We start from the raw sequence: 919938 nt of genomic DNA, 5'->3' as shown, positions 1-919938 counted from the left end.
TGGGCGTTCACCGGTCGGCTGCTGCTGTACACCGGGTACTTCATCGTGGTGGGCTACCAGCTCTACCTGCTGCGCGACTACTTCCACGTCGCCGAGCCCGAGACGATCATCCCGGTGCTGAGCCTTCTGGGCATGGTCGGCCTGATCATCACGACGCTCATCGGCGGGCCGCTGTCTGACCGCGTCGGCCGGCGCAAGCCCTTCGTCTTCGCATCGGCGATCGTCATGTCGCTCGCGCTGCTGCTGCCGTGGTTCTGGCAGGACCTGGCCGCGTGGTACATCACCGTGATCATCGTCGGCTTCGGCTTCGGCATGTTCCAAGCCGTCGACCAGGCGCTGATCAGCGAGGTGCTGCCCTCGGCGAAGTCGTTCGCGAAAGACCTCGGCGTCGTCAACATCGCCGCCACCCTCCCGCAGACCATCGCCCCCGGGGTCGCGGGGGCGATAGTGCTCACGTTCGGATTCGCCGGGCTCTTCCCGGTGGGCATCGTGCTCGGTATTCTCGGCGCATGCGCCGTCTGGCCGATCAAGGCGACTCAGTGACGGCTGCGGCATCCCTCCCTCCACCCCCGCGTCCGGCGGCGATGCTGTGGTGGGCGCTCGGGCTCCTCGCGGTCTTCGCCGCCATGGGAGCGGCGATCGCCGTGGATCCGTCGGCGCCGTTCCCGCAGCCGCTCGACGACGCGTGGCGCGGACTGGTCGGCGTCGGGCCTGACAGCGGCGCATACTCCTGGTTCCTGCCGATGTTCTTCCAGCTGTTCGGCGAGCTGCCCGGGGTGTTCGTGACCGTGGTGGTGATTCCGCTGGCCCTTGTCCTCATTGGCCGATGGCGCTCCGCGCTCTTCTTTCTGAGCGTCATCGCGCTCGGACCGGGGTTGCTGTCCCAGGCCATGAAGAACCTCGTCGACCGGCCGCGCCCGGCAGCAGACCCGGTACTGGGCCTTTTCGAGCCGCTGTTCTCGGTCGATCACGGCTCGTTCCCGTCGGGACACTCGATCAGCGCCGCGGCGACGGCGGTGAGCATCGCCGCGCTCATTCCGCCCTCGCGCGCGCTCGCGCGACGCGCGTGGTGGGTGATCGGGGCACTCCTCATGGCGGGCATGGCCTGGCAGCGCACGCTCGTCAACGCACACTGGCTCTCCGACACGCTCGTCGGGCTCGTGACCGGCGCCGGCGCCGCCCTGCTGTTGTGGTGGGCGTTCTGGCCCTGGCTGCACCGCGACTACGGGCGACCGATCCCGCGGGCGCGACGGCGCGATGTCGCGACCCGCTCCACAACTCTGTCCACCAAACGAAAGGCGACACCATGACAGACACGCTCCCCGCCGATGTGAACGGCCTCACCCTCGAGCAGAAGGCGTCGCTCACCTCGGGTGCGGACTTCTGGACCACGAAGGCGGTGCCGGATGCCGGCATCCCGTCGATCATGCTCACCGACGGGCCGCACGGACTGCGCAAGCAGGCCGGGTCCAGCGACCACCTGGGCATCGCCGACAGCGTGCCGGCCACCTGCTTCCCGCCGGCGGTCGGGCTCGGCGCGTCGTTCGATCCGGCGCTTGCCAAGCGCGTCGGCGAGGCGCTCGGCGTCGAGTCGGCCATCGAAGACGTGGCGGTCATCCTCGGGCCGGGCATCAACATCAAGCGCTCGCCGCTGTGCGGGCGCAACTTCGAGTACTTCTCCGAAGACCCGATCGTCGCCGGTGTCATGGGCGCGGGCCTCGTGCGCGGCATCCAGTCGCAGGGGGTCGGCTCGTCGCTGAAGCACTTCGCCGCGAACAACCAGGAGTTCGACCGCATGCGCGCCTCGAGCGACGTCGACCCGCGGCCGCTGCGCGAGATCTACCTGCGCGGCTTCGAGCGTGTGGTCGAAGACGCGCAGCCGTGGACCGTGATGTGCTCGTACAACCGCATCAACGGCGTCTACGCGTCGGAAGATCCGTGGTTGCTCACGCAAGTGCTGCGCGGCGAATGGGGCTATGACGGCCTGGTCGTCAGTGACTGGGGCGCCGTCAACGACCGGGTCGCGGGCCTGCCCGCCGGCCTCGACCTCGAGATGCCCGGAAGCGGCGGCGGCACCGACGCGCAGCTGGTCGCCGCGGTGCGCGACGGCTCGCTCGACGAGGCGGCGCTCGACGTCGCCGCGGGCCGCATGCTCGACCTGGTGCGCAAGGCGGCGGCGCGGCCGTCGGTGGTCGGTCCGCTCGACGTGGACGCCCACCACGCCCTGGCCCGCGAGGTCGCGGGGCGCTCGATGGTGCTGCTGCGCAACGAGGGCGGCGTGTTGCCGCTGCGCCGCGACGCGAAGATCGCGGTCGTCGGCGCGTTCGCACAGACGCCGCGCTATCAGGGTGCCGGGTCGTCGCTGATCAATCCGACGCGGCTCGACAACGCGCTGGATGCTATCCGGGATGCCGCGACCGCCGACGTCGCGTACGCCCCCGGGTTCTCGCTCGAGCAGGATGGCGACGCCGCAGCGCTGCGCGACGAGGCCGTGGCCGCGGCATCCACCGCCGACGTCGTCGTGGCCTTCCTGGGCCTGCCGCCGTCGGCGGAATCGGAGGGATACGACCGCGAGCACATCGATCTGCCGGCCGCGCAGCTCGCGATGCTCGACGCGGTGCTCGACGTCAACCCGAACACGGTCGTGGTCCTGTCGAACGGATCGGTCGTGGCGCTGCCGTTCCGCGACCGGGTGGCGGCCATCCTCGAGGGCTGGCTGCTCGGCCAGGCGGGCGGATCGGCGACCGCCGACGTGCTCTTCGGCGACGTGAACCCGTCGGGCAAGCTCACCGAGACGATCCCGCTGCGGCTGGAAGACAACCCGTCGTACGGCAACTTCCCGGGAGAGTTCGGGCATGTGCGCTACGGCGAAGGCCTGCTCGTCGGGTACCGCTGGTACGACGCGCGCGGCCTCGAAGTCGCGTATCCGTTCGGCCACGGCCTCTCGTACACGACGTTCGCGTACGGGGATGCCGCAGCTGCCGTCGACGCCTCGGGCGACGTCGTCGTCACGGTGCCGGTGACGAACACGGGTGAGGTCGACGGACGCGAGGTCGTTCAGGTCTATGTCTCGCTGGGCGCGTCGGCCGTGGAGCGCGCGCCGCGCGAGCTCAAGGCGTTCGCCTCGGTCGAGATCGCCGCCGGCCAGACCCGCGAGGTGCAGCTGACGGTGCGCCGCGCTGACCTCGCCTACTGGGACGTGCGGGTGGACCGCTGGGTCGTCGAGGGAGGGGCGTACACAGTCGACGTGGCGGCGTCGAGCCGCGACATCCGCTCCACCACCACGGTGACGGTGGAGGGGGATGCCGTGAACCTGCCCCTGACGATGGAGTCGTCGATCGGCGACCTGATGGCCGACCCGGTGGCCGGACCCATCGTGCAGCAGGCGATCGCCGGAATGCTCGGCGGTGCCGGGGGAGACGCCGCCGGCGCCAGCATGATGGCCGACGACGACGGTATGCAGAAGATGATGGCGTCGTTCCCGGTGGGTCGCATCGCCGGATTCGGCATCGGCGGGGTCACGCAGGAGCAGATCGAGGGCCTCATCGCGATGGCCAACGCCGCGCGTCACTGAGTCAGGTCTCGAAGGGCCGGCGCGAGCGTTCGCACCGGCCCTTCGACACGTTTTCGGCGGTGACCAGGGGCGCTCGTCTGACACGGCTCGGTGCCGCAGCACGCGACGCGCCCGGGATGCACGAAAACCCCGCTCGAATTTGGCAGGAGGGGCGATCCGTGCGTAAAGTATTACTTGTTCGCCCCAAAGGGAAGAGCGAAGCGGCCGAAAGGCCTCCGCCCCCTCAAGCAGTGAACCACCTCCCACCTCAGGACCTCTTCAGAGGGCCGCGGGGGAGTTCCCACCTCGGTCAGCGATCGGGAGTGGATGCCACGACCTTCGGGTCCGGCCCACTTCGATTTGCAAAAACGATCAGGCTGGGTATGATTGTGAAGTTGCCCTGCGCGATGGTCTTGGTTGGCCGGGTTGTGGGTGCGTCCGATCCTTGAGAACTCAACAGCGTGCACTTGTCAAATGCCAAATTATCCTCGTCTGCCGGCCTTTTGGTTGGTGGTTGAGAATTCCTTTGGATCAATTTTATGGATGTCAGTGACATTCGTTTTTGGTCATGATTGAACTCGCTGCGATGTCTGCCGTTTTCCCGGTGGTGTTGTGGCTTTCGTTTTTTACGGAGAGTTTGATCCTGGCTCAGGATGAACGCTGGCGGCGTGCTTAACACATGCAAGTCGAACGATGAAGCCCAGCTTGCTGGGTGGATTAGTGGCGAACGGGTGAGTAACACGTGAGCAACCTGCCCTGGACTCTGGGATAAGCGCTGGAAACGGCGTCTAATACTGGATATGAGGCGTGGCCGCATGGTCTGCGTCTGGAAAGATTTTTCGGTTTGGGATGGGCTCGCGGCCTATCAGCTTGTTGGTGAGGTAATGGCTCACCAAGGCGTCGACGGGTAGCCGGCCTGAGAGGGTGACCGGCCACACTGGGACTGAGACACGGCCCAGACTCCTACGGGAGGCAGCAGTGGGGAATATTGCACAATGGGCGCAAGCCTGATGCAGCAACGCCGCGTGGGGGACGACGGCCTTCGGGTTGTAAACCTCTTTTGGCAGGGAAGAAGCCTTCGGGTGACGGTACCTGCAGAAAAAGCACCGGCTAACTACGTGCCAGCAGCCGCGGTAATACGTAGGGTGCAAGCGTTATCCGGAATTATTGGGCGTAAAGAGCTCGTAGGCGGTTTGTCGCGTCTGCTGTGAAATCCCGGGGCTCAACCTCGGGCGTGCAGTGGGTACGGGCAGACTAGAGTGCGGTAGGGGAGATTGGAATTCCTGGTGTAGCGGTGGAATGCGCAGATATCAGGAGGAACACCGATGGCGAAGGCAGATCTCTGGGCCGTAACTGACGCTGAGGAGCGAAAGGGTGGGGAGCAAACAGGCTTAGATACCCTGGTAGTCCACCCCGTAAACGGTGGGAACTAGTTGTGGGGTCCTTTCCACGGATTCCGTGACGCAGCTAACGCATTAAGTTCCCCGCCTGGGGAGTACGGCCGCAAGGCTAAAACTCAAAGGAATTGACGGGGACCCGCACAAGCGGCGGAGCATGCGGATTAATTCGATGCAACGCGAAGAACCTTACCAAGGCTTGACATACACCGGAAACGGCCAGAGATGGTCGCCCCCTTGTGGTCGGTGTACAGGTGGTGCATGGTTGTCGTCAGCTCGTGTCGTGAGATGTTGGGTTAAGTCCCGCAACGAGCGCAACCCTCGTTCTCTGTTGCCAGCACGTAATGGTGGGAACTCAGGGGATACTGCCGGGGTCAACTCGGAGGAAGGTGGGGATGACGTCAAATCATCATGCCCCTTATGTCTTGGGCTTCACGCATGCTACAATGGCCGGTACAAAGGGCTGCGATACCGCGAGGTGGAGCGAATCCCAAAAAGCCGGTCCCAGTTCGGATCGTAGTCTGCAACTCGACTACGTGAAGTCGGAGTCGCTAGTAATCGCAGATCAGCAACGCTGCGGTGAATACGTTCCCGGGTCTTGTACACACCGCCCGTCAAGTCATGAAAGTCGGTAACACCTGAAGCCGGTGGCCCAACCCTTGTGGAGGGAGCCGTCGAAGGTGGGATCGGTAATTAGGACTAAGTCGTAACAAGGTAGCCGTACCGGAAGGTGCGGCTGGATCACCTCCTTTCTAAGGAGCAACTGAGTGTCCCGCTTCGGTGGGGTGCTCCAGTACCCGGTTCCACACCGAATGTGTGTGGTCGGGGCTCATGGGTGGAACATTTGACATGACACCAGCGCGGCTGGTTTCTGTGAGTACGTCACATCTTCGGGTGTGGGAGGAAAGCGGGGATCGGGGAGCGGGGTGTCTGCACGCTGTTGGGTCCTGAGGGACCGGGCCCGCCGCTTTTGGTGGCGTGTTCTTCCTCTGGACTTGTTCTGGTCTTCCCCGGTTGGGGCAGGTCAGGCGGGTACCGCCCGTACGTTGAGAACTACACAGTGGACGCGAGCATCTTAAAGAATAGATGATTTTTTCGGCTCACAGCTTTTTGTTGTGGGTCGTGCTCATGTGATTTCAAGTCTTTAAGAGCAAACGGTGGATGCCTTGGCATCTGGAGCCGAAGAAGGACGTGGCAATCTGCGATAAGCCTCGGGGAACTGGTAAGCGAGTTTTGATCCGAGGATTTCCGAATGGGGAAACCCCGCCAGGCGGCGTGCCGACCTGGTGACTCCCGCCTGAATGTATAGGGCGGGTAGAGGGAACGTGGGGAAGTGAAACATCTCAGTACCCACAGGAAGAGAAAACAACAGTGATTCCGTGAGTAGTGGCGAGCGAAACCGGAAGAGGCTAAACCTAGTGTGTGTGATAGCCGGCGGGCGTTGCATGCTGGGGGTTGTGGGACTTTCTTGACTGTTCTGCCGGACAGTCGGCGTGACAAGAGCGTATAGGCGAATCGTCTGGAAAGGCGGGCCGTAGCAGGTGAGAGCCCTGTAGCTGAAATGCGTGTTCTTGGCGTGGAGAGTATCCCGAGTAGCACGGGGCCCGAGAAATCCCGTGTGAATCTGTCAGGACCACCTGATAAGCCTGAATACTCCCAGATGACCGATAGCGGACAAGTACCGTGAGGGAAAGGTGAAAAGTACCCCGGGAGGGGAGTGAAATAGTACCTGAAACCGTTTGCTTACAAACCGTTGGAGCCTCCTTAGCAGGGGTGACAGCGTGCCTTTTGAAGAATGAGCCTGCGAGTTAGTGATACGTGGCGAGGTTAACCCGGGTGGGGAAGCCGTAGCGAAAGCGAGTCTGAACAGGGCGTTCAGTCGCGTGTCCTAGACCCGAAGCGAAGTGATCTATCCATGGCCAGGCTGAAGCGACGGTAAGACGTCGTGGAGGGCCGAACCCACTTAGGTTGAAAACTGAGGGGATGAGCTGTGGATAGGGGTGAAAGGCCAATCAAACTTCGTGATAGCTGGTTCTCTCCGAAATGCATTTAGGTGCAGCGTTGCGTGTTTCTTGCCGGAGGTAGAGCTACTGGATGGCCGATGGGCCCGACCAGGTTACTGACGTCAGCCAAACTCCGAATGCCGGTAAGTGAGAGCGCAGCAGTGAGACGGTGGGGGATAAGCTTCATCGTCGAGAGGGAAACAACCCAGACCACCATCTAAGGTCCCTAAGCGCGTGCTAAGTGGGAAAGGATGTGGAGTTGCCTTGACAACCAGGAGGTTGGCTTAGAAGCAGCCACCCTTGAAAGAGTGCGTAATAGCTCACTGGTCAAGTGATTCCGCGCCGACAATGTAACGGGGCTCAAGCACGCCACCGAAGATGTGGCATTCGCACTTTCGACAGGCCTTCGTGGTCCAGTCGTGTGGATGGGTAGGAGAGCGTCGTGTGCCGGGTGAAGCGGCGGGGTGACCCAGCCGTGGACGGCACACGAGTGAGAATGCAGGCATGAGTAGCGAAAGACGTGTGAGAAACACGTCCTCCGGAAGACCAAGGGTTCCAGGGTCAAGCTCATCTTCCCTGGGTAAGTCGGGACCTAAGGCGAGGCCGACAGGCGTAGTCGATGGACAACGGGTTGATATTCCCGTACCGGCGAAGAACCGCCCCAGTCAATCCAGTGGTGCTAAGAGTCCTAGCCAGGACGTGCCGGATCCCTTCGGGGTGATGGTGTTCTGGTGAACGCTCGACCCCATGCTGGTGCGGCTAGCGTATTAACAGGTGTGACGCAGGAAGGTAGCCCATGCCAGGCGATGGTTGTCCTGGTGCAAGTGCGTAGCCCGACTCCTAGGCAAATCCGGGAGTCATGAAGGGTGAGACACGATGCGGATGAAAAGTGGGTGATCCTCTGCTGCCAAGAAAAGCATCGACGCGAGGTTCTAGCCGCCCGTACCCCAAACCGACTCAGGTGGTCAGGTAGAGAATACCAAGGAGATCGAGAGAATCGTGGTTAAGGAACTCGGCAAAATACCCCCGTAACTTCGGGAGAAGGGGGGCCATCCACTTATTAGGTTTTACACCGAAAGGGTGTGGTGGCCGCAGAGACCAGTGGGTAGCGACTGTTTACTAAAAACACAGGTCCGTGCCAAGTCGCAAGACGATGTATACGGACTGACGCCTGCCCGGTGCTGGAAGGTTAAGAGGAGCGGTCAGCCTTACGGCGAAGCTGCGAATTTAAGCCCCAGTAAACGGCGGTGGTAACTATAACCATCCTAAGGTAGCGAAATTCCTTGTCGGGTAAGTTCCGACCTGCACGAATGGCGTAACGACTTCCCAACTGTCTCAACCACGAACTCGGCGAAATTGCATTACGAGTAAAGATGCTCGTTACGCGCAGCAGGACGGAAAGACCCCGTGACCTTTACTACAGCTTGGTATTGGTATTCGGTGTGGCTTGTGTAGGATAGGTGGGAGACTGTGAAGCATTCACGCCAGTGAGTGTGGAGTCATTGTTGAAATACCACTCTGGTCACTCTGGATGTCTAACTTCGGACCGTGATCCGGTTCAGGGACAGTGCCTGGTGGGTAGTTTAACTGGGGCGGTTGCCTCCTAAAGAGTAACGGAGGCGCCCAAAGGTTCCCTCAACCTGGTTGGCAATCAGGTGGCGAGTGTAAGTGCACAAGGGAGCTTGACTGTGAGACTGACAGGTCGAGCAGGGACGAAAGTCGGGACTAGTGATCCGGCAGTGGCTTGTGGAAGCGCTGTCGCTCAACGGATAAAAGGTACCTCGGGGATAACAGGCTGATCTTGCCCAAGAGTCCATATCGACGGCATGGTTTGGCACCTCGATGTCGGCTCGTCGCATCCTGGGGCTGGAGTAGGTCCCAAGGGTTGGGCTGTTCGCCCATTAAAGCGGTACGCGAGCTGGGTTTAGAACGTCGTGAGACAGTTCGGTCCCTATCCGCTGCGCGCGTAGGAAGTTTGAGAGGATCTGACCCTAGTACGAGAGGACCGGGTTGGACGAACCTCTGGTGTGTCAGTTGTTCCGCCAGGAGCACCGCTGATTAGCTACGTTCGGGATGGATAACCGCTGAAAGCATCTAAGCGGGAAGCCGGCCTCGAGATGAGACTTCCATGGGCTTCGTGCCCGAGAGGCTCCCAGCTAGACTACTGGGTTGATAGGCCGGATGTGGAAGCACGGTAACGTGTGGAGCTGACCGGTACTAATAAGCCGATGACTTGATAACACTTTTCATCGATCCTGCGATGATGTTTGCGTCCACTTTGTGGTTCTCGATGTGCGGTCGAGAACAGATTGACATATCCATAGAGTTTCGGCGGCCATAGCGAGAAGGAAACGCCCGGTCACATTCCGAACCCGGAAGCTAAGCTTCTCAGCGCCGATGGTACTGCAGGGGGGACCCTGTGGGAGAGTAGGACACCGCCGAACATTTTTCACAAGAAGGCCGACCCATCGCGGGTCGGCCTTCTTGCGTTAACCCGCGATGCCCTTTGCTCCGTCCCGGCATCCCCCCGTCCCGGCATCCCGCTGTCCCGCCTTCGCCCCCGAGGTCGTACCCATCCCCGCGAGGTCGTACCCAGATCCGCGAGGTCGTACCCATCCCGGCGAGGTCGTAGCCAAATCCGCGAGGTCGTACCCGGATCCGCGAGGTCGTACCTATCCCCGCGAGGTCGTACCCAGATCCGCGAGGTCGTACCCAAACCCGCGAGGTCGTACGAGCCCTCGCCTGTGCCTCTCCGCTCACGCAGCTCGTCCGGGGAGAAGCCCCGCGGCCCGCAGGTACTGGGCGAATTCCGGTAGGTCGGTGAGCGCTGCAGAACCCCAGCGGTGGCACGTCCATTTGGTCGCGAGTTCGACAGCTGCTTGACGTCGCTCCTGAAGCTCGAGCACCTCGTGAGGCGTCCGACCCGCGAGCAGGCGCGGATCGGTGTATTTGATCTGCCCGTCCGACTCGCCCCATTTGGCCAGTGTGGGCCAGGCGAAGTCGAGGAGTGCATACCGTCCGTCCGGCAGCTCCACGCGGTACTGCAGCTCGGGCGTGGGCGCTCCCAGCTCCCACATCCAGAGACGACTCACGCTCTCGTGAGGTGACCCCGACCGGCCATCGGCGAACTCGGCGACGAAACGAGCCTGTTTGATCCCTCGGGCCCCGGGGTGCGATCTGACGCGGAGCCGAATCGCTTCGCGGAATCGCTCGGCTGCGTCTTCGTCGTACGTGTTGGTCTCCGTGTCCCACGCAATCTGATGAAGCGCGGCGTCGAAGACGACAACGGCAGCCTCGAGCGAGACCATGCGGATGACATCGTAGACGGTTCGCTCCAGCGTGGTCACTCGGATGCCGTCGACGATCGTGACATCGAGCTCAGGAAGCGGAACATGGTGGCGCTTGGTTCCCGCAGCCCGTCGCCTCCTGGCTCCTGCCGGCAGCCCGATGTCGACTCTGTCGTCCCGCACTCTGTACAGAGGCAGGTCATGGAGCGCAGCGGCGCTGAGGTGTGTGACCGTGGCACGCTCGTTAGAGAACGCCGGCCAGGCCGCCCGAGTGCGCACGCGCAATCTGTCTTCGACGAAGAGGCGGAGCCATGCCGCGTCCAGCACGTAGACTCCGGGGCGCAGACGGGTGACGTTCTCAGCGGCGACGAGTGGATGCGGCATCCATCCCGCACGTACGGAGAGCTGATTCTGATGATTGGCCATGCAGGTAACCTGCCTTGAACGCGGGAGCCTGTGGTGGTCCGCCCACAAATCTGTGGATAGTCCGCGGGCGCGGTCGCGCTGGGGAGGAACCGATGCGGGCGTGTCCCGAGAGACGTGCGACCTCGCGGATCTAGGTACGACCTCGCGGATCTGGCTACGACCTCGGGGACCTGGCTACGACCTCGGCGATCTGGGTACGACCTCGCGAACCTAGGTACGACCTCGGCGATTTGGGTACGACCTCGCGAGATGAGGAGCGCGGCGCGGGAGCGCGGCGGGGGAGCAGCGCGCGGCGGGGGGCGCAGGGCGGGGGAGCAGCGCGTGGCGCGGACTGGGAGTGTGGTGGGAGACACGCCGGAAGGGGAGAGCGGGCCCGCCTGGATTTGCGACACGCCCGGGATGCACGTAGACTGTTGAGGTTCCATATTCCGGAAAGTGCGCCCAGGTGCGCGCCGGATCACTGCCAGGGCAGTGCATAGGCGAGAGTCTAGGCCGCGGGCAGCAGAACGAGCACAGGGCGGATGAAGATCCGCCGGACTGTGCGCCACATCCCACACACCTCTTCCCCGCGGGGCAGCCGCGTGCGTGGGAGCCGGATGCCCGGCATCCGGTCTGACAGCAGAACAGTGGTGCAAGCATCACCGGAACAGCCGGTGTACGTGCCAAGGCGCGCAAGCGTCGTCGTGCGTCCAATGCGCGAAAGCGTAAGACGCGAGAAAGAGAGTGAGCAGACAATGGCGGGACAGAAGATCCGCATTCGCCTGAAGTCGTACGATCACGCGGGGCTCGACAGCTCGGCGCGCAAGATCGTCGACACCGTGACCCGTGCCGGCGCCTCCGTCGTCGGCCCCGTGCCGCTTCCGACCGAGAAGAACGTCGTGTGCGTCATTCGGTCGCCGCACAAGTACAAGGACAGCCGCGAGCACTTCGAGATGCGCACCCACAAGCGTCTGATCGACATCATCGATCCGACGCCCAAGGCCGTCGACTCGCTGATGCGCCTTGACCTGCCGGCCGATGTCAACATCGAGATCAAGCTCTGAGGTCCGACATGGCTGACATCAACAACAAGACTTCCAAGGGACTGCTGGGCACCAAGCTCGGCATGACCCAGGTGTGGAACGAGCAGGGCAAGCTCGTCCCCGTCACCGTGATCGAGATCGCGCCCAACGTGGTCACCCAGGTCCGCACCCCCGAGAAGGACGGCTACAACGCCGTCCAGATCGCCGCCGGCCAGATCGACCCGCGCAAGGTCACCAAGCCCCTCGAGGGCCACTTCGAGGCCGCCGGCGTCACGCCGCGCCGCCACGTGACCGAGGTGCGCACCGCGGACGCCGCTGACTACTCACTCGGCCAGGAGCTCACCGTGGACGGCACCTTCGAGGCCGGCCAGCTGGTCGACGTCGTCGGCACCAGCAAGGGCAAGGGCACCGCGGGTGTCATGAAGCGCCACAACTTCAAGGGCGTCTCGGCCTCGCACGGTTCACACCGCAACCACCGCAAGCCCGGTTCGATCGGCGCATCGTCGACCCCGAGCCGCGTCTTCAAGGGCATGCGCATGGCCGGCCGTATGGGTGGCGAGCGCGTGACCGTCCTCAACCTCACGGTGCACGCCGTCGACGCCGAGAAGGGTCTGCTGCTCGTCAAGGGCGCCGTCCCCGGCGCGCGCGGCCGCATCGTCTACGTCCGCAACGCAGTGAAGGGTGCCTGAGTCCATGGCTGACACGACCCTCGACGTCCTCAAGGCGGATGGCAAGAAGGCTGGCGCCGTCCAGCTCCCCGCCGCCATCTTCGACGTCAACACCAACATCCCGCTGATCCACCAGGTGGTCGTCGCGCAGCTCGCTGCCGCCCGTCAGGGAACCCACTCGACCAAGCGTCGCGGTGAGGTCTCCGGCTCCGGCCGCAAGCCGTTCAAGCAGAAGGGCACCGGCAACGCGCGTCAGGGCTCGATCCGCGCACCTGAGCACACCGGTGGTGGCATCGTCCACGGGCCCAAGCCGCGCGACTACGCGCAGCGGACCCCCAAGAAGATGATCGCCGCGGCTCTGCTGGGTGCGCTCAGCGACCGTGCCCGTGGCGAGCGTCTCCACGTGGTCGAGTCCTTCGGACTGAAGGATGCCCCGTCCACCAAGGCCGCTCTCTCGGTGCTCAGCGACCTGGGCGCCGTCAAGAACGTCCTCGTCGTGGTCTCCCGCGACGACGAGCTGACCGTCAAGAGCGTGCGCAACCTCACCGAGGTGCACGTGCTGACGTTCGACCAGCTGAACGCCTACGACGTGGTCGTCTCCGACGACATCGTCTTCACCAAGGCCGCCTTCGACGCGTTCGTCGCGTCCAAGAGCGGTGCCACCGAGGAGGTCTCGGCATGACCGCCGTGAACAAGGACCCGCGCGACATCATCCTGAAGCCGGTCGTCTCCGAGAAGAGCTACGGCCTGATCGACGAGGGCAAGTACACGTTCTACGTGGACCCCCGCGCGAACAAGACCGAGATCAAGCTCGCCATCGAGAAGATCTTCGGTGTCAAGGTGGCGTCGGTCAACACGCTGAACCGCGTCGGCAAGGCCCGTCGCACCCGCTTCGGCACCGGTAAGCGCAAGGACACCAAGCGCGCCGTCGTGACCCTGAAGTCGGGCACCATCGACATCTTCACGGCAGTCGGCTGACGGTCGGGATAGAGGACTAGAACATGGCTATTCGCAAGTACAAGCCCACGACCCCGGGTCGCCGCGGTTCGTCGGTGGCTGACTTCGCCGAGATCACCCGATCGACGCCGGAGAAGTCGCTGCTGAAGCCGCTCGCCAAGACCGGTGGCCGCAACAACCAGGGCCGCATCACCACCCGCCACATCGGCGGTGGCCACAAGCGCCAGTACCGCGTCATCGACTTCCGTCGCAATGACAAGGACGGGATCGACGCCAAGGTCGCGCACATCGAGTACGACCCGAACCGCACCGCGCGCATCGCGCTGCTGCACTTCGTGGACGGCACCAAGCGCTACATCCTGGCGCCGGAGAAGCTGCGTCAGGGCGACATCGTCGAGTCGGGCGCCTCGGCCGACATCAAGCCCGGCAACAACCTGCCGCTGCGCAACATCCCGACCGGTACCGTGATCCACGCGATCGAGCTGCGTCCCGGCGGCGGCGCGAAGCTGGCCCGCTCGGCCGGCGCGAGCGTCCGTCTGGTCGCCAAGGACGGCCCGTACGCGCAGCTGCGTCTGCCCTCGGGCGAGATCCGCAACGTCGACGCCCGCTGCCGCGCCACGATCGGCGAGGTCGGCAACGCCGAGCAGTCGAACATCAACTGGGGCAAGGCAGGCCGCAACCGCTGGAAGGGCATCCGCCCGACCGTCCGCGGTGTCGTCATGAACCCGGTCGACCACCCGCACGGTGGTGGTGAGGGTCGCACGTCCGGTGGTCGTCACCCCGTGACGCCGTGGGGCAAGCCCGAGGGCCGCACCCGCCACGCGAACAAGGAAAGCGACAAGTACATCGTGCGTCGTCGCACCACCGGCAAGAAGCGCAAGTAGGTAGGAACAGAAGATGCCACGCAGTCTTAAGAAGGGCCCCTTCGTCGACGAGCACCTGCTTCGCAAGGTCGCTACGCAGAACGAGGCGGGCACGAAGAACGTCATCAAGACCTGGTCTCGTCGTTCGATGATCGTCCCGGCCATGCTCGGCCACACGATCGCCGTGCACGACGGCCGCAAGCACATCCCCGTGTTCGTCAGCGAAAGCATGGTCGGACACAAGCTGGGCGAGTTCGCGCCCACCCGCACCTTCCGCGGCCACGAGAAGGACGACAAGAAGGGCCGCCGCCGCTGACGCGGGGGCGCAAGAGGAGAGAGAAATGGTGGAGTCCATCGCACGCGTGCGACACATCCGCGTGACCCCTCAGAAGGCTCGTCGTGTCGTCGCGCTCATCAAGGGCAAGCAGGCCGACGAGGCCCTCGCCATCCTGAAGTTCGCGCAGCAGAGCGCCAGCGAGCCGATCTACAAGCTCGTGGCATCCGCCGCCGCCAACGCACGGGTGAAGGCCGACGCGGCCGGCGAGTTCCTTGACGAGCAGGATCTGTACGTGAAGAACGCCTTCGTGGACGAGGGGACGACGCTCAAGCGTTTCCAGCCCCGCGCCCAGGGCCGTGCGTTCCAGATCAAGAAGCGCACCAGCCACATCACCGTCGTGCTGGCGACCCCTGAGGTCGCCGAGGCCGGCGCAGCAACGAAGAAGGCGAGCAAGTAATGGGACAGAAGGTAAACCCGTACGGCTTCCGCCTCGGCATCACCACCGACCACGTGTCGCGGTGGTTCTCCGACTCGACGAAGCCGGGCCAGCGCTACGCCGACTACCTTGCCGAGGACATCAAGATCCGGCAGCTCCTGCAGAAGCAGCTCGACCGTGCCGGTGTCTCGAACATCGAGATCGAGCGCACGCGTGACCGCGTCCGCGTCGACATCCACACCGCCCGTCCGGGCATTGTGATCGGTCGTCGCGGTGCCGAGGCCGAGCGCATCCGCGGTGAGCTGGAGAAGCTCAGCGGCAAGCAGATCCAGCTGAACATCCTCGAGGTCAAGAACCCCGAGGCCGACGCTCAGCTGGTCGCCCAGGGCATCGCCGAGCAGCTCTCGGCGCGCGTGGCGTTCCGCCGCGCGATGCGCAAGGGCCTGCAGGGCGCGCAGCGCGCCGGCGCCAAGGGTGTCCGCATCCAGGTGTCGGGCCGTCTCGGCGGCGCCGAGATGAGCCGGTCGGAGTTCTACCGTGAGGGCCGTGTGCCGCTGCACACGCTCCGCGCGAACATCGACTACGGCTTCTACGAGGCGCGCACCACCTTCGGCCGCATCGGCGTGAAGGTCTGGATCTACAAGGGCGACCTCACCAACAAGGAGCTGGCCCGCGAGCAGGCGAACCAGAAGCCCGCCCGCGACCGCGGTGACCGTCGTCGTGCCCCGCGCAACGAGGCCCCCGTCGCAGAAGGAGCATCGGCGTAATGCTTATTCCCCGTAAAGTCAAGTTCCGTAAGCAGCACCACCCCGGGCGCAGCGGCCAGGCCACCGGCGGCACGAAGGTCTCCTTCGGCGAGTACGGCATCCAGGCGATCACCCCGGCCTACGTGACCAACCGTCAGATCGAGTCCGCTCGTATCGCCATGACGCGTCACATCAAGCGTGGCGGCAAGGTGTGGATCAACATCTACCCCGACCGTCCGCTGACCAAGAAGCCGGCTGAGACCCGCATGGGTTCCGGTAAGGGCTCGCCCGAGTGGTGGGTTGCCAACGTCAAGCCGGGCCGCGTCCTGTTCGAGGTCGCCGGCGTCGACGAGCAGCTCGCTCGTGAGGCGCTGACCCGTGCCATCCACAAGCTGCCCCTGAAGGCACGCATCATCAAGCGCGAGGAGGGCGACGCGTAATGGCGATCGGCACCAAGGAGCTCGCCACGAGCGAGCTCGACACGTACGAAGACCAGCGTCTTGTCGAAGAGCTGCGCAAGGCGAAGGAAGAGCTGTTCAACCTGCGCTTCCAGTCCGCCACCGGCCAGCTCGAAAGCCACGGCCGCATCCGTGCGGTCAAGCGCGACATCGCGCGGCTCTACACCGTGATCCGCGAGCGCGAGCTGGGCATCCGTGCCACGCCCGCTCCGGTGGAGACGGGCAAGGCGAAGAAGAGCAAGGCGAAGAAGGCGGATGCCGCTGCCTCCGCCGAGGTGAAGGAAGAGGCTGAGTGATGGCCACTGCGAAGAAGGCCGAGGCCGAGGTCGTCGAGACCGTCGGTCACGAGCACGCTGAGCACGACGTCCGCGACGCGGGCGCCCGCGGCTACCGCAAGTCCCGCCGCGGGTACGTCGTCAGCGACAAGATGGACAAGACGATCGTCGTCGAGGTCGAGGACCGCGTGAAGCACCCCCTCTACGGCAAGGTCATCCGCCGCACCGAGAAGGTCAAGGCGCACGACGAGAACAACACCGCCGGCATCGGCGACCTCGTCGTCATCAACGAGACCCGGCCGCTGAGCGCCACCAAGCGCTGGCGTCTGGTCGAGATCCTCGAGAAGGCCAAGTAAATGATTCAGACAGAGTCCCGACTCAAGGTCGCCGACAACACCGGCGCCAAGGAGCTGCTCACCATCCGTGTGCTCGGCGGCTCCAACCGTCGCTACGCAGGTCTGGGCGACGTCATCGTCGCCACGGTGAAGGACGCCATCCCCGGCGGCAACGTCAAGAAGGGCGATGTCGTCAAGGCCGTGGTCGTGCGCACCGTCAAGGAGACCCGTCGCGCCGACGGCTCGTACATCAAGTTCGACGAGAACGCCGCCGTGCTGCTGAAGAACGACGGGGAGCCCCGCGGCACCCGTATCTTCGGCCCGGTCGGTCGTGAGCTTCGCGACAAGAAGTTCATGAAGATCGTCTCGCTGGCACCGGAGGTCATCTGATCATGGCGAACATCAAGAAGGACGACCTCGTCCAGGTGCTCTCGGGCGCCGACCGCGGCAAGCAGGGGAAGGTCCTCGAGGTCATCCCCGAGACCAACCGCGTGATCGTCGAGGGCGTCAACTACGTGACCAAGCACACCCGCGTGGGCCAGACCCAGCGCGGGACCAAGACGGGCGGCATCGAGACGATGGAAGCCCCGATCCACATCTCCAACGTCGCCGTCGTCGACCCCTCGAGCAAGAAGCCGACCCGCGTCGGCCACCGCGTCGAAGAGAAGATCAAGGACGGCGAGAAGCGCACCGTCCGCGTGCGCTACGCCAAGAAGTCAGGTAAGGACCTCTGATGAGCACCACCGCTGCTGCGGAGGCTGGCAAGACCCAGCCGCGCCTCAAGCAGAAGTACAAGAGCGAGATCCAGCAGAAGCTGCAGGACGAGTTCGGGTACGAGAACGTCATGCAGATCCCCGGCCTGGTCAAGGTCGTCGTCAACACCGGCGTCGGCGAGGCAGCTCGCGACAGCAAGGTGATCGAGGGCGCGGTCGCAGACCTCACCAAGATCACCGGCCAGAAGCCGGTCGTGACCAAGGCCCGCAAGTCGATCGCGCAGTTCAAGCTGCGTGAGGGCCAGGCCATCGGCGCGCACGTCACCCTCCGGGGCGACCGCGCGTGGGAGTTCCTGGACCGCCTCGTGAACCTCGCGCTGCCCCGCATCCGCGACTTCCGGGGTCTTTCCGACCAGCAGTTCGACGGTCACGGCAACTACACCTTCGGCCTGCAGGAGCAGTCGGTCTTCCACGAGATCGACCAGGACCGCATCGACCGGGTGCGCGGTTTCGACATCACCGTCGTCACCAGCGCTTCCACCGACGATGAGGGCCGCGCCCTGCTGCGTCACCTCGGATTCCCGTTCCGGGCGAAGGATGCCGCAGCCTGAGTTAGGCTGGATGCTTTGCGTCATTCCGGCCCGGGGCCGTGCGCTTCGGGCCGGAATGACATCCCACAACTGAACAGCCGTCATAGAAGGTCGGCCGTCGTGTAACGGCGTGGCGAAACCTTATGAACAAAGGAAACACGAAATGACAATGACAGACCCGGTCGCAGATATGCTGACCCGTCTGCGCAACGCGAACTCGGCGCATCACGACTCCGTGTCGTTGCCGAGCTCGAAGCTCAAGAAGAACATCGCCGAGATCCTCAAGCAGGAGGGCTACATCGCCGGCTGGGCCGTCGAAAGCGCCCGCGTCGGCGAGACGCTGACCCTCACGCTGAAGTACGGCACGAACCGCGAGCGGTCCATCGCCGGCATCAAGCGGGTTTCGAAGCCCGGTCTGCGCGTGTACGCACGCTCGACCGAGCTCCCCAAGGTCCTCGGCGGCCTGGGCGTTGCCATCCTGTCCACCTCCTCTGGCCTCCTCACGGACCGCCAGGCCGAGCAGAAGGGCGTGGGCGGGGAAGTTCTCGCCTACGTGTGGTGACCCGCCATGTCGCGAATCGGACGTCTTCCCATTGACATCCCTGCCGGTGTGACCGTTGCGGTCAACGGGCAGGAGGTGGAGGTCAAGGGCCCCAAGGGCGAGCTTGCGCTCACCGTGGCACGCCCCATCCAGGTCGCGGTCGAGGAGAACCAGGTTCTGGTCTCCCGCCCCGACGACGAGCGCGAGTCGCGTTCGCTGCACGGCCTGACCCGCACCCTCATCAACAACAACATCATCGGTGTCACCCAGGGCTACACCAAGGGCCTCGAGGTCGTCGGCACCGGCTACCGCGTGCAGCAGAAGGGCGGCTCGGTCGAGTTCGCCCTCGGGTTCTCGCACCCGGTGCTGGTCGACCCGCCCACCGGGATCACCTTCACGGTCGAGGGCAACAACAAGCTCACCGTGAGCGGCATCGACAAGCAGGCCGTCGGCGAGGCGGCTGCGAACATCCGCAAGATCCGCAAGCCCGAGCCGTACAAGGGCAAGGGCGTGCGCTACGCCGGCGAGATTGTTCGGCGCAAGGCCGGAAAGGCTGGTAAGTAAGCATGGCTGTGAAGTCGAAGTCCGACGCCCGCGCGCGTCGCCATGCCCGTCTTCGCAAGAAGGTCGTCGGCACCGCCGAGCGTCCGCGCCTGGTCGTGACCCGCTCGTCGCGTCACGTCTTCGTTCAGGTCGTGGACGACAGCAAGGGCCACACCGTGGCCAGTGCGTCCACCCTCGAGGCCGACCTCCGTGCATTCGACGGTGACAAGACCGCCAAGGCCCGCAAGGTCGGCGAGCTGGTCGCCGAGCGCGCGAAGAGCGCCGGTGTCGCCGAGGTCGTGTTCGACCGTGGCGGCAACCGCTACGCCGGTCGTGTCGCGGCCGTGGCCTCGGGCGCCCGCGAAGGAGGGCTGAACCTGTGAGTGACAACAAGGAGACCGAAGTGACCGCCGATCAGGCAGCGCCCGAGCAGGCCGCAGAGGCCACCACGGCCGAGGCGCCCACCAACGAGCGCGAGCAGCGCCGTGGCGGTCGTGGCGACCGCAACTCGCGTGGTCGCGACCGTGACCGCAACTCGCGTGACCGCGGCGACAACCAGTTCCTGGAGCGCGTCGTCACCATCAACCGCGTCTCGAAGGTCGTCAAGGGCGGCCGCCGCTTCAGCTTCACGGCCCTCGTGGTCGTGGGCGACGGCAACGGCGTGGTCGGTGTCGGCTACGGCAAGGCCCGTGAGGTGCCGCTGGCGATCTCGAAGGGTGTCGAAGAGGCCAAGCGCAACTTCTTCCGCGTTCCGCGCGTCGGCAAGACGATCCCGCACCCGGTGACCGGTGAGGCCGCCGCGGGTGTCGTCCTGCTGCGTCCGGCCGCGGCCGGTACCGGTGTCATCGCCGGTGGCCCGGTCCGCGCGGTCCTGGAGTGCGCCGGCATCCACGACGTCCTGTCGAAGTCGCTCGGCTCGTCGAACACGATCAACATCGTGCACGCGACCGTCGAGGCGCTCCAGAGCCTTGAGGAGCCGCGCTCCGTCGCCGCCCGTCGTGGCCTGGACTTCGACCAGGTCGCGCCGGCCCGTCTCGTTCGTGCCGAGGCCGCTGAGGCGGCTGCCGCACGTGAGCAGAAGGTAGGTGCCTGATGGCGTCCCGTCTGAAGGTCACGCAGATCAAGTCCAAGGTGAGCGAGAAGCAGAACCAGCGTGACACGCTGCGCAGCCTCGGCCTGAAGCGGATCGGCGACTCGGTCGTCCGTCCGGACGACGCGCAGACGCGCGGTTACGTGAAGGCCGTCGCCCACCTCGTCCAGGTTGAGGAGATCGACTGATGGCTGAGAAGGCCGAGAACACCGAGGCCGTCGCGGCGGAGCAGGTCGAGAAGAAGGCCCCCGCGAAGAAGGCCCCCGCGAAGAAGGCGACTGCCGCCAAGGCGCCGGCGAAGAAGGATGCCGCTCCCGTGGCGCGTCCCGACGTCGTCAAGGTGCACCACCTGCGTCCGGTCCCCGGCGCCAACACCGCCAAGACCCGTGTGGGCCGCGGTGAGGGCTCCAAGGGCAAGACCGCCGGTCGCGGCACCAAGGGCACCAAGGCGCGCTACCAGGTGCGTCCCGGGTTCCAGGGCGGCCAGCTTCCGCTGCACATGCGTGCGCCGAAGCTGCGTGGCTTCAAGAACCCGTTCCGCGTCGAGTACCAGGTCGTGAACCTGGGCAAGCTCGCCGAGCTGTACCCGAACGGCGGAGAGGTCACCGTCAGTGACCTCGTCGCCAAGGGCGCGGTTCGCAAGAACGAGCGAGTCAAGGTGCTGGGCACCGGAGACATCGCCGTGAAGCTGAACGTCGCCGTCGACAAGATCTCGAGCTCTGCCGAGCAGAAGATCGTCGCGGCGGGCGGCAGCGTCGCAGCCGCCACCGCGGAGTAGTCAGCCAGACGGGGCCGGGGGATCAACCTCCGGCCCCGTCTTGCATCCCGGCGTCCCGCAGGGCGGGATCGCTGAGATACGCTGGTTGCCTGTGCGCACCGTGTCGTGCGACGGAAACCCTTCTGGAGGAATCCACTTGTTCAGCGCCATCGTGCGGGTCTTCCGCACCCCCGACCTGCGTCGGAAGATCGGCTTCACCCTGGCGATCATCATCCTGTATCGCCTGGGTGCTCACATCCCGACGCCGTTCGTCGACTTCGGCAACGTGCAGCTGTGTCTGAAAGACTCCGGCGGCACGCAGGGCCTGCTGTCGATGGTCAACCTGTTCTCGGGCGGCGCTCTGCTGCAGCTGTCGATCTTCGCGCTGGGCGTGATGCCCTACATCACCGCGACGATCATCGTGCAGCTGCTGCGCGTGGTCATCCCGCACTTCGAGACCCTGTATCAGGAGGGTCAGGCGGGCCAGGCCAAGCTCACGCAGTACACCCGCTACCTGACGATCGCGCTGGCGCTGCTGCAGTCCACCACGCTGGTCACCGTCGCCCGCAGCGGCCAGCTGTTCGGTTCTTCTGCGGCCTCCAGCTGCCAGCAGCTGCTCACCAACGATGTGTGGTGGGCGCAGCTGCTCATGATCCTCACCATGACGGCCGGCACGGGCCTGATCATGTGGTTCGCCGAGCTGATGACCGAGAAGGGCATCGGCAACGGCATGTCGATCCTGATCTTCACCTCGATCGCCGCGACCTTCCCGTCGGCGATGTGGGCCATCAAGCAGGCGAAGGGCTTCGAGGTCTTCCTCATGGTGCTGCTGGTGGGCATCGTGATCATGGTGCTGATCGTGTTCGTCGAACAGTCGCAGCGCCGCATCCCGGTCCAGTATGCGAAGCGCATGGTCGGCCGGCGCACGTACGGCGGCACCAACACCTACATTCCGATCAAGGTGAACATGGCCGGTGTGATCCCGGTGATCTTCGCCTCGTCGCTGTTGTACATCCCCGCGCTCATCGCGCAGTTCAACCAGCCCGCCGCCGGTGAGACCCCGGCCGGGTGGGTCACGTGGATCAACAACTACCTCGTCAAGGGCGATCACCCGCTCTACTGGCTGTTCTACTTCCTGCTGACGATCGGGTTCACGTACTTCTACGTCGCCATCACGTTCAACCCGACCGAGGTCGCCGACAACATGAAGAAGTACGGCGGCTTCATTCCCGGCATCCGTGCCGGCCGGCCCACCGCTGAGTACCTCGACTACGTGCTGACCCGCATCACGCTGCCGGGCTCGCTGTACCTGGGTCTCGTGGCGCTGATCCCGCTGATAGCGCTCGCGACGGTCAGTGCGAACCAGAACTTCCCGTTCGGCGGCACGTCGATCCTCATCATGGTCGGTGTCGGTCTTGAGACGGTGAAGCAGATCGACGCCCAGTTGCAGCAGCGACACTACGAAGGACTCTTGCGATGACCTCATCCGCCCGTCTGTTGATCGTCGGCCCTCAGGGATCGGGAAAGGGAACGCAGGCTGCGCGCATCGCAGAGGCCCTCGGCATTCCCACCGTCTCCACCGGCGATGTGTTCCGTGCGAACATCCAGGCGGGCACGCCCTTGGGCGAGCAGGTCAAGGCCATCACGGCCGCGGGCAACCTCGTCTCCGACGAGCTGACCGGGCAGATCGTGCGTGACCGGCTGAGTGAGGCGGATGCCGCAGGCGGCTTCCTCCTCGACGGCTACCCGCGCAACATCCAGCAGGTGGGCGATCTCGACGCGTTCCTCACCGAGCGCGGCGAGAGCCTCGACGCGGTCATCGAGTTGAACGTGCCGCGTGACGAGAGCATCGCGCGTCTCGCGCTGCGGGCCAAAGAGCAGGGTCGCACCGATGACACCGACGAGGCCATCGCCAAGCGCCTGTCGATCTACGAGAGCGAGACCGCGCCGATCCTCGACGTGTACCGCGAGCGCGGCATCGTCGACACGATCGACGGTGTGGGCTCGCTCGACGAGATCACCGCGCGGATCACCGATGCGCTGTCGGCGCGCGGCATCTCGCGCGCGGCGACGGTCTGAGCCGATGCTCCGTCGCGGCATCTACAAGTCGCCTGCGCAGCTGCGCGCGATGATCGAGCCCGGTCAGATCACCGCCGGCATGCTCGACGCGGTGCGCGCGCTGATCGTGCCGGGAACGACGACACTGCAGCTGGATGCCGCGGCCGCCGCGGTCGTGTCCGCACGCGGTGCGCTCTCCAACTTCCAGATGGTGCGTGGCTACCGTCACACTATCTGCGTGTCGGTCAACGACGAGGTCGTCCATGGGATTCCGGGGGAGCGGGTGCTCCAGCCCGGTGACATCGTGTCGGTGGATGCCGGTGCCGAGTACCGCGGCTGGAACGGCGATTCCGCCATCACCGTGGTCGTCCCCGACCCGGCCCGGCCCGAGCTGGTGGCGGCGCGTGAAGAGCTGTCGCGGGTGACTGAGGGCTCGCTGTGGGCCGGCATCGCGGCGCTGGCGTCGGCGAAGCATCTCGGCGAGGTCGGCGGAGCCGTGCAGGACTACATCGAGGCGTCGGGGCACGGCTACGGCATCCTTCGCGATTATGTCGGCCACGGCATCGGCCGTCGCATGCACGAGAACCCCTCGGTGTTCAATTACCGGGTGCCCGCTCCTGGCCCTGAGGTCAAGCCGGGGCTCGCGGTCGCCATCGAGCCGATGGTCGTCGGCGGCAGCGATGAGACGTTCGTCGGCGACGACGACTGGACCGTCTCGACGGTCGACGGCACCGACGGCTCGCATTGGGAGCACAGCGTCGCCGTGCACGACGGCGGCATCTGGGTGCTCACCGCGCCCGATGGCGGGGCCGAAGGTCTCGCCGCGTTCGGCGTCACTCCTGTTCCGATCGAGTAGAGCGAGGACCTCATGGCCACCGCGGTCCGCAAGACGAACTGGTTCGCGATCTGGTTGAGCATCGCGGCGGTCGTCGTGATCGTCGTCGTCACCGGAATCGTCATCGCCGTGAACAACAAGGCGACGGCGCCCGGTGCGGCGCCGCAGAGCAGCCTGGTCGACCAGAAGACCGGCGCTATAGCGTTCGGCGACGGCGATGACACGATGGACACCTACATCGACTTCATGTGTCCGATCTGCGGTCAGTTCGAGCAGGTCTACGGCTCGGCCATCACCGCGCTGGTCGACGACGGCAGCATCACGCTGAACGTGCACCCGATCGCGATCCTCGACCGCTACTCGCAAGACACCGAGTACTCATCGCGGGCCGCGAGCGCCATGTACTCCGTGGCCGTGGCGGATCCGGCGCACGTGTACGACTTCATGACGGCGATGTTCGCGAATCAGCCCGAAGAGAACTCGACGGGCCTGACCGACGCGCAGATCGTCGAGGTCGCGAAGAAGGCCGGCGTGAACGTGACCTCGAGCCTCGAGAAGTCGATCACCGGGCACGCGTACGTGTCGTTCGTGCAGAGTTTGACGCCGAAGACGCCGCTGGCGCCGGGCGCGACGGGCATCGGCACGCCGACCATCGCCATCAACGGCGAGACGATCGCGCTGTCGAAGCTGCCGAGCGATCCGAACGACATCGGCACCCTCTTCTCCTGAGCGCAGGGCGTTCACACGAGGCCCATAGGGTGACCATGCATGATGACGGTACCCGGGCGCCGTGCGCGCTCGATCCTTCAGCTGCGGGGCCGGCTCCGAGGAGCGCGAGGTCCGTTTCGAGCAACGAGAGCGAGTAATCCATGGCCACCGCTGTGCGAAAGACGAACTGGTTCGCCATCTGGGTGAGTGTGATCGCCGTCGTGGTGCTGGTCGCCGTGACCGGCGTCGTGATCGCCATCAACAATAAGGCGGCCGCGCCCGGTGCGGCGCCGTCGGGCGGGATCGTGGACACGGATGCCGGAGCCGTCGTCTTCGGCGACGCCGACGCGCCGAACACCATCGAGACCTACGTGGACTTCCTGTGCCCGTACTGCAACCAGTTCGAGCAGGCCGAGGGCGCGTCCATCAAGAAGCTCGTCGATGCCGGCACCGCGGTGCTCAAGGTGCACCCGGTGACGATCCTCGACCAGGGCACGGCGCCGGCCGGCTTCTCCAGCCGCGCCTCCAGCGCGTTCTTCGCCATCGCGACCGCCGACCCCGACAACGCCTACGCCTTCATGCAGGCCATGTACGAGAATCAGCCCGACGAGCAGTCGGCAGGTCTGACCGATGAGCAGATCGTCCAGATCGCCAAGAGCGCCGGGGTCAACGTCACGAGCGACCTCGAGAAGACCATCACGAAAAACACGTACCAGTCGTTCGCCCAGTCCAAGGGGCTGCCGGCGGACGCGACCGGCACGCCGCATGTCGTCGTCAACGGCACCGCCGTCTCGGTGACGTATTCGTACGACACCGACATCAAGGCGCATCTGAAGTAGACACCGGCCGCACACCGCGGCCGCGCACGGGGCCGGGCGCAGCACACGCTGTGCCCGGCCCTTCTGTGTACCCGACGGACTAACATGCACACGAGTGTGCAGATTGTGGGTACAATCGGTCGAGTGCGAATGAGTTGGCGGGTCTTCCGGCGTGACGTGGGGCGGTTGTTCCACCAGCGCAAGGCGTGGATCATCGTCCTCGGTGTGCTCCTCACACCCGCTCTGTACGCGTGGTTCAACATCACAGCGTTCTGGGACCCCTACGGCAACACCGCCGACATCCGCGTCGCCGTCGTCAACCTCGACGAGGGCGCGACCTCTGAGCTGACCGGCTCGCTCGACGTCGGCGCACAGGTCGTCGATCAGCTCAAGAACAACCATCGGCTCGGCTGGACGTTCCTCGGGCAAGACGAGGCCCAGCGCGCGGTCAAGAGCGGCGACGCGTACGCCGCGATCGTCATCCCCGCCGACTTCAGCCGTGATCTGGTCAGCATCACCACGGGGCAGTTCACCCAGCCGAAGCTGCGGTACTACGTCAACGAGAAGGCGAGCGCCGTCGCGCCGAAGGTCACCGACGTCGGCGCGTCCGAGATCGACAAGCAGATCACAAGCGCGTTCTCCGAGCAGGTCGCGCAGGCGGCGACCGAGGCGCTGAAGAACGCCGGCGGCGCCGTGCAAGATCAGCTGCTGACCGCGAAGGGCGAGACCCTCAACGCCGTCGATGCAGCCGCTGACAGTGTCGCGAGTGCGCACAAGCGGCTCACCGCGCTGTCGTCGGGCATCACTGCATCGCGGAACGATGTCTCCTCGGTGCGATCCACGCTCGGCGACGTCGATGCGACGCTCGGCGACGTGCAGACGGCGATCGGCCAGACGCAGTCGATCATCGCCGACGCGCAGAAGCAGGTGATCGCATTCACGGATGCGGCCACCACTGCATACGTGGACGGAACGAGCCGGCTCGCCGATGCCGCGGGCGACGCGCACGTCGTCGTCACCGAGCTCACTGAAGCGTTCTCCACGGTCGGTATGCGGATCGACGGGGCGATCGATGACGTGTCGAGCGTCGTCGAGGCCAACGGCGCGGCGATCGACCGGCTGCAGCAGCTCGTCGACGGCGGAGGGCTCGACGCCCAGACGCAGCAGCGCCTGAACGACGTGATCGACACGCTGCAGGCCCGCAACGACAACGACCAGAAGCTGCTGAGCGACCTGAAGGCGCTCAATACGCAGGCCGGCTCCGCGGCCTCGGCCATCGAATCGGCCGCGGACGACCTCGACACCGCCACCGGGAACGCGCAGGACGCAGCCGGCGACCTCCGCACCACGCTGACCGGCTCGGTTCCGGAGCTGAATCGCGCGATGTCGGCGCTGTCGACGAGCGCGGGGGCCTTCTCCGCCGCGCTCGACGCTCAGCGCGGGCAGCTCGCCCAGGCCGAGAAGCTGCTGGCTGGGCTCGACACGCAGCTCTCGTCGACTGCCGATGCGGTCGACGGCCTCGCCGACAACCTCGCCGACATCCAAGACGGATTGACGACGGCCCGCACCGATGTCATCGCGCTGGGAGCGGCCGCCCAGGCGGGGGTGCTGCACACGATCACCGGACTCGACCCCGCTCAGATCGCCCGCTTCATAGCGGCGCCCGTCGAGGTCACCGAGCACGTCCTCTTTCCGATCGACACCTACGGCTCGGCGATGGCGGCACTGTTCACGAACCTGTCCCTGTGGATCGGCTCCTTCGTGCTCATGGTCATCTTCAAGACCGAGGTCGACACCGAGGGCGTGGAGGGCATCACCATCCGCCAGGCGTACCTCGGCCGGTTCTTGCTGTTCGCGGTCCTCGCCGTGGTGCAGGCGCTCGTCGTGTGCATCGGCAACCTCGTCATCGGGGTGCAGACGGTGAGCGCCACGGCCTTCGTCGGCACCGGTGTGCTCATCGCGCTCGCCTACATCAGCATCATCTACGCCCTGTGCGTGGCGTTCGGGCATATCGGTCGGGGTCTGTGCGTCCTGCTCGTGATCATGCAGATCCCGGCAGCGTCGGGCCTGTATCCGATCGAGATGATGCCCGGGTTCTTCCGGGCGCTGTATCCGTTCCTGCCGTTCACGTACGGCATCGACGCCCTGCGCGAGACCATCGCCGGCTTCTACGACGGCCACTACTGGCGGTTCCTCGGCGCGCTGGCCGTGTTCGTGGTGCTCGCGTGGGTGCTCGGGCTCGTGCTGCGTCGCCGGCTGGCGGCCCTCAACCTCATGTTCAACCGGCAGGTGGCGGCCACCGACCTGCTGGTCGCCGACGATGTCCAGGTCGTCGGCAGCCGGTACCGGCTGACCCACGTGATCCGTGCGATGAACGACCGCGACGAGTTCCGCGACGATCTCGCCCGCCGCTCCCGCCCCTTCCTGCAGCACTACCCGACCCTGCTGCGGATGACCGCGCTGACGGCGGTGACCGGGCTCGCCGCGCTGGCGCTGGTGGCGTGGCTGGTGCCCGGCGGGCAGGCGACGGTGCTGGGCATCTGGGTCGCCTGGTGTCTGCTGGCCATCGGCTTCCTCATCGCGCTCGAGTACATTCGGCAGAGCTTCCAGGTGGCGGCCGAGCTCGGCACGCTGGACGACGCGGCGTTGCTCACGGCGGCGCGCCAGCGCTCGGGAGATGCGCCCCTCGCTGCGATGCCGCGGGAGTCGACCGCGCCGCTCGCCGGGCCCACGACGGAGGGGGATGCCGCGCCCGAACCGGTCGCGGCGGATGACCTGCCGGCCGACACCGAGAAAGCGGGAGGGGATGCTGCAGCCGACGATCTCGACCAGGTGATGGGTCTGTTCGATGCCCGCGAAGAACCTGCCGATGGAGCTGACGAGCCGGAATCGCTGGAAGAAGCACAACAGCCGGACGAGCCGGAATCGCTGGAAGAAGCACAACAGCCGGACGAGCCGGGCGAGTCGGACGAGCCAGAAGCAGGACAGGAGCCGGAAGAACGGGAAGAGCAATACGGGGCGGACGCGCGGCAAGACCTGGGGGAGCGCGAAGACCCCGCGCACCCCGAAGAGCCGGACGAACCCGCGCACCCCGAAGGCCCCGCGAACGGAGGTGAACGCCCGTGAGGAACATCATGGCGCTAGTCGCCCGTGACCTGCGACGCGCCTCGTCGAACGTCATGGCCGTGATAGTGCTGTTCGGCCTGGTGGTGATCCCTGCCCTGTTCACCTGGTTCAACGTCATCGCGAGTTGGGACCCGTTCGCCAACACGAAGAACCTGAAGGTCGCCGTAGCGAGTGTCGACGAGGGGTATCAGAGCGATCTCGTGCCGATTCGCATCAACCTCGGCGATCAGGTGCTCTCGGCGCTGCGCGCCAACGACGATCTCGACTGGGTCGTGACATCGAAGCACGACGCCATCGACGGCACGAAGTCGGGCGCGTACTACGCGGCGATCGTGCTGCCGGCTCAGTTCAGCACCGACATGATGACGTTCTTCGCCGACGGCGGCCAGCGCACGCAGCTGGCGTACTACACGAACGAGAAGAAGAACGCCCTGGCTCCGAAGATCACCGGGCAGGGGGCTGAGGCCGTCTCGGCGCAGATAAACGAGGTCTTCACCGAGACCCTCGGCGACATCTCGCTCGGCCTGGTCTCGTCGCTGTCCGACTACCTCACCGACGCCGACACGCAGGCGGCGCTGACCCGGCTCGAGGCGCGGGTCGGAGGGGTCGCGACGCAGCTGCACGCCGGAGCCCATACCGCCGACATGTTCACGTCGCTCATCCGATCCAGCATCCCGCTGGTCGACAGCGCGTCGGCGCTCGTCACCGATGCGGGGGCGGCCTTCGCTGATGCGTCGGATGCTGCGGGCACGGGCGCTGGCGCCGTGGGTGAGCTCAAGACGGTGCTGCACACGGCCACCGGGTCGCTCTCAGACGCGATTACGCAGACGGCGGCCGGCTACGATGCCGTCGGCGACCGCATCGACGATCTGTTCGCCCAGGCCGACAGCCTCAGCGGCGACCAGGGCGATGTGCTCACGACCCTCGCCGCGGGGGTTCAGCAGCAGATCGACGCCTACACCGCGGTGCGTGATCGGCTCGTCGAGGAGATCGGCCCGCTCCTGCCCGACTCCGCACAGCCCGCCCTCGACGCGGTGGTCGCGTCGATCGATGCGGCCATCGACCGTCAGCAGACCGCGCACGATCGGCTCGAGGCCGCGGCGGGCGACCTCGCCGACGGCAACGCGTCGGCACAGGCCCAGCACAAGGAACTGACCGCCGCGATCGCTGCGGCCAAGGCGGCGCTGCACAAGGCCCAGGCGTCGTTCGACGACACGCTGAAGCCCCAGCTCGACCGTCTCTCGGGCGCGCTCGCCGCGACCGACGATGACATCGCCGCCGTCAAGGGCGATCTGTCCGCGGCATCCACTCGTCTGTCCGGCGCATCGGGGAGCGTGACCGGAGCGCTGACCGACGCGCAGGCGACCACCGAGCGCATTTCGGCGTCGCTGGAGAAGGCCGCCGACACCTTCGACCGCCTGACGTCGGCGCTGGCCAAGGCCGCCGACACCGGCGACCTCAGCGAGGTCAGCAGAGTGATCGGCGCTGATCCCGGCGTGCTGGCCGCGTCGCTGGCCGCACCCGTGGGGGTGGATCGCATGGCGGTGTTCCCGGTGGTGAGCTTCGGTGCCGCCATGGCGCCGTTCTACGCGGTCCTCGCGCTCTGGGTCGGGGCGCTGCTGATGACGGTGGCGATCCGGGTCGACGTGCCGGCGCGGACGCTGCCCGGCCGCGACCTGACCCTCAACCAGGCGTACCTGGGCCGATTCGGAATCTTCGGCCTGCTGGGGCTCGCGCAGAGCACGCTCGTGATGCTCGGGCTGATCTTGTTCGTGCAGATCGAGCCGGCGCATCCGTTCCTTCTCATCCTCGCCGGCTGGGTGATATCGCTGGTGTTCACGCTGCTCATCTATACGGCCGTGGTCGCGTTCGGCAATGCCGGCAAGGCGCTGGCGGTGCTGGTGCTGGTGATCCAGATCTCCGGGTCGGGCGGGGCGTACCCGCTCCAGCTGCTGCCGCAGTGGTTCCAGAACGTGTCGCCGTTCCTGCCGGCCACGCACGCCGTCGCGGCCGTGCGCGCGGCGCTCGCCGGCGTCTACGCCGGTGACTACTGGATATCGCTCGGGTGGCTGGCCGTGTTCGCGGTGCCCGCCCTTCTGCTGGGCCTGGTGCTGCGGCGTCCGCTGATCTCGGTCGTGCACGGCATCGTCGAGGCCACCGAGTCGACGAAGCTGATGTGACCGTGTCCGCTGCGAGAGAGAAGGCATCCGTGACCAGTCCGCGTGGCCGTCGCGCCGACGCGACGGCGAACCGTGAGGCGCTGCTGGAGGCGGCCCAGTCGCTGCTGGCGGTCGATCCGCATGCGTCGCTCGACGCCATCGCGCATGCGGCGGGGCTCTCGCGCCGCGCCCTGTACGGTCACTTCGCCGATCGTGAGAGCCTCATGCGCGAGGTCATCTCGCAGGGCGCGGAGCGGTTCAACCAGATCGCCGAGCGCACCGACGACGCCGATCCGCGGGTCGCCCTCGCGCGCATGGCGGCGCGGCTGTGGCGCGAGGCGTCTGCCGTGCGCGCTTCTGCCAACATCGCGCTCGACGACGTGCATGTGAGCCAGACCGTGCAGGCCCTGGCGCCGCTGCGTCGCCGGGTGCGCGCGGTCGTGGTCGCCGGGGTGGAGTCAGGCGCCTTCCGCGGTGACATGTCGTCGCAGCTGCTCTCGTTCCTCGTCGAGCGCACCGGGCGCGCCACTCTGCGCGAGCTGCGCCCGGCGACCACCGACGGAGCCGAGACGGTGGTGCGGGTGGTGCTGAGCATCGTGGGCGTAGCCTGGAGGGAGCAGGCCGCGCTGCTCGAGACGCATCCCGAGATCCTCGCGGCCGACTGACGCACCCCGCATCCCGTCGAGTTGCCGGCTGGACCGCGGGCGCATATACTAATTCTTTGGTGCCTTGCGCCTACTTCGGCGTGTCTCTTTGTGAGGCCGGCATCACCACCCCATCCACGCAGACCGACCGGTCTGCATGAACGATAGCGAGGCTATGGCGAAGAAAGACGGTGTCATCGAGATCGAAGGCACAGTGTCCGAGGCGCTGCCCAACGCGATGTTCCGCGTCGAGCTCACCAACGGTCATAAAGTGCTCGCCACCATCTCCGGCAAGATGCGGCAGAACTACATCCGCATCATCCCCGAAGACCGTGTGGTCGTCGAGCTCAGCCCGTACGACCTGACCCGTGGCCGTATCGTCTACCGCTACCGCTAGACCGGTCGAGAAGTAACGCCCCGGGCACCCTCGTGCCCGCCCGGCGAAGACAGCGAACAGGAACATCATGAAGGTTCAGCCGAGTGTCAAGCCCATCTGCGATCACTGCAAGGTGATCCGCCGTCACGGGCGTGTCATGGTCATCTGCAAGGCCAACCCGCGCCACAAGCAGCGCCAGGGCTGAGACGTGGATGCTGCAGGCCGCGGCATCCACTCTCCACAACTGAATATCTCGAACAGGCAGGATCAGAACCTCTCACGAGGGGACACCCCGGGGCGGAGGCCCGGGCACCGATTCTGCTCCACACCTCCACAAACTCCTAGGAGAAGCGCATGGCACGTCTTGCCGGCGTCGACATCCCGCGCGACAAGCGCGTGGTGATCGCACTCACGTACATCTACGGCATCGGCCGCACCCGTTCCAACGAGATCCTCGCGGCGACGGGCATCGACGAGAACATCCGCGTCAAGGACCTCAGCGACGACCAGCTCGTCCAGCTCCGCGACCACATCGAGGGCACCTACAAGGTGGAGGGTGACCTGCGCCGCGAGGTCGCCGCAGACATCCGCCGCAAGGTCGAGATCGGCTCGTACCAGGGTGTTCGTCACCGTCGTGGCCTCCCGGTCCGCGGTCAGCGCACCAAGACCAACGCGCGTACCCGCAAGGGTCCGAAGCGCACGGTCGCCGGCAAGAAGAAGGCGCGCTGATCTAGCGCCCGCGTCACGGATTCAGGAGAACAGACACAATGGCACAGGCCAAGTCCGCAGCGCGCAAGCCGCGCCGCAAGGAGAAGAAGAACATCGCGCTGGGCCAGGCCCACATCAAGTCGACGTTCAACAACACCATCGTTTCGATCACCGACCCCTCGGGCGCCGTCATCAGCTGGGCATCGTCGGGTGGCGTGGGCTTCAAGGGCTCGCGCAAGTCGACCCCGTACGCGGCCGGCATGGCCGCCGAGTCGGCCGCCCGCCAGGCCGCCGACCACGGTGTCAAGAAGGTCGACGTCTTCGTGAAGGGTCCGGGTTCGGGCCGCGAGACCGCGATCCGCTCGCTCCAGGCCGCCGGCCTCGAGGTGGGTTCGATCCAGGACGTCACGCCGCAGGCGCACAACGGGTGCCGCCCGCCCAAGCGTCGCCGGGTCTGAGACTTCGTCGCCGGGTGCCTCGTGAGGGGCATCCGGCACGATCGTGCTTCCGGATGCCGCGGGTCGCGGCATCCCTCGAGAAAACTCAACACCTCACCAACTGCACGTGTCATATAGCGGGCACGGCGCACGAAAGGAACACATAGTGCTCATTGCACAGCGTCCCACCCTCACCGAGGAGAAGATCGGCGAGTTCCGCAGTCGGTTCGTCATCGAGCCCCTGGAGCCCGGCTTCGGCTACACGATCGGCAACGCGCTGCGTCGCAGCCTGCTCTCGTCGATCCCGGGAGCGGCGGTCACCAGCATCCGCATCGACGGCGTCCTCCACGAGTTCAGCACCATCCCCGGTGTCAAGGAAGACGTCACCGAGATCATCCTGAACATCAAGCAGCTCGTCGTCTCGAGCGAGCGCGATGAGCCCATCACCGCGTACCTGCGCAAGACCGGCGCCGGCGAGGTCACCGCGGCCGACATCTCGGCTCCCGCCGGTGTCGAGGTGCACAACCCCGACCTGGTCATCGCGACCCTCAACGACACCGCGCGCTTCGAGCTCGAGCTGACGATCGAGCGCGGTCGCGGCTACGTGTCGGCGACGCAGAACCGCAACGAGTACGCCGAGGCCGGGCAGGTTCCGGTCGACTCGATCTACTCGCCGGTGCTCAAGGTCAGCTACCGCGTCGACGCCACCCGTGCCGGTGAGCGCACCGACTTCGACAAGCTGGTGCTGGACGTCGAGACGAAGGCGGCCATCTCGCCGCGCGACGCCGTCGCTTCGGCCGGTCGCACGCTGACCGAGCTGTTCGGGCTCGCCCGCGAGCTGAACGTCGACGCCGAGGGCATCGAGATCGGCGCAGCGCCGGTCGAGACCGTCGCGTCGACCGAGCTGTCGATGCCGATCGAAGACCTCGACCTGTCGGTGCGTTCGTACAACTGCCTCAAGCGCGAGGGCATCAACACCGTGTCGGAGCTGGTCGCCCTCTCCGAGACGCAGCTGATGAACATCCGCAACTTCGGACAGAAGTCGGTCGACGAGGTGCGCGACAAGCTCGTCTCGCTCGGCCTGTCGCTGAAGGACTCCGTGCCCGGTTTCGACGGCGCGCACTTCTACGGCGGGTACGACGACGAGCCCGAGAACGACTGATCTTCGATCGACTTTTCACCCTGGAGTAATTGAGAATGCCTAAGCCCACCAAGGGTCCCCGCCTCGGAGGCGGCCCTGCCCACGAGCGCCTGCTGCTTGCCAACCTCGCCGCCGCGCTGTTCACCCACAAGTCGATCAAGACGACCGAGACCAAGGCCAAGCGCCTGCGTCCGCTCGCCGAGCGTCTCATCACGTTCGCCAAGCGCGGCGACCTGCACGCGCGTCGTCGTGTGCTGTCGGTCATCGGTGACAAGGAAGTCGTGCACATCCTCTTCACCGAGATCGCGCCGCTGGTCGCCGACCGTGAGGGTGGCTACACCCGCATCACGAAGGTCGGCAACCGCAAGGGCGACAACGCGCCGATGGCCGTGATCGAGCTCGTTCTCGAGCCCGTGACCAAGAAGGCGACGCCGGCGAAGAAGAGCACCAAGAAGGCCGAGCCCAAGGCTGAGGAGGCCCCCGTCGAGGAGGCTCCCGTCGAGGAGGCTCCCGTCGAGGAGGCCCCCGCCGCCGAGGAGATCGCCGCGGACGAGACCGAGGTCGCGGCGGATGCCGCTGCCGACGCCGACGCCGCTGCTGAGGCTCCGGCTGAGGAGAAGGCCGAGTAGTCGACCCTCGCACTCGCACGAGACCCGCGCACCGTTCGGTGTGCGGGTCTCGTCGTTTGTGAGAGGGGTGGATGCCGCAGCCCGCGGCCCGCGCCGTGTTCAGGACTCAGCTCATCCGCGCGGGTGTCGCGCCCAAAGCCGCGCGTAGCAGGTCACACGGCGCAGATCGGATGAGTTCTGAACAGCGCAAGCGCGCGCGGCACCGGCTCAGTCCGTGGCATCCACCGTGGCGAACTCGCCCACGCGCAGCACCAGGCGGTCGTGGGACCGCGTACGCGCGCGCTGGTCGGCGCTGATAGCGTCGGCGACGGCGTCGGCGTAGTAGCGGCCGCCGGCCTCGCCCGGGTGGATGTGGTCGCCGGCCAGCAGATCTTCGTGCGGGGCGATGGCGCCGGCCCAGTCGGCGACGAGCACGTCGGGGTGGGCGCCCGCGTACGCGCGGAGCTCTTTGTTCACCCCGGGGATCCACGCGCGCGGCGCCGACGCCGTGACGAGCACGAGGTGGCGATCGGGGCCGAGCTCGTTGCGCACGCGGTCGAGCACCGAGCCTTCGACGGCGCCGTTCGTGCCCAGTCCGAGCACGACGTAGTCGCGCAGCCCGTCGCCGAGTCGGCCGATGATGCCGGGCGCCGTCCACATCGAGCGCGAGACTTCGGCGTCGATGCGGATGCCGGGGTAGCGCTCGAGCAGCGCCGGCGCCGCGGCCAGCATGACCGAGTCGCCGATCGCGTCGATCTGCGCGCCGTCGACGGGAGCGGGGGCCGTCGAGCGGGCAGCCCTGCCGTCGCGCACCAGTGGGGGACGCAAACCCGGCGTGCGGTGTGCGAGCGCGCGCTGCCCGGCTTCGACGGCGGCTCGTCCCGACGTCTCGCCGGGGGCGGTGGCGATCGCGGCCGTGGTGCCGCCGATCACGACGACGGCGAGGACCATGGCCACAAGGGCTCGGAAGCGCGGCGCGGGCGCTCCGCGCAGGCGGGCGCGCAGCATCCCGAACACGCCACGGAAGCCATGCCGGCGCACCGGTCCTTCCACCCAGCGGTGCGAGACCGCCGCGCAGCCGATCGTGAGCACGAGCACCGCCGCGCCGAGCCACGCCGGCGTGCCGAACATCGCGGTGAGCAGCACGAGCAGCGGCCAGTGCCAGAGGTAGATGCCGTACGAGCGGTCGCCGATCCAGCGCAGCGGCGCGATGTCGAGCACGGGTCCGAGGCGTGAGCCCGGGGCGGTCGCGGCCACGAGCACCACGGCGGTCAGCAGTGATGCGGCGGCGAGGGTTCCGGGGAAGGATGCCGCATCCTGCGTCTCGGGCAGGGTGGCGACGACGACGATCCCGGCGAGGGCGAGGGCGCCCAGAGTGGCGCCGAGCGCTCGTCCGGCGCGCCCGGACAGCCAGCGTGGGGGAGCGGCCCGCTCGAGGCCGACGGCCAAGGCGACGCCCAGCAGCAGGCCGAAGGCGTGCGTGTCGGTGCCGAAGTAGGCGCGGGTGGTGCCGGCGCCGACGACGTGGGCCATCCAGAGGGCGGATGCCACGGCCGCCGTGAGCGCTATGCACGCGCGCAGCCAGCGCCGACGCACGAGCAGCAGGAGGGGGAGCAGCAGCGGCCAGACCCAGTAGAACTGCTCCTCGACAGCGAGCGACCACAGGTTGCGGAAGAGCTCAGGGGTGTCGGCCGAGAAGTAGTCGGCGCCGCCCGCGATCGACACCCAGTTGTAGCTGAAGGTGGCCGCGCCCAGCACCTGCGGGCCGAGGCGCACGAGAACGTCGCCGCCGATCGCCCACGCCCAGGTCGCGGCGACGGTGACGAGCACGACCAGGGCCGGCAGCAGACGTCGGGCACGGCGGCGCCAGAAGTCGACGAGGTCGGTACGGTCCCGCAGCAGCAGCGAGGTGATCAAGAAGCCGCTGATCACGAAGAACATGTCGACGCCGATGAAGCCGCTGTGCAGCATCCATCCCGGGAAGAGGTGGTAGATGACGACCAGGGCGACGGCGATGGCGCGGAGTCCATCCAGGCCCGCGTAACGGCGGGCAGAAGAGGGCTGTGTCATCGGCGTCCGGTGGGAGGGAAGAAGCTGCGTCAAGTCTACGTCGGGGCCCGTAGGCTGGTGGTCGTGCGCATCCGGCTCGACATCGCCTACGACGGCACGCATTTTCGCGGGTGGGCGCGTCAGCCCGGGCTGCGTACGGTGCAGGGCACCATCGAAGACGCTCTGGCGCGCATTCTCGGCGGTGCGCCGCGGTTGGTCGTGGCCGGTCGTACTGATGCGGGCGTGCATGCGCGCGGCCAGGTGGCGCATCTCGACCTCGATGACGGGCAGCGCGAGCGGCTTTTCACGCAGACGCGGCGGGATGCGGCATCCGACCCCGTCGATCGGCTCGCCTATCGCGTACGCGGCGCGCTGGGTGCCTATCCCGACGTGACGGTGCATCGCACCGCTGTGGCGCCGGATGGCTTCGACGCGCGCTTCTCGGCGGTGTGGCGGCGGTATGAGTACCGGGTGGCCGATCTGGTGAGCGGCTACGATCCGCTCGAGCGCGCGCGCACGACCACGGTGCGTGCGTCACTCGATGTGGAGGCGATGGATGCTGCCGCCCGGTCGCTGATCGGTCTGCACGACTTCGCGGCCTACTGCAAGCCGCGCGAAGAGGCCACGACGATCCGTACGCTGCTCGAGTTCGATTGGCATCGTGCCGGCGACGGGGTGCTCGTGGCGAACGTCCGTGCCGATGCGTTCTGCCATTCGATGGTGCGTGCCCTCGTAGGTGCGTGTGTGGCGGTCGGGGAGGGGCGGTTGTCGATCGCGGATGCTGCGACGCTGCGCGATGCCGGTGAGCGCACGAGTGCGTTCAAGGTGCTGGCGGCGCGGGGGCTCACCCTGGCGGAAGTCGGCTATCCGGCCGACGAGCTGCTGGCGACGCGGGCTGAGCAGACGCGGGCGCGGCGCGATCGCGAGTAGCCGTACCGGGCTCAGCCGGCGGTGACGGCTTCGGTCGTGGTGGTGCCGGCGGCCTTGCGCGTGCGACGGATGCTGGTGGCCATGGTGATGGCACCCGCGGTGAGCATCAGCGCGCCGCCGCCGAGCCAGGCGCTGAGCAGACCTTGGCCCCCGTTCGCGTCCGCAACGCGGACGGTCGTCGGGTTGCCGGCGTCGTAGATGCCGCTGCTTTCGCAGGCGCTCGACGAGACGGTCGTGCATTCGTCGGACGGATGGATGGATGCCGCATGCGCAGCGATTGGCGACAGGGCGGCGCACACGCCGACCACAGCCGCGATGAGCCCAGACCTCATCGACGATCTCCCCTAGTAATCCCCAGAATCGAATACTCGCGTGTCGAGCCCCACGCTCAGACGCACATCTTCGATCTTAGGGGTGTTCACAGACATCGGTCAGCCTCGGTCGCGTTGTGTGACGGAATGGCGCCGCTCGTGCGGTCAGCGCGTGGTGCGGTGTCAGCTCGTTCACCGGTCAGGGGCGTGCCGCGCCGCCGGACGGTGGCCGTCAGCGCCCGCGCGCCGGACCGTTCGTGCTCAGCGCCCGCGCGCCGGACCGTTCGTGCTCAGCGCCCGCGCGCCGGACCGTTCGTGCTCAGCGCCCGTGCGCCGGACCGTTCGTGGTCAGCGCCCGCGCTCCGTCAAACCCGCTCAGCCGGCCCGCGTGCGAACGCACTCAGGCCGTGAGCGCGTAATCAAACCGGGCGCGGCCACCGAGCCGGGGCGTCCGGGCAGGATCGACCGTCGCTGGCGGAATGAACCACACCTTGGCCCGCGTGCCCTTGCCCTCGATGCGGATCTCCCACCCGTTGTCGTGGATGTGATGGTGGCACGGCTCGCAGAAGAGCACGCCCTCTTCGAGGTTGGTTTCGCCGTGATCTCTGCTCCACCAGTTCAGATGATGCGCCTTCGTCATGCCCGGTGGAAGATTGCACATCGCGCATCCACCGTCACGCTCGACGAGCGCCAGCTTCTGAGCTCGTGTGAAGTAGCGCTTCTCTCTACCCCAGTGGAGGATCTCGCCCTTGCCGTCGAGCACGACGGGGATGATCTTCGCCGCCGCAGCGTAATGCCGGGCGGTTTCGGGGGACACCGGCTGGTCGATCCCGTCGATCTCCGCGAGTCCCACGCCTTCTTGGAGGGTTTCAAGGTCCATCCGCACGACGACGCTGGCTCCCCCCAGCGGCAGGTCGTTGTGTTCGCAGCCCAGAGCGTGCTCAGCGAGCTGGATGAGAGCATCGGCCTGGCGCTGCTGCAGCGACCGCTGATCGGGCTCGTCGCCCTCAAACACATCCTTCGCAGCGCGGAACGACGCGGATACAGTCGCCTCGACCGCGGTCTTGATCGGCGCACCCGCCGTGACTTCGAACTTCGCGTCGATGCACAGGAAGCCGTCGCGAACCCACATGCGTGCATACTGCTCGCTGCGCCGATCGCGTTCTTTGGGCTCGACGCCGTCTTGATCGAGCCATGCCTCGGCCTGGGTGACGAGCTTGCGCACCTGATCGGCAGACAGACCCGGGGCCTTCTCTACGAGAATGCGCTCGGCTTCATCGCGGGCATCGAAGGTCGTGCGCACGGCGATGCGGTCGAGCCTGGCGATGATGATGTTGGCGGCGGCCAATCCGAGTCGTGCCGACTTCATCGCCTCGGCGACGTGAGGGTGTCGCGCGGGCAGCTGCTCGCCGATCAGATTCTGTCGCGGCGCGATGGCCTTGCCGACAGACACGAGTCGCTTCGCATCGCCGGTGCCGACGCCGGTGGTTGCGGAGATGAGGGCCGCGGGATTGCGGAACCCCTGCTGCTTGGCCAACGAGTCGGCGCCCAACTCGGGCCGCGATTCATGATCGATCTCGGCGGCCACCTCGGCGCGCACCGCATCGAGCCGGCGACCCACTTCACCGAGTGCGTCGTTCACCGCGACCAGCGCATCGCGCCCGATCTCTGATACCGCGGCGGAGCCTTCGGCGGGCCAGGCGCGTCGCAGCGCCGCGATCGCGTCGTCGAGGCCTCCGAGGGGATGTTTCATAAGAACCATCGTACGCGTGTTCGAACGAGACGCAAGGGAAAAACCGGGTCAGCGGCAAATCTGTGGAGAACTCAAAATCGCTCGCAACTGTGGATAACTTCGTACAAAACGGCACAGAATGAACCCCCTGCCGCGTTGGCACAGCCGCTCCCGGCCGAGCCCGCGCACAGCCGCTCTCGCACCGAGCCGTCCGCACCGAGCCGTCCGCACCGAGCCGTCCGCACCGAGCCGCCCGCACCGAGCCGCGCCCGCGCCGAGCACCCCCAGCCGCCAGATCCTCGAGCCGCCCGAACCTCGAGCCAGCCCGCCCCCAGCGCCCCCCTACTTGCAAACGCTCGACAGCCCCACCGTGTCGCGCGATACGACCGTCGGCGTCGCGTCCACGGCGAGTGTGCTCGGCACCCCGCCGCTCGCCTTCACCGTGATCGTGGCGGTGGCCGACTTGCCGGGTTTCAGATCGACCGTGTAGCTCAGCACGTGCCGCCCGTCGTGAAAGCCGCCGCCGAATCCATCGCCGGTCGACAGCTTCGCGTCGACGAGCTGCACCGGCTCGGGAAGATACAGATACACCACCGTGCGGATCGTTCCGGGAGTGGGGCCGCGGTTGCCGGTACCCGCGATGTAGCTAGGCAACGACGCCGCATCCTTCGGCGCCTCGCTCTTCAGCTTGACCGCCAGCGTCGCGGTGCCCGATGCCTCGCCCGACGAGGAGACCGAGCACGTGCCCCAGTCGACGGAGATGTCGTCGCGCAGGTAGTAGTCCATCTTTGAGGCGGTGCCGGCGTTGAGATACACACCGAAGCGCGCGGTCGTGGCGTCCGTCTCCGGTAGCCCACCTGCGAGCGTCGTGTCGGCCAGCAGCTTCTGGTCGTCGTGATGGGCGCTCCAGATGAGCAGTCGGTGCTCGTCACCTGCGCGGGTAAGCGCTGTCACCAGCGCGCCGGGGTCGGCATTGCCCTGTGCGAGGGCGCTGAACACCGATGCGGCCGCCGCAGCGAAGAACGCGTCTTGCTCGCGCGGATCGGTGTAGCGCTTGTACACGTCGTTTAGCAACAGCGAGACGGCGTTATTGCTGGTGAGCGTATCGCCGGTGGCGAGCTTCACCGGCCCGGTGGCCTTGAGTAGGTAGGACAGCGCGATCGGGTCGATCGACAGCACCCCGTCGACCTTCTGCCCATCGTGCTCGTTCGCCCACATCGTGCGCGCGAGTTGCCCGGTAATCGCGAAATCAGGCACCTGCGTGATGTTCTGCATCCAGCGGCCGGGGCGCTCTCCGAAAATACCAACGATTTCCTTCCCCAGCGGCACCACCGATGTATCGGCAACCGGAAAGTCGGTCGCCGCGGCCTGCGCGGTCATCGTCATGGCGCCGTCGTGGGTGTGGATGAGGGCCATGGCGCCGGGCACGCCGCCCAGCGAGCGCAGCTCGGCGTTGTTCTGGAAGAGCACCAGATAATTGCGGTCACCGTCGGCGCCGAGCATGGCCGGCAGCAACGCCGACACGCGGGTGAGGGATGCCGTGGCCTGCTCGGTCTGGTCGAGCAGATCACCGACCTGGTCGACGGCGTTGCGCAGCGGTGCGACCAGCGGGGCGCGGTCGATGCCGTCGATGGATGCCGCGGCCGAGGTGATGCCGGTGGCCGCCGTCGTCGCCGCCGACTGGATCGACGTGAAGCTCGCCAGGTCGATCTTGCCGTCTTTGGGGCGCAGCGAGTCGATGGAGAACGATGCGGCGACCTGGGTGAGCGGGTGAAGCGCCGTCGACGCGACGTCGTCGATGGTCGAGGCCACGGTCGACACGGCCGACAGCTGCGGACCGACCCAGGGCAGCATCTCGCTCGCGCGCCACACGGGGTCAGAGGTCAGCCGACGGGCGGCGGCCGTGTCGGCCGACAGCGAGGCAATTGAGGACGAGGCGGCCCCGGTATCGGTGAGGTGGTCTTTGACCTGTAGGGCGGTGGACTGTGCCTTCTGCAGGTGGGTGTAGGCGAGAACACCGCGCACCGTGACCCACGCGGTGGCGGCGAGCGCGAGCACGAGGACGGCGCCGAGAACCCAGACGAGGACGGTGCCGGCGATCCGCGCCGGGCGGGGTAGGGCCGAGTCACTCACGACAGGCCGAGCAGGTCTTCGACGCTCGTGCCCGGCTTCGCCGGAAGGGGAGCGGCTGACTCAGATCGCACGGGCCGAGCCGCGGGCGCTGCCTCAGGAGCGACGGCGCGCGTCGCTGAAGCCGAAGCTGCGGGCGCGCTGGCGCGTCGCGGACCGGCGGACTCCGCAGTAGCCTTCGTCGCCTTCGTCGCCTTCGCGGGCTTGCCCGGCGTGCCTGTGGGCGCTGCGCCCTCGTCTTCGCTGTAGTAGTAGCCGTAGCCGTAGTAGTAGCCTGAACCGGCGCCCTTGCGGGGCATCTTGTTGAGTACCACGCCGAGCACCTTGCCGTGGGCGCGGTGCAGGTTCTCGAGGGCCTTCTGCAGCACGTCGTAGGTGGTGCGTCCGGCTGAGACGACGACCAGTGCGCCATCGGCCGAGGTCGAGAGCACGGCCGCGTCGGTGACAGGCACGGTGGGCGGCGAGTCGATGATGATCATCGCCTCTTTGCTCAGCGACGTGAGCAGCTCGCGCATGCGGTGCGAGCCGAGCATCTCACTGGGGTTGGGAGGAATGCGGCCGGCCGGCAGCACAACGAGGTTGCCCGACGGGTCGGGGACGTGCACGACGTCGGCGAGAGCGGCCCGTCCGGCGAGTAGGTCGCTGAGGCCGGCCCCCTCGGGTAGGCCGAACATCGATGCGACAACGGGCCGACGCAGGTCGGCGTCGATGAGCATGACGCGTTGGCCGGTGGCGGCGAGGCTCACGGCGAGGTTTGCCGCAGTGGTCGACTTGCCGTCGCCGGGCAGAGGACTGGTGACGACAACGACGCGCGGAGGATGGTCGACATCCATGAACTGCAGGTTCGTGCGCAACTCGCGCATCGACTCCGCGACGATCGTGGAATTCTGCGCCTGGCGCGAGCCGTTGAAGGTCAATACACCGCGCTCAACAGTCAGCGACTTCTCGAGCGGAATGGTGCCGACCACGGTCGCACCGGTCTGATGCTCGATGTCGCGCGGGTCGTGCAGGCGGCGATCGAGCACGTGGCGCAGCACGGCGTAGCCGACGCCGACTGCGAGGCCGAGGAGCGCTCCCAGGGCGAGTGCGAGCTTGACGTTGGGGGAGGAGGGGAAAGCCGGCAACTGAGCGCTGTCGCCGGGGATGAGGGTGACCGCCGACGAGTCGTCGGCGCCGTTGCCCTCGATCTGGGCGATCTGGTTCTGCATGCCGCGCACCCAGGCTTCGGCGAGGTCGCGTGCCGCTTCGGGCGTCGTGGCATTGGCCGATACCTGGATGATGACCGTGTCGAGCGGGTTCGTGACGTCGACCTGCTTGACGAGGTCTTCGGGGCTGGTCTTGAGGTGCAGTTCGTCGATGGCGTAGTCGGCGACCGACCGCCAGGTGCCCACGTCGACGAACGACTTGACCTTCGCCATGGCCAGCTGATTGCCGGTCAGAGCGGTGCCCGTGTCTTCGGCGGCGACTTGCGGAATCGACACGAACCCGCTTGTCGTCGCGGTGTAAATGCGCGGCTGAACAAGCGTCCAGCCGGCGGCGACCGCGATGCCGAGCAGCGTCAGAAGCACGATCCCGATCCAATGGGCGCGCATGATCCGCAGGTAGTCACGTAGCTCCATGCGTGGGCTCCCCCTCAAGATTCTCTTCGGCAACTTTACCTGGTAGATGAGAATTACCTAAGCAGCCGTGTCGCGGCGTCCTTGTGCGCGCGATCTGTGTGCGGCGTCGCTCAGTAGACTCGGCATCGGCCATCTCGCCGCAGCGCTCGCCGATCTACCGCGGCACCGCGCGTGGGGCGCGGATCGTGAGGAGACCAGCCACGACCGATCCCGCTTCGCCCGGCGACCCGTCGCAGGCGCCCAACGCACTGCCCGTGCCAGCCGAGCCACTGGCCGGCAGCATCCGGGCCGGCGCCTGCGCCGCAGACGCTGTGGCAGGTGCCGGCGGGCTACGCTTCCGCATCGGCCCCGCCGGGGCACGGCCCTGTGCCGACGATGTCCGGCTACGGCCCGGCATCCACCCCGCCCGGGCAGGGCTCGCGATCGTCGCGCAGTGTGGGGCAATCGGCGGCTTCGTGCTCGCGTGCATTCCGTTCGTCGCGTGGTTCGCGTGGATCCCGCTGCTCGGGACGCTGGCCATGGGCATCGTTGTGCTGGCGAATAAGCGCTTGGGTGCCCCCGAATCGGGGTTTCTCGTATTTGCGATCGGGTGGAATCGGAGGCGCCGAGCTCGTCCCTGATAGACGTTTCGAGCTCGCATCCGGCGAAGCCCCTGTCATCGGTGGCAGCGTCCCGCGCTGCCTCCGCGCACGAACTGCTCCATCAAGGAGCGCTTCGCCACTAACCTGCCCCGCGTCGCAGTCATCTACCCTGTCTTCCACCGGCGTCTTAGCAAGACCCTCAGCCTGCATGCTCATCGGTCGCTCCTCCAGAATCGGAGATGCACTGTTGAACGCACAGTCCCAGCGTCTCGGCACCCTCGGTGAACACGCTCCGTCCGAGGTATTTCCCATATGATTCATGCAGCAATGAAAATATCTGTCGTTATACCAACCACCGGTCGCAAGTCGCTGGCCCGCGCTGTTGCCAGCGTGTTCGCTCAAGAAGGCGCCCCGCCGGTGCAAGTCATCGTCGTCCCTGATGGCCCTGATGCACGTCGCGCGGTCGCTCCGGGGCTCGCCGCACGCCCCGACCTCGTCGTTCTCAACGTCGTTGAACGCATCGGGGGAGCGGCCTGCCGAAATCTGGGCGTGCAGGCAGCCGATGGCGAACTTGTCGCGTTCCTTGATGACGATGACGAGTGGTTGCCCACGAAGCTGAGGGATCAGGTCGCAGAGTTTGTGTCGCATGCCGAGGCTGCTTCTGAGCCCATAATTGGTTGCTTCTCCGTGCAGCGTGCAGAATCTAGCGAGATCGACAGCAGACCGGTACCGGCACGTGCACCGCAGCAGGGACAGCCTCTCCAAGACTATCTTTTTCTCAAACGCGGCATTCAGGTCGGACGGGCGAGCCTGTTCACTTCAACGCTCCTATTATCTCGACAACTAGCTGCGCGGGTTCCTTGGGACCCCTCGCTGGAACGCCACCAGGATTGGGACTGGCTGCTTCGCCTACAAGATGCTGGTAGCCATGTTTATCTCGCCAATTGTGTTGGCGCGCGGATCTTTGTCAATAGCAGCGCAAGTATCTCCGCGTCCAGCAACTGGCAACGTTCTCTCCGATGGGTCGACGACCACGGATCGAATTGGAACCCGATTACCAAGGCCGACTTCATTGCCGGCCAGCCGTTGCGCTACGCCTTGCAAGCCCGAGACTTAAAAGGCGTCGGGACTGTTCTCGCCCGCTTGTTGCGTTCTGGGCGGATGCCACACATCCAAACTGTAATGCTTGGTCTAGCAGGGATAGCTGGTCGTCAACACCTTCCTGCCCTTCTGCAGCGTTCCGGGCGTGTGCAGGCGAGGCAATCGAGTCGGTCCTCCCGCTTGGTTAGTGACTCGCAACAATGACGGCTCAGAGGCATGATGGCAGCGCACGCCGAGACCTGGCAGATCCGAGCTCTCGGACGACGCGGTCAGACGTGCAAACTCCCGGCACGTGCATCTGTATCGCCACCTACCGACGTCCCCTCCTATTAGCGCAGCTGCTGCAATCCGTTGCAGTCAGCGTTGAAGAGCGTACGGACGGGACGCCGTTACCGCGAGTCCTCGTGATCGATAACGACGGCTCCGCGTCCGCGAAGGAGATTGTACGGGCAGCGCCCATTATGTGCGACTACATACGTGAACCAAGACCAGGCATTGTGGCGGCGAGAAATGCGGCCCTCCGGAACCTCACCGACGCTGAACGCTGGGTTATCTTCGTTGATGACGACGAAGTGGTGAACCCGGACTGGTACAGCACGCTAATGGCGGCCCGGCGCCTTCGGGCAGCCATTGTCACTGGTCCCGTTGTTCCGCGGTTCTCGCCTGATACCCCCAAGTGGATCACGAGCGGTGGTTTTTTTCAACGCCCGCGCCGCCTAACTGGCGACGTCAACCCGCATCCCGCAACAAATAATGCTCTTGTAGATCGGACGTTCATAAAAAAACTGGCAAACCCCTGGTTTGATGAAGCCTACTCCATCACAGGCGGCAGTGATTCCGACTTCTTCGGAAGAATTGTCGCGAGCGGCGGGACTTCCGTCTGGTGTGACGAGGCTATAGTCAGTGAGGATATTCCTCAACAACGGGCCAATTTTCGGTGGATATTTCGCCGTAATGTCAGACTCGGAAACGTAACCCGCAGAGTGACACTACGCGATACGAACTCTCTGATGATTGTCATACTCGGAACCTCTCGATGCCTCCTGGGATTCTTCGAATGCACATTCGATCTCACTCGCGGAAGGGTCCGGCAACAATCTCTAGCACATTTTGCAAAGGGGATCGGGATGGTGCGATCCATATTCGGACACAACGTTTCCGAGTATCGAAGATGAGTTGCGTGTCCCTGCACCACATAGGCGTTGATATGGCATGAATAATGTTATGAAGATGGCGGCGCTTGTCGCATTCGCAATCCCCGTTCTCATATTAACGACTTCTGCTCGGCGCGGTCTGCAAGTTTCACTTGTAGTCTTACTCGTCGCGCTCGCACTCTATCCACAGCAGCTGACTGCCTCTGGTCCTATTCCTTACGCGGGCCTCAGTCAAGATCGTCCAGTAGTAGCCACTTACACCATCGCAATCGCACTCGCGATCGCTACCCTTGCATTTTACAAGCGGCTCCGACTTAGTCAGTCGTTCACGCCGTTTTTCGTGTATTGTATTTTTGCATTCGCGTTTGTGTGGCCCTGGGACAGTTTCACCCAAGCGGGCATGTTGCAACTAGGTATTGGCGTAGCGGCATGGGTGCTGGGCATCAGCGTCGCTTCCGTCGCGGACGTCCATCAAGCCACGCGACTGGTCCTCGCTACAACTGCGTTAGCAATCGTTGTTTGTCAACTGGTTTTCTCGGCTCTCCAACTTGTCGGCATAGATCCGTTCCCACTTCCGGCGGAGATAGCAACGCTAATGGGCAGCAGGGTTCATGGGACGCTAAATCACCCCAACAACTTGGGGAAGACTCTTGTTCTGCTAGCAGCTCTTGTACTTCCCTTGATCGACGATCCTTCGCGCCAGCTGCGAAAACTCAGTCTCCTCACCATCGCCGGGTGTGGTCTCGGCGTTGCGCTTACGCAGGGCCGAGCCAATATCGCTGCCTTCATAATCATGATCACAATACGGGTGATTGTGATGCGCGGAGTCGGCGCGGTCCAACGGCGTGTCGGCTTCTTCTTCCTACTTGCCGTCACGATCATGCCTTTTATTCCCGAGATCTCAGCACGTTTCCTAGAGGACCCCGGCGGTGGCTCGCGTGACCATTTCATGGAGCTCGCAATTTCTCAGTTTGAACGGACGCCATGGTGGGGGATCGGACCGAACGAGTATGTACATGTTATCGGTCAGTATGACGCGCTCACGGCGGGTGGCTTGCCAGTGCATAACAGTTACATGCTTGCGGTCGTCGAACTTGGCCTTGTTGGTGCGACTTTGATGCTATTTCCGCTTTTGGCAGCCATTGTTCGCTCGCTACGTGAATGCGGGCGCGACGGATATCGCGGACGCGCCGCAGCCTCCTCTGTTGCAATCGGCGTCGGGTTCGTGGCGATCGCGGCTACAGGTTGGGGGGCCCTTTCGGGAAGCATTCTTCCACTTTGGCTCTTCACACTGGCATTCTTGCGGCCCATGAAGGGACAAAAGTTGTCTTCCATTTCCCAACCTCAAACGCTAGCTGTGGGAGAACCTTCTCGCGGATGGGCGTGATGACTCGAAAGGGTAGCTTTCGTAAATGTTTATACGCGCGTCCTCCTGGCTCAGTGTCTACTAGCCAGCCAGCGGATTTATCCACTGGGAGGCAACGTGTTGTCTATTTTCCAGTGCACGATCCCGATTACCCTAGAAACAGATTGATTCGGGAACGCCTTGTCAAGGCGGGCTACGAAGTCCTCGTGGTGGACCGCGGGCACAGTGCTTTTGGACGTTCAACTCCCGGAAAACGCATACGAGCAGTGTTCGACCTCTTCAGGCTTGCTGGCACGGCCGATGTGATCGTGCTTTCGGAGTTGTCCAATCAGTACGCCGTTCTTGGTTGGATTGCAGCGCGCATCGGTCATTCGGTATACGTTGTCGACGGGTTCGTTGGACTTTATGAGACTCGTGTCTTGGATTGGCAGAAATATTCTGTGAATTCTCTGCGCGCACGGGTGCTACGACTTCTAGACAAAATCGCGGTCGTTCTGTCGTCGTATTACCTCGTTGACACAAACGTCCGTGCAGAACAGATCTTCGACTCCGGTGCTTGTAGAACGAGCGTTATAGCTTTGCCTGTTGGCGCGCCGGACTGGGCTGTGCCTGATGATTCTCCTGGCACTCTGAGCGCGAGGCAGGTTCGACTCCTTCAATATGGAAACTATGCGCCGCTTCACGGTGTGGACACTGTTATTGACGCGCTCGCGCAGGTGCGCTCGGCTGGCATAGATGCCCACCTTGTACTCGTGGGGGACGGCCCGCTGCGAGGCGTCATGGAAGAGCGGCTCCGCAGCTGTGGCTTGCTTAGGTATTGCACGCTGATAGACCGGGTCGCCGAAACGTCTCTTCCGAGCTTGATACACGCCTCGGACATCACGTTAGGTATCTTTGGGGTGTCAACCAAGGCAAGTTCAGTGATTGCAAACAAAGTGTGGCAGGGATTAGCCGCTGGCCGTCCGGTTATAACACGTACTAGCCCCGCACTCGCTGAAATCCGAGAGATCGCGGGGGCACAACTCATCGAGGTACCAGCTCAGAACCCACGCGCGCTCGCGGAGGCAATCATTCAGGCATGCCGCTCCGGAATGCCTCGTGCATATCAAGGAACCGCAGCGGCCCTAAGAGACTACGTAGATTTAGCATTCGATTCATTCCTTGAGCGGCTTAAGAGTAGTGTTTCTGCTCGCACACACATCGGGTACGCCGATTATGATGGATAGTCCGCCGCCGAGAGGCGGTTCGAACTCGCTTGGTTCCAAGGCAGCACGCGGCGCCGCCACCATGCTACTCGGACAACTGTCAAGGGTTGTTGTTCAAATGCTGAGCGTCGTCGTGCTCGGTCGACTATTGTCACCTTCGGACTTTGGCGTTCTCGCGATGGTTACTGCTGTGGTCGGTGTTGGCGGTCTTCTTCGAGATTTTGGGCTCGGTCAAGCGGCAATACAAGCAAAGTCAATTTCGACCGCACAGAAAAGCAACCTATTCTGGCTAAACAGCGCCGTCGGCTTATCGGTTGCGTTGATAGCGTTCTGGTGCGCGCCCTTGATCTCCTCGGTATATCGGATGGGCAGTCTCGCCCCTGTCGTGCAGGCATTATCCATCGTATTCCTTCTCGGAGGAATGGCTACCCAGTTTCGAGCTGAGCTAAGTCGGAATATGCAGTTCCGCCGGGTGATCATTAGCGAAGCGTCTGCTCAAGCAGTCGGAGTCTGCTTGGCTGTCGGACTCGCGGTCTTAGGCTTCGGATATTGGGCTTTGGTCGCGCAGCAATTGGCGGACGCAACTATCGTACTTATCCTATCGGCTGTGCTTTCGCGATGGTGGCCCCACAAGCCAAGCCGGCAGCCGATGTCCTTGTTCCTTAGATATGGCTGGGGTCTTCTTGGTACGCAGGTGATACTCTATATCAGCCAGAATATCGATTCCTTCCTGATTGGTCGCAGATATGGGGCGACCACACTTGGCGAATACAATAGGGCATTCCAGCTGTTAATGCTACCGCTTAATCAGATATCAGCGCCAGCGACAAAGGTTGCGCTACCGGTGCTATCGAGACTACGCGATGAACCAATCCGTTTTGATGACTTCTTGCTACGTGCGAACCTGCTCGTGGGTGGCACCGTTATCGTAGGTCTGTCATTCGCTGCGTCTCAATCGCATGCCCTTGTGCTCATTCTGTTGGGGCCTCAGTGGGGTAGTGCTGCTGATCTATTCAGACTTTTGGCTATTGCTGGCTGCTTCCAGGCGCTTAGCTATGCGGTTTTTTGGGTTTTTCTCGCGAGTGGCAAGACAACTTCGAACCTCAAGTTCACTCTGATCACTCGCTCCTGCGTGGCGATACTGGTAATCCTAGGGTCGCAGTATAGTGTTGAAGCGGTCGCCGTGGGCTATTCTCTTGGGCTCGCTCTGTCCTGGCCCAGCGGCCTGCTCTGGATTCGAAAGTGGGGCCCCGCTCGAAGACTCGCTATCCAAGGCTTTCGGTTGCTCGTCTACGGTTCATACGTAGCGGCCGCGTCGTATGCAACGTTACTGATCCCTGGTATTTCGAACCCTGTGGTGGAACTCCTTCTAGGAGGCTGCGGTGCGATAATTGCGCTCGTAATCGCCTTTTTCTTATTCCGCCCAATGAAAGTTGACACGCGAAGCATGGTACACACGTGGAATTTGCTCAAAGGCACGGGAAGGGCCGCTAATTGATGAATGTCGCCGCCTTCTGGTGGAGTCCAGCCCGCGACCTGAAGTTGCTGCGGAGGGAACTTCGGCGGAATCCAGGTACGTGGTTCCGATTAATAGCGAAGTCGAAGCAGCTCCCACGAAACTTCGGTGATGAGCTCACGCCATTTGTTCTTAGGCATTTGACGGGGCACAATGTGCGGTGGGCAGCTGCCGCTGAAGCGAGGTTCGTCGCAACCGGTTCGATCATCGAATATGTGGCTAAGCGCGCCCACAGAGGCCCAGTTGTGTGGGGGTCGGGACTTCGCGAGCCCTTAGCATCTACGCAGGAGCGGGATATGGTTCGATCGCGTTTAGGCAATATCGTGGCGGTCCGGGGACCGAATACACGGGACGCGCTTGGACTCCCGCTTGATACTCCGGTGGGCGACCCAGGCGTTCTCGCACCATCCTGGAAGCCGCGGCAGGGTAGCCGTCGGTCGGGCGTGGTGTATATCCCTCATTTCAGGAGTTGGTCAAGTCGAGCTGGCCGCGAGCATCTGCGGCGGGCACAAGCCTCGCATACGCTATCGGTGGTTCCTCCGACCCTTCCGTTGCGGCACGTCCTGGCGGAGATCTCGAACGCGGACCTGGTCGTTTCATCGAGTCTTCACGGCCTCATTTGCGCGCATTCTTATGGTACGCCGGCCATCTGGGTAGATATTCCGGGAGCTGGCAAAGAGCCACTTTTTAAATTTCGGGATTATTTTGATTCGTTAGCCGTCGGGCTAGATGTTTCTCCCATCGCTGCAGTCGAAGCCTTGCGTCTCCCGAATTCTGTCCGAGATATAGCGGCGGATAGAGCCTCTCGACTTCAGATGGCGACCGAGAGCGCAGCGGATCGACTGGCAGCTGCTTTGAAATCGATAGCAAGCGATCTATAGAGTCTGTAACGGAGATATGCGTTCCAATTATAGGGAAGAGATCACGGTCGACCATTCAGGCGAGGCGAGTATGAGGACGATGGTAGTGGTCGTTGGAATCGATATCCCGCGCTCTCCGTCGCCACACGCGGGAGGGCGCTACCTCGCGTACGTTCAGGACTATTTGCGCAGCGAGAACGCGCAATTTGTGTTCGTGGCGCCCCGCAGGGATGCGCAGCTGGCTACGGGCGCGGCCAATCCATCGGGACCGCACATATTTGTTGGTTCTCATGTGGCATTTGTTCGAAGGCTTGAAGTTAATCTCAAGAGGCTCTTATGGTATTTGTCGCCCACGTCTTCTGACTTTCGCTTAACACTGGCTCTATTGTTCTCGAGAGAGCTGCGGACCGTAATCAGGAGCGCGGACGTTATCGATTTTCAATGGACCGAGACGGGTAATTTGATCAACCGAGTGAAAAGGCTGAATCCCAGAGCTCGTATTGTAGCCACGTTTCACGACGTTCTACCACAGAAATATGAGCGCCGCGCGGAGATAACCGGAGGAAGAAGCAAGCGCTTCAATTTGCGGGCCGCAAAGCGCGCCATCCGCCTCACGCGTAAGATATGTGAGCTGTCGGACGCTGTCGCTGTACTGAGTGCGAAAGATGAAGCGCTGTTGCCCACGACTGGATGCGCAATTGTTGTGCCGCCGATAACACGCGAGGGTAGAGTCGAAAGCGACCGATGTTTGCGTAATAGGAGCGACGCTGTTTTCGTGGGTGCAATGCATCGACCTGAGAACGATACAGCCGCTGTACGGTTGATTGAACAAGTCTGGCCGATGGTCATTCAGAAAGTACCCGATGCACGTTTGCGAATTGTTGGAGCTAACCCCTCGGCGCATTTGATACAAGTAGCCGCGCGTGCTGTACGCGTCGAAGTATTGGGTTACGTGCAAAACATCGAAGCCGAGTACGATCGTTCGCTCGTGGCGTTCGCGACGCTCTGGTCGGGCGCGGGCGTCAAATTTAAGACGATAGATGCTTTGCTATCCGGTTGTGCAGTAATTGGCACCACAATCGGCGTGGAGGGGATCGGAGATGAGTCCTGGTTCTGGAGTGTCTCAAATAGTCCCGAGGCCTTAGCAGAGGCCACGATCGACGCATTTTGTAACCCTGAGGAAGCGAGGAAGCTCGCATCAGCCTCGGCCGAAGTGGCTCGTGGGTTTTATGCGCAGAAGGCGCAATATGCAGCGATGGCGGAACTCTACGACTTGTAAGCAGAGGTCGGCATGCCACTCCTGAGTCGTACCAATTTAGTGCGCATCGATTAGGTGCGGAGCGTGGTGAGGATGTCGACGGCCTCGCATTCGGGCGGGGTGGCCGCGACGTGTTGCTGTCCGCTGATGCTGATGGTCATGTCGCGGAGCGGCCGGAGGGTGCGGATGATGCGATTGACGCTGATACCGGTCCGATTCTGCAGGTACCGGGCGATCGCGAGGGCGCAGAACGCGATCGTCAAGTGCGCTTCGATCGAGTCTCGCTGATGGTGGAACATCGGTCGCGCTTTGAAGGCGCTCTTGGCCATCCGGAACGAGGCTTCCACCTGGAACAGGTCGTGGTACGCGGCGACGACGCCCTTCCCGTCGAGCACGGCGGCGAGGATGTTGGTGATGTAGCCTTTCAGACCCAGCCAGGTGCGGACCTTCTCGATCTGTGCTCAGTTCACCGCGGTGGCGGACCCATCCATGGTCACGAACCGGTCCTTCTTGACCGGTCTGGTCCCGTCAGCGACACGTTCGGCGCGTTCGATCTGCTTGTTCAGCGTGATGTTGTGGCGTTTCTCCCGTTTCCATGAGTACTGCCACACCACTCGCCTCTGGCGTGGTTTATTGGTGGGTTGAGCGCGTCGGTGGCTGGGTAGGGGTCGAGGTCTCCCGGCTGATGGAAGTTCTTCACGCTTGCCATCCCGAGCACTGCAGTGTTCGCGGCGTTCCAGGACACCCTGGGGGCCCGCGGCGACACGGGTCACGGTGAGGTGATCGATGACGATGCCCCGCAGCGCCCACTCCAACCCGAGGCGGGAGATCTTCGCCCGTGGCGCGGCGGCACGGGTCATGTCCTGCCGCCACGTCCGCCGGCAGTGCGCGCACCGGTACCGGCGCACCCGCACCAGCAGCATGGTCGGGCGGTGCCCGAACGGCTCCTGCGCGAGCCGACGCACCACCGTGCCCCTCGGCACGCCCCCGCCGCCGCACTTCCGACACCACGGATCAGTCTCCACCGGCCGGCACTCGATCGTCGCCCGGTCGGGCTCGATCAACTGGCCGATGGCAACGAGACCAAGCTGGTCGAGGCGGCAGAACGTCATCAGGTCCGGGGTCGCAAGAGTAGGGTGGAGCACGTCGAGATCCTTCGGGATGGCAAGCGTGAAGAACTTCCATTATCCGGGAAACCTCGACCCCTACCCAGCCACCGACGCGCTCAACCGACTACACCCTCGTTCGTGAAGAGCCGTATCAGCGTCTCTGAGCACCACCGGCATTGCGGTTGGGTGCCCCTCACTCATCGCAGCGATCGCCCCGGTCGGCGCCACTCATCTTCGGCGTCAGCACCACCCGATTCATCGTCGCCGATGGCGTCACGCAAGCGGGCACCGTGCTGGCATGAGGAGGACCAAGGCTTCGTCTTGCGCTACCGCGGGCAGGCGCTGCCTGCCCTTGCCGTCGGCTTCGTCGGCTGCTGATCGGTCAGGACGAGGTCGTCTGTCAACGGCGGCCAGATGCGGCCCATCGCCAGGTCTCGCGACCTACTCATCGCCACTGGCGCCCAACGGCAATACTGGATGGCGCCGATTCGCAGTATCACTGGTGCTCAAGGGTAATATCCGGTGGCGCTGCAGGGGGCGAATACTCAACAGGACGAAGCCGCAGACGCCGCTGCCGTGAACGAGGCTCCTGCAGGGAAGACGCAACGGAACTTCACGGATCCGCAGTCGCGGATCATGAAAATGAATGACGGGTTCGCGTATGCGTATAACGCGCAGGCGATCGCTGATGACACCAGTCAGGTCGTCGTCGCTGTGGATGTCACCCAGCACGCCACCCACGTGCAGCAGATGGCGCCGATGCACGAGGTCATGACCGGCCAGCTTCGGGCCGCGGGTATCACCAAGACCCGGATGTGTTCCTCGCTGGTGCGGGCTACTGCTCGACCCAGAACCTCACCACTGCCGAGGAGTTCGACGGAACCGCGCTGTTTGCGACCGGACGGGAACGCACGGGAGAGATGTTCCCGGGCCCTGACGGTCCTCTTCCCGAGGATGCCTCACCACGTCAGCGTATGGCGCACGTGCTGCGTCAGGCCGAGCGCATTACGCGCGCCGGGAAGCGATCATCGAGCCCGTGTTCGGACAGATGAAAACACGGCAGAACGCGGGGAAGCTGCGACTGCGGGGCTTGGCCGCAGGCAGGAGCGAGTGGGTGCTCCACGCGCTCTGCCACAACCTCCGCAAGCTCCGTATCGCCACGACCTCGGGCGGTATGACCACGAGCATCCCGGCAGTGTAAAGGCCACCGCACCGTTCCACTGCCGGCCCGCAGTAGCGGCAAGAGACCACCACGACGGACTCGAAGACCCATACCGATCAAGCAGCACGCACACACGGTGGATCTCAGCCCACGACCATCAATACGCAGCGCGGCACGACCACCAATTCAGACCCACGCACCTAGGGGCGACCCATTCCGAAGTACGTCCAACCTGCTGCACGCCACGCGACCGGGTCAAGGCAGTTGCGGCCATCGACGATAACCTTCTCTCGTACGAGAGACGCGGCATGGGAGGGCGACATCTGGTGACGATATTCGTCCCACTCCGTGACGACGAGGATGGCATCTGCGCCCCGGAGGGCCTCGTCACGATCGGACGTGTACGTGAGTTGTGGATGCAGTTGCGCGGCATTCTCGAGCGCCTGTGGGTCCGTTACCACCACGTCGGCGCCGAAGCCCTTCAACCGTGCTGCGACGTCGAGCGCTGGTGAATCGCGAACATCGTCGCTATGTGGTTTGAACGCAGCTCCGAGCACGGCGACTTTTTTCTCGAAGACCCCGTCCTCAAAGGCATCGACAACGAGTTGCACAGCGCGGTCGCGGCGCCGAAGGTTGATGGCGTCCATTTCACGCAGGAACTGCACGGACTCAGTACGCCCGAGTTCCTCAGCCCGTGCGGAGAATGCGCGGATATCCTTCGGCAGACAGCCGCCGCCGAAGCCGATCCCCGCCCCCAAGAAGCGGCGGCCGATGCGCGCGTCATATCCGATGGCATCGGCGAGCTGCGTTACGTCGGCGCCCGTGGCCTCTGCGATCTCTGCCATCGCGTTGATAAAGGAGATCTTCGTTGCCAGGAAGGCGTTTGCGGAGACCTTGACGAGCTCGGCAGTGGCGTAATCGGTGACGATGAACGGCGTATTCTTGGCAATGGCCGTGTGGTAGACCTCTTTCATCGTTTGCACGATATTTGGGGTGGGGCAAACCTCGGAACCTTCGGCGGAAACGATTGCGCCCTCTGTGCTTCCCCCTGGGACACCGACTACGAGCCGGTCGGGATCAACGGTATCTTCAACAGCCCAGCCCTCGCGAAGGAACTCCGGGTTCCAGATCAGCGTTGCTCCTGTCGGCTCAATGAGCGACGCGAGGCGTGAAGCCGTGCCTACAGGGACTGTTGATTTTCCCGCAACGATGTCCCCGCGCCGCAGATGTGGAATAAGCGTGTCCACCGCCGCCTCGACGAACGATAAGTCTGCGGCATACCCGCTTGCCTGCTGGGGTGTACCTACGGCCAAGAAGTGCACCCGCGCTCCAGCAGCGCACACCATATCTGTCGAGAACGTTAATCTGCCAGAATTGACGCCGCGCGTAAGTATTTCTGGCAACCCGGGCTCGAAGAATGGTGCTTCGCCGCGCTTAAGAGTGGAAATCTTGTTCTCATCAACGTCGATCCCTACGACCTCGTGGCCGATCGAGGCCATGGCGGCGGCGTGAACCGCGCCAAGGTAACCGCAGCCGATGACAGAAATGCGCAAAGCAATACCTACTCTCGAGTTGAAATAGAGCTACTGAAGTTCCAGTCGCTTAGATTGCCGTGGACCCTGGACGCAGAGCCGCCCGTATGGTCCGAAGTAGGATCATAATGTCGCCTGTAAGCGTCCAGTTTTCGACGTAATACAGGTCGAGCTTGACGGCATCTTCCCATGCAAGCTCAGATCGCCCGCTCACTTGCCACAGCCCTGTGATCCCGGGGCGAGTCAGCAGCCGCCGTTTCGCCGCGTTTGAATAGAGCGCAACTTCCGCGGCGATCTGGGGTCGTGGACCAACGAGGCTCATAGAGCCGTCGAGAACATTGAAAAACTGTGGCAGCTCATCAAGTGAGTACTTGCGGATGAATCGGCCGATCGGTGTGATTCGCGGATCGTTCTTGACCTTGAAGAGCGGCTGCTGCTCCGTGCCCTGGGCTCTGAGTAGTGACTGCAGTTCATGCTCGGAGCCGATACGCATTGAGCGGAATTTGAGCATCGTGAAGGGGGCACCACGGCGGCCTATGCGTTCATGAGAGAAGAAGACAGGGCCTGGACTCGTGAACCTGACGGCGAGCGCGACGACCAGTAGCACTGGGGAGAGCAAGATTATGAGGAGCGCGGCGACAACAATGTCGAACGTGCGCTTCACCACGCGCTGTCCCCTCGAGAACTGGGGTGTCTCGACGTGCAGGAGGGGTAGTCCTGCAATGGGACGGGAATGGATGCGCGGACCCGCAATGTCGGTGAGGCTTGGTGCCAATACAAGGTGCTGCTTGCCTGCTTCAAGCTCCCACGAGATCTCTTTGAGGCGCTTCGGCGGAAGGTCGCCTGTACTGGTGACTGCGAGGGTGTCAGCCTGCACAGCGGCCATAGCGTCCGTGATCGTCGACATATCTCCGACAATCGGCGTGCCGTCGATATCTTCGTCGGGTTTGGGTCTGACGACGCAAGCGCCGACGACTGCATAACCTGCGCCGAGGTTGCGCCGCAGTTCCCGCGCGATTTGCGCAACCGAATCGCGGGATCCTACGAGGAGGACGCGCGCGGCGTACTCGCCGGAAGCGCGCTTCGCTATCAGCCATTGCCGCCACATCCAGCGGACGAGGACAAGTACTCCGATACCCGTGGGGAGGCTAATAAGGAGGTAACCGCGGGCGATGTCCACGCGCGCGAGAAAAGCAATGATCGCGATGCCTCCGAACAGCAGCATACTCGAATTGACGATGCGTACATATTCACTATTTCCAGCGCCCATGACTCGATCGCTGCGTGAGTCGTTCAGCGCGAGAACCCACATCCACACGACAACAAGGAATGCGGAGAATTTCCAGTAAGAGAGTGAATCAAAGTGTTGTTCAGCTCGAAAAGCCAGTGACGCGGGGCCGAGCCCCAACCAAACAATTTGTGTGCCGAAGACCACCCAGATCAGAGCGAGGAAGTCGGTGATCATCACACGGCGTGCGAGACGTCGGCGCCAGTCGAAGGTCGTGGTTCGCGGAGCCGTCTCGGCCTCCGCTGCCACTGCACCTGCCGCATGCGCTTCGGACACCACGTGACGCTCCTCTGAATTCTTCGGTTCGCGCCGATCAGGCCTGTGTGAGAGAACAGGCCGACTGTCAGTGGTCAGTTCAGCGCTAAACAGTGAATACCGCCAGCCCCCATGGGCGGACGCAAAGTCTATGAGGTGATTCTAATGGAAGGCTCGGACGCTTGTGGCCAGATGCCTCAGTATTTCGGACGGGATGGTGTTAGCGCCTGGCAGCGGCGTTTCGTCTCGGCGCCTGTGGCGCCCCGCTCAACGGCCTGAGGCTCAACGACCTCACGCCCCTACGGCTTCACCAGGATCACTGCGTCGGCCGACCAGACAAATGTACCGAAGCTGGAGGGGCCGATGGCGATGGTGCCCTTGGCGGTGGCGTCGGCGGCGCAGCCGGCCGACTCGCTCTTGGCGGGGTCGGCATCGGCCAGACGCGTGACGGCGATGCCCTCGCAATCCTTCTCGCCCACGCTCGCCACGTAGAGATCTCCGCTGAACACGGCCACGGCGAGAGCGTTCTTCTGGGGCAGCGGCACCCACTCGTCTGCTGACCGCTCGTATGCAGTGCCATCGCAGATCACGGCCTCGATGTCGCCGGCTGCGCGCAGCCCGTGTGCGTCGTCGCAAGGGGCGGCATAGTAGCCATCGGGGGAGATGACCTTCGCCGCATCGGTGAAGGAGAGGTAATGAGCATCGTCGATGACGGCATCGAAGGGCTCCCAGAACCTGCCGTCGGTGAACGTGCGTATGCCGGTCGGGGTGCAGTCGTCACCCAGCTCGGTGACCATCGCGGCGGCGTGCGCGGCGATCTGATCGAGCGACGCGACCTGCGCGATGTCTCGATAGTGCGGTGTCACGTCGGTCCACGTCTGTCCCCGGTCGGTGGAGCGCTCGACGACCGGTTCGGTCTTGCCGCACTGGCCGGCCGTCGCGCGCCATAAAGCGTCGGGGGCCACGGCGAAGAAGCGCTCGGCGGCCCGATCGATCGGCGTATGCGTGGGAGTCGGCGTGGCGGTAGGGGTGGCCGACGGGGAAGCGTCAGTGAACGAGGGGAGCGGCGCTGCCGTGCCCGACGCCGCTGCCGCGTGATTGCGCAGGACCGCCGCGATGACGAGTGCCACGGCGACGACGGCGACGACCACCAGACCGGCGATCGTCCAGCCGCGCGAAATCGGCTCGCGACGGTATTTCGTCATGGCGCGTGCGTGCTCCCCCGCTTGAACCCACCCTGGCCCGCCTCCCATAGACGGGGGTCAGAAACAGCATCATCTTGCCATAGAGCGGGTATCGGCGCTTCGTCTCGGCGCCTTTGGCGCCTCGCTCAACGACCCAGGGCGGGCGAGGGCCCGGCGGCGAGGCGGGCGACGCGGATCACTTCGGCGAGGGCGGGCGCCAGTTGCGCGGCCGACTCCTGGTAAACCTTCCACGGGCGGCCGTAAGGGTCGATGACGTCGTCGTCCGTCGGGTCTGCGGGCGCTGGTGCGATGCCGCGCCGGGTGGAGACCAGCGCGGCTGCCGCGCGCATGCGGGCCGCGGCATCCGCCCCCGCCTCATCGGCCGCCGACCGGAGGTCGTCGTCGGAGACGCCCGCCGCCAACCGGGCGAACTCGCGCACCGTGAACGAGGTGCGCAGCCGCGCGGGCGCGAGCTCGGCGACCATGCGGCGGTGCTCGCGCGTCATGGTGAGGATGAGATCGGGCGTCAGCAGATGCAGCTCGAGTAGGTAGCGCGAGCGGTGCGCCGCCGCGACTTCGGGCGGCACCCCGAGGGCGACTGCGAGGGTCTGTGCCTCAGCCGTCATCGCCGCGTCGTCGAGCCCGCGCGTGCCCGCGCTTGTCACACGAGCGTCGAGATCGGCCAGCCGCGTCTGCAGCACGACCGCGGCCAGCGGCGACCGGCAGATGTTGCCGGTGCAGACGGTGAGGATCTCGATCAGAACGCACCTCCGGGCCGAACGGGAGAGCCCGCGACGAACGAAACAGCGCACGGGCGGGTATCTTTGGCCCGTGCCCGACCACTCTAGCGACGACCTCAACGCGATCTTCGCCGCCGCGCCCCCGCCGCGTTCCGACGCAGCAGTGGCGGTCGATGAGCGTCCGCTGCCCGACGAAGACCCGTCGCCGCGTCGCCGACGCAAGCGCGGCCCCCGCCGTACCGACTGGCGCATGGGTGGGCGCTCCGTACTGCGTTGGCGCGAGGGGCTGATCGCCTGGGCGTGCATCTGCCTGGGCGCCGGCGTGCTCGCCGGTGTCGGCGCGCAGCTGGCCCTGCCAGGCGAGCTCGGCTCTGCCGTCGCTATGGTGCTGCTGTGGATCGGGATGCTGGTGCCCGTCGTCGTCGCTCTGATGCGCTCGCGGCCCATCAGGCTCTTCCGCTTTCGCGGCGTCGACGTTCTCTACGGACTCGTGATCGGCGTGGCGCTGCGTATCGCGCAGGGCTGGCTGACGACCGCGACCGGCGGCAGCGGCGCCCTGCCTTCGTACCCGTCGTTGTCGGGCGGGTGGGCGTTCACCGACCTGTTCGGGCCGGTCGTCGTCTCGCCAGTCGTGGAGGAGTTCTTCTTCCGCGCCGTGGTGCTCGTGGCGGTGTACACCGCGCTGCGCCGGCCGGTCGGCAAGGTCGCTGCCGGCGTCGCCGCGGGGCTGGTGAGCACCGCGCTGTTCGTCTTCGCACACAGCATCAGCCCGATCGGCCCCGGCGACGCGATAGCGCTCGGCCTCGTCGGCGTGGTCACCGCGGCGATTGTTCTGCTGAGCGGACGCATCTGGGGCGCCGTGCTCGTGCATTTCGTCTACAACGTGTCGTTCGTCGTGCTGGCATTGGCGGGGACGTACCTGGGCTAGCGAAGTCTTGACTCACTTCGTTCGCTCAACGTACGGGCTCATTGCACTCAACGGCGGGCGGGAGAAGCGCTCTGAACGGATCGTGAGAAAAGGGTAGCGACGGGCTGTGAGATTGCTGTAGTGTCATACGCGTCGTGTCGGCTGACTGGGGTGAAGACGCGCACTAGGACAACTGAAACCGAGTCGGGGAGTTACACACATGTTCAAGAAGGTCTTCGCAGTCGCTGCTATCAGCGGCTTCCTGGTGCTCGGCGGCTCACTTGCCGCCTCCGCCGCAACCAACGACTACCCCAGTGAGGTCAGTTGCACCATTTCGCCGGCCACTCTTGAGGTCGGTGACGTCGCGACGGTCTCCTGCACGGGCATGGTCGCCGGTGCCACGTTCACCATCACGGTGACCGGCCCCGGCGTGCAGCAGGGTGACCTGGCATCGATCGTCCACGCGGCCACCACGGGTTCGGCCAGCACCGATGTCGTCGCAAACGCATCGGGTGCCGCAGCCGCCTCGTTCACGGCTCGCGCCGCAGGCACGTTCTCGTTTGTGGTGACCGACGAAGACGGCAACGTCGTCGGCACGGCCACCGAGGTCGCAGTCCCTGAGTCGGGCACGACCGGCGGCGGCACCGCCGAACTGCCGGTCACCGGTGGCGGCATCTCGATGGCTGCCGTCTGGATCGGCGTCGGCGCGCTTGCGCTCGGCGGCGGCGCAGTCGGCGTCGCGACTGTTCGCCGTCGTCAGCACAGCTGACCAACCACGTGAGCACGTCAGCCCCAGGGGTCCAGCCCCTGGGGCTGCGTCGTTTGCCGGCAGCTCCCCGTACGCCCCGACCGCGCGCCGCGCTCGTGCTTGGCATCGGCGGCTACCTTGTCGGCGCGCTCGCGCTGCTTCTCTATGCGGGCTACGGCAACAGCCTCGCTCATCTTGCCGACTGGCAGCGCACCCTCGCCGACATGGGGGTGCTTGTGCCGCTCGTGGCAGCGGTAGTCATCGCCTGGGCGACGAAGGTCGTCATCCGTGTACGACCGGCGGTCACGTTCGTCGAGGTGATCGCGGCTCTGGCACTGGGGTTCGGTGCGCGCGCGATCGTCGAGGTGGTGGCGCCGACGACCGGCAGCCTCGGTGGGCCGTTCGGCGAGGGACCGAGCGGTGCGCTGATCGCCGTGTCGCTGCTCGCGCTCGTCGTCGTCTCGCCGGTCGTGGAAGAGCTGTTCTTTCGCGGGCTCGTCCAGCGCGGCCTCGAGGCCGCTTTGGCCCCGCGCGGCGTCGACGGTGCCGCGCGCAGCGTGACCCGCGGCATCCACGCTGGTATTGCCGCGCTCTCCATCACCGTAACCACGGCGGCCTTCATCGGGCTGCACACCTTCACGTACCCGGCCGGAACGGTGACGGTCGGGCAGATCGTCGCGCCACTCGCGGTGGGCGTCGTCTGCGGCATCCTGACCACCGTCACGGGGCGTGTCGGGGGAGCGATCATCGCCCATGTGGCTTTCAATGCGGTCGGCTTCGCGCTGCTGCTCATGGCAGGTTGACAGAGAGAGCCCTGGCCGTCCACCGGCAACCCGGCATACCCTGAGAGCACGATGAAGCTGATCTCGTATAACCTGCGCAAGCATCGGGCGGCCGGCGAGTTGACCGAACTCGTCGACGCCCATGGCGCCGATCTGCTGTGTCTGCAGGAATGCGACACCGACGACATCCCCTCCCAGATCGGCGACCTGCGACTGGCCGACGTCACGCATCGCAACCGGCTGGGGCTGGCCGTCTACTACCGCGTGCACATGTATCAGCCGATCGAGGTCCGCTCGATCGGGCTGAAGAAGTCGCTGCACGACCGGGTGCTCAAGCCTGCGGAAGAGCGGATGCTGGGGGTGCGGCTGCACGACATCGACCAGGGGCGCGACCTGGTCGTGGCGTCGTTCCACGCGGCGCCACTGACGGCGCTGAACTCGCTGCGGCGTCACCAGATCCGCGCCGCGCTCGAAGAGCTCGGCGAGATGGGCGAGAAGAACCTGCCGGCGCTCATGGTGGGCGACTACAACTACCCCGTGTTCAAGGAGCACCTCAGTCAGGCGATCCGCGACCAGGGGTATGAACTGACCCTCAGCGACACCCGCACTTACACGCGGTATCGCTACTTTCGCGGGTACTACGACTTCGCGACCTCGAACGGGTTCGACATCGACCACATCCGCACGCTGCCGCAGGGCCTGAGCGACCATCTGCCGATCCTCGTGAGCGCGCGGATGACGACGCCGCATGTACGCCACAGGCCCGCAGACGCGGTAGCCTGAGTAGGCGCACCGGTTCGTCTGGAAGGAAAAGCATGTTCATCCTCTGCTTCGTGCTGTTCGTGGCGGGCTTCGCCTGCTTCGGCTACGCCCCGTTCGTGGACGGCTGGGAATCGGTCATCTTCGTGCTCGGCCTCCTTCTCGTCTCGACGGCCATCGGCATTCCGATGCACAAGTCGCGCCACGACCACAAGACCAGCGAGCTGCCGTAGCCTCTGGCTTTCTCGACGCCGGGTTCTCTTTGTGAGGGCCCGGCGTTTTCGTGTGCGTACTCGTTGCTCGTTGCTCGCGCGGCGAGGGTCACGCCAGGGAGTGGCCTGCCGATCCCAGCTGCTGGGCGGCCTCAACGACGCGCTCGGCCATAGACGCCTCCGCCGGCTTGCCCCAACTGCGGGGGTCGTAGGCCTTCTTGTCGCCGTACCCGCCGTCGACCTTCAGCACCTTGTTCCAACCGGAGAACATGTGGCCGGCGATCGACCGTGTGAAGGCATACTGCGTGTCGGTGTCGATGTTCATCTTGACGACTCCCATCGACACGGCGGTCGCGATGTCGGTGGCCGATGAGCCGGAGCCGCCGTGGAACACGAGGTCGAACGGCTTGTCGCGACCGACCTCGGCGCCAATCGCCGTCTGGATCTCGCCGAGGAGCTCGGGGCGCAGGTGCACCGACGACGGGTTGTAGACGCCGTGCACGTTGCCGAATGTCAGCGCAGTCAGATAGCGGCCCCGCTCACCGGCACCCAGCGCGGCGACGGTCGCACGGGCGTCGTCGACGGTGGAATAGAGATCGTTGTTGATGTCGTGCGAGATGCCGTCCTCCTCGCCGCCGACGACGCCGATCTCCACCTCGAGGATCGTGCCGGCCCGCGCGCTCTGCTCGAGGAGGCCTTCGGCGATGTCGAGGTTCTCCGCCAGCGGCACGGCCGATCCGTCCCACATGTGCGATTGGTAGAGCGGATTGAGCCCGCGGCTGCGGCGTTCGATGGAGTCGGCGAGGAGGGGACGGACCCAGTCATCCAGGTGCTCCTTCGGACAGTGGTCGGTGTGCAGCGCAACGGTCACGCCATAACGGGCCGCCACTTCGTGCGCATAGTGCGCGAGGGCCTTCGACCCGACGGCCCGGTCCTGGACACGGGCGCCGGAGAGGTAGAGGGCGGTGCCCAGCGACACCTGGATGATGCCGTCGCTCTCCGCTTCGGCGAAACCCTGCAGGGCGGCGTTCAGCGTCTGCGAACTCGTGACGTTGATCGCCGGTAGCGCGAAGCCCTTGCTCTTCGCATTGTCGAGCATGGCGAGGTACGTGTCGGGCGTGGCGATGGGCATGGCAGCTCTCTCTGTCGGTGTGCGGGAGGGATTCAGTCGCCGCTGGGGCAACCACATGAGTCACGGCGGTGGAACGCGGGGGAGATGACGTGGTGCTCGAACTCCGACGAGTCGCCACCGATCCGCCGGAGCAGAAGCGCAACCGCTTCGGTGCCCATGCGCGCGACATCCTGACCCATGGCCGTCAGCCCCGGGCGGAAGAGGTCGCTCCACTCGAAGTCGTCGTAGGCGCACAGGGCGATGTCGTCGGGGATGCCGAGCTTCGCATCGCGCATGGCCCGCATGGCTCCGATGGTCATGGCGTTGTTCAGGGGGAGGAGGGCCGTGGGGCGATCACTCCCGCGCAGAAGGTCGGCGACGGCACTCTGCGCCACCAGGCGGTCGGACTGCCCGTCGAGCATCAGAGCCGGATCGATCGGCAGGTCATGCGCCGCGAGGGCATCGATATATCCCTGGCGTCGCTCCTCGGTGGAGTCGATGCCGCGAAGGCCGGTCACGACGGCGATACGTCGGTGCCCGTGCTCGATCAGATGCTCGGTCAAGGTGCGCACGGCCTCCCGGTTCTCCGGCGTGACCTTGTCGCACTCGACCGGCAGCGCCCGGTCGATCAGCACGAGCGGCGTTCCGGTCTCGGCGATCCGCTGCGCGGACTCACCGGTGAATCCGGCCGAGGGAGCGACGATCAGGCCGTCGACGCGTCGGCTGACGAGTGAATCGATGGTCTGCTGCTCCATGAAGTGCTCGTCATGGCTGTCGCCGAGGACGAGAACGTACCCCGCGTCCGACACCTCTTGCTCGATCGTGTGCAGCAGCGGGCCGAAATACGGATTGGTGAGGCCCGAGATGACGAGCCCGATGGTGCCGGACCGGCCGCCGGCCAGCATGCGGGCTGCGGGGTCCTGTCGGTAGCCGAGTTCGGAGATCGCCTGCTCGACCCGAACGCGCGTGTTCGGGTTCACGTGTCGCGTTCCATTGAGCACGTGCGAGACCGTGCTCATCGACACGCCGGCGCGCTTCGCCACCTCGTTCATCGTCACCATTGCGCGCTGTCTTCTCTCCGTTGATCCCCGCGGGCCGCGTCGTCCGGCTCACGATAACACTTCGCACACCGCGAGACGAAAGCGCTTGCGCAAGCGCTTTCGTCTCGCTACGGTAGTCCCGGACGCAGCTGTCCCGTGTGTGACAGCACACACCGAGTTCAAAGGAGTGCTCACATGAATCGCAGACTCTCACAACGGCTGCTGGTGGCCGCGGCGGCTTTCGCATCGACGGCGGTGCTGTTCGGCGCCACCGGATGCAGCGCGGACAACGCCGGCGGCGGTGGTGGTGGTGGCTCGTCGGACCAGGTCACCATCGGGCTGATCACGAAGACGGACTCGAACCCATACTTCGTCAACATGCGCGAGGCGGCGCAGAAGGCCGCCGATGCGAAGGGGGCCAAGCTGGTCGCGCTCGCCGGCGCGTTCGACGGTGACAACGAAGGACAGGTATCGGCGATCGAGAACCTCGTGAGTCAGGGTGTCGACGGCATCCTGATCACGCCGAACTCGTCGTCCGGCATCCTTTCGGCTATCAAGGACGCGCGAGATCAGGGGGTCCTGGTGATCGCGCTGGACACGGCGACGGACCCCGCTGATGCCGTCGACGCGACGTTCGCCACGGACAACTTCGCCGCCGGTGTGGCACAGGGGACCTGGGTGAAGAGCTCGCTGGACGGTAAGACGCCCAAGGTGCTGCTGCTTGATGGGACGCCGGGCGGCACCGTCGACACGTTGCGCCATCAAGGTTTCATCAAGGGCATGGGGCTCACGGAGGACTCGCCGGAGATTCTGGGCAAGGCTGACACGCACGGCGACCAGACCAAGGCGCAGACGGCGATGGAGAACCTCCTAGAGCGCGCACCCGACGCCAATGCCGTGTACACGATCAACGAGCCCGCGGCGGCGGGCGGCTTCGCCGCGATCAAGGCCGCAGGAAAGGCCGACCAGATCGTGATCGGGTCGATCGACGGGTCGTGCACGGGCGTCGAGAACGTAAAGAAGGGCATCATCGGCGCCACCGTGATGCAGTTCCCCGGCAAGATGGCGACCAGCGGCGTGGACGCGATTGTCGCCTACGCGAAGGACGGCACGAAGCCGAAGAGTGGATTCAATGACACGGGATCCGAGCTCATCACCGATCACCCCGTCGACGGGCTGGAGTCGAAAGACACCGCCTGGGGCGCCGAGAACTGCTGGGGCTGACCAGAGCGGTCCTGACAGAGGTGGGGCGGGCGCGCTCGCGCAGCCTGCCCCACTGGAAGGTCTCTAAACATGACGACTCCCACCATGGCGATCAAGAAGACGCCGAAATCTACGTCGACTGTGCAGCGGGCGCGATCGAGAGTCCTGCGCTCGCCGCTGTTCGGCTCCACCACGGCGCTGATACTCGCGGTGATCATCTTCACGGTCATCTCCCCGCGGTTCATCGCGCCGGGAAACATCTCGCTCATCCTGCAACAATCCGTCGTGATCGGCATTCTGGCCGTCGCGCAGACGCTGATCATCCTGACGGCAGGCATCGACCTGTCGATCGGCGCCATCGCTGTCATGGGCACGATCGTCATGGCGCAGGTCGCCGGAGCGCACGGGCCGATCGTGGCGATGGCCCTCACGCTCGTGGTGTGCGTCGTGCTCGGCACGCTCAACGGCGTCTTGGTCACCTTGCTGCGGCTGCCGCCGTTCATCGTGACACTCGGCACGTTCACCGCGATCGCCGCGGCGACACGCCTGCTGGCCGGCTCCGAGACGTTCCAGGTCGACGGAGCGCTGATGACGTTCCTGGGCAACACCGTCTCGATCGGATCGTTCCGGACGACGTACGGCGTGATCGCCATGTTCGTCGTGTACATCGTCTGCGGTTTTGCTCTCACGCAGACCGCATGGGGACGCCACGTCTATGCGGTCGGCGGCAACCCCGCGGCCGCGACGCTCTCCGGCGTCAAGACGAATCGCACGATTCTGTCGGTCTACGTCATCTCGGGGATCATCGCGATGATCGCCGCCTGGGCCGCGCTCGGACGCATTCCCAACGCTGACCCTAATGCCTATCAGAACGCGAACCTCGAGACCATCACCGCGGTGGTGATCGGTGGAACGAGCCTCTTCGGCGGCCGGGGCGGTGTCCTGGGCACCTTGATCGGCACGTTGATCGTCGGCGTGCTGCGCAACGGACTGACTCTCGCCGGCGTCGACAGCTTGTATCAGAACATCGCCACGGGCGTCTTGGTCATCGTCGCGGTCGCGGTCGACCAGTTCCTCCGCGGCCGGACATCGCGGTAGAGGAGAACAGTGGCATGAACGAAACTGTGGACACGCCTCCGCTCGCTCTGCAAGCGCGAGGACTCGTCAAGCGCTACGGCAGCGTCACGGCGATCAACGGCGCAGACTTCGACCTCCGGAAAGGGGAGGTACTGGCCGTCATCGGCGACAACGGTGCAGGCAAGTCGAGTCTGATCAAGGCGCTCGCCGGCGCCGTCGTCCCCGACGCCGGTGAGATCCGCGTCGACGGAGAGGTCGTGCACTTCCGTCACACCGGCGATGCGCGGGCTCGCGGCATCGAAACCGTCTACCAAGACCTCGCCGTCATCCCCGCGCTCGACATCGCCTCGAACCTCTACCTGGGTCGGGAAATCCGGCGCAAGGGGTTCATGGGCACGGTCTTGCGCCGGCTCGACATGCCGGCCATGCGCAAAGAGGCATCCCGGCACCTGCAGGAGCTGAAGATCGGGATCACGTCGGTGAATCAGGCCGTCGAGACGTTGTCAGGCGGGCAGCGGCAGGGGGTTGCCGTCTCGCGCGCTGCGGCATTCGGCAACGGCGTGATCATCATGGACGAGCCGACGGCTGCGCTGGGAGTCCGGGAGTCCGGTCAGGTGATCGAGCTGATCAAGACGATCCGCGACCGCGGCATACCCGTCGTCCTCATCAGCCATGACATGCCCCATGTGTTCGAAGTCGCCGACCGCATCCACGTGCACCGATTGGGGCGCCGGGCCGCGGTCATCGATCCCACCCAGCGCAGCATGTCGGAGGTCGTCGCGCTGATGACCGGCGCGGAACGACCGACCGACGAGGAAGCAGGCGGGGGTGCCTGAGAAACGCGCGCACGGGCTGTTCGTCGGGCTTGCCACGCTCGACATCGTCAGTCGGGTGGACCGGATCCCGGCGGCCAACGAGAAGCTCACGGCCGAGTCGCAGTTCGTGGCAGCTGGGGGACCAGCCGCCAACGCCGCCGTGACATTCGCGGCGCTGGGCGGCACGGCGACATTGGTCACCGCGCTGGGGTCGTCCACGGTCGCGCAGGCGATCGTCGCCGACCTTCGCGCGTGCGGGGTGCGTGTCGTGGACGTCGCGCCGGACTTGGGCGCGGCATCCGTCTCCTCCGTTTTGGTGACCCGGTCCACGGGCGACCGGGCCGTCGTCGGCGGCGATGCACGCGGGGTGCTCGTCTCGGCGCCGGCATCCGAGGCGGTGAGTGAACTCGTCGAGGAGTCGGACGTGCTCCTTCTCGACGGGCATCACGCGGCCATGGCCGCGGCGTTCGCCGCGGCGGCGCAGGCCGCCGTGGTGCCGGTCGTCGTCGATGCTGGCCGCTGGAAACCGGCATTCGCCGATCTGCTCCCACACGCGACGGAGGTGGTCGCATCGGCCGACTTCCGCATGCCCGGCCACGAATCGGGTGCTGCAGTCGCCGAGCACCTCGTCGCCGAGGGTGTGCCGGTCGTCGTGAGGACCGCCGGGGCAGGGCCCGTGCGATGGCGAACGGCGACGGGCTCGGGTGAGGTGATGACGCCTGCCGTCGCCGCAGTCGATACGCTGGGCGCCGGCGACGTCTTCCACGGAGCGTACGCATACGCGGTCGCGAACGGCGTCGAGGACGTCGCATCGCGCGTCTCTTATGCAAGCGAGGTGGCGTCCGTGCGCTGCACGATGATCGGGCCGCGCAGCTGGCTCGGCGCGATCGCGACAATTTCACTTTCTCAGGGGGATGCGTGAACCCGCTCACTGGTAGCTCGACGACGTTCGCTGAACTGCGTGACCGCGCCGCAGAGTTGGCGTCAGCCGGGACGCGCCGCATCCTCGGCATCACCGGAGCCCCGGGGGCCGGTAAGTCGACCCTCGCGATGCGCCTGGTCGCCGCGCTCGGACCGGAACTGGCCGCCTTCGTGCCGATGGATGGGTACCACCTCTCCAACAGGGTGCTCGAGGAACTGGGTCGCCGACCGCGCAAGGGAGCGTTCGACACGTTCGACAGCTGGGGATACGCCAGCCTGTTGGAGAGACTGCACGCGCAGGCGGCCCCAGATGGAGATCCCGTCGTCTACGCGCCGCAGTTCCGCCGCGACCTCGAGGAGCCCGTCGGGTCGGCCATCCCCGTGCACGCGTCCACGCCGCTGATCGTGACCGAGGGGAACTACCTGCTGCTCGACCGCGACGCGTGGCCGCGGGCACGCGCGGTCATCGACGAAGTGTGGTTCCTCTGCCCGCCGGAGGACACTCGGCTGTCACAACTCATCGCACGGCATATCCGCTTCGGTCGCGCGCCCGACGCCGCGCGTGAGCGCTCGCTGGGCAGCGACCAGCGCAATGCGGAACTGATCACCTCGACCGCCGACCGAGCCGATCTCATCGTCGAGCTGGCCGACCCGCCTGCGGAACTGCCGCCGCACATCGCTTAGGCGCGCAGCATGTCCCGTGACTGTCGCCGGTCCCATCCTCGTCGTCCCTGAACTGTGCCCGATGAAGCCCTAGCGGCAGACGCGGGCATTTGGCCGCGGCATCCCGATGTCGTAGACTATGTCTTTGGTGCGTTCGCTCCTGCTGGCGCACACGAACGTGAGCCCTCCACTGGCGTGTTCTGTTCGCTCCGTCCGCGGTCGTCGTTTCGGCTCGGCGGCTTCGCCGCCTCGCTCAACGACCGGGGAGGAGAGCACGGAACCACCCCGGAGTGGGATTCACGAACCTCTCCGTTCGATCAAGAAAGCAGCACTACTGTGACGCGCACTTTCACTCCCAAGGCTGGCGAAGTCCAGCGCGAATGGCTGGTCATCGACGCCACCGACGTCGTTCTCGGCCGCCTGGCCTCGCACGCCGCCGCACTTCTGCGGGGTAAGCACAAGGCCACCTTCGCGAACCACCTCGACACCGGCGACTTCGTCGTCATCGTCAACGCCGGCAAGGTGGCCCTCACAGGCCAGAAGCTCCAGAAGAAGATCGCCTACCGCCACTCGGGTTACCCGGGCGGCCTGAAGGCTGTCAACTACGCCGAGCTGCTCGAGAAGAACCCGGTCCGCGCTGTGGAGAAGGCCGTCCGCGGCATGCTCCCCAAGAACTCGCTGGGCCGCCAGCAGCTGTCGAAGCTGAAGGTCTACGCAGGCGCCGAGCACCCGCACGCCGCGCAGCAGCCCACGCCCTACATCTTCGACCAGGTCGCCCAGTAAGCGCCGCAGACACAAAGGACCAACTCGTGGCGAACAACGACTCCACCGAACTGACCAACTACACCACCGAGAGCACGGGCGAGACCGCCGTCGAGACGGCGCCCCGCCCCGTGCTGAGCGTTCCGGGCGCGGCGGTCGGCCGTCGCAAGCAGGCCATCGCCCGCGTGCGCCTCATCCCCGGCGAGGGCAAGATCACGATCAACGGTCGTGCATTCGAGGACTACTTCCCGAACAAGCTGCACCAGCAGCTGATCACCGACCCGTTCACGGTTCTCGACCTGACCGGCTCGTACGACGTCATCGCGCGCATCCACGGCGGCGGCCCCTCGGGCCAGGCCGGCGCGCTGCGCCTGGGCATCGCCCGTGCGCTGAACGAGATCGACGCCGAGAACAACCGCCCGCCCCTCAAGAAGGCCGGCTTCCTCTCCCGCGACGCTCGCGTCAAGGAGCGCAAGAAGGCTGGTCTCAAGAAGGCCCGCAAGGCTCCTCAGTACTCGAAGCGCTGATCGGCCCCATGGCTCTCTTCGGCACGGATGGCGTGCGGGGGCTGGCCAACGGCCCCCTCACCGCCGATCTCGCGCTCACCCTGGCCCAGGCGACTGCCGTCGTCCTGGGCCAGGGCCGTACTGCCGAGGCGCGACGCGCGTCAGGCAAGCGCCTCACCGCGGTCGTCGCGCGCGACCCGCGCGTCTCGGGCGAGTTTCTGGCCGCCGCGGTCGCGGCCGGGCTCGCGGCATCGGGCGTCGACGTTCTCGACGCGGGTGTGATCCCGACCCCGGCAGCGGCATACCTCGTGGGCTCCATCGACGCCGACTTCGGCGTGATGGTCTCGGCCTCGCACAACCCTGCCCCCGACAACGGCATCAAGATCTTCGCGAGCGGGGGAGTGAAGCTGCCCGACGTGGTCGAGCAGCGCATCGAGGCCGCCATGTCGCGCCCCAAGCTGCAGCCCACGGGCGCCGACGTCGGGCGCATCCGCCGTTTTGCGGATGCCGAAGACCGGTACGCCCTGCATCTTCTGTCGACGCTGCCGCACCGGCTTGACGGCATCCACGTCGTCCTCGACTGCGCGAACGGCGCCGCCGCCGGCGTCTCGCCCGAGACGTTCCGCGACGCCGGAGCACAGGTGACCGTGATCGGGGCCGACCCCGACGGCATCAACATCAACGACGGCGTGGGCTCGACGCACATCGACAAGCTGGCCGTCGAGGTCCTCCGCCTAGGTGCCGACATCGGCATCGCCCACGACGGCGACGCCGACCGGTGTCTGGCAGTGGATGCTGCGGGCAACATCGTCGACGGCGACCAGATCATGGCGATCCTCGCGGTGGCGATGAAGGAGCGCGGCGAGCTCGTCGACGACACGCTCGTGGCCACCGTGATGAGCAACCTCGGCCTGCACCGGGCCATGAGCGCCCACGGCATCCGTGTCGAGCAGACCGCGGTCGGCGACCGCTATGTGCTCGAGCGCATGAACGAGGGCGGCTTCTCCCTGGGCGGCGAGCAGTCGGGCCACGTCATCATGAGCAAGCACGCCACCACCGGCGACGGCCTGCTGACGGGTCTGCACCTTCTGGCTCGCATGGCCGAGACCGGAAAGTCGCTGGGCGAGCTCGCATCGGTCATGACGGTGTACCCGCAGGTGCTGATCAACGTGAAGGACGTCGATCGCACTCAGGTCGGTCACCCGGTCGTGGCAGCCGCCGTGCTCGAGGCCGAGGGGTCGCTGGGCTCGTCGGGTCGTGTGCTGCTGCGCGCGTCGGGCACCGAGCAGCTCGTGCGCGTGATGGTCGAAGCGGCCGATGCCGATGTGGCCTCGCAGATCGCCGGGCGCCTCGCGGACGTCGTGCGCGAGCACCTCGCGCTGCCGGCGTGACGACCCCCATCAGCGAGCGTGATTCGTCGTATCGGTGCCGTCGTCGTCACAAGCTCCTGACGCGTACGCGCTAATGGAGGGGAGTGCTCCCGCACGCGGCCGACGACGGCCACAGGCACTCATGTCGAAGACGACAGAGAGGCTCTCCGATGGATGGATCAGCACCTGAGGGACACCGTGACGACGTACGGGGCCTGAGCCGCCGCGGGCTGCTTGGCATTGCCGGGGCGACCGCGGCCGCCGCAGCCATGGGCGGTCTGGTGGGCGGCTCGACACCCGCGCAGGCTGCCGAGACGCTGCCTGGCAGGAAGCCGACCTCGACGGCCGGTATGTTGGTGACACTGCTGGGAACGGCGGGCGGCCCGCCCGCACAAGCCGACCGGTACGGCATCTCGTCGGTGCTCACCGTGGACGGGCGCAACTACGTCATCGATTGCGGCCGGGGCGCCGTCAGCCGGTACATGCGCGCGGGGCTGTCGATGCCGGACCTCACCGCCATCTTCCTGACGCACCTGCATTCCGATCACACGGTCGACTACTTCGCCTTCCCGCTCCTTGCCGGCGGCGTCGTCGGCGCACAGGGCTTTCTGTCGCCGATCGGCGTATGGGGTCCCGGCGCATCGGGTCTGCCCTCGCAGATCAGCGGGGCCACAGGCACGACGCCGGGCACGGTGGAGATGACCCGACTCGCGAACGAGAGCTTCGCAGCATCCACCACCTTCTTCCTCGACGAGCACTTCTTCGCCGACCCCGCCTCGATGCTCACGGTGCACGATGTGCTGCCGCCCGCGTCGGCCGGCGCGTCGGCGTCGAACCCCGCGCCCACGATGGAGCCGTTCGCGGTCATGGAAGACGACCGGGTCAAGGTCACCGCGACGCTCGTGCCGCACGGTGCCGTCTGGCCGGCACTGGCGTACCGTTTCGACTCCGACCACGGCAGCGTCGTCTTCTCGGGCGACACAGCGCCCACGCCCAACATCATCCGACTCGCTGCGGGCGCGGACCTGCTGCTGCACGAGACCGCCGACTTCGCGGCGCTGCCGAAGCTGGGGTATCCGGAGGCGGTCATCGAACACATCAAGCTCGTGCACACCGATGTCGGTGACCTCGGCGCGATCGCGAAGGCCGCCGATGTGCGCGCCCTCGTCGCCACGCACTTGAGCCCCGTCGATCCGAGCGTCGTGCCCGACCACGTGTGGCGCAAGAAGCTGCGCGAGAGCGGGCGGGCCGCGGGCTACGACGGCCGGCTGACGCTCGGGAGCGACCTGATGAGAATCGAGGTCGGCACCGCGCGCCGGAGGTGAGGGCGTTCAGCGCCCGAGGTGGTCCCACGCCATCGACTCGATGTAGCGCAGCAGCACGCCCTCGCGCAGCGCCCATGGGCTGACCTCGAGCTCGCCGGCGCCGAGCATCTCCATGGCCGTGTGCAGCACCACCGCGCCCGCCACGATCTGGAACGTGCGGTCAGGCGTGATCCCGGGGAGCTCTTGGCGGGCGGATGCCGGAATGTGGGCGAGTCGCGGAATCCACGAGCCCAGCGCGGCGCGGGGGAGCAGCATCCGCTCGCTTCCGTTCCAGCCTGCGACCGGAAAGCCCGCCAGCCGCGCCAGTGACCGGATGGCCTTCGACGACCCGACGATGTGATCGGGGCGGGGCTGCGCGGCGAACGTGTCGGCGACCGGGGCCAGCACCGCACGCGCGTGCGCGCGCAACGCCTCGACGGCGGCGTCTCCGGGCGGATCGTCGGGCATGAACTGCACCGTCATACGACCGGCGCCGAGGGGGACGGATGCCGCAACGTCGGGCAGCTCGTCGGCACCCGTGGCCAGCTCGAGCGACCCTCCGCCGATGTCGAACAGGAGGATGTTGCCCGACGCCCAGCCGAACCAGCGCCGCACCGCCAGGAACGTCAGCCGCGCCTCGGTCTCGCCATCGAGCACCTGCAGCTCGGTGCCGAGAATGTGCTCGATCATCGCGATGACGGCAGCGCCGTTCGTTGCACCGCGCACGGCGGAGGTCGCGGTGGCGAGGAACTCGTCGATGCGCTCGCCGGCGACGATGTCGCGGGCGCGGGTCGTGGCATCCCGCAGCGCTTCCACACCCTCGTCGCTGATAGCGCCGTCGGGAGTGAGGAAGCGCATGAGGCGCACGACGGCGCGCTCGCTGGTGACCGCGAGCGGGCGCCCGCCGGGGCGGACATCGGCCATCAGCAGGTGGACGGTGTTCGACCCGATGTCGAGAACGGCGAGGCGCACGGTCAAAGCGTAGTGTGCGGAGTGAGGTCAGCCCATGACGCGCTTGGTGGCGGGTGCCATCTCGCCGCGCGGTTCGCTGTGCACACCCGACGGTGTTCACCAGCGAACCGCGCGCCCGGCGTGGCATCCACTCTCGTCGTGTTCAGAACTCAGCGTGACAGTGGCCGGCGCGGGTGCCCCGGCGGCGTGTCGTGGCTATTCGAGGCACGGGCGGATCACGAGGTCAAGAACGAAGGTCAGGCGATGCCGCCACCGTCCACGACGAGGGCGGAGCCGGTCACATACGACGACTCGTCGCTGGCCAGCCACACCACGGCGGCCGCGATCTCGCGGGGTTCGCCCATGCGGCCCAGCGGCCGGTCGGCCGATTCGGCGAGGAACGAGTTCTCCTCTTGAGCGACCTGGCGGGCTTCGTCGCGCAGCATCCCGGTATTCACGTCACCGGGGTTGACCGAGTTCACACGGATGCCCGCGGGCCCGTGATCGATCGCCAGCGCGCGGGTCATGTTGACGACCGCACCCTTCGAGGCGCAGTACGACAAGGCGCGCCCACCGCCCTTCAGGCCCCAGCCCGACCCGGTGTTGATGATCGACCCTTTGCCGGCGGCAGCCATGATCGGTACGACGTGCTTGCACATGAGATAGATCGCGCGCACGTTGACGCCGAAGACGAGGTCCCATTCGTCGACGTCGATCTCGAGCGCCGTGGTGCGGCGAATGATGCCCGCGTTGTTGTGCACGATGTTGATCGTGCCGAACGCATCGACCGCCGTCTGCACGACGCGCGTGATGTCGGCCTCGCTCGACACATCGGCACCGATCGCGATCGCCGAGCCTCCCGCGGCACGGATCTCGTCGGCGACAGCCTGCGCGGCCTGCTGGTTGAGGTCGACGACGGCCACCTCGGCCCCCTCCGCGGCCAGCGCGAGGCAGGTGGCGCGGCCGATGCCGCCGGCGCCGCCGGTGACGATGGCCTTCTTGTTCTCAAGTCGCATGGAGTGCTCCTTCTTCGTGGTTGTCGTGAGGGGTGGATGCCGCCGCCTCGGGCGCGACGACGGGGTAGAGACTGGCGGTGCCGGGGCCTGTGACCACGCGCACATAGCCGGTCAGCGACGCATCGACATCGGCGTCGCCCGTGTCGACCAGCAGCGGGCGGCCGTGTAGATCGACGAGCTTCTGCTCGGGGGCGACGACGATGAGCGGATCGGGCCCGAGTGCGCGGATCACCGCCGCCGACAGCTGCTGGTTGCCACGCCCGAGCACGAACCCTTGCCCGCCGATGACCGTTACCACCGCCTTCGCGGGGCCGCGCGCGATCTCGTCGAGCAGCTCGCTCTCGCTGGCTCGCGCACGCACGAGACGCCCGTCGAGCACCACGTCGACTCCCAGCGCGGTCGTCGCCAGCCCGAGACGGCGGCCGAGCTCGCCCATGGTGCCACCCGGGCCCAGCAGATACCGCACGCCGGGGCGGAACAGGGACGCCGCCGCATGCGCGGCTGCGACCACGGCGGCGTGCTCACCGGCCGGGGTCGGCGCCTTGCGGACCTGAGTTCGCCCGGCGCGCTGCGGTACGGGCAGCATGCCGAACAGGCGCGGTTCGACGTGTGCGCGGCGCAGCTGCGCCTCGTCGATGTCGAGCACCTCCTGCTCCTGCACGGGCAGCGGCCCGTCGAGCCACGCCACGGCCATGCCGCCGGCCGCACTCGGGCTGATCGCGAACACGGGGGAATACATCTTCACGCCAGACGGGATGCCGAGAGCTGCGGCCCCGCCGGCGGGCACGCCGTCGCCGAACGCGGCCGCGACGTCTCGGGCGGTGCCGTCGCCGCCGGCGAACAACACGAGGCTCGCCCCGGCGGCGATCGCCGAACGCACGGCGGCCGTCGTGTCGGAAGGCGTCGTGGCCGCCGACACCGCGGTGTAGACCACATGCGGTTCCAGGCCGGCGCGCCGCGCAGCATCCTCACCCATCGCCCCGGCCGCCGTCAGCACCGGGGTGCCCGGACGAGCCGCGGCGACCAGGCGTAGGGCGTCGGTCGCGCGCGCATCGGCGCGCGAGAGGCCGCCGCGCACGGCCGCGTCGGCCTGCACGTCGACGCCGTCCGAGCCGGCCAGGCCGGCAGGTCCGCCGACCCCGGCGACCGGGTTGACGATGAGAGCGAGCACGGGTCTAGGCGGCCACCACGTCGTCGACGGGTGTCTCGCCGAAGTACTTGCGGCGGTACGCGCGCCAGGTGATCGCCCAGCGCTCGGGGTCGTCGAGATCGTCGTGGTGCGTGTGGTGGACGGTCTGGTTGTGCGGCGCGGAGCGTACGACCTCGGGCTCTTCGCGGCACTCGCGGGCCACCTCGGCCAGGGCCGCGACGTACTCATCGATCTCGGCCTTGGAGTAGCACTCGGTCGGCTCGAGCGTGAACGGCTGCGGCACCACATAGGGGTGGTGGCTCGTCCAGTAGTGGAACCCGAAGTCGGTCATGCGAATCCCGATCTCCTCACTGGTGATGCCGGTCTGCTCGAACAACTCCTGCCACGAATAGCGCACCTGCTCGATGCGCCGCCGCCCGGTCGCATACGGCGCCGACGCGCCGGGGATGCGGGTGACCTCGTGCAGCAGATAGTTGTTGTTGAGTACGGCGATCTCCGATGCGGTGCGCAGCCCCTCAGCACCAAGCGCCATGATCCACGCGTACGCGCGCACGACGTGCAGCACGACCCCGAACCCGGGCGCCACGTGCCCGATCGACAATGGCCCCGGCTGGCGCACGGCGAAGCCGTCGTCTTCTCGCACGATGCGGGGACCGGGCAGGAACGGGGCCAGAGCCTCGCTGACGGCGTTGGCCGCCGCAGCCGGCCCGCCACAGCCATGCGGGGCCGAGAATGTCTTGTGCAGGTTGAACTGGCACACGTCGAAGCCGGCTTCGCGGGCACGGGTGATGCCCAGGATGCCGCTGGCATTGGCCTGGTCGTACGAAGCGAGCGCTCCCACCCCGTGCGCGGCATCCACCCACTGTTGGATCGCCGGGTTGTAGATGCCCGTGTCTTCGGGGTTGGTCACCATGATCGCCGCCGTGCGGTCGCTGAGTGCCGCCTTCATCGCCGTCAGATCGGGGTAGCCGTCGGCGTCGGGGTACACGGTGATGACCTTGTACCCGGCTTCTTTGGCGGCCGCGGCGTTGGACGGGTGGCTGAAGATCGTCGTGATGACCTCGTCGCGCTGCTCCGCCTCGCCGCGGGCGGCGTGATAGGCGCGGATCATGGCGATGTTCGTCCAGATGCCGGCCGAGCCGCCCGGCGACTGGAACGTCACCGCGTGCATGCCGGAGATCTCGGCCATGAGCTGCTCGAGCCGCCACGTGATTTCGAGCGCGCCCTGCACGCTGGCCTCGCTCTGCCGCGGGTGCAACTCGCGCAGCTGTGGCACTTCGATGAGCTGATCGTTGATCTTCGGCGAGTACTTGATCGTGCATGTGCCCTGGCCGATGTCGACGTTGAGGTCAGAGCCCAGGGTCTCTTGCGACAGCCGCAGGTAGTGCTTGAGCACACGCATCTGCCCGATCTCGGGCAGATGCGGCGGGGCGGGGCGGCGCAGGGATGCCGGCAGTGCGGCGACCACGTCACCCACGGCCTCGCGCACGCCGGGCTCGACCGGCGTCACGGCGATACCGCGCTCGCCGGCGCAGTGCAGCTCGAACACGATGGGCTCGTCCCACTGCGCCTGGTGAAAGCGGCGCGGGCTCGGCTTGGGTGCGACGGGAAGGCTCATGCGTGCTGCTCCTTGAGTGCGGAAGCGGATGCGGGGGCGGAAAGGCGGGCGAGGGATGCCGCGAGCCGATCGATGTCGGCCTGCGAGGTCATCTCGGTGACGCAAACCAGCAGCGTGTCGTCGCCCACGGCGACGCCGGGCTCGATGCCGTCGGCGCGCAGCGCCTCGATGACGGCGGCGGCGGTGGTGTCGGCGAAGCGCACCGTGAACTCGCGCAGATGCACGGCGTCGTCGCCGAGCCTGATGCCGTCGACGGCGGCCAGCGCCTGCTGCGCGTAACGGGTGCGGGCCAGCAACAGCTCGCCGAGCTCGGCCATGCCGGCTGGGCCCATGAGGGCGAGGTAGACGCCGGCGGCGATGCCCCATAGGGCCGAGGCGGTGCCCACCCACTCCTTGCCCTCCTCGCGCAGTGCGAACGAGGTGCGCTCGTAGGCGACGTCGCCGAACCCGTACTCGCCGGGCACATCTGTCGTGGCCAGGCCGAACAGACGCGAGGGGAGCTCCATGACGAACCGAGGGTCATCGTGCACGGCGATGAAGCCGGCATGCGCCCCGCCGAACCACTGGTGCAGGCCCAGTGACTGGATGTCGCCGGTGACAATGTCGGCGCCGGCGAGCGCCGGCGGGGCCAGCACGCCGTACCCGATCGGGTCCGTGCCGACCATGACGACCGCGCCGACTGCGTGCGCGGCATCCGCGATCTCACGCAGGCGCGTCTCGAGCGCACCCGTCGCACTCGGCGTCTCGACCCAGACCGCGGCCACATCGTCGCCGAGTTCGGCCGTGAGAGCGTCGAGGTCGGCCAGCCCCCCCTGGCACGGGACGACCTCGACGTGCATGCGGGCACGCACGAAGTCGCGCACCTTCGACTGCTTCTCGGGCAACACGTCAGACACTTGCAGCACGCGAGCGCGCCCGGTCATACGCCCGGCCATCGCGATGCCGGTGGCCGCGGCCTGAAAGCCGTCATAGGTCGGCACGTTCACGACATCCATCGCCAGCAGCTCGCCCATGAGCGACTGGTACTCGAACAGTGCGTGGAAGCGGCCGTGGTCTTCATACGGCTCGCCCGCGTACGCCGTGAGGAACTCGCTGCGGCGGATCACCTCGTCGACCACTGCCGGCACGTAGTGGTTGTACGTGCCCGCGCCGAGAAAGCTCAGAACCTCGTCGGTCGAACGGTTCGCTGCGAGGATGCCGCGCACGTGCCGGGCCAGGTCCTGCTCTGCCGGTAGCGGCTCCGGCAGGTTCAGCGCGCGGTGCAGGCGCAGCCGGTCAGGCACGTCGGCGTAGAACTCGTCGACGGATGACGCCTCCACCGTGGTGAGCATCTGTGCCTTCGTCGCTTCGGCGGTGTTCGGGATGTAGGGGTGCGTGAACGCGGTGCTCATGCGTGCCCTCCTTGCGTGTGCGGAGAATCGGTCAGGGTGAGAAACGGGATGCCGTCGGCACGGGGCGCGGCGATGACAGCGGCGCCGAACGCGGGCAGCTGCATCACCCCCGCCACCGCGGTATCGGTGAGCAGGTCGTGCCCCTCGGGCACGACGACCTGCAGCGGGGTGCGCCCGTGATTGAGGACGAACGTGTAGTCGGTGTGCGCATCGGAGCGGGTCACGGCATCGAGCGATTGGTCGACGCGCTCTCGCGCCGGCAGGCCCGCGTCGGCCAGCACGTCGCGGAACACCGTCTGCAGCGCGTCGTCGTCGAGCATCGCGCTGATGTACCAGGCGCTGCCGGCGCCCTGCGCGCGGCGGGTGATCGCCGGCCGGCCGTCGAGGTCGCCGCCGCCGTAGGTGCCGCGCACCTCGGCGTCACCAGCCTCGAGCCACTCGGCCCATGCGGTGAAGCCCAGGGTGTCAGCACCGCAAGTGATCTGCCCGTGCTGCCCGTCGGCGATCGGCCACTGTTCGTCGACCTCGACGCCCAGCAGCGCTCGCAGCGGCCCGGGCGCACCACCGGGGTGCACCTTCTCTTCGGTGTCGACGACGCCTGAGAACGGCCCGACCACCACGTGACCGCCCTGTTCGACGAACGCCGTCAGAGCCTGGACCTGCGCGGCGTCGGCGATGTAGAGGTTAGGGGCGAGCACAAGGTCGTAGCCGTCGAACGGCCCGGTCGCGCGCACCGCGTCGACGGGGTGGCCCAGCGCGTGCAGCGCGCGGTGGTACGCGCGCACTTGGCGCGCCCAGTTCAATCGTTGCGACGGCAGCGACTCGGCCGCGGTCGAGCCCCACCATGCGTCCCAGTCGACGATGATGGCTGCTCGGCTGCGCACCCGGGTGCCGCGCACCGGGGCCAGGCGCGTCAGCTCGGCGCCCAGTGCCTTTGCCTGCGCGAACGTGCGCGAGCGTGCGCCGCGCTGGCCGAGCATCGCGGAATGGAACTTCTCTTGCCCGTAGCGCGCCTGGCGCCACTGAAAGAACATGGCCCCGTCAGATCCGTGCGCGATCGCCTGCAGGCTGTCGCTGCGCAGCTTGCCGTCGGGCTTGGGCACGTTCACGTCGCGCCAGCTGACGGCGCTCGCCGACTGCTCGAGCAGCAGCCACGGCCGACCGGCCTTCAGCGACCGCATGAGCCCGTAGTTCCAGGCCGCGCCCACGTGCGAGGCGGAGTCGGCGGGATCGGGGTAGGCGTCGTCGGTGACGAGGTCTTCGACCTCGGCGAAGCGCCAGTAGTCCAGTTCGCGGAACATGCTCATGAAGTTCGTCGTGACCGGGATGTCGGGCGTCGCGGCGTGCAGGATGTCGACCTCGAGCCGGAACAGGTCCAGCAGTGCGTCGGATGAGAAGCGCTCGAAGTCGAGCAACTGCGTCGGGTTGATGGGCCCGGGGGCGCGCCGAGGGGCCTCGATGTGCTCCCAGTCGGTGTAGCGCTGGCCCCACACGTTCACGCCCCACGCGTCGTTGAGGCGCTCGAGCGTGCCGTAGCGCTCCTGCAACCAGCGACGGAAGTGGCGAGACGACTCTGGGCACCAGCAGCGGGCGGTGTGGTCGCCGTACTCGTTGGAGACATGCCACAGCACGACGGCGGGGTGCTCACCGTAGCGCTCGGCCATCGCCCGGGTCAGGCGCGCCACGTTCTCGTGCCACACCGGCGAACTCGGGCAGTACGCCTGCCTCGAGCCGAACGCGAGGCGCCGGCCGTCGGCATCCATCGGCAGCATCTCGGGGTGTGCACGCAGTAGCCACGAAGGTGGCGTGGCCGTCGCGGTGGCCAAGTCGACGTGGATGCCCCCGGCCCATAGCAGATCGATGATGCGGTCGAGCCAGGCCCAGTCGTAGACGCCGGGGGAGGTCTCCAGCTGCGGCCAGCTGAACACCGGCAGCGTCACGATGTTCACACCGGCTTCCTGCATGAGCGCGATGTCTTCGGCCCAGAGGTCTTCGCTCCACTGATCGGGGTTGTAGTCGCCGCCGTAGGCGAGCGCCCCCAGATCGAACGGGCGCGGGTTCCGGGTCATGCGGACTCCTTCGTCAGGTGGGTTCGGCGTGGGACCGGTGGATGCTTGCTGCCAAATGTATTCTGTATACAGCGAGGCTATGCTGAATACTGTAGACGGTCAAGTACAAGGAGAATCCATGGCAATCGAGCGGAAGAACCTGCGCATGCAGGTGCGCGATGAACTGCTGGCCTGGATGCGCTCGGGCCGCGTGCGGCCGGGCGAGGGCATCAATGAAGTGCAGCTCGCCAACGAGATCGGCGTGAGCCGCACTCCGCTACGCGAAGCGCTGATCTGGCTCGAGAGCGATGGGCAGATCGAGAGCGAGAACGGCAAGGGGTTCCGCTTCGCGCCGCTGAGCAAGGCCGAGTTCGAAGAGCTCGCGCCCGTCATGGCGACCCTGGAGGGGCTCGCGCTGCGGCTGAGCCCGCTCGATGAGTTGAAGACGCTCGGCGTGCGTCTGGGTGAGATGGCAGCCGCCTTCACACAGGAAGAGGTCGAACATTCGCTGGTCGTCTCCAAGGACGACGAGTGGCACACACTCATGCTCTCGGCGTGCCCGAACGGGCGCCTGCTCACGATCATCGAGACCGTACGCGGCGCGTTCCATCGGTACGAGTCGCTGCTCGTGCCGAGCGACGCGACGATCCACCGCGTCTCGGCCGAACATGCCGAAATCGCCCGGTGCCTGGCCGCGGGAGATGTGCCCGGCGCCGTCGACGCGCTCGAGATCAACTGGATGCACGGGGCCACTCGCATCCTCGCCAACGCCTCGAGCACCTACTTCACCGACTGACCCGCGCTCACGCCGACAGGCGCACGGCCAGATCGACGAACAGCGCCGCCGACCAGCCGAAGGCGGTGGTGGCGGTGGGGGCCTTGCACCCGGTATCGGGTGTGAAGTATTCGTGCGGGCCGCCGGCGTGCATCACCAGCTGCACGGTCTGCTCGCGCAGTCGCCGGGCGCGCTCGGGGTGGCCCGAGCGCTCGAGTCCCTCGGCCACGAGCACGTTGGTGTTCACCCACACCGGGCCGCGCCACATGCGCTCGGGGTCGAAGTCGTCATCGCCGGCTGCGACCGTGGGCACAGCCCAGGACGTGGCGAAACGTGCGGGGTCGTCGAGCGCGGCCACCAGTGCGTCGACCGTGGGCGCATCGAGCATCCCGGTCAGCAGCGGCATGAGACCGGTGATCGCATCGGTCGGACGCCCCTCGGCCAGGAACGCCCGCCGCTCAGGGTGCCACATGCGCGCAAGCAGACCCATCGTGCGCTGCGCGCGGCGGCGGTGGGATGCCGCATCGCCGGTGCCCAGTTGCTCGCACAGGAGCGCCAGGTCGAGGTCTTGCCGCACGAGGTAAGCCCCGAGGTCAGGGGAGGCGACAGGTAGTCGGCCGTCGAAGATCGGGCTGTCGTCGAGACCGGACGAGTAGGGATGCGCGTATTCCGGCATCCCGTCGGCGTCGGCGTCGGAGTAGGTGAACCACCAGTCCTGCGATCGTTCGATGACCGAGAGCATCCGCCGGGCCCACGCATCATCGGGTGAGACCTCGAGCACGGCGCGCAGCGCCCAGGCCGTCAGAGGCGGCTTGGTCAGTGGGATCGGCGCCTCGGGGTCGGCGATGGCCGAGCCGTCGCGGCGCAGGTGCGCGCGATCGGCGATGGGCAGGTCATCGCTCGAGGCGAGCGTGCCCTCTTCATGCACGACGTCGGCCAGTTGCCCGGTGGGAGTGGGAAAGCGCAACGCGAGCTCGAGCTGCTCGCGGGCCAGCGCCGGGTCGCCGTGGCGCAGGCCGGCGGCGATGAAATAGGCGTCCCACTGCCACAGGCCGACGTACCCGATCTTCGATGGCACCACGGCGCGCACGTCGCCCAGGCGAGGCAGGCCGACGATGTTCGCGCCGAGCACCCACCAGCAGAACGCGGTCATCTCCTGTAGATCGTCGCGCACGTGCGGGCAGCGGCCGAACCAGTCCGCCCATACCGCCGCGGTCGCATCGAGGGCGTCGTCGTGGTGTCGTTGGGTCTCGGCGGTCATCGTGCGGTCGGCACTCACGTGGAGGCGCACGGCGCCGGCGTGCGTGTGCCGGGTGCCGTCGGGCAGCGTCCAGGCGATGGTGCCGCCGGGTGGTGCGCACACGCTCAGCGCTCCGGGGCCGGCGAACGTCAGGGTCCCGCCGCCGGCGAACACGATGCGGTCGGGGCGCACCTCGCGCACCGGCACCAGCTCGCTGTCGGCATCGCGCACCTCGAGCCGGTCGATGACGCGGCAGGCGCGCAGCGGCCTCTCGTACTCGGCAGTGTGCACGCGCAGAGCGCGCGCGTCGGCCGCGGCATCCTGCCCCGTCGCGTCGTTCTCACGGAACACGAGCAGGCGCGACGACGGCAGGGTGAACGGCGCCTGCACGAGATCGAGGTGGCGCGCGGCCTGCTCGGCGGGGATCATCGCCCGCCCAGGCCGGACGCGGCCATGCTGTTGAGGATCTGCCGCTGGCCGATGACGAACGCGACGAGCATGGGGATCGTCGCCACGGCCGACGCGGCCATGATCAGCCCGTAGTTGATCGAGCCGAACTGCCCCTGGAAGCTCTGCAGCAGCAACGGCACGGTGAACAGGTTCTGGCTGTTGAGCATGACCAGCGGCAGCAGGAAGTTGTTCCATGTGCCCAGCGCCACGATGATCGCCAGGGCGCCGAGGCCGGGGCGCAGGTTGGGCAGCACGATGCTCCAGAAGACGCGCCAGCGGCCGGCGCCGTCGACGAGGGCGGCCTCTTCGAGCTCCTTCGGCAGCGACAGCACGAACTGCCGCATGAGGAACACGGCGAACGGGTTCGCCAGCGCCGCCGGGACGATCAGCGACAGGTGCGAATCGACCCACCCGAACTTGGCCATGAGCAGATAGAAGGGGATGAGTGTGACCTGCATCGGGATCATCTGCGTGGCCAGGAACATGACGAACATGACGCGTGAGCCGCGAAACTTGATGCGCGCGAACGCGTAGCCGGCCATCGACGCGGTGATGAGCGTGCCGATCACGACGAGGATCGCGATGTAGATGCTGTTCGCGTACGCCTGGCCGAACGGGGCGTCGTTCCACGCGTCGATGAAATTCTGCGGCTGCCACGGGTTCGGCCAGAAGCTCAGCGGTTGGTTGAGTAGCTGCGGTAGCCCCTTGAACGCCGTCACCAGCATCCACACGAACGGATACACCATCGCCAGCCCCGCCAGCAGCAGCACGACGTGCAGGATCGTCGCGGTCACGCGGCGTTTCGTGCGTCCGGGGCGCGCGTGCGGCCGGAAGGACGTGCCGGGGGCGGTCAGCGCCCGCGTGGAGTCGGTCGCCGCCGCGAGCGTGCCGTCGGTCAGCCGGGGCTTGGGGGTGCTCATGCCGCGCCCTCCTCGTAATGCACGAACCGCTTCTGGAACCCGAACTGGATCGCGGTGATCACCAGCGTCAGGATCAGCAACAGAATGGATGCCGCGCTGGCGACGCCGAACTGCGTCTTGCCGAAGCCAAGATCGTAGATGTGGTAGACGATCGTGCGCGTGGCGTTGTCGGGGCCGGCGTTGGCCACGAGTACGAAGACGATGTCGAACGTCTGCAGCGAGCTGATGAACGCGATGATCGACGAGAAGAAGATCACCGGCGATAGCAGCGGCAGGCGGATGCGGAAGAACAGGGCCACGGCGCCGGCACCGTCGATGCGTGCGGCCTCGATGACGCTCGGCGAGATGTTCTGCAGGCCCGCGAGGAAGATGACGACGTTCAGACCCAGCGATGACCAGATCGTCACGATGCACACGGCGATCAGCGCCAGGTGCGGGTCGGCGAGCCAGTCGGGGGCAGGCACGTGGAAGGCCGCCGCGATCGTGCGCGAAATGATGCCGTCGGTGCGGAACAGCTGCTGCCAGATCATGGCGACGGCGATGCTGCTGGTGATCACCGGGGCGAAGAACAGCGCCAGGTAGAGCGTGCGGGTCTTCAGCCGCTCGAGCGCCACGGCGACGATGACAGCCAGCCCCAGCCCGATCGGCACCGTGACCACGGCGATGAGCATGGTGTTGACCAGCGCCCGCCCGAACAGCGGGTCGGTCAGCTCGGTCTTGAAGTTGTCGAAGCCCACCCAGCTCAGGGGCGTCAGGCCGTCCCATTGCGCGAAGGCGAGCACGAGGGCGGCGATGAACGGGACGAGCACGAAAACGCCCATCCCGATCATCTGCGGCGCGACGAAGACATAGCCCCAGCGGCGGTCGCGTCGGCGCCAGGCGGCCTCTGCACGAGGCGCGCCCGGCGCCGGCACTCCGGTCATCGCGGCGTCCGCGATGCCGACGGAGGACCCGGTCACGACCCGGCTCCTACTTGCCCGAGGTCTTGCTCGAGATGAGCTGGGCCGACTGGTCGAGCGCCTGCTGGCCGGTGAGCTTGCCCTGGTACAGCTTGAGCATGATGTCGCTCACGTCGGTCGACAGACCGGGCACCTGCGCTTCGGTTGCGTAGTCCTCGAAGCCGAGGTCGCGCATGTCGAGCAGCGTCTGGGCGTGATCAGGGTAGCCGTCGAGCACGACGCTGTCGGCGCCCTTGATCGAGGGCACGGCGTTGCCGCTGCCCTTCAGGCGGAACGTCTGGCCGTCCTTGCTCAGGAAGTTCGTCCAGAACGTGAACGCGGCATCCTTCACCTTCGTCTTGTCATTGATGGCGAGGTAGCTCACGGCGACGCCGGTGGGCGCGGCCTTGCCGTCGGGCGTCGGCCATGGGGCGACATCGTAGTTCTGCGGGTCGCCGGCCGATTTGACGGTGCCGATCGTGTAGCGGCCCTGGATGAAGAACCCGGCCTTGTGCGTCACGAACACTGAGTCGGCCCCGGCACCGCTGGGCAGCGTGTCGGCGACGACAAACGTCTTGTCTTGGAAGTACTTGCCGAACGTGTCCATCGCCGCCACCGAGGTCGGATCGGTGTTGGCGACGAAGTCGCCGTTGTCGTCGAAGGCCTTGCCGCCCTGCGAGGAGATCCAGCTCCAGTGCGTGGACCAGTAGTTCCAGAACATCGATCCGGTCAGACCCGCGGCGTGAAGCTTGTCGTTCATCTCCAGATACTTCTGCGTCGTCCACTTGCCTTCGGAAGCGAGGGTCGCGGGATCTTCGGTGATGCCGGCCTTCTTCAGCGCGACCTTGTCATACCAGAGCGCGTCCGGGTTCGAGTCGTTCGGCTCGGCGAGGATCTTGTCGTCCTTCTCGGCGGCGCCCAGCAGCCCCTGCGCGAAATCGTCGGGCTTGGTCTTGCTGTCTTTCGAACTCATCAGCTCATTCAGCGGCATGAGCACGTTCGAGTTGACGAACTTGCCGATCTGGTCGTCGCCGATGTAGAAGACGTCGGGTGCAGTACCCGATGCCAATTCGGTGAGCAGCTTCGTGTGGTAGTCGCCGTAGTCGGCCACCGGTTGGAGGACCACCTTGATATTCGGATGGTCCTTCATGAACTGTGCGTCGAACTCCTTGTAGCGGGTGAGTTCTTGCGGGGTGCCCCACGTCGACCACACGACGGTCTGCTGACCGTCCGAGCCGCCGTTGCCGCCACCGCCGCTGCACGCGCCGAGGCCGAGGGAAAGTGCCGTGACCGCCGTGACGGTCGTAGCGATGGTGAGGACTTTGCGTGAGCGGAGCATGAGAGACCCTTCTCGAGGAAGAACGCTGTTATTCGGTATTCTGTATACAAAACACATAGACGTCAAGAGGGCGAGACCGATTCGTGACTGTACAAATGAGGGCGGGATGCTGCGGCTGCAGCATCCCGCCCTCATTCGACGGTGCGTGCGGCTCATCCTTTGACGGCCCCGCCGAGCAGACCCGCGACGAACTGCTTCTGGAAGACCAGGAACAGGAGGAACAGCGGAAGCGTCGCCAGGAGCGAACCGAGCATAAGGCCCGAGTAGTCGACGCGGCTCAGGCCGATCATCGTGTTCAGCGCGACCGGGATCGTGTACTTGTCTTCGCTGTTGAGCATCAGCAGCGGCCAGATGAACGAGTTCCACTGGCTGATGAACGTGTAGATGATGAGCGCCGCGATCTGCGGACGCGCGACCGGCAGCACGATGCGGTAGAACGTGCGCAGCTCGGATGCGCCATCGATGCGCGCCGCCTCGATGAGTGTGGTGGGGAAGTCGAGGAACCCCTGTCGCATCAGGAAGATGCCGAACGCATTGGCCAGGAACGGAATGATCAGCGCTTGGTACGAGTCGATCCACCCGGCGCTGGCCATCATCTGGAAAAGTGGCACGAGCAGCACCTGCATGGGGATCATCATCGTGACGAGGATGACGCCCATGAGCACGCCGCGACCGCGGAACCGGTACGTGGCCAGCCCGTACCCGCACATGACGCTGATGATCGAGCTGAACACGGTGTACAGCACTGCCACCAGCACACTGTTGATCATCACCTGGCCGAAGCCCACCGACTCTTGCAGCCGGCCGAGGTTCTGCCAGAACTCGCCGCCGGGCAACAGTGGCAGGGGGGTGACGAACAGGTCGCTTGTCTTGTGCGTGGAGGCGATCACCATCCACGCGAACGGGATCAGTGAGAGCACGCTCGCGACGACGAGGACGAGGTAGACGGGGCTGCGTAGGGCGATCCGACGCAGGAGTGGCTCGTGCCTGCGGCGCGACGGGATGCCGCGGCGTCGGGCGCGACCGGTGACGATGAGCTCGGTGGTCATCAGGGCTTCTCCCGGAGGACGCGGAACTGGATGACCGCGATGATGGCGGTCAGGACGACCAGCATCCAGGCGATCGCGTCGGCGTAGCCGAAGTCGAACTGCTGGAAGCCGACCTTGTAGAGGTACAGCACCGGTGTGAGGGTGGCGTTGTTGGGTCCGCCGCCGGTGAGGATGAAGTTCTCGTCGAACAGCTGCAGTGCCCCGATCGTCGAGGTGACGATGGTGAAGATGAGCACCGGCCGCAGCTGGGGAACCACGATGTGCCAGAACGTCTGCCAGCGGCCGGCGCCATCGATGCGCGCCGCCTCATACAGCTCGGCGGGGATCGCCTGCAGGCCCGCGAGGATGATCACCATGTTGTAGCCGGTCCAGCGCCACGTGATCGACGCGATCACGGCGACCCGGGCCCACCACTCGTTGTTGAGCCAGTCGATGGGGCCGGCGCCGAACACGCCGAGGATCTGGTTCAGTGCCCCGCCGTCGGTCGTCATCATGACCCGGAAGACCACCGAGTAGGCGACCAGCGTCGTGATCGCCGGCAGGAAGATGATGAGCCGGAAGCCGGAGCGGAAGCGCACCCATGCTTGGTTGAGAATGTACGCGAGTCCGACCGCCAGGGCGATCATGATCGGCACCTGCACCACGAGGATCAGCAGTGCCGTACCCAGACTCTTCAGCACGAGCGGGTCGCGGAACAGTCGCGCGTACTGGTCAAGCCCGACGAAAGTGGACTCGCCGCCCTTCGTGCTGAAGAAGCTCTGCAGCAACGACGTTGCCAGCGGGTACGCGAAGAAGATGAGCAGCAGGGCCGCGGCCGGCAGCGCGAACCAGAGGCCCGGACGCTGCCGTCGCCCCGCGAGCCGGGCTCCGGCGGTGCGGGTACCGCCGGGAGCGCGGCGCGTCCCGCGCTCCCGAACGGTCAGTGACGCCGTCATCAGCCTGCGATCTTCCTGCCTGTGGCCGTCGCGATCTGCTGGGCCGCGTCATCCAGCGCCTTCTTGGGATCGGTGTTGCCGAGCACGGCCGCGCCGACGGCATTGGTGATCGCGTCACTGGCTGCCGATTGGTCGCTGGTGAAGGTGATCGAGGGAATCTTCGGCGTCAGGTCGCCGAAGAACTGGTAGACCTTCTGCCCACCGAAGTACGGGTCGGGCTGCTGGAAGAAGTCGGACTTCAGCGCTGGCAGGAACGCGGGGAACAGGCCCTCGTTCTTCATCATCGACGCCTGGTTGGCCTCGTCGGCGAGCACGAACTTCATGAACGCTGCGGCCAGCTGCGGGTTCTTGGCCTGTGTGGGGATCGCCAGGCCCGAACCGCCGTTGTTCGACGTGGGCGCGCTTGCGTCGTCGAAGAGTGGCAGGTCGCGCGCCGCGTACTTTCCACTGAGTTCGGGCGCCTCGCCCTGGAGCGTGCCGATCCACCACACCGCCTCGGGGGTGACGGCGGAATCGCCGTCCTTCGCGCTCGTGACGCTGGCATCCCACCCCTTCGCGTTCTTGATGAGCCCCTTCTGATTCATGGTCTTCAGCAGCGTCATCACCTTGACAGCCGCGGGGGAGTTGACAGTGATCTCGCCTGCGGCGTTGAAGTAGCCCTGGCCCTGCTGCTGCAGGAGCATGGAGAACGGCCCGCCTGCCGACAAGTCGGCGGTGATCAGTGTCTTGGCGAGCTTGGCCTTGATGGTCTCGCCCGCCGCGACCAGGTCGTCCCAGGTCTTGATCGAGGCCGGGTCGATGCCCGCCTTCGAGAAGTAATCGGTGCGGTAGAACATGCCCACGGTGCCCGAGTCCCACGGGGCCATGCGCAGCTTGCCGTCCTTGTCGCTGCCGGCATCCCATTTGAACGGGTCGAAATCGGACTTCATCGAACCGAATACGGGCGTGAGATCGGCGAAACCTTTCGGGAACTGCGACAGGTATCCCTGATCATGGTCGGTTTCGAGTGTGATCATGTCGGGCAGGCCCGTGCCGGCCTGCAGGCCGACCGAGATCTTGTCGTAGGCGTTGTCGTAGCCGATGTCGACGACGTCGATCGTGGTGTCTTTGTGATCGGCTTCGTACTGCTTGGCCAGGCGCTTGAGTGCCGTCGCGGCGACATCCCATGACCAGATCGTGATCTTGCCCGTGGCGTTCGCCGTTGGCTCGAGTGTCGTCGCCGTGTTGTTGCCCGTCCCGCCGAACGCGCAGCCGGTGAGCGCGAGCGCTCCGGCGACCGTCATTGCGGCGAGTGTGAATCCGCGCCCTGTCATGCTGACCTCCTTGTCGATGGCACCGGCCCGTGCCGAATACTGAATACAGTACACAGAATTGGGGGAGGAAGGTACTCGCTGGTGGTCTGCGCGAGTGTGAACGCGCGACGAGGTGCGCGCCGGCCTCGCACGGCGCGCGGCATCCACCCCGCTACGATTGCCGGGTGGCCACAGATGAGGCATCCGCGCCCGAAAGGTACCGGCAGATCGCCCGCGCTGACTGGGCGCGACTGGCAGCCGGGATGGCACAGCCGCTGACCGAGACCGAGGTCGTGCAGATCCGCGGGCTCGGAGACCGGCTCGATCTCACCGAGGTGCGCGACGTGTACCTGCCGCTGAGCCGGCTGCTCAGTCTCTACGCGACGGCGACGAAGCGGCTCGGTGCGGAGACCTCCGCCTTCTTGCAGGAGGGCGACGACACCACGACCCCGTTCGTGCTCGCGGTGGCGGGGTCGGTCGCGGTCGGCAAATCGACCATCGCGCGCCTGCTGCGCGAGCTGATGAGCCGCTGGTCCGACACCCCGCGGGTCGAGCTCGTGACCACCGACGGTTTTCTGTACCCGAACGCCGAGCTCAAGCGACGCGGCCTGATGGATCGCAAGGGCTTTCCGGAGTCGTACGACCGGCGGGCGCTCGTCGACTTCCTCCTCCAGGTCAAAAGCGGAGCGGCCGAGGCGCGGGCGCCTTTCTACTCGCACGTGCGCTACGACATCGTGCCCGACGCCCACGTGACCGTGCGGCGGCCCGACGTGCTCATCGTCGAGGGGCTCAACGTGCTGCAGCCGCCGCCGGCGCCCAACGATGTCGCGGTCAGCGACCTGTTCGACTTCTCGGTCTACGTCGACGCCGACGCCGCGAACATCGAGCGCTGGTACGTCGACCGCTTCCTCGCGCTGCGGCACGGGGCGTTCAGCAATCCGAACTCGTTCTTCAAGGTCTTCGCCGACATCAGCGACGCCGAAGCGCAAGAGCGGGCGCTCGGCTTCTGGAACGACATCAACCTGCCCAACCTCGAAGAGAACGTGCTGCCCACCCGGCACCGGGCCTCGCTCGTGCTGCGCAAGGGACGCGACCACGCGGTGGAGTACGTGCAGCTGCGCAAGCTGTAACGCGTGATGGATGCTGCGGGCCGCGGCATCCACTTGCGGGGTTCTCTTCCGGGGTCCTCTTCCGGGGTTCCCTCGCGGATGACTTGCCGCAAGTGGTGGGTGTTGCGTCGGATCCACTCGCCACTTGCGGCAAGTCATCGAGCTGGAGCGCGGGGTGCGGGGCGCGGGGTGCGGGGGCGTTTCGACTCGCTTCGCTCGCTCAACGACCGGGGCAGGCCGACCCGCGGCATCCATCCCTTTGTTCAGACCCCTCGCAATCACCGCTGAATACGATTGACCCCATGTGTGGAATCGTCGGATACGTCGGCCCGCGCCCCAGTGAGGGCATTCTCCTGTCAGGGCTCGCGCGTCTGGAATACCGGGGCTACGACTCGGCCGGTGTCGCCGTCATCGACGGCGACGGCACCCTCGGCATGCGCAAGCGCGCCGGCAAGCTCAGCGTGCTGCGCGACGACCTCGCGCGGACCCCGCTGCCCGACGGCACGACCGGCATCGGACACACCCGCTGGGCCACCCACGGCGGCCCGACCGACGCTAACGCGCACCCGCACCTGGCCGATGAGGGCCGGCTGGCGGTCATCCACAACGGCATCATCGAGAACTTCTCCGTGCTCAAGGCCGAGCTCGAGGCAGAGGGCGCAAGCTTTGCGAGCGAGACCGACACCGAGGTCGCGGCCCAGCTGCTGGCCCGCGAGTACCACGCGCACGGCGACGACCTCGAGGCCGCGTTCCGTGCGACGGTGCGCCGACTCGAGGGTGCCTTCACGCTGCTGGCCATGCACCAGGACCACCCCGGGCTCGTCGTCGGCGCGCGCCGCAACTCTCCGCTGGTGATCGGCCTGGGCGAGGGCGAGAACTTCCTCGGATCGGACGTCGCCGCATTCGTCGAGCACACCCGCAACGCCCTGGCGATCGGCCAGGACCAGATCGTGTCGATCACGCCCGAGGGCGTGCGGGTCACCGACTTCGACGGGGGCGAGGTCGAGGTGGAGCCGTTCGAAGTGACGTGGGATGCCGCGGCCGCCGAGAAAGGCGGATGGCCGTCGTTCATGGCGAAGGAGGTCTCGGAAGAGCCCGAGGCCGTCGCCAACACGGTGCGCGGGCGGGTGCACGACGGCATCGTCGAGATCCCCGAGCTCGACGGTCTGGACGACCTCTTCCGCGGCATCCACCGCATTCTCGTCATCGCGTGCGGTACCGCCGCCTACGCCGGACAGGTCGGCAAATACGCGCTCGAGCAGTGGGCGCGCGTGCCCGTCGACGTCGAGCTGGCGCACGAGTTCCGTTACCGCGACCCGGTGCTCGACGCCGGCACCCTCGTCGTCTCGATCAGCCAGTCGGGCGAGACGATGGACACGCTCATGGCAGTGAAGTACGCGCGCGAGCGCGGGGCCAAGACGCTGTCGATCTGCAACACGCAGGGCGCCACCATCCCGCGCGAGTCGGACGCCATCGTCTACACGCACGCCGGCCCCGAGGTCGCCGTCGCTTCGACGAAGGCGTTCGTCGCGCAGATCACGGCGCTGTACCTGCTGGCGCTGCACGTCGGCCGCGTGCGCGGTGTGCTCTCGGCGGATGCGTCGGCCGACGCGGTCGCCGAGCTCGAGGGCGTCGCCGACAAGATCGCATGGGTTCTCGCGCACGAGCAGGAGCGCACCGCGCAGCTGGCCGGCTGGATGGCCGACACCCGCTCGGTGCTGTTCCTGGGTCGCCACGTCGGCTACCCGATCGCGCTCGAGGGGGCTCTCAAGCTCAAGGAGATCTCGTACATCCACGCTGAGGGGTTCGCCGCCGGTGAGCTCAAGCACGGTCCGATCGCGCTGATCGAGCCCGGGCAGCCGGTGTTCGTGATCGTGCCGTCGCCGGTGTACTCGGCGCAGCTGCACGACAAGGTGGTCTCCAACATCCAGGAGATCCGGGCGCGCGGTGCCCGTGTGATCGTGATCGCCGAAGAAGGGGATGCCGCGGTGCTCCCGTTCGCCGACGAGGTGCTGCGCATCCCGCTGGCGGGTGCCCTGTTCGAGCCCCTGCTGGCGGTCGTACCGCTGCACATCTTCGCGATGGGCCTGGCCGAGGCCAAGGGGCTGGACGTGGACCAGCCGCGCAACCTCGCCAAGTCCGTCACCGTCGAGTAGGGCGGGGCGGGGCGGGCTGTGGGCGCTGCTGTTGCCGCGGGCGTGGGTGCTGCCTCGCTGTCACCACGGTCGAATTCATATGAATCTGTCTGATGCACATCGAACCGGCGGCGGTTTGATGTGCACGGGGCGGTGTGATGTGCATTCGATGACAGCACGGGGCCCTGTCTCGGCGCGCTAAAGTCGTACAGGTGCGAGGGGAGGCCGGATGATCGCCGGGATCGGCGTCGACCTGGTCGACATCCCGCGCTTCGAGCGCACCATCGCCCGCACCCCGAGGTTGCTCACGCGCCTGTTCGCGCCGTCCGAGCGTCCGCTCGCATCGCGCTCGCTGGCCGCGCGCTACGCGGCGAAAGAAGCGCTCATCAAGGCCCTGGGCGGATCTGACGGCGTCCACTGGACCGAGATCGAGATCGTTCCGGATGCCGCGGGCAAGCCCTGGTTCGAGCTGCGCGGCACCACGGCCGAGGTGGTCGCCGCGCGCGGCATCCAGACCCTGCATCTGTCGATGTCGCACGACGCGGGCCTCGCCATCGCCTACGTCATCGCCGAGGCCGCAGACGTTCCCGAGAACGAGGCGAGCGCATGAGCCGCCTCGCCCCGGGCGTGCTGCGCGAAGCCGTCATCGATACGAGCGCTATCGCCCAGAACACCCGCCACCTGCGGGCCCTGACCGGCGTCGAGGTCATGGCCGTGGTCAAGGCCGATGGCTACGGGCACGGTGCGGTGCGGTCGGCGGCTGCGGCCCTGGCCGGCGGCGCGACGTGGCTGGGCGTGACCGACGTGGCCGAGGCGCGGCAGTTGCGCCGCGGAGGCATCGACGCCCCAATCCTCGCGTGGCTGCACGCGCCGGGCACCACGTTCGACGAGGCGGCCGCTCTCGGGGTCGAGCTGGGCATCTCGAGCATGGACCAGCTGCAGCAGGCCGCGGCCGCGGCATCCACTGATCGTCCCGTCGGCGTGCACCTGAAGGTCGAGACGGGTCTGGGCCGCAACGGCATCGCGCCCGAAGACATCGGCGCCGTCTTCGCCGAGGCTGCGCGCCTCGAGCGCATCGGCCGGCTGCGGGTGACCGGGCTGTTCAGCCACGTGTCGAACGCGTCACCCGACGACGACCGCGCGGCGCTGGCGCGCTTCCGCGACGCGGAGGCGGCGGCATCGGCCGCGGGACTCGCCCCGCGCCTGCGGCACCTGGCCGCCACCGAGGCGGCGATCGGGCTGCCCGAGACGCGTCTGAACTGCGTGCGGCTGGGGCTGGGGCTCTACGGGCTGTCGCCGTTCGCCGACCGCACGCCCGCCGAGCTCGGGCTGCGCCCGGCGATGACCCTGCACGCGTCGATCGCGGCGGTGCGGCGAGTGCCCGCCGGGCACGGCGTCTCGTACGGATACACATATCGCACCGACCGCGCCACGACACTCGCGCTCGTGCCGGCCGGCTACGCCGACGGCGTGCCGCGGCAGGCGTCGAACGCCGGGCCGGTCGCGATCGGGGGGCAGCGATTCCGCGTCGCGGGGCGCATCGCCATGGACCAGTTCGTGGTCGACGTCGGCGACGCCCCGGTCGCGGTGGGCGACGAAGCCGTGCTGTTCGGCGACGCGACCCTCGGCGCCCCGGGCGCGGAGGAGTGGGCAGATGCGGCATCCACCATCAACTACGAGATCGTGAGCCGGATCGGACCGCGCGTGCCCCGTGTGGAGGCGCGCGCGTGAGCGGCCTGGACGCGCTCGTCGGCCGCCACGAGGTGGCGTCGGCGGCCGACATGAAGGCACTCGGACGCCGGATGGGCGGGATGCTGCATGCCGGCGACCTCGTGGTGCTGACCGGTCCGCTCGGGGCGGGCAAGACGACGCTGACCCGCGGGATCGCCGAGGGGCTCGGCGTGCGCGGGCCCGTGCAGAGCCCGACGTTCGTGATCGCGCGGACGCATCCGTCGCTGGTCGGCGGGGCGCCGCTCGTGCACGCCGACGCGTACCGGCTCGGGTCGGCGCTCGAGCTCGACGACCTCGACATCGACGCCGAGCGCTCGGTCGTCGTGGTGGAGTGGGGCCGCGGCATGGCCGAGGGGCTGCGCGAGACGTGGTGGGAGGTCGAGCTCGAGCGCGCGACGGGCGGGCACGGCTCCGACTCGGCGTGCGCGCTGCCCGATTGGGATCCAGAAGACCAGGACGCCCCCGACCCCCGGGTGGTCACCGTGTGGCGCCGCGGCGCCTGACCCCTCTGCCCCGCGAGGTCGTAGCGGTTTTCGCGAGGTCGTAGCTAATCTCGCGAGGTTGCGTACGACCTCGTGGGAGTGCGTATTCGACCGTTGCGTACGACCTCGGCGTGATCACGTACGACCTCGCGGGATTGCGTACGACCTCGCGGGATTGCGTACGACCTCGCGGGATTGGGTACGACCTCGCGGGATCACGTACGACCTCGAGGGATTGCGTACGACCTCGCGGGGTGGTCGCGGCTTCGCGGGGGCGTCGGTGCCGCTCCTCAGCTTCCGTCGGGCCGGGGCCCATTACCCTGGAAGGCGTGATCCTCGGCATCGACACCTCGCTCGGCACGACGGTCGCCGTCATCGAGGAGGACGGCGTCGCGCGTGCCCAGGCCGACAGCGCCGATCCGCTCGCTCACGCCGAGGTGATCGGCACGCTGCTCGAGCAGGTCGTCGGGCCGTGGCATCCCGGTCCGTCCTCGGTCCAGGCCGCGAGTGCACATAAAACTGTCGAGAGAACATCAAACCGTCGGCGGTTTGATGTGCAATCGCCAAATTCATATGAATTCGACGCTGGAGCGGCCGACGCTGGAGCGTTCGACGCTGGAGCGGCCGACGCTGGTGAGGCCGCGGCGGCCCGCGCCGGGGAGATCACCCACGTCGCCGCCGGCATGGGACCCGGCCCCTTCACCGGCCTGCGGATCGGCATCGCCGCCGCGCGCGCGTTCGCGCTCGGGCGGGGCATCCCGGTCGTGCCGGTGGTCAGCCACGACGCGATCGCCCTCGAGATGCTCCTGCTCGACGCGATGCGGGATGCCGCGACCCCGCGCTTCGCCGTCGTCACCGACGCGCGCCGCCGCGAGGTCGCGTACTCGGTCTACGAGGGGCTCGACGACGACGGACTGCCCGTGCGCTCGACCGGACCGGCCCTGGCCCCGCGTGACGAGATCGACGCCGTGCTCGCCCAAGCCGGCGCCGAGCGCCGCGACGCCACCGCCGTCTCGGGCATGATGCTCGCCCTGGCCGCCGCCCGCGCCCTCGCGGCCGGGCGCGAGATCGGCCCGCACGACGCGCTCTACCTGCGCTCGCCCGACGTCGCCCTGCCTGCCGCGCGCAAGAAGGTGGGCCTGTGATCGCGCTGCGCACCGCCACAGGCTCGGATCTCGAGGCCATCATGGCGCTCGAACGGGCGTCATTCCCGACCGACGCCTGGAGCGCGCGCACCATGCGCGACGAGCTCGCCTCACCGCACGGCCGCTACCTCGTGCTCGAGCACGACGGCGCCCTCGCCGGCTATGCCGGGCTACGGGCCGTGGCTGGGTCGCGCGACGGCGACATCCAGACCATAGCGGTGGCTGCGGCATCCCGCGGTCGTGGATGGGGACGGATGCTGCTGGTCGAGCTCATCGCCGAGGCCCAGCGCCGCGGCGTGCGCGACCTCTTCCTCGAGGTGCGCGCCGACAACCCGGTCGCACAGGCGCTGTATGTGTCAGAGGGCTTTCGCGAAGTCGGCCGGCGGCCCCGCTATTACCAGCCCGACGACGTCGACGCCATCGTCATGCAGGCGGACCTGCGCGGATATGCGGCCACGGATTCTATGGATGCCGTGGGGTCTATGGATGCCGCGGGATCTGTGCGTCCTGCGGATGCTGGCGATTCACAAACTCCGGATGATCGCGCGAAGTTCGCAGGATTCTCGTCGAATCATCCGAAGTCCGCGCAATCCTCCGAACCCTGTGAGGTGCAGCCGACACAGCGGGTGGCGCCAGGCGCCGGCGCGCCGACGGAGGTGACGCACGATGTCTGACCCCCTCGTGCTGGGTATCGAGTCGAGCTGCGACGAGACCGGCATCGGCATCGTGCGCGGCCGCACGCTGCTCTCGAACACCATCGCCAGCAGCATGGAGCAGCACGCGCGCTACGGCGGCGTGATCCCCGAGGTCGCCGCCCGCGCACACCTCGAGGCGCTGCAGCCGTCGATCGAGGCCGCTCTCGCCGAGGCCGGCGCGAACCTCGGCCTGCCGGGCCCGCTGCCGCTGGCGGACCTCGACGCCGTCGCCGTCACGAGCGGTCCGGGGTTGGCCGGCGCCCTCATGGTGGGAGTCGGCGCGGCCAAGGCGCTCGCCGTCTCGCTCGGCAAGCCCCTCTACGCCGTGAACCACCTCGTCGGGCACATCGCCGCCGACATCCTCGATGCCCAGGCCGGCCCCCTGGAGTACCCGACGGTTGCCCTGCTCGTCTCGGGCGGCCACACCTCGCTGCTGCTCGTGCGCGATCTGACCACCGACGTCGAACTGCTGGGTGAGACGATGGATGACGCGGCCGGCGAGGCCTTCGACAAGGTGGCCCGCATCCTGGGTCTGCCCTACCCGGGTGGCCCGGAGATCGATCGGGCCGCGGCATCCGGCGATCCCACGGCGGTCCGGTTCCCCCGCGGGCTCTCGCGCGCGTCTGACATGGCCGAGCACCGCTACGACTTCTCGTTCTCGGGACTGAAGACCGCCGTCGCGCGCTGGATCGAGCAGCACGAGGCCGCGGGCGAGCCGGTGCCCGTCGCCGACGTCGCGGCGAGCTTCCGCGAAGCGGTCGTGGACGTGCTCGTCACCAAGGCGCTCGACGCGTGCGCGCGCCACGACGTGCCGCGGCTGCTGCTGGGCGGCGGGGTGATTGCGAACCGCCGGCTGCGCGATGTCGCGCTGGCCCGTGCCGAGCAGGCGGGCGTCACCGTGCGCATCCCGCGGCTGTCGCTGTGCACCGACAACGGGGCCATGATCGCGGCGCTGGCCGCACAGCTGATCGCCTCGGGGCGCGAGCCGTCGACACTCGCATTCGGCGCCGATTCCACACTGCCGGTCACCCAGATCCAGGTGGCCGAGAGCACCGCGGCGGTACAGTCGTGAGCGACGAGAAGACCCCGCCGGCGCCGCACATCGAGACGGCCCCGCCGTCACCCGAGGTCGAGCTCGGCTTCGGCGACCCGACCCGCTCGGGAGACTCGGCCCTGCCCGGTGAGCACCGTGGCGGCTTCCAGCGACTGCCCACTGCACCGGTCGACGTGCCGGCGACCGACGTGGGCCCCAGCGAAGACGTCGAGCCGCTGCCGGAGTATGAATGGGTCGGCACCGAGCAGGTGCACGGCACGTTGAGCGCCTGGGCGCTCGGGCTGGCCGTCGTCGCGCTCGCCGCGTCGTTCTTCGTGGGCTGGACGTTCCCGCTCGGCATCGCCGGGGTTATCGTCTCCATCGTCGCGCTGCGGCGCCCATGGGACAGCCGCTTCATGGCCGGGTGGGCGCTGGGCCTGAGCATCCTCTCGATCCTCTACAGCGCCGGCTGGCTGGTGTGGCTGGCGTATCAGGAGCAGCTGTTCACCTGAGCCTGCGGCATCCTCACCCGGCCTGATCGGCCTACACCTGATCGGCCCGCACCCGATCGGCGAGGATCGCGAGGTGGCGCGTGCCCACTCGGGTCAGGAACAGCGTCGCCGATGCGTGGCCGCGCAGCGTCAGCTTCTTCCGGAATGCGGCGGGGTCGACATCCATCCCGCGTTTCTTGATCTCGATCGTGCCGATGTCGTGCGCGCGCAGCGCGGCGTTCACAGCCTTCGCGTTGGCGGCCATCGTCTCGCGCACGCGGAACGACTGCACGAATGGGCTCGTGAGTGCGGCATCCCCCGTGATGTACGCGATGTGCGGATCGAGCATGCCGCCCTCGAGCTCTCGCGCGACCTCGCCGACCAGCCGCGCGCGGATGACGGCCCCGTCGGGCTCGTGCAGGTAGGCGCCGAGTTCGCGCACTTCGGCGTCGGGCGCGTCTGCGGCGGCGGTCAGCTCGTGTGCACGCTCGCCGCGCAGCACGAGCGCCGAGCGCCGCACGCCGTCGCGGGCGAGCGCACCCGTCCACACCACGAGCTCGACGACCGTGCCGTCGGCGCTGACCCACTGCGTCTCCGCCTCGGCGGGCAGCTCGTCGCGGTCATGCCCGGGCCCGAGCTTGATGCCGGTGGGCAGCGTCTGCGCGATCTCGAACGCCCAGTCCAGCGGAGGCGAGTAGTCGGCCGCGCCCACGCGCCGGGTCTCGCGGTGCCCGGCGGTGCGGCGGGCCGGATCGAGCCAGAGCGCGTCGACGTCGGAGAGGGGGGATGCCTCGGCCCGGCCCTGCCGCACGGTGACGGTGTCGCCGAACACGGCGAGGTTGTACGCGGCGATGGCGGCGGTGACCTCGTCGGCATCGACGGCGTCCACGCGCAGGCCCGCGGCGGCGAAGGCGAGGGCATCGCCGCCGATGCCGCAGCCGAGGTCGGCGACGCGCGCGATGCCGGCCGTGCGCATCCGTGAGGCGTGGTGCGCGGCCACCGGCAGGCGCGTCGCCTGTTCGAGGCCGGCGCGGGTGAACAGCATGCGCGCGGCGAAGTCGCCGAACTTGGCCGTCGCCTTCGCACGCAGGTGCGCCTGGCCGACGACCGCCGAGACGAGGTCGGGGGAGTGCCCGGCCGCGCGCAGCCGCGAGACGGCGCGCGCCGCGTCGGCGGTCGAGACGACAGGGCCGAGCTCGTCGAGCAGGCTCAGCCCGTCGGGGGTCAGCAGGGCGGTGAGCTCGGCCATCTCAGAGCTGTGCATCCCCCCACGATAGGCGGCGGCATCCCTATCCACCCTCACGGGCACCACCGCCGTCCCCTAACGCGCGCATCCGAGTGCGGGGATGCCCCCCGATGCCGCCGGCGCACCGGCGGTCGAGACTCGACGCAGGCCATCAGGCACCGCGAGAAAGGGAAGACAATGGCTGACTCCAACGGGAACCTCCTGGGCACCCAGCTCAACACCGAGCTGCTGTCCGACAACACGCTCGACTCTCACGACACCGACGATCACTCCGACAACTCGACGACGACGGATGCGTCGGCTGACGGGTCGGACAACTCGACGAACACCGACAACTCGACGACGACGGATGCCTCGGCTGACGGGTCGGACAACTCGATGAACGCCGACGATCACTCCGACAACTCGACCAACACCGACGATCACTCCGACAACTCGACGACGACGGACGCTTCGGCCGATGGTTCGGACAATTCGACCGACAACTCCGTCGACAACTCCGACCACTCGGACAGCTCCGACAACTCGGTCGACACGAGCGTCGACGACAACACGGTCGGCAACGACGGCAACGACGTCGACTCGTACAACGGCAACAGCGATGACGACGGCAACGTCGACGTGGGCGGCATCACGGACGCGTTCAAGGACCAGTCGGACAACTCCCACTACACCGACAACTCCGACGACTCCGATCACTCGAACGAGGTGCGCAACCAGGACTCGTTCAACCTGACGAGCTCTTTCAACACGCAGACGTTGAACGACCACTCGACGACCATCGGCGTGCGTCAGTACAACACCGGGTTCGGCGATGTCGACTTCGGCGGCGCCGCGGGTGGGGCGGGCGCCGCCGCAGCCGGCATGTCGGGGGGCTTCTCCATCGACAACCGGGCCGCGCTCAACGACCAGTCCGTCACCCAGGCCATCGACTCGGGCGGCGACGTGAACCAGACGTTCAGCCAGAACACGGTCTGGAGCAGCGGTGACGGGTCGAACGCCGCCGGCGGCGACATCGACAACTCGCACACGACGATCGATGTCGGCGACATCAACATCGGCAACACCGACATCGGTGTCACGATGGACAACGCGTTCAACGACTACTCCACGAACACGAACTGGGACGTGGACACGACGTTCGACAACGCGTTCAACGACCAGTCCACCGATGTCGATGTGAACACGGCGTTCGACCACTCGTTCACGAGCGAGGTCGACTCGCACGACATGGAGAGCTGGGAGAACAGCGGCAACATGTTCAGCCCGGGCGCCGACGCCGGCGACGGGGACCACGCCGACCTGGACCTCGGATTCTGACGGTCATCGCGCCCGACAGCGTGCCGGAAGCCCCACGGGGCTGCCGGCACGCTGTTGCGCGCGCAGGGCCGGGCGTACGGTGTGTCTCGAAGGGGAGGGCGTCATGACCGAGCCGATCGCTCAGACGCGTGACATCGCGCCGACCGCGCTGTCGGCGACCGAACTCGTGCAACTCATCGACGAGCTGGGACGGATCGTCGATGAGACCGGACGCACCGATCTCGGCGGACGCCTCGCCCAGGCCCGCGAGCGCCTGCGCGACCCCGCCGTGCGGGTGGTCGTGGTCGGTGAGTTCAAGCAGGGCAAGAGCAAGCTCATCAACGCGCTGGTGAACGCCCCGGTGTGTCCGGTCGACGACGACATCGCCACGAGCGTGCCCACTGTGGTCGGCTACGGCAGCGAGCCCCGCGCGTGGATCGTGACCCGCATCGCGGATGCGGCCGGCGACACGCGCACCGACCGCAGCCCGGTGTCGATCGATGAGCTGGCCGGTTACGTCTCCGAGCACGGCAACCCCGGCAACGAGCAGGGCATCGTCGCCGCCGAGGCGTCGTTGCCGCGCGAGATCCTCAAGGGCGGCCTGCGCCTCGTCGACTCCCCAGGGGTGGGCGGCCTCGAATCGCACAGCGCCCTGTCGACGCTCACGGCGCTGGCCTCGGCACACGCGGTGCTTCTCGTGTCGGACGCCTCGCAGGAATACACCGAGCCGGAAGTGCAATTCCTCAAGTACGCGCTGCGCCTGTCGCCGAACGTCGCGGCCGTGCTTGCGAAGACCGACCTGTATCCGCAGTGGCGGCAGATCGAGTCGATCGACCGCCGGCATCTGGGCGACGTCGGTGACGTGCCGATCTTCGCCGTCTCGAGCGATCTGCGCCTGCTGGCCGCAGCCGGGCAGGACCGCGAGCTGAACTCCGAGTCGGGCTTTCCCGCGCTCGTCGCGCACCTGCGCCGCGACGTCGTCGAACGCGCCGAACTGCTGCATGCGGATGCGGCTGCGCACGACCTGCGTTCGGTGCTCGAGCAGACGTCGGTGGCGGCACGTGCCGAGCTCGAGGCCGTGCGCAATCCGAGCCAGACCCCGCGCATCCTCGCCGAGCTGGAGTTCGCCACTGCTCGTGCCGAAGAGTTTCGCGGACGCACGGCGAAATGGCAGATCGCGCTCAACGACGGCATCGGAGACCTCATCTCCGACATGGAGCACGACCTGCGTGAGCGGCTGCGCAAGGTGCAGCGCGAAGCGGAGGACGCCATCGACGAGGGCGACCCCGGACCCATCTGGGAGCAGATCGTCGAGTGGATCGATCAGCGCACGGCCGCGGCGGTCGCCGAGACGTTCGTGTGGACCAACGAACGCTCCCGCTGGCTCACCGAAGAGGTGGCCGAGCTGTTCGCTGAAGAGGAGCGGACGCTGCCCGCGATCGAGGTCGACGACACCTACGGCGTGCTCGACGCCGTCGAGCGGCCGCACGATCTCGACCCGGGACGGATGAAGGCCGCCGAGAAGATCTACATCGGCGTGCGCGGCTCGTACGGCGGCGTGCTCATGGTGGGGCTGGCCACCGGCCTCATCGGGCTCACGCTGATCAACCCGATCTCGCTTCTGGCAGGGGTGCTCGTCGGGCGCCGCGCCTACCGCGAAGACATGAGCGCGCGTCTGGCGCGGCGCCGCTTCGAAGCCAAGACGCTGGTGCGGCGCTATATCGACGACGCCATCTTCCAGTCGGGAAAGCAGCTCAAAGACCGGTTGCGCGTCGTGCAGCGCACCGCGCGCGACCACTTCAGCGGCATCGCCGACGAGCTGCACCGCTCGCTCACCGAGGCGGTGAACCGCGCGCGCAACGCGGCGGGCACGTACAGCGCGGATCGTGACAAGCAGATAGCACGACTCGAAGCGCAGTTGCAGGCGCTCGACCGGCTGCGTCGCCGGATTCCTCCGCTGCGATCGATCACGGAGCCGGATCAGGGATGACAGACAGCGAGATCGCCGACGTCCTCACGCTGGTCGCCGCCGCGCGCGGCGTGTACCGCGACGATCCGGCGGCCCAGAGCGTGCTCGGCGCGCTCGAGGAGCGGCTGCGCGAGCCGCTGCGGGTGGCGGTGGCCGGGATCGTGAAGGCGGGCAAGTCCACGCTGCTCAATGCCCTGCTGGGCGAGCGGATCGCCCCCACGGATGCCGGCGAGTGCACCCGCGTGGTGACCTGGTACCGGTACGCCGACGTGCCCTCCATCACCGTGCACCCGCACGGCGCCCGCGCGCAGCAGATTCCGGTGCGGCGCACGGCCGGCCGCCTCGTCCTCGACCTCGGCAGGTACGCGGCCGAAGACGTCGACCACATCGAGGTGCACTGGCCGTCGCGCATGCTGCGCACGCTGACGCTGATCGATACTCCCGGCATCGCGTCGCTCTCGCAGGATCTCTCGGCGCGGTCCCTCGCCCTGCTGACCCCCGAAGAGTCGCCCTCGTCGGCCGACGCCATCCTCTATCTCATCCGGCACCTGCACGCCTCGGACCTCAAGTTCCTCGAGGCGTTCCGCGACACCGCCGCCGGCACCGCGCAGACGGTGAATGCGCTCGCCGTGCTCTCACGCGCCGACGAGATCGGATCGGGACGCATCGACTCGCTGCTGTCGGCGCGCCGGGTCGCCGAGCGCTACGAACGGGACGGGATGCTGTCATCCCTCGCCCTCGGGGTCATGCCGGTGGCCGGCCTGCTCGCCGAGGGCGCGCGCACGCTGCGAGAGAGCGAATTCGCCAGCTTCCGCACCCTCGCGCAGCTGGAGCGCGTAGAGCGCGAGCCGATGCTCGTCTCGGCCGACCGCTTCGTCAACACCGCGCACGCACTTCCTGAGGCGAGCCGTCGCGAGCTGCTGGACCGATTCGGCATCTTCGGGGTGCGCCTGGCGACCTCGCTGATCCGCGGCGGCGCCGACGACTCGTCCGTCCTGGCCGAGCAGCTGGTCGCCCAGAGCGGATTGAACGAACTCGTCGCGACCGTCCGGATGCACTTCCGCTCCCGTGCACCCGCCTTGAAGGCGCGTGCTGTCTGCGATGCTCTGACCCAGCTCATCGCCGAGAAGCCCCGACCGTCGACCGACGAGATCGAGGCGGGCATCGAGAAGATCCAGGTCGGCGCGCACGGGCTGCGCGAGCTGGCACTGCTCGGGCGCATCCGCACGGGCGACGTCACGCTGCCGCCCGCCCTCGTGCGCGAGGCCGAGCGCATCATCGGAGGGGCAGGCGACGACGCGTCGCTGCGCCTCGGCCTGCCGCCGGACTCCGACGGCGACGCGCTGCGCGCGCGGCTCGACGATCGTCTCGACCACTGGCGGGCCGTGAGCGCCTCGCCTTTGGTGATGCGCGACGGGGTGCAGGCCGCGCGCACCGTGGTGCGGAGTCTGGAGCGGATCGCGTCAGAGATCGGATGCCGCGGTGCCGACGCGACGGACGTCGTGACCGCGGGCGGTCCAGGCGATGGCCCGGCTGAAGGTGCTCAACAGCAGCGCCAGAAGCACGAAGCCGCACTGCAGCATCAGCGCCGGTCGCAGCAGGGCGCCCTGTGGACCGGTGGCCGCGAGCTGGATCACGACCAGGTACAGCAGCAGCTGCACCAGGAACGTCGTCAGCTGCCACCATCGGATACCCGAGCGGCGGCTCATGAATGACACGAAGAGCGTGATCTGCGCGAGCAACAAGGTCACCATCACGCCGAAGCAGACCCAGAAGATGATGTCGGCGGCGCTCTGATAGGTCGCCTTCTCGCGGGAGTCGTCGACGGCGCGCACCGCATCCTGGATCAGCGGCAGCTGGTCCTGCCGGATGATGAAGAAGTACACGACGCAGAACCCGCCGAGCGCGAAGCTCAGCACCCACAGCAGCTGCGCGAAGCGGACCGACACCGGCGGCGGGACCTTGACGATCACCGGCGCCCCGTTCTCGCTGGTCAGCTGGGGACGATCTGGTTGCACGTGGCCCTGGTCCGCGGCGGCGGCAGGCAGGGGAGCGGGGACCCGCTCACGGCTCGTCGTACGCGACATCGATCGGTGGCTCCGTTTCGGGATAGGCGCCGGCGTCGTCCGGCGCGTTGTCGATGCTCAGATCGGCGCTCGCGTCGACAGGGTCGCTGTCCAGCGGTGCACTGTCCAGCGGTGCACTGTCCAGCGGTGCGCTGTCCAGCGGTGCGCTGTCCAGTGGTGCACTGTCCAGTGGTGCACTGTCCAGCGGTGCACTGTCCACGGTGTCTGCAGCGACGGAGTCGGCGGCCGCCGGGGTGCTGTCTGCGGCGTCACTGTCGACGGGGCCAGCCGCGGCATCCACGTCCGCATCGCCGGCGCTGTCGTTGTCTGCGGTGCCGTCGTCGGCGGCGTCGGCAGCGCCGGTGGCCGCGACGGCGAGGGCCGCCCCGTCGCCGTTGAACGAGCCGTCGACGGTCGTGTCGACGTCGGTGTCGTTAGAGCTGTCGTTGAACGAGTCGTCCACGTTCGCATCGACGGTTGTGGTGCTGTCGGTCGACGAGTCGTTGTACGAGTCGTCCACGGTGATGTCGGTGTCGGTGTTGCCGATCGAGACGTCGCCCATCGTGGCGTCGGTGGTTGAGTTGTCGACGTCGTGTCCGGCAGCATTGGCGCCGTCGCCCGAGGCGATCACGGCCTCGTGATCGAACTGCTGCGTCACGTCTCCCTCGGCCCAGATGCTCTGGTTCACCGACTGGTCGATGATGGTGGACCGATTGTCGAAGTGGAACGTCTGCGCCATGTGCGTGATGTCACGGACGGCGATCGGGTCGGCCGCGAACGGCTGAGGTGCCGGCGCCACATGCACCACGATCGGATCGGGGACGGAGCGCACCGACACCTGCGGGTGGTCGATGACGACCGGTCTGACCGCCTGCACGTCGGCCGCGCACACACCGGTCAGCCCGTTGCGTGCGAGTGTGCCGTCGGGGTCGTTCTCGAACTCCGCCGCGGCGGCGGGGTCCCGCAGCAGACTGAGGATGAACTCGATCAGCGCATCCGCGATCGTGGTCAGCAATGTGGTCATCATGCACGCTCCTCACCGGCTCGGTTCCACAGAAGTCGCCATTGTGTGTGCGACGCTACGCGTTCAGGGGTGCGTGGGGATCGGGGTTGTTCCCGATTCCCCGCGCTCGTCAATAGGTGGTTCATGGTCAGCCCTCCGCCGTCGCCGCCTGCGCGGCATCCATCTCCGTCAGAACAACGCGCAGACGGGCCACGAGGTCCGATCGCGTGGTCGCCTGCAGCCGCTGGCGGATGCGGGCTATGTGGTGCTCGACCGTGCGGGGAGAGATGAAGATCGCCGCGCCGATCTCGGCGTACGTCCTGCCCTCCACGACCAGCCGCGCCACTTCGATCTCGCGGTCGCTGAGCCCTGCGGGATGGACCGGGGCCGGCGTCGAGCTCTCGGCGGGAGCGGCGGCGGGCGTCGTCGGCGTGGGCGGGTGCAGATGCCGCGCACAGGCCAGCAGCCGCGCCGAGACCCGGCGATCGTCGGAGCGGGCCGCGCCGTGCCCGGCGAGGCGCGCACCATCCCACGCCAGCCCGCATTCGGCCAGTTCCGTGGCCGAGAGCTCGACGGCGTCGGGGTCGACATGGCCGGCCAGCACCGCGGTCCAGAGCCTGCCGGCGCGGGCCATGGTGGCCGCTATAGCGCTGTGCGCGGCGGCCTCGACGAGAGCGTGCGCGTGCGGGGCGAGCATGTCGGGGTGGTCGAGCAGGATGCCCTGCTGGATGCCCGCCCACCGCAGATGCGCCGACCAGGCGGGCGGTGACCCCAGCCGGGCCAGCAGATCGAGTGCTTCGGCCTGGAGGGGTGCGAGTGTGCGGTCGTCTCCGATCCGCGCCACCGCGCTGATCATGGTCGCCAGCGGCAGCAGCAGGAACAGGTCGACGTCGATCTGCTGCACCTCGTTGCGCACCTGCGCCCACAGCAGCTCGAGTTCGGCGACCTCTTCGTACCTCCGGGTGAGCGCGACGCGCACGGCGGTCTCGATGAAGCGGTCGCGGGGAGTGAAGGCGTGGTCGATCTCCTGTGCGGCGCGCAGGCTCTCCTGCGCCTGCCCGGGCTGCTCGCACTGCACCGCGAGCCACGCCTGCCACAGCAGCAGGCGGCGGCGCGCCCAGGCCCCGCCCTGCCCCTCGGCGACGGCGGCGTCGATGACGGCCGTCGCCGTCGGCAGTTCGCCCAGGCCGACCGCTGCGGCGGCGGCGATCACCGCCGGCAGCTCGGGAACCGGTGTCGCCGCCCGCGCGCAGGTGTACAGGCGCGAGGCGCGGGCCAGTTCGCTCAGGGTGTCGGCGGGCACCTCCGGCTCGAGGGATGAGCGCAACCCGGCGGTCAGCGCCGCGAGGGCGATGCCGAGGGTCGTCGGAGCCGTATCAGCCGCAGCGGCCGGCGGCGCGTCGAGCCTTCCGGCGGCGATCTGCGTCGCCCCCGCCGTCGCGAGCGCGCCGTCGTCGCCCGCACGCTGGGCGATGTCAGCGGCCACCGGCATCATCGCGCGGGCGGCCCAGACCGCCGAGAGCAGCGTCGCGACCGCGGGATCGCCGTCGTCGGCCGTCCCGTCGAGCAGCACGGCGGCGCCGTCGATGTCTCCGGCCTGCCAGGATGCCTCCGCCCGTGCCATCACGTCATCGTCAGGCGGATCCCCCAGCGCGTGCAGAGCCTCGGTGCCTGCCGGCCCGGCACGACCGGGTTCGGCGAACGGGCGCGTGCGCGCCACGGTCTGTGCTGCGATCGTCGACATCGTGATCCTTCGGGTTCATCCGGCGCGTGCGTCGTCGGAGTCGTCGGGAGCAGACGACGGAGTGGATGTGGTGGGGGATGCCGCGGCCGCGGCGCCATCGGGGTCTTCGGTGCCGGCAGCGGCCGGTACTTCGGCGTCGGCCGGGTCCGCCGGGGGAGTCGTGGGTGCAGGCTCCGGCGTCGGGTCGGGTGCGGGCGAGGGCGCCGGGTCCGTGCTCGGCGCGGGGTCAGGAGCCGGCGCGGGGTCAGGAGCCGGCGGATCGGACGGTGTCTCGGTGCTGCCCTCGGGCTCGGATGCGCCGCCCGACGGTGAGTCGCCGGATCCGGAGGACGCGGTCGAGCCCGTGGTTCCCGTCGAGCCGGTGGATCCGGAGGAGGCGGTCGACCCGGTGGACGCGGATGGCGAGTCCGATTCCGACGGCGCGTCCGCGTCGGCCGGGTCGCCCGCGCTGCCGGACGCGTCATTGGCGCCATCCGCGGCGTTCGCTTGATCTGCGTCCGCGGTGTCTCCCGATGCCGGTGGCCGAGGAGTCGTGGCGCCGGCAGAGTCGGTCGTGCCCGTGCCGGCATTGTCGCGCCGCTCCATCACCGGGTCCGCTGACGGCACGGACGGTGCCGAGGGATGCGCGGTGGCCGCCGGATCGTCCGGAACCTCGGTGCGCGACGCATCGCTGATGAAGCGGTCGCCGACGCCTGGCGACGGCGGGCGGTCGGCGCCCGTGCCCCGGTCGCTCACGAGCAGACTGCGCGTGTCGACGCGGCCCGGCAGCACCGGCGCCGGCGTGGGACGTGACGCCTCGTGCTCATCGACACCGGAGTCGTCGTCCGCCGGGTCGGCTGCCGGAAGCGCGACGTCGTCGGGCGTCAGGCGCGTTCCGGCGGCCATCGATCCGCCGAGCACGATGCCGGCGGCCACGATCGCGGCCCCCGCCAGAAGGGCCGCCGAATACCAGCGGCTGCCCGGAACGCTCACGAGCTCGCGCATGTCGGCCAATCGGCTCGCGCCCGTCGGCACGGGGGCGTTCTCGACGGGAATGTCCATCCCGGCCTCATCGGTCTGCTCGGCGGACGCGCCGTCGCTGGCCGGCGCCTCGGCGGCCTCGGCGTCCGCACGCTCCCACGACAGGTGGGCGGCCCCGAACAGGGCGATGAACGCCGGGTCGATGTCGGCGGCGATCGGCCGGCAGAGACGTTCGGAGAGCTTCTGCGCGACCAGCGGCATCCGCGCCCCGCCACCGACCGGGATGACGCACGCGATGCGCTCGGCGGAGAGCCCGGCGCCCGACAGCACCGCCTCGACCGCGTCGAGGGTGCGCTGCACGAGTGGCTCGCTGAGCGTCTCGAGCTCACCGCGCGTGAGGCGGATGCTCGAGCGACCGGCCGGCAACGTGATCGGGATGACAGCCGCGACGTCGTCGGAGAGCGCATGCTTCGCCTTCGCGCATGCGGGGCGCACGGTGGCGAGAGGTCCGGGAGAGGCGGGGTCGGATTCCGCGAGCGTGCGCGCGAGGACGTCCGAGGTCGCGGCGGCATGGCGCACGATCGCGTCGTCGATGTCGGTGCCGCCGGCATCGAGGAGGCTGACCGGATCGGCTCGCACGCACAGGTTGCGCTCATCGTCTGAGGCCACCAGGGTCGCCGCGAACGTCGTCGCGCCCAGGTCGCACACGAGGAAGACCTCGTCGTCGCGCAGCGCGCGGTATCTCGCCTGCTGGCGTGCCGCAGCCAACGGCGTGCTGATCAGGTCGACGTCGCCCAGACCCACAGCGGCCAGTGCGGCAGCGGCCACCGTGCGCCGATACGGTCCCCAGCCGAGCGGGCACACGACGGCGACGCGACGCGGCGCGCACCCCTCGACGGCGGTGGTCGTCGCAACGACGTGGGCGACCGCCCGCGCGAACAGGTCTTCGGCCAGAAACGGTCGGCCGGCCGCGATGAGCGGCACGTCTTCGCCGACAAGGGCGGTGAACCCATCGATCCGAGACGGCGGATGCGTGAGCGCGGCGGCCTCGGCGTCGTCGCCGATGAGCACCGTGCCGTCATCCTGTACGAAGGCGACCGCGGGAAGAGTGTCGTGGTCGCGTCCGAGCGGGGCGGGCTCGGTGACGACGGTGTCGTCGAAGTCGACGTGCGCGGTCGCTGCGGCGATGGTGCTCGTTCCGATTCGCACCGCCATCGCGTACGCGTGCCCCATGTGCTTCGCCCCCCATTGCGAACGCACACCCCGCACCGGAACACCCTCCGCAGCGGACCCAGGCCGCTACTGCCCAGTACGTGGTTTTCGCCGTCCGTGTGAAAGGACAGCCGTGCAGGCCCCCGAGTGTAGTCCGCCGCTTCGGCGCGAACAAGGGTTGTCATTCGCCGGCCGCTCGTGGATCGCACGACATGGGCTGGCACTCGCGTTGCGAGAGTGCCAGCCGAGTGCATAAACTGTGATCAGCACTCTCGATGTCTGAGTGCTAACCAGTCTTCAGTCTCAACGAAGGAAGAGGTAGACCGTGTCGGTTTCCATCAAGCCGCTCGAGGACCGCATCGTCATCCAGCAGGTCGAGGCCGAGCAGACCACCGCGAGTGGTCTGGTCATCCCCGACACTGCCAAGGAGAAGCCCCAGGAGGGCGAGGTCGTGGCCGTGGGCCCCGGCCGCATCGACGACAACGGCAACCGCGTTCCGCTCGACGTCGCCGTCGGCGACCGTGTGCTCTACAGCAAGTACGGCGGGACCGAGGTCAAGTTCGGTGCCGACGAGTACCTCGTGCTCTCGGCTCGCGACGTCCTGGCGGTCGTCGTCCGCTAGTCCGCTCGATCGAGGGCCCGGGTGCTTCGTGCGCCCGGGCCCTCGTCGTGTCTCTAGGCTGGTGCAGTGAAGCAGGCGACGAGCGAGACGACCACGGGCGGGCTCTACGCCTTCGCCGCGTACCTGCTGTGGGGACTGTTCCCCCTGTACTTCCTGACGCTGCTGCCCACCACCCCATGGGAGGTCGTCGCCTGGCGCGTGCTGCTCTCGCTCGTGTTCTGCGTCGTCGCCCTCACCGTCACCCGCGGCTGGCGCGCGTTCGGACGCATTGTGCGACAGCCCCGACTTCTCGGCTGGACCGCGGCCGCCGGCATCCTGATCTTCGTCAACTGGACCGTCTACCTCGTGGCCACCCTCACCGGGCACGTGATCGAGGCGAGCCTGGGCTACTTCATCAACCCGATCGTCACGGTGCTGCTGGGCGTTCTCGTGCTGCACGAGCGGCTGCGGCCGGCGCAGTGGACCGCGATCGGGATCGCCGTGGTGGCCGTGGTCGTCATCGTCGTCGGCTACGGGCAGGTGCCGTGGATCTCGCTGCTGCTGGCGTTCTCGTTCGGCCTGTACGGGCTGACGAAGAACCGGGTCGGCGGATCGGTCGACGCCGTGAGCGGGCTGACGCTGGAGACGGCCTGGCTCTCGCCGGTGGCCGTGGGCCTGCTCATCTGGGTGGGGGCGACCTCGGGCATCACGGCGGGCACCGCCGGCGCCGCGCATGCCGTGCTGCTGCTGCTGGCGGGCATCGTCACGGCAGTGCCGCTGCTGCTGTTCGCGGCGGCCACCCGCCGGGCGCCGCTGAGTCTGATCGGACTGCTGCAGTTCCTCACGCCGATCCTGCAGTTCGCCACCGGGGCGTTCCTGCTGCACGAGGCCATGCCCCTGGAACGCTGGATCGGCTTCGCACTGGTCTGGGTCGCCCTCATCGTGCTGAGCGTCGACTCGGTGCGCAACGCCCGGCGCCCGCGCGGCGTGGACGACGTCGCCGAGATCGCTTGAGCCCTGGTGAGCCCGGCGGAGATCGCCCCGGATCGCCGCTTCGCGATCGTTAGCGCACCGAGATCGAACGCGGCGAAACTGAGTGTTTGCTCCCGTTAGGGTAAGAACCACTCGAGATGTGGGTATGCCCACGTTCGCACAGCAAGGGAGCAAGATGAACGTTTTGAAGAAGTCGCGCACGGCGCGGGTCTTCGCGGGGCTCGCGGTCGTCAGCGCGAGCGCCCTGGTGATGGCCGGCTGCGCCGGCTCGTCCGACACGAAGCCCTCCGGTGACACAGGCGACAAGCCCGCGGCCGCCGACCTCACGCTGAAGCTCGGCTCGCTGCTTCCTGAGACCGGCAGTCTCGCCTTCCTCGGCGCGCCGATGGAAGCGGGCGTCGCGCTCGCCGTCGACCAGGTCAACAAGGCCGACGCCGGCGTCACCATCAAGCTCTCGCAGGCCGATGAAGGCGACACCGACACCAAGGCCTACGAGACCTCGATCGAGAAGCTGAAGAGCGAGGGCATCACCGCGCTCGTCGGGGCCGCGTCATCCAGTGTCACGAAGCTCATCATCGACGGCAACATCGGTGCGGGCATCCTCACCGTCTCGCCGTCGAACACCTCGGCGGACTTCTCGGGCCTGAGCCCGCTGTACTTCCGCACCGCTCCGAGCGACAACCTGCAGGGTGAGGTGCTCGGCAACGAGGCCGCCGAAGACGGCGCCAAGACCCTCGGGATCATCTACCAGAACGACGGCTACGGCACCGGTCTGGCCGAGGCGATCAAGACCACGTTCGAGAGCACCGGCGGCAAGGTCGTCGCCGAGGCGTCGTACAACGTCGGCGACGGCCAGTTCGACGCGCAGGTCTCGACGATCGCGGCGGCCAAGCCCGACGCGGTCGCGGTGGTGTCGTACGACCAGTTCAAGACGATCGCGCCGCTGCTCGGCAACGCCGGGGTCGACACCGGCAAGCTCTACCTGGTCGACGGCAACCTGTCGAACTACTCGAAGGACAAGCTGGGCGTCAACCTCAAGGGCTCGAAGGGCACCCGCGCCGGTGCCGAGCTGCCGGAGGACTTCATCGACCAGCTCAACGCGGTCTGGACGGCGGCGGGCAACGACCCGATCAACGACCTGACCTACTCGGCCGAGGCCTACGACGCCGTGATGCTGATCGCGCTGTCGGCGCTGGAGGCCCGCTCGGTCAAGGGCGCTGACATGGCCGCCAAGATGCAGGAGGTCTCGGGCGGTTCCGGCAAGGGCACCAAGTGCACGACCTTCGCCGAGTGCGCCAAGATCATCAACGACGGCGGAACGCCCGACTACGACGGTCTGTCCGGTGAGGTCACGTTCGACGACAAGAACGACCCGGCCGGCGCCGCGATCGGCGTCTACCAGTACGGCGCAGACAACAACAACACGCGGATCAAGTAAGACCCGCGAGGGCCCGGATGCTTCGGCGTCCGGGCCCTTTGTCATGTGGCGTGGGCGCCGCGCTGCGGCATCCCGCCCTCTCATTCAGTCGTCACGCATGACCGTTTTTCCGAACAGAAGCGGTAATTCGTGACGACTGAAGGCGGACCGCGCCGGAAGACCGCGCGGGAGGGAGGCCGCGGGGCTGGACGTCGCGGGCGACGGATGCCGCGGCTCAGGCCGCGTCGTCCTGACCCAGAGTGCCCAGGTACAGCCCGATCACCTTGGGATCGTTGAGCAGCTCGCGACCCGAGCCCTCGTACGCATCACGGCCCTGATCGAGCACGTAGCCGCGATCGCAGATCTGCAGGCAGCGGCGTGCGTTCTGCTCGACCATGATGGTCGTCACGCCGGCCTTGTTGATGTCGGAGACGCGGATGAAGGCGTCGTCCTGGCGCACCGGCGACAGCCCCGCCGAGGGCTCGTCGAGCAGCAGCACCGACGGGTCCATCATCAGCGCGCGCGACATCGCGACCATCTGGCGCTCGCCGCCGGAGAGCGAACCCGCGCGCTGGCCCAGCCGCTTGCCGAGCTCGGCGAAGATCCCGGTGACGAACTCGAGCCGCTCCTTGTAGATCTTGGGATTCTGATACAGCCCCATCTGCAGGTTCTCGGCGATGCTCAACGACGGGAAGACGTTGTTCGTCTGCGGCACGAAGGCCACGCCCCGCTTGACGAGCTTGTCGGCCTTCAGCCCGATGATGCTCTCGCCGTCGACGGTGATCTCGCCCTCGCGCACGTGCACCATGCCGAAGATCGATTTGAGCAGCGTGGACTTGCCGGCGCCGTTCGGGCCGATGATCCCGACCAGTTCGCCCTTGCGCGCGACGAGGTTGGCGCCGTTCAGGATGTTCACCCCCGGCAGATATCCGGCGTACACGTCGGTCAGCTCCACGACGACCTCGCCGGGTGCGGCATCCGTGCTCATGGCTTGTCCTCCTCTGCGAAGTCGGCTTCGGCCTCCGCCTCGGCTTCGGCTTCGATCCGATCGCGGGCCTTCGCGGCCGCGGCCTCGGCGACGACGTCGATGCGTCCGGTGACCGCGCCCAGGTCGACGTCCTGGTGCGCACCCAGGTAGGCGTCGACGACGGCCGGGTCTTCCATGACCTCTTCGGGCGGCCCCTCGGCGACGACACGGCCCTCGGCCATGACGACGACCCAGTCGGCGATGTGGCGCACCATGTGCATGTCGTGCTCGACGAACAGGACGGTCATGCCCAGGTCTTTGAGCTCGAGGATGTGCCCCAGCAGCGACTGGGTGAGCGCCGGGTTCACGCCGGCCATCGGCTCGTCGAGCATGACCAGGGTCGGGTCGCTCATCAGCGCGCGCGCCATCTCGAGCAGCTTGCGCTGGCCGCCCGACAGTGACGCGGCGAAGTCCTGCTCCTTGGTATCGAGCTTGAAGCGGGCGAGGAGGGAGCGCGCGCGCTCTTCGATCTTGCGCTCCTGCGGTCGCCAGAGAAAGGGGAGCAGGCTCGGCCAGAACCGCTCGCCGACCTGGTCCTTCGCGCCGAGCTTCATGTTCTCGAGCACGGTCAGCAGCGAGAGCGACTTGGTCAGCTGGAACGTGCGCACCTGGCCCATCTTGGCGACCTTGAACGACGGGACGCCCGAGAGGCGCTTGCCGTCGAACGACCAGCTGCCGCCGTTGGGGCGGTCGAAGCCGCACAGCAGGTTGAAGAGCGTCGTCTTGCCGGCGCCGTTGGGCCCGATGAGCGCGGTGATGGCGCCGCGGGGAATCTCGAGATGGTCCACGTCGACGGCCGTGAGTCCGCCGAAATGACGCTTCACATCGTCGGCGATGAGAATCGGGTCGGTCTTGGGCACGCCGGGAGCGGCCGGACCCTTCGCGAGCCCGGTGGATTTCTGAGGATGGATGCCGCGGGGGCCGTTCTCACTTGACAAAGGTCATCTCCCTCTTGTCGCCGAGGATGCCCTGAGGGCGGAAGATCACGACCAGCATCAGCGCGACGCCGGCGAGGATCCAGCGGATCGTCTCGGCCTGCGGACCGCTGATGGGAAGGAAGCCGTGCTGGGCGAGCTGGGGGAGCAGATTGCCGAGGAAGGCGAACAGCATCCAGAACAGCACGGCGCCCAGGGTCGGCCCGAAAACGGTCGCGGCGCCGCCGAGCAGCAGCACCGTCCATAGGAAGAACGTCAGCGACGTGGAGTAGCTTCCGGGAACGGCAGCCGACGGCAGCACGAACACGATGCCGCCCATCGCGCCGATGATGCCGCCGACGACGAGCGCCTGCATCTTGTACGCGAACACGTTCTTGCCGAGGGAGCGGACGGCATCCTCATCCTCGCGGATGCCCTTGAGCACACGGCCCCAGGGGCTGCGCATGAGCGCCCACACGAGCAGGATGGCGATCGCCAGCATGATCAGGCCGAACACGCGGTCCCACAGCTCGACCTCGGTGTAGGTCCACGGGCCGAAGCCATACGTCCCCGGGGGGAACGGGTTGCTGCTGCGGAAGCCCGCGCTGTACCCGTACAGGCCCTCGGCACCGTTCGTCCACTTGTCGAACAGCTGGGTCAAGAACAGCAAGCGCACGATCTCGGCCGCCGCGATCGTCGCGATGGCGAGGTAGTCGGCGCGCAGACGCAGCGTCGGGATGCCGAGGAAGAGCCCGAACACCGCACCGCCGGCGAGGCCGATGAGCATGCCCACCCACCAGGGCACGCCGAAAGTGAGCACCGAGATCGCATAGCCGTAGCCGCCGATGGCCATGAAGCCCGCCATGCCGAAGTTCAGCAGGCCGGCGTAACCGAAGTGCACCGCCAGCCCGGTCGCGGCCAGTGCGTAGGCGATGGTGATCGGGCTGAACAGGTACGCGGCAGTGTTGCCGAAGATCGCTCCGAAGTCCATGGTCAGCCCAGCCTTTCCCTGCGGCCGAACAGGCCCTGCGGCCTGACGAGCAGGATCACGATCAGCGCGACGAGCGCGCTGGCGTACTTGAGATCCGACGGGATCCACAGCGTCGACACCTCGACGGCGATGCCGACGATGATCGAGCCGATCAGCGCGCCGAGGGTGGATCCGAGACCGCCGAGCGTGATCGCGCAGAACATCAGCAGCAGCATCTGCATGCCCATGTCCCACTTCACGCCGGGCCGGAAGTACGTCCACAAGACGCCGGAGATCGCGGCCAGCACGCCGGCGAGGATCCATACGACCCGCACGACCTTGTCGACATCGATGCCGGATGCCGCGGCCAGCTGCGGATTGTCGGAGATGGCCCGCGTCGCCTTGCCGATCCGGGTGCGGGTGAGGAAGATTCCGACGGCGATGATGACCACGAGACTGACGGCCATGCCGATGATGTCGATGTACGACAGCGAGATCGGGCCGAACTTCATCGGATCGGGGCTGGCCCCGGGCAGCTGATGCGTGCCGCCGCCGATGAGGAACTGCAGCCCGAAGCGCAGCGCCAGCGAGAGGCCGATGCTGACGATCATGAGCTGCACGATGCCCAGTCCGCGACGGCGCAGAGGCCGCCAGAGCCCCGCGTCGAGCGCCCAGCCGAGCAGGCCGCCGCCGATGACCGAGGCGATGATGCCCAGCCACAGGGGAAGGTGCCACATCGAGGTCGCCATGAAGGCGAGCACACCTCCCCAGGTGACCATCTCGCCGTGTGCGAAGTTCGACAATCGGGAGGTGCCGTAGATCAGCGCGGCACCCATCGAGGCGAGCGCGAGCAGGAGCCCGAAGTTGATGCCGCCGACGGTCCGGGAGATCAGCTGATCGGTGAACGAGACGGTGATCCGCTCGCCCTGACCGAGGAAGAGATTGATGATCTTGGTGCCGGTGAGCCCGAACTCGGCCTCGAACGAACCGGTCGTGCCCGCCACCGGGGCGACGCCGGTGGGCAGCTGCGAGGCGTCGACGATGACGCCTTCAGGCAGTGTGTCCTCGTCGACGTGAAGGGTGTACGAGGCCTTCTTCGGCACGTACAGGCGCCATTTGCCGTCCGCGTCGGTCTTGGTCTGCGCGATGAAGCCGCCGCCCTCGACCGACACCACGACGCCGGCGATCGGCTTGCCCTGATACGTGATGTTGCCGCCGAAGTAGAACGACGTCTTCGGGGCGTTCTCATCGGCGTGCACCGTGTCGGACGCGCTGACGCCGGCAGCGGCATCCTGCACCGCCGTCACAGCCGAGGTCTCCTGTGCCGACGCGGCCGTCGCCGGTGTGAGCAGAAGCACGGCCGAGGCGGCGATGCCCCACAGTGCGACGTGCCATTTCCGGGGTCGGCGAAGCGCCGCTGTCCTGTGTCTCACACAACCTCCACCTTGAGCCGCGCACGGCGCCGTCGGGTACGGCTTCGCCCCGCGTGTGCACCGAGCGTAACGGGTCGAGCGCTCATCCGACCACTGCACCGCTCGTAATGTGCGCAGTTCGTGATCAGGGGGCGCTTGTGGGGAATGTCGGGCGCGTCGCCGCGCTTAGACTGTATATCGGCGGAGTGCCATCTCTTCCGCGCCATGGTCGTCCGCCGCATATCCGCGTCTGAGCGCGCCGCCGGCGCGAGAGGAGCCTCCATGGAACAGCCCGACCCGTTCGGTTTCGTCGGTCTCACGTACGATGACGTCCTCCTGCTGCCGGGGCACACCGACGTCATCCCCAGCGAGGCGGACACGTCGTCGCGGGTCACGCGGAACATCACGGTCGCCACGCCTCTGATCTCTGCAGCGATGGACACCGTGACTGAAGCGCGCATGGCGATCGCCATCGCGCGCCAGGGCGGTCTGGGCATCCTGCATCGCAACATGTCGATCGAAGACCAGGCGTCAATGGTCGACCAGGTCAAGCGCAGCGAGTCGGGCATGATCACGAACCCGATCACCACGACGCCCGACGCGACGATCGAAGAGGTCGACGCGCTGTGCGCGCAGTACCGCATCTCGGGTCTGCCGGTCGTCGGCGACGGTGGGCGCCTGGTCGGCATCATCACGAACCGTGACATGCGGTTCGTCTCGGGCTTCGAGCGCCAGACGACCAAGGTGCGCGACGTCATGACCAGCGAGGGCCTGATCACGGGGCCGGTCGGCATCAGCGCCGGCGAGGTCATCGCCACGTTCGCCAAGCATCGCGTCGAGAAGCTGCCGCTCATCGACGACGCCGGCAAGCTCGCCGGGCTTATCACCATCAAGGACTTCGACAAGAGCGAGAAGTACCCTCTTGCCACCAAAGACGACCAGGGCCGCCTGCGGGTGGGCGCGGCGATCGGCTTCTTCGGCGAGGCCTGGCAGCGCGCCGAGGCGCTGCGCGACGCGGGTGTCGATGTCATCGTCGTCGACACCGCGAACGGGCAGTCGGCGGGCGTCATCGACATCATCACCCGGCTGAAGGCCGACCCGACGTTTGCGCACATCGACATCATCGGCGGCAACGTAGCCACGCGCGAGGGCGCGCAGGCACTCGTCGATGCGGGGGTGGATGCCGTCAAGGTAGGCGTCGGCCCGGGCTCGATCTGCACCACGCGCATCGTCGCGGGCGTCGGCGTGCCCCAGGTGACCGCGGTGTACGAGGCGTACCTCGCGGCCCGCGAGGCGGGCGTGCCCGTCATCGCCGACGGCGGACTGCAGTACTCCGGCGACCTCGCGAAGGCCCTCGTGGCGGGCGCCGACTCGGTCATGATCGGCTCGCTGTTCGCCGGCACCGACGAGGCTCCGGGCGAGATCGTCTTCCAGGGTGGCAAGCAGTTCAAGCAGTACCGCGGCATGGGGTCGCTGGGCGCGCTGCAGACGCGCGGCAAGAAGACCTCGTACTCGAAGGACCGTTATTTCCAGGCCGACGTGCCCAGCGACGACAAGCTGATCCCCGAGGGGATCGAGGGGCAGGTCGCCTACCGCGGGCCGGTGTCGGCCGTCGCCTACCAGCTCATCGGCGGGCTGCGCCAGTCGATGTTCTACGTCGGCGCGCGCACTATCGACGAGCTCAAGCAGCGCGGCAAATTCGTGCGGATCACCGCCGCCGGGCTCAAGGAATCGCACCCGCACGACGTGCAGATCGTCGTCGAGGCGCCCAACTACAAGAAGTAGGGGCGCGGGGGCGCGCGGGCTGCGGGCTGCCGCATCCCTTCTCGGACCACGTCGCATTCACAGAGTTCGGAGAGTCGCGCGAAGTTCGGAGTGATTCGCCGGGATCGCTCCGAAGTTGATGCGCTTCTCCGAACTCTGTGAGAGATGGATGCCGCCACGCTGGCCGGCGCGCCGGTTCCTCCCCAAGCGGGGCGAGGCCGACATCTCTCCACAATCTTCGGATCGGCCTGCCCCGGAGCTGCCGCAAGCACCCAGACTTCGAGCATCGGGCCTGTCGGACTCCGGTCTCGAGATGCTTCTGATCGAACCGCTGCGTCGCGCGGGCCTGCGCGTACGTCAGCAGATCATGCTCGCCGGGCGCCCCGTCGACCTCGTCATCGGCGATCGGCTCGTCGTGCAGATCGACGGCTATGCGTTCCACTCATCGAGCGCGCAGCGCGGCAGTGACATCGCCCACGACGCCCAGCTGCGTCTGCGCGGGTACACGGTGCTGCGTTTCAGCTACGCGCAGATCGTGCACGACGCGGCGAACGTCGTGCTCACCCTTCGCCGCGCCGTCGCAGCGGGATATGCGGAGACCGCGTGAGCAGGGGCACTCAGTCTTCGGAACATCGCGCGAAACTCGGACGATTGCCGCTGATCGCTCCGAGCTCGGTGCGATGCTCCGAAGTCTGAGCGCGTTCCGTGCAGGACCCGCGGGTAGGGTAGTGGGGTGAGCATGGACATCGAACTCGGCAGCTCCAAGCGCGCTCGTCGGGCGTACACCTTCGATGACATCGCGGTCGTGCCTTCGCGGCGCACGCGCAACCCGGAGGACGTGTCGACGACCTGGTCGATCGACGCCTTCTCGTTCGACGTGCCGGTCATCGGCGCGCCGATGGACTCGGTGGTCAGCCCCACCACGGCGATCATGCTCGGGCAGCTCGGCGGCCTGGGCGTGCTCGACCTCGAGGGCCTGTGGACGCGCTACGACGACCCCGAGCCGCTGCTGGCCGAGATCGCGACGCTCGACGACGATGCCGCCACTGCGCGCATGCAGCAGCTGTACGCCGAGCCGATCAAGCCCGAGCTCGTGCGCGACCGTCTGGCGCAGATCCGCGAGGCCGGCGTCACCGTCGCCGGCGCCCTCACTCCGCAGCGCACGCAAGAGCTGTACGAGACCGTCGTGGCCGCCGGGGTCGACCTGTTCGTGATCCGCGGCACCACGGTCTCGGCCGAGCACGTCTCGAGCGTGTCCGAGCCCCTCAACCTCAAGAAGTTCATCTACGACCTCGACGTGCCCGTCATCGTCGGCGGCGCCGCCACGTACACCGCGGCGCTGCACCTCATGCGCACGGGTGCCGCGGGCGTGCTCGTCGGATTCGGCGGGGGCGCGGCATCCACCACTCGTGCCACGCTGGGCATCCACGCGCCGATGGCCACCGCGGTGGCCGATGTCGCCGGCGCACGCCGCGACTACATGGACGAGTCGGGCGGCCGCTACGTGCACGTGATCGCCGACGGCGGCGTGGGCACGTCGGGCGACATCGTGAAGGCGCTGGCGATGGGGGCGGATGCCGTCATGCTGGGCGTCGCGCTGGCCCGGGCGACCGACGCTCCCGGCCGCGGATACCACTGGGGCCCCGAGGCGCACCACCCGCAGCTGCCCCGCGGCCGCCGCGTGAGCGTCGACCAGGTCGCCTCTCTCGAAGAAGTCCTGTACGGCCCGGCGCCCGTCGCCGACGGCACCGCGAACCTCATCGGTGCTCTGCGCAAGTCGATGGCCACGACCGGGTACTCCGACCTCAAGGAGTTCCAGCGCGTCGAGGTGGTCGTGGCGCCATACGGCATCGAATGACCGAGAGCGACGAACTGCCGGAGGTCTTCCCGCCGACCCTGCGCGAGGTCATGCTGCGCCCGCGCTGGCTGGCGATGCTCGGTCTGTGCCTGGCCGTTGCGGGCGTGTTCGCGTGGCTCGGCCAGTGGCAGCTCGGGCGCGCGCTCGACACGAGCGCGACCACGCCGGCCCAGACGACCGAGCAGGCGCTGCCGATCGCGCAGATCGTCGATCCCGGCGAGTACCTGAACTCCCCGCTGGAGGGGCAGAAGGTCGAGGTGACCGGCCGCTTCGTGCCCGGCGACTTCCTCATCGTGACGCAGCGCATGAACGGCGACGAGCAGGGCTTCTGGGTGACCGGGCAGTTGCGTGTCGCCGATACGTCCACCCCGACGTCTCTCGCGGTGGCCATCGGCTGGGCGCCCACGATCGAGAAGGCGCGGGATGCCGCGGCCGCCCTCAATGCGGCCGATCAGGCCACGACCACGGTGACGGGTCGGATCGTCGCCGATGAAGGCCCCAAGCTGCCGCCGCGCAGCGACCCCGACGAGATGCAGACGATGTCGCCCGCAGCGCTCGTGAGCAGGTGGCACGACAACGTCGATCTCGACGTCTATCGGGCCTACGTGGTCAGCGAGCACCCGCTCGATTCGCTCGTGGCCATCGTGTCGCGTCCGCCGGAGGCGGGCGAGAGCATCAATTGGCTGAACCTCTTCTACGCGGCCGAGTGGGCTGTCTTCGCGGGGTTCGCGTTCTACCTCTGGTACCGCCTGGCGCGAGACGCTCGCGAGAAGGAGATCGAAGAGCTCGAAGAGGGTCGCGCGGCGTCCTGAGCCGCCCTCGCCGGTTCGCCGGACAACGCGCGGATGAGAGCCGGATGAACTCTTCGCGAATCCGTTGAGGATGTCGGCGGTGCTCCCTAGGCTCGATCTCATGCACGTCGCTGTGCATACGCTCTGAAGCGGTGATGGCATCGCTGTGAGATGGAGAGGAAGTCGCATGTCCCTTAACCCTGTCCGCAGACATCCGCGCCTGGCGGCGCTGACCGTCGGTACCGTCGCCGCCGTCGCCCTGGGCGTGATGGGGGCGGTTCCCGCATCCGCCGCCGACGACCCCGTCGAGATCGACGTCGTCACCATCAACGACTTCCACGGTCGCATCGAGGCGGACCACGCCTCGGGCGGCGCCGCGGCGCTGGCCACCGCGGTCAAGGAGGTGCGTACGGACAACCCGAACACCATCTTCGCCGCCGCAGGCGACCTTATCGGGGCATCCACCTTCACGTCGTTCATTCAGCAAGACAACCCGACGATCGACGCGCTCAACGCGGCCGGTCTCGAAGTGAGCTCGACCGGCAACCACGAGTACGACCAGGGTTGGGCAGATCTGCGAGACCGCGTCGTTCCGCGTGCCGACTGGGCGTACATCAACTCCAACGTCTTCCTGAAGTCCACGGGCGAGACGGCGCTGGCGCCTTCGTGGGTGAAGGAGGTCGACGGCATCCGCGTCGGGTTCATCGGCGCCGTGACCGAAGACCTCAGCTCGCTCGTGTCGCCCGCCGGCATCGCCGACCTCGAGGTGCGCAATATCGCCGACTCGGTCAACGCCGCGGCCGCCGATCTGAAGGACGGCGATCCGAACAACGGCGAGGCCGACGTCATCGTGCTGCTCGTGCACGAGGGCGCGACGACCACCGACGTGTCGAGTGTGACGCCCGACTCGCCCCTCGGACAGATCGTCTACAACGTGGACGACGACGTGAACGCCATCGTCTCGGCGCACACGCACCTGGCCTACAACTTCACAATCGACGGGCGGCCGGTGGTCTCGGCGGGCAAGTACGGCGAGAACTACGGGCTGATGAAGATCACCGTGGACCCCACCGACAAGTCGGTGCTCTCGATCACCGACGAGATCAAGCCGCTGACCGCCGACGACAAGCCGCTGTACGCGCCCGACCCGGACGTGCAGAAGATCGTCGACGACGCCGTGCAGGCAGCGGAAGGGCCGGGCAATGCCACGGTCGGCAACGTCACCGCCGACTTCAACCGCGCTCTGCAGAGCGACGGCACCACCGAGAACCGCGGCGGCGAATCGACACTCGGCAACTTCGTCGCCGATGTGCAGCAGTGGTCGACGGGTGCCGATCTGGCGCTGATGAACCCGGGCGGACTGCGCACCGACATCACCTACGCATCGAGCAGCGACAACGACCCCGACGGCAACGTCACGTATCGCGAGGCGGCCACGGTGCAGCCGTTCGCCAACACGATGATGACCACGACCCTCACCGGTGCGCAGCTCGCACAGGTGCTCGAAGAGCAGTGGCAGCCCGCGGCGGCGAGCCGTCCGTTCCTCAAGCTGGGGGTCTCGAAGTCGCTGTCGTACACGTACGACCCCACGGCGGAGGCCGGCTCGCACATCACCTCGATGACCGTGAACGGCAAGGCGGTGTCGCCGACCGACACGTTCACGGTGGCGGTGAACTCTTTCCTGGCTGCCGGCGGTGACAACTTCACGACGCTGGCCGACGGAGCCAACACCGCCGACACCGGCAAGGTCGACCTGCAGTCGATGGTCGACTGGTTCTCGGAGAACGGCACGGCATCGCCCGACTACGCACAGCGTGCTGTCGGCGTCGTGCTGAGCCCGCCCGACGCCGACGGGTACAGCGCCGGTGACACGGTGACGGCGAACCTGTCTTCGCTCGCGTTCAGCACGGGCGAGCCGGCAGCTGACAAGGTCACGATCTCGCTCGGCGACACGCAGCTCGCCTCGAGCGCGGTCGACCCAACCGTGATCGACGCATCCGACGAGGGCGGACGGGCCGAGCTGAGCTTCACGATCCCGAGCGGGGTCGAGGGCGCGCAGCAGCTGACGGTGGCCGTGGCATCCACCGGCACAAGCATCCAGGTACCGGTCGAGATCACCGCGGCGCCGTTCGAGGGCGCCGTCACCGTGAAGCACGCGAAGGTGTCGGCGGGCGGAACGCTGACGGTCAGCGGCACCGGGTTCGACGCCGGTGAGAAGCTGACCGCGACGCTGCAGGGCAAGAAGAAGGCACACGTCTCGCTCGGCACGATCACCGCACGCAAGGACGGCTCGTTCCGCACCACGCTGACCGTGCCCCGGTCGACGAAAGCGGGCGTCTACACGCTGACGGTGGCGCAGGCCGACGGCGATGCCGCGACGGCCACCGTGCACGTGAACAAGGCGATGCACGGCGGTGGCGGTGGTCACGGGGGTGGCCACGGCAGCCCTGGTCATGGTGGACCGGGGCATGGTGGACCGGGGCATGGCGGGCCGGGGCATGGCGGACCGGGGCATGGTGGTCCCGGTCACGGCTGCCACGCGGTGATCCGCTGACCCGGTGACGAGCGGGCACGGTGACGAACGGGCGGGGTGCCGGTGCAGCATCCCGCCCGCTCTCCGCCTGCTGGCAGCCCGGCGAGCTCCCGGAGAGCCCCGGGTAGGATGGGTCCATGCCCCTCGCCCCGAAGCTGGCGTCGTTCCCAGCCATCCGCGGTGCCCTGAAGTTCTACCAGATCTGCTCGGTCATCACCGGTACGTTCCTGCTCCTGCTGGTCGCCGAGATGATCCTGAAGTACACGCCCATCCACCTCGAGCTGTTCCTCGGCGGTTCCGGGGGCTTCCTCTGGTTCGCCGATGTCGTCAACGGTCCCGACGGGCTCGAATCGACCGGCGACGGCGTGAACCTCTCGATGGCGATCCTCATCGTGCACGGCTGGTTCTACGTCGTGTACCTGTTCAGCTGCTTCCGCCTGTGGAGCCTCATGCGCTGGCCGTTCGGGCGCTTCATCCTGCTCGCCGCCGGTGGCGTCGTCCCGTTCCTGTCCTTCATCATGGAGGCCATCGTCGCGCGCGATGTGAAGCGCTACCTCGCCGAGCGCGAGGCGTCGGCCGCGGCATCCGACCCGTCCACCCCCGCCTCTGAAGGAGCCCGGTGACCGACAACACAGAGACCTCGCAGCGCCCGGTTCTCGTCGTCGACTTCGGCGCGCAGTACGCGCAGCTGATCGCACGACGCGTTCGTGAGGCGGGGGTCTACAGCGAGATCGTGCCGCACACCGCCTCGGCCGACGAGATCGCCGCGCGCAACCCCGTCGCGCTGATCCTCTCCGGCGGGCCGTCGTCGGTGTACGAAGAGGACGCTCCGCAGCTCGACGCCGGCGTCTTCGACCTCGGAGTGCCGACGCTGGGCATCTGCTACGGCTTCCAGGTGATGGCCAAGACCCTTGGCGGCGAGGTCGCAAACACGGGCTTGCGCGAGTACGGCGCGACCGACGCGGCGCTCGCCGGCGACGGCGGCGTGCTGTTGGGCGGTCAGCCCGCCGACCAGAACGTGTGGATGAGCCACGGCGACCAGGTCGCCGCGGCCCCCGAGGGCTTCACGGTGCTCGCCTCGACCCATGCGACCCCGGTCGCGGCGTTCGGCAACGACGCGAAGTGCCTGTACGGCGTGCAATGGCACCCCGAGGTCAAGCACTCCGACCACGGTCAGGAGGTCATCGAGAACTTCCTGCACAAGGCCGCGGGCCTCGAGGCCTCGTGGAACAGCGACAGCGTCATCGCCGAGCAGGTCGAGCGCATCCGCGCGCAGGTCGGCGACGCGCGCGTCATCTCGGCGCTGTCGGGCGGGGTCGACTCGGCCGTGTCGACGGCTCTCGTGCACAAGGCCATCGGCGACCAGCTCACCGCCGTGTTCGTCGACCACGGTCTGCTGCGCAAGGGCGAGCGGGAGCAGGTCGAGCAGGACTACGTCGCCTCCACGGGCGTGCGACTGGTGACAGTGGATGCCGCAGACACATTCCTCGGTCATCTGAAGGGCGTCACCGACCCCGAGCAGAAGCGCAAGATCATCGGGCGCGAGTTCATCCGCGCGTTCGAGAAGGTGCAGCGCGAGCTGGTGGCGGAGGCCGAGGCCTCCGGCGGCGCACCGATCAAGTTCCTCGTGCAGGGCACGCTGTACCCCGACGTCGTCGAGTCGGGCGGCGGCACCGGCACCGCGAACATCAAGAGCCACCACAACGTGGGCGGCCTGCCCGAAGACCTCGACTTCGAGCTCATCGAGCCGTTGCGCACCCTGTTCAAAGACGAGGTGCGCGCCATCGGCCGCGAGCTCGGCATTCCCGAGGCCATCGTCTCGCGTCAGCCGTTCCCGGGTCCCGGATTGGGCATCCGGATCATCGGCGAAGTGACCCGCGACCGCCTCGAGATCCTGCGTGACGCAGACGCCATCGCGCGCGAAGAGCTCACCAAGGCGGGCCTGGACGGCGAGATCTGGCAGTGCCCGGTCGTGCTGCTCGCCGACGTGCACTCGGTCGGCGTACAGGGCGACGGCCGCACCTACGGACACCCGATCGTGCTGCGTCCGGTGTCTTCCGAAGACGCGATGACCGCCGACTGGACGCGCCTGCCGTACGAGGTGCTCGCCAAGATCTCCAACCGCATCACCAACGAGGTGCGTGAGATCAACCGGGTCGCCCTCGATGTGACGAGCAAGCCGCCGGCAACCATCGAGTGGGAGTAGTCGCCGCGCCCGGATCCCGGCAGGATGGACGGATGACCTCCCGCTTCATCGAGCCGACCGGTGCCGACGCTCTCTTCAACGGCGTCGTCGGCTTCTTCACGCGCCTCGGTCTGCCGGTCGCCGGCAGCCGTGTGCTCGCCGTGCGTGGCCGGTCCTCCGGCCAGTGGCGTACCACGCCCGTGAACCCGCTCCGGGTCGCCGGTGAACGGTACCTGGTCGCCCCGCGGGGGCAGACGCAGTGGGTGCGCAACCTGCGCGCCGCAGGTGCCGGCGAGCTGCGCAAGGGCAGGCGAGCCGAGGCGTTCACGGCGACCGAGGTCGCCGACGCCGACAAGGTGCCGATCCTGCGCGCGTACCTGAAGGCGTGGGCGTGGGAGGTCGGCCGCTTCTTCGAGGGCGTCGACGCATCGTCGCCCGATGAGCGGCTGGCCGAGATCGCGCCCGGCTTCCCGGTGTTCCGCATCGAGGACGCGGCGTGACGCTGCCCGACGCCGCGTACCTCGTGCTCGCCAGCCGCGTCGCGCCCGCGCTCGACGGCGGCTTCGCGGTCGCCGTGCCGTGGCGCGTGCGCCAGCTCGTCGACGCCGGGGCGCAGCATCCCCTCCTCCTCACCCTGGATGCTGCAGACCCCGCCACGCACACGCAGTGGCGCGACGAGCTCGCCGTGCATCGGATGGACGCCGCCGCCTGGCGCAATCTCTTCGACGATGCGCAGGCCGACCCTGCGTGGCTGTTCGCGGCCGGTGTGCCGGGTGCGGCCGACCCCGCCGTCGAGTACCGGCAGGTGCGGGATGCCGCCGGCCGCCCGCTGGTGGATCTGCCGGTGATCCCGAACAACCCCGCCTGGCACCTGACGACGGCGCCGGTCGTCGTGCATGCGCCCGGCGGTGACCGGGTGCTCCCGGGGTTCGGCGGGCTGTATCGCGCATGGCTCGATCACATCGTGGCGCAGCAACGGGCGGACGACCCCGAACGGATGGTCGTCGTGATCTGCGAGGCGCGCCAGGTTGGCGAGCTGCTGGTGGGCTGGGGCGATGCGCACACGCGTCTCGTGCACACCGTGCACAATTCGCACCTGCCGGCGCCGTACGACGACCCCGACGCGTCGCTTGCGCCGCCCTGGGCGCGCTGGCTCGAGCATGTGCACGACTTCGACGCGGTGCTCTGGCCGACCCGCGCGCAACGCGACGACGTCGCGGCGCGATTCGGCGAGGACGACGGGTTCTCGGTCGTGCCGAACCCGATCGAGCTCGGCGATGAGCCGGCGGCCGCGGCATCCCGTTCTGCAGCGCGCGTCGTGATGGTGGGGAGATTGGCCGCGCAGAAGCGCGTGGATCTGGCGATCGACGCATTCGTGCGCGTGCACGCGGAGATGCCTTCTGCGACGCTGGACGTGTACGGCGATGGGCCGCTGCGCGAGACGCTGCAATCGCTGATCGATGAGCGCGGCCTGGGTGCGGTGGTCACGCTGCGCGGGCGCGTGACCCCCGCCGAGCGCGATGCCGCCTACGAGCAGGCGACGCTGATGCTCTCGACGGCGGCGTTCGAGGGGCAGGGGCTGTCGATCGCCGAGGCGCTCGCGCGGGGGCTGCCGGTGGTCGCGTTCGACGCGAAGTACGGGCCGCGCGAGGTGATCGGCGACGGGGGAGTGCTCATCGAGCCGGGTGACGTTGACGCGCTCGCCGACGCGGTGGTCGCGCTGCTGCGCGACGATTCATGGCGGGCGCGACTGTCGGCTGCGGCACGGGATGCTGCGCGCCGGTTCGATCCGGCGGCGATCCGGCCGGCGCTGGTCGAGGCGATGGAGGCTGCGGTGCGGCATCCTTCGCGCCGCGCGACTGACGGTCCGACGCGCCGCGCGCCTCAGGACTGAAGGGCCGCGGGTCGCACTTCCATCCTGCGAGATGAACGTGGTGGATGCCGCGGCCGGTGCGGCCTCGCGAGAGCCGGTACGACCTCGCGAGAGCCGGTACGACCTCGCGAGAGCCGGTACGACCTCGCGAAATCCGGTACGACCTCGCGAGTTCCGGTACGACCTCGCGAGATCCGGTACGACCTCGCGAAATCTGGTACGACCTCGGCGTTGAGGGGGCGGTGTCCGCGGTGCCGCTCTGCCCCCAGCGGATCCGCCGGCGGCAGGGCGGCGCGCGCACCCGGCCCCGGCGGGCGCAGGCTGGGGGCATGGCTGAAGAGACGAAGGTCCCCGCGTTCGGGGAAGCGGCCCGGCGAGAGCTGTACGCGCAGCGCGTGCTCGTGCTCGACGGAGCGCTCGATGACGACAACGGCACGCTGCTGGCCACCCAGCTGCTGGCGCTCGCCGCCGAAGATGAGACCGCCGATATCGCGCTGTGGATCCACTCGCCGGGCGGTTCGGTGCCGGCGATGCTGGCGATCCGCGACGTCATACGCATGATCCCCAACGATGTGGCCACGCTCGTCTTGGGGATGGCGGCCAGCGCAGGGCAGTTCCTGCTCTCGGCGGGCACGAAGGGCAAGCGGCGGGCGCTGCCGCACGCGCGCATCCTCATGCATCAGGGATCGAGCGGCATCGGCGGCTCGGCCGTCGAGGTCGAGGCCCAGGCCGACGACCTGCGGCATCTGCGCGACACCGTGCTGGGCCTCATCGCCGACGACACCGGGCAGAGCCCGGAGCGGGTGTTCGAAGATTCGCTGCACGACCGCTGGTACACCGCCGCGCAGGCGCGCGACTACGGCTTCATCGACGCCATCGTGCGCGACTTCACCGAGGTCGTGCCGCGTCGGCGCCGACCGGTGGGGATCTCGGCTGAGGAGGTCGCAGCATGAGCGGCGGCTACAGCATCCCGAACGTCATCGCGCAGAACCCGCGCGGCGACCGGATCATGGACGTCTATTCGCACCTGCTCAGCGAACGGATCGTGTACCTGGGCACCGCGATCGACGCCGGAGTCGCGAACGTGCTGATCGCGCAGCTGCTGCACCTCGACTCGGAGAGCACGGACCGCGACATCCAGCTCTACATCAACAGTGAAGGCGGCGCCCCTTCGGCCATGCTCGCGGTCTACGACACCATGCGGCACGTGCGTCCTGACATTGCGACCACGTGCATCGGGCAGGCCGTCGGCGTGGGCGCTGTCATGCTCGCCGCCGGTGCGCCGGGCAAGCGCGCCGTGCTGCCGCATGCCCGCGTAGTACTGCACCAGCCTGCCGGGCAGGGCCAGGGGGCGATCCCCGACCTGATCGTGCAGGCCGATGAGCTGGTCCGTGTGCGCGGCGATGTCGAGCAGATTCTCGCCGCGCACACGGGGCAGGATGCCGCGCGGCTGCGTGCCGACACAGATCGCGACCGGTTCTTCACGGCGTCCGACGCCGTGGCGTACGGGCTCGCCGACCGCGTGCTGCAGAGCGTTCGCGACTAGGCGGCGAGCAGGTACGCGCCGCGGCGCTGCTGGCGCTGCAGGTCGCCGGCGACGGCGGAGGCCAGGTCGACGAGCGTGAGGTCGAGTGCACCTGCGACGGCGGCGAGCATCTCGCTGGAGGGCTCCTTCAGTCCGCGCTCGATCTCGGAGAGGTACTGCGGTGAGACGCCCGAGCGCTGCGCGGTGTCGGCGAGGCGATCCCCGCGCTCGTGCCGCGTGCGGCGCAGCACGGAGCCGGCGGCCTCGCGCCACAGCGGTTCGGGGCGGGGTTCGGGGCGTCGCTTCGGCGCGGGGCGCAGCGGGATGATCTCGGCCATGGGCTCACGATAGGCCGCGCGGCATCGCGGCCGCAGCCTGTTCCGCTCAGAGCGGATCGGGCCGCGCGGAGCTGCGCGAGCGGGTCAGGCCGGGCTGATCGGCGCGAGCGGAGCGCGCCTCACCCGCGCCCGGCCCACGGATCGTAGTCCGCCAGCAGCGGCTCGGGCGCGGGGCGCTCGGCCTCGGGCACGTGCTGCAGGTTGATCCGCACCCGGTACCAGAGCGAGCTCGAGCCGCGCATTCCGTCGACCAGCACGTCGGCGGGATGCAGCATCCCCGCCACGTCCGTGTGCGCCGCCTTCCACTGCTCGAGCGCGGCTTCGGCCTCGGGCTTGGTCTTCGTGCGCGCGATCTCGATGAGCGGCATCGTCGATTGCCGCCGACCGGCGCCGCGCGGCGGCTTCTCGGCCGGTCCGAGCTTCTCAGCCAGCTGCAGCAGCGCGTCGAGGGAACCCGCGGCGTCATCGATGCCCTCGTGCGGATCGCCCTGCTCGGCGAAGCGTTGCGGCACGGTGCGCACCGTGAACGCGTCGGGGCGGCACGTGCGCAGCTCATCCCAGGCGAGCGGGGTCGAGACGCGCGCGTCGGGCAGCGCGCGGACCGAATAGGCGGATGCCACGGTCCGATCCTTCGCGTTCTGGTTGAAATCGACGAACACGGCTTCGCCGCGCTCCTCTTTCCACCACTGCGCGGTCGCAAGCCCGGGGGCGCGATCTGCGACCTCGCGCGCAAGCGACTCGGCCGCGAGCCGCACCTCGCCGAATTCCCATTCCGGCCGGATGCGCACCAGGATGTGGATGCCGCGCGAGCCGCTCGTCTTCGGCCAGCCGACAAGGCCGTGGTCGTCGAGCACATCGCGTGCGACGAAGGCGGCATCCACGATCTGCGACCAGTCGACACCCGGCATCGGGTCGAGGTCGATGCGCAGCTCGTCGGGGTGGTCCAGATCCTCCGCACGCACCGGATGGGGGTTCAGGTCGAGGCATCCGAGATTCACGATCCAGGCCAGGCCCGCGGCATCCCGGATCACCGTCTCTTCGGCTGACGTGCCCGATGCGTAGTGCAGGGTCGCCGTGTCGATGTACGGCGGATGGTTCTCGGGCACGCGCTTCTGGAAGAACGGCTCGGCATCGATGCCCTTCACAAAGCGCTTGAGCACGAGCGGGCGGCCGGCGGCGCCCCGCAGGGCTCCGTCGGCGACGGCGAGGTAGTACCGCACGAGGTCGAGCTTGGTCACGCCCGGCTCGGGGAAGACCACCTTGTCGGGATGCGAGATGCGCACGTCGGTTCCCTCGATATCGAGGTGGGTCTCGTCTTTCGCGGCCATGTTCGCCACCGTAGTGGGGTCGGGATGCCGCGGCCAGGGGCTTGCGCGAACGACGAAGGGGACCGCCCGAGTGGGCGATCCCCTTCGTTGCGACGGGTCGTCAGTTGCTTCGCGCGATGGCGATGATCCGCAGGATCTCGATGTACAGCCAGACGACGGTGACCATGATGCCGAAGCCGCCGAGCCAGCCGTACTTTCGCGGAGCGCGGTTGCGCACGCCCTGCTGGATGAAGTCGAAGTCCTGCACCAGCGAGTAGGCGGCCATGATGACCACGAACACCCCGATGATGAGGCCGAGGGGGATGCCGAAGACCTGGACGTTACTCAGCATGCCGAAAGCGCCGCCAGAGTCCGCCGGGAACGCCCCGAACATCATCATCCCGACGTTGATGAGGGAGAAGACCAGGTAGCCGATCATCGCGATCATCCAGATCTTCGTCGCGCGCTTGGACGCGCGGATCTTGCCGCTCGCGAACAGCGCCAGCGTGACGCCGACGACCGAGAGGGTGCCCAGGGTCGCCTGCAGGACGATGCCGGGCCAGATGATCTCGAAGAACGCCGAGATCGAACCGATGAACAGGCCTTCGAGCGCCGCGTAGGCGAAGATGAGCGGCGGGCGCACGGTCTTCGAGAACGAGATCACCATGGCGAGGATGAAGCCGCCCGCGAGGCCGACGATCCACGGGATCATCGTTGGTGTCGGGCTCGTCGCTGTCACGGTCGACATCGACCAGAACCAGCCGACGACAGCCGTGACGACGAGGATGCCGAACAGGCCGACGGTCTTCCAGACGGTGTCTTCGACCGTCATCCGGTCGGTCTCGACGGCGCCGGCCGACGGTGCGGCGAACTGGCCTTCGAGGTGGGCGTTCACCGATGCGGCCTGCGCCTGCTGGGCGAACGCGGCGTTCTGCGATGAGCCGCCGATGTTCGCGGCCTGCGCGCCGCCGGGGTAGCTCCGGACCGCACTCTGGTCTTGGAAGGCCGGGTTGTTGAAAGCGGGGTTTGCCGAGGGCATGCTCGCACTCTCCGAATCTGTGGGCAGCAATCTGCTGTTCTCCCAACGATAACGGGGAACTCTGCGCACCGCGCGTCCGCGGACTGTGATTCCGCTCAGAGCGATAGATAGCCGTCGTTGCGTAGCCTGGCCGGGTGAGCACCCTCGTCATCGGGCACCGCGGAGCCCCCGGATACCGGCCCGAGCACACCCGTTCGTCCTATGAGCTCGCTCTGGCGCAGGGGGTGGATGCCGTCGAGCCCGACGTGGTGGTCAGCAAAGACGGTGTGCTGGTCGTGCGGCACGAGAACGAGATCTCGACCACGACGGATGTCGCCGATCGCCCCGAGTTTGCCGCGCGCCGCGTGACCAAGCGGTTCGCCGGCTACGAGCTGACCGGCTGGTTCACCGAAGACTTCACCTGGGACGAGCTGTCGAGGTTGCGCTGCCGCGAGCGGCTGCCGAAGCTGCGCCCCGACAACACCGCGTATGACGGGCAGGAGCCGATGCTGCGGCTGCGCGATGTGCTCGAGCTGGCGGCGGCCGCGGACCGCGGCGTCGTGGTCGAACTCAAGCACGCGGTGTACTTCGCGAGCATCGGGTGGGATCTGCCTGGGCTCGTGGCGGCCGAGCTTCACGCAGCCGGCTGGGCCGACGGCATCCACCCCCTCGTCATCGAGTCGTTCGAATCGACCGCCCTCGCGCAGGTGCGTGAGCAGGGGATCGTCGCCCGGTACGTCTACCTTCTCGAGGCGACCGGCACGCCCGTCGACCTCGCGCTCGCGCAGGGACGGGATGCCCCCACGTACGCGTGGACGGCGTCGCCGCCCGGACTCGATTCTCTGGTCGGGCAGGTCGATGGGATCAGCGTCGACAAGGCGTTTCTCACGGGTGCGACGAGGCCGGGCACGCTCGTCGCGGACGCGCATGCGCGCGGTCTGCTGGCGTACACGTGGACGTGCCGCCCTGAGAACACCTTTCTCTCGCGCCCGTACCGGCGCGGGGGCGGCAAACGGGCGTTCGGCGACTACACCGGCGAATGGGGGATGCTGCGCGACCTCGGTGTGGACGGGGTCTTCGCCGACCATCCCGATCTCGCGGTGGCGGTCTTCCGCCGATGACGGCCTCGTCGTTCCGGTGTGCGCAGGCCGTGTCTCCGGTGCGGAGTAGGCTTCGGGTCACCCGTATCCCGATGTCGATGGAGCTCGAGACATGACGTACGCAGGACGTGCCGCCACCCCCGCCACAGACGCCGTTCGTGCGGCGCGTGACCGCCTGTTCGCGCACGCCACGGACTACGACGGGGCGGTCGACGGGTTCTCGTGGCCACGGCCGAAGACGTTCAACTTCGCGCTGGAGTGGTTCGACGTCGTCGCGGGCGAGAATCCGGACCGGCCCGCGGTCACGATCGTCGGAGCCGACCTCGAGGCCCGGTCGTGGACGTACGGCGCGCTCGCGCAGCGATCCGATCAGGTGGCGAACTGGCTCGTCTCGCTCGGCATCGGCCGCGGCGCGCACGTCATCGTCATGCTCGACAACTCGATCGAGCTGTGGGAGGTCATGCTCGGCATCGGAAAGGCAGGCGCCGTGTCGATCCCGACGTCGACGCTGCTGTCGGCGTCGGACCTCGCCTACCGCGTGGAGAAGGGCGAGGTCGACGCCATCGTGTCGCTCACGTCGCTGGCAGATCGGGTCGCCGGTATCAGCGCGGACGTCCTTCGCATCGGTGTGGGCGGCGCCGCGCCCGAGGGATGGCATGACTTCGCGGCATCCATCGACGCTCCCGAGACCTTCGAACCGGACGGGCCGACACCCGCCGATGACACAAGCCTGTTGTACTTCACATCGGGCACGACCAACCGGCCCAAGCTCGTCGAGCACACGCAGATCTCGTACCCGGTCGGCCATCTGTCGACGATGTGGTGGCTGGGACTGCGACCCGGCGACGTGCACCTGAACATCTCGTCGCCTGGCTGGGCCAAGCATGCATGGAGCAGCTTCTATTCGCCGTTCCTGGCCGAGGCGACGGTGTTCGTGTTCAACTACGACCGGTTCGACGCGGGTGTGCTCATGAACGTCATGGACGTGCATCACGTCAGCACCTTCTGCGCGCCGCCGACGGTGTGGCGGATGCTGATCCAGGCCGATCTCGGGCAGCTCACACGTCCGCCGCGCGAGCTCGTGGGTGCGGGGGAGCCGCTGAACCCCGAAGTGATCAGCCGCGTGCGCCGCGCTTGGGGGTCGACGATCCGCGATGGCTATGGGCAGACCGAGATGACGTGCTGCGTCGGCAACTCGCCGGGGCAGACCGTCAAGGACGGCTCGATGGGCCGCCCGACGCCCGGTTACCCGGTCGTGCTCGTCGACCCGGCCACTGGCGAGCTCGCCGAGACCGAGGGGGAGGTGTGCCTCGATCTGGCGCAGAACCCGCTCGGTCTGATGAAGGGGTACTACAAAGACACGCAGGCCACAGAAGCGTCGCGCGTCGGCGGCTACCATCACACCGGCGACATCGCCTCGCGCGACAGCGACGGCTACCTCACCTATGTGGGGCGCGCCGACGACGTGTTCAAGGCTTCCGACTACAAGATCTCGCCGTTCGAGCTCGAATCGGTGCTGCTCGAGCATGACCTCGTCATCGAGGCGGCCGTGGTTCCGAGCCCCGACGCGGTGCGGCTTTCGGTTCCGAAGGCGTATGTGCGCGTGACCGACGCGGCGCTGGCGGCGCCCGACGAGACCGCCCGGTCGATCTTCGCGCACGCGCATGAGCGGCTGTCGGCACACCTGTGGGTGCGGATCATCGAGTTCGTTCCCGACCTGCCCAAGACGATCTCGGGCAAGATACGGCGGGTGGAGCTGCGTGCCCGCGAGGCCGAGCGCGTCGCGTCGGGTGACGACGCGGGGCAGCACCGCGACCGCGATTACCGCTGATGCCGGCGTACTTCGAGCGACTCGGGCCGACGACCTTTCGCGCGACCGTGCACGTGCAGGGCGCGTGGAACGCCGAGGAGCAGCACGTCGCGCCGTCACTCGGGCTCATGGTGCATGCGATGGAACGCGACCACGCGTCGCGGACGGGGATGCCGCTGCAGCTGTCGCGGGTCGCCTTCGACATCCTCGGGGTGATGCCGATCGACGTCGTGGAGCTGACGACGCGCGTCATCCGGCCCGGACGCACTATCGAGCTCGTCGAGGCGGTGCTCAGCCATGACGGACGGGCCGCCGTCGTCGGGCGCGGGTGGTTTCTGAAAACCGCCGACACCGCCGCGCTCGCCGGGTCGCGGCTGGCCGCGCCGCCGCGGCGCGATGATCTGTCGCTGTGGGACACGTCGGAGGTCTGGCCGGGGCGCTTCGTCACGACCGTCGAGACGCTGCGGCATCAGGCCGAGCCGGGGCGGGCGTGGGCGTGGATGCGTCCACTGGTGCCGTTGCTCTCCGGCGAGGACGTCAGCTCGACCGCGCGACTGCTGGGAATGGTCGACATCTTCAACGGGCTCACGGTGCGGGCGGCGCCCGAGGACGTGCACTTTCCGAACGTGGATCTCACCGCACACCTGCTGCGCGCACCCGAGGGGGAATGGTTCGCCGCCGACACGACGGTCAGCTTCGGTCCCACCGGCCTGGGTCTCACGCACACGATCGTGCACGATGACGTCGGTCCGTTGGGCGCGGTCAGTCAGTCGCTGACGGTGCGGCCGCGATGAGAGGTGCGGTGAACACGGCGAGCCGTTCACCATCGAGCACGAACTGCACGGCGACGTCGTCGCCGACGGTGTCACGGAGTTCTTGAGGCAGCGTCTCATCCACGGCGAACTGGACCGTCGGCGGGAACGTGCCGGCACCGCACGCGGACCACGCGGGCCCGTCGATTCCGGTCTGGTCGTCTACATTGCCGGCCACGTAGGCGAGAACACACGGCGCGGCATCCGGGCCGGAGCTGAATAGGTCCCCGCCGCCGCCGATGATCGATATGCCGTGGAACGTGAATCCGCTCGCGCCATCGTGCGATTCGAACATCGGCGCCCACACGAAGTCGGGGTCGGGACGGAGAACGGCGATCTGTTGCGCGTTGCCCTGACGCGAGATCGGCATGATCCACGCGGCGGCGAATGTCATCCCCGCGGCGACGGAGGCCACGGCGACGAGCGAGACGACCCACAGCACCGCGAAGCCGCGGGAAAGATACCAGCGGCGCGGGGCGACGCGGGGGCGGGATGCCGCGGCTGGCGCACCGGCGATGGTCACGGCGGGCTCGGTGAGGCGGGCGCGTGGGGCCGAGGGCACACGGCGGAGGTCGGCGGGCAACGGGGGAGGCGGACCGGGGTGGGGTGGGATGGGCGCGGCGCTCTGGCCGGAGGTGCTCTCGCGCGGGGTGTTCGTGCCGGTGGTGCTCTCGCGCGCGGTGGCCTCGAGGTCATGCAGCCGTTGCAATGCGGACGCATCATCGTGAATGTCGGCCGAGGGTCCGTATGCTCGGGCACGCAGCATCCGCAGTTCTTCGAGGTCGTCGTCGTCCATCACCTGCATGTTCCCACACGCTGCGCCCCTGATACATTCTCGTGATCGTGAATTCTTCTCTTCCCCAACGTGTTCCGCCGGCTGTCGGGCCGACGGGCCGTGCGCTCGTCTTCGGTGGGGGTGGCGCCACCGGCAACGCGTGGCTCGTGGGCATCGTCGCGGGCTTGGCCGAGGCCGGACTCGACGTGCTCGACGCCGACCTCACGATCGGGACCTCTGCCGAGTCGACGGCCGCCGCCCAGTTCACCGTTGCGTCGCCGGCGGAGCTGTATGCGGCGACGGTCGCGCCGGTCGGTTCTGTTTCCGCGCGGGCGGTGGGCCGATCGCAGGGCGCGGCACGACCGCCGATGACGGAACATCTGGCGGCGTTCCAGGCGGTCATTGCCGCATCAACCGACGCGGCAGACATGCGACGCCGCATGGGGGCCGCCGCGCTCGCCGCGGATAGGCGTGACGATGCCGCGTGGCAGGAGCGCTGGCGTACCACGGTTGCCGCGCGGCTGGGCGGTGCGCATTGGCCTGATCGACGGATGCTGATCACCGCGGTCGATGCCCGCACGGGTGAGCCCGTGATCTTCGACGGCGACAGCGGTATCGACCTCGTGGACGCGGTCGCAGCGAGCTGCGCAGGCGGAGCGTTCGCGTATAGCATCGGCGACGGCCGATACATCGACGGCGGATATCGGTCGTTCGCCGAGAACGCCGACCTCGCGACGGGCTACGAGAAGGTTCTCGTGCTGTCGCCGCTGGGCGGGATGTCGCGGTATCCCGAGGAGTGGGGACTGAGCTTGACCGCGCAGGTCGAGGCATTGCGCGCGGCGGGTAGTCGGGTCGAGGTCGTCGCGCCGAGCGCACGCGACGCCCACCTGTTCGCGAACCCGACCGACGTCAGCTTGCGGGTGCCTGCTGCGCGGGCGGGACACGCGCAGGGCGGGGCCTTGGCCGTGCAGCTCGCCAAGCTGTGGGCGAACGAGCCCGATGCCGAACACGGAGCAGCGCGCTGACGCCGGACTGCTCGTCGGGGTGCCGCGCGGCACGTCAGGTCGCGGCATCCCTCCCCGTGAACGCTCAGCCGCGCTGCGCCATCACCGCCCGCAGCGTCGGCACGATGTCGCCCGCCACCGGAAGCACCTGGATGCACACATGGTCGGCACCCGCGTCGAGGTGCGCGTGGACGGCCGCCGAAAGACTCTGCGCAGAGCCGTGCGCGACAATGCCATCGATCAGTCTGTCGCTCCCGCCATCAGCGACGTCGGCGTCGGTGAACCCGCTGCGCTTCATACTCGTCGTGTAGTTGCTCATGCGCAGATAGCGTCCGAGAAAGGCGCGCGCCGTCTCCCGTGCCGTCGCCGGGTCTTCGTCGAGCACCACCGTCTGCTCGGGCGCGATCAGCGGCCCGGTGCCGAGAGCCGCACGCATCGCGCGGGTCTGACCCGGCACGGTGAGATACGGGTGGGTACCGCTGCTGCGGTCGGCGGCCAACGCGAGCATTTTCGGCCCGAGCGCCGAGAGCACACGGTCGTCGAGCGGGACGCCACCCTCATCGAGCACGTCGAGGTACTGCGCCATCGCGGCCAACGGCCGCACGCGCTCCGGTGTCGCCTCGCGATGGCCCGACCCGATGCCGAGCACCAGGCGTCCGGGATGTTTCGCCACGATGCGCCGGTACGACCGCGCGAGTTCGGCGGCGTCAGCCTTCCAGATGTTGACGATGCCGGTCGCGACCACGAGTGTCGACGTGGCGTCGAGGATGTCCTCGGCCGCCCGCAGGTCGGCGCCGGGCGAGCCGCCCTGCCAGAGCGTGCCGTAGCCGAGAGCCTCGATCGTCTGGGCGAGAGCAGCATCCACGTCGCCGACCCCACGCCAGACACCGATCGTTCCCAGGCGTTCCGTCCAGCTCATGCGTGGCTCCTTCGTCGCAGACAATGGTGGATGTCGCCAGCCTAGCCAGCGGCGCATCTTCCGCGGTCGGACTCACGCCGTCACGGCAGGATCGTCGAGTACACCGTGCTCGCGTTGTTGTTCTCATTCGACTCGGTGACCGACTGGCGGTAGTCGACCATTGCGGTCACCGTCGATGCACCGGTGCTGCCGTAGACATTCGTCGGCGCCGGTGGCACCGCCGTGATCACGATCGTGGCGCTCGCCCCGGGTTGCAGCGCCGCAGTGCCGTAGCAGTATGCCATCTGCTGCATGTACTCCGGAGGCACTATGCACGTGAAGCCGATGGCTCCGCTGATGACGGCGTTCGCGTTGACGTCTCCGCCCCAGTTGGTCAGCCAGCGCACGTCGACCGGCGAAGCCGGCGCGTTGCCCGCGTTGGTGACGGTGATCGTCCAGACACCGGCGGCATACAGGCCGCGCACTGATGACGGCCCGGTCATCGTCGTCCGAAGGTCGGGCAGGGGCGGGGCTGTGACGGCCGTTGTCGCGGAGCCGGAGTTGTTCGTCTCCGAGCGCTCGACGATGACCCCGCCGGGGTCGACCGTCGCCGAGAGGGTGATCGACGTCGTGGCCGCCGGCAATCGCACCGCGACGGGAATCGACACGCTGCCCCCATTGGCAAGCGTGCCGCCTGAGCACGTCGCCGTGCTCCCGGCGGTGCTGCAGATCCACCCCGTTGCGGCAGCGGCCGCGATGGTGGCGCCGCCGGCGGTGATCCGCACCGACACGGCTCTCGCTGTCGCGCCGAGCGTCGAGCTGATGTTGCTGACGCGCACCGTGTCGTTCACCGTGCCGCCTCCGGTCGCCGTCTCCGGGCCGGTCGCGGTCGCCGTCAGATCGGGCAGCTTCACGACCGGGTCGAGCACCCCTCCACAGATCGGAGGAGGATCGTCGACGTTGCAATTCGGGCGCGCGGACGCTGGAACGGCTGTCGCCAGGACTCCCGCAGCGACAAGTGCCACGGCTGACAAGGCAGCGCCGATGCGCGTTGCGAGATGGTTCACGATGGACCTCCCCCAGGCCACGAGGCGTGGATGCCTCGAAACGAGAGAGCCGCCGGCGGCACGCGCTGATACGCGGGCGTCGACGCGACGGCGGGAGTCGAACCCGCAACACGACCGGGTATGAACCGGCGCCCGGGGCCACCCGGATCGTCGCGATGTGCCCAGGTTAGGCACACCTCGCGGCGACAGTCACGGGCGATGACCCTGCATGAACCGGCGTGACGCCGCGTGAACCGCGGTGACCGCGTATGACGCTCGGAGTGCGCGTCAGCCGTGCACGCCTTGGTTCGTGCACAGCACGGGTCTGTCGTTCGCCCCGAAGCGGTAGTCATACGACTTTCCGTCGACCGAGACGACGATGCGCATGCCGTCCACGAGCGCCTGGGTGTACATCACGCCGGGTCGCGGACAGCCGAGCGCCCCGTTGTTCCAGGTGACGGCTTCGGACGACACGAGGGCCGGCGTTCCGCTCACGCCGCGGTCGTCGAGGTCTTGCACGATCGCAGCCCACTTCGCGTCCGGAACGGTCGCCGGCGTGCCGCTCGGGGCATTCGTCGGCGATGCGGACGGCGTGATCACACCGTGCGGAGGAAGGGATGCCGCGCCCGACGGCGACTGCGACGGCTCGGACATGGAACCTCCTGAGCATCCGGTCAAAGCCAGCAGGGCCAGACCCAGGGCGAGGGCTGCGGTGCGTGCTCTCATCATCGGCTCCTTCGTCCGTCTCCAGGATAGGTCGCGGGGGCTGCGGCGTGGGCGTTCGGCCCGCGGTCAGGAAGAGCCCGCGCGGATAGCTAAAATCGATCCATGACGACGGCCGGACGACGGGGGATCCTTGCGGTCGTCGTCGCGGTCGCGCTCCTCGCGATCGGGCTCGGCCTCGCGGTCCTGCTCACGGCTGCGGCATCCACATCCCGCACGCTCACATCGTCCCCGGCGCTCGCCGCCGGCGCCCCCGAGAACGACGGCATCGGCATTCGCTACGTCACTGTCGAGCACCGCGACATGGCTGCATGGCTCGGCATCCTTTCTTCTTCAGACATCGCCGGCACGGGTTTCGACCCGGCCGGCGATTCTCATTCCGGGACGACCGTCGTCGACCGCGCCGAGGGTCTGGCCCACGCCGCCCCGGCTCCGATCGCCGAGCGCGACCTCGTCATGGCGTGGTTCGCCCGGATACTGCTCGTGCTCTCGGTCGCCTGGGTCGTCATCGGCATGCTGTCAGCGCGCACGCGTCTCGTGCGACGCCCGGGCGCTGCCGCCGCGCGCGCGACGTGGCTGGCCAGCACGCGCCCCTGGCGGGCACGGGAATCGACGCTCGGGATGCTGGCGCTCGACCGCTGGCTCCTCTTCATCGTTCCGGTGGCGCTGCTGGTGGCGACGCGGGCGGTGCAGACGTCATTCTTCGGCGGTGTTCATCTCGCGGTCGTGATCGGCGCGTGGACCGTGTTCGCGCTGGTGCTGCGACTCGTCGTCGGACGGCGCTCGCCGTGGCCGGTCATCGCGGCGGTCGGCGGTGTCGTGATCCTGCGCTGCCTCGTGACGCTCGTCGGCCTGTCGTTCGCCGGTCCCGGCGGCTCCTGGTCGGCGTTCTGGACGAGCCCGGCGCTGCGCGCCCTCTACATCGCCTTCGGATTCGCGCTGTTCGTCTGGGCGTTCGTCGCCGCCGGCTGGGCGCTCAGCGTGCAGCTCGGATCGCGCCGCGCCACCGGCGGCGTGCTCGCGGCGATCGGCGCCGGCCTTGCCGTGCCCGCGCTGGTCGTCGCGCTCGTGGGCGTGCGTCACACGCTCACCGTCTGGAACGCGCAGCTCGAGCCGCTGCCGTGGTCACTTGCGCGCTTTCTGAACATCCCGGGCCCGATGACCGTGCCCGATGCCGCGGCCTGGTGGCTGGCGGCGGCCGGGCTGCTCGTGGCCGTTGTCGGCGCCGTGCTGGCCCGGCCGGTACGCGAACGGGTCGCATCGCTCTGAGCTGAGCACGGAGCCGAGCACTGGGCGGTGCACTGAGCCGAGCCCTGATCCGAGTACTGAGCCGCGGCATCCCTCACTCCAACCCGGCCGCCCGCATGAGCTCGACGCCCAACGGCTGTGGGTTGTAGGCGACTTCCCACCGGAAGCCGTCGGGATCGGCGAAGTACCCGGAATAGCCGCCCCACTCGCGGTGCCGCGCGGGCGCCACGATCTGCGCGCCGGCGGCCGCGGCATCCCTCATCACCTCATCCACCCCCGCGACATCGGGCATGTTGTGCGAAAGGGTCAGGGGCGGGATGCCGTCACCCGCCGACAGCGGACCCACCTCCTGTTCGAACTCGGCGCGGTTCCACAGCGACAGCATGACCGCGGGGCCGACGCGGAAGAAGATGACCCCGCCCTCGGCCTCGAAGGCGGGCGGCCACCCGAGACCGTCGACGTAGAAGCGGCGCGACGCCGCGATGTCGGCCACCGGAAGGGTGATGAAGGTGATGCGTGCGTCCATTCCCGCACAGTAGTGCGGACCGCCGACACGGACGCTGTCGGCGGCCGCGCCTAGACTCGAGGGGACATGACCGACGCCTCCACGCCCATCGTTTTCGGCGGGGATTCCCCCGCCGCCGGCCGCCCCGACGAAGACCTCCTGCAGGGTCTGAACCCCCAGCAGCGTGAGGCCGTGGTCTACCGCGGGCGCGCCCTGCTCATCGTGGCCGGCGCCGGCTCGGGCAAGACGCGGGTGCTCACCCACCGCATCGCCTCGCTGCTGCGCAACAAAGAGGCCTGGCCGAGCCAGATCCTCGCGATCACGTTCACCAACAAGGCCGCCGGCGAGATGCGCGAACGCGTCGAGCAGCTGGTCGGCCAGCATGCTCAGGGCATGTGGATCTCGACGTTCCACTCGGCGTGCGTGCGCATCCTGCGGCGCGAGGCCGAGCAGTTCGGGTTCACGAAGTCGTTCACGATCTACGACTCGGGCGATTCGCGCGCGCTCATCAAGCGCCTCGTGAAAGAGCACGAGGCCGACGCGTTCGGCCTGACTCCGGCCGCGGTGCAGGGTCGTATCTCGAAATCGAAGAACGAGCTGGTGGATGCCGACGCCTACGCACGCGGCGCGAACATGTCAGACCCTGCCGAGCGAAAGTTCGTCGAGGTGTTCGGCGATTATCAGCGCGCCCTGCAGAAGGCGAACGCCTTCGACTTCGACGACCTCATCGGGCAGACGGTGTACCTGTTCCGGGCGTTCCCGCACATCGCGGACGTGTACCGGCGGCGGTTCCGGCACATCCTGGTGGACGAGTATCAAGACACGAACCACGCCCAGTACGCCCTCATCCACGAACTGACCAGGCCCGTCGTGGGCAAGGCCGCAGAGCCGTATGCCGCGGGCGGCATGATGATCTTCGAGCCCGAGCACGCCCCCGAGGTCGAGCCGGCGTCGCTGACCGTCGTCGGTGACTCCGACCAGTCGATCTATGCGTTCCGCGGCGCCGACATCCGCAACATCACGGAGTTCGAGCGTGACTACCCGGGCGCGAAGGTCGTGCTGCTCGAGCAGAACTACCGCTCGACGCAGAACATCCTCTCGGCCGCGAACGCGGTGATCAGCCACAATTTCGACCGCAAAGACAAGAAGCTGTGGACCGACGTCGGCGAGGGCGAGAAGATCGTCGGCTACACCGGGTACTCGCAGCACGACGAGGCCCAGTTCGTCGCCGATGAGATCGAGGTGCTGCACCGCGGCGGCATGCCCTACGGACAGATCTCGGTGTTCTACCGTACGAACTCGCAGTCGCGTGCGCTCGAGGAGATCTTCATCCGCGCGGCCATCCCGTACAAGATCATGGGCGGCACACGGTTCTACGAGCGCGCCGAGATCAAAGACGCGCTGGCCTATCTGACCGCGGTCGCCAACCCGGCTGACGAGATGGCGCTGCGTCGCATCGTCAACAAGCCCAAACGCGGCATCGGCGACGTCACGGTCGAGACCATCGCGCGGTACGCGGCCGAAGAGGGCATCACGTTCCGCGACGCCCTGGGCAACGCGTCGGCGCTGGGGCTCGGGCCCAAGCTGCAGACCGCGGTGGCGCGACTGGATGCCGTCTTGGCCGAGGCATCCGAGATCATGCTGCCCTCGTCGGGCGAGATCCCCTCGCCCACATCCGTGGCCGAGGGGCTCGGCGTGCTCCTCGACAAGAGCGGGTACCGTGACGCGCTGCGCGCCAGTCGCGACCCGCAAGACGAGGCGCGGCTCGAGAACCTCGACGAGCTCGTCGCCGTCGCGCGCGAGTTCGCCCGCAACAACCCCGAGGGCACGATCCTCGACTTCCTCACCGAGGTCGCGCTGGTCTCCGACGCCGACGGCCTCGAAGACGCCTCGGGCACGGTGTCGCTCATGACGCTGCACACCGCGAAGGGGCTCGAATACGACACGGTGTTCCTCACCGGTGTCGAGGAGGACCTCCTGCCGCACCGCATCTCGGCGAACGAGCCGGGCGGTCCCAGCGAGGAGCGACGGCTCTTCTACGTGGGCGTGACGCGTGCGCGCCAACGCCTCTACCTGACACTCGCGATGACCCGCGCACAGTTCGGTGAGGTCTCGGTCGCGATGCCCAGCCGCTTCTTGCAGGAGATTCCGCTCGAGCTCGTCGACTGGCGGCAATCGCCCGGCGACGTGAATTCGCGCGGTGGCACGCAGTCGCGTGCACTTAACGCACGCCGGCCCGGTTCGAGCTGGGGGCGCCGTGACGAACCTGCGCTCAAGCCCAAGTCGACCGCGATGGAGAAGTTCCCCAATCGCATCCCGGCGAGGGTGCGTGACAACGGCGACATGGAACTGACCAGTGGCGACCGCATCCGTCATGAGGACTTTGGCGAGGGCATCGTCGATGCCATCACGGGCGAGGGTCCCAAGCGCGTCGCGCACGTGCGGTTCGACACCGCCGGCGCCAAGAAACTGCTCGTGAAGATCGCACCCATCGAGAAAATCTGACGCCGCCCCCACTCCGTCCCGTTCTGGGCATTTCCCCAGGTCACGGTTTGAGAAAATTGAACCGGACGCCGGTACGGGATGCCGGTGGAATCGGGGAACGGAAAAGAGATGAGCACCTTCGCACGACGGCGAACACCACGAGGGCGAGCCCTCGGCGCGATGCTGACGGGAGTGCTCATCGCATCGATGTTGACGCTTGCCGCCCCGGCTGCTGCGTCGTTCGCTGATGACAGCGCGCTGACCCGCGGCTCGGCGGCCTCTGAGGGCGGTGCGCTGCCTGCGGTGGAGACTCCGGCGACGGCGCCGACCATCACCGGAACCGTGAAGGTCGGATCGACCCTCACCGCACACGCCGGCGACTGGCAGCCCGAGGTCGTGCTGTCGTACCAGTGGCTCGCCAACGGCGTCGCCGTCGGTGGTGCGACCGCTCGCGCGTTCATCCCGGCCGCAGCCCAGCGAGGCGCGAAGCTCTCGGTCCGTGTCACCGGCAGCCTCGACGGGCACGCGGACACGACGGCGACGTCGGCGTCCACCGCAGCGGTCGCCGCGGGAACGTTGACGAAGGCGACGCCGACGATCACCGGAACGGTCGCGGTCGGCTCCACCCTCACCGCCACACCAGGCACGTGGACCGGTGGCACGAGCTTCACCTACCAGTGGTACGCGAACGGCAAGGCCGTCTCGAAGGCGACCTCGCGCACCCACAAGGTGACCGCCGCGCAACTGGGCAGCACGTTCAAGGTGAAGGTGACAGGCAAGAAGGCCGGTTACACGACTGTGTCGCTCACGTCGAAGGCGACGGCGAAGGCGCCGAAGGTCAGCACGCCGTCGGTGACCGGCTCGGCGCACGTGGGTGTGAAACTGAGCGCGAAGAAGGGCACCTGGACCACGGGTACGTCCTTCTCCTACCAGTGGTACGCGAACGGCAAGGCCATCTCGAAGGCGACGAAGTCCACCTACACGGTGTCATCGGCGCGTGTCGGCAGCGCAATCAGCGTGAAAGTGACCGGCAAGAAGTCGGGCTACGCGACCGTCGCGAAGACCTCCAAGGTGACGCGCACAGTGCCCAAGACCGCGACGCCGAAGATCTCGGGGGCCAGCACGGTGACCCGCACGCTCACCGTCACGCCCGGCGCCTGGACGAAGGGCACGACGTTCACGTACCGGTGGTATGCGAACGGCAAGGCGATCGCCAAGGCGAACAAGAAGAGCATGAAGCTCACTACGAAGATGGTCGGCAAGCAGATCTCCGTCAAGGTGACCGGCAAGAAGGCGGGATACACGACGGTCTCGAAGACGTCGAAGAAGAGCAGCAGGGTCGGCTACCCGTCGCGCACGACCCCGTCCTCGGCGTGGAACTGCCCCGCGTGGGCGCCGATCAAGGGCAATGCGAGCTCGATGATCTACCACATGCCCGGCCAGCGCTTCTACAAGGCCACCAAGCCGGAGGAGTGCTTCCGTACCCAGGCGGCCGCGCGCAGCGCCGGGTATCGCAAGGCGAAGGTCTGATCGCGAACGGTGAGGGTCTCACGCCGGGTTAGGCTGGCGTAATGGCACTCTTCTCCCGCGGCTCGAAGGCGACCGGTTCCGACAACGGTGACAAGCTCGCCGAAGAGACGACCCCCGATTCTCCGGAAGCGGAAGCGACGGATGACGTAGCCGCCGAAACCGGGACGGACGCCGCACCCACCGCTGAGCCCGACGCCGCGAGTGAGACGCTGCCGGCGCCCGACGTTCCGCAGGTCGGCATCTCGACGACGTCGTATGGCGGATTCGGCGCGGGCAGCCCTGCGCAGCCCGCTGCTCCCGCGCCGACCGGTGAACCCCCGGCACCCGAGGAGACGATCCCGGGTCTGCCCGATAACGTCGTACTGCGCGGAACCCTCGCCGCCCTGACGGAGAACCCCGAGCCCCACGACATCCTGGGCGTGGCCCGCCAGCTGCTGCAGGGCAACGTGTACCTGCGGGTCAAGGGCAATGCACAAGAACTCATGAGCACCGGCGAGGCGCTGCCGCTGGCGATAGCGACCCGTGAAGAGGGTCAGTTCGTCATGCTGTACAGCTCGGGCGCGGCGCTGGCCGCGGCCGTCCAGGCCGACGGCGACACCGAGACCTCCGCGCTGGGCCAGCCCGGACCGGCCGTGCTGCAGTACGTGCTGCAGGGGGAGTTCGCGGGCGTGATGGTCGATCACGCCTCGGCCCCCGCCGCCGTCGTGCTGCCCCGTGCGCTCATCGAGCGCATGGTGTCGGAGTGGGACCCGCAGTGCGCCCTCAAGAAGCTCGTCAGCGGACCGCGTAGCGAAGAGACGTCGGCGCAGGTAGCTGAGGCGTTGACGACCGCGCCGCTGTGGATCGCCGTGAACCGTGCCTCGGATGACGACGACTGGGGCGTGGCTGAATCGCGCACCGACGCGGGGGAGCGCATCCTTCCCGTCTTCTCGCATCCGCTGGAGGTGGTGGCCCTGGGCCGCAACGACCGGCCGATGCCGTTCACCCCCGCGCAGCTCGGGCAGGCACTGCGCGGTGACGAGGGGATCGACGGCGTCGTCGTCGACCCTGTCGGCCCGTGGCTGCGCCTCGGGCGCGACGAGCTTTCGGCAGTGATCGCTCTACCCGAGCCCGAGGCCGATCAGCAGATCGACGAAGAGCAGGCAGAGGAGCCCGACGAGCAGGGATCCGACGACTGAGACCGGCGAGGGTGCGGTGACGCGCGCCGACGCCGCGCCGTTCCGGGCGCGCTTCGTCGCCCCGCTGCTGTGGGGCACATCCCTCAACCCGATCAATTCGTCGATCATCGCGACCTCGCTCGTCGCGATCGGCACCAGCTTCGGCGTCGGCGCCGGCCAGACGGCCACGCTCGTCGCGGCCGTTTACGTCGCGAGTGCCGTGGCCCAGCCGGCGATGGGGCGTCTCGCGACGCAGTTCGGCGCGCGGCGCGTGTTCCTGGCGGGCCTGAGCATCGTCACTGTGGCCGGCATCGTCGGAGTCTTCGCGCCGAGCTTCTCCTGGCTGATCGCCTCGCGCGCCCTGATCGGCATCGGCACGGCGGCGGGCTACCCGTCGGCCATGGCGATGATCCGTGCCCGCGCCGAGAGCGCTGGTACCGGCATCCCCGGCGGTGTCCTCGGCGGCATCTCGATCGCCGGGCAGGTGACGGCGGCGCTCGGATTGCCGCTCGGCGGCGTGCTGGTCGGTGTGTGGGGATGGCCGGCTGTCTTCGCCGTCAACATCCCGCTGGGCCTTCTCGGCATCATGATGACGCTGCTGTGGGTGCCGGCCGACGGACCGAGAACGCGCAGCTCTGTGCGCACGCTGGCACGCGCACTCGACCCAGTGGGCATGGCGCTGTTCGCCGCCACCGTGAACGCGCTGATCGCTCTGTTGTCAGATGTACGCCACCCGAATTGGTGGTTCGCAGCCGTGTGCGCCCTCGCGCTCGGAGGTCTCATCGCGTGGGAGCTGCGGGCGCGGCATCCCTTCATCGATGTCCGGATGCTGGCTCGCAACGGACCGCTCGTGCGCACGTATCTGCGCCAGGCGCTGACGCTGATGGCCGCATACACGGTGCTGTACGGCTACGTGCAGTGGCTGGAAGAGGGACGTGGTCTCGGGCCAAGCGTGAGCGGGCTCGTGATGCTGCCGATGAGCGCCGTGGCAGCCGTGGGGGCTGCCGTGATCGCGCCCCGAGCGCTCGTGCGGGGCCCGCTTCTGCTCAGCGCGATCGCTATCGTCGTGGGTGCTGCGGCCGTCACCCTCGTCGATGCGCACACGAGCGTCGTTCTGCTGGTGGCGCTGAGCCTCGTGTTCGGCGTCGTGATGGGCATGAACTCGACCGCTAATCAGGCAGCGCTCTACGGGCAGACGACCGCTGACGACATCGGGGTTGCGTCCGGGCTTCTGCGCACCTCGAGCTACCTCGGCGCGATCTTCGCGTCGGCGCTGATCGCGCTCGCCTTTCCGGGACGCGCGACGGACGCCGGCCTCCACCTGGCCGCCGTCGTGATGATCGGCCTCGGGGTCGCCGTGCTGCTGCTTGTCGTGTTCGACCGGCGCCTTCCATGGCGGGTGCGCTGACCCCCTGTCGGACGTCGGAGGTCACCGTTAGCGTGGGGGCATGGCTTCGCCGCGGATCACGCTGACCGTCCCCGGGCCTCACGGCGACCGTGAGGTCGGTCTGTCGAGTCCGGATCGTGTCGTCTGGCCCGAAGTGGGAATCACCAAGCGCGAACTCGCGGAGTACTTCATCGCCGTCGCCGACCCTTTCCTGCGTGCGAACGGCGACCGCCCCGTGTCGCTGCAGCGCTTTCCGGACGGCATCGACGGCGAGGCCTTCTTCTCGAAGAACCCGCCCAAGGGGGCGCCCGAGTTCGTCGAGTCGGTGACCGTCACGTACAACAGCGGCCGACGGCATCCACAGCTCGTCCTCACCGAGATCGCAGCCGCGGTGTGGGCTGCGCAGATGAACACCGTCGTGTTCCATCCGTGGGCGTCGCTCGCGTCCGACACCGACAACCCGGTCGAGCTGCGTATCGATCTCGATCCGCAACCGGGGACGGACTTCGGGGATGCCGCGGCCGTCGCCCCCGCACTGCGTGACGTGCTTGCCGAGGCCGGGCTTGAAACGTGGATCAAGACGAGCGGCAACCGCGGGCTGCACGTGTTCTGCCCGATCGAGCCTGCGCACGAGTTCCTCGACGTACGGCATGCGGTGATCGCCGCGGGCCGGGAGCTCGCGCGCCGCATGCCCGACAAGGTGACGATGGACTGGTGGAAAGAGGAGCGCGGCAAGCGCATCTTCATCGACTACAACCAGGCCAACCGCGATCGCACGATGGCCGGGGCGTACAGTCCTCGCGCGCTGCCGACGGCAACGGTGTCGACGCCGCTCGCCTGGGATGAGCTCGCGTCGGCAGATCCCGCCGCGTTCACGGTGCGGACGATCCCGCGGCGACTGGCCGAGGTCGGCGACCCGTGGGAGGCGATCGCGGCCAAGCCCGGCCGCATCGACACGCTGCTCGAGTGGTGGCAGCGCGACCTCGACGACGGGCTGGGGGAGTTGCCGTTCCCGCCCGAGTTTCCGAAGATGCCCGGCGAGCCCCCGCGGGTGCAGCCGAGTCGGGCGAAGAAGGAGGACGATGGGTGAGAAGCGCATCGACCGGGTGATCCGCGACCTGCTGCGCACGCAGTGGCTGGTGCGGGCGCCGATCGGGCTCTACCGAGCAGGCCTCGGCTGGATCTTCGGCAGGCGACTGGTCATGATCGAGCATCTCGGACGGGTCTCGAACGAGCCGCGCTACGTCGTGGTGGAGGTCGTCGATCGCGGCCGCAACCGCATTGTCGTGGCATCCGGATTCGGCACGAAAGCCCAGTGGTACCGCAACCTGAAGGCGAACGGCGTGGCCTATCTGAGCACGGGGCGCGCCCGCCGCGTCCGCGCGCACGTGCACCTGCTCTCGCCGGAGGATTCGGCGGCCGCGCTTGGAGGCTATGCGGCGCAGCATCCCGCCGCATGGAAGCGGCTCAAAGGGGCGATGGATGCCGCGGCCGGCGGCGACGCGAAGATACCGCTCGTCGAATTCACGCCACCGCGCGAGGGAGACTGATCCGTGGACCTGCCCGTCATGCCGCCCGTGGCGCCGATGCTCGCGAAGGCGGTCGCGCAGATTCCCGACGTGGGGCATGTGGAGCCCAAATGGGACGGGTTCCGCACCATCGTGTTCCGCGACGGCGACGAGGTCGTGCTCGGCAGCCGCAACGAGCGGCCGCTGACCCGCTACTTTCCCGAGCTCGTCGAGGCGATTCGGGCGAACAGCCCGGCGCGGTGCGTGATCGACGGCGAGATCGTCGTCGTGACCGGCGATCGGCTCGACTTCGAGGCGTTGCAGCAGCGCATCCATCCCGCCGACAGCAGGGTGCGGATGCTGGCGGCGCAGACGCCGTCGGCGCTGGTGGCCTTCGACCTGCTGGCGCTCGGCGACGAAGACCTCACCGGGCTTCCGTTCGCGGAGCGGCGCGCGCGGCTGGTGGAGGCGCTCGCCGCGGCCACCGACCCTGTGTTCGTCACGCCGGCAACCGCCGACCTCGAAGAGGCGCAGCGCTGGTTCTCGACATTCGAGGGCGCCGGGCTCGACGGGGTCGTCGCCAAGCCGCTCGACGGGGTCTATCAGCCGAACAAGCGCGCGATGTTCAAGATCAAGCATGAGCGCACTGCCGACTGCGTCGTCGCCGGGTTCCGCTGGCACAAGAGCGGCGACGTCGTCGGATCACTGCTGCTCGGTCTTTATCGCGAGGACGGGCGCCTTCAGCACGTCGGTGTGACGTCGTCGTTCTCGATGGCGCGGCGACGGGAACTTCTCGACGAGCTCGCGCCATACCGCGATGTCGACGTGGCCGACCACCCGTGGGGAGGAGAGGTCAGCGCGGGCGATCGAGTGCCCGGCGCCGTGAGCCGGTGGAGCTCGGGCAAGGACCTGTCGTTCGTGCCGCTGCGCCCTGAGCTCGTCGTCGAGGTTGCATACGACCACATGGAGGGCGACCGGTTCCGGCACATCCCGAGCTTCCGCCGGTGGCGGCCCGATCGCGATGCGCGGTCGTGCACGTTCGACCAGCTCGAGCAGACGCTCGACTATCCGTTCTCGGAGGTCGTGCGCGCGACGTGACGCCGGCCGGGCGCCGCGCGGGTCGGGCGGTGGGCGGGCCGCTGCGCGCCGGCTACTCGCGCTGTCGACATTCGCGCATGCGATTTCCAGTAACGGACGCGGATCTCTATGGGGTGACGAGGACGCTGCTCGCGAAGGCAACGAAGTGGGGTGGATGCTGCGGGCCGCGGCATCCAGCCTGTGGATAACTACGACGGGCCAGACCTTCGAATCGCTACGGTGGGCTTGTGTCTTCTCGTCTCGGGCTCGCCGCCGTCCTCATCTGCGCCACTGCGCTGGTCGCTGGATGCGCCCCGCAGCCCGACCCGACACCCACGCGGACCGCCGCTTTTGCCAGCGAAGATGAAGCGTTCGCGGCGGCCGAGGAGACCTATCGGGCCTACGTCGACGCGCTCAACAACGTCGACCTCAGCGACCCCGCCACCTTCGAGGACGTCTACAAGTGGGAGACAGGTGACAGGCTCTCCGGTGATAAGAAGGCACTGACGAGCTACTATGCGCAGGGCGCGACGATGAGCGGCGCAAGCAGAGTGGTCGTTCTCGAGCCGGTAGAAGCGGATGGCGCGCTCTCCTCGCTAGCCCTCGCTGCCTGCGTGGACGTCTCTACCGTGGATATCCGCGATGGCAATGGCGCGTCTCTTGTGGCTACCGATCGGCCTGATGTCCAGAGCATTCGCGTCGAGCTCACGAGCGATGAGACTGCCGAATCGGGCTTCCTCGTCAGTTCGGTTGCCGGACGGTCTGGTTCGCCGTCATGCTGACGCTGCAGATCGGCACCGCATTGCTTGCAACGCTGATGTGCGCCGGAATTACCCACACGGCCCCGCAAGCCTCGTCGGCGGCGGAATGCGTCGGACTCGGGGGAATCGCGACCACTCAGTGTGCCGAAAACGACATGGACTCCCTCGATGTTTCGGCGTCCCAGACGACGCCGGGTCATCGGGAGTCGACGCACCGCGCGGGCGCCGGCAACACCAACACCGCGAACGACACCGGGCAGCACGCGCCGGCCCCGGATCCTCCCGATGTCCCCGATGCGACAGCGGTGGACTGTGAGTCACCCGTCATCCCCTGCACCCTCAACCCGACCCCCGCTCCCGAGACCGACGAGCCGGGCACCGTGCGCAGCATCCCGACCGTCACGCTCAGCGACCTGGCCTCCTTCCGCCCCGACACCCCGCAGCTTGTCAGCGAACCCGACCAGGTCGGGATCGTCGGGCTGCCCACCAACCTGGTCGCCGCCACCGGCACCCAGACCCTCCACGGCACCCTCCTGGGCTTCCACGTCGCGGTCCGGTTCACCCCGCACCACTACACGTTCACCCCCGGCGACGGCACCCACACCACCACCCGCACCCCCGGCGAAAGCTGGCAGACCACCGGCGACCCACAGTTCACCCCCACCGCCACCAGCCACGCCTACGAACACCGCGGCCGCTACACCGCATCGGTGACCGTCGCCTACACACCCGCCGTCAACTTCGGCGACGGGACCTGGCGACCCGTCCCCGGCTACATCACCGCGACAAGCCCCACCCAGACCATCCACATCTACCAAGCCCACACCGCCCTGGTCGCCCACACCTGCACCGAAGACCCCCACGGACAAGGATGCTGAACACACACCCCCGCCGCAGCATCCACCCCCTCATGGAAATGAACACCCGGTGACTCCGCAACGAGCCGTTCAGCCGAGTTCGAAGGGATGCGTCAGCCGCCACCAGGCGTCGGGCGGCGTGATGTCCCCGTCGACCGCGATCTTGGCCTTGGCCGTGCGCGGCCCCGCGGTCCATGTGAGTTGGCCGACGACTTCGCCGTCCGTGTAGTCCTTCGGCGTGGCGGTCTTCATCGACACCGTGATGGGCGTGTCAGACCAGGTGAAAACGGAGGCGGATTCGCTCACGACCAACCGGGCCGATGATCCCCACGCTGTCGTGTAGGTGCCGAGCCGCTGGTCGGTCTCGGCGACGGGCACCATATGGAAGCCGCTATAAATCCCGTCGAGGGTCGCCTTCACGTCGCCATCGATCGACTCGCGCGACCCGCCCCCGAGAACGGCGCCGATGACGTGCACGCTTCCTGCCGACTGCACGTTGACGTCCGCCGTGTACAGCAGGCAGAAGCTGCCGTAGCCGAGATTTCCCGTTTTCAGGCCGGTGATCCCGTCCGTACCGAGCAGGTCGTTCGTGTTGCGGATCATGCCGGCTCCGGGGACGACGAGAGAGGCGGTGCCCGCGATCTTGGCGACCACCGGGTTCGCGGCCGCAAGCTTGCCGATCTTGATCAGGTCGGCCGGCGTACTGCGGTTCTCATGGCTGAGCCCCGTCGGCTCGACGATCGTCGTGTGCTTCAGGCCGTGGTCCGCCAGCCACGCGCGGGTGGCAGCAACGAACGACCACTGCGATCCGTACGCCCAGGTCGCCAGAGCATCGGCGTAGTTGCAGGCTGAGGGCAGCAGCATCGTGGCCAGCGCGTCGTACTCCGACATCGAGCTGCCGATCGGCATCGTCGCGATCGTGGCCCCCATCACGTAGTACCTGTCGTACAGGTCGTGGTCGGCCTTGCTCCAGGTGATCATGGGGCCGTGATCATCGGCGTCGGAGAGCGGTCGAGCGTCGAGTACGACGAGCGCGGTGACCACCTTCGTGATGCTGGCGATCGTCAACGGCTTGGTCGTGCCGCTGGTCAGATCGAGCTTCGTCTTGGCAGCCGCGAAGTACTTGTCCGCGCCCGAGAGACGGATCGCAGAAGCCCCGTCGGAGGGGAGCGGCACCTCGGCCGCCGACGTGACGGGAACAGCCGGTTTGTGCACCGACGCCACGGGCACCGGCAAGGATGCGTTGAGCGCCCAGCCGGCGTAGCCGCCCACGGCGCCGAGCACGACGACCACCACCAGGAGCGCGATGAGCCCGCCGCGCCGCCTCCCGCCGCGCTGTTTCCGCCGGCTACGGCGCCGCGGGCCACCGTGCTCAGGGGGTGCGGTGTCGGCCGTGGCCAGCAGCTCGGCGAAGTCGGTGAGGTCGTCGGGTGACAGGTTCTCAGTGGGCATCGTCTCTCCGCCGGCGGTTCAGCCGCCGAACTTGTCGGCGACAATCATCGGTGTGTGATTCTCCGTGCACGGCGTGTCGACCTGCGAGATCGGACATCGGACTCATCGTTCTCGTTCGCAACGCCTCTCAGATGTATATCAGCCTCTTCCGACGCCGCGGGCCGCACCGTTGGCCGCCCGCGGACGGACGACAAGCGTTCTGAAGCACGCCGGCTCAGGATGCCCCGGGCAGCTCGGTGCGCAGACGTCGCGCCACCTCTGCCGTGGGCATCCGCCGCGGGAAGACGGCGACCACCACGTCGTCGTCGGCGGGCACCTCCGTGTCGCCGAGGACGCCGAAGCGGCGCAGCGCCTCGTCGAGGGCGGCGGCGAGCACCGACGCCGGCACGCGCTTCGTGCCGCGGATGAGGCGCCGCAGCACGTGGTTGTGGATCGCTGTGACCACTGCGGCGAAGCTCACGGCGTCGATCGGGTCGAGGCCCGGCAGCGCATCCCGCAGGTATTCGTCGAAGAGTCGCTCGTAACGGAACACCGCGACGATCTCGCGCTCGCGCAGCGCGGGCACCTGCCGCACCACGGCGTAGCGCCGTCGCGCCAGCTCGGGATCGGCCGCGAAATGCCGGAACACCTTGAGACAGGCATCCCGCACCGCCTGCCAGGGGTCGTCGTGCGGGCGGGCGAAGTAATCGCGCAGCATCTCGAGCAGCACTTCGTGGTCGGCGAAGACGACGTCGTCCTTGCCCCCGAACTGCCGGAAGAACGTCGAGCGCGAGACGCCGGCGGCCTGCGCGATCTGCTCCACCGACGTCGCCTCGAAGCCCTGCCGGTCGAAGAGGTCGAGCGCCGCGGTCATCACGGCGGTGCGCGAAGAGGTGGCCATGTTCTGAGAGTAGTCGCGTGACGCGCGCACACGCGGCGCAGATGACGCAGGTGCGCGGCGCGATGCGACGCGGCGAGGCTCGATGCCGGCGCGGTACCGGCGCGGGGCTGTCAAGGCCGTTGCCAGCGAGCGTCGGAGGCGGTTGGCTGAGCGCATGATTCCCCTGTGGAAGATGGACGCCACTGCCCCTGCCGGAGTGCCGTTGCGGCCCGGATCGCACCACGACGTGATCGTCGTCGGCGCCGGGATCACGGGCCTTGCGACGGCCGTCATGCTCGTGCGGCGGGGGATGGATGTCGCGGTCATCGAAGCGGGCGAGGTCGCCCAGCTCGCAAGTGGCGGGAACACGGGCAAGCTCTCGCTCTTGCAGGGATCGGTGCTCTCGACCTTGCGGCGACATCACCCGGCGGCACTCGTGCGGGCGTACGTGGACGCGAATCGTGATGGGATGCGGTGGCTCACGGAGTTCATCGACGAAGCCGGCGTCTCGTACACCCGGCGCACGGCGTACTCCTATGCGCAGACGTCGGATGGCGAGCCGATGGTGGCGGCGGAGCAGGCCGCGGCACGCGAGGCGGGTCTGACGGTGCGGCGAGCGGTCCCCGACGAAACCGGCTTTCCGGTGGCGGCGTCGGTGGCGCTCGACGACCAGGTGGCGGTCGACCCGGTCGCGGTGACGGCGGCGCTGGCGCACGCGTTCCTCGAGGCCGGCGGAACGCTGCACACGGGCAGCCGCGTCGACGGCGTGCGGACGCAGCCGCGCCCGTCCGTGCGCACGGCCGCAGGCCCCGTCTTCGCCGACCACATCGTGCTCGCCACGGGAACCCCGATCGTCGACCGTGGCCTGTACTTCGCCAAGACGCACGGCTTGCGCTCGTACTGCGTCGCTTTCGCGACCGACTCCGACGCCGTGCCCGACGGGATGTTCCTCTCGGTGGACGGCCCGACCCGGTCGATCCGCCCGGTCACGCCCGGCGATGGTCCTGCCGGCGCGCAACTCATCGTCGGCGGCAATGGCCACCCCGTGGGCCGCTGCGCTTCGCCACGCGGGCAGGTCGACGACCTCATCGCATGGACGCAGCGTCATTTCCCGTCAGCCGACCCGATCGCCGAATGGTCGGCGCAGGACTACCAGTCGCACGACCTCATCCCTTTCGTCGGAGCAATGCCGCGCGGCCTCGGCCGCATCCGCTTCGCGACCGGCTACGCGAAATGGGGGCTGTCGAACGGGCCCGCCGCCGCCCTGCGGATCTCTACTGAGATCCTCGGTGTGCCGCGCCGGGACCGTGCCGAGTGGATGCGGGTGGTCTCCACGCGGATGACCGTTCCCGCCGACCTCGGGCGCGGCATCGCCGAGAACGTGCGCATCGGCGGTGAAGCCGCTCGAGGATGGGCCGACGCGCTGCGCGATCCGGCGCCGGTGCCGCAGCCGGACGAAGGCCGCGGCATCCTCACCAGTCGTGCCGGGCATCCGATCGGTGTCTCCACGGTCGACGGTGACACGCGTGCGGTCAGTGCCGTGTGCCCGCACCTCGGCGGTGTTCTGCGGTGGAACGATGCTGAGTGCACCTGGGACTGTCCCCTGCATGCCTCGAGGTTCGGCGCCGACGGCCGGCGGATCGAGGGACCCGCCACCGACGACCTGCGCGTGCTGCCGCGACGGGGGCGGATCGGGGCTCCCAGCCTCGGGTAGTAGGCTGGACGGCGGTCGATTTATCTCGACGTCGAGACGTTTTTCGCCTCATCACCCCACATTCGTCCCAACGAAGGATTGCACGTGGATCTCTACGAGTACCAGGCACGAGACCTGTTCGAACAGTACGGAGTGCCGGTGCTTCCCGGCATCGTGGCCGACACGCCCGACGAGGTGAAGGCGGCCGCTGAGAAGCTCGGCGGCGTCGTCGTCGTCAAGGCGCAGGTCAAGACCGGCGGTCGCGGCAAGGCCGGCGGCGTCAAGGTCGCCAAGAACCCCGACGAGGCGTACGAGGCCGCTCAGGCCATCCTCGGCCTCGACATCAAGGGCCACGTCGTCAAGCGCGTCATGGTCGCCGGTGGCGCCCGCATCGCCAAGGAGTTCTACTTCTCGGTGCTGCTGGACCGCGCGAACCGCTCGTACCTGAGCCTGTGCTCGGTCGAGGGCGGCATGGAGATCGAGCAGCTCGCCGTCGAGAAGCCTGAGGCACTCGCCCGCGTCGAGGTCGACCCGCTGACCGGTATCGACCCGGCCAAGGCGCTCGAGATCGCGAAGGTCGCGCGCTTCGACGACGAGCTGGCCCCCAAGGTGGCCGAGGTCTTCGTCAAGCTCTTCGAGGTGTACAAGGGCGAGGACGCGACTCTCGTCGAGGTCAACCCGCTGGTGCAGACCGAAGAGGGCGACATCATCGCGCTCGACGGCAAGGTGTCGCTCGACGACAATGCCGGGTTCCGCCACCCGAACCACGAGGCGCTCGAAGACAAGTCGGCCGCCGACCCGCTCGAGGCGAAGGCCAAGGAGCACGACCTGAACTACGTCAAGCTCGACGGCCAGGTGGGCATCATCGGCAACGGCGCGGGCCTGGTCATGTCGACGCTCGACGTGGTCGCCTACGCGGGTGAGAAGCACGGCGGCGTGAAGCCGGCGAACTTCCTCGACATCGGCGGCGGCGCCTCGGCCACCGTCATGGCGGCGGGCCTGGACGTCATCCTCGGTGACGAGCAGGTCAAGTCGGTCTTCGTGAACGTGTTCGGTGGCATCACCTCGTGCGTCGCGGTCGCAGAAGGCATCGTGAAGGCGCTCGAGATCCTCGGTGACGCCGCCACCAAGCCGCTGGTCGTGCGCCTCGACGGCAACCAGGTCGAAGAGGGCCGTGCGATCCTCGCGGGCGCCAACCACCCGCTCGTGACCCTGGCCGCAGGCATGGACGAGGGCGCCGACAAGGCCGCCGAGCTGGCGAACGCCTGAGCCTGAAGACGAGATAAGGACAAGAGAATGTCGATCTACCTCAACAAGGATTCCAAGGTCATCGTCCAGGGCATCACCGGCGGCGAGGGCACCAAGCACACCGCGCTCATGCTGAAGGCCGGCACCAACGTGGTCGGCGGCGTGAACGCGCGCAAGGCCGGCACCACGGTCTCGCACACCGACAAGGACGGCAACCCCGTCGAGCTGCCCGTCTTCGGCTCGGTCGCCGAGGCCATCGAGAAGACCGGCGCCGACGTATCGATCGCGTTCGTGCCCCCGGCGTTCACGAAGGACGCCATGGTCGAGGCCATCGACACCGAGATCCCGCTGCTCGTGGTCATCACCGAGGGCGTGCCGGTCGGCGACACCGCCGAGGCGTGGGCGTACGCGCAGAGCAAGGGCAACAAGACCCGCATCATCGGGCCGAACTGCCCGGGCGTCATCACCCCCGGCGAGTCGCTCGTGGGCATCACGCCGGCCAACATCACCGGCAAGGGCCCGATCGGCCTCGTCTCGAAGTCGGGAACGCTCACCTACCAGATGATGTTCGAGCTGCGCGACCTGGGCTTCTCGACCGCCATCGGCATCGGCGGCGACCCGGTCATCGGCACCACGCACATCGACGCGCTGGCCGCGTTCGAGGCAGACCCCGAGACCAAGGCGATCGTCATGATCGGCGAGATCGGCGGCGACGCCGAAGAGCGCGCGGCCGACTTCATCAAGGCCAACGTCACCAAGCCGGTCGTCGGCTACGTCGCGGGCTTCACCGCGCCCGAGGGCAAGACCATGGGCCACGCCGGCGCCATCGTCTCGGGTTCGGCCGGCACCGCGCAGGCCAAGAAGGAAGCCCTCGAGGCCGCCGGGGTCAAGGTTGGCAAGACGCCGAGCGAGACCGCCGAGCTCATGCGCGAGATCATCACCGCGCTCTGACGCACTGCGCTTAGCGCAGACTCGTCGAACCGCCGTTCCGGCCGCACCCCACGGGGTGGTCCGGGGCGGCGGTTCGTTTCTGGGTCGGGGGAGGGGATGCTGCGGCCCGCGGCATCCCGTCGTCTCATTCCGTGTGCGGTGCGTGGTCGTCTTCCGCGCGAGATCACGCTCGTGCACGCTCTGGGAGCGGCGGTTTCAGGTGGTCAGTGCAACGCCCTTGGATTGGGAGGTTGGCGTTGGGATCGCATTCGTCGATGGGGGTTCGGGCTGCTGCGCTCGGGTTGTTGTTGGATGGTGTGAGCGCTCGCGAGGTCGCGGGCCGGCTCGGGTTGCGGGCGTGGACTGTGGGTCATTGGGCCAAGCTTGCGGGTATGCAGTTGAGACGCGGACGTTATCCGCACGTCGATAGTGCCCGTCCACCGTTGCCGCCGGCGTCCGGGCATGGGCATCGGCTCTCGGGCGCGGATCGGGTGATCATCGAGGCCCGGTATCGGATGGGCGTGTCGATGCGGGCGATCGCCCGTGAGGTGGGGGTGTCCGGTTCGACGATCAGCCGGGAGCTGGAGCGGGCGAGCATGTCCTCGCGGGGGCATGTTTGGTATGACGCGCGGGTCGCTGATCACCGGGCTCAGGCGTTGCGTGCCCGCCCGAAACCCTGCCGGCTGGATAGCGAACCGGAGCTGCGTGATGTGGTGGTCGAGAAGTTGAAGGCACGGCTCTCGCCCGAGCAGGTCGCGGGACGGTTGAGACTGGAGTTCCCTGACCGGCCGGAGATGCACGTGTCGCACGAGACGATCTATCAAGCCCTGTATGTGCAGGGCGCGGGCGCGCTACGACACGAGCTGAAGGTCGAGAAGGCGTTGCGGTCGGGCAGGACCAGCCGGGTGCCGCAGTCCAAGCTTCCCCGTCGCTCTTCTCGTCCGTGGTTGGAAGGGGCCATGATCGATGCCCGGCCGGCGGAGGCCGCGGACCGGGCCGTGCCCGGGCACTGGGAAGGGGACCTGGTCGTCGGGCCGGAATGCTCCGGGATCGTCACGCTCGTGGAGCGCGCCGCCCGGTTCACGCTGATCGGCAGGCTTCCCGGTGTCCGGGACAGTGAAACGGTCACCGGGGTGCTCCAGTCCATGATCGAGAGCCTGCCCGACGAGCTGGTCCGTACGATCACCTGGGACCAGGGAACCGAGATGGCCCAGCACGCCTCGTTCAGCGTGAGAACGCAATGCCCGGTGTTCTTCTGTGATCCGCACTCGCCCTGGCAGCGGCCCACGAACGAGAACACGAACGGGCTGATTCGTGACTTCTTCCCCAAGGGCACGAACTTCAACACCATCACCGACGAGCAACTCGCCGAAGTCCAACGGCTGCTGAACGACCGTCCCCGCAAGGTCCTCGAGTTCTACACACCACGTGAGAAACTGACCGAAAGAATCACCGGTGTTGCACTGACCCCCTGAACTCGCCAGCCAAACGGCGTGCAGAGGCGTGTTCTCGCGGGGGTGACCGGCGCCGCGCTGTGACGGTGCTGCCCGCGCGGCGCCGGGCCTCCTGCGTTCGCGGTACCGTGAAGACATGCCATTGACCGGGGACTACAAGCCCAGCACCGCCGACTGGGCGCGCACGCAGGCGGAGACGTTCGAGGCCACCGCCGGCGAAGAGGCGAACACGCTGCGCGGGAAGCCCATCATCGTGCTGACCACCGTCGGTGCCAAGAGCGGGGCGCTGCGCAAGACGGCGCTGATGCGGGTCGAGCACGAAGGCCGCTATGCCGTCGTCGCCTCGAAAGGCGGTGCGCCCGACGAGCCGGCGTGGGCCGGCAACATGCGCAAGACCCCGCAGGTCGAACTGCAGGACGGCGCGGTCAAGCGCGACTACCGCGCGCGCGAGCTCGAGGGCGCCGAGCGCGACGAATGGTGGGATCGCGCGGTCGACGCGTGGCCGGACTATGCGTCGTACCAGCGGAAGACCGACCGGCTCATCGCGGTGTTCGTGCTCGAGCCGACCGGCGCGTGACGCTCAGCCCTGGTAGCCGATCAACCAGGTGAGGCCGTACCGGTCGGTGACCTGGCCGTCGTGGTCGCCCCACGGCCGCTTCTGCAGCGGATCGACGACAGTGCCACCGTCGGCCAGGGCGGCGAACCATCCCTCCATGACGTCGGGTTCGGCCGTGCCGAGCAGCGCGAACATCAGGCCCGCGGTGCGCAGGGGCTCCTGCCCGGGTGCCGCGTCGGCGGCGAACAGCGTCACCGGGCCCGTCAGCATGCCGTGGGCGACGGCATCGCCCGGGCCGTCGTCGCGCCCGAACTCGGCATAGGTGTTGATGCCCACCTCGCCGCCGAACACCGACCGGTAGAAGGTGAGCGCCTCGCGGGCGGTCCCGGGTACGTGCAGATACGGCGTCAGCGCAGTCATTCCGCGAAGTTAGCACGGGGCATCGACACACAAGGCGGCCGCAGGGCATCGAATGCCTGCGACCGCCTCGGATGGTGGATGCCGCGGGCACGGCGGCCCGCAGCATCCCGGTCCTTGCGGCTCAGCCGCCGATCAGGGTCTCGATGGGACCGCGGGCGAAGAAGATCGCGAAGCCGGCGGCGACGATCCACAGCAGCGGGCTGATCTGTCGCGCCTTGCCCGCCAGCGACCGGATGACGACCCAGGCGATGAACCCCGCGCCGATGCCGTTGGCGATCGAGTAGGTGAACGGCATGACCGCCACGGTGATGAACACCGGGACCAGCACTGACATGTCGCTGAAATCGATCCGGCGGATCTGCGACATCATCAGCGCACCGACCACGACCAGTGCAGAGGCGGCGACCTCGGTGGGCACGATCGAGGTCAGCGGCGTGATGAACATCGCCAGCAGGAACAGCACACCGGTGACGAGGTTCGCCACACCCGTGCGGGCGCCTTCGCCGATGCCTGATGCCGACTCGACGAACACGGTGTTCGACGAGCCCGACGTGCCACCACCGACGACGGCGCCGACGCCCTCGACGATCAGCGCGGACTTCAGCCGGGGGAAGTCGCCCTTCTTGTCCGCGAGACCCGCCTCTTCGGCCAGGCCCGTCATGGTGCCCATGGCGTCGAAGAAGTTCGTGAACACCAGCGTGAACACCAGCATGACGCAGGCGATGACGCCGATGCGGCCCCAGCTGGTGACGAGGTCGACATGGCCGACCAGGCTCAGGTCGGGCAGGCTGAACCACTGCGTGGGCAGGGTCGGCACCGACATGCCCCAGCCGCCCGGGTTGTCTTGGCTGCGCGCACCGATGTGCCAGATGGCTTCGATGATCATCGAGACGACCGTGCCCGAGACCAGGGCGATCAGCAGTGCGGCCTTGACCTTACGCGCCATCAGGATGCCGGCCAGCAGCAGCGTCAACACGAACAGCAGCACCGGGATCGTGGCGACCGAGCCGTTGATGCCGAGTCCGACCGGGGGAGAGGCCAGGCCGGTCGAGGTGACGAAGCCCGCGTCGACCAGGCCGATGAACGCGATGAACATGCCGATGCCGACCGTGATCGCGATCTTCAGCTCCATCGGGACGGCGTTCATGATCATGCGCCGCAGTCCGGTGGCCGACAGCAGCACGATGATCAGACCGTTGATGACCACCAGGCCCATCGCCTCGGGCCAGGTGAGCTGCCCGACCACGCTGACAGCGAGGAACGAGTTGATGCCCAGGCCCGCGGCGAACGCGAACGGCAGGCGCGAGATGAGGCCGAACAGGATCGTCATGACGCCCGCGGTCAGAGCGGTGACGGCGGCCAGCTGCTGGTTGTCGAGCATGGTACCGGCGACGTCTTTCGTGCCGCCGAGGATGATCGGGTTCAGGATCACGATGTACGCCATCGTCACGAATGTGACGATGCCGCCGCGGATCTCGGTGCCGAGGGTCGAACCGCGCTGGGTGATCTCGAAGAACTTGTCGAAGCCGTTCTTGGGCGGACGGGTGTTTTCCGCGGTGGTTTCGGGCGCAGGGGTAGTGCTCATGTGATGGGGGACCTCCGAAAGAAACATACAGTCACGGGGTCGTTTTCACAGTATCCATCCAGCTTCGTCCGGCGTATCCCGCGCGCGGGCGCAGCGGTTTCTCTCCGGTGGGCGTGGCCGAGGGGGTGGATGCCGCGGCTGAAGATAGTCTCGAATCCGCCCATGCACCGCCTGCTCATCGCCCTGCTCTCCGCGTTCGACGCGCTCATCGCCGCAGCCACCGGGCTGGCGGTGGTGCTGGCCACGCTCACACTGCTCTGGGTGCTGGGCATCGGCGCTCCGGACTGGTCGGCGCTGTGGCCTGCCACCGCCGCCGTCTGGCAGCTCGGCCATCTCGTGCCCTTCACGGTGCATCTGTCGGCGGAATACGTCGCCGCCCTCGGCATCCCCGATGCCGCGGCATCCTTCACCGTCTCGCTGGCCCCGCTCGCGTTCGCCTGCTTCACCGCGTACCGGGGTGTGCGCTCGGGCATCCGCGCCGGGCGCAGCGGCTCGTGGGGCGCCGGACTCGGCGGCGGCGCCGTGGCATTCGCCATCGTGAGCGCGGTCGTGTGCCTGACCGCCCGCGGTCCTGTCGCCGACGCCCCGATGTGGCAGGCGATCCTGCTGCCTGCGCTCGTGTTCGCGGTCCCGGCCGCGGCGGGAGTGCTCGGCTCCGTGTGGCGCACCGACGCGGGTGTCATCGGTCGGCTGCGGGAGTCGATCGCCGACCTGCCGGACCTCTGGCCCGACGTCCCCGCCCTCGCACTGCGCGGAGCAGGGGTCGCGCTGACCGCGCTCGTGGGCATCGGCGCCCTCGGTGTGGTGGTCGCCCTGCTCACAGGCGGCGATCGCGTCGTCGCGCTCTACCAGTCCTCCAATGCCGACGTCATGGGCGTCATCGTGGTCTCGCTCGCGCAGCTGGCCTACCTGCCCACCTTCATCGTGTGGGCCCTGTCGTTCGTCGCGGGGCCCGGCTTCACCGTCGGCACGGGCACGGCGTTTTCGCCCGCCGGCACGCAGTCAGGCATCATCCCGGGAATCCCGGTGCTGGGCGCCCTGCCCGCCGCGTCGTCGCCGTGGCTGCTGGTCCTCGTGCTGCTGCCGATCGGCGCCGGCGTGCTTGCAGGCTGGGTGCTGCGGGGAAGGATGCTGGACCTCGACGCCTCCGCGGGAGTCCGCGCCGGAACCGCGGGCGGCGTCGCCGTGCTGACCGGCGGCGGCGCCGCGCTGGCGGCCTGGGTGGCGTCGGGCGCATTCGGTCCCGGCCGATTGGCGCAGATCGGCCCTCAGCCGGGGTGGGTCGCACTGGCCGTGGGGGTCGAGGTGCTGGTCGGCGCCGGCATCCTGCTGCTGACTCCGGTGTGGGAGCCGGAACCCGATCTGCCGCGCGGCGATTTGGGACGACCTCGCGAAAACACGTACGACCTCGCGGAAACGCGTACGACCTCGGCGGAGGAGGGGGCGGCGCCGGCGGACGGGGCGGGCACCGGGGCCACGAGTGCCGAGGCTGCGGGCGGCGGGGCTGCGGGCGGCGGGGCTGCGGGCGGCGGGGCTGCGGGCGGCGGCAGCGAGCGCGGCGGGAGCGAGGATGACGTCGAGACCGCGCCCATCGACCCGGGATTTCTGGGCGGCCCGGACGAGATCAAGCCCTGATCGGGGCGATCCCTTCACGCGGGTAGACTGAGCGGGTGCTGACGGTCGCCGTACTCATTTCGGGAACCGGTTCGAACCTGCGGGCCCTGCTCGACGCCGCCGATGACCCCGACTATCCCGCCCGCGTCGTCGTCGTGGGCGCCGACCGCCAGGCCGACGGCCTTGAGCATGCCGAGGCCTATGGCATACCGGCCTTCACGGTGCCGTACTCCGCCTACGCGAGCCGCGAAGACTGGGGCGCCGAGCTCGACGCCCAGCTGCGCGTGTGGAACCCCGACCTCATCGTGCTGTCGGGCCTCATGCGTCTGCTGCCCGCGGCGGTGGTGGATGCCTGGGCTCCGCGTGTGATCAACACGCACCCCGCGTTCCTCCCCGAGTTCCCCGGCGCACACGGTGTGCGCGACGCGCTGGCGGCGGGCGCCCCCCAGACCGGCGCAAGCGTCATCGTCGTCGACAACGGGGTCGACTCGGGCCCGATCCTCGCGCAGGAGCGTGTGCCGGTGCTTCCCGACGACGACGAGCACACGCTGCACGAGCGCATCAAACCGGTCGAACGACGCCTGCTCATCGATGTGGTGCGCCGCGTCGCAACCGGCGAGCTCGACCTGGCCGCGGCATCCACCCCCGCTTCCCACACCCCCTGACCGAACCCGAGAAGGAGCACCTATGGCCGGCCCCCGTCACGACCCGTCCCTGTACCGCGAACGCGATGTCGTGCCTGTCCGCCGGGCGCTCGTATCGGTCAGCGACAAGACCGATCTGATTCCGCTGGCCGAGGCGCTGGTCGCCGCGGGCGTCGAGATCGTGTCGACGGGTTCGACGGCCGGAGCTATCCGCGACGCGGGCCACGCGGTCACCGACGTGTCGGCCGTCACCGGGGTACCCGAGATGCTCGACGGGCGCGTGAAGACGCTGCACCCGAAGATCCACGGCGGTCTGCTGGCCGATCTGCGCCTTCAGCCGCACGAGGACCAGCTCGCAGAGCTGGACATCCAGCCTTTCGAGCTCGTCATCGTGAACCTGTACCCGTTCGTCGAGACCGTGCGGTCGGGGGCCGCGGCCGACGACATCGTCGAGCAGATCGACATCGGAGGACCGGCGATGGTCCGGGCGTCGGCGAAGAACTTCGCCAACGTGGCCGTGGTCGTCTCGCCCGAGTCGTACCCGGCGATCATCGAGGCGATCGGCAACGGCGGCACCACGCTCGCCGAGCGCAGAGAGCTCGCCGCGCGCGCGTTCGCCCACACGGCCACCTACGACCGCGCCGTGGCGACCTGGTTCTCGGAAGAGACGCTCGCCGAAGGCGTCGACCTTCCGCAGTACCTGACGATCAAGGCAGAGCGGCTCGTTCCGCTGCGCTACGGCGAGAACGCCCATCAGCGCGCCGCGATCTACACACGCGTCGGCGGGCACGGCATCGCCCAGGCCGATCTCGTGCAGGGCAAGCCGATGTCGTACAACAACTACGTCGACGCCGACGCCGCCCTGCGCGCCGCGTTCGACATGGTGTTGCCGGCCGTCGCGATCATCAAGCACGCCAACCCCTGCGGCATCGCGGTGGCGGCGCCCAACGCGCTCGACCCGATCGCCAGCGCCCACCTGCGCGCGCACGAGTGCGATCCGCTGTCGGCGTTCGGCGGCGTGATCGCCGCGAACCGCACGGTGACGCTGAAGATGGCCGAGAACCTGCGCGACATCTTCACGGAGGTCATCGTCGCGCCCGACTTCGCGCCCGAGGCGCTCGAACTGTTCAAGCTCAAGAAGAACATGCGCGTCCTGCGGCTGCCCGCCGACTGGAAGCAGGAGCCGATGGACGTGCGCCTGGTCTCCGGCGGCCTGCTGCTGCAGGACGCCGACCGGTTCCCCGACGACGACTTCGCATCGGTCGCCGCCGGATGGGACCTCGTCTCGGGCGAGCGACCCAGCGACGACGAGATGCAGAACCTCATCTTCGCGTGGAAGTCGTGCCGTGCCGTCAAGTCGAACGCGATAGTGCTGGCGAAGGACTCGGCGACCGTCGGCATCGGCATGGGCCAGGTCAACCGGGTCGACTCCTGCAAGCTCGCCGTCGAGCGCGCCGGCGATCGTGCGGCCGGTTCGGTCGCGGCATCCGACGCCTACTTCCCGTTCTCCGACGGTGCCGAGACCCTGATCAACGCCGGTGTGTCGGCGATCGTGCAGCCCGGCGGTTCGGTGCGCGATCAGGAGACGATCGACCTCGCCCGGGAGCGCGGCGTCACGATGTTCTTCACCGGCGAGCGGCACTTCTTCCACTGACGCTCACGCCGTCTGCCGGCCGGCCTGCTCGAGCCAGCGCAACCACACCTCGCTGATCGTCGGGTACGCCGGCACTGCATGCCACAACCGCGACAGCGGCACCTCGCCGACGATGGCGATCGTCGCCGCGTGCAGCAGCTCGCCGACGTCGGGCCCGACGAACGTCGCGCCGAGCAGCACCTCCCGCTCGGTGTCGACGATCGCCCGCGCCTGCCCACGGTAATGATCGGCCTGCGTGGCGGCGCCGGCGACCGACGCGAGGTCGTAATCGAGAACGTGGATGCTGCGGCCCGCGGCGCGAGCGTCGGCCTCGGTCATTCCCACCGCCGCGACCTCGGGGTCGGTGAACACGACCTGCGGCACCGCGTTGTGGTCGGCGGTGGCGACGTGGCGGCCCCAGGGTGCGGCATCCACCCTCTCGTCCTTCGCCCGCGCCGCGATGACGTCACCCGCCGCGCGCGCCTGGTATTTGCCCTGGTGCGTGAGCAGGGCGCGGTGGTTCACGTCGCCGACGGCGTACAGCCAGTCGACGCCGGGCACGCGCATGGTGTCGTCGACCTCGAGCCAGTCGCCGTCGGTCAGGCCTGCGGCATCCAGCCCGAGATCGTCGGTGCGCGGTGCGCGGCCGGTCGCCACGAGGACCTCGCTCGCGCGCACCGTGCTGCCGTCGTCGAGGGTGAGCGTCACGGTGCCGTCGGGATCGCGGCGTGCGCTCACGGTGTTGCCGGTGCGGATGTCGACGCCGGCGCGGATGAGGCCATCGCGCACGGCCTCGGCCGCGAACGGCTCGACGCGGGCGAGCAGCCCGGAGCGCACGATCATCGTGATGCGGCTGCCCAGCGCGGCGTACGCGGTCGCCATCTCGCACGCGACGACCCCGCCGCCGATGATCGCGAGCGTTTCGGGCACGTCGTGGGCCGAGGTCGCCTCGCGGCTCGTCCACGGCTTCGCATCGCGCAGGCCCGGGATGTCGGGGATCGTCGCGCGGGTGCCCGTGCACACGGCCACGGCGTGCCGCGCGTGCAGTACGCGCGCAGGCCCGTCGGCCGGGGCGACCGTGACTTCGCGCTCGCCGGAGATCCGGCCCTGGCCGCGCATCAGATCGATGCCGGTGCTGCGCAGCCAGTCGACCTGCCCGTCGTCCGACCAGTCGTGCGTCAGCGCGTCGCGTCTGCGGAAGACCCCGGCCGCATCGAGCGGGCCGGTCACCGCCTGGCGTGCTCCGTCGACGTCGCGGGCGGCGCGCAGAGCGGCGCCCGGCCGCAGCAGCGCCTTCGACGGCATGCACGCCCAGTACGAGCACTCGCCCCCGACGAGCTCGCTCTCCACGATGACGGCCGACAGGCCGCTCTGCACGGCACGGTCGGCGACGTTCTCGCCGACGGGGCCGGCGCCGATCACTATGAGGTCGTAGGTGTCCATGGGTTCACGCTAGGCGTCGGGTTGCGTCGGCGGTACCCCGTGCGTGCACGCGCGGCCGGGTGGGGGTGCGGTGCGGGGTGGGGCGGGGCAGAGCGGAGCCGGGGCCACCCTGGCGGATTCATATGACTCTGTCGAGTGCACATCAAACCTCCGGCGGTTTGATGTGCTTTGGACAATTCCATATGAATTTGGCGAGGGGAGGGGGCGGCCACGGCGATGACCGATTTCCGCGAGCGGGGCGAGCCGAAGCGTGTCAGGCTGGAGCCATGAGCCTGACCGCGATGACCTTCGACGAGCGCTACCGCGCCATCGACGCACGCGACACGCGCTTCGACGGGCAGTTCATCACCGCGGTCCGCTCCACCGGCATCTACTGCCGCCCGAGCTGCCCGGCGCGCACCCCGAAGCCGTCCAACGTCACGTTCTACCCGACCGCCGCCGCCGCGCACGAGGCGGGCTACCGCGCGTGCAAGCGCTGCCTGCCCGACGCGGCGCCGGGCTCGCCCGAATGGAATCTCCGGACGGATGCCGCGGGCCGCGCGATGCGCCTCATCCAGGACGGCGTCATCGAGCGCGAGGGCGTGCCCGGGCTCGCTCGGCGGCTCGGCTACTCGGCGCGGCAGCTCGGCCGCATCCTCACCACCGAACTCGGCGCCGGCCCTCTGGCCCTCGCCCGCGCGCACCGCGCGCACACCGCGCGCATGCTGCTGGTGGGCACCGACCTGCCGGCCGCCGACGTCGCGTTCTCGGCGGGATTCGCCAGCATCCGTCAGTTCAACGACACGATCCGGGAGGTGTTCGGGATGCCGCCGCTCGCGCTGCGTGCGCGGCGGCACGCGATGCCCGGCTCAGGCGAGCCCGGCGAGATCCACCTCGTGCTCGCGCACCGCGCGCCCATCGACCTCGACGGCCTGTTCGCCTGGATGACGGCACGAGCCGTCGCCGGCGTCGAAGAGGCATCGGGCACGGCGTACGCACGCACGCTCGCCCTGCCGCACGGCCCCGGATGGCTGCGCATCCGCACCGACGGCGCTCTGCTGCGCCTCGACGCCCGGCTCGCGCACCTCGGCGACCTGCCGACGCTCATGGCCCGCGCCCGGCGGCTGTTCGACCTCGACGCCGACCCGATCGGCATCGACACGGCCCTGGCGCGGCACCCCGAACTCGCACCGGCCGTGGCGGCGACGCCGGGCATCCGCGTACCCGGCGCGGTCGACGCGGGCGAGATGCTCGTGCGCGCAATGATCGGCCAGCAGATCTCGGTGGCGGCCGCACGCACCGGGCTGACCCGCCTGACCGACGCGCTGGGGGAGCGGCTGCCCGGCGGCGCACTGCTGTTCCCCACGATGACCGCGATCGCCGAGCACGGCGCCGAGGTGCTGCGTGGCCCCGGCGCCCGCATCCGCGCGATCACCGGCGCGGCCGCGGCCCTTGCCGACGGAACCCTCGAGCTCGGCGCCGGCGACGACCCCGAAACCCAGCGCGCGGCGCTGCTCGCGCTCCCGGGCATCGGCCCGTGGACGGCCGACTACGTGCGCATGCGCATCACCGGCGACCCCGATGTCTTCCTGCCCGGCGACGTCGCCGCCCGCGCAGGGGCCGCCCGCCTCGGCCTGCCGGGCGACGCGAAGCCGCTCACCGCGTGGGCCGAGCGCGCAGCGCCCTGGCGCAGCTACCTGACCGCGCACTTCTGGCGCGCGGCATCCACCCCCATCGTTCCCCAGGAGGCATCATGACCGCCCGCACGCAGACCATCGACACCCCCGACGGAGAGTTCACGATCATCGCCGACGACGACGGCAGCGTGCTCGCCTCCGGCTGGACCGGTGATGTGCCGGCACTCGCCGCACGCATCCATCCCGAGCTGCGGCCCGCCGGCATCGAGGCGGGAGAGGTGGATGCCGCCTCCGCCGTCCGCGCGTACTACGCCGGCGACCTCGCCGCCATCACCCGCGTGCCGGTGCGACAGCACGGCACGGTGCTGCAGGACCAGGGCTGGGCGGCGCTGCGGGCGATCGAGCCGGGGCGCCCGCTGAGCTACACGGAGTTCGCCGCCGCGCTGGCGCGGCCGCAGGCGGTGCGCGCCGTGGCATCCATCTGCGCCCGCAACGCTCCCGCGCTGTTCGTGCCGTGCCATCGAGTGCTGCGCGGCGACGGCTCACTGGGAGGCTTCGCCTGGGGCGTCGACGTGAAGCGTCGGCTGCTCGCGCGGGAGGCGTCCGCCTGATCCGCACTCGGCGATATCACGTGTTGTGCACAGCGAATCTTCAGGTATAGGCTGGAGGGCTGTCGCGCCCCGGCGGGGCACCCGCGATCCGAGGAGGAAGTCATGTACCAGGCCGTCATCGACGTCAAGCCGGTCGTCTTCCGTCCGCTCGCGGCCGGGGGCCCGTCCGAGGGATAGAAACCGGACAACCGCCGTCCGGCACACTCACTCCCTCCGGCGCAGCTCTGCGCCCGCTCCGTCACCACATCCCCGGGTGACATCTGTCTGCTCTCCCACCCCTCATAAGGATCATGACCTCTCCGTCTACGCCACGACTGTCCACGCCGCGCGCTCTGGCACGGCTCCTCCCGTTCGTCAAACCCTTCTTCCCGCGCCTGATCGCCGGGCTGGTGATCGCGCTCGCCGCCGCCGTGATGACACTGGTCATCCCGCTCGTGCTGCAGGTCGTCGTCGACGGCCCGATCGCCGACAAGAACATGCCGCTCATCGGCTGGGCGTGCCTGGCTGTGCTCGTGCTGGGCGCCGCCGAGGCCGTCTTCGTGTTCTTGCGCCGTGCGTTCGTGCTCGGTCCTGCGACGAAGATCGAATATCGCATCCGCCAGGACTTCTACGAGCGTCTGCAGCGCCTGCCGGTGGCCTTCCACGACCGCTGGCAGTCGGGCCAGCTGCTCTCGCGCATGATGCAGGACATCAACCTCGTCCGCCGCTGGATCACGTTCGGGCTGATCATGCTCGTCGTCAACCTGCTGACGATCGTCATCGGCACCGTGCTGCTGTTCCGCTGGCACTGGGCGCTGGGCGCGGCGTTCATCGTCATCTCGATCCCGCTCTGGTTCTTCGGCTACCGGTTCGAGCAGCGGTACGGTGCGTTGACCCGGCAGAGCCAGGACCAGGCCGGCGACCTGGCCACCGCCGTCGAAGAGAGCGTGCACGGCATCCGTGTGCTCAAGGCGTTCGGCCGCGGCAAGCATGCGCTGCAGAAGTTCACGCGTCAGGCCGATACGCTGCGCGGCACCGAACTGCGCAAGGCGCACGAGGTCGGGCTGCTCTGGTTCTGGCTCGACTCGGTGCCCATGCTCGCGTTCGGCGTGTGCCTGCTGCTGGGCATCTGGCTCAGCTCCCTCGGGCAGCTCACGGTCGGCGAGCTGTTCGCGTTCTTCTCGATGGCCACCGCGCTGCGCTGGCCGCTCGAGTCGCTCGGGTTCCTGTTCTCGTTCCTGATGGACGCGCGCACGGCGACCGACCGCATCTTCGAGGTCTTCGCCGAGAAGAACACGATCACCGACCCCGAGCGGCCGGAGACCGTCGCCGAGCCGCGGGGTGAGCTCGCCTTCCGCGACGTGCACTTCCGCTATCCCGACGCGGGTCCGGATGAGCGCGACCTCCTCGACGGCGTCGACCTCGTGCTGCGCCCGGGCGAGACCATGGCCCTGGTGGGCCTCACCGGTTCGGGCAAGACGACCCTGACCACTCTGCCGGGGCGCCTCTACGACGTCACGGGGGGCGCCGTCGAGCTCGACGGCGTCGACGTGCGCGCGCTGCGTCTTGACGAGCTGCGCCGCCACATCGCGATGGCGTTCGAAGACGCGACGCTGTTCTCCGCCTCGGTGCGCGAGAACGTGCTGCTCGGACGCGACGACCTCGACATCCACAGCCCCGAGGCGCAGGCCGTTCTCGACGAGGCGCTGAGCACCGCGCAGGCGCAGTTCGCGTACGAGCTGCCCGACGGCGTCGACACGACCGTCGGCGAGGAGGGCCTGAGCCTGTCGGGCGGGCAGCGGCAGCGGCTCGCCCTGGCGCGTGCCGTCGCGGCGGCGCCGACGGTGATGGTGCTCGACGATCCGCTGTCGGCGCTCGATGTCGACACCGAAGCGCTCGTCGAGGCCGCCCTGCGCCGGGTGCTGGCGACCACGACGGCACTCATCGTCGCGCATCGCTCGTCGACGGTGGCGCTGGCCGACCGGGTCGCGCTGCTCGAAGACGGGCGGATCACCGCGGTGGGCACGCATGCCGAACTGCTGCATTCCAGTGAGCACTACAGATACGTGATCTCGAGCCTCGAAGTCGAGGATCAGCGCGTGCGCACCTCGGAGGTGAACCTGTGAGTACCGTCGTCGGAACCCGCGGCGAAGACCGCAACGACTACACGAAGGCCGAGAGCCGCGCCATCCGGCAGCGTTCGCTGCGTCTGCTGGGCTCGCTGCTGTCGCCGATGCGGTGGCTGGTGATCCTCTGCGGCGTCGTGGTCGTCGTCTCCACCGCGATGCAGGTGATCGGCCCGACGCTCATCGCATACGGCATCAACACGGCACTGCCGAGGGCGCTGGAAGCGGAGTGGATGCCGGCATTCGGCATCACCATCGCGTACATCGTCGTCGGCGTCCTGGGCGCGCTGCTCATGGGCTGGTTCGTCGTGCTGTCGGCGAGGCTGACCCAGACGATCCTGCTCGACCTGCGCACGCGCATCTTCCGGCACACGCAGCGGCTGAGCCTGGAGTTCCACGAGACCTACACGTCGGGGCGCATCATCTCGCGTCAGACGAGCGATCTCGAGGCGATCCGCGAACTGCTCGACGGCGGGCTGACCCAGCTCGTCTCCGGTGTGCTGTTCGGCATCTTCACGTTCATCTCGCTGTGCCTGCTCGACTGGCGCAGCGGTGCCGTGCTGGTGGTCATGGGCATTCCGCTGGCGTTTCTCATGCGCTGGTTCTACGGCCAGTCGCAGAAGGGATTCCGCGCCTCGCGCGTCGTCTCCGCGCGCCTGATCGTGCAGTTCGTCGAGACGATGACGGGCGTGCGCGCCGTCAAGGCGTTCCGCAAGGAACGGCGCAACGATGCGGAGTTCGGGGAGATCTCCGCCGAGTACCGCCGCGTCAACCTGCGCCTGGTGAACCTGTTCGGCATCTTCGAGCCCGGGCTCATCCTGCTGGCGAACATCACGATGGCGGTCGTCCTGCTGTGGGGCGCGTTCCGCGTGGTCGACGGCACACTGCTGATCGGCTCGTTGCTCGCTGCGGTGATGTACATCCGCAACTTCTTCAGCCCGCTGCAGGATGTCGCGATGTTCCTGAACTCGTACCAGTCGGCCACCGCCGCGCTCGAGAAGGTCTCGGGCGTCATGGAAGAGGAGCCCTCGGTTCCCGATCCCGCACACCCGGTCGACCTGTGGGAGGCCAAGGGTCACCTCGAGTTCGACGACGTGGAGTTCGCGTACGGTGCGGGCAAGGTCATCCTGCCCGACTTCTCGCTCGACATCCCCGCCGGGCAGACGATCGCGCTGGTGGGCACAACCGGCGCGGGCAAGTCGACGCTCGCCAAGCTCGTGTCGCGGTTCTACGACCCGACCCGGGGCGCGGTGCGACTCGACGGCGTCGACCTGCGCGAGCTGCACCCGAAAGACCTGCGCCGCGCCATCGTGATGGTCACGCAGGAGGCCTATCTGTTCAGCGGCACGGTGGCCGACAACGTAGCACTGGGCAAGCCCGACGCGACGCTCGACGAGATCCGGGCCGCGGCGGGCGCCGTGGGCGCGGACGCGTTCATCGAGGCGCTGCCCGACGGGTACGACACCGACGTGAACAAGCGCGGTGGGCGCGTGTCGGCGGGGCAGCGCCAGCTGATCTCGTTCGCGCGCGCGTTCCTCGCGAACCCGGCGGTGCTGATCCTCGACGAGGCGACGGCCTCGCTCGACATGCCCAGCGAGCGCCAGGTGCAGGACGCCCTCCAGACCTTGCTGGCCGACCGCACGGCGATCATCATCGCGCATCGTCTGTCGACGGTCGCGATCGCCGACCGGGTGCTCGTCATGGAGCACGGCCGCATCATCGAGGACGGCGCGCCCGACGAGCTGATCGGCGGCACCGGAAAGTTCGCGCAACTGCACGCCGCCTGGCGCGGGTCGTTGGTCTGAGCGTCGCCCCGACTCGCGGCGGCGCGGCGCGGCACGGGGTCGCGGAGCGGGGCGGAGGCTCCCGCGGGACCTGCGTTAGGTTGAGGGTGTGGATCCGATCTGGGCCGCGGCGACCGAGCTGTGGTGGGTCGTGCCCGCCGCCGCCGGCGCGGGAGCGGCCGGCTTCTTCGCGTTGCGCACACGGCAGACGGCGAAGGGAAAGCGGCTCGGGTACGACGCGGCCAGACTCGAGCTGCGCGAAGCACGCGGCCAGGCCCGAAGCGCCGCTGTGACGGCGCGGATGGCCCGGGCCGAGACCGCCAGGGTCCTGGCCGATCGCGCCGCGTCACGGGCCGACGCCGTCGCAGTGGCATCCGCCCGTCGCGCCCTCCGCGATGCGCAACTGGCGTCGAAGGCGGCCCTGGCGCGGGTGAAGACGGCACGGGTGCGCGTGTCGGCCGAGCACGCAGCGCTGAAGGCCGAAGGACTGCCTCTGGAACGCCTGAGCGCCCGCCATGACGCGGTGCTGACCCGGTGGATGCGCTACGAGACCGACCCGGGATTGGCTCTGGCGTTCCCGGCGATGAGCGACGCGCGCGACCCGCACACCGCCGCGTTCTTCGTCGCCCTCCAGCAGGCGCGGGATCGGCGTCCGGGGTCGAGTGCGCGGGTCACGGCATCCGACTTCTCCGTCTACCGGCGCGCGGTGGACGAACTCGAGCGAGCGTTCGAGAACGCCGAGCGCTCAGCGCGCGGCGAGAAGGTTCAGACGGAACTGCCCGATGCGTTGCGGGATGCTGCTCGCACGATCGTGGAGAGATCCACCGAGGCGTTCAGCCGTGCCGTCGATCTGCTCGGCGATTGGAACGCGCGCCGCCACGATCGCTGACGTGCGGGCCGAAGCGATGCGGGTGCGGCGCTCGCCGCCCGCGCGGCCGGCGTCAGAGGCGGATCTCGGCGATGACCTCGCCGTACTCGGTCTCGTCGACCGGTGTGAAGCCCACGCGCTGGAAGAACATCTCGGGGCCGCCGCTGCCGGCCTCGTAGATCACGTTCACGTGGTCCATGTTGCGCTTGCGGGCCTCATCGAGCAGGCCGTCGACGGCGAAGCGCCCGACACCGCGTCCCTGCTCATCGGCATCGACGTTGATCCGCCACAGCACAGAGCGGAAGTGCTCCTGCGGGAAGTCGGGGTCGAAGTTCGCACTCACGAAGCCGACGACCTCGTCGTCGTCGACCACGACGCGCTGCCACGAGGTCTGCGGATTGACGACTGTCGCGGCGATGCCGTACGAGACCGGGGAGAGGAACTCCTCCTGTCCCGGCTTCAGCGAGAAGTTGTTGACCGCCACGATGGTCGACGCGGACAGTTCCACCAGTCTCAGGTCACCCATAGACGTCAGCGTATCCATAATTGACGACCTCGGGCACGCCGGACGCCGTGAGTATGGCCTGAGACGGGCGAAGTTATCTCGATATCAAGATATTTTCGTGCGCACGGTAGGCTGGAGTGACCCCGATCGAAGCAAGCGAACGAAGAGGCGAGCGGTGACCGATTCCACCATCATCTACACCTATACGGACGAGGCGCCCGCACTGGCGACCGCGTCCTTCCTGCCCATCATCCGGGCCGTCGCCGGGCAGGCAGGGATCGACGTCGAGACGCGCGACATCTCGCTGGCCGGCCGCATCCTCGCCGCGTTCCCGCAGAACCTCACGCCCGAGCAGCAGGTCGGCGACGCGCTGGCCGAGCTCGGCGGTCTGACGACGCTGCCCGAGGCCAACATCATCAAGCTGCCGAACATCTCGGCGTCCATCCCGCAGCTGAAGGCGGCCATCGCCGAGCTGCAGGGTCAGGGCTTCGACATCCCTGACTACCCCGACGAGCCGTCGACCGTCGAAGAGAAGGACGTTCGCGCGCGCTACGACCGGGTCAAGGGCTCGGCCGTCAACCCCGTTCTGCGTCAGGGCAACAGCGACCGGCGTGCGCCGCTGGCCGTCAAGAACTACGCGCGCAAGCACCCGCACACCAACAAGCCCTTCCCGGCCGGGTCGAAGACGCGCGTGGCGACCATGGGCCACGACGATTTCAAGAACAACGAGAAGTCGTGGGTCGCGGCCCATGACGATGTGCTCACGATCCGCCACATCGCCGCCGACGGCACCGAGACGATCCTCAAAGACAACCTCAAGGTGTTGCCCCGTGAGATCGTCGACGGCACCTTCCTGTCGGCATCCGCCCTCGATGAGTTCCTCGCCGACACCATCAAGACCGCCGCCGACGAGGACGTGCTGTACTCGGTGCATCTGAAGGCGACGATGATGAAGGTCTCTGACCCGATCATCTTCGGCCACGTCGTCAAGGCATACTTCGCCGACGTGTTCGAGCGCTACGGCGACAAGCTCGCCGCGGCGGGATTGAGCGCCAGCAACGGGCTCGGGTCGATCCTCAGCGGGCTCGGCGAGGTCGACGGCGGCGACGAGATCGCCGCGGCGATCACCGCCGACCTGAAGCGCGGACCCGAACTCTCCTATGTCAACAGCGACAAGGGCATCACGAACCTGCACGTCCCTTCGGACGTCATCGTCGACGCTTCGATGCCGGCACTTATCCGCAACGGCGGCAAGCTCTGGGGTGCGGAGGGTGAAGAGGCCGACACCCTGGCGGTCATCCCCGACTCGTCGTACGCCGGTGTCTACCAGGCCGTCATCGACGACGTCATCGCCAATGGGCCGCTGGACCCCGCCACTATCGGCTCGGTGTCGAACATCGGCCTGATGGCGCAGGCCGCCGAAGAGTACGGCAGCCACGACAAGACCTTCGAGATCGAAGCCTCCGGTCGCGTCGAGATCGTCGACGGGGACGGCAACGTGGTCATCGAGCACGAAGTCGGCGCGGGCGACATCTGGCGCGCGACGCAGACCAAGTACGTGCCGGTGGTCGACTGGGTGCACCTCGCCGTCACCCGGGCTCGCGCGACCGGAACGCCCGCGGTGTTCTGGCTCGATGTCAACCGCGCCCACGACGCGCAGATCATCGCCAAGGTCTACCAGGCGCTGGCCACGATCGAAACGCAGGGCGTGCAGATCTCGATCCTGCCCCCGGCCGAGGCGTGCCGCTATTCGCTCGCGCGCATGCGCCAGGGGCTGGACACCATCTCGGTCAGCGGCAACGTGCTGCGAGACTACCTCACCGACCTCTTCCCGATCATCGAGGTCGGCACGAGCGCCAAGATGCTCTCGATCGTCCCGCTGCTGGCCGGCGGTGGCCTGTTCGAGACCGGCGCCGGCGGCTCAGCCCCCAAGCACGTTCAGCAGCTGCTCAGCGAGGACTACCTGCGCTGGGACTCGCTGGGCGAGTTCTTCGCGCTGGCCGCGTCGCTCGAGCACTACGCGACCGTCACCGGCAACGCGAAGGCCCAGGTGCTGGCCGACACGCTCGACCGCGCCACCGGGACGTTCCTCGAGAACGACAAGTCGCCGGGGCGCAAGCTGGGCACTATCGACAACCGCGGCAGCCACTACTACCTCGCGCTGTACTGGGCGCAGGAGCTGGCGGCGCAGTCCGACGACGCCGAGCTGGCGGCGGCCTTCGCTCCGGTCGCCGAGGCGCTGGCGGCCGACGAGCAGAAGATCGTCGACGAGCTGCTGGCCGTGCAGGGTGAGGCCGTCGATCTGGGCGGCTACTACCGTCCCGACGGCGAGCTGGTCGTGAAGGCGATGCGCCCGTCTCCGACGCTGAACGCCATCATCGACGGCCTGGCCTGACGCCGGACAGACGAGAGGGGTGGATGCTGCGGCATCCACCCCTCTCGTCGTCCTCCGGCGAGTTCGCCTCAGACTACGGCTGGACCGTGACCTCCATGCCGTCGGGGGCCCAGTCGTAGACGGTCTTGGCGATGCTGATCGGCATGTTCACGCAGCCGTGGCTCATCACGTGCCCGAAGTTGTTGTGCCAGTACGTGCCGTGGAACGCGATGTCGGGCGCGAAGTACGTCACCCACGGCACGTTCTTCGTGCAGTAGTCGTATCCGTCGACACAGCCCATGTCTTGCATGCCGACGTGAGCGAAGACGGCGAAGTGACCCGTCGGCGTCGCGTGACCGGCACGCCCCGTGGAGACGAGGTAGCTGTTCCACAGCTTGCCGTTCTGGTAGAAGTAGGCGCGCTGCTCGCTCAGGTCGACGACCGCGTAGCGCGAGATCTTCGTGGTGGATGCCTTGTCGACCGAGACCTTCAGCTCGTACGTGCCATCGCCCGAGGCGAGCTGCGTCGCGAACGCCGCCGCGATGCCGCTGGTGTCGCCGAGCGTGCGCCCGTCGAGCGTCTCCTTCTCGGTGGCCAGCACCGTGCCCGAGCTGTTCGTGATCACGGTGCCGTTCTGCGGGGCGCGGTCGACCTTCTTCGCGAGCGTGGAGACGACCTTGTCGATGGCCGACGCATCGGCGGTGACGTCGAACGATCCGTCACGCGGCGTGACGGTGAGCCAGGATGCCGCGACCTTGCGGTCCACGGGCACCGTGCGCTCCTTGCCGACGTAGAACCCGGCCGTGTCGAGCACCTTGTTCAGGGTGCGCGCCGTGGTCTTGGCCGTCTCGGTGGAGATCGCCGGGTCGGTGGCGATGGTCGTGGCCTCGACCGAGGCGCGGGTCTGACCGGCGTCGAAGGCGGTCTGCAGCGCGGAGGCGACGGCGTCGAGGTCGATGCCGGTGCCCTTCTCTGCATCGGTGACGACGTACTTCTCGCTGTCGGCGTCGTAGGCGACGGCGGCATCGACCGGGTCTTCGAACAGCGCCGGCGCCGCCTTGCGCAGCGCGGCCTCGGCGGTGTCGTGGTCAAGCGTGACGCGGGCCTGCTTCGTCTCGGAGTACCACGACCCGATCTTCCACATCGGGTGCTCGCTGTACGCGGCCGAGGCGAGCGAGCTCGCATCGACGGTCGCACCGAGCTGCGCGCCGGTCAGCGTCGCGTCGATGCCGTCGCCGGACAGCTCGACGGTCGTGTTCTCGAGCTCCTTCTGGATGGCCGCCGCGGCGCTGCCGGGCGTCATCCCGCCGATCTGGACGCCGGCCACCGCTGTGCCGGGGGCGATGAGGATGAGGGATGCTGCGACCACGCCCGCAAGCGCGACGCCGATCGGCGTGCCGATCCACAGGCCCAGATGGCGCTTGCGCTTGTGCGGCGGCGCCGGCGCCCATGCGACGGACTGCGATGACGTGCCGTCGGCACCCGATTTCTGTGACTGATCTGCCACGGACTCCACCCCCGGTGATGTTCCCCCGGTCACCATGCTAATCGACGCGGGCGATCGACAAGGGGGCCGCGGCCTGAGGAACAGGTGTGGGGCCGATCAAGAATCGGTAACGTTTTTGTAAAGTTGCTATGCAATATTGCGCGGCGGGGTTGCGGATCCCGTGTTCGTAAGGTGTACTAACAAACATGTCCACCACGGGAGTGCAGCGCGGCCCCTCCGCCTCTTCAGGCGCGGGAGCGGAACCGTCATCGAAGACCGCCGTGCGACACTCGCGTCACGGCGCCAAGGTGCTTCCCGAGCACGCCCGCGCCCACAACCGTTCGCTTGTTCTGCAGACCCTGTTCCACGACGGCGCTATGAGCCGCGCTGATCTCTCGCGTGAGACCGGACTGACCCGCGTGACGATATCCGACCTGGTCGCAGAGCTCATCGCCGACGGCTTCGTCGCCGAGAGGGGCGTGCGCGAGATCTCACGGCCGGGCAAGCCGGCGATCCTCGTCGATCTCGATCATGAGGGGCACCGCATCGTCGGCCTCGACCTGTCGGGCACCTCGTCGTTCGTCGGGGGAGTGCTCACCCTCGACGGCACGATCGTGGTCCGTCGTGAGATCCCGCATCCCGGCGCCGACGGCGATGTGGTCGGAACGATCCTGGCCTTCGCCCACGAGCTCGTCGACGACTGCCATGCTCCTGTCCTGGGCGTCGGAGTGGGCACCCCCGGTGTCGTCGACGACGCCGGTGTGGTCGTGACCGCACCCAACCTCGGGCTGGACGGCTTCGACCTCGAGGGAGCGCTGCGCGACGTGCTGCACGTGCCCGTCGTGGTCGCCAACGACGCCAACGCGGCTGTCCTCGCCGAATACACGTTCGGCGGCGCGCGCGACGACGTCATGCTCGTCAAGGTGGGCCGCGGCGTCGGCTCGGGTCTGCTCTCGGGCGGACGCCCGATGATCGGCAGCCGCTTCGCCGCCGGTGAGATCGGGCACGTCACGGTCGCGACCGACGGCGGGCCGAAATGCTCCTGCGGCAAGGTCGGCTGTCTCGAGGCCTGGATCTCGGTGCCCTCGCTCACCACGCGACTGGCCGAAGCCGCGGCGCCGCACGACGACGTCCTGCGCGACGCCGGAGAGCGGCTCGGCATCGCCCTGGCGCCCGTTGTGGGCGCGCTCGACCTGTCGGAGGTCATCCTCTCCGGCCCCGCAGATCTCCTCGACGGGCCGTTCGCCGCGGCCACCGCCGAGACGTTACGGACCCGGACCCTCGCGAAGATCCACGAGGGCATCCGGGTGCGCATGACCGCACAGGGCGAAGACATCGTCCTGCGCGGCGCCGCGGTCATGGTCTTGTCCGCACAACTCGGGGTGTCGTAGCAACAGCGCCACCGGCATCCCATCATTCCCCCGGGTAGGTCACCCGACCTTCCCACCCTCACCAAGAGAAGCAGAGAAACAAGGAGACAGAATGCGCACATCACGCATCGTCGCGGTCGGAGCCGCCGGCATCGCTGCCGCGCTCGCGCTCAGCGCGTGCTCGAGCGGCGGCAACGGAAACAACAACGCCGGTGGCGACGACACCTCGAAGGCCGGCACGATCGCGGCGCCCGACGGCGCGGGCAAGACCCTCACCGTCTGGTCGATGACCGGCGACCTGTCGGACGACACGCTCGCGGCCATCAACAAGAAGTTCGAGGCCGACACCGGCGCGAAGGTCAAGGTCGAGACGCAGCAGTGGAAGGACATCGCGACCAAGATCACGACGGCCCTCGCCACCGACACGCCGCCCGACGTCATCGACATCGGCAACACGCAGGTCTCGACGTTCGCGGCCAGCGGCGGCTTGGCAGACCTGACCGCGTACAAGGACGCCTTCGCGCAGGGCCAGACCTGGCTCGGCGGCCTCGTCGACCCGGCCATGGTCGACGGCAAGCTGTACGCCGTCCCGTCGTTCGGCGCGACCCGCACGGTCATCTACAACAAGAAGACCTGGTCCGATGCGGGCGTGACCGCGGCGCCGACCTCGTACGACGAGCTCAAGGCCGACCTCGACAAGGTCAAGGCCAAGAACCCGGCGAGCGACTTCTCGTCGTTCTACCTGCCGGGGCAGTACTGGTACGCCGGCATGCAGTGGATCTGGGATGCCGGTGGAGACATCGCCACGCAGAAGGACGGCAAATGGGTCTCGGGCTTCTCCAGCTCTGAGGCGCAGTCGGGCCTGAGCGAGTGGAAGACCTTCCAGAACACCTACTCGTCGAAGGCCAGCCAGACGCTGAACACCGACAAGCCCGACCAGGACCAGGTGTTCGCCGACGGCAAGACCAGCGCGATCATCGGCAACAACTGGGAGATCGGCGCGATCTCCAAGGCGAACCCGAAGATCACGACCGATGATCTGGGTACCTTCGCGATGCCGGGCGCGTCGGGCAAGACGCAGCCGGTCATGCTGGCGGGCTCCGACTGGGGCATCGCCGTCAAGAGCCAGCAGCAGGAGCTCGCACGCTACTGGGTGAAGATCGCGGCCAGCCCCGAGATCCAGAAGACCAACGTCGTCAAGGACGGCTGGATCCCGAACAGCGACGAGGCGCGCAAGGCTGCGCTCGACGGGGGCACCCTGACCGAGCAGCAGACCGCGTTCTTCCAGGCTGCCGAGAACTCGAAGGCGACCCCTGCCTCGGGCAACTGGGCCACTCTGGAGGACCCCGGCATGAAGCAGTTCTTCCAGTCGGTCGCCTCGGGCGCCAAGTCGCCTGCCGACGCGGCGACGTCGTGGGATGACACCGTCAACTCCACGCTGAACCAGTAGTAACCCGTCCGCCTTCGACGAAAAGAAGCAATGAGCACCTCTCCCGCGACCATCGTCGCAGGTGAGGGAGTGGCCGCCGCCCCGCGCGGGCGGCGGCCACGGCCCCCTCGCCAATACACCAAGCAGTCGCGATTCGCCCCGCTGTGGCTGCTCTCGCCCGCCGGGATCGTGATCCTCGCGCTCATCGTGGCGCCGATCGTGTTCCTCGTCTACACCTCGTTCACCGACTACGATCGGCGCACGCTGTTCACGGGCGAGTACAACGGCGTCGGGTTCCAGCAGTACATCGACATCTTCACCGACAGCCAGTTCTGGCACTCGACGATTCTCACGCTGCTGTTCACGGCGGCCATGGTCCTCGGCAGCCTCGTGATCGGCATCGGCGTCTCGCACCTCATGACCAAGCTGGGCACGGTGATGCGGTACGTCGTGACGATCGTCCTCATCTTCGCGTGGGGCATGCCGAACGTGGCATCCGCCCAAGTGTGGGGCTGGCTCTTCCAGCCCGGCTACGGCGTGATCAACTGGATGATCACGCAGCTGCGCATCTTCGGCGACCAGACCGACCTCTCGTGGTGGAACAGCACTCCGCTGGCACTGATCAACATCTGGATGCTGGTGGTCTGGCAGGCCGTGCCGTTCATCGCGCTCACCACCTACGCCGCCCAGACCCAGGTCGACGGCTCGCTCATCGAAGCGGCCCGCATCGACGGTGCCGGTGAGTGGCGCATCTACTTCTCCGTCATCCTGAACGCACTGAAGCCGACGATCCTGCTGATCGCGGTCCTGTCGATCATCTGGGACTTCAACGTGTTCAACCAGATCTGGCTGACGACGCAGGGCGGTCCCGACAACGGCACCGCGACCCTCGGCATCTGGTCGTACCTGGTCGCGTTCAACCAGTTCAAGGTCGGCAGCGGCGCGGCGATCGCGGTCGTGACGACCGTCATGCTCATGATCATCAGCGGCTTCTACATCCGGAGCCTGCTTCGTTCGGGAGAAGACCTGTGAGCGCCACCGTCAGCGAGACGCAAGCCGTCGTCACCCCCTCAGGGACCGCCCCGGTCGGGCGCCGCTCCCGCCCCCGACGCCGCACCGGTGCCACGATCGTGGCGCTCGTGTTCTCCGTCATCTGGATCTTCCCGGTCTACTGGATGGTGATCACGTCGTTCAAGCCGCGGGCGGACGTCATGACCCCCGATCCGCAGTTCATCCCGCTGCACCCCACCATGGTGAACTTCGTCAACGCGGTGTCGAAGACGGACTTCCTGCTGAACCTGCGCAACAGCGTCGTGGTCGTGTTCACCGCCATCGTCTTCGCCCTGCTGATCGCCCTGTTCGCGTCCGCGGCCCTCAGCCGGTTCCGGTTCAAGGGGCGCCGCACGATCATGGTGATGATCCTCGCGGTGCAGATGCTCCCGGGTGCGGCGCTGCTGATTCCGCAGTTCCTTATCTTCAACGACCTGGGTCTGCTCAACAAATACATCGGCCTGATCCTGGCGTATGTCGCCGCGGTGCTGCCGTTCTCCATCTGGTCATTGCGCGGCTTCTTCGTCTCGATCCCGGTCGAGGTCGAGGAGGCGGCGATGGTGGACGGGGCCGGCACCTGGAGCATTCTGTGGCGGATCCTGTTCCCGCTCGTGGTGCCGGGCCTCATCTCCACGAGCATCTTCGGGTTCATCACGGCGTGGAACGAGTACATCCTCGCGTTCACGTTCATGAAGGACACCACGATGTACACGCTGCCGGTGTGGCTCGCGGGTTTCGCGATCCCCAACCAGCCCGTCGACTACGGCGGTCAGATGGCGGCGTCGGTGCTGTTCTCGCTGCCGGTGGTCGTGCTGTTCCTGATCATCCAGCGGCATCTGGTGACGGGCATGTCGGCAGGGGCGGTCAAGGGCTGATGTGCGGCAGGACGACAGCCGCCTCCCATGGGGAGGACGGCCGATGAGACTCGGGTTGGACATCGGCGGCACCAAGACCGACGCGGTCGCGGTCGACGCGCACGGCACGCTGGCCGGGCGGGTCCGCCTGGCCACCGGGTGGGGACCCGACGGCGTCGCGCGCACCGTGCTGGATGCGGTCGACGCACTGGTGGCGACGGGCGTGGACCGCGGTGCGATCACCTCGGTCGGGGTCGGGATGCCGGGGCAGGTGCATCCGGGATCGACCCACGTTCTGCACGCGGTGAACCTGGGCATCGCCGACTTCGACCTGGCGGCCGCGGTCGGCCCTCGACTGGGCGTGCCCGTGGGCGTGGAGAACGACGTGAAGGCGGCTGCCCTGGGGGCCGATGCCCTGCGCGGCGCGGCCGGCGGCACGATGGCCTACCTGAACCTGGGCACCGGCATCGCCGCGGGGATCGTCAGCGACGGCGTTCTGTGGCGCGGCGCGCACGGCACCGCCGGCGAGGTGGGGCACATCGCCGTCGACCCGCGAGGGCCGGCGTGCACATGCGGACAGCGCGGCTGCGTTGAGGCGCTGTCGGGCGGCGCGGCGATCGCGCGTCGATGGGGCAGGCCTTCACCCCTTCCCGTGGTGGACATGCTGGATGCCGCGGACGCGGGCGACGCCCGTGCGGTCGAGCTGCGCAGCGGGCTGATGGCCGGCGTGGCCGCCGCCGTGCGGATCCTCGTGCTCACCGCCGATGTCGACGTCGTCGTCATCGGCGGCGGCCTCAGCGGCCTGGGCGACCGGCTGCTGGGCGGCGTCGCCGCCGAACTGGAAGCAAGTGCCGCGGCATCCGATTTCATGCGCTCGCTGGGGTTGGTGCGTCGGATCCAGCTTCTGCCGTCGGGGTCGCCGGCCGCCGCGCTCGGCGCGGCGCTGGTGGGGTCGACGAGCGCACCGGAAACAAGGGAGACTGTCAAGCATGGCTGAAGTGATCATCGTTCCCGACGCCGCGGCGGCCGGCGCACTCGTCGCCGATGAGATCGCGTCGCTCATCGCGGCCGACCCCGAGGTGGTGCTGGGCCTGGCGACCGGTTCCACACCGCTGCCGGTGTACGAGGCGCTGCGCCCCCGGCTGGAGGGCGTCGACGTGTCGCGGGTGCGGGGGTTCGCGCTCGACGAGTACGTGGGCATCGACCCGCAGCATCCCGAAAGCTATCGCAACGTGATCCGGCGCGAGGTCGTCGAGCCCCTCGGCCTCACCCCCGAGCGCATCCACACGCCGAACGGGGCGCTGGAGACGATCGAGCACGCGGGCGACGACTACGAGCGGGCCATCGCCGCTGCCGGCGGTGTCGAGCTGCAGATCCTGGGCATCGGCACCGATGGGCACATCGGGTTCAACGAGCCGGGGTCATCGTTCGCGTCGTCCACGCGCGTGAAGACGCTCACCGAGCAGACCAAGCGCGACAACGCGCGCTTCTTCGACTCGATCGACCAGGTGCCGACGCACTGCATCACGCAGGGGCTCGGCACGATCCTGCACGCCCGCCACCTCGTGCTGCTGGCCTTCGGCGAGGGAAAGGCGCAGGCCGTGGCCGGCGCTGTGGAGGGCCCGGTCACCGCGTCGGTGCCGGGGTCGGCCATTCAGCTGCACCCGCGTGTGAGCGTCGTGGTGGACGAGGCGGCGGCGTCACGTCTGCGCTTCGCCGACTACTACCGCTACACCTGGGAGAACAAGCCCGCCTGGCAGGGGCTGTAAGAGGCAGGGCGGCAGAGACCCTTTTCTCTTCGCCTTCGCCTCGGGCGAGGAGATCTGCGGAGGCGAGGGCCAGAAGTCGCATTCCGGTCCTCGCCTCGTCCCTTCCCCTCGCCTCGGGCGAGGAGCGGGATGCCGCGGCTCAGAGCGCGGGCACGACGATCGGTCCGCTGCTCGTGTGCCGTGCCCGCCAGACGAGGGGGAGAAGGATGTCGCGGCTCAGCGGTGCGACCTGAAGCGTCTCGAGCTGATCGGCGGTGACCCAGCGGGCCTCGTCGATCTCGGCGGCCGGACGCACGGCCGCGGGGGCCAGGTGCAGGCTGAACGCATCGGCGATCACGTCGTGGCCTGCCTCGTTGGCCGCCGCGGCGTGGAACCGGCCCAGTTTGCGCAGCGCGCCGGCGCGCACCCGCACGCCGAGCTCCTCCTTCAGTTCGCGAATGAGCGTCTGCACCGGGTTCTCGCCCGGCTCGGGCTTGCCGCCCGGCTGCATGAAGTAGGCGGTGTCACGTTTTCGGACCAGGAGCGCACGGCCCCCGGCATCCATCACGACAGCGGCGCTGACATGGATCTTGGCGGTCATGGTGCGAACACCTTTCCGGGGTTGAGGATCCCCTGGGGGTCGAAGACGTCTTTGATGCGCCGCTGGAGCTCCCACTGGTCGTCGCCGAGCTCGGCGGCCAGCCACCTGCTCTTGAGCACGCCGATGCCGTGCTCGCCGGTGAGGGTGCCGCCCAGGCGCAGCGCGGCGCGGAAGAGATCGTCGGCTGCGGCCCAGATGCGCTGTGGCACCTCGGGCCCGTCGAAGATGAAGTTGGGGTGCAGGTTGCCGTCGCCCGCGTGCGCGACGGTCGGAATGGCCACACCGTGCTCGCGTTCGACGCGCGCTATCTCGTCGAACATCTCGGCAAGTCGGCTGCGCGGCACCGACACGTCTTCGATGAGCGTGGTGCCGAGTGTCTCCATCGCCGGATGCATCGACCGGCGGATCTGCAGGAGCCTCTCGCCCTCGGCTTCGTCGCGCGACATCTCGACGGTGCCGCCGGCGTCACACAGGACCTGCGCGATGGCGGTGGCCTCGTCGGCGGAGGTCGCGCCATCGGTCTGCACCGTGAGCTGGGCACCGCCGGCGGGCGGATCCAACTGCAGCAGCCGGTGCGCGGCGGCCAGGCATGTGGCATCCATCAGTTCCATCACCGACGGCTGCAGACCGGCCGCAGTGACCGCCGCGGAGGCGGCGGCGGCGGCGCGCACGTCGGGGAAGACCGCGGCGAGCGTGCGGACCTGACCGGGGACGAGGCGGCGCAGCTTGAGGGTCGCGCCGACGACGACCCCCAGCACGCCCTCCGAGCCGATGAAAAGGCTGGTCAGGTCGAGTCCGGTCACGCCCTTGACGCTGCGGTGTCCGGTGTGGATGAGGCGGCCGTCGGCCAGCACGACGTCGAGTGCCAGCACCGCGTCGCGGACGACACCGTACTTCGCGCACAGCAGGCCGCCGGCGCCGGTGGCGATGTTGCCGCCGACCGTCGAGATCGCGCGGCTGGCCGGGTCGGGCGCCCACCACACCCCGTACGGATGGAGCGCGTCGTTGAGGTCGGCGTTGAGGATGCCGGGCTCGACGACGGCCAGCAGGTCGTCGGGGCGCACCTCGAGGATGCTGTTCATCCCGCGCAGCGAGAGCGCGATCTCGCCGGTGCCGGTGTTGGCGCCGCCCGCCAGTCCCGTGCCGGCGCCGCGGGGCACGACGGGCGCGCCGGTGGCGGTCGCGATGCGCAGGACGGCCTGGACGTCGGCGATGGATGCCGCGTGCACGACCGCCAGCGGAGTGCCGGGCGCGGCGTGGCCCGACTTGTCGGCGCGTGCCGCGCTCAGCGCGTCGGGGGAGGTGTCGACCCGGTCGCCCAGGGCGTCACGCAGGCGGGTCAGGGTCTCGGTGCTGTCTGCACCGTCGGCCCCGCCCGGAGAGGTCATGCGAAGCGGCGGCGCCCTGCGATGACTCCGGCGGTGACGGCCACCACGGCGAACACCAGCCCGATCCAGGCCTGGCCCATATCCCACCAGGCGACCGTGGCGCTCAGATAGACGAGCAGCTCGACGATCGCGCGGACGAACGGATGCACGCGGATCACCGCGCGGGGCGACACGAACAGCGCCCACAGCAGGATCGCGATGACCGGGAGGCCGAGTCCGAAGACGACGTTCAGGGGGAACGCCCAGCCCGCGAAGCCCCAGAACGCGAGCGTGAAGAAGGCGAACAGCTCGCAGACGAGAGCGAGGATGTCGACCGCCGTCAGCGGGCTGCGCACGCCCGGCGTGGGCGCGGCCTGGTCGGGGGAGGACATGCCCCCATTCTACCCGGGCTCAGATCGGGGTTTCGCCGGGCGGTCTCGGGGCCGCGCGAGACGCCTCGGACCGCGACACGGCCCTACGCTGTGCCGCGATCGGTTTCTGCGTGCACAGGGTCGGGGATTCTCCCCGACACGCCGGTGTCCGCGTCCTGGTGGCGGCGGGTCGCCCGAGATCCCCGACGCTGTGTCCGCACGCGGGGCGCGTCGAGCGAAGAACGCAGCGGGCCGGCGGATCAGCCGCGGGACAGCCCGTGTCCGGCGAGAAGCGACAGCAGCGACGACGCGGTCGTCTGGCCGACCACATCGCCGTCGACGTACTGCGCGGCGATCGTGGTGTGCCACAGGCTTCTCCACGGCACCGTGACGTCGAGAGTCAGTACTCCGTCTTCTCCCACGCGCGCTTCGGCCGCGACCGAGCCGTCGACGAGGACGCGGACGGTCGCGCCCGGGGTGCCCGACAGCGTCAGCGCGATGACCGGCTTTCGGTGTGCGACGCCGTCGAGCTTCGCGCTCTCCAGCGTGGGGGCACCCTCGATCGCGGTGTCGTCAGGGTCGACATCCGGCGGCGTCTCGTCGGGATCGGTGATTCCGGTGCCGTCGCCCGGCGTCGGGTCGGGCGTGGGGTCGGGTTCTGCCGGCCTCGTCGGCGTCGGCGTCGGGTCGGTGGACGGCGACGGGTCGGTGGACGGCGACGGGCCGGGCTGCGGCTCCGCCGACTCACTCGGCGCTGGATCGGCGGGCTCGGCCGTCGCCGCGTCGGCATCGTCTTCGACCGGCGCGGCGGGCGTGACGACGACGGGATGCTGCGCTACCGGTGTCGGCGGGGCCTCGGGGCCGTCAGCGACCGGGGGCTGCGGCGTGGGCGTCGGCGACACAGGCGACACCGGCGGTGCGGGCGGTGCCGGCGGTGCAGGCTGCTCGGGTCTTTTCTCTTCGGGTGCGGACGGCAGATTTTCGGGGTCGGGCTCCTCACCGACGACGTTCGCGTTCGACGTGTCGGGCAGCGTCAGTGCCGTCGACGCCCCGGCCGCCGGATCGGAGGTCGATGCGGACAGAGCCCGCGGCACGACGACGGCCCCGACGGCGAGGGTTCCGACCACCAGCACCCCGGCGGTCACGAGCCCGGCCATGGTGCCCGCGCCTGCGAACAGCCCGCCCGATGTCGCTCCGGCCCCGCCGGCACTAGACGTCGATCCGCTCGCACCACCCGTGCCCGCCCCGACGACGACCGCTCCCTGCACGACGGCCGACGGCATCCCGGCCACCGCGGCGACCGGCGCGCCCAGCTGCAACCATGCGGCATACCCTGTCGCGCCGGCCCCGAGCACGAGCGGCAGCAGAACGAGCGCGAGCCGGTCGGAGACGTCCTTCGCCTCGGCGGCTACGATCGCGCAGCGCGCGCAATCATGGAGGTGGGTGTCGATCTTTCCGCGATCGCGCCTGCCGAGCGTGCCGCGCGCGTAGGCACCGAGGCGCTCGATCGTCCACTGGCAGTCGGAGCCGTCGGCCACGGACTGCAGGTGGGCCTGGATCCAGGCGGCGCGCAGCCCCTCGCGGGCCCGCACGGCCAACTGCGCCACCGCGTTCGCCTTCATTCCCAGCAGCGGGGCGATCGCCGCCGGCTTCATCTGCTCGATCTCGCTGTACCAGAGCACTTCTTGCCAGCGCGTCGGCAGGCTGCGGAATGCGCGATGGGTCAGACCGCGGTCAAGGGCGTCATCGACGGCCTGCTCTCCCGAATCGGGGTCGGGCACGGCATCCCACTCATCCGTCGCCGTCTCGCGACGCGCGCGTCCCCAGGCGGCGGCGGTGTTGCGGATGCTGGTGAAGAGGTAGGGGCGGAAGGCCCCGGTCGGTCCGCTTCCGCCGCGGATCGAGCGGTAGATGCGGGTATAGGCCTCTTGTACGAGGTCGTCGGCGTCGATCGACGACGTGACCGAGCGCGCCACCGCGATCCCCGAGGGATAGTGCCGTCGCCACAGTTCGCCGTAGGCATCGACGTCGCCCGCACGCGTGCGTTCGACGAGCTGGGCGTCGGCCGTCTCATCGAGCGCAGGGCGATGCGCGCCGCTGCGACGAGATCTCATCGTCTCTCCTGGGCGGGGTGGGGCGCCGGCTCGGGTAGCAGACGCAACCTCCATTGTGACCCAGAGACGCGTGAGACGCCATCCCCGGGGCCGTGGAATCCGGTGTCTTCGGGCGCAGCGGAATCTTTTTCGGAGAGTCGCGTCATGATCCGCCGTGCCCTGCGTCTCTCCAGGTGACAAACCTGTTCTCTTCCGGGGGGCGGAGTCCAGGTGGCTGTCACCCGAAGACAGTCACGAGGGGGCGGAAGCGCACCAGGGGGTCGGCTTCCGCCTCCTCGGTCGCGCATTCGCTGGGGAGGGATGCCGGGGACTGCGTGTCGGGGGTCCGGTGGGGCGGGTCCCCGACACCGCGCGGCGCGATTAGGGTGCCAATGTGCCATCCATTTCGCCGCGCTCATCCGGCCGGGTCACGATCTCGGACATCGCCGAGCGCGTCGGCGTCTCGATCAGCGCGGTCTCGTTCGCGCTCAACGGCCGAAAGGGCGTTTCGGAGCAGACCCGTGCCCGGGTGCGGCAGGTGGCCGACGAACTCGGGTGGGCGCCGGCCAGCGCGGCCCGGTCGCTGGCCGAGGCGCGGACCGAGACCTTCGGCCTGGTGCTGGCACGCGATCCCGACACCCTCGGCGTCGAGTCGTTCTACATGCAGTTCCTAGCCGGCATCGAGTCCGAGCTCGCCTCCCGCTCGTACAGCCTGCTGCTGCAGGTGGTCCCGACCCCCGAGCACGAACTCGCCACGCACCGCAAGTGGCGCAACTCGCGTCGCGTCGACGGGGTGATGCTCGTGGATGTCACGCTCGACGACCCGCGCATCCCGCTGTTCCGCGAAGACGGTGCGCTGCCGTGCGTCGTGGTCGGCGACCCTTCGGTGTCGGGCGGGTTGCCCACCGTGTGGACCGACGACGCGTCGTCGATGCGCGAGGCCGTCCGGTCGCTGGCCGCGCTCGGCCATCGGCGCATCGCGCGGGTGTCGGGCCTGGCACCTCTGGCGCACACCCGCATCCGCGACGACGCCTTCACCGACGAGACGCGGGCGCTGGGTCTCGAGCCGGTGCTGCTGCGCACCGACTACACACCCGAGAGCGGGGCCGTCGCGACCCGCGAGGCGCTGCGCGCCGCCGAGCGACCGACCGCCTTCGTCTACGACAACGACATCATGGCGGTCGCCGGAATGTCAGCGGTCTGGGAGTGCGGCCTGCGCGTGCCCGACGAGGTGTCGATCATCGCGTGGGACGACTCGGTGCTCTGCGAACACACCTACCCGCCGCTGACCGCGCTCAGCCACGACGTCGTCGGGTTCGGCGCCCATGTCGCCCGCCGGCTGTTCGACGTCATCGACGGCGCTGAGCCGGCGGCCTTCTTGGATTCGACGCCCGCCCTGCGCGAGCGCGGCTCGACGGCGGCCCCGGTGCGCTGACCGGGCGGGCGGATCAGCGCTCGGGTGGACGCTCGCCGCTGCCCCGACGGATGAGCCAGGTCGGCAGTTCGACCCGCGTCGTGAATCCGGCCGGGTCAGCCATGCGCTCCAGGGCCAGCCGCGCCGCGGCCCTGCCCATCTCGACCGGATCGTGTGCGATCACCGACACGCCGAGCACGTCGGCGGTGTCGAAGTCGTCGAACCCGATGAGGGCGGGTGGATGCCGCAGCCCGCGCATCGCGCGGAGGGCAGCCACGCATGCCCGGTTGTTGCCGGCGACGATCGCGGTCGGCGCCTCCCGGGCGCACAGCAGTTCGCGAACGGTGTCTTCGAGCGGGATCGACATGTCATCGAGGAGCACCTCGTGCCTGCCGTCGACGGGGAGTCCGGCATCCCGGAGTGCGTCACGATAGCCCTGCACGCGTTCGAGCTGTGTGTAGACCGACGCGGGATTGCAGACATAGGCGATGTCGCGATGCCCGTGGACGATGAGCGACGCGGTCGCGGTGTGCGTGCCGGTGCGATTCTCGAGCACTATAGCGTCAGCGACGAGGTTGCGGGCCGGGCGGTCGATGGCGATGACCGGCGTGCCCAACTGGCGCTCGCCTTCGAGATACGACTGGTCATCGCCGACGGGGATCATCAGCAGCGCGCCCACGCGCTGCGCGAGGAGGGCGTCGGCGACATGCTCCTCGCCGTCAGGGGAGTCGTCGGTGGTGGCGACGATGAGCGGGGAGCCGTGCGCGGCGAGCTCGCGTTCGATCCCGGCGGCGATGCCGTAGTAGAAGGGGTTGAGCAACTCACCCATGATGAACCCGATCGTCTTCGACGGGCCGCCGCGGCGCAGGCTGCGCGCGAGCGAGTTCGGCCGGAAGCGCAGCCGCTTGGCCGCCGACAGCACCCGCTCGACGGTCTCGGCCGAGACCCGGTCACGCTGCGCGTACACGCGCGAGACCGTCTTCGCACTCACTCCGGCGAGCTTCGCGACGTCGGCCAGGGTCGCGCGCGACTGCACGGTCACCCGCAGCCACCGGTGCGCGCGGCATCCCGCCCCGATGACGGCGTGGGACATTCGACGGACATTTGCGACCTCGATTCTTCATTACGCCTCGTAAAAGCACTGGTCACGGCAAAATCCATGCGCCCGATGGTGTCGTGGACACAATCGGACAGCGATGACATAAAGCGCTTTACTTTCGGGACATTACGCCCTAGCGTGGTCGCCGACAACCCCGCCGGAACGATCCGAGGGCGGGGCCGCATACAAGGGAGTATTCACATGGCAAGACGCAAGGCAGTGCTCGGCCTTGTCGGTATCGCCGCGGTCGCGGGGTTCGCTCTCACCGCGTGCGCGGGAGGCTCTGCGGCCTCCAATGCCGATAACACGATCGACGGAAAGCCCTCGGGTGACATCAAGGTCGTGACGTGGCGCACCGATCTGCTTCAGGACGGCACGTACGACAAGTGGATCAAGGAGTTCAACAAGACGTACCCCGACGTCACCGTCAAGGTCGAGGGCATCACCGACTACGCCAACGAGATGCTCACGCGCATGAGCACGAAGAACTTCGGCGACGTCATCGGCATTCCGACGATCCAGCCCAGTCAGTTCAGCCAGTTCCTTGAGCCGCTGGGTAAGACCAGCGACTTCGAAAGCAAATACCGCTTCCTCTCGGGCGCCAGCTACGACGGCACGCAGTACGGCATCGCCTGGGGCGGCAACGCCAACGGCATCGTCTACAACAAGAAGGTCTGGAACGAGGCGGGGATCACCTCCCTGCCCAAGACCGAGGAGGAATGGCTCGCCGACCTCACGAAGATCAAGGACAACACCGACGCCATCCCGCTCTACACGAACTACAAGGACGGCTGGCCGCTGTCGCAGAGCTTCGGCAACCTCGGCGCCATCACCGACAACCCTGACGCGCAGACCGACATGGCACACGACAAGGCGCCCTGGACGCAGGGGAGCGACGTGTACGCGATCGACTCGCTGCTGTATGACTCGGTGGCCGCGGGCCTGACCGAGAAGGACCCGCTCACCACGAACTGGGAGCAGTCGAAGGTCGACCTCGGCACCGGCAAGATCGGTGCGATGACGCTCGGATCGTGGGCGATCTCGCAGATGCAGGCTGCGGCCACCGACAACGGCGCCTCGGCGGACGACATCGGCTACATGGCGTTCCCGGCGAACGTCGACGGTCAGCAGTACGCGGTGATCGGCGGCGACTACAACCTCGCCGTCAGCAAGTACTCGAAATCGAAGGCCGCCGCGTGGGCGTTCATCCAGTTCCTCGTGAACGACTCGGGCTACACCGACGACCAGGGCATGATCTCCACCCTCAAGGACGCGGACCTGCCCAAGAACCTGCAGGACTTCGAGACCGCGGGCGTCAAGCTCGTGGAGCTCAACCCGGCTCCGCAGGGGCAGGAGAGTCTGCTCAGCGACATCGCCAACGACTCGAAGGTCGACATCAACGGGCAGATCTACCGGCAGAAGCTCATCGACATCGCGCGCGGAGCTGCCGACGGCGACAAGGCGAGCTACTTCGCCGAGCTGAACAAGGCCTGGGGCGCTTCCGTCGAGAAGCTCGCCAAGTGAGATGAGGGCGGCGGAGACATGGTGATGCAGACCTCCAGAACGGACCATCCGACGGCCACTGCCGCCCTCATCGCGCCCGGCCGGGCGCGCCGGTTCCGCGGCCGATCCCGCAGAACCGGCCGCTCCGGCCGGCACGCGGGCAGCCTTCTCCGACGGCTCACCCCGTGGTACTTCCTCGCGATCGGGGTCGGGCTGCTGCTGCTGTTCACGTACTGGCCCGCGGTGAACCTCGTCTACTACTCCTTCACCGACTGGGACGGCATCGACCAGACGAAGAACTTCGTCGGGCTCCAGAACTACATCGACGTGTTCACCGACCCGAGCATCTTCCGGGTCTTCTTCGTGAGCCTCTACTATTTCGCCGCCTCGTTCGCGCAGATGGCCATCGCGCTGTATTTCGCGACGATCCTCAGCTTCCGCACCCGGTTCTCGAACCTGTTCCGCGGCATCCTCTTCTTCCCCTACCTCATCAACGGCGTCGCTATCGGTTTCGTGTTCCTCTACCTGTTCCAGCCCGGCGGCACGCTCGACACCGTGCTGTCGTGGTTCGGGGTGGGCGATCCGCCCCAGTGGCTGGGCGACCCGAACCTGGTGAACTGGTCGCTGGCGGGCACGAGCGTGTGGCGCTACACCGGCATGAACTTCGTGCTGTTCCTCGGCGCGATCCAGTCCCTGCCGCACGAGCTGTACGAGGCGGCCGAGCTCGACGGCGCCAGCCGGTGGCAGCAGTTCTGGGCCATCATCCTCCCCGGAATCCGGCGAGTGGTCGGCCTCAGCTTCATCCTCGCGATCTCGGGCAGCCTGTCGGTCTTCGAGATCCCGTTCATCATGACCGGCGGCGCGAACGGGTCGTCGACGTTCGTGATCGAGACGATCCAGACTGCCTTCACCTTCCGCGGGGTGGGCCTGGCCTCGGCGATGGCGGTGGTCCTGCTGATGATCGTGCTGATCGTGACATGGATCCAGCGAAAAGTGTTCCCCGACGAGAAAGTGGACCTGACATGACCATCGCCACCCGGCCTCGCAGCGGGCTGACCCCGGCCATGCGGCTGCGGTCGATGTCTGCCCAGACCGCGAAGTACACGAGCCTGATCGTGGCCAGCGTCGTGACGCTGCTGCCGCTGACGGTCGTGTTGTTCGCCAGCCTGAAGAGCGCCAAGGAGTACGCGGCGACCGGCCCGTTCACTCCGCCGCAGAACTGGTTCGACCTCGACAACTTCGTGACCGCCTTCACCAACGGTGCGATGCTCGAGGGCTTCATCAACACGGCCATCGTGCTCGCGGTGTCGCTGGTGGGAACCGTTTTCATCGGCACGATGGCCGCGTACGCCCTGGACCGCTTCGCGTTCCGTGGCAAGAAGCTCGTCATGGGCCTGTTCCTGGTCGCGACGCTGATTCCCAGCGTCACCAGCCAGGTCGCCACCTTCCAGCTGATCAACGGGATGGGCCTCTACGACACCAAGGCGGCGCTGATCCTGCTGTTCATGGGCACGGACGTCATAGCCCTGTACCTGTTCATCCAGTTCATGCAGTCGATCCCGATCTCGCTCGACGAGGCCGCGATGATCGACGGCGCCAACCGCTGGACGATCTACTGGCGGGTCGTGCTGCCGCTGCTCAAGCCCGCGATCGCCACCGTGATCATCATCAAGGGCATCGCCGTCTACAACGAGTTCTACGCGGCCTTCCTCTACCTGCCGTCGCAGGGGTTCATCTCGACGTCGCTGTTCCGATTCAAGGGCCCCTTCGGCGCGCACTGGGAGATCATCGCCGCCGGAACCATCATCGTCATCATCCCGACCCTGGTCGCCTTCCTGTTCCTGCAGAAGTGGATCTACAAGGGTCTGACCTCCGGAGCCGTCAAGTGACTTCAGCATCCACCGTCCAGCGTCGCCTCCTGCACGAGGGGTGGTCGCTGCGTGCCGTGGCCGGCCCCGTTCCCGCGGAGGTGGGGGATGCCGCAGTCCCGGCCGTCGTGCCGGGAGTGGTGCACCTCGACCTCATGCGCGAAGGGCTCATCCCCGACCCGTATCTCGATGACAATGAGGCGCTGCTGGCCTGGATCGGGCTGACGGACTGGACCTACGAGACGGAATTCGAGGTGTCGGCCGACGCGGTGGGCGGACGCCGGCACGAGCTCGTGTTCGACGGGCTCGACACCGTTGCGACCGTCACGCTGAACGGCTCCGAGATCGCCCGGGTGCAGAACCAGCACCGCACGCATCGCATCGACGTCACCGGGGTTCTGCGGGCCGGCACGAACCACCTGGTCGTCGCGTTCCGCAGCCCGGTGAAGTACGCCGACGCGCAGAGCCTTGTCTACGGGCCGCGCCCGCGGCCATACCCGACCCCGTACGAGGCCATCCGCAAATCGGCGTGCAGCTTCGGCTGGGACTGGGGGATCGTCACCGCAACGAGCGGCATCTGGCGGCCGGTGCGCCTCGAGTCATGGGCGAGCGCGCGGCTGGGCGATGTGCGCGTGGTAGCAACGCCGGCAGGCGACGACGGCCGCGTCGAGGTCACCGCCTGCGTCAGCCGGGCCGACGAGACGCCGCTGCGTCTCGTGGTCGATGTGGCCGGGGCATCCACCGCCGTCGGCATTCCGGCGGGCGACACCGACGCGACCGCTGTCGTCGAGCTCGACCACGTCGAGCGCTGGTGGCCCGCCGGCCACGGCGCGCAGCCGCTCTACGACGTGCACGTCGCGCTGCAGGCGGGCGCCGACACGATCGATAAGACCACGCGCCGGGTCGGGTTCCGCACGCTGTGCTGGGAGATGACGCCGGATGCCGCAGGCACCCCGTTCCAGCTGATCGTCAACGGTCGACCGATCTTCGTGAAGGGAGTGAACTGGATTCCCGACGACGCCTTCCCGAGCCGCGTCGACCGCGAGCGTTACGCGCGCCGGCTCGGCCAGGCGCGTGCGGCCCACGTCAACCTCGTGCGGGTATGGGGTGGCGGTGTCTACGAGTCCGACGACTTCTACGATGTGTGCGACGAACTGGGGCTGCTGACCTGGCAGGACTTCCTCTTCGCGTGCGCCGCGTACCCCGAGGAGGAGCCGCTGCGCAGCGAGATCGCGGCCGAGGCCCGGCAGAACGTCGACCGCATCGCGCACCATGCATCGCTGGCGCTGCTGTGCGGCAACAACGAGAACATCTGGGGCCACGAGGAGTGGGGCTGGGACGAGCTGCTCGACGGGCGCACGTGGGGCGAGCACTACTACCGTGAGCTGCTGCCGGCGATCGTCGCCGAGCGTGCGCCGCACGTGCCGTACATACCTGGCAGCCCCTTCAGCCCCGACGAGGCACGGCACCCGAACGATGAGGCCCACGGGTCGGTGCATCTGTGGGAGCAGTGGAACCAGCGCGACTGGCCGACCTACCGTGAGCACACACCGCGCTTCGTCGCCGAGTTCGGGTGGCAGGGGCCCCCGGCCTGGTCGACGCTGACGCGGGCGGTGAGCGACGACCCGCTGACCCCCGAGTCGCCGGGCATGATCGTGCATCAGAAGGCGCTCGACGGCAACACCAAAATGAGCCGCGGGCTGGTCGCGCATTACCGGGTGCCCGTTGAGATGGGGCGCTGGCACTGGGCGATGCAGCTGAACCAGGCGAATGCGGTGACGGCGGCGCTGGACTGGTTCCGCGCCCACGCCCCGCACACCTCGGGGGCGATCGTCTGGCAGCTCAACGACTGCTGGCCGGTCACCTCATGGGCGGCGATCGACGGTGACGGGCACGAGAAACCGCTGTTCTTCGCGCTGCAGAACGCTTTCGCGCCGCGGGTCGTGGTCATCGAGCCCGACGGCGACGGCCTGGCCGCCGTGCTGGGCAATGACACCGACGAGCCGTGGGAGGGTGAAGTGATCGTCACCCGGCGCGACTTCGACGGTGGTTTGCTCGCCCAGGTGCGGGCCGCGGCATCCCTCCCTCCGCGCACCTCGCAGACGCTGCCGATCGCAGCCACGGTGGCGACGGCGGGGGATGCTGCAGCAGAACTCCTCGTCGTCGAAGCCCTCGACACGCGGGGCGTGTGGTTCTTCGCCGAGCCGCGTGACAGTTCGCTCGCAGCCCCTCGAGCGCGGGTGGCGGTGCAGCCCGCCGGTGACGGGTTCGACGTGACCGTGACCGCCGAAGGGCTGCTGCGCGACGCCACGCTGCTTGTCGACCCGCTCGCGCCGACGGCCAGGGTCGATCGCGGACTTGTGACGCTGCTGCCGGGTGAAGCGGCCGTCTTCCGCGTGAGCGGTGTCGACACCCTCGACGCGGATGCCGCAGCGAGCGTGCTGCGCAGCGGAAACGAGCTGATGTGAGCGAGCTGCTGAGCGAACCCGTCTGCGGGATGACCTGGGGCTGGGTCGGCACCCGTGGCACCTGGGACACCCCCGAAGCCGCCGCGTCGATGCGTGCGATGAGCGAGCGCTGCGTGACCTGGACCGCTCTCGCGTACGCGGCGGAGCAGGAGACGCCGTTCTCGACCGCGATCCCTTTCGAGCGCGGGCCCGCCGTCACCGATGCCGAGATCGTTCACGCTGTCCGCGCCGCGCACGGGCTCGGGCTGAAGGTGTGCCTGAAGCCGGTGGTCAACGTCGCCGACGGCACCTGGCGTGCGCACATCGGGTTCTTCGACCAGGACGTGCCCGGCGAGCCGACATGGTCCGACTGGTTCGAGGAGTACCGGCGCTTCATCGTGCACGCCGCCGGCATCGCCGAGGCCGAGGGCTGCGAGATGCTCTGCATCGGCTGCGAGATGGTGCGTGCTGACGGGCAGGAGGCGCACTGGCGGCGGCTGATCGCCGAGGTGCGCGAGGTGTACCGCGGGCCGATCACCTACAACTGCGACAAGTATCAGGAGGATCGCGTCACCTGGTGGGACGCCGTCGACGTCATCTCGTCGAGCGGGTACTACCCGATCGACCAGTGGGAAGCACAGCTCGACCGGATCGAGCGGGCCGTGGCATCCACCGGCAAGCCGTTCTTCTTCATGGAGGCGGGCTGTCCCTCGCGGGAGGGATCGCCCGCCCGGCCCAACGACTGGAGCCTGGCCGGCGCACCATCGGGCGACGAACAGCTGCGGTACTACCGCGCGATGTTCGAGGCGGTGCGCGCCCGCGAGTGGGTGCGCGGACTCATGCTGTGGGACTGGCCGGCGACCCTCTATCCGCTCGATGAGGCGGCCGAGAACGACGACTACTGCCCGTACGGCAAACCCGCCGACGCCTACATGGCTGAGCAGTATGCGGCGTGGGCGAAGGAGAGCGCATGAGCGCGGGAACGGTCATCGCCCTCGACGCGGGGCAGACCGGCGTAAAGGCGCACGTCACTGCTCACGGCGTGGTGCGCGATCAGACGCTGCCCGGTGTACGCACCGACCGGCCGCTGGTGCCGCAGATCGCCGAGATCGCGCGGGCGCTGACGCCTGACGACGAGCCGCTCGTCGCGCTCGCCGCGGGGGTGTCGGGGCTGACGCAGCTCGAGGCCGACGCGTCTCCGCTGCAACGGGCGCTGGGCGGGCACGCGCGTGTGGTGCTTGCGCACGACTCCGTCACCGCATACCTGGGCGCGCTCGGCGAACGCCGCGGCGCCGTGGTCGCGTCGGGCACCGGCGTGGTCACGCTCGCCGTCGGCCGCACGAAGGTCTCGCGCGTGGACGGGTGGGGCAACATCATGGGCGATGCCGGCAGCGCGTACTGGATCGGCCGGGAGGGGCTGGATGCCGCGATGCGGGCATTCGATGGACGCAGCACCCCCACGGTGCTCACGGATCTCCTGCGCGAGCAGTGGCCGGACCCGTCGCAGGCGTACACGCAGTTGCAAGCCGATCCCGACCGGGTGCGGCTCGTCGCAGGGTTCGCCGAGGCGGTGACCGATGCCGCGGCCGACGACACGGTGGCCGCCCGCATCTGTCTGGCCGCGGCGCGCGAGCTCGCGCACTCGGCCACGGCGGCGCTGGGCAACGTGGCCGAGCCCGGTGACGACGCGGTGCGGGCGGTGAGCGCCATCGGAGGCGTGTTCCGGTCCGCGCTGATCCTGAGGCGGTTCACCGAGCTGGTCGGCGAGGCGCGCCCCGCAATCGAGCTGTGTGCCCCAGCCGGTGACGGGCGCGACGGGGCCGTGGCGCTGCTGGGGCTCGGCAGGGGGCATCCCCTGTACGCTCACGTGAGTGTCGCCGAGACGCCGGTGGCTGAGAGGACAGCATGACGGACGTGTTCGAGCTGGCGCGCGACGGTGTCTCCGTGGTGGTGGATGCCGCACACCCGGGCCTCCCCCGGATGCTGCACTGGGGCGCGGCCCTGGGTATCGAGGACGACGCGCTCGAGACGCTCGGCACCGCGCTGGATCGACAGACCGCACCCGGCACGCTCGATGCGGCCTGGGACGCGACGCTCCTGCCCGACGAGGGCGACGGGTTCAGCGGGCGGCCGGGACTGCAGCTGCGGCGGAGCGGAGTTCTGCTGCGCACGCGCTGGCAGCTCGATGCGCTCACGCACGACGAGACGCAGTGCACTGTCGAGGCCGTCGATGACGTTGCGAGGCTGCGGCTGCGCGTAGAGATCGAGGTCGTCGCCGGCGGCGTCGTGTGGGTGCGCGCCGTGTTGCGCAACCACGGCGACGAGCCGGTCGACGTCGACTGGCTCGAGCCGAGCCTGCCGGTGCCGACGACGACCTCGCACACGCTCACGTTCGACGGTCGGTGGTCGCGAGAGAAGCGGCCGACGGTTTCTGCCATGCCGCCCGGCGCGACCGTGCGCCAGACCCGGCGCGGACGCCCCGGTCACGACGCGACCACGATGCTCGTCGCGAGCGTCGGTGAGCCGCAGTGGGCGTCGGGCTCGGTCTGGGGCGTGCACGCTGCGTGGCCGGCCGACACCTCGTACCGTCTGGACCGCGTCACCGACCAGCTCACGCGCATCGGCGCCGGCGAGCTCCTGCGGCCGGGCGAGATCACGCTCGCGGCCGGCGACGAGTATGCGGCACCGGCTGTCGCGTTCGTGTTCTCCGCCGACGGCATGGACGGGCTGGCCGCCCGCACCCACACGATGCTGCGGGCCCGGCCGCGGCATCCCGTCTCTCCGCGTCCTCTCACGCTCAACACCTGGGAGGCCGTCTACTTCGACCACGATCCCGCGCGGCTGCGGGCGCTCGCCGAACGCGCGGCGGCTCTCGGCTTCGAGCGGTTCGTGCTCGACGACGGCTGGTTCGCCGGGCGCCGCGACGACACCACGAGCCTCGGTGACTGGGTCGTCGACCGCACCGTGTGGCCCGAGGGGCTGGCGCCCCTGGCCGACCGGGTGCACGAGCTGGGCATGCAGTTCGGGCTGTGGTTCGAGCCCGAGATGGTCAGCCTCCGCTCGGACGTCGCCCGCGCGCATCCTGATTGGCTGCAGCACGATCCGCGACACCTCGACCACGCCGCCGAGCTCTCGTGGCGGACGCAGTACGTGATGGACCTGGCGAACCCCGACGCCTACGCCCACGTGTTCGGGCAGATCGACGCGCTCGTGGGCAAGCTCGGCATTGACGCGATCAAGTGGGACCACAACCGCGACCTCGTCGAGAGCGTGCACGAGGGGCGACCCGGTGTGCACGCGCAGACGCTTGCGTTCCTCCGGATGGTCACCGAGCTGAAGAGCCGGCACCCCGGCCTGGAGATCGAGTCGTGCTCATCGGGCGGTGCACGCACCGACCTGGGCGCGCTCTCGGTCTGCGACCGGGTGTGGGCGAGCGACTCCAACGACCCGGTCGAACGACAAGACATCCAGCGCTGGACGGGTCTGCTGCTGCCGCCCGAACTCGTCGGCGCGCACGTCGGGCCGGCGGTCTCGCACAGCTCGGGGCGCGCGACCGACCTTTCGTACCGGTTGGCGACGAGCTTGATGGGCTCGGCCGGCTTCGAATCGGACCTGTTCGCGCTCGACGAGGCCGAGAGCGACCGGGTGGCGGCGTTCGCCGGGCTGTACAAGCGACTGCGTGCCGTCGTGCACTCGGGACGCACCTCGCACCCGGAGCTGCGCGATCCGGCGTGGCGGGTGACGGCGTTCACAGCGCCGGAGGCCGCAGCCGCCGTGGTCGTGGCGGCCACCGTCTCCTCCCTCGAAGACGCCCGCGCCGAGCGACTGCGGCTGCGCGACCTTGCGGAGGATAGGGTCTACCGCGTGCGCGTGTGCGACGAGATCGGCACGGCGCAGCACGGCTGGATCGCGCCGCCGTGGTTCTCGGCCGGCGAGATCCAGCTGCCCGGCGCGGTGCTGCGTGAGGTCGGGTTGCAGCTGCCCACGCTGTGGCCGGTGCAGGCGTTCGTGCTCGAGGTGGCCGCGGTCGCGTAGTCGCGGCGCCGGCCGGCGGGCCGGCGCGGCTTGGGCCCGCTGTGGCTCGGGCAGACGGTGCGGCTCGGGTCGGCCGGCACGGCTCCGGCCGGTGCGGCGCCGGCCTCCCCTCTCCGCGAGAACACGCCCGTGCACGCTTTGAGCGCACGAGAGCGTGCACGGGCGTGTTCTCGCGCATGTCGTGGCCGGCGCTCGCGGATGACGCGGCCGGCGGCTGCGGATGACGCGGCCCGCGCTCGCGGACGGCGTGGCCGGCGCTCGCGCATGACGTCGCCGGCCGCGAAGGTGCGCGACGGCGACGGCGCGGGTCAGGCCGGTGTGCCGTCCACCCAGACCCGCTGCGCGGTCAGGTGTTCGTCCAGCAGCACGGCGTCGGCCGCATGGCCGGGGGTGAGGGCTCCGAAACGGTCGGCGACGCCGACGGCCCGGGCGGGCACGATCGTGGCGGCGGCGATGGCGGCAGGCAGCGGCATCCCGACCTCGTGCACCATCAGGCGGATGGCGGCATCCTGCGTGAGGGTCGAGCCCGCGATCGCGCCGCCCTCGGTGAGCCGTGCGACACCGTCGACGACGGTCACGGCGAGTCCGCCGAGCGAGTATGCGCCGTCGGGGGCGCCGGCGGCGGCCATCGCATCGGTGATGAGGGCGACACGGCCGGGGGCGCCGGTCGTCAGGAGCCGGATCACATCGGGATGCACGTGCACCCCGTCGGCGATGACCTCGAGCGTGACACGCTCGTCTCCCAGCGCGGCCAGTACCGGGCCGGGGTCGCGGTGGTGGATGTCGTGCATCGCGTTGAACGCGTGGGTGAGGATCGTCGCGCCGGCGTCGAACGCCGCCTGAGCCGCGGTCTCATCGGCGTCGGTGTGTCCGACGGCGACCGCGACGCCTGCGGTGGTGAAGCGTCGCACCGCCTCCAGGCCGCCGGGCAGTTCGGGGGCCAGGGTGATCTGCCGGATGGTGCCCGCACCGGCATCGAGCAGACGGGCGATGGATGTCGCATCCGGCGTGCGCAGCAGCGACGGCGTGTGCGCGCCCTTGTGCCCGATGTCGAGAAACGGTCCCTCGAGGTGTGTGCCGAGGATCGTCGTGTCGTGCGCCATCAGCTGCGCGATGTCCGTGACGCGCGCGACGAGATCGTCGATCGAGGAGGTCACCAGCGAGAGCACCGCGCGGGTCGTGCCGTGCGCGCGATGCACCGCGCGGGCCGTCGCGATCGCCTCGGCGCCGTCGTCGAACGCTGCGCCGCCGCCGCCGTGGCCGTGGATGTCGACGAATCCGGGCGTCAGCCACGCACCGCCGGCATCGTCGGTGTCGCGCGGCGCCAGTTTGCGCCAGTCGTCGCCTGTGCCCATACCCGCGACCGTGCCGTCCTCGAACGCGACCCAGGCGTCGTCGGTCGTCTGGCCCTCGTCGACGAGGCGGGCGGAGTGGATGACGCGGTCGACGCTCATGTCATGCCCAGTCGATCTCGTCGGCCGGGGCGAAGGCGATGCCCTGAGCACGCCACAGGGGTCCGAGGGCGCCGACGCGGGCGCGGAACGAGTCCCATGTGCGCTCGGGTACGGCCGCGGCCGCGGCCGGCGACCATGCCGCCTCGGCGGCCGCTGCGATCCGCGGGAACGCCTGCGCGTCGATGTCGCCGGGTGTGCGCACGGTCTCGGTCCACAGGGGCGCCTCGACGCCGAGGATGTCGGCCTCGCCGATGCCGTCGATGATCGCCGTCGGCTCCCACGCGTAGGCGTCGTGCACGCTGGTGGGTCCGTTCGCCCAGGTCAGGCCGGTCGGGCTGTCGGCGGTCAGCTTCATGTCGAGGTAGATGGCGTCGGCAGGGGAGAGGATGACGCGGGCGCCTGCGCGCACGAACGTGCGGGTCTTCTCGTCCATGCCGTCGGTGGGCGTGACGAAGCCCCAGTACTGCCCGATGGTGTCGGGCGAGAGCCCGGATGACGAACCGGCCTCGTGCCACGCGATCGGCGTCTTGCCGAGGTCTGAGACCAGCGCCGTCGCGCGGTCCATGAACACTGCGAAGTCGTCGTCGCTCATGCCCAGTGCCTCGTCGCCGCCCACGTGCAGATACGGGCCCGGGGTCATCTCGGCCAGTTCGCGGTACACGTCGCCGAGGAACGCGTAGGTCGCGTCGTCGTGCGCCTTCAGCGCCGAGAAGCCGACGGCGAAACCGGTGTAGGGGCGCCCGGCCTCCGGTATCCCCCCGCCGTAGACGTCGACGACCTCGCGGATGTGGTCGGAGAGCACGATGGGCTCCATGAGCTCAGGGTAGGCGAGGCTGATCGCGTGCGTGTGGCTGGGAGCGTCGACCTCGGGCACGACGATCATGTGGCGGGATGCCGCGTGCCGTACGATGCGCGCGTAGTCGTCCTTCGAGTAGAACCCGCCGGGATCGCCGAGAGCGGAGGTGCCCGACGCGTTGTCGGTCAGCTCGGGGCGGCTGTCGATGCGGATGCGCCAGCCCTGGTCGTCGGTCAGATGCAGGTGCAGGGCGTTGAACTTGAGCGCCGCGGCCCGGTCGATGTAGCCCTCGACGACCTCGACGGGGAAGAAGTGGCGCGCGACGTCGAGCATCACGCCGCGGTAGGCGAAGCGGGGAGCGTCGTCGATGGTCTGGGCGGGGATGGTGGGGGATGCCGCGAGCAACTGCACGAGGGTCTGCACGCCGTAGAACAGGCCGGCCTCGTCACCGCCCAGAACGCGGATGCGGGTGGGTTCGACGGTGAGCGTGTACGTCTCCGGTGTGTCCTCGGCGAGGTACTCGAGTACGAGGTCGCCGTCGGCGGGGCGGAGGTCGTCGGCGACCTCGAGCGTGCGCCCGACGACCGGCGCCAGAGCGGCCGCGGCGAGCTCCGCGGTCGCGCGCCCCGCGGGCACGGTCACGAGGCGCGATGCCTCGGAGAGAGCGAACGGGGCGGCGGTGGCATCCACTGTCTGGATCCGGGGGCACGGCACGGGTGCGAAGGCAGGCATGTAAGGAACGCTAACAAACTCTGACACCGTGTGCCAGGGCGGGAATCGGGTATGCTCGGGGGGTCGCGACTGGCGTTGAGGTGGACCACCACCGGGGAGCGACCGACCGGCATTCGACCGCACGCCTGGGCCGATGTGATTCCGATCCGCTGTGCACTGCCGAGTCGAGGAGACGCCATGACCGACCGCTATTTCAACGCCCCCCTGTCGGAGGTCGATCCCGAGATCGCCCAGGTGCTCGAGCGTGAGCTCGAACGCCAGCGCGGCTACCTCGAGATGATCGCCTCTGAGAACTTCGTGCCCGTCTCGGTGCTGCAGTCGCAGGGCTCGGTGCTCACCAACAAGTACGCCGAGGGCTACCCGGGCCGCCGCTACTACGGCGGCTGCGAAGAGGTCGACGTGGCCGAGGAACTGGCCATCGCCCGCGCCAAGGAGCTGTTCGGCGCCGAGTTCGCCAATGTGCAGCCGCACTCGGGCGCGACGGCGAACGCCGCCGTGCTGCACGCCATCGCCCGCCCCGGCGACACGCTGCTGGGTCTGTCGCTCGACCAGGGCGGTCACCTCACGCACGGCATGAAGATCAACTTCTCGGGCCGGCTGTACGACATCGTCGCCTACGGCGTGGACCCCGAGACCAGCCTCATCGACATGGAAGAGGTGCACCGCCTCGCGCTTGAGCACAAGCCCAAGGTGATCATCGCGGGCTGGTCGGCCTACCCTCGTCACCTCGACTTCGCGCGCTTCCGCGAGATCGCCGACGAGGTCGGCGCCTACCTGTGGGTCGACATGGCGCACTTCGCCGGCCTCGTGGCCGCCGGTGTGCACCCGTCGCCCGTGCCGCACGCGCACGTCGTCTCGTCGACCGTGCACAAGACGATCGGCGGCCCCCGCTCGGGCTTCATCCTCACCAACGACGCCGATATCGCGAAGAAGATCAACAGCGCCGTCTTCCCGGGCCAGCAGGGCGGCCCGCTCATGCACGTGATCGCCGCGAAGGCCACCGCGTTCAAGATCGCCGGCACGCCGGAATTCAAAGAGCGCCAGGAGCGCGTCATCTCGGGCGCCGCGATCATCGCCGACCGCCTGTCGCAGCAGGATGTGAAGGATGCCGGGGTCGCCGTCCGCTCGGGCGGCACCGACGTGCACCTTGTGCTCGTGGATCTGCGCGAGGCGCCCATCGACGGCAAGCAGGCCGAAGACCTGCTGCACGATATCCACATCACGGTGAACCGCAACGCGGTGCCCAACGACCCGCGCCCGCCGATGGTGACCAGCGGCCTGCGCATCGGCACCCCGGCGCTGGCGACCCGCGGCTTCGGCGACGCCGAGTTCACCGAGGTGGCCGACGTCATCGCGCAGGCGCTCAAGCCGAACCCCGACGTCGCCGCTCTGCGCACCCGCGTGGCGGCGCTGACGGCGGCCTTCCCGCTGTACCCCGACCTGCAGCAGTAGTCCGGGGGATGCTGCTGGGCCGCACTCGCCGACCGCGCCGCGGCCCGCGGCATCCACCCTCCCTCCTCTTTCGGTGAGAGTGCAGCTGGTGGACGAAGGAGAGGTTGTTTCCCTATCTCTCGTCCACCAGGTGCACTCTCACGGTGGAGGAGGGCGGCGAACATGAACCCCTACTCGAGGAGACCACGATGACCGCAGTGAAGCTGGACGGAAAGGCCGCATCCGCGGCGATCAAGCAGGAGCTGGCCGAGCGGGTCGCAGCTCTCAAGGAACGCGGTGTCACGCCGGGCATCGCGACGGTGCTCGTGGGCGGCGATCCCGCATCGCAGCTGTACGTGGGCATGAAGCACCGGCAGTCCGAGGCGATCGGGATGAACTCGATCCAGGTCGAGCTGCCCGCCGAGTCGACGCAGCAAGAGGTCGAGGCGGCGATCGACCGGCTCAACGCCGACCCCACCTGCCACGGGTACATCGTGCAGCTGCCGCTGCCGAAGCATCTCGACACCGATGCGATCCTCGAGCGGATCGATCCGGCCAAGGATGCCGACGGCCTGCACCCCACCAACCTGGGGCGCCTGGTGCTCAACGTCAACGCGCCGATCACCACGCCCCTGCCGTGCACGCCGCGCGGGGTCATCGAGCTGCTGCTGCGCAACGACTACGACCTGAAGGGCAAGCACGTGGTCGTCGTCGGACGCGGCGTGACGATCGGCCGATCGATCGGGCTGCTGCTGACGCGCCGCGACATCAACGCGACGGTGACGCTGACCCACACCGGCACGGTGGATCTGCCGTCGTATCTGCGGCAGGCCGACGTTATCGTCGCAGCGGCCGGCGTCAAGCACATCGTGCGCCCGGAGGACGTCAAGCCGGGAGCCGCCGTGCTCGATGTGGGCGTGACGCGTGAGACCGACCCCGAGACCGGCAAGAACAAGGTCTACGGCGACGTCGACCCGGCCGTGGCCGAGGTCGCCGGCTACCTGTCGCCGAACCCGGGCGGCGTGGGACCCATGACCGTTGCGCTGCTGATGACCAACGTCATCGAGGCCGCGGAGCGCGCCGCGGGCTGATCGGCCGGGGCGGGGCGGGGCGCCGGGCTGCGGCGGCCGGGGTGGGGCGTGTCGCGGCATCCACCCGTCCCGTCCTCGCTCACACTCTGATCGGAATCAGGTGTTCTCGCGAGTTCAGGAAGATCGACGTCCGGATTGGCCTGATTTCGCGAGAACACCTGATTTCGTGCGGCATGCGAGGGTGGATGCCGCTGGCACAGGTGCGTGGACGCGACCCGAAATGACGAGAGCCGGGGATGCCGCGGCGTCCCCGGCTCTGCCCCATGGAGGTCAGCCGAGGTCGTCGAACAGCTTGCGCTGCTCGTCGGTCAGGCCGTCGTCGAGCTCGCGGCGCCCGAGCTTCTGCGCTTCGGAGGGCGCCGCGGGCGCGGCATCCACCGCCGGTCCACCGGTGGCGCGGTCGTACAGGGCTCCGGCGTGGGCCTCGACGCGGCCGTCGATGGCGTCGTAGACCGCCCAACCGATCAGCAGGATGACCGGTGGGATGATCCAGCCCCAGACCCATCCCGCCACCGAGACTCCCGAGAAGAGCACCGTTCCCATCCAGACGACGAAGGCGACCGCGACCGCCAGTAGGGCCTGCACGAGCTTCTCGCCGAGTCTGGTCCGCTCGCTCGCCGACTTCGCGGCCATCGAGCGGAACCACTTCGACACGAGCGGTTTCACCCAGATCACCAGCACCGTCATGATGATGCCCGCCCACAGCGCCGACCAGCCCACGCGCGCGGGCGTGAGCAGGCCGATGATCAGCAGCACCACGATGTTGAACACCAGCAGCGTGACGAACCGCACGATCCATTTCTTCATGTGATCAGGATGGCACGCCCGTCTCGTCGGCGCGCCCGGTCAGTACGAGGCGCGCTCGGTGCGATCGGCAGCGGGGATGAACCGGGCAGCGAGCCCCTCGGCCGCGCGGGCGAGCATCGCCACGTCGGCGCCGACCGCGATGAAGTCGGCGCCCGCCTGAAGGTACGCCTCGGCCGCAGCCGGGTCGAACGCGTTCACGCCGACCTTCTTGCCGGCGCCATGGACGGCGGCGAAGGTGCGGTGCACGGCATCCACCACCTCCGGATGCGTCTGCTGCCCGAGCAGCCCCATCGACGCGGCAAGGTCGGAGGGGCCGACGAAGACCTGGTCGACCCCGTCGACCGCGGCGATGGCGGCCGCGGCATCCACCCCTGCGGCGTTCTCGATCTGCACGGTCAGCGACACGTGCGACGACCCGTCGCCCAGGTAGCCGTCGACGCGGTTCCAGCGGGCGCTGCGCGCCAAGGCGCTGCCGACCCCACGGAAGCCGGCGGGCGGATATCGCGTCGCCGCGACGGCGGCCGCGGCCTCGTCTGCCGACGAGATCATCGGCACGATGAGGTTCTGCGCGCCGATGTCGAGCACCTGCTTGATGAACACGGGCTCGTTCCACGGCACCCGCACGAGCGGCGAGATCGGGTAGGCGGCCACGACCTGCAGCTGTACGAGGATCGACTCGAGGGTGTTGGGTCCGTGCTCGCCGTCGATGAGCAGCCAGTCCAGGCCCGATCCAGCGTCGACCTCGGCGAGCACGGGGCTGCCGGTGCACGCCCACATGCCCACGAGAGGGCGGGATGCCGCAGCCAGCGCGTCGCGGAAGGTACCCGTCAGACGAAGCGACATGTGATGGTCCCCATCTCTCGGTAGTCGCACAGCACGCTGTCGCCGCGCTGCACCCACATCGGCCGGGTGAACGACCCGGCCAGGATGATCTCGCCCGCCTCGAGCCGCGCGCCGTGCTGGTGGAACTTGTTCGCGAGCCAGGCGACTCCGGTCGCGGGGTGGTTCAGCACGCCCGCAGCCACCCCGGTCTCTTCGATCTGCTCGTTGCGGTACAGCATCGCCGAGACCCAGCGCAGATCGATCTGGTCGGGTCGCATCGGGATGCCGCCGAGCACCATCCCGCCGTAGGCGGCGTTGTCGCTGATGGTGTCGACGATCGTGCGCCCCTCCAACTCGATGTGCGAGTTGAGCACTTCGAGCGCAGGGGTGACGTACTCGGTCGCGCGCAGCACGTCGAACAGCGTGCAGTGCGGGCCTTCGAGCGGCTCTCTCAGCACGAACGCCAGCTCGACCTCGATGCGCACGTTCGAGAACCGGTCGAACTCGATCTGCGCGCCGGTGTCGTACACGGTGTCGTCGAACATGACGCCGTAGTCGGGCTCGGTGATGCCGGTGGCCTGCTGCATGGCCTTCGACGTCAGCCCGATCTTGCGGCCGACCAGACGTCGCCCGGAGGCGAGCATGGTGTCGCGCCAGACGCCCTGGATCGCGTACGAGTCGTCGATGGTGGCATCGGGGTGGCGCGCGGTGATGCGGGGGATGACCGTCTTGTCGCGGTCCGCCGCCGCCAGCTCGTCGGCGAGCTGCGCGATGGTCTCGGGGTCCAGCATCCTGTTCTCCCTCGTCCTCTACAGCTGGTGGCCCAATTTGTACTCGCCCTGCTTCCACTCGGGCATCTCGCCCTCGTCGCCGCGGCGCGTGTACGAGAACCCGTCGGCGCCGATCGTGGCCTCGAGCTCGCTGGCCTCTTCGCGCTTGCGCACCGGCTGCGGGGTGCCGTCGAGATCGAGCACGAGCGACGCGTCGGTGTACCAGCTGGGCACGACGGGGTTGCCCCAGAAGTCGCGGCGCTGGTTGTCGTGCACGTCCCAGGTGACGACCGGGTTGTCGGGGTCGCCGGTGTAGTAGTCCTGCGTGTAGATCTCGACGCGGTGCCCGTCGGGGTCGCGCAGATAGAGGTAGAAAGCGTTCGAGACGCCGTGGCGACCCGGTCCGCGCTCGATGCAGTCCGACTGACGCAGCGCGCCGAGCTTGTCGCAGATCGCGAGGATGTTGTGCTTCTCATGCGTCGAGAACGCGATGTGGTGCATGCGCGGTCCGTCGCCGCCGGTCATCGCGGTGTCGTGCACCGTGGCCTTGCGGCGCATCCACGCGGCGTAGACGGTGCCGTCCTCGTCCTGGATGTCTTCCGTCACGCGGAAGCCGAGGTCCTGCATGAACTTCGTCGCGCGAGGCACGTCGGGCGTGACCTGGTTGAAGTGGTCCAGGCGCACCAGGGCGCCGGGCGTGTACAGGTCGTAGCGCCACGCGAGCCGCTCGACGTGCTCGACGTCGTGGAAGAACTCGTAGGGGAAGCCGAGCGGGTCGGTCACGCGGACCGAGTCGCCGATGCCCTTCGTGTAGCCCTCGGCGCGGCGCTCGACGCGGCATCCCAATTCCTCGTAGAACGCCACGGCGCGGTCGAGGTCCTTGGGCGTGCGCACCCGATAGCTGAATGCGGCCACCGCGGCGACGGGGCCCTGACGCAGCACCAGGTTGTGATGGATGAACTCCTCGAGCGAGCGGAGGTAGACGGTGTTCTCGTCCTCCTCGGTCACCGTCAGGCCCAGGACGTCGACGTAGAAGTCGCGCGAGCGCTTCAGGTCGGTGACCACGAGGTCCATGTACGCGCAGCGCAGGATGTCGGGGGCCGGGGAGGTCGGGGTGGGAGTGGGGTTCTCGCAGCTGATCGGAGCCTCTTGGGATACGAAGAAGCCCGAAGAGGTCAGGGTCATGTCTTTGCGGTCGGTCATGTCAGCGTCCTTGCGTGTTGTCGGTCGTTGAGCGAGCGAAGCGAGTCGAAACGGTCGCGGGTGTCGTTTCGACTCGGGCCTGCGGCCCTCGCTCAACGACCGGTGGATGGGTGGGTGGTTGGTTCAGCGGGGGTCGGGGTCGTCGAGGTCGACCTCGGTGTGGTGTTCCTGCTTGCCGAACGTCGGGTTGTGCACCTTGCCGAGGGTGATGTGCACGGCCTGCTGTTCGGTGTAGAAGTCGATCGAGCGGTAACCGCCCTCGTGCCCGAGGCCCGAGGCCTTCACGCCGCCGAACGGGGTGCGCAGGTCGCGCACATTGTTCGAGTTGAGCCACACCATGCCGGCATCGATCGCCTGAGCGAAGTTGTGTGCGCGCTTGAGGTCGTTGGTCCAGACGTAGGCGGCCAGGCCGTACTTGACGCCGTTGGCCAGTTCGAGGGCCTCTTCGTCGCTGTCGAACGGGGTGACCGCCACGACCGGTCCGAAGATCTCCTCCTGGAAGATGCGGGCATCCGGCTTGACGTCGGCGAACACTGTGGGGGCCACGAAGTTGCCCTCGGGAAAGCCCTTGGGGCGGCCACCACCGGCGACCAGGCGCGCCTCCTGCTTGCCGATCTCGACGTAGCTCATCACCTTGTCGTAGTGCTCGGGGTGCACGAGCGCGCCCACCTCGGTGTCGGCCTCGTGCGGGTAACCGACCTTGACGCGCTTCGCCTGCGCGGCGTACCGCTCGACGAACTCGTCGTAGATCGAGCGCTCGACGAGGATGCGCGACCCGGCCGTGCAGCGCTCGCCGTTGAGCGAGAAGACGCCGAAGATCGTCGCATCGATCGCGGCGTCGAGGTCGGCGTCGGCGAAGACGATGGCCGGCGACTTGCCGCCCAGCTCCATGGACAGCCCCTTCAGGAACGGTGCGGCGTTGCCGAAGATGATCTGGCCCGTCCGGCTCTCGCCCGTGAAAGAGATGAGCGGCACGTCGGGGTGCTTGACGAGCGAATCGCCCGCGAAGCCCTCTTCACCGAAGCCGTTGACGAGGTTGAAGACGCCCTTCGGCAGCCCTGCCTCTTCGAAGATGCCGGCCCACAGCGACGCCGACAGCGGGGTGAACTCGGCCGGCTTGAGCACGACGGTGTTGCCGGTGGCCAGGGCCGGGCCCAGCTTCCACGACTCGAGCATGAACGGCGTGTTCCACGGGGTGATGAGCCCGGCGACCCCGATCGGCTTGCGGTTGACGTAGTTGATCTGACGGCCCGGCACCTTGAAGGTGTCGTCGGCCTGCGCCACGATCAGGTCGGCGAAGAAGCGGAAGTTCTCGGCCGCCCGGCGTGCCTGGCCGAGGGCCTGGGCGATCGGCAGGCCCGAGTCGAACGACTCGAGCTCGGCGAGACGCTCATCGCGCGACTCGACGATGTCGGCGATCCTGTGCAGCACGCGCGAGCGCTCGCGGGGGAGCATCCGCGGCCACGGACCCTCGTCGAAGGCCTTCTTCGCCGCGGCGACGGCGCGGTCGATGTCGGCCTTCTTGCCCGACGCGGCCTGCAGATACACCTCGTTGGACACGGGTTCGAGCACGTCGAACGTGTCGCCGTCGAGCGAGTCGACGAACTCACCGTCGATGTAGTGCTGGATGCGGGTGGGCAGGTCGGCGGGGACGTGCCGGGTGGAGACAGCGGTGTCGGTCATGGGTTCTCCTACTGATGGGTGTCGGGGTGGCGGGCCTCGAGGAACTGGTCGAGGGTCCGCAGTCGGTGGTTGCGCGTGGCCAGCTCGATCTCGAGCGGGTCGGCGCCGTCTTCGATGAGCGTCACGATCTCGTCGTGCTCGTCGACCGAGTGGCCGGCGCGCTCGGGGATGAACGTGAACGTCGAGTCGCGCACGCTGGGCAGGCGACGCCAGCCGCGGTGCACGAGTTCGAGCAGGTGCGGGTTGGGGCACTGTTCGAACAGAATCGTGTGGAAGCGCTGGTTCAGCCGCGTGAACTCGTGCGGATCGAAGTGGTCGATGAGCTGGCGCATCTGATGGTTCACGCGGCGAGCCTCGGCGAGGTCGTCGGCGCCCAGCAGCGGCGCCGCGGTCGAGATCGCCGACCCCTCGACGAGGCTGAGCACCTGCATGGTGTGGACGTATTCGGACTCGTCGGGAACGGCGACCCGGGCGCCCACGTTGCGCTCGAACGTGACGAACCCCTCGGCCTCGAGCCGGCGGATGGCCTCGCGCACGGGCACGACGCTCATCTCGAGCTCTTCGGCGATGGTGCCCAGCACGAGACGGTAGCCCGGCGTGTACTGGTGCCGCGTGATGCGCTCGCGGATGTGGTCGTACGCGCGCTCGGATTTGCTCGCCGTGACGGTGTCACTCATGGGCGGCCTCCTGTGCGTAACGCTGCGCCCACTCGGCGTTCATCGGGAACAGGCCCTCGATGCGGTTGCCCTCGGCCACCCGGTCGGCGATCCACGCGTCCTTCTCCTCCTGGGCGAGGGTCGCATCGACGACGTCTTCGACGAGCGCCGGCGGGATGACGATGACGCCGTCGCTGTCTCCGACGATCACATCGCCCGGCTGCACGGTCGCACCGCCGCAGCCGATGGTCAGGTCGTGATCCCAAGCGACGTGGCGTCGGCCGAGCACCGCCGGATGCGAGCCCTTCGAGAAGACCGGAAGGCCGACGGCCGCGACCGCGTCGTAGTCGCGTACGGCCCCGTCGGTGACGATGCCCGCCGCGCCCGCGGCGTTCGCGCGGATAGCGAGGATGTCGCCGAGCGTTCCCGCGGTGGCGTCGCCGCGTGCTTCGATGACGATCACCTCGCCGTTCTTCACGGCGTCGAAGGCCTGCTTCTGCGGGTTGTAGCCGCCGCCGTGGCTCGTGAACAGGTCTTCGCGACCAGGCACGAAACGCAGTGTCTTCGCCGTGCCGATGAGCTTGGCCTCGGGGTGCATCGGCTGCAGGCCGTCGATGAGCACGGTATTGAGTCCGCGCTTGCGCAACTGGGCGGACAGGCCCGCGACCGGTGCCTTCTCGAGCTTCGCTCGCAGCTGGGGTGTGAGCGCGAACGCGGGCTCGAGCCCTGCGGCCTCGCGCGAACCCCACGCGTCTTCGCGTTGCGTGTCGTCGGCCGAAGGCAGCGATCCCAGCGCCCCGTCGAAGCCGTGCTCGCCCTGCACCACGGTGGTCGAAAGACGCCCCGAGCTCGGCGCTCCGGGGGCAGCAGGGGCATCCACCTCCACCTCGACGACATCGCCGGGCACGACCACGGACGACCCGGCGGGCGTGCCGGTGAGGATCACATCGCCGGGCTCGAGGGTGAAGTGCTGCGAGAGGTCGGCGACGAACTGCGCGAGCGAGAAGATGAGGCCCGCGGAGGAGTCGTCCTGCGCGATCTCGCCGTTGACCCAGGTGCGCAGTCGCAGCGCGGTGGGATCGACGGTGCGGGCGTCGATGAGATGCGCGCCGATCGGCGTGTAGCCGTCGCCGCCCTTGGAGCGCACGTTCGAGCCCTTGTCGTTCGCACGCAGGTCGTACACGCCGAAGTCGTTGGCCGCCGTCACCCAGGCGACGTGGTCCCACGCCTGCGCGAGCGGTACGCGGCGGGCCGCCGTGCCGATGACGAGGGCGATCTCGCCCTCGAACGCGAGCAGCTCCGTGCCGGCGGGGCGCTCGATCTGCGCGCCGGTGGCCGAGACCGAGCTCGACGGCTTGAAGAAGTAGGAGGGGGATGCCGGGCGCCGCCCTCGCTGGTCGGCACGCGACGCATAGCTCAGGTGGACGGCGATGATCTTGCCGGGCCGGCCCGGAAGGCCGGCGAAACGCGGGTCTGCGGCATCCGTCGTCGGTGTACTGTCAGTGCTCATGAGCTCCCTCGCCTGGTGAGATATCTGAAATCGTATACAATCCCGGGCGGCTTGGCAAGAGGTATCGCGCCCTTGCGTTGTATCTCAAATCGTATATTATCGGGAGCCTGCGGATGTTTTCCGCCCCGACAGAGTCGTCCCAATAGACACAGGAGTCTCCCATGAGTGCACCCGCACCCGGTCAGCCCGAGGGGTTGACCCCGACCGGCACCATCGCGTCGCCGGCAGACCGGCGCAGAGTCGTCTTCGCCACCGTCATCGGCACCACCGTCGAGTGGTACGACTTCTTCATCTACGCGTTCGCGGCCGCCACCGTGTTCGCCGCGCTCTTCTTCGAGCCGATGGGGGAGGAATTCGCGCAGATAGTGTCGTTCTTCAGTGTCGGCGTGAGCTTCCTGTTCCGTCCGCTCGGTGCGTTCCTGGCCGGCCACTTCGGCGACAAGATCGGCCGCCGCCCCATGCTCGTGATCACCCTGCTGCTCATGGGCGCAGCCACGACCCTCGTCGGTCTGCTTCCCACGCACGCGGTGATCGGGGTGTGGGCTCCGATTCTGCTGATCTTCCTCCGCGTCGTCCAGGGCATCTCGGCCGGCGGTGAGTGGGGCGGCGCTGTCCTCATGGCCGTCGAGCACGCCCCCAAGAAGAAGCGCGGTCTGTTCGGCGCCTCACCGCAGATCGGCGTGCCGATCGGCCTGCTGCTGGCGTCGATGGTGCTTGCCGTGGTCGAGGCGATCTTCCCGGGGGTGCCGGCCGGATCCGACATCCCGCTCGCCGACACCGCGTTCGGGCAGTGGGGCTGGCGCATTCCGTTCCTGCTGTCGATCGTGCTGATCGGCGTCGGCTACTGGGTGCGGCGTCGCGTCGAAGAGAGCCCGGTGTTCGAAGAGATCGCCGAGCGCAAGGCCGAGACGCGCATGCCGATCGTGAAGCTCGTGCGTCACCACCTGCTGCTCGTCGTCGTCGCGGCGCTCGTGTTCGCCGGCAACAACGCCGTCGGCTACATGACCACCGGCGGCTATGTGCAGCACTACGCCACCGACCCGAAGGGTCCGCTGCAGCTCGACCCGGGCTCCGTCTTCTGGATCGTCGCCATCTCGGGCGTGACCTGGCTCGTGTTCACCTGGTTCGGCGGATGGCTCTCCGACAAGATCGGTAGGCGAAACACCTACATCGTCGGGTGGATCTCGCTGTTCATTGGGGTGTTCCTGCTGTTCCCGCTGACCAACATCGGCACGCTGTGGTCGCTGCTGGCGGCGCTGGTGATCCTCACGGTCGGGCTCGGCCTCACCTACGGCCCGCAAGCCGCGCTGTACGCGGAGCTGTTCCCCGCCTCGATCCGGTTCTCGGGAGTTTCGATCTCCTACGCGCTGGGCGCCGTGCTCGGCGGGGCGTTCTCGCCGTTGATCGCGCAGGCGATCTTCCAGGCGACCGGTTCGACGATGGGCATCACCTGGTATCTGGCCGGCGTCGTCGTGCTGGCCTTCATCGCCACGCTGCTGCTGCGTGACCGCACGGGAATCCCGTTGGATCCCGAGCATGAGGATGAGCAGGCCCGCGGCCAGATCCACGGCATGACCCGCGTCTGACGCGAGGAGCGAAGGGGGTGGCTGCCCCGGGCCGGGGGCTGCGGCATCCACCCCTTCGCCACCCCATGATCGGTGAAAGTGCAGCGGGTGGACGAGGAGTAGGGAAGCAACCGCTCTCTCGTCCATCCGCTGCACTCTCACGGGGAGGGAGCTCTCACGGGCGGAGCGGGGCGAGCGCGCCCCCGCACCTCACCCGCCGATCGAGTCGCGGATCGCGTCGGCGGCCTGCTGCAGGCGCGCGGCGAGCGCGGCGGCGCGGCGCTGATCGCCCAGCGACACCACCGCTATCGCCGCGGGTGCGTGCCCGCGCAGAGGGAGCGGCACCGCGACCGCGTGCAGGTGCGGGATCACCTCGTCGTTGCTGACCATGTAGCCGGCCGCCTCGGCCTCGTGCAGTTGACGCTCCATCTGCGGCGTGATCGTGTCGGGCCATTGCGCGCGGGGGAGCAGGCTCAGCACCGCACGCCCGGGTGCGCCGATGCCGAGGGGATGCCGCGACCCCGGCCGCTGGGCGACGGACGCGCCCGCGTGCCGGGGCTCGATGCTGGTCAGGGTCACGCACTCGTCACGGTCGAGCACCACGAGGAAGCAGGTGAGCCCCACGTCGTTGGCGACGGCCGTGAGCTCGGGCAGAGCCTCGGACTGCAGGTCGCGGGCTACCCCGGCGGCCAAGGCGGCCAGCCGCGCACCCAGTTCGATGCGCCCGGCATCGGTGCGCGAGGTGAGTCCATGGTGCTCGAGGGTGCGCACGAGGCGGTAAGCGACCGAGCGATGCACGTCCAGCCGGCGGGAGACCTCGTCGATCGCGAGGGGCTCGCCCGCGTCGCTGAGGATCTCGAGGATCCGGATGCCGCGGCTCAGCGTCTGGCTGGCAGGGGTGTCCGTCGGCGTGCCGGGCATGGTCCTCCGATCGCGGGCCTTGAACGATGCCCGCCATTCGTATACGATCGTGTTCAATAGTAGAGTGTCGCGTTCCAATATAGAACACCGATGTCAGAAGTGACACCCTCAACGCCGAGGAGAATCCATGCAGTTCCACCACAACGGTTACGTCTCGGGCGAGCCCCGCGTGCTCCCCGCCGCCGGCACTGGGATCGACCGTCCGACCGACCTGCCCGACGAGGTCGATGTGCTCATCGTCGGCTCGGGCCCGGCGGGCATGCTGCTGGCCGCGCAGATGTCGCAGTTCCCGACGGTCGTCACGCGCATGATCGAGCGGCGCGACGGGCGCCTCGCACTCGGCCAGGCCGACGGCATCCAGCCCCGCAGCGTCGAGACGTTCCAGGCGTTCGGGTTCGGTCCGCACATCATCGCGGAGGCCTACAACATCGCCTGGATGAACTACTGGACGCCCGACCCGCAGCATCCCGAGAACATCATCCGCACCACCCGCCAGGCCGACTATGCCAAAGACATCAGCGAGTTCCCGCACCTGATCGTCAACCAGGCACGCGTGCTCGACTACTTCGCCGAAGCCGCGCTGCGCGGGCCCGGCCGCATCACGCCCGACTACGGCATCGAGTTCACAGGTCTGACCGTGCACGAGACGGGGGAGTACCCCGTCGAGGTGACCGTGCGCTACGTCGCCGGAGAGCGCGCGGGCGAGGAGCGGACGATCCGCGCCAAGTACGTCGGCGGCGCCGACGGCGCGCGCAGCCGCGTGCGCGAGTCGATCGGTCGCAAGCACATCGGCAAGCTCGCGGAGCACGCGTGGGGCGTCATGGACGTGACAGTGGAGACCGACTTTCCCGACTGGCGCACCAAGTGCGCTATCAACTCCGAGGCCGGCAACATCCTGCACATCCCGCGCGAGGGGGGTTACCTCAGCCGCGTCTACGTCGACCTCGGCGAGGTTCCCGAAGACGACCATCACGAGGTGCGCAAGACGCCTCTGGAGACGATCGTGGCGAGGGCGAACGAGATCCTGCACCCGTACACGATCGAGGTGAAGCAGGCCGCCTGGTACAGCGTGTACGAGGTCGGCCACCGGGTCACCGACAAGTTCGACGACGTGGACGTCGACGCCGACCACGCGCCGCACGTCTTCCTCATGGGCGACGCGTGTCACACGCACTCCGCCAAGGCCGGGCAGGGCATGAACGTCTCGATGCAGGACGGCTTCAACCTCGGCTGGAAGCTCGGGTCGGTGCTCACCGGCCGCAGCCCCGAGGAGCTCTTGTCGACCTATTCGGCCGAGCGTCAGCCGGTCGCCCAGCAGCTCATCGACTTCGACCGGCAGTGGTCGTCACTCATGGCGCGCAAGCCCGAAGAGATCGACGACCCGCAGGAGCTCGCCAACTTCTACATGGCCACCAGCGAGTTCCCGTCGGGATTCATGACCCAGTACACCCCGTCGATGATCACGGGCGATGCCGCGCATCAGGAGCTTGCGGTCGGCTACCCGATCGGCAAGCGCTTCACATCGGCCGAAGTCGTGCGGGTCTCGGACGGCAACGTCGAACACGTCGGCCACCATCACCTCGCCGACGGACGCTGGCGCGTCTACGTGTTCGCCGACGCGGCCGGTCAGGGCGAGGACTCTGCGGTGAACGACTGGGGGGAGTGGATGCTGCGCTCGGCCGACTCGCCGATCGTGCGGTACACCCCGGCCGGGGCTGACGCGGACGCCGTCTTCGACGTCAAGGTCGTCTACCAGCAGCCGTTCGACGAGATCGACGTGCTCGCTGCGCCCGAGGTCTTCCGTCCCCGCTGCGGAACGCTCGGCCTCATGAACTGGGAGAAGGTCTACGCCGGGGGTTCGGGCACCGACATCTTCGCCAGGCGCGGGCTGTCGCGGGACGGTGTCGTGGTCGTCGTGCGGCCCGACCAGTACGTCGCCGCGGTGCTGCCGCTTGCGGCGACCGACGAGCTGGCGGCCTTCTTCGCGCAGAACATGGTGCCCGCGGCATCCTGACCCGACGCAGCCTGTTCGCCCACGGTTCGCGCCGCGCGTTCACCGAGACCGCGCGAGGCCTCGGAGCCCCGCGCGAGCGCATCGACGCGAGGGCCAGCCCTCTCGAATGACTTGCCGCAAATGGCGGGTGTGGATGCCGCAGCACCCGCCATTTGCGGCAAGTCATCGAGTCCGGGGGCAGGGGCGCGGCCGGGCCGCACGCCGCACGCCGGGAGCGAAGCGCGCGATCAGGAGTTCACGCGGATGATCTCCTGCTGGTACGGCGCAATCACGTGCGGCGAGACACGGCAGTCCAGCAGCAGGAACGGGCGCTCGGCGGCCGGCTGCTCCGCCCACGAGGCCAGCCGGTCGAGGTCGGCGAGGGAGCGCACGACGACGCCCTCGGCGCCCAGTACCGTCGCGACCCCCGCGAAGTCGACGTCGGGGATCAGCATGGGGGCTGTTGCCAGCCCCTTCAGTCCGTACAGATTGACCTCGGCACCGTAGGCGCCGTCGTTCCAGACGACGGCGAGGCCGCGTCCGCCGGCGGTGCGCACGGCGGTCTCGAGGTCGGCGATCGCCATGAGCCCGCCGCCGTCGCCGGTGGTCAGCACGACGGTCGCCTCGGGCTTGGCGGCGACCGCGCCGGCGACCGAGGGGAAGCCGAGCCCGATCGACTGGAACGCCGTGCCCACCATCATCATGCGGTCGGGCGACGCGACCGGCCAGTACATGTTCGCCCAGCCGATGAAGTGCCCGCCGTCAGAGACGACCACGCGATCTTCGGGGAGCAGCGCGCCGATGCGGCGCGCCACCGCGCGTGGGTCGAGGCGTCCGTCGGGCGCGAGCTCGTCGCCGGTGTCGCGCGCCGTGAGCGCGGAGAGGTCGATCTGCTCACGCCATCCGCTGGGGGCGGCGTCGAGCGCGTCGAGCTCGTGGACGAGGGTGGATGCCACGACCGCCGCGTCGCCGCGGATGAACGAGCCCACGTGCGGATGCGTGGCGGTGGGAGCGGTGTCGACCTGAACGACACGCGTACCGGGGGCGAACAGCTCGCCGAAGCGCATCGTGAACTGGTTGAGCGAGGCGCCGAACACGACGGCGACGTCGGCCTCGCGCACGAGCGCCATCGCACCGTCGGCACCGAACCCGCCGGTGACCCCGAGGTCGTAGCGCGCGTCGGGGAAGATGCCTCGGCCGAGGGCGGTGGATGCCGTCACCGCGCCGGTCCGCGCGGCCAGCCGGCCCAGCGCCTCGCTGGCGCCGGCGAGCCAGGCGCCGCGGCCGGCCAGCAGGAAGGGCTTGGTCGCCCCGGCGAGCGCGTGGGCGAGCGCCCTGATCTCAACAGCCCCGAACGGAGAGGGCTGCAGGGGAGCGGGCAGCACCGGCTCGGGCGCTTCCGGCACGGGGCCGGCCTCGAGGGCCGCGACGTCGTAGGGGATCGCGAGCACCGTCGGCACACGGTAGGCGAGGGCGTGCTCGATGGCGATGACGGTCGTGGCTGCGGCATCCGCCCGTCCGACCGTGTAGGTACGGGCGCCGACCGCCGAGGCCATCGCTATCTGGTCGACGTCCCAGGGCCGCGGGCCACTCGTAGGCTCGTCGCCGACGACGAGCACGAGCGGAACATGCGCCTGCACCGCTTCGGCCAACGCGGTCAGGGTGTTGGTGAAGCCGGCGCCGTAGGTCGCGGTGGCGGCGGCGATGCGCCCGGAGGCGCGGAAGTGCGCGTCGGCGGCGACGACGCCACCGGCCTCGTGGCGCACGGCCGTGTAGGTCGCCGCCGCCCTCTGGCGCTCGAGCGCATCGAGGAAGTAGGCGTTGCCGTTGCCCATCACCCCGAAGACGTGGTCGATGTGGCGCGCGAGGGTCGAGGCGACGTGGGCGGAGACGGTGGGCATGGCGAAGGCCTTTCGAGACACGGAGGGTTCCGTATGTGTCTCGCCCGCTGCGTCGCGCGCTTCGTGCCCCTTTTTCGAGCACCGGCCAGGAGAGATCGCGGGGCGGCGCCGCCCGGCCGGACAGTGCGAGTATATCCGCGGCGCGGGCGCCGTCGCCGCGCCGCTCAGCGCCGGGACGGAGCCAGTGCCCGTACCTGTTCCGGAGACAGCGGCCGCGTGCGGCGGCCGGTGAGCAGGAAGAAGAGCCGGGCGTTCTCTTCGATCTCCTCCGCGGCGTCCATGGCCGCGCCGACGTCGGAGGCCGCCACGATCGGACCGTGGTTGGCCAGCAAGAGCGCGCGGTGGCCGACGGCGAGGTGCTCGGCGGCGTCGCCGAGACCCCGGTCGCCGGGCGGGAAGTAGGGGATCAGCGGCATGGCGCCCACGCGCATCGCGTAATAGGCGGTGTACGGCGGCAGCACATCGGCGCGGTCCAGGTCTGCCAGGCACGAGACCGCCGCGGCATGCGTGGAGTGCGTGTGCACGATCGCGCCGGCGTCGGGCCGCGCGCGCAGCACGGCGAGATGCAGGAATGACTCCTTCGTCGGCGGCGGGCCGTCCAGATGCCGACCCGACAGCTCGAGCACCGAGAGCGAGTCGGCGGTGACCGAGCCCAGGCTCGACCCGGTCGGGGTCATCAGCACCCGATCACCATCGACGCGGGCGCTGATGTTGCCGGTCGATCCGTGCGTGAGTCCGCGGGCGAACGCCGAGTGCGCTGCGGCGACCAGTTCGCGGCGGATGGCATCTTCCGCGCTCATGGGTTCACCTGCGCGGCGCGCACGAGAAGATCGGCGTCGCCGTAGTTGCCCGACTTCAGCAGCACGGCAAGCGGAGCGGGCGACTCGGTGAAGATCCACGGCACACCCGGAGCGGCTTGTGCACCGACCCGTCCGTGGCCGATGCCCAGCGCGCGCACGACCTCGCCCGAGGTCTCGCCACCGGCCACGATCAGCCGGTCCACGCCCCGGCGCACCAGCCCGACCGCGACCAGCCCGAGCGCGGTCTCGACGATCTCGGCGGCGTGCGCGGCGCCGAGCGCGGCCTGCGCGCGGCGCAGTGTGTCGGGATCGGTCGTGGAGTAGATCAGGGGAACGCCGTCGTCGCGCACGGTGTCGAACCACGAGAGGGCTGCCTCGGCGAGCGCTGCGCTGTCGGGCGTGGCCACCGGATCGAGCCAGAACGCAGGTCGTGACTGCCGCCACCGGGCGACCTGCTCGCGAGTGCGTGCCGAGCAGCTGCCGGCCAGTGCTGCGACGGTGCGGGCGTCGTCGAGGCGCTCGTCGGTGTCGAGGTCGTCGGCATCCGCCGTCGACGCCGACGCATGTGCCCGCGCCAGCGCCGCCGCGAGACCGGCGGCGCCGGTGACGAGCGGACTCGTGCGGACGGCCGCGGCGACCGTGTCGAGGTCGAGGTCGTCGACGGCATCCACGATCACGTCTTCGATGCCCTCCGTCTGCGCCGCGCGGAGAGCGGCAGCGACCGCGTCGCCGCCGGTGCGCACGACCTGCAGCGGGATCGATCCCACCCGGCGCGTGGCCTGTGCCTGCAGCACGTGTCGCAGGTCGGCGTCGGTCATCGGCGTGAGCGGATGGTCGCGCATCGGGGAGTCGGACAGCAGCACGTCGCCGACGAACAGGTGGCTCTGGTAGACCGTGCGGCCCTGTACCGGGGTGGTCGGGGCGAACACGACAGGGCCGCTCCTCAGTTCGGCGGCGAGAGCGTCGGAGACGGGTCCGATATTGCCGGCCGGCGACGAGTCGAACGTCGAGCAGTACTTGAAGAAGATCTGGTCGCAGCCGTGCGCGACGAGCGTGCGCGCCGCCTGCGCCGAGCGTTCGACGGCGTCGGCGGCCGGCACGGTGCGGGTCTTCAGGCCCACGACGACAGCGTCCAGACCGTCGGTGCTGTCGGCAGCGTCGATGCCGCCGAAGAACAGCCCCACGCGCAGGCCCGCCGATCGGAACGCGGCGGCGACGTCGGTCGCTCCGGTGAGGTCGTCGGCGACCGCCCCGATCACGGTGCCGCTCCCAGCAGGGTCTCGCGCAGGCGTGCAGCGGCGCGGACGGGGCCGGCGAGCACGGGGATCCCCAGTCGTTCGGCCAGCACGTCGGCGGCAGGCGATACGGAATACTGAGCGAGCAGCACGGCGTCGAGGTTCGGGATGCCGCGAACGGCGGCCTCGACCGCGTCGGCCAGGGCCGCGGCATCCCCCGTCACATCCGCGGCCTGCTCGGCCAGCACGTCGACGATGTCGAGCCGCACTCCGCGCTCGGCAAGGAACGCATCGAGGCGTTCACGGGCGTCCGCCAGGGGCAGCGGCAGCGACGCGACCAGTGCGATGCGCGAGAAGTCGCCGTCGGCCGCGTCGGCGAACGCCGCGTCGTCGGCGGCCAGCACCGGCACCCCCGCTGCCGCGGCGTGCGCCACCGGCCCGTACATCGAACACGTCAGCAGGACCCCGTCCGCGCCGCGCGAGATCGCGTACTCGATGAGCGCCGCCATGCGGCCGGCCAGTTCGTCGGTCACGCCGCCGGCGTCGAGCGCGTCGGCGATGAGCCGGTCGTCGAGGATGTTCCAGGTGCGCGCTTCGGGGAACGCCGCGGCGAAGGCGGCCGTGGCCGGCGGCGCGGCGGCGGCCACGGCGCCGACCAGGGCGATCTGCGGTGCGGGGACGGCCATATCAGACCTCGACGACGACGCCGTCTTCGTCGGCGTGCACCATCGCTCCGGGGCGGATGAGTGCGCCGCCGATCTGCACCCCGACGTCGAGGTCGCCCACGCCGCCCTTGCCGCTCTTGCGCGGGTTCGTGCCGAGCGCCTTAATGCCGATCGGCAGAGCGGCAAGGGCAACGCTGTCGCGGACCGCGCCGTTGATGATCACACCACCCCAGCCGTTGGCGACGGCGAGCCCCGCGATGCGGTCGCCCATCAGCGCGCAGGCGAGCGAGCCCGCGCCGTCGACCACGAGCACGGCGCCGTCGCCGGGCGTTTCGAGCAGATTCGCCAGGACCACGTTGTCTTCGAGGCAGCGCACGGTGCGCGCGGGCCCCGAGAACCGGGTCTGCGCCCCGAAATCGCGGAACTGGGTGGTCAGCGAGGCGAGGCTGTCGCCGCGCTCGTCCCACAGATCGGCGGTGGATGTCGTCATGTCGTGCCTTTCGTTCGGATCAGGTCTCGTCGGAGTCGTCGCTGAGAAGCTGGGCGGCGGTCACCGCCAGGCTGGACTCGATGTGCCGGCGCGTCACCTCCGTGGCAGCGGCCGTGTCGCCCGCGATGACGCACATCATCATTCGGTGATGCTCGGCGTCTTTCCGGCGGAGCTCTTCGTCGTCGCGGTCGCGGCGGAGTCCTGCCAGCCGATAGCGGTCGGACTTGTCCCACAGGGCGTCGAGCATCGAGATCAGCACGTCGTTGTGCGACGCGCGGTAGATCGCCTGGTGGAAGCGGCGGTGCCGGACGAGCTGGTCGATGGACGGATGACCGGGGAGGGCGTGGATGTCGGAGGCCGCGCGGATCGCGGCGATGTCGTCGCGGGTGCGGCGCTCAGCCGCCAGGCCTGCTGCCAGCGGATCGAGCGCCAGGCGCATCTCGAGCAGATCGCGCGCCTCTTCGACGGTGAGGCGCGTCACGACAGCATCCCGATGCGCGCCCAATTCGACCAGTCCCTCGGATTGCAGCTTGCGCAGCGCTTCGCGCAGCGGCGTCGTGCTGATGCCGAGCTCGAGGGCGAGGCTCGCCTGATTGAAGGTGCCGCCGGGCGGGTACTCGTGCGTCAGTATCCGGTCGCGCACGACCGCATACGCGAAGTCGCTCTTGACCGAGTAGTCGGAGGTGAGTGCGCTCATCGAGGGCCCATCGTCGGGTGGATTCGTTCCTCCGTTATAACATACGAGCAGCACTCGTTATAACCTCGAATGGGGCTGGAACGTTGATTTCTCGCGGCTCCTGAGCAAAACGCACAAAACCAGCGGAAAGTACACGAAACTCAGATCACTGTTGACGAGGCTTAGTTATAACCGTAGTCTGTTCGCGTTCGGGGGCGGTGACCATCGTCCCGACTGCATCACAAGGGAGTGAAACCATGAACCGTCTGTCGCGTTCGTCACAGCCGAACCGCGTCCGCCGCTGGTCGACGCTCGCCGTCGCCTCGGTGGCGGTCTTCGGAATGGCCGCCACGCTGAGCGCGTGCTCTTCGGACTCGGGCACCAAAGCGCCGGTGAACAAGATCGAGCAGGGCACCTGGCCGAGCTACTATCCGTCGGACTACGGCAAGATCGTCGACGCCGCCAAGAAGGAGGGTGGCGAGCTGACGATCTACTCGAACACCGATCAGGAGAACTGGGCGCCCATCTTCCGCGACTTCAAGAAGAAGTACCCGTTCGTCACCAAGATCTCGGCGAACAACCTCGACAGCGATGAGGTGTTCCAGAAGCAGCTCAGCGAGATGTCGACCGGCAACGCTCCGGCCGACATCCTCGTCACCAACGCCGTGCAGGCCTGGGCGAAATACGCCAGCGAGCCCGACCGCGTGCTGGACTACACCTCGCCCGAGATGGCGAAACTGCCCGACTACGCACAGCTGTTGCCGGGTGTGGCCGCGATGTCGATGGACCCGGTGGGCCTCGCATACAACGCTTCACTGCTGGGCAGCGACCCGACCAGCATCGCCGACCTCGCCAAGCTCGTGCAGGCCGACCCGGCGAAGTTCAAGAACAAGATCACCACGCGTGACGTCAGCGGCTCGTTCGGCTTCACCGTCTCGAAGGGGTTCGTCGACGGCAACCCGGACGCGTGGGCGTCGCTTGAGAAGATCCTGCCCTCCGCGCGCCCCGAGACCTCGTCGGGCACGCAGATCGACAAGATCACCTCGGGTGAGTACCTCGCCGGATTCTTCATCTCCAGTGCCGTGGCCTTCCCGCAGGAAGAGAAGGCGTCCGGCATCTTCAAGTTCGTCTACCCGAAGGATGGAACCGTCGTCCTCGGGCGCGGCATCGGCATCGCCCCGAAGGCGCCGCATGCGAACACCGCGAAGCTGTTCCTGGACTTCGTGCTCTCGGAGGAGGGCCAGAACGCCGTCGCCGAGGGTGGCCTGACCGCGTACCGCGACAGCGTCAAGCAGGTCGAAGGGCGGCACACCTACCAGGAGATCGTCGACAAGGCCGGTGAGAAGGCGATCATCCGCGTGCCGTACGAGATCACCTCGGACGCCGACGTGAAGGCCTTCACCGACAAGTGGAACGGCCTCCTCGGCAAGTGACCCCGGTCACCGACATCCCGAAACGGAACTGACGTCATGACAACTCTGACAAGCGCCCGCGACACGGCGGCGTCAGACGGGACGCAGGGCTACCCGGCGCCGAAGTACCCTCGGGTCTTCGGCGTCGGGCGGGACCGCCTCGTGCAGTACGCGGTGCTCGTCATCGTCGCGCTGTTCGTGGTGGCCCCGATCGCCCCCATCCTGTACCAGTCCGTGCGCAGCAAGCCGCTGTACGACTCCACGGGAGCGTTCACGGTCGACGCGTACGTGAAGCTGTTCACCGAAGCCGGCTTCGGGCAGGTGATCCTCAACACGGCGATCTTCGCGGTGCTGACGACCTTCCTCACGCTGCTGTTCGCCATCCCCATGGCGGTGCTCGTCGTACGCACCAAGCTGCCGTTCGGACGTCTGCTGGCCGGGTCCATGCAGTGGCCGTTCTTCGTCTCGTCGCTGCTGCTCGGCTTCGGCTGGATCGCACTGTACGGTCCTGCCGGCTTCGTCAGCGTCGAGGTGCAACGCTGGATCGGCTTCGTACCGTGGAACCTGTACTCGATCCCGGGGATGGCGCTCACCGAAGCCGTCGGACTCGCGCCGATCGCCTACGTGTTCTGCGCCAACGCGCTTCGCCAGTCCGACGCGTCGCTGGAGAGCGCCGCGCAGGTGTGCGGGTCGGGACCGCTGCGCATCCTGTTCCGCATCATCGTGCCACTGCTGCGTCCGCCGATCGTCTACGCGTCGGTGCTGATCTTCAGCATGTCGATCGAGACGCTGAGCGTTCCGCTGCTGTACGGAACCCCGGTGCGCATCGAGGTCTTCTCGACGTTCCTGTACACGCACGGACTGCAGTCCATCCACCCGGACTACGGGGTCCTGGCATCCGCGTCGACCATCATCCTGTGCGTCACGATCGCGACCGTCGCCGTACAGGCGAAGGTACTGAAGAACTCGCAACGGTTCGTCTCGGTGCGCGGCAAGGCGACGCGCCCGCGCAAGCTCGACCTGGGGTGGCTGAAGTGGCTGGCGACGGCACTGATCGTCATCTACGTCGTCTTCGGGGCGGCTCTGCCGATCCTCGGCCTGGTGCTGCGCTCGTTCACCCTGATCTTCACGCCGCTGCAGAGCCCGTTCAAGACGCTGACCCTGCAGAACTACGAGACGGTGTTCACGTACCAGTCGTACATCCAGTCGATCTGGAACAGCGTGATCGTCGCGGTCGTGGGCGCCGTGGTGGTCAGCGCGCTGGCGATGATCGCGGTCGTGGTGGCCAAGAGATCGACGTTCCGCTTCGCACGGGCCGTGGAGTATCTGGCCCTCGCCCCGCAGGCGATTCCCGGCATCATCGTCGGCATCGGCTTCTTCTGGGCGTTCGCGATCCTGCCGGGCGGCAACGTCATCCAGGGCACGCTCGTGGCCATCATGATCGCCTTCGGGCTGCGCGCGCTGCCCACCGCGTTCGGATCGATCTCGCCCGCGCTCATGCAGATCGCCACCGAGCTCGACAATGCCGGCCGGGTGGTCGGCGCCGATTGGGTCGGCGTGTTCGTGCGCATCCTGCGCAAGCTGCTCGTGCCGGCGTTCGCCGGAGCGATGCTGCTCGTCTTCGTCACGATGCTCAAGGAGTACTCGGCCGCACTGTTCCTGTCGTCCGCCGACTCGAACGTGATCGGCACCACGATGCTCGAGCTCTGGGTGCAGGGCAACACCGGCTCGGTCGCCGCCCTCGCCACCATTCAGATCGCGATCACCGCCGTCGTCGTCGGTCTCGCCAACCTCCTCATGAAAGAGAAGAAGGATGCCTGAAATCCGCGTCTCCCATATGGCCAAGACGTTCGGAGACGTCTCGGTCCTGCACGACATCGACTTCGACGTGAAGGACGGCGAGTTCTTCACGCTCCTCGGCCCCAGCGGCTGCGGCAAGTCGACCACCCTCAACTGCATCGCAGGTCTCGAGGACCCCACCGAGGGCGCCATCGCGATCGGCGACCGCGCGCTCGTGGACCGCTCGAAGCGCATCTATGTGCCCACCGAGGAGCGCAACCTCGGCATGGTGTTCCAGTCGTACGCGCTGTGGCCGCACATGACCATCAAGAAGAACCTCGCGTTCCCCTTGAACATCCGGCATGCCGATCGCGCCGATCGCGACCGGCGCATCCACGAGGCACTCGACAAGGTCGGACTCGCCCACCTGGAGAACAGGTATCCGCACCAGCTGTCGGGCGGGCAGCAGCAGCGTGTGGCGCTGGCACGTGCCCTCGTGTACTCGCCGACGGTGCTGCTGCTGGACGAGCCGCTCTCCAACCTCGACGCCAAGCTGCGCGAGCAGGCACGGGCCTGGCTCAAGCGTCTGCAGTCCGACCTCGGGATCACGACCCTGTACGTCACGCACGACCAAGACGAGGCGCTGACCCTGAGCGACCGGATCGCGGTCATGTTCGACGGCGTGATGACGCAGATCGGCTCGCCGAAGGAGATCTACGAGCGCCCGGCGACGGCGGCGGTGGCGGCCTTCGTCGGCAGCTGCAACTTCATGCTCGGCACCGTCGAGCAGATGCTGACCGATCACGTGCAGGTGCGCCTGCAGGCCACGGGCACCATCGTCACGGTCGCGACCGACACCGACTGGCTGCCAGGCTCCCCGGTCACCGTGGCCGTGCGGCCCGAGCGTCTGTCGATCGTGGCCGATGAGCCCGGCAGTCGCGACCTCAACGTGCTCGAGACCGAGGTCGTCACCACGGCCTATGTCGGCTCACGCTACGAATACATCCTGCGCCTCGGCGACGTCGCGGTGCAGGTCGTCTCGCCCGACGGCTCGCTCACCGGCGCGGTGCGCCTGGTGTTCGGTCCCGACGACGCGCACGTCTTCCCGGGCGAGTCCGGGCCCGGAACCGAAGCCCTCGATCTGATGAAGGTGACAGCATGACAACGCAAGACACGTACCGTATCGGCCTCCTCGCCGGAGACGGCATCGGGCCCGAGATCGTCCCCGCCGCCGTGCAGTGCGTGGATGCCGCAGCCCGCGCCGTCGGACTCGCGCCGATCGACTGGGTCGAGCTTCCCCTCGGTCGCAGCGCCATCGACACGCACGGGGCGGCGGTGCCCGACGAGACCCTGGCCGCCCTCGACGGGCTGGAGGCATGGATGCTCGGGCCGCACGACAGCGTCTCGTACCCCGAGCCGCACAAGTCGAAGCTGAACCCCAGCGGCACCATCCGCAAGCACGCCGGACTGTTCGCGAACATCCGGCCGGTCAAGTCGTTCGCCGGCTCCCCGTCGCTGGTGCCGGGCACCGATCTGGTGATCGTCCGCGAGAACACCGAGGGCTTCTACGCCGACCGCAACACCTACATGGGCACCGGCGAATTCATGCCGACGCCCGACGTGGCCATCGCGCACGGCATCATCACCCGCGCGGCCACCGAGAAGATAGCGAAGGCGGCGTTCGAGCTGGCCATGCAGCGGCGCAAGCACGTGACGATCGTGCACAAGGCGAACGTGCTGTCGGTGACCACCGGGCTGTTCCGCGACGTGTGCCGTGAGATCGGCGCGCAGTACCCCGAGGTGCAGCTCGACGACTTCCACATCGACGCGATGACCGTGCACCTCGTGCGCCGGGCTCCCGACTTCGACGTCATCGTCACGGAGAACATGTTCGGCGACATCCTCTCCGACCTGTCCGGCGAGCTCGCCGGGTCGCTGGGCATCGCGCCGTCGGTGAACAGCTCGCTCACCCAGGCGATGGCGCAGGCCGCGCACGGTTCGGCCCCCGACATCGCGGGACGCGACATCGCCAACCCGATCGCGATGATCCTGTCGGCCGCGATGATGCTCGAGTGGCTGGGCGCCCGCCATGACGATGAGCGCCTGGTCCGCGCCGCCCGGATCATCGACCAGGCCGTGAACGACACGGTCGAAGGTGGAGTGGCCACGGGCGACCTGGGCGGCACGGCGTCGACGAGCGGCTTCGCGGCGGCCGTGGCATCCACCATCGAGACGGCCTCGCTCGCCCCCGACACCGCGCGGTGAGCGGAGTGTTCGCGGTGCTGGTGACGATCGACGTCCGCCCCGAGGCGCTCGCCGAGTTCGAGGTCGGGCTGCGCGCGAACGCGGCCGCGACCAGGGCCGAGCCCGGCTGCCTGCGGTTCGACGTGCTGCGCGAGCGTGACGAGCCGAACCGGTTCGTGCTGTACGAGCTGTACACGAACGAGGACGCCTTCTTCACCGGCCACCGCGGCGCCGCGCAGTACCCCGCGTGGACGACACTGTGCGAGCGCTGTGTCGTGCCCGACGGGCGGCGCAACACCTATGCCGTGCCGGCGTTCGATGAGGAGATGCACGATGGCTGACGCGCGCGAGGAGAGCCTGGCCACCCCGTTCGGTGAATATTGGATCACGCCGCTGGACGGCGTCGCCCCCGAGCATCTGCCGTACTCGATCCGCATCCTGCTGGAGAACGTCCTGCGCAATCAGGACGGGCATCGGGTCACCGCGCGGCAGGTCGAGGCCCTGGTCGGGTGGGGGTCGGCAGCCTCGTATCGCACGGCGATGGAGCTGACCCCGTCGCGGGCGTTCCTGCACGACACGAACGGCGTGCCTGCGCTCGTCGACCTCGCCGCGATGCGCGACGCGATGGAGGCGCTGGGCGGCGACCCCACCACGGTCAATCCGTCGATCCCGGCCGAGCTCGTCGTCGACCACTCGGTGATCGCCGACTTCTTCGGCACGGCCGACGCGCGCGAGCGCAACGTCGCACGGGAGTACGAGCGCAACGCCGAGCGCTACCGCTTCTTGAAATGGGGGCAGCGCGCGCTCGACGGCTTCGAGGTGGTGCCGCCGGGCTCGGGCATCATGCACCAGGTCAACCTGGAGCGCCTCGCGCGGGTCGTCGAGGTCCGCGACGGCTGGGCGTTCCCCGATGTGTGTCTGGGAACCGACTCGCACACGACGATGGTCAACGGGCTCGGGGTGCTCGGCTGGGGCATCGGCGGCATCGACGCCGAGGCGGTCATGCTGGGGGAGACGTTCGGGATGCTGGTGCCCCGGGTCGTCGGCTTCCGCCTGACAGGTGCGCTGCCGCCCGCCACGACCGCCACCGACCTCGTGCTGACGGTCACCCAGATGCTGCGGGCGCACGGGGTGGTCGGCTCGTTCGTGGAGTTCTTCGGGGAGGGCGTGTCGCATCTCTCGCTGGCCGATCGTGCCACGATCGCGAACATGAGCCCCGAGTCGGGCGCGACGTGCATCTACTTTCCGATCGACGACGAGACGATCCGCTATCTGCGGTTCACCGGGCGCCCGCCCGAGCGCGTCGCGCTCGTCGAGGCATACGCCAAGAGGCAGGGCCTCTGGCACCGTCCCGAGCACGAGGCCGCCTATACGGAGGTCATCGAGCTCGACCTGGGCACCGTCGTGGCCTCGCTCGCGGGGCCGCGCCGCCCGCAGGACCGGGTGCCGCTCACCGATGCGCGCGCCTCGCACCGCCGCACGCTGCCCGACCTGCTGCCGGCCATTCCCGACGGCCCGACCGATCCGGCGCAGCGCTTCACCGTCGCGCTGCCCGAGGGCCCCGTCGACCTGGGCCACGGCGCCGTGGCGATAGCAGCGATCACCTCGTGCACGAACACCTCGAATCCCGCGGTGATGATCGCCGCCGGGCTGTTCGCGCGCAACGCCGTGGCGGCAGGCTTGCGCAGCAAGCCGTGGGTGAAGACGACGCTCTCGCCGGGGTCGCTCGTGGTCACCGACTACCTCGACCGGGCGGGGCTGTCGGCGCCGCTGGACGCACTGGGATTCACCACCGCCGGGTACGGCTGCATGACGTGCATCGGAGCATCCGGCCCGCTCATCCCCGCTGTGCAGGACGCCGTGCGCACCGAGGGCATCGCGGTGGCTGCGGTGCTGTCGGGCAACCGCAACTTCGACGGCCGGATCAACCCCGACGTGCGGATGAACTATCTCGCCTCGCCGCCTCTGGTCATCGCGTACGCGCTCGCCGGCACGATGGACATCGACCTCGCCACCGAGCCGCTGGGGGTGGATGCCGCGGGCCGGCCGGTGCGCATGGCCGATCTGTGGCCGGGCCAGGAAGAGATCGCCGCGATCGTCGAGCAGACGCTGAGCCCGGAGATGTTCGCCGCGGCGTACCGCGACGTGTTCGCCGGCGACGACCGCTGGCAGAATCTGGACGCGCCCACCGGGGCGGTGTTCGACTGGGATCCCGAGAGCACCTACATCCGGCATCCCCCCTTCTTCGAGGGAATGAGCGCGGAAGCCGGGGCGCCCGGCGACATCCAGGGGGCGCGCGTGCTGGCGCTGCTGGGCGACTCGATCACCACCGACCACATCTCGCCGGCCGGGGCCATCCCCGCAGCGTCCGTGGCCGGACGGTACCTCGCCGAGCGCGGCGTCGCACCCGCGGCTCTGAACACCTACGCGTCGCGTCGAGGCAACCACGAGGTGATGATGCGCGGCTGCTTCGCGAACGTGCGACTGCGCAATCGGCTGTTGCCGGGAGTCGAAGGCGGATACACGCGCAACTTCCTGGCCGGGGGCGTGCAGCAGACGATCTTCGACGCCGCGCAGGAGTACCGGGCGGCCGGAGTGCCGCTCGTCGTCATCGGCGGCAAGGAGTACGGCACCGGATCGTCGCGCGACTGGGCCGCGAAAGCCCCCGCGCTGCTGGGGGTGCGCGTCGTGCTCGCCGAGTCGTTCGAGCGCATCCACCGGGCGAACCTCATCGGGATGGGGGTGTTGCCGCTGCAGTTCGCGCCCGGAGACAGCGCCGAGTCGCTCGGCCTGTCGGGCACCGAGACGATCGATGTGCTCGGACTGGCCGATCCCGGCGCCGAGCGGGTCACGATCCGTGCGGACGATCGCGTCTTCGACGTCGACGTGCGGCTGGACACACCGCGGGAACGCGAGCTGTTCCAGCACGGCGGCGTCATGAGCTTCGTGCTGCGGCACCAGCGCGCGCGTGCGGGCATCGCTGCGGAGCCTCGCTGATGGCTCCCGGGCGGCGTGGGCTGGTACTGCTGCTCATCCACGCCGCTCTCATGCAGATCATCATCTTCGGCATGCGGCCGTCGCTCTCGTATGCGGCGCTGGGCCTGGGAGCGTCGCCGGCCGCGCTCGGTGTGCTGTCGGCGTTCTACGCGCTGCCGGCGCTGTTTCTCGCCCTGCCTGCCGGGCGCGTGGTCGACCTCATCGGCGAGCGACGCGGCATGGTGATCGGGGCGGTCACCGTGGCGGCCGCCGCGGGGGTGGCCGTCGCCGGCCACGGCTCTCTCGCTCTGCTCATCGCCGCCTCGGTGCTGCTCGGTTGCGGCCAGATGTTCACGGTGCTCGGCGAGCAGTCGTACGTCGGCGCGATCTCCACGGCCGGGCGGTCCGACACGACGTTCGGCATCTATGGGTTCGCGGTCGCCTTCGGCCAGACCGTAGGCCCCGCGCTGCTCGTGCTCCCGGGCGGAACGCCCCAGATGCCGCCGGTCGGGCTGATCTTCGCGGTGAGTCTGGGCTGCGCGGCGCTGATGCTCATCGTCTCGGTGCTGATCCGCAGCCCTGCGCGCGCCGTGTCGCCGGACCGGCAGGGGATGCTGCGCGCGGCCCGCGGGGTGCTGTCGACCGCGGGACTGCCGAACGCTCTGATCGCGGGAAGCCTCGTACTGGCGTCGGTCGACATCTTCATCGCCTACGCGCCGCTCGTCGGCCAAGACCGGGGTCTGCCCGCGGCGGTGATCAGCCTGATGCTGATCGCCCGGTCCGGCTTCTCGATGTTCTCCCGGCTGTTCCTCGGGCCGCTCTCCCGCACGTTCGGCCGGCGGTGGCTGCTGGTCGGCAGCATCCTCGGATCAGCTCTCATGCTCGGTGCGTTCGTCTTCGACCTGCCCGCCGGCGTGCTGATCGCCTTCGCCTGCGGCTACGGTTTCGTGATCGGCATCTGCCAGCCCATCACGATGTCGTGGATCTCACTCATCGCCCCCACCGGCACCCGGGCCCTCGCGATGTCGATGCGGCTGGCCGCCAACCGCCTCGGCCAGACCGTGCTGCCGGCCTCCCTCGGCCTGCTCGCCGCGGCAGCCGGCGCCGCCGGGGTGCTCGGGGCCAGCAGCGTCATGCTGCTGATCGCCGCCGCCGCAGGGCTCGGGGTGCCCTCCGACCCGGCCGCCGGCACCGTCACCGACAAGGAGCCCTCATGAGCGTCTGGACGCCGCGCATTCTCACGCCCGACACGCTGCCCGCCATCGACCGCGGCGGGGGAGCCCGCACGATTCCGCTGGTCACGCGCGAGACCGGGGCGACGTCGTTCCTCAACGGCGTCACCGAGTTCGCGCCCGGTGCCTCGATCGCCCACCACAGTCACAACTGCGTGGAGAGCGTCATGATCATCGAGGGCAGCGCGATCGTCGACATCGACGGCGTGCGCACGCGACTCGGCCGACATGACACCACCTTCGTCCCGGCGAACATCGCCCACCACTTCGAGAACGCCTCGCCGAGCGAACCCATGGCCATCTTCTGGACCTATGCGTCGGTCGACGCCACCCGCCGCGTCGATGCGACCGGCGAGGTGCGCCGCGTCGACGGCGAAGCCGGCGCGGCCGACGAAGAACGGGCCTGCCGCGAGACGGCGCGTGTGCGGGTGCGGCCGGGAGCCGAAGCCGCCTTCGAGTCCGCGGCCACCGAGGCGGCGGGCCTGTTTCAGCAGGCCGCCGGCTGCCGTTCGTTCGAGCTGCGTCGCCTCCTCGAAGAACCGTCGGTATACCTGTTGTGCATCGAATGGGACAGTGTCGCCGACCACCTCGACCGATTCCGGGGCAGCGCCGCATATTCGCGGTGGCGAGAGCTGGTTCGCGATCTCATTGTGGACGACCCCGAGGTCGCACACGATCGTCTGGTCATCAAGGGCTTCTGAGGAGAATCGCCATGCACACCGACACCGTCGTCCCGCCCGCCGAGCTGCGTTCCTTCGCAGCCCGGGTCCTGGTCACCCTGGGCGTGCCTGACGCCGACGCAGACCTCGTCGCCGACTCGCTCGTCGTCGCCGAGGAGTGGGGGCATCCCTCGCACGGGCTGTTGCGGCTTCCCTGGTACGCGGCACGGCTGCGCACCGGCCGCATCCAGCCTGTCACGCATCTCACCGTGCTCAGCGACCGGGGCGCACTGGTCAGCGTCGACGGCAACGCGGGTGTCGGCCAGGTGGTGACCGCGCGGGCGATGGACCTCGCGGTGGCCCGGGCGAAGGAGCACGGCATCGGCGCGGTGGGCGTGCGCAACTCGAACCACTTCGGCACGGCGGCGTACTTCACCCGCCGGGCCGTCGCGGCGGGGTGCGCGGCGATCCTGACGACCAACGGTTCGCCGGCGATGGCACCGTGGGGCGGCCTCGACAAGGCGGTCGGCGCGAACCCGTGGTCGTTTGCGGCGCCGGACGGGCGGGGGGATGCCGCGGTGCTCGACATCGCGAACACCGGGGTCGCCCGGGGCAAGATCTATGCCGCCGCCGAGAAGGGTGAGGAGCTTCCCGACGGCTGGGCGCTGGACGCCCAGGGGCGGCCGACCACGGATCCGGCGGCGGCGCTGGACGGTGGGGTGGTCCTGCCGATGGGCGGTCACAAGGGATATGCCATCTCCTTCATGATGGACGTGTTCTCGGGAGTGCTCACCGGGTCGTCGTTCGGACTCGATGTGGGTGGACCCTGGCAGCCCGACGCGCACAGCGGAGCGGGCCATGTGGCGATCGCCATCGACATCGCGGCGTTCCAGCCGGCCGCCGAGTTCGACCGGAAGATGGATGCGCTCATGGCCCAGGTCAAGGGCGTGCGCCGGGCGCCCGACGCGGGGGAGATCCTCTACCCGGGCGAGCTGGAGAACCGACATCGCGCCGAGGGCCGCGGCATCCATCTTCCGGAGAAGACGGTCGCGGACCTGCGCGACCTGGCCGCCGAATGCGGGGTCGACGCGGCCTGGTGAGCGTACGCGCGGCGCTCAGGCCGTCGCGATGCGGTAGCGGTGCTCGGGGCGCCCGGTGGTGCCGTACCGCAGCCGCATCTCGATGGCGCCCTGCTGGGCGAGCGCGGACAGGTACCGTTGCGCGGTCGGGCGGCTCATGCCGAGCGCCTGCGCGACGTCGGACGCCGAGACGTCGGTGGCCGTCGTACGCAGCAGGTCGCGCACCGCGCGCATCGTCTCGGCGGAGAGCCCTTTCGGCGGGGTGGCGATGGTGCCGGTGCGCATGAGCTGGAAGAGGCCGTCGACCTCGTGCTGGTCGGCCTCTGCCCGACGCGAGTCGAGGTCGTCGAGACGCTGATGCAGATCACGGAAGGCGATGAGGCGCTCGGAGAACGCGGCGAAGCGGAAGGGCTTGACCAGGTAGTGCACCACCCCTTGTGCGATGGCCGCGCGGACGTGGGCGAGATCGCGGGCCGCCGAGATGACGATCACCCCGGGTGGGGAGGGCGCTTCGGCCAGCCGGCGCATGAGCTCGAGTCCCGAGGCGTCGGGCAGGTACAGGTCGAGGAGGACCAGATCCGGCTGATCGGTGCCCACATGATCGAGCGCGTCGGCGGCCGAGTGGGCGATGCCGACGACCTCGAACCCGGGGACCTTCCAGACGAAACCCGCGTGGATCTCGGCCACGCGGAAGTCGTCGTCGACGATCAGCGTGCGGATGGGCGTGACGGTCATGCCGTCATCTCCGTCGCCACCGGCGTGCCGGCGGCGTGCCGCGGCAGCGTGACGGTGAACACCGCGCCCGGACCGGGCGAGACCTCGATGCGTCCGGCGTGCTGGGCGACGACCCGGTGCACGAGGGCGAGTCCGAGCCCACGGCGACGGACGCCGTCGTCGGGCTTCGTCGTGAAGCCGTCCTCGAAGACGGCCTCGGCGATCTCCGGGTCGACGCCCGGTCCGCTGTCGCGCACGCGCACCCGCACGCTGTCGCCGACGCAGCGCACGTCGACCTCCACGCGATGCGGCCCGGGGCCCACCACTGCGGCGTCGATGGCGTTATCGACCAGGTTGCCCAGCACGGTCAACAGCGCCCGGGCGTCGGCCTCGCCTTCGGCCAGGTCCGACTCGTCGGTCAGCACGAGCGCGACGCCGCGCTCGGCGGCGACGACGGACTTGGCCACCAGGAGGCCCACGAGCTGAGGGCTTGCTATCTGCCGCTGCAGCCGGGTCGCCAGATCGGTCGCCGTGGCCGACAGCTCCGCGACGTAGTCCACGGCCTCGTCGAAGCGCCCGAGCTCGAGCATGCCGGAGAGGGCATGCACGCGGTTCGCGAACTCGTGCTGCTGGGCGCGGAGCGCGTCGGTGAGTCCGCGCACGCTGTCGAGCTCGCGCAGCAGCCCCTCCTGCTCGGTGCGATCCGAGATCGTCACGATGTGGCCGAGGTCGCGCCCCTGCATCGACACCGGCATGCGGTTCATCACGAGGCAGTGCTCGTCGGTGAGCACCACGAGGTCGCTGCCGGCCACCGTTCCGGTGAGAACATCGCGGATGCGCCCGGGCGGGGTCGTGCGGTCCACCTGCACGCCCACAGCGGCGTCGTCGAGCCCGAGCAACCGGCGCGCCTCGTCATTGATGAGGGCGATCCGGCCGGACGGACCGATGCCGATGACGCCCTCCGCGACGCCGTGCAGCATGGCCTCGCGCTCCTGCAGCAGAGTCGCGATCTCGTTCAGCTCGAGACCGAAGGTCTGCCGCTTCAGGCGTCGGGCCAGAAACAGCGAACCGACGACCCCCACCGTCAGCGCGATGCCCGAGTACAGGGCTATCGACGGCAGCAGCCGCCCCAGGCTCGCGGCGATCTCCTCCGCATCGATGCCGACCGAGACCTCGCCCACGATCCGGCCGCCGTCGGTGCGCAGCGGCACCTTGGCGCGGGCCGACAGACCCAGCGTCCCGTGCTCCATGTTGACGACGGTCTTGCCGGCGAGCGCTTCGCTCGGGTCGGTCGACACGTGCTCGCCGATGCGCTCGGGCACCGGATGCGAGAGCCTGATGCCGTGGTCGTCGGTGACGACGACGAACAACGCCCCCGTCGAGTGGCGGATGGCCTCGGCCCGCTCCTGGACGAAACCGCTGGGATCGCCGGCCACGACCGCGTCGGCGATACCCGGGGCCACGGTCACCGTGTTCGCTATGGCCAGTGCCCGCTCCTCGAACTGGTGCACAAGAAGCTCGTGCGACTGCCACAGCGACAGGCCGAACGCGACCAGCAGCGCGCCGAGCAGCACCGCGATCTGGGTGCGGAGGATGTTCGTCGACAGGCGAATACTGCTGCGTGCCATCCGTCTCTCCTGCTTCGTCGCGGGCGCGTCGACGCAGACCGATCAGCGGCGATCGGGTGCGCCGATGGCAATTGTCGCACCCGAGGCTGGATGCGACGGGGCCGGCGCTGCGCACAGAATGCACGAAACCGCGCCGCGCGGCCGCGTGCCGCGCTCAGCCCACGGAGACCTCGATGCCGCCGTCGACGGCGCGGGCGCTCACCCCGGAGAGGTCGCCGACGACTGCGGCTGCGCCATGGCCTGCTGCGCGCTCGCCGACGCCGATGACGGTGGTGCCGGCCGCGAGGGCCGCGGCGATGCCCGCCTGCGAATCCTCGAACGCGAGGCAGTCGCGCGGCGCCACGCCCAGAAGCTGTGCTCCGCGCAGGAAGCCCTCGGGGTCGGGCTTGCTGCGCGTCACGTGCTCTGCGGTCACGCGCACGTCGGGAACGCGCAGCGCTGCGGCATCCATTCGCGCCGTCGCCAGCCTCTCGTCCGCTGACGTCACCAGCGCGTGCGGCGTGCCGCGCAGTGCCTCGAGGAGAGCGGATGCCCCGGGCACAGCGACGACGCCGTCGGTGTCGACGCCCTCGGCGGAGAGCATCTGCGCATTCTCGGCGCGGTTGATGGCCGGGTCGCGGTCGGGCAGCAGGATCGCCATGCTCTCGTGACCCTGACGTCCGTGGATGACGCTGAGGACGCGATCGTCGTCGAGCCCGTGGTCGGCCGCCCACTCGAGCCAGAGCCGCTCGACCACGGCAGTCGAGTCGACGAGCGTGCCGTCCATGTCAAGGAGCACGGCGCGGGCGGTGAAGGTGTGCGGCATGCCTCCATCCTCTCCTGCCGTGCTGAGTGGCGCAGTCAGGCGGCGCCCTCGCGGATGTCTGACCCCACGGCCAAGATGAAGCCATGGATCTGCAGCGGCTGCGTTCCCATCGACTCCGTTCGCATCGCCTGACTGCGCCGGCGGCGTCGGTGGCGGATGCCGCGGCCCACATGCTGGCTGTGCAGGCACAGGACTTCTGGGGCGGGCGCTGGGCCCTGGCATCCCGCACCCGGCGCGACCCCACGGTGCGTGACGTCGACGCCGTTTTCGACGACGGCTCGCTCGTGCGCTCGTGGACCATGCGGGGCACGCTGCACCTGATCCCCGCCGCTGATCTGCGCTGGGTGCTCGCGGCGACGGGCGAGCGGCAATGGCGTCAGGCCGCCTCGGTGCGTCGCGCGATCGGCCTCGACGATGCCGAGATCGACCGCGCCGAAACTCTGCTGCGAGCCGCGCTCGCCGGTGGCGGGCGCCTCACCCGCGCGGAGGCGTTCGATGTCCTCGCCGCCGGCGGCATCGACCCTGGCGGCGGACGCGGACTGCAGGTGCTCTTCGCGCTGTCGGTGCGTGGAGCGATCGTGCAGGGGCCGGTCGTGCACCGCACCGCGGGCGTCACGCGCGAGCAGTACCTCGTGCTGATGGAGGAGTGGGTGGGGGATGCCGCAGCCCCCGCCGACCCCGTCGCCGAGCTGTTCGCCCGCTACATCATCGGACACGGTCCCGCCCGCGCCGCCGACTTCGCATGGTGGTCGGGCCTGCCGGTGACCGTTGCGCGCCAGGCCGCCTCGCACGCGGACCCGCGCGTGCGCGAGATCGAGGAAGGGCTGTACACGGCCACCGAACAGCCGCGACCGTCACCGGGCACCTCGTCCGTGTTCGCACTGCCCACATATGAGGAGTACGTGATCTCGTACGCCGACCGGTCAGCCGCGGGCCAGGATGACGTGCTGCGCGTGGTCATGGCGGGCGGCAACGGCATGGTGCGCCCGGTGATCCTGGCCGACGGCGAGGTCGTGGGCACGTGGAAGCACTCACGCGCCGTCGGTCGCCACCGCGACGCGCCCGTCGCCGAGCTGTTCGATGGGCGCGGGCCCGCGGCATCCACCCTCGCCGAAGCCCTCGGCCGTTACTCGCGGTTCATCGCGGGGTGAGCGGCCCGCTACTCACCGGCGTGCCGGTCGAGGAAGGTGTACACCTCGCCGTCGTCCACGCCGGGGAACGCGCCGCGGGGCAGCGGCGAGAACATCTGCATGTGCACGCGGGCGCTCGGCCAGGCCTTGCCCTCCCACCGCTCCGTGAGCGCGAGGTCGGGCCGGTGGCAGCAGGATTCGTCGGGGCACGTCGAGGTCGCGCGCTGCGGGGTCTCGCGTCCGCGGAACCATTTCGCGTCATCGAACGGCACGCCCACCGTGATCGAGAACTCGCCGTCGGCGGTCGCCCCGGTCTGCGTCGCGCACCAGAACGTGCCGGCGGGGGTGTCGGTGTACTGGTAGTGCTCGGTGGTGCGGTTCTGCTCGGCGAATGCCGACCGCGCCGAGAACTTGCGGCACACGACCTGACCTTCCACAGCCCCGGTGACGTCCGACGGCAGCGGCAGATCGTCGTTCTCGTACACCCGTGAGATGGCCCCCGCGCTGTCCACGCGCAGGAAGTGCAGGGGAATGCCGAGGTGCTGTGTGACCAGGTTCGTCATGCGCATGCCGGCGGCTTCATGCGTGACCCCGAACGCATCCCGAAAATCCTCGACCGCGAGATTGCGGTCCTTCTTCGCCTGCTGCAGGAAGGCGACTGCGGCGGTCTCGGGCATGAGCGCGCAGGCGGCGTAGTAGTTGATCTCCAGCCGCTGTCGCAGGAAGTCGGCGTAGTCGGTGGGCGGCTGATGCCCGAGCAGCCGGTGCGCCATCGCCTGCAGCGCCATCGAGCGCAGCCCGTGGCCGCCGGGGATGGATGCCGGGGGCAGATAGATCCGCCCGTTCTCAAGGTCGGTCACCGAGCGCGCCGAGTGCGGCAGGTCATTGACGTAGATGAGCTCGAAGCCCAGCTGCTCGGCCATGATGCTCACGGTGCGGTGGGTGAGGGCGCCCGTGCTGTGGCCGGCGGCCTTCAGCTGCTTCTCGGCGAGCTTCTCGATATCGGGCAGGTAATTGTTGCGCGCGCGCATTCGCAGCCGCAGCTCGGTGTTGGCGCGTCGGGCCTCTTCGGGGGTCGCGATGGCCTCGTTCTCGCGCCGCTGCAGCTCGCGGTGCAGCCCGAGGATCGACTCGAGCGTCTCGTCGCTGACGCCCTTGCTCGGCTTGACCGGGGGGATCCCGAGTCGCCGGAACACCGTCGTCGACTGCGCGCGGTCGAGCTCGATCTCCAGCGCCGCGCGACGATTCGGCGGCTCGGTGGAGAGCAGGTCGGTGACGTCGGTGCCCGTCACCTTCGCGATCTGCTGCAGCAGCGACAGCTTCGGCTCGCGCTTGCCGTTCTCGATGAGGCTGAGGTGGCTGCCGGCCACCCCCACCCGAGCGCCCAGCTCATCGAGCGTGAGCCCGGTGCTGAGGCGATGGTGACGGATGCGGTGACCCAGGGTCGCGAGTTCGACGGTCGAAGCCATTCCTTGATGATACCGAAAGAAACATGATTCTTTGCAGCTGCTTTCACGGAAAGAGTGCCCGGAGTCTTGTGAGAGTGGATGACAGAGACGATCTGATCGCGGCGGCGACACCGCCGGCCCGCGACAAGACCGAATGGGAGCAGCCATGGCACTTGCCGAATCCTTCACCCGTACGACGCCGGTCGGCGTCCGTCCGCTGCGCGGACTGCGCGAGTTCGGCGCACGCCCCGACGTCGAGGGCCCCGGCATGCAGGCGCTGGCGGAATGGGTCGACGAGATCGCCGCCCTGACGCAGCCCGACCGCATCCACTGGATCGACGGCTCGCGCGCTGAGAATGACGCGATCCTGCGCGAGATGGTCGACGAGGGCAAACTCATCAAGCTCAATCCCGAGTGGCGCCCCGGTTCGTACCTGGCCCGCTCCGACCCGAAGGACGTCGCACGCACCGAAGCGCGCACGTTCATCTGCTCGGCGAAGGAGATCGACGCGGGCCCCACGAACAACTGGGCCGACCCCGACGAGATGCACGCCACGCTCAACGGTGTGTTCGAGGGTTCGATGCGCGGTCGCACGATGTACGTCATCCCGTTCTCGATGGGAGCCGTCGGCGGGCCCCTTTCGCACATCGGCGTGCAGGTGACCGACGGCGCCTACGCCGTGGCATCCATCGGCATCATGACCCGGGTGGGGGAGAGCGTCACCCGGCTGATCGCCGAGGGTGCGCCGTGGGTCAAGACCGTGCACTCGGTCGGCGCGCCGCTGGCGCCGGGCGAGCAGGACGTCACCTGGCCGTGCAGCGACGAGAAGTACATCGTGCACTTTCCCGACACGCTCGAGGTGTACTCGTACGGCTCGGGCTACGGCGGCAACGCGATCCTCGCGAAGAAGTGCTTCGCCCTGCGAATCGCGTCGGTCATCGGCCGTGACGAGGGCTGGCTGGCCGAGCACATGCTGCTCATCCGCGTGATCTCGCCCGAGGGCAAGAAATACCACCTGGCAGCGGCGTTCCCGTCGGCCTGCGGTAAGACGAACCTGGCGATGCTGCGCCCGACGATCCCCGGCTGGCGGGTCGAGACCCTCGGTGACGACATCGCCTGGCTCCGTCCCGGCGACGACGGGCGCCTGTGGGCCATCAACCCCGAGGCGGGCTTCTTCGGCGTCGCACCCGGCACCGGCGAGTCGACCAACGTCACCGCCGTCGAGACGCTGTGGGGCAACACGATCTTCACGAACGTCGCACTGCGCCCGGACGGCGACGTGTGGTGGGAGGGACTGACCGACGAGATCCCCGAGGGCCTCACCGACTGGGAGGGCAACCCGTGGACGCCGCGGTCGGGACGCCCGGCGGCGCACCCGAACTCGCGCTTCACGGTCAGCGCCGCGCAGTGCCCGCAGATAGCGGACGACTGGGAAGAGGCGGTGCCACTGGACGCCATTCTCTTCGGCGGGCGCCGCGCGACCAACGTGCCGCTCGTGGTCGAGGCCACCGACTGGACGCACGGCGTCTTCCTCGGCTCGAACATCTCGAGCGAGCGTACCGCCGCGGCCGAAGGCACCGTCGGAGAGCTGCGCCGCGATCCGTTCGCGATGCTGCCGTTCTGCGGATACAACATGGCCGACTACTTCGGCCACTGGCTGAAGGTCGGGCAGAAGATGCGCTTCGACAAGGCACCGCGCATCTTCCAGGTCAACTGGTTCCGCAAGGGGGCGGACGGCCGCTTCCTCTGGCCGGGCTTCGGCGACAACTCGCGCGTGATCGAGTGGATCGCCCGCCGCGTCGACGGGGCCGTCCCCGCCGTCGAGAGCCCGATCGGCCGGCTGCCGCGTATCGAAGACCTCGACCTCGATGGCCTGGACGTGACCGAGGACGATCTCGCCGAGCTGTTCGCGGTCGACCCCGCCACCTGGGCGCAGGAGGCCGACCTCACGGAAGAGTTCTACGCCACTTTCGGCAGCCGCGTTCCCGCGCCGCTGCAGGCCGAGCTGTCGGCGCTGCGCTACCGCCTCAAGCAGGCCGCGCAGGACTGATCGACAGATCTGGGATGCCGCAGCGGGGGGCTGTGGCATCCCGTTTCTTCGCGCCATCGTTCGCGGAGGCCGAGGTCTTCCCAGACCAGGGGCACCCCCTCCGGCACGCGAGAACACGCTTGTGCACGCCTTTTGTGCGCAGGCGCGTGCACGAGCGTGTTCTCGGCGAAGCGACGGCGTCTTTGCGTCGTCGTTTGCGGAGGCCGAGGTCTTCCGAGACCAGGGGCGCCCCTCCGGCACGCGAGAACACGCTTGTGCACGCTTTTTGTGCGCAGGCGCGTGCACGAGCGTGTTCTCGGCGAAGCAGGCGTGCGGGATGCCACAGGTCGATGCTGGGTCGACGCCCGGAACGACGCCCGGCTCGAGGCCTGGTCGGCCTGAACGACGCCTGGTCGGCGCCCGAGCCCCGGTCGCGCCGGGCGACGGCCGCTTCGGTGAAGGCCGGGAGTGGATGCTGCGGCATCCCGACCCCCGTCAGATCGACTGGCGGTAGCCGAAGAACTCGTGGTCCTCGTTGTAACCGCCGTGTCCACCTCCGATGTCGGCGAAGTCGGCGACGAACTCGATGCCGCGGATCCACTTGACGAGCTTGAATCCCAGCTGCACCTCATTGCGCAGACGCAGAGGCGCCCCGTGCCCGTACGAGAGCGGCTCGTCGTTCATGTCGTACGCGAGCATCGTCAGCGGGTAGCTCATCTGCTCGATGGGGTGCGCGTCGTAGTACGACCCTCCGTCGGGACCGTCGCCGAGTGAGTAGAACACCACCCACTTGGCCTCGGGGCGCGGCTTGACGACATCCAGGATCGTCGACATCGACACCCCACCCCACTTCGCGACGCCCGACCAGCCCTGAATGCAGAAGTGCTGGGTGATCTGCTCGTGGTGGGGGAGAGCCCGCACCTCGTCCAGGCTCAGCTCGACGGGGTGGTCGACGAGGCCGCCGACGTGCAGCCGGTAGTCGCGGAAGTTGTTCTCGAACAGTTCTCGGTACTCGTCGGTCTCGGGGTACTTGCCGTTGTGCCACATGTACGGCGAGATGTCCTTCTCGGTGTACTGGCCCGGCCGCGCATCGACGTGCTCGAACAAGCGCTGCGCGGGCCCGATCAGCGCGAAGCCCACGCGCTGGATCAGCCGCGGCTTGCGCAATGTCAGCGGCGAGGCGCCGACCCACGCGACGATCATGACGACGAGGGATGCCGCGAACACCGAGAATCCGACCCAGCTGTCGTCGTTGCGGCCCGCATACATGTGGTTGAGGTTGCGCAGCGCTCCGGTCGTGAACACGAGTGTGACATGCAAGAAGATGAACACGAGGAACCAGCACAGCACGAGGAAGTGCAGGGAGCGGGCGGCCTGGATGCTGAACCGGGAGCTGATCCACCGCAGGCGCGTCGACAGCGCGGGCGACATGCCCAGGCCCGTGATCAGCGCGAGCGGAGCGGCGATGAACACCGTGATGAAGTACGCGATCAGCTGCAGGCTGTTGTAGACGACCCAGCCCTGCTCGAGCGGCCAGTCCAGTGAGGCGTACTGGATGGCGACCGAGATCGCGTTGGGAATCACGTCCCAGCTGGTCGGGACGATGCGCACCCACTGCCCCGACACGAACAGCAGCACGACGAAAACGATGCCGTTGAGCAGCCAGAGAGTGTCGACGCCGAGGTGCCACCAGCGCGCGAGCCCGATCGAATGACGCAGGCCCGGCAGGCCTATCCAGCTCGGTACGTTCACGGAGTCCTGTTTGGCCGTCCAGAGCGGGTCGTCGGGCACCGGCTTCTGAAACCGGAACCACTCCTTGCCCGGGGTGGAGTGCCGCGTCCAGTACAGGCGGGGATGATCGGTGAGGATCTGCACGCCCGAGCGGATGATGAAGATCATCAGGAATGCGTTCAAGAAGTGCTGCCAGCCCAGCCACGCCGGAAAGCCGGCGTGTTCCTGTGCATCGGGGAGCATGACGGCTCCGGGGTACCGGTGCAGGAAGTCCTGTACGGACGGCAGCTCGCGCAGGCCCTGCGCGACGGCGACGGCCGCCACCAGGACGACGAACCCGAGGGGGAGGAGCCACATCAGGTTGAACCACTTGTCGCGCCCGACGCGCACATGCGGGGCGGTGCCGCGCGCATCGGGGATCGAACCCGCCCAGGTGTGCGGGTCGATGGTCTCTTCGGGCTGCTTCAGGCGCTGCCGGAAGTTCTGCAGCGCGTCGGGGGTGATGGCGGTCTCGCGGGGCGTGGATTCGCGCGTCCCGGTGGCCGGTTCGGGTTCCGGTCGGGTGGGGGTCACGCCTTCAGATTAGGAGCGTCCCGAAGTTTTCACAAGGTTTTTCCATAACGCGGTGGCCGCGGCATCCCTCCCTCCCGCACGCGCCTCACACCAGCAGCTGATGCTTGGCCAGATCGCGGTACAGCGGCGTCGATTCCACGAGTTCGGAGTGCGTGCCCTGGCCGACGACGCGGCCGTGGTCCATGACCACGATGTGATCGGAATCGACGACGGTCGACAGCCGGTGCGCGATCACGACGAGGGTGCGCCCGGTCGCGACGGCATCGATGGCCTCGCGCATGCGCTGCTCGTTCAGACCGTCGAGCGACGAGGTGGACTCGTCGAGCAGCAGGATCGGGGGAGCGGCCAGCAGCGCCCGCGCTATCGCGAGCCGCTGGCGCTCGCCGCCCGAGAGCATGACGCCGGCCTCGCCGACCGGCGCGTCGACGCCCAGCGCGCTGCGGTCGAGGACCTCGCCGAGGTTGACCGCCTCGAGCACGCGGCGGCAGTCGTCGTCGGATGCCTCGGGCGAGGCCAGTCGCAGGTTGTCGGCGATCGAGCCGGCCAGGGTGGGGGCATCCTGCTCGACGTACCCGAGCTGCGCGCGCAGCGCGGTGCGCTCGAGCGTGCGCACGTCCTGTCCGCCCAGCAGGATCGCCCCGCCGGTCGGGTCGTAGAAGCGCTCGATGAGAGCGAGCGTCGTGGACTTGCCGGCACCCGAGGGCCCGACCAGTGCCACGCGCGACCCGCGCGGCACCGCGAACGACACGCCGTGCAGCACCTCGCCGTCGGGCGTCTCGTCGGCTTCGTCGAGCCCCGAGGTGTCGACGCGGGCGGACTCGAGCAGCGCGAGCGCTTCCGACTCCTTCTTGCGTCGCGACTCGACGACGGCCGCGGGGTAGGCGAAGTGCACGTCGCGGAACTCGATCGCGGGGGTGGATGCCGCGGGATCTGCCGAGGCGAGGGGCGAACCCGCGGCATCCATCCTCTCCTCGGCATTTCTCCCCGGCTCGGCCGAGGAGGCGACCCGGGCTGCGATCTCGGCGTCGTCGGCGGTCTCGACGGGGAGGTCGAGCACCTCCTGGATGCGTCCGAGGGCACCCAGCGCCTGGTTGACCGACATGATCGCACCGAAGAACGTGCCCAGCGGCTGGATGAGGATGAACAGGAACATCACGAACGTCACGAGCGAGGCGATCGTGATGTCGCCGTGGGCGACGCGGAATCCGCCCACGCCCAGCACCACGAGCAGCGAGACCTGCAGGGCGATGCCGGCGATCGGCACGACGAGGGCCGATGCCTTGGCGACCCGCACGCCCACGTCGTAGGTCTGAGAGGCCACCGCGGTGATCGCCTCTTCTTCACGGTCCGCGGCGCCCGACGCGCGGATCGTGCGGATCGAACCGACCGCCCGTTCGACGCCCGACGAGAGCTCGCCCACCTTCTCCTGCTGCACGCGGGTGTGCTTGCGGATCTGGCCCGACAAGCCGCCGACGACGGCGACCGAGGCGCCGATCACCACGAGGATCAGCACGAGCAGCAGCGGGTCGATGATCGCCATGGCGATCATGGCGCCGACGAAGATGAGGGCGTTGCCCACGGCATCCGCCAGTCCCTGGGTCAGCACGGCGTACAGCAGGGTCGTGTCGGTGCCCACGCGCGAGACGAGGTCGCCGGTGCGGCGGGCGTCGAACTCGCTGATCGGCAGGTGGAGGATGCGGGCGATGAGGCGCCGCCGGCTCGAGTACACCACAGCGGTGCCGGTGCGCTGCAGCAGATAGTGCTGGTAGCCCGACAGAATCGACGAGACGACCACCAGGGCCACCAGCATCCACACGAGGGATCCGAGCGGATCATTCGCCTGCACGCGTGTGATCACCTGGCCCACCAGCAGCGGCTGGCCGAGGCTGGCAGCAGCGCCCAGGATGCTCAGGATGATCACGACGGCGATGACCCCGCGGTGCTCGAAGATATAGGGCAGCAGTTGGCGCAGGCTGGCGCGCGGGCCGTCGTTCTTTCCGCGACGGAACGGCGAACGGCGTGCGGGGGCGGATGTCGACATGCGGGGTGTCTCCTCGGGGTGAGGGCGCGACGGAAGCGGGCGAGTGCCGCTTATCATCTTCGTCCGTATTTCTTATGGACGGCCTGACGGGTCACGCCCAGGGCGTCGGCGATGGCGACCCACGAGTAGCCCAGTGCGCGGGCGCGCCGCACCTGCTCGGCTTCGAAGCGCGCTATCTCGGCGCGCGCGGCCTGCAGCTTGCGCAGCGCCGCGAGCGGCTCGCCGTCGTCGGCGATGCCCAGCGCGGTAGGGGTCTGGTCGCTCATGTCGTCAACCGTAGTTGACGCGGGCGGTGTCTGTCAACCTAGGTTGACGCCTGCGCTGTTTCTCGGTGAGAGAACCACTGGTGGACGAGAGATAGGGAAATAGCCGCTCTCTCGTCCACCCGTTGCACTCTCACCGTTCTGCTCGGGGCGCGGGATTCGCGAAGCGACAGCGCGCACCAGCGGCGGGAGAGGGGATGCCGTGGCTCAGTGTCCCATGGCGGCGAGGGCGTCGGCGTCGAGGAAGGCGATCGAGCGCGTGTCTTGGAAGTCGCGCACGCCCTCGATGCCCTGTTCGCGGCCGAAGCCCGATCCCTTCATGCCGCCGAACGGTGCGCGCAGGTCCAGCCGGGTGGCGCCGTGGTCGTTGACCCAGACGTACCCGCAGACGAGCTGCGACCCGACGCGGTGGGCGGCCTCGGTCGACGCCGTCCACACCGAGCCGCACAGGCCCGCCCAGGTGTCGTTGGCCAGGCGCACCGCCTCGTCTTCGTCATCGAACGGGATGATCGGGATGACAGGGCCGAACTGCTCCTGCGTCACCACCCGCAGCGACAGGTCGGGGTCGACGACAAGCGCGGGGCGCACGAAGTTTCCGTCGGCCAGCTCTCCCCCAGGGAGGGTGCCGAACTCGCGCACGTCGGCACCGGCATCCTTCGCCTCCTGGATGATCTCGTCGACGAACGCCTTCTGCGCGGCGGAGTTCAGCGGCCCCATTGTGGTGCCTTCATCGAGCCCGTAGCCCAGCACGGCCTTCTCCAGGCGAGCGGCGAGACCGGCGACGACCTCGTCGAGCCGCGAGCGGTGCACGAACACCCGCTTGGCGTTCATGCAGATCTGTCCGGTCGTGTCGAAGACGGCCGCGTAGAGGCGGTCGAGGTGCTCGTCGTCGACGATGGCGTCCTCGAGGAAGACGGCGGGGTCGTTGCCGCCCAGTTCGAGGGTGACGCGGGTGAGGGTCGTCGCCCCCATCTGCATCATGCGCTTGCCGCCGTTGACGCTGCCGGTGAATGAGACCTTGGCGACGTCCTGGTTCTGGATGAGGCCCGACATGTTCTCGTCCTTGCCGCTGACGACGTTCAGCACGCCGGCGGGCAGCTTCTCGGCCACCCGCTGCACGACGCGGCTGATCGCCAGCGGCGTCGTGGGCGGCGCCTTGACGATCACCGTGTTGCCGGCCAGCAGCGCGTAGGGGAGTGAGGCGCCCAGGATAGCGATCGGCCAGTTGAACGGCACGATGATCGACACCACGCCCAGCGGCTGGTACGCCACCTCGGTGTTCACCGGGATCGCGCCCGGGATCGCCGGCAGCGTGGTGGTGGCCTCGACCTCGTCGGCGACCTGCAGTGCGAGGTTCCAGCGCAACTCGAAGACGAGGGCGTCGACCCAGGCCTCCAGCCGGATCTTGCCGTTCTCCTGCGACAGGATCGCGGCATCCTCATCGCGGTCGTCGGCCACGCCCGCCATCGCCTCGGCCATCGCCGCGGCGCGTCCGGCCGCGCCGAGCGCCGCCCATGCCGGGTACGCGGCATGGGCCGCGGCCACGGCGTCGGCGATGTCGCCGGGCGAGGCCGAGGCGGCTTCGCCGACGACGACGCCCGGCTTACCGGGATCGGCGACGTGCAGCACCTCGTCGGTGAACCGCTCCTGCCCGCCGATGTAGAGTCCTGTCCGCACCGTGGCGGACGTCGTGGTCTGAGACATCCTTCGCCTCCGCACTCAAGGGCGTCCCGCGCTCGGGTCGGCGGGGTGCGCCGCGGTGCATCATGGCACCGATGCCTTCAGGGTGCCTCACCGCGCGGTTGGATGCAAGACTGCCGACAAAATCATCGTGAATCTCGTCGCCAACAGGCCCCGAGCGCTATCCTTCGAGCAGGGCCGGTGAGGCCGGAAACGGGATGCCGCGACCGCGGCGCCCACCAGGGAGGCGGAGTGTCCACGACGATCGCAACGGAGCACGTGGCCGGTCCCGACCTCACGCAGCGGTTGCGTGATGCCATCCAGAGCGCCGAGTTCGCCCCCCACCAACGTCTCATCGAGGCCGATCTCAGTGAGCGGTATGGTGCCTCGCGCGCGTCGGTGCGCACGGCGTTGCTGAACCTCACCAACGAGGGGCTCGTCGAGCGGCTGCCCAACCGCGGCGCGCGCGTGCGGGCGATCACGGTGGACGAGGCCGTCGAGATCGTCGAGGTGCGCATGGAGCTGGAGTCGCTCGTCGCCCGCAAGGCCGCCGAGAACGCGACCGCGAACGACGAGAAGGCACTGCGTACGCTGCGCGACCGGATCGAGACGGCGGCCACGTCGGGTGATCTGGTGGAGTATTCGCGGGTCAACCAGGAGCTCGACCACCGGCTGCGCGAGATCAGCGCACACGCCACCGCCACGCAGCTGCTCGAGCGGCTGCGGGCACAATCCGCGCGGCACCAGTTCCGCCTGGCGTTCGTGCCGGGCCGGGCCGCGACATCCGCCCCCGAGCACATCGCGATCATCGACGCCATCCTCGCGCATGATGCCACGGCCGCAGAGAAGGCGACGCGCGCGCACCTGTCGGGCATCGCCGAGCTGCTGCGCTCGATGGACTGACCGCCCGCCCCCTTCCCCCTGCCCTCTACCGGCGAATTCATATGAATCCGTCGAACGCACACCAAACCGCCGCCCAGTTTGATGTGCATGGGACAGTTCCATATGAATTCGCCAGAAGAAGAGCGGGGCGGGGCGGGAACGCGCGTGGCTGCCGCTGACACGCAGAGGACCCGGCCCGGCGCAACGCCGGGCCGGGCCCTCGAACCGCGAGATCAGCCGAACTTCTCGACCGTGTCGTAGCCCTTGCCGTTGTACTTCTGCACGACCACCGTCGAGACGGCCGGCTGGCCGTCTTCGGTGGTGTTCACCGACGTGCCCTCGAGCATGAACGGGGCGACGTAATCGGAGATCGAGCGCAGCTCCTTCATGAAGTCGTCACGCGTGGGCGACGTCATCTTCTGGAACACCTGGTCGAGCACCGCGCCGACCTGGTAGCTCCAGATGCAGTGCGGGAACGCCGGGGTGTCCTTGTAGTCCGCGTATTCCTTGAGCTCGGAGAGGAACTTCGCGCCCTCGTCGCTGTCCGCGAAGCCGGGAGCCGACGCCGACTGCGAGAACGCCACGGAGTACACACCCGGGAACGCGCTCGCCTTGCCCGGGCCGAGGATGGCCCCCGGGCTCGACGTGTTCGAGGGCAGGAACCAGCTCGGCTTCCAGTTCAGCTGCTGCGCCTTCTGCAGCGCTGCGATCGCCAGCGGCGTGATCGACATGGCGTTGAAGATGACGTCGGCCTTCGTCGAGGCGAGCTCCGTGATCTGCGCGTCCACCGAGGTGTCGGTGGCCTCGTAGGTCAGCTCCTTGACGACCTGGATGTTCGAGGCGCCCTTGATGCCGTCCTTGAAGCCCGAGACGTAGCCCTCGCCGTAGTCGTCGTTCTGCGACAGGATGACGACCTTGTGGTCTTCACCGGAGTCGGCCAGCAGCTTGCCGAACGCCTCGCCTTCGTTCATGTACGTCGGAACGAAGCCGAGCTGCCAGGGACTGTCGTCCTTGTTGCTGAAGATCGGGTCGCCGGTCATGACCAGCACCTGCGGGACCTTGTCGGAGATCGCGGCCTCACGCCACGCCCGGTTGGTGGGCGTGCCCAGCCCCGCCGTCATCGCGAAGACGCTGTCTTTCAGCTGGTCGTAGTTCGCCTTGGCCTTCTGCGGGTCGTATCCGTCGTCGAGCGCCTTGATCTCGACCTTGCGCGTCTTGCCGTCGCCGAACTTCACGCCGCCGTCGGCGTTCTTCGCACCGAAGTAGGCCTTGATACCGGCGACGGTGCAGGTGCCGGGGCCGGCCGTCGCGCCGCTCAGCGGAGTCGTGATGCCCAGGGTGAGCGTCGTGTCGGTGATGCCGGGGCTGGATGCCGCGGCCGTGCCGTCTCCGTCGTCGCCGCCGCCTCCGCGGGAGCATCCCGCGAGGGCGAGCGCGAGAACGGATGCCATGGCGACGATGCCCGCGGCCTTCCGCGTTGTTCTGCGCATGTTCATGCGTGACCTTGCCTCTCTGTTGGGGTTCCCTCCGTCACGGCGGCCGGGTCCGGTTCCGCGATCGGAGTGGTCTGCGGGGTGCGCCCGGTGCCGCCGCCCTTGCGGCGGTGCGCCAGGCGCGTGAGCACACGGGGCAGCGAGACGAGCCCGCCCGGCAGGACGAACAGCACGATGAGCAGGATCGCGCCCTGCAGCAGCGCCGTCGAGTTCGGGTCCACGATGTTCGTCAGCTGCGGCACCAGCACGTAGTACGCCCCGCCCAGGAGTGAGCCGACGATGCTCGCGGCGCCGCCGATCACCATTGCCGCCAGCAGAGAGATCGAATGGGCGAAGCTCATCGTCTCGGGGGAGGTGTACTGGATGACCACCATGTAGAGGAAGCCGGCCACGCCGCCGATGAGGGATGCCAGGGTGAAGGCGATGACCTTGTACCAGTAGGGCGAGATCCCCATGGAGGATGCCACGGCCTCGTTGCCCTTCACGATGGCGAAGGCGCGCCCGTACCGGCCGTGCACGAGGTTGCGCGTGAGAAGGAACACTATCGCGGTCACGAGGATGACGAGGTACAGCTGCCACTGGTCGTCGTACATCGTCACGGGCATCCAGTCCGGAACGTCGGAGAACTGCGTCGACAGGCCCTGCGACCCGCCGGTGACGTCGCCGAGGCGCTTGGCCAGCGGCACGCCGACGATCGGCAGCGCGATAGTGACCATCGCGATCGCGAGGCCCCCGAGCCGGGCGGCGGCCAGAGCGATCAGCAGTCCGACGACGGCGGGGCCGACGAACGCGAGGACGAACACGAGGACGATGTTCCAGTCGTGCGTCACGCCGTACGCGGTGATGTAGGCGCCGAGGCCGACGAAGAAGATCTGGCCGAGGGAGACCTGGCCGGTGTAGCCCATCACGACGTTCAGCCCCAGCACGGCCACGGCGAACACCCCGATGCGGGCGATCGTCTGGTTGGCGAACTCGGGAAGGACCAGCGGCACGACGATGAGCACGACGACGATCACGACGATCGACGCCCAGCGCACCCAGGGTTTGCGGAAGAACGAGGTCTCGGACATCAGACGCGCACCACCGACTTCCGGCCGAACAGGCCCTGGGGTCGCACGATCAGCACGACGAAGATGAGGATGAACGGCACCGCGACCTTCAGGTCGTAGCCGATGAACGACACGTACACGGCGGCGAGGTTCTCCAGCACGCCGATGAGCCAGGCGGCGATGACCACGCCGATCGGGCTGGAGATGCCGCCGAGGATGACGGCGGCCAGCGCGTAGACCAGGGCGGTGTCCATCATGCCCGGCGTCAGGCTCAACTGCGGGGCGACGAGCGACCCGGCGACAGCACCGAGCACCGCGGACAGGCCCCAGCCGACCATCAGCAGCCGCCCCACGGGCAGGCCCGAGAACGCGGCCGACTGCGGATTGACGGCCACCGCGCGCAGCGCCAGACCGAGCTTGGTGCCCAGGAACATCGCCTGCAGCAGGACCATCATCACGACGATGACGACGATCGTGCCCACAGAGCGGACGCTGATCGAGGCGCCGGCGATCTGGATCGTGTTCAGCGAGAACAGCGACGCGAACTGCTGGTTGTTGTAGGTCCACAGCCAGCCGCAGAGCCCGGTGATGAGGGTGAGCAGACCGATCGTGACCACCACCGCGGTGTCGGGGTCGCCGCGCTCGAAGCGCCGCATGAGGTAGCGCTCGATCAGCGCCCCGAGGAAGAACGAGACGACCACCGTGATGAGGATCGCCAGGATCAGCGGCACACCCAGTCCGGCCAGCCACCAGGCGATGTATGCCGAGAGCACGGCCATGCCGCCCTGAGCGAAGTTCACAAGGCCCGTGGCCTGGTTCACCAGCACGATGGCCAGCGCCAGCGCGGCGTAGATCGAACCGGTCGACAGGCCGTCGATGACGAGTTGGATGAACGTCCCCACGGGTCAGCCTCCCAGATATGCGCGTCGGATCTCGTCCATGCCCTTGAGCTCGGCGGTGCTGCCCGACAGGGCGTTGTGCCCCGTCTCGAGCACGGTCGCCGAGTCGACGAGGGTGAAGGCGAGGTTGGCGTTCTGTTCGACGACGACCATCGCGATGCCCGACTCGCGGCGCAGGCGCCCGATCGCCTCGTAGACGGTCTTGGCGGTGCCGGGTGCGAGGCCCAGGGAAGCCTCGTCGAGCAGCATCAGCCGCGGGGCGGCCATGATGGCGCGGCCCACGGCGAGCATCTGCTGCTCGCCGCCGGAGAGCGCCGACGCGTTCGAGCGGATGCGGTCGCGCAGCTGGGGGAAGAGGTCGAGGCAGTAGTCGATGTCTCGGCCTATGGCCTTATGGTCCTTGCGCAGATACGCGCCCACGCGAAGGTTCTCGCGCACCGTGAGGTCGCCGAGCGTGCCGCGGCCCTCGGGGACGTGCGCGATGCCGAGGGCGGCCACCTTGTCGGGCCGCAGGCCGCGGATGCTCGTACCCTCGAACGTGATCTTGCCGGTCGCGCGCACGGTGCCGCTGATCGAGCGCAGCGTCGTCGTCTTGCCCGCGCCGTTGGCGCCCAGGATGCCCACGGCACCGCCCTCGGGCACCGTCAGCGACACCCCGTCGAGGACCTGGACCGGTCCGTAGAAGGCGCGCACGTCTTCCAGCTCAAGCAGCATCCGCAGCATCCTTCCCGATGTAGGCCTCGATGACCCGCGGATCGGACTGCGCCTCGGCCGCCGTGCCCTCCATGAGCTTTCGCCCGTGGTCGAGCACGACGACGCGGTCGGTGAGGGCGGCGATAAGTCCCATGTGGTGCTCGACGATGATCACGGTGATGTCGTCGTCGTCGCGGATGCGGCGTACGGTGGCGATGAGCTGCTCGACCTCGGTGTGCGGCAGTCCCGCGGCCGGCTCGTCGAGCAGCAGCAGCACCGGGCGCATGAGGAGTGCGCGGCACAGCTCGATGCCCTTGTGCAGGCCGTGCGAGAGCTCGTCGGCGCGCACGTCGGTCGCCCAGCCCAGCCCGTTGCGCTCGAGCAGCTCGCGGGCCTCCTCGCGCAGTGCGCGCTCGGCGCGGACGGTGTGCGGCAGGCGCAGCGCCCACTCCAGTGGACCGCCCGGCAACCGGCTGTGCGCACCGAGCATGACATTCTGCAGCACGGTCTGGTTCAACTGCAGGGCGGGATGCTGGAACGTCCGGGCCAGCCCGCGTCGAGCCAGGGTCGCGGGTCGGGAGCCGCGCACCTCTTCGCCGTCGATCGTGATCGACCCGCCGCTGGGGCGGTAGTGCCCGCTGATGCAGTTGAACAGCGAGGTCTTGCCGGCGCCGTTGGGACCCACCAGTCCGAAGATCTGCCCGGGCTCCACATCGAAACCGACCTTGTCGAGCACGGAGACGCCGCCGAAGTGCAAAGACACGTCACCCAGGGTCAGTCGAGCTCCCATCGCCCGCCTTTCCGATTCGTCGCTTCGTCGCAGACGCACACGCGTCCCTGGGTACGGACGCTACGGATTCACGCTCAGATTGTCAACGATTTTGGATTCATCCTGGCGTGTCTTTATCCAACCGTTGCGTGAGATGCCCTCGGCGAAGCGATCGGGATGCCGGATCCTCGCTTCCGTTGAACGGAAGTGCGCGATCCGCGGCATCCACCACCGCCTAGTCTGCCTGGCAACCCGACGATGGAGGTCGAAGATGACAACCGAATCACTCGCCCAGGCGATGGCGCGCGCCGGCGGCGCGGTGCCGCTGCTGCGCGATCAGGATTGGCCCGCGTTCACGTTCCCGGTCGCGCCCGAGTTCACGAACTGGCGCGACGAGCAGCGTGCATGGAACACGACGGTGGCGCTGATGGACCAGTCGCACCACATGACGCAGCTGTTCCTGCACGGGCACGACCTCATCCCGATGCTCTCGACGATCTCGCCCAACACCTTCGGCACATTTCGTGCGGGCGTGGCCAAGCAGCTCATCTCCGTCAATCAAGACGGGTATCTCGTCGGCGACGGCATTCTGTTCTACAACCACGAAGGCCCCGAAGGGCTCGTGCTCATCGGTCACCACCTGCTCATCGACTGGGTGCGGTTCAACGCCGAGAAGGCCGAGGCCGCGGGCAAGGACGTGCACCATCGCCTGGAAGCCAACTCGCACATGCGGCAGGGCCCGCCCACCTTCTACCGGTACGAGCTGCAGGGGCCGCGCGCCGACGAGGTCATGGCCCGGGTGTTCGGCGGCCCTGCGCCCGAGATCGCCTTCTTCCACATCGGCGACGTCGAGATCGCGGGCCGCCCGGTCAAAGCCCTGCGGCACGGCATGGCCGGTCAGCCGGGATTCGAGTTCTACGGGCCGTGGGACGACAACGAGACGGTCCTCGACGCCCTGATGGAGGCTGGAGCGGAGTTCGACATCCGCCGCGTGGGCGCCAAGGCGTACTCCGCATCGCCGCTGGAATCGGGATGGGTGCCCACCCCGTTCCCCGCGATCTTCGACGACGACTTCGCCGAGTACCGCCAGTGGCTGCCGGCCGCGCGCGCCGGCTCGATCGGCGGCTCGCTGTACTCCGACGACGTGCACGACTACTACCTGACCCCGTACGACATCGGCCTGGGCAAGTCCGTGCGCTTCGACCACGACTTCCACGGCCGTGCCGCGCTCGAGAAGCACGCCGAAGACCAGCGGCGGCACAAGGTCACCCTGCTCTGGAACTCCGCCGACGTCGCCGACGTGGTGCGCTCGCAGCTCGAGCCGGGGACGCCGGCGAAGTTCCTCGAGTTCCCGAAGGCGCGGTACGGACTGTTCCAGATGGACGAGGTGCTCGCCGACGGCGCGCGGGTGGGGATCTCGACGGATGCCGGATACGTCGCCTTCGATCAGCTGTACATGTCGCTGGCGACCCTGGACGTCGGCATCCCCGACGGTGCCGAGGTCGAGGTGGTGTGGGGCGAGGATCCGATCTCGCACAAGCCGCAGGTCGACCAGCACCACCGGCAGGTGCGCATCCGCGCGACCGTGGCGCCGGCGCCGTACCACGAGTACGCCCGCACGGTGTATCGCGCGAACCGGTGAGGTCGGAGAGAACCCGGGCCCGCTCGCCGAGAGCGGGTTAGCCTTGCCAGCAGGAGGGTGGCATGGCTCGGGCATCCGGCGGCGAATCGGCACTGCGCAAGCACCTGCGCGTGCTCGACGCGTTCGACGCCTTCCACCCCTATCTGACGCTGGCCCGCATCGCCGAGATCGCGGGACTGGCGCCCTCGAGCGCGCACCGGCTCGTGGCGCAGCTGGAGGCGGAGGGGCTGCTTGAGCGCATGCCCGACCGCTCGTACCGGCTCGGCGTGCGGCTGTGGGAGTTCGCTGCGCGCACGCCGAGCGCCCTCGGGTTGCGCGAGCTCGCCCGCCCGTGGATGAGCGGCGTGCACGCGCGGATCCGCCAGCACACGCAGCTGGCGGTGCGCAGCGGGCGGGACGTGCTGTTCATCGAGCGGATGTCGACCCCTGACGCCGTCGTCAACGCCACCCTCATCGGCGGCCGCACGCCGCTGCCGGTCTCATCGAGCGGCCTCGTGCTGCTCGCACACGCCGACGAAAGTGTCGTCGACGAGGTGGTCGACGCCGGGTGGCCGAGGTTCACCGCGCACACGCTTCGTGACGGTGTCGCGCTGCATGAGCAGCTGCGTCACGTGCGCGTGCAGGGGTTCGCCGATCTACCGGGACACATCCACGAAGGCTCCCGCGGCATCGCGGTGCCGGTCCGTGGGCCGCAGGAGGTCGTGCACGCGGCCCTCGGCGTCGTCGTCGGCAACGACGGCGCTCCGGCGCAGGCGATCGTGGAGCTGCTGACGGTCGCCGCCGCCGGGATCACGCGTGCGCTGCAGGACGCGTACCTCGCCGTCGACGGATCGGGCCGCCGGCGTCCCGGACCCGTCGTGAGCGGATCGCGCGCCTCGCTGGATTACTTCACCGGCCGCGACGAACACGACCCCGTCGTGGTCTAGGGTGATCACGCCATGTCGACCATCGCTGTTCTCGGCCTCGGAGAGGCCGGCCGCATCTACGCCCGCGAGCTGCACGAGGCCGGCGTGCGCGTGCGCGGCTACGACCAGTCCGCAGAGCTCACCCTGCCGGGCATCGTCCGCGCGCGCACCGCGGCCGAGGCCGCCGACGGCGCCGAAGTGGTGCTGAGCCTCGTCGGCGCGCATGCCGCCTCCGAGATCGCGGTGGCGGCCCTTCCTGCGGTCGGCGACGCGGCGGTCTACGCCGATTTGAATACGGCCTCGCCGCTTGTGAAGCAGAAGATCGGCGCTCTGGCCGTGACCCGCGGGGTGGCGATGGCGGATGTCGCGGTGCTGGCGCCCGTGCCCCGCGCGGGCATCCGCACCCCGCTGCTGGCCAGCGGGCCCGGTGCCGAGACCCTCGCCGACCGGCTGCGCCCGCTCGAGGTGCCGATCGTTCCTCTGCGCGCGGCGGTGGGCGAAGCGGCCCGGCTGAAGCTGCTGCGCAGTGTGTTCATGAAGGGGCTGGCCGCACTGGTGATCGAAGGCACCACGGCGGCGCGTGCCGTGGGCGCCGAAGACTGGCTGCGCGCACAGATGGCCGGCGAGCTCGGGCCCGACGGCGCCGCACTCATCGATCGGCTCATCGACGGCACGTACCGCCATGCGCGCCGTCGGCGTGACGAAGTGGGGGATGCGCTCTCGATGCTGGAGGGCGACGGCGACCCCGCTGACATGACGCGGGCGACGCTGTCGTGGTTCGAGCGCATCATCGATGGGGAGGGGGATGCCGCGGCATCCACCCCCTGATCCGGCCGCCGATTCAGCGATCCCGCGAGATCTCATCGCGCAGCCCGGCCATGTCGACCTTGCCGGTGGGGGTGCGGTCGAGCGAGGCGCGGAACAGGATGTGGCGCGGCCGCTTGTACCCGGCGAGCCGCTCGTCGACGAACGCGCTCAGCTCGTCGGCGGTGACCTCGCCCTGTCGGGCCACCACGGCGGTCACGATCTCGCCGAAACGTGCGTCGGGCACCCCGAGCACCACGGCGTCGGCCACCGCCGGGTGCTCGAGCAGCACTTCTTCGACCTCGAGCGGATAGACCTTCTCGCCGCCCGTGTTGATCACGGCGCTGCCGCGGCCGAGAAACTCGATGTGCCGGTCGTCTTCGACCCGCACCCAGTCACCCGGCATCACATGGCGCACCCCGTCGATGACCGGGAACGTCGCCGCGGTCTTCTCCGGGTCGCCGTGGTAGCCCAGCGGCAGCGCCCCGCGCTGGGCGAGGATGCCGAGGGCGCCAGGGCGTTCCTGCACCTCGTGCAGCTCCTGGTCGAGCACGACGGCGGAGGGGAACAGGCGCGGCCGGCCCGGCAGATCGTGCGCGCCGGTGGTCGTGGTCGCCGCGTATACCCCGCCCTCGGTCGAGGCGAGCATGTCGATGATCGTGATCTCACCCAGCGCGTGCAGGCGCTCCTTGGTGTCGGGGCTGAACCGCATGCCCGAGCTGATCACCGTCTGCACCGCCGGCAACCGCACTCCGTGGCGCTCGGCGGCCTCGACGAGTGGCACGGCCACGCCGTCGCCCGCCACGATGAGCCGGGTGGCGGATGCCGCGGCCGCGAAGTCCACCGCGGCGTCGGCGTCCAGCCGCGGCGACGAGGTGACCAGCACCGTGCCGCCCAGGGTGAGGGTGTTCATCGCGGTCGTCAGGGCCGTGCCGTGCAGAAACGGCGAGAGGGGCAGTGTCACCACCCGCGGAGTCGCCGGGTCGGCCGCGATGCGAACCGCGTCGTCCACGGTGCGCGGCCAGTCGGCCCCGATGACCGAGTAGGTGGGCGCCATCTGGGCCTCGAACATCTCCTGCTCGTCCCAGCGCACGGCCTTGGGGCGGCCGGTCGTCCCGCCCGTGTAGAGCCAGAGCTCGCCGTCGTCGGGCGGGGCGGGCAGAGGCGCGGGCACGGCGGTGAGCTGCGCCCACGACGGCTCGGCGAGCCCCGCGTCGAGGATCCAGACGACCGCCGCAGAGGCCGCGGCCGCGGCATCCCGTGCCGTCTTTTCGAGCGAGGTGGGCGCCAGCAGTATCCGTGCGCCGGCGTCGTCGATCAGATCGGCGACCTCGTGCGCCCGCAGCCGGTAGTTCAGCGGAACGGGCACGATGCCAGCGGCAAGGCACGCGAACACCGTGACGAGGAACTCGGGGCGGTTGTGCAGCAGGAGGGCGACGCGGTCGCCGGGCTGCACACCGAGGCGGGCGAGACCGGCGGCCAGCGCCCCCGCGTCGCGGGCGAAGCGCTCGTAGGTCCAGACTTCGCCGTCGATCGACCGGATGGCCTCGCGGTCGGGCACGGCGGCCGCGACCGCCTGCCAGACGTCGGCGTAGTGCGCGCGCATGGGCGGGCGGCCTAGAGGGTGCCGCTCGTGCGCCACCCGCCGTGATACTCCGTGCGGGCGGTCTCGGCATACGGGGTCGGGCTGACCACGGCGCGTACGGCGATCTGCTCGTGCGGCTCGACGGTCGTCTTGCGGGTACCGCCGTCGGGCTCACCCCAGACCACGCGCACCTCGGCGCCGATCGGCACGTCACGGTCGACGGTCGCCAGTGACAGACCGCGCTTCTCATTCGCGGTCACGCCGGTGAACAGGGAGAGGCCCACCGTGTCGCCGCCGGCGTCGATCACCGCGTCGTAGTTGCTGGAGCCGTAGTTAGCATTCGGGATGTCGAAGAACTGGTAGCCGGGGCCGGTGCGGTCGATGACCGACGCGAGGATCTTCGTGAGGTCCTCGTCGTTCCACGCGAGCGTGACCTTCTTGCGCTGCTGCTCGGGGTCGAGCTTCTCGAGCGCGTCGCGGCCGATGAAGTCGTGATCGAACTTCACGAACGACCCGTAGCCGAGGTCCCACGGGTTCAGGTAATAGTCCTCGATGTCATCGGAGACGAACGAGCCGGCGAGAGCGTTGATCGCCTCGTACCCGTTCGCCGGCAGCCACTCGCGGAACCGGCGCTCGATGTCGCCGCCGGTGTAGATCGCCGGCAACGGCGAGGGGATCCAGCCCGACTCGAGGGTGTTCGAGGAGTACGCCCGCGATCCGCAGGGCTCGATGCCGAACTCCCGCCCGGCTTCGAGGATCGCGTCGCGGATCTTTCCGTGCTCTTCGTACGGGCCCCACAGCTCGAGCCCGGGCGCACCGGCCATGCCGTGGCGCAGCGTGCGGACCGGGCTGCCGGCGATGGTCATGTGGCCCATTCGGAAGAACTTGACCTGTTCGACGGTGCCGCCGGCGAGCTTCTCGATGATCTGCCAGGCGGCCGGCCCCTGGATCTGGAAGCGGTAGTAGTCGCGCTGCACGGCCTGCCCGTACGGGCGCGAGGGGGAGCGGTCGTCGTAGCGGAACTCCACGTCGTACCCGCCGGTGGAGGCGTGGAACTGCAGCCAGTTCGCGACGGGGTTGCGACCGACGTAGACGTACTCGTCGTCGGATTCGTGGAAGAGGATGCCGTCGCCGATGACGCCCCCGGTCGACGAGACCGGCACGAACTGCTTCGCGGTGTCGACGGGGAAGTTCGCGAAGGAGTTGATGCCGGTGTCGCTCAGCAGCCGCAGCGCGTCGGGGCCGGAGACGAAGAAGTTCACCATGTGGTGCGTCTGGTCATAGAGCACCGCGGTATCGCGCCAGGCCTTCTGCTCGCGTCGCCAGTTCGTGAACTCGGCGGGCACCACCGGATAGATGTAGGTGCCCAGCTGGGAGTTGCGGAGCATCTCGACGATGTTCCCCTTCTCATCGAGCAGTTGCTGCAGGTTGTCTGCCATCGTGTCTCCTTCGACCTCGGGCTTCGCTCGGCGCACCACCGCCGATCAGTGCCGATCCTACGGAGCGGTGATGCCTATGTCCATAGTGAAGTGCGGCTCCGCCAAAATTGTAGACAATTTCTTGACCAATGACACCGGGTGTGCTTGTCTGGAGGGGACGGGTCCCACGGCCCGTGCGCCGCGCATTTCGAGGAGTCCCATGGCTGAGAGCGCCCCTTCCCTTCTGGTCGTCAGCGCCCACGCGGGTGATTTCGTGTGGCGGGCGGGCGGCGCGATCGCCGCGGCAGCGCTGCGCGGTGAGCGGGCGACGGTGGCGTGCTTGTCATACGGCGAGCGGGGCGAGTCGGCGAGTCAGTGGCTGGCAGGCAAGTCGCTGGAGGAGATCAAGGCCGTGCGCCGCGCCGAGGCCGAGGCCGCGGCATCCGCCCTCGGTGCCGACATCGTGTTCCTGGATCGCGGTGATTACCCGTTGCGGGAGACCGACGAAGCCGTTGCGCAGTTGGTGGACGTGTACCGGCGTGTGCAGCCGACGGTCGTGCTCACGCATACGCTGGCCGATCCCTACAACGGCGATCACCCGGCGGCGGCGCGGATGGCGTTGCAGGCGCGGGTGCTGGCGCAGGCGATCGGGGTGGCGAACTCCGACGGGTCGTATCCGTCGAAGGACGACATCATCGGGGCGCCGCCGGTGTTCTTCTTCGAGCCGCACCAGAGTGAGCAGTGCGACTTCCGTCCGAACGTGCTGCTGGATATCACGCCGGCCTTCGAGCGCAAGCGCGCGGCGATGGAGTGCCTGCCCGCGCAGAAGCACATGTGGGCGTACTACACCGATCTCGCGGTGCGACGCGGGGTGCAGGTCAAGCGCAATGCGGGCCCGAACCTGGGGCTGCCGCACCAGACGATGGGCGAGGCGTACGTACGCTACTACCCGCAGGTGACCGGAGTGTTGGCATGAGCACAGGTCCGGTGGTCGTGACCGACATCGCACGGACGGATGCCGCGACCGTCGACGCACTCGCCGTGCACGGTGTCGCCACGGTGCACGAGGCGATCGGCCGCACCGGCCTGGTGGGGCCGTCGCTGCGCCCGATACAGCACGACGTGCGCGTGGCCGGCTCGGCGGTGACGGTGCTGAGTCACCCCGGAGACAACCTGATGATCCACGTCGCGGTCGAACAGTGCCGAGCCGGGGACCTCCTCGTGGTGGCGACGACATCGCCGTCGACCGACGGCGCATTCGGTGAACTCTTCGCCACGGCGCTGCACTCCCGTGGCGTGCGAGGCCTGGTGACCACGACCGGAGTACGCGACACGGCCGAACTGCGGGCGCTGGGCTTTCCGGTCTGGGCGTCGGCGGTCAATGCGCAGGGCACGGTGAAGAACACTCCCGGCTCGGTGAACGTCCCCGTCGTGGTGGGCGGTGTCGTGATCACTCCCGGCGACGTCGTGGTCGCCGATGACGACGGGGTGCTCTGCGTGCCCCGGGACGACGCCGAGACCGCGCTGGCCGCCGCCGACGCGCGCTTCGCCAAGGAGGAAGCCGACCGTGCCGCATACGCGGGCGGGCAGCTGAGCCTGGACCGCAAAGGGCTGCGCCCGAGCGTCGCGGAACTCGGCATCGTCTATATGACGCAGCAGGAATACGATGCCCGCTGACCCGATCCACGACGGCCTGCCGTGCATGCTGATGCGGGGTGGCACCTCGAAGGGCGCCTTCTTCCTCGCCGAGGACGTGCCGGCCGACCCTGAGGTGCGCGACGAGCTGATGCTGCGGATCATGGGCAGTCCCGACCCGACCCAGATCGACGGGATCGGCGGGGCGCACCCGCTGACCAGCAAGGTCGCCGTCGTGTCGGCGTCGACCGAGCCTGATGTCGACCTGGACTATCTGTTTCTGCAGGTCGCCGTCGACGCGCCGCAGGTCAGCGACCGGCAGACGTGCGGCAACCTGCTGGCCGCCGTCGGTCCGTTCGCGCTCGAACGGGGGCTGATCAGCGCATCGGGCGACCGCGCCACGGTGCGGATCCGGCTCGTGAACACGGGTGATGTAGCCACGGCATCCTTCGCCGTCTGTGACGGCCGCCCCGATTACGACGGCGATGCGCAGATCGACGGGGTGCCCGGCACGGCGTGCCCCATCGACCTGCGAGTGGCGGGTTCCGGGCCGCTGCTGCCCACTGGGAACGCCGCCGACACCGTGGCCGGGCACCGGGTGACGCTGGTCGACAACGGCATGCCGGTGGTGTTGATGGATGCCGTGGACTTCGGTGTCGCCGGCACCGAGTCGCCCGCCGAGCTCGAAGAGAACGCCGCGCTGCGCGCCGAGGTCGAGAAGGTGCGGCGGGCCACGGGCCCGCTGTTCGGGCTGGGGGATGTGACCGGCCAGTCGGTACCGAAGATGTTCCTGCTGTCGCCGCCGCGGGGTGAGGGTGCGATCACGACGCGCGCGTTCATCCCGCACCGCGTGCACACCGCGATCGGTGTGCTCATGGCCGCATCGGTGGCCGCCGGCATCCGCATTCCCGGTGCGGTGGGCGCCGACCTCGCACGTCTGGGCGAGGGCCGCGACACCGTTCTCGAGCACCCGGCCGGCGCGTTCACCGCCCGGGTCGAGGTGGGGCAGGACGCCGAGGGCGTCTGGCGCGCAGCATCCACTTCTCTGCGCACCGCCCGCCAACTCTTCGACGGGCGCGTGTTCGCGCGCCCGCATCTGTGACCGCCCACGTCAAGGAGGACCCGCCATGGCACATCAGGAGAATTTCGATCTCGCGCACCTCGGCGCGATCGAGCTGTTCACCCCCAAGTTCGAGGAGAGCCTGCACTTCTTCCGCGACATCTGCGCGATGCGCGAAGTGGAGCGCGTCGGTGATTCGGCGTATCTGCGGTGCTGGGACGAGTACCAGCTCTACACGCTCAAGCTCACGGCATCCGACACCAACGGCGTCGGGCGCACGCTCGTGCGGGCCACCAGCGACGAGGCGCTCGCGCGTCGCGTCGCGGCCATCGAGAAGGCCGGTCTCGGCCACGGCTGGCGCGACCCCGAGGTCGGTGTCGGGCGCTCGTACGAGTTCGAAGACCCCGACGGGCACACGCTGGCTATCTACTACGACACCGAGCACTACGTGCCCGACGACGAGGATCGTCCGGCGCTGAAGAACCAGGCGTCGGCGTTCCCCGGCCGCGGCATCAACGCACGCCGGATGGACCACATCAACTACCTCGCCGCCGACGCCCACGCGGCCGGAGACTTCTGGGCCGACGTCATGATGGCGCGCGAGTCGGAGCGCGTGCGGATGGACGACGGCCACTTCTCAGCGCGCTGGTTCCGTTTTCACCAGAAGTCGTACGACGTCGTGTACTCCGAAGACTGGACGGGCGAGCGCGGGCGCTTCCACCACTTCGCGTTCGCGCCCGACAACCGCGAAGACATCCTCAAGGCCGCCGACATCTGCCTCGAGAACGGCATCTACATCGAGTACGGACCGTACAAGCACGCCATCAACCAGACGTTCTTCCTGTATGTGTGGGAGCCGGGCGGCAACCGCATCGAGTTCGCGAACGCGCAGGCGCGTCTGCTCGTTGACCCGGACTGGCCCGTCGTCGAGTGGACGCAGGCGGAGCGTGCCAAGGGCCAGGCGTGGGGCATGAAGACGGTGGCGACGTTCCACACGCACGGCACCCCCTTCGTCGAGAACCAGGAGGAGATCGACCGCCAGGCCCTCGAGGGCCACTGAGCGGGCCACCCGCCCGCCCGCTCTCCGCCGAGGTCGTACCCGTTTTCGCGAGGTCGTACCCGTTTTCGCGAGGTCGCACCGCACGAAATCAGGTGTTTTCGCGAGATCAGGGCGATTCGCCGTGATTTTCACCTGATCTCGCGAAAACACCTGAACTCAGGTGGGGTGAGCTGCGACGGTTCTCCTCTGGGCGGGGATGCCGCGGCCCGGTGCCTACGGCGCGACGAAGCGTCCGGCGCCGGCGTCGTCGGCCGCCTGCGCCCGGAGCTTGAAGTGCTGCTTCTTGCCGGTCGCCGTATAGGGCAGCTCGGTCACGAATGCATAGCGCCGGGGCCGCTTGTAGTCGGCGAGCCGTACGCTGGCACGCAGAAACGCGTCGAGCTCCGCGGCGGCGGCAGCGGCATCCACCAACTGTCCCTCCCGCGGCTGCACGTAGGCCACCACAACCTCGCCCCACTGCGCGTCGGGCAGGCCGACGACGATCGAGTCGGCGACGCCCTCGTGCCCGGCCAGCACTTCTTCGACCTGCACCGGGTGCACGTTCTCGCCGCCGGAGATGATCATGTCGTCCTTGCGGCCGACGATGGTGACGATCTCGTCCTCGTCCCAGGTGGCCAGGTCGCCCGGGTACACCCAGCCGTCCCGGAACTTCGCCGCCTGCTCCTCGGGATTGCCGAGGTAGGCGTACCCCGACTTCGTCGAGCGCATGATGACCTCGCCGACCTCGGTGCCGTCCTGGGCGGCGTGCTCATGCGGTTCCGACACCCGGTCGTCCTGCACGCGCACGACCGCGACGTCGTCGTCGAGGCACGCGCGCCCGGCGGCGCCGGCCGCGGCAGGCAGGTCGTCGGGGCGCAGGTAGGTGTTCCAGAACGCCTCGGTCGTCCCGTACCCGTTCGCGATGCGCGGGGTGAGCACGCGCTGATAGCGCAGCGCCGCGTCGTGGCTGAGCGGGGCGCCCATCGTGACGATGCCACGCAGGCTCGACAGATCGCGGGGGCGGGCCTCCTGCGCGTCGGCAAGCCGCTCGAGGTTCGTCGGCGCACCGATCACATAGGTCAACCGGTACTCCTCGACGGCGTCGAGCACGACCTCCGGGTCGAACTGGGGGAGCGTCACGACCTCGGCGCCGACGAAGAGCGCGGTGTTGGGCCCCGCGCAGTAGTTGCCGCCGCGGTGGAACCACGGCGACATGTTCATGGTCTTGTCCGTCGGCCCGAGCGGGAAGTGCATCGTCACGTCGTGCGCCGTGAGCATCTCGTTGAGGCTCGTCAGCGGCACAGCTTTGGGCATGCCCGTGGTGCCGCTCGTGTACAGCCGGCTGGTCTCATCCCAGGTGCTGGCACCCTCGGGGGCGTGGAAGGATGCCGCATCCGCCGCGAACAGATCGTCGAACGAGACCGCGCCCTCGATGAGCTCGCCGCCGACGGCGGCGATGATGCGCGGGCGGTGCGTGGCGATCTCGAGCGCCGTCGCGGCGGCCGCGGCATCCATTCCGTCGTACACGAACACCGTGGGCTTCACGGTGTCGAGGATGTGCGCGGTCTCGGCCGGCGCGAGGCGGAAGTTCATCGGCGAGCTGACGGCGCGCAGCCCCTGGGCGGCGATGTACAGGAACGCGAACTCCGGACTGTTCTTGAGCTCGTAGCACACGATGTCGCCCACGCCCACGTCGTGCGCGCGCAGACCCTCGACCAGCCGGCCCGTGACCTCGCCGAGCTCGGCGTAGGTCCACGAACGGCCGCTGGGCGGATCGGTGAGCGCCGGGCGATGGGCGTACCGATGCGTGTTGCGCGCGAAGGCGGCAGCCCAGGTGAAAGTGCTCTCGAAGACCCGCTGCAGCTCGCTCGGGTCGTACTCGGTGTTACCGGTCATCTGGCCACTCCCTGACATCTCCGTGAGGACGAGGTCAGCTTATCGCCGGGGGAGTGGCCGGGTGGATGCCGCGGGCCGACGCCGCGCATGCGTGTCGGCCCGCGGGCGTCGAGGGCTGATCAGCCCCAGACGTCGGCGGCGATGTCGACGACCGAGCGGATCTTCGCCCACTGCTGGTCTTCGGACAGCTCGTTGCCCTCTTCGGTGGAGGCGAAGCCGCACTGCGGGCTCAGGGCGAGCTGCTCGAGCGGAGCGAACGCGGTGGCCTCGTCGATGCGGCGCTTGATGTCGTCGGGGTTCTCGAGCTCGCCCGACTTGGTGGTCACCAGTCCCAGGACGACGGTCTTGTCGCCCTTCGGCAGGAAGCGGAGGGGCTCGAAGCCGCCGGCGCGATCGCTGTCGTACTCGAGGAAGTAGCCGTCGTACGGCACGGCGCCCAGCAGCTGCTCGGCGATCGGTTCGTAGCCGCCCGAAGAGATCCATGTGGAGCGGAAGTTGCCGCGGCACACGTGCGTGGTCACGACCAGGTCGTCGGGCTTGCCGGCCAGCACGCGGCCCAGAATGTCGGCGTAGCGCTCGGCGATGCCCGACGTCTCGATGCCGCGCGCGGCGGCCTTGTCGAGCTCGACCTGGCTGCACAGGTAGGCCCAGGCGGTGTCGTCGAGCTGCAGGTACCGGGCGCCCGCGTCGTAGAAGGCGGCGATCGCGTCACGGTATGCCTGCACGAGGTCGTCGACGATCGCGTCACGGCCGTCGTAGCCGCCGCCGATGTGATCGGGCTCGAGGCGGAAGTCGAGGACCGTCGGCGATGGGATCGTGAACTTCGGCGTCGCGCCGGTGCGCGCGGCGAGGTCCTTGATCGACCGGAAGTGGTCGAGGAAGGGATGCTGCGGGTTGAACCGGATCGGTCCGTCGACAGCCACACCGCGGGTCTTGGTCTGCACGCCCTGGAACTGGATGCCGTGGTCGAGCGCGACGATGTCGACGCCGTCGAGGCCGCCGAAGAAGTCGAAGTGCCACCACGAACGGCGGAACTCGCCGTCGGTGGCGACCTTCAGGCCGTTGCCGTGCTCCTTCTGCACGAGGTCGGCGATCAGCTCGTCCTCGACCTGGCGGAGCCCCGCGGCGTCGAGGGAGCCCTCGGCATGGCGGGCGCGGGCGTCTTTGAGGGCGGCGGGGCGGAGGAAGCTGCCGACGATGTCGGCGCGGTACGGGGGAATGCTCACCGGCCGATGCTAACCCGGGGCGTCGGCCCGCGGCATCCCTCCCGTCATAGTGAGTCATCGGGCGGCGTCTGTCCCGTTACGCGCGCGGAGCGCGAACCGCAACCCCCGTGCGCGCATCGTCGATCTGAGTAGCGTGGCCATGGCGGCGACGCGGGCGACGCTCGCGCTGCCGTACATGCAAAGCGCGACGAGAGGAGTTCGCATGCCGACGGTGAGTGATTTCGTGATCGGGCGAGTGCGAGAGTGGGGTGTCAGCCGGGTCTTCGGCTTTCCCGGCGACGGCATCGGCGAGTTCGACGGCGCGCTGGAGAAAGCACAGCGCGAGGGCGACGGCCTGGACTACGTGCGTCCCACACACGAAGAGATCTGCGCCTTCATGGCGACGGCACACGCGAAGTTCACGGGAGAGGTGGGCGTGTGCATAGCGACGTCGAGCCCCGGCGCCTTCCACATGGTCAACGGCCTGTACGACGCGAAGATGGACAACCAGCCGGTGGTCGCGATCGTGGGGCAGCAGGGGCTGAATGCGTTCGGCACGTCGAATCAGCAGGCGAGCCACCTCGAGCGCACGATGGCCGATGTCGCCGTGTACGTGCAGACGGTCGTGTCTCCCGCGCAGGCGCAGGCCGTCGTCGACACCGCGTTCCGCACGGCCCGCACCCAGCTCGGGCCCGCGGTGATCATCCTCCCGCACGATGTGCAGGGGATGGAGTTCACGACGCCGGAGCCGGAGAACTGGGTGTCGCGCTCGAGTGCCGTCGCACCCTCCACACGGATTCGGCCGCCCGAGGACGACATCCTCCGCGCCGCCGAGATCATCAACGCCGGAGAGAAGGTCACGTTCTTCGTCGGCCACGGCGCCAACGGCGCGACCGATGAAGTGCTCGAAGCGGCCCGGCGCGCCGGCGCGGGCATCATCACCGCACTGCGCGGCAAGCAGGTCGTCCCGGCCGACGTGCCCTACCACACGCAGCAGCTGGGCCTTCTGGGCTCCCTGCCCAGCTACCACCAGGTGAAGGACTGCGACACCCTCGTCTTCCTCGGCACGAACTACCCGTACGGCCAGTTCCTGCCGCCGAGCGGTCAGGCTCGGGCCATCCAGATCGATCTCAAACCAGAGCAGATGGGGCTGCGCTACCCGACCGAGCTGAATCTGTGGGGCGACGTGAAATCGACGCTCGATGCGCTCATTCCTCACCTCGACGTCACGACCGACCTCGAGTGGCAGGATCGGGTCGCCGCCGAGATGGTCGATTGGGAGAAGGAGATGACGGCGCAGGCGATGCAGACCTACGACGACGGGGTGAACCCTCGCCGCGTCTACCACGAGCTGAACCGGCGGCTGCCGGCGACGGCGATCGTGACGGCTGATGCCGGCACCACTGCCGATTGGTATGGCCATCACATCCGCCTGCAGCGCGGCATGATGGGAGACCTGTCGGGGCGCCTGGCGTCGATGCTCGCCGCGATGCCGTATGCGATGGCGGCGAAGTTCGCGTACTCCCAGCGGCCGGTGATCTGCACGATCGGTGACGGTGCGTTCCAGATGCTCGGCATGAACGAGCTCATCACGATCAAGAAGTACATGGCGCAGTGGTCGAACCCGCAGCTGATCATCCTCGTGCTCCACAACAACGACCTCGCCCAGGTGTCGTGGGAGATGCGCACGGAGGACGCGAATCCGGTGTGGAGCGCTTCACAGGATGTGGAATCCGTCGACTACGCAGGATGGGCCGAGCTCCTCGGCTTCACCGGCATCCGCGTGCACAGCGACGACGAGGTCGAAGCGGCCTGGGACCGGGCGTTCGCGACGCAGGGCGTAACGCTCATCGACGCCTACACGAGCCCGAACGTGCCGCCGCTTCCGCCGCACGTCACGTTCGAGTTCGCCAAGAACACCGGCGAGGCGCTGTTGAAGAACGACCCGCGCGCTCGCGACGTCATCCGCGACACCGCCAAGGCGGTGCTCACCGAGGGCGTCGAACGGGTGAAAGACACGCTGCACATCGGCAATGCGGACGATGAGGGGGATGCCGGTCGCTGAGCGGCGCGAGTCCCGGTCGTCGAGCGGGCGGAGCGAGCCGAACCTGCCCGGCGGGGACTAGCCCACCCGGTACGGTTCGGCGTCCTTCTCCCGCAGCGTGAGACCGGTGCCGGGAACATCCCCGGCGAGGTGGACGACACCACCTTTCGGGTCGGCGACGCCCTCGAAGAACATCTCCTCGATGCGCACGTGGTCGTGGAACCACTCCGCGTGCCGCACATTCGGCACCGCGGCGGCCACGTGCGCGTGGGCGTTCGGGGCGCAGTGCGCGGAGACGTCGAGACCGAGGGATGCCGCGACCGCGGCTCCCCGCATCCATTCGGTGATTCCGCCCACCCGGGTCACGTCCAGCTGCATGCAGTCGACGGCGCCCGCGGCGCACATCCGCTGCACGTACGGGATGTCGAACGCGTACTCGCCGGCCGCGACATCCGCCGTCACCGCATCGCGGACCTCACGCAGCCCGGCCAGGTCGTCGGAGGAGACCGGCTCTTCGAACCAGCGCACATCCTGGTCTGCGCACGCCGCGAACACCCGGATGGCCTGTTTGCGGGTGTAGCCGCCGTTGGCGTCGACGAACAGTTCGGTAGCAGCGCCGATGATGCGCCGCGCATCGGCGATGCGCTCGAGGTCGCGTGCCGCATCGTGCCCCCACGACTGGCCGATCTTGATCTTCACGCGCGGGATGTGCTGCTCGTGCACCCAGTGCCCGAGCTGGCCGGCCAGCTGCTCGTGGGAGTAGGTCGTGAACCCGCCGCTGCCGTAGACCGCGACAGCGTCGTCGGCGCCGCCGAGGAGGCGGAAGAGCGGCACGCCGAGCACGCGGGCCTTCAGATCCCACAGTGCCAGGTCGACGGCAGACAGCGCACAACCGGCGATTCCGGGACGCCCGATGTTGCGGATCGCGTGCGTCATCGCGTCGAAGTGGGCGGTCGTGTCGAGCGCGGATCCGCCCACCACGAGGTCTCGCAGGGTGTCGGCGATCACGGCGCCGCACGCCGGCGCAGCGTAGGTCCAGCCCAGACCGGTTGTCGCACCGGAGCGCGCGGTCACCAGGATCATCGTCGTCTGTGACCACGAGATCGTTCCGTCCGCCTCCGGCGCGTCCGTGGGAACCGTGTAGACGCGCACCTCGAGCGCATCGACCCGCGGACCGCCCCCGGTCATGCGAGGGCCCTTCTGCTGTGGGCCGACGAGGTGCGGCGCACCAGGCGGTCGGCCGCGCGTGCCGCGACCGCCATGATCGTGAGCGCGGGGTTCGCACTGCCTTGCGTGGGCAACACGCTGCCGTCGGTGATGAGCAGGTTCGGAACGGCGAAGCTCACACCGTCCGAATCGACCACGCCCTGTGTCTCGTCGGCCGCCATCCGGGCCCCGCCGACGAGATGTGCCGCCCGGTTGATCGTGATCACGCCCTTTCCGCCGGCGGCAGTGAGGATGTCCTCCATGACATGGCGCGCAGCATCCAACAGCATCCGGTCGTTCTCGCACTGGGAGTAGTCGAACCGGGCGACCGGCAGCCCGTACCGGTCGGTCTCGTCGGCGAGCGTCACGCGGTTGTTCGCCTGCGGGAGGAACTCGCAGAGCGCGCCCAGGCATGCCCAATGGACGTAGTCGCTCATGTGATGGCGGAGCGAGGCGCCCCAGTGGCCTTGTGCCGTGACGTGCTCGGCCCACGTGATCGGCAGGGGCGAGACGGTCTGGATCGAGAAGCCACGCTTGTACGGCTTCGCCGGGTCGGTTTCGTAGAACTCCTCGCTGCTGACCTCGGGCGGCGGGCCCTTGAACATCCGCACCTCTTCGTCGAACCGCGCCGCAGTCTGCGGGGCGCCCTGCACCATGAGATACCGGCCGACCTGGTCGAAGTCGTTGCACAGACCGTCGGGGAATCGCGTCGACGCGGAATTGAGGAGAAGCCGCGGGGTCTCGATCGAATACCCCGCGATGGCGACCATCCGCGCCCGCTGAAACCGCTCCTTGCCGCGGTACAGGTAGTGCACGCCGGTCGCCAGTCCGCTGCGTTCGTCGACGGCGACCCGGCTGACCATCGCGTCGGCGCGGATCTCGGCGCCGTGGTCGAGAGCGTCGGGAACGTGCGTGACCAGCGGCGACGCCTTCGCGTTGACCTTGCATCCCTGCAGGCAGAAGCCGCGGTAGATGCAATGCGGCCGGTGGCCGAAACGGCCGTTGGCGATCGCGACGGGACCTACCTTCGCGGTGATGCCCAGCGCGAGTGCGCCGCGCTGGAACAGCTCGCCGTTGCCGGAGACCGGGTGGGGCCGATGCGGATACGAGTGGGGATCGCCCCATGGCCAGTCCTCGCCTGCGACCGGCAGTTCGCCCTCGATATCGGAGTAGTAGGGCTTCAGGTCGTCGTAGGCCAGCGGCCAGTCCGCACCCACGCCGTCGTCGGTGAAGGTGGAGAAGTCGCTGGGGTGGAACCGCGGCGTGTACCCGGCGTAGTGCACCATCGAGCCGCCCACGCCGCGGCCCGAGTTGTTCGATCCCAGCGGTACCGGGTCGGTGCCGCCGATCACACGGCTCTCACCCCAATAGAGGTGGTGCGAGCCCGCCTCGTCGCTGACCCAGTCGCTCTCGGGGCGCCAGAACGGCCCGGCATCCATCGCCACGACACTCCAGCCCGCACGGGCGAGCCGTTGCATGAGGGTCGACCCGCCGGCCCCGCAGCCGACGATGACGATGTCGACCTCATCCGTGTCGGCGAAGGTGCGCATCTGCTCACGCAGTCGCGGCTCCTCCCGCGAGCCGTCGGGAGTGAGCAGCCAGGCGGACTCGTTGCGGTCGCGCACGTCGCTCATCGCTGTTCTCCCTTGTCTGGCGCGTGTCCTGATCGGGAGTGTTCAGATGGGGCGTGTTCTGATTGGGCATGTTCAGATGGGGCGGCCGGGCCGAGCTCGGGGTGCGCGTCGTGCACTTCGAACCCTTCGAGCCGGTCGACGCCGATGTTCTTGTATCCGCGCGGATACGCCGGTCCGTCGAAGCCGATCTCATCCCACGCCGAGGGATGGGAGTAGAACGCTGTGCACGCGTACCGCGTCCACAACGACCACACGCGGGAGGCCGCGTACCCGTGCCAGTCCTGGTCCTCACGTGCGTTGATGTCGTTCAGGATGGCGGACTGGTCGTCCCACGCGCACTCCGCGAACCGTTGCCCGCAACGGGTCCGGGCATCGTCATCGAGGAACGCGAGGGAGTTGCGCCATGCCACGTCATCGGGTGGAAGATCGGCGTAGTGCCACCCGTCGGTCTGCTCCTCGGCGAGTCGGGTGTCGACCAGCTGGAACACGGGGACGCGGGGGTCCTCCCGCTGATCGAGCAGTTGATCGAACAGCGCCCGCGCCGTCGCCTCTTCATCGGGAGTGAAGAACCGCGGATCCGGCAGTCGGCCGGCCCGCGCCGCGACGACGGCCTGCGTGGCCTGGTCCCATTGTGCAGCGTGGGCGAGCACATCGAAGCCGGGAAAACGGCCGCCTCCGCTCTCGGGGTCCAGCGGCAGCGTCATCATTCCTCCCGCCTCAAGATCGCAGCGAGCACCCCCATGCCGCCGACCAGGGTGACCAGCAGCGGCGCCAGCAGCGGCGGGCCCATCTCGAGGTTGTACCGCAGGTTCCGCCACCCGCCCGGCTTCTGCCCCACGCCGCGGGCGTGCAGCCAGACACCCTGCAGCCCGTTCGCGACGATGGTGAGGGATGCCAGGGGCAGGGCGGTCTTCGCGAGGCGCTTGCTCGCGACGCCGGCGATGCCGGCTGCGGCGCCCACGGGGCCGAGGACGACGGGCACCCACATCCATTTGTTTCCGAAACTCGCCTTGTCGTGCTCGAAGAAGATCTCCCCGGCCGTGACCAGCGCGCCCGCCGCGGTCAAACCGGAGAGACTTCGCTCAAAACGTCCTGTTTCGACGTTGCGGACCATCCGGTCGATGGCGTGGATGGGGTCGGACGTCCTGGGTCCGGGTCGCGGCCGCAGTCGTGGCATGAGGCCTCCTCGCTCCGATGGGGTATGTCGTCAGAGTCCCTCTGTGAAGAGGGTTTGGCCAGGGGATTGCGATGTGATCCGAAAAGTGTCAGCCTGACGCTGTCGGCTGCCCGGGGCGTCGCCACTGGTTAGAGTGGTCCGGTGCCCGCCGATGTGATCCGAGCTGCGAACCTTGTCAAGACATACAAGGTCAAGGGAAAGCCCGACTTCCGCGCCGTCGACGACCTCAGCTTCGAAGTCGCTCCGGGAGAGTCGTTCGGCCTGCTCGGGCCCAACGGCGCGGGCAAATCGACGACCATGAAGATGGTCGGCGCAGTGTCGACACGCACGTCGGGCGAGCTCGAGATCCTCGGGCTCGACCCGAATCGCTACGGACCCGAGATCCGCTCGCGCCTGGGCGTGGTGCCGCAGGACGACAACCTCGACGGCGAGCTCAACGCCCGCGAGAACCTCTACGTGTACGGGCGCTACTTCGGCATGCCGGGGCGTGAGTGCGCGCGCAAGGCGGAGGAGCTGCTGGCGTTCGCCCAGCTCGAAGAGAAGGCCAAGAACAAGGTCGACCAGCTTTCCGGCGGTATGAAGCGGCGCCTCACTATTGCGCGTGGGCTGATAAACGACCCCCGCATCCTGCTGCTCGACGAGCCGACCACCGGACTCGACCCGCAGGCGCGGCACATCCTGTGGGACCGCCTGTTCCGCCTCAAGGAGCGCGGCACGACCCTCGTGCTCACGACGCACTACATGGACGAGGCCGAGCAGCTGTGCGATCGGCTCATCGTGGTCGACAAGGGGCGCATCATGGCGCAGGGCACCCCGTCGTCGCTCATCCGTGAGCACTCGAGCCGCGAGGTGCTCGAACTGCGGTTCGGCTCGAGCCGCAACGAGCACGTCGCGCCGCAGCTGGCCGGCATCGGCGACCGCGTCGAGGTGCTGCCCGACCGCATCCTCATCTATGCGTCCGACGGCGAGGCGGCGCTCGACCGGGTGACGGCGGCGGGGCTCCAGCCGATCACGAGCCTGGTGCGCCGCTCGAGCCTTGAGGACGTCTTCCTGCGGCTGACCGGAAGGTCGCTGATCGAATGACAGACCTTCGTCAGGCTCACGAACCGGAGAAGGCCCACCCCTCGCTTCAGGAGTTGCGGGCCGAGGCGCTCGCGCACGGGCGCAAGCCGCGCCGGTACGGCTCCTGGTACGCGACCGAGCACATGCTGCGGGCCATGCGCGCCTACGGCTGGACGATCGTGGTCGGCGCGCTCGGGCAACCGCTGGTCTACCTGTTCGGGCTGGCGATCGGCCTGGCCGCGCTCATCCAACAAGACATCCCGACCGCCGGCGGCGGCCACGTCTCCTACCTCGTCTTCGTCGCCCCTTCGCTGCTGATGACCGCGACGATCGCGGTCGCCAGCGAAGAGTTCACGTATCCGGTGATGGCCGGATTCAAATGGCGCCGCTACTTCTACGGCTTCAACGCCTCGCCCCTGGGGTCGCCGCAGATCGCGAACGGCGTCATCGTCGCAGCATCCGCCCGCATGTTCTTCGCCGCGGCCGCGTACTACCTGTTCATCTGGGGATTCGGCGCCGTGCTGCCGGTCGTCACGGTCCCGGCCCCGGCGACGGCGTGGCTGTCGGTGTTCATCGGGCTTCTGGCCGGGTGGGCATTCGGGATGCCGCTGCTCGCCTACGCCGCGTCGCTCGAAGAAGACACGGGCCAGTTCGCGCTGGTGCAGAGGTTCGTGTTCATGCCCATGTTCCTGTTCTCGGGCACGTTCTTCCCACTGACGAACCTGCCGATCTGGCTGCAGTGGATCGGCTGGATCTCGCCGCTGTGGCATGCGACCGAGCTCGGCCGGATGGCCAGCTTCGGGGCGCCGGTCGACCTGCTCATGCTCGCCGTGCACCTCGCGTACCTGCTCGTGCTCACCGGGGGCGGCTATCTTCTGGCCCGTCGCGTCTTCACGCGGAGGCTCGCGAAATGACCGCCGTGATCGAAGACGTCGACACCACCCGGCGCCGTGGTGGCGTGCGGGCGCTGTGGTCGGGCAACCCGTGGGCCGTCGTGCAGCGCGGACTCATCGCCGCGCGCTCCTCGAGCTGGGTCGTGATCCTCTCGGGATTCTTCGAGCCCGTGTTCTACCTGGCGTCGATGGGCATCGGACTGGGCGGTCTCGTCGGCGACGTGCAGGTGGGCGCCGCGGTCTCGGTGCCGTACGCGGCCTTCATCGCGCCGGCCTTGCTGGCGGTGTCGGCGATGAACGGCGCGATCTACGACTCGACGTGGAACGTCTTCTTCAAGCTCAACTACGGCAAGCTCTACGAGGGGATGCTGGCGACCTCGCTGGGCCCGCTCGACGTGGCGCTGGGCGAGATCCTCTACGCGCTGCTGCGGGGGCTCGTGTATGCGTGCGGGTTCATGATCATCATGCAGGCGTTCGGGCTCAACCTCGCGCCGACGGCGATCCTGGCCCTGCCGGCCGTACTGCTGGTGGCGTTCGGCTTCGCGAGCCTGGGGATGGCCGTCACCAGCTACATGAAGACGTTCCAGCACATGGACTGGATCAACATCGTGCTGCTGCCGATGTTCCTCTTCTCGGCGACGCTGTACCCGATCTCGATCTACCCGCAGTGGATCCAGTCGGTCATCATGGCGTTCCCGCTGTGGCACGGCGTGGAACTCATCCGGGGACTCACGACCGGGGTGATCGGGCCGGTGATGCTCTGGCACATCTTGTACTACGTGGTCATGATCGCCGTCGGGCTCGTCTTCACGACCAAGCGCCTGCGCGCCCTGTTCTTGGACTGAGGGGATGCCGCGGCCGCGGCATCCCCCGTCCTCCTCTCTCCCGCGAGCTCGCGGCTCGCGACATCCCTCCCGCCCCTCCCGCCCTTCTCGCCCTCTCGCCCTTCTCGCCCTTCCCGCCCTTCTCGCCCCTCTCGCCCTTCGGGAACGATGACTTGCCGCAAATGGTGGGTCGATGGCGCGTCTGACTCGCCATTTGCGGCAAGTCATCGACAGCCCAAGGCGCGTGGGCCTCAGGTGAGCCACGACGGGATCAGCCGCGACGCGCGATCCCGCCGCGCAGGTCCGAGAACAGCTGTGTCGTGTCGTCGAGGTCCGCCTGGGTCACGGGCAGGTAGGTCCACCCGAGTGCTTCGAGGCGGCGTCGGCGCTGCAGATCCTTGCGCCATTGCTCCTTGTCGGAACGATGGTGATCGCCCTCGTATTCGATCGCGATCTTCAGTTCCGGGTAGGCGAGATCGACGCGGGCCACGAACTCTCCGTCGGCATCATCGACGACGTGGTTGACCTGCGGTGCTGCGAACCCGGCCTCGATGAGCAGCACCCGCAGTTCGGATTCCTTCGGCGACTCGGCACGTGGGTCGAGCAATGCGTATGCCCGTTGCAGCACGCGCCGGTATCGTCGCGCCGGGTGAGCGTCGATGACCTTCTTCACACCTTTGCGCGCGGATTCGCCACCACGTCTCACGATGACGTCGCCCACCGCGACCAGCTGGGGGAGTGTGAGCATCGAAGCGAGGTCACGAAAGGTGCGCTCTGGCGTCGTCGCCCGTACGCCGGCGCGGGTATCGACGTCACTCTCTTTGAGTTCAGCCTGGTGCCCGCGCACGTGTTTGCCGCGTGGTGCACGCGTGCCGGTCGGTACGGTCACGTCGAACACCGTCGCTTGCTCGAGTGCGAGGGGCAGTGGCAGGTCACGCAGGCGTGCAGCCGTCACGTGGCTGCACGCGGCCAATCCCGGAAGACGGCCGAGCAGCGCGGCGCACTCGTGCCCGAACGGAAGCACGACCCCCGCTGGAGAACGGACGCCGTGGTGCGGCCGGATGAGATCTTGCGCGCGGGTACGGCTGCGCGGGATGCCGTGGGCAACGGCCGTCGCGACGGAGAAAGACTTTCCGACGAAGTGCGCGGGGAGAGGAGCACGTTCGGCCACCCGACCAGCATGGCGCGTGCGCCGGATCCGCCGCCGAAGTTATCCACAGGGCGACGGCGTGCGAGTCCTGTCCATTGCGCGGTCTCGCCGCACCCTCGCCGGATGTGTACGGCACCCGCACTTCTTTGGCCACCCCGTTGTCGCGCGCCGCCGCGTCATCCCGCCCCGTCCGCGCCTGGTGAGGGCTCGATGACTTGCCGCAAATGGTGAGTCGATCGCACTCATGACTCGCCATTTGCGGCAAGTCATGAAAAGGGGATCCCGAAGAATGTGGACGGGGCGGGGGAACGAGAGAGGAAGGGTGGATGCCGCGGGCCGCGGCATCCACCCCCGAGAAAAGCCCTCAGAGCGAAGCGGTCTCGCCGAGGCCGAGGCTCGCGTCGTCGTAGTCGACATCCTTGGTCTCGCGCGACAGCAGCAGCGCGATGAGCGTGAGCACCCCGGCGCCGCTGAGGTAGACGCCGACGAGCCACGGCGATCCACCGGCGGCGGCCCACAGCGCGACCGCGATGATCGGTGCGAGCGCCGCACCGAGGATCGACGACACGTTGTACGCGACGGCAGATCCCGTGTAGCGCACATTGGTCGGGAACAGCTCGGGCAGCAGCGCTCCCATCGGTCCGAACGTGGCGCCCATCAGCGCGAAGCCGAAGATCAGGAACGCCTGCACGAGGGCCCCCGTGAACTTCGGGTCGGCCTGCGGCAGCAGGAATACAGTGAACACCAGGCCGAACACGATGATGCCCCCGGTGACCCAGAGCAGCAGCTTGCGGCGGCCGACCGCATCGGCGACGGGGCCGGCCAGCAGCGTGAAGACGCCGAAGAAGATCACACCGATGATCTGCATGAGCACGAAGTCGATGTACCCGAACCCGAGCCCGGCGACATAGGTGGACGGGTCAAACGCGGTACCGGCGGTCTCGGCGGCGGCCTTGGCGCCCTCAAGCGTCGCCTTGGTGCCGTACGAAAGCGTGAAGTTCGTCATCAGGTAGAACAGCACGTAGGTGGCCAGCATGATGAACGTGCCGAGGATGAGCTGTTTCCAGTGGCGGCGCAGAGTCTCACCCAGCGGGAACTTCTGGATCGCACCGGTCCTCTCGGCTTTGGTGAACGACTCCGACTCGACGAGTTTGAGGCGCACCCACAGGCCGATGATGACCATGACCGCCGAGAACCAGAACGGCACGCGCCAGCCCCACGACAAGAACGCCTCCGACCGCTGCAGCGCGCCGTCGGGGTGGGGGAGCGCGACGTTGATGACCAGGAAGATCGTGTTCGCGATGATGAAGCCGAGCGGCGCGCCCATCTGCGGGAACGTACCGTACCAGGCGCGTTTGCCCCGGGGCGCGTTCTCGGTGGCCACCAGCGCCGCGCCCGACCACTCGCCGCCGAGCGCGAAGCCCTGCGCGAGGCGCAGCAGGAGCAGCAGGAGGGCGGCCCACCAGCTGATCGACTGGTAGGTGGGTAGGCACCCGATGAGGAAGGTGGCGATTCCCATCGTGAGAAGGGATGCCACCAGCGTGGCCTTGCGTCCGAATCGGTCGCCGAAGTGGCCGAAGACCATGGCGCCGATGGGGCGGGCGATCATCGCCGCGCCGAAGACGCCGAACGAGGCGAGTAGGGCGGTGGTGTCGTCACCGGTGGGGAAGAAGAGGATGGGGAAGACGAGGACCGCGGCGGTGGCGTACGCGTAAAAGTCGTAGAACTCGATGGTGGTGCCGACGAGGCTGGCCAGGACCACGCGCGAGCGCGGGTTGGCCGGTGCCGTCGTCGTCGCGACAGAAGCAGACATGCAGAAGGGACCTATACAGATAACGAGCGAGGTCCTTGTGGGACGTGCCGGTGGGCGACGTCCGGCGCAGGGGTGACGCGTCGGGCGGGCCGACACTGGATCACCGGAAACGCCGGCGGATTCGCCGGCGTCACATCCATCCTAACCGCGTCGCGGGCGTGGTCCCGGCGACCTTCAGTATGACGTAAGCTCGAGGTATGGACACCGTCATGACCATCCTGCACGTCGGCACCGCCGTCTTCATCGTCGGCCCGATGGCGATCCTTCCGATGACCGGCCTGCGCGCGCTGCGCTCGGGCAACGCAGGCCAGGTGCGTACCCTGGCCCGCTCCACCGCGATCTTCTCGTGGCTCTCGCTGCTGACCTTCGTGTTCGGCTTCGGCGCCATGTCGCTGGCGCCCGAGCAGTACGGGCTCAGCATGACGACCCCATGGATTCTCTGGTCGATCATCCTGTACGCGATCGCGTTCCTGCTGAACGTGTTCCTCGTCGTGCCGCAGATGAACAAGGCGGCCGAGGCCGCCGGCGAGGCGGGCGCGAAGCCCGCCGGCTACGGCGCGATCGCCGCGGGCAACGGCATCTCGGCGCTGCTGCTCGTGGTCGTCGTGATCCTCATGATCTGGAAGCCGTAACCCGCTCCACCACGCGGCGTACGACCTCGCGAGATCCGGTGCGACCTCGCGAGGTCGTACGCGTTTTCGCGAGGTCGTACGCGTTTTCGCGAGGTCGTACGCGTTTTCGCGAGGTCGTACGCCTTTCCGCGAGGTCGCACGCGTTTTCGCGAGGTCGTACCTGGTTTGCCGAGGTCGTACGCCTTGTCCCGAGGTCGTACGCCTTGTCCCGAGGTCGTACGGAACCTCGCGAGATCGCCTACGACCTCGGCGGCGGCTCAGCGACCGGCGCGCAGCTGAGTCAGCACCGTGACCATGCGCAGAGCCGCCTCGGCGGCCTCAGCGCCCTTGTCTTCCTGTGAGCCCTCGAGACCCGCGCGGTCGAGGCCTTGCTGCTCGTCGTCGAGAGTCAGCACTCCGAAACCCACCGGCTTGCCGGCATCCAGCGCCACTCGGTTCAGGCCGTCGGTGGTGGCCTGTGACACGTACTCGAAGTGCGGGGTGCCGCCGCGGATGATGACGCCGAGCGCCACGACCGCGTCTGCACCGCCGGCGAAGGCGGCCTGTGCGGCGAGCCCCAGCTCGAATGAACCGGGCACGCGCACCAGCGTGTGCGCGGCACCCGCCGCATCCAACGTCCGCTGCGCGCCGGCGACGAGGCCCTCGGTGATGGTCTCGTGCCAGGTGCCGGCGACCACGACGACGTTCACGCCGTGCCCGTCGACCTTGTGCGGTGCGCGGGGCGCTCCGGTTCCGCTCACGCTTTCGCTCCCTCGTGTCGTGCCGTGCCATGCTGCTCGCCGCCGTCGGCGTCCTGCATCTCGTGCAGGGCCTCTTCGAGCTCGTCGGCGTCGATGATGTGGCCCATCTTGTCGCGCTTGGTCTGCAGGTACTGGTGGTTGTTGGGCCCCACGCCGACAAGCAGCGGCACCTGCTCGACGATCTCGAGTCCCAGCGCGCGCAGCTGGTCGACCTTGTCGGTGTTGTTCGTCAACAGGCGCACCCTCTGCACCCCCAGCTCGGCGAGGATGCCGGCGGCGGCGGCGTAGTCGCGGGCGTCGGCGGGCAACCCCAGCGCGAGGTTCGCGTCGACGGTGTCGAGGCCACCTTCCTGCAGGCTGTAGGCGCGCAGCTTGTTGATGAGGCCGATGCCGCGGCCCTCGTGCCCGCGCATGTAGACCACGACGCCGCCCTCGGCATCGATCTCGTCGAGCGCGGCCTGCAGCTGCGGTCCGCACTCGCATTTCAGCGAGCCGAACGCCTCGCCGGTCAGGCATTCGGAGTGCACGCGCACGAGCGGTGCGTCCATCGACCCCAGGTCGCCCGAGACCACCGCGAGGTGATCGGTGCCGGTGGTGCGGTCCTTGTACGCGAGAAAACGGAAGGTGCCGTGCGAGGTCGGCACGGTCGCCTCGGCCCGCAGACTCACGCGCCGGCGATGGGCTGCGGTCTCGGAGCGCGGCTGGTGCTCGTCGAGGTAGGCGATGAGCTGCTCGATCGTGATGACCGGCACGCCCTCGCGCTCGCCCATCTCGATGAGCCCCGGCAGGCGCATCATGCTGCCGTCGTCGGCGACGACCTCGCCGATGGCTCCGACCGGCGCCAGCCCCGCCAGCTTCATCAGGTCGACGGCGGCCTCGGTGTGGCCGCTGCGTTCGCGCACGCCGCCGTCGACGGCGCGCAGCGGCAGCACGTGTCCGGGGCGGATCACCGACCTCGGCGTCGACGCGGTGTCGGCCAGCACGTTGAGGGTGTGCGAGCGGTCGGCGGCACTGATTCCGGTCGAGATCCGGTCGGCGGCATCCACGCTCACGGTGTATGCCGTGCCGCGGGAGTCCTCGTTGTTCGCCACCATCGGCGGCAGGTCCAGGCGCTCGGCCCACTCGACGGGCATCGGCGCGCACAGATAGCCGCTCGAGTAACGGATCGTCCAGGCGAGCCACTCGGGCGTGGCCAACTGCGCCGACAGGATGATGTCGCCCTCGTTCTCGCGGTTCTCATCGTCGGCGACGAGCACGGGACGGCCGGCGCGCAGACTCTCCAGCGCCTCCGGGATGGTGGACAGGCTCATGCGAGCCTCCCTTCTTCAGAAGTGGATGCCGCACCGGCCGCGCCGGTGAATGCGAGAAGGCGGCGCACATGGCGCGCCAGAATGTCGGTCTCGAGGTTCGTCCGGTCGCCGGGCGCACGCTCGCCGAGCGTGGTGGCGGCGAGCGTCTCGGGGATCAGCGACACTTCGAACCAGGGCTCCGGAGCGCCGGCGGGCGAGGCGCTGCTCACCGTGAGCGAGACACCGTCGACGGCGATGGAACCCTTGTCGACGACGAGGTCGGCGAGCTCGGCGGGCAGGCCGATGCGCAGCACGCGCCACTGGTCGCCCGGGCGCACTTCCAGCACCTCGCCGGTACCGTCGATGTGCCCCTGCACGATGTGCCCGCCCAGCCGCGCGTGGGCGGCCAGCGCCCGTTCGATGTTCACGCCGCGGCCGGCCGCGGCGTCGCCGAGCGTCGACATGTCGAGGGTCTGCTTCATGACGTCGGCGGCGAACCAATCGTCCCCGCTATCGACCACGGTCAGGCACACACCCGACACGGCGATGGAGTCGCCATGGCCGGCGTCGGAGACGGCCGTGGGGGCGTGGACGGTGAGGCGGACGCCGTCCCCTGACGGCTCGACGGCGGTGATGCGACCCACCTCTTCGATGATTCCGGTGAACATCACGATCCCTTCGTGTCGGTCGTTGCGTGAGGCACTGTGTCTTCGTGCCCGGTCGTTGCGTGAGGCGCTGCGGGCGCCGAGCCGAAACGCCCGTGCGCCGGCGTCGGCTGGGCGATGACCAGCAGGTCGTCGCCGAGCTTCTCGACCGACACGATCCGCAGCCGCGGTGCGTCGGCGAGCGTCGACACGCCGATGTCGGTGAGAGCGAGGCGGTCGCCGCCGATGAGCACGGGAGCGACGTACGCCAGCACTTCGTCGGCCAGGCCTGCGCGCACGATGGCGGAGGCAACGGTCGGCCCGCCCTCGACGAAGAGGCGCTGGATGCCGCGGTCGCGCAACTCGGAGATGGTCGCCTCGAGCGTGTCGGAGAAGAGCGGGGAGTGGGGATGCCGCCGGATCGCGGCGTCCGCAGGCACCCGCCGGGTGCCGAGCACCACGGGAACCGGCTGGTGCTCGTACAGCGTGCCGTCGGGCCGGCGCGCGGTCAATGCGGGATCGTCGGCCAGCACGGTGCCGGTGCCGACGAGGATGGCGTCGGCGGCCGCCCGTCGAGCGTGCACATCCGCGCGCGCGCGCGGTCCGGTGATCCACTGGCTCGTGCCATCGGAGGCCGCCGCCCGGCCGTCGAGACTCTGGGCCCACTTCACCGTGATGAACGGGCGCCCCAGACGCACGGAGACCAGCCAATCGTCGATGAGGACGACGCCCTCTTCCGCGAGCACGCCGGCTTCGACATCCACCCCCGCCGCCTGCAGCCGCGCGGCGCCGCCGCCGGACTGCACGCCGGGGTCTTCGGCGCTGAACACGACGCGCCCGACGCCCGCTTCGATGAGGGCGAGCGCGCACGGGCCGGTGCGACCGGTGTGGTTGCACGGTTCGAGGGTCACGATGACGGTGGTCCCGCGGACCTCGTCGGTCGACAGATGCGAGAGCGCGTCGACCTCGGCGTGCGGGGTGCCCGCGCCGCGGTGCCATCCCTCGGAGATCACATCGCCGTCGGGGGAGAGGATGACAGCCCCCACTTGCGGGTTCACGCCGCGCGGGCCGCGTCGGGCGAGGGCGAAGGCACGCCGCATGGCGTCGCGTTCGGGCCGAGTCGCCGGCATCCGCTCTCCTCGCTGTCTGGCTCCGGAGGCGTGCCGTGGGCATCGCGCGAAGAGCGCGATGCTCGTGCTGCCTCCCATCCGGACTAGCGATGGCCTGCCATCGCATCACCGTCGGTTCCGGAATTCCACCGGATCAGACACGCGACCTGTTCGGGCCGTGCGTCTCGCGGACTGTCACCGCCGGTTCGGATTCTCACCGACCCCGGAGCACGTAGTGGCTCCCAGTCTACTCAACGCGCATCGTGCGGTCGCATTCCCGCTCCGCCGCCTCCTTCCCGCGGCACCCTTCTCGCGGCACCCTTCCCGGGCCCCCTCCCGGTGAAAGTGCAGCGGGCGGACGAGGGAGCGGTTGCTTCCCTATCCCTCGGCGACCAGCTGCACTCTCACCGTTGACGGGCGCCGTGAGGGCGGCGCGGCGGCGCCGGGGGTCGGAGGCGTCGCATAGCCTGGAGGTGGGGAAAGGGGAGTGGCACATGCAGGCGACACTCGCACGTGACGGCTTCGCTGCGCTCGCCGCCCGCCCGTACGCCGACGTGCTCGTGATCGGCGGCGGCATCAACGGCATCGCGACCTTCCGCGACCTCGCGCTGCAGGGCGTCGACGTTGCGCTCGTCGAGCGCGGCGACTTCGCGAGCGGGGCATCGGCGGCGTCCAGTCACATGATCCACGGCGGCATCCGCTACCTCGAGAACGGCGAGTTCCGCCTGGTGCACGAGGCCGTCACCGAACGCAACATGCTGCTGCGCACCGCGCCGCACTACGTCGTGCCGCTGCAGACCACGATCCCGATCTTCTCGACGTTCTCCGGCGTCCTGTCGGCGCCGTTGCGCTTTCTGAGGCACGGCACCGGACGCCCGCGCGAGCGGGGCGCCGCGCTCATCAAGATCGGCCTGGAGATCTACGACTCCTTCTCCCGGGGCGGCGGCCGCGTCCCGCGCCACACCTTCCACGGTCGGCGCGCATCGCTGCGCGCGCTCGCGCACCTGAACCCCGAGGTGAAGTACACCGCGACCTACTGGGACGCCTCGCTGCGCGACCCCGAACGACTCGCGCTGGATGTTCTCCGTGACGGTGTTGCAGGGGGAGTGGATGCCGCGGGCCCGCGTGCGCGGGCGGCGAACTACACCGCGGCGGTCGGGGTCGACGACGGCCGGGTCGTGCTGCGCGAGAGCGACGGCGACCGTGAGGTGCGGTTCGCGGCATCCGTCATCGTCAACGCGACCGGCCCGTGGACCGATCTCACCAATGCGGCGCTGCACGAGCCGACGCGCTACATGGGCGGCACGAAGGGCTCGCACATCGTGCTCGACCACCCCGAACTGCTGGCGGCCACCGGCGGGCGCGAATTGTTCTTCGAACACAGCGACGGGCGCATCGTGCTGATCTACCCGCTGCGCGGTCGGGTGCTCGTCGGAACGACCGACCTCGAGCACGACATGACCGAGCCGATCGTGTGCACCGAGGCGGAGGTCGATTACTTCCTCGAGCTGATCGGCGATGTGCTGCCGAGCATCGCCGTGTCTCGCGAGCAGATCGTGTACCGATACGCCGGAGTGCGTCCGCTGCCCGGGCACGGCGACCTCGCGCCGGGCTTCGTGTCGCGCGACTACCGCATCGAACACGTGCGGTTGCCCGGCGACGTCGTGATGCTCAGCCTCGTAGGCGGCAAATGGACGACATTCCGCGCCTCGGCCGAGCACCTCGCCGACCAGGTGCTGGGCGCCCTGGCGTGGCCGCGTCGACGCACCACGCGAGGCGTCGCGATCGGTGGAGGCCGCGGCTACCCAGAGACCGAACGCGCGCGACAGCAGTGGATCGCCGACCATGACCCGGGCCTCGGCCCCGCGCGTCTGGGCACGCTGCTCACGCGCTACGGCACGGTGGCCGCGGATGTCGCGGCCGCCGTCGCCGACGATGCCGATGATGCGCCGCTGCTGTCGGCGCCCGAATTCAGCACGGGCGAGCTGCGCCATCTCGCGCAGACCGAGGCCGTGCGTCACCTCGACGACCTGCTGTTGCGCCGCACGGCGCTCGGCTTCACCGGACGTGCGACGCCCGCCGCCGCGGCGGAGGTCGCCGCAGCCGTCGCCGGCACGCTGGGCTGGAGCCCAGCCGAGGCCGCCGCCGAAGTCGAGCGGGCGGTCGCCGCCGTGCACGCCGCGGTCCCCGCCTGAGCCCTGCCTCCCGCCTCGCCCCGCTCACCCCCGCGCGACGCGCCCCGCGAGGTCGCACCGCGTCTCGCGAGGTCGTAGCGCATCTCGCGAGGTCGTACCTGCTTCCGCGCGCTGGTGGGACGGTGCCGGCGCGGTAGCGTGGCACGACGGCATCCACTCACTGCAAGGAGGCACCCGTGGCCCGACATGTCCTCGCGATCGACCAGGGCACCACCTCGACCCGGGCGATCGTCTTCGACGACGATGGGCAGATCGTCGCGTCGGCGCAGCGCGAACACGAGCAGATCTTTCCGCGCGCGGGCTGGGTCGAGCACGACCCCGTCGAGATCTGGACCAACACCGAGTGGGTCGTCGCGCACGCACTGCAGCGCGCGAGGCTGTCGGCGAGGGATGTCGCGGGCATCGGCATCACGAACCAGCGTGAGACGGCCATTCTGTGGGACCGCCGCACAGGGCGCCCGGTCGGCAACGCGATCGTCTGGCAGGACACCCGCACCCAGGAGCACATCGACGAGATGGCCGCGGCGCATGCAGACGGGACGCAGCGGTTCGCCGACGCGACCGGGCTGCCGCTGGCGACCTACTTCTCGGCGTCGAAGATCGCGTGGATGCTGCGCCACATCCCCGGGGCACGGGAGGCGGCCGAGGCGGGCGAGGTGCTGTTCGGCACCCCCGACACGTGGGTGATCTGGAACCTCACCGGAGGCAGCAGCGGCGGCATCCACGTCACGGATGTCACCAACGCGTCGCGCACCCTGTTGATGGATCTGCAGACGCTGGACTGGTCGGACGAGCTGCTGGCCGCATGGGACATCCCCCGTGCGATCCTGCCGGAGATCCGCTCGTCGTCGGAGATCGTCGGCGACGCGCAGCTGCCGACCGTGGCCCGCGGCATCCCGATCGCCGGAATACTCGGTGACCAGCAGGCGGCCACCTTCGGACAGGCGGCATTCGAGGCGGGCGAGTCGAAGAACACCTACGGGACCGGCAACTTCCTCATCGTGAACACGGGGGAGAAGATCGTGCGCAGCGAGCACGGACTGATCACCACGGTCGCGTACCGGTGCGCAGGCGACCGCGCGCGGTTCGCCGTCGAGGGGTCGATCGCGGTGACCGGCTCGCTCGTGCAGTGGCTGCGTGACAACCTCGGCATCATCGCGCGGTCGGAAGACGTCGAGACCCTCGCAGCGACGGTCGCCGACAACGGCGGCGCGTACTTCGTGCCCGCGTTCTCGGGCTTGTTCGCCCCGTACTGGCGGCCGGACGCGCGCGGCGCGCTGGTGGGGCTGACGCGGTACGTCAACAAGGGGCACATCGCGCGCGCCGCGCTCGAGTCGACGGCGTTCCAAACCCGCGACGTGATCGACGCCGTGAGCGCTGATACCGGGCGCACGCCGCCCGAGTTGCGGGTGGACGGCGGGATGACGCGCGACGATCTGCTGATGCAGTTTCAGGCCGACATCCTGGGCATTCCGGTGGTTCGGCCGAAGGTCGTGGAGACGACGGCACTGGGCGCCGCGTACGCCGCGGGCCTTGCCACGGGCGTGTGGAGCGGGTTCGACGAGTTGCGTGCGCTGTGGCAGGAGGACCGCCGCTTCGAGCCGGCGATGGACGAGGACGAGCGTGAGCGCCGCTACCGGATGTGGTGCAAGGCCGTCGCCAAGTCGCTGGATTGGGTCGACGACGACGCGCGCATCCTCATGGGTACGCACGACGCCTGAGGCAGCCCGCCGCGTCGAGGGTGGATGCCGCGGTGCGGTGCGACCTCGCGAAGACGCGTACGACCTCGCGGAAGCGCGTACGACCTCGCGAGAACGAGTACGACCTCGCGGAAACGCGTACGACCTCGCGGAAACGCGTACGACCTCGCGGAAACGCGTACGACCTCGCGGCGAGGGGACGCGCGCGGCTACTTGAGCAGGCGGGACAGGCGGCGGTCGGCGAGCAGCTTTCCGCCGGTCTGGCAGGTGGGGCAGTACTCCAGGCTGTTGTCGGCGAAGAACACGCTGCGCACGGTATCGCCGCAGACGGGGCATGCCTCGCCCCGGCGCCCGTGCACGCGCATGCCCCGGCGCTTCGCGTCTTTGAGATCGGCGGGCGGCTTGCCGGAGGCGGTGGCCACGGCATCCTGCAGCGTCTCGATCATGGCCGCGTACAGTCGGTCGATCGCCTCGTCGTCGAGGTTCGCGGCCAGCGCGTAGGGCGACATCTTGGCCGCGTGCAGGATCTCGTCGGAGTAGGCGTTGCCGATACCGGCGATCACGGCCTGATCGCGCAGGAGCCCCTTGATCTGGGTGCGCTTGCCGGTCAGCAGCGCCGCGAACGCGTCGCGCGTGAACGACGGGTCGAGCGGGTCGGGACCGAGCCGCGCTATGCCGGGCACATCCATCGGGTCGCGCACGACGTACACCGCGAGTGACTTCTTGGTGCCTGCCTCCGTGAGGTCGAACCCCGAGTCGTCCGACAGGGCGATCCGCAGCGCGATCGGGGTGCGCCCCGGCTTGATGATCGTCGACGGCAGCGTGTCGTACCAGCGCAGCCAGCCGGCCTTGGCGAGGTGGAAGACGAGGTGCGCGGCATCCGTCGCGATGTCGACGAACTTTCCGTGACGTGTGACGCCGGTGATGGATGCCCCGCGCAGCGCTTCGATCGGAGGGTCGTACGTCTTCAACGCGGCGATCGCCGCGACCGAGGCGCGCGTGATCTGAAGTCCCGTCACGCGCTCGTCGAGGAAAGCGACGAGCCCTTGTACCTCCGGCATCTCGGGCATGCGCCCATCCTGCCACGGGGTGCCGACGTGCGGTCAGAGGATCGGCCAGTCCACCGGCGTGCGGTCGTCGCCGGGCAGCAAGCCCGCGATCCAGCCGTCGTGCCGGCCGCGCGGGTCGGAGAGCGCCTGGCGCAGCATCCCCTCGTATCGGAATCCGAGCGCGCGCGCCGTGCGTGCCGAGGGGATGTTGCCGACCACCGCCCGCCATTCGATGCGCGCGAGTTTCAGCTCGGCGAAGGCGTAGTCGATCACCGCGCGCGCCGCCTCGGCGAGAAAGCCCCGGCCGCGGGCCGGCGCGGCCATCCAGTACCCGATCTCGGCGGCGCCGCCCTGCTCGAGGTGCGCGAGGCCGATCATCCCGACCCAGGCGCCCTCGTGACGGATCGCCCAGTTCAGCTGCGAGCCCTCGTCGGTCCAGGCGGCGGCGCGGGCGATGAAGTCTCGGGCGTCGTCGAGCGAGTAGGGCGAGGGAAGCGTCGTCCAGCGCGGTACTTCGGGGTCGGCCGCAGCCGCGGTGATCGACTCGGCATCGTCGAGGGTCGGCAGGGCGAGCTCAAGCCGCGCCGTGCGGAGGGTGACCGGTTGCATCCCGACAGGGTATCGCCCCGCGCGCGGCCGCCGTGCGGGGTGCACGCTATCTCGCGGCCGCCTCTGTTCCGGCGTGAGATCGCGCGTCCACTCCGCCGCGTCCCCGTGCTCGTCTCCTGCCGCGGTCGTCCGCCGCCGAGGTCAGAGCACGACGCGACGGAGCAGCCCGACCTTGTCGTACACGTCGGCGAGGGTGCGGTTCGCTACCTCGGCGGCGCGCTCGGCGTTGGCGGCCAGCACGCGGTCGAGCTCGGCCGGATCGTCGAGCAGCGCCAGCGCGCGCTCGCGCACGGGACCGAACTCGTCGACCACCACCTCGGCGAGACCCTTCTTGAAGTCGCCATATCCGCGGCCGGCGTACTCGTCCTCGATCGTGGGGATCTGCTTACCGGTGAGCGCTGCGTAGATGACCAGCATGTTCGAGACACCGGGCTTGTTCTCACGGTCATAGCGCACCGACCCCTCGGAGTCGGTGACGGCCCGCATGATCTTCTTGGCGGTCTTGCTGGGCTCGTCGAGCAGCCACAGCACACCGGCATCGGTCGCGGCCGACTTCGACATCTTCGACGTGGGGTTCTGCAGGTCGTAGATGCGCGCCGTGTCCTTCTGGATGACCGGCACCGGCACCTCGAAGGCCGCGCCGTACCGCGAATTGAAGCGCTCGGCGAGGTCACGGGTGAGCTCCACGTGCTGCTTCTGGTCTTCGCCGACCGGCACGATGTCGGTCTGGTACAGCAGGATGTCGGCGGCCATCAGCACCGGGTAGGTGAACAGGCCGACCGTGGTGCCGTCCTGTCCGTAGCGCTGCGACTTGTCTTTGAACTGCGTCATGCGGCCGGCCTCGCCGAAACCGGTGAGCGTCGAAAGGATCCAAGCCAGCTCGGAGTGCGCCGGCACGTGCGACTGAACGTAGAGGGTCGACTTCGAGGGCTCGATACCCGCCGCGATGTACTGCGCTGCGGTGCGCCGTGTCTTCTCGCGGAGCTCAGCGGGGTTGTTCGGCTGGGTCAGCGCGTGCAGATCGACGACAGAGAAGAACGCGTCGTAGGTCTGCTGCAGGTCCCGCCACTGCAGAAGCGCCCCGATGTAGTTGCCGGCCTGGAGGGAGTCGGCGGAGGGCTGCATTCCTGAATAGAGACGGGGCTTGTTCACCGGACAAGTCTACGGGTGGGATGCCGCAGCCCCCGCGTCGGCGTCAGTGGTCGCCCGGCAGCACGGCGTCGCGGATCTGTACCACGACGTCGGTCAGCGTGTCGAGCCGCTGGTCGATCGCGTCGAATCGTTTGTCGTGCGCGTCCAGCCGCTGGTCGATGGCGTCGAACCGCTTGTCGTGTGCGTCCAGGCGGTTGGCGTTCGCCGTCGCCATCGTGGTGAGCAGTGCAACGTGCTCCTCGACGGTGGCGATGTCACGACGGGCGGCGGCGATGTCGGCCGACACCAGCAGATGCTGCGAGCGGATGGTGTCGCGCAGGCCGTCGAACTGCTTGTCCATGCCGACGAAGTACAGGCTCGATGCCTGGATGTGTGCATCGAGGCGGTCGCGGGTCGCCTGCAACTGGTCGGTGTTCTGATCGAGGCCCCGCGCTATGGCCTCCAGGGTGGGCGCAACGGGTTCGGCCATGATGGTCACGGCACTCCTCTCGCGACCGTTCATCGCGGTCGACGGCTGAATGCGGCGAGGGCTCGCCGGTGCCACCGACGCTAGCGTTTCACAGGCCTGTGGAGGGGGCCGAAAACCAGATCCGTGGACAGGAGTACTACCCCCGCCCCGGGAGGAACCGCGTGCGCGCGGCGGCGCCGTAGATGCTCAGACTGCGTAGTCGACGACCACCGGCGCGTGGTCGCTCCACCGCGTGTCCCACGACGGCGCGCGGCCGATCCAGTACCCGCGCACGCGCTCGGCGAGGGCCGGCGTTGCGACGTGGTAGTCGATGCGCCACCCGGTGTCGTTGTCGAATGCCTTGCCGCGGCTCGACCACCAGGTGTACGGCCCGTCGATCTCGCCGTGGAACCGACGCCCGACATCGACCCATCCCAGGCCGGTGCCGGTCGACCCGTCGACCCCCGTGATGGTCTGGCCGACAGGCCCGAAGAAGCGGTCGAAGTACGCGCGCTCTCGCGGCAGGAACCCGGCGCGCTTCACGTTGCCCTTCCAGTTGCGGATGTCGAGCTCGCGGTGGCCGACGTTCAGGTCGCCCATGATGACCGCGTGCGACCCGGGAGCGTTCAGCTGCGGCATCCGCTTCTCCATCGCATCGAGGAACGCCCACTTCGCCTCCTGCTTGGGCGTGCCCACCTCGCCGCTGTGCACGTAGGCGCTGACGATCGTCAGGCCCGTGCCGCCCAGGTCGGTCTCGACCTCGAGCCAACGGCCCGCCGCGTCGACGCCGTCGCCGTCGAACCCGCGGCGCACCTCTGTGACCGGGGTGCGCGATGCGATCGCGACGCCGGCGCGGCCCTTGGCCAGAGCCTCGTCGTTGATGAGCTCCCACCCGGGCAGCGCCGCACGCAGCTGCTCGGCGGTGGCGCGCACCTCCTGCAGCGCCATGATGTCGACATCGGCCTCATCGAGCCAGCGCAGCATGCCATTGCGCACGGCGGCGCGGATGCCGTTCACGTTGATCGAGGCGATGCGGACGGTGTCGGGGATGCGGGAGGGAGCTGGCACGCTTTCCACCCTAACCGGCGCATCCGACACCGCTCAGCGTGACCTCATCGAGCCTCCGGGGGCGCGGACGCCTCGACCTCCGCGAGCTGTTCTTCGGCGTCGTGCACCTCGCGGGTGGCACGCCATCGCCGCCACCAGGGCGCGGCGGCGCGCGTCACGCGCGTATCGCGAAGGCGCACGTGCGCGGCCAGCAGCAGCGCTTCGTGTTCGGCGAGGGCGCGCTCGGCTTCGCTCGGCTGGGCGAGGGGGATCTCCCGGTCGGTCGCCGACACGGCGATCCACGAGGCCGCCACAAGGATCACGATGCCGATCAGCCGGAACCACAGCAGCAGCGCGATCATCACCGAGAACGTCGTCAGCAGCGGGTTGGACGGCGTATACGTGAACAGCAGCCCGACGCCCAGCTGCAGCACCGCGATGGCGGCCCCGCCCAGAAGCGCGCCGGGCCAGATCCGCCGCCACGGCAGCGATGTGCCGGTGAGGAACCGGAACAGGCCGGCCAGCGCCGCCGACGTGAGCACGAACCCGACGATGCCCGACAGCAGTTTGACCGCCACCTGCGACCAGGTCGAGCCGTCCAACCCGATCAGGCTGAGCAGCGTGTCCAGCGCGCCGCTGGCGATCCAGCCGACGATCGCGCCGATGATGAGCGCGATGCCGAACATCGCTCCCGCGAGGAAGTCGCGCGCCTTCAGATAGATGTAATTACGGGTGTCGAAGGGGAGCCCGAAGATGTCCCGCACCGCGCGCCGCGTGAACGTGACGAACCCGATCGCCGTCCAGATCGCCACGCCCAGCGCGATGGCACCGGTGATCGCCAGAACGCCGCTGGCCTGGCTCGTCACCTGCTGCACCGACTCCGGCGCGATCAGCGCGCCGTCCTCGTCGCTGATGAGGTTCGGGATGTAGCTGTTGATCACCTGGATCATGCGATTCACTGCCGGCGTGCTGTTGCCCAACCAGATGCCGATGCCGGCGAAAGAGGCGTACACGACGGCGAAGATCGCGAACAGCGACTGATAGCTGATGCTCGCCGCCAGCAGAAAGCCGTTGCTGCGCAGAAAATGCCGCCACACCCGGATGGGGAACCACGCGAGCGTGCGCCGGGTCAGAGCGGTCGCCCGGTTGATCGGCTCGTCGAATCGCTCCCGCAGGGACGTGGCTGCAGCATCCCACCGCTCGTGAAGCGTCTCGTCGTCGGGCGTGTCGGGATCTCGCGACGCCCGCGCCCGGGCGTCGGCCGCCGTCGCCCGTGCACGCGTCTGACCCACAGCTCACAGACTAGCGAGCGCCCGCCGGTTGCCCGACGAGCGCTCGCACAGAAGGGGTGAGATTCAGCGCCCGCCGCGCAGGATCGCCTGCTTGACCTCGGCAATGGCACGGGTGACCTGGATGCCGCGGGGGCACGCCTCGGTGCAGTTGAAGGTCGTGCGGCATCGCCACACGCCCTCCTTGTCGTTGAGGATGTCCAGGCGCACGTCGGCCGCGTCGTCGCGCGAGTCGAAGATGAACCGGTGCGCATTCACGATCGCCGCGGGGCCGAAGTACTGGCCGTCGGTCCAGAAGACCGGGCACGACGAGGTGCACGCCGCACACAGGATGCACTTCGTGGTGTCGTCGAAGCGCTCGCGGTCCTCGGCGGACTGCAGGCGCTCCTTGCCCTTCTCGGGGTGCGAGTGTGCGATGAGGAAGGGTTGCACGGCCTTGTACGCGTCCAGGAACGGGTCCATGTCGACGACGAGGTCCTTCTCCAGGGGCAGACCCTTGAGAGCCTCGACGTAGATCGGCTTCGAGATGTCGAGGTCCTTGATCAGCGTCTTGCACGCCAGGCGGTTGCGGCCGTTGATGCGCATGGCATCGGAACCGCAGACGCCGTGCGCGCACGAGCGGCGGAAGGTCAGCGACCCGTCCTGGTCCCACTTGATCTTGTGCAGGGCGTCGAGGACGCGCTCGGTCGGGTACATCTCGACGTCATAGTCGACCCAGCGGGGCTCGGCGTCGACCTCGGGATCGAACCGGCGGATGATGAACGTGACCAGGAACGACTGGATCGGCGCCTCGTCCGCCGGGGCAGGCTGGTCAGACTCGACGACAGTGGACATCAGTACTTCCTCTCCAACGGCGGGTACCGCAGCTCGCCTTGTTCGTTCTTGGTGAACACGACGGGTTTCCAATCGAGTTCGATGTGATCGGTGGCATCCGAAGAGTGCGGGTCACCGGTCAGATACGCCATCGTGTGCTGCATGTAGTTCTCGTCGTCGCGCTTCGGGTAGTCGTCGCGCATGTGGCCGCCGCGGCTCTCCTTGCGGTTGCGGGCGGCGTAGACGACGACCTCGGCGATGTCGAGCAGGAAGCCCAGCTCGACGGCCTCGAGCAGATCGGTGTTGTACCGGCGGCCCTTGTCGTCGACGTGCACGTTCTTGTAGCGCTCCCGCAGCTCTTCGATCGTGCCGAGAACCTCGCCCAGCGAGTCGTCGGTGCGGAACACCTGGGCCTTCAGGTCCATGTCGTTCTGCAGCGTCTTGCGCAGGGTGGCGACGCGCTCGGTTCCCTCGCCCGAACGCAGGCCGTCGATGAGCTCGCGCACCTCCTTGGCGGGATCGTCGGGAAGATCGACGAACTCGGCGGTCTTCACATACTCGACCGCGTTGTTGCCGGCGCGTTTGCCGAACACGTTGATGTCGAGCAGCGAGTTGGTGCCCAGACGGTTCGAACCGTGCACCGATACGCACGCGCATTCGCCGGCCGCATACAGTCCGGGCACGATGTCGGTGTTGGTGCGCAGCACCTCGGCGTTGTTGTTGGTCGGGATGCCGCCCATCGCGTAGTGCGCCGTGGGCATGACCGGCACCGGCTCGACGACCGGGTCGACGCCCAGGTAGGTGCGTGCGAACTCGGTGATGTCGGGCAGCTTGGTCTCCAGGACCTCGGCACCCAGGTGCGTGCAGTCGAGGTAGACGTAGTCCTTGTGCGGGCCGGCGCCGCGCCCGTCGAGCACCTCCTGCACCATCGACCGCGCGACGATGTCGCGAGGTGCAAGATCCTTGATCGTGGGCGCGTAGCGCTCCATGAAGCGCTCACCCGACGCGTTGCGCAGGATCGCGCCCTCGCCGCGGGCGCCTTCGGTGAGCAGGATGCCGAGACCGTACAGTCCCGTCGGGTGGAACTGGAAGAACTCCATGTCTTCGAGCGGCAGCTTCTTGCGCCAGATGATGCCCACACCGTCCCCCGTGAGCGTGTGGGCGTTAGAGGTGGTCTTGAAGATCTTGCCGAACCCGCCGGTGGCGAAGATGACGGCCTTCGACTGGAAGACGTGCAGCTCTCCGGTGGCCAGCTCATAGGCGACGACGCCGGCGATCTGGTCGGTGCCGTCGGCATCGGGCACCATGACGAGGTCCAAGACGTAGAACTCGTTGAAGAAGTTGATGCCCAGCTTCACGCAGTTCTGGTAGAGCGTTTGCAGGATCATGTGGCCGGTGCGGTCGGCGGCGTAGCACGCGCGACGGACCGCGGCCTTGCCATGGTCACGAGTGTGACCGCCGAAACGGCGCTGGTCGATCTTGCCCTCGGGGGTGCGGTTGAACGGCAGCCCCATGTTCTCGAGGTCGATGACCGCGTCGATGGCCTCCTTGGCCAGGATCTCCGCCGCATCCTGGTCGACGAGGTAGTCACCACCCTTGACGGTGTCGTAGGTGTGCCACTCCCAGTTGTCCTCCTCGACGTTGGACAGCGCCGCGGCCATGCCGCCCTGCGCCGCACCGGTGTGCGAGCGGGTGGGGTAGAGCTTCGAGATGACGGCCGTGTTCGCGCCGGGGCCGGCCTCGATCGCCGCGCGCATACCGGCGCCGCCGGCGCCGACGATCACGATGTCGAACTGGTGGTAGTGCACGCCGTCCTTGACGACGTCGCCCGATGTCTGGGTGCTCACGTGTGGGATGCCTCCGTGTCTGGGTGTCTTCGTAGCGTCTCTATCGGGCCTGGCACATCTGCCACAGCGAGCTGTCGGGAGTCACTCCGAGGCAGGGGTCGAAGGTGAAGACGACGAGGGTGCCGAGCAGGATCAGCAGCGCGGCGACGATTCCGAGCGCCCAGACCAGCACGCGGCGGGTGCCGTTGTGGGTCACGTAGTCGTTGACGATCGTGCGCATGCCGTTGCTGCCGTGGATGAGCGCCAACCACAGCATGATGACGTCCCACCACTGCCAGAACGGCGTGGCGTACTTGCCGACCACGAAGGCGAAGTCGATCTGACGGACGCCCTCGCCGAGCACGAGGTTGACGATGAGGTGGCCGAAGATGAGCACGACCAGGAGCACGCCCGAGGCGCGCATGAAGACCCAGCCCCACTTCTCGAGGTTGAGGCCCTTGCGGCGCGGCGGTGCGGCAGGAGTGCGCGGTGCGGCGATGGAATCGGCGGTCATGTCAGTTGCCCCCGGTGATCTCGGCCATGATGACCATGAACTGGCGCGGGATGAAGCCGAGCATCAGGATGACCCACAGGCCGATGACGCCCCACCACAGCTGGCGCTGGTACTTCGCGCCCCACTTGGAGAAGTCGACGACGATCACGCGCAGGCCGTTGAAGGCGTGGTAGGCGATCGCGGCGACCAAGATGATCTCGCCGACCCCCATGATGGGGTTCTTGTACGTGCCGATCACGGCGTCGTACGCCTCCGGCGCCACACGGATCAGTGCCGTGTCGAGGATGTGGACAAGCAGGAAGAAGAAGATCCCGATGCCCGTGATGCGGTGCAGCACCCAAGACCACATGCCCTCATGACCGCGGTACAGCGTGCCGCGCGGCGTCCGGGAAGTGGTTTGGGAAACCGACGGTGTCAGGCGTGCAGGTGCAGACACGGCCGTCCTCCAGAGTCGTACTCGAGTAGGGGCTGACGATGCCCCCCGAGGCCGGAAGACCTCGGCGTCACACAACGGGCGCTTGCCCATCCTATTCCCCTCCTGTGGTCGCGGCGGGTTAGGCGGGCCTTACCGTGAGGGCGGTGGCATCTCGTTCAGTGAGAGGTGAAGAGGGATGCCGCGGCCGATACCCTGGACGCATGTCAGCGCCCCTCTCCGACTTCCACGCCATCATCCCCGCGGGGGGCATCGGCAGCAGGCTGTGGCCGCTCTCGCGTGCCGACGCGCCGAAGTTCTTGCACGATCTGACCGGCTCCGGGCACACTCTGCTGCAAGACACGTGGAACCGCCTGGAGCCGCTGACCGGTGCCGACCGCATAGCGGTGGTCACGGGGCGTGCCCACCGCGCGGCCGTGGAGAAGGAGCTGCCCGGCATCCCCGACAAGAACGTGATCCTCGAATCAGAGCCGCGCGATTCGACGGCGGCGATCGGGCTGGCCGCGGCGATCCTGGTGCGCCGTGAGCCCGACGTGGTGATCGGTTCGTTCGCCGCCGACCACGTGATCCGCGTGCCGCACCTGTTCGACTGGGCCGTCCGTCAGGCGATCGCCGTCGCGCGTGAGGGGTACATCTGCACGATCGGCATCCCGCCCACCGAGCCCTCGATCGGCTTCGGCTACATCAAGAAGGCCGAGGAGCTCATCGTCGAGGGCGCGCCCGAGGCGGCGATGGTCGAGCGCTTCGTCGAGAAGCCCGACCTGGAGACGGCCAAGGAGTACTACGCCGACCGCTCGTACCTCTGGAACGCGGGCATGTTCATCTCGCGTGCCGACGTGCTGCTGGGCGAGATCGCCGAGAACCGCCCGCAGCTGTACGCCGGCCTCATGGATCTCGCCGAGGCCTGGGATGATCGCGACGCCCGCGGACCTGTGGTCGACCGGGTGTGGCCGACGCTGGAGAAGATCGCGATCGACTACACGGTGGCCGAGCCCGCGGCGGCCCGCGGGCGTCTGGCCGTCGTACCCGGGCACTTCGACTGGGACGACGTCGGCGACTTCGCCAGCCTCGCCAAGCTCAACTCCCACGGACGGCCGAACGATCTGGCGATCCTCGGCGAGAACGCCCGCATCCTCTCCGATGCCGCCAGCGGCATCGTCGTGAGCCAGACGAAGCGCATCATCTCGCTCATCGGTGTCAAAGACATCGTCGTCGTCGACACGCCCGATGCGCTGCTGGTGACCACGAGCGAGAACGCGCAGCGGGTGAAGGGCGTCGTGGACGCGCTCAAGCTCTCGGGCCGTGGCGAGGTGCTCTGACCGGGCGAAATGCTCGGGATGCCGCATCCCTTCGTTTCGGCTTTGTAACCATTCCGGCCCACGGGCCGCGCAGAACTGCAAATCTCACGTCATACTGGGTAACTTCGTAGGTGCCGCGAAGTCCGCGGTCCATTCCTGTGGAGGCCGAGTTGACCATCTCATCTACTCGCAAGCTCGCCGGCGTCACCGTCGCCGCCAGCCTTGCCCTCGTGCTCGCCGGCTGCGGCGCCGCGCCGGAGGCGACGACACCGACCGAGGGCGGTAAGACCGCGGTCGCCGGTTTCAAACCCTGCATCGTGTCGGACGACGGCGGCTGGAACGACAAGTCGTTCAACGAATCCGCCAAGAACGGCATCGACAAGGCGGCCCAAGAGCTGGGTGTGAAGGCCGTCGAGGCCGAGTCGAGCTCGGAGAGCGACTACGGCCCCAACATGCAGAGCATGGTCGGCCAGAACTGCACGCTGATCATCGCGGTGGGCTACAAGCTCTCGGCCGAGACGATCAAGGCGGCCAAGGCGAACCCCAGCATCAACTTCGCGATCATCGACGACAGCGCCGACGCCGACGGCGACGGCAAGCCCGACGCCGACAACATCAAGCCGATCCTCTTCAACACCGTCGAGGCCGCCTACCTCGGCGGCTACGCCGCGGCAGCCTGGTCGCACCAGGACGGCGTCGACAAGGTCGGCACGTTCGGCGGCCTGCAGATCCCGTCGGTCGCGATCTTCATGGACGGCTTCATCGATGGCGTGAAGAAGTTCAACGAGGACAACAGCACGAACGTCGCAACGCTCGGCTGGAACGTCGACACGCAGAAGGGCTCGTTCACCGGCGGCTTCACCGCGAACGACACCGCCAAGCAGACCGCGCAGGGCATCCTCGACCAGGGTGTCGACGTGATCCTGCCGGTCGGCGGCCCGATCTACAAGAGCGCGGCGGCGGCCATCAAGGACTCCGGCAAAGACACCGTGATGATGGGCGTGGACTCCGACCTCGCCGTCGCCGACCCGTCGGTGGCCGACGTGACGCTGGTCTCGATCATGAAGCGCATCGACTCCGCCGTCTACGACACGGTGATGTCGGCGGCCACCGGTGACTTCGACGTGACCCCGTACATCGGCACGCTGAAGAACGAGGGTGTGGGCCTGAGCCCGTTCCACGACTTCGAGAGCAAGCTGCCCTCGGGCCTGACCGATAAGCTGGCCGACCTGCAGAAGCAGATCATCGACGGCTCGCTGACGGTCACCTCGACCAACTCGCCGAAGTAAACACGTCACTACGGTCGTTGAGCGGGGCCCCCGCGCGGGGGCCTCGCTCAACGACCGTTCGCTGGATAAGGTGCAGACTATGAAGCTCGAGCTGCGGGGCGTGACGAAGCGCTTCGGAAGCCTGGTGGCCAACGACCACATCGACCTCGAACTGCGCAGCGGTGAGATCCATGCGCTGCTGGGTGAGAACGGCGCCGGCAAATCGACGCTCATGAACGTGCTCTACGGCCTCTACCAGGCCGACGAGGGCGAGATCCTGCTCGACGGTGTCGCGCAGCACTTCCGCGGCCCCGGCGACGCGATCGCCGCCGGCATCGGGATGGTGCATCAGCACTTCATGCTGATCCCCGTGTTCACCGTGGCCGAGAACCTCATGCTCGGCCACGAAGACACCAAGGGCTTCGGCATCCTCGACATCGGCGCCGCGCGCCGCCGGGTGCGCGAGGTGTCCGATCGCTTCGGGTTCCACCTCAACCCGGATGCGCGGGTCGAGGACCTGCCGGTGGGCGTGCAGCAGCGCGTCGAGATCGTGAAGGCGCTCGCGCACGACGCGAAGATCCTCATCTTCGACGAGCCCACCGCTGTGCTCACCCCGCAGGAGACCGACGAGTTCATGCAGATCATGCGGCAGCTGCGCGACGAGGGCACGGCCATCGTGTTCATCACGCACAAGCTGCGCGAGGTGCGCGAGGTCGCCGACCGCATCACGGTCGTGCGCCTGGGCAAGGTCGTCGGCGAGGCGAGTCCCACCGCCACCAACACCGAGCTGGCGTCGATGATGGTCGGCCGCGCGGTCGAGCTGACGGTGCAGAAGGACCCGCCCCACATCGGCACCGGAGGGCTCGAGGTCCGCGACCTGCGCGTACTCTCGGACGACGGCGCGGTCGTGGTCGACGGGATCGACTTCGACGTGCGGCCCGGCGAGGTGCTCGCCGTCGCGGGCGTGCAGGGCAATGGGCAGACCGAGCTGGCCGAGGCGATCATCGGCCTGCAGGAGAAGGTCTCGGGCTCGATCACCCTGAACGGCGAAGAGCTCGTCGGCAAGGGCGTGCGCGCGATCCTCGACGAGGGCGTCGGGTTCGTGCCCGAAGACCGGCAGGAAGACGGCCTGGTCGGCTCGTTCACCGTTGCGGAGAACCTCATCCTCGACCGCAGCTCAGACCGCCGGTTCCAGTCGGGCGGCACCATCAAACGTCGCGTGCTCGACACGTTCGCACGTGACCGTATCGCCGAGTTCGACATCCGCACGCAGGGGCCGTCGAGCCCCGCCGGCTCGTTGTCGGGCGGCAACCAGCAGAAGGTCGTCATCGCCCGCGAGCTGACCCGCGAGCTCACACTGCTCCTGGCCTCGCAGCCCACCCGTGGCGTCGATGTGGGATCGATCGAGTTCATCCACAACCGGATCATCCAGACCCGCGACGCCGGCGTGCCGGTGATCGTCGTGTCGACCGAGCTCGACGAGGTCGTCGCCCTCGCCGACCGGATCGCCGTGATGTACCGCGGCGGCATCGTGGGGATCGTCCCCGCAGACACCCCGCGTGACGTGCTCGGCCTGATGATGGCCGGCGAGAACCCGACGGAGGACGCCGCATGAGCGACCGTGTTCCCGGCGCAGGACCCGAACCGGTCGGATTGCCGCCCGAGCAGCTGCCTGCGGCATCCGGCCCCCTCACCGGTCAGGGGGCGAAGGAGACGCCCGAAGCCCCGCGATCGAATCAGTTGATCCGGGAGATCTTGCGCGGGTCGGTGGTGACCACCGTTCTGGCGATCGTCGCGTCGATGATCGTCGGCGGCATCCTCATCGCGGTGACCGACGAGACCGTGCAGAAGACGGCCGGCTACTTCTTCGCGCGCCCACAGGACATGCTCGTCGCTGTCTGGCAGGCCGTCGCCGGCGGCTACTCCGCGCTGTTCGAGGGGGCGATCGTCAACCCCGGCGCCACGTCCTTCGTCGCGTTCATCCGACCGCTGACGAACACCCTCGGATTCGCCGCACCGCTCATCGCGGCGGGTCTCGGCGTCGCGCTCGCCTTCCGCTCCGGCCTTTTCAACATCGGTGCCCGTGGTCAGATGCTGATCGCGTGCGCCACGGCCGCCCTCGTGACGTTCAACCTCGACCTGCCGATGTGGATCCATATGCCGCTGACGCTCGTCGCGGGCATCGTCGGCGGCGCGATCTGGGGTGGCATCGCGGGGCTGCTGAAGGCGCGCACCGGTGCGCACGAGGTGATCCTGACGATCATGCTCAACTTCGTCGCGCTGTACCTCGTGCGGTGGATGATCCGCACGCCGGGTCTGCTGCAGAAGCCCGGCACCAACCAGCCGATCTCGGCCCCCACGCCCGCGACAGCGCAGTTCCCTTCCCTGTTCGGTGAGCAGTTCCCGTTGCTGAACTGGGGCTTCCCGATCGTGATCCTCGCCACGGTGATCACGTGGTGGCTCGTCGAACACTCCAGCCTGGGCTTCCGGCTGCGGGCGGTGGGCGAGAACCCGCACGCTGCGCGCACGGCCGGCATCAGCGTGCAGCGTATGTACGTCTATGCGATGCTGTTCGCCGGAGGTCTGGCGGGACTGGCGGGTATGAACCAGATCCTGGGCTCCGTCACCACGGGCTTCGGTGACGCGATCGACGCCGGTATCGGCTTCGACGCCATCACGGTGGCCCTTCTCGGGCGTTCGCGTGCCTGGGGCACGTTCTGGGCGGGACTGCTGTTCGGCGCGCTGAAGGCGGGGTCGTTCACGATGCAGGTCGCGCAGGGCATCCCCGTCGACATCGTGCTCGTGGTCGAGTCGATGATCGTGCTGTTCATCGCGGCGCCCCCGCTCGTGCGTACGATCTTCTTCCTCCCCAAGGACGACTCCGATCTGTCGGCGAAGGGCAAGGCCAAGGCCGCCCGCAAACGCGCCGCGGCGAATGACAAGGCGGTGGCCTCATGACGATCACGGCCTCCACGTTCACGCCCGAGATCGTGCGCACCCGGCACATCAAGCTGCCGGTGACGCTCACCGTCGTGACGGTGCTGCTGGCCCTGCTGTTCGTGTTCTCGCCGGTCACCGGTGAGAGCATCTTCCGGATCAGCGACCGCATCTCGTTCACCATCGCCGACATCCACGTGGCCTCCGCACCCACGATGTGGATCTCGTGGGTCATCCTCGCCGTGCTCGCCGCGTGGACCTGGTGGGATGCTGTGGCCTACCGCCGCACGGGGTTGTGGGTTTCGATCGTCTTCGCCGTGATCGCGATGTTCGCGTTCCTCACCTGGGCCGCGCAAGACGGCGGCGTGGTGCCGGTGGCGGGCACGCTCGCCGGAGCCCTGTCGCTGTCGGTGCCGCTCGTGTACGGCGCCCTGGCCGGGGTCATCGGCGAACGCGGCGGCGTGGTCAACATCGCCATCGAGGGCCAGTTGCTGCTGGGTGCGTTCACCGCGGTGCTGCTGTCGAGCATCACGCGCAACCCGTTCGTGGGACTCGTCGGTGCCATCATCGGCGGTGTCATGGTCGCGTTCGTGCTCGCGGCGTTCGCGATCCGCTATCTGGTCGACCAGATCATCGTCGGTGTCGTGCTGAACGTGCTGGTCTCGGGCCTGACCGGTTTTCTCTACGGCGCCCTGCTGGCCCCCAACGAAGCGGCGCTGAACAACGCTGTGACCTTCCCGCGGTGGAAGATCCCGCTGCTGGGCGACATCCCCGTCATCGGTCCGGTGTTCTTCAACCAGACGTTCATCGTCTACCTGATGTACGTGGTCGTGGCGATCGTGGCCTGGGGCCTGTACCGCACCCGGTGGGGACTGCGTCTGCGCTCGGTCGGCGAGCACCCGCAGGCGGCCGACACCGTCGGCATCAAAGTCAACCCGACCCGGTTCTGGAACGTGCTGCTGGCGGGGGCGATCGCCGGCATCGGCGGCGCCTATTTCACGCTGGTGTCGGTGCCGCAGTTCACCAAGGACATGACCGCCGGCCTCGGCTTCATCGCCTTGGCGGCGGTGATCTTCGGCGGGTGGGATCCGATCAAGGCGACGCTGGCCGCCCTGCTGTTCGGCTTCGCGACGAGCCTGCAGAACCTGCTGTCGGTGCTGTCGACGCCGATCCCCAGCGAGTTCATGCTCATGCTGCCGTACGTGGTCACGATCCTGGCGGTGGCCGGATTCGCCGGGAAGATCACGGCACCCGCGGCCGATGGCAGTCCATACATCAAGGGATGACCCGTGGCATCCCGCACATCGTGGAGGAGATAGTGACCGACATCGACTGGGACGCGCTGCACGCCGCTGCGCGCGAGGCCTCGGAGCGCGCCTATGTGCCGTACTCGCGCTATCGCGTGGGAGCGGCCGCGCTGGTGACCGATGGCCGCGTCATCGCGGGCTGCAACGTCGAGAACGCCTCGTACGGGGTCACGCTGTGTGCGGAATGCGGGTTGGTGAGCGACCTGCACATGTCGGGCGGCGGCCAGCTCGTCGCGTTCGTGTGCGTGAACGGCGAGGGCGACACGATCATGCCGTGCGGGCGCTGCCGGCAGCTGCTGTTCGAGCACGCGATCCCCGGGATGCTGCTCGACACCGTCTCCGGCATCCGTACGATCGACGAGGTGCTGCCCGACGCCTTCGGCCCGCGTGACCTGGAAGCAGTGCGATGACCGAACCCTTCGACGCCGTCGACGTGATCCGCGCGCAGCGCGACAAGACCGGGCTCGACCCCGACGCGCTGCGGTGGATGATCGACGCCTACACCCGCGAGTTCGTGACCGACGCGCAGATGTCGGCGTTCGCGATGGCGGTGCTGCTGAACGGCATGGGGCGCGACGAGATCCGCGTGATGACCGATGCCATGATCGCCTCGGGCGAGCGGATGAGCTTCGCGGGTCTGGGCAAGCCGACGAGCGACAAGCACTCCACGGGCGGTGTCGGCGACAAGATCACGTTGCCGCTGGCGCCCCTGGTCGCGACGTTCGGGGTCGCCGTGCCGCAGCTGTCGGGCCGCGGCCTCGGGCACACGGGCGGCACGCTCGACAAGCTCGAGTCGATCGCCGGGTGGCGCGCCGCGCTCTCGAACGACGAGATGCGTGCCCAGCTGCGCGACGTGGGCGCCGTGATCTGTGCGGCGGGCTCGGGGCTGGCCCCGGCCGACAAGCGGTTGTACGCGCTGCGCGACGTGACCGGCACCGTCGAGGCGGTGCCGCTGATCGCCTCGAGCATCATGTCGAAGAAGATCGCCGAGGGCACCGACGCGCTCGTGCTCGACGTCAAGGTCGGCTCGGGCGCCTTCATGCACGACCTCGAGAAGGCCCGCGAGCTGGCCCGGACCATGGTCGCGCTCGGAACGGACTCGGGCGTGGCGACCACCGCCCTTATCACCGACATGGACACGCCCCTGGGCCTGGCCGTCGGCAACGCGAACGAGGTGCGCGAGTCCGTCGAGGTGCTTGCCGGCGGCGGCCCGGCCGATGTCATCGAGCTGACCGTAGCGCTCGCACGTGAGATGCTCGCGCTGGCCGGCCGGCCCGATGCCGACGTCGAGGCGGCCCTTGCCGACGGACGCGCGATGGACGTCTGGCGGCGCATGATCCGGGCGCAGGACGGCGATCCCGACGCACCGCTGCCCATGCCGCGCGAGACGCACACGGTCACCGCTCCCGAGTCGGGTGTGCTCACCCGACTCGACGCCTGGGACGTCGGCATCGCCGCGTGGCGACTGGGCGCCGGGCGCGCCCGCCCGCAAGACGCCGTCGTGCACGCGGCCGGCATCGAACTGCACGCCAAGCCGGGTGATAGCGTTGTCGCCGGTCAGCCGCTGCTCACGCTCGGTGCCGACGACGCCGCGCGCATCCCGCGCGCGCTCGAGGCCCTCGAGAACGCGTACAGCATCGGCGAGAAGGCCGAACCGCGCTCGATCGTCATCGAGCGCATCACCGCGTGACGCGGCATCCCGAATCTCCAAGGAGCACCCATGGCCATCGACCAGAACGGTGACGCGCGTATCGGCGGCGTCTCGTTGCGCAGCCTTCCGAAGGTCTCGTTGCACGACCACCTCGACGGGGGCGTGCGACCCGCCACGATCATCGAGCTGGCGGATGCCGCCGGCATCGAGGTCCCCGAGCACGAACCGGCCGCGCTCGCCGACTGGTTCGCCCGGCAGAGCGACTCGGGCTCGCTCGTCGAGTACCTGAAGACCTTCGACCTCACGATCGCCGTCATGCAGACACGTGAGGGGCTGACCCGGATCGCTCGTGAGTTCGTCGAAGACCTCGTCGCCGACGGCGTCGTCTACGCCGAGGTGCGCTGGGCGCCCGAACAGCACCTGACAGCCGGCCTGAGCCTCGACGATGCGGTCGCCGCCGTCCAGGAGGGCATCGAGCAGGGGCAGGATGCCGCACTCGCCGCCGGCCGTGATATCCGTGTCGGGCAGCTCATCAGCGCGATGCGGCACACCGACCGGTCGCTGGAGATCGCGAAGCTCGCGGTGTCATGGCGCGACCGCGGCGCGGTCGGATTCGACATCGCCGGACCCGAAGACGGCTTCCCGCCGTCGCGGCTGCGCGACGCGTTCGACTACCTGGCGGCGGACTTCTTCCCGGCCACGGTGCACGCGGGGGAGGCGGCCGGGCTCGCCTCGATCCGTTCGGCGCTCATCGACGGGCGCGCGCTGCGCCTGGGCCACGGCGTGCGGATCGCCGAAGACATCGAGACGGTCGGCGTCGACGGAGAGGATGTGCAGGTCCGCCTGGGAGAGATCGCGCAGTGGGTGCGCGACCGCGAGATCCCGCTCGAGCTCTCGCCGAGCTCGAACCTGCAGACCGGCGCCATCGCGGCGTGGGGCAATGTGCTCGCCGACCACCCGTTCGACCTGCTCTACCAGGTCGGGTTCGCTGTGACGGTCAACGTCGACAACCGCACGATGAGCCGCACCTCGCTCACGCGCGAGCTGGCGCTGCTCGCCGAGACCTTCGACTACGACCTCGGTGACATCGAGGCCTTCCAGCTCAACGCGGCCGCGGCAGCATTCCTGCCCATCGAGGAGCGCGAAGAACTCATCGAGCTCATCGCCGCCGGCTTCGGCGCGTAGCGCGCCCCGCCGCATCCACCCAATCCCGGCATGGCGTCCCGGCCAGCGGCATCCACCCCTCCCAGACTTCGGAGGATCGCGCGAACTTCGGATCGTTCTGCCCCGATCGCTCCGAGGTCGGCGTGACTCTCCGAAGTCTGTGAGGCGACGGGCAGGATGCTCGAGGCCGGGGCGGGTGAACACGGCAGGGGATGGCGCGGCCTGCGTGACGCCACATTTCAGTGTGCGGCGGGAATACCTTCGCGATGAGGGAAGCTGGAATATATCGGTTCGCCAACCCAGCCGGCGAGCCTGGAGAGACCTGCGCACCATCACAGCGCGCGACAGAAAGAGGACCCATGAGACGACACCTGACGGGCGCCATCGCGCTCGCGGCGGCCGCGACCCTGGCACTCACCGCCTGCTCGGGCGGTGGCAGCAGTGCCGAGAAGACCGGCACCGCCGGCGGGACGCTCACCATCCTCACCTCGGCGACCCAGATCGATCTCGACCCCGCGAAGAGTCAGAACCTCGCGATCACGACGCTCGGTCTCATCGAGCGGCGCCTGACGACCTGGGACATCGAGAAGGGCAAGGACCCGAAGGTCGTCCCCGACCTCGCCACCGACACCGGCACGGTCAGCGACGACGGCAAGACCTGGACCTACACGCTCAAGGACGGCCTGAAGTTCGCCGACGGCACGCCCATCACCAGCGAAGACGTCAAGTACGGCATCGAGCGGTCGTTCGCGCCCGAGCTGTCGGGAGGCCTCGGCTACCACAAGTCCTTGCTCGTCGGCGGCGAGGACTACCAGGGGCCCTACACCGACGGCGATCTCGACTCCATCGAGACCCCCGATGACAAGACCATCGTCTTCCACTTGAACGCGTCGTACGGCGACTGGCCGTGGATCGTGTCGATGCCGGCGTTCGCCCCGGTGCCCAAAGACAAGGATGACCCCAAGACCTACGGCCAGGATCCGGTGGCCACCGGCCCCTACAAGGTCTCGTCGAACAAGCAGGGCACGGCCCTCGAGCTGGTCCGCAACACGAACTGGGACAAGAGCACCGACCCGGTGCGCACCGCCGGCCCCGACAAGATCATCTTCAAGGAGAGCCAGGACGTCTCCACGAGCACGCAGTCGCTGATCAGCGACGCGGGCAGCGCCAAGACCTCGTTCCTGGCGACCTACCTGGGCGCCGCTGAGCTGGCCCTGGTCAACAAGAACCCCAGCGCTAAGGAGAGGCTGGCCACCAGCGACGCCGGCCCCATCAGCTACCTCGCCATGAACACGCAGCGCGGTGCGCTGAAGGACCTCAAGGTGCGTCAGGCGATCGAGTACGCCGTCGACCCGAAGGCCTTCATCATCGCGCAGGGCGGCAGCCAAGCGGCGATCCGCGCGACCACGTTGATCACGCCTGGCATCCCGGGGCGTCAGGAGTACGACCTGTATCCGTCGGGCGACGACGGCGACGTCGCCAAGGCCAAGCAGCTGCTGAAGGAGGCCGGCCATGCCGACGACCTGAAGCTCACGCTGTGGGCGGCCAACGATCCGTCGAACCAGGCGCAGGCGCAGGCGCTCGAACAGGGCATCGAGCGCGCCGGCATCGACGTGACGATCAAGCCGCTCGACGTCAACACGATGTACACCGATGCCACCGGAGACGACCCCGACTACGACCTGATCCTCGGTGGCTGGCAGCCCGACTTCCCGAGCGCGAACGGCAACATCCAGCCGCTGTTCGACTCGAGCCAGGTCGGCGGCGGCGGATACAACCTCGCCCGGTACTCGAGCCCCGAGGTCGACAAGCTCATCGACCAGGCGACGGCGGCGACCGACCCGGCGCAGGCGCAGTCGCTGTGGGCGCAGGCCGACAAGCGCATCATGCAGGACGCCCCGGTCGTCCCGCTGACCTACGCGAAGCAGTCGTTCCTGGCCGGCAGCGATGTCGAGAACTTCTTCATCGCGTCGTTCCCCGCGTATCCGAACTATCTGACTGTCACACTGAAGCAGTGAGTTCATCCGGCGATCAGCCGGTGCTGTCGGCGGACGCGATCCGCATCGCGTTCGCCGACAGCCCGCGCAGCCAAGCCCGCACCGTCGTCGACGGGGTGGGCTTCGAGCTGTACCCGGGGCGCGTGGTGGCGCTGGTGGGAGAATCGGGCTCGGGCAAGTCGGTCACGGCGATGTCGGTCCTGGGGCTGCTGCCGCCCAACGCGCGCGTGGCCGGCAGCATCCGCCTCGGCGGCCAGGAGCTCGTCGGCGCCCCCGCGAACGTGTTGCGCGCGGTGCGCGGCGGGCGCATCGGCACGATCTTCCAAGAACCGATGAACGCGTTCGACCCGGTTTACACGATCGAGTGGCAGATCGTCGAGGCGCTGCGTGCACATACGAGCGCCGACCGGTCCTCCGCGGGCGCTCGGGTGTGCGAGCTGCTGCGTTCGGTGGGCATCCGCGACGTGGACCGTGTGGCGCGCTCGCATCCGCACGAACTCAGCGGCGGCCAATTGCAGCGCGCCATGATCGCGATGGCGCTGTCGTGCGACCCTGAGATCCTCATCGCCGACGAGCCGACCACCGCCCTGGACGTCACCGTGCAGGCCGGCATTCTCGAGCTCATCCGCGTCATGGCCGCCGAGCGGCGGGTGGCCGTCCTTCTGATCACCCACGACATGGGCGTCGTCGCCGATCTCGCTGACGACGTGATCGTCATGCGTGCGGGCGAGGTCGTGGAGAGGGCGGATGCCGCGACCCTGTTCGCCGCTCCGAAGGCCACCTACACGCGGGAACTGCTGCAGGCCGTGCCGCGGCTCGATCAGACCGCCGCGGTGGCGGCTGAGGCGGCATCCACCCCCCGCGTCGTCGAGGTCGACGACCTGTCGATCGACTACGCCACCACGGGCTGGGGGCGCCCACCGCTGCGTGCCGTGCAGGGCGTGGGCTTCACGATCGACGCCGGTCGCACCTTCGGCCTGGTCGGTGAGTCGGGGTCGGGCAAGTCCACGATCGGGCGGGCGCTGGCAGGGTTGATCGCCCCGGCGTCCGGAATCGTGCGGGTCGAGGGGACGGACCTGGCCACGGCATCCCGCCGGCGCCTGCGCGCGGTGCGCCGGGGGATCGGCTACGTCTTTCAAGACCCGGCATCGTCGCTGAACCCCCGGCAGACGGTCGGCCGGGCCATCGCCGAGCCCCTGCGGCTGCACACCCGGCAGGGGCAGACCGAGCGTCGCGCCCGCGTTGCGGAGCTGCTGGATGCCGTGAACCTGCCGTCCGCGTTCGCCGAGCGGTACCCGCACGAGCTGTCGGGCGGCCAGCGTCAGCGCGTGGCGATCGCCCGCGCCGTCGCGCTGCACCCGGCGCTGCTCATCGCCGACGAGCCCACCAGCGCGCTCGACGTGTCGGTGCAGGCCACCGTGCTGCAGCTGTTCGTGCAGCTGCAGCGCGACTTCGGGTTCGCCTGCCTGTTCATCAGCCATGACCTCGCCGTCGTCCAGGAGGTGGCGCACGAGGTCGCGGTGCTGCAGGACGGCCGCATCGTCGAGTCCGGCCCGGCCCGGCGTCTGCTCGCCGACCCGCAGCAGCCCTACACGCAACGGCTCATCGCCGCCGCGCCCGTGGCGGACCCCGCAGCGCAGCGTCGTCGGCGAGAGGCTTGGCACGCGCTCGCGTCCGACGATGCGGAGGTGACGGCATGACCACCGCGAACACGATCGAGGGCGCCGGCATCCCGTCGCAGCGCACAGGTTTTCGGCACATCCTCCGTTCGGTGCTGCGCGACCGATGGGCCGCTGCCGGCGCGATCGTCATCATCGGCTTCGTGCTCGTGGCGCTGCTCGCGCCGCTGCTGACCGCGGTCACCGGGCAGAACCCGTACACCTATCACGTCGACCTGCTCGACGACTCGGGCGCGCCCGTGGGCTGGGGCGGCGGCATCAGCGCGACGCACTGGTTCGGCGTCGAGCCGCTCACCGGCCGCGACCTGTTCTCGATCGTGGTGTACGGCGCCCGTATCTCGCTGCTCGTAGGCATCAGCGCCACCGTGCTCTCGGTGCTCATCGGCGTGCTCGTCGGCGTGACGACCGGGTTCTTCGGCGGCTGGTACGACAAGATCTTCAGCCGGGTCGTCGACGTGATGTTCGGCTTCCCGGTGCTGGTGTTCATGATCGCGCTGACTGCCATCGTGCCCACGGCGTTCCCCAAGCCCCTATTCATGATCATCGTCATCGGATTCTTCGGCTGGCCGTCGATCTCGCGCGTCGTGCGCGGCCAGGTGCTCTCGCTGCGCGAACGCGCCTTCGTGACGGCATCCACCGCCATGGGCGCGGCCGGCTGGCGCGTGGCCTTCGGTCAGGTGCTGCCCAATGTGTCGGCGACGATCATCGTCTACACGACGATCATGGTGCCCTCGATGATCGGCTTCGAGGCGGCGCTGTCGTTCCTGGGGGTCGGCGTGCCGCCGCCCACACCGAGCTGGGGTCGCACGATCGGTGAGGCCGTCGCCTGGGTGCAGATCAGCCCGATGTACCTCGTGTTCCCGGGTGCCGCGCTGTTCCTCATCACGCTCGCTTTCAACACTCTGGGCGACGGGCTGCGCGACGCCCTCGACCCGAAGGGAGGCGGCCGATGACCCGGTTCATCCTGCAGCGGTTGGGCGGCATGATCATCGTGCTGCTGGTCGTGGCGGTCGTCTCCTTCGCGATCTTCTACCTTCTGCCCACGAACCCTGCGCAACTGAGCTGTGGCAAGCCGTGCACGCCCGAGAACCTTGAACGTGCGAAGGAGTTCATGGGCACGAACCTGCCCTGGTGGCAGCAGCTCGGTGCCTTCTTGTGGGGCATCGTCGCGGGGCGCAGCTTCGGGACGGGGGATGCCGCGATCTCGTGCACTGCGCCGTGCTTCGGGTACTCCTTCCAGCTGAACGCATCGGTGAGCGAGCTCATCGCCTCGCGCTTTCCCGTGTCGGCATCGATCGCGATCGGCGCGGCCGCGCTGTGGGTGCTGATGGGCGTGGCCGGGGGAGTGGTCGCGGCCCTGCGCCGCAACACCTGGGTCGACCGCACCGTGATGACCTTCGCGATCGCGGGCGTCTCGGCGCCCAGCTACCTCGTCGGGCTGTTGGCGATCCTGCTGTTCGGGTTCACGCTGCAATGGTTCCCCACCGGCGGATACGTCCCGCTGACCGAAGATCCCCTGCAGTGGTTCCTGCATCTGATCCTGCCGTGGTGCACGCTCGCGTTCATCTCCGCGGCCATCTACGCGCGGCTGACCCGCGGCGAGATGATCGAGACGATGGGGCAGGACTACATCCGCACCGTCCGCGCCAAGGGCGTCGGCGAGGGGCGGGTGGTTGTGCGCCACGGGTTGCGCAACGCCATCATCCCGGTCGTCACGATCTTCGGGCTCGACCTCGGGGGACTGCTGGGGGGCACTGTGATCGCCGAGAAGGTGTTCTCGATGCAGGGACTGGGCGCCATGCTCATCGACGGTGTCAACACTCTCGATCTGCAGCTCGTCATCGGTTTCACCCTGTTCTCGGCGTTTCTGATCGTGCTGGCGAACTTCATCGTCGACCTGCTCTACGGATTCGTCGACCCGCGGGTGAAGGCGCGCGCCTGACCCGCGCCGACGGCGGGCTCGGCAGAGTGGACGCCATTCCACTCCCGAGCCCGCGGGCGGAGACGGGATGCTGCGGCTGCCCCACGTCGCCTGAGACGCCGCCGGGCGTCTTCGGGTGTGCGCTCAGGCGGTGTCGTCGATGTTATCGGTTACTAACTGAGACGACGAATCCCGGTCGATTTCTGTGACGTTGCGCTGGGGCCGAACCGCGTCTGCGGGGGCGGTGCGGAAACGCCGTCGGACCAGCTGTTCATGCGCGGCGTCATCACCGTGTCTGCAGGGCCGGAACGTACCCGGGACGAGCTGGGGCGCGTTTGACAGGCCTTGGAGGCCTCTGTACGTTGGCTAAGGTTTTCAGCCAATCCCCAGGATCCGCATGACGGATTCAAGAAAGGCAGACCGTGAACAGAACACGACGGCTCTCGACGGCGGCGGCGATTCTCGCAGCCTTGACTCTCACGGTGGGCTTGTCCGCCTGCTCCGGCGGTGACGACGGTGCAGACGGTGAGCTGAAAGACAGCTACACGGTGGCGACCGACACCTCGTTCGTCCCGTTCGAGTTCAAGGACGGCGGCGAGTACGTCGGCTTCGACATCGATCTGATCAACGCCATCGCCGACGAGGCGGGCTTCACCATCGACCTGAAGACGACCAACTTCGACGGAATCATCCCGGGCATGCAGACCGGTACCTTCGACATGGCGATCGCGGGCATCAGCATCACCGACGAGCGGGCGAAGAAGATCGACTATTCAGACCCGTACTACCAGTCCGGTCTGCGCATCGGCGTGCCCGTCGACAACACCGACATCAACTCGGTCGATGACCTTGCGGGCAAGAACATCGCGACGCGACTGGGATCGACCAGCGCCGACTACATCAAGAAGAACATCGACGGCGCCACGCCCAAGGAGTACAAGCAGCTCGACCAGGCGTACCTCTCGGTGGCCAACGGCAGTACCGACGCCGTCCTCTACGACGCCCCGAACGTGGCGTACTACATCAAGACCAAGGGCGAAGACAGCCTGAAGATGGTCGGCGACCTGCTGCAGGCCGAAGACTACGGAATCGCCATCGCGAAGGGGCAGCCCGAGCTCGTCGAGGCGGTCGACGCCGCGCTGAAGTCGCTGAAGGACGACGGCACGTACGACAAGCTCTTCGAGAAGTGGTTCGGCGAGAAGCCGCAGAACTGATCGACATCCGCCGCAGTGCAGAGGGTGGCTCCCCGAGCGGAGCCGCCCTCTCCCGTTTCGCCATGCACCCGCAGAGAGGGCACAACGCATGAACTTCGACTGGGCCGGTGTCGTCCAATTCCTGCCACAGCTGCTCGTCGGCCTCTACTACACCCTGCTGGTGTCGGTCTTCGGCCTGCTGATCGGCTTCGTGCTCGGAGCCATCGTCGGCCTCGGGCGCCTGTCACGCAGCAAGATCGTCTACGGCCTCGCAACCGTCTACGTAGAGGTCCTGCGCGGCACCCCGATCCTCGTGCAGGCGATGTGGATCTTCTTCGCGCTGCCGCTGCTGGTCCACTTCAACATCCCTTCGCTGCTGGCGGGCATCATCGTCATCGCGCTGAACTCCGGGGCCTACATCGCCGAGATCGTGCGCGGCGCCGTGCAATCGATCGACAAGGGACAGATGGAGGCCGGTCGCTCGCTGGGGCTGGGGCACCACCAGACGATGATCGACATCATCTGGCCGCAGGCGTTCAAGCGCATGATCCCGCCGCTGGGCAATCAGTTCATCATCAGCATCAAAGACACCTCGCTGCTGTCGGTGATCCTGGTGCCCGAACTGCTCTACCAGGGCACGCTCATCGCCGCGAACCACTTCAACGCCGTCGAGATCTACACCACGGTCGCGGTGTTCTACCTGATCATCACGGTGACGCTCTCGAAGGTCCTGAACATCACCGAGAAGAGGATGGCCACCGCATGATCACCGTCAAGGACCTGCACAAGAGCTTCGGCGATCTCGAGGTGCTGCGCGGCATCGACTACGAGGTCGCAGAGTCCGAAGTCGTGTGCGTCATCGGGCCCAGCGGTTCGGGCAAGAGCACGCTCCTGCGCTGCCTGAACCAGCTCGAAGAGGTCACTGCCGGCACCATCATCGTGGACGGCAACGACCTCACCGACCCGAAGCTCGACATCAACGCGGTGCGTACCGAGATCGGCATGGTCTTCCAGCAGTTCAATCTGTTCCCGCACAAGTCGGTGCTCGACAACGTCGCGCTGGCACCGCGCCGGGTGCGCAGGATCTCCCGTGCACAGGCCGAGGAGCGCGCCCGAGCACTGCTGGCGAAGGTCGGCCTGGCCGACAAGGCCGACGCGTACCCCGAACAGCTCTCCGGCGGACAGAAACAGCGCGTGGCGATCGCCCGGGCGCTGGCGATGGAGCCGAAGATCATGCTCTTCGACGAGCCGACCTCCGCGCTCGACCCCGAGTTGGTGGGGGAGGTCCTCGAGGTGATGAAGGACCTCGCCATCGAGGGGATGACGATGGTCGTCGTCACGCATGAGATGGGGTTCGCGCGCGAGGTGGGCGATCGCGTGGTGTTCATGGACGGCGGAGTGATCGTCGAAGAGGGCACCCCCGACGAGATCTTCGGCAACCCGCAGTCACCGCGAACCAAGGACTTCCTCGACAAGGTGCTCTGACGCGCGGCTGCCCGCCGCTCCGTGGTTAGCAGCCCCGCTACAGCGCAGCCTGGCGCGCGTCGACCACCTCGCGCACACGCGGGTACAGCGGATGCGGCGCAGCCAGCCCGGTCACCTCGGCGGTGAAAGCGTCGGCATCCAGCTCGCGCAGCATGCGCTGCAGGTCGACGGACTGCGGATCTTCGGCGTCGTCGAATGCCAGGGCGGCGCCGATCGCCGCCACCAGTCCGTCGACCGTCAGCCCGCGCTCGGCGGCTTCGGCCGCCGGCCCCACGAACCGTTCGTGCCGCGACAGCTTGCGCAGCGGCTGCCGCCCGACCCGCCACACTGTGTCGGGGAGGGCAGGGTTGCGGAACCGGTTGAGGATCGTCGCCCGGTACTGCGCGAGCTCGTCCGGGTCGAGGCCGTGCTTGGCTGCCAGCAGCGCCGAGGTCTCCTCCAGCGCGGCGGCCACGCGCGCGGCGATGGCGTCGTCGGCCAGCGCCTCCGAGATCTTCTCGATCCCCGCTTGCGCGCCGAAGTAGGCGGTGGTCGCATGCCCGGTGTTGACCGTGAAGAGCTTCCGCTCGATGTACGGTGCGAGCTCGGGCACGAAGTGCGCGCCCGGCAGGTGCGGCGGGTTGTCGCCGAACGGCGGCCGCTCGATCGCCCACTCGTAGAACGGCTCGACCGTGACATCCACCCCCGCGCCCTCCGGCTGGGCGGGCACGATCCTGTCCACGGCGGTGTTCGCGAACACGACCCGATCGGCCAGCGCGTCCCAGTCGTCGGCGGCGACCGCGATGATCTCATCGCGCAGCACGTCGGTCGCATTGATGGCGTTCTCGCAGGCCATCACCTGAAGAGGGGTGGATGCCGCATCTCGCCGCCGCAGTCCTGCCAGCACGAGCGGCGCCACGAACTTCAGAATCGTCGGCCCGACCGCCGTGGTGACCACGTCGGCCGAGGCGACCTCGTCGGCGACCTCGTCGGGGTGCTCGGCCGAGTTGATCGCGCGGAACCCGGTGACGACGGTGTCGCCCCCGCCCTCGCCGACCGCGTGCACGGTGTAGGAGTCGACGGCGTTGATGGCGTCGACGAGAGCACCCGCCACGTCTGAGAAGACGAGCTCGTAGCCGCCCTCGTGCAGCAGCAGCCCGACGAAGCCGCGCCCGATGTTGCCGGCGCCGAAATGGACGGCCTTCATGATTCGTTCACGGTGGCCAGCAGTGCGTACAGCTCTTCGGGCGTCGAGGCGGCCTTGAGCTTCGCGACGTCGTCTTCTTCGGAGAAGAGGATGGCGATCTGCGACAGGATCTCCAAGTGCTCACCGCCCTTGCCGGCGATCCCGATGACGAACGTGACCGGCTCGCCGCCCCAGTCCACGCCGCCGTCGTAGCGGACGACCGAGAGGCCGGATTCGAGGATCGTGTCCTTGGTCTCGTTCGTGCCGTGCGGGATGGCGAGCTCGTTGCCCATGTACGTCGACACGGTCTGCTCACGCTGCTGCATGGCGTCGTAGTAGTCGCTGGTGACGGCGCCGGCCGCCTCGAGGATGTCGGCGGCCTCCTTCATCGCCTGCTCCTGCGTTGCGCCATCGGTGTGGATGCGCACCTGACCGACGGTGAGGACCTCGTGTGCCATGACTCTCGCCTTCCCTTCGTGCTGCTGATCGTTCCGAGGGCTGCGGGGCCGGGGGCTTCACGCCCGCCCGACCCCGCAGCGGTCCGCGGTGTCTTACTGCCCATCCTGGTGCTGCTCGCGCACCAGGTCCACGACCTCGTCGTACTTCGGCGAGTTCATGAAGTTGTCCACCGACACGTGGATCGCCTCGGGCGTGCGCTCGCGAGCGCGGTCGGTGAGCTGGTTCTGCGTGATCACCAGGTCGGCCGAGCCGTCGAGGCTCGCGATGGCCTTGTTGACCACGGTGACCCCTTCGATGCCGGCCTTCTTGATCTTGTTGCGCAGCACGCTGGCCCCCATCGCCGACGACCCCATGCCCGCGTCGCACGCGAACACGATGTTGTTGACGGGACGGGATGCCTGAGCCACCGGGTTCGCGACGTGGACGCCGGCCGCTTCTTCGGCCTCTTGCGCCCCGCTGCGCAGCCCCGACAGCGCGTCCGACGACTTGCCCTTGTTCGACTCGGTCTGGCTGATCGCCGTGCTGAACGTGTCGGTGCCGGCCGCCTCGGCGGCGAGGTCCTTCTTGCGCGACGCGCGCAGGATGATGGCCGCGACGATGAACGTGACCGCTGCCGACAGGATGACCGAGAGGATCACCCCGAGATAGTCGGTCTGGAACGTCTGGGCTATCACCGCGATGATGCTGCCTGGTGCCGCCGGCGCACGCAGACCCGTGTTGAACACGACGTTCGTCGTCACACCGGTCATGCCGCCGAGGATCAGCGCGATGATCAGGGTCGGCTTCATCAGCGCGAAGGGGAAGTACACCTCGTGGATGCCGCCGATGAACTGGATGACCGCGGCACCGGGAGCAGATGCCTTGGCCGCCCCGATTCCGAAGATCGTGAACGCCAGCAGCAGACCGACGCCGGGGCCGGGGTTCGCCTCGAGGAGGAACAGGACCGACTTGTGCGCGGGTCCTGCGGCCTGCTCGAGCCCCAGCGGGGTGAGGACGCCGTGGTTGATCGCGTTGTTCAGGAAGAACACCTTCGCGGGTTCGATGAGGATGCTCGTCAACGGCAGCAGGTGCGCGCTGACCAGCCAGTTCACCGCCGCACTGAGGATGTTCATGATGCCGTTGACGATCCAGGCGATCGGGTAGAAGCCGAGGATGGCCAGCGCGAAGCCCCAGATGCCCGCCGAGAACATGTTGACGAGCATCTCGAAGCCCGCCTTGACCTTGCCCTCCCAGAGCTTGTCGAGCCACTTCATCGAGTAGCCGGCGATCGGAGCCATGATCATCGCGCCGATGAACATGTGGATCTGGCCGAGCTGGTTGTCGGCAGGCTGCGTCAGGTTGTACTGCGCGATCAGATAGTCCGACCCGCTGATCACGCCGAACGTGGCGATCGCGGCGACCACGGCGCCGCGCATGCCGTAGACCATGTGACCACCGGTGTAGGCGATCAGCAGCGGCAGCAGGTAGTGGATCATCGGGCCGACGAGGGTCGACAGCGCCGGCACAGGGGTCCAGCCGACATCGATGAAGAACGCGGTGAAGATACCCCAGGCGATCAGCGCCGGGATGTTCGGCATGATCATGCCGGAGAGGAACGTGCCGAAGCGTTGAACGCCGACGCGGACCCCTCCCTTGCCCGACTTCGCGGGAACGGACGCCGTTGTCATGTCAGTGTCACTTTCTCTCGGGTGGACGGCGGCTATGCCGCCGTGGTTCGGGATGCCGCGGCCTGGGCGGCCGCGCGGGCAGATGCCGCGTCGTTCGCGGCGAGGGCCGCCTCGGCGATGGCACGTGCATCGTCGAGGCTGTGGCCGGACAGCGACATGCGCACGTCGGCCAGGGCCGACGGCGACATCGACAGGCTCGTGGCGCCCAGGCCCACGAGCACGACGGCCAGAAGCGGGTCGGCGGCCGCTTCGCCGCAGATCCCGACGGGTTTGCCGGCGTCACGTCCGGCGGCGCCGACCTCTTTCACGAGGCGCAGCACCGCGGGGTGCCACGGGTCTTGGAACGATGCGACCGAGCCGAGCAGGCGGTCGGCGGCCAGCGTGTACTGCGTGAGGTCGTTCGTGCCGATCGACGCGAAGTCGGCCACCTGCAGGACGCGGTCGGCCAGCAGTGCGCAAGAGGGCACCTCGACCATGACGCCGGGGGTTTTGATGCCGAGCTCGCGGGCCAGTGACGTGAAGTACTCGGTCTCTTCGACGGTGGCGACCATGGGTGCCATGACCCACAGTTCGGCGCCTTCGCCCCGCTCGGTGGTGGCGGCGTCGGCTTGCGCGAGCGCCGTGAGCTGGTCGCGCAGGATCTGCTCGCGCGCCCGCAGCACGCGGATGCCGCGGAGCCCCAGTGCCGGATTCTCCTCGGTGTCGTCGTTGAGGAATGCGAGCGGCTTGTCGGCGCCGGCATCCAGCACCCGCACGACGACCTTGCACCCGGCGAAGCCTGACAGCAGCGTCTCGTAGGCGGCCTGCTGGTCGGCGACCGTCGGCGCTTCGGCGGAGTTCAGGAACAGGAACTCGGTGCGGAACAGGCCCACGCCCTCCGCGCCCAGCTCGCGCGCCGCCGTCGCGTCCTCAGGCTTGCCGAGGTTCGCGAGCAGCGGTACCGCGGTGCCGTCGGCCAGCGCGCCCGCGGTGGGCGGGGCGCAAGTCGCGGCGCGGCGGGCCTCGGCGCGTGTGGTCGCCTCCGCTATCTGCTCGGGGCTCGGGTCGGTCACCACGGCGCCGGCTGCGGCATCCACGATCACCGTCTCGCCCTCACTCAGCGACGCGGCCTCCGCGACGCCCACCACCGCGACGATCGACTTCTCACGCGCGAGGATCGCGGTGTGCGAGGTCGGTCCACCCTCGGTCGTGACCACGGCGAGCACCTGGTCGAGATCGAGCAGTGCCGTGTCGGCGGGGGAGAGGTCGCGGGCCACGAGCACGAAGGGATGCCCGGGGTCGGGCACGCCGGGAGCGGCGATCCCCGCCAGCCGAGCGAGCACGCGCTGCGCCACATCACCCAGATCAGCAGCGCGCTCGCCGAGGTAGCCCCCCATCTCGGCGAGCGTCTGCTGGAATGATCCGAAGGCGTCGTGCACGGCCCGCTCGGCCGTCTTCCCCCCGGCGATGCGGTCGTCGATGTCATCCGCCAGAGACGGGTCCTCGGCCATCATCGCCTGCGCTTCGAGCACTTCCTGCGCGGTCCCCCCGGCATGCTCTCCGCGTTCCTCGAGCTCACGGGCCACGGCCGAAAGGGCCTCGTGAGCACGTCCCTTCTCCTCATCCGCAGCGCGGGTGCTCGGCTCGTCGGCCGGCGCCGGCAGGGGTTCTGCCATCCGCGCCACGGGGCCGGACGCGACGCCCAGCCCGACTCCCACTCCGGCAAGCGTGGCCACGGTCACTCCGCGTCGTGGTCGGTCGCGAGCAGCTCGCTGAGGGAGTCGATGACACCCTCGGCGCCGTCGCCGTCGGCCGTCAGGGTGACCTCGTCGCCCTGGTCGATGCCCAGCGAGATCACGCCGAGGATGCTCGCCGCGTTCACCGGCTTGGCGTCGCCCTTGGCGATGGTCACCGGGATTGCGGCGTCCTTCGCCGCCTGTGCGAACATCTTCGCGGGGCGCGCGTGCAGTCCGTGGGCGGAGCCGATCCGCACTGTCCTGGTCACCTGGCTCATGAGGGGTTCCTCTCGTCGTTGGCGGTCATGGGCGTCACAGCGGCCTCGGCCAGCGCGAAAGCGCGCTCGCCGTCCCGGTCGCCGAAGATGTCGTCGGGCAGCATCGCGACGTGCACGCCGCGGGATGCGGCATCCCGTCGCACGTCGTCCATGCGGTCGGCCAGGTGCGGGCCGACCAGCAGCACGTCGGTGCCGTCCAGGCAGTCGGGGTAGGAGGACAGCCCGGCCGCATGCGCAGTGTGGTCGAGGCCTCGCGTCGCGATGGCGCCGCGCAGGCGCTGGGCGACGAACGTGCTGGACGCGCCGGCCCCGCACATGACGGTGATCCTCATCGGTCATCCTCCTGCCAGCCATTGTGGTGGGGTCCTGCGTGTGGGACAACCACTTCTGTTTCCGCAGGGGCGGAAAGCGCGTCGGGCATGGTTGACTGGATCCGCGGCATGCGCCCCTCCGTGCCGCGAGGAGCGGCCACGATGACCAGAGCGCGACAGGATCGCCTGCTGGCGCTTCTTGTGCGCCACGGCGACTGGGTGACCGCCGGCCGGCTCGCCGACGCGTTGGGAGTGACCCCCCGCAGTGTGCGCTCGTACGTGACCGCGCTGAACGGACGGGTCACGGGGGGAACGGCGGTCGAGTCGGGCCCGCAGGGGTACCGCGCGGGTGCCGATGCCGGGTCAGCGTTGAGTGTGCCGATGGTGGATGCCGCGGCCCCGCGCGACCGGCTGCACGCGCTGATCCGCGCACTGCTCGACGCGGCGGACGGCATCGATGTGCACGAGACGGCCGGGCGCCTGCACGTGTCGGAGGCCACTGTCGAAGCCGATCTCGGCCGCGTGCGGTCGCTGCTGACCGGTACGACCTTGGTGCTCTCGCGGTCGGGCCCGCGCGTGCGGATGCACGGGGCCGAGAGTGCGCAGCGCCGGCTGCTCAGCCGCCTGGTGCACGAGGAGATGGATGCCGCGGCCTTCGACGCGCACGGTATGAGACGCGTACTCGGCGAGGACTCGCTGGGCGCCGACGTGCACGGGTCGTTCGAGACCGCGCTGCGGTCGGCGCTGGGCTCGCGTGGCTACTTCATCAACGAGTTCGGCATCGCCGACGTGCTCATGCACATTGCGATCGCGGCGGACCGGGTCGCACACGGGCGCGCGCTCGACACTGTGGCCGAGCCCAGCGGCGAGGACGCCGACGAGATCGCCGACCTCGTGGGCGCGCTCGTCGAGGAGCACCTGGGTGTGAGCCTCGGGCGCGGCGACCGCCAGCACCTGGCCATGCTGATCCTGACCCGGGTCGTCACGCCGGGGCCGGCCGTGGCATCCGCTCCGCTTCTGGATCCCGAGGTCGAAGACGCCGTCCGCGATCTGGTGACGGCGGCGGCCGAGGAATTCCTCGTCGACCTCGCGCACGAGGACTTCATCCGGCGCCTGGCGATGCACGTGCAGAACCTGCGCCGTCGCGCCCAGGCCGACGCCTGGTCGCGTAACCCGCTGGCGCGGTCGCTCAAGTCGACGTATCCGATGATCTTCGACATCGCCGTGTCGATAGCGGGTGGGCTGGGCGAGCGGCTCGGCATGACGCTGCCCGACGACGAGATCGCGTACATCGCGATGCACGTGGGCGGGCGCCTCGAGCGCAGCCGCCGCGCCGAGCAGCTGCTGACCGCGACCATCGTGTGCCCCGGGTACTACGAGCTGCACGAGCTGCTGCGCTCGTCGGTCGACCGTTCGCTCGGACAGGCCATCGAGATCGTCGACCTGCAGACGCGGATGGACCCCGACTGGGCCGCGATCGACACCGATCTCGTGCTCACGACCGTCGACGCGCCGCCGGCGGTGGAGCGGGCGGTGCGCATCCAGCCGTTCCTCACCGACGCCGACGTCGAGCGCGTGCAGGCGGCGGCCTCGCGCATCCGCCGTGGCCGCAGACTCGCGCGGCTGCGCCGCGAGCTTGAGCGCTACTTCGACCCAGCCGCGTTCACGCCGTCCCTGGCGGCGGCCGCCGAAGAAGACGTCATCAGGAGCCTGGGGGCCAAGCTTGTGGGGCTCGGGGTGGTCGACGACGACTACGTGGAGCGCTCGATCGAGCGCGAGCGCCTCTCGTCGACCGCGTTCACCGACGCGCTGGCCGTGCCGCACGCGATCGGCATGACCGCGTCGCGCACCGTGATCGCGGTGGGTATCGCCGACCCGTCGATGCGGTGGGGCGACTCACGGGTGCAGGTCGTGGCGATGGTCGCGTTTTCAGAGGCCGACCGCGAGGCGTTCCAGACCGTGTTCGAGCAGCTCGTCGAGGTCTTCAGCGAGCACGAGTCGGTCGCGCGCATCGTGCGCCGGGCGAAGGGCTTCTCGTCGTTCCTCGATGAGCTCGTCGCTGTCATCGACGGGTAGCGCCGCGCGCGGCGGCGTCCCGACCCTGGGCGGGCCGGCGACGAGGTGGGCTTTGGGACTCACCGTCGGGCGCGAGTCATCAAGACGAGTGGATGCCGCGGGCCGCGGCATCCCGCCCCGGCGGACGGTGCGTCAGTACCGTTCGAGCCTGGCGAGCAGCCCGCGTCGCACGGCCGACCACTCGTGGGGAAGGATCGAGTACATCACGGTGTCGCGCAGCGTGCCGTCGGCCATGATGCGGGCGTTGCGGCGCACGCCGTCGAGCTTGGCGCCGAGGCGCTCGATCGCGGCCCGCGACTGGCGGTTGTGCCAGTGCGTGCAGAACTCGACGGCGATCGCGTCGCACTGCTCGAACGCGTGCGTGAGCAGCGCGAGCTTGGCGGCCGTGTTGACCTCGGTGCGCTGAGTCTCGATGCCGAGCCAGGTGTAGCCGATCTCGACGTGGCGGTTCGGCTGATCGATGTTGCAGAAGCTCGTCATACCGACGATGCGGCCGGTGGCCAGGCGTCGCACGGCGAACGGGTTCATGCTCCCTTCGTCGCGCCGGCGAAGGCGCTGCGCGATCTCGACGGGAACGTCCGACGGCGCGGGCACGCTCGTATACCAGGCGGTCTCGAGCCCGACCGCGGCCTCGGCGAGGTCGCCGGCGTGCGCCTCGCTGAGCGGCTCGAGCCGGACGAACGGGTTCTCCAGGGTGACGCTCTGCGCGAATTCCACGCACCGATCCTATTGCGCGAGGTCGTACGTGTTTGCGCGAGGTCGTACGTGTTTACGCGAGGTCGTACCTGTTCTCGCGAGGTCGTACGGTGGCGTGGCTACGACCTCGCGGGTTTGGCTACGACCTCGCGGGTTTGGCTACGACCTCGCGGGTTTGGCTACGACCTCGCGGGTTTGGCTACGACCTCGGGGGTTTGGGTACGACCTCGCGGGTTTGGCTACGACCTCGCGGGTTTGACTACGACCTCGCGGGTTTGGCTACGACCTCGCGGGAAGCGCGGGTCAGCGTAGCGCGGGTCAGCGCGCGTGCGCGTCGAGCAGCGCCGAGACCGCATCGCGGAGCGCCGCGAGACGGGATGCCGCATCCGCGGCGTCGTCGCCCTGCACATCCAGGTACGCCTTGAGCTTCGGCTCGGTGCCCGACGGCCGCACGAGCACGCGCCCGGCACCGGTGAGCCGCAGCCGCAGCATGTCGGTCGGCGGCAGCCCTTCGAGGCCGGCGGCGAAGTCGTCCACTCCTTCGACCTCGACCGTGCCCAGGCGGAACGGCGGGTCGGCCCGCAGGCCTGCCATGATCTTGCCGATCACCGACAGGTCGTCGACCCGCAGCGACACCTGGTCGCTCACGAACGCGCCGAACGTCTCGTCGAACTCCTCGAGCAGTTCGGCGAGCGTACTGCCCTCGGCGCGCGCTTCGGCGGCCAGGTGCAGCACCGCGACGGCGGCCGAGATCCCGTCCTTGTCGCGAACGACGTCGGGGTCGACGAGATATCCGAGCGCCTCCTCGAAGCCGTACAGCAGCCCCGGGGAGCGCGAGATCCACTTGAAGCCGGTCAGCGTTGCGTGGAACGCGAGCCCGTAGTGCTCGGCCACCGCCCGCAGCCCCGGCGACGAGACGATCGAGCACGCGAGCGAGGCGCCGGCCGCGGCATCCACCGCCGCTGCGGCGCGTGCAGCACGCCAGCCCAGCAGCAGGCCGACCTCGTTGCCGCCCAGGCGGCGCCATCCACCCTCCGCGTCCGAAGACGGGATGCCGACGGCCAGACGGTCCGCGTCGGGGTCGTTTGCGATCACGAGGTCGGCATCCGCCTCGCGTGCGGTCTCGAACGCGAGGTCCATCGCCCCGGGCTCTTCGGGGTTCGGGAACGCCACTGTCGGGAACGCGCCGTCGGGCTCGATCTGCGCCGGCACGGTGACGGGCTGCGGGTAGCCGGCAGCCTCGACCACGCGCGAGGCGGTCTCCCACCCCACGCCGTGCATGGCGGTGTATACCCAGCGCAGCCCCTCGGCCCCGTCGGGTGCCGGACCGACGGCGGCGGTGGCCCCCACATAGTCGTCGAAGAGCGCTTCGGCCGCGACCTCATAGCCCGTGGAGCGGGGCAGCTCGCTGACGGGCTGTTCGTCGGCCACGCGCTGGATGTGCGCGGCGATCTCGGCGTCTGCGGGAGCGACGATCTGCGACCCCTGATCTTCGCCGCCGAGATACACCTTGTACCCGTTGTCGTCGGGAGGGTTGTGGGATGCCGTGACCATGACCCCGGCGTCGGCCCCGAGGTGACGCACCGCGAACGCGAGCACCGGTGTGGGCAGCAGCCGCGGGAGCAGGATCGTGCGCAGCCCCGCACCGGCGAACAGCTCGGCAGAGTCGGTGGCGAACACCTGCGAGTTTCGGCGGCCGTCATATCCGATGACGACGGTGGGCGGGGCGTCCGGCCCGCCCTCCTCGTTCAGATAACTGGCGAGCCCTGCGGCCGCCTGCGCCACGAGCACCCGGTTCATGCGCGTGGAACCCGCGCCCAGCCTGCCGCGCAGACCGGCCGTGCCGAACACGAGCCGGCCGTCGAACCGGTCGGCGAGATCGGCCTGCGCGTCGGCGTCGCCAGAGCTCGCCTGATCGATGAGCGTGCGCAGCTCGGCGCGGGTCTGTCCGTCCGGATCCTGAGCCAGCCACGCCTGTGCACGTTCGAGAACGTCGTCGTCCATCAGATCGCCTCCACGACCCGAGCCAGCAGCCCTGAGATCACCGGCTCGGCCTCGCGGCCCGCCTGCAGCACCTCTTCATGGCTCAACGGCGTGGTCTGGATGCCGGCGGCCAGGTTCGTGATGAGCGAGAACCCCAGCACCTCCATGCCGGCCTCGCGCGCGGCGATCGCCTCGAGAGCCGTCGACATGCCGACGATGTCACCGCCGATGATGCCGGCCATGCGCACCTCGGCCGGTGTCTCGTAGTGCGGCCCGCGGAACTGGCAGTACACGCCCTCGTCGAGCGTCGGGTCGATCGTGCGCGCGACGTCGCGCAGGCGCTTCGCATAAAGGTCGGTGAGGTCGACGAACGTGGCGCCTTCGAGGGGGGATGCCGCGGTCAGGTTGATGTGGTCGCTGATGAGCACCGGCTTGCCGGGGGTGTAACCACGGTTCACCCCGCCGGCCCCGTTGGTCAGCACCATGACCGAAGCGCCCGTGGCGGCCGCGGTACGCACCGAGTGCACCACCCGGCGCACGCCGTGCTCCTCATAGAAGTGCGTGCGCGCACCGATGACGAGCACACGCTTACCGGACGGGGTCAGGATGCTGCGCAGAGTGCCCGGGTGTCCTTCGAGCGCCGGCTTGCTGAAGCCGGTGACCTCGGTCGCCGGGATCGTCGTGGTCGTCTCGCCGACGAGTTCGGCGGCCTTGCCCCAGCCGCTGCCGAGGGTCAGGGCGATGTCGTGCCGTTCCACGCCGGTCAGGCGCGCGATGTCGGCGGCGGCGGTGCGGGCGACCTCGAACGGATCGGCGCTCGGGTCATCCAGCGGATTGTCGATCATCCCCCCACGGTAGCGCCGGCCACCCCCATCCGCGAGACGCGCAGGCGCCCCCGGTCGCGCCGAGGCCGAGGTCGTACCTTAATCCGCGAGGTCGTACCCGTCTTCGCGAGGTCGTACCTTATTCCGCGAGGTCGTATGTGTCGCGCCGAGGTCGCACCCGCGGCGCGGGCTTACCCGCGCGTCAGCGCGCCCAGATTTTCGCCTCGCGCTGATCGTGCTCGCGGAAACGCGTGTTGCCCTCGCGCGTGATGCGACCCAGCTCATGGGCGATCTTGGTCAGCTCGCGCATCGAGGCGTCCCACTTGCGGTGTGCGTCGGCATAGGCGGCCTGCGTTTCGCCGGTCCACCGTTGGGCCAGCACACTGGCGGTACATGAGGGCCTTTACGAGCGCGAAGAGTCGAGCGTCCATCCTTTCACGAGGTCGCCGTCGGTCGCGAAACGGAGCGGGTGGAACCCCTCGTGGCGGCCGGTTTCCGCGAGCGGGGGATGCCTGAGAGAATGGAGTTCATGTCGTTGAGTTTCGAGCGCACCCAGTCCGTCGCGGTCCTCGGCGGAGGCCCCGGCGGCTACGAGGCAGCCCTTGCGGCGGCCCAGCTCGGCGCCGAAGTGACGCTCGTCGAGCGCGCCGGCGTGGGCGGATCGGCCGTGATCACCGACGTCGTGCCGTCGAAGAGCCTGATCGCCACCGCCGACGCGGCCGTGTCGATCGCGCAGGCGTCCGACCTGGGCGTGCAGCTGTTCGCGAAGGGCAAGGAGGGCAAGCCTCTCAAACCCGAGATCGCCATCAACCTCGCCGCGGTCAACCACCGGCTTCTGTCACTGGCGCGCCAGCAGTCCGACGACATGCGCGCGGCCCTGATCGAGGCGGGCGTGCGCATCGTCTCGGGCCACGGCCGGCTCGAGGGGCGCAACGCCATCGTCGTGTCGACGGCCTCCGACGGCACCGACTTCGACCGGGTCGAGGCCGACACCCTGGTCGTGTCGGTCGGCGCCGCACCGCGCGAACTGCCCAGCGCGCTGCCCGACGGCGAGCGCATCCTCACCTGGACGCAGCTGTACGACATGAAGCGGCTGCCCGAGCATCTCATCGTCGTGGGATCGGGTGTGACCGGCGCGGAGTTCGCCGGTGCCTATATGAACCTGGGTGCCGAGGTCTCGCTCGTCTCCAGTCGCGAGCAGGTTCTGCCGGGCGAAGACAAGGATGCCGCGGCCGTCCTCGAGAAGGTGTTCAAACGTGGCGGCATGCACGTGCTGTCGAAGTCACGTGCCGAGAAGGTCGTCAACACGGGCGACGGTGTCGAGGTGACCTTGACCGACGGTCGGGTCGTCGCGGGCAGCCACTGCCTCATGGCCGTCGGCTCTGTGCCCAACACGGCCGGCATCGGCCTGGAGGACGCGGGCGTGCAGATGACCGACTCGGGGCACATCCAGGTCAACCGGGTGGCCCGCACCTCCGTCCCCAACATCTACGCGGCAGGGGACTGCACGACGTTTGTGCCCCTGGCGTCCGTCGCCTCCATGCAGGGGCGCACGGCAGTCTTCCACGCGCTCGGGGACGTCGTCATTCCACTCGAGCGTCGCCGGATCGCGTCCAACATCTTCACCGCGCCCGAGATCGCCACGGTCGGCTGGCAGGAGGCCGACATCGAGGCGGGGCTGATACACGGCACCGTGCACAAGCTGCCCCTGTCGGCGAACCCGCGCGCGAAGATGATGGGTATCAAGGACGGCTTCGTCAAGATCATCGCCCGCACCGGCAGCGGCACGGTCGTCGGCGGGGTCATCGTCGGCCCGCGCGCCTCGGAGATGATCTATCCCATCGCGATCGCCGTCGAACGACGGCTGTCGGTCGATCAGCTCTCTCGCGTGTTCGCCGTGTACCCGTCGCTGTCGGGCGTGATCACCGATGTCGCCAACGCGATGCACGTGACCAACCTGCCCGGCGCAGAAGCCTGAGCGTGTCGGCCGATTCGGCGCAGACCGAGCACGCGCTGCCCGTGGCTTGGCCGCAGGCCTGGGGTGCGCGTCACCCGCGGCGCCCGGGGGCAATGCTGGGCATCGGCGTGGCGCTGCTGCTGATCGCGATGGTGATGGCTGTGACCGCGCCGGGCCACGCGACCCGGGGATGGTCGGCCCTCGTCTTCGCTCTGTTCGCGTTCACGGCGCTCGCCGTCTATGCCCGCGCGCCGTTCGCGCACGGGAAGCCGCAGATGATCAATGCGGTCACGCTCACCCGCGCGCGCGTGGCGCCGCCCGACTCGTGGGTGCACTTCACGCGCGAACGGCGCACCGGGATGATGCTGCTGATCGTCTTCGCCGTGTGGGGACTCGTGTTCGCCGCTGCCACCGTCGCGGCTGTCGTCATCGGTGTGACCGGGCGTCCGCAGGCACTGGGGGGAGCGGTCATCACCGCGCTGGTCGCAATCGCCTTCCTGTACGGCGCGGTGCGGGGCGTCATCGCCGAGTACCGGCTCGACTCGTTCGGCCGGCGCCCGGTGGGGATCAGCTTCGGTCCCTCCGGCGTCGCGGTGCTGCGCGTGAGCGACCCCGTCTACATCCCGTGGGACGCCATCCGATCTGTGCAGCCTGATGTCACCACTCCGCGCCGCGGTGATCCGATGCCGCTCATCCGCATCCACGCCGACCCGCGGCGCGTGCTCACCGCGGACGGTGACGAGGTGCCGGGAGCGATCACGCTCTCGCCGGGCGCCGTGCGCCTGCACCCGCACGTGCTCTGGACGGCCCTGCGGGTGTGCCGCGACTCACCCGAAGAGCGCGCGAAGCTCGGCACGACGTTCGGGCAGCAGATGCTCGAGGAGTGGTGCGCGGCCGTCTGACCCGCGACATCCGCTCTCGGTCAGGGGCCCTGGGTGACGTCGTCGGGGTCGATGCGCACGTCGAAGGCGCCCGGCTGACCGTGGCTGTCGAGGTGCACCGACAGGCCCGGAGAATCGGTGGTGATGTCGAGAAGGGCCGTCACTGGGCAGTCGATATCGTGCGCAGTGGCAGGCCCGGTCTCGAATGCCTTGCCGTCGGCCGACATCACCGACGTGACTGATGACATCGTCACCGTCAGGGTGATCGCTCCCGCACACGACACGACGACGAAGTGGTGCCCGGCCTTCGCCGACTCGTCGGTGTCGCCCACCGTGACGACACCGCCGGGCGGGCCGAACGACCCCCAGTACGAGCTCGTGGCATCGCCATCGCCCGTGCCGTCGAAATACCCCTGCCACGGATCAGCCGGAGCCGCGGGTGCTGTCGCGGCGGGCTCTGTCGGCTCAATCGCCGCCGGGCCCGCAGGCGTCGATGACCGCCGTGCCACGGCCCGTGCACTCGCGACATCGTCTTCGAAGCTCGGGGTGGGTGCGCATGCGCTGATCGCCACGCACGCAATCAACGCCGCGGCGATGCTCAGAAGCGCGCGGGGCATGCGATGAGCCTAGCGAAGCCGCGGCCTGACCTGCGGCATCCGTCCCCCGTAATGCGTCGCTACGCGATCGTCAGCAACTGGTGGCCGGCCGAGACCGTCGTGCCCGGCGTGGCATTGATCGCGGTGACCACGCCGTCTTTGTGGGCCTGAATGGGCTGCTCCATCTTCATCGCCTCGAGCACGAGCACCAGATCGCCCTTGACGACCTGCTGGCCCTCTTCGACGGCGACCTTGACGACCGTCGCCTGCATGGGCGACTTCACGGCGTCACCGGACGCCCCGGCGCTGGCGACCGTCGCGTGCGAGCGGCGCGAGGGTGGCGCGACGGCCGGGCGGCCGGCGGCGATGGGAGCGGCGGCGATGCGGTCCGGCAGGCTGACCTCGAGGCGCTTGCCGCCGACCTCGACGACGACCGTGTGCCGCGTCTCGGTCGGCTCGGGGTCGCCGATCTCGCCGTCCCACGGCGGAATGTCGTTGTCGAACTCGGTCTCGATCCAGCGCGTGTGCACGCCGAAGACGCCGTCCTCGGCCGTGAAGGCCGGGTCGCGCACGACCTTGCGGTCGAACGGCAGCACCGTGGGCAGACCGCCCACCTCGAACTCGTCAAGGGCGCGACGGGCGCGCTCCAGTGCCTCGGCACGGTCGCGGCCGGTGATGATGATCTTGGCCAGCAGCGAGTCGAAGGCCCCGCCGACGACGTCGCCGGCGGTCACGCCGGAGTCCAGGCGCGTGCCGGGACCGCCGAACGTCTTGAAGACCTTGACCGGTCCGGGCTGGGGGAGGAACCCGCGGCCCGGGTCCTCGCCGTTGATGCGGAACTCGAAGGAGTGGCCGATAGGCGCCGGGTCACCGTAGTCGAGCGTGCCGCCCTCGGCGATGCGGAACTGCTCGCGCACCAGGTCGAGCCCGGTGACCTCTTCGGAGACGGGATGCTCCACCTGCAGGCGCGTGTTCACCTCGAGGAACGACACCGTGCCGTCGGCGCCGATGAGGAACTCGCACGTGCCCGCGCCGACGTAGCCGACCTCGCGCAGAATCGCCTTCGATGACGAGTAGAGCACGTCGCGCTGCTCGTCGGTCAGGAACGGGGCCGGGGCCTCTTCGACGAGCTTCTGGTTGCGGCGCTGCAGCGAGCAATCGCGCGTGGAGACGACGACGACGTTGCCCGCGGCATCCGCCAGGCACTGCGTCTCGACGTGACGCGGCTTGTCGAGGAACTTCTCGACGAAGCACTCGCCGCGGCCGAACGCCGTGACCGCCTCGCGGGTGGCCGACTCGAACAGCTCGGCGACCTCGTCGAGCTCGCGGGCGACCTTCAGACCGCGCCCGCCGCCGCCGTAGGCGGCCTTGATGGCGATCGGCAGGCCGAATTCGCGGGCGAAGGCGACGACCTCATCGGCACCCGAGACGGTGCCCTGGGTGCCGGGGGCGAGCGGCGCGCCGACCTTCTCGGCGACGTGACGCGCGGTGACCTTGTCGCCGAGTGCCTCGATAGCGTCGGGCGTAGGGCCGATCCAGACGAGCCCGGCGCCGATGACGGCGCGGGCGAACTCGGCGTTCTCGGCGAGGAAGCCGTAACCCGGGTGCACGGCGTCGGCGCCGGAACGGCGCGCGACAGAGAGGATCTTGTCGATCGACAGATACGTCTCGGCGCTCGTGGCGCCTTCGAGGGCGTATGCCTCGTCGGCGAGCTTGGCATGCAGGGCGTCGCGATCCTGATCTGCGTACACGGCGACGGATGACTTTCCGCTGTCGCGTGCGGCACGGATGATGCGTACGGCGATCTCGCCGCGGTTCGCGATGAGCACCTTGGCGATTTCAGGCATGGACTTCAGCCTACCGAGCGTGTTCGGCGCTCTTTTGACTGCACCGCACAAGATAGCGATGGATTTGTGTAGGACGATCTACGAGGACGTCCACGTATCCGTCCACCGCACACCCAGCTCTCGCACGAGCCGGCGCAGCGTCGACAGCGACATGCCGACCACCGTGGACGGGTCGCCGTCGACCCGATCGATGAACGGGCCGCCCAGGCTGTCGATCGTGAAAGCGCCCGCGACCAAGAGCGGTTCGCCGGTGGCCACGTACGCGGCGATCTCGTCATCGGTCACGTCGGCGGCGAAAGTCACGGATGCCTCGGCCGACGCATGTGCTTCGACCGGCGACGCACCCGGCTGCAGCCGATAGATGCTGTGCCCCGAGTGCAGGATGCCGGTGCGTCCGCGCATCTGCTGCCAGCGGGCAGTGGCGACCTCCGGCGTGTACGGCTTGCCGAGGATCTGCCCGTCCAGCACGAACATCGAGTCACCGCCGATCACGAGCCCGTCGAACGATGGGTCGTCCGCTGCGACGCGCGCCGCGACATCCGCCGCCTTCCGGCGGGCGAGCAGCAGCACGTATTCCGCGGGCTCGAGCGGGCGGTTCTCCGCAGCCTCCACCGCGGCGATCACGGCCTCTTCGTCGACGTCGGGCGCGACGGTTTCGGGATCGATCCCGGCCTGCCGCAACAGCATCAGACGGGCGGGGGACGTCGAGGCCAGGCACACGCGCATGGGTCAACGGTAGCCGTGTGTTGTCGACATGCTGAAGCGCCACTTCGGCCCCCGTGCGGTGCTCGATGCGCTGATTCAGCATGTTGAACGCACACGTTCGGCCCGCAAGGCGCCCAGCCGGAGCGCATCCGGGTGTGAAACGATCGGAAGATGCAACCCGGCGATCACATCGAGCTCGACATCACCTCCGTCGCCCATGGCGGGGTGTTCGTCGGGCGGCACGAAGGGCGCGTCGTGTTCGTGCCCGACGCGATCCCGGGAGAGCGGGTGCGGGTGCAGCTCACGCAGACCGGCGAGAAGTCGTTCTGGCGCGGCGAGACCGTCGAGGTGATGGATGCCTCGGCTCACCGCCGTCCGCATGTGTGGCGTCAGGCGGACGTCGAGGTTCCGCCCGAGCGCCGACCCGGCGGCGCCGACTTCGGGCACATAGCGCTCGACCACCAGCGCGCGCTCAAGCTCGAGGTGCTGCAGGACGCCCTGCAGCGCATGGGCGGAGTCGACCTGCCCGTGCGGATGGTGACGATCGACGGCGACGACGGCAGCCGCTGGCGTACGCGGGTCAGCCTGCACGTCGACGACGAGGGGCGCGTGGGTCCGTATGCGGCGCGCAGCCACCGTGTCATCGAGGTCGACGACCTTCCGCTGGCGACCGAGGCGATTGCGCGCACCGCCGCGGATGTGGCACCCGAGGCTCCCGGGCGCATCGATCTCGTCGAGCCCGCCGACGGCCGGGTGCGGGTGCTCGCGCGTCCGCGCCACGACAAGCGCGTCGGCAAACACGACAAGGGCGACGAGAAGCGTCACCGCGGCCCGGGCGCCACGCGCCGCGCGGCCCCCGCGAAGCGCCGCAATCCGGCGCGCGAGGTCGTTGTCGAGCGCGTCGGCAGCCGCGAGTTCCTCGTCGACGCCGGCGGCTTCTGGCAGGTGCACCGCGGTGCCGCCGCCGCTCTCACCGATCTTGTGCGGCAGACACTGCCCGCGCTCGATCCCGACGCCTTGCACCTCGACCTGTACGGCGGCGTGGGGCTGTTCGCCGCAACGCTGGGCGAGGCGGGTGCGAGCCGCATCGTCAGCGTCGAGTCCGACGCGCGCGCCACCGAGCACGCGGGCGAGAACCTTGCCGAGTGGGTGGGCGCCCGCGCCGAGACCGGGCGCGTCGACCGCTGGCTGCCGCAGTTCCGCGAACAGGCAGGCGAGCGCGACCTCGCGCGCCTGCGCAGTGGCGTGGTGGTGCTCGATCCGCCGCGCTCGGGCGCCGGCGGCGATGTCGTGCGCGAACTCGTGACCCTGGGTCCGGCATCCATCGTCTACGTCGCCTGCGACCCGGTGGCGCTCGCCCGTGACCTGACGACCTTCGGCGAGGGCGGGTACGCGCCGGCCTCGGTGACCGCGGTCGACCTCTTCCCGAATTCGCATCACGTGGAGGCCGTCACGCTGCTGACCCGCGTCTGAGCCTGCCGGCGCGGCGCGTCGCGCTACCCTGATGGCATGACGCGAGTGGCCCTGATCGACGACCACGAGTCCGTCCGCTTGGGCCTGGAGGCCGCATGCGCGCGGGCCGGTGACATGGACGTCGTCTTCTCGGGCAGTTCGGTGACGGCCTGCCTCGAGTGGCGAGCCCGCACGGGCGCCGCCCCCGCCGATGTCGTGGTGCTCGACTTGACGCTCGGCGACGGCACCACCGTCACCGAAAACGTGCACGCGCTGGTCAGCGACGGCTCGAGCATCATCATCCACAGCGTCGCCGACCGGCCCGCAGCGGTGCGCGAGGCACTCGCCGCGGGCGCTGCGGGCATCGTCAGCAAGTCATCGCCGATCGACGAGGTCATCTCGGCCGTGCAGGCCGTGGCCAGCGGCGAGCCGCTGAACAACGTGGAATGGGCCAGCGCCGTCGACGGCGACCGCGCCTTCGCTGACGCGCAGCTGTCGGCACGCGAGCGCGAGGTCCTGCGGCTGTACGCCACGGGCCTGCCGCTGAAGATCGTCGCCGACCGGCTGGGCATCGCCTACTCCACGGCCAAAGAGAACATCACGCGTGTCCGCGTCAAGTACGTCGACGTCGGACGACCGGCCCCCACGAAGGTCGACCTGCTACGCCGAGCCGTCGAAGACGGCATCCTGACCCCCATCGAAGACGCCGGTGACAGCTGACAGCGACAGGGCCGCGATCGATGCGGCGTGGCGACGCGTTCCGCGTTCGCCGGAGAGCGTCGCGCGCGTCGGAGCGTTCACCCGCACCCGGGTGGAGCGCATCCTCTCCCTCGTCATCGCCGTCGGCTGCGCCGTCCTCGGCGTGCAGGGGCTGATCACGTCCCTGAACACCACCGCGGAGCGGTCGGAGTGGCATCCGGCGATGGAGCTCATCGTCTTCCTCCCGCTCGGGCTGATGCTCATGGCGTGCGTGGTCGGACGGTTCCAACGCGCGCTGGCCGCCATCTTCGTCGTCATCTATACGGCGGCGCTGGTGATCTGGCCGGTGGCGGCCGCCGGGGTGCCCAGCGAGCCCGAGGTCGAGCCGTGGATCTTCTTCCTGCTGAACGTCGCCACCGTCGCCGCGGTCCTCGCGTTCCCGCTGGTGTGGCAGATCGTCTGCGCGGTGGTGATCCCGGTGCTGTGGGGGGTGGTCCGCCTGATCCAGGCAGGCTTCGACCCCCGCTACGCGATCCCGGTCGTGCTCGACGTGTCGTTCGCACTGATCCTCGGCGGCATCCTGGTGGCACTGGGGTGGATGCTGCGCTCGGTCGCCACGAATGTCGACACCGCCCGCGCGAAGGCGGTGTCTTCGTATGCGGCCGCCGCAGCGGCGGAGGCCACCGAGCAGGAGCGGGTGGCCGTGGGAGCGCTCATGCACGACAGCGTGCTGGCTGCGCTCATCGCCGTGGAGCGTGCCCATACCGACCGCGAGCGCACGCTGGCGGTCGGCATGGCCCGCGAAGCACTGACCCGCCTGGCCAATGCCGAGTCGGACGCGGGCATGGGCTCGGAGGCACCTGTCGACGCGGAGACCATCGCGCACGAGATCGAGGTGTCGGCGGCCGAGACCGGATCGGGCCTGCGCGTCGAGCGGTCGCAGCTCGACGGCGTCCGGCTACCCGGTGTCGTCGCACGCGCACTCGCCCTGGCGGCGACCCAGGCGATCACGAACGCTGTGCAGCATGCCGACGGCGCAGGGCTGCGCGTGGCCGTGCACTGTGAGCGCGAGCCGGTGCGGGTGACCGTGCGTGTCTCGGATTCCGGCGCCGGCTTCGACCCCGACGCCGTGCCCGCCGACCGACTGGGGATCCGCGCGTCGATCCACGCGCGTGTGGCGGCCGTGGGCGGCCGCGCCCGGATCTCGTCGGGCTCCGGCGGCACCCGGGTCACGATGGAATGGGCGGACACGGCATGAAGATGACAGTCCGCGGCATCCTCACCGCGCTCGCCACGGCGTTCGCGGTGTATCTCGCGACGCGCAGCCTGGTGTGGGCCGGCGGCCGCGTCGAGCATCCGGCGCTGGCGCTGGCGATGACCGGTCTCTACTTCGTGGTCATCGTGTTCTCGCTGTTCGTCGAGGGGCGGCCGGTGGCCGCGCGCGGTCTGCTCAGCGACGGCGTGCTCACCGCCGGGCGCCGCGGCCCGACACGGATGCCCGTGTGGGTGTGCGGCGTCGTGCTGCTCGCTGCAGCGGTCATCCCGAACGCCGCCGCCGCGGCGCTGGCGCCGGGGTCACGCACGACGTCGTTCGGCACCTGGTACGTGGGAGGCATCGGCCTGCTCATGATGGTGACGATGGTGCGGCGGCGACCGTGGGTCGCGTGGGCGGGCATCGTCTTGCTCGCGGCCTCGACCATCGTCTGGCTGGGGCTGCTGCCGGCGTTGACGCTCGGCCTCATCGGCTCGGCGATGTGGGTCCTGGCTTCGCAGCTGCTGCTCATGTCGATGGACCGTGCGGCGCTCGATGCCGCACGGCTCTCCGAGCTGCAGCGCGCCGCCTCGGCGTGGCGGGCCGCGCAGCAGAGCCGGCAGCGGGAACGCCGCATCCAGGTGCAGCGGGCGCTCGCGGTGGCCGGGCCCATCCTCTCGCGCGCGATCGAGCAGGCGGGTCTGCTCGACGAGCGCGAACGCACCGAGGCGCGCATCGCCGAGGGACAGCTGCGCGACGAACTGCGTGGCGCACGGCTGCTCGACGACGGCGTGCGGGCGGAGTTGGATGCCGCGCGCCGGCGTGGTGCGACCGTGTCGGTGCTCGACGAGGGCGGGCTGGAGGGCCTGAGCGACGACGAGCTGCTGCGGATCCGCACCGAGCTCGCCGCGGCCGTGCACGACGCGGTGTCGCAGCGCCTGTACATCCGATCGTCGACGCACCCCGAGATCGCGGTCACGGTTGTGGGACGCTCGGCTGCCGGCTCGCTGCCCGACGAAGACAGCGTGGACCTCTGGCGCGAGATCGTCCGCCCCGCGCGCGGCTGAGCCGCGGCATCCCGCCCTCTCAGCCGCCCGCGCGCGCTCTCCGCCCGCCCGCCCCGGGCCGCCCAAGACAGTGAGAGAACAACTGATGGACGAGGATGCGGTTGTTTCCCTATCTCTCGGCCGCCAGCTGTTCCCTCACCGATCGGTAGGTGCTGCGCGGATGCCGGAGCGAGGAGAGTGGATGCCGTGGCCAGGCGCGCGGGCCAAGAGAAAGGAGAGGGGCGGCGAAGCCGCCCGCCCCTCTCCTGTGTGGACAGTTACCCGAAAACCGTCCACGGTGGCCGAACCTGTGCTCATCTACCCTGGATGAGCAGGTCAGCCGAACGCAGAAGCGTTCCAGCACATCCAGTATGCGTGAGCCGCAAGAGCCCGTCTGTAGGTATTTTGGGGGACACGATCCCCGCATCTGCGGCCGGTCAGGCGGTGAAGTTGCGCCAGCCGAGCTCGCGGCGCAGCGGCCGGCGAAGGCTGCGCGAAGAGATCTCCCAGGGGCTGCGCCGACCGCACTCCGTTGCGGTGGCCGACTCTTCCTCGCGCGCGTACGCCTCGCTCACGACGGCGATGAGCGCCGCGAGTTCGACGTCGGTCGGATTCCCACGCACCACGTCGATCTGCGGCGGTGCGCCCGTGACGTCCCCCGAGGTCATAGCGGGATGTTACCGTGCTTCTTCGCGGCCGGCGTCACGCGCTTGCCGCGGAGCGCGCGCAGCGACTTCGCGATGAACACGCGGGTCTGTGCAGGCTCGATGATGCTGTCGAGCTCGCCGCGCTCGGCGGCCAGGAACGGCGAGGTCACCGAGTAGGTGTACTCGTTGGCCAGACGCGCACGTACGGCCGCGACATCCTCACCCGCCTCTTCGGCGCGCTTGAGCTCGCCGCGGTACAGGATGTTGACGGCGCCCTGCCCGCCCATCACCGCGATCTCGGCGGTCGGCCACGCGACGTTGACATCGGCACCGAGCTGCTTCGATCCCATGACGATGTAAGCCCCGCCGTATGCCTTGCGCAGGATGACGGTGACCAGCGGCACCGTCGCCTCGGCGTACGCATACAGCAGCTTCGCGCCGCGGCGGATCACGCCGGTCCACTCCTGGTCGGTGCCGGGCAGGTATCCGGGCACGTCGACGAGCGTGACGATCGGGATCGAGAACGCGTCGCAGAACCGCACGAAGCGGCTCGCCTTCTCACCCGCGTCGATGTTGAGGGTGCCGGCCATCTGGTTGGGCTGGTTCGCGATGATGCCGACCGAACGGCCCTCGACGCGGCCGAAGCCGATCGTGATGTTCGGGGCGAACAGCGGCTGCACTTCGAGGAACTCGCCGTCGTCGACGACATGCGCGATCACCTGGTGCATGTCGTACGGCTGGTTAGGCGAGTCGGGGATGATCGTGTTGAGGAACCGGTCGGCGTCGGTGGTCTCCCACTCGAAGCCGCTCTCGTACACCGGCACCTCGGCGAGGTTGTTGTCGGGCAGGAACCCGAGCATCGTGCGCGCGTAGTCGATCGCGTCGTCCTCGTCGTCGGCGAGGTAATGCGCGACGCCCGAGCGGGTGTTGTGCGTGAACGCGCCGCCGAGCTCCTCCATGCCGACGTCTTCGCCGGTGACGGTCTTGATGACGTCGGGGCCGGTCACGAACATCTGGCTGGTCTTGTCGACCATGATGACGAAGTCGGTGAGGGCCGGCCCGTACACGGCGCCACCGGCGGCAGGCCCCATGATGATCGAGATCTGCGGGATGACGCCCGACGCGGCGGTGTTCAGCCGGAAGATCTCACCGTACTTGCCGAGGGCCACGACGCCCTCCTGGATGCGCGCGCCGCCCGAGTCGAGAATGCCGATGATCGGCACGCCGTTGCGCAGCGCCAGCTCCATGACCTTGATGATCTTCTCGCCCGACACCTCGCCCAACGACCCGCCGAAGGTGGAGAAGTCCTGCGCGTACACAGCGACCGTGCGGCCGTGGATCGTGCCGACCCCCGTGACGACCGAGTCGCCGTAGGGACGTGCCTTCTCCATGCCGAACGTGGTCGTGCGGTGGCGCACGTACTCGTCGATCTCGGTGAACGAGCCGGTGTCGAGCAGCATCTCGATGCGCTCGCGGGCTGTGTTCTTGCCCTTGGCGTGCTGCTTGCTCTGCGCCTTCGCCTCGGCATCGGTGACCGCTTCCTGGAAGCGGGCGCGCATGTCGGCGATCTTTCCGGCGGTCGTGGTCAGGTCCGGTTCGGTCACGCATTCCACCCTAACGACGGCCGCCCGGGATCTGTGAGAGACACTGCACAACGGGTTGCGGCATCCCCTGTCGATTCACACCAGTGCGCGCGGGGTGGTGGATGCCGCGGGCCTATCGTGGGGGCATGACTGACGCCTACCCGCGCATCGCCAGTGTGACCCCGCGGCTGCGGGTCGTGGCATCCACCGGCTCGACGAATGCGGATGCCGTGGCCGGGGCCGCGGCGGATCCCGTGGGCTGGCCGCACCTGGCGGTGCTGCTGACGGCCGACCAGCGGTCGGGGCGCGGGCGGCTCGACCGCACCTGGACCACCCCCGCAGGCGCGGCGCTGGCGGTGTCGGTGCTGGTGCGCATTCCGCGGATCCCGGTCGAGCGGCGCGGGTGGGTGCCGCTGGCCGCCGGCGCCGCGATGACGCGAGCGGTGGGTGCGCAGCTGCGAGGATCCGGCCACACCGTCGGCCTGAAGTGGCCCAACGACGTGCTCGTGGACGGCGGAAAGATCTGCGGCATCCTCGCATCGGTCGTCCCCGGCGAACCGGACGCCGTCGTCATCGGCTCGGGTGTCAACACCCGGATGCGCGCCGAAGACCTGCCCGTGCCCACGGCGACCTCGTTCGCGGCCCTGGAGCGTGAGGTGGACGAAGACCAGCTCATCGCCGATTACCTCGTGGCGCTCGACGAGCAGCTGTCTGCGCTCGCCCGCGGGGGAGCGGGCGCGTCCGGTGTGCGCGGCGAGGTCGAGGCGCTCTGCCTGACCCTGGGGTCGGACGTGCGCGTGTCGATGCCGAACGGCGAGGTGCTGCTCGGGCGCGCGCAGCGCCTGGACGACGAGGGCCGCCTGGTCGTCGCCGCCGGCGCCGACGAGACCGCCGTGTCGGCCGGCGATGTCGTGCACGTGCGGCCGGATGCGGCATCCCGCCCCTGACCGCGAGAGAACACCTGCCGACCGAGGGTGCGGGTAATACCCGTTCCCTCGGCGCGCAGGTGTTCTCTCGGCGATCAGGCGGCGCCTGCCATGCGGTGAGAGTGCAGTGGGTTGCCGAGAGATAGGGAAGCAACCGCTTCTTCGTCCACCAGTTGCACTCTCACCGCCGGGGCGACGCGGGGCGTCATGCGGCGCGGCGCGGATACCCGCGATGTCGGCGGTGTCCGTCAGAATGGGAGCATGACGCAGCCGACGAGCATCGGGGGCCGGCCTCTCACGCCGGCGCCGGGAATGCCGACGCCCGAGCTGCGCATCGCGCGCATCCGGCCGCACGCCCGGCGTCTCATCTGGTCGGCCCTCGTGCTCATCGCGGTGGCCGGCGCGACCGGGTACTTCTACGACAACCTGCCCTCGCCGTTCGAGAACTGGATGCTCATCGCCGCCGCGGCGGTCATCGTGTTGCTGCTGGTCGTGCTGCCGTTCGCGGCGTGGCGCGGTCACATCTACCTGCTGACCACCGAGCGGGTCATCGAACGCCGCGGCGTGATGGTCACGCACCGGCGTGAGCTCGCTCACGCCCGCGGGTACACGATCACCCTGCGCCGCGGCATCCTGCAGCGTCTGTGGGGAACGGGCACACTCGTCCTCTCCAACGGCATCGAGGCGCCGCTGCTGCTGCACAACATCCCGCGGCCGGCGCTCGTGCACGAGGTGCTGGTCGACCAGGTCGAGGTGAACCAGATCCTCGCGCACCGCGACAGCCAGCTGCCCGGCTGACCCGCGCGCCGCGTGCGGCAGAATGGAGCACGACGGAAGGACGCGGATGACCCTGCGAGTCGGAGTGGTGGGCGGCGGCCAGCTGGCCCGGATGATGATCGCCCCGGCGGTCGAGATCGGCATCGAGCTGAGCGTGCTCGCCGAGCAAGAGGGCATGGCGGCGAAACTCGCGGCGTCTGCCGTCGGCGATTATCACGATGAGCAGACCGTGCTCGACTTCGCTCGTGGCGTCGACGTCGTCACCTTCGACCATGAGCACGTGCCGCAGCCGGTGCTGCGTGCGCTCGTCGATGCGGGGGTGGCCGTGCACCCGGGTCCCGACGCGCTGCAGTACGCGCAAGACAAGCTCGCCATGCGCGCCCGGCTCGACGAGCTCGGGATGCCGCAGCCCGACTGGGCAGCCGTGTCCGATGTCGCGCAGCTGCAGGCGTTCCTCGACGACCACGGCGGTCGCGCGGTCGTAAAGACCCCGCGCGGCGGTTACGACGGCAAGGGCGTGCGCGTCGTGTCGGTCGCGACCGAGGCCGAGGACTGGTTCGCCGCCCTCGCCGAAGACGCGCACGGCGGGGCGCTGCTGGCTGAAGAGCTCGTCGACTTCCGCCGTGAGCTGTCGCAGCAGGTGGCCCGCCGCCCCTCCGGCCCGGTCATGGCGTACCCGGTCGTCGAGACCGTGCAGCGTGACGGCGTGTGCGCCGAGGTCATCGCGCCCGCACCGCACATCAGCACGCGCCTGGCCGAGGTCGCCGGGCAGGTCGGCGTCGCTATCGCCGCGGGCCTGGAGGTGACCGGGATGCTGGCGGTCGAGATGTTCGAGACGACCGATGACCGCGTGCTGGTCAACGAGCTGGCGATGCGCCCGCACAACTCCGGCCACTGGTCGCAGGACGGCGCCGTGACCAGCCAGTTCGAGCAGCACCTGCGCGCGGTGCTCGACCTGCCGCTGGGCGACCCCGCGCCGCGCCAGCCGTGGGCGGTCATGGTGAACATCCTGGGCGGACCCGCCGAGGGCTCGATCGACGCGCGGTTCGCCGAGGTCATGGCCGAACACCCCGACGTCAAGATCCACACGTATGGCAAAGACCCGCGCCCCGGCCGCAAGGTCGGGCACGTGAACGCCGTGGGCGACGACCTCGACGATGTCGTCTACGACGCCCGCGCCGCGGCCGCCTTCTTCGCCGACTGACGGTAAAGCGCGGTTCATCCCGTGCCGTTGCGGGGATCTTCCAGACACTCGCCCTAGCCTTGACGAGTGACTCAGCCTCTGCACTCGTCATCATCGCCCCTGGTCGGAGTCGTCATGGGCTCGGACTCGGACTGGCGCGTGATGAGCGACGCCTCCCGGGCCCTCACCGACTTCGGCATCCCGCACGAGGTCGAGGTCGTCTCCGCGCACCGCACGCCCGACAAGCTCGTGACGTACGGACGCGAGGCGCGGGGGCGCGGCGTGAAGGTGATCATCGCGGGCGCGGGTGGCGCCGCCCACCTGCCCGGCATGCTCGCGTCGGTCACCGCGCTGCCGGTGATCGGCGTCCCGGTGCCGCTGGCGACGCTCGACGGGCTCGACTCGCTGCTGAGCATCGTGCAGATGCCGGCCGGCATCCCCGTCGCGACCGTCTCGATCGGCGGCGCGAAGAACGCGGGCCTGCTCGCCGCGCGCATCCTCGGGGCGGCCGACCCGGTCGTCGCCGACCGCGTCGAGGCGTATGCGCGTGACCTGGAGGGCCAGGTCGAGCAGAAGAACCGGCGGTTGAAGGAGTCGTTGTGACGGCTGTCGCGCAGGGAGCCCACCTCGTCGAGGAGCGGCCGCTGCGGCATCCCGACACCCGTTCCGAGGCGATGATGACGCGCCGCGGATGGTGGCTCGTGGCGCTGAACTTCCTCATCCCGGGTTCGGCGCAGGCGCTCGCCGGCAATCGGCGCCTCGGCAAGATCGGCCTGGGTGCCACGATCACGATGTGGGTCCTGCTCATCGTCACGGTCGTCGTGGCGCTGATGTCGTACACGACGCTGCTCAAGGTGTTCCTGTGGGATCTGAGCGTCTTCGGCCTGTTCACGGTGAAAGCACCGCTGCTGCTGCTCGTCGAGGTGCTGCTGATCGCCTACCTCGTGCTGTGGGTCATCCTCACGATCGACACCCTGCGCCTGGTGCGCCTGGTCAAGACCGGACCCAAGGCGCGGTTCGGCATCGCGCTGCTGTCGGTCGCACTGCTGGTCGTCTCCGGCGTCACCACGGCGGCCGGCGCGAGCAAGGTGAACAGCCTGCACGGGGGACTGGCGAGCATCTTCGAGGCGTCCGCCCCCATGGCAGAGCCCTCCGACGGCTACTACAACATCCTGCTGCTGGGCGCCGACAGCTCGAAGAACCGCGATTCCATGCGGTTCGACTCGATCTCGGTCGTGTCGGTGAACGCCGACACCGGCCGGGTCACCATCACCGGCATCCCGCGCGACCTCGAGGGCTTCCCGTTCTCGAAAGACAGCCCGATGCGAAAGTTCTACCCCGATCTGCACCAGGGTCACGGTGACCCCACCTGTGGCTGGACCGGCGCGATCAACCAGCTCAACACCGAGCTCGAGGTCTGCCGCGACGGCAGCGCGATCTACCCCGACGCGGAGAAGAACGGGTCCACCCCCGGTGTGGAGGCGACGAAGGATGCCGCGGAGGGCCTGCTCGGCATCGACATCCCGTACTACGCGTTCATCGACATGAACGGCTTCGCAGCACTCGTCGACGCCCTGGGAGGCGTCGAGATCACCGTGACCGAGCGCCTGCCCAAGGGCGGCGGACCGACGTACGAAGGCGAGCCGGTCGATGACTGGGCCACCGGCTGGATCGAAAAGGGCACGTATCGCATGGACGGCAAGACCGCCGAGTGGTACGCGCGGTCGCGCAAGACGACCAGCGACTGGGACCGTATGAAGCGCCAGCGCCAGCTGCAGCAGGCGATCCTCAAGCAGTTCACCCCGACCACTGTGCTCAGCCGCTTCGAAGAGATCATGAAGGCCGGCGAGCACCTGGTCAAGACCGACATCCCCTCACAGATGCTGCCGGCGTTCGCCGATCTCGCGGTCAAGTCGAAGAAGCAGAAGGTCACCACGATCGAGCTGACGCCCGATAACGGCGTCGATCAGTACACGCCCGATATCGCCGCCGTGCACAAGATGGTGCACAAGGCACTGCACCCGGCATCCCCGAGTCCGTCTCCGAAGGGCTGACATGAGCGTGCTGCTGCGGGTCGTGCTCGACCAGTTGATCACCGAGACCGACCCCGACCTCGCGATGGCGTCGGGCGAGCTGGCCCGGGCGCTCGTGCAGACAGCGCCGTCGGGCTGCGCGGTGGGCGCCATCGTGCCCACCGGCCGGGATCTCGCGATCGACGGTCTGGCCGAGGTGCGGCGCCTGGGCATGGGGCGTCGTGAGCTGGCGGCCGCGTGGCAGCTGGGTGTCACCGCCGGTGTCGGCGGCGGCCTCATCCACTCTCCGACCCTGCTGGCGCCGCTGACGCGTCACGACCGGATCAACGAGCACGATCAGACCGTTGTCACGCTGTGGGACCTGCTGCCGTGGGAGAGCCCCGACGAGCTCTCGCGCTCGACCGTGGCGTGGCACAAGGGCATGCTCAAGCGCGCGCGCAAGCACGCCGACGCGGTCGTCGTGCCCACGCACGCGATGGCACAGCGCCTCGAGCAGGTGACCGGATTCGCGGGCCGCACTCGGGTGATCGCGGGCGCCCCCGCGTCTGACTTCGCCGTACCGGTCGACGCTATCGGGCGGCGGCGCACTCTCGGCATTCCCGAGACGGTCATCGCCGTGGTCGGCGACACCAGAGCGTCGTCGGCGTTGCCGGTCGCGTTCGCGGCGATCGCGGCATCCGGAGTCGACCTTCCCCTCGTCGTGCTCGAGGCGGCGGAGGGGCAGGAGCCCGCGATCATCGACATGGCCGAGGCATCCGGAATCTCCGGAACCCGGGTGCACGTGCGGGCCGAGATCGACGCCGCCGACCGTGCGGCGATCCTCGATGCGAGCCTGCTGCTGGTCGCACCCAGCCGGCGGGTGGCGTTCCCGTGGCGCGTTGTCGAGGCGATGAAGCTCAGTGTGCCGGTCGTGGCCGTCGCCTCACCCGACCACCGCGAGGTCATCGTCGACGGGGGAGCGGTCGTCGGCGATCCGGAGGACGCGGAATCGGATGCCGCGGCCCTGGGCGACGCGATCGGTCAGGCGCTGGCGACGAGCCGGGCGCTCGATCGCCTGGGGGTGCTTTCCGGCGACCGTGGACGCGCGTTCTCGTGGCAGGTCTCGGCCGATCGCGTCTGGCAGCTGCACGCCGATCTCTGACCTGCCGCCTCGCGCTGACCGGCTGCCTCGAGGCTCAGACCTCCGTCCCGCCGCTGGGGAACTCGAATCTCCGAACGCTAGAGAGCCGCGCGCCGAAAACCCCGGCTGAACAGCCGCTCAACGCTGGCTGAGCACCGCTTGGGAGGTTGCTCGCATCGGCGTGTCGCGCATGCGGAATTCAGGTCGGGGTGGTAATCACTCGTCACATCCGCCACAATGTTCACATGTTTGCACGGCGAGGAATCTCTCTGTCCGCGCGTACCCGGGGGTTCGCACTTGTCTTGTCCGCCGTCGTCGCGGCGGCGTTGCTGTCGGTGACGGGGCCGGCGCTGAAGGCCGAAGCGGCGGCGCTGCCGGGGTCGATCATCGACGGCGGGTACATCATCTCCGACGGGGAGTTCTACAACGAGGGCGCCATGTCGCAGGCGCAGATCCAGAAGTTCCTCGACGGCAAGGTGACCAGCTGCAAGAAGGGCTACACCTGTCTGAAGGACTATACCGGCGACATCGAGAAGCGTGCGAAGGACCAGTACTGCGCCGCGGTGAAGGCCGAGAAGTCCGTGCCGGCCGCACGCATCATCTACGTCGCGGCAAAGGCCTGCGGCATTAACCCCAAGGTGCTCATCGTCATGCTTCAGAAGGAGCAGGGCCTGGTCACGATGAACAACCCCGGCTCGACGCGGTATGCGCGCGCCCTGGGATTCGACTGCCCGGACACACCCCAGGGATGCGACCCGAAGTACGCCGGCTTCTCGACGCAGGTGTACCTGGGAGCTCGGCAGATGCAGATCTACACGAAGTGGCCGAGCTCGTTCTCGTACCGCGCCGGTCAGTACAACACGATCAAGTGGGCACCGTCGTCGTCGTGCGGCACCTCGAAGGTCTACATCAAGAACCAGGCGACGGCGAACCTCTACAACTACACGCCGTACCGCCCGAACATCGCGGCTCTGGCCGCCGGCTGGGGAACAGGCGACAGCTGCTCGACCTACGGCAACCGCAACTTCTACAACTACTACGTCGCCTGGTTCGATGCCGGGGCTTCGACGTCGTCGGGTGCGCCCGCGCAGGTGAAGGCGTGCACGAATCCCGATGAGAAGGACGTCTCGACCCGCAGCGGCAGCGCGACCGTCAAGGTCGCCGAGCTCAACGCGCGCACGGCACCGACGACACTGTGTGGCAGTGGATTGAAGACCCTGAAGAAGGGCACGAAGGTCACCATCACCGGCCAGTACGGCGCGTGGGACCACATCACGGTCGACGGCAACAAGCTGTGGGTCGTCAGCTCGTATCTGAAGAGCACCTCGTCGTCGTCCGGCGGCGGGTCTGCGGCATCCACCGGCTGTGCCACGCCGGCGAAGGTGACCTCGGCTTCCGGCACCGCGGTCGTGACGGTGCGCCAGCTCAACGCACGGCAGGCGCCGACCACAAGCTGCTCGGTGGGCGTCAGGACGCTTACGCAGGGGCAGAAGTACACGCGCACCGGCACATACGGTGTCTGGTGGCGATTGAAGGTCGGCAGTGCCACTATGTGGGCGCACAGCGACTATCTCGCGCTCGAGAAGCCGAGCTCGTCCGGGTCGTCAGGATCGTCGGACTCGTCGTCGAAGCCGCAGACCGCGAAGACGACGGCGGCGTTGAACCTGCGCTCGAGCGCCAGCTTGTCGGCGAAGGTCGTCACGGTGATCCCGAAGGGCAAGACTGTCACGGTCACGAAGACCAGCGGCAAGTGGAGCAGTGTGAAGTATGGCTCGAAGACGGGATGGGTGGCCAACGCCTACCTCACCGGCTTCAAGACCTCGGCGCCGACCAGCTCGGGCTCCTCGAGCTCGGGCACGACGTCGAGCGCTAAGTCGTCGAAGGCCACCGTCAAGACCGCTCTCAACCTGCGCTCCAGCGGCAGCTTGAAGGCGAAGATTCTGACCGTGCTGCCGCGCGGTGCCACGGTCACCGTCACGCAGACGAAGGGCGACTGGAGCAAGGTCACGTACAAGTCGCGCACCGGCTGGGTCGACAACGACTACCTGTCGACGGCGAAGTCATCGTCGTCGAGCACGGTCAAGAAGAAGACGACCGCGGCCCTGAACCTGCGCTCCAGCGGCAGTCTGAAGGCGAAGGTGCTCACGGTCATTCCCCGGGGCAAGACGGTGACGGTGAAGAAGACGAGCGGTTCGTGGAGTCACGTGACGTACGGCTCGCGGACTGGCTGGGTGGCCAACAGGTACCTGCGCTGATCGTCGCGGGTCGGGATGCCGCAGGTGCCGCCACGGACCGTTGCAGACGGTTCTCAGCCGGCGTTCCAGTAGGATGACGGGTGGCCCGAATCCGGATGAACGCGGGCGCGAGGACGACATACCCGTGACAATGACACTCGATAAGACCGCCTATGACACGCCCGGCGCAGGCCGTGGCCTGTTCGATGTCTTCCGCTATCGCTATCTGCTACGTCTGCTGATCGGCAAGAGCACGTCGCTGCGGTACAAGAACTCCGCCCTCGGGTGGCTGTGGTCGTATGTGCGCCCGACCGTGCAGTTCCTGGTCTATTTCCTCGTCGTCGGCGGCATTCTTGGGCTGACTCGCCGGGTCGAGATGTTCCCCATCTACCTGTTCGCCGGACTGTGCGTCGTACACCTGTTCAACGAGAGCATGTCGGCCACCACGCGGTCGATCCTTGAGAACAAGGCGCTCGTGCGCAAGATCTACCTGCCGCGCGAGCTGTTTCCCATCGCGTCGCTCGTCGGCTCGTTCATCCACTTCCTGCCGCAGTACATCGTGCTGCTGATCGCTTCGGTGCTGTTCGGCTGGCGCCCTACGCCGGCGGCGATCGGCCTGACGCTGGGCGGACTTGCGATGGTCCTCACTTTCGTGTTCGGCGTGGGCCTCTTCCTCTCCGCGATCAACGTCCGCTATCGCGATGCGCAGAACTTCCTCGAGATCATCCGCACGGTCGCGACGTGGTCATCACCGATCATGTACACATGGCCGATGCTGTATGAACGGGTTCCTCACCACATGTGGGTCTTCGACATCTACATGAGCAACCCCGTCACCGTCGCGGTGCAGATGTTCCATGAGGCGTACTGGTCGCAGGTCGTGCCGAACGACACCATCGGCTGGCCGCCCGGGTTCGGTTGGCATGTGTTGGCCGCGGTCGGCATCAGCCTTGTGATGGTGGTCATCGGCCAGCTCGTCTTCAGTCGCTTCTCGCGCACGTTCGCTCAGGATCTGTGATGACCGATACTCCCACTCGCGCCACAACCAGGGCGGTGCGGACCCGCACCGCCGACCCGGCGATCATCGTTGACCACGTCTCCAAGTGGTTCCGCAAGCGCTCGACGCGCTCCCTGAAGGGCGCGTTCATCGATCTCGTCAAGCGGCGCGAGGCGAGCAATCAGCGCTTTCAGGCGCTGAACGATGTCTCGTTTTCAATCGGCCAAGGCGAGTGCGTCGCGGTCATGGGGCTGAACGGGTCGGGAAAGTCCACGACGCTCAAATTGGTCTCGGGCGTCCTACGCCCTGATCGGGGTGAGGTGCTCACTCGGGGCCGGGTGGCGGGCCTCATCGAAGTGGGCGCCGGGTTCCATCCCGAGCTCACCGGTCGTGAGAACGTCTTCCTCAACGCGGCCATCCTGGGTATGACCGAGAAGGAGACGAAGGAGCGCTTCGACGAGATCGTCGCGTTCAGCGAGATCGGCGACTTCATCGACCAAGAGGTGAAGAACTACTCGTCGGGTATGTTCATGCGCCTGGCCTTCAGCGTCGCCATCCACGTCGAGCTCGACGTGCTGCTGGTCGACGAGGTGCTCGCGGTCGGTGATGCCCCGTTCCGAGCGAAGTGCAACGCGAAGCTCAAAGAACTGGCGGCCACCGGCATCACGATGATGATCGTCAGCCACAGCGCCGGTCAGGTGAAGGAGCTGTGTACGCGCGGCATTGTCATCCGCAAGGGTGAGGTCGCCTTCGACGGTCCGATCCTCGATGCACTGAAGGTTCTGGACGAGACCAAACCCGACGACCGTAAGCGGCCGCCCGTGGAGAAGAAGCCGAAGAAGAAGTGACGGTGACATCGCAGGGCACCCCGGCTTCTGCAGCCAGGGTGCCCGCTCTGTCGATTGGGACTCACCGGCCGTGGTGGCCCTGCCGCCGGTCAGCCTCCTTCAGTACCTTCGCGATCCAGGCCATCGCCTCGGGCACGTCATAGTTGCCCGCGTGCGGCTGGTTCCAGGCGAGTTGATAATTCAGGTCGTCGACGCTGTGGTCAGCGGCCAGCGCACGGTCGAGATTCAGGCCGACTGTGAACGCGGTGTCGCGATCGCGCGTGCCGACGCGGATGTACCAGTTCGCCGATGTGGTGGCCTTCGTACCGATGTAGTCCATTGGATCGAGTAGGTGCACCTGCTCGGCGGCCAGGCCGTCACGCTTGGCATACTGCGACCAGGTCAGACCCGTGTCATCCGCCCCACTGTCGTCGCCGGCGACGTCGTTGTTGTCCCAGCTGTAGGCCGTGTAGTTGGAGTATTCCTGCTCAGCTGTGCCGAACAGCGTCGACTCGGTACGACCGGCCTCGGCGTTGCTGAGGCCCCACGCGTCGAAGGCCGGCACCGTCTTGAGTGTCGCCTGCGTCACGACGAACTGGAAGTACTTGGCCATGTCGAGGGACACGACCTTGTTCTTCGCGTTGTCGACGTCGATCCAGTCGTTCGTGTAGGTATGCTCTGTCGGCGGCTGGCCGAACCCACCGGTCGTATACGTGATCTGCTCGCCGAGATCGGGGATCGTGTTCGCCGAACCGGCCTTCATGTAGGTCTCGGCCGAGCGGATGACCTCCTTCTTGATCGCGGCGATCATCGTGTCGGCGGTGAGATTGCGGCCGTCTGAAGTGCGAAGATGCAGACTCTTCAGATAGCTCGCGTAGCGGGACGCCAGCTCAGCCGAGACCGCGGGCGCCGGATCGTTGCCGAGGTCGGCCGTGGCCGCCCGCGTGCCGAGGGTGGTGAACTGCCACTCGTAGGCGATGTCGGCATTGCCGAGGTCGGTGATCGGGCAGTAGATGTTCACCGCGAACACGTCGTCGCGCAGGGTGGACTTTCCGGACTTCGTGACACCGGCGGCGCCCACCTCTTTCAGGTAAGGCAGGTAGTCGGTGCTGTTGCCCGAGGCACCGACGATCGCGCCGAGCCCGCCGCCACCGCTCGTGCCATTGAGCACGATGCGCTCGGCGCTGCCGGGCATGCGGGCGTCGTTCAGTCTCAGGTACCGGATCGCGGCCTTCGCGTCGACGACGACGTGCGGCGCCTTGCCCGCGTAGCTGCCGTCGGCGGCCACAAGACCACGACTGCGCGTGCCGACGTCCACGTATACGTAACCGGCCTTCAGCGCGGCGCCGACATTGCTCGTCGCGCTATCGAAGCTTGCCCCGTCGGTCACCGAAGCGCCGACGTAGCTACTCATCCATCCGGCGTTGTTCACGCCGAAGTAGATCGCGGTCGATCGATCGTGGAAGGCGCTCTCGGGCACGAAGATGTTCATGCTCTGGTAGCCGCACTCCGGGTTCGCGATGGTCGAGGTGCCGAAGATGCCTGATTGGGTGTCGGCCATCTTCTGCGGGTTCGCGACGTAGCAGATCTCCTTGTACCACCGCACTTTCGTGGGCGCGCCGTCGACGGTGACAGTGAGCGTCGTGTAGTCGCTGTTGTCGAAACGCAGGTGGGAATCGAACGTGCCCTTCGCGTTTCGGGGGTGCGGGCCAGAACTTCCGTGGCCACCGGTTGAGGCCATTGCGGGAAGCGAACCCAGACTGAGCAGAGCGGCCGTGCCGACCGCTGCAGCGACGACACTCCGATGCGGGCGGGAACGAGACGAACCAACGAGGCGCGAGGCCTTCCGCGCGATATTGCGTGATGACATCGATGTCCTCTCCAACGAGAAAGCGCGGCGGACCGCCGCGACGTGCCCACCGTAGACCCACTGCAGCCAGAATCACAATCAAAATTGGCGACAATAATGGTGAAAGGGTTCTCACAAAGCCACTTCGTTTGCGAGGACCGAGTCGATGGCTTCGGAGTTTTCTCCAGGCGACGACGTGCGGGACAATTGGACGACCCCGATTCCTGGAACGATTACGAGGATGTCTTTGACCCGCTATCTGCTGCGTGCTGCAAAAGACCCCCGCACGGCCATCAGTGCCGAAGCGGCACTCGCCTATGGCCACAGTGGCGTGTTCGGCAGCAACGTCGGGAATCTCCTGTTCGCGGACTCCGTGCATCGCTTGCTGTCCACACCCGACAATGACGTCGTGGCTGACTCGTACGTCACGGAGAAGTACAGCACTCGCCGTCACATCGCCCGGATCGATCGGGAGTTCGACCACTTCGTGATCCCGCTTGCGAACGCATTCCGCCGCCGGTTCCTTGACCCGCTGCGCCGGCTGACCGAGGTCATCGAGGGTCTCACGATCCCCGTGACTGTGGTCGGCGTGGGCGCCCAATTCGGTATTGAGCGAGACACGATACTCAGCGATGACATCGAAGTCGTCGTCACGAGGTTCGCGCGGGCCGTACTGGACCACTCTGCGAAGATCGGTGTGCGCGGCGACCAGACGCGGCTGTTCCTGCGGAGACTGGGATTCGGGGATGAGCACGTCGAAGTCATCGGTTGCCCGGCGGTGTATCTGCGCGGCCCAGAGAACACCGTCGTGGTGGGCGACGCGCCCACCCCGGACAGTGGTATCGCAATGAGTATCTCTCCGTATGCGAAACAGGTCGTTCCGTTCGTGCGACGCACGCTCGATACCTATCGCAATGCGGTCTACTTTCCACAGAATCACACCGATCTCGCGCTCATGTTGTGGGGCGAGGATCTTCCCGGAAAGTATGATCCCGTCCTGCCAACGCACACCAGGCACGTGCTGTATCGAGAAGGAAGGATGCGATTCCCGCTCGATTCCCGTACGTGGGTCGACAGTCTTTCCGAGTTCGACTACGCGGTTGGGACACGCATCCATGGAACGATCGCCGCACTCCTGTCGCGGACGCCGGCGACGATTCTGCCATTTGACTCCCGGACGCTTGAGCTCGCCGAGTACCACGAGATCCCTCGGCACAAGTTGGCTACGGCAGGTCGGAAGGCCACCGTCGAGTCTTTGTTCGCGGAGTCCGATTGGTCCGCCTACAACCGCGGACTCAAACCGCGGTTCGAGACCCTCATGAGATTCTTCGACGTCAACGGTCTCACACACATCGGGCAGGACGGCAGCGCCAACCCCGCCTATGAAGAGCAGGTTGCGGCGGCGCCGTTCCGTGAGCCCGTTCGCCCGCTTGTGCCGGCCAGTCCCCGATACGAAACCGATATCGCTGATCGTGTCCGTTGGCTGCGGCACCGGACGACAGCGGCGGGGATCGCCGCTGAGCGCACGGTCCGGCCATCGTTCTCACCCCTCGGGTATCGGCCCGGGCGGCAGCAAGAACCCGAGGTGCGCCGTCAGCTCCGGGCTGTGGTCGCAGGCAAACGGGGCGAGGAAGCGCAGATCGCTGCGCTGACGGCTGAGCTCGACCGCCGTGTTGCGGGCGGGGGAGTCGTCGCTGCGCCGACGCAAACACCTGTGGGCCGTCTCGCGACGGCTCGTACACACGTGCGACGGCTCGGCCGTCGAATTCTGCAGGGTTGAGCCGCCCCCGCCACGTAGCGAGCAGCTCAGCCCCGGCCGATCATGCAGTGTGCGGGAGGCTCCCGATCATGCCGGCAGCCACGGTCTTGTTCGTGCTCTCGTCGACCAGGATGAACGAGCCGGTCTCGCGGTTCTGCTGGTACGGGTCGACGAACAGCGGCTGCGTCACGCGCAGACGCACGCGCCCGATCTCGTTGAGACCGAGCTCGGTGGCGGCCTCGTCCCGGTGCAGGGTATTGACGTCGATGCGGTAGTTGAGGTTCTTCACCATGGCACGCGCCCAGCGGGTCGTGTGCTTGATCGCGTACTTCTTGCCCGGCATCAGGGTCGCGGTCTCGTCCATCCAGCACACCTGAGCGTCGATGTCCTGCAGCGACGCCGGGGTGTTGTTCGGACGAGCGAGCATATCGCCGCGCGAGATGTCGATGTCGTCTGTGAGTCGCACCGTGACCGACATGGGCGGGTAGGCCTCGGCGACCGGCCCGTCGGCGGTGTCGATTCCGGCGATCGTAGTCTCCAGCCCCGATGGCAGCGCGACCACCGGGTCACCGGGACGCATGACGCCGCTCGCGACCGTCCCGGCATACCCGCGATAGTCACGGTGCTCATGCTGCTGCGGCCGGATCACGTACTGCACGGGGAAGCGTACGTCCGTGAGGTTGCGGTCGCTGGCCACGTGCAGCCGCTCCAGGTGGCTGAGCAGCGGCGAGCCATCGAACCACGGCATGTTCTCGCTGCGATCGACGACATTGTCGCCGTTCAGCGCGGAGATCGGGATGAACGACAGGTCGCGCACGCGCAGCCGCGAGGCGAAGTCGGTGAACTCGCTACGGATCTTTTCGAAGACGTCCTCGTGATAGCCGACGAGATCCATCTTGTTCACGCACACCACGATGTGCGGCACTCCCAGCAGTGTGGCCAAGAACATGTGTCGCCGGCTCTGCTCGACCACACCCTTACGCGCGTCGACGAGGATGAGCGCGACATCGGCGGTCGAGGCGCCGGTGACCATGTTCCGGGTGTATTGGATGTGTCCCGGGGTGTCGGCGATGATGAACTTGCGCCGCGGCGTCGCGAAATAGCGGTATGCCACGTCGATCGTGATGCCCTGCTCGCGCTCGGCACGCAGGCCATCGGTGAGCAGTGCGAGGTCGGTGTAGTCGTTGCCCCGGCTCTGTGACACCCGCTCGACCGATTCGAGCTGGTCGCTGAAGATCGTCTTCGAGTCGAACAGCAGCCGCCCGATGAGCGTGCTTTTGCCGTCGTCGACGGAGCCTGCGGTCGCGAACCGCAACAGGTCGGTTGCCATCAGAAGTAGCCCTCTCGCTTGCGGTCTTCCATCGCTGCCTCGCTGACCTTGTCGTCCCCGCGCGTCGCACCACGCTCGGTGATGCGGACCGAGGCGATCTCTTCGACGATGGCCGGGAAGGTGGATGCCGTCGACTCGACGGCGGCGGTCAGATTGGCGTCGCCGAGCGTGCGGTAGCGCACCGACCGCCGCTGCAGCTGCTCGCCGTCCTTGAGAGAGATGAAGTCGTTCACGGCGAACAGCATCCCGTCGCGCTCGACGACGTCGCGCTCGGCGGCCAAGTACAGCTCGGGGATGTCGATGTCTTCCTCGGCGATGTACGACCAGATGTCGAGCTCGGTCCAGTTCGAGAGGGGGAAGACCCGGATGCTCTCGCCGGGATGCACGCGGCCGTTGTACAGGCTCCAGATCTCGGGACGCTGGTTCTTCGGGTCCCACTGACCGAACTCGTCACGGAACGAGAAGACGCGCTCCTTGGCGCGCGCCTTCTCCTCATCGCGGCGGCCACCGCCGAACAGCGCGTCGAAGCCGTTCTTCTCGGCCGCCTCGAGCAGCACGGGGGTCTGGATGCGGTTGCGCGACCCGTTCGGCGGCTCGGTGACCAGGCCGCGGTCGATGGCATCCTGCACGGAGGCCACGACGAGCTGCACGCCCGTGCGCTCGACCCAGCGGTCACGGCAAGCGATCACCTCGGGAAAGTTCAACCCCGTGTCGACGTGCATGATCGGGAAGGGGATGCGCGCGGGCGTGAAGGCCTTCTCGGCCAGGTGCAACATGGTGATCGAGTCTTTGCCGCCCGAGAAAAGGAGGCAGGGATGCTGCATCTCCGCGACGACCTCGCGGAAGACGTGGATGCTCTCAGCCTCCAGACTGCGGAGCTGACTCAAGACGTGGGTGTTCACGACTGGGTACCTTCCTGATCGGGAGTGACGACGGTGGCGAGCAGGCTGCGCACGTGGGCCTGCAAGGCGGGGTGGCTGACGAAAAGGTCGGGCAGCCAGGGGTTCGCGCGGTTGTAGACGAGCGGCGAGCCGTCGAGGCGGGTGCAGACGAAGCCGGCGGCCGCGGCGACGGTCACAGGCGCCGCCGAATCCCATTCGTACTGCCCGCCGGCGTGCAGGTAGGCGTCAACTGTGCCGTCGACCACCGACATCACCTTGACGCCCGCCGAGCCCATCGGCACAAGCTCTACGTCGTCGCGTTCGGCCAGAGCCGTGACGAACGCGGGCGGCCGGCTGCGACTAGCGGCGATTCTCAGCGCGCGGTCGCCGGTCAGCACGGCGGCGACAGCCACTTCATCGGGTGCCGCCGCGGTCGGGGGCGTTCGATATACCTGTGCACGAGCGGGCAGTGCGACGGCGCCGGCGGTGAGGCCGAGACCGCGCTCCCAGAGGGCGACATGCACGGCGAAGTCGGTCCGCCAGGTGCCGCCGGTGCGCTCCGCGAACTCACGGGTGCCGTCGAGCGGGTCGATGATCCATACGCGTTCGGCATCGAGGCGTGCGTGGTCGTCAGCGGCCTCCTCCGAGAGGACGGCGTCGTCCGGACGGCCGGCGGCGAGGGCGCCGGCGAGCCAGTCCTGCGCCCGTGCATCGCCGAGGTCTCTGAGAGCGGCCGTGTCGACGGCATCCCCCGTCTCGTCGACGTCCGCACGCAGCGCGAGCAGCACCGCACCCGCACCGAGCGCCAACTCGGCGGCGAACGCGTGGTCGTCCGTCGTGGCGGAGGGAGTCGTCACTGTATTCCTATCGACTTGCTGGAGATTGTTTCGCGTAGATGACAGACGCCCGTCCGCGAAACCAGCCCGAGGCTACCATTGCGGCATGTTCCCAGCCTGTGGCACGACCTCGTTCGTCACACACGAGGAGCAGCCCGTACAGCGATGAGCATCGACCTCAGTCTCGTTCTCGGCGGCCTGCTCGTCGGGTTCGTCGTGGGCCTCACCGGAATGGGCGGGGGAGCTCTGATGACCCCCATGCTCATCTTCTTCTTCCGCGTGGATCCGCTGATGGCGGTCTCTTCTGACGTCGTCGCAAGCCTGTTCATGAAGCCGGCCGGAGCCTACGTACACCTCCGGCGCAGGACCGTGAACCTCAAGCTCGTCCTGTGGCTGTGCGTCGGGTCGGTGCCCGCTGCCTTCTCGGGCGTCATCCTGTTACGGGTGCTGCCATTCGGCGAATCCCTTAACGAGATTCTCAAGATCATCTTGGGTGTTGCATTGCTTCTGGCCTCGGCAGGTCTCGTGGTGCGTGCCGTGCTGGGCATGCTCCAGCGCAACACTGCACTGGGCGAGGGCGCGGCGAAACCGACGCGCCCCGATGTCGTCGTCAAGCCGGTGCCCACCGTGCTCCTCGGTGCAGTGGCGGGACTGCTCGTGGGCATGACCTCGGTCGGCGCAGGATCCATCATCATCGTCGTCCTGCTGCTCATGTACCCGGGGCTCAAGGCATCGCAGCTCGTGGGCACCGATCTGGTCCAGGCGGTGCCGCTGGTGGCCGCGGCATCCCTCGGTCACCTCCTCTACGGAGACTTCTCGCTGGGGCTGACGGTCTCGTTACTGATCGGCGCGATTCCCGGGGCCTTCTTCGGTGCCCGTGTCTCCAGCCGGGCGCCCGGGGGCATCATCCGCCGCGTTCTCGCGATCCTGCTGCTGGCGTCGGGTCTCAAGCTCACCGGCGTGCCGACCGAATGGGTGTTCGGAGTGACGATCGCTGCTCTCATCCTGGGGCCGCTGCTGTGGGTCCTCATCCGCAACCGTTACACCGCGATCAAGCACGAACAGCGCCGTGCCCGCGCCAAACCGTCGGGGAACGTCCCGCCTCCTTGCCCCGACGCACAGCATCACTCGCCTCCGGAAGGAACCCGATGACTCTGCAGCGCCCCGTGCGTGTCCTCACCGATTCCGAACTCGACATCCTCGAGCTGGCGCTGGGCGGGGGCATTCCGAATCCGGCCCGTGGCGAGGTGCCGAATGGCACGGTGCTCACGGATGCCGAGAACGCACCGCTGGCACGCGTCGACGGCGGCCTCGTCACGGCGCTCAAACCGTTCGCACACACTCCCGGGCCGCAGTGGGACCCGATGGTGCGCATCGCTCCCGCGCAGTTGCGTACGGAGCTGACGGATGCCGCGGCCCTGACCCTCGCCGAGCCGCCCACCCGCGGCGACATCGATCGCGCGCTCGCGGCGTTCGCCGGCCATCGTGGGCAGATCGTCGTGGTTGCACCGGCGGCACGGGGTACGGTCGCTGCCGGGCAGGTGGGCGCCGCGGGACTGGCCCGTGCCGCTCAAGAGCTCGCGGCGACGCTGCGCGACGCCGGGCACTTTGCTCGTGCCGTTGTGCTGCCATGGCCGAAGGAGAAATCAGGCGAAACGCTCTCCGTGGGAGCCCTTGCGTTTGCTGAGGTCGTACGCGGGTGCGGAGCGGCGACGGTACGCGCTGTGTCCGACGACCGGCCGACTGACGAGCAGCGACGCATCGATGCTCTGGCGACGGTGCGACGCGACGCCGTCAATCAGCTGTACATGCCGGCGCAGGCGCCGGACATTGAGCGCGCCCTGGCGGGCGTCGGGCGCCGCGGAGTCGTCGTGCTGTTCACCGGACTCTCGGGCTCGGGAAAATCAACCGTGGCCTCGGCGTTGAGAGCCGAGCTCGAAGACGATGGGATGCGCACGACGCAGCTCGACGGCGACGAGGTGCGCCAGTTTCTCTCGCGGGGGCTCGGGTTCGACCGCGCCTCGCGCGAGGCGAACGTCGAGCGCATCGGATACGTGGCCTCTCTGGTCGCTCACCACGGGGGCATCGCCATCGCCGCGCCCATCGCACCGTTCGCCGCCGCGCGGCAGCGGGTGCGCGAACTGGCGGCCGAAGCCGGCGCGGCGTTCCTTCTCGTCTACGTCAGCACGCCTCTCGATGTCTGCGAGGCGCGTGACCGAAAGGGGCTGTATGCGAAGGCGCGTGCGGGTGAGATCCCCGATTTCACGGGTATCTCGTCGCCGTACGAGGCGCCCGATGACGCCGACGTGGTCATCGACACGTCCGTCATCGATCTCGACGACGCGGTGGGCCAGGTGCGGGCCGCGCTCGTCGAGAGAATCGAATGAGCGCCGGGCTCACTTCGAGGGCCTGCGCCGCAGCGCGGTGCCGACCTTCGTGGTGACGCGGTCGACGAGCGCCTCGGCGAGCTCGCGCGCGGGGATCGCCTCCAGCAGTGCATCGCGGCTCGTGGGTACCTTGCCGTCGGTCGATGCCGCGTCGGCCAGGAGAGACTCGAGCACGCCCATCACGGCTTTCCCCGCGATCTCAGGGGTGACCTGCACGGGTGGCCGGTCGCCCTCCTCCCACCCCGTCGGCACCGTCGTCAGCAGGTCGAGATCGCCGATGACGCGCACCCCTGAGGAGCGGATGTTCGCCACCATCTCTCGCGCGATCGTGCCCGCGCGGTCCATCGCCCATTGCGGTGCCGCGACCCGCTCCTCCTCAGGGCTCGGAGTTCGTTGTTTCATGTTGAGCGCAGCGCCGAACCTCATCGCTTTGGCATGGACGGCGCGGCCGAGTTGCGTCTTCGCATACTGCTGGTTGAAAGCACGAACGACCTCGATCTCGGGCAGCGTCATTGACCGGTTGCTCAGATCGCGGTCAGCGACCAACAGTCCGTCGCTGAGGCCGAGCAGCCGCTCGAATATCCGCAGCACGCCGTCGTGATCTCGGTCGTCGACGACGATCGCGGTGAGGTTCTCGGCGCCCGCGACAGCCGCCCAGCGTTCGATGAGATGGTCGTGGCGGTGTCGGTACCAGAAGGACGGCGTGGTCTTTTCGGGATGCTCACCGAAGATGCCCTCGAGCCAGCGCACCATGTCGGTGCGTAGGCCGGCCTGCACGTACTGCTGCCATTGCGACGGGATGACCTTCGCAAGCGGTCGGAGCGTGACCGCGATCTGTACGCGCGACGGGTCGAGCTCGTCGACGACATGGCGGATGGCTTCGGGCCGGGCATCGGCGAAGAACTCGCTGCTGAGCACGACACGCGGCTCGCGCGCGCTGCGGATATCGCGCAGCAGTGCCGCCCATTTCGCACGCGACGGTGCCTCTTTGGCCTTCGAGTTCGGTGCGGGGCGGCCCACCCCGGCGAGCACCGCAGCCATCGGATGCCGGTTGCGACCGGCCATGTGCACGCCTTGTCGCGACATCTCCGCGCGGGCGCTGTGGAGGGCCGCTTGAATGCTCGTCGTACCTGTCTTGTGCGGGCCGATGTGCAGGAGACGTGTGTCGCTGGAGTACGGGACGATCGGGGACAAGACGTTCGGGTTCGCCATGTGCGGCACCATAACCGGCGACTCAATGAGGTACTTGAGAGTTCCGCCAGCAGACATCCTTCCGACGCTCCTCATCGCCGCTACCATGAAGCCACATAGATGACGGGTCTATCGTCGAGCAGGTGCACGGGCGGACCGCTTCGCGGGCATCTTCCGTTGCCGCAACTGTCTGCTTGCGCCAGTCTCGCGACCCGCGTCGACGTATCTCAGGAGAACCATGCCGGTATTCCGTAAGAACGGTAAGAACATCCTCTTCATCCACGTCCCCAAGTGCGGGGGGACGAGCATCGAGAATGCATTCCGAGACAGCGGCTATGTCACCGAATACCTCGATCGCAAACTCGGTCAGAAGAGCATGAACCACCTCCGCACGTGCTCCCCGCAGCACATGCATGCGGCGCAGCTCGAAGAGATCTTTCGCCTCGACCGGTTCGACCTGGTCTTCATGGTCGTGCGCGATCCGGTAGCTCGTTTCCGCTCGGAATATGTGTACAAGCACCGCAAAGAGAAGACGGTGTCGCGCCGGGGCGACGTCGTGTCCGCGTGGGCGCGGAAGCAGTTCCGGGCGTACGAATCGAATCCCTACGTGCTTGACAACCACCTGCGCCCGCAACACGAGTTCTGGATGCCCGCGGCTCGGGTATATCGCCTGGAAGACGGGATCGACGAGATGCTGTCGGATCTGAACCGTCGCTTCGAGATCGGTGTGACCGCGGGCGGCCGCGCGCTCAATTCCAAGAAGGAAGCAGGCTTCTCTAGCTCCGAGGTTGAGATGCCAGACGAGCTTACGGAGTTCGTGTGCGACTTTTATCGCGACGACTTCACGCGCTTCGGCTACACGCCCCGGCAGGCACCGGTGCAGGCGACCGTGCCGTTCGCGGATGGCAACGTGGGCGGCCCAAGCACGCTGAAGCGCCTGAAGCGCAAGGCCCGCTCGGTGGCGTCGAAAATCAAACGCTGAGGCGTGGTCGTCCCAGGTACGCGCCCAGAGCGTCGTCCGCGTCGGTGGGAGCGAACCCCGTGGCGGTGATCTTCCGCAGATCGAGCATGCTGTTCGCTGGGCGAGGCGCGACAGGGGCGGTCCCCGACGCGAAGTAGTCCGCGGTCGACACCCCGGTGACCCGAGCCGGGTCGTTGCCCGTCAACGCGAACACGCGCTGCGCGACATCCGCCCACGTCGTCGGGGCACCGGCGCCCGTCAGGTTGTACACGCCATACGGCGCGGATGTGCTCACGAGATGATGGATGCCGCGGGCCAGCTCACCGGTGAAGGTCAGGCGCCCGGTCTGGTCATCGACCACGTTCGGGTCGATGCCGCGCTCGGCAAGAGAAGCCATCGTGCGCACGAAGTTCTTGCCCTCGCCGATCACCCACGAGGTGCGCACCACGTAGTGGCGCGGAACCGTCGCGACGATCGCATCGCCCGCGGCCTTCGTCTGCCCATACGCGCCGAGCGGGCAGATCGGGTCGTCTTCGGTATACGGGCGATCATTCGTGCCGTCGAAGACGTAATCGCTCGAGACGTGCACGAGAGTCAGACCGTTCGCGGTCGCGATGCGCGCGAGCGCGGCCACGGCGGTGACGTTCGCCGCCCACGCATCGCGGCGGCCTTCCGCGGTCTCGGCGGCGTCGACGGCCGTATAGGCGGCGGCGTTGACGATCGTGTCGTAGTCGCGCCAGTGTCGGGCCGCTTCCAGATCGGGCGACGTGAGATCGAGGTCGTCACGCGCCGCGAATTCGACGTGTGCAGCATCCTGCCACTGCTCCCGCAGCGCGCGGCCCAGCTGACCATTCGCGCCGACGACGAGTGTCTTGCGCGGCGGCACGGGGGTCACGTCGGCGAGGCGTGGGTGCGCGGCATCCTTCGCCGACAGCTCTGCCTGCTCCAGCGGAATCGGCCACGCGATCGCCGTGGTCTCATCAGCGAGATTGAGGAACGTGTACTGCACGTCGGGCGACCAGTGGTCGTTCACGAGGTAGCTGTATGCGGTGTCGGGTTCGAGTGTCTGATAGGCATTACCGACGCCGCGCGGCACGAAGATCGCCCGCGACGGGTCGATCTCGCACATGAACACCGCGCCGAACGTCGGTCCCTCGCGCAGGTCGACCCAGGCACCGAAGATGCGCCCGGTGGCCACCGACACCCATTTGTCCCACGGCTCGGCGTGGATGCCCCGCGTCGTGCCCACCGCGTCGTTGAACGAGATGTTGTTCTGTACGGGTCCGAAGTCGGGCAGCCCCGCCGCCGTCATCTTCTCGCGCTGCCAGTTCTCCTTGAACCAGCCGCGGTTGTCACCGTGGACGGGCAGCTCCCACACCACGAGCCCCGGAATGGCGGTGGATGCCGCGGCCAGCGCCTTGCCATACTCCGTCGTCATGCGCGCACCCCCGCTGTTTCGACGCGCTTCGCTCGCGGGCCGATCGGAGGCACCATCACTGCCCCTTCTTCGCGTAGAAGGCCTCGGTGGCGTCCTTCGCGGGCGCCCACCAGTCTTCGTTTGCCTGATACCAGTCGATGGTCGCAGCCAGGCCCGCCTCGAAGTCTTGGAACCGCGGCATCCACCCCAGTTCGTCGCGCAGCTTGCTCGAATCGATCGCGTACCGCAGATCGTGGCCCGCGCGGTCGTTGACGTGGTCGTACGCGTCGGGCTCCTGACCCATGAGGCGCAGGATCAGCTCAACCACGGTCTTGTTGTCCTTCTCGCCGTCGGCGCCGATGAGGTAGGTCTCGCCGATGCGTCCCCGCTCGAGAATCGTGAGCACGGCTGACGAGTGGTCGTCGGCGTGGATCCAGTCGCGCACGTTGAGACCCGCACCGTAGAGCTTGGGACGGATGCCACGGATGACGTTCGTGATCTGGCGCGGGATGAACTTCTCGACGTGCTGGTACGGGCCGTAGTTGTTCGAGCAGTTCGAGATCGTCGCCTGCACGCCGAACGAGCGCACCCACGCCCGCACGAGCAGGTCAGAGCCGGCCTTCGTCGACGAGTACGGCGACGACGGGTTGTAGGGCGTGTGCTCGGTGAATCGTTGCGGGTCGTCGAGTTCGAGGTCGCCGTACACCTCATCGGTCGAGATGTGGTGATACCGGGTGCCATGGTGGCGCGCGGCCTCAAGGAGCGTGTATGTGCCGACGATGTTGGTGTCGAGGAAGGGCCGCGGGTTGTCGAGCGAGTTGTCGTTGTGCGACTCGGCCGCGTAGTGCACGACGGCGTCGACGGTGCTGAACAGCCCATCGACGAGCTCGGCGTTGCAGATGTCGCCCTGCACGAACGTGAAGCGGTCGTCGGGCAGCCGGTCGAGTGAGGCGCGGTTGCCCGCGTATGTGAGCTTGTCGAGCACCGTGACGTGATGATCGGTGTTCTCGATCACGTGGTGCACGAAGTTCGAGCCGATGAACCCGGCACCTCCGGTCACGAGCAGCCGGGTCATGCGCGTCCTCTCTGTAGAAGGTCGAGAAGGTAAGAGCCGTAGCCCGACTTCACCAACGGCTCCGCGCGCTCGCGCAGCTCGCCGTCGGTGAGGAAGCCCTGACTCCAGGCGATCTCTTCGGGGCAGCCGATCTTCATGCCGGTGCGGCGCTCCATCGTGCGTACATAGTCTCCGGCATCCATCATCTGGTCGAACGTGCCCGTGTCGAGCCACGCGGTGCCGCGGGGGAGCACCTCGACCTGCAGCTTGTCTCGTTCGAGGTAGGCGCGGTTGACGTCGGTGATCTCGTACTCGCCGCGGGGGCTCGGCTGCAGGTTGCGCGCGATGTCGATGACGTCGTTGTCGTAGAAGTACAGTCCGGGCACCGCATAGTTGCTCTTGGGCTCTGCGGGTTTCTCTTCGAGGGAGATGGCGCGGCCGGCATCGTCGAACTCGACCACGCCGTACGCGCGTGGCTCCGACACCCAGTACGCGAAGACGGCACCGCCGTCGATCTCGCCGAAGCGGGTGAGCTGGCGGCCGAGGCCCGGTCCGTAGAGCAGGTTGTCGCCGAGCACGAGCGCGACCTTTTCGTCGCCGATGAAGTCGGCACCGATCGTGAACGCTTGCGCAAGCCCGTCGGGTGAGGGCTGCTGCGCATACGTCAGTGAGACGCCGAACTGCGAGCCGTCACCGAGCAGCCGCTCGAACGCCGCTGCATCATGGGGTGTGGTGATGATGAGGATGTCGCGGATTCCGGCGAGCATGAGCGTCGACAGCGGGTAGTAGACCATCGGCTTGTCGAACACCGGGACGAGCTGCTTCGACACCCCGAGGGTGATCGGATGCAGCCGCGTGCCGGAGCCGCCGGCGAGGATGATGCCCTTCACAGACCTATCGTGGCATACCGCGGATGTCAGTCGCTTCCGAGCGCCACCCGGTAGAAGAGAGTTACGCCGTCCAAGACCACGACGAGACGGTCCCGCCAAGGCTGTCGGCACATCACTAGGTGTGGCCAGTGGGCCCCACCAGTGAACACCAGCGGGATGCAGCCATGGAAGGGGGCTACAGGAGGTCGACCGAGAAGCTCGCGGCGTCACGTGTTCCGCGGCGCCAACTGAGAAATTCCTCGGTGGTTTCCGCCGCGAGGCGGGCGGCATGTGAGCGGTTTGGGCCTACGGTCGTTGTCCCGTCCGCCACTTCTTCGTGAGCGAGGTCTATCAGGCGACGAATCTCGTCTCGTTTCCGTTCCGCCCAATGCACCACATGATGGTCCTCGGTGGGGAGAAGCGTGTAGGCCCGAACGAACTCTTCGTTGGTCGCGAAGCGAGAGAGCGAGCGCTGCATCCAATTATCGAGGTCTCGCCCACACTCCACCTCACGGTAGATCATCCGTGTTAGCGCAATGATCGCGTCCGCTTGGCGGTCCCGGGACTGCTGCGCAGCAGCTTCCGCCAGTCTCGTCTCGACCGTCGTAGCTTGTCGCGCAGCTGTCCTTGCGGCATGGACCGCGGAGCCCGTGTGAGCTTCAGCAGATGTTGCGCGGTCCCTGGCCGTACGCGAAACCCGCGAAGCCCTCTTGGCTCCTCTCGCTGCATCCCGTGCTGCGCCTGCGCGCGAGACAGCTATTGCTGCTGCGATTAGCGACACAATGAGCAGGCAGACATTTATAGTGAGTATCAACTGGTCCGTCACTAACGCATTCTATCGGAACCTCTTGGGTGAGAGAATCACGGCTGGTTGCGGCAAGCAATGGTGTCGTCACGTTGGGCAGCCGGATCCTCCGCTCGCGAAGGCGCTACATCGCACAACGGCTCGGCGTCAGCCTCTGATGAATTCGGACTTGGCAAGAGACGTTCAGACCGAGAACGACCCCTTAGTCTCGCCCAGTGCCGTCATCATCCGATCCGCCCCGCGCTGAAGGTCGAAAGCGGGAATCCATTCGAGGGCCTCAAGCTTGTCGGACGCGAGTGAAGAATTGTCCATCAGGTTGTGGACGACGGAACCTGCGCGGGGTGGAATATCGTACTGCACGCTCACGTCTCCGGCTGTCGCCACAGCTTCGGCCATCTCACGGATCGTGCAAATCGAGTGCGGATTGGAGATGTTGTACGCGTTCGCCGATTCGCCGCGCAGAAGCACCGTGAGGATTGCGGATGCACAATCGAGCGAGTAGCAATACGAACGTAGCTGCTCGCCCCGGCTCTTGAGGATCACGTCTTCACCCGCAAGCGCCCGACGAGTCGCCTCCGCCGAAACGCGATTGTCTGATTTGCGGATCGCAGGTCCGTAGATGTGCCCAGGCCGCACGATGACGGCGTCGATGCCGTACTCCATGCCGTACGCCACACAGAGGGATTCGCCGGCTCGTTTGGAGGAGGGGTAGCCCGCGCGGTGATTCAAGATATCGAGATACCCGAAATCGTTCTCCCCGTATGGGTGGGCGTCCTCCTTTTGGCCATAGACCTCGCTCGAGGAGATGTAGAGAAGTCTGCGCGCGGATGCCGAACGAGCCAGCTCGAACATCGTAGAGAGCCCGATGAGATTCGCGAGCATCGTCTCCACGGGGTACTGCATGTACATCGCCGGGTTGGCGTTGCTGGCGCCGTGGAGGATGTAGTCGACGTCGCTCGAGAGCGTGACTTGGTCAGTAGAGGTCGCGTCGTACGGAACGAAGATGAGGCGATCGCCCTCATCCCAAAAGCTGCGGAATCGATCGATGACATCCTGCTGATTGCGCCCCGCAACAAGCACAGTGATGTCCGCGCCGAATTCACGGTTCATGAACAGAAGGATGTCGACGATCGACGAACAGATTAGCCCCGTGGCTCCCGTCACGAGAACACGGGTGCCATGAAGCGCACTCGCGTCGGGGATGCTGCCGTATGCCGTGTGGACATCGTCCCAATAGGAACTGCTCGTCATCGTCGGATCACTCCGCAGCTTTTCGTGCGTCGAGGATGGACTCGAAGATGTACAGATCATCCATTGTGGTGATTTTCAAGTTTTGTTCCGAGCCTGCTGAGAAGTAGACAGTTTCTCCGAGCTCGTGCATCAGCACGCAGGATGCCGCGGTGTCGCCGATGCCCTGAACCTTCGCCTGATCGTGCGCCCACATGAGCTTGCCCAAGGTGTACGAATGCGGCGTCTGCGTCCGGAACAATTGCTCACGCGGGATGGACACCCTTGATGAGACTCCGTTGTCGTTGCTCCGGAAGACCGCCTCCACGCAGGGGATCGCCGCCACGGCACTGCCACTGGTCTGAAACTCAGCGATGTTGTCGGAGATGATCTCTGACGAGACGAGGCACCTGTTGCCATCGTGGATCATGACGATGTCCTCGTCGGCGGCGCCTTCTTCTCGGATCTTCTCCAAGCCGTTGTGGATGGACTCCTGACCGGTTGCGCCGCCCGGCACGATCGCCCGCAGCTTAGTGATGCCGTATTGCTTCGCGTACGTGGTCACGACGTCGATCCACGACGGAAGCGTCACCACGACGATCGCGTCGATCGACGGGTGATCCTGGAAGGCCTCCATGGTGTAGACGATGAGCGGCTTGTTCTTGACGTGCATGAACTGTTTCGGGATGTCTTGCTTCATCCGCGAGCCCGTGCCCGCTGCCGTCAGCAGTGCTGTGATCATGTTGGAGCTCCTGGGAAATGAGGACAGTGTCAGGGTCGTGCAGCGAGGATCAGAGGCAGGTAGTCGCTGACGCTCTCGCGCGCCTTGTCCTTCATCGCGGATAGTAACGCGTCGTCGATGCCCTGTTCCTTTGCCTTCTCCATGCTGTCAACGATGAACTCGGGTCGGAAGTCGTGCCGCTTGATGGCTCGATCAGGGTAGCCGATGATATCCATGAGCTTCTCGACCTTGTCGTTCCACGACAGGATGACGGAGGGGACTCCCATGGTGAATGCCGCGATCGACGAGTGCATCCGGCACGTGATGAGCGCCTCGTACCCGTTGATAGTGTTCACGAGCACGGTGTCGTCGACCGGACGTTCCACGAGATAGGAGTCGGGGAGCTGCAGCTTCTTCAACACGCGCTTGCCCAGCGCGATGTCACCAGGCAGACCGTTGGTGAAGAACTCGAAGTCATATCCGCGATCGCGCAGGACGGTGGCGATGCCGGCGAAGAGCGCCGTCCATTCCTTCGAGCCGAAGGCGACACCGTAGCCCTGAAGCGAGTTACCGCGGATGAGTCCGATACCGATCTTCTTCCGTTCGACGGTCGTGTCGATCTCGTAGGCTTCCTTCATCCAGAAGGCAGAATCGGCGAGGAGCTTGACCTTGCGTTCAGGGCCGGCGCATGCCTGGACCTCAGCCACGTTGTCCCGGGCCGAGACATACTGGACGGCCGAGGAGCGGATGGCCCGCTTCAGGACCTTGCTCCCGAAGTCGCGCTCGTCGAACGCGCCCGCCCGACCGATCGCGTTGTAGACCACTTCGAGGCCATGCCGTTCGGCGTACTGGCTGATGAGAAGCAACGACCAGTGGTATTCGTTGTAGCTGTACTCGAGAAGACCCGCGCCGTCGATCACGATGTAGTCGACGCCATCGAGTTTCAGATCGAAGTAGCCGGCGAGCCGCCCGCGGTAGTTGCGACCGTACTTCCAGATCAGATGGCGTGCCCGGGCGATCGCGTTCTGCGCCCACTTGCTCTTGGTGGTGCGCCCCTTGCGCTGCAGGCTGAGGAACAGCTTCTCAGTGAGCCGGCCCTTCTCGCTGTACTGGTAGTAGTTGCGCAGTCGCCTGTCGCGCGCATCTGTGATCTCGAAGATGGTGTCGTTTCGGCCGAGTAGATCGACCTCGACGTACTCGATGTCGAGGTCAGGCTGCGCCTGCTCCAGGCCGTCGGCGATCAAGTACTCGAGGCTTCGGGCAATGAACATCTCCCCGAGATTCTCGCTCTTGACGAGGCCACAGATGGCGATCTTCACAGAAGTGCTCCTCCTATCGCTGGACGACGTCACGCTAGCTCGTCCTGCATGTCGTCGTCGTCGGCGAGGGGGAATTCGTCGGCGGTGTCGGAAGGCACGTCGACAATACGCGGTCCTTCTCCCGGTGCAAACGGGAAGAATGTCACGAAGCCGTGGCGCGAGACGCGCTTGTGAACGGGCAGCCATTCCATGTAATTCGCGCCGTAGAGCTGGCTCAGGTAAGTGTCGTAACCGGCCGGACACGGCAACGGATGTCCCTCGAAGTCGAGCTTAATCACGGGCGCATACTCGGACTTCTCGACGCGCTCTTCGGTTGTGTGGACGTTGGTCATCATCACGCCGACATAGTCGGAGTCCTCGTATGGGATCGACCTCGCATGTTCGATGACCTTATCGAAGAGTGCGCTCACACCGATCGATCGATAGATCCGCGTTGCGACACGATTACGGAGAATCCGGTACGGATTGCGCCCGCGGTATTTGCGCACATTGCGCGCGTGCCTGACGTGGTCCTTGCGGCGCTTGATCTCGTCGTAGTGCTGGCGATTCAATTCGGGAGTGCTTGGAAGGCCCTCGATCGGGAAGATATCGAGAAAGATGGGGTAGACCTTCCCGCCGATCCCACCCTTTGTGCGCTTGGCGATGAGAATCTTGTCAGAGTACAGCTTCCAGTGGTACGCGAAGTACAGCGGCGAGGTGTTCGGAGGCATGAGCTCGAAGTCTCCGATCTGGCCGCCGCAGAGCTCCATGAGTTTCTCACAGTCGGTTCTGGGCATATTGACGTCTACGTCGTCATCCCACGGGATAAATCCCTGGTGTCTGACAGCACCCAGCAGTGTTCCGCCGGAGAGATAGTAGGTGAGACCATGCTCTTCGCAGAACTTGTCAAACGCCAGCAAGAGCTCGAGCATCGCAGCCTTGTGGTCAGCGTCGGACGCTAGATCCCTGAGGTCGCTGTAGCTGTAGGGTCGCATTCGTGTGATTTTCTCCTCAGAAGGCTTTCGAGACGTCCCGGCTCGACGATGGTGCTTGGTAACCGTATACGGACAGCCGCGCGCGACGATTCATCTGAAGTTCCACTGCTCGCCCAGGGATTCTGGGCGGTCGGGCTTTGGAAAGCGACCAAGATGCCGCCGTGGTCGGCCATCCGATATCGTACCCCAGGAGTTCCTGTAACTTCTCCGCTGTCAGCGGAGCGTCGTTGACCGCAGGGCCACAGGCTCAGGGCCGCTGGGCGATGCTGTCGTTGCGCTTAGCCCCAGTCGACGGACTTGGCGACGACTGAGTAGCCGCTCTCTCCCGGACCACTCTCGAACGTGATCGTCACGACGCCTCGAGAGTTGTAGGCGACCGGCCAAAGATACGTCTTCCGGTGCAAGCTCCCACCCGAGCCCTGTACATGTTCTTCCCGCGCGATCTTGCCCCCGGAATGGATGATCGAGCGGACCTCAGCGAGTGACTGCCCGATCTTGATCTGCACGTACTCGGTCTTTTTGACCGGGTTCTGCGCACGGACGGGACCGGTCCGCCAGACAGCGCTCCATTCTTCGGCGCGGTAGACGCCGTTGACATTTTTCCAGAAGCGCACGTCGACCGAGTAGGGGTGGGCTCCGTACGCGGTCCGATATTGCTTCCAGACGTACTGCGAGTTCTCAGTGACCGTCTTGCCATGAGTTCCGAAGAGTTCGGCGACGCGGGTGCGTGTCTGGTGAGTGCCCATTTGGCCGAACTCGGTCTTCGTGACATACGGTGAGTTCGTGGCTGCGTCTGCTGTGAGCACGGGGTAGACCGCCAGAATGAGGGAGGCAGCAGTCGCAATGATAGCGTGGGCGACCCGGGGCCTGACGGACATGGACGCTCTCCTTCGTTGAGACGCGGAGCCGCGTGTCGACGAGTGAACGCGACGCGACCCGCGGTTGTTCCGTGGGCTGGTTCCGCAACTTCGATGTCTTGGCCGGAACCCTGCTGTTTGTCGGCAGTGTGGCATGACTGTGTGCGGCGTGCAACTGTGACGCGCGATTTGCACACCGCGCGCAAATGGGCATGGCCACGCGCTCTTCCGCGTGCAGATGGCCCGAAGAGACGTGTCCTCGACGGCACTGATGGCTTTCACCACAGAGCGCTGCGCGCGACTTCAGACTTCCGCAATTCTGCCTCTAGAGGCTTGGCCAGAGTCTGTCCGAAGGTCCTCGTCAGGTGGTGGGCGTCGCGATAGACAGCGACGTTTCCAACGACAGCAGAGCACGCTTCGGTGTCGGGGCAGATCCAGTTGTTCATATCAATGATGTCCGCCTCCGGCAGTCCTTCGACGGCGCGTTTCACGTACGTGGCGCCCTTTCCTATCGCGTCCGTTCGTGGCGTAGCGCAGGCTGTCAGGTGGTCGGGGTTCGCCGATAGGCATTCGGGGACATCGCTATTCATCTCCGGGGTGGAGTCCATGACGATCGTCGGTATACCCGCCTTGTTGAGCCGCTGGAGATCGTTGTGGAGGCCGTCGGCGTACAGCATCCTCGCTTCCCCACGCGAGAGTCCCGGCTTGTATGCGGCTCGCGTATACCGATTCGTGGTGACGACCAGATCTGGGTGTTCCGCCAGGATGTCGTCGAACATCATCGCGCTCCACGTGTTGCATTTGGTGTATTCCTGGTCGCCGTCGGCTTGGCTTACGCTGGAGAGTCCGCAGGACGCCTTGGTGCTGACCCAGAGCTTCCAACCATGCTCCTTGGCGAGAGCAATGTAAGCGCTTGCCCAGCTGGCTGCGTGCGAGTCGCCGACGAGAATGACGCTTGTGTCACCGTGTGGGTCACCCCATATGCAGCCCTTGATCTTCGGGGTGGCGGCGCTGCTCGGACGATTGCAGCCGATTCCGTAGACTTCGGTGTTATCGTCCCGTGCATCCAAGGCTGAGGGCGTGAATCCGCCTTCGATCTGGTCGGCCGGTTTCCCAGCGTCGGTGAAGCTTGAAAGGTCGTCATTGGTGAAGTCGCCGGTCAGTGCCTCGGCGCCGATCTTCGTGTCGGCGCTGGCCTCGTACTGCGGGTTCATGATCCGTGGTGCAATGTAGACGCAGGAGGCGAGGACAATACTCGACACCATCAGCGCTGCGCCGGCGAGTAGCGAACGTTTCACCGAGTGTTTCACCCACCCCCAATTGCGGAGAGGGTTCTCGATGAACCGGTAGCTCAGCCACGACGGAAGAATGGAGAAGATGACGATCAGCAGTCCGTAGCGCACGCGCAGCTCGCCACCGAGCAGATAAGTGCCGACGACGATCAGCGGCCAGTGCCATAGGTACAGCGAGTACGAGATGTCCCCGATCCACCGCATCGGCCTCAGCGTCAGTAATCGACCGACTCCGTTCTCTGCCCTGCCGTTCATGCCCCCTGCAATGATCGCAGCGGAGCCCAGCGTCGGTACCAGCGCCGCGTAGCCGGGGAACGGTGTCGAACCTGAGAACAGCAGGGTAGCGACCACGATGGAAGCAAGCCCTGCCCAGCCCAGGACATATCCGAGCCAATGGGGGATTCGGGCGATCTCGGACGCGAAGACGGCGACCGCAGCGCCGACGGCGAGCTCCCATAATCTGGTCGTCGTCAGGAAATATGCTGGCGCGGGGTCGACGCTTGTCTGGTAGATGGAGAACAGCAACGACAACACGAGCACGAGTAGCACGCCGGGGCGCGCGGCGCGCATTGCGCTAACGCGATGGTCAGCTACCGTGCCCTCCCTGGTTTTGGTTCTGCGTCGGAACAGCAACAACAGGGTCACGAGGAGCAGTGGCCAGACGATGTAGAACTGCTCTTCGACCGCCAGCGTCCAGAAGTGCTGCAGCGGGCTCGCGGCTATTTCCGCGTTAAGGTAGTCGGTGCCGGCTGCGAACACCCAGTTCACCACATATAGAGCGGATGCGATGGTGTCAACGCCGACGGTCTCCCACCTGATCTGCGGGAGGAGCATCACAGTGAGAATCAGTGTCGCGATTAGCACGACGGTGGCGGCCGGCAGGATGCGCCGAGCACGTTTCGCATAGAACCCGCCGAGCCGGATACGTCCTGAGCCCTGAGCCTCCCGCAGGAGAATCCCTGTGATCAGGAAACCCGAGATCACAAAGAAGACGTCGACACCGACGAAACCGCCACTGAAGAACTTCCAGTTCGCGTGGAACAGCAAAACCGCGCCAACGGCGACCGCCCGCAGACCCTGGACATCGGGCCGGAAACCCCCACTCGCCTTCGCCACTTGCGTCGCGGACGGTGGCTTGTGCTCTGCTTGCGATGGTCGCAGAACAAGGGTGGTCGACAGCTTGGGCACACCGTATTCTGTCACGTATCCCGGCCGGGGATTGAGAACGGGCGCGCCGCTCCGACCGGAGCGGCGCGCTGGGCGTGCGCCGTAGCGCACTACCCGCCGATTTGATTGCGCTCAATGAGATCGAAGAATGCCCGGCAGATGTAGTAGTCTTCCGCGGTCGTGATCTTGATGTTGGAACGTGGCCCTTCCACTCGGAACAGCCGGTGGCCGTACCGACGCAGCAACGTGGCAGTGTCTATGGAGTCGTCATCTCCGTCGGCCACCGCACGGTCGTAAATCTCCAGGGCCGTGCTGAGCCGGAGGCTCTGTGGAGCCTGAGCAACGTAAAGGTGGTCGCGCGGTAGCACCTCGTCGATCTCTGTAGTCGATGCCGAGACTATTGTCTCGTTGCCTTTGGTGCATGTGATCGCGGGTCCCTTTTCGCGCACGGTGCGGATATTGTCGGCGATCACCTGTGCGTCAATGAGCGGCCGTACGCCATCATGCACGAGAACCACGGTTTCCTCCGGACATTCATTGGAAACTGCCCGTATGGCACGGTGCCGAGACTCCTGGCCCGTCGCCCCGCCGTCGACGATCCAGTTCACTTTGGTGAGTTCATAGCGTGACACCAGTTGCGCGAACCTGTCGCGCCAGGAGGGGAGGATGGAGACTGCGACACCATCAATGTCCGGATGATCCTGGAAGTGCTGGATCGTGTGCACGATCAACGGTGTGCCGTGGATCGTGAGGAATTGCTTCGGCAAGTTTTCGGTGGACATTCGAGAGCCGATGCCGCCCGCGAAGATGAGTCCGATGTTCATAGTGCTTCAGCCTCCGTCGCTCGTCGCGAACCCGCGTTCCTTGTCGAGAATGAGCCAATCGATCACGCGGTCCGCGGCGCCCGTGTCGATTCTGTCAAAGTTCTGATCGCGGAAGCGATTGAGTTTCTCCTGATCGAAATCTCCCTGCTCGATAGCGCTGACGACCTCATCGAAACTCTCGCAGACACGGCCAGGAGCCGTTCGCTCGTAGTCGCGGTGGAAGCCGCGAGTCGCCCCATAGACCGTCTTGTCGGGCGCGAAGAACAGCATCGGGCGGTTGAGCAACGCGAACTCATAGATGATCGAGGAGTAGTCAGTGATCAAGAGGTCCGTGACATGGAGCAAGCCCAGCCCGTCCGCGAACCCCGTGAAGTCGAAAAATCGGTCTCGGTACTTCTCGGGGATGTCGATGGGATCCTTCACGAAGTGGTGCATCCGGAAGAGTACGACGGTGTCGGCTGGGCACGCTTCGTAGAGGGCGACGAAGTCGATGAGTCCGTAGTCGTATGACGCCTCGTGGTAGGAGGCCCCGCGGAATGTCGGAGCGAAGAGAATGATTCGTTTTCCACGGAGATGCGGATGCTGATCAAAGAACGTCTCTGTGAACGAGGCGGTTCGCTTCTCGTCGAGGAACCAATCGATACGCGGCAGCCCCGTCGGGATGACCGCGCTCTCCTCGATCCCGAACGCTTCCGCATAGACAGGACGAAGGTGTTCCGACCCGCAGATCGCATAGGAATATTGCCGGTGCGGCTGACTGAGCTTAGGCGAGTCGCTACGACCGAAACGGCTGTAACCAACCGATTTGAAGCCGATGCCGGCATGCCACAACTGGATGACGCGCGAGCGGGAATCGATGGTTACTGTGTTGAGGAGGCCGAAGTAGTCATCGAGGAGGACGATTTCGCTCGTGGCCAGGAGACAAAGGATGCGTGTGGTTGTCACCCAGCCAGTGGTCGCCGGCAAACGGAAGGAGGTACGCATATCGAACCTCGCGTCGAGCCCCCGTTCGGTCATGCGCTCGTGGACCCGGCGGAGGTTGCCCTCCATCGAAGGCTGCTGGTCGGAGGCGAAGAGGATCCTTCCCGGTCTGGGCCCGACGAGGCGGACAACGAAGTTATAGATCATGCGTGCATAAGCCTGCTTCGCCCGATTGCCGAGAAGCTTCGCCTTTACCCGCGCAAGGATCGTCGTTCTCCCCGCTGGTGGTGGAGAACGGTGAAATTGATACGTCTGAACGAGAAAGTCGAGACGCGTCGGGTCATCCGCATTTTCGTTGATGCCGTACGAGACGGTCATGGCAGCACGGTTCTTGTCGTATAGAAACACTCGGGACGCTTCATCGAGCGGATCCAGGGTTGTGCCGTCGTATGACGCGATCGGGCCCGGGCGGTGATCGATGACTGCTTGGATCCGCCAAGTGCCATCGGGGACAGCATGGCGTTGGTGGAAATTTGTGACGTTGACGTGGATGGCGTAAGTACCTTCGCCTTCGCCGGTGAAAGCCAGATCGAAAACCTGTGCGCCGTCTGTTAAGACAAACGACACCGGTGTTGGTGAGATCGCTCTGGCACCGCCGACGGTGGGCTTCAGCCGCAGCCGTATCATCAGGTGGATACGCTCCCAGGCGATCGTGATGACATCGAGCGCGTACACTGCCGAGGTAGCGGATAGCGGTGCAGGGCGTGGCGCCTCTTCGGCTTCGGGCGTCATGGTCGGTGCTCCCGTTGGAATACAGACGGGCTCATGAGCGATTCGATCTTGTCGACGGTTCGAGATGCGGCATCGCCGTCGTCGGTGTTGCCGTCCATCTCCCGCATCTGCGTGATCGTGCGATCGTGAGTTCCCTGGTCGAACTGATCGATCGCGTGCAGCAGATCTTGGTTCGACGTGTCAATACCAGTGGAGTACGCGAACGTTGGCTTGCGAGTGAGTAGATAGTCGCGCATCCAACGGGAGTCGTCGCCGATGTATGCATCGGCGACGACCAAGAGCTCCTGCATATCGGGATAGAGGGTCACGTTGTGGCAGTACACGGGAAGCCCGGCCAGTGGGCCGGCCCCAGGTTCGCTGCGGTCGTACGTGCGGATCAGGATGTCCCAGATCCCACCGAACTTGTCGGACAGTGCCTCACGTACCGCGACCAGGTCGACACCGCTGACACTGCTGGTTCCGGGGACGCCCACGTGCGACGGTGTATAGAGCACGAACCGCTGCCCCATGTCGACGATGTTGAGTCTGTCGAGTACCTTCTTTCGCAGCTCTTGCGTGAGCTGCGGAGGCGTGTTAATGAGAATGTCGTTCCGAGCATGGCCGACCATCAGCGTCGGAACATGAGGCCAAGATGAAGCCGCGACGATTTCGTCCTCATACGGGCTGCTGGTGAGAACGAGATCCATCTGTGGGCCGCCGAGCCGGCGCAATCGCCGGTCGGTAGTGCGGATGCCAGCCTCCCCATGTGGCTTCATCGCGAAGCCTGCGTCCCCCGCCTGTACCCAGGTCTGAGAAGAGCCTTTTGCGGCGCCGCTGTCTTGCAGCCCGTAGCCGTCTTGGATCACGACCTTCGCGCGGGCGATCGCTCGGAAGCTGTGGGCTGTGCCCGCATGCACGAATCGGAAGTCTTGCGGGAAGGGGCCCACCGAATCCTCGCTGAGCACCCAAGTGATCTTGTACGGAGCACCGCGGCGCAGAATCTCTTCCGCGATGTATTTCGGATCGCCGGTGTACTCACCATGCTGCGCAATGAAGATGACCGACGACGCATCGATTTCCGTCCTGTTTGCTAGCCACCGCTTGCCGAAGGCGGATATCCGGGCGTCGATCGGGGACGTGAGGAGTTCCTGGATGAGCAGCCGCACTGCCCGCACACCGATGTGAATGGTGCGAACGAAGATCTCGACGAGACGGAAGACGCTTCCGACAAGCAGCGTAAGAAGCCGCCCTTCGATCAGCTTGTTGAACATGCTTGCCTCCGGGGCACGCTCTCGACGAAACGGGTGAGCTGGTGGCGAGTGCGATCTCGAAGCTGCGCGCGCCGTTCGACGTCTGGGCTGGGCAGGTTGTTGCGCACGAGCAGATGCGCGATCTTCGTCGCGTCGAGCTCGTCCTCGGCGAAGTATCTGTCACGCAGGCCAGTGATCTCAGTGAGAAACTGCAGCTTCTCTCCCCAGATGAGCCCGACCACCGGAACATCGATCGCGTACGCCGTAATCCCGGCGTGCATGCGTGCACTGAGGATGATGTCGAAGCCGGCGATCATGTTCACGAACTCGGCTGAGCTCGTCGGCCTGTGCAGGAGCTGATCGTTGCGCAGGTTCATGCTCACGACCAGCGACTGACCGAACTGCTGGTCGACCTTCATGCCGTTGGAGAAGAGAACGAATTCTGCGTCGAGCCGTTGGAGTTCTGCGATCAGGCTCCGATAGAAGTTGACGACGCCGTCCGGCGAGAGGTCGCCCCCGTACACCGAAAAATTCTGAGGATTGAGAAGGTTAATGCCGATCAGCTGATGCGAGCGTTCGCCCTTGCGGCCACTCTGATCGATCATCTCCATCTCATTCAGCCAGAACACCGGATCGCCCACGCGCTCCGTAACGATGTCGGCGTTAATGATGTAGTCGTTGTCGAGCGTGTCGATGTCGTCACGGGTGGTAATCATCTTGACGTTCGGGGAGTTCAGAGCCTTCTTTAGCCGCTGGCACCGAATGTCCGTCGGGCTGTAACCCTCCACACCGACGCCGTTCATCATCACCGGAATATCGCGCTTGCGTGCTGCGCCCAGAATGAGTTCGTCTATATAGTTCAAACCTTGCGTCTTGAACTTAATGAATCCGCCGCCCGTGAAGACGATGGCGTCGAGATCCCTGATTCGCTCGTTGAAGTACCAGCCGAGTTTGATCTTCCAGTACGCGTAATTGTAGTAGTAGGCGATGCGTGGATCGCGGAGAATGGACCGGATAGGGCGCTCGAAAACCTTCATGATGGCCGCTACCCGGAAGTTAATGCGTCGCCGCCCGGAACGTACGCCCTTTGTCTGCGGGTCCACGTCGATGTCGACCAGTAGTGTGTCGGGGTCGTGCGATCGCAGCAGGTACTTCGAAGCCTCGACCAAAAGGTAGTCGCCGACGTTCTCATTAGTCAGCAGTCCGACGACGCCTAGAGTTCTTCTCATTCCTTGATAAGTGTAGTCGATGCGGTCGCGTGCCAGCGGCAGCCACGGGTCAGCCGCGACCCCGCATCTGCGCCACCTGCACGGTGACGACCTGGCCGGTGAGGTCGGACGCAGCGACGCTGAGCGAGACCCTTGCGACATCGTCAGGGTCAAGTAATGAGTCTTCAGGCTCATCGCCGAATGCCTGTGTGCGCATCGGTGTCTTGGTGCGCTGGGGGCTGATGCAGTTGATTCGCACGCCCGTGTGGGACCACTCCTCGGCGAGTGCCTGTGTGAGGTTGACCACGCCTGCTTTCGTCGCGGAGTAGGCGCTGTAGTTCGCTCGGCCGCGTGTGTAGGAACTTGAGGTGAAGAGGATCACCTGACCGCCGGATGCCTCGAGATACGGGTACGCCTCGCGCGCGACGATCGCCGGCGCGAGTAGATTCGTCTCGATCGTGTTCTTCAGATCGCTCTTGCGTGTGTCAATGAGCGGGGCAATGTGGAGGACGCCCGCAGTGACTACGACGATGTCGACACGGCCGTGTGCGCCTTCGACCGCTGCAAGGGCCTTGCGCACCGCTTTGGCCGAGCGCACGTCGGTTCCTGTCGTCGAGCGGCTAAACTCGCAGACTGTTGCTCCTGCCGTGGTGGCCTGATCCACGATACTGCTCCCGATACCGTAACTGCCGCCGAAAACCACGACGACCTTGCCCGACAGATCAGGCGGCGTCTTCGTGTTCTCCAGCGACAGGCTCGCCGACTGTAGCTGAAAAAGTTTGTCGGCGATGTGGACGTCGATAGGCTCGGTTACTTTCATGTTCTCTGCAGTGCCTTCGATGACGTGGATCGGCACATCGGGCAAGTAGGTGAAGACCACGCCGCAGTCATCAGTGGCAGTGAAGCCCGGGTCGGTGCGCGCGACCTCGTATGCACGGCGAATGGTGCCGAGCCGGAAAGCCTGAGGCGTCTGCCCGCGGCGGAGCGTCGCGCGGTTCGGTATGTCAGTAATGCGACCCGAGTCATCGATGCGCACGATCGTGTCGGCCGAAGGGATCGCCGTGTCGACCGCGTCATACTCGTCCAATGCATCCACGCAGTCCCTGATGATGCGGTCATCGATGAAAGGTCGGACAGCGTCATGGAAGAGGACTTTCGTGTCGTCACCCTCCAGCGCGGCGATCGCGAGCTGTGTGGTGTCGTTACGAGTCTGCCCACCCGGTAAAATTCGCGTGAGCTTCGGAAATCTGTCGTGGTCGAGAAGGTGGTCGAGCTCGTGAATGGACGATGCGTTCATCATGATGATGATCTCGTCGATCAACGCGCTGTTTTCTAGGGATTCGAGCGTGTGCTCGACGATGGCCTTACCGGCGATCTTGATCAGCTGTTTGGGGATACCCAAGCCGACGCGGACACCGATACCGCCCGCGAGGACGACGGCAACGGTACGCGGGTCAGCTGTCATGAAATCTCCTATGAGAAGAGGGAGTCGCGGATCTCAGTCGGTGCCGCGCACCGCACCATCCTATTCGCGGCGCTCAGCGCCCGATGTGACGAAGAACGAGCGTTGCGATGGTGTCTGCGCAAGGTGTGTGTGCGCTCGACGACTCCTCCGGAATTTGCACCCAGTGCTGTGCGAACGCACGGGTTGCCTCCTTGGTCGCCTGGCCGGCGGCAATCGCGGCGGCGAGTGACAGAACATCTTCGACAATGGGGCCAGGCAGATCATTCCGGTAGTCGAGGTAGAAATCGCGCGAAGCCATGTACTCTTCGAGATCAGGCGCTAGGAAATACCCGGGCACACCGAGGAGAGATGCCTCGTACAGAGCCGACGAGTAATCGGTGATGAACATGTCCGCCACCTGGAGCATCTCCTGCGTGGAGAACCCGGGAGCCATGTCAATCCCCGTCCCGAAGTCGATCGGCATAAGCGGATGGAGCTTCACCACGAGGTGAACACCGATCTCGTCTAGGGCACGGGCGAGATCCGCCACGTCGACGGTGACCTGTCCGTCGAGGCGGAAGGTCGGAGCGAACACCGCCACGGTCTTGCCGCGCAGGTGCGGGTGCGAGGCGTAGATATGCTCACGAATGGTTCGCGCTCGAACTGGATCGAGCATGCGGTCGACCCGGGGGAGAGGTGCGACGACGACTTTGCCACGCGGCACCCCCAACGCCTCGGCGAACGGAGTGCGCGCATCTTCGGCACTCGCGAGCACGAAGTCATAGCCCTCGTGCATGCGCATCGCTTTAGCGAGACGCGCGTCTCTTCCTTCGGCGTGATCGAGGATGCTCAGCCCGAATTTCTTGAAGGCGCCCAGGGCGTGCCAGATCTGGACGATGGTCAGCCCGCTGCCGTGCCGGAGAAGGCTGGCGACCATGGCATATGTATCCACCACGAGCACCCTGGATGTGGCCACGTGGTAGAGCTGTGCGAGCATGTGAAAGGCATAGCCGGCTTTTGCAAGGATGCCGGGCGGCACCATTCGCACGAGTATGACAACCCGCACCGTCGCGTCTGCACGTCGAATCGCTGCTTCGAGATCGACGAAGTCCTCAGGGACACTGCTGTGCTCGCGGCTGATCATGAGGACCTTGCGGCTTCGCGGCAGCATCCGCAACGGCAAATATGCAACGTTAAGAAGGACACGCGCGAGGTGCGCGACGAGCAGGCGGTATCGCATGTGGCCTGATGCGCGGGTCGGCGCAGGCGAATTGCCCCCGGGCGCCGCGTCAGCGGGGGTTCCGGAGTGTCGTGGGTTCAGGATGATCTCGCGGGTGACGCGTTCCGACGCGTGGCCGTCGCACGCGCTCATGAAGTATTCGTGGAAGGATTCTTCACTCGCCTCGAACTTCGCTGCGCTGATCGCCGGGGCCAGTTGCGCGGCATCCCGCACGAGCAAACCGGCCGAGAGGTAGCGTTCGAACGGATAATAGAAGTCTCGCTCGGCAGTGTAAGACTCCAAATCCGGGCAGAAGAAGACGATCGGTCGCCGGAGCAGCGCGTACTCGAAGATCGTCGATGAGTAGTCCGTGACGAGGACATCGGCAGCCATCAGCAGCTGAGTGATTTCGCGGTCAGTGGTCACGTCGATCACATTGCGAACGTCGGGTCTAGCGACAGCAAGCGACTTCACGAAGGGATGCATCTTGACCATGACGACCCAGTCATCGCCGAGGTCGCGCGTAAGGGCACCCCAGTCGATGCTGTCGTAGTCGAAGGTCGCGGTGATCTGACCGTTGCCGCGAAAGGTAGGGGCGTACAGGGCTATCCGCTTCGCGTCGGGGATACCGTATCGGTCGCGGACTTCCCGAGCGGTGCGCGTGACGAGGCCTTCATCGAAGAAGGCGTCTGTGCGTGGCACCCCGAGCGCCTTGACGCGAGAGAGGGTGATACCGAACGCTTCGGCGTAATCGTGCCGGATGGCCTCGCTGCTGACGGTGGCATCGGTGTAATTGCGGTGAATTATCGAGCCCGGAGGCGGCCCACCTGGAAGCTTCTCGCGACTGTAACCGACTCGCTTGAAGGCGCCGGCCGCGTGCCACACCTGAAGGAGCCTGGATTCGGGCCGAATCCGGCATCCGTAGATCACCGGGTAGAAGTCATCGAGGACGATCGTTTGCGCGGTCGCCAGGAGCCATGGCAGGCGTAGAAGATCCTTCAGTGGGCGTCGCGCACGCATGCGAGGTTTGAACGCCCCGATCACCTCCGCGCGCGGAGCCTGCCTGAGAACCTCGTCACGCAGAAAAGCGAAGTTGCCGGAAAATCCTTCGCGTGAGTCGGAGAGAAACAAAGTCCTGTTTGTACGTACGCGAGTGAAGCGCGTGAGAACGGCATAAATGGCGGCGAGCGGCCAGAACCGCGCCCTCTGCAGGAAGATGCTGCGACGCAGGATGCTGCGCAGTCTCTGCATCTGGGATCGAACTCCTCGGCGTAGCGCACGGGCGGGTATGCACCGTCGATCATACGGGAGGTGTTTATGCGCAGCGGATTGGTCACTTTGCTTCACGGCAGTATCCCAGCGCTGCCTGGCTAGCCTCGGACCGTGCCTGACTCATCGAACGCAGCCGGACGACACAGTTCCGACACCGACGCTTCCCACGCTAAGCGCAAGCGTCGTCGCTGGCCGTGGGTCACCGGCATCCTCGCCGTCATCGTGATCATCGCTGCCGCGGCGGTGGTGTTCGCCGTGCAAGCGCTGTCTGTCAAAGACGACCTGACGTCGGCGAAGTCTGAGGTGAACACCGTCATGAAGGCTGTGAAGAAGGGGGATGCCGCGGCGGTTCAGGCGGCCGCCGACAAGGTCTCCGACCTCACCACGCACGCGAACGAGACTGTGCAGGGGCCGTTGTGGACGATCTCGGCGGCCATCCCGTTTATCGGACGCAACGTCGACGCCGTGCGTACGGCGGCCGAGGCGACGCACACGCTGGTCGAAGGAGCGATGCCCGCCGGTGTGAAGATGCTCGACACGATGAAGGCCGACAGCCTCACCGTGAAGGGTGGCGGCATCAACCTCGAGCCATTGAAGCAGGCCGAGAAGACGTTGCCCACGATCAACAAGGCGTTCGGCGCAGCGCAGACGCAACTCGACTCGGTCGATCGCACCAAGATCCTGCCCGTGGTCGACAACGCGATCTCCCCGTTGTTCGACGTCATGGATGAGACGGCGCCGCTGCTGAAGAGCGTCGAGCAGTACCTCCCGGCACTCCTCGATATCGCGGGCGCCGACGGGCCCCGTTCGTACCTGCTCATCTTCCAGAACAACGCTGAGACCCGCAGCACGGGCGGCCTCCCTGCGGCCACCGCTCAGGTGAACATGGACGACGGCAAGATCGCGCTCGGCAAGCAGACCAGCACCTACAGCTTCCGCCGCGACCAGCAGGTGATCGACCTGCCGACGTCGACGCTCGGCCTGTACGACACCGACACCTTCTCCGGATTCGGCAACTTCACGCGCACCCCGAACTTTCCAACCACGGCCAAGGCCTTCGACGCCCTCTGGTACAACACCTACGGCGAAAAGCTCGACGGCGTGTTCAGCATCGATCCCGTCGTGCTCTCGCACGTCCTCAAAGTCACGGGGCCCGTGACCGTCGACGACGGCACGAAGCTGACCTCAGCCAACGTCGTCGACGAGCTCCTCTACAAGGCGTACGTGCGCTACCCGTCAGGCACGGCGCAGGACCTCTTCTTCGCCGACGTGGCTGCCCGCGTGTTCATGAAGGTCGCCGGCGGCGGCTGGGATGTCATGAAGATGTACAACGCTCTGCACACCTCGGCCGACGAGCAGCGGCTGTACCTGTGGTTCGCGAACGACGACGAACAGGCGATGTCGGTGGACTTGGGGCTCGACGGTCAGCTGAAGACCACCAACAAGGAGACGACGCAGGTCGGCATCTTCCTCAACGACTACGCGGCCAGCAAGCTCGAGTACTTCCTCACGTCGAAGGTGGCCGTCACGTGCAACCCTGATGCCCGCACAATCACCACAAGCGTCACGGTGACGAACAATCTGTCTGCAAATGATGAGATGACGTCGTACCAGCTCGGCATCCGGAACAATCGTTACGGCATTCCACGCACGTCGTTCATCCTCGACGTCATGTACTTCGCTCCGCCCGGCACGAAGATCGACAACTCCGACCCCGCTGACGGCGATGACCCGTCGGCGACGAAGACCGGCACCGAAGACAAGCGTGACGTCGAGAGCATGCGCATCTTCGTGGCGGAGGGCGAAACCCGCACGGTGTCGTTCACGAGCACTCTGTCGGATGCCGGCTCCGGCCCTGTCTCCGTGCGCTACACGCCCACCGCGGCCTCCACCCCCGTCACGGTGGCGAAGAGCTGTGCCGCGCTGTCCACACCTGCCTCGTAGGAACGAGCGCAGCGTGACCGGGCAGTCTTTCGGCTTCGTCACAAGGTGACCCCGGTATCCTTCTCAGGTGCCCAAGACCCCTCCCACTGGACGCCACCGCGTCGACCGCACCGGTCACCACGCGGTGATGAGACGTCGTCGCTGGCCGTGGATCACCGCATCGGTCGTCGTCGGCGTACTCGGTGTGTTCGCCGCGATCACCGCGGTGTTCGCTGTTCAGGCGATCACCGTCAAGAACGATCTGATGAGCGCGAAGTCGCAGATCACGTCGATCATGAGCTACGTGAAGAAGGGTGAATCGGCAAAGATCACCGCGGCGGGCGACAAGATCATGGCCCTGACGCGCGACGCGAACGCGACCGTCCAGGGGCCGCTGTGGGAGATCGCCTCGGGCATCCCGCTGGTGGGGCAGAACGTCGACGCGGTGCGCAAGGCGACTGAAGCCACGAACATCGTGGTCGAGGGCGCTCTGCCGGCCGGTGTGAAGATGCTCAGTGCGCTGAAGATCGACAGCATGTCGGTGTCGGGCGGGGGCGTCGACCTCGGCCCTGTCGAAGAAGCGGCGAAGTCGCTGCCTGAGATCAACGCGACGTTCGCGGAGGCGAAGAAGAAGCTCGACGGCGTCGACCGCACGAAGATCCTTCCGGTCGTCGACAACGCGATCGGATCGCTGTTCGACATCATGGATGACGCGGGCCCGGCGCTTGAGCAGGTGCAGCATTACCTGCCGACGATCCTGTCGGTGGCGGGTGCGGATGAGAAGCGCACCTACATGCTCGTCTTCCAGAACAACGCCGAGATCCGCGCGGCCGGTGGTCTGCCGGCGGCAACCGCGATCGTGGACGTCGACAACGGGCACATCAAGCTACGCGAGCAGACGAGCACGTACAGCTTCCGGCGTGACCTGAAGGTGATCGATCCTCCGTGGGAGACACAGGCGCTGTATGAGGACGATACCTTCACGGGGTTCGGCAACTTCACGCGGACTCCGAACTTCCCCACGACTGCTGCCGCCTTCGACTCACTGTGGAACATCACCACGGGGGAACACCTCGACGGCCTCATCATGCTCGACCCGGTGGTGCTCTCCCACGTTCTCAAAGTGACCGGCCCCATCAAGACGGCCGACAAGCGCACACTGACGTCCGACAACGTCGTCGAGGCGCTGCTTTACGACGCCTACTCGCGTTATAAGGGCAACTCGGCGCAGGACGCCTTCTTCTCTGACGTGGCAGCTCGAGTCTTCAAGAAGCTGTCGTCGGGTGACTGGGACGTCATGGACATGCTCGACCAGCTTCAGGTCTCGATCAAGGAAGATCGGCTCAAGGCCTGGTTCGCCGATGACGCCGAGGAGGCGATGTCGACCGAACTCGGCATGGACGGCACGCTCACCGCTGACAACAAGAAGACGACCCAAGTGGGCATCTACTTGAACGACTCTGCGTACAGCAAGTTGGAGTACTTCCTCAAGACCAAGGTCAGCGTCACGTGTGACGTGGACGCCGGGACGATGACGACCTCGATCACGATGGCCAACAGCGTGCCGAGCGAGGGAATGACGAAGTATCAGCTCGGCATCCGCAACAAGCGTTACTTGATCCCGCGGCAGGACTTCGTGCTCGACGTGATGTACTTCGCCCCGCCCGGGTCGGAGATCACCGCGTCAGACCCCGCGTACGGCGATGCGTGGGACGGCGCCCGTAGCGGCAGCGAAGACAGTCATCAGGGCAAGGTGATGCGCATCTTCGTGGGCCAGAACGAGACGCGTACGGTGTCGTACACGAGCACGATCCCGAAGGGCGAGCGCGGGCCGGTCTCGGTCGACACCTCGCCGACCGTGACGACGACGCAGGTCTCGATCTCGAAGACGTGCGGTGGGATCGTCAACGCGAAGTGACACCGTGCCCGTCGGACCCGGCTCACTCCACGGGCAACCCCGGATCGTCGCGCGCCACGTTCTCCATGCGCTCGCGCCACGAGCGTGACTGACCGGCGCGCACGAGGCAGACGACGAGCAGCAGCAGCCCGGCGCCGAAGAGCGTGAAGCTCTCGAACAGCGAGTTGATCACGAGTGTGACGAGGATCAGCGGCGTCCACGCGTAGACGATCGAGCGGCGCTCACCCGCGACCAGCCACGAGCGGATGATGGCGATGCCGACCATAGCGACGAAGAGGAAGGCGCCCACCCAGCCGACCTGAAGCACGAGGTCGGCATAGGCGTTGAGACCGGTCGTGTAGTCCTTGTCGAGCGCGTAGTTGATCGTGATGAACGGATACTGCTCGTCGGGCCACGGTCCGAACCAGCCGAAGCCCTGGATGGGGTAGAAGCGCACGAAGATCGACATCATGCGCCACAGGTTCGCGCGAATGGAGAAGTCTTCGCCCGCGGCCGCGATGATCTGATGGCGGAACAGGTAGGCGACGGCGAGGCCGACGACGACGACCGCCCCCAGGCTCCACTGGAACGTGTTGCGGTTGTGCGGCTGCATGCGCCGCATGATCGCCAGAATGGCCGTGGCGATGCCCACGCACGCTGCCAGCACCAGAACCGTCGGGGAGCGCGAGAGAGCCGCCAACAAGCCGCTCACGGCCACGGAGTAGACCGCGAGTCCCGGCTGCACCGAAGCGGTTCGCCACTCCACGACGAAAGTGATGAGCGCCAGCACAGCGACGAAGCCCAGCATGTTGCGTGACCCGAAAATGCCCTCGACCGGCCCCAGATCGATGATGTTGCCGTCGATGCCGAGCAGGTGCAGAGGCTCAGGGAGGAGGATGCCGATGACGATCTCCAGCGCGAGTGAGATCGACAGCAGCCAGCGCATCACGTCGCCGAGGGCGCGTGCTGTCTGCAGCGTGTCGCGCACATGCCCCACCACGAGGGCCAGGAAGGCGATGCCGACGAACGAGATCCACCCGAACACGGTGTCGGAGGGGGAGTAGCTCCAGAAGACGCTGATGCCCAGCCAGATCACGAACACGAGCAGGGTGATCGGCACCAGTCGCAGGAACGACAGCTCATGGCGCCGTGCCACCAGCATCCCGAGCCCGATCACGCACAGACCACCGATGACCGTGACGTACGTGACCTGCCCAGCCAGCCACTGCACAGCGTGCGACGAGAACACCGCGCCGAACACGACAAGGGTGAAGGCGCGCGCCATGCCGGCCGACCGCAGCAGCTCGGGCAGCCAGCGCAGCGGCGGCGGGACTCTCACCAGTGCGCCCTATTGTCGAGCTGGGCCTCGTCGGCCGCGTCGGGTACGAGCTCGCCGCGTTCGATCGCGACCCGCTGCTCGATGCGGCCCATACCCACGTGCGGCGACTGCTTGATCTTGAAGGCGAGCATGACGACGAACATCCAACCCCACAGGAGAAGGGGCTCGGATTCGGCCAGCCCCTGCACAAGCAGCAGGGCACCGACAAGCGTCGGCAGCAATGTGACCGCCGAGTAGGGGCGATCGTCGCGCAGGTCCCAGCGAGGCCGGTCAACCGCGAAGAACCACGCCCGCCAGACATATGCCAGATAGAGCATGCCCAGAAGGACGACCCCGACGATGCCCAGCTGCATGGAGACGTCGATCCACATGTTGTGCGCCTGCATGACCGTCTGGCCGTGGTCGATGATCCAGCCGTCGAAGTGCGGATCGGTGGGGATCCAGGGGGTCGCGAAGCCGTTGCCGACGACGGGATGCTGCGCGGTGCGCGCGAGCACGGACTGCCAGATCGTCTCGCGGCCGGTGAGGTCGGATGAGCGGCCGAGGGCGCTGAAGATGCGGTCGCGCAGGAGCCAGATCGACAGGGCGCCTCCGATACCCACGACGGCGAAGACGACGTACCACTTCGTGCGGGCGCCGGGGCGCTTCGCGCTCCGCATGAGCAGGACGGTGGCCAGCACGACGGCGACGCCGAGGGTGGCGAGGTAGATCGTCGCTGACGACGCCCGGTACATGAGGAACGCCGCGATGACGATCCAGACGATGAGGAACGCCCGCCGGGGTGCTCGGGAGGCGAGTCGGATGGCGAAGACGATGATCGCCAGCAGGCACACGGCCGCCAACGGGTTCGCGCTGCCGTAGATGCCCTGGATGCGCCCGTCGTTGAACAGGTTGCCGCGGCACCAGTACACGATCGGGTCGGCAGCGGGAGTGTCGGGGATGACGAAACCGGGCAGCAGCGGCTGCCGGATGAAGGCCGCGACGATGAACTCGAAGAGGAGTGAGAGGCCCAGACACCACTTGAGCGCCGACGCGATGGCGCGCACCAACTCACGCCACGTGAGCACGGCCGCGACGAAGAAGCCCTGCATGGCGGTGATCAACAGCAGCGCCCAGGTGAGAGCCGAAGTGCCGGGCCACTGCGACCACGCGATCGAAAGGCCCGCCCACAGGGCGTAGGCGACAGGGAACCAGGGGAGTCGTCGCCACTGCACCGGCGGACGCATGACCAGCCACAGGATGAGCGACACGACGCCGGTGGCGACGATGAGTGCGCCGGTGGCGATCGATCCGATGGCGTTGATCCAGGCGACGCCCGACAGAGAGAGGAACAGGATGACGATGCACCAGGCACGCAGCAGCAGATGCGCTGTCTTCTCGCGGACGGGCGCCGTCGGGGCGGCGGCGACAGGGTGCTTCGAGCGGACGGCCATGGTGGGATTCAGGGTACCGTGCGGACCTCTGCGTGACGGGCTGAAGCGAGCGGCCGATATTCCGCCGGGGCGATTCGTTATCGTTCGGCGACACGCCGTCGGCGCGTCGCGAAGCTTCAACCCGAACATGAGCCTTTAGTATCTGCGACTTGACCATCTCGAATCACACGGGTGTAATTATCTGCAAGCGCGTATCGCGTGGGGGGAAAGCAGGTAGGAGAACGAGATGACGGGCGCACAGTACCGCTCAGGCGTTCCCGCAGATTGGTTCGTCGATCCGGTAGACCTCGGTGTGCCGGGTGTTCGGCAGCCGGTCGAAGAGGACAATCCGCTCGCGTGGCAGGCTGATGCCCTGTGTGCGCAGACCGATCCGGAGGCGTTCTTTCCGGAGAAGGGCGGCTCGACGCGAGATGCCAAGCGCATCTGCACGTCGTGCGAGGTCCGGGCCCAGTGCCTTGAGTACGCGCTGCAGAATGACGAGCGCTTCGGCATCTGGGGCGGTCTCAGCGAGCGTGAGCGTCGCCGGCTGAAGCGGCAGGCGAGCTGAGGCGGACGGATTCCGGCCCCTCGTCTCGCTTTGCTCGCTCAGGGACCTGAGTCAGCGGCGAGTCGGGGCCGGAAACGGCCGCGGCCCGGCCTAGGCTTGCCAGGTCATGCCCGCCCGAGTCCACGCCCTTCTCGTCGTGCGCCCCGACGCGCACGTGCCCGCCGCACACCGGTTGGAGCGGACGCTGGCCGCGCTCGCTGCCCAGACCCACCCGATCTCGGCGCTGACCATCGTGCTGTGCGGCGATGATGCCGACGCGGCCGCGTTCGCCGCGGCATCCCCCGCCCAATCGATCCTCACCGTGTCACGCAAGGCCACTTTCGCCGAAGCGCTGGCGCTCGCCGGTCGCGAGCTGGAGGGCGACGCGGTCTGGCTGCTCGCGCAAGACACGGTGCCTGAACCCGACACGCTCGCGCATCTGACCGACGCGCTCGAGATCGCCCCCTCGGTCGGCGTGGTCGCCCCCAAGCTCGTGCGCTGGGATGAGCGAGAGCGCATCGTTTCGCTCGGCGTGACCATGACACGATTCGGGCGGACGATCGGCCTGGCCGATGACGAATTCGACCAGGGGCAGCACGACGCCACCGAGGACGTGCTCGGCGTCGACATCCGTGCGGCACTCGTGCGCACCGAGGCGTGGGCGACCGTCCGCGGCGTCGACCCGGCCCTCGCCGGCGTCGATGAGGGCCTCGACCTGGGCGTGCGCATCCGCCTTGCCGGTGGTCGCGCGGTCGTCGTGCCGTCGGCGCGTGTCGCGGTCCACGGAGACGGGGTCGCCGGCCCCGTCGGACTTCCGCCCGAGCGCAGCATCCACAACACCTACGCGCACCGCCGCGCGCAGCTGCATCGGCGTCTCGTCTATGCGAAGGCGTGGGCAACGCCGCTGCTGTGGCTCTCTCTCCTTCCGGTGGCGCTGTGGCGGGCAGCCGTGCAACTGGTCGCGAAGACCCCCGGGCGCATCCTGCCCGAGTGGGGCGCGACCGGCGTGAGCATCGTGCGACTAGGAGCGCTCATCCGTGCGCGCGGCCGCATCCGCCGTGCACACGCCGTGCCCTGGAGTCAGCTGGCACCCCTGCGGATGACCCGTGAGAAGCTCCGGCAGTCGCTGCACCCCGATCAGGACGTGCGCGAGGCCCTGTCGCAGCGAGGCGAGCTGCGCTTCTTCACCGGCGGCGGCGCCTGGGCAGTACTGGGCGCGCTCGTGGTGTCGATCGTCATGTTCCCGTCGCTGCTGGTGTGGCCGGCGCTCGGCGGCGGTGCGCTGGCACCGCTGCGCTCGACCGTGGCGCGATTGTGGGCGGATGCCGCGTTCGGCCTGTTCCCGTCGGGACTGGGCGAGGTGGGACCCGCCGATCCGTTCTCGGCGATGATCGCCGTGCTCGGCAGTCTCTGGCCGGGTGATCCCTCTCGCGCCCTCGTGCTGCTCTGGGTCTTCGCACTGCCGCTGGCGGTGTTGGGCGGATGGTTCGCCGCCACCCGCGTCACCGATCGCCCCGTGCTACGCATCACCGGTGCGATCGCGTGGGCGCTAGCGCCGACGTTCCTCACGGCGCTCCTGCAGGGCCGGCCGGCCGCCGTGCTCGTGCACCTGCTTCTGCCGTGGCTGCTCTACGCCGGCGCGGTCGCACATCGCTCCTGGGGGTCGGCGGGCGCGGCATCCCTGCTGTTCGCCGGTGTCATCGCCTGTGCGCCCTCGCTGGCGCCGGCGCTCGTGCTGATCTGGCTTGTGCTGCTGATAGTGCTCTCGGCCGTGCACCGCGGCCAGGGCGCCGCCCGCGTGGCCTGGATCGTCGTGCCGGCCATCGTGATGGCCGCTCCGGTCGTCTTCCGCCAACTGGCGGAAGGCAATCTCTGGGCGCTGCTGGCCGACCCCGGAATCGCGTGGGCGGGCCCGCAGGTGGCGGCGGATGCCGCGGGCCGCGCTGTGCTCGCGGCCGGGTCGCCGACGACCGACCCGGGAGGATGGGCGGCGCTGCTGCAGTCGGGCGCGTTCGGGCCCTGGGCAGCCACGGTGCCCGCGGTCTGGATGCTCGTCTTGCTCGCGCCTCTCGGCGTCCTCGCGGTGGTGGCGTTGTTCACCCGACGCTGGATCGCCGCGACCGTTCTTGTGCTCATCGCGGTCGTCGGGCTCGCCACGGCGTTCGCGGCGGTGGGCGTTGCCGTCTCGGCCGACGGTGCCGTCGCCGTGCCGATCTGGCCGGGCAGCGCGCTCAGCCTGGTGTGGGCCGCCGTCGTCGGGGGAGCCCTCGTCACCCTCGATACCGGATTCGCGCCGCAGCCGTCCCCCGACGCCGACCGGGCTCTGCACGCCGGGCGCACCCGTGCGCTCGGGGCCACCGTGGTGATGCTGGCGCTGGTCGTGTTCGCACTGCCTTCTCTGTCGGCGCAGCTGCGCGGCACGGCGACGATCGCCGAGGGGCCCACGTCGACGCTGCCCGCCTACGTCGCAGCCGTAGGCCGCGGCGATGTCAACACGGGCACGGTCGTGCTGGAGCCCCTCGAAGGCGGTGCGGTGTCGGCGACGGTGGTCTGGGGTGAGAGCGAGACGATCGGCGGCGCCTCGACGGTGCTCTCGACCCGCACAGCGCCGTCGCCGGCCGACAAGAAGGTCGCGGAGCTTGCCGCCGACCTGGTCACCCCGACCTCGACCGATGTCGTCGACCGGCTGCGCGCCGACGGCATTCGCTTCGTGCTTCTGCGCACTGCGCCCGACGACACCGCACGCGAGCTCGCGCTCACCGCGGGCACCGCCCTCGACCAGCGGGACGGGCTGGATGCCGTCGGCACCACCTCGAAGGGCTCGCTGTGGCGGGTGACGGGGGATGTCGCGGCCCGCGCCGCCGCCGCGGCATCGGTCGCCCCGCTGCGTAACGGGATCGCGCTCGCGCAGCTCATCGCCGTCGCCGTGGCGCTGCTGCTGGCGGTGCCGACGGCCGCGTCGCGTCGTCGGGCACGCAGCACACCCCGTGTCGTCGGGCGCCGCGCGCCGCGACGAGTCGCCCGCATCGCGGTCGGCGACGCCGCGGCAGAAGGAGAGCTGCCATGACCCGGGTCGGAGTGACCGCACGCCTCATCGCGGGGGCGGTGATCGCGGTGGGCGCGGGTGCGGTCGTGGCGGGCGGGATCGTGTTCGACTGGATGCCGCAGGAGGCGACTCCGGTCTCGCAGAAGGTCGCTCCCATCGCCGCTGACTCGGTGCTGACCTGCGCCGGTCCGCTGCTGGCGATCGGCCGCGATGCCACTCAGGCCTCGTCGATCAGCGTCGCTGCCACGCAATCGATCGTGGCCACCGGTGACGGCACGAAGAAGAGCACCCTGAAGGCGCCCGACGTGGACGGTGACGGCGGACCGCTGCGTCTCATCACCTCGGCCAGCGGCCGCAACACACCGCAGGCGGCGGCCGCGGCATCCACCACCGTCGACGCCGACGACCTCGGCGGTTTCGTCGCGAGCCCCTGCGGCCCGGCGCTCATGGACTCGTGGCTCGTCGCAGGGTCGACGACCACCGGTGCGGCCGACCTCATCACCCTCGCCAACCCCGGCAAGGTCGCCGCGACCGTCGACCTCACGCTGTACGGCAAAGACGGTCAGTCGCAACCTGCCGGTGGCAATGACGTGATCGTGGCAGCCGGCACCGAGCGGGTCATTCCGCTCGCGGGTCTGGGGGTGGGCGATGACGCCCCCGTCGTGCGGGTGACCGCGACCGGCGCGCCCGTGCGCGCGATGCTTCAGGCGAGTAACAGCGTCGCCCTCGACGTCACCGGTGTCGACCAGACGACGGCGCTGGGCGCGGCCGCCAAGCGCCAGGTGATCACCGGCGTGCACGTCACCTCAGAGCAGCAAGACAACCCGCTCACCGTCGTGCGCCTGCTGTCGCCCGACGACGACACCACCGCCCAGGTCACCGTCGTCGGCGAACACGGCAGCACCGGTCCCGGGCAGGAGGTCACGCTCACCGGCGGTACTCCTGCGGAGCTGCAGCTGCCGCTGGCCGTCGGGTCGTACGCCATCGTCGTATCGGCCGACACGCCGGTGGTCGCCGGCGTGTGGCAGGCGACGGGTATCAGCGGGGGAGACGACTTCACCTGGGCGGAGCCCGCCGAGACCCTCGACGCGGGCGGCGACGGCGCACTCGTCAGCGTGCCGAAGGGGCCGGCGCCGCGCCTGGACATGCTCGCTGACAGCGGCAAGGCCGCGAAAGTCACGGCGACCGCGGTCGGCGGCGGCGAAGCACTGTCGGCCACCGCCACATCCGGGCAGGTTGCGTCGCTGACGTTGGTGGCCGGCACCTCGTACCGCATCACCACCGATCGCCCCGTGCACGCCTCAGTCGCATTCGTCGGCGACAAGCAGCTGGCCACCTATCCGATGTCGCCCCCCGCCGCGGCATCCGCCCCGGTCACCGTCTACCGGTGAGGGGTGGGCCGTTGCGCGAGCGCAGTGAGTCGATCGTTGAGCGAGCGGAGCGAGTCGAAACGCGCCGAAACGCCGTCAGAACCGAAAGCGCTCCGGCCCGAGATCCCAGGGATCGCGGTTGAGATACTCGGCGGCTGCGCGGAACACGCATGCCTCGACCTCCATGCGCCGATGCAGATCATCGTGCGCCGGCATGTGGCTCAACCGTTCGATCGGGATGCGGAACATCACGATGCGGCGGCCCTTGCGGTCCACGAGCCAGCGAGGGATGCCGTCGGTATCGGACGCCGCGGGCATGTCTGCGATCTCGAACCGCACATCGCGCAGCTCTTCCCACGCGTCGCGTAAGAACTCGGCCGCAGTGCTGACGGTGAGGTCGAACTTCTCGTAGCGGTTCTCGAGTGGCGGAAGTGGCGGGCGGACGACCGCGCTGCGCCCCACCCGACCATGGCGGCCGTGACGGGTCGGGCGTGCGACCTGTGGGGGACGGCGCCGCATCATGCGTCCATCCTATGCGGCGCGCCGGTGGTACCGCGGGTGCGGTGTCAGCGCTAGCGTGGAAGGGACATGCGCCAGAGACTGTGTTCCAAGGTGGGCTGCTCCCGTGAAGCGGTATCGACCTTGACGTACGACTACACCGATCAGATGGCCGCGATCGGCCCACTGGGCCCCGAGGGTGACCCGCATGCACACGATCTGTGCGCGATCCACACCGAGCGGCTGTCGGTGCCCCGCGGCTGGATGGTCGTGCGGCACGAGACGCTGCAGGCGTAGCGGCTCGCATCCATCCGGCGCCTCGTTCGCTGCGCTCGGCGAGAGGACCCTTCTCTGGTCTCGGCGCGGAGAGCGCACGCACAGGCCGCCCACACGCGGCGTGGGAGAATGGCGGGATGCCAGCATCCACCACCTCCGCACCCGCGCGCGCCCTCGACTACAAGGTCGCCGACCTCTCGCTCGCTGAGGCAGGGCGCCACCAGCTGCGGCTCGCCGAGAACGAGATGCCGGGCCTGATGGCGCTGCGGGAGGAGTTCGCCGACGCGCAGCCGCTCGCGGGCGCGCGCATCGCCGGCTCGCTGCACATGACCGTGCAGACCGCGGTGCTCATCGAGACGCTCGTGGCCCTCGGCGCACAGGTGCGCTGGGCCAGCTGCAACATCTTCTCCACGCAAGACGAAGCCGCTGCTGCGGTCGTGGTCGGGCCGGGCGGCACGGTCAGCGAGCCGCGCGGCGTGCCGGTGTTCGCGTGGAAGGGCGAGACGATCCCCGAGTACTGGGACGCCGCCGACCGCATCTTCGACTGGTCGGCCGAGGGCTTCGACGGCCCGAACCTCATCCTCGACGACGGGGGAGACGCCACCCTCCTCGTGCACAAGGGCGCCGAGTTCGAGAAGGCCGGGTCTGTTCCGGATGCCGCAGACACCGATTCGGCGGAGTACCGGGTCATCCTCGACCTGCTGCGTCGCAGCCTTGCGCGCGACCCGCAGCGCTTCACGCGCATCGCCGAGGGTCTGCTGGGAACCACCGAGGAGACCACCACCGGGGTGCACCGGCTGTACGAGCTCGCGGCATCCCACACCCTGCTGTTCCCGGCGATCAACGTCAACGATTCGGTCACCAAGTCGAAGTTCGACAACACGTATGGCATCCGCCACTCGCTGCCCGACGGCATCAACCGGGCGACCGACGTGCTCATCGGCGGCAAGGTCGCCTTCGTCGTCGGCTACGGCGACGTCGGCAAGGGAGCGGCCGAGGCGCTGCGCGGGCAGGGCGCGCGCGTGATCGTCAGCGAGGTGGACCCGATCTGCGCACTGCAGGCGGCGATGGACGGCTTCCAGGTCGCACGGCTCGAAGACGTCGCCGACCAGATCGACATCCTCATCACCTGCACGGGCAACACGCGTGTCGTGAACCTCGACCACCTGCTGTCGCTCAAGCACCTCGCCATCGTCGGCAACGTCGGCCACTTCGACGACGAGATCGACATGGCCGCACTCGAGGCGCTGCCCGGGGCCGTCAAAGTCGAGATCAAGCCGCAGGTGCACGAGTGGCGCCTGCCGAACGGGCGCAGCATCCTGGTTCTCTCCGAAGGCCGGCTGCTAAACCTCGGCAACGCGACCGGGCACCCATCGTTCGTGATGAGCGCATCGTTCACGAACCAGGTGCTCGGCCAGATCGAGTTGTACACGCGGCACGACCAGTACCCGACCGGCGTGTACACGCTGCCGAAGATCCTTGACGAGAAGGTCGCGCGGCTGCACCTGGACGCGCTCGGCGTGAAGCTGACCACGCTGACCGACGAACAGGCCGCTTACCTGGGAGTGCCGGTCGAGGGGCCCTACAAGCTCGACCACTACCGGTACTGAGCCGGGCGCGGGGCCGGGGGCCGGGCTGGCGAGCCGGGCTGGCGAGCCGCGAGCTCTTGTTCAGAACTCAGCCGATCCGCGCGCTCAGGGGTGGGCGGACGGTGGAGGCGCCTCACGGAGTACCTCGACGATCTCGCCGACCCGCGCGATCGGGCGCTCGTGTTCGCCGCGTCTGCAACCCGCACCCAGTTCTACTTCGACGGCAACAAGCGCACCGCGCGACTGATGATGGGCGGGGAGCTGATGGCCCACGGCTTTGACGTGGTCAGCATTCCGAACGCGCGTCGGCTCGAGTACAACGTCGCGCTGGACGAGCTGTTCACCACCGACGACGCCACCGCACTGATGCGATTCACCGCGTCGTGCGCGCTGCCCGGCAGGTGAGTCGAGCGAGGTTCGGGGCGCTTCGCCACGCACCGGCCTGCCTCGTTCAGAACTCATCAAATCCGGACCGTGACGACGGCATTCAGCCGCGGCCGGCGTCTGAAGCGCGCGGATGTGCGGAGTTCTGAACGGCTGCTCGGCGGCTCACCGCTCGGGAAAGCCCCGCGGCACTGTCGAGGTGCGTGCCAGCAGGGCGCCCACCCGCTCGTCCTCGAGCAGGATCGCCCGGTACTCGCGGTCGCGGCGCACCGCCACCGCTGCCCGCACGAGCGTCTCGGCGTCGACCTGCGGCAGAGGCGAGACGAACGCCCGCACCTCGGCGCCCAGCAGCGCCGCCTGGCGGGCGCGCGAGGCCGCTTCCATGCGGTCGGCCTGGTGCACGAACTGTGCACAGCGGCGCGCCAGCCGGTCGGGCAGGCGCGTGACATCGGCCACGTGCGACCACTCGCCGAGCACCGGCGGCAGCAGGGGAGCGTTCGGCGGCAGCGCGGGCGTGCGCGTGCGCTGGCTGTAGGTGCCGGCCAGCAGATCGCCGAGGCGTTGCGACCGCGGCGTGAACGCGCCGACCAGCAGCGCCACGGCGCCGAGCGTGGCCCAGATCTCGAGCACGCCCACGAGCGCGCGGATCAGCGCATGACGAAACCCTTCGGCGCCGCCGTCGGCTCGCACGACGCGCCCGCCCACGGCGAGCTTGCCGAGACTGCGGCCGTGCGTCAGCGTCTCGATCGTGGTGGGCAGCACGACCGTGACGATCACGATCATCAGGATCGACAGGATGCCGGAGGCCGAGGGATCCACGACGTTCTGGCCCAGCATCCACCCCAGCACCCACGCCAGCAGCAGGGTGAACGCGATCGCGACGATGACATCGATGATCGCGCCCAGTGCGCGCAGGAAGAACCCGAGGGGCTGCACATCGAGCGCGACCGCTTCACCGGTGAGAACCTCATCGGGCACGATCGTGATCGGTTCGGCCATGACTACAGTGAAACACATGGACCTCGACGCGCTCGCCGCCGCCCGAAGCCCGGAATGGGAGCGCCTCGACGCGCTCAGCCGCTCCCGCCGGCTCGACGGAGCCGAGGTCGACGAACTGGTCACCCGCTACCGGTCGGCGTCGGCCGATCTCGCCGACATCAAGACATCGGCCGGCCGCACGGCGCTGGGCGATCACGTCTCGACGATTCTCGCGCGAGCGCGGCTGCGGCTGACCGGCAGCGGATCGGACGCCCGCAGCGCCCTGCCTCGCTTCTTCGGCTCGCACCTGCCTGCGGCGCTGTACCGGCTGCGGTGGACGACCCTCGCCGTCGCCTGCGCGTTCTTCGTGATCGGGTCGCTCATGGCGCTCTGGCTGATCGCCGACCCGCAGGCACTCGCCGCCCTCGGCAGCAAGGCCGACCTCGACTACTACGCCGAACACTCGTTCGTCGACTACTACCGCGAGAACCCGGCCGCCGTCTTCGCGGGAACTGTCTGGACGAACAACGCCTGGATCGCCCTGCAGTGCGTCATGTTCGGCATCACCGGTGTCTGGCCGCTGTACGCGATCATGCAGAACGCCGTGGGCGTGGGCTCGTCGGCCGCTGTGATGATTGCGACGGGCCACGGCGACATCCTCTGGCAGTTCATCGTTCCGCACGGGATGCTGGAGCTCACAAGTGTCTTCGTCGCCGCTGCTGCGGGGCTGCACGTGTTCTGGGCGTGGGTCGCGCCGGGGCGCCGATCGCGCGGTGAGTCGCTCGCGGCGGCCGGGCGAACGCTGGTCACCGTCGCGGTGGGGCTCGTGTTCAGCCTCGCGCTGTCGGGCGCGGTCGAAGGGTTCGTCACGCCCCAGCACTGGCACTGGTCGATCAAGATCGCGATCGGGGCGGCGGCCCTGGGGGTCTTCCTCTTCTACATGCTCGTCATTGGGCGTCGTGCAACGCGGGCGGGCGAGACAGGCGACCTTGCCGAAGTCGAGGCCGGCACGCCGCGGCTCGTCGCCGGGTGAGGGCGGCGGGCGCTCGCTCACTCAACCGGGGCTCCCGCTCACTCAACGGGCGGCGAAGCATGCGATAACCGCATTGAACTTCCGGTTCACACGCACAGCCACGCTCAGCCGCCCCGAGGAGCCGTGTGAACGGGAAGTTCAATACGTTCAGGAAGCGTCGTCGCGCGCGATCCAGGCACAGCGAGCTGCGGCATCCACTTTTGTTTTGATCAAATCAAGGGTAGAATAAAGGCATGCACACGCACGAGATCGACGAGTGGGATGCCGCGACCGCCATTCGTGCCGCGGGCCTGCGCGTGACCGACTCTCGGTCGGCCGTGTTCGACGCCCTGAGGAACCTGCCGCATGCCAGTGCCGACGCCGTGTACGCGCAGGTCGCGCCGCTGCTCGAGCACCCCAGTCTGCAGTCCGTCTACAACGCGCTGAACGACTTCGCCGACGCGGGCCTCGCGCGCCGCATCGAGCCCGCCGGGCGTCCGCAGCTGTTCGAGCTGCGTGTCGGCGACAACCACCACCACCTCGTGTGCACCGCCTGCGGTGCCGTCGTCGACGTCGATTGCGTCGTCGGCGAGGCGCCATGCCTGACGCCGTCCGCCACCGCGGGCTTCGTCGTGCACGAGGCCGAGGTGACCTTCTGGGGGATGTGCGCCGACTGTGCCGCATCCGCTGCCTGACTCCACAACCGCAACCGACATCGAAGAAGGGACATCAGATGACCGACAACATCACCGACGAATCTGAGGGCGTCATCCCCACGCCCACCGACGAGGAACAGCACGTCGCCGCCGAGGAGGCCGTCTGCCCGGTCATCCACGGCGCCAGCCCCGCCGGCGGGTCGAGCGCGCGCAACTGGTGGCCGAACCGGCTCAACCTGAAGGTGCTCGCGAAGAACCCGGCCGAGACGAATCCCCTCGACGAAGACTTCGACTACCGCGCCAACTTCGAGAACGTCGACCTCGAGGAGCTCCGCCGCGACATCGAAGAGGTCCTGACCACGCGGCAGGACTGGTGGCCCGCCGACTTCGAGAACTACGGCCCGGCGGTCATCCGCATGGCATGGCACAGCGCCGGCACCTACCGGGTGACCGACGGCCGCGGCGGCGGCAGCACCGGCCAGCAGCGGTTCGCGCCGCTGAACAGCTGGCCCGACAACGTGGGCCTCGACAAGCCCCGCCGTATTCTGTGGCCGGTCAAGAAGAAGTGGGGCAAGCAGGTCTCGTGGGCCGACCTCATGATCTTCGCGGGCAACGTCGCGCTCGAGCAGATGGGCTTCAAGACCTTCGGCTTCGCCGGCGGCCGCGTCGACGCGTGGGAGCCCGACGACGACGTGTACTGGGGCTCGGAGAACACCTGGCTCGGAGACGAGGAACGCTACGAGCCGGGCAAGAAGCGCGATCTCGAGAACCCGCTCGCGGCGACCCAGATGGGTCTCATCTACGTCAACCCCGAGGGCGTGGGCGGCAACCCCGACCCGCTCGAGCTCGCCGGTGACATCCGTGAGACGTTCGCGCGCATGGCAATGAACGACGAAGAGACCGTCGCCCTCATCGCCGGTGGTCACACCTTCGGCAAGACGCACGGCGCCGGCCCTGCCGACCTCGTGGGAGCGGCCCCCGAGGAAGCCCCGATGGAGCAGATGGGCATCGGCTGGAAGAACGCCCACGGCACGGGCAAGGGCGACGACCAGACCGCCAGTGGCCTGGAAGTCACCTGGACCTACCACCCGACCCGCTGGGACAACGAGTTCTTCCACATTCTGTATGCGTACGAGTGGGAGCTCATGGAAAGCCCGGCCGGCGCCAAGCAGTGGCGGCCGAAGAACGGCGCGGGCGCCGACATGGTGCCGATGGCGCACGACGCCACCACGCGTCGCGAGCCGCGTATGCTCACCAGCGACCTGTCGCTGCGCTTCGACCCGATCTACGGGCCGATCTCGCAGAAGTTCCGGGACGACCCCGACGCCTTCGCCGACGCGTTCGCCCGGGCCTGGTTCAAGCTGACCCACCGTGACCTGGGGCCGAAGACCCGGTACCTCGGCGAACTCGCGCCCGCCGAGGAGCTCATCTGGCAGGACCCGGTGCCCGCACCGCCCGCCGAGCTCATCACCGAGGTCGACGCCGCCACGCTCAAGCAGCAGATCCTCGCGTCGGGCCTGACCGTGCCCGAGCTCGTGGCCACCACGTGGGCGGCAGCGGCTTCGTTCCGCGGCAGCGACCGTCGTGGCGGCGCCAACGGCGCGCGCCTGGCGCTGGCCCCGCAGAAGGACTGGGAGTCGAACAACCCCGAGCGCACCGCCAAGGTGCTCGACGTGCTGCGCGGCATCAAGGAGGGCTTCGGCAAGGAGGTCTCGCTGGCCGACCTGATCGTGCTCGCCGGCAACGCGGGCGTCGAGAAGGCCGCGAAGGATGCCGGATTCGACGTCGTCGTGCCGTTCCACCCCGGGCGCACCGACGCCACGCAGGAGCAGACCGACGTCGACTCGTTCAGCTATCTCGAGCCGGTCGCCGACGGCTTCCGCAACTACGTCGGCCCGCTGGCGGCGGCCGCGGACCTGCCGGCGGAGTTCCTGCTGGTCGACAAGGCGAGCCTGCTGAAGCTCACCGCTCCCGAGATGACGGTGCTGGTCGGCGGCCTGCGTGTGCTCGACGCCAACTGGGACGGCTCGAAGTACGGCGTGTTCACCGAGCGCCCGGGCGTGCTCACGAACGACTTCTTCGTCAACGTGCTCGACATGGGCACCGAGTGGAAGCCGGTCGACCCGGGTTCGCACGCCTTCGCCGGCAGCGACTTCGGCACCGGTGAGCGCAAGTGGATCGGCACCCGTGCCGACCTGGTGTTCGGCTCGAACTCCGAGCTGCGAGCGCTGGCGGAGGTGTACGCCGCCGACGACGCGGGCGAGAAGTTCGTGAACGACTTCGCCGCGGCCTGGGGCAAGGTCACCGAGCTGGACCGCTTCGACCTGGAGTGATCCGCTGACGGCGCCCTGAGCGGGCGCAGCGAGGGCCGGTACTTCCGCACGGGGGTGCCGGCCCTTCGGCGTGCGCGCTCTTCGGCGTGCGCGCTCTTCGGTGTGCGGGCTGGTGCGGGCGGGCCCTTCGGCGTGCGGGCGGGCGCGGGCGGGTCCCCTCGGCGCATGACTTGCCGTAAATGGTGGGTGCGTGGCGATTCTGACCCACCACTTGCGGCAAGTCATCTGGGATCGTGGGCGGGGCGCCGGCACGCGGCATCCACTTGTCTACGGATCTGCCGCCCTGGTGGTCGCCGGCGCGCGGTGGCGACAGATACCCGGCCCGTGCGCGGGCGCGACGCGCCCCGCGTAGGCTCGGGGGACACGAAGGGAGCACCAATGGCACGCATTCTCATCATCGGCGCCCACGGCAAGGTCGCCCTGCGACTGGCCCCGCAGCTGGTGGCCCGCGGCGACACCGTGACCGGCGTCATCCGCAATCCCGCGCACGAGGGCGAGGTCGCCGCCACCGGAGCGGCGCCCCTGGTCGCCGACATCGAGCAGCTCGACGAGGACCAGCTCACCAACATCATCGCCGGCAACGACGCGGTCGTATGGTCGGCGGGAGCGGGCGGCGGCAACCCCGAGCGCACGTACGCGGTCGACCGCGACGCGGCGATCCGGTCGATGGATGCCGCGGCCGCCGCCGATGTGCGACGCTACGTGATGGTCTCGTACTTCGGCGCGCGCCTGGACCACGGCGTGCCCGAGGGTGACCCGTTCCACGCGTACGCCGAGGCGAAGGCCGACGCCGACGCGCACCTGCGCGCGAGCGGCCTGGACTGGACGATCGTCGCCCCGAGTTCGCTCACCCTCGACGAACCGACCGGTCGGATTGATGTGGCGGCCGAAACCTCGGGTTCCGTGCCGCGCGGGGACGTGGCATCCACCATCGCCGCCGTCCTTGCCGACGCGTCGAGCGGGCACAAGACGATCTGCTTCAACACCGGCCCGACGCCGATCGCCGAGGCCGTGGCCTCAGCGCCCGAGCGCTGAGCGCGGTCGCGCCGGGCTCGCACCCCCGCACAAAACGCTGAGAGTGCATCTGGTGGACGAGGAAGCGGGTATTTCCCTACCTCTCGTCCACCAGTTGCACTCTCACCGGTGAGGGTGAAGGCGCCGGGCCCGCGGCCGAGCCCGGGCCGCCCGGGCGGTCAGGCTGCCTGCGGCTCGGGGAACAGCGCGCGGTGGATCAGGCCGGCGAGCACGCCGCCCACGAGCGGGAAGACGATGAACACCCAGAGCTGGGCGAGCGGTCCGACGCCGCCGTAGATCGCCGCGGCGATCGAACGTGCCGGGTTCACCGAGGTGTTGTCGATCGGGATCGAAATGAGGTGGATGAGCGTCAGCGTCAGGCCGATCGCGATGCCCGCGAAGCCGACCGGAGCGCGCTTGCTCGTCGAGCCGGCGACCACGAGCACGAAGACACAGGTGAGGATGATCTCGATGACGATGGCCGCGCCGACGCCCCATCCGCTGGGGGAGTGCTCGCCGAATCCGTTGCTGGCGAAACCGCCCGATTGCGCGTTGCTCAGCCACTTGTCGGGGCCGAACAGCCCGATGAGCACCAGAAGCGTCGAGCCGACGGCACCGCCGACGATCTGCGCCACGATGTAGCCGGTGACGTCCTTCCAGGCGAAGCGTCCGGCGGTGGCCATGCCGAGGGTGATCGCGGGGTTGAAATGGCCGCCCGAGATCGGACCCCACGCGTACACGCCGACCAGCACGGTCAGACCAAAGGCCAACGCGACGCCGAGATGCCCGACGCCCAGCGGCGTGCCTTCACCGCCGACGGCGAAGTCTGCTGCGTACAGGGCGGTGCCCACACCGCCGAAGACCAGGACGAGTGTTCCGATGGCTTCGGCGACCATGCGGGTGACGAGCGGTGACGCTGCAGGTGTTGCATCCGACATGGGTGTCTCCTTTGCTCGGCGGCGCCGCTGGTAGACACGCCGATGTCGCGAGATTATCGGCACCTGCGGGCTGGCCGGGCGGTGCGACACGCGGTTGCGGGGTTTCGTCGTCCGGGCGAGCGCAATCGATCAGGCGAAGACGCTCAGCACGTACACCGCGAACAGCGCGAGATGCGCCGCGCCGTGCAGCGCCCCGACGCGTCAACTCGAGAAGGTTGCGATCGACAGCGCGAGCGTGGCGACGAGCAGCAGCATCCCGATCCCGTCCACTCCGAAGACGGGACTCTGTCGGCTGACCAGCCCGACGATCAGCACGGCCGGCACCGTCAGCCCCACGGTCGACACCAGCGCGCCGTGGCAGAGGTTGCTCACGCGCTGCATCTCGCCGCCCGGCCCGCGGCATCCACCCGGCTCGTTCGGTCGTCACAGATGACGGTTCTCCGGCCCGGAAACGGTCATCCGTGACGACTGAACAACACCCCTACAGCCGGCCGGCGGCCTTCAGCTGCAGGTACCGGTCCGCGATACGCGGGGGAAGCTCTTCGGGGCCGTCGGTGAGCGCGTCGGCGCCCGCGGCGACCACGGCCTGGATGACCCGGTCGGCGTCGGAGAGCGTCTGCTCTGCGGCCGCGGCGCGGAAGATCTCTCCGGCCGTGGCACGCGCGCGGGCCTGGGCGGCCAGGCCGGTGTCGGTGACGGTTCCGATCAGCACATGCGCACGGGCGATGAACCCGGGCAGCGTGCCGAGGAACCCGCGGGCGGCGGTGGCCTCGTCCTGCGCGGTCAGCAGCACGATCAGCGACGGCCGCACCGTGAGCGAACGGACGTGGGCGGCCACGGCATCCCAGTCGGTGTCGATGAGCGTGGGTTCGATGGGGGCCATTGCGTCCACCAGCGCGGGGAGCAGCTTCTCTCCGTCGACGCCGCTGACGCGTGCGCGCACGGCGCGGTCTGCCATCACGAGGTGCACGTGGTCGCCGGCCTGTACGGCCAGTGCCGCGAGCAGCAGCGTGGCTTCCATTTCGGCGTCCAGGCGTACGCCGTCACCGACGCGGGCCGCGGAGGTGCGCCCGGTGTCGATGACGATCACGATGTGCCGGTCGCGCTCGGGTCGCCAGGTGCGCAGCATCGTGGTGCCCGCGCGCGCGGTGGCGCGCCAGTCGATCGAGCGCACGTCGTCACCGCGCACATACGGGCGCAGGCTGTCGAACTCGCTGCCCTGCCCGCGCACCAGCACGCTCGTGGCCCCGTCGAGCTCGCGCAGCCGGGCGAGTCGCGACGGCAGATGCCGACGCGCAGTGAACGGCGGCAGCACACGGACCGCGCCGCGCACGTTCAGCCGCGACTGGCGCCCGGCCAGCCCCAGCGGCCCGACGCTGCGCAGCACCACGAACTCCGACACGAGCTCGCCGCGCCGGCGCGGCTGCAGCGGAACGTCGATGCGCAGCGGCACATCGGCCTCGAGGTGCACCACGGCGCGGGCATGGGGGGCGCCGGCGGTGGGCTGCCACGCGTCCCGCAGCTGGCCGTGCAGCTGCTGCGGGCCGCGCAGGGTGAGCGTCGTGTGCACGCGGCTGTCGCGCAGGGCGCGTCGGGGAACGGTGCGATCGACGTGCACCCGGCGCGGATCGGCCGCGACAGCGGCATCCACTCCCGCCGCCGCCAGGCAGAGCACGAGCCAGCCCCCCAGCGTCAGCCACGGGTCGACGCCCGCGATCGACAGTGCGACGACGGGCACCACGCCTGCGGCGAGGAGGAGAGGGAAGCGGCCGGTGAGGTGCACGATCAGATGGGAACCCGGGTCTGCTGCAGCACGGCGGTGAGCACCGCATCCACCGAGACGCCCTCGAGCGCCGCGTCGGGCCGCAGACGGATGCGATGCCGCCACGTGGGCACGAGCATCGTCTGGATGTGGTCGGGCGTGACGGCCGGGTATCCGCTCAGCCACGCCCACGCCTTCGCCGCGGCCAGCAGCGCGGTCGCCGCGCGTGGACTGACCCCGAGCTGCACCGACGGGCTCTGGCGGGTCGCGCGCGCGAGATCGACGAGGTACGCGAGCACGTCGTCGGTGACGGCGGTGGATGCCGCGGCTCGGCGCGCTGCGCGCAGCCGCTCGGCATCGACCACCGGTTCGATGCCCGCCAGGGTGTGCGGGTCGAAGCCGTCGGCGTGCTGGCGCAGCACCCGCAGCTCGGCGTCGCGCTCGGGGACCGACACAACGAGCTTGAGCAGAAAGCGGTCGAGCTGCGCCTCGGGGAGCGGGTAGGTGCCCTCGTGCTCGATCGGGTTCTGGGTCGCCGCGACCAGGAACGGGTCGGGCAGCTCGCGGGTCACGCCGTCGGCGGTGACCTGGTGCTCTTCCATGGCCTCCAGGAGCGCGGCCTGCGTCTTGGGTGGCGTGCGGTTGATCTCGTCGGCGAGGACGATGTTCGTGAAGATCGGCCCCTCACGGAACTCGAACTCGGCCGTGCGCGCATCGTAGACGAGCGAGCCGGACACATCGCCGGGCATCAGGTCGGGCGTGAACTGGATGCGCTTGGTGTCCAGGCCCAGCGCCTTGCTGAACGCGCGCACGAGCAGGGTCTTCGCGACGCCCGGCACGCCCTCTAGCAGCACGTGTCCGCCCGACAGCAGAGCGATCAAGAGGCCGGTCACAGCGCCGTCCTGTCCGATGACGGCACGGCCGACCTGCGTCCGGACGGCATGCAGGTCGTCGCGCAGGGCGGCGTCGGTGGGGTCGGAGCGGGTCGACTCGCTGTGCTCGCGGGGCGGCCGGGAGTCGGGAGGGGTCTGCGTCGGGTCTGTCATGGGGTCCTCCCCGTGTCGGTGGGCGGGTTCGTGTCGGGGCGCACCGCCTGGTGCACGCGGCGCTCGAGGTCGCGCAGACGGTCGCTGATCGTGAGCAGTTCGCGATCGGTGGCGGGCTGATCGTCGATGAGGATGCCGCGCACCTGGGCCCGGGGCATCCCGAGTCTGTCGGCGACGGCGTCGGAGATCTCGTTCGCCGGCGTCGCACGGCCCAGGCCCAGCACGCGGGCGAGTCGGGTGAGAGTGCCGATGCGCAGCCGGTCGGCGACGTGCACGCGGTCGCCGGAACGTGCGTACAGGCGTGCGCGGCCGTCGGTCGTCTCGGCGGCGCGCACGGTGACCGGCAGGTTCTCGGCGACCAGCGGGCCGAAACGGCGCCCCCGCCACACGGCGGCGGCGACGCCGACGAGCAGCAGGAGCACGATGACGGGCGACACCCATCCCGGCGTGAGCGACCCGAGATCGGCCGCGACCTCGCCGGCGTCGGCGTCGCCCGCCGAGGGCACGTACCAGATGAGGTCGGAGTGCACGCCGAGCAGGTTGACGCCCAGGGCGGCGTTGCCGTCGTCGGCGAGCGTCGCGTTCGTGAACAGTTCGGCCGCATCGAGAAGGGTGACGGTGCGGCCGCCGAGGGTGCGCTGCAGCAGAGCTGCGTCGCCGTCGACGGTGTAGCAGGCGGTGATGTCGGGGTCGTTCGGGGGTGCGAACAGCGTGCCGGGGGAGATCGATCCTGACCGCTGAGCGGCCGGCAGCGCGCAGCCGGGGCCGATCGGCTGGTCGGTGCCGTAGCCCGACAGCTCGGCGTCGAACAGCACACGTGCGGCGCGCGCCTGCGGCTGGGCGATCACGACGTCGTCGGCGCCGTCGGCCATCTTCTGGAACGTCGCATCCGACAACAGCGGGCTGTCGGGCAGCACGAGCGTGGCCATGGCCGGGAGGCGGTCGGTGCGGCCGGCGGCATCCAACGCCTCGTCGAGAGCGTGCCGGTCGCGCACGACATGCACGGCGACGCCGTGCTGATCGAGCACCCGGGCCAGGGCGCGGGCCCCGTCGGCGCCGGTCGACTCGGGGTCGAGCACGTCGCGGCGATTCCACTGGCCGAGGCCGGACAGGATCGTCGCGATGACGCCCACGACGACCACGACCACGCCGATCGAGACCCAGATGCCGACGCGCCGGCGACGCGTCGGCGGCGTGGCGGTCGTGACCGCCGTCACCGGACGGGCTCCGGTGACGGCACGCTGCGCCCGCGCACGGCATCGTCGACAGCCGCGATGAGCGCATAGCCGTCGGCGGTGCCGCCACGTCGCAGGTACCGCACATCGTCGAAGACGGCGGCTGCGGCATCCATCCGTTCTCCCTGGTCGGGGAACAGATCGCCCGCGCGCCGCGCGAAGGCGTGCACGGTCGCGCCGGGCACGAGCTCGACCAGCTCGCGCTCGACGAGTCCGAGGGCGAGGGCGCGGAAGCGCAGGATCACCGCCTCATCGAAGTCACCGGAGGAGGCGGCGGATGCCGCGGCACGGCGCAACTGCGCGGCGGTGCGGGTCTCGCTGTCGCCGAACAGATCGTGCGCGGTGGGAGCGGCGCGCCGCGACAGACGCGAACGTCCGGAGAAGATGACCGCCGCGACGATGAGTGCCAGCAGGACGACGGCGATGGCGACGGCCAGCCAGAGACCGAGCGTCGTATCGACGTGGGAGTTGAACAGGCGCTCGAAGAACTCCTGCACGGCCCGGGCGATGCGGTCGATCGGGGTCGGGTGCGCAGCCGCATACGCCGGGTCGCTGAGCTCGCGCTCTGCCCACCGGCGTGCCTGATCGCCATCGGGCGTCAGCGGCGGCTGCTCGGGATCGAAGGGGAAGAGGATCATTCGGGGGGAGTGGGCCCTCCGGGGGCGGTCCACTGCGTCGGGTCGGGCGCCGGCGGGACCGGCCCTTCGTCTCGCTCCCCGCGCTCGGGGACCTGCGGTGGCTGCGGCGGGGGATAGGCCGCGGCGGGCGGCTGTTGGCCGTACGGCGGTTGCCCGTACGGCGGCTGCCCATACGGGGGCTGCCCGTACGGCGGTTGTCCATACGACGGCTGCCCGTACGGCTGCTGCCCGTATGGCGGCTGCCCAGACGGGGGTTGCCCGTATGCGGGCGGGTAGGCGGCGGGCATGTAGCCGAGCGGCGCGCGAAGCAGTTCGCGCCCGATGTTGGCGCGGAACGGGTCGGGCAGCCCTGCGCCGCCCGCGTCGCGCCGCTCGACGTACGAGAGCAGGTCGAGGTCGAGCCCCTCCTTGCGCATGCGCGCGTCGATGTACAGCAGCGACGCCGCGGTCGCCTGCACGACGGCCGACACCGAACCGACGACCAGCGAGACCATCTCCGGCAGTGCCAGGGCGACCACCATGGTGATGATGGTCTGCGTGTTGGCGTCTCCGGTGGGGGCGATCACGCTGCCGGCAAGACTGCCGAGCAGGCTGAACGGCATCGAGATCGCATATGCGACGGCGCTGAAGATCACCTGCACGATCACGAGCACACCCAGCATCGGCCAGAACCGTCCGCGGCTCAGCCGCCACGAGCGGGCTATACCGCCGCGGATCGTGGCGTGCTCGAGCACGATGGCGGGCGCGGTGAGCAGCAGCTTGGTCGACAGCCACAGCAGCAGCGGGATGGCTCCGAGCACGGCGAGCACGGTGAGCAGGATTCCCGCGAGGGGCGAGAGCGTGCTGACCCCGATGACGATGCCCACGACGATCCCGATGCCCAGGACGAGGGCGGCCGTGAGCAGCAGCGTGTATCCGATCAGGCGCCACAGCACCGGCTTCACGTTTTGCCACAGCTCGCGCAGGGGCGCACGCTCGGCGACAGCGCCGCGCGCGACATCCATCACCACGACCGCCTGTACGAGCGTCTGCAGCGCCGCAGCGACAAGACCGGCCAGCCCCGACACCACCAGGACGATGCCGACCGAGCCGGCGGTGATCGTGTCGTAATCGGGCGAGGTCGTCGGGATGTTCTGCAGCCGGCTGAAGGCCCAGAACGAGGTCCCCGCCACGACGGCGACCACCAGGAGCGTCGCCAGCACCTGCACGACGAGCGCGAATCCCAGCAGGACCCGCGGGTTGTGCCGCAGGGCGCTGAACGAGCGCCCCAACACGGTGCCGAAGCTCAGAGGCTGCAGCGGGATGATGCCGGGACGGGATGCCGGGGTCCAGGTGGGATAGGCGGTCACAGAGTCTCCTCGTGCTCGGGCGGGCCCGAGAACCCATCGTGTCACACCCGCGCGCGGGCGCGGACAATCCCGGGCCGTGCTCGGCTACGCTGTGTTCAGGCGGTCGGGGACTGCGCCGCCGGTACGTGCCGCGGTATGGCCGCGCCGGATGAAGGACGAAACGCGTTCACATGACTTCTCGAATCCTGGTGGTCGACGACGACACCGCGCTCGCGGAGATGATCGGCATCGTGTTGCGCACGGAGGGGTTCGAGACCTTCTTCTGCGCCGACGGCGCCACCGCCGTCCAGGAGTGGCGTGCGCACCGGCCCGATCTCATCCTGCTCGACTTGATGCTGCCCGGCATGGACGGCATCGAGATCTGCACGCGCATCCGCGCGGAATCGGGCGTTCCGATCATCATGCTCACCGCCCGCGCCGACACGGCCGATGTGGTGCGCGGGCTCGAGTCGGGCGCCGATGACTACATCGTCAAGCCGTTCAATCCCAAAGAGCTCGTCGCGCGCATCCGCACCCGGCTGCGACCCGGTGCCCAGCCCGAGTCCGAGATGCTGCGCATCGGTGATCTGCAGGTGGATGTCGCGGCCCACGAGGTGCGCCGGGGCCAGTCCTCGATAGCCCTGACACCGCTGGAGTTCGAGCTGCTCGTGGCGCTCGCATCGAAGCCGCAGCAGGTCTTCTCGCGCGAGATGCTGCTCGAGCAGGTGTGGGGGTACCACTACAAGGCCGACACCCGGCTGGTCAACGTGCACGTGCAGCGGCTCCGTGCGAAGGTCGAGCTCGACCCCGACAATCCGAAGATCGTCACCACCGTGCGCGGCGTCGGCTATCGCGCCGGCGCCATCGTGTGAGGCGCGGGGTGCCCACGTGCCCACGGCAGCGGTGACCGTCGCCGGCCGTTCCGTCACCTGGCGGGACGGCGCATGGTGGCGGGCGCGCGCGGAGCGCATCGGCACGCTCTGGCGCCGCTCTCTGCGCTTCCGCACCGTCGTCATCACCCTCGTGCTGACCGCGCTGACGATCATCATCGCCTGCGTGTGGATGGCCCTGGCGATTCAGAACGACCTGTTCGAGTCGCGCAAGACGCAGGCGCTCACCGACGCGCGCCGCGCGGTCGACAGCGCGCAGTCGACGCTCGACAACGCCGTGGTGCAAGACGACCCCGTCCAGGTGCAGAATCTGCTCACCAGCATCCAGGGTCCTCTCTCGCAGCAGTCGGCGACCGACATGACTCTCGCGATCCGGGTGGACGCGACGCCCTCGCAGCTGGCGCCCCCCGGGTTCCGCTCGGGGGGACTGACCGAGAGCATGATCTCGGCTGAGCTGCGCAAGCACGTGCGTGACTCCGGCTCGGTCGACAAGCAGTGGGCGCAGTCGATCGCCCTGCCCGGGCCCGACGACAGCGTGCGCCCCGGCATCGTCGTCGGCCAGCAGATCGTGGTGCCCGACATCGGTCCGTACGAGCTGTACCTCGCCTATGACCTCGACGACGCGTCGTCGACGCTGAGTTTCGTGCAGGCGACGCTGTGGATCGTCGGGTCGGCGCTGGTCGTGCTCATCGGCGCCATCGCCTGGTTCACGCTCCGTGCGGTGACCACCCCGATCCGCGAAGCCGCCGACACGAGTGCGCAGTTGGCCGCGGGCGATCTCGGGGTGCGCCTGCGCGTGCGCGGCGAAGACGAGCTGGCGACCCTCGGCCGCTCGTTCAACGCCATGGCCGACAGCATCCAATCCCAGATCAACCAGCTGGCCGAGCTCTCGCTCGTGCAGCAGCGCTTCGTGTCGGACGTCTCGCATGAGCTGCGCACACCGCTGACGACGATCCGGCTGGCGACCGACATGCTCAACGACCACCGCGACGAGTTCGACCCGACCACAGCGCGCGCGACCGAGCTGCTGCACGCCCAGGTGCAGCGGTTCGAGGTGCTGCTGACCGACCTGCTGGAGATCAGCCGGTACGACGCCGGATCGGTGCAGCTCGAGCTCGAGCCGACGAGTCTGGCCCGGCTCGCCGAAGACGTGATCGCCTCGATGCAGCAACTGGCCGAGCAGCACGGGAGCGATGTGCGGCTCGTGGCGCCGGGCGGGTATTCGCCGGTCGACATGGACCCGCGCCGGATCCGGCGAATAGTGCGCAACCTGCTCGGCAACGCGATCGAGCACGGTGAGGGCAAACCCATCGTGGTGACCGTCGACAGCAATCAGCAGGCGGTGGCGCTGGCGGTGCGCGACTACGGGATGGGCATGACCGAGGCCGATGCCGAGCGCGTGTTCGACCGATTCTGGCGCGCCGACCCGTCGCGCAAGCGCACGATCGGCGGCACCGGCTTGGGGCTGTCGATCTCGCTGGGCGACGCGACGCTGCACCGCGGCACGCTGGCGGTCTGGTCGCGTCCCGGATACGGGTCGAACTTCGTGCTCACGTTGCCGCGCGGGTCGCATCCGGTGGAGGCGGGCTCGCCGCTGCCCACCGACCCGGGTGACGAGGCGACGGATGACCTCGGCCTCACCCAGCCCATCATCGTGAGCCGGCCGATGGACGGAGGGGACGCATGAGACGGGGGATGCTGCACCGGGCCGCGGCGGTCGCGATGGCGGCCGCGTTGGCCGTCATGCTCTCGGCGTGCGCCGGGCTGCCGACGTCGGGCCCGGTGTTCGCAGGTCTCCAGCCGGGCGCGGTCGCGCCGCCCGACTTCTCGTATGTGCCGGTCAAGCCGCAGGACGGGGCCTCGCCCGAGCAGATAGTGCAGGGCTTCATCGACGCGGGCATCGGCCCGGAGAGCAACTGGGCCATCGCCCAGCTGTACCTGGCGCCGTCGTTCCAGGGCAAGTGGAACCCGAGCGCGACGACCACCATCGACGACCGTTCGGCGCGTTCGTACGTCGCCACCGACGACGGCCACGTCGTGCTGACGGTGACGCAGCAGGCCACCGTCGACGCCGACGGCGTGTACAAGACCTCCGACGGCGGGCAGACTCCGCTGTCGTTCGAGCTGGCCAAGGTCGAGGGACAGTGGCGCATCAGCAAGGCCCCCGACGGAATAGTGCTGGGCGTCGACCAGTTCGCGAGCGTCTTCCACCAGTACCCGCTGATGTACTTCGACCCCGCATGGCGCTACCTCGTGCCCGACATGCGGTGGTTCCCGTCGATCAATGCGCCCACGCGCATCGCCACGGCGCTCATCGACGGCAAACCCAGCAGCTGGCTGGCGGGCAGCGTGGTCTCGGCGTTCACAGACGACGTGTCGCTCGACCCGGTGTCGGTGTCGGTCACCGGCAGCACCGGGCGGGTGGGCCTGACCCGCGCGGCGCTGTCGCTGGACCGTCAGACCCTCGACCGTATGCAGACGCAGCTCGTGTACAGCATGACGGCGGCGGGCATCTCCGACGTGGCGATGGAGTACAACTCCAGTCCGCTGACCGCCCAGCCCGTCTCGACCCGCTCCACCCGCATCGACCCGCGTGCGCTCGTGCAGACCGACAAGGCCTTCGGCTTCCTCGCGTCGGGCGGTGACGTCGAAGCGGTGAAGGGCGTCAGCGATGCGGTGGCCAAGCTGCATCCGGTATCCGCACAACTATCGGCGGACTACACGACCGCCGCGGTGCGCACCGGCGATGGGGCCGTCGCGCGGGCGTCGTCGACGGGCGGGGGAGCCGTTCTCGACCGCCGATCGGGCCTGGTCGATCCCGTGGTCGACCCGCAGAACTACATCTGGAGCGTGCCGTCGGCCGATCCGCACGCACTGATCGCGTACGCGCCGGACGGCAACGGCGTCAAGATCGCCGGCGCGTGGTCGAACGCGTCGCGGGTGACGGCGATGGCGCTCTCGCGTGACGGTACGCGGTTGGCGGCGATCGTCACGGTCGGCGGCCAGTCGACGATCGAGATCGCGGGCATCGTCCGTGATCAGAACGGCGTGCCGACCTCGCTCGGAGACTCGACGACGCTGGGCACCCTCCCGCACGCCGGAGTGTCGCTGACGTGGCTCAGCGACACCACATTGGGTGCCGTGGCGGGGACGGGCGGTGACACCATCGTGGTGCAGCAGACCGTGTCGGGCCCGGCCACCTCGACGAGCGCGCCCGACGACGCCGTGACCATCGCGGGCACGACCGGCACGACGGTGCGCCTGCTCGGTGACGACGGCACGCTGTACTCTCAGCGGGGCTCGAACTGGGAGAAGGCCGGCGCCGGGGTCCGCGTGCTCGGCGAGGCGCAGGGCATTCCACCGTCGCAGGGATGAGTCGGTTCCTCCCCAGGCACGGCGTTCTCCACAGATTGCGGGACCGAGCCCCGCGCGCGGGTGCGCGGCGGGCACCATCGAGACGTGGACGAGGTGTGGATGCCGGTGCGCGCCGCCTGCGCGCAGGCGCTCGCTCTCGCGTTTCCGGTGGAGTGCGCGGGGTGCGGGCAGCCCGACATCGCGCTATGCGATACCTGTCGCGGGATGCTGCACCCGCAGGTGGTGAAGCAGGTGCTGGCCGACGGGCTCACCGTGCGCAGCGCACTGCCGTTCGCCGGGGTGCCGGCGCGCGTGCTGCGCGCACTGAAGGAGGAGGGGCGCACTTCGCTCGCACGGGCATTCGCCCCGGCGCTCGCGGCGGCGCTGGGCGAAGTGCCCGGCGTGGTGGTGCCGGTGCCGACCTCGCGCGCCGCGATGCGCCGCCGCGGTTACCGCGTCGCCGAGCTGCTGGCACGGAGGGCCGGGGTCCGTCCGGTGCGCGCACTGCGCATCGTGCGCGCGACGGCAGACCAGCGCGGGCTGTCGCGCACGGCCCGCGCTGACAATGTCACCGGCAGCCTGCAGGCGACGCGGCGGCTCGACGGACTGGAGGTGATCGTCGTCGACGACGTCGTCACGACGGGCGCGACCCTGGTCGAGGCGGCTCGGGCCCTGCGCACGGCGGGGGCGCACGTGCGGGCGGCAGTGACGGTGGCGGCGACGCCGCGACACTTTCCCGATACGGCGGGCTGAGGCATCCATTCCGCATTTCCGGCTCTGGGCGAACGCCGACATTTCTCACGTCGATCGGAGGGGTGACACCCGGAGGCCTGCGGACTAGGTTGGGAGACACAAGGCGACTCAGGTCCGCCCTTGACCGGGGGGACCGGAACAAGGAGGTCAGGGATGGAAACCAGCATCGTCGGCGTGGGTGTGAGCGTCTCCGATCGGTTCCGCGGCGTGGTGGACGAGAAGGCCACCCGCATCGAGAACCTGGCACCGCGTGCCCAGCAGATGGACGTGAAGGTCACCCACAGGGCGTACCACAACGGCCACAAGGAGGACTCGACCGTCGAGCTCACCCTGAGTGGGAAGGGCCTTCCCGTGGTGAGGGCCGAGGCCGTGGACGGCGACAAGTTCACCGCCCTCGACCTGGCGGTCGACAAGCTCACCGAGCAGGTGCGGCGCGCGAAGGAGAAGCGCGTGGATGCGCGTCGTCGACCGCGCGGCGCTGTGCTCGACAAGGGAACCGGTTCGCTTGAGGGAGTCGACCTCCAGCCGGCATCCGTCGACGTGCTGCGCGCGGTCGCGACCGGTGAGATCCCGCTCGTGAGAGGGGAAGAACCGGAGGAGGACTACACGCCCGTCGTGATCCGCACCAAGCGGTTCGAGCCGGAGTGGATGACGGTCGAAGACGCCGTCGACCGCATGGAGCTGGTCGGGCACGACTTCTTCCTGTTCATCGATGCGCGCACCGACCACCCGAGCGTGGTCTATCGCCGCAAGGGCTGGGATTACGGCGTGATCTCGCTGACCGCCGCGGCACCACCGTCGGCAGAGCTGGCTTCGTAGCAGCACGTGGGGCGTCCCTCCGGGGGCGCCCCTTCTCCATGTCGGCGCTTCTGCGAGGCGTCAGTCCTCCTTGCGGACGGCTGAGTGTGGGGTGGCCATGCGGCAGGCTGGGTATCAGGCGGCCGATCGTGCGCCTCGAAGCGGGGCGCCGAAACGCTCGAAAAGTGCATTGAACTTCCTGTTCACATACGCCGCCCGCCATGACGCGCCCCGACGCGCCCATGCAGGGGCGCACCTGGTGTGTGAACGGGAAGTTCAATACCGAAAGAGGCCGTCGTCGTGGGCCCCGATACGTCGCGCATGACACAGATTACGAGACAGTACCCGACGCCGTGCACGAGCAGAAGGGCCCGCCCGGTGGACAGGTCACCGGGCGGGTCGTCAGACGCGCGGGCGGCTCGGAAGGGTTCGCCGCCCGCGCGAGTTCTCACGCCGCGCGCGTTCTCACGCTGCGCGCGTTCTCACGCCGCGCGAGTTCTCACGCCGCGTTGCGGATGAGGATGCGCCAGCGGTCGGGGCCCTGGTCGAGGTAGCTGGTGCTGAAGCGGTCCTCGTAGCGCGCCTCGAGCTGAGCCAGTAGCGGCAGCGGGTTGTGATTCGCCGAGATGATCAGGCCCGCGCCCGGCTTCAGCGCCTCGACCGCGCCGAAGATCGCCTGGTGGCGGATCGCGTGCGGAATGGTCTGCACGTCGAACTCGGGAAGGTCTTCGTTGACCTCGCCGCACGTGCACTCCGTGGCGTGGTCGTGCGCGGCTGCGCTGGCGGCATCCTCGCGGGACTGATGGATCTCGATGTTCGACATGACGTCTCCCGTCTGCTCGGCTTTCGCGATGACGTTCGCGAAGTTCGCGGCAAGTTTATTACACTGTATTCCGTGGAAAATCGTCGTGAGGGTAATCGGTCGACGCGGGATGCCACGAACGGCGGACCTTCGGTGATCGACGGACCCGCGAGGCGGCGTCTGTCGGCGTCGGGCAGGCGTCACTCCGAGACACGGGAGATGGTGCTGCGCATGGTCGAGGCGCAGAGCTCTCCGGTCTCGACGGCCGCGCTGTCGACCGCGACCGGACTGCACGAGAACACCGTGCGCGGACACCTCGACCAGCTGTATGCCGACGGATACATCGGGCGCGAGCGCGAGCCCGCCGCCGGGCGCGGGCGGCCGGCGTGGCTGTGGACCGCAGCGCGGCCCGACCCGGAGAACCCCTATGCAGCGCTGGCCGGTGTCTTGGCCGACTCGCTCGCGCAGGCCGGCGGTGACCCCATTGGCCGGGCGCGCGAGGCCGGGCGACGCTGGGGCCAGGAGATCGCGGCGCGGCGCGCGTCCATCGCCGCGGCCGAGGTCGCGGCATCCACTCCGCCGTCCGAAGCCGCGCAGCTCCCTTCCCCGCGACAGACCGTGATCGACGTCATGCGCGAGCAGGGCTTCGCGCCCGAGGACCGCGGGGACGACGTGATGCTGTCTCGCTGCCCGCTCATCGAGGCGGCGACGAGGCATCCCACCATCATCTGCGCCGTCCACCAAGGCATGATCGACGGCGTGCTCGCCTCGACGGGCGACGAGGCCGACACCCGGCTCATCCCGTTCAGCGCGCCCGGCCGTTGCACTCTGCAGCTGCGGATCGCCCGATGAGCGCCCGCCGTCGCCGCGGACCCTCGTGGCGCCTGCTGTGGATTCTGCCCGCCGGCCTCTCGTTGCTGGCCGGACTCGACGCCGCCCTGCTGCTGCTGGGCGTGCCCGCACCGGTGAGCGCGGCGCGGCTGCCCGATGTGCACGGCATGCTGATGGTGCTCGGCTTCGTCGGCACCCTCATCGCCCTCGAGCGCGCCACCGCGTTGGCGAAATGGTACGGGTTCATCGCACCCGGGCTGCTGGGTCTGGGCGGCATCGCGCTGCTGGCTGATCCGGTGCCACTGGTGGCCGCGAAGGTGCTGCTGGTGGCGGGCACTGCCGCGTTCACCCTGATCTACATCCCGCTGTGGCGGCGCCAGTACGACGCGCCGCTGCTCGTGCAGCTGCTGGGCGCCGGGCTCGGCTGCGCGGGCTCGGTCATCTGGCTCACCCAGGCCACGATGGATCACGTGCTGCCCTGGCTCATCGGCTTCGTGGTGCTCACGATCGCGGCCGAACGCGTCGAGCTGGCGCGCATCACGATGGGCCCGAACGCGGGCAACCGCCTGCTCGTGCACGCATGGACCATCACGATCGCCCTGGTGATCGGCGTGATCTTCCCCGACGCGGGGGCGATCCTGCTGGGCCTCGCACTGCTGGCGATGGTGGCCTGGCTGATCGTGCACGACATCGCCCGGCGCACGATCCGGGCGAAGGGCGCCGCGCGCTACATGGCGGCCTGCATCCTCTCCGGCTACGTCTGGCTGGCCGTCGCCGGCGTCGCGCTGCTGTTCGGCTACCCCGACGCGCAGCCGGCGTACGACGCAATAGTGCACGCCGTCTTCCTCGGCTACACGATCTCGATGATCATGGCGCACGCCACAACGATCCTGCCCGCGGTGCTGCACATCGATCTGCCGTACCGCGCCGCGTTCTGGGTGCCGGCGGCCGTGTTGCAACTGAGCCTCATCGTCCGCCTCTGGATCGGCGACGGCCTCGCCCAGCCCATCGGCTGGCAGGTCGGCGGCGTGCTCGGAGTGATAGCGCTGCTCCTGTTCGTTGTCACGGCCGTCACGAGTGCGATCCTCGGCCCGCCGAAGAAGAATGAGAAGAGACGGGATGCCGCTCCCGCCCGGGTCGCGGCATCCCACCCGGTTTCCTCCCGCGTGCCGACGACGTCGCGCCCCGCCGCCGACACTCCCGAAGGACAGGAATGAGCTCCCCGAAGCCTCCCGTCGCACCCAAGAACCCCGACGACAAGGCGCCGGGCCGCGGATTCTGGGCGCTGCGCGACATCCCGACCCTGCTCTGGCTGGTGCTCGTGGCGGTGGCCGTCGTCACGCACCGGTGGCTGCCCGAGCCCCGCTGGCTGATGATCCACCTGCTGCTCCTGGGCGGGGTCACCCACGCGATCATGGTGTGGAGCCAGTACTTCTCTTACGCGCTGCTGCGCTCGTCGCCGACCGTGCGCGGGCGACAGCTGCAGAGCTGGCGGCTGGCCCTGACCAACGGCGGCGCGGTGCTCGTGGTGGCAGGGGTTCTCTCGACGGTGTGGCCGCTGACCTTGGTGGGCGCGGCCGCGTTGATCGCCGGCGTGATCTGGCACGGCGCGAGTCTGTACGCACGTTCGCGCAAGAGCCTGCCGGGCCGGTTCGGCAAGACGATCCGTTACTACATCGCCGCAGCGGCGATACTGCCGATCGGCGCGGCACTGGGCGCCTGGCTCGCGCACGACAACTCGGCCGCGAACCTCGTGCTCGCGCACGCGCTGCTGAACGTGCTCGGCTGGATCGGCCTCACCATCGCCGGCACGCTCGTGACGCTGTGGCCGACGATTCTGCGCACGCGCGCCGACGAGCATGCCGCGACCGGAGCCGCTCGCGCGCTGCCGGTACTGGCCGCCTCCGTGCTGGTGGCTGCAGCAGGGGCTGCCGCAGCCCTGCTGCCGGTTCTGGTCACCGGCCTGATCGGCTATGTCGTGGGCCTGTCGATCATCGGGGTGTCGCTGTGGCGCGCCGCCCGTCAAGCGCCGCCGCGGAGCTTCTCGGCGCTGTCGATCGGCATGGGCGTGCTGTGGTGGATCGGGAGCGTGATCTGGCTCATCGTCGCCACGATCGTCTCGTTCCTCGGCGGCACCGGGTTCGACGGGGTGCCGGATGCCGTGGACCAGATCGTCCCGTTCCTGGCCGCCGGTTTCGCCGCCCAGGTGCTGCTGGGCGCGCTCAGCTACCTCATCCCCGTGGTGCTCGGTGGCGGACCCACACCGGTGCGCATCGGCACCACCGTGTTCGACCGTGGCGGGGCGCTGCGCATCGCCGTCGCCAACGCCGCGCTCGTCGTGTGCGCTCTGCCCGTGTCGAGCCTGATGCGGGTCGTGGCATCCCTTCTCTTCTTCATCGCGATGGCGTCGTTCCTCGTGCTCATGCTGTTGGGCATGCGCGCGCAGGGGCGGGCGAAGAAGTCGGGCGAAGGGCTGGCCGCGACCAAGGCCGGGATGGCCTCGGGCGACCGCCCGCACGGGCCGATCAGACCCGAGGGCGACAAACCTCACCGTGCCGGGCAGGCGGTCGCGGGGCTGCTGGCCGTCGTGCTCGCCGTCGCGGTGACCGCTGCCGTCGACCCGGTCTCGCTCGGGTGGAGCGCGTCGGCCGGAGCCGCCGATGCCAACGCGCCGGTCAAGGTCGTGCAGGTGCAGGCGACGAGTTACAAGTACACGCCCAACACGATCGAGGTGCCCGCGGGCACCCGGCTGAAGATCGAGCTGACCAACGTCGACACGTCGATGGTGCACGACCTCGTCTTCTCGAACGGAGTCGCAGGCCATCGCCTCTCGCCGGGTGAGAGCGAGACGATCGACGTGGGTGTGATCACCGCCGACCTCGACGGCTGGTGCTCGATCATCGGTCACAAGCAGCTCGGTATGACCATGACAGTGAAGGTCACGGGGGCTGCGGCATCCACCGCCTCTCCGTCACCCTCGGCGACCGACGACATGGGCGACATGGACATGGGCGATATGGACATGGGGTCGACCTCGGGGATCGACCTGTCGGCGGATCCGGGGCCGGGCTTCGAGCCGTACAACGCGAAGCTGCCGGCGCTGGCCGCGTCGTCGAAGCCGGTGACAAGGCGGGTGACCATGACCGTCACCGACAAGAAGATCGAGGTGGCGCCCGGCGTGACGCAGACGTTGTGGGTGTACAACGGCACGGCGCCCGGACCGGTGCTGCACGGCAGGGTCGGCGACACATTCGTGGTGACGTTGATCAACGACGGCGACATGGGGCACTCGATCGACTTCCATGCCGGATCTCTCGCACCCGACGAGCCGATGCGCACGATAGCACCGGGCGAGAGTTTGACCTACACGTTCACCGCGACCCGCTCAGGCATCTGGATGTACCACTGCTCGACGATGCCCATGACCGCGCATATCGCCAACGGCATGTACGGCGCCGTGGTCATCGAGCCGAAGGAGCTGCCCGCGGTGGACGAGTCGTACGTGCTCGTGCAGGGGGAGTACTACCTCGGCTCGCACGACGGCGGATCCGTCGACACCGACAAGATCGCGGAGGACCGCCCCGACCTCGTGGTCTTCAACGGCTACGCGAACCAGTACGACCACGCACCGCTGACGGCCGCCGTGGGTGACCGGGTGCGCGTGTGGGTGTTGGATGCCGGGCCCGACCGGTCCACGAGCTTCCACATCGTGGGCGGGCAGTTCGACACCGTGTGGAGCGAGGGGCGGTACCTGATCAAGGATGCGACCGACACCGGCTCGCAGGCGCTGGGCCTGATGCCTGCGCAGGGTGGCTTCGCCGAGCTGTCGTTCCCCGAGGCCGGGCACTACCCCTTCGTGTCGCACTTCATGATCGACGCCGAGCGCGGCGCCCACGGCATCTTCGAGGTGACGAAGTAGGAGCCGGATGCCGCGGCCAAGCCTCGAGCCGCGGCATCCACTCTTCGTCGGTGGCGCGGCCGCGGCATCCACTCGTCGTTCGCCGTTCGGTCGTCACGGATTACCGTTTTGTCGCGCTGAAACCGTCATCTGTGACGACTCAACCGCGTGCCGGGCCGCCTTCGATGACAAACTTTGCCATCGAAGCTATCCTGAACGCATGACCACCATGAACATCTCGCTGCCCGACGAGCTGAAGGAGTTCGTCGAGGCGCAGGTGAGCGAGCGCGGGTACGGCACGAACAGCGAGTTCGTGCGCGACCTGATTCGTCGCGAGCAGAGCCGCGCGCGCGTGCGCGCACTCGTGGTCGAGGGCATGGCGTCGCCAGAGGGATCGGAGATGGATGCCGCCTACTTCGACCGTCTGCGCGAACGGGCACACGGCGTGCAGAAGTGACAACGCATCGCGTCGTCACTTCTCGCCGTGCGGATGACGACATCGACGAGGCCGTGTCGTACTACGTAGCCGAGGGCGCGCCAGACGCCGCGTTCGGGTTCATCGACGCGCTCGAGGCCGCGCGCAACGTGCTGGCCGAGCATCCTTGGATCGGTTCGACACGCCTGGCCGTGGAAATCGGCGTCGACGAGGTGCGCAGTCTCGCGCTGCGACGGTTCCCGTATGTCGTCGTTTACACGGTCGATGACGATGCTGTGCGTGTTCATCGCGTGCTGCACACGCATCGCGACATCCTGTCAGAGTTCTTCGGATCGTGGGGCGAGCGCGACCGAACCCGCGTTCCGGGTCAAGGATCCGGCGTGCCCTCGCGCGGCGCTCACCCGATGGGGCTGCCGTCGTTCGGTCGTCGCGGATTACCGTTTTGTCGCGGGAAAATCGTCATCTGTGACGACCGAATCGACGGCGCGAATTTCGGTCGTCATGGATTACCGTTCTGTCGCGGGAAACCTGTCATCTGTGACGACTGAATCCGCGCGTGCGCGGCTGCCCAACGGCGACCGGCTCGACGTGCCTCGCGGTGCATTCAGCAGGCAGTATCTGCGGGCTCGATCGTGGAACACCGGTCAGAAGTGACTGCTGAACAGGAGCCCTTTGCCACCGCGGCCCGGAGCGGCCTCATGCGATAGCCGTGCGGCGGATGAGATCGGGCGCGCGGGGCGGGATGAGCCAGGATGCCGCGGCCATGACCAGCGGCAGACCGAACGCCGTGATCGCGAGCCAGAGCCAGGGGACTTCGGTGAAGCGCAGGTAATCCGCGGTCGTCTGCGCGACGCCCCACGTCGGCAGTAGCGACGCGGTGACGCCCACGGCCGTGCCCAGCCCGACCACGATCGCCGCCTGCCAGGCGCTCACCACGCGCCGCGTGGTCGGGCGCGCACCTACGGCCGTGAGCGTGGCATCGTCTGGGCGTCGTTCGAATCGGCTGAGGCCCAGGCAGATGGAGCCCGCGCCGATCACCAGCACCGCCGTCGCGGCGCTGATGAGCCACAGCACCGGGCTGACCGCGGCCGGACCCTTCTCGGCGTACACGCCGATCCGGCCCTCGCGCCCGATGCGGATGTTTGCGGCATCAGCGGTCATCGCGTCGATGACAGAGTCCGCCGGTGGGGCCGCATAGGTCGCGACGATTCTCTCCGGCTCGAGCGACATCCCGAGTTTCCCCGCAGTGGCAGTGGCGATGTACACGACATCCTCCTCCTGCGGGTACGGCACCGCGACCGATCGCATGGGAACGGTGTGCAGCGCCGCGGGTCCGGAGGAGCCTCCCTCGGTCGTGACATATTCCGATTGTCCCGCCGCGGTCCATTCGGCGATCGTCGCAGTGTCGTCTCCGAAGCCATAGCGGTCGACGGCGAGTGCGCTGCCGTTGCGAAAGGCGTCGAGGTCGGCGACGCCCAGAGAGACGCCCAGCAGGGTCGTGAGGTCGTCGGGCGCGATGACGCGCAGCGTGGCGCCGAACAGATACCGGTAGTCGTCCCGGCAGTGTGCACACGAGGGGTCTTCGCTGTGTGCTTTGGCGACCGACCACGCCCTGGCGGTCGGATCCTGTGCCTCAAGAGTGTTCGGGTCGAGGGTCGGCTCGGCGGGGGTCGAGACGAGGGCCGTCGTTCGCGGCGTCGAGGCAGCGAGGACACTGCGAGCGGGATCGAGGAAGGTCTTGGTATCCGACATGTGGTCGCCCCACATCCAGACGGTCACCGTTCCCGGATGGCCCGCCCACCGGTACGTCCGCGTGGTGCCTGCCGATAACATCGCCGTCATCGACAGGGCGAACGATGCCACGAACACGCACGCGGCGATCGCTGCGAACGCCGGCACGACGCGCGAGGGATTGGCTGCGGCATCCCGACTCGCCAGACGGGCGCCCACTCCCATCCGCGACAGCACGCGCGAGAGCACCGAGAGCGTCCAGTGCCCTCCGACGATCATGCCGACCTGGAAGACCAGTGGGCCGGCGATGATCGCCCCCAGCGCCACCGCGCGCCATGGGCTCTGGTAGTCGATCGGCTTGGCTGCGTTCAGCGCGGCCATAAGCAGCGCTCCGGCGATCGTCGCTGCCATCCCGAGCACCATCAGGCCCACGCCCCATGCGGGGCGATGCGGGCGAAGCCTCGCCGGCCGGCGAGAGCCCCGCAGCGCCGCCAGCACATCGCCGCGAGTCGCCGAGCGTGCGGGTGCTGCCGCCGACAGCAGTCCGACGGCGACCGCGAACACGACGATCGCGATGACCATGGGCCAGGGGACGTTCCAGCCCCAACCCGAAGTCAACGAGCCGACGACGTGGTCGTCGAGCAGGGTGCGCGCGGCGGCGGTCAGCCCTAGTCCGAGCAGCGCGCCGACCGCGCCTCCGATGAGCCCGAGTACGGCGCCCTGCAGCAGGACGACGCGGAACACGTCCGCTCTGCGCGCGCCCACGCTGACCGCGACGGCGAGCGAGCGCGCCTGGCGTCGTGCGGAGACCGCGAACGCGGCGCCGGCCAACAGCACGACGAGGTAGCCCTCGAAGGCTGCGCCGACGCCGGTATACGCGGCCGCCGTCCACATCGCGCCCGCATCGTCGCTGGCCAGTCGTGAGCCGGCAGGCGGATCGAGGACGAGATCGCGGGCGAAGGCGACGAGCCCAGCGTGGTTCAGCGCCGGCAGCGTCTGGACATCAGGCTGCCAGTCGGGCGTATACCAGCGAGCGGCGCCGGAGTCGGTGACCAGATCACCCGGCTCAGTCAGAAACAGCTGGTTGACGCCCGGGGGCTCGTCGAGCTCGCGCATCGTGCCCGTGATCGTCAGCGTCGTGTGCTCGTCGGGGAAGGTGACAGTGCCTCCGATGTCCATGCCGAGCCGGGCGAGCAGGCCCGGGGTCACCATGGCTTCGGAAGTGGACGCCGGAGCCGTGCCCTCAAGAACCGTGTAACGTCCGGCGAACACGGGATCCCACACCGGGCCGGTGGTCGTCGCAACATGCGCGGTGCCCGCTGCCGTCTCGACGTACGCGGTGCCGCCCTGGTGGACCTCGATGGTTCGGGTCCCCGGCGGCAAGAACGCCTGAGGGCTCGTGGGGGCCGCGTTTCCCCGGTCGTCTTCCTCCTGCGCACCGTCCATGGCGAACGACAAGGGGTCGTCGATGGCCTGTTCTCTGAGCGGGTTCGCACCACCGACGATCTGGACCCATGCCTGGTTCTGACCGAGCTCGAGCGTAACGTGCTGCTGCGGAGTGGCCTGGTGGCTCGCCCAGAACACGACCCCCGCTGTCAGAGCCATCACCGGCAGCGCCACGAGCGCGACGACGAGTGCGCTCGAGCCTTTGGTGCGCCGCACCTGCCGCCAGGCGAGCCGCAGGTCGACTCGCCAACGCGCCCACGCGCTCGGCCGGCCGGTCATGCGATAGCCGTCCGGCGGGTGAGGTCGGGCGCGCGGGGCGGGATGAGCCAGGATGCTGCGGCCATGACCAGCGGCAGGCCGAACGCCGTGATCGCGAGCCAGAGCCACGGCGTGGCGGCGAACGAGTAGAGGCCGTTGGAGGCCTTGGTCAGCGCCCACGCCGAGATTGTGCCCGAGACCGTGCCGACGACCGTGCCGATGCCGACAATGGTCACAGCCTGCCAGGCGCCGATGCCCCGGCGGATGCGGCCGCCCGCGCCGACCGCAGCCAGCGTCGCGTCGTCGGGGCGTCGCTCGAAGCGGGCGAGGCCCAGACACACCGAGCCGGCGCCGAACACGAGCACCATGGCCGCCGCAACGATCAGCCACAGCACCGGGTCGAACGACGCGGGGCCCTTTTCAACCTGCACGTTGAGGACTCCGTTCGAGCCGATACGCGTGTTCGCGACGGCGGCGGTGATCCCGTCGACCACTGACGTCGACGGCGCCTTCGGGTAGAGCGCGTAGAGCGTCTGCGGTTGCAGCGCCATCCCCAGGCGCTTCGCCGTGGCCGTGGAGATCACCAGCTGCATGCTGCCCTGCGGATACTGCAGCGACGCGCGCATCATCGGGATCGAGGTGGTGCTGATGGGCGAGGGAAGGGATGCCGCTGGCGGTGGTGACTGTGAATACGCTTGCTGGCGGAAGTCGGTCAGGGAAGCGGACTTCCACATGGAGACCGTCACCTCCGAGTCGTCATCGAGGTTCGGGAATTTGGCGATTGACAGCGCCGTTCCGTCGCGGAAGGCGTCGCGGGCGGCTGCGGGCACGGGGCCGAGCACCGTCTCGAGGTCGTCGGGAGAGAGTACGGCGACCTGCCCACCAGCGTCATAGACGAACGACGGATCGTTGGCGTGACCTGTTGGTGTGGTCAACGTCCACTCCGGCGCGTCCGGGTCGATCGGATTGCCGTCATCGTCCGTCACCGGCTGCGCCGTCGTCCAGACAGTGGCGGTCTTGGTTGCACCGGTGCCGGCAACGACGTGTCGAGCAGCCTCGACGAAATCGTCGGGATGCGTGGCGGCATCGTCGCCCCACATGCCTACCGCGACCGTGCCCGGATGGCCTTCCCAGCTGTAGTTGTCATTGGTCTCCCTCGCGGTCATGCCCACGACCGAGATCGAGAACGCGGCGACGAACACGCACGCGGCGATGACCGCGAACGCCGGGACCACCCGTGAGGGGTTGGCCGCGGCATCTCGCCCCGCGATTCGGGCAGCGAGCCCCCATCGCGACAGGACCTTCGCCACCTGCGCGAGGGTGAAGTGGCCGGCCACGATCAGCCCGATCTGGAAGACGAGTGGTCCCAAGATCGCGGCGATGATGAGGGTCGCGTGCAACTGTCCGGTCGGGTCGGCGTTCGTGGCGCGGTCGAGGGCCGCGGTCCCGAGAGCGCCGCCGATGGACGCGATCAGTCCCACCGCCATGACCAGCAACGCCCACAGCGGTCGGCGGACGTTGAGCGTGACCGGTCGGCGCGACCCGCGCAGTGCGGCGAGCGGGTCGCCGTGGGTCGCGGCACGCGCGGGTGCGATGGCAGAGATCGTGCCGACCAGTATCGCGAACACCACGACTCCGACGATGACCAGCCATGGGACGTCGTAGCTCCAGTGCCCCCAGAACGAGCCGGCCACTCCGTGGTCGGTGACTGCGAGCAGAGCGAAGCCGAGCCCGACACCGACCGCCGAGCCGAGCACGCCCCCGACCGCCCCCAAGACGGTGCCCTGCAGCACGACGATGCGGAACACGTCAGAGCGCGAAGCCCCCACGCTCACCGCCATCGCGAGCGAGCGCTCCTGGCGCCGGGCGGCCACGGCAAAGGCGGCACCGGCCAGCAGCACGACCAGGTACCCGCCGAACGCCGCAGCGATGGTCGCGATGGTCACACCCACCCAGAACCACGAGCTGTCGGTGCCGTTCGCAACCGTGGCGCCCGCGGGTGGATTCACGGCGAGGTCGCGGGCGAGGGCGACGTATCCGTCATGGTTCAGTTGCTGGAGCTGCGCGTAGTCAGGTTGCCAGTCGGGCACGAACCAGCCCGGGACACCGCCCTGCACCAGGCCGGAGGCCGCCGCGGGCAGGAAGATGACGTCGTCGCTCGGCTCACGATCACGCTCGCGCAGGGTCCCCGTGATCGTGAATGTTCGGTCGGAGTCGGTGAGGGTCACCGTGCCGCCGATCGACGCCCCCAGTCGCTTCAGCAGGCCCGGGCTCACCATCGCCTGCGCGCCGGTCTCCGGTGCCGATCCATCGAGCGTGACATACCGACCGGTCAGCACCGGATCCCACGCAGGGCCGGTCACAGCCTCGACCTGGCCGATGCCTCCCGCCGTGTTCACCGACACGCTGCCGTACTGCGTGACCTCGATCGTGCGGGTGCCGGCCGGCACGGCGCCGGCCACATCGGTCGGAGCCGGTCCTTGCTCGTGGATCGGATCACCGTTGTCGTCGACATCGACGTCGGCCCAGTTCGGATCATCGACCGCCTGCATGCGGCTCGGGTCGGCGCCGCCGGCGATGCCGACCCACGACTGTCCCTGGCCGAGCGCCATGTCGGCCCGCTGGGCCGGCGTGCTCATGTGGCTGTCTGCGAACACGACTCCGCCCGACAGGGCGAGAACCGGCAGCGCGACGAGCGCGACCACGAGCGCGCTCGATCCCTTCGTGCGGCGCACCTGCCGTCCGGCGAGCCGCAGGTCGGCGCGCCAGCGCGCCCACGCGCTCGGGCGGGCTGTGCCGGTACGCGCGCCGCGGCGGGCCGCGGCACCCCGCCCCCTCATCGCGCGGCCTCGGTCGAGGTCAGGTCCCTGAGCGAGCGCAGCGAAACCGGGGGCCGCGGGCCGCGGCATCCACTCTGCTCCTCGCCTGAGGCGAGGGGATCTGCCGACGCGAGGGCCGAATGCGGCGAAAGCGCCCTCGCCTCGGCCATTCCCCTCGCCCGAGGCGAGGGCCGGGTCGCCCGGCGCTCCGGCCGGACGAATCGGCGCTGCGCGCCGCGCGCGGGGCGATGCGCGCTCACGCCGGCACCTCGGCCAACACCTCGACGCCGTCGCGCCGGGTCTCGTCGACGATCCGCCCGTCGCGCAGGAAGACGATGCGATCGGCCCACGCCGCGTGGCGCGGCTCGTGGGTGACGAGGATGGCGCCGGCTCCGGCATCCACTCGCGTGCGCAGCACCTTCAAGACGAGTTCGCCGGTGACCGAGTCGAGCGCGCCGGTCGGTTCGTCGGCCAGGATCAGACGCCGCCCGCCGACCACGGCGCGGGCGATGGCGACGCGCTGCTGCTGCCCGCCCGACAGGTCGTCGGGGTAGGCGGCGAACTTGTCGGCCAGATCCACCGAGGTGAGCGCATCCCGACCCGCACGACGCGCCGGCCGGGCTCGGAAGCCGTCGAGCTCCAGCGGCAGCGTGACGTTCTCGAGCGCCGTGAGGGTCGGAATGAGATTGAAGTCCTGGAACACGAAGCCCAGGGACCGACGCCGCAGCAGGGCCAGCTCGCGCGGCGACGCGGTGGAGAGGTGACGCCCCTCGACGATGACCTCGCCGGTGGTGGGATGCGCCAGCCCGCCCGCGATCGAGAGCAGCGTCGACTTGCCCGAACCCGACGCGCCCATGATCGCGACCAGCTCGCCGCGCGCGACCTCGAGGTCGACGCCCGACAGGGCCGAGACGCTCGTCTCGCCGACCCCGTACTGCTGGCTCACTCCCACCATGCGCAGGATCGCTTCGCTCATCGGACCGCCTCCGTCTTCTCGCTCTTGACTGCTCTGTCTGCTGCGGCGCTCGCCGCCGGCCGCCCGCGCTTCGGTCGCTCGGTCGACAGCTCGAGCTCCATCGCGTGGTGCGGACGCATCGCGAGCCGCTGCTCGGTGTGGTCGAGCCACCGCACCTCGGCCTCGGCCTGGAAGATCATCGAGTCGACGACGAGCGACCAGGCAAGCTCTTCGGGCCCCTCGGGGTCGGCGCCGGCGTACTTGGCGCGGTTGAGCTCCTGCAGCTGCGCGAGCGACGCCTTGCGCTGCGTCTGGATGACCTCGGCCACATCCACGCCCGGCAGGGTCGCCGCCAGCGACAGCTTGATCGCCAGCTCATCGCGCGTGCCCTGCCCGCGCTCGACGGGGGAGTCCAACCACGAGCGCACTTCGGCGCGGCCGGCATCCGTGATCTCGAAGAACACGTGGCCCTGCTCGTCGACCTCGCCCTTGGCGACGAGGCCGTCGCGCTCGAGGCGCTCGAGCGTGTTGTAGATCTGGCCGACGTTCAGCGGCCAGGTCGACCCGGTGCGCCGGTCGAACTCGTGGCGCAGCTGATATCCGTAACAGGCGCCCTGATCCAGGATCGCCAGCAGACTCTGCTTGACCGACATCGGCCCGCCTCTCATAGGTGTTTTCCGAGTATGTAGTTGCCGAGTATATACATACTGAGAAACCAGAGGGAAGAAGATTCTGGGTGGCGTGTCGCGGGCCGTGGATAACTCGCCGGCGGTGTCGGCCGGCGACGCGCAATGTGAAAGATCTCGCGCCACTGGGTGTGCGCGTGTGCGACCCGTGGAGCGGCTGAGGTAGACCGCGATGCCCCGATAACGTGTGGTGCATGGATGCCACTGACGCAGCGCCGGGTTCCGCACGAATGGTTCGTCCGACCTGGGTGTGGGGCGGCATCTGCCTGGCGGCCAGTGCCGTACCCGGCTTGCTGTGGCAGGCCATCGCACCGCTGGACGTCACCACCGCCGTCGCGTTCGTCGCCGATGCGCTGTGGTGCGCGTCCCTCGTGCTGTTCGCGATCGGCCGGGACAGCGTCGTCGCGCGGCGGATCGGCGGCACCATCGTGCTGTGCGCGCTGGCCGTATGGCCGCTGCTCGTGCGCGTCGTGGCGCCGATGATCCCGCTGCTGAATACCCCCGTCGACCGCGACAACGAAGACGCGAAGGCCGTCGTGGGGATCAGCCTGCAGCTGGTCCCGGTGGTACTCGCCGTCATCGCGGTCGTACTGGTGTGGCGGGCGGCGGTCATCCCGCGCGCCTACCGCTTCACGCCGCTGATTGCGCTGGTGCTGTGCGTGGTGCCTCCGCTCGGCCAATACGCCGCCGGCGGGATCCTGCTGTCGATGGACACGAGCGCCCTCTTGGCCTACAGCGCCCTCATGATCGTGAGCCGCACGGTCGCCCTCATCGGACTGGGCGTCGTCGCTATCGTCGCGGGCCTTCAGCCGCACGCCGTCGCGCCGGTTCGCGTGTACTCGTCGTCGGGGGAGTGAGCCGCACAGCCCGACGCTCTCGCACGGCGTTCGCGCATCGGCGCCGCTCGGGCGGGGCGGCCCGACGCGCCGCGCCCCGGCATCCCGCACCGTTCCAACGCCCCGTCCCGCGGCATCCACCCATCCGTCTGCCAGCACCTTCAAAGGCCGCCGGTGGATAACATGGGTGGGTGTGCCCGGTTCGATCCCGCGCACCGCTCACACCCGATAGATGGAGATCCTCCGTGGCCAATGCTTTCGAGAAACTTCTTCGCGCCGGTGAGGGCCGCATTCTGCGGCGGCTTCAGCAGGTCGTGAAGGCCGTGAACGCGCTCGAAGACGAGTACTCGGCGCTCACGGACGACGAACTGCGCGACGAAACCGCCCAATTCCGCGAGCGGTACAAGAAGGGCGAGTCGCTCGACAAGCTCATGCCCGAGGCCTTCGCCGCGGTCCGCGAGGCCGCGCGACGCACGCTCGGTCAGCGTCCGTACGACGTGCAGCTGATGGGCGGCGCGGCCCTGCACCTCGGCAACATCGCCGAGATGAAGACCGGTGAGGGCAAGACGCTGGTGGCCACCCTGCCCGCCTACCTCAACGCGATCGCCGGCGAGGGCGTGCACATCATCACGGTGAACGACTTCCTGGCGTCGTACCAGTCAGAGCTGATGGGGCGCGTGTTCCGTGCCCTGGGCATGACGACCGGCACCATCATCTCGGGGCAGACCCCCGACGTGCGCCGCGAGCAGTACAACGCCGACATCACGTACGGCACGAACAACGAGTTCGGCTTCGACTACCTGCGCGACAACATGGCGTGGCAGAAGTCCGATCTCGTGCAGCGCGGCCACTTCTACGCCATCGTCGACGAGGTCGACTCGATCCTCATCGACGAGGCCCGCACGCCGCTCATCATCTCGGGCCCGTCGTCGGGCGAGGCGAACCGCTGGTTCAACGAGTTCGCGAAGGTCGCCAAGACCCTCGAGGCCGGCGTCGACTACGAGGTCGACGAGAAGAAGCGCACCGTCGGCGTGCTCGAACCCGGCATCGAGAAGGTCGAGGACTATCTCGGCATCGAGAACCTGTACGAGTCGGCGAACACCCCGCTCATCTCGTTCCTGAACAACTCGATCAAGGCCGTTGCCCTGTTCAAGCGCGACACCGACTACGTCGTCATGAACGACGAGGTCATGATCGTCGACGAGCACACCGGCCGCATTCTCGTCGGGCGCCGGTACAACGAGGGCATCCACCAGGCCATCGAGGCCAAGGAAGGTGTGCCGGTCAAGGCCGAGAACCAGACCCTCGCAACCGTCACGCTGCAGAACTACTTCCGCCTGTACGACAAGCTGTCGGGCATGACCGGTACGGCCGAGACCGAAGCGGCCGAGTTCATGTCGACGTACAAGCTGGGCGTCGTGCCGATCCCGACGAACAAGCCGATGATCCGCAAAGACAAGTCCGACCTCGTCTACAAGAACGAGCCGGCGAAGTTCGTGCAGGTCGTCGAGGACATCGCCGAGCGTCACGAGAAGGGCCAGCCGGTCCTGGTCGGCACGATCAGCGTGGAGAAGAGCGAGTACCTCTCGCGCATGCTCGCCAAGAAGGGCGTCAAGCACGAGGTCCTCAATGCGAAGAACCACGCGCGCGAGGCCGAGATCGTCGCCCGCGCCGGGCGCCTGGGCGCCGTGACCGTCGCCACCAACATGGCAGGTCGCGGTACCGACATCATGCTCGGCGGCAACGCGGAGTTCCTCGCCGTGCAGGAGATGCGCAATCGCGGCCTCGACCCGGAAGAGACGCCGGAGGAGTACGAAGCTGCGTGGGACGAGGTCTACGAATCCGTGAAGGCGAAGGTGGATGCCGAAGCCGAAGACGTCGTGAAAGCCGGGGGCCTCTACGTCCTGGGCACGGAGCGCCACGAGTCGCGTCGCATCGACAACCAGCTGCGCGGTCGTTCGGGCCGTCAGGGAGACCCGGGCGAGAGCCGGTTCTACCTGTCGCTGACCGACGACCTGATGCGGCTTTTCCAGTCGGGCGCCGCCGAGGCGATCCTCGCGCGCACGAACTTCCCCGACGACGTGGCCATCGAGTCGAAGATGGTCACCCGTGCGATCCGCAGCGCGCAGTCGCAGGTCGAGGCACGCAACGCCGAGATCCGCAAGAACGTGCTGAAGTACGACGACGTCCTCAACCGCCAGCGCGAGGCTATCTATGCCGACCGGCGCCAGATGCTCGAGGGCGACGACATCGAAGACCGCGTGCAGCACTTCATCGAAGACACGATCAACGAGATCATCGACGACCACACTTCGGTGGGCCACACCGAGAGCTGGGACTTCGACTCGCTGTGGACCGAACTGAAGACGCTCTACCCGGTCAGCGTGACCATCGACGAGGTCGTCGCCGAGGCCGGCAACAGGGGCCGGATCACCCCCGAGGTGCTCAAGCGTGAGATCCTCTCGGATGCGAAGATCGCGTACTCCAAGCGTGAGGAGATGCTCGGTGAGCCGGCGATGCGCGAGCTCGAGCGCCGCGTCGTGCTGCAGGTGCTCGACCGCCGCTGGCGCGACCACCTGTACGAGATGGACTACCTCAAGGACGGCATCGGCCTGCGCGCCATGGCCCAGCGCGACCCGCTCGTCGAGTACCAGCGCGAGGGCTTCCAGATGTTCCAGACGATGATGGGCCAGATCAAGGAAGAGTCGATCGGCTACCTGTACAACCTCGAGGTCGAGGTGCGTCGTGAAGGCGAAGGCGAGCTCGACGTCGAGGCGAAGGGCTTGGTCGCTCCCACGCAGGACGCCCAGCGGCTCGAGTACTCGGCCTCGAACGAGGGCGGCGAGGTCGAGGTGCGCAACGACCGCGGCCAGGTGCAGCAGGCGGCGACCAGCCGTGTGCGCCAGGCGGCGGCCGCTGCGCAGGCGGCACAGGCGCCGGCGCCCGAGCAGCCCGCCGCTCGCGGGGCGTTCGGCCAGCCGACGTCGGCGCCGCAGCAGGGCGACAACGACGCGGCGCCGCAGAACCGCGCCGACCGTCGCGCTGCGCAGAAGCGCAAGTAGGCCGCGGGCCGCCGCGCGCGGCATCTGCAGGGTCGGCCCCTCGCGTGATCGCAAGGCCGGCCCCGCGCGGGCGGACCGGCCCTTCGTCCCCTTGCGGCGCTCGTCGCGGTGCTCATCGCGGAGATGCCGACCTGAGGCATCCACCCGCACTTCCCGTCCTCGCTTGCCTTTCGTTCGGTCGTCGCAGATTACCGTTTGGCGGCAGAGAAGTGGTCATCTGTGACGACTGAACCGTCGTATGCGAAGGCGGGAGAGACGCGATCGAGGAGCACGAGCGGGTGGATGCCGCAACCTGGGGTGGCGGGGGTGCCGCGTGGGCAGCGCTATCCTGAACGGATGAATCTCCGCCCTCTCGACCAGTCGAACAAGCTCAAGGACGTCCTCTACGAGATCCGCGGAGCTGCCCTGGCCGAGGCAGGACGACTCGAGGCCGACGGGCACAAGATTCTGAAGCTCAACACCGGCAACCCGGCGATCTTCGGCTTTGACGCGCCCTACCAGATCGTGCGCGACATGATCGAGGCCGTGCCGTATGCGCATGGCTACAGCGACAGCCGCGGCATCATGTCGGCGCGCCGTGCCGTGGTCTCACGGTACGAGCAGATCCCCGACTTCCCGAAGTTCGACCCCGACGACGTGTTCCTGGGCAACGGCGTGTCCGAGCTCATCACGATGACCATGCAGGCGCTGCTCGACGCGGGCGACGAAGTGCTCATCCCGTCACCCGACTACCCCCTCTGGACGGCCATGACCAGCCTGGCCGGCGGCACCCCGGTGCACTACCTGTGCGACCCGGAGGGCGACTGGCAGCCCGATCTGAAAGACATCCGCAGCAAGATCACCGAACACACCAAGGCGATCGTCGTCATCAACCCGAACAACCCGACCGGGTCGGTCTACACCCGCGAGACGCTGCAGGGGATCGTCGACATCGCCCGCGAGCACTCGCTGCTGCTGCTGGCCGATGAGATCTACGACCGCATCCTGTACGACGGCGCGCAGCACATCAACCTCGCGACGCTCGCACCTGATCTGCTGTGCCTCACCTTCAACGGCCTGTCGAAGACCTATCGGGTGGCGGGCTACCGCAGTGGCTGGGTCGTCATCACCGGCCCCACGCAGCACGCCACCGGGTTTCTCGAGGGCATCAACCTCTTGGCATCCACGCGTCTGTGCCCGAACGTGCCGGCGCAGCACGCTGTGCAGGCGGCGCTGTCGGGGGTGCAGTCCATCGACGCGCTGATCGGGCCCACCGGGCGCCTGCACGAGCAGCGCGACGTCGCCTGGGAGGGGCTCGAGGCCATCCCCGGGGTCACCTGCTACAAGCCGCACGGGGCGCTGTATGCGTTCCCGCGCCTCGATCCGAACGTCTACGAGATCCGCGACGACGAGAAGCTCATCTACGACCTGCTCGTCGCCGAACACGTGCTGGTTGTGCAGGGCACCGGCTTCAACTGGCCGACGCCCGACCATTTCCGCATCGTGACGTTGCCCGAGTCGCGGGTCCTCGCCGACGCCGTGGAGCGGATCGGCAACTTCCTCGTCTCGTACAGGCAGTAGCGCTCGTACAGGCAGTAGCGCACGGTGCTGTGCGGGCCGGCCCGCACAGCATCACAGCAGCGCGACGGACGATGCGCGCCAGCGGTGGTCCAGCCCTTCGAGGCGGATCGCCAGGGCACGCGTGCGGGCGGGGCCGCCGATGACGACGACGGCCTCGACCGCGTCGTCGGCGGGCGCCGTCATGTGCACCGAGCGGACGGCGTGCACCGGGCGCGCGGCCGACACGCCGCGTGCGCTGCGCGCCCGGGTGGCCAGCGCCGCGCGTGTGGCAAGCGATCGGAAAGCGTCTTCGGTCATCCAGCGTGCGAGCTGATTGACATCGCGGATGCCGGCGAGCACCTCGAGTACGCCCTGGGTGAGGTTGCGGAGGAGGGGCTCGGGGTCGGGCAGCTGGTCGGCGCTCGTGCGTTCGGCGGCTCCCGGATCCGGGTCGCGCACATACCGCGAGACGGATGGAACCGCTGAATACATCGCCATCGAACACAGCCTCTCGTCATCGCCGGGCGCCCGACGCGTCAGGTCAGGTCTTCCGGGCACCAGTAGAGCACACAGCGAACTCCCAGCATGATGAGAACCCTCTCACCTGTGGATAACTTTCCGGCCTGATCGCCCCGATCGCATACTCTCTCACCGTGCGGTGGGACAGGTTCTTCGAAGACCTCGAGGGTCAGCTCGACTCCGAATGGGAGGCTGAGCGGGCGGCCCTCGACTCCGAGGCCGAGCGGCTGCGCATCTCGCGGTTGGGCCTGCGCGAGCGGCTGCAGACGCTGGCCGCGGACTCCGGATCAACCGTGACGGTCGATCTCGCCGACGGTGCGGTGCTCACCGGTACGGTCACCGCCGTCGGCGCCGACTGGGCGGCGTTGCAGAGTTCTGACGGGCGGACGACCGTCGTCGCTCTCGATGCCGCGGTCGGGATCGGGATGCCGGAGGCCGAGCTGCTGCGCAGCGCCCGCGCCGACGCGCCCGGCCCTCGGCGCCTCGCGGAGCGCATGACGCTGGGCTTCGTGCTGCGCAATCTCGCGCGTCGCCGCGTGCCGGTCACGCTGCATCTGCGCGTGGGCCGGAGCCTCGTCGGCACGATCGACCGCGCTCTGGCCGATCACCTCGACGTCGCGCTGCACGACGTGGATGCGCCGCGTCGGAGCGGAAGCATCCAGGGCGTGCGCATGGTGCCGCTGTCGGCGTTGGCGTGGGTGCGCATCGAGGCACGCGACGTCGGCGTCTGAGCGATACCGGCCGACGTGCCGGCTCAGTCGGGGCGGCGCACTTCGCCCGTGCCCCACAGCTCGGGAAAGCTCGCCGCGTTCGACTGGCGCCACAGCGCCATCCGCCGCGTCTGCTCGGTCTGTTCGTCGAGGTAGGCGGCGACACTGTCTTCGGCGATCCGCCAGCGCGCGGGGGTGCCCACACGCACGCCGCGCAGCTGCCCTTCGATGGCGAGGGCGACGACCTCGTCGACGGACAGGCCGAGGACCTCCGCGACCTCGGCAGGAGTCACGAAGCGCTCCGGGGCAGGGGGCGTGTCGGGCATGCACTCATTATCGCGGGGAACGGAGCGCGTGCACCTTCCGGATTCCGCCTGTGGATAACTTTCGACGCTCTTCTCCCGACTGCGGCACGATGAAGACATGACAGCTGTGGAAGACCGTGTCGCCGCGCCGCCGATCCCCACCCCGGTGCGGCCCCGCCGGCGCGGATTCTGGACCGACATCCGGTTCTTCCTCGGTGTGGGACTCATCGTCGCCTCCATCGCCGGTGTGTGGGCCGTGGTGGCCCTGTCGCGGCAGACGGCTCCCGTCTATGCCGCCGCGCACACGATCGTGCCGGGAGATGCGATGACCACCGCCGACTTCACCGTCGTCGACGTGTCGCTGGGGCGATCCGGCGACGCCTATCTGGCACCCGGAGCAACCCTCGACGGCCTGGTGGCCACGCGCACGATCGGCGCCGGCGAGCTGGTCCCCATCGCCGCGGCCGCGCCGGCTGCGCAGTCGGAGACGACGACCGTCGTCGTGCACAGCAGCGTGACGGTGCCCAGCGGTGTGGTCGCCGGCACGGCGGTCGACCTGTGGGCGGCGATGCCCACCGAGGACGGCGGGTACGCGACCCCGAGCGTGCTCGTCGCCGCAGCCACGGTCGTGTCGGTGACGCACGACGACTCGATGATCGGCGGCGGTGCCGACGCGGTCGAGCTCGTGATCCCGCGTGCAGACGTCGCGGCCGCGCTCGCCGCGATCGCCGCCGATGCCGAGCTGTCGGTCGTGCCGGCGGGAGGGCGCTGATGCCGACCGTCGTCGTCGCAGCATCCCACGCCGCGCAGCTGGCCGACGACCTCATCCGCGCCGGGGTGACCGTGCGCGCGACCGTTGCGCCCGAACAGCTCGCCGCCGGTGCCGCCGCCGGTTTGCTGACCGGAGTCGATGCGCTCGTGCTCGAGGCCACCGCGCGCGCGCTCACCCCCGAGCTCGTGCAGGCGTGCGATCGTGCAGGCGCCCGGATCGTGCCGCTGTGCGCGGGTGATGATGCCCGCCGCGCCGCGGCGTTCGGGCTGGGTCCGGTGCTGCCCGCCGACGCTGACGCGTGGACCATCGCCGAGATCTTGGCAGCCCCGGCCGCGGCTCCGGCGCCGGTCGCACCTGCCACGGCGGGACAGATCATCACGGTCTGGGGCCCGCACGGCGCGCCCGGTCGCTCGACCTTGGCGATCGAGATCGCCTCCGAGCTCAGCCGCGGCGGGCGTCGGGTCGGACTCCTCGACGCCGACAGCCACGCGCCGTCGCTGGCGCTCCTGCTGGGGCTCGCCGATGAGGGCCCCGGGTTCGCGGCCGCCTGCCGGCAGGCCGAGCGCGGCGTGCTCGACGCCGCCGAGCTCGATCGCATAAGTACCCCCGTCCCTGTCCGCGACGGCACGGTGGCGGTGCTGCCGGGCATCAACCGGCCGGGGCGCTGGCCCGAGCTCGGCGAGCGACGGGTGAGCGCCGCGCTGGGGGCGTGTCGAGACTGGGCCGAGTACACGGTGGTGGATGCCGCGGCCGCCCTGGAGAGCGACGAAGAGATCGTCAGCGACCTGACCGACGGACCGCGTCGCAACGCCGCCGCCCTCGCGGCGCTGCGTGCCGCCGATCGGATCGTCGCCGTGCTCTCGGCCGACCCGGTGGGCGTCGCACGGTTCCTCCGCGGCTACGGCGAGCTGCGTGCGGTCGTCGGCGCCACACCCATCGCGGTGATCGCGAACAAGGTGCGACCTGGGGCGCTCGGCATCGATGCGCGCGGGCAGATCCGGCGCACGCTCGAGCGATTCGCCGGCATCCGCGATGTCTGGTTCGTGCCGCTCGACGTGCGTGGGGTGGATGCCGCGCTGCTGGCCGCACGGCCGATGGCCGACATCGCACCCAAGAGCGCATTGCCGCTGGCCGTGCGCCGATTCGCGGCCGACGCCATTGCACCGCCGCTGGTGTTCACCCGCGCCGAGCAGCGGAAGATGCGGACACGGCCGCGGGTGCGCGTCGCGCAGGGGGTTACGGCACCGTAGGCTGATTCCGTGTCGACGCTCACTGATCTCGTCTACGCCCAGGGCCTGTCCAATGAGGCCGACGTGGAATGGCTGCACCGCCTCGCCGGTGACGGACAGCTGCTGGCCGACCTTGCCTCTGCTGACATCGTCATGTGGGTGCCGACGGCCGACACGCAGTTCACCGCCGTCGCGCACACCCGGCCCGGGGGAGCGGCGACGCTCTTCTACCGCGACATCGTCGGCGAGCGGGTGCGCCCGCAGTGGCGCGCCCAGGTGAAGTCGGCATTCACAAGCGGGCAGATCGTCGACTCGGCCTCGCCCGACTGGTTCGAAGAGACGCCGACGCGCGTGCGCGCGGTGCCGATCGTGCGCGAGCCGCCGCGCCCGGGGGAGCAGCCCAAGGTCATCGGTGTTCTCACCCGCCACACGAACCTGAGCGAGGCGCGCACGCCGTCGCGGCAGCAGATCACCTTCAACGAGTGCGCCGACGACCTGTTCGGCATGATCGCGTGCGGCGATTTCCCCGATCTGTCCGCGCCGACCGGTCCCCGCCGCGGCGCTCCGCGCGCTGCGGACGGCCTGATCCGGCTCGATGTCGACGGCATGGCCACCTTCGCGAGCCCCAACGCCCTCTCGGCGTTCAACCGGCTCGGATTCGACGACGAGCTCGAGGGCGAGTCGCTCGTGAAGGTCGTCACCGACATCCTGCCCGAGAAGAGACAGTTCGACGAGTCGCTGCCGCTCGTGCTCACCGGCCGGGCTCCGTGGCGCGCCGACGTCGACGCCCGGGGTGTGACGATCTCCCTGCGCACCATCCCGCTGCGCGATCACGGCACCCGTATCGGCGCCGTCGTCTTGTGTCGCGACGTCACCGAGATGCGTCATCAGGAGCAAGAGCTCATCACCAAGGACGCCACGATCCGCGAGATCCACCACCGGGTGAAGAACAACCTGCAGACGGTGGCGTCGCTGCTGCGCATCCAGGCGCGTCGCACGCACTCAGACGAGGCGCGCGATGCCCTGACACAGGCCATGCGCCGCGTATCGGCGATTGCGGTCGTCCATGACACGCTCGCCCAAGGGCTGGCGCAGGCCGTCGATTTCGACGACGTCTTCCAGCGCGTGCTCAAGCTCGTCGCCGAGGTGGCGGCCGGTGCGGGCACGCAGGCCAAGACGCACACGACGGGGCGCTTCGGGACCTTGCCCAGCGAGTACGCGACGCCGCTGGCGCTCGCGTTGACCGAACTGGTCACCAACGCCGTCGAGCATGGGCTGGCCGGCAAGGAGGGTGACGTCGAGATCAGCGCCGAGCGCACCGACGAGAAGCTCGAGGTGCGGGTGCGCGACACAGGCGTGGGACTGCCCGAGGGGCAGGTCGGTCAGGGCCTGGGCACCCAGATCGTGCGCACGCTCATCCAGGGTGAGCTCAGCGGATCGATCGACTGGCACACGCTGAATGGCGAGGGTACCGAGGTCACGATCGACATTCCGCTGCGCTATCTCGAGCGCGACGTCGTCTGACGCGCCTCGACGGCAGGGACCGACCCGCGCGCGGCGCGCGTGTCAGGAGGCGCGGCGGGCGCGGGCGGCGCGGCGCTTCAGGGCGCGACGCTCGTCCTCAGACAGACCGCCCCAGACGCCGGAGTCCTGACCGGTCTCCAGCGCGTACTGCAGGCAGATCTCGGTGACCGTGCACCGGGCGCACACCGCCTTGGCCTTTTCGATCTGCTCGACGGCAGGACCGGTGTTGCCGACCGGAAAGAAGAGTTCCGGGTCGACTGTGAGGCAAGCGGCTTTGTCGCGCCAATCCATGGGGGTGCTCCTTGAGTGAGACGTCACGTGGTGTCGTGTCGGGTTCGGTCCCAGGTCGGATTCGGGTTCCGGTAACCTGGACGTTGCGCGAGCGGAATGCTCGCCCCACCGCGCTGTGGGAGCACACAACATGTTCCATGGTTCCACAGCGGTGCGGTCTAATCAAGGGTTTTCTCTGGTGAAAACCGTGCCGTGTGCTGTCAGTCGCCCGAGAGGCATGGAGGGTGCTGACAAACGCTACACACTGTCTCGAAAGGGCGATGAACGATGCAGACAAACCCCGCGGCGCGCGTGGCTGCGATCGTCCTCGGGCTGCAGGCTCTCGGCATCCTGGCCCTCGCTGTCTGGCAGATCATCGCGCTCGGTGAGGGTGACTCGGTCTCGATCGCCAGCGGCATCGCCCTGCTTGTGCTGACACTCGTCGGGGCGGTCGCGGTGGGCGCCTTCGCGGTCGGCGTCGCGCGCGGCATCTCGTGGGGCCGCTCCGGCGGGATTGTCACGCAGCTGCTCATCCTCGCCGTCGCGCTCGGAGCGGCGACCGGAGGATATGCCCATCCGCTGATCGGACTGGCCATCGCCGTGGTCGGCGTCGTGGGCCTCGTACCGTTGATCCTCGACGTGCGCCGCGCGGGCGCCGAGCGGCGTGCCGACGATGCGTCGAACGACGGTGGGCGCCGCTAGCCGAGCTGTACGACCTGGGTGATGCCGGAGGAGGAAGCGGCCATGAGGCCCAGACCGATCGCCAGGGCGAGTGCTCCTCCGATGATCGCGAAGGTAGCGAACAGCTTCCGATTGATGCCGTGCGACACGAACGCGAGGATGGCGTTCACCAGCACGGCGACCACGCCGACGGGCAGGAACGCCATTGTCAGTCCCACGGTGAGGGCGCCTTGAACGACGATCACTACTCTGGTCGCGAGTGTAGCCGGAGTAACCCTGACCTCGGACCGGCCGCCACCCGCGGCTGTCGTGTTCGTCATGCGCCCAACGTACAGCGACCGCCGGGGGCCGCGCTAGTCGATCCCCAGCGTCTTGCGCAGGCGCGCCACGTGCCCGGTGGCCTTGACGTTGTACTGCGCGTGCGTGACGACGCCCTGCTCGTCGATCACGAACGTCGAGCGCAGCACGCCTTCGATCTTCTTGCCGTAGTTCATCTTCTCGCCCCAGGCGCCGTAGGCGTCGTGCACGGCGTGGTCGGGGTCGCTCAGCAGCGTGAACGTCAGCCCGTCGCGCTCGCGGAACTCGCGCAGCTTCGCCGGGGTGTCGCGCGAGACGCCGAGCACGGTGTAGCCGGCGCCGGCGAGTGAGGCGATGCTGTCGCGGAAATCACAGGCCTCAGTGGTGCACCCGGGTGTCATCGCGGCGGGGTAGAAGTACAAGACGACCTTCTGCCCGCGCTTCTCGTGCAGGCTGAGGCTGTTTCCGTCCTGATCGGTGAGCGTGAAATCGGGCGCGGTGTCTCCAGCATGCAGAACGGTCATGACTCCAGCCTACGATGCGGGATGCCGCGACTCACCGCCCGTGCGCGGCATCGGTGAACGTCGTCAGCAGTCGCTGCAACGAGTCCAGGCGGCCCGCGGCCCCGGCGCCCAGTCGGCCGTCTGCGACGGCCTCGGGGATTGCGCAGTCGGGTGCGTCGGGCAGGTGCGTGCAGCCGCGCGGACAGTCCTTCGCCACCTCGGCGAGGTCGGTGAACGCGTCGAGGATGTGCGCGGGGTCCACGTGCCCGAGACCGAACGAGCGCACCCCGGGTGTGTCGATGACCCAGCCGGCGCCGTCGGGCCCGCGATAACGCAACGAGACCGTCGAGCTCGACGTGTGCCGGCCCCGTCCCGTGACCTCGTTCACGTGCCCGGTCGCGCGCTGCGCGTCGGGCACCAGGGCGTTCACCAGGGTCGACTTGCCGACGCCCGAGTGCCCGACGAACACGGTGGAGTGTCCGACGAGCGCGGCGCCGATCTCGTCGACGGGCATGTCGCCGCGCGCGCTCGTGAACACCCGCAGGTCGATGCCGTCGAAGTGCTGCAGGAACGCCGTCGGGTCCGCCAGGTCGGTCTTCGTCACGACGAGGAGGGGTTGGATGCCGGCATCCAGCGCCGCGACGAGGTAGCGGTCGACGAGCCTCTCCCTCGGCTCGGGGTCGGCCGCGGCCACGACGATGAGCATCTGGTCGGCGTTGGCCACGACCACTCGCTCGACCTGATCGGTGTCGTCGGCGCTGCGGCGCAGGAGGGTCGTGCGTTCGGTGATGCCGACGATCCGGGCGAGCGAGCCCTCGATGCCGGACGTGTCGCCCACGATGCGCGCGATGTCGCCGGTGACGATCGGCTGCCGGCGCAGTTCGCGGGCACGCGTGGCCGTCACTTCGTGCTCGTCGGGGCCGTCCTCTTCCGCAAGCACGGTGTAGCGTCCGCGGTCGACTCCCAGAACCCGGGCGAGCACGGCGTCCTCGTGGGCGGGTCGCCGCTTGGTGCGGGGACGATTGGCCTTGGGGTTCGGGCGGACGCGCACATCCGACTCGTCGAACTCCGGTTCGTCGTCGTCGGTGTCGTCGAGCCAGCTCATGGCGCGGACGCGGCTAGGCCGCGGCATCCCCCGACTCGACGCCCAGCATGCGGGCCCACAGCTGCGGGAATTCGGGCATGGTCTTCGCTGTGGTGCCGATGTCGTCGACGTCGACACCGTCCACGACCAGGCCGATGAGGGCCCCGGTGGTGGCGATGCGGTGGTCGTGGAACGCGCGCCACACCCCGCCGTGGAGGCGGCGGGGGAGGATGCGTATGCCGTCGTCGAGCTCTTCGGCCTCGCCGCCCAGGGCACGCAGGTTCTCGATGAGCGCGGAGATGCGGTTCGTCTCGTGGCCGCGGATGTGGCCGATCCCGTGGATCGTGGACGGCGTCTCGGCCAGGGCGGCCAGACCCACGATCGTGGGGGTGAGCTCACCGGCGGCCGACAGGTCGAGATCGACGCCGGCGATGGTGTCGCCGCCGGTCACGTGCAGCGCGCCGCCCCGGCGCTGCGTCCGCGCGCCCATGACGGTGAGGATGTCAGGCAGGAGCGCGCCCGGCTGTGTGGAGTGGACGGGCCAGCCGGTGACCGACACCCGGCCGCCGGCGACCATCGCGGCGGCCAGGAACGGCGCGGCGTTGGACAGGTCGGGCTCGACGTGCACGTCCTTGCCGCGGATGGGGCCGGCCGGGACCACCCACTCGGTACCGCTGGGGCGCTCGACGTTCACGCCGCGATGGGCGAGGGCCTCGATGGTCATGTCGATGTGCGGCATGCTCGGCAGCCGCTCGCCCTCGTGGATGAGGCGCAGGCCGATGTCGAACCGGGGCGCGGCCAGCAGCAGCCCGGTGACGAACTGGCTGGTGGCGCTCGCGTCGATCGTCACCTCACCGCCGCGGATGTGCCCATGGCCGCGCACCGTGAACGGCAGGGCCCAGCGGCCCTCGTCGTCGACATCGACGCCCAGGTCACGGAGGGCCTTGATCATCGCGCCCATCGGTCGATGCAGCGCGCTCTCGTGGGCGGTGAGCGTGATGTCGCCCTCGACCAGGCCTGCGACCGGCGCGAGGAAGCGCATGACGGTGCCCGCCTGCCCGCAGTCGATCTCGCCGGACGCGCCGGAAGCCACCAGGGGGGTGATGTGCAGATCGTCGCCGAACTCGCCGTCGCCGGGGACCGGCTCGACCCCGACGCCCAGGACCCGGAGCGCCTCGATCATGCGATCGGAGTCGTCGGAGTGCAGCGGCTCGCGCAGGGTGCTGGGGCCGTCGGCCAGCGCCGCGAGCACGAGCTCGCGGTTGGTCAGCGACTTGGAGCCGGGCACGGTCACCACGGCCTCGAGGGGGCCGCCGGCCGCCGGAGCGTGCCAGAAGCCGGTCGAAGAGGTCGTGCCGGACGTGCGTGGTCCGGTGGAAGGGGAATACCGGTGATCGCTCATCGCGTTCTACCCTAACGAACCCAGGAATGGAGCCGGATGATCGCCACTCTGGAACGTCATGCCGCGTCGCAGACGCCGCACGTAGACTTGCGGACGATGGATGAGTCGCAGACCGCGGTCGACGCGCGCACGCAGTTCGAAGAGCAGGCCCTGCCGTACATGGATCAGCTGTACGCGGCTGCGATGCGCATGACGCGCAATCCCGCGGATGCGGCCGATCTCGTGCAGGAGACGTTCGTGAAGGCGTTCGGCTCGTGGAAGACGTTCACGCAGGGCACCAACCTGAAGGCGTGGCTCTACCGCATCCTCACGAACACCTACATCAACACGTATCGCAAGAAGCAGCGCGAGCCCTACCAGAGCCCCATCGACGATCTGCAGGACTGGCAGCTGGGCGGCGCGCAGTCGACGACGTCGACCACAGCCCGGTCGGCCGAGGCCGAAGCGATCGACCGGATGCCGGCATCCGTCGTCAAAGAGGCGCTGCAGTCGATCCCCGAAGACTTCCGCATGGCGGTCTACCTCGCGGACGTCGAGGGCTTCGCCTATCAGGAGATCGCCGACATCATGAAGACCCCGATCGGCACGGTCATGAGCCGCCTGCACCGTGGCAGGCGCTTGCTGCGTGACTTGTTGTCCGATTACGCCGCCGAGCGCGGCATCACCGCATCAGGGAGTGAGAAATGAGTGACTGCGGCTGCGAGAAGGCCCGCAAAGACCTCGAGGAGTACCTTCGCCACGAAGTGTGCAAGACCGAGGAGGCCGACATCCGCGCGCATCTGGAAGAGTGCCCGGGATGCCGCGACGAGGCGCTCGTCTCACGCACGCTGACCGAGGTGCTGGCCCGCTCGTGCAAGGAGGCAGCGCCCGAGCAGCTGCGCGAGATCGTGCTGGCACGACTGCGCGCGGAGCACACCGTCGCGCAGTGACCACGGTCACGGTGTGAACACGCGCAGCGCCGCGGGAACGGCATCCACGCGCACCGGCAAGACGCCCACGGGGTCGCCGTCGGCATAGCCGGTGGCCTCGGGCGCGTCGATCCGCACACTGCGCGCGCGGTACGTCGAGACGATCGGCAGCGCGGTGTGCGTCGCCGTGTAGATCGTCGGCAGCACCCGCAGCAGAGGCAGCCGACCCGTGGCATCCACCGTCGTCACATCCAGCAGCCCGTCGGCCAGATCCGCGTCCGGGCACATGCGCAAGCCGCCTCCGTAGCTCGGTCCGTTGCCGATGGCCGCGAGCACGAGGTCCTTCTCCAGACGGGTCGTCGTGCCGTCTTCACGCTCGATGTCGAGCGTGAACGGCAGGGAGTGCAGCTCGAGGAACTCGATCAACAGCGCGATCGTGTAGCGCGACCCGCCGCGCGGCCACCGCATGCGGTTCGCGCGGTCGTTGACCCGCGCGTCGAAGCCGCTGGCCAGCACCGTGCCGAAGAGCATGGTGGACCCGTCGGCGCGGGTCAGACGCGCCAGGTCGACTTCGCGGGTGCGCCCCGCCGCGACGGCGTCGGCCGCGGCATCCACTCCCATCTCGTGCAGTCCGAGGGCGAAGGCGAAATCGTTGCCGGTGCCCACCGGCACGATCCCGAAGGGGATGCCGGTGCCGGCCAGCTCCTGCAGGGCGACGTTCACCGTGCCGTCGCCGCCGGCCACGAGCACGCCGTCGGCGCCCGCGTCGATCGACATGCGCAGCAGCTGCGCCGACTCGGCCGCGGAGCCGCCGGAGATGAGCGTTGTCGACACGCCCTTGCCGCGCAGGCGCTCGGCCGCACGCCCGGCGGCGGCCAGCGACGCCCCGCTGCGGGCGGCCGGGTTGACGAGCAGCGCGATGCTCACGGCGCTCCTCTCGTGGTCGCTGCCGCCCTCGAAAACGCTGAGAGTGCACCTGGCGGACGAGAGAGCGGTTGCTTCCCTATCTCTCGTCCGTCAGATGCACTCTCACGGTCGGGCGGTGGCGCGGCGGTGGTCGCGGATGCGACTACAGGGTCGTCGCCTGCGAGATGATCGCGGCCGCCTCGGCGGCGTGCACCTTCGGTGACCCGGTCGCCGGGCTCGCCGACGCGGCACGTGAGATGCGGCGCACCGGGCGACCGCCCAGGTGCCCGACGACCTCGAGCGCGATGAACGGCCAGGCGCCCTGGTTCTCGGGCTCGTCCTGCACCCACACCAGCTCGGCGTCCGGGTACTGCTTCAGCACCTCGTTGAGCTCGTCGACCGGGGCGGGGTAGAACTGCTCGAGGCGCACGAGGGCGATCTCGGGGTTCGGGTTCTTCGTCAGCTCGGCCTTCAGATCCCAATGGATCTTGCCCGAGTGCAGAAGTACGCGCTTGACGCCGGCGGGCTCGACGCCGCGGTCGTCGCCGAGCACGGGCTCGAACTTGCCGGTGAGGAAGTCCTCCACCTGGCTGGTCGCACCGCGCAGACGCAGCATCGCCTTCGGGGTGAAGACCACCAGCGGACGGCGCGGACGCGCGTACGCCTGGCGGCGCAGCAGGTGGAAGTAGGAAGCCGGCGTCGACGGCCGCGCGACGGTCATGTTGTTCTGCGCGCACATCTGCAGGTACCGCTCGATGCGGGCCGACGAGTGGTCGGGTCCCTGGCCCTCGTAGCCGTGCGGCAGGAGGAGCACGACGCTGGACTGCTGGCCCCACTTCTGCTCGGCGGACGAGATGAACTCGTCGACCACCGACTGGGCGCCGTTGGCGAAGTCGCCGAACTGGGCCTCCCAGAGCGTGAGCGCCTCGGGGCGCTCGACCGACCAGCCGTACTCGAAGGCCATCGCCGCGTACTCGCTCAGCAGCGAGTTGTAGACCCAGAAGCGCCCCTGGTTCGCCGACAGGTTCGTCAGCGGGATCCACTCCTGGCCGTTCTCGCGGTCGTGCAGCACCGAGTGGCGCTGCACGAAGGTGCCGCGCTGCGAGTCCTGCCCGGCCAGACGCACCGGGGTGCCCTCCAGCAGCAGCGAGCCGAACGCGAGCAACTCGCCGAAGCCCCAGTCGATGTCGCCGTTGCGGCTCATGTCCAGGCGCTTGTTCAGCAGCTTGTCGAGCTTGGGGTGCACGGTGAAGCCGTCGGGCTTGTTGACGAACGCGTCGCCGATCGACTCGATGACGGCCCGGTCGACACCGGTGGTGTCGGGCTCGCCCGAGAAGGTATCGGCGGCTGCGGCATCCGTCGCCACCACCGGCGAGGTGCCGGTCTCCGCCGCGTGGGTCTCGGCGAAGGCGACCTCCAGACGATCCTGGAAGTCCTTCTTCGCGGTCTCGTACTCGTCTTCGGTGATGTCACCGCGGCCGACGAGCGACTCGGTGTACAGGCGGCGGACCGAGCGCTTGGCCTCGATGAGGTTCGTCATCAGCGGCTGCGTCATCGACGGGTCGTCGCCCTCGTTGTGACCACGGCGGCGGTACGACACGATGTCGATCACGATGTCGCGGTGGAACTCCTGGCGGTACCGGAACGCCACGTCGGCCACGTGCACGACGGCCTCGGGGTCATCGCCGTTGACGTGCAGGATCGGCGCCTGGATCGTCTTGGCCACATCGGTCGCGTAGACCGCGGTGTGACCGTCGTTGGGCAGCGTCGTGAAGCCGACCTGGTTGTTCACGACGACGTGGATAGTGCCACCGGTGCGGTACCCGCGCAACTGCGACATCTGCAGGGTCTCGACGACCACGCCTTGCCCTGCGAACGCGGCATCGCCGTGCACGAGGATCGGCAGGTAGGTGAACGAGCCCATCGGCTTGCGGTCCTGCTTGGCGCGCACGATGCCCTCGAGCACGCCGTCGACGGTCTCGAGGTGCGACGGGTTCGCGGCCAGGTGGATCGGCAACTGCGAGCCGTCGTCGGCGACGAACGTGCCGTCGGTGCCCAGGTGGTACTTGACGTCGCCCGAACCGCTCTTGTTGCCGACGGCGACCGAGCCCTCGAACTCGCGGAAGATGTGGCTGTACGTCTTGCCGGCGATGTTCGTGAGCACATTCAGCCGGCCGCGGTGGGCCATGCCGATCGCGGCGCCGTCGAGGCCGGCCGCGGCCGCGCCCTGCAACGTCTCGTCGAGGAAGGGGATGAGCGACTCGCTGCCCTCGAGGGAGAAGCGCTTCTGGCCCACGTACTTCGTCTGCAGGAAGGTCTCGAACGCCTCGGCCTGATTGAGCTTGCTGAGGATGCGCAGCTGCTCGTCATGGCTGGGCTTCTGGTACGGGACCTCCATGTTGTCCTGGAACCAGCGGCGCTGGGCCGGGTCCTGGATGTGCATGTACTCCACGCCGATCGTGCGGCAGTACGAGTCGCGCAGGACGCCGAGGATGTCGCGCAGCTTCATCTGGCGCTTGCCGCCGAAGCCGTTGGTGACGAATTCGCGGTCGAGGTCCCAGAAGGTCAGGCCGTGCGTCTCGATCTCGAGGTCGGGGTGCGTGCGCTGCACGTACTCGAGCGGGTCGACATCGGCCATCAGGTGGCCGCGGACGCGGAACGAGTTGATCAGCTCCTGCACACGGGCGGTCTTGTCGACGCGCTCGGCGATGTCGACCTTGATGTCTTGCGCCCAGCGGATGGGTGCGTACGGAATGCGCAGCGCGGCGAAGATGTCGTCGTAGAAGCCGCGCTCGCCGATGAGCAGCTCGTGCACCTTCTTCAGGTACTCGCCCGAGCCCGCGCCCTGGATGACGCGGTGGTCATAGGTGCTGGTCAAGGTGATGGTCTTGCCGATGCCCAGCTCGTTGAGCGTGCGGGCGCTCGACCCCTGGAACTCCGCCGGGTACTCGAGGGCACCGGCGCCGATGATGCAGCCTTGGCCCTTCATCAGGCGGGGGACCGAGTGCACGGTGCCGATGCCGCCCGGGTTGGTCAGCGAGATCGTGGTGCCGGCGAAGTCGGTGGCGGTGAGCTTGTTCGCCCGAGCGCGCTTGACGAGGTCTTCGTACGCGGCGAGGTACTCGCTGAACGTGAGCGTGTCGGCGCGCTTGATGCTCGGCACGAGCAGGGCGCGGGTGCCGTCGGGCTTGGGCAGGTCGATGGCGATGCCCAGGTTGATGTGCGCGGGGGCGATGACCGACGGCTTGCCGTTGACCTCGCCGTAGTACACGTTCTGGGTCGGGAACTCCTTGAGCCCCTGGATCATCGCCCACCCGATCAGGTGGGTGAAGCTGACCTTGCCGCCGCGGGAGCGGGCCATGTGGTTGTTGATGACGATGCGGTTGTCGATCATCAGCTTCGCCGGGATCGTGCGCACACTCGTCGCGGTGGGGACCGTCAGCGACTGGTCCATGTTCGCCGCGAGGGTCTTGGTCATACCGCGCAGCGGCGTGACGACATCGTCGTCATCGGCGGTGGATGCCTCGGCCTCGCCGTTCGCGGCGGGCTTCACCTTCGGCGCCTGGGCGGGGATCGGCTGCGGAGCGGCCGGCTTCGCGGTGGTGCGCGCCACGGGCTGGCTGCCGATCACCGGCACCGGCGCGGTCACCGGGTGCGCGTCGGACGATGGCGTGGTCACCGGCGGAGCCGTGGTGGCCGTGTCATGCGACCCCCCGACGCCGCTCGTGTCCACGGGATGATAGTCCTCGAGGATGGGCCACCACGACTTGTCGACAGAGTTCTTGTCCTTCTTGAACTGCTCGTAGAGTTCGTCGACGAGCCATTCATTGGCCCCGAACTCTCCTTCGCTCGAAGTCCCGACGCCTGTCACCTGGCTCGACACGTTCGCTCGCCTGCTTTCCTCGCTGAGATCTGGGTCTGCGCCCTGCTCGGTTGAGCCACTGCGCACGACCACCAAGCCTAGTCCCCTCGCCTGTGCGCTCGCTTCGCGCCACGGCATGCGGGTGGGTGCGAATGCGCCGCTCTTTCCCTGACGGAAGGAATCGCTAGCCTTGACAGCATGGAGTTCTACGGGGAGCAGCCCGCGGTCGATCTGACGTACTCCGACGTCTTCCTCGTCCCGCGCCGCTCAGACGTCACCAGCCGGCTCGACGTGGACCTGTCGCCGGGCGACGGGACGGGCGCGACGATCCCCCTGGTGTCGGCCAACATGAACTCCGTCACCGGCGCGCGACTGGCCGCGACCCTGGCCCGCCGCGGTGGCCTCGGCGTCCTCCCGCAAGACATGCCGCTGCAGGAATTGGATGCCGCGATTCGTTGGGTGAAGGCCCAGCCGGCGCCGTGGGACACGCCGATCGTGCTGCCCTCGCACGCGACGGTCGCCGATGCCGCCCGCATCCTGCCCGCACTCGAGGGTTACGGAATCGTGGTCGCCGACGACCCGGTGGAGGGGATGACCCTCGATGGCGTCCGCGGCGTCGTGCCGGCCAGCCGCCTGGGTACCGCGCTGCCCGACGCGCAGCTGGGCGACCTGGTGCACGCCCGCCCCACGGCGATCGACGCGGAGGACGTCACCGACGCTCGGCACGCGTTCGACCTCATCGTCGACGCCGAGGCTGAGACCGTGTGCGTGCTGCGCCACGGCGCGCTCGTCGGCACCCTCTCGCGTCGCAGCGCTCTGCGCGCGACGCTGTACCGCCCCGCCGTCGACGCCGACGGACGGCTCATCGTGGCCGCGGCGATCGGCATCAACGGCGACGTGCAGGCCAAGGCCCAGGCGCTGGTCGCGGCGGGCGTCGACGTGCTCGTGCTCGACACTGCACACGGTCACCAGGAGGGGATGCTGCGGGCGCTGCAGAAGGTGTCGGAACTGAACCTCGGGCTGCCCCTGGTGGCGGGCAACATCGTGACCGCCGAGGGAGTGCACGACCTCGTCTCGGCCGGTGCGTCGATCCTCAAGGTCGGCGTCGGCCCCGGCGCCATGTGCACGACCCGCATGATGACGGCGGTCGGGCGCCCGCAGTTCTCCGCCGTGCTCGAGACCGCCCAGGCGGCGCGCCTGATGGGCGCCCACGTGTGGGCCGACGGGGGAGTGCGCTACCCGCGCGACGTCGCCCTCGCATTGGCGGCCGGTGCGGCATCCGTCATGATCGGATCCTGGTTCGCCGGAACCGTCGAGGCCCCCGGCGAACTGCTGGCCGACGCCGACGGCCGCGCCTACAAGGAATCGTGGGGCATGGCCTCGACGAAGGCCGTGCGTGAGCGCTTCGGTCGTCTGGACGCCTACGGGCTCGCCCGCAAAGAACTGTTCGCCGAGGGCATCTCGTCGTCGAAGATCTACCTCGACCCGCTCCGGCCGGGCCTGGAGGACCTCCTCGACATGATCACCTCGGGTGTGCGCTCGTCGTTCACGTACGCAGGCGCCCGCTCGGTGCCCGAGTTCCACGAGAACGCGCGCGTGGGCCTGCAGTCGGCCGCCGGCTACGAAGAGGGCAAGGCGCTGCCGGTCAGCTGGTAGCTGTTCGCTGCTGTCCTCCGGGGCTCGGGCTGTTCGCGCTGTCGTTCTTGGCGCGGCATCCACCCTTCCGGCTGACATAGAATATTCCGCACGATGGACGACCCGCCGAGTTGCAGACGCCCGCCCCACGAACCCGGCCCCGTGAATCGGGGTGACGCGTGATGGACTACATCCTGCTGGGCGTGGGGCTCCTGCTCACGATCGGCACCGGGCTGTTCGTGGCGAGCGAGTTCGCGCTCGTCAACCTCGACCGGGCCGACCTCGAGGCCCGCCAGGCGCGCGGTGAGACCCGCATGGCGCTCACGATCGCCGCGCTGCGCAAGACGGCGACGCACCTCTCGAGTGCGCAGCTGGGCATCACGCTGACCACGCTGCTGACCGGTTACACCATGGAACCGGCCATCTCGAATCTGCTGCGTCCGCTCATGGACGGGTGGGGGATCCCGGATGCCGCGTCGCGGCCGATCTCGGCCGTCATCGGTGTGGCGATCGCGACGATCCTGTCGATGATCCTCGGCGAGCTCGTGCCCAAGAACTTCGCGCTCGCGCTGCCGCGGCAGACGGCCAAGCTCGTGCTGCCGTTCCAGGTCGCCTTCACAACGGTGTTCAAACCGGCGGTTGCGCTGCTGAACGGCTCGGCGAACGCGGTGCTGCGCGCCATGGGCATCGAGCCGAAGGAGGAACTGTCGGGAGCCCGTACCGCCTCGGAACTTTCGAGCCTTGTGCGTCGCTCGGCCAGTGCGGGCGTGCTTGAGATGGACACGGCATCGCTCCTGGACCGGAGCCTGCGCTTCTCGGAGCTGACCGCCGCCGACGTGATGACCGCGCGCCCGGGCGTCGAGGCGCTCGCCGCCGACGACAGCGCCGAGGACGTCATCCAGCTCGCCCGACGCACCGGGTACAGTCGCTTCCCGGTCTACGACGACTCGATGGACGACATCATCGGCATCGTGCACCTGAAGGCGGCGGTCAGCGTGCCGCGCGACCGCCGCGCCGATGTGCCGGCTGCGGCGCTGGCGCAGGAAGCGCTGCGGGTGCCCGAGTCGGTGCATCTGGACTCGCTGCTGGCCGAGCTGCGCTCGCGCGGGTACCAGGTCGCAGTCGTCGTCGACGAGTACGGCGGGACCGCGGGCGTCGTGACGCTGGAGGACCTCGTCGAAGAGATCGTCGGAGAAGTGCTCGACGAGCACGACCGCCGCCGCGCCGACTTGGTGCGCGGGGGAGAGACCCTGACCTTCCCGGCCGACTGGCGCCCTGACGAGCTGCGCGACCGCGCGGCGGTGCGGGTCCCCGAGAATGACGTGTACGACACCGTGGGCGGCTACATCATGAGCGTTCTCGAGCGCATCCCCGCGGTGGGCGACGCCGTCGAGATCGAGGGCGGCACGCTGACCGTCGCCCGCATGGACGGGCGGCGCATCGACCGGGTGACGTTCACGCCCGTGCCCAGTCCACTCGAGGGCGAAGGCGGTGAGCTGGCATGAACGACTGGGCCGGAATCGTCTGGCTGGTCATCCTGCTGGCCGGCAACGCCTTCTTCGTCGGTGCGGAGTTCGCCGTCGTCTCGGCGCGGCGCTCGCAGATCGAGCCGCTCGCCGAGAACGGATCGCGCGCGGCCAAGACGGCGCTGTTCGCGATGGAGCACGCGACCCTGATGCTGGCGACCACGCAGCTGGGCATCACTATCTGCTCGCTGCTGATCCTGAACGTGTCGGAGCCGGCGATCCACCATCTGCTCGCGGGACCGCTGGGCCTGACCGGTGCGACCGAGGCCGTGGTCGACGTCCTCGCGTTCGTCATCACGCTGCTGCTCGTCTCGTACCTGCACGTGGTGTTCGGAGAAATGGTGCCGAAGAACCTCGCCTTCTCGGTCCCCGACCGTGCCGTGCTGATGCTCGCGACACCGCTCGTGTGGCTGTCGAAGGTGTTCCATCCGATCATCGTCGTGCTCAACTGGCTGGCAAACGCCGTCGTCAAGATCTTCGGCGTCGAGCCCAAGGCCGAGGCATCCTCCACCTTCACGCTCGACGAGGTAGCGACGATCGTCGACCAGTCACGTCGTGAGGGAGTGCTGCAGGATGCCTCCGGCACCGTCGCCGCGGTGGTCGAGTTCACCGACAAGAAGGCCGCCGACATCGCCGTGCCGCTGGCCGACCTCGTGACGCTGCCGCGGACGACAACGCCGGCCGAGATCGAGCACGCAGTGTCGCAGTACGGCTTCTCGCGCTACGTGATCACGGGCGACGACGGCGAGCCGATCGGCTACGTGCACCTGAAGGACGTGCTGCGTGCGGCAGAGGATCCGGTCGCGCCGGTGGACGTGGAGCAGCCGATCCCGGCCAAGCGCATCCACCACATGGTGCCGGTGCTGCAGACGACCGACCTCGAAGACGCGCTCGCTCTCATGCGCCGTGCCGGGCGTCACCTCGCGCAGGTGCGCGACCGGGACGGCAGCGTCACCGGGGTGCTCTTCCTCGAGGATGTGCTGGAAGAGCTCATCGGCGAGGTGCAGGATGCCACGCGGCGGGGCCGCCGCACCCGCTGACCCCCACCCGCCCCGCCCCGCCTCTCGCGAGGTCGTACGTGATTTCGCGAGGTCGTACGTGATTTCGCGAGGTCGTACGTGATTTCGCGAGGTCGTACGTGATTTCGCGAGGTCGTACGTGATCCCGCGAGGTCGTACCCGTTCTCGCGAGGTCGTCAGCGCCGCGGCCGCGCCCGCTCGTACTGCGGCGGCCAGTAGTCGATGTCGTCGCCCAGTTCGAACGCTGCACGCAGGGCGAAGTGCGGGTCGCGCAGCCACTCGCGCGCGGCCATGACGGCGTCGGCCTCGCCGTCGCCGACGATCTGCTCGGCGTGCGCGGCGTCCTCGATGAGTCCGACGGCGCTGACCGGCAGTCCGGCCTCGCGACGCACGTGTGCGGCGAACGGCACCTGGTAGCCCGGCCCGAGCGTGATCTTCTGGTGCGCGACGAGCCCGCCGCTGGAGACGTCGATGAGGTCGGCGCCGTGCTCGCCCGCCCAGCGGGCGACCGCCGTGGTCTGGTCGAGGTCCCAGCCGCCGACTGCCCAGTCGGTGGCCGACAGCCGGACGAACAACGGCGCATCCGGGACCTCGGCCCGCACCGCATCGACGACGCGCAGCAGCAGCCGGGCACGGTTCTCGAGCGACCCGCCGTACTCGTCGTCGCGCACGTTCGACAGCGGCGAGAGGAACTGGTGCAGCAGGTATCCGTGCGCTCCGTGGATCTCGAGCACCTCGAAGCCTGCCTCATGCGCGCGGCGTGCGGCTGCCGCGAAGTCGGCGACCACCCCGTCGATGCCGTCGATGTCGAGCGCCGCCGGTGCCGCGAAGTCGTCGAACGCGAGTGCCGAGGGTGCGACCGTCTGCCAGCCGCCCTCGGCTGCGGGCACCGATCCGCGCTGCGGCGCGAACGGCGGCCAGGTCGAGGCCTTGCGCCCGGCGTGCGCGAGCTGGATGCCGGCGATCGCGTCGCGCGCGCGGATCGCGGCTGCGATCGGCGCCCACGCGTCGCGCTGCGCGTCGGTCCAGATGCCGGTGTCGTCGGGCGAGATGCGTCCCTCGGGGTTCACCGCGGTGGCCTCGGCCATCACGAGGCCTGCCCCGCCGGATGCGAACTGCGCGAGATGAACGTGGTGCCACTCCTGCGGCATCCCGTCCCGCGCGCTGTACTGGCACATCGGCGAGACCCACAGGCGGTTGCGCAGGGTGAGACCGCGGATGCTCAGCGGGTGGAAGAGGACGCTCATCGGGATGCTCCGGGTAGTGTGTGGCCATGGGAGAGCCGGTGACCTGGACGGCAACCGACGCGGCAGCGCATCTGCACGCGCCGACGGCCGGTGACGACAAGTATTCCCGCGGCGTGGTCGGGGTTCAAACCGGCTCCGCGCAGTACCCGGGCGCGGCGGTGCTCGGCGTGGAGGCCGCGTGGCGCACAGGCATCGGCATGGTGCGCTACCTCGGTGCCGCCCGCGAGCCTGTGATGGCGCGGCGCCCCGAGACCGTGACCGCGGACGGCCGGGTGCAGGCATGGCTGATGGGATCGGGAATGGATGCCGCGGCTCTGCCGCCCGCGGTGGCCGACGATCTGCGCGCGGCGCTTGCAGGCACCCTGCCGGCGGTCGTCGACGCCGGGGCGCTGGAGCTCGCGGTGGGTGCCGCGGCGCCCGTCGTGGTCACGCCGCATGCCCGCGAGCACGACGTGCTGCGCAAGGCGCTCGGCCTGGAGCCTGCGGGCGCTGGGCGCGTGGCCGCCGCGCACGAGACGGCTGCAGCCCTGGGTGGGGCGGTGCTGCTCAAGGGTGCGGAGACGATCGTGACGACGCCGTCCGGCTGGACGGCGCGGGTCGATGCCGGCACGCCCTGGCTGGCGACCGCCGGCACCGGGGACGTGCTGGGCGGTGTGCTCGGGGCGGTGGTGGCGGGCGCGCAGGCGCGCGCCGAGGCCGAGGGGGAGACGCTCGGTGCCGACGACCTGGGGCCCTTGGCCGCGACCGCGGCCTGGGTGCACGGGCGCGCGGGGGTCATCGCGGCGCTGCGCGCCGGCGCAGGGATGCCGGGCCCGATCACGGCACTCGACGTGGCACTCGCGCTGCCCGAGGCGGTGGCCGCGGCATCCCGCCACTAGGGCGGTCTCGGTGCCGGGAGGGCGCTCTCGGCGGGTCTATGGGTGGGCCCGCATAGGATGTCGAGGTGGCGAGACGGGGTTGGCTCTGGGCGGCGTTCGTCGTGGTGCACCTGGGCGTCGCGACACTCGGCTGGGTGATGCCCAACCAGCCGATGGGTGACGTCTACCTCGTCTATGAGCCGTGGTCGCGCGCGGCGCTGAACGGCAGCGGGATCGTCGGCATCACCGAGGCCTGGGTGTATCCGCAGCTCGCGCTCGTGCCCATGGTGCTCGCGCACGGCTTCGGGTGGATCCACGGGTACATCGTCGGCTGGGCGATCCTCGTCACGGTCTGCAACGCGCTCGCCTTCTGGCTGCTCATCGGCCATGCGACCTCGCGCGGCCGGCGCGCCGGCGCATGGTTCTGGCTGGCCGCTATCGCATGCCTGGGGCCTGTGGGTCTCTACCGCATCGACGCCATCACGATTCCGCTCGCGATCGCCGGGTGTCTGTGGCTGGTCGGACGCCCCTGGCTGGGGTCGATCCTGCTGGCGGTGGCGACCTGGATCAAGGTGTGGCCGGCGGCGATCCTCGCGGCGGCCGTTATCGCCGTGCGGCGACGCCTGGCCGTCATCGGGGGCGCCGCCGTCATCTCGGCGCTGACGCTGCTCGCGATCGTCGCGGCCGGCGGCGTGGCCTACGCGTTCGGCTTCGTCGGCGACCAGACCGGCCGCGACCTGCAGATCGAGGCGCCGGTCAGCGCGCTCTACATGTGGCGCGCCGTCGCGCGCATCGACGGGTCGTTCATCTTCTACGACCAGGACATGCTCACCTTCCAGGTGACAGGCCCCAACGTCGACGTCGTCATTGCGCTGATGACCCCGCTGCTCATCGTCGCGATGGCGGCGGTCGCCGTCCTCGGGGCGGTGAAGGCGTGGCGCGGGGCATCCTTCGCGCGTCTCTTCCCCGCGCTGTCGCTGGCTCTGGTCACCGGCTTCATCGTGTTCAACAAGGTCGGGTCGCCGCAGTACTTCACCTGGATCGTCGTGCCCGTGCTCCTCGGACTCGTCATCGAGAGGCGCCGCTGGTGGGGCCTCGCGGCGTTGGTGCTCGTGATCTCGGCGCTCACGCAGGTGGTCTACCCGATGACTTACAGCGGCCTGCTTGCCGCTCACGCGGGGCCGGTCGCGGTGCTCACCGCCCGCAACGCGCTCACGGTCGCGCTGTTCGCCTGGAGCGTCGTGCGGGTCGCTCGGATTCCGGCGCGGATGCCGCGGCCGGCGCGTGCGCTCGCCGCGGTATCGCTCGCCCGGCACGACGCGGCCCGCTAGCGGCGGGTCCGCGGTAGCGTCGAGTCATGCTCATCGCCTTCTCCGTCGCCCCGTCCGGTACCGGTCGCGAAGACGGCTCGGTGCACGACGCCGTGGCTGCCGCGGTCCGCGTCGTCCGCGAGTCGGGTCTGCCGCACCGCACCACCTCCATGTTCACCGAGATCGAGGGCCCCGACTGGGACACCGTGATGGACGTCGTCAAGCGGGCCACCGAGGCCGTCCTGCCGTTCGGCTCGCGGGTCTCGCTCGTGCTCAAGGCTGACATCCGGCCGGGGTACTCCGGCGAGATCGACGCGAAGGTCGAGCGGCTCGAGCACGCGCTGGACGAGGACGCGTGAGCGACGACCACCTGCCGCTGGCCGGCACCGCGGTCCTGCTGCGTGACGGCGTCGCCGGCCTCGAGGTGCTCATGATCGAGCGCCCCGACCGTGGCTCGTTCGCCGGAGCCTGGGTGTTCCCCGGCGGCGGCCTGGAAGAGAGCGATCGGATGCCGGGAGCCGAGCTCGTCGACGACGCGCGCCGTGCCGCGGCCCGCGAGACGGCCGAGGAGGTCGGACTGGCCATCGACCCCGACGAGCTCGTGACGCTCAGCCGCTGGACACCGCCGACGGCGCCACCGGCCGGCGCACCCAAGCGCGTCCGCACCTGGTTCTACGTCGGTGCGGCCTCCGACGCCGAGCTCACCCCGTCGGCGGCCGAGGTCGTCACCGCGGCGTGGGTGCAGCCGGGCGCGGTGCTCGCCCGCCACGGTCGAGGCGAGATCCGCCTGTATCCGCCCACGTGGGTCACGCTGCACGGCCTGACGGCGCACGGCGATGTCGCGTCCGCTCTGCAGGCGGCGCGGGATGCCGCGCCCGGCATGTTCGCGACGGTGATCCGTGAGCGGGTCTTCGTCTGGGAGCCCGACGTCGCCTGTGACAAGAGCGTCGAGCTCGCGGCATCCGGCCCCCGCCACAGGCTGCACGCCGAGGCGCTGCCGTGGCGATACGAGGTGTCGAGCTAGGCGTCGAGCAGCCGCTGCAGGTGGTGGCCGACGAGGTCGGTCTCGATCAGAAAGCCGTCGTGCCCGAAGTCGCTCGTGAGCACGACCGCCTCGTTGCCGTCGAGGGTGTTCGGGATGCCGCGGGCGATGCGATGCTGCCCGTCCACCGGGAAGAGCCGGTCGGTGTCGATGCCCAGCACCAGTGTGGTCGCCGTCACCCGAGCGAGGGCGTCTTCGATGCCGCCGCGGTCGCGCCCGACATCGTGCGAGTCCATGGCCTCGACGAGTCGGATGTAGCTGTTCGCATCGAACCGGCGTGTGAACTTGTTGCCGTGGAAGTCGAGGTAGGACTCGACCGCGAACCGGCCGTCGTGCCCCAGCGGTGAGACGCCCGACTGCCAGGAGCGGCTGAAGCGCATGTTCAGCTCGGCGGGGCTGCGGTAGTTCAGCAGCGCCATACGGCGGGCAAGCGCAAGGCCCCGGTGCGGCCCATTGCCGGAGCCTTCGTCGTAGTAGTCGCCGCCGGCGAAGTGCGGGTCGATCTCGATGGCCTCCAGCTGCACCGAGTTCAGCGCGATCTGGTCCGCGGTGTTGAACGGCGGCGACGAGAGCACAGCCAGGCGCGCCACGCGTTCGGGGGAGGAGATCGCCCACTCCAAGGCGTGCATGCCGCCCATCGAGCCGCCGATCACGCCGGCCCAGCGCTCTATGCCGAGCGCATCGGCGAGCCGCTGCTGGGCGGCGACCTGGTCGCGGACCGTGACGTACGGAAAACGCGAGCCCCACTCCCTGCCGGTGGGGCCGATGCTGGCGGGTCCGGTGGAGCCCTGGCATCCCCCCAGCATGTTCGGGGCGATGACGAACCAGCGGTCGGTGTCGACCGCGCAGCCGGGGCCCACCACGTCCTCCCACCAGCCGACGGTGGGATGCCCCGGACCCGCCGGCCCGCGGACGTGGCTGTCTCCGGTCAGCGCGTGCAGGATGAGTACGGCGTTGTCGCGTGCGTCGTTCAACTCGCCCCACGACTCGTACGCCATGCGCACGAAGGGCAGCTCGGCGCCGTTCTCGGTGCGGAACGCGCCGATGCCGACGAAGCGGCGGTCGCCCGGTGGATCGCCGTCGCGCCACGCGCCGGTGGCCGGCGGGCGGCCCAGGAGCGACCGGGCATCGGCCTCGGTCACCGGTGCGCTGGGCACGGTGTCCTCCGAGGTCTGCTGCCAATCCATGGACCCATTCTCCCGTATCGGTGTGGCGCGTCCCCGGCTGTTACGCCCCGGCGTGTGCTCCGGGTCTGTGCGTTCCCAGGGTCTGCGCGCTCCCAGGGTCTGTGCGTTCCCAGAGTTCGGAGGATCGCGCGAAGTTCGGAGCTTTCGGGCGAATGAGTCCGAGCTTGGTCGCGTGCTCCGAAGTCTGTGAGGCGAGGCCCGGCGGGAGGCGGGGCCCGGCGGAGCGGCGCGCCCGGCGGGCGGCGAGGCGCGGCGGGCGGCGAGCCCGGTGGGCTGCACGCGGAGCAGGCGTCGCCGGTTCGGCCACGGTGTCGGAAGTGCGGCGTACTCTCGCCCGCATGGACACGACGACGGAGTACTTGATTTCCGGCGACCCGGCGATCCGGTGGCAGGTCATGCGCGACCTGCTCGACGCGCCGGCCGACGAGGTCGCGACCGAGCGTGCGCGGGTCGCGCGCGAAGGATGGGGCGCGCGCCTGCTCGACGAGCAGGGGGCTGACGGCCTGTGGGACGGTGGCGTGTACCGGCCCGGGTGGGCCGACGAGTCGCGGCCGATGTACGACGCCTGGACGGCGACGCACTTCAGCTTGCAGCAGCTTGTCGACTTCGGCGTGGACCCGGCCGATGCCCGCGTGCGCACGGCGATCGCGCGGGTGCGCGAGAACGTGCGCTGGGACCACGCGGGCGAGCCGTACTTCGCAGGCGAGACCGAGCCGTGCATCAACGGTGTGGTGCTCACTGTCGGCGCGTATTTCGGCGAGATGGACGACAGCGCGGTCGCGGCGCTGCTGTCCGTACAGCTGCCCGACGGCGGGTGGAACTGCTGGGCCGAATACGGCGCCCGGGTGGCGTCGCTGCACTCGACGATCTGCGCGCTGGAGGGGCTGTTGGACTGGGAGCGCGCCACCGGTGGCACCGAGACCGCGCGTGAAGCTCGACGCCGGGGTGAGGAGTACCTGCTCGCACGCGGTCTGTTCCGCCGCCGCAGCACCGGTGAGGTCATCGACCCGCGGTTCACGATGGCCTCGTATCCGGTGCGCTGGTTCTATGACGTGCTGCGCGGTTTCGAGTACCTGCGCCGGGCACGCCCCGAGCGTGATGAGCGCTGCGCCGAGGCGGTCGAGCTGGTGCGCGGCAAACGCGACGGCGACGGGCTGTGGCATCTCGAGAACGTGCACGAGGGGCCGACGCTGTTCGACCTGGAGGAGGTGCCGGAGGGCTTTCCGAGTCGCTGGGTCACCCTGCGCGCGCTGCGCGTGCTGCGGTGGTGGGATGCCGCTGATCCGGCACCTGCGCAGTAATGACAAATGCCCCGCCCGGCCCGTGCGAACGGGCGAGGCGGGGCACCGTGAGGAGATCAGACGCGGGCGGCCTCGCGCACTTCGTGCGCGGCGGCGAGCGCCTGCTCAAGGTCTTCCTTGAGGTCCTCGACGTTCTCGAGGCCGACCGACAGGCGCACCAGGCCCGGCGTGACACCGCTGGACAGCTGCTCTTCCGGGCTCAGCTGCGAGTGGGTGGTGGATGCCGGGTGGATGACCAGCGAGCGGACGTCGCCGATGTTCGCGAGGTGGCTGAAGAGCTTCAGGTTGTCGACGAATGCACGGCCGGCGTCGACGCCGCCGGTCAGCTCGAACGACAGCACGGCGCCGGCGCCCTTGGGCGCGTAGGTGTTGGCGTTCGCGTACCACGGCGAGCTCGGCAGCCCGGCGTAGCTGACGGACGCGACGTCGTCACGGGCCTCCAGCCATTCGGCGATCTCCTGCGTATTCTGCACGTGGCGCTCGATGCGCAGCGACAGGGTCTCGATGCCCTGGATGAGCTGCCAGGCGCTGTTCGGCGAGATGGCGGGGCCGAGGTCGCGCAGCAACTGCACGCGCGCCTTGATGATGTACGCGATCCCGTCGCCGAGCACACCGGTGTAGCTGACGCCGTGGTACGACGGGTCGGGCTCGGTGAGACCGGGGAAGCGGTCGGCGTGCTGCGACCACGCGAACGTGCCGCCGTCGATGATGGCCCCCGCGATGACCGTTCCGTGCCCGCCGAGGAACTTCGTCGCGGCGTGCACGACGATGTCGGCGCCGTGCTCGAACGGACGGATGAGGTACGGGGTGGCGATCGTGTTGTCGACGATGAGCGGCACGCCGGCGGCATGTGCGATGTCGGCGACCGTGCGGATGTCGAGCACGTTGATCTTCGGGTTGCCGATGGTCTCGGCCAAAAACGCCTTGGTGTTCGGCTGCACGGCCGCGCGCCAGGCTTCGGGGTCGTCCTGGTCCTCGACGAACGTGGTGTGGATGCCGAGCTTGTCGAGCGTGTAGCGCAGGAGGTTGTAGGTGCCCCCATACAGTGCCGACGAGGCCACGACGTGGTCGCCGGCGCCCGCGATGTTCAGGAGCGCGAGGGTGACCGCAGACATGCCCGACGCGGTCAGAAGGGCACCGGTGCCCCCCTCGAGGGCGGCGAGGCGCTGCTCGACGACGTCCTGCGTCGGGTTCTGGATGCGGGTGTAGATGTTGCCCGTCTCAGCGAGCGAGAACAGGTTCTGCGCATGCTCGGTGTCGCGGAACACATACGACGTGGTCTGGTAGATGGGCGTGGCGCGCGCGCCGGTCACCGGGTCGGGCTGGGCACCGGCGTGGATCTGCGCGGTCTCGAAGCGCCAGTTCTCGGAAGCGGACATGGGATCTCCTCGGGTCGTCTGCGGCCGCGCGTCGCCGTGCGGCTTCTTCGAGAGTACGGAGCGGGCCTCTTGTCAACAACGCGCGGGAAATGTGACGTAACCTCCCGCGCGGCCGCGCAGGTAGCGTTGTCGTATGAGCAGACGAGCAGTTGTCACCGGCGCCAGCTCCGGAATCGGGCGCGCCACTGTCGAGGCCCTCCGGGCCACCGGGTGGGATGTCGTGGCGGTCGCCCGCCGCGCCGAGCGCCTGGCCGAGGTCGAGGAGCAGACCGGCGCCGCCGCCTTCGCCGCCGACCTCACGAAGCAGCAGGACGTCGACGCCCTCGCGGGGTGGCTGGGCGAGACGGGTCCGGTGGACGCGCTCATCCACGTCGCCGGGGGAGCGCGCGGCGCCGACAAGGTGGAGGACGGCAAGCCCGACGACTGGCAGTGGATGTTCGACGCGAACGTCATGTCGGCTCAGCGCGTCACGGCAGCGCTCCTTCCGCAGCTGCGGCGCGCCGCGGCATCCTCCGGTCACGCCGACACGGTGTTCGTGACCTCGACGGCCGCGCAGGGCGCCTACCCCGGCGGCGCGGGCTACAACGCCGCGAAGGCCGGCGAGTCGATGCTCGCGCACGCGCTGCGCCTCGAGTTGAACGGCGAGCCCATCCGCGTGATCGAGATCGCGCCCGGCATGGTGCACACCGACGAGTTCACCCTCAACCGCCTTGGCGGCGACGAGACGGCCGCCGAGAAGGTGTACGCGGGGGTGGATGCTCCGCTCGTCGCGAGCGACGTCGCCGACGTGATCGCGTACGCCGTGAACGCGCCCGGTCACGTCAATCTCGACCTCATCACGATGCGCCCCGTCGCACAGTCGGCGCAGCACCTGCTCGCGCGCGGACCGCTGCGGGTTCGCGAGTGAGCATCCACCTCGTCGGCGGCGGGTGGCAGGACGAACCGGACGGGCTCGCCTATCGCGCGTTCGTCGCCGAGGCGACCGAACGCGCCGGCGCCGCCGGAAGGGACGTGCCCCGCGTCGCGATCATCGCGGTGCGGGACGGCGACGGTGACCAGCACGCTGCGAAGCTGATCGATGCCGTCAGCGCGGGCGGCGCGATCGACGCGGCGGTGACCGCCGGCGGACTGGGCGACGCGATCCCGGCTTCGGCGTTCGAGGATGTCGACGGCATCGTCGTGGGCGGCGGCTTGACTCCCGTCTACCGTGACCGGCTCGAGCCGCACTTCGACCTCATCCGCGCGCTCGTGGGCTCCGACATCCCCTATCTCGGATTCTCCGCCGGGTCTGCGATCACCGCCAGCCGTGCGATCGTCGGTGGCTGGCGCATCGGGGGAGTCGAGATCGCGCCCGAGGCGGTGTCGGAAGACCTCGATGAGCTCACTGTGCAACCGGGCATCGGCCTGGTCGATGTGTCGGTCGACGTGCACTCCGCTCAGTGGGGTGCGCTCTCTCGCATGGTCGCCGCGGTCGAGGCGAAGGCGGTGGACGCCGTGGTCGGCATCGACGAGAACACCGTGCTGATCGCCGGGCGCGGGCCCCTGCGGGTTGCGGGCACCGGCAGCGTCTGGACCGTGACACGCACCGACGAGGCAGCGGGCGAACCGGGCGTGATCGTGCGCACGCTCGGTGCCTGAAACACCAGGGGGTTGCATCTGGCGCCGGGATGGGTAGCGTGGCCGGTCTGGACGGCGCTTCGCGCCGGAAGGAGGTTCCAGATGTCTCGACAGCCTCGAGACCCCACACAGGTCACGGCGCAACCCGCTCTGACCGGATCGACCGGACGGCGCTGGCTCATCTGGGGCGCACTGCTCGGCGCGGTGGCGCTCGTCGTGCTGGGTCTGCTGGTGCAGGTCGAACCGGTCACAGCCCTCATCGGCTGCGGCCTGGTCGTGCTGCTCTACATCGCGATGGTCGTGGTGCGCGTCGCGGTGCGTCCGCACCGTGCACGCCTGCTCACGCTGGCCTGGCTCCTCGGCGCCATGGCCGCGTGCGCACTGGTGTGCGTGCTGCTGGTCGGTGCCGTCGCGCGACTGACGACCGGCTGACGCCCGATAGCCTGGAGGTGTGATGCCGACACGCCGGAGGGGCCGCCGATGAGCGATGAGCGGGAAGTTCTGACGTGGGACGGCTTCGGTGCGGCAACACGGTCCCTCTCGCGCGAGATCGTGGCGTCTGGCTTCGCGCCCGAGGTCGTCGTCGCGATCGCACGCGGAGGGCTGCTGCCCGCCGGAGCTATCGCCTACGGACTCGGAGCCAAGAACTGCGGTGCCATCAACGTGGAGTTCTACACCGGCATCGGCACCGTGCTGGACGATCCCGAGCTGCTGCCGCCGGAACTCGACATGACCTACCTCGACGGGCGGCGGGTGCTGCTGGTCGACGACGTCGCCGACAGCGGGCGCACGCTCGACCTCGCCGTGCGACTGCTCACCGAGCAGGGTGCGCAGGTGCGCTCGGCCGTCATCTACACGAAACCCACGACAATCCTCGAACCCGACTATTCGTTCGCCCGGACCGACCGGTGGATCGACTTCCCGTGGTCGGCGCGCGGGTCGGTCATCGAGGAAGACAGCGGTCAGGAGGCGCGGCCCTGACATGGCGATGACACTGCCCGAACTCGCCGAAAGGGGCCTGATCGACGGCGGCTGGGCCCGTGAACTGCAGCCGGTGGCCGGCGACATCGCCGCCATGGGCGAGCGCCTGCGCGCCGAGGTCGCAGCCGGCCGCCACTATCTGCCCACGGGTGACCGCGTGCTGCGGGCTTTCGCAAGACCCCTGTCGGACGTCAAGGTGCTCATCGTCGGGCAGGACCCGTATCCGACGCCCGGTCATCCGATCGGACTGTCGTTCGCGGTCGACCGGCAGGTGCGCCCGCTGCCGCGGAGCCTGGGGAACATCTACCAGGAGCTCGAGGCCGACCTCGGCGTCCCGCGGGCATCGCACGGCGACCTGTCCGCATGGAGCGATCAGGGTGTCATGCTGCTGAACAGGGTGCTCACGGTCGCGCCGGGAGCCCCGGCATCCCACCGCGGCTGGGGCTGGGAGAACGTCACCGAGCACGCCATCCGGTCACTGGTGGCGCGGGGCGGTCCGCTCGTCGCCGTGCTGTGGGGGCGGGATGCCGCGAACCTGCGCCCGCTGCTGGGCGAGACGCCCATCATCGCCTCGGCCCATCCGTCTCCGCTGTCGGCGAGCCGAGGCTTCTTCGGCTCGCGACCGTTCTCACGAGCGAACGAGCTGCTCGCCGAGCAGGGAGCGACTCCGGTCGACTGGCGCCTGCCCGGCTGACCGGCGTCGCCTGTCGTGCTCTCTCAACGATCGGGGTGAGAGCCGGTGCCGGACTCGGGGTCGTGCCCGGTGCGCTCCTGCTCGAACGACTGCACCTCGGCGACGAGGTCGCGCCACGGGCCGTGCAGCTGCGTCTCGGGAACGTCCGCACTGCGGTCGTCGGCACCCAGCTGCGCTTGAATGTGCCAGGTGAACCGGTCGGGTGCTGGGGCAGGTGCCGCGGCATCCGGTTCGTCCCACGGACACTGCCGGATGAGCATGACCCAGCGCTCCCGCTGGGGCTCGGGCGGCTGCGCGTTCCACTCGCGGCGGAGTCCGGCGAAGCCGCCGGTGCGCACGACCGTCACCGAGACGGCGGGTTGATCAGTCGGTTCCATCCGAAAGCACACCGACGCCGGTCCAGGCGGTGCGGACGGCGTCGACCTCCTTCGACTGTTCACCGTACTCCGTCTGGGCGACCTTCAGGGTGGCATCGGCGAAGGTCGCGAACGACGCGTCCTGCGGCAGCGTGCCGGCGGTCACGGTCTTGTACCAGATGAGCCCCGCCGTCTCCCATGCCTTGCCGCCGATGGCGGTCGCCGCGAGGTAGAAGGCATGGTTCGGGATGCCGGAATTGATGTGCACGCCGCCGTTGTCTTCAGTCGTCTGGACGTAGCCGGCCATCGTCGCCGGCTGCGGGTCTTTGCCGAGCACGTCGTCGTCGTACGCGGTGCCGGGAGCCTTCAGCGATCGCAGGGCCACGCCGGTCACCTGGTCGGAGAAGATGCCGGCGCCCACGAGCCACGATGCCTGGTCGGCGGTCTGCCCGAGGTGGTACTGCTCGGTGAGCACGCCGAAGACGTCGGAGATCGATTCGTTCAGCGCGCCGGACTGCCCTTGGTAGTCGAGGCCACCGCTGGCCTCGGTGACCCCGTGCGTGAGCTCGTGCGCGATGACCGTGAGCGACCCGGTGAAACCCGTGAACACGTCGCCGTCGCCGTCGCCGAAGACCATGCGCTGCCCATTCCAGAAGGCGTTGTCGTAGTCCTGGCTGTAGTGCACTGTGGCGTCCAGCGGCAGTCCGTGGCCGTCGATCGAGTCGCGCTGGTAGGCGCTCCAGTAGAAGTCGAAGGTCTCGCCCAGGCCGTCGAACGCCTGGTTGACGGTCTCGTCGGCGACCGGCTCCTGATTCTCGGTGCGCACGGTGTCGCCGGGCAGTGTCTCGGTGTTGTGCGCGTCGGCGATCGTTCGGTCGGGACTCGGCGCCGTCTCGGCCACGAGTGTGTCGCCCTCGACGGAGAGCTTCAACGTCGCGTGCCGCGGACTGTAGTCGCGCGGGGCCATGAGCGTGCGCTGCGCGGCCTGAGCCGCCCGCGCGAGGTGCGGCTTGTCGGTGGCGGCGATGCGGTTCAGCAGGAATGGAGGGACGATCCCGTAGCTCATGCCCTGAGCGTAACGTCAGCCGGCGACATCCGGCCCGATCGCCGGGATCGATGCGAGCAGATGCCGCGTGTAGGCGACCTGCGGATCGAGCAGCACCTTCTCGGTGGGGCCCTCCTCGACGATGCGGCCGTCCTTCATGACGACCACCTCGTCGCAGAGGTTCTGCACCACGCCGATGTCATGCGAGACGAGCACGAGGCTCATCCCGTCGCGCTCGCGCAGGCGCGAGAGCACCTCGAGGATCTGCGCGCGCACGGTGACGTCGAGCGCCGACATCGGCTCGTCGCCGACGAGCAACCGCGGGCGGTGCACGATGGCGCGGGCCAGGGCTATGCGCTGACGCTGTCCGCCCGAGAACTCATGGGGGAAGCGCGCGGCCATCTCGGGCTCGAGCCCGACGTCTTCGAGCACCTCGCGGACGCGCTCGCGTCGTCCGCTGCTGCCGGCCGAGCCGGAGCCCGCGATGCCCATGGCCCAGAGCGGCTCGCCGACGATCCGCCCCACGCTCATGCGCGGGTCCAGTGATGCGTACGGGTCCTGGAAGACGATCCCCGTCTGGCGGCGCAGCCAGTGCAGCGAGCGGGCGCCGGCTGCGGCATCCACCGTCTTCCCGTCGAAGACCACGGAGCCCGACGTAGGCGTGTCCAGCGCCATCAGGAGGCGCACCAGCGTCGACTTGCCCGAGCCGGACTCGCCGATGACACCGACCGCAGAGCCTTCTCGCACGTCGATGTCGGCGTCGTCGAGCGCGGTCGAGACGCTGCGCGGGCGCCAGGGAGCGGTGCGCGGCCCGGGGTAGCGGCGGGTCAGGCCGCGTGCGCTCAGCAGGAAGCTCATGCCCGTCCTTCCGGTCGCCACAGAGTTGCCGTCGCGTCGCGCAGCAGCCCCTGTGTGACGGGCGACGACGGGGCCGTGAGCAGGCTGCGCACGGGTGCGGTCTCGACCACGTGTCCGTGCTCGAGCACCACGCCCTCGGTCGCGATGTGCGAGAGCACCGCGAGGTCGTGCGTGATGAAGACGAGCGACATGCCGTCATCGTGCACGAGCCCGGCCAGAAGTTCGAGGATGTCGGCTTGGATCGTGACATCGAGCGCTGTGGTCGGCTCGTCGGCGATGAGCAGTCTCGGCCGGCACGCGAGCGCCATCGCGATGGCCACGCGCTGGCGCTGGCCGCCGGAGAGCTGATGCGGGTACCGGTCGACGATGTGCTCGGGGTCGGGCAGCTTCACGCGCGCGGCCTCGGCGATCGCCCGCACACGCGCCTCGCGGCGCGTCACCCGCTCGTGGATGCGCACGGCCTCGGCGATCTGGCGGCCGACGGTGCGGATCGGGTTCAGTGCCGTGCGCGGTTCTTGGAAGACGATGCCGATCTCATCGCCGCGGATGCCGGCCAGCTCGCCGTCGCGCATGCCGATGAGCTCGCGGTCTTTCCACAGGATCGATCCCGTCGCCTCGGCGCCGTCGGGCAGCAGCCCGAGAATCGCCAGCGCCGTCAGCGACTTTCCCGAGCCCGATTCGCCGATGAGGCCCACGCGCTGCCCGTCGGCGACGTCGAAGGAGATGCCGTCGACGACCGGGCGTCCGCCGATCGTGATCACCAGATCGCGCACCGACAGGCTCATGCGACCACCACCGGCTCGTGCTTCTCACGCCGGCTGAGGGTCGGGTCGGTGGCTTCGCGCAGCGCGTCGCCGAGCAGATTCAACCCGAGCACCGTGAACGTGATCGCCAGCCCCGGCCACAGCACCGACAGCGGGTGCACCGTGAGGAACTGCTGCAGCTCGGCCAGCAGCAGCCCCCAGCTCGGCTCGGTCACCGACGCGCCCACGCCCAGGTACGACAGGCCCGCCTCGGCGAGCACGGCCACGGCCATTCCCCACGACAGCTGAACGATGAACACGGGCGCGATGTTGGGCAGCAGGTGCCGGTACAGGTTCTGTGCCGGGGTGAGCCCCGACGCGCGCGCGGCCAGCACGAAGTCGCTGTGCAGCACGCGGCGCAGTTCGGGCCGGGCGACGCGGGCGATGTTGACGCTGAAGCCGATGCCGACCGCCCAGATCACGACCCAGAGCGACCGCCCGAAGATTGCCGAGATCATGAGCGCGATCAGCAGCACCGGAAATGCGATGAGGATGTCGACGAGCACCGCCACCGACTCGCGCACCCAGCGGGCGGTGAGAGCCCCCAGCGAGGCGAGGGCGATGCCGAAGATCCCCGCGATCACGGCCGATCCGACCGCGACGAACACCGTAGTGCGGGCACCGCTCATGACGAGACTCAGGATGTCGCGGCCCGAGCCGTCCGTGCCCAGCACGTGCGGCCAGCCGGGGCCCTGCCAGCGGGCGGCGATGTCGACGTGCTGCGGATCGAACGGGGTCCACACCAGCGAGACGGCCGCTGTCAGGGCGATGACGATCACGACCACGATGCCGAAGCGGCCCGTCGACAGGCGCCACAGGCGACGCAGCCATGCCCCGCGGCTCATGCGGCCTCCCGCTGCCGGGGGTCGATGACCCGGTGGAAGAGGTCGACGATGAAGCCGACGATGAGCACGAAGCCGGTGAGCACGAGAAGCTCGCCCTGCACCTTCACCAGGTCGCGGTTGCCGACGTCGGTGACGAGCATGCGTCCGATTCCCGGCAGCGAGAAGAGCTGCTCGATGACGACCGCGCCCACGATGATGCCCGCCACTTGCAGCCCCAGCACCGTGATCACCGACAGCGCCATGTTCGGCAGCCCGTGGCGGATCAGCGCCTGCGTGCGAGTCAGGCCCTTGGCTGCCGCGGTGCGGACGTAGTCCTGGCCCACAGCCTGAAGCGTGGCGCTGCGCACGAAGCGCAGCAGCATCGCCCCCTCGACGACGCCGATGGTGATCGCCGGCAGCAGCAGGGCGCGCAACGCGTATGCGGGCTGGTGCCACCCTGCGCGGGGAAAGCCCTGGGCGGGAAGCCAGCCGAGCCACACCGCGAACACGACGACCAGCATCATCCCGGCCCACACGACCGGGACGGCGGCCACCGCCTGCGACGAAACGTTGATGGCGGTGCCGCCGGCGCGCTCCCGCAGCATCGCCGAGAGCACCCCGAGCGGGACGGCGATGACGAACGCGACCACCATGGCCATCAGCCCCAGGGGGATCGTCACCTGCGCCTTCTGTGCCAGCTCGCCCAGCACAGGGCTGCCGGTGATCAGCGAGGTGCCGAAGTCGCCGCGCAGCACTCCGCCGATCCAGTCCGCATACTGCGCCGGCAGCGGGGCGCCCAGGTTCAGGTCGTCGCGGATCGCGGCGATCTGCTCCGGCGTGCTGTTCGTGCCGGCGATCAGCTGCGCCACGTCGCCGGGCAGCACCCGGAGGGTCAGAAAGATCAGCACGCTGGCGACGAACAGACCCACCACCAGGAGGGCCAGTCGCGTCAGCGCGTAGCGCGTCACTGCGAGCTCTTGGCGATCTCGAACAGGTTCAGGCGCTCGTTGACGCTGTCTTTCGGCATACCGGTGATGTTAGTGCCGACGGCCACGACGGATGCGCCGTTGTACACCCAGTCGGCGGCCATGTCTTCGGAGACGATGCGGGCGGCCTTCTTCAGGTCGGCTGCGGCTTCGTCGTCGCTGGTGGCGCTGCGGGAGTCCTGGTACAGCTGCTGCACTGTCGGGTTGTCGTAGGTGAAGTAGTAGTCGGGGTTCGCCCAGTTCTCGAAGTCGCGCGCCTCGGTGTGCAGCACGAAGCTCAGCTCGTAGTCCTTGTTGACGTACACGTCGTTGAGCCAGGTGGGGAACTCGACGGCGTCGACCTTCAGCGTGATACCCACGGCGTTCAGATCGGAGACGAGGATCTGCGGGATCGTCGTGCCGTAGCCGTTGTAGATGGTGAGGTTCAGGGTGATGCCCTCGGCGCCCGCCTCCTTCAGGAGCTTCTTCGCGGCGGCCGGGTCGTACGGCGCGACCGATGAGAGGTCTTCGTAACCCGGGTCGAGTTCGGGAATCGGCCCGAACAGCGTCTGGCCGGCGCCGAGCGCCTCGATGACGGCCTTGTGGTCGATGGCCTGGCGGATCGCCTGGCGCACGCGCTTGTCCTTCAGCCACTTGTTGGTGCTGTTCATCGCGAGCGTGCCCTTGTCGGTCGACTTGCCGAGCACGACCTTGTAGTCGCCGTTCGCCTGGATCTGGTCGGTCAGGTTCGCGTCGAACCCGGTGACCACGTCGACCTCGCCGGCCTGTGCGGCATTGAGGGCGGCCTGGTTGTCGGGGATGTAGTCGAAGACGACCTCTTTGACCTTGGCCGCATCGCCCCAGTACTTGTCGTTGCGCTCGAACGTGATCGAGTCGCCCTGCTTCCAGCTGCCGAGGACGAACGGTCCGGTGCCGTTGGCCTCGGTCTTGTAATCGACCTTGTCGCCCTTCTTGAGGATCACCCCGGCGCGGCCGGAGAGGTTCCACAGCAACTGCGAGTCGGGCTCGCTCATCGTGATCGTGATGGTCTGGCCGTCCGCTTCGATCGACTTCACGCGCGAGAGCGTGTCGGCGTCCGCCCAGCCGGACTGCTTCTTGTGCTGCTCGAGCGACCACACCACGTCGGCGGGGGTGAGCTTCTGACCGTCGGCGAACGTGACCCCCTCGCGGAGGGTGAACGTGTAAGTGAGCCCGTCGTCGGACTTCTCGAACGCGCTGGCCAGCTCCGGCTCGATCTTCTGCGCGGGTGTGCGGCGCACCAGGCCCTGGTACACGTTGTCCATGAGGATCTGGTCGAGTGCGGCACCCGCCGTCTGCCGGATGTCGAGGTTGCTCGGCTCGAGCACCAATCGGATCGCGACCGATGCGTCGGGGTTCGGCGTGCCGGCGCCCGTGGTGGGCTCTGCCCCGCCACCGGTGCAACCGGTCAGTGCGAGGGCAGCGACGGTGACGAGGGCCGTCGCGGCGGCGAGGGTACGACGATGCATGGGGTTCCTTTCAGGCTCCGGATAAGCCTAGAGCGCCGGTGTCGCTGTGATCGACACGGTGCCTGCGTAGTGAAACAGAGCACAGACCCGCCGTCATTCCCCGTGCTGCGCGAGCAATCGCCCGAGGGCGACCGGCGCGTCCTCCTGCAGGTTGTGGCCCCCCGTCAGCACGGCCTGGCGCGCTGCCGGCAGGCGCGCGGCGAAGTCGGCGGCCTCGGCATCCGTCACGAATCCGTGCTCGCCGCGGACGAGCGTGATGGGCGCGGTCACGGCGGCGAGGTCGTCCCATCCCGTCTCGTCCAGCACCGCGGTGGCGGGCGTCGCCTCGGGGTGCGCGGCCATCATCGCGGCGAGGTGCGCGAAGTGGTGCTTCCACTCGACGCGGCCGTCGGGGCGCATGCGCGAGTTGAGGAACACGCCGCGTTCGGCGGCCGCGGGCGAGCCGCCCAGGCCGAAGCTCAGCGCCCGCTGCACGAGCTCGTCGCGGCTGGCCCAGTTGGTGGGACCCGCGAAGAACTGCGCGATCTGCTGCGCGTTGCCGGCCGGGTCGATGCCCGGCGTGATGTCGATGACGACCAGCTCGCGGACGAGTTCGGGGGTGGATGCCGCGACCGCCGCCGCCACGAGACCGCCGAGCGATTGCCCGACCAGCAGCTGGGGGCCATCGGTCCACGCGCGCAGCGCCGTGGCGACGTCAGGTGCCAGCACAGGGGCGACGTAGGCGGCGTCGTCGCGCCACGACGAATCGCCGTGACCGGGCAGGTCGATCGCCAGAGCCGGCAGGCCGAGCGCGAGGATCGTCGTGTCCCAGGTGTGCGCGTTCAATCCCGCTCCGTGCAGGAACGTCACCTGAGGAGCGGCATCGGGCGTGGATGCCGGAGCCCAGCGCAGCGCGGAGAGGGTGCGCCCGTCTTCGAGCGTGAGGTTCAGCCGCTCGCCGCGCGGCAACGCGCCGTCGATGCCGTTCTCGGCGGCCTGTGCGGGAAGGAAGGCGAACTCGTCGAAATCATCATCGATCACCCCGACATCATCCCGCAGATAGGCTGGCGCCATGTCTGACGAGCCTCGCGTGCACCTGTCCCGCGCCGCCATGCCCGCCTACAAGGCGCTGGAGGCGTTCTCCAAGACCGTCAAGGAGATCGCCGACGAGGCCGGCATCGATGCGCGCCTTGCCGAGATCGTGCAGCTGCACGCCTCACAGTTGAACGGCTGCGCATACTGTGTGCGCGTGCACGTCGACCGCGCGACGGAAGCGGGTCTGGACGCGGATCTGGTGATGCAGCTGGCCACGTGGCGCGAGTCGGGTGTGTTCACCGATCGTGAGCGGGCCGCGCTCGAACTGACCGAGGTGTTCACCTTCATCCACGACGGCGGCGTGCCCGACGAGGTGTACGACCGAGTCGGGGGAGTGCTCTCCGAGAAGGAGTACGTCGCGCTGTGCTGGATCCTCGTTTCGATCAACTCCTTCAACCGGATCGCGATCGCCGGCCGTTACCCGGTCCCGCCGCGCGGCTGATCTGCGCCTCTTCGACCGCTCTCGCCGAGAACTCGATGCGAGAAGGTTAGGCATGCCTATCCTTGGGTTACACTGAAGGGGATATGGCCACCACAACCACCTCCCCGATGAGCGCCGTCGCCCGCCGCGTGGCGCGCCGTGGCATCGTGCAGCATCTGATCGCTGCCGATGAAGCCTCGCTCGGCGAGCTGCAGGCGCTGCTGGCGACACTGCCGATCTGCGCGACCGGCCGCGTGTTCGTCGAGGTGCCCGACGCCTCGTGGATCGGCGCGCTCGACGTGCCCGGGCGCATGACGGTGTCATGGCTCGACCGCTCGCGCCGCACCGGCCGTGTCGGATCCGGACGCAGCTGTCACCGCGGCGAGGCGTTGGCACGTGCGGTGAACGCCTGGGCCGACGAGATGATGTGCGCCGACGACGACCGGACGCGCGTGTTCCTGCTCGGCGGCTATCTCGGCACGGCCGACATCGTCGACCACCTGGGTGAGCACCTCGGCCGCGACGCCGCCACGCTGCACGTGCCCGCCGAGTACGGCCTGGCCTGAGTCCCGCTCCGTGCCCGGCGACGCAGTCGGCCCGCGCCGCCCCGCGCCCCGCGCCGGCTCGCGCCCCGCGCTGACCTCCGCCCCGCGCCGAGCTGCAGCATCCTGCCGTCACTTCAGTCGTCACAGATGACCGCTTTTTCCCCGCAGACTGGTCATCCGTGGCGACTGAAATCGCGGCGAAGAATTCAGTCGTCACAGATGACCGCTTTTCGTGCGGAAGATGGTCATCTGTGACGACCGAACACCGCACGCCTCGGACCGATGTCTGCACGCGCCAGGTCGGCCGCGACGCCGCCACGCTGCACGTGGCCGCCGAGTACGGCCTGGCCTGAATCAGGCGCGCGGCACGTAGTTGCCGTCTTCGAGCCCCGCTTCGATCTCGAAGCGGTTGCGCAGGGGATCGGTTCCGGCGAACAGGTAGAGGAACGGCATGAGGATGCCGTAGCGCTGCCATTGCCGCGCGTGCACGGCCTCGTGGCGCAGCACCGACGCGCTGGGCGTGTCATCGCCGGTGAGGAAGCACCGGCCCACGCAGACGCCACCCCGGCGGAAGGTGCGCGGCGGCATCCCCTGGAACACCCACAGCTCACCGTGCCGCTCGATGCGGCCCGTGCTCCAGATCGACCCCCAGATCCAGCCGACCGCCGTGCCGTACCAGGCGCCGGCGCGGCTGATCGGTGAGTCGAGCAGAAATGCGGGGATGAGCCGGTCCCACCTCCGGCCGCGGGCGACGGCGCGGTCGGCGCGCTCGCGCCAGCCGGTGGGCGGCGTAGGGATCGGGCTCATGCGAGCGCTCCGACCAGGCGCAGGATCGTGCCCAGATCGTCGACGGCGGCATCGGGGGTCACCGGGGCGAAGCCGGTCAACGACGCGCCGACGAGCGGCGCGTGCGCGCGCAGGCGCCCGATCGCCGTCACCAGCTCGGCCGCGTGCGCGCCGAACGGCACGGCCATGTTCACACCGGTCATCTCGGTGGGGTCGAGCACGTCGAGGTCGATGTGCACGTACACGGCCGCGGCATCTCCGACAGCCTGCACGAGCGCGTCGGGGTCGGCGAGGCTCTCGGCGAAGAGATGTCGCATGCCGGTGGCGGCGAGGTAGTCGTCTTCGGCTGTCTCGAGGTCGCGGGTGCCGACGAGCACCGTGCGTTCGGGGGTCAGCCCCGGTCCGGTCAGTGACGGCTCGCCCTCGCCGAGAGCGGCGCGCAGCGCCATGCCGCCGAAGGCCCCGGTGGGCGACGACTCGGGTGTGTGCAGATCGCCGTGGGCGTCGCACCAGACGACCACGATGTCGGGATGCCGCGCGGCAGCGTGCGCGATCGCGGCGACGGCGACGCCGCAGTCTCCGCCGACGACCAGAGCGTGCTCATCGGAGGCGCCGAGCTCTTCGTCGAGCAGGCGCCGGGTGTGCTGGAGGGCGCTGAGGCGACGCACGGCGGTACCGAGCGACTCACCGGCCTCGAGGGGCACCTCCACATGCGTGCAGGCGGAACGAGGGAGATCCCCGGCGATGGCGGTCGCGCCGTCGACGAGGAGCATGGCGCGCGACGACACCGACCCCTGCCACTGTGGCGCGATGATGAATCGGGTCATCGACACTCCTCACTCCACGCCGCGCACTCGGAGACGGCGGGATGCCGCGGCCCGCGCGCGTCACGCGGCCGCGGCACCCTCATCCTGTCACTGACCGGGCGTGTACGGCGCCGACGAGATCTCCGCGGCGGCGGCGGGTGCGGCCACGGCCGGCTTGTTTCCGGACTTCAGCGCGGCCAGCCGGGCATCGACCTCGGTGAGCTCGCCGATGTCGTCGAGCGAGTTGAACTGTGCGTCCAGGCTCGACGCGGCCAGCTCCTGCTTGCCCTGGGCAAGCGCCTCTTCGCGACGGATCTTGTCTTCGAAGCGTCCGAGGTCGCTCGTCGGGTCCATGACGTCGATGGACTTCACGGCGTCGGCGACCTTGTTCTGGGCCTCGGCGGTCTTCTGCCGTGCTATCAGCTCGGACGACTTGGCCTTGAGCTGGTTCAGCTTCTCCTTCATGCCGTTGAGGCCGTCCTTGAGCTTGGCGACCGCGTCGTTCTGCGCAGCGAGCTGCGGCTCGGCGGCCTTCGCCTCGTTCTCGGACTGGATCTGCCGCTGCAGGGCGACCTTGGCGAGGTTGTCGAACTTGTCGGCGTCGGCGGTGTCTCCCGACGCGCGCAGCTCGTCGGCCTTCTTGCTGGCGGCGAGGGCCTTGTTGCCCCACTCTGTCGCGGCCTGGACGTCCTCTTCGTGGTCGCGCTCGAGCAGCCGCAGGTTGCCGATGGTCTCGGCGATCGCCGACTCCGCGTCGGCGATGTTGTTCGTGTAGTCGCGCACGAGCTGGTCGAGCATCTTCTTGGGGTCTTCGGCAGAATCCAGCATCGCGTTGATGTTCGCGCGCACGAGCGTGGAGATCCGGCCGAAGATGGACTGCTTGGCCATCAGGGTTCCTTCCTGTCGAGGGTCATTGTCGAATCGAGACTGTGGGTGCCGGTCAGAAGCGACCACCTCCCCGGCGGCCACGGGTGCCCCCGCCGCCGAAGCTGCCGGCGCTGAAACCGCCTCCGCCTCCGCGACTCCGACCGCCTCCACCGCCGAAGCCGCCGCCGAATCCGCCGAAGCCGCCGCCCCGTCGGGCTCCGCCTCCGCCGAGCAGCGAGTTGATGACGATGCCGCCGAGGACGGCGCCCATGACGTTGCCGCCCCCGCCGCCCGAGCCGCCGCCGAAGAGGCCGCCGGCGCCCGCCCCGCCGAAGCCGCCGACGTCGTTCTGCGCGAGTTGCAGGGCCTGGCCGGCGAGTTGATCGGCGCGCTGCGCGTGCTGCAGTGCCTGGTCGGGTGCGGTGGTCTGCAGCTGCTGCGCCTGCGCGAGCTCGGCGCCGGCCTGTGCAAGACGCGTGCGGGCATCGGTGCCCACGGCCCCGCGGCGGGCGGTGACGTAGTCCTCGGCGGCCGACACCTGAGCCTGAGCCTGCATCATCATCTGGCCGAGCATCTGCTGGGCGCGCTGCGCGCGGGTCGCGGCATCCCGCGCACCCTGCAGCACCTGGTCGATCTGGGCGTTGACGGCCTCGAGCGCCTTGAGCGTGGCCAGCGGATGCTTGCTCGCGGCCGCCATGTCGGCCTTGGCCGCGTCGACCTGCGTGCGGGTCGCGGCCACCGCGGCGGCCACCTGGCCGTTCGGGTCGGGCACCGCGCCGGCCAAGGCGATGTCGCCTTCGAGGTCGACGATCATGGCGGCGATGCTCTTCTCGCCGGTGGCCAGGTCAGACCCCAGCTTGCCGATCGCGTCTTCGAGGAGCTTCGCCTGGTCGACGGCCTGCTCGGCCGCACGGATGGCGACAGCGGCCTGCCCGCCGTCGCCGGAGGCCAGATGCTGCTGCGCCTGCGTGAGCTGCTCGTCGGCGAAGGCGAGCCGCTGCTGCGCCTGCGCCGGGTTGTCGGCCACGGTGGCCAGCGCCTCGGGCGCGTATGACGCCTGCAACTGCGTGAGCGTCGCGGTCGCAGCATCCATCGCCGCTGCCGCCTTCTCGCGCTCGGTCTGCACCTGCGCCAGGGCCTGCGGCGCGTTCTGCTCGAGTTTGCGCAGCTCGTCGAAGGCGGCGGCCTTCTCGTCGAGGAGCTTGTTCGCGTGCGTGCACAGGTCCACTATCTGCGTGTTCCAGGCCCGCTGCTGCTCGTCGGTGTCCTCTTCGGCATCATCGAGCTTCTGCTTGAGCGCGAAGGCCTGGTCGAGGTCCTTCTTGGCCTGCTGCACCGCGGTGGTGAAGTCAGCGGTGGCCGCATCGCCGAACTGGGCGGCGGCGAATCCGAGCTCCTGCTCGCTGGTGCGCACGGCATCATCGGTCTGCACGAGGGCGGAACCCGCGCGGCGCGCGAGCTCGGCGGTGCTCAGCTTCTGCAGCGCGGGGCCCGACGCGGTGGCGGTCTTCTTGCGGCGGGAGCGAACGATGAGCCAGACGATCACGATGATCGCGACGATGACCAGGATGATGACGACGATCCAGACGATGCCGTTCGAGCCGCTCGCCGCGCTCGAGGCCCCGCCGGAGCCGCCGCCGGCGGCGTCCTTCAGACCGTCGGCCGCGGCGCTGACCGCGCCGGCCCAGTTTCCGGCCGACAGCGTCGGCTGGATTCGCTCGTTCTCGATGTTTCCCAACGCCTCTTCGGAGACGGGGCCCGCCGAGTCGCCCGACAGGTAGAACTGCCGCGAGTCGACCGCGATCGCCAGCAGATACTGGTTCGGCCCGAGGCCGTTATCTTCGGCGGTCTGGTTGGCCCAGTCCTCCGACGAATCCGCGCCGGTGAAGGTGGAGACGAAGACCGTCCACAGGTTCATATCGGTGCTGTCGGCGAAGTCTTGCGCCGCCCGCTCGGCGTCGGCGAGCTCCGACGAGCTGAGCACACCGGCGTCGTCGAGGACGTAGTCCTGGCCGAGCGTGACCGGGTCGGTGGCGCTCGCGGCGACGGCCGGGGCCAGAACGAGGGCGGCGCACGCCGCGACGACGGTGATGAGGCGGCGTAGACGCATCCGTGTCCCTCCCCCAGGACGCTTGCTTGAAGGCGAGTCTATTCAGTCTCGGGCATATGACGGTAGGGGGTGCGTCGCTGCCGGCGATGCGGTTCGCGGGCGGCTACGCTTACCGGTTCGGAAGGGTCTGGGGCAGGGGAGGTTCGCCGATATGGACGACCGCTATGGGGCCGATGTGCTCGCGTCGGGATGGCGCACCCAGTTCCAGCGCGAGCTGGAGCGCGTGCCGGCAGACCGCGACGTGGTCGTCGAGGTCGCCGAGGACGGGTACTGCGGCGCAGTCGTCTCGGTCGAAGGCGGTCTCGTCGAGCTCGAAGACCGCCTGGGCAAGCGGCGCGTGTTCCCGCTCGGGCCGGGCTTTCTCGTCGACGGCGAGCCGGTGATCCTCGCCCCGCCGACGCCGAAGGCCGCGCAGAGCGGGCACACGCGCACGGCGTCGGGATCGTTCGCCGCCGCCGACCAGCGCGCCCGCGTGGCACGCGCGAGCCGCATCTTCGTCGAGGGCCGGCACGACGCCGAGCTCGTGGAGAAGGTCTGGGGCGCCGACCTGCGCGCCGAGGGCGTGGTGGTCGAGTATCTGCAGGGCGTCGACCTGCTGGATGCCGCGCTGCGCGACGACCCGCCGTCGGACAGTCGGCGCTACGGGGTGCTCGTCGACCACCTGGTGCCGGGTTCCAAAGAGGCGCGCATCGCCGAGGCCGTGGAGCGGGGACCGCATGGTGCGCACGTGCGCATCGTGGGGCATCCCTTCATCGATGTCTGGCAGTGTGTGCGGCCGTCATCGCTCGGCATCTCGGCGTGGCCGGTGATTCCGCGCGGCATCGAGTGGAAGGTCGGCATCTGCCGCGCGTTCGGATGGCCCGCCGACGACCAGGCCGACATCGCGCGGGCGTGGCAGCACATCCTCTCGCGCGTGCACACCTACCGCGACCTCGAGCCGGCGTTGCTGGGCCGGGTCGAGGAGCTCATCGACTTCGTGACCGTCTGAGCGCCGCATACGCTTGTCACGTGCCCACCCCCGACCCCGACTACCGCAAGAAGACCGTCTCGTTCGTGCGCCGCAGCGGGCGCATGAGCGAGGGGCAGGAGCGCGCGTGGGCCGAGCTGTCGCCCCACTACCTGATCGACGTGCCCCGCGACGTGTCGACGACGAGTGTCGCGCGCGATGCGCACATCGATCCGGCGACGGTATGGGGGAGGTCGGCGCCGCTTGTGGTGGAGATCGGCTCGGGTCAGGGGCATGCGATCGTGCATGCGGCATCCACTCGTCCCGACGTCGACTTCCTCGCGGTGGAGGTGTTCAAGGCGGGCCTTGCCCGCACGATGAAAGACGCGGATGCTGCCGGCGCCCACAATCTGCGGCTGGTCGAGGCGAACGCGCCCGAGGTGCTCGAGCACCTGCTGCCGGCGGCGAGCGTCGATGAGCTCTGGGTGTTCTTCCCCGACCCGTGGCACAAGAAGCGGCACGTGAAGCGGCGGCTCATCGCCCCCGAGTTCACGGCGCTCGCGGCGCGCGCGCTGAAGCCCGGGGGCGTGCTGCGTCTGGCGACCGACTGGGAGGACTACGCCCTCCAGATGGTGGAGGTGATGGATGTCGCGCCCGGCTTCGATCGCGCGTTCGAGGGGGAGTGGGCGCCGAGGTTCGACGGCCGCGTCATGACCGCGTTCGAGCGCAAGGGGCTGGCTGCGGGCCGCGAGATCCGCGACGTGGCGTACGCGAGGGTCTGAGGGGGCGCTTTCGTCGCCTCGGTGCGCGCGTCAGCGAGGGATGTCGCGGCTGCGCCTCGTGCGGGATGCGAAGAGGGCCCGTCCTTGTGGACGGACCCTCTCCACGTCTCGTGCCCCCGACAGGAATCGAACCTGCGACCTTTGGTACCGGAAACCAACGCTCTATCCCCTGAGCTACGGAGGCGTACCGATCAAGACTATCAGTGCGAAGGCGCCGCCTCAGACCGCGGTGCGGACCCGCTCCGTGAACCAGAACACGCCGCTCGGGAGGCGGCGATCGCCCGGGCCCGCGCCTTGGCCCCGGAGAGGTGGCATGGGGCATGCGGCGGGGCGGAGCCGCAGTAACGGGCACCCGACCGCGACGCCGCGCCGCGGCATCCCGAACCTGCGCCAGGATGGTTCGGTGACCATTCCCGCCCCCGCGCCCAAGTTCGCGGTGCTGCGCAGTTGGAAGACCGCGCCGTACCTCGTGGGCGCCGGCCTGGCGATGATGGGCGACAACATCGAGCACGTCATCACGTACCTGGTGCTGTGGAACACGTTCCACTCGCCGATCCTGGTGGGCTTCCAGCTCGTGAGCCACTGGCTGCCGTACCTGCTGCTGTCGGTGTACGCGGGCGCGCTCGCGCAGCGGTTCGACTGCCGGCGGATCATCCAGGGTGCACAGATCCTGTTCATGTTCGTGTCGTTGTGCTGGGGCATCCTGTTCCTCACCGGAACGCTGCAGCTGTGGCAGGCCTGCGTGCTCCTGGTGCTGCACGGGCTGGCGGGCTGCCTGTGGGGACCGGCCGAGCAGATGATGCTCTACGACTTCGCGGGGCGCGAGCAGCTGCCCAGCGCCGTGCGGATCAACGCGACGTTCCGCAGCCTGGGCGTGCTGTTCGGGCCGGTCGTCGGCTCGGTGCTGCTGCTGACTCTCGGCACGACGTGGGGCATCTTCGCGAACATCGTCTTCTACCTGCCGCTGACTCTGTTCCTGGCGCGCACGAAATTCACCGGGCACTCGCGTGAGGGTGTGTACCAGACCGGCCGTGTCTCGCTGTGGCAGTCGTTCCGGGTGCTGGGTACGGTGCGCAAAGACCACGTGATCATGGGGATGCTGATACTCGCAGCCCTTGCGTCGGTGTCGATCGGTGCGGTGCTGCAGACGGCGATGCCGGTGTTCGGCAACGAGCTGACGCCGGCGGGCGCCGACGGCGAACTGGTCTACGGAGCGTTGCTGTTCGCGCTGGGGATCGGCGGTGTGGTCGGCGGCTTCTTCCTCGAGGCGAGCGGCTGGATCCCGCCGACGGTGCGCACAGCGGTGATCAGTTCGATCACGTTCGGCGCGTTCGCGATGCTGTTCGCTTTCACCGGGTCGCTCGTGGTGGCCCTCATCGCGCTGGTGCTGACCGGCTTCTCGCAGATCACGGCGACCTCGACGGGGCAGGCGATCGTGCAGCTGGAGGCCCCGGCCGCCGAGCGAGGCCGGGTGCTGGGCGCTTACAGCATGTTCGGCCCCGGCATGCAGACGTTCAGCGGGGTCACGATCGGGGCGCTGGGCACGCTTGTGGGCATCCCGATCACGGTCGTCATCGGGGGAGCCGTGCTGGTGGCGGGTGCTCTCTTGACGGCGCTCTACATACGCGGGAGCGCGCGCCGCGCCGAGGTGTGACGGCGCGGCATCCGGCGATGGGGCTGGATGCCGCGAGACCGGGCACTCCTGCCCAGACCGGGGACGACGCCCGGGGTCTGGACGGAAGGCTCCCTGTCTCGGCGATGGCGGCGAAGCCGGCGATGGATGCCGCGGCCTCGCACCCGCGACCTCAACCGCGCCGGCCTCAACCGCGCCGGCCTCAGCTGCGCCGGCCTCAGCTGCGCAGGGCCTCAGCTGCGCAGCGGACGCAGAGCGTCGGTCAGTGCAACGAGCTCGTCGAACTGGGCGTGCAGCATCCGCTCATTGCTCTCGCGCGGCTGGAAGGCGCCGTCGTCGTCGAGCTGCTGGGCGGCCCAGGCAAGCTCCACGTTCGAGCTCGTGGGAACCAGACCCAGCGCCTGCTGCACCGGGCGAAGGGCGACCACGCCGCGCGTGCCGCCCGAGATGCCGCCGTAGCTGACGGTGCCCACGGGCTTTCGGCGCCATTCCTGGTGCAGATAGTCGAGCGCGTTCTTCAGGCTCGGTGTGAAACTGTAGTTGTACTCGGGCTGCACGAAGATGTACGCCTCCGCGGCATCCACTCGCGCGCTCCAGGCCTTCGTGTAGTCCTTCGTGTACTGGCGCAGGCGCGGGTGGTTCGGCTCGTCCATCAGCGGCAACGCGATCTCTTTGAGATCGGCGAAGTCGATGTCGAACCGGCCGTCGGCTTCGGCCTCCTTCAGCACCCACTGGGCGATCGGCAGGCCGATGCGTCCCTCACGCACGCTGCCGACGATGATCATCAGTCTGGTCATTCACCGTTCCTCTCCGAGATGTATTCAACGGCATCCATTCAACCCCTCCGGAAGGGTGCCTTCGACCACGGAGAGCGAAAGGGAGTGGATGCCACGGCTGAGAGCTCTGGGACGGGTGGGCTTCGGCGGCAGGCCAGAGCTGGGGAGGATCTCGGTGGCCGGTGGCCGGTGGCCGGTGGCCGGTGGCCGGTGGCCGGTGGCGGGTGGCCGGTGGCGGGTGGTCGGTGGTCGCGGTCGATGGTCGCGTGGTCGCGTGGTTGGTGCTCAGTGGTCGCGCCGCTGCGAGTCGCGGGCGAGGTGGCGGGTCGTTGGCTGGTGAGTCGCGGGTGGGCTCGCGAGTCGCGGGCAGGGCGGTGAGTTGCGGGTAGGACGGTGAGTTGCGGGTAGGACGGCGAGTCGCAGGCAGGACGGCGAGTCGTAGGTGGGTGGCGAAGGGATACCTGGCGCGGTCGACGCCGGTGCGGCCCGCGGTCGCTGAGTCTGGTGCGGCCGGGGACCGCAGAGTCTGGTGCGACTGTGTTCTGGTGGCCCTTCAGGCTGGGGAGGATGTGTGTGGTCGGTGGCAGCTGACGGTCAGGGTGGCATCAGGCGGGAATCTCGGGGCGAGGTCTTCTGGCGCCAGGATCATCGCCGAGGATCGATGAGATGTACTAAAGTAAGGACCGGTATCGGCCGAACGTGAATGTGCCGTGAAACGGACGTAAGACCGGCCACAGCGGATAAGAACTCCTCACAAAAATCCCTTGCAAGTCGTAGCGATGTTCGATACTATGGTGGTATCGGTTCATTCGGGAAGGGGGCTCGCGGTGTCAGCGTTGATGGGTGTGTCTCCGGTGTTGGCGGAGGTGGATGAGCTGTTGGATTCGCTGGTGTCGTCGCGGGAGGCGGCGGGGCGGGCGTTTGCGGCGGAGATGTTCTTCTTCGCGCGGGTTGCTGATCTGGTGCAGCGGCGTGAGGCTGAGCGGGGGGCCCGTACGGATCGGGCGGTGGTGGATGCGTCGCAGTTGGCGATGCGGGAGTTGTTCGCGGAGATCGCGGCCGGGTTGCGGTTGAGTGAGTGGCAGGTGGCGCGGAAGGTGTCGCAGGCGTCGACGCTGGTCGGGTTGTTCTATGAGACGTTGTGTGATGCCAGTGGTGGGGAGTTCTCCGGGGAGCACGCGGTCCTGATCGCGGAGGCCGGTGTGGTCATCGATGATGCGGTGGTGCGGGCCCAGTTTGAGGCGGTCGCGCGGGATATGGCGCGGGAGATGACGCCGGCGCAGTTGAAGGCGGCACTGTCGGGCCTGGTGGTCCGGTTGGATCCGGAAGGGACCCAGCAGCGGGTGCGGGAGGCGGTGGCGCGGCGGAAGGTGTCGGTGCGGGAGGTGGAGCCTGGTCTTGCCCGGATCACCGCGGATGTTCCTGTCGCGGAAGGGGTGGGCGCGGTCGGGCGGTTGCGGGAGGCGGCGGCGGTGCTGTTCGGGCAGAACCAGGCCGAGAAGACCGCGCACGAGGCCACCACCACGGCCGCGGCCGATAGTGCTGGTGCCGAACCCGCCGATATCGCCACCGACGCTGATGCGAAGACCGGTGATGCGGCCAGCGGTGCCGAAGCCGGCGCCCAGGCCGACGACTTCGACGCGGGCGGGGGTGCCGGCTCTGACGCGGACGCGGGGGACTCGGCCGGGCCGGTGTTTGATGACCGGTCGGTGGCGCAGATCATGGCGGACATGTTCTGTGACCTGCTGCTGACCGCCCCGTTCGCCGGGCATGGTGCCACGGATGATGCGCGGGATGCGCTCTCCGCGATCCGCCCCCAGGTGCAGGTCACGATCCCTGCCGAGACTCTCACCGGTGCCCGGGTGGGTGGGGCCATGGTCGACGGGATCGGCCCGGTCGGCGACGACACCGCACGGCGGCTCGCGGGCGGGGCGGGCATGTGGTCGCGGGTGTTCACCGACCCGGCAACCGGGGTTCCGGTCTGTGTGGACCGGTACCGGCCCTCGAAGAGACAGAAACGGTTCCTGCAAGCACGAGACCAGCAGTGCCGGTTCCCCGGATGCCGCCGACGCGCGGTCAAATGCGATATCGACCACACGGTTCCGCACGCCGCGGGCGGTCCGACGTGCCTGTGCAACCTCGAACACTTCTGCAAGAGGCATCACACCGTCAAACACGACACCGCGTGGGACGTCGAACAGCGCGCCGGCGGGGTACTGATTTTCACCGCACCCACGAAACGCACGTATGCGACAAGACCACCAGGCACGGTCAGATTCGAACCCGTCGCCCTGATCGACCCCGACCCCCACGACCAACACATGATCGCCACGCAATACGCGAACGACCCCGCACCCTTCTGAGCTGGGCCGGGGGGATGCGTGCGGTCCGCGTGTCAGCCGCGCAGAAGCGCCAACGCCCCGTCGCGGAGCGGCGCCAGCGCTCCTTCGAACAGTACGACCTCGTCGAGCATCGTGCGCAGCAGGCGCTCGTTGTTCTCGGTCGGTTCTTACTCGCCCTCGTCGCTGATGCGCTGGGTCGCCCATGCGAGCTCGACGTTGACGGTCGTCGGCACGAGCCCGAGGAGGGCCTCGACTGGCCGGATCGCCGCCGTCCCACGAGTACCGCGCGAGGTCCCGCCGCGGCATCGACGCGGGCGCTCCAGGCCTGCGTATGCGTCCGTCCATGCCCCATTCCGAGTGTGTCGACAGGTTACGGCTTCACCCTCAGGGGATCGTCGGGCACAAGCATCTAGAATCGGTCCTCTATGGATCCTGAAGCCCTCTCCGCAGCCTTGCTCGACGTCGTCCGCCCGCTCGCGGAGGCGCGACGAGCCGGATCCACCGAGGGCCTGACGCCCGCTGATCTGCCCCTGGAGCGGCCGAAGAACCGCGAGCACGGCGACTGGGCGTCCAACGCGGCGCTCAAGCTCGCCAAGAAGGTCGGTGCCAGCCCGCGTGAGTTTGCGGCCGAGGTCGCAGACGCGCTCGGTGACGTCGCCGGCATCGCGTCGGTGGAGGTCGCCGGTCCCGGATTCATCAACGTGCGGTTGGATGCCGCGGCCGCCGGTTCCCTCGCGAAGACCATCGTCGACGCGGGTGCCGCATTCGGCACCAACGAGTCGCAGCGCGGCAACACCATCAACCTCGAGTTCGTCTCAGCGAACCCGACCGGACCGCTGCACATCGGCCACACTCGCTGGGCGGCGCTCGGTGACTCGATGGCGCGCCTGCTGCTGGCCAGCGGGGCGACGCTGGTGCGAGAGTTCTACATCAACGACGCGGGTGCCCAGATGGAGCGGTTCGCGCGCTCGGTGCTGGCGGCCGCCAAGGGCGAACCGGCCCCCGAAGACGGCTATGCGGGTGCGTACATCGGAGACCTGGCCCGCCGCGTGCTCGAAGTCGAGCCCGACCTTCTCGACAAGCCCGCCGATGAGCAGCTGGCGACGGCACGTGAGCGCGCCTACGCCTTCCAGCTCGCCGAGCTGCAGGCCTCGCTCGAGGCGTTCAACGTGCACTTCGACGTCTGGTTCAGCGAGCGCACCCTGAAGGACGGCGACCCGAGCCTGGTCGACGAGGCCGTCGACCGGCTGCGCCAGCAGGGCCACGTGTTCGAGGCCGACGACGCCGTCTGGGTACGCACCACCGAGTTCGGCGACGACAAAGACCGGGTGATCAGGCGCTCCAACGGCGAGTACACGTACTTCGCCTCTGACGCGGCGTACTACCTGAACAAGGGCGACCGCGGCTTCGCGCACAAGATCTACCTGCTCGGCGCCGACCACCACGGGTACGTGCACCGCCTGAAGGCGATCGCGGGCGCGGCCGGTGAAGACCCGGAGAAGGACGTCGAGGTGCTCATCGGGCAGCTCGTATCGGTCAACGGCGCACGGCTGTCGAAGCGCGCGGGCAACATCATCGAGATGGACGACCTGCGCGCGTGGCTCGGCACCGACGCGCTGCGCTACTCCCTCGGTCGCTACCCGGCCGACTCGCCGCTCACGCTCGACCCCGAGCTGCTGCGCAAGCGCACGAATGACAACCCTGTCTTCTACGTGCAGTACGCGCACGCCCGCACGCACAACGTCGCCCGCAACGCCGACGACGCGGGCGTCATTCGCAGCGTGTTCGCGCCTGAGACCCTCACGCACGAGACCGAGGCGGCCCTTCTGGGTGCGCTGCAGGAGTTCCCGCGCACGGTGGCGTTCGCCGCCGAGATGCGCGAGCCGCACCGGGTGGCGCGCTACCTCGAAGAGCTCGCCGGGCTCTTCCACCGCTGGTACGACAACTGCCGCGTCATCCCGCTGGGAGACGCCCCGATCGAACCCGTGCACCACACTCGCCGGTGGCTGAACGACGCCACCGGACAGGTTCTGCGCAACGGCCTGGACCTTCTCGGAGTGAGCGCGCCCGAGCGGATGTGACCGGAGGAGAGATGGCCGAACGCCCCACCCAGCCGGAAGACCCGACGGAGCCCATCGTGGTTCCGCCGAGACCGCCGCTGCCGGGGGACGAGCAGGTCATTCCGCCCAAGCCGCCGTTGCCCGGGCCGGGGCCCGGCCCCGAGCCGCACGAGCCCGCTGCAGAGCCCGAAGCGACCACACTTCCACTCCCGGTCGTGGGGGCGCCGCAGCCGGGCTATCCGCAGACCGCCGCGTATGCCCACCAGGGTTACCCGGAGACCGCCGCCTACCCGCAGGCCGCGGCATCCACCCCGCCGCCCGCGAAGCAGCAGAAGCCGAAGAAGAAGCATCGCGCCGTGACCGCGCTCGTCACGACACTCGTCATCGTGGCGGTGCTGGCCGGCGCCGGCGTCGTCGGCTGGTTCGCCGGTAATTCCTGGCTCAAGAACAAGGTCGTCGCCGAGGTCACCGAGCAGACGCGCACGGCGCTCGACCTCGACCCCCGCGCGGAGGTCGATGTCGACGTCGACGAGCCGATGATCCCGCAGGTGGTTTCCGGGCGACTCTCGGCGCTGACCGTCACGGTGCCCGAAGCGCCGCTGGGTGGTGCGACCGGCAAGCTGACCGTGCACGCGACCGATGTGCCCACGAGCGGCGACGGCGCCGTGGGCAGTGCCGATGCGACGGTGAGCCTGACGCCCGACGCGCTCACCAAGCTCATCGGCAACTTCGATGACACCGTCGCAGGTTCGCTCAAGGTCGACGACGGCAACGTGGTCGTCGACCTGAACCCCGCCCAGTTCCTCTCCGGCATCTCGTTCGCCCTGACGTTCACGCCGAGCGCGAAGGATGGCGAACTTGTGCTCACGCCTGAGAAGTTCACGGTCGGCGGGCTGAACATGAGCGCCGACACGATCCGGGCCCGCTTCGGCAGCCTGGCCGACGGCATCCTCGCCGATCGCACCGTCTGCGTCGCCGATCAGTTCCCGAAGGGACTCAAGCTCTCGAAGATCGACGTGGGTTCCGACAGCGTCGATGCATCGTTCACGGTCGATCCGAACATGCTCTCGGACGCCTCGTTACAGAAGCCGGGCACGTGCGGCTGACCCCGCTAGACTTGCCACAACCACCCGGTGCTTGCGTCGACGCCCGGCGAGCGACGCGACCGGACACTTCCGTTCCGGAAACGCCGCACCGCAGCATCCCTCGATTGGTCCCCCTTGTCCGCCTCACCCACCCGTGACCCGCTGCCCGTCCCTGCCGACGCCGACGCCCTGCACGAGCGGGTCTGGCCGGGGTCCGCGCATCGCGACGACGACGGCACGCTCGTGCTCGGCGGTGTGACGGCCACCGAGCTCGCACAGACCTACGGCACGCCGTTGTACGTCGTCGACGAGGCCGAGGTGCGCACGCACGCGCAGCGCACCGTCGCGGCCTTTCGTGCGGCGGCCGCACCGCACGGCGTCGCCGTGCGCGTCTATTACGCGGGCAAGGCGTTTCTGTGCACCGAGATCGTGCGGTGGACCGCCGAGGCCGACATGAGCCTCGACGTGTGCAGCGGGGGAGAGCTGGAGGTCGCCCTCGTCGGCGGCGCCGATCCCGCGCGCATCGGGTTCCACGGCAACAACAAGTCGGTGGCCGAGCTCACCCGCGCGGTCGAGGTCGGGGTCGGCACGGTGATCGTCGACAGTCCGATCGAGATCGAGCGGCTTGCCGCGATCGCCGATCGGGCGGGGGCCGTGCAGAACGTGCTGCTGCGCGTCAACAGCGGCGTGCACGCCGAGACCCATGAGTTCCTCGCGACGGCGCACGAAGACCAGAAGTTCGGTTTCGCGATGGATGCCGCGCCCGCTGCGGTCGCGCGCATCCGAGAACTCCGCTCGCTGAGCTTCCAGGGCCTGCACTGCCACATCGGTTCGCAGATCTTCGGCGTCGCCGGCTTCGCAGAGTCCGCGTCGCGTCTGGTCGATCTGCACGCGCAACTGCTCGAAGGCGGCCCCATCCCGCTCCTGAACCTCGGCGGCGGGTTCGGCATCGCCTACACCCCGGCCGACGACCCGACGCCGATCGAAGACCTCGCCGCCGGCATCGTCGACGCCGTGGCGCGCGAGTGCGAGGTGCGCGGCATCCCGATGCCCGATCTGGCCTTCGAACCCGGCCGCGCCATCGTCGGCCAGGCCGGCGTCACGCTGTACGAGGCGGGCACGGTCAAGCCCGTCGAACTCGACGAGGGCCGCCGGCGTCTCTACGTGAGCGTAGACGGCGGCATGAGCGACAACGCCCGCCCCGCGCTGTACGGCGCCGACTATTGCGCGCGCATCGCCTCGCGGGTCTCGGGGGCACCCCCGGCACTGGCGCGGGTGGTCGGCAAGCACTGCGAGTCGGGCGACATCGTCGTCGACCAGGAGTACCTGCCCGCCGACGTCGCGCCCGGCGACCTGCTGGCAGTGCCCGCCACCGGCGCGTACTGCTTCTCGCTGGCGAGCGCCTACAACTACCTGACACGTCCGGCCGTCGTCGCCGTGCGTGACGGAGCCGCCCGCGTCATAGTGCGCGGTCAGACCATCGCCGACCTGCTGCACGCAGACGTCGGCGCAGAAGGGAACGCATGATCGACCACCGTCGCCTGCGCATCGCACTCCTGGGAGCCGGATCCGTCGGATCCCAGGTGGCGCGCCTGCTCCTCGAGAACACCGACGAGCTCGCCGACCGCTCCGGTGCCGCGCTCGAACTGGCCGGAATCGCCGTGCGCGACGTGACCGCACCGCGTGATGTGGACCTGCCCGCCGAGCTGCTCACCACCGACGCCGAGACGCTCATCGTCGGCAGCGACATCGTCATCGAGCTCATCGGCGGCATCGAGCCCGCGCGCGAGTATCTGCTGCAGGCGTTGAACTCGGGGGCCGACGTGGTCACCGGAAACAAGGCGCTGCTGGCCACGCACGGGTCGGAGATCTTCGACGCGGCCGATCAGGTGGGCGCATCGGTGTACTACGAGGCCGCGGTGGCCGGCGCCATCCCGATCATCCGTCCGCTTCGCGATTCCCTCGCCGGAGACCGAGTCGACCGCATCGTCGGAATCGTCAACGGCACCTCGAACTACATCCTCGACCGGATGGACCTCGAAGGTGCCGACATGGCCGAGATCGTCGCCGACGCGCAGCGCCTCGGCTATGCCGAGGCCGACCCGACCGCCGATGTCGAGGGATTCGACGCCGCGCAGAAGGCGGCGATCCTCGCGAGTCTGGCATTTCACACGACCGTCCCGCTCGATGCCGTGCACCGTGAGGGCATCAGTGGCATCACGAAGCAGATGATGGATGCCGCGCGGCACGCCGGCTACGTCATCAAGATGGTCGCGGTATGCGAGCGGCTGACCGGCCGCGGCACGGCATCCGACGGCGAGGCCATCTCGGTACGGGTCTATCCCGCACTCATCCGGCGCGAGCATCCGCTGGCCAGCGTGCACGGTGTCAACAACGCCGTGTTCGTGCAGGCCGAGGCCGCCGGCAATCTCATGTTCTACGGCGCCGGCGCCGGTGGGGTGCAGACCGCATCCGCCGTGCTCGGCGACGTCGTCTCGGCCGCGCGGCGTCACATCGCCGGCGGTGCGGGCGTGGGCGAATCGACCCGGGCCAACCTGCCCACGGTCGACATCGGTCAGGTCGTCACCCGGTACCAGATCACCCTCGAGGTCGACGACCGCCCCGGCGTGCTCGCCCGGGTGGCCGGCCTCCTCTCCGACGGACGTGTCTCGATCGCGACCGTCGAGCAGACACTGGAACACACCGACGAGGGCGCGGCATCGGCCCGCCTGGTCATCGGCACGCACAAAGCTTTGGAGCAGGATCTCAGCGAGACCGTCACGCGGCTCGCCGAGGACGACGTGGTCGAGCGCGTCGTCTCCGTCCTGCGTGTAGAAGGAGACTGAAATGGCACACGTCTGGCGCGGAGTGCTCCGCGAATACGCCGACCGGCTCGGCGTCACCGACACGTCGACCGTCGTGACCCTCGGCGAAGGCGGAACCCCGCTGATCCCCGCTCCCGCGCTGTCGCAGCGCACCGGTGCGGAGGTCTGGGTCAAGTTCGAGGGGATGAACCCGACCGGTTCGTTCAAGGACCGGGGCATGACGGTGGCGCTCTCGCGCGCGGTGGAGAAGGGCGCGAAGGCGGTCATCTGCGCATCGACCGGCAACACCTCGGCGTCGGCCGCCGCCTACGCCGCGCACGCCGGCATCACCGCCGCGGTGCTCGTGCCCGAGGGCAAGATCGCCATGGGCAAGCTCAGCCAGGCCGTTGCGCACGGCGGCACGCTCATCCAGATCCGCGGCAACTTCGACGACTGTCTCGAGATCGCCCGCGAGCTGTCTGACAACTACCCGGTGCACCTGGTCAACTCGGTGAACCCCGACCGCATCGAGGGACAGAAGACCGCCGCCTACGAGATCGTCGAGCAGCTGGGCGATGCGCCCGACTTCCACTTCATCCCGGTCGGCAACGCGGGCAACTACACCGCCTACACGCGCGGCTACCGCGAGGAGGCCGCACGCAGCGCCTCGACCCGCGTGCCCCGCATGTTCGGCTTCCAGGCGGCAGGCTCCGCGCCCATCGTCCGCGGAGAGGTCGTGACCGCGCCCGAGACGGTGGCCACCGCCATCCGCATCGGGAACCCCGCCTCGTGGCACCTTGCGCTGGAGGCTCGGGATGCCACGAACGGCTGGTTCGGTGCCATCGAAGACCCCGCGATCCTGGCGGCGCAGAAGCTGCTGGCCTCCGAGGTCGGCGTGTTCGTCGAGCCGGCGTCGGCCATCAGCGTCGCGGGTCTGCTCGACCGCGCCGAGGCGGGCGTGATCCCGGCCGGCGCCCGCGTCGTGCTCACGGTCACGGGCCACGGTCTGAAGGACCCGCAGTGGGCCCTGCGCAACACCGACGGCACCGAGGTCGCCCCGATCGTCGTGGACGCCGATACCCGTGAGGTCGCCGACGTGCTCGCGCTGACCGGCGCGGAGGCGACCGCGTGAGAACCGCCCCGCCCTCGCCGGCGGCGGTGCCCGGTCGGGCCGTCGCCGTGCGGGTGCCCGCGACCAGCGCCAACCTGGGGCCCGGATTCGACACGCTCGGGCTCGCCCTGAGCCTGTACGACGAGCTCGTCGTCACGGCGCTGGAAGAGGGCGAGGTGCAGGTCGACGTCGAGGGGCCGGGGGCCGATCTCGTGCCCCGCGACGCGTCGAACCTGGTGATCCGGGCCATCGCGTACGCCTTCGAGTCGGTGGGGCGGCGGATGCCCGGGATTGCGCTCACGCAGCGCATCGTCATTCCGCACGGGCGGGGGCTGGGCTCATCCGGCGCCGCCGTGGTCGCGGGCCTCCTGGCCGCCCGCGGCCTGCTGGCCGGTGACGTCGAATTCGGTCCGTCGCTGCTGCTGCGCCTGGCCACCGAACTCGAGGGCCACCCCGACAACGTCGCCCCGGCACTGTTCGGCGGGCTCACGATCGCCTGGATGGATGAGAACGGGCCGCAGTACAAGAAGCTGCTCGTGCATCGCGGCGTCTCGCCGGTGGTGTTCGTCCCCGAGTCGACGATGCCCACGCGCATCTCGCGGGAGCTCACGCCGCTCCAGGTCACCCGCGAGGACGCCGTCTTCAACGTGTCCCGGTCCGCGCTGCTGATCGCGGCGCTGACGCAGAGCCCTGAGCTGCTGCTGGCCGCCACCGACGACAAGCTGCACCAGAACTACCGTGCGCAGGCGATGCCCGACACCGACACCCTGGTGCGCGGCCTGCGTCAGGCAGGGTTCGCCGCCGTCTTGTCGGGGGCTGGGCCCAGCGTTCTCGTCATGGCCGACGGACCCGGCCGTCGCCTCGAGGCGGCCCGTCTCGCGGCATCCCTCACCAACACGCCCTGGGAGTCTCTGATGCTCGCCGTGGACTTCAAGGGTGGTACAGTGAGGGAGTATACGGAGGGTGCTTCGCAGCCTGTGTCGTCCGCGACATAAGGCCGCGAGAATCAAAACCTCCATCGCACTTCTGCGAACCCCCGCATTGCCCCCGACAGCCGGCGTCATCGATCCGGTCAGGTCCTGAGGGCCTGTCCAGGTCGGAGCCCCGGTTTCCGGGTTCATCGGCGCGCGTCGACGACGGCGCCGTGCGGGTCAGCTCCATCCATTCGTTTCACAAGGGAGAACTCGTGGAGTCCATCTCCGAGATCCACACCGACGCCCCCGCCGCGGATCGCACCGTTGCGTCCGACGCGGGCAGCGCCGCAGCTCAGGCACCCACCGCTCCGGCGGCAGACACCGCGTCCGCTGCCGCGGAGGCGGCCCCGGCCACCGCGCCGCGCAAGCGCGCGCCGCGCCGCGCCAAGACCGAGGTCGTGACGCCCGAGTCGTCCGCACCCGAAGCACCGGCCGAAGCACCGGCACCGGCCGCAGCCGACGCTGCGAACAAGAGCGCAGACGCGGCCGAAGAGCCGGCCGCGAAGAAGCCGGCGACCAAGCGCCGTACGCCGGCGAAGAAGAAGGCCGCCGCTGAGGCGCCCGTGTCCGACGCCGCTCCGGCCGAGGCACCTGCCGCCGAGGCGCCCGTGGCAGACGCGACGCTCGCCGCCGACAAGCCCGCGAATGCCGACAAGCCCGCCAAGGGCGGTCGGGGCGCCAAGAAGACGGCCGCGAAGGCCGACGCGCCCGCTGCGGGCGACAAGAACGACGCGACCGATACGCGCGACGGTGACCAGAAGCCCGTCGGCGAGAAGGCCGGCAAGGCCGACAGCACCGACAAGGGTGACGAAGGCGACAAGAAGCAGGCCTCGGGCGAGAGCACCGACGGCGGCCAGAACGACAACGGCCAGAACGAGGGCGGCGAGCAGTCCGGCCGGCGCGGCCGCAACCGCAACCGCAACCGCAACCGCAACGCGAACGGCAGCAGCAACGGAAACGGCACCCAGAACGCCGCGTCCGATGATGACGAGCAGGCCGGCGGCAACAACCGCAACCGCCAGCGCAACAAGCGTCGCGGCGGCCAGCAGAACGACGAGTTCGACACCGAGATCAGCGAGGACGACGTCCTCATCCCGGTCGCCGGCATCCTCGACGTGCTCGACAACTACGCGTTCGTCCGCACGAGTGGCTACCTGCCCGGCGCGACCGACGTCTACGTGTCGCTGGGTCAGGTCAAGAAGTACAACCTGCGCAAGGGCGACGCGATCGTCGGCGCCATCAAGCAGCCGCGCGAGGGTGAGCAGTCGGGCCGCCAGAAGTACCACGCCCTGGTCAAGGTCGACTCGATCAACGGCCTGAGCACGGAGGATGCCGCGACCCGCGTCGAGTTCTCGAACCTGACGCCGCTCTACCCGCAGGAGCGCCTGCGCCTGGAGACCGCGCCCGAGAAGCTCACGCAGCGCATCATCGATCTGGTCGCCCCGATCGGCAAGGGTCAGCGCGGTCTCATCGTCGCACCGCCCAAGGCGGGCAAGACCATCGTGCTGCAGCAGATCGCCAACGCCATTGCGATCAACAACCCCGAGGTGCACCTCATGGTCGTGCTCGTGGACGAGCGGCCCGAAGAGGTCACCGACATGCAGCGCACCGTCAAGGGCGAGGTCATCGCCTCGACCTTCGACCGTCCGGCAGAGGACCACACGACCGTCGCCGAGCTCGCCATCGAGCGCGCGAAGCGCCTCGTCGAGCTGGGCCGTGACGTCGTCGTGCTGCTCGATTCGATCACCCGCCTGGGCCGCGCGTACAACATCTCCGCACCCACGAGCGGCCGTGTGCTGACCGGTGGCGTCGACGCTTCGGCGCTCTACCCGCCCAAGCGGTTCTTCGGCGCGGCGCGCAACATCGAGAACGGCGGATCGCTCACGATCCTGGCGACCGCGCTCGTGGAGACCGGCTCGAAGATGGACGAGGTCATCTTCGAGGAGTTCAAGGGCACCGGCAACAGCGAACTGCGCCTGAGCCGCCAGCTGGCGGACAAGCGCATCTTCCCGGCGGTCGACGTCAACGCGTCCAGCACCCGTCGCGAAGAGATGCTGCTCTCGCCCGACGAGGTGAAGATCACGTGGAAGCTGCGTCGTGCCCTCGCGGGCCTCGACCCGCAGCAGGCGCTCGAGGTCGTGCTCGGCAAGCTCAAGGAGACCGGCTCGAACGTCGAGTTCCTCGTGCAGATGCAGAAGTCGATCCCCGCACCGACCACGAACCACGCCGGCGGCCACAGCCACGGCCACGAGAACAGCATCCGCTGAGCCTGACGTGTCCGAGCCCGCGATGTTCGACTCCGTCAAAGCACTGGTCGAAGAGCACAAGGCCGTCCAGGTCGAGCTCTCCGATCCGGCGGTGCATGCCGATGCGGCGCGCGCCAAGCGTGTGAACCGCCGGTACGCCGAGCTGTCGAAGATCGTGGCCGCGCACGACGCGTGGATCGCGGCATCCGACGATCTCGATGCGGCACGCGAACTCGCGAAGGAAGACGAGGCCTTCGCCGAGGAGGTCCCGGCGCTCGAGGAGCAGCTCGCCGCAGCAGAAGAGAAGCTGCGGCGGCTGCTCATCCCGCGCGATCCCGACGACGCCCGCGACGTCATCATGGAGATCAAGGCGGGGGAGGGCGGTGCCGAGTCGGCGCTGTTCGCCGCCGACCTGCTGCGTATGTACCTTCAGTACGCGGCCTCGCAGGGATGGAAGACCGAACTGCTCGAGCGCAATGAGTCCGATCTGGGCGGCTACAAGGACGTCCAGGTGGCCATCAAGGGGTCGTCGACCGACCCGGCGCAGGGCGTGTGGGCCCACCTGAAGTACGAGGGCGGTGTGCACCGCGTGCAGCGCGTGCCCGCCACCGAGTCGCAGGGACGCATCCACACCTCGACGACCGGCGTGCTGGTCTTTCCCGAAGTGGATGAGCCCGACGAGATCGAGATCAACCCCAACGACCTGAAGATCGACGTCTACCGGTCCTCCGGGCCCGGCGGGCAGTCGGTGAACACGACCGACTCGGCCGTGCGCATCACGCACGTGCCGACCGGCATCGTCGTCTCGATGCAGAACGAGAAGAGCCAGCTGCAGAACCGGGAGGCGGGAATGCGCGTCCTGCGCGCCCGGCTGCTCGCGCGTCAGCAGGAGGAGCTGGCTGCTGCGGCATCCGACGCCCGTCATTCGCAGATTCGCGGGATGGACCGGTCCGAACGGATCCGCACCTACAACTTCCCCGAGAACCGCATCGCCGATCACCGCACCGGATACAAGTCGTACAACCTCGACCAGGTCATGGACGGCGCCCTGGGCCCCGTGATCGAGTCGTGCATCACGGCCGACGAAGAGGCCCGACTGGCCGCCCTCGCCGGCGACGCCTGATCGCCGCCGCGCCGCCGCGCCGCTAGGGTCGGAGCATGATCATGTTCCTGCTGCGCGCGCTCATCTTTCTGCTGTCCGCGGCGCTCGGGCTCGTGGTGGCCGATCTCATCCTGCCCGACTTCACGATCGGGTGGCACGACTGGTGGGGCTTCGTGCTCTGCGTGGTGATCTTCGCGATTCTGCAGAGCGTCCTGGCGCCGTGGATAGCACGCATGGCGAAGCGTTACGCGCCGGCGCTGCTGGGCGGTATCGGCATCGTCTCCACGCTCATCGCGTTGCTCATCGTCGTGCTGCTGCCGATCGGCGGCCTGCGCATCACGGGCGCGCTGGCCTGGGTGCTCGCACCCGTGATCGTCTGGGCCGTGACGGCACTGGCGACACTCCTGCTGCCGATGCTCCTCGTCAAGAAGAAGGTGCGGGCGAGCCGCGCCTAGATGTAGTACTCCGGCGCCGCCAGCAGCGAGCGGGTGTCTTCGCCGGGTACCCGCGGGCGTGGCTTGGCCGGGATGCCGACGAGGATGCTGTCGGCCGGGGCGTCCTTGGTGACGACGGCGTTCGCGCCGATGACCGAGCCCGCGCCGATCGTGATCGCACCCAGCACCTTGGCACCGGCGCCGACGGCGACGCCGTCACCGAGGGTGGGATGCCGCTTGCCGCCCTCCCGCTGACGGCCGCCGAGCGTGACGCCGTGGTAGAGCATGACGTCGTCGCCGACCTCGGCGGTCTCGCCGATCACCACGCCCATCCCGTGGTCGATGAAGAACCGACGCCCGATCGTCGCACCCGGATGGATCTCGATGCCGGTGAGCCACCGGGTCAGCTGTGAGCCGGCGCGTGCGAGCAGCCGCAGCCGGCGGCGCCACAGCGCGTGCCAGACGCGATGAGCCCAGATGGCGTGCAGGCCGGGGTACAGGAGAGCGATCTCGAACGAACCGCGCGCAGCCGGGTCGCGCAGCCGCGCGGCTGCGACATCCTCTCGAATCCGTCCCCAGGTGCCCATCTCAGCCTTCGCGCACGTCCGCGAACAGCGCCGTGGTCAGGTAGCGCTCCCCGGTGTCGGGGATGATGACGACGATCTTCTTGCCGGCGTTCTCGGGACGTGCGGCGACCTGCAGCGCCGCCCACGTGGCGGCTCCCGCCGACATTCCGCAGAGGATGCCTTCCTGGGCAGCGAGCGCGCGCGAGGTGGCCAGGGCGTCGTCGAAACCGACGCCGATGACCTCGTCGTAGATCGAGGTGTCGAGCACAGGCGGCACGAAGTTGGGGCCGATGCCCTGGATCTTGGCGGGGCCCGCGTGGCCCTCGGCCAGCAGCGGCGAGTCGGAGGGCTCGACGGCGATGACCTTCACGTCGGGCTTGCGCTCCTTGAGCACCTGGCCGACGCCGGTGATGGTGCCGCCCGTGCCGACGCCCGCGACGAAGATGTCGACGTCGCCCTCGGTGTCGCGCCAGATCTCCTCGGCGGTCGTGGTGCGGTGGATCTCGGCGTTCGCCGGATTCTCGAACTGCTTCGCGAGGATCGCGCCGGGCGTCTTGGCGACGATCTCTTCAGCGACGGCGATCGCGCCCGTCATGCCCTTGTACGGGTCGGTGAGGACGAGCTCAGCACCCAGGGCGCGCAGCAGATAACGGCGCTCCTTCGACAACGACGCCGGCATCGTGATGATCACCTTGTAGCCGCGCGCGGCACCGACCATCGCGAGCGCGATGCCCGTGTTGCCGCTCGTGGACTCCACGATCGTGCCGCCCGGCTTCAGTTCGCCCGAGGCCTCCGCCGCGTTGACCAGAGCGATGCCCAGGCGGTCCTTCACGCTGGAGCCGGGGTTGAAGAACTCGAGCTTGGCGAGGACCTCGGCGTCCACCCCCTCCGTCACACGGTTCAGCCGCACGAGCGGCGTCTCACCGAACGTCGTGGTGATGTCAGCGTGGATTCCGGGCATGGAGGTGCCTTTCGGGTCGTCGGCGGTTGTGCATTCTGCGGTCGTGCTCAGCCTACGGCCCGCGGGTCGGTGGGCGTCACAAAGCGTCACCGGATGTCACACGTGGTCACCCGTGCCCCGAGGCGCTCTCCTGCGCTCTACCGTCGGAGGACGTCGAAGAGGAGTCCGCACATGCCCCGATCAGTCCGCCCGCGACTCGGTTTCTTCACCCGTGTTCTCGAAGAGGCCACTGCCGCAGACCGCTTCCGCTTCGCCGTCGAGCAGATCGTGGCCGCAGAGCGCGCCGGCTTCGACACCGCGTGGGTCGCCCAGCACCATTTCGACCGGGAGGAGGGCGGACTGCCCTCGCCGTTCGTGCTCCTCGCGTACGCGAGCGCGTACACGGAGCGCATCGTGCTGGGCACCGGGGTCGTCGCGCTTCCGCTGGAAGATCCCGTGCGGGTGGCCGAGGACGCCGCGGTGCTCGCCCGGTTGTCAGGCGGCCGGCTCGAGCTGGGCCTGGGGAGCGGGCAGCCGGATGCCTCCTTCGCCGCGTTCGGGAGGGATGCCGCGACCCGGCGGACGGTCTACGCAGAGCATCTACGCCGCCTGAGCGATGCCCTGGCCGGTCGTCCGCTGACCGCAGAGGGCGCGGCGCTCTACCCGGCCGCGCCCGAGCTCGGCGCCGCGCTGTGGGAGGCCACGTTCTCCCGGGAGGGCGCCGCGCGGATCGGGGCGGTCGGGCACGGGCTGATGCTCTCGCGTACGCAGCCTCGCGAGGCCGGAACGCTCGCCGACGCGCAGTCGCCGATAGTGCGGGCCTACCTGGATGCGCTCCCGCCGCATGTCACGCCGCGGGTGTTCGCATCACGTACGGTCTTCGCGACCGACGACCGCATCACGGCCCGTGCGCTCGCCGAGCGCGCGCTGGAACGCGCGGTGCCGCTGGCCGCGCGCGCCGGCATCGCCGTGCCGGAGGGCGTGTCCACGGCCGAGGCTCTGGCGTTGCTGGACGTGCACGTGGGCACGCCCGCCGACCTCGTGCACGCACTGACCGCCGACTCCGTGCTGGCCGAAGCCACCGACATCGTGTTCCAGGCGCACCCCGTGGATCCACCGCACGAGCTGGTGCTGCGGTCCATCCACCTCATCGCGAACGAGATCGCGCCCGCGCTGGGCTGGCAGCGCAGCAGGTTCGCCGCGGCGTGATCAGTGCGCGGCGTCGTACGCGTCGAGCACGGTGGCCGGTATCCGGCCGCGGTCGGAGACCTGATGTCCGTTGTCGCGCGCCCACGCGCGGACGGCCGCGAGGTCGCGACGTCCCGCGGAGGACTTGCCCGACGAGCGGCGGCGGCCCGAGACCGTGCGGGCGGCCGACACGTAGGGTGCGAACAGCTCGCGCAGTGCGTCGGCGTTGTCGTCGGTCAGATCGATCTCATAGCCGACGCCTCCGAGCGAGAAGAGAACGGTCTGACCCTCGCCGGGTCCGAGGACGGTTCCGTCGATGTCGTCGACGAGCTGATGAACGATTTTTCGAGCCATGAATTCAGCCTATTCGTGCTTTGAGCTTTTCGCTAAGGCAGAATTCCGGCGCGTCGTGCTTTGGCGACCGCAGAATGGCGGGTTGAGGCATCCAATTTCGACATCGCCGAAGCGAGATACGACTTGACGGTCGTCTCTTTCAAGCCCAGTGCCACCCCGATCTGTGCATTCGTCGATCCCAATGCCGCACACGCGAGCACATCTGTTTCCCGTGGAGAGAGCGAGGCATTCATACCGATCTCGAAATCGGCCGGAGAAGCCGGTGCCAGCTTCTCGTGCAATCGCGTGAGCCTTTCCCGTATTCCGGCGTCGCGCACATCGGCCGCGATACGCCGCAATTCGGCATACGTCTCACGAAGCTGTTCGCGCGCCACGGCCGGCATCGCTTCGGCGGCCGGCTCGAGGCGCGCACGGGACAGGCGGCGCTCGACCTCGTCGCGGATGCGCAGCTCGTCGGCCACCGCATCGGCCACGGCCACCGCGGGGCGCGCTGCCACTTCGGCGCCCGGAGCCTGGCCCCAGGAACCGCAGTACAGCACGCCGCGCGGGGTGCCTGCCACCACGATCGGCACAGCGAACAGGGTGGCGATGCCCTCGCCGAGCACCATCCGGTCGTAATCGTGCGTGATGCTCTTGGCCGTGCGGTAGTCCAGAGCCAGCCGTGGTCGCGTCTCGAGCACGGCACGCCCGCCGAGCCCGCGGCCCGACTCGACGATGAGTGTTTCGAGGTGCCGTGTGCGCGCCCCCGACACCGCGCTCACGTGCACGGCGCCATCGCGCAGCATTCCGCCGAACGCGACCGGAAACCGTGTGCGCCGCGTGAGATCCGAGACGGCTCGCGCGATGAGATCAGTATCGGAGTCGGCGGCGGACGCTCTCACGCACGACCTACTTCCGGGGGAGACGAGGGTGGGCGGATTTTTCGTAGCGTCAACCTTACTACGCGCCTGTCACGCGATGATGGGCGTTCGCCGGCCACACCGGAGATACCGATGATGTCGCTGTTCAGAATTCGGAGTGTTCCGAGAATGGAAGAAGAGGCAGCGCAGTTTCTTCTTGCGTCGTCGGTGGCATTCCTGCTCGGGTATTTCGTCTCTGTTCTCCTGTCGTCCTTTCATCGATGTCGCGTCGACACGGGCCGCGGGCGGCCTACTCGCCCGCGGCCCGTTCGTGTTCGAGGAGGTAGCGCTTCACCTCCGCGCGCCCCCCGTAGCCGCCGATCGATCCGTCGGCGCGGACGACCCTGTGCACCGGAACGACGATCGAGAACGGTGTGCGTGCGCAGGCGTTGCCGACGGCGCGGGCCGCCCGCGGGATGCCGGCCGTCACCGCCACCTCGCCGTACCCCGCCGTCTGTGCATAGGGGATGCGGCAGACGGCTTCGAGCGCGTCGCGGGAGAACCCGCGGACCAGGCGCCAGTCGAGCGTGAGGTCGAATGCCGTGCGGCGATGCTCGAAGTACTCGTCGAGTTGGCGGCGTACGTCATCGGCGTCGCTGTCGTCACGGCCCGGCACTGTGTGCAACAGGACGGTGAGGGCCGCGAGCTGTTCGTCGACGTCGCGCTCGCTGCCGTGCAGGACATGCATCGAGACCAGGCCCGCGGCAGTCGTCACCAGGAGGACGTCGCCCACGGGGGAGGGGTGAACGGTGAAGGTGGCTTCGGTCATGTCTCCATCCTGGTCAGGCGCGAGGCCGCGCGGGAGTCGTGGCGGCCGATCGGTGGAGAACTCGTCACGGACCCCCGCCTGTGGAGGAACCGCCGATCACCGCGCGTGTCTCAGGCGCAATAGCGCGAAACTCGGGGCTGGATGCCGCTTGCGCCGGGCCGAGCCGCTTAGGGTGTTCCTGTGTGGCGAGGTGAGGGACGTGCGGTGGTCGGCACGGAAGACGACGTGGCCCCGACACCGGTGACCCCGGGGTCCCTCAGACTCGCGGAACCGGGGGTGACCGTCATGCACGTGGCAGAGCCGGAGCGGGAGCGCATTCGCGCGCAGGCCGCGCGCCTGGGCGGTCGCTCGACATTGGTGCAGTTCAGCGACGGACGCGACCCCCTGATCGAGATCACCAAAGCGCACCCGGGCAGCCTCCCGCAGTTCATCACGGGGCGATCGACGCTGTTGTCCAATCTCTTCCGCGACGAGGTCGCGCTGCGCACCGCGCGGCTGGCCGCCGCCCAGATCGCCTCCAAGAGCGTCGAGCTGCTCACCTCGCGCGGACTGGACGCCGTCCGACTCGCGGTGGGGCTGGCCGCCTGGGAGCTCGGGGACGAGAGCTTCGTCGCGCCGGTCCTGCTGCGCCCGACCGCCATTCGCCGGCACCACACCGACTTCGAGCTCAAGCTGCACGGCACCTTCACGATCAACCCCGAGCTCGTGCGACAGCTGCGCGACCGATTCGGCGTCGAGATCGACGGCACGCAGCTGGCGGCTCTGGCAACCTCGGGCGGCGTGTTCAAGCCGCAGCCGGTCATCGATCACCTGCGGCAGCTCACCGCGCACATCCCGTCGTTCAGCGTGCGCCCCCGACTGGTGATCTCCACGTTCGCCGATGTCGGGGCGCGGCAGGCGCGTGACCTGCGCCGACTCGACCATCCGCTGCTGAACGCCCTCGCCGGGCATGAGGACGACCGCGAGCTGCTGTCGCTGCGCCGGGACGCGCCGCCGGTCACCGACCCCGATGAACGACCCCCGGCATCCGACACCTTCCTGCTGGACGCGGACGCCGAACAGGAGCACGTCCTGGCGCGGATCGTCGACGGGCAGTCCCTCGTCGTGCACACGCTGCCCGGAACGGGCGGCACCCAGACCGTCATCAACGCGCTCGGCGCGCTCATCGACGATGGCAAGAAGGTGCTCGTGGTCAGCGCGCGCCGCTCGACCCTCGAGGGCGTGCGTCATCGTCTGTCGGGCATCGGTCTCGACGGGCTCGCCGCATCGCCGGCGCACCTGCGGCGCGACCTCATCCGCGCGATCGGCCGCAATGAGAAGGCGTCCGCCCCGAAGAACGCCGAGGTCGACGACGCGCTGGTGCGTCTGCGCACCGTGTTGCGCGATTACCGTGGCGCGCTGACCTCGATCCGCCCCGAGCTGGGCGTCTCCGCGCTCGACATCGCGCGGGAGCTGACCGCGCTCGCCGCGGTGAACGAACCGCCGACGACCCGGGCGCGCTTCGATGCGGCGACGCTGCAACGGCTGAAGGACGCACGTCGCACGGCGGCCGACAAGCTCGTCGCGGCGGCACAGCTGGGCGAGTTCCGCTTCGGTCCCGACGATTCGCCGTGGTACGGCGTGACGTTCCCCACGACGGCTGCCGCGCGCGACGCCCACGCGCTGGCACGCACCCTGCATCGTGAAGACGTGCCCGCCCTGCTCGAGCGCGGGTACGAGCTGGTCGCCAAGACCCGAATGCGGCCCTTCCGCACGATCACGGAGCTGGGCACGTACCTGCGACTGCTGCAGGGCGTCCGCGACTCTCTCGACAAGTTCAGTGCGACGGTGTTCGAACGTCCGCTGACCGAGCTCATTCAGGCGCACGCGCCGCGGCGTGATGCGCCGAACCTCAAGGGCGCCGACCGGCGCCGCCTCCGTCGGCTTGCGCGGGAGTACGTGCGTCCCGGCGTGCACGTCACCGACATGCACGACGCGCTCGTGCGCATTCAGCGCCAGCGCAGCGAGTGGGAGTCGTTCGCCGACCAGGCCGTCGCGGGCCCCGAGGTGCCGGTCGGCATCGGAGAGGTCGCGGCACTCTGGGAGCGCACGCAGGTCGGTCTCGAGCGGCTCGACGAGATCCTCGGCCGTAGCGAACCGCTGGCGGCGCAGCCGGTGCAGGCTCTCATCCGGTCGCTCGGCGGACTCGCGGCCGACTCCGCGTACTTCGAGAACCTCGTCGAGCGCGCCACGCTGCGCACAGAGCTGGCTCAGATGGGCCTCGAACCGCTCCTGCTCGAGCTGAGCGTGCGCCACGTGGCCGAGGAACAGGTGCGTGCCGAGCTCGAGTTCGCCTGGTGGCAGTCGGCGCTCGAGCACCTGCTGCGCACCGACCGGGCGCTGCTGGGCGCGAACACGAGCGTGGTCGATCGATTGGAGCGCGACTTCCGGCTCGTCGACGAGGCGCACGTCGCGGCATCCGGTCCGCTTCTGGCCGCACGCCTCGCAGCGCAGTGGCGCATCGGCCTGGTGGACCACGCCGACGAGGCCGAACGCCTCAAGCGTGCGTTGAAGGCCGGTGAGATCACCGCGGCGGGCCTGCTGACCATCGCACCGACGCTGTCAGAGACCCTTGCGCCGGCCTGGATCGCGTCGCCCTACGACGTGTCGCAGATCCCCGACGACCTCGCCTTCGACACCGTGCTGATCGCGGACGCGGGGGCTGCCAACCTCGCCGAGGCGGCGCCGGCCCTGCGGCGGGCGCGCCAGGTGGTGGCCTTCGGCGACCCCGTGACACAGCAGCCGACGCCGTTCCGCGTCGCTGCGGGCCGCGCCCCCGTGGAGCGGGAGGGTGACGACGAGGACGAACCGTTCGACACCGTGAGCGTCTTCGAGCGTCTTGCCGAGCTCGTGCCGGTCGAGACGCTGACGCGCAGCTACCGTGCGGGCGGCGAAGACCTGGCCGAGCTCGTCAACGACGCTTTCTACGGCGGTGAGCTGGTCTCGTTGCCCTGGGCCGGCTCGTACCTCGGACGGGGGAGTCTGACGGTCGACTACGTCGAGGGTGGCATGGGCGTCCCCGACCCGCAGACCGGCGCGGTCGAGAGCCCGGACGCCGAGGTCGCCCGGGTCGTCACGCTCGTGGTCGAGCATGCCGTCAATCGCGGTGGCGAATCGCTCATGGTCGTCACCGCGAGTGCCAAGCACGCCGAGCGGGTTCGTGCGGCGGTGGATGCCGCGTTCGCCGGCCGTGCGGACGTCGCCGATTTCCTCTCCCGAGACACCGCAGAGCCCTTCGCCGTCCTGACCCTGGAGGAGTCTGTCGCCGAGAGCCGCGACCGCGTCGTCTTCTCGCTGGGCTTCGGCTTGACCCGACATGGACGCGTGCTCACCGACTTCGGCGACCTGTCCACCCCGGACGGTGAGCGGCTGCTCACGGTCGGCATGACCCGGGCGCGCCGGTCGATGGTCATCGTGTCGTGCATCCGCCCGTCGGCGTTCGACGAGGGAAGGCTCGAGCACGGGGCATCCACCCTCATGACGGTATTGGGCGGCATCGCCGCGCGTGCCCGCGAGGCACGTCTCGAAGACCTCGCCGACCCGCTCACCCTGGCCCTTGCCCGCGAGCTGCGGCGCCTGGGCGTCTCGGTCGACGTGCACTACCGGGGGCTGCTGCCCCTGGTCGCGCAGTACAACGGCAAGGCCGTGGTCGCCGAGTCCGACCCCGAGGCCGCGTCGGGCTCTCTGCGCGAGGCGCTGCGGCTGCGTCCGCAGGTGCTGCGCCGGCTCGGGTGGCATTATGTGCGCGTGCACTCGTTCGACCTCTACAGCGACCCGGCGGCGGTCGCCATTCGCATCGCCGGAATCCTCGGTGTCGACCCGGAGACACCGCGCGCCGACGCCGAGACCCAGCCCATCGATGTCGACTGACGATCCGCGCGAGCGGCAGCACGTGGTGCACGTGCCGGGTTCACGTCGCGCCCGGCTGACGCCGGCTCCGGGCACACGTGAAGAACCGGTCCCGGCCGACGAGGGAGACCTCGAGGCCGAGACCGGTCCGAATGATGAGAGGATGCGGCGCGAGAAGCCGCCGCACTACTAGCTCTTCTGCTTCTCCAGCAGATCGCGGATCTGCACGAGCAGCTCCTGCTCGCTGGGCAGTGCCTCGGGCTCTTCGGTGACGCCCTCGGCGAGCTTGGCCGCGCGGTGCTCCTTGTAGCGGTTCATCGGGTAGACGAAAACGAAATAGACGACGACGGCGATGGCGAGGAAGCTGATCAGCGCCGTGATCAGGTTGCCGACGGGGAAGACGACATCCCCGTGCAGCCCATGGAGGGTGAAACCGATGTTGCCGTTGTCATCGGCCTTCCAGAACAGCGAGATCAGCGGATTGATGATGCTCTCCACGATCGCCGTGACGACCGCGCTGAAGGCGGCGCCGATGACGACCGCGACGGCAAGGTCGATGACGTTGCCGTGGGCGATGAACTCTCTGAAGCCTTTGATCATGTCGGTCCCCCCGGATGTTCGCCGACGTGCGTCGGTCACGAGCCCGCGGCTGCGGGGGAGGCTTTTGTCTCCGAAGACGATGATGTCGAAGACGGCGCCGAAGCGCCACCCGAATCGCCGGAGGCGGTCGCCTTCCGCGAGTCGGTGCGGTAGAAGCCCGAGCCGTTGAAGGTGACGCCGATCGACCCGTACTGTTTGCGCAGCGCACCGCCGCACTCGGGGCATTCGGTCAGCGCGGCGTCGGCGAACGACTGGACGGCGTCGAAGCGGTGACCGCAGTTCTTGCAGGCATAGGCGTAGGTGGGCATTGTTCTCCGGATTCAGCGTCCCTCGGGCGCGAGGGTGATGGTGCGCGTGGGGGTGACCACGCCGGTGACGGGCTGATCGTGCAGATCGCGCGGGACCTCGTCGAGCAGCTCGGTGTCATAGATGACGGCGTACACCGGCGGGCAGTTCTGGATGGACCCGATGGTCTTGTCGAAGTAGCCGCGACCCCAGCCCAGGCGCATCCCGGTGCGGTCGACGGCCGCCGCCGGGATGATCATGAGGTCGACGTCGTTGACGGCGATGGGGCCGAGCAGTTCGCCGACCGGCTCCGGGATTCCCAGGACGCCCTCGGTGACGTCCGCGTCGGGGTCGGCGACGACCCAGTCGAGCAGGCCGTCGACGCGGGTGATCGGGAGCAGGACCCGGATGCCGCGGGAGGTGGCCGCGTTCAGGAACGGCCGGGTCTCGGGTTCGGCGCGCGCCGACAGGTAGCACGACACAGACCTCGCCCCGAAGTGGTCGACGAGAGCCTCGAGCTGGGCGGCGAGACCGGCTGCGGCATCCCGCCTCGCCGCCTCGGTGAGCAGCTGGCGTCGTTCGCGCAGCTCGGCGCGCAGGGCGCGCTTCGCGTCATCGATCGGGTCGGCCATGCACCGATTCTACGGTCGCTAACATGAGAGCCATGTCACATAAGCCCTTCAAGGCCGTCATCCCTGCAGCGGGTCTGGGTACCCGCTTCCTCCCTGCGACCAAGGCGATGCCGAAGGAGATGCTGCCGGTCGTCGACAAACCCGCTATCCAGTACGTCGTCGAAGAGGCGGTGTCCAGCGGGATCGAGGACGTCCTGATCATCGTCGGACGCAACAAGAACAACATCGCGAACCATTTTGACTCGGTGCCCGAGCTCGAAGACACTCTCAAGCGCAAGGGCGACGACGCCAAGCTTGCGAAGGTGCAGGAGTCCAACGAGCTCGCCGACATCCACATCCTGCGTCAGGGCGAGCCGCGCGGGCTCGGCCACGCGGTCGCGCGTGCGAAGGCGCACGTGGGCGACCACCCCTTCGCGGTGCTGCTGGGCGACGACCTCATCGACGAGCGCGACCCGCTGCTGCCCAAGATGCTCGAGGAGTACGACCGCCGCGGTGCCACGGTCATCGCGCTGATGGAGGTCGACCCGTCGCAGATCCACCTGTACGGCGCGGCCGCGGTCGAGCCGACCGACGAGACCGATGTGGTGCGCGTGACCGGCCTGGTCGAGAAGCCCTCGGCTGAGGACGCCCCCTCGAACCTCGCCGTGATCGGCCGGTACGTGCTCTCACCGGACGTCTTCGAGATCCTCGAGCGCACCGAGCCCGGCAAGGGCGGCGAGATCCAGCTCACCGACGCGCTCCAGGAGCTCGCGGGCGACCCCGATGCCGGCGTGTACGGTGTCGTGTTCCGCGGGCGTCGTTACGACACCGGCGATAAGGTGGACTACATCAAGGCCATCCTTCAGCTGGCCGTCGACCGAGAGGACCTCGGGCCGGAGCTCCGGCCGTGGGTCAAGGGGTTCGCACAGTCGCTGTAAGCGGTCGGGAGGAGCGACATGGACCTCACTGATCCGCAGCGTCATGGGCCGGTGTCGATCCGGCTGATCCGCCAGAAGGACGCGCGCGTGCTGCAGCAGGAGCTGCTCTCGAACCGTGCGTGGCTGCGGCCCTGGGAGGCCACGAGTCCCGACGGCCCGGTCTCGCTCGACATGCGCTTGGGCATCCGCCGGCTGCTGCAGCAGTACCGCGACGGCAGCGGTGTGCCCTTCGTCATGGAGTGGGAGGGCGAGGTGGCCGGGCAGCTCAACGTGTGGGGGATCTCTCGCGGCTCGCTCGCGTCGGCGACGATCGGGTACTGGGTGAGCGAGAGGTTCGCGGGCCGCGACATCACGCCGACCGCCGTGGCGCTCGCGACCGATATCTGCTTTCGCGACCTGCGGCTGCACCGGATGGAGATCTGCATCCGTCCCGAGAACAAGGCGAGCCTGCGGGTCGTCGAGAAGCTCGGATTCCGGTACGAGGGATTGCGCCGTCGCTTCATCCACATCGACGGCGACTGGCGTGATCACTATGCGTTCGCAGTGACCCGCGAGGACGCGCCCGAAGGCGTGCTGGGCCGATGGGTGTCGGGGCACGCGCCGCGCGACGCGGCATCCATCCCTCCCGCCGACCGGTTGCCCGCCTGAGGCCGGCACTATCGCTCATCCGACACGCGCCCGGGTGTCGGGGTACCGGGCGCGGCGTCGCTTACCGTGGTCAACATGGGTGGGCAGGTGTTGGGTGGGGGGATCATCGTCTTGGTGGCGGTGGTGCTGTGGCTGGTGTATCTGTTGCCGAGCTGGTACAGCCGGCATCAGTTCGACGCTGCGCAGCGCAACGCTGTGCGGCTGAATCAGGCGCTTCGGGTGCTGGCCGAGACGAGTGAGACGCCCGACGAAGTGCGGGTGGAGCTGAATGCGCGCACGGCGCTCGCGCAGCAGAAGCTGGCGCGAAAGGCGCAGGCCGAGCGCGAGGTGCTCGCGCGCAGGGCGCAGTCCGAGCGCGATGAGATCGAGCGTCGCACCCTCGCCGAGCGCGAGCAGGCGGAGCTGGCGCGCCGGAAGGTGCAGCTCGAGCAGGCTCGCATCGACCGCGAGCGTGCCGATGCCGAGCGCGTCGCCGCCGAGCAGCGTGCCCGCGCCGAAACCGGTGCTGCCCGGCGTCTTCCCGCGGTGCGCCGCGCGCGTGCGCGCCGTCGTGCCCGGCTGAGTGTGACGGTGACGGGATGCCTCGGCCTCGGCGCCACCGGATGGGGCGTCTTTCTGCTGCTGACGGGCGGCACCGCCGCCCCCGTGTGGATCGGTGGTGCCGTCGTCGTGGTGTGCGCCCTGCTGCTCGCGCAGATGGCCCGGGTCACAGCCCGGTCGGCCCCCCGGCAGCAGCCCGTGGCGGTGCCGACGGCACCGCGCCGCGTCGTGCAGGAACCGCAGGACATCTCCCTGGCCGACGAGCGCGCCTGGCAGCCGCGTGAGCTGCCGCGACCGCTCACCGCCTCGCAGGGATCGCGTGCGGCCGCTGTGCTGGCCGCTGCTGCCGAGCGCGAGCAGCTGCGCCAGGCGGCTCTCGACGAGGCGCTCGTCGAACGCGCGGAGCAGCAGCGCCCGCCCGAGCTCGACAGCGCACGGCTCGCGCGTATGGGCCGTGTCGACGACGCCGAGATAGAGGCCCACGTGCGCGCCCTGCTGGCCAGCCGCGCCAGCTGAGCGACTCAACCGTCGGCGAGCACCTGCTCGCGGGCGAAGCGGCCGAGGGCGGCGAGCTCGGGATGATCGTCGCTGCCGGTGAGCAGCGCTGAGGTGATGCGGGCCGCCCAGGCGCGTGCCCGGGCCCACAGTGCCTCGTCCACCGCGACGTCCGTGCCCGCGGCCGCGGTGTAGCGCGCTATGAAGGCTGCGCGGCCGACCGGCGTGAAGGTCAGCCAGGCGGTCGCCAGATCGGTCGCCGGGTCGCCCGCGGTCACGTCGCCGAAATCGATGAGCGCGCGCAGGCCGGTCGCGTCGGACAGCATGTTGAGCGGATGCGGGTCGCCGTGGACCCACAGCGCGCGGCCGGGATGCCGCGGCGCGGCCGCATCCGCGTCGTACCGTGCGCGCAGCCGGCCGGTCGGATCGGCGCTGTCGATGCGCGCACGGGTGATGTCAGCGCGCTCGGCCAGCGGCTCGCCGCGCACCGGGTTGCGCGGCGCATCCCCATCGGCGGGTGTGTGGAGAGCCGCGAGCGTATCGGCGAGGTCGGCGGCCCAGCGGTCGCGGTCTGCCGACTGCTGACGAAACGCCGGCTCGCCGGGCAGCCAGGGCACGACCGACCACGACCACGGGTAGAACTCCGTGGGTCGCCCCACACGCACGGGCACCGGGACCGCCACCGGCAGCCGCGGGGCGAGTCGCGGCAGCACGAGCTGCTCGTGCTCGACGAGTACGGCGGCCATTTCGCGACGGGGTACTCGCACGGCCAGGTCGTCGCCGAGCCGGGCCATGACGTTGTCCCACCCGTGCGCCGCGATCGAGATCGGATGCCCCGCGAGGTCGGGGTGCTGCGCCACCAGCAGGCGGGCGACGAGCTCGAGCGTCACGTCGACCTCGGCGGCGGGCATGCGGGCCATCAGGCCAGCGGAGCCATGGCGGTGCGCGCGGCGATGACGAAGGCGCGCGCAAGGTCGGCCAGCGGCAGCTCGGGCTCGCCGTGCGATGCCTGCCCGGCGCCCCACGGCACATGGATGAAGCCGGCGCGCCGGGCGGCGTCCACGGCGTTCGCGAAGACGTGGTTGCACACGTAGGTGCCCGCCGACATCGAGAGGGAGGACGGGATGCCGGCCGCGGTGACCGCGCTCGCGATCGCCTTCACCGGCACGGTCGCGAACCATGCAGGCGGACCGCCGGGCACGCTCGGCACGTCGACGGGCTGCATGCCGGCGTTGTCGGGGATGCGGGCGTCGATGAGGTTCACTGCGACCCGCTCGATGCTCACGGTGGCGCGGCCGCCCGCCACCCCCGTCGCGAGCACGACCTCGGGGTCGTGCTCCGCGATCAACGCGCGCAGGCGGACGGCGGCATCGGCGAACGTCACCGGCAGCACGGCGGTCACGAGCTGTTCCGGCCCCTGCCACAGCTCGGCGGCGAGGCGTACGGCATCGCCGGAAGGGTTGACCGGATCGTCGGCGAACGGTTCGAACCCGGTCAGCAGCACCCCGCTCACGCCGGCACCAGATCGATCTGGCCGTTCGCGATGTCGGAGCGCGTGAGGCGCAGCTGCACGGTGGCGCCGGCTGCGGCATCCAGCCCCGGCACGTTCACCGAGACCAGCGGACCGGTCAGCTGCACGCGTGCGCCGTCGCCGCGGTGGCCGAGCACCACGCCGGTGAACACCTTGTTCTCGTACCCGGTGAGCACGGCCGCCTCGACCCGATCGACGGTCGCGTTGTCGAGACGCGCGGCGCGCTGACCGGCCCGGCCCATGAGCTTGGGCAGCTCGTGCAGGCTCTCGCGTGCCCAGGTCGGAACCTCGCGGCCGTTCGCCAGCGCGTCGCACACGACGAGCGACCACCGGTCGACGAGCCGGCGCAGGGGAGCGGTGGTGTGCGCGTACGGGGCGGCGATGGCCGACTGCAGGGTGTCGTCGGGCAGCTGCCCGTCGAACGCGGTGTATCCGGCGCCACGGAACAGGCTCGCCGCGGCGTCCTGCACCGCCAGCGTCGCCGCGTCGTCGCCGTGCAGGCCGCGCAGGTACTCGCCGTAGGTGACGTCTTCGGGCCACGGCAGTCCCAGTGCGACGGTCTGCGCCCGGAAGGCCGCGACGTCGTCGGGGTCGGCGGACGGCATCGTGCGCAGGATGCCGACACCGCCGTCGAGCATGATGCGCGCGGCCGCCATGCCGGTCAGCAGCGAGACGTGCGCGTTCGAATCCTCGACCGGCAGGGTGCGGCGCCGCTCCAGCCGGTATGTGCCGTCGACGGGCGTGACCTCGATCTCGGGTGCGTTAAGGCTCGCGCCTCCGCGTTCGCTCTCGCGCTGCGAACGCTGCTGCCCGAACCACGGCAGGTTCTTCAGAGACTCGGGACCTGATCCGTCATCGATAGCGCGCTGCGCCTGGGTGTACGTCCACTGCCGCCGGGAACGGATCACGGCTCGCCGCAGCGAGGTCGCGACCGGTTCGGCGCGCTCGTCGAGCTCGAACCGCCACACGAAGGCGAGACGGTCCTGCCCCTCCAGCAGCGATGCCGCGCCCTCGCTGAGCACCGGCGGGTGCAGCGGGATGCGCCCGTCCACCGCGTACAGCGTCTCGCCGCGCTCGCGCGCCTCGGCGTCGATCGCGCCGGTCGGGCGCACGAACGCGGGCACATCGGCGATGGCGTAGTGCAGGATGCCGCCGGTCGCCGTCCGCTGCAGGTGCAGCGCCTGGTCGAGATCGCGGGACCCCTCGGGGTCGATCGTGAGGAACTCGATCTCGCGCAGGTCGGGCAGCTCCGGCCCCGGTTCGGCGCGCACGTCGCGGGCGGCCGCATCGGCTTCGGTCAGGACCTCCGGCGCGAAGCCGTCGGGCAGTTCGAGTTCGGCGCGCAGCGCCTTCAGCGAAGCGGCCAGGGCGTCCCCGGCCGCGGCGGACACCAGATGGGGGTGACGACCGGGCACGTGGTCAGTGTACGGGGCGCGCCCGGAACCGCGGCATCCACCCCTCTAGACTGGATGATCGTGGTCACCCGTCTCTCGAAGTTCTTCGTCCGCACACTGAGGGAAGACCCCGCCGAGGCGGAGGTCGCCAGTCACAAGCTGCTCGTGCGCGCCGGTTACATCCGGCGGCAGGCGGCCGGCGTGTTCGCGTGGCTGCCGCTCGGCCTGCGCGTGAAGGCGAAGATCGAACGGATCGTCCGCGAGGAGATGGAAGCCGCCGGTGCCCAAGAGGTGCACTTTCCGGCGCTCATGCCCCGCGACCCGTACGAGGCCACCGGCCGGTGGAACGAGTACGGCGACCTGCTGTTCCGCCTGCACGACCGCAAGGGCGGCGACTATCTGCTCGCGCCCACGCACGAAGAGGCTTTCACGCTGCTGGTGAAGGACCTGTACTCGTCGTACAAGGACCTGCCGCTGACGATCTACCAGATCCAGGACAAGTACCGTGACGAGGCCCGTCCGCGTGCGGGCCTGCTGCGCGGCCGCGAGTTCACGATGAAAGACGCGTACTCGTTCGACTACACCGACGAGGGGCTCGACTCCTCGTACTTCGCGCAGCGCGATGCGTACGAGCGCATCTTCCAGCGCCTCGGCCTGGAGTACGTGATCGTGAAGGCGGATGCCGGGGCCATGGGCGGCTCGCGCAGCGAGGAGTTCCTGCACCCCACGGCGGTCGGCGAAGACACCTTCGTGCGCTCGGACGGCGGCTACGCCGCCAACGTCGAGGCGTTCACGACCGTCGTGCCCGACGCCGTGCCGTTCGACGACGCACCGGCGGCCGAGATCTTCGACTCGCCGAACACGCCCACCATCGACACGCTCGTCGCGCACAGCAACGCGGTGCTCGACGGCGACTACACCGCCGCCGACACGCTGAAGAACGTCGTGCTCGCGCTCACCCACCTGGACGGGACCCGCGAGCTCGTGGTCGTGGGCATCCCCGGCGACCGCGACGTCGACGACAAGCGCGCCGAGGTGGCGTTCGCGCCGGCGGAGGTCGAGGCGGCCACGCCCGAGGACTTCGCGAAGCACCCCGGCCTGGTCAAGGGCTACATCGGACCCTGGTCCCCGACCGGGCCCGTCCTCGGCGAGGAGTCGGCCACCGGCATCCGGTACCTGCTCGATCCTCGCGTCGTCGACGGCACGCGCTGGATCACGGGTGCCAACATCGACCAGAAGCACGTGCACTCGCTCGTGGCGGGCCGCGATTTCGTCGGCGACGGATTCGTCGAGGTCGCCAGCGTGCGCGGCGGCGACCCGGCCCCCGACGGCTCCGGTCCCGTGCATCTGGCGCGCGGCATGGAGATCGGCCACGTCTTCCAGCTCGGGCGCAAGTACGCCGAGGCGCTGGGACTGAAGGTGCTCGATGAGAACGGCAAGCAGGTCACCGTCACGATGGGCTCGTACGGCATCGGCGTGACCCGCATCCTCGCGATCATCGCCGAGCTGAACAACGACGACCGCGGGCTCATCTGGCCCGCGTCGGTCGCGCCGTTCGACGTGCATGTGGTGGCCACCGGCAAAGACAGCGCGGCGTTCGATCTGGCCGAGAAGCTCTCGGCCGAGCTCGAGGGTGCCGGGTTCGACGTGCTGTACGACGATCGTCCGAAGACCTCGCCCGGGGTGAAGTTCGGTGACGCCGAGCTCATCGGCGTGCCGCGCGTGCTCGTGGCAGGTCGCGGCGCGGCGGCAGGCGAAGTCGAGCTGTGGAACCGGCGCACCGGCGAACGTGAGACGCTGCCGGCCGCCGACGCAGTCGCGCGGCTCGTCGAGGAGCGCTGACGCCTTCGGCGCATGCGAAGGTGGAGGCATGGCTGATTCTTCCCCGAACATGCTGCCGAGCGAGGTCACCGAAGCACTGAGGCGGGCGCTGGATGCCGCGGGCATCGATGAGCACGAAGACCTGGTCGCCCGGATCCTGGCCACCGGTGTCGGTCTCGGCATGGACGACACCGATCGGCTCGATCTGAAGATCACCTCGGCGGCACTCACCGAGATGCGCTCGGCGTTCTCGCTGTTCGCGCCCTACCGGGCAGTCTCCAAGGTGACGGTGTTCGGCTCGGCCCGCACCAAGCCCGACGATCCGCTGTACCGGCAGGCGCGCCGGGCCGCGCACATCCTCTCCGAGCACGGATGGATGGTCGTCACCGGAGCCGGTCCGGGCATCATGCAGGCGGGGGCCGAGGGCGCCGGAACCGACCGATCGATCGGCGTGTCGATCCGGCTGCCGTTCGAGGAGAAGCCCAACGCGCTGCTGGCCGACAGCGAGAACGTCGTCTCGATGAAGTACTTCTTCACGCGCAAGCTCATGCTCATGAAGGAGTCGCACGGTTTCATCTGCCTGCCCGGCGGCTTCGGCACGATGGACGAGATGTTCGAGCTGCTCACGCTCCAGCAGACCGGCAAGGCCGAGCCGATGCCGATGGTGCTGCTCGACGAGCCGGGCGGCACGTTCTGGGGCGGGCTGCGCCGGTTCGTCGACCAGCACCTCGTGCCGGCCGGCGTCATCAACGCCGACGACTTCGACCGCGTGCTGGTGACCGACTCCGTGCCTGCGGCCATCGCCCATATCCTCGGCTTCTGGCGCAACTACGACTCGTTGCGGTGGGTGCGCGAGCGCCTCGTGCTGCGCATCCGCACGGCGCCGACCGACGCGCAGCTGGCCGAGCTCAACGAGCGCTTCGCACCCCTGCTCACGCAGGGTGAGATCGAGCGCACCGGGCCCCTGCGCGACGAGCAGCACGACGGCGATCGGCTCGAGTTGCCGCGTCTCGTGATGCACTACAACGCGTTCGAGGTCGGCGATCTTTACCGGCTCATCGGGGCGGTGAACGACTGGGTCGAGGACGGCGACGACGTCGACGACTGAGGACGGCCCCGTCGGCGGTGCCTCGGCCGGGCCGACCTATCATGGCACGATGACGGATCGCGGTACTCGGCGGTGGAGCGCCCTGCCCGGCCTCGTCTCACAGGCGCCGCCGCGCGCCTTGATCGTCGTCGGCGCGGTGGTGACGATCCTCGGCGTGCTGATCATCACCCGGCCGCTCACCTCGCTCGTCCTGCTCGGCGTGTACGTCGGCGCCAGCGCGGTCATCTCCGGGGTGGTCGAGCTCGTCTCCCGGCACCGGTCACCGGCGTGGTGGACGCGCATCTTCGCGATCGTGTGGATCGTCGCGGGGATCCTCGTGCTCGTCTGGCTCGGTTCGAGCCTGAACGTGCTGCCGACGGTGCTGGCGATCCTGCTGCTGGTCAGCGGCGTCGCCGCAGTGGGCGACGCCCTGATCCCGACCACTTCGGGGGAGCCGCTGCGGGCCAGCCAGCGCGTGCTCTCGGCGGTGTGGGGCGGCGCGCAGGTGGTGTTCGGCATCCTGTCGTTGACCTGGCCGGATGTCACGGTCCTGGTGGTCGCGGTGGTGTTCGGCGTGCGCACCCTGGTGTTCGGGGCGACCCTGCTCGTGCGCGGCATCGTGCTGCTGCGCAGCCGGCCCGACCGCGGCGGACGGCCGCTGCCGGCCCGGCGTCCGCATCCGCGCGCGGTCGATGCCGGTCGCTACGCGCTGTCACTGCTGCTCGTGCTGACAACGGCGGGTGGCTGGTTCCTCAACGGCTGGCTCGAGGACGGCGCACCCGTGGTCGACGCGTTCTACGACCCGCCTGCCACGCTGCCGTCGGGACATGGCGAGCTGATCCGCACGTCGGCGTACGGAGGCACTATCCCGCCCGGGGCGACGGTGACGCGCATCCTCTACTCGACCACCGACGCACATGGGCAGCCGCTCGCCGCCAGCGCACTGGTCATCGTCCCCGAGGAGGAGATCCAGCTCACGCCGCACCCGGTCGTCCTCTGGAATCACGGCACCACCGGCGTCGCGCGCGGCTGCGCGCCGAGCCTCACCGACAGTGCCGCCACCAAATGGGCGATCCCGGGGCTGGACACCGCTATCGCGCACGGCTGGATGGTCGTCGCGCCCGACTACGCCGGGCAGGGCACGCCGGGTGTCTTCCCCTACCTCATCGGCCAGGGTGAGGCGCGATCGGCGCTCGATGCGGTCGTGGCCGCCGAGAAGCTGCCGCATGTCTGGGCCTCCGATGACGTCGTCGTCTGGGGCCATTCCCAGGGCGGTCACGCCGCACTGTGGGCGAGCCGCGTCGCGAAGAAGTACACCCCTGACCTCAACGTGCTCGGGACGGCGGCACTCGCGCCGGCGGGCGACCCGCTCGCTCTGGCCCGCGACCTGACCGCCGGGTTCGCGAGCCCCGAGCTGACCGTGCTCACCGCCTGGGTGCTGGTTCCGTACTCCGAGACGTACCCCGATGTGCGCTTGGCCGACTACGTCTCACCGGGCACGCGCGCCATCGTCCGCGAGCTCGCGCAGCGGTGTCCCAGCGAACCGGCGCTGATGGTGTCGGTGCTGGCGGCCCTGGGCATCTCCGAGCATCAGACGTTGTACATCGGAGATCTGACCGCCGGCAACCTCGGCCGGCGCCTGGGGCAGAACACCGCCATGGGCACCTGGACGACGCCGCTGCTGATCCAGTGGGGGGCCGACGACGAGGTCATCCCGACCAGTCAGCAGGTGGCGTATGTGAAGCGCCTGTGCGAGGCGGGCAACGACGTCGATTGGGTGGAGTATCCGGTCACTCACCACCAGGACATCCTCCAGCCCTCCTCGCAGGCGCTGTCGAAGCTGCTGGACTGGACCGGCGGACTGTTCGCGCACCGGGGCGCTCCCGCGTCGCGCTGCGGCTGACGGGCATCCTCACAGATTGGGCGGACGCGGCATCCGGTAACGTTGTAGGGATGCCGGCGCGTGTGCGCGCCTGCGAAAGCTGAAGAGGGAGGCCGCGATGGATATCGACCTGGGACTGCTGCGAACGGTCGAGCGGGAGAAGGAGATCCCCTTCGATGAGCTCGTGCACATCATCGAACAGGCGATCCTGACCGCCTATGCCAAGCACACGTCCGCCACCGGCACGCTGCCGGACGGCGCGCGGGCGCAGCTTGACCGCAAGACCGGTCACGTGGCGGTGTTCATGCCTTTGCTCAATGACGAGGGCGCCGTCATCGGCGAGGAAGAGAGCACCCCCGAAGACTTCGGACGCATCGCGGCGTTCGCCGCCAAGCAGGTGATCAGCCAGCGGCTGCGCGACATCGCCGACGACGCGGTGCTCGGTGAGTTCCGTGGCAAGGAGGGCGACATCGTCGCGGGCGTCGTCCAGCAGGGGCCGAACCCCCGTATGGTGCACGTCGACCTCGGTACCGTCGAGGCGATCCTGCCGCCCGAAGAGCAGGTGCCGGGCGAGGACTACGCGCACGGTGCGCGCCTGCGCGTGTACGTGACGAGCGTGTCGAAGGGCACCAAGGGTCCGTCGATCACGGTCTCGCGCACGCACCCGGGCCTTGTCCGCAAGCTGTTCGCGCTCGAGGTCCCCGAGATCGCCAGTGGTGTCGTCGAGATCATCTCGCTCGCCCGTGAGGCCGGGCACCGCACGAAGATCGCGGTGAAGGCCAATGAACCGGCGGTGAATGCGAAGGGCGCCTGCATCGGCGAACTGGGACGCCGGGTGCGCGCGGTCACCGACGAACTGGGCGGGGAGAAGATCGACATCGTCGACTACGACCCCGAGCTGGCGAAGTTCGTCGCGAACGCGCTGTCGCCGGCGAAGGTGACGTCGAGTTTCATCCTGGATGCCACGACCAAGGCCGTCCGCGCCCTCGTGCCCGACTACCAGCTGTCGCTGGCGATCGGCAAGGAGGGGCAGAATGCCCGGCTGGCAGCGAAACTGACCGGTGCGAAGATCGACATCCAGCCGGACTCGATTCTCGAAGGCGCGTGACAGGGTAAGATGGACCCCGTACGAACGTGCGTCGGGTGCCGACGGCGTTCCTCCCGGTCCGCCCTCCTTCGAGTGGTGGCCATCGATTCCCGCCTCGTCCTCGACGAACGCGCGTCGATGCCCGGGCGGGGCGCCTGGGTTCACGACACGGGTGAATGCCTACGGGCCGCACTGCGGCGACGGGCGTTCGTACGCGCATTGCGTGTGTCAGGTGCGCTTGACACGCAGACCATTGAAGAGCATCTGCAGCGAAAAGGCTGAACGGCTATGGAAACAAAGTGAACGGCTCGAAATGAGACCCGTCCGCGACTAACGGTCTGCCCTGTCCGGGGGAGACCTCAGACAGGAGAATTGTGGCAAAACCACGCGTGCACGAGATAGCTTCCGAGCTCGGCGTCGACAGCAAGGTCGCCCTCGCGAAGCTCAAGGAGCTCGGCGAGTTCGTCAAGAGCCCGTCGTCGACCATCGAGCCCCCGGTGGCCCGTAAGCTCCGCAACGCCCTCGCGGCCGAGGGCGTGAAGACGTCCGGTGACGGCGCCGCCGACGGCGGCAAGCCGCGGGCGGCCGGCGGTCCCGGCCCGGCAGCGCCCGCGGCGCCCAAGCCGCAGGCCGCCAAGCCCGCAGCGAAGACCCCGGCGCCGGCAGCGCCCGCGGCGCAGCCCGCTGCGGCCGAGGCCCCGAAGCCCGCAGAGGCCGCGCCTTCGGCGCAGGCAGCCCCCGCGGCCCCGGCTCCGGCCGACGAGAAGTCCTCCGCGCCCAAGCCCGGCGCGCCCACCCCGGGCCCGCGTCAGGGCGGCCCCCGCCCCGGCAACAACCCGTTCTCGTCCTCCCAGGGCATGGGCCAGCGTCCGGCGGGTCCGCGTCCGGGCAACAACCCGTTCGCCCCTTCGCAAGGCATGGGGCAGCGCCCCAACCCCGGCAACATCCCGCGCCCGCAGGCGCCGCGGCCACAGCCGCCGCGTCCGGGTTCGCCCCGTCCGGGTGCTCCGCGTCCCGGTCGTCCGGGCGGTGGCGGCGGTCGTCCGGGTCGTCCCGGTGGCGGCGGCGCGCCGTTCCAGCAGCGTCCGGGTCGTCCCGGCGCGGGCGCAGGAACCGGCGGCGGCTTCCCGAGTCGTCCGGGCGGCGGGTTCGCCGGCCGTCCCGGTGGTGGCGGCCGCGGCCGTGGCGGCGGTACAGCCGGTGCGTTCGGCAAGGGCGGCGGCAAGTCGAAGCAGCGCAAGTCGAGGCGCGCGAAGCGGCAAGAGTTCGAGATGCGGTCGGCGCCGGTCGTCGGCGGCGTCAACGTCCAGAAGGGCAATGGCGAGATCATCCGGCTGCGTCGCGGCGCGTCGATCTCGGACTTCGCCGACAAGCTCGAGGCACTGCGCGGGTACACCGTGCAGCCGGGCACGCTGGTGACGATCCTCTTCAACCTCGGTGAGATGGCGACCGCGACCGAGTCGCTTGACGAAGCGACGTTCGAGGTGCTCGGCGAAGAGCTCGGCTACAAGATCCAGATGGTCTCGCCCGAGGACGAAGACAAAGAGCTCCTCGAGGGCTTCGGTCTCGACCTCGAGCAGGAACTGGCCGACGAAGACGACTCCGATCTGGAGATCCGTCCGCCGGTGGTCACCGTCATGGGCCACGTCGACCACGGCAAGACCCGTCTGCTGGATGCCATCCGACAGACGAACGTCGTGGCCGGCGAGGCCGGTGGGATCACCCAGCACATCGGTGCGTACCAGATCTGGACCGAGCACGACCAGATCGAGCGCGCGATCACCTTCATCGACACCCCGGGTCACGAGGCGTTCACCGCCATGCGCGCCCGCGGTGCGCAGGTGACCGACATCGCGATCCTCGTGGTCGCGGCCGACGACGGCATCATGCCGCAGACGGTCGAGGCGCTCAACCACGCCCAGGCGGCGAACGTGCCGATCGTGGTCGCGGTCAACAAGATCGACAAGCCCGACGCGAACCCGGCCAAGGTGCGCCAGCAGCTCACCGAGTACGGTCTGGTTGCAGAGGAGTACGGCGGGGACGTCATGTTCGTCGACGTCTCGGCGCGCGAGAACATCGGCATCCAGGAACTGCTCGACGCCGTGCTGCTGACGGCCGACGCGGGCCTGGACCTGCGGGCCAACCCGAACAAGGCGGCTCGTGGTGTCGCGATCGAAGCGAAGCTCGACAAGGGCCGCGGTTCGGTGGCCACCGTGCTGATCCAGTCCGGCACACTGCGCGTCGGTGACGCCATCGTCGCCGGCACCGCCTTCGGGCGCGTGCGGGCGATGCTCGATGAGAACGGCGACGCTGTCGAAGAGGCCGCTCCCTCCCGTCCCGTGCAGGTACAGGGTCTGAACTCGGTGCCGCGCGCCGGCGACACGTTCATCGTGACCGAGGAAGACCGCACGGCGCGTCAGATCGCTGAGAAGCGCGAAGCCGCCGAGCGCAACGCCCAGCTGGCCAAGGCCCGCAAGCGCATCTCGCTCGAGGACTTCACGAAGGCGCTCGAGGAGGGCAAGGTCGAGTCGCTCAACCTCATCATCAAGGGCGACGTGTCCGGTGCCGTCGAGGCGCTGGAGGAGTCGCTCATGAAGATCGAGGTCGACGACTCGGTCCAGCTGCGCATCCTGCACCGCGGTGTGGGCGCCGTCACCGAGTCGGACGTCGACCTGGCCACGATTGACAACGCGATCATCGTCGGGTTCAACGTGCGGCCGGACCAGAAGGCACGCGAGCGCGCACAGCGCGAAGGTGTCGACATCCGGTTCTACTCGGTGATCTACTCCGCGCTGGAAGACATCGAGAACTCGCTGAAGGGCATGCTCAAGCCCGAGTACGAAGAGGTCCAGTCCGGTGTCGCCGAGATCCGCGAGGTGTTCCGCTCCTCGAAGTTCGGCAACATCGCCGGTGTGATCGTCCGTTCGGGCACGATCACCCGCAACGCGAAGGCCCGCGTCATCCGCGACGGCGTCGTCGTCGCGGACGGTCTGGCCATCGAGTCGCTGCGTCGCTTCAAGGACGACGTCACCGAGGTGCGCACGGACTACGAGGCCGGTATCGGCCTCGGCAAGTTCAACGACATCCAGGTCGGCGACGAGATCGAGACCACCGAGATGGTGGAGAAGCCCCGCGCCTAGCGCGACGTGGGGGACGCCTGCGGGCGTCCCCCACGCACAGGAGGAATCATGACTTCGGAACGACAGGCACGCCTGGCCGACCGCATCCGCGTTCTCATCGCCCAGCGTCTGGAGAAGGGGCTGCGGGACCCGCGCCTCGGCTTCGTGACGATCACCGACGTCAAGGTGACCGGCGATCTGCAGCACGCCTCGGTGTTCTACACCGTGCTCGGCGACGAGAAGGAGCGCACGGACACGGCGGACGCCTTGAAGGCGGCGACCGGGATGCTGCGCAGCGAGGTCGGGCGGCAGCTGCAGATCCGTCTCACGCCGACTCTCGAGTTCATTCCCGACGCGATCCCCGAGAACGCCGGCCACATCGAAGATCTGCTGCGCGAGGCGCATGAGCGCGACCAGCACGTGGCCGGGCTCGCCGCCGGCGCCGCGTACGCCGGCGAAGCCGATCCGTACGTGAAGCCGCGCGAGCTCGACGAAACCGACTGACCCCGGCACCCGGGGCCGGAATCCCGAAGATTACAACTCGCTCATCTTCGGGCGTGTCCGGACGCCACGGCGATTCGGTATGGCGGCGCGCCGTCGTCGACCGATAGCGTGATGCGCGTCCGTGTCCGGAAGTCCCCCGTTCGGGTGGGCGTCGCCGGCGGTGAACCACACCGTCGCGCGACCGGGCTGTTGGCACGAAGGAGTGTCGTTACATGACCAGTACGTTCCGATCCAGAGGGCGGTCGCTGGCCGCCCTCTCTGCTGCCGCCGTCGCGTGCGCGATGATGTGGCCCGCGGGCGCCAGTGCGGCCACCGCGTCGGATGACCAGAACCCAGACGCCGTCCCCACGGCATCCCACGGGGTCCTCTCCGCGTCGAAGCTCGCCGGGGGCCTGGACCGCATGACCGGACGCCAGTCGGTGTTCGTGCAGCTGAGCGGTCAGGGCGCGGCCGCGGCCGCCGATGACGCCAAGAGCGCCGGCAAGAGCGCGAGCGCGCAGAAGGCCGACGCGAAGGCTGCCAAGGCGGAGGCCCGGAAGAAGTCCGACGCCGTCGTCAAGGACGCCCGGGCGAAAGACCGCAAAGCGAAGGAGCTCTGGCAGGTCGGCAACGCGCTTCCCGGCGTGGCGATCACCGCAGACGTCAGCGCGATCAAGGAGATCGCCGACCGCGCCGATGTGGTCAAAGTCACCCCGCTCGTGCCCAAGCACGCCCTCAACGCGAACGCCACCGATCTGACGAACACGATCGCGACGTGGCAGAAGACCGGGAACACCGGCGAGGGCGTCACGGTGGCGATCATCGACACCGGTCTGGACTACACGCACGCCGACTTCGGTGGCGAGGGCACCACGGCGGCGTGGGATGCCGCACACGCCGACAATGCGAACGCCGACTGGTATGACACCCTGACGGCGGCCGCGAAGGTCAAGGTCGGCGGCGGATACGACTTCTCGGGCGACGACTACAACGCCGACCCCGACGCCGAGGACTACCAGCCGGTCGCCCACCCCGACCCCGACCCGATCGGCTGCGCCGCCCACGGCACGCACGTCGCGGGCATCACGGCCGGGTACGGCGAGAACGCCGACGGGTCCACGTACACCGGCGACTACGACTCTCTGAGCGCCGACGACGTCGCGAAGATGAAGGTCCTGCCGGGCACGGCGCCGGAGGCGACCGTCTACCCGCTCAAGGTGTTCGGCTGCACCGGCTCGACGGATGTCGTCATCCCCGCGCTCGACCGCGCACTGGATCTGAAGGGTGACGGGTCGATGGTCAAGGCCGACATCGTCAACCTCTCGCTCGGTGCCGACTACGCCACGGTCGACGATCCCGAGAACGACGTCGTCGACGCCCTCGCCGCGCAGGGTGTGCTGCCCGTCATCGCGATGGGCAACAACGGCGACCTCACCGACACCGGTGGTGCGCCCGGCAACGCGGTCGGCGCTCTCGCGGTGGCGAGCACCGTCGACGCCTACCAGCAGATGGACGGGCTGCGCGTGGATGCCCCGGCCGATGTGGCCGGCATCGTCACCGGTCAGAACTCGATCGCCTACGACTGGAGCAGCGCGCCGGTCAGCGGCGACGTCGTCGCGCTTTCGAGCGCCGACGCCGACGGGTGCGAACCGCTGTCGGACGCGGACGCAGCGACCGTCAACGGCAAGGTCGCGTGGCTGACGTGGGACTCGAACGACGCCGCCCGTCGATGCGGCTCGGCCGCACGCGCGGTGAACGTGAAGAACGCGGGTGCCATCGGTGCGGTGTTCACGGGTGATGTGAACCCGTTCACCGCCGGCATCACCGGCGACGCCGGCATCCCGGTCTTCCAGCTCACCAAGGGCTCGACCGAGAAACTGGCGGCGGCGCTGGAAAGCGGGCAGCTGCGGGTCACCTTCGACGGCAGCCTCGCGCTGACTCAGGCCGATGTCGACCCATCGATCAACGATCTGATCAGCTCGTTCTCGTCGCGCGGCACGCACGGCAGCCTGGGCGTCGTCAAGCCCGATGTCGCCGCCCCCGGCGACACGATCATGTCTGCGGGCATCGGCACCGGTGACGGCGCCATCAACATGTCGGGCACGTCGATGGCAACGCCTCACACGGCCGGCATCGCGGCGCTGGTGAAGAAGGCGCACCCGCGGTGGACGGTCGAGCAGCTCAAGGCCGACATCATGAACACCGCCGGGCACGATGTCTACACCGAGCCCGGTCAGACCGGTGACGTGTACGGGCCTGCGCGGGTCGGTGCCGGTCGCATCGACGCCCGGGCGGCCGTCGACAACACGCTGCTCGTGTACTCGAAGGACACGAAGGGCGGCGTCTCGGCCTCGTTCGGTGTCGTCGAGGCACCCGCGACGCGGTCGACGGTGCGCAAGACGATCACGGTCACGGTGCAGAACACCGGACGTCGCAGTGTCAGCGCCGACCTCTCGTACGCGGCCGCCGTGTCGCAGCCGGGCGTCAGCTACACCGTGTCGCCCCACCGCGTGACGGTGCGGGCCGGTCACAGCGAGCGGGTACGCGTCACCATGACGGTCCGTACCGCCCAGCTGCGCAACACGATCGATCCCACGATGGCCGTCGACCAGTCCGGTGTGGCCCGGCAGTTCGTCGCCGACGCGTCCGGTCGCCTCATGGTCGACGTGCGCGGCTCGTCGGCGAACGCGTTGCGCCTGCCGGTCTACGGCGCCGCCAAGCCGGTGTCTCAGACGAAGGCCGTCGACAACAACCGAGGCGACACGCGAGCGCTGCAGATCCGCGGCGAGGGCGTGAGCCAGGGTGACGGTGCGACAGCCTACGACTCGCTCGTCTCGGTGGCCACGCTCGGCGCCACGAGCTCCCGCCTGCCGGTGTGCCGCGGCACACAGACCGAGAACTGCACGGTGAACGAGACCGCGCGGGCCGGTGACCTGCAGTACGTGGGCGCCGGATCGTCGGCCTCGGGTGACGGCTACGCCGACGGATGGCTGTGGTTCACGATCTCCACCTACGCGGACTGGGCGACCGTCGGCAACTCGACGATCCCGTACGTCGACATCGACACCACGGGCGACGGCAAGCCGGACTACGAGGTGTACGTGCAGAACCTCGACGCCACGGACGTTCTTCTGGCCAACCTCGTGGACCTGAACACAGGAAAGGTCATCGACCTCGAGCCGGTGAACTTCCAGTTCGGCGACGTCAACACCAACGTGTTCGACACGAACGTGCTGTCGATCCCGGTCTGGCCGGCCAAGATCGGTGTGACCGACGATGCGACCGCGTTCCCGATCACGTACACGGTGGGAACGAACAGCTACTACACGGGCAACGCGAACGGCGACATCGACGATGTCGGTCCGATCTCGTACGACGTCGTGAACCCGGCCATCGCCGTGGACGCGCCGTTGTACCTCGATGAGGGCGGCACCACGATCCCGTACACGCTGGCCGGCGCCTCGTCCGGGTCGACGGCGAAGAACAGCAAGGGCAAGGGACACGGGCACGGGAATGGACACGGGCACGGTGACAAGACCACGGCGCAGGCCCTGGTGACCCACCTGCACGGCGCCTCTGGGCACCGCGCCGAGGTGGTCAAGCTCAAGGGCTGATCCCCAGGAAGACGAGGAGGGCGGTCCGGCGCGTGCGCCGGGCCGCCCTCACCGTGGCAGGCGCAGAACGCCGTGGGATGCCTCGATGAGTCCGTCCGCGATGAGCGAGTCGATGGCGCGATCTCGTTGCAGCGGATCGGGCCAGCCGGTGAGCACGTCGTGGATCGGCACCGCGGTGCCCGCGGCATCCCGCAGCGCCTTCAGCACGGCGCCGCGTGCCTGCCGGTCGCTGCCCTCGTAGCGCGCCTGTTTGCGGCGCGCGTCGCCGGTGTCGGGGTATCCGGCTGCGCGCCACGCGCACACATGCGCGATGGGGCACACCTCGCATCGCGGCGTGCGCGCGGTGCACACGACGGCGCCGAGCTCCATCGTCGCCGCGTTCATGATCGCGGCCTCATCGTCATCGGCCGGCAGCACTCCGGCGAACCGGTCGAGGTCGCGCCGCGAGGGTGCGCCCGGCTGTGACCGGGCCTCGATCGCCCGCGCGAGCACCCGCCGCGTGTTCGTGTCGACGACGGGGTGCCGCTGTCCATAGGCGAACACCGCGACCGCCCGTGCGGTGTAGTCGCCGATGCCCGCGAGGGCGAGCAGGGCGTCGACATCGGCCGGCACTATGCCGTCGTGACGGTCCCGGATCTGCACGGCCGCACGGTGCAGCCACAGCGCCCGTCGCGGATAGCCGAGGTTGGCCCACCGGTGCACCGCCTCGGCAGGAGGCTCGGCAGCGAGGGCGGACGGGGTGGGCCACCGGGCGAGCCAGGCGTCCAGGTGCGGGATGACGCGGGTCGTCGGCGTCTGCTGCAGCATGAACTCGCTCACCAGCACGCCCCACCCGCCGTACTGCTCGTGGAACGCGTCGCGGCGCCAGGGGAGATCGCGGGCGTTCGCGCGGTACCAGGCGACCAGCGGCGTGGCGAGGTCGGGGGAGCGGTGGGGCACTCCGCGAGGATACCCGCCGAGCGAATAGGCTGAGGGCATGCGGTTGCCGATCACCCCTGCGAACACGCTGCTGCGCGGTCTGCGCGACCAGTTGCGTCAGCATCACGCGGGCGGGCGGCTGATCGTGGCCGTGGACGCCCTGCCGTCCACACCGACGGTGGGGTTCGCCGATGCCTTCGCCGCGGTGATCGCCGAGGACGGCTCGGACGTCTTCCGCGCCTCGGCCGACGGCTTCCTCATTCCGCGCGGGCGGCGTCGCACCATCGAGCGCGAACCCGCCTGGGTCGACGAAGAGACGTTCCGTCGAGTGCTCGTCGACCCGTTCCGCAATGGCGCGCACACCTCGGCGGCGACGGGCTTCCAGCTGCAGGCATGGGACGAGCAGCGTGATCAGTCCACCGAGGCGCGGTGGGTGACCGCCGGCGACGATGCCGTCCTGCTCGTCGACGGGCCGTTCCTGAACACGCCGTCGCTGCGCGGCATCTGGCACTTCTCCGTCTGGCTCGAGATCGCCGACCGGGTGCTGGCGATGCGTCCGGGGCGCTCGATGGACGCGCCCCACACGCGTGTCGAGCTCTCCTACCTGCGTGAAGAGCCGGTGCAGCGGGCCTCGGCGCTCGTGGACATCACGGACCCCCAGCATCCCGTGCAGGTCTTCCGGGATTCGTGCTGATGGGCGGTCCGAACGGCATCCTGCTCGTCGACAAGCCGGGCGGGATCACGAGCCACGACGTCGTCGCCCGCGCCCGGCGGGCTCTGGACACGCGCAAGATCGGCCACGCCGGCACGCTCGACCCGATGGCCACCGGGCTGCTGATCCTCGGCGTCGGGCCCGCTACGCGCTTGCTCACCTATATCGTGGGCCTCGACAAGGACTACAGCGCCACGATCCGGCTCGGCGTCTCGACCGACTCCGACGATGCCGACGGCGAGGTGACCGGCCGCGCGGAGGCATCCGCCGTCGCCGCCCTCTCGCGCGAGCAGCTCGATGCGGCGATGGCGCAGCTGACCGGACGCATCTCGCAGGTGCCCAGTCGCGTCTCGGCGATCAAGGTGAACGGCCGTCGCGCCTACGATCTCGTCCGCGAGGGAGTCGAGGTCGACCTCGCCGCCCGCGAGGTCACCGTTTCGTCCTTCCTGCTGCGTGCCGCCCGCCCGGCTGACGAGGGATGCCTCGACCTCGACGTCGCCGTCGCGTGCTCGAGCGGCACCTATGTCCGCGCTATCGCCCGCGACCTCGGCGCGGCGCTCGGGGTGGGCGCGCATCTCACGTCGCTGCGGCGTACGCGTATCGGCGAGTTCGCCGTGGAGGATGCCGTCGCCGTCGACGCGATCGGCGCCGAAGGGCTGATGGCGCCCGCACAGGCCGCGCTCCGGGTGCTTCCTGAAGCGCTCGCCGATCCCGATCAGGCCCGCGCGCTGCGCCAGGGCAAGCGGGTGGCAGACCTCGGCGGTGCCTTCAGCGGCCCCCGTGCCGCCGCCATCGCGCCCGACGGCGCTCTCATCGGCGTCATCGAGCGTCGTGGTGCCGAGGTCAAGAGCATCATGAACATGCCCGAGGAGCCGCATCCATGATCCTGTGGTTCACCATCGTCACCCTCGTCGTCGCGGTCGGCGCCGGCGTGGTCGGTGTCGTGCTGGGACTGTCCGGACGCCGCCCGGGTGACGTCACGGTCGGTGCGCTGGCACTGCTCGAGCTGCTGCTGGTCGCCCAGATCGTCATGGCGATCGCAGCGCCCTTGGCGGGCAATCCGCCGACCGGCAGCCTGCTCGAGTTCTGGGTGTACCTCGTCTCGGCGGCGCTGCTGCCGCCGGCCGGTGTGCTCTGGGCGCTGCTCGAGCGCAGCCGCTGGAGCACGGTGATCATGGGCATCGCGGGCCTGGCCGTCGCCGTGATGGTCTGGCGCATGCACGTGATCTGGACCGTGCAGGGAGCGTGAGGCTCAGCGCTTGGCGAGGTAGGCCGAGTGCACCCAGCCCGTCTTGCCCTTGTAGGCGACCTTGCGCCAGACGCCCTGTGTCGCCTTCACCGCACCCACGTTCGCTCCGCGGGGGATGACGAGGACGCGCGTGCCGCTCATCGATGCGGCCTTACGCAGGTTGAGGGCGGCAGTCGTCTTGTAGGTCGTCGCCTTCTTCACGGGCGTCGCCGGGGTGGTCGCCGGCTTTGCCGCCGGCTTCGCCGTGCTCGACGCCGTGGTCAGATAGGCCGACGAGACCCAGCCGGTCTTCTTCTTGTAGGTGATCTTGCGCCAGGTGCCCTTGTTCGCCTTCACCGCGCCGACGCTCGCGCCACGGGGGATGACGAGGACGACCTTGCCGCTGAGCGAGGCCGACGCGCGCAGATTGAGCGCGGCGGTGGTCTTGTAGCTCGTCGCGGGTTTCGCCGTGCCGCCGGCCGACCCCGCGGGCTCGGGGGTGGGCTTCGGGACGACCGGCTTGTTCGGCGACAGGTACGACGATGAGATCCAGCCGCTGGTCGAGCCGGCCTTGACCGGCAGGAATCCTGCGGTCGACTGGCCCGGAACGTGGACGACGGATGTGCCGATGGGCAGGGTGCGGATCGACGAGTACGCCGTGGAGGGGCCGGTGCGGAAGTTCACGGCCGTCGTCGTGTAGTAGGTGCACGTCGCCGGCGGCTTCGAGGCGTAGATGGCCGTCGCGCCGCCGTAGAGGTCGACGCCGTGCGCCTTCATGAACGGCACCGGATCGAGTGAGACCGCCGAGCCCGGCTCGCCCTTCCAGATCTCCAGATGCAGGTGGCTGCCGGTCACTCCGCCGCTGGCACCGACCTCGCTGATGCGCTGGCCCGCCGAGACGAGCTGGCCTACCTTCACGCGTGTCGTCGACTTCCAGATGTGGTAGTAGATCGAGGTGTACGTGACGGTGCCGATGCGGTGGCGCAGCTTCACATACCCGGCCCGCGACGAGGTGCCGTCGACGGTGGCGACGACCACGCCGGCGGCCACCGCGTAGATCGGACGCCCCTCCGGCGCCGCGAGATCGACGCCCAGGTGAAAGGTCGAGGCTCCTGGCAGAGGCATGCAACGCCCCCCGTAGAACGACGACACGGTGTAGGACTCCGCTTTCAACGGGGTCCGGAAGACGGTGGCCTGCGGCGGCGCCGCCTCCGCCGCGGAGACGGCGTGCGGCGCCGCGGACGCGGCAGTGACGGGACCGGCGAGCGAGATGACGAGGGCGACGGCCGTGGTCACGGCAGCGAGGACGGAACGAGAGGGGAGCATGGGCGACACTTCGATGAGACGGATACGGAGCGACGACGTGTCGCATTGGAATATTGTCATCTTCCGGGGTGTCTGTCTATTGGCGAGATGAATGAGGTGTATGTGGCTCATGTTGTCGAGGCGCACCGAAACGGTCCTGTCGCTTGGTGGACGTAGGATCGAATGGTCATGTCTTCGCCCTCCCGCCCCCGCCGCATGACCGGTATCGGTCGCGTTCTCGTCGTCGTCTATGCGATCCTCGCGCTCGGCGCCACCGGCCGCTCGGTCGTGCAGATCATCGAGCGCTTCCACCACGCGCCGCTCGCCTTCACCCTCTCGGGTCTGTCGGCCCTCGTGTACATCCTCGCGACGCTCGCGCTCATCTTCTCGGCGTCACGCGTGTGGTATCGCATCGCGTGGGTCGCGATCGGCTTCGAACTGGTCGGCGTGCTCTCCATCGGCACCCTGAGCGTGGTGCGCCCCGATCTCTTCCCCGAGGCGACCGTCTGGTCGTTCTACGGGATGGGTTACGTCTTCATCCCGCTCGTGCTGCCGTTCCTGGGACTGTGGTGGCTCTTCGCGCACCGGCCGGTCGCGGCATCCACCGCAGAACCGGCGGTGGCGAGCTGATGCGCATCTTCCGCGATCCGGCCGAGGTGCCGGCGGGCTTCGGCCCGTCGGTGGTGGCGATCGGCAAGTTCGACGGTGTGCACGCCGGGCACCGCGCGATCCTGGAGCGGGCGAAGGTGGATGCCGCGGCCGGCGACGCACAGGTGGTCGCCGTCACCTTCGACCGCAATCCGCTGGCGACGCTGCGCCCGGAGATCTGCCCCGACGACGTCACGGGCCTGCATCAGAAGCTGCAGCTGCTGAATGAGACCGGCATCGATGCCGTGCTGGTGCTGAGGTTCGACGCCGAGATGGCGTCGCAGCCGGCCGAAGAGTTCATCGAGAGCGTGCTCGTGCGGGCGCTGGGCGTGCAGACGGTGATGGTCGGGCGCGACTTCCGCTTCGGCCGCGGCGGCGCCGGCAGTCCGGAGCTGCTCGAGCAACGGGCGGCGCAGCACGGCTATCGCGTCCACATCATCGACGACGTGCGGGCCATCACCTCGGAACGGCGGGTGTCGTCCACCTGGATCCGTGAGGCGCTGAGCGCCGGCGACGTCGAGACGGCCACCCGCCTGCTGGGGCGGTCGCACGCGGTGTGGGGCGAGGTCGTGCACGGACTCAAGCGCGGCCGCGAGCTCGGCTTTCCGACGGCGAATCTGTCTGCGCAGATGGAGGGGTACGTGCCCGCCGACGGCGTGTACGCCGGCTGGCTCGTCGACGAGGCTCCCCGTGACGGTCTGCGCCGCGGCATCCGGTACCCCGCCGCCATCAGCGTCGGCACCAACCCGACCTTCGACGACGTGCCGGTGCGCGTCGTGGAGGCGTATGTGCTCGACGAGACCGACCTCGATCTGTACGGTCACCACGTCGAGATCGAGTTCACCCACCGGGTGCGGGGCATGATCGCCTTCGACGGCATCGAGGCGCTCACGGCGCAGATGGCCGAGGATGTGCGGCGCGTGCGGGAACTGCTCCGCTGAAACCGCGCACAACCACGCGCGATCTGTGTACGGTGATCGTGACCGACGCGCTGCGCTCACCGGGAGGACCCATGACCACGATCACACCCGCCCCGGTGTCGCGCTTGCGCCGCATCGTCGTGGTGGTCGTCATCGTCGCCTTCACGCTGGCGGCCATCGGCGGCATCATCGTGCTGCTCGGCGGCGAGCTCGGCGAGACCGGCTCGCGCATCCTGACCACGACCTCGGTCGTCGGCGCGTTCAGTCTGGCCGTGCTGTGCTGCGCCACCCTGCTCGGGCGGCCGTTGCAGGCATTCGGGGTTCTGGGCGTCGCGGTCTCGGTGATCGCCGGCATCTTCGTCGTGTGGACCGTGTGGTTCCAGGATTCTCTGCCCGATGCCTGGGATACCGTCAGCCGGATCGTCGGGACCGCTTCTGTGCTGGCGGCAGCGTTCGCGCTGGCGAGTCTGCTTCTGCTGCTGGCCGATCGACATCGCGCGGCGGTGCGGATCGGACTCATCCTGACCCTGGTGCTGCTCGCGGTCGCCACGGTGATGTTCGTGTTCGCCTTCTGGAACGGCGACATCTGGAGCTCGGACGTCTTCTCCCGGGCCCTCGGCATCATCTCGATCCTGGTGGCGCTCGGCGCGATCGTCGTTCCGGTGCTGTCGTTGCTGCTGCCCGACGCCCGCCCGGGTTCCCTTTCTCACGCCGCCGCATCCCGGCTCGAGTCCGAAGCGCATCGTCGGGGGATCACCCCCGATGCGCTCGTGGCCGAGCTGCTGGCGGCATCCACCACTCCCTCATCACCGGAGGACCGATGACCACACGCGAACTGAGCCGCCGGACGGCGGTCGACATCCTCGGCGACGCCCCCGACGACGTCACCCTGCGGCGTTTTCTGCACGGCCTGCCGGGCGTGGACGCCGTCGGCCTCGAGCAGCGCGCCGCCGCTCTGAGCACCCGCTCGATCAAGACCACGTCGAAGAAGTGGGCGCTGGACCGCATCGTCGGGCTCATCGACCTGACCACGCTGGAAGGCGCCGACACGCCGGGCAAGGTGCGCTCGCTCGTCGCGAAGGCGCAGCATCCCGACGCCGGCGATCCCTCCTGCCCGTCGGTGGCGGCGGTGTGCGTGTACGGCGACATGGTGCCGCACGCGGTCGCCGCCCTCGGCGACCGGCACGGCGACCCCGACGAGGGCGGTATCAGCGTGGCAGCGGTGGCGACGGCGTTCCCCAGCGGCCGGGCGTCACTGGCGGTCAAGCTCGCCGACACCCGCGACGCCGTCGAAGCCGGGGCCGACGAGATCGACATGGTGATCGACCGGGGTGCATTCCTCGCCGGCGACTACGCCACGGTGTTCGACCAGATAGTGCAGGTCAAGCAGGCATGCCGTCGCGACGACGGCACCTCGGCGGCGTTGAAGGTGATTCTCGAGACCGGTGAGCTCAACACCTACGACAACGTCAAACGGGCGTCGTGGCTGGCCATCCTCGCCGGAGGCGACTTCATCAAGACGTCCACCGGCAAGGTGCAACCCGCGGCGACTCTGCCGGTGACGCTGCTGATGCTCGAGGTGGTGCGCGACTGGCACCGGCTCACCGGTGAGCGCATCGGCGTGAAGCCCGCCGGCGGCATCCGCACGTCGAAGGATGCGGTGAGATACCTCGTCACCGTCGCCGAGACGGTCGGCGAGGAGTGGCTGGCGCCGCACCTGTTCCGGTTCGGCGCATCCAGTCTGCTCAACGACGTGCTGCTGCAGCGCCAGAAGATGACGACCGGCCGGTATTCCGGCCCCGACTACGTGACCGTCGACTGACGGGGGAGTGAGAGATGGGATTCCTCGACTACGCACCCGCGCCTGAATCGCGCGGCATCCTGCACCTGAAAGACGCGTACGGGCTGTTCATCGACGGCGAGTTCGTCGACGGCACCGGCGACTCGTTCACGACGATCTCACCTGCTGACGAGTCGCGCATCGCCGAGATAGCGAGCGCGTCGGACGCCGACGTCGACGCGGCCGTGGCCGCTGCGCGTCGTGCGCACACCAAGGTCTGGGCCAAGATGAGCGGCCGTGACCGCGGCAAGTACCTGTTCCGCATCGCCCGGCTCGTGCAGGAGCGGGCCCGCGAGCTCGCGGTCGCCGAGAGTCTCGACAACGGCAAGCCGATCAAGGAGAGCCGCGACGTGGACGTGCCGCTGGTGGCGGCCTGGTTCTTCTATTACGGGGGGTGGGCCGACAAGCTCGACTATGCCGGCCTCGGGGCCGACCCGCACTCCCTGGGGGTCGCCGGTCAGATCATCCCGTGGAACTTCCCGCTGCTCATGCTCGCGTGGAAGATCGCGCCGGCGCTGGCCAGCGGCAACACCGTGGTCCTCAAGCCCGCCGAGACCACCCCGCTGTCGGCGCTGATCTTCGCCGAGATCCTGCAGCAGGCAGAACTGCCGCCGGGCGTGGTCAACATCGTCACCGGCGCCGGTTCCACCGGGGCGGCCCTGGTACGGCATCCCGACGTCGACAAGATCGCCTTCACCGGCTCGACCGGGGTCGGGCGCGAGATCGCACGCACCCTCGCCGGCACCGGCACATCGCTGACGCTCGAGCTCGGCGGCAAGGCCGCGAACATCGTCTTCGACGACGCGCCGATCGACCAGGCGATCGAGGGGATCGTGAACGGCATCTTCTTCAACCAGGGGCATGTCTGCTGTGCGGGCAGCCGGCTGCTCGTGCAGGAGTCGATCCACGACGAGGTCATCGACCGGCTGAAGAACCGCCTGTCGACGCTGCGGCTGGGCGACCCGCTCGACAAGAACACCGACATCGGGGCGATAAACTCCGCCGAGCAGCTGCAACGCATCCGCACGCTCAGCGACGTCGGCGAGGCCGAAGGCGCCGAGCGCTGGACGGCCGACTGCGTCATCCCCGACAAGGGGTTCTGGTTCGCCCCCACGGTGTTCACGGGTGTCGAGGCATCCCATCGCATCGCCCGCGAAGAGGTCTTCGGGCCGGTGCTCTCGGTGCTCACCTTCCGCACGCCCGCCGAGGCGATCGCGAAGGCGAACAACACCCCGTACGGACTGTCGGCGGGCATCTGGAGCGACAAGGGCTCGCGCATCCTCGCCGTGGCCGACAAGCTGCGTGCAGGCGTGGTGTGGGCCAACACCTTCAACCGGTTCGACCCGGCCTCGCCGTTCGGCGGCTACAAGGAATCGGGCTACGGCCGCGAGGGCGGCCGGCACGGGCTGTCTGCGTATCTGAAGCCCGCCGGCACGGCGCCGAGAGCCGTCGCCGCGACGCCGACCCGCAAGGAGGTGGCCCGATGAGCGCCCGACTCACCGTCCCCAAGACCTACAAGCTCGCGATCGGCGGAAAGTTCCCGCGCAGCGAATCGGGCCGCACCTACGAGGTGCGCTCCGCGAAGGGCGACTTCCTCGCGAATGCGGCTCTGGCCTCGCGCAAAGACGCCCGCGACGCCGTGCGGGCGAGCCGCTCGGCCGTGTCGGGCTGGGCAGGGGCCACCGCGTACAACCGCGGGCAGGTGCTCTATCGGGTCGCTGAGCTGCTCGAGGGGCGCCGCGCGCAGTTCGTCGACGAGATCGTGGCGCAAGAAGGCGTGACGGCGGCGGTGGCCGGAGCACAGGTGGATGCCGCGACCGACCTCTGGGTCTGGTACGCCGGCTGGTGCGACAAGTACGCGCAGGTCGCCGGGGGGCTGAACCCCGTCGCAGGCGCGTACTTCAACATCTCCGCACCCGAGCCGACCGGTGTCGTCGCGATCATCGCGCCGCAGAACAGCGCGCTGCTCGGACTCACGGCCACCGTTGCGCCCGCTCTGGTGGCCGGTAACACCGTTGTGGTCGTCGCCAGTGAGCGGTATCCGCTGTCGGCCATCAGCCTCGCCGAGGTTCTCGCCACCAGCGATGTGCCCGGCGGTGTCGTCAACGTGCTGACCGGATCGGCTGCTGAGCTTGCGCCGCATCTGGCCGACCACGCCGACGTCAACGCCCTCGATCTGGCCGGCGCGGGAGATATCGACTGGGTCGACCTGCAGATGCGGGCGGCCGAGACGCTCAAGCGCGTGCTTGTGCCGGCCGAACCGGTGCCCTCGCCGCAGCGCATCGCCGCCTTCACCGAGGTGAAGACGGTCTGGCATCCCAAGAGCGTTCTCTGACCGCGCGCGCCGCGTGATGCTCCGGGAGCGTCAGTCGTCATGCGGCGGCAGATTGCGGATGCCGGCGAAGGAGATCGCACCCCCGACGGCCAGCAGCGCGGCGGTGAAGACGACGGTGCGGTGAAAGCCCGCGAGGTCGAGCGCGCCGCCCGCTATGACGCCCAGAAGCGCCACCATGATCAAGCCCGCGACACGCGCGACGGCGTTGTTGACCGCCGAGGCGATGCCCGAACGCGCCGGGTCGATGGCCCCGAGGACGGCCGCGGTCAGCGGCGCCACCGTCAGCGTCAGCCCGATTCCGAACAGGATGACCGAGGGCAGCACCTGGGTCCAGTAGTCGAAGTCGTCGCGCACGGTCAGCAGCAGCGCGACACCGACCGCCATCACCAGCGGCCCGATCGTCATGAACAACCGGGGGCCGCTCTTGCCGGCCCAGGTGCCCACCTTCGCGCTGAACAGGATCATGATGACCGTCGAGGGCAGGCTCGCAAGCCCTGCCAGGGTCGCGGGCAACCCGGCGCCCTGCTGCAGGTACACGCCCAGCGCGAGCCCGTTCAAGCCCAGCGCGCCGTAGACGAACCACGTGGCCAGGTTGCCCGCCCAGAAGTTTCGCACCCGGAACAGGCTGAGCGGCATCATCGGCGCGCGGGCGAATCGCTGCCGCACGATGAAGCCGGCAAGGCACACGAGGCCGCAGGTCAGCGGGATCCAGATCGCGGGCGACGACCAGCCCAGCCGCTCCTGCTCGATGAGGGCGAACACGGTGCCCGCCAGCCCCGCGGTGCACAGCGCGGCACCCGTCCAGTCCACGGTCGCACCGGGCTCGCGTGCGTCGCGCTGATGCAGGGTCGCCAGCAGCCACAGCGTGACGGCGATCGGCAGCACGTTGATGAGGAACACCAGTCGCCACGACACGAGATCGACGAAGACGCCGCCGAGCACCGGCCCCACGAGCATGGCGGCCGTGGTCGCGCCGGTCCAGGTGCCGATCGCGCGTGACTGCGCGGGCCCGCGGAACGTCGAGGTGATCAGGGCCAGCGAGCTGGGGACCAGCAGTGCGCCGGCGATGCCCTGCACGCCTCGCGCGATCACCAGGAAGAGAGGATCGGGTGCGGCAGCGATGGCGAGCGAGGCGACGCCGAAACCGATGAGCCCCGCCCGCAGCACGACGATCCGACCGAAGACGTCGCTCAGCGATCCCGCGACGAGGATGAGCGAGCCCAGCGTGATGAGATACGCATCGACCACCCACTGCTGGGTGACCAGGCCCCCGCCGAGCTCGCGCTGAATGGCCGGCAGCGCGACGTTGACGACCGTGCCGTCGAGAAAGGAGACGAACGACGCCAGGATCGCGATCAGCAGCACCCGTCGCTGCCGGCGATCCGTGGCATCCACCTTCTCGTCTTCCACGATCCACACCCTAGACCCGAAATACCCCCAGGGGGTATATGGTTGAGGGTATCGACACCCGCTGAATCGGAGGAACCATGAGCACCACCACGTATCGCGTCGAAGGCATGACCTGCAACCACTGCGTGCAGGCGGTGACCCGCGAGGTCTCGGCTCTGCCGGGCGTGGACGAAGCGGTCGTCGATCTGCAGGCACGGACGCTCGCTGTCAGCGGCGACGCGGCTGAGGCGGCTGTCGCCGCGGCGGTCGAAGAGGCGGGCTATGCGCTCGCCGCGCAGGCGTCATGACCCGCGAAGCGACCCTCGACATCGAAGGAATGACGTGCGCGAGCTGTGTCGCCCGCGTCGAGAAGCGGCTGCGGTCGGTCGAGGGCGTAAGCGCAGCGGTGAACCTCGCCACCGAGTCGGCGAAGGTCAGCTTCCCCGAGGGTGTCGATGAGCAGCGGCTCGTCGAGGCCGTCCGGCAGGCGGGCTACGACGCGCGCCTCCGTGTGCCCGACAACCACTCCGGACACCACCACGACGTCGAAGATGCACCCGGCGCGACGACGCTGCGCACGCGCCTGATCGGCAGCGCGATCCTGGCGCTGCCGGTGGTCGTGCTCGGGATGGTGCCGGCCTGGCAGTTCCCCGGCTGGCAGTGGGTATCGCTCGTGCTGGCCACGCCGATCGTGCTGTGGGGCGGTTGGCCGTTCCACCGCGCGACGTTCGCGAACCTGCGGCACGGCGCCATGACGATGGACACCCTGATCACCCTGGGCACCGGTGCCGCCTACCTGTGGAGCGTGTGGGCGCTCGTGTTCGGCACGGCCGGCATGATCGGCATGCGCCACGGCTTCTCACTGCTGCCCGACGGCACGCCCGCGAGCTCCATGGTCTACTTCGAGGTAGCGTCGGCGGTCACGGTCTTCCTGTTGCTGGGGCGCTTCATCGAGCAGCGCTCGAAGCGGCGCGCGGGCAGTGCTCTGCACGCGCTGCTCGCCCTCGGCGCCAAGGACGTCGAGCTCGCCGACGGCGCCCGTGTGCCGATCGAGCGACTGCGCACCGGCGACGTGTTCGTCACGCGCCCGGGCGAGACGGTCGCGACAGACGGTGTGGTGCGAAAGGGCGCGGCATCCATCGATCAGAGCATGCTCACCGGTGAATCCGTCCCGGTGGATGTGACGGAGGGGGATGCCGCCACCGGCGGCACCATCGTCGCCGACGGGCGCCTGCTGATCGAGGCGACCTCGGTCGGCGACGACACGCGTCTGGCGAAGATGGCGCGTCTGGTCGAAGACGCCCAGACCGGCAAGAGCCGGGTGCAGCGGCTTGCCGACCGCATCTCGGCGGTGTTCGTTCCCGTCGTGATCGCGCTGGCCGTTCTGACCCTGCTGGCGTGGCTCGTCGCCGGGCAGCCGGTGGCCGCCGGCTTCACGGCGGCGGTCGCCGTGCTGATCATCGCGTGCCCGTGCGCCCTGGGCCTGGCGACCCCGATCGCGGTCCTCGTCGGTACCGGGCGCGGCGCGCAGCTGGGCATCCTCATCACCGGCCCGGAATCGCTCGAGCAGACCGAGAAGATCGACACGGTCGTGCTCGACAAGACCGGCACGGTCACCAGCGGCCGGATGACGCTCGTCGACGTGGCCGTGGCATCCCACAGCCGCCGTGACGCGGCGCTGGCGCTCATCGCCGCGGTCGAGGCCGGGTCCGAGCACCCGGTGGCGCGTGCGATCGTGGACGCGGCCGATGCCGTCCCCGCGGTGGATGCCTTCCGCAGCCACGCCGGACACGGCGTGACCGGGGACGTCGACGGCAGGCAGGTGTTCGCCGGGCGCCCGTCGTTCGCGGCTGCGCAGGGCGCGACGGTGCCGGACGAGCTCGCCGACGCGGTGACCCGCGCCGAGCAGCGCGGTACCGCCGTGGTGGCGGGGTGGGCCGAGCCGGGAGAGCGGCCGCGGGTGCGAGCCGTGCTCACCGTGGCTGACACCGTGCGGCCCACGAGCGCCGACGCGATAGCGCGCCTGCGCACGCTCGGGCTGCGCGCCGTGCTGCTCACCGGCGACAACGCCACCGTGGCCGCGGCCGTGGGCGCCGAGGTCGGCATCGACGACGTCATAGCCGGCGTCGTGCCCGAGCAGAAGGTCGCCGAGATCGCCCGGCTGCAGCAGGAAGGGCACCGCGTCGCGATGGTGGGCGACGGGGTGAACGATGCCGCAGCGCTGGCCACAGCCGATCTGGGCATCGCGATGGGCGGCGGCACCGACGCGGCCATGCATGCGAGTGACATCACGCTCGTGCGCAGCGACCTGGGCGCTGCGGTCGACGCCGTTCGGCTCAGCCGACGCACGATGGGCGTCATCCGCGGCAACCTCTTCTGGGCGTTCGCGTACAACGTGGCAGCGATCCCGCTGGCCGCGTTCGGGCTCCTCAATCCGATGATCTCGGGTGCCGCGATGGCGTTCTCCAGCGTGTTCGTGGTGCTCAACAGCCTGCGGCTGCGCCGCGCGCCGTGACGTCGGTGCGCGAAATCTCCGCGCGGATGCCGTAGAATACCCAGCGGGGGAGCGGCACGCGCAGAAGCGTGATGTTCGCCGCCGCCCCAGCTCCGCAGGCTTCGCCTTCCCGTCGCGGAGCCCGCACGAACCACCGGTCTCCGGCGACACCGCAGCAGCCGGTCACTCACGCTCAGGAGGAGCATGCCGACCACGGCACCCGCGCAGACGCGCCGCCGCTCGTCGTCCGCACGTCGCGACGACGAGGCACCCATCATCCCCATCCTCGCCCGCAAGGTCCGCGAGGTCGAAGCCAAAGCCCAACGCGGCAAGCTCGGCCCCACGAACCGGGTGAAGTTCCAGGTCATCGCCTTCCTGGTGCGCGAAGAGCGTGCCCGGGTCAAGAGCGACACCGAGCTCGCCGACGCATCGCGCGCCGAGCTGCTCAAGCGCCTTGACGGCGTCGCGACGATCCTCGCCAAGACGGCGGCGCGCGACACCTCGCTCATCCAATTGCTCGAGGTCGACCAGGCGACGTCGCCGGTCGCCAAGCGCATGCGCCGCGACTGGCTGCTCGAGTCGGGCGCGGAGCTCGCGCCCGACGAGCTCATCATCACCGATGTCGCTCCGGTCGTCGCCGCGGCGCCCGTCGTGCCCGCCGCACTCGCCGAGCGCCAGGTGGTGCCGCCGCAGATCGAGGCGCGCCGTGAGTCGCACCCGTTCCTGGCCCCCGACCTGCTCCTGCACGCGCCGAACGCGACGCCGCGCCGGCGCCTCGACAGCTGGGAGCTCATGGGGCCCCTGTACAAGGCGTTCGAGTCGGGCGCCGGCGGGGGAGCGGCCACAATGGAGCTGCCCGAGGTTCCCGAGTTCGACCGGCTCTCGCCGCGCGGACGCGAGATCATGCCGCACCAGTCGCGGTTCCTCGAGGCCGTGCGCGACGGTCATCGCACCTTCCTGCTGGCCGACGAGCCGGGCCTGGGCAAGACCGCCGAATCGGTGCTCGCGGCATCCGTCGCCGATGCCTACCCGCTGCTGGCCGTCGTTCCCAACGTCGTCAAGATGAACTGGGCGCGTGAGGTCGAACGGTGGACGCCCCAGCGGCGCGCCACGGTCATCTCCGGTGACGGCGAAGACGTCGACGCCTTCGCCGACGTCTTCATCATCAACTATGAGATCCTCGACCGGCACCTCTCCTGGCTGAGCACGCTCGGATTGAAGGGCCTGGTCGTCGACGAGGCGCACTTCATCAAGAACCTGACCTCGCAGCGATCGCAGAACGTGCTGGCGCTGGCCGCGAGCATCCGCGAGCAGATCAGCGACCCGCTGCTGCTCGCGCTGACCGGAACGCCGCTGATCAACGACGTCGAGGACTTCGACGCCATCTGGCGCTTCCTGGGATGGACGAACGGTGCCAAGCCGGGCACCGAGCTCATGGAGAAGCTCGACGCCACCGGGCTCACGCCCGCCGACAAGGCGTTCTACCCCGAGGCCCGCGACGCGGTGATCTCGATGGGCATCGTGCGGCGCAAGAAGAAGGATGTCGCCGCCGACCTGCCCGACAAGCTCATCGCCGACCTGCCGGTCGAGCTGGATGACGAGTTCGGGCGTTCCATCCGTCAGGCCGAGCAGGAGCTCGGCGAACGCCTGGCCGCCCGCTACCGCCGGATCATCGAGGCGCGCGGCGACCGGGGACTGGCCCCCGGCGAGATCGACGACGACATCGTGCGTCTGGTCGCACAGAACGAGCTCGACGAGTCGAAGGCCGCAGGCACGGGCAGCGAGAACGTGTTCACGATGGTGCGGCGCATCGGCCAGGCCAAGGCCCAGCTCGCGGCCGACTACGCCGTGCAGCTGCACCGCTCGGTGGGCAAGGTGGTCTTCTTCGCCAAGCACATCGACGTGATGGATGCCGCAGAGGCCCACTTCGCGGCATCCGGCGTCAGATACGTCTCGGTGCGCGGCGAGCAGTCCACGCCCGCGCGCCAGGAGGCCATCGACGCGTTCAACAACGACCCCGATGTCGGCTTCGCCGTCTGCTCGTTGACCGCCGCCGGAGTCGGGCTGAACATGCAGGCAGCATCCAACGTCGTGCTCGCCGAGCTCAGCTGGACCGCCGCCGAGCAGACGCAGGCCATCGACCGCGTCCACCGCATCGGCCAGGACGAGCCGGTCACCGCGTGGCGGATCATCGCCGCGCACACGATCGACACCAAGATCGCCGAACTGATCGACTCCAAGCAGGGCCTGGCGGCCCGCGCGCTGGACGGCGAGGTCGTCGAGCCGGGCTCGAGCGACTCGGTGCAGCTGTCGGCGCTCATGCACCTGACCCGGCAGGCTCTGGGCGGCCACTGAGGCGCCCTGCCCGCCGTGTGGCAGGGCGCGGCCGGCGGCAGTAGTGTCGTGGATGGCGACGTTGCCGGCATCCCTCCCCCTCAAAGCAAGGACCTGCGCATGAAGATCGGCATCCTGACCAGTGGCGGCGACTGCCCCGGACTGAACGCGGTCATCCGCGGTGTGGTGCTCAAGGGCACGACCGCGTACGACATGGAGTTCGTGGGCATCCGCGATGGATGGCGCGGCGTCGTCGACGCAGACTTCTTCCCACTGACGCGACACGATGTGAAGGGCCTGTCGAAGGTCGGGGGCACGATCCTGGGCACCAGTCGGACCAACCCCTACGACGGTCCGCGGGGCGGCGCCGAGAACATCGCCAAGACGCTGTACGGCCATCGCATCGACGGCATCATCGCCATCGGCGGCGAGGGGACGCTGGCGGCGGCCAACCGTCTGGCGAACGACGGCATCAACGTGCTGGGCGTGCCCAAGACGATCGACAACGACCTGCGTGCGACCGATTACTCGTTCGGCTTCGACACGGCCGTGAACATCGCGACCGAGGCCATGGACCGGCTGCGCACGACCGGCGACTCGCACCAGCGCTGCATGGTGGCCGAGGTCATGGGGCGCCACGTCGGCTGGATCGCCCTGCACGCGGGCATGGCCGCCGGCGCACACGCGATCTGCATCCCTGAGGTGCCGATGTCGATCGACGAGATCTGCGACCTGGTGTCCAAGGCCCACGACCGCGGCCGCGCGCCGCTGGTCGTCGTCTCCGAGGGCTTCACTCTCACCGGTATGACCGAGGCGTACAGCGACAAGGGACTCGACGCCTTCAACCGCCCGCGGCTGGGCGGCATCGGCGACGTGATAGCGCCCGAGATCGAGCGCATCACCGGCATCGAGACGCGCGCGACGGTGCTGGGCCACATCCAGCGCGGCGGCTCGCCGTCGGCGTTCGACCGGGTGCTGGCCACCCGACTGGGTCTGCACGCTGCCGATGCGATCGTCGAAGGCGCATGGGGGCAGATGGTCGCTATGCGCGGCACCGACATCGTGCGCGTCTCGTTCGACGAAGCCCTCGGCGAGCTCAACACCGTGCCGCAGTACCGCTACGACGAGGCCGCCGCGCTCTTCGGCTGACGCGGCGCGATCGCCGCAGTCGCCGGAACGGCCCGGCAGAACGTCGGTCAGCGCCGGCGACACGCCGAAACCGGCTGTCACAGCTTGTCAGGCGCCCGCCACCCCGAGCACGTCGAACAGCCAGGCGAGCTCGTAAGCGCGCTCGCGCCAGGCGTTGTAGCGCCCGCTCACGCCGCCGTGGCCGGCGACCATCTCGCACTTGAGGAGGGCGTCGGCTCCGGTCTCGCGGAGAGCCGCGACCCACTTCGCGGGCTCGACGTACAGCACGCGCGTGTCGTTGAGCGAGGTGACCGCGAGGATGCGCGGGTATGCGGCATCCTCCCGCACGTTCTCATACGGCGAGTACGACTGCATGTACGCGTACACGGCGGGGGAGTGCAGCGGGTCGCCCCACTCGTCCCACTCGATCACGGTGAGCGGCAGCGACGGGTCGAGGATCGACGTCAGCGCATCGACGAACGGCACATCGGCGAGAATGCCGGCGAACAGCTCGGGCCGCATGTTGGCGATGGCGCCCATCAGCAGGCCGCCGGCCGAGCCGCCCTCGGCCACGAGACGGTCGGGAGTCGTATAACCTGCGCCGATGAGATGCTCCGCACAGTCGAGGAAGTCGGTGAACGTGTTGCGCTTGCGCATCGTCTTGCCGTCCTCGTACCACTGCCGGCCCATCTCGCCGCCGCCGCGCACGTGCGCCACGGCGAACACCACGCCGCGGTCGAGCTCGCTCAGCCGCGCGACCGAGAAGCCGGGCTCGATGGAGTGCTCATACGAGCCGTAGCCGTACAGATGCAGCGGACGCGGTGCGTCGTCGGGGGCGCCGAACGAGCGCTTCCACACGAGCGAGATGGGTACCTGCACGCCGTCGTGCGCCGTCGCCCACACCCGAGCCTGGTCGTAATCGGCGGGGTCGTAACCGCCCAGCACGGGCTGGCGCTTGCGCAGCAGTTTCTCGCCGGTGGCCACGACGTAGTCGTACACCGTGCTGGGCGTGACGAACGACGTGTAGCCCAGGCGCAGCACCGGCGGTGCCCACTCCGGGTTGCCGGCCAGGCCGGCCGCATACAGCGGCTCGTCGAAGGCGAGCTCACCGATGGCACTGGTCGCATAGTCGAACATGCCCAGCCGCGCCAGGCCCTCGCGCCGGTACGCGATCACCGCGAAATCGCGGAACGTCGACAGGCCCAGCAGCCGGCGCCCCTGCTCGTGCGGCACGACGACGGTCGGCGACGCGTCGGGGGTGGATGCCGCGACCCGCACGAGCTCGAAATCCAGCGCGTTGCGGTTGTGCAGGATGTAGAGCACGTCCTCGCCGTCGACGACGGCATGGTCGCTGTCGTATTCGACCCCCTCCTCGCGCGGCCACACCACACGCGGCGCCGAGCGCAGGTCTGCGGCATCCACCAGCCATTCCTCGCTCGTGATCGACGAGCCGGCCGCGATCATCAGGTAGCGGTCGCTGCGGGTGAAGCCCGCGCCGAGCCAGTAGCGCTCGTCGGGCTCATGGAACAGCTGCACATCGTCGCCCACGGGGGTGCCGAGCTCGTGCAGCCACACCGTGTCGGGGCGCCAGGCGTCGTCGACGGTGAGATAGACGATGAAGCGGCCGTCGGGGGAGAAGGATGCCCCGGCCGACGTGTTCGGGATCTCATCGGGCAGGTTCTCACCGGTGCGCAGATCGCGCACCTTGAGCGTGTAGCGCTCGTCGCCTTCGACGTCGACGCCGTACAGCAGCAGTGTGCTGTCCTTCGAGACCTCGAAGCTGCCCAGGGAGAAGAACTCCTGGCCGTCGGCCTCGACGTTGCCGTCGAGGATGACCTGCTCGCCGTCGACTTCGGTGTCGGGCGACAGCTCGGGGGGCGTCCAGTCGTCGGGCGACGAGAGCGGCGCGCGGCAGTGGATGCCGTACTGCTTGCCCTCGAGCGTGCGGCCGTAGTACCACCAGTCGCCCTGCCGGATGGGGACCGACAGATCGGTCTCCTTCGTACGTCCTTTGATTTCGTTGAAGACGTTCTCGCGCAGGCCCGCGAGGTGCGCAGTGCGCTCCTCGGTATAGGCGTTCTCCGCGTTCAAATGGTCGATGACCTGAGGGTCTTCTTTGTCTCGCAACCACTCGTACGGGTCGATGAAAGTGTCGCCGTGATGCGTGCGCTCGATCGGGCGACGCGGGGTGACGGGAGCGAGTGGGGCTGCAGCGCGGCGAACATCGGTCACGCGACCACGTTAGTCGCCGGATCTGAGAGCCGGTGGTTCACACCGGCAGGGCGGGCATGAGAGGATTTCACCCGGGACCGGGCAGCCGGGCATCCCCAAGTCGTGAACACTTCGTTCGCATCGTCGGCTTCGCCGGCATCCCTCGATCCCTGACTCCGGAAAGCGAACGGTGGAAACCGCAGCCCTGATCGTCGTGCTGGTCATCGCGCTGGCTCTGTTCTTCGACTTCACCAACGGATTCCATGACACCGCGAACGCGATGGCGACGCCCATCGCGACAGGCGCGCTCAAGCCGAAAGTCGCGGTGGGCCTGGCCGCCGGCCTCAACCTCGTCGGCGCGTTCCTTTCGACGGAGGTGTCGAAGACCGTCTCCCACGGCCTCATTCGCGAAGACCAGATCAGCGCCAGCCATGTGGACTTCCTCCCGTTGATCTTCGCCGGCCTGGTGGGTGCCGTCGTCTGGAACATGCTCACCTGGCTGCTCGGCCTGCCCTCGAGCTCCTCGCACGCACTGTTCGGGGGGCTGGTCGGAGCGACCCTGGTCGGGTTCGGCCTCTCGGGTGTGGACTTCGGGGTGCTGCTGAGCAAGATCATCCTGCCGGCGCTGCTGTCTCCGCTCACCGCCGGGGTCATCGCGTTCCTCGTGACGCGCATGGCGTACGGGATGACCCGTCGCTACGACGGCAAGCCCGACGGCCGCAGCGGCTTCCGCTGGGGGCAGATCTTCACCTCGTCGATGGTCGCCCTCGCCCACGGCACGAACGATGCGCAGAAGACGATGGGCATCATCACTCTCGCGCTGATCATGGCCGGGTGGCAGGACAAAGACAACGCCGACCCCCACATCTGGGTGATCTTCGCCTGTGCGTTCACTATCGCACTGGGCACCTACCTCGGCGGCTGGCGCATCATCCGCACCCTCGGCAAGGGACTCACCGACGTCAAGCCGGCGCAGGGCTTCTCCGCCGAGACGTCGACGGCAGCCACGATCCTCGCCTCCAGCGCCCTCGGCTTCGCGCTGTCGACCACGCAGGTCGCATCCGGATCGGTGATCGGATCGGGCCTGGGCCGACGCGGCTCGAAGGTGCGTTGGGGCACGGCCGGCAAGATCGCCATCGGCTGGCTGCTGACGCTCCCGGCGGCAGGTCTCGTGGGGGCATTCGCCGCCCTCATCGTTCGCTGGCTGCCCACCTGGGGTCTGCTGGTGGATGCCGTCATCGCCCTCGTGGTGATCATCGCGCTGTTCCTGCGATCGCGTCGTGACGCCGTCACCGCGGCAAACGCGATGAGCGACGTCGCCGAGTCGGGGCGCGCGATCAAGGTCAAGAAGAACCCGCCGCCCACGCGCCGGCAGCGCGCGATCATTCGTGAGCAGGAGCGACTGAAGGCCGAGGAGAAGGCCCGCCGCAAGGCCGAGGAGCGCGAGCGCGAGCGCCGCCGTGCCGATGAGGAGGCACGCCGCAAAGCCGAGAAGAAGGCCAAGGCCAAGGCCGACGCGAAGAAGAGCTCCGACGAGAAGAAGAAGTCGGACGCCAAGAAGAAGGCCGACGCCAAGAAGAAATCTGCGAACGGCGACGGCAAGAAGAAGGATGCTCCGGGCGCGAAGAAGCCCGAGGGCAAGAAGGCCGAAGCCGGGAAGGGCGGCAAATGAGTCTCGACATCGATTGGTTGGCGTTCATCCGCGTGTTCGTCGTGGCACTCATCGGCGCCGTGCTCGTGGTCGGCTTCTATGCGGCCGGGCTGCGCATGCTCGTGCGCGCGGGGCGGGTGCCGGTGGTGGCACCGGCGGAGTTCACCGATGCGATCACGGTGATCAGCCCGAAGCAGGCGGCCAAGGCCGAGAAGGCCGCGGCGAAGGCGGCGAAGAAGAGTCCGCTCACCCAGGGACAGAAGACCCTTGCACTGTTCGCCGCCTATGGATCCTTCGGCCTGTGTGCGCTGGCCGTGCTCGGCGGCATCCTGCTGATCGTCCTGCACTGACTGCACAGCGGTGGGGGACCCCCTCGTTAGGGTGGGGACATGGATGCCGCTCCCGTCCAGTTCGGATCGCATGAGCCCGCCCGGCGGGTGATCGTGCATGTCAGCGACACGCACTTCCTCGCGGGCAACAGGCCGCTCGGCGGCGCCTACGACACCGCCGGCAATCTCGAGCGCACGCTCGTCGCGATAGAGGCGCTCGCCGTCCATCCCGACGCCATCGTCTTCACCGGCGACCTCACCGACCTCGGCGAGCCCGCGGCATATGCCGCGCTGAAGGCGGCGGTCGAGCCGGTGGCGCACCGGCTGGGCGCCCAATTGGTGTGGGTGGCGGGCAATCACGACGAGCGGCCCGAACTGCATCGTGACCTGCTCGGCGAGCAGCCGAGCCAAGAGCCGGTGACGGCCGTCTACGACCTGCGCGGTCTGCGCCTGGTCGCGCTCGACACCTCGGTGCCCGGCTGGCACCACGGCGACCTCGACGAGGCCCAGCTCGCATGGCTGCGCGAGGTGCTGGCCGAGCCAGCGCCACTGGGGACGGTCCTCGCTCTGCACCACCCGCCGCTGCCCAGCCATCTGCCGCTGTTCGACATCCTCGAGCTGCGGCATCAAGACGCGCTGGCGGAGGTGGTCCGCGGCAGCGATGTCCGCAGCATCCTGGCCGGCCATCTGCACTATTCCACCCACGGCATGTTCGCCGGTGTCGACGTGAGCGTGGCGGCCGCCACGTGCTACACCATGAACCTCGCGCGTCCCGCCGCACGGGTGAACGGAATGGATGCCGCGCAGTCGTTCCACCTCGTGCACGTGTACGACGACACGATCACGCACGCGGTGGTGCCGGTGGTCGAGGCGCCGACCGCCGACTTCTTCGATGAGGCGTGGCTTGCGCGCATGGCCGCGCTCACTCCCCGGGAGCGACACGAGGCGTTCTCTCGCAAACCTCTCCGGTGAGCATACGTCGCGTCCAATCGAGCGAATCGCCTCGCCACCACGTACAGAATGGGCGGGGGAGTGGGCGAGTAGGCTCGAGAACACCACCGATCCGTCGTGACCCACAAGGACGCACAATGGCCGCAACGTCGCGCACCCGCACCGAGACCGACTCGCTCGGCTCCCTCGAAATCCCCGCCGATGCCTACTGGGGCATCCATACCGAACGGGCTCTGGAGAACTTCCCGATCGCGAAACGGCCGATCTCGGTCTACAGCGATTTCGTGCGAGCGCTGGCCATGGTCAAGCAGGCCTCGGCCCGGGCGAATGCCGAGATCGGCGTGCTCTCGCACGACAAGGCCGACCTCATCGACCGCGCGTCGCAGCTCGTGATCGACGGCAAGTACCACGACCAGTTCGTCGTGGGCGTCATTCAGGGCGGCGCCGGCACCTCCACCAACATGAACGCGAATGAGGTCATCACCAACGTCGCGCTCGAGCTGGCCGGGCGGGAGAAGGGCGACTACGCGTTCCTGGCCCCGATCGACGACACCAACCGCAGCCAGTCGACGAACGACGTGTATCCGACGGCCATCAAGATCGGCCTGTCACTCGTGCTGCGCACCCTGCTCGACGAGCTCGATCTGCTGCGCAAGAGCTTCCTGAACAAGGCCGTCGAGTTCCACGACGTGCTCAAGGTCGGCCGCACGCAGCTGCAGGACGCCGTGCCGATGACGCTGGGGCAGGAGTTCCACGGCTTCGCCACGACACTGGGCGAAGACCTGCAGCGCCTCACGGAGAACGCGAGTCTGCTCACCGAGATAAACATGGGCGCCACCGCCATCGGCACCGGCATCACGACGCACCCCGGCTACGCTCGCTCGGTGCTGCGTCACCTGCGCGAGATCTCCGGCGTCGACCTGTCGACGGCGTCCGACCTCGTCGAGGCGACGAGTGACACCGGCTCGTTCATGTCGTTCTCCTCGTCGCTGAAGCGCAACGCGATCAAGCTCTCGAAGATCTGCAACGATCTGCGTCTGCTCTCCAGCGGCCCGCAGGCGGGCCTCGGCGAGATCAATCTGCCGGCCCGCGCGGCCGGCTCGTCGATCATGCCGGGCAAGGTCAACCCGATCATCCCCGAGGTCGTGAACCAGGTGGCCTTCTCGGTCGTCGGCGCCGACATGACCGTCACCATGGCGGTCGAGGGCGGCCAGCTGCAGCTCAACGCGTTCGAGCCGGTGATCGCCCACTCGATCTTCCAGTCGATCACGTGGATGCGGCAGGCCATGTGGACGCTGCGCGTCAACTGCGTCGACGGCATCACCGCGAACCGTGAGCGGCTGGGCGCGATGGTCGGCTCGTCGGTGGGCGTCGTGACCGCGCTGACGCCGTTCCTCGGGTACGCCGCGTCAGCGGCACTCGCCAAGACCGCCCTGCTCACGCACCGCAACATCGCCGACCTGGTCGTCGAGGCGGGCCTCATGACACGCGAAGAGGTGTCCAAGCAGCTTTCGCCGGCGCGCTTGTCGGGGCTGGAGACGATGACGGCGGCGATCCCGGTGGTCCAGGCCGCCGAGAATGTCGTGGTCGACGAGAACGTCTGATCGGCGACACGACGTCTCGGGGGCTGTCGGTGCGAAGCCGCGGCCGATAGCGTGGGGGACGAATCTGTCCCGTACCGGAGGTACTCCATGTCCGACCCGCAGAACCCCGAGCAGCCGCAGCAGCCCGGCCAGTCCGGCCAGCCGCAGCAGCCCGAGCAGCCGCCGACAGCGCCTCCCGCTCCTGAGCCGCCCGCGTACGCGCAGGCGCCGACAGCCGGTGAGGCTCCGTACGGTCAGGCGCCGGCATACGGCGCCGGCTACCCTCAGGCGCCCGCCTACGGCCAGCCCGCGCCGTCGACGACCTACCCCGGCAAGACGATGGGAATCGTCGCCTTCATCCTCTCGCTGGTCGGACTTGTCACCAGCGGGCTGGGAGCGCTGATCGGCTTGATCCTCGGCATCGTCGCGCTGTCGCAGAGCAAGAAGGCCGGCCAGAAGAACGGTCTGGCGCTCGCCGCGATCATCATCGGCGCGATTGTGCTCGTGCTGACGATCATCGGCCTGATCGTCCTCTTCTCCTTCCTCGCGGCGGTGGCCGGGGCGGCACAGCAGTGCGTCACCGATCCGAACACGGTCGTGCAGGTGTGGGGCTTCTCGTTCCCCTGCGCGTCGAGCTCGTACTGACACGGTGAACGTGAAGGGGCGGCGGAGTGATCCGCCGCCCCTTCACGTTCACTTCTTCAGTCCAGGATGCGGCAGTGCGTGGTCAGCTCGCCGATTCCGTCGATGCCGACCGTGACGGTCGACCGGTCGCGCAGGAAGATCTGCGGCTCGCGCGAGTAACCCGCGCCGCCGGGGGATCCGGTCGAGATGAGCGTGCCGGGCAAGAGGGTGATCGACTGCGAGAGGTGCGCGACCAGCGTGCTCACCGGCCGGATCATCTGCTCGGTCGAGGCGTCCTGCACCGTGTGCCCGTCCACGATCGTCCAGATGTGCAGGTCCTGCGGATCGGGCACCTCGTCGGCGGTGACGACGAACGGGCCGGTCGGGGTGAACCCGTCGAACGACTTGCAGCGGCACCACTGCGCTTCGGAGAACTGGATGTCGCGGGCCGTGATGTCGTTGACGACGGTGTATCCCCAGACATGGTCGAGGGCGTCATCGGCCGCGACGTTCCGTGCCGGCGTGCCGATGATGACGCCGAGCTCGGCCTCGTAGTCGACCGACTCGCTGAGTGCGCGCGGCCACGATGTCGTCGCGTCGTGTCCCGACAGCGAGTTCGGCCACAGCGTGAACACGGTGGGCGCGGTGTCGGCCTTCAACGCGAGCTCGCTCGCGTGCGCCGCGTAGTTCAGACCGATCGCCAGCACGACCGGGGGTGCGAGGACCGCCGAGGCGAAGCCGAGGCCGTCGAGAGGATGCCCCGTCCCGGCGGCGTCTGCGGCATCCCGCACCCGGTCCAACAGATCGTCTCCGCCGGCGATGAGCTGCTCGAGCGTCGCCGGGCCGTCGTCGACCAGATCGGGTACCAGGTGCGCTCCGCCGCCCGTGACCGCCGCCAGTGTCGGTTCGGGGCGACCAGGGGCGAGAACGTGGGCAAAGCGCATCCTTCGAGGCTACCGCCCGCTGCTGAGAGCACGTCAGGCCACGGCCCGATGGCACGCATCAGCGTCCCCGTATGCTGATCGTCATGTCGTATCCCTCCCCGCTCGCGCGCGGTTATGACGGCGCGCCGACACCGACCGCACCGGCTCCTGCGCCGGCGCCTGCCGCGCTGCCGACGCTGCCGACGTTGCCGTCGAAGGGGCGGCGTGCGTTGCCTTGGCTGTTCGGCGTGCTGGTGGTCGTGCTGCTGGGCGTGGCGGCGTACTTTCTGGAGGCTCTCGGGCCCGCGGCATCCATCATCGGTCTGATCATCGCGCTGCTCCCGCTGACGGCCGTCCTGCTGGCGGTGCGCCTCATCGACCGGTGGGAGCCCGAACCGCGCAGCCTCGTGATCTTCGCCGTCGCGTGGGGGGCGATCGCCGCCGTCGCCATCGCCCTCGGCGTCGATCTGCTTCTGACGCTCCTGTTCGGCAGTGCCGACACCCCCGCGCGGGAGGCGGTGCAGGCTGTCGTGCAGGCGCCGATCGTGGAGGAGTTCGCAAAGGGACTGGGTGTCTTCCTCGTCTTCGCCACCGCGCGGCGGGCATTCGACGGCCCGGTCGACGGCGTCGTCTACGGGGCACTGGTGGCAGCGGGGTTCGCCTTCACCGAGAACATCCAGTACTTCGCGGTCAGCATGATCGAGGGTGGCGCGGGCCAGCTGACGATGACGTTCTTCCTCCGGGGCATCCTCTCGCCGTTCGCGCACGTCATGTTCACGAGCGTGACCGGCTTCGCGCTGGGGCTGGCGGCTCGCCGTGGCCACAGCACCGGCGCGGCGATCGGACCGTGGTTCGTCGGGATGGCAGGGGCGGCGATGCTGCACGGGCTGTGGAACGGCTCGGCGCAGTTCTTCGACTTCTTCGCGCTGTATGCCACCTTGCAGGTGCCGCTGTTCGTGCTGTTCATCGTCGGCATCGTCCTGCTGCTCCGCGAGGAACGGAGGCTGACGGCCGAGCGGCTGGGCGAGTACGCGGCGGCGGGCTGGTTCACGCCGCAGGAAGTCACGATGCTGGCCACCCGACGCGGTCGCCGTTCGGCACTGGAATGGTCGCGTACCCTGCGCGGGGATCGCACCGGCGTCATGAAGGGGTTCATCCGGGATGCCACGACGCTCGCCACGGTGCGGCAGCGCATCGTGAGCGGGCGCGACAAGAACGCGGCCTCGGACGAGAGCACGCTGCTGGCCCGCACGATCGCCGCACGGCGCGCGCTGTTCCCGCCCTGATGCTTGACGGGTCCGGGAGGGAGTGTCATCCTGGTGACAGATCAACTCAGCGCTCGGTAGACACGCAGGCATCGCCGCGGCACCGGGCGCTGAGTCTTTGCCCTGGGCTCGTTCTCTGCTCGGCTTCTGCGTTGACCGCTCGGGTCGCGTCGGGTTGGATGGAAGACATGACTGACAACCGCACGAAGCCCGAGATCGACGCCCCTGAGGGGCCCGCGCCGTCCGACCTCGTCATCCGCGACCTGATCGTCGGGGACGGCGCCGAGGCGCAGCCCGGCGACACCGTCACCGTGCACTACCTGGGCGTCGAGTACGAGACCGGTGAGGAGTTCGACTCGTCGTGGAACCGCGGTGAATCCATCCAGTTCCCGTTGCGCGGCCTCATCCAGGGCTGGCAAGACGGCATCCCGGGCATGAAGGTCGGTGGCCGCCGCGAGCTGGTCATCCCGCCGCATCTGGCCTACGGCCCGGCGGGCGGTCATTTCTTGGGCGGTAAGACGCTCATCTTCGTCATCGACCTCATCGACGTCGCGTAGCAGCACGCAGGAGTGTCGGGGGATGCCGCGGGCTGCGGCATCCCCTCCTTTTTTAATTCATGGGAATAGACCTCGCCCGCGGACCGTTTCATCACTCGTACGCGTCCGAAAGGACGCCCCGCACACCCCCATCAGAAGGATCGACAAATGACAGACACCACGACCGCCACCCCCGAGATCGCCGGTTACAAGGCGGGCACCTGGGTGCTCGACGCCGCCCACAGCGACGTGCAGTTCACCGTCCGCCACATGATGATCTCCAAGGTGCGCGGCACCTTCGGTGTGAAGAGCGCCACGATCATCGCGCCGGAGAACCCGTTCGACGCGAAGATCGAGGCGACCGTCGACGTGACGTCGGTCAACACGCGTGACGAGGGCCGCGACACGCACCTGCGCTCCGCGGACTTCTTCGACGCCGAGACCTACCCGACGATGGAGTTCCACTCCACCGGCGTGCGCCTCGAGGGTGGCAAGTTCCTCGTCGACGGCGAGCTGACCCTGCACGGTGTCACCAAGCCCGTCACCTTCGATGTCGACTTCGGCGGCTTCGGCCAGGACCCCTTCGGCAACTACAAGGCCGGCGCGACCGCCACGACGGTCATCAACCGTGAGGACTTCGGCCTGACCTGGAACGCCGCGCTCGAGACCGGCGGCGTGCTCGTCGGCAAGGACGTCACCATCGAGCTCGATCTGCAGGGTTCGCTCCAGCAGGACTGAGTCTGTTTCTTCGGAGGAGTGGATGCTGTGGCATCCACCCCTCCGTCGTTTCCGTCGTTGTGCGGGTCAGGGCTCCGGGTGCAGGGCGTCGTACGCGCGGAACCTCGGGTGCATCCGCACCAGCAGAGCGACGAGGCCCATGATGATGACGCCGCCCAGCAGCGGAGGGAACCACAGGGCCGTGACGGTCGCGAGGGCTCCGGCGTAGAGGGCGCCCACGCGCGGTCCGCCCGCGACCACGACGATGAAGATGCCCTGCAACCGCCCGCGGATCGCGTCGGGCACGGCGGACTGCATCATCGTCGAGCGGTAGATGGCGCTGACGTTGTCGGCTGCGCCCGAGATCGCGAGCATGAGCGCGCCGACGGCGATCAGGGCGACGTTGGCGGAGTGCTCGCCGAGATCGGCCGGCGCGAACCAGCCGAGGGCCGCCGCTCCCAGCACGAGTCCGAACGCGAGGATCGCCGCCCCGTACACGATGACGGCGCGCTCGATGCCCAGGCCGTGGCGGCGCACGCGCCCGACCGGGCCGGAGAACAGGCTCGAGCCGAATGCGCCCACGGCGACCGCCGCGGTGAGCACGCCGGTGGTGATGGCGCCGCCGCCGAGCAGCACCGCGCCGATCGCGGGGAAGAGCGTGAGCGGCTGACCGAATGTCATCGCCGTGATGTCGACGAGGTACTGCACGCGGATGTTCGACGCGCGCTTGAGGAACCGCCAGCCGTCCTTGAGCGATTCGAGTCCGGGGCGCACGATAGTGCCCTCCGGGCGGATCGAGGGCAGGGTCCACAGGCCGAGGAACAGCGACGTCATCATGATGACGTCGATCGTGTACGTCCAGCCGTAGCCCGACACCGCGACCAGCACGCCGGCCAACGCAGGGCCGGCCATGATCATGAGACCGCTGGAAATGCCGCCCAGCGCTGAGGCAGCCGGCAGCAGCTCGATCGGGATCAGCCGCGGCACGATGGCCGAGCGTGCGGCCTGCACGATCGAGTTGGCCGCGGAATTCACGATCGACAGCGCGTACAGCCACCACTGGTTCTCCCAGCCGCCCCAGGTGAGGACGGCCAGCAGCAGGGTGGAGGCGAAGGTGACGGATGCCGCAAGCAGCGCGACGACGCGGCGGTCGAAGGCGTCGGCGAGCATCCCGCCGTACAGGCCCGCGATGATCATGGGCACAAGGCCGGCGACGGCGATCATCGACACCGCGAAGGTGTCGTGCGTGATGGCGTACATCTGCAGCATCACCGCGACGATCGTGAGCTGGCCGCCCAAGCCCGAGAGGGTCGAGCCGATCCACAGGCGGGCGAACGCGGGGGACGTGGTCAGCGGACGCAGGTCGATGAAATGCTCACGCGAGAGCCTCGCCATCACCGGAGTGTCCACATCGCGCGTCGCACGAGAAGAGATTACTCGTCGATCTCGATCCGCTTGATCCGCGCCGTGTGGCCGCGCACGATGCGCACGGCGCGGGGTGCGACGCCGAAATGCGCGGCCAGCGTGCGCTCGACGCCTGCGTTGGCCGCGCCGTCGACGGCGCGCTCGCGGACGTACGCCACGAGACCGTCGGCGCGGGGCGGATGCCGGGCGGTGGCATTGTGAGGGGGATGGTGGTTCGTGCACCGTGGGTGAACGACACCCGAACCCATACGAAAATACGAATGATCATTGTTCACGATGCCGATGGTGTTTTGTCTCGGGGGGAACGCCGTGAGCACCGAAAACAGGTGAGAGTCATCAAACCCGCCCTTGTAATACGTACGCATGTTCGATACTATGGGGGTATCGGTTCATCCAGGGAAGGAGGCTCATCGTGTCACTGTCGACGGGTGTGGCTCCGGTTCTGTCTGAGGTGGATGAACTGCTGGATTCTCTGGTGTCCTCGCGGGCGGCTGCGGGGCGGGCGTTTGCGGCGGAGATGTTCTTCTTCGCCCGAGTCGCGGATCTGGTGCGGCGGCGTGAGGCCGAGCGTGCGGCCCGGGGTGGGCGTGAGGGTGCGGTGGTGGATGCGTCGCAGTTGGCGATGCGGGAGTTGTTCGCGGAGTTGGCGGCGGGGCTGCGTCTGAGCGAGTGGCAGGTGGCGCGGAAGGTGTCGCAGGCGTCCACGCTGACGGGGTCGTTCTATGAGACGTTGTGTGATGCCAGTGGCGGTGAGTTCTCCGGGGAGCACGCGATCCTGATCGCGGAGGCCGGTGTGCAGATCGCCGATGAGGGTGTGCGGTGCCAGTTCGAGGCGGTTGCGCGGGATATGGCCCGGGAGATGACGCCGGCGCAGTTGAAGGCCGCCCTTTCGGGCCTGGTGGTCCGGTTGGATCCGGAAGGGACCCAGCAGCGGGTGCGGGAGGCTGTGGCGCGGCGGAAGGTGTCGGTGCGGGAGGTGGAGCCTGGTCTTGCCCGGATCACCGCGGACGTCCCGACCGCCGAGGGTGTGGGTGTGGTGGCCCGGCTGCGGGAAGCGGCGACCGTGCTGTTCGCGCAGAACCAGGCCGAGAAGACGGAGCACGACGCGGGCACCGCGGCGACGCAGTCCGGCGCTGACGCCGAGTCCGGTGCTGCCGGACCTGCGGCAGCCAGACCCGCCGGAACCGGCGACGCTGATATCGTCGCCGCCGATGCGGAGACCGAGCGCGCGGCCGCCGGTACCGGCACCGGTGCCGGCTCCGAGCGCGCGGCCGGTTCCGAGGCCGCGGGCGGCAACGCCGGCAACGTCGGCAACGCCGAGGCCGGTGCTGATTCTGGCGGGGCGGAGGCCCCGGTGTTCGATGGGCGGTCGGTGGCGCAGATCATGGCGGACATGTTCTGCGATCTGCTGCTGGCCGCCCCGTTCACCGGGCACGGGGCCGATGATCAGGCGCGGGATGCGCTCTCCGCGATCCGCCCGGAGGTGCAGGTCACCATCCCGGCCGAGGTGATCACCGGTGCCCGGGTGGGCGGCGCGGTCGTCGACGGGTTCGGGCCGATCGACGACGACACGGCCAGGCGGCTGGCGGGTGGGTGTGCGATGTGGAGCCGGGTGTTCACCGACCCGGTCACCGGGGTCCCGGTCTGTGTGGACCGGTACCGGCCCTCCAAGAAGCAGAAACGATTCCTGCAGGCCCGAGACCGGCAATGCCGGTTCCCCGGATGCCGCAGACGTGCGCAAAAATGTGACATCGACCACACGATCCCGCACGCCGCGGGCGGCCCGACATGCCTGTGCAACCTGGAGCATTTCTGCAAACGCCATCACACCGTCAAACACGACACCGCCTGGGAGGTCGAACAACTCTCCGGCGGGGTGCTGATCTTCACCTCGCCCACGAAACGCACGTACGTGACAAGACCGCCAGGCACCGTCAGATTCGAGATCGCCGCCCTGATCGACCCCGACCCCCACGACCGGCACACGATCGCGGCGCAATACGCGAACGACCCCGCACCCTTCTGACCGAAGGCGGTGCGGGTGGCGCCCCTGCGTATTCGTCAAGTGGGCAAAGCGTAGAGGACGTCGGAGCGGTGCTGGCCATCGTCGGCGGCGGGTACAGCGAGTATGTGAGCTCCGGGAGCAGCTCGCGTGTGGCGCGGGCGCTCCCCGGGCGGTGGGCGGCGTGGCCGCGCAATGCTGTAGACTGATTCGGTTGCCGTGAGAATCGGCCGCGGATAAAGAGAGCTCGCGCACTGGGCGACGGGCACCGCGCAACGGATGGAAAGGGGACCGCTTTATGGCACTCGAGGCAGAAGTCAAGAAGGCGATCATCGAAGAGTACGCGACGCACCCCGGTGACACCGGTTCCCCCGAGGTGCAGGTTGCGATGCTGACGCAGCGCATCAAGGACCTCACCGAGCACCTGAAGGAGCACAAGCACGACCACCACTCGCGTCGTGGCCTCTTCTTGCTCGTCGGTCAGCGCCGCCGTCTGCTCGGCTACCTCCAGGACGTCGACATCAACCGTTATCGGTCGTTGATCGAGCGTCTCGGACTCCGCCGCTAGCGCGACCAGCGTTCAATCGCTCCAAACATTCTTGTGAGGGCCGCCCCTGGTGTGGGGCGGCCCTCAGCTTTGTGTCTGGACTGTCGTTTCGGCGCGCTTCGTTCGCTCAACGACCAGCGCCGAGCAGATCCGAATGCCAACGCTCCGCGACATCCGGGTGTGCGCGCAGGCGCGACTTCAGCGCGTTCTCGCCGTACAGCGCGTGGATGGGGTTCATCGGGTCCTGCGTGACGCCGCGTGCCTGCGCGGCCAACTCCGCGGGCAGCTCGATGAGCGGCAGCGTGCGGTCCAGCTGCGGGTTGAAGAAGAACGGCACCGAGATGCGATCGTCGGGGAATCGCGGCGAGATCACCCGGTGATTCGTCGCCTTCAGATAGCCCTGCGTCGCATACTCGAGCTGTTCGCCGATGTTCACGACGAACGCGCCCGGAACCGGCGGGGCATCCACCCACGCGCCGTCGCGCTCGACCTGCAGGCCGCCCTTCCCAGGCTCGACCCACAGCAGCGTGAGCACCCCTGAATCCTTGTGCGCACCCACACCCTGACTCGGATCCTCCTTGCCGGGATAGCGCACGATCTTCGTCAGTGTCGACGGCTCACCGAAGTGTGCGTCGAAGTACGACTCTTCCGCACCCAGTGACAGCGCCCACGCCCGCAGCAGCTTCCGTGACACCCCTCGCAGTCGGTCTTCCCACTCGGTGACGACCTCGCGCAGTTCGGGAAGTGCGGCCGGCCACAGGTTCGGCCCGATGAGCCGCGCGAACGCCGGCGCGCCGTCCCACTCGACGGCGGCGCGCTCCGGTCCGATGTCGATCTGCTCACGCCAGTCGACCGTGCCCTGTGTCCGCTCGCCGCCGATGCGCGTGTAGCCGCGGAAGTGCGGGCTGTTCACGTTCTCGATGGCGAGCTTGTCGGCTTCGGACAACGCAAAGAACGCACGCGCGGTGCGCAGCAAGCGCGCTTCATGCTCGGGCGAAACGCCCGTGCCGGTGAGGTAGAAGAAGCCCACATCGTGGGTGGCGGTCCGCAGATCGTCGCGGAACTGCGCGGCGGCGTCGGCTCCGGCATCCAACCGTGACAGATCGAGGATCGGCAGGTTCGTCTGGCTCATGGGATGACGGTAGACGGATGCCGCAGTCCTGTGCCCGTGTGTTGCCGCAGATGACCACGCCGTGACGCCGTGTTACCCATGTGGCATCCATCATCCGGGAATAACCTGGCTTCGCGTGCGTTTCACCAAGTGCATTCACTTGAATAGAAACGGATGTCACGAGCATCCGGAAAGCGAGCAGACGACGTGAGTGAGACAGACGCGGCCGGCCAGATGCAGTTCGGCCTCTTCTCCGTGAGCGACATCACGCAGGACCCCACCACCGGCGTGACGCCGAGCGAGGCGGAGCGCATCCAGGCGACCCTGACCATCGCCAAGCACGCCGAAGAGGTAGGCCTCGACGTGTTCGCGATCGGCGAGCACCACAACCCGCCGTTCTGGTCGTCGTCGCCGACGACCACCCTCGCCTACATCGCCGCGCAGACCGAGCGCCTCATTGTCTCGACGGCGACGACCCTCATCACGACGAACGACCCGGTGAAGATCGCCGAAGACTTCGCGGTGCTCCAGCACGTCTCCGGCGGCCGCGCCGACCTCATGCTGGGCCGCGGCAACACCGGCCCGGTGTACCCGTGGTTCGGCAAAGACATCCGGCAGGGTCTGCCCCTGGCCATCGAGAACTACGCCCTGCTGCACAAGCTGTGGCGTGAAGACATCGTGGACTGGGACGGCAAGTTCCGCACCCCGGTGCAGGGCTTCACCTCCACGCCCCGCCCGCTCGACGGCGTGCCGCCGTTCGTCTGGCACGGGTCGATCCGCACGCCCGAGATCGCCGAGCAGGCAGCGTACTACGGTGACGGCTTCTTCGCGAACAACATCTTCTGGCCTGCCGAGCATTACCAGCGCCTCATCGAGCTGTACCGCCAACGCTGGGCGCACTACGGTCACGGCGATCCGGAGACGGCCATCGTGGGCTTGGGCGGTCAGGCGTTCATGCGCAAGAACTCGCAGGACGCGATCAATGAGTTCCGCCCCTACTTCGACAACGCGCCCGTGTACGGCCACGGCCCGTCCATGGAGGACTTCACGAAGATGACGCCGCTGACGGTCGGCTCGCCGCAGCAGGTCATCGACCGGTACGCGGGTATGCGCGACCTCTTCGGCGACTACCAGCGCCAGCTGTTCCTCATGGATCACTCCGGCCTGCCTCTGAAGACCGTGCTCGAGCAGATCGACATCCTCGGCGGCGAGGTCGTCCCGGTGCTGCGCAAGGAGCTCGCGAAGAACCGGCCCGCGACCGTTCCCGACGCCCCGACCCACGCCGGGCTCGTGAAGACCGCGTACGGCGACGGGCCGGTGCGCCAGCCCCGCCCGAACGCCAACCGCGGCGACAACGTGACCGGCGGTTCGCCCTATCAGGACACTCCGACGCCGCAGGGAGCCGCGTTCGGCTTGGGCGGTGCGCGATGAGCGCCGCCCGGCGCGTCGCCGTCGTCGCCGCGGGGCTGTCAACCCCGTCGTCGACACGGATGCTGGCCGATCGCCTCTCGGCGGCGGTCGTGAAGCACCTGGATGAGCGCGGGATCACCGCGACCGTCGACACCTTCGAGCTGCGTGACGCCGCGCACGACATCACGAACAACATGCTCACCGGGTTCGCCGGCGCCGAACTCGAGTCGATGATCAACACCGTCGTGTCGGCCGATGCCCTGATCGTGGTGACGCCGATCTTCTCGACGAGCTATTCCGGGCTGTTCAAGTCGTTCATCGACGTGCTCGACAAGGACGCATTGATCGGCAAGCCGGTGCTCATCGGTGCGACGGCCGGCACGCCCCGGCACTCGTTGGCGATCGACTACGCCATCCGACCGCTGTTCGCGTACCTGCACGCGGACGCCGTCTCGACGGGCGTGTTCGCCGCGAGCGACGACTGGGGGAGTGCCGGCGACCAGGTCGCGACGTTGGGCGAGCGCATCGAGAAGGGCGCGGCCGAACTCGCCGACGCCGTCGCACGGCGGGAACCCGCCTCGAACTCCGACCCGTTCGACCCGGAGAACTACCTGCGCGGGGGCAGCTCGTTCGACCACCTGCTCGGCGGCTTCGCGGGGAACTGATCCGTGAACCCGGTCGTCAAGACGCGCCCTGGCGCCCCGGCTCGCTTCTTCGAGGCCGAGGCGGCGGGGCTGCGCTGGCTGGCTGCCGCAAGAGGCGCTCGTATCGCCCGGGTCATCGAGGTCTCGCCAGGCCGCATCGTCCTCGAGCGCATTGAGACCGGGAGAGTGGATGCTGCGGCCGCGGCATCCTTCGGCGAAGCCCTCGCCATCATGCACGACGCCGGCGCCGCCGCCTTCGGTGCGAAGCCCGACGGCTGGGATGGGCCTGTCTTCATCGGACGCCTGCAGCAGTCGTGCCGCCCCGAGAAGAACTGGGGTGCTTTCTACGCCGAGCAGCGAGTCCGGGCGTTTGTGGCGCCGGCGGTCGAGGCCGGCAACCTGACTCCTGCCGACGCGACTGTCGTCGAGCAGGCGTGCGACGTCATCGCCGCGGGCGCCTTCGACGACGACGAGCCGCCCGCGCGCATCCACGGCGATTTGTGGAACGGCAACGTGCTGTGGTCACCCGAGGGCGTGGTGCTCATCGATCCGGCAGCCCATGGCGGGCATCGTGAGACGGATCTCGCCATGCTCGACCTGTTCGGCTGTCCGCACCTCGACATCATCGTCGGTGCATATGAGCGGGCTCACCCGCTGAGGGCAGGGTGGCGTGACCGAGTGCCCGTGCACCAGCTGCATCCGCTGGCTGTGCACGCGGTCGGTCACGGACCGGCCTACGGTGCGGAACTGGTGGATGCCGCGCGTCGGACGCTCGCACTCGCGCGGTGACGGCGGGTCAGAGTCAGCTCACCCGCTCTTGCGGCGGAACTCCCGCTTGTGCCCGGCCCGGCCGTGCGGCTCGTTCACGGCGCCCTGTCCATCGAGATGTGACTGCCCGTCGCGCTGGTGCGCGCTCTTCTTGTCGAGCGCCTCGCGGAACTTGCGCTTCATCTCGTCGGATGCCGCACCCGGGTTCTCGTCGTTGCTCATGTCTTCAGCGTACCCATCACGAGGCGGGTTCGACACGGCGGGTGTGTCGTCAGTACCAGTGCGGGTCGTGACTCATCTCATGACGCCATGCTCCGCACGGCGTGCCGTAGCGGTCGGAGATGTAGGCGAGGCCCCACTGGATCTGGGTCGCGGCGTTCGTGCGCCAGTCGGCGCCGGCCGCGGCCAGCTTGCGCGCCGGCAGTGCCTGCGGAATCCCATACGCGCCGCTGTATGGATTCAGCGCGTTCCAGCGCCACCCCGACTCCATGTTCCACAGTTTCACGAGGCAGACGTACTGCGCGTCGCCCCAGCCGTATGTGCGGATCGCGCGCTGCGCATACGCCCGTGCCTCGGAGGGGGAGAGGGCGCCGCCGAGCGGCGTGGCGGTTCCGACGGAGGCGGGGGCCGCGGCCGACTCCTCGTTCGAGGCCGCCTTCTCGCGCCGGTTCTGCTGATCGGGCGCTTGCGCGGCGACGCGCACGCCGATGTCGTATCGGCGCTCGGTTGCCGCGGTGGAATCCTGGAGAACCGCGAGTTGGGCGTACAGCGTGTCGATGTTCTGCTGCAGCTGCGCCGCGAGGGCGTTGGCCTCGTCGGCGGCCGTCGCCGCCGCCCTGGCGGCTCGATCCGCCTCGTCGGCGAGACGCTTTCGCTGGGCCTGGGCGGCGAGGGCGCGGTCGCGAAGCGAGGCCGCCGTCTCTTCGTCGGCGCGGGCCGTGGCGGCGGCGTCGTGCCACCAGCCGGTCAGGTTCGACAGTGCGTTCAGCCGCGCGAGCAGCTCGTCCGGGTCGTCGGAGGCGAGGAGTTGCACGGTGAACCCCTGCTGACCTTCGGCCGCCGCGAGCGTGCGCGCGAGTTCGGCGATGGTGGCGGTGCTGCGCCGCGATCTGGCGGCCGCCGCGTCGGCGCGGGCGGTGAGTGAATCCGCTCGGTGGCCGGCGGCCTCGCTGGCGGCTTGGGCCTTCTGTGCAGCGGCCTGGGCGGTGACCGCCTTCTGTGACGCCGTGGCAGCGGCATCCAGAGCGGCGGTCAGCGCGTCGTCGACCTGAGCGATCTCCGTCGCCGTCGCCTCGGTACTGTCGCGTGCCGCCTGCACTTCAGCCCAGGTGGGGTATCCCGGTGCTGTCGGCGGCGGCGTCTCCTCGCCCGCGCGCGCCGCGCCCGCCACCGACGGTGCCAGCAGCATCACCGCCGCGGCGACGGTCGCGCTCGTCACCAGACGGGAGAGGGCGCGCCATCCAGCGATGGGCATGCAGAACAGGCTACGCGCGATCCGCGATATCGGGCAATGCCCTGATAAGCTCGTGAAGGCTGCCTTGTGGCATCCGCTCAATTGAATACTGAGCTCATGGAGCAGGCGGGCAGGAAGCTGGTCCCCTGTGGTGGGTTCCTCTCGACTCGAGGGTGATCTTCTACTGGTGACCAGCGCAAGCGGCCTACGCGATGTCGTCGTGCATGCACGACGTCGGCGCGCGCTCATATCTGCCTGCTTCTGCTCCTTCGCAACCACTCGCCCGCGAGACGCGCGGACGAGTCTAAACAAAGAAGGAGAGACCTCTTGGAAGGTCCTGAAATCACCGCCGCCGAGGCCGTTTTGGACAACGGTCGCTTCGGCACCCGTACCGTCCGGTTTGAAACCGGACGACTTGCCCAGCAGGCGCAGGGCGCCGTCGCCGCCTACCTGGACAACGACACCATGCTGCTGTCGGCGACCAGCGCCGGCAAGCACCCTCGTGAAGGGTTCGACTTCTTCCCGCTGACCGTCGACGTCGAGGAGCGCTCGTACGCCGCCGGCAAGATTCCCGGCTCGTTCTTCCGCCGCGAGGGTCGTCCGTCCACCGACGCGATCCTCGTGTGCCGACTGATCGACCGCCCGCTGCGCCCGTCGTTCGTCGACGGCCTGCGCAACGAGGTCCAGATCGTCATCACCGTCCTCTCGATCGCACCGGGCGAGTTCTACGACGCCCTCGCTATCAACGCCGCATCCGCCTCGACGCAGATCTCGGGTCTGCCGTTCTCCGGCCCGATCGCCGGTGTCCGCCTGGCCCTCATCCCGGGTCACGGCGAGCATGAGGACCAGTGGGTCGCGTTCCCGAACGCGCAGCTTCTCGAAGACGCCGTGTTCGACCTCGTGGTCGCCGGCCGCGTGCTCGACGACGGCGACGTCGCGATCATGATGGTCGAGGCCGAAGCCACCGAGCACAGCTGGAACCTTATCAAGGGCGGCGCCACCAAGCCGAGCGAAGAGGTCGTGGCCGGGGGCCTGGAGGCCGCCAAGCCCTTCATCAAGCAGCTCGTGCAGGCGCAGGCCGAGATGGCGGCGAAGACCGCGAAGGAGCCGGGCGTGTACCCGGTCTTCCTGCCCTACTCGCAGGAGACCTACGACTTCGTCGCGAAGCGCGCCTACGACGAGCTCGCCGGCGTCTACCAGATCGCCGACAAGATCGAGCGTCAGAACGCCGACGACGCCATCAAGGAGCGCGTCAAGGGTGAGCTCGTTGCCGCCGTCGAAGCCGGTGAACTGGCCGAGATCGCCGCGACCGAGTTCTCGGGCGCTTACAAGGCCGTCACCAAGAAGATCGTGCGCGGTCGGATTCTCTCCGAGGGCGTGCGCATCGACGGACGTGGCCTTGCCGACATCCGTCCGCTCGACGCCGAGGTGCAGGTCGTGCCCCGCGTGCACGGCTCGGCCATCTTCCAGCGCGGCGAGACCCAGATCATGGGTGTCACGACGCTGAACATGCTGAAGATGGAGCAGCAGATCGACTCGCTGTCGCCGGTCACGCACAAGCGCTACATCCACCACTACAACTTCCCGCCCTACTCGACCGGTGAGACCGGCCGGGTCGGAAGCCCCAAGCGTCGCGAGATCGGCCACGGGTTCCTGGCCGAGCGCGCGCTCGTTCCGGTGCTGCCGAGCCGCGAGGAGTTCCCGTACGCGATCCGTCAGGTCTCGGAGGCGCTGGGCTCGAACGGCTCGACGTCGATGGGCTCGGTGTGCGCCTCGACCCTGTCGCTGCTGAACGCCGGTGTGCCGCTGCGCGCTCCGGTCGCCGGCATCGCGATGGGCCTGGTCTCCGACACCGTCGACGGCCAGACCCGCTACGCGGCCCTGACCGACATCCTGGGGGCCGAGGACGCCCTCGGTGACATGGACTTCAAGGTCGCCGGCACCAGCGAGTTCGTCACCGCTATCCAGCTCGACACGAAGCTCGACGGCATCCCGTCGCAGGTTCTGTCGGCGGCGCTCAAGCAGGCGCACGACGCGCGCATCACGATCCTGAACGTCCTGAACGCCGCCATCGACGGCCCGGACGAGATGGCTCCGACCGCGCCGCGTGTGATCAGCGTCCAGATCCCGGTCGACAAGATCGGCGAGCTGATCGGCCCCAAGGGCAAGACGATCAACGGCATCCAGGACGAGACCGGCGCCGACATCTCCATCGAGGAGGACGGCACCGTCTACATCGGCGCCGTCGACGGACCGTCGGCCGAGGCCGCGCGGGCCCAGGTCAACGCGATCGCCAACCCCACCAACCCGGAGGTCGGCGAGCAGTTCCTCGGCACCGTCGTGAAGATCGCGACGTTCGGCGCGTTCATCTCGCTGCTGCCCGGCAAGGACGGCCTGCTGCACATCAGCGAGATCCGCAAGATCAACGGCGGGAAGCGCGTCGAGAACGTCGACGACGTGCTGTCGGTCGGCAAGAAGATGCTGGTGCGCATCACGAAGATCGACGACCGCGGCAAGCTGTCGCTGGAGCCCGTCCTCGAAGAGGCCGCCGACCAGGAGGGGCGCGACGCCGCCAACCAGGGTCCGGTGGGGCCTGCCGAAGGCTGACTCGATCTGATCTGAGATCGGATGCCCGTCCCCACTCCGGGGGCGGGCATCCTTTTTGTCCGGGTCACGGCGCGTTTGTCCGCCGAACGGGGGACAGCGGGCGCGGATGTCGACAAAGCGTTACGGAATGTTTACTCTGATGGCCTTCAGTGGTGCTGATCGTCACACCGCGTGACTTACCCTCGTAGTACGCGCCGGGGGGCGCGCACAGTGATCACGCGGATCGCATCGATTCGTGAGGGGGTGAGGGATGAGTCGCGCCGACACCGATGCGCAGCAGACGAACGCCGTCACCAGGCGGGTGCCTCCGCTCCCGGTGCACCCGTCGGCTCCCATCCCCGTGCAGGGCGACCCGGTCGGCGCCGCCGTGCGCACGCGCTTGGGCGATACCGGCATCGATGTCTTCCCGCTGATGCTCGGAGGCGCAGAGTTCGGCTGGAACGTCGACCTCGAAGCAAGCCATGAGATCCTCGACCGGTATTGCGAGCTCGGCGGCAACGCGCTGCACACCGCCGATGGTTTCACCGGCGGCCGTAGCGAGCACATCATCGGCGAGTGGCTGCGCACGCGTGGCACCCGCGACGACACCGTTCTCGCCGTTCGCGTGGGCGGTCACCCCGACAACCCCGGAACCGACCCGGTCAACCTGGTACGCGCGGTCGAGGCATCCCTCACTCGCCTGAACACCGATCGCATCGACGTTCTGTACGTGGATGCCACAGCCGGCGTCGCCGTGATGGAAGACACGCTCGCCACCGCGGAGTGGCTCGTCGAGTCGGGCAAGGCGCGCAGCATCGGCGCGTACGGCTTCACCGCGGAGCAACTGGTCGAGGCGCGCATCCTCTCGTCCGCAGGATATCCGCGGCTCACCGTCATCGACGTGCCCTTCAACGTGCTGCGCCGCCGCGACTTCGACGATGACCTGCGACTCGTCGTCGGTGCACAGGGGATCGCCGTCACGCCCTCGCACGCGCTTGAGCACGGGTACCTGTCGGGGCGGCACCGCACGCGCGGTGACGTCGGCCGCTCGGTGCGCGGCTCGCAGATCGCCGGCAACATGAATCGTCGTGGCGCGCGCACGCTGCGGGCGCTCGACGCGGTCGGCATCGAGCTGGCCGTGCCGACCGCAGCCGTCGCCGTGGGCTGGCTGCTCGCACAACGTGCCATCACGGCGCCCATCGTCAACGCGTACGCGCCCGACCATGTCGAAGAGCTCGTGCAGGGCGTGGGAGTGCGGCTCAGCCGCATGCAGCTGGCGGAGATCGCACGCGCCGCCGCGTGAACCCTCTCGCGCATTGACCCGGCCCACGCGGCGCCGTGCCACGGCGCGGTCGCTTAGGGTGGAAGAGGGGCTTCGGCCCGCCTACCTCCCCCGATGAAGAGAGAGAGCCCGTGACGCATTACATCTACCTCGTGCGGCACGGCGAGCATCAGGATGCGGACCAGGGGGTGGCCGACGGACCGTTGTCGCCGCGTGGCCGCCGTCAGGCTGAGGCGCTCGCCGATCGACTGTCGGGACTGCCGCTGAGCGCGGTCTGGCACTCACCGCTCGAGCGCGCCGCCGAGACGGCCCGCGCCGTCGCCGACCGGCTGCCGGCGGTCGACCCGCAGCCTTCTGCGCTGCTGTTCGACTGCGTGCCGACCGGGATGACCGAAGAGACCCCGGCGGTGTACGAGCCGTTCTTCGGCTCGGTCACGGAAGAGGAGATCGACGCGGGCCGGGCACAGATGAACGATGCGATCAACGCGTTCCTTGTGCGGAAGCAGGGCGATGTGCATGAAGTGCTCATCACCCACAACTTCGTGATCGCCTGGTTCGTGCGCGAGGTTCTGCAGATGCCGGAGTGGCGGTGGATGACGCTCAATCAGGCGCACTGCGGACTGACCGTGATCTCCCAGAAGCCGGGACGCCCGTGGACCCTGCTGACCCACAATGACCTCGCCCATCTGCCGTTCGAGTTGCAGACAGGCCTGCCTGAGTCGCTGCCGGTGTGATCGGGCTAGGACCCGAGCGCCTTGCCGTACCAGCGCGTGGCGTTGGGGTTGTCATTGTAGGGCTCGATCTCGACGAACCCGGATGACGCGTAGAGTCCGCCCGCGGCGGTCAGCGTGTGATGAGTGTCGAGGACGAGCTCGGTGGCGCCCCACTCACGGGCATGCCGCTCGAGCTCGTTCAGTAGCATCCGGCCCCACCCCCGTCCGCGGGTGGACGGCTTCAAGAAGAGGTGTTTGACCTCGTAGCGCACGCCCGTGCCGCTGTCGGGCAGGCGCCGGATGCCGCCGCATCCCACCGCCTGTTCCTCGTCGTCGCGGACGACCAGGAAGATGCCCGCCGGCGGCTCGAACATCGCGCGCGGCGGGCTCGCCGGCGTGTATTGACCGGGAAAGCTCGCGGCCCGCATCGCGACGTAGTCCGCGAGCAGTCCGCGCGAGATCGGGTCGTCGACGGGAAGGGGCTGTACAGACGCCATGGAACGAGCGTATCCGTGCGTCCGCGCCACGCCGCGCACCGTAGGCTGGAGTCATGACGACACGTGTGGCGATCGTGGGCGGCACGGGTAAGCTCGGCGGCATCATCCGTTCGGTCGTTGAGGCCGAAGACGGATTCGACGTGCACGCGACCCTGTCGTCGCGCGATGACATAGCGCTCATCGGCGGCGCTGATCTGGTGGTGGATGCCTCGACCCCGGCCGTCTCCGTCGACGTCGTTCGCGCGGCTGTGGAACGCGGCATCAACATCCTCATCGGCACGTCCGGATGGTCGTCCGAGCGGATCGCGCTTGTGCGTCCGCTCGTCGAGGCCGCCGGCACCGGCGCGGTGTTCATCCCGAATTTCTCGCTCGGCTCGGTGCTGGGCTCGGCGCTCGCGGCCGCGGCCGCCCCGTTCTTCCCGTCGGCCGAGATCGTGGAGGCGCATCGCGACACGAAGGTCGACTCGCCCAGCGGCACCGCCGTGCGCACCGCCGAGCTCATCGCGGCTTCGCGTACCGAGCAGGGTCCGGTGCTCGCCCCGCACGTCGACCAACGTGCTCGCGGACAGCAAGTGGCCTCCGTGCCGGTGCACTCGCTCCGCCGCCCCGGTGTCATCGCTCGGCAGGAGGTCATCCTGTCGGGCGCCGGCGAGTCGCTGTCGATCGTGCACGACACCGTCGACTCGGCCGCGGCCTATGCCCCCGGCATCCGTCTCGCCCTGCAGCATGCCGTGGAGGCGCGCGGAGTGGTCGTCGGACTTGACAGCTTCATCGACATCGGCCTCGGCCGGCGATGAAGGCGTTCAAGACCCGCATCGTCATCGGCGTCATCGTGGTGGCGCTCGTGATCTACCTCGTCGTGATCGCGCGATCGGCGTGGATCATGCTGGCGACCGGACGGCCGGTGGCGATCATCATAGGCGTGTGCCTGGTGATCCTGCCGGTGATCGCCGCGTGGGCCATCGCCCGCGAACTGTGGTTCGGTGTTCGTGCGGAGCGCGCGGGACGCCGCCTCGAGACCGAAGGCGGGCTGCCCGACGACGACGTCGCCGTGTACAGCAGCGGCCGGGTCGTGCGTGATGATGCCGACGGCGTGTTCCCGCGCTACCGCGAAGCCGTCCAGCAGAGGCCCGACGACTGGCGGGCCTGGTACCGTCTCGGGCTCGCATACGACGCCGCCGGCGACCGCAAGCGGGCGCGCAGCGCGATCCGTCAGTCGCTCAAGCTGGAATCCGACAGAACCTGAGCGACGGCGTCGTCGAGGTCGGTGTGCCGGAACGAGAAACCGGTGGCGCCCAGAACGCCGGGCACGACATGCGCATCGGCCAGGAGCAGACCGTCGGCCGCTGCGCGACTGAGCGCGAGGCGCAAGGCCCACGCGGGTGCCCGCAACAGGTACGGCTTGTTCATCCGCACCGCGAGCGCGAACCCGATGTCGTTCGCGGTTGCGCGCGTGGGGGCGGCAAGGTTCACCGGCCCGTCGACCTCGGCATCTATGACGTGCCGGATGGCGCGCACCTCGTCGTCGAGCGAGATCCACGGCCACACCTGGGTGCCGCGGGCGAGGGGCCCGCTGAGGCCCATCCGGGTGAGGGCGATCAGCGGCGCCAGCACACCGTCGCGGTGGATGACGGGAGCTGTCCGCAGCAGGGCCACCCGGGTCTGCGTGCCGGCGCGGAGCGCCGCATCCTCCCACTCCACGCACAGCCGGGCGAGGAACGTGTTGCCCGGCCCGGCGTCTTCTCGCAGCGGCGCACCCGGTGCGCTGCCGTAGTAGCCGACCGCCGAGGCGTTGACCAGTGCCGGGGCGTCGGAGCCCAGTGCTCGCACAGCGGCGGCGAGCGTGCGCGTGGGAGTCAGGCGCGACCACAGCAGCGTGCTGCGATAGCGGGCGGTCCACGGCAGGCGGCCGATGCTCGCGCCGTTCAAGCCGACGACGGCGTCGGCGCCTGCCAGCACGTCGGGATCGAGAGGCTCGGCGGCGGTGAGCCACTCAACCTCATCGGGGGTGCGCGGCGCGCGCCGCACCAGGCGCGTCACCGCGATGCCGTCCGCGCGCAACGACGCGACGAGCGCCCGGCCGATGAGGCCGGAGGCGCCCGCCACGACGATGCGGCGGGCAGCGGGGGAGACCTCAGCCAAGCGATGCCTCGAGGGTGATCTCGACCCCCGCCAAGGCCTGCGAGACCGGGCACCCGGCCTTGGCCTCTTCGGCGATGCGATCGAAGTCGGCCTCGTCGATCCCCGGCACGACCGCCGAGACGTTCAGGTGGCTACCGGTGATCCCGGTGCCGGGGGTGAAGGTGACGGATGCCGACGCCTCGAGACTCTGCGGCGGCACGCCGTGCTGTGTGAGAGCGTTCGAGAGCGCCATGCAGTAGCAGGAGGCATGGGCGGCGGCGATCAGCTCTTCAGGAGTGGTCACCGATTCGGAGCCCTCGCTGCGGGCCTTCCAGTTGACGGGATAGGGCCCCTGGCCCGAACTGGTCAGGCTCACCTGGCCGGATCCTTCGAACAGTGTGCCCTTCCACTGGGCGGTGGCTTCGCTGGTCACGCTCATGGGGTCCTCCGTCGGTCGGCGTGACGCCCAGCCTACGCGGCCGAGCGACGCCCGACGAGGCCCGCCCGTTGCAGCAGCAGGTACAGCTGGCAGCCGAGGCAGAACCCGAAGGCCGCGTTCAGGAACGCCGCGATGAAGGCGGCCGCCGCGGCGATAGGCAGCCCCCACGGCACGCCGCAGAGCTGCAGGGCCAGGCCGATGACGCTCACGAGCAGTCCGACGCCCTGTGCGAAGCGCGGGGGGCGCGGGTCCTCGAGCTCGGCCGGCGGCGCCAGCCGCGGCTGCACGAGCTTCCGGTACAGGGCGCCCCAGGGGGCCGTGCGCGGCGAGAGGACTCCCCACAGGAAGAGGAGCGCCACCACGAGCAGGAGGAGGAACGCCGGGTCGAGGATGCGCGCCCCGATCGGCGCGGTGACGAGGATGAACGACAGGGGGAAGAAGGTCTGGCTCGACAGCGGCTGGTACGCGAACCAGCCGAAGCTGGCGGCGCCCTGCGCCGTGGAGATCCCGGTCAGCCCGAGCACGATGACGAACAGCAGCAGGAGCGAGGTGATGGCGGCGCCGAAGCGCGGGCCGCGCGGGTCGATTCCGACGGGGCCGTCAGACATGGGCGGGGTCTCCGATCACGCGGTCGAGCTCGGCGGCGACGGCATCCTTGCGCGGCACGCCGGCGAACCGCGAGCGGACGGCACCCGTGGCATCCAGCACGAACACGGTCGGCGTCTGCAGGATGTGCAGGCGCGTCGCCAGGTCGGCGCGATGGGTGAGATCGACTTCGGCGAGGGCGACGCCGTCGGCCTCGCCCGCGATGGTGTGCAGCATCCGTCGCACCTGAGGGCAGCGGGTGCACAGTTCGGTGCTGAACTGCACGAGGGTGGCCTGTGCTCCGCGGGCGCCGGCGTCGAGCCATTCCGATCCGGTCGCGACGGCTCGTCGCGGGCGGCTCTCGCGTCGCCGCAGCGCCCAGCCGACAAGAGTGGTGACCGAGACGAGTGCGACGACGACGAGCACGGCGATCCACGGGGGCATGCTCCGACGGTAACCGTCGCCGCGCCGGTGCCGGGCCAGGATGACGGACTATGTCGGCGGTATCGTGGCAGGCGTGAGCATCTCCACGCCGTACGAGGACCTGCTGCGCGACGTGCTCGCGCACGGCACCCACAAGAGCGACCGCACAGGCACCGGTACGACCAGCGTGTTCGGGCGTCAGATCCGTTTCGACCTGTCGCGGTCGTTCCCGCTCATCACGACCAAGCGCGTGCATTTCAAGTCGGTCGCGTACGAGCTGCTGTGGTTCCTTCGGGGCGAGTCGAACGTGGCATGGCTGCGCGAGCACGGCGTCACGATCTGGGACGAGTGGGCGGATGCCGCGGGTGAGCTCGGTCCGGTCTACGGCGTGCAGTGGCGGTCATGGCCGACGCCCGACGGCTCCCACATCGACCAGATCTCGCAGGTGATCGAGCAGATCCGCGAGACGCCAGACTCGCGGCGCCTCATAGTGTCGGCGTGGAACGTGGGTGAGATCCCGCAGATGGCGCTGGCGCCCTGCCACGCCTTGTTCCAGTTCTACGTCGCCGACGAAAGATTGTCGTGCCAGCTGTACCAGCGCAGCGCCGACCTGTTCCTCGGCGTGCCGTTCAACATAGCTTCGTACGCGCTGCTGACGCTCATGGTGGCGCAGCAGACGGGCCTGGAGCCGGGCGAGTTCGTGTGGACCGGCGGCGACTGCCACATCTACGACAACCACCGCGAGCAGGTCGCCGAACAGCTGAGCCGCGACCCGTACCCGTACCCGACGCTGCGGTTCGCCCGCAAGCCCGCGTCGATCTCCGACTACGAGTACGACGACATCGTCGTGGAGAATTATCAGCACCACCCGACGATCCGCGCTGCGGTGGCCGTCTGACATGCTGGTCGGCATGATCTGGGCGCAGGCCCGCGGCGGGGTCATCGGTGCCGACGGCGGCATGCCCTGGCACGTGCCGGAAGACATGGCGCATTTCAAAGAGATCACGATGGGTGCGCCTGTGGTGATGGGTCGACGGACCTGGGAGTCGTTTCCCGAGCGCTTCCGGCCGCTGCCGGGCCGGCGCAACATCGTCGTCACGCGCAACGACGGGTGGACTGCGGCGGGGGCCGAGCCTGCTGCGTCGGTGGATGCCGCGCTCGCGCTGGCCGCGGAGGGCGACCCGGGGACGGGCACGGGCCGGACGTGGATCATCGGCGGCGGCCAGGTCTACCGCGAGGCGCTCGCCCGTGCCGACCGGCTCGAAGTCACCGAGCTCGACCTCGACGTCGCCGGCGACACGACGGCGCCGAGCACCGAGGGATGGCGGGTCGTGGCGTCCGACCCGGCGGACGGGTGGCACACGTCGCGCAGCGGCATCCGCTACCGCTTCGTGCGCTACGAGCGCTGACGCGCGGCTGCCGCGCGGCAGGCGTTAGCCTGTCGGCCATGGTGACGGCACTGGTGACAGGGGCGAGTTCGGGGCTGGGCGCGGAGTACGCGCGGCAACTGGCGGATCGAGGTGCCGACCTGGTGCTCGTCGGCCGCGACGCCGCGGCGCTCGACGCCGTTGCCACGCAGGTGCGCGAACGCGGGCGCGAAGCAGAGGTGCTCGTGGCCGATCTGCTCGACGCCGAGGCGCTCGCCGCGGTGATCGCGCGGGTCGTCGACGCGCAGCATCCCGTCGAGATCCTCGTCGACAACGCGGGGTTCGGCATGTCCCTCGCGTTCGAGCGCAATGATGTCGAGGCCGAGGTGCGGCACCTGCGACTGCACGACGAGATCCCGCTGCGGCTCATGCATGCGGCGCTGGGGCCGATGCTCGAGCGGGGCCACGGGCGCATCCTCAACGTCGCCTCGATCGCCGCCTTCATGCCGCGTTCGACCTACGGCGCCGTCAAGCAGTGGCTCGTCTCGTTCACCCGCTGGGCGAACGTCACCTACGGCCCGCGCGGCGTAACGGTCACGGCCGTGTGCCCCGGATTCGTGCACACGAACTTCCACGAGCGGCTCGGCCTGCAGCCCGGACAGGAGGGCATCGCCGGGTGGATGTGGCTGGATGCTGCGACCGTCGTGCGCGAGTCACTGCGCGACCTCGCCCGGGGCCGGGCCGTGTCGGTGCCGTCGCTGCGCTACAAGCTCATCCGTCGGTTGCTGCCGCTGCTGCCCGACCGCCTTGTCGCGGGCCTGGGGCAGCGCGGGCGCTGATCGCTTCACCGTCGACGAGGGCGAGGTCGTGCGCTATGCGGGGGCGGTCCGCGCGCACCGCGCGGCAGCGAACCGATAGCCTGAGAGCATGACTCACGCGGGCAATCCCTTCGGGCAGGTACTCGTCGCCCTCGTCACGCCGATGACGGCGGACGGCGAGGTGGACTGGCCTGCTGTGGAGAAGCACATGGACGACGTGGTCTCCGCCGGAGCGGACGGCCTCGTCGTCACCGGGACCACCGGCGAGACGAGCACGCTGACCGACGCCGAGAAGATCCGCCTCGTCGAGATGGGCAAGGACGTCGCCGCAGGTCGCGCCAAGATCATCACGGGCGGCGGGTCGAATGAGACCGCGCACGCGATCCAGCTGTACCGCGACAGCGCCAAGGCCGGCGCCGACGGCATCCTCGTCGTCACGCCGTACTACAACAAGCCCACGCAGGCCGGCATCCTCACGCACTTCCGGCTCGTCGCCGACGCGACCGATCTGCCGATGATGCTCTACGACATCCCCGGGCGCACCGGTGTGCCGATCGCTTATGAGACGCTGCTGCGCCTCGCGAAGCATCCCAACATCCTCGCCGTGAAGGATGCGAAGGGGAACTTCAGCGAGGTTTCGCGCGTGCTCAATCAGACGGACCTGATGTACTTCTCCGGCGACGACACCAACGTGCTGCCGCACCTGGCGATCGGCGCGACCGGCCTGGTCGGCGTGACGGCGAACATCGCCGCGCAGCCGTACCGGACGATCGTGGATGCCGTGAACCGCGGCGACCTCGCTGCGGCGACCGCCGAGCACAAGAGGCTCGAGCCGCTCGTGCGCGCGGTCATGACGCATGTGCCCGGCACCGTGTCGGCGAAGTACATCCTGCATGGTCTGGGGCGCATCTCCAGTCCGCGGGTCAGACTGCCCCTGGTGGGGCCTGAAGAATGGGAGGCCGCCATCATCGAAGACGAGCTCGCACTGGTCGCCGACGTCGAAGGCGTCGACTTCTCCAACTTCCGCCCCGACCGCAATGCGGCCGCCGGCGGCGCACTGCCGAAGATCTCGGGGACGACCCGATGAGCTTCGCAGAGGTCCTCGCGCCGCCCGCGCTCGAGCCCGACACCCTGCGCATCACCCCGCTCGGGGGCCTCGGCGAGGTCGGCCGCAACATGACCGTGTTCGAGCTGAACGGGCGCCTGCTCATCGTCGACTGCGGTGTGCTCTTCCCCGAAGAGAACCAGCCGGGCGTCGATCTGATCCTCCCCGACTTCGAGCCGATCAAGAATCGGCTCGGCGACGTCGACGGAATCGTGCTCACGCACGGCCACGAAGACCACATCGGCGCCGTGCCGTACCTGCTCAAGCACCGGCCCGACATTCCGCTGATCGGCTCGGGGCTGACCCTCGCCCTCGTGGAGGCCAAGCTCAAGGAGCATCGGCTGAAGGCGTACACCCTGACCGTGAAAGAGGGGCAGCGCGAGCAGGTCGGGCCGTTCGACCTCGAGTTCGTCTCGGTGAACCACTCGATCCCCGACGCGCTCGCGGTGGCCATCCGCACCGTGGCCGGCACGGTGCTGGCCACCGGCGACTTCAAGATGGACCAGCTGCCGCTTGACGGCCGGCTCACCGACCTGCGCGCCTTCGCGCGGCTCGGCGAAGAGGGAGTCGACCTGTTCATGGTCGACTCCACCAACGCCGATGTGCCCGGGTTCACCGCGCTCGAGCGGTCGATCGGCCCGGTGCTCGACCAGGTGATCGGCAAGGCGCCGCGTCGCGTGATCGTCGCGAGCTTCTCGAGCCACGTGCATCGCGTGCAGCAGGTGATCGACGCGGCGGCAGCCCACGGGCGCCGGGTTGCGTTCCTCGGCCGCAGCATGGTGCGCAACATGACGATCGCCGAGCAGCTCGGGTACTTGAACGTGCCCGAGGGTGTGCTCATCGACTACAAGAAGGCCAAGGACCTGCCCGACGACAAGATCGTCTACATGTCCACGGGCTCGCAGGGCGAGCCGATGGCCGTCCTCAGTCGGATGGCCAACCTCGACCACGCGATCGAACCGGGCCCCGGCGACACGGTGATCCTGGCATCCAGCCTCATCCCCGGCAACGAGAACGCCGTCTACCGCGTGATCGACGGGCTCACGAAGCTCGGCGCCACCGTGGTGCACAAGGGCAATGCGAAGGTGCACGTATCGGGTCATGCCGCCGCCGGCGAGCTGCTCTATTGCTACAACATCGTCGGCCCGCGCAACGTCATGCCGATCCACGGCGAGCACCGGCACTTGAGCGCCAACGCCGCTTTGGCACAAGACACCGGGGTGCCTGCCGAGCGGACGATCCTCGGCGAGAACGGCACGGTCGTCGACCTGCGCGACGGCGTTGCGAAGGTGGTCGGGCAGCTTGACATCGGCTTCGTGTACGTCGACGGCTCGACCGTCGGAGAGATCACGGACGCTGACCTGAAGGACCGCCGGATCCTCGGCGAAGAGGGGTTCATCTCCGTGATCGTGGTCGTCGACTCCGCCACCGGGAGGGTCGTCTCCGGGCCCGAGGTGCACGCGCGCGGTTTCGCCGAAGACGACGCGGTGTTCGAAGACGTCAAGCCCAAGATCGCCGCGGCGCTGGCTGAGGCCGTCCACGCGGGTGTGCGCGACAACCATGCGCTCTCGCAGGTCGTGCGTCGCACAATAGGCCGCTGGGTGAACCAGCGTCTGCGTCGACGCCCGATGATCGTTCCCTTGGTGATCGAGGCGTAGCGACAGGGCCGCAGAGCCGGAACGACGGGAAAACCGCGTCGTTCCGCGGAAATGTCGGCGCCACGCGATACCGTGGAGCAATGCCGAAGAGCACCACGAGCAGTCGTACGCCCGCCAAGGGCTCCTCGTCGCGTGCCAAGAAGCCGGCACCGGCCCCCAAGCGCTACGTCGGCGAGCCGGAGAAGCCACCGGTCGTCGTTCGCGCCTGGCTGGGGCTCGCCCATGTCGTCGGTGGGCTGTTCCGGGCGTTCGGCCCCGAGACTCTCGAGAAGGATCAGCGCCGCGACGGCTTCCCGTTCCTGATCGTGCTGCTCGCAGTCGCCGGCGCCGTCGTGGAGTGGTTCCTGATCGGTTCGCCGGCCTCGGCGAACATCAGCGCCTACTCCGTGGGCGGGCTCGTCGGGCGCACCGCCTTCATCATGCCGGTGCTGCTCATGCTGCTGGCCGGCTGGCTCTTCCGACACCCGGCATCGGTGCACGACAACGGACGCATCGGCATCGGCTTCGTGCTGTTCGTCTGGTCGATCGCGGGTTTCTGTCATCTGTACGGCGGCCTGCCGAATCCCCGCGACGGTCTGCCGGCGCTCAGCGTCGCGGGCGGGCTGTTCGGCTGGATGATCGGCGCTCCGCTGAGCTACCTCACCGTGCCCGGCGGCACGGCTGTCCTGGCACTGTTGGCGGCCCTGAGCGTGCTGATCATCACCCGCACCCCGCCGAACCGTATCGGTCAGCGGCTGGGTGACCTTTACGCGTGGATGTTCGGGGCCGAGCGCGTCGAGAAGGCCGAAGCCGATCCGTCCACGGCGAAGACCGTCGCGTTCGCCGAGCCCGACGACGATGCGGGCGCCGACGACAAGCTGCCCTGGTGGCGCCGCAACAAGACCGGCCGCGAAAAGGATGTCGACGGAGACCTCGGCTCGGACGATCTCACGACGCTGCTCACCCCCGCCGACGACCACGGCGGCTTCGAGCAGGCGATCGCCCCCGACCCGGCACCGGCTGTGTCTCCCGAGGCCGCGACCGAGATCATCGACCCGAAGGTGCTCGCGGGCGCGCAGCGCGCGGTGGCCGGGGCATCGGCCACCGGCCTCTCCGACGACAGTGACACCGGTCCCGTCGACGGCGAGCTGCCCGGATTCACCGGCATCGGCGGCACCGGCAACGGCGCTCCGCCATCGGCGCCCTACACGCTTCCCTCCGCACAGAACCTCGTCGCCGGTGAGCCGGGCAAGACACGCTCAGAGGCCAACGACATGGTCGTCGCGGCGGTCACCAATGTTCTGCGCGAGTTCAAGGTCGATGCGCGAGTCACCGGCTTCTCCCGCGGGCCGACGGTGACCCAGTACGAGATCGAGCTCGGGCCCGGGGTCAAGGTGGAGCGCATCACGGCTCTCACCAACAACATCGCCTATGCCGTCGCATCCAACGAGGTCCGCATCCTCGCCCCGATCCCCGGTAAGAAGGCGATCGGCGTCGAGATCCCCAACACCGACCGCGAGATCGTCACGCTCGGCGATGTGCTGCGCTCGCCGGCGTCCCAGAACTCGCACCACCCGATGACGATCGGCGTCGGCAAAGACGTCGGCGGCGGTTTCGTGGTCGCCAACCTCGCGAAGATGCCGCACCTGCTCGTGGCCGGGGCCACCGGCTCGGGTAAGTCGAGCTTCGTCAACTCGATGATCACGAGCCTACTCATGCGTGCCAAGCCCAGTGAGGTGCGCATGGTTCTCATCGACCCGAAGCGCGTCGAACTGACCAGCTACACCGGGGTGCCGCACCTGATCACCCCCATCATCACGAACCCCAAGAAGGCGGCCGAAGCGCTGCAGTGGGTCGTCAAAGAGATGGACATGCGATACGACGACCTCGCGTCGTTCGGCTTCCGCCACATCGACGACTTCAACAAGGCCGTGATCGCCGACGAGATCCAGCTGCCGCCGGGCAGTGAGCGGGTGCTCAAGCCCTATCCCTACCTGCTGGTCGTGGTCGACGAGCTCGCCGACCTCATGATGGTCGCCCCGCGCGACGTCGAGGACTCGATCGTGCGCATCACCCAGCTCGCTCGGGCGAGCGGCATCCACCTCGTGCTGGCCACCCAGCGGCCCTCGGTCGACGTGGTCACCGGCCTCATCAAGGCGAACGTGCCGTCACGTCTGGCGTTCGCAGTGACCAGCGTCACCGACTCGCGCGTCATCCTCGATCAGCCCGGCGCCGACCGACTGATCGGTCAGGGCGACGGATTGTTCCTCCCGATGGGGGCGTCCAAGTCCATCCGTGTGCAGGGCGCCTGGGTCAGCGAGCCTGAAATCGAGCGCGTCGTCAAGCACGTCACGAACCAGGCCAAGCCCGAATATCGCGCCGACGTGCAGGCGGTCGTGCAGCGTAAGGAGGTCGACGCCGACATCGGCGACGACCTCGAGCTCCTCCTGGCGGCGGCCGAGCAGATCATTTCGACGCAGTTCGGCTCGACGTCGATGCTGCAGCGAAAACTCCGCGTGGGATTCGCGAAGGCGGGGCGCCTCATGGACCTGCTGGAGTCGCGTGAGATCGTCGGCCCCTCCGAGGGGTCGAAGGCGCGCGATGTGCTGGTGGCGCCCGAGCAGCTGCCCGAGGTGCTGGCACGCCTGCGCGGAGACGAGCCGCCGGCGCCGGCCGCGGCATCCACCACCCCTCCCGAGCCGTACAGCGGGGACCCGGTCGAGGCGCAGTTCGACGGGCTGCCGGAGGTCGAGGCCGACGGCGACGAAGACGCCTGGGGCCTGACCGGCCGCGAGTGAGCGGAGCTGGGATACTGAGACGGTGAGCGTTCCCCGCCAACTGCCCAACACGATCACGATCGTGCGCATTCTGTGCGCGCCGGTCTTCCTGTGGATGCTGCTGGCCGACGCCGGCGCCGATGGGCCGCTGCGGTGGTGGGCGGCGGTGCTGTTCATCGTCGCGATCGCCACCGACGGCATCGACGGGCACATAGCGCGCAAGAACGACATCGTCACCGACCTGGGCAAGATCCTCGACCCGATCGCCGACAAGGTGCTCACCGGTTGTGCGTTCGTGGGCCTGTCGATCCTCGGCGAGCTCTGGTGGTGGGTCACGATCATCGTGCTGGTGCGCGAGTTCGGCATCACGGTCTACCGCTTCATCGTCGTGGGCGACCACGTGCTCGCGGCGGCATGGATGGGCAAGCTGAAGACCGTGGCGCAGGCGGTGGCGCTGAGTCTGGCGCTGCTGCCGTTCTTCACGCTCATAGGCGACTGGGTTGTGTGGGTGAATTGGGTGCTGATGGCGATCGCCGTCGTACTCACCGTGGCCAGCGGCATCGACTATGTCGTCGCCGAGGTGCGGGCGGCGCGCGCGAAGAGGGCGACCCGATGACGGCTCTGCCAGAGGCCGAAGAGGTTCTGCGGCGACTGGGGGAGCGCGGATGGTCGATCGGCGTCGCCGAGTCGCTCACCGGGGGACTGCTGGTCGCGTCGCTCGTCGACGTGCCCGGGGCCTCAGCGCACGTGCGCGGCGGCGTCGTCGCATACGCCACAGATCTGAAGCACACGATCTTGGGGGTGGATGCCGCGCTCCTGGCCGCACACGGCGCGGTGCATCCGGAGGTCGCACGGCAGATGGCCGCTGGGGTGCGCACCGTCACCGGGCGCGAGGGCGTCGGTGCCGACGTCGGTGTGGCCACCACCGGGGTCGCCGGGCCGGACGCCCAGGACGGACAACCGGTCGGCACGGTGCACATCGGCGTGTCGACGCCGGAGGGCACGCGGGCCGTGACTCTCACGCTCGACGGCGGTCGGGACGAGATCCGCCGCGCGACCGTCCGGCACGCGCTGCGGGCACTCGTCGACGCACTCTGACACGTCGGGAACACCCGGCGTCACAGTTGCGTTTCATTCGGCGATTCCCATGTTTTCCACAGAGCGTGGGATTAGTCTGACCGGCACAGGTGTTGTACTGTTATGCACCCGGACAGCGAGGGAATCACGGTGAGGAGGGGGCCGAAATGATCCTGGTTCGACAAGAGGTCGGCGAAGTGCTGCGCGACTTCCGCCAGCAGAAGGGGCATACCCTCCGACAGGTCGCCGGCCGCGCGAGCGTCGCGCTCGGTTACCTCAGTGAGGTCGAGCGTGGTCAGAAGGAGGCCTCGAGCGAGATCCTCGCTTCGGTCGCCGAGGCGCTCGACGTGCCGATTTCGACCATCATGCGCGAGGTCGGCGATCGTATCTCCGTGCTCGAGGGGTTGCAGACCTTCCCCGACGTCGTCCCCGACGACCTCGTGGCCGAGGTCGGCCCCGAGCTGTCGTTGCGCTGACGCGTGCGGCGCAGCGAGTTCCAGCGCGCGGTCGCCGGCGAGTTCGGCTCGCGAGGCGCGGCATTGATCGCGGATCTGTCCCTGCCGTCGTTGGGCGGACGTACGGCGACTGAGGCGATGGATGCCGGCATTCCGCCGCGCGACGTCTGGTTTGCGCTCTGCGAAGAGATGGATGTGCCCGACTCGCACCGTCATGGTGTGGGACGCCTCGAACCGCGTCGCTGACCGTTCGCCGCGCGGCGTGTCGTCGAAGATAGCTTCGAGGTGCGCGTAGGCTCCTGCACAGGGGAGTCGCGAAGGCTCTTGTCCACAGATTGGGGCGATCCGGCGTTGGATGTCGGAACCCGTCCCTACCGTAGACAGCGTCGAACGACACCCACGCCTTGTCGCAGCATCCACCCCTCCGGGGCGGTCGCGACAGCCTACAGGCGACGGAACACGAGTGCAGAAGGAGCACGTCATGCCCACACCTCAAGACCGCGAGAAGGCCCTCGAATCGGCTCTTGCGCAGATCGACCGGCAGTTCGGAAAGGGCTCGGTCATGCGGCTGGGCAGCGACGAGCGCGCTCCCGTCGAAGTGATCCCCACCGGGTCGATCGCTCTCGACGTGGCCCTCGGCGTAGGAGGACTGCCCCGCGGGCGCATCGTCGAGATCTACGGCCCGGAGTCGTCGGGTAAGACCACGCTCACGCTGCACGCGATCGCCAACGTGCAGAAGGCCGGAGGGATCGCGGCGTTCGTCGACGCCGAGCACGCCCTCGACCCCGACTATGCGAAGAAGCTCGGCGTCGACATCGACGAGCTGCTCGTGTCGCAGCCCGACACCGGTGAGCAGGCGCTCGAGATCGCCGACATGCTGATCCGCTCGGGCGCCATCGACCTCGTCGTCATCGACTCGGTGGCGGCCCTCGTGCCCCGCGCTGAGATCGAGGGCGAGATGGGCGACTCGCACGTCGGCCTGCAGGCGCGCCTGATGTCACAGGCGCTGCGCAAGCTCACCGGCGGACTGAACCAGACGAAGACGACCGCGATCTTCATCAACCAGCTTCGCGAGAAGATCGGCGTGTTCTTCGGCTCACCCGAGACCACCGCGGGCGGCAAGGCGCTGAAGTTCTACGCGTCCGTGCGCCTCGACATCCGTCGCATCGAGACGCTGAAAGACGGGACGGACGCTGTCGGAAACCGCACGCGCGTGAAGGTCGTCAAGAACAAGATGGCCCCGCCGTTCAAGCAGGCGGAGTTCGACATCTTGTATGGCATCGGCATCTCGCGAGAAGGCAGTCTCATCGACTTCGGCGTCGAGCAGGGCATCGTCAAGAAGTCTGGCTCGTGGTACACGTACGAAGGCGACCAGCTCGGGCAGGGTAAGGAGAACGCCCGCAACTTCCTCATCAAGAACGAGGATGTCGCAGCCGAGATCGAAGGCAAGATCAAGACGAAGCTCGGTATCGGCGTGCCCAAGGCCGTTGAGACGCCTGTCGAAGACGAGCTGGCCGAGCGGCGCCCGGCCTGATCGTGGCTGCGGACAACGGGGGCGACGACACGCTCGCCCCCGTCATCCCGCTCTTCGGGGCGACCGATGCCGACTCGTCGGCCGACCCACGAGCGAAGCGAGTCGAAACGACACCACAGTGGCGAACGACGTGGGACGACGACGACCTCCACGACGATCTCTCGAGCATGGCCGACGAGGTCGATGAATGCACGCAGATCGAGCGTGAGATCGCCGAACGCAACCTCACCCGCAAGCTGCGCACGCGTCAGCTGTCGGTGTCGGAGGCTAGAAGCGTCGTCGCCGAGCGCGACCTCGACGAGACGATGATCGAGGCAGTGCTGCACGACTTCGTGCGTCGGGGCTACCTCGACGACCGCGCGCTGGCCGAACAGCTGGTGCGGGCGGGGGTGGAACGCAAGGGCCAGGGACGCACGGTGATAGCGCAGTCGTTGGCCAAGCGGAAGATCCCGCGTGAGATCGTCGACGCGGCACTGGCCGCCCTGCCCGATGACGACGCCGAGCGGGCTCTCGAGTTCGCACGGCAGAAGGCGCGTTCCATGCGCGGACTCGAACACGACGTGGCACTGCGTCGTCTCATCGGGCAGCTCGCGCGCCGGGGCTACGGCGCTGCGGCGATGGATGCCGCGCGTCAGGCGCTGGACGAACTCGCACAGTGATGCGGCCTCGCCGTCACGCGGCGGCGAGCACCTCCTCAAGGCGTGCGACGGTGGCTGCGTCGCCGAGCGCGGTGCCCGGCAACGCAGCGGTGGCCGCGCCGCACGCCATCGCGGTGCGAAAGGCTTCCGCTCCGCCGCGTCCCTGCGCCAGCCGCAGGACCATCCCCGCGAGAAAGGCATCGCCGGCGCCCACGGTGCTGCGCACGGTGACCGGCGCCGCCGGTAGCTGGAGTACCTCGTCTTGCGAGACCAGCACGGCACCGGCCCCGCCCAGGGTGAGGGCGACGTAGGCGCTGCGCCCGTCGGCGATGAGTTGCTGCGCCGCGTGGATCTGCGTGTCGAGGTCGGAAATGTCGGCGTCGACGAGCTCGGCGAGCTCTCGCCTGCTGGGGGCGACCACATGCACGTGCTCGTCGAGCGCGGCGCGCAGCGAGGGTCCCGACGCGTCGATGATCGCGTGGGCGCCGCGCCGGGAGGCGAGCCGTGCGACACGGGCGTAGAAGTCATCGGGCACCCCCGGCGGCAGACTGCCGCTGGCAACGATGTAGCCGCCCTCTGGCAGGTCCTGGTCCACGGCGTTCAAGACCGCCTGCCATTCGCGCTCGGCGAGTTCAGGACCCTGCAGCACGAAGCGGAACTGCTGCCCGGTTGAGTCCTCATCCACGGTGAAGCTCTCGCGGGTGCTTCCGGCGATCGGGATCACCCGAGCGGGGAGCCCTTCGGCTTCGAGCAGCTGCCGGTAGGCCTGGCCGGTGGGCCCGCCGGCCGTGTACAGCGTCGTCGTGATGCCGCCGAGGTTCCGGATGGCACGAGAGACGTTGACACCCCCGCCGCCGGGATCCAACCGTGTGCCACCGCACCGCAGCTTGTGCTCGGGAACGACGCGCTCTGTTGACGTCGTGACGTCGAGCGCAGGATTCACGGTGACCGTGAGGATGGGGGCGTGGGGGCGTGCATCGTCGGACATGTCGCCAGAGTAGCGAGGTCCAGATTATGAGAGCGGATTAATATATTCTCGCTATGAGAACGAATGTCCCGATGGACCGCGCGCATTCGTCATCGACACAGCTCAGACCGAAGGGAACCGTATGACCGCCACCCCTCCTGCACCGGAGTTCACCGCGCCGGGACCGGCACCGAAGAAGAAGCCGCACGTGCTCAGCATCATCGCGCTGATAGTCGCCGTCATCGGATTCATCTTTGCGTGCGTTCCTGGCGCTCTCATCGTCGGCTGGATCCTGCTGCCTATCGCCTTTGTGCTCTCGCTCGTTGCGCTTTTCCTCAAGGGAAGCAAGTGGCCGGCGATTACTGGCCTCTTGCTTGCGATTGTTGGGACGATCGTCGGGTTTGTCGTATTCTTCGCGCTCGTCGCCAACGCGGCTACAGAAGCGTTCGGGACCGAGACCACCAGTTCCCAGTCATCCACAGGCTCCGGCACCGAAGAAGCCGCCACGGCGGCGAAGGAAGACACGGAGAGCGACTACACAGTGACCATAGATGACGCCACTCAGGCGAAGGACTACGAGGGCAAGCCGGTCCTCGTGGTCGATTTCACCTTCACGAATAACAGTGATGAGGCTGCGAACTTCATGTTCGCCGTGTCGACGAAGGCGTTCCAGGACGGTGTGGAGCTGGACGACGCGATCCTCACGGACGATGCATATGACTCTTCGAGCGCGACGAGGGACATCAAGCCAGGCAAATCGATCCCCGTGCAGTGGGCATACAACCTTGATGGAAAGAACGACGTCACGATTGAGGTGTCGGATCTTCTGAGCTTCGACGACGCTCCGACGGTCACGAAGACCTTCACCGTCAAGTAGCCGACGCGGCGGAGAGGGAACGAGCTTGGCGTCGGGCATGGACAGGCGCCAAGCTCGTTCGTCGTCTCGGTGTCGAGTTGCTAGCCGGAAGGAGGGCTGCCTTGGCCACCCGAGAATCCGCCACCCGAGAATCCGCTGCCCGAGAACCCACCGCCGGAGAATCCGCCGCGACCGCTGTTCGAACCGCTCAGCCCCGAGAGGCCGCTGCTCGACCCGCTGTCGTCGTCGCTGTCGGACGTGATCGCCTGGTCGAAGTCGGCGAGGATCACCTGCTGGCCTGCTTCGAGGCCCTTCGTGATCTGGATCCGCTCGCTGCCCTGAGCGCCGACCTCCACTGAGACCGTCGAGGGGGCGCCGTCCTTCAGCACCCGCACCGTCGACGTCGAGCCGGCCGTGGTGACCGCCGATGTGGGCACGGTGAGCACGTCTTGCGAAGTCGACACCGTCACGGTCGCCCGTGCCGTCGCGCCGATGCGCAGCGCGTCGTCGCCGGCATCGATCGCGACGGTCACCGAGTACGACGGCGTCGATGTCTCGGAGACGTTCTGCACTCCGATCGTCGCGACCCTTCCCGTGTAGGTCTTGCCGAACGCGGGAAGGGTGATCGAAGTCGTCTGCCCGCTGGCGACCTTGGCGATCTTCGCGAGCGGCACGGTGGAGGTCACGATGTACCCGCCGTCGCTCTGCACCGTGATGACGGCGCTCGTCGAGGCGGCGGAGACCTCATCACCCTTCGCCAGGGACACGGAGACGACTTTGCCGGCGATCGGGCTCGTGAGGGTTGCGAACGTGAGGTTCTGCTTCGCGATGGCGACGTCGGAGGCGGCGACCTCGATCTGGGCGCGATCGGCGAGGATGTCTTCCGCGGTGATGGTCTTCGTGCTCGCTCCCGAGCTGGAGCCCGAGACGGAGCCCGAGGGGCTGCTGCCCGTTCCCGCGGAAGTGGAGGTGGTGGATGCCCTCGCGGCGGCAGACGTGCTCGCCGAGGTGGACGGCGTCGGGGCGGCCGACGCGCGGGGAGATGCGCTGGGCGCAGGGGTGCTTGCGGAATCACCGGTCACCCTGCTGGACGATCCGCTCGTGTTGCCCTTGAGCGCGGTCGTCAACGCCGCCACGGCATCGTCGAGGGCATCCGCGGCCTTCTGGAGCGCGTCCTGCGCATCTGCCGTCGCCTGCTGCGCGTCGAGAGTGTCGGAGATCGACGTCTGGCAGTCCTTCAGCAGCGACTGGCTCGCGGCGAGCTGATCGGCGGCGGTCGAGCCGTCTGTCGCGTCCGTCGTGCCGGCGTCGGATGGGGCGGCGTCGGTGTCACCGGACGTCGCATCGGCGGAGTCGTCGGATGCCGCATCGGCGTCGGTGTTCTCGCTTGCGCCGTCGGAGGTGGTGCCGTCGCTCGCACCGTCGGCCGCGGCATCCGCGTTTGTCGACGGAGTGAGGGTGCCGTCGGCGTCGATCGTCGCGTCGAGGAACGGCGCGCAGACCGTCTGCGCGTCCGCCGTGGCCTGTGCCGACGTGCTCTCCGCGTCCGTCGCGATCGCATACTGGCCGAGCAGCGCCTGCTGGGCGTCGGTCACCTTCTTCTTCGCGGCCGTCACGGCGGCGCTGGAGTCGGCGGGAGTCGTGGATGTCCCCTCTGCCGAACCTGGCTGGGTCGAACCGTCGTGTGTCGAACCGGAGGGCGAGGAGCCTCCCGAGCCGGTGGGGACGGTTCCGGCGGAGGGCGAGCTAGCAGATGTTGAACCGCCGGACGATGAGCCGCCGCCGGACGATGAGGATCCCGTCGGCTCGGTGGTACGGGAAGTGCCCGTGCTCTGGGCGTCCAAGTCGTCCTCGAGCTGCTGCTTGGCCGAGGCCAGTGTGTCTTGGGCGGTGGTGACGGCGCTCTTCAGCGAAGTCTTGTCGAGGGTCGCGAGCTTCTGCCCGGCGGTCACCTCGTCACCGAGGGCGACGAGCACCGAGCCGACCGTCCCGGAGACCTGGAACGCCGCAGCCACACTGTCGGCGGATGAGACCTGGCCGGTCAGGGCGAGCGTCTCGGTGACGTCCGCCGTTTCCGCGGTCGCGAGCCGATACCCTGCGTCGTCACTGCGGGTGGTCGCGAACGCGACACCGGTTCCAGCGCCGACGACGAGCACGGCGACCGCGCCGGTGGCGATGAGCTTGTTGCGTCGCGTCGCCAGCAGCCCGCCCAGCCCGTGACGCGCGGGAGCGGTCTCAGCCATTCGTGGTCCCTTCGTCGTCCTGGCCGGGACGCTGTCCACCGTGGCCGCCGAAGCCCATACCGGTCGAGCAAGTGCCGTCGTCGGACGGGTCGGACAGGGTCAGCGCCGTCGCATCGAAGCCGCCCTTGTCGTCGGCGGTGCCGGTGGCCCGCACGCACAGCCCCTCGGCGATGGCGCCGGCCGTGGCATCCTTCGTCGCCGTCACAGTCGTGTCGCTCGACAGGGTGACCGTCTTCGTGGAGGTCGAACCGTCCTGCGACGTGGTCTGCACGGCCAGCGACGTGGTGCTCGCCTTCGTCACCGAGCCGGTCGTGAATCCGCCGAACCCGCCGCGCTGCCCGCTCGACGGCATCCCGGACGGAGCGCCTGAGGGAGCCGTGCCGTCCTGCGGCATCCCCGTCGGCATCCCGCCGGCCTGGCCCTGCGGCATGTCGGTGGGCGCGCCACTCGGTCGCGCGCCGCCGCCGAATCCGCCGCCCCCGCCGAATCCGGTCGAGCACGTGCCGTCGTCGGCCGGCTGTGTGACGGTGACCGTGGTGGCCGTGTCGTCGTCCTGTCCGGTGATGGCAGTCACGCAATCGCCGACGGCGATGCTCGACGCCTTCACCGTGCTGGTCTGCCTGACCGTCGTGTCGTCGGTGTAGCGCACCGTGGTCTGCTCAGAATCGCCCTGCACCTGCACGGTGCCGTCGTCGACCGCGGCGATGAGACCGAAGACTCCGCCGCCTCCGGCCTGGTCGCCGCCGTTGGGCTGTCCCTGTGCCGGGGAAGATGCGCTGGGCGCCGGGTCGGCGCTCGCCGAGGCGCCGGAGCAACCGGCGAGGGCGATCATGAGCGCCGCGCCCCCGGCGAGCGAGACGGCGAGAGCCGTACGGCGGCGGGTGAAGGTGATGTTTCGCATGGATGTCTCTTCTTTCGTCATTCGCTGCGAAGCGCGTCGATGGGGGTGAGGCGTGCGGCGCGGGTCGCCGGGTACACGCCGAAGACGAGGCCGATCGCGACGGCGACGCCCAAGGCCAGGAACATCGTCGGCACGGAGGCGATCACGGAGCTGCCGATGAGCGGGGGAAGCACCCAGGTGGCGACCAGACCGATGAGCACACCGAGCACGCCGCCACCGAGGCCGAGGATGGCCGCTTCCACGAGGAATTGACGGCGGATGGCCCCCGGCGGTGCGCCCAAAGCTTTGCGCAGCCCGATCTCGCGGGTGCGCTCGGTCACCGACACCAGCATGATGTTCATCACGCCGATGCCGCCCACGAGCAGAGAGAGCGCGGCGATGCCGGTCAGCAGCACGGTCAGCGTCTGGTAGATCGAGGTCGCGGTGTCGACGAGGGCGTCTTGGCTCGACACGGTGAAGTCGGCGCTGTCGGCGTCGGTGATGCCATGCACGTTCATCAGGATCGCGTTCACCTCCTGGTACGCCGCCGACAGCACCTGATCGGAAGCCGCCTTGACATAGATCGTCGACACGCTGTCGGCGCCGGTCCCGCCCATGACGGTGTCCGCTGCGGTGGACAGCGGGACCACAGCGAGGTCGTCGAGGTTGGTGGATGAGCTGGAGCCGGCGGCGGCCAGCACGCCGATCACCTCGAAGTCGGTACCGTCGATGGTCATCGTCTGACCGATGACGGATGTGGTGCCGAACAACTCGTCGGCGGTCTCCGAGCCGATCACCGCGACGTGCGCCTCGGCGTCGTACTGCTCCTGCGTGAAGAATGAGCCGACCGCGAGCGTGCGCGAGCGTACCGTCGGCCATGACACCGACGTTCCCGTGACGCTCGTGGTCCAGTTCGTCGTACCCGCTTCGAGCGACAGCGACGAGGTCTTCTCCGGTGCCACGCCGCCGACGTCGGGCGCCGCCACCGATGAGTGCAGTGCCTCGGCGTCGGTCGCCTTCAACGTCGCCGCCGAGCCGAAGCCGCCGCGCACGCCGCTCGAGTCGGTGCTCGAGCCGGGGGAGACGATCAGCAGATTGCTGCCCAGCGAACTTATCTGCTCGCTCACATCCTTCTGGGTGCCCAGTCCGAGCCCGACCGTGACGACGACCGCGGCGATGCCCACGAGGATGCCGAGGATCGTCAGCAACGACCGCAGCGCGTGCGTGCGGATAGCGTGCCACGAGGTGGCGAGAGTCTCCGACCAGTTCACGCGGCGGCCTCCTCGGCGTGCGTGTTCGAGACGATTAGGCCGTCGCGCACCGTGACCATCCGTCGCGCCCGGCGCGCGACGTCGTGCTCGTGGGTGATGAGCACGATGGTGCGGCCGGCGGCGTGCAACTCGTCGAATAGGCCCAGGACGTCATCCGTCGAAGCGGAGTCGAGGTTTCCGGTGGGCTCGTCGGCGAGGATCATCGTCGGGTCCCCGGCCAGTGCCCGGGCCACCGCCACCCGCTGCTGCTGGCCACCCGACAGCTCGCCAGGACGGTTGTTCAGACGGTCGGCCAGGCCCACGCGCTCGAGGGCCGCCGCGGCGCGCTCGCGCCGCTCGTTCTTCTCGACCTGGCCGTAGACCATCGGCAGCTCGACGTTGCGCAGCGCGGTCAGGCTCGGCAGCAGGTGGAACTGCTGGAACACGAACCCGATCTGTCGATTGCGCACGCGTGCCAGGGCGACCTCGCTGAGCTTCTCGACGTCTTCGCCGCCGAGGCGGTACGAACCGCTGGTCAGCACGTCGAGGCATCCCAGGACATTCATCAGCGTCGACTTGCCCGACCCCGACGGTCCCACGATCGCGACGTATTCGCCCTCGTCGACGGTCAGATCAATACCGCGCAGGGCCTCGAACGAGATCTCCCCGCTGCGGTACGTCTTGCGGGCGCCGGAGAGTTCGATGACGGCGCTCACTGGTTGCCGCCCTGACCGCCGGGGAAGCCGCCGCCCTGGCCACCCGTGCTGCCGCCGGGGAAGCCGCCGCTGGGCATCTCCCCGCCGCCGGGGAAGCGGCCCGTGCCATTCTGGCTGTTCTGCGTGCCGCTGTCGCCAGAAGCGCCTCGCGGAGTGAACGAGGCCACGAGCACCGAGTCGCCCTCGCTGAGGCCGGAGGTGATCTCGGTGTAGTCCTCGGCGGTGTCGCCCGTCTTCACCGTCGTCTTCTTCTGCGTGCCGTCGGACGCCACGACCGTGACGGTGCTCGTGCCGTCGGCGGTCGTGACCGCCATCGATGGGACGGCGAGTACGTCGGTGCGGCGCTCGTACACGATCGAGATGTCGACCGAGACGCCGTCGAACAGGCCCTTGCCCTTGCCGGTGATCGCGATGGTGACCGGATATTCGGCCGACCCCGACGTCGTGGACGGCAGCAGCCCGACCTCGCTGACGGTGCCGTAATACGCGGTGCCGTCGTCGGTGCTCAGCTCGACCTGGTCGCCCTTCGTCACGTTCGCGATGTCGGTCTCACCGACCGAGACATCGACGGCCCAGGAGTCGGTGCTCACGATCGTGAAGGCGGCGCTCGACGAGCTCGACGAGCTCAATGAAGCGGACGTGGATGCTGTGCCCTGTCCGCCGGCAGACGAACCGCCCGTGCCTCCTGAGGTGCCGCCCGTGCCGCTCGAGGATCCGCCCGATGATCCCGACGAGATCTTGTCGCCCACGGCGATGTCGACGGCGCTCACCAGCCCCGCGTCGGGGGCGACCAGAGTCGCGTCGTCCATGGCGTCTTCGGCATCCGACACCGAGGCTTTCGCGACGTTCACGGCCGCTTCAGCCGCCGAGACCTGAGCCGTGGCGGCGCTCGTGCCGTCCGCGGCATCCTCCGCCGACGCCAGCGTCGCCTTCGCTTCGGCCAGATCCGCCTTGGCCTGGAGCAGGTCGGCCTTCAGCTGGAGGGTGTCGACGGTGGCCAAGGTCTGCCCCTTCTTGACCGTGTCGCCCGCCGCGACCTTCACGGCGGTCACCGTTCCCGACACTGCGAAGCTCACGCTGTCTTCGATGGCGGGGGTCACGGTGCCGGTGGTCGACACCGTCTTCTCCATCGTGCGCAACGCGGCGGTTGCGGTACGGGTGATGGTCTGGGTGGCGTCGGCCTGGCTGGGGATCGCGAAGCCGAAAGCCCAGACCGATAGGCCGACGGCGGCCACGGCGGCGATGCCGGTGGTGAACCAGGCGCCTCGGGGGACGCTGCGGAAGAATGTGCGCGCTGTCATGCGGATCGGCTCTCCTCGGGTGAGCTCGCGATGCGGGTCGGCGACGACGGTACGCGGCGTGGCGATGGAAGACGTTTCGGCCGGTGATGAAAGTCCTATGGCGGCCCAGCCCGCTCCCGCGTCGGTGCGGGCCCGAACCCGCTCGTCGCCTCGTAGAATGGCCTGATCATGTCTCTTGTCTCTTCTGCCGTCTCCTCGGCGCCGACGCTCATCGCGCCATCGGCCGCCGCCGTCGACGCCGACGGTCGCATCCGCACGTACGAGGTGCGCACCTTCGGCTGCCAGATGAACGTGCACGACTCCGAGCGGCTGGCCGGTTCTCTCGAGAGCGCCGGCTACGTTCCCGCCGCCGACGATCAGGACCCCGACGTCGTCGTGATCAACACCTGCGCGGTGCGCGACAACGCGGCCGGCAAGCTGTATGGCACGCTCGGGCATCTCAAGAGCAAGAAGGACGCCCACGCCGGCATGCAGATCGCCGTCGGGGGATGCCTCGCCCAGATGGACAAGCAGGCCGTTCTCGACAAGGCGCCCTGGGTCGACGTCGTCTTCGGCACGCACAACATGGGATCTCTCCCCGGCTTGCTCGAACGCGCTCGGCACAATGGAGAAGCCGAGCTCGAGATCCTCGAATCTCTCGAGGTGTTCCCCTCCACGCTGCCCACCAAGCGTGACAGCGCGTACAGCGGCTGGGTGTCGATCTCCGTCGGCTGCAACAACACCTGCACGTTCTGCATCGTCCCGAGCCTGCGCGGCAAGGAGAAGGACCGCCGGCCCGGCGACATCCTGAACGAGATCCGCCTGCTCGTCGACGACGGGGCCGTCGAGGTGACGCTGCTCGGCCAGAACGTGAACTCCTACGGCGTCGAATTCGGCGACCGGCAGGCGTTCGCGAAGCTGCTGCGCGCGACCGGCGACATCGAGGGGCTCGAGCGCGTGCGCTTCACGAGCCCGCATCCGGCGATGTTCACCGACGACGTCATCGACGCGATGGCAGAGACGCCGAACGTCATGCCGCAACTGCACATGCCGTTGCAATCGGGCAGCGACCGCGTCCTCAAGGCGATGCGCCGCTCCTACCGCAGCGCGAAGTTCCTGGGCATCCTCGATCGCGTCCGCGCGAAGATGCCCGACGCCGCCATCACGACCGACATCATCGTGGGCTTCCCCGGCGAGACCGACGAAGACTTCGAAGACACCATGCGCGTGGTCGAGCAGGCCCGGTTCTCCAGCGCCTTCACCTTCCAGTACTCGATCCGCGAGGGCACGCCCGCCGCGACCATGGAAGACCAGGTGCCCAAAGAGGTCGTGCAGGAGCGTTACGAGCGACTGATCGCCCTGCAAGAGCGCATCTCGCTCGAAGAGAACGAGATGCAACTGGGCCGTGAGGTCGAGGTACTCGTCTCTTCCGGTGAAGGAAAGAAGGATGCCTCCACCCACCGTCTGACCGGACGCGCCCGCGACAACCGGCTCGTCCACTTCGAGGTGCCGGCCGGCTCCGACCTGCCCCGCCCGGGTGACATGGTGACGGTGACCATCACCCATGCCGCCCCCTTCCACCTCCTGGCCGACGCGCCCGACGGTGCGCCGCTGCGCATTCGTCGCACCCGCGCCGGCGACGCGTACGAGCGCGGGCAGTCCGACTCGTGCGCGGTGCCCTCGCACGGCGGTGCATCCGGCGGCGCGGTATCGCTGGGCATGCCCACGATCGGTCTGCGGCCGTAGTTCGTTGAGCTCACTGTGGGCGATCGTCGGCGCCACGGGCACCGGCAAGACGGCGCTTTCGCTCGATCTGGCCGATGCGCTCGCCGACTCGGGCACGCCGGCCGAGGTCGTCAACGCCGACGCTATGCAGCTGTATCGCGGCATGGACATCGGCACGGCCAAGCTGCCAGAAGCGCAGCGCCGTGGCATCCCACACCATCTTTTCGATGTGCTCGGTGTCACCGAAGACGCGGCCGTGGCCCGTTATCAGGTCGAGGCGCGCGCCGCGATCGAGCAGATCTTCGCGCGCGGAGCCGACGCGATCCTGGTGGGGGGCTCGGGGCTGTACGTGTCGAGCGTGCTGTACGACTTCCGTTTTCCGCCGCGTGACGACGCCCTGCGTGCCGAGCTCGAAGAAGAAATCGCCGAACAGGGACCCGCGGTGCTGTATGCGCGACTGCACGCCCAGGATCCGGCGGCGGCCGCGAAGATGGACTCGCGCAACGGACGCCGGATCGTCCGGGCGCTCGAGGTGCTCGCGCAGGGCGAGGCCACGCACGGTGCCGCGTTGCCGGATGAGCCCGTGCTGTGGCATCCCGACACCCGCATCATCGGCACCCATGTCGAGCGTGCCGAGCTCGTGCCCCGGCTCGACGAACGCGTCGCGCAGATGTGGCGCGACGGTCTGCTCGACGAGGTCGCCCGGCTGCGCGACACGGGTCTGGAGCGCGGCACGACCGCCCCGCGCGCCATCGGTTACGCGCAGGCTCTTGCGCAGCTGAAGGGCGAGATGAGCGAGGCCGATGCCATCGCGCAGACGCAGGCGCTCACGCGCCGTTACGCGCGTCGGCAGGTGTCGTGGTTCAAGCGCTACGCGGGTCTGCGGTGGGTGGATCCGGGGGTGGATGCCGCAAGCCTGCGCTAGCGGCGGATCGCCGACGCGTGACGGTGTCGGTGGCCCCCGCCATGCTGAGGTGATGGCCACCCACTTATACACGGCGTCGAGCCTCGACGGGTTTCTCGCCACGACCGACCACTCGCTCGATTGGCTGCTCAGGCAGAGCATCGATGAGAACGGCCCGATGCACTACTCGGCGTTCATCAAGGGCATCGGCGCGCTGGCGATGGGCGCGTCCACCTATGAGTGGATCCTCGCGCACGACGACGGACCGTGGCCCTACACACAGCCGACATGGGTGTTCACCCATCGCGAGCTGCCCGTCGCTGCCGGCGCCGACATCCGCTTTGTACGAGGCGATGTGCGCCCCGTGCACGCCGCCATGACCGCGGCCGCCGGCGACGACGATCTCTGGGTGGTGGGTGGGGGAGAACTGGCGGGCCAGTTCGCGGACGTCGGGCTTCTCGACGAGGTGTGGGTCCAGTACGCCCCGGTCACGCTCGGTGCGGGTGCTCCGCTGCTACCGCGCACGCTCGATCTCGAACTGGTCGAGGCGGCGCGCAACCGCGACTTCCTCTGCGGGCGGTACCGGGTTCTGCGATCCTGACCCGCCCGTAGGATGGTCCCGATGACCACCACGATCTCCTTCACCAAGGGCCACGGCACCGGCAACGACTTCGTCATCGTGCCCGACCTCGACGGCGCGCTCGACCTGTCGACCGATCAGGTGGCAGCCCTGTGCGATCGCCACGTCGGCATCGGCGGCGACGGGATGCTGCGGGTCGTGCGGTCCGCGGCGATTGCGGCGGGGGTGGATGCCGCGGCCGCCGGCGCGGAGTGGTTCATGGACTACCGCAATGCGGACGGCTCGATCGCGGAGATGTGCGGCAACGGCATCCGGGTCTTCCTGCACTATCTGCTGAAGACCGGCCTCGCGCAGCTGCCTGAGCACGGCGAGATCCTTATCGGCACCCGCAACGGCCCGTTGCGCATGACCCGGAGCGAGCTCGGCTATGAGGTAGATCTCGGTGCTTTCCGTGTCGAGTCCGGCGACGTGCTCGTCCGCGCCCGGGGTCTCGAGGTGGCACGGCCCGGGCTCGGGGTCGACGTCGGCAATCCGCACGTGGTGGTCGCGCTGTCCAGTGACGCCGAGCTTGACGGGCTCGACCTCACGGCGATCCCGATCCTCGAACCGGCGCCGCCGGCCGGCACCAACGTCGAGTTCGTCGTGCCCGCAGACCCGCTGGTCGTCGACGGCACCGGTCGGGTGCGCATGCGGGTGTTCGAGCGGGGCGCCGGCGAGACGCTCAGCTGCGGCACGGGCGTGAGCGCCGCCGCGCTCGCGGTGCGCGAGTGGGCCGGAGCATCGGCCCCCGACAGCTGGCGGGTGGAGGTGCCCGGCGGCACGCTCGGTGTGCGCATGGTCGGCGATCATGTGCTGCTCTCCGGGCCCGCGCAGCTCGTCTTCTCGGGGCAGATAGCGCTGGCTTGACGGGTCATGCGTACGCGGCGGAGCATATGGTGACGCGCTCGGACGTCTTCTACGCGGAGCTGCCCTCCGACGTGATCCACCGTGCCGTGCACGCCGCCCTCGGCGACCATGTGCACGTGCGGTCGTGGCGCGAACTGCACGGCGGTCTGTACAACCTCACCTACCTGGTGACCCTCGACAGCCACGACTGCACGCGGGTCGTCCTGCGTGCGGGGCCGCCGTCCGCCCACGAGTTGCGCAGCGAGTTGCGGCTCCTCAAGAGCGAAGTGTCGGTGCTGCCGCTGTTGGCGAATCTGTCCGTCGAGGTTCCGCGGACGATCGCGTTCGATGGGAGTCGGTCTGTGCTGGACCGCGATGTCGTACTCCAGACGGTTGTGGAGGGCGTCCCCGCCATTCCGGTGGTTCGGGAGCTGTCGGGCCCTGCCCGCGCCGCGTACTACATGCAGCTCGGTCGGATCACTCGCGAGGTGCACGCGATCGAGGGCACCGCGTTCGGAGCCGTGCTCGGGCCGCCGCGCACCCGCCTTGCCGAGGCGCTCGTCGACGCGTTCGAAGCGATCACGGCGGACTGTCGCGCGCTCGCTCTCGATGAGGGTGACCTGCCGCGCGTGTCGGCCTGGGTCGCTTCGCACACGGACGTGTTCGAGGGCGTTGTGACCCCACGCCTGCTGGCGGGCGACCTGTGGACGCCGAACGTGCTCCTCGCTCACGCAGAGGCCGCGCAGCCGGTGATCACCGGCGTGGTGGACTTCGACCGGGCGTGGTGGGGCGACCCGGCCGCGGACTGGACGATCTGGATGGCGCGGCGATTGAACGCACCGGACCGCGATGCCTTCTGGGACGGCTACGGCGCCCTTCCGTACACCGACGAGGGGGCGGCCGCCCGCTCGCTCGTCTACGAGGCGCGGCATCTGGGCGCGGTGCTGCTCGAACGGTCGAGGCTGGGCGCGTCGCCCGAGCGCATCGCGGAGACGCGGGATGCTCTCGGCACGATCTCCGCGGCGCTGGCCTCGCTGTCGTTCCGCGGCTCATGGTCCGTTCAGGGTGGTTCCATAGGCTGGATTCCGAGCGACGCGATCGGAGGCACATGATGCTGACAGACAAGAGAAGGCTGCTGTGGGCGGGGCTCGTGGTCGCCGGAGTCGCCGTGATGAGCGGGTGCAGCGCGAGCACTGCTCCCGACGATGCCTCCACCACGGAGGGCGGGGCTCCCGCGGCATCCACCGCCCCTGTTCCCGGCGCCACGGAGACCACCCCCTCCGCCGATGCATCGGCACGGACGGCAACCGCCCTCACCGCGATCGACACGGCCGAGAAGGCCGTGAGCGACGGTCAGGTGTTCGACCTCGAGCTCGACACCGATGACGGCGTGACGCTGTGGGAGGTCAAGGTCGCAGGCAGGGGCGGCACGCAGTTCGACCTCGAGCTGTCTGAAGACGGCACGACCGTGCAAAGCAAGCACGAGGACACGACTCCCGACGACGACATCGCGAAGCTGGCGACGTCGACGCTCACCGTGCGCGATGCCCTCGCGGCGGCAGCCGAGCATGCCGACGGCGACGCCAAGGTCACGGCCGCCGAGATCGACCGCGAGCGTGACGGCACCATCACCTGGGAGGTCACCCTCGGTGGCGACGACGGCATCACCGTGGTGATGGATGCCGCGGATGGCCGCGTGATCCGCTCCGGTCCCGACGCGGGCTGAGTGCTGACGAGCGAGGGCTCACACTACGGCAGCTCGATGGGCTCCGTCATCGGGGTCCCGTGGCGCCGCACCTTCAGCACACGATAGCCGCGGCCGGTCGCCGCGCGATGAACGCTGAACGTGTCGTCGAGAGTGGCGGCGAGCCAGCGCTGCAGCGAGTCCGAACCGAGATTGCGCTGCACCACCAGCCACGCGTCGCTGCGCTCGTCCAACCGTGGCAGCCAGCGCAGCAGCATGTCGTGCAGCACGTTCTTGCCGACCCGGATGGGCGGGTTCGAGCGGATGCCGCGGAACACGATGTCGGCGGGAACATCGTCGGGCAGCACGGCGTTGATGTTGTCGAGGCCGAGGGAGGCGGCATTGCGACGGACCAGATCGAGAGAGCGCTCATTCACGTCGACGGCCCAGACCGTGGCGTGCGGAGAATCCAGCGCGATGCTCAGTGAGATCGGGCCCCAGCCGCAGCCGAGGTCGAGGATGTCGCCGCCCGGCGGCGGCGGAGGCGTGTTCGCCAGCAGCACCTGGGTTCCGGCATCCACGCGGTCGGGACTGAACACCCCGCCGGCGGTCGTGACCTCGATGTCGCGACCGGCCAGACGGACCGTGATCGTGCGGAGATTCTCGGCACTGGCGGGCGACGCGCTGAAGTAGTGGTCACCGCTCATGATGCATCAGCGTAGTGGAAGGAAGCGCCGTGCCGGAGACTAGAGTTGATCGAATGGATGAGACCACGCCGGACCCGGTCGATCGCGTCCTCGCGCGCGCCGACGCGCACTCCGGAGTGCGCGTGTTCGGCGCCGCGCAAGCGCTGCAGGACGAGACGAGCGCCGTGGGCGGCGACACCGACGGCGAGCAATGGGATCGCGAGGAGCGCGCGGCTCTGCGCCGGGTGCCCGGGCTGTCCACCGAACTCGAGGATGTCACCGAGGTCGAGTACCGCCAGCTGCGGTTGGAGAACGTCGTGCTCGTCGGCGTGCACCCGCAGGGCGAGACCGAAGACGCCGAGAATTCGTTGCGCGAGCTGGCGGCCCTCGCCGAGACCGCCGGTGCTGTCGTGCTCGACGGCATGCTGCAGCGGCGCCCGCATCCTGACCCCGCGACGTATGTCGGCCGCGGCAAGGCGCTGCAACTGCGTGACGTTGTGGCGGCGCTGGGCGCCGACACCGTGATCGCCGACACCGAGCTCGCCCCCAGCCAGCGACGCGCCCTCGAAGACGTCGTGAAGGTCAAGGTCATCGATCGCACCACCGTCATCCTCGACATCTTCAGCCAGCACGCCAAGAGCCGGGAGGGCAAGGCGCAGGTCGAGCTCGCGCAGCTCGAGTACCTGCTGCCGCGCCTGCGCGGCTGGGGCGACTCGATGAGCCGTCAGGCGGGCGGCCAGGTCGGTGCCGGGGGAGCGGGCATGGGCTCGCGCGGTCCCGGTGAGACCAAGATCGAACTGGACCGGCGCCGCATCCGCACCCGGATGGCACTGTTGCGCCGACAGATCAAGGAATTCGGCCCCGCCCGCGAAGCCAAACGCGCCGAGCGCAGGCGGCACACGGTACCGTCGGTGGCGATCGCCGGCTACACGAACGCGGGCAAGTCATCGCTGCTGAACCGGCTGACCAGCGCTGGTGTGCTCGTCGAGAACGCGCTGTTCGCGACGCTGGATGCCACGGTCCGGCGATCCGAGACGGCGGACGGGCGCGTATACACGCTCACCGACACGGTCGGCTTCGTGCGCAACCTGCCGCATCAGCTCGTCGAGGCGTTCCGCTCGACCCTTGAAGAGGTCGCCGACGCCGACGTCATCCTGCACGTCGTCGACGCGTCGCACCCCGACCCGGCCGCACAGCTGGCGACGGTACGCGATGTCATCGGCGACGTGGGCGGCCGCGACATCCCCGAGATCGTGGTCTTCAACAAGGCCGACCTCATCGACGACGACACCATGCTGCTGCTGCGCGGACTGGAACCGGCGGCGCTGTTCGTCTCGAGCCGTACCGGGGCGGGCATCGACGAACTGCGCGAGCACGTCGAGCAGACGCTGCCGTTGCCGGCCGCCGAGGTCACCGCCCTCGTGCCGTATGACCGGGGCGATCTCGTCTCCGCAGTGCACGAGACCGGGATCATCCTCGATCAAGCGCACGAAGAGGGCGGCACCTTCCTGCACGCCCGCGTGGGAGCGCACCTTGCGGCGCAGCTCGCACCGTTCCTCGTGGCGCGCTGAGTCCGCGCGTCAGCTCAGGGCCAGCGGGTCCACCCCGTCGGGCGCGAAGCCGAAGACCGCGCCGAGGAACGCGAGCTCCTTGCGCAGCACGTCGATGGTCGTCTCCGGGCGCCGGAAGCCGTGCGCCTCGCCCTCGTACAGCACGAAGGCGTGCGGGATGCCACGCTCGGCGAGTGCGGCACGGATGGCCTCCGCCTGGCTCGGCGGCACGACCGGGTCGTCGGCGCCCTGCAGCAGCAGCACCGGCACCCTGAACCGCTCGGAGTGCGACAGGGGCGAACGCTCCAGGTACACGGCCTCGGCTTCGGGAAGCGGACCGATGAGCCCGTCGAGGTAGCGCGACTCGAAGTCATGCGTATCGGAGGCCAGTGCCCGGGCGTCTCCCACGCCGTAGCGCGAAATCCCGGCGCCGAACACGTCCGTGTTCGCCAGGGCGGCGAGCACCGTCCAACCGCCGGCCGAGCCTCCTTCGATCGCCAGGCGTGCGGCATCCGCCCGCCCTTCGGCGGCCAGGCCCGCCGCTGCCGCGGCCACGTCGTCGACGTCGACCACGCCCCACTGACCGCGCAGGCGCTCGCGATACGCACGGCCGTAGCCGGTCGATCCGCCGTAGTTGACGTCGAGCACGCCGATGCCGCGGCTCGTGAAGTAGGTGACCTTCGCCGATGCGGCGGGGCCGGTGTGCGAGGTCGGCCCGCCGTGCACGAACACGAGGTACGGGGGCAGCTCGCCAGCCGGGGCCGTGGCCGCAGGACTGGTCGGCGGATAGTCGAAAGCGTGGACCTCGCCGTGGGGCCCCTCGAACGTGACGGCGCGCGGCGTCGGGTTCCATTCCCTCGCCCAGGCGGCCTCGCCGCCGGCGATGCGCTCGGTTCCAGACGGGTCGTCGACGTCGATGAGCCAGACCGCGGGCGGCCCCGCCGCGCCGGCGCCGGTCGCCAGCACGTGACGTCCCCGCGCGTCTTCGATCGACACGTTGGCCGACACATCGACGGGGAGGGGGGATGCCGTGCCCGTGGCCTCGTCGATGACGACGAGCTCGTCGCCCCCGTTCGTGCGGACGGCCACGACACGTCCGCCCTCGACCGGCTGGAACCAGCGGGTCCCCAGCACCCAGACCGGCCCGCCGGTGTCGGCGTCGACGGGTGAGACCGGGCGCCGCTCCAGGTCGGCCGAGATCTGCACCCGCCAGAGGTTCCAGCGTCCGGTGGTGTCGTCGGCATACAGCAGTGCATCAGGGTCGACCCAGACCGGCTGCACCGGCGAGCTGTCACCGCCGGCGACCGTCACCGGGTCGGTGACGCCGTCGGGGCCGATCCGGCCTACGCGCAGCTGGGCGCGGTCCCAGGGCATGTCCGGGTGGTGCCACGCGATCCACGCGAGCCGTTCTCCGTCGGGGGAGAGGGCGGGATGGGCGACGAAGTCGCTCCCGGCAGCCAACGACCGCACCGTTGCGTCAGCGACGATCTCGACGATGTCGTGGGCAACCCGATCGTCGCGGTGCGTCTCGCGCACGGCCAGCAGGTGCCCGTGCTGCCATGACAGGCCGCCGAAGCGCACGCCGACGTCGGGAGCAGTCAGCCGGCGCGGCGCGCCGCCGGGGGTGTGCTCCCACACGGTCTGATCGCTCTTCTCGACGAAGAAGAGGCGGCCGTCGTCGGAGGCCGTCCACGCGCCGCCGCCGTACTCGTGCACGCGCGAGCCGACGTTCCACGGGGCCGGCAGCAGGACGCCGTGACGGCGTGAGCGCACGGTCATGCGGCCGCCTTCGGCCGGCACCGACTCACCCCACCACACATCGTCCGCGACGAAACGCGCGCCGTCGAGGCGCGGGGAGGACGAGGCAGCGGCCTCGGCGGTGATCGGGGACGGCCAGGTGCCGTAGGGCAGGGTGACAGGCATCTCCCCACGCTAACCCGTGACGTCACGCGGTGGGCATATACCTCTGGAGATATGGACCTCGCAACAGTGCGTCACACCGTGTGACGAGCGATGACGAAGCGTCTACCGTGGACCCATCGTCGCCCGGGTCTTCCCGGGCAGGAGCGACAGCCGAGCCCGGCACCCGCCCGCACACACCGCGCCATCGCGCGCGTCCGCGGCCGCCCGGCCCTTCGCACTTGCCCACCGAACAGGAAGCACCATGACCCTCGCCGACGACCTGCAGCGTCCCTGGGCTGTCGCGCCGTTCTCCTTCGAGGTCTACCCGCCCCGCACCCCGGCCTCGGCCGCCGCCTTGCACGACACGCTGCAGCGGCTCGCCGCGGCGGGCCCGCGGTTCATCTCGGTGACCTACGGCGCGGGCGGCTCCACCGGCGGACCCTCGCTGGAGGTGCTGAAGTACCTGCGCACCCACACCGATGTCGAGCCTCTCGCGCACCTGACCTGCGTGGGCAACACCTATGCGGGGGCGGCACGTCTCATCCGGGAGTTCCTGGATGCCGGCATCCGCAGCTTCCTCGCTCTGCGCGGCGACCCGCCCGCAGGATCCGTCGAGGGCGACCCGTTCCTCGGCGACCTGGAGTCGGCTGCCCAGCTCGCGCAGCTCATCGACCGCGTGCAGGCGGAGCGGGCCCCGTATGCCGAAGCGGGCATACGGGGGCTGCCGCGCGCGGCCCGGGTGGTTCCCGGAGAACACGTCGAGATCGCCGTCGCGGCGTTCCCCAACGGCCACCCTCGCTCCCGGCACCCCCGGGAGCACATCGATGCGCTGCTGGCCAAGCAGGCGGCCGGGGCGACGTTCGCCATCACCCAGCTCTTCTTCCACGCCGACGACTACCTGGGCTTCGTCGACCGGTCTCGCGCGGCCGGGGTGACGATCCCGATCCTGCCCGGCATCATGCCGGTCACTTCGCCCCAGCGCCTCTACCGCGTGCTCGAGCTCTCGGAACAGGATGCGCCCGCCGAGCTCTCGATCGCGCTGCAGATCGAACCCGATCCGGTCCGGCAGCGGGCGATCGGCATCAGCTCTGCCGCACGCCTGGCGGCCGAGGTCGTCGCGGGCGGCGCCCCCGGCGTCCACCTGTACGCGTTCAACAGCCACGAGACCGTCCTGGCCGTCCTCGACGAGGCCGGGATCCCCACCCCCATCCAGAAGGAGATCGCACGATGACCGCATTCCCCGCCGGGACGATCCTCGGCTACCCCCGCATCGGCCGCCGCCGTGAGCTCAAGCGCGCCGTCGAGGCGCACTGGGCCGGCACCCTCGATGAGGCGGCGCTCGAGCACACCGCCGCCGAGTTGCGGCGCGCCACGCGCGAGCGCCTGGCCGCGCTCGGACTGGGCCGTGACGACTCGTCCATCCCCGAGTCGTTCTCGTACTACGACCAGGTTCTCGATGCGGCCGCTGCCGTCGGCGCGCTGCCGGCGCGGTTCGCCGACCTGCGCGAGGCCGACGGCTCGATCGGCCTGCGCGCGTACTTCGCGGCAGCCCGCGGCGATGCCGAGCGCACCCCGCTGGAGATGACGAAGTGGTTCGACACGAACTACCACTACCTCGTGCCCGAGATAGCACCCGAGACGGTCTTCGCACTGTCGAGCCACCGCTTCGCCCAGCAGGTCGCCGAAGCCCGGGCCGACGGCGTCGTGACGCGGCCGGTGGTCGTGGGGCCGGTGACGCTTCTGGCGCTGTCGAAGCCCGCCGACGGCGCGCCGGAGGGCTTCGTGCCGCTGAGCCGGATCGATGACCTGCTGCCCGTCTACGTCGAGCTGCTCGCGGCACTGCGCGCAGCCGGCGCCGAGTGGGTGCAGCTGGACGAGCCCGCTCTGGTCAGCGAGTCGCTGGAGGTCGCCCCGGCCGATCTGGCCGCGGCCGCCGAGCGCGCCTACGCGGTGCTCGGCGGGGCCCACCACCGGCCGCAGATCGAGGTGGCCGCCGGCTATGCACAGCTCTCCGAGGAGAGCTGGCGAGCGCTCGCCGCCGCTCCGATCGACGCCATCGCCGTCGACCTGACGCGCGGTGAGGTTCCCATCCCCGTTTCGGGGCTCGCATCGAAGACGCTGATCGGCGGCGTGGTCGAGGGGCGCAACGTCTGGCGCGGCGACCTGGCGGCGGCGTGGGAGAAGCTCGAGCGACTGAAGGCGCTGGGTGCGGCATCCACTGCCGTCGGCACCTCGACATCGCTGCAGCACGTCCCGCACGATGTCGACGACGAGCCCGACCTCGATGTCCGGTTGAAGAGCTGGCTCGCCTTCGCCGATCAGAAGGTCGGCCAGGTCGCGGTGCTCGCCCGTGGACTCGTCGACGGTCGTGCGTCCATCGAAGCCGAGCTCGCGGCTGCCACCGCGGCGTTGGCGGATCGCGCGGCCGCCGACGGCGTGCACGACGGTGCGGTGCGTCCGCGTGCGGCGTCGCTCGACGCGGCGGCGTTCGACCGCGGCCCACAGGACGAGCGGGATGCCGCGCAGGAGGCGCTCGGACTGCCGCTGCTGCCCACCACCACCATCGGGTCGTTCCCGCAGACCGCTGACATCCGCCGGGCACGGGCCGCGCACGACCGCGGCGAACTGTCGACGTCTGACTATGAGGATGTGCTGCGACTGGAGATCACCTCGGTCATCGGTCTGCAGGAGGAGTTGGGTGTGGACGTGCTCGTGCACGGCGAGCCCGAGCGCAACGACATGGTGCAGTACTTCGCCGAGAACCTCGACGGTTTCGCCGTCACGCGCAACGGCTGGGTGCAGTCGTACGGGTCGCGCGCCACGCGCCCGTCGATCCTGTGGGGCGATGTGTCGCGCCCCGCACCGATCACCGTGCGCTGGGCGCAGTTCGCACAGGCGCTGACCGAGAAGCCGGTCAAGGGCATGCTCACCGGGCCGGTCACGATCCTCGCATGGTCGTTCGTGCGCGACGACCAGCCGCTGGCCACGACCGCCAACCAGGTCGCACTGGCTCTGCGTGACGAGATCGGCGACCTCGAGGAGGCCGGGATCCGCATCATCCAGGTCGACGAGCCCGCCCTGCGCGAGCTGCTGCCGTTGAAGAAGGGTGACCAGCCGGCCTACCTCGATTGGTCGGTGGCGTCGTTCCGACTCGCGACGGCGGGCGCGGATGCTGCAACCCAGGTGCACACGCACCTGTGCTACTCGGAGTTCGGGGTCGTCATCGACGCCATCGCAGCGCTCGACGCCGATGTGACGTCGATCGAGGCCGCGCGCAGCCGTGGAGAGGTCATCGCCGACATCGCCGAGTCGGGCTTCTCCCGGGGCATCGGCCCCGGGGTGTACGACATCCACTCGCCGCGCGTGCCGCAGGTCGACGAGATCGTCGACCTGCTGGAGCAGGCGGTGAACTCCATCCCCGTGCGCCGTGTGTGGGTGAACCCCGACTGCGGTCTGAAGACGCGTGCGTACCCGGAGACGGTGGCGGCCCTCGGCAACCTCGTCGCGGCCGCCGAGCGTGTCCGTGAGGGGCGCCTGGCGCGCGTCTGACCCTCGACGGCGAACGGCCCCGGGAGCGCATCCCGGGGCCGTTCATCGTCGGTGCGGTCTCAGACCGCGCGCAACACCGCCACCACCTTGCCGAGCACGACTGCTTCATCGCCGAGGATCGGTTCGAACGACGAGTTGCGGGGGAGCAGCCAGGTGTGGCCGTCGCGCTGGCGGAACATCTTCACTGTCGCCTCGCCGTCGAGCATCGCAGCGACGATCTCGCCGTTGTCGGCGGTGTTCTGCGCACGCACGACGACCCAGTCGCCGTCGCAGATGGCGGCGTCGATCATCGACTCGCCCTGCACCTTGAGCATGAACAGCTCGCCCTTGCCCACGAGCTGACGCGGCAGCGGGAAGATCTCCTCCACCTGCTGCTCGGCGGTGATCGGCACTCCGGCGGCGATCTGGCCGACCAGCGGAACGAGCGCGGCGTCCCCGACGGCGGGCGCGGAGTCAGCGGGGTTCTCCGCAGACGTGCCGGGCAGATCGATGAGGATCTCCATCGCCCGCGTCTTGCCGGCGTCGCGGCGCAGGTACCCGCTCAGCTCGAGCTGGTTGAGCTGGTGGGTCACGCTCGAGAGCGACTTGAGTCCGACGGCATCGCCGATCTCGCGCATGCTCGGCGGGTAGCCATGGCGGGTGATCGACTGCTGGATCACCTCGAGGATGGCCATCTGCTTGTCGCTCAGGCTCTTTCGTCGCCGTGTCTGCCGGCGCATTCTCGGCACCTGCGGCGCCGGTGTCGTGGCGTCCTGCGATGCGTCGCCCATGTCAGCTCCCGTTCTCGCCGCTGCTGCAGCTTCTTCGAATGTCGGAGGTCCGTGGTGAGGTGTCCTCATCGAAACGGTATCCGCTTCCGAGTCGGATCGGCGTCAGCCCGCGGGCGTGTCGTCTTCGATTCGGATTCGGATCCCGATCCCACTTGACAGAGTACAGCATCGAAACTAGATTCGGAAGATAGATTCGGTACGGGACGCCCCCGGCCGGGCTCCCGCACCGAATCTCTTCACAGCATCCAGGAGGAGCCATGGTCACGATCGCCCCGACAGCGCAGCGTGTCACTCATCTGCGTCTGACCGCCCGCGGACGCCGCGTCCTCGCGGCGCTGGTCGCGCTTCCGATCGCCGCCGCCATCGCGGCGGCCGCCGTCGGCGGGGGCGCAGCCCTCGCTTCCCGTGACGCGGGCGCTCCGGCGGGTTCGTTCGCCACGGTCACGGTCTCGGCCGGCGACTCGTTGTGGGGGATCGCCCAGCGCGTCGCACCGCACGCCGATCCGCGCGACGTCGTCGACGCCATCGTGCGTCTGAACGCGCTCGAGGGTGTGACGGTCACACCCGGCGAAGTCCTCTCCCTTCCCGCGGATTACGCTCCGGCCGGCTGACGGACGGGTGCGGCTCTACGATGGAGCGGTGAGCCCTCGATTAGACGACTTGCCCGTTCGTGATGATCTGCGCGGCATGAGCCCGTACGGTGCACCGCAGGCGCGCGTGCCCGTCGCCCTCAATGTGAATGAGAACACCCACCCCGTTCCCAAGGAGGTGGCCGACGACATCCTCGATGCCATAGCCCTCGCCCTCCACGACGTGAATCGCTACCCCGACCGGGAGTTCACGCAGCTGCGCGAGGCCTTCGCCGAGTATCTCGGCCACGGGCTGACCCGTGATCAGCTCTGGGCGGCGAACGGGTCGAACGAGGTGTTGCAGCAGGTGCTGCAGGCGTTCGCGGGCCCGGGGCGCACGGTGTTCGGCTTCGCACCCACCTATTCGATGTATCCGCTCCTCGCGCGGGGCACGGGAAGCGCGTGGGTGGCCGGCGAGCGGGGCGTCGATTACACGATCGAGCCGGATGCGGCCGCAGCCCAGGTCGCCGAGGCGAAGCCCGATGTCGTGCTGCTGTGCTCGCCGAACAATCCGACCGGTACCCCGATGCCCATCGATGTCATCGAGCGGGTGTACGACGCGACCGACGGCATCGTGGTGGTCGATGAGGCGTATTGGGAGTTCGCCCCGCGCGACGAGCGCTCCGCTCTGACGCTGCTGCCCGGGCGGGAGCGCCTCGTCGTCTCGCGGACGATGAGCAAGGCGTTCGCGTTCGCCGGGGCGCGTGTGGGCTATCTGGCGGCCGACCCGGCCGTGACCGACGCACTGCGCCTCGTGCGGCTGCCCTACCACCTGAGCACACTCACGCAGGCGGCGGCGCTGGCGGCCCTGCGGCATGCGCCGACGATGCTCGCGACCGTCGATGACATCGTGGTCCAGCGCGATCGGATCTCGGCGACGCTCGAGGCGCTGGGCTACAAGCCGTACGAGTCGTGGACGAACTTCGTGCTGTTCGGCGGTGTCGACGAGCCGACCGCGACCTGGCAGGCGCTCCTCGATCGGGGCGTGCTCGTGCGCGACGTCGGGCTGCCCCGCAGTCTGCGGGTGAGTGCGGGTACTGAGGAGGAGACCAGCGCGTTCCTGGACGCCCTGGCCTCGATAGACTCGGCGTCATGACGACCGCCGCGTCCCGCACCGCCTCCCGTTCGCGTTCGACGAGCGAGTCCTCGGTCGAACTCGAGCTCGACCTCGACGGCACCGGCGTCGCCCACATCGACACGAGCGTTCCGTTCTTCGATCACCTGCTGACCGCCTTCGCGAAGCACTCGCTGACCGATCTGACGGTCCGCGCGTCCGGCGACACGCACATCGATGCGCACCACACTGTGGAAGACGTGTCGATCGTCCTCGGCGACGCGATCCGCGAGGCACTGGGCGACAAGGCCGGGATCTCGCGGTTCGGCGACGCGCTGGTGCCGCTCGATGAAGCACTCGCGCAGGCCGTCGTCGACATCAGCGGGCGCCCCTTCCTGGTACACGAGGGCGAGCCGGCCGGCTTCGAGCTGCATCTGATCGGCGGCCACTTCACGGGCTCGCTCGTGCGGCACTCCTTCGAGGCGATCACGTTCCACGCAGCCCTCACCACGCACGTGCGTGTGCTGTCGGGCCGTGATCCCCACCACATCGCTGAAGCCGAATTCAAGGCCTTCGCGCGCGCGTTCCGCGGGGCCAAGGCGCTCGATCCCTCGGTGCGCGGCATCCCCAGCACGAAGGGTGCGCTGTGACCTCGAAGCCGCTCGTCGCGGTCCTCGACTACGGCTCGGGAAACGTCCACTCGGCGGTCAAGGCGCTTCAGGCCGCAGGCGCCGATGCACGACTCACAGCCGATCGACGGCTCGTGCACGACGCCGACGGACTCGTCGTGCCCGGCGTCGGGGCCTTCGCAGCCGTGATGAAGGCGCTGCGTGACATCCGCGGGGACGAGCTCATCGACCGCCGTCTCGCCGGTGGTCGGCCGGTGCTCGGCATCTGCGTGGGAATGCAGGTGCTGTTCGGACGCGGCGTCGAACGGGGCGTCGACACCGAGGGGCTGGGGGAGTGGCCGGGCGTGGTCACCGAGCTCGACGCGCCGCTGTTGCCCCACATGGGCTGGAACACCGTGCGCCCCGACAACGGAAGCCGCCTTTTCGCCGGCATCGAGGATGAGCGCTTCTACTTCGTGCACTCGTATGGGGCCACACAGTGGAACCTGCAGGTTCAGCCGCCGTTCCCCGAGCCGATCCTCACCTGGTGCGACTACGGGGCTGTGCCGTTCCTGGCCGCGGTCGAGAACGGGCCGCTGGCGGCCACGCAGTTCCACCCCGAGAAGTCGGGCGAGGCAGGCGTCCGTCTGCTCTCGAATTGGATCGACAGCCTGCCGCGGGCTACTGTGTGACCTCGTGCCCAGTGATTTCGCCGCCACGCCCGAACTGATCCTCCTGCCCGCCGTCGATGTGGCCGACGGCAAGGCGGTCCGCCTCACCCAGGGCGAAGCCGGCAGTGAGACCGACTACGGCGACCCGATCGAGGCGGCGCTGGACTGGGCTCACCAGGGCGCGCAGTGGGTACACCTCGTCGACCTTGACGCGGCGTTCGGGCGTGGAAGCAACGCCGCCATCCTGCGCAAGGTCATCCGCCAGCTCAAGGGCGTGCAGGTCGAGCTGTCCGGCGGCATCCGCGACGACGCTTCGCTGGAGGCCGCGCTCGAATCGGGGGCTGCCCGCATCAACCTCGGCACCGCGGCGTTGGAGAACCCGGAGTGGGCCGCGGACGTCATCCGCCGATACGGCGACGCCATCGCGGTCGGTCTCGACGTGCGCGGCACGACGCTCGCCGCCCGCGGCTGGACCCGTGAGGGCGGCGACCTGTGGACGGTGCTCGCGCGTCTCGAAGACGCCGGGTGCAGCCGGTACGTCGTCACCGATGTCACGAAGGACGGCACCCTGCGCGGCCCGAATCTCGATCTTCTGCGTCAGCTGACCGAGCGCACCCCCAAGCCGATCGTCGCGAGCGGCGGCGTGTCGAGCCTCGACGACATCGCGGCGCTGCGAGAGCTCGTGCCGTTGGGCGTCGAGGGCGCGATCATCGGCAAGGCTCTCTATGCGGGCGAGTTCACCCTCGCCGAGGCGCTGGATGTCGCACGGAACTGACGAGAGCTGCGGGCACGACCCGCACATCACCGACTCGGCAGGCGTTCCGTGGGCCGGCCGGTCGTTCCGCGCCAATCCGCACTCCGGCGACGACGGGTCGGCGGACCCGGCGCTGCTGGCCGCGCTGACGGCTTTCACCGGCGGCGCTGGTGACCGGGTCGCCATCGTCGACGCTTACCGGGACGCGCGGCTGCTGATCCCGCTGGTCGCCGAGAAGGGCGACGAGGGCGTGGGGCCCACGGGGCTGCCCGTCGACAAGACGCAGGAGCTCTCGATCGTGACGGTGGCAGCGCCCGACGGGCGGCGTGTGCTGCCCGTGTTCTCGTCGGTGCAGGCGATGGGACGGTGGGATGCCACGGCCCGCCCGGTTCCGGTCGAGGGCGTGCGCACGGCCCTGGCGGCCGTCGACGACGAGACCGACCTCATCGTGATCGATCCCGCGTCCGACACCGAGCACGTCCTGCGACGGCCCGCCGTCTGGGCCATCGCACAGCAGATCGGGTGGGAACCGAGCTACCGCAGCACGGACGTGTTCACAGGTCTCCAGGAGAGCGTCGCCCGCGAACTCGCCGTCATCGACGTCGCGGTCGCCGACGGCGACCCGTCGGGGCGCCTGCGTGGGCCCGAACTGCTCGTGCACCTGAAGCTCGTCGACGGACTCGGCCAGGAGCAGCTCGACGCCGTGCTCGCACGGCTGGCCAAGCGCTGGGCCGCCGACGACCGCATCGCGACGCTCGTCGACTCGTTGAGCGTGAAGCTCAGCCGCTGACGGTCAGGAGACCGGGCCCGTCCACTTCTCGCCCGGACCCTTGCCGATCGGGTCGGGTACGGGCGATGCCTCGCGGAATGCCAGCTGCAGCGAGCGCAGCCCGTCGCGCAGGGGCGCGGCATGCGCGCTGCTGATCTCTGGTGAGCCCGCGGTGATAAGGCCCGCCAGAGCGTTGATGAGCTTGCGAGCCTCGTCGAGGTCGAGCTGCTCGCCCGGCTCATCGGCCAGGCCCAGCTTCACGGCGGCGGCGCTCATCAGGTGCACCGCAGTGGTCGTGATGACCTCGACGGCCGGCACATCCGCGATGTCGCGGGTCGCGGCGGCGGCGCGCTTCTCCTGCTCTTCCCAGCGCGCCTGGCGCGCGACATCCTCGTTCGAAGGGCCAGCTGTCGTGTTCACGTCGTTCTCTCTGATAAACTAGGCGGGTTCCGGGCTCTGCGCCCGGTTCGAAAGAGGATCACATCCCACCCGCGCTTGCCGTTCCAGGCTACCGGGTCATTGCACTCCGCCGGTTCACCGGCAGTCAGGGTGCGGAGCCAGTGCGTCACGCATTGTGCGGGTGGAGTGTGCCTTTGCCCGTGACGCACCCCGCGTCGCGGTCATCCACCGCACGAAGAGGAGTTCCGCATCAGCGATCCCCGCACCAACGAGCGCATCCGCGTCCCCGAGGTCCGACTCGTCGGACCCAACGGTGAGCAGGTCGGCGTCGTCGCCATCCAGGTTGCGCAGCGTCTGGCTCAGGAGGCAGATCTCGATCTCGTCGAGGTCGCGCCCAACTCGAAGCCGCCCGTGGTCAAGATCATGGATTACGGCAAGTACAAGTACGAAGCCGCCCAGAAGGCGAAGGAAGCCCGCCGCAACCAGGCCAACACGGTCCTGAAAGAGGTCCGCTTCCGCCTCAAGATCGAGGCCCACGACTACATCACCAAGCTCAAGCGCGCCGAGGGCTTCCTGGAGGCGGGTGACAAGGTCAAGGCCATGATCCTGTTCCGCGGCCGCGAGCAGCAGCGCCCCGAGCAGGGCGTTCGTCTGCTCAAGAAGTTCGCCGAGGATGTCGCCGAGCTGGGTACGGTCGAGTCGAACCCGCGCATCGACGGTCGCAACATGGTCATGGTGATCGCACCGCACAAGAACAAGTCCGAAGTCAAGACCGAGCAGAACGCCCAGCGCGCCGCCAACAAGCAGGCCGCCCGCCAGGCGAAGGCTGCGGCCTCCGGCCCCTCGGACACTCCTGCGGACCCGGCCGAATAGGCCCCCACACGCTCCCGCACCGCGCGGGACACGCCTTCCCGCGACAGCGGGATGCACAACGAAGGAAGAGACATGCCGAAGCAGAAGACGAACTCCGGCGCCAAGAAGCGCTTCAAGGTCACCGGCAGCGGAAAGATCATGAAGCAGCAGTCGGGCATGCGCCACAACCTCGAGGTCAAGTCCAGCCGCCGCACCCGCCGGCTGAACAAGGACGAGGCGATCTCGCCGGCGAACGCGAAGAACGTCAAGAAGCTCCTCGGGCGCTGAGCGCACCGACTGCACGTTAGGAACGAAACGAAATGGCTAGAGTCAAGCGGGCCGTCAACGCCCACAAGAAGCGTCGCGTCATCCTCGAGCGCGCCTCCGGTTACCGGGGTCAGCGTTCGCGGCTGTACCGCAAGGCGAAGGAGCAGGTCACCCACTCGCTCGTCTACGCGTACCGCGACCGTCGCAAGCGCAAGGGCGACTTCCGCCGCCTGTGGATCCAGCGCATCAACGCCGCGAGCCGCCAGAACGGCCTGACCTACAACCGTCTCATGCAGGGGCTGCGCCTTGCCGACGTGCAGGTCGACCGTCGCATGCTCGCTGACCTCGCTGTCAACGACCAGGCCGCGTTCAAGACTCTCGTCGAGACCGCGAAGAAGGCACTGCCGGAGAACGTGAACGCCCCCAAGGCGTGAGCTGATCCTCCCGAACGGGCGTCCCTGCGTGCAGGGGCGCCCGTTCTCGTTCGCCTCGCCCCCATAGACTGAGGGCGTGCTGGAGAACCCGCGATCTGCCCGCGTGCGCACCGTCGCAAAGCTCGTCAAGCGTCGCCATCGCGACGAGACAGGGCTGTTCCTGCTCGAGGGCCCGCAGGCCGTGCGTGAGGCGCTGACCTACCGGCCGGACGGGATCGTCGAGCTGTTCGTCACACCGACGGCCGCCCAGAAGCACACCGATCTGGCCGAGCGCGCCGCCGACGCCGGTGTCGAGGTCGTCTACGCGACCGAGCAGGTCGTCGAGGCGATGGCCGACACGGTCACTCCGCAGGGAGTGATCGCGGTCGCCCAGCAGTTCCCGGTGCGCATGCGCGATGTGCTCGCGGCATCCCCCCGGCTCATCGCTATCTGCGAGCAGGTGCGCGATCCCGGCAATCTCGGCACCATCATCCGCGCTGCCGACGCCGCCGGCGCGGACGCGGTGATCCTCACCGGGCGCACGGTCGACCCGTTCCACCCGAAAGTCGTGCGCGCCACAACGGGTTCGCTGTTCCATGTGCCGCTCGCACTCGGCGGGGAAGCGGTGGATGCCGTCACGGCGGCGCGTGCGGCCGGGCTGCGTGTTCTCGCGGCCGATGTGAAGGGCGCCGACCTTCTCGCGGCGCGCGAGTCGGGGGTGCTCGCCGGCTCTGTCGCGTGGCTGTTCGGCAACGAGGCGCGCGGGCTCGACGACGAGGTGCTGAGCCTCGCCGACCAGGCGCTCCGGCTGCCGATCTACGGCCGCGCCGAATCGCTGAACCTCGCCACGGCGGCGAGCGTGTGCCTGTACGAGACGGCCTTCGCGCAACGCGCCTCGATCACGGATCGGTAAACGTCCCGCGCCGAAGTCGCGGATTACCTGAGCGGTTGCTTAGTGTTGTCTGCATGACGATCCCCGAAGACGCGGCTCCGAAGACGTCGAACATCTCTGTTCGACGCGGTGACCCGCTCGTTGTGATCACGGACGTGCAGAAGCACTACGGCGATTTCCAAGCCCTCACAGACATCAACCTCACGGTCAACCGCGGTGAGGTGGTGGTCGTGATCGGCCCGTCCGGCTCCGGCAAGTCGACCCTGTGCCGCACGATCAACCGACTCGAGACCATCACCAGCGGCACGATCACCATCGACGGCGCCGAGCTGCCCAAGGAGGGCAAGGGCCTCGCCCAGCTGCGCAGCGACGTCGGCATGGTGTTCCAGTCGTTCAACCTCTTCTCGCACCTGACGATCCTCGACAACGTCACGCTCGGGCCGATCAAGGTCCGCAAGATGAAGAAGGCGGACGCCGAAGCGCAGGCACGCATTCTGCTCGAGCGCGTCGGCGTCGGTGCACAGGCCTCGAAGCTGCCCGGCCAGCTCTCCGGCGGGCAGCAGCAGCGCGTGGCCATCGCCCGTGCACTCGCGATGAACCCCAAGGTGATGCTCTTCGACGAGCCGACCAGCGCGCTCGACCCGGAGATGATCAACGAGGTGCTCGACGTCATGGTCGAGCTGGCCCAGGACGGCATGACGATGATCGTCGTCACCCACGAGATGGGCTTCGCCCGCAAGGCGGCCGACCGCGTCGTGTTCATGGCCGACGGCCAGATCGTCGAGGAGGCCACGCCCGAGGAGTTCTTCACGAACCCGTCGTCGGCGCGCGCCAAGGACTTCCTCTCGAAGCTCCTCACCCACTGACCTGCACCCCTGACAAAGGAGAAACACATGCGCAAGACACGCATCCTCGCGAGCCTGAGCATCGCCGCCGTCGCGGCCATCGCGCTCACGGCGTGCAACAGCGGCACGCCGGGCGACACCGGGAACGGTGACAACGGCGACGGCGGAAGCAACACGCCGTGGACGGTGGCCACCGACGTGAGCCTCACCGACAGTCCCACCTTCGACCGCATCCAGAAGGCCGACAAGGTGACGATCGGCGTCAAGGAGGACCAGCCCGGCCTCGGTTACCTCGACACCACCACCAACAAGCGCAGCGGCTTCGACATCGACATCGCCCGCTGGATGGCGGCATCCCTCGGCTACGGCGAAGACAAGATCACCTTCAAGCCGATCGCGTCCGCGAACCGTGAGCAGTCGATCGTGAACGGCGACATCGACTTCTACGTCGGCACCTATTCGATCACCGACAAGCGTAAGGAGCTCATCTCCTTCGCCGGTCCCTACTTCATCACCGGGCAGGGCCTGCTCGTCGCCAAGGACAACGACACGATCACCGGCAAGGACTCGCTGACCGCCAGCGACGTGGTGTGCTCGGCGACCGGGTCGACCTCGATCCAGCGGATCAAGGACGAGACCCCGGCCAAGACGAAGGAGTACGACACGTACTCGACCTGCGTGCAGGACCTTCTGCAGGGCCAGGTCGACGCGGTGACCACCGACGAGGCGATCCTGCTCGGCTACGCCGCGCAGGACCCCGACCACCTCAAGACCGTCGGCGACGTGTTCAGCGAGGAGCGGTACGGCATCGGCCTGGCCAAGGACGACACCGCGCTGCAGACGTTCTTCAACGACACGCTGACCGACGGCCATGACATCTGGCAGAAGATCTTCGACAACAACCTCGGCAAGTCCGGCGTGACCGCCGAGCAGCCGAAGGTCGACCCGGTCGGCTGATCTGTGACGCCGGGCGGCGGTGCGCCGCCGCCCGGCTCCCATATCGGAGACAGACCGCGCACGATCGGACAGGAAGAGAGGCGACATGGACGAGGTCGGGCACCTGTGGTGGCAGGCCATCGAAGGGACGCTGGTCCTGTTCTTCGCCGGCGGGGTGATAGCGCTCGTACTGGGCTTCATCGTCGGGGCGATGCGCGTCTCGCCGGTGCCCATCGCCCGCGCGGTCGGTACCGTGTACGTGAACTGGATCCGGAACACCCCGCTCACGCTGGTCATGTTCTTCTTCGCGTTCTGCATCCCGATCCTGCTCGGCCAGCGCATCAACGCCATCATGCTGGCCACGATCGCGCTCGGGGTCTACACCGCCACCTACATCGCCGAGACGATCCGCTCGGGCGTGAACACCGTCCCGGTCGGGCAGGCTGAGGCCGCCCGGGCTCTGGGGCTGGGCTTCGGTCAGGTGATGAGCCTCGTCATCCTGCCGCAGGCGTTCCGCTCGGTGGTGCCGCCGATGATGAGTGTGCTCATCGCGCTCCTGAAGAACACCACGGTCGCCGCCGGATTCTCGGTGCTGAACCTCGGATCGGTGACCGCGTATCTGAGCGAGCACCGCACCGCGAGCGCAGACAACATCTTCCAGGCGATGGTCACCGGTGAGAACCAGCTTCTGACGCTGCTGCTGATCGCCGTGATCTTCGTCGTCCTCGTTCTGCTTCTGGCCTGGTTGCAACGGGTCCTCGAGCGCAAGTGGAAGGTCGAACGATGAGCTCCGTCCTCTACGATGTGCCCGGGCCGCGCGCCCGTCTGCGAAACCGCGTGCTCGGCGTCGTCACGATCCTCGTGGTGCTCGCGCTCATCGGTCTCACCGTCTGGCGGCTGTATGCGACCGGGCAGTTCACTGCGCAGAAGTGGTCGATCTTCGGATACACGGCCATCTGGATGCGCATCCTCGACGGCCTCTGGCACACCCTCTCGGCGTTCATCGTCGCGGGCGTCGGTGCGCTGATCCTCGGCTTCATCCTCGCCGTCGGGCGGCTCTCCGACCACGCATGGATCCGTGTGCCCGTCGGTTGGATCGTCGAGATTCTCCGCGCCATCCCCGTCCTGATCTTCATGATGCTGATGTACTACGGTCTGCCGACCGTGGGAATCAAGGTCACGCCGTATGTGGCCGTCGTCGTGGCACTTATCGCCTACAACGGTTCGGTTCTGGCCGAGGCGATCCGCGCCGGCGTCGAGTCCCTGCCCCGCGGTCAGAAGGAGGCCGGGTACGCGATCGGCCTGCGCAAGAACGGCGTGATGCGTCTCATCCTGCTGCCGCAGGCCGTGCGGGCCATGATGCCGGTCATCATCTCGCAGCTCGTCGTCGCGCTGAAAGACACCGCACTCGGCTTCATCATCACGTACCCCGAGTTGCTGTACGTCATCAAGCTGCTCGGCACGCAGATCCAGTACGGTTCGCCGCTCGTGCCCGCCGCGATCGTCGGCGGTTCGATCTACGTGGCCCTGTGTCTGCTGCTGTCGTATGTCGCCTACCGCGTCGAGAAGAGGATGCGCCGCTCGCCGAAGGCGCCGCACCTCGATCCCGGCGACGGCGGCGACCCCACGACCGCGACCGAGCGGATCGCGGTTCGTCGGGGACTCGGCAAGTTCGACGGCCGCCAGGCCTGAGCCGTCCGGGGCGCGGCCTGCGCCCCGGTAGACTCGATTCTCGTGTCCGACGAGGTTTCTGAGATCACCCCTGAGGCGGTGGATGCCGCGGTCGAGGCCGCGCTGGCAGCCATCGCCGCCGCGACCGACACGGCCGCGCTGAAGGCCGCGCGCACCGCGCACTCCGCCGAGGCCTCGCCGCTGGCGAAGCTCAACGCACGCATGCGCGAGGTGCCCCCGGAACGCAAGGCCGAGTTCGGCAAGCTCGTCGGTCAAGCCCGAGGCCGGGTCAACCAGGCGTTCGTCGCCCGCGAGGGCGAGCTGGAGGCCGCCGAGACCGCGGCGCGCTTGGAGGCGGAGCGGGTGGATGTCACGGCGCTGCCGTCACGCGCGCGCGTCGGGGCGCGGCATCCCCTCACCCTCCTGCAGGAGCAGATCGGCGACATCTTCGTCGGCATGGGCTGGGAGGTCGCCGAGGGCCCCGAGCTCGAGCACGAGTGGTACAACTTCGACGCCCTCAACCTCGACCCCGACCACCCGGCCCGCCAGATGCAGGACACGTTCTACGTCGACCCGCCCGAGCGGCACCTGGTCATGCGCACGCAGACCAGCCCCGTGCAGATGCGCTCGATGCTCACCCGCGAACTGCCGATCTACATCGTCTCGCCGGGGCGCGTGTTCCGCACCGACGAGTACGACGCCACCCACCTGCCGGTCTTCACCCAGGTGGAGGGGCTCGTGGTCGACAAGGGCATCACGATGGCGCATCTGAAGGGCACACTCGATCACCTCGCGCGCCAGCTGTTCGGCGCAGAGGCCAAGACGCGCCTGCGGACCAACTACTTCCCGTTCACCGAGCCGTCCGCCGAGTTCGACCTGTGGCACCCCACCTTCAAGGGTGGCGCCCGCTGGATCGAGTGGGGCGGCTGCGGCATGGTCAACCCCAACGTGCTGCGCGCCGCCGGCATCGACCCCGAGGTCTACAGCGGCTTCGCGTTCGGCATCGGCGTCGAGCGTGCGCTCATGTTCCGCAGCGATGTGCAGGACATGCGCGAGATGGCCGAAGGCGATATCCGTTTCAGCGAGCAGTTCGGGATGGTGGTGTGATGCGCGTCCCGCTCTCGTGGCTGCGTGAATACGTCGATGTGGCGCCGGAGGCGACTGCGGAGGACGTCCTGGCGTCGCTGGTGTCGGTCGGCTTCGAAGAGGAGGACGTGCACCGCTTCGAGGTGTCGGGCCCGGTGGTGGTCGGGCAGGTGCTCGAGATGACCGGTGAGCCGCAGACCAACGGCAAGACCGTCAACTGGTGCCAGGTCGACGTCGGCGAGGCGAACGGCGGCGTACGCGGAATAGTGTGCGGTGCGCACAATTTCGGCGTCGGCGACAAGGTCGTGGTGACGCTGCCAGGCGCCGTGCTGCCCGGCCCGTTCCCGATCGCGGCGCGCAAGACCTACGGCCACGTCTCCGACGGCATGATCGCGTCGGCTCGCGAGCTCGGGCTCGGCGACGAGCACAGCGGCATCCTGCGGCTGGCCGACCTGGGCATCGACGCGCCGGTGGGCAGCGACGCCGTCAGCCTGCTCGGCCTCGACGACGTCGCCGCCGAGATCAATGTCACGCCCGACCGCGGCTACGCGCTGAGTCTGCGTGGCGTGGCGCGCGAGTATGCGCACGCCACCGGCAGCGCGTTCCGCGACCCGGGCGTGCGAGAGTGGGCGCAACTCGAACAGCCCGAGGGCGGCTTCTCGGTCGCCGTCGTCGACGACGCCCCGATCCGCGGCAACGTCGGCGCGACGGAGTTCGTCGCGCGCATCGTGCGGGGGGTGGATGCCTCATCCCCGACGCCCCCGTGGATGATCGCCCGTCTCGTGCTGGCCGGCATCCGCTCGATCTCGATCCTCGTCGACATCACGAACTACGTGATGCTCGAGCTCGGCAATCCCATCCACGGCTACGACCTCGACAAGCTGACCGAGGGCATCACCGTGCGTCGCGCGCGGCCGGGTGAGAAGCTCACCACCCTCGACGACCAGGTGCGCGCGCTGGACCCCGAAGACCTGCTCATCACCGACGGCTCGGGCCCCATCGGCCTGGCCGGCGTCATGGGCGGCGCCACCACCGAGATGGGATCCGAGACGACCAACGTCCTCATCGAGGCGGCCGTGTTCGACCCGGTGACCATCGCCCGCACCGCCCGGCGCCACAAGCTGCCCAGCGAGGCGTCACGGCGCTTCGAGCGCGGCGTCGATCCGCTCGTCCCGTTCATCGCTGCACGCCGCGTGGCCGACCTGATGGTGGAGCTGGCCGGCGGCACGCTCGACACCGAGACCGGCGGCGCGCTGTTCGCCTCCTACGAGCGTGAGGCGATCGCCCTGCCCAAGCCCTTCGCCCCGGCGCTGGTGGGGGTCGACTACGCGGATGACGAGACCGCCGAGGCCCTGACCACGATCGGCTGCGACGTCTTCGACGCGGGCGACCACTGGCTGGTCACCCCGCCGTCGTGGCGTCCGGACTTGACCGACAAGTGGACGCTGACCGAGGAGGTGGCCCGCATCGTCGGGCTGGACCGCGTGCCCTCGGTGCTGCCCACGCCTCCGTCGGGCCGCGGCTGGACGCCGAGCCAGAAGGGTCGGCGTCGCGTCGCGAATGCCCTGGCCGCGGCCGGTCTGGTCGAGACGCCGTCGTTCCCCTTCACGACCGCCGAGCAGAACGATCTGCACGGCTCGGCCACCGGCGAGCACCTGCCGAGCATCACGCTGGCCAACCCGCTCGACGGGCATGCGCCGTCCCTGCGCCGTTCGCTGGTGCCGGGGCTTCTGCAGGTTGCGCACCGCAATCTGTCCCGCGGGCTCACCGACCTCGCCCTGTTCGAACTCGGGTCGGTGTTCCTGCCCGAGCCGGGCGTGGAGTACGGCACCGACGAGGTGCCGCCGCCCGCGCAGCGCCCCGACGAGGCCACTCTCGCGGCGCTGGATGCAGCCCTGCCGTCCCAGCCCCGCCATGGTGCGGTCCTTCTGGCCGGCAATCGCATCGCTAAGCAGCCGGAGCAGCCGGCCGTGCCCATCGACCTCGCCGACGCGCTCGACGTCGTCAGGGTGATCGCTGCCGCGGCGGGAGTGGACCTCGAGGTCGCCCAGGGGGAGCGCGCGGCGCTGCACCCGGGCCGCACTGCGGTGCTGAGCGTCGCCGGCCGCGAGATCGGCTATGCGGGTGAGCTGCTGCCTCAGGTCGCCGCCGACGCCGACCTGAATGGGCGAGTGTATGTCGCCGAGCTCGACCTGGATGCGCTGCTGGGCGCGGCCGGCGAGCCGGTGGCCGCGGCATCCCTGTCCACGCAGACGGCGGCCACGCAGGACGTGTCGCTCGTCGTGCCGGTGGAGGTGCCGGCCGGCGCCGTGCGCCGTGCGCTCGAAGACGGCAGCGGCGCGCTGCTCGAATCGCTGCGCCTCGTCGACGACTACCGTGGGCAGGGCGTTCCCGAGGGAACGAAGAGCCTGACGTTCGCGCTGCTGTTCCGCGCCGTCGACCGGACGCTGACGGCGGCCGAGGCGACCGCGGCGAAACTGCAGGGCGTGGAGCGTGCGGCCGAGCGCTTCGGCGCGAAGATCCGCGACTGACCGCCGACGCCGCGCTAGCGTGAGAGTATGCCTGAGACGCTGATGCTCACCGTCCCCGACGGAACGACGTTCGACGCCCACGTGGCCCGCCCCGCGGGCGAGGCGCGCGGGGGGCTCGTCGTGATCCACGAGATCTGGGGGCTCACCGACCACATCCGCGCCGTCGCCGATCGGTTCGCCGGCGAGGGCTATGTGGTCATAGCGCCCGACATCCTGAGCCATGCCGGTGTTGCGCCGGCGATGGGGCAGGAACTGTTCGCGCTCATGAACTCCACCGACGAGGCCGCGCGCACCGCGGCGCAGCCGCGCATGCGCGAGGCGCTCGCCGGCGGTCGTGCCCCCGAGTACGCCGGGTGGGCGGTCGGCGCCCTCACGGCGGCGATCGATTGGCTCGACGAGCAGCCGGGCGTCGACGGACGCGTCGGGACGGTGGGCTTCTGCTTCGGCGGCACCTACGCGTTCCTTCTGGCGGCAGCCGACGACCGTGTTCGTGCCGCGGTGCCGTTCTACGGCACGGCACCCGACGAGAGCCGCATGCCGAGCATCCAGGGCGCGGTGCTGGCGCTGTACGGCGGCAAGGACGCGGCGCTGATGGACGCTCTGCCGACGGTGCGACGTGACATGACGGCCGCGGGCGTCGATTTCACCGCGGTCGTGTACGACCGCGCCGAACACGCGTTCTTCAACGACGCCGGCCTGCGGTACGACGCCGATGCGGCCGCCGACGCATGGGACCGCACGAACGCGTTCCTCGCGCTTCATCTGTGACACACGATTTGCGGATGCCGCGCCCCGGCGGCTATCGTCGGGCCATGCCTTCGGCCGCGAACCTCGAGCAGCTCCGTGTGAGCCTCGGTTGCGCGCGTCGACGTCTGGGCGACCGCCGACTCTAGGCGATGCTGCATTCCGTCCCTCGGGGCGGGAAGGGCGTCGCCGTCATCGGTCCGTGCCGGCTCAGCCCCGGCGATCCCAGAAACTAAGGTAGAAGAATGACCTATTCGGTCGCCGTCTCCGGCGCCTCCGGCTATGCGGGAGGAGAGATCCTCCGCATTCTCGCCGCACACCCCGACATCGACATCCGCACGGTCACCGCGCACTCGAATGCCGGGCAGCCGCTTGTAGCGCACCAGCCGCATCTGCGTTCGCTGTCGCATCTGACCCTGCAAGACACGACACCCGAGATCCTCGCCGGCCACGACATCGTCTTCCTCGCGCTGCCGCACGGACAGTCCGGCCAGTACACCGACGCGCTCACCGACGTCGGGCTGGTCATCGACGCCGGCGCCGACCACCGGCTCGTCTCGCACGCGGCGTGGGACGCGTTCTACGGCGGTGACTTCCACGAGCCGTGGGCGTACGGGGTTCCCGAACTGCCGACGGCGACCGGCAAACAGCGTGCGAACCTCGTGGGCGCGACCCGGATCGCGGCCCCCGGCTGCAACGCCTCGACCGTCGCGCTCTCGCTGGCGCCCGGCGTCGCCGCCGGCGTGATCGACGCGACCGACCTCGTCGCGGTGCTCGCGGTCGGGCCATCCGGCGCCGGCAAGAGTCTCAAACCGCATCTGCTGGGCAGTGAGATCCTCGGATCTGCGAGCCCGTACTCCGTCGGGAGCGTCCATCGGCACATCCCCGAAGTCGCCCAGGCTCTCCGGGCGGCGGGCGCCGCCGACGTGCACCTCTCCTTCACCCCGGTGATCGTGCCCATGGCCCGCGGCATCCTGGCCACCTGCTCGGCACGCATCGCCCCCGGCGTCACCGATGCCGACATCCGTGGCGCGTGGGAGCACGCGTATGCCGGCGAGACGTTCGTGCAGCTGCTGCCTGAGGGCGTGTATCCGCGCACGGCCGACGTCATCGGCGCGAACACGGCGCTGATGGGGCTGCACATCGACCGCGACGTGAACCGCGTCACCGTCGTCACCGCGGTCGACAATCTCGTCAAGGGCACGGCCGGTGCGGCCGTGCAGTCCATGAACATCGCGCTGGATCTCGACGAAGGCCGCGCCCTCACCGTGAACGGAGTCGCACCGTGACCGTCACCGCAGCGAAGGGGTTCGAGGCGGCCGGCGTCGCCGTGGGTCTCAAATCCACCGGCAGACCCGACGTGGCAGTCGTGGTCAACCGCGGCCCCGCCAAGGTCGGGGCGGCCGTCTTCACCAGCAACCGCGCCAAGGCGAATCCGATCCTCTGGTCGGAGCAGGCCGTCGGCGACGGCGTCGTCGAGGCGGTCGTGCTCAACTCGGGCGGAGCGAACTGCTTCACCGGCAGCTTCGGCTTCCAGACCACGCACCAGACCGCCGAGAAGGCGGCGGAGCTGCTCGGGGTGAGCGCGGGCGACATCCTCGTCTGCTCGACCGGGCTCATCGGCTTCGGTGACGAGGCCTTCCGCGCCAAGGTCCTCGACGGCGTCACGAAGGGCGTCGCGGCGCTCTCCGCCGACGGGGGCGAAGCCGCGGCATCCGCCATCATGACCACCGACACCGTGAGCAAGACCGCCGTGCGCACCCGCTCCGGGTGGACGATCGGCGGCATGGCGAAGGGAGCCGGGATGCTGGCGCCGGGCCTTGCCACGATGCTCGTCGTCATCACGACCGACGCGGCGATCGACGCCGCGCAGGCCGACGCCGCGCTGCGGGCAGCCACCGGGGTGAGCTTCGACCGGCTCGACTCCGACGGCTGCATGTCGACCAACGACCAGGTGACCCTGCTGGCATCGGGCGCCTCCGAGGTGACGCCCGATCTCGAGGCGTTCACCGCCGAGCTCACCGACCTCTGTCAAGAGCTCGCCCGCAAGCTGCAGGGCGATGCCGAGGGCGCCAGCCACGACATCACGATCGAGGTGCGGCACGCGGCATCCGAGTCCGACGCCGTCGAGGTGGGCCGCTCGGTGGCCCGCAACAACCTGTTCAAGGCGGCGATCTTCGGCAACGACCCGAACTGGGGTCGCGTGCTGGCGGCCATCGGTACCACTCGGGCCGATTTCGACCCCTACGACACCGACGTGTGGATGAACGGGGTCCGGGTGTGCACCGAGGGCGGGCCGGACGCGCCCCGTGACGACGTCGACCTGACACCGCGTGCCACCCACGTGGTCATCGATCTGAAGACCGGCGAGGCCACCGCGACGATCCTCACGAACGACCTCACGCACGACTACGTCCACGAGAACAGCGCGTACTCCTCATGAGCGAGATCGACCTGCAGCGCACCGACCCCGCGAAGGCCTCGGCCAAGGCGCTGACCCTCGTCGAGTCGCTTCCGTGGCTTCGGCGCTTCCGCGATCAGATCATCGTGATCAAGTACGGCGGAAACGCTATGGTCTCCGACGAGCTGCAAGAGGCGTTCGCCGCCGACATAGCGTACCTGCGCTACGTCGGCGTGCAGCCGGTGGTGGTGCACGGCGGCGGCCCACAGATCTCGTCGATGCTCGACCGACTTGCGATCCCCAGTGAGTTCAAGGGCGGCTACCGGGTCACCTCGACCGAGGCCATCTCGGTCGTGCGCATGGTGCTGACCGGTCAGATCAACCCGCAGCTGGTCGCGAAGATCAACGCCCACGGACCGATCGCCACCGGGCTGTCGGGCGAAGACGCGGGGCTTTTCGGCGGCCGCCGCCGCGGCGTCGTCATCGACGGTGTCGAGCATGACCTCGGCCGGGTGGGCGACGTCGTGCAGGTCGATCCGCAGCCCATCCTCGACCACCTCGCCGCCGGCCGCATCCCCGTCGTCTCATCGATCGCGCCCGATCTCGACAATCCGGGGCACTCGTTGAACGTGAACGCGGATGCCGCGGCCGCCGCACTCGCTACAGCGCTGAACGCCACGAAGCTCGTGGTCCTCACCGACGTGCCGGGCCTGTACGCCGACTGGCCGAACCGCGACTCGCTCGTCTCGCACCTGACCGCGACCGAGCTGCGCGAGATGATGCCGCGACTGGAATCAGGCATGATCCCCAAGATGCGCGCATGCCTCGACGCGGTCGAGTCCGGCGTCGACACGGCGGCCATCATCGACGGACGCGTGCCGCACTCGGTGCTCGTCGAACTCTTCACCCAGCACGGCATCGGAACGGAGGTGGTCGCGCAATGACCACATGGCAGGATGAAGCCTCCCGCGATCTGCTCAACCTCGGCGGACGGCTCGCGCTGCTCGTCCGCGGCGAGGGCTCGCACGTATGGGACGCCGACGGCACCCGCTACCTCGACTTCCTCGGCGGCATCGCGGTGAACGCACTCGGTCACGCGCACCCGGTGTTCGTCGACGCCGTCTCACGACAGGCCGCGACGCTGGCGCACGTGTCGAACTACTTCGCCACGCCGCAGCAGCTCGAGCTGGCCGCACGCCTCAAGCGCCTGGCGGGCACCGGCGAGCGTGGGCACGTGTTCTTCGCGAACTCCGGATCCGAAGCCAACGAGACTGCGATCAAGCTCGCGCGGCTGCACGCGCACAAGACCGGCAAGCGCACGATCGTGAGCCTGAACGGCGCCTTCCACGGGCGGACAATGGGGTCTCTGTCGCTCACGCCCAAGCCCCTCTACCAGGACCCGTTCCAGCCGCTGCTGCCCGACGTGGCGCACATCGATCCGACGATCGAGGCGCTCGAGGCCGGCATCGACGACACCGTCGCCGCCCTCGTCGTCGAGCCCGTCCAAGGCGAGGCGGGCGTCGTGCCGTTGCCGGACGGCTTCCTCAAACGCGCACGGGAGCTCACGACCGCGCACGGCGCACTGCTCATCGTCGATGAGGTGCAGACCGGCGTCGGGCGCACGGGGGAGTGGTTCGCGTTCCAGCGGGAGGGCATCGTGCCCGATGCTATGAGCCTGGCCAAGGGCATCGCCGCCGGCTTCCCGCTCGGGGCACTGGTGACCTTCGGCGACCATGATCTCTTCTTCCCGGGCACGCACAACTCGACGTTCGGTGGCAATCCGCTGGCCACCGCTGTGGGCAGCGCCGTGCTCGCCGAGATCGAAGACACCGGCCTGCTGCAGAACGTCACCGACCGCGGCGCCCAGCTGCGTGCCGCTGTCGAGGGTCTGCCGCTGGTCACCGGCACTCGCGGTGCGGGTCTGCTGATCGGGATGACCCTGTCGGCGCCCGTCGCCGGCGAGGTGCGGGATGCCGCCCAGCGCCGCGGCCTGATCGTCAATGCGCCGACGGCCGATGTGATCCGCATCGCGCCCGCGTACACGATCGGCGATGCCGAGGTCGATGAATTCACCACCCTGTTCTCCGCCGCTCTCTCCGAGGTCGCGGCATCCGACATGAAGGACAACGCATGACCCGCCACCTGCTCCGTGACGACGACCTGACCTCGGCCGAACAGGCCGAGATCCTCGATCTCGCGATCGAGCTGAAGAAGGACCGCTGGGCGAACAAGGCGCTGTCGGGTCCGCAGACCGTCGCGGTGATCTTCGACAAGTCGTCGACCCGCACCCGCGTCTCGTTCGCGGTGGGCATCGCTGACCTGGGCGGCTCGCCGCTGATCATCTCCACGGCCAACAGCCAGCTGGGCGGCAAGGAGACGCCGTCTGACACGGCACGGGTGCTCGAGCGCCAGGTGGCCGCGATCGTGTGGCGCACGTACGCGCAGGCCGGGCTCGAAGAGATGGCGCGTGACACCCGCGTTCCCGTCGTCAACGCACTGAGCGACGACTTCCACCCGTGCCAGCTGCTGGCCGATCTGCTCACCATCCGCGAGCACAAGGGGAGTCTTGAGGGCCTCACCCTCGCCTTCTTCGGCGACGGTACATCGAACATGGGGCACTCCTACGTGCTGGCCTGCGTGACCGCCGGCATGCACGTGCGCGTCGCATCCCCCGAGGCCTACGCGCCCCGCGAAGACGTCGTGGCCGACGCCGACCGCCGCGCCGCCGAGACGGGCGGCTCGGTGACGCTGTACACCGACCCCAACGAGGCCGCCGCCGGTGCCGACATCATCGTCACCGACACCTGGGTCTCGATGGGCAAGGAGGAGGAGAAGCTCGAGCGCATCCGCGACCTGGGCGGCTACAAAGTCACCACGGAGCTGATGGGGCTCGCGAAGGACGACGCGATCTTCATCCACTGTCTGCCGGCCGACCGCGGCTACGAGGTCGACGCCGAGGTCATCGACGGCCCGCAGTCGGTCGTGTGGGACGAAGCCGAGAACCGCCTGCACGCGCAGAAGGCCATGCTCGTGTGGCTGCTGCGCCAGAACGGCACCTCGCGGGAGGACGCGGCATGAGCGAGCACGGCACGAACGAGGGTGCTCTGTGGGGCGCCCGGTTCGCCTCCGGTCCCTCCCCAGAGCTCGCGGCGCTGAGCAAGTCCACGCACTTCGACTGGGCGCTCGCGCCCTATGACATCGCCGGGTCGCGCGCCCACGCGGTGGCGCTGCACGCCGCAGGCTACCTCGACGACACGCAGCTGAGCGGTATGCGTGACGCCCTCGACCGGCTCGAGGCCGACGTCGCCTCCGGCGCGTTCGTCGCCGCTGACAGCGATGAGGACGTGCACGGCGCACTCGAGCGCGGACTCATCGAACGCGCCGGTGCCGACCTGGGCGGGCGTCTGCGCGCCGGTCGCAGCCGCAACGACCAGATCGCCACCCTCGTGCGGCTGTATCTTCTGGACCATGCGAAGAGCGTGGCCCACGGCATCCTGCGCCTGATCGACGCGATAGTGTCGCAGGCCGAGGCGAATCCCGAGACGATCATGCCGGGACGCACGCATCTGCAGCACGCGCAGCCGATCCTGCTCGCGCATCACCTGCAGGCCCACGGCTGGCCCCTCGTGCGTGACCTGGAGCGCCTGCGCGACTGGGCGGCGCGTGCGCGCGTGAGCCCATACGGTGGGGGAGCGCTCGCCGGCTCCAGCCTGGGGCTCGACCCTGCTCTCGTCGCCCGTGAGCTGGGCCTGGACCGCCCGTCCGAGAACTCGCTCGACGGCACGGCCGCCCGCGACGTGGTCGCGGAGTTCGCGTTCATCGCCGCGCAGATCGGCATCGACCTCTCCCGCTTCGCCGAGGACGTCATCCTCTGGAACACGCGCGAGTTCGGCTTCGTGACCCTCGATGACGGCTACTCGACGGGCTCGAGCATCATGCCGCAGAAGAAGAACCCCGACATCGCGGAGCTCGCGCGTGGCAAAGCCGGCCGCCTCGTCGGCAATCTCACGGGCCTCCTCACCACACTCAAGGGGCTGCCCATCGCGTACAACCGCGACCTGCAGGAAGACAAAGAGCCCGTCTTCGACTCGGTCGACACCCTGGAGCTGCTGCTCCCGGCATTCGCGGGCATGGTCGCCACGATGCGATTCGACACGGAGCGAATGGCGCAGCTGGCGCCCGAGGGATTCTCGCTTGCGACCGACGTCGCCGATTGGCTCGTTCGCCAGGGCGTGCCCTTCCGCGATGCACACGAGATCTCCGGCGCCTTGGTGCGCGCCTGCGAGCAGCGGGGACTCGAGCTGCAGGGCGCCTCGAACGAGCTTCTCGCCGAGGTCTCGTCTCATCTGACCCCGGCCGTGCGCGACGTCCTCACGATCGAAGGCTCCGTCGGCAGTCGCGACGGCGTCGGCGGCACGGCCCCCGCGCGCGTGGCCGAACAGCGTGCCGAGCTGGTGGCACGGGCGCAGGGTGCGGCGCACACGCTGGGTCTGTGATCCGCCTGCTGATGTGAGTGAAGGGTCGCACGACGGCGGCGTGACCGGCTTATGGTTCGCGTTTGATAAGCCGAAAGCTCATTATCGCCCAATATAAGTGATACGCTCATTGCATGGCTGTCGCAGTGATCGTGGACATCGTCGGCTCCCGACGCATCGCCGACCGTACTTCGGCGCAGCGAACGATTGACGGTGTTCTGCAGAGGCTCACCGAGGACGGGCCGCCGGTCGACGTGCCGCTGCACCCCATCGTCGGCGATGAGATGCAGGGCGTCTATCCACACCGGGATGCCGCATTGCTGGCGACCCTGCTGTTCCAGCTCGCACTGCCCGACGGTATCGAGTGCCGGTTCGGCGTCGGTCTGGGCGAGGCGGGAGAGATTCCATCCGCGTCCGGAGGTATCTCCGAGGGGACCGCCTGGTGGGCCGCCCGGGCCGCGATCGAAGACGTCGAGGCTCTCGCAGCGAGCGCCGTTGCATCGGCACGCACGCAGGTGGCGCGCTGGTCATCTGACGCGGTCTCGTCCGGTGCCGCGTCAGAAGACGGTGACGATCTGCGAGTGGTCAACGCCTATCTTCTCGCCCGCGATCACCTGGTCGCCCAGATGAGCGAGCGCTCGCGGCGGCTCACCTATGGCCGCTGCGTCGGCGCCACCCAGCGTGCACTCGCCGCAGCCGAAGGGATCACGCAGTCCGCGGTGTCGCAGGCGCTGGCGTCGTCAGGGGCGAATGCCGTGGTGGAGGGCTTTCGGCTGCTGCGGGGCTGAGCTCACCACACGGCAAGGCGCAGCAGCGCGCCGACCGCGCATGCCCAGACGAGACTGGCGAGGGTGCCGATGATGAAGCGCTCCCGCGTCTCGGGCTCACCCAGCTCGGAGAACCGGCCGATGCCCTTGATCGCCACGACGACGGCGATGGCTTCGGGATATCCGACGACGATGGAGATCACTGCGGCGAGTCGCTCGAGATATCCGATCACCGTGCCCCCGCGCATCAGAGTGCGCGGGGCTTCGGGCGCGGCATCCTTCTCCTGCGCCACCACCACGATCCCGCCGTCTTCCGTCTCACGCACGCGCGCGCCCGCGGCGATCTCCAACAGGCGCCGAGCCACCGGGTTGCCGCCGATGACGGCGACGGCGATGCCCAGGGCGGTGAGGATGACGCCCATGATCGCGGGGACGTTCACCGGGGCGAGGGCGACGATGACCAGCGCGATGACGACGAGGATGCCCGCGACCAGAAGGGCGGTGGTGGATGGATGCCGCAGGGAGACCACGATCAGCACGAGCGCCGCACAGAGCGCGAGGAACAGGAAGATCGACAGCGCCGCGGTCAGCAGCACATCCGCACCGGGGAAGAACTCCATGCCCGCCAGTCTGGCATGACGTGTCTGTCGGGCAGGGGTGACGCCGCCGACCCGGGGGATGGCCGGCGGCGCAAAGGGCGTACCCGGGGTCGCCCGATACGGCGACGCACCGCGGGTAGGATGCCCCGACTGCCGACGGGGCCCGAGATGGGGGAGGAGCTCCGTCGGTGACCTCAGTCTAACACATGTGGTCAGACCACACTGGCCGACGCCGCCTGATCGGTGTTCGCTCGCGGCGAAGTCAGAGAGAACGTCGCTGATACTCTGAACGGCGTGTCAACACCCGCTCTGAGCGCCCTCGCTCCCGCCAACGACCAGACGTTCGAGAACGTCTGGGACGAACTGGTGTGGCGCGGGCTGGTGCATGTCTCCACCGACCAAGAGGCGCTGCGCGCCGTGCTGGGCGGAGACCCGATCACCTATTACTGCGGGTTCGATCCGACCGCGCCCAGCCTGCACCTCGGCAACCTCGTGCAGCTGCTTCTCCTGCGCCGCCTGCAGTTGGCAGGGCACAAGCCGCTCGGGCTCGTCGGCGGCTCGACCGGACTGATCGGCGACCCGCGTCCGACGGCTGAGCGCACCCTGAACACACGCGAGACCGTCCAGGAATGGGTGGAGAAGCTGCGCGTCCAGGTGGAGCGATACCTCAACTTCGAGGGCGAGAACGCCGCGCGCCTGGTGAACAACCTCGACTGGACGGCGCCCTTGTCGGCGATCGATTTCCTGCGCGAGATCGGCAAGCACTACCGCGTCGGCACGATGCTCAAGAAGGACGCGGTCAGCGCCCGGCTGAACTCCGAGGCGGGCATCAGCTACACCGAGTTCAGCTACCAGATCCTTCAGGGGCTCGACTACCTCGAGCTGTTCCGGCAGTACGACTGTGTGCTGCAGACCGGGGGTTCCGATCAATGGGGCAATCTCACCAGCGGCGTGGACCTCATCCATCGGGTGGAGGGGGCGTCGGTGCATGCCATCGGCACGCCGCTGATCACCAACAGCGACGGCACGAAGTTCGGCAAGAGCGAGGGCAATGCGATCTGGCTCGATGCCGAGATGTGCAGCCCGTACCGGATGTACCAGTTCTGGCTGAACACCGATGACGCCGACGTGGTCGACCGGCTGAAAGTCTTCACGTTCCTCACCCGGGGCGAGATCGAGGAGTACGCGCGCCTCGTCGAGGCCGAGCCGTTCCGGCGCGCGGCGCAGAAGCGGCTGGCAGCGGAGGTCGTCACGACCGTGCACGGGCTGGATGCCGCGACCGCCGTGGCGGCGGCCTCCGAGGCACTGTTCGGCAAGGGCGATCTGACCACGCTCGACCCGCGCGTGCTGCGCAGCGCCCTGGAGGAGCTGCCGCACACCGAGGCCTCGATCGAGACCACCGTCGTCCAGGCGCTCGTCGACACCGAGCTCGTCGCGAGCCTGAGCGAAGCGCGGCGCGCCATCGCACAGGGCGGTGTCTCGATGGACGGCGCACGTGTCGAAGACGAGGGGGCACTGATCACCGGAGCCCTTCCCGGGCGGGTGTCGGTGCTGCGACGCGGAAAGAAGACGCTGGCCGGGGTGTTCGTCACGGCCTGAGCTATGCCGTTCACGCCCAGCCACGCGATCGTCGCGCTCCCGTTCACGCGGACGCCGCTGGCGCCCGCTGCGGTCGCGGTGGGCGCCATGACGCCGGACCTGCCGCTGTTCCTGCGTGGCACGGCGGTCGACTACGGGTGGACGCATGATCCCGCCTGGTTGCCGGTGACGGTCCTGCTGGCGGCGGTGCTCCTGCTGGTGTGGCGGTGCATCTTGCGCCCTGCGGCCCGTGAGCTCGTGCCGGCGTTCGTCGCGTGCCGGCTTCCGGCCCAGTGGGATGCCGGCGCTGCCGATGCCGCGCGCGAGACGTTCTCACGTCGTGGCGTGCGGAGGGCATCGGCCACCAGCATCCTGCTCCTGGTCGCGGCTCTCGCGATCGGCGTCGCCTCGCACCTGGCCTGGGATGCTTTCAGCCATGAAGGCAGGCTCGGCGTGGAGCTGGTGCCCGCGCTCAACGCGAGCTGGGGGTCGCTACCGGGGTACAAGTGGATCCAGCATGGCTCGAGCATCATCGGCCTCGTTGTGCTGGCGGTGTGGGCTGCGCTCTGGTGGCGACGGACGCCGCCGCGGCCGCTGCGTCGAATGACGGCGGAGTGGATGCCGTGGGCCTGGCTCGCCGCGTTGCCGCTCGCACTCGTCGCGGCGTGGTTCATCGGGCTGGCCGTGTACGGGCCGCTCACGCCGACATTCACAACGGCGCACCTCGCGTACCGTGTGCTGCCTCCGGCCTGCGCGATCTGGGGAGTTCTCACGCTCCTGGCGTGCGGGGCGGTTCAGTTGCGACGTCGAGCGTTCTAGACTCGCCGCATGGATGACCCGGACCGCCCGGGGGCGGGGGCATGGCTGCCGGCGACGGACGACATCGAAGGGCTTTGCGAGGCGGCCCAGAGCTGTCGGGGCTGTGAGCTCTGGCGCGAAGCGACGCAGACGGTGTTCGGTGACGGATCCGCGCCGGCGGAGCTCATGCTCGTGGGCGAACAGCCCGGCGACCGTGAAGATCTCGCGGGCGAGCCGTTCGTCGGGCCGGCCGGTCATGTGCTCCATGACGCGTTGGAGGCCGCGGGGATTCGGCCGGACAGCGTCTACACGACCAATGCGGTCAAGCATTTCCGCTTCGAGCAGCGGGGAAAGCGCCGCATCCATCAGAGCCCCCAGGTCGCGCATATCCGAGCCTGTCACCCGTGGCTGGAGGCGGAGGTGGGCGCTGTGGACCCGCGAACCATCGTCTGTCTCGGTGCGACCGCTGCGCGTGCCGTGCTGGGGCGGACAGTGCGCATCGGACAGGAGCGGGGCCGCATGCAAGAGGCCGAGGGCCGGCGGGTCATGGTCACGGCGCATCCCTCGGCGATCCTGCGCGTCCGCGACGAGCGCGAGCGCGCGAGTGCCTTCGACGCGCTCGTCGCAGACCTCCGGGCCGCGGTCGCCTGAACTCCGCAGGTCGCCTCAACTCAGGCGGACCACTCCGCACGGTCGCCGCCCCAGGGGCGCGGCGCGCGAAACCGACTCGGTCCGCCCGGGTATGCGATGGCGGGTGCCGCGGTCGTGATGCGTCGTCCGTCGACCTCGAACGTCTGCGAGTGTCGTTCCCACGAGGGCGCTTGGGCGGCGCGAACCGTGGGGGAGTGCGGCAGGCCGAGGAGTTCCGCCGCGATACGGCGCAGTGATGTCGAGACGAGCCATGACCCGCCTTCCGCGCTGCGCCGTGCCAGGGCCGTCATCACGCCCGCGGCGAGAAGGTAGCCCGTCGTGTGGTCGAGCGCCTGGACCGGCAGGGTGCCCGGCGCCTCGGGCGTGCCCTCGACGAGTGCGATGCCGCTCGCAGGCTGGACAAGACTGTCGAACCCGCGCCGATCGGGATCGCTCCAGGCCGAGTGCTGCGCGACGATGAGCCCGGGTCGCTGCCGGGCGAGGGCGTGCGGAGTGATTCCGAGCCGCGTGAGACCCGAGGGACGGTAGCCCAGTGCGACGACGTCGGCGTCGGCGAGGAGTTCGTCGAACCGGCGCAGCCCCTCGGGAGAAGCGAGGTCGAGGAGCGCCGACCGCTTGCCGTGGCCGGTGTCGAAGTGCTGCGGCTCGAGCTCGGGCAGGTGCGGTGGGTCGATCCGCAGGACGTCGGCGCCGAGAAACGCGAGGGTGCGTGTGCCGACGGGGCCGGCGATCACCCGCGTGAGATCGAGGACGCGCACCCCGCGCAGGGGAGCGTGGGCAGACCGGCCCGGCAGCGGCCTCGGCTCGGCATCGGCGAGATGACGCAGCTCGATGACGGGGGCGGAGCGCAGCCGCTCGTCCTCTCGAGGATTCTCGGTCCGCACGGGTACGCACAGAGCGCCCGCGCGACGCGCGAGCTCGACGGCCTGGTCGGTGGGAAGAGCGATGAGGCGCTCGGCGAACTGCTCGCGCGTCGCCGTCTCGCTCAGGCCGAACCCGAGCCGGAGCGCCGCGCTGTGGTGCGGATAGTTCGCATGTGTGCGCACCCAGCCGTCAACGGTGCGGAAGAAGCCCGACATCGGCGAGAACATGGCGGGCTCGACCCCGTCGATCTCGACGCGGCTGCGATAGGCGACCGCGACACGATCGGGGTCCACCGTGTGGACCGCCCTGCCGGTGAGGCTCGCAGCGGCGCAAGACGCGGCGGCGACGGCGCTCCAGGCGAGGGCCGGAACGTCGGTGTGCGCGGGAAGGGGGACGGGATGCCGCGGGCCGACCGCGCCGGAGAGCTCGGATTCAGGCCGTTCCAGTGCGTTCCAGATACCGCGCAGAAGCCTGCCCGGTGCGGTCTCCGATGGCGGCATGAACCGATGCTACTCCGTGGCCGCGGAACGGATTTGCCGCGTGATCAGCCCGACACGCCCGGGGTGCAGCCGCGATTGGCTGGAACCGCCGATCGGTGCGTAAAGTATTACTTGTTCGCCCCAAAGGGAAGAGCGAAGCGGCCGAAAGGCCTCCGCCCCTCAAGCAGCGAACCACCTCCCATCCATTGATCCACGGTTTCAGAGCCGTCGGGTTGGTGATACGATGGGAACTCCCGATCGAGAGATCGGCGTGTCGAAGAGACAAGCCGCTCGGATCGGGTATGATTGTGAAGTTGCCCTGTGCGATGGTCTTGGTTGGCCGGGTTGTGGGTGCGTCCGATCCTTGAGAACTCAACAGCGTGCACTTGTCAAATGCCAAATTATCCTCGTCTGCCGGCCTTTTGGTTGGTGGTTGAGAATTCCTTTGGATCAATTTTATGGATGTCAGTGACATTCGTTTTTGGTCATGATTGAACTCGCTGCGATGTCTGCCGTTTTCCCGGTGGTGTTGTGGCTTTCGTTTTTTACGGAGAGTTTGATCCTGGCTCAGGATGAACGCTGGCGGCGTGCTTAACACATGCAAGTCGAACGATGAAGCCCAGCTTGCTGGGTGGATTAGTGGCGAACGGGTGAGTAACACGTGAGCAACCTGCCCTGGACTCTGGGATAAGCGCTGGAAACGGCGTCTAATACTGGATATGAGGCGTGGCCGCATGGTCTGCGTCTGGAAAGATTTTTCGGTTTGGGATGGGCTCGCGGCCTATCAGCTTGTTGGTGAGGTAATGGCTCACCAAGGCGTCGACGGGTAGCCGGCCTGAGAGGGTGACCGGCCACACTGGGACTGAGACACGGCCCAGACTCCTACGGGAGGCAGCAGTGGGGAATATTGCACAATGGGCGCAAGCCTGATGCAGCAACGCCGCGTGGGGGACGACGGCCTTCGGGTTGTAAACCTCTTTTGGCAGGGAAGAAGCCTTCGGGTGACGGTACCTGCAGAAAAAGCACCGGCTAACTACGTGCCAGCAGCCGCGGTAATACGTAGGGTGCAAGCGTTATCCGGAATTATTGGGCGTAAAGAGCTCGTAGGCGGTTTGTCGCGTCTGCTGTGAAATCCCGGGGCTCAACCTCGGGCGTGCAGTGGGTACGGGCAGACTAGAGTGCGGTAGGGGAGATTGGAATTCCTGGTGTAGCGGTGGAATGCGCAGATATCAGGAGGAACACCGATGGCGAAGGCAGATCTCTGGGCCGTAACTGACGCTGAGGAGCGAAAGGGTGGGGAGCAAACAGGCTTAGATACCCTGGTAGTCCACCCCGTAAACGGTGGGAACTAGTTGTGGGGTCCTTTCCACGGATTCCGTGACGCAGCTAACGCATTAAGTTCCCCGCCTGGGGAGTACGGCCGCAAGGCTAAAACTCAAAGGAATTGACGGGGACCCGCACAAGCGGCGGAGCATGCGGATTAATTCGATGCAACGCGAAGAACCTTACCAAGGCTTGACATACACCGGAAACGGCCAGAGATGGTCGCCCCCTTGTGGTCGGTGTACAGGTGGTGCATGGTTGTCGTCAGCTCGTGTCGTGAGATGTTGGGTTAAGTCCCGCAACGAGCGCAACCCTCGTTCTCTGTTGCCAGCACGTAATGGTGGGAACTCAGGGGATACTGCCGGGGTCAACTCGGAGGAAGGTGGGGATGACGTCAAATCATCATGCCCCTTATGTCTTGGGCTTCACGCATGCTACAATGGCCGGTACAAAGGGCTGCGATACCGCGAGGTGGAGCGAATCCCAAAAAGCCGGTCCCAGTTCGGATCGTAGTCTGCAACTCGACTACGTGAAGTCGGAGTCGCTAGTAATCGCAGATCAGCAACGCTGCGGTGAATACGTTCCCGGGTCTTGTACACACCGCCCGTCAAGTCATGAAAGTCGGTAACACCTGAAGCCGGTGGCCCAACCCTTGTGGAGGGAGCCGTCGAAGGTGGGATCGGTAATTAGGACTAAGTCGTAACAAGGTAGCCGTACCGGAAGGTGCGGCTGGATCACCTCCTTTCTAAGGAGCAACTGAGTGTCCCGCTTCGGTGGGGTGCTCCAGTACCCGGTTCCACACCGAATGTGTGTGGTCGGGGCTCATGGGTGGAACATTTGACATGACACCAGCGCGGCTGGTTTCTGTGAGTACGTCACATCTTCGGGTGTGGGAGGAAAGCGGGGATCGGGGAGCGGGGTGTCTGCACGCTGTTGGGTCCTGAGGGACCGGGCCCGCCGCTTTTGGTGGCGTGTTCTTCCTCTGGACTTGTTCTGGTCTTCCCCGGTTGGGGCAGGTCAGGCGGGTACCGCCCGTACGTTGAGAACTACACAGTGGACGCGAGCATCTTAAAGAATAGATGATTTTTTCGGCTCACAGCTTTTTGTTGTGGGTCGTGCTCATGTGATTTCAAGTCTTTAAGAGCAAACGGTGGATGCCTTGGCATCTGGAGCCGAAGAAGGACGTGGCAATCTGCGATAAGCCTCGGGGAACTGGTAAGCGAGTTTTGATCCGAGGATTTCCGAATGGGGAAACCCCGCCAGGCGGCGTGCCGACCTGGTGACTCCCGCCTGAATGTATAGGGCGGGTAGAGGGAACGTGGGGAAGTGAAACATCTCAGTACCCACAGGAAGAGAAAACAACAGTGATTCCGTGAGTAGTGGCGAGCGAAACCGGAAGAGGCTAAACCTAGTGTGTGTGATAGCCGGCGGGCGTTGCATGCTGGGGGTTGTGGGACTTTCTTGACTGTTCTGCCGGACAGTCGGCGTGACAAGAGCGTATAGGCGAATCGTCTGGAAAGGCGGGCCGTAGCAGGTGAGAGCCCTGTAGCTGAAATGCGTGTTCTTGGCGTGGAGAGTATCCCGAGTAGCACGGGGCCCGAGAAATCCCGTGTGAATCTGTCAGGACCACCTGATAAGCCTGAATACTCCCAGATGACCGATAGCGGACAAGTACCGTGAGGGAAAGGTGAAAAGTACCCCGGGAGGGGAGTGAAATAGTACCTGAAACCGTTTGCTTACAAACCGTTGGAGCCTCCTTAGCAGGGGTGACAGCGTGCCTTTTGAAGAATGAGCCTGCGAGTTAGTGATACGTGGCGAGGTTAACCCGGGTGGGGAAGCCGTAGCGAAAGCGAGTCTGAACAGGGCGTTCAGTCGCGTGTCCTAGACCCGAAGCGAAGTGATCTATCCATGGCCAGGCTGAAGCGACGGTAAGACGTCGTGGAGGGCCGAACCCACTTAGGTTGAAAACTGAGGGGATGAGCTGTGGATAGGGGTGAAAGGCCAATCAAACTTCGTGATAGCTGGTTCTCTCCGAAATGCATTTAGGTGCAGCGTTGCGTGTTTCTTGCCGGAGGTAGAGCTACTGGATGGCCGATGGGCCCGACCAGGTTACTGACGTCAGCCAAACTCCGAATGCCGGTAAGTGAGAGCGCAGCAGTGAGACGGTGGGGGATAAGCTTCATCGTCGAGAGGGAAACAACCCAGACCACCATCTAAGGTCCCTAAGCGCGTGCTAAGTGGGAAAGGATGTGGAGTTGCCTTGACAACCAGGAGGTTGGCTTAGAAGCAGCCACCCTTGAAAGAGTGCGTAATAGCTCACTGGTCAAGTGATTCCGCGCCGACAATGTAACGGGGCTCAAGCACGCCACCGAAGATGTGGCATTCGCACTTTCGACAGGCCTTCGTGGTCCAGTCGTGTGGATGGGTAGGAGAGCGTCGTGTGCCGGGTGAAGCGGCGGGGTGACCCAGCCGTGGACGGCACACGAGTGAGAATGCAGGCATGAGTAGCGAAAGACGTGTGAGAAACACGTCCTCCGGAAGACCAAGGGTTCCAGGGTCAAGCTCATCTTCCCTGGGTAAGTCGGGACCTAAGGCGAGGCCGACAGGCGTAGTCGATGGACAACGGGTTGATATTCCCGTACCGGCGAAGAACCGCCCCAGTCAATCCAGTGGTGCTAAGAGTCCTAGCCAGGACGTGCCGGATCCCTTCGGGGTGATGGTGTTCTGGTGAACGCTCGACCCCATGCTGGTGCGGCTAGCGTATTAACAGGTGTGACGCAGGAAGGTAGCCCATGCCAGGCGATGGTTGTCCTGGTGCAAGTGCGTAGCCCGACTCCTAGGCAAATCCGGGAGTCATGAAGGGTGAGACACGATGCGGATGAAAAGTGGGTGATCCTCTGCTGCCAAGAAAAGCATCGACGCGAGGTTCTAGCCGCCCGTACCCCAAACCGACTCAGGTGGTCAGGTAGAGAATACCAAGGAGATCGAGAGAATCGTGGTTAAGGAACTCGGCAAAATACCCCCGTAACTTCGGGAGAAGGGGGGCCATCCACTTATTAGGTTTTACACCGAAAGGGTGTGGTGGCCGCAGAGACCAGTGGGTAGCGACTGTTTACTAAAAACACAGGTCCGTGCCAAGTCGCAAGACGATGTATACGGACTGACGCCTGCCCGGTGCTGGAAGGTTAAGAGGAGCGGTCAGCCTTACGGCGAAGCTGCGAATTTAAGCCCCAGTAAACGGCGGTGGTAACTATAACCATCCTAAGGTAGCGAAATTCCTTGTCGGGTAAGTTCCGACCTGCACGAATGGCGTAACGACTTCCCAACTGTCTCAACCACGAACTCGGCGAAATTGCATTACGAGTAAAGATGCTCGTTACGCGCAGCAGGACGGAAAGACCCCGTGACCTTTACTACAGCTTGGTATTGGTATTCGGTGTGGCTTGTGTAGGATAGGTGGGAGACTGTGAAGCATTCACGCCAGTGAGTGTGGAGTCATTGTTGAAATACCACTCTGGTCACTCTGGATGTCTAACTTCGGACCGTGATCCGGTTCAGGGACAGTGCCTGGTGGGTAGTTTAACTGGGGCGGTTGCCTCCTAAAGAGTAACGGAGGCGCCCAAAGGTTCCCTCAACCTGGTTGGCAATCAGGTGGCGAGTGTAAGTGCACAAGGGAGCTTGACTGTGAGACTGACAGGTCGAGCAGGGACGAAAGTCGGGACTAGTGATCCGGCAGTGGCTTGTGGAAGCGCTGTCGCTCAACGGATAAAAGGTACCTCGGGGATAACAGGCTGATCTTGCCCAAGAGTCCATATCGACGGCATGGTTTGGCACCTCGATGTCGGCTCGTCGCATCCTGGGGCTGGAGTAGGTCCCAAGGGTTGGGCTGTTCGCCCATTAAAGCGGTACGCGAGCTGGGTTTAGAACGTCGTGAGACAGTTCGGTCCCTATCCGCTGCGCGCGTAGGAAGTTTGAGAGGATCTGACCCTAGTACGAGAGGACCGGGTTGGACGAACCTCTGGTGTGTCAGTTGTTCCGCCAGGAGCACCGCTGATTAGCTACGTTCGGGATGGATAACCGCTGAAAGCATCTAAGCGGGAAGCCGGCCTCGAGATGAGACTTCCATGGGCTTCGTGCCCGAGAGGCTCCCAGCTAGACTACTGGGTTGATAGGCCGGATGTGGAAGCACGGTAACGTGTGGAGCTGACCGGTACTAATAAGCCGATGACTTGATAACACTTTCATCGATCCTGCGATGATGTTTGCGTCCACTTTGTGGTTCTCGATGTGCGGTCGAGAACAGATTGACATATCCATAGAGTTTCGGCGGCCATAGCGAGAAGGAAACGCCCGGTCACATTCCGAACCCGGAAGCTAAGCTTCTCAGCGCCGATGGTACTGCAGGGGGGACCCTGTGGGAGAGTAGGACACCGCCGAACATTTTTCCAGAAATGGCCACCCTTGAGGTGGCCATTTCTGTTTTACGGCAGAATCAGCAGATGAGGTATCGACGTGGCTGAAGACGAAGAGCGCGCGAAGAGCGCCGGCGATGGCGAACAGCGTCGCCCCGCGCAGCGATCGGAACATAAGAAGTACAGCGCGCGCGGAGAGCAGCACGGGCGTTCCTCGGACCGCAGCCGCGACGCGGGCCGCGGAGACCAAAGGCCTTCTGGCGATCGCGGGGACCGTAAGCCCTATGGTGACCGTTCTGATCGGAAGCCGTATGGTGATCGCTCTGATCGGAAGCCGTATGGTGATCGCTCTGATCGGAAGCCGTATGGTGACCGTTCTGATCGGAAGCCGTATGGTGACCGTTCTGATCGGAAGCCGTATGGTGACCGTTCTGATCGGAAGCCGTATGGTGACCGTTCTGATCGGAAGCCGTATGGTGACCGGGGAGATCGTAAGCCGTATGTGGATCGTGGTGACCGGAAGCCGTACGGTGATCGCACTGATCGGAAGTCGTACGGTGACCGTTCGGACCGTAGGCCGTATGGCGACCGTGGTGAGCGGAAGCCCGATGCGGATCGTGGTGACCGGAAGCCGTATGGTGATCGCTCTGATCGGAAGCCGTATGGTGATCGCTCTGATCGGAAGCCGTACGGTGACCGTTCTGATCGGAAGCCGTATGGCGACCGGGGCGGCCATGGTCGGGTCGAGGGCCGCGATGACCGTCGCACCACGCGTCCGCCGCAGAGCGAGCGCGCGGACCGGCCGCTCGATCCTCGGCTGCCGGAGGACATCACTCCCCGCGATCTGCACCCCGCCGCGCGCAACGAGCTGAAGACATTGACCAAGGAGAATGCCGAGCGGGTTGCCCGCCACCTGGCGATGGCCGCTCGGCTGATCGATGAAGACACGGCGCTCGCACACGAGCACGCTCTCGCCGCGTCTCGTCATGCGGGTCGCATTCCGGTCGCGCGTGAGACGGTCGCCATCACGGCGTATGCGATCGGCGATTTCGCGCTCGCGCTGCGCGAGCTGCGCACATATCGGCGTCTGACGGGGCGCGATGACCAGATCGCGCTGATGGTCGACAGCGAACGGGGAATGGGCCGACCAGAGCGCGCTCTCGAAGAGGGGCGCGGGGTGAACCGGGCCGCACTGCCGACGGATGTGCGGGTGAACCTCGCGATCGCGATGTCGGGCGCGTGGCTCGACCTCGGTGACGCACAGCGCGCGCTTCAAGAACTGGAGATCCCCGAGGCGGATCCGGAGCGCGCCTTCGAATGGAGTCCCGCTCTCTTCTCGGCTCGCGCCGCCGTTCTCGGAGAGCTCGGTCGTGAGTCCGAGGCCGAGCGCTGGCAGGAGTTCGCTGATGTGGCAGCGGAGGCGCTCGACGAGGCCGCCGGCGTCGACGAGAGCGAGACGGTCTTCATCGAGGAGCTCGACGAGCCCGTGACCGAGGAAGAATCCGCGGAGTCCGAGGAGCAGGCTGCGCCCGTAGAACCGGACGTTCCCCGCGAGGGGGACGAGGCCTGATGGGGCTGTTCTCGCGACACCGGCAGACCCCCACCCCGCTCGACGGCGTCGATACCGTCCTGGCCGACCTCGACGGCGTCGTGTATGCCGGGTCGGGTGCGCTTCCGCACGCCGTCGAGAGCCTGACCCGCGTGGCCGCGGGCGGCGCCCGCCTCGGCTACATCACGAACAACGCGTCGCGCACCGACGCCCACGTCGCCGCACACCTGCGGGAACTGGGCCTTGATCGCACGACGCCCGAAGACGTCGTCACCAGCCCCCAGGCAGCGGTGCGGCTGTTGCGCACGCAGATACCGGCACCCGCGATGATCCTCGTCGTCGGGGGCGAAGGCCTGGTGAGCGAGGTGGAACGGGCGGGGTACACGGTCACGCGCAGTGCCGACGACGCCCCGGCAGCGGTGCTGCAGGGGTTCTCACCCGACATCGCGTGGACCGACCTTGCCGAGGCCGCTTTCGCCCTGAAGCTGCCGGAGGACGAGGGCGGCATCCCCTGGATCGCCACGAACACCGACTGGACCATCCCGCAGGCCCGCGGCATGGCGCCGGGCAACGGCACGCTCGTCTCGGCTGTGCACACGGCCGTGGGACGACTGGCGACCGTGGCCGGCAAGCCCGAGCCGCCGATCTACCATGAGGCCGTCGCTCGGTTCGGGGCACAGCATCCCCTCTTCATCGGCGACCGACTCGACACCGACATCGCGGGTGCCCATGCCGCCGACATCCCATCGGTTCTCGTGCTCACCGGCGTGGACCGGCCGCGCCACGTACTCGCGGCGCCGGCGTCGAGTCGGCCGACGTTCATCGTCGGAGACCTGCGCGAGCTCTTCGAGCCGTACCCCGCCACGCAGACGGACGGCGGCACGACCCGGGTCGGCGATGCGATCGTGCGCATCGACGGCGCCGATCTGCGTCTGGTGGCTGCCGGAACCCGTCCGATCGATCTCGTGCGGGCGGCAGCGGCAGCGGTATGGAACTCGGGGCGTGCGATCTTCGGCTTCCGCGTCGAAGAGGCGCTGTACGCCGACCCGTTCTTCCGTCCCTGATCGGAAGGCGGTTCGGTCTACCATGGGCACCATGGAACCGGGCGAACGGGACGAGCTGATCAGCAGGCTGCGAGTGATCGAGGAACAGCCGCTGTCGGAGCGCGCCGATGCCTATGCCCAGTTGCACGACGCCCTGGCCCGCGAGCTCGACGCGGGACCGGCAGGCCCGCGCTCGGCATGACGCAGCGTCTCGATCGGGCCCTTGCCGCGCGCGGCCTCGCGCGCTCGCGCACGCACGCACAGACCCTCATCGCGCAGGGCGCCGTGAAGGTCGACGGCTGTGCCGCGCACAAGCCGTCGACGCCGGTCGGCGATGAGGTGGAACTCACCGTTGCCGCACCCGACCATTACGTGAGCCGCGCAGCCCACAAGCTGATCGCCGGACTCGACGCGTTCGCGGTGAAGACTTCCGGACGCGTCGCCCTCGACATGGGCGCCTCGACGGGCGGCTTCACGCAGGTGCTGCGCGAGCGCGGCGCAAGCCCCGTGATCGCCGTCGATGTCGGCCACGATCAGCTCGTGGCCGAGATCGCCGCCGATCGCGAGGTCATCGCCGTCGAGGGATTCAACGTGCGGTACATGACGCGCGCGACGCTGAGCGAGGCCGCGGGCATCGCGGCACAGCCCGGGCTGGTGACCGGCGATCTCTCGTTCATCTCGTTGCGGCATGTCCTGCCGGCGGTGCGCGACGTCGCCACCGACGACGCCGACGTCGTGCTGCTCATCAAGCCACAGTTCGAAGTCGGGCGCACGGCTGTCAAAGGCGGCCTCGTGAGCAATCCGATCGCGCGCGCTGATGCCATCGCCCAGGTGCTGTGGTCGGCATGGGATGCGGGCCTGGTCACGCACGGTCTCATTGCGTCGCCGATCCTGGGGACGCACGGGAACCGCGAATACGTGGTGCATCTCCGTCCGGGATCGGGTGCCGATCCGTCAGAATGGAGGAACACCGTGGACGAACTGACAGGGGGCTCATGAGCGACGAGCAGCGCAGCATCCTCGTCGTCGCGCACGCCCTGCGCGACGACACCGTCGAGGCGGCAGCCCGGGTCATCCGGGCACTGCACGACGCGGGCGCGCGACCGGTGCTCGCCGCCGAAGACCGGGAGGAGCTCGCCTCACGGCGCAGTGCGTTCGGCGCGACGGCGGCACTCGGCACCGACGTGACCGTCCACGACATCGAATTGGCCGTCGTTCTCGGCGGCGACGGGACGATCCTGCGGGCTGCGGAGCTCGTGCGCGGCGGGTCCGCCCCGATCCTCGGCATCAACATGGGGCACGTCGGCTTCCTCGCGGAGATCGAGCGCGATGACATGGATGACGCGATGCGCCGTGTCATCGCGCGCGACTATCGCGTCGAGGAGCGCATGACCCTGTCGGTTCGGGTGAAGGATGCCGCGGGCCAGGTGATCTACTCGACCTGGGCGCTGAACGAGGCGACGGTCGAGAAGGCGAGCCGGGAACGGATGCTGGAGGTCGTCGTCGAAATCGACGGCCGACCGCTTTCGACGTTCGGGTGCGACGGCATGGTCGTCTCGACGCCCACGGGCTCGACCGCCTACAACTTCTCGGCCGGCGGGCCGGTGATCTGGCCGACGGTGGAGGCCATCTCGGTGGTGCCGCTGTCGGCGCACGCGCTGTTCGCGAAGCCGCTCGTGGTCGGCCCGGAGGCCTCTGTGGCGATCGAGGTGCTCGAGCGCACGAACGGCGTCGGCGTGCTCTGGTGCGACGGACGCCGTTCGCACGACCTGCCGCCGGGCGCGCGCGTCGTGGTCCGTCGGGCAGACGAGCCGGTGCGCCTGGCGCGCCTGCACCCGGCGGCGTTCACCGACCGGCTCGTGCGGAAGTTCCGCCTGCCGGTGGAGGGATGGCGCGGCAACGGAGACGGTCGAGGCGCCGGGCCGGCCACGTCATCGGGCGGGGGAGCCGCGGCGTGATCGAGGAGATGCGACTGCGTGATCTCGGCGTCATCGCGCAAGCGACGCTGCCGCTCGGCCCCGGCTTCACCGCGATCACGGGGGAGACCGGCGCGGGCAAGACGATGGTCGTCAGCGGCTTGAGCCTGCTGCTCGGCCGACGGGCCGACTCCGGCGCGGTGCGCGCGGGTGCCCCGCAGGCGTCGGTGGAGGGCGTCTGGCTCGTCGACGACGACGGACCGGTGGCCGAGCGCGCGCGGGACGCCGGCGGTGACGTCGAGCCGGCGGGTGCCGGCCGCGCCGAGCTCTATGTGGGGCGCACCATCACCGCCGAAGGGCGCAGCCGTGCCACCGTCGGCGGCCGCAGCGCTCCCGCCGGTGTGCTCGCCGACATCGCCGACCAGCTCGTCGTCATGCACGGTCAGTCCGACCAGTTGCGGCTGCGCTCAGCCGTCGCCCAGCGCGACGCGCTCGACCGCTTCGGCGGCGAGGCCGTCGCCGCGGCTCTGGCCGGATATCAGGAGGCCTTCAGCGCCTGGCAGGAGATCGACCACGAGCTGACGGCGCTGGTGACCGAGCGCGACACGCGCGCCCGTGAGGCAGAGGAGCTCCGCGCCCTCATCGCGGAGATCGAAGAGGTGGATCCGCAGCCCGGAGAGGACGACGATCTCACGGTGCGCGCCGAGCGCCTGGCGAACATCGAAGACCTGCGGGTGGCCGCGGCCACCGCACACGCCATGCTCTCGAGCGAAGACGATCAGCCGGACGTCGCTGCCCTGACCGGCGAGGCGCGCCGCGTCCTCGAGCGCGCGGGGGAGAGCGACCCCGAGCTGGCCGAATTCGCCACGCAGGCCGCCGACATCGCCTACCGCGCTGCCGACCTGGCCGCAGGGCTCTCCGGCTATCTCGCCGATCTCGATGAATCTGGCCCGCAGGAGCTGGCGGCGGTCGAACAGCGCCGGGCCCAGCTGGGCGCTCTGATCCGTCGTCACGGCGACCTCGCCGCGGCGATGGACCTGCTGCAGACCGGATCGGCGCGGCTCGTCGAGCTCGACGACGACACCGACCGTATCGAGCGGCTCTCGGCGGAGCGGGAGGCGGCAGCATCCACCCTCGACGCCGCCGCGGACGTCCTCACCGCCGCCCGCGTCGAGGCGGCCGCCCGGCTGGGCGCGGCCGTCACCGAAGAGCTGCATGCGCTGGCCATGCCCGACGCCCGCCTCGAGGTCACCGTCGTGCCCACCTCGGCGTCGTTGCACGGGCGGGATGAGGTGGCGATCCTGCTGGCGCCGCACCCGGGCGCCCAGCTGCGCCCCGTGGCGCGCGGCGCATCGGGCGGCGAGCTGAGTCGGGTCATGCTCGCGATCGAGGTTGTGATCGCGGCGACCGATCCGGTTCCGACGTTCGTGTTCGATGAAGTGGATGCCGGCATCGGCGGCGCTGCCGCGATCGAGGTGGGGCGTAGGCTCGCGCGGCTCGCCGAGTCCGCGCAGGTCATCGCCGTGACGCACCTCGCCCAGGTCGCGGCGTTCGCCGGCAACCACCTGACGGTCGTGAAGGCCGGCGACGGCACCGTGACCGCCTCGAGCGTGCGGCGCCTGGACGGCGCCGACCGGGAGGCCGAAATGGCCCGTCTGCTGTCAGGGCTGGCCGATTCGGACGCGGCGCTCACCCATGCGCGCGAGCTTCTCCAGTCCGCGCGCTCGTGAATGTGAGCGACCCGCGTCGGCACGAGCCGATGCCCGCCGATGCTATCGCCGTCGCACAGCGCCGCCCGACGCCGCTTTACCGCTGGCTGTCTGCGCGGCTCATGCGACTGGAACGCTGGGTGCGCTCGCATGGGTCGGTCAACCTCCGGTGGGGCATCGGGTTCGGCTGGGCGCTGATCATCGGCATCGGGCTGCTGCTGATCTTCGGGCCGGTGATCAACAAGCCCATCGGCTTCGACGACATCACCGCATCTGCCGAGGACGTCACCGGTACGTGGATCGCCCGGTCGTTCCAGGCCGACTACGTGCTGCACCGTGGCGACGACGGTCGCCTGCAGGTCGACGTGACGGAGCACATCACCGCGTTCTTCGCCGACGACGTGCGCGACGAGACCATTGAGCGCGTGATCCCGACGCAGTACGAGTCGCACGACCTGCACCCCACGCTCACCGAAGCGACGCTCGACGGGTCTCCCGTCCACGTGCACACCCGCACGACCGCTGACGGGGTGGCCTACGGTATTCCCCACAGAACGGGCCTTCGTGGAGATCACGACGTCGTGCTGCGCTACACGCTGCACGACATGGCCTACGCCGCCCAGGACAACTCGACGGGGCGCGACGAGCAGCTGTGGGAGTGGAACGCGTACGGACCGTCGTTCGGGCACGGCGTCGCAGAAACCGAGATGCACATCACGGTCCCGCGGACGCTCGCCGACGCGTACTCGCGGGAGCCGCGGGGCGGACTGTCGTGGTTGCTGGCGGCCGACTCGGCGCAGCTGGACCCGGAGAGCACCACCGGCGACACGGTGACGTACACCCTGACGAACGACCAGAGCCTTCCGCCGTATGCCACCTTCTGGTTCCGCTTCGCCTTCGAACCCGGCACGTTCGCCCTGCCGGCGCCGTCGTTCTTCTTCTGGGTGCAGGCGATCGGCCCCTTCGTGCCGCTGCTTCTGCTCGCGGCGACGCTGCTGTTCGCGCTCGCGGCCCGCGCCGTCGCGTGGTCGGACGCCCGCGGACGAGCCTGGTATGTCTACCGCGAGGAGCCGCCCGATGCCGTGAAGCCGGCTGTCGCGGCGCGGATCTGGCGGTCGGTGCTGAGCACGCCGCTGGTCGACGCCTTGGACGAGTATCGTCGCGGCGGTGACGCGGCGGCGAAACGCGCGTTGGTGCGCGCCGCCCGGCAGGCCGGCAGGCCGGGCAACCTGATGATCGCATGGACCCGGTATCTGCGCGGATCGGCGTGGAAGGACGTGTTCCGGCGGGGGCTGCGGCGTGTGCCGCGCGGCTTTGTGCGCGAGTCGTTCCTCGGCGCGGCGCTCGCATGGGCTGTTCTGCAGGCAGGCCTGGTACGACAGCTGTCGTATCAGGTGCCGCTCACACGGTATTGGTGGCCGGTGGCTGTCATGGCCGTCTCCGTGCTCGTGGCCGGTACCATCATCGTCATCGCCCTCACCGCGCGTCCGCTCACGCGAAAAGGGACGCTCGTCAAAGAGCAGCTCCTGGGGCTGCGACTGTATGCCGACCGGACACTCGCCCACGAGCGCATCAGCCTGAAGGACCCGCTCCTGCCGTACGTGGTGATGTTCGCGTCGCCGCGTCGCGCCGGCCGCCTGGTCCGCGCGCTCATCGCCCAGGAGGGCCTGAACGCCGATGTCGCCGCGGACCCGGCTTTCCTCTCCGCCAAGCGGCTGGCGGTGCGGTTCGCCGCCGTCCTCGCGGTTCCGGCTGCCATCGCCGTCGTCTCCTGGGTGCCCGCGAGCACCCAGTACCACTCGGACGACGCGGCGTATGACAGCGACGTGGTGCCCGGTGCGTACGGATTCTTCGTGAGCACGTTCTCTGCCCACGCCACACTGACCGGTGCACCCGGCGGCACTCCGCGACTGCAGGTCACCGAGCACCTGAGCGGAGCGGTCGAGGAGGGGTTCCGCAACGTGCCGCAGGTCGTGCGCATCTGGCACGACACCGTCAACGGACACCACGCGGGGCTGACGGTGACCTCGGTCGCCGTCGACGGATCTGCGGTCCCGTTCACTCAGAGCCGTCTCGACGGGCAAGCGCTGCTGCGCACCCGGTTGCCGGATGAGTGGCCGGGCGACCACGATGTGACGATCCGCTACACGCTCGACGACCCCGTCGCAGAGGTCTGGGCGGATGGCGGATGGCGGCAGCGGCTGCGCTGGACGGCGCTGAGCCCGGGGTGGCGCTTCGGCTGGGCGGGCGTCGACCACGACGTCGAGTCGGTATCGGTCTCGCTGACGCTCTCCGACGAGGTGCTGGATGCCGCGGCGCACGGTCGCGGCTGGCTCGGCGGCGGGGCGTGGCCCGACCTGGGTGTGCGTGATTTCGGGGCGCCGGCGCGGTCGGCGGCGGGAGTCCAGTACGCGGAGTGGTTCGCGCCCGACGCAGACGGTCACTGGCCTGAGCTGACCGCGGACGACGTCGTCTTCTGGTCGGACGACGACTATCTCGGCGCGCAACTGGAGTTCCCCGAGGGGACGTACGCGGCGGGCTCACGCGCAGCCTTCATCGCGGATGCCGCCATGCGCGCCCTGCCGATCGTTCTGCCGGTGCTGTGCGCGGTCATCGCCATCGGCGCGGCCCTGATCGGCATCGTCCGCGGACGGCGACCGATAGTCGGTGGCATGCGCGATGTGACGCGATGGGTGACGCCGTGGTTCGCCGCAGCGGCATGGATCCTGACCTTTTGGGCGACGCGCGATCTGGTGGGCGATGAGCCGGAATTCGTGCCGATCATGGGCAGCGCGGCGCTTGCGGTGGTGGCGACCGTGTGGATGTTCGTCGCGACACGGCATCGCCGGACGCCGACGCGCACCTCCCGCTCAGGCTCGCACTGATAGGATCGAAGCCCGTGATGCACAGTTCAGACTCAGACGATTCCGGACCTCTCGTCGACACCACGGCGACAGACGACGACACCACCAAACACATCTTCGTGACCGGCGGTGTCGTCTCCTCTTTGGGGAAGGGTCTGACGGCGGCGAGTCTGGGCAATCTGCTCACCGCGCGCGGGCTACACGTGGTCATGCAGAAGCTCGACCCGTATCTGAACGTCGACCCCGGCACGATGAATCCGTTCCAGCACGGCGAGGTCTTCGTTACGGACGACGGAGCCGAGACCGACCTCGACATCGGCCACTACGAGCGCTTCCTCGACGTCGACCTGAGCCAAGCCGCCAACGTGACCACCGGCCAGATCTACTCCACTGTGATCGCACGCGAGCGCGCCGGCGAGTACCTCGGCGACACGGTGCAGGTCATTCCGCACATCACCGACGAGATCAAGCGGCGCATGCGCCTGCAGGCGGACGCCGATCCCAAGCCCGACGTCATCATCACCGAGGTGGGCGGCACGATCGGCGACATCGAGTCCACGCCGTTCATCGAGGCCGCGCGCCAGCTGCGCCACGAGCTCGGCCGCGACAGCGTCTTCTTCGTGCACGTGTCGCTGCTGCCCTACATGGGGGCCTCGGGCGAGCAGAAGACCAAGCCCACCCAGCACTCGGTCGCAGCCCTGCGTCAGCTGGGGGTGCAGCCGGACGCCCTGGTGCTGCGCAGCGACCGGCCGGTCAGCGACGGCAACCGCAAGAAGATCGCGCTGATGTGCGACGTCGACATCGAAGGCGTCGTCAACACCGTCGACCTGCCGAGCATCTACGACATCCCGTCGACTCTGAACGACCAGGGGCTCGATGTCTACATCGCGCACCGGTTGGGCCTGGCGAGCAAGGCCGGAGAGGTCGACTGGACGCGCTGGCAGAAGGTCCTCGACGCCGTGCACAACCCGCGGCACGAGGTGACGATCGGTCTGGTCGGCAAGTACATCGACCTGCCCGACGCCTACCTCTCGGTCACCGAAGCGGTCAAGGCCGGCGGCTTCGCACAGGAGACGAAGGTCCGCATCGAGTGGATCCCGTCCGATGAGTGCGAGACCCCGGAGGGCGCGCAGAAGTCGCTCGCGCACCTGGACGGCATCGTCGTGCCCGGCGGATTCGGCATCCGCGGCATCGAGGGCAAGCTCGGCGCGCTGCGCTTCGCCCGCGAGCAGGGCATTCCGACGCTGGGCCTGTGCCTCGGCCTGCAGTGCATGGTGATCGAGTACGCACGCAACGTCGCCGGCATCGCGGGCGCCTCGTCGAGCGAGTTCGACCCCGACACGGCCGACGCGGTGATCGCGACGATGGCCGAGCAGGTCGACATCCTCGCCGCCGGCGAGCTGGGCGGCACGATGCGCCTCGGCCTGTACCCGGCAGACCTCGCCGAGGGGTCGCTGGCCGCCGAGGTGTACGGGGCCAACCGGGTCGAGGAGCGCCACCGGCACCGCTACGAGGTCAACAACGCGTACCGCGACCGCCTCAGCGATGCGGGGCTGGTGTTCTCGGGCCTGTCGCCCGACCGCAACCTCGTCGAATACGTGGAGCTGCCGCGCGACGTGCACCCGTACTACATCGCGACCCAGGCCCATCCCGAGCTGCGCTCGCGCCCGACGAGCGCGCACCCACTGTTCCGAGGACTCGTCGAGGCGGCGCTGGGCCGGCATCGCGCAAGCGAGCTGTTCGACGACGAGGGCGACGATGACTGAGCCGCTGCACGACGAACCCGCCCACGCAGAGGTCACCCGCAGCGACACCGTCTACGAAGGCCGGGTATGGAACATTCGCCGTGACGAGGTCTCGTACAACGGCGAGACCATCGTGCGCGAGTACATGGACCACACTGGCGCCGTTGCCGTGCTCGCCCTGGACGAGGATGACCGGATGCTGCTGATCAAGCAGTACCGGCACCCCGTGCGCACTCGCGAGTGGGAGATTCCCGCCGGCCTGCTCGACGTCGCGCAGGAGGACGCCCTGACCGCCGCGCAGCGCGAGCTCGCGGAGGAGACCGACCTGACCGCTGCGCGCTGGGACGTGCTGGCCGAGTTCTTCACGAGTCCGGGCGGCAGCGATGAGGCGATCCGCATCTATCTGGCACGCGATCTCGCACCGGCCGACGAGTCGTTCGACCGCGAGGCCGAAGAGGCCGACATCGAGCTGCGCTGGGAGCCGCTCGACGATGTGCTGGCCGCCGTGCTCGCGCGCCGCGTGCAGAACCCGTCGCTCGTGATCGGAGCGCTGGCCGCGCACGCCTCTCGTGCGGCGGACTGGAGCACCCTGGTCTCCGGCGACACGCCGTGGCCGCGCCGCACACGGCCCGTCGGCGCGGGTACCGGCGAAGGCTGAGCCCATGGAGCTCGACCGGGCGGTGGACGCCTTCCTGCGCCACGTCACGGTCGAGCGCGGCCTGAGCGAGCACACCGTGGCCGCCTATCGACGCGACCTGGGCGGCTACGTCGAGTGGATGTCGCAGCGCGACGTGACCGACAGCGCGCAGGTGACGGCGGCGCTGGTCGCCGAGTTCGTCGCGCAGCGCTCAGGGGTCGAGCCCCGGCCCGCGGCATCCAGCCTCGCCCGTCTGCAGTCCTCGGTGCGCGGTCTGCACCGCTTCCTGCAACGGGAGGAGATCGAGCCGGACGACCCGACGGGACGGCTGCGGCCGCCGAAGCTTCCGCAACGGCTGCCGAAGGCGCTGACGATCGACCAGGTCGAGCGACTGCTGGAAGCGCCCGACCCGGCCGAGCCCCTCGGCATCCGCGACCGGGCGCTGCTCGAGCTGCTGTACGCCACCGGAGCCCGTGTGTCGGAGATCGTGCAGCTCGATGTGGACGACCTCGCGCACGGCGATGTGCTGCGCGTGCGCGGCAAGGGCTCGAAGGAGCGCATCGTGCCGATCGGGCAGTATGCGCGTGAAGCCGTCGACGCGTATCTGACACGCGTGCGCCCCGAGCTCTCGCGGCGGGGCCGTGCGACGCCACGGCTGTTCCTCGGGGCACGCGGGGCTCCGCTGTCACGGCAGAGCGTGTGGCTGGTGATCCAGTCGGCAGCCGAGCGCGCACAGCTGAGCGCACACGTCTCGCCGCACACACTGCGCCATTCTTTCGCGACCCACCTGCTGCAGGGCGGCGCCGACGTGCGCGTCGTGCAGGAGCTGCTCGGACACGCTTCGGTCGCGACGACCCAGATCTACACTCATGTGAGTGCCGACGCGCTCCGCGACGTCTACGCGACATCGCATCCGCGCGCACGGTGACGCGCGAAAATCGCTCTGATCCGGCGACATCCCGCGCCGTCCGGCCGCGCGCGAGGCGATGTCATCGCTAGAATCGACCGGAAGGCACGACAAGGTCAGGAGTACGGTGGCGGGCAGCACGGCGAGCAAGACGCAGAAGTCGAAGGCCGCAGGCGACACGCCGATCGGTCCGACGGGGCGCCCCTACCACGGCTTCCCGACCCCCGCGCCCCTCGCGGGACACGGCCCGGCGCGCATCATCGCGCTGTGCAACCAGAAGGGCGGCGTCGGAAAGACGACGACCACGATCAACCTGGCGGCGGCGCTGGCCGGTTACGGGCGCAAGGTGCTCGCCGTCGACTTCGACCCGCAGGGTGCGCTGTCGGCGGGGCTGGGCATCGCGACCCACGAGATCCCGACGATCTACGACCTGCTGCTGGACGCCAAGCGCGATCCGCACGAGGTCGTCGTGCACACCGCCATCGAGAACCTCGACGTCGTCCCGGCCAACATCGATCTGTCGGCCGCCGAAGTGCACCTCGTCAACGAGGTCGCCCGCGAGATGACGCTGGCCCGTGCGCTGCGAGGGGTCTCGAACGAGTACGACGTCATCCTGATCGACTGCCAGCCTTCCCTCGGCCTGCTGACGGTCAACGCGCTGACGGCGAGCCACGGCGTCGTGATCCCGCTGGAGTGCGAGTTCTTCGCGCTGCGCGGCGTCGCGCTGCTCATCGAGACGATCGACAAGGTGCGCGACCGGTTGAATCCCGCGATCACGCTCGACGGCGTGCTGGCGACCATGTACGACCCGCGCACCCTGCACTCGCGCGAGGTGCTCGAGCGCGTGGTCGAGGCATTCGGCGACGACGTGCTGGAGACGGTCATCGGGCGCACGGTCAAGTTCCCCGACGCATCGGTGTCGGGGGTGCCGATCACCGAGTTCGCCCCTGAGCATGCGGCCGCACAGGCCTACCTGCGGCTTGCGCGGGAGCTGGTCGCGCGTGGCGCCGTCGCCTGAGAACGGCGCGCTGTCGCCTGAGAGCTTTCGCGTCTCGGTCGGGGGCTTCGACGGGCCGTTCGACCTGCTTCTGCACCTGCTGGGAACCCGCGAGCTCGACATCACCGAGATCTCGCTCTCGAAGGTGACGGGAGAGTTCATCGCCTACCTGCGCGAGCTGCAGGCCGAAGACGAGCTGGACGAGGCATCCGAGTTCCTCGTGGTGGCGGCGACCCTGCTCGACATGAAGGTCGCCGGACTCCTGCCGCAGGGCGAGTTCGTCGACGCTGAGTCGGTCGCTTTGCTGGAGGCGCGGGATCTCCTGTTCGCGCGGCTGCTGCAGTACCGCGCGTTCAAGGAGGTCTCGGCGTGGTTCTCGCGCTGCCTGGTACGTGAGGACCGTCGCCATGCGCGTGCCGTCCGCCTGGACGAGAAGTACCGCAATGCCGCACCCGAACTGGTCTGGACGCTCTCGCCCGACGACTTCGCAGCGCTCGCGCTGCTCGCGTTCGCGCCGAAGGAGATCCCCACGGTCGGACTCGACCACCTGCACGCGCCGCTGGTGAGCATCCGCGAGCAGGCGGCCGTCGTGGTGACGATGCTGCGCTCGGCGGGGAGCCTGACATTCCGCGACCTCGTGACCGGGGTCACGCAGCGCGGCGTCGTGATCGCCCGCTTCCTGTCGGTGCTCGAGCTCTACCGGCACGCCGCCCTCTCCTTCGAGCAGCTTGAGCCGCTCGGAGACCTCACCCTGACCTGGACCGCCGAGCGCTGGTCCGAGGAGAACCTCGCCGCACTGGGAGCCGACTATGACCGATGACGTCCACGCCGTCGCGCGCAAGCTCGAGGCGATCCTGCTGATCGTGGAGGAGCCGCAGAGTCTTGTCGCCCTCGCCACCGCGGTGGGCGAGCCCGTACCCGCCGTACGTCAGGCCATCGAGGGCCTGGTTGCCGACTTCGACGGCGAGACCGGCGGCCCGCGCCGCGGCTTCGAGCTGCGCGAGGTGGGCGGCGGCTGGCGGCTCTACGTGCGCGAGGACTACGACGATCTCGTCGGCGAGTTCGTGAACACGCAGGCGCCCTCCCGGCTCTCTCAGGCCGCGCTCGAGACCCTTGCGGTCATCGCGTACAAGCAGCCGGTCTCGCGGGGGCAGGTGGCGGCCGTCCGCGCCGTGAACGTCGACTCCGTCGTCCGGACGCTGCTGGGCCGGGGCCTCGTGACCGAGGTCGGCCACGACGCCGAGACCGGCGCGATCCTGTACGGCACCACCGACGCGCTGCTCGTGAACCTCGGCATCAATTCGATCGACGAACTGCCGCCGATCTCGCCGCTGCTCGACGACGTCGACGCGGTCGGCGCGGACGGACTCGACGAAGGGGGTGTGCGATGAGTGACGGTGGCCAGAGCGCAGAGGGCGTGCGCCTGCAGAAGGCTCTCGCGAACGCCGGCGTGGCTTCGCGCCGCGTCAGCGAGCAGCTCATCGTCGACGGGCGGGTGCGGGTCAACGGCACCGTGGTCACCGAACTCGGCAGTCGCATCGATCCCGAGCACGACCTCGTCGACGTCGACGGCACGGCGGTGCAGTTCGACCAGACCAAGCGCTACGTCATGCTCAACAAGCCCACCGGAGTCGTCAGCTCGATGCACGACGACCGGGGGCGACCTGACCTGCGCCGGTTCACGAGGGAGTGGGCCGAGCGGCTGTACAACGTGGGGCGGTTGGATGCCGAGACCAGCGGCCTTCTCGTGCTGACGAACGACGGCGAGCTGGCGCACGTGCTGGCCCACCCGTCCTTCGGCGTCACCAAGCTGTACATCGCCAAAGTGCGCGGTACGGTCACACCGCAGACGATCGCCACGCTCACGCGCGGCATCGAGCTCGACGACGGGCCGATCGCCGCCGATCGCGCGCGGCTCCTCGACCGCTCCGGCGGCACGAGCTTGGTCGAGCTCACGCTGCACTCCGGGCGCAACCGCATCGTCCGGCGCATGATGGCTGCCGTGGGGCATCCCGTCGACGAACTCGTGCGCCGCCGGTTCGGCCCGCTCCACCTGGGAACTCTCCCGGTCGGGGCGACCCGGGAGTTGACTAAAGTGGAACGCGGCGCGCTGCTGACCCTCGCGCGCCGTGAGCCGGGGGAGCCGACACCGCCGGAGGATGACCGGGAGACTCCATGAGCCAGAACACGACCGTGCCCGCACGGGGTGCTGCGCGCACCTCGGGGACGGTGCGGATCGTGGGGGCGGGGCTCCTGGGTGCGAGCATCGGCCATGCGCTCAGCGCCCTCGGCGTGGACGTGGCGCTCGCCGACACGTCACCGGCTCAGCTGCGCCTGGCCGTCGACTACGGCGCGGGGCGCGCGGCGCGTGACGGCGACCGCCCGCGACTGGTCGTGGTGGCCGTGCCGCCCGACGTCACTGCAGACGTCATCGCGCGTGAGCTCGCCGACTTTCCCGACGCGGTGGTCACCGACGTGGCAAGCGTCAAGTTCGAGCCGCTGCGCGTCCTGCGCGAACGCGGTGTCGATCTCGCCCACTACATCGGCTCGCACCCGCTGGCCGGCCGCGAACGCGGCGGCGCCATCTCGGCACGCGCCGACCTGTTCATCGGCCGCCCGTGGGTCGTGTGCCGGGATGGGGAGACCTCTCCGGCCGACCTTGCGGTGGTGGAGGGGCTCGCACTCGACCTCGGCGCGATGCCCTTGGAGATGGACCCGGCCGAGCACGATCGCTCGGTCGCGCTCGTCTCGCACGTGCCGCAGCTGGTCGCGAGCCTGCTGGCCGGGCGCTTCGCCGCCGCCCCCGACGGGTCGCTGCGGCTGGCCGGCCAGGGCGTGCGCGACACCACGCGCATCGCGGCGTCGGCCCCCGAACTGTGGGTGCAGATCCTCGGCGCGAATGCCGAGCCCGTCGTCGACGTGCTCGACGCGCTCGCCGACGACCTGCGCGACGTCGCCGATGCCCTGCGGCATCCCGACGCCCCCGGTTCGCGGCGGGCGGTCGCCGACACGATCCGGCGGGGCAACGAAGGCGTCGATCTGCTGCCCGGCAAGCACGGACAGAACCGCCGCTTCGCCCAGGTGGTCGTCATGGTCGACGACACCCCGGGCCAGCTGGGGCGCCTGTTCGGCGAGCTCGGCGAGCTCGATGTCAACGTCGAGGACCTGCGTCTGGAACACTCACCGGGCGCCCAGTTCGGCCTCGCCGAGATCAGTGTCGATCCGGGCGCTGCGCGGCGCGCGGAAGAGGGGCTGGCCGCACGCGGCTGGCGGATTGCGAGCACCACGAATGACTGACGTCGCCATCATCGCCATCGATGGACCGGCCGGATCCGGCAAGTCCAGCGTCTCGAAGCAGGCGGCCCGCGCGCTCGGGTACGGCTACCTCGACACCGGCGCTGCCTACCGCGCCCTGGCCTGGCATGTGCTCGAGCAGGGTGCCGACACCGCGGACTCCGCGGCCGTGCAGACCGCGGCATCCGACTTCCCGTACGCCATCTCGCTCGACCCCGACGACTACTGGGTGCGGGTGGGCGACGCCGATGTGACAGACGCTATCCGCGATCCGCGGGTGTCTGGGGCCGTCAGCGGGGTCGCACGCGTCCCCGAGGTGCGGGTGCAGGTCAACAAGCTGTTCCGGGCGCTGGCCGCGGCATCCGACCGCCCCGGCGTCATCATCGAGGGACGCGACATCACCACCGTCGTCGCCCCCGACGCCCCCGTGCGCATCCTGCTGACGGCCGCTCCTGAAGTGCGCGCCGCGCGCCGGGCCGCCGAGGTGACGGAGCAGGATGCCGCAGCCGTCGCCGCAGCACTGCACAAGCGCGACGCCTCGGACTCGAGCGTCGTCGACTTTCTGAACGCCGCGCCGGGAGTCGAGGTGGTCGACTCGACCGACCTCGACTTCGCGCAGACCGTCGACGCCGTCCTCGGCGTCGTCCACGAGAAGCTGGAGAACGCCGATGGGCGCTGACAACGAGTACGAGCCCGGCCAGGATCACCTGGCCGAACGGCTCGCCGACATCGACGAGACGCTCGCCGATCAGCGTGCCGAGGCGCTGCGCGCGTCGCTGGCCGACTATGAGCTGGAGGACGAGGATGCCGCGCTGCTGGCCGGCGTCACGCTCGGCGAGGACGGCATCGAGTATCTGCCGGCGCTGCCGGTGGTCGCGATCGTCGGCCGGCCGAACGTCGGCAAATCGGCGCTGGTCAACCGCATCCTCGGACGCCGCGAGGCCGTCGTCGAAGACACCCCGGGTGTCACGCGCGACCGCGTGATGTACAAGGCCGAGTGGCTGGACCGCCGTTTCACGATCGTCGACACCGGCGGGTGGGAGCCCGATGCGAAGGGCATCGACCGCTCGGTCGCAGCCCAGGCCGAGGTCGCCATCGACCTGTCGGATGTCGTGCTGTTCGTCGTCGATGCCAAGGTGGGGGCGACCTCCACCGACGAGCACGTCGTGCGCCTGCTGCGCAAGGCGGGCAGGCCGGTGTTCCTCGTCGCGAACAAGATCGACGACGCGCGGCAGGAGCCGGAGGCGGCTGCGCTGTGGAACCTCGGGCTGGGGGAGCCGTACCCCGTCTCCGCCATCCACGGACGCGGTGTCGCGGACCTCCTCGACATCGTCGTGAAGGCGCTGCCCGACGTGTCGGCGGTGGCCAAGGGCGAGATCGGCGGACCGCGTCGCGTCGCGATCCTCGGCCGGCCGAACGTCGGCAAGTCGTCGCTGCTGAACAAGGCAGCCGGCGAGGAGCGCGTGGTCGTCAACGAGCTCGCCGGCACCACGCGTGACCCCGTCGATGAGATCGTCGAGCTCGGCGGCAAGATGTGGCGCTTCGTCGACACCGCCGGCATCCGTCGTCGCGTGCACCTGCAGCAGGGCGCGGACTTCTATGCGTCGCTGCGCACGTCGGCGGCGCTCGAGAAGGCCGAGGTCGCCGTGGTCGTGCTCGACGTATCGCAGCCGATCAGCGAGCAGGACATCCGCATCATCGACATGGTGCTCGAGTCGGGCCGCGCGCTCGTGCTGGCCTACAACAAGTGGGACCGGCTCTTCGACACCGACATGGAGAACCAGGACCGCCGCCGGTACTTGGAGCGCGAGATCGAGCAGGACCTCGCACATGTGGCGTGGGCGCCGCGGGTGAACATCTCCGCGCGCACCGGCCGCCACCTCGACAAGCTCGTGCCCGCCCTGGAGACCGCTCTGGACTCGTGGGACACCCGCATTCCCACGGGCAAGTTCAACGCCTTCCTGGCAGAGCTCGTGGCCGAGCACCCGCACCCGCTGCGGGGAGGCAAGCAGCCGCGCATCCTGTTCGGCACCCAGGCCGGCACCCGCCCACCGACATTCGTGCTGTTCACGACCGGGTTCCTCGACCCGGGATACCGGCGCTTCATCCAGCGCCGGCTGCGCGAGCTGTACGGCTTCGAGGGCTCGCCCATCGTCGTCAACATGCGCGTGCGCGAGCGCCGCCAGCGCTGAGCGGTCGCGTGACGGGGGCGACCTCTCAGCCGTGACGCTGTGACAGGCTGGAGAGGTGAGGATCGAGTACCCGCGCCCCGGTGAGCCGCGACGTCCGTCGGGCCCACGCGATCCGGGCGACGCGTGGGTGATCACCGAATCCGGGGAGCGGTACTGGGGACGTTTCGGTGCCGCGGGACTGCTCGCGTACGACGCCGCGCGTGGAGTGCTGCTGCAGCATCGTGTGTCGTGGAGCCACCACGGCGACACCTGGGGTCTTCCCGGCGGCGCACGCCACGAGGGCGAGAGCGCCCGCGCCGGCGCGCTGCGCGAGGCGCAGGAAGAAGCGGGCGTTCCCGACGGCGCGGTGCGCGCACGGCTGATGAGCGTGCTCGACCTCGACGTGTGGACCTACGCGACGGTCGTGGCCGATGTCGTCCGGCCCTTCGAGCCGGTGATCAGTGATCCGGAGAGCGTCGCGCTGGAGTGGGTGCCGGTCATTGAGGTCGGCGACCGTCCCCTGCACCCCGGCTTCGCCGACGCGTGGCCGCGCCTGCGCGCGCTGCTCGAGGTGCGTCCCGCGCTCGTCGTGGACGCTGCCAACGTCGTGGGCTCGGTGCCCGACGGGTGGTGGCGCGACCGTGCCGGCGCCGCGGATCGGCTGATCGACGATGTCGGCCGGCTCGTCGCGGAGGGGGTGGATGCCGCGGCCCTCGGCCTTGGCGAGGGTACCTGGTTTCCCGAGACGAGCGTCGTGGTCGTAGGACAGGCGAAGTCCGTGGCCGACCGCGACGGCTCACGCGTGCGGACAGTGCGGGCCGCAGCATCCGGCGATGACACGATGGTCGACGAGGCCACACGCCTGGTCGATGCGGGACGCAGGGTGAGCGTGGTCACGAGCGACCGCGAGCTCGCCGATCGCTGCACGGCCGTCGGCGCCTCGGTGCATGGCGCGCGGTGGCTGCGCGACCTGCTCTGAGCGGCGTCTCCTGGGCTACGTCGCGGACTTCGCCTTGCGCACGAACAGGGTCTCGGTCTGCTCGAGTTCCATGCCCTTGGTCTCGGGGATGCGCCAGAGGACGAACCCGAACGACAGCAGGGCGAACAGCGCGTACATGCCGTAGGTGAACGGCAGCGACCACGACGACATCGCCGGGAACGTCACGGTCACGACGAAGTTCGCGAGCCACTGCGCGCCGGCCGCCACGCCCAGCGCCTTGCCACGGATGCGGCTGGGGAAGATCTCGCCCAGCAGCACCCACACCAGCGGGCCCCACGACGCGCCGAAGCCGACGACGAACACGTTCGCGGCGATGAGTGCGACCGGTCCCCAGGGCGCCCCGAGCGACACGTCACCGTGCGCGTTCGTCGTCGCGAACGTGAACGAGAGCGCCATCGCCGCGAGGGCGACGGTCATGAGCGCCGATCCGGTCAACAGGATCGGTTTGCGTCCGACGCGGTCGACGAGCACGATGGCGATGATCGTGACGAGTACGTTCGTGACCGAGGTGATGACGCTGATCAGGGGTGCATTCGTGAACCCGACCGAGTGCCACAGCGTCGTCGAATAGTAGAAGATCACGTTGATGCCGACGAACTGCTGGAACACCGAGAGGATGATGCCGATCCACACGATCGGCTGCAGTCCGAGCGCGGGGCCGCGCAGCGAGACGCCGGCGTTCTTGCGGTCGGCCTCGATCGCGTGGGTGAGTTCGTTCATGGTCTTGTCGAGGTCCGCCTTCGGCACGAGCCGGGAGAAGATCTCGCGCGCCTCGTCGGAACGGCCCTTCGCGATGAGGAACCGGGGGGACTCGGGGACGGTGAAGGAGAGGATGCCGTACACGGCGGCGGGGATGGCGCCGACGATGAACATCCACCGCCATGCCGGCATCCCGAGCCACAGCACGCTGTCTGCGCCCCCGGCCGACGTGGCCAGCACGGCGTCCGACAACAGGGCGACGAAGATGCCGAGAGTAATGGCCAGCTGCTGCAGGGAAGCGAGACCGCCGCGGATCTGCCGCGGCGCTATCTCGGAGATGTAGGCGGGCGCGACCACAGAGGCGATGCCGATGCCGAGGCCGCCGATGACGCGCCAGAAGCCGAGATCCCAGACGGTCACGCACAAGCCTGCGCCGATCGAACTGGCGAAGAACATGATGCCGCCCAGCAGCATGACTCTCAGGCGCCCCCAGCGGTCGGCGAGGTTGCCCGCGACCACTGCTCCGACCGCGCAGCCGAGCAGCGCGATGGCGACGACGAACCCGGTGATCACCGGGTTCAGCGTGAAGTCGTGCTGGATCGAGTCGACGGCGCCGTTGATGACCGACGAGTCGAAGCCGAACAGGAAGCCGCCCACCGCAGCGGCGATCGACAGGCCGATCGCCCGGCGCCCGTAAGGGCCGCGCAGGGAGAACGAGCCGGTGGGGATGGAATCGGAGTCGCTCATAATCGCCACCCTAGCCACGCGGCGACCGATCCGTCAGGGGGCGCCCCGGTACAGTGAGGGGATGCCCGTGACACTGCTGGGCGCGGCCGAGATCCGTGCCCTGGCCGCCGATCTCGACGTGACGCCCACCAAGAAGCTCGGCCAGAACTTCGTCGTCGATGCCAATACGGTGCGTCGCATCGTGCACGTGGCGCGCGTCGAGGCAGGCGAGCGTGTCGTCGAAGTGGGGCCCGGGCTCGGCTCGCTGACGCTTGCGATCCTCGAGACGGGGGCGACGGTCACCGCCGTCGAGATCGACCACCGGCTCGCCGCGCGGTTGCCCGAGACGGCCGCGGCGCACGACGTGCCCGACGGCGCCCTGACGGTGGTCGATGCCGACGCGCTGCGTGTCACGGACCTGCCCGGTGAGCCGACCGTGCTCGTGGCGAACCTGCCCTACAACGTCTCGGTACCGGTGCTGTTGCACTTCCTCGAGACGTTCCCCGCCCTGCAGCGGGGTGTGGTCATGGTGCAGGCCGAGGTGGGCGAGCGTCTCGCTGCCGCGCCGGGCTCGAAGGTCTACGGCTCGCCCAGCGCGAAGGCGGCGTGGTACGGACGGTGGCGGCTTGCCGGCACGGTATCCCGCCAGGTGTTCTGGCCCGTCCCGAACGTGGACAGCGTGCTGGTGGCGTTCGAGCGCGACGAGGTGCCGCGAGGGACGGATGCCGCACGCCGACGCACGTTCGAGATCATCGACGCCGCCTTCGGGCAGCGCCGCAAGATGCTGCGCCAGTCGCTCGCGGGAGTGCTCGGAGGCTCGGCTGCTGCCGCGTCGGCGGTGCTCGAGGCCGCGGACGTCGCGCCCACGGACCGGGCCGAGCAGCTCGGAATCGACCAGTTCGTGCGCATCGCCGACGTCGCTTGATCGATCGCGCTAGCCTCGGAGGATGACCGAAGAACCTCGCTTCCGCGACGACGTCCGCGACATCCATCGTCCGTACACGGCCGCCGATGACCGGTACTCCGGCATGGAGTACCGGCAAGTGGGAACGTCGGGGCTGTTCCTCCCGCCGGTCTCGCTCGGCCTGTGGTGGAACTTCGGCGACAACATCCCGTTCGACCGTCAGCGTGATCTCCTGCGCCACGCGTTCGACAATGGGATCACGCACTTCGACCTGGCGAACAACTACGGCCCGCCGTATGGAACGGCGGAGACGAACTTCGGGCGGATGCTGCGCGAGGACTTCCGCCCGTACCGCGACGAGTTGATCATCTCGTCGAAGGCCGGATGGGACATGTGGCCGGGCCCCTACGGCGACCTCGGCAGCCGCAAGTACATCCTGGCCAGCGCCGACCAGTCGCTGACGCGGATGGGGCTGGAATACGTCGACATCTTCTACTCGCACCGCGCTGACCCGCTCACGCCTCTGGAGGAGACGATCGGGGCGCTCGATACGCTGGTGCGCTCCGGCAAGGCCCTGTACGTGGGTATTTCGTCGTACAGCGCCGAGCGCACGATCGAGGCGAAGGCCATAGCGCGCAGCCTCGGGACGCCGCTGGTCATCCATCAGCCGTCATACTCGATTCTCAACCGGTGGGTGGAAGACGGCTTGACCGGCGCGCTGACGCAGGAGGGGATGGGCGCGATCGCCTTCACTCCGCTGGCACAGGGGCTGCTGACCTCGAAGTACCTGGGCGACGGCACCGCCGAGCGGGCTCAGCAGCGCTCGTCCCTGCCGGGCGGTCGGCTGTCGGACACGGCGCTCGCCGCCCTGCGGGGGCTCGACGTCATCGCGAAGGAGCGCGGGCAGACACTCGCGCAGATGGCGCTGCAGTGGGTGCTGCGCGACGGTGTCGTCGCATCGGCGCTGATCGGGGCATCCCGGCCGGCGCAGCTGGACGAGAACCTGGAGGCGGTGTCGGGGCCCGCGTTCGACACCGAAGAGCTCGAGCGGATCGACGCGCTCTCGGATTCCGTCGACGTCGATCTGTGGGCGGAGTCGACCCAGCTGTGAGCGAAGCTCTGGTGACCGAACGCGTGCATGCGCGCGCCCCCGGAAAGATCAACGTGTTCTTTCAGGTGGGTGCGCCGGGCGCCGACGGCTACCATGAGGTCGCTTCGGCCTATCAGGCGGTTTCGCTGTACGAGGACGTGTGGGCGACGCCCGATGACGACGTGACGATCGAGGTCAGTGGGCCGGTCGAGCTGTCGGGCGTTCCGCTGGATGATCGCAATCTCGCCGTGCGCGCGGCGCGCCTGCTCGCCGCCGAGATCGGGTACGACGGCGGCGTGCACCTGCAAGTGCACAAGACGGTCCCCGTGGCCGGCGGAATGGGCGGAGGATCGGCGGATGCCGCGGCCGCCCTCGTCGCCTGCGACGCCCTGTGGGGCGCCGGCCTGCCGACCGGGGAGCTGCTGAGGCTCGGCGCGGAACTCGGTGCGGACGTTCCGTTCGCGCTCATGGGCGGCACCGCGGTGGGTACCGGTCGGGGTGATCAGCTGAGCCCTGCGCTGGCCCGGGGCCGATTCGACTGGGTGCTCGTGGTCAGCGAAGAGGGGATGTCGACGCCCGAGGTGTACGCGGAGCTCGACGAGTACCGGGCGGGGGCGGCACCGCACATCCCGCCGACGCCCGCGCGACCCGCGGTGCAGCCGGCCGTGCTGCAGGCGATCCGTCAGGGCGACGCGCGCATGCTGGCCGCGGCATCCGACAACGATCTCACCCCCGCCGTGCTGCGGCTTCGTCCGACGCTCGACGACCTGATCGATCTGGGCCTGAGAGAAGACGCGATGACCGCGCTCGTGTCGGGGTCGGGGCCGACGGTCGCGTTCCTCGTCGAGGGGGAGCAGGCCGCGCTCGAGCTTCAAGTGGCGCTGAGTGCCGCCGGTCACGAGGCCCTGCATGTGCATGGGCCCGTTCCGGGTGCGCGCGTACTGCCGGAGTGAGCGAAGATCATCGATGACGTCAGGAGGATGGACATGGACGCTTCTCTTGCGACCCGCCACCGCGAGGCCGGTGTCGACGAGGCGGCGGCCGCACGATTGACCGAACGGGGTCTCTCCCTGCGGGTCGTACCGCACGAGCGCCCGGCGTACGACCACTGGTTGCAGGCGTCGGCGCGCGGGTTCCTCGACAGCGAGCGGACGGACGAGCAGATCGCGGCAGCGCTCGCGCGCTCGTCGTCCCGCCGGCTTCTGGGCGTGTATGACCCCTCGGCGCCGCAGGACGAGCTGCCGGTCGGCACGTTCGCGACCTGGCTCGACGATCTCGCCCTGCCCGGCGGCGTTGTGGTGCCCGCCGTGGCGGTGAGCGCCGTCACCGTGTCGCCGACGCATGCCGGCCGCGGCATCGCTCGGACGATGATGGAGGGCGAGCTGCGCCACGCGACCCGTGTGGGCGTGCCGATCGCGGCACTGACCGTCAGCGAGTCGACGCTGTACGGCCGATACGGGTTCGGCCCCGCCGTGACTGCCGCCACGTGGACGATCGAGACCCGTCGTGCGGGATGGATCGGCCCTGAGGCGACCGGGCGCGTGGACTACATCTCGCGGGAGCTGGCGCGCTCTCTCGCGCCCGGCCTGCACGAGCGCGTGCTGCGGTCGCGCCCGGGCGAGCTCGCGATGCCGGAATCGCACTGGGGGCGGTTCACAGGAACGGATGCCGATGCGGAGAAGCCGGGTGCGGTGCGTGCCGTGCAGTATGCGGATGCTGCCGGCCAGGTGCAGGGTGTCGCGATGTACACGGTCACGGAGAACGAGGACGACTTCACGAAGGCGACCGCGCGGGTGCAGTACCTCCTGGCTGCGGACGATGAGGCGTACGCCGGCCTGTGGCGTTTTCTGCTGTCGCTGCCGCTGGTGGCGACGGTCACGGCCAGCGAGCTGTCGACGGACGAGCCGCTGCTGTGGATGATCGCGGACCAGCGTGCCGCCCGCGTCAGTCTGACCGACCACCACTATGTGCGCATCCTCGATGTGCCGGGGGTTCTGGGTGCCCGCCGGTACGCGTCGCCCGGGCAGATTGTGCTCGAGGTGTCGGACCCGCTCGGGATCAGTGAGGGCCGTTGGCTGCTGGAGGCGGCTGAGAACGGCGAAGGTGGGATCGTCTCTGCCGAGGGCGTCGACACCGGGGACGTCCCGGTGCTGCGCACGGGCACGACCGAATTGTCGGCGATGTGCCTCGGGGGAGTGTCGGCGGCGGCGCTCGCCGCGGCAGGGCGCATCGAGACGACGGATGTCGCGGCCGTCGCCCGCATGCTCGGCTGGCACGTGCCGCCGCGGCTGAGCTTCTGGTACTGATGTCGGGCCCCTGGGCTACGGTGGAGAACACGCGAGAGGCGACATGGGAGGAACGACCATGAGAGCACGACTCGGTGAGACCACCATCGCGGAAGCCGACGAGTCCGACCTCGTCCGTATCGAAGGGAACTGGTACTTTCCTCCGCAGAGCGTCGACAGCGCGCTCCTGCAAGACAGCGACACCCCGTACACGTGCCCGTGGAAAGGTGAATGTCAGTACTACTCGGTGAAGATCGGCAATCAGATCCACAAAGACAGGGCCTGGGCCTACCCGACGCCGTACCCGAGCGCCATCGAGAAGGTCGGCACCGACTTCTCGGGGTACATAGCGTTCGCGCCCGACGTGGAGGTGGGCGACTGAGCGCGCCGGCCCGCCGGCGGGGCATCGCATGATCGAGTTCCGGGGCGTGACCAAGCAGTTCCCGGACGGCACCCGTGCCGTCCGGGACTTCGACCTGACCATCCCCGCGCACAAGACCACGGTCTTCGTCGGGTCCAGTGGCTGCGGCAAGACGACGCTGCTGCGCATGATCAACCGCATGGTCGACCCGACCGCGGGAGTCATCGAGATCGACGGCGTCGACATCGCCAGCAAGCCCGCCGTCGGGCTTCGCCGCAGCATCGGCTACGTCATGCAGAACGCAGGGCTGCTGCCGCACGAGACCGTCGAAGACAACATCGCGACGGTGCCGGTCCTGCAGGGAGTGAAGAGGCGGGATGCCAGAGCCCGGGCGCGCGAGCTGATGCACACCGTGGGCCTCGACGAGGGGCTCGCGCGGCGCTACCCCAGCCAGCTCTCCGGTGGACAGCAGCAGCGCGTCGGCGTCGCTCGCGGCCTCGCCGCCGACCCCAACATCCTGCTCATGGACGAGCCGTTCGGAGCCGTCGACCCCATCGTGCGCGCTGAGCTGCAGCAGGAGCTGATCCGTCTGCAGAATGAGATCGGCAAGACCATCGTCTTCGTCACGCACGACATCGACGAGGCCTTCCTGCTGGGCGACCAGGTGGTCATCCTCGAGGTGGGAGCGCAGATCGCGCAGGTCGGCACGCCGAGCGAGATCATCGAAGACCCGGCGTCCGACTTCGTCTCGAGCTTCATCGGCGCCGATCGGGGAGCCCGTGCGCTGCGCGTCAAACACACGCCGCGTGGCGCGGTCGTCGTCGATGCGCAGGGGCGCACGCAGGGCACGCTCATCGAAGAGGGAGCACCCGGGTGAGCTGGATCGCCGACAACATCGGGCTGATCCTCCAGCTGTCGCTCGTGCACATCCAGCAGAGCGTCATCCCGATCCTGCTCGCGTTCATCGTGTCCGTGCCGCTCGGTTGGATCGCCTGGCGCTATCGCCTGTTGCACGGGCCGATCCTCGTGATCACGGGCCTGCTCTACACGATCCCGTCGCTCGCGCTGCTCGCGCTGCTCCCGGTGTTCCTGGGGACGAGCTACATCAGCGACGTCAACCTGATCGTCGCCCTGACGATCTACGGCGTCGCACTCATGGTCCGCTCGGTCGCCGACGGGCTCGGCTCGGTCGACGACGACGCGCGACTCGCATCCGTGGCCATGGGCTACGGGCCGTTCCGGCGGTTCTGGGCCGTCGACTTTCCGCTGGCCGGTCCGGTCATCCTCGCGGGCCTGCGGGTCATGGCCGCCAGCACGATCGGGCTGGCCACCGTCGGCATCCTCGTGGGGGTCACGAACCTCGGCTACCTGTTCACCAACGGCCTGCAGCGGCGGATCCTCATCGAGGTCTTCTCGGGCATCGTCGCTGTGGTGGTCATCGCGGTGATCGTCGATCTGATCCTCGTCCTGGCGGGGCGGCTGCTCATGCCCTGGGCGCGGCGACGGCGCCGCCGCCGCGCGGCCGCCGTCGTCGCGCGGGAGGCGGTGGCATGAGCTTCCTCATCGACGCCATTCGATGGATCTTCGGCGGCGATCTCTCCGGAACCGACCCGATTCCGCTGGCTCTGGGCATCCATCTCCTCTACACCGTCGTCTCGGTCGCGGTCGCGATCGTGATCGCCGTTCCGGTCGGCTGGCTCATCGGCCACACCGGCCGCGGACGTGACGCCGCCGTCTCGATCTCGGGCGCCGCGCGCGCGATCCCGTCGTTCGGCCTGTTCATCCTGCTCGTGCTGCTGATGGGCGTGATCCACAAACCCGAAGCGGCCGTCGTGACATTCGTGATCCTGGGCATCCCGTCGATCCTCGCCGGCGCATACTCGGGCTTCGAGGCGATAGACCGCGCCGTCATCGACGCGGGACGCGCCATGGGCATGACCGAGTGGCAGGTGCTGTGGCGCATCGAGGTTCCGCTCGGGATGCCGCTGCTGGTCGCCGGCATCCGGTCGGCCGTGCTGCAGGTCGTGGCGACCGTGACGATCGCCGCCTACGTCGGCATCGGCGGCCTCGGCCAGTACATCATCGCCGGCATTCCGCTGCGGCAGCTGGAGATGGTGCTCGGCGGCGCGATCCTCGTCGCCGTGCTCGCACTCGTGCTCGACGGCCTGTTCGCGCTTCTGCAGAGCGCCAGCGTGCCCCGCGGGTTCCGCGGCCCGCGGCATCCCACCCGCGCGCGGCCGGCGGTCGCGACGACCTGAACACCACGAACCCCCTGAAGAAGGAGAAGCACATGCTCCGTGCACGCAAGACCCTGGCCCTCGCAGCCGTGTTCGCGGGTGCAGCCCTGGCCCTGGCCGGCTGCTCATCGAACAACCCCCTCGACGAGCCCTCGGGCGACAAGAGCGCCGACGCCTCGACGATCGTCGTCGGGTCGCAGTCGTACGCGTCGAACGAGATCATCGCCGAGACGTACGCGCAGGCGCTCGAGGGTGCCGGCCTGACGGTCGAGCGCAAGTTCAACGTCGGTCAGCGCGACGCCTACATGCCCGCTCTCGAGAACGGCGAGATCCAGGTGTTCCCGGAGTACACCGGCAACCTCCTGCAGTATCTCGACAAGACCGCGACCGCCACGACGCCCGACGATGTCTATGCGGCCCTGAAGGACGCCATGCCTGATGGCCTGACGGTGCTCGACCAAGCCACCGCGACCGATCAGGACTCGTACACCGTCACCAAGGCATTCGCCGACAAATACCATCTGAGTTCGATCGCCGATCTGAAGAACGTGACCGAGAAGCTCACCCTGGGCGGCAACCCCGAGCTGGCCGACCGCCCCTACGGTCCGAAGGGGCTGAAGAGCACCTACGGCATCGACATCGGATTCAAGGCGACCGGTGACACCACGGTCGAAGACCTCGTCGCCGGCACCGTGAACGTCGCCGACGTGTACACCTCGGACCCGCGGATCTCCACCGACGACCTCGTCGTGCTGAAGGATCCGAAGGGCATGATCCTCGCATCCAACGTCGTACCCGTGGTGACGACCGCGGCAGAAGGCACCGTGTCGGACATCCTCAACGCCGTCCAGGCCAAGCTCACGCCCGAGGCGCTCGTCGACATGAACGTCCAGAACACGGTCGACAAGAAGTCGGCGGCCGACATCGCGAAGGCATTCCTGGCCGACAACGGGCTGAAGTAGAGCGCGGGACCTCCCGCCGCCGCCGTCTCGAGGGGAGCGCGGCTCGGCGGCGACGGAGGTCCCGACTTCTCTCAGACGGCCAACGACCAGCCCAGGGAGAAGTTGAACGCGACGGCGACCATCAGGTACATCAGCCACAGCCCTGTGACGATGTGCCAGAAGCCGAGGGCCCGTTCGCCCCACTTCTGCCCGATCGCGGCGAAGAAGTCCGACAGATAGATGAGCGCCAGGCCGAGGAACAGCAGCCCCACCGGCCAGTCACCGGCCGCGAAGAAGACCACGAGACCGGTGACGGAGATGATGAAGAACGCGACGCACATGCCGGCGTTCGGGCGCGGGTCATTGCCGCGGTAGCGGTTGTACCCGATCGCGAACCAGTGGATGCCATACGCGGAGAACGCGAGAGCGGCCATGTACAGCGGTGCGTCTTTGAACACTTGGAACCAGGTCAGGCCGATGAACAGGATCACTCCGGTCACCAACTGACAGAATCCCGGCAACCAGATGCCCCACACCCCGGTGGCGCGGTCGACCCTCTCGTCTCTGGGCGGCCACCCGAACAGCTCCTGCGGGCCGTAGATCAGGTAGCCGGTCCCGAGCCCGAAGAAGCCGAGGGCCAGTGGTGGGAACATCGATACGGCGAATTGCATGATGAACCTTCTTAGATGAGGCTCCCCTCATCCACATGGTCCACCCGTGCGCTGCGGCGGTCAAGCACCCTTGGCAGCGCGGCGATTCACGCCTCGAGCTCCTCTGACAGCTCCAGCCAGCGCTCTTCGAGCTGAGCGCTCTCAGCGGTCAACGCATTGCGCTCCTTCTGCAGGCCCATCAGAGCGTCGTAGTCGTCGTGCGCTCCGGCGAGCCTTCCGTCGACCGCGGCGATCTCGTTCTGCAGCTTCTGCAGACGTCGATCGATCGAGGTGACCTCCTTTTCGGCGGCACGCCGGTCGGCGCCCGTCAGGCCGGGAGCGGATGCCGCCGCCCTGGCATCCCGCACCGCCGACGTCGGCCGGGCCCGCTGATCCGCGCGCAGGCGCAGGTACTCGTCGACGCCGCCGGGCAGATGCCGCAGCCGGTGATCGAGGAGGGCGTACTGCTGGTCGGTCACCCGCTCGAGGAAGTACCGGTCGTGCGAGACGACCAGGAGCGTGCCGGGCCAGGAGTCCAAGAGCTCTTCCATCGCCGCGAGCATGTCGGTGTCGAGATCGTTGGTCGGCTCGTCGAGGATGAGCACGTTGGGCTGGCTGAGCAGAACGAGCAGCAGCTGCAGGCGGCGCTTCTGTCCGCCGGAGAGGTCTTTCACCGGGGTCGAGAGCTGCACGCTGGAGAAGCCCATGCGCTCGAGAAGCTGGCCGGGCGTCAGCTCGGCGGCTTTCGACCCGGTGCCGAACGTGTAGGTCGTGCGCAGTCCCTCGAGCACAAGCCGCACCGGCTTGTGCAGGTGCTCGTCGAGCTCGTCCATGCGCTGCGAGAGGGCGGCCACCTGCACGGTCTTGCCGTGTTTGACCCGGCCTCCGGTGGGGGAGACGCTGCCGTCGACGAGCCCGAGCAGGGTCGACTTGCCGGCGCCGTTGACACCCAGGATGCCGGTACGCTCGCCCGGCGCGATTCGCCATTCGACCTCGTGCAGCACCTCGCGCGCGTCGCCGGTGTCGGGATCGGGATAGGAGACGGATGCTGCGAGCAGGTCGACCACGTCTTTGCCCAGGCGCGCGGTGGCCAGGGACTGCAGGGCCACGGCGTCGCGCAGCGGCGGCACGTCGGCGATCAGTTCATTGGCCGCGTCGATGCGGAACTTGGGCTTCGAGGTGCGGGCCGGCGCGCCGCGGCGCAGCCATGCCAGCTCGCGTCGGGCGAGGTTCTGCCGGCGCGCCTCGATCGCCGCCGCCTGGCGGTCGCGTTCCACGCGCTGCAGGATGTACGCGGCGTAGCCGCCCTCGAAGGGCTCGACGATGCGGTCGTGCACCTCCCAGGTGTCGGTGCAGACCTCGTCGAGGAACCACCGGTCGTGCGTGACGACCAGGAGTGCCCCCGCGTTCGCCGACCAGCGGTTCTTCATATGCCGGGCCAGCCATGCGATGCCCTCGACGTCGAGGTGGTTGGTCGGCTCGTCGAGCGCTATCACGTCGAGATCCTGTGACAGGAGCGCGGCGAGCGCCACGCGGCGCCGCTGGCCGCCCGACAGCGTGCCGATCCGTCCGTCCCACGGCAGATCCGACACGAGTCCGGAGATGATGTCGCGCACCCGGGCGTCGCCGGCCCACTCGTGCTCGGGGGCGTCGCCCACGATCGCGTGGCCGACGGTCTCGTCGTCGTCGAGGGTGTCCTGCTGCTCGAGCACGCCGATGCGCACGCCGCCGCGCACCGTGACCCGTCCGCTGTCGGGCTCAACCCGGCCGGTGAGCATGCCCAGCAGTGACGATTTGCCGTCGCCGTTGCGCCCGACGATGCCGACGCGGTCGCCCTCGTCGACGCCGAGACTGACGGAGTCGAAGACGACCCGGGTCGGATACTCCAGGTGCAGGGCCTCGGCCCCGAGAAGATGTGCCATAACCTTCCCAGGCTAGGGCACCGGCCTGAACCGCCCTCTCAGCCGGGTGCTCGCCGCGGATGCTCAGACGACGGGTTCGATCGCGAGCCGGATAGTGTCGCCCAGCTCGACGTCCTCACTGCGGCGGATCGCCTGCTTGATCGCGAAGACGTAGGTGCCGTCGGATTCGGGGAACAGGGAGGTGCTCCACCGCGACGAACCGAGCGTGGCGACGATCTTCACCGAGTCGAACCCGCCGCGTGGCAACGGCATGTCATGGATCTCTTCGGAGATCTCGGCCGGCACGCGTGCGAACACCCACAACTCGCGTCGCGCCTCCCAGCGGAAGAGCGTGGTCTCGAACTCGTATCGGATGCCCGCCATCCGCCCACTGTAACCAGGGTCAGTCGCCCTCGCGCCGGGTGCCGCCGCAACGCCAGCAGACCGCGCCGGGCGGGCCCTCGATCATCGCGCCGCAGTCTGCGCACAGGGCCGGAAGCCAGCACGCGGCATCCCCGCCCGTCGGCACCTCCACGCTCTGAAGCGCAGGCTTGCGGTCGTCTTCGCCCATGACTCCATCATGCGACGTCACGCGAGGTCGTGGCTCTCTCGGGCCTGTTCTGCATACGCGAGATCACGTCTCTGCACGCTTGCAGCGCGAAAAAGCGTGCACAGACGTGATCTCGCGGGTCGAGGCGCGTGACGGGGTCGCGCGCCGTCATACCCGGCCGGGTGCGCCGATCGCGCTGATACCTTCGCAGCATGACCGTCGACGCGCCTGCAGTCACCGCCGCACCTTCCGGAGGAGGGGTGGATGCCGCGGCCGCTGCGTCCACGCACGTGATCGCGCACCCGCACGTGCTGTATGTCGGAACCCCGGCCTACCTCATCTGCTCCACCAACGCCGACGGCTCACCGAACCTGGCCGCGGCGTCGTCACACTGGGCGCTGGGCGACATGCTGTGCCTGGGGCTGGAGGCCGAGGGGCAGACGGCGGTCAACATCGCCGAGCGGCCCGGCATCACCATCAGCTTTCCGTCGGCGCGGTTGTGGCCCGCGCTCGTGCGGCTTTCGCACCTGACCGGGCGTGATCCGGTGCCGATCGACAAGGCTGCGCGCTACACGTACGAGCATGACAAGTTCACCGCGGCGCGTCTGACGCCGCAGCCCTCCGACCTCGTCGACGCCCCGCGTGTCAAGGAATGCGCCCTGCAGTTCGAGGCCGAGGTGCGCCGGCTGACTCCGGGGCTGGACGGCAGCTACTTCATGGTCGAGGCCGAGGTGCTGCGCGTACACGCCGATCCGGCGCTCGTGCCCGAAGGCACCGGCGAGATCGACCCACGACGGTGGCATCCGCTCGTCTATGCCTTCCGGCATTTCTTCGACCGCGGCGATGAGGTCGGCTGGCTGCCGTCGAGCCGGCTCGCGCCGCCGCCGGTCATCGATTGACGACGGGCTCGTTCACAGGTCGAAGCCGAGACTGAGCTTGCGCAACAGCGTCGCCAATCGCTCGCGGTCGGTGCGGGTGAGCCCTGCCAGCAGAACCGCCTCGGCATCGACGAGGCGCGTGATCGCGGCATCCACCCGGGTCTTGCCGTCGCCGGTGAGCACGACGAGCACACTGCGTCCGTCGGCCGGGTCTGCCTCGCGGCGCACGAGCCGGCGACCGACGAGCCGATCGATGCGGTTGGTCATCGTCCCCGATGAGACCAGCGTCTGCTGCAGCAGCTGTTTGGGCGTGAGCTGAAAGGGCTCGCCGGCGCGGCGCAGCGCCGAGAGCACATCCCATTCCCAGGGCTCGAGCTCGCTGCGGCGGAACGCGTCGCGCCGGGCGTGATCAAGATGACGCGAGAGCCGATCGACGCGGGAGAGCACCTCGAGGGGCGAGAAGTCCAGATCGGGACGCTGCGTGTTCCACGCCTCGACGATCCGGTCGACCTCGTCATGCTCGGTTGCCATCCGTCCATTATTGCGAGGGATGCCGCGACCCGGCGCGTCGCCTGATCGCGTCGCCGGTCGCACCGCTTGATCGCGTCGCCGATCGCACGGTGCGCACGCCGGGTCATGGCAGACTTGATGTGGCCGCGGAAGCGGCGGTCCGCCGTGGTGTAATGGCAGCACGACAGCCTTTGGAGCTGTGAGGTCTAGGTTCGAGTCCTGGCGGCGGAGCATGACCGACACACAACTCGCCATCGTCATCCTCGCCGCGGGCCAGGGAACGCGCATGCGGTCGTCGCTGCCCAAGGTGCTGCATCGCATCTCGGGGCTGCCGCTTGTCGGACACGTGCTCGGCACGGCGCAGGCGCTCGACGCCGCGGAGGTGCTCGTGGTCGTCCGGCACGAGCGTGAGCAGGTCGCCGCCGCAGTGAGCGAGATCGCCCCCGATGCCCGCATCGTCGATCAGGACGAGGTGCCCGGCACGGGGCGCGCCGTCGAGGTCGCGCTCGCCCAGCTGGACGGGTTCGACGGCGACGTGCTGGTTCTCTCCGGCGACGTGCCGCTGCTCGATGCCGCGACCCTGGGCTCGTTCGTGGCGGGTCACCGCTCCGCGCAGGCAGCCGTCACGCTGATGACCGCCGTCGTCGACGATCCGAACGGCTACGGGCGGGTGATCCGCAACGACGCCGGCGACGTCGAACGGATCGTCGAGCAGAAGGACGCCACCGCCGCCGAGCGCGCGGTCGCCGAGATAAATGCGGGCGTGTACGTGTTCCGCGCGGCGACTCTCCGCGAGCACCTGCCCGCCGTGGGCACCGACAACGCGCAGGGCGAGAAGTACCTCACCGACGTGCCCGCTCTCGTGCGTCGCGCCGGCGGCCGGGTCGCGGCATCCGTCGTCGGCGACGCCACCGTCACGCTCGGCGTGAACGACCGCGCCCAGCTGTCGGACGTGGGCCGCCTGCTCAACGCGCGGACCGTGCGCAGATGGCAGCTGGAAGGCGCCACGATCCTCGACCCCGCCACGACGTGGATCGACGTCACCGCGACGCTGGCACAAGACGTCACCGTCCTGCCGAACACGCACATCCTGCGGGCGACGACCATCGGCGAGGGCGCGATCGTGGGCCCCGACACGAGCCTGGTCGACTGCGAAGTCGGTGAGCGCGCCGTCGTACGGCGTGCCGATGCCACGCTCGCGGTCATCGGTGCCGATGCGAACGTCGGGCCGTTCGCCTACCTGCGGCCTGGCACGTATCTGGGCGACGGTGGCAAGATCGGCACGTTCGTGGAGACCAAGAATTCGACGATCGGCACCGGCAGCAAGGTGCCGCATCTTTCGTACATCGGCGACACGACGATCGGGCGGGGCGTGAACCTCGGCGCCGGCGCCATCACCGCGAACTACGACGACCTCACCAAGCACCGCACCGAGATCGGGGACGAGGTGCACAGCGGGTCGCACAACGTCTTCGTCGCGCCCGTTAGGATCGGAGATGGCGCGAAGACCGGGGCGGGCGCCGTGATCCGCAAGGATGTGCCCGCCGGTGCCCTGGCCCTCAGCGTGGCACCCCAGCGCAACATCGAGGGGTGGGTCGAGAAGAACCGACCGGGTACGGCGGCGGCCGATGTCGCCTCCCGGTCCGCACAGAAGGCGGGCGATGGGCCACAAGGACAAGAAGGTTGATCTCGATCGCGAGCGTGGCATAGCGCCGGGCCTGGTCGCCAAGACGAAGAAGCGCCTGGTCGTCGCCTCCGGGCGCTCGCACAGGGCGCTGGCCACCGAGGTCGCCACGGCATTGGGCACGGAGATCGTGCCCACCGAATACCGGACGTTCGCCTCCGGCGAGATCCTGACCCGCTTCGAGGTCTCGGTGCGCGGCTGCGACGTGTTCCTCGTGCAGTCGTTCGGCCCGCCGGTCAACGAGTGGCTCATGGAGCTGCTGATCATGCTCGACGCGGCCAAGCGCGCTTCGGCGAAGCGCATCACAGTCGTCGCGCCCTATTACCCCTACTCCCGTCAGGACAAGAAGGGCCGTGGGCGCGAGCCGATCAGCGCGCGGCTGGTCGCCGATCTGCTGAAGACCGCCGGCGCCGACCGGGTCATGAGCGTCGACCTGCACGCGGCGCAGATCCAGGGCTTCTTCGACGGACCCGTCGACCACCTCTTCGCCAAGCCGGTGCTGCTCGACTACTTCAAGCGCACGCTGAGTGACGACGACCGGGAGAAGCTCACGGTCGTCTCGCCCGACACCGGGCGCGTGCGGGTGGCCGATCAGTGGTCGGACTCGCTCGGGGCGCCGCTGGCCATCATCCACAAGCGCCGCGACCCGAACGTGGCCAACCAGGTGACCGTCAACGAGATCGTCGGCCGCGTGCGCGGCCGGGTGTGCCTGCTCGTCGACGACATGATCGACACCGGGGGCACGATCCTGAAGGCGGCCGAGGCACTGAAGGCGAACGGCGCCGAGCGCGTCATCGTCGCGGCCACCCATCCCGTCTTCAGCGACCCCGCGGTCGAACGCCTGCAGAACGAGGTCATCGACCAGGTCGTGGTCACCGACACGATCCCCCTGCCCGACGACAGAATCTTCCCGAGCCTGACCATCCTTCCGATCGCGCCGCTTCTGGCGCGCGCGATCCACGAGGTGTTCGTCGACGGATCCGTGACGAGCATGTTCAACGGCGAGGCGTGACGCCCACCACATACTGAGCGAAGGGCGGTCGGCATGGTCGAGCCAGCAGTGCAAGACAGGCCGTACGCACAGACGGCCGACGAGGTCGCCGCAGCACTCGAGGCCGACATGGGCGGGTTGACCGCGGCGCAGGCGAGGGAGCGACTGGACGCCGTGGGCCCGAACCTGCTGCCCGAGCCCAAGCGCAAGCCGGCGATCCTGCGGTTCCTTCTGCACTTCAACGACACGCTCATCTATATCCTGCTGGCCGCGGCCGTGATCAAGGCGATCATGGCCGACTGGCTCGACTTCTGGGTGATCGTCGCGGTCGCCGTGATCAACGCCGTGATCGGCTACGTGCAGGAGGGGCGGGCAGAGAAGGCGCTGGCCGGCATCCGCGGGATGCTGTCGGCGGATGCCTCGGCGCGGCGCGACGGCGGTTGGCAGACGGTTCCGGCGGCCGAGTTGGTTCCCGGTGACGTCGTCCGGCTCGCACCGGGCGACCGGGTACCCGCCGATGTGCGTCTGTTCCAGACCTCTCAGCTGCGTATCGACGAGTCCGCGCTGACCGGAGAGTCGGTACCGGCGTCGAAGGACGTCGAGCCGGTGCCCGCCGACGCGGGGATCGGCGACCGTCACTCGATGGCGTTCTCCGGCACCATCGTGTCGGCCGGCCAGGGGCGCGGGATCGTCACCGGCACCGGCACGCGCACCGAGATCGGCACGATCCAGACGCTCGTGGGCGAGGCAGGCTCGCTCGACACGCCGCTGACCAAGCAGCTCAACGACTTCGGACGCAAGCTGACCCTCATCATCCTCGGCATGGCTGCGCTCATGCTGGCGATCGGCCGGTTCGTGCATCAGATGCCATTCGGCGACCTCATCTCGGCGACGATCGGCTTCGCGGTGGCGGCGATCCCCGAGGGCCTGCCCGCGCTGGTCACGATCACCCTCGCGATCGGGGTGCAGCAGATGGCCCGTCGCAAGGCCATCACCCGCAAGCTGCCGGCCGTGGAGGCGCTCGGCTCGGTGACGACGGTGTGCTCTGACAAGACCGGCACGCTCACCCGCAACGAGATGACCGTGCGCTCCATCGTCACTCCGGTCGCCTCGTACGACGTCAGCGGGCTCGGCTACGCGCCGGAGGGCGAGATCACCCGGGCGGGGGATGACGCGGCCCGGGGCGATGGGGGAGATCTGGCTGCCCTGCTGGCCGTCGCAAACCTCTGCAACGATGCGCACATCGTCGCCGCGGACGACGCGCCGGGCCAATGGAAGCTGGTGGGGGAGCCCACCGAAGGGGCGCTGAAGACCGTCGCCATGAAGGGCGGCGCGGTCTCTGCGGGCACCAAGCGGGTCGCGGTGGTGCCGTTCGACTCCGCGCACAAGCTCATGGCGACCCTCAACGAGTCGGCCGACGGGTCTCGCGCGATCCTCGTCAAGGGCGCGCCCGACCGGCTCCTGCGCCGTGCGCACGCCCAGCGGGGCGCGCACGGGCGTGAGCCCTTGAACGTCCTGCATTGGGAGGAGGTCATCGCCGATCTCAGCGGTCAGGGACTGCGCGTCCTCGCGGCGGCGCGGCTGCCCGCGGCATCCGATCTGCTCGATGTCACGCTCGACGACCTGCACGATCTCGAGTTCCTCGGTGTGTGGGGCATTCTCGATCCGCCGCGTCCAGAGGCCGTCGAGGCCATCGCCGACTGCCACCATGCCGGCATCCGCGTGAAGATGATCACCGGCGACCACGCCGGCACGGCGCTGGCGATCGCCCTCGAGATGAAGCTGGTGGACACCCCCGACGCACCGGTGCTGACCGGCACCGAACTCGAGGCGATGTCGCAGGAACAGCTCAAGGAGGTCGTGCGCGACGTCGACGTGTATGCACGCACGAGCCCGGAGCACAAGATCCGCATCGTGCGGGCGCTGCAGTCTCACGGCGAGGTCGTGGCGATGACGGGTGATGGCGTGAATGACGCTCCCGCGCTCACTCGGGCGGACGTGGGCGTGGCGATGGGGATCAAGGGCACCGAGGCGACCAAGGAGGCCGCCGAGATCGTCCTCGCCGACGACAACTTCGCCACGATCCGCAGTGCGATCCGCGAGGGGCGGCGCATCTACGACAATCTGCGCAAGTCGGTCGTGTTCCTGCTGCCGACCAACGGTGCGCAGTCGCTGGTGATCCTCGTGGCTATAGTCTTCGGGCTCGTGCTGCCGCTGACTCCGGTGCAGGTGCTGTGGGTGAACATGGTGACGGCGCTGACCCTGTCGCTCGCGCTCGCGTACGAACCGGCCGAGCGCGGGATCATGTCACGGCCACCGCGAAAGCCGGGCGGGTCGATCGTCTCGCTGCGCGAGCTCGGCTTCGTGCTGATCGTCTCGGTGCTCATCGGCGGTGCCACGCTCGCGGTGTTCTACACGGTCGCGGCCACCGGCGTCGACGTCGATTACGCGCGCACCGAAGCCGTGGCGATGCTCGCACTCGGGCAGCTCGCCTACCTGTTCAACTGCCGGTTCCTCTCACGGTCGAGTCTGTCGGTCGACGCGGTGCGCGGCAATCGGGTCGTGTGGTGGTCGGCGCTCGCTCTCGTCGTCCTGCAGCTGGTGTACACATACGTGCCGTTCATGAACGACCTGTTCGGGTCACGGCCGCTGGCGATCTGGTCGTGGGTGCTTCCGATCGTGCTGTCGATCGTCGTGTTCCTCGCCGTCGAGGTGCTCAAGGCTGTGCGCCGGCGCGGCGCGGCGTCTGTCGCATGATCGCGGCGCTGAACGCGTGGTGGAACCGCGTCTTCGCGGTGCTGGGACGCGTGTCGATGTACCGCCTCGCGCTGCTGAGCGTCGGCGCCCTGGCGGCGATCGCGTTCCTGCTGTCGCTGGCGGGGCTGGCGGGGCCCTCCTGGGACGAGATCCTCGCGACGCTGGCGGTGCTGCTGGTCGTCTGCACGGTGGTGGATGCCGCGTCCCAGCGCCTGCTGAAGCTGCCGTGGCGTATCGAATCATCGCTGATCACGGCCGGCATCCTCCTGTTCGTGCTGCGGCCGAGCGTCACGGTGCTGGGTCTTACCGGAATCGCGATCGCGGGGGCCGCAGCATCCGTCTCCAAGTACGTCCTCGCCTGGCGCGGACGGCACGTGTTCAACCCAGCGGCAGTGGGCGCGACCGTGCTCACGCTCATCTCCGCGACGAGCGGCGTCGCCGAGCTGGGCTACTCGTCGTGGTGGGTGGGCTCGCCGCTGTTCGGCCCGGTCGTGCTCCTCCTCGGTGTCGTCCTGGTCTGGCGCACGGAGAAGCTGCGGGTGATCGTGCTGTTCTGGGTGGTCGCGATCGCGGTCGGCGTCGTGGCGGTGGCCCAGCAGTACGCGCAACAGGGCGTGCCGGTCGATGTGTGGACGCTGGTGGTCCAGCAGCTCTGGGCCTCACCCGTGCTGTTCTTGGGCGCGTTCATGCTGTCGGAGCCACTGACCCTCCCGCCTCGGCGCTGGCAGCAGATGATCGTTGCGGTGGTCGTCGGCGTGCTCGTCGGGTGGGCGCCGCTGTTCGGCACGTTCCCGGTGGGGCTGGGCCAGGAGCGCGCGGTCCTCGTGGGCAATCTCATCGCCTTCGCGTTCGCGGTCCGTGCCGCGGTGCGCCTCGTATTCGAGGGGCGTGCGCAGTTGACGCCGACCGTGCGCGCACTGACCTTCCGGGCCAGCCGCGGTTTCACGTTCGCCGCGGGGCAGTTCCTCGAGCTCGACGTGCCGCACAAGCATCCCGACGCGCGCGGCACGCGGCGCGAGTTCAGCATCGTCTCGGCGCCCGAAGATCTGCCCACCGTGCGCATAGCCTTCCGTGACGGCGGCGGGCCTCAGTCGAGCTTCAAGAAGGCGCTGGCGGCTGTCGAACCGGGCCGAGCGCTGGCGGTGACCGGCGTGTGGGGCGACTTCGTGCTGCCCCGGCACTCGCGCGCCCCCCTGCTCATGGTCGCTGCGGGCATCGGCGTGACCCCGTTCATCTCGCACCTGCGGCATCTGACGCAGATCGGCGAGCACCGCGACGTCGTCGTGGTGTACGTGGCGAGGGATGCCGCGGAGCTGGCCTTCCGCGACGACCTCGAGCAGGCGGGGGTGAGCGTCATCGTGTTCACCCGCGACGAGCCGACCGGCATGCCTGGGAACTGGTTCTGGGCTCAGGGCGCGCGACTGGATGCGCACACCTTGCGACGGGCGGTGCCCGACATCGGCGAGCGTCACGCCTACGCGTCGGGCCCGGCCGCTCTGCTGGCCGACCTCGCGCCGACGCTGCAGCAGGCGCGATCGATCACGACCGACGCATTCAGCGGCTACTGACCCCGCGCGCCCGGGTCGGCGGGCCGCGCGGGCAGGCGCACCTCGAACGTCGTGTCGCCGGGGACGCTCTCGACCGTGATGGTGCCGTGGTGGGCATCGACGATGGCCTTGGCGATCGACAGCCCCAGGCCCGTCCCGCCGGTCTTGCGTGCGCGCGAGCGGTCGGCACGGGCGAATCGCTCGAACAGTTCGCCGGCGACGGCGGGGTCGATGCCCGGGCCGTCGTCGTGCACACTGAGCACGGCATCCTGCCCCTCCCGCTGCACGCGCGTGGTGACGGTCGTCCCCGCGGGGGTGTGCGTGCGGGCGTTGGCCAGGAGGTTCGCGATGACCTGGTGCAGGCGCGACATGTCGCCGGCGACCACGACGGGCTCTTCGGGCACGTCGACGATCCAGCCGTGGTCTCGACCGGCAACCTGGGCGTCGCCGGTGGCCTCGACGGCGAGGCGCGTGAGGTCGACGGTGCCGAAGACGAGCTCCTGCCCCTCGTCGAGGCGGGCCAGCAGCAGCAGGTCCTCGACCAGTGCCGTCATCCGAAGCGATTGCGCCTGGATGCGCTCGAGCGACTGCTGGGTCGTCTCGCCCAGGGCCGGGTCGCGCAGCGACAGCTCGGAATATCCGCGAATGGATGCGAGAGGAGTGCGCAACTCGTGGCTGGCGTCGGCGACGAAGCTGCGCATGCGCTCCTCATTGCGCTGGCGCGCCTGCAACGACGAGCCGACGTGGTCGAGGAGGGTGTTCAGTGCCGTGCCGACACGGCCGATCTCGGTGCCGGCGTCCGCCTCGTCGACGGGCACGCGCTCGGCGATCGAGACCTCGCCTTCGGACATCGGCAGAGCGGCGACCCGCGCCGCGGTGTCGGCGACGGTGCGCAGGGGATGCAGCCCGCGACGGATGACCACGGCGATCGCCACTGCCAGCAGCAGCAGACCCCCGAGCGTCACAAGTCCCACCGTCGTGAGGATCTGCGCGATCGTCTGGCTGACCTCGGTCAGCGGAAGACCCCCGGCCACCGCGTAGGCGTTGCCGGCGACGCCGGTGAGCATCCGGAAGGTGCCGATCGCGTCGACGGACACCGTCGCCATCCGGGAGTGCTGCAGCGCGGTGACCACCTGCTCGACCTGCCGGGCGGTGAGCTGTTGCACCTCGCCGTCGTCGGTCACATAGGCACCGGTCGGCACATCGCCGGCCGCACTGACCACGAGGAGGAAGCCCGGGCGACGAGGTGAGTTCTCGAGGGTGGAGTAGGCGACGTCCGAACCGTCGGCGAGACTGGGCCGGGGGATGCGCAGGCTGCTGACGGCCTCCTGCACCTTGTTGTCGAGGTTCTGCTGCAGGATCCCGCCGAGGATCGCGCTGGTGGCCAGCGCCACAGCGGCGAGGATGAGGGCCACGATGCCGATCACCGTGGCCATCAGCCGCGTCTGCAAGTTCAGATGCCGACGGGGCCGCCGCGGCGCGACCGCCGTCTGCGTCACTGCGGGGCTTTGATCATGTAACCCACGCCGCGCACGGTGTGGATCAGCGGCTCGTATCCCTGGTCGATCTTCTTCCGAAGGTACGAGATGTAGAGTTCGACGACGCTGGAGCGGCCGCCGAAGTCGTAGTTCCAGACCCTGTCGAGGATCTGTGCCTTCGAGACCACGCGGCGCTGGTTGCGCATGAGGTAACGCAACAGCTCGAATTCGGTGGCGGTCAGCTCGATCTCGCGCCCGGAACGCTCGACCTCGTGGCTGTCTTCGTTCAGCGACAGATCACCCACGCGCAGGATGGGCTCGGCCTCGGCCGACTGCGCGGTGCCGGCACGGCGCATGAGTCCCCGCAGCCGCGCGACGACTTCTTCGAGGCTGAACGGCTTGGTGACGTAGTCGTCGCCGCCCGCCGTCAAGCCGGCCACGCGGTCGCCGACGGCGTCCTTCGCGGTGAGGAACAGCACCGGCACGTTGTTGCCGCTGTGCCGCAGACGCTGCAGGACGCTCATGCCATCGAGATCGGGCATCATGATGTCGAGCACCATGGCGTCGGGCGCGAAGTCGCGCGCCGCCTGCAGCGCTTCGAACCCCGAGGCCGCCGTCTGCACGTCCCAGCCCTCCATGCGCAGCGCCATCGACAGCAGGTCGGTGAGCATCTGCTCATCATCGACGACGAGGATGCGCGGGGCAGAGCCGTCGGCGCGCTGGAGCGAGGTTCCCGAAGCTGTCATGGTCATGACTCGATTCTCCTGGGCGGACTGTGAGGGACCTATGGCAAACACTATGCCGTTCCTGTGAATCGCGGTACCCGGATAGGGAGGATCGTTGCGTCAGGATCTGCGCGGAGCGAGCAGGAACGCCAACAGCAGCATCAGCAGCATCCCGATCACAGCTCCCAGCGTGTTGGCGACGATGTCGCGCACGTCCGCGACCCGGGAACTCAGCAGGATCGCCTGCGAGCCTTCGATGGCCGTGCTGACCACAGCGCCGATCACGGGGGCGGTCCACCAGCCGCGCACACCGAACCACAGCACGGCGAGAATGCCCAGCGGGACGAACATCGCCACGTTCGCGCCGAACTCGACGCGATCGAAGGTGATCCACGCCGTCGACGAGTGCTCGGCGAACCATTGGAGCAGTCGGTCGAGGCCGGTGGCGATGGCCGAGCCGTAGGGCTGTGCGCGCAGCGTCATCCACCCGACCGCCCAGAGATATCCGAGCGTGAGGGCGGTGAGCACGAGCCGGGCGGCGGTGCGCTGGACGCGCATCGCCGCCGTCGCCCGTGTGGCGCTCAGTGCGTGTCCTCCGCAGCGACCTCGGAGCGGTCGCCCGACCACAGCGTGTGGAAAGTGCCCTCGCGGTCGATGCGACGGTACGTGTGCGCGCCGAAGAAGTCGCGCTGACCCTGGATGAGGGCCGCGGGCAGGCGGTCCGCGCGCAGGCCGTCGTAGTAGGCCAGCGACGAGGAGAACGCCGGGGAGGGGATGCCGGCGGCCGCGGCCGTTGCGACGATGCGGCGCCAGGCATCCTGCGCGCGTTCGAGAGCGGACACGAAGTACGGTGCGGTCAGAAGCACCTGCAGATCGGGCTGCTCGGCGTAGGCATCGGAGATGCGGTTGAGGAACTGCGCGCGGATGATGCAGCCGCCGCGCCAGATCTTGGCCACTGCGCCGAGGTCGATGCTCCACCCGTACTGGGCCGCGCCCGCACGGATCTCGTCGAAGCCCTGTGAGTACGCGACGATCTTCGAGGCGAACAGCGCCAGGCGCACGTCCTCGATGAACGCGTCGACGCCGTCGACCTGCAGCTCGTCAGCGGGGCCGGGCAGATCGGAGGCCACGGCGCGCTGCTCCGGGTGGCTCGACAACGACCGCGCGAAGACGGCTTCGGCGATGCCGGACACCGGCACGCCCAGGTCGATGGCGGTCTGCACCGTCCAGCCGCCGGTGCCCTTGGCGCCGGCCTGGTCGACGATGACGTCGACGAGCGGCGTGCCGGTCGCGGCATCCTGCTGCCGCAGCACCTCCGCCGTGATCTCGATGAGGTACGAATCCAGCTCGCCGTCGTTCCACTGCGCGAACACATCGGCGATCTCGGCGGGCGTCTTGCCGGTACCGCGGCGGATGAGGTCGTACGCCTCGGCGATCAGCTGCATGTCGGCGTACTCGATGCCGTTGTGCACCATCTTGACGAAGTGGCCAGCCCCGTCGTGGCCGACGTGCGTGACGCACGGCTCGCCTTCGGCGACCGCGGCGATCGATGTGAGGATGGGGCCGAGGGTGACCCACGCCTCGTCGGAGCCGCCGGGCATCAGTGACGGGCCGAGAAGCGCGCCCTCCTCGCCACCAGAGACGCCCATGCCCACGAAGTTGATGCCGGTGGAGCGGACGGCCTTCTCGCGGCGGATCGTGTCGGTGAACAGCGCGTTGCCCCCGTCGACGATGATGTCGCCCGGCTCGAACACGGTCAGCAGTTCGTCGATGACCGCATCGGTGCCGGCGCCGGCCTTGACCATGATGACGGCGGTGCGGGGCACGCTCAGCGACGCGGCGAACTCCTCGTAGGTGAACGAGGGGACGAAGCCGGCCTCGGGGTGTGCGGCCAGCAGCTCGTCGGTCTTGGCGCGGCTGCGGTTGTAGACGGCCACAGTGTTGCCCTCGCGTGAGGCGAGGTTGCGGGCCAGGTTGGACCCCATGACGGCGAGTCCGATGACTCCGATGTTGGCAGTGGCTGCGGGCACAGTGCTCTCCTTGATGGTGAGGGGCGGGGTCCCTCCCAGAGTACTGGGCGCGTCAGCGGCGCGCGGCCGTGTGTGTCTCTGTTGCGTGACAGCGCACGATGACCGTCGCGGGCCTCCGCGGATCAGTGCTTGCGATAGTTCTGGCGGCCGAGGTACCAGAACGACGCGACGATGCCGACGATGCCGATGACCACGACGAGGCCGACGTAGCCGAGCACAAGATCCGAAGCGAGCTGGGCATCCATGGTTTCCTCCGTGGTCGTTGCGGTGGGCGTCGTCTTCATCGTACCGGTCCGCCTGATAGACTCGGGATGCAACTTCGGCGAGGGACGCCGCGTCCGCCCGTTCGGCGGAATGGCGGTATCCGTGATCGACGCAGTGAAGCAGGCCCTGGTGGCTTTCCTCACGCGCATGCGTTCGAGTTGAACACGACCCCCAAATACATCCGGACCTGCGTCGCAGGTCCCGCAAGGAGATTCACATGTCTGAGGACACCACGGTCCACGCAGAACTGCGTGATAACTTCGGCAAGGGCTTCGCCCGCCGCCTGCGCGCAGCCGGCAAGATCCCTGCCGTCATCTACGGCCACGGCACCGACCCGGTGCACGTCGCGCTGCCCGGTCACCAGCTGTCGCTGCTCGTGCGTCGCGCCAACGCCCTCCTCGAGCTCGACGTCAACGGCAAGAACCAGCTGGCGCTGGTCAAGGATGTGCAGCGTGACCCGGTGCGCCAGATCATCGAGCACATCGACCTGCTCGTCGTGAAGAAGGGCGAGAAGATCGAGGTCGAGGTGCCCGTCGTCGTCGAGGGCGAGTCGGCCCCCGGCACGATGGTCAACCTCGACACCCAGACGCTTCGACTCGAGGTCGAGGCCACCCACATTCCCGAGCACGTCCTCGTGGATGTCACGGGCCGTGAGGAGGGCGACCACCTCACCGCCGGAGCCATCGAGCTGCCCAAGGGTGCCGCGCTCATCGACGACCCCGAGCTGCTGATCGTCGCGATCTCGGTTCCCTCCGCCGCTGCCGAGACGGAGTCGACGGAGCAGAACGAAGAGGCCGCTGAGGCTCCGACCGAGGAGTCCGCTGCGGAGTGACCCGCGTTTTCGTCGAGGGGGTGCGCGTTGCGTGCCCCCTCGACGCGTATCCGGAGGGATGAGGATGCCTCAGACATGGCTGGTGGTCGGCTTGGGCAATCCCGGGCCGCAGTATGAGTCGACCCGGCACAACGTCGGTCAGATGGTCGTCGACGAGTTGGCCTCGCGTCGTGGCGAGCGCTTCAAGACGCATAAGGCGGGCGCCCGCGTCGCCGAGACATGGGTGCGGCCTGGCGGAGACAAGGTCGTCCTGGCCAAGCTCAACTGCTTCATGAACGTGTCGGGCGGGCCGGTCGCTTCTCTCGCGCGCTTCTACGGCATCGACCCTGCCCACGTGGTGGTCGTCCACGACGAGCTCGACATCCCCTTCGACTCGCTCAAGCTGAAGATCGGCGGAGGGCACGGCGGCCACAACGGGGTTCGCGATATCGCCAAGGCGCTCGGGACCGCGGAGTTCTCTCGCGTGCGCGTGGGGATCGGCCGCCCGCCCGGTCGCCAGGACCCGGCCGACTGGGTGCTGGCTCCGTTCGCGGGGACCGATCGCGCAGGCCTGGCGATGGTGCTGTCTGACGCCGCGGACGCCGTCGAGCAGCTGATCGACGAGGGCCTCGTGGCCGCGCAGCAGAAGCACCACGCGCCGCGCGCGTGACGAGATCCGGTCGGGTCAGCCCACCGGCATGGCTGCGGCCGTCGCGTACCCGGCGAGCATCGTCATCGTGCCGGCCGCGGTGAACACGATGGGGCCGGCGACCGCGATGACCGCGGCCGCGATGCCCAGGGCACGCCCCCGGCCCGTGGCGATGGCGATGAGGCCCTGGATGAGCGCCCACATGCCGCCCAGCGTTCCGAGCCAGAAGGCGACCTCCAGCACGGCGACCCAGCCCTGCAGCGTCGACATCCAGCTCGGGTCGACGCTCTGGCCCACCGGCGTCGACGCGAACGCGTGCCCGGCGGCTTCGCCCAGGGGGTAACCGGCGATGGCGGCGCCGATCGACGCGGCGAGCACGACCACGGCGGCCACGATGAGGGCGACGAGGCCGAGCGTGCGCGAGGAGGGCGCGGCGCCGAAGGGGTCGTCGGTCGGTTCGGGCAGCGGGGCGAACAGATCGGAGCTCACGGCCCTCATCCTAGGGGCCGGAGCCGGAGTGTCCGTGGAGCGCCGTAGAATCCTCTGGTGACAGTTCCCGGGATCGCGCGCGCCCTCGCGCAGGCTGAGACCGTTCGCGACGCCTTGGCAGCGGCATCCGTCGACACCGACCTCTCGCTCGTCGAGGGCTTGAATGCGCCGGTGCTCGCCGCGCTCACCGAACGCCGCCGCGAGAGCGGACGCCCCGCTGCCCTGCTGGTGATCACGCCGACGAGCAGGCGGGCGGAGTCTGTCGGCCCGGCGCTGACCGAGCTTCTTCCCGGCGCGACGGTGCTCCACTTCCCGGCGTGGGAGACGCTGCCGCACGAGCGGCTGAGCCCGAGCGCCGAGACCGTCGGCCGGCGACTGGACGTGCTCCGTCGCGCACGCGAGTGGCAGGATGCCGCGGCATCCGGTCCGCTCGTCGTCACCGCGTCGGTGCGCGCGGCCTTGCAGCCGCTTGCGCCTGGGCTCGACGACGCGGCCCCCATCGTGCTGGCGACCGGTGCGCGCGGCTACGACCTGTCGGCGGTGAGCGCGCAGCTCGTCGAGCGCGCGTACCTGCGGGTCGACATGGTGTCGCGCCGTGGCGAGTTCGCGGTGCGCGGCGGCATCCTCGATGTGTTCCCGCCCACGGCAGACCATCCCTTCCGGGTCGAGTTCTTCGGCGACGAGGTCGATCAGATCCGTGCCTTCTCAGTCGCCGACCAGCGCAGTCTGCCCGGCGACGTGGCCCAGGTCGAGTTGCTTCCCAGCCGAGAACTGCTGCTGACGGCCGAGGTGCGCGAGCGCGCGCGGGGGCTCGCGGCGACCGCGCCGGGGCTGCAGGGCATGCTCGAGAAGATGGCCGAGGGCATCCCGGCCGAGGGAATGGAGTCGCTCACCCCGGCGCTCGTCGACGAGCTCGTCAGCCTCGTTGACTATCTGCCCGCCGGCACCGCTGTCGCGCTGCTCGACCCGGAGCGCGCCGTGACGCGCGCGATGACCCTCTCCGAGACCAACCGCGAGTTCCTCGAGGCGGCGTGGAGTGCGGCGACGGCGGGTGGGCAGACGCCCGTCGACCTGGGGTCCGGGGACTTCCTCGCACTGCCGGAGTTGCACGAACGCACGCGCGAGCGCGGCGGCGTGTGGTGGACCCTCAGCGCGTTCGACTCGGGAGCGGTGGATGCCGCCGCCGAGGGCCTCGTCGAGGCCGACGCCGTCGCCACCGATGCCGTGCGCGTCGACGGACAGGCCGTGCCCTCGTTCCAGGGCAACATCGACGGAGCCACCGGGCGCATCGCTCAGCTGATCGGTGACGGCTATCGGGTCGTCGTCGCCGCATCCGGTGCGGGGCTGGCAGACCGGGCGCGCGATGTGCTGGCCGAACGCGGCATCGCGGCACGCCGGGTCGACGAGGTGCTCGAGATTCCTGAGCCCGGTGTCGTGCACGTGGTCGTCGCCACGCTCGAGCGCGGGTTCGAGGCATCCACCGCCCGTCTGGCGGTCTTCACCGAGAACGAGTTCTACGGACGCACGATCGGTGCCGACTCGCGGGTCGTGCGCAAACTGGCCTCGCGTCGCCGCAATGTCGTCGACCCGCTGCAGCTGAAGCCGGGCGATCACGTCGTGCATTCCACCCACGGCATCGGCAAGTTCGTCGAGCTCACGCAGCGCGAGGTGTCCAGCGGCGGGCGCAACCCCGTCAAGAGCACCCGCGAGTACCTCGTGCTCGAATACGCGCCGAGCAAGCGGGGGCACCCCGGCGACAAACTGTACGTGCCCACCGATCAGCTCGACCTGCTCTCGCGGTACGTCGGGGGTGACGCTCCGAGCCTGTCGAAGATGGGCGGAAGCGACTGGGCCCAGGCCAAGGGCAAGGCCCGTAAGGCGGTGCGCGACATCGCCGTGGAGCTCGTGAAGCTCTACTCGGCGCGCATGGCGTCGAAGGGGCATGCCTTCGGTCCTGACACGCCGTGGCAGCGTGAGCTGGAAGAGGCGTTCCCGTTCGCAGAGACGCCCGACCAGCTGCAGACGATCGATGAGATCAAAGCCGACATGGAGAAGCCGATCCCGATGGACCGGCTGCTGTCAGGCGATGTGGGCTTCGGCAAGACCGAGGTCGCCGTCCGCGCCGCGTTCAAGGCGATTCAGGACGGCAAGCAGGTCGCGATGCTCGTGCCCACGACGCTGCTGGTCAAGCAGCATCTGGAGACGTTCGCCGAGCGCTTCGCCGGCTTCCCGGTCAAGGTGCGGCCGCTGTCGCGCTTCCAGACCGACAAGGAGGCGCGCCAGACGCTCGCCGGGCTCACCGACGGCACTATCGACATGGTCATCGGCACACACCGCATCCTGACCGAGAAGGTCATCTTCAAAGACCTGGGACTGCTCATCGTCGACGAGGAGCAGCGATTCGGTGTGGAGCACAAGGACGCGCTGAAGAAGCTCAAGGTGGGCGTCGACATCCTCGCCATGAGCGCGACGCCGATCCCGCGCACGCTTGAGATGGCGGTCACCGGCATCCGTGAGATGTCCACGCTGCAGACCCCGCCGGAGGACCGGCACCCCATCCTGACCTACGTCGGGCCGCGTAGCGACAAGCAGGTCGCAGCCGCGATCCGACGCGAGATCCTCCGCGAGGGGCAGGTCTTCTATGTTCACAACCGTGTGAAGTCGATCCAGAAGGTCGCTGCCGAGCTGGCCGAACTCGTCCCCGAGGCACGCATCGCTGTCGCGCACGGCCAGATGGGTGAGAACCAGCTGGAGCAGGTGGTCGACGACTTCTGGGAGCGCCGCGCGGACGTGCTGGTGTCGACCACGATCATCGAGACCGGCCTGGACATCTCGAACGCCAACACGATCATCATCGACCGCGCCGACAAGTACGGGCTGTCGCAGCTGCATCAGCTCCGCGGCCGTGTGGGCCGCGGGCGCGAGCGCGCGTATGCGTACTTCCTCTACGACGAGATGAAGCCTCTGTCAGAGACCGCGGCCGACCGGCTCGAGACGATAGCGGTGAACAACGACCTCGGATCGGGCATGCAGGTCGCGCTGAAGGACCTCGAGCTGCGCGGCGCGGGCAACCTGTTGGGCGCCGAGCAGGCCGGGCACATCGCGGGGGTGGGTTTCGACCTGTACCTGCGCATGGTGGGCGAGGCTGTCGCGGCCTTCCGCGGCGATGAGACCGAGGGGCCCACCGAGCTGCGGCTCGAATTGCCGGTGCAGGCGCGCATCCCCGAGACCTACATCGACAGCGAGCGGCTGCGCCTGGAGGCGTACCAGAAGCTGTCGGCGGCCGCGGCTGTGGCGGCCGCCGACGACGCGATCGACCTCGTGATCGACGAACTGCGCGACCGGTACGGCGAGCTGCCGGCCGAGACGGAGGGCCTGATCGCCGTCGCGCGTCTGCGCCGCCGCGCTGCGCGCTCGGGCCTGGCCGACGTGGTGGCGATGGGACCGAACCTGCGCGTCGCGCCCGCGAACCTGCCCGACTCGATGCGGGTCCGGCTGCAGCGCCTCTACCCGAAGGCCAAGCTCGTCGCCGGGGGAGAGGCGGTCGTCGTGCCGCTGCCCACGGCCGACGGCGAGCGTCTCGCCGACGGTGAGCTCATCGCGTGGGTGGGGCAGCTGCTGGACCAGCTGTGGCCGTTGCCGGTGACAGAGAAGGCCGAGTCGACGGCATCCTGACCCGCGTGTTGCCGGGCCGCGGCACGTCAGGCGGGCACCCGGCCTACGGCGAGCAGATGCGCACTGAAATCCCGGATGCGGCGGGCCGCGGCATCCACACCCGCACAGCAGAGTGGCCGCGATTCCACGGCGCCGATCTCATCGGCGGGGGAACGCGGCCACTCTGTGACGAGGAGGGGTCAGATGACGCCCTGCGCGTGCATCGCTGACGCGACGCGCTCGAATCCCGCGCAGTTGGCACCGACGACGTAGTCGCCCTCGTGGCCGTAGCGGCGCGCGGCGGTGAACGACGCGGCATGCACATCGCGCATGATCGCGCGCAGCTTGTGCTCGCTGTCGGCGAAGCTCCAGTGCTCGCGGCCGGCGTTCTGGCTCATCTCCAGTGCCGACGTCGCGACACCGCCGGCGTTCACGGCCTTGCCGGGCCCGAACAGGACGCCCGCCGACTGGAAGACCTCGACGGCCTCGGGCGTCGAAGGCATGTTGGCGCCCTCGGCGACAGCGCGCACGCCGCCTGCGACCAACGCCCGCGCGTCGTCGGCATCGATCTCGTTCTGCGTGGCCGACGGGATCGCGACATCCACCGGCACCTCCCACGGCCGACCGCCGTCGACATAGCGCGCACCCGGACGGCGGGCGGCGTACTCGGAGATGCGGGCGCGCTCGACCTCCTTGATCTGGCGCAGCAGGTCGACGTCGATGCCGGCCTCGTCGATGACGTATCCCGACGAGTCTGAGGCGGTGACGGGCAGGCCGCCGAGCTGGCGCGCCTTGTCGATCGCGTAGATCGCGACGTTGCCCGAGCCCGAGACGCCGACGCGCTTGTCTTCGAGGGTCTCGCCATGGACGGCGAGCATCTCCTGCACGAAGAAGACGGCACCGTACCCGGTCGCCTCGGTGCGTACCTCGGCACCGCCCCAGCCCAGGCCCTTGCCCGTGAGCACACCGGACTCGTGGCGGTTGGTGATCTTGCGGTACTGGCCGAACAGGTAGCCGATCTCACGGCCGCCTACGCCGATGTCACCGGCCGGCACGTCGGTGTGTTCGCCGATGTGACGGTACAGCTCGCTCATGAACGACTGGCAGAAGCGCATCACCTCGGCGTCGGAGCGGCCGTGCGGGTCGAAGTCGCTTCCGCCCTTGCCGCCGCCGATGCCCTGACCGGTCAGAGCATTCTTGAAGATCTGCTCGAAGCCGAGGAACTTCACGATCGAGAGGTTCACGGACGGGTGGAAGCGCAGTCCGCCCTTGTAGGGACCGAGAGCGGAATTGAACTGGATGCGGAAGCCGCGGTTCACGTGCTGGATGCCGTCGTCGTCGACCCACGGCACACGGAAGATGATCTGCCGCTCGGGCTCGACGAGGCGGTCCAGGATGCCGCTGTCGACGTACTCGGGATGCTCATCCAGCACCGGACCGATCGAGTCGAGGACTTCGTGGACGGCTTGCAGGAACTCGGGTTCATGCGGATTGCGGGCGACAACGCTGTCGTAGACGGAACGGACGGAGGCGGGAAGAGCAGTCAGAGTCGTTGTCACAATTGGGGGCTTTCTGCCGGGAGGCGGCGTGTCCACGGGGTGCGGGCCGTTTCACTTTACCCGGCGGTACTCTGTGACTCACGCGGATCGTCGTAACACAAGGGGCGAGGGATGCTGTTCGAACACGTGGGTGCGGGTCCGAAGATCGACGCGAGCGCCGTCGTGGCGCCGACGGCGGTGATCAGCGGTGACGTCACGATCGGCCCGGAATGTCAGGTGCTGCACGGAGCCGTCATCACCGCCGAGGGCGGACCGATCACCCTCGGCGCGAGCGTGATCGTCATGGAGAACGCGCTGATCCGGGCGTCCGCGGCGAATCCCGTGCACATCGGAGACCACACGCTCGTGGGGCCGATGGCCAGCGTCTCGGGGGCGACGATCGGCCAGGAGGTGTTCTTGGCGACCGGGACGCGGATCTTCAACGGCGCGCACATCGACGACGGCTGCGAAGTGCGCATCAACGCCGTCGTGCACCTGCGCACGCACCTCGCGGCGTCGACCGTCGTGCCGATCGGGTGGGTGGCGGTGGGCGAACCCGTGCAGATCCTGCCGCCGGACCGCCACGAAGACATCTGGAACGCCCAGCAGGAGCTCGACTTTCCCGGTTACGTGTTCGGCCTCGACCGCTCCACGCCCGACCTCATGGTGCAGCTCACCGAGCGCTACGGGCGCAGCCTCGCCCGCCACGCCGACGACCGGCGCCTGGACTGACCCGCCGGGGCGGGTCCGCCGGGATCACCCGGTGTTCTGGAGTCCTGCGGCGACGCCGTTGACGGTCAGCAGGAGGAGCCGCTCGAGTTCGGGATCCGTCTCGGCGCCTCCCGTACGCAGGGCGCGCAGAGCCCGCAGCTGCAGCAGCGACAGCGCGTCGACGTAGGGGTCGCGCAGCGAGACCGCGCGCTGCAGCACCGGCTTGTCGGCCAGGAGCGCGTCCACGTCCTTCACGATCGTGATCCAGCGCCGCGTGAGCGCCATCTCGGCCAGCACCTGCTCGGTGAGGTCGTCGCGCCCGCCGAGCGCGAGATAGCCGCGTGCAATCCGCTCGTCGGTCTTGGCCATGCTCATCGCCACGTTGTCGATCATCGTGCGCAGCAGCGGCCACTCCCGATAGGCGGCGCGCAGGAGCGGCACGTCTCCGACCGCCTCCAGCGCGGTGCCGAGCCCGAACCATCCGGCGAGGTTGATGCGCGCCTGCGACCACGAGAACACCCAGGGGATCGCCCGCAGGTCGTCGAGCGAGTCGACCGACAGGCCGCGGCGTGCGGGCCGCGAGCCGAGGGCGAGGCGACCGATCTCGGGCATCGGCGTCACGGTGGCGAACCACGAGGCGAAGCCGTCGGCGTGCACGAGCGTGAAGAAGCGGTCGCGGGATGCCGCATCCATCGTCTGCGCCACGTCGGCGAAGCGGCGGGCCGCGGCGCTGTTGCGCGTCTGCACCGACGGCGACGAAGCGAGCAGCGTCGCCGCGGCGACCTGCTCGATGTGCCGCATGGCGATGGCCGGCTCGCCGTACCGCGCGAAGATCACTTCGCCCTGCTCGGTGAGCTTGAACCGGTCGTCGACCGAATGCGGCGGCTGCGCGAGGATCGCGCTGTTGGCCGGGCCGCCGCCGCGACCCAGTGCGCCGCCGCGCCCGTGGAAGAGAGTGACCTCCAGCCCGGCGTTGCGCGCCCAGGTGGTGATGCGCTCCTGCGCCTCGTAGAGGGCCAGCGTCGCTGCGACCGGGCCGACGTCCTTCGACGAGTCGGAGTAGCCGAGCATGACCTCGAGCCGCCCGCCGTTGCGCTCCAGCGCCGCGGCGAACTCGGGGGAGCGGACGACCTCGTCGAGAATGGCCGGAGCCGCCTGCAGGTCGGCGAACGTCTCGAACAGCGGGATCACATCGAGGACGGGCGCGTCCTGTCCGTCGCCGACCGCGTAAGCCGCGAGGCGGTGCACGGCGATCAGGTCAGAGGCCGAGCGGGTGAACGACACTATGTAGCGGCCGGCCGCCGTCGGTCCGAAGCGCCGCTGCACGTGCGCGACGGCTCGGAAGGTCGCCAGCACCTCTTCGGTCTGCGAGCCGAGCTCGCCGCCGGCATCCAACTCGGCGAGCGCCTTCGCGTGCACGGCCGAGTGCTGGCGCACTTCGAGTTCGGCCAGGTGGAACCCGAAGGTCTCCACCTGCCAGATGAGGTGCTGCAGATGACCGTACGCGGCGCGCGCGGCACCGCCCTCGACCAGAGACCGCTGCACGATGCGCAGATCGTCGAGCAACTGGTCGGGGCTCGCGTACGCCAGATCTGCGTGTCGGGTCGCCGTGGCGGCGATGCGCTGTGAGATGAGCAGGACGACGCGGCGGTGGGTCTCGTCCGGTGCGTGCCGGGCGATGCGGGCCGCGGCATCCTCATCCTGATCGCGGTAGCGATCCCACAGCGCCATGACCTCGACGCTCGGCGGGGTCTGAGTGTCATCGAGGGTGAGGCTTCGGCCGGTACGCGCGGCGGAGCGCTCCAAGGCCTCCAGGGCGTGCTCGGAGGCGACCTCGGCAGCGCGCCGAGTGACGGCCGCAGTGACGAACGGGTTGCCGTCGCGGTCGCCGCCCACCCACGTGCCCAGTCGCACGAAGGGCGGCACCACGGGAGCGGTGCAGCCGGACGACTCGCCCTGCAGCGCGTCGTCGGCACGACGGTACACGTGCGGTGCGCCGGTGAACAGCGTCTCGTCGAAGACCGCGGTGACGGCGGTGACCTCGTCGACCGGCGACGGCTTCTCGGGGCGAAGGGGAGCGGTGCGCCAGAGCGTGTCGATCTCCTCCAGGATGCGTCGCCGTGCGCGTCGGCTGTCGGCTCCGTCGGGGACAGCGGCATCGTGTGAGTCGAGAAGCCCGGCGAGACGCCGGATGCTCGTCGACACCGCCCGCCGCCGCGCCTCGGTGGGGTGCGCCGTGAACACCGGGTGGAAGCGCAGCCGCCCGAGATGCCGGCGGGCCTCGTCGTCGCCGACCTCGGCGGCGAGCTGCACGAAGGCCGCAGCCAGCGAGTCGCCGGCGTCTTCGCGGTCGGGGCGTCCCTCGCGTTCGCGGAGCACCCGCACGCGCTGGTGCTCTTCGGCCAGGTTGACGAGGTGGAAGTACGAGGTGAAAGCGCGGGCGACCTCGTCGGCCCGGGTGACGCTGAACCCTTCGACGATGCCGGCCGCGTCGTCGAAGGCCTCTTGCGTGCCGTCGGTCCGCGCGCGGAGGGCGGCGATACGCAGCCGTTCGACGTCGTCGTACAGGCCCTCCGAGCCGCTCTCGCGCAAGACCTGGCCGAGGAGCCCCGCCAGCAGGCGCACATCGGCGCGCATCCGTTCGGGGACGTCGTCCGTGCGTTCTGACCGCCCGACGAGGGTGATCGCTTCGGTGGGAGTGGGTTCACGCATACTCTCCACGCTAGCCGGGCCCGGTGAGGTGGTTACGCCCGCTACGATTGACCCCGGTGTGCCGGGAAGTCTGGTCGGCGGGCGTCGCGCGTGCGGCGTCGACGATGACGGAGGCTATATGTCCCACCCCTTGCGTTCTCCCCGCCTGGCCGCGGTCCTGCTGCTGCTCGCGGCGGCCTGCGGCATCCTGCTGGCGAACTCGCCGGCGGCCGACGCGGTCTTCCGGGTGCAGCACTTCGCGCTCGGCATCCCGCACACGCCCTTCGATCTCGATGTCGGGGAGTGGATCGCCGATGGGCTGCTCGCGGTGTTCTTCTTCACGGTCGCCGTCGAACTGCAGTTCGAGCTCACGAGCGGCCAGCTGCGGTCGGCGCGCAACGCGCTGCTGCCGGCCATCGCAGCGGCCGGCGGCGTGGCGGCGCCGATCGTCGTCTACCTGCTGATCGCCGCGCCCGCCGGGTGGGGGCAGGGCTGGCCGGTGCCGACCGCGACCGACATCGCCTTCGCGCTGGGCGTGCTGGCCGTGGTCGGGCGCGGCCTGCCCGCGCGGGTACGTGTGTTCCTTCTGGCTCTCGCGATCCTCGACGACATCATCGGTATCGTGTTCATCGCCGTGCTCTTCGCCCACGATGTGAGCTTCGGGATGCTGCTGCTCGCGCTCGTGCTCATCGTGGTGTTCGGCGTGCTCAGCCGCACGCTGGGCGGCCGCTTCGGCCGGTCGATCGTCGCCGTGATGATCGTCGTGGCGGTCGCGGCGTGGGCGGTGATGCTCGCCTCTGGCGTGCACGCGACGATCGCGGGCGTGCTGCTGGGTCTTGCCGTCTCGCAGCGGCCCGGCATGCGGGCGGCCCACGTACTCGAGCCGTGGGTGAACGGAGTCGTGCTGCCGCTGTTCGCGCTGTCGGCGGCCCTCGTGGCGATTCCGAGTGCCGGCACGCTCTCACCGGTGTTCTGGGGTATCGCGCTGGCATTGCCCGTCGGCAAGCTCATCGGCATCGCCGGCACCGCCGCGATCGCGCAGAAGCTGCTGCGTCTGGCTCCGGCCGACCGCATCCACTTTGCCGATCTGATCGCCGCGGGCACGCTGGGCGGCATCGGGTTCACGGTCTCGCTGCTGCTGGCGAACCTTGCGTTCCTCGCCGATCCGGACATCCGCGACCAGGCCGTGCTCGGTGTGTTGTGCGGGTCGCTCGCCGCTCTCGCCGTGGCGGCGGTGGTCGTATCGTGGCGTGCACGAGCGCACAGGAGGCAGCAGGCATGACAACGCAGATGGCAGCGACGGTCGAGGGCGAAGGGCCGCTCGTCGTCTTCGGTCACGGGCTCACCAACGACGGCCGCACGATGGAGGACGCGGGCATCTTCGACTTCGCGCCGATCGTGGCGGCCGGTTTCCGGCTCCTGCGGCTGGACTGGCCGGCGCACGGCGCGTCCGAGGGACCGCTCGAGGCCGCCGCCTACACGTGGACGAGCCTCGCCGACGACTTCCTCGCGCTCACCGATGAGCTGCAGCCCGATGCGCCGGTGGCCGCGATCGGGTGCTCGATGGGCACCGGGTCGATCCTGACGGCCGCCGTCCGCCGGCCCGATCGCTTCTCGCGTCTTGTGCTCACGGCGCCCCCGACGGCGTGGGAGACGCGCGCGGCCCAGGGCGACATGTATCGGCAGATGGCCGATCTCGTCGAGACGCAGGGCCTGGCCACCCTCGAACGCGCACAGGCCGCCGTGCCCGCGCAGGGGATCTTCGCCGAGCTTGATACGCCGCTGCCGGTCCGCGTCTCCGAGCGGCTGCTGCCCACGGTGCTGCGGGGGGCCGCCGAGGCGGACCTGCCTCCGCGGGACGCTATCCGGGGGCTGGGTGTGCCCACGCTGATCCTCAGCTGGAGCGACGACCCGGGGCATCCCGTCTCCACCGGCGAGCAGCTGCACGAGCTGATCCCCGATTCGCGCTTCGCCGTGGCCGGGACGCTCGCCGAGACCCGGGCATGGGGAGCGGCCATCGCCGATTTCCTGTCGGAAGGGGAATGAGGATGCCGCAGCCGGGGCCCGTGGCATCCGACCCTCTCCGGCGGGTCGCCGAGGTCATGCACGCGGTGCGCGACCGCTGCGTGTGGACGCAGCAGATCACCCATCGCGACCTCGTTCCATACCTCGTCGAGGAGAGCGCCGAGCTCATCGACGCCGTCGAAGCGGGCACGCGAGACGACATGCGCGAAGAGCTCGGCGATCTGCTCTGGCAGGTGCTGTTCCACGCCGAGATCGCCGCGCGTGACACCGAGGAGCCCTTCGACATCGACGACGTCGCGGCGGGTCTCGAGCAGAAGATGGTGCGTCGGCATCCGCATGTGTTCGGCGACGCCGTCGCACGCACGCCCGACGAGGTGCTCGTGCTGTGGAACGCCGCGAAGGCCGTCGAGAAGCGCGAGCGCCGGTCGGTGCTCGACGGCGTGAGCCAGCGGATGCCGTCGCTCGCCCTCGCGCAGAAGCTGCTCGGTCGATCGGCCGAGGTCGCCGAGGCGCCGCGGGTCGTGGCGTCTGCGGAACCTGAGACCGAGGCGGAGCTCGGTGATGCGCTGCTCGCGCTCGTGGCTCACGCCCGTGTGAACGGGTGGGATGCCGAGAGGGCGCTGCGCGAACGGCTGCGAGCGCTTGAGGCCGATGTACGGCGTGCCGAGGCCGACCTGGAAGAATAGCCGTCGTGCCCACCGTGAATCCGCCGCGCGGCATGCGCGACTTCCTCCCCGCCGACAAGGCCCGCCGCGAGCGCGTGCTCGCCGTCATCCGCGAGCGCTATCGCGCGCACGGGTTCGACGAGATCGAGACGCCCGTGATGGAGGAATACGCCCGGTTGCACGCCGGTGTGGGCGGTGACAACGAGAAGCTCGCCTACAACATCCTGCGCCGCGGGCTCGACGCCGAAGCCATCCGCGCCGCGGCCGACGACCCGGCACAGCTCACCGATCTCGGGCTGCGCTATGACCTCACGGTTCCGCTCGCGCGTTTCTTCGCCAGCCATCGTGGCGAACTGCCGAGTGTCTTCCACGCGATCCAGATCGCGCCGGTGTGGCGCGCAGAGCGACCGCAGAAGGGCCGCTACCGCCAGTTCATGCAGTGTGACATCGACATCATCGGCGACGCGTCAGCGCGGGCCGAGGCCGAGCTGGCCGTCGCGACGCTCGACACACTCGACGCGCTGGGCCTCGAGGGCGGCGGCATCCGCATCAACGACCGCCGGTTGCTCGACTGGATGCTGGAGCACTTCGGCTTCGCACCAGACACCCGCCCGGGTGTGCTCATCACGATCGACAAGCTCGACAAGATCGGGCCCGACGGCGTCGCCGCCGAGCTGCGCGAGCGCGGAGCCGACGTTGCGGCCGTCGACGCGTTCCAGGCGTTCCTTCGACGTCCACAGACTCTCGAGTTCCGCCCGTTCGGCGAAGGACAGGTGCGCAAAGCGCTGCCCGAAGGCGCGCCCGACGACGTGGTCGCGCACCTCGTCGGCATCGGTGAGGCAGTGGCGGCGGCGCGCCCCGGGGGCGACGGACCGGGCGGGGTGCCGCTCGTGTTCGACCCGTTCCTCGTGCGCGGCATGGGGTACTACACGGGCACGATCTTCGAGCTGTCGCACCCGAGCGTGAGCTATTCGCTCGGCGGTGGCGGGCGCTACGACGGCATGATCGGCCGCTTCCTCGGGCAGGACGTGCCTGCGGTCGGGTTCTCGATCGGATTCGAGCGGATCGTCGATCTCGTCGAGCAGGGGGTGGATACCGCGGCCGAGTCGGTCGTGCTCGTGCACGACAAGGACGTGCCGATCGCTGAGCTGGCAGCCCACAAGGCCCGCCTGATCGCCGGCGGTGCGCGCGTGCGGCTGGAGACGCGCACGAAGAACCTCAGGGGGCTCCTTGAGCGCGCGACCGCCGACGGCTACACCGCGTTCGCGACGGTCAGTGCCGGTCAGAACGAGCTGGAGACGAAGCCGCTGGTCTGAGATGTGTCAACAAAGTCTTGACACATCTGTCTGTCAACTGTACGTTGACACCTATGGAACACAGTAACAATGGCGCGGCGCGGCGCGTCGGCATCCGACCGCTCGTCGTGATCGCGACCACCGGCATCGCCGTGGGATTCGCCCTGGTGATCGTGTCGATCGGTCTGGACTGGCACGGGTTCGGCGGCGGCTTCGCCGTCGGAGCAGGCGTCGGGATGATGCTCGTCGGCGCCTATTGCTGGGGGTACTCCGGGGGCATGCACAGGCGGGCCTCCACACGGTGGTGGCGGCCGAGCGCGGGCGGATCCCGGTGAGCGATCTCGACGACACCGTCGGTCGCGCCGTGCTCGCCGCAGCCGGTGTCGCGGTCGAGGGGGACGCACTGGACGTCGACGGCCACCTCGCCATCGTGGGGGCGAGCGCCCGGGCCCAGCGGGCTTCCGACGACCTCTTGCATCGGTCGGTGACCGCCGCGCGCGCGGCGGGCGCGAGCTGGGCCCGCATCGGCACGGAACTGGGGATGTCGCGCCAGGCCGCGCAGCAGCGATTCGGCGCCGCAGCCGATGCCGAGCCCGTGCAGGAGTCGGAGCGATGGCTCGGGCCGGTCACGGCGTTCGATGAGATGCGCGAACTCTCGCTTGCCGGCCGCGCCGGCTGGCACACGGTCGAGGCCGGCCTGTTCGTGCACCGCATGGTCCGCACGCCGACGCAGTGGGAGCATCGGCGCACCCTGTGGCGCATGACGGCGGCCGACCGTACCGCGGGATGGACGATCGGTTGTCGTTCGTTCCCGTGGGTCTACCTCATTCGTGACACCGGAGAACCGGCGCTCGCCGACGTCGGCGAAGAGTGATGGTCGCCCTCCGCGGCCCGAGCGCGCTCAGGCCTGCTGTGCGGCGGCCCATTCGGCCACGCGCGCGGCGCTCTCCTCTTCGCTGAGGTCCTCGACACGGGTCATCAACGACCAGCGCACCCCGAACGGGTCGCGGATGCTCGCGTATCGGTCCCCGGAGACGAACGTCGAGGGCGCCTCGCGCACGGTCGCTCCGGTGGCGACGGCGCGCTCGGTCGCGGCATCCACGTCCGGCAGGTACAGTCCCATCGAATAGCAGTCCTCGTCGCCGTCCGGTGCGGGAACGAGCCCGTACGCGGGTGAGGGGTCTCCGATCTGCAGGCAGCCGAGGCCGAAGTCGACGGTGGCGTGCACGACGACGCCGTCGAACTCGGTCGCGTCGACGATGCGCGCGCCGAACACATCGCGGTAGAAGTCGAGGGCGGCCCGCGCGTTCGCTATCGCGAGGAACGGGGTGAGGCTCGTGGCGCCGTTCGGGCGGCCATCGGTGGTGTGGGCGCCGGAGACGCCGGTGGTGTTCTCTGTCGTGTCCATGGCATCGACGCTAGAAGCTCGCGTGAAGCCGTCGCTTGGACATTCGCGACACATTCGCTCTACTCTGACGCGATGGGACCGGAGGTGCCGCTCGACCGCACGCGCGGCGTTCTGCGGCCCGACGAGCTGCCGCGTTTCACCCGCGCGGAGCCGGTGGGTGCGGCATCCGAGCTCGTCGAGTGGTACTGGGTTCCCGAGTGGGATCTGCCGCCGGGCGTTCCATCGTGCCAGAGCGTGCTCTCCTATCCCGCGGCGAACCTCGTCATCGACGTCGAGGAGGTGACGCTGCACGGCGCGACCACGCGCCTTTCGCATCGCACGCTGATCGATTCGGGATGGGCTGTGGGCGCGCTGCTGCGGCCGGCAGGGTTCGCCGGTCTCGCCGCGGATACAGCCGAACTCGTCGACAGCGAGCGCCGCATCGGCGCCATCGACCTGCGCACGCGCGTGGCACGGGCGATGCGCGGCGGACTGATCGCGGAGGCCACCGGGATCGTGGGGCACTGGCTCGTCGATCGCATCGGTGCCCCGACGCCCGAGATGCGGCTCGCGAACGAGATGGCGCGCCTGCTCATGACCGACGCGACGGTTCTGCGGGTCGAAGATGCGGCGGCGCGGCTGAACGTCTCGGTGCGCACCCTGCAGCGGCTCGCACATCGTACGGTCGGGCTGCCGCCCGCGGCGATGACCCGGCGCCGGCGGCTGCAAGAAGCCGCACAGCGCGTCCGTGAGCACCCCGATGAGCCCCTGTCGGCGATCGCCGCGCAGCTCGGGTACACCGATCAGGCCCACCTGGCGAACGACTTCCGGAACGTGCTGGGGTTCACGGCGTCTTCGTACCGAGGATGAGGATCAGGATGCCGCGGCCTGCGTCACGCGCTTCTTCTCGCGGATGTACACCTCGCGGCGTACGTGCGCGACGACGTCGCCGTCGCGGTCGGTGATGTCGGTCTCAAACCACTCGAGGACCTTCACACCGCCCCGCGCGTGCTCACGGATCCGGGCGACACGCTCGGGAGAGACCACGAAGCGGGCGGTGAGCACGCCGCGCCCGGGCTTGACGAACTCGATCTCACCCTTGGTATCCCAGATCACGTAGTCGCGGCCCAGCTGATGCATGACGAGCATGAAGAAGTACGGGTCGGTCATCGCCGACATCGAGCCGCCGAACGCCGTCTTCACATAGTTGCGGGTGAACACATTCACGTGCAGTTCGACGGTGGCGCTGGTCCAGTCGTCGGAGAACTGCTTCACGCGGATGCCGCTGAACAGGTTGGGGATCCACAGGCTCATGCCGAGAGCGAGGCGGCGGGGAGTGACACGCATGGAGAACAGGATGCCGAATCCGCCGTCGCTGCGCGGCATCCGCTGTGCTGAAGGGACAAATTCTTGACCGTATTGTTCTACTTGAACTAGAATAAAGGCGTGTTGGTTCGCATCGACCCCGCCAGCGACGCGGCCCTGTACGACCAGGTCGCGGCGTCGTTGCGTGCCGAGATCGCAGCGGGACGCCTGGCCGCCGGCGACCGCCTGCCGGTGGCGCGGGAGGTCGCGGCATCCCTCGGAATCAACGTGCACACCGTGCTGAAGGCGTATCAGAACCTGCGCGAGGAGGGGCTGGTCGATATGCGCCGCGGGCGTGGGGTCGTCGTGACCGCCGCTGCCGCGTCACTGGCCCTGCTCGCCGATGACATCCGCGCGCTCGTCGCTCGGGCCGCCGCCCTCGGGCTGTCGCCTGCGACTCTCGCCGCTCTTGTGAAGGAGACCACTGTATGAGCCCCGATGTCCGTCGTGCACGCCGCGCCTTCCTCTGGGTGGGGGTCGTCGTGCCGGTCGTGATCACCCTGCTCTCGTCCCTTGTGATCGCGTTGTGGCTGCCCGATCTGCCCGATCCCGCGGCGACGCACTGGTCGGGTGGCGGTGGGCCCGACGGGTTCGGGCCGGCGTGGACGTACCTGGCGATCGGCCTGGGTGTGCCTCTCGGACTTATCGCGTTGTTCGCCGTGTTCGCGCTGTTCGCCCATCGGGTGCCCCCGCGCGACCCGAACGGGCCGCAGTGGTCGTCGACCGCGCGGCTGCTGGGGGCGATGAGTCTCGGTGTCAGCGCGATGTTGGCCTGGATGATGCTCATCAGCGTCGGTGTTCAGCGTGGCCTTGACGACGCGGCGGAGACACCGGACATCACCGGCTGGGTCTTCGTCGGGTGCGCTGGGGCCGTGTTGGTCGTGGTCGCGGGGTGGTTTCTGCAGCCGCGAGTGACGTCCACCGGCACCCCAGCCGAGGAGGTGTCGCCGATGGTTCTCGCGCCGGGGGAGCGCGCTGTGTGGACCGCAACTGCCACGACGGGTCGTGCGGGTGTGGCCACGCTGACTGCGCTGTTTCTCGTGCTTGCCGCAACCGCGGTGGTCATGTGGGCGCTGGAGGAGCCGTCGTGGTGGGTTCTGGGACTCGTCTGTCTGCTGCTCGGAGCGCTCATGCTGACGATGCTGACCTTCCGGGTACGGGTGGACACGGCCGGACTTCTCGTGCGGTCATCGGCCGGCTGGCCGCGGTTCCGCGTGCGGCCCGATGACGTCGCAGCGGTCCGGGTGGTCCCGGTGCATCCCTTCGCCGAGTTCGGCGGGTGGGGCGTGCGGCTGTCGACCGACGGGCGCTTCGGTGTCGTGCTGCGCACCGGCGACGCGCTGGAGGTCACACGCCGAAGCGGCCGGACCTTCGTCGTGACGGTGGATGATGCGGCGACCGGGGCGGCGCTGCTTTCTGCCACTGCGTCGGCCGCGGCATCCCGCGTCGATCGAGAGGAGTCGAGATGACCGACATCGTGCAGAAGGAGCCGGCGCGGGTGCCCTGGCCGGCGGTGATCGTGTACATCATCGTCGCGCTCGGCCTCGGCTGGCTGGTCGCGCTGCCGCTGTGGGTGTCCGGTGACGGACTGGCTTCGCCATGGGCTCCGTGGATCCTGCGCGGGATGATGTTCGCGCCCACGATCGCGATGCTGGTCGCGGTGTTCGCGATGCGCACCCCGCGAACAGGTCGGTTGCGGTTCCTGGGGATGTGGCCGTTGCGCCCGACCGGGCGGTTCATCGGGATGCTGGTAGTCGCGTTGTTCGCGCCGATCGTCGTGGTGGTGGTCACGACGTGCGTGGCGGCGGTGCTCGGACTCGTGCGGGTGGATCTCGTGAACTTCTCCGGGTACGCACAGCAGTTGCAGGCGCTCGCGCCAGGCCAGCCGCTGCCGCCGATGGTGGTCCTTGTGATCGTGCAGCTCGTCATGATCCCGGGCGGCGCGCTGGTCAACAGCATCTTCACGGCGGGGGAGGAGTTGGGCTGGCGGGGATGGCTGCTGCCCGCCTTGCGGCCCCTGGGGACGTGGCCCGCGATCGTGTTGACGGGCATCGTGTGGGGCGTCTGGCATGCGCCGGTGATCCTGCTCGGCTATGACTTCGGGCGCACCGACGTGGTCGGCGTGCTGCTGATGATCGGCGCGTGCGTTGCGTGGGGTGCGCTGCTGGGGTGGCTGCGACTGCGCAGTGCATCGGTGTGGCCCGCGGTACTCGCCCACGGATCGCTGAACGCTGTCGGCGGACTCATCCTGCTGCTGGTCGCCGCGGGTGAACAGCCCGATCTGGCGATCGTCGGCCCGCTCGGGGTCATCTCGTGGTGTGTCCTCGCGGTGTTCGTGGTGCTGCTTGCGCTGTGCGGACAGTTCCGCAATCAGCCGTCGCCCGGCGAGCAGGGGATGACACGCACGGCCAGAGGCGGAAGGATCGGAGCATGAGTCTGCAGATCCACGCCGTGCTCGAGCCGCAAGGCCCCGCGACGGCAATAGAACTCAGCGATGCGCAGGTGGACGAGCTCGGAGGAGGCCGTCGCACCGCCGTGCGGGTGACGATCGGCGACCGGTCCGCGCGGCTGCGCCTGGGCGTCATGGGTGGGAAGAACCTCATCGGGATGTCGAAGGCGGCGCGGGCGGAGCTCGGCGTCGAGATCGGCGACACGGTCGATGCCCTCGTGGAGCTCGACGAGGGGGAACGGACGGTGGAGGTGCCCGCGGACCTCGCGGAGGCGTTGGATGCCGCGCCGGGTGCGCGAGCTGCGTTCGACGCCCTCGCCTTCACCTACCGCAAGGAGCACGTGCGCGCCGTGACCGAGACGAAGCAGCCGGCCACGCGCAAGCGTCGGATCACGAAGATCGTGGAGGGGCTCTCCACCGACGCGCCTGACGTCACGACCGCGGGCATGACGCGCGGCTCTGAGTAGACTCGTGGCCGGACCGATGACGCTCCGCGATCTTCAGACCACTACTCAAGGAGTCACCGTGGCACTTATCGAGGCAGTCAACGCGCGCGAGATCCTGGACTCGCGCGGCAACCCGACCGTCGAGGTGGAGGTGCTCCTCGACGACGGCATCGTGCAGCGTGCGGCCGTCCCGTCGGGCGCGTCCACCGGCGCCTTCGAGGCGTACGAGCTGCGTGACGGCGACAAGAGCCGGTACAGCGGCAAGGGCGTGCTCAAGGCCGTTGCCGCGGTCGTCGACGAGCTGGGACCTGCCGTGGAAGGGGTGGATGCCGCAGACCAGCGCGTCATCGACGAGATCCTCATCGACACCGACGGCACCGAGAATAAGTCGCGCACGGGCGCCAACGCGATCCTGGGTGTGAGCCTCGCGGTCGCCAAGGCCGCCGCCGACAGCGCCGATCTGCCCTTGTTCCGCTACCTGGGCGGCCCGAACGCGCACGTGCTGCCCGTTCCGCTGTTCAACGTCATCAACGGCGGCGAGCACGCCGACAACGGCATCGACTTCCAGGAGTTCTTCCTCGCCCCGATCGGTGCGGACTCGTTCTCCGAGTCGCTGCGCTGGGGAGCAGAGACCTACCACGTCCTCAAGGGCGAGCTGAAGGCCGCGGGCTTTTCCACCGGCCTCGGCGACGAGGGCGGCTTCGCCCCCGACCTGCCCAGCAACCGCGAGGGTCTCGACTTCCTCGTCAAGGCGATCGAGAAGGCGGGCTTCACGCCGGGCCGCGACATCGCCGTGGGGCTGGACGTCGCCGCCACCGAGTTCTTCGCCGACGGGGTCTACACCGTCGAGGGCAAGCCGTGGTCGGCTGAGAAGCTCACCGACTACTTCGCGGGCCTGGTGAACGACTACCCGATCGTCACGATCGAGGACGCGCTGGCCGAGGATGACTGGGACAACTGGAAGGCCCTCACCGACAAGATCGGCACCCAGGTGCAGCTGGTCGGCGACGACCTGTTCGTCACCAACCCCGAGCGCCTCGCCAAGGGCATCCAGCTCGGCGTCGCCAACTCGCTGCTGGTCAAGGTCAACCAGATCGGCACCCTCTCCGAGACGCTCGACGCCGTCGAGCTCGCGCACCGCTCGGGCTACACCACGATGTTCTCGCACCGCTCGGGCGAGACCGAAGACACCACGATCGCCGACCTGGTGGTCGCCGTGAACTCGGGTCAGATCAAGTCCGGCGCGCCCGCCCGCAGCGAGCGCGTCGCGAAATACAATCAGCTTCTGCGCATCGAAGAGGAGCTGGGCGACGCGGCGGAGTTCATCGGCCGCGCGGCCTTCCCGCGCTACAAGGGCTGACGCCGCCACAGGCGTACGGAAGGGGGAGTCATGGTCCGCAGGCCGACTCCCCCTTCTCCTGTCTCCGAAACGGCCGATCGGTCACCACAGAAGGCGAAGAAGACGCGGGATGCCGCATCCACCCCACGCCGCACCGTTGATGTGCGCGCATGGCTGGCCGGATCGCGGCTGTCGGGCTTCACGGCCATCATGCTCGGGCTGGTGGTGATAGCGGTCTTCGTGCTCGTGCCGACGGTCGGTACCTACATCGGACAGCGCCAGCAGATCGCCGAGCTCGAGCACTCGGTGCAGGTCACGAAGGAACAGATCGCCGAGCTGAACCGACAGCGCACCCGCTGGGACGACCCCGCATACATCACGACGCAGGCGCGCGAGCGGCTCTACTTCACGAAGCCGAGCGAGATCGTGTACCTCGTCGAGGACGATCTGCCCGACACCGACATCCCGCGCGACAAGGCACCGGTCAGCGACACCGTGCAGACGACCAAGACCGATTGGATGTCGCAGTTCGTGCGGTCGCTGGCCGCATCCGGGCTCGCCAAGACCGCGGTCGCGTCGACCGACGACCCAGGCTCGTCGCGGCATCCGGCCCCGTCCCCGTCCGGTTCCCGGTGATCGCTCGGGCGCTCCCGCTAGCCTTGTCGACGTGACCACTGAGCCGTTCGCCCCTGTCGACGACGCCGACCTCGCCGTGCTGCGTGCGCAGCTCGGTCGCCCCGCCCGCGGTGTCATCGGCATCGCCGCGCGCTGCGTGTGCGGAAACCCCACTGTCGCCGCGACCGCGCCGCGACTGCCTGACGGCACGCCGTTCCCGACCATGTACTACCTCACACACCCGGCCGCGACCGCGGAGATGTCGCGGCTCGAGGCGGATCACGTCATGCGCGAGCTGCAGGACGCGCTGGCCACCGACGCCGAGCTGCAGGGGGCGTATCGCCGCGCGCACGAGGCCTACCTCGCCGACCGCGCGCAGTTCGGGGACGTTCCCGAGATCCACGGCATCTCCGCCGGGGGCATGCCCACGCGCGTCAAGTGCCTGCACGCCCTGGCCGCACACGCGCTGGCCGCCGGCCCCGGTGTCAACCCGATCGGTGACATCGCGCTCGAGCGCTCGAACTGGTCACCGCAGCGCTGTGCATGCGCCGAGCCCGGTCCGCTGCTGCGCGCTGACGCCGACACGCCCGGCCCTGCGGGGGGACGCGCATGATCCGACGGCTCGCCGCTGCACTGCTGGCCGGGGCCGTCGCGGTGCTCGCCTGCACCGCGGCGTCTGCTGCACCCGCAGACGAGAAGGGCGACGACGACTCGATCCGCTCTCAGGAGTATTGGCTCGACGAATACGGCATCACCAAGGCCTGGGAGACCACGCAGGGCAAGGGCGTGAAGATCGCCGTCATCGACACCGGCGTCGGTCATGCTCCTGAACTGGACCCCGCGGTCGTCGGCGGCACCGACGTGTCCGGAGCGGGCACCTCCGACGGACGCACGCCGGTCGGCACCCTCGACGCCAATCACGGCAGCTGGGTGGCGTCGCTGGCGGCTGCGCGCAACCACGGAGACAAAGAGGCGATGATCGGTGTCGCGCCGAAGGCCGACATCCTCTCCATCTCGATCGGCTTCCCCGATGCGAGCCCGCCCGTGCCGTTCACCGAGCAGGTCGTCAAAGCCATGCACTGGGCCGTCGACCACGGCGCGAAGGTGATCAACCTGTCGTTCACGACGAACACGCTCGACTGGGACGAGAGCTGGGACGACGCGTTCCTCTACGCGTACCAGCACGACGTGGTGGTCGTCGTGGCCGCCGGCAACCGGGGGAGCGGCACGGGTGTCGTGGGCGCCCCCGCGACGATCCCGGGCGTGCTGACGGTCGCCGGCGTCACCCCTGACGAGAAGGCCAGTCGCGACGCATCCACGCAGGGCATCACGATCGGGGTGTCGGCGCCCAGCGAGCGGCTGCTCGGCGTGTCCGCCGACGGTGAGGTCGTGTTCTGGGAGGGCACGAGCGGCGCCGCACCCATCGTCTCGGGGATCGTCGCGCTCGTGCGTGCCGCGCACCCGAATCTCGACGCCGAGAACGTGATCGAGCGCGTCACCAAGACCGCCCGGCGCGCGCCGGGGATGACACAGGTGCCCAGTTCGCTGTACGGGTACGGATTGGTGGATGCCGCGGCTGCGGTCGCCGACACCGTGCCGCTGGTCTCGGGCAACAGTCCGACGCATCAGCTCGAGGAGTGGATAAGGCTGTACCGGCGCGCGCCCGTGCAGGCCTCGCAGTCGCCCGCCCCGACCGAGAAGGCGGTCGAGGTGCCGCCCCTGCCGCGTGCGGACCGCGTCTCGACGCCCGTGTCACCACTCCTGCCTGACCGCGACAGAGTGCTGTATGGCAGCATCCCACTGATGGCGGTGACGGTGCCCGCTATACTGGTGCTCTTGGGTGTCACCGTTGCTGCCCGTCGTCTTCGTTCGGCGCGCCCGCCCGGCGCGTCACGCCGCAAGAATCTCTAGGAGTTCTCCACACCGTGAACACCGCCGCGACCACCACGCCCCGGATCCTCATCGTCGGCGGTGGGTACGCCGGCTTCTACACCGCCTGGAAGCTGGAGAAGCATCTCCGCAAGGGCGAGGCAGAGGTCACCATGGTCGACCCGCTGCCCTACATGACCTACCAGCCGTTCCTGCCGGAGGTCGCTGCGGGGTCCATCGAGCCGCGCCACGCCGTCGTCGCCCACCGTCGTCATCTCAAGCGCACGACGGTCATCAACGCAAAGGTGACCGGCATCGACCACGCGCACAAGACCGCCACGCTCACGGGCGCCGACGGGCAGACGTGGCAGCACGAGTACGACCAGATCGTCGTCACCGCCGGTGCGGTCTCGCGCACCTTCCCGATCCCCGGCATCGCCGACAACGCGATCGGCCTGAAGACGATCGAAGAGGCCGTCGCCGTCCGCGATCGCCTGATGAGCAACTTCGACCGTGCCGCCGCGTTGCCGGCGGGCCCCGACCGCGATCGCCTGCTGACCGTCATCGTCGTGGGTGGCGGCTTCGCGGGCATCGAGGCGTTCGCAGAGCTTCGGTCTCTGGCATCCGCCCTTCTGAAGAACTACCCGCAGCTCACCTTCGAAGACACGCACTTCCACCTCATCGAGGCGATGGGGCGCATCATGCCCGAGGTCTCGCAGAAGACGAGTGAGTGGGTGCTGAAGTCGCTCGCGAAGCACGGCGCGTACGTGCACCTCGACACGCAGGTGACCAACGCCACCGACGGCAACGTCGAGGTCTCCACCGGCGAGGTCTTCCCGTCCGACCTGATCGTCTGGACCGCCGGAGTGATGGCCAACCCGACCGTGGTGCGTGGCGGCGACCTGCCCGTCGAAGAGCGTGGTCGCATCCGCACGCGCGCCGACCTGCGCGTGGGCACGCCCGAGGAGTTCGTCGAGGGCGCCTGGGCCGCCGGTGACGTCTCGGCCGTTCCCGACCTCTCGGGCGGCGGCGTGGGCGGCTTCTGTGTGCCGAACGCGCAGCATGCCGTGCGTCAGGCCAAGCGCCTCGCGAAGAACCTCGTGGCGGTTCTCCGCGGCGAGAAGACGACGGACTACTTCCACAAGAATGCCGGTGCGGTTGCGGGCCTGGGCCTGTACAACGGCGTCTTCCAGTCAGGCAACCTTGCACTCAAGGGCTTCCTCGCGTGGTGCGCCCACCGCGCCTACCATGGCCTGGCGATGCCGACGTGGGAGCGCAAGTGGCGTGTGCTGTGGGGCTGGTGGAACAACTTTTGGCTCGGCCGCGACATCGTGAGCCTCGAGGCCGTGCAGACGCCGCGTGCGGTCTTCGAGCAGTTCGCGGCCCGCCCCCGTCCGCCGCAGCCGGCCGAGGCCGCGCCGAAGAAGGACGAGAAGAAGGCCGACGGTGCCGGTGCCGGAAAGAAGCCGGTCGAGTCGCAGGCCAGCGCCTGATCGATGCTCTTCGGAACGCCCGCGACCCGCACTGGGTGGCGGGCGTTCCGCGTCCCCGCGCCGCTAGGCTGACGGCGACGGCCCCCATAGCCCAATGGCAGAGGCAGGCGACTTAAAATCGCTTCAGTCTGGGTTCGAATCCCAGTGGGGGCACGGATCGCGGTGTCGCGCAGTGCGGCGGCGCTATGCGTCCGCATGCCGGGTGAGACACGGGCTCGGGCCCACGCCGGTGGAGGCTCGATGTCAGAGCGCTCCGATCTCCCCGCCGTCCGCAAGGTGGAGGAGAACTTCACGGGCCCGTTCGACAGCGGCGGATGTCTCATCGCCGTAGGCGGCTGCCGCGGCCAGTCCTTCGGCTGCGCGCCGGACGATCATGATGCGGTCGGAGCCAAGGCCGTCGGCGGCCAAGTTCTCGTTCCACCAGTGTGCGTCGGCGGCAGCGATCTCGGCGACCGTGGGTATCTGATAGATGCCTGCCCAGGTCGGCGCGGCGGTGAAGTACTGCACGGTGGAGCGTGAACCTGAGGTCATGGCGCGGACGTAGGCGCGGAGGAGCTTGCCCGGAGTGTTCTCCGAAAGATCGAGATGGCTCATCACGTTCTCCCGAAGCTGCTGTTGAGCGTCGTCGACGAGCGCGACGATCAAGGCTTCCCGGTTGGGGAAATGGTGTTGCAACCCGCTCTTCGAGACGCCGGCGCGCTTCGCGATGTGGTCGAGCGAGACGCCGGTGCCTCGTTCGACCATCGCTTCGGCCGCAGCCGTGAGGACGGCCGCCCTCGTTCGCTCGGCGTTGCGCGTCGTGCGCCCCTTGTGACCGTCCGCGATGTCCATCGTCGGGCTCCTTCCGTAACCGTCATCCTTCACCCTCGATCGTGCCGCAAAGCCCCGCACGGTGAGGTCAACCTGGAGAGATCCTCCCAAAAGGCTATCGGACCGGACGTACCGGCCGTACGGCCGGTAATCTCTCCTGTGTGACTTCGACGACTTCCCTGCCGGTGACGGCACGCCGGTGGGCGGCACTCGGCATCCTGACCCTCGCCGTGCTTCTCCTGGCCATCGACGGCACGGTTCTCGCGCTAGCTGTGCCCGCCCTGACCGCCGACCTGAACCCCACCGCGACCCAGCTGCTGTGGATCGGTGACATCTACTCGTTTGCCCTGGCCGGCCTGCTCGTGACGATGGGGAATCTGGCCGACCGGATCGGCCGGAAACGGCTGCTGCTGATCGGCTCGGTGGGCTTCGGGCTCTCGTCGATTCTGGCGGCGTTCTCGCCCACGCCGGAGGTCCTTATCCTCGCTCGCGCGATCATCGGGATCAGCGGCGCGACGATCATGCCGTCGACGCTGGCTCTCGTCCGGAACATCTTCTCTGACCCGACGATGCGCACTCGTGCCATCGCCGTGTGGGCAGCCGGCGCGACCGCCGGCGCTGCGGTCGGCCCCATTGTGGGCGGCGCGCTGCTGGAACACTTCCACTGGGGCAGCGTGTTCCTCATCAATGTTCCGATCATGGTTCTCGTGCTCGTCGGCGGACTCTTCCTCCTGCCGGAGTCGAGGGACCCTCATGGTGCGCGCATAGACCTATGGTCTGCGGTGCTGTCGTTCCTGGCGATCGTCTCGATCGTCTTCGCCATCAAGCAGGTGTTCGCGAACGGGTTCGACTGGACGACCCCGGTTGCGGTCATGCTGGGCCTGATCGCCGGAGGGCTGTTCCTGCGACGACAACGCACTCTCGACCGGCCCCTCATCGACGTCTCCCTGTTCCGCTCGCCAGCGTTCAGCGGGGCTGTGGTGGCCAACACCGTGTCGATCTTCGCGTTCGTGGGCCTGTTGTTCTTCTTCTCTCAGTATCTGCAGCTCGTCCGCGGTCTCGGTCCGTTGGAGGCTGGTCTGACCGAGTTGTCGGCGACTGTGGCCTCGATCGTCGTCATCGCGTTCGCAGGGCACATGCTCGGCAAGCTCGGCCGCGGCCGCGCGATCAGCGTCGGACTCGCTTTCGGAGCGATAGGACTCGCCGTGCTGGCTTTCGCGGAAGGGATGTCGGGTTTGGTGGGCATCCTCATCGGGTTTGCGATCGTCGGGTTCGGCGCGGGGCTGGCGATGACGTTGACCACCGATGCGGTCGTCAGCGCCGCACCCCGCGAGCGCGCCGGTGCCGCCTCCTCCATCGCGGAAACCGCCTACGAATTGGGCGCCGCGCTGGGCATCGCCGTGCTGGGTTCGCTGCAACTCGCTCTGTACCGGTGGAACCTGCCCCCGATCGCGGATGAGGTGATCGACACCAGCGTGCGCGAATCGCTCGCGACAGCGATGTCCCAGCTCGACTCCGCTGATGCTGCGGTCCGGGCTGCGATCGAACAGGCACAGCATGCGTTCACTCTCGGCATGCAGTGGACCTCGGTCATCGCCGCGATCCTGCTGGCGATTGCCGCCGTCATCGCCTGGATCGCCATCCCGTCTCACAAGATCCCAGACCCCGTGAGCCACTGACCTGTCAGGAGAGCCCGCCGCAGACGAACGGAGAAGTAATGACAATCACCCGCACTACGAATGTCGACGTGGTCATCGTCGGCGCAGGTCTGGCCGGACTGTCCGCCGCAGATCGGCTCGCCCAGGAGGGCCACGACGTCATCGTCCTTGAAGGACGCGATCGGGTGGGTGGCCGCATCCGGAGCACGGAAGTCGCCGGGGTTCCCGTCGACGCCGGCGCCACCTGGATCGCACCCGACCACGATGCCCTCCACGCTCTCATCCGGCGACTGGACCGGACGACCGTCCCGCAGTTCCACCAGGGCAAGGGCGTCCTCTCCTTCGGAGGTCGCCGCAAGGCGGAGGGCCTCACTGCGCTCATGCCCTGGGTGACCCTCGACATCGCCCGCGTCTTGCGTTCTCTTCAGAAGATGGCCGACGCGATGCCGATGACATCGCCGTGGGAACACCCGCGCGCCGCCGGCTACGATGCTGCAACCCTCGGCGAGTGGCTGACCAAGAAACGAGCGCTGGAGGGAACACGCAAATTCGTCGGCATGATCGCCATGGTCCACTTCGGCGCCCCCGTCAGCGACATCTCGCTCTTCAACGTCCTTCGGTACGTCAAGACCCTCGGCGGTTTGGAACACATGCTCGCCGTCGAAGGGGGCGACCAGCAGGATCGTCTCGTGGGTACCACGCAGGGACTCGTCGACCGCTTCGCGGAGACCCTGAGCCCCAGGGTGATCGTCGATGCGCCCGTGCAGAGGATCGTGACCGACGGCGACCGCGTCACCGTCCACACGGCCACGGACGTGATCGAGGCCCGCTTCGTCATCGTCACGGCCGCGCCCTCACACCGCGCGGGCATCGTGTTCGAGCCCGCGCTGCCCGAGCGTCATTACGGACTCTCCCGCACGTGGCGGCTCGGCGCCCTCAGCAAGGCGTTCGTCGCTTACGACCGCCCCTTCTGGCGTGATGCCGGTCTCTCCGGCGAGGGCGTCTCCGACGACGACACCGTCTTTCTCACCTTCGACGTCAGCCCCAGACCCACTGGGCCCGGCATCCTCATGGTGTTCTGCGACGCTCGTGGTTTCGACGGATACGACCGTGACGAACGCTCCCGCCGCGTCATCCGACATCTCATGCACCTGTACGGGAAAGACGCCCGGCGCATCGTCGACTATGAAGACTTCGCGTGGGGCAATGACACGTTCGCCCCGGGTGGCCCCAACCCCGCGGTCGCGCCCGGGGCATGGACGTCGTTCGGTCCGTTCCTGCGTGAACCCGTCGGACGTGTTCATTGGGCAGGCACGGAGACGGCCGATCAGTTCTCGGGCACCATGAACGGCGCCATCCTGTCCGGCCATCGAGCAGCGGCCGAAGTGTCGACTCGGCTCACCACTTCGGTGAAGTGACCATGCGGCGGTCACCGAAGAAGATGTCACCGACCACCGTGCCAGAACCGGCTCCTCCTGTGGACAACGTGCCGCCCGGGGTCCGCCTTGCGGCTGCGTGGTCGTGGCGCATGCTTGTCATCGCCGCGGCCATCTCCGTCGTGGGATTTCTCATCGTGCAGCTGCGCGAGATCGCCATTCCTGTGTTCGTGGCGATGGTCGTCTCCGCCCTGCTCGTGCCGTTCAGAGATGGGATGATCCGCGCTCGGTTCCCCCGATGGGCTGCCGTCGCCCTCGCCGAACTGAGCGTCATCGTCGGCGTCAGCCTTCTCCTCTACCTCGTCGTCACCCAGGTCGGAGCGGGATTCGGTGCGTTGCGGGAACGAGCGCTCACCGCGCTCGAGGACTTCGCGGCCTGGCTTGCGGCATCCCCTCTTCATATCACCGACGGTCAGCTCACCGAGCTCGCGGACCAAGGGTGGGCAGCGCTCCAGGCCAACGCCGGAAGCATCCTGCCCGGTGTACTCTCTGCCGGCAGCACGGTCGGCCACGTGCTCGTCGGCATTCTCCTGGCACTGTTCACGACGCTGTTCATCCTCATCGACGGCGACCGCATCTGGTCCTGGACTGTCCGCCTGTTCCCGAAGAACTCGCGCGCCGCGGCCGACGGCGCCGGACGCGCGGGGTGGGGCACGCTCCAGTCGTTCGTCAAAGTGCAGATCCTCGTCGCCATCATCGACGCCGTGGGGATCGCGGGTGGCGCCGCGCTGCTCGGTGTGCCTCTTGCCATCCCGATCGGTGTGCTCGTCTTCCTCGGATCGTTCATCCCGGTCGTCGGTGCCATCGTGACCGGTGCGTTCGCCGTCGCCATTGCGCTCATCTACAACGGATGGGTGATCGCCGTCGTCATGCTAGCCATCGTTCTGCTGGTTCAGCAGATCGAGGGGCATGTGTTGCAGCCTCTGGTCATGGGCAACGCCGTCAAAGTGCATCCACTTGCTGTCGTCCTCGCCGTCGCGGCCGGTTCGATGATCGCCGGCATACCCGGCGCGTTCTTCGCCGTCCCTCTCGTTGCCGTTCTCAATTCCTCCATCTCATATATCGCGAGCGGACACTGGCGTGCAGAGGCAAGCTCTCCTCCTGTTTCCCCGGCGCCGCATGACTCGGGACAGATGCCGGCGCGCCGGCGACGCTGGATCGGGGGCACACCGCGCTGAGCGCTTCGCGGTAGCCTTCCGGCATGCTTTCGATGCTTCGTCGCCGGGGGTGGCGGGTCGCGATCTCCCTCATCCTGGTGGCGATCGAGGCCGCGGTCGGCGTGGTCGTGCCGTTCGCGATCGGTCTTGCCGTGCAGGACTGGGTGGAAGGCTCGTCGCGCGGGGTGATCTTCCTCGCGGCGACCGGCGCGATCGGCACCGCCGCTGCGGCGATCCGGCGACTCCACGACGTGCGGTTCTACGGTGCCGTGCGGCTCGATGCGACCCTTGGCGTGACGGAACAGCACACCGCACTGTCGGTCAAGGCGGCACGTGTCGCCATGCTGGGCGAGGTGGTCGACTTTCTCGAGTACTCGCTCCCGGACGTGGTCGCGAGCGTCCTGGCGTTCGTGGGCGTGCTCATCTTCCTCGCAACGCTCGACGTCGGGGTGTTCATCGCGGCGCTCATGGTTGCGGCGGCAATCGCCGCGGCATACGCGTTCACGACATCGCGAACGCTGCGTTTGAACCGCGCGTACAACGACGAAGCCGAACGCCAGGTCGACGTCCTCGGCCGGTCCGAGGCGCCGGATGTGCGCCGCCACATCAGCCTGCTCAACAGCTGGATGGTCAAGATGTCGGACTTGGACGTGGTCAGCTTCGCGATCTCGGGCGTCCTCGCGACGGCCCTGCAGGTCTACGCCGTCATCGTCGCTTCGGGACGCGAGATGGAGGTGGGATCGGTGCTGTCTCTCGTGATGTACGTCGTGGAGTTCTCGATGCTGGCCGCGATCCTGCCATCGGCGTGGCAACAATATCTCCGTCTGAGAGATATCCTTGCGCGCCTGCGCGCGCCCGTCGCAGGGTGACATCGGCCTCGTGCTTCACTACCGTCGAAGACATGCATACCGAGCCGTCGAATCAGCGCCTTCGCGCGGTGTTCATCGTGGGGACGCGACCCGAGGCCATCAAAATGCTTCCCCTCATCGTCGCGATGCGCGACAGCACCCACTTCGAACCTGTCGTGGTCTCCACCGGCCAACACGCGGAGATGGTGGCTGCGGTGCTGTCGATCGGCGACATCCGACCGGACGTGGAGTTCGAGCTGCCCACCGGCCCGCGTTCGCTCAACGACCTCTTCGCTTTCATCCTCACCCATCTCGAGGACTACCTCGGCGAGCGCTTCGGGCCGCCTTTGCCGCCCGCAGAAGCCAGCTATGAGAACGGCTATCCCGCTGCCTGCTTCGTGCACGGCGACACGACGAGTGCGGCGGCGGCTGCGCTCGCAGCCTTTCATCTGCACCTTCCGGTCGTGCATGTCGAGGCGGGGCTGCGCACGTCGAACACGCTGTCTCCCTTCCCGGAAGAGCTGAACAGGCAGCTCATCTCGCGGATCGCCGCGCTGCATCTTGCGCCGACCAACCGCAATAAGGCGAACCTCATGAGTGAGGGCATCCCCTTCGGGCGCGTGTTCATCACCGGCAACACGGCCATCGACGCATTGCACCTGGCCGCGTCCGACGACACCCGCTTCGAAGACGCACGGCTGGCCGACCTCGACGCCGCGCACCCTCCACGGGTCGTCGTCGTCACAGCGCATCGGCGTGAGAACTGGGGGAGGCCCCTGGAGCGCGTCGCCGACGCGGTCGCACAATCCGCGCAGGAGTACCCCGACGTGAGGTTCATCGTCGCGCTCCATCCCAATCCGGCCGTCAGCGGCATCCTCACCTCCCGGCTCGCCGACTGTCCGAACGTGACCCTCGTCGCGGCGATGAAGTACGTGGAGTTCGCGCACCTGCTGAAGCTCGCGACGCTGGCGATCACGGATTCCGGCGGAATCCAGGAGGAGGCGCCCGCTCTGGGCACGCCCGTCATCTGCGTGCGTGAGACTACCGAACGGCAGGAGGGGGTGGATGCCGGGACCGTCGAACTGGTCGGGACGTCGACGGAGCGGATCACGGCTGCTGTCCGATCGCTGCTCGACGACCCCGACGAGCTGCGTCGCCGGAGCCGCAAGGCGAATCCCTACGGTGACGGCAACGCATCGGTGCGCATTGTGGCGGCTCTCGAGCACATCATCTTCAACGCTCCTGCACCGGCGCCGTTCGGGCCTGGCTTCGAGCGCAACACCGTCCTTGCCGCGGGAGGCAGCGATGACCCCGCCGAGAGCGGGTGGGTGGCGTCCTGGCCGTTGCCTGCAGAGGATGGATGAGCCCGATGCTCGATCTCTATGGGAACGCACCGGTCTGGAGCCAGGTGCTCGACTGGATCGTCCTGGTTGTGATCGTCTCTTCGGCGGTGTCCCTGATCACGCTGCTCGTCGTGGCGGCGCGCTACCGGCAGCTCGCGCGTCGGCGGGTGGGGGCGCACGGTCTGCGCGATGAGAGCGAGTTCCTCTGGGTGTTCCTCGTGCCTGCGCTCAACGAGGAGGTCACGATCGCCGACAGCGTCTCGAGGCTATGCACGACCGAGGCGACGCACGCGGTCTTCCTCGTCATCGACGACGGGTCCGACGACGACACCGCGCGCATTCTGGCCGGCCTCGACGACCCGCGACTGCGCGTACTCGCCCGTACGGCACCGGATGCGCGTGTCGGAAAGGCGGCCGCCCTGAACGCGGCCTACCAGCACCTGCGCGAGCGCGTGCTCGCCGAGCCGTCGTTCAGAGGATGGGGCGACGACGACGTGATCGTGGCGGTGGTCGACGCCGACGGCCGCGTCGACGCACACGCGCCGACCGCCGTCAGCCTGGACTTCAGCGACCCCCGTGTCGGCGGCACCCAGCTGCTCGTCGAGATCTACAACCGGCGCACCCCGCTCACCTGGGCGCAAGACGTCGAATTCTCGTCGTTCGGGCGCGTGTTCCAAGCCGGCCGGTCGTGGTGGGGCACAGCGAACATGGGCGGGAATGGTCAGTTCACGCGGTTGGCCGCGCTCCGCGCCGTCGACGACGGGCGCGGGCCATGGCGCGATCGCCTCACCGAGGATCAGGACCTGGGCGTGCGCATGATCCAGGCGGGCTGGCGGGGCACGCAGAACAACAGCGCACGGGTGCGCCAGCAGGGGCTCAACTCGCTGCGGCGGCTGTACCGGCAGAGGGTGCGGTGGGCACAGGGCAACTGGCAGGCGCTGTCTCTGTTGCGCGGAGTCGGGCGTCCCTCGTTGAAACTCTTCGGACTGATGGACTGCGTCTTTTACCTGCTCACGCCCGCGCTGCAGCTGGTCACCGGCGTCGCCTTCGTCACGGCCATCGTCCTGTGGACGCTGGGTATCTCACCGTACGAATCGTCGATGTGGTGGGTGATCCTCCTCTTCGCGATGCTGGCCTTCGGACCCGGGCTGATCACGATGCTGATGCGTGCGGGGCGCTGGTACACGGCGCCGTTGGCGGTGATCCTGGTGATTCCGTACCTCGTGTATGCCTGGATCGTGTTCCCGGTACTCGCGGTCGCACTGATCCGACAGCTCGCCGGGCGCACGTCGTGGGCGAAGACCGCACGCGAGAGCATCGCGGAGCAGACCCCCGCGGAGGTGTGATCGGAGGGTCGGCAGCCGTTCTATGCTGGACGGGACGTCGAAGCGCGAAGGAGCCCGAACCGATGAGCCTCGACCTGCTCGCGGCACCCGACACCGCCGCCCGACCGTGGGACGACCCCGCGCCGTACTGGCGTGCGATGACGGATGCCGTCTCCGACCTCTCCGGCGCTGTCGCCGCCATCAACGTCGCCGCGCTGCGCTACAACGCTCTTGACATGGTCGTACGCGCCGGCGGCGTACCGATCCGCGTGGCGAGCAAGTCCGTGCGTGTGCGCGAGGTGCTCGACGCGACCCTCGCGCTGTCGGGATACCGCGGCATCCTCGCCTTCACCCTGCCCGAGGCGCTCTGGCTGGCCCAGACCGGGCACGATGACATCGTCGTCGGCTATCCGACCGCGGATCGCGCGGCCATCGCGCGGCTGTGTGCGGATGAGGATGCCGCATCCCGGATCACCCTCATGGTCGACAGCCTCGATCAGCTCGACCTCGTGGACGCGGTTGCCGCACCGGGAAGGCGGGCGCGCTTGCGGTTGTGCATCGACGCCGACGCGTCGTGGCGCGCACCCGGCCTGGGCCACATCGGCGTCCGGCGCTCGCCGGTGCACGAGGTTGCCGAGGTCGCGACGCTGGCGCGTGCGATCGTCGGACGGGATGGTTTCGCCCTCGTCGGTCTGATGATGTACGAGGCACAGATCGCCGGGCAACCCGACAAGGACGGCGCGTCCGACCCTGTGATCCGCTGGATGCAACGCCGGTCGGCTGAGGAGCTGCTCGCGCGCCGCGCCCGGATCGTGGGTGCGCTCCGTGAGATAGCGTCGCTTGAGTTCGTCAACGGCGGCGGAACGGGTTCTCTGGAGCTGACGGCGTCCGACCAGGCTGTCACCGAAGTCACCGCCGGCAGCGGCCTGCTCGCCGGGCATCTCTTCGACCGCTACCGCATTTTCGATCCGGCACCGGCGGCCGCCTTCTCGCTCGAGGTCGTCCGCAGGCCCACGGAGTCCATTGCGACGGTGCTCGGTGGCGGGTGGATAGCGTCGGGGCCCCCGGTCGCGTCCCGGCAGCCGCTGCCGGTGTGGCCGCAGGGTCTGCGCACGCTGGGCCGCGAGGGCGCCGGTGAAGTGCAGACACCTCTGCAGGGTGAGGCTGCGCGTTCGCTGCGCGTCGGCGACCGGGTGTGGTTCCGCCATTCCAAGAGCGGGGAGCTCGCGGAGCGCGTCAACGCGTATCACCTCATCGAAGCGGATCGCGTCGTCGGCGAAGCGCTGACCTACCGCGGGGAAGGAAGGGCCTTTCTGTGACTCGACCGGGCGGCGAATGGCGCAACTGGGGACGATCGGCACGCATCCGGCCGCAGCGGGTGGAATATCCGAACAGCACCGACGCGGTGCGCCGCGCGGTGCAGTCGGCGGCGCGGGTGGGGCTGGCGGTCAAGGCGGTCGGCGCCGGGCACAGTTTCACCGGCATCGCCGCGGCGCCGGGAGTGCTGCTCGACCTGCGTGACCTGTCAGGGGTCGTCCGGGTCGACCGCGAGCGGGAGCAAGTGACACTGCGTGCCGGCACCCACCTGTACAGCATCCCGGCGCTGTTGCGCCCCTACGGGCTCGCGATGGAGAACCTCGGCGACATCGACCGGCAGACGATCGCGGGCGCCATCTCGACGGGCACGCACGGCACCGGCGCGCGGTTCGGCGGCATCGCCACTCAGGTGGTGGGGGCCGTGCTTGTGACCGCGGATGGCGAGCTGCTCACCGTCGACGACGAGCATGAACCCGAGCTGCTGCCCGCGGTGGCGCTGGGCTTGGGCGCCCTCGGCGTCCTCGTCGAGGTCACGCTCCAGTGCGTGCCGGCCTTCGTGCTGCACGCCGTGGACGAGCCGGGGCCGCTCGCAGAGGTACTCGACTCGATTCCGGCACGCAGCGCTGACGCCGACCATTTCGAGTTCTACTGGTTCCCGCACACCGACGTCGGGCTGACCAAGACGAATACCCGGCTGCCCAGGACCGCACCGCGGCATCCCCTTCCGGCAATGGCGAAGTGGGTGGACGAAGAACTGCTCTCGAACGCCGTGTACGGCGCTGTCTGCGCGGTCGGCACCGCCGTGCCGGCCGTCGTGCCGTCATTCTCGCGGCTCGCGGTCACGCTGACCGGAGACCGGGAGTACACCGACTGGTCGGACCGCGTGTTGACGCAGCACCGCGGGGTCCGTTTCCGCGAGATGGAGTACGCCCTGCCGGCCGAGAACGTGCGAACCGCCTTCGATCGGCTGCGCGCGCTGATCGATGAGCAGGGATGGCGGATCTCGTTCCCCGTCGAGGTGCGCTTCGCCGCAGCCGACGATCTGTGGCTGTCGACCGCCTACGGCCGTGACAGCGCCTACATCGCCGTGCACCGGTATTGGCGCGAGAACCCCAGCGACTACTTCGAAGCCGTCGAGCAGATCATGCTCGAGCTGGGCGGGCGCCCGCACTGGGGAAAGATGCACACCCTCGATGCGCGCGTCCTGCGCGATCGGTACCCGCGTTTCGACGACTTCGTCGCGCTGCGGGATCGCCTCGACCCCGACCGACGGTTCGAGAACTCTTATCTCCACCGTGTCCTCGGTGAGTAACGGCTGAGAGTACCCCCGGCCGTGCCGGCCGGTTCGTGGCCCCCGGTTAGGATGGGACAAATCGAACGGAGAGTTCCCTGCAATGGAATGGCTGATCCCGGTAATCGTCGTCGTCGCAGTGATCCTCATCATCGGGATCTACCTGTGGGCCACCTACAACTCCCTCGTGCAGTTGAACGTGCGCGTCGATGAGGCCTGGAGCGACATCACGGTGCAGCTCAAGCGTCGTGCAGACCTGTTGCCGAACCTCATCGAGGCGGTGAAGGGGTATGCGGCCCACGAGAAGGCCGTGTTCGAGAACGTCACGCAGGCGCGCGCGGAGACGCTGAACGCGTCGGGTCCCGCCGATGCGGGCGTCGCCGAGGGGCACATGCAGCAGGCGCTGAAGTCGATCTTCGCGGTCGCCGAGGCCTACCCGCAGCTGCAGGCGAGCCAGAACTTCCTCCAGCTGCAGCAGAACATCGTCGACACCGAAGACAAGATTCAAGCGTCGCGTCGGTTCTACAACGGCGGAGTGCGCGAGTTGAACACGAAGATCAAGGTGTTCCCGAACAATCTGTTCGCGCGCAACCTCGGCTTCAACGAACGCGAGTTCTTCGAGGTCGTCGACGGTGCGGCCATCGCCGAGCCGCCCAGGGTCCAATTCTGACCTTCTGACCGTTGTACTCGGCGATCGCGCGCAACAAGCGCAACACGTGGTTCATCCTCATCGCCTTCGTCATCCTGCTCGGGCTGCTCGGTGCTCTCATCGGATGGCTGGCAGGCAACAACTGGTGGATCACCGCCTTCATCCTGTTGTTCGCAGGCGGGTACGCGACGGTGCAGTATTTCAACGCCGACCGGCAGGCCATCGCGCTGTCGGGAGCCTTCGAGGTCGACAAGCAGAGTGCTCCCCGGTACTACCGGCTCGTCGAGAACCTCTGCATCACGACGGGGACCCCGATGCCGAGGCTCTACGTCGTCGAAGATCCCGCGCCCAATGCGTTCGCGACGGGGCGCGACCCCGAACACGCGGCGATCACGGTGACGACGAGCCTGTTCGAGATCATGACCGATCGCGAGCTCGAGGGCGTTCTCGCACATGAGCTCGGGCACATCCGAAACTACGACATCCGGGTCTCGATGATCGTCTTCGGCCTCGTCGTCGCCGTCGGCATCATCGCCGACATCCTGCTGCGGATGACGTTCTTCGGCGGTGGACGTCGCAACAACAACGGGGGCGGGGGGCAGGCGCAGCTCATCTTCCTGCTGCTCGGCATCGTCGCGGCCATCGTCGCCCCACTGCTCGCGGGCGTCGTGCAGGCGGCGATCTCGCGTCAGCGGGAGTACCTCGCCGACGCCACGAGCGCGATGACCACGCGCGACCCCGACGGCTTGGCCTCGGCGCTGAACAAGCTGCAGACCCATGGCCGTCCGCTGCAGAAGGCCAACACCTCGATGGCGCATCTGTGGATCGCCGATCCGCTCCGACCCAACGCTCTGCAGCGGATGTTCTCCACGCACCCGCCGATCCCCGACCGGATCGAGCGCCTGCACACGATGGGCGGCGGCTTCTAGTCCACGTGCAGTGACATCGTCGTGCCGTCGAAGACGATGCGACCGCGCAGCGCCCAGTCGTCGGTGCGATAGGTGATGGTGCGGGATGCCCCGTCCCAGGCCTCGCCCCGGGCCGTGGCCGTGATCCGCCCACCCGTGGCCGCGAACGTGCTGCCGTCCCTGGCCAGCCTCACGGCGGGACGTCGATCGATACGGAAATCGAGTCGCTCGAGGGTGCGCAGGTCGGCCGCCCAGGGCACTCGCAGTCCGCAGTGCGCAGGGACGACGGCGGTGGATGCCGCGCAGCGGTCCTCATACGTCGCCAGCTGTTGTTGCGCCCTGTCCGTCGCGCCGGCGGCGAACGACACCTGCAGCTTCGCGGTGACCGGCGTCGCGTTCGTCACCGCGACGTGGGACCGGCCAGAGAGCAGATCATCGGGCAGCGGCGTGATCTGATACTCGGCGGGCAGGAGCATGACCGGTTCACCGGCGGGGGTCGTCGCCCTCCCCACCCGGACGGCGTCGCCGAGAGTGGGCGTGACGGTGAGGGTGCCGAGGAAGTCTCCGTTCAGACGGTAGTCCCGGCCGTGGCGGGCGAGCAGGAAGCCCACGGTGACCTCGTCGCCCGCCAGACGCGCGGTGGCGCGCACGCTCCCGTCGTCGCGGATCGTTTCAATCCGAGCATGCGTGATGTGAGCAGAAGCGCCCTGGAACGCGTCGCCGATGCGGGCCCGCTCGTCAGCGGACAGCGAGGCGCCCTCCATCATCGAATCGAGAGTGTCGGCGTCGCCGGTCTCCAGAGCATGCAGGTACTGCTCGGCCGTATCCTGCAGCGACGGCGGACGCAGCATCCACCATCCGGCGACAGCAGCGCCCGCAACGACGACCGCCGCGGTTGCGGTCAGCGCGATGACGGTGCGGGTCTTCACATGATCACGCTACCCGCCGCGCCGACCAGGTCTCCTGTCGTGCGCGGCCATAGACTGGCCGGGTGGCACAGTCCGACGGCACCCCGCGGCCCTCGCTGCGCGAGGCCTTGATGCAGCGCATCGTGAGCACCGAGTCGAGTGCGACAGTCCCGAGCGGACTGCGCATCGCCGCCGCCTTCGCGTGGCGACTGCTCGTGGTGGCCGCGGCACTGGCGCTCGGGATCTGGCTGATCATCGAACTGAAGCTCCTGGTCATCCCGCTACTGGTCGCGATCCTCGTCACGGCGCTGCTGTGGCCGGCATTCGCGTTCATGCTGCGTCACCGGGTGCCCAAGGTGCCGGCGATCGTGATCTCCGTGATCGGCACGCTGGCCATCGTCGCCGGGCTCATGTGGCTCGTGGGCTGGCAGATCGGGGCGCAGTGGGCATCGGTGCGAGAGCGGACGGCGGGTGCCATCGATTCCCTGCGCCAGGGCCTCGTGACCGGGCCGCTGGGACTCACCGAAGCGCAGATCGACGACATGCTGCATCAGCTCGGGCAGTTCCTGCAGCAGCAGGCCGATCTGCTCTGGTCGGGGGCGCTGGCCATCGGCAGCACCGTCGGGCACATCGGCACCGGCTTCGTGCTCTCGGTGTTCATCCTCCTCTGCCTGCTCACCGACGGCGCCGGCATCTGGCGGTGGACCGTGCGGCTGTTCCCGAAGCAGGCGCGCGTGGCCATCGACGGCGCGGGGCGCGCCGGGTGGAACACGCTCGTGAACTACGCGCGCACGCAGCTTCTCGTCGCGACCATCGACGCTGTCGGCATCGGGCTGGGCGCATTCCTGCTCGGTGTGCCGCTGGCGGTTCCGGTGGCCGTCCTCGTCTTCCTCGGTTCGTTCGTCCCCATCGTCGGGGCCGTCGTCACCGGGATCCTGGCCGTCTTCCTCGCGCTGGTCTACAACGGCTGGTGGATAGCGTTGTGGATGCTGGTGGTCGTGCTCGGCGTGCAGCAACTGGAAGGGCATGTGCTCCAGCCGGTGGTCATGGGCTCGGCGGTCAAGGTGCATCCGCTGGCGGTCGTGCTCGTGGTGGCCGGCGGCGCCATGATCGCGGGAATTCCGGGTGCGCTGTTCGCGGTGCCGCTCGCGGCGTTCATCAACGTCGTCGCCGTGTACCTCAGTCACAAGGCATGGAAGGGCGATGCCGCCCTCGAAGACGTCGATCTCATCTGGAACACGGTGCCCCGCACCAGGAAAGGCAGCGCATGAGTGCACTCACCCTCGCCGACTTCGAAGACGCAGCTTCGGCGCTGAGGGGGGTGATCGCCGAAACGCCGATCGATCAGTCGCTCTACCTGTCGGAACTGCTCGGCGTGCCCGTGCATCTGAAACTCGAGAACCTGCAGCGGACCGGCTCCTTCAAGGTGCGCGGCGCCAGTTACCGACTCTCGCGGCTGACCGCAGAGGAACGCGCGCGCGGGGTCGTGGCGGCCTCTGCCGGCAATCACGCGCAGGGCGTCGCCCTCGCCGCGCAGCAGCTCGGGATCGCCGCCACGATCTTCATGCCGCTGGGCGTGCCGGTGCCCAAGCTCCTGGCCACCCGCGGTTACGGTGCCGACGTCGTGCTCGAGGGGACCACCGTCGAGACGCCGCTGCGGCTCGCCGCGGAGTTCGCCGAGCGCACCGGCGCGGTGCTCATCCACCCGTACGATCATCTCGACGTGATCACCGGACAGGGCACGCTGGGCCTCGAGCTGTGGGACGCCCTGCCCGACCTCGACACCGTGATCGTCGGCATCGGCGGGGGCGGGCTGATCTCCGGCGTCGCCGCGGCCGTGAAAGCGCGCGCAGCCGCCGAGGGGCGCACGGTACGGGTGATCGGCGTCCAGGCGGCCAATTCCGCCGCCTATCCGCCTTCTCTGGCCGCGGGACACCCGCTGGAGGTCGCCACGACTCCCACGATCGCAGACGGTATCGCGGTCGCACGCCCGGGCGACATCACGTTCGATCTCGTGCGCGAGCTCGTCGACGAGGTCGTCACCGTGACCGAGGACGACATCGCCCGTGCCCTGCTCGTGCTCCTGGAACGCGCCAAGCAGGTCGTCGAGCCCGCGGGAGCAGTCGGCGTCGCGGCGATCCTCGCCGGCAAGATCGAGGCATCGGGCACGACGGCGACGATCCTGTCGGGCGGCAACATCGACCCGTTGCTGCTGCAGCGCGTGGTCGCACACGGGCTCGCGGCGTCCGACCGGTACATGTCCCTGCGCATCCCGCTGCCCGATCGCCCCGGCCAGCTCGCGCTCGTCTCGGAGCTGCTCGCCCAGGCCGGCGCGAACGTCATCGAGGTGCTCCACACGCGGCACGGTCAAGGACTGCAGATCAGCGAGGTGGTCCTGCAGCTGAGCGTTGAGACGCGCGGGGCCGAGCACCGCGCGCTCGTCATCGACACGCTGCGCGGGGCCGGTTTCGACCTCGAAGTCGTCGAAGACTGACGGGGTCAGCTGGGGGAGTAGGTCTCGACCTTGACGATCTCGACGGCGATCTCGCGCCCGTTCGGCGCGGTGTAAGAGGACTTCTCGCCCTCTTTGAGCCCGATGATCGCGCTGCCCAGCGGTGAGGCCTCGCTGTAGACGTCGAGGTCGCCGCCCGCGGCGATCTCGCGGCTGCCGAGAAGGAAGACCTCTTCGTCGCCCGCGACGATCGCGGTGACGACGGTACCGGGCTCGACCACGCCGTTGCTGGCGGGGGCCTCGCCCACCACGGCGTTCTTCAGAAGCGCCTGCAGCGTGCGGATGCGGGCCTCCTGCTTGCCCTGCTCGTCCTTGGCGGCGTGGTAGCCGCCGTTCTCTTTGAGGTCGCCCTCTTCGCGCGCCGCCTCGATACGCTTCGCGATCTCCTCTCGACCGGTCGTCGAGAGGTGCTCGAGCTCGGCAGCAAGACGGTCGTAAGCCTCTTGCGTGAGGAAGGTCACCGCAGCATCGTCGGACACGTCTTCTCCTTCGGTCGATGTGGACTGTCGTCTCACCGGATAAGCCGAGACGCCCCGGCACCCTGCCGGAGCGTCTGTTTCTGCAGGTACCCTATTCCACCCAGCAGGCGTTCACCAAACCCGTCGTCGCCACGCCGATCGTCGGAATCGTCTCGCGGTACGCGTTCGTGTGCTGATCGGACGCAGGGAGGTGCACGACCTTCCACCCCACGATGCCGTGGTCTTCGTCATCGGCCTCCAGAACGCACACGACGCCGCTGTCGTGGGCCGAGGTGACCTGGAACGACACCGTGACCGTACGTGCGTCGACCACTTCGTAGCCGGTTGCCGTGGCATCCACCGACGACGATGTGCTGCCCCATGCCATCCAGATGAGAAGCGCGCCCACGATCACCGCGACGACGACCCCGATCGTCCATGCCCACGCGCGCGCGTGCGGAGAGCGCGTGCGGCCATAGCGATCGTCGAGCATCTGCTGCGTGGTCATCGCGGCTCCGTGGGGAATAGGCTGGAAGTCCAGGCTAAGCGCTCCGCGCGGAATGGGGAAAAATGCACGCTGCGATCGCCGCTCTCGCGATCCTCGCCGACGTCACGACCACCCCGAGCCCGTCCGGTACGCCCGATGCGTCCACAGTGACGCCGGGGCCGTGGGGCTTCATCGTGGTCGCCGTCCTCGCCGTGGCCGTCATCCTGCTGCTCTGGGACATGCTGCGGCGCATCCGGCGTGCACGCTATCGGGCGCAGGTGCGCGAAGAGCTCGACGCCGAGCAGGCGGAAGGGGCCGAAGCCGCGCGAGCCACCGAGACCGATTCCGAAGACGTCGACGCCTCCGGCGACGACCGGGAGTGATCCGCTGCGGTCGCGGCGACCGTCACCCGAGGTGGAACGCCGGGTGCAGAGCGATCAGCAGGGACGCCGTCCAGTGGCAGAGGAACGCGAGCACGGTGCACACGTGGAAGATCTCGTGGAATCCGAAGCGACCGGGCCACGGATTGGGACGCTTGAGCGCATAGACCACCGCACCGACGGTGTACAGGATGCCGCCGACGATGACCAGCACCATCATGGGAACACTCGCCTGGAACAGCGGAACGATGTACATGATCGCAGCCCAGCCGAGAGCCAGGTACAGGGCGACGTAAAGCCACCGCGGCGCGTTGATCCAGAACACGCGGAACAGGATGCCGAGGACCGCGCCCGTCCATACGATCGAGAGCAACAGCACAGTCTTCTGCGTGGGCAGTGCCAGGACGGCCAGGGGCGTGTATGTGCCGGCGATGAGCAGCAGGATGTTCGCGTGGTCGATGCGCTTGAGCACGGCCTTGGTGCGGGGCTTCCAGTTGAACCGGTGGTACAGCGCCGAGTTGCCGAACAGCAGCAGCGACGTGGCCATGAAGACTGCACTGGCCCACTTGGCCGGGGCGCCCTCCGCAAGGACGATGAGGACGATGCCGACGGCGATGGCGACCGGGAACGTGCCCGCGTGGATCCATCCGCGCCAGGTGGGTTTGATCTCCTCGGTGGCATCGGCCTTCGCCGCGTCCAGCAGCGGCAGCTGCGGCATCTCGGCCTCTCCGTCGGCCGGAGGGGGCGAGGTGTCGGACGGTCGGCTGCGGCGGCTCATCCTCCGAGCCTAGGGCGTCGCGCATGCCGCGACGGGAACATAGGAGATGCGCCGGAGCGGTAGCGTGGTCTCGTGACGTCCGAGCGGTCGAACCCGGGGCAGGGGCCCCTCTACCGGCTGTACATCAGCCGGTTGCGCAGGCAGATCCCACCCGAGTCGGTGCCCGGCCATGTCGCCATGATGATCGACGGGAACCGGCGGTGGGCGCGACAGCTCGGGTACCACTCCGCCGCCGAGGGGCATCGTGCGGGCGCTGCCAAGATGCGCGAGTTCTTGGAGTGGTGCGATGCCGTCGGCGTGAAGGTCGTCTCGCTGTATCTGCTGTCGCTCGACAACCTGCGCAAACGCGAGCCGCAGGAGCTCTCTGACCTCATCGAGATCATCGCGGAGCTGGCCGACAGCCTGTCACGTGTCAAGAACTGGCGCGTGCAGCACGTCGGGCGTCGCGAAGCCGTGCCGGCGGATCTGGCGCGGGTGCTCGCCGCGGCGCAGGAACGCACGAGCGGCAACGACGGCTTGCACGTGAATCTCGCGGTCGGGTACGGGGGACGAGGCGAGATCGTCGATGCTGTGCGCAGCATCATCCAGCAGCACGACGAGCGCGGCGGCACGCTCGAAGAGCTCGCAGCCAGTCTCACGCCCGAGCAGATCGGCGAGCACCTGTACACCGGCGGGCAGCCCGACCCCGACCTCGTGATCCGCACCTCGGGGGAGCAACGGCTGAGCGATTTTCTGCTGTGGCAGTCGGCGCACAGCGAGTTCTACTTTGTGGAGGCGCTCGGCCCCGATCTGCGCGAGGTCGATTTCCTTCGGGCGATCCGTGACTACGCGGACCGGGAACGACGATTCGGCGGGTGAGCGCGCAGCAGGCTGAGATGTGGCCAGACCATGCCACAATGACACCGTGAGTGATCTGGAAGCCTACATCTCGTCGTTCGAGGCGGAACCCGGCTATCTCGACTGGGCGGCGTTCGGCCCCCTCTCGCCGCGCGTGCGCGATGAGATGCATGCTGACGCCGAGCTCCTCGGCACCGGGCGGCGCTCGAGCATCGACCTGGTGCGCGGACACTCCGACGTCGCACGCCGGCTGTTGGCGGAGCTGCTCGGCGCCGACGTCGCCGAGGTGACGCTGCAGCCGTCGACCTCGTACGGCCTGATGCAGGCCCTGTACGGGCTCCGCGGTGGAGTGCTCGTCTCCCGTGGCGAATTCCCCAGCCTCACCGTCACCGCGACCCGGGCGGCGGCGGTGCGAGACGACCTGCGGGTGCAGTGGATGGAGCCCGACGGTGGATTCGTGACTCCCGACACGGTCCGGTCCGCGCTCACCGACGAGACCACAGCGGTGGCCGTGAGCCTGGTCGACTTCCGCACCGGATACCTGGCCGACCTCGGTGCGCTGCGCGACGTCGTCGGCGACCGGCTGCTCATCGTCGACGCCATTCAGGGGTTCGGGGTGACCGATGCGGACTATGCGGCGGCGGACGTCGTCTGCGGCAATGGTTACAAGTGGCTGCGCGCGGGCCGGGGCGCCGGGTGGGCTCGCTTCACGTCCCGCGCACTGGAGCGACTCGAACCCGTCTTGTCGGGCTTCTCCGGAACCGAGGTGGACCTGCCCGTCGACGAGGTGCCGAACGTGGCGCCCACGGCCCGTCGATTCACCGTGACGGCCGACGACATGCTCGCGGCGGGACGTCTTGCCACCGGCTTGGAGGAGGTTCGGGATGCCGGAGTGCCGGCCATCGCGGACGCCGTGGCCGACCGAGCCGATGAGATGATCGCGTACGCGGACGAGCACGGCATTCCGGTGGTCACCCCGCATGAGCGCGAGAACCGCGCGGGCATAGTGGTGCTGCGCCCCGAAGCGGCCGACGTCTCGGCGCTCTCGGCGGCACTGGTGAACCGCGGCGTCACCTTCACCGCGCGCGCGGGGTCGGTGCGTCTGGCCGCGCACGCGGGCACCGGCGACGACTCGATGCGTCTGCTGGTGGAGGCGCTCGGGGCCTTCTCGACCTATCGCGCCCGCTGACCGTCACGAAGAGTTAACGCGCCGTTGGCGTGTCGAGTCCGCGCGGAGCCGCAGCGGCGTCGTACGTTCATGGCATCGGGCAAGGTGCCCGGTCGAGTCGACCGATCGGATCGCGACTCGTGGCCCCGGGTCGACTTGTGGGAGCCGGGACGGACGTCCCGGGTCAGGAGCAGGTTGTGACCACTCGAGCCCTGCAACAGGAACAGTCCCGTACCCAGGCACCCGCCGCCGATGGCGGGGCACCGGTGACCCGCGACACGGCGTTGCGCACGTACGTGCTGGACACCTCTGTGCTGCTGAGCGATCCGCGGGCGCTGTTCCGCTTCGCGGAGCATTCCCTGGTCATCCCCGTGGTGGTCATCACCGAGCTGGAGGGGAAGCGGAACGACCCTGAGATCGGCTACTTCGCCCGTCAGGCGCTGCGCCATCTCGATGATCTGCGCGTCGAGCACGGTCGTCTCGACTACCCGGTTCCCGTGGGCGACGGGGGCACGCTGCGCGTCGAGCTGACGAACATCGATTCCTCGGTCCTCCCGGCGGGTCTGCGACTCGGCGACAACGACACGCGCATCCTCGCCGTCGCGATGCACCTCATGGATGACGGGCAGGCCGTGACTGTGGTCTCCAAGGATCTGCCCATGCGCGTGAAGGCGGCATCGCTCGGCATCAGTGCCGAGGAGTACCTTGCCGAGCAGGCGCTGGACTCGGGATGGACCGGTATGGCCGAGATCGACGTCTCGGGCGACGAAGTGAGCGACCTGTACGAAGCCGAAGTGGCCGTCAGCGAGAGCGTGCGCGGTCTGCCGGTCAACACCGGCCTGGTGGTCCACTCCGAGCGCGGATCGGCGCTCGGACGCGTCACCGGCGACGGTTCGTTCCGTCTCGTGCGCGGCGACCGCGAAGTGTTCGGTCTGCACGGGCGCAGCGCCGAGCAGCGCGTCGCGATCGACCTCCTCCTCGACCCGGAGGTGGGCATCGTCTCGCTCGGTGGGCGTGCCGGCACGGGCAAGTCGGCGCTGGCGCTATGCGCGGGCCTGGAGTCCGTGCTGGAGCGACAGCAGCAGCGGCGCATCATCGTCTTCCGCCCGCTGTTCGCCGTCGGCGGGCAGGAGCTCGGGTACCTGCCCGGGGACGCGCAGGAGAAGATGAACCCCTGGGGGCAGGCGGTCTACGACACGCTCTGTTCGGTGGTCTCGGCGAACGTCATCAATGAGGTCATGGAACGGGGGATGCTGGAGGTGCTGCCCCTCACGCACATTCGGGGCAGGTCGCTGCACGACGCATTCGTCATCGTGGATGAGGCGCAGTCGCTGGAGCGCAACGTGCTGCTGACAGTGCTCAGCCGCATCGGACAGAACTCGCGTGTCGTGCTGACGCATGACGTGGGGCAGCGCGACAACCTGCGCGTGGGCCGGCACGACGGTGTGGCGTCGGTCATCGAGACTCTGAAGGGACATGACCTGTTCGGTCACGTTACGCTTGTCAGGTCCGAGCGCTCACCTATCGCCGCCCTGGTGACCGATCTGCTCGAGACAGGAGAACTCTCCTGATCACAACGTGAGAAGAGTCTCACCGTGGGGAGTCGTTCAACTCCGGTGTAAAGCGGCACGATGGAGGAGCGGGGCACTCTGCCGCGTACTGGAGGGAACGTGGACGCACGGACAGCGTTGTTGGCGGGCACAGGAGCGGCCGTCGCCGTCGCCGTCGCGATGACGTGCGGGGTTGCCGTCAGTTCTGCCGGCGCGCTCGCTGACAAGCCCGGCACGGTTCTGCGCGATTCCGCCGTCGTGGTGCCCGGAAGCCCCGCGCCGACGTCGCCGCCCGATGCGGACGACGGTGCTCCGGAGACGGTCGCCGCTCCCGCTCCGCGCGACATCGGCGGCACCCACAACGAGTCGGCGCCGACCAAAGAGACCGCGACCGCACCCGTCGCCGGAGAGCAGGGCGCGAACGACGCGTCGGAGCTGCCGGAGGCCGACTCGCCCGCGGGGCCGGACCACGATGCGGGGAGCACGGCCGGCGACCCGGCCACGAGTGCTCCGACCCGCACAACCGATGCATCGGCGTCAGACGACTCCGGCGACGATGCGGCGTGGATGGCGGAAGAAGGCACCCATTTCCGGGAGCGCATGCGTGAACTCGTCGAGCGATGGGAGAAGCGAGAGGCGAAGAAGAACACGCATGTGGGCGAACAGTTCACTCAGAAGGCACACAAAGATCCCTCCGCCGACACGACAGAGGAGAACTCCGGATCGGGGCATCCCCGTGACCGATCCGGATGGCAGAAAGGGCAATCGCACCGTTCCCCAGACGACCGCGATTGACGTGGTGGGACTCCCCACATGCCCGCCACCCCCACCCCCGGCGTCCCCAGCGCCGGGGGTTTCTGCATGTCTAGCCCCAGCGGTACCCGGCGCCGCGGACGGTGACGATGTGGTCGTGACCCACCTTGCTGCGCAGATACCGGACGTAGACGTCGACCACGTTCGAGCCGGGGTCGAAGTTCAGCCCCCATACCTCACGGAGCAGCCACTCTCTGCTGAGGACCTCTCCGGGATGTCGGAGGAACTGCTCGGCCAGGGTGAACTCCCGCGCCGACAGTTCCACGTCGTGTCCGCCGACCGTCGCACGACGGGCCAGGAGATCGAGTTCGACATCGTCCTGACGGAGGATGAAGCCGCGGCGGGGCGACGACTCGCGCAGCCGTGAGCGGACGCGGGCCAAGAGCTCTTCGAAGGCGAAGGGCTTGGGAATGTAGTCGTTCGCGCCCGATTCGAGGCCGTCCACGGTGTCGCGTGTGCTGGTGCGCGCCGTCAGCATGATGACCGGAAGCGTTGAGCCGTCTGCCCGCAGCGAGCGCAGGACCTCGAAACCGTCCATCTGGGGCAGGCCGATGTCCAGCAGGACCAGGTCGACCTCACCGGAGAGCGCGATCTCGAGGGCGCGGTCGCCCTCCTCCGCGAGCTCCGTCTCATACCCCGCGGACTCGAGCCCGCGGCGGATGAACGAAGCTATCTGCGGCTCGTCCTCCGCGATGAGGATCCGTGTCATTCTGCTGCCTCTCTCTGCAACACCACATCGCCCGCGCGTACCGGTTGCGGCAGCTGCGGTTCGGGAGTGCGCACCGGAATGCGCAGAACGAAGGTGGCGCCGCCGCCGGGGGTGTCGGCGATGTCACACGCCCCGGCGTGTGCCTTCATGATGGCATCGACGATCGCCAAGCCGAGGCCGGACCCGCCCACGGTGCGCCTTCCTCCACCGCGATCGAACCGGCGGAAGATGCGGTGCCGAGCTGCCGGCGGGATGCCGGGGCCGTGGTCGCGCACCCACAAGCGCACCTCGCTGGCCGATGCGGTGCTGCCGACCTCCACCGGTGCGCCGGCGGGCGTGTACTTCGACGCGTTGTCGGCCAGCTGCAGCCAGGCCTGCAACAGGCGGTCCGGGTCGCCGTACACCCGTGCATCGGCGATGGCATCGAGCTGCCAGGTATGTCCGGGGATCACCTCGATGAGCTCGCCGAAGCGGCGCGTCAGCTGCGCCACGTCGACCTCATGCACCGCGAGCGACTCCCCGCCCTCCACACTCGCGAGCATGTCGATGTCCTCGACGAGACGCGTCATACGATCGAGCTCGGCGATGCCCAGCGCGCGTGTGTTGTCGACGTCGGAGGGATCTGTGGCATCCATCAGCTCCAGATGGCCCCGCACGACCGTGATGGGCGTCTTCAGCTCGTGGCGCACGTCGTCCAGCAGCTGGCGCTGTACGTCGACCGAGCCCTCGAGTCTGTCGAGCATGGAGTTGACGGTGCGGGTCATGTCGGAGATGTCGTCGTTGCCCTGCGTCGGGATGCGGGTGCCCAGGTCGGAGATGGTGATCGCATCGGCGGTGTCGCGCAGGTGCTGGATGGGGGAGAGGAGACGTCCGGCGACGAACCAGCCGACACCGCCGATCGCCACCAGCACGGCGATCGCGGCGATGCCGTAGGTGATGATGGATGCCGTCACGGGAGCGAGTTCCGCACCGAGATCGACGGCGCGGATGTAGACGCCCGTGGCAGGGTCTCCGACCATGGTCACCGGGATCGCTATGTATCGGAGTGAGCCCTGGGGCGTGACGACCGTCCCGCGCACGGCCTTGCCCTTGCTCTTCGCCGTCTCGGCGAGCGCCCGGTCGATGAGAACGGTGTCGCCGGAGATGTCGAAGCCGCTGAGGGTACGCGGCTGATAGCGCGCGCGCCCGTCGATCAGCGCGACCGATGCTTCGTTCTGTGCGGGAACGAGGCGTGCGACGACGTCGTGCAGGTAGTCGGCGACGGAGGTGTAGTCGCCGACGTCGAGAACCTCGGTCGCGGTGGTGGCTGACGGGTCGGGGGTCGGGGCAGGTGTGGCGGGGACGTTCTCGGACGCCACGGTGCGCAGCGCCTCCACCTGCGACGTCAGGCGCAGATCGACGCCATCGATCACGCGGTGGCGCTGAACGATGAAGGTCACGCTGCCGACGATCGCCAGCCCCACGCACGCGACGGCGACGATCGCCCCCAGAATCCGGGTGCGCGCGGAGATGGGTCGGCGCGAGCGGTGCACGGTGCCATTATCGCCCCCGCCGGCCCATCTGCCGCATTCGGCGGGTCAGCCCGCGTGGGTCATCGACAGCACGTCGAGCTTCTCGTCGAGCTGCGCCTCGGTGATCTCACCGCGCTCGACGTAACCGAGGTCGATCACGGCCTCGCGGACCGTGATGCCCTTGGCGATGGCGTGCTTCGCGATCTTGGCCGCAGCCTCGTAGCCGATAATCTTGTTCAGCGGCGTGACGATCGACGGAGACATGCCGGCATAAGCCGCAGCGCGCTCGACGTTGGCCTCGAGCCCGTCGACGGCCTTGTCGGCCAGCGTGCGCATGGCGTTCGAGAGCAGACGGATCGACTCCAGCAGCGCCGTGCCCATCACCGGAATCGCGACGTTCAACTCGAACGCGCCCGAGGCGCCCGCCCAGGCGACGGTGGCGTCGTTGCCGATGACTCGCGCGCACACCATGAGCGTGGCCTCGGGGATCACCGGGTTGACCTTGCCGGGCATGATCGATGAGCCCGGCTGCAGGTCGGGGATGTGGATCTCGCCGAGACCCGTGTTCGGGCCCGAACCCATCCACCGGAGATCGTTGTTGATCTTCGTGAGCGAGACGGCGATCGTGCGCAGCGCGCCCGACGCCTCGACCAGACCATCGCGGTTCGCCTGCGCCTCGAAGTGGTCCTTCGCTTCGCTGATGGGCAGCTCCGTCTCGGCCGCGAGCAACTCGATCACCTTCTGCGGGAAGCCCAGTGGCGTGTTGATACCGGTGCCCACCGCGGTGCCGCCCAGGGGCACTTCGCCGACGCGGGGGAGTGCGGCGCGGACGCGCTCGATGCCCAGGCGCATCTGCCGCGCGTAGCCGCCGAACTCCTGCCCGAGGGTGACCGGAGTCGCGTCCATGAGGTGCGTGCGCCCCGACTTGACGACGTCCTTCCATGCCTCCGCCTTCGCCTCGAATGCGACGGCGAGATGGTCGAGTGCCGGGATGAGATCGTCGATGAGCGCCTGCGTGACGGCGATGTGCACCGACGTCGGGAACACGTCGTTCGAGGACTGTGAGGCGTTCACGTGGTCGTTGGGATGCACCGGCGAACCGAGCTTGCGGGTCGCGAGGGTCGCCAGCACCTCGTTCATGTTCATGTTGGAGCTCGTGCCCGACCCGGTCTGGTACGTGTCGACGGGGAACTGATCGTCGAACTTGCCGGTGATGACCTCGTCGGCGGCGGCGGCGATCGCATCGGCGACGGCGCCATCGAGCACGCCGAGCGACGTGTTTGCCAGGGCGGCGGCCTTCTTGATGCGGGCCAGCGCGGCGATCTGCGTCGACTCGAGCCCTTTGCCCGAGATCGGGAAGTTCTCCACGGCACGCTGGGTCTGGGCGCTGTAGAGAGCGGTGGCGGGCACCCGCACCTCGCCCATGGTGTCGTGCTCGATGCGGTATTCGGTCTCAGTCACTTCTTCGTTCCTCCTGAATGCGATGTGCGGACGAGGTCACAGCCCCGGGATCGAGACGGCGCCCTTGACGACGTGGGGCACGACCGTGCCCTCACCGAGACGATAGATCGCACCCACGATGCCGAGGCGTCCGTCGGCGACGGCGTCGGCGACGATCGTCGACGCCTGCAGCAGCTCGTCGACGGTCTCCTGGATGTGCTCGACGCCGACGGCGTCTGCGTCGGCCGCCGACGGCTCGGTGTCGCCCGTGCGTGCCACCCGGTGGACAGTGGGCACGATCGGGGCGATGAGCCGCCAGATCTTGGCGGGCAGCTCGGGAGCGTCAGGGCGGGTGCTGTCGATGGCCGCGCGCACGGCGCCGCACGCCTCGTGCCCGAGGACCACGAGGATCGGCACATCGAGGATCGCCACGGCGAACTCGATGCTGCCCACCATCGAGGGCGAGACGACCTGGCCGGCGTTGCGCACCACGAACATGTCGCCGAGGCCTTCATCGAACACGATCTCGGCGGCGGGGCGTGAGTCGGAGCAGCCGAACACGACGGCGTGCGGGTGCTGGCCGTCGGTGAGTTCACGACGGCGGTCGGGGGTCTGCCGCGGGTGCAGAACCGTGCCCTGCTCGAACCGCGCGTTCCCCTCCGCCAGTCGGTCCCAGGCCTGCTGCGGTGTCAGCCGCACGCGTGTCGTGGTCATTTCGTGTCCTCTCGCATCGCTTCGATCTGGTCTGTGAGCCCCGATGCGGCGACGGCCGCGGTCTTCGCGTCCGTGGCGCCGTATACGAGGACGCGGTCGGTGCCGGCATCCGTCCCGATGGCGTAGCTGATGTTGCCGGCGGCGGCCGGGTCGTTGATTCGGTAGCGGGTCCAGTCGATGCCGTCGATGGTCACACTGCCGTCGGCGGCGGCGCCATTGAGAAGCCGGGCGTCCCACGCGGTGTCGGCGTCGAAGCCCTGGGCGATGCGGAGGAAGCCGGCATCTTCACCCGTCGCGTACACGATGGTCCAGGTCGGCGTCGCGTCGCCGGCGACCCGGGCGGAGTTCGCTCGCCACGAGCCGGGAACGTCGGGAACGATGACGGTGCGGCCGTACGACGACGCCGCGTCGCTCGCGACCGATGCCACATCGATGGCGGCCGGTTCGCGAACATCACCGCGCGGCACGATCAGCACGATCAGCACGACCACCGCGAGAACCACGATGAGCGCCGCGACGAGGTTGCGCACGGTCTGGCTCGACCGGTAGACGCGCGATGACTCGGCCTTGCGGGCCGCCGTCTCGTCGGGGGTCTCCGGGCGGCCGAGCTCCGCGACGATGCGGTGTGAATCGGCCATCAGCCGTCGGCCTCGGTGCGCTCGCGCGCGTCGTCGAGTCGCCGCTTGGCACCCAGGAGCCACTCCTCGCAGCGGCCTGCCAGGGCCTCGCCACGCTCCCACAGCGCCAATGAGTGCTCGAGTGTGGGGGCACCCTGCTCGAGTTCGGTCACCACCCGCACGAGCTCATCGCGGGCCTGCTCAAAAGTGAGCTCGGCGACGTCGGAGGGCGTGGCGGGAGTGGAATCCGTCATGCTCTATAGCTTAGTTCCGGCTTCGGACGTGCCAGACTCGGGCACCTCGCCCTCCGAGACGGCGGCGATCGAACCACGGTCGAGGTTCACTGTCATCCGTGCGCCCAAGGGCGCCTGCGCGGCATCCCGCACGATCGTCCCGTCCGCCAGATGTGCGATGGCGTAGCCGCGCGCCAGAGTCGAGGCGGGTGAGAGAGCGCGCAGGGTGGCACGCAACTCAGCGATGCGGCGGGACTGCACGTCCACCCGGCGATCGACCACGTCGCGCCCGCGGGCGGCCAGGAGCATCAGGTCATGGGTGCGGCCGATCAGCAACGATTCGGGGGCGCGCAGGACGGGTCGGCTGCGCAGCTGCTCGAGGTGGGCGATGTCGTGGCCCAGGCGGGCGGTCAGTCGCGAGGTCAACCGCGAGCGCAGCTGGGCGACCAGGGCGCGCTGCTCGCCGACGTCCGGGACCACGCGCTTGGCGGCATCCGTCGGCGTCGAGGCACGCAGGTCGGCGACGTCGTCGAGGAGCGGATGGTCGTTCTCGTGCCCGATGGCGCTGACGACGGGGGTGGATGCCGCAGCCACCGCCCGCACGAGGCGCTCGTCGCTGAAACCCAGCAGCGTCTGCGGATCGCCGCCGCCGCGGGCGATGATGATCACGTCGACCTCGGGGTCGGCGTCGAGGCGCGCCACAGCAGCGAGGACGTCGGGCACGCACCTGTCGCCCTGCACAGCCGCGTGCACGGTACGGAAGTGCACCTGCGGCCACCGCAGCTCGGCGTTGCGGTGCACGTCGCGTTCGGCGTCGCTGCGTTCACCGGTGATCAGTCCGATGCAGTGAGGCAGGAAGGGGAGACGCTTCTTGCGGGCCGGGTCGAACAGGCCCTCGCTGCGCAGCTGTGCGCGCAGCCGCTCGAGGCGCTCGAGCTGGGCGCCCAGTCCCGCGTGCCGCATCTGCGAGACGACGAAGCTGAAGTCGCCGCCTCTCGCGTAGTAGTCGGGCTTGACGCAGGTGACCACCCGGTCGCCGACCGCGAGATCGTCGGTGAATCGCGCCCGTACGCTCGACCACAGGCGAAAGGAGAGGACGGCGTCGCCGGCGAGGTCCTTCAGGCGCCCGTACACCGAACCGCCGCGCACGTTCCACGAGGTGATCTCGCCCTCGACCCACACCGAACCCCACTTCTGCACGAAGCCGTGGATCGTCTCGTTGAGGCGGGATACCGAGGTCGGCCCCTCGCTCGATGACTCGCGGGGATGCACCGAATCCGCCGGGACCGGCCGGTCTGTGGCATCCGCTGACGAATCCGGGACGAACGTGGTCATGTGGTCCTTCCGTCGACGGGCGGCTCTCAGCGGCGCGACCGTACAATCGAGGGGTGAGCACCCCCGCAGTCCACCTGCCCGTGCCGCGCGTTCCCACGCGTGAGGGGCGGCGCGCCGCGCGGCTCCAGGATATCCCGGTGGACGGACACAAGCGGGTCCTGCTGGCCGCCCCGCGCGGATTCTGCGCCGGAGTGGACCGGGCCGTGGCCGTCGTGGAGCGGGCGCTGGAGCAGTACGGTGCGCCCGTGTACGTCCGCAAGCAGATCGTGCACAACATCCACGTCGTCCGCGAGCTCGAAGAGCGCGGCGCGATCTTCGTCGAGGACGTCGACGAAGTTCCGCCAGGGGCCCGCCTGGTGTTCAGCGCGCATGGCGTTTCACCGGCGGTGCGCGGCGCGGCCGACGAGCGCGGGCTGCAGACCATCGACGCCACCTGCCCGTTGGTCACCAAGGTGCATCGCGAGGCCGTGCGGTTCGCACGCGACGATCGCGAGATCCTGCTGATCGGCCACCATGGCCACGAAGAGGTCGAGGGCACGGCGGGCGAGGCGCCCGGCCACGTGACGGTCGTCAATTCGCCCGACGATGCCGACACCATCGAGGTGCGCGATCCGACGCGCGTCGTGTGGCTATCGCAGACGACGCTGTCGGTGGACGAGACGATGGAGACCGTGCGTCGGCTGCGAGCGCGGTTTCCGCAGCTGGCCGATCCGCCGACCGACGACATCTGCTACGCCACACAGAACCGTCAGACCGCGATCAAGAAGGTCGCGTCGCAGGCCGACGTGGTGATCGTCGTCGGCTCGGCGAACTCGTCGAACAGCGTGCGGCTCGTCGAGGTGGCCCGCGAGTACGGCGCGCGCGCCGCGTATCGCGTCGATCATGGCGACGAGATAGCGCAGGACTGGCTCGAGGGCGCCGTGACGGTCGGCGTCACCAGCGGGGCCTCCGTTCCCGAGGTGCTCGTGAGCGAGGTACTCGCTGAACTCGCGGATGCGGGCTATGCCGACGTCGAAGAAGTCCACACCGCACAGGAGGATCTCACGTTCGCCCTGCCCAAAGAACTGCGTCCCGACCCCGCGCACGGACGGGGAGGGCGCCATGAGTGACACGAGCAATGGCGAGCGGCCGCGGCCGCAGTACGGCGAATACGCGAGCGCCGCAGAGCAGCGCGCACGCATCCAGGTGCCGCACCCGGAGGATCTGCCAGCGCAGGCTCCGTCGACGCCGGCGCCGCCCGCACCTCCGATCTGGGGCACGATGCCGGCGTCGCCGGCGCGCCCCGCACCCGGCGAGATGGCGAACCGCGTCATCACGATCGGGCTGCTGGCTTATGGGGCGGTCAGCGTCGTCGTATCGTTCTTCTCCTTGCTCGACCTCGCGACGATCATCGAGAACGCATACCGGGCGGCCGGTATCGGCGCGTCCTTCGCGAACGGTGCGTCGGCACACGCGTGGGGAATCGCTGCGGCGATCGTCCTGGTCGTGGGGTTCTCTGCCACCGCGTGGTGGGCCGTTCACGCCATGCGGCGCGCAAAAGTCTCGTGGTGGATCCCGCTCGTCGGCGCCGCAGTCACCTACATCTTCGTGTCGGTGTGTGCAGCCGTGCCCATGTTCACCGATCCGGCGCTCCTGCGCTACATCACCGAACTCTCGTGAGCGGGGAGCAGACTGGGAGGATGCGCTTCTCCCGTCGAGTGTCCCTGCTGGCCTTCATCGCGGCGATCGCCGCCGGCGCGCTGAGCGGCTGTGCGGCCGATACCGGGCCGAAGACGGTTCTCACGACGGTGAAGACCTCGGTGGGCGAGACCGTCGCGGATGCCGATGGGCGGGCCGTCTACCTCTACTCCGAAGACGAACAGGGCTCGGGCAAGAGCTCGTGCGACGCTGCGTGCCTGGCGTCGTGGCCGGCGGTGACGACCGACTCGACCGATCCGCAAGGTACCGGTATCGACGCCAAGATCGGCGAGATCCCGGCCCCCGGCGGCGGCTACCAGCTGACGCTGAACGGGTGGCCTCTCTACTACTTCGACGGCGACACCGTGCCCAAGACGATCAAGGGGCAGGGGATCGGCGGAGTCTGGTGGCTGCTGACACCCGCCGGTGACCGCATCACCGACATCGGACGATGAAGAAGGGGGATGCCGCGGCCGCGGCATCCCCCTTCTTCTGATCGAGCGGGTCTCAGGAGGTGCTCTGACCGTACGAGCCCAGCTGCTTGGTGGCCTCGACGACGCGGGCGGCCATCGCCGACTCGGCGACCTTGCCCCACGCGCGCGGGTCGTACAGCTTCTTGTTGCCGACCTCGCCGTCCACCTTGAGGACGCCGTCGTAGTTCTGGAACATGTAACCGGCGATCGAACGCGTGAACGCGTACTGCGTGTCGGTGTCGATGTTCATCTTGATCACGCCGTTTGCGACGGCTGTCGCGATCTCCTCGTCGCTCGAGCCCGAGCCGCCGTGGAAGACGAGGTCGAGCGGCTTGGCGCCCGTGCCGAAGCGCTCGGCGATGCCGGTCTGGATCTCACCGAGGAGCTCCGGGCGCAGCTTGACATTGCCCGGCTTGTACACGCCGTGCACGTTGCCGAAGGTCAGCGCGGCGATCCATCGGCCGTTGTCGCCGAGACCGAGAGCCTCGACGGCCTTGGCGACGTCGCCGGTGGTCGTGTAGAGGGCGTCGTTTGTGCCCTCGTGCTTGACGCCGTCTTCTTCGCCGCCGACGACCCCGATCTCGACCTCGAGGATCGCGTTGATGTTCTTGAGGCGGGGGAGGAGTTCCTTGGCGATCTCGACGTTCTCATCGAGGGGGACCGCCGAGCCATCCCACATGTGCGACTGGAAGATCGGGTTGCGCCCGGCTTTGACCTCTTCTTCGGATGCGGCCAGCAGCGGCAGGACGAAGTCGTCGAGCGCGGGCTTGGGGCAGTGGTCGGTGTGCAGAGCCACCGTGATGGGGTAGTTCTTGGCAGCCTCGGTCGCGAACTTCGCGAAGGCGATGGCACCGGTGGCGCGGGCCTTGACGCTCTGACCGGCGAAGTAGTCGGCACCGCCCGTGGTCACCTGGATGATGCCGTCGGAGCCGGCCTCGGTCAAGCCCTGCAGGACGGAGTTGATGGTCTGCGAGCTGGAGACGTTGATGGCCGGGTACGCGAAGCCGCCGGCTTTCGCGCGGTCGAGCATTTCTGCGTACTGGTCGGGGGTGGCGACGGGCATGGCGTGCGCTCCTTGGTCGTGAGGTGGATCGACTCCTCACTCTAGCGAAGCCGGCCTGTCGCGATCAGTGCAGTGCCGGGAGACAGGGATGCCGTGGCCTTACCCCCGCGAAAGAATCACTGAATCTTCGTGACGATCCGCCGTGAATCGAGCGCATTTCTGCGGCTCACGTGGCTATGGTGAGGGCATGGTGAGTCTCACGACCGACAAGAACGATCCCGACCTCGTCGATACGGCGGAGCCCGTGCTGCGCCCGGACCGCAACATCGCGCTCGAGCTCGTGCGGGCCACCGAGGCGGCGGCGATCCGTGCCGTGCCGTTCATCGGGCGTGGCGACAAGGAAGGCGCCGACGGTGCGGCCGTCGACGCTATGCGGGCATTCCTGGGGACCGTCAGCGTCGACGGCACGATTGTGATCGGCGAGGGCGAAAAGGATCACGCGCCGATGCTCTTCAACGGCGAGAGGGTCGGGAACGGTTCGGGTCCGCAGTGCGACATCGCGGTGGACCCCATCGACGGCACGTCCCTGACCGCAGCCGGCCGCAACAACGCACTGTCGGTGATCGCCGTCTCTGACCACGGGACGATGCTCGATGCTTCGACCGTCTTCTACATGGACAAGCTCGTGACCGGCCCTGCCGGCGTCGGTGTCGTCGACATCCGTCTGCCGATCAGTGAGAACATCCGTCGTCTGGCCAAGGCGCTCGGCAAGCCGGTGGATGAGATGGTGGTCTCCGTGCTGCACCGTCCGCGTCACGAGAAGCTCATCGACGAGATCCGCGCTGCGGGCGCCGGCACACGGCTGATGAGCGACGGCGACGTCGCGGGTGGTATCAACGCGGCCCGTCACAACGCGCGTACCGACATGTGCGTCGGCATCGGCGGGAGCCCCGAGGGGATCGTCACCGCATGTGCGATCAAGGCACTCGGCGGACACATCCAGGGGCGCCTGTGGCCGCGTGATGACGACGAGAAGCAGCGCGGCGTCGACGCCGGTCTGCAGTTCGACGGCCACGTGTACGAGGCCGACGACCTCGTCGAGGGCAACAACACGCTCTTCGTCGCAACCGGTGTCACCGACGGCGGGCTGGTCGCCGGCGTGCGCCGTGACGCCGACTACGTCTACACCGAGAGCGTGGTGCTGCGCGGTGCGTCGGGAACCCTTCGCCGCATCTCTTCGGAGCACGTCGTCTCGAAGTGGCTCTGACGGCCGATTCCGCGCCGTTGCGCGGCATCGGCCGGCTGTCGTGCGAGAATTGACGCGGTCTGCGGGTTGCCCGCAGACGCTCAGGACGGCGACGAGAGGGGCCAGCTCATGGCGGGCGAGAAGCCGGAACCGGCGCCGCGCACCGGTGCGCAGGCGGTCGTCGCCGACGCCATGTCGCGCACCGGCGGGCATCAGAAGATCGAGATCGATCCGGCACGCCGACCCGACGTGCTGTTCCGCAAGCGGAAGGCCGACGGCGAGCTCGTCAGTTCGTGGTGGATGATCGGCGCGTTCGTCGTCGTGTCGGGCGTCGCGATCCTGCTGTTCCGCTTCATCCCGGGCGGCTGATTCTGCTCGGACCGGTCGTCTTCTGGCGTGGTCACCTGACCTCGCGGGTGCTCATTCGTCGCGCGCGTTGACCTCTTCGTCAGCAGTGTCGATCCTCTCGCGCAGTTCGCCGAGGTCGGCGGAGACGAGCGTGGGAGTCTCCGTGAACTCGGGCGCCGTCAGCCGCTTCGTGCTCTTCTCGATGGCGGGGGCCTCACCCAGGGCGTCGAGCTTCGTCTGGTCGATGCCCGGAAAGCGCCGCGCGCTGACCAGCACCCGTGTTTCGAGTGAGCCCGCGAACCGGTTGTAGCTGTCGACGGTGCGCTCGATCGCTCGGCGCAGGTCGTCGGCGTGCCCGGCGAGCGAGCCGAGCCGCCCATACAACTCGTTGCCGAGATCGAACAGCTTGCGCGCTTCTTGCGACACATCCTGTTGCGTCCAGGTGTAGGCCACGGTCTTGAGCACCGCCCAGAGGTTGACCGGAGAGGCCAGCGCGACACGCTTGCCGAATGCGTAGTCGAGAAGTGTGGGGTCTTCGTCGAGAGCTGTCGACAGCAGCGACTCGCTGGGCAAGAAGCAGATGACGAACTCGGGGCTCGACGACATGCCGGCCCAGTACGTCTTCCGCGCCAGCGCGTCGATGTGGGCGCGGACGGCCTTCACATGCTTGCCCATCAGCGTCGTGCGGCGTGCCGCGTCATCGCCCTGGGCCGTGACCGGGATCGCGCTGGCCTCGAGGTAGGCGTCGAGCGGAACCTTCGCGTCGAGTGCCAGCGCCTTGTCGCCGGGCAGGTGGATGACCATGTCGGGACGCCCTGCGCCGGCATCGGAGGTGATGCTCGTCTGCACGTCGAAGTCGACGAAGCGAAGGAGGCCTGCGGCCTCGACCACGCGCCGCAACTGGGTCTCGCCCCACACCCCGCGGGTCGCCCCGGAGCGCAGGGCTCCCGCGAGAGACTCGGTCGTCGCGCGTAACGCCTCCTCACTCGCGGCCGCCCGCCGCAGTTGTTCAGCGAGCGTTCCGTACTGTGTGTGGCGGTCGTGCTCGAGCACGTCGACCTTGCGCTGCATCTCTTGCAGGGTCTCGCGTACGGGCTCGAGTGCGCGCAGCACCGACTGCTCGCGGCGCTCGCGTTCTTCGCGCGCGGCCTGGTCGGCGCGGGACTGCTCGGCGAAACCGCGGTGCAACTCGTCTTGCCGAGCGACCCGGTCACGCAGCGATGCCGTCTCGGTCTCGGCGGCCGCCGCGCGCGCGAGCAGCCGTGCGCGCTCGTCGGCGCCGCGCAGGGCGTGCAGCGCCCAGCCCGCCACCAGCCCGATGGCGAGGCAGACGGTGGCGATCAGTGCGACCCAGAATGCGTCCATGCGTCCATGATGGACGGAGCCTCCGACACCGGCCGTTCTGGGCCGCGGGTCGGCGCTGGGCGATTGCCTGGTCGTGGCCCTCGCCTGGGGCGAGGGGAAATGCCGACGCGAGGAGCGATTGGGCGGATTCGGCCCTCGCTCCGACAGATCTCCTCGCCCGGGGCGAGGGCGTGAGCGTATCGAGAGCGCGTGCGCAGAGAAGGGGCGTCCCTGGCCGAGACGACGGTCAGGCGGCGAAGACGGGCTCCGCAACCGGCGCCGCGACGTCGATCGTCTTGACCCTCAGCCCGTGCGCGTCGGCGAGCGCGTCGACCGAGCCGGCGCCGGCGCGGGCCGCGGCATCCATCGCTATATGGGCGCACGCGAGCGCATCGGCCGTCGCCTCGTGATGGGCGAAGCCGGTGAAACCCGCCGCGGCGGCCGCCAGCGGCAAGCGGTACGAGGGCAGCTGGTAGGCGCGGCGGGCCAGCTGCAGGCTGCAGAGGTACCGATATGGCGGGCACACATCGCCGCTGGCCTCGCACGCACGCCGCAGCACACCCATGTCGAAGCCCGCATTGTGCGCGACGAGCACGTCGGCGCCGGCAAACGCGGTGAGCTCGTCGAGCTGCTCGCTCCACGTCTTGGCGTACTGCACGTCTTCGGGACGGATGCCGTGGATGCTGATGTTCACGTCGAAGAACCGGTCATGCCCGGCCGGCGGGCGGATGAGCCAGCCCGTCTGCGCGACGACCTCGCCGTCGCGGACGCGCACGAGTCCCACCGCACACGCAGAGGCGCTGCTGGAATTCGCCGTCTCGAAATCGATAGCAGTGAAGTCCATGGGCACGGATCCACTTTCACCTGCGAGACACGCCACCGCGGCGAGGCGCGCCGTAGGGTGAGGTCATGGCCACACGTGAAGAGATGTCGCGGTCGTTCGGTGCCGCCACCGATGCGTATGAAGCGGGACGCCCCGAGTACCCGGCGGAAGCGGCGGAGTGGATGCTGCAGCCGGTGCGCACGGACGGGCGCCGTGTGCGCGTGGCCGATGTGGGAGCCGGTACCGGAAAGCTGACGCGTGCGCTGGTAGAGGCCGACGCCGAGGTCGTCGCGGTCGAGCCCGATCCGGCGATGCTCGACGCGCTGCGCGCGGCGGTGCCCGGTGTGCCGACGTTCGCGGGAACAGGGGAGTCGCTGCCGCTTCCCGACGGGGCGCTCGATGCGGTGGTGTTCGGCCAGGCGTGGCACTGGGTCGATCCGGCTGCCGCCTCGGCGGAGGTGGGCCGGGTGTTGCGCCCGGGCGGCGTGCTCGGGCTGGTCTGGAACATCCGTGATGAGGCCGTCGAGTGGGTCGCGGCGATGACCCGCATCATGCACGGCAGCAATGCGGAGGTGATACTCGCCGAAGGTGGCCCGACAGTAGCCGAGCCGTTCGGCGCTCTCGAGTCGCAGTCGTGGCACTGGGTGCGTCCGATGACCCGCGCCGCGTTGTTCGACATGGCGCACTCGCGCAGCTACGTCATCACCGCCGACGACGCCGAGCGCGCGCGCATCGACCGCGAGCTGGGCGCGGTGTTCGACCGCATCGATGCCGTCGGCGACACGGTCGTCGAGCTGCCCTATGTGACCACGGTGTTCCGGGCGCTGCGGCCGTGAGCGGCGCGATCACCGCCGTCTGTTTCGACCTGGACGGAACGCTGCTCCGCGACGACAACGCAGATCGGGTCGTGCGTGCTGTCGCATACGAGCTCGGCGAACGGTGCGGCATCGACGCCGACGTCCTCGCGGCGGCGAACCAGCGCGCCTGGAACGACTACTGGCCCGAGGCCGGTTCCGCATGGCTGCGTGGCGACCTGCCCGCTGATGCGGTTCCGCGCGAGGTCTGGCGGCGTGCGCTGGCGACCGTTGGAGTGGATGATCCGACGGCGACCGAAGCCGCGGTGCGCCTGCACGTGCAGCTCGAGAGCTCTGCGCACGAGCTGTACCCGGAAGCAGCCGAGGTTCTCACGGCGCTGCGGTCCCGCGGCATCCTGACGGCGATCATCACCAACGGCCCGAGTGCTGTGCAGCGCGCGAAGCTCGAGAGAGTGGGGCTCGACGGGTTCGAAGCCGTGATCGTGTCGGGCGAGGTGGGTATGGAGAAGCCGGATGCCGGCATCTTTCGGACCGCACTCGATCGGCTCGGGGTCGATGCCGCAGCGACCGTGCACGTCGGTGACAACCAGTCGGCTGATGTCGCCGGGGCCTCCTCAGCCGGCCTGACCGCCGTGTGGATCAATCGCACGGGCGCGGAGAAGATGTCTGATCCGGACCACGCGATCACCGACCTCCGAGGACTCCTGGCCATCGTGGGCTGACGGGCCGCGGCATCCACCCCCGTAGACTGGACTCCCGTGGCCCTCACCATCGGAATCGTCGGACTGCCCAACGTCGGCAAGTCCACCCTGTTCAACGCCCTGACCCGCAACCAGGTGCTCGCGGCGAACTATCCGTTCGCGACGATCGAGCCCAACATCGGGGTGGTGAACCTGCCCGACGAGCGGCTCGACCGGCTCGCCGAGGTCTTCCACAGCGAGCGGATCGTGCCGGCGACCGTGTCGTTCGTCGACATCGCCGGCATCGTGCGTGGAGCGAGCGAGGGCGAGGGGCTGGGCAACCAGTTCTTGGCGAACATCCGCGAGGCCGACGCCATCGCGCAGGTCGTGCGCGGGTTCGCCGACGACGATGTCGTGCACGTCGAGGGCGAGGTCAACCCGAAGAACGATCTCGAGACGATCGGCGCCGAGCTCATGCTGGCCGACCTGCAGACGCTCGAGAAGGCGATCACGCGGTACGAGAAAGAAGTCAAGGGTCGCAAGATCGACAAATCGGTGCTCGAGGCTGCGATCGCGGCGAAGGACGCCCTCGATCGCGGCGTGCTGCTGTCGGCGTCGGGCGTCGACCTCGCGCCGATCAGGGAGTTGGGACTGCTGACGGCGAAGCCGTTCATCTTCGTGTTCAACGTGGACGAGGCGGTGCTGACGGATGCCGCGCGCAAGGCGGAACTGGCGGCGCTGGTGGCTCCCGCTCAGGCGGTCTTCCTCGACGCGAAGATCGAGTCGGAGCTCATCGACCTCGATCCGGAGGATGCCGCGGAGCTGCTGGCGTCGACCGGGCAGGACGAGTCAGGTCTCGATCAGCTGGCACGCATCGGATTCGACACGCTCGGGCTGCAGACATACCTGACGGCAGGCCCGAAGGAGGCCCGTGCGTGGACGATCGGCAAGGGCTGGAAGGCGCCTGCTGCGGCCGGCGTCATCCACACCGACTTCGAGAAGGGCTTCATCAAGGCCGAGGTCATCTCGTTCGACGACCTCGTCGAGCTCGGTTCGGTCGTCGAGGCGCGCGCCCACGGCAAGTCGCGTCTGGAGGGCAAGGACTACGTCATGCAGGACGGCGACGTGGTGGAGTTCCGGTTCAACAACTGACCTGACTCCCGGTCGTTGAGCGAGCGCAGCGAGACGAAACGTACAGGCGGCGCACTTCAGACAAGGCTGTACTGGCACGATAGTTCGGTGTCTCCTCGTGATCTTGAGCCCTCTCTCGTCCCCGAGCTTCTCGTCTCCGAGATCGGCGCAAGCGTCGACTTCTGGTGCGGGCTGTGCGGATTCGAGATCGCTTATGAGCGACCGGAAGAGCGGTTCGCGTACATCGTGCGTGACGGTGCTCACGTGATGCTTGAAGAGCGTGGAGTGGGGCGAAACTGGTTGACCGGGGATCTTCGTCAGCCGTTCGGTCGCGGGAACAACTTCCAGATCGGAGTCGCTGAGGTTGACTCGATCGTGGACGCCCTCCGGGGCGCAGACGTAGCGCTGTTCATGGAGCCAGATAACGTGTGACGTTATTGACGCGACACGTTAAATGTGTCATGCTGGTCGTGTGATCAGATCCTTCGGTGACCGCGACACTGAGCTTGTCTGGTTGCGTGAGTACGCGAAGCACATTGATTCACGAATCCATAAAGCTGCCAACAGGAAGCTGCATCTGCTGGATGCTGCGGGCACGCTGGAGGCTCTGCGGGTGCCTCCGGGAAATCGCCTGGAAGCGTTGAAGGGTGATCGACGCGGTCAGCACAGCATCCGCATCAACGACCAGTGGCGGATCTGTTTTCGATGGACCGAAGCCGGACCGGAAGACGTGACGATCGAGGACTACCACTGAGGAGGAATGATGTCTGAGAAGCTGTATCCGCCGATTCATCCTGGCGAAATCCTCATGGAGGACTTCATCAATGGATTCGGGATCACGCAGAACAAAGTCGCAGTGGCCATCGGGGTGCCTCCGAGGCGGATCAATGAGATCGTGCACGGAAAGCGAGCGATCACTGCCGATACTGCTCTGCGCCTCGGGCAATACTTCGGCGTCGACCCGCAGTTCTGGCTGAACCTCCAGTCGCAGTACGAGTTGGAGCTTGCCCGCGATGCCGGAGCCGCTTCCTACGCGGGGATCACGCCGCTGCGGGTCGCGTGATCGCGGCAGAGCGTCCGGACATCCGCGCGTGCTTCTTCGGCGGCTCGATCATCGGGCATCCGGCTCACGTCGTACAACTTGGCCTATCGATGACGAAACGCGATGGAGTTCCGGTTCAACGTCTGAGTGCCTCCCGGCCTGCAGGTGTCATCCGGCCCTCGCGCTCCAGTCGTTCGGCGATGGCCACGTTGCGCGCCGAGGCCGTGCCGCGGGTACGGCGGGGCGTGAAGCGCTGCAGATAGGACGTCGAGTCTGACGCTCGGCGCTTGCTCTCGCTCCAGCCGAACGCGATTCCTGCCTCCAGCAGGTCGTGGAAGCTGACGGAAGGGCGTGGGCTGCGGGACTTCTGCATTCGCACCCATACTCCCGGGTGTTGATTGTGGTTCGTCTCCAGCCAGGCCCACAACTCGTCGCGGTCGCGGAAGGCGACGACATCGTCCGGATCCTCACCCATGTCGGTGACGTTACCTTGACGCGCCGACAGCGATCCGACGTCGACGGCTTGTCGGCGGGGTCGCCCTAGCGTTCGGTGGGTTGGGGTCGCGACGATCTCGTGGCGGTCTTCGCGAACGCTGCCGTCGTGGACCCTCCAGAGTGACATGTTGGCGGTGCACACCAAACGCTGATCGGTGTCGGAGCGTGGTGGAATCCCGGTTCAACAACTGACCTGACCCCCGGTCGTTGAGCGAGCGAAGCGAGAGGAAACGACGCCTTGTAGGCTGCTCCGCATGGAAGGCTCCTCCCCAACTCGGCGAGAGATTCGTCTCTTTCCCGACTACGGTCGCGATTGGCCGCTCTGGGAGAACTCCACGCCAACCTGGGATGCCGGATACGCGACGACTCCGGATATGTACGGCTGTCAGACGAACTGACGCGAGATATCGCCGAGTGGAACGCGTTGTGGGACGCAAACTTCGATCCGTTCGATGGTTGGAAGAGTGACGCGGCACGCGAACGGTGGCGCAAGGATGGCGCGGATGTCGTAGCACGCCTCCGCGCAGAGGTCGCCGACTTCGCCGACTTCGCCGACGTGAAGTACGAACCGTGGCCGCTGGGGAGCCGGGAAAAAGAGCGGCGGTGAGGTCACCTGCTTCGGCGCGCGGGACCACGGCGGCGTGGACTACTTCATCGGCTGGTACCGCGAGTGCGAGATGCGCGCTCGTGACAAGGTGGTCACGGATGCCTTCCGCGTGGCGGAGCGCACGGCCCGGCGTCTTCGCGCCGGCGAATCGGGCCGTCCGGGTCGCGGGTCGCAGACCCGGGTAGATCCCCCGGGTACCAGATGAGAGGAGAGATCGCTATGAAGCTGGACGGAAAGGTGGCACTCGTCACAGGAGCCGCGAAAGGCATCGGCAAGGCTATTGCCGAGCTCTACGCCGAAGAAGGCGCGAAGGTCTTCCTGGCTGACGTCCTGGAAGCAGAGCTGGAAGCCACGGGCGAAGGCATCGTACGGGCCGGCGGGGTGGCCGAATGGATGAGGGCCGACGTGGCGAGGCTGGCCGACGTCGAGGCCATGATCGCTGCGGCCGTGGACGCCTTCGGAACGCTGGACATCTTGGTGAACAATGCGGGGGTCGTGGACAACTACGAACCTGCTCATCAGGTCAGCGAGAAGCAATGGAACCGGATCTACGACGTCAACATCCATGGCGTTCTGCGCGCCATGCGCAGTGCCGTGCCCATCTTCTTAGAGAAGGGTAGCGGCAACATCATCAATATCTCATCCATCTCAGGGCTTGTCGGCGGCGTCGGCGGGGCGGCCTACGTCTCGTCAAAATGGGCGGTTGTCGGCCTCACAAAGAACTCCGCCCATATGTACAACGGCACGGGCATACGGGTGAACGCCATATGTCCGGGCATGGTGGACACCGACATCCTGAAGACCATGCACGAATACACCGATTGGCCCGTAGTGCAGGAGATGCTGAAGACGGTTTCAGACCTTCCAATGGGGCGGCCCGAAGATATCGCAGCGCTGGCGCTGTACCTGGCTTCGGACAGTTCCAGCTTCATGAACGGCTCCATCGTCACCGCAGATGGCGGCATGACCGCCATGTCATAGTGTGACCTCTTGACCTGCGCTCGACACGACGGAGCGCCGCTCCGGAACCCCTTCGGCCAAACCCCGACTGGAGGAGATCGCGGTCCTGGTGTCTTCGTTCATCAGATCGGCGTTGACGGCTCCCGGTCGCGCATCTGCAAACATGAATGTCGTGTCCACAGCCAAGTTCAGTACGACCTTCGCCGGCCTCGCCCTGACCGCTCTCGCGCTCGCCGGGTGCACCGCCACCACAGCCGCCGACGCCGCCGGCAAGTCGCCCGAGGCACCCACCTCCGCAGCTATCGCTAACCCGGTCACCGAGGCGACACCGACGCCGGAGCCGACCGAGCCGGCAACCTGCGACGGCATGTCTGAGGTCGTCAGCTACGCCGATGACTGGAGCTGGGCGCGACAGGCACCTCTCCGAGATCTCGGCGCACGAGAGTTCGCGCAGGGCACGGTGACCTTCGACGACGGCAACCCCTCGACATACACTGTTGCGCCCGGCGACGTCCAGGCCGTCATTGCTGAACGGCTCTGCGCGTACCCGAGCCTCGACTCGATGAACCACACACGCATGATTCAGCCGGGCCAGGTGCTCTGGCTCAGCCCGAACCCCGACACTCCCTGGGTGCCGTTCTTCAACCCGATGGATGCGGAGGCCGGGTTCCAGCAGATCCCTTACCAGAACGCCATCACCGCGGCGGGCGCGGCGGTCGACGCAGGCGACGTTACCGCCGTCCGGGCGATTTGGAATGACACGCTCAAGGGCATGTTCACGAACCAAGACACCATCGACGCGGTCCAGAAGGTGGTCGACGCCGGCGACCTTGACGCGCTGCGACAGCTCTTCTCCTGAAACCAGCGCGCTCGGGGCCCCTCGGCTGCCCGTGTGACTTTTCCCCGCGTGGGGTCGCACCTTCACGACCCCACGCGTTCCACCGGTGCGGGCGCGCTCCTACGCGGAACGGCTGTCGCGAATCGGTCCCGGGCGTCCGCGGCGGTCGGGGTGAAGAAGTTGATCAGATTGCCATCGGGATCGCGGATGAGAAGTGAGCGATTCCCCCATGGCATGTCTGTCGGCGTGTTGACGAACACCATGGCGGAGTCGCGAAGAGTCGCGTAGGTCGCATCGACGTCGTCGACGAGGAAGTCCAGCATGATGCTGCGGTTTGAGCGAGCTTCTGCCGCGTCCTCGCCGAGCAAGGGGACCGTCGCCGAGCTGGCAATGGCGAGAGTGCCCGACGCGGTGCGGATCTCGGCGAACATCGGGTGCAATCGCTCGGCGGTGATGCCGGTGACCTTCTCGTAGAACGAGACGAGCGTGTCGACGTCGTCGGTGATGATGCGGGTGGCTGCCATGCGCATGGTGTCTCCTCAGTAATTCGCGTGACCCACGGTTCTGGGTATGGATCCGACGCTAGGACATATACCGGGCCGAAGCTATCCGGTATCGCATCTAGAATCGGAGAATGGCCGACACGACGGCGCGCGCGCTGCAGCTGCTCGATCTGCTGCAGTCTGCGCAGTTGCTCACTGTCGCGGACCTCGCCGGGCGCCTCGACGTGGACGAGAGGACTGTTCGCAGGGATGTCGCGCGTCTCGTCGAGCTGGGGGTGCCTGTCGAGACCGTGCGGGGGCGCTACGGCGGGTACCGGCTGGCCCCGGGCGAGCGCGTTCTCCCGTTGATGTTCACCAACGAGGAGGTGGTGGCGGTCTATCTCGGGCTGGCGCAGCTACAGGCGGAGTCGACCCGCCCGGAGGTCGCCGCGCAGACGGCGCTGTCGAAGATCACGCGAGCGCTTCCGGTGGCCGACGCACGGAGGATCAACGACCTGCTCGGAGTGATGACAGCGACTTCGGTGCGCACCGGGACTGCTCCGGACCCGGGTGTGATGCTGACGCTGGCCGACGCGGTGGATCGCGGTCGCGTTCTGGAGATGCGGTACCAGGGCCGCGGCATCCCCTCCACAAGAACGGTCCACCCCTCTGGTCTGATCGCGCACGAGGGTCGGTGGTATCTCGTGGCGTTCGATACGGGCGCTCAGGAAGAACGGACGTTCCGGGTGGACCGGATCCGTACGGTTCGGGCCACGCACGCGTCGTTCACACCGTCCCGCCGGCTCGACCTCGAGAGCCGCCTGCTCGATCATTTCGCCCGCGCACAGTATCGATGGAAGGTCGCACTGCGGATACGGGAGACCGAGGAGCGCATCCGCTTGCAGTTGCCGCGCAGTGTGGCGCGGCTCGAGAAGCTGGACGGCGACGGCTCCACGACGGGCGAAAACGGCCTGCCGTGGCATCGAGTCGAGATCAATGCTGAGCGTCTCGACTGGATACCACCGGTTCTCGCGGCTCTCGATTGCGAGGTGGTGATCGAGAGGCCGGAGGAGTTGCGCGAACGCGTGCGAGCGGTGGCCGTGAGGATGCTGCAGGTCGCAGATGGGCCGAGCCCCTCTCGCCGGCGGCGGAGCGCAGACATGCCTGCGGCGACCCGATCGTCGCCGTCGCTGCGACGGCTGTGCGCAGAGGACGCTCCGGCTGTGCTCGCCGCATTCGAGTCCGACGCCGACATGGTCCGCCAGGGCGATGTGGCGAGTCTGGCTGATGCCGAGCGGTATGTCGAACGGCTCATTGCGCCCGACTCGCCGCACGAGCCGTGGGCCGTCGCCGACGGCGATGTGCTGGTCGGACTCGTCTGCGTGACGGTCGACGATGAGAACAGGAACGGCTGGTTCTGGTACTGGATGACGGATGCCGCTCGCGGGCGCGGCTGGACGAGCAGAGCCGCCGCGACGGTGGCAGATTGGGCGCTCACCGTGCGAGGCCTGGAACGACTCGAGCTCGGCCACCGGGTGAACAACCCCGCGTCGGGCGCGGTCGCTCGCCACGCCGGCTTCGTCAAGGAAGGCACCGAGAGGGCGAAGTTCCTCATCGACGGGCGACGCATCGATGTCGACACCTACGGGCGGTTGCGGTCAGATCCCCGTCCCGTGTTCGAACCCTTGCCGATGGCCGGCGCGTAGCCGCTCGCCGTCAAGCGGGGGATGCCGTGGCTCAGTGCACAGGCTTGGTCGCTATGCCGTCCAGCCAGAGCGTGTCGGACTCGTCGCGGTGGACCCCATCGGAGCCGACGTGCTTGGTGTTGATCGTCGGCCCTTTCTGGATGACGTGCACCAGTGCCATGCCGTGCCCGCGGCCGAGGTCGTAGTCGTCCTTCAGCCATGACAGGATCGCGCCTGCCTTCACGCCGGGCGCATCGAGCCCCTTCTCACGGGCGATCTCGATGAGTTGTCGTGGTGTGAGTCCGGTCTTCTTCTCGATCGTGTCGAGGTAGGCCTGAAACGACATCCGATTCTCCTTCGCGTCCGTGAGTATCCATCGGTACTGTTCGGCAAGCCTACTGTCGGGCGTCCTCAGCGGCGGGTACCTCGACGCCATCGCTGATTCCACGGCATCCACCTCCGCCTGTATATGGCTGTATATGGCTGTATATGGCGTGGCCGATACGCTGAGTCGATGGGCCGACTGACGTTCGCGGGATCCGAGCAGCGACTCGTGCGCAAGGTCGTGGCTTATGTCGTTGATCAAGAACGTCTTCTCGTCTTCACTCACGACGACGTGCCTCTGGAGATCGCCGGCGTGCAGGTTCCGGCGGGGAGCATCGAGGCGGACGAAACACCGGAGCTGGCGGTCATGCGAGAGGTGTTCGAGGAGACGGGCCTGCGAACGCAGATCGTCCGTGACCTCGGCGTCGAGCGGTATGACATGTGGCCTTCGAAGCCTGAGCGTCACGAGCGACACTTCTTTCATCTCGCGCTCGTCGACGACGTCGTGCCCGAGAGATGGAGCGCCGGCGAAGAGTCGCCGTCGGACGGCGGGAATCCTCAGCGATGGACGTGCTGGTGGTTGCCGGTGCAGAACGGACACGTGCTGTGTGCGGGGTTCGGTGCGCGACTCGGGGAGATCCGTCTCCCGCGCGCGGTTGCGTGATCGCGAAATCACACGAGCATCTGCTCGAGCGAGCTGGGCCCGGCTCCGTGACGCACGCGACCGAGTGCTCCGTTCACGATCGGCATGAAGGGCTGCACATGCCCGCACTCGACGTCGCCGATGATCGGGATGCCCAGACCGCCGAGTGCATTGAGTATGGCCTCGTGCTGGCTCATCGTGGGCGCGTCGGGCGCGCGCGTCCTGCCTACGAGCACGGCATTGGCCCGATCGAAGAATCCGGCCAGACGCATGCCGTGCAGGTGACGGCAGGCCGTGAGTGCGTCCTCGTCGGCGACCTCGATGTACACGATGAGACCCTCGGGAGCGTACTCGTCGGCGAAGGCACCCAGGTCTGCGTATGGGGTGCCCGCGATGTTGCAGACCGTGTCGAGGCATCCACCGATCAAGCGGCCCGTGACGTCGATGGCGCCGCGGCCATCATCGAGGCGCTGCCATGCTCCGGCGGCGTCCAAGGTCATCTCCGAGACATCAGGCTGGGCGACGTAGTCATCCCATCCTTCGCTCCTGAAGCGGCCCGGTGGAACCTGGAGGATGGTGCTCCCCGCTTCTCTCGCGGTGATGTCGAGCCAGTCGAGCAGTCCGTTGGGTGCTCGATAGGGAGTGTCCATGAGGTTGTTGCCGTGCACGGTGGCAGCGCCGGTCAGCAGCGTCAGCGGGATGAGCAGCGTGGAGATATCGGAGAAGCCGATGAACCAGGTCGGTTCCGCGGTGCTGATCGCGTCCCAATCGAGCAGGGGAAGGAGATCGATCGCGAGGTCTCCGCCCCACGGCGGGATCACGGCCCGCACAGTGGGGTCGGTGAGGAAGGCGGTGAGTTCCCTGGCGCGATCGGCCGCCGGCGCGCTCACGTGCCGGGAACCGTCCATGCACGCGCCGACGGTGACCCGGAATCCGCGGTCGCGCAAGCCCGCCAGCGCGAACTCCAGCCGCGCCTGCTCAGCAGCCGTGACACCGCTCGACGGCGAGGTGACAGCGATCGTGTCGCCGCGGCGCAGCGGTGCGGGGTAGCGGATGGGCATCGCTCCATCATGGCAGGGGCGGTGGGGTCTACAGTGCTGCCGCGTCCTTCTGGGCTGTCTCCTTGGCGGAAGTGGGGTTCTGGCCGGTGATGAGTCGCCCGTCGGCCACCGCATATGAGACGAACGGGATCTTCGCCTTCTCGTAGAGGGCGCCCCGGCTCTTCATCTCCCCCTCGGCGTTGTACGGCACGAGCTTGTCGACGCGGGCGAGCACCTCTTCTTGCCAGGCGAAGCCGGTGAGCTTTCGCCCGTCGACGAGCAGCTCTGCCACGCTACGCACACGACAACGTCTTCGACGCGACGAAGTTCTCGCAGAGGTTCCCTTCGTTCCGCGTGACGACGTACCGCGAGGGGCTCGGTGTCATCGCGGACGAAGCAGAGTCTCCGAGGGCGTGACCCGCCTCACTTGTCGGCTCGCGCGCGCACTACGACGAAGATCGGGTCGGTGCGCAGGCGCTCATAACGCTCCGGTGCGAGGGCCCGCATCGCCTCGATGGGCTGTGGCTCGACCATCCGCTCCACGGTGAATCCGGCATCAATGATCTCGTTGATCACCGTGCTCATGGTCATGTGGCGGTACTCCATCGTCGCCTCGCCCAGGGCACGCGTGACCCAGCGCTCGTCGAAGTACGAGCCGCCGAAATAGCCCCAGTCGGCGGTGGGGTGGGTGGTCGAGAGAACGAGCCACCCGCCCGGCCGCAAGATGCGGCGGACCTCTCCGAGGAAGCGCTGACGGTCGTCGAGGTGGTGGATGACGAGTGCGCAGACCACGCCGTCCTGCGAGTCGTCGGCTAGGAAGGTCAGGGGCAAGTCGAGGTCGTGGTGCACGATCGCGGCAGCGGGCGCGGCGTGCGTTGCGATCTGAGCAAGCGCACTGCTGCCCTCGACTCCGGTTACGCGGGCCCCGGACGTGCTGAGGATCGCCGCGAGATGACCGGCGCCGCAGCCGAGGTCCGCGACATCCAATCCGTCCACGTCTCCGATCAGCGTGAGGACGGCGGGTCGCTCATGCAGAGCATTCAAGCCGTCGGCGCCGGCGCGTGCGGCGAAGATCCGACCAGCGTCGCCGTGATACGCCCTGTTTGACTCTGCCACAGCTCGAGTCTAGGAAAGATGGCGAAAGAGCTTTGCGCGTCGCATCGCGCGGCGACCCGTCGAGGGTTCGTGTACATGATCGGATAGAAGACCGAGCTGTCCAGACAGAGGGGCGTCCATGCGCGATTACGACCCGAGAATCGTCGACCTCTACGACGGCGACAACCCGGACGGGCCCGACCACGACCACTTCCGCGGTCTGGCAGATGAGATCGGTGCCCGACGCATTCTCGATGTGGGCTGTGGCACGGGCATCCTCACCGTGACGCTCGTGGATGAGGGTCGCGAGGTCGTGGGTGTCGATCCCTCGCCGGCGATGCTGGCATACGCGCGACGGCGAGAGGGTGCCGAGGCGGTGAGTTGGATCCACGGGGATGCCTCCGCCGCACCGGACGAGCCGTTCGACCTGGTCGTCATGTCGGGGAACGTGGCGCAGCACATTCCCGATCCCGACTGGTCGAGGGCGCTCGCCGACATTCGACGGGCCGCGCGTCATGGCGCGACGCTGGCATTCGAGAGCCGTAACCCGGCGGTTCGCATGTGGGAGCTCTGGCGCCAACCGACGGCGACGCGCAGAGAGACCATGCACGGCCTCCTTGAGGAGTGGTGCCAGGTCGAAGAACAGGGGAGCGGTCGAGTTCTTCTTCGCTCATTCAACAGGTTCGTATCAACCGGTGACACTGTCGTGCAGGAGGACGTGCTCACCTTCCGCGACGCCGAGACCGTGACCGCTCAGCTCGCAGATGCGGGATTCGCTGTCGCCGGCATCTGGGGTGATTGGCAGCGCACACCTTTCGACGGTATGCAGCCGATCATGGTGTTCGAGGCACGAGCGCGGTGACGGCGGGCGACGGCGCGGTACCCCGGATGCGGCAACCGCGCCGTCATGCCGTCACGGGAGCGCCGCGAACGCCTCCTTGGTGTCGTTGTACCAGCCCATCGACTTCTTTAGGTCGGCCCGATGCGTTCAGACAACCGAATCATCCCCTGTGCCGTTAGCCTCGAGACGTGGACGAACCCCGCACCGCCGAAGAGCTCATGCGCTCTCGATTCGCCGCGTTCCGAAACGGCGACGCCGCGTGGCTGCTGCGGACGTGGCATCCCACCACCCGCCCCGCAGAGCTCGATCTCGCCGACAATCCACGGTGGCGCGGTCTGCAGATCGTCGAGACCGTCGACGGGGGAGCCGGCGATGATCAGGGTGTCGTCGAGTTCCGAGCGACGTACCTGATCGAGGGCGGCGACATCGGCGTTCTGCACGAGCGATCGCGGTTCGTGCGCGAGGGCGGGCGCTGGTTCTACGTCGACGGAGACGTGCACGAGGCGGACTGACGGTGCCAGGATGCTGGTATGCCGGAGTCTCCCGAAGTGCAGGCGCTCGCCGAGCAACTCGACGAGCGGCTGGCAGGATCCCGCATCGACGCCGTCGACGTCGTCGAGTTCCGTGCGGTGAAGACTCGCTCACGGCTTCTGCCGACGCTCGTGGGCGAGCGGGTCGAAAGCGTGCGTCGGATCGGGAAGCACCTCGACATGACATTGGAGCGCGAGCACCTCGTCGTCTCCCTGGGTCGGCACGGCTGGGTCCGGTGGATGCCCACCGGCGTCGAGCCCGCCGAGACTACGGCCACCGACCCACCGGCCCTCGCGACGCTGACCTTCGCGGCGGGCACGGTCGAGTTCACCGACGCGGGCTCGTGGGTCTCTCTCGGGCTGTGGATCGTCGACGACCCGCAGGAGGTGCCGAGCGTCGCCAAGCTCGGTCCGGATCCGCTCGATCCCGGTTTCGCGCAGGAGACGGTGGATGCCGCGGTCACCGGCCGCCGCAAGCAGTTGAAGGCGATCCTGCAGGAGCAGGAGTCGTTCGCCGGCATCGGCAACGCGTACTCCGATGAGATCCTGCACCGGGCACGGCTGTCGCCGGTCGTGCACGGCGACAGGCTGCCGGCTGCCGAACGCGCGGAGCTCTTCGCGGCGATGCGCGACGTGTTGTCGGATGCGGTGACCGCGCGCCGCGGCATCCCGATCGACGAACTCAAGCAGTCGAAGACCGACGCGATGCAGGTGCACGGCCGCGGTGGTCAGGAGTGCCCCGTCTGCGGCGGCACGATCCGCGACTTCACGTTCGGCGGCACCACCGCGCAGCACTGCCCTGCGTGTCAGACCGGCGGCGAACTGCTGCGCTGATCGCGCGTGCACCGCCGATCGTGATACCTTGCAGCTCTAGATACCTAAGACTGTGAGGTATGCGATGCGCATAGGCAAGGATCTCGTCGCGGCGTCCGCGACACCGCTCGTGCTCGGCATCCTGGCCGACGGCGAGTCGTACGGCTATGCGATCCTGCAGCGGATCGGTGAGCTCTCGGGCGGACAGCTCGACTTCAGCGACGGCATGCTGTACCCGCTGCTGCACCGGCTGGAACGGCTCGGGCAGATCGAGTCGAGCTGGAACCAATCCGCGGCCGGACGCCCGCGCAAGGTGTATCGCCTGACCGCCGACGGCGAGGCGGCCATGGCCGAGCAGCGCCGGCAGTGGAGCGTCGTCAGCGACGCGCTGCGCAACGTGTGGCACAGTGGACCCTCGCTGTCGGTGGGGATGGTCTGATGGTCGGCGACATCGAGGCGCGCATCGGCGAGTGGCGCGGCTACCTCTCGCACCGCGCCGTGCTGCGGCCGGACGACGTTCAAGAGCTCGAAGGTCATCTCCGCGATCAGATCGAGGGTCTTTCATCGAAGGGGCTGAGCGACGACGAGTCGTTCCTCATCGCGGTGGGGCGGCTGGGCAAGATCGACGAGTTGTCGCGGGAGTACGCCCGCGAGCACTCCGACCGGCTGTGGAAGCAGCTGATCGGCCCCGATGAGAAGAGCGCGACCGCGCGGCAGGGGGAGCGACGAGGCTTCGTGCTCGCGCTCGTGATGGCTGTCGGGGCAGGACTCGCCGTCAAGTTGCCGTGGCTTCTCGGGCTGTGGGGCTACGACTCCGGTGACTTCATCCTGCGCAACGCGCCCGCGGTGGTGCTCGTCTTCCTCGCCGGTTATCTTCTGCTGCGGCGCAGGGCTTCGGTGCGTACGTGGATCGCGGTCGCCGTGCCCTTCGCCGTGGCGTTCACGGTGATGAACGCCTTCCCCTTCGTCCTGAACGGCATGACGCTGTTGCTCGCGGCCGTCCACATGATCGTCGGGCTGTGGCTGGCCACCGGCATCGCGTATATGAACGGCGCATGGCGCTCGCACACCGCACGCATGGACTTCCTCCGGTTCACGGGGGAGTGGTTCGTCTACCTCGCGCTGATCGCGCTGGGTGGTGGCCTTCTTGCCGGTCTGACCCTCGGCGTCTTCTCGGCGGTCGGGGCGAACCTGGACGTCTTTGTGAGCGAGTGGATGATCCCCTGCGGCGCCGCCGGAGCGGTGGTGATCGCAGCGTGGCTCGTGGAGATCAAACAGAGCGTCATCGAAAACATCGCCCCCGTGCTCACCCGGCTGTTCACCCCTCTGTTCACGGCCCTGCTGCTCGCTCTTATCGTGGCCGCCGGCATCCACGGCAGCTTCATCGAGGAGGGGCGCGAGCTTCTCATCCTCTTCGACATCGTGCTGCTCGTGGTCGCAGCACTTCTGCTGTACTCGATCTCGGCGCGTGACCCGCAGCAGCGGGTGACGTGGTTCGACCGGCTCCAGTTGGTGATGATCGTGGCCGCACTCGTGGTCGACGTCTTCGTGCTCGTCGCGCTCGCGGGGCGCATCGGTGAGTACGGTGCGAGCGCGAACAAGCTCGTGACGCTCGGGGTGAATCTCGTGCTGCTGGCCAACCTTGTCGGCGCCGGCTGGTGGCACCTGCGATTCATCACCGGTCGCGCGCCGTTCGCGGTCGTCGAGCGCTGGCAGACGGCCTACCTGCCGGTGTATGCGGCCTGGGCAGCGGTCGTCGTGCTGGTCATCCCGCCCGTGTTCGGCTTCGCCTGACGGGAGGGATGCTGCGGGCCGGCGTACCGTGGGGGCATGAGTGTCGACGACGAGAAGGTTGTACCACCCCCGATCGTTCTGATCGGCGCGGCCGGAGTGCAGACGCTGCTCACGCGGAAGCGGGAGTCGACCGCCGGCTCGCGCGTGGCGGCAGCGACGGTCGCCGCCGGCAGCGGTGCGCTTGCGGTCTGGGCGGTCGCGGCCCTGCGGCGACACGGCACCACGCTCACGCCGGAGCATCCCGAGCGCACGACCCGCCTGGTCACGGACGGCCCCTTCGCGTACTCGCGCAATCCGGTGTATCTGGCGCTGACGGGCCTGCTCGTCGCGCATGCGGTGCTCAAGCGCTCGTTCGCGGCTCTGGTTCCGGCCGCCGGGTTTCTCGCGGTCGTCGACCGTACCCAGGTGCCGCGCGAGGAACGGGCGCTGCGCTCACGCTTCGGCCGGCGTTTCGTGAAGTACCGGCGGTCCGTGCCGCGATGGCTCGGTGAGCCCGAGGCCTGAGAGAGCGGATTACGATGGGACCATGGCCACTGAGAACCTGCCCACCCCGACCCTGCAGCCCGTCCCGACCGACGCGAAGCTGCTCACGGTGATCGACGAAGGCGCCTCCTGCTGCGGCGCCGACGGGTGCTGCTCGATCGACTGACAGCTCGTCAATGGGCGACGTGCGTGTCGGCCCCGCTCTCGTCGGGCTTGCGGATGAAGAAGCTGAGCGCCACGGCCGCCAGCGAGATGCATGCCGCGATGAGGAATGCCAACCGCGCACCTGACGCCCCGGCGCTCGCCGTGTCGAGTCCGACCGACTGTCCGGAATGCAACAGCGACGCATAGGTGACGGTGAGCACGGCCACGCCGGCGGCCCCGGCCACCTGCTGCAGAGTGTTCAGCACGGCCGAGCCGTGCGAGTACAGATGGCGGTCGAGCGAGCCGAGCGACGCAGAGAACAGTGGCGTGAAGGATGCCGCCAGCCCCACCGACATCACTGTCTGCGCGACGATGAGGGCCCACCACGGCGTGTTCTCGCCGACCGTGGCATAGAAGAACAACGACCCCGCCACCATGATCGTGCCCGGCACCAGCAGCGTCTTGGGTCCGCGGGCATCATAGATGCGGCCGATCAGCGGTGCCATGACGCCCATCAGAATGGACCCGGGCAGCAGCGTCAGCCCGGACTCGAACGCGTCGAGGCCGACGACGTTCTGCAGGTACTGCGGCAGCAGCGTCAAGGTCCCGAACATCGAAAGCGCGAGCACCGACATCACAATCACCGAGACGGTGAAGTTCGCTGAGCGGAAGACCCGCAGATCGAGCAGTGCGTCGTCGACCCGCGCCAGCACGAGTTGGCGCCATACGAAAAGGCCGAGAGCCGCGATGCTGACCACGAGCGCGACCACACCGGTGGTCGCCGCTCCGCTTCCTTCGCCACCGAACTGGCTCAGGCCGAACACGATGCCGCCGAAGCCGAGCGCCGCAAGGGGGATCGACAACACATCGAGCGGAAGCCGGCGGGTCTCGTTGAGGTTCGTCATCCACTTCATGCCGACGGCCAGTGCCACGAGCGCGATCGGCAACACGATGCCGAACAGCCAGCGCCAACTGAGGTGGTCGAGCACCGCACCGGCTGCCACCGGGCCGATCGCCGGCGCGAGCGAGATGACCATGCCGACACGGCCCATCATGCGGCCCCGCGACGCTGCAGGCACGACATCCATGATCGTCGTCATCAGCAGCGGCAGCATGACACCGGTACCCGCCGCCTGGATCACCCGCCCGGCCAGCAGCACCACAAAGCCCGGCGCGAGAAGGCATACGAGTGTGCCCAGCGAAAAGGCGATCATCGCCGCCAGGAAGATCCGACGTGTCGTGAACCGCTGCAGCAGGAAGCCTGTGGTGGGAATCACCACCGCCATCGTCAACATGAACGCACTCGTCATCCACTGACCGAGTTCGGGGGGCAGGCCCAGGTCGGCGTTCAGGTGCGGGATGGCGATGCCCATGGTCGTCTCGTTGAGGATGGCGACGAAGGCGGCCCCCAGCAGCAGCCAGACCACCCGCGATTGCTCGTGGGTCATGCCGGACGATGAGACGGTGGTGTTCGTGTCGGTGACGGCCACGGGACTCCTGTCAATCAACGAGGGGGAGGTTGAACGCTGCACGAGCTCGGAAGCGAACCTTCAGGATAACGGCGGGGTACGACACCGCATTCCCGATTCACGTGCCAGCATGACGACATGACTGCACCGGCATGGCATGCCCGGGTCGCACTGCGCGGCGTGGTCGCGCTCGTCATCGGCGCGATCGTGTGTCTCGGCCTGGTGGCCTGGCTCGGTGTGGCTGCGGCGCTCCTGGCCGGCTGGGGTGTGACGGCCCTCGTCGCGGCGGGCTGGTCGCTGCTCGTGATCTGGCCGATGGATGCCGCGGCCACGCGCGCGCACGCGACAGCAGAGGACCCCGGCCGCCGTACCAGCCGGGTCATCGTGCTGCTGGGCAGCGTCGCGAGCATCGCGGCGGTGGTGGTCGTGCTCATCCAGCATCGCGCGGCGCAGGGCGGTATGGCGTTCGCGCTGGCCGGGATCGCCCTGGCCAGCGTGGCGGCGTCATGGCTGGCGATCCAGGCGGCGTACGTGCTGCGCTTCGCTGACGAGTTCTACTCCGATCCAGTCGGCGGCATCGAGTTCGCCGAAGACCCCGCGTACACCGACTTCGTTTACGTGTCGTTCGGTGTCGGACTGACCTACCAGGTCGCTGACACGAACCTCACCACGAACCGCATGCGGCGCATCGTGATCGGTCAGTCGCTGCTGGGCTACCTGTTCGGCGCGGTCATCCTGGGAACCGTGATCAATCTGCTCGCGGGCCTGTGAGCGGCATCCGCCCCTCGTTAGGCTGACCGCGTGAGCATGGGCGGCCGGGGCGGCGGCGGATTCCGCGGAGGCGACATCGAGGCGCAGCGAAAGCGCAACGCCGAAGCACCGCACATCGCGCACCTCGGGCGCCGCATCGTGGCGATGTTCCGCCCGTACATTATTCGCATCGTGATCACGGGGCTGCTCGTGATCGTGGGAGCCGCGATCGCCGTGGTGCCGCCCCTGATCGTCCAGCGCGTCTTCGACGACGCACTGTTCCCGACCGCCGGCGGCGGCCCCGACCTGGGGCTGCTGGTGCGGCTCGTGATCTTCATGGTCGCGCTGTTCCTGCTCTCCGCCGCGCTCGGGATCGCGCAGGCCTGGCTGACCTCGACGGTGGGCAACAGTGTGACCGGCGACCTGCGCGTGCGGCTGTTCGAGCACCTGCAGGCGATGGAGCTGGGTTTTTTCACACGGACCAAGACCGGCGTCATCCAGTCGCGCCTGCAGAACGACGTCGGCGCGGTGTCGGGGGTGCTCACCAACACCGTGACGAGCATCATCGGCAACATCGTCACCGTCATCGCATCGCTGGTCGCGATGATCCTCATCGACTGGCGTCTGACGATCATCGCCGTCATCCTGATGCCGATTCTCGCCCTCGTGCAGCGCCGGGTCGGCCAGGTGCGGGCGCGCATCGCCGCGCAGACGCAGGAGTCGCTGTCGGAGCTGACCGCCATCACGCAGGAGACCCTGAGCGTCTCGGGCATCCTGCTGTCGAAGTCGTTCAACCGGCAGCGCACCGAGTCGGCCCGCTACCGCGACGAGAATGGCAATCAGATCCGCCTGCAGGTGCGCCGGGCCATGAGCGGTCAGGGATTCTTCGCCGTGGTCTCGGTGCTCATCTCGAGCGTCCCCGCCGTCATCTACCTCGTGGCGGGGTGGCTCATCGCTGGGGGAGCGGGAGCGATCACCGCCGGAACCATCGTCGCCTTCACAACGGTGCAGGCGCGGCTCCTGCAGCCGCTCATGGGGCTCATGCGGGTCGCGCTCGACCTGCAGACCTCGGGTGCGGTGTTCGCCCGGATCTTCGAGTACCTCGACCTGCAGCCGGCGATCGCCGATGCGCCCGACGCGGTGCCGGTGCCCGTGGGGGCCGCCGGCACCGTCCGCTTCGACGGCGTCGTGTTCCGGTACCCGGACGCGTCGGCCGGCACCCGGCCGACCCTCGATGGCGTCTCGTTCACCGCCGAGCCCGGGCAGCACGTCGCGTTCGTGGGCCCCTCGGGGGCCGGCAAGACGACGATCCTGTACCTCACGCCGCGTCTGTACGAAGCGTCGGGCGGCACCGTGCTGTTCGCGGGCGAGGATGTGCGCCGCCTGACCATGGAATCGATCATCGACAATGTCGGGATCGTGTCGCAGGAGACCTACCTGTTCCATGCGACCATCCGCGAGAACCTCCGCTACGCGAAGCCCGATGCGAGTGACGACGAGATCTACGAGGCGTGCCGGGCCGCCAACATCCACCACATCATCGCGGGTTTCGAGGAGGGCTATGACACCGTCGTCGGCGAGCGCGGCTACCGGCTGTCGGGCGGCGAGAAGCAGCGCATCGCCATCGCGCGGGTACTGCTGAAAGACCCGCCCGTGCTGCTGCTCGATGAGGCGACCTCGGCGCTCGACACGGTATCGGAGCGCATCGTGCAGGAGGCCCTGGAAGCCGCTGCCCGCGGCCGGACGACGCTGTCGATCGCACACCGGCTGTCGACCGTGATCGGCGCGGACATGATCCATGTGGTCGATGCGGGCCGCATCGTGGAGTCCGGCACGCACAGCGAGCTGCTCGCGCAGAACGGCCTGTATGCCGAACTGGCCGCGCAGCAGCTGGCGGCCAGTCGGGTCCTCGAGACGGAGGACCAGGATGCCGCAGCTGAGCCGGTCGGACATCCGCAGCGTCGGGCCGATCGGGCTCCGGACGACGAGCCCGAGATCGCCGGTGAAGAAGAGGGGCCGCGGCACGGCAGGGGCCGAGGGCGCCACGAGCGGGCGCCGGAGACGATCCCGATCTCGGTGGCCGCCGAGCTCGTCGCCGAGGCCGACGCTTCGCGGTGGCCGCCAGCGCTGGGCGACACGCAGCCGCGACCCTGAGGGCTGGTCAGCCGGTGACGGCAGCGACGGACGCCGCGACGGCGTCGGCCACCGGGTCCAGACTCTGCCGCCACCCGTGCGGGAGCGTGAACCGCACGGAGGTCTGCGCGGTCTGGCGGTCGATGCCCATGGCAGTCAGCACGTGCGACGGCTCGTCGGCGCCCGCCGCGCACGCCGAGCCGGACGACGAGACGATCCCGCGCCGCTCGAGCTCGAGGAGCACCGCCTCACCGCTCGTGCCGGCGAACGTGAACGACGCCGTGCACGGCAGGCGGTGCACAGGGTCGCCGGTCAGCCGTGCCTGGGGCACCGCGCTCAGCACGCGCGCGACGAACGCGTCGCGCAGCGCGGCGACGGCGACAGCATCCTCTTCCCGTTCCGCTTCGGCCAGCTCGAGGGCCACAGCCAGCGCGACGGCCCCGGCGACGTTCTCGGTGCCGCTGCGGCGGCCACGCTCTTGTCCGCCGCCGTGAACGAGCGGCTCGAGCGGCACGCGTCCGCGTACGGCGAGGGCACCCGTGCCCTTGGGTGCACCGAGCTTGTGGCCGGCGATCGAGAGCGCATCGGCGCCGGTGCCGGCCAGGGGCAGCCAGCCCGCGGCCTGCACGGCGTCGAGATGGAGCGGGATGCCGCGGCCCCGGCACGCCTCGGCAAGGGCGGCAACATCCTGCACCGTGCCCACCTCGTTGTTCGCGTACCCGATCGACGCCAGCGCCGTGTCGTCGCGCAACGCGGCGGCGACCTCGGCGGGGTCGACCCGGCCGACCTCGTCGACCGGCACGAGTGTCACCGCGAACCCGTGCACGCGCTGCAGGTACTCGGCCGATCGGAGCACCGCCTCGTGCTCGACGGGAAGCGTCACGAGATGACGCGCACCGCGGTTCAGCAGCGCGGCGAGGGCGATGCCCTTTATAGCGAGGTTGTCGGCCTCGGTGCCGCCCGAGGTGAAGACGATGTCGCCGGCGCGCATGCCGAGTACCCGTGCGACGCGGGCGCGGGCGTCATCGAGCGCGCGGGCGGCGGCTTCGCCGACGGTGTGGTGACTCGACGGGTTGCCGAACGCCCGTGTGAGGTAGGGGGTCATCGCCTCGAGCACCTCCCTGCGCACCGGAGTGGTGGCGGCGTTGTCGAGGTACAGCATCAGAGCCCGACGTGCAGATCGAGCCCGAGGTCGACGGCGTGCGCGCCGTGGGTGAGCGCGCCTACCGAGATCACGTCGACGCCGGTCTCGGCGATGGCGCGCACGGTGTCGAGGTTCACTCCGCCCGACGCCTCGACGATCGCGCGGCCGGCCACCAGCGCGACACCCTCGCGCAGCTCGTCGGGCGTGAAGTTGTCGAGCATGATCGTGCCGATCCCCGCGGCGAGCACCGGTTCGATCTGGTCGATGCGGTCGACCTCGACCTCGATGTGCGTGGTGTGCGGCAGTCGGGACTTCGCCTGCTGCAGCGCCTCGGTGACGCTCAGCCCCTGGGCGGTGAGCACGCCGAGGTGGTTGTCTTTGGCCATCACGGCGTCCGACAGCGAGTACCGGTGGTTGTGCCCGCCGCCGCAGACGACGGCGTGCTTCTCGAACGCGCGCAGGCCCGGTGTGGTCTTGCGCGTGTCGACCACGCGGGCCTGTGTGTGGGCCACTTCGGCGACGTAGCGGGCGGTCAGGGTGGCGATGCCACTCATACGCTGCACGAAGTTGAGTCCCACCCGCTCGGCGGTCAGCACAGAGCGCGCAGGACCGGTGACGGTGGCCAGCACGTCGCCGGGGGCGAAGGTCGTGCCGTCTTCGCGGGCGAGGTCGACCCGGACGCGCGGATCGGTCAGCCGGAACGCGGCAGCGAACACCTCACCGCCGGCGAACACCCCCGCTTCGCGCGCGACGAGCTCGGCGGACGCCGTGGCGGCCTCGGGGATCAGCGCCTCGCTCGTGGCGTCGCCCCACGGGGCGTCTTCGGCCAGTGCAGCGGCGACGGTGCGGTCGATCTGGGCGGTGGTGAGCATCAGCGGGTCTCCTGGAGAATGCGCGCAGAACTCCGCTGATCCGCGGTGCTCGGCAGCGGTTCGCGGCGTATCGGGGCTGTGGCGTCGTGTTCTGGATGAGTTCCGAACGCCGCCTCATCGCGGCGGAAGTGCGCGCCGAGCGAAGAGCGGCGGGTGGATGCTGCGGCCACGACTGCGGCCGCGAGCTGCAGGAGGTTTTCGTCCTCGTGCTCGTGGACCGTGCGCGGGGCACGTGGCTGCGCGCGCCATGCAGCGATCGTCGAGGCCGCGTGGGCCAGGCCCGCGGCATCCCGTACCAGCCCCGCGTCGGCCCACATCAACTCCTGCAGCGCGGCTCGGGTGAAGGGCGCGGCGTCGTCGAGCGGGGCGACCGGAGCGGTGGCGGCCTGTGGCACGACGGCAGGCCAGGTGTGGGATGCCGCATCCGCCGCGATAGCGTCGCCGCAGCGTGCGCCGAACACGGCGCCTTCGAGCAGCGAGTTCGAGGCGAGCCGGTTCGCGCCGTGCACGCCCGTGCGGGCGCACTCGCCGACGGCATACATACCGGGCAGGGTCGTGCGGCCGGCCAGGTCGGTGCGCACGCCACCCATGAGGTAGTGGGCGGCGGGCGTCACCGGGATCGGCTCGCGCGCCCAGTCCAGGCCGCGTGCGCGTACGGCTGCGTCGATGGTGGGAAAGCGGCGGGCGAGGAACGCCGAGGTGTCGCCCGCGCCGATGCCGGTCGCGTCCAGCAGCACCGGCCGGCCGTCCTGCTGCGCCATCGTGCGCGCCACCGCGCGGGCGACGACGTCGCGCGGGGCGAGCTCGCCGTCGGGGTGCGCGTCGAACGCGAACCGGTGGCCGTGCTCGTCGAGCAGCACCGCGCCCTCGCCGCGCACGGCCTCCGATACCAGGAAGGGCGTGCCGGCAGCGAGCACGGTCGGATGGAACTGCACGAACTCGAGGTCGGCCGCGGCAGCCCCCGCACGCAGCGCTGCGGCGATGCCGTCGCCCGTCGCCACCGAAGGATTCGTGGTGTGGGCGTACAGCTGTCCGGCGCCTCCGGTGGCCAGCACCACCGCGTCGGCGGGCAGGAGCGCGGGGCTGCCCGCGACGAGAAGTTCGACACCGGTGACCCGATCGGGCGATGTGACGAGTTCGACGAGGTACGCGTGCTCGAGGATACGCACGCCACTGGCCCGCAGACGTTCGACGAGCGCCCGCTCGATCTCGCGGCCGGTTGCGTCGCCGCCCGCGTGCAGGATGCGGGGAAAGGAGTGCGCGGCCTCGAGGCCCTGCACGTACGACCCGTCGGCGTTGCGATCGAAAGCGACGCCGGCGGAGACCAGCTCGTCGATTCGCGCCGGAGCGTCGCCCACGAGCGCCCGGATGGCGCTCAGATCGCCGACGGCCGCGCCGGCGGCGACCGTGTCGTGCACGTGATCGGCGAACCGGTCGGCCGGGTCGGTGACGGCGGCGATGCCGCCCTGTGCGTGCGTGGTCGCCGACTCGCCGAGAGCGGCTTTGGTGACCAGCGTCACTGCACAGCCGTTCGCTTCTGCGTGCAACGCCGCGGTGATGCCGGCGATGCCCGCGCCGACCACGACGACGCTCGTCACGACGCGTTCTCCCAGGCGGCCGCGGGCGCGGCCGGCGGCTTGGCGGCCAGCATCCGCTCGAGCGCGACGCGCGCGTGCACGGCGACGTCTTCGGGCACGGTGATGCGATTGCGCACGTCCCCTTCGAGCAGACCCTCCAGCACCCAAGCGATGTAGCCGGGGTGGATGCGGTACATCGTCGAGCACGGGCACACGACGGGGTCCAGACAGAAGATCGTGTGCTGCGGGTTCTGCGCGGCCAGTCGCTGCACGAGGTTGATCTCGGTGCCGATCGCGAACACAGTGGGCTCGGTCGCCGCCTCGATCGCCGTGCGGATGTAATCGGTCGAACCCGATTCGTCTGCGGCATCCACCACCGGAGCCGGGCACTCCGGGTGCACGATCACGCGCACTCCGGGGTAGTCGCTGCGCGCCTGCGCGATCTGGTCGACGGTGAAGCGGCGGTGCACCGAGCAGAAGCCGTGCCAGAGAATCACCCGGGCGTCCTGCAGTTGGTCGGCCGACGACCCGCCCAGCGGCTGCCGCGGGTTCCACATCGGCATCTGCTCTGCGGTGACTCCCATGGCCTTCGCGGTGTTGCGACCGAGGTGCTGGTCGGGAAAGAAGAGCACCCGCCGACCCTGCTCGAACGCCCACTCGAGCACCGTGCGTGCGTTCGACGACGTGCAGACGATGCCGTTGTGCCGGCCGACGAAGCCCTTGATCGCCGCGGAGGAATTCATGTACGTGACGGGGATGACCGGGAGGAGCCCCTCGGCATCCCGGGTGTCGAGATCGCCGTACAGGTCGGTCAGCTGTTCCCAGCACTCCTCGACCTCGTCGATCGAGGCCATATCGGCCATGGAACAGCCGGCGGCGAGGTTCGGCAGAATGACGGCCTGGTGGGGTCCCGAGAGCATGTCGGCCGTCTCGGCCATGAAGTGCACACCGCAGAAGACGATCGCCTCGGCCTCGGGATGCGCCTTGGCCGCCTTCGCGAGCTGGAACGAGTCGCCGAGGTAGTCCGCGTGCACGACGACCTCTTCGCGCTGATAGAAGTGCCCCATGATCAGCACGCGGTCGCCGAGCTTCTCCTTCGCTGCCCGTACCCGCTCGGCGAGTTCGTCGGCGCCGGCGTCGCGGTACTCCTGCGGCAGCCCGCCCTGCTGGGGCGCGCCGGTCGGGATGACATCGCCCATCGAGGCGCCCGGACCGTAACCGGGCACCGGGTCGAAGTCCCACGGGGCGGCGACGAGGTCCATCGTGCAGGCCTCTTGGTCGACGGTGCCCGCGGCGATCTGCGTGAGCACGTGGTCGACCGAGGCGTCGGGTGCGGTCAGCGGCAGGGGGGTGGGGGTCATCGCTCCTCGTTCCGGTCGGTCGTATCTGTATCTGTGGGGGTGGGGATGGGGCCGCGCGCGGCGAGCTCGATGGCGCCGTCGTAGCGGTACAGGCGTGCCGGCCGGTGGCTGCCGGTACGGAAGCGCTCGGTGGGGATGAGCGTTCCCGAGGCCTCGATCTGCCGGCGGAAATTCGCCGGGTCGAGCTTGCGCCCGAGGATCGACTCGTGCACCTCGCGCAGATCGGCGAGGGTGAACTCGTCGGGCAGCAGGCCGTGTGCGATGCGCGCGTAGCCGACCTTGTTGCGCAGCCGCCACAGGGCGTAGTCGACGATCGTGTTGTGGTCGAACGCCAGGCGAGGGAGGTCTTCGGCAGCGAACCACTGCACGTTCTCCGGCGCGGTGCCGTCGGCTTCGTGCGCCGCGCGCTGCTCGTCGACCTGGTCCTGGCGCAGCAGTGCCCAGTAGACGATCGACACCACGCGTGTGGGGGAGCGGTCGACGTCGCCGAACGCGTACAGCTGCTCCAGATAGCTGGGTGCGAGCGCCGTCGTCTCGGCGAGGGTGCGGGATGCCGCGGCATCCAGCCCTTCCGTCTCGTCGAACCAGCCGCCGGGCAGCGCCCACAGGCCCTCGAAGGGATCGCGGGTACGCCGTACGAGCGGCAGAGCGAGCGTCGCTCCCTCGGGTGAGGGGCGCAGCGTGAAGATCACCGTGGAGACGGCGACGCGGATATCGGGGGATGTTCTGGTCATGGTGACTTTAACCTCTGCAGGTGATCTTATAGTCATCGTGACCAGAACGCGAAATCGCCGTCGCTCAGCAGTCGGATGAACAGAGCCCAGTAGGGTGAAGGCGATGGCGAAGACGACGACGTTCAAGGTCTCGGTGATCGTTCCCACATACCGATCCACCGCGCATCTCGATGATCTGGTGGACAGCCTCGACCGGCAGACGATGCCGCAGGGTGATTTCGAGGTGCTCCTGGTCGATGACGGTTCGCCCGACGACACGCACGCGCGCCTGGAGGGGTTCGCCGCCACGCGCCCGAACTACCGGGTGTTCCGCCTGCCGCCCTCCGGCTGGCCGTCCCGCCCCCGCAACCACGGCATCGACGAGGCGTGCGGCGAATACGTGGTGTTCATCGACCATGACGACCGGCTCTTTCCCGATGCGCTGCGCGCCGGGTACGCGCTCGCCGCGCGTGCGGGCGCGGACGTGCTCGACGGCAAGGAGTCGAAGAGCGACACCCCCGGCTGGGCGATGCGCGACGTGATGGCCGATGTCGGCAACGCCATCGACCAGGTCGAGCCGCACCCGCTGCTTCCGATGAACCCGCACAAGATGTTCCGCACGGCGTTCTTGCGCGAGAAGGGCATCCGCTTCCCGGAGGGCGGGCGGCAGATCTGGGAGGACATCTTCTTCGACATCGCCGCGCACGCGCGGGCCGACGTGGTGTCGCTGATGGTCGAGACGCCGTTCTACTACTGGAACCGTCCGCCGCACGCGACGACCAGCACCACGTTCCACGACGATCTGGACGAGTATCTGGATGCCGTGGCCCGGGTCTTCCGCTGGATCGACGAAGAGCTGCAGCAAGAACGCTTCGCCCAGCTGCTGCCGCGGTTCCGCGCCTACCAGCTGCACATGCGGCTGCTCCCGCTGTTCCGCTGGGGGTCGCGCACCCCCGAGGAGCGCGAGCGGATCTGTGCCTTCACCGCGGAGCTGCTGCCGACGATCCCCGATGACGCCGATCTGTACCTCGACGGCTGGCGGCGCATCACGACCGCGCTGCTGCGGGCGGGGCGATTCGATCTGATCGACGCGCACGAGCGCACGTTCCCCGTCGTACAGTGCGCGCCCAGCACCGCCGGCGCGCGGTGGTCGGCCGACGGAGTGTCCTTCGATCTCGACCTGCAGTGGCGGTTCACCGCGAAGGAAGCTGCGCCCGTGCGGTACCGCGACGGACGGGCGATCCTCGCCCTGACGGAGGAGGTGGCCGCGTTCGCGGCCGAGCACGGGCTCAGCGCCGACGTGACCGACGAGGTCACCGCGCTCACCTACAGTGTCGACCGACGCTGGCGCACCGAGAAGATCGACTGGCTGTTGTTCGCCGGCAGCGGTGCCGAGCTCATCGACATCGACGGCGCTGCGCAGCTGCGGGCGACGGTGCCGGTGCACTGGAGCCTCGCCGACGACGGACCGGGCCGGCTGGGTGACGGTCCCTGGGACTTCTACGTGCGCACGATCGCGATGCGCACACGAAATGTCCGGCAGGTGCGCACCGATGACTCCACACGAGGGTGGGCCGTCACGCAGGGCGTCGTGGCATCGGCTTACCGTGCGCAGAACGGCGGCCTGAGCATCGACGTCGGTCAGACGCTGGCGAGCGTCATCGACGACGAGCACATGACGGCCGTCGCCTCGCCGCAGGCAGACGGCGTGCGCATCCACATCGCGCTGCCGCAGGTGACGGCGTTCGGCGATCTTGACGTGCCGGGAGCGTTCGTCGACGCGTCGGGCGGCTCGCTCGGCCCGTGCCGGCTCATCGCCGGCGACGGGCGGGCGCGCGTCGAGGGCACCGTGCCCACCGGCGCGGCAACGTTCGCCGCGCAGTGGGGAGACGTGCGTTCTCATGTGCGCTTCCGCCTGTTCGGCCGCACACGCCTGCATGTCATCCGCGATGCCGAGAGCGGTTCACCGATGCATCCGCGTCGCCTGGCGCTGCGGGCATGGCGCATGCTGCCGGCGCGGCTTCGTGAAAGGGCGTGGAAGCTGCGGCATCACCGCCGGTGAACCGCGGGTTTTCACCGGCTTCGGCCGGTATGCTGGAGCGGCAACTGAACACCACACAGGCCGCATGACGCACGCGGGAGAGCCCGGTTCACCGGGCACCGAAGGAGCAAGCCTCCCCGCCAATCTCTCAGGTCCGCATACCGCGTGAGTCCGGCCGCTCTGAAAAGCGATCGCGAGTTCATTGAGCTTGTGAATCCGCCGACGGTGAAAGTCACGGCATCCCGCCGCGGCGAAACTCTCAGGCCCATGACAGAGGGGGAGTCCGATCGACGCCGACGGCGTCGCCGACTCGAAAGCACCCATGTCCACTGCACTTCGTCAGACCCCGCTGCATGCGCGGCACGAGGCACTCGGCGCCTCGTTTACCGACTTCGGCGGCTGGTCGATGCCGGTCCGCTACACCTCCGACCTCGCCGAGCACCGCGCCGTCCGCGAGGCGGCGGGGCTCTTCGACATCTCGCACATGGCCGAGTTCTGGATTCATGACGGGCGCGCCGCCGAGTTCCTGGACTTTGTGCTCGCCGGACGTATTTCGGCGATGCCCGTCGGCAAGGCCAAGTATTCGCTCGTGCTCGCCGAAGACGGGGGCATCATCGACGACGTCATCGTGTACCGAATCGCCGAGGAGTACTTCCTGGTCGTGGCGAACGCCGGAAACCGAGATGCCGTGGCGCAGGCTTTCGCCAGAGGGCTGGCGAGCTGGACGAAGGTGCACGCGTTTCTCGATGGGCGAGTGCAAGGCGACTTCGCCACTGTCGGCGGTGCCGACGTGCCGCGCATCGAGGACGCCACCGACCAGTTCGCGCTCATCGCCGTGCAGGGGCCCCGCGCCGAGCAGATCGCGCTGTCGACGGCAGGACTGGAAGCCTCCGACCTGCCCGGCCTCGGCTACTACGCGTGGCGCGAAGGGTCGTTCGACCAGGAGCACGTCCTCATCGCGCGCACCGGCTACACCGGCGAGGACGGCTTCGAGCTGCTCGTGCCGAACGCGCAGGCCGGCGCCCTGTGGGATGCGCTGCTGGCCGCGGGCGAGCCCCACGGCCTCGTGCCCGCGGGCCTGGCTGCCCGCGACACGCTGCGGCTGGAAGCCGGGATGCCGCTGTACGGTCACGAGCTCTCGCGCGACATCGCTCCGGCCCAGGCCGGCCTCGGGCGCGTCGTCGCCATGGCGAAGGATGACTTCGTCGGCAAGGAGGGGTTGGAAGCCCGCGACCTGGCCGACGCGCCGGTGCTCGTGGGTCTCACTGCTTCGGGGCGTCGTGCCGGCCGTGCGGGCTATGCGGTGCTCGGCCCCGACGGAGCCCCCGCGGGCGAGATCACGAGCGGCGCGCTGTCGCCGACGCTCGGGCACCCGATCGCCCTGGCCTTCGTGACGCCTGAAGTCGCGGCATCCGGAACCGAACTGACCATCGACGTGCGCGGCACCGCCGTGCCCGCCACCGTGACCGACCTGCCTTTCTACCGGAGGACGAAATGACCGACCTGAACAGCCTCAGCTACACCGACGAGCACGAGTGGATCGAACGGTCCGGCGATGTCGCCACCGTCGGCATCACCGACTACGCCGCCGACAAGCTTGGCGACGTCGTGTTCGTCGACCTGCCCGCAGTGGGCGACACCGTGACCGCCGGCGACGTGTGCGGCGAGATCGAGTCGACGAAGTCGGTCGGCGAGCTCTACGCCCCCGTCACCGGCGAGGTCGTCGAGGTCAACACCGCGCTCGACGACGACCCGTCGGTCATCAACTCCGACGCGTTCGGTGCGGGCTGGCTGCTGAAGATCCGCGGCACCGAATCGGTCGAGCTGCTCGACCGTTGCGGCTACGAGGCCCTCACCGGCGGCGCCGCGTGACCGGCGCCTTCTCGTCCCGCCACATCGGGATCTCACCCGACGCCCAGCGGCAGATGCTCGACGGCCTCGGCTACGAGAGCGTCGAGGCGCTCGTTTCGGCGGCGGTGCCGGCATCCATCCATTCCGCACCGCGCGCGAGCAGCAGCATCCCCGCCCCCGCGACCGAAGCCGAGACCCTCGCCGAGCTGCGGGCCATCGCCGATCAGAACCGGTCCGCGCGCACCATGATCGGGCTGGGTTACTACGACACGTTCACGCCATCGGTGATAGCGCGCAATGTGCTCGAGAACCCGTCGTGGTACACGGCGTACACGCCGTACCAGCCCGAGATCTCGCAGGGGCGCCTGGAGGCGCTCATCAACTTCCAGACGATGGTGACCGACCTGACGGGCCTGGCGACCGCCAACGCGTCGATGCTCGACGAGCCAACCGCAGTGGCGGAGGGGATGCTGCTGGCCCGGCGCGCCTCGAAGGCCAAGACGAACGTGTTCGTGGTCGACGCCGACGCGCTGCCGCAGACCAAGGCCGTGCTGCGCTCGCGCGCCGCCGCCGTCGGCGTGCACCTCGTAGAGCTGGCGCTCGCCGACGGTGCCACGCTGCCCGACGAGCTGTTCGGCGTGTTCGTGCAGTATCCGGGTGCGTCGGGGCGCGTGTGGGACCCGAGCGGAGTCATCGACGCCGCCCATGTCGCCGGCGGGCTCGCGGTGGTCGCGGCCGACCTGCTGGCCCTCACCCTGCTGCGCTCGCCCGGCTCGCTGGGCGCCGATGTAGCGGTGGGCACCACCCAGCGCTTCGGGGTGCCGATGGGCTTCGGCGGTCCGCACGCCGGGTACATGGCCGTGCGCCAGGGCCTGGAACGTCAGCTGCCCGGCCGGCTCGTGGGGGTTTCACAGGACGCCGACGGGCAGCCCGCCTATCGGCTAGCCCTGCAGACGCGCGAGCAGCACATCCGGCGTGAGAAGGCCACCTCGAACATCTGCACCGCGCAGGTGCTGCTGGCCGTGATGGCCGCGATGTATGCCGTGTACCACGGGCCCGACGGGCTGCGGGCCATAGCGTCGGAGATCTCGCGCAAGACCGAGGCGCTCGCGCAGCGGCTGCGTGACTACGGGCAGAGCGTGCACCACGACGCGTTCTTCGACACGGTGCGGGTCACGGTGCCGGGCACCGCGCGGACGGTGATCGAGCGGGCACGGTCGAAGGGATACCAGCTGTTCTGGGCCGACGAGGCCACGGTGGGCATCTCGGTGGACGAGACGACGACCGCCGCCGATCTCGCCGCCGTGGCGTGGGCGTTCGGCGCGCCCGAGGCCGACGAGCACGACGCGCGTGAGGTGTCGATCGACGAGTTCACGCCGCTGTCGGGGGTGGATGCCGCGCTGCACCGCGCCGACGAGTACCTGACGCATCCGGTGTTCCATGAGCACCGATCCGAGACGGCCATGATGCGGTATCTCAAGCAGCTCGCCGATCGCGACTACGCCCTGGACCGCGGGATGATCCCGCTCGGCTCGTGCACGATGAAGCTCAACGCCGCCACCGAGATGGCGGCGATCAGCTGGCCCGAGTTCGCGCGCGTGCACCCGTTCGCGCCCGAAGAGGACGTGCGAGGGTCGCTCGCGATGATCGAGCAGCTCGAGACCTGGCTGGCCGAGGTGACCGGATACGACAGTGTCTCGCTGCAGCCCAACGCGGGCTCGCAGGGCGAGCTGGCAGGGCTGCTGGCGATCCGCGGCTATCACGACGCGAACGGTGACACCGCGCGCCGGGTGTGCCTCATCCCGTCGTCCGCGCACGGCACCAACGCGGCATCCGCCGTCCTCGCAGGCATGACGGTCGTGGTCGTCGCGTGCGATGACGCCGGCAACGTCGACCTCGACGACCTGCGCGCGAAGATCGCAGTCCACGAGCCGGAGTTGGCTGCGCTCATGATCACCTACCCGTCCACGCACGGCGTGTACGAGCAGGACGTCGTGGCCATCACGCAGGCCGTGCACGACGCCGGCGGACAGGTGTACGTCGACGGGGCGAACCTCAACGCACTGCTGGGCTTCGCGCGCTTCGGCGAGCTGGGCGGCGATGTCTCGCACCTGAACCTGCACAAGACGTTCGCCATCCCGCACGGCGGGGGCGGGCCGGGCGTCGGCCCGGTGGCGGCCAAGTCGCACCTGGCGCGGCATCTGCCCGCCCACCCGCTCGCGCAGCGGGCCGATCACGTCGGCGGCGTGCGGTTCGAGGGCGGGCCCGTGTCGGGCGCTCCGTACGGCTCGGCGGGCGTGCTGCCGATCTCGTGGGCGTACGTGCGGATGATGGGCACCGAGGGGCTCGCCGAGGCGACCGGGGCCGCCGTGCTGGCGGCCAACCACCTCGCCGCGCGGCTGCGCGAGCACTTCCCGGTGCTGTACACGGGCGAGAACGGGCTCGTCGCGCACGAGTGCATCCTCGACCTCCGGCCGCTGCGTGAGCAGACGGGTGTGACCGTCGACGATGTCGCGAAGCGGCTCATCGACTACGGATTCCACGCGCCGACGATGTCGTTCCCGGTCGCGGGCACGCTCATGGTCGAGCCGACCGAGTCCGAGGATCTCGCCGAGCTCGAGCGGTTCATCGAGGCCATTATCGCTATCAAGGCCGAGGCCGTCGCGGTCTCTTCGGGGGAGTGGCCGGCCGATGACAATCCGCTCGTGAATGCGCCTCACACCGCGGCATCCATCGCCCGCGACGGCTGGACGCACCCGTACTCGCGCGAGATCGCCGTGTACCCGGTGCACACGCTCGTGCGCACGAAGTACTGGCCGCCCGTCCGGCGTATCGACAACGCCTACGGCGACCGCAACCTCGTGTGCGCCTGCCCGCCGATCGAGGCGTTCGCGTAGCGCGCGCCGCGGCGCCGCCTGGCGCCGCGCGCCCTTGAATCGGTGAGAGTGCAGCTGGTGGACGAAGGATCGGTTGGTTCCCTACTCCTCGTCCACCGGTTGCACTCTCACCGCCGGGGGCTTGCATCGGGGGCCACGGGATGTGGGGCGTGTGGGGCGAGAAGGCGCTTCATCGCATAGAGCTGCACGGAGTCTTCGGGGCCGGTCTGCTGGAGGCCGGCGCCGGTGAGGATGCCGCGGAGCGGCGCGAATGTCGTTGCTTCTCGCCATCCCCAATGCGTGATCTCGCGGACCCGATCGCGCAGCCGCGTGTCACGCTCGAACTGGTTGCGCATCACCGTGCGGGGATCGCCGAAACGTCCGTCGTACTTGAGGTCGCCGTCGGTCTCACCGATCAGGTCCGCGCCGCGCCAGAAGCAGTCGCCGCGATCTTCGGCGTCCGCCGCTGACCGGAAGACCACCTGGAGCTCGGGCGAGGGGAATCCCAGCCACTCGATCGCCGCGTGGCTGACCGATTCCAACGTCGATTCGGACAGCGCCGTGCATCGTGACAGGGGCCATCGGGCGATGTCACGTCCGCGCTTGCTGCTGCGTGATTCATTCACCTGCACAAGCGCGTCGCGGGAGAGCGCCGGCTCGAGCCGCAGCGCCGCGTCGGCGACCGCCAGGCCGACGGCGTTGTGCCGGAGACGCGCGATGTCGACCGCCGTGTCTGCGGGCGAGGTCACGCGTAAACCGGATCGCTCGATGATTTCCCGCTCGGGATGAGACCGATGAGTGCGCACCGCAGCGAACGAGCGAGATGTGCCGCGCGAGGCGACGAGCATGTGGACCTCGCCCGGGTCACCGAAGATCGGCAGGCCGAGCAGCGCAGCGGCGGACTCGAGACAGAAGACCGCGTCCGGATACACGAGCGCCGCGGCGTGCACACGCGCCAGATAGCGATCCCATGGCGGAAGATCCTTCCACAACTGCGCGGATGCGTAGACCCCATGTCTGATCTTCACCACGTGGCCGCGGGCCACTGCCCGTTCCGGGTGGGGGATGTCGGTGAAGCGCAGAAGCGGGAGGGGAGCGGATTTGACGGCGCGGATCGCCTGGAGTGTCGGCATCCTCTCACCCTTGCGCCCGGCGCCTGACTCATGTGTCCGTGCCCGACAATCTGTGGACAGAGGAGCGTCTGCGCCAGTCCGCGGCGAGTTGGGGAGGAAAGGACTCATACCGCGTTCCCGCCGTCCGCGATAACTCGTCCAGCCGTGAGAGTGCAGCTGGTGGACGAGGAGTAGGGAACCACCCGCACTCTCGTCCACCAGCTGCACTCTCAGCGAGACGGGGGAGGGGGACGGGGCGGGGCGACGCGCGCAGCGCATGGCTCAGGACGCCGAGGGGCTCGGGGCCGGCGCCGGCGCGAAGACGCCGGGCCACCAGGCTGCGGCCAGCGGATAGCCCACGAACGACACCACGTCGAGGATCGTGTGGGCCACCACGAGCGGCATGACCCTGCCCCAGCGCCGGTAGCACCAGCCGAACACCACGCCCATCACGAAGTTGCCGAGGATCGGTCCCACGCCCTGGTAGGCGTGGTACGAGCCGCGGATCGCCGCCGAGACGAGGATGATCCGCCAGTCACCCCAGCCGACCTGGCGCAGGCGGGTGAACAGGTAGCCGATCATGATCACCTCCTCCTGGAGCGCCGCGCGCACGGCCGACAGCACAAGCAGGGGGATCGTCCACCACGACGGATCGAGGGGGGATGCCGACACCTGCACCGTGATGCCCAGCACACGTCCGATCGCGTACACGCCGAGCCCCGGCACGCCGATCACGAGCGCGATCAGCGCACCCGAGCCGAGATCGCGACCCGGCCGGCGCAGGTCGAGGCCGATCTTGCGGAAGGGGCTTGTTCCGGCATCCCACAGCAGGTACACGACCAGCCCGACGAGGGCCAGCGAGAAGCCGATGTCGAGCAGCTGGTAGACGATGTCCCAGAAAGCCTGGACGTCCTGCGAGGGGTTCAGCGCGGTCGATTGCTCGCCGAGAGGGGTGGATGCCAGAAACCGGCGCAGCAGGAGGATCAGCGAGTAGACGGCCGATTGTCCGAGGGTGCAGGCCAGGACGAGTCCGACCTCCCACCACAGGCGGGCGCGGGATGCGCCGATGGGCGCCTGTATGTCGGACACTCCACAGATTGTCACATGGGCGACGCTCCCGGTAAAAGGTGTGTAACGGTTTTGGCTGATATTTGGAGCAGAGCCATCAGTGTGCCTATGGTGAACGTCATCGCCGCGACGTTGCGGTGCGCACCGCTGCGCATCCGGAGTACGCGGTCAAAATCCCTTTCACAGGAGGACACGTGAAGCGCAGCAAGATCGCCCTCGCGTCCGCCACGCTGCTGACGGCGGGCATCCTTGCCCTCGCCGGCTGCTCGGGCGGCGGCGGAAATTCGGGCGACAACGGGAAAACGAACGGCGGCGGGAATGCGTCGTCGATCATCTCGGTCAACGGCTCGGAGCCCCAGAACCCGCTGATCCCGACGAACACGAACGAGACCGGGGGCGGCAAGATCCTCGACTCGATCTTCGCGGGTCTCGCCTACTACGACGCTGACGGCAAGCTCGTCAACGACATGGCCGACTCGATCACGGTCGACGACCCGTCGAACCTCACGATCAAGCTCAAGCAGGGCAACAAGTTCACGAACGGCGAGGAGGTCACGGCCGACAGCTTCATCAAGGCGTGGCAGTACGGCGCCAAGTTCTCGAACAAGCAGCTGAACCAGTCGTGGTTCGCCGACATCGAAGGCTTCAGCGCCACGAAGGACGCGGAGCTGACCGGCCTGAAGAAGGTCGACGACTACACCTTCACCGTGAAGCTGAACTCGCCGGTCGCAGCCGACTGGTCGCAGCGCCTGGGCTACTCCGCCTTCTACCCGCTGCCGTCGGTCGCCTTCGACGACATCAAGGCGTACGGCGAGCACCCGATCGGCAACGGCCCGTACAAGCTGGCCAGCGACTCGGCGTGGCAGCACGACGTGAAGATCGACCTCGTGAAGAACGACGACTACACCGGCGGCCGCCAGGTGAAGAACGGCGGCCTGACGATCGTCTTCTACGCCTCGCAGGACTCGGCGTACGCCGATCTGCAGGGTGGCGACCTCGACGTGCTCGATGCCATTCCGCCGTCGGCGTTCGCGACGTTCAAGACCGACCTGGGCGACCGTGCGGTGAACCAGCCGGCCGCGATCTTCCAGTCGTTCACGATCCCCGGCAACGCCGAGCACTTCACCGGCAAGGAGGGCATCCTTCGCAAGGAGGCCATCTCGATGGCCATCAACCGCGAGCAGATCACCAAGACGATCTTCAACGGCACGCGCACGCCTGCCAGCGACTTCACCTCGCCGGTCATCAACGGGTGGTCGGACTCGATCCCCGGCTCCGAGGTCCTGAAGTACGACCCGGAGAAGGCCAAGCAGCTCTGGGCCCAGGCTGACGCCATCTCCAAGTGGAGCGGAAAGTTCCAGATCGCGTACAACGCCGACGGCGGCCACAAGGAGTGGGTCGACGCCACCACGAACTCGATCAAGAACACGCTGGGCATCGACGCCTCGGGCAAGTCGTACGTCGACTTCGCCACGTTGCGCGCCGACGTCACCGACCGCAAGATCAAGACGGCGTTCCGCACCGGTTGGCAGGCCGACTACCCCGGCATGTACAACTTCCTGCAGCCGCTGTACTCGACGGGCGCGAGCTCGAACGACAGCGACTACTCGAACAAGGACTTCGATGCGCTGCTGGCCAAGGGCGCCTCGTCGGCGGACCAGGATGCTGCGATCGCCGACTACCAGAAGGCTCAGCAGATCCTGTTCCAGGACCTGCCGGCCATCCCGCTGTGGTACTCCAACGTCGTCGGTGGTTTCGCCGAGGGTGTGAACAACGTCACCTTCGGGTGGAACTCGGTGCCGCTGTACTACGAGATCACCAAGGGCTGACCTGCCCGAGTGATCCGAACCGCGAGGCGGTGACGATCTCGTCACCGCCTCGCGGCGTGCCATCCTCGCACTCGCACTCGCAGGTCAAACGCGGGAGGATGTCGGCAGTGCACGACGCTGCACGACGGGCTGCCGCGATGCGGTGAGAGGCATCCCTGTACCCGAAGGGAGGGCGCATGTTCGCATACATCGTGCGACGCCTTCTGCAGCTGATACCCGTGTTCATCGGGGCGACGCTGCTCATCTACTTCCTGGTGTTCGCCATGCCCGGCGACCCCATCGCCGCGCTGTTCGGCGACCATCAGCCCGGTCCTGAGCTGATCGCCCAGCTGCGCGCGCAGTACCACCTCGACCAGCCGTTCCTAGTGCAGTACTGGTACTACCTCACCGGCATCCTCCGCGGCGATATGGGCACGACCTTCTCCGGCCAGTCCGTGAACGAGGTCCTCGCGCGCACCCTCCCGGTCACGGCGCGCCTTGCCGTCATGTCGATCGCCATCGAGTTCGTGCTGTCGATCGTCATCGGCACGATCTCGGCGCTGCGGAAGGGCAAGCTCTTCGATCACGCGGCGCTGATCGCCGGACTCGTCTTCCTCTCGGTGCCGGTGTTCGTGCTCGGCTTCGTCGCCCAGTACTTCCTGGCCATCAAGCTCGGCTGGTTCAAGCCGACGGTGGGCGCCGACAACGGCTGGAACGGGCTGTGGCTGCCCGCGCTCGTCCTGGGCGTGAGCCTGTTCGCCACGAGCATGCGTCTCATGCGCGGCTCGGTCATCGAGACCCGCAATCAGGACTGGGTGCGCACGGCGTATTCGAAGGGCCTGTCCCGCGGGCGCGTGCTGCCCGTGCACGTGATGCGCAACTCGCTCATTCCGATGATCACGAACTCGGCGACGAACTTCGGCGTCCTGCTGGTCGGTGCCACCGTCACCGAGGCGGTCTTCAACATCCCGGGCGTCGGCAACACGCTGTACCACGCGACGCTCCAACATGAGGGGCCCACGATCGTCTCGTTCGTGACCGTCTTCGTCATCCTGTACGTACTCGTGAACCTGCTCGTGGACCTTCTCTACGGGCTGCTGGACCCGAGGATCCGCTATGTCAAGTGATTCCCGCGCGACGCACTACGTCGCCCCTGTCGAGACGACGACGATCACCGTCGACGCCGTCAAGGTCGCTGCGAAGCCGACGAGCCTCTGGTCCGACGCCTGGCGCGACATCCGAAACCGTCCTACCTTCTGGATCTCGGTGGCCATCGTCATCGTGGTCCTGCTCATGGCCTTCTGGCCGACGCTGTTCACACACACCGATCCGAAGTCGTGCAGTCTCGACTTCTCGAACGGCGGCCCTTCGCGGGGCCATCCGCTGGGCTTCACCTTCCAGGGCTGTGACATCTACGCCCGCATCGTGTGGGGCACGCGCGTCTCGGTGTCGGTCGGTCTGCTCTCGACCATCATCGGCTCGGTCATCGGCCTGATCATGGGGTCGCTGGCCGGCTACTACGGCGGTTGGCTCGACTCCGTGCTCTCGCGCGTGGGCGACATCTTCTTCTCGATTCCCTACATCCTCGCCGCGGTGGTCGTGATGACCGTGTTCGCGCAGTACCGCAACGTGCTGACCCTGTCGATCGCCATCGGCGGGTTCGCGTGGGCCGCGACGGCGCGCGTGGTGCGGGCCGAGGTGCTCCGGGTGCGCCAGTCCGATTTCGTGACGGCATCCCGCGCCCTCGGCAAGTCGAATTTCGGAACTCTGGTGTCGCACGTCCTCCCGAATGCGATCGCCCCGCTGCTGGTGGTGTCGACCCTGAGCCTGGCCGCCGCGATCGTCGCCGAGGCGACGCTGGCGTTCCTGGGCGTGGGCCTGGGCGACACGATCTCGTGGGGCACGGAGATCAGCAACGCGCAGACGCAGATCCGCGTGCAGCCGATGTCGCTGATCTACCCGTCGCTCTTCCTGACCGTCACGGTGCTGGCGTTCATCATGCTGGGCGAACTCATCCGAGATGCCCTCGACCCGAGAGCGAGGGCCCAGCGATGAGCGACGCCATCGACACTCCGCTGCTGAGCATCCGCGGCCTTAAGGTCGCGTTCCGCACGCAGAAGACCGAGAACGAAGTGCTGCACGGTATCGACCTCGACCTGTTCGCGGGGGAGACCCTGGCGATCGTGGGCGAGTCGGGCTCGGGCAAGTCGACGACGGCCTCGGCGATCGTCAACTTGCTGCCGGGGACCGGACACGTCACGGCCGGCAGCATCACGCTCGACGGGCGCGAGTTGACCGCCCTCACGCGCGCCGAGATGGAGCGCGTGCGCGGCCGAGACATCGGTTTCGTCCCCCAGGATCCGATGTCGAACCTGAACCCGGTGTGGTCCATCGGCTTCCAGGTGAAAGAGGCCGTGCGGGCCAACGGCATCGCCCGCGGACGGCGCGCCGTCAAGCAGCGCGCCATCGAGGTGCTCAAGCAGGCGGGGCTCGCGGATGCCGATCGGCGGCTGCACCAGTACCCGCACCAGTTCTCCGGCGGCATGCGCCAGCGCGCGCTGATCAGCATCGGCCTGGCGGCCGACCCCAAGCTGCTCATCGCCGACGAACCGACCAGTGCGCTCGACGTCACCGTGCAGCGCGTGATCCTCGACCACATGGCCTCGCTGACGCGCGAGAAGGGCACTTCGGTGCTGCTGATCACGCACGACCTCGGGCTTGCCGCCGAGCGCGCCGAGAAGATCGTCGTGATGCAGCACGGCCACATCGTCGAGGCCGGTCCCAGCCGCGAGATCCTCGAGAACCCGCTGCACCCGTACACGCAGAAGCTCGTGGCGGCGGCCCCGAGCATTGCGTCGCACCGCATCCAGGCGACGGTCGAGCGGCGCGGCATCGAGCACGAGGCCGACATCGACATCGTCCCCGCCGTGCGCGTGCAGGACCTCACCAAGGACTACAAGATCCGCACCGGCGGATTCGGGTCGGTGCCGTTCCGGGCGGTGGATGCCGTCACGTTCGACATCCCCAAGGGAAAGACGCTTGCGCTGGTCGGCGAGTCGGGGTCGGGCAAATCGACTGTGGCGAAGATGGTGCTCAACATCGAGGAGCCGACCGCGGGCGCGATCGAGATCGACGGCAAGAGTTCGGCAAATCTCAACGGGCGCGAGCTGCTCGATCTGCGCCGGCGCATGCAGCCGGTGTTCCAGGACCCGTACGGCTCGCTGGACCCGCTGCGCAACATCGGCAACACCATCGCCGAGCCTCTGGAGATCCATCGGATCGGCGACAAGAAGTCCCGACGCGAGCGGGTCGTCGAGTTGCTCGACCAGGTGTCGCTGCCGCAGGAGCTCGCCACGCGGTATCCGAACGAGCTGTCGGGGGGTCAGCGCCAGCGCGTGGCGATCGCGCGCGCCCTGGCGCTCAAGCCCGACATCGTGGTGCTCGATGAGGCGGTGTCCGCGCTGGACGTCCTCGTGCAGGATCAGATCCTGAAGCTGCTCGCCGAACTGCAGAACGAGCTCGATCTGACCTACCTTTTCATCACACACGACCTCGCGGTCGTCCGCGTCGTCGCCGACACTGTCTGTGTGATGGAGAAGGGCCGCGTGGTCGAGCACGGCACGGTCGACGAGATCTTCGCGAACCCGGCCGAGGAGTACACCCAGCGGCTGCTGGATGCCATCCCGGGTGCATCGATCCCGCTCGGCGGTGGTCTCAACTGAACGGTGAACCCGCAACCGACCGGCGCGTCTTCCGACCGGGGTCGGCGCTGCCGATCTTCGGCGTCTCGGCGCTGGTCGTACTGTTCCTGCTCGGAGATGCGCTCGTGCGCGGAGGCATGACGCAGACCCTGCTGCTCGCGCCGTGGCCGTTGCTGGCCCTGTGGGGCGTGTACATCTCCGCATTCGCGTCGAGTCTCGAGGTCGACGCCCAGGGCGCCACCGTGCAGAACCTGCTACGCGTGGTCCGCATCCCCTGGGGGCGGGTGCGCGAGCTCGAATGGCGCTGGCAGGTGGTGTTCGCTCTCGATGACGAAACCGTCGTCCGCGCGGTGGGCGGACCGCTCGAGGGGAGGGGCGGCCGTCGTCCCGGCTCGCGTGAGGGCACCCCCGAGCATGTGCGTGCGCAGTTCGAGTACGCGCAGCGGCTGTACGACGGGCGGGATGCCGCATCCGACGCACCCGTGCACAAGGGCTGGGATGTGCCCGGCGTCATCGCCGGAGTGGTACTGGTGGTCTGGGCCGGTGCGGCCCTGCTGATCGCCGGGAGCCCCTCATGACGAAGGACCTCGCCGAAGGCGGCACGGTCGTGCTGCGTGCGGTCATGTCGACCGTCGTGTTCTGGGTGGTGGTCGTCGTCGCGGCGTTCTTCGTCTCCGACGCGCTGATCCGCGGACGCTGGAGTACCGGCCTGCGCGCAGTGGGCGTGCTGCTGTTCGTGCTGTGGGCGCTGTGGGTGTTCCTGTACCGGATGAGCATCGTCGTCGATCAACATGCGGTGACGGCACGGAATCTGCTGCGCGACACCAGGATCCCCTGGGGGCTCATCGCCGATTTCGATCGCCGGTACCAGGTGCGTGTCATCCTCCACGACGGCACCGCCGTCGACTGCTGGGGGAGCCCGTTCCCTCAGCGGACGGTGTCGAACCGTTCGCAAGGTTCACGCCGTCCGGGTACCGGGACGGACGTCGAGTGGAAGGGCGTCACTTCGGAGGCTCCCCACACGATACGATCCTCGCCGGCGCAGGGACCGGACCCCACCGTCGAGCTGCTCCGCGCGCTCGGCGCATCGGCTGCGCCGGGGCCCTCCGGTGAGGTCAGGAGGGGATGGGACACGCCCGCACTGTTGATCGGAGCCGCTTGTGCGGTCTGCGCACTCATCGCGGTCCTGGTCTGAGCAGGTTGCGGAGCTAACACCCCGATAAAGAATTGATGTGAAAGACAGGGAAACCTCGGATGTCGATTAGAGTGGACGCCGGCCCTATCCGGGCCTGCGCCGACGGCAAATCGGCATCGACATCGTCGTCGATCACGAGTCGGCGCTGGACGAGCAAGGAAATGTTCACGAACGTGACAACGGAAAACACCGCGAACGTCGCGCCCCGCGCGTCCCAGATGCGGTCACAGTCGGACACCGCCGGCAGGTGGCGTGCATGACCATCTACATCCTCCGGAGGGTCTTCAACTACCTGATCCTCACGGCCGTGGCATCATCGCTGGCGTACGTCCTCGCCAGCATCGGGCTCAACCCCGTGTGGGAGCTCGAGAACCGGCATCCCAAGCCCCCGCAGTCGTCGATCGACCAGCTGCTGAACGCGTGGGGAGTGAACCCCGAGGTCCCGCTCATCCAGCGCGTGTGGACCTGGTTCACGAACATCTTCCACGGCGACCTCGGGCTGACCGTCGGCAACCAGCCGGTCACCCAGCAGCTCCTGGTCCGTGCCGGCGTGAGCCTGCAGCTCCTGCTCATCGGGTCGATCCTCGGAGCCGTGCTCGGTGTGGTGCTCGGCGTATGGGGCGCGGTGCGCCAGTACAAGCTCAGCGACCAGGTCGTGACGATCGTCTCCTACATCGTCTTCGCGACCCCGGTGTTCGTCATGGGCATCCTGTTCATGATCGTCGCCACCAACCTGAACGATCTGCTGGGCATCCAACTCATAACATTCAGTGGTCAATACTCGGCGAATGCGCCAGACGGGTTCTGGCCGCAATTGGGCGATCGGATATCTCACGCGCTGCTGCCCACGCTCGTGCTGATGATCGCCGGTGCCGCCTCGTACAGCCGCTACCAGCGCAACGCCATGCTCGACGTGCTCGGGGCCGACTACATCCGCACCGCGCGTTCCAAGGGCCGCACGCGCGGGTCTGCGCTGGTGCGTCACGGCGTGCGCATCGCACTCATCCCGATGTCGACGTTCTTCGCCTACAGCTTCGGCACCCTGGTCGCCGGCTCTGCAATGCTCGAGATCGTCTTCAGCTGGCACGGAATGGGTGAGCTCGCGATCCAGTCGATCCAGCAGAACGACATCAACTCCGTTGCAGGCTCCACACTGTTCGTCGCGATCCTCATCCTGTGCTCGTCGACGCTGTCCGAGATCCTGTATGCGGCACTCGACCCGAGAGTGAGGCGCTGACATGGCCATGCCCGAAGCAGGGCTGCTCACCCAGTCCGACGACGCCGCAGCCGAGCCCGAAGAGATCGAGACGGTCCTGGCCGCCAAGCCGGCCTCACGTGGCCGGGTCATCTGGCGCCGACTGCAGCACTCGCCCCGATTCTGGATCGGCGGCGTCGTCATCGTCTTCTTCGTCCTGTGGGCGATCTTCGGCCAGTTCTTGACGCAGTGGTCGCCGACCGATCAGGACGTCGACAACATGAACTACCCGCCGACCGTCCTGCACTGGTTCGGCACCGACATTCTCGGGCACGACCTGTTCGCGCAGATAGTGTCGGGTTTGCAGAAGTCGTTGATCATCGGCTTCATCGCCGGCCCCGCGTCCACGATCATCGCCGGTGTCCTCGGCGCGACCGCCGGCTACTTGGGCGGCGCGGCAGAGAAGGCGATCGCGTGGGTGATCGACCTGCTGCTGGTTCTGCCGGCGTTCTTCATCCTGATCCTGTTGTACCCCTTCACGAAGGGCAGCTGGGTGGTGATGATGATCTTCCTCGCGGTGACCGGCTGGATGATCATGGCGCAGGTGATCCGCAACCAGACGCGCTCGCTTCGCGAGCGTGAGTTCGTCAAGGCCGCGCGGTACATGGGCTTCGGGACGTGGTCGGTGGTCCGTCGACACATCATCCCGAACGTGGCGTCGCTGCTGATCATCGACGCGACGCTGGGGATCGCGGCCATGATCCTTGCCGAGACGAGCCTGAGCTTCTTCGGCTTCGGCGTCCAGCCGCCCGCCGTCTCGCTGGGCACGCTGCTGGCCAACGGCCAGTCGGCAGCCACGACGCGGCCGTGGCTGTTCCTCTTCCCGGCCGGCACGCTGATCTTGCTGCTGCTGGCCATCAGCCTCGTCGGTGACGCGCTGCGCGATGCCATCGACCCGACCTCGGGGGTGAACCGTGCCTGAGACTCTCGCTCAGCCGCAGCCGTCGGCCACACCTCGCGGGGGCACGCCCCTGCTCGAGGTCCGCAACCTGTCCGTGACGTTCCCGCAGCGATCGGGCGACGTGCGCGCTGTGCGCGACATCAGCTACACCATTGAAGAGGGCGAGTTCCTCGGCATCGTCGGCGAATCCGGATCGGGCAAGTCCGTCTCGTCGCTGGCGATCATGGGGCTCCTGCCCGACACCGCCGTGATCGAGGGCGAGATCCTCTACAACGGCACCTCGCTGCTGAAGATGAACGATCGGCACCTCAGCCACATCCGCGGCAGTGAGATCGCCATGGTCTTCCAGGACCCGCTCTCGGCGCTCACACCGGTGTACACCGTCGGCGATCAGATCTCCGAAGCCCTGCGGCTCCATGACAGGGCCCTCAGCAAGCAAGCCGCTGCTGCACGCGCGGTGGAGCTGCTCAAGATCGTCGGGATCCCCGACCCGACACGGCGTGCGCAGGCGTTCCCCCACGAGTACTCGGGCGGCATGCGCCAGCGCGCGATGATCGCGATGGCGATCGCCAACGATCCTCGCCTGATCATCGCCGACGAGCCCACCACGGCGCTCGACGTCACGATCCAGGCCCAGATCCTCGAGGTGCTGCAAGAGGCCAAGCGTCTCACCGGTGCCGCGGTGTCATTGATCACGCACGACCTCGGGGTCGTCGCCGGTCAAGCTGACCGGGTCGCGGTGATGTACGCCGGAAAGCTCGTGGAGTCGGGCACGGTCGATCAGGTCTTCACCGAGCCGACCATGCCCTACACGATCGGTCTGCTGCGGTCGGTGCCGAACATCCGGACCGCCGGCACCAGCCGACTCGTGCCGCTGGAGGGGCGGCCGCCGTCGCTGGCGAACCTGCCGAAGGGCTGCCCGTTCGCCGCGCGCTGCCCGGCCGCCATCGACATCTGCCGCGCCGAAGAGCCGACGCTCGTCGAACATGGCGGGCCGGACGGCCACCTGTCGGCCTGCCACCGTTCGGGCGAGATCCTCTCGGGCGAGCTCACCCGGCCCGAGATCTTCCCCCGGCCGGAGGCTCTCGTGGCCCGCGAGGTGCCGGCCGATGCCGAGCCGGTCCTGGTCGTCAAGGACCTCAAGAAGCACTTCCCGCTGATGAAGGGCGGGGTGTTCCGCCGTCAGGTGGGCACGGTGCGCGCGGTCGACGGCGTCTCCTTCCACCTCAAGCCGGGGCGGACGCTCGCGATCGTCGGAGAGTCCGGCTGCGGCAAGACCACGACGATCCTCGAGCTCCTGGAGCTCGTCAAGCCCCAGTCGGGCTCGATCGAAGTCGTCGGCAAAGATGTGGCGAAGCTCACCTCCCACACGCGCCGGCAAGTGCGCAGCGACATCCAGATCGTCTTCCAGGACCCGGCCGCGGCCGTGGACCCGCGCCTGCCGATCGGCGATGTCGTCGGCGAGCCGCTGCTGGCCCAGGGTGTGTCGCGTGAGAAGCGCAACGAGCGCGTCTCCGAGCTCCTTGATCTCGTGGGTTTGGACCCGTCGATGCTCGACCGCTACCCGCACGAGTTCTCGGGCGGCCAGCGTCAGCGCATCGGCATCGCACGAGGACTCGCGACCGACCCGAAGATCCTCGTGCTCGACGAGCCGGTCTCCGCGCTCGACGTGTCGATCCAGGCGGGCGTCATCAACCTGCTGCAGGATCTGCGCGACCAGCTCGGCCTCTCGCTGATCTTCGTCGCACACGACCTGGCGGTGGTGCGGCAGATCGCCGACGACGTCGCGGTCATGTATCTCGGCAAGATCGTCGAGTACGGCGAGATCGCCGAGGTCTTCGACCGCCCGAAGCACCCGTACACGCAGGCGCTGATGTCGGCGGCGCCGATCCCCGACCCGGCGATCGAGCGCACGCGCGAGCGGGTGCTGTTGCAGGGAGACCTGCCGAGCCCGGCGGAGCGGATCGATGGATGCCGCTTCCGCACCCGCTGCCCGCTGTACCGAATCCTCGGCGACGCGGAGCGTGCATTGTGCGACGCGAAGGACCCGGAGCTCATCGATCACAACGGCGACCTGGTCGCCTGCCACCACGTGGATCGGAACACCCTGGTCGTCGGCTGACGTCCCCCAGACTCCCGTCGAGACAGACGGGACACACAGAAGAAGAGGAAGCACATGAACCGCAGAACCACAGCTCTTGCGGCTGTCGCTGTGCTCGGCGCGACCGGTCTTGCACTGGCCGGTTGTGCACAGCCCAACGCCACGCCCACCAACACGAAGAGCGAAGCCGCACAGCTTCCGCTCGTCGGTTGGACCGATGTCCCGGCCTCGCAGCTCCAGCAGGGCGGCACGCTGAACCTGGCCGTTCTGTCCAGTGGTACCGATGAGGGTAACTGGAACATCAGCACGACGCAGGGTGCGAACGTCCCGGTCGTCAACATGCAGGCACCCATCATGGGTACGCCGTACAAGGCGACCAAGGATGGCGGTGTCGAGCCCGACCCCAACTACGCGACCTCGATCGAGCTGACCAGCAAAGACCCGCAGACGGTCGATGTGAAGCTCAACGACAAGGCGGTCTGGGAAGACGGCACGCCGCTGACGGCGAACGACTACAAGGCGACCTTCGCGGCGCTCTCGGGCAAGAACGACAAGTTCAACATCGCCTCGTCGGCCGGTTTCGACCAGGTCTCCAGCTTCGACGTCAAGAGCGACTACGAGTTCACGTTCACGTTCTCGTCGCCCTACGCCGACTGGCAGGCGCTGCTGACCACGCCGGCCGTGCCGAAGGCCATCGCAAGCGACCCGGACAAGTGGGCCAGCTTCACGACCAAGCCGCTGCCCTCCAGCGGTCCGTTCGTGATGTCGAAGATCGACAACAACGCGAAGGTCTACACCGAGACGCCCAACCCCAACTGGTGGGGTGAGAAGCCGAAGCTCGACAAGATCACCTGGACGGTCATCGACCAGGGCTCGCAGGCCCAGGCCTTCTCGAACAACGAGATCAACGCCGTCGAGGTGCAGGACGTCGACACTTACACCGCCGCTCTCAAGAAGTCGGGGGCCAAGGCCCTCAACTCGGGCGGTCTGACGTACTCGCAGATCACCTTCAACGGACTGCAGGCGCCGCTGGACGACGTCAACGTCCGCAAGGCGATCGCGCAGGCCGTCGACCGTGAGCTGATGGCCAAGACGGCCAACGAGCCGCTGGGCGTCCAGGCGACCACGATGGGCGACTGGCTCTTCATGCCCGGCCAGAAGGGCTACACCGACACCATGGGCGAGAAGCTGCCCTACGACCTCGACGCGGCCAAGAAGTCGCTCGAGACCGCGGGGTGGACCAACGCCGACGGCAAGTGGACCAAGGACGGCAAGACGCTCAAGCTCTCGGTCATCATCCCGCAGGGGACGAAGTCGAACGAGCTGCGCGCGCAGCAGATCCAGGCGTCGCTGAAGAAGATCGACATCGATGTGACCCTCGACCCGGTGCCCTCGGCCGACTACTTCACGAACATCATGGCCGGCAAGTACGAGATGGCCACGTTCGGCTGGCAGGGCACGCTGTTCCCGATCTCGTCGAGCGAGTCGCTCTTCTACCCGGAGATGAAGCCGGGTGGAGACGGACAGAACTTCGCGTTCGTCACCGATGAGAAGCTGGGCGACCTGTGGTCGCAGGCCAACTCGGAGCTCGACCAGTCCAAGCGTCTGAAGATCGCGCAGCAGATCAACGAGGTCATCGCGGGTTACATGCCGATGCTCCCGATCTACCCCTACCCGAACGTCACGGTCGTCGACAAGAACCTCGCCAACTACGGTCCGTCGACGTTCATGTCGGTGGACTGGACCAAGGTGGGCTTCACCGAGTAGAGCGCCTGAGCGCCTGCTGAACAGGGCGCCCGCCTCGAAACGATAGAATCGTTGCGGGGCGGGCGCCTTCTGCGTTCTCCGCCGCGTCGCGAACCTGCTGTACGACAGGGCCCCCGCATCCCTCTTCTTCCCACCGAAAGGTGCCTCGGCCATGTCCCTCGCCCACCGCTCAGACCTGCGCAACGTCGCTATCGTCGCCCACGTCGACCACGGAAAGACCACTCTCGTCGACGCCATGCTGCGACAGACGGGGTCGTTCGGAGACCACGCGCACGTCGAAGAACGTGCCATGGACTCGAACGACCTGGAGCGTGAGAAGGGCATCACGATCCTCGCCAAGAACACGGCGATCACCTACAACGGCGTGCACACCGACGTGCCGGTGACCATCAACGTCATCGACACGCCCGGTCACGCCGACTTCGGCGGCGAGGTCGAGCGCGGCCTGTCGATGGTCGACGGCGTCGTCCTGCTGGTGGATGCCTCGGAGGGCCCTCTTCCGCAGACCCGGTTCGTGCTGCGCAAGGCGCTGGAAGCCAAGCTTCCCGTCATCCTGCTTGTGAACAAGACCGACCGCCCCGACGCGCGCATCGCCGAGGTCGAGGAGGAGAGCCACGACCTTCTGCTCGGACTGGCGTCCGACCTGTCCGATGACGTACCCGACCTCGACGTCGACGCGCTCCTGGACGTGCCCGTCGTCTATGCTTCCGGCCGCGCGGGTGCGGCATCCCGCACCCGCCCCGCCAACGGAGAGCTTCCCGACAACGACGACCTCGAGCCGCTGTTCGAGGCGATCCTCGAGCACGTTCCGGCTCCGTCGTACGACGACGACGCGCCGCTGCAGGCGTGGGTCACCAACCTCGACTCGTCGCCGTTCCTGGGCCGTCTCGCCCTGCTGCGCGTGTTCAACGGCACGCTGCGCAAGGGACAGACCGTCGCGTGGGTGCGCCATGACGGCTCCCACGCCAACGCGCGCATCACCGAGCTGCTGAAGACGAAGGCGCTCGACCGCTTCCCGGCCGAGGAAGCCGGCCCCGGTGACATCGTCGCCATCGCCGGCTTCGAAGACATCACGATCGGCGAGACCATCGCCGACCCCGACGACGTGCGGCCGCTGCCGGCGATCCACGTCGACGAGCCGGCCATCTCGATGACGATCGGCACCAACACCTCGCCGCTGGCCGGCAAGGTGAAGGGGCACAAGCTCACCGCGCGCATGGTCAAGGACCGCCTGGACCGCGAGCTCATCGGCAACGTGTCGCTCAACGTCGTCGACATCGGGCGCCCCGACGCATGGGAGGTGCAGGGTCGCGGCGAGCTGGCTCTGGCGATCCTCGTCGAGAACATGCGCCGCGAGGGCTTCGAGCTGACGGTGGGCAAGCCGCAGGTGGTCACGCGCCGCAACGAGCGTGGCACGCTGCAGGAGCCCTTCGAGCAGCTGACGATCGATGCGCCCGAAGAGTACCTGGGCGCCATCACCCAGCTGCTGGCTGCCCGCAAGGGCCGTATGGAGACGATGACCAACCACGGCACCGGCTGGGTGCGCATGGAGTTCGTGGTGCCTTCGCGCGGGCTCATCGGCTTCCGCACCGAGTTCCTGACCACGACCCGCGGCACCGGCATCGCCAACGCGATCGCCGCCGGCTACGAGGACTGGGCCGGCCACATCGTGACCCGCCAGAACGGCTCGATCGTGGCCGACCGGTCGGGTGTGGTCACGCCGTTCGCGGTGATCGCCCTCCAGGAGCGCATGTCGTTCTTCGTGAACCCCGGTGACGAGGTCTACGAGGGCATGGTCATCGGCGAGAACTCGCGTAACGATGACATGGACGTGAACATCACCAAGGAGAAGAAGCTCACGAACATGCGGTCGTCGACGGCCGACACGTTCGAGTCGATGACGCCGCCGCGCATCCTCTCGCTCGAGGAGAGCCTCGAGTTCGCGCGCGACGACGAATGCGTCGAGGTCACTCCCGAGACGGTGCGCATCCGCAAGGTCGTGCTCGACCAGCACGACCGCGCGCGCGCCACGGCCCGCCAGAAGCGACAGGACGCCGCAGTCTGAGCTCGCCGCGAGGGCGCAGGCGCGGAGCGCAGGCGCGTGTCTCGCCCCGCGCCATCCGGCGAATTCATATGAGTTTGTCGAGTGCACATCAAACCACCGACGGATTGATGTGCACTCGACGGTTTGATGTGCGCGCGGCGCGCCGATGTGCGCGGGGCGCGCCGCCGCGTGTGCACGCCGCCGCGTGCCGCCGAGAGAACACGCGCGGCGAGAGCATGCGCGCCGCGAGAGCACACTTGTGCACGCTTCAAGGGCGCAAGACCGTGCACCAGCGTGAGCTCGCGAAGGATCAGCGGGCAACGAACGCCGCGCGGCCGCCGGTAGGCTCATGTCGTGACGGAAGGGGTGGATGCTGCAGCCCGCCGCCGTGCGGTGCGCGACGGCCTGGGCGTGGCGCTGGCGACGAGCGCGTACGGCATCTCGTTCGGTGCCCTCGCGACGGTGTCCGGCCTTGACGTCTGGCAGACGTGCGTGCTGAGCCTCGTGATGTTCACCGGCGGGTCGCAGTTCGCGTTCATCGGGGTGATCGGCAGCGGGGGACTGGCGGCGATTCCCGCCGCGATAGCGTCGTCGGCGCTGCTCGGCGTGCGCAACGTCGCCTACGGCATGCGGATGGCGCCGCTGCTGGGGGGAGGGTTCTGGCGCCGCGCTGCGGCCGCACACGTCACGATCGACGAGTCGACGGCGGTCGCGCTCGGCCAGACGGACACACGCGCGCAGCGGCTCGGCTTCTGGGTGACGGGGCTGGGCATCTACACCGGCTGGAATGTCACGACGCTCGCCGGCGCGCTCTTGGGAGACGTGCTGGGCGATCCGAAGGCGTATGGGTTGGATGCCGCGGCCGCCGCCGCGTTTCTGGCACTGCTGTGGCCCCGCCTGAAGCGCCGGCAGGCGGTGGCGGTGGGCATCGCCGCCGCCGTCATCGCCGCAGCGTTCACTCCGGTGCTGATGCCCGGTCTCCCCGTGATCGTCGCCGCCGTTGTCGCCGTCGTCGTCGGGTGGTTCAACTGGCTCGGCCGTGACGACACGCCGCCGGCGGAGCCCGACGACGTGCCCGAGCGGGAGGGGCTGCCGTGACCCTGTGGAACGCCGTCCTGCTCGCGGCGATCATCTGCGTGGCGCTGAAGACCCTCGGCTATCTGGTGCCGGCCCGTGTCATGGAGGCGCCCCGGCCCTCGCGCGTCGCCGACCTGCTGACCGTCGCACTTCTCGCAGCGCTTGTCGCCGTGCAGACGCTGGGCGTCGGCCAGGCCGTCGTCGTCGACGCCCGCATTCCCGCCGTCGCGGTCGCGGCAGGGCTCTTGCTGCTGCGGGCGCCGTTTCTCGTCGTGGTCGTGGCCGCAGCCGTGGTCGCTGCCGTCCTGCGCCTGTGGGGCTGGGCCGCCTGACAGCCGTGCGACGTAGACTGACGCGGTGATGAACACGCTGATCCGGGTGCTGACGTGGGTGATCGCCCTGTTGATCGGCGCCGTATACGGTACGGCGGGAACGATAGCGCAGGCCTATACCCTCGGCGCCGTGCCGGTCGGGTTGATCCTCGCACTCATCGGCATCGCCGCGATGCTCGTGGCGATGCGGGGGATGACCGCCGACCGCTGGGCGGCACTGGCCGGAGGCGTCGGCGCCCTCGCCGCGACGGTGCTCTTCTCGGGCACGGGCCCGGGCGGCTCGGTGGTGGTGCCGGCCGTGGCGAAGGGTGAGATCAATCTCGGTCTGGTGTGGGGTATCGGGCTCATCATCGTCGCGATCGTGGTGGTCGCGTGGCCTGACGTGTCGAGGGCGCACAGCAGCACAGGCAACTAGACTGGCGGCGTGACGTATGTGATCGCCCTGCCGTGTGTGGATGTCAAAGACCGCGCCTGCGTCGACGAGTGCCCGGTCGACTGCATCTATGAAGGCGACCGCTCGCTGTACATCCATCCCGACGAGTGCGTCGACTGCGGTGCCTGCGAACCGGTGTGCCCGGTGGAGGCGATCTACTACGAGGACGACCTGCCCGAGGAGTGGGCCGACTACTACAAGGCCAACGTCGAGTTCTTCGACGATCTGGGTTCGCCCGGCGGCGCAGCCAAGGTGGGAGTGATCCACAAGGACCACCCGCTCGTGGCAGCCCTCCCGCCCCAGAACGGCTGACCGTGGGCGTCGCCGACCTCGCGGAGTATCCCTGGGATGCTGTCGCTCCGTATGCCGCGCGCGCCAGGTCGCACCCCGACGGCATCGTCGACCTCTCCATCGGATCACCGGTGGATGCCACGCCCGCCGTCGTCCGTGAGGCACTGACGGCTGCGACCGACGCACACGCGTACCCGCAGACGGTGGGCATCCCCGTCCTGCGTGAGGCGATCGCGGAGTGGTTCGCACGCCGTCGCGGGGTGGCCGGCCTGACGCCTTCGCAGGTCCTGCCGACGGTCGGCTCCAAGGAGCTCGTCGCGCTCCTTCCGCTGCTGCTCGGTCTCGGCCCCGGCGACATCGTGGTGCACCCGCGGGCGGCGTACCCGACATACGAGGTCGGCGCGCGGCTGGTCGGCGCCACGCCGCTCGCCGCCGACGAGCCCGAGGAATGGCCGGTCGGCACGCGGCTGGTGTGGCTGAACAGCCCGGGCAATCCCGATGGGCGGGTCCGCGGCATCCCGTCTCTAACAACGGCGGTGAGGCGGGCGCGTGAGCTCGGCGCCGTCATCGCCGGGGACGAGTGCTATGCCGAGCTCGGCTGGGACGCGCCCTGGGACGATGAGCCCATTCCATCGATCCTCGATGCACGGGTGACCGGCGGCGACGCGGCCGGGGTGCTGGCCGTGTACTCGCTGAGCAAGCAGTCGAACCTGGCCGGATACCGCGCGGCCTTCCTCGCCGGAGACGAGAGGCTCGTCGCGGGCCTGCTGACGGCACGCAAGCACCTTGGCCTGATGCTGCCGGGCCCCGTGCAGCACGCGATGGTCGCCGCTCTCGGCGATGACGCCCACGTGGCGACGCAGAAGGAGCGCTACCGGCGTCGGCGCGAGCTTCTGAGGCCCGCGGTCGAGGCCGCGGGATTCCGCATCGACGGCAGTGAAGCGGGACTGTATCTCTGGGCGACCGAGGGCAGGGATGCCTGGGAGAGCCTGGATCGTCTCGCCGACCTGGGGATCCTCGCAGGACCGGGGCACTTCTACGGGCCGCATTTCCCCCAGCACATCCGGTTCTCGCTGACGGCGCCGGATGAGCGCATCGCGTCCGCCGCACAGCGACTGCGTTCGTAGCATCTCACCATCAACCGCCGGATCGTTTGGCGGATGTCTCAGTGTGCCTGAGGGCGGACTAGGCTGTATGGGACCCCGGATGCCACGAATCACAAGGAGGCCTCGTGTCCGACACGGGAGCACAGGAGGACGTCGCCACCCTCACCATCGCTGGTCGTACCGCCGAATTCCCCATCCTGCGGGGAACCGACGGCAATCCGAGCATCGACGTCTCGACCTTCACCCGTCAGACCGGCCACACCGCACTCGACTACGGGTTCGTGAACACCTCCGCGACCAAGTCGGAGATCACCTACATCGACGGCGACGAAGGCATCCTGCGGTATCGCGGCTATCCGATCGAGCAGCTCGCGAAGAACAGCTCGTATCTTGAGGTCGCCTGGCTGCTGCTCTACGGAGAGCTGCCCACCGCGTCCGAGCTCAGCGACTTCGACGACCGCATCCGGCGGCACACGCTGCTGCACGAAGACCTCAAGCACTTCTTCTCGGCACTGCCGCATACCGCCCACCCGATGTCGGTGCTGTCGTCGGCCGTGTCGGCGCTGTCGACGTACTACGAGGGTCAGACCGACCCGCACAATCCCGAGCATGTCGAGCTCAACACCGTCCGCATGCTCGCGAAGCTCCCGGTCATCGCCGCATATGCGCACAAGAAGAGCGTGGGACAGGCGTTCCTCTACCCCGACAACTCGCTGAGTTTCGTCGACAACTTCCTGAAGCTGAACTTCGGCGTCCACAGCGAGCAGTACGACGTCAATCCGGTGATGTCGAAGGCCCTCGAGCTCCTGCTGATCCTGCACGAGGACCACGAGCAGAACGCGTCGACGTCGACGGTCAGACTGGTCGGTTCGACGGGCGCGAATCAGTTCGCCTCGATATCGGCCGGCATCCAGGCGCTTTCCGGCCCGCTCCATGGCGGGGCCAACGAGGCCGTGCTGACGATGCTCGGTCGCATTCGCGACTCGGGCGAGAGCGTGCAGCGCTTCGTCGAGCGCGTGAAGAACAAAGAAGAGGGCGTCAAGCTCATGGGCTTCGGCCACCGGGTCTACAAGAACTACGACCCGCGTGCAAAGCTCGTCAAGGAGTCGGCCGATGAGGTGCTGCGCGAGCTGGGTGTCAAAGATCCCCTGCTCGACCTCGCCAAGGAGCTCGAAGAGATCGCCCTCGCCGACGACTACTTCGTCGAGCGCCGCCTCTACCCGAACGTCGACTTCTACACCGGCGTGATCTACAAGGCCATGGGGTTCCCGACGCGGATGTTCACCGTCCTGTTCGCGATCGGCCGGCTTCCCGGCTGGCTCGCGCAGTGGCGTGAGGCTGTCGGCGACCCGCAGACGAAGATCGGGCGCCCCCAGCAGCTGTACATCGGCTCGCCCGAGCGGAACTACCCCGGGACCGTCTGATGCCCGCGCTGCTCGTGCGGCAGCCGTCCCCGCGTCTTGTCGAGGGCGAGCTCACGCATCTCCCGCGTGTGGACGTCGACGCCGACCTCGCGCGTGCGCAGTGGGACGACTACGTGGACGTGTTCCGTGCGCGAGGCTGGGATGTCACGCCACTGAGCGCCGCAGACGAGAATCCCGACGGCGTCTTCGTCGAAGACACCGTCGTGTTCTTCGACGGTCTTGCGGTGATCACCCGCCCGGGCGCGCTCTCGCGACGCGACGAGATCACTACCGCGCGGCGGGCAGTTGCGGCATCCCGCATTCCGTTCGCGGAGATCGACGAGCCCGGCACTCTCGAAGGCGGTGACGTGCTGAAGGTCGGCCGGACGGCCTATGTCGGCCGCTCATCCCGCACGAACGACGCGGGGATCGCCCAGTTGCGCGCGCTGCTCGCGCCGCGCGGGTGGGATGTCGTCGCGGTGCCCGTCACGAAGGTGCTGCATTTGAAGACCGCCGTCACCGCGCTGGCCGACGGCACCGTGATCGGCTACGAGCCCCTGGTCGACGACGTCTCGGCCTTCCCGACCTTCCTGCCGATCCCGGAGCCCGAAGGCAGCGCCGTCGTCGTGCTGGACGATCGCGCTGTCCTCATCTCGGCGTCGGCGCCGCGCACCGTGGCGCTGCTGCGCGAACGGGGCTGGCAGGTCGTCGAGACCCCGGTGACCGAGTTCGAGAAGCTTGAGGGATGCGTCACGTGCCTTTCGGTCCGCATTCGCACCTGACTCAACCCGCGCGGCTGCCGGAGAGCTCGAACGCGCGCCACATCGCCGCGTAGGCGCCGTCGGCGCGCAACAGCTCGTCGTGGGTGCCGGTCTCGGCGATGCGTCCGTGGTCGAGGACCACGATCCGATCGGCATGCATCGCCGTCTGCAGGCGATGCGCGATGAGCACCGTCGTGCGGTCGCGAGTGAGTCGGTGCATGGCGTCGGTCACGCGCGCCTCGGTCGCGAGGTCGAGGTTCGACGTCGCCTCGTCCAGAAGCAGGATCGCCGGATCGACCAATTCCGCGCGCGCGAGCGCGACGAGCTGGCGCTGCCCGGCCGACAGCGACGCTCCGCGCTCCGAGATCTCGGTGTCGTAGCGCGCGGGGAGAGCCTCGATCATGCGGTGGGCGCCGACGGCCTCGGCTGCCCGCGCGATGTCGTCGGCCGTGGCGTCCGGCCGTCCATACGCGATGTTCTCACCGATCGTGCCCGTGAACAGGAACGATTCCTGCGGCACATAGCCCAGGCGTCCGCGGTACCCGCTCAGTTCCAGGGCGCGCAGGTCGGTGCCGTCGGCGCGCACGGCGCCCGCATCGGGATCGTAGAACCGCGCGATGAGCTTCATCACGGTGGACTTGCCGGCGCCGGTCTCTCCCACGAGGGCGACGGTGCGCCCGGCCGGCACAGTGAGGGCGATGCCGCTGAGCGCCTCCGTCGGCGGCATCGGCACGACCTCGCTGAGGGCCTTCGCGTCCCGCGGGCCGCGCAGCCGTGAAGAGACCGGCGCCGTCGGATAGGCGAAGTGCACTTCGTCAAGCATGACCTCGCCGGAGAGCCTGCCGACCGGCATCGGCTCGTCGGCATCGGGGGTGAGGGTCTCCAAGCGCATGAGCTCAGCGATACGCGTCACCGAGACGCGGGTCTGCTGCCAGGCATCGAAGACCTGTGACAGCTGCTGGATCGGCGAGAAGAACATGTCGATGTACAGCAGGAAGGCGATGAGCGCTCCTGCTGTCAGCTGCCCGTGCGCGATGAGGGAGGCGCCGAGACCGAGCACGATCACGTCGGCGATCGCCGAAAGGAACTGCACGAACGGGAAGTACACCGCGACGAGGCGCTGGGCGGCCACCCGCGAGCGCAGATACGCGGCGCCGTGACCGTGGAACGTGCGCATGGTCTCCTGCTCGTGCGTGAACGCCTGCGACTCGCGCACGCCCGCCAGGCTCTCCTGGAAGGCGGCGTTCACGATCGCGATCCGCTCCCGGGCGACGTCGTACAGCCGCGCGGCGCTACGTCGGAACCAGACCGTGGCCAGCGCCAGCGGGATGATGATCGTCAAGACGGCGAGGCCGAGCGGGGCATCCACCACCACCAGTGCCACCGCCACGCCGACGAATGTCACACCGGCCACGAGCGCCCCCAGCAGGCCGTTCTGCAGCAGCGACTCGAACTGGTCGATGTCGGTGGTCATCCGCGTCATGATGCGCCCGGCCATCTCACGTTCGTAGTAGTCGAGCGACAGTCGCTGCAGCTGGGAGAACACGCGTACGCGCAGCGACAGCATGATCCGCTGCGCGGCGCGGCCGCTGACGAACGACTCGGCCATGCCGGTGAACATGTCGACGATCGCGATGGCGAAATAGACGATGGATGCCGCGAACAGCACGTTCGCCGCCCCGACGGCGACGCCCTCGTCGATGCCCGCCTTGACCACGGCCGGCCCGAGGAGGCCCGCAAGCGCGTCGATCACGACAAAGACGAGCGCGAACAGGAGCGGACGGCGGAACTCACGCAGCAGCGAGCCGAGGCTGAACTCGGGCTGGCGGCGTCCTTCGCGCGCCATGTCGACGTCGGGATGATCGATGACCGGAGGGAGCTTCGCCACCTGTGCCAGCAGCTCGGGGGTGGGCGCGAGCGAGCCGCGCAGCCCCCCGCCGGTGCCGCCGAGCCCCATGCCGAGGCTCGGCGCGCTCACAGCCTGCGCTCGCGCCCGGCTCTTCGCCGTGTGAGGGCGGTCGAGGGACGCGGCCGAGAGACGCGGAGTCGCAACGGCCGCGGCATCCCGACCATCGTCCGCGATGTTCTCGTCGGGCACCTCGCCGTCGCCGAACAGCGCGCGGTACGTGGCGCTCGCGTCGATGAGTTCGTCGTGGGTGCCTTCGGCGACGACCCGGCCCTCTTCGAGCACGACGATGCGATCGGCCAGGTGCAGGGTCGAATGGCGATGCGCCACGAGCAGCACGGTGCGACGCTCGGACACCGACCGCAGCGCGTCGTGGATCGTCTGCTCGGTGCGGGCATCGACGGCGCTGGTGGCGTCGTCGAGGACGAGAATCGCCGGGTCGCGGAGGATCGCCCGGGCCAACGCGACGCGCTGGCGCTGCCCGCCGGAAAGGCTCAGCCCCCGTTCGCCCACGACAGTGTCATAGCCGTGCGGGAGTGCCATGATGAAGTCGTGGGCCTGAGCGGCGCGCGCGGCCCGCTCGATCTGCTCGTCGGTGGCCTCGGGCGCCCCGTACGCGATGTTGTCGCGGACCGACTCGGAGAAGAGGAAGGCGTCTTCGAATGCCATGCCCACGCTGGCGCGCAGCGACGCGAGACGCACCTCGCGCACATCACGACCGCCGATCGCGACGGCTCCGGCATCGGGATCGTAGGAGCGCACGAGCAGTCTGCCCACTGTCGACTTGCCGCTGCCGCTGGCGCCGACCAGCGCGACGCGTTCGCCGGGGTTTATCGTCAGTGAGAATCCGTCGAGCACCGGGGCTCCGCCCGGGTAGGCGAAGGTGACATCGTCGAAGACGACGGGTCCGGGCTGGGGGCCGAGATCCACAGCATCGGGCGCATCGGTGACCGTGGGCCGCAGGTCGAGCAGCTGGAAGATGCGCTCGACGCCCGCACGGGCCTGCTGGGCGATGGTGAGCATGCCGGCGAGCTGCCGTGAGGGCGCCATGAGCTTGGCGATGTAGGTCGAGAACGCCAGGAATGTACCGAGCGTGATCGAGCCGTTCAGCGCGAGCCAACCGCCCACTGCCAGGATGCCGACCTGCCCGAGCACGGGGATGGCCTCGAGCAGCGGCTGGAAGCGGGACTGGATGCGCACCGCGCGCATCTGCGAGCCGTAGAGGCGGCCGGCGGCATCCGTGAGCCGGCCGAGCTCGCGTCGCTCCTGGCCGAACGCCTTGACGACGCGGACTCCGGCGATGTCCTCGTCGACGATGCCGGCCAGCTCGCCCTCGCGCTGCTGGCCGTCCCAACTCGCCGGGAACACGCGACTGCGCATGCGGTAGCTGGTGCCGACGAGCGCCGGCACGATGGCCAGGCTGATGAGCGCGAGCAGAGGCGAGAGCACGAACATGACGACGAGCGACAGCGCCATCATGAGCACGTTGCCGCTGAGCATGGGCACGAAGTTCAACAGCCCCTGGACGAGCGCCGTGTCGGAGTTGGCCCGGGCGACCAGCTGCCCGGTCGGCATCGTGCTCAGGGTCGCGGCATCCATCGTCTGCAGCTTGTCGTGCATGTCATTGCGCAGGTCGTTCTGTACGTCGAGGCCGATGCGGCCACCACGGTAGCGGCGCAGGTACGCGAAGCCGAACCCGAGCACAGCGAGGACGACGAGCAGGGCCAGCCACGGCAGCAGCGGGGCGGATCCCGCGACGATGACGTCATCGACGATCGTACGGGCGACCAGGGGAGTGGCGACCTGACAGGCCGCTCCGAGCACCGCCGCACTCAGCGCGATCACGAGGTTGCGGCGGTGGCGCAGAAGATAGCGGCTGAGGCGCCGCATCCAGCCGGGATCGCGGGGCGACGTGCTCTTCGCCGATGTCGTCATGCGCGGCCCTCCGCGCGGCGGGCGGCGATCTCGCTCTGCCGCTGTTCGAGTGCGACGCCGAATGCGGCGAGAGCGGACAGCGTGGCGCCGGGACGGGGAGTGCGGTCCGCGATGTCGCTCACCAACCCCGCGACCGCACGATCTGCATCGGCGAGCACGGTATGACCGTGGGACGTGACCGTCAGGTCGGTGGCGCGTTGATCGGCGATGCCGGCGCTGCGTGCGAGCAGGCCGCGCCGAACGAGCGACTCCACCGACGCGCTGACGCTGGGCTTGCCGACCGCGAGGCGGCGGGCAAGCCGCGAGGCGCGCCCCTCGCCGCCGGCGACGGCGGTGAGAAGGCGATAGTCAGACAGGCTCAGCCCGGATGTCGTGTCGCGGGCGAGCGCCTGTTCGAGCATGCGCGCGGTCCGCGAGAGGGCGAGAGCCGCTGCGCGCGCGTCGTCAGATGGTTCGGTCACCGAACCATTCTGCACCCGCCGCGGAGTGAGTGCTACGCCATGCTCAGGCGTGCAGCGCGTCGTTGAGGGTGACCCCGGTGCCGCCGCGGCGGAGCACCTCGACCGAACCCGACAGCGAGTTGCGCCGGAACAGCAGTCCAGGCCGGCCGGACAGTGCGGCCGCCTTGGCGGTCGGTCGGGCGCCGTCGGCGCGGGCGGGCTCGTCGGCGAGGATGACCTTCGTGCCGCCGGTGATGTACAGACCCGCCTCGACGACGCAGTCGTCGCCGAGCGAAATGCCGATCCCGGCGTTCGCGCCCAGCAGGCACCGTGCTCCGATCGAGACGCGATGGGTGCCGCCGCCCGACAGCGTGCCCATGATGGAAGCGCCGCCGCCGATATCGCTGCCGTCGCCCACGACGACGCCCTGTGAGACGCGGCCTTCGACCATCGACGCACCCAGGGTGCCGGCGTTGTAGTTGACGAAGCCCTCGTGCATCACCGTGGTGCCGGGGGCGAGGTGCGCGCCCAGACGCACACGTGATGCATCGCCGATCCGGACCCCGGGCGGGGTGACGTAGTCGGTCAGACGCGGGAACTTGTCGAGACTGTGCACTTGGATGCCGGCGGCACGCAGGTGCGGGCGCAGACGCTCCAGATCTTCTGGTCGTACCGGGCCGGCGTTGGTGAACGCGACGATCGGTAGAAAGGAGAAGATGCCGTCGAGGTTCAGCTGGTTCGGAGCCACGAGCCGGTGCGACAGGGCATGCAGACGCAGGTAGACGTCCGCGGTCGAGGCGGGTGCGGCATCCAGATCGATCTCCAGCTCGACGATCTCCACGCGCACGTCGCGACGCGGATCCTCGCCGACAGCGGCCTGCAGCTCGGCCGCGCGCGTCGCCTGGGTCGTGCCGTCGGCGTGCCCTGTGCGCGGGTACGGGTACCAGGCGTCGAGCACCGTGCCGTCCAACGCCACGGTCGTCAGGCCTGCTCCGTAGATCCACCGCTCATCGCTCATACCTCCACGCTAGCCGCCACGGCGCACAAGGGCGTCTTCAATGACGCGGATAGACTCGGGGGATGCCGCAGCTCGACCTGACCGCAACCTCTGCCGATCTGACCAGGGCCGTGTGCGACATCCCGAGCGTGTCCGACGACGAGACGCTGCTCGCCGATGCCATCGAGAAGGCTGTGCGCGCGTCCGCGCACCTGGAGGTCCTTCGCGACGGCGACGTCATCGTGGCGCGGACGAACGGCGGCAAGCCGCAGCGCGTCGTGATCGCCGGGCATATCGACACCGTGCCGATCAACGGCAACGTGCCCACACGCAACATCGAGATCGACGGCGAGCCGTACATCTGGGGACGCGGCACCGTCGACATGAAGTCGGGTCTGGCCGTGCAGCTCAAGCTCGCGGCGGAACTGTCAGATCCCCGCGTCGACATCACATGGATGTGGTACGACCATGAAGAGGTGGATGCCGCGCGCAACGGCCTGAACCGCCTGTCACAGTCGCGTCCCGACCTGTTCGCCGGTGACTTCGCGATCCTGGGCGAGCCCTCGAACGGCGCCGTCGAAGGCGGCTGCAACGGCACGATGCGCGCCGTCGTGCGCACCCACGGTGTGCGGGCCCACAGTGCGCGGGCCTGGGTGGGCGAGAACGCGATCCACGGGGCCGCGCCGGTGCTGGCGCGGCTGGCCGAATACCGCCCGCGAGAGGTCGAGGTCGAGGGTCTCGTCTACCGCGAGGGGCTCAATGCGGTGCGCATCACGGGCGGGGTCGCCGGCAATGTCATCCCCGACCTGTGCGAGGTCGAGGTCAACTACCGCTTCGCTCCGAACCGTTCTGTCGAGCAGGCCGCGGGCCACCTGCGCACGGTGTTCGAGGGATTCGAGATCGAGATCACGGATGCCGCGGCCGGCGCCCGCCCCGGGCTGGACGCTCCGCTGGCCCAGGAGTTCCTGGCAGCGGTGAACGCGGTCGCACAGCCCAAGTACGGCTGGACGGATGTGGCGCGGTTCTCGGCGCTGGGCATCCCGGCTGTCAATTACGGCCCCGGAGACCCGCTGCTGGCGCACCACGACGAGGAGCGGGTGCCGATCGCGCAGATCGAGGCCGTGGAAAAAGGCCTGCGGGCGTGGCTGTCGCCGAGCTGAGCCGGAGTACGACGCGCGGATGGCATCGCCTGCCCGTGGCGTTGCGCGTCGCGATCGTCTACCTGCTCGCACGCGCCGTGACCACGGTGTTCTTCGCGCTGGCCGCGCAGCTGTCGACGGCGACCTCGCGCTACGGAGAGCGCCCGGGCGTGGGCGCCCTGCTGATGGGGTGGGACGCACAGTGGTACTGGTACATCGCTGTGCACGGCTACCCGACGACTCTGCCGCTGGATGACAGCGGGCAGATCACTCAGAATCAGTGGGCCTTCATGCCCGTCTACCCGTACCTGGCGAGGCTGCTGGGCGGCACCGGTGTGAGCTGGCAAGTGGCCGCCATTCTCATCTCGTTGGCGGCGGGTTACGCGGCCTGCCTCGTGCTCCATTCCCTGCTGCGCAAGCGTGTCGGCACCACCGCCGCGATGTGGGCGGTTCTCTTCTTCGCCAACGCGCCGCTGGCGGCGATGTTCCAGGTGGCATATGCCGAGTCGCTGTTCCTGCTCCTGCTGTTCGGGGCGCTGTGGCTGGTCGATCGCCGTCACTACGCCTGGCTCTATCCGGTCGTCCTCCTGATGGCCTTCACCCGCCCAGGGGTCCTGGCGTTCGCGCTGTTCCTCGGGCTGCACGGCGTCGTGCGATGGGTGCGCAGGACGCGTGAGCCGCTGCGGGTCGGGCAGATCGTCCACATCGGGCTGAACGGCCTGCTGGGCGCCCTGGCGGGTCTGTCGTGGCCCATGATCGCGGGGGTTGTGACCGGCCGGGCCGATGCCTACTTCGCGACGGAGTCGAGCTGGCGGCGCGGATGGCTCGCCGAAGACGACGGCTCGTTCGTGCCCTTCCGCGCGTTCTGGGACGCCGCGGGTTTCTGGTTCACACAGTGGGGACTGGGCGCGACCGTGGGGCACGTCGCTCTGATCGTCGTGGTCGTCGCGATCGCCGCTCTTCTGCTGTTCGGCCCCCGCGTGCGCCGACTCGGATCAGATGTGCGGCTCTGGTCGGCGTCTTACCTCCTCTACCTGTTTGCGGTGTTCTTTCCTCAGTCGAGCGTCTTCCGATTGCTGTTGCCGCTGTCTCCGCTCTGGGGGGCGGCGGCTGTGCCGCGGTCGCGCGTCTGGCGGTGCGGAGTGGTTGTCGCGTGCCTTGTCGGTCAGTGGTGGTGGATCTACAACATGTACGCGCTAGGGAATACCTACTGGCAGATCCCGTGATCATCGTCGGCCCCGGACGCTTCGTGACGCGCGATTGCCAGTCTGCGCAACCGGCACGGTAAACTAGGGAGACAGACCAGCGACGAAAGGGAGCCACGATGGCAGCCATGAAGCCGAGAACCGGAGACGGCCCGATGGAGGCTGTGAAGGAGGGGCGTCTGATCATCGTTCGCGTTCCGCTCGAGGGGGGCGGACGCCTTGTCGTCTCCGTCAACGACGCCGAAGCGAAGGAGCTCTACGACGTGCTCGGCGGTGTTGTGAACGCGTAGTTCACCACTTCTTGTGTGTCAGCGGCCGGTCAGGAGACCGGCCGCTGATGCGTTTCCGGCCGCGTCCGTCTGCACGGTGGTCAGCTGGAGCAGGCCTTCGCCGCTCAGCGAGAGCGCGCCGATGACGGCGGGGGAGGACTGCGTCTCCTGGATGAGCGACCGGAACGCGCTCGTCACCGGATCGCGGCGCACGGGGTCGGCGACGGCGCCGCCGGCCAGAACACGCGGGACCAGAACGGTGCCGCCGGGTCGGACGAGCCGGAGTCCGTGTTCGACGTACTCGATGACGCCTTCAGGATCGGCATCCACCAGCACGATGTCGTACGCGCCCTCGTTCATCCGGGGGAGAACCTCGGCCGCGCGGCCCGTGATGAAGCGGGTGCGGGTTGCGGGCACGCGCGCGGCGGCGAACGACTGGCGCGCCGCTCCCAGGTACTCGGGTTCGGTGTCGATGGTCGTGAGCACGGCCCGCGGGGCGCCGTGCATCAGCCAGAGGCCGGAGACACCGGCACCGGTGCCGACTTCGATGATGTTGCGCGCAGCGGTCGCGGCGGCCAGCACGGCGCACTGCGCGCCGACCGCGGCGCTGATCGGCGACGCGCCCAGTTCGAGCGCGTGCGCGCGAGCGCGGGCGATGTGCTCCGGCTCGACAGTGGCCTCTTGCACGAACCGCTGGTTCGCATCCTGCTCGCTCATGTGTGCGCAACCTCCGCGCCCAGCCTACGCGAGCACCATGCGCCGTGTTGACGGGCGCGGCGGGTAATCTGAAGTCATGATCTTCGGGCTCACCTTCGAGAAGCTGCTGGTGATCGGTGTGATCGCCGCGCTGCTGCTCGGGCCCGACCGTCTTCCCAAATATGCGGAGCTGCTCGCGCGCGCCGTCAAGCGCGGTCGTGTGCTGCTGGGTACGGCCAAGGACCGCATGCAGGATGAGCTCGGCGACGATGTCGACTGGCGGACGCTCGATCCGCGTCAGTATGACCCGCGCCGCATCATCCGCGAGGCGCTTCTCGACGACGCGCCGGTGTCGCCCGCGGCCGCTGCGGCCGCGGCTTCGTCTGCTGCCTCGGCTGCTGCTGCGTCAGCGCCGCGTCCCGTGCCCGAGACCTTCCGTCCGGGTGTCGCTCCGCCGTTCGACTCCGAGGCCACCTGACCCGGTCATCGAAGCGGCCTTCGTTGCGTGCTCCGAAGCGGCTCTCATCGGTTGTTCCGAAGCGGCTGTCAGCGGTTCCTCCACAGGCGCCCCCCAACGGGATCTTCTCCACAGATTGCCCCCGCGGCGGTTTTCCGTCGTTCACTGTCGGGATGCTGGGGTGATGACAGATGACACTCTCGCGGCCGATCATGATGCGCCGCTGACCGACGACATTTTGCTGGCCGATCGCATCGGAATGCTTCTGGCGCACGCGATACGCCGTCAGTTCTGGATGCTGTTCCTCACCGACCAGGATGTTCTGGCACCGGCCGTGATGCCGTGCACCGACCTGCCGGAAGACCCGACGCAGATCACCGTCACCGAGGATCTCGGCGCCGTGGGCAACGCTGAGCTCCTCGCGACGCGTGTGGCGCAGATCATGGAAGCGTATGACCTCGCGCAGGCCGTCTTCGTCTGGGAGCGACGCGGTGGTCCGCGGGTGGGTGACGAGGAGCGCCGATGGGCGCAGGAGCTGGCGTCGGCATGTGCCCGGGTTGGCGCGCGTGTGCGGGCGCAGTTCATCTTGCATGATCGGGGACTGCGTGTGCTCGCGCCCGACGACTACCTGTGACGATGTCGCGGCCGACATGTGTGCCTCAGACATGTGTACATTGACCGGAGCGGTCGCCATCATCGCGCCGATCCTCGATATGGTCTACCGGTCGACCGATGCCGGCAACTTCGACGACGCGCGGCTCATGGGCCTCGGGACCGGGATCAGCTTAGTCGCCATCGGCACCATCGCCTTCGTGGCCGAACTGCGCAAGAAGGGCGGCCGCGCACAGAGCGGGGCTGTCGTGCTGTCTCGCTGAGCCGAATGTCTCAGGCGCGCGTCGTGGCGCCGGCCGGCTCGCCGGTGTGCCCGATGTTCTGTGCGCCGCGGCGTCGCGGCGCGAGTTCATCGATGCGCTGCGCGAGGCTTGCAAGAGCGCGGGATGCCGCGTCCTCAGGGTCCGCGAGCACTGCCGGCGTTCCGGCATCCCCATCCTGACGAAGCACGGGGCTCAGCGGGATCGAGCCGAGCACAGGCACATGCTCGTCATCGGTGCTCAGTGCGTCTGCAACGGCCTGTCCGCCGCCGGAGCCGAAGAGATCGAGTACGGTTCCATCGGGCAGCGGCATCGCCGCCATGTTCTCGATCACACCGAGCACATGCTGCCCGGTCTGCCGCGCGACGAGCCCACTGCGCACAGCGACATCGGCCGCGGCGGGTTGCGGCGTGGTGACGACGACGACATCCGCCTGAGGGAGCAGTTGACCGACCGTGATGGCGATGTCACCGGTCCCGGGAGGCATGTCCAGGAGCAGCACGTCGATGTCGTCGAAGTGCACGTCGTTGAGGAACTGCTGCACCGTGCGGTGCAGCAGCGGGCCCCGCCAGGCGACGGCCTGACCTTCGCTTCCGCCGCGCAGGAACATGCCGATCGAGATCGTCTTCACGTCGTGAGCGACCGGGGGCAGGATCATGTCGTCGATCTTTGTCGGGTTCGGCATGGCCCCCGTCGCGTCGACAAGACCCATGAGCCCCGGGATCGAGAACCCGTGCACATCAAGGTCGGCGAGGCCCACCTTGCGTCCCCGTGCCGCGAGCGCGACGGCGAGGTTCGCGGTGAGCGTGGACTTGCCGACCCCGCCCTTGCCGCTGGTGACTGCGATCACCCGCGTGCGCGAGCGCTTTCCGAACCGCTCTCCGCGCTGGCCGCGCGCCCCGCGAAGCCGCTCAACGAGCGCCGCGCGTTCGACCGGATCCATCGTGCCGACGGTCACTTCGACCGCGTTCACCCCGGCGACTGATGCGGCGGCGGTCCCGACATCCCTCTCGATCTTCTGTGCCATCGGGCAACCGACCACGGTCAGCACGATCGATACGTGCGCCGTGCCGGCGTCGTCGACGGTGATCTCACGCACCATGTCCATATCGTCGATCGGCCGGCGCAACTCCGGATCGACCACCGCACCGACCGCCGCACGTACCTCGTCGGCGATCATGACGCTGAGCCGGCGGTGTCCGCCGGCTCGTCAGGCTCGAGGGCCGCCTTCAGCTCCTGGCGGAGCGCGTCGCGCGTCATCACCTGCTCGGTGAGCTCGCTCAGCGCCAGGCGAAGGGCCACGATCTCACGTGCCAGGTACTCGGTGTCGGCGAGATTGCGTTCCGCGCGCTGTCGGTCCTGCTCGATCTGCACGCGGTCGCGGTCGTCCTGGCGGTTCTGCGCCAGCAGGATCAGGGGGGCGGCGTACGAGGCCTGCAGCGACAGGACGAGGGTCAGCACCGTGAAGCCATACGTCTGCGAGTCGAACCGAAGCTTGTCCGGCATGAGCGTGTTCCACGCGATCCAGGCGACGCAGAAGACCGTCAGGAGCGCGAGGAACGTGGGCGTCCCCATGGCGCGCGCCACCCACTCGGTGAAGCGGCCGAATCGGTCACGCGAAGGTTGCGCGGGCCGCGCCCGCATTCCCGTGCGTCCGCGGGGCGCGTCGAGGCCGACGCGGTTCGTCATGCGGGCCATCAGCGCCTCCTCGGGATACTCGCGGTCGTGGTGGGAACGGGCTCGACGGTGTCTTCACCGTCCTGAGATCGCCAGTCCTCGGGCAGCAGATAGTCGAGCACGTCGTCGACGCTGACTGCTCCCACGAGGCGATGGGCCGGATCGACCACCGGCATCGACACGAGGTTGTAGCTGGCCAGCAGACGGGCGACCTCGGCGGCCGATGCGGTCACCGGAACCGGATCCACCGTGTCGTCGATGATCGCTCCCAGGCGTTCGTGCGGGGGATAGCGCAACATGCGCTGGAAGTGCACCGTACCCAGCAGGCGCCCGGTGGGCGTCTCATACGGCGGCAGCGTGATGAACACGGCGGCCGCCAGCGCCGGGTGCAGCTCGTGTCGACGGATCAGCGCAAGGGCCTCGGCGACCGTGGCGTCGGCGGGCAGCACGATCGGCTCGCTCGTCATGAGACCGCCGGCGGTATCGGGACCGTACTTCAGCAGCTCGCGGACGTCATCGGCCTCTTCAGGCTCCATCAGCTCGAGGAGCTTCTCCAGTCGCGTCTCGGGCAGCTGCCCGAGCACGTCCGCGGCGTCGTCGGGCTCCATGGCGTCGAGGATGTCGGCGGCGCGCTCGTCGCCGAGCTGCTCGAGGATGTGCACCTGCTCGTCTTCGGGCATTTCCTCGAGGGCGTCGGCGAGGCGGTCGTCGGGCAGCTCCTCGGCCACCTCGAGCAGGCGCTCGTCGGGCAGGTCGAGCAGCGTGTTCGCCAGATCCGCGGGCTTCAGCTCGGAGTAGGTGGCGACCAGCTGCTCGGCCGACTGCGCCTCTCCCGGATTCTGCTGCTCGCGCACGTCGCTCCACTCGGCGAACGTGGTGGGGCCCTTGGCGAAGGGAGAGGCCGAGGTCTTCGGCTTGCGGAGGAACAGCTGACCCACGCTCCACATGCCCAGGCGGTCCTGCTCGATCGCGACGTCCTCGATCACGGCATGCCCCGAACCGTCGCGGAAATACACCTTGCGGCCCAGTAGCTCGACCATCACACGCACCTCGCCACCGCGCTGCTTGAAGCGGCGGACGTTGATCAGTCCGGTGGTGATGACCTGCCCCGTGGCGATCGAGGTGACGCGTCCGATGGACAGGAAGACATTGCGGCGCCCGGGGATCTCGACCACGAGCCCGATGACGCGCGGCGGGTCGTCTTTTCGATAGATGACGACGACGTCGCGGACACGTCCGACCCGGTCGCCCGCGGGGTCGAAGACCGTGCAGCCGGCCAGCCGCGCGACGAAAACCCTCTGCGTACTCACGCTCTCAGCGTAGCCGTCCGGGGCATCCCGATCCGGGAATACGTCAGACGGGCGTGACAAGATGGAGGGGTGAGTATGCCGGGGATGGGCCGAGGACGTGGCGAAGTCGGCGAGACCGTCGCGAGCTTTCCGACGTATGAGGGCGCGCAGAAGGCCGTTTCGTCGCTCGTGGAGTCGGATGTGCCCGCGCGTGACATCGCCATCGTCGGCAACGGCCTGCGCTCTGTGGAACGTGTGACCGGCAAACTCGGCTACGCCACCGCGGCGCGCCAGGGCGCCATCAACGGCTTGCTGCTCGGGCTCTTCTTCTCGGCGATCTTCGTGCTCGGAAACAGCGCCGTGAACCTCTCCGTGTTCATCGGCGTGCTGTTCGTCGGCGTCGCGCTCGGCATGCTTCTGAGCATCGGCGGCTACGCGATCGTGCGTCGCCGCCGCGACTTCGCCTCGGTGACGCAGGTCATCGCCGACCATTACGAGGTGACGGTGCTCCCGACGAGCATCCACCGCGCCCGTGAGGTCCTGGGTGGGCAAGCGGCGGCAGCGACCCCGCCCCGCCCGCCATCACAGCCGTCCGGCCCTCCGCAGTTCGGTCAGCGCACGCAGGAGCCGCCTCGATACGGGCAACGCGCCGAGACGCCCCCTCAGCACGGTCAGCGGGCGACGCCGCCGCTTCCGCAGTTCGGTCAGCGCGTCGACGAGCCGCCGCGGTTCGGCCAGCGGGTCAACGCCGAAGCCGACGGCGCGACGGCACCGGCAGCGGATGCGGCAGAGGTCGAGACGGCGAAGGCCCAAGAGACCGAAACGCGTGCGGATGCACAGCGTGCGGATGCACAGCGTGCGGACGCGCCGACGCCGGACACACAGCGCCCGGACGCACCGCCGGCGGATGCGCCGGAGAATGATGTGGATGCCGCGGCCGATCGCGGGGCGGAGACGGACACGCCGTCGGATGACGCCCCGTCGCGCGAGGGCGACGACACGCCCGCAGACGATGAGGACACCCATCACGACGACCGTGCGTGAGGGTTCCGTCGCGGTCCTATTGCCGGCAGGCGTCGTCGACGTCGACACCGCCACGCATGAGCCTGCTGACGCCACATGGGCGACGATCCTGCTCACCCACGGCGCCGGAACGCGCTTCGACCACCCGTTCCTGATCGGGTTCGCCGAGACCGTGGCAGCCGCGGGCGTCCGGTGCATCCGCTTCAATCTGCCGTATGCACAGGCCGGGCGTCGCGTGCCCGGTTCGCCGGCGCAGGCGATCGCGGCGTGGGAAGCGGTGCGGGATGCCGCACCCGTCGACGCGCCCGTGTTCGCCGCCGGCCGCTCCTATGGTGGGCGCATGGCCTCGATGGCCGCAGCCGAGGGACGGCTCGAGGTCGCGGGTCTCATCTACCTGGGTTATCCGCTGCATCCGCCCGGAAAGCCGGAGAAGCTGCGGGCCGAGCACCTGCCGCGCATCGCGGCGCCGCAGCTGTTCGTGTCGGGCACCCGCGACCCGTTCGTGGATCCGCACGAGCAGCTCGAACGGGCCGTGGCATCCTGCCCCCGTGCCGAGCTCCGCTGGATCACCGACGGCGGGCACGGCTTCGAGGTCGCGCGGCACTGCCGCCCGGCCGATCAGATCGGCCTCGACATCGCGGCGACCGCCGTGGAGTGGATGCGCGGCCTGGCGTGACCGCGTGCGCTGGCTTCAGCCGCGCAGGCGCGCGACCCAGGCCTCGACCTCGTCGGCGGTCCGGGGGAGTGCGGCCGAGAGGTTCTCAACCCCGGTCTCGGTGACGAGGACGTCGTCCTCGATGCGCACACCGATGCCGCGGTATTCGGCGGGTACCGTCTCATCGTCGATCTGGAAGTACAGACCGGGCTCGATCGTGAACACCATGCCCGGCTCGAGCACGCCGTCGTAGTACATCTCGCGGCGGGCCTGCGCGCAGTCATGCACGTCGATGCCGAGGTGATGGCTGGTGCCGTGGACCATGTAGCGACGGTGCTGCCCGCCGCGATCGGCGTCGAGCGCCTCGTCGGCGGTCACCGGCAACAGTCCCCACTCGGCAGCGCGCTTCGCGATGACTCCCATGGCGGTCTCGTGCACCGTCCGGAAGGTGACGCCCGGCTTCGCGGCGGCGAACGCCGCGTCGGCGGCCTCGCGCACCGTCTCGTAGACCGTGCGCTGGATGTCGGTGAAGGTGCCCGACACGGGAATGGTGCGGGTGATATCGGCGGTGTAGAGGCTGTCGACCTCCGCACCCGCGTCGACCAGGATGAGGTCGCCCGGCACCACGGCGCCGTCGTTGCGGGTCCAGTGCAGGTAGCACGCGTGAGGACCTGCGGCCGCGATGGTGTCGTAGCCTTCCCAGTTGCCGTCGCTGCGCGCACGGCGGTGGAACACGCCCTCGACGATCCGCTCGCCGCGCGGGTGCGCGACGGCGGCGTCGAGCTCGCGGATGATGTCGTCGAACCCGTCGGCGGTGACCTTGACGGCCAGGCGCATCTGCGCAAGCTCGTACTCGTCCTTGACGAGTCGCAGCTCGGAGACGGCGCGGGTGAGTGCGGCGTCCTCTTCCACGACGAGATCGTCGTCCGCGGCCTCGAAAGTGTCGATGTGCGCGATGTCGAGGCCGAGGTCGGCGGCGACGCCCTCGGCCGACGGACGGGGGCCGATCCAGAACTCGCCCACCGTGGCATCCCCGTAGAACTCCGTCGTCGTGCGGTCGGCACGTTCGCGGAAGTAGAGGGTGGCGGTGTGGCCGTCGTCGGCGGGGTCGAGGACGAGCACCGACCCCGGCTCGCTGTCGGCGGCCCAGCCCGTGAGGTGCGTGAACGCGGAGTGGGCGCGGAAGGGGTAGTCGGTGTCGTTGCTGCGTTGCTTGAGCTCGCCCGCCGGGATCACGAGACGCTTGCCGGGGAACTGCGCCGACAGCTTCGCGCGCCGGGCTGCCGCGAACGGCGCCTGGTCGCGCGCCGGTCCCGCGATGTCGGTGCGAGCGGCCCATCCGGTGGAGATCGTGTCGAGGAAGCCCTGGGGGAACGGCTGCTTGCGGTTCTGCGTCGCGTCGGCTGCCGTCTCGGTGGCGGTGCTGGTGTCGCCTGTGCTGCTCATGTCTCCAGTCTCGCACGGGCGCCTGTGCGCCTGCCCCGCGGTCAGCCGGCGGGATCGAGCTGCACGACGACGGGGCGATGGTCGCTTCCGCTGCCGTCGAGCGAGGTGAGCACCACCGACCCGACCGGCACCCACTTGTCGGTCGCCATCACATGGTCGATCGGGGCGCCCAGCAGTGCCGGCACGCCGGACGGCCAGGTGCCGATGCCACCCGAACCGGTCTGCGCGGCGGCATCGCGGCAGCGGCCCATGTTTCCGCCTTCCACGCCGAGAGCGGACATGTGGTCGAGCGTCGCATTGAAGTCTCCGGCCAGGATGACGTCGTCGGCCGCGCACTGGTCGGCAATCCAGCGCAGGTCACTTGTCCAACTGGCGATGTACGACTGCCGAGGGGCCACCGCGTGGGCGGCGACGATGATCGGGCCTGTGCCGTCCACGGGCATCGCGACCACTGACGGGACGGTGGACGTGTTCGTCGTCCCTTCCGACGTCGAGTCGACCACGGCATAGTCGCCCAGCGCGGGCGAGATGAGCACCGTGGTCGAGCCTGAATCCCACTCGTTCGCCGTGTAGCGCTTGTTGTATGCCCACATGCGGTGTCCGAGCTTGCGCATCGTCACGGCCACCTGCTCACCGGTCTCGATCGTGGTCTCCGGCAGTGTGACGATGTCGGCCTGCATTGCGACGGCGGTGCGTGCGATGGTCTCGGGGTCGGTCGCGGCCCCCGCGGTGTTCCAGGTCATGACCCGCAGGCTGCCGTCGGCCTTGGCGGGGAGAGCGTCCCCGCTCACCCCGCGCGTGTAGACGATCGCCGCATTCGCCGCGCCGGCCAGCAAGGCGATGAGGGCGATGGATGCCGCGAACGCCCGCAGCGGACGGACCAGCATCACCAGCAGCATGAGTAGAACGAGGGCCGCGAACCCGAGCACGACGACGCCGCGGAAAGCCACTGCCTGTGCGATCGGCCAGGTGCGCTCCACGTGGAAGAACTGCGGCCAGGTCAGGATCGCGGCCCCGATGGCGCAGAGCACCGTCACCAGGATCCCGAGAAGGCGAAGCACGTTGCGACTCTAAGGCAGATGGCTGTGAGATCGGCGGATGAGCACTCGCGCTAATCTCGGATCATGGGCGCCCACAGGTTCCGAGGCCCGAGTGATCTGCACCTTCATTCCGAGCGGTCCGACGGCACGCAGTCACCCGCCGATGTCATGCGCGCTGCGCGCGAGCACGGGGTGCGCACGGCGGCGCTGACCGACCACGACACGACGGCCGGGTGGGCGGATGCCGCAGCCGCGGCCCGCGCGCTGCAGATGACCTTCATGCCGGGCATGGAGATGTCCACACGTCATCACGGCCGTAGCGTGCACCTGCTCGCCTACCTGTTCGACCCCGAGGACGCAGCCCTGCGGGCCGAGATCGATCGCGTCCGCTCGTCGCGACGGGACCGCGCCCGGACCATGACCGACCGGATAGGGCGCGACTACGACCTCACCTGGGCGGACGTGCTCGCCCAGACGGGAGAAGAGGCGACGATCGGCAGACCGCACATCGCGGATGCCCTCATCGCAAAAGAGCACGTCCGTGACCGCACCGAGGCGTTCGCCGGAATTCTCAACCCGCGCCGCGAGTACTACGTTGCCCTCTACTCGCCCGACCCGGTGAACGCCGTACGGCTGGTCGTGGGAGCCGGAGGTGTGCCGATCATCGCGCATCCCGCCAGTCGCGGGGGTGTGCCGTCAGATGACGTGCTGGCGGCGATGCTCGAGGCCGGCCTGGCCGGTTTCGAGCTCGATCACCGTGAGAACCACGCGGAGGGCGTGCGCCACCTCGCCCGTCTTGTGGCCGAGCGCGACCTGATCGTGACCGGCTCGAGCGACTACCACGGCGCCGGCAAGCCGAATCTGCCCGGTGAGCACACGACCGATGACGAGATGGTGCAGCGCATCATCGAGCGCTCCAGCGGAACTGAGCCCGTCTACGGCTGATGCCCGCCCCGCGGACGGGACGGGCATCACGCAGGCTCAGGCGCCGGGCGTCGGCGAGCCTGTGCCGGAGCGGCGCCGGCGACGGCGCCGACGGGCAGCAGCCGGCTTGCCGTCGTGGTGCTCTTTGCCCGCACCGTCGTGCGTTCCCGCACCCTCGGCCGGTGTCTCGTCCTCGGCTGCGGCGGGACCCGCGGAGTCGTCGGTGCCCTCGGTGAACGTGGCGCCGACGGTCTCCTGCTGACCGGCACGGCGCCGGCGACGGCGACGCTTCGTTCCGCCCTCACCCTCATCTGCGGCATCCACCGCCCGAGCGGGCGTCTTCTGGGTCTTCACCGACTGCGTGCGGGGAGCCGTCGCGATGCGGCCCTTGGTGCCTTCGGGGATGTCGAGTTCGTCATACAAGTGCGGGCTCGACGAGTACGTCTCGACGGGCTCGGGCTTGCCGAAGTCGAGCGCGCGGTTGATGAGCGCCCACTTGTGCAGGTCTTCCCAGTCGACGAAGGTCACGGCGATGCCGGTCTTGCCGGCGCGCCCGGTGCGGCCCACGCGGTGCAGATAGGACTTCTCGTCATCGGGGATCGTGTGGTTGATCACGTGCGTGACGTCGTCGACGTCGATGCCGCGGGCGGCGACGTCGGTGGCGATGAGCACGTCCTTCTTGCCGGCCTTGAACGCGCCCATCGAGCGCTCGCGGGCTTCCTGGCTCATGTCGCCGTGGACGGCGCCCGCGTTGAAGCCGCGGTCGCTCAACTCGTCGACGAGCTTCTGCGCCGCACGCTTGGTGCGGGTGAAGATGACGGTCTTTCCGCGGCCCTCAGCCTGCAGGATGCGCGCGATGACCTCATCCTTGTCGAGCGCATGCGTGCGGTAGACGAGGTGGCGGATATTCGCCTGCGCGATGCCCTCGTCGGGGTCGGAGGCGCGGATGTGGATCGGGCTCGACATGAACCGGCGGGCCAGGGCCACGATCGGACCCGGCATGGTCGCCGAGAACAGCTGCGTGTGCCGGATGGCCGGCACCTTCTGGAAGATCTTCTCGATGTCGGGAAGGAACCCGAGGTCGAGCATCTTGTCGGCCTCATCGAGGACGACCTCGTGGGCGTTCGACAGGTCCAGAAGACGCTGACCGGCGAGGTCGATGAGACGGCCGGGCGTGCCCACGACGATCTGGGCACCCGCGCGCAGCTGTTCGATCTGTCCCTCGTACGCCTTGCCGCCGTAGATGGCGACCACGCTCGTGGGGCGGTTGGAGGTGAGCATGTCGATGTCTTCGTACACCTGCACGGCCAGCTCGCGGGTGGGTACCACGATCAGCGCCTTGACCCCCGGCTCGGGGTCGAGCCCGAGGCGCTGGACCACCGGAATGCCGAACCCGAAGGTCTTGCCGGTGCCGGTCTTGGCCTGTCCGATGATGTCCTGCCCGGGCAGGCTCAGCGGAATGGTCTGTTCCTGGATGGGGAAGGAGTCGTTGATGCCGCGCGCGGAGAGCGCCTCGACGATGTCCTGATCGACGCCGAGGTCGGCGAAAGTCGTCACGATATGTATGCCTGTCTGATGTCAGGGCGGTGTGAAACCGCCACGCGAAGAGGTCCACGCCCTTTCGTCGTCAGCCAGGCGCGGGGGTCCCGATCCGTCGCCGGGACGCGCACCAGTCTACCCGGGCGGGTCTGTGCCCTCCCCGGACGCGCCGACGCAGGCCGGGGCCGTAGGCTGTATCGCGTGTTCGGGTGGTTCAAGAGACGGCGGCCTGCGGGTCGTGTCCTGCGGCTGCGCTCGCGGGATGAGCTGGGTGAGGGCATCCGCGTCGCGTTCGAGACGCTCGCGCCCGACGTCGACACGTTCCTCGGCCAGGCCGCATACCTGCAGCTCGGCTTCTTCGAGACGCTCAGCGAGCTGATCGCCACCACTCCCGACCTCGCGCACAAGGAGGCACTGTCGAAGGCGGCCGGCGCCGCACTGACCAAGCATCGGGAGATCGTCGCCGTCATCCGGGAGCGGGAAGGCGACCCGACCGCGCTCATGCTGCCGTTCCGTGAGCAGCTGGACGCGTTCCGAGCCGCGACGCACGGCGTGCGCCGGCACGAGACGATGCTCTCGGTGCACATCACCGCCGGCATGCTCGACGACTTCTACGACGCGCTGTCGCACAGCTACGGCGAGACGGGGTCGCGCGTCGCGCGGATCCTGCAGGCCGACGACGACCGGCAGGCTATTGTGGACCTCGTGGCCGAGGCGGCGGCCGACGACGACGAGCTGCGCTCGCTGCTGGCGATGTGGGGACGGCGCCTCGTGGGCGACACGATCCTCATCGCGCGCAGCGCACTGAGGGAGCGGATGCTGGATGCCGCCGCCACCGAACAGGTGGAGCCGGTGTTCACCGAACTGCTCGCCGGGCACGCGCGCCGCATGCAGGCGATGGGGTTCACGGCCTGAGCGGTCGACACCGCGAACAGAACGACACACCGCGAGCAGAACGATTCAGCACCCGCGGCGCGAACGGCTGCAGACGCGCCGATCTACGCTCCGTGGCCCGCGCTCAGGCGATGCCGAGCTGCTCGCGCCGGCGCTGATCGTGCGCGGCGCGAAGCTTCGCGAGGAGGGGAAGCAGCACGGACACCACGACGATGGGCGCGCCCAGCGACGCGATCCACAGCCAGGCATTCGTCGCCTCGAGCCCCGTCCAGGTGAGGGCCGCCCACACTCCGGCGCCGACGACCGCGCCCACCATGGGGCCGAGGGCGGCTCCCCGTGAGTCGCGCGCGCCCACGGTGAAGTGCGCGAGCGCGCCGACCGCCCCACCGAAGATGAGAGCGAGGACGATCTGCATCAGGCGACGAACCCGACCTTGCGGACGTCTTCGGTGCCGAGCTCGACGTAGGCGATCCCGGCGGTGGGGATGATGTACGAGTTGCCCTTGGCGTCGCTGAGCGTGACCTGCGTGGCACCGGAGTCCAGCGCCTGCGTGACGGCGGTGCGCACGGCATCCGCAGTCTCGTCGGTCTCGAAGTTCAGCTCACGTCCGGTGTTCACGATGCCAATGCGGATCTCCACGGATCACTGCCTTTCCATGCCGTGCGGGTACGTCATGACTCTACGGCAGGTTCTCAGGCGACGTCGGTCTGCGGCGCACGCTGTGGGCGAACGGGCGCGCGCCGGGTGTCGGCGGCTCGCGCTACCGTGGCAGACGATGGACAGCACCACCCGAACGCCGCGCACCGCGGCATCCACCCCCGTCCTCGATGCCGCCCAGCGCGCGGCGCTCGACATTCCGCCGGAGGCCTGTGGCACGGTCGTGGGCGCGCCCGGCACGGGTAAGACGACCACGCTCGTGGCTCGTGTCGAGGCGCTCGTGCGCGCGGGCGTGTCGCCCGACGAGATCGCGGTGCTGACCCCGACCCGCCCCAGCGCCACCGCGTTGCGCGATCGTCTCGGCCTCGCGGTCGGGCGCGCGACCTCCGGGGCTCTCGCGCACTCGGTCGCTTCTTTCGCGTTCCGCATCGTGCGCGCCGTCGAGGTGCACGCCGGCAACGAGCCGCCGCGGCTGCTCACCGGCGGCGACGAAGACCAGATCATTCAGGACCTGCTCGATGGGGACGCGCTGGATGAGGCAGAGGGGCACGGCCGCTGGCCTGCCTGGCTGACGCCCGAGGTGCGTGCGACGAAGGGCTTCCGTGGTGAGGTCCGCGCGTTCCTGGCGGAGTGCACGACCCTCGGGATCGAGCCGCGCCCGCTGCGAGTGCTCGGCGAGCGCTTCGAGCTCGACGCGTGGCGGGCGGCGTCCTCGTTCTTCGTGGAGTACCTGCAGGTGCGGGCCGACATGCGCGGTGCGCATCGTGATGCGGCGGGCCTCGTACGTGAGGCGGTGGGTTTCGTGCGCACCGGCGCGGGCGATGCCGTGCTGCCCAGAGTGCTCCTCGTGGACGATGCGCAAGAGCTCACCCTGGGCGGGGTCGAACTGCTGGAGGCCTGCCGCGGGCGAGGCGCCGCGGTCCTCGCCTTCGGCGACCCCGATGTCGGCACCGGAGCCTTCCGCGGAGCGACACCGGAGAATTTCGCGCGGCTTCAGGCGGCTCTCGGTCCCGTGCACACGCTCGACGCCCCGCACCGCACGACCGCCTTTCAGACCGATCTGGCCCGAAGAGTGATCGCCCACATCGGCACCGCCGCGGGTGCTTCCCACCGGCGTCCACCGGTCGGGGCGACCGATGACGGCTCGGTGCAGGCCATGCTCGTCCGGTCGGTCGCTGAGGAGTACGACGTGATCGCCCGGGTGCTGCGCGAGCGTCACGTGCGCGACGGGGTCGCCTGGTCGTCGTGTGCCGTCATCGCACACGACACACGCCAGGTCGCCGCGCTGGAGGCCGAACTCTCGGCGCGCGAAGTGCCCTCGCGTGCCGCCGGTCCCGGCAAGGCCCTGGGCGCGCTGCGACCCGTGCAGGATCTGCTGCGCGTGGTCGCGCTGGCTGCCACCGACATCGAGGACTGGACGGCGGATGTCGTCTCCGACGCGCTGCTGGGCGCGGCGTGCGGGCTCGACCCGGTGCAGCTGCGCAGGCTGCGCACCGCCCTTCGACATGAAGAGCTGCGGGCCGGCGGCGAGCGGGGCGGTCGTGAACTGCTGTTGTCGGCGGTGCGTCACCCGATCGAGTTCGACCTCGTCGACATGCGCGAGGCGCGGCAGGCAGGCCGGTTCGCCCGCACCGTGGCGCGTGTGCGCTCTCAGCTGGCAGAGGGTGCGACCGCACATGAGCTGCTCTGGACGGTGTGGGACGGAGCGGGTCTCGAGCGCGCCTGGGGGCGCGCTGCTCGCGGCACCGGTCCGGTCGCGGAGCAGGCCGGGCGCGACCTGGACGCTGTCGTCGCGCTGTTCCAGGCCGCGAAGCGCTTCGGAGAGCGGGGGGATGCCGCAGCCGAGAACCCCTTGACGTTCGTCCGGGGCATTCTCGACAGTGACGTGGCAGAAGACCGGCTCGAGGCGACGGGTGGGGCGGACACGGTGGCCGTGCTCACGCCTGCTGCCGCACTCGGGGTGGAATACGACACGGTGGTGGTCGCGGGCGTGCAGGACGGCGTGTGGCCCAACACGCGTCTGCGCGGCAGTCTGCTCGACACCTGGCGCCTCGGCGACGCGGTGCGGCGCGCTGCCGACGATGCGGGCGCCCCGGATGTCTTCGACCGGCGGCGTCAGGCCATGCACGATGAGCTGCGCCTGTTCGCGCGTGCGATCACCCGGGCACGTGCGCACCTGCTGGTGACCGCCGTCGACGATGACGACACCGGACCCAGCGTCTTCTTCGAGCTCCTCCCCGAACCGACCCCGCCCGGGCGACTCGCGGAGCATCCGATGTCGTTGCGCGGACTGGTCGCCAGGCACCGTCGGACGTTGACGGACCCCCGCGCGGCACGCAATGCGCAGCGTCGGGTCCACGCGGCGGGCCAGCTCGCACTGCTGGCGGCGGCGGGTGTTGCGGGTGCGGACCCCGCCGAGTGGTACGGGATGGTCGATCCCAGCTCGACGGCTCCGCTGCGGGACCTGCAGACCGAAGACGTGCGCGTCTCGCCGTCGCGACTCGCGGCGCTGGAGACGTGCGCCCTCGACTGGGTGATCGCAGACCTCGGCGGCGACGCCGGCGGGATGACCGCAGGTCTGGGGACGATCATCCATGCGGCGCTCGAGCACGCCGAGGGGGCCGATGAGCAGCAGCTCTGGGAGCTCGTCGAGCATCGCTGGGGCGAGCTGGACTTCGAGGCGCCATGGCTCGACCGTGCCACCCGGCAGCAGGCGCGCGACATGGTGCGGCGTCTCGCACTGTATCTGCGCCGATTCGAAGAGGCGGGCGGCCGGCTGCTCGACGCGGAGCCGCACTTCGAGGTTCCTCTCCCGATCGACGGCGATGCGCCGCACGGTGCGGTGCTCAGCGGGTACATCGACCGTGTGGAGGTCGACGCCTCCGGGCGGGTCGTGATCGTGGATCTGAAGACCGGCAAGAACGAGCCCCAGAAGGACGAGAAGGTCATCGACAATCCGCAGCTCGCCGCCTATCAGCTCGCCTTCGAGCAGGGCGTGATCGCCGGCACCGAGGGGTATCGGCCGGGCGGTGCGAAGCTGCTGGTGCTGCGCCCGAGCGCGACCGGCAAGGACTATGCCGAGCCGACACAACCGCCCTTCGATGAGGTGCGTCGCGAGCTGTTCGAACAGCGCATCCACGCCGCCGTCGACGTCATGCGGGCGACGAGGTTCGACGCGCCGGTGGAAGAGCACTGTCGTGCCGACCACAGCTACGGGCTGTGCGGCATCCACACCATTCCGGCGGTGAGCGCATCGTGACCGAAGCGATCCTCTCGCCGCAGGTGATCGCGGCGGCGCTGGGCCAGTTTCCCCCCACCGACGAGCAGGTCGAGGTGATCTCGTCGCCGTTGCAGCCGGCGCTGGTGGTCGCGGGCGCCGGGAGCGGAAAGACCGAGACGATGGCCGCCCGCGTCGTATGGCTGGTGGCGAACCGCATCGTGCGCCGCGACCAGGTCCTCGGCCTCACCTTCACCCGCAAGGCCGCGGGCGAGCTGGCCGAGCGCATCCAGCGCAGGCTGGCGCGCCTAGCGGAGTTCGAGCAGCACGGGTTGCTCGCGCACCTTCCGGCACTCCACGCGGCGGGGGAGCTCGACGTGTTCGCACGGCTCGAGCGCGGCGGGGAGCCCGACCGGGCGCGGCGCGCGCAGATGGCGTTGCTGGCCGAGAGAGTCGGGGCGGCCGCGGCATCCGATGACGGCGAGAGCCTGCTGCATCGGCCTACCGTGGCCACCTACAACAGCTTCGCCGACAGCATCGTGCGCGAGAACGCCGTGCGGATCGGACGCGATCCCGAGGCGGCCGTGATGAGCGAGTCGGCGGCATGGCTGCGGATGCGGCGGGTCGTCCTCGACAGCGACGACGACCGGCTGGAGGGCATCGACCGGGCCGTCCGCACGATCATCGACGCAGCGCTGCGGATAGCGCGCGACGGTGTCGACAATCTCGTGGACCTCGACCTTCTGGAGGCGTTTCCCGCACAGTTCCGGCACATTCTCGAGCTCCCCTCCGAGAACAGGCGGACCGTTGTGCACGGTGACGTGCGCAAAGTGTGCACGAACGTCGACGCGCTCGAGGTTCTCGTGGGACTCGCACGCGAATACGCCGTGCAGAAGCGGCGGATCGGCGTGATCGACTTCTCCGACCAGGTCGCCGGCGCGCTGCAGGTGATCGAGTCGCACCCGGTGGTGGCCGCCGAGTTGCGCGACCGCTACCGCGTCGTGCTGCTGGATGAGTATCAAGACACCTCGGTCGCCCAGACCCGGCTGCTGTCGGGGCTGTTCGCAGGCACCACGGTGATGGCCGTCGGCGACCCGCATCAGGCCATCTACGGGTGGCGCGGTGCCAGCGCCGGCAACCTCGGCGACTTCGCGACCGCCTTCGCGCGCGAGACCGACTGCGGGCGGTACTCGCTGATGACGAGCTGGCGCAACAGCTCCGACGTGCTCACCGCCGCCTCGGCCGTGCTCGCCCCGCTTGCGACATCCAGCCCCGTCGAGGTGGGGGCGCTGCGACCGCGACCGGGCGCCTCTTCGGGCCGGGTGGAGATCGCGGTGGCCGCGGACGTCGACGCTGAAGCCGCGCGTGTGGCGGAGTGGTTCGAGAGCGTGCGCGACGAGCGCGCGCGTGCAGGACAAGGCACCACCGGGGCGGTGCTGCTGCGCAGCAAGAAGCACATGGAGCGGTTCGCGGACGCCCTCGGGGCCCGCGGCATCCCGCACCGCATCCTGGGTCTCGGTGGCCTGCTGTCCACGCCGGAAGTCGTCGACGTGGTCAGTGCGCTGCGGGTGATCAGCGATCCGCGGGCGGGTTCGGCGCTGATCAGGCTGCTGGCGGGGCCCCGGTGGGCGCTCGGTCTTGCAGACCTGCGCGCTCTCGCGCAGCTTGCACGCCGGATCACGGAACACGACGCCGCGCTGCAACGACTGACACCGGACGTCGCCCAACGGGTACGGTCTTCGTCGGGTGATGACCAGGGCTCGCTCATCGACGCACTGGATTTCGTGCTGCGCGTGAAGGACGACCACGGCTGGTTGAGCGGATTCACCCCGGCCGCCCGCGAGCGTCTGCGCGATGCTGCCGCTGTGTTCGCGGGCTTGCGACGCGCGGCGGGAGCACCCATCGGTGAACTGGTACGTCTCATCGAGCTCGAACTGCGTCTTGACATCGAATTGGCCGCGAACGAGACACGGGGTCCTGCGCGGATCGCATCCGCACAGTTGCGCGCGTTCGTCGACGAGGTACAGGCGTTCCTGTCGGCCGACGACTCCGGTTCGTTGCCCTCGCTCCTCGCGTGGCTTGACCACGCGGAAGAGCTCGACGAGTTCGCGCCGCGTACCGAGCCGCCCGAAGACGATGTCGTCCAGTTGCTCACCATCCACGGGTCGAAGGGGCTGGAGTGGGACGCGGTGGCCGTCGTACGCATGGTAGAGGACGAGCTGCCCACTGCCTCCCGGGACAGCGGCGGCTGGCTGGGTTTCGGTGTTCTGCCATACGACTTCCGTGGCGACGCGGCATGGCTGCCGACGCTCGCCTGGCGCGGCGCGCAGACGCAGCAGGAGATGGTGAAGGCGATCAAGGAGTTCCGGCAGGCGAACGTGAGCCGCCAGGTCGACGAGGACCGGCGGCTCGCCTACGTCGCCGTCACGCGGGCACGCGATCACCTGCTCCTGTCCGGGTCGCCGTGGGGCGGGCAGACCATGCCGCGCGGTCACAGCCCGTTCCTCATCGAGATCGCGAAGGCGCTGGATGTTGCGCTACCGGGCGGCGAAGCGGGCGAGAACCCGTTCGAGGGGCGACGGCGTCTGCTGCAGTGGCCGATGGATGCGCTCGGCGAACGGCGGGAGCGCGTCGAGGAGGCGGCGGCCGCCGTGCGTGTCGCGCAGCGCTCGGCGCCGGCGGTGGCCGACGACGACCTCTCCCTGCTGCTCGCCGAGCGAGCGGCGCGCGCCCGGCCGGCGGGCGGGTCCGCGCCGGTGCGCATCCCCGCGTCGCGATACAAGGACTTCGTCGCCGACTACGCCGGCACGGTCGCCGCGATCAGCCGGCCGATGCCCGAACGTCCGTACCGGCAGACGCGCCTGGGGACGTTGTTCCATGCGTGGGTGGAGCGCCGGTCGGGGTTGGTGGGCGTGTCGGGCTCGCTCGACGACGCGCTGTGGGAGACGGATGCCGCGGCCGATGCGGACACGGCGGCGCTGCGTTCGCTGCAGGGCGCGTTCGACCGTTCGGAGTGGGCGCAGCTTGCGCCGATCGAAGTGGAGACGGAGATCGACTTTCCGTTCGACGATCTCGACGGCACCCCACACCTCGCGATCTGCAAGCTCGACGCGGTATACCGCCGCGGTGATCGCTACGAGATCGTCGACTGGAAGACCGGCGCTCCGCCTCGCAACGACACCGAGCGCCAGGCTCGACTCCTGCAACTGGAGCTGTACCGCCGCGCCTACCATGCCAAGCACGGCATTCCGCTCGATCAGATCGACGTCACCCTCTTCTATGTCGCGCACGATCTGATCGTGCGCGGCTGATCAGGACGACGCCCAGCGGCGCAGTGCGGCGTCGGCCGCGGCATCCGTCTCGTTCTCCGCTTCGTTGCGTGTCGAGGTCCAGTCGTCCAGCTGCAGCGGTGCGGTCGCGTTCGCGTCTTCGGGGTCGACGGCGGCGTGCTCGGGCGCGAGTTCATCGGTGAAGAACGACGTCTCATCGAGGTCGTATGCATCCGTCTGCATGGAGGTGTCGACAGCGGCGGCCGCACCCGGGACCCGGCCGATGAGGGCGATGGCGTCGTCGACGTCCAGGTCGTCTTCGGCGAGCAGGTCGTCATCGACCACCGTGTCGGCGAGAGAGGTGAGCAGGGCGACGGCGTCGTCGAGGATCTCTTCGTCACCCGAGTCCCGCCCGTGGACGAGCCATTTCGCGAACTCGAGTTCGGCGTACAGCCTCGAGCGCGTGCGCAGCGCGGCGTCGGGCGTGCGCACGGACGCCTGAGCATACGCGCCCAGCACGTCCTCGGACGCATCGGGAGCCGACGACAGCCATCGCAGGTCCACGGCGGGATCGCCCACCCCCAGCCCCTGCCACGCGAGCAGCCCGGTGACCGCCGGCACGCCGTCGCGGTCTTCGATGAGGAACGCGTCGGCGGTTATTCCGCCGAGCGTGAGCGTCGACTCGAACCGCCACAGACGGTCTTCAGCCAAGGCGCGACTCCACCGCGACAGCAACGACACCGGCACGCGGTGGACGGTGGCGACGCGGTCGAGCAAGCGCGAGACATCGTCGCGCACCTGCGAAGCGGTCAGCTGCGGCAGCCCCGCCCCGCGGGCGATGGACTCGGGCAATGCATGCACGGCCGCGATGGCGGCGCCGATCGACGTCGCGGCGCCGCGGCCGGCGGGCACATGCGAGGCGTCGACTCGGTAGCCGTCGAGGAAGTCCACCACGATCGCCGTCCACCCGCCCTGCGCGGCGCGGCCGTGCAGACGCGGCGCCCGGAACGGCAGCAGACTGCGCACCCCGTCGGTGAGGGCGGCCAGCGCACGCGCCTCGGCACCGAGCTCGGCGGACGTCTCGGCGTCGGTCGCAGCCCGCACGACGACGCGGCTGCCATCGCCCAGAGTGGCGTACGCCGAATCGAAGCGCCCGGCAGCGTTCTCGCTGAGAATGCGCACGTCGACGACGCTGGCCTCCCGCAGGGCTGAAGTCACTGTCGCCGCTAGAGTGAGAGGTGAGCGTGCCATGCCCCCAGGGTAGGTCGCGCAGGGCGACCGGGCGCGTCGCCACGCCCGGCACGGAGGTATCGATGAACGCACAGCACCGCGCCGCCACGCCGGCGGAAAAGGCCGTTCGATTCGACCGCAGCGCCGCGGAACGGGCTCGTCCGGAGTTGTTGGACGAGCTGCGAGGGGATGCTGCGACCCGCGTGCTCGTCGTGCGCGGCGACGCCGTCGAAGTCGTCGACGAGGCCGGCGCACGTCTGCGGTGGGCGCGGGCCGGCGAAGCGCCGCCCGACGCAGAGTGGGCGTTTCTCGGCCGCGCCGCCGATGGCGCCCCCGTGCTTCTGGCTCGTACCGGCGGCCGGGACCTGCCGCCGGGGGACTGGATGTCGCTGCGCACCGTCGGTGGCGACCTCGATGCCGTCGACGGAGATCTGCTGTCGACGGCCGTCAGCCTCGGCCGCTGGCTGCGTGACAGCGCGTTCTGCCCGCGCTGCGGCCACGCCTGCACGCTCGAGAACGCGGGGTGGTCGCGGCGCTGCCCGGAATGCGGGGTGGAGCACTTTCCGCGCACCGATCCCGCCGTGATAGTGGCCGTCACCAGCGACGCCGCACCGCAGCGGCTGCTGCTCGGCTCGAACGCCCTGTGGGGGCCGAATCGGTATTCGTGCTTCGCCGGCTTCGTGGAGGCGGGGGAGTCAGCCGAGGCCGCCGTCGAACGCGAACTCTTCGAAGAGGCCGGCATCCACGTGCGCGACGTGCAGTATCGCCGCTCCCAGCCCTGGCCGTACCCGAGGTCGCTCATGCTGGGGTTCCGTGCCCGCGCGGTTGACGACGCCGAGGCGCGGGCCGACGGTGACGAGATCGCGGCGTTGCGGTGGTTCACCCGCGCCGAGATCGGCGAGGCACTCGTACGTGGAGACGGCGCGACCCGCAGCGACGCGACGAGCCGCGACGACGAGCTGCTGCTGCCCCGGCGCGCGTCGATCGCGCACCGGCTCATCGCCGACTGGTACGCGGAGACCGCGTGAACGAGCGCGCACTGGAAGGACTCGACGACCGACAGCGCGAAGCGGCCTCGGCGCTGCGCGGCCCGGTCTGTGTGCTCGCGGGAGCGGGCACCGGCAAGACCCGGGTGATCATCCATCGGATCGCCCATGGCGTCGACACGGGCGCGTACACGCCGAATCGGGTCATGGCCGTGACCTTCACGACGAAGGCCGCCGGCGAGATGCGCGGTCGCCTGCGCGCGCTCGGCATCGGCGGCGTCGCCGCCCGCACCTTCCACGCGGCGGCGCTCTCTCAGCTGAACTTCTTCTGGCCGACGGTCGCCGGCGACAGCGCCCCCGCGATCGTCGACAACAAGGTGCGTCTGCTCGCCCACGCGGCCGACGGGATAGGCATGAGCCTCGACACCGCGACGCTGCGCGACGTGGCGACCCAGATCGAATGGCGCAAGATCACGATGCGCTCGATCGACGCCTACGCCGTGGCCCGACCCGGCGGGGTGGGGCGTCTGAGCCTGCAGCGCGTGGTCGACCTGCAGCGTGCGTACGAGAAGCTGAAAGATGAGCGCCGCCAGCTCGACTTCGAAGATGTGCTGCTCGCCTGCGCCGGGATGCTGGAGGCAGAGCCCCGCGTTGCGGCGGCGGTGCGCGAGCAGTACCGCCACTTCACGGTCGATGAATACCAGGACGTCTCACCGCTGCAGCAGCATCTCCTCCAGCTGTGGCTGGGCGAGCGTCGCGACATCTGCGTGGTCGGCGACGCCAGCCAGACCATCTACTCGTTCGCCGGCGCCGACGCGTCGCACCTGCTCGAGTTCGGCACCCGGTACCCGGACGCCCGTGTCGTGCGGCTCGAGACCAGCTACCGCAGCGAGGCGCCCATTCTCGACGTCGCCAACGAGCTCATGCGTGACCGGCCGGGTGCGCTGCGCCTGCATCCGGTTCGGGATGCCGCGACCGACGACGTGCCACGGCTGAGCGCATACGACGACGATGTCGCGGAGGCGCACGGCGTCGCGGTGGCGGTTGCCGCGCAGATCGCCGACGGGATCGATCCGCAGGCCATCGCCGTTCTCTATCGTTCCCATGCGCAGTCCGCCGAGCTGCTGCGCGCGCTGGCTGACGTGCAGGTACCCACGACCGTTCTCGGCGGGCGCCGCTTCTTCGACATGCCCGAGGTGCGGCAGGCTGTGCTGGCCCTGCGCGGGGCCTCCGTCGCGCCGCTGAACGGCGGATTCGTGGACACCGTCCGCGACGTGCTGCGCTCACTCGGGCTCACCGATGATCCACCGCCGGCGGGCGGCGCGCTGCGCGACGCGTGGGAAGCCCGGCGGGCCCTTCTTCGGCTGGCCGAAGAGGCTCCGGATGAGATGAGCCTGCGGGTGTTCACGGACGATCTGATGGCGCGGGCGAAGGATCAGCACGAGCCCACTCTGCGAACGGTGACGCTGGCGACCTTGCACGCCGCGAAGGGCCTCGAATGGGACCACGTGCACCTGGTCGGCATGAGCGAGGGCCTGCTGCCGATCTCGTATGCCACGACCTTCGAGCAGGTCGACGAGGAACGACGGCTCGCCTACGTGGGCATCACACGGGCGGCCCGGACACTGTCGTTGTCGTGGTCGCGCGGAAATCAGGGGCGCATGAACCGGACGCCGTCGAGATTCCTGCAGGAGATCGGCAACCGCACTCTGCGTGCGGTCGATGGGTCCACCAGCGCCGGCGCATCGACCGCGCGTCGACGGTCAGCGACCACGTCGCGTCCCCCCGCCCAGCGACGCTGAGCAGACGGGCCGCGACCAGTCCCGCTTCCACGGCCAGTCCCGGCACCAGGTCCGGGGCCGGGAGCGCGAGCAGCTGCCCCGCCAATGCCGGCCAGGCCGGATCGGCGTCGCGTCGGTCGGCCTCAATGCACAGCAGGCACGCCGTGCGTCCGGGATGCACGAGTGGGCCGACGGTGACCCGACGACCGTGCAGCACGATGGGCAGATGCGGCGCGTCGGCCTGCATCAGCGGACGCACCGCGGCCGGATCGATCACGTGGGCGGCGACGAGGACGGCGACGGCATCCACCGCCGGTTCATGCACCAGCTCCACCCCGGCCTCGCGGAGACCGCGCGCGATCTCGTGGGCGGCCGGGACCACCGTCGGACCGAGTGCGCGCACGGCGACGGGTGGCGCCGGGGCCGGTGCCGGCTGCTCCAAGGCCGGCGAGAGGGCCGCGACGAGCGACCGCGCGCGGTCGACGGTGCCGCCGAGCGCCGTCGCCACGGGGTCGAGTGCCGAGTCGGGCAGGCCGCGCTCGAGTTCTTGGATCATCCTCTCCTGCCAGCGGTCGGGATGATCGAGGACCGCCACCTTGTCGGGGCCGAACTGCAGGCTGTCGGGCGTCCGCCAGAGCGGAGGATGAGCGGGGTCGAGATGCAGCATCCCCCGATTGTGCGCCCGCCACGACCGCGGCGGGTCACTATCCACAGGCGGTGTCCGCGCGGTGGCGAGAACGCCCGCCTGTGGAGGAACCGATGAGCCTCAGACCGGTTGCGGTCCGTGCGGGGGGCGGTCGTCTTCGTCGGGGGAGTCGTCGGTCGGCGGTTCGCCCGACGGTGACTCGTCGGCCGACGGGTCCTCGCCGCGCAGGAGAGCCTCCAACGCCTCATCCATCTCGTCCTGCACGGGCTGGTCGCCGCGCGCACGCGCCTGCAGGCGGTCGATGAGGGCCCGGGGATCGTCGATGTCGTCGGCTGTCGGCATGAGATCGGGGTAATCCCACAGGGCGTCGCGCCCGCCGGGGCCGACGGCATCCGTCACCGCACGCCACATCGCCGCCGCCTCGCGCATCCGGCGCGGCCGCAGCTCAAGGCCGACGAGAGAACCGAGCGCCTTCTCGGCAGGGCCGCCCACGGCCCGACGCCGACGGACGGCCTCGGCGATCCGCACGGCCAATGGCAGCCGCGCCGTCGCATCGGCGGTGACGACCTCGACCCAGCCCTCCACGAGCGCCAACAGGTTCTCCAGTCGGGTCAGCGCGGCCGTCTGCGCCTCGGAGCGCTGCGGAAGCAGCGCACCGCTGGAGAGGGCGTCGCGCAGCTCGTCGGGATGCTCCGGGTCGAAGCGCGTGGCCAGCTCTTCAAGCGCGTCCATGTCGACGTGCACGCCGCGGGCGAACTCGGTGACCTGGCTGATCATATGCAAGCGCAGCCACTTCGCGTGCCGGAACAGGCGCGCGTGCGCGAGCTCGCGCGTGGCCAGGTAGAGGGCCAGCTGGTCTTCAGGTACCTCGAGGTCTCGGCCGAAGTCGGCGAAGTTCTGTGGGAGGATTGCGGCCTGGCCGGCGGGCATGACGGGGATGCCGACGTCGCCGCCGGAGACGACCTCGAGCGAGAGACGGCCGATGACCTGACCGAGCTGTGTGGCGAACAGGCTCCCGCCGATCGTGCGCATGACGCGCCCGGCACCGGCGATGGCCTGCTGCATGTCTTCCGGCGCCTGCGCGCTCATGGCCTCGGTCAGGGCGTCGGCGATGCTCGTAGCGACGGGCTCGGCCAGCTCCTGCCAGACGGGCATGGTGGCCTCGACCCAGCCGCCGCGGGTCAGCGCCCGAGGCGGTTCGCCGAGATCGGAGATCGTCGTCGCCTCGCCGAGCCACAGCATGGCCAGCGAGAACGCCTGGTCGAACTCTCCCCGCTGTCCGCTGGTGACGCCCAGATCGCTCTGGTTCGCGATGTGCAGGGCCTGGCGCTGGGCGACGTCCCAGGAGATGCCGCCGGCGGGCGCGCTGTTGAACGCCGCCTGCAGCTGACGCATGATGCTGTCCATCATCGCGGGGTCGACGCCCAGGGCGCGCAACTGCTCGAGCTGCTCGGGCGTCGGCCCGTCTGCTCCGCCGAGCAGCCTGCGCAGCATCTCTTGGAAGTCGTCTTCCGGCTCGCGGTCGTCGTCTGCCACTTCAGCCGCCTTTCAGCAGGGTCTGGGGGTGTGGTTCTACGCTAGTCGCACGGATCACGTCGATCCCCGGCCCTGCACGCGATGTCAGTACGCCGGTCGCGAACGAGAACAAAAGGGGCGCCGGTGACGCTGTTCGACGAGAACGTCTCCGTGGTGCCGGCCCCGCGCCGGCAACGCAGGCGTGGGGCGGTCGTGGGTGTGTGGGCCCTCACGATCGCGTTGGTGGTTCTGCTCATCCTCACCTTCCTTCCCACCGGATTCGTCATCCAGCGGCCTGGTCCGGTCTTCGACACGCTCGGCACGGCGCCGAACGCCGACGGCAAGCAGGTGCCGCTCATCTCGGTGGACGGCGCGACCACGTATCCGACCTCCGGCACGCTCGACATGCTCACCGTGCAGGCGGTCGGGAACCGCGAGCGCACCCCCTCGTGGTTGGAACTGGCCGGTGCCTGGTTCGACCCCGCGAAGGCGGTCCTGCCCATCGACGCGGTCTTCCCCGAGGGCGAGACCACCGAGCAGCGTGATCAGGAGTCGGCCGCGATGATGACCGACTCGCAGAAGGAAGCCACGGCCGCAGCCCTTCTGCATCTGGGGTACGACGTGCCGTCGAAGCTCACCGTCTACAGCCTCACCGACGACTCCGCGGCGCAGGGCGTGCTGCAGAAGGACGACGTCATCGTCGCCGCGAACGGCACCGAGATCACTGACATCACCACTCTGCGTGATGTCATAGCGAAGGCCGCCGGAGACCCGGTCACCCTGCAGATCGAGCGTGACGGCGCGGCGAAGACCGTGTCGGTCACCCCCAAGAAGGCGACCACGGACGGAAAGACCACCTGGCTCATCGGTGTCAGTCTGCTCACCGACTACGACTTCCCGATCGATGTGACCATCCAGCTGAACAACGTGGGCGGTCCCTCGGCGGGAATGATGTTCGCCCTGGGCATCATCGACACGCTCACGCCGGGCTACCTCAACGGCGGCAAGAACGTCGCCGGCACCGGCACTATCAACGCGGCCGGCGAGGTCGGGGCGATCGGCGGTATCCGGCAGAAGCTGTATGGGGCGAAGGATGCCGGGGCTCGGTACTTCATCGCGCCGAAGTCGAACTGCGACGAGGTCATCGGGCACGTCCCGACGGGCCTGCGGGTCTTCTCGGTGAGCACCCTCGACGACTCGCTGAAGGTTCTCCAGACGCTTCGCGACGGGGGAGACCTCGACGCGCTGCCCACATGCGGGCGATCCTGACGCTTTTCACCTGATACACACAGAGGCCCTCCTAGGATGAGGGAGTGACCTCGACACCCGCCCCCGCTGAAGCCACGCCCCGCCGATCCCGTCGCGTCGTCGCGATCACGCTCGTGATCATCGCCGCTCTGGTGGTGGCGTTCTTCGTATTCGCGAATCTCTACACCGATTGGCTCTGGTATAACCAGCTGGGGTACACGAACGTGCTGACCACGCAGTGGTTCGCACGGGTCGGGATGTTCGCGATCGGGTTCCTCGGCATGGCGGTGCCGGTCTGGCTGTGCATTCAGCTCGCCTATCGGCTGCGTCCGGTCTACGCGCGCCTGAGCGCGCAGCTGGACCGCTATCAGGAGGTCGTGGAGCCGCTCCGCCGGCTGGCCATGTGGGGCATCCCTGTCTTCTTCGGCTTCTTCGCCGGGTTCGCGGCATCCACTCAGTGGGAGACGGTCGCGATGTGGCTGCACGGCGTGCACACGTCGGTGAGCGATCCGCAGTTCGGTCTCGACACCGGCTTCTACATGTTCGCGATGCCGTTCTACAGCGCGCTGCTCGGGTTCACCTCGGCGGTGGTCCTCATCTGCCTGCTCGTCTCGGCGGTCGTGGCGTACCTCTACGGATCGGTGCGGATCGCGAACCGTGAGCTGCGCATCTCGCGGGCGGCCCGCATTCAGTTCGCGGTGCTGGCGGGGGTGTACCTGCTGCTGCAGGCCGCGAGTCTGTGGCTCGATCGGTACAAGACCCTCGTCTCCGACAACGGCACGATCACCGGGCCCGGTTACACCGAGGTGCACGCCACCATCCCCGGTCAGCTGATCCTCGCGATCATCGCGGCCATCGTCGCGATCCTCTTCTTCATGACGGCGATCATCGGACACTGGCGCTATCCGCTGATCGCCACCGGGCTGCTGATCGTCTCGGCGATCGTCCTGGGCATGGCCTACCCGTGGGTGGTCAACACGGTGCAGGTCAGGGCGAACGCGCTGACCCTGGAGAAGCCGTTCATCCAGCACAATATGGACGCCACCAAGTCCGCCTACGGGGTCGACGGCATGGAATCCACGGACTTCGCGGCCGAGACCGACGCCACCAAGGGCCAGCTGCGCGCCGACGCCGAGACCACGGCGCAGATCCGCATCATGGACCCGGCGATCATCCCGCCGACGGTGCAGCAGCTCGAACAGTACCGGTCGTATTACCAGTTCCAGAACCCGATGGATGTCGACCGGTACGACATCGACGGATCGAACCAGGATGCCGTCGTGTCGGTGCGCGAGCTGAACCTGAGTGCTCTGGGCGCCAATATCAGCTGGCAGAACACCACCCAGATCTACACGCACGGCTATGGCATCGTCGTCGCCAAGGGCAACGCTCGCACGAGCGACGGAAAGCCGGTGTTCCTGGAGCGCGGCATCCCGTCGGCCGGCTTCCTGTCCGACACCGACTACCAGCCGCGTGTGTACTTCGGTGAGTATTCTCCGGAGTACTCGATCGTCGGCGCGCCCGAGGGATCCAACCCCATCGAGCTGGACTATCTCTCGGGCAGCGACACCAGCGGCGACGAGGTCAAGACCACGTTCGACGGCGACGGCGGCCCGAACATCGGCAGCTGGTTCAACCGGCTCGTCTACGCGCTGAAGTTCCAGTCGGAGCAGATCCTGTTCTCCGACAGCATCAACGAGAAATCGCAGATCCTCTACGACCGCGATCCGGCCTCACGTGTGAAGAAGGCGGCGCCGTACCTGACGCTCGACAGCGACCCGTACCCGAGCGTCGTGGACGGACGGATCGTGTGGATCGTCGACGGCTACACGACCAGTGACAGCTATCCGTACTCCCACACCACGAGCTTCTCGCAGGCGATCGCCGACTCGTCGAACCCGACGCCGACGATCGCGATGGACGACGTCAACTACATCCGTAACTCGGTCAAGGCGACCGTGGATGCCTATGACGGCCACGTGACCCTGTACGCGTGGGACGCGGACGACCCGGTGCTGCAGACGTGGGAGAACATCTACCCGACCACGGTCAAGCCGCTCTCCGAGATGAGCGGCGAGCTCATGAGCCACGTGCGCTATCCGACCGATCTGTTCAAGGTGCAGCGGTCGATCCTGAGCACGTACCACGTCGACGACGCGCAGTCGTTCTTCCGCGGCGATGACAAGTGGATCACCCCGGACGACCCGCAGAACGGCGACTCGCTGCAGCCGCCGTACTACCTGACGATGAAGATGCCGGGGCAGGACGACCCGCAGTACTCGATGTTCACGAGCTTCATTCCCGCCTCGAACCAGGGCAGCGAGTCACGCAACGTGCTGATGGGCTACCTCGCGGTGGACTCGAATGCGGGCGGCACGGGCGGCAAGAAGTCGGCCGACTACGGCAAGCTGCGGATGCTGGAGATCAGCGCGTCGACGCCGGTGCCCGGGCCCGGCCAGGTGCAGAACAGCTTCGACTCCGAGCCCGAGGTGTCTCAGTACTTCAACCTGCTCAAGCAAGGTGACTCGCAGGTGCTGAAGGGCAACCTGCTGACCCTTCCGGTGGGCGGCGGTCTGCTCTATGTGCAGCCGGTGTATGTGCAGTCCGCGGGTGCCACGAAGCTGCCGACCCTGCAGAAGGTCCTCGTCGCCTTCGGCGACAAGGTGGCGTTCGAAGACACCCTCGCCGAGGCGCTCGACACGCTGTTCGGCGGCGACTCCGGCGCCTCCACCGGTGACAGCGATGTGACGCCGTCGCCGACGCCCACGCCCGGTGAGACCACCGGGACGGAGGGCGGCTCGGGCGAGGGCGGCACGGGTGTGAACCCTGACACGTCCGTGGCGTTCCAGACCGCGCTGCAAGAGGCGAAGCAAGCCCTGGCCGACCGTGAGGCCGCGATGAAGGCCGGCGACTGGACCAAGTACGGCGAGGCCGACACCCGGCTGACGGATGCGCTGAACACGCTCCTGCAGCTGTCGGGCGAGCAGTGACCGGTGACGATTCGTGTTCCGGCCCCGCGGCATGTTAGGCTATTGATGTGCCGCGGGGTGGAGCAGCTCGGTAGCTCGCTGGGCTCATAACCCAGAGGTCGTAGGTTCAAATCCTGCCCCCGCAACGAAAGTCGAAGGCCCCCACGAAAGTGGGGGCCTTCGACGTGTGCGGCCACTCCGAAAAGGAGAGGGTCCTCACGTCAGCGGGCGGCTTCCCTTTCGCTGAGGTGGCAGACTGGGGAAGTTCGTGTATTGACCGATGGGAAGAACATGACCGCAGAGAAATTCGACCTGAGTGGCGACTGGGACTTCGATCCTGCGCACACGCGCATCGGCTTCTCAGCGAAGCACGCGATGGTCTCCACCGTCCGCGGCGCCTTCAACGACGTGGCCGGACACCTGCACGTCGACTTCGACGAGCCCGAGAACTCCGCCGCGCGGGTGGTCTTGCAGGTCGCCAGCGTCGACACCCGCAGCACCCAGCGAGATGACCACCTGCGCAGCGGTGACTTCTTCGACGCCGAGACCTGGCCGGAGATCGCGTTTCACAGCACCCGGATCGAAGAGGTCAGCGAGAACGCGCTCGTCGTGTTCGGCGACCTGACCATCCGCGATGTCACGAAGCAGGTCACGGTTCCGATCGAGTTCACAGGCGCTCACCGCGATGCGTTCGGTGCACTGCGCGCCGGCTTCGAGGGCACCCGTCGCCTCGACCGTCGTGAGTACGGCCTCGAGTGGAACATGCCGCTGGATGCCGGTGGACTGCTCGTCTCCGAAAAGATCACGCTCGAGTTCGAGATCTCCGCGGTCAAGCGCGAGGGCGAGGCCGCCGGCGACGTCACGGCGGAAGGCGGCGACGAGGTCGAAGACGACGAGGCCGAAGAAGTCGCCTGACGGCACGCCGCCGCGGCCCGGGCATCACTGATACTCCGACCGCCATCGCACCAGCGGCCGAGCGCTCCACCGCGCGGTCGCACACGTGGCGACCACTTCGCCCACGACGAGAACGTGGGTCGCGGCATCCTGTGTCGCGACCACGCGCAGTTCGAACCATGCGAGCGCGGAATCGATGACGACAGGGGCCAGCGGCTCGCGCCGCGAGTGCGGCACCTGGTCGAGCAGTCCCACGAGCGGGGCGCCGGGCGCCCCGAGCCGGTCGGCGAGGCCGCGCTGGTCATGCGCGAGCAGACTCACGGCGAACCGGCCGGACGAGGTGACCGCCTCGGCGATCCGCGAGAGGCCGAACAGACTCACCACCATCGTGGGCGGGTCGTACGAGACCGACAAGAAGTCGGTGACGGTGGCCGCGACATCCCACCGTCCCTGCACAGCCGAGACCACGGCGACACCGCGCGCGGCGAGCGTCGCCAGCTGCTTGTAGGCGTCCTGATCCGCGCGGACGGAGGTCTCGCCCAGCACCCGGACGGCCGGTGGGATAGCGTCCACGGGCGGTCAGCCGGCGCGATGGTGGCCGTGCACCGTTTCGAGGGCGTTCAGCGCCACCAGCGAGTGCGCGTAGGCACCGCCCGCGCGCATCTCGGCGGCGACCCACACGGCCTCCATGATCTCCTCGTCCGATGCGCCCTTCCGGGCCGCGAGCTTGGTGTGACCGTCGATGCAATACGGGCACTGCGTGACGTGGGCCACGGCCACCGCTATCAGCTGTTTCGTCTTATCATCGAGGGCTCCCGCCGCGAACACCTGACGGCTGAACGCCTGGAACGCCGCCGCCGTGTCGGGCACGACCTCGTCGCGTCGCCGTAGCAGGTCGGGTGTGCGCTTCGGATACGGGGAATCTGTCATGTCGTCCTTTCCGCGGCGGGCTTCCCAGCCGCAGCCCCAGGCTATGCCCGCGGCGAGGGCGCGGGCTTGCCGCGGACAGTGCACCTCGCGAGGATGGAGACATGCCCACCTCCGACACGGTCGCCGTCGCCGTCGCGCAGTTCGCTCCGACCGGTGACGCCCGTGCGAACCTCGAGCAGATCGAGAGCCTCACGGCTCTGGCGGCAGATCGCGGGGCGCGCGTGGTGGTGTTCCCCGAGTACTCGAGTGCGTTCATCGACCCGTTCGACGAGACCCTGGTCACCCTTGCCCAGAACCTCGACGGGCCTTTCACGGCGGCGCTGACAGCGCTGGCCGCGCGGCGCGGAGTGCACCTGGTTGCGGGGCTTCTCGAGCGGGGAGCCGACGGACGCCGGGTGCGCAATACGACGGTGGCGGTGGATGCTGGCGGCCCGGTGGCCGCGTATCGAAAGCTGCATCTCTATGACGCTTTCGGTCAGCGCGAGTCTGACTGGGTCGAACCCGGCGGCATCGGCGAGCCCGAGACCTTTGCGATCGACGGCCTGCGCTTCGGGCTGCAGACCTGCTACGACCTGCGCTTTCCCGAGGTCACCCGGCGCATCGTCGACGCGGGCGCCGACGTGGTGCTGGTACCCGCCGAGTGGGTGCGCGGCCCGTTGAAGGAACACCATTGGCGCACGTTGCTGCTGGCGCGCGCCATCGAGAACACGGTGTACCTGGCGGGCGCGGATCACCCGCCGCCGCTGGGCGTCGGCAACTCGATGATCGTGGATCCGCAGGGGGTCGTCACAGCGGCGCTCGCGACAGCTACGGACGTCGCCGTGGCTCATCTCGACCCCGGGGTGCTGCGCAGCGTGCGGCAGGCGAATCCGGTGCTGGCGCAGCGCCGCTTTCGGGTGGTACCGAGGGAGTGAGGCTCGCGCTCGCCTCAGACGAGAGTCTGCAGACGCCGCGCGGCCTCGTCGATGACCTCGATGCGCTTGCATGCGGCGAACCGGACGAGCGTCGCATACGCGTCCCGGTGCGCGGTGGTGACGAACGCCGTCAGGGGGATCGCCACCACTCCCGCCCGCGCGGGCAGTTCACGACAGAAGTCCGCGGCATCCTTCGCGCCCAGGGCCGTGGCATCCGCCACCGTGAAATACGAGCCCCGTGGCTGTGACACCGCGAATCCTGCAGAGCGAAGTCCCGCTCCCAACACGTCGCGCTTGTGGCGCAGCGTCGCCGCGATGCCGGTGAAGAAGGCGTCGGAGAGAGCGAGGCCCGTGGCCACGGCCGGCTGGAACGGGCTGCCGTTGACATAGGTCAGGAACTGCTTGACGGCCAGAACAGCGTCGACGAGGGCGGCAGGACCCGAGACCCAGCCGATCTTCCATCCGGTCACCGAGTAGGTCTTTCCGGCGGACGAGATCGACAGAGTGCGCTCCCACCCGCCGGGCAGCGTGGCCAGCGGCACGTGCGGTTCGTCGAAAATAAGATGCTCGTACACCTCGTCTTCGACGATCAGGGCGTCGTGCCGCTCGGCGAGGCGGACGATCTCGGCCCGCACCTCTGCGCTGAACACGGCGCCGGTCGGGTTGTGCGGGTCGTTCACGAGGATCACCCGCGTGCGATCGCTGACGGCCGCGCGCAGCACCTCGAGATCGGGCTGGAAGTCGGGCCAGCGCAACGGCACCGGGACCAGACGAGCACCCGCGAGGGCGACGCAGGCTGCGTACGAGTCGTAATACGGCTCGAAGACGACGACCTCGTCGTCGGGACCGTCGACGAGTGCGAGGAGGGCGGCGGCGATGGCCTCGGTGGCGCCGGCGGTGACGACGACATCGCGATCGGGGTCGACGGTCAGACCATAGAAGCGCCGCTGATGCTCGGAGATCGCCGAGCGGAGGGAGGGGATGCCACGTCCCGGCGGATACTGATTGACGCCGTTCGCGATCGCGGCCCGCGCCGCCTCGAGGACCTCTGCCGGGCCGTCCTCGTCGGGAAAGCCCTGGCCGAGATTGATCGCGCCGGTGCGGGCGGCCAGATCGCTCATCTCGGCGAAGATGGTGGGTGCGGCCACCCCGTTCGGACTGAGGAGACCCGCTCCGGCGGCGGCGCGGCGCCATGCTCCGGGAATGTCTTGCACACGACACACGCTACCCGCATAGTGTGATCGCGGTTCCGCCATACGGAACACACAGAAACCGGCGGCATGCTGGCAGATGTCAGCCAGAAGGAGCACCCCATGAGTGAGAACCAGGACAACCGTCCCGAGGAGAACTCCGCATCGCAGTCCATTCCGCCGGTCCCGCCGTTGCCGCCCGCCACCGGCGCCACCGGTGCCGCGCCCAGCGGTGGTGTTCGCCCTGCACCGCAGCACCCGTCGTACTCGGCCCCGTCGGTGCCCCCAGCATCCGCTTCCTCGGTGTCCGCCCCGACCCTGCCCTATCCGGGTCAAGGCTTTGGCGTGCCGTCGAGCGCTCCGACCGGTCAGCCCGCCGGAGGGCAGGTGCGCACCGCCGAGAAGAAGAAGTCCGGCCCCGGCAAGGTCGTGGGCCTGCTCGTGGCGGCAGCGCTCGTCGGCGGCGCCGCGGGCGTGGGCACGACGTGGGCCGGCGCGAACCTGTGGGGTCCCTCCGACGCGTCGTCGACCTCGTCGGGCCCGCAGGTCGTGACGGTTAACAACACCGACAGCGTGAACGCCACCACGGCGATCGCCACGAAGGTGGTTCCCAGCGTCGTCACGATCAACGTGAGCGCCGGCCAGAGCGGTGGTACCGGTTCGGGCGTCGTGCTCAGCAAGGACGGCTACGTGCTCACCAACACGCACGTCGTCACGCTCGACGGTGAGAGCGCCGACCCGACGATCTCGGTGACCACGTCGGACGGACACATCTACGCCGCCAAGATCGTGGGAACCGACCCGGTCTACGACCTCGCCGTGATCAAGCTCGAGGGCGCCCCCGAAATGACGCCGATCACGTGGGGCGACTCCTCGAAGCTCAATGTGGGCGACCAGACCGTGGCGATCGGTGCGCCGCTGGGACTGTCGAACACGGTGACCACCGGAATCGTCAGCGCCCTGAACCGCTCCATCGAGATCGCTTCGTCGGCCGCGCCCGACAGCAGCGGTGGCGACGAAGGCCAGAACGGTGATGGCCAACAGGGCGACAACCCCTACTACTTCGACTTCGGGCAGGGGCAGACCCAGCAGCAGACCTCCGAGACCATCAAGATCGCCGTCATCCAGACCGACGCGCCGATCAACCCCGGCAACTCGGGTGGCGCGCTCGTGAACGGCAAGGGCGAGCTGGTCGGCATCAACGTGGCCATCGCCTCCGCCGGGAGCACCTCGTCATCCGACCAGAGCGGCTCGATCGGCGTGGGCTTCTCCATCCCGTCCGACATCGCTCACCGCGTGGCAGACGACCTGATGAAGAACGGCTCGGCAACGCACGGTCTGCTCGGCGCCAGCGTCCGCGACGCGTCCACAGTCCAGGGGGCGACGATCACGGGGGCGTACATCGTCGACGTGACCAGCGGCGGCGGCGCGGCCGAGGGCGGCCTGAAGGCGGGCGACATCGTGACGAAGTTCGACGGCGTTCCGGTGACGGGCGCCGTGGACCTCACCGCGCAGGTACGCGCACTGGCCAGCGGAAGTTCCGCCGAGGTCACCTACGTCCGCGATGGCAAGACGGAGACCACACAGGTCACCCTGGGGTCGCTCACGAAGTGATCGCTCAGAGACAAGACGCCACCCCGCGATAGGCTCGCGGGGTGGCGTCCTTCTCGTTCAGCGCGGGGAACGCGGCCAAGCTCGTGCGCATCCCTCTGTATGCGGCGGGACGGCTCGCGACCGTGCTCATCCCTCGCAGCCCGGATGAATGGGTCTACGGGTGCGGTGCGGGCATCGGTGACGGCGCCCTCGCGCTGTGGAATGAGGCCGCGGCGCGGCATCCCTCGGTCTGGCTCGTCGGCAGTGACCGCGAGGAGCGGGATGCCGCGGCCCTCGGCATCCCCACGATCCGGCGGCATTCCGTGAGGGGGTTCTGGCGCACTGCGCGCGCCCGCGTGGTCGTGGTCACGCACGGGTTCGGTGACGTGAACCGCTATGCGACCTCCGGCGCGTTCATCGCGCAGCTGTGGCACGGGATCCCGCTCAAGCGGGTCGGTATCGACTCGCCCGAGACCGTCCAGCTGCCCGTCGCACTGCGGCGCTTGCCCTTCGCGCGTCTCGTGCGCGCGGTGCTGCGGCTCGCCTACCGCCGGACCACGCGGCAGATCGATCTGATCCCCGCCGCGTCGCACCTCGTGCGCGGGCGGCTCGAGTCTGCGTTCTCGCTGGCCGACAACCACGTGCCGGTGACGGGCGAGCCGCGGGTGGACGTGCTGTCGCAGGGGGATGCCGCGGCCCGCCGCCGCGCCGCACGCGAGACGATCGCGGCCACCGTGGGCGACGTGGGCGATCGACGGCTCGTGCTGTACGCGCCGACCTGGCGCGACGGGGACCCCGATGCCGCGATCCCCGACGCCGATGAATGGGAAGCCATCATCGCGATGCTCGACGCGCGCGACGCCGTGCTGCTCGTCCGCTCCCATCCGCTCGGCGCCGGTCGGTATTCGCCGCCGCGGCCCACGGATCGGGTGAGGATGCTGGGATCAGACGTCCTCACCGACGTGACCCCCGTACTGCCGGGGGTGGATGTCTTCCTCACCGACTACTCGTCGCTTCTCTACGACGTGACGCTGATCCCGCTGCCCAGCGTGTTCCTCGCACCGGATCTGGAGAGCTACGTCGCCAGGCGCGGCCTGTACGGCACCTACGCGGACATCGCCGGCGACGATGCGGCGCGCACCTGGTCGGAAGCCGTCGCGCAGATCGATGCCGTGCTCGCCGACGCCGACGTGCGAGAGCGTCGGCTGGCGCGTGCCCGCGAACTGGACACCGTCGTGCACGCACACCGAGACGGACGGAACGCGGCACGCGTGCACGAGAGGATCGTCGCACGCGTGCGGGCGGGGAGGCGGGCACGATGACCGAGGTACGGCTCGAAGCGGGCGACGCGCCCGCGCTCGTCGTCAGCGGCGCCGGTGCGCGGCCGCGATCGGCGATGCTCGTGGGGTCTCGGGCCCGAACGATCGCACGCGTGAGCGGCCGCGGCAAGACGTGGCGCGCGGTCGTGCCGTTGCGGGCGGCGCGGTGGGGCGGTCCGCTGCTGCCGCTGCCGAGCGGCGAGTACACGCTCGAGATCGACGGTGCCGATGTGCCTGCGGCATCCCTCCCCGTCACGATGCTCGGCGCGCTGCGGGCGTCCGTTGAGGGGGACACGGTGCGGGTGGGCCCTCCGGTCGACCCGGCGTATGAGTCGTGGGAAGGTCAGGCCGCGCTGGAGCGCCGGTACGCCACGCGCCCGAAGACACCGCTGGAGAACGCCGTCTTCTTCGAGAGCTTCTACGGCCGCAACGTGAGCGACAACCCGCTCGCGATCGACCGGGAACTGGTGCGCCACGCGCCGCATGTGAGGCGGTACTGGAGCGTCGTGGACTTGTCGATCCCCGTTCCCGACGGCGCTGTCGCGGTTGTCGAGGGCAGCCCCGAGTGGTGGCGTGCCCGAGGCGCGGCGCGCTTGCTCGTGGTCAACGACTGGCTGCGGCGGCGCTTCGAGCGGCGCGGCGGCCAACGGGTGCTGCAGACGTGGCACGGAACGCCGCTGAAGCGGCTGGCACTGCACCGGGGCGTCGCGCCGCGGCGGATGGCGGCGGCGCTGCGCGAGTCGAGCCGCTGGAACGTGTTGCTCGCGCAGAATCCCTACGCCGCGCGGATTCTGCGCGGCGCGTACGCCTTTCACAGGCGGCCGGTCTGGATCGAGGGGTATCCGCGCAATGACGTGCTGGTCACCGGCGACGGGGGAGCCACGCGCCGCCTGCTGGGCATCGCCGACGGCGAGCGCGTTCTGCTGTACGCACCGACTTGGCGGGACGACCGCGACGAGATGGTCGACTTCCTCGATGCCGAGGCGTTGGCGCGGCAGACCGGAGCGGTGGTCCTCGTGCGCGGGCACTCTCGGACCCTGATTCCGGGGCAGGATGCCGCAGGCGCACGCGTGATCGATGTGACGGGCTTTCCCGATGCCGCCCAGGTGATGTCGGCGGCTGACCTGTTGATCACGGACTATTCGTCGGTGATGTTCGACTTCACGGTGACCGGGCGCCCCGTCTTCTTCTTCACGCCCGACATCGCGCACTACCGCGGACGTCTGCGCGACTTCTACTTCGATCTGCCGGCGCACGCGCCGGGGCCGATCGTGCACACGCAGGAGGAATTGGCCGCCGCGATCCGCGATCACGATCCGGCTGAGTGGGCGCAGCGGTACGAGCGCTGGCGGGAGACGTTCAACGCCCGCGACGATGGGAACGCCGCCCAGCGGGTCGTGGCGCGCATCCTGGACCAGGGCTTCGTCGAGCGCTGACGCTCAGGGCAGCGGCGTGTTGCGCGAGCCCAGCCGTGAGGTGTCGACGGTGCCGTGGGCTCCGGCGACAAGGCCCTGCAGGAAGCCGACGCCCCAGGCCAGATGCATGGTCGGCAGCACCGCGAGTGTCCACAGGCGATCGCGCCAACCCCGTCCGCCCCCTCGACCGGCGGCAACCGTGCCGAGGAGGACGAGGTACGCGAGAAGCGGCAGATACACGACCGAGGCGATGGCGGATGCGCGGCCGCCGAGCACGCGCGTCAGCTGCAGCGCGCCGACGACGATCGCGGCCGCGATGCTGACGACGAGCGCCGGAGGAGCGAAGAACCGCAGCGAGTTTCGTCGGCCGTAGCGGCGGACGAGCTCGCCACGCCAGGCACCCGTTGCGCGGAACTGCTGCGCGAGCCGCGTCCAGCTCTCGCGCGGCCAGTACGTGACCGACAGTGCCGGGTCGAACCAGACGCGGTAGCCGGCGCTGCGAATGCGCAGGTTGAGTTCCCAGTCCTCACCGCGCCGCACCGTCTCGTCGAAGAGTCCGACCTCTTCAAGCACGTCACGGCGCATCACGCCCAGATAGGCGGATTCGGCTTCTCCGGCCTGCGCTCCACCGTGATAGGCGCCCCCGCCCAGACCGATCGGCGAGTTGTACGCGCGCGCCACGGCACGCTGGAAAGGGGTGTGGCCGTCGGCGCGCATGACCCCGCCCACGTTGGCGGCACGGGTGCGGGCGAGCGTTGCCAGCGCGGAGCGGACGTAACCGTCGGAGAGCTCGGAGTGTGCGTCGACCCGTACGATCGTGGGGTTGCGACTCGCGCGGATGGCGAGATTGAGGCCCTTGGGGATGTCGGCACCGGGATTGTCGACGAGCAGAATGCGTCGGTCGGATGTCGCGAGCCGACGGGCGATCTCGGTGGTCCCGTCTGTGGAGGGGCCGAGAGCCAGCACGAGCTCGGAGGGGCCGTCGACTGCCTGCGCGAGGACCGTGCGGACGGCTCGCTCGAGATAGGCGGCCTCGTTGAGGACGGGCATGACGAAGGAGACGCCGGAACCGAGGGGTGGGACGGGCGCGTCGCGATGTCGTGTGGCGTCGTCCTGCACCCCTCGATCATCCCATGCCGATGCGATGCCGTCATACCGAGGAGGGCACCCGCGGTGGCGTCGCCGCACGAAGCCCAGCGCCGGCGTCGTTGTAGTGCGCGAAGACCCACTGGGGGATCTTGTTGGTGGCGATCAGAGTATGGACGATCCGTGCCATGCCGTGGGCGGGATCGATCGCGAGGGCTGCATCGACATGGGCTGCGGCCGCCGTGCTGGCGCCGAGAGACCAGTGCAGCCAGGCGAGCATGCAGAGGAGGTCGGGACGCAGATCGGGCGGAAGGTGGGCGATCGTGCGTGCGAGGATTCCGATTGCACGGCGGACGCGTGCTGGCCGAGGCTTGGTGCTGCGTTCACCGATGATGAGCTCGCCCATCTCCGACGTCGTCTGGTTGTCGGCCGCCCCCAACTCGGCTTGAACGACCTCGTCCATCGTCTTGCCGCTGCCCCGCTGCAGGTCCAGCCAGCGGTCGTTCTCGGCGCGTGCGCGCCGTCCGACCTTCCGACCGAATGCCATCTGCAGCATCATGACGTCGCGGTACGCACGATTCACGCTGAGAGCCGCCAGCCGGGACAGCACTGACACGGGTGTGTCGTCGGCGTCCCGCCGGAGCAGGGTCTCGACGAAGTCGATCGGATCGGGCAGGGACGTCGCAATGCGCACGCCGAAGGCGTTGCGCTCGGTCGCGTCGGTGAGCAGATCGTCGACCGCCGCGGTCAGCGTGGCGGTGAGGGTCGGATCGGCCGCCGGCAGCGCACCCTCACGATCGAAGGCGGGAGTCTCCTGCTCGTCGTGGAGGCGCGCGGCCTGGGCCCCGACGGGGCTCTGCGAGATCTCGTCGATATCGTGCCCGTCGAACGGCGGGTGGGGCTCGTACCAGCTGGCCCATCCGTCTGCGGCGACGCAGAACGCGTCTTTGACGGCGAAGCCGCCCTCTTCGAAGCGATCTGCAAGACGTTCGACGAAACCATCGTGCCCGGTGAACGCAGCCGGAAACGTGTCTTCTGCATAGACGACGAACATCACACCGTCGCACCAGTCGATGCGGCTCAGGGCGCCCAGGGCGATCGAGGCGATGCGGTCATGCACGTCGCCCCCAGCCTCGGCGGGCGGGAGATCGATGCGCATCAGACCGAAGGTCCGCTTGCCGGTGAACGGGATGATGGCGACGCTGTCGGTCATCGTCCGGCCGGCGATCGCCGGGACGGTCGAGAGGAAGTCGGCGCCCGAGGCGGAATGAAGGATGGTGGGCTGTTCTGCGGTGTCCATCACTCCATGCTGGACATCGTCACGGCCCCGTGGACCGTGTTTCGCGGATCTGTGGAGAACCGGTGACCTGTGGAGGAACCGATGCAGTCCGGACGGTCAGTCGTCGTCGCCGGTTGCTGCGACGTCGCCGTCCTGGCCTGCGGTGTCGCCGGGCGCGGCATCCACCACGTCGTTGGCGATGGACGTAGAACCTCCCGACGTCGAGATGGCGTACGGGTCGACCGGCGGCGTCTCCAGCAGCTCGGCGTCGTTGTGCGGACCGAGCGGTTCGGAGGGCAGGCCGGCCCACTCGAAGGGGTTCTCAGGTTGAGAGGCGAAAAGTCCCATGCCCTCATTGTCGCCCCGCAGTGGTCTCGTCGGGCTCCGAAAGGCCGAAACACCAGGCGAACTCACCGCCGTCTCCGGGACGGAACCACGCGATCGTGACGGCGGTGCGCTCCGGATCGAACCTGCACAGACACAGTTCGGCGGTCTCTCCGGGGAGCATCTGGCCCCAGTGGTGGCTCTGTCTATCTGGTCCCGTCCTCACCAACGCGCGGACGAAGTCGAGCGGCTCACCGCCGACGTTCGTCACGAGCGCATGCGTGTCGTAGAGGTGGTCGACGCGCCAGGGAACGGGACGGGCGGGGGAGAGGCGATCAGTTGTGGGATGCGACATGATGCCGACGCTAGGGACGGGTACGGACGCCGAAGCCGCGTTCGGCGACAGCACAGCGTCGCTCTGTGGACGGCGGAGGCGCAGGGGATGCTGGGGAGGAACCAGCGGCGGCCAATGCGGCTGTACGGCAGACCCCATCTGCGAGACCGAGGCGGTCTCGCACAGAGTTCGGACGAGATCACGGTGGCCGACGTGACCCGCGCGGTCGACGGTCCGCTCGTGTCGATGTGGCAACCGCACTGAGGCTCGCGTGAGCTCGCCCGACTCAGTCCTTGCCAGCGGCGGAGTGATCTCCGCGGTCTGTGGAGTCGCGGGGGATGCGAGCGCGGTGTGCAGCAGTGCCGACGGCGTGTGCGGCTCGCGTGGCGGCGCCGCCCACGGCTCGGCCCGCTCCGCGAAGCCTCCCACCGACGATGTCTTCGACCCGTCGTGCGTCCGCGCGGGGTTCGACCTCCCGGGGGATGTGTGCCGGCGGAGGGCCGAATGCGCGGCGTGCGCCGACCACGACCCGACGGCCGAGGATGCCGTTTCCGGCGCCGCCGACGACGGCACCGACGCCGAACGGGAGTGCCTTGCCGACGAACGATGTTCCTCCCGCGATGGCGAACCGGTGGACGAACGTGTTCTTGAGCCGGTCGACGAGAGGGCCGAGTGCTGCCCGGGGGAGCGACTTGGTGACGAGTTCGCCCCAGTAGGCGCCACGCGACGGGCCCTTGCCTGTCGCCTGGCGAGCGAGCTGGGCGAGAAGATCGACGCCTTCGGACCCCAGCATGAGCGTCAGCACGAGGGCGCGTGCACGGTCGGGGTCGTCGACACGGATGCCATGCACCTCGGCGAGAGACTGTGCGAACAGGGCGGTGGCTTCAACGAACCCGAAGGTCTCCACCCCGCTGAGAGCCAGTGTGACGCCGGTCGTGACCGCTGGGATGACCGCCGTGGCTCCGACAGCGGCCCCGCTGGCCGTGACCGTCGTCAGATAGCGCCTCTCGAGGATGCGCACGATCTGCGCCGGGGTGGCATCGGGATGCCGCAGCCGGATGCTCCTCAGGTGCGCGAGCACCGCGGGGCGCTGGATCGCCAGGACACGATCGAGCGCGCGCACGGGCAGGGGATGTTCAGGAGAGCCCTCAGGCGGTAGACCACCTGACCACGGCGCATCGTCGGGCAGCGAGTCGATGCGGTGGACCCGCCTGGCCATCACTCAGACGTAGAGATTGGCCCGATCGAGGTCTTCGGCGAAGTCGACCTCGACCGCGTAGAGATCGGAGATGTCCAGCGGAACGAGCTTCAGGCCGTCTTCGAGGATGGCCAGCTCGAGGCCGCGCTCGAAATAGTCCTGGTCGTCGACGCGGTGCAGCTGACGGATCAGAGCCTTCTTGTCTCGACTGGAGATGTAGTTGATGCCGATCGCCTCGCCGATGCCACCGACGACGGTCTTGGAGAGCTCCTTGATGGAGCCGTCGGCAGCAACCGTGTACTTGACCTCTTCGTCGCTGACCTTTGACGTGTTCACCGCGACGAACGAGCGATCCGCCTCGATGAGCGGGATCGCGCGGCCGAGGATGCGCGGATCGAAGACGACGTCGCCGTTCATCCAGAGCACGCCGCCCCGGCCGGTCGCCGAAAGCCCCCGCACGAGGCTCTTCGAGGTGTTCGTCTGGTCGTAGCGGTCGTTGTAGACGTAGTCCGCCTTCGGGAAGGCCTCGACGATCGTCTCGGCACGGTAGCCGACGATCGTGGTGATGCGCACGTCTTGCCCGAACGCAGCATGCAGATTGTCATGCTGCTGGCCCATGATCGAGCGGCCGTCGTTGAGCTTGGTCAGCGACTTGGGCAGGCTGCGCCCGAGACGCGAGCCCATACCTGCCGCGAGGATGACGGTCTGAACAGTCACTATCAGCTCCTGGAGTCTGTGTCTGGGATCCCGGCCATGCCGGCGAGACACCCCGTCGTGCTTTGCCCATGGTAGCGAACGTTGCTGAAGACTCTCGGCAATCACAGGGGATGTTCTGTTTCGTCGCGAAGGACACGGCGGGTTCACAGGGTGTCTCACAGGGGCACCGTTGATACGTTGGACCGGTGACAGCCTCTCTTCCGGTGCCACGCGGTCCACGCTCGGCGACTGCCCAGGCCTCGCCCGATGCGGGGGAGTTCGACGCGCCGGTCGCGTCAGCGCCGCGTAAGCCCCGCACGCCGCGTAAGGCGAAGAAGCGCGCCTCTGATCCCGCATCGTCGGGGGCCGCCGTCACCTCGATCGACGGCATCGTGATCCCTCCCAAACCTCCGCTGCCGACGTCGACGCACCTCCCGCAGGGCCGGCTGGACGACATCGTGGTACCTCCCAAGCCTCCGCTGCCGACATCCGAACCGGAGCCTGAATCGGGGCCGGAGCCCGGACCGGAGCTGGAACCCGAGCCCGAACCGGAACCTGAACCCGAACCAGGGCTGGAACCCGAGCCCGAACCTGAACCCGAACCGGAGCTGGAACCCGAGCCCGAACCGGAGGAAGAAGCCGGGCCCGTCCCCGAGGATGTGCCTGCGCAGGAATCGGACACTCGCGGGGAGGTCGCGCCGGAAGCGATCGAGGCCGAGCCCCAGGCGGGCGCCCCACCGACGGCTGAACCGCTTGCTGAACCGCACTCGGACGTCCCGGCCGTCGTCATCCGGGGCCTGGTCAAATCGTTCGGCTCGACCGCAGCGGTGGGCGGCATCGACTTGACCGTTCCGGCCGGCGCGTTCTACGGCATCCTCGGACCGAACGGCGCGGGGAAGACGACGACTCTGTCGATGATCTCGGGCCTGCTGCGCCCTGATCAAGGATCGATCGAGATCGGCGGGGTGGACCTGCGCCGGCATCCCCGCGAGATCAGTCGGATGATCGGCGTGCTGCCGGATCGGCTGCGTACCTTCGATCGGCTCACCGGCCGTCAGCTGCTCTTCTACACCGGGATGCTGCGGGGGCTGGATGCCGGGATCGTCAACGCCCGCATCGCCGACCTCGCGCGCGCCTTCGACATGGTCGAAGCACTGCGACGCCCCGTATCGGACTATTCGGCCGGCATGACGAAGAAGGTCATGCTCGCGGGTGCCCTGCTCCACTCGCCGCGCCTGCTCGTCCTTGACGAGCCGTTCGAGGCCGTCGACCCGGTCTCGTCAGCGGTGATCCTCGAGATCCTCACCACCTATGTGGACCATGGCGGCACCGTCATCCTCTCCAGTCACGGCATGGAGCTGATCGAGCGCGTCTGCGCACGCGTCGCGGTGATCGTCGCCGGGCAGGTGCTCGCCGAGGGCAGCATCGACGAGGTGCGCGGTGAGCTGACGCTCGAGCAGCGATTCCTGCAGCTGGCCGGCGGGCTCAGCGATGTGGAGGGCCTGGAGTGGCTGCACGGATTCTCCGACTGAGGCTCGCGGTCCTGGTGGCCCCGCTCCGTCGGGGCGCGGGCGCGGCCGTTGGGAGGACGCTGGCGCTGCTGGTACTGGCGGTCGCCGTGGTGATCGGATGCTGGGGGCTGCTGCAGCTGCAGACGGCGGGCGCCGCCACCGCCGGCGTGGTCACCGTGCTCAGCGGGAGTGCTATCACCCTCGGTTTCGTCGTGGCCCCACTGCTCACAGGGACGACGGATCCCCTGGACCCACGGGCTTTCCGCGGCTTCGGACTGCGATCGGGGCGGCTCGCGGCGACGTTGGCTGCGTCCGGCATGCTGACAGTGCCCGTCCTTGCGGAGACAGCATTGGCCGTGTGTCTCGCGGTCCTGTGGATCCGACGAGGAGTGGCGTGGCCCGCCGCAGTGGGGGCGGCCGTGCTCGGGACCGTCACCTGCCTCCTGGCCGCTCGTGTCTTCCGCGCGCTCGCCACGATGTTCCTTGCGCCGCGCCGCTCGCGAGAACTCACCGGCGTCCTGGTGGTCGGAGTGCTCGTCCTCGTCGTTCCGGTGGCCGTCTTCCTCGTCTCGCTGCGCTGGAACGGGCACGTCCCGCACGCATTGGTGGAAGCGGTGCACATCCTCGCCCGGACACCGTTCGGCGCAGCATGGGCGCTGCCCTGGCGGACGGGCGCACTGTCGCTCGTGGTGGCTCTTGTGACGGTGGCGCTGCTGGCTGCTGCCTGGTGGGGACTCGTCCACCGCGCGCTGCGGACCGTGGAGCCGCCTGCCGTGGCTCGCGGGATCGGCGGCCTCGGCTGGTTCGCCGTCACCCCGAGCACCCCCGGTGGAGCGGTGGCTGCGCGAAGCCTGCTGTACTGGCTCACCGATCTGCGTTACCTCGCGAACCTGGCGGTGCTTCCGATCATCGCGGCGGTGGCGATGGTTCCGCTGCTCATCATCGGTCTGCCCTTCACCTGGGTGGTCCTTGTTCCCGCCCCGATTCTGGCGCTCTTCTTCGGGTGGCTGCCGCACAACGACCTCGCCTATGACTCCACGGCGATCTGGGTGCATCTGGCCAGCGGCGTGCGGGGCATCTCCGACCGCGTCGGACGTATCGTGCCGGTTGCGGTGATCGGTGTCGTCGTGCTCGCGGTCGTGATCCCCGTGTCGGTCGGCCTGCACGGAGACTGGGCGATCGCGCCGGTCATGGTGGGCGTGTGCGCGACGCTGTTTCTGGGCGGGCTCGGGCTCTCGAGCATCGCCTCGGCCGCAGCCCCGTCTCCGGTCACGCGTCCCGGTGACAGCCCGTTCCGTCAACCCGAGCGCACCGGATCGGGCGGGGTGCTCGCGCAGGGGATAGTTCTGCTGGCGAGTCTGCTCGTATCGGCTCCGGTGCTGTGGTGGGGGTGGCTGTCGCTCGACGAGCGCCGGTACGTCGACGTGGCCATGTGGGGCGGCATCGCGATCGGCGTCGTGACGCTGGCGCTGGGCCTCGGAATCGGCGCCGCGGTGTTCGAGCGGCGCGGAACGCGGTTGCTCGAGCTCGCCGAGGCCGCGTGAACGCGCCCGGTCCACGGCGCGCGCGACTAGACTTGGCGTTCATGAGCACGCCGATCGAAAGCCCCGACCAGGGCGGTATCGCCACTCTCGACCGTGAGCTCGAGGAGCTCATCCGTGAGGAGAGCATCGAGCCCGGCGATCACGAGCGCTTCTCGCACTATGTGCAGAAGGAGAAGATCCTCGAGTCTGCGCTCACCGGCAAGCCGGTGCGCGCGCTGTGCGGCAAGAAGTGGACACCGGGCCGCGATCCCGAGAAGTTCCCGGTCTGCCCGACCTGCAAGGAGATCTACGAGGGTCTGCGCGCCTGAGGCTCACGCGATCTCGACATAGACCGTCGGGATCGCAGGGTCGGCGCGGCTGAGGGCCAGGGCCCGTACCGGCAGCTCCTCGCGCACGCGCGCATGGTGCGCGCGCGCGGCTGCGACGCCATCTGCTCCCTCGAAGGAGGTGTCGATGTCGCCGCGCGACACGAAGGTGGCCTGCAGCGGCCGCGAATCGGGGTACTCGGAGGTCGCAGGCATCTGTTCGAAGCCGTCAGACACGGAGATGAGTTCCTGTGTCGCCGTCCCCGCGTCGAGGGTGCGGAATGCCGCCTTGCGACCGCCCTTCGACGCCTTGTCGGTCGACGCCTTCGCGACGGAGACCCACGAGCCGGAGCCTTCCTGGCGCGCTACGAGCTTGTAAACCATGCCGGCGGTCGGCGTCCCCGAGCCGGTGACCAGCGACGTGCCCACGCCGTACGAGTCGACCGGTGCCGCGGCGAGGGTCGCTATCGCGTACTCGTCCAGGTCACTGGTGACGGTGATCTTCGTGCCCGCGGCTCCGAGCTCGTCGAGCTGTGTGCGCACTTCGGCGGCGACGATGGGCAGGTCGCCGGAGTCGAGTCGGACGCCGCCGAGTCCGGTGCCGGCCACGCGGATGGCCGTCTCGACCCCGGTGCGGATGTCGTACGTGTCCACGAGGAGGGTGGTGCCCACCCCCAGGGCCTCGATCTGAGAGCGGAACGCGTCTTCTTCGCTGTCATGCAGAAGCGTGAAGGCATGTGCGGCGGTGCCCATGGTCGGGATTCCCCAAGTACGGCCGGCCTCGAGATTGCTCGTCGCGTCGAAACCGGCGATGAACGCGGCGCGCGCGGCCGCGACGGCCGAGTGCTCACCGGCGCGCCGTGAACCCATCTCGGCCAAGGGACGGTCACCGGCCGCGATCGACATGCGCGAGGCGGCGGTGGCGACGGCGGAGTCGTAGTTGAGCACGCTCAGTGCGAGGGTCTCCAGCACGACCGCCTCGGCGAATGAGCCTTCGATGGTCAGCAGCGGGGACCCGGGGAAGTACAACTCGCCCTCGCGGTAGCCCGACACCGACCCGGTGAACCGGTAGTCCTCGAGAAAGGCGACGGTGGCGGCATCCACCACTCTGTTGTCGCGAAGGAAGCGCAGCTCGTCTTCGTCGAAGCGGAAGTCGCGGATCAGGCTCAGCAGCCGGCCGGTGCCCGCCACGACGCCGAACCGGCGTGCGCCTGACAAACGCCGGGTGAACACCTCGAACACACAGCGTCGTGCGGCGGTGCCGTCGCGCAGCGCGGCGTCCAACATGGTCAGCTCGTAGCGGTCGGTGAACAGTGCCGTGCTCATGCGGGTCAGCTTATCGGGGCGCCAGGTAGGCTTGACGATCGTGAATGATGCGCCGATCGGAATCTTCGACTCCGGGGTCGGCGGACTCACCGTCGCCCGCGCGGTCTCGGCGCTGCTGCCGCGGGAATCACTCCGCTACATCGGCGACACGGCCCACTCGCCGTACGGACCCAAGCCCATCGCCGACGTGCGCCGGTACTCGCTGGAGGTTCTCGACACGCTCGTCGACGAGGGCGTGAAGATGCTCGTCATCGCGTGCAACACGGCATCGGCCGCGATGCTGCGCGACGCGCGGGAGCGATACGACGTGCCGGTCGTCGAGGTGATCGGACCCGCTGCCCGCACCGCGATGTCGACGACGCGCAACAAGCGCATCGGCGTGATCGGCACCGCCGGCACGATCGGATCGGGCGTCTACCAGGACATGCTCGGCGTCAACGCCGACCTGACAGTGTTCGCGCAGGCGTGTCCGAGGTTCGTCGAGTTCGTCGAGGCAGGCGTCACCGGCTCGCCGGAGGTGCTCGCTGTCGCCGAGGAGTACCTGTCGCCGCTGCGTCACTCCGGCGTCGACACCCTCGTGCTGGGGTGTACCCACTACCCGTTCCTGGAGGGCGCCATCAGCTATGTGATGGGTGCCGAGGTCTCGCTGGTGTCGAGTGACACCGAGACCGCGAAGGACGTCTATCGGCAGCTCGTCTCACGCGACCTGCTCGCGGGGATGGATGCCGTCGCCCGCCACGAATACGAAGCCACCGGTGATTCCGAACACGAGTTCCTGCAGCTCGCGCACCGCCTCATGGGGCGCGAGGTGCGCAGCGTGAAGCTCGTGCAGACCGGAGTGATCGACCTGCCGCAGACAGCGGCATCCCCTCGAGGAGAATCATGAGCGAGACCGTTCGCGCCGATGGGCGCACCGTGGACGCCCTGCGTCCCGTCGTGATCGAGCGCGGCTGGAGCGCCCAGGCCGAAGGGTCGGCTCTGGTCAGCTTCGGCAACACCAAGGTGCTGTGCACCGCGTCGTTCACCAACGGCGTGCCGCGCTGGCTGGTCGGCAAGGGCAAGGGCTGGGTGACCGCCGAGTACGCCATGCTGCCCCGCGCGACGAACACCCGCAACGACCGGGAGTCGGTCAAGGGACGGATCGGCGGGCGCACCCACGAGATCTCGCGCCTCGTCGGCCGCGCGCTGCGGGCCGTCATCGACACCAAGGCGCTGGGCGAGAACACGATCGTCATCGACTGCGACGTGCTGCAGGCCGACGGCGGAACACGCACGGCCGCCATCACCGGCGCATATGTCGCCCTGGCGGACGCCATCGCCTGGGGACGCGAGAAGAAGTTCATCGCGCAGAAGGCGACGGTGCTGTACGACTCGGTCTCGGCGGTGTCGGTCGGAATCATCGACGGCGAGCCGATGGTCGACCTCGCGTACGTCGAGGACGTGCGCGCCGAGACCGACATGAACATCGTCGTGACCGGCCGCGGCCTGTTCGTCGAAGTGCAGGGCACCGCCGAGGGCGCGCCGTTCGACAAGCGCGAGCTGGACGCGCTGCTCGAACTCGGCGTGAACGGGTGCGCACAGCTGCGCGACATTCAGGCCGCAGCCCTCGAGGCCGCGGAATGACCCGCGCCGTCCTTGCCACGCACAACCCGCACAAGGTCGTCGAGTTCGGCCGGATCGTGGCCGCCACCCGGCCGGACCTCGAGCTGGCGGGCTACGACGGCCCCGAGCCGGTCGAAGACGGCGTGACCTTCGCGCAGAACGCGCTCATCAAGGCCCGCGCGGCGGCCGCCCACACCGGGGTGGCCGCGTTCGCCGACGACTCCGGTGTGTGTGTCGATGTGCTGGGCGGCTCGCCCGGGGTGTTCTCGGCCTACTGGGCCGGGCACCGGAAGGACGACCGGGCGAACCGCGAACTGCTGCTCGACCAGATCTCTGACGTCGCCGACCCGCATCGTGCCGCTCACTATGTCTCGGTCATCGCCCTTGTGCTGGCCGATGGGGCCGAGCACGTCGTGGAGGGCGTGTGGCCGGGTCGCATCGCCACGGTCGCACGGGGCGAGGGCGGGTTCGGTTACGACCCCGTGTTCATTCCCGATGAGCAGCCCACCGACGCCGAGCGCACGGTCGGGGAGTGGACCGACGAGGAGAAGACCGTCCGCTCGCACCGCGCCCGGGCGTTCGAGGCGCTGCAGCCGCTGCTCGCGCTGATCTGAGCATGAGACTCATTCCCGACTAGCCCGCCCCGCCGCCGCGCGGCATCCCGCACTCTAGCCTGGAAGCGTGCACGACCATGCTCCCGGTATCCGCGGGGCGGGCAACCGCCGGTTGCTCGCCGTCTCGCTGAGCATCACCGGGGCGGTCATGGTCGTGCAGATCATCGGCAGCGTCCTGTCGGGATCGCTTGCGCTGCTCGCCGACGCTGCGCACATGCTCACCGATGCCGCGGCCCTCGTGATCGCACTGATCGCGAGCTCGGTCGCACTGCGCCCGGCCAACGACCGCCGCACCTTCGGATATCAGCGGGCCGAAGTGCTCGGCGCGCTGGTCAATGCGGTGATCCTCATCGTGTTGGCGGTGTGGGTGGCCGTCGAGGGCGTACTTCGGCTCACCACCGCGCAGATCGAGGTCGCCGGTCCGACGATGCTGGTGGTCGCGGACATCGGACTGTGCGCGAACGCCGTGTCGATGTGGCTGCTCTCCCGCGCGCAGCGCCACAGCATCAACGTGCGCGGGGCGTACCTGGAGGTCATGGGCGACCTGCTCGGCTCCGTCGCGGTGATCGTGGCGGCGACCATCATCCTGACGACCGGCTGGATGCCTGCGGACGCGCTCGCGTCTCTGCTGATCGCGGTCATGATCGTGCCGCGCGCGGTCGGCCTGCTGCGTGAAGTCGCCTCGGTACTCAGCGAATCGGTGCCGGCGGGCATGCGGGTGGAGACGATCCGCGAGCACATCCTCACCACGCCCGGCGTGCGCGAGGTGCACGACGTGCATGTCTGGCAGCTGACGCGGGGAGCGCCGGTCTTCACCGCGCATGTCGTGGTCGACGACGACACGACGACGGGCGAGGTGCTCACCCGGCTGCAGACCTGCCTGGCCGAGCACTTCGACGTCGAGCACTCGACGTTCCAGCTCGAGCCGGCCGGGCATACCGACCCCGACGCACACGTCTAGTCCTCGCGGCGCACCTCGCTCGGTGTCTTGTCGGGGCGAAGACCACGCCAGCGGGCCTGCCGGAGCGCCCCGCCCGGGCTGAACTCGGCGAATTCCACCTCGCCGACCAGCTCGGGCCGCACCCAGAGCGCATCCCGCGCGTCGGCCGACGGCACGTTCGTGAACGGGTTCTCATCGGTGCGCAGCGGCTCGAGCTGCTCCGACAGCAGCCGCAGGGTGGATTCTCCGAACCCGCTGCCGACGCGGCCGACATAGCGCAGGCCATCGTCGTCGGGGATGCCCAGGAGCAGCGACCCGATCGTGCCGGTGCGCCCGCCGCGGCCCGGACGGATCCCGCCGATCACCACCTCCTGCGTCTGCGTGAGCTTGACCTTCAGCCACTGGTCGGTGCGGACGCCGCGGCGGTAGACCGACGCCGGATTCTTCACGACGATGCCCTCCAACCGCAGTCGGCGCGCCGTTGCCAGCGTGTCGTCGACGTCGTCGAACACCGGCGGCACGACGATCTCGTCGATCGTGTCGGCACTGATGCCCTCAAGAAGCTCGCGTCGCTCGCGCAGCGGGCGGCCGGTGACATCCTCTCCGCCGGCGGAGAGCACGTCGAACAGGTGATAACGCACGGGCGTCTGCTGCCGCTGCACCTCGATCTGCCGCGGCGAGGTGAGATGCATCCGGTTCTGCATGCGGCTGAAACTGGGTCGGCCCGTTGCGTCGAGGGCGATGATCTCCCCGTCGACGACCGCAGGCTCTTCGCCCAGCCCGGGATCGACAGCGGTCAGTTCGGGATACCGGTTCGTGATGTCGGTGCCGCTGCGGGCGTACAGGTGCAGGGAACTCCCGTCCCACACGCCGACGGCGCGGATGCCGTCCCACTTCATCTCGGCCCAGGCGCCCCAGCGGGCAGCGGCCGAACGGGCGAGCGGAGGTGTGGCGAGGGTCGACAGCATGGGCTTGACGGCATTCGGCCCGGTAGGCGGCAGCGTTCTCGCCGATCGGGCGGTCGCGGCATCCCGCGTCTTCTTCGTGGCCGGCTGCGTCTTCTTCGGCGGCGGCGTTCTCTTCGGGTGCGGTGCCGCACTCGGCACCGCTTCATCGGCCTGCTCGGTGGCGACCACGGGCTCTCCGTCAGACTGCACGCGGCCGGCCGCATCCGTCTTGGTGCGGTGCAGCAGCCAACTCGATTTCTCACCCGCACCCTGCGTGCGAATGAGAGCGAGGCGTACCGTGCCGAGCGGGCCACCCGGCCGGCCGTGGGCGGTGAAGATGACTTCGTCGTCGCGCCACTTCTCCGGCTCGTAGCGGCCGTCATCCCAGATCGTGACGGTGCCCCCGCCGTATTCGCCCCGCGGGATCGTGCCCTCGAACGACCCGTACTCGAGCGGGTGGTCCTCGGTCATCACGGCGAGGCTGTTGCGCTTCGCGGTGTGCGGTACACCGCGCGGCACCGCCCAGCTCACGAACACGCCGTCGTGCTCCAGGCGCAGGTCCCAGTGCAGGCGACGGGCGTGATGCTCCTGGATCACGAAGCGCGGCTCCTGGCCCGCTGGCGTCGCTACGGCGAGGGGGTTCTCGGGTACCGGTTCTGGCGTGCGCGCCGGATCACGCTTGGCGATGTACGTGGAGAGGGGGCCGGATGCCGCAGCCCGCCCGCCTGCGCGGAAGCCCAGCTCGCCCATCGGGTCGACCTTGTCGTCGGCGCGGGCGAGCACCTCTGTGTAGTCGAGCTGGCTCAGCCCGGGATCGGCCAGCTCGTCCCACGAGCGCGGAGCCGCGACGGTGGGGTGGTCGCGGCCGCGCAGCGAGTACGGGGCGATCGTGGTCTTGCTGCCGTTGTTCTGGCTCCAGTCGAGAAACACCCGCCCGGCGCGCAGGTTCTTCGCCATGCGGCTCACGACGAGGTCGGGGTGATCGGCCTCCAGCGCGCGGGCGAGCTCTTTGGCCAGGGCCGACGCCTGGTCGCTCGTCTGCGAGCCATCGAGTCCGGCATACAGATGCAGCCCCTTGCTGCCGCTCGTGACGGGGAAGGCCTCCAGCCCCATGCCGGCGAGGATCTCGCGCACCCACATCGCGACCTGTGCGCACTCGGCCAGCCCGATCCCGGGACCCGGGTCGAGATCGAGCACGAGCCGGTCGGGGTTGCCGCGTGCGCCCTCGGGCGAGAATCGCCACTGCGGCACGTGCAGCTCAAGGCTGGCGACCTGGGCAAGGTAGACGAGGGTCGCGACATCGTCGACGAGGGGATAGTCCTTGGGCCCGGACGAGTGCTGAATCGGCAGTCGGCGGACCCAGTCGGGGGCGCCGGGCTCGAGAGCCTTGGCGAAGAACGGCGCCTGGTCGACGCCGTCGGGCCACCTCTTGCGGGTGACCGGTCGATCGGCGATGTGCGGCAGGAGGAGTGGGGCTATGCGGGTGTAGTAGTCGATCACCTCACCTTTGGTGGTGCTGGTTCGGGGGTAGAGCACCTTGTCGAGGCGCGTGAGGCGCAGGCGTCTCCCACCCACCTGAACCAACGTCTCGTCGCCCATGTCACCCATCCTGCATGTTCTCGGCGCGGACCGCAGGGGGTTGCGCCGGGCGGTGTTTTTCCGCTTCTGTCCGCGAATCGCAAGGGGATTGCCAACGGGTGCAGGGACGTGTGTACTGAGGGCATGAGGGCGATCTGGAAGGGCGCGCTGACGTTCGGGCTGGTGAACGTTCCGGTCAAGCTCTATGCCGCGACCGAGGACCACGACCTGTCTCTCCATCAGGTGCATGCGAAGGACGGCGGCCGAATCCGCTATCAGCGGGTGTGCGAGCTCGACGGTGAGGTCGTGCCGTACTCCGACATCGACCGTGCTTACGACGACGGCGAGCAGACGGTCGTGATCACCAAGGAAGACTTCGCGGCCCTGCCGGCCGAGCGCAGCCGCGAGATCGAGGTCGTCGAGTTCGTCCCGAGCGATCAGATCGATCCGCTGCTGTTCGAGCGGGCCTACTTCCTCGAGCCCGACTCCTCCTCGCCGAAGGCGTACGCGTTGTTGCGCGAGACGCTCGAGCGCACGGATCGCACCGCGATCGTGCAGTTCTCGCTGCGCCAGAAGACGAGCCTCGCGGCGCTGCGGGTGCGCGGTGATGTCCTCGTGCTGCAGACGATGCGCTGGGCCGACGAGATCCGCGAGGCGACCTTCCCGGTGCTGGATGACGACGTGAAGGTCTCCGACAAAGAGCTCAAGCTGTCGGCGGCCCTGGTCGAGGGGTTCGCCGCCGACTTCGACCCGGAGGCCTTCCACGACGACTACCAGGAAGAGCTGCGCACACTCATCGACGCGAAGCGTGAGAAGGGTGAGACGATCGACACCGCCGAGACGTTCGGCGAGGCCGAGCAGGAGGAGGGTGGCGAGGTCATCGACCTCATGGAGGCGCTGCGCGCCAGCGTCGAGCGCACGCGCAAGGAGCGCACCGCGAAGCCCAAGGGCAAGCGCGCGTCCGGGGAGTAGCCCCGGCCGCGGTCAGCTGTTGTGCTGCGCCGACTCGTCGGACGCGGCATCCGTCGACTTCGCAGGCATGGCCGCATCGTGGCGGGCCTTCGCGCGCTCACGGAAGTAGTGCCATGCCGTGGCGGCGAACGACAGGACGACGACCCCGATGAGGATCAGCTCGATGTAGTTCGTGACGAAGTCGCGGATGAAGGGGATGAACGCGATGCCGTAGCCGAGGATCGTGAGTCCGAAGCCCCACAGGAGAGCGCCGATGAGGTTGTACAGCGAGTACCGGCGCCACGGCATGCGGCCGACGCCCGCTGCCACCGGCGCGAAGGTGCGCACGACCGGGACGAATCGGGCGAGCACGACCGTCATTCCGCCGTAGCGCTCGAAGAATGCGTTCGTGCGCTCGACGTTGCGGCGACTGAACAGGCCGGAATCCTTGCGCTCGAAGACGGCCGGGCCGCCCTTGCTGCCGATGAGATAGCCGACCTCGCCCCCGATGAACGCCGACAGGGCGATCAGCAGCGAGACCACCCAGACGTTGAGGCCGAAGACGTTGTTCGTGTTCGTGAGCAGGCCCGATATGACCAGGAGCGTGTCGCCGGGCAGGACGAAGCCGATGAGCAGCCCCGTCTCGGCGAAGACGATGAAGCATACGACCAGCAGGGCCCAGGGGCCGGCGGCTTCGATGATGGTGTCGGGGCTGAGCCAGGGGATGAGACCTGCAGAGAGCACGTATGTCCCGTCGCGTTGATGGAAGGAGTGGATGCCGCGCAGCGGCGCCCGTGCGGAAGGTGGGACTTGAACCCACACGCCCGAAGGCACAGGAACCTAAATCCTGCGTGTCTGCCGATTTCACCACTCCCGCGAGTGGTCCAAGTCTACTGAGGACGCTGTGCAGAAGCTGTGGGGGAAACCCCCGCTTCCACCCGAGGGAGAGCACCACCCCGAGCCGTCACGCGACACGCCCGCCGACCGCCTCCGGGACTGTGCCGGGGACCTTCTGCGGCGGTGGCGAGTCGCGCCGCGCCAGGAGCCGTCGCCGCCATGCGAGCGAGGGTTGCTCGACGAACCTGCGCGTCGCGGCGGCCAGCGCGAGGCTGACGGCGGCGCCGAGTACGGCGATGATCCACGCGTCGGCGGGCACGACCCGTCGCAGCAGCATGAGCACGGGATAATGCCACAGATACAGCGCGTAGCTGATGACGCCGAGGGAGACCACCGGGCGCCAGGACAGCGCCGCAACGAGGGAGCCGCGCCCCGTCGCGCAGTGCAGCACGACGGGAAGGATGCCGAGCACCGCGATCGGGAGCGAGACGCTGCGGGTGAACCAGCCGAACGATTCGCCGAGGCACGCGGCGGTGAAGACGGCTGCGCCGACCCAGGCGAGCGTCTGGCCCGTGAGCGCAGTCGGCAGATACTCGAGTGCGATGGCGGCAGCGCACCCGAGCAGGATGCCGCCGGCCTTCGTCAGCGGGTTGTACGGCAGCTGGTCTCCGGTGAGGACCCAGCCGGTCAAGCTGGCACCGGCGACGAGGACGGTCAGCGCGATCATCCAGCGTCGACGGAGGTTTGTCTGGAGCATGAGCAGCAGCACGACCGGCCAGACGAGGTAGAACTGCTCTTCCATCGCCAACGACCACGTGTGCGCGAAATAGCCGAGATCCTGGTCGGTGACGGTCGCGACGACGTCGGCGGTGTGCGTGAGCGCCACCGTCGCGTTCACGGCGGAGTGCAGGCCCGTGCTGGGGAGGAATGCGTACAGGGCCGCGAAGACGATGACCATCGCGATCAGCGGCGGGTACAGGCGGATCAGGCGGGTGAGCCAGAAGCGCTTGAGCCCGATCGTGAGGTGCTCCCGCCACTGCTTGAGAAGGATCCGGGTGATGAGAAACCCGCTGATCACGAAGAACACGTCGACGCCGAGACCACCAGGGAAGGCGCTGGACGGGAAGGCGTGGGTCACGAAGACCAGAGCGACCGCGGCGGCCCGGAGCCCGTCCAGTGCCGGCATGTACGTCAGCGACGGTGATCGAATGGATACCACCCTTTCCCACGTCGGACCGACAGGGAATGCCGTGGTCCGGCCTCTCCTCAAAGGTAACAGATTGATAACGGCAGTCTTCTGCCGCTGTCTGGCCGGACCCGGTGCCCAGCCTGTGGATAACTTCTGCGGCGGTTTCGCGTTTCCTGCAACGATGAGGGAATGAGCCTCGCCCACGCCGTCGGTGCGCCCTCCGCGGTGCAGCAGGTGGCCGAGCGAGTGCGCGAGCGACTACGTGCGGAGCACACGGATCCGGCGGGCGATCCCGAGCGCGCCGTCGAGGCCGCCTGGGCTGAGGTGCGTCGACACAACGACTACGCCCTCTCGCGAGGACTGGAACCGATCGACGACGAGACCGCCTGCGTGCGTGAGGCGCTGGCGGCGGTCACCGGCTACGGGCCACTGCAGGCGTACCTGGACGACCCGACCGTCGAAGAGGTCTATATCAACGCGCCCGACCGGATCTTCGTGGCCCGCGGCGGAGTGTCCGAGCGCGTGCCGCTCGTGCTGACCGACGTCGCCGTGCGCGACCTCGTCGAGCGGATGCTGCAGGCGACCGGTCGGCGCGTGGACTTGAGCCAGCCGTTCGTCGATGCATCGCTTCCCGACGGCAGCCGGTTGCACTGCGTGATCCCCGACATCACCCGCCGCCACTGGTCGGTGAACGTGCGCAAATTCCTGCCCGCGCACCGCACGCTCGAGCGGCTGGTCGACAGCGGCTCGATCGGGGTGGACGGAGCCCGGCTGCTACGCGACGCGATGGTCCAGGGGCGAAGCGTCGTGGTGTCGGGTGCCACCCACGCCGGCAAGACCACGCTGCTCGGAGCGCTCATCGGCGCCTGTGCGGCGCGGCAACGCATCGTCACCGTGGAGGAGACCTTCGAGCTGGCCGTCGACGGCCCCGATGTGGTCGCCATGCAGGGGCGCCAGCCCAGTCTCGAGGGCGGAGGCGAGGTCACGCTCCGACGGTTGGTGAAAGAGGCGCTGCGGATGCGCCCCGACCGGCTCGTGGTCGGTGAGGTGCGCGACGCCGAGGCGCTCGATCTCGTCCTCGCATTGAACACCGGCGTGCCGGGGGCTGCCACGGTACACGCGAACTCGGCGGGTGAGGCACTCGTCAAGCTGTCCTCGCTGCCGTTGCTGGCCGGCCGCAACATCGACGCGGGTTTCATCCTTCCGGCGGTCGCGCGAGGCGTCCAGCTCGTCGCCCACTGTGCCCGCATGCCCGACGGCACTCGCCGGGTTGCCGAGGTCATCGAGACGACGGGGCGAGTGGTCGACGGGCGCATCGAAGCGCACACCGTGTACGGAGGCCGCGGATGACGGTCCTGCTCGGAGCGATGCTGGCCGCCGGCATCTTCCTCGTTCTGGCCCCGTGGCTCTGGCCCGCGGGGCAGCGACGAGCGGAACGACCGCCCGGCGGACTGGGGCGGCTCATGGACGCGGCGGGCTACGCGCACGTGTCAGTGCGGGTACCGGTGACCGCGGCGATGCTCGCGGCAGCGGCCAGCGCGGCGATCGTGTGGCTGCTGCTGGGCGTGCCCGTCGTAGCCGTGCTCGCCGGGGTGGCCGGTGCGACGGCGCCGTTCCTCTGGCTGCGGACGCGGCGGATGCGGCTGCTGCGATCGCGACGTGGGCTCTGGCCCGACGTCTGCGATCTGCTCATCGCGTCGGTCCGGGCAGGGATGTCGCTGCCCGATGCGGTGTCGTCGCTCGGGTCCTCGGCGCCGTCCGCGCTGCGGCCCGCGTTCGCCGCGTTCGCTCGCGACATCGCCGCCTCGGGGCACTTCGACTCCGCCGCCGTGCGCCTGAAGACCACGCTGTCAGACCCGGTCGCCGACCGCATCATCGAGACGCTGCGGATGGCGCGTCAGGTCGGCGGGACCGAACTGGTTCCTGTTCTCCGGGCGCTGGGGTCGTCGGTCCGGGCGGACTCCACGCTGCGAGCCGAGGTCGAGGCCCGTCAGTCGTGGCTGCGCAGCGCCGCGGTACTGGGCGTCGTCGCTCCCTGGGTCGTCCTGGCACTGCTGGCCGCACGCCCCGAAGGATCAGCGGCGTACAGCAGCCCCCAGGGCATCGCGCTCGTCATCGCCGGGGCAGCGGTGTCGTTCATCGCCTACCGCCTCATGATCCGACTGGGCCGGCTGCCCGATCCGCGGCGGTGGTTCGGGTGACCCCGATCACAGACCTCGCGATGGCTGTGGTCGCCGGGACCGCCTTCGGCGCCGGCGCCTGGCTTCTTCTGCTGCTCACGCCTCGCTGGGGCGCAGTGGGACTCGAGCAGCGCATCGCGCCGTACATCCGCGACGTCTCCGACCCTCAGGGGCTCACGCCCCTCGCCACACCGCCGACCTGGTCGACGCGAATACGGGCGCGATGGGACCGGATGCTGTCGGGATCGGATGCCGTGTCTCGTCGTCTGCGGCAGGCAGGCCGCAGCGGCGGTCGCGAGGGGGTGACCTCGTTCCGGACACGCCAGCTTGTCTGGGGCTTGGGTGGGGTCGTCGTCGGCGCGCTGGCCGGTGTTCTCGTGGTACTCACCGGCCGACCGCCGGTTGCAGCCGTGCTCCTGCCCGCACTTGCCGGATTGGCGGGCCTGGCCGCCTGCGATCTGCTGCTCACACAGGCTGCGCGTGCGCGGGTCTCGCGCATCGAGGAGGAGCTGCCGACCGTCTTGGAGTTCCTTGCGCTGTGCCTGTCGGCAGGAGAGGGCATTCTCGACTCGCTGCGCAGGGTCGGAAGACTCGAAGGCGGTGAGCTCACGAGTGAGCTGCGCGATGTGGTGCTGGCCGTCGGCACGGGGTCGTCGCTGGCAGAGGCTCTGACCGCGTTCGCGCACGAGTTGGATGTGCCGTGTCTGAACCGGTCGGTGGACCACATCGCTGCGGCGCTGGACCGAGGGGCACCGCTGGCACAAGTGCTGCAAGCACAGGCGGCCGACGCCCGTGAGGATGCGAAGCAGACTCTGATCGAGCGCGCGGGACGCAACGAGATCAAGATGATGCTGCCCCTCGTGTTCCTGATCCTTCCCATATCGGTGCTGTTCGCGATTTTTCCGGGCGTGTTCATGCTGCGCCTCGGGATCGGATGAAACGAAGGAGAGAAAACCATGCGCGAGTTGTGGAGCCGCCTGCGGGTGCGCGCGACGCTGGCATTCGTCCCCCGGGAAGACCGCGGAGACGTCCCTGGCTGGGTATTGGTGACGCTGATGACCGCCGGACTTGTCGTCGCTATCTGGGCGCTCGCCGGCCCCGCGCTCGCCGACCTGTTCGAGCAGGCGATATCGAAGGTCTCCGGTCTGTAGCGTGCGCCGTCGACCTCTGTCCGGCGACGACCGCGGGTCCGCACCCGTCGAGTTCATCCTCGTCGGCACGCTGCTGACGGTACTCACCCTCGGCGTGCTCCAACTCGGCCTCGGGGTGTACGTGCGCAATGTCGTGCACGACGCGGCGGTGGAGGGCGCGTATCGGGCTGCACTCGCCGACACGTCGCTGACAGATGGGGAGAAGCGCACGAGAGAGCTGATCACGCGTGCCATCGGCGCGTCCTACGCGCGGCAGGTGGAGGCCACGGTGACCTCGGTGGGCGGCCAGCGCACGGTGACAGTGACCGTGCGCACGCCGATTCCGGTGATGGGGCTCCTCGGCGCTCCCGGGGCGTGGGAGGTGAGCGCCGATGCTCCGGCGGAGAGTTTGGAGTGACGACGACGGCAATGCACCGCTCGAGTTCATCTTGGGCGGGCTCATCCTTCTGGTGCCGCTCGTCTACCTGGTCGTTGCGCTGGGGATCATCCAGGAGCAGTCGCTGGGGGTCGAATCGGGCGCCCGCCATATAGCGCGGGCGGTGGCCACGGCACCGGACGCCGACACCGCGCGCCAGCGCGCCGACGCCGTCGCCCGGGCGATCGCCGATGAGTACGGCATCCACCCGGATCGACTCGATGTGGCGATGACCTGTCGGCCGGCCGGCGAGTGCCCGCGCGCCGGGGCGACCCTCGTCGTCACGATCGCCACGCGCGCGTCGCTCCCGCTGGCACCCGCAGTGCTCGGCATCGACCGGCTTGCCAGCGTCCCGGTGTCGGCGTCCGCGGCCGCGAAGATCTCACGCGTCTGGGGCGACGGATGACCGTGCACGGATCGGGGCCGGCGACGTCGAGGAGAGGTCTGCTCGAGTGGTTCCGCGTACTGAGTGCACGCACGTCAGACGAGAACGACGACGAGGGCAGCATCCTGCCTCTGGTGATCGGGTACGCCATGATCGCTCTGATCGTCATCCTCGTGTGCACCGATGCGACGTCGCTCTACCTCACGCAGAAGCGGCTGGACGCGCTCGCGGATGCCGCGGCTCTCGCCGGTGCGGACGGCTACGTCATCTCGGCCGTCGGCGACGACAGCGCCGCGGCCCACCTGACCGCAGACGGGGTGCGTGCCCAGGCGGCGTCGCTGATCGCCGATGTCGGCGGCGGCGCGGTCCTGGTCGCGGCCGACACCCCCGACGGCACCTCCGCCCGGGTGCAGGTGCGCGACGCGTGGCATCCACCCGTGCTCACGGTGTTCGTGCCGCAGGGCATCACCCTCACGGCGACGGCGACCAGCCGCACCGCCCTCGACTGACGTCCGGCCGCGCGTGCGTCAGGTCCTCGGCACGTACCGGGGGATCCAGCGCACGAAGGCGAGCGCTCCCAGTACGCCGACCGCCCCCATGACGCCGGTGGCCAGCGACAGCGAGACCAGAGCCGTGAGCGCCGAGACGAGCAGAGGCGCCGCGGCACCGCCGGCATCAGTCAGGGTGCGCCACGATCCGAGGAACGCCGCGGGGTCGGACTGCGGGGCGAGATCGGCGCCGAGAGTCATCAGGATGCCGCTGGACATCCCGTTGCCCACGCCGAGCACCGCGGCGAACAGGGCGAACCACATCGCGGCCTCGGGCGTGTCGTGCGTGAACGCCAGCGCGACGAAGCCCGCACCCATCAGCAGCATCGCCGGCAGCGCCGCCCACAGCCTGCCGAAGCGGTCCATGACCTGACCCGACGCGTAGAAGAGCGCGAAGTCGAGGGCTCCCGAGATGCCGACGACCAACGAGATGGTCTGGGCGTCGAGCCCGATCGAGACGCCCCAAAGCGGCAGCACGACCTGGCGCGCCGAGCGCACAGCCGCGAGCATGGCCGCCGCGACGCCCAGCCGCAGGAGCACCTCGCGATGGCGCCCCATCGTGCGGAACACGCCGGTGGACGCCTCGTGGACGCGCACCGGTCCGGTGATGGCCTCGCCGGTGTCTTCTTCGAGCGCCGGAGAGCCCTCGGTGCGCGCGAGGGCGGCTGCGGCATCCTTCTCCGGATCCGGCCCCAGCAGCACGAGCAGCACGACGCCGATGAGGCAGATGAGCGCGAACCAGATAGCGGCGTGCGCGTCACCGAAGATGCCGAGCAGGCCCGCGGCGACGAAGGGGCCGATGAACACGCCGAGACGGAACGAGCCGCCCAGCATCGACAGTGCCCGGGCACGGAACGACAGCGGGATGCGCGTCGTCATGAACGCGTGTCGCGCCAGACCGAACACGGCCGCGCAGAACCCGAGCACGAACACCGCGATCGTGAGTGTCACGAGGTTGGGAGCGGCGATCAGCCCGATCGTGGCGGCGATGCCGAAGCAGCCGCCGATCGCCATCGTCGCCCGTTCGCCGATCCGCGCGACCGCCCAGCCGGCGGGCAGATTGCCGCACAGCTGCCCGACGACGAGCGCCGATGAGACGAGGGCAGCCAGAGCGACGCCCGCGCCCAGATGCGCCGCGATCACCGGGATCAGGGGCACGACGGCGCCTTCGCCGATCGAGAAGAGAAGGGTCGGGCCGTAGATCATCGGGCCGAAACGCCACAGGACGGTCCCGACGCGCAGGGGAGGGGGAACGGCGGTCACCGCATCCACGTTAGTCTGGAGTGTCATGCTCGAACTCGATCTGTCTGCCGACATCCAGGCCCTGCGTTCCACCTTCGCCGACATCCAGGCGGTGGTCGACGTGCCTGCGCTGCGGGCAGAGATCGAGCGCCTGAGCGAGGAGGCCGGCGTCCCCGACCTCTGGGACGACCCCGAGAAGGCCCAGAAGGTGACGAGCTCGCTCAGTCACCGACAGTCCGAACTCGCTCGCGTCAACGAGATCGAGCGTCGCCTTGACGACCTCGAGGTGCTCGTCGAGCTGGCCAACGAGATGGAGGACGAGGACTCGGTGGCCGAGGCGCGAGCCGAGCTGAAGTCGCTCGAAGACGTCATCGGTCAGCTCGAGGTGCAGACGCTGCTGGACGGCGAGTTCGATGAGCGTCCTGCGGTGGTGACCATCCGCGCCGGCGCCGGCGGGGTGGATGCCGCGGACTTCGCCGACATGCTGTTGCGCATGTATCTGCGCTGGGCCGAGCACAACAAGTACCCCGTCACCGTGATGGACACGTCTTACGCCGAAGAGGCCGGCATCAAGTCCGCCACGTTCGAGGTCGACGCGCCCTACGCCTTCGGCACGCTCAGCGTCGAGGCCGGCACGCACCGACTGGTGCGGATGAGCCCGTTCAACTCGGCAGGCAAGCGGCAGACCTCGTTCGCCGCCGTCGAGGTGATCCCGCTCATGGAAGAGGCCACCGAGGTCGAGATCCCCGAGGCCGACATCCGCGTCGACGTGTTCCGCTCCTCCGGTCCGGGTGGTCAGTCCGTCAACACGACCGACTCCGCGGTGCGCATCACCCACCTGCCGACCGGCATCGTCGTCTCGATGCAGAACGAGAAGTCGCAGATCCAGAACCGCGCCGCCGCCCTCCGCGTGCTGCAGTCGCGCCTGCTGCTGCTGCAGAAGGAGCAGGAGGCCGCGACGAAGAAGGAGCTGGCCGGCAACATCACCGCCAGCTGGGGCGACCAGATGCGGTCGTACGTGCTCGCGCCGTATCAGATGGTCAAGGACCTGCGCACCGACTACGAGGTCAACAACCCCCAGGCCGTCTTCGACGGCGACCTCGACGGATTCATCTCGTCGGGCATTCGGTGGCGCAAGCGTAAGAACGACGAGTGATCCACGCCGCGGCGGTGTCGCTCCCAGAGATCGGGCCCGCGCCGCTTAGGCTCGTTGAGCCATGATCCGGTTCGAAAACGTCACCAAGCGGTATCGCGGCACCTTGAAACCCGCACTCCAGAACGTGGACTTCGAGGTGCAACGCGGTGAATTCGTCTTCCTCGTGGGGCCGTCCGGGTCAGGCAAGTCAACGTGCCTGCGGATGGTGCTCCGAGAGGAGACCCCGAGCGAAGGACGCGTCGTGGTCCTCGGACGCGATCTGCGCACCGTGTCGAACCGCAAGGCCCCGTACTTCCGCCGCCACATCGGGGCGGTCTTCCAGGACTTCCGGCTGCTGCCGACCAAGACCGTGACCCAGAACGTCGCGTTCGCGCTCGAGGTCATCGGCGCCTCCCGCGCGGCCATTCGCCAGTCCGTTCCCGAGGTGCTTGCGCTGGTGGGACTCGAGGGCAAGGGAAAGCGACTGCCCCACGAGCTCTCCGGCGGTGAGCAGCAGCGCGTGGCGATCGCCCGCGCACTCGTCAATCGTCCCCAGGTGCTGCTGGCCGACGAGCCCACGGGCAACCTCGACCCCGCCACGTCGGTGGGCATCATGCAACTCCTCGCCCGCATCAACGCGACCGGGACGACCGTGCTGATGGCCACCCACGAAGCCGGCTTCGTCGACCAGATGCAGCGCCGCGTGATCGAGCTGCACGAAGGCGAGATGCTGCGCGACGAGCGCCATGGCGGCTACGGCGACACCTCGGGCCTGCCGAGCCTTGCTCCTGGACCCGAGCGCGGCGCCGCAGCGGTGGCCGCGTTGACGGCCGTGCTGGAGGTGCACCGCGAGACGGTCACCGGCGGTATGGCGACGGTGGACGGGGATGCCGCGGCCGCCGACGAGACGCAGGCTGCGGCATCCACTCCCGCCGTCACGACACCGCCCGCCGCGTCTGACGTCGCAACGCGCGACCGCGGAACGCCCGCGCCCGACGCGGCAGCACCGGCCGAGCAGGAGCTGCCCGATGCGCTGGGCGTGGCCGACCGCCTGGGTCTGGACGATGACGAAGACGAAGTGGGGCCCACGCGATGAGGGGCAGCCTGGTGATCCGCGAGGCCCTGAACGGCCTGCGGCGCAACGCATCCATGATCATCTCGATAGTGCTGGTCACGTTCGTCTCGCTCACCTTCGTGGGTGCGGCGATCCTGATGCAGGCGCAGATCGGCACGATGCGCGACTTCTGGACGGGGCGCGCGCAGGTGCAGGTGTCGATGTGCGTCGACGGCGCGCGCGAGGCGACCTGCGACAAGGGGGCGGCCAGCGACAAGCAGATCGAAGCCGTCAAATCGCAACTCGACGGTGACGGGCTGAAGCCGCTCATCGCGAAGTACCGCTTCGAGACCCCCAAGCAGGCGTACGAGAACGCGCTCAAGCTGCTCGGCGAGGACTACAAAGACATCTTGAGCCCCGACCAATTCGGTGCGAGCTTCTACATCAACCTCGTCGATCCGCAGAACTCGGAGGTGATCACCGAAGCGTTCAACGGAAAGAAGGGCGTGGAGGGCGTCCAAGACCAGATGAAGCTGCTCCAGCCCCTTTTCACGGCGCTGACCGTCTCGACGTACATCGCCGTCGGCATCGCCGTGCTGATGCTCATCGCCGCCGTATTGCTGATCGCGACCACGATCCGCCTGTCGGCGTTCGCGCGCCGAAGAGAGCTGCGGATCATGCGGCTGGTGGGAGCCTCGAACGGGTTCATCCAGACGCCGTTCATCCTCGAGGGTGTCTTGGCCGCCCTGATCGGGTCGGTGCTGTCGGGGCTGGCGATCTGGGCGGGCGTCAAGTTCGGCGTCAACGGCTACCTGCGCAGCCGAGTCGACTTCATCACCACGTGGGTGGGCATGGGCGACGTCGCCTACGTCGTCCCGGTGCTCATCGGTCTGGGTGTGATCCTGGCGGCGGTGTCGGCCGGGTTCGCCATCCGGCGTTGGCTGCGCGCGTAGCTGCGATACACTGATGGGCTGCCGCCACCACGGCTGCGGCATCCATCACCATCCACAGCGGGAGAGACCCATGCCCAAGGAACGCGGCGAGAAGGTCGTCGCGACCAACCGTCGCGCGCGTCACGACTACCTCATCGAGAAGACGTATGAGGCAGGGCTGGTCCTGACCGGCACCGAGGTGAAGTCGCTGCGCGAGGGTCGCGCGAATCTCAGCGACGGCTACGCCTACATCAAAGACGGCGAGGCGTTCCTCGACGCCGTGAACATCCCGCAGTACCTGCAGGGCAACTGGACGAACCACGCGGCCAAGCGCGTGCGCAAGCTGCTGCTGCACAAGGAGGAGATCGTGCGCCTGTCGCACGCTGTCTCCGCCGGCGGGTACACGCTCGTGCCGCTGAAGCTCTACTTCTCCGACGGTCGCGCGAAGGTCGAGATCGCGGTGGCCAAGGGCAAGCGCGAGTTCGACAAGCGTCAGACGCTTCGCGAGCGGCAGGACAAGCGCGAGGCCGAGCGCGCCATGCGGAGCCGCAACAGACTGGGCGAGTAACGGTCGAGGCCGTCAGGTGAGGGCCGCAGGCTCGGCCGTGCGATCGCTGAAGGCCTGCTTCGGCACGAACAGCAGCAGGACGGCCGCAACCAGAGCGGTGAGGCCGCACACGACCCACACCGTCACGTAGCCGGCGAACGATCCGGCGGTCGCCCCGGCGCCCGCTGCGTGGTTGAGCAGGGCGATACCGAATACGCATGACGCGATGGCGCCGCCGACGGTCTTGACGGAGTTCGTGAGTCCCGTGGCGACGCCGGTCTGCGTGGGCGGAGCGGCCGACGCCGCGGCCGCCGGCAGAGCCGCGACCAGCGCGCCCGAGCCCACACCGACGATGAGCATGTTCGTGATGACCTGCGCGTAGCTGCTGTGCAGCGGGAGGAACAGGAGGAATCCGACGCCCACCAGCAGCGCGGCACCCACGAGCGTCATCCGCGGCGTGATCGCGCGGGCTACCAGCGGGTAGAGCAAGGCGCCGACGATCATCGCGACGAGATACACGCCGATGATGAGCGAGGTCGCGAACCCCGTGGTCCCGAGGCCGTAGCCGTACACGCTCGGATCAGTGCGCGCGAACGTCGACAGCGGCGCCTGGGCACCCAGCACGCTGACACCGAACAGTCCCGCCGTGAGAAAGACGGGGCCCAGCGCGGGGGAGCGGAACATGCGCACGTCGATCAGCGGGTCGGCGCAGCGCAGCTCCCAGAGCACGAACGGCACGAGCAGCACGACGCCGAGCACGGTGACCAGCCACGACAGGGGGTCGGCGGGTCCGTTCAACCGCAGCAGGCTGAGGCCGCCGGTGAATGCGATGAGGGCCAGTGAGACGAGCACGACGCCGACGGTGTCGAAGGTGCCACCGGTCGGCTCTGGCGACTCCCGCACGCCGACGAGGACCACGAAGAAGCACACGACGATCATGATGCTCGGCACCAGCAGCACCATCCACAGCGGCAGCGCGTCGATGAGGGCACCACCGACGAGGGCGCCGATGATCGCGCCGGATTCGAGCGCGGCCACCAGCATCCCCGACGCCCGCGCGGTGATCGTCGACCGGCCTTCCATCCGGCGGGCGCGCGACCAGATCAGGGCGATCTCCAGCGGCAGCCAGACGACGTAGAACCCCATGAGCGCCCAGCCGGCGAGGAACACCGCGAACGAGTCGGTGAACGGCAGAACGAGGGATGCCGCGGCTGTGACAGCCGTCGAGATGAGAAGCATCCGCTTGTGGCCGATCATGTCGCCGAGCTTCGCGAAGGCCGGCACGACGAGCGCCGACAGCATCAGCTGCGTGCCCTCGAGCCAGTTCACATCGGCATCCGCGATATGCAGATGCCGGGCGATGTCGGTGAGCATGGGCGTGTAGTAGCCCTGGATCACGCCGCTGGTGAATTCGACGAAGGCGAGGAAGCCGACGACGCCGGCGAGGGTGCCGAGTGTGACGCGGGGGGAGGGCGCGACAGTGCGCGTCATGCGTGCTCCTTCGCAAGCAGGTGATTCGGGTGGGATCACTCTAACTGCTGGATGAGCGCGCGGTGGAATCGCTCCCCGCGCTCGAGCGCGTCGATGGTGACGAACTCGTCCACCCCGTGGATCCCCGCGCGTTGCGCTGCGGACATCTCGAGCGGCGTGAACCGGTACACCGCCGGGCTGAAGCGGTGGAAGTGCCGCGAGTCGCTGGCCTGCATCATGATGTACGGCACGGCTTGCGCGTCGGGGTACGACGCTGCCAAGGCGCCCGCAAGGGCGGCGAACTCCGGTCCGCCGGCGGGGGACTGGGGCGAGGGATCATCACCCTCCACGACCGTCACCTCGACCTCGCGGTCGGCGATGCGTCGCCGCACGCGTGCCACGGTACGGTCGACGGTCTCACCGACCGCGATGCGCAGGTTGACCGTCGCCGACGCCTGCGAGGGGAGGACATTGGCGGCTGTGCCGCCCGCGGCCATGGTCGCGGCGACCGTCGTGCGCACCAGGGCCGCGCTCTCGCCGCCGAGACGCGCGAGGACTCGGGCAGCGATCGGTGGACAGGCCGCGAGCACGCGGTACAGCGGGCGGCCGATGCCCGAGGCCCGACCGGCGAAGATCCCCAGCAGACGGCGGATGGTCTCCGGTGTGTGTGGGCGGAACGTACCCGCGTCGAGCCGGTCGACGGCGCGGGCGATGCGGCGCACGGCGGTCATCGGGGGCGGCGCCGAGGCGTGGCCACCCGTCCCGCGCGCCGAGAGGCGGAGCGTCATGACGCCCTTCTCGGCAAGACCGATCATCGCCGCCTGCCCGGTCACGAAAGGCAACGGTGCCTCGACGACCGCACCACCCTCGTCGAGCACGAGCCACGGCATCACACCACTGTCGCGGAGGGATGCCGCGATCTGGCGGGCTGCGCCTCCGTAGGTCTCCTCGTTGCCGCCGAACGAGAGGTAGACATCGCGCGCTGGGGTGAAGCCTGCCGCGAGCAGGTTCTCGACGGCTTCCAAGATCACCAGCAGCGGGCCCTTGTCATCGAGCGTCCCGCGTCCGTAGACACGCCCGTCGGCGATCACTCCGTCAAAGGGCGGGTGGGACCAGGGGTCGCTCTCGTCGACAGGCACGACGTCGTAGTGGGCCATGAGCACGAGCGGAGCAGACTCTCGGCGTCCGCGCCAGCGGAACAGAAGTCCGAGGTCGGTGTGCCGGGTGAGCTCGAGATGCTCGTGCGTGAGCGGATACATCTCGCGCAAGAGGGCGACGAATTCATCGAACGGGCCCATTCCGCGCTGATCAAGTTCGGCCGAGACGGTGGGGATGCGGATCAGGGCGGACAGCCGCTCGGCGGCGCCGGCGCGTGGCGTGATGTCGCTCATCGTGCCGTGAACCGCGCTTCGACGGCGGCCGAGACCGTGATGTCTTCGGGCTGGAAGTCGAGGCCGGGGTCGCCGACGACCTTTGCCGACGCGGCCATGAGAGCGCGGGGAGCCGGCGCGTCCGGTGAACGAAGCCCCACATCGGACACCTCCACGGGCGTGACCCCCGAAAGGCCGAGGGCGTTCGCGTACGCGGTCGCACGTTCCACAGCGACCTGAACGGCGCGGGAGGCCACGTCGCGTTCGAGGGCGGTGTGGGTGTCGGTCTTCAGGCGCCAGTCGATCGTGCCGACCTGCACGCCGTCGCGCTCGGCGACCTGCGTGATCCACCAGCTCAAGGCGGCGAAGTCGGCGAACGTGGCGGTCATGTCGACGGCGGCGTGGTGGACGGGCGCCAGCTGCTTCTCGCCGGCCCACGGCCGCTCGGACCACACAGCCACCCGGGCGCTCGACCAGTCGACGAGCGTCCCGCCCTCCTTGCGCTCGGCGAGCTCATCGCGGATCGGCGCGGCGAGAGCGGCGATGCGCTCGACGACCGGGCCACGATCGGGACCTTCGGCGCGCACAGCGATGTGGGCGACGGCCTCTTCGGGCGCGCGGCGCAACTCGTGCTCGCCGCGTACGGTGATGGTGACTTCGGGCATGAACAGAGCCTACGATGCTCGTGCTGTGCGCGGGAATTCCGCTTCGTGCGTTCTCGTTGTATGCTGTGATGCTCGGGTGCTTCGGCATCCGGTTGAAAACTCCACAGCGCGACAGCGGCCGCTCCACGAGAGCATGCACGGGGATGATCGGTTTCGACATCGCCTGTCTATTCACGAGAAGCGGGCCGAGGATGCAGGGTTATCTCGCGAACGCTCCCTGTAAACAACAAGTGCCAATGCAAAGCGCACTGACTTCGCCCTCGCTGCGTAAGCGAGCCCGATAGTCCGTCAGACCGTATGTGATTCCGGTACGGACCCTGGCGTCATCTAGGGATCTTGCTGTGTGACGGCGTCTGGACGTCACGCGGGACTCTTCCCAGACTGGGCCTGTCGACTTAGGTGTCTGTGACAAAGGTCGGGGCCGAGCAGAACGTCTTCACAGACTGCGCCCGGAGAAGGCGTGGAGATTCAGCGATGGACGGGGGTTCGATTCCCCCCATCTCCACCAGCCGCTGTCGCACGGAGGAAGCCCCTCGATCCCGTTGCGGGACCGAGGGGCTTCGCTTGTCACAGACCACGTCGGGCGCGGGGAGTGCGGATGAAGACGGTCGCCGTCGGTGGCGTGCTGCTGGTGCTGGGCACGGTGGCCCTGGCCACCGGCATCCTTCCCCTTTCCGACGCCCTCGTGCTGTGGGACCGTGTCTGGCCGGTGCTCCTGTTCGTCATCGCCATCACCGTCGTGACCGAACTCGCCGCGGTCGCAGGGGTCTTCACGGTGGTTGCACGGCATGTCGCCCGATGGGGGCGCGGCAGAGCGTGGATGTTGTGGATGCTGGTGGTCGCCGCCGCGACGGTGTGCACGGTGTTCCTGTCGCTGGACACGACGGCGGTCCTTCTGACGCCGATCGTCATCGCGCTGGCGCGCCAGTCTGGGCTCAACCCATTGCCCTTCGCACTGACCACTGTGTGGACGGCGAACGCCGGGTCGCTGCTGCTACCAGTCTCGAACCTCACCAACCTGCTGGCGCAGCGCGCGATGGGCGATCCCACGCCGGGAGAGTTTGCCGCACTCCTCTGGCCCGCCGCACTGGCGGCGTTGGCGATGCCGCTGCTGGTGATCCTGCTCGTGTCGGGGCGTCACCTGCGCGCCCGCTACCAGGTGCCCGAGACCGCGGCGATCGAGGATCCGGTGCTGTACCGGTGGAGTGCGGGCACACTCGTGGTGCTGTTCCCGCTGCTCGTCAGCGGAGTGCCGGTGTGGATGCCGGCGGTCGTGGCCGCTCTCGTCTTGATGGTGGTGTTCGCGGTACGCCAACGCCGGTCGCTGCGGTTCGGCCTGCTGCCGTGGCGGCTCCTGGTTTTCGTGTCGGGGCTCTTCTTGGCAGTGGACGCCGTGCACGCGCTGGGCCTCGGCGATGCGCTGGCCGCGCTCGTCGGCGGAGGCACGGGTGCGGGTGATCTGCTGCGGATGGCTTCGGTCGGTGCGGCATCCGCGAACCTCGTCAATAACCTGCCCGCCTATCTGGCGTTGGAACCCGCTGCCGGGATGGATCCCGTGCGCCTCGCGGCGCTGCTGGTGGGAGTCAATGCGGGACCGCTGATCTTGCCATGGGGGTCGCTGGCGACGCTGCTCTGGCATGACCGTCTGGTCGCCATGGGCGTGCATGTTCCGTGGAAGCGGGTCATAGCGTGGGGCGCGATCGCCGCGCCGTTGAGTGTGGTCGCGGGTGCGCTCGCGCTGGTGGCAGGGGCTTGATCAGCCCGCCGGCGGCCACTCGATGAGCAGCAGGCCCTGTTTCGTGTCGGAGACGGTCAGCTCGTCGCCGGCGATCCGGTAGGCCATGCCCATCGGCGCGTCGTCGGGCGCGACGAAGTACTTCGCGCCGTTCTCTTCGGACTCGACCCATCCTTGCGCGGTCAGTTCGTCGGTCACCTGCTGAGCCTCGTCACCCGACAGGGGCGCCCAGCCGTAGACCTGGACGTCGTCGCTGGCGACTTCCGGGTTACCCCAGATGCACTGCAGCCCGTCACTCAGCTCGGTGTTGCCCACGTAGAACGGGTCTTGACGAGAAGTCCAGCCGGCGTCGGTGAACGCCGACACCGTTTCTGCAGGGAGGATGGCCTCACAGGTCGGTGTGCCGGGGTCGCCGACCGTGTCATCGGTGGCGTCGGCGGTCGGGGTGACCTGCGAGCCCGCGATCGGAGCCGACGCCCCCGGGGTCGCCGGTGCCGAGGTCGCGGAGTCGTCGCCGCAGGCAGTGAGCGCGACAAGGAGCGCGCCGCAGCTCAGCGCAAGTGCGATATGCCGTGTGCGGTGCGAGGTCACAAGGCATCCGGTCCGTGCAGCAGGCGCAGATAAGCGTCGTGGAGCAGGCCGTTGCTCGCCAGTGAGGAGCGCGTGTCCACGGCATCCCGTCCGGTGAAATCGGTGAACCGGCCGCCGGCCTCGCGCACGATCGGCACATGGGCGGCGATGTCGTACTCCTTGACGTCGAACTCCGCCACCATCTCCAGGCGGCCCTCGGCGAGGAGCATGTACGGCCAGGCGTCGCCGTAGCCGCGGTCGCGCCAGACGGCCCTGCTGAGGCGTACGAGCGCGTCCAGGTGGCCGGCTTCGTCCCACTGAGCGATGCTCTGGAAGCTCACGCTCGACTCCTCAAGCGCATCGACCTTCGAGACCTGCAGGCGTCGCGGGTCGCCGTCGGGGCTGTTCGTCCAGGCTCCCTGGCCGGTCGCACCCCACCAGCGGCGCCCCAGGGCCGGCTGGCTGACCACGCCCACCTCGGGCACGCCCTCGACGATGAGGGCGATGAGGGTCGCCCACATCGGGATGCCCTTCATGTAGTTCGCCGTGCCGTCGATCGGGTCGATCACCCATTGACGCGATGTGGAGCCGCTCGTGCCGTACTCTTCGCCGAAGACGCCGTCATTGGGGCGCTGGGCGGTGAGGATGTCGCGGATCGCACGCTCGGTCGCCAGGTCAGCATCCGTCACGTGGGTCGCATCGGCCTTGAGTAGAACGCCGAGAGCGGGGTCATCGAAGTGCTCCATCGACACCTCGTCGGCCGCGTCGGCGAGGCGCAGGGCGAGCGCGAGATCGTCTTCGAACTCGGCGGGGGAGGCGTGTAGGGTCACCTGCTCAGGATAGCCGTGGTGGATGTGCGGCTCGATTTCGTTGCGCGCCGATCCGGGTGCTAGTGTTGACTCTCGGTTCGCCACTGCGGTGAACCGAGCGCCTCTAGCTCAACGGCAGAGCAATTGACTCTTAATCAATGGGTTCTGGGTTCGAATCCCAGGGGGCGCACCACACAGAAACGCCCGGGGGATGTCGTCCATCTGCCGGGCGTTTTCGTCTCAGATCAGTGTCCAGGTTTCGCGCGCCAGCGCAGCGTAGCGCTCGGGCGGACCGGCCAGCTCCGGCGAGAACCACGCCACGAACTCCTCGTGCATGATCCGCTCCAGCTCTTCGACCGTCTGCGCCTCGCCGACGCGCTGGGTGATTGTCTCGGCCTCGAGTCGATATTCGTCCGCCGGTACGCCGACGGGCGCCAGCTCGAGCGGGTCTAAGCGGTACAGCAGGGCCGTCACGTCGCTGACGAGGTCGGAGTCCATGCGACCCACGTTACGGGGGATCAGCCCTCGACGTGCGAGTAGCGCGCATCGAGCTCGGCGAGGATCTCGCGTGCCCGCTCGAGGTCCCACGGCGTGCCCTGCAGCTCGAACTCGAACAGGATCGGGCGCCCCGACGCCCGGGCTATCTGCCGCGCCGCCGCCTGGTAGTGCGCGCCGAAATTGCGGTTGCCCGAACCCATGATCCCCACCAGGCGGCGTCGCGTGAGCGGATGACGCAAGAATCGGCGCACCGGCTCCGGCAGAGCGTCGTTGTCGGGGTTGCCCGTCTTGTACGACGGAGTCAGGAGCACCCACGGGCCTTCGGGCACCGAGCGGCGCACGTGCCGGTTGCCAAGATCGAACACCGGGCGCCCCAGACGCGTTGCGAACAGTTTGACCATCCCCGAACCGCTCGAGAAGTAATACACCGGCACCTGCACGATCAGCTCCGCTCATCCCGTCTGGGCAGTCAGGTTAGTCCGGAGCGGGATGCCGCGGCGGCCGCCGAAGCCGGGAGTAATGAGACGCGAATGTTGACAGGGGGATGCCGCGATCCGTACTCTTTCCAGTACCTGAATCGGGTTTCATAAACCTTCCAACGGCGAAAGGCACTCCCATGCGGGCCACCAAGAAACTCGTGCTGCTTGCAGCATTGACGGCGGCAGCGGCCGTCGCCCTCGCAGCATGCGCACCGACGGCATCCGGCGACACGAACCCTTCCGCGTCGGGCGGAGAGGTCAGCGTCGGCGTCATCACCAGCGAGACCGGTGCGCTGGCCGGTTATGGCAAGCAGTACCTCGATGCGTTCAAAGCGGGGCTGGACTACGCGACCGACGGCACGGGCGCGGTCGACGGCACGGCTCTGAAGATCGACTACCGTGACGATGCCGGTGACCCCGACACCGCGGTCACGGCAGCGAAGGACCTCATCGGCAAGGGCACCAAGATCCTGATGGGCAGCGCCTCCTCGGGCGTCGCGCTGGCCGTCGCCGAGCAGGCGGCGCAGAACAAGGTGCTGTTCATCTCCGGCCCCGCCGCGGTCGACACCCTCACCGGGCTCAATGAGTACACGTTCCGTTCCGGCCGCCAGAGCGCGCAGGACGTCGCGACCGCCGGCACGTTCCTCGACGACATCGACGGCAAGAAGATCACCGTCTTCGCGCAGAACACCGCCTTCGGACAGGGCAATGAAGCGGCGGTGAAGGCCATCCTCGGCGCCAAGGGCGCGACTGTCGACAGTGTGCTGGTACCGGAGGATGCCACGGAGTTCACCCCGTTCGCGCAGCAGATCCTTTCCTCCAAGCCCGACCTCGTGTTCGTTGCGTGGGCAGGGGCGACCAGCGGCGCGATGTGGCAGGCGCTGTCGCAGCAGGGCGTGCTCGACGAGATCCCGGTGGTGACCGGACTCGGCGACTCGCCCACATTCGACGCGTACGGCGAGGCCAGCGAGAAGATCAACTTCCTCAGTCACTACTTCCCCGGCGCGAACACCGACCCCGTCAACGAGAAGATGATCTCTCTCATCGAGAAGGCCGGCGGCACGCCCGACCTGTTCAGCCCCGACGGCTTCAACGCGGCGATCATGCTCGTGCACGCGGTCAAGGAGGGCAAGGGCGACGTGGATGCCATGGTCAAGGCGCTCGAGGGCTTCAGCTTCGACGGGCCGAAGGGCAAGACGGCCGTTCGCGCTTCCGATCACGCGCTCATCCAGGAGATGTACCAGGCCAAGCTCGTGAAGAAGGCCGGCTCATACGTCCCCGAGCTCATCGGCGCCGTGCCGGCGGACGAGGTCGCTCCGGCCGAAGCGGGCAAGTGAGATGACGGCCCCCGTCCCGCCCGCGTTGCGCATCCGCAGCCTCGGCCTGCAGATCGGCGGCATCGGCATCCTCGACGAGGTCGCGCTCGACGTCGCACCCGGAGCGCTCGTCGGCGTGATCGGCCCGAACGGGGCCGGCAAGACGACGCTGTTCAACGCGATCTCCGGCCTCGTACGCCCCACGGAGGGCACCATCGAGATGCACGGCACCGACATCACGCGGCTCTCGGTCGCGCGGCGCGCACGGGCGGGGCTGGGGCGCACGTTCCAGACCTCGAGCCTGTTCCCACAGCTGACGGTGCGCGAGAACGTACGGCTGGCCGCGCAGGCGCGCGTCGGCGGCAGCTACTCGCTGGTGCGGTTTCCGCACCGCGACGACGAGGCCACGCGGGTGGCCGACGAGATGCTCGCGATCGTCGGGCTGACCCATCGGGCCGATGCCCGCGCGGGTGACATCTCGCACGGCGACAAACGCAAGCTCGAGATCGCGGTGCTGCTGGCCATGCGCGCCCGGGTCATCCTGCTCGACGAACCGATGGCCGGGGTCGCCTCCGGCGACGTCGCGGGTCTGGTCGAGAGCATCCGCGATCTGCACCGTGCGACCGGCTGCACGGTACTCATGGTCGAGCATCACATCGACGTGCTCATGGGCCTCGTCGAGAAGGTCGCGGTCATGTACGCCGGACAGATCATCGCGTTCGACGCGCCGCAGAGGGTGATGAGCGATCCGCTCGTGCAGAGCGCCTACCTGGGAAGTGCCGCATGAGCGACATCTTGCAGGTGCGCGGCCTGCGTGCATCGATCGCCGGCCAGCAGGTCGTCGAAGACGTGAGCTTCGACGTTCCTGAACGCGGCGTGACGGCGATCCTCGGCCGCAACGGCGTCGGCAAGACCTCGACGTTGCGGGCGATCATGGGCCTGATCTCGCGGCGCGGCGAGGTACGCCTCGGCGGAGACCGGATCGACAGTCTGCTCACGCACCGCATCGCCCGACGCGGGGTCGGCTACGTGCCCGAAGACCGCGAGGTGTTCGCGGGGCTCACGGTCGCCGAAAATCTCGTCCTCGCCGAGCGCAACGGCAGCTCGCGGCGCGAGCTCGTCGCTGAGCTCTTCCCCGATCTGACGGGGCGTATGGCGCAGCGCGCCGGCACGCTCTCCGGGGGCCAGCAGCAGATGGTCTCGCTGGCCCGCGCTCTGCTGAACGAGAACCGCGTGCTGCTCGTCGACGAGCCCACGAAGGGGCTGGCGCCGAAGGTCGTCGACGATGTTGCAGAAGCGCTCGAACGGGCGGCGCGCACGGTGCCCATTGTGCTCGTCGAGCAGAACCTGCAGGTCGTGCGGCGGCTCGCCGACAAGGCGGTCGTGATCGCGGCCGGTCGGGTCGTGCACACCGGCGCGACCGCTGACATCCTCGACGACACCGATCTCACCCGCCGCCTTCTGGGCGTGCACGCGCAGCAGGGAGCGGGCGCATGAGCACCATCGTCTTGGCGCTGCTGACCGGTGTCGGCCTGGGAGCGCTGTACTTCCTCGTCTCATCGGGACTGAGCCTCATCTACGGGCTGATGCACGTGCTGAACTTCGCGCACGGCGCGTTCCTGTCGCTGAGCGCATTCATCGGATGGGAAGTGGCACGGAGACTGGATGCCGCCAACTGGGGCGGCTTCCTTCTCTCGATCGTCGTGGGGGCTGTCGTGGGCGCGCTGTTCGCCGCCCTCACCGAGCTGGCGCTGATCCGCCCGCTGTACGAACGGCACATCGAGCAGGTGCTTGTGACGGTCGGCCTCTCGTTCGCCGCGATCGCCCTGTTCAACGGAATCTGGGGAACCGACCCGGTGTACATCGCCGGTCCCGCGTGGCTGGATGCGACGACGTCGGTCCTGGGCGCGAAGGTGCCCAACGTGTACTGGCTGCTCATCGTCGTGGCGGCCATCGTGCTGGGTCTGATGGTGCTGTTCCTGCGCCGCACTCGCTACGGCATCATCATCCGCGCGGGTGTGGAGAACCGTGCGATGGTGACGGCGCTGGGCATCGACGTGCGCCGGTCGTTCACCCTCGTCTTCGCGATCGGCGGAGCTGCAGCCGGCATCGGCGGGGTCCTCGCCGCGCAGTGGGCGGGGTATGTGTCCAGCGGCCTCGGGCAGACGCTGCTGATCTTCGCGTTCATCGTGACGATCATCGGTGGGCTCGGCTCGCTGCCGGGCGCCGCCGTCGCCTCGGTGCTCGTGGCGGTGCTGCAGCAGTTCGCCAACTTCTTCCTCGCCGGGACCGGCGACTTCATCGTCGTGGTCCTGCTCGCCGTCGTGCTTCTCGTCCGCCCGTCCGGCCTTCTGGGGAGGGCAGCCGTATGACCCGCGCGTCCCGTTCACCGTTCGTGCCCGTGGTCGCGGGCGTCGCCGTGGTGGTCATCCTGGCCATCCTGCCGCTGCTGAACATCAGCATCCCCGGCGTCCTGCCCGGCCCGACCTACACGCCCGGCACGCTCGCGTTGCTCTCACTGTGCATGGTCTACGCGGCCCTCGCGCTGTCGTACAACATGCTGCTGGGCACCGCCGGTCTGCTCTCGTTCGGGCATGCACTGTCGTTCGGGGCTGGCGCCTACGGGCTGGGCATCGTGCTGCAGTCGCTGCAGATGCCGCTGTGGCCGTCGGTGCTGATCGCAGTGCTCGGCGGACTCGTGATCGCCGTGGTCACCGGTGCTGTCAGCCTGCGCGTCAACGGCATCCCGTTCGCCATGGTCACGCTCGCGTTCGCCCAGGCTGCGTCGGTGCTCGTACGGCGCAACGCGCAGATCACCGGAGGAGAAGAGGGTCTCAGCCTGCCGACGGCGCACGTGCCCGATTGGCTCGTGGGCGTGATCAACACCCGGAACCTGTACTGGTTCGCGCTCGTGGTCGTGGTGATCGCGTACCTCATCGCGCTCTGGGTCGACCGATCGCGCCTCGGGCACGTGGCCCGCGCCGCGCGAGAGAACGAGTTGCGCGTGCGCGTGCTGGGTCTGAGCCCCTACGTTGCCAAGCTCGTGGTCTTCATCGCCGCGGCGGTCGCGGCATCCCTCGCCGGCATCGCCTACCTGCTTCTGCAGAGCGGCACCCAGCCGCACGCCGTGTCGGCCGACCTGACCATCACGATCCTCGTGATGGTGGTGCTCGGCGGTGTCGGATTCCGCTGGGGAGCCGTCGTCGGCGGCGTGGTCTACACCTTGCTCGACCAGCGGCTCACGGTGCTCGCGCGCTCGGACCTCATTGCCGGCATGCCCGACGTGCTGCGCATCCCGCTCTCAGAACCGCTGTTCCTGCTGGGCGTACTCTTCATCATCGTGGTGATGTTCCTGCCCGGCGGCATCGCGGGCACGGTCGACGCGCTGGTCCGCAGGCGCCGCGCGCGTCGCGCGCCCGCGTCGTTCGTCAACGTGAACCGTGCCGACGAGATCGCCGAAGAGGACGTGCGGGTGTGATGTACGACGACGGGATGCCGGCAGACGGGGCACACACACTGGGCCGGTGGCTCGACGACCGCGCTGTGACGACGCCGGCGAAGACGGCGATCGACGACCGCGGCGTCACGATCGACTATGCGCGACTCGCCGAGCGCGCACGCGATCTGGCCGACCGCCTGCGCACCGCGGGCTACGGGCCCGGCGATCGCATCGCGACCATATCGGGCAACACGATCGACCACGTCGTGGCGTTCTTCGCCTGCGCGAAGGCCGGCATCGCCTTCGTCCCGCTCTCGTGGCGGCTGGCGTCGAGCGAGCTCGCAGAGGTCATCGCACGGGCGAGCCCGCAGCTGCTGCTCGTCGAGGAAGACTACGCCGGGCCCGCCGCCGATGCACAGCGCCGACGGGGGATGCCGCTTCCGCAGGCGCCTCTGGGCGTGGCAGGCGTGGAGACCCACGCGCCCGAGCGAGACGAACGCTTCGGCGAGCGGCCCAAGCATCGCGCCGTCCGCGACGACGACACCGCCCTGGTGATCTTCACCTCAGGCAGCGAGGGCACGCCCAAGGGTGTCATGCTCAGCCACGCCAACTGCTTCTGGAACAACCTGGCGCTGGCCGGGGCGATCGGCCTGCGCACCGACGACGTCGTGCTGGCGGCGCTGCCGCAGTTTCACATCGCCGCGTGGAACGTGCAGCCGCTGCTGGCGTGGTGGACGGGCGCCACCGTCGTCCTCGAGCGCTCGTTTCAGCCCGACCGGGTGCTTCAGTTGATCTCCGAGCGACACGTGACCGCGCTCATGGGCGTGCCGACGCAGTATCGGCTGCTCGCCGACGACCCCGGCTTCGCTGCGGCCGACCTCAGCTCGCTGCGGATCGCGCAGGTCGGCGGTGCGCCGGCCGACGATGAGCTGCAAGAGGTCTGGCGCGCGCGCGGTGTGGAGCTTCTGGCCGGATATGGGCTGACTGAAGCAGCCCCGAACGTGCTGTCGGTCGCCCCCGGCGACGCCCGGGCCGCGCAGGGCACCGTCGGCGTCCCGTATCCGCACGTCGATGTGTGCATCGCCGATCCCGGTACCGGCCTGCCGACGGGCGAGGGTGCGGTGGGCGAGCTCTGGGTGCGAGGACCGAGCGTGTTCACCGGATATCTCGGCGATCCGAACGCCACGACCAGCGCATTCGCGGGGGAGTGGCTGCGCACCGGAGACCTTGCCCGACGCGGCGAAGACGGCCGGTACCGGATCGTCGACCGGATCAAGGACATCTACATCTCCGGGGGCGAGAACGTCGCACCCGCTGAAGTCGAGCGTGCGCTGTGTGCGCATCCGGCGGTGCGCGCAGCGGTGGTCGTCGGCGTGCCCGATCGGGTGTGGGGCGAACGCGGTCTCGCCTTCGTGGAACTCGTTCCCGGTGTTCCGTGCGGGCAGGATGAGCTGCTCGCCCATGCGCGCGAGAGGCTCGCGTCGTTCAAGGTGCCCGTGCGGGTCATCGTGAGGGACGAGCTGCCGCGTTCGGCGATAGACAAGCTCGCCCGGTCGCGCCTGCGAGAGCAGGCCCGGGCGATCTGGGAAGAGGGGGCCTATGAGTGTGCAGAATGAACAGACGGCGCTGAACGTGTCGTCGGTGACCGGCCGGCCGCTCACCAAGCGCGGCGAGGCCACGCGACGTCGCCTCCTGGAGGCGGCCGAGCACGTGTTCGCCGACCAGGGGTATCACGAAGCCTCGATCGTGAAGATCACCGAGCGTGCCGGGATCGGCCTGGGAACCTTCTACCTCTACTTCGACAGCAAGCAGACTATTTTCGAGTCGCTCGTCGTCGATCTGAACCAGCGCGTGCGCCACTCCATGGCCGAGGCGATGACGGGTGCCGCTTCGAGGCTCGAGGCCGAGCGCGCGGGCTTCGCGGGCTTCTTCCACTTCACGGCGCGGCATCCGGCGCTCTACCGCGTCGTCCGCGAGGCGGAGTTCGTCTCGCCTGACATGCTCAAGCTGCACTACACGCGCATCGTCGAGGGGTATGAGGCCGGGCTGCGCCGGGCCCAGCAGCAGGATGAGGTCGATCGCACGCTCGATCCGGAGATCGCGGCGTGGGCTCTCATGGGCATGGGAGAGCTGATCGGGATGCGCTATCTGCTGTGGGAACGCACGGCAGACGGCGACGGACCCGCGACCCTGCCCGACGAGGCCTTCGACGCCCTGATGCACTTCATCGACAACGCGCTCTCACCGCGCGAACACGGACAGAACAGCAAGGAAGGCGAGAACTCATGACCGAACGGGACCTCGACGGCAAGCGGGCCGTCGTCACCGGAGGCGCCAGTGGCATCGGACTGGCCTGCGCGCGGGAGCTCGCCGCGCGTGGCGCGCACGTCGTGATCGCAGACCTCGATGCTGACGCGGCGCAGGCTGCGGCATCCACCCTCGACGGCGAAGTCTGGGCGGTCGACCTCTCCGACACTCCTGCCCTGGACGGACTGTCCTTGGACGCAGACATTCTCGTGAACAATGCCGGAATCCAGCGGGTCGCACCGATCACCGAGTTCGACCCCGAGGCGTTCCGGCTCATTCAGCGGCTCATGGTCGAGGCGCCGTTCCTGCTGATCCGCGCGGCGCTGCCCACCATGTACGAGCGTGGCTGGGGGCGCATCGTGAACATCTCCAGCGCACACGGACTGCGCGCCAGCGCTTTCAAGGTCGCGTATGTGACCGCCAAGCACGCGCTCGAAGGCCTCTCGAAGGTCGCGGCGCTGGAGGGCGCTGAGCACGGCGTGACAAGCAACTGCATCAACCCGGCGTACGTGCGCACGCCGCTGGTGGAGAAGCAGATCACCGACCAGGCCGCGGTGCACGGCATCCCCGAGTCGGAGGTCGTAGAGAAGATCATGCTGACCGAGATGGCGGTCAAGCGCCTCGTCGAGCCCGAAGAAGTCGCCTCGCTCGCCGGCTGGCTCGTGGGCGCGCACTCCGGGATGACGACGGGCGCCTCGTACACGATCGACGGCGGATGGACGGCACGATGAGTCGCGAACGGCACGAGATCGACGTTCCCGTGGACGGCGGGATGCTGCACGTGGGTGTCTGGGAGGCTGATTCGGCCGACGCGCCGACCGCGCTTCTCATCCACGGCGTGACCTCCTCGCACCTCGCCTGGCCGTTCGTCGCCGATCGGCTGCCGGGCGTGCGGCTGATCGCTCCCGACCTGCGCGGCCGCGGCCGCAGCAACCGGCTGGCCGGCCCCGCCGGAATGGCGGCGCACGCCGCGGACATGGTCGCCGTGCTCGACGCGCTGAGCATCGACCGCGCCGTCGTGGTCGGCCACTCGATGGGGGCGTTCGTCTCTGTCGTGCTGGCAGATGTGCACCCCGATCGGGTGTCATCGCTCGTGCTCGTGGACGGCGGATTCCCTCTGGACGTGCCCGCCGACCTCGACCCCGACACCGCGATCCGTCTCGTGCTGGGGCCGACTGCCGAGCGGCTGGAGATGCGGTTCACTTCCACCGCGGAGTACCTCGACTTCTGGCGTGCGCATCCGGCCTTCCGGCAGGCGTGGACGCCCGAGCTGGAGGACTACCTCGCGTACGATCTCGTCGAGGACGACGGGGGAGCACTTCACCCCGCGACCGCGTACGCCACGGTGGTCGACGACACGATCGACATGAATACGGGCAGCGCGGTCCCCGACGCCCTCGGGCGGCTGCGGCACCCCACCCGGCTGCTCACGGTGCCTCGCGGGCTGCAGGACGAAGAGCCAGGCCTGTACGCACCCGCGCACCTGAATCGTCTCCTGGCCGATCATCCGGCCGTGGAACACCGACGGATCGGCGGGTTCAACCACTACACCATCGTGATGTCGCCCGAGGGCGCCGACGTCGTCGCCCCCGAGATCGCGGCGGCCATCAGCGTCGCGCCGATGCGATCCGCGTCGTGAGCTGGTGGGCGTGTGCGAGGAGCGTGCGCCCCAGCTCGGGCAGGCGGTCGGGCCCGAACCGGAACTCGACGCCGTTCAGGCTCAGCGCCCACTGCGGGTGCCCTTCGCGGGTGAACACGGCGGCGCCGATGCCGTAGCTGCCCTCGACGATCAGCCCGGGGTTCAGCGAGTATCCGCGCTCCTTGGTGTCACGCAGCCGCGCACGCAGACGCGCCTCCCCATGTGCGGCGCCGTAGCGTTCGGCCAAGTCGGGATGCCGTTCGAAGTAGGCGTCCACATCGTGAGGCTCCAGGAAGGCGAGGATCGCGAGGCCCGCCGAGGCGATGCCGAGAGGGAACCGCGAGCCCTCGTGCAGCACGAACGAACGGATGGGGAAGCTGCCCTCCTCATTGACCAGGCACACGGTCTCATCCCCGCGGCGTACGGACAGGAACGCGCTCTCCTCTGTGCGCACCGACAGGGAGCGCACGATGTCGCGGGCGACCTCGGTGATGTCGTACCGTGCCGCGGCGACGTTGCCCATGAGGAACAGTTCGGGCCCCGGCATCCACGATCCTGTTCCCTCGTCCTGGTCGACGAGCCCTTCGTGGCGAAGAGCGGCCAGCAGCCGGTGCGTCGTGGGGCGCGTCAGGTCGGCCTGGCGGGCCAGGTCCGCGGTGGTCACGCCGACATCGCCCGCGGCCGTGACCAAGCGCAGCAGCGCGGCCGCGCGTGCCACGGCTTGCGCGCCCGGCACAGTGGCGTGCGTGTCCATAATATGAACAGTACGGCGTGCGGCATCCACATCGCAAACGACGGGATGCGGCGACGGCACGACGGCGAGACGATGGATGCAGCGCCGCAGCGGCGCATCACGACGAGGAGGTCCGTGTGATCGACAAACAGGTGGCAAGCGCGGCCGAGGCCGTCGCGGACATCCCCGACGGTGCATCCATCGCCGTCGGCGGATTCGGGCTGAGCGGCAACCCGATGGCGCTGATCGAGGCGCTCCTTGCGCAGGGAACGACTGATCTGTCAGTCATCTCCAACAACTGCGGGGTCGACGACTGGGGGCTCGGGCTGCTGCTGGGCCAACGACGGATCCGCAAGATGACCTCGTCGTACGTGGGTGAGAACAAGGAGTTCGAGCGGCAGTTCCTCGAGGGGGATCTCGAACTCGAGCTGACACCACAGGGCACCCTGGCCGAGAAGCTGCGGGCCGGGGGAGCGGGCGTCGCGGCGTTCTTCACCCCGACCGGCGTGGGCACACAGGTCGCCGAGGGCGGCCTACCGCGTCGTTATGACGGCAACGGCGGGGTGGCCGTGGCATCCCCCGTCAAAGAGACACGCACGTTCACCGTCGCCGGCCGTGAGCGCGAGTGCGTGCTGGAGGAGGGCATCGTCGCGGACTTCGCACTCGTGCACGCCCTGCGCGGCGACCGGCACGGCAATCTCGTGTTCAACAAGGCGGCACGCAACTTCAACCCGCTGGCCGCGATGAGCGGGCGGGTGTGTATCGCGCAGGTGGAAGAACTCGTCGAGCCGGGCGAGATCGACGCCGACGCCGTGCACCTGCCGGGCATCTACGTGCACCGCGTCGTGGAGGTCGGCACCGACATCGAGAAGCGCATCGAGCGTCGCACGGTGGCGACGCCCGCGGAAGGAGCATGACATGGCCCTGACACGCCAGCAGATGGCGGCCCGCGCCGCCCGCGAGCTGCCCGACGGCGCCTACGTGAACCTCGGCATCGGGCTTCCCACGCTCGTACCGAACTACGTGCCCAAGGGCGTGACCCTGGTGCTGCAGTCCGAGAACGGCATCCTCGGCGTCGGTCCGTACCCGACGGAGGAGAACGTCGACCCCGACCTGATCAACGCGGGCAAAGAGACCGTCACGCTGCTGCCGGGCGCGTCGTTCTTCGACTCGGCGACGAGCTTCGGCATGATCCGCGGCGGCAAGATCGACGCGGCCATCCTCGGCGCGATGCAGGTGTCGCGCACCGGCGACCTGGCCAACTGGATGATCCCCGGCAAAATGGTGAAGGGGCCCGGGGGAGCGATGGACCTCGTGCACGGCGCGGGCCGGCTGATCGTGCTCATGGAGCACGTCGCGAAAGACGGGTCGCCCAAGATCGTCGACGAATGCTCGCTGCCGCTGACCGGCAAGGGTGTCGTCGACCGCATCATCACCGATCTCGCGGTGATCGATGTCACCGATGACGGGCTGGTGCTCGTCGAGCTCGCGCCAGGCGTGAGCGTCGACGAGGTCGTGGCCGCGACCGAGCCTGCACTGACCGTCGCTGATGAACTCAAGGAGAAAGCATGAACACCGACGACGTGGTGATCGTCGCCGCAGCCCGCACGCCGCAGGGGCGGCTGAAGGGCCAGCTCGCCGGGCTCACCTCGGTGCAGCTGGGCAGTGCCGCGATCGCCGGCGCACTGGAGAAGGGTGGGATCCCCGCCGATGCGGTCGACGCGGTGCTCGTCGGGCAGGTCCTGCCCGCCGGTGCGGGGCAGAACCCGGCGCGTCAGGCGGCGATCGGCGCGGGCATTCCGTGGACGGTGCACGCAGGATCGGTGAACAAGGTCTGCCTGTCTGGCCTCACGGCGGTCATCGACGGGGCGCGGATGCTGCGGCTCGGCGACGCCACGGTGGTCGTGGCCGCCGGCATGGAATCGATGACGCGCGCGCCGCACATGCTGATGGGCTCGCGAGACGGCTGGTCGTACGGGACGGTGGAGGTGCTCGACCACATGGCCTACGACGGACTGACCGACGCCTACGATCGCGAGAGCATGGGCGCATCGACAGAGCGACTCAATGAGAAGTTCTCGGTGACGCGTGAGGAGCAGGACGCCGTGGCGGCCCGCTCGCACCAGCGCGCGGCCGCCGCCTGGGACGCCGGCGTCTTCGATGACGAGATCGTGCCGGTGTCGATCCCGCAGCGGCGCGGTGAGCCGGTCGTCGCCTCGCGCGACGAGGGCATCCGTCCCGACACCACGGTCGAGTCGCTGGCGAAGCTGCGTCCCGCGTTCGCGGAGGGCGGGTCGATCACCGCGGGCAACTCCTCGCAGATCTCCGACGGCGCGTCCGCTGTCGTGCTGACAACCCGTTCGCACGCCGACGCGAAGGGCTGGGAAGTCCTGGCGGTCGTGGGCGCGAGCGGGCAGGTGGCCGGCCCCGACAACTCGCTGCACGAGCAGCCGGCACGCGCCATCGCGAAGGCCGTCGGCAAGCAGGGCATCGAGATCGCCGATCTCGACGTCGTCGAGATCAACGAGGCGTTCGGGGCGGTCGTCGCGCGCTCACAGCGCGAGCTGGGGCTGTCGGACGACATCGTCAACATCCACGGCGGCGGCATCGCCATCGGTCACCCGATCGGCGCGAGTGGTAACCGCCTCGTCGTCCACATGGTGCACGAGCTCGTACGCCGCGGAAGCGGCACGGCCGCGGTCGCACTGTGCGGAGGTGGCGGTCAGGGCGATGCGCTGATTCTCACCCGCTGAACGCGACGCGCCGGCGGCCGGTCACTTCTCGAGGTGCTCCTTCAGGTACTTCTTCTCGTGGCCGGCCACCGGCGAGTCCGTCGGGGCCAGATGACCGGTGCCCGCGCGTCGGATATCAACGATGGCGCCCACGGCGAGGGCTGCGGTGATGGCCCAGCTCAGCCACGCCAGGGCGGTGCGCCACGTGAATGGCTCGCCCTCACGCATCGCCTTGAGCATCGACAGACCGCTGGTGAACGCTCCGATGAGGCCGGTGCCGAAGAGGTACTTGCGCATTCCTCCACGGTAGCGCCGGTCGCACCCGAGATGCCACGGGGCGCGCTCGGCGCGGGGTAGCCTGAAAGCCATCGGTGCACCGAAAGGCAGGCTCTGACATGAACCGTGCTGACCTCGTCGTCGTCGCCAACCGTCTTCCCGTCGATCGCGACGAAGACGGCGGATGGCGCACCTCGCCCGGCGGACTCGTGGCCGCCCTCGAACCCGTCATGCGTCGCGCAGACGGCGCCTGGGTCGGCTGGCCCGGCAAGCCCGACATGGCGGTGGACCCATTCGACTTCGACGGGGTCCACCTGGTGCCGGTGACGCTCAGCGCGCAAGACGTCGCCGAGTATTACGAGGGCTTTTCGAACGACACGATCTGGCCGCTCTACCACGACGTGATCGCGGCTCCCCGTTACCGCCGCGAATGGTGGAACACGTACGTCGAGGTCAACCGGCGGTTCGCCGATGCGGCGGTGGATGTCGCGGCCGAGGGCGCGACGATCTGGGTTCAGGACTACCAACTGCAGCTGGTGCCGAAGATGGTCCGCGAGCGTCGGCCCGACGTCACGATCGGCTACTTCCACCACATTCCTTTCCCGGCATACGGACTCTTCTCGCAGCTTCCGTGGCGCAAGCAGGTGGTCGAGGGCCTGCTCGGCGCCGACGTCATCGGCTTCCAGCGCACGGCCGACGCGTCGAACTTCGCCCGCGCCGCGCGTCGACAGCTTCGGTATCAGACGCGGGCCGGCGGCATCCACGTTCCGAACGGCGACGGGACGACACGCCTGGTCATCGCCAAGTCGTTCCCCATCTCGATCGACGCCTCGTCGTACATCGAGCTGGCGCAGCGCGAAGACGTGCAGGCACGGGCGAGGGAGATCCGCGCGGACCTCGGCAACCCCGAAAAGATCCTGCTGGGTGTGGACCGCCTCGACTACACGAAGGGCATCCGACACCGGATGAAGGCGTTCGGCGAGCTGCTGCGCGACGGCCGGCTCTCGGTCGAACGCGCGACGTTGGTGCAGGTCGCCAGTCCCAGTCGCGAGCGGGTCGATGCCTACGTGCAGCTGCGCGATGAGATCGAGCTGATGGTCGGGCGCATCAACGGCACCTACGACACCATGGAGCACACGGCCATCCGCTATCTTCATCAGGCGTTCCCGCGGGAGGAGATGGTGGCTCTCTACCTGGCCGCCGACGTGATGCTCGTCACTTCTCTGCGCGACGGCATGAACCTCGTCGCCAAGGAGTATGTCGCCGCTCGAACCGACAACCGCGGAGTCCTCCTGCTGAGCGAGTTCACGGGGGCAGCCGACGAGATGGGCAGCGCGATCCAGGTGAACCCGCACGATATCGAGGGCGTCAAGGACGCCATCATGCGCGCGGTGGACATGGCGCCCTCCGAGCAGGGACGACGGATGCGCTCGTTGCGCAAACGCGTGCAGGAGCATGACGTCGCCCGCTGGTCGCAGGACTTCCTCGAAGCGCTCGCGCAAGCGCGGAAGGCCAACGCCTCGTGACCGCGGACAACGTCGCGGTCGGCCGCCTCGCACGAGCCGAGCGGCTGCTGGTCGCACTCGACTTCGACGGGACGCTTTCGCCGCTGGAGGACGACCCCATGGCGGCGCGCATGCTGCCCGCGGCGCGCACGGCCGTCGAAGCTCTCGCGGCGCTGCCGCACACGTGGGCGGCGCTGGTGTCGGGTCGAAGCCTGTCCGACCTGCGCACCATCGCCGAGCACGACGACGACTCGCCGATCCTGCTGGCCGGCTCGCACGGCGCGGAGTACTGGACGCCGGACGCCGGCACCGTCGAGCCCGCCGACGACCCGGCTGACGTCGCGCTGCGCGACCGCCTCCGCGGGGAGGCGGAGCGGGCCACGGGGACGCTGCCCGGTGTCTGGATCGAGCCGAAGACGTTCGGCTTCGGCGTGCACACCCGCACAGCGGCGCCTGCCGATGCGGCGAAGGCGAACACCGCGGTGGACGAGATCGTGAGCGCCGCGGCCCCGCACTGGCGGCGGCGCACCGGCCACAACATCGTGGAGTACGCGTTCCGTGACGAGGGGAAGGACACAGCGGTCGCCCACCTCCGCGAACTGACCCGTGCCGACGCCGTGCTGTTCGCCGGCGACGACGTCACCGACGAGGACGCCCTGCGCAGTCTGGGGGAGGGCGATGTGGGCGTGCACGTCGGAGAAGGGGCGTCCACGGCCGCGACGCTCGTGGTCGCCGACATCCCGGCCTTCGCCGCACTTCTTGCGCGACTTGCGGAGGAGCGGCGTTCCCCAGCGGAATAGACTGCGAGCATGTCTGAGGCAGAGGTGGATATCAAGCCTCGCAGCCGCGCCGTCACGGACGGCATCGAGGCCACGACGTCTCGAGGAATGCTGCGCGGGGTCGGAATGGGCGACGACGACTGGGACAAGCCCCAGATCGGCATCGCCTCAAGCTGGAACGAGATTACGCCGTGCAACCTGAGCCTGGACCGCCTGGCGCAGGGCGCGAAGGAGGGCGTGCACTCCGGCGGCGGCTACCCCCTCCAATTCGGAACGGTCTCGGTCTCGGACGGCATCTCGATGGGCCACGAGGGGATGCACTTCTCGCTCGTGAGCCGTGAGGTCATCGCCGACTCGGTCGAGACCGTCGTCATGGCCGAGCGCCTGGATGGCACGGTGCTGCTGGCCGGCTGCGACAAGTCGATCCCCGGCATGCTGATGGCCTCGGCGCGCCTCGACCTCTCCAGCGTCTTCCTGTACGCCGGATCGATCGCGCCGGGCTGGGTCAAGCTCTCCGACGGGACGGAGAAGGAGATCACGATCATCGACTCGTTCGAGGGCGTCGGCGCGTGCATGGCCGGTCGTATGAGCGAGGCGGACCTCAAGCGCATCGAGTGCTCCTTCGCCCCCGGGGAGGGCGCGTGCGGCGGCATGTACACCGCGAACACGATGGCTTCGGTGGCCGAGGCGCTGGGACTGAGCCTGCCGGGATCGGCCGCCCCGCCGTCGGCCGACCGCCGTCGCGACCAGTTCGCGCACCGCTCGGGCGAAGCCGTCGTCGAGCTGCTGCGGCAGGGGATCACGACCCGCGACATCCTGAGCATCGAAGCCTTCGAGAACGCCATCGCCCTCGCAATGGCCCTCGGCGGGTCGACGAACGTCGTACTGCACCTGCTCGCGATCGCGCACGAGGCCGAGGTCGACCTCACCCTGCACGACTTCAACCGCATCGGCGACAAGGTTCCGCACATCGCCGACATGAAGCCCTACGGCCAGTTCGTCATGAACGACGTCGACAAGAACGGCGGCATCCCCGTCATCATGAAGGCGATGCTCGATGAGGGCCTGCTGCACGGCGATGCCCTGACCGTCACCGGCAAGACGCTGGCCGAGAACCTCGAGGCGCTGTCGCCCGACCCCGTCGACGGCACCGTCATCCACACCTTCAACGACCCGATCCACGCCACCGGCGGGCTGACCATCCTGCACGGCACGCTCGCGCCCGAGGGAGCGGTCGTCAAGACCGCCGGATTCGACGCCGCCGTCTTCGAGGGCCCCGCGCGGGTCTTCGAACGCGAGCGCGCCGCGATGGACGCGCTGGAGGCCGGGCGGATCGCCGCTGGCGACGTCGTGGTGATCCGCTACGAAGGGCCCAAGGGCGGCCCCGGTATGCGCGAGATGCTCGCGATCACCGCGGCCATCAAGGGCGCGGGTCTCGGCAAGGATGTATTACTCTTGACAGACGGTCGATTCTCCGGCGGCACAACCGGCCTGTGCATCGGCCATATGGCACCCGAGGCGGTGGACGCAGGTCCTATCGCCTTCGTGCGCGATGGTGATCTGATACGGGTCGATATCGCGGCTCGCACTCTCGACCTACTCGTCGATGAGACCGAGCTGAGTTCCCGCCGTTCCGGCTGGGAGCCGCTTCCCCCGCGCTATACCCGAGGCGTTCTGGCCAAATACTCGAAGCTCGTCCACTCCGCAGCCCAAGGCGCGGTCACGAGCTAGGCCGCCTTTCATTCGCTGTACCGTCCGACAAGAGGAAGAACAACCATGCCCGCAGACACCGCTGCGGCCGTTCCCCGGCCGCCCTCCCGCACCGCCGCACCCGTGCTCACCGGGGCGCAGGCGGTCGTCCGCTCGCTCGAGATGCTCGGTGTCTCCGACGTCTTCGGCCTGCCCGGCGGTGCCATCCTCCCGGTCTACGACCCGCTCATGGATGCGTCCGAGATCCGGCACATCCTCGTCCGTCACGAGCAGGGTGCCGGCCATGCGGCGGAGGGCTACGCGTCGGCATCGGGCAAGGTGGGCGTGGCCATCGCCACCTCCGGACCTGGCGCCACGAACCTCGTCACGGCCATTGCCGACGCCTACATGGACTCGGTGCCGATGCTGGCCATCACCGGCCAGGTGTTCAGCACGCTGATGGGCACGGACGCGTTCCAGGAGGCCGACATCGTGGGAATCACGATGCCGATCACGAAGCACTCGTTCCTCGTCAAGCGCGCAGAAGACATCCCCGGCGCCATCGCCGCTGCGTACGAGATCGCCTCGACCGGTCGCCCCGGACCGGTGCTGGTGGACATCACCAAGGACGCGCAGCAGGCCGAGGCGCCGTTCGTCTGGCCTCCGAAGATCGATCTGCCCGGATACCGGCCCGTCACCAAGGCCCACGGCAAGCAGATCCAGGCCGCAGCGCGGCTGCTTGCGGCATCCACCAAACCGGTCCTCTACGTGGGCGGCGGTGTGGTGCGCGCGGGTGCGGCGGACGAACTGCGCACCCTCGCGGAGTCGACCGGTGCCCCGGTGGTCACCACTCTGATGGCGCGCGGCGCGTTCCCTGACTCGCACAAGCAGCATCTGGGCATGCCGGGCATGCACGGAACGGTGCCCGCCGTGCTCGCACTGCAGGAGGCTGACCTGATCGTCGCCCTCGGTGCGCGCTTCGACGACCGCGTCACCGGCAAGTCCGAGCTGTTCGCCCCGAACGCCAAGGTCGTGCACGTCGACATCGATCCCGCCGAGATCTCGAAGATCCGCACCGCGGACGTGCCGATCGTGGGCGATCTGAAGGACGTGCTCGTCGACCTCGACGTCGCCTTCCGTGATCGCACGGCTGAGACGCGCCCCGACATCGAGGAGTGGTGGTCGTATCTCGACGGCCTGCTCGACCAGTTCCCGCTCGGCTTCGCACCCACGACCGACGGCCTGCTCTCGCCGCAGTATGTGATCCAGCGCATCGGTGAGCTGACCGGACCCGAGGCCGTGTACGCGGCGGGCGTCGGCCAGCACCAGATGTGGGCGGCGCAGTTCATCAAGTACGAGCGCCCCAACGCGTGGCTGAACTCGGGCGGCGCCGGCACGATGGGCTACTCCGTGCCCGCCGCCATGGGCGCCAAAGTCGCCGAACCCGACCGCGTCGTGTGGTCGATCGACGGTGACGGCTGCTTCCAGATGACGAATCAGGAACTGGCCACCTGCGTCATCAACGACATCCCGATCAAGGTCGCGATCATCAACAACTCGTCGCTGGGCATGGTGCGCCAGTGGCAGACGCTGTTCTATGACGGCCGCCACTCCAACACCGACCTGAACACCGGGCACGGCTCGATCCACGTGCCCGACTTCGTGAAGCTCGCGGAGGCGTACGGGTGCCTCGCGATCCGCGTCGAGAAGGAGGAGGACGTGGATGCCGCGATCCAGAAGGCCCTCGCGACGAACGACCGCCCCGTGGTGATCGACTTCGTCGTGAGCGCCGATGCGATGGTGTGGCCGATGGTGCCGCAGGGCGTCAGCAACAGCTATGTGCAATACGCCCTCGACCACGCCCCCGCGTTCGAGCAGGAAGACTGAGGAGGAACCGACATGCCGAACCACGTGCTGAGCCTCCTCGTTGAGGACAAGCCGGGTCTGCTGACCCGCGTCGCCGGACTGTTCGCCCGCCGCGGCTTCAACATCACATCCCTCGCCGTGGGCGTGACGGAGGTGCCCGGGCTCTCCCGCATCACCGTCGTCGTCGACGTCGACGAGCAGCCCCTCGAGCAGGTGACCAAGCAGCTGAACAAGCTCGTGAACGTCATCAAGATCGTCGAGCTGGATTTCGCCGCGTCCGTGCAGCGCGAGCACATGCTCGTCAAGGTGCGCGCCGACAACGCCATCCGCTCGAACGTGCTCGAGGTTGTCAGCCTGTTCCGCGCCTCGGTCGTCGACTACGCGCCCGACGCGCTCGTGATCGAGATCACGGGTGACAAGGGCAAGGTCGACGCGTTCCTGCGCGCCGTGGAGCCGTTCGGCGTGAAAGAGCTGGCGCAGTCCGGCCTTCTGGCCATCGGCCGCGGCGGCAAGAGCATCACCGAGCGCGTCCTGCGCGGCTGACCCCCACCTGCGCGCTCGTCCCGGTCGTTGAGCGAGCGCAGCGAGACGAAACGACCCAGACAAGGAGAAAACCATGCCAACAGAGATCTTCCACGACGCTGACGCCGACCTGTCCATCATCCAGGGCAAGAAGGTCGCGATCGTCGGATACGGCTCCCAGGGCCACGCCCACGCGCTGAACCTGCGCGACTCGGGCGTCGAGGTCGTCATCGCCCTCAAGGAGGGGTCGAAGTCGATCCAGAAGGCTGAAGACGCCGGCTTCGAGGTCAAGTCGGTCGCCGACGCCGCCGATTGGGCCGACGTGATAGTGATCCTCGCGCCCGACCAGCACCAGCGCGGCATCTACGCCGACTCGATCAAGGACCACCTGGCCCCCGGCAAGACGCTGCTGTTCGCGCACGGCTTCAACATCCGGTTCGGCTACATCGAGGCCCCCGAGGGCGTCGACGTGATCATGGTCGCCCCCAAGGGCCCGGGCCACACCGTGCGGCGCGAGTACGAGGCCGGCCGTGGCGTTCCGATCATCGCCGCGGTCGAGGTCGACGCCACGGGGCACGCGTGGGACACCGCGTGGTCCTACGCGAAGGCGATCGGCGGTCTGCGTGCCGGCGGCATCAAGACGACCTTCACCGAAGAAACCGAGACCGACCTGTTCGGCGAGCAGGCGGTGCTGTGCGGTGGCATGTCGCACCTGGTGCAGTACGGTTTCGAGACGCTCGTCGAGGCTGGCTACCAGCCGCAGATCGCGTACTTCGAAGTGCTGCACGAGCTCAAGCTCATCGTGGACCTGATGTGGGAGGGTGGCATCGCCAAGCAGCGCTGGTCGATCTCCGACACCGCCGAGTACGGTGACTACGTCTCGGGCCCGCGCGTGATCGACCCGAGCGTCAAGGAGAACATGAAGGGCGTGCTGGCCGACATCCAATCGGGTGCCTTCGCACAGCGCTTCATCGACGACCAGGACGCCGGTGCACCCGAGTTCACGCAGCTGCGTGCCAAGGAGGAGCAGCACCCCATCGAGGCCGTCGGCCGCGAGCTGCGTGCGCTGTTCGCCTGGAAGCAGCAGGACGAGGACTACACGGACGGCTCGGCCGCGCGCTGAGTCCGACACTGTGAGGGCCGGGGGAGCGATCCTCCGGCCCCTTTCGCTGTCTCGCCACCGTTCCCCGCAGGCAGACATCGGATGTCTGCGCCAGGATGGGTCCTCGTGACGATGATGACGACGACACCCCACGCGCACGCTTGGTTCGATGAGGCGCGGTTCGGCATGTTCCTCCACTTCGGCCTCTACAGCGTGGCGGCCCGCCACGAGTGGGTGCAGAGCTACGAGCGGCTGACCGATCAGGAGTATCGCGAGTACTTCGATCACTTCGACCCGGACCGCTTCGACGCGGCGGCGCTCGCGCGCACGGCACGCGAGACCGGCATGGGATACATCGTGCTGACCACGAAGCATCATGACGGCTTCTGCCTCTGGGACAGCGCGCAGACCGACTTCACCGCGATGTACGCCTGCGGCCGCGATCTCGTGCGGGAGTTCGTAGACGCGGCCCGGGGCGAGGGGCTGCGCGTCGGTCTCTATCACTCGCTCGTGGACTGGCACCATCCCGACTTCACGGTGGATGCGATCCATCCCCGTCGGGACGATGACGACGCGCCGGAGCAGAACGCCGGGCGCGACATGGGCCGCTATCGTGCATACCTGCACGCCCAGGTGGAGGAGCTGCTGACCGGCTACGGACCGATCGACTACCTCTTCTTCGACTACACCTATCCCGAGGAGAAGGATGGATGGCCGGGGAAGCAGGCTTCGGACTGGGATGCCGATCGACTGCTCGCGCTGTGCCGCCGTCTTCAGCCCGGGATGCTCGTGAACGACCGGCTCGGCGTGCCCGCCGACTTCGTCACGCCCGAACAGTACCAGCCGACGGAGCCGTTGCGCCGCGACGGCGTCCCGCAGCGCTGGGAGGCATGCCAGACCCTGAACGGATCGTGGGGCTACCACCGCGACAACCTCGATCAGAAGTCGCCGGACCTGCTGGTGCGTATGCTGATCGATTCAGCGGCGATGGACGGCAACATGCTCCTGAACATCGGCCCCGACGGGCGGGGGGCGGTACCAGAGCAGCACGCGCGCACACTCCAGGCGATCGGAGAGTGGATGCTGCTGCACCGGGACGCGGTGGTCGGCGCCGGGTACGCAGGCCTGAAGCCACCGCGCGAGGGCGTATACACGCGCCGCGGCGATCGTCTGTATCTGCATCTTCTGCAGTGGCCGCTGGGGGCGGTGCATCTGCCGGGACTGGCCGGCCGCGTCGGCTTCACGCGCTTCCTGCACGACGGGTCGTGGCTGCGGACCTCGGTCAGCGATCCGGCGCAGGAGGCGCTGGTGATGCGTCCGGCCGGTCAGCCGGAGGGCACGCTGACGGTGCACCTGCCGGTGCAGCGCCCTGATGTGCTCCTGCCGGTGATCGAACTGACGCTGGCCGGGTGAGCGCGGGTCAGGAGGCGGCGACCGGTAGCTCGTCGATGGCCAGGCGGGCGGCGCCGAGGAGGATGGCGTCCGGCCCGGTCTGGGCTGCCTCGATCGTGAGCGTCTGCGTGACGAGCGGGTGGCACGCCTCGTAGACGCGACTGCGCACCGCTGCGAGGAAGGGTTCGGAGGCGCTCAGACTACCGGTGAGGAAGACGGCGTGCGGATTGAAGAAATTGACGACGCCCGAGAGCACCTGACCGAGATGCGTCCCCGCCATTCGCACGAGCGAGGTCGCCGCGGGGTCGGCGTCGCGTGCGCGCTGGAGGACATCCTCGGTGTCGGCGACCTCGATGCCGCGCTCGCGCAGCTGGCGGACGAGCCCCGCGCCGCTGGCCACGGTCTCGAGGCACCCCACATTGCCGCATGAGCAGGGGACCGCGGATGCGCTGTCGATGCGCGTGTGACTGATGTCGCCTGCCGCGGCTGTTGCGCCCCGGTGGATGCGGCCGTCGACGACGATGCCCGAGCCGATCGCTGTGCCGGCCTTTACTGTGATGCTGTGACGGGTTGAGCCGAATCGGGCGCGGTGCTCGCCGAGCGCGGCGAGGTTCGCATCGTTGTCGACGAACGTCGGCACGCCGAGCGCTGCGGAGAGATGCTCACCGACGCGGAAGCCGGGCCACCCAGGCATTCTGGAGGGCTGGTCGACGGATCCGGTCGAGGTGTCCACAGGCCCGGGCAGACTCACGCCGATGGCACGCACCGGGCGGTCCGCGCCCGCGGCTCGCAGATGCTCGATGACCACGTCGAGCACGGTGCGCGGCCCGTCCGAGAGCTGGATGGGGAAGCTCTGCGCCGCCAGTAGCGAGCCCGTGAGGCTGTGCCGGCCGATACGTGCATGCGCGCCGCCGACCTCGACGGTGAGCACCTCGCCGCCGGCGTCGTCGACCCGGAGAACGCGCGGGCGACGCCCGCCACGTGATGCGCCGGCGCCTCCTTCGCGCAGGAGCCCGACGTCGAGAAGCGTCTGGACGCGCAGCCCGACGGTGGATGGGGCGAGTCCGAGCGCCGCGGCCAACTCGCTTCGAGATGTCGCCACGCCGCGCCCCACAAGGTCGATGATGCGGCGCGCCTCGGCGCTGCGAGCGATGTTGTCTGTGCTCATCGTCCCCTGGTTTCTTCGGAATCGAATCAAGTAGAAGCGTAGCGCATGACTCGCACGGAACAGAATTCTGTCCTCCGACCGGGATAAAAAAGCAAACGTCGGATCTGTGACTGGCGCGACGGATGCTTTCATGCCATCATCCCTTCACACAAAGGCGGGCGAAGTTGTTTCGAGAGGCGAAACAACGGCCCGTTTCGCCGAGGAGGCATTCGATGAAGAAGACCCGCGTTGGCGCCCTGGTGGCGATCGCCGCCGGAAGCGCGCTGGTGCTCGCCGGCTGCAGTGGTAGCTCGTCCGCATCGGGCGGGGACGATTCCGTCACCGTCGACATGTGGGCGGGCAGCGCTGACGACACGGCGGCGTTGAAGGCGCAGCTGGACGTCGCCAAGAAGCAGAATCCCGACCTGAAGATCGACCTGCGTACCTCGCCCTGGAACGACTTCTTCACGAAGCTGACCACGAACATGGCGTCGGGCAACATGGCCTGTGTCACGGGCATGAACAGCGGCATGCTCTCCAGCTACACGGCCGCCTTCCAGCCTTTGACGGCCGCCGACCTGACCACGGCGGGCCTGACGGAGGACGACTTCGCACCGGGGACCCTTGAGATCCTCAAGAACAAGGGCACGCTGTACGCCCTTCCGTTCGATGTCTCGACGATGGTCACCTACTACAACGCCGACATGCTCAAGGCGGCGGGCGCCGACACACCGTCGGTCGGTTGGACCTTCGACGATTTCGAACGGATCGCCCAGCAGGCGACGACCGGCGGCAAGTATGGCTTCGGCATCGGGATGGGCGACTTCCAGTGGCAGGCGCTGCCGATCGCCAAGAGCGGCACGCAGCCGGCGTCCCAGGATGGCGCATTGCAGCTGACGAATCCCGAGTTCGAGAAGGCGGCGACCTGGTATGCGCAGCTGGTCACAGACAAGAAGGTGGCGGCTCCGGTCGCGAGCGCGTCTGACACCGGGTGGGGCGAGAATCAGTTCACCAGCGAGAACGCGGCCATGGCGGTCGACGGCACCTGGAACGCCGTCGGGTACTTGACCAACGACGCCGGGTTCGAGGCAGGACTCGCGCCGCTGCCGACGGGGGCGCACGGCAACACGAGCCTGATCCTCGGATCGGGTTTCGGCATCGCCAAGAGCTGCAAGAACAAGGAAGCCGCTCTCAAGGTGCTCGGCTCGCTCCTGAGCAAAGACGCGCAGGACTACATCGCGTCGTCGGGACGCAGCTACCCGGCCCGCGCCGAGAGCCAGCCGCTGTACTTCGACTCGATCGACCCCAAGTACCGAGACCAGGTCAAGCAGGTCTTCGAAGCCGCCTTCACCGACACGCAGGGTCAGTACGTGACGGACAACTGGTCGAAGGTCGGCACATACATCCAGCCGCAGCTCGTGAGCGTCTACAACGGGCAGGCGTCGATGACCGACGTCCTGTCCAAGGCGCAGCAACAGTTCGGCGAGTAGGAGACAGGAACAGCACGCGCATGACTGCTATCCCCGCAACACGCAGACGCGGGTCTCTCACCAAGGCCGAGGGACGCCAGGCGCTGGGCTTCGCGAGCCCAGCCCTGGTGGGGCTGGCCCTGTTCACCGTCGTCCCGGTCGTCCTGTCCATCGTGATGAGCTTCTTCGACTGGCCCACCTTTGGAGACCGGGCCTTCAACGGCGGAGCGAACTACGCCCGGCTGTTCGCGAATGGAGAGTTCGCCGAGGCTCTGCGAAACACCCTCGTGTTCACCATCCTGTATGTGCCGGTGAGCATCGTGCTCTCGCTCCTGCTCGCGCTGGGGCTGGGGCCCCGCATCCGCGGCCGCGGGGCGCTGCGCGTGCTGTACTTCATCCCGGTCGTCACGCCGATGGTCGCGAACGTCCTGGTGTGGAAGATGCTGCTGCAGCCACAGGGCTTGTTCAACGGACTCGCACAGACGTGGTTCGGGGTCCAGCTGCCCAACTTCCTCGCCGACCCGGCGTGGGCGATGATCATGGTCGTCGTCATGAGCGTGTGGCAGGGGCTCGGCTACAACATGCTCATCTTCTCGGCCGCTCTCGAGCAGCTGCCGGAGGCGGTGATTGAGGCCGCACGTATCGACGGTGCGCGCGGACTGCGGATGACGTGGAGTGTCGTGGTCCCCATGATCTCGCCGTCGATCTTCTTCGCGACGATCATGACCATGATCACCTCGCTGCAGGTATTCGTGCAGCCGCAGCTGCTCACCGGCGGCGGTCCCGGCACCGCGACCCAACCGCTCGTCATGTGGATCTACAACCAGGGATTCAAGTTCCAGGACCTGGGTCTTGCCGCTGCGGGCGCCTGGATCCTTTTCGCGCTGATCATCATCGTCACGGGCGTGCAGTTCGCCGCCCAGAAGAAGTGGGTGCACTATGAGCACTGAACTCCTCGTCGCCGAGACGTCGACGTCGGCGCTGCTGACGGGGGATGCAGCATCCTCCCGCCGTTCCCGGCGTCGACCCGGCGGTGCGCCGCAGACAGCTGGCGGGCGCATCCGCCTGGCCATCCGTCACGTCGTCATGTACGCGGCGGCGCTGATATTCATGATCCCGCTGATCTACGCCTTCTTCTCGGCGCTCAAGCCCAACGGTGAGATGTTCTCGATGCCGCCGAGCCTGTTCGGCTCCGAGATCAAGTGGAGCAACTTCGCCGAGGTCTTCGAGTACGGTCCGTTCTGGACCTACATCGGCAACTCGCTCCTGGTCGCGGTTCTCGGCACGTTGGTGGTCCTGGTGGTGTCGACGACGGCGGGCTACGCCTTCGGCCGTTTGCGCTGGAAGGGCCGCGACCTCGTGTTCGTCGCCTTCCTCGCGACCCTGATGGTCCCGGCCGAGGTTCTCGTGATCCCGATGTTCCAGGTGATGCAGTGGTTCCAGTGGGTGAACACCTATCAGGCGCTCATCCTGCCGTTCGCCTTCGGCGCGTTCGGGACCTTCTTGATGCGACAGTTCTTCCGCGGCATCCCGTTCGAACTCGAAGAGGCCGCGCGCGTGGACGGGGCGGGCCCCGTCCGCACGTTCCTGCGCATCATCCTGCCGCTGTCGAAGTCCGCCGTTGCGGTCCTCGCGGTGTTCACATTCCTCTCATTCTGGAACAGCTACTTGTGGCCGCTGATCGTGACCGTCGACTATGACACGCTGGGCACTCTGCCGATCGGGCTTGCGACGTTCTCAGGGTTGACCGGTACGCGATGGGACCTGCAGATGGCAGCCGCGATCATCTCGATGATCCCGACCACGCTGTTGGTGATCATCCTGCAGAAGCACCTCGTCAAGGGCATCGCCATGGCAGGGCTCGGCGGGCGTTGAACGGCGTGGGCATCGAAGATTCGGCACTGGTCGGAATCGATATCGGCGGTACGAAGATCGCCGCCGTGCTGGTGGATGAGGCGGGCGCGATCTGCGCACGGGGGGCCGTGGCGGCTCCCGCTTCATCAGGCGGAGACGCGATGGTGGATGCCGCGGCCGGGCTCGTGACGCGGCTCGCGGTCGGCGCGTCGGTGCGCGCCGTAGGAGTGGGCGCGGCCGGCGTCGTGGACCACCGCACCGGTGAGATCCGTGCGGCGTCCGAGCTCTTCCACGACTGGGCCGGCTACCCGCTCGGCGACCGGCTCTCTGCACGGCTGGAGGCACCGGTGCGGGTGGAGAACGACGTCAACGCGTTCCTCCTCGGCGAGCTGGCATGGGGCGCGGCACAGGGCGCCGACGTCCTCGGCGTCATGCTCGGCACCGGCGTCGGGGGAGCGGTCGCACTCGACGGCGTGCTGCGGCACGGCCCGCACGGCGCGGCGGGCGAGATCGGCCACACCCCGGGGTACAGCGACATCCGTTGCACGTGCGGGCAGGTGGGTCACCTCGAAACCGTCGCCAGCGGCACCTCCATCGCGCGTCGGTACGCCCAGCGCACCGGGAGTAGCGCGGATGCGGCGCAGGTGGCGGAGTACGCACGCGCCGGCGATCCCGACGCGGCAGCCGTGTTCGACGACGCCGGGCGGGCGCTGACCCTCGCGTGCGCGACGGTGTCGGGCATCGTCGAGGTCGGGACCGCGGTGATCGGCGGCGGCGTGGCACGATCGTGGGATCTGCTGGAACCGGCGATCGCGCGCACGCTACGCACGGATGCGCCGATCTCTGGCGTACCGTTGCGCATCGTGCCCGGCTCGCTCGGCGGCGACGCCGTGGCTCTCGGCGCCGCCAGCGCCGCCCGTTCCCATCTGCAGACCCCGGTGCTCTAGGCCACCATGAACAAGGAAGCGAACACCATGAGCGACCGCCGCGAAGCGAACGAGATCTGGATGGGCCCGCTGCCCGCCCGCGCGGACGACGGCCTGGTCAGGCCCCGCATCGGCATCGGCGGGATCTCGATCGAGTCCAGCACGTTCTCGCCGCACATCTCCGGTGACGAGGCGTTCACCATCCGCACCGGAGATGACCTTCTCGCCTATTACCCGTTCCTCGACGGAGGGCGTGAGCTGCGCGAAACCGCGGAGTGGGTGCCTCTCACCCACGGCCGGTCCCTGCCCGGCGGCGCCGTGGACCCGGCGACCTACCGTCGGATGAAGGATGCCATCGTCGCGGGCATTCGCGATCAGGGACCCTTCGACGGCTTCTTCTTCGACATCCACGGAGCGATGAGCGTCGTGGGGATGGATGACGCCGAGGGTGACCTCGCAACAGCCGTGCGCGACGCGCTCGGCCCCGACACGCTGGTGAGCACGTCGATGGATCTGCACGGCAACGTCTCGCGCACCCTTCTGGACGCGGTCGATCTCATCACCTGTTACCGCATGGCGCCGCACGAGGACTGGATGAACACGAAGGAGCGCGCCGTGCACAATCTGCTCGCGCGGCTGCGCGGGCCACACGGCGCCGATCCGACGGCGCGGCGCCCCTACAAGGCATGGCGACAGATCCCGGTGCTGCTCCCCGGGGAGAAGACGAGCACCCGACTGCAGCCCGCGCAGGGCATCTACGACGAGGTGGCCGTCGTCGAGGCACTCCCCGGCGTGCTGGATGCCGCGGTGTGGGTCGGATATGCCTGGGCGGACGAGCCGCGCTGCCAAGCGGCGGTCGTCGTGACCGGAGACGACCATGCTGTGATCGCCCGCGAGGCTGAACGGCTCGCGCGCCTGTATTGGGACGCCCGTGACGACTTCGCGTTCGTCGGACCGACGGCATCCCTCTCCGACGCACTCGATCGTGCGCTCGCGCCCGGTGCCGCCCGTCCCTATCTCATCTCCGACTCGGGTGACAACCCGACCGCGGGGGGAGCCGGCGACGTCTCGTGGACGCTGGGGGCGCTGCTCGAGCGCGCCGACCTGCGCGACGGATCACGCACGGTGATCCACGCGTCGGAGTTCGATGCGGCCGCCGTCGCGCAGGCAGTGGCCGCGGGGATCGGGGGGACCGTCACCGTGGACGTCGGCGGCCGCGTCGATCCGGGGCCGCGTGGCCCGGTCCGCATCACCGCCGAGGTGTTCTCGATCACGGACGGCGACCCTGCCGCCGGGACGCAGGTCGTGCTGCGGGCCGGCTCGGTCCACGCCATCGTGACTGAGCGCCGCAAGCCGTTCCATCACCTCGACGACTTCCGCATGCTCGGACTCGATCCCGAGGCCGCTGACGTCGTCATCGTGAAGATCGGCTACCTCGAGCCCGAGCTGTACGATCTCGCGGCGGACTGGACGCTCGCGCTGACGCCCGGCGGCGTCGACCAGGATCTCATCCGGCTCGGCCACCACCGACTGGCACCGGGTGTCGTGCCGTTCGACACCACCGTCCCCGACCCCGATCTGACGCCCGTGCTGACGCGGCGCGGTGAGGAGCAGAGCGCATGATGAACTTCGAGACCCGGGTCGGCCCCGACCTCGGCGATGCAGCGCCCGTGTACCCGTCCGCCGGTGTACCCGACTGGTTCCGCGATGCCAAGCTCGGCTTCTTCGTGCACTGGGGCCTGTACTCGGTACCCGCTTGGGGAACGCCGCCGGGGGAGAGCCGAGTGGGCGTCGAAGACGCCTACATGCACCACCAGTACGCGGAGTGGTACGGAAACACGGTGCGAATCGCCGGGAGCCCGACCTGGGAGCGCCATCAGCGTGTCTATGGCACGGGCACGAGCTATGAGGACCTCACGGATCTCTGGCAGACGCCGGCCTTCGACGCCGACGCGTTCATCGCCGATCTCGTCGACGCCGGTGCGCAGTACATCGTCCCGACGACGAAGCATCATGAGGGCTTCTGCCTGTGGAACACCGCGACCACGTCCTTCAATGCGGCCAGGCGCGGGCCTCGGCGTGATCTGATCGCTGAGCTGCACGATGCGGCGCGGCGGCGCTCCACGCGGTTCGGGGTGTACTTCTCCGGCGCACTGGACTGGCATGTCAGCGACTTCCCGCCGATCGAGAGCGACACCGATCTGTTCCGCTACCGCCGCAACGACGCGCTGTACGCGCGCTACGCCGCCGCCCAGGTGGACGAGCTGATCGAGCGGTTCCGGCCGGATGTCCTCTGGAACGACATCGACTGGCCCGACGCCGGCAAGGGCGATGACGACCACGGAGTCGCCGCGCTCCTGAGACGCTACTTCGCCGCGGTGCCCGATGGTGTCGTGAACGACAGATGGGGCGTGCCGTACCACGGGTACCTCACGCGCGAGTACACCGAGATCCCCGACATCCTCGACCAGCCCTGGGAGTCGACGCGCGGTCTCGGCTTCTCGTTCGGCTACAACCAGGACGAAGACGCGCGGCACTCCCTCAACGGCACCGCGCTCATCCGCCTGTTCGTCGATGTCGTCGCCAAGAACGGCAATCTGCTGCTGAACGTCGGCCCTCGCGCCGACGGCTCCATCCCGGAGCTGCAGCGCGCCGCTATGCACGAACTCGGCGCTTGGCTGCGCGAGAACGAGCGCGCCGTGCTCGGCAGTCGCCCCTGGGTGCGCGCCGGCGAGAAGTGCGGCGTCCCGCGCGTCTACACCACCACGCCGGGTCTCCTGCATATTCATCTGCTCGATCCGGCTCACGGCACGATCGATCTGCCGGCCGAGGTCGGTCCGGCAGCGGAGGCGCACTGGAGCGACGGGTCCGTGGCCGCGCTCGTGCCGCGTGGCGACGGCGTGCTGCAGGCCGCGGTGCCCGAGCGGATGCGCGCGGCGGCGGTCGCAGTGCTTACGCTGAGACCATGACGCGCGCACCCCTGCTCGAGATCGCTGTGCAAGACCCCGGCGGCGCGCGCATCGCGTTCGCCGAGGGAGCCGACCGCATCGAACTGTGTCAGGCGCTCGAGGTCGGCGGCCTGACGCCGTCCGTCGGCATCGTGCAGCGCGTGATCGAGGCGACGGGCGAGGCCGGCCGTGTCGCGCCGCTGGTGCGGCCGCGTCCGGGCGGGTTCGTGTACGACCCCGATGAGGTCGAGGTCGTCGCCGCCGATATCCGTTACCTCTCCTCGCTGGGCGTCGGCGCCGTGGTGATCGGCTGTCTCACCGTCGACGGACGGGTGGATGCCGCCACCCTGGCCCGCTGGCGAGACGCGGCCGGCCCCACGCCCATCGTCTTCCACCGGGCGATCGACGCTGCGGCCGATCCTCTCGCTGCACTCGACGCGCTGGTCGCCGCGGGTGTCACGCGCATCCTCACCTCGGGCGGGGCGCCCCGCACGATCGACGGGCTCGACGTTCTGCGTACAGTGGTCACACGTGCCGACGGCGCCGTCGAGATCATGGCCGGCGGCGGGGTGCGACCCGAAGACATCGCCCCACTCCGCCGGGCCGGGGTCGACGCGGTGCATCTGTCGGCGCGTGGCCGGTCCGAAGACGCATCGCCGAGCGGCCCCGGTGGGGGAGCCCGGGGGTATGACGTGACCGACCCCGACGTGGTGCGCGCCGCCGCCGAAGCGGTACGGTCTCGGGCCGTGTCTTAGACTTCGGGCATGGCCGGCCGCGACACCCCCGACGATGACGACGCACTGCGCTGGGACGGCGATGACGAGCCCGCGCCGCAGTTGCCGACCGGCTGGGTCGCCAAAGGCAAGGGCGCGGACCGTGTCGTCGCCGAGGGCGACCCCGCCGCTGGCGCCGAGCCGGTCGCCGGTGACGGGCCCGGCGACGATGCAGGCCCGACTTCCCCGGGAAACGGTGCGCTCATCGGTCTCGGCATGCTCGGCGGCGTGTACCTGCTGTACACGGTCGGCTGGATCATCGGCGGGCTACGGCTGTTGGCCGTCGCAGGAATGATGATGGACTCGAACGGCCAGGGCCCGGTGATGTGGGCGGCGGGCAACACCGTGATGACATGGCTGGCGATCCTTGCACCCGCCGTCTGGTTCGTGACGGTCGCGGCGCTGTCGAAGGGACGCCACGCGTGGGTGCGCTGGGTGTGGCTGATCGCGGGCGCTGTCGTGCTGGTGCCATGGCCGCTGCTGATGAGAGGGATCGCATGAACGGGGCGGCGGAGGAGAACCCGCGCACGCAGAGGGCGGTGCCGGGCTGGCTCCGTGCGGCGGTGGTCGGTGTCTTCGGACTGTTGTACGCGTACATCGTCTGGAACGCCGTGGCCTTCCTCGTCGTACAGGCCGGTGGGTCGCTCGGATTGAGCGCGCTCGGCTGGTTCGTCCTGCTGTTCGCCGTCGTGTTCCCGATCGTCGTCTTCGTCGGTGCCGTCGCGGTGGGCCGGCGACGGCGCCTCGGCGCGCTGAGTCTGGTCATGCTCGCGGGACTGGCACTGTCGGCGGTCTTCTGGCTGAACGTGCTCGGCTATGCCTACGCCTACGGGGGCCAGCTCCTGGGCTGACCCGAGACGTCACACTGTCGGGCGGCCTGCTGCGGGCACGGTAGGGTGTCAGTGTCTCGCCCCGAAGGCGTGCGGCGCGGCATCCCGTCATCATCGTCGTCGTGCGCCGTGCGCGATGCGTCGTTCCGAAGGGTCCCGAATGACCAAGCCTGTCGTCCTTCTCGCTGAGCAGCTCTCTCCCGCAACCGTCGATGCGCTGGGACCCGACTTCGAGATCCGGCAGGTGGACGGCACCGACAGGCCCGCGCTGCTCTCGGCCCTGGCCGATGCCGATGCGGTGCTGATCCGGTCGGCGACGAAGATGGATGCCGAAGCCATCGGCGCGAGCACGAAGCTCAAGGTCATCGCCCGTGCCGGCGTCGGCCTCGACAACGTCGACATCAAGGCTGCGACGGCAGCCGGTGTCATGGTGGTCAACGCCCCGACCTCGAACATCATCTCCGCCGCCGAGCTGACGATCGCCCACATCCTGGGCCTGGCACGGCACATTCCCGCCGCCGATGCGTCGCTGGGTCGCGGCGAGTGGAAGCGCAGCGCCTACACCGGCACGGAACTGTTCGACAAGACGGTCGGCATCGTCGGCCTCGGCCGCATCGGCACGCTCATCACCGAGCGGCTGCGGGCCTTCGGCGTGCGCGTGGTCGCCTATGACCCCTACGTCACCCCGGCGCGTGCGCAGCAGCTGCAGGTCGAGCTGCTGTCGCTGGACGAGCTGCTGGCGCAGAGCGACTTCGTCACCGTGCACATGCCGAAGACGCCCGAGACGACCGGCATGATCAGCACGGAGCAGTTCGCGTTGATGAAGCCCACCGCCTACATCGTCAACGTCGCCCGCGGCGGCCTCATCGACGAGGACGCCCTGTACGAGGCGCTGACCAGCAAGACGATCGCGGGCGCAGCCGTCGACGTCTTCACCAGCGAGCCCCCGACCGAGGGCGGCTCTGCGCAGCGCCTTCTCGGGCTCGACAACATCATCGTGACCCCCCACCTCGGAGCGTCCACGGGGGAGGCCCAGGAGAAGGCCGGCGTCTCCGTCGCGCGTTCGGTCAAGCTCGCGCTCGAGGGCGACCTCGTGCCCGACGCCGTGAACGTCGCCGGCGGCGTCATCGACCCGTTCGTACGCCCGGGCATCGCCCTCGTCGAAATGCTGGGCCAGTTCTTCACCGGCCTCACGCAGGGTGCCCTGACCAGCCTCGACATCGAGGTGCGCGGCGAGTTGGCCGCGTACGACGTCAGCGTGTACAAGCTCGCGGCACTCAAGGGCATCTTCACGAACATCGTCAGCGAGAACGTCTCGTACGTGAACGCACCCCTGTTCGCCGAGCAGCGCGGCATCGAGACGCGCCTGATCGTCGAGGCCGACAGCCCGCTCTACCGCAACATCACGATCCTGCGCGGCTCGCTGTCGGACGGCACGGTGCTGTCCGTCGCCGGCACGCTCGCCGGCACGCGGATGGTGCCGAAGGTCGTCGGTATCAACGACTACGACATCGAGGTTCCCTTCGCTCGGGAGCACCTCGTCATGCGCTACGCGGACAAGCCGGGCATCGTGGCGATCTACGGGCAGCTTCTCGGCGACGCCGGGATCAACATCGAGGGCCTGCAGGTCGCGCACCCCGACAGCACCGGCCGCGCGCTCTCTGTGCTGACGGTGGACTCGGCTGTTCCCGACGAGCTCGTCGAGAAGATCCGTGCCGAGATCGGTGCCGACCTGCTGCGTCAAATCGAGATCGCCGAGGCCTGAGGCGGCCCGGGGCCGCGCCCTACACTAGGTGTCACGACGACCACCATCGGAGTCCGGGCACCATGACGACCATCGATCTGAATTCGGATCTGGGCGAGAACGTCCCGGATCGCGTGGTCAGCGATGATGCCGGAATGCTGCGGATCGTCACCAGTGCGAACGTGTCGTCGGGATTCCACGCCGGCAGTCCGGAAGGAATCCGCGAGACCCTCGGCGCGGCCGTCGCGCACGGGGTCGTGATCGGCGCACATCCCGGGTATCGCGATTACGCGAACTTCGGCCGGGTGGACGTCGACGTCGACTCCGCGACCCTCCAGGCGCAGATCGAGTATCAGCTGGGGGCTCTGATGGGCCTCGCAGCAGCCGTGGGCGGCAAGGTCGCCTACGTGAAGCCGCACGGTGCGCTGTACAACGCCATCACCCGCGACCAGCGGCAGGCGAAGGATGTCGTCGCCGCGATCCGTGCCGTCGACCCCGAGCTCGTCCTGCTCGGGCTGTCGGGCGGGGCGGTTCTGGACGTCGCCGCGAACGCGGGTCTACGGGTCGCCGCCGAAGCGTTCGCCGATCGGGCGTACCTGCCCGATGGACGGCTCGTCCCGCGCACGCAGGACGGAGCGGTGCTGCACGATGCGCCGGCGATCGCCGATCGCATGGTGCGCCTGGCGGTGGAGGGCGTCGTCCGGGCGATCGACGGCACCGACGTGCAGGTCGCCGCCGACTCCATCTGCGTGCACGGCGACAGCGCCGGAGCGGTGGCGATGGCCGCCGAGACGAGGCGCCGGCTGGAGGCATCCGGCGTCGGGATAGCCCCCTTCGTGAGGAGGTGAAGCTGCATGCGCGTCCTCCGGGCGTCCGAGCGTACGCTGCTCGTCGAGGCCGCAGACCTCGCAGAGGCAATGCGGCTCAACGCCGCATGGAAGGGCCTTCCCGGAGTCGTCGAGCTCGTGCCGGGTGCGCGGACGGTGCTCGTGCACTTCGACCCGCTCCGGGTGTCGGCGACAGAGCTGGCCGCACGTCTGATTGCCACCGACGGGGGTGCCGCATCGGCCCCGCCGACGGGCGAGGTGGTCATCCCGGTGCGATACGACGGGGATGACCTGGCCGAAACGGCGGCGCGGCTCGGGATCTCCGCCGAAGCGCTTGTGGCCCGTCATCTTGCCGCCCACTGGCAGGTCGCCTTCTCGGGCTTCGCGCCGGGTTTCGGCTACATCGTCGGCGACGACCCGTTCCTCGATGTTCCGCGCCGCGCGACGCCGCGTACGCGCGTTCCCGCCGGGTCCGTGGCGTTGGCCGGGCGCTTCACCGGTGTGTATCCGCGGGAGACGCCGGGCGGATGGCAGCTCATCGGACGCACCGACGCCGTCCTCTGGGACGCGTCACGAGACCCGGCCGCGCTTCTCTCGCCCGGAACGGCCGTGCAGTTCGCGCGTGCGCAGCGCGTCACGTTGACTGCGGCGCCGTCCGCGCCGCCTGTCCCGTCACCGCCGGTGGGAGCGCGGAGCGTGGAGGTCATGCACCCCGGGCTTCAGACGCTG

The 919938-nt window shown here is 68.6% G+C and carries 842 protein-coding genes, 7 tRNA genes, 6 rRNA genes, 1 other RNA gene, 3 pseudogenes and 4 riboswitches (2 of these 863 only partly in view); of the genes and pseudogenes, 550 read left to right on the top strand and 309 right to left on the bottom strand.

What is annotated here, in order from left to right; genetic code table 11:
- The 6 genes from PU630_RS13330 to rrf (PU630_RS13305) all read left to right on the top strand — a co-directional run.
- Nucleotides 1-543, top strand: the final stretch of a protein-coding gene (locus PU630_RS13330; RefSeq protein WP_275277541.1) for an MFS transporter. It extends 768 nt beyond the left edge of the window; the window shows 543 of its 1311 coding nt (coding positions 769-1311); its start codon lies off the left edge, out of view; it ends in the stop codon at nt 541-543.
- Nucleotides 510-1310, top strand: coding sequence for a phosphatase PAP2 family protein (locus tag PU630_RS13325; protein ID WP_275277540.1), 801 nt, complete (start codon nt 510-512; stop codon nt 1308-1310). Before PU630_RS13330 ends, PU630_RS13325 begins: the two co-directional genes overlap by 34 nt.
- The gene (locus PU630_RS13320) at nt 1307-3574 is read left to right on the top strand and encodes a beta-glucosidase (protein ID WP_275277539.1); all 2268 of its coding nucleotides are present in this window, start codon (nt 1307-1309) and stop codon (nt 3572-3574) included. The genes PU630_RS13325 and PU630_RS13320 overlap by 4 nt, the downstream gene beginning before the upstream one ends.
- 604 nt (nt 3575-4178) lie before the next feature.
- Nucleotides 4179-5702 (top strand): 16S ribosomal RNA (locus PU630_RS13315).
- A gap of 382 nt (nt 5703-6084) precedes the next feature.
- Nucleotides 6085-9194, top strand: a 23S ribosomal RNA gene (locus tag PU630_RS13310).
- A gap of 86 nt (nt 9195-9280) precedes the next feature.
- Nucleotides 9281-9397 (top strand): 5S ribosomal RNA (rrf, locus tag PU630_RS13305).
- The 16S, 23S and 5S rRNA genes sit together here, the layout of an rRNA operon.
- A gap of 312 nt (nt 9398-9709) precedes the next feature.
- Here rrf (PU630_RS13305) and PU630_RS13300 read toward each other — a convergent pair.
- Nucleotides 9710-10666: a hypothetical protein gene (locus tag PU630_RS13300; protein WP_275277538.1), complete on the bottom strand. Its 957-nt coding sequence runs from the start codon at nt 10664-10666 to the stop codon at nt 9710-9712.
- A 734-nt stretch (nt 10667-11400) separates the two neighbouring features.
- On the opposite strand from PU630_RS13300, the gene rpsJ reads away from it, so the two are divergent.
- From rpsJ to rplQ, 34 genes are all read left to right on the top strand, one after another.
- The gene (gene rpsJ, locus PU630_RS13295; protein WP_029145857.1) at nt 11401-11709 is read left to right on the top strand and encodes a 30S ribosomal protein S10; all 309 of its coding nucleotides are present in this window, start codon (nt 11401-11403) and stop codon (nt 11707-11709) included.
- Between the two features lie 8 nt (nt 11710-11717).
- Nucleotides 11718-12377 carry a 50S ribosomal protein L3 gene (gene rplC, locus PU630_RS13290; protein ID WP_275277537.1) on the top strand — a complete coding sequence of 220 codons (660 nt, stop codon included), beginning with the start codon at nt 11718-11720 and terminating at the stop codon, nt 12375-12377.
- A gap of 4 nt (nt 12378-12381) precedes the next feature.
- Nucleotides 12382-13038, top strand: a complete 657-nt coding sequence (rplD, locus tag PU630_RS13285; RefSeq protein ID WP_275277536.1) for a 50S ribosomal protein L4 — start codon at nt 12382-12384, stop codon at nt 13036-13038.
- Nucleotides 13035-13334, top strand: coding sequence for a 50S ribosomal protein L23 (rplW, locus tag PU630_RS13280; RefSeq protein ID WP_029145860.1), 300 nt, complete (start codon nt 13035-13037; stop codon nt 13332-13334). Before rplD ends, rplW begins: the two co-directional genes overlap by 4 nt.
- Before the next feature lie 23 nt (nt 13335-13357).
- On the top strand, nt 13358-14197 hold the full coding sequence (gene rplB / locus PU630_RS13275; RefSeq protein WP_275277535.1) for a 50S ribosomal protein L2: 840 nt from the start codon (nt 13358-13360) through the stop codon (nt 14195-14197).
- Between the two features lie 13 nt (nt 14198-14210).
- A complete protein-coding gene (rpsS, locus tag PU630_RS13270; protein ID WP_129385849.1) occupies nt 14211-14492 on the top strand; it encodes a 30S ribosomal protein S19 in 282 nt (93 codons plus the stop codon).
- Between the two features lie 25 nt (nt 14493-14517).
- Nucleotides 14518-14910, top strand: a complete 393-nt coding sequence (rplV, locus tag PU630_RS13265; protein ID WP_275277534.1) for a 50S ribosomal protein L22 — start codon at nt 14518-14520, stop codon at nt 14908-14910.
- Nucleotides 14910-15656 carry a 30S ribosomal protein S3 gene (gene rpsC / locus PU630_RS13260; RefSeq protein WP_275277533.1) on the top strand — a complete coding sequence of 249 codons (747 nt, stop codon included), beginning with the start codon at nt 14910-14912 and terminating at the stop codon, nt 15654-15656. Before rplV ends, rpsC begins: the two co-directional genes overlap by 1 nt.
- Nucleotides 15656-16075, top strand: coding sequence for a 50S ribosomal protein L16 (gene rplP / locus PU630_RS13255; protein ID WP_275277532.1), 420 nt, complete (start codon nt 15656-15658; stop codon nt 16073-16075). Before rpsC ends, rplP begins: the two co-directional genes overlap by 1 nt.
- Nucleotides 16075-16389, top strand: coding sequence for a 50S ribosomal protein L29 (gene rpmC, locus PU630_RS13250; RefSeq protein ID WP_275277531.1), 315 nt, complete (start codon nt 16075-16077; stop codon nt 16387-16389). Before rplP ends, rpmC begins: the two co-directional genes overlap by 1 nt.
- Entirely contained in the window at nt 16389-16724 is a 336-nt protein-coding gene (gene rpsQ, locus PU630_RS13245; protein WP_275277530.1) for a 30S ribosomal protein S17, read from the top strand. The genes rpmC and rpsQ overlap by 1 nt, the downstream gene beginning before the upstream one ends.
- A complete protein-coding gene (gene rplN / locus PU630_RS13240) occupies nt 16725-17093 on the top strand; it encodes a 50S ribosomal protein L14 (protein WP_275277529.1) in 369 nt (122 codons plus the stop codon). It begins immediately after the preceding gene.
- 2 nt (nt 17094-17095) lie between these two features.
- Entirely contained in the window at nt 17096-17437 is a 342-nt protein-coding gene (gene rplX, locus PU630_RS13235; RefSeq protein ID WP_275277528.1) for a 50S ribosomal protein L24, read from the top strand.
- Nucleotides 17437-18027 (top strand): 50S ribosomal protein L5, encoded by a 591-nt coding sequence (gene rplE / locus PU630_RS13230; RefSeq protein ID WP_275277527.1) that lies wholly within the window; start codon nt 17437-17439, stop codon nt 18025-18027. Before rplX ends, rplE begins: the two co-directional genes overlap by 1 nt.
- Before the next feature lie 142 nt (nt 18028-18169).
- Complete coding sequence (gene rpsH, locus PU630_RS13225) at nt 18170-18568, top strand: 30S ribosomal protein S8 (protein ID WP_275277526.1); 399 nt, start codon at nt 18170-18172, stop codon at nt 18566-18568.
- Nucleotides 18569-18574: 6 nt separating this feature from the next.
- Nucleotides 18575-19111 (top strand): 50S ribosomal protein L6, encoded by a 537-nt coding sequence (gene rplF, locus PU630_RS13220; protein ID WP_275277525.1) that lies wholly within the window; start codon nt 18575-18577, stop codon nt 19109-19111.
- 2 nt (nt 19112-19113) lie between these two features.
- Nucleotides 19114-19473, top strand: coding sequence for a 50S ribosomal protein L18 (gene rplR, locus PU630_RS13215; protein WP_275277524.1), 360 nt, complete (start codon nt 19114-19116; stop codon nt 19471-19473).
- Nucleotides 19470-20183, top strand: a complete 714-nt coding sequence (rpsE, locus tag PU630_RS13210) for a 30S ribosomal protein S5 (protein WP_275277523.1) — start codon at nt 19470-19472, stop codon at nt 20181-20183. The genes rplR and rpsE overlap by 4 nt, the downstream gene beginning before the upstream one ends.
- The gene (gene rpmD / locus PU630_RS13205; protein WP_129385822.1) at nt 20183-20368 is read left to right on the top strand and encodes a 50S ribosomal protein L30; all 186 of its coding nucleotides are present in this window, start codon (nt 20183-20185) and stop codon (nt 20366-20368) included. Before rpsE ends, rpmD begins: the two co-directional genes overlap by 1 nt.
- Complete coding sequence (rplO, locus tag PU630_RS13200) at nt 20368-20958, top strand: 50S ribosomal protein L15 (RefSeq protein WP_275277522.1); 591 nt, start codon at nt 20368-20370, stop codon at nt 20956-20958. The genes rpmD and rplO overlap by 1 nt, the downstream gene beginning before the upstream one ends.
- Nucleotides 20959-21094: 136 nt before the next feature.
- Nucleotides 21095-22417, top strand: coding sequence for a preprotein translocase subunit SecY (secY, locus tag PU630_RS13195; RefSeq protein ID WP_275277521.1), 1323 nt, complete (start codon nt 21095-21097; stop codon nt 22415-22417).
- Nucleotides 22414-23016, top strand: coding sequence for an adenylate kinase (locus tag PU630_RS13190; protein ID WP_275277520.1), 603 nt, complete (start codon nt 22414-22416; stop codon nt 23014-23016). Before secY ends, PU630_RS13190 begins: the two co-directional genes overlap by 4 nt.
- Before the next feature lie 4 nt (nt 23017-23020).
- Complete coding sequence (gene map / locus PU630_RS13185) at nt 23021-23851, top strand: type I methionyl aminopeptidase (protein WP_275277519.1); 831 nt, start codon at nt 23021-23023, stop codon at nt 23849-23851.
- Nucleotides 23852-23863: 12 nt separating this feature from the next.
- The gene (locus PU630_RS13180; protein WP_275277518.1) at nt 23864-24559 is read left to right on the top strand and encodes a DsbA family protein; all 696 of its coding nucleotides are present in this window, start codon (nt 23864-23866) and stop codon (nt 24557-24559) included.
- A gap of 140 nt (nt 24560-24699) precedes the next feature.
- The gene (locus tag PU630_RS13175; protein ID WP_275277517.1) at nt 24700-25377 is read left to right on the top strand and encodes a DsbA family protein; all 678 of its coding nucleotides are present in this window, start codon (nt 24700-24702) and stop codon (nt 25375-25377) included.
- A 129-nt stretch (nt 25378-25506) separates the two neighbouring features.
- A complete protein-coding gene (locus PU630_RS13170; protein WP_275277516.1) occupies nt 25507-28482 on the top strand; it encodes a YhgE/Pip family protein in 2976 nt (991 codons plus the stop codon).
- On the top strand, nt 28479-30662 hold the full coding sequence (locus PU630_RS13165) for a YhgE/Pip domain-containing protein (RefSeq protein WP_275277515.1): 2184 nt from the start codon (nt 28479-28481) through the stop codon (nt 30660-30662). The genes PU630_RS13170 and PU630_RS13165 overlap by 4 nt, the downstream gene beginning before the upstream one ends.
- A gap of 29 nt (nt 30663-30691) precedes the next feature.
- Nucleotides 30692-31306: a TetR/AcrR family transcriptional regulator gene (locus PU630_RS13160; protein ID WP_275277514.1), complete on the top strand. Its 615-nt coding sequence runs from the start codon at nt 30692-30694 to the stop codon at nt 31304-31306.
- A gap of 154 nt (nt 31307-31460) precedes the next feature.
- Nucleotides 31461-31682 (top strand): translation initiation factor IF-1, encoded by a 222-nt coding sequence (infA, locus tag PU630_RS13155; protein ID WP_013583992.1) that lies wholly within the window; start codon nt 31461-31463, stop codon nt 31680-31682.
- Between the two features lie 67 nt (nt 31683-31749).
- Nucleotides 31750-31866 (top strand): 50S ribosomal protein L36, encoded by a 117-nt coding sequence (rpmJ, locus tag PU630_RS13150; RefSeq protein ID WP_129385810.1) that lies wholly within the window; start codon nt 31750-31752, stop codon nt 31864-31866.
- A gap of 149 nt (nt 31867-32015) precedes the next feature.
- The gene (gene rpsM, locus PU630_RS13145; protein WP_275277513.1) at nt 32016-32390 is read left to right on the top strand and encodes a 30S ribosomal protein S13; all 375 of its coding nucleotides are present in this window, start codon (nt 32016-32018) and stop codon (nt 32388-32390) included.
- A gap of 38 nt (nt 32391-32428) precedes the next feature.
- Nucleotides 32429-32827 carry a 30S ribosomal protein S11 gene (gene rpsK, locus PU630_RS13140; RefSeq protein WP_129385805.1) on the top strand — a complete coding sequence of 133 codons (399 nt, stop codon included), beginning with the start codon at nt 32429-32431 and terminating at the stop codon, nt 32825-32827.
- A 145-nt stretch (nt 32828-32972) separates the two neighbouring features.
- The gene (locus PU630_RS13135) at nt 32973-33968 is read left to right on the top strand and encodes a DNA-directed RNA polymerase subunit alpha (protein WP_275277512.1); all 996 of its coding nucleotides are present in this window, start codon (nt 32973-32975) and stop codon (nt 33966-33968) included.
- Between the two features lie 35 nt (nt 33969-34003).
- Nucleotides 34004-34576 carry a 50S ribosomal protein L17 gene (rplQ, locus tag PU630_RS13130; RefSeq protein ID WP_275277511.1) on the top strand — a complete coding sequence of 191 codons (573 nt, stop codon included), beginning with the start codon at nt 34004-34006 and terminating at the stop codon, nt 34574-34576.
- Nucleotides 34577-34783: 207 nt separating this feature from the next.
- Here rplQ and PU630_RS13125 read toward each other — a convergent pair whose 3' ends face one another.
- Nucleotides 34784-36625 carry an acyltransferase family protein gene (locus PU630_RS13125; RefSeq protein WP_275277510.1) on the bottom strand — a complete coding sequence of 614 codons (1842 nt, stop codon included), beginning with the start codon at nt 36623-36625 and terminating at the stop codon, nt 34784-34786.
- 63 nt (nt 36626-36688) lie between these two features.
- On the opposite strand from PU630_RS13125, the gene truA reads away from it, so the two are divergent.
- A complete protein-coding gene (truA, locus tag PU630_RS13120; protein WP_275277509.1) occupies nt 36689-37534 on the top strand; it encodes a tRNA pseudouridine(38-40) synthase TruA in 846 nt (281 codons plus the stop codon).
- 11 nt (nt 37535-37545) lie between these two features.
- Here the strand turns inward: truA and PU630_RS13115 are convergent, their stop codons facing one another.
- The 4 genes from PU630_RS13115 to PU630_RS13100 form a co-directional block, all read right to left on the bottom strand.
- A complete protein-coding gene (locus PU630_RS13115) occupies nt 37546-37866 on the bottom strand; it encodes a hypothetical protein (protein ID WP_275277508.1) in 321 nt (106 codons plus the stop codon).
- Between the two features lie 379 nt (nt 37867-38245).
- On the bottom strand, nt 38246-39598 hold the full coding sequence (locus PU630_RS13110; RefSeq protein WP_275277507.1) for a DUF222 domain-containing protein: 1353 nt from the start codon (nt 39596-39598) through the stop codon (nt 38246-38248).
- Between the two features lie 321 nt (nt 39599-39919).
- Complete coding sequence (locus tag PU630_RS13105) at nt 39920-41710, bottom strand: DUF4012 domain-containing protein (protein WP_275277506.1); 1791 nt, start codon at nt 41708-41710, stop codon at nt 39920-39922.
- The gene (locus tag PU630_RS13100) at nt 41707-43326 is read right to left on the bottom strand and encodes a tyrosine-protein kinase domain-containing protein (RefSeq protein ID WP_275277505.1); all 1620 of its coding nucleotides are present in this window, start codon (nt 43324-43326) and stop codon (nt 41707-41709) included. The genes PU630_RS13105 and PU630_RS13100 overlap by 4 nt, the downstream gene beginning before the upstream one ends.
- Before the next feature lie 254 nt (nt 43327-43580).
- On the opposite strand from PU630_RS13100, the gene PU630_RS13095 reads away from it, so the two are divergent.
- The 8 genes from PU630_RS13095 (at nt 43581) to PU630_RS13070 (ending at nt 52388) form a co-directional block, all read left to right on the top strand.
- Nucleotides 43581-43946: a hypothetical protein gene (locus tag PU630_RS13095; protein ID WP_275277504.1), complete on the top strand. Its 366-nt coding sequence runs from the start codon at nt 43581-43583 to the stop codon at nt 43944-43946.
- Nucleotides 43947-44219: 273 nt separating this feature from the next.
- Nucleotides 44220-45212, top strand: a complete 993-nt coding sequence (locus PU630_RS13090; protein ID WP_275277503.1) for a glycosyltransferase family 2 protein — start codon at nt 44220-44222, stop codon at nt 45210-45212.
- A complete protein-coding gene (locus PU630_RS13085; RefSeq protein ID WP_275277502.1) occupies nt 45209-46183 on the top strand; it encodes a glycosyltransferase family 2 protein in 975 nt (324 codons plus the stop codon). Before PU630_RS13090 ends, PU630_RS13085 begins: the two co-directional genes overlap by 4 nt.
- A gap of 379 nt (nt 46184-46562) precedes the next feature.
- Nucleotides 46563-47549: an O-antigen ligase family protein gene (locus PU630_RS13080; RefSeq protein WP_428981956.1), complete on the top strand. Its 987-nt coding sequence runs from the start codon at nt 46563-46565 to the stop codon at nt 47547-47549.
- Nucleotides 47550-47794: 245 nt separating this feature from the next.
- A complete protein-coding gene (locus PU630_RS13075) occupies nt 47795-48754 on the top strand; it encodes a glycosyltransferase (protein WP_275277500.1) in 960 nt (319 codons plus the stop codon).
- Nucleotides 48744-50231 (top strand): lipopolysaccharide biosynthesis protein, encoded by a 1488-nt coding sequence (locus tag PU630_RS17430; RefSeq protein ID WP_428981955.1) that lies wholly within the window; start codon nt 48744-48746, stop codon nt 50229-50231. The genes PU630_RS13075 and PU630_RS17430 overlap by 11 nt, the downstream gene beginning before the upstream one ends.
- Nucleotides 50231-51130 (top strand): polysaccharide pyruvyl transferase family protein, encoded by a 900-nt coding sequence (locus PU630_RS17425; protein ID WP_428982008.1) that lies wholly within the window; start codon nt 50231-50233, stop codon nt 51128-51130. The genes PU630_RS17430 and PU630_RS17425 overlap by 1 nt, the downstream gene beginning before the upstream one ends.
- Before the next feature lie 763 nt (nt 51131-51893).
- Nucleotides 51894-52388 carry a glycosyltransferase family 4 protein gene (locus PU630_RS13070; RefSeq protein WP_275280105.1) on the top strand — a complete coding sequence of 165 codons (495 nt, stop codon included), beginning with the start codon at nt 51894-51896 and terminating at the stop codon, nt 52386-52388.
- A 50-nt stretch (nt 52389-52438) separates the two neighbouring features.
- Here PU630_RS13070 and PU630_RS17420 read toward each other — a convergent pair.
- Nucleotides 52439-52993, bottom strand: a pseudogene (locus tag PU630_RS17420) (IS1634 family transposase); the annotation flags it as partial.
- Between the two features lie 86 nt (nt 52994-53079).
- Nucleotides 53080-53479 (bottom strand): annotated as a pseudogene (locus tag PU630_RS13060) (ISL3 family transposase); the annotation flags it as partial.
- Between the two features lie 1045 nt (nt 53480-54524).
- Here PU630_RS13060 and PU630_RS17415 point away from each other — a divergent pair.
- Nucleotides 54525-54677, top strand: coding sequence for a hypothetical protein (locus PU630_RS17415; protein ID WP_428982007.1), 153 nt, complete (start codon nt 54525-54527; stop codon nt 54675-54677).
- Nucleotides 54678-54838: 161 nt separating this feature from the next.
- Here the strand turns inward: PU630_RS17415 and PU630_RS13055 are convergent, their stop codons facing one another.
- The 4 genes from PU630_RS13055 to PU630_RS13040 all read right to left on the bottom strand — a co-directional run bounded on the left by PU630_RS13055 (nt 54839) and on the right by PU630_RS13040 (nt 59709).
- On the bottom strand, nt 54839-56191 hold the full coding sequence (locus PU630_RS13055; protein WP_275277498.1) for a UDP-glucose dehydrogenase family protein: 1353 nt from the start codon (nt 56189-56191) through the stop codon (nt 54839-54841).
- 49 nt (nt 56192-56240) lie between these two features.
- Nucleotides 56241-57737: a sugar transferase gene (locus tag PU630_RS13050; RefSeq protein ID WP_275277497.1), complete on the bottom strand. Its 1497-nt coding sequence runs from the start codon at nt 57735-57737 to the stop codon at nt 56241-56243.
- A 275-nt stretch (nt 57738-58012) separates the two neighbouring features.
- Nucleotides 58013-58918: a hypothetical protein gene (locus PU630_RS13045; protein WP_275277496.1), complete on the bottom strand. Its 906-nt coding sequence runs from the start codon at nt 58916-58918 to the stop codon at nt 58013-58015.
- Between the two features lie 125 nt (nt 58919-59043).
- Nucleotides 59044-59709, bottom strand: a complete 666-nt coding sequence (locus PU630_RS13040; RefSeq protein ID WP_275277495.1) for an arsenate reductase/protein-tyrosine-phosphatase family protein — start codon at nt 59707-59709, stop codon at nt 59044-59046.
- Nucleotides 59710-59728: 19 nt separating this feature from the next.
- Between PU630_RS13040 and PU630_RS13035 the strand changes: the two genes are divergently transcribed.
- The 5 genes from PU630_RS13035 to PU630_RS13015 all read left to right on the top strand — a co-directional run bounded on the left by PU630_RS13035 (nt 59729) and on the right by PU630_RS13015 (nt 63066).
- Entirely contained in the window at nt 59729-60565 is an 837-nt protein-coding gene (locus PU630_RS13035; RefSeq protein ID WP_275277494.1) for a CPBP family intramembrane glutamic endopeptidase, read from the top strand.
- A 199-nt stretch (nt 60566-60764) separates the two neighbouring features.
- Entirely contained in the window at nt 60765-61313 is a 549-nt protein-coding gene (locus PU630_RS13030; RefSeq protein WP_275277493.1) for a hypothetical protein, read from the top strand.
- A gap of 53 nt (nt 61314-61366) precedes the next feature.
- Complete coding sequence (locus tag PU630_RS13025; protein WP_275277492.1) at nt 61367-62095, top strand: CPBP family intramembrane glutamic endopeptidase; 729 nt, start codon at nt 61367-61369, stop codon at nt 62093-62095.
- Nucleotides 62096-62146: 51 nt separating this feature from the next.
- Nucleotides 62147-62857: an endonuclease/exonuclease/phosphatase family protein gene (locus PU630_RS13020; protein ID WP_275277491.1), complete on the top strand. Its 711-nt coding sequence runs from the start codon at nt 62147-62149 to the stop codon at nt 62855-62857.
- 32 nt (nt 62858-62889) lie between these two features.
- Complete coding sequence (locus tag PU630_RS13015) at nt 62890-63066, top strand: hypothetical protein (RefSeq protein ID WP_275277490.1); 177 nt, start codon at nt 62890-62892, stop codon at nt 63064-63066.
- Between the two features lie 88 nt (nt 63067-63154).
- Here PU630_RS13015 and fbaA (PU630_RS13010) read toward each other — a convergent pair whose 3' ends face one another.
- Together fbaA (PU630_RS13010) and PU630_RS13005 are read right to left on the bottom strand one after the other, a co-directional pair.
- Complete coding sequence (gene fbaA, locus PU630_RS13010; RefSeq protein WP_275277489.1) at nt 63155-64177, bottom strand: class II fructose-bisphosphate aldolase; 1023 nt, start codon at nt 64175-64177, stop codon at nt 63155-63157.
- Between the two features lie 32 nt (nt 64178-64209).
- Entirely contained in the window at nt 64210-65217 is a 1008-nt protein-coding gene (locus PU630_RS13005; RefSeq protein ID WP_275277488.1) for a LacI family DNA-binding transcriptional regulator, read from the bottom strand.
- 174 nt (nt 65218-65391) lie between these two features.
- Here PU630_RS13005 and PU630_RS13000 point away from each other — a divergent pair, with 174 nt between their 5' ends.
- From PU630_RS13000 to PU630_RS12960, 9 genes are all read left to right on the top strand, one after another.
- Nucleotides 65392-66420, top strand: a complete 1029-nt coding sequence (locus PU630_RS13000) for a substrate-binding domain-containing protein (RefSeq protein ID WP_275277487.1) — start codon at nt 65392-65394, stop codon at nt 66418-66420.
- Between the two features lie 69 nt (nt 66421-66489).
- Nucleotides 66490-67497: an ABC transporter permease gene (locus tag PU630_RS12995; RefSeq protein ID WP_275277486.1), complete on the top strand. Its 1008-nt coding sequence runs from the start codon at nt 66490-66492 to the stop codon at nt 67495-67497.
- A 14-nt stretch (nt 67498-67511) separates the two neighbouring features.
- Complete coding sequence (locus PU630_RS12990) at nt 67512-68312, top strand: ATP-binding cassette domain-containing protein (RefSeq protein WP_275277485.1); 801 nt, start codon at nt 67512-67514, stop codon at nt 68310-68312.
- Nucleotides 68305-69213 (top strand): PfkB family carbohydrate kinase, encoded by a 909-nt coding sequence (locus PU630_RS12985; protein WP_275277484.1) that lies wholly within the window; start codon nt 68305-68307, stop codon nt 69211-69213. The genes PU630_RS12990 and PU630_RS12985 overlap by 8 nt, the downstream gene beginning before the upstream one ends.
- Complete coding sequence (locus PU630_RS12980) at nt 69210-69896, top strand: nucleoside/nucleotide kinase family protein (protein WP_275277483.1); 687 nt, start codon at nt 69210-69212, stop codon at nt 69894-69896. The genes PU630_RS12985 and PU630_RS12980 overlap by 4 nt, the downstream gene beginning before the upstream one ends.
- 315 nt (nt 69897-70211) lie before the next feature.
- Nucleotides 70212-70658, top strand: coding sequence for a 50S ribosomal protein L13 (gene rplM, locus PU630_RS12975; protein ID WP_275277482.1), 447 nt, complete (start codon nt 70212-70214; stop codon nt 70656-70658).
- Between the two features lie 26 nt (nt 70659-70684).
- Entirely contained in the window at nt 70685-71164 is a 480-nt protein-coding gene (gene rpsI, locus PU630_RS12970; protein WP_275277481.1) for a 30S ribosomal protein S9, read from the top strand.
- An 8-nt stretch (nt 71165-71172) separates the two neighbouring features.
- Nucleotides 71173-72534: a phosphoglucosamine mutase gene (gene glmM / locus PU630_RS12965; protein ID WP_275277480.1), complete on the top strand. Its 1362-nt coding sequence runs from the start codon at nt 71173-71175 to the stop codon at nt 72532-72534.
- Nucleotides 72535-72683: 149 nt separating this feature from the next.
- Nucleotides 72684-73838 (top strand): MBL fold metallo-hydrolase, encoded by a 1155-nt coding sequence (locus PU630_RS12960; RefSeq protein WP_275277479.1) that lies wholly within the window; start codon nt 72684-72686, stop codon nt 73836-73838.
- A gap of 6 nt (nt 73839-73844) precedes the next feature.
- Here the strand turns inward: PU630_RS12960 and PU630_RS12955 are convergent, their stop codons facing one another.
- The 6 genes from PU630_RS12955 to PU630_RS12930 form a co-directional block, all read right to left on the bottom strand.
- Nucleotides 73845-74789 (bottom strand): Ppx/GppA phosphatase family protein, encoded by a 945-nt coding sequence (locus PU630_RS12955; RefSeq protein ID WP_275277478.1) that lies wholly within the window; start codon nt 74787-74789, stop codon nt 73845-73847.
- Between the two features lie 236 nt (nt 74790-75025).
- Complete coding sequence (locus PU630_RS12950) at nt 75026-75784, bottom strand: SDR family NAD(P)-dependent oxidoreductase (protein WP_275277477.1); 759 nt, start codon at nt 75782-75784, stop codon at nt 75026-75028.
- Nucleotides 75774-76955, bottom strand: coding sequence for an ATP-NAD kinase family protein (locus PU630_RS12945; RefSeq protein WP_275277476.1), 1182 nt, complete (start codon nt 76953-76955; stop codon nt 75774-75776). Before PU630_RS12945 ends, PU630_RS12950 begins: the two co-directional genes overlap by 11 nt.
- Nucleotides 76956-76959: 4 nt before the next feature.
- Nucleotides 76960-78552: an aminomethyl-transferring glycine dehydrogenase subunit GcvPB gene (gene gcvPB / locus PU630_RS12940; protein ID WP_275277475.1), complete on the bottom strand. Its 1593-nt coding sequence runs from the start codon at nt 78550-78552 to the stop codon at nt 76960-76962.
- Nucleotides 78549-79943 carry an aminomethyl-transferring glycine dehydrogenase subunit GcvPA gene (gene gcvPA / locus PU630_RS12935; RefSeq protein WP_275277474.1) on the bottom strand — a complete coding sequence of 465 codons (1395 nt, stop codon included), beginning with the start codon at nt 79941-79943 and terminating at the stop codon, nt 78549-78551. The genes gcvPB and gcvPA overlap by 4 nt, the downstream gene beginning before the upstream one ends.
- On the bottom strand, nt 79940-82012 hold the full coding sequence (locus PU630_RS12930; protein WP_275277473.1) for a beta-galactosidase: 2073 nt from the start codon (nt 82010-82012) through the stop codon (nt 79940-79942). The genes gcvPA and PU630_RS12930 overlap by 4 nt, the downstream gene beginning before the upstream one ends.
- Nucleotides 82013-82130: 118 nt before the next feature.
- On the opposite strand from PU630_RS12930, the gene PU630_RS12925 reads away from it, so the two are divergent.
- The gene (locus tag PU630_RS12925; protein WP_275277472.1) at nt 82131-82787 is read left to right on the top strand and encodes a GntR family transcriptional regulator; all 657 of its coding nucleotides are present in this window, start codon (nt 82131-82133) and stop codon (nt 82785-82787) included.
- Between the two features lie 7 nt (nt 82788-82794).
- On the opposite strand, the gene PU630_RS12920 is transcribed toward PU630_RS12925, so the two are convergent.
- From PU630_RS12920 to PU630_RS12890, 7 genes are all read right to left on the bottom strand, one after another.
- Nucleotides 82795-84435, bottom strand: a complete 1641-nt coding sequence (locus tag PU630_RS12920) for an amylo-alpha-1,6-glucosidase (RefSeq protein WP_275277471.1) — start codon at nt 84433-84435, stop codon at nt 82795-82797.
- Nucleotides 84432-85376, bottom strand: a complete 945-nt coding sequence (locus PU630_RS12915; RefSeq protein WP_275277470.1) for a carbohydrate ABC transporter permease — start codon at nt 85374-85376, stop codon at nt 84432-84434. Before PU630_RS12915 ends, PU630_RS12920 begins: the two co-directional genes overlap by 4 nt.
- Nucleotides 85373-86335: a carbohydrate ABC transporter permease gene (locus tag PU630_RS12910; RefSeq protein ID WP_275277469.1), complete on the bottom strand. Its 963-nt coding sequence runs from the start codon at nt 86333-86335 to the stop codon at nt 85373-85375. Before PU630_RS12910 ends, PU630_RS12915 begins: the two co-directional genes overlap by 4 nt.
- A gap of 10 nt (nt 86336-86345) precedes the next feature.
- Nucleotides 86346-87653 carry an ABC transporter substrate-binding protein gene (locus PU630_RS12905; RefSeq protein WP_275277468.1) on the bottom strand — a complete coding sequence of 436 codons (1308 nt, stop codon included), beginning with the start codon at nt 87651-87653 and terminating at the stop codon, nt 86346-86348.
- Between the two features lie 152 nt (nt 87654-87805).
- A complete protein-coding gene (locus tag PU630_RS12900) occupies nt 87806-88702 on the bottom strand; it encodes a carbohydrate ABC transporter permease (RefSeq protein WP_275277467.1) in 897 nt (298 codons plus the stop codon).
- Nucleotides 88702-89637 (bottom strand): carbohydrate ABC transporter permease, encoded by a 936-nt coding sequence (locus tag PU630_RS12895; RefSeq protein WP_275277466.1) that lies wholly within the window; start codon nt 89635-89637, stop codon nt 88702-88704. Before PU630_RS12895 ends, PU630_RS12900 begins: the two co-directional genes overlap by 1 nt.
- A complete protein-coding gene (locus PU630_RS12890; protein ID WP_275277465.1) occupies nt 89637-90950 on the bottom strand; it encodes an ABC transporter substrate-binding protein in 1314 nt (437 codons plus the stop codon). The genes PU630_RS12895 and PU630_RS12890 overlap by 1 nt, the downstream gene beginning before the upstream one ends.
- 164 nt (nt 90951-91114) lie before the next feature.
- Between PU630_RS12890 and coaA the strand changes: the two genes are divergently transcribed.
- The 9 genes and pseudogenes from coaA (at nt 91115) to PU630_RS12845 (ending at nt 99771) form a co-directional block, all read left to right on the top strand.
- A complete protein-coding gene (coaA, locus tag PU630_RS12885) occupies nt 91115-92059 on the top strand; it encodes a type I pantothenate kinase (RefSeq protein WP_275277464.1) in 945 nt (314 codons plus the stop codon).
- Between the two features lie 281 nt (nt 92060-92340).
- Nucleotides 92341-94194, top strand: coding sequence for a glutamine--fructose-6-phosphate transaminase (isomerizing) (gene glmS, locus PU630_RS12880; protein WP_275277463.1), 1854 nt, complete (start codon nt 92341-92343; stop codon nt 94192-94194).
- Nucleotides 94195-94402: 208 nt separating this feature from the next.
- Nucleotides 94403-94783 (top strand): holo-ACP synthase, encoded by a 381-nt coding sequence (locus PU630_RS12875; protein ID WP_275277462.1) that lies wholly within the window; start codon nt 94403-94405, stop codon nt 94781-94783.
- The gene (gene alr / locus PU630_RS12870) at nt 94780-95904 is read left to right on the top strand and encodes an alanine racemase (RefSeq protein WP_275277461.1); all 1125 of its coding nucleotides are present in this window, start codon (nt 94780-94782) and stop codon (nt 95902-95904) included. Before PU630_RS12875 ends, alr begins: the two co-directional genes overlap by 4 nt.
- Complete coding sequence (tsaE, locus tag PU630_RS12865) at nt 95901-96407, top strand: tRNA (adenosine(37)-N6)-threonylcarbamoyltransferase complex ATPase subunit type 1 TsaE (RefSeq protein ID WP_275277460.1); 507 nt, start codon at nt 95901-95903, stop codon at nt 96405-96407. The genes alr and tsaE overlap by 4 nt, the downstream gene beginning before the upstream one ends.
- A 308-nt stretch (nt 96408-96715) precedes the next feature.
- A complete protein-coding gene (gene tsaB / locus PU630_RS12860) occupies nt 96716-97531 on the top strand; it encodes a tRNA (adenosine(37)-N6)-threonylcarbamoyltransferase complex dimerization subunit type 1 TsaB (RefSeq protein WP_275277459.1) in 816 nt (271 codons plus the stop codon).
- Nucleotides 97531-97986 (top strand): annotated as a pseudogene (gene rimI / locus PU630_RS12855) (ribosomal protein S18-alanine N-acetyltransferase); the annotation flags it as partial. The gene tsaB and the pseudogene rimI, both read left to right, overlap by 1 nt.
- A gap of 211 nt (nt 97987-98197) precedes the next feature.
- Complete coding sequence (tsaD, locus tag PU630_RS12850; protein ID WP_275277458.1) at nt 98198-99298, top strand: tRNA (adenosine(37)-N6)-threonylcarbamoyltransferase complex transferase subunit TsaD; 1101 nt, start codon at nt 98198-98200, stop codon at nt 99296-99298.
- Complete coding sequence (locus PU630_RS12845) at nt 99295-99771, top strand: hypothetical protein (RefSeq protein WP_275277457.1); 477 nt, start codon at nt 99295-99297, stop codon at nt 99769-99771. The genes tsaD and PU630_RS12845 overlap by 4 nt, the downstream gene beginning before the upstream one ends.
- Before the next feature lie 31 nt (nt 99772-99802).
- Here PU630_RS12845 and PU630_RS12840 read toward each other — a convergent pair whose 3' ends face one another.
- A complete protein-coding gene (locus PU630_RS12840) occupies nt 99803-101014 on the bottom strand; it encodes a class I SAM-dependent methyltransferase (protein WP_275277456.1) in 1212 nt (403 codons plus the stop codon).
- 159 nt (nt 101015-101173) lie between these two features.
- Between PU630_RS12840 and PU630_RS12835 the strand changes: the two genes are divergently transcribed.
- The 3 genes from PU630_RS12835 to PU630_RS12825 all read left to right on the top strand — a co-directional run bounded on the left by PU630_RS12835 (nt 101174) and on the right by PU630_RS12825 (nt 105979).
- The gene (locus PU630_RS12835) at nt 101174-102316 is read left to right on the top strand and encodes a hypothetical protein (RefSeq protein WP_275277455.1); all 1143 of its coding nucleotides are present in this window, start codon (nt 101174-101176) and stop codon (nt 102314-102316) included.
- A gap of 103 nt (nt 102317-102419) precedes the next feature.
- A complete protein-coding gene (locus PU630_RS12830; RefSeq protein ID WP_275277454.1) occupies nt 102420-104285 on the top strand; it encodes a dynamin family protein in 1866 nt (621 codons plus the stop codon).
- Nucleotides 104282-105979 (top strand): dynamin family protein, encoded by a 1698-nt coding sequence (locus PU630_RS12825; protein ID WP_275277453.1) that lies wholly within the window; start codon nt 104282-104284, stop codon nt 105977-105979. The genes PU630_RS12830 and PU630_RS12825 overlap by 4 nt, the downstream gene beginning before the upstream one ends.
- 349 nt (nt 105980-106328) lie before the next feature.
- On the opposite strand, the gene PU630_RS12820 is transcribed toward PU630_RS12825, so the two are convergent.
- From PU630_RS12820 to PU630_RS12810, 3 genes are all read right to left on the bottom strand, one after another.
- On the bottom strand, nt 106329-107357 hold the full coding sequence (locus tag PU630_RS12820; RefSeq protein WP_275277452.1) for an IniB N-terminal domain-containing protein: 1029 nt from the start codon (nt 107355-107357) through the stop codon (nt 106329-106331).
- Between the two features lie 124 nt (nt 107358-107481).
- Nucleotides 107482-109077, bottom strand: a complete 1596-nt coding sequence (locus PU630_RS12815) for a LuxR C-terminal-related transcriptional regulator (protein ID WP_275277451.1) — start codon at nt 109075-109077, stop codon at nt 107482-107484.
- Between the two features lie 15 nt (nt 109078-109092).
- The gene (locus PU630_RS12810; RefSeq protein WP_275277450.1) at nt 109093-111306 is read right to left on the bottom strand and encodes an Hsp70 family protein; all 2214 of its coding nucleotides are present in this window, start codon (nt 111304-111306) and stop codon (nt 109093-109095) included.
- A gap of 268 nt (nt 111307-111574) precedes the next feature.
- Here PU630_RS12810 and groES point away from each other — a divergent pair, with 268 nt between their 5' ends.
- The 3 genes from groES to PU630_RS12795 all read left to right on the top strand — a co-directional run bounded on the left by groES (nt 111575) and on the right by PU630_RS12795 (nt 114281).
- Nucleotides 111575-111871: a co-chaperone GroES gene (groES, locus tag PU630_RS12805; RefSeq protein ID WP_067242196.1), complete on the top strand. Its 297-nt coding sequence runs from the start codon at nt 111575-111577 to the stop codon at nt 111869-111871.
- 66 nt (nt 111872-111937) lie between these two features.
- Complete coding sequence (gene rarD / locus PU630_RS12800; RefSeq protein ID WP_275277449.1) at nt 111938-112864, top strand: EamA family transporter RarD; 927 nt, start codon at nt 111938-111940, stop codon at nt 112862-112864.
- A gap of 124 nt (nt 112865-112988) precedes the next feature.
- Entirely contained in the window at nt 112989-114281 is a 1293-nt protein-coding gene (locus PU630_RS12795; protein WP_275277448.1) for an ABC transporter substrate-binding protein, read from the top strand.
- Between the two features lie 214 nt (nt 114282-114495).
- Here PU630_RS12795 and PU630_RS12790 read toward each other — a convergent pair whose 3' ends face one another.
- From PU630_RS12790 to PU630_RS12775, 4 genes are read right to left on the bottom strand one after another with little or no spacing between them, the layout of a single operon-like run.
- The gene (locus tag PU630_RS12790) at nt 114496-115248 is read right to left on the bottom strand and encodes an ABC transporter ATP-binding protein (RefSeq protein WP_275277447.1); all 753 of its coding nucleotides are present in this window, start codon (nt 115246-115248) and stop codon (nt 114496-114498) included.
- Nucleotides 115245-116225, bottom strand: a complete 981-nt coding sequence (locus PU630_RS12785) for an ABC transporter ATP-binding protein (protein WP_428981954.1) — start codon at nt 116223-116225, stop codon at nt 115245-115247. Before PU630_RS12785 ends, PU630_RS12790 begins: the two co-directional genes overlap by 4 nt.
- Nucleotides 116215-117192, bottom strand: a complete 978-nt coding sequence (locus tag PU630_RS12780) for a branched-chain amino acid ABC transporter permease (protein WP_275277446.1) — start codon at nt 117190-117192, stop codon at nt 116215-116217. Before PU630_RS12780 ends, PU630_RS12785 begins: the two co-directional genes overlap by 11 nt.
- Before the next feature lie 2 nt (nt 117193-117194).
- Nucleotides 117195-118604 (bottom strand): branched-chain amino acid ABC transporter permease, encoded by a 1410-nt coding sequence (locus PU630_RS12775; RefSeq protein WP_275277445.1) that lies wholly within the window; start codon nt 118602-118604, stop codon nt 117195-117197.
- Nucleotides 118605-118865: 261 nt separating this feature from the next.
- Here PU630_RS12775 and guaB point away from each other — a divergent pair, with 261 nt between their 5' ends.
- From guaB to PU630_RS12720, 11 genes are all read left to right on the top strand, one after another.
- On the top strand, nt 118866-120368 hold the full coding sequence (guaB, locus tag PU630_RS12770; protein ID WP_275277444.1) for an IMP dehydrogenase: 1503 nt from the start codon (nt 118866-118868) through the stop codon (nt 120366-120368).
- A gap of 292 nt (nt 120369-120660) precedes the next feature.
- Nucleotides 120661-120954: an endonuclease domain-containing protein gene (locus tag PU630_RS12765; protein ID WP_275277443.1), complete on the top strand. Its 294-nt coding sequence runs from the start codon at nt 120661-120663 to the stop codon at nt 120952-120954.
- 132 nt (nt 120955-121086) lie between these two features.
- Complete coding sequence (locus PU630_RS12760) at nt 121087-122205, top strand: GuaB3 family IMP dehydrogenase-related protein (RefSeq protein ID WP_275280103.1); 1119 nt, start codon at nt 121087-121089, stop codon at nt 122203-122205.
- Nucleotides 122202-123017 carry an SURF1 family protein gene (locus PU630_RS12755; protein ID WP_275277442.1) on the top strand — a complete coding sequence of 272 codons (816 nt, stop codon included), beginning with the start codon at nt 122202-122204 and terminating at the stop codon, nt 123015-123017. The genes PU630_RS12760 and PU630_RS12755 overlap by 4 nt, the downstream gene beginning before the upstream one ends.
- Nucleotides 123018-123183: 166 nt before the next feature.
- Entirely contained in the window at nt 123184-125550 is a 2367-nt protein-coding gene (locus tag PU630_RS12750; protein ID WP_275277441.1) for a bifunctional metallophosphatase/5'-nucleotidase, read from the top strand.
- Between the two features lie 116 nt (nt 125551-125666).
- Nucleotides 125667-126152, top strand: coding sequence for a DUF3817 domain-containing protein (locus PU630_RS12745; RefSeq protein ID WP_275277440.1), 486 nt, complete (start codon nt 125667-125669; stop codon nt 126150-126152).
- The gene (guaA, locus tag PU630_RS12740) at nt 126149-127735 is read left to right on the top strand and encodes a glutamine-hydrolyzing GMP synthase (protein ID WP_275277439.1); all 1587 of its coding nucleotides are present in this window, start codon (nt 126149-126151) and stop codon (nt 127733-127735) included. The genes PU630_RS12745 and guaA overlap by 4 nt, the downstream gene beginning before the upstream one ends.
- Before the next feature lie 32 nt (nt 127736-127767).
- The gene (locus PU630_RS12735; RefSeq protein WP_275277438.1) at nt 127768-128214 is read left to right on the top strand and encodes a nitroreductase family deazaflavin-dependent oxidoreductase; all 447 of its coding nucleotides are present in this window, start codon (nt 127768-127770) and stop codon (nt 128212-128214) included.
- Nucleotides 128211-129608, top strand: coding sequence for a glycosyltransferase (locus tag PU630_RS12730; RefSeq protein WP_275277437.1), 1398 nt, complete (start codon nt 128211-128213; stop codon nt 129606-129608). The genes PU630_RS12735 and PU630_RS12730 overlap by 4 nt, the downstream gene beginning before the upstream one ends.
- A gap of 308 nt (nt 129609-129916) precedes the next feature.
- Nucleotides 129917-130540, top strand: coding sequence for a ClpP family protease (locus tag PU630_RS12725; RefSeq protein WP_275277436.1), 624 nt, complete (start codon nt 129917-129919; stop codon nt 130538-130540).
- Nucleotides 130537-131133 (top strand): ClpP family protease, encoded by a 597-nt coding sequence (locus PU630_RS12720; protein ID WP_275277435.1) that lies wholly within the window; start codon nt 130537-130539, stop codon nt 131131-131133. Before PU630_RS12725 ends, PU630_RS12720 begins: the two co-directional genes overlap by 4 nt.
- On the opposite strand, the gene PU630_RS12715 is transcribed toward PU630_RS12720, so the two are convergent.
- From PU630_RS12715 to PU630_RS12705, 3 genes are all read right to left on the bottom strand, one after another.
- Entirely contained in the window at nt 131130-131450 is a 321-nt protein-coding gene (locus PU630_RS12715) for a helix-turn-helix domain-containing protein (protein WP_275277434.1), read from the bottom strand. The two genes, PU630_RS12720 and PU630_RS12715, sit on opposite strands and share 4 nt — an antisense overlap.
- Nucleotides 131451-131569: 119 nt before the next feature.
- Nucleotides 131570-132778, bottom strand: a complete 1209-nt coding sequence (ligD, locus tag PU630_RS12710; protein ID WP_275277433.1) for a non-homologous end-joining DNA ligase — start codon at nt 132776-132778, stop codon at nt 131570-131572.
- A 100-nt stretch (nt 132779-132878) separates the two neighbouring features.
- Complete coding sequence (locus PU630_RS12705; protein ID WP_275277432.1) at nt 132879-133796, bottom strand: Bax inhibitor-1/YccA family protein; 918 nt, start codon at nt 133794-133796, stop codon at nt 132879-132881.
- A gap of 134 nt (nt 133797-133930) precedes the next feature.
- Between PU630_RS12705 and PU630_RS12700 the strand changes: the two genes are divergently transcribed.
- The 3 genes from PU630_RS12700 (at nt 133931) to PU630_RS12690 (ending at nt 137479) form a co-directional block, all read left to right on the top strand.
- Nucleotides 133931-134896, top strand: coding sequence for a glycerophosphodiester phosphodiesterase family protein (locus tag PU630_RS12700; RefSeq protein ID WP_275277431.1), 966 nt, complete (start codon nt 133931-133933; stop codon nt 134894-134896).
- Between the two features lie 91 nt (nt 134897-134987).
- Nucleotides 134988-136706, top strand: a complete 1719-nt coding sequence (locus PU630_RS12695) for an AMP-binding protein (RefSeq protein ID WP_275277430.1) — start codon at nt 134988-134990, stop codon at nt 136704-136706.
- The gene (locus PU630_RS12690; protein ID WP_275277429.1) at nt 136706-137479 is read left to right on the top strand and encodes a thioesterase family protein; all 774 of its coding nucleotides are present in this window, start codon (nt 136706-136708) and stop codon (nt 137477-137479) included. The genes PU630_RS12695 and PU630_RS12690 overlap by 1 nt, the downstream gene beginning before the upstream one ends.
- Here the strand turns inward: PU630_RS12690 and PU630_RS12685 are convergent.
- Complete coding sequence (locus PU630_RS12685) at nt 137448-138293, bottom strand: hypothetical protein (protein ID WP_275277428.1); 846 nt, start codon at nt 138291-138293, stop codon at nt 137448-137450. The genes PU630_RS12690 and PU630_RS12685 overlap by 32 nt on opposite strands.
- A 47-nt stretch (nt 138294-138340) precedes the next feature.
- On the opposite strand from PU630_RS12685, the gene PU630_RS12680 reads away from it, so the two are divergent.
- Complete coding sequence (locus PU630_RS12680; RefSeq protein ID WP_275277427.1) at nt 138341-139297, top strand: patatin-like phospholipase family protein; 957 nt, start codon at nt 138341-138343, stop codon at nt 139295-139297.
- 64 nt (nt 139298-139361) lie between these two features.
- On the opposite strand, the gene PU630_RS12675 is transcribed toward PU630_RS12680, so the two are convergent.
- From PU630_RS12675 to PU630_RS12660, 4 genes are all read right to left on the bottom strand, one after another.
- Nucleotides 139362-140195 carry an LLM class F420-dependent oxidoreductase gene (locus PU630_RS12675; protein ID WP_275277426.1) on the bottom strand — a complete coding sequence of 278 codons (834 nt, stop codon included), beginning with the start codon at nt 140193-140195 and terminating at the stop codon, nt 139362-139364.
- An 80-nt stretch (nt 140196-140275) separates the two neighbouring features.
- Complete coding sequence (locus PU630_RS12670; RefSeq protein WP_275277425.1) at nt 140276-141103, bottom strand: CARDB domain-containing protein; 828 nt, start codon at nt 141101-141103, stop codon at nt 140276-140278.
- Between the two features lie 220 nt (nt 141104-141323).
- Nucleotides 141324-141396, bottom strand: a tRNA-Met gene (locus tag PU630_RS12665).
- A gap of 112 nt (nt 141397-141508) precedes the next feature.
- A complete protein-coding gene (locus tag PU630_RS12660) occupies nt 141509-141946 on the bottom strand; it encodes a hypothetical protein (protein ID WP_275277424.1) in 438 nt (145 codons plus the stop codon).
- A 102-nt stretch (nt 141947-142048) separates the two neighbouring features.
- Here PU630_RS12660 and PU630_RS12655 point away from each other — a divergent pair, with 102 nt between their 5' ends.
- Nucleotides 142049-143212, top strand: coding sequence for a hypothetical protein (locus PU630_RS12655; protein WP_275277423.1), 1164 nt, complete (start codon nt 142049-142051; stop codon nt 143210-143212).
- 73 nt (nt 143213-143285) lie between these two features.
- Here PU630_RS12655 and PU630_RS12650 read toward each other — a convergent pair whose 3' ends face one another.
- Complete coding sequence (locus PU630_RS12650; RefSeq protein WP_275277422.1) at nt 143286-143717, bottom strand: VOC family protein; 432 nt, start codon at nt 143715-143717, stop codon at nt 143286-143288.
- A gap of 66 nt (nt 143718-143783) precedes the next feature.
- Here PU630_RS12650 and PU630_RS12645 point away from each other — a divergent pair, with 66 nt between their 5' ends.
- From PU630_RS12645 to PU630_RS12605, 9 genes are all read left to right on the top strand, one after another.
- On the top strand, nt 143784-146201 hold the full coding sequence (locus tag PU630_RS12645; RefSeq protein ID WP_275277421.1) for an ATP-dependent helicase: 2418 nt from the start codon (nt 143784-143786) through the stop codon (nt 146199-146201).
- A gap of 108 nt (nt 146202-146309) precedes the next feature.
- A complete protein-coding gene (locus tag PU630_RS12640; protein ID WP_275277420.1) occupies nt 146310-147710 on the top strand; it encodes a sunset domain-containing protein in 1401 nt (466 codons plus the stop codon).
- 41 nt (nt 147711-147751) lie between these two features.
- Nucleotides 147752-148888, top strand: coding sequence for an SseB family protein (locus tag PU630_RS12635; RefSeq protein WP_275277419.1), 1137 nt, complete (start codon nt 147752-147754; stop codon nt 148886-148888).
- 16 nt (nt 148889-148904) lie between these two features.
- Complete coding sequence (locus PU630_RS12630) at nt 148905-150275, top strand: MFS transporter (protein ID WP_275277418.1); 1371 nt, start codon at nt 148905-148907, stop codon at nt 150273-150275.
- A gap of 40 nt (nt 150276-150315) precedes the next feature.
- The gene (gene ligD, locus PU630_RS12625) at nt 150316-151344 is read left to right on the top strand and encodes a non-homologous end-joining DNA ligase (protein ID WP_275277417.1); all 1029 of its coding nucleotides are present in this window, start codon (nt 150316-150318) and stop codon (nt 151342-151344) included.
- Nucleotides 151337-151804 carry a nitroreductase family deazaflavin-dependent oxidoreductase gene (locus PU630_RS12620; protein WP_275277416.1) on the top strand — a complete coding sequence of 156 codons (468 nt, stop codon included), beginning with the start codon at nt 151337-151339 and terminating at the stop codon, nt 151802-151804. Before ligD (PU630_RS12625) ends, PU630_RS12620 begins: the two co-directional genes overlap by 8 nt.
- A 3-nt stretch (nt 151805-151807) precedes the next feature.
- The gene (locus tag PU630_RS12615; protein ID WP_275277415.1) at nt 151808-152860 is read left to right on the top strand and encodes an ATP-dependent DNA ligase; all 1053 of its coding nucleotides are present in this window, start codon (nt 151808-151810) and stop codon (nt 152858-152860) included.
- A gap of 227 nt (nt 152861-153087) precedes the next feature.
- The gene (locus PU630_RS12610; protein WP_275277414.1) at nt 153088-153621 is read left to right on the top strand and encodes a hypothetical protein; all 534 of its coding nucleotides are present in this window, start codon (nt 153088-153090) and stop codon (nt 153619-153621) included.
- Nucleotides 153622-153755: 134 nt separating this feature from the next.
- Entirely contained in the window at nt 153756-154478 is a 723-nt protein-coding gene (locus tag PU630_RS12605) for a hypothetical protein (protein ID WP_275277413.1), read from the top strand.
- Nucleotides 154479-154547: 69 nt separating this feature from the next.
- Here the strand turns inward: PU630_RS12605 and PU630_RS12600 are convergent, their stop codons facing one another.
- Nucleotides 154548-155909 (bottom strand): D-alanyl-D-alanine carboxypeptidase family protein, encoded by a 1362-nt coding sequence (locus PU630_RS12600; RefSeq protein ID WP_275277412.1) that lies wholly within the window; start codon nt 155907-155909, stop codon nt 154548-154550.
- Between the two features lie 214 nt (nt 155910-156123).
- Nucleotides 156124-156789 (bottom strand): TetR/AcrR family transcriptional regulator, encoded by a 666-nt coding sequence (locus PU630_RS12595; protein WP_275277411.1) that lies wholly within the window; start codon nt 156787-156789, stop codon nt 156124-156126.
- Between the two features lie 172 nt (nt 156790-156961).
- On the opposite strand from PU630_RS12595, the gene PU630_RS12590 reads away from it, so the two are divergent.
- The 5 genes from PU630_RS12590 (at nt 156962) to PU630_RS12570 (ending at nt 162670) form a co-directional block, all read left to right on the top strand.
- Nucleotides 156962-158482, top strand: a complete 1521-nt coding sequence (locus PU630_RS12590) for an FAD-dependent oxidoreductase (protein WP_343075843.1) — start codon at nt 156962-156964, stop codon at nt 158480-158482.
- A gap of 84 nt (nt 158483-158566) precedes the next feature.
- A complete protein-coding gene (sucC, locus tag PU630_RS12585; RefSeq protein WP_275277409.1) occupies nt 158567-159730 on the top strand; it encodes an ADP-forming succinate--CoA ligase subunit beta in 1164 nt (387 codons plus the stop codon).
- 27 nt (nt 159731-159757) lie between these two features.
- A complete protein-coding gene (gene sucD, locus PU630_RS12580) occupies nt 159758-160660 on the top strand; it encodes a succinate--CoA ligase subunit alpha (protein WP_275277408.1) in 903 nt (300 codons plus the stop codon).
- A gap of 254 nt (nt 160661-160914) precedes the next feature.
- The gene (locus PU630_RS12575; protein ID WP_428981953.1) at nt 160915-162114 is read left to right on the top strand and encodes an IS30 family transposase; all 1200 of its coding nucleotides are present in this window, start codon (nt 160915-160917) and stop codon (nt 162112-162114) included.
- 115 nt (nt 162115-162229) lie between these two features.
- Complete coding sequence (locus PU630_RS12570) at nt 162230-162670, top strand: nitroreductase family deazaflavin-dependent oxidoreductase (RefSeq protein WP_275277406.1); 441 nt, start codon at nt 162230-162232, stop codon at nt 162668-162670.
- Nucleotides 162671-162673: 3 nt separating this feature from the next.
- Here the strand turns inward: PU630_RS12570 and PU630_RS12565 are convergent, their stop codons facing one another.
- Together PU630_RS12565 and PU630_RS12560 are read right to left on the bottom strand one after the other, a co-directional pair.
- Entirely contained in the window at nt 162674-163069 is a 396-nt protein-coding gene (locus PU630_RS12565) for a VOC family protein (protein WP_275277405.1), read from the bottom strand.
- A 121-nt stretch (nt 163070-163190) separates the two neighbouring features.
- Nucleotides 163191-164654, bottom strand: coding sequence for an NCS2 family permease (locus PU630_RS12560; RefSeq protein ID WP_275277404.1), 1464 nt, complete (start codon nt 164652-164654; stop codon nt 163191-163193).
- A gap of 162 nt (nt 164655-164816) precedes the next feature.
- On the opposite strand from PU630_RS12560, the gene PU630_RS12555 reads away from it, so the two are divergent.
- The 3 genes from PU630_RS12555 to purH are packed head-to-tail and all read left to right on the top strand — an operon-like array spanning nt 164817 to nt 168566.
- The gene (locus PU630_RS12555; protein WP_275277403.1) at nt 164817-166289 is read left to right on the top strand and encodes a cell division protein PerM; all 1473 of its coding nucleotides are present in this window, start codon (nt 164817-164819) and stop codon (nt 166287-166289) included.
- Between the two features lie 35 nt (nt 166290-166324).
- Nucleotides 166325-166933 carry a phosphoribosylglycinamide formyltransferase gene (purN, locus tag PU630_RS12550; protein WP_275277402.1) on the top strand — a complete coding sequence of 203 codons (609 nt, stop codon included), beginning with the start codon at nt 166325-166327 and terminating at the stop codon, nt 166931-166933.
- 22 nt (nt 166934-166955) lie between these two features.
- The gene (purH, locus tag PU630_RS12545) at nt 166956-168566 is read left to right on the top strand and encodes a bifunctional phosphoribosylaminoimidazolecarboxamide formyltransferase/IMP cyclohydrolase (RefSeq protein ID WP_275277401.1); all 1611 of its coding nucleotides are present in this window, start codon (nt 166956-166958) and stop codon (nt 168564-168566) included.
- Between the two features lie 3 nt (nt 168567-168569).
- Here the strand turns inward: purH and PU630_RS12540 are convergent, their stop codons facing one another.
- Nucleotides 168570-169988 carry a dihydrolipoyl dehydrogenase family protein gene (locus tag PU630_RS12540; RefSeq protein ID WP_275277400.1) on the bottom strand — a complete coding sequence of 473 codons (1419 nt, stop codon included), beginning with the start codon at nt 169986-169988 and terminating at the stop codon, nt 168570-168572.
- A 266-nt stretch (nt 169989-170254) separates the two neighbouring features.
- Between PU630_RS12540 and PU630_RS12535 the strand changes: the two genes are divergently transcribed.
- The 5 genes from PU630_RS12535 to PU630_RS12515 all read left to right on the top strand — a co-directional run bounded on the left by PU630_RS12535 (nt 170255) and on the right by PU630_RS12515 (nt 176993).
- Nucleotides 170255-171724, top strand: a complete 1470-nt coding sequence (locus PU630_RS12535; protein ID WP_275277399.1) for an AlkA N-terminal domain-containing protein — start codon at nt 170255-170257, stop codon at nt 171722-171724.
- Nucleotides 171721-172215, top strand: a complete 495-nt coding sequence (locus PU630_RS12530; protein ID WP_275277398.1) for a methylated-DNA--[protein]-cysteine S-methyltransferase — start codon at nt 171721-171723, stop codon at nt 172213-172215. Before PU630_RS12535 ends, PU630_RS12530 begins: the two co-directional genes overlap by 4 nt.
- A 290-nt stretch (nt 172216-172505) precedes the next feature.
- The gene (locus PU630_RS12525; protein WP_275277397.1) at nt 172506-174320 is read left to right on the top strand and encodes an ABC transporter ATP-binding protein; all 1815 of its coding nucleotides are present in this window, start codon (nt 172506-172508) and stop codon (nt 174318-174320) included.
- Entirely contained in the window at nt 174317-176125 is a 1809-nt protein-coding gene (locus PU630_RS12520; RefSeq protein ID WP_275277396.1) for an ABC transporter ATP-binding protein, read from the top strand. Before PU630_RS12525 ends, PU630_RS12520 begins: the two co-directional genes overlap by 4 nt.
- 88 nt (nt 176126-176213) lie before the next feature.
- Entirely contained in the window at nt 176214-176993 is a 780-nt protein-coding gene (locus tag PU630_RS12515; protein ID WP_275277395.1) for a hypothetical protein, read from the top strand.
- A gap of 52 nt (nt 176994-177045) precedes the next feature.
- Here the strand turns inward: PU630_RS12515 and PU630_RS12510 are convergent, their stop codons facing one another.
- Entirely contained in the window at nt 177046-177498 is a 453-nt protein-coding gene (locus PU630_RS12510) for a GNAT family N-acetyltransferase (RefSeq protein ID WP_275277394.1), read from the bottom strand.
- Nucleotides 177499-177652: 154 nt separating this feature from the next.
- Here PU630_RS12510 and PU630_RS12505 point away from each other — a divergent pair, with 154 nt between their 5' ends.
- Nucleotides 177653-179872, top strand: a complete 2220-nt coding sequence (locus PU630_RS12505) for an NADP-dependent isocitrate dehydrogenase (protein ID WP_275277393.1) — start codon at nt 177653-177655, stop codon at nt 179870-179872.
- A gap of 73 nt (nt 179873-179945) precedes the next feature.
- Here the strand turns inward: PU630_RS12505 and PU630_RS12500 are convergent, their stop codons facing one another.
- Nucleotides 179946-181358 carry a L,D-transpeptidase family protein gene (locus tag PU630_RS12500; protein WP_275277392.1) on the bottom strand — a complete coding sequence of 471 codons (1413 nt, stop codon included), beginning with the start codon at nt 181356-181358 and terminating at the stop codon, nt 179946-179948.
- Between the two features lie 185 nt (nt 181359-181543).
- On the opposite strand from PU630_RS12500, the gene PU630_RS12495 reads away from it, so the two are divergent.
- The 6 genes from PU630_RS12495 to PU630_RS12470 all read left to right on the top strand — a co-directional run bounded on the left by PU630_RS12495 (nt 181544) and on the right by PU630_RS12470 (nt 187809).
- Complete coding sequence (locus PU630_RS12495) at nt 181544-182728, top strand: ROK family transcriptional regulator (protein WP_275277391.1); 1185 nt, start codon at nt 181544-181546, stop codon at nt 182726-182728.
- A 91-nt stretch (nt 182729-182819) separates the two neighbouring features.
- Complete coding sequence (locus PU630_RS12490; RefSeq protein ID WP_275277390.1) at nt 182820-184157, top strand: extracellular solute-binding protein; 1338 nt, start codon at nt 182820-182822, stop codon at nt 184155-184157.
- A gap of 30 nt (nt 184158-184187) precedes the next feature.
- Entirely contained in the window at nt 184188-185168 is a 981-nt protein-coding gene (locus PU630_RS12485) for a carbohydrate ABC transporter permease (RefSeq protein ID WP_275277389.1), read from the top strand.
- Nucleotides 185165-186061: a carbohydrate ABC transporter permease gene (locus PU630_RS12480; protein WP_275277388.1), complete on the top strand. Its 897-nt coding sequence runs from the start codon at nt 185165-185167 to the stop codon at nt 186059-186061. The genes PU630_RS12485 and PU630_RS12480 overlap by 4 nt, the downstream gene beginning before the upstream one ends.
- A 43-nt stretch (nt 186062-186104) precedes the next feature.
- The gene (locus PU630_RS12475; protein ID WP_275277387.1) at nt 186105-187037 is read left to right on the top strand and encodes an ROK family protein; all 933 of its coding nucleotides are present in this window, start codon (nt 186105-186107) and stop codon (nt 187035-187037) included.
- Complete coding sequence (locus PU630_RS12470) at nt 187030-187809, top strand: glucosamine-6-phosphate deaminase (RefSeq protein WP_275277386.1); 780 nt, start codon at nt 187030-187032, stop codon at nt 187807-187809. Before PU630_RS12475 ends, PU630_RS12470 begins: the two co-directional genes overlap by 8 nt.
- Before the next feature lie 139 nt (nt 187810-187948).
- Here the strand turns inward: PU630_RS12470 and PU630_RS12465 are convergent, their stop codons facing one another.
- From PU630_RS12465 to PU630_RS12450, 4 genes are all read right to left on the bottom strand, one after another.
- Nucleotides 187949-188389, bottom strand: a complete 441-nt coding sequence (locus tag PU630_RS12465; protein WP_275277385.1) for an NUDIX hydrolase — start codon at nt 188387-188389, stop codon at nt 187949-187951.
- The gene (locus PU630_RS12460) at nt 188386-189777 is read right to left on the bottom strand and encodes an FAD-binding oxidoreductase (RefSeq protein WP_275277384.1); all 1392 of its coding nucleotides are present in this window, start codon (nt 189775-189777) and stop codon (nt 188386-188388) included. The genes PU630_RS12465 and PU630_RS12460 overlap by 4 nt, the downstream gene beginning before the upstream one ends.
- Entirely contained in the window at nt 189774-190148 is a 375-nt protein-coding gene (locus tag PU630_RS12455) for a YrdB family protein (protein WP_275277383.1), read from the bottom strand. The genes PU630_RS12460 and PU630_RS12455 overlap by 4 nt, the downstream gene beginning before the upstream one ends.
- Nucleotides 190149-190387: 239 nt before the next feature.
- Nucleotides 190388-192241 carry a sigma-70 family RNA polymerase sigma factor gene (locus PU630_RS12450; RefSeq protein ID WP_275277382.1) on the bottom strand — a complete coding sequence of 618 codons (1854 nt, stop codon included), beginning with the start codon at nt 192239-192241 and terminating at the stop codon, nt 190388-190390.
- A gap of 373 nt (nt 192242-192614) precedes the next feature.
- Between PU630_RS12450 and PU630_RS12445 the strand changes: the two genes are divergently transcribed.
- Nucleotides 192615-193655, top strand: a complete 1041-nt coding sequence (locus PU630_RS12445) for a LacI family DNA-binding transcriptional regulator (RefSeq protein WP_275277381.1) — start codon at nt 192615-192617, stop codon at nt 193653-193655.
- A 13-nt stretch (nt 193656-193668) separates the two neighbouring features.
- Here PU630_RS12445 and PU630_RS12440 read toward each other — a convergent pair whose 3' ends face one another.
- Nucleotides 193669-194727 (bottom strand): LacI family DNA-binding transcriptional regulator, encoded by a 1059-nt coding sequence (locus tag PU630_RS12440; RefSeq protein ID WP_275277380.1) that lies wholly within the window; start codon nt 194725-194727, stop codon nt 193669-193671.
- A 207-nt stretch (nt 194728-194934) separates the two neighbouring features.
- Here PU630_RS12440 and PU630_RS12435 point away from each other — a divergent pair, with 207 nt between their 5' ends.
- From PU630_RS12435 to PU630_RS12405, 7 genes are read left to right on the top strand one after another with little or no spacing between them, the layout of a single operon-like run.
- Nucleotides 194935-196257, top strand: coding sequence for an ABC transporter substrate-binding protein (locus PU630_RS12435; RefSeq protein WP_275277379.1), 1323 nt, complete (start codon nt 194935-194937; stop codon nt 196255-196257).
- Between the two features lie 24 nt (nt 196258-196281).
- Entirely contained in the window at nt 196282-197262 is a 981-nt protein-coding gene (locus PU630_RS12430; RefSeq protein ID WP_275277378.1) for a carbohydrate ABC transporter permease, read from the top strand.
- On the top strand, nt 197259-198125 hold the full coding sequence (locus PU630_RS12425; RefSeq protein WP_275277377.1) for a carbohydrate ABC transporter permease: 867 nt from the start codon (nt 197259-197261) through the stop codon (nt 198123-198125). Before PU630_RS12430 ends, PU630_RS12425 begins: the two co-directional genes overlap by 4 nt.
- Nucleotides 198122-200572 (top strand): glycoside hydrolase family 2 protein, encoded by a 2451-nt coding sequence (locus tag PU630_RS12420; protein WP_275277376.1) that lies wholly within the window; start codon nt 198122-198124, stop codon nt 200570-200572. The genes PU630_RS12425 and PU630_RS12420 overlap by 4 nt, the downstream gene beginning before the upstream one ends.
- Nucleotides 200569-201525 carry a glycoside hydrolase family 113 gene (locus PU630_RS12415; RefSeq protein WP_428981952.1) on the top strand — a complete coding sequence of 319 codons (957 nt, stop codon included), beginning with the start codon at nt 200569-200571 and terminating at the stop codon, nt 201523-201525. Before PU630_RS12420 ends, PU630_RS12415 begins: the two co-directional genes overlap by 4 nt.
- Complete coding sequence (locus PU630_RS12410) at nt 201522-202460, top strand: N-acetylglucosamine kinase (RefSeq protein WP_275277375.1); 939 nt, start codon at nt 201522-201524, stop codon at nt 202458-202460. The genes PU630_RS12415 and PU630_RS12410 overlap by 4 nt, the downstream gene beginning before the upstream one ends.
- Nucleotides 202457-204586, top strand: a complete 2130-nt coding sequence (locus PU630_RS12405) for an alpha-galactosidase (protein ID WP_275277374.1) — start codon at nt 202457-202459, stop codon at nt 204584-204586. Before PU630_RS12410 ends, PU630_RS12405 begins: the two co-directional genes overlap by 4 nt.
- Nucleotides 204587-204894: 308 nt before the next feature.
- On the opposite strand, the gene nagA is transcribed toward PU630_RS12405, so the two are convergent.
- Together nagA and PU630_RS12395 are read right to left on the bottom strand one after the other, a co-directional pair.
- Complete coding sequence (gene nagA, locus PU630_RS12400; protein ID WP_275277373.1) at nt 204895-206040, bottom strand: N-acetylglucosamine-6-phosphate deacetylase; 1146 nt, start codon at nt 206038-206040, stop codon at nt 204895-204897.
- 1 nt (nt 206041) lies between these two features.
- Entirely contained in the window at nt 206042-207568 is a 1527-nt protein-coding gene (locus PU630_RS12395; protein WP_275277372.1) for a family 20 glycosylhydrolase, read from the bottom strand.
- Between the two features lie 55 nt (nt 207569-207623).
- Nucleotides 207624-207706: riboswitch (ZMP/ZTP riboswitch) on the top strand.
- Between the two features lie 39 nt (nt 207707-207745).
- On the opposite strand from PU630_RS12395, the gene glyA reads away from it, so the two are divergent.
- Nucleotides 207746-209020 carry a serine hydroxymethyltransferase gene (glyA, locus tag PU630_RS12390; RefSeq protein WP_275277371.1) on the top strand — a complete coding sequence of 425 codons (1275 nt, stop codon included), beginning with the start codon at nt 207746-207748 and terminating at the stop codon, nt 209018-209020.
- A 188-nt stretch (nt 209021-209208) separates the two neighbouring features.
- Nucleotides 209209-210090 (top strand): bifunctional methylenetetrahydrofolate dehydrogenase/methenyltetrahydrofolate cyclohydrolase, encoded by an 882-nt coding sequence (locus PU630_RS12385; protein ID WP_275277370.1) that lies wholly within the window; start codon nt 209209-209211, stop codon nt 210088-210090.
- Nucleotides 210091-210360: 270 nt separating this feature from the next.
- Here PU630_RS12385 and PU630_RS12380 read toward each other — a convergent pair whose 3' ends face one another.
- The 7 genes from PU630_RS12380 to PU630_RS12350 all read right to left on the bottom strand — a co-directional run bounded on the left by PU630_RS12380 (nt 210361) and on the right by PU630_RS12350 (nt 217541).
- Nucleotides 210361-210897, bottom strand: a complete 537-nt coding sequence (locus PU630_RS12380; RefSeq protein WP_275277369.1) for a hypothetical protein — start codon at nt 210895-210897, stop codon at nt 210361-210363.
- 39 nt (nt 210898-210936) lie between these two features.
- Complete coding sequence (locus PU630_RS12375) at nt 210937-211740, bottom strand: aldolase/citrate lyase family protein (RefSeq protein WP_275277368.1); 804 nt, start codon at nt 211738-211740, stop codon at nt 210937-210939.
- Nucleotides 211725-212510 carry a 2-oxo-hept-4-ene-1,7-dioate hydratase gene (gene hpaH, locus PU630_RS12370; protein ID WP_275277367.1) on the bottom strand — a complete coding sequence of 262 codons (786 nt, stop codon included), beginning with the start codon at nt 212508-212510 and terminating at the stop codon, nt 211725-211727. Before hpaH ends, PU630_RS12375 begins: the two co-directional genes overlap by 16 nt.
- An 18-nt stretch (nt 212511-212528) precedes the next feature.
- Nucleotides 212529-213692: a 3,4-dihydroxyphenylacetate 2,3-dioxygenase gene (gene hpaD / locus PU630_RS12365; RefSeq protein WP_275277366.1), complete on the bottom strand. Its 1164-nt coding sequence runs from the start codon at nt 213690-213692 to the stop codon at nt 212529-212531.
- Nucleotides 213693-213815: 123 nt separating this feature from the next.
- A complete protein-coding gene (gene hpaE, locus PU630_RS12360) occupies nt 213816-215375 on the bottom strand; it encodes a 5-carboxymethyl-2-hydroxymuconate semialdehyde dehydrogenase (RefSeq protein ID WP_275277365.1) in 1560 nt (519 codons plus the stop codon).
- Between the two features lie 8 nt (nt 215376-215383).
- The gene (locus PU630_RS12355) at nt 215384-216052 is read right to left on the bottom strand and encodes a GntR family transcriptional regulator (RefSeq protein ID WP_275277364.1); all 669 of its coding nucleotides are present in this window, start codon (nt 216050-216052) and stop codon (nt 215384-215386) included.
- Complete coding sequence (locus tag PU630_RS12350) at nt 216045-217541, bottom strand: fumarylacetoacetate hydrolase family protein (protein ID WP_275277363.1); 1497 nt, start codon at nt 217539-217541, stop codon at nt 216045-216047. The genes PU630_RS12355 and PU630_RS12350 overlap by 8 nt, the downstream gene beginning before the upstream one ends.
- Nucleotides 217542-217702: 161 nt before the next feature.
- Between PU630_RS12350 and PU630_RS12345 the strand changes: the two genes are divergently transcribed.
- Complete coding sequence (locus PU630_RS12345; protein ID WP_275277362.1) at nt 217703-219127, top strand: MFS transporter; 1425 nt, start codon at nt 217703-217705, stop codon at nt 219125-219127.
- A 189-nt stretch (nt 219128-219316) separates the two neighbouring features.
- Here PU630_RS12345 and PU630_RS12340 read toward each other — a convergent pair whose 3' ends face one another.
- Nucleotides 219317-220027 (bottom strand): IclR family transcriptional regulator, encoded by a 711-nt coding sequence (locus PU630_RS12340; RefSeq protein WP_275277361.1) that lies wholly within the window; start codon nt 220025-220027, stop codon nt 219317-219319.
- Nucleotides 220028-220154: 127 nt separating this feature from the next.
- Between PU630_RS12340 and PU630_RS12335 the strand changes: the two genes are divergently transcribed.
- Nucleotides 220155-222041, top strand: a complete 1887-nt coding sequence (locus PU630_RS12335) for an FAD-dependent monooxygenase (protein ID WP_275277360.1) — start codon at nt 220155-220157, stop codon at nt 222039-222041.
- Between the two features lie 227 nt (nt 222042-222268).
- Here the strand turns inward: PU630_RS12335 and PU630_RS12330 are convergent, their stop codons facing one another.
- From PU630_RS12330 to PU630_RS12305, 6 genes are all read right to left on the bottom strand, one after another.
- Entirely contained in the window at nt 222269-223921 is a 1653-nt protein-coding gene (locus PU630_RS12330) for a thiamine pyrophosphate-binding protein (protein ID WP_275277359.1), read from the bottom strand.
- A gap of 164 nt (nt 223922-224085) precedes the next feature.
- Nucleotides 224086-224721: a 3-oxo-tetronate 4-phosphate decarboxylase gene (otnC, locus tag PU630_RS12325; RefSeq protein WP_275277358.1), complete on the bottom strand. Its 636-nt coding sequence runs from the start codon at nt 224719-224721 to the stop codon at nt 224086-224088.
- Entirely contained in the window at nt 224718-225980 is a 1263-nt protein-coding gene (gene otnK / locus PU630_RS12320; protein WP_275277357.1) for a 3-oxo-tetronate kinase, read from the bottom strand. The genes otnC and otnK overlap by 4 nt, the downstream gene beginning before the upstream one ends.
- A complete protein-coding gene (locus PU630_RS12315; RefSeq protein WP_275277356.1) occupies nt 225977-226642 on the bottom strand; it encodes a hypothetical protein in 666 nt (221 codons plus the stop codon). Before PU630_RS12315 ends, otnK begins: the two co-directional genes overlap by 4 nt.
- A gap of 1 nt (nt 226643) precedes the next feature.
- Nucleotides 226644-227111, bottom strand: a complete 468-nt coding sequence (gene rraA / locus PU630_RS12310; protein ID WP_275277355.1) for a ribonuclease E activity regulator RraA — start codon at nt 227109-227111, stop codon at nt 226644-226646.
- Between the two features lie 19 nt (nt 227112-227130).
- On the bottom strand, nt 227131-227808 hold the full coding sequence (locus PU630_RS12305; protein ID WP_275277354.1) for a GntR family transcriptional regulator: 678 nt from the start codon (nt 227806-227808) through the stop codon (nt 227131-227133).
- A 236-nt stretch (nt 227809-228044) separates the two neighbouring features.
- Between PU630_RS12305 and PU630_RS12300 the strand changes: the two genes are divergently transcribed.
- Genes PU630_RS12300 through PU630_RS12260 form a run of 9 tightly spaced genes read left to right on the top strand, consistent with a single transcriptional unit; the run spans nt 228045 to nt 239189 of the window.
- Nucleotides 228045-229220, top strand: coding sequence for an ABC transporter substrate-binding protein (locus PU630_RS12300; RefSeq protein ID WP_275277353.1), 1176 nt, complete (start codon nt 228045-228047; stop codon nt 229218-229220).
- Between the two features lie 36 nt (nt 229221-229256).
- Nucleotides 229257-231020 (top strand): ABC transporter permease, encoded by a 1764-nt coding sequence (locus PU630_RS12295; protein WP_275277352.1) that lies wholly within the window; start codon nt 229257-229259, stop codon nt 231018-231020.
- On the top strand, nt 231013-232140 hold the full coding sequence (locus tag PU630_RS12290; RefSeq protein WP_275277351.1) for an ABC transporter ATP-binding protein: 1128 nt from the start codon (nt 231013-231015) through the stop codon (nt 232138-232140). The genes PU630_RS12295 and PU630_RS12290 overlap by 8 nt, the downstream gene beginning before the upstream one ends.
- On the top strand, nt 232137-233243 hold the full coding sequence (locus PU630_RS12285) for an isocitrate/isopropylmalate dehydrogenase family protein (RefSeq protein ID WP_275277350.1): 1107 nt from the start codon (nt 232137-232139) through the stop codon (nt 233241-233243). The genes PU630_RS12290 and PU630_RS12285 overlap by 4 nt, the downstream gene beginning before the upstream one ends.
- Nucleotides 233240-233563 carry a putative quinol monooxygenase gene (locus tag PU630_RS12280; RefSeq protein ID WP_275277349.1) on the top strand — a complete coding sequence of 108 codons (324 nt, stop codon included), beginning with the start codon at nt 233240-233242 and terminating at the stop codon, nt 233561-233563. Before PU630_RS12285 ends, PU630_RS12280 begins: the two co-directional genes overlap by 4 nt.
- On the top strand, nt 233556-236219 hold the full coding sequence (gene acnA, locus PU630_RS12275; RefSeq protein ID WP_275277348.1) for an aconitate hydratase AcnA: 2664 nt from the start codon (nt 233556-233558) through the stop codon (nt 236217-236219). Before PU630_RS12280 ends, acnA begins: the two co-directional genes overlap by 8 nt.
- Nucleotides 236219-237415, top strand: a complete 1197-nt coding sequence (locus tag PU630_RS12270) for an MFS transporter (RefSeq protein WP_275277347.1) — start codon at nt 236219-236221, stop codon at nt 237413-237415. Before acnA ends, PU630_RS12270 begins: the two co-directional genes overlap by 1 nt.
- Nucleotides 237412-238131: an antibiotic biosynthesis monooxygenase gene (locus tag PU630_RS12265; RefSeq protein WP_275277346.1), complete on the top strand. Its 720-nt coding sequence runs from the start codon at nt 237412-237414 to the stop codon at nt 238129-238131. The genes PU630_RS12270 and PU630_RS12265 overlap by 4 nt, the downstream gene beginning before the upstream one ends.
- Nucleotides 238132-238142: 11 nt before the next feature.
- Nucleotides 238143-239189, top strand: a complete 1047-nt coding sequence (locus PU630_RS12260; protein WP_275277345.1) for an Ldh family oxidoreductase — start codon at nt 238143-238145, stop codon at nt 239187-239189.
- 15 nt (nt 239190-239204) lie between these two features.
- On the opposite strand, the gene PU630_RS12255 is transcribed toward PU630_RS12260, so the two are convergent.
- From PU630_RS12255 to PU630_RS12245, 3 genes are all read right to left on the bottom strand, one after another.
- Complete coding sequence (locus tag PU630_RS12255; RefSeq protein WP_275277344.1) at nt 239205-239903, bottom strand: response regulator; 699 nt, start codon at nt 239901-239903, stop codon at nt 239205-239207.
- Entirely contained in the window at nt 239900-241510 is a 1611-nt protein-coding gene (locus PU630_RS12250) for an ATP-binding protein (protein WP_275277343.1), read from the bottom strand. Before PU630_RS12250 ends, PU630_RS12255 begins: the two co-directional genes overlap by 4 nt.
- Before the next feature lie 154 nt (nt 241511-241664).
- Complete coding sequence (locus tag PU630_RS12245; protein WP_275277342.1) at nt 241665-242315, bottom strand: HAD-IA family hydrolase; 651 nt, start codon at nt 242313-242315, stop codon at nt 241665-241667.
- 83 nt (nt 242316-242398) lie between these two features.
- Between PU630_RS12245 and PU630_RS12240 the strand changes: the two genes are divergently transcribed.
- Nucleotides 242399-243466: a winged helix DNA-binding domain-containing protein gene (locus PU630_RS12240; protein WP_275277341.1), complete on the top strand. Its 1068-nt coding sequence runs from the start codon at nt 242399-242401 to the stop codon at nt 243464-243466.
- Between the two features lie 8 nt (nt 243467-243474).
- Here the strand turns inward: PU630_RS12240 and PU630_RS12235 are convergent, their stop codons facing one another.
- Nucleotides 243475-244914 (bottom strand): XRE family transcriptional regulator, encoded by a 1440-nt coding sequence (locus tag PU630_RS12235; RefSeq protein WP_275277340.1) that lies wholly within the window; start codon nt 244912-244914, stop codon nt 243475-243477.
- 145 nt (nt 244915-245059) lie between these two features.
- Between PU630_RS12235 and PU630_RS12230 the strand changes: the two genes are divergently transcribed.
- Nucleotides 245060-246943, top strand: a complete 1884-nt coding sequence (locus PU630_RS12230) for a phosphoenolpyruvate carboxykinase (GTP) (protein ID WP_275277339.1) — start codon at nt 245060-245062, stop codon at nt 246941-246943.
- Nucleotides 246944-247417: 474 nt separating this feature from the next.
- Here the strand turns inward: PU630_RS12230 and PU630_RS12225 are convergent, their stop codons facing one another.
- The 4 genes from PU630_RS12225 to PU630_RS12210 form a co-directional block, all read right to left on the bottom strand.
- On the bottom strand, nt 247418-249226 hold the full coding sequence (locus PU630_RS12225; protein ID WP_275277338.1) for a molybdopterin-dependent oxidoreductase: 1809 nt from the start codon (nt 249224-249226) through the stop codon (nt 247418-247420).
- A gap of 85 nt (nt 249227-249311) precedes the next feature.
- Nucleotides 249312-251267 (bottom strand): ABC transporter ATP-binding protein, encoded by a 1956-nt coding sequence (locus PU630_RS12220; RefSeq protein WP_275277337.1) that lies wholly within the window; start codon nt 251265-251267, stop codon nt 249312-249314.
- A 53-nt stretch (nt 251268-251320) separates the two neighbouring features.
- On the bottom strand, nt 251321-251533 hold the full coding sequence (locus PU630_RS12215) for an AsnC family protein (protein WP_275277336.1): 213 nt from the start codon (nt 251531-251533) through the stop codon (nt 251321-251323).
- Nucleotides 251534-251737: 204 nt separating this feature from the next.
- Nucleotides 251738-253234 (bottom strand): aldehyde dehydrogenase family protein, encoded by a 1497-nt coding sequence (locus PU630_RS12210; RefSeq protein WP_275277335.1) that lies wholly within the window; start codon nt 253232-253234, stop codon nt 251738-251740.
- 228 nt (nt 253235-253462) lie between these two features.
- On the opposite strand from PU630_RS12210, the gene PU630_RS12205 reads away from it, so the two are divergent.
- Nucleotides 253463-254113, top strand: a complete 651-nt coding sequence (locus tag PU630_RS12205) for a GntR family transcriptional regulator (RefSeq protein WP_275277334.1) — start codon at nt 253463-253465, stop codon at nt 254111-254113.
- A gap of 212 nt (nt 254114-254325) precedes the next feature.
- On the opposite strand, the gene PU630_RS12200 is transcribed toward PU630_RS12205, so the two are convergent.
- Genes PU630_RS12200 through PU630_RS12180 form a run of 5 tightly spaced genes read right to left on the bottom strand, consistent with a single transcriptional unit; the run spans nt 254326 to nt 258989 of the window.
- A complete protein-coding gene (locus PU630_RS12200; protein WP_275277333.1) occupies nt 254326-255582 on the bottom strand; it encodes an ABC transporter substrate-binding protein in 1257 nt (418 codons plus the stop codon).
- A gap of 2 nt (nt 255583-255584) precedes the next feature.
- Nucleotides 255585-256655 carry a branched-chain amino acid ABC transporter permease gene (locus PU630_RS12195; RefSeq protein WP_275277332.1) on the bottom strand — a complete coding sequence of 357 codons (1071 nt, stop codon included), beginning with the start codon at nt 256653-256655 and terminating at the stop codon, nt 255585-255587.
- Nucleotides 256655-257536: a branched-chain amino acid ABC transporter permease gene (locus tag PU630_RS12190; RefSeq protein WP_275277331.1), complete on the bottom strand. Its 882-nt coding sequence runs from the start codon at nt 257534-257536 to the stop codon at nt 256655-256657. Before PU630_RS12190 ends, PU630_RS12195 begins: the two co-directional genes overlap by 1 nt.
- 3 nt (nt 257537-257539) lie before the next feature.
- The gene (locus PU630_RS12185) at nt 257540-258247 is read right to left on the bottom strand and encodes an ABC transporter ATP-binding protein (RefSeq protein ID WP_275277330.1); all 708 of its coding nucleotides are present in this window, start codon (nt 258245-258247) and stop codon (nt 257540-257542) included.
- Nucleotides 258237-258989, bottom strand: a complete 753-nt coding sequence (locus PU630_RS12180; protein ID WP_275277329.1) for an ABC transporter ATP-binding protein — start codon at nt 258987-258989, stop codon at nt 258237-258239. Before PU630_RS12180 ends, PU630_RS12185 begins: the two co-directional genes overlap by 11 nt.
- A gap of 277 nt (nt 258990-259266) precedes the next feature.
- Between PU630_RS12180 and PU630_RS12175 the strand changes: the two genes are divergently transcribed.
- The 3 genes from PU630_RS12175 to PU630_RS12165 all read left to right on the top strand — a co-directional run bounded on the left by PU630_RS12175 (nt 259267) and on the right by PU630_RS12165 (nt 262370).
- Nucleotides 259267-260637: an aminomethyl transferase family protein gene (locus tag PU630_RS12175; protein ID WP_275277328.1), complete on the top strand. Its 1371-nt coding sequence runs from the start codon at nt 259267-259269 to the stop codon at nt 260635-260637.
- Nucleotides 260638-260699: 62 nt separating this feature from the next.
- A complete protein-coding gene (locus tag PU630_RS12170) occupies nt 260700-261563 on the top strand; it encodes an IclR family transcriptional regulator (RefSeq protein ID WP_275277327.1) in 864 nt (287 codons plus the stop codon).
- Nucleotides 261564-261575: 12 nt separating this feature from the next.
- Nucleotides 261576-262370 (top strand): NAD(P)-dependent oxidoreductase, encoded by a 795-nt coding sequence (locus PU630_RS12165; RefSeq protein ID WP_275277326.1) that lies wholly within the window; start codon nt 261576-261578, stop codon nt 262368-262370.
- Between the two features lie 13 nt (nt 262371-262383).
- Here PU630_RS12165 and PU630_RS12160 read toward each other — a convergent pair whose 3' ends face one another.
- Both PU630_RS12160 and ligM read right to left on the bottom strand, forming a co-directional pair.
- Nucleotides 262384-263952, bottom strand: coding sequence for an AMP-binding protein (locus PU630_RS12160; RefSeq protein ID WP_275277325.1), 1569 nt, complete (start codon nt 263950-263952; stop codon nt 262384-262386).
- Between the two features lie 11 nt (nt 263953-263963).
- A complete protein-coding gene (ligM, locus tag PU630_RS12155) occupies nt 263964-265370 on the bottom strand; it encodes a vanillate/3-O-methylgallate O-demethylase (protein ID WP_275277324.1) in 1407 nt (468 codons plus the stop codon).
- A gap of 199 nt (nt 265371-265569) precedes the next feature.
- Here ligM and PU630_RS12150 point away from each other — a divergent pair, with 199 nt between their 5' ends.
- The 4 genes from PU630_RS12150 to PU630_RS12135 are packed head-to-tail and all read left to right on the top strand — an operon-like array spanning nt 265570 to nt 269104.
- Entirely contained in the window at nt 265570-266325 is a 756-nt protein-coding gene (locus PU630_RS12150; protein WP_275277323.1) for a PIG-L deacetylase family protein, read from the top strand.
- Nucleotides 266322-267026 (top strand): 4-carboxy-4-hydroxy-2-oxoadipate aldolase/oxaloacetate decarboxylase, encoded by a 705-nt coding sequence (locus tag PU630_RS12145; RefSeq protein WP_275277322.1) that lies wholly within the window; start codon nt 266322-266324, stop codon nt 267024-267026. The genes PU630_RS12150 and PU630_RS12145 overlap by 4 nt, the downstream gene beginning before the upstream one ends.
- A complete protein-coding gene (locus PU630_RS12140) occupies nt 267016-268086 on the top strand; it encodes a PrpF domain-containing protein (protein ID WP_275277321.1) in 1071 nt (356 codons plus the stop codon). The genes PU630_RS12145 and PU630_RS12140 overlap by 11 nt, the downstream gene beginning before the upstream one ends.
- Nucleotides 268087-268111: 25 nt before the next feature.
- Nucleotides 268112-269104: a VOC family protein gene (locus PU630_RS12135; protein WP_275277320.1), complete on the top strand. Its 993-nt coding sequence runs from the start codon at nt 268112-268114 to the stop codon at nt 269102-269104.
- A 213-nt stretch (nt 269105-269317) separates the two neighbouring features.
- Here the strand turns inward: PU630_RS12135 and PU630_RS12130 are convergent, their stop codons facing one another.
- Both PU630_RS12130 and PU630_RS12125 read right to left on the bottom strand, forming a co-directional pair.
- Nucleotides 269318-270979, bottom strand: coding sequence for a class I adenylate-forming enzyme family protein (locus PU630_RS12130; protein WP_275277319.1), 1662 nt, complete (start codon nt 270977-270979; stop codon nt 269318-269320).
- 119 nt (nt 270980-271098) lie between these two features.
- The gene (locus tag PU630_RS12125) at nt 271099-272205 is read right to left on the bottom strand and encodes a 5-methyltetrahydropteroyltriglutamate--homocysteine S-methyltransferase (RefSeq protein ID WP_275277318.1); all 1107 of its coding nucleotides are present in this window, start codon (nt 272203-272205) and stop codon (nt 271099-271101) included.
- A 202-nt stretch (nt 272206-272407) separates the two neighbouring features.
- Here PU630_RS12125 and PU630_RS12120 point away from each other — a divergent pair, with 202 nt between their 5' ends.
- Complete coding sequence (locus PU630_RS12120) at nt 272408-274249, top strand: thiamine pyrophosphate-requiring protein (RefSeq protein WP_275277317.1); 1842 nt, start codon at nt 272408-272410, stop codon at nt 274247-274249.
- 57 nt (nt 274250-274306) lie between these two features.
- Here PU630_RS12120 and PU630_RS12115 read toward each other — a convergent pair whose 3' ends face one another.
- From PU630_RS12115 to PU630_RS12100, 4 genes are read right to left on the bottom strand one after another with little or no spacing between them, the layout of a single operon-like run.
- A complete protein-coding gene (locus PU630_RS12115; protein WP_275277316.1) occupies nt 274307-275416 on the bottom strand; it encodes an enolase C-terminal domain-like protein in 1110 nt (369 codons plus the stop codon).
- The gene (locus PU630_RS12110; protein ID WP_275277315.1) at nt 275413-277068 is read right to left on the bottom strand and encodes a GMC family oxidoreductase; all 1656 of its coding nucleotides are present in this window, start codon (nt 277066-277068) and stop codon (nt 275413-275415) included. Before PU630_RS12110 ends, PU630_RS12115 begins: the two co-directional genes overlap by 4 nt.
- Nucleotides 277065-277772: a gluconate 2-dehydrogenase subunit 3 family protein gene (locus tag PU630_RS12105; protein ID WP_275277314.1), complete on the bottom strand. Its 708-nt coding sequence runs from the start codon at nt 277770-277772 to the stop codon at nt 277065-277067. Before PU630_RS12105 ends, PU630_RS12110 begins: the two co-directional genes overlap by 4 nt.
- Nucleotides 277772-278134, bottom strand: coding sequence for a hypothetical protein (locus tag PU630_RS12100; RefSeq protein ID WP_275277313.1), 363 nt, complete (start codon nt 278132-278134; stop codon nt 277772-277774). The genes PU630_RS12105 and PU630_RS12100 overlap by 1 nt, the downstream gene beginning before the upstream one ends.
- Before the next feature lie 252 nt (nt 278135-278386).
- On the opposite strand from PU630_RS12100, the gene PU630_RS12095 reads away from it, so the two are divergent.
- The 3 genes from PU630_RS12095 to PU630_RS12085 are packed head-to-tail and all read left to right on the top strand — an operon-like array spanning nt 278387 to nt 281045.
- Nucleotides 278387-279328 (top strand): ABC transporter ATP-binding protein, encoded by a 942-nt coding sequence (locus PU630_RS12095; protein ID WP_275277312.1) that lies wholly within the window; start codon nt 278387-278389, stop codon nt 279326-279328.
- Entirely contained in the window at nt 279325-280221 is an 897-nt protein-coding gene (locus PU630_RS12090; protein WP_275277311.1) for an ABC transporter permease, read from the top strand. Before PU630_RS12095 ends, PU630_RS12090 begins: the two co-directional genes overlap by 4 nt.
- Nucleotides 280218-281045: an ABC transporter permease gene (locus PU630_RS12085; protein WP_275277310.1), complete on the top strand. Its 828-nt coding sequence runs from the start codon at nt 280218-280220 to the stop codon at nt 281043-281045. The genes PU630_RS12090 and PU630_RS12085 overlap by 4 nt, the downstream gene beginning before the upstream one ends.
- A 250-nt stretch (nt 281046-281295) precedes the next feature.
- Here the strand turns inward: PU630_RS12085 and PU630_RS12080 are convergent, their stop codons facing one another.
- Together PU630_RS12080 and PU630_RS12075 are read right to left on the bottom strand one after the other, a co-directional pair.
- Nucleotides 281296-282195 (bottom strand): PDDEXK family nuclease, encoded by a 900-nt coding sequence (locus PU630_RS12080; RefSeq protein ID WP_275277309.1) that lies wholly within the window; start codon nt 282193-282195, stop codon nt 281296-281298.
- Nucleotides 282196-282538: 343 nt separating this feature from the next.
- A complete protein-coding gene (locus PU630_RS12075; RefSeq protein ID WP_275277308.1) occupies nt 282539-283987 on the bottom strand; it encodes an MFS transporter in 1449 nt (482 codons plus the stop codon).
- Between the two features lie 197 nt (nt 283988-284184).
- Here PU630_RS12075 and PU630_RS12070 point away from each other — a divergent pair, with 197 nt between their 5' ends.
- Nucleotides 284185-284619: a DUF2269 family protein gene (locus PU630_RS12070; protein WP_275277307.1), complete on the top strand. Its 435-nt coding sequence runs from the start codon at nt 284185-284187 to the stop codon at nt 284617-284619.
- 257 nt (nt 284620-284876) lie between these two features.
- Here PU630_RS12070 and ribH read toward each other — a convergent pair whose 3' ends face one another.
- Genes ribH through ribD form a run of 4 tightly spaced genes read right to left on the bottom strand, consistent with a single transcriptional unit; the run spans nt 284877 to nt 288422 of the window.
- Nucleotides 284877-285359 (bottom strand): 6,7-dimethyl-8-ribityllumazine synthase, encoded by a 483-nt coding sequence (gene ribH / locus PU630_RS12065; RefSeq protein WP_275277306.1) that lies wholly within the window; start codon nt 285357-285359, stop codon nt 284877-284879.
- Nucleotides 285356-286669, bottom strand: a complete 1314-nt coding sequence (gene ribA, locus PU630_RS12060; RefSeq protein WP_275277305.1) for a GTP cyclohydrolase II — start codon at nt 286667-286669, stop codon at nt 285356-285358. The genes ribH and ribA overlap by 4 nt, the downstream gene beginning before the upstream one ends.
- Nucleotides 286666-287316, bottom strand: a complete 651-nt coding sequence (locus PU630_RS12055; protein WP_275280101.1) for a riboflavin synthase — start codon at nt 287314-287316, stop codon at nt 286666-286668. Before PU630_RS12055 ends, ribA begins: the two co-directional genes overlap by 4 nt.
- A complete protein-coding gene (gene ribD, locus PU630_RS12050; RefSeq protein WP_275277304.1) occupies nt 287316-288422 on the bottom strand; it encodes a bifunctional diaminohydroxyphosphoribosylaminopyrimidine deaminase/5-amino-6-(5-phosphoribosylamino)uracil reductase RibD in 1107 nt (368 codons plus the stop codon). Before ribD ends, PU630_RS12055 begins: the two co-directional genes overlap by 1 nt.
- A gap of 61 nt (nt 288423-288483) precedes the next feature.
- Nucleotides 288484-288636, bottom strand: a riboswitch (FMN riboswitch).
- A 259-nt stretch (nt 288637-288895) separates the two neighbouring features.
- Here ribD and PU630_RS12045 point away from each other — a divergent pair.
- Together PU630_RS12045 and glpK are read left to right on the top strand one after the other, a co-directional pair.
- On the top strand, nt 288896-290596 hold the full coding sequence (locus PU630_RS12045) for a glycerol-3-phosphate dehydrogenase/oxidase (protein ID WP_275277303.1): 1701 nt from the start codon (nt 288896-288898) through the stop codon (nt 290594-290596).
- A gap of 176 nt (nt 290597-290772) precedes the next feature.
- Entirely contained in the window at nt 290773-292317 is a 1545-nt protein-coding gene (glpK, locus tag PU630_RS12040; protein WP_275277302.1) for a glycerol kinase GlpK, read from the top strand.
- Between the two features lie 188 nt (nt 292318-292505).
- Here glpK and PU630_RS12035 read toward each other — a convergent pair whose 3' ends face one another.
- From PU630_RS12035 to sdhC, 10 genes are all read right to left on the bottom strand, one after another.
- Nucleotides 292506-293366 carry an Fpg/Nei family DNA glycosylase gene (locus tag PU630_RS12035; RefSeq protein WP_275277301.1) on the bottom strand — a complete coding sequence of 287 codons (861 nt, stop codon included), beginning with the start codon at nt 293364-293366 and terminating at the stop codon, nt 292506-292508.
- A gap of 33 nt (nt 293367-293399) precedes the next feature.
- The gene (locus PU630_RS12030) at nt 293400-293954 is read right to left on the bottom strand and encodes a GNAT family N-acetyltransferase (protein ID WP_275277300.1); all 555 of its coding nucleotides are present in this window, start codon (nt 293952-293954) and stop codon (nt 293400-293402) included.
- Between the two features lie 141 nt (nt 293955-294095).
- On the bottom strand, nt 294096-295079 hold the full coding sequence (gene trpS / locus PU630_RS12025; protein ID WP_275280100.1) for a tryptophan--tRNA ligase: 984 nt from the start codon (nt 295077-295079) through the stop codon (nt 294096-294098).
- A gap of 70 nt (nt 295080-295149) precedes the next feature.
- Nucleotides 295150-295584 (bottom strand): hypothetical protein, encoded by a 435-nt coding sequence (locus tag PU630_RS12020; protein ID WP_275277299.1) that lies wholly within the window; start codon nt 295582-295584, stop codon nt 295150-295152.
- 177 nt (nt 295585-295761) lie between these two features.
- Complete coding sequence (locus tag PU630_RS12015) at nt 295762-296604, bottom strand: exodeoxyribonuclease III (protein ID WP_275280099.1); 843 nt, start codon at nt 296602-296604, stop codon at nt 295762-295764.
- 62 nt (nt 296605-296666) lie between these two features.
- The gene (locus PU630_RS12010; RefSeq protein WP_275277298.1) at nt 296667-297893 is read right to left on the bottom strand and encodes a YihY/virulence factor BrkB family protein; all 1227 of its coding nucleotides are present in this window, start codon (nt 297891-297893) and stop codon (nt 296667-296669) included.
- Between the two features lie 63 nt (nt 297894-297956).
- Nucleotides 297957-298724, bottom strand: a complete 768-nt coding sequence (locus PU630_RS12005; RefSeq protein WP_275277297.1) for a succinate dehydrogenase iron-sulfur subunit — start codon at nt 298722-298724, stop codon at nt 297957-297959.
- Complete coding sequence (gene sdhA / locus PU630_RS12000; protein WP_275277296.1) at nt 298724-300550, bottom strand: succinate dehydrogenase flavoprotein subunit; 1827 nt, start codon at nt 300548-300550, stop codon at nt 298724-298726. Before sdhA ends, PU630_RS12005 begins: the two co-directional genes overlap by 1 nt.
- 40 nt (nt 300551-300590) lie before the next feature.
- Nucleotides 300591-301043, bottom strand: coding sequence for a succinate dehydrogenase hydrophobic membrane anchor subunit (locus PU630_RS11995; RefSeq protein WP_275277295.1), 453 nt, complete (start codon nt 301041-301043; stop codon nt 300591-300593).
- A 1-nt stretch (nt 301044) separates the two neighbouring features.
- Entirely contained in the window at nt 301045-301479 is a 435-nt protein-coding gene (gene sdhC / locus PU630_RS11990; protein WP_275277294.1) for a succinate dehydrogenase, cytochrome b556 subunit, read from the bottom strand.
- 200 nt (nt 301480-301679) lie between these two features.
- Between sdhC and PU630_RS11985 the strand changes: the two genes are divergently transcribed.
- The 15 genes from PU630_RS11985 to PU630_RS11915 all read left to right on the top strand — a co-directional run bounded on the left by PU630_RS11985 (nt 301680) and on the right by PU630_RS11915 (nt 319376).
- Nucleotides 301680-302795, top strand: a complete 1116-nt coding sequence (locus tag PU630_RS11985) for a mannose-1-phosphate guanylyltransferase (protein ID WP_275277293.1) — start codon at nt 301680-301682, stop codon at nt 302793-302795.
- Nucleotides 302796-302944: 149 nt separating this feature from the next.
- Nucleotides 302945-304063, top strand: coding sequence for a BMP family lipoprotein (locus tag PU630_RS11980; RefSeq protein WP_275277292.1), 1119 nt, complete (start codon nt 302945-302947; stop codon nt 304061-304063).
- Between the two features lie 79 nt (nt 304064-304142).
- Nucleotides 304143-305657, top strand: a complete 1515-nt coding sequence (locus PU630_RS11975) for an ABC transporter ATP-binding protein (RefSeq protein ID WP_275277291.1) — start codon at nt 304143-304145, stop codon at nt 305655-305657.
- Nucleotides 305654-307000, top strand: coding sequence for an ABC transporter permease (locus PU630_RS11970; RefSeq protein WP_275277290.1), 1347 nt, complete (start codon nt 305654-305656; stop codon nt 306998-307000). The genes PU630_RS11975 and PU630_RS11970 overlap by 4 nt, the downstream gene beginning before the upstream one ends.
- Complete coding sequence (locus PU630_RS11965) at nt 306997-308265, top strand: ABC transporter permease (RefSeq protein WP_275277289.1); 1269 nt, start codon at nt 306997-306999, stop codon at nt 308263-308265. Before PU630_RS11970 ends, PU630_RS11965 begins: the two co-directional genes overlap by 4 nt.
- Nucleotides 308266-308297: 32 nt before the next feature.
- The gene (locus PU630_RS11960) at nt 308298-308696 is read left to right on the top strand and encodes a cytidine deaminase (protein ID WP_275280098.1); all 399 of its coding nucleotides are present in this window, start codon (nt 308298-308300) and stop codon (nt 308694-308696) included.
- The gene (locus tag PU630_RS11955) at nt 308693-309976 is read left to right on the top strand and encodes a thymidine phosphorylase (protein WP_275277288.1); all 1284 of its coding nucleotides are present in this window, start codon (nt 308693-308695) and stop codon (nt 309974-309976) included. Before PU630_RS11960 ends, PU630_RS11955 begins: the two co-directional genes overlap by 4 nt.
- 30 nt (nt 309977-310006) lie before the next feature.
- Complete coding sequence (locus tag PU630_RS11950) at nt 310007-311122, top strand: adenosine deaminase (RefSeq protein WP_275277287.1); 1116 nt, start codon at nt 310007-310009, stop codon at nt 311120-311122.
- Nucleotides 311123-311460: 338 nt separating this feature from the next.
- On the top strand, nt 311461-313119 hold the full coding sequence (locus tag PU630_RS11945; RefSeq protein ID WP_275277286.1) for an ABC transporter substrate-binding protein: 1659 nt from the start codon (nt 311461-311463) through the stop codon (nt 313117-313119).
- On the top strand, nt 313116-314798 hold the full coding sequence (locus PU630_RS11940) for a dipeptide ABC transporter ATP-binding protein (RefSeq protein ID WP_275277285.1): 1683 nt from the start codon (nt 313116-313118) through the stop codon (nt 314796-314798). Before PU630_RS11945 ends, PU630_RS11940 begins: the two co-directional genes overlap by 4 nt.
- Nucleotides 314795-315730, top strand: a complete 936-nt coding sequence (locus PU630_RS11935) for an ABC transporter permease (protein ID WP_275277284.1) — start codon at nt 314795-314797, stop codon at nt 315728-315730. The genes PU630_RS11940 and PU630_RS11935 overlap by 4 nt, the downstream gene beginning before the upstream one ends.
- Entirely contained in the window at nt 315727-316719 is a 993-nt protein-coding gene (locus PU630_RS11930) for an ABC transporter permease (protein WP_275277283.1), read from the top strand. The genes PU630_RS11935 and PU630_RS11930 overlap by 4 nt, the downstream gene beginning before the upstream one ends.
- 401 nt (nt 316720-317120) lie before the next feature.
- Nucleotides 317121-317912: a transporter substrate-binding domain-containing protein gene (locus PU630_RS11925; protein WP_275277282.1), complete on the top strand. Its 792-nt coding sequence runs from the start codon at nt 317121-317123 to the stop codon at nt 317910-317912.
- Between the two features lie 88 nt (nt 317913-318000).
- Nucleotides 318001-318657: an amino acid ABC transporter permease gene (locus PU630_RS11920; RefSeq protein ID WP_275277281.1), complete on the top strand. Its 657-nt coding sequence runs from the start codon at nt 318001-318003 to the stop codon at nt 318655-318657.
- Nucleotides 318654-319376, top strand: coding sequence for an amino acid ABC transporter ATP-binding protein (locus tag PU630_RS11915; RefSeq protein WP_275277280.1), 723 nt, complete (start codon nt 318654-318656; stop codon nt 319374-319376). The genes PU630_RS11920 and PU630_RS11915 overlap by 4 nt, the downstream gene beginning before the upstream one ends.
- Before the next feature lie 37 nt (nt 319377-319413).
- Here PU630_RS11915 and PU630_RS11910 read toward each other — a convergent pair whose 3' ends face one another.
- From PU630_RS11910 to PU630_RS11885, 6 genes are all read right to left on the bottom strand, one after another.
- Nucleotides 319414-320562, bottom strand: coding sequence for a mannitol-1-phosphate 5-dehydrogenase (locus tag PU630_RS11910; protein ID WP_275277279.1), 1149 nt, complete (start codon nt 320560-320562; stop codon nt 319414-319416).
- A complete protein-coding gene (locus tag PU630_RS11905) occupies nt 320559-320999 on the bottom strand; it encodes a PTS mannitol transporter subunit IIA (protein WP_275277278.1) in 441 nt (146 codons plus the stop codon). The genes PU630_RS11910 and PU630_RS11905 overlap by 4 nt, the downstream gene beginning before the upstream one ends.
- A 93-nt stretch (nt 321000-321092) precedes the next feature.
- On the bottom strand, nt 321093-322667 hold the full coding sequence (locus tag PU630_RS11900; protein ID WP_275277277.1) for a PTS mannitol transporter subunit IIBC: 1575 nt from the start codon (nt 322665-322667) through the stop codon (nt 321093-321095).
- A 32-nt stretch (nt 322668-322699) separates the two neighbouring features.
- Nucleotides 322700-324322 carry a phosphoenolpyruvate--protein phosphotransferase gene (ptsP, locus tag PU630_RS11895; protein ID WP_275280097.1) on the bottom strand — a complete coding sequence of 541 codons (1623 nt, stop codon included), beginning with the start codon at nt 324320-324322 and terminating at the stop codon, nt 322700-322702.
- 62 nt (nt 324323-324384) lie between these two features.
- A complete protein-coding gene (locus tag PU630_RS11890) occupies nt 324385-324660 on the bottom strand; it encodes an HPr family phosphocarrier protein (protein WP_275277276.1) in 276 nt (91 codons plus the stop codon).
- Nucleotides 324657-324992: a PTS sugar transporter subunit IIB gene (locus PU630_RS11885; RefSeq protein WP_275277275.1), complete on the bottom strand. Its 336-nt coding sequence runs from the start codon at nt 324990-324992 to the stop codon at nt 324657-324659. The genes PU630_RS11890 and PU630_RS11885 overlap by 4 nt, the downstream gene beginning before the upstream one ends.
- 141 nt (nt 324993-325133) lie before the next feature.
- On the opposite strand from PU630_RS11885, the gene PU630_RS11880 reads away from it, so the two are divergent.
- Entirely contained in the window at nt 325134-327047 is a 1914-nt protein-coding gene (locus PU630_RS11880; protein WP_275277274.1) for a BglG family transcription antiterminator, read from the top strand.
- Nucleotides 327048-327179: 132 nt separating this feature from the next.
- Here the strand turns inward: PU630_RS11880 and PU630_RS11875 are convergent, their stop codons facing one another.
- From PU630_RS11875 to PU630_RS11860, 4 genes are all read right to left on the bottom strand, one after another.
- The gene (locus tag PU630_RS11875) at nt 327180-327764 is read right to left on the bottom strand and encodes a GNAT family N-acetyltransferase (RefSeq protein ID WP_275277273.1); all 585 of its coding nucleotides are present in this window, start codon (nt 327762-327764) and stop codon (nt 327180-327182) included.
- A gap of 297 nt (nt 327765-328061) precedes the next feature.
- Entirely contained in the window at nt 328062-329747 is a 1686-nt protein-coding gene (locus PU630_RS11870) for a phospho-sugar mutase (RefSeq protein WP_275277272.1), read from the bottom strand.
- The gene (locus tag PU630_RS11865; protein ID WP_275277271.1) at nt 329747-330571 is read right to left on the bottom strand and encodes a purine-nucleoside phosphorylase; all 825 of its coding nucleotides are present in this window, start codon (nt 330569-330571) and stop codon (nt 329747-329749) included. Before PU630_RS11865 ends, PU630_RS11870 begins: the two co-directional genes overlap by 1 nt.
- Before the next feature lie 181 nt (nt 330572-330752).
- Nucleotides 330753-330932: a WXG100 family type VII secretion target gene (locus tag PU630_RS11860; protein ID WP_275277270.1), complete on the bottom strand. Its 180-nt coding sequence runs from the start codon at nt 330930-330932 to the stop codon at nt 330753-330755.
- A gap of 138 nt (nt 330933-331070) precedes the next feature.
- Between PU630_RS11860 and PU630_RS11855 the strand changes: the two genes are divergently transcribed.
- The gene (locus tag PU630_RS11855) at nt 331071-332528 is read left to right on the top strand and encodes an NAD(P)H-quinone dehydrogenase (RefSeq protein ID WP_275280096.1); all 1458 of its coding nucleotides are present in this window, start codon (nt 331071-331073) and stop codon (nt 332526-332528) included.
- A gap of 2 nt (nt 332529-332530) precedes the next feature.
- The gene (locus PU630_RS11850; protein ID WP_275277269.1) at nt 332531-333409 is read left to right on the top strand and encodes a hypothetical protein; all 879 of its coding nucleotides are present in this window, start codon (nt 332531-332533) and stop codon (nt 333407-333409) included.
- 20 nt (nt 333410-333429) lie between these two features.
- On the opposite strand, the gene PU630_RS11845 is transcribed toward PU630_RS11850, so the two are convergent.
- The 3 genes from PU630_RS11845 to PU630_RS11835 form a co-directional block, all read right to left on the bottom strand.
- Nucleotides 333430-334005, bottom strand: coding sequence for a hypothetical protein (locus tag PU630_RS11845; RefSeq protein ID WP_275277268.1), 576 nt, complete (start codon nt 334003-334005; stop codon nt 333430-333432).
- 59 nt (nt 334006-334064) lie between these two features.
- Complete coding sequence (locus PU630_RS11840; protein ID WP_275277267.1) at nt 334065-335831, bottom strand: acetyl/propionyl/methylcrotonyl-CoA carboxylase subunit alpha; 1767 nt, start codon at nt 335829-335831, stop codon at nt 334065-334067.
- 78 nt (nt 335832-335909) lie between these two features.
- The gene (locus PU630_RS11835; RefSeq protein ID WP_275277266.1) at nt 335910-336557 is read right to left on the bottom strand and encodes a Maf family protein; all 648 of its coding nucleotides are present in this window, start codon (nt 336555-336557) and stop codon (nt 335910-335912) included.
- Between the two features lie 150 nt (nt 336558-336707).
- On the opposite strand from PU630_RS11835, the gene PU630_RS11830 reads away from it, so the two are divergent.
- From PU630_RS11830 to PU630_RS11815, 4 genes are read left to right on the top strand one after another with little or no spacing between them, the layout of a single operon-like run.
- A complete protein-coding gene (locus tag PU630_RS11830) occupies nt 336708-338009 on the top strand; it encodes a class I SAM-dependent RNA methyltransferase (RefSeq protein ID WP_275277265.1) in 1302 nt (433 codons plus the stop codon).
- Between the two features lie 36 nt (nt 338010-338045).
- A complete protein-coding gene (locus tag PU630_RS11825; protein ID WP_275277264.1) occupies nt 338046-338708 on the top strand; it encodes a response regulator transcription factor in 663 nt (220 codons plus the stop codon).
- Nucleotides 338698-339945 (top strand): sensor histidine kinase, encoded by a 1248-nt coding sequence (locus tag PU630_RS11820; protein WP_275277263.1) that lies wholly within the window; start codon nt 338698-338700, stop codon nt 339943-339945. Before PU630_RS11825 ends, PU630_RS11820 begins: the two co-directional genes overlap by 11 nt.
- Nucleotides 339942-341006, top strand: a complete 1065-nt coding sequence (locus PU630_RS11815) for a hypothetical protein (protein WP_275277262.1) — start codon at nt 339942-339944, stop codon at nt 341004-341006. The genes PU630_RS11820 and PU630_RS11815 overlap by 4 nt, the downstream gene beginning before the upstream one ends.
- 416 nt (nt 341007-341422) lie before the next feature.
- On the opposite strand, the gene PU630_RS11810 is transcribed toward PU630_RS11815, so the two are convergent.
- Nucleotides 341423-341653 (bottom strand): acyl-CoA carboxylase subunit epsilon, encoded by a 231-nt coding sequence (locus PU630_RS11810; RefSeq protein ID WP_275277261.1) that lies wholly within the window; start codon nt 341651-341653, stop codon nt 341423-341425.
- Entirely contained in the window at nt 341650-343191 is a 1542-nt protein-coding gene (locus tag PU630_RS11805; protein ID WP_275280095.1) for an acyl-CoA carboxylase subunit beta, read from the bottom strand. The genes PU630_RS11810 and PU630_RS11805 overlap by 4 nt, the downstream gene beginning before the upstream one ends.
- A 170-nt stretch (nt 343192-343361) precedes the next feature.
- Here PU630_RS11805 and PU630_RS11800 point away from each other — a divergent pair, with 170 nt between their 5' ends.
- The 9 genes from PU630_RS11800 (at nt 343362) to PU630_RS11760 (ending at nt 353333) form a co-directional block, all read left to right on the top strand.
- Complete coding sequence (locus tag PU630_RS11800) at nt 343362-344162, top strand: biotin--[acetyl-CoA-carboxylase] ligase (RefSeq protein ID WP_275277260.1); 801 nt, start codon at nt 343362-343364, stop codon at nt 344160-344162.
- Between the two features lie 240 nt (nt 344163-344402).
- Nucleotides 344403-344939, top strand: a complete 537-nt coding sequence (locus tag PU630_RS11795) for a PH domain-containing protein (RefSeq protein WP_275277259.1) — start codon at nt 344403-344405, stop codon at nt 344937-344939.
- A gap of 46 nt (nt 344940-344985) precedes the next feature.
- Complete coding sequence (locus tag PU630_RS11790) at nt 344986-346122, top strand: 5-(carboxyamino)imidazole ribonucleotide synthase (RefSeq protein ID WP_275277258.1); 1137 nt, start codon at nt 344986-344988, stop codon at nt 346120-346122.
- Between the two features lie 114 nt (nt 346123-346236).
- Nucleotides 346237-346704: a 5-(carboxyamino)imidazole ribonucleotide mutase gene (gene purE / locus PU630_RS11785; RefSeq protein ID WP_275280094.1), complete on the top strand. Its 468-nt coding sequence runs from the start codon at nt 346237-346239 to the stop codon at nt 346702-346704.
- Nucleotides 346701-348155, top strand: a complete 1455-nt coding sequence (locus tag PU630_RS11780; RefSeq protein WP_428981951.1) for an LCP family protein — start codon at nt 346701-346703, stop codon at nt 348153-348155. The genes purE and PU630_RS11780 overlap by 4 nt, the downstream gene beginning before the upstream one ends.
- A gap of 1 nt (nt 348156) precedes the next feature.
- Nucleotides 348157-349275 carry a glycosyltransferase gene (locus tag PU630_RS11775; RefSeq protein ID WP_275277257.1) on the top strand — a complete coding sequence of 373 codons (1119 nt, stop codon included), beginning with the start codon at nt 348157-348159 and terminating at the stop codon, nt 349273-349275.
- 281 nt (nt 349276-349556) lie between these two features.
- A complete protein-coding gene (locus tag PU630_RS11770) occupies nt 349557-351509 on the top strand; it encodes an SH3 domain-containing protein (protein WP_275277256.1) in 1953 nt (650 codons plus the stop codon).
- A gap of 130 nt (nt 351510-351639) precedes the next feature.
- Nucleotides 351640-352506: an ABC transporter permease gene (locus PU630_RS11765; protein ID WP_275277255.1), complete on the top strand. Its 867-nt coding sequence runs from the start codon at nt 351640-351642 to the stop codon at nt 352504-352506.
- Entirely contained in the window at nt 352506-353333 is an 828-nt protein-coding gene (locus tag PU630_RS11760; RefSeq protein ID WP_275277254.1) for an ABC transporter ATP-binding protein, read from the top strand. The genes PU630_RS11765 and PU630_RS11760 overlap by 1 nt, the downstream gene beginning before the upstream one ends.
- Nucleotides 353334-353394: 61 nt before the next feature.
- On the opposite strand, the gene PU630_RS11755 is transcribed toward PU630_RS11760, so the two are convergent.
- Nucleotides 353395-355053 carry a subtype B tannase gene (locus tag PU630_RS11755; protein ID WP_275277253.1) on the bottom strand — a complete coding sequence of 553 codons (1659 nt, stop codon included), beginning with the start codon at nt 355051-355053 and terminating at the stop codon, nt 353395-353397.
- A 349-nt stretch (nt 355054-355402) separates the two neighbouring features.
- Here PU630_RS11755 and PU630_RS11750 point away from each other — a divergent pair, with 349 nt between their 5' ends.
- Nucleotides 355403-356941, top strand: coding sequence for a polysaccharide pyruvyl transferase family protein (locus tag PU630_RS11750; protein ID WP_275277252.1), 1539 nt, complete (start codon nt 355403-355405; stop codon nt 356939-356941).
- Nucleotides 356942-356981: 40 nt separating this feature from the next.
- On the opposite strand, the gene cysN is transcribed toward PU630_RS11750, so the two are convergent.
- Genes cysN through PU630_RS11735 form a run of 3 tightly spaced genes read right to left on the bottom strand, consistent with a single transcriptional unit; the run spans nt 356982 to nt 359988 of the window.
- Entirely contained in the window at nt 356982-358250 is a 1269-nt protein-coding gene (cysN, locus tag PU630_RS11745; RefSeq protein WP_275277251.1) for a sulfate adenylyltransferase subunit CysN, read from the bottom strand.
- The gene (cysD, locus tag PU630_RS11740; RefSeq protein WP_275277250.1) at nt 358250-359152 is read right to left on the bottom strand and encodes a sulfate adenylyltransferase subunit CysD; all 903 of its coding nucleotides are present in this window, start codon (nt 359150-359152) and stop codon (nt 358250-358252) included. The genes cysN and cysD overlap by 1 nt, the downstream gene beginning before the upstream one ends.
- Complete coding sequence (locus PU630_RS11735; protein WP_275277249.1) at nt 359149-359988, bottom strand: 3'(2'),5'-bisphosphate nucleotidase CysQ; 840 nt, start codon at nt 359986-359988, stop codon at nt 359149-359151. The genes cysD and PU630_RS11735 overlap by 4 nt, the downstream gene beginning before the upstream one ends.
- A 144-nt stretch (nt 359989-360132) precedes the next feature.
- Here PU630_RS11735 and PU630_RS11730 point away from each other — a divergent pair, with 144 nt between their 5' ends.
- Together PU630_RS11730 and cysC are read left to right on the top strand one after the other, a co-directional pair.
- Complete coding sequence (locus PU630_RS11730) at nt 360133-361119, top strand: sulfite exporter TauE/SafE family protein (RefSeq protein WP_275277248.1); 987 nt, start codon at nt 360133-360135, stop codon at nt 361117-361119.
- Nucleotides 361116-362354 carry an adenylyl-sulfate kinase gene (cysC, locus tag PU630_RS11725; protein WP_275277247.1) on the top strand — a complete coding sequence of 413 codons (1239 nt, stop codon included), beginning with the start codon at nt 361116-361118 and terminating at the stop codon, nt 362352-362354. Before PU630_RS11730 ends, cysC begins: the two co-directional genes overlap by 4 nt.
- A 9-nt stretch (nt 362355-362363) precedes the next feature.
- Here the strand turns inward: cysC and PU630_RS11720 are convergent, their stop codons facing one another.
- Nucleotides 362364-363566, bottom strand: coding sequence for a hypothetical protein (locus PU630_RS11720; protein ID WP_275277246.1), 1203 nt, complete (start codon nt 363564-363566; stop codon nt 362364-362366).
- Nucleotides 363567-363783: 217 nt separating this feature from the next.
- Between PU630_RS11720 and PU630_RS11715 the strand changes: the two genes are divergently transcribed.
- On the top strand, nt 363784-364527 hold the full coding sequence (locus tag PU630_RS11715) for a sulfotransferase family 2 domain-containing protein (RefSeq protein WP_275277245.1): 744 nt from the start codon (nt 363784-363786) through the stop codon (nt 364525-364527).
- On the opposite strand, the gene PU630_RS11710 is transcribed toward PU630_RS11715, so the two are convergent.
- The 16 genes from PU630_RS11710 to PU630_RS11635 form a co-directional block, all read right to left on the bottom strand.
- Entirely contained in the window at nt 364517-365944 is a 1428-nt protein-coding gene (locus PU630_RS11710) for a bifunctional dTDP-4-dehydrorhamnose 3,5-epimerase family protein/NAD(P)-dependent oxidoreductase (RefSeq protein WP_275277244.1), read from the bottom strand. The two genes, PU630_RS11715 and PU630_RS11710, sit on opposite strands and share 11 nt — an antisense overlap.
- Before the next feature lie 55 nt (nt 365945-365999).
- A complete protein-coding gene (rfbB, locus tag PU630_RS11705; RefSeq protein ID WP_275277243.1) occupies nt 366000-366998 on the bottom strand; it encodes a dTDP-glucose 4,6-dehydratase in 999 nt (332 codons plus the stop codon).
- A complete protein-coding gene (gene rfbA / locus PU630_RS11700; protein ID WP_275277242.1) occupies nt 366995-367867 on the bottom strand; it encodes a glucose-1-phosphate thymidylyltransferase RfbA in 873 nt (290 codons plus the stop codon). Before rfbA ends, rfbB begins: the two co-directional genes overlap by 4 nt.
- Nucleotides 367868-368042: 175 nt before the next feature.
- Nucleotides 368043-368369: a hypothetical protein gene (locus PU630_RS11695; RefSeq protein WP_275277241.1), complete on the bottom strand. Its 327-nt coding sequence runs from the start codon at nt 368367-368369 to the stop codon at nt 368043-368045.
- Nucleotides 368370-368834: 465 nt separating this feature from the next.
- A complete protein-coding gene (locus PU630_RS11690) occupies nt 368835-369902 on the bottom strand; it encodes an NAD-dependent epimerase/dehydratase family protein (protein ID WP_275277240.1) in 1068 nt (355 codons plus the stop codon).
- A gap of 7 nt (nt 369903-369909) precedes the next feature.
- Nucleotides 369910-370620, bottom strand: coding sequence for an IspD/TarI family cytidylyltransferase (locus PU630_RS11685; protein ID WP_275277239.1), 711 nt, complete (start codon nt 370618-370620; stop codon nt 369910-369912).
- A gap of 29 nt (nt 370621-370649) precedes the next feature.
- Nucleotides 370650-371918, bottom strand: coding sequence for a polysaccharide pyruvyl transferase family protein (locus PU630_RS11680; protein WP_275277238.1), 1269 nt, complete (start codon nt 371916-371918; stop codon nt 370650-370652).
- 29 nt (nt 371919-371947) lie between these two features.
- Complete coding sequence (locus tag PU630_RS11675) at nt 371948-372829, bottom strand: LicD family protein (RefSeq protein ID WP_275277237.1); 882 nt, start codon at nt 372827-372829, stop codon at nt 371948-371950.
- 341 nt (nt 372830-373170) lie between these two features.
- Entirely contained in the window at nt 373171-373770 is a 600-nt protein-coding gene (locus PU630_RS11670) for a hypothetical protein (protein ID WP_275277236.1), read from the bottom strand.
- Nucleotides 373771-374027: 257 nt separating this feature from the next.
- Complete coding sequence (locus tag PU630_RS11665; RefSeq protein WP_275277235.1) at nt 374028-376244, bottom strand: acyltransferase family protein; 2217 nt, start codon at nt 376242-376244, stop codon at nt 374028-374030.
- 74 nt (nt 376245-376318) lie between these two features.
- Entirely contained in the window at nt 376319-377032 is a 714-nt protein-coding gene (locus tag PU630_RS11660) for an IspD/TarI family cytidylyltransferase (protein WP_275277234.1), read from the bottom strand.
- A gap of 6 nt (nt 377033-377038) precedes the next feature.
- Nucleotides 377039-378745 carry a CDP-glycerol glycerophosphotransferase family protein gene (locus tag PU630_RS11655; protein ID WP_275277233.1) on the bottom strand — a complete coding sequence of 569 codons (1707 nt, stop codon included), beginning with the start codon at nt 378743-378745 and terminating at the stop codon, nt 377039-377041.
- Nucleotides 378742-379995, bottom strand: coding sequence for a CDP-glycerol glycerophosphotransferase family protein (locus PU630_RS11650; protein WP_275277232.1), 1254 nt, complete (start codon nt 379993-379995; stop codon nt 378742-378744). Before PU630_RS11650 ends, PU630_RS11655 begins: the two co-directional genes overlap by 4 nt.
- A complete protein-coding gene (locus PU630_RS11645; RefSeq protein ID WP_275277231.1) occupies nt 379980-381203 on the bottom strand; it encodes a polysaccharide pyruvyl transferase family protein in 1224 nt (407 codons plus the stop codon). Before PU630_RS11645 ends, PU630_RS11650 begins: the two co-directional genes overlap by 16 nt.
- A 49-nt stretch (nt 381204-381252) precedes the next feature.
- Nucleotides 381253-382647, bottom strand: a complete 1395-nt coding sequence (locus tag PU630_RS11640) for a bifunctional cytidylyltransferase/SDR family oxidoreductase (protein WP_275277230.1) — start codon at nt 382645-382647, stop codon at nt 381253-381255.
- A 73-nt stretch (nt 382648-382720) separates the two neighbouring features.
- Nucleotides 382721-385096 (bottom strand): CDP-glycerol glycerophosphotransferase family protein, encoded by a 2376-nt coding sequence (locus PU630_RS11635; protein ID WP_275277229.1) that lies wholly within the window; start codon nt 385094-385096, stop codon nt 382721-382723.
- Nucleotides 385097-385228: 132 nt separating this feature from the next.
- Here PU630_RS11635 and PU630_RS11630 point away from each other — a divergent pair, with 132 nt between their 5' ends.
- Both PU630_RS11630 and PU630_RS11625 read left to right on the top strand, forming a co-directional pair.
- Nucleotides 385229-387061, top strand: coding sequence for a DUF4012 domain-containing protein (locus PU630_RS11630; protein ID WP_275277228.1), 1833 nt, complete (start codon nt 385229-385231; stop codon nt 387059-387061).
- 67 nt (nt 387062-387128) lie between these two features.
- Nucleotides 387129-388958 (top strand): DUF4012 domain-containing protein, encoded by a 1830-nt coding sequence (locus tag PU630_RS11625; protein WP_275277227.1) that lies wholly within the window; start codon nt 387129-387131, stop codon nt 388956-388958.
- A 22-nt stretch (nt 388959-388980) separates the two neighbouring features.
- Here the strand turns inward: PU630_RS11625 and PU630_RS11620 are convergent, their stop codons facing one another.
- Together PU630_RS11620 and PU630_RS11615 are read right to left on the bottom strand one after the other, a co-directional pair.
- Nucleotides 388981-390276: an O-antigen ligase family protein gene (locus PU630_RS11620; protein ID WP_275277226.1), complete on the bottom strand. Its 1296-nt coding sequence runs from the start codon at nt 390274-390276 to the stop codon at nt 388981-388983.
- A complete protein-coding gene (locus tag PU630_RS11615; RefSeq protein WP_275277225.1) occupies nt 390273-391709 on the bottom strand; it encodes an O-antigen ligase family protein in 1437 nt (478 codons plus the stop codon). Before PU630_RS11615 ends, PU630_RS11620 begins: the two co-directional genes overlap by 4 nt.
- Before the next feature lie 226 nt (nt 391710-391935).
- Between PU630_RS11615 and PU630_RS11610 the strand changes: the two genes are divergently transcribed.
- From PU630_RS11610 to PU630_RS11600, 3 genes are all read left to right on the top strand, one after another.
- Nucleotides 391936-392256 (top strand): WhiB family transcriptional regulator, encoded by a 321-nt coding sequence (locus PU630_RS11610; protein WP_275277224.1) that lies wholly within the window; start codon nt 391936-391938, stop codon nt 392254-392256.
- A gap of 106 nt (nt 392257-392362) precedes the next feature.
- A complete protein-coding gene (locus PU630_RS11605; RefSeq protein WP_275277223.1) occupies nt 392363-395302 on the top strand; it encodes a glycosyltransferase family 2 protein in 2940 nt (979 codons plus the stop codon).
- Nucleotides 395299-396672, top strand: coding sequence for a DUF5719 family protein (locus PU630_RS11600; RefSeq protein WP_275277222.1), 1374 nt, complete (start codon nt 395299-395301; stop codon nt 396670-396672). The genes PU630_RS11605 and PU630_RS11600 overlap by 4 nt, the downstream gene beginning before the upstream one ends.
- Before the next feature lie 75 nt (nt 396673-396747).
- Here the strand turns inward: PU630_RS11600 and PU630_RS11595 are convergent, their stop codons facing one another.
- A complete protein-coding gene (locus tag PU630_RS11595) occupies nt 396748-397170 on the bottom strand; it encodes a metallopeptidase family protein (RefSeq protein ID WP_275280092.1) in 423 nt (140 codons plus the stop codon).
- A gap of 69 nt (nt 397171-397239) precedes the next feature.
- On the opposite strand from PU630_RS11595, the gene PU630_RS11590 reads away from it, so the two are divergent.
- From PU630_RS11590 to PU630_RS11580, 3 genes are all read left to right on the top strand, one after another.
- Nucleotides 397240-397446 carry a DUF3499 family protein gene (locus PU630_RS11590; RefSeq protein ID WP_275277221.1) on the top strand — a complete coding sequence of 69 codons (207 nt, stop codon included), beginning with the start codon at nt 397240-397242 and terminating at the stop codon, nt 397444-397446.
- 116 nt (nt 397447-397562) lie between these two features.
- Nucleotides 397563-399035, top strand: a complete 1473-nt coding sequence (ahcY, locus tag PU630_RS11585) for an adenosylhomocysteinase (protein WP_275277220.1) — start codon at nt 397563-397565, stop codon at nt 399033-399035.
- A gap of 90 nt (nt 399036-399125) precedes the next feature.
- Nucleotides 399126-399419, top strand: coding sequence for a hypothetical protein (locus tag PU630_RS11580; protein ID WP_275277219.1), 294 nt, complete (start codon nt 399126-399128; stop codon nt 399417-399419).
- Between the two features lie 144 nt (nt 399420-399563).
- Here the strand turns inward: PU630_RS11580 and PU630_RS11575 are convergent, their stop codons facing one another.
- Nucleotides 399564-400397: an RDD family protein gene (locus PU630_RS11575; protein ID WP_275277218.1), complete on the bottom strand. Its 834-nt coding sequence runs from the start codon at nt 400395-400397 to the stop codon at nt 399564-399566.
- Between the two features lie 16 nt (nt 400398-400413).
- Here PU630_RS11575 and PU630_RS11570 point away from each other — a divergent pair, with 16 nt between their 5' ends.
- From PU630_RS11570 to PU630_RS11555, 4 genes are all read left to right on the top strand, one after another.
- Entirely contained in the window at nt 400414-401409 is a 996-nt protein-coding gene (locus PU630_RS11570) for a stage II sporulation protein M (protein ID WP_275277217.1), read from the top strand.
- Nucleotides 401410-401642: 233 nt separating this feature from the next.
- The gene (locus PU630_RS11565) at nt 401643-402083 is read left to right on the top strand and encodes a Fur family transcriptional regulator (RefSeq protein ID WP_275277216.1); all 441 of its coding nucleotides are present in this window, start codon (nt 401643-401645) and stop codon (nt 402081-402083) included.
- Between the two features lie 38 nt (nt 402084-402121).
- Nucleotides 402122-404377 carry a catalase/peroxidase HPI gene (gene katG / locus PU630_RS11560; RefSeq protein ID WP_275277215.1) on the top strand — a complete coding sequence of 752 codons (2256 nt, stop codon included), beginning with the start codon at nt 402122-402124 and terminating at the stop codon, nt 404375-404377.
- Between the two features lie 378 nt (nt 404378-404755).
- Nucleotides 404756-405412, top strand: a complete 657-nt coding sequence (locus PU630_RS11555; RefSeq protein ID WP_275277214.1) for an SDR family oxidoreductase — start codon at nt 404756-404758, stop codon at nt 405410-405412.
- A 158-nt stretch (nt 405413-405570) separates the two neighbouring features.
- Here PU630_RS11555 and aqpZ read toward each other — a convergent pair whose 3' ends face one another.
- From aqpZ to PU630_RS11520, 7 genes are all read right to left on the bottom strand, one after another.
- Nucleotides 405571-406329 (bottom strand): aquaporin Z, encoded by a 759-nt coding sequence (gene aqpZ / locus PU630_RS11550; protein WP_275277213.1) that lies wholly within the window; start codon nt 406327-406329, stop codon nt 405571-405573.
- Nucleotides 406330-406530: 201 nt separating this feature from the next.
- Nucleotides 406531-406701, bottom strand: coding sequence for a hypothetical protein (locus PU630_RS11545; RefSeq protein WP_275277212.1), 171 nt, complete (start codon nt 406699-406701; stop codon nt 406531-406533).
- Nucleotides 406702-406810: 109 nt separating this feature from the next.
- Complete coding sequence (locus PU630_RS11540) at nt 406811-408112, bottom strand: DUF58 domain-containing protein (RefSeq protein ID WP_275277211.1); 1302 nt, start codon at nt 408110-408112, stop codon at nt 406811-406813.
- A gap of 2 nt (nt 408113-408114) precedes the next feature.
- On the bottom strand, nt 408115-409137 hold the full coding sequence (locus tag PU630_RS11535) for an AAA family ATPase (RefSeq protein WP_275277210.1): 1023 nt from the start codon (nt 409135-409137) through the stop codon (nt 408115-408117).
- A complete protein-coding gene (locus PU630_RS11530) occupies nt 409134-410354 on the bottom strand; it encodes a DUF4350 domain-containing protein (protein WP_275277209.1) in 1221 nt (406 codons plus the stop codon). The genes PU630_RS11535 and PU630_RS11530 overlap by 4 nt, the downstream gene beginning before the upstream one ends.
- Entirely contained in the window at nt 410351-411010 is a 660-nt protein-coding gene (locus tag PU630_RS11525; protein WP_275277208.1) for a DUF4129 domain-containing protein, read from the bottom strand. Before PU630_RS11525 ends, PU630_RS11530 begins: the two co-directional genes overlap by 4 nt.
- Nucleotides 411007-412359 carry a DUF7847 domain-containing protein gene (locus PU630_RS11520; protein WP_275277207.1) on the bottom strand — a complete coding sequence of 451 codons (1353 nt, stop codon included), beginning with the start codon at nt 412357-412359 and terminating at the stop codon, nt 411007-411009. Before PU630_RS11520 ends, PU630_RS11525 begins: the two co-directional genes overlap by 4 nt.
- A gap of 170 nt (nt 412360-412529) precedes the next feature.
- Here PU630_RS11520 and mtrA point away from each other — a divergent pair, with 170 nt between their 5' ends.
- The 5 genes from mtrA to hpf all read left to right on the top strand — a co-directional run bounded on the left by mtrA (nt 412530) and on the right by hpf (nt 418154).
- Complete coding sequence (gene mtrA, locus PU630_RS11515; RefSeq protein WP_275277206.1) at nt 412530-413210, top strand: MtrAB system response regulator MtrA; 681 nt, start codon at nt 412530-412532, stop codon at nt 413208-413210.
- A gap of 16 nt (nt 413211-413226) precedes the next feature.
- Nucleotides 413227-414915, top strand: a complete 1689-nt coding sequence (gene mtrB, locus PU630_RS11510) for an MtrAB system histidine kinase MtrB (RefSeq protein WP_428981950.1) — start codon at nt 413227-413229, stop codon at nt 414913-414915.
- Nucleotides 414912-416603: an LpqB family beta-propeller domain-containing protein gene (locus PU630_RS11505; protein ID WP_275277205.1), complete on the top strand. Its 1692-nt coding sequence runs from the start codon at nt 414912-414914 to the stop codon at nt 416601-416603. The genes mtrB and PU630_RS11505 overlap by 4 nt, the downstream gene beginning before the upstream one ends.
- A gap of 84 nt (nt 416604-416687) precedes the next feature.
- The gene (locus PU630_RS11500; RefSeq protein WP_275277204.1) at nt 416688-417335 is read left to right on the top strand and encodes a ComF family protein; all 648 of its coding nucleotides are present in this window, start codon (nt 416688-416690) and stop codon (nt 417333-417335) included.
- A gap of 153 nt (nt 417336-417488) precedes the next feature.
- Entirely contained in the window at nt 417489-418154 is a 666-nt protein-coding gene (gene hpf / locus PU630_RS11495; protein WP_275277203.1) for a ribosome hibernation-promoting factor, HPF/YfiA family, read from the top strand.
- Between the two features lie 478 nt (nt 418155-418632).
- On the opposite strand, the gene PU630_RS11490 is transcribed toward hpf, so the two are convergent.
- Complete coding sequence (locus tag PU630_RS11490) at nt 418633-418956, bottom strand: DUF2249 domain-containing protein (protein ID WP_275277202.1); 324 nt, start codon at nt 418954-418956, stop codon at nt 418633-418635.
- Between the two features lie 72 nt (nt 418957-419028).
- Between PU630_RS11490 and PU630_RS11485 the strand changes: the two genes are divergently transcribed.
- From PU630_RS11485 to PU630_RS11465, 5 genes are all read left to right on the top strand, one after another.
- On the top strand, nt 419029-419787 hold the full coding sequence (locus PU630_RS11485) for a helix-turn-helix transcriptional regulator (protein ID WP_275277201.1): 759 nt from the start codon (nt 419029-419031) through the stop codon (nt 419785-419787).
- A complete protein-coding gene (locus PU630_RS11480; protein WP_275277200.1) occupies nt 419784-420983 on the top strand; it encodes a hypothetical protein in 1200 nt (399 codons plus the stop codon). The genes PU630_RS11485 and PU630_RS11480 overlap by 4 nt, the downstream gene beginning before the upstream one ends.
- Nucleotides 420980-423685, top strand: coding sequence for a multicopper oxidase domain-containing protein (locus tag PU630_RS11475; RefSeq protein ID WP_275277199.1), 2706 nt, complete (start codon nt 420980-420982; stop codon nt 423683-423685). The genes PU630_RS11480 and PU630_RS11475 overlap by 4 nt, the downstream gene beginning before the upstream one ends.
- Before the next feature lie 199 nt (nt 423686-423884).
- On the top strand, nt 423885-424121 hold the full coding sequence (locus PU630_RS11470) for a type II toxin-antitoxin system ParD family antitoxin (RefSeq protein ID WP_275277198.1): 237 nt from the start codon (nt 423885-423887) through the stop codon (nt 424119-424121).
- The gene (locus PU630_RS11465) at nt 424118-424648 is read left to right on the top strand and encodes a type II toxin-antitoxin system RelE/ParE family toxin (RefSeq protein WP_275277197.1); all 531 of its coding nucleotides are present in this window, start codon (nt 424118-424120) and stop codon (nt 424646-424648) included. The genes PU630_RS11470 and PU630_RS11465 overlap by 4 nt, the downstream gene beginning before the upstream one ends.
- Nucleotides 424649-424796: 148 nt before the next feature.
- Here PU630_RS11465 and PU630_RS11460 read toward each other — a convergent pair whose 3' ends face one another.
- From PU630_RS11460 to PU630_RS11445, 4 genes are all read right to left on the bottom strand, one after another.
- A complete protein-coding gene (locus PU630_RS11460; RefSeq protein ID WP_275277196.1) occupies nt 424797-427556 on the bottom strand; it encodes an FtsX-like permease family protein in 2760 nt (919 codons plus the stop codon).
- Nucleotides 427553-430444, bottom strand: coding sequence for an ABC transporter permease (locus PU630_RS11455; RefSeq protein ID WP_275277195.1), 2892 nt, complete (start codon nt 430442-430444; stop codon nt 427553-427555). Before PU630_RS11455 ends, PU630_RS11460 begins: the two co-directional genes overlap by 4 nt.
- Nucleotides 430445-430610: 166 nt before the next feature.
- A complete protein-coding gene (locus PU630_RS11450; protein ID WP_275277194.1) occupies nt 430611-431330 on the bottom strand; it encodes an ABC transporter ATP-binding protein in 720 nt (239 codons plus the stop codon).
- Nucleotides 431327-431962 (bottom strand): PadR family transcriptional regulator, encoded by a 636-nt coding sequence (locus PU630_RS11445; RefSeq protein ID WP_275277193.1) that lies wholly within the window; start codon nt 431960-431962, stop codon nt 431327-431329. The genes PU630_RS11450 and PU630_RS11445 overlap by 4 nt, the downstream gene beginning before the upstream one ends.
- Before the next feature lie 227 nt (nt 431963-432189).
- Here PU630_RS11445 and PU630_RS11440 point away from each other — a divergent pair, with 227 nt between their 5' ends.
- The 3 genes from PU630_RS11440 (at nt 432190) to PU630_RS11430 (ending at nt 437453) form a co-directional block, all read left to right on the top strand.
- Nucleotides 432190-432852 carry a hypothetical protein gene (locus tag PU630_RS11440; protein WP_275277192.1) on the top strand — a complete coding sequence of 221 codons (663 nt, stop codon included), beginning with the start codon at nt 432190-432192 and terminating at the stop codon, nt 432850-432852.
- Nucleotides 432853-433076: 224 nt separating this feature from the next.
- A complete protein-coding gene (secA, locus tag PU630_RS11435) occupies nt 433077-435893 on the top strand; it encodes a preprotein translocase subunit SecA (protein WP_275277191.1) in 2817 nt (938 codons plus the stop codon).
- A gap of 336 nt (nt 435894-436229) precedes the next feature.
- Nucleotides 436230-437453, top strand: coding sequence for a pyridoxal phosphate-dependent aminotransferase (locus PU630_RS11430; RefSeq protein WP_275277190.1), 1224 nt, complete (start codon nt 436230-436232; stop codon nt 437451-437453).
- Between the two features lie 51 nt (nt 437454-437504).
- On the opposite strand, the gene PU630_RS11425 is transcribed toward PU630_RS11430, so the two are convergent.
- Nucleotides 437505-437930, bottom strand: coding sequence for an Rv3235 family protein (locus tag PU630_RS11425; protein ID WP_343075842.1), 426 nt, complete (start codon nt 437928-437930; stop codon nt 437505-437507).
- 155 nt (nt 437931-438085) lie between these two features.
- Between PU630_RS11425 and PU630_RS11420 the strand changes: the two genes are divergently transcribed.
- The gene (locus PU630_RS11420; protein WP_275277189.1) at nt 438086-438682 is read left to right on the top strand and encodes a hypothetical protein; all 597 of its coding nucleotides are present in this window, start codon (nt 438086-438088) and stop codon (nt 438680-438682) included.
- 23 nt (nt 438683-438705) lie between these two features.
- Here PU630_RS11420 and PU630_RS11415 read toward each other — a convergent pair whose 3' ends face one another.
- On the bottom strand, nt 438706-438987 hold the full coding sequence (locus tag PU630_RS11415) for a helix-turn-helix domain-containing protein (protein ID WP_275277188.1): 282 nt from the start codon (nt 438985-438987) through the stop codon (nt 438706-438708).
- A gap of 97 nt (nt 438988-439084) precedes the next feature.
- Between PU630_RS11415 and PU630_RS11410 the strand changes: the two genes are divergently transcribed.
- From PU630_RS11410 to PU630_RS11400, 3 genes are read left to right on the top strand one after another with little or no spacing between them, the layout of a single operon-like run.
- Complete coding sequence (locus tag PU630_RS11410; protein ID WP_275277187.1) at nt 439085-439738, top strand: SAF domain-containing protein; 654 nt, start codon at nt 439085-439087, stop codon at nt 439736-439738.
- Nucleotides 439738-440988: a CpaE/TadZ family protein gene (locus tag PU630_RS11405; protein ID WP_275277186.1), complete on the top strand. Its 1251-nt coding sequence runs from the start codon at nt 439738-439740 to the stop codon at nt 440986-440988. Before PU630_RS11410 ends, PU630_RS11405 begins: the two co-directional genes overlap by 1 nt.
- A gap of 9 nt (nt 440989-440997) precedes the next feature.
- Nucleotides 440998-442491, top strand: a complete 1494-nt coding sequence (locus PU630_RS11400; protein WP_275277185.1) for a sensor histidine kinase — start codon at nt 440998-441000, stop codon at nt 442489-442491.
- A gap of 42 nt (nt 442492-442533) precedes the next feature.
- Here PU630_RS11400 and PU630_RS11395 read toward each other — a convergent pair whose 3' ends face one another.
- On the bottom strand, nt 442534-442782 hold the full coding sequence (locus tag PU630_RS11395) for a WhiB family transcriptional regulator (RefSeq protein ID WP_029146319.1): 249 nt from the start codon (nt 442780-442782) through the stop codon (nt 442534-442536).
- A 267-nt stretch (nt 442783-443049) separates the two neighbouring features.
- Between PU630_RS11395 and PU630_RS11390 the strand changes: the two genes are divergently transcribed.
- On the top strand, nt 443050-443463 hold the full coding sequence (locus PU630_RS11390; protein WP_275277184.1) for a histidine kinase: 414 nt from the start codon (nt 443050-443052) through the stop codon (nt 443461-443463).
- Here PU630_RS11390 and PU630_RS11385 read toward each other — a convergent pair.
- The 4 genes from PU630_RS11385 to aroA form a co-directional block, all read right to left on the bottom strand.
- A complete protein-coding gene (locus tag PU630_RS11385; RefSeq protein WP_275277183.1) occupies nt 443460-443687 on the bottom strand; it encodes a hypothetical protein in 228 nt (75 codons plus the stop codon). The genes PU630_RS11390 and PU630_RS11385 overlap by 4 nt on opposite strands.
- A 108-nt stretch (nt 443688-443795) precedes the next feature.
- Entirely contained in the window at nt 443796-444263 is a 468-nt protein-coding gene (gene bcp / locus PU630_RS11380) for a thioredoxin-dependent thiol peroxidase (RefSeq protein WP_275277182.1), read from the bottom strand.
- 31 nt (nt 444264-444294) lie between these two features.
- Nucleotides 444295-445347, bottom strand: coding sequence for a ribosome small subunit-dependent GTPase A (rsgA, locus tag PU630_RS11375; RefSeq protein ID WP_275277181.1), 1053 nt, complete (start codon nt 445345-445347; stop codon nt 444295-444297).
- 13 nt (nt 445348-445360) lie between these two features.
- On the bottom strand, nt 445361-446728 hold the full coding sequence (gene aroA, locus PU630_RS11370) for a 3-phosphoshikimate 1-carboxyvinyltransferase (protein ID WP_275277180.1): 1368 nt from the start codon (nt 446726-446728) through the stop codon (nt 445361-445363).
- A 96-nt stretch (nt 446729-446824) separates the two neighbouring features.
- On the opposite strand from aroA, the gene PU630_RS11365 reads away from it, so the two are divergent.
- Complete coding sequence (locus PU630_RS11365) at nt 446825-447415, top strand: sigma-70 family RNA polymerase sigma factor (protein ID WP_275277179.1); 591 nt, start codon at nt 446825-446827, stop codon at nt 447413-447415.
- Complete coding sequence (locus tag PU630_RS11360) at nt 447412-447657, top strand: zf-HC2 domain-containing protein (RefSeq protein ID WP_275277178.1); 246 nt, start codon at nt 447412-447414, stop codon at nt 447655-447657. The genes PU630_RS11365 and PU630_RS11360 overlap by 4 nt, the downstream gene beginning before the upstream one ends.
- A gap of 6 nt (nt 447658-447663) precedes the next feature.
- Here PU630_RS11360 and PU630_RS11355 read toward each other — a convergent pair whose 3' ends face one another.
- Nucleotides 447664-448563 (bottom strand): diacylglycerol kinase, encoded by a 900-nt coding sequence (locus PU630_RS11355; RefSeq protein WP_275277177.1) that lies wholly within the window; start codon nt 448561-448563, stop codon nt 447664-447666.
- Between the two features lie 142 nt (nt 448564-448705).
- Nucleotides 448706-452425 carry a multifunctional oxoglutarate decarboxylase/oxoglutarate dehydrogenase thiamine pyrophosphate-binding subunit/dihydrolipoyllysine-residue succinyltransferase subunit gene (locus tag PU630_RS11350; RefSeq protein WP_275280089.1) on the bottom strand — a complete coding sequence of 1240 codons (3720 nt, stop codon included), beginning with the start codon at nt 452423-452425 and terminating at the stop codon, nt 448706-448708.
- A gap of 177 nt (nt 452426-452602) precedes the next feature.
- On the opposite strand from PU630_RS11350, the gene guaB1 reads away from it, so the two are divergent.
- The 3 genes from guaB1 to PU630_RS11335 all read left to right on the top strand — a co-directional run bounded on the left by guaB1 (nt 452603) and on the right by PU630_RS11335 (nt 456605).
- Nucleotides 452603-454060 (top strand): GMP reductase, encoded by a 1458-nt coding sequence (gene guaB1, locus PU630_RS11345; protein WP_275277176.1) that lies wholly within the window; start codon nt 452603-452605, stop codon nt 454058-454060.
- Between the two features lie 161 nt (nt 454061-454221).
- Nucleotides 454222-455544, top strand: coding sequence for a hemolysin family protein (locus PU630_RS11340; protein WP_275277175.1), 1323 nt, complete (start codon nt 454222-454224; stop codon nt 455542-455544).
- Nucleotides 455541-456605, top strand: coding sequence for a hemolysin family protein (locus tag PU630_RS11335; protein WP_275277174.1), 1065 nt, complete (start codon nt 455541-455543; stop codon nt 456603-456605). Before PU630_RS11340 ends, PU630_RS11335 begins: the two co-directional genes overlap by 4 nt.
- Before the next feature lie 155 nt (nt 456606-456760).
- Here PU630_RS11335 and PU630_RS11330 read toward each other — a convergent pair whose 3' ends face one another.
- Nucleotides 456761-457831 (bottom strand): NADH:flavin oxidoreductase/NADH oxidase, encoded by a 1071-nt coding sequence (locus PU630_RS11330; RefSeq protein WP_275277173.1) that lies wholly within the window; start codon nt 457829-457831, stop codon nt 456761-456763.
- Nucleotides 457832-457857: 26 nt separating this feature from the next.
- Here PU630_RS11330 and PU630_RS11325 point away from each other — a divergent pair, with 26 nt between their 5' ends.
- From PU630_RS11325 to PU630_RS11310, 4 genes are all read left to right on the top strand, one after another.
- Nucleotides 457858-458709 (top strand): ADP-dependent NAD(P)H-hydrate dehydratase, encoded by an 852-nt coding sequence (locus tag PU630_RS11325; protein ID WP_275277172.1) that lies wholly within the window; start codon nt 457858-457860, stop codon nt 458707-458709.
- Between the two features lie 65 nt (nt 458710-458774).
- The gene (locus PU630_RS11320) at nt 458775-460019 is read left to right on the top strand and encodes a glycosyltransferase 87 family protein (RefSeq protein ID WP_275277171.1); all 1245 of its coding nucleotides are present in this window, start codon (nt 458775-458777) and stop codon (nt 460017-460019) included.
- Between the two features lie 26 nt (nt 460020-460045).
- Nucleotides 460046-460357, top strand: a complete 312-nt coding sequence (locus PU630_RS11315; protein WP_275277170.1) for a thiamine-binding protein — start codon at nt 460046-460048, stop codon at nt 460355-460357.
- Entirely contained in the window at nt 460354-461022 is a 669-nt protein-coding gene (locus PU630_RS11310; protein WP_275277169.1) for an NUDIX domain-containing protein, read from the top strand. The genes PU630_RS11315 and PU630_RS11310 overlap by 4 nt, the downstream gene beginning before the upstream one ends.
- On the opposite strand, the gene metX is transcribed toward PU630_RS11310, so the two are convergent.
- Complete coding sequence (gene metX / locus PU630_RS11305) at nt 461019-462227, bottom strand: homoserine O-acetyltransferase MetX (protein ID WP_275277168.1); 1209 nt, start codon at nt 462225-462227, stop codon at nt 461019-461021. The genes PU630_RS11310 and metX overlap by 4 nt on opposite strands.
- A gap of 338 nt (nt 462228-462565) precedes the next feature.
- On the opposite strand from metX, the gene PU630_RS11300 reads away from it, so the two are divergent.
- Nucleotides 462566-463528, top strand: a complete 963-nt coding sequence (locus PU630_RS11300) for a hypothetical protein (protein WP_275277167.1) — start codon at nt 462566-462568, stop codon at nt 463526-463528.
- Nucleotides 463529-463584: 56 nt separating this feature from the next.
- Here the strand turns inward: PU630_RS11300 and PU630_RS11295 are convergent, their stop codons facing one another.
- Nucleotides 463585-464907 carry a bifunctional o-acetylhomoserine/o-acetylserine sulfhydrylase gene (locus PU630_RS11295; RefSeq protein ID WP_275277166.1) on the bottom strand — a complete coding sequence of 441 codons (1323 nt, stop codon included), beginning with the start codon at nt 464905-464907 and terminating at the stop codon, nt 463585-463587.
- Nucleotides 464908-465040: 133 nt separating this feature from the next.
- Here PU630_RS11295 and PU630_RS11290 point away from each other — a divergent pair, with 133 nt between their 5' ends.
- The 5 genes from PU630_RS11290 to PU630_RS11270 all read left to right on the top strand — a co-directional run bounded on the left by PU630_RS11290 (nt 465041) and on the right by PU630_RS11270 (nt 468199).
- Complete coding sequence (locus tag PU630_RS11290; protein ID WP_275277165.1) at nt 465041-465814, top strand: SDR family oxidoreductase; 774 nt, start codon at nt 465041-465043, stop codon at nt 465812-465814.
- Nucleotides 465811-466545 (top strand): type 1 glutamine amidotransferase family protein, encoded by a 735-nt coding sequence (locus tag PU630_RS11285; protein WP_275277164.1) that lies wholly within the window; start codon nt 465811-465813, stop codon nt 466543-466545. Before PU630_RS11290 ends, PU630_RS11285 begins: the two co-directional genes overlap by 4 nt.
- 81 nt (nt 466546-466626) lie before the next feature.
- Complete coding sequence (locus PU630_RS11280) at nt 466627-466956, top strand: hypothetical protein (protein ID WP_275277163.1); 330 nt, start codon at nt 466627-466629, stop codon at nt 466954-466956.
- A 48-nt stretch (nt 466957-467004) separates the two neighbouring features.
- On the top strand, nt 467005-467505 hold the full coding sequence (locus PU630_RS11275) for a phosphoribosyltransferase (protein WP_275277162.1): 501 nt from the start codon (nt 467005-467007) through the stop codon (nt 467503-467505).
- Between the two features lies 1 nt (nt 467506).
- On the top strand, nt 467507-468199 hold the full coding sequence (locus PU630_RS11270; RefSeq protein ID WP_275277161.1) for a uracil-DNA glycosylase: 693 nt from the start codon (nt 467507-467509) through the stop codon (nt 468197-468199).
- Between the two features lie 23 nt (nt 468200-468222).
- On the opposite strand, the gene PU630_RS11265 is transcribed toward PU630_RS11270, so the two are convergent.
- From PU630_RS11265 to PU630_RS11230, 8 genes are all read right to left on the bottom strand, one after another.
- Nucleotides 468223-468576, bottom strand: a complete 354-nt coding sequence (locus PU630_RS11265; protein WP_275277160.1) for a protealysin inhibitor emfourin — start codon at nt 468574-468576, stop codon at nt 468223-468225.
- A complete protein-coding gene (locus PU630_RS11260) occupies nt 468563-469621 on the bottom strand; it encodes a M4 family metallopeptidase (RefSeq protein WP_275277159.1) in 1059 nt (352 codons plus the stop codon). The genes PU630_RS11265 and PU630_RS11260 overlap by 14 nt, the downstream gene beginning before the upstream one ends.
- Nucleotides 469622-469636: 15 nt before the next feature.
- Nucleotides 469637-470458 (bottom strand): ABC transporter ATP-binding protein, encoded by an 822-nt coding sequence (locus PU630_RS11255; RefSeq protein WP_275277158.1) that lies wholly within the window; start codon nt 470456-470458, stop codon nt 469637-469639.
- Entirely contained in the window at nt 470455-471243 is a 789-nt protein-coding gene (locus PU630_RS11250) for an ATP-binding cassette domain-containing protein (RefSeq protein ID WP_275277157.1), read from the bottom strand. Before PU630_RS11250 ends, PU630_RS11255 begins: the two co-directional genes overlap by 4 nt.
- Nucleotides 471240-472106: an ABC transporter permease gene (locus tag PU630_RS11245; protein WP_275277156.1), complete on the bottom strand. Its 867-nt coding sequence runs from the start codon at nt 472104-472106 to the stop codon at nt 471240-471242. The genes PU630_RS11250 and PU630_RS11245 overlap by 4 nt, the downstream gene beginning before the upstream one ends.
- A complete protein-coding gene (locus PU630_RS11240) occupies nt 472103-473053 on the bottom strand; it encodes an ABC transporter permease (RefSeq protein ID WP_275277155.1) in 951 nt (316 codons plus the stop codon). Before PU630_RS11240 ends, PU630_RS11245 begins: the two co-directional genes overlap by 4 nt.
- On the bottom strand, nt 473050-474558 hold the full coding sequence (locus PU630_RS11235; RefSeq protein ID WP_275277154.1) for an ABC transporter substrate-binding protein: 1509 nt from the start codon (nt 474556-474558) through the stop codon (nt 473050-473052). Before PU630_RS11235 ends, PU630_RS11240 begins: the two co-directional genes overlap by 4 nt.
- A gap of 93 nt (nt 474559-474651) precedes the next feature.
- The gene (locus PU630_RS11230) at nt 474652-475611 is read right to left on the bottom strand and encodes an alpha/beta fold hydrolase (protein ID WP_428981949.1); all 960 of its coding nucleotides are present in this window, start codon (nt 475609-475611) and stop codon (nt 474652-474654) included.
- Here PU630_RS11230 and PU630_RS11225 point away from each other — a divergent pair.
- Together PU630_RS11225 and PU630_RS11220 are read left to right on the top strand one after the other, a co-directional pair.
- A complete protein-coding gene (locus tag PU630_RS11225; RefSeq protein WP_275277153.1) occupies nt 475610-476074 on the top strand; it encodes a carboxymuconolactone decarboxylase family protein in 465 nt (154 codons plus the stop codon). The two genes, PU630_RS11230 and PU630_RS11225, sit on opposite strands and share 2 nt — an antisense overlap.
- Before the next feature lie 83 nt (nt 476075-476157).
- Nucleotides 476158-476619 carry an SIP domain-containing protein gene (locus PU630_RS11220; protein ID WP_275277152.1) on the top strand — a complete coding sequence of 154 codons (462 nt, stop codon included), beginning with the start codon at nt 476158-476160 and terminating at the stop codon, nt 476617-476619.
- A 333-nt stretch (nt 476620-476952) separates the two neighbouring features.
- Here the strand turns inward: PU630_RS11220 and PU630_RS11215 are convergent, their stop codons facing one another.
- The 4 genes from PU630_RS11215 to PU630_RS11200 form a co-directional block, all read right to left on the bottom strand.
- Nucleotides 476953-477405, bottom strand: a complete 453-nt coding sequence (locus tag PU630_RS11215; RefSeq protein ID WP_275277151.1) for a Fe-S oxidoreductase — start codon at nt 477403-477405, stop codon at nt 476953-476955.
- On the bottom strand, nt 477402-478211 hold the full coding sequence (locus PU630_RS11210; RefSeq protein WP_275277150.1) for an arginase family protein: 810 nt from the start codon (nt 478209-478211) through the stop codon (nt 477402-477404). The genes PU630_RS11215 and PU630_RS11210 overlap by 4 nt, the downstream gene beginning before the upstream one ends.
- A gap of 87 nt (nt 478212-478298) precedes the next feature.
- On the bottom strand, nt 478299-479078 hold the full coding sequence (locus tag PU630_RS11205; protein WP_275277149.1) for a PspA/IM30 family protein: 780 nt from the start codon (nt 479076-479078) through the stop codon (nt 478299-478301).
- 52 nt (nt 479079-479130) lie between these two features.
- Complete coding sequence (locus PU630_RS11200; protein ID WP_275277148.1) at nt 479131-481167, bottom strand: TPM domain-containing protein; 2037 nt, start codon at nt 481165-481167, stop codon at nt 479131-479133.
- A gap of 151 nt (nt 481168-481318) precedes the next feature.
- Here PU630_RS11200 and PU630_RS11195 point away from each other — a divergent pair, with 151 nt between their 5' ends.
- Both PU630_RS11195 and trmB read left to right on the top strand, forming a co-directional pair.
- Nucleotides 481319-482155 carry a DUF3097 domain-containing protein gene (locus tag PU630_RS11195; protein ID WP_275277147.1) on the top strand — a complete coding sequence of 279 codons (837 nt, stop codon included), beginning with the start codon at nt 481319-481321 and terminating at the stop codon, nt 482153-482155.
- 83 nt (nt 482156-482238) lie between these two features.
- The gene (gene trmB / locus PU630_RS11190) at nt 482239-482895 is read left to right on the top strand and encodes a tRNA (guanosine(46)-N7)-methyltransferase TrmB (protein ID WP_275280087.1); all 657 of its coding nucleotides are present in this window, start codon (nt 482239-482241) and stop codon (nt 482893-482895) included.
- A gap of 111 nt (nt 482896-483006) precedes the next feature.
- On the opposite strand, the gene PU630_RS11185 is transcribed toward trmB, so the two are convergent.
- A tRNA-Arg gene (locus PU630_RS11185) sits at nt 483007-483079 on the bottom strand.
- Between the two features lie 219 nt (nt 483080-483298).
- Between PU630_RS11185 and PU630_RS11180 the strand changes: the two genes are divergently transcribed.
- Nucleotides 483299-484549, top strand: coding sequence for an MFS transporter (locus PU630_RS11180; protein WP_275277146.1), 1251 nt, complete (start codon nt 483299-483301; stop codon nt 484547-484549).
- A 212-nt stretch (nt 484550-484761) separates the two neighbouring features.
- Here PU630_RS11180 and PU630_RS11175 read toward each other — a convergent pair whose 3' ends face one another.
- Complete coding sequence (locus PU630_RS11175) at nt 484762-485325, bottom strand: NADPH-dependent FMN reductase (RefSeq protein WP_275277145.1); 564 nt, start codon at nt 485323-485325, stop codon at nt 484762-484764.
- Between the two features lie 806 nt (nt 485326-486131).
- Here PU630_RS11175 and PU630_RS11170 point away from each other — a divergent pair.
- The 10 genes from PU630_RS11170 to PU630_RS11125 all read left to right on the top strand — a co-directional run bounded on the left by PU630_RS11170 (nt 486132) and on the right by PU630_RS11125 (nt 499483).
- On the top strand, nt 486132-487667 hold the full coding sequence (locus PU630_RS11170) for an HNH endonuclease signature motif containing protein (protein ID WP_275277144.1): 1536 nt from the start codon (nt 486132-486134) through the stop codon (nt 487665-487667).
- A gap of 404 nt (nt 487668-488071) precedes the next feature.
- Nucleotides 488072-489727, top strand: a complete 1656-nt coding sequence (gene argS / locus PU630_RS11165) for an arginine--tRNA ligase (protein ID WP_275277143.1) — start codon at nt 488072-488074, stop codon at nt 489725-489727.
- A gap of 11 nt (nt 489728-489738) precedes the next feature.
- Nucleotides 489739-490812, top strand: coding sequence for an LmeA family phospholipid-binding protein (locus PU630_RS11160; protein WP_275277142.1), 1074 nt, complete (start codon nt 489739-489741; stop codon nt 490810-490812).
- Between the two features lie 114 nt (nt 490813-490926).
- Nucleotides 490927-492318, top strand: a complete 1392-nt coding sequence (gene lysA, locus PU630_RS11155) for a diaminopimelate decarboxylase (protein WP_275277141.1) — start codon at nt 490927-490929, stop codon at nt 492316-492318.
- Nucleotides 492315-493637, top strand: a complete 1323-nt coding sequence (locus tag PU630_RS11150) for a homoserine dehydrogenase (RefSeq protein ID WP_275277140.1) — start codon at nt 492315-492317, stop codon at nt 493635-493637. The genes lysA and PU630_RS11150 overlap by 4 nt, the downstream gene beginning before the upstream one ends.
- A gap of 1 nt (nt 493638) precedes the next feature.
- A complete protein-coding gene (thrC, locus tag PU630_RS11145) occupies nt 493639-494727 on the top strand; it encodes a threonine synthase (RefSeq protein WP_275277139.1) in 1089 nt (362 codons plus the stop codon).
- Nucleotides 494724-495701: a homoserine kinase gene (gene thrB / locus PU630_RS11140; RefSeq protein WP_275277138.1), complete on the top strand. Its 978-nt coding sequence runs from the start codon at nt 494724-494726 to the stop codon at nt 495699-495701. Before thrC ends, thrB begins: the two co-directional genes overlap by 4 nt.
- 191 nt (nt 495702-495892) lie before the next feature.
- The gene (gene rho / locus PU630_RS11135; protein ID WP_275277137.1) at nt 495893-497947 is read left to right on the top strand and encodes a transcription termination factor Rho; all 2055 of its coding nucleotides are present in this window, start codon (nt 495893-495895) and stop codon (nt 497945-497947) included.
- A 22-nt stretch (nt 497948-497969) separates the two neighbouring features.
- Complete coding sequence (gene prfA / locus PU630_RS11130; RefSeq protein WP_275280086.1) at nt 497970-499049, top strand: peptide chain release factor 1; 1080 nt, start codon at nt 497970-497972, stop codon at nt 499047-499049.
- Nucleotides 499050-499084: 35 nt separating this feature from the next.
- Entirely contained in the window at nt 499085-499483 is a 399-nt protein-coding gene (locus PU630_RS11125) for a phage holin family protein (RefSeq protein ID WP_275277136.1), read from the top strand.
- On the opposite strand, the gene epsC is transcribed toward PU630_RS11125, so the two are convergent.
- Together epsC and cysK are read right to left on the bottom strand one after the other, a co-directional pair.
- Complete coding sequence (gene epsC, locus PU630_RS11120; RefSeq protein ID WP_275277135.1) at nt 499480-500049, bottom strand: serine O-acetyltransferase EpsC; 570 nt, start codon at nt 500047-500049, stop codon at nt 499480-499482. The two genes, PU630_RS11125 and epsC, sit on opposite strands and share 4 nt — an antisense overlap.
- A gap of 1 nt (nt 500050) precedes the next feature.
- Nucleotides 500051-500989: a cysteine synthase A gene (gene cysK / locus PU630_RS11115; protein WP_275277134.1), complete on the bottom strand. Its 939-nt coding sequence runs from the start codon at nt 500987-500989 to the stop codon at nt 500051-500053.
- A gap of 171 nt (nt 500990-501160) precedes the next feature.
- Here cysK and PU630_RS11110 point away from each other — a divergent pair, with 171 nt between their 5' ends.
- Entirely contained in the window at nt 501161-502177 is a 1017-nt protein-coding gene (locus tag PU630_RS11110; RefSeq protein ID WP_275277133.1) for a putative FMN-dependent luciferase-like monooxygenase, read from the top strand.
- Here the strand turns inward: PU630_RS11110 and PU630_RS11105 are convergent, their stop codons facing one another.
- From PU630_RS11105 to PU630_RS11095, 3 genes are all read right to left on the bottom strand, one after another.
- Complete coding sequence (locus PU630_RS11105; protein ID WP_275277132.1) at nt 502178-502510, bottom strand: histone-like nucleoid-structuring protein Lsr2; 333 nt, start codon at nt 502508-502510, stop codon at nt 502178-502180.
- A 32-nt stretch (nt 502511-502542) separates the two neighbouring features.
- Entirely contained in the window at nt 502543-503190 is a 648-nt protein-coding gene (locus tag PU630_RS11100; RefSeq protein ID WP_343075841.1) for a helix-turn-helix transcriptional regulator, read from the bottom strand.
- Between the two features lie 469 nt (nt 503191-503659).
- On the bottom strand, nt 503660-504178 hold the full coding sequence (locus PU630_RS11095; RefSeq protein ID WP_275277130.1) for a methylated-DNA--[protein]-cysteine S-methyltransferase: 519 nt from the start codon (nt 504176-504178) through the stop codon (nt 503660-503662).
- Nucleotides 504179-504463: 285 nt separating this feature from the next.
- Here PU630_RS11095 and PU630_RS11090 point away from each other — a divergent pair, with 285 nt between their 5' ends.
- The gene (locus tag PU630_RS11090; RefSeq protein WP_275280085.1) at nt 504464-508087 is read left to right on the top strand and encodes an AAA family ATPase; all 3624 of its coding nucleotides are present in this window, start codon (nt 504464-504466) and stop codon (nt 508085-508087) included.
- Complete coding sequence (locus PU630_RS11085; RefSeq protein WP_275277129.1) at nt 508077-508259, top strand: hypothetical protein; 183 nt, start codon at nt 508077-508079, stop codon at nt 508257-508259. Before PU630_RS11090 ends, PU630_RS11085 begins: the two co-directional genes overlap by 11 nt.
- Here the strand turns inward: PU630_RS11085 and mscL are convergent.
- The 3 genes from mscL to PU630_RS11070 are packed head-to-tail and all read right to left on the bottom strand — an operon-like array spanning nt 508256 to nt 509583.
- The gene (gene mscL / locus PU630_RS11080; RefSeq protein ID WP_275277128.1) at nt 508256-508666 is read right to left on the bottom strand and encodes a large conductance mechanosensitive channel protein MscL; all 411 of its coding nucleotides are present in this window, start codon (nt 508664-508666) and stop codon (nt 508256-508258) included. The two genes, PU630_RS11085 and mscL, sit on opposite strands and share 4 nt — an antisense overlap.
- Nucleotides 508667-508701: 35 nt before the next feature.
- Nucleotides 508702-508974, bottom strand: coding sequence for an FmdB family zinc ribbon protein (locus PU630_RS11075; protein WP_275277127.1), 273 nt, complete (start codon nt 508972-508974; stop codon nt 508702-508704).
- Between the two features lie 12 nt (nt 508975-508986).
- Nucleotides 508987-509583, bottom strand: a complete 597-nt coding sequence (locus PU630_RS11070) for a 5-formyltetrahydrofolate cyclo-ligase (RefSeq protein WP_275277126.1) — start codon at nt 509581-509583, stop codon at nt 508987-508989.
- A 32-nt stretch (nt 509584-509615) separates the two neighbouring features.
- Between PU630_RS11070 and galU the strand changes: the two genes are divergently transcribed.
- From galU to PU630_RS11055, 3 genes are all read left to right on the top strand, one after another.
- Nucleotides 509616-510500, top strand: coding sequence for a UTP--glucose-1-phosphate uridylyltransferase GalU (gene galU / locus PU630_RS11065; RefSeq protein WP_275277125.1), 885 nt, complete (start codon nt 509616-509618; stop codon nt 510498-510500).
- 18 nt (nt 510501-510518) lie between these two features.
- Entirely contained in the window at nt 510519-511148 is a 630-nt protein-coding gene (locus PU630_RS11060) for a GNAT family N-acetyltransferase (RefSeq protein ID WP_275277124.1), read from the top strand.
- A 75-nt stretch (nt 511149-511223) separates the two neighbouring features.
- On the top strand, nt 511224-512204 hold the full coding sequence (locus PU630_RS11055; protein WP_275277123.1) for a large exoprotein: 981 nt from the start codon (nt 511224-511226) through the stop codon (nt 512202-512204).
- 5 nt (nt 512205-512209) lie between these two features.
- On the opposite strand, the gene PU630_RS11050 is transcribed toward PU630_RS11055, so the two are convergent.
- The 3 genes from PU630_RS11050 to PU630_RS11040 are packed head-to-tail and all read right to left on the bottom strand — an operon-like array spanning nt 512210 to nt 515129.
- Nucleotides 512210-513103 carry a phosphotransferase gene (locus tag PU630_RS11050; RefSeq protein WP_275277122.1) on the bottom strand — a complete coding sequence of 298 codons (894 nt, stop codon included), beginning with the start codon at nt 513101-513103 and terminating at the stop codon, nt 512210-512212.
- The gene (locus PU630_RS11045) at nt 513103-513696 is read right to left on the bottom strand and encodes a pyroglutamyl-peptidase I (protein ID WP_275277121.1); all 594 of its coding nucleotides are present in this window, start codon (nt 513694-513696) and stop codon (nt 513103-513105) included. The genes PU630_RS11050 and PU630_RS11045 overlap by 1 nt, the downstream gene beginning before the upstream one ends.
- Nucleotides 513693-515129: an RNB domain-containing ribonuclease gene (locus tag PU630_RS11040; RefSeq protein ID WP_275277120.1), complete on the bottom strand. Its 1437-nt coding sequence runs from the start codon at nt 515127-515129 to the stop codon at nt 513693-513695. The genes PU630_RS11045 and PU630_RS11040 overlap by 4 nt, the downstream gene beginning before the upstream one ends.
- Before the next feature lie 60 nt (nt 515130-515189).
- Between PU630_RS11040 and PU630_RS11035 the strand changes: the two genes are divergently transcribed.
- The 8 genes from PU630_RS11035 to PU630_RS11000 all read left to right on the top strand — a co-directional run bounded on the left by PU630_RS11035 (nt 515190) and on the right by PU630_RS11000 (nt 528201).
- A complete protein-coding gene (locus PU630_RS11035) occupies nt 515190-516950 on the top strand; it encodes a proline--tRNA ligase (protein WP_275280084.1) in 1761 nt (586 codons plus the stop codon).
- A gap of 28 nt (nt 516951-516978) precedes the next feature.
- Complete coding sequence (locus PU630_RS11030) at nt 516979-518037, top strand: LOG family protein (protein WP_275277119.1); 1059 nt, start codon at nt 516979-516981, stop codon at nt 518035-518037.
- Nucleotides 518038-518086: 49 nt separating this feature from the next.
- The gene (locus PU630_RS11025) at nt 518087-519919 is read left to right on the top strand and encodes a lipase family protein (RefSeq protein ID WP_275277118.1); all 1833 of its coding nucleotides are present in this window, start codon (nt 518087-518089) and stop codon (nt 519917-519919) included.
- Between the two features lie 97 nt (nt 519920-520016).
- A complete protein-coding gene (nusA, locus tag PU630_RS11020) occupies nt 520017-521006 on the top strand; it encodes a transcription termination factor NusA (protein ID WP_275277117.1) in 990 nt (329 codons plus the stop codon).
- A 9-nt stretch (nt 521007-521015) separates the two neighbouring features.
- Nucleotides 521016-521267 carry a YlxR family protein gene (locus PU630_RS11015; protein ID WP_275277116.1) on the top strand — a complete coding sequence of 84 codons (252 nt, stop codon included), beginning with the start codon at nt 521016-521018 and terminating at the stop codon, nt 521265-521267.
- Between the two features lie 92 nt (nt 521268-521359).
- Nucleotides 521360-524125: a translation initiation factor IF-2 gene (infB, locus tag PU630_RS11010; protein ID WP_275277115.1), complete on the top strand. Its 2766-nt coding sequence runs from the start codon at nt 521360-521362 to the stop codon at nt 524123-524125.
- Nucleotides 524126-524173: 48 nt separating this feature from the next.
- Nucleotides 524174-524608 (top strand): 30S ribosome-binding factor RbfA, encoded by a 435-nt coding sequence (gene rbfA / locus PU630_RS11005; protein ID WP_275277114.1) that lies wholly within the window; start codon nt 524174-524176, stop codon nt 524606-524608.
- 212 nt (nt 524609-524820) lie between these two features.
- Nucleotides 524821-528201 carry a S8 family peptidase gene (locus PU630_RS11000; RefSeq protein ID WP_275277113.1) on the top strand — a complete coding sequence of 1127 codons (3381 nt, stop codon included), beginning with the start codon at nt 524821-524823 and terminating at the stop codon, nt 528199-528201.
- A gap of 48 nt (nt 528202-528249) precedes the next feature.
- Here the strand turns inward: PU630_RS11000 and PU630_RS10995 are convergent, their stop codons facing one another.
- Nucleotides 528250-529179, bottom strand: a complete 930-nt coding sequence (locus tag PU630_RS10995) for an HhH-GPD family protein (RefSeq protein WP_428981948.1) — start codon at nt 529177-529179, stop codon at nt 528250-528252.
- Between PU630_RS10995 and PU630_RS10990 the strand changes: the two genes are divergently transcribed.
- Genes PU630_RS10990 through PU630_RS10980 form a run of 3 tightly spaced genes read left to right on the top strand, consistent with a single transcriptional unit; the run spans nt 529178 to nt 531080 of the window.
- Complete coding sequence (locus PU630_RS10990; protein ID WP_275277111.1) at nt 529178-529813, top strand: nucleoside/nucleotide kinase family protein; 636 nt, start codon at nt 529178-529180, stop codon at nt 529811-529813. The two genes, PU630_RS10995 and PU630_RS10990, sit on opposite strands and share 2 nt — an antisense overlap.
- On the top strand, nt 529813-530715 hold the full coding sequence (gene truB / locus PU630_RS10985) for a tRNA pseudouridine(55) synthase TruB (RefSeq protein ID WP_275277110.1): 903 nt from the start codon (nt 529813-529815) through the stop codon (nt 530713-530715). Before PU630_RS10990 ends, truB begins: the two co-directional genes overlap by 1 nt.
- On the top strand, nt 530712-531080 hold the full coding sequence (locus PU630_RS10980; protein WP_275277109.1) for a hypothetical protein: 369 nt from the start codon (nt 530712-530714) through the stop codon (nt 531078-531080). Before truB ends, PU630_RS10980 begins: the two co-directional genes overlap by 4 nt.
- Nucleotides 531081-531083: 3 nt before the next feature.
- On the opposite strand, the gene PU630_RS10975 is transcribed toward PU630_RS10980, so the two are convergent.
- Nucleotides 531084-532385 (bottom strand): SH3 domain-containing protein, encoded by a 1302-nt coding sequence (locus tag PU630_RS10975; RefSeq protein ID WP_275277108.1) that lies wholly within the window; start codon nt 532383-532385, stop codon nt 531084-531086.
- 168 nt (nt 532386-532553) lie between these two features.
- On the opposite strand from PU630_RS10975, the gene PU630_RS10970 reads away from it, so the two are divergent.
- From PU630_RS10970 to PU630_RS10945, 6 genes are all read left to right on the top strand, one after another.
- Nucleotides 532554-532994, top strand: a complete 441-nt coding sequence (locus PU630_RS10970) for a hypothetical protein (protein WP_275277107.1) — start codon at nt 532554-532556, stop codon at nt 532992-532994.
- Nucleotides 532994-533953 carry a bifunctional riboflavin kinase/FAD synthetase gene (locus tag PU630_RS10965; RefSeq protein ID WP_275277106.1) on the top strand — a complete coding sequence of 320 codons (960 nt, stop codon included), beginning with the start codon at nt 532994-532996 and terminating at the stop codon, nt 533951-533953. Before PU630_RS10970 ends, PU630_RS10965 begins: the two co-directional genes overlap by 1 nt.
- Nucleotides 533954-534024: 71 nt before the next feature.
- Nucleotides 534025-534756 (top strand): hypothetical protein, encoded by a 732-nt coding sequence (locus PU630_RS10960; protein WP_275277105.1) that lies wholly within the window; start codon nt 534025-534027, stop codon nt 534754-534756.
- Entirely contained in the window at nt 534753-535754 is a 1002-nt protein-coding gene (gene deoC / locus PU630_RS10955) for a deoxyribose-phosphate aldolase (RefSeq protein WP_275277104.1), read from the top strand. The genes PU630_RS10960 and deoC overlap by 4 nt, the downstream gene beginning before the upstream one ends.
- A 14-nt stretch (nt 535755-535768) precedes the next feature.
- A complete protein-coding gene (locus tag PU630_RS10950) occupies nt 535769-537259 on the top strand; it encodes an aldehyde dehydrogenase family protein (RefSeq protein ID WP_275277103.1) in 1491 nt (496 codons plus the stop codon).
- A complete protein-coding gene (locus PU630_RS10945) occupies nt 537256-538107 on the top strand; it encodes an aldehyde dehydrogenase family protein (RefSeq protein WP_275277102.1) in 852 nt (283 codons plus the stop codon). The genes PU630_RS10950 and PU630_RS10945 overlap by 4 nt, the downstream gene beginning before the upstream one ends.
- Nucleotides 538108-538137: 30 nt before the next feature.
- Here the strand turns inward: PU630_RS10945 and PU630_RS10940 are convergent, their stop codons facing one another.
- On the bottom strand, nt 538138-539517 hold the full coding sequence (locus PU630_RS10940; RefSeq protein WP_275277101.1) for an MFS transporter: 1380 nt from the start codon (nt 539515-539517) through the stop codon (nt 538138-538140).
- Between the two features lie 77 nt (nt 539518-539594).
- On the opposite strand from PU630_RS10940, the gene PU630_RS10935 reads away from it, so the two are divergent.
- The 4 genes from PU630_RS10935 (at nt 539595) to PU630_RS10920 (ending at nt 545473) form a co-directional block, all read left to right on the top strand.
- Complete coding sequence (locus tag PU630_RS10935; protein ID WP_275277100.1) at nt 539595-539804, top strand: heavy-metal-associated domain-containing protein; 210 nt, start codon at nt 539595-539597, stop codon at nt 539802-539804.
- A complete protein-coding gene (locus PU630_RS10930; protein WP_275277099.1) occupies nt 539801-542011 on the top strand; it encodes a heavy metal translocating P-type ATPase in 2211 nt (736 codons plus the stop codon). The genes PU630_RS10935 and PU630_RS10930 overlap by 4 nt, the downstream gene beginning before the upstream one ends.
- Nucleotides 542012-542194: 183 nt before the next feature.
- Nucleotides 542195-544345: a DEAD/DEAH box helicase gene (locus PU630_RS10925; protein ID WP_275277098.1), complete on the top strand. Its 2151-nt coding sequence runs from the start codon at nt 542195-542197 to the stop codon at nt 544343-544345.
- A 99-nt stretch (nt 544346-544444) separates the two neighbouring features.
- The gene (locus tag PU630_RS10920) at nt 544445-545473 is read left to right on the top strand and encodes an ATP-dependent 6-phosphofructokinase (RefSeq protein WP_275277097.1); all 1029 of its coding nucleotides are present in this window, start codon (nt 544445-544447) and stop codon (nt 545471-545473) included.
- A gap of 87 nt (nt 545474-545560) precedes the next feature.
- Here the strand turns inward: PU630_RS10920 and PU630_RS10915 are convergent, their stop codons facing one another.
- Nucleotides 545561-547684, bottom strand: a complete 2124-nt coding sequence (locus tag PU630_RS10915) for a S9 family peptidase (protein ID WP_275277096.1) — start codon at nt 547682-547684, stop codon at nt 545561-545563.
- 169 nt (nt 547685-547853) lie between these two features.
- Between PU630_RS10915 and PU630_RS10910 the strand changes: the two genes are divergently transcribed.
- The 5 genes from PU630_RS10910 (at nt 547854) to PU630_RS10890 (ending at nt 552822) form a co-directional block, all read left to right on the top strand.
- Nucleotides 547854-549335 (top strand): inorganic phosphate transporter, encoded by a 1482-nt coding sequence (locus PU630_RS10910; RefSeq protein WP_275277095.1) that lies wholly within the window; start codon nt 547854-547856, stop codon nt 549333-549335.
- Complete coding sequence (locus tag PU630_RS10905; protein ID WP_275277094.1) at nt 549332-549664, top strand: peptidase; 333 nt, start codon at nt 549332-549334, stop codon at nt 549662-549664. Before PU630_RS10910 ends, PU630_RS10905 begins: the two co-directional genes overlap by 4 nt.
- 39 nt (nt 549665-549703) lie before the next feature.
- Entirely contained in the window at nt 549704-550615 is a 912-nt protein-coding gene (locus tag PU630_RS10900; protein ID WP_275277093.1) for a metallophosphoesterase, read from the top strand.
- Nucleotides 550616-550731: 116 nt separating this feature from the next.
- The gene (locus tag PU630_RS10895) at nt 550732-552198 is read left to right on the top strand and encodes an aspartate ammonia-lyase (RefSeq protein WP_275277092.1); all 1467 of its coding nucleotides are present in this window, start codon (nt 550732-550734) and stop codon (nt 552196-552198) included.
- Nucleotides 552199-552285: 87 nt separating this feature from the next.
- On the top strand, nt 552286-552822 hold the full coding sequence (locus PU630_RS10890; RefSeq protein WP_275277091.1) for a DUF4190 domain-containing protein: 537 nt from the start codon (nt 552286-552288) through the stop codon (nt 552820-552822).
- Between the two features lie 56 nt (nt 552823-552878).
- On the opposite strand, the gene PU630_RS10885 is transcribed toward PU630_RS10890, so the two are convergent.
- Nucleotides 552879-553745, bottom strand: coding sequence for a fumarylacetoacetate hydrolase family protein (locus PU630_RS10885; protein ID WP_275277090.1), 867 nt, complete (start codon nt 553743-553745; stop codon nt 552879-552881).
- Nucleotides 553746-553828: 83 nt separating this feature from the next.
- Between PU630_RS10885 and PU630_RS10880 the strand changes: the two genes are divergently transcribed.
- The 3 genes from PU630_RS10880 (at nt 553829) to PU630_RS10870 (ending at nt 556263) form a co-directional block, all read left to right on the top strand.
- Nucleotides 553829-555010 (top strand): PrsW family intramembrane metalloprotease, encoded by a 1182-nt coding sequence (locus PU630_RS10880; RefSeq protein ID WP_275277089.1) that lies wholly within the window; start codon nt 553829-553831, stop codon nt 555008-555010.
- A 167-nt stretch (nt 555011-555177) separates the two neighbouring features.
- Nucleotides 555178-555546, top strand: a complete 369-nt coding sequence (locus PU630_RS10875) for an FKBP-type peptidyl-prolyl cis-trans isomerase (RefSeq protein ID WP_275277088.1) — start codon at nt 555178-555180, stop codon at nt 555544-555546.
- Nucleotides 555547-555693: 147 nt separating this feature from the next.
- Nucleotides 555694-556263, top strand: coding sequence for a YceI family protein (locus PU630_RS10870; protein WP_275277087.1), 570 nt, complete (start codon nt 555694-555696; stop codon nt 556261-556263).
- 66 nt (nt 556264-556329) lie between these two features.
- Here the strand turns inward: PU630_RS10870 and PU630_RS10865 are convergent, their stop codons facing one another.
- Together PU630_RS10865 and PU630_RS10860 are read right to left on the bottom strand one after the other, a co-directional pair.
- Nucleotides 556330-557637, bottom strand: a complete 1308-nt coding sequence (locus PU630_RS10865) for an MFS transporter (RefSeq protein WP_275277086.1) — start codon at nt 557635-557637, stop codon at nt 556330-556332.
- A 38-nt stretch (nt 557638-557675) separates the two neighbouring features.
- Nucleotides 557676-557825, bottom strand: a complete 150-nt coding sequence (locus tag PU630_RS10860; protein ID WP_275277085.1) for a DUF167 domain-containing protein — start codon at nt 557823-557825, stop codon at nt 557676-557678.
- Between the two features lie 254 nt (nt 557826-558079).
- On the opposite strand from PU630_RS10860, the gene PU630_RS10855 reads away from it, so the two are divergent.
- Together PU630_RS10855 and rpsO are read left to right on the top strand one after the other, a co-directional pair.
- A complete protein-coding gene (locus PU630_RS10855; protein WP_275277084.1) occupies nt 558080-559693 on the top strand; it encodes an HNH endonuclease signature motif containing protein in 1614 nt (537 codons plus the stop codon).
- Between the two features lie 274 nt (nt 559694-559967).
- On the top strand, nt 559968-560237 hold the full coding sequence (gene rpsO, locus PU630_RS10850; RefSeq protein WP_275277083.1) for a 30S ribosomal protein S15: 270 nt from the start codon (nt 559968-559970) through the stop codon (nt 560235-560237).
- 106 nt (nt 560238-560343) lie between these two features.
- On the opposite strand, the gene PU630_RS10845 is transcribed toward rpsO, so the two are convergent.
- Nucleotides 560344-561348 (bottom strand): isopenicillin N synthase family dioxygenase, encoded by a 1005-nt coding sequence (locus PU630_RS10845; RefSeq protein WP_275277082.1) that lies wholly within the window; start codon nt 561346-561348, stop codon nt 560344-560346.
- 213 nt (nt 561349-561561) lie between these two features.
- Between PU630_RS10845 and PU630_RS10840 the strand changes: the two genes are divergently transcribed.
- Genes PU630_RS10840 through PU630_RS10830 form a run of 3 tightly spaced genes read left to right on the top strand, consistent with a single transcriptional unit; the run spans nt 561562 to nt 564170 of the window.
- Nucleotides 561562-562758 carry an LLM class flavin-dependent oxidoreductase gene (locus PU630_RS10840; RefSeq protein WP_275280083.1) on the top strand — a complete coding sequence of 399 codons (1197 nt, stop codon included), beginning with the start codon at nt 561562-561564 and terminating at the stop codon, nt 562756-562758.
- Nucleotides 562755-563402: an FMN reductase gene (locus PU630_RS10835; protein ID WP_275277081.1), complete on the top strand. Its 648-nt coding sequence runs from the start codon at nt 562755-562757 to the stop codon at nt 563400-563402. The genes PU630_RS10840 and PU630_RS10835 overlap by 4 nt, the downstream gene beginning before the upstream one ends.
- 3 nt (nt 563403-563405) lie before the next feature.
- Complete coding sequence (locus tag PU630_RS10830) at nt 563406-564170, top strand: fructosamine kinase family protein (RefSeq protein ID WP_275277080.1); 765 nt, start codon at nt 563406-563408, stop codon at nt 564168-564170.
- Between the two features lie 18 nt (nt 564171-564188).
- On the opposite strand, the gene PU630_RS10825 is transcribed toward PU630_RS10830, so the two are convergent.
- Complete coding sequence (locus tag PU630_RS10825; protein WP_275277079.1) at nt 564189-564371, bottom strand: DUF5302 domain-containing protein; 183 nt, start codon at nt 564369-564371, stop codon at nt 564189-564191.
- 49 nt (nt 564372-564420) lie between these two features.
- A complete protein-coding gene (locus PU630_RS10820) occupies nt 564421-565623 on the bottom strand; it encodes an aggregation-promoting factor C-terminal-like domain-containing protein (RefSeq protein ID WP_275277078.1) in 1203 nt (400 codons plus the stop codon).
- A gap of 306 nt (nt 565624-565929) precedes the next feature.
- Here PU630_RS10820 and PU630_RS10815 point away from each other — a divergent pair, with 306 nt between their 5' ends.
- The 3 genes from PU630_RS10815 to PU630_RS10805 all read left to right on the top strand — a co-directional run bounded on the left by PU630_RS10815 (nt 565930) and on the right by PU630_RS10805 (nt 570204).
- On the top strand, nt 565930-568209 hold the full coding sequence (locus PU630_RS10815; protein WP_275277077.1) for a polyribonucleotide nucleotidyltransferase: 2280 nt from the start codon (nt 565930-565932) through the stop codon (nt 568207-568209).
- Between the two features lie 250 nt (nt 568210-568459).
- Entirely contained in the window at nt 568460-569491 is a 1032-nt protein-coding gene (locus PU630_RS10810) for an aldo/keto reductase (RefSeq protein ID WP_275277076.1), read from the top strand.
- A 110-nt stretch (nt 569492-569601) separates the two neighbouring features.
- On the top strand, nt 569602-570204 hold the full coding sequence (locus tag PU630_RS10805; RefSeq protein WP_275277075.1) for a histidine phosphatase family protein: 603 nt from the start codon (nt 569602-569604) through the stop codon (nt 570202-570204).
- A gap of 5 nt (nt 570205-570209) precedes the next feature.
- Here the strand turns inward: PU630_RS10805 and PU630_RS10800 are convergent, their stop codons facing one another.
- Complete coding sequence (locus PU630_RS10800; protein WP_275277074.1) at nt 570210-570680, bottom strand: GNAT family N-acetyltransferase; 471 nt, start codon at nt 570678-570680, stop codon at nt 570210-570212.
- A gap of 53 nt (nt 570681-570733) precedes the next feature.
- Between PU630_RS10800 and dapB the strand changes: the two genes are divergently transcribed.
- Both dapB and PU630_RS10790 read left to right on the top strand, forming a co-directional pair.
- Complete coding sequence (gene dapB, locus PU630_RS10795; RefSeq protein ID WP_275277073.1) at nt 570734-571477, top strand: 4-hydroxy-tetrahydrodipicolinate reductase; 744 nt, start codon at nt 570734-570736, stop codon at nt 571475-571477.
- Complete coding sequence (locus tag PU630_RS10790) at nt 571474-571926, top strand: tetratricopeptide repeat protein (protein WP_275277072.1); 453 nt, start codon at nt 571474-571476, stop codon at nt 571924-571926. Before dapB ends, PU630_RS10790 begins: the two co-directional genes overlap by 4 nt.
- Here PU630_RS10790 and PU630_RS10785 read toward each other — a convergent pair.
- Genes PU630_RS10785 through PU630_RS10770 form a run of 4 tightly spaced genes read right to left on the bottom strand, consistent with a single transcriptional unit; the run spans nt 571893 to nt 574269 of the window.
- A complete protein-coding gene (locus PU630_RS10785) occupies nt 571893-572822 on the bottom strand; it encodes a TIGR01777 family oxidoreductase (protein WP_275277071.1) in 930 nt (309 codons plus the stop codon). The two genes, PU630_RS10790 and PU630_RS10785, sit on opposite strands and share 34 nt — an antisense overlap.
- Nucleotides 572815-573240 (bottom strand): OsmC family protein, encoded by a 426-nt coding sequence (locus PU630_RS10780; RefSeq protein ID WP_275277070.1) that lies wholly within the window; start codon nt 573238-573240, stop codon nt 572815-572817. The genes PU630_RS10785 and PU630_RS10780 overlap by 8 nt, the downstream gene beginning before the upstream one ends.
- Before the next feature lie 32 nt (nt 573241-573272).
- Nucleotides 573273-573848: a DUF4395 domain-containing protein gene (locus tag PU630_RS10775; protein ID WP_275277069.1), complete on the bottom strand. Its 576-nt coding sequence runs from the start codon at nt 573846-573848 to the stop codon at nt 573273-573275.
- The gene (locus tag PU630_RS10770; protein WP_275277068.1) at nt 573841-574269 is read right to left on the bottom strand and encodes a thioredoxin family protein; all 429 of its coding nucleotides are present in this window, start codon (nt 574267-574269) and stop codon (nt 573841-573843) included. The genes PU630_RS10775 and PU630_RS10770 overlap by 8 nt, the downstream gene beginning before the upstream one ends.
- Nucleotides 574270-574309: 40 nt before the next feature.
- On the opposite strand from PU630_RS10770, the gene PU630_RS10765 reads away from it, so the two are divergent.
- The 12 genes from PU630_RS10765 (at nt 574310) to PU630_RS10710 (ending at nt 585677) form a co-directional block, all read left to right on the top strand.
- A complete protein-coding gene (locus PU630_RS10765; protein ID WP_275277067.1) occupies nt 574310-575146 on the top strand; it encodes a thymidylate synthase in 837 nt (278 codons plus the stop codon).
- 13 nt (nt 575147-575159) lie between these two features.
- Complete coding sequence (locus PU630_RS10760; RefSeq protein WP_275277066.1) at nt 575160-575657, top strand: dihydrofolate reductase; 498 nt, start codon at nt 575160-575162, stop codon at nt 575655-575657.
- 38 nt (nt 575658-575695) lie between these two features.
- A complete protein-coding gene (locus PU630_RS10755) occupies nt 575696-576454 on the top strand; it encodes an SDR family NAD(P)-dependent oxidoreductase (protein WP_275277065.1) in 759 nt (252 codons plus the stop codon).
- Nucleotides 576455-576542: 88 nt separating this feature from the next.
- Complete coding sequence (dapA, locus tag PU630_RS10750) at nt 576543-577520, top strand: 4-hydroxy-tetrahydrodipicolinate synthase (RefSeq protein WP_275277064.1); 978 nt, start codon at nt 576543-576545, stop codon at nt 577518-577520.
- Complete coding sequence (locus PU630_RS10745; protein WP_275277063.1) at nt 577517-579196, top strand: ribonuclease J; 1680 nt, start codon at nt 577517-577519, stop codon at nt 579194-579196. The genes dapA and PU630_RS10745 overlap by 4 nt, the downstream gene beginning before the upstream one ends.
- An 80-nt stretch (nt 579197-579276) precedes the next feature.
- Complete coding sequence (locus PU630_RS10740; protein WP_275277062.1) at nt 579277-581973, top strand: FtsK/SpoIIIE family DNA translocase; 2697 nt, start codon at nt 579277-579279, stop codon at nt 581971-581973.
- A 22-nt stretch (nt 581974-581995) separates the two neighbouring features.
- Nucleotides 581996-582568, top strand: coding sequence for a CDP-diacylglycerol--glycerol-3-phosphate 3-phosphatidyltransferase (gene pgsA / locus PU630_RS10735; protein WP_275277061.1), 573 nt, complete (start codon nt 581996-581998; stop codon nt 582566-582568).
- Nucleotides 582565-583050, top strand: coding sequence for a CinA family protein (locus PU630_RS10730; RefSeq protein ID WP_275277060.1), 486 nt, complete (start codon nt 582565-582567; stop codon nt 583048-583050). Before pgsA ends, PU630_RS10730 begins: the two co-directional genes overlap by 4 nt.
- 146 nt (nt 583051-583196) lie before the next feature.
- Nucleotides 583197-583505 carry a helix-turn-helix domain-containing protein gene (locus PU630_RS10725; RefSeq protein ID WP_275277059.1) on the top strand — a complete coding sequence of 103 codons (309 nt, stop codon included), beginning with the start codon at nt 583197-583199 and terminating at the stop codon, nt 583503-583505.
- Nucleotides 583506-583508: 3 nt separating this feature from the next.
- The gene (locus PU630_RS10720; RefSeq protein ID WP_275277058.1) at nt 583509-583730 is read left to right on the top strand and encodes a DUF3046 domain-containing protein; all 222 of its coding nucleotides are present in this window, start codon (nt 583509-583511) and stop codon (nt 583728-583730) included.
- Between the two features lie 235 nt (nt 583731-583965).
- The gene (gene recA, locus PU630_RS10715; RefSeq protein ID WP_275277057.1) at nt 583966-585018 is read left to right on the top strand and encodes a recombinase RecA; all 1053 of its coding nucleotides are present in this window, start codon (nt 583966-583968) and stop codon (nt 585016-585018) included.
- A gap of 2 nt (nt 585019-585020) precedes the next feature.
- Nucleotides 585021-585677, top strand: coding sequence for a regulatory protein RecX (locus tag PU630_RS10710; protein WP_275277056.1), 657 nt, complete (start codon nt 585021-585023; stop codon nt 585675-585677).
- A 13-nt stretch (nt 585678-585690) separates the two neighbouring features.
- On the opposite strand, the gene PU630_RS10705 is transcribed toward PU630_RS10710, so the two are convergent.
- Nucleotides 585691-586644: a 1-phosphofructokinase family hexose kinase gene (locus tag PU630_RS10705; protein ID WP_275277055.1), complete on the bottom strand. Its 954-nt coding sequence runs from the start codon at nt 586642-586644 to the stop codon at nt 585691-585693.
- A gap of 121 nt (nt 586645-586765) precedes the next feature.
- Between PU630_RS10705 and PU630_RS10700 the strand changes: the two genes are divergently transcribed.
- Nucleotides 586766-587500 (top strand): DUF5067 domain-containing protein, encoded by a 735-nt coding sequence (locus PU630_RS10700; protein WP_275277054.1) that lies wholly within the window; start codon nt 586766-586768, stop codon nt 587498-587500.
- Between the two features lie 80 nt (nt 587501-587580).
- Here PU630_RS10700 and PU630_RS10695 read toward each other — a convergent pair whose 3' ends face one another.
- Genes PU630_RS10695 through PU630_RS10675 form a run of 5 tightly spaced genes read right to left on the bottom strand, consistent with a single transcriptional unit; the run spans nt 587581 to nt 593869 of the window.
- Nucleotides 587581-589722, bottom strand: a complete 2142-nt coding sequence (locus tag PU630_RS10695) for a permuted SH3 domain-containing protein (RefSeq protein WP_275277053.1) — start codon at nt 589720-589722, stop codon at nt 587581-587583.
- A complete protein-coding gene (locus PU630_RS10690) occupies nt 589715-590623 on the bottom strand; it encodes a hypothetical protein (protein WP_275277052.1) in 909 nt (302 codons plus the stop codon). The genes PU630_RS10695 and PU630_RS10690 overlap by 8 nt, the downstream gene beginning before the upstream one ends.
- 17 nt (nt 590624-590640) lie before the next feature.
- Nucleotides 590641-591873: an ABC transporter permease gene (locus tag PU630_RS10685; protein WP_275277051.1), complete on the bottom strand. Its 1233-nt coding sequence runs from the start codon at nt 591871-591873 to the stop codon at nt 590641-590643.
- A complete protein-coding gene (locus PU630_RS10680; protein ID WP_343075840.1) occupies nt 591870-592568 on the bottom strand; it encodes an ABC transporter ATP-binding protein in 699 nt (232 codons plus the stop codon). Before PU630_RS10680 ends, PU630_RS10685 begins: the two co-directional genes overlap by 4 nt.
- The gene (locus tag PU630_RS10675) at nt 592565-593869 is read right to left on the bottom strand and encodes an efflux RND transporter periplasmic adaptor subunit (RefSeq protein ID WP_275277050.1); all 1305 of its coding nucleotides are present in this window, start codon (nt 593867-593869) and stop codon (nt 592565-592567) included. The genes PU630_RS10680 and PU630_RS10675 overlap by 4 nt, the downstream gene beginning before the upstream one ends.
- A gap of 168 nt (nt 593870-594037) precedes the next feature.
- On the opposite strand from PU630_RS10675, the gene miaB reads away from it, so the two are divergent.
- The 6 genes from miaB to PU630_RS10645 are packed head-to-tail and all read left to right on the top strand — an operon-like array spanning nt 594038 to nt 599668.
- Nucleotides 594038-595594, top strand: coding sequence for a tRNA (N6-isopentenyl adenosine(37)-C2)-methylthiotransferase MiaB (miaB, locus tag PU630_RS10670; protein WP_275277049.1), 1557 nt, complete (start codon nt 594038-594040; stop codon nt 595592-595594).
- A 4-nt stretch (nt 595595-595598) separates the two neighbouring features.
- Entirely contained in the window at nt 595599-596498 is a 900-nt protein-coding gene (miaA, locus tag PU630_RS10665) for a tRNA (adenosine(37)-N6)-dimethylallyltransferase MiaA (protein ID WP_275277048.1), read from the top strand.
- Nucleotides 596499-596550: 52 nt separating this feature from the next.
- Nucleotides 596551-597078, top strand: a complete 528-nt coding sequence (locus PU630_RS10660) for a dihydrofolate reductase family protein (protein ID WP_275277047.1) — start codon at nt 596551-596553, stop codon at nt 597076-597078.
- Between the two features lie 21 nt (nt 597079-597099).
- A complete protein-coding gene (gene dapF / locus PU630_RS10655; protein ID WP_275277046.1) occupies nt 597100-597963 on the top strand; it encodes a diaminopimelate epimerase in 864 nt (287 codons plus the stop codon).
- Nucleotides 597964-597989: 26 nt separating this feature from the next.
- Nucleotides 597990-599054, top strand: coding sequence for a phosphotransferase family protein (locus PU630_RS10650; protein WP_275277045.1), 1065 nt, complete (start codon nt 597990-597992; stop codon nt 599052-599054).
- Nucleotides 599051-599668 (top strand): PepSY domain-containing protein, encoded by a 618-nt coding sequence (locus PU630_RS10645; RefSeq protein WP_275277044.1) that lies wholly within the window; start codon nt 599051-599053, stop codon nt 599666-599668. Before PU630_RS10650 ends, PU630_RS10645 begins: the two co-directional genes overlap by 4 nt.
- Before the next feature lie 23 nt (nt 599669-599691).
- Here PU630_RS10645 and PU630_RS10640 read toward each other — a convergent pair whose 3' ends face one another.
- Complete coding sequence (locus tag PU630_RS10640; RefSeq protein ID WP_275277043.1) at nt 599692-600333, bottom strand: class I SAM-dependent methyltransferase; 642 nt, start codon at nt 600331-600333, stop codon at nt 599692-599694.
- Between the two features lie 215 nt (nt 600334-600548).
- On the opposite strand from PU630_RS10640, the gene hflX reads away from it, so the two are divergent.
- Entirely contained in the window at nt 600549-601883 is a 1335-nt protein-coding gene (gene hflX, locus PU630_RS10635; RefSeq protein ID WP_428982006.1) for a GTPase HflX, read from the top strand.
- 9 nt (nt 601884-601892) lie between these two features.
- Here hflX and PU630_RS10630 read toward each other — a convergent pair whose 3' ends face one another.
- A complete protein-coding gene (locus PU630_RS10630; protein ID WP_275277041.1) occupies nt 601893-603785 on the bottom strand; it encodes a prolyl oligopeptidase family serine peptidase in 1893 nt (630 codons plus the stop codon).
- Between the two features lie 241 nt (nt 603786-604026).
- Here PU630_RS10630 and PU630_RS10625 point away from each other — a divergent pair, with 241 nt between their 5' ends.
- Nucleotides 604027-604995 carry a methylenetetrahydrofolate reductase gene (locus PU630_RS10625; RefSeq protein ID WP_275277040.1) on the top strand — a complete coding sequence of 323 codons (969 nt, stop codon included), beginning with the start codon at nt 604027-604029 and terminating at the stop codon, nt 604993-604995.
- Nucleotides 604992-607313 carry a 5-methyltetrahydropteroyltriglutamate--homocysteine S-methyltransferase gene (gene metE / locus PU630_RS10620; RefSeq protein WP_275277039.1) on the top strand — a complete coding sequence of 774 codons (2322 nt, stop codon included), beginning with the start codon at nt 604992-604994 and terminating at the stop codon, nt 607311-607313. Before PU630_RS10625 ends, metE begins: the two co-directional genes overlap by 4 nt.
- Nucleotides 607314-607372: 59 nt before the next feature.
- On the opposite strand, the gene lexA is transcribed toward metE, so the two are convergent.
- On the bottom strand, nt 607373-608032 hold the full coding sequence (gene lexA / locus PU630_RS10615) for a transcriptional repressor LexA (RefSeq protein ID WP_275280081.1): 660 nt from the start codon (nt 608030-608032) through the stop codon (nt 607373-607375).
- A gap of 308 nt (nt 608033-608340) precedes the next feature.
- Between lexA and PU630_RS10610 the strand changes: the two genes are divergently transcribed.
- From PU630_RS10610 to PU630_RS10585, 6 genes are all read left to right on the top strand, one after another.
- Entirely contained in the window at nt 608341-608694 is a 354-nt protein-coding gene (locus PU630_RS10610; protein ID WP_275277038.1) for a LysM peptidoglycan-binding domain-containing protein, read from the top strand.
- 76 nt (nt 608695-608770) lie between these two features.
- Nucleotides 608771-609808 carry a histidinol-phosphate transaminase gene (locus tag PU630_RS10605; protein ID WP_275280080.1) on the top strand — a complete coding sequence of 346 codons (1038 nt, stop codon included), beginning with the start codon at nt 608771-608773 and terminating at the stop codon, nt 609806-609808.
- Nucleotides 609805-610416, top strand: coding sequence for an imidazoleglycerol-phosphate dehydratase HisB (gene hisB / locus PU630_RS10600; protein ID WP_275277037.1), 612 nt, complete (start codon nt 609805-609807; stop codon nt 610414-610416). Before PU630_RS10605 ends, hisB begins: the two co-directional genes overlap by 4 nt.
- The gene (gene hisH, locus PU630_RS10595) at nt 610413-611066 is read left to right on the top strand and encodes an imidazole glycerol phosphate synthase subunit HisH (RefSeq protein WP_275277036.1); all 654 of its coding nucleotides are present in this window, start codon (nt 610413-610415) and stop codon (nt 611064-611066) included. Before hisB ends, hisH begins: the two co-directional genes overlap by 4 nt.
- 4 nt (nt 611067-611070) lie before the next feature.
- Nucleotides 611071-611820: a bifunctional 1-(5-phosphoribosyl)-5-((5-phosphoribosylamino)methylideneamino)imidazole-4-carboxamide isomerase/phosphoribosylanthranilate isomerase PriA gene (gene priA / locus PU630_RS10590; RefSeq protein WP_275277035.1), complete on the top strand. Its 750-nt coding sequence runs from the start codon at nt 611071-611073 to the stop codon at nt 611818-611820.
- Complete coding sequence (locus PU630_RS10585; protein WP_275277034.1) at nt 611804-612589, top strand: SseB family protein; 786 nt, start codon at nt 611804-611806, stop codon at nt 612587-612589. The genes priA and PU630_RS10585 overlap by 17 nt, the downstream gene beginning before the upstream one ends.
- A gap of 3 nt (nt 612590-612592) precedes the next feature.
- Here PU630_RS10585 and PU630_RS10580 read toward each other — a convergent pair whose 3' ends face one another.
- Nucleotides 612593-612988 (bottom strand): DUF1844 domain-containing protein, encoded by a 396-nt coding sequence (locus PU630_RS10580; protein ID WP_275277033.1) that lies wholly within the window; start codon nt 612986-612988, stop codon nt 612593-612595.
- A 228-nt stretch (nt 612989-613216) separates the two neighbouring features.
- On the opposite strand from PU630_RS10580, the gene infC reads away from it, so the two are divergent.
- The 18 genes from infC to PU630_RS10490 all read left to right on the top strand — a co-directional run bounded on the left by infC (nt 613217) and on the right by PU630_RS10490 (nt 630868).
- Entirely contained in the window at nt 613217-613840 is a 624-nt protein-coding gene (infC, locus tag PU630_RS10575) for a translation initiation factor IF-3 (RefSeq protein ID WP_275280079.1), read from the top strand.
- A 72-nt stretch (nt 613841-613912) separates the two neighbouring features.
- Nucleotides 613913-614107 carry a 50S ribosomal protein L35 gene (gene rpmI, locus PU630_RS10570; protein ID WP_275277032.1) on the top strand — a complete coding sequence of 65 codons (195 nt, stop codon included), beginning with the start codon at nt 613913-613915 and terminating at the stop codon, nt 614105-614107.
- 32 nt (nt 614108-614139) lie between these two features.
- Nucleotides 614140-614520: a 50S ribosomal protein L20 gene (rplT, locus tag PU630_RS10565; RefSeq protein WP_275277031.1), complete on the top strand. Its 381-nt coding sequence runs from the start codon at nt 614140-614142 to the stop codon at nt 614518-614520.
- A 76-nt stretch (nt 614521-614596) separates the two neighbouring features.
- The gene (locus tag PU630_RS10560) at nt 614597-615412 is read left to right on the top strand and encodes a TrmH family RNA methyltransferase (RefSeq protein WP_275277030.1); all 816 of its coding nucleotides are present in this window, start codon (nt 614597-614599) and stop codon (nt 615410-615412) included.
- 53 nt (nt 615413-615465) lie between these two features.
- The gene (locus tag PU630_RS10555) at nt 615466-616257 is read left to right on the top strand and encodes an amino acid ABC transporter ATP-binding protein (RefSeq protein WP_275277029.1); all 792 of its coding nucleotides are present in this window, start codon (nt 615466-615468) and stop codon (nt 616255-616257) included.
- A 27-nt stretch (nt 616258-616284) separates the two neighbouring features.
- Nucleotides 616285-617193, top strand: coding sequence for a glutamate ABC transporter substrate-binding protein (locus PU630_RS10550; protein ID WP_275277028.1), 909 nt, complete (start codon nt 616285-616287; stop codon nt 617191-617193).
- Between the two features lie 85 nt (nt 617194-617278).
- On the top strand, nt 617279-617959 hold the full coding sequence (locus PU630_RS10545) for an amino acid ABC transporter permease (RefSeq protein WP_275277027.1): 681 nt from the start codon (nt 617279-617281) through the stop codon (nt 617957-617959).
- Nucleotides 617956-618864, top strand: a complete 909-nt coding sequence (locus tag PU630_RS10540; protein WP_275277026.1) for an amino acid ABC transporter permease — start codon at nt 617956-617958, stop codon at nt 618862-618864. Before PU630_RS10545 ends, PU630_RS10540 begins: the two co-directional genes overlap by 4 nt.
- A 36-nt stretch (nt 618865-618900) precedes the next feature.
- Nucleotides 618901-619950 carry a phenylalanine--tRNA ligase subunit alpha gene (gene pheS / locus PU630_RS10535; RefSeq protein ID WP_275280078.1) on the top strand — a complete coding sequence of 350 codons (1050 nt, stop codon included), beginning with the start codon at nt 618901-618903 and terminating at the stop codon, nt 619948-619950.
- Nucleotides 619950-622460 carry a phenylalanine--tRNA ligase subunit beta gene (pheT, locus tag PU630_RS10530; protein ID WP_275277025.1) on the top strand — a complete coding sequence of 837 codons (2511 nt, stop codon included), beginning with the start codon at nt 619950-619952 and terminating at the stop codon, nt 622458-622460. The genes pheS and pheT overlap by 1 nt, the downstream gene beginning before the upstream one ends.
- A gap of 27 nt (nt 622461-622487) precedes the next feature.
- Nucleotides 622488-623228: a dienelactone hydrolase family protein gene (locus tag PU630_RS10525; protein ID WP_275277024.1), complete on the top strand. Its 741-nt coding sequence runs from the start codon at nt 622488-622490 to the stop codon at nt 623226-623228.
- 221 nt (nt 623229-623449) lie between these two features.
- Nucleotides 623450-624493, top strand: coding sequence for an N-acetyl-gamma-glutamyl-phosphate reductase (gene argC / locus PU630_RS10520; RefSeq protein ID WP_275277023.1), 1044 nt, complete (start codon nt 623450-623452; stop codon nt 624491-624493).
- On the top strand, nt 624490-625647 hold the full coding sequence (argJ, locus tag PU630_RS10515) for a bifunctional glutamate N-acetyltransferase/amino-acid acetyltransferase ArgJ (protein ID WP_275277022.1): 1158 nt from the start codon (nt 624490-624492) through the stop codon (nt 625645-625647). Before argC ends, argJ begins: the two co-directional genes overlap by 4 nt.
- Nucleotides 625644-626549, top strand: a complete 906-nt coding sequence (gene argB, locus PU630_RS10510; protein ID WP_275277021.1) for an acetylglutamate kinase — start codon at nt 625644-625646, stop codon at nt 626547-626549. Before argJ ends, argB begins: the two co-directional genes overlap by 4 nt.
- Nucleotides 626546-627739 carry an acetylornithine transaminase gene (locus PU630_RS10505; RefSeq protein ID WP_275277020.1) on the top strand — a complete coding sequence of 398 codons (1194 nt, stop codon included), beginning with the start codon at nt 626546-626548 and terminating at the stop codon, nt 627737-627739. Before argB ends, PU630_RS10505 begins: the two co-directional genes overlap by 4 nt.
- Nucleotides 627736-628683 carry an ornithine carbamoyltransferase gene (argF, locus tag PU630_RS10500; RefSeq protein WP_275277019.1) on the top strand — a complete coding sequence of 316 codons (948 nt, stop codon included), beginning with the start codon at nt 627736-627738 and terminating at the stop codon, nt 628681-628683. Before PU630_RS10505 ends, argF begins: the two co-directional genes overlap by 4 nt.
- Nucleotides 628680-630101, top strand: coding sequence for an argininosuccinate lyase (argH, locus tag PU630_RS10495; RefSeq protein ID WP_275277018.1), 1422 nt, complete (start codon nt 628680-628682; stop codon nt 630099-630101). Before argF ends, argH begins: the two co-directional genes overlap by 4 nt.
- A gap of 113 nt (nt 630102-630214) precedes the next feature.
- Nucleotides 630215-630868, top strand: a complete 654-nt coding sequence (locus PU630_RS10490; protein WP_275277017.1) for a SatD family protein — start codon at nt 630215-630217, stop codon at nt 630866-630868.
- Between the two features lie 2 nt (nt 630869-630870).
- Here the strand turns inward: PU630_RS10490 and PU630_RS10485 are convergent, their stop codons facing one another.
- Entirely contained in the window at nt 630871-631467 is a 597-nt protein-coding gene (locus PU630_RS10485) for a hypothetical protein (protein ID WP_275277016.1), read from the bottom strand.
- Nucleotides 631468-631740: 273 nt separating this feature from the next.
- Between PU630_RS10485 and tyrS the strand changes: the two genes are divergently transcribed.
- The 3 genes from tyrS to PU630_RS10470 are packed head-to-tail and all read left to right on the top strand — an operon-like array spanning nt 631741 to nt 634473.
- A complete protein-coding gene (tyrS, locus tag PU630_RS10480) occupies nt 631741-633045 on the top strand; it encodes a tyrosine--tRNA ligase (protein ID WP_275277015.1) in 1305 nt (434 codons plus the stop codon).
- Nucleotides 633046-633048: 3 nt separating this feature from the next.
- Complete coding sequence (locus PU630_RS10475) at nt 633049-633843, top strand: DUF4184 family protein (protein ID WP_275277014.1); 795 nt, start codon at nt 633049-633051, stop codon at nt 633841-633843.
- A gap of 9 nt (nt 633844-633852) precedes the next feature.
- Entirely contained in the window at nt 633853-634473 is a 621-nt protein-coding gene (locus tag PU630_RS10470; RefSeq protein WP_275277013.1) for a UdgX family uracil-DNA binding protein, read from the top strand.
- 20 nt (nt 634474-634493) lie between these two features.
- Here the strand turns inward: PU630_RS10470 and PU630_RS10465 are convergent, their stop codons facing one another.
- Nucleotides 634494-635837 carry a CoA transferase gene (locus PU630_RS10465; protein WP_275277012.1) on the bottom strand — a complete coding sequence of 448 codons (1344 nt, stop codon included), beginning with the start codon at nt 635835-635837 and terminating at the stop codon, nt 634494-634496.
- A gap of 523 nt (nt 635838-636360) precedes the next feature.
- On the opposite strand from PU630_RS10465, the gene PU630_RS10460 reads away from it, so the two are divergent.
- The 22 genes from PU630_RS10460 (at nt 636361) to PU630_RS10355 (ending at nt 661362) form a co-directional block, all read left to right on the top strand.
- Nucleotides 636361-637884 (top strand): 16S ribosomal RNA (locus tag PU630_RS10460).
- A gap of 382 nt (nt 637885-638266) precedes the next feature.
- Nucleotides 638267-641376: ribosomal RNA gene (locus tag PU630_RS10455) — 23S ribosomal RNA — on the top strand.
- 85 nt (nt 641377-641461) lie between these two features.
- A 5S ribosomal RNA gene (gene rrf, locus PU630_RS10450) occupies nt 641462-641578 on the top strand.
- Nucleotides 641579-641835: 257 nt separating this feature from the next.
- Complete coding sequence (locus PU630_RS10445; RefSeq protein WP_275277011.1) at nt 641836-642423, top strand: hypothetical protein; 588 nt, start codon at nt 641836-641838, stop codon at nt 642421-642423.
- Between the two features lie 5 nt (nt 642424-642428).
- A complete protein-coding gene (locus tag PU630_RS10440) occupies nt 642429-643121 on the top strand; it encodes a hypothetical protein (protein WP_275277010.1) in 693 nt (230 codons plus the stop codon).
- Nucleotides 643121-644164 carry an HAD-IIA family hydrolase gene (locus PU630_RS10435; RefSeq protein ID WP_275277009.1) on the top strand — a complete coding sequence of 348 codons (1044 nt, stop codon included), beginning with the start codon at nt 643121-643123 and terminating at the stop codon, nt 644162-644164. Before PU630_RS10440 ends, PU630_RS10435 begins: the two co-directional genes overlap by 1 nt.
- Before the next feature lie 31 nt (nt 644165-644195).
- Complete coding sequence (locus tag PU630_RS10430) at nt 644196-644345, top strand: hypothetical protein (protein WP_275277008.1); 150 nt, start codon at nt 644196-644198, stop codon at nt 644343-644345.
- Nucleotides 644342-645142: a TlyA family RNA methyltransferase gene (locus PU630_RS10425; RefSeq protein WP_275277007.1), complete on the top strand. Its 801-nt coding sequence runs from the start codon at nt 644342-644344 to the stop codon at nt 645140-645142. Before PU630_RS10430 ends, PU630_RS10425 begins: the two co-directional genes overlap by 4 nt.
- The gene (locus PU630_RS10420; protein WP_275277006.1) at nt 645139-646101 is read left to right on the top strand and encodes an NAD kinase; all 963 of its coding nucleotides are present in this window, start codon (nt 645139-645141) and stop codon (nt 646099-646101) included. The genes PU630_RS10425 and PU630_RS10420 overlap by 4 nt, the downstream gene beginning before the upstream one ends.
- Entirely contained in the window at nt 646098-647789 is a 1692-nt protein-coding gene (gene recN / locus PU630_RS10415; RefSeq protein ID WP_275277005.1) for a DNA repair protein RecN, read from the top strand. The genes PU630_RS10420 and recN overlap by 4 nt, the downstream gene beginning before the upstream one ends.
- Before the next feature lie 29 nt (nt 647790-647818).
- A complete protein-coding gene (locus PU630_RS10410; RefSeq protein ID WP_275277004.1) occupies nt 647819-650653 on the top strand; it encodes a DUF2207 domain-containing protein in 2835 nt (944 codons plus the stop codon).
- Nucleotides 650654-650670: 17 nt separating this feature from the next.
- Entirely contained in the window at nt 650671-652398 is a 1728-nt protein-coding gene (gene pyrG, locus PU630_RS10405; RefSeq protein WP_275280077.1) for a CTP synthase, read from the top strand.
- Nucleotides 652391-653035 carry an NUDIX domain-containing protein gene (locus PU630_RS10400; protein WP_275277003.1) on the top strand — a complete coding sequence of 215 codons (645 nt, stop codon included), beginning with the start codon at nt 652391-652393 and terminating at the stop codon, nt 653033-653035. The genes pyrG and PU630_RS10400 overlap by 8 nt, the downstream gene beginning before the upstream one ends.
- A 4-nt stretch (nt 653036-653039) precedes the next feature.
- Nucleotides 653040-653942 (top strand): site-specific tyrosine recombinase XerD, encoded by a 903-nt coding sequence (gene xerD / locus PU630_RS10395; RefSeq protein WP_275277002.1) that lies wholly within the window; start codon nt 653040-653042, stop codon nt 653940-653942.
- 106 nt (nt 653943-654048) lie between these two features.
- A complete protein-coding gene (locus tag PU630_RS10390) occupies nt 654049-654939 on the top strand; it encodes a ParA family protein (RefSeq protein WP_275277001.1) in 891 nt (296 codons plus the stop codon).
- Nucleotides 654923-655738 (top strand): segregation and condensation protein A, encoded by an 816-nt coding sequence (locus PU630_RS10385; protein ID WP_275277000.1) that lies wholly within the window; start codon nt 654923-654925, stop codon nt 655736-655738. Before PU630_RS10390 ends, PU630_RS10385 begins: the two co-directional genes overlap by 17 nt.
- Nucleotides 655728-656309 (top strand): SMC-Scp complex subunit ScpB, encoded by a 582-nt coding sequence (gene scpB / locus PU630_RS10380; RefSeq protein ID WP_275276999.1) that lies wholly within the window; start codon nt 655728-655730, stop codon nt 656307-656309. Before PU630_RS10385 ends, scpB begins: the two co-directional genes overlap by 11 nt.
- On the top strand, nt 656306-657097 hold the full coding sequence (locus PU630_RS10375) for a pseudouridine synthase (RefSeq protein ID WP_275276998.1): 792 nt from the start codon (nt 656306-656308) through the stop codon (nt 657095-657097). The genes scpB and PU630_RS10375 overlap by 4 nt, the downstream gene beginning before the upstream one ends.
- Nucleotides 657094-658215, top strand: a complete 1122-nt coding sequence (locus PU630_RS10370; protein ID WP_275276997.1) for a prephenate dehydrogenase — start codon at nt 657094-657096, stop codon at nt 658213-658215. The genes PU630_RS10375 and PU630_RS10370 overlap by 4 nt, the downstream gene beginning before the upstream one ends.
- A complete protein-coding gene (cmk, locus tag PU630_RS10365; protein ID WP_275276996.1) occupies nt 658208-658891 on the top strand; it encodes a (d)CMP kinase in 684 nt (227 codons plus the stop codon). Before PU630_RS10370 ends, cmk begins: the two co-directional genes overlap by 8 nt.
- Nucleotides 658881-660404, top strand: coding sequence for a ribosome biogenesis GTPase Der (gene der / locus PU630_RS10360; protein ID WP_275276995.1), 1524 nt, complete (start codon nt 658881-658883; stop codon nt 660402-660404). The genes cmk and der overlap by 11 nt, the downstream gene beginning before the upstream one ends.
- A gap of 55 nt (nt 660405-660459) precedes the next feature.
- Entirely contained in the window at nt 660460-661362 is a 903-nt protein-coding gene (locus PU630_RS10355) for an NUDIX hydrolase (RefSeq protein ID WP_275276994.1), read from the top strand.
- 15 nt (nt 661363-661377) lie between these two features.
- Here PU630_RS10355 and PU630_RS10350 read toward each other — a convergent pair whose 3' ends face one another.
- Nucleotides 661378-662829 carry a sugar porter family MFS transporter gene (locus PU630_RS10350; RefSeq protein ID WP_275276993.1) on the bottom strand — a complete coding sequence of 484 codons (1452 nt, stop codon included), beginning with the start codon at nt 662827-662829 and terminating at the stop codon, nt 661378-661380.
- Between the two features lie 61 nt (nt 662830-662890).
- On the opposite strand from PU630_RS10350, the gene rsmA reads away from it, so the two are divergent.
- From rsmA to PU630_RS10305, 9 genes are read left to right on the top strand one after another with little or no spacing between them, the layout of a single operon-like run.
- On the top strand, nt 662891-663733 hold the full coding sequence (rsmA, locus tag PU630_RS10345) for a 16S rRNA (adenine(1518)-N(6)/adenine(1519)-N(6))-dimethyltransferase RsmA (RefSeq protein WP_275276992.1): 843 nt from the start codon (nt 662891-662893) through the stop codon (nt 663731-663733).
- A gap of 22 nt (nt 663734-663755) precedes the next feature.
- A complete protein-coding gene (locus tag PU630_RS10340; RefSeq protein WP_275276990.1) occupies nt 663756-664823 on the top strand; it encodes an aldo/keto reductase in 1068 nt (355 codons plus the stop codon).
- A gap of 11 nt (nt 664824-664834) precedes the next feature.
- Nucleotides 664835-665755, top strand: coding sequence for a 4-(cytidine 5'-diphospho)-2-C-methyl-D-erythritol kinase (locus PU630_RS10335; RefSeq protein WP_275276989.1), 921 nt, complete (start codon nt 664835-664837; stop codon nt 665753-665755).
- 33 nt (nt 665756-665788) lie between these two features.
- Nucleotides 665789-667108, top strand: a complete 1320-nt coding sequence (locus tag PU630_RS10330; RefSeq protein ID WP_275276988.1) for a GNAT family N-acetyltransferase — start codon at nt 665789-665791, stop codon at nt 667106-667108.
- A gap of 58 nt (nt 667109-667166) precedes the next feature.
- Nucleotides 667167-667469, top strand: a complete 303-nt coding sequence (locus tag PU630_RS10325) for a DUF427 domain-containing protein (protein WP_275276987.1) — start codon at nt 667167-667169, stop codon at nt 667467-667469.
- 28 nt (nt 667470-667497) lie between these two features.
- A complete protein-coding gene (locus tag PU630_RS10320) occupies nt 667498-668325 on the top strand; it encodes an ABC transporter ATP-binding protein (RefSeq protein ID WP_275276986.1) in 828 nt (275 codons plus the stop codon).
- Entirely contained in the window at nt 668322-669002 is a 681-nt protein-coding gene (locus PU630_RS10315; RefSeq protein ID WP_275276985.1) for an ABC transporter permease, read from the top strand. The genes PU630_RS10320 and PU630_RS10315 overlap by 4 nt, the downstream gene beginning before the upstream one ends.
- Nucleotides 668999-669706: an ABC transporter permease gene (locus PU630_RS10310; protein WP_275276984.1), complete on the top strand. Its 708-nt coding sequence runs from the start codon at nt 668999-669001 to the stop codon at nt 669704-669706. The genes PU630_RS10315 and PU630_RS10310 overlap by 4 nt, the downstream gene beginning before the upstream one ends.
- Before the next feature lie 32 nt (nt 669707-669738).
- Nucleotides 669739-670647 (top strand): ABC transporter substrate-binding protein, encoded by a 909-nt coding sequence (locus tag PU630_RS10305; RefSeq protein ID WP_275276983.1) that lies wholly within the window; start codon nt 669739-669741, stop codon nt 670645-670647.
- 71 nt (nt 670648-670718) lie between these two features.
- Here the strand turns inward: PU630_RS10305 and PU630_RS10300 are convergent, their stop codons facing one another.
- The 4 genes from PU630_RS10300 to PU630_RS10285 form a co-directional block, all read right to left on the bottom strand.
- Nucleotides 670719-671297 (bottom strand): hypothetical protein, encoded by a 579-nt coding sequence (locus tag PU630_RS10300; protein WP_275276982.1) that lies wholly within the window; start codon nt 671295-671297, stop codon nt 670719-670721.
- 86 nt (nt 671298-671383) lie between these two features.
- Nucleotides 671384-673198 (bottom strand): ABC-F family ATP-binding cassette domain-containing protein, encoded by a 1815-nt coding sequence (locus tag PU630_RS10295; protein ID WP_275276981.1) that lies wholly within the window; start codon nt 673196-673198, stop codon nt 671384-671386.
- Nucleotides 673199-673261: 63 nt separating this feature from the next.
- Nucleotides 673262-673561 carry a DUF1905 domain-containing protein gene (locus PU630_RS10290; RefSeq protein ID WP_275276980.1) on the bottom strand — a complete coding sequence of 100 codons (300 nt, stop codon included), beginning with the start codon at nt 673559-673561 and terminating at the stop codon, nt 673262-673264.
- 19 nt (nt 673562-673580) lie between these two features.
- Complete coding sequence (locus PU630_RS10285) at nt 673581-673748, bottom strand: hypothetical protein (RefSeq protein ID WP_275276979.1); 168 nt, start codon at nt 673746-673748, stop codon at nt 673581-673583.
- A 191-nt stretch (nt 673749-673939) separates the two neighbouring features.
- Here PU630_RS10285 and PU630_RS10280 point away from each other — a divergent pair, with 191 nt between their 5' ends.
- Nucleotides 673940-674626, top strand: coding sequence for a flavin reductase family protein (locus tag PU630_RS10280; protein ID WP_275276978.1), 687 nt, complete (start codon nt 673940-673942; stop codon nt 674624-674626).
- Nucleotides 674627-674638: 12 nt separating this feature from the next.
- Here PU630_RS10280 and PU630_RS10275 read toward each other — a convergent pair whose 3' ends face one another.
- A complete protein-coding gene (locus PU630_RS10275; protein WP_275276977.1) occupies nt 674639-675136 on the bottom strand; it encodes a MarR family winged helix-turn-helix transcriptional regulator in 498 nt (165 codons plus the stop codon).
- Nucleotides 675137-675274: 138 nt separating this feature from the next.
- Here PU630_RS10275 and PU630_RS10270 point away from each other — a divergent pair.
- The 5 genes from PU630_RS10270 to PU630_RS10250 all read left to right on the top strand — a co-directional run bounded on the left by PU630_RS10270 (nt 675275) and on the right by PU630_RS10250 (nt 682115).
- Nucleotides 675275-675346: transfer RNA gene (locus PU630_RS10270), tRNA-Gln, on the top strand.
- Between the two features lies 1 nt (nt 675347).
- On the top strand, nt 675348-676802 hold the full coding sequence (gene glmU, locus PU630_RS10265) for a bifunctional UDP-N-acetylglucosamine diphosphorylase/glucosamine-1-phosphate N-acetyltransferase GlmU (RefSeq protein WP_275276976.1): 1455 nt from the start codon (nt 675348-675350) through the stop codon (nt 676800-676802).
- Nucleotides 676777-677811, top strand: coding sequence for a ribose-phosphate diphosphokinase (locus PU630_RS10260; protein ID WP_275276975.1), 1035 nt, complete (start codon nt 676777-676779; stop codon nt 677809-677811). The genes glmU and PU630_RS10260 overlap by 26 nt, the downstream gene beginning before the upstream one ends.
- Nucleotides 677812-677844: 33 nt before the next feature.
- On the top strand, nt 677845-680547 hold the full coding sequence (locus PU630_RS10255) for a cation-translocating P-type ATPase (RefSeq protein ID WP_275276974.1): 2703 nt from the start codon (nt 677845-677847) through the stop codon (nt 680545-680547).
- Nucleotides 680544-682115, top strand: coding sequence for a ferredoxin--NADP reductase (locus tag PU630_RS10250; RefSeq protein WP_275276973.1), 1572 nt, complete (start codon nt 680544-680546; stop codon nt 682113-682115). The genes PU630_RS10255 and PU630_RS10250 overlap by 4 nt, the downstream gene beginning before the upstream one ends.
- Here the strand turns inward: PU630_RS10250 and PU630_RS10245 are convergent.
- From PU630_RS10245 to PU630_RS10225, 5 genes are all read right to left on the bottom strand, one after another.
- Nucleotides 682109-683530: a sensor histidine kinase gene (locus tag PU630_RS10245; protein WP_275276972.1), complete on the bottom strand. Its 1422-nt coding sequence runs from the start codon at nt 683528-683530 to the stop codon at nt 682109-682111. The two genes, PU630_RS10250 and PU630_RS10245, sit on opposite strands and share 7 nt — an antisense overlap.
- A 59-nt stretch (nt 683531-683589) precedes the next feature.
- On the bottom strand, nt 683590-684318 hold the full coding sequence (locus PU630_RS10240; protein ID WP_275280076.1) for a response regulator transcription factor: 729 nt from the start codon (nt 684316-684318) through the stop codon (nt 683590-683592).
- A gap of 99 nt (nt 684319-684417) precedes the next feature.
- The gene (locus PU630_RS10235; protein WP_275276971.1) at nt 684418-684855 is read right to left on the bottom strand and encodes a VanZ family protein; all 438 of its coding nucleotides are present in this window, start codon (nt 684853-684855) and stop codon (nt 684418-684420) included.
- A 23-nt stretch (nt 684856-684878) separates the two neighbouring features.
- Nucleotides 684879-686282: an NADP-dependent phosphogluconate dehydrogenase gene (gene gndA, locus PU630_RS10230; RefSeq protein WP_275280075.1), complete on the bottom strand. Its 1404-nt coding sequence runs from the start codon at nt 686280-686282 to the stop codon at nt 684879-684881.
- Between the two features lie 167 nt (nt 686283-686449).
- The gene (locus PU630_RS10225; protein ID WP_275276970.1) at nt 686450-686572 is read right to left on the bottom strand and encodes a hypothetical protein; all 123 of its coding nucleotides are present in this window, start codon (nt 686570-686572) and stop codon (nt 686450-686452) included.
- Between PU630_RS10225 and PU630_RS10220 the strand changes: the two genes are divergently transcribed.
- The 3 genes from PU630_RS10220 to pth all read left to right on the top strand — a co-directional run bounded on the left by PU630_RS10220 (nt 686571) and on the right by pth (nt 688072).
- Nucleotides 686571-686753, top strand: coding sequence for a hypothetical protein (locus PU630_RS10220; RefSeq protein ID WP_275276969.1), 183 nt, complete (start codon nt 686571-686573; stop codon nt 686751-686753). The genes PU630_RS10225 and PU630_RS10220 overlap by 2 nt on opposite strands.
- 55 nt (nt 686754-686808) lie before the next feature.
- Nucleotides 686809-687423 (top strand): 50S ribosomal protein L25/general stress protein Ctc, encoded by a 615-nt coding sequence (locus PU630_RS10215; protein ID WP_275276968.1) that lies wholly within the window; start codon nt 686809-686811, stop codon nt 687421-687423.
- A 64-nt stretch (nt 687424-687487) separates the two neighbouring features.
- Nucleotides 687488-688072, top strand: coding sequence for an aminoacyl-tRNA hydrolase (pth, locus tag PU630_RS10210; RefSeq protein WP_275276967.1), 585 nt, complete (start codon nt 687488-687490; stop codon nt 688070-688072).
- A 15-nt stretch (nt 688073-688087) separates the two neighbouring features.
- Here the strand turns inward: pth and PU630_RS10205 are convergent, their stop codons facing one another.
- Nucleotides 688088-688540 carry a hypothetical protein gene (locus tag PU630_RS10205; protein WP_275276966.1) on the bottom strand — a complete coding sequence of 151 codons (453 nt, stop codon included), beginning with the start codon at nt 688538-688540 and terminating at the stop codon, nt 688088-688090.
- Between the two features lie 57 nt (nt 688541-688597).
- Here PU630_RS10205 and mfd point away from each other — a divergent pair, with 57 nt between their 5' ends.
- Nucleotides 688598-692215, top strand: a complete 3618-nt coding sequence (gene mfd / locus PU630_RS10200) for a transcription-repair coupling factor (RefSeq protein WP_275276965.1) — start codon at nt 688598-688600, stop codon at nt 692213-692215.
- Between the two features lie 179 nt (nt 692216-692394).
- Here mfd and gdhA read toward each other — a convergent pair whose 3' ends face one another.
- On the bottom strand, nt 692395-693756 hold the full coding sequence (gdhA, locus tag PU630_RS10195) for an NADP-specific glutamate dehydrogenase (RefSeq protein ID WP_275280074.1): 1362 nt from the start codon (nt 693754-693756) through the stop codon (nt 692395-692397).
- A gap of 108 nt (nt 693757-693864) precedes the next feature.
- Between gdhA and PU630_RS10190 the strand changes: the two genes are divergently transcribed.
- Complete coding sequence (locus PU630_RS10190) at nt 693865-694464, top strand: gamma carbonic anhydrase family protein (RefSeq protein WP_275276964.1); 600 nt, start codon at nt 693865-693867, stop codon at nt 694462-694464.
- Between the two features lie 24 nt (nt 694465-694488).
- On the opposite strand, the gene PU630_RS10185 is transcribed toward PU630_RS10190, so the two are convergent.
- On the bottom strand, nt 694489-697155 hold the full coding sequence (locus PU630_RS10185) for a phosphoenolpyruvate carboxylase (RefSeq protein WP_275276963.1): 2667 nt from the start codon (nt 697153-697155) through the stop codon (nt 694489-694491).
- 118 nt (nt 697156-697273) lie between these two features.
- Here PU630_RS10185 and PU630_RS10180 point away from each other — a divergent pair, with 118 nt between their 5' ends.
- Genes PU630_RS10180 through PU630_RS10155 form a run of 6 tightly spaced genes read left to right on the top strand, consistent with a single transcriptional unit; the run spans nt 697274 to nt 701993 of the window.
- A complete protein-coding gene (locus tag PU630_RS10180; protein ID WP_275276962.1) occupies nt 697274-698416 on the top strand; it encodes a Na+/H+ antiporter NhaA in 1143 nt (380 codons plus the stop codon).
- On the top strand, nt 698413-699180 hold the full coding sequence (locus PU630_RS10175) for an alpha/beta fold hydrolase (protein ID WP_275276961.1): 768 nt from the start codon (nt 698413-698415) through the stop codon (nt 699178-699180). The genes PU630_RS10180 and PU630_RS10175 overlap by 4 nt, the downstream gene beginning before the upstream one ends.
- A gap of 2 nt (nt 699181-699182) precedes the next feature.
- Nucleotides 699183-699845, top strand: coding sequence for a nucleoside triphosphate pyrophosphohydrolase (locus PU630_RS10170; protein ID WP_275276960.1), 663 nt, complete (start codon nt 699183-699185; stop codon nt 699843-699845).
- A 32-nt stretch (nt 699846-699877) separates the two neighbouring features.
- On the top strand, nt 699878-701140 hold the full coding sequence (locus PU630_RS10165) for a histidine--tRNA ligase (RefSeq protein ID WP_275280073.1): 1263 nt from the start codon (nt 699878-699880) through the stop codon (nt 701138-701140).
- A 53-nt stretch (nt 701141-701193) separates the two neighbouring features.
- Nucleotides 701194-701454, top strand: a complete 261-nt coding sequence (locus tag PU630_RS10160) for a hypothetical protein (protein ID WP_275276959.1) — start codon at nt 701194-701196, stop codon at nt 701452-701454.
- Complete coding sequence (locus PU630_RS10155; RefSeq protein WP_275276958.1) at nt 701451-701993, top strand: hypothetical protein; 543 nt, start codon at nt 701451-701453, stop codon at nt 701991-701993. The genes PU630_RS10160 and PU630_RS10155 overlap by 4 nt, the downstream gene beginning before the upstream one ends.
- 27 nt (nt 701994-702020) lie before the next feature.
- Here PU630_RS10155 and PU630_RS10150 read toward each other — a convergent pair whose 3' ends face one another.
- Complete coding sequence (locus tag PU630_RS10150; protein ID WP_275276957.1) at nt 702021-702527, bottom strand: VOC family protein; 507 nt, start codon at nt 702525-702527, stop codon at nt 702021-702023.
- 72 nt (nt 702528-702599) lie between these two features.
- On the opposite strand from PU630_RS10150, the gene PU630_RS10145 reads away from it, so the two are divergent.
- A complete protein-coding gene (locus tag PU630_RS10145; RefSeq protein WP_275276956.1) occupies nt 702600-703376 on the top strand; it encodes a helix-turn-helix transcriptional regulator in 777 nt (258 codons plus the stop codon).
- Between the two features lie 3 nt (nt 703377-703379).
- On the opposite strand, the gene PU630_RS10140 is transcribed toward PU630_RS10145, so the two are convergent.
- Entirely contained in the window at nt 703380-703892 is a 513-nt protein-coding gene (locus tag PU630_RS10140) for a PaaI family thioesterase (RefSeq protein ID WP_275276955.1), read from the bottom strand.
- A gap of 60 nt (nt 703893-703952) precedes the next feature.
- Between PU630_RS10140 and PU630_RS10135 the strand changes: the two genes are divergently transcribed.
- The 10 genes from PU630_RS10135 to PU630_RS10090 all read left to right on the top strand — a co-directional run bounded on the left by PU630_RS10135 (nt 703953) and on the right by PU630_RS10090 (nt 712235).
- Nucleotides 703953-704303: a GntR family transcriptional regulator gene (locus PU630_RS10135; protein WP_275276954.1), complete on the top strand. Its 351-nt coding sequence runs from the start codon at nt 703953-703955 to the stop codon at nt 704301-704303.
- On the top strand, nt 704300-705340 hold the full coding sequence (locus PU630_RS10130) for a DUF1648 domain-containing protein (RefSeq protein ID WP_275276953.1): 1041 nt from the start codon (nt 704300-704302) through the stop codon (nt 705338-705340). Before PU630_RS10135 ends, PU630_RS10130 begins: the two co-directional genes overlap by 4 nt.
- Nucleotides 705337-706305, top strand: coding sequence for a CPBP family intramembrane glutamic endopeptidase (locus PU630_RS10125; RefSeq protein ID WP_275276952.1), 969 nt, complete (start codon nt 705337-705339; stop codon nt 706303-706305). The genes PU630_RS10130 and PU630_RS10125 overlap by 4 nt, the downstream gene beginning before the upstream one ends.
- Nucleotides 706302-706787 carry a YdeI/OmpD-associated family protein gene (locus tag PU630_RS10120; RefSeq protein ID WP_275276951.1) on the top strand — a complete coding sequence of 162 codons (486 nt, stop codon included), beginning with the start codon at nt 706302-706304 and terminating at the stop codon, nt 706785-706787. The genes PU630_RS10125 and PU630_RS10120 overlap by 4 nt, the downstream gene beginning before the upstream one ends.
- 58 nt (nt 706788-706845) lie before the next feature.
- Nucleotides 706846-708126, top strand: coding sequence for a phosphopyruvate hydratase (gene eno, locus PU630_RS10115; protein WP_275276950.1), 1281 nt, complete (start codon nt 706846-706848; stop codon nt 708124-708126).
- Between the two features lie 30 nt (nt 708127-708156).
- Entirely contained in the window at nt 708157-708741 is a 585-nt protein-coding gene (locus tag PU630_RS10110; protein WP_275276949.1) for an FtsB family cell division protein, read from the top strand.
- A gap of 31 nt (nt 708742-708772) precedes the next feature.
- Nucleotides 708773-709333 (top strand): DUF501 domain-containing protein, encoded by a 561-nt coding sequence (locus tag PU630_RS10105; RefSeq protein ID WP_275276948.1) that lies wholly within the window; start codon nt 708773-708775, stop codon nt 709331-709333.
- Nucleotides 709330-710631 (top strand): S8 family peptidase, encoded by a 1302-nt coding sequence (locus tag PU630_RS10100; protein WP_428981947.1) that lies wholly within the window; start codon nt 709330-709332, stop codon nt 710629-710631. Before PU630_RS10105 ends, PU630_RS10100 begins: the two co-directional genes overlap by 4 nt.
- Nucleotides 710632-710645: 14 nt before the next feature.
- A complete protein-coding gene (locus tag PU630_RS10095) occupies nt 710646-712082 on the top strand; it encodes an NAD(P)/FAD-dependent oxidoreductase (RefSeq protein WP_275276947.1) in 1437 nt (478 codons plus the stop codon).
- 80 nt (nt 712083-712162) lie between these two features.
- Nucleotides 712163-712235 (top strand) — tRNA-Leu (locus PU630_RS10090).
- Between the two features lie 90 nt (nt 712236-712325).
- Here the strand turns inward: PU630_RS10090 and PU630_RS10085 are convergent.
- Complete coding sequence (locus PU630_RS10085) at nt 712326-712913, bottom strand: TetR/AcrR family transcriptional regulator (protein ID WP_275276946.1); 588 nt, start codon at nt 712911-712913, stop codon at nt 712326-712328.
- Between the two features lie 140 nt (nt 712914-713053).
- Between PU630_RS10085 and PU630_RS10080 the strand changes: the two genes are divergently transcribed.
- The 10 genes from PU630_RS10080 (at nt 713054) to PU630_RS10035 (ending at nt 724845) form a co-directional block, all read left to right on the top strand.
- A complete protein-coding gene (locus PU630_RS10080; protein WP_275276945.1) occupies nt 713054-714571 on the top strand; it encodes an MFS transporter in 1518 nt (505 codons plus the stop codon).
- A gap of 38 nt (nt 714572-714609) precedes the next feature.
- Nucleotides 714610-715968, top strand: coding sequence for a flavin monoamine oxidase family protein (locus PU630_RS10075; protein ID WP_275276944.1), 1359 nt, complete (start codon nt 714610-714612; stop codon nt 715966-715968).
- 23 nt (nt 715969-715991) lie between these two features.
- A complete protein-coding gene (locus tag PU630_RS10070) occupies nt 715992-717164 on the top strand; it encodes an AI-2E family transporter (protein ID WP_275276943.1) in 1173 nt (390 codons plus the stop codon).
- A gap of 23 nt (nt 717165-717187) precedes the next feature.
- Entirely contained in the window at nt 717188-718012 is an 825-nt protein-coding gene (locus PU630_RS10065) for an ABC transporter six-transmembrane domain-containing protein (RefSeq protein WP_275276942.1), read from the top strand.
- Between the two features lie 32 nt (nt 718013-718044).
- Nucleotides 718045-719355, top strand: coding sequence for a non-hydrolyzing UDP-N-acetylglucosamine 2-epimerase (gene wecB / locus PU630_RS10060; protein WP_275276941.1), 1311 nt, complete (start codon nt 718045-718047; stop codon nt 719353-719355).
- On the top strand, nt 719352-720680 hold the full coding sequence (locus PU630_RS10055; protein ID WP_275276940.1) for a glycosyltransferase family 2 protein: 1329 nt from the start codon (nt 719352-719354) through the stop codon (nt 720678-720680). Before wecB ends, PU630_RS10055 begins: the two co-directional genes overlap by 4 nt.
- Nucleotides 720681-720742: 62 nt before the next feature.
- Nucleotides 720743-721978, top strand: a complete 1236-nt coding sequence (locus PU630_RS10050) for an alanine racemase (protein WP_275276939.1) — start codon at nt 720743-720745, stop codon at nt 721976-721978.
- The gene (locus PU630_RS10045) at nt 721975-723288 is read left to right on the top strand and encodes a D-arabinono-1,4-lactone oxidase (RefSeq protein ID WP_275276938.1); all 1314 of its coding nucleotides are present in this window, start codon (nt 721975-721977) and stop codon (nt 723286-723288) included. Before PU630_RS10050 ends, PU630_RS10045 begins: the two co-directional genes overlap by 4 nt.
- Before the next feature lie 82 nt (nt 723289-723370).
- Complete coding sequence (locus tag PU630_RS10040; RefSeq protein ID WP_275276937.1) at nt 723371-723937, top strand: LemA family protein; 567 nt, start codon at nt 723371-723373, stop codon at nt 723935-723937.
- 11 nt (nt 723938-723948) lie between these two features.
- The gene (locus tag PU630_RS10035; protein ID WP_275276936.1) at nt 723949-724845 is read left to right on the top strand and encodes a M48 family metallopeptidase; all 897 of its coding nucleotides are present in this window, start codon (nt 723949-723951) and stop codon (nt 724843-724845) included.
- On the opposite strand, the gene PU630_RS10030 is transcribed toward PU630_RS10035, so the two are convergent.
- Nucleotides 724842-725753 (bottom strand): hypothetical protein, encoded by a 912-nt coding sequence (locus PU630_RS10030; RefSeq protein WP_275276935.1) that lies wholly within the window; start codon nt 725751-725753, stop codon nt 724842-724844. The two genes, PU630_RS10035 and PU630_RS10030, sit on opposite strands and share 4 nt — an antisense overlap.
- A gap of 110 nt (nt 725754-725863) precedes the next feature.
- On the opposite strand from PU630_RS10030, the gene PU630_RS10025 reads away from it, so the two are divergent.
- Nucleotides 725864-727003, top strand: coding sequence for an AI-2E family transporter (locus tag PU630_RS10025; RefSeq protein WP_428982005.1), 1140 nt, complete (start codon nt 725864-725866; stop codon nt 727001-727003).
- Nucleotides 727000-728226, top strand: a complete 1227-nt coding sequence (gene ilvA / locus PU630_RS10020; RefSeq protein ID WP_275276933.1) for a threonine ammonia-lyase — start codon at nt 727000-727002, stop codon at nt 728224-728226. The genes PU630_RS10025 and ilvA overlap by 4 nt, the downstream gene beginning before the upstream one ends.
- Before the next feature lie 5 nt (nt 728227-728231).
- Here the strand turns inward: ilvA and greA are convergent, their stop codons facing one another.
- A complete protein-coding gene (greA, locus tag PU630_RS10015) occupies nt 728232-728723 on the bottom strand; it encodes a transcription elongation factor GreA (RefSeq protein WP_275276932.1) in 492 nt (163 codons plus the stop codon).
- 91 nt (nt 728724-728814) lie between these two features.
- Nucleotides 728815-729210, bottom strand: a complete 396-nt coding sequence (locus PU630_RS10010) for a DUF4307 domain-containing protein (RefSeq protein WP_275276931.1) — start codon at nt 729208-729210, stop codon at nt 728815-728817.
- A 62-nt stretch (nt 729211-729272) separates the two neighbouring features.
- Between PU630_RS10010 and PU630_RS10005 the strand changes: the two genes are divergently transcribed.
- Entirely contained in the window at nt 729273-729572 is a 300-nt protein-coding gene (locus PU630_RS10005) for a hypothetical protein (protein ID WP_275276930.1), read from the top strand.
- A 22-nt stretch (nt 729573-729594) separates the two neighbouring features.
- Here PU630_RS10005 and trhA read toward each other — a convergent pair whose 3' ends face one another.
- A complete protein-coding gene (gene trhA / locus PU630_RS10000; protein WP_275280071.1) occupies nt 729595-730287 on the bottom strand; it encodes a PAQR family membrane homeostasis protein TrhA in 693 nt (230 codons plus the stop codon).
- A 132-nt stretch (nt 730288-730419) separates the two neighbouring features.
- On the opposite strand from trhA, the gene PU630_RS09995 reads away from it, so the two are divergent.
- The 4 genes from PU630_RS09995 to PU630_RS09980 all read left to right on the top strand — a co-directional run bounded on the left by PU630_RS09995 (nt 730420) and on the right by PU630_RS09980 (nt 734697).
- Nucleotides 730420-731205 carry an isoprenyl transferase gene (locus tag PU630_RS09995; RefSeq protein WP_275276929.1) on the top strand — a complete coding sequence of 262 codons (786 nt, stop codon included), beginning with the start codon at nt 730420-730422 and terminating at the stop codon, nt 731203-731205.
- Nucleotides 731206-731251: 46 nt separating this feature from the next.
- A complete protein-coding gene (locus PU630_RS09990; RefSeq protein ID WP_275276928.1) occupies nt 731252-732373 on the top strand; it encodes an aminotransferase class V-fold PLP-dependent enzyme in 1122 nt (373 codons plus the stop codon).
- A 176-nt stretch (nt 732374-732549) separates the two neighbouring features.
- Nucleotides 732550-733923 (top strand): RNA 5'-3' helicase PhoH2, encoded by a 1374-nt coding sequence (phoH2, locus tag PU630_RS09985; RefSeq protein WP_428981946.1) that lies wholly within the window; start codon nt 732550-732552, stop codon nt 733921-733923.
- A gap of 99 nt (nt 733924-734022) precedes the next feature.
- Nucleotides 734023-734697, top strand: a complete 675-nt coding sequence (locus PU630_RS09980) for a hypothetical protein (RefSeq protein ID WP_275276927.1) — start codon at nt 734023-734025, stop codon at nt 734695-734697.
- Nucleotides 734698-734767: 70 nt separating this feature from the next.
- On the opposite strand, the gene PU630_RS09975 is transcribed toward PU630_RS09980, so the two are convergent.
- From PU630_RS09975 to xseA, 7 genes are read right to left on the bottom strand one after another with little or no spacing between them, the layout of a single operon-like run.
- Nucleotides 734768-735424, bottom strand: a complete 657-nt coding sequence (locus PU630_RS09975) for a response regulator transcription factor (RefSeq protein ID WP_275276926.1) — start codon at nt 735422-735424, stop codon at nt 734768-734770.
- Entirely contained in the window at nt 735421-736956 is a 1536-nt protein-coding gene (locus PU630_RS09970; protein WP_275276925.1) for a sensor histidine kinase, read from the bottom strand. Before PU630_RS09970 ends, PU630_RS09975 begins: the two co-directional genes overlap by 4 nt.
- Before the next feature lie 45 nt (nt 736957-737001).
- The gene (locus tag PU630_RS09965; protein WP_275276924.1) at nt 737002-738396 is read right to left on the bottom strand and encodes a class II fumarate hydratase; all 1395 of its coding nucleotides are present in this window, start codon (nt 738394-738396) and stop codon (nt 737002-737004) included.
- A 36-nt stretch (nt 738397-738432) separates the two neighbouring features.
- Complete coding sequence (locus PU630_RS09960) at nt 738433-739089, bottom strand: carbonic anhydrase (RefSeq protein WP_275276923.1); 657 nt, start codon at nt 739087-739089, stop codon at nt 738433-738435.
- Nucleotides 739086-739727 carry a DUF4245 family protein gene (locus PU630_RS09955; RefSeq protein ID WP_275276922.1) on the bottom strand — a complete coding sequence of 214 codons (642 nt, stop codon included), beginning with the start codon at nt 739725-739727 and terminating at the stop codon, nt 739086-739088. Before PU630_RS09955 ends, PU630_RS09960 begins: the two co-directional genes overlap by 4 nt.
- Complete coding sequence (locus PU630_RS09950; RefSeq protein ID WP_275276921.1) at nt 739727-739960, bottom strand: exodeoxyribonuclease VII small subunit; 234 nt, start codon at nt 739958-739960, stop codon at nt 739727-739729. The genes PU630_RS09955 and PU630_RS09950 overlap by 1 nt, the downstream gene beginning before the upstream one ends.
- A gap of 3 nt (nt 739961-739963) precedes the next feature.
- The gene (gene xseA / locus PU630_RS09945) at nt 739964-741274 is read right to left on the bottom strand and encodes an exodeoxyribonuclease VII large subunit (RefSeq protein ID WP_275276920.1); all 1311 of its coding nucleotides are present in this window, start codon (nt 741272-741274) and stop codon (nt 739964-739966) included.
- Nucleotides 741275-741354: 80 nt separating this feature from the next.
- Here xseA and PU630_RS09940 point away from each other — a divergent pair, with 80 nt between their 5' ends.
- Genes PU630_RS09940 through PU630_RS09930 form a run of 3 tightly spaced genes read left to right on the top strand, consistent with a single transcriptional unit; the run spans nt 741355 to nt 743406 of the window.
- Nucleotides 741355-742383: a 4-hydroxy-3-methylbut-2-enyl diphosphate reductase gene (locus PU630_RS09940; protein WP_428982004.1), complete on the top strand. Its 1029-nt coding sequence runs from the start codon at nt 741355-741357 to the stop codon at nt 742381-742383.
- The gene (locus tag PU630_RS09935; RefSeq protein WP_275276918.1) at nt 742376-742933 is read left to right on the top strand and encodes a DUF6264 family protein; all 558 of its coding nucleotides are present in this window, start codon (nt 742376-742378) and stop codon (nt 742931-742933) included. The genes PU630_RS09940 and PU630_RS09935 overlap by 8 nt, the downstream gene beginning before the upstream one ends.
- A 20-nt stretch (nt 742934-742953) precedes the next feature.
- Complete coding sequence (locus PU630_RS09930; RefSeq protein WP_275276917.1) at nt 742954-743406, top strand: COG4315 family predicted lipoprotein; 453 nt, start codon at nt 742954-742956, stop codon at nt 743404-743406.
- A 52-nt stretch (nt 743407-743458) separates the two neighbouring features.
- Here PU630_RS09930 and fbaA (PU630_RS09925) read toward each other — a convergent pair whose 3' ends face one another.
- Entirely contained in the window at nt 743459-744487 is a 1029-nt protein-coding gene (fbaA, locus tag PU630_RS09925) for a class II fructose-bisphosphate aldolase (RefSeq protein ID WP_275276916.1), read from the bottom strand.
- Nucleotides 744488-744674: 187 nt separating this feature from the next.
- On the opposite strand from fbaA (PU630_RS09925), the gene glpX reads away from it, so the two are divergent.
- Complete coding sequence (glpX, locus tag PU630_RS09920) at nt 744675-745694, top strand: class II fructose-bisphosphatase (protein WP_275276915.1); 1020 nt, start codon at nt 744675-744677, stop codon at nt 745692-745694.
- A gap of 66 nt (nt 745695-745760) precedes the next feature.
- Nucleotides 745761-746042, top strand: coding sequence for a UDP-N-acetylmuramyl pentapeptide phosphotransferase (locus PU630_RS09915; RefSeq protein WP_275276914.1), 282 nt, complete (start codon nt 745761-745763; stop codon nt 746040-746042).
- 51 nt (nt 746043-746093) lie between these two features.
- Here the strand turns inward: PU630_RS09915 and PU630_RS09910 are convergent, their stop codons facing one another.
- Complete coding sequence (locus tag PU630_RS09910; RefSeq protein ID WP_275276913.1) at nt 746094-747386, bottom strand: DNA recombination protein RmuC; 1293 nt, start codon at nt 747384-747386, stop codon at nt 746094-746096.
- 226 nt (nt 747387-747612) lie between these two features.
- The gene (locus tag PU630_RS09905; RefSeq protein WP_275276912.1) at nt 747613-748215 is read right to left on the bottom strand and encodes an exonuclease domain-containing protein; all 603 of its coding nucleotides are present in this window, start codon (nt 748213-748215) and stop codon (nt 747613-747615) included.
- A gap of 59 nt (nt 748216-748274) precedes the next feature.
- On the opposite strand from PU630_RS09905, the gene PU630_RS09900 reads away from it, so the two are divergent.
- From PU630_RS09900 to PU630_RS09875, 6 genes are all read left to right on the top strand, one after another.
- Nucleotides 748275-749024, top strand: coding sequence for a class I SAM-dependent methyltransferase (locus PU630_RS09900; RefSeq protein ID WP_275276911.1), 750 nt, complete (start codon nt 748275-748277; stop codon nt 749022-749024).
- Complete coding sequence (locus PU630_RS09895; protein WP_275276910.1) at nt 749021-749725, top strand: HAD family hydrolase; 705 nt, start codon at nt 749021-749023, stop codon at nt 749723-749725. Before PU630_RS09900 ends, PU630_RS09895 begins: the two co-directional genes overlap by 4 nt.
- 36 nt (nt 749726-749761) lie before the next feature.
- Entirely contained in the window at nt 749762-750835 is a 1074-nt protein-coding gene (gene ychF, locus PU630_RS09890) for a redox-regulated ATPase YchF (protein WP_275276909.1), read from the top strand.
- 87 nt (nt 750836-750922) lie between these two features.
- On the top strand, nt 750923-751246 hold the full coding sequence (locus tag PU630_RS09885) for a VOC family protein (RefSeq protein ID WP_275276908.1): 324 nt from the start codon (nt 750923-750925) through the stop codon (nt 751244-751246).
- 40 nt (nt 751247-751286) lie between these two features.
- Nucleotides 751287-751568: a type II toxin-antitoxin system RelE/ParE family toxin gene (locus PU630_RS09880; protein WP_275276907.1), complete on the top strand. Its 282-nt coding sequence runs from the start codon at nt 751287-751289 to the stop codon at nt 751566-751568.
- Nucleotides 751569-751577: 9 nt separating this feature from the next.
- Complete coding sequence (locus PU630_RS09875; protein ID WP_275276906.1) at nt 751578-751877, top strand: HigA family addiction module antitoxin; 300 nt, start codon at nt 751578-751580, stop codon at nt 751875-751877.
- A gap of 115 nt (nt 751878-751992) precedes the next feature.
- Here the strand turns inward: PU630_RS09875 and PU630_RS09870 are convergent, their stop codons facing one another.
- Complete coding sequence (locus tag PU630_RS09870; protein ID WP_275276905.1) at nt 751993-752331, bottom strand: YdeI/OmpD-associated family protein; 339 nt, start codon at nt 752329-752331, stop codon at nt 751993-751995.
- Between the two features lie 333 nt (nt 752332-752664).
- Between PU630_RS09870 and PU630_RS09865 the strand changes: the two genes are divergently transcribed.
- The 3 genes from PU630_RS09865 (at nt 752665) to PU630_RS09855 (ending at nt 754777) form a co-directional block, all read left to right on the top strand.
- Nucleotides 752665-752958: a hypothetical protein gene (locus PU630_RS09865; protein ID WP_275276904.1), complete on the top strand. Its 294-nt coding sequence runs from the start codon at nt 752665-752667 to the stop codon at nt 752956-752958.
- 219 nt (nt 752959-753177) lie between these two features.
- Nucleotides 753178-753939, top strand: a complete 762-nt coding sequence (locus tag PU630_RS09860; protein ID WP_275276903.1) for an SDR family NAD(P)-dependent oxidoreductase — start codon at nt 753178-753180, stop codon at nt 753937-753939.
- A gap of 151 nt (nt 753940-754090) precedes the next feature.
- Nucleotides 754091-754777 (top strand): hypothetical protein, encoded by a 687-nt coding sequence (locus tag PU630_RS09855; protein WP_275276902.1) that lies wholly within the window; start codon nt 754091-754093, stop codon nt 754775-754777.
- 62 nt (nt 754778-754839) lie between these two features.
- Here PU630_RS09855 and PU630_RS09850 read toward each other — a convergent pair whose 3' ends face one another.
- A complete protein-coding gene (locus PU630_RS09850; protein ID WP_275276901.1) occupies nt 754840-755286 on the bottom strand; it encodes a VOC family protein in 447 nt (148 codons plus the stop codon).
- Between the two features lie 104 nt (nt 755287-755390).
- On the opposite strand from PU630_RS09850, the gene PU630_RS09845 reads away from it, so the two are divergent.
- Complete coding sequence (locus tag PU630_RS09845; protein WP_275276900.1) at nt 755391-756944, top strand: GNAT family N-acetyltransferase; 1554 nt, start codon at nt 755391-755393, stop codon at nt 756942-756944.
- Nucleotides 756945-756975: 31 nt separating this feature from the next.
- Here the strand turns inward: PU630_RS09845 and PU630_RS09840 are convergent, their stop codons facing one another.
- Nucleotides 756976-757269, bottom strand: coding sequence for a DUF4287 domain-containing protein (locus PU630_RS09840; protein ID WP_275276899.1), 294 nt, complete (start codon nt 757267-757269; stop codon nt 756976-756978).
- A 123-nt stretch (nt 757270-757392) separates the two neighbouring features.
- On the opposite strand from PU630_RS09840, the gene PU630_RS09835 reads away from it, so the two are divergent.
- On the top strand, nt 757393-757911 hold the full coding sequence (locus PU630_RS09835) for an NUDIX hydrolase (protein ID WP_343075839.1): 519 nt from the start codon (nt 757393-757395) through the stop codon (nt 757909-757911).
- A gap of 8 nt (nt 757912-757919) precedes the next feature.
- Here the strand turns inward: PU630_RS09835 and PU630_RS09830 are convergent, their stop codons facing one another.
- From PU630_RS09830 to PU630_RS09820, 3 genes are all read right to left on the bottom strand, one after another.
- A complete protein-coding gene (locus PU630_RS09830) occupies nt 757920-758951 on the bottom strand; it encodes a S66 family peptidase (protein WP_275276897.1) in 1032 nt (343 codons plus the stop codon).
- A 28-nt stretch (nt 758952-758979) separates the two neighbouring features.
- Nucleotides 758980-759222, bottom strand: a complete 243-nt coding sequence (locus tag PU630_RS09825; protein WP_275276896.1) for a type 1 glutamine amidotransferase family protein — start codon at nt 759220-759222, stop codon at nt 758980-758982.
- Nucleotides 759223-759353: 131 nt separating this feature from the next.
- Nucleotides 759354-760046 carry a class I SAM-dependent methyltransferase gene (locus PU630_RS09820; RefSeq protein WP_275276895.1) on the bottom strand — a complete coding sequence of 231 codons (693 nt, stop codon included), beginning with the start codon at nt 760044-760046 and terminating at the stop codon, nt 759354-759356.
- A gap of 118 nt (nt 760047-760164) precedes the next feature.
- On the opposite strand from PU630_RS09820, the gene PU630_RS09815 reads away from it, so the two are divergent.
- The 7 genes from PU630_RS09815 (at nt 760165) to PU630_RS09785 (ending at nt 764652) form a co-directional block, all read left to right on the top strand.
- Entirely contained in the window at nt 760165-760887 is a 723-nt protein-coding gene (locus tag PU630_RS09815; protein ID WP_275276894.1) for a class I SAM-dependent methyltransferase, read from the top strand.
- Between the two features lie 167 nt (nt 760888-761054).
- On the top strand, nt 761055-761378 hold the full coding sequence (locus PU630_RS09810) for a YchJ family protein (RefSeq protein WP_275276893.1): 324 nt from the start codon (nt 761055-761057) through the stop codon (nt 761376-761378).
- A gap of 18 nt (nt 761379-761396) precedes the next feature.
- Nucleotides 761397-762230 carry a DNA-formamidopyrimidine glycosylase family protein gene (locus tag PU630_RS09805; RefSeq protein ID WP_275276892.1) on the top strand — a complete coding sequence of 278 codons (834 nt, stop codon included), beginning with the start codon at nt 761397-761399 and terminating at the stop codon, nt 762228-762230.
- Nucleotides 762231-762294: 64 nt separating this feature from the next.
- Nucleotides 762295-762648 carry a PadR family transcriptional regulator gene (locus PU630_RS09800; RefSeq protein WP_275276891.1) on the top strand — a complete coding sequence of 118 codons (354 nt, stop codon included), beginning with the start codon at nt 762295-762297 and terminating at the stop codon, nt 762646-762648.
- Nucleotides 762648-764003, top strand: a complete 1356-nt coding sequence (locus tag PU630_RS09795; RefSeq protein ID WP_275276890.1) for a permease prefix domain 1-containing protein — start codon at nt 762648-762650, stop codon at nt 764001-764003. Before PU630_RS09800 ends, PU630_RS09795 begins: the two co-directional genes overlap by 1 nt.
- Before the next feature lie 36 nt (nt 764004-764039).
- The gene (locus tag PU630_RS09790; protein ID WP_275276889.1) at nt 764040-764507 is read left to right on the top strand and encodes a methyltransferase family protein; all 468 of its coding nucleotides are present in this window, start codon (nt 764040-764042) and stop codon (nt 764505-764507) included.
- A gap of 22 nt (nt 764508-764529) precedes the next feature.
- A complete protein-coding gene (locus PU630_RS09785; protein ID WP_275276888.1) occupies nt 764530-764652 on the top strand; it encodes a hypothetical protein in 123 nt (40 codons plus the stop codon).
- Between the two features lie 7 nt (nt 764653-764659).
- On the opposite strand, the gene PU630_RS09780 is transcribed toward PU630_RS09785, so the two are convergent.
- Nucleotides 764660-766078, bottom strand: coding sequence for an MDR family MFS transporter (locus PU630_RS09780; protein ID WP_275280069.1), 1419 nt, complete (start codon nt 766076-766078; stop codon nt 764660-764662).
- A gap of 159 nt (nt 766079-766237) precedes the next feature.
- Here PU630_RS09780 and PU630_RS09775 point away from each other — a divergent pair, with 159 nt between their 5' ends.
- Nucleotides 766238-766870 (top strand): DUF1345 domain-containing protein, encoded by a 633-nt coding sequence (locus tag PU630_RS09775; RefSeq protein WP_275276887.1) that lies wholly within the window; start codon nt 766238-766240, stop codon nt 766868-766870.
- A 36-nt stretch (nt 766871-766906) separates the two neighbouring features.
- Nucleotides 766907-769003, top strand: coding sequence for an ABC transporter ATP-binding protein (locus tag PU630_RS09770; protein ID WP_275280068.1), 2097 nt, complete (start codon nt 766907-766909; stop codon nt 769001-769003).
- Between the two features lie 7 nt (nt 769004-769010).
- Here the strand turns inward: PU630_RS09770 and PU630_RS09765 are convergent, their stop codons facing one another.
- Genes PU630_RS09765 through PU630_RS09745 form a run of 5 tightly spaced genes read right to left on the bottom strand, consistent with a single transcriptional unit; the run spans nt 769011 to nt 774670 of the window.
- Complete coding sequence (locus tag PU630_RS09765; protein ID WP_275276886.1) at nt 769011-770144, bottom strand: cysteine desulfurase family protein; 1134 nt, start codon at nt 770142-770144, stop codon at nt 769011-769013.
- A complete protein-coding gene (gene nadC / locus PU630_RS09760; RefSeq protein WP_275276885.1) occupies nt 770144-770998 on the bottom strand; it encodes a carboxylating nicotinate-nucleotide diphosphorylase in 855 nt (284 codons plus the stop codon). Before nadC ends, PU630_RS09765 begins: the two co-directional genes overlap by 1 nt.
- On the bottom strand, nt 770998-772596 hold the full coding sequence (gene nadB / locus PU630_RS09755) for an L-aspartate oxidase (RefSeq protein WP_275276884.1): 1599 nt from the start codon (nt 772594-772596) through the stop codon (nt 770998-771000). The genes nadC and nadB overlap by 1 nt, the downstream gene beginning before the upstream one ends.
- The gene (nadA, locus tag PU630_RS09750) at nt 772593-773936 is read right to left on the bottom strand and encodes a quinolinate synthase NadA (protein WP_275276883.1); all 1344 of its coding nucleotides are present in this window, start codon (nt 773934-773936) and stop codon (nt 772593-772595) included. The genes nadB and nadA overlap by 4 nt, the downstream gene beginning before the upstream one ends.
- Nucleotides 773933-774670 carry an NUDIX hydrolase gene (locus PU630_RS09745; protein ID WP_275276882.1) on the bottom strand — a complete coding sequence of 246 codons (738 nt, stop codon included), beginning with the start codon at nt 774668-774670 and terminating at the stop codon, nt 773933-773935. Before PU630_RS09745 ends, nadA begins: the two co-directional genes overlap by 4 nt.
- Before the next feature lie 103 nt (nt 774671-774773).
- Here PU630_RS09745 and PU630_RS09740 point away from each other — a divergent pair, with 103 nt between their 5' ends.
- The 4 genes from PU630_RS09740 to gcvP all read left to right on the top strand — a co-directional run bounded on the left by PU630_RS09740 (nt 774774) and on the right by gcvP (nt 781438).
- Nucleotides 774774-776711 carry a glycosyltransferase family 2 protein gene (locus tag PU630_RS09740; protein WP_275276881.1) on the top strand — a complete coding sequence of 646 codons (1938 nt, stop codon included), beginning with the start codon at nt 774774-774776 and terminating at the stop codon, nt 776709-776711.
- Between the two features lie 64 nt (nt 776712-776775).
- Nucleotides 776776-776864: riboswitch (glycine riboswitch) on the top strand.
- A 1-nt stretch (nt 776865) separates the two neighbouring features.
- A riboswitch (glycine riboswitch) is annotated at nt 776866-776971 on the top strand.
- Nucleotides 776972-777012: 41 nt separating this feature from the next.
- Nucleotides 777013-778188: a glycine cleavage system aminomethyltransferase GcvT gene (locus PU630_RS09735; protein ID WP_275276880.1), complete on the top strand. Its 1176-nt coding sequence runs from the start codon at nt 777013-777015 to the stop codon at nt 778186-778188.
- The gene (gene gcvH / locus PU630_RS09730; protein ID WP_275276879.1) at nt 778185-778562 is read left to right on the top strand and encodes a glycine cleavage system protein GcvH; all 378 of its coding nucleotides are present in this window, start codon (nt 778185-778187) and stop codon (nt 778560-778562) included. The genes PU630_RS09735 and gcvH overlap by 4 nt, the downstream gene beginning before the upstream one ends.
- A 53-nt stretch (nt 778563-778615) precedes the next feature.
- On the top strand, nt 778616-781438 hold the full coding sequence (gene gcvP / locus PU630_RS09725) for an aminomethyl-transferring glycine dehydrogenase (protein ID WP_275280067.1): 2823 nt from the start codon (nt 778616-778618) through the stop codon (nt 781436-781438).
- 107 nt (nt 781439-781545) lie between these two features.
- On the opposite strand, the gene PU630_RS09720 is transcribed toward gcvP, so the two are convergent.
- Nucleotides 781546-782550, bottom strand: coding sequence for a type IV toxin-antitoxin system AbiEi family antitoxin domain-containing protein (locus tag PU630_RS09720; RefSeq protein WP_275276878.1), 1005 nt, complete (start codon nt 782548-782550; stop codon nt 781546-781548).
- Between the two features lie 261 nt (nt 782551-782811).
- The gene (locus tag PU630_RS09715) at nt 782812-783618 is read right to left on the bottom strand and encodes a CPBP family intramembrane glutamic endopeptidase (RefSeq protein ID WP_275276877.1); all 807 of its coding nucleotides are present in this window, start codon (nt 783616-783618) and stop codon (nt 782812-782814) included.
- Between the two features lie 173 nt (nt 783619-783791).
- Here PU630_RS09715 and PU630_RS09710 point away from each other — a divergent pair, with 173 nt between their 5' ends.
- From PU630_RS09710 to ddaH, 18 genes are all read left to right on the top strand, one after another.
- Nucleotides 783792-785426, top strand: coding sequence for a peptide ABC transporter substrate-binding protein (locus PU630_RS09710; protein ID WP_275276876.1), 1635 nt, complete (start codon nt 783792-783794; stop codon nt 785424-785426).
- Nucleotides 785427-785602: 176 nt separating this feature from the next.
- Nucleotides 785603-786532 (top strand): ABC transporter permease, encoded by a 930-nt coding sequence (locus PU630_RS09705; protein WP_275276875.1) that lies wholly within the window; start codon nt 785603-785605, stop codon nt 786530-786532.
- Nucleotides 786522-787460: an ABC transporter permease gene (locus PU630_RS09700; protein WP_275276874.1), complete on the top strand. Its 939-nt coding sequence runs from the start codon at nt 786522-786524 to the stop codon at nt 787458-787460. The genes PU630_RS09705 and PU630_RS09700 overlap by 11 nt, the downstream gene beginning before the upstream one ends.
- On the top strand, nt 787457-789127 hold the full coding sequence (locus PU630_RS09695) for a dipeptide ABC transporter ATP-binding protein (RefSeq protein ID WP_275276873.1): 1671 nt from the start codon (nt 787457-787459) through the stop codon (nt 789125-789127). Before PU630_RS09700 ends, PU630_RS09695 begins: the two co-directional genes overlap by 4 nt.
- A gap of 116 nt (nt 789128-789243) precedes the next feature.
- On the top strand, nt 789244-789684 hold the full coding sequence (locus PU630_RS09690) for a PH domain-containing protein (RefSeq protein WP_275276872.1): 441 nt from the start codon (nt 789244-789246) through the stop codon (nt 789682-789684).
- Nucleotides 789681-790301, top strand: coding sequence for a PH domain-containing protein (locus PU630_RS09685; RefSeq protein ID WP_275276871.1), 621 nt, complete (start codon nt 789681-789683; stop codon nt 790299-790301). The genes PU630_RS09690 and PU630_RS09685 overlap by 4 nt, the downstream gene beginning before the upstream one ends.
- A 256-nt stretch (nt 790302-790557) precedes the next feature.
- On the top strand, nt 790558-791538 hold the full coding sequence (locus tag PU630_RS09680) for an ABC transporter permease (protein ID WP_275276870.1): 981 nt from the start codon (nt 790558-790560) through the stop codon (nt 791536-791538).
- A 1-nt stretch (nt 791539) separates the two neighbouring features.
- Nucleotides 791540-792478, top strand: coding sequence for an ABC transporter permease (locus tag PU630_RS09675; RefSeq protein WP_275276869.1), 939 nt, complete (start codon nt 791540-791542; stop codon nt 792476-792478).
- Nucleotides 792471-794579, top strand: coding sequence for an ABC transporter ATP-binding protein (locus PU630_RS09670; protein WP_275276868.1), 2109 nt, complete (start codon nt 792471-792473; stop codon nt 794577-794579). The genes PU630_RS09675 and PU630_RS09670 overlap by 8 nt, the downstream gene beginning before the upstream one ends.
- Before the next feature lie 54 nt (nt 794580-794633).
- Nucleotides 794634-796325 carry an ABC transporter family substrate-binding protein gene (locus PU630_RS09665; protein WP_275276867.1) on the top strand — a complete coding sequence of 564 codons (1692 nt, stop codon included), beginning with the start codon at nt 794634-794636 and terminating at the stop codon, nt 796323-796325.
- Between the two features lie 151 nt (nt 796326-796476).
- Nucleotides 796477-798390 (top strand): translational GTPase TypA, encoded by a 1914-nt coding sequence (gene typA, locus PU630_RS09660; protein WP_275276866.1) that lies wholly within the window; start codon nt 796477-796479, stop codon nt 798388-798390.
- 333 nt (nt 798391-798723) lie between these two features.
- Nucleotides 798724-799467, top strand: a complete 744-nt coding sequence (locus tag PU630_RS09655) for an AzlC family ABC transporter permease (RefSeq protein WP_275276865.1) — start codon at nt 798724-798726, stop codon at nt 799465-799467.
- Nucleotides 799464-799778, top strand: a complete 315-nt coding sequence (locus PU630_RS09650) for an AzlD domain-containing protein (RefSeq protein WP_275276864.1) — start codon at nt 799464-799466, stop codon at nt 799776-799778. The genes PU630_RS09655 and PU630_RS09650 overlap by 4 nt, the downstream gene beginning before the upstream one ends.
- A 28-nt stretch (nt 799779-799806) precedes the next feature.
- Nucleotides 799807-800193 (top strand): DUF6113 family protein, encoded by a 387-nt coding sequence (locus tag PU630_RS09645; protein WP_275280066.1) that lies wholly within the window; start codon nt 799807-799809, stop codon nt 800191-800193.
- A 9-nt stretch (nt 800194-800202) separates the two neighbouring features.
- Nucleotides 800203-800523 (top strand): ferredoxin, encoded by a 321-nt coding sequence (fdxA, locus tag PU630_RS09640; RefSeq protein WP_275276863.1) that lies wholly within the window; start codon nt 800203-800205, stop codon nt 800521-800523.
- A gap of 2 nt (nt 800524-800525) precedes the next feature.
- Nucleotides 800526-801629: a succinyldiaminopimelate transaminase gene (gene dapC, locus PU630_RS09635; RefSeq protein WP_275276862.1), complete on the top strand. Its 1104-nt coding sequence runs from the start codon at nt 800526-800528 to the stop codon at nt 801627-801629.
- A gap of 104 nt (nt 801630-801733) precedes the next feature.
- Entirely contained in the window at nt 801734-803032 is a 1299-nt protein-coding gene (locus PU630_RS09630) for a citrate synthase (protein WP_275276861.1), read from the top strand.
- Nucleotides 803032-803793 carry a dimethylargininase gene (gene ddaH / locus PU630_RS09625; protein WP_275276860.1) on the top strand — a complete coding sequence of 254 codons (762 nt, stop codon included), beginning with the start codon at nt 803032-803034 and terminating at the stop codon, nt 803791-803793. The genes PU630_RS09630 and ddaH overlap by 1 nt, the downstream gene beginning before the upstream one ends.
- Nucleotide 803794: 1 nt before the next feature.
- On the opposite strand, the gene PU630_RS09620 is transcribed toward ddaH, so the two are convergent.
- Genes PU630_RS09620 through dapD form a run of 3 tightly spaced genes read right to left on the bottom strand, consistent with a single transcriptional unit; the run spans nt 803795 to nt 809071 of the window.
- Nucleotides 803795-807613 (bottom strand): ABC transporter ATP-binding protein, encoded by a 3819-nt coding sequence (locus PU630_RS09620; RefSeq protein WP_275276859.1) that lies wholly within the window; start codon nt 807611-807613, stop codon nt 803795-803797.
- A complete protein-coding gene (locus PU630_RS09615) occupies nt 807610-808074 on the bottom strand; it encodes a MarR family winged helix-turn-helix transcriptional regulator (RefSeq protein WP_275276858.1) in 465 nt (154 codons plus the stop codon). The genes PU630_RS09620 and PU630_RS09615 overlap by 4 nt, the downstream gene beginning before the upstream one ends.
- Before the next feature lie 43 nt (nt 808075-808117).
- On the bottom strand, nt 808118-809071 hold the full coding sequence (dapD, locus tag PU630_RS09610) for a 2,3,4,5-tetrahydropyridine-2,6-dicarboxylate N-succinyltransferase (protein ID WP_275276857.1): 954 nt from the start codon (nt 809069-809071) through the stop codon (nt 808118-808120).
- Between the two features lie 62 nt (nt 809072-809133).
- On the opposite strand from dapD, the gene dapE reads away from it, so the two are divergent.
- The 3 genes from dapE to PU630_RS09595 all read left to right on the top strand — a co-directional run bounded on the left by dapE (nt 809134) and on the right by PU630_RS09595 (nt 811684).
- Nucleotides 809134-810210 carry a succinyl-diaminopimelate desuccinylase gene (gene dapE, locus PU630_RS09605; RefSeq protein ID WP_275276856.1) on the top strand — a complete coding sequence of 359 codons (1077 nt, stop codon included), beginning with the start codon at nt 809134-809136 and terminating at the stop codon, nt 810208-810210.
- Nucleotides 810192-811415, top strand: coding sequence for a hypothetical protein (locus PU630_RS09600; RefSeq protein WP_275276855.1), 1224 nt, complete (start codon nt 810192-810194; stop codon nt 811413-811415). Before dapE ends, PU630_RS09600 begins: the two co-directional genes overlap by 19 nt.
- Nucleotides 811416-811513: 98 nt before the next feature.
- Nucleotides 811514-811684 (top strand): DUF3117 domain-containing protein, encoded by a 171-nt coding sequence (locus PU630_RS09595; protein ID WP_084515728.1) that lies wholly within the window; start codon nt 811514-811516, stop codon nt 811682-811684.
- An 18-nt stretch (nt 811685-811702) separates the two neighbouring features.
- On the opposite strand, the gene PU630_RS09590 is transcribed toward PU630_RS09595, so the two are convergent.
- Nucleotides 811703-812380, bottom strand: a complete 678-nt coding sequence (locus PU630_RS09590; RefSeq protein WP_275276854.1) for an O-methyltransferase — start codon at nt 812378-812380, stop codon at nt 811703-811705.
- 76 nt (nt 812381-812456) lie between these two features.
- Between PU630_RS09590 and PU630_RS09585 the strand changes: the two genes are divergently transcribed.
- The 3 genes from PU630_RS09585 (at nt 812457) to PU630_RS09575 (ending at nt 813691) form a co-directional block, all read left to right on the top strand.
- Complete coding sequence (locus PU630_RS09585) at nt 812457-812837, top strand: twin-arginine translocase TatA/TatE family subunit (RefSeq protein ID WP_275276853.1); 381 nt, start codon at nt 812457-812459, stop codon at nt 812835-812837.
- A gap of 163 nt (nt 812838-813000) precedes the next feature.
- Nucleotides 813001-813450: a hypothetical protein gene (locus PU630_RS09580; protein ID WP_275276852.1), complete on the top strand. Its 450-nt coding sequence runs from the start codon at nt 813001-813003 to the stop codon at nt 813448-813450.
- A 40-nt stretch (nt 813451-813490) separates the two neighbouring features.
- Nucleotides 813491-813691, top strand: coding sequence for a hypothetical protein (locus PU630_RS09575; protein ID WP_275276851.1), 201 nt, complete (start codon nt 813491-813493; stop codon nt 813689-813691).
- Nucleotides 813692-813701: 10 nt separating this feature from the next.
- Here PU630_RS09575 and PU630_RS09570 read toward each other — a convergent pair whose 3' ends face one another.
- Genes PU630_RS09570 through PU630_RS09560 form a run of 3 tightly spaced genes read right to left on the bottom strand, consistent with a single transcriptional unit; the run spans nt 813702 to nt 816675 of the window.
- Nucleotides 813702-814868, bottom strand: coding sequence for an Mrp/NBP35 family ATP-binding protein (locus tag PU630_RS09570; RefSeq protein WP_275276850.1), 1167 nt, complete (start codon nt 814866-814868; stop codon nt 813702-813704).
- A complete protein-coding gene (locus PU630_RS09565) occupies nt 814865-815386 on the bottom strand; it encodes a DUF1003 domain-containing protein (RefSeq protein ID WP_275276849.1) in 522 nt (173 codons plus the stop codon). Before PU630_RS09565 ends, PU630_RS09570 begins: the two co-directional genes overlap by 4 nt.
- Nucleotides 815386-816675: a magnesium transporter gene (locus PU630_RS09560; RefSeq protein WP_275276848.1), complete on the bottom strand. Its 1290-nt coding sequence runs from the start codon at nt 816673-816675 to the stop codon at nt 815386-815388. Before PU630_RS09560 ends, PU630_RS09565 begins: the two co-directional genes overlap by 1 nt.
- 75 nt (nt 816676-816750) lie before the next feature.
- Here PU630_RS09560 and PU630_RS17395 point away from each other — a divergent pair, with 75 nt between their 5' ends.
- Together PU630_RS17395 and PU630_RS09550 are read left to right on the top strand one after the other, a co-directional pair.
- On the top strand, nt 816751-817698 hold the full coding sequence (locus PU630_RS17395; protein ID WP_343075862.1) for a YflT domain-containing protein: 948 nt from the start codon (nt 816751-816753) through the stop codon (nt 817696-817698).
- Entirely contained in the window at nt 817667-818353 is a 687-nt protein-coding gene (locus tag PU630_RS09550; RefSeq protein WP_275276847.1) for an alpha/beta hydrolase family protein, read from the top strand. The genes PU630_RS17395 and PU630_RS09550 overlap by 32 nt, the downstream gene beginning before the upstream one ends.
- Before the next feature lie 15 nt (nt 818354-818368).
- Here the strand turns inward: PU630_RS09550 and PU630_RS09545 are convergent, their stop codons facing one another.
- Nucleotides 818369-819778, bottom strand: coding sequence for an aminopeptidase P family protein (locus PU630_RS09545; protein WP_275276846.1), 1410 nt, complete (start codon nt 819776-819778; stop codon nt 818369-818371).
- 41 nt (nt 819779-819819) lie between these two features.
- The gene (locus PU630_RS09540) at nt 819820-820839 is read right to left on the bottom strand and encodes an endonuclease/exonuclease/phosphatase family protein (protein WP_275276845.1); all 1020 of its coding nucleotides are present in this window, start codon (nt 820837-820839) and stop codon (nt 819820-819822) included.
- Between the two features lie 63 nt (nt 820840-820902).
- Between PU630_RS09540 and PU630_RS09535 the strand changes: the two genes are divergently transcribed.
- Nucleotides 820903-821763: a PHP domain-containing protein gene (locus PU630_RS09535; RefSeq protein ID WP_275276844.1), complete on the top strand. Its 861-nt coding sequence runs from the start codon at nt 820903-820905 to the stop codon at nt 821761-821763.
- A 36-nt stretch (nt 821764-821799) separates the two neighbouring features.
- On the opposite strand, the gene PU630_RS09530 is transcribed toward PU630_RS09535, so the two are convergent.
- Nucleotides 821800-823299, bottom strand: coding sequence for a DEAD/DEAH box helicase (locus tag PU630_RS09530; RefSeq protein ID WP_275276843.1), 1500 nt, complete (start codon nt 823297-823299; stop codon nt 821800-821802).
- Between the two features lie 183 nt (nt 823300-823482).
- On the opposite strand from PU630_RS09530, the gene PU630_RS09525 reads away from it, so the two are divergent.
- A complete protein-coding gene (locus PU630_RS09525) occupies nt 823483-824196 on the top strand; it encodes a ferritin-like fold-containing protein (RefSeq protein ID WP_275276842.1) in 714 nt (237 codons plus the stop codon).
- A 103-nt stretch (nt 824197-824299) separates the two neighbouring features.
- Here the strand turns inward: PU630_RS09525 and PU630_RS09520 are convergent, their stop codons facing one another.
- Nucleotides 824300-824590: a hypothetical protein gene (locus PU630_RS09520; protein WP_275276841.1), complete on the bottom strand. Its 291-nt coding sequence runs from the start codon at nt 824588-824590 to the stop codon at nt 824300-824302.
- A complete protein-coding gene (locus PU630_RS09515; protein ID WP_275276840.1) occupies nt 824590-824814 on the bottom strand; it encodes a DUF3107 domain-containing protein in 225 nt (74 codons plus the stop codon). The genes PU630_RS09520 and PU630_RS09515 overlap by 1 nt, the downstream gene beginning before the upstream one ends.
- Before the next feature lie 136 nt (nt 824815-824950).
- Here PU630_RS09515 and PU630_RS09510 point away from each other — a divergent pair, with 136 nt between their 5' ends.
- Both PU630_RS09510 and PU630_RS09505 read left to right on the top strand, forming a co-directional pair.
- Nucleotides 824951-828091 carry an ATP-dependent helicase gene (locus PU630_RS09510; RefSeq protein ID WP_275276839.1) on the top strand — a complete coding sequence of 1047 codons (3141 nt, stop codon included), beginning with the start codon at nt 824951-824953 and terminating at the stop codon, nt 828089-828091.
- Nucleotides 828088-831360 (top strand): ATP-dependent DNA helicase, encoded by a 3273-nt coding sequence (locus PU630_RS09505; RefSeq protein WP_275276838.1) that lies wholly within the window; start codon nt 828088-828090, stop codon nt 831358-831360. Before PU630_RS09510 ends, PU630_RS09505 begins: the two co-directional genes overlap by 4 nt.
- Here PU630_RS09505 and PU630_RS09500 read toward each other — a convergent pair whose 3' ends face one another.
- Nucleotides 831361-832569, bottom strand: a complete 1209-nt coding sequence (locus tag PU630_RS09500) for a phosphotransferase (RefSeq protein WP_275276837.1) — start codon at nt 832567-832569, stop codon at nt 831361-831363.
- A gap of 62 nt (nt 832570-832631) precedes the next feature.
- Here PU630_RS09500 and nudC point away from each other — a divergent pair, with 62 nt between their 5' ends.
- Complete coding sequence (nudC, locus tag PU630_RS09495) at nt 832632-833576, top strand: NAD(+) diphosphatase (RefSeq protein ID WP_275276836.1); 945 nt, start codon at nt 832632-832634, stop codon at nt 833574-833576.
- Complete coding sequence (locus PU630_RS09490) at nt 833573-835336, top strand: ATP-dependent helicase (RefSeq protein WP_275276835.1); 1764 nt, start codon at nt 833573-833575, stop codon at nt 835334-835336. The genes nudC and PU630_RS09490 overlap by 4 nt, the downstream gene beginning before the upstream one ends.
- 745 nt (nt 835337-836081) lie before the next feature.
- On the opposite strand, the gene PU630_RS09485 is transcribed toward PU630_RS09490, so the two are convergent.
- A complete protein-coding gene (locus tag PU630_RS09485) occupies nt 836082-837497 on the bottom strand; it encodes a zinc-dependent metalloprotease (protein ID WP_275276834.1) in 1416 nt (471 codons plus the stop codon).
- 123 nt (nt 837498-837620) lie between these two features.
- Here PU630_RS09485 and PU630_RS09480 point away from each other — a divergent pair, with 123 nt between their 5' ends.
- The 4 genes from PU630_RS09480 to PU630_RS09465 all read left to right on the top strand — a co-directional run bounded on the left by PU630_RS09480 (nt 837621) and on the right by PU630_RS09465 (nt 842608).
- Nucleotides 837621-838745: a YlbL family protein gene (locus PU630_RS09480; protein WP_275276833.1), complete on the top strand. Its 1125-nt coding sequence runs from the start codon at nt 837621-837623 to the stop codon at nt 838743-838745.
- A gap of 44 nt (nt 838746-838789) precedes the next feature.
- A complete protein-coding gene (locus PU630_RS09475) occupies nt 838790-841714 on the top strand; it encodes a UPF0182 family membrane protein (RefSeq protein ID WP_275276832.1) in 2925 nt (974 codons plus the stop codon).
- A gap of 51 nt (nt 841715-841765) precedes the next feature.
- Nucleotides 841766-841839, top strand: a tRNA-Met gene (locus PU630_RS09470).
- Between the two features lie 145 nt (nt 841840-841984).
- A complete protein-coding gene (locus tag PU630_RS09465) occupies nt 841985-842608 on the top strand; it encodes a YceI family protein (protein WP_275276831.1) in 624 nt (207 codons plus the stop codon).
- Nucleotides 842609-842632: 24 nt separating this feature from the next.
- Here PU630_RS09465 and PU630_RS09460 read toward each other — a convergent pair whose 3' ends face one another.
- Together PU630_RS09460 and PU630_RS09455 are read right to left on the bottom strand one after the other, a co-directional pair.
- A complete protein-coding gene (locus PU630_RS09460) occupies nt 842633-843160 on the bottom strand; it encodes a flavin reductase family protein (RefSeq protein WP_275276830.1) in 528 nt (175 codons plus the stop codon).
- Nucleotides 843161-843166: 6 nt separating this feature from the next.
- Nucleotides 843167-843517, bottom strand: a complete 351-nt coding sequence (locus PU630_RS09455; protein WP_275276829.1) for a carboxymuconolactone decarboxylase family protein — start codon at nt 843515-843517, stop codon at nt 843167-843169.
- A 101-nt stretch (nt 843518-843618) separates the two neighbouring features.
- Between PU630_RS09455 and PU630_RS09450 the strand changes: the two genes are divergently transcribed.
- Nucleotides 843619-844431, top strand: a complete 813-nt coding sequence (locus tag PU630_RS09450; protein WP_275276828.1) for a carbon-nitrogen hydrolase family protein — start codon at nt 843619-843621, stop codon at nt 844429-844431.
- Between the two features lie 14 nt (nt 844432-844445).
- Here the strand turns inward: PU630_RS09450 and PU630_RS09445 are convergent, their stop codons facing one another.
- On the bottom strand, nt 844446-845645 hold the full coding sequence (locus PU630_RS09445; RefSeq protein WP_275276827.1) for an aminotransferase class I/II-fold pyridoxal phosphate-dependent enzyme: 1200 nt from the start codon (nt 845643-845645) through the stop codon (nt 844446-844448).
- 99 nt (nt 845646-845744) lie between these two features.
- Between PU630_RS09445 and PU630_RS09440 the strand changes: the two genes are divergently transcribed.
- Genes PU630_RS09440 through PU630_RS09430 form a run of 3 tightly spaced genes read left to right on the top strand, consistent with a single transcriptional unit; the run spans nt 845745 to nt 849969 of the window.
- Complete coding sequence (locus PU630_RS09440; protein WP_275276826.1) at nt 845745-847235, top strand: S1C family serine protease; 1491 nt, start codon at nt 845745-845747, stop codon at nt 847233-847235.
- A gap of 41 nt (nt 847236-847276) precedes the next feature.
- Nucleotides 847277-848536 (top strand): CDP-glycerol glycerophosphotransferase family protein, encoded by a 1260-nt coding sequence (locus PU630_RS09435; protein ID WP_275276825.1) that lies wholly within the window; start codon nt 847277-847279, stop codon nt 848534-848536.
- The gene (locus PU630_RS09430) at nt 848533-849969 is read left to right on the top strand and encodes a CDP-glycerol glycerophosphotransferase family protein (protein ID WP_275276824.1); all 1437 of its coding nucleotides are present in this window, start codon (nt 848533-848535) and stop codon (nt 849967-849969) included. The genes PU630_RS09435 and PU630_RS09430 overlap by 4 nt, the downstream gene beginning before the upstream one ends.
- 3 nt (nt 849970-849972) lie before the next feature.
- Here the strand turns inward: PU630_RS09430 and PU630_RS09425 are convergent, their stop codons facing one another.
- The 6 genes from PU630_RS09425 to PU630_RS09400 all read right to left on the bottom strand — a co-directional run bounded on the left by PU630_RS09425 (nt 849973) and on the right by PU630_RS09400 (nt 854886).
- On the bottom strand, nt 849973-850998 hold the full coding sequence (locus tag PU630_RS09425) for a glycosyltransferase family 2 protein (protein ID WP_275276823.1): 1026 nt from the start codon (nt 850996-850998) through the stop codon (nt 849973-849975).
- A gap of 100 nt (nt 850999-851098) precedes the next feature.
- Nucleotides 851099-852334 (bottom strand): DUF4192 family protein, encoded by a 1236-nt coding sequence (locus tag PU630_RS09420; protein ID WP_275276822.1) that lies wholly within the window; start codon nt 852332-852334, stop codon nt 851099-851101.
- A 96-nt stretch (nt 852335-852430) separates the two neighbouring features.
- Nucleotides 852431-852661: a hypothetical protein gene (locus PU630_RS09415; RefSeq protein ID WP_275276821.1), complete on the bottom strand. Its 231-nt coding sequence runs from the start codon at nt 852659-852661 to the stop codon at nt 852431-852433.
- 4 nt (nt 852662-852665) lie between these two features.
- Nucleotides 852666-852992, bottom strand: a complete 327-nt coding sequence (locus tag PU630_RS09410; RefSeq protein ID WP_275276820.1) for a hypothetical protein — start codon at nt 852990-852992, stop codon at nt 852666-852668.
- Nucleotides 852993-853257: 265 nt separating this feature from the next.
- Nucleotides 853258-854190, bottom strand: coding sequence for a hypothetical protein (locus PU630_RS09405; RefSeq protein ID WP_275276819.1), 933 nt, complete (start codon nt 854188-854190; stop codon nt 853258-853260).
- A 3-nt stretch (nt 854191-854193) separates the two neighbouring features.
- Complete coding sequence (locus PU630_RS09400; RefSeq protein WP_275276818.1) at nt 854194-854886, bottom strand: phosphocholine cytidylyltransferase family protein; 693 nt, start codon at nt 854884-854886, stop codon at nt 854194-854196.
- Between the two features lie 185 nt (nt 854887-855071).
- On the opposite strand from PU630_RS09400, the gene PU630_RS09395 reads away from it, so the two are divergent.
- Genes PU630_RS09395 through PU630_RS09385 form a run of 3 tightly spaced genes read left to right on the top strand, consistent with a single transcriptional unit; the run spans nt 855072 to nt 858228 of the window.
- Nucleotides 855072-856397: an ABC transporter ATP-binding protein gene (locus tag PU630_RS09395; protein WP_275276817.1), complete on the top strand. Its 1326-nt coding sequence runs from the start codon at nt 855072-855074 to the stop codon at nt 856395-856397.
- Between the two features lie 14 nt (nt 856398-856411).
- Nucleotides 856412-857920 (top strand): hypothetical protein, encoded by a 1509-nt coding sequence (locus PU630_RS09390; RefSeq protein ID WP_275276816.1) that lies wholly within the window; start codon nt 856412-856414, stop codon nt 857918-857920.
- A gap of 41 nt (nt 857921-857961) precedes the next feature.
- Entirely contained in the window at nt 857962-858228 is a 267-nt protein-coding gene (locus PU630_RS09385) for a DUF3039 domain-containing protein (RefSeq protein ID WP_275276815.1), read from the top strand.
- A gap of 3 nt (nt 858229-858231) precedes the next feature.
- Here PU630_RS09385 and PU630_RS09380 read toward each other — a convergent pair whose 3' ends face one another.
- Nucleotides 858232-859551, bottom strand: coding sequence for a nicotinate phosphoribosyltransferase (locus PU630_RS09380; protein ID WP_275276814.1), 1320 nt, complete (start codon nt 859549-859551; stop codon nt 858232-858234).
- A gap of 40 nt (nt 859552-859591) precedes the next feature.
- On the opposite strand from PU630_RS09380, the gene murI reads away from it, so the two are divergent.
- From murI to PU630_RS09360, 4 genes are all read left to right on the top strand, one after another.
- Complete coding sequence (gene murI / locus PU630_RS09375) at nt 859592-860437, top strand: glutamate racemase (RefSeq protein ID WP_275276813.1); 846 nt, start codon at nt 859592-859594, stop codon at nt 860435-860437.
- Nucleotides 860434-861174 (top strand): ribonuclease PH, encoded by a 741-nt coding sequence (rph, locus tag PU630_RS09370; RefSeq protein WP_275276812.1) that lies wholly within the window; start codon nt 860434-860436, stop codon nt 861172-861174. The genes murI and rph overlap by 4 nt, the downstream gene beginning before the upstream one ends.
- Nucleotides 861171-861767: an RdgB/HAM1 family non-canonical purine NTP pyrophosphatase gene (gene rdgB, locus PU630_RS09365; protein ID WP_275276811.1), complete on the top strand. Its 597-nt coding sequence runs from the start codon at nt 861171-861173 to the stop codon at nt 861765-861767. Before rph ends, rdgB begins: the two co-directional genes overlap by 4 nt.
- A 67-nt stretch (nt 861768-861834) precedes the next feature.
- Complete coding sequence (locus PU630_RS09360) at nt 861835-862728, top strand: cation diffusion facilitator family transporter (RefSeq protein WP_275276810.1); 894 nt, start codon at nt 861835-861837, stop codon at nt 862726-862728.
- On the opposite strand, the gene PU630_RS09355 is transcribed toward PU630_RS09360, so the two are convergent.
- Nucleotides 862725-865253 (bottom strand): ATP-dependent DNA ligase, encoded by a 2529-nt coding sequence (locus PU630_RS09355; protein ID WP_275276809.1) that lies wholly within the window; start codon nt 865251-865253, stop codon nt 862725-862727. The genes PU630_RS09360 and PU630_RS09355 overlap by 4 nt on opposite strands.
- A 123-nt stretch (nt 865254-865376) precedes the next feature.
- Here PU630_RS09355 and ku point away from each other — a divergent pair, with 123 nt between their 5' ends.
- Nucleotides 865377-866204 carry a non-homologous end joining protein Ku gene (gene ku, locus PU630_RS09350; protein ID WP_275276808.1) on the top strand — a complete coding sequence of 276 codons (828 nt, stop codon included), beginning with the start codon at nt 865377-865379 and terminating at the stop codon, nt 866202-866204.
- A gap of 12 nt (nt 866205-866216) precedes the next feature.
- On the opposite strand, the gene PU630_RS09345 is transcribed toward ku, so the two are convergent.
- From PU630_RS09345 to PU630_RS09335, 3 genes are all read right to left on the bottom strand, one after another.
- Nucleotides 866217-866927 carry a DedA family protein gene (locus PU630_RS09345; protein ID WP_275276807.1) on the bottom strand — a complete coding sequence of 237 codons (711 nt, stop codon included), beginning with the start codon at nt 866925-866927 and terminating at the stop codon, nt 866217-866219.
- Between the two features lie 51 nt (nt 866928-866978).
- Nucleotides 866979-867060 (bottom strand) — tRNA-Leu (locus tag PU630_RS09340).
- Between the two features lie 87 nt (nt 867061-867147).
- The gene (locus PU630_RS09335; protein WP_275276806.1) at nt 867148-868206 is read right to left on the bottom strand and encodes an acyltransferase family protein; all 1059 of its coding nucleotides are present in this window, start codon (nt 868204-868206) and stop codon (nt 867148-867150) included.
- 192 nt (nt 868207-868398) lie between these two features.
- Between PU630_RS09335 and PU630_RS09330 the strand changes: the two genes are divergently transcribed.
- The 7 genes from PU630_RS09330 to PU630_RS09300 are packed head-to-tail and all read left to right on the top strand — an operon-like array spanning nt 868399 to nt 872849.
- Nucleotides 868399-869559 (top strand): TadA family conjugal transfer-associated ATPase, encoded by a 1161-nt coding sequence (locus PU630_RS09330; protein WP_275276805.1) that lies wholly within the window; start codon nt 868399-868401, stop codon nt 869557-869559.
- Nucleotides 869556-870410 carry a type II secretion system F family protein gene (locus PU630_RS09325; protein ID WP_275276804.1) on the top strand — a complete coding sequence of 285 codons (855 nt, stop codon included), beginning with the start codon at nt 869556-869558 and terminating at the stop codon, nt 870408-870410. Before PU630_RS09330 ends, PU630_RS09325 begins: the two co-directional genes overlap by 4 nt.
- Nucleotides 870407-871327 (top strand): type II secretion system F family protein, encoded by a 921-nt coding sequence (locus PU630_RS09320; protein ID WP_275276803.1) that lies wholly within the window; start codon nt 870407-870409, stop codon nt 871325-871327. Before PU630_RS09325 ends, PU630_RS09320 begins: the two co-directional genes overlap by 4 nt.
- Before the next feature lie 18 nt (nt 871328-871345).
- Nucleotides 871346-871540 (top strand): hypothetical protein, encoded by a 195-nt coding sequence (locus PU630_RS09315; RefSeq protein WP_275276802.1) that lies wholly within the window; start codon nt 871346-871348, stop codon nt 871538-871540.
- Between the two features lies 1 nt (nt 871541).
- Nucleotides 871542-871937: a TadE/TadG family type IV pilus assembly protein gene (locus tag PU630_RS09310; RefSeq protein WP_275276801.1), complete on the top strand. Its 396-nt coding sequence runs from the start codon at nt 871542-871544 to the stop codon at nt 871935-871937.
- Nucleotides 871912-872361, top strand: coding sequence for a TadE family protein (locus PU630_RS09305; RefSeq protein ID WP_275276800.1), 450 nt, complete (start codon nt 871912-871914; stop codon nt 872359-872361). The genes PU630_RS09310 and PU630_RS09305 overlap by 26 nt, the downstream gene beginning before the upstream one ends.
- A complete protein-coding gene (locus PU630_RS09300; protein WP_275276799.1) occupies nt 872358-872849 on the top strand; it encodes a pilus assembly protein TadG-related protein in 492 nt (163 codons plus the stop codon). Before PU630_RS09305 ends, PU630_RS09300 begins: the two co-directional genes overlap by 4 nt.
- An 18-nt stretch (nt 872850-872867) precedes the next feature.
- Here the strand turns inward: PU630_RS09300 and PU630_RS09295 are convergent, their stop codons facing one another.
- Nucleotides 872868-874094, bottom strand: coding sequence for an MFS transporter (locus PU630_RS09295; protein WP_275280065.1), 1227 nt, complete (start codon nt 874092-874094; stop codon nt 872868-872870).
- Between the two features lie 82 nt (nt 874095-874176).
- On the opposite strand from PU630_RS09295, the gene prfB reads away from it, so the two are divergent.
- The 4 genes from prfB to smpB all read left to right on the top strand — a co-directional run bounded on the left by prfB (nt 874177) and on the right by smpB (nt 877819).
- Nucleotides 874177-875286 (top strand): peptide chain release factor 2, encoded by a 1110-nt coding sequence (prfB, locus tag PU630_RS09290; RefSeq protein ID WP_275276798.1) that lies wholly within the window; start codon nt 874177-874179, stop codon nt 875284-875286.
- Between the two features lie 61 nt (nt 875287-875347).
- On the top strand, nt 875348-876361 hold the full coding sequence (gene ftsE / locus PU630_RS09285; RefSeq protein WP_275276797.1) for a cell division ATP-binding protein FtsE: 1014 nt from the start codon (nt 875348-875350) through the stop codon (nt 876359-876361).
- Nucleotides 876358-877272, top strand: a complete 915-nt coding sequence (ftsX, locus tag PU630_RS09280) for a permease-like cell division protein FtsX (RefSeq protein ID WP_275276796.1) — start codon at nt 876358-876360, stop codon at nt 877270-877272. Before ftsE ends, ftsX begins: the two co-directional genes overlap by 4 nt.
- A gap of 70 nt (nt 877273-877342) precedes the next feature.
- On the top strand, nt 877343-877819 hold the full coding sequence (gene smpB, locus PU630_RS09275; RefSeq protein ID WP_275276795.1) for an SsrA-binding protein SmpB: 477 nt from the start codon (nt 877343-877345) through the stop codon (nt 877817-877819).
- Between the two features lie 12 nt (nt 877820-877831).
- Here smpB and PU630_RS09270 read toward each other — a convergent pair whose 3' ends face one another.
- Genes PU630_RS09270 through PU630_RS09260 form a run of 3 tightly spaced genes read right to left on the bottom strand, consistent with a single transcriptional unit; the run spans nt 877832 to nt 881303 of the window.
- Nucleotides 877832-879289, bottom strand: coding sequence for an MFS transporter (locus tag PU630_RS09270; protein WP_275276794.1), 1458 nt, complete (start codon nt 879287-879289; stop codon nt 877832-877834).
- Between the two features lie 35 nt (nt 879290-879324).
- The gene (locus PU630_RS09265) at nt 879325-880659 is read right to left on the bottom strand and encodes a M20/M25/M40 family metallo-hydrolase (protein ID WP_275276793.1); all 1335 of its coding nucleotides are present in this window, start codon (nt 880657-880659) and stop codon (nt 879325-879327) included.
- The gene (locus PU630_RS09260) at nt 880656-881303 is read right to left on the bottom strand and encodes an SIMPL domain-containing protein (protein WP_275276792.1); all 648 of its coding nucleotides are present in this window, start codon (nt 881301-881303) and stop codon (nt 880656-880658) included. Before PU630_RS09260 ends, PU630_RS09265 begins: the two co-directional genes overlap by 4 nt.
- Before the next feature lie 139 nt (nt 881304-881442).
- On the opposite strand from PU630_RS09260, the gene ssrA reads away from it, so the two are divergent.
- Nucleotides 881443-881811: a transfer-messenger RNA gene (gene ssrA / locus PU630_RS09255) on the top strand.
- Between the two features lie 90 nt (nt 881812-881901).
- Complete coding sequence (locus tag PU630_RS09250; protein WP_275276791.1) at nt 881902-883059, top strand: SLC13 family permease; 1158 nt, start codon at nt 881902-881904, stop codon at nt 883057-883059.
- Here the strand turns inward: PU630_RS09250 and PU630_RS09245 are convergent, their stop codons facing one another.
- Nucleotides 883060-883629, bottom strand: a complete 570-nt coding sequence (locus tag PU630_RS09245; protein WP_275276790.1) for a hypothetical protein — start codon at nt 883627-883629, stop codon at nt 883060-883062. It lies immediately after the preceding gene.
- Entirely contained in the window at nt 883626-884438 is an 813-nt protein-coding gene (locus PU630_RS09240; protein ID WP_275276789.1) for an inositol monophosphatase family protein, read from the bottom strand. Before PU630_RS09240 ends, PU630_RS09245 begins: the two co-directional genes overlap by 4 nt.
- A gap of 97 nt (nt 884439-884535) precedes the next feature.
- On the opposite strand from PU630_RS09240, the gene PU630_RS09235 reads away from it, so the two are divergent.
- Nucleotides 884536-884610, top strand: a tRNA-Lys gene (locus PU630_RS09235).
- A gap of 47 nt (nt 884611-884657) precedes the next feature.
- On the opposite strand, the gene PU630_RS09230 is transcribed toward PU630_RS09235, so the two are convergent.
- The gene (locus PU630_RS09230) at nt 884658-884915 is read right to left on the bottom strand and encodes a hypothetical protein (RefSeq protein ID WP_275276788.1); all 258 of its coding nucleotides are present in this window, start codon (nt 884913-884915) and stop codon (nt 884658-884660) included.
- Nucleotides 884916-884935: 20 nt separating this feature from the next.
- Entirely contained in the window at nt 884936-885355 is a 420-nt protein-coding gene (gene nrdI / locus PU630_RS09225) for a class Ib ribonucleoside-diphosphate reductase assembly flavoprotein NrdI (RefSeq protein ID WP_343075838.1), read from the bottom strand.
- 176 nt (nt 885356-885531) lie between these two features.
- On the opposite strand from nrdI, the gene PU630_RS09220 reads away from it, so the two are divergent.
- The 9 genes from PU630_RS09220 to PU630_RS09180 are packed head-to-tail and all read left to right on the top strand — an operon-like array spanning nt 885532 to nt 894095.
- Nucleotides 885532-886731, top strand: coding sequence for a substrate-binding domain-containing protein (locus PU630_RS09220; RefSeq protein WP_275276787.1), 1200 nt, complete (start codon nt 885532-885534; stop codon nt 886729-886731).
- Nucleotide 886732: 1 nt separating this feature from the next.
- Nucleotides 886733-887497: an ABC transporter ATP-binding protein gene (locus tag PU630_RS09215; RefSeq protein ID WP_275276786.1), complete on the top strand. Its 765-nt coding sequence runs from the start codon at nt 886733-886735 to the stop codon at nt 887495-887497.
- The gene (locus tag PU630_RS09210; RefSeq protein ID WP_275276785.1) at nt 887494-888207 is read left to right on the top strand and encodes an ABC transporter ATP-binding protein; all 714 of its coding nucleotides are present in this window, start codon (nt 887494-887496) and stop codon (nt 888205-888207) included. Before PU630_RS09215 ends, PU630_RS09210 begins: the two co-directional genes overlap by 4 nt.
- A complete protein-coding gene (locus PU630_RS09205) occupies nt 888204-889082 on the top strand; it encodes a branched-chain amino acid ABC transporter permease (RefSeq protein ID WP_275276784.1) in 879 nt (292 codons plus the stop codon). Before PU630_RS09210 ends, PU630_RS09205 begins: the two co-directional genes overlap by 4 nt.
- Nucleotides 889079-890188 carry a branched-chain amino acid ABC transporter permease gene (locus PU630_RS09200; RefSeq protein WP_275276783.1) on the top strand — a complete coding sequence of 370 codons (1110 nt, stop codon included), beginning with the start codon at nt 889079-889081 and terminating at the stop codon, nt 890186-890188. Before PU630_RS09205 ends, PU630_RS09200 begins: the two co-directional genes overlap by 4 nt.
- Entirely contained in the window at nt 890188-891765 is a 1578-nt protein-coding gene (locus PU630_RS09195) for a class I adenylate-forming enzyme family protein (RefSeq protein ID WP_275280063.1), read from the top strand. The genes PU630_RS09200 and PU630_RS09195 overlap by 1 nt, the downstream gene beginning before the upstream one ends.
- On the top strand, nt 891749-892438 hold the full coding sequence (locus PU630_RS09190) for a TetR/AcrR family transcriptional regulator (RefSeq protein WP_275276782.1): 690 nt from the start codon (nt 891749-891751) through the stop codon (nt 892436-892438). The genes PU630_RS09195 and PU630_RS09190 overlap by 17 nt, the downstream gene beginning before the upstream one ends.
- The gene (locus PU630_RS09185; RefSeq protein WP_275276781.1) at nt 892435-893187 is read left to right on the top strand and encodes a 3-hydroxybutyrate dehydrogenase; all 753 of its coding nucleotides are present in this window, start codon (nt 892435-892437) and stop codon (nt 893185-893187) included. The genes PU630_RS09190 and PU630_RS09185 overlap by 4 nt, the downstream gene beginning before the upstream one ends.
- Nucleotides 893184-894095 (top strand): alpha/beta fold hydrolase, encoded by a 912-nt coding sequence (locus PU630_RS09180; RefSeq protein WP_275276780.1) that lies wholly within the window; start codon nt 893184-893186, stop codon nt 894093-894095. The genes PU630_RS09185 and PU630_RS09180 overlap by 4 nt, the downstream gene beginning before the upstream one ends.
- Here PU630_RS09180 and PU630_RS09175 read toward each other — a convergent pair.
- Nucleotides 894064-894849, bottom strand: a complete 786-nt coding sequence (locus tag PU630_RS09175; RefSeq protein ID WP_275276779.1) for an IclR family transcriptional regulator — start codon at nt 894847-894849, stop codon at nt 894064-894066. The two genes, PU630_RS09180 and PU630_RS09175, sit on opposite strands and share 32 nt — an antisense overlap.
- Before the next feature lie 116 nt (nt 894850-894965).
- Between PU630_RS09175 and PU630_RS09170 the strand changes: the two genes are divergently transcribed.
- The 3 genes from PU630_RS09170 to PU630_RS09160 are packed head-to-tail and all read left to right on the top strand — an operon-like array spanning nt 894966 to nt 897581.
- Nucleotides 894966-895745: a CoA transferase subunit A gene (locus tag PU630_RS09170; protein ID WP_275276778.1), complete on the top strand. Its 780-nt coding sequence runs from the start codon at nt 894966-894968 to the stop codon at nt 895743-895745.
- A 1-nt stretch (nt 895746) separates the two neighbouring features.
- Entirely contained in the window at nt 895747-896400 is a 654-nt protein-coding gene (locus tag PU630_RS09165; RefSeq protein ID WP_275276777.1) for a CoA transferase subunit B, read from the top strand.
- A complete protein-coding gene (locus tag PU630_RS09160) occupies nt 896397-897581 on the top strand; it encodes an acetyl-CoA C-acetyltransferase (RefSeq protein WP_275276776.1) in 1185 nt (394 codons plus the stop codon). Before PU630_RS09165 ends, PU630_RS09160 begins: the two co-directional genes overlap by 4 nt.
- Nucleotides 897582-897602: 21 nt before the next feature.
- Here PU630_RS09160 and PU630_RS09155 read toward each other — a convergent pair whose 3' ends face one another.
- Nucleotides 897603-897857: a hypothetical protein gene (locus tag PU630_RS09155; RefSeq protein WP_275276775.1), complete on the bottom strand. Its 255-nt coding sequence runs from the start codon at nt 897855-897857 to the stop codon at nt 897603-897605.
- A gap of 98 nt (nt 897858-897955) precedes the next feature.
- Between PU630_RS09155 and PU630_RS09150 the strand changes: the two genes are divergently transcribed.
- The 7 genes from PU630_RS09150 to PU630_RS09120 all read left to right on the top strand — a co-directional run bounded on the left by PU630_RS09150 (nt 897956) and on the right by PU630_RS09120 (nt 906712).
- Nucleotides 897956-899362, top strand: coding sequence for an alpha,alpha-trehalose-phosphate synthase (UDP-forming) (locus tag PU630_RS09150; RefSeq protein WP_275276774.1), 1407 nt, complete (start codon nt 897956-897958; stop codon nt 899360-899362).
- On the top strand, nt 899359-900141 hold the full coding sequence (gene otsB, locus PU630_RS09145) for a trehalose-phosphatase (protein WP_275276773.1): 783 nt from the start codon (nt 899359-899361) through the stop codon (nt 900139-900141). The genes PU630_RS09150 and otsB overlap by 4 nt, the downstream gene beginning before the upstream one ends.
- Nucleotides 900142-900150: 9 nt before the next feature.
- Complete coding sequence (gene ilvD / locus PU630_RS09140; RefSeq protein ID WP_275276772.1) at nt 900151-901851, top strand: dihydroxy-acid dehydratase; 1701 nt, start codon at nt 900151-900153, stop codon at nt 901849-901851.
- 45 nt (nt 901852-901896) lie between these two features.
- A complete protein-coding gene (locus tag PU630_RS09135) occupies nt 901897-903696 on the top strand; it encodes an acetolactate synthase large subunit (protein WP_275276771.1) in 1800 nt (599 codons plus the stop codon).
- Between the two features lie 12 nt (nt 903697-903708).
- On the top strand, nt 903709-904218 hold the full coding sequence (gene ilvN / locus PU630_RS09130) for an acetolactate synthase small subunit (protein ID WP_275276770.1): 510 nt from the start codon (nt 903709-903711) through the stop codon (nt 904216-904218).
- Between the two features lie 73 nt (nt 904219-904291).
- Nucleotides 904292-905320, top strand: coding sequence for a ketol-acid reductoisomerase (gene ilvC, locus PU630_RS09125; protein WP_275276769.1), 1029 nt, complete (start codon nt 904292-904294; stop codon nt 905318-905320).
- A gap of 165 nt (nt 905321-905485) precedes the next feature.
- Entirely contained in the window at nt 905486-906712 is a 1227-nt protein-coding gene (locus tag PU630_RS09120) for an alpha-L-fucosidase (protein WP_275280062.1), read from the top strand.
- 7 nt (nt 906713-906719) lie between these two features.
- Here the strand turns inward: PU630_RS09120 and PU630_RS09115 are convergent, their stop codons facing one another.
- A complete protein-coding gene (locus tag PU630_RS09115) occupies nt 906720-907859 on the bottom strand; it encodes an ROK family transcriptional regulator (protein ID WP_275276768.1) in 1140 nt (379 codons plus the stop codon).
- Between the two features lie 212 nt (nt 907860-908071).
- Here PU630_RS09115 and PU630_RS09110 point away from each other — a divergent pair, with 212 nt between their 5' ends.
- The 12 genes from PU630_RS09110 to PU630_RS09055 form a co-directional block, all read left to right on the top strand.
- Nucleotides 908072-909328, top strand: coding sequence for an ABC transporter substrate-binding protein (locus PU630_RS09110; protein ID WP_275276767.1), 1257 nt, complete (start codon nt 908072-908074; stop codon nt 909326-909328).
- 20 nt (nt 909329-909348) lie between these two features.
- Nucleotides 909349-910257 (top strand): carbohydrate ABC transporter permease, encoded by a 909-nt coding sequence (locus PU630_RS09105; RefSeq protein WP_275276766.1) that lies wholly within the window; start codon nt 909349-909351, stop codon nt 910255-910257.
- Nucleotides 910247-911182 carry a carbohydrate ABC transporter permease gene (locus PU630_RS09100; protein WP_275276765.1) on the top strand — a complete coding sequence of 312 codons (936 nt, stop codon included), beginning with the start codon at nt 910247-910249 and terminating at the stop codon, nt 911180-911182. Before PU630_RS09105 ends, PU630_RS09100 begins: the two co-directional genes overlap by 11 nt.
- A gap of 5 nt (nt 911183-911187) precedes the next feature.
- The gene (locus PU630_RS09095; RefSeq protein WP_275276764.1) at nt 911188-912108 is read left to right on the top strand and encodes an ROK family protein; all 921 of its coding nucleotides are present in this window, start codon (nt 911188-911190) and stop codon (nt 912106-912108) included.
- Between the two features lie 27 nt (nt 912109-912135).
- Complete coding sequence (locus tag PU630_RS09090) at nt 912136-913710, top strand: M81 family metallopeptidase (protein ID WP_275276763.1); 1575 nt, start codon at nt 912136-912138, stop codon at nt 913708-913710.
- Nucleotides 913707-915056, top strand: a complete 1350-nt coding sequence (locus PU630_RS09085; protein WP_275276762.1) for an alpha-L-fucosidase — start codon at nt 913707-913709, stop codon at nt 915054-915056. The genes PU630_RS09090 and PU630_RS09085 overlap by 4 nt, the downstream gene beginning before the upstream one ends.
- On the top strand, nt 915053-915790 hold the full coding sequence (locus PU630_RS09080) for a copper homeostasis protein CutC (protein WP_275276761.1): 738 nt from the start codon (nt 915053-915055) through the stop codon (nt 915788-915790). The genes PU630_RS09085 and PU630_RS09080 overlap by 4 nt, the downstream gene beginning before the upstream one ends.
- 9 nt (nt 915791-915799) lie before the next feature.
- Nucleotides 915800-916309 carry a DNA polymerase III subunit gamma/tau gene (locus PU630_RS09075; protein ID WP_275276760.1) on the top strand — a complete coding sequence of 170 codons (510 nt, stop codon included), beginning with the start codon at nt 915800-915802 and terminating at the stop codon, nt 916307-916309.
- Nucleotides 916306-916659, top strand: a complete 354-nt coding sequence (locus tag PU630_RS09070) for a hypothetical protein (RefSeq protein ID WP_275276759.1) — start codon at nt 916306-916308, stop codon at nt 916657-916659. Before PU630_RS09075 ends, PU630_RS09070 begins: the two co-directional genes overlap by 4 nt.
- 139 nt (nt 916660-916798) lie before the next feature.
- A complete protein-coding gene (gene serA / locus PU630_RS09065) occupies nt 916799-918403 on the top strand; it encodes a phosphoglycerate dehydrogenase (protein WP_275276758.1) in 1605 nt (534 codons plus the stop codon).
- 62 nt (nt 918404-918465) lie between these two features.
- Complete coding sequence (locus PU630_RS09060) at nt 918466-919230, top strand: LamB/YcsF family protein (RefSeq protein ID WP_275276757.1); 765 nt, start codon at nt 918466-918468, stop codon at nt 919228-919230.
- A gap of 6 nt (nt 919231-919236) precedes the next feature.
- Nucleotides 919237-919938 carry the 5' end (the start) of a 5-oxoprolinase subunit B/C family protein gene (locus PU630_RS09055; protein ID WP_275276756.1) on the top strand. Its footprint extends 861 nt past the window's final position, so 702 of the gene's 1563 nt are visible here — the first part of the coding sequence; it begins with the start codon at nt 919237-919239; its stop codon lies off the right edge, out of view.

This window comes from Microbacterium horticulturae, assembly GCF_029094505.1.
Lineage (GTDB): Bacteria > Actinomycetota > Actinomycetes > Actinomycetales > Microbacteriaceae > Microbacterium > Microbacterium horticulturae.
The sequence above is the reverse complement of the archived record's forward strand: the minus strand, read 5'-3'. Positions and strand labels throughout refer to the sequence as shown.

Excerpts from the sequence above, each read along its gene's own strand:
- PU630_RS09835 (WP_343075839.1), top strand. The coding sequence starts at position 757,393 with ATGGCTGTATATGGCTGTATATGGCGTGGCCGATACGCTGAGTCGATG.
- PU630_RS09550 (WP_275276847.1), top strand. The coding sequence starts at position 817,667 with ATGAGGACACCCATCACGACGACCGTGCGTGAGGGTTCCGTCGCGGTC.
- PU630_RS12875 (WP_275277462.1), top strand. The coding sequence starts at position 94,403 with ATGATCGCCGGGATCGGCGTCGACCTGGTCGACATCCCGCGCTTCGAG.
- rplF (WP_275277525.1), top strand. The coding sequence starts at position 18,575 with ATGTCGCGAATCGGACGTCTTCCCATTGACATCCCTGCCGGTGTGACC.
- PU630_RS09840 (WP_275276899.1), bottom strand. The coding sequence starts at position 757,269 with ATGTCGTTTCAGGCCTACCTCGACACGATCGAGAAGAAGACCGGACTC.
- PU630_RS10705 (WP_275277055.1), bottom strand. The coding sequence starts at position 586,644 with ATGTCCGACGATGCACGCCCCCACGCCCCCATCCTCACGGTCACCGTG.
- PU630_RS10545 (WP_275277027.1), top strand. The coding sequence starts at position 617,279 with ATGGACGAGGTCGGGCACCTGTGGTGGCAGGCCATCGAAGGGACGCTG.
- PU630_RS09425 (WP_275276823.1), bottom strand. The coding sequence starts at position 850,998 with ATGCCCGTCCTCAACGAGGCCGCCTATCTCGAGCGAGCCGTCCGCACG.
- argB (WP_275277021.1), top strand. The coding sequence starts at position 625,644 with ATGAGCGAGATCGACCTGCAGCGCACCGACCCCGCGAAGGCCTCGGCC.
- PU630_RS10760 (WP_275277066.1), top strand. The coding sequence starts at position 575,160 with ATGATCTGGGCGCAGGCCCGCGGCGGGGTCATCGGTGCCGACGGCGGC.
- PU630_RS13180 (WP_275277518.1), top strand. The coding sequence starts at position 23,864 with ATGGCCACCGCGGTCCGCAAGACGAACTGGTTCGCGATCTGGTTGAGC.
- PU630_RS12530 (WP_275277398.1), top strand. The coding sequence starts at position 171,721 with ATGACCGCCCGCACGCAGACCATCGACACCCCCGACGGAGAGTTCACG.
- PU630_RS10690 (WP_275277052.1), bottom strand. The coding sequence starts at position 590,623 with ATGCGAAACATCACCTTCACCCGCCGCCGTACGGCTCTCGCCGTCTCG.
- PU630_RS11440 (WP_275277192.1), top strand. The coding sequence starts at position 432,190 with ATGGATGCCACTGACGCAGCGCCGGGTTCCGCACGAATGGTTCGTCCG.
- PU630_RS11570 (WP_275277217.1), top strand. The coding sequence starts at position 400,414 with ATGGACCTCGACGCGCTCGCCGCCGCCCGAAGCCCGGAATGGGAGCGC.
- PU630_RS10950 (WP_275277103.1), top strand. The coding sequence starts at position 535,769 with ATGGGATTCCTCGACTACGCACCCGCGCCTGAATCGCGCGGCATCCTG.
- PU630_RS11655 (WP_275277233.1), bottom strand. The coding sequence starts at position 378,745 with ATGACGCCCGAAGCCGAAGAGGCGCCACGCCCTGCACCGCTATCCGCT.
- PU630_RS12030 (WP_275277300.1), bottom strand. The coding sequence starts at position 293,954 with ATGCAACCGGTCACCCTCCGCACGGCGCGGCTTGAGCTCGCCCTGCCG.
- PU630_RS11675 (WP_275277237.1), bottom strand. The coding sequence starts at position 372,829 with ATGCTCGAGCTCTTGCTGGCGTTTGACAAGTTCTGCGAAGAGCATGGT.
- PU630_RS10945 (WP_275277102.1), top strand. The coding sequence starts at position 537,256 with ATGAGCGCCCGACTCACCGTCCCCAAGACCTACAAGCTCGCGATCGGC.
- rplO (WP_275277522.1), top strand. The coding sequence starts at position 20,368 with ATGGCTGAGAAGGCCGAGAACACCGAGGCCGTCGCGGCGGAGCAGGTC.
- PU630_RS10220 (WP_275276969.1), top strand. The coding sequence starts at position 686,571 with ATGGTTTCCTCCGTGGTCGTTGCGGTGGGCGTCGTCTTCATCGTACCG.
- PU630_RS10905 (WP_275277094.1), top strand. The coding sequence starts at position 549,332 with ATGAGTCTCGACATCGATTGGTTGGCGTTCATCCGCGTGTTCGTCGTG.
- PU630_RS10400 (WP_275277003.1), top strand. The coding sequence starts at position 652,391 with ATGACTGAGCCGCTGCACGACGAACCCGCCCACGCAGAGGTCACCCGC.
- PU630_RS09875 (WP_275276906.1), top strand. The coding sequence starts at position 751,578 with ATGTCTGAGAAGCTGTATCCGCCGATTCATCCTGGCGAAATCCTCATG.
- PU630_RS09645 (WP_275280066.1), top strand. The coding sequence starts at position 799,807 with ATGAACACGCTGATCCGGGTGCTGACGTGGGTGATCGCCCTGTTGATC.
- PU630_RS12375 (WP_275277368.1), bottom strand. The coding sequence starts at position 211,740 with ATGTCGCTTCGTCTGACGGGTACCTTCCGCGACGCGCTGGCTGCGGCA.
- argF (WP_275277019.1), top strand. The coding sequence starts at position 627,736 with ATGACCCGCCACCTGCTCCGTGACGACGACCTGACCTCGGCCGAACAG.
- PU630_RS10660 (WP_275277047.1), top strand. The coding sequence starts at position 596,551 with ATGGCCACCCACTTATACACGGCGTCGAGCCTCGACGGGTTTCTCGCC.
- PU630_RS12460 (WP_275277384.1), bottom strand. The coding sequence starts at position 189,777 with ATGACCTCTCCGGGCGGGGCCGACGGTGCAGACAGCACCGAGACCCTG.
- cysK (WP_275277134.1), bottom strand. The coding sequence starts at position 500,989 with ATGCCCGGAATCCACGCTGACATCACCACGACGTTCGGTGAGACGCCG.
- PU630_RS09120 (WP_275280062.1), top strand. The coding sequence starts at position 905,486 with ATGTTCCTCCACTTCGGCCTCTACAGCGTGGCGGCCCGCCACGAGTGG.
- PU630_RS12440 (WP_275277380.1), bottom strand. The coding sequence starts at position 194,727 with ATGTCCCACGCCGTCATCGGGGCGGGATGCCGCGCGCACCGGTGGCTG.
- PU630_RS12055 (WP_275280101.1), bottom strand. The coding sequence starts at position 287,316 with ATGTTCACCGGAATCATCGAAGAGGTGGGTCGCATCACCGCCGTCGAG.
- PU630_RS09805 (WP_275276892.1), top strand. The coding sequence starts at position 761,397 with ATGCCGGAGTCTCCCGAAGTGCAGGCGCTCGCCGAGCAACTCGACGAG.
- PU630_RS11955 (WP_275277288.1), top strand. The coding sequence starts at position 308,693 with ATGACCGAACCCTTCGACGCCGTCGACGTGATCCGCGCGCAGCGCGAC.
- miaB (WP_275277049.1), top strand. The coding sequence starts at position 594,038 with ATGTCTCTTGTCTCTTCTGCCGTCTCCTCGGCGCCGACGCTCATCGCG.
- rpsM (WP_275277513.1), top strand. The coding sequence starts at position 32,016 with ATGGCACGTCTTGCCGGCGTCGACATCCCGCGCGACAAGCGCGTGGTG.
- PU630_RS10875 (WP_275277088.1), top strand. The coding sequence starts at position 555,178 with ATGACTGACAACCGCACGAAGCCCGAGATCGACGCCCCTGAGGGGCCC.
- trhA (WP_275280071.1), bottom strand. The coding sequence starts at position 730,287 with ATGCCGCAGCTGCCGCTGCTGGACGCGGCGAAGGCCGATGCCACCGAG.
- PU630_RS09210 (WP_275276785.1), top strand. The coding sequence starts at position 887,494 with ATGAGCGACATCTTGCAGGTGCGCGGCCTGCGTGCATCGATCGCCGGC.
- smpB (WP_275276795.1), top strand. The coding sequence starts at position 877,343 with ATGCCCAAGGAACGCGGCGAGAAGGTCGTCGCGACCAACCGTCGCGCG.
- PU630_RS11685 (WP_275277239.1), bottom strand. The coding sequence starts at position 370,620 with ATGATCACAGCACTGCTGACGGCAGCGGGCACGGGCTCGCGGATGAAG.
- hpaD (WP_275277366.1), bottom strand. The coding sequence starts at position 213,692 with ATGACCGACCGCAAAGACATGACCCTGACCTCTTCGGGCTTCTTCGTA.
- PU630_RS12430 (WP_275277378.1), top strand. The coding sequence starts at position 196,282 with ATGCAGACCTCCAGAACGGACCATCCGACGGCCACTGCCGCCCTCATC.
- ribD (WP_275277304.1), bottom strand. The coding sequence starts at position 288,422 with ATGCCGGCGACTCGGCCCGAACGCGACGCCATGCGGCGTGCCTTCGCC.
- PU630_RS11880 (WP_275277274.1), top strand. The coding sequence starts at position 325,134 with ATGACCAGAGCGCGACAGGATCGCCTGCTGGCGCTTCTTGTGCGCCAC.
- PU630_RS12570 (WP_275277406.1), top strand. The coding sequence starts at position 162,230 with ATGCCATTGACCGGGGACTACAAGCCCAGCACCGCCGACTGGGCGCGC.
- PU630_RS11505 (WP_275277205.1), top strand. The coding sequence starts at position 414,912 with ATGAGACGGGGGATGCTGCACCGGGCCGCGGCGGTCGCGATGGCGGCC.
- PU630_RS11445 (WP_275277193.1), bottom strand. The coding sequence starts at position 431,962 with ATGTCGGTCAAGCAGAGTCTGCTGGCGATCCTGGATCAGGGCGCCTGT.
- PU630_RS12780 (WP_275277446.1), bottom strand. The coding sequence starts at position 117,192 with ATGGACTTCGGAGCGATCTTCGGCAACACTGCCGCGTACCTGTTCAGC.
- hisB (WP_275277037.1), top strand. The coding sequence starts at position 609,805 with ATGACGACCGCCGCGTCCCGCACCGCCTCCCGTTCGCGTTCGACGAGC.
- dapA (WP_275277064.1), top strand. The coding sequence starts at position 576,543 with ATGACTCACGCGGGCAATCCCTTCGGGCAGGTACTCGTCGCCCTCGTC.
- fbaA (WP_275277489.1), bottom strand. The coding sequence starts at position 64,177 with ATGCCCATCGCCACGCCCGACACGTACCTCGCCATGCTCGACAATGCG.
- PU630_RS11660 (WP_275277234.1), bottom strand. The coding sequence starts at position 377,032 with ATGAACATCGGACTCATCTTCGCGGGCGGCATCGGCTCTCGAATGTCC.
- PU630_RS12085 (WP_275277310.1), top strand. The coding sequence starts at position 280,218 with ATGACCGCCGTGATCGAAGACGTCGACACCACCCGGCGCCGTGGTGGC.
- cysN (WP_275277251.1), bottom strand. The coding sequence starts at position 358,250 with ATGGCAACCGACCTGTTGCGGTTCGCGACCGCAGGCTCCGTCGACGAC.
- PU630_RS10100 (WP_428981947.1), top strand. The coding sequence starts at position 709,330 with ATGATCCGACGGCTCGCCGCTGCACTGCTGGCCGGGGCCGTCGCGGTG.
- PU630_RS12725 (WP_275277436.1), top strand. The coding sequence starts at position 129,917 with ATGGCTGAAGAGACGAAGGTCCCCGCGTTCGGGGAAGCGGCCCGGCGA.
- PU630_RS11690 (WP_275277240.1), bottom strand. The coding sequence starts at position 369,902 with ATGACGAGCAGTTCCTATTGGGACGATGTCCACACGGCATACGGCAGC.
- PU630_RS11750 (WP_275277252.1), top strand. The coding sequence starts at position 355,403 with ATGTCTTTGACCCGCTATCTGCTGCGTGCTGCAAAAGACCCCCGCACG.
- PU630_RS12995 (WP_275277486.1), top strand. The coding sequence starts at position 66,490 with ATGACGACTCCCACCATGGCGATCAAGAAGACGCCGAAATCTACGTCG.
- PU630_RS11480 (WP_275277200.1), top strand. The coding sequence starts at position 419,784 with ATGAGCGCCCGCCGTCGCCGCGGACCCTCGTGGCGCCTGCTGTGGATT.
- rdgB (WP_275276811.1), top strand. The coding sequence starts at position 861,171 with ATGACCCGCGCCGTCCTTGCCACGCACAACCCGCACAAGGTCGTCGAG.
- PU630_RS12760 (WP_275280103.1), top strand. The coding sequence starts at position 121,087 with ATGGACATCGAACTCGGCAGCTCCAAGCGCGCTCGTCGGGCGTACACC.
- PU630_RS12535 (WP_275277399.1), top strand. The coding sequence starts at position 170,255 with ATGAGCCTGACCGCGATGACCTTCGACGAGCGCTACCGCGCCATCGAC.
- PU630_RS12895 (WP_275277466.1), bottom strand. The coding sequence starts at position 89,637 with ATGACGGCGTCACTGACCGTTCGGGAGCGCGGGACGCGCCGCGCTCCC.
- nadC (WP_275276885.1), bottom strand. The coding sequence starts at position 770,998 with ATGCTCACCACCGCCCAGATCGACCGCACCGTCGCCGCTGCACTGGCC.
- lexA (WP_275280081.1), bottom strand. The coding sequence starts at position 608,032 with ATGCGCCGGCAGACACGGCGACGAAAGAGCCTGAGCGACAAGCAGATG.
- PU630_RS12185 (WP_275277330.1), bottom strand. The coding sequence starts at position 258,247 with ATGCTGCTTGAGCTGGAAGACGTGCGCGCCTTCTACGGACCGGTCCAG.
- PU630_RS10810 (WP_275277076.1), top strand. The coding sequence starts at position 568,460 with ATGAGTCGCGCCGACACCGATGCGCAGCAGACGAACGCCGTCACCAGG.
- PU630_RS11840 (WP_275277267.1), bottom strand. The coding sequence starts at position 335,831 with ATGCCTGAAATCGCCAAGGTGCTCATCGCGAACCGCGGCGAGATCGCC.
- PU630_RS11105 (WP_275277132.1), bottom strand. The coding sequence starts at position 502,510 with ATGGCTCGAAAAATCGTTCATCAGCTCGTCGACGACATCGACGGAACC.
- PU630_RS12645 (WP_275277421.1), top strand. The coding sequence starts at position 143,784 with ATGACCGACGCCTCCACGCCCATCGTTTTCGGCGGGGATTCCCCCGCC.
- rpsJ (WP_029145857.1), top strand. The coding sequence starts at position 11,401 with ATGGCGGGACAGAAGATCCGCATTCGCCTGAAGTCGTACGATCACGCG.
- PU630_RS09765 (WP_275276886.1), bottom strand. The coding sequence starts at position 770,144 with ATGCTGTACCTCGACAACGCCGCCACCACTCCGGTGCGCAGGGAGGTG.
- PU630_RS10695 (WP_275277053.1), bottom strand. The coding sequence starts at position 589,722 with ATGGCTGAGACCGCTCCCGCGCGTCACGGGCTGGGCGGGCTGCTGGCG.
- PU630_RS11295 (WP_275277166.1), bottom strand. The coding sequence starts at position 464,907 with ATGTCCGCTTCCGAGAACTGGCGCTTCGAGACCGCGCAGATCCACGCC.
- PU630_RS10410 (WP_275277004.1), top strand. The coding sequence starts at position 647,819 with ATGCCCGCCGATGCTATCGCCGTCGCACAGCGCCGCCCGACGCCGCTT.
- PU630_RS10900 (WP_275277093.1), top strand. The coding sequence starts at position 549,704 with ATGGATGCCGCTCCCGTCCAGTTCGGATCGCATGAGCCCGCCCGGCGG.
- PU630_RS11160 (WP_275277142.1), top strand. The coding sequence starts at position 489,739 with ATGGCCGAACGCCCCACCCAGCCGGAAGACCCGACGGAGCCCATCGTG.
- serA (WP_275276758.1), top strand. The coding sequence starts at position 916,799 with ATGACCAAGCCTGTCGTCCTTCTCGCTGAGCAGCTCTCTCCCGCAACC.
- rplB (WP_275277535.1), top strand. The coding sequence starts at position 13,358 with ATGGCTATTCGCAAGTACAAGCCCACGACCCCGGGTCGCCGCGGTTCG.
- PU630_RS12635 (WP_275277419.1), top strand. The coding sequence starts at position 147,752 with ATGGCACTCTTCTCCCGCGGCTCGAAGGCGACCGGTTCCGACAACGGT.
- rsgA (WP_275277181.1), bottom strand. The coding sequence starts at position 445,347 with ATGAGCTGGCTCGACGACACCGACGACGACGAACCGGAGTTCGACGAG.
- ilvC (WP_275276769.1), top strand. The coding sequence starts at position 904,292 with ATGCCAACAGAGATCTTCCACGACGCTGACGCCGACCTGTCCATCATC.
- PU630_RS11905 (WP_275277278.1), bottom strand. The coding sequence starts at position 320,999 with ATGGCACACGAGGTCCTCACCGTCGGTCAGGTGCGCATCCACACCGAT.
- PU630_RS11830 (WP_275277265.1), top strand. The coding sequence starts at position 336,708 with ATGCAACCCGGCGATCACATCGAGCTCGACATCACCTCCGTCGCCCAT.
- PU630_RS11090 (WP_275280085.1), top strand. The coding sequence starts at position 504,464 with ATGCACGTGGCAGAGCCGGAGCGGGAGCGCATTCGCGCGCAGGCCGCG.
- trpS (WP_275280100.1), bottom strand. The coding sequence starts at position 295,079 with ATGCAGCCCTCCGCCGACTCCCTCCAGGCCGGCAACTACATCGGGGCG.
- ilvD (WP_275276772.1), top strand. The coding sequence starts at position 900,151 with ATGTCTGAGGCAGAGGTGGATATCAAGCCTCGCAGCCGCGCCGTCACG.
- dapB (WP_275277073.1), top strand. The coding sequence starts at position 570,734 with ATGACGACACGTGTGGCGATCGTGGGCGGCACGGGTAAGCTCGGCGGC.
- PU630_RS11490 (WP_275277202.1), bottom strand. The coding sequence starts at position 418,956 with ATGTCGAACATCGAGATCCATCAGTCCCGCGAGGATGCCGCCAGCGCA.
- PU630_RS11930 (WP_275277283.1), top strand. The coding sequence starts at position 315,727 with ATGACCCGGTTCATCCTGCAGCGGTTGGGCGGCATGATCATCGTGCTG.
- PU630_RS13070 (WP_275280105.1), top strand. The coding sequence starts at position 51,894 with ATGCATCGACCTGAGAACGATACAGCCGCTGTACGGTTGATTGAACAA.
- ahcY (WP_275277220.1), top strand. The coding sequence starts at position 397,563 with ATGCCAGCATCCACCACCTCCGCACCCGCGCGCGCCCTCGACTACAAG.
- PU630_RS11710 (WP_275277244.1), bottom strand. The coding sequence starts at position 365,944 with ATGACGACGGAGTATGGCAAGGCGCTGGCCGCGGCATCCACCGCCATT.
- PU630_RS12335 (WP_275277360.1), top strand. The coding sequence starts at position 220,155 with ATGCAGTTCCACCACAACGGTTACGTCTCGGGCGAGCCCCGCGTGCTC.
- PU630_RS12330 (WP_275277359.1), bottom strand. The coding sequence starts at position 223,921 with ATGCCCACCGTCTCCGCCCACGTCGCCTCGACCCTCGCGCGCCACATC.
- PU630_RS12540 (WP_275277400.1), bottom strand. The coding sequence starts at position 169,988 with ATGGACACCTACGACCTCATAGTGATCGGCGCCGGCCCCGTCGGCGAG.
- PU630_RS10025 (WP_428982005.1), top strand. The coding sequence starts at position 725,864 with ATGCAGCGCATCGTGAGCACCGAGTCGAGTGCGACAGTCCCGAGCGGA.
- prfB (WP_275276798.1), top strand. The coding sequence starts at position 874,177 with ATGCTCGAACTCGATCTGTCTGCCGACATCCAGGCCCTGCGTTCCACC.
- PU630_RS10285 (WP_275276979.1), bottom strand. The coding sequence starts at position 673,748 with ATGGGCGAAGACGACCGCAAGCCTGCGCTTCAGAGCGTGGAGGTGCCG.
- cysC (WP_275277247.1), top strand. The coding sequence starts at position 361,116 with ATGACTCTGCAGCGCCCCGTGCGTGTCCTCACCGATTCCGAACTCGAC.
- PU630_RS12405 (WP_275277374.1), top strand. The coding sequence starts at position 202,457 with ATGACGGACGTGTTCGAGCTGGCGCGCGACGGTGTCTCCGTGGTGGTG.
- PU630_RS12045 (WP_275277303.1), top strand. The coding sequence starts at position 288,896 with ATGCAGGCGACACTCGCACGTGACGGCTTCGCTGCGCTCGCCGCCCGC.
- pyrG (WP_275280077.1), top strand. The coding sequence starts at position 650,671 with ATGCACAGTTCAGACTCAGACGATTCCGGACCTCTCGTCGACACCACG.
- PU630_RS10825 (WP_275277079.1), bottom strand. The coding sequence starts at position 564,371 with ATGAGCAACGACGAGAACCCGGGTGCGGCATCCGACGAGATGAAGCGC.
- PU630_RS12175 (WP_275277328.1), top strand. The coding sequence starts at position 259,267 with ATGACAACCGAATCACTCGCCCAGGCGATGGCGCGCGCCGGCGGCGCG.
- PU630_RS12145 (WP_275277322.1), top strand. The coding sequence starts at position 266,322 with ATGAGCACAGGTCCGGTGGTCGTGACCGACATCGCACGGACGGATGCC.
- PU630_RS12290 (WP_275277351.1), top strand. The coding sequence starts at position 231,013 with ATGCCTGAAATCCGCGTCTCCCATATGGCCAAGACGTTCGGAGACGTC.
- hpaE (WP_275277365.1), bottom strand. The coding sequence starts at position 215,375 with ATGACCGACACCGCTGTCTCCACCCGGCACGTCCCCGCCGACCTGCCC.
- fbaA (WP_275276916.1), bottom strand. The coding sequence starts at position 744,487 with ATGCCCGTCGCCACCCCCGACCAGTACGCAGAAATGCTCGACCGCGCG.
- PU630_RS12230 (WP_275277339.1), top strand. The coding sequence starts at position 245,060 with ATGGCACTTGCCGAATCCTTCACCCGTACGACGCCGGTCGGCGTCCGT.
- PU630_RS12790 (WP_275277447.1), bottom strand. The coding sequence starts at position 115,248 with ATGAGCACGGATGCCGCACCCGGCGAGGTCGTCGTGGAGCTGACCGAC.
- PU630_RS13170 (WP_275277516.1), top strand. The coding sequence starts at position 25,507 with ATGAGTTGGCGGGTCTTCCGGCGTGACGTGGGGCGGTTGTTCCACCAG.
- ligM (WP_275277324.1), bottom strand. The coding sequence starts at position 265,370 with ATGGCAGACAACCTGCAGCAACTGCTCGATGAGAAGGGGAACATCGTC.
- PU630_RS11030 (WP_275277119.1), top strand. The coding sequence starts at position 516,979 with ATGGCTGATTCTTCCCCGAACATGCTGCCGAGCGAGGTCACCGAAGCA.
- truB (WP_275277110.1), top strand. The coding sequence starts at position 529,813 with ATGGGCGGTCCGAACGGCATCCTGCTCGTCGACAAGCCGGGCGGGATC.
- PU630_RS09545 (WP_275276846.1), bottom strand. The coding sequence starts at position 819,778 with ATGAGCAGCACAGGCGACACCAGCACCGCCACCGAGACGGCAGCCGAC.
- epsC (WP_275277135.1), bottom strand. The coding sequence starts at position 500,049 with ATGGGCACCTGGGGACGGATTCGAGAGGATGTCGCAGCCGCGCGGCTG.
- PU630_RS10725 (WP_275277059.1), top strand. The coding sequence starts at position 583,197 with ATGATCCTGGTTCGACAAGAGGTCGGCGAAGTGCTGCGCGACTTCCGC.
- scpB (WP_275276999.1), top strand. The coding sequence starts at position 655,728 with ATGACCGATGACGTCCACGCCGTCGCGCGCAAGCTCGAGGCGATCCTG.
- recA (WP_275277057.1), top strand. The coding sequence starts at position 583,966 with ATGCCCACACCTCAAGACCGCGAGAAGGCCCTCGAATCGGCTCTTGCG.
- PU630_RS10130 (WP_275276953.1), top strand. The coding sequence starts at position 704,300 with ATGAGCCCCGATGTCCGTCGTGCACGCCGCGCCTTCCTCTGGGTGGGG.
- PU630_RS11975 (WP_275277291.1), top strand. The coding sequence starts at position 304,143 with ATGAAGCTCGAGCTGCGGGGCGTGACGAAGCGCTTCGGAAGCCTGGTG.
- PU630_RS09330 (WP_275276805.1), top strand. The coding sequence starts at position 868,399 with ATGAGCCTCGCCCACGCCGTCGGTGCGCCCTCCGCGGTGCAGCAGGTG.
- purH (WP_275277401.1), top strand. The coding sequence starts at position 166,956 with ATGGCCGGCCCCCGTCACGACCCGTCCCTGTACCGCGAACGCGATGTC.
- PU630_RS11395 (WP_029146319.1), bottom strand. The coding sequence starts at position 442,782 with ATGGATTGGCGCGACAAAGCCGCTTGCCTCACAGTCGACCCGGAACTC.
- PU630_RS12920 (WP_275277471.1), bottom strand. The coding sequence starts at position 84,435 with ATGATCCCCGCCGAGCAGGCCGCGCGCCACCTCGATCTCGTGCAGGCG.
- PU630_RS09385 (WP_275276815.1), top strand. The coding sequence starts at position 857,962 with ATGAGCACGCCGATCGAAAGCCCCGACCAGGGCGGTATCGCCACTCTC.
- PU630_RS10305 (WP_275276983.1), top strand. The coding sequence starts at position 669,739 with ATGCTCCGTGCACGCAAGACCCTGGCCCTCGCAGCCGTGTTCGCGGGT.
- PU630_RS12115 (WP_275277316.1), bottom strand. The coding sequence starts at position 275,416 with ATGACCGGGGGCGGTCCGCGGGTCGATGCGCTCGAGGTGCGCGTCTAC.
- PU630_RS11890 (WP_275277276.1), bottom strand. The coding sequence starts at position 324,660 with ATGAGCCAGGTGACCAGGACAGTGCGGATCGGCTCCGCCCACGGACTG.
- PU630_RS10505 (WP_275277020.1), top strand. The coding sequence starts at position 626,546 with ATGACCACATGGCAGGATGAAGCCTCCCGCGATCTGCTCAACCTCGGC.
- PU630_RS09690 (WP_275276872.1), top strand. The coding sequence starts at position 789,244 with ATGACGCAGACCCTGCTGCTCGCGCCGTGGCCGTTGCTGGCCCTGTGG.
- PU630_RS10700 (WP_275277054.1), top strand. The coding sequence starts at position 586,766 with ATGACCGCCACCCCTCCTGCACCGGAGTTCACCGCGCCGGGACCGGCA.
- PU630_RS11425 (WP_343075842.1), bottom strand. The coding sequence starts at position 437,930 with ATGGCGATGTATTCAGCGGTTCCATCCGTCTCGCGGTATGTGCGCGAC.
- PU630_RS10995 (WP_428981948.1), bottom strand. The coding sequence starts at position 529,179 with ATGCCCTCAGCCTATTCGCTCGGCGGGTATCCTCGCGGAGTGCCCCAC.
- nadA (WP_275276883.1), bottom strand. The coding sequence starts at position 773,936 with ATGACCCCCACCCCCCTGCCGCTGACCGCACCCGACGCCTCGGTCGAC.
- PU630_RS11430 (WP_275277190.1), top strand. The coding sequence starts at position 436,230 with ATGAATCTCCGCCCTCTCGACCAGTCGAACAAGCTCAAGGACGTCCTC.
- PU630_RS12825 (WP_275277453.1), top strand. The coding sequence starts at position 104,282 with ATGACAGACAGCGAGATCGCCGACGTCCTCACGCTGGTCGCCGCCGCG.
- PU630_RS11765 (WP_275277255.1), top strand. The coding sequence starts at position 351,640 with ATGACACTCGATAAGACCGCCTATGACACGCCCGGCGCAGGCCGTGGC.
- PU630_RS09565 (WP_275276849.1), bottom strand. The coding sequence starts at position 815,386 with ATGGCCCGCATGACGAACCGCGTCGGCCTCGACGCGCCCCGCGGACGC.
- xseA (WP_275276920.1), bottom strand. The coding sequence starts at position 741,274 with ATGACCACGTTCGTCCCGGATTCGTCAGCGGATGCCACAGACCGGCCG.
- PU630_RS11460 (WP_275277196.1), bottom strand. The coding sequence starts at position 427,556 with ATGACCGGCCGGCCGAGCGCGTGGGCGCGTTGGCGAGTCGACCTGCGG.
- PU630_RS11945 (WP_275277286.1), top strand. The coding sequence starts at position 311,461 with ATGAGACGACACCTGACGGGCGCCATCGCGCTCGCGGCGGCCGCGACC.
- PU630_RS17415 (WP_428982007.1), top strand. The coding sequence starts at position 54,525 with ATGAAAACACGGCAGAACGCGGGGAAGCTGCGACTGCGGGGCTTGGCC.
- PU630_RS11200 (WP_275277148.1), bottom strand. The coding sequence starts at position 481,167 with ATGCGTCTACGCCGCCTCATCACCGTCGTCGCGGCGTGCGCCGCCCTC.
- rplP (WP_275277532.1), top strand. The coding sequence starts at position 15,656 with ATGCTTATTCCCCGTAAAGTCAAGTTCCGTAAGCAGCACCACCCCGGG.
- PU630_RS11330 (WP_275277173.1), bottom strand. The coding sequence starts at position 457,831 with ATGAGCGTCCTCTTCCACCCGCTGAGCATCCGCGGTCTCACCCTGCGC.
- rpmJ (WP_129385810.1), top strand. The coding sequence starts at position 31,750 with ATGAAGGTTCAGCCGAGTGTCAAGCCCATCTGCGATCACTGCAAGGTG.
- PU630_RS09440 (WP_275276826.1), top strand. The coding sequence starts at position 845,745 with ATGAGTGAGAACCAGGACAACCGTCCCGAGGAGAACTCCGCATCGCAG.
- PU630_RS10800 (WP_275277074.1), bottom strand. The coding sequence starts at position 570,680 with ATGGCGTCTGTACAGCCCCTTCCCGTCGACGACCCGATCTCGCGCGGA.
- PU630_RS10435 (WP_275277009.1), top strand. The coding sequence starts at position 643,121 with ATGGGGCTGTTCTCGCGACACCGGCAGACCCCCACCCCGCTCGACGGC.
- PU630_RS11315 (WP_275277170.1), top strand. The coding sequence starts at position 460,046 with ATGCTCATCGCCTTCTCCGTCGCCCCGTCCGGTACCGGTCGCGAAGAC.
- PU630_RS09935 (WP_275276918.1), top strand. The coding sequence starts at position 742,376 with ATGAGTGACACGAGCAATGGCGAGCGGCCGCGGCCGCAGTACGGCGAA.
- PU630_RS12695 (WP_275277430.1), top strand. The coding sequence starts at position 134,988 with ATGACGTACGCAGGACGTGCCGCCACCCCCGCCACAGACGCCGTTCGT.
- PU630_RS09100 (WP_275276765.1), top strand. The coding sequence starts at position 910,247 with ATGAGCACTGAACTCCTCGTCGCCGAGACGTCGACGTCGGCGCTGCTG.
- PU630_RS11970 (WP_275277290.1), top strand. The coding sequence starts at position 305,654 with ATGAGCGACCGTGTTCCCGGCGCAGGACCCGAACCGGTCGGATTGCCG.
- PU630_RS10485 (WP_275277016.1), bottom strand. The coding sequence starts at position 631,467 with ATGGAGTTCTTCCCCGGTGCGGATGTGCTGCTGACCGCGGCGCTGTCG.
- PU630_RS09680 (WP_275276870.1), top strand. The coding sequence starts at position 790,558 with ATGACCATCTACATCCTCCGGAGGGTCTTCAACTACCTGATCCTCACG.
- PU630_RS11995 (WP_275277295.1), bottom strand. The coding sequence starts at position 301,043 with ATGACCGCCGATTCCATCGCCGCACCGCGCACTCCTGCCGCACCGCCG.
- PU630_RS12135 (WP_275277320.1), top strand. The coding sequence starts at position 268,112 with ATGGCACATCAGGAGAATTTCGATCTCGCGCACCTCGGCGCGATCGAG.
- PU630_RS09720 (WP_275276878.1), bottom strand. The coding sequence starts at position 782,550 with ATGCCGACACTCCAGGCGATCCGCGCCGTCAAATCCGCTCCCCTCCCG.
- rpsO (WP_275277083.1), top strand. The coding sequence starts at position 559,968 with ATGGCACTCGAGGCAGAAGTCAAGAAGGCGATCATCGAAGAGTACGCG.
- PU630_RS12490 (WP_275277390.1), top strand. The coding sequence starts at position 182,820 with ATGCGCACATCACGCATCGTCGCGGTCGGAGCCGCCGGCATCGCTGCC.
- PU630_RS10150 (WP_275276957.1), bottom strand. The coding sequence starts at position 702,527 with ATGGACACGACAGAGAACACCACCGGCGTCTCCGGCGCCCACACCACC.
- PU630_RS12565 (WP_275277405.1), bottom strand. The coding sequence starts at position 163,069 with ATGACTGCGCTGACGCCGTATCTGCACGTACCCGGGACCGCCCGCGAG.
- PU630_RS13325 (WP_275277540.1), top strand. The coding sequence starts at position 510 with ATGCGCCGTCTGGCCGATCAAGGCGACTCAGTGACGGCTGCGGCATCC.
- PU630_RS10050 (WP_275276939.1), top strand. The coding sequence starts at position 720,743 with ATGAGCCTCGACCTGCTCGCGGCACCCGACACCGCCGCCCGACCGTGG.
- PU630_RS12590 (WP_343075843.1), top strand. The coding sequence starts at position 156,962 with ATGGACGCCACTGCCCCTGCCGGAGTGCCGTTGCGGCCCGGATCGCAC.
- PU630_RS12815 (WP_275277451.1), bottom strand. The coding sequence starts at position 109,077 with ATGTCGACGATCGCAGCACAGACCGTGGCGCGCACGCGCCCGTTCGCC.
- PU630_RS12925 (WP_275277472.1), top strand. The coding sequence starts at position 82,131 with ATGGCAATCGAGCGGAAGAACCTGCGCATGCAGGTGCGCGATGAACTG.
- PU630_RS10160 (WP_275276959.1), top strand. The coding sequence starts at position 701,194 with ATGGAACACAGTAACAATGGCGCGGCGCGGCGCGTCGGCATCCGACCG.
- PU630_RS12105 (WP_275277314.1), bottom strand. The coding sequence starts at position 277,772 with ATGACGCTGCCGCTGGACCCCGAGAGCGGAGGCGGCCGTTTTCCCGGC.
- PU630_RS12260 (WP_275277345.1), top strand. The coding sequence starts at position 238,143 with ATGCACACCGACACCGTCGTCCCGCCCGCCGAGCTGCGTTCCTTCGCA.
- PU630_RS09580 (WP_275276852.1), top strand. The coding sequence starts at position 813,001 with ATGACAGATGACACTCTCGCGGCCGATCATGATGCGCCGCTGACCGAC.
- PU630_RS09090 (WP_275276763.1), top strand. The coding sequence starts at position 912,136 with ATGAGCGACCGCCGCGAAGCGAACGAGATCTGGATGGGCCCGCTGCCC.
- PU630_RS11390 (WP_275277184.1), top strand. The coding sequence starts at position 443,050 with ATGCAGACAAACCCCGCGGCGCGCGTGGCTGCGATCGTCCTCGGGCTG.
- acnA (WP_275277348.1), top strand. The coding sequence starts at position 233,556 with ATGGCTGACGCGCGCGAGGAGAGCCTGGCCACCCCGTTCGGTGAATAT.
- PU630_RS12170 (WP_275277327.1), top strand. The coding sequence starts at position 260,700 with ATGGCTCGGGCATCCGGCGGCGAATCGGCACTGCGCAAGCACCTGCGC.
- PU630_RS09215 (WP_275276786.1), top strand. The coding sequence starts at position 886,733 with ATGACGGCCCCCGTCCCGCCCGCGTTGCGCATCCGCAGCCTCGGCCTG.
- PU630_RS10225 (WP_275276970.1), bottom strand. The coding sequence starts at position 686,572 with ATGGATGCCCAGCTCGCTTCGGATCTTGTGCTCGGCTACGTCGGCCTC.
- PU630_RS10350 (WP_275276993.1), bottom strand. The coding sequence starts at position 662,829 with ATGAGCGACTCCGATTCCATCCCCACCGGCTCGTTCTCCCTGCGCGGC.
- PU630_RS10250 (WP_275276973.1), top strand. The coding sequence starts at position 680,544 with ATGATCGCGGCGCTGAACGCGTGGTGGAACCGCGTCTTCGCGGTGCTG.
- rplX (WP_275277528.1), top strand. The coding sequence starts at position 17,096 with ATGGCGAACATCAAGAAGGACGACCTCGTCCAGGTGCTCTCGGGCGCC.
- PU630_RS11085 (WP_275277129.1), top strand. The coding sequence starts at position 508,077 with ATGTCGACTGACGATCCGCGCGAGCGGCAGCACGTGGTGCACGTGCCG.
- PU630_RS09860 (WP_275276903.1), top strand. The coding sequence starts at position 753,178 with ATGAAGCTGGACGGAAAGGTGGCACTCGTCACAGGAGCCGCGAAAGGC.
- PU630_RS11915 (WP_275277280.1), top strand. The coding sequence starts at position 318,654 with ATGATCACCGTCAAGGACCTGCACAAGAGCTTCGGCGATCTCGAGGTG.
- PU630_RS13125 (WP_275277510.1), bottom strand. The coding sequence starts at position 36,625 with ATGACACAGCCCTCTTCTGCCCGCCGTTACGCGGGCCTGGATGGACTC.
- PU630_RS09735 (WP_275276880.1), top strand. The coding sequence starts at position 777,013 with ATGTCCACTGCACTTCGTCAGACCCCGCTGCATGCGCGGCACGAGGCA.
- PU630_RS10235 (WP_275276971.1), bottom strand. The coding sequence starts at position 684,855 with ATGCGCGTCCAGCGCACCGCCGCCCGGCTCGTGCTCACCGCCCTCACG.
- PU630_RS13020 (WP_275277491.1), top strand. The coding sequence starts at position 62,147 with ATGAAGCTGATCTCGTATAACCTGCGCAAGCATCGGGCGGCCGGCGAG.
- PU630_RS12340 (WP_275277361.1), bottom strand. The coding sequence starts at position 220,027 with ATGCCCGGCACGCCGACGGACACCCCTGCCAGCCAGACGCTGAGCCGC.
- PU630_RS10215 (WP_275276968.1), top strand. The coding sequence starts at position 686,809 with ATGTCTGAGGACACCACGGTCCACGCAGAACTGCGTGATAACTTCGGC.
- galU (WP_275277125.1), top strand. The coding sequence starts at position 509,616 with ATGTCACATAAGCCCTTCAAGGCCGTCATCCCTGCAGCGGGTCTGGGT.
- PU630_RS10970 (WP_275277107.1), top strand. The coding sequence starts at position 532,554 with ATGTCTTCGCCCTCCCGCCCCCGCCGCATGACCGGTATCGGTCGCGTT.
- PU630_RS12900 (WP_275277467.1), bottom strand. The coding sequence starts at position 88,702 with ATGACCACCGAGCTCATCGTCACCGGTCGCGCCCGACGCCGCGGCATC.
- PU630_RS12930 (WP_275277473.1), bottom strand. The coding sequence starts at position 82,012 with ATGACCCGGAACCCGCGCCCGTTCGATCTGGGGGCGCTCGCCTACGGC.
- PU630_RS11825 (WP_275277264.1), top strand. The coding sequence starts at position 338,046 with ATGACGCGAGTGGCCCTGATCGACGACCACGAGTCCGTCCGCTTGGGC.
- PU630_RS12830 (WP_275277454.1), top strand. The coding sequence starts at position 102,420 with ATGACCGAGCCGATCGCTCAGACGCGTGACATCGCGCCGACCGCGCTG.
- PU630_RS17430 (WP_428981955.1), top strand. The coding sequence starts at position 48,744 with ATGATGGATAGTCCGCCGCCGAGAGGCGGTTCGAACTCGCTTGGTTCC.
- PU630_RS10145 (WP_275276956.1), top strand. The coding sequence starts at position 702,600 with ATGGGACCGGAGGTGCCGCTCGACCGCACGCGCGGCGTTCTGCGGCCC.
- PU630_RS11615 (WP_275277225.1), bottom strand. The coding sequence starts at position 391,709 with ATGGCCGTCCGCTCGAAGCACCCTGTCGCCGCCGCCCCGACGGCGCCC.
- PU630_RS10540 (WP_275277026.1), top strand. The coding sequence starts at position 617,956 with ATGAGCTCCGTCCTCTACGATGTGCCCGGGCCGCGCGCCCGTCTGCGA.
- PU630_RS10425 (WP_275277007.1), top strand. The coding sequence starts at position 644,342 with ATGACGCAGCGTCTCGATCGGGCCCTTGCCGCGCGCGGCCTCGCGCGC.
- PU630_RS11835 (WP_275277266.1), bottom strand. The coding sequence starts at position 336,557 with ATGCGCGTGTGCCTGGCCTCGACGTCCCCCGCCCGTCTGATGCTGTTG.
- PU630_RS11365 (WP_275277179.1), top strand. The coding sequence starts at position 446,825 with ATGGATGAGTCGCAGACCGCGGTCGACGCGCGCACGCAGTTCGAAGAG.
- PU630_RS11910 (WP_275277279.1), bottom strand. The coding sequence starts at position 320,562 with ATGAAGGCCGTCCATTTCGGCGCCGGCAACATCGGGCGCGGCTTCGTC.
- PU630_RS09220 (WP_275276787.1), top strand. The coding sequence starts at position 885,532 with ATGCGGGCCACCAAGAAACTCGTGCTGCTTGCAGCATTGACGGCGGCA.
- PU630_RS11250 (WP_275277157.1), bottom strand. The coding sequence starts at position 471,243 with ATGAGCCTGTCGGTGCGCGATCTGGTGATCACGATCGGCGGACGCCCG.
- PU630_RS10465 (WP_275277012.1), bottom strand. The coding sequence starts at position 635,837 with ATGCCGCCATCGGAGACCGCACCGGGCAGGCTTCTGCGCGGTATCTGG.
- PU630_RS11535 (WP_275277210.1), bottom strand. The coding sequence starts at position 409,137 with ATGACAGACCCGACGCAGACCCCTCCCGACTCCCGGCCGCCCCGCGAG.
- PU630_RS13085 (WP_275277502.1), top strand. The coding sequence starts at position 45,209 with ATGACGGCTCAGAGGCATGATGGCAGCGCACGCCGAGACCTGGCAGAT.
- PU630_RS11670 (WP_275277236.1), bottom strand. The coding sequence starts at position 373,770 with ATGTCCGTCAGGCCCCGGGTCGCCCACGCTATCATTGCGACTGCTGCC.
- PU630_RS12510 (WP_275277394.1), bottom strand. The coding sequence starts at position 177,498 with ATGGGTGACCTGAGACTGGTGGAACTGTCCGCGTCGACCATCGTGGCG.
- PU630_RS10070 (WP_275276943.1), top strand. The coding sequence starts at position 715,992 with ATGTCACCGACCACCGTGCCAGAACCGGCTCCTCCTGTGGACAACGTG.
- dapF (WP_275277046.1), top strand. The coding sequence starts at position 597,100 with ATGACCACCACGATCTCCTTCACCAAGGGCCACGGCACCGGCAACGAC.
- metX (WP_275277168.1), bottom strand. The coding sequence starts at position 462,227 with ATGGATTGGCAGCAGACCTCGGAGGACACCGTGCCCAGCGCACCGGTG.
- mscL (WP_275277128.1), bottom strand. The coding sequence starts at position 508,666 with ATGATCAAAGGCTTCAGAGAGTTCATCGCCCACGGCAACGTCATCGAC.
- PU630_RS10675 (WP_275277050.1), bottom strand. The coding sequence starts at position 593,869 with ATGACAGCGCGCACATTCTTCCGCAGCGTCCCCCGAGGCGCCTGGTTC.
- PU630_RS11950 (WP_275277287.1), top strand. The coding sequence starts at position 310,007 with ATGGCCATCGACCAGAACGGTGACGCGCGTATCGGCGGCGTCTCGTTG.
- PU630_RS09250 (WP_275276791.1), top strand. The coding sequence starts at position 881,902 with ATGAAGACGGTCGCCGTCGGTGGCGTGCTGCTGGTGCTGGGCACGGTG.
- gcvPA (WP_275277474.1), bottom strand. The coding sequence starts at position 79,943 with ATGAGCACCGCGTTCACGCACCCCTACATCCCGAACACCGCCGAAGCG.
- map (WP_275277519.1), top strand. The coding sequence starts at position 23,021 with ATGCTCCGTCGCGGCATCTACAAGTCGCCTGCGCAGCTGCGCGCGATG.
- PU630_RS10085 (WP_275276946.1), bottom strand. The coding sequence starts at position 712,913 with ATGGACATCGCGGACGGTCACAAGGGGCGCACGACGCGCAACGCCGAG.
- PU630_RS11335 (WP_275277174.1), top strand. The coding sequence starts at position 455,541 with ATGAACGACTGGGCCGGAATCGTCTGGCTGGTCATCCTGCTGGCCGGC.
- PU630_RS10120 (WP_275276951.1), top strand. The coding sequence starts at position 706,302 with ATGAGTCTGCAGATCCACGCCGTGCTCGAGCCGCAAGGCCCCGCGACG.
- PU630_RS10255 (WP_275276974.1), top strand. The coding sequence starts at position 677,845 with ATGGTCGAGCCAGCAGTGCAAGACAGGCCGTACGCACAGACGGCCGAC.
- PU630_RS11800 (WP_275277260.1), top strand. The coding sequence starts at position 343,362 with ATGACTGACGCCTACCCGCGCATCGCCAGTGTGACCCCGCGGCTGCGG.
- PU630_RS12165 (WP_275277326.1), top strand. The coding sequence starts at position 261,576 with ATGTCGACCATCGCTGTTCTCGGCCTCGGAGAGGCCGGCCGCATCTAC.
- PU630_RS10845 (WP_275277082.1), bottom strand. The coding sequence starts at position 561,348 with ATGAGCCAGACGAACCTGCCGATCCTCGATCTGTCACGGTTGGATGCC.
- PU630_RS10550 (WP_275277028.1), top strand. The coding sequence starts at position 616,285 with ATGCGCAAGACACGCATCCTCGCGAGCCTGAGCATCGCCGCCGTCGCG.
- PU630_RS12990 (WP_275277485.1), top strand. The coding sequence starts at position 67,512 with ATGAACGAAACTGTGGACACGCCTCCGCTCGCTCTGCAAGCGCGAGGA.
- PU630_RS13080 (WP_428981956.1), top strand. The coding sequence starts at position 46,563 with ATGTTGCAACTAGGTATTGGCGTAGCGGCATGGGTGCTGGGCATCAGC.
- PU630_RS10180 (WP_275276962.1), top strand. The coding sequence starts at position 697,274 with ATGTCCCACCCCTTGCGTTCTCCCCGCCTGGCCGCGGTCCTGCTGCTG.
- ligD (WP_275277433.1), bottom strand. The coding sequence starts at position 132,778 with ATGGCCGCGAAAGACGAGACCCACCTCGATATCGAGGGAACCGACGTG.
- PU630_RS09910 (WP_275276913.1), bottom strand. The coding sequence starts at position 747,386 with ATGGACGCATTCTGGGTCGCACTGATCGCCACCGTCTGCCTCGCCATC.
- PU630_RS09115 (WP_275276768.1), bottom strand. The coding sequence starts at position 907,859 with ATGAGCACAGACAACATCGCTCGCAGCGCCGAGGCGCGCCGCATCATC.
- PU630_RS10140 (WP_275276955.1), bottom strand. The coding sequence starts at position 703,892 with ATGCCGCGCAGCGACGGCGGATTCGGCATCCTGTTCTCCATGCGTGTC.
- PU630_RS09205 (WP_275276784.1), top strand. The coding sequence starts at position 888,204 with ATGAGCACCATCGTCTTGGCGCTGCTGACCGGTGTCGGCCTGGGAGCG.
- PU630_RS10295 (WP_275276981.1), bottom strand. The coding sequence starts at position 673,198 with ATGGCACATCTTCTCGGGGCCGAGGCCCTGCACCTGGAGTATCCGACC.
- PU630_RS09845 (WP_275276900.1), top strand. The coding sequence starts at position 755,391 with ATGGCCGACACGACGGCGCGCGCGCTGCAGCTGCTCGATCTGCTGCAG.
- PU630_RS10585 (WP_275277034.1), top strand. The coding sequence starts at position 611,804 with ATGTCGCACGGAACTGACGAGAGCTGCGGGCACGACCCGCACATCACC.
- PU630_RS10260 (WP_275276975.1), top strand. The coding sequence starts at position 676,777 with ATGGGCCACAAGGACAAGAAGGTTGATCTCGATCGCGAGCGTGGCATA.
- PU630_RS10165 (WP_275280073.1), top strand. The coding sequence starts at position 699,878 with ATGCGCGACTTCCTCCCCGCCGACAAGGCCCGCCGCGAGCGCGTGCTC.
- rfbB (WP_275277243.1), bottom strand. The coding sequence starts at position 366,998 with ATGACCCGGCTGCTCGTGACCGGAGGTGCCGGGTTCATCGGCTCGAAC.
- PU630_RS10245 (WP_275276972.1), bottom strand. The coding sequence starts at position 683,530 with ATGGCCACGGTGATCGGCATCGTGGCCCTCATCCTCGCCGCTGTGGCG.
- nagA (WP_275277373.1), bottom strand. The coding sequence starts at position 206,040 with ATGAGCGTCGACCGCGTCATCCACTCCGCCCGCCTCGTCGACGAGGGC.
- PU630_RS17395 (WP_343075862.1), top strand. The coding sequence starts at position 816,751 with ATGCCGGGGATGGGCCGAGGACGTGGCGAAGTCGGCGAGACCGTCGCG.
- PU630_RS10525 (WP_275277024.1), top strand. The coding sequence starts at position 622,488 with ATGCCTGAGACGCTGATGCTCACCGTCCCCGACGGAACGACGTTCGAC.
- thrC (WP_275277139.1), top strand. The coding sequence starts at position 493,639 with ATGGCACACGTCTGGCGCGGAGTGCTCCGCGAATACGCCGACCGGCTC.
- dapE (WP_275276856.1), top strand. The coding sequence starts at position 809,134 with ATGCCGCAGCTCGACCTGACCGCAACCTCTGCCGATCTGACCAGGGCC.
- PU630_RS11870 (WP_275277272.1), bottom strand. The coding sequence starts at position 329,747 with ATGGACGACGACGTTCTCGAACGTGCACAGGCGTGGCTGGCTCAGGAT.
- PU630_RS11575 (WP_275277218.1), bottom strand. The coding sequence starts at position 400,397 with ATGGCCGAACCGATCACGATCGTGCCCGATGAGGTTCTCACCGGTGAA.
- PU630_RS10605 (WP_275280080.1), top strand. The coding sequence starts at position 608,771 with ATGAGCCCGTACGGTGCACCGCAGGCGCGCGTGCCCGTCGCCCTCAAT.
- PU630_RS10325 (WP_275276987.1), top strand. The coding sequence starts at position 667,167 with ATGAGAGCACGACTCGGTGAGACCACCATCGCGGAAGCCGACGAGTCC.
- PU630_RS10280 (WP_275276978.1), top strand. The coding sequence starts at position 673,940 with ATGACCGTCGACGCGCCTGCAGTCACCGCCGCACCTTCCGGAGGAGGG.
- PU630_RS10890 (WP_275277091.1), top strand. The coding sequence starts at position 552,286 with ATGTCCGACCCGCAGAACCCCGAGCAGCCGCAGCAGCCCGGCCAGTCC.
- PU630_RS10885 (WP_275277090.1), bottom strand. The coding sequence starts at position 553,745 with ATGCGCTTTGCCCACGTTCTCGCCCCTGGTCGCCCCGAACCGACACTG.
- guaB (WP_275277444.1), top strand. The coding sequence starts at position 118,866 with ATGGAACAGCCCGACCCGTTCGGTTTCGTCGGTCTCACGTACGATGAC.
- PU630_RS13015 (WP_275277490.1), top strand. The coding sequence starts at position 62,890 with ATGTTCATCCTCTGCTTCGTGCTGTTCGTGGCGGGCTTCGCCTGCTTC.
- rplE (WP_275277527.1), top strand. The coding sequence starts at position 17,437 with ATGAGCACCACCGCTGCTGCGGAGGCTGGCAAGACCCAGCCGCGCCTC.
- PU630_RS12425 (WP_275277377.1), top strand. The coding sequence starts at position 197,259 with ATGACCATCGCCACCCGGCCTCGCAGCGGGCTGACCCCGGCCATGCGG.
- PU630_RS11790 (WP_275277258.1), top strand. The coding sequence starts at position 344,986 with ATGACCCTGCGAGTCGGAGTGGTGGGCGGCGGCCAGCTGGCCCGGATG.
- PU630_RS11650 (WP_275277232.1), bottom strand. The coding sequence starts at position 379,995 with ATGTTCAACAAGCTGATCGAAGGGCGGCTTCTTACGCTGCTTGTCGGA.
- PU630_RS10645 (WP_275277044.1), top strand. The coding sequence starts at position 599,051 with ATGATGCTGACAGACAAGAGAAGGCTGCTGTGGGCGGGGCTCGTGGTC.
- ligD (WP_275277417.1), top strand. The coding sequence starts at position 150,316 with ATGGCTTCGCCGCGGATCACGCTGACCGTCCCCGGGCCTCACGGCGAC.
- PU630_RS11475 (WP_275277199.1), top strand. The coding sequence starts at position 420,980 with ATGAGCTCCCCGAAGCCTCCCGTCGCACCCAAGAACCCCGACGACAAG.
- otnC (WP_275277358.1), bottom strand. The coding sequence starts at position 224,721 with ATGAGCGCGGAAGATGCCATCCGCCGCGAACTGGTCGCCGCAGCGCAC.
- PU630_RS09695 (WP_275276873.1), top strand. The coding sequence starts at position 787,457 with ATGAGCGACGCCATCGACACTCCGCTGCTGAGCATCCGCGGCCTTAAG.
- PU630_RS11715 (WP_275277245.1), top strand. The coding sequence starts at position 363,784 with ATGCCGGTATTCCGTAAGAACGGTAAGAACATCCTCTTCATCCACGTC.
- PU630_RS11855 (WP_275280096.1), top strand. The coding sequence starts at position 331,071 with ATGGAGTTCATGTCGTTGAGTTTCGAGCGCACCCAGTCCGTCGCGGTC.
- PU630_RS10555 (WP_275277029.1), top strand. The coding sequence starts at position 615,466 with ATGACGATCCCCGAAGACGCGGCTCCGAAGACGTCGAACATCTCTGTT.
- PU630_RS09950 (WP_275276921.1), bottom strand. The coding sequence starts at position 739,960 with ATGACGGATTCCACTCCCGCCACGCCCTCCGACGTCGCCGAGCTCACT.
- tsaD (WP_275277458.1), top strand. The coding sequence starts at position 98,198 with ATGTCTGACCCCCTCGTGCTGGGTATCGAGTCGAGCTGCGACGAGACC.
- PU630_RS12395 (WP_275277372.1), bottom strand. The coding sequence starts at position 207,568 with ATGCCTGCCTTCGCACCCGTGCCGTGCCCCCGGATCCAGACAGTGGAT.
- PU630_RS09850 (WP_275276901.1), bottom strand. The coding sequence starts at position 755,286 with ATGCGCATGGCAGCCACCCGCATCATCACCGACGACGTCGACACGCTC.
- PU630_RS12215 (WP_275277336.1), bottom strand. The coding sequence starts at position 251,533 with ATGAGCGACCAGACCCCTACCGCGCTGGGCATCGCCGACGACGGCGAG.
- PU630_RS11075 (WP_275277127.1), bottom strand. The coding sequence starts at position 508,974 with ATGCCCACCTACGCCTATGCCTGCAAGAACTGCGGTCACCGCTTCGAC.
- der (WP_275276995.1), top strand. The coding sequence starts at position 658,881 with ATGGGCGCTGACAACGAGTACGAGCCCGGCCAGGATCACCTGGCCGAA.
- PU630_RS11215 (WP_275277151.1), bottom strand. The coding sequence starts at position 477,405 with ATGAGCCCGATCCCTACGCCGCCCACCGGCTGGCGCGAGCGCGCCGAC.
- sucD (WP_275277408.1), top strand. The coding sequence starts at position 159,758 with ATGTCGATCTACCTCAACAAGGATTCCAAGGTCATCGTCCAGGGCATC.
- PU630_RS12235 (WP_275277340.1), bottom strand. The coding sequence starts at position 244,914 with ATGGCTTCGACCGTCGAACTCGCGACCCTGGGTCACCGCATCCGTCAC.
- PU630_RS12640 (WP_275277420.1), top strand. The coding sequence starts at position 146,310 with ATGAGCACCTTCGCACGACGGCGAACACCACGAGGGCGAGCCCTCGGC.
- PU630_RS12250 (WP_275277343.1), bottom strand. The coding sequence starts at position 241,510 with ATGGCACGCAGCAGTATTCGCCTGTCGACGAACATCCTCCGCACCCAG.
- PU630_RS12660 (WP_275277424.1), bottom strand. The coding sequence starts at position 141,946 with ATGAGAGCACGCACCGCAGCCCTCGCCCTGGGTCTGGCCCTGCTGGCT.
- ptsP (WP_275280097.1), bottom strand. The coding sequence starts at position 324,322 with ATGGCAGAACCCCTGCCGGCGCCGGCCGACGAGCCGAGCACCCGCGCT.
- PU630_RS09770 (WP_275280068.1), top strand. The coding sequence starts at position 766,907 with ATGGGCGGCCGGGGCGGCGGCGGATTCCGCGGAGGCGACATCGAGGCG.
- PU630_RS09070 (WP_275276759.1), top strand. The coding sequence starts at position 916,306 with ATGAACGGGGCGGCGGAGGAGAACCCGCGCACGCAGAGGGCGGTGCCG.
- PU630_RS12345 (WP_275277362.1), top strand. The coding sequence starts at position 217,703 with ATGAGTGCACCCGCACCCGGTCAGCCCGAGGGGTTGACCCCGACCGGC.
- PU630_RS10040 (WP_275276937.1), top strand. The coding sequence starts at position 723,371 with ATGGAATGGCTGATCCCGGTAATCGTCGTCGTCGCAGTGATCCTCATC.
- guaB1 (WP_275277176.1), top strand. The coding sequence starts at position 452,603 with ATGGAGTTCTACGGGGAGCAGCCCGCGGTCGATCTGACGTACTCCGAC.
- PU630_RS12765 (WP_275277443.1), top strand. The coding sequence starts at position 120,661 with ATGCTTCTGATCGAACCGCTGCGTCGCGCGGGCCTGCGCGTACGTCAG.
- PU630_RS12715 (WP_275277434.1), bottom strand. The coding sequence starts at position 131,450 with ATGGCCGAGATCATCCCGCTGCGCCCCGCGCCGAAGCGACGCCCCGAA.
- PU630_RS11300 (WP_275277167.1), top strand. The coding sequence starts at position 462,566 with ATGGACACGACGACGGAGTACTTGATTTCCGGCGACCCGGCGATCCGG.
- PU630_RS09325 (WP_275276804.1), top strand. The coding sequence starts at position 869,556 with ATGACGGTCCTGCTCGGAGCGATGCTGGCCGCCGGCATCTTCCTCGTT.
- rpsH (WP_275277526.1), top strand. The coding sequence starts at position 18,170 with ATGACAATGACAGACCCGGTCGCAGATATGCTGACCCGTCTGCGCAAC.
- cmk (WP_275276996.1), top strand. The coding sequence starts at position 658,208 with ATGACTGACGTCGCCATCATCGCCATCGATGGACCGGCCGGATCCGGC.
- metE (WP_275277039.1), top strand. The coding sequence starts at position 604,992 with ATGACCGCATTCCCCGCCGGGACGATCCTCGGCTACCCCCGCATCGGC.
- PU630_RS09295 (WP_275280065.1), bottom strand. The coding sequence starts at position 874,094 with ATGATCTACGGCCCGACCCTTCTCTTCTCGATCGGCGAAGGCGCCGTC.
- PU630_RS12435 (WP_275277379.1), top strand. The coding sequence starts at position 194,935 with ATGGCAAGACGCAAGGCAGTGCTCGGCCTTGTCGGTATCGCCGCGGTC.
- PU630_RS11125 (WP_275277136.1), top strand. The coding sequence starts at position 499,085 with ATGATCATGTTCCTGCTGCGCGCGCTCATCTTTCTGCTGTCCGCGGCG.
- ribA (WP_275277305.1), bottom strand. The coding sequence starts at position 286,669 with ATGAGCCTGTCCACCATCCCGGAGGCGCTGGAGAGTCTGCGCGCCGGC.
- mtrA (WP_275277206.1), top strand. The coding sequence starts at position 412,530 with ATGACTTCTCGAATCCTGGTGGTCGACGACGACACCGCGCTCGCGGAG.
- PU630_RS11280 (WP_275277163.1), top strand. The coding sequence starts at position 466,627 with ATGTCTCGACAGCCTCGAGACCCCACACAGGTCACGGCGCAACCCGCT.
- PU630_RS11900 (WP_275277277.1), bottom strand. The coding sequence starts at position 322,667 with ATGACAACGGCGTCCGTTCCCGCGAAGTCGGGCAAGGGAGGGGTCCGC.
- PU630_RS10490 (WP_275277017.1), top strand. The coding sequence starts at position 630,215 with ATGGCTGTCGCAGTGATCGTGGACATCGTCGGCTCCCGACGCATCGCC.
- PU630_RS11525 (WP_275277208.1), bottom strand. The coding sequence starts at position 411,010 with ATGATCCTCTTCCCCTTCGATCCCGAGCAGCCGCCGCTGACGCCCGAT.
- PU630_RS10840 (WP_275280083.1), top strand. The coding sequence starts at position 561,562 with ATGCAGTTCGGCCTCTTCTCCGTGAGCGACATCACGCAGGACCCCACC.
- PU630_RS12270 (WP_275277347.1), top strand. The coding sequence starts at position 236,219 with ATGGCTCCCGGGCGGCGTGGGCTGGTACTGCTGCTCATCCACGCCGCT.
- PU630_RS11600 (WP_275277222.1), top strand. The coding sequence starts at position 395,299 with ATGACCCGGGTCGGAGTGACCGCACGCCTCATCGCGGGGGCGGTGATC.
- PU630_RS12195 (WP_275277332.1), bottom strand. The coding sequence starts at position 256,655 with ATGTCCGAGACCTCGTTCTTCCGCAAACCCTGGGTGCGCTGGGCGTCG.
- PU630_RS12470 (WP_275277386.1), top strand. The coding sequence starts at position 187,030 with ATGGCTGAAGTGATCATCGTTCCCGACGCCGCGGCGGCCGGCGCACTC.
- PU630_RS11815 (WP_275277262.1), top strand. The coding sequence starts at position 339,942 with ATGAAGATGACAGTCCGCGGCATCCTCACCGCGCTCGCCACGGCGTTC.
- deoC (WP_275277104.1), top strand. The coding sequence starts at position 534,753 with ATGACCACACGCGAACTGAGCCGCCGGACGGCGGTCGACATCCTCGGC.
- PU630_RS11965 (WP_275277289.1), top strand. The coding sequence starts at position 306,997 with ATGACGATCACGGCCTCCACGTTCACGCCCGAGATCGTGCGCACCCGG.
- PU630_RS11175 (WP_275277145.1), bottom strand. The coding sequence starts at position 485,325 with ATGACCAGACTGATGATCATCGTCGGCAGCGTGCGTGAGGGACGCATC.
- PU630_RS12950 (WP_275277477.1), bottom strand. The coding sequence starts at position 75,784 with ATGCGACTTGAGAACAAGAAGGCCATCGTCACCGGCGGCGCCGGCGGC.
- PU630_RS10075 (WP_275276944.1), top strand. The coding sequence starts at position 714,610 with ATGACAATCACCCGCACTACGAATGTCGACGTGGTCATCGTCGGCGCA.
- PU630_RS11885 (WP_275277275.1), bottom strand. The coding sequence starts at position 324,992 with ATGAGGATCACCGTCATGTGCGGGGCCGGCGCGTCCAGCACGTTCGTC.
- PU630_RS13100 (WP_275277505.1), bottom strand. The coding sequence starts at position 43,326 with ATGGAGCTACGTGACTACCTGCGGATCATGCGCGCCCATTGGATCGGG.
- ilvN (WP_275276770.1), top strand. The coding sequence starts at position 903,709 with ATGCCGAACCACGTGCTGAGCCTCCTCGTTGAGGACAAGCCGGGTCTG.
- hpaH (WP_275277367.1), bottom strand. The coding sequence starts at position 212,510 with ATGCTGGACCCCGAGACCATCGCGCAGCTCGCCGACGAGCTGGCGGCG.
- PU630_RS11410 (WP_275277187.1), top strand. The coding sequence starts at position 439,085 with ATGACAGCTGTGGAAGACCGTGTCGCCGCGCCGCCGATCCCCACCCCG.
- PU630_RS12110 (WP_275277315.1), bottom strand. The coding sequence starts at position 277,068 with ATGAGCGACGTGCGCGACCGCAACGAGTCCGCCTGGCTGCTCACTCCC.
- PU630_RS10770 (WP_275277068.1), bottom strand. The coding sequence starts at position 574,269 with ATGCCCCCGTGGATCGCCGTGCTCGTCGTCGTCGCACTCGTCTCGGTC.
- PU630_RS09415 (WP_275276821.1), bottom strand. The coding sequence starts at position 852,661 with ATGGGACTTTTCGCCTCTCAACCTGAGAACCCCTTCGAGTGGGCCGGC.
- PU630_RS10765 (WP_275277067.1), top strand. The coding sequence starts at position 574,310 with ATGACGGACTATGTCGGCGGTATCGTGGCAGGCGTGAGCATCTCCACG.
- PU630_RS09795 (WP_275276890.1), top strand. The coding sequence starts at position 762,648 with ATGGTCGGCGACATCGAGGCGCGCATCGGCGAGTGGCGCGGCTACCTC.
- PU630_RS13190 (WP_275277520.1), top strand. The coding sequence starts at position 22,414 with ATGACCTCATCCGCCCGTCTGTTGATCGTCGGCCCTCAGGGATCGGGA.
- PU630_RS10820 (WP_275277078.1), bottom strand. The coding sequence starts at position 565,623 with ATGCCCATCGCTGGATGGCGCGCCCTCTCCCGTCTGGTGACGAGCGCG.
- PU630_RS12005 (WP_275277297.1), bottom strand. The coding sequence starts at position 298,724 with ATGTCCACTGTCGTCGAGTCTGACCAGCCTGCCCCGGCGGACGAGGCG.
- PU630_RS10740 (WP_275277062.1), top strand. The coding sequence starts at position 579,277 with ATGCCGAAGAGCACCACGAGCAGTCGTACGCCCGCCAAGGGCTCCTCG.
- PU630_RS10895 (WP_275277092.1), top strand. The coding sequence starts at position 550,732 with ATGGCCGCAACGTCGCGCACCCGCACCGAGACCGACTCGCTCGGCTCC.
- PU630_RS12220 (WP_275277337.1), bottom strand. The coding sequence starts at position 251,267 with ATGTCGACATCCGCCCCCGCACGCCGTTCGCCGTTCCGTCGCGGAAAG.
- PU630_RS12120 (WP_275277317.1), top strand. The coding sequence starts at position 272,408 with ATGCCGACGGTGAGTGATTTCGTGATCGGGCGAGTGCGAGAGTGGGGT.
- PU630_RS12350 (WP_275277363.1), bottom strand. The coding sequence starts at position 217,541 with ATGAGCACTGACAGTACACCGACGACGGATGCCGCAGACCCGCGTTTC.
- rpsK (WP_129385805.1), top strand. The coding sequence starts at position 32,429 with ATGGCACAGGCCAAGTCCGCAGCGCGCAAGCCGCGCCGCAAGGAGAAG.
- aroA (WP_275277180.1), bottom strand. The coding sequence starts at position 446,728 with ATGAGCGATCACCGGTATTCCCCTTCCACCGGACCACGCACGTCCGGC.
- PU630_RS12890 (WP_275277465.1), bottom strand. The coding sequence starts at position 90,950 with ATGACAGGGCGCGGATTCACACTCGCCGCAATGACGGTCGCCGGAGCG.
- PU630_RS11235 (WP_275277154.1), bottom strand. The coding sequence starts at position 474,558 with ATGCATCGTCGTACCCTCGCCGCCGCGACGGCCCTCGTCACCGTCGCT.
- PU630_RS12720 (WP_275277435.1), top strand. The coding sequence starts at position 130,537 with ATGAGCGGCGGCTACAGCATCCCGAACGTCATCGCGCAGAACCCGCGC.
- PU630_RS12650 (WP_275277422.1), bottom strand. The coding sequence starts at position 143,717 with ATGGACGCACGCATCACCTTCATCACCCTTCCGGTGGCCGACATCGCG.
- PU630_RS13090 (WP_275277503.1), top strand. The coding sequence starts at position 44,220 with ATGATTCATGCAGCAATGAAAATATCTGTCGTTATACCAACCACCGGT.
- PU630_RS10625 (WP_275277040.1), top strand. The coding sequence starts at position 604,027 with ATGACCCTCGCCGACGACCTGCAGCGTCCCTGGGCTGTCGCGCCGTTC.
- glmU (WP_275276976.1), top strand. The coding sequence starts at position 675,348 with ATGACCGACACACAACTCGCCATCGTCATCCTCGCCGCGGGCCAGGGA.
- PU630_RS11845 (WP_275277268.1), bottom strand. The coding sequence starts at position 334,005 with ATGCCCCGCGCGCTTCTGAGCATCGCCGCGGCGTTGATTGCGTGCGTG.
- PU630_RS11405 (WP_275277186.1), top strand. The coding sequence starts at position 439,738 with ATGCCGACCGTCGTCGTCGCAGCATCCCACGCCGCGCAGCTGGCCGAC.
- PU630_RS13175 (WP_275277517.1), top strand. The coding sequence starts at position 24,700 with ATGGCCACCGCTGTGCGAAAGACGAACTGGTTCGCCATCTGGGTGAGT.
- PU630_RS09740 (WP_275276881.1), top strand. The coding sequence starts at position 774,774 with ATGGCGAAGACGACGACGTTCAAGGTCTCGGTGATCGTTCCCACATAC.
- PU630_RS12820 (WP_275277452.1), bottom strand. The coding sequence starts at position 107,357 with ATGATGACCACATTGCTGACCACGATCGCGGATGCGCTGATCGAGTTC.
- PU630_RS10745 (WP_275277063.1), top strand. The coding sequence starts at position 577,517 with ATGAGCTTCGCAGAGGTCCTCGCGCCGCCCGCGCTCGAGCCCGACACC.
- PU630_RS12355 (WP_275277364.1), bottom strand. The coding sequence starts at position 216,052 with ATGAGTGACACCGTCACGGCGAGCAAATCCGAGCGCGCGTACGACCAC.
- PU630_RS10275 (WP_275276977.1), bottom strand. The coding sequence starts at position 675,136 with ATGGCAACCGAGCATGACGAGGTCGACCGGATCGTCGAGGCGTGGAAC.
- PU630_RS11245 (WP_275277156.1), bottom strand. The coding sequence starts at position 472,106 with ATGAGCCGCGGGGCATGGCTGCGTCGCCTGTGGCGCCTGTCGACGGGC.
- PU630_RS12705 (WP_275277432.1), bottom strand. The coding sequence starts at position 133,796 with ATGCCCTCGGCAAACCCCGCTTTCAACAACCCGGCCTTCCAAGACCAG.
- gcvP (WP_275280067.1), top strand. The coding sequence starts at position 778,616 with ATGCTCGACGGCCTCGGCTACGAGAGCGTCGAGGCGCTCGTTTCGGCG.
- PU630_RS11225 (WP_275277153.1), top strand. The coding sequence starts at position 475,610 with ATGTCTGACGAGCCTCGCGTGCACCTGTCCCGCGCCGCCATGCCCGCC.
- PU630_RS10730 (WP_275277060.1), top strand. The coding sequence starts at position 582,565 with ATGACGGCTCTGCCAGAGGCCGAAGAGGTTCTGCGGCGACTGGGGGAG.
- PU630_RS11605 (WP_275277223.1), top strand. The coding sequence starts at position 392,363 with ATGCCCGCCCGAGTCCACGCCCTTCTCGTCGTGCGCCCCGACGCGCAC.
- rpmC (WP_275277531.1), top strand. The coding sequence starts at position 16,075 with ATGGCGATCGGCACCAAGGAGCTCGCCACGAGCGAGCTCGACACGTAC.
- PU630_RS12575 (WP_428981953.1), top strand. The coding sequence starts at position 160,915 with ATGGGGGTTCGGGCTGCTGCGCTCGGGTTGTTGTTGGATGGTGTGAGC.
- rpsC (WP_275277533.1), top strand. The coding sequence starts at position 14,910 with ATGGGACAGAAGGTAAACCCGTACGGCTTCCGCCTCGGCATCACCACC.
- PU630_RS09510 (WP_275276839.1), top strand. The coding sequence starts at position 824,951 with ATGGACAGCACCACCCGAACGCCGCGCACCGCGGCATCCACCCCCGTC.
- PU630_RS17425 (WP_428982008.1), top strand. The coding sequence starts at position 50,231 with ATGAATGTCGCCGCCTTCTGGTGGAGTCCAGCCCGCGACCTGAAGTTG.
- PU630_RS09270 (WP_275276794.1), bottom strand. The coding sequence starts at position 879,289 with ATGACGCGCACTGTCGCGCCCTCCCCCCGCGTCACACTCGGCACCCTC.
- PU630_RS09800 (WP_275276891.1), top strand. The coding sequence starts at position 762,295 with ATGCGCATAGGCAAGGATCTCGTCGCGGCGTCCGCGACACCGCTCGTG.
- PU630_RS13005 (WP_275277488.1), bottom strand. The coding sequence starts at position 65,217 with ATGGTGACGATGAACGAGGTGGCGAAGCGCGCCGGCGTGTCGATGAGC.
- PU630_RS09450 (WP_275276828.1), top strand. The coding sequence starts at position 843,619 with ATGCCCACCTCCGACACGGTCGCCGTCGCCGTCGCGCAGTTCGCTCCG.
- rplV (WP_275277534.1), top strand. The coding sequence starts at position 14,518 with ATGGTGGAGTCCATCGCACGCGTGCGACACATCCGCGTGACCCCTCAG.
- PU630_RS11985 (WP_275277293.1), top strand. The coding sequence starts at position 301,680 with ATGTCAGCGCCCCTCTCCGACTTCCACGCCATCATCCCCGCGGGGGGC.
- PU630_RS10005 (WP_275276930.1), top strand. The coding sequence starts at position 729,273 with ATGCACGCTGCGATCGCCGCTCTCGCGATCCTCGCCGACGTCACGACC.
- PU630_RS13030 (WP_275277493.1), top strand. The coding sequence starts at position 60,765 with ATGTTCAAGAAGGTCTTCGCAGTCGCTGCTATCAGCGGCTTCCTGGTG.
- PU630_RS10610 (WP_275277038.1), top strand. The coding sequence starts at position 608,341 with ATGGTCACGATCGCCCCGACAGCGCAGCGTGTCACTCATCTGCGTCTG.
- PU630_RS10125 (WP_275276952.1), top strand. The coding sequence starts at position 705,337 with ATGACCGACATCGTGCAGAAGGAGCCGGCGCGGGTGCCCTGGCCGGCG.
- PU630_RS09700 (WP_275276874.1), top strand. The coding sequence starts at position 786,522 with ATGTCAAGTGATTCCCGCGCGACGCACTACGTCGCCCCTGTCGAGACG.
- PU630_RS13300 (WP_275277538.1), bottom strand. The coding sequence starts at position 10,666 with ATGGCCAATCATCAGAATCAGCTCTCCGTACGTGCGGGATGGATGCCG.
- PU630_RS11070 (WP_275277126.1), bottom strand. The coding sequence starts at position 509,583 with ATGGCCGACCCGATCGATGACGCGAAGCGCGCCCTGCGCGCCGAGCTG.
- PU630_RS12620 (WP_275277416.1), top strand. The coding sequence starts at position 151,337 with ATGGGTGAGAAGCGCATCGACCGGGTGATCCGCGACCTGCTGCGCACG.
- ku (WP_275276808.1), top strand. The coding sequence starts at position 865,377 with ATGAGGGCGATCTGGAAGGGCGCGCTGACGTTCGGGCTGGTGAACGTT.
- PU630_RS11645 (WP_275277231.1), bottom strand. The coding sequence starts at position 381,203 with ATGAGAAGAACTCTAGGCGTCGTCGGACTGCTGACTAATGAGAACGTC.
- PU630_RS09455 (WP_275276829.1), bottom strand. The coding sequence starts at position 843,517 with ATGACAGATTCCCCGTATCCGAAGCGCACACCCGACCTGCTACGGCGA.
- PU630_RS12960 (WP_275277479.1), top strand. The coding sequence starts at position 72,684 with ATGGATGGATCAGCACCTGAGGGACACCGTGACGACGTACGGGGCCTG.
- PU630_RS12905 (WP_275277468.1), bottom strand. The coding sequence starts at position 87,653 with ATGCTCCGCTCACGCAAAGTCCTCACCATCGCTACGACCGTCACGGCG.
- PU630_RS10975 (WP_275277108.1), bottom strand. The coding sequence starts at position 532,385 with ATGCTCCCCTCTCGTTCCGTCCTCGCTGCCGTGACCACGGCCGTCGCC.
- PU630_RS09230 (WP_275276788.1), bottom strand. The coding sequence starts at position 884,915 with ATGGACTCCGACCTCGTCAGCGACGTGACGGCCCTGCTGTACCGCTTA.
- PU630_RS09520 (WP_275276841.1), bottom strand. The coding sequence starts at position 824,590 with ATGCAGATCGTCCTCGCTCTCATCTTCGGTGGGGCGGTCGGCGCGCTC.
- PU630_RS09410 (WP_275276820.1), bottom strand. The coding sequence starts at position 852,992 with ATGTCGCATCCCACAACTGATCGCCTCTCCCCCGCCCGTCCCGTTCCC.
- PU630_RS10010 (WP_275276931.1), bottom strand. The coding sequence starts at position 729,210 with ATGACCACGCAGCAGATGCTCGACGATCGCTATGGCCGCACGCGCTCT.
- PU630_RS09060 (WP_275276757.1), top strand. The coding sequence starts at position 918,466 with ATGACGACCATCGATCTGAATTCGGATCTGGGCGAGAACGTCCCGGAT.
- PU630_RS12745 (WP_275277440.1), top strand. The coding sequence starts at position 125,667 with ATGCCCCTCGCCCCGAAGCTGGCGTCGTTCCCAGCCATCCGCGGTGCC.
- PU630_RS12655 (WP_275277423.1), top strand. The coding sequence starts at position 142,049 with ATGACGACGGCCGGACGACGGGGGATCCTTGCGGTCGTCGTCGCGGTC.
- PU630_RS11470 (WP_275277198.1), top strand. The coding sequence starts at position 423,885 with ATGACCACCATGAACATCTCGCTGCCCGACGAGCTGAAGGAGTTCGTC.
- PU630_RS11205 (WP_275277149.1), bottom strand. The coding sequence starts at position 479,078 with ATGGCCAAGCAGTCCATCTTCGGCCGGATCTCCACGCTCGTGCGCGCG.
- PU630_RS09185 (WP_275276781.1), top strand. The coding sequence starts at position 892,435 with ATGACCGAACGGGACCTCGACGGCAAGCGGGCCGTCGTCACCGGAGGC.
- PU630_RS10920 (WP_275277097.1), top strand. The coding sequence starts at position 544,445 with ATGAAGATCGGCATCCTGACCAGTGGCGGCGACTGCCCCGGACTGAAC.
- PU630_RS12200 (WP_275277333.1), bottom strand. The coding sequence starts at position 255,582 with ATGCGCAGAACAACGCGGAAGGCCGCGGGCATCGTCGCCATGGCATCC.
- PU630_RS11015 (WP_275277116.1), top strand. The coding sequence starts at position 521,016 with ATGGACCCCGTACGAACGTGCGTCGGGTGCCGACGGCGTTCCTCCCGG.
- PU630_RS11265 (WP_275277160.1), bottom strand. The coding sequence starts at position 468,576 with ATGGAACCGACTGATCAACCCGCCGTCTCGGTGACGGTCGTGCGCACC.
- PU630_RS13045 (WP_275277496.1), bottom strand. The coding sequence starts at position 58,918 with ATGACGAAATACCGTCGCGAGCCGATTTCGCGCGGCTGGACGATCGCC.
- hpf (WP_275277203.1), top strand. The coding sequence starts at position 417,489 with ATGGAAACCAGCATCGTCGGCGTGGGTGTGAGCGTCTCCGATCGGTTC.
- PU630_RS10340 (WP_275276990.1), top strand. The coding sequence starts at position 663,756 with ATGACCGAAGAACCTCGCTTCCGCGACGACGTCCGCGACATCCATCGT.
- ilvA (WP_275276933.1), top strand. The coding sequence starts at position 727,000 with ATGAGTGCACTCACCCTCGCCGACTTCGAAGACGCAGCTTCGGCGCTG.
- aqpZ (WP_275277213.1), bottom strand. The coding sequence starts at position 406,329 with ATGTCGGATGCAACACCTGCAGCGTCACCGCTCGTCACCCGCATGGTC.
- PU630_RS10170 (WP_275276960.1), top strand. The coding sequence starts at position 699,183 with ATGCCGCAGCCGGGGCCCGTGGCATCCGACCCTCTCCGGCGGGTCGCC.
- PU630_RS09870 (WP_275276905.1), bottom strand. The coding sequence starts at position 752,331 with ATGGGTGAGGATCCGGACGATGTCGTCGCCTTCCGCGACCGCGACGAG.
- argH (WP_275277018.1), top strand. The coding sequence starts at position 628,680 with ATGAGCGAGCACGGCACGAACGAGGGTGCTCTGTGGGGCGCCCGGTTC.
- PU630_RS12285 (WP_275277350.1), top strand. The coding sequence starts at position 232,137 with ATGACAACGCAAGACACGTACCGTATCGGCCTCCTCGCCGGAGACGGC.
- PU630_RS09175 (WP_275276779.1), bottom strand. The coding sequence starts at position 894,849 with ATGGACACGCACGCCACTGTGCCGGGCGCGCAAGCCGTGGCACGCGCG.
- xerD (WP_275277002.1), top strand. The coding sequence starts at position 653,040 with ATGGAGCTCGACCGGGCGGTGGACGCCTTCCTGCGCCACGTCACGGTC.
- rsmA (WP_275276992.1), top strand. The coding sequence starts at position 662,891 with ATGCCCGTGACACTGCTGGGCGCGGCCGAGATCCGTGCCCTGGCCGCC.
- PU630_RS09315 (WP_275276802.1), top strand. The coding sequence starts at position 871,346 with ATGCGCGAGTTGTGGAGCCGCCTGCGGGTGCGCGCGACGCTGGCATTC.
- PU630_RS12750 (WP_275277441.1), top strand. The coding sequence starts at position 123,184 with ATGTCCCTTAACCCTGTCCGCAGACATCCGCGCCTGGCGGCGCTGACC.
- rplR (WP_275277524.1), top strand. The coding sequence starts at position 19,114 with ATGGCTGTGAAGTCGAAGTCCGACGCCCGCGCGCGTCGCCATGCCCGT.
- PU630_RS09165 (WP_275276777.1), top strand. The coding sequence starts at position 895,747 with ATGGCCCTGACACGCCAGCAGATGGCGGCCCGCGCCGCCCGCGAGCTG.
- PU630_RS12160 (WP_275277325.1), bottom strand. The coding sequence starts at position 263,952 with ATGCGCGCGCACTACGCCGACGTCTGGCAGGCGGTCGCGGCCGCCGTG.
- PU630_RS12835 (WP_275277455.1), top strand. The coding sequence starts at position 101,174 with ATGGCTGACTCCAACGGGAACCTCCTGGGCACCCAGCTCAACACCGAG.
- katG (WP_275277215.1), top strand. The coding sequence starts at position 402,122 with ATGACCGACAACATCACCGACGAATCTGAGGGCGTCATCCCCACGCCC.
- PU630_RS11595 (WP_275280092.1), bottom strand. The coding sequence starts at position 397,170 with ATGCGGCGCCGTCCCCCACAGGTCGCACGCCCGACCCGTCACGGCCGC.
- PU630_RS12305 (WP_275277354.1), bottom strand. The coding sequence starts at position 227,808 with ATGAGCGCACTCACCTCCGACTACTCGGTCAAGAGCGACTTCGCGTAT.
- PU630_RS11755 (WP_275277253.1), bottom strand. The coding sequence starts at position 355,053 with ATGGCCTCAACCGGTGGCCACGGAAGTTCTGGCCCGCACCCCCGAAAC.
- rpsQ (WP_275277530.1), top strand. The coding sequence starts at position 16,389 with ATGGCCACTGCGAAGAAGGCCGAGGCCGAGGTCGTCGAGACCGTCGGT.
- PU630_RS10980 (WP_275277109.1), top strand. The coding sequence starts at position 530,712 with ATGATCCTGTGGTTCACCATCGTCACCCTCGTCGTCGCGGTCGGCGCC.
- PU630_RS12555 (WP_275277403.1), top strand. The coding sequence starts at position 164,817 with ATGCACCGCCTGCTCATCGCCCTGCTCTCCGCGTTCGACGCGCTCATC.
- PU630_RS09900 (WP_275276911.1), top strand. The coding sequence starts at position 748,275 with ATGGCCACACGTGAAGAGATGTCGCGGTCGTTCGGTGCCGCCACCGAT.
- PU630_RS09260 (WP_275276792.1), bottom strand. The coding sequence starts at position 881,303 with ATGCCCGAAGTCACCATCACCGTACGCGGCGAGCACGAGTTGCGCCGC.
- ddaH (WP_275276860.1), top strand. The coding sequence starts at position 803,032 with ATGCCCGCGCTGCTCGTGCGGCAGCCGTCCCCGCGTCTTGTCGAGGGC.
- PU630_RS10780 (WP_275277070.1), bottom strand. The coding sequence starts at position 573,240 with ATGAGCGTGACCAGCGAAGCCACCGCCCAGTGGAAGGGCACACTGTTC.
- PU630_RS12450 (WP_275277382.1), bottom strand. The coding sequence starts at position 192,241 with ATGAGATCTCGTCGCAGCGGCGCGCATCGCCCTGCGCTCGATGAGACG.
- PU630_RS09085 (WP_275276762.1), top strand. The coding sequence starts at position 913,707 with ATGATGAACTTCGAGACCCGGGTCGGCCCCGACCTCGGCGATGCAGCG.
- PU630_RS09780 (WP_275280069.1), bottom strand. The coding sequence starts at position 766,078 with ATGACCCACGAGCAATCGCGGGTGGTCTGGCTGCTGCTGGGGGCCGCC.
- PU630_RS12735 (WP_275277438.1), top strand. The coding sequence starts at position 127,768 with ATGACCTCCCGCTTCATCGAGCCGACCGGTGCCGACGCTCTCTTCAAC.
- PU630_RS11805 (WP_275280095.1), bottom strand. The coding sequence starts at position 343,191 with ATGCGCGCCCGCTTCCAGGAAGCGGTCACCGATGCCGAGGCGAAGGCG.
- PU630_RS12485 (WP_275277389.1), top strand. The coding sequence starts at position 184,188 with ATGAGCACCTCTCCCGCGACCATCGTCGCAGGTGAGGGAGTGGCCGCC.
- PU630_RS12795 (WP_275277448.1), top strand. The coding sequence starts at position 112,989 with ATGCCCACGTTCGCACAGCAAGGGAGCAAGATGAACGTTTTGAAGAAG.
- PU630_RS12560 (WP_275277404.1), bottom strand. The coding sequence starts at position 164,654 with ATGAGCACTACCCCTGCGCCCGAAACCACCGCGGAAAACACCCGTCCG.
- PU630_RS13110 (WP_275277507.1), bottom strand. The coding sequence starts at position 39,598 with ATGAAACATCCCCTCGGAGGCCTCGACGACGCGATCGCGGCGCTGCGA.
- PU630_RS12385 (WP_275277370.1), top strand. The coding sequence starts at position 209,209 with ATGACCGCAGTGAAGCTGGACGGAAAGGCCGCATCCGCGGCGATCAAG.
- PU630_RS10630 (WP_275277041.1), bottom strand. The coding sequence starts at position 603,785 with ATGCCTGTCACCCTGCCCTACGGCACCTGGCCGTCCCCGATCACCGCC.
- PU630_RS11325 (WP_275277172.1), top strand. The coding sequence starts at position 457,858 with ATGGGAGAGCCGGTGACCTGGACGGCAACCGACGCGGCAGCGCATCTG.
- gndA (WP_275280075.1), bottom strand. The coding sequence starts at position 686,282 with ATGGGGTCCAACCTGGCCCGCAACCTCGCCTCACGCGAGGGCAACACT.
- PU630_RS10065 (WP_275276942.1), top strand. The coding sequence starts at position 717,188 with ATGCTTTCGATGCTTCGTCGCCGGGGGTGGCGGGTCGCGATCTCCCTC.
- PU630_RS11195 (WP_275277147.1), top strand. The coding sequence starts at position 481,319 with ATGGACGACCGCTATGGGGCCGATGTGCTCGCGTCGGGATGGCGCACC.
- gcvH (WP_275276879.1), top strand. The coding sequence starts at position 778,185 with ATGACCGACCTGAACAGCCTCAGCTACACCGACGAGCACGAGTGGATC.
- PU630_RS09960 (WP_275276923.1), bottom strand. The coding sequence starts at position 739,089 with ATGACCACGACACGCGTGCGGCTGACACCGCAGCAGGCCTGGGACCGA.
- PU630_RS11055 (WP_275277123.1), top strand. The coding sequence starts at position 511,224 with ATGGGTGGGCAGGTGTTGGGTGGGGGGATCATCGTCTTGGTGGCGGTG.
- PU630_RS09465 (WP_275276831.1), top strand. The coding sequence starts at position 841,985 with ATGACCGCAGAGAAATTCGACCTGAGTGGCGACTGGGACTTCGATCCT.
- PU630_RS09620 (WP_275276859.1), bottom strand. The coding sequence starts at position 807,613 with ATGACGACATCGGCGAAGAGCACGTCGCCCCGCGATCCCGGCTGGATG.
- PU630_RS09200 (WP_275276783.1), top strand. The coding sequence starts at position 889,079 with ATGACCCGCGCGTCCCGTTCACCGTTCGTGCCCGTGGTCGCGGGCGTC.
- PU630_RS11935 (WP_275277284.1), top strand. The coding sequence starts at position 314,795 with ATGACCACCGCGAACACGATCGAGGGCGCCGGCATCCCGTCGCAGCGC.
- PU630_RS10430 (WP_275277008.1), top strand. The coding sequence starts at position 644,196 with ATGGAACCGGGCGAACGGGACGAGCTGATCAGCAGGCTGCGAGTGATC.
- PU630_RS11110 (WP_275277133.1), top strand. The coding sequence starts at position 501,161 with ATGCCCCGATCAGTCCGCCCGCGACTCGGTTTCTTCACCCGTGTTCTC.
- PU630_RS11220 (WP_275277152.1), top strand. The coding sequence starts at position 476,158 with ATGGCCACCACAACCACCTCCCCGATGAGCGCCGTCGCCCGCCGCGTG.
- rbfA (WP_275277114.1), top strand. The coding sequence starts at position 524,174 with ATGACTTCGGAACGACAGGCACGCCTGGCCGACCGCATCCGCGTTCTC.
- PU630_RS11025 (WP_275277118.1), top strand. The coding sequence starts at position 518,087 with ATGACGGATCGCGGTACTCGGCGGTGGAGCGCCCTGCCCGGCCTCGTC.
- PU630_RS11455 (WP_275277195.1), bottom strand. The coding sequence starts at position 430,444 with ATGCCGCGGCCCGCGGCCCCCGGTTTCGCTGCGCTCGCTCAGGGACCT.
- PU630_RS12915 (WP_275277470.1), bottom strand. The coding sequence starts at position 85,376 with ATGAGCACCCCCAAGCCCCGGCTGACCGACGGCACGCTCGCGGCGGCG.
- PU630_RS09955 (WP_275276922.1), bottom strand. The coding sequence starts at position 739,727 with ATGGCCGATTCACACCGCATCGTCGCGGAGCTCGGCCGCCCGGAGACC.
- PU630_RS12840 (WP_275277456.1), bottom strand. The coding sequence starts at position 101,014 with ATGCACAGCTCTGAGATGGCCGAGCTCACCGCCCTGCTGACCCCCGAC.
- PU630_RS11290 (WP_275277165.1), top strand. The coding sequence starts at position 465,041 with ATGAGCAGACGAGCAGTTGTCACCGGCGCCAGCTCCGGAATCGGGCGC.
- PU630_RS12495 (WP_275277391.1), top strand. The coding sequence starts at position 181,544 with ATGTCCACCACGGGAGTGCAGCGCGGCCCCTCCGCCTCTTCAGGCGCG.
- PU630_RS10445 (WP_275277011.1), top strand. The coding sequence starts at position 641,836 with ATGGTGACCGTTCTGATCGGAAGCCGTATGGTGATCGCTCTGATCGGA.
- PU630_RS12380 (WP_275277369.1), bottom strand. The coding sequence starts at position 210,897 with ATGAAGAAATGGATCGTGCGGTTCGTCACGCTGCTGGTGTTCAACATC.
- PU630_RS09790 (WP_275276889.1), top strand. The coding sequence starts at position 764,040 with ATGAGTGTCGACGACGAGAAGGTTGTACCACCCCCGATCGTTCTGATC.
- PU630_RS10420 (WP_275277006.1), top strand. The coding sequence starts at position 645,139 with ATGAGCGACGAGCAGCGCAGCATCCTCGTCGTCGCGCACGCCCTGCGC.
- PU630_RS12455 (WP_275277383.1), bottom strand. The coding sequence starts at position 190,148 with ATGTCCTCCCCCGACCAGGCCGCGCCCACGCCGGGCGTGCGCAGCCCG.
- PU630_RS10865 (WP_275277086.1), bottom strand. The coding sequence starts at position 557,637 with ATGGCGAGGCTCTCGCGTGAGCATTTCATCGACCTGCGTCCGCTGACC.
- PU630_RS12605 (WP_275277413.1), top strand. The coding sequence starts at position 153,756 with ATGGACTCCCTCGATGTTTCGGCGTCCCAGACGACGCCGGGTCATCGG.
- PU630_RS11695 (WP_275277241.1), bottom strand. The coding sequence starts at position 368,369 with ATGATCTACCGTGAGGTGGAGTGTGGGCGAGACCTCGATAATTGGATG.
- PU630_RS09665 (WP_275276867.1), top strand. The coding sequence starts at position 794,634 with ATGAACCGCAGAACCACAGCTCTTGCGGCTGTCGCTGTGCTCGGCGCG.
- dapD (WP_275276857.1), bottom strand. The coding sequence starts at position 809,071 with ATGAGCGATGAGCGGTGGATCTACGGAGCAGGCCTGACGACCGTGGCG.
- rplW (WP_029145860.1), top strand. The coding sequence starts at position 13,035 with ATGACCGCCGTGAACAAGGACCCGCGCGACATCATCCTGAAGCCGGTC.
- PU630_RS10470 (WP_275277013.1), top strand. The coding sequence starts at position 633,853 with ATGGATGACCCGGACCGCCCGGGGGCGGGGGCATGGCTGCCGGCGACG.
- PU630_RS09075 (WP_275276760.1), top strand. The coding sequence starts at position 915,800 with ATGGCCGGCCGCGACACCCCCGACGATGACGACGCACTGCGCTGGGAC.
- PU630_RS09930 (WP_275276917.1), top strand. The coding sequence starts at position 742,954 with ATGCGCTTCTCCCGTCGAGTGTCCCTGCTGGCCTTCATCGCGGCGATC.
- PU630_RS10640 (WP_275277043.1), bottom strand. The coding sequence starts at position 600,333 with ATGAGCGGTGACCACTACTTCAGCGCGTCGCCCGCCAGTGCCGAGAAT.
- PU630_RS12295 (WP_275277352.1), top strand. The coding sequence starts at position 229,257 with ATGACAACTCTGACAAGCGCCCGCGACACGGCGGCGTCAGACGGGACG.
- PU630_RS10240 (WP_275280076.1), bottom strand. The coding sequence starts at position 684,318 with ATGACAGCTTCGGGAACCTCGCTCCAGCGCGCCGACGGCTCTGCCCCG.
- PU630_RS11255 (WP_275277158.1), bottom strand. The coding sequence starts at position 470,458 with ATGAGCTTCCTGCTGAGCGCACGCGGCCTGACCCGCCGCTACCCCGGG.
- glyA (WP_275277371.1), top strand. The coding sequence starts at position 207,746 with ATGACCGACCGCTATTTCAACGCCCCCCTGTCGGAGGTCGATCCCGAG.
- rraA (WP_275277355.1), bottom strand. The coding sequence starts at position 227,111 with ATGACGACATCCACCGCCGATCTGTGGGACGAGCGCGGCGACAGCCTC.
- PU630_RS09080 (WP_275276761.1), top strand. The coding sequence starts at position 915,053 with ATGACGCGCGCACCCCTGCTCGAGATCGCTGTGCAAGACCCCGGCGGC.
- PU630_RS09180 (WP_275276780.1), top strand. The coding sequence starts at position 893,184 with ATGAGTCGCGAACGGCACGAGATCGACGTTCCCGTGGACGGCGGGATG.
- PU630_RS09300 (WP_275276799.1), top strand. The coding sequence starts at position 872,358 with ATGACCGTGCACGGATCGGGGCCGGCGACGTCGAGGAGAGGTCTGCTC.
- trmB (WP_275280087.1), top strand. The coding sequence starts at position 482,239 with ATGAGCGAGGGGCAGGAGCGCGCGTGGGCCGAGCTGTCGCCCCACTAC.
- rpmD (WP_129385822.1), top strand. The coding sequence starts at position 20,183 with ATGGCGTCCCGTCTGAAGGTCACGCAGATCAAGTCCAAGGTGAGCGAG.
- rplC (WP_275277537.1), top strand. The coding sequence starts at position 11,718 with ATGGCTGACATCAACAACAAGACTTCCAAGGGACTGCTGGGCACCAAG.
- PU630_RS11275 (WP_275277162.1), top strand. The coding sequence starts at position 467,005 with ATGAGCGATGAGCGGGAAGTTCTGACGTGGGACGGCTTCGGTGCGGCA.
- PU630_RS09155 (WP_275276775.1), bottom strand. The coding sequence starts at position 897,857 with ATGCGCAAGTACCTCTTCGGCACCGGCCTCATCGGAGCGTTCACCAGC.
- PU630_RS10990 (WP_275277111.1), top strand. The coding sequence starts at position 529,178 with ATGCGGTTGCCGATCACCCCTGCGAACACGCTGCTGCGCGGTCTGCGC.
- rplT (WP_275277031.1), top strand. The coding sequence starts at position 614,140 with ATGGCTAGAGTCAAGCGGGCCGTCAACGCCCACAAGAAGCGTCGCGTC.
- PU630_RS09815 (WP_275276894.1), top strand. The coding sequence starts at position 760,165 with ATGCGCGATTACGACCCGAGAATCGTCGACCTCTACGACGGCGACAAC.
- PU630_RS10310 (WP_275276984.1), top strand. The coding sequence starts at position 668,999 with ATGAGCTTCCTCATCGACGCCATTCGATGGATCTTCGGCGGCGATCTC.
- PU630_RS10880 (WP_275277089.1), top strand. The coding sequence starts at position 553,829 with ATGTCGTATCCCTCCCCGCTCGCGCGCGGTTATGACGGCGCGCCGACA.
- PU630_RS11150 (WP_275277140.1), top strand. The coding sequence starts at position 492,315 with ATGATCGACCACCGTCGCCTGCGCATCGCACTCCTGGGAGCCGGATCC.
- PU630_RS11360 (WP_275277178.1), top strand. The coding sequence starts at position 447,412 with ATGAGTGACTGCGGCTGCGAGAAGGCCCGCAAAGACCTCGAGGAGTAC.
- PU630_RS12255 (WP_275277344.1), bottom strand. The coding sequence starts at position 239,903 with ATGACCGTCACGCCCATCCGCACGCTGATCGTCGACGACGACTTCCGC.
- PU630_RS11000 (WP_275277113.1), top strand. The coding sequence starts at position 524,821 with ATGACCAGTACGTTCCGATCCAGAGGGCGGTCGCTGGCCGCCCTCTCT.
- PU630_RS09405 (WP_275276819.1), bottom strand. The coding sequence starts at position 854,190 with ATGGCCAGGCGGGTCCACCGCATCGACTCGCTGCCCGACGATGCGCCG.
- PU630_RS11230 (WP_428981949.1), bottom strand. The coding sequence starts at position 475,611 with ATGGCGCCAGCCTATCTGCGGGATGATGTCGGGGTGATCGATGATGAT.
- rplQ (WP_275277511.1), top strand. The coding sequence starts at position 34,004 with ATGCCTAAGCCCACCAAGGGTCCCCGCCTCGGAGGCGGCCCTGCCCAC.
- PU630_RS13000 (WP_275277487.1), top strand. The coding sequence starts at position 65,392 with ATGAATCGCAGACTCTCACAACGGCTGCTGGTGGCCGCGGCGGCTTTC.
- glmM (WP_275277480.1), top strand. The coding sequence starts at position 71,173 with ATGGCTCTCTTCGGCACGGATGGCGTGCGGGGGCTGGCCAACGGCCCC.
- PU630_RS10300 (WP_275276982.1), bottom strand. The coding sequence starts at position 671,297 with ATGCAATTCGCCGTATCGATGTTCCCACCACTGGCCCTCGGCTTCTTC.
- argS (WP_275277143.1), top strand. The coding sequence starts at position 488,072 with ATGGATCCTGAAGCCCTCTCCGCAGCCTTGCTCGACGTCGTCCGCCCG.
- PU630_RS10960 (WP_275277105.1), top strand. The coding sequence starts at position 534,025 with ATGACCACGATCACACCCGCCCCGGTGTCGCGCTTGCGCCGCATCGTC.
- purE (WP_275280094.1), top strand. The coding sequence starts at position 346,237 with ATGGGCTCGGACTCGGACTGGCGCGTGATGAGCGACGCCTCCCGGGCC.
- PU630_RS09705 (WP_275276875.1), top strand. The coding sequence starts at position 785,603 with ATGTTCGCATACATCGTGCGACGCCTTCTGCAGCTGATACCCGTGTTC.
- PU630_RS09500 (WP_275276837.1), bottom strand. The coding sequence starts at position 832,569 with ATGGCACGCTCACCTCTCACTCTAGCGGCGACAGTGACTTCAGCCCTG.
- PU630_RS09590 (WP_275276854.1), bottom strand. The coding sequence starts at position 812,380 with ATGAGCGAGCAGGATGCGAACCAGCGGTTCGTGCAAGAGGCCACTGTC.
- PU630_RS09335 (WP_275276806.1), bottom strand. The coding sequence starts at position 868,206 with ATGCCGGCACTGGACGGGCTCCGGGCCGCCGCGGTCGCTCTGGTCTTC.
- PU630_RS09110 (WP_275276767.1), top strand. The coding sequence starts at position 908,072 with ATGAAGAAGACCCGCGTTGGCGCCCTGGTGGCGATCGCCGCCGGAAGC.
- wecB (WP_275276941.1), top strand. The coding sequence starts at position 718,045 with ATGCATACCGAGCCGTCGAATCAGCGCCTTCGCGCGGTGTTCATCGTG.
- PU630_RS10330 (WP_275276988.1), top strand. The coding sequence starts at position 665,789 with ATGGACGCTTCTCTTGCGACCCGCCACCGCGAGGCCGGTGTCGACGAG.
- PU630_RS11640 (WP_275277230.1), bottom strand. The coding sequence starts at position 382,647 with ATGACAGCTGACCCGCGTACCGTTGCCGTCGTCCTCGCGGGCGGTATC.
- PU630_RS11720 (WP_275277246.1), bottom strand. The coding sequence starts at position 363,566 with ATGGCGAACCCGAACGTCTTGTCCCCGATCGTCCCGTACTCCAGCGAC.
- prfA (WP_275280086.1), top strand. The coding sequence starts at position 497,970 with ATGTTCGACTCCGTCAAAGCACTGGTCGAAGAGCACAAGGCCGTCCAG.
- PU630_RS10375 (WP_275276998.1), top strand. The coding sequence starts at position 656,306 with ATGAGTGACGGTGGCCAGAGCGCAGAGGGCGTGCGCCTGCAGAAGGCT.
- PU630_RS09570 (WP_275276850.1), bottom strand. The coding sequence starts at position 814,868 with ATGATCGCCGACGAGGTACGTGCGGCGGTCGGTGCGGTGGTCGATCCG.
- PU630_RS12240 (WP_275277341.1), top strand. The coding sequence starts at position 242,399 with ATGGATCTGCAGCGGCTGCGTTCCCATCGACTCCGTTCGCATCGCCTG.
- PU630_RS11590 (WP_275277221.1), top strand. The coding sequence starts at position 397,240 with ATGCGCCAGAGACTGTGTTCCAAGGTGGGCTGCTCCCGTGAAGCGGTA.
- PU630_RS10185 (WP_275276963.1), bottom strand. The coding sequence starts at position 697,155 with ATGCGTGAACCCACTCCCACCGAAGCGATCACCCTCGTCGGGCGGTCA.
- PU630_RS09380 (WP_275276814.1), bottom strand. The coding sequence starts at position 859,551 with ATGAGCACGGCACTGTTCACCGACCGCTACGAGCTGACCATGTTGGAC.
- PU630_RS09535 (WP_275276844.1), top strand. The coding sequence starts at position 820,903 with ATGGGCGCCCACAGGTTCCGAGGCCCGAGTGATCTGCACCTTCATTCC.
- PU630_RS10650 (WP_275277045.1), top strand. The coding sequence starts at position 597,990 with ATGGTGACGCGCTCGGACGTCTTCTACGCGGAGCTGCCCTCCGACGTG.
- PU630_RS09745 (WP_275276882.1), bottom strand. The coding sequence starts at position 774,670 with ATGACCAGAACATCCCCCGATATCCGCGTCGCCGTCTCCACGGTGATC.
- PU630_RS10930 (WP_275277099.1), top strand. The coding sequence starts at position 539,801 with ATGACCCGCGAAGCGACCCTCGACATCGAAGGAATGACGTGCGCGAGC.
- PU630_RS11260 (WP_275277159.1), bottom strand. The coding sequence starts at position 469,621 with ATGAGCTACGGGATCGTCCCTCCATTCCTGCTGAACCGCATCGCCGCC.
- PU630_RS09975 (WP_275276926.1), bottom strand. The coding sequence starts at position 735,424 with ATGACACGGATCCTCATCGCGGAGGACGAGCCGCAGATAGCTTCGTTC.
- PU630_RS12525 (WP_275277397.1), top strand. The coding sequence starts at position 172,506 with ATGACCTCTCCGTCTACGCCACGACTGTCCACGCCGCGCGCTCTGGCA.
- PU630_RS12140 (WP_275277321.1), top strand. The coding sequence starts at position 267,016 with ATGCCCGCTGACCCGATCCACGACGGCCTGCCGTGCATGCTGATGCGG.
- PU630_RS12265 (WP_275277346.1), top strand. The coding sequence starts at position 237,412 with ATGAGCGTCTGGACGCCGCGCATTCTCACGCCCGACACGCTGCCCGCC.
- PU630_RS11210 (WP_275277150.1), bottom strand. The coding sequence starts at position 478,211 with ATGACCCGATTCATCATCGCGCCACAGTGGCAGGGGTCGGTGTCGTCG.
- bcp (WP_275277182.1), bottom strand. The coding sequence starts at position 444,263 with ATGACCGTTCTGCATGCTGGAGACACCGCGCCCGATTTCACGCTCACC.
- PU630_RS12245 (WP_275277342.1), bottom strand. The coding sequence starts at position 242,315 with ATGCCGCACACCTTCACCGCCCGCGCCGTGCTCCTTGACATGGACGGC.
- infA (WP_013583992.1), top strand. The coding sequence starts at position 31,461 with ATGGCGAAGAAAGACGGTGTCATCGAGATCGAAGGCACAGTGTCCGAG.
- glpX (WP_275276915.1), top strand. The coding sequence starts at position 744,675 with ATGGTGAGTCTCACGACCGACAAGAACGATCCCGACCTCGTCGATACG.
- PU630_RS10290 (WP_275276980.1), bottom strand. The coding sequence starts at position 673,561 with ATGGCGGGCATCCGATACGAGTTCGAGACCACGCTCTTCCGCTGGGAG.
- PU630_RS11050 (WP_275277122.1), bottom strand. The coding sequence starts at position 513,103 with ATGGCCCGCATGCCCGCCGCCGAGGTCGACGTGACGCTCGAGCTCGTC.
- PU630_RS11450 (WP_275277194.1), bottom strand. The coding sequence starts at position 431,330 with ATGAGCGAAGCGATCCTGCGCATGGTGGGAGTGAGCCAGCAGTACGGG.
- rplN (WP_275277529.1), top strand. The coding sequence starts at position 16,725 with ATGATTCAGACAGAGTCCCGACTCAAGGTCGCCGACAACACCGGCGCC.
- PU630_RS12600 (WP_275277412.1), bottom strand. The coding sequence starts at position 155,909 with ATGCCCACTGAGAACCTGTCACCCGACGACCTCACCGACTTCGCCGAG.
- ftsX (WP_275276796.1), top strand. The coding sequence starts at position 876,358 with ATGAGGGGCAGCCTGGTGATCCGCGAGGCCCTGAACGGCCTGCGGCGC.
- PU630_RS11095 (WP_275277130.1), bottom strand. The coding sequence starts at position 504,178 with ATGACCGAAGCCACCTTCACCGTTCACCCCTCCCCCGTGGGCGACGTC.
- PU630_RS12755 (WP_275277442.1), top strand. The coding sequence starts at position 122,202 with ATGACCGAGAGCGACGAACTGCCGGAGGTCTTCCCGCCGACCCTGCGC.
- PU630_RS11340 (WP_275277175.1), top strand. The coding sequence starts at position 454,222 with ATGGACTACATCCTGCTGGGCGTGGGGCTCCTGCTCACGATCGGCACC.
- PU630_RS10870 (WP_275277087.1), top strand. The coding sequence starts at position 555,694 with ATGACAGACACCACGACCGCCACCCCCGAGATCGCCGGTTACAAGGCG.
- PU630_RS09160 (WP_275276776.1), top strand. The coding sequence starts at position 896,397 with ATGAACACCGACGACGTGGTGATCGTCGCCGCAGCCCGCACGCCGCAG.
- PU630_RS09595 (WP_084515728.1), top strand. The coding sequence starts at position 811,514 with ATGGCAGCCATGAAGCCGAGAACCGGAGACGGCCCGATGGAGGCTGTG.
- nudC (WP_275276836.1), top strand. The coding sequence starts at position 832,632 with ATGAACGCACAGCACCGCGCCGCCACGCCGGCGGAAAAGGCCGTTCGA.
- PU630_RS11610 (WP_275277224.1), top strand. The coding sequence starts at position 391,936 with ATGACGGGCGCACAGTACCGCTCAGGCGTTCCCGCAGATTGGTTCGTC.
- PU630_RS10370 (WP_275276997.1), top strand. The coding sequence starts at position 657,094 with ATGAGCCAGAACACGACCGTGCCCGCACGGGGTGCTGCGCGCACCTCG.
- rpsS (WP_129385849.1), top strand. The coding sequence starts at position 14,211 with ATGCCACGCAGTCTTAAGAAGGGCCCCTTCGTCGACGAGCACCTGCTT.
- PU630_RS10190 (WP_275276964.1), top strand. The coding sequence starts at position 693,865 with ATGCTGTTCGAACACGTGGGTGCGGGTCCGAAGATCGACGCGAGCGCC.
- PU630_RS12315 (WP_275277356.1), bottom strand. The coding sequence starts at position 226,642 with ATGGCCGTCCCCGCACCGCAGATCGCCCTGGTCGGCGCCGTGGCCGCC.
- PU630_RS09675 (WP_275276869.1), top strand. The coding sequence starts at position 791,540 with ATGGCCATGCCCGAAGCAGGGCTGCTCACCCAGTCCGACGACGCCGCA.
- PU630_RS10055 (WP_275276940.1), top strand. The coding sequence starts at position 719,352 with ATGAGCCCGATGCTCGATCTCTATGGGAACGCACCGGTCTGGAGCCAG.
- PU630_RS09355 (WP_275276809.1), bottom strand. The coding sequence starts at position 865,253 with ATGGGCGACGAGACGTTGGTTCAGGTGGGTGGGAGACGCCTGCGCCTC.
- gcvPB (WP_275277475.1), bottom strand. The coding sequence starts at position 78,552 with ATGAGCCTTCCCGTCGCACCCAAGCCGAGCCCGCGCCGCTTTCACCAG.
- PU630_RS09685 (WP_275276871.1), top strand. The coding sequence starts at position 789,681 with ATGACGAAGGACCTCGCCGAAGGCGGCACGGTCGTGCTGCGTGCGGTC.
- PU630_RS12690 (WP_275277429.1), top strand. The coding sequence starts at position 136,706 with ATGCCGGCGTACTTCGAGCGACTCGGGCCGACGACCTTTCGCGCGACC.
- rpmI (WP_275277032.1), top strand. The coding sequence starts at position 613,913 with ATGCCGAAGCAGAAGACGAACTCCGGCGCCAAGAAGCGCTTCAAGGTC.
- PU630_RS10835 (WP_275277081.1), top strand. The coding sequence starts at position 562,755 with ATGAGCGCCGCCCGGCGCGTCGCCGTCGTCGCCGCGGGGCTGTCAACC.
- rplD (WP_275277536.1), top strand. The coding sequence starts at position 12,382 with ATGGCTGACACGACCCTCGACGTCCTCAAGGCGGATGGCAAGAAGGCT.
- PU630_RS12090 (WP_275277311.1), top strand. The coding sequence starts at position 279,325 with ATGACAGACCTTCGTCAGGCTCACGAACCGGAGAAGGCCCACCCCTCG.
- PU630_RS09265 (WP_275276793.1), bottom strand. The coding sequence starts at position 880,659 with ATGAGCGACATCACGCCACGCGCCGGCGCCGCCGAGCGGCTGTCCGCC.
- PU630_RS12465 (WP_275277385.1), bottom strand. The coding sequence starts at position 188,389 with ATGACCGCCAAGATCCATGTCAGCGCCGCTGTCGTGATGGATGCCGGG.
- PU630_RS11865 (WP_275277271.1), bottom strand. The coding sequence starts at position 330,571 with ATGATCGACAATCCGCTGGATGACCCGAGCGCCGATCCGTTCGAGGTC.
- PU630_RS09430 (WP_275276824.1), top strand. The coding sequence starts at position 848,533 with ATGACCGAGGTACGGCTCGAAGCGGGCGACGCGCCCGCGCTCGTCGTC.
- PU630_RS11060 (WP_275277124.1), top strand. The coding sequence starts at position 510,519 with ATGGACCTCACTGATCCGCAGCGTCATGGGCCGGTGTCGATCCGGCTG.
- PU630_RS11775 (WP_275277257.1), top strand. The coding sequence starts at position 348,157 with ATGAGCGTGCTGCTGCGGGTCGTGCTCGACCAGTTGATCACCGAGACC.
- PU630_RS12595 (WP_275277411.1), bottom strand. The coding sequence starts at position 156,789 with ATGGCCACCTCTTCGCGCACCGCCGTGATGACCGCGGCGCTCGACCTC.
- PU630_RS11270 (WP_275277161.1), top strand. The coding sequence starts at position 467,507 with ATGGCGATGACACTGCCCGAACTCGCCGAAAGGGGCCTGATCGACGGC.
- PU630_RS10965 (WP_275277106.1), top strand. The coding sequence starts at position 532,994 with ATGCGCATCTTCCGCGATCCGGCCGAGGTGCCGGCGGGCTTCGGCCCG.
- PU630_RS11555 (WP_275277214.1), top strand. The coding sequence starts at position 404,756 with ATGGCACGCATTCTCATCATCGGCGCCCACGGCAAGGTCGCCCTGCGA.
- PU630_RS12685 (WP_275277428.1), bottom strand. The coding sequence starts at position 138,293 with ATGGACGACGACGACCTCGAAGAACTGCGGATGCTGCGTGCCCGAGCA.
- PU630_RS12475 (WP_275277387.1), top strand. The coding sequence starts at position 186,105 with ATGAGACTCGGGTTGGACATCGGCGGCACCAAGACCGACGCGGTCGCG.
- PU630_RS10175 (WP_275276961.1), top strand. The coding sequence starts at position 698,413 with ATGACAACGCAGATGGCAGCGACGGTCGAGGGCGAAGGGCCGCTCGTC.
- pth (WP_275276967.1), top strand. The coding sequence starts at position 687,488 with ATGCCTCAGACATGGCTGGTGGTCGGCTTGGGCAATCCCGGGCCGCAG.
- PU630_RS09150 (WP_275276774.1), top strand. The coding sequence starts at position 897,956 with ATGAACCGTGCTGACCTCGTCGTCGTCGCCAACCGTCTTCCCGTCGAT.
- PU630_RS12300 (WP_275277353.1), top strand. The coding sequence starts at position 228,045 with ATGAACCGTCTGTCGCGTTCGTCACAGCCGAACCGCGTCCGCCGCTGG.
- PU630_RS09135 (WP_275276771.1), top strand. The coding sequence starts at position 901,897 with ATGCCCGCAGACACCGCTGCGGCCGTTCCCCGGCCGCCCTCCCGCACC.
- alr (WP_275277461.1), top strand. The coding sequence starts at position 94,780 with ATGAGCCGCCTCGCCCCGGGCGTGCTGCGCGAAGCCGTCATCGATACG.
- PU630_RS10790 (WP_275277072.1), top strand. The coding sequence starts at position 571,474 with ATGAAGGCGTTCAAGACCCGCATCGTCATCGGCGTCATCGTGGTGGCG.
- PU630_RS11920 (WP_275277281.1), top strand. The coding sequence starts at position 318,001 with ATGAACTTCGACTGGGCCGGTGTCGTCCAATTCCTGCCACAGCTGCTC.
- PU630_RS12210 (WP_275277335.1), bottom strand. The coding sequence starts at position 253,234 with ATGTCTCAGACCACGACGTCCGCCACGGTGCGGACAGGACTCTACATC.
- PU630_RS11565 (WP_275277216.1), top strand. The coding sequence starts at position 401,643 with ATGCACACGCACGAGATCGACGAGTGGGATGCCGCGACCGCCATTCGT.
- PU630_RS09190 (WP_275276782.1), top strand. The coding sequence starts at position 891,749 with ATGAGTGTGCAGAATGAACAGACGGCGCTGAACGTGTCGTCGGTGACC.
- PU630_RS13320 (WP_275277539.1), top strand. The coding sequence starts at position 1,307 with ATGACAGACACGCTCCCCGCCGATGTGAACGGCCTCACCCTCGAGCAG.
- argC (WP_275277023.1), top strand. The coding sequence starts at position 623,450 with ATGACCTATTCGGTCGCCGTCTCCGGCGCCTCCGGCTATGCGGGAGGA.
- PU630_RS10755 (WP_275277065.1), top strand. The coding sequence starts at position 575,696 with ATGGTGACGGCACTGGTGACAGGGGCGAGTTCGGGGCTGGGCGCGGAG.
- PU630_RS12410 (WP_275277375.1), top strand. The coding sequence starts at position 201,522 with ATGAGCGCGGGAACGGTCATCGCCCTCGACGCGGGGCAGACCGGCGTA.
- PU630_RS09420 (WP_275276822.1), bottom strand. The coding sequence starts at position 852,334 with ATGGACACCGCAGAACAGCCCACCATCCTTCATTCCGCCTCGGGCGCC.
- PU630_RS09105 (WP_275276766.1), top strand. The coding sequence starts at position 909,349 with ATGACTGCTATCCCCGCAACACGCAGACGCGGGTCTCTCACCAAGGCC.
- PU630_RS10110 (WP_275276949.1), top strand. The coding sequence starts at position 708,157 with ATGGTCCGCAGGCCGACTCCCCCTTCTCCTGTCTCCGAAACGGCCGAT.
- PU630_RS10320 (WP_275276986.1), top strand. The coding sequence starts at position 667,498 with ATGATCGAGTTCCGGGGCGTGACCAAGCAGTTCCCGGACGGCACCCGT.
- PU630_RS11730 (WP_275277248.1), top strand. The coding sequence starts at position 360,133 with ATGAGCATCGACCTCAGTCTCGTTCTCGGCGGCCTGCTCGTCGGGTTC.
- PU630_RS11635 (WP_275277229.1), bottom strand. The coding sequence starts at position 385,096 with ATGCAGAGACTGCGCAGCATCCTGCGTCGCAGCATCTTCCTGCAGAGG.
- PU630_RS10775 (WP_275277069.1), bottom strand. The coding sequence starts at position 573,848 with ATGTCTGACGGCCCCGTCGGAATCGACCCGCGCGGCCCGCGCTTCGGC.
- PU630_RS10475 (WP_275277014.1), top strand. The coding sequence starts at position 633,049 with ATGCCGTTCACGCCCAGCCACGCGATCGTCGCGCTCCCGTTCACGCGG.
- glmS (WP_275277463.1), top strand. The coding sequence starts at position 92,341 with ATGTGTGGAATCGTCGGATACGTCGGCCCGCGCCCCAGTGAGGGCATT.
- PU630_RS10925 (WP_275277098.1), top strand. The coding sequence starts at position 542,195 with ATGCCGACCACGGCACCCGCGCAGACGCGCCGCCGCTCGTCGTCCGCA.
- PU630_RS12150 (WP_275277323.1), top strand. The coding sequence starts at position 265,570 with ATGGCTGAGAGCGCCCCTTCCCTTCTGGTCGTCAGCGCCCACGCGGGT.
- PU630_RS11795 (WP_275277259.1), top strand. The coding sequence starts at position 344,403 with ATGACGCAGCCGACGAGCATCGGGGGCCGGCCTCTCACGCCGGCGCCG.
- PU630_RS09305 (WP_275276800.1), top strand. The coding sequence starts at position 871,912 with ATGCTCCGGCGGAGAGTTTGGAGTGACGACGACGGCAATGCACCGCTC.
- PU630_RS12075 (WP_275277308.1), bottom strand. The coding sequence starts at position 283,987 with ATGTCTGCTTCTGTCGCGACGACGACGGCACCGGCCAACCCGCGCTCG.
- PU630_RS11810 (WP_275277261.1), bottom strand. The coding sequence starts at position 341,653 with ATGACCTCGGGGGACGTCACGGGCGCACCGCCGCAGATCGACGTGGTG.
- PU630_RS09785 (WP_275276888.1), top strand. The coding sequence starts at position 764,530 with ATGGCCACTGAGAACCTGCCCACCCCGACCCTGCAGCCCGTCCCGACC.
- ftsE (WP_275276797.1), top strand. The coding sequence starts at position 875,348 with ATGATCCGGTTCGAAAACGTCACCAAGCGGTATCGCGGCACCTTGAAA.
- PU630_RS09775 (WP_275276887.1), top strand. The coding sequence starts at position 766,238 with ATGACTGCACCGGCATGGCATGCCCGGGTCGCACTGCGCGGCGTGGTC.
- PU630_RS12070 (WP_275277307.1), top strand. The coding sequence starts at position 284,185 with ATGGACACCGTCATGACCATCCTGCACGTCGGCACCGCCGTCTTCATC.
- PU630_RS13115 (WP_275277508.1), bottom strand. The coding sequence starts at position 37,866 with ATGAGGTCTGGGCTCATCGCGGCTGTGGTCGGCGTGTGCGCCGCCCTG.
- PU630_RS12035 (WP_275277301.1), bottom strand. The coding sequence starts at position 293,366 with ATGCCCGAGATGCCGGAGGTACAAGGGCTCGTCGCTTTCCTCGACGAG.
- PU630_RS12130 (WP_275277319.1), bottom strand. The coding sequence starts at position 270,979 with ATGACCGGTAACACCGAGTACGACCCGAGCGAGCTGCAGCGGGTCTTC.
- pheT (WP_275277025.1), top strand. The coding sequence starts at position 619,950 with ATGCGCGTCCCGCTCTCGTGGCTGCGTGAATACGTCGATGTGGCGCCG.
- nusA (WP_275277117.1), top strand. The coding sequence starts at position 520,017 with ATGGATATCGACCTGGGACTGCTGCGAACGGTCGAGCGGGAGAAGGAG.
- PU630_RS10935 (WP_275277100.1), top strand. The coding sequence starts at position 539,595 with ATGAGCACCACCACGTATCGCGTCGAAGGCATGACCTGCAACCACTGC.
- PU630_RS11760 (WP_275277254.1), top strand. The coding sequence starts at position 352,506 with ATGACCGATACTCCCACTCGCGCCACAACCAGGGCGGTGCGGACCCGC.
- PU630_RS09830 (WP_275276897.1), bottom strand. The coding sequence starts at position 758,951 with ATGCCCATCCGCTACCCCGCACCGCTGCGCCGCGGCGACACGATCGCT.
- PU630_RS09585 (WP_275276853.1), top strand. The coding sequence starts at position 812,457 with ATGATCTTCGGGCTCACCTTCGAGAAGCTGCTGGTGATCGGTGTGATC.
- rph (WP_275276812.1), top strand. The coding sequence starts at position 860,434 with ATGAGCGAGACCGTTCGCGCCGATGGGCGCACCGTGGACGCCCTGCGT.
- PU630_RS11415 (WP_275277188.1), bottom strand. The coding sequence starts at position 438,987 with ATGCCCGACACGCCCCCTGCCCCGGAGCGCTTCGTGACTCCTGCCGAG.
- typA (WP_275276866.1), top strand. The coding sequence starts at position 796,477 with ATGTCCCTCGCCCACCGCTCAGACCTGCGCAACGTCGCTATCGTCGCC.
- PU630_RS12675 (WP_275277426.1), bottom strand. The coding sequence starts at position 140,195 with ATGAGCTGGACGGAACGCCTGGGAACGATCGGTGTCTGGCGTGGGGTC.
- PU630_RS09195 (WP_275280063.1), top strand. The coding sequence starts at position 890,188 with ATGTACGACGACGGGATGCCGGCAGACGGGGCACACACACTGGGCCGG.